This is a genomic window from Nocardiopsis dassonvillei (assembly GCF_964273065.1).
GTDB classification, from domain to species: Bacteria; Actinomycetota; Actinomycetes; order Streptosporangiales; family Streptosporangiaceae; genus Nocardiopsis; species Nocardiopsis dassonvillei_B.
Genome location: NZ_OZ186815.1, coordinates 669,662 through 1,592,407, shown reverse-complemented (window position 1 = coordinate 1,592,407; position 922,746 = coordinate 669,662). Strand labels below are relative to the sequence as shown.

Sequence of the window (922,746 nt, the reverse complement as noted above, 5' to 3'; positions counted from 1 at the left end):
GAACCGGGTGGCCAGGAACAGCGCCCGGCGCAGTGCGGTGTCGGCGGTCGCGGTGACGTGGTCCAGGTCCAGGTCGGCGGCGGGCCCCTGGGCGATGGCGCGGGCGATCTCCGCCGCGGCGTGCGTGTACCGGGGCGCCAGGTGCGCCACCGGGTCGGCGAGGGCGTCCCCGGCCGCGCCGGCGTAGTCGTCGGGGCGGGCCAGCCGCACCCGGTCGCCATCGGGTTCGCGCACCGCCTCCCCGGCCTCCACCAGGTGCTCCAGCAGCGCCACCACCAGGACGCGGGCCACGGCGGTGTCCCGCACCAGGTCGTCGGTCCTCCGGTACCGGCCGTCGGAGAGCGCGGCGAGCACGGCGCGCAGCCGGGGAGCGTCCACCCCGTGGGCGCGCAGGGCCCGCTGTGCCGCCTCGGGCAGGGGCGGGGGAGGAGGGGACGGGAGGGGCGCGGGCGGGGTGCCGGGAGTGCCGCTCCCTTCGGGGTTCGTGGGGTCTACTGCCATGGACCGATCGTCCCACGGCCCGGGGCCGAAGGTGTGTGCCCAGGTCAGGGCGCCCCGTCGCAATGAGTGACATATCACTCGGACACTCGATCGGGTCCCTCTTGGGAGGAGTGTTAACGCCGGGGTAATGTGGGGGTGCGGCGCACGGCGTTCGCGTGCCCGAAGCGAAGAACACGACCACCCGTCGGGTTTTATCCGCTTTGGGAGGTTTACCGGCATTCCCTCGTGGAAAAACCGGCTAGGCACACTCCCGACGGGGAACCCCCGTCCAGGGAACCGCGGTACCGTCCACAAGGTGCCGCAGCACGCGACCCGGGGTGCACCGCGGCACCCCATGGTCTAGACCTGCGACTTGCGTCGCGGCTGGATCCACGGGTACAAGAGAGACCGCTCGCAGCGGGCGACCATCCGCCATCCGCACCACGAGGACGTGGCCGCGGTACGGTGGCGGACCACACGGCGTCCACAGGCCGAGCACCCACAACTCCACGCACGCAGCAGGGCCAATGTCGTCCCGGATGCGCTTTTTCACAAAGCCGACGAAAGACGACAGGAGGGTAGATGCCCGCTGGTCAGGTGCGGCGTTCGTCCGTCCGAGCGAACGCGATCTCCACTTCTCAGGGCCTGTACGACCCCGCCTTCGAGCACGACGCCTGCGGTGTGGGCTTCGTCGCCGACCTCACCGGTCGCCGCGGCCACGACATCGTGCAGAAGGCGCTCACCGTGCTGCGCAACCTCGACCACCGCGGCGCCTCCGGCGCCGACCCCGACGACGGCGACGGCGCGGGCATCCTCACCCAGATCCCGCACGAGCTGTTCACCGAGGTCTGCGACTTCGAGCTGCCCGCCGCCGGCGCCTACGCCGCCGGCATCGCCTTCCTCCCCGCCGACGCCGCCGACCGCGCCCGCGCCACCGCCGCGATCGGCCGCATCGTGACCGAGGAGGGCCTCACCCTCCTGGGCTGGCGCGACCTGCCCTTCGAGCCCCAGTACAGCGGCCCCGCCGCCCGCCAGGCCATGCCCTACTTCGGGCAGCTCTTCATCACCGGCACCCCCGGCACCGCCACCGAAGGCCTCACCGGCATCGACCTGGAGCGCTACGCCTACTGCGTCCGCAAGCGCGCCGAACACGAAGCCGACGTCTACTTCCCGAGCCTGTCCCCGCGCACCATCGTCTACAAGGGCATGCTCACCACCCCCCAGCTCGAACCGTTCTTCCCCGACCTGTCCGACCGGCGCTACGCCTCCGGCCTGGCCCTGGTCCACTCCCGGTTCTCCACCAACACCTTCCCGTCCTGGCCCCTGGCCCACCCCTTCCGCTACGTCGCCCACAACGGTGAGATCAACACCGTCAAGGGCAACCGGAACATGATGCGCGCCCGCGAGGCCAAGCTCGCCACCGACCTCATCCCCGGCGACCTGGACCGGATCTTCCCCATCGTCGACCCCGACGACTCCGACACCGCGTCCTTCGACGACGCCCTGGAGCTCCTCCACCTCGGCGGCCGCTCCCTGCCCCACGCGGTACTCATGATGATCCCCGAGCCCTGGGAGAACCACACCGAGATGGACCCGGACGTCCGGGCCTTCTACGAGTACCACTCCACCCTCATGGAGCCCTGGGACGGCCCCGCGTCCGTCTCCTTCAGCGACGGCACCCTCGTCGGCGCGGTCCTGGACCGCAACGGCCTGCGCCCCGGACGCTACTGGGTCACCGAGGACGGCCTCGTCGTCCTCGCCTCCGAGGCCGGCGTCCTGGACATCGACCCCGCCACCGTCGTCCGCAAGGGCCGGCTCCAGCCCGGCCGCATCTTCGTCGTCGACACCGCCCAGGGGCGGATCATCGAGGACGAGGAGATCAAGGCCGAACTCGCCGCCCAGCACCCCTACCGGGAGTGGACCGACTCCGGCCTCCTGCGCCTGGCCGACCTGCCCGCCGCCGAGCCCGTCCCCGTGACCGAGCTCAACCGCGCCCAGCAGGTCTTCGGCTACACCGAGGAGGAACTCCGGGTCATCCTCACCCCCATGGCCCGCACCGGCGCCGAACCCATCGGCTCCATGGGCACCGACACCCCGGTGGCCGCGCTCTCCGAGCGCTCCCGCCAGCTCTTCGACTACTTCTCGCAGAACTTCGCCCAGGTCACCAACCCGCCCCTGGACGCCATCCGCGAGGAAATGGTCACCAGCCTCTCCACCCTCCTGGGCGCCGAGCACAACATCCTCACGGCCGAGCCCGGCGACACCCGCCGCCTCGTCCTGCCCACCCCGGTCATCGACCAGGACGAACTCGCCGCCATCACCGAGGCCGGACGCACCGAACCCGCCCTGGCGACCTTCACCGTCGACGGCACCTACCCCGTCGACGGCGGCGGCGAAGCCCTCGCCGCCCGCCTCACCGAGCTCAACACCGAGATCGACGCCGCCATCGCCGACGGCGCCCACATCCTCGTCCTCAGCGACCGCGGCGCCGACGCCACCCGCGCCCCCATCCCGTCGCTGCTGCTCACCGGCTCCGTCCACCACCACCTCGTCCGCGAGAAGACCCGCACCGAGGTCGGACTCGTCGTCGAGGCCGCCGACGTCCGCGAATGCCACCACGTCGCGCTGCTCATCGGCTACGGCGCCTCCGCCGTCAACCCCTACCTCGCCCTGGCCACCGTCCGGGACCTGGTCCAGCGCGGCACCATCGACGGCATCGAAGCCGACACCGCCGTCCGCAACACCGTCAAGGCGTTCGGCAAGGGCGTCCTGAAGATCATGTCCAAGATCGGCGTCTCCACCGTCAGCTCCTACACCGGAGCCCAGATCTTCGAGGCCCTGGGCCTGGGGCAGGAGGTCATCGACCGCTGCTTCACCGGCACCACCTCCCGCCTGGGCGGCGTCGGCTTCGACGTCCTCGCCGAAGAGGTCGCCCTGCGGCACCGCCGCGCCCACACCCACAACCCGGTCTCCGGCGCCCACCGCCGCCTGGAGATCGGCGGCGAGTACCAGTGGCGCCGCGAGGGCGAACCCCACCTGTTCAACCCCGAGACCGTCTTCAAGCTCCAGCACTCCACCCGCACCCGCCGGTACGAGATCTTCAAGGAGTACACCAACAAGATCGACGACCAGGCGGCCGGCCTCATGACCCTGCGCGGCCTCTTCCGCCTCAAGGAGGGCGTCCGCGAACCCGTCCCCATCGACGAGGTCGAGCCCGTCTCCGCGATCGTCAAGCGGTTCTCCACCGGCGCCATGTCCTACGGCTCCATCTCCGCCGAGGCCCACGAGACCCTCGCCATCGCCATGAACCGCCTCGGCGGCAAGTCCAACACCGGCGAGGGCGGCGAGGACCCCGCCCGCTTCACCCCCGACGCCAACGGGGACCTGCGGCGCAGCGCCATCAAGCAGGTCGCCTCCGGCCGCTTCGGCGTCACCTCCCACTACCTCACCAACGCCGACGACATCCAGATCAAGATGGCCCAGGGCGCCAAGCCCGGCGAGGGCGGCCAGCTGCCCGGCCACAAGGTCTACCCGTGGGTGGCCGACACCCGCCACTCCACCCCCGGCGTCGGGCTCATCTCCCCGCCGCCCCACCACGACATCTACTCCATCGAGGACCTCGCCCAGCTCATCCACGACCTCAAGAACGCCAACCCCTCCGCCCGGGTCCACGTCAAGCTGGTCTCCGAGGCCGGTGTGGGCACCGTCGCCGCCGGCGTCTCCAAGGCCCACGCCGACGTCGTCCTCATCTCCGGCCACGACGGAGGCACCGGCGCCTCGCCGCTCACCTCCCTCAAGCACGCGGGCACCCCCTGGGAGCTCGGCCTCGCCGAAACCCAGCAGACCCTGCTGCTCAACGGCCTGCGCGACCGCATCGTCGTCCAGGCCGACGGCCAGATGAAGACCGGCCGCGACGTCATCATCGCCGCCCTCCTGGGCGCCGAGGAGTACGGCTTCGCCACCGCGCCCCTCGTCGTCTCCGGCTGCGTCATGATGCGCGTCTGCCACCTCGACACCTGCCCCGTCGGCGTCGCCACCCAGAACCCCGTCCTGCGCGAACGGTTCTCCGGCAAGGCCGAGTACGTCGTGAACTTCTTCGAGTTCATCGCCCAGGAGGTCCGCGAGTACCTCGCCGCGCTCGGCTTCCGCAGCCTCGACGAGGCCATCGGCGCCGTCGACCTGCTCGACACCACCGACGCCGTCGAGCACTGGAAGGCCAAGGGACTGGACCTGTCCCCGATCCTCCACGAGGTCGAACCCTGGGCCGGCGACCACCGCGTCCGCACCCGCACCCAGGACCACGGCCTGGAGAAGGCCCTGGACAACACCCTCATCCAGCTCGCCGAAGGCGCACTCGACTTCGGGCAGCCCGTCAAGCTCGAACTGCCCGTCCGCAACGTCAACCGCACCGTCGGCACCATGCTCGGACACGAGGTCACCAAGCGCTACGGCGCCGACGGCCTGCCCACCGACACGATCGACGTCACCTTCACCGGATCCGCAGGCCAGTCCTTCGGCGCTTTCCTGCCCAAGGGCATCACCCTGCGCCTCAACGGCGACGCCAACGACTACGTGGGCAAGGGCCTCTCCGGCGGCCGCGTCATCGTCCGGCCCGCCGACACCTCCACCCTCGTCGCCGAGGACCACATCATCGCCGGCAACGTCATCGGCTACGGAGCCACCTCCGGCGAGATCTTCCTCCGCGGCATCGTCGGCGAACGCTTCTGCGTCCGCAACTCCGGCGCCCTCGCCGTCGTCGAAGGCATCGGCGACCACGGCTGCGAGTACATGACCGGCGGCCGCGCCGTCATCCTCGGACGCACCGGCCGCAACTTCGCGGCCGGCATGTCCGGCGGCATCGCCTACGTCCTCGACCTCGACGCCCACCGCGTCAACACCGAAATGGTGGAGATCGAAGCACCCGACGACGAGGACCGCGCGTTCCTCACCGACGTGCTCGCCCGCCACCACGCCGAGACCGGCTCCGCCGTCGCCCAGCGCCTCCTCGCCGCGGGGGACGCCGGACTCGACCGCATCGCCAAGATCATGCCGCGCGACTACAAGCGGGTCCTGCTCGCCCAGGCCGAGGCCGAACGCGAGGGCCGCGACGTCAACGAGGCCGTCATGGCCTCCGCGCAGTCCTGAGCGTCAGCACACACGAGAGGAGGAACAATCATGGCCGACCCCAAGGGCTTCCTGAAGATCACCGAGCGCGAACTCCCGAAGCACCGCCCGGTGGACATCCGGATCCAGGACTGGCGCGAGGTCTACGAGGACTTCGACCGAGGAACCGTCACCAAGCAGGCGTCCCGCTGCATGGACTGCGGCATCCCCTTCTGCCACAACGGCTGCCCCCTGGGCAACCTCATCCCCGAGTGGAACAGCCTCGTCCACTCCCACGACTGGGCCGAGGCGATCGAACGGCTCCACGCCACCAACAACTTCCCCGAATTCACCGGCCGGCTCTGCCCCGCACCCTGCGAATCCGCCTGTGTGCTCGGCATCAACCAGCCCGCCGTCACCATCAAGAACGTCGAGGTCTCCATCATCGACCGCGCCTGGGAGGAGGGCTGGGTCAAGCCCCTGCCCCCCGCCGTGCGCACCGGTAAGACCGTCGCCGTCGTCGGCTCCGGCCCCGCCGGACTCGCCGCCGCACAGCAGCTCACCCGCGCCGGCCACGACGTCACCGTCTACGAACGCGCCGACCGCATCGGCGGACTCCTCCGCTACGGCATCCCCGAGTTCAAGATGGAGAAGCGGCACATCGACCGCCGCATCGCCCAGATGACCGCCGAGGGCACCACCTTCCGCACCGGCGTCGACGTCGGCGTCGACATCACCGCCGAACAGCTGCGCGCCGACCACGACGCCGTCGTCCTCACCGGCGGCGCCACCGCCTGGCGCGACCTGCCCGTCCCCGGCCGCGAACTCAACGGCGTGCACCAGGCCATGGAGTACCTGCCCCAGGCCAACCGCGTCCAGTTCGGCGACTACGACCGCGCACCCATCAACGCCGAGGGCAAGCACGTCGTCGTCATCGGCGGCGGCGACACCGGCGCCGACTGCGTCGGCACCGCCCACCGGCAGGGGGCCGCCGGCGTCACCCAGCTCGAGATCATGCCCAAGCCGCCCGCCGAGCGCCCCGACTCCCAGCCCTGGCCCACCATGCCGATGCTGTACAAGGTCACCAGCGCCCACGAGGAGGGCGGCCGGCGCGTCTACTCCGTCAACACCCTGGAGTTCCTCGGCGACGAGCACGGCAACGTCCGCGCCCTCAAGCTCGTCGAGGTCCGGCGCACCGCCAACGGCTTCGAACCCGTCGAGGGCACCGAACGCGAGATCCCCGCCGATCTCGTCACCCTCGCCATGGGCTTCGTCGGCCCCCAGAAGGAGGGCCTGATCGACCAGCTCGGCGTCGAACTCGACGGACGCGGCAACGTCGTCCGCGACGCGGACTACCGCACCAGCGTCGAAGGCGTCTACTGCGCCGGCGACATGGGCCGCGGCCAGTCGCTGATCGTCTGGGCCATCGCCGAGGGCCGCTCCGCCGCCGCCGGAGTCGACCGCCACCTCACCAGCGGGCACAGCGACCTGCCCGTCGCCATCCCGCCCACCGCACGACCGCTGGTCTGACCGGGGGCCACCGCCCGACCCGGGACCGGCACCCGGCCCCGGACGCACAGGGGGCGCGCAGGGACACCCTGCGCGCCCCCGCGCGCGCCCGGCGCACCTCCGCACAGGCGCGTGCCCGCGGTGCGGTGCACGCCCGGGGGACGGCACGTGTCCAGGGAGGCGCACCTCCAGGGGGTGGCACCTGTCCGGGGGAGAGGCACGCCCATGGGGCGGGTACGTACCCGCGGGGTGGTGCACCTCCAAGGGAGGGCACGTGTCCGGAGGCGGCGCGCACTCGTCCGGGAGGTGCACGGCCGGGGGTGGAAGCGTGCCCGCGGTGCGGTGCACGCCCAAGGGACGCTGTGCGCTCCCGGGGCGGCGAGCACCCTGCGCCCGTCCGCCTGCGCGCACCGTGACGTTGCACACCGGTGACCCCGCCGTGTCGTCCCCCCGACCCGCCCCGAGAACACTGGAGGACACGGCCCCCGCCCCCGGCGCCACCACCCCCCGAGGGGAGCACCGACCATGGTCTACCGGATCATCGGCGACGCCGCCATGCTCTTCCACTTCACCTTCATCCTCTACATCGCCCTCGGCGGCTTCCTCGCCTGGAAGTGGCCCCGCACCCTCTGGGCCCACCTCGCCGTCGCTGTCTACGGCCTCTCCATCAGCATCTTCGCCTGGACCTGCCCCCTCACCTACGTCGAGAACTGGGGCCGCCGGAACGCCGGACAGGCCGGACTCACCGAGGAGGGCTTCATCGACCACTACCTCACCGGTGTCATCTACCCCGCCGACAGCCTCCGCGAGGTCCAGGTCGGCGTCGGCGTGGTCGTCGTCCTGTCCTGGATCGGCCTCGCCGTCCTCACCGCCCTGCGCCGCACCCGCCAGGCCACCCCCACCACCTGACCCGCCCCCAACACCCCGCCTACCATGGGGCCATGGCCCACCGGCTCCTCGCCGACACCGCCATGCTCCTCCACATGGTGTTCATCGCCTACGTCCTGCTCGGCGGACTCCCCGCCTGGAAGCGGCCCCGCGCCCTGTGGCCCCACCTCGCCGCCGCCCTCTACGCCCTCGGCATCACCCTCGTCGGCTGGGAATGCCCACTCACCCACGTCGAACGGTGGGCCCGCGACCAGGCCGGACAAGAAGGACTGCCCCCCACCGGCTTCATCGACCACTACCTCACCGGCGTCGTCTACCCGGAAGAACACCTCGGCACCGTCCGCCTCGCCGCCGCCGTCCTCATCCTCCTCACCTGGACCGTCCCCCTCACCCGCGCCCTGCGACACCGCCGAAGCGCACCCCGCGCACCCACGTAAAGAACACGGATGGATTGGCCGCGGGCACGCTTCCCCCGCCCGCCCCTCCGGGTACCGTTCCCACATGAGCGTTGTGACCTGGGACTCCTTCCGCGCCGCCGAACACTTCACCATGCGCACCGCCCGGCTCATCGACCGGCACCGCTTCGCCTACCACTTCCAGGCCGGCCCCACCGCGCCCATCCGCTCCGCACTGGCCGCCTACCGCAACATCGACGGCGGCTACGGCAACGCCCTCGACCCCGACCTGCGCGGACACGCCAGCCAACCCCTCGCCGCCGACACCGCCCTGCGCTACCTCGACGAACTCGGCCCCATCCCCCAGGACCTCGGCCAGGGCATCTGCCGCCACCTCGCCACCACCGCCTCACCCGACGGCGGCCTGCCCCCCGTCACCCCCGCCGTCCGCCACACCGAGGCCGCACCCTGGTGGCGCGAACACCCCCACACCCCCGACCTCGCCCTCACCGCCTCCGTCACCGGCCGCCTCCACAAGCACAACATCACCCACCCCTGGCGCGACCGCGCCACCGCCTACTGCTGGAAGCACATCGACGCCCTCCACTGGACCGACCCCCACGAGGCCGTCGGCATCTGCACCTTCCTCCAGCACGCCCCCGACCGCCCCCGCGCCCTCGCCACCGTCAACCGCCTCTCCACCATGATCCGCGCCGTCGTCCGCATCCAGCCCGACGGCGTCACCGTCCCCGAGGCCCGCACCGCCGCCGCCCCCCGCCACCACGTCCACACCCCCCTGGACCTGGCACCCGACCCCTCCTGCATCGCCCGGCCCATGTTCACCGACGCCGAGATCGACGCCAACCTCGACCACCTGGAGAAGACACAGCGCCCCGACGGCGGCTGGAACACCGACTGGGAGCACTGGGACACCACCGCCACCCTCGAACTCCAGGGCATCCGCACCATCCAGCGCCTGCGCATCCTCCGCGCCTACGGACGCCTCGAACCCGGCATCCCCGCACCCCGGCGCGACCGCTGACCCACCTCCGACACCCCGGCGACCGGACCCCGCGACCGGACCCCGTAACCGACCTCGCAGACGCCGCCGCGCCACCGCCACGACACCTCCGCGACGCCCCGTGAGCATCACCACGACCACCGCCGCGACACACTCGTGCACAGCCGCAATTCGTCTTCGCGCAGCCCGAGATACGTCCATTCGCAACCTGGTTTAGACCACTCCATCCCCCGAACGCTCTAAAGTGTTACCCGTGACACGTCGAGCAAAGATCGTCGCGACCCTCGGTCCCGCCACCTCGAGCCCGGAGATCCTCCGCAAGCTCGTCCACGCCGGACTGGACGTCGCCCGACTCAACCTCAGCCACGGAACCCACGACGACCACAGCGCCAACCTCGCGAACCTGCGAGCCGCCGCCGAGGAAGTCGGACGAGCGGTAGGCGTCCTCGCCGACCTCCAAGGCCCCAAGATCCGCGTCGGCACCTTCGCCGACGGACCCGTCGAACTCAACGTCGGTGACGAGTTCACCATCACCACCGACGACATCCCCGGAAACGCCGACCGCGTCTCCACCACCTACAAGGGGCTGCCCGGAGACGTCCGCCCCGGCGACCGCGTCCTCATCGACGACGGCCGCATCGTGCTGGAATGCACCAAGACCACCAGCACCGACGTCCACACCCGGGTCATCTACGGCGGCACCGTCTCCAACCACAAGGGACTCAACCTCCCCGGCGTCGCCGTCAGCGTCCCCGCCCTCACCGAGAAGGACGAGGAAGACCTGCGCTGGGCCCTGCGCAACGGCGTCGACATGGTCGCGCTGTCCTTCGTGCGCAGCCCCGCCGACGCCGAGGAGTGCCACCGCATCATGGACGAGGAGGGACTCACCGTCCCCCTCATCGCCAAGATCGAGAAGCCCCAGGCCGTCGAACGCCTCCAGGACATCATCGAGGTCTTCGACGCCGTCATGGTCGCCCGCGGCGACCTCGGCGTCGAACTCCCCCTCGAGAACGTCCCCATGGTGCAGAAGCGCGCCATCGAACGCTGCCGCGACAAGGCCAAACCCGTCATCGTCGCCACGCAGATGCTCGAATCGATGATCGGAGCACCCCGGCCCACCCGCGCCGAGACCTCCGACGTCGCCAACGCCGTCCTCGACGGCGCCGACGCCGTCATGCTCTCCGGAGAGACCAGCGTCGGCCGCTACCCCGTCGAGACCGTCGAGACCATGGCCCGCATCATCGGCGCCGCCGAACAGGAATCCCTGCGCGCCTCGCACATCCTCAACCGGGTGCCCGAGACCACCGGCGGGGCCATCGCCCGCGCCGCCGCGGAGATCGGCGCCACCATCGGCGCCAAGGCCCTGGTCGCCTTCACCATGTCCGGCGAGACCGCCCGACGCCTGGCGCGCTACCGCTCGCCCATCCCGCTGCTGGCGTTCACCACCGAGACCGCCACCCGCGGACGCCTCTCCCTGACCTGGGGCGTGGAGACCAACCTCGTCCCCTGGGTCGACAACACCGACGACATGGTGCGCCAGGTCGAGAGCGAACTGCTCCGCCTCGGCGACTACACCAAGGGGGACAAGGTCGTCATCGTGGCGGGCAGCCCGCCCGGAACCACCGGTTCCACCAACTCCCTGCGCGTCCACCGCCTCGGCGACACCGTCGCCCTGGACGGCAGCTGACGCGGAAACCGTCCGGTTACCGGTCCGGGGCGTATGAGCCGCGCCCGCGGACCGGGGCCGGACCCGGCGGCCGACACGGCCCGCCCGGGGCCCGGGGCCCGGCCGGCAAGGCCACCGAACCGAGAGGCCGACCGGTCCGCCCGCGGGGCCGGGAGGAGACCGAGAGACCGACCGGCCCGGCCGTAGGGCCGAAGGTCCGGCCGACACGGCCGCAGAGCCCGGGATCAGGTCGGACCGCCGATCCGGTCCGAGGCCCGGACCTCCAAGACCCGGACCACGGTCGAACAGGGAACCGACGCGGACCCGCGAGCCGGGCCCGAGCCCCGGCCGTGGCCCCGGCCCCGCGGGCCGCAGTCCGGCCTCCGAGCCCCCGGCCACGGTCCGAGCCGACCGCCGGAGGCCGCCCCGGAACCGGTCAGCGGTGGCTCTCCTGCTCCTGACCACCCGACTCCGGCAGCACCCGCTCCAGCGGCATGTCCCACGGCAGCAGGTTCCACGGACTGCGCGGATCCTCCGTCAGCAGCCCCAGCGCCGCCCACACCCGGTCCGTACCGCCGTGATCGCCCTCCACGCCCTTCTCCGGCCACAGCAGGTAGCCCGCGTGGAACGCCATCGACAACTGCTGCCACGACGAATAACGGCGCTGCAGGTCCGAGGCCACCCGCCGCAGCGTCGTCTGCGACTCCACCGGGCTCAGCCAGTCCAGGGTCGCGCCCCCGCACACCAGCCGGATCACGTGCACCGACTTCCACCACTGGTAGGCGCCGATGATCACCGTCTCGTCGCCCTCGGCCACGCCGGTCACCATCCGCAGCCGCTCCACCTGCTCCGGCGTCAGGCGCACCTGCTCGCCCGTGGAGTGGCCGCCCTGCTCGCGCGGCAGCCGCGAACGCGCCACCCCCGCCGCCAGGTCGACCACCATGTCCAGGCTGGGACCCCTGTGCAGCTCGTCCATCTGGCGCTCGACCGCCGCCAGCAGCGACTCCCGGTCCGTCACGCCCCACTGCCGCTCCAGCAGCCGCCGGTACTGGCGGCGCAGCGTCGGCCGCGCCACCACGTCCCAGGGCTCGGCCAGCGCCACCCGGAACGGGGCGGCCGCGGCGGCCGCCCACCGCTCGGTGCTCAGGGGTGCGTCGGCGTCCCTGGTGCGCAGCGCGGGCGACTCGCGCGACCCCAGCACCAGTTCCACGAAGGAGCCCGCCGCCAGTGCCACCGCGGGCAGGAACGCCCAGCCCGGGGCCACCGCGACCAGGGCGGCGACGAGCAGCGCGAGCGGGGTCAGCAGCCACGGGCGGCGCCGGCCGGACCCCCAGGCCACGACGACCCAGGCTCCGATCACCAGTGCGCCGAACACCCCGGCCACCACGGTCAGCACCCGCTGCTCCTCTCCCGAGAACTCGCCTCCGATTCTCAAGGATCATCGAATCCGACCGGCGGCGGGAACCGAACTCACGGGTTGTACTCAGGTTGTGGCCGTGATGTGACCGGTTAGACCCGCCTTGCCCGGCCATGAAGTGACAAAAGGCCCTTTTTATGCCGAACCGGCCGGGTAGTTACAGGGGTTCCGCCCGGCCAGAACCGCCCACCCGGAACAGCAGGGGGCAAACCTCTACGGGGTGGGAGAGGGAGGGCGGGGGCGGCGGGCCCGGCCCCTGGGGAGGGAACCGGGCGGGCGCGTGCGGGGCGGGCGTCAGCTCTTGGGGCCGACGAACTCGTCGAGGCGGGCGACGGCGTCCTTCTGGGCGATCGACACGACCATGATGTCCTGGTGCGGAGGGCGGGGCTTCGTCTGGCACTTCCAGGGGATGCCGAGGCGGTCCAGCGAGGCTGTGAACAGGTCGGCGATGTCCTTGGAGACGTTGGTGAAGAAGTACCGCGGGTACTCGTAGTACTTCCACTCGCCTTTGACCATCTTGCGCACCTTGTTGACGACCCGGCAGCCGTCTGAGTGGATGAGGCCTCGGAGGAACCGTTCGGGTTCTGCGTTCACGATCTCCTGCTGCCAAGGCTCCAAGGCGATCCTGCGCGTGTGTTTCATACCCTTCCCATGCTGGGGGAAGATGCAGCGCCAGTGCTTGGATGTCGCCTTGACCTCGGTGCATCCCTTGCGCTGGACGCGGAACACCTTGACCGGGAAGACCTGAGCGATGGCCTGTTCGCACTCGTCTATCAAGCCGGGCCAGGTGTCACAGCAGAAGATCCCGAGGTAGTCGACCCCGTTGCGGATCCAGCCGATGTAGCCGTCACCGAGGTAGAGGCCGAGCAGGTAGGCATAGGCCTGCGGATCCAGGTGCCCGCCACCGCACGTAGGACAGTAGTCGACGCGTTCCGCATGACGTGCTTCGGATGCGGGGGAGCGGCGGCTGCCGTACCGCCAGTGACGGACCGCTTGGATGGAGACGCCGCAGGCGTTGGCGACGGCCTGGTCGCTGTGTCCCTGGGAGTGGAGTCGGAGGGCTTTGTCGACGATGTCACGTGAGTACATGCTGTGAAGGCTTGCTCACGCCTGCGACAAAACGAGGAGGTCGTCCCAGGTCAGAGGCATTATGTCTGGAAAGTCGAAAACCGCCCCGTGGGCGGCTTTCGTCTGCTTGTACCCCGGGTGGGATTCGAACCCACACTGTATGGTGTTTGAGACCATTGTCTGCTGCCAATTGGACTACCGGGGCTTTTTTTGTCGCAAACCGGACATCGGGGCTTGCGGTTGTGAGTGTCCGATCCGGTGGCGGTCGGCCAACGTTGGTGTCACGATTGGCCGGCATTGCCGGTCCCGACGGTCAGCATCCTAGCCGATCTCGGTAACCTCATGTACGTGACGAGGACGCAGAGCCGCGTGGTGATCGCGGAAGATGAGGCCCTGATCCGCCTGGACCTCAAGGAGATGCTCGAAGAGGACGGCTACGCCGTCGTCGGCGAGGCCGGAGACGGGGAGACCGCCATCCGGCTCGCTCGCGAGCTCAAACCGGACCTGGTGATCACCGATATCAAGATGCCCGTGCTCGACGGCCTCTCCGCCGCCGAGCGGATCGCCGGGGAGCGGATCGCCCCCGTGGTGATCCTGACGGCGTTCTCCCAGCGCGAACTGGTGGAGCGGGCCCGCGACGCGGGTGCCATGGCCTACCTGGTCAAGCCGTTCAGCAAGGCCGACCTGGTGCCCGCCATCGAGATGGCGACCTCCCGGTACGCCGAGCTGGCGGCGCTGGAGGCCGAGGTCGGCAGCCTCCAGGAGCGCCTGGAGACCCGCAAGCTGGTGGAGCAGGCCAAGGGCCTGCTCCAGAGCAGGCACGGCATGAGCGAGCCCGAGGCGTTCCGCTGGATCCAGAAGAACTCCATGGACCGCCGCCTGACCATGCGCAAGGTGGCCGAGACGGTCGTGGAGACGCTCGGAGGCAAGCAGGCCTAACGAACCCCTCGCAGGCGGACTGAACAGGGGCCGCACCCGTCCGGGTGCGGCCCCTTCGTCTTGTCCGGGAGGTGCCGGAGGCATGTGGGAAATGTGCAGATCGATCACTCAGCGCGTGGGAAACGAGACAGGTGTCCAGCGTCAAGGGGGTCCCTGTGACGGTTGGGTCTCGTTTGTGCACGATGGGGTGACGTTTGGGTCACGTGGTTTAAGCGAAGCTGAATGACCAGGCTAAACCGGGCTAAACTCACCGCACCGAACAGCAATGGACAACGGTGTCGAATGCGCGCATGCGGCACCGTTACCCTCAGATGCGCAAGGAGCGCGCGTGCGCACACGCCTCGTGACCGTGCTGCTCGCCCTGATCACCGCACTCCTGGTGATCCCCGGGCCGGCGGCGACGGCGGACGAACAGGGCGGTGAAGCGCTGCAGGGTCAGATCCGCAACCCGGACGACCGGGATCAGGGTGTCGAAGGCATCAGGATCCAGGTGTTCGATGGTGAGGACGAGATCGGGGCAGCCGAAACCGACTCTGATGGAAATTGGGAAGTGGAGCTGCCCGGACCGGGCACCTACCGCGTCGTGGTGGACCAGGAGTCCGTCCCCGCAGAGTTCGCCGTACGAGAGACGGCCATCCTCGTCGACGGCGAGACCGAGGTGGAGGTCGAGGCGGACGATCGGCGTCCCCTGATCGTCGCCCTGGAGTCGGCCGGCGGGGGAGATGAGCCGTCGGGGACGCAGTCGCCGAGCGACGCCGACTCCGAGACTCCGGCGGACGGCGATGCCGCGGCGGAGGAGGGCGACGTCGCCCCCTCGACCGGCGGGTCCTTCGGGAACCGGGTCATCCAGCTGACGGCCGCGGGTCTCCTCTTCGGCCTGGTGATCGCGATCTCCGCGATCGGCCTGTCGCTGATCTTCGGTTCGACGAAGATGATCAACTTCGCGCACGGTGACATGGTCACCTTCGGTGCGATGGTCGCGCTGGTGTTCAGCAGCGGTGCGGCGGGGATGGGCAACTCACTGCTCGCGGTGTTCGCGGGTCTGGGGGGTGCGGTCCTCATCGGCGCGCTGCTGGAGACGAGGCTGTCGCGTACGGCGATGATCGTCGCCCAGTGGTCGTCGATCGTGGCGGGCATCGCGCTGGCGACGGTGCTGGGTGTGCTGGGCGACTCGGTGGGCTGGAAGGTTCCGCTGTGGATCGCGGCGGGGATCGCCGTGGTGATGGGTGCGGTGCTGGGCGCCTCCATGGAGCGGTACATCTGGCGTCCCCTGCGTCGCCGCCACGTGGCGCTGATCCAGATGTTCATCGTGTCGATCGGCCTGGCGCTGATCCTGCGGCACGTGATCCTGGTGCTGTTCGGTGCGGACCGCAGCCGTTACGCGGGTTTCCAGATCCAGGAGGTGGTGCGCCTGGGGCCGATCGCGATGCCCCCGCGCGACCTGGTGATCATGGGTGTGGCGGTGCTGGTGCTGGTCGCGGTGGCGTGCCTGCTGCAGTTCACGCGGATCGGCAAGGCGATGCGCGCCGTCTCGGACAACCGGGACCTGGCGGAGTCGTCCGGTATCGACGTGGACCGGGTGACGCTGTACGTGTGGGGCCTGGGCGGCGGTCTGGCCGCTCTGGGCGGTGTGCTCTACGGCCTCAACCAGGTGGTGCAGTACGAGATGGGCTTCCGTCTGCTGCTGCTGATGTTCGCCGCGGTGATCCTGGGCGGTCTGGGCACGGCCTACGGTGCGATGGTCGGCGGTATCGCCGTCGGCCTGGTGGCGATGCTGTCCACCCTGTGGTTCCCGTCGCAGCTGATGCAGGCGTGGGCGCTGGCGTTGATGATCCTCATGCTGCTGGTCAGGCCCCAGGGTCTGCTCGGGCGTGCTGAGCGGGTCGGCTAGGGGAGAAGACGATGGACATCCTTTCTATCCTGGTCGAGTCGGTCCGGTCGGCCTTCGGCCCGATCGCGGCGATCTACGCCCTTGCGGCGATCGGTCTGAACCTGCACTTCGGGTACACGGGTCTGCTGAACTTCGGCCAGGTCGGCTTCATGCTGGTGGGCGCGTACGGCGTCGGTATCAGTGTGGCGGTGTTCGAGCTGCCGTTGCTGGTGGGTTTCGGTGTCGGTCTGCTGAGCGCGCTGGTGCTGGCGCTGCTGCTGGGCATCCCGACGCTGCGGTTGCGGGCGGACTACCTGTCGATCACGACGATCGCCGCCGCGGAAGTGGTGCGGTTGGTGTACCGGGCGGGGTTCGCGGAGCCGCTGACCGGTGGTGTGTACGGTCTGCAGAACCTGGCGGGCGACTTCCGGGCGCTGAACCCGTTCGAGCCGGGTACGCGGTACGGCTTCGGTGATCTGACGTACACGGGTACGCACCTGTGGACGATGGTGGTGACCTGGTCGCTGGTGCTGCTGATGGCGGGTCTGACGTGGCTGCTGATCCACAGCCCGTGGGGCCGTGTGATCAAGGGCATCCGTGAGGACGAGGACGCGGTCCGCAGCCTGGGCAAGAACGTGTTCGCGTACAAGATGCAGATCCTGGTGCTGGGCGGTCTGATCGGTGCGCTGGCGGGCTGCATGATGGCGGTGCACCAGGCGTCGATCGCGCCGGACCAGTTCAAGCCGCAGGTGACGTTCTTCCTGTGGGCGATCCTGCTGCTGGGCGGCGCGGGCCGGGTGTTCGGTCCGGTGCTGGGCGCGATGGCGTTCTGGTTCCTGATGAACTTCACCGACGGTCTGCTGAAGTACGTCGGTCGCGATCTGGGGCTGCTGCCCTTCTTCGACGGGCCGGACTACGGTGCGCTGCAGCTGGCGTTCGCGGGTCTGCTGCTGGTGGTGCTGATCGTGTTCCGTCCGCAGGGCCTGATCGGGGACCGCAAGGAGATGCTGATCAATGTCAAGTGACGAGACGGTGGTCGACCGGATGGTGGGCACCGAGACGGTGCCCGGTTCGAAGAAGGCCGATCCGATCCTGGTGGTCGACGGTGTGCGGCGTTCGTTCGGCGGTCTGACCGCGGTGGACGTGGAGCACCTGGAGGTGCAGCGCGGGACGATCACGGCGTTGATCGGTCCGAACGGTGCGGGCAAGTCGACCCTGTTCAACCTGCTGACCGGTTTCGACCGGGTGGACCAGGGGACGTGGTCGTTCCAGGGGCAGCGGATCAGCGGCAAGCGGGGCCACCAGGTGGCCCGGGCCGGGATGGTGCGCACGTTCCAGTTGACGAAGGCGCTGACGCGCCTGTCGGTGCTGGACAACATGCTGCTGGGAGCGAAGGGCCAGACCGGTGAGCGGATGGCGGGTGCGTTCGCGCGTCCGCTGTGGAAGCGCCAGGAGCAGGCGAACACCGAGCGTGCGCTGGAGCTGCTGGAGCGTTTCAAGCTGATCGCCAAGCGTGATGACATGGCGGGTTCGCTGTCGGGCGGGCAGCGCAAGCTGCTGGAGATGGCCCGTGCGCTGATGACGGACCCGGACATGATCATGCTGGACGAGCCGATGGCGGGTGTGAACCCGGCGCTGGTGCAGTCGCTGCTGGGCCACATCACGTCGTTGCGCGACGAGGGCAAGACGGTGCTGTTCGTCGAGCACGACATGGACGTGATCATGGGCATCAGCGACTGGATCGTGGTGCTCGCCCAGGGGCAGGTCATCGCCGAGGGGCGTCCTGCGGACATCCGCTCCAACCAGCAGGTCATCGATGCCTATCTGGGTTCCCGTGAGGAGGACTGACCATGAGTGAGAACGGGGACCTGAAGCCGGCTCCGGAGGAGATCCCGGAGGCGGCGGAGGAGGCCTTGGTCGCGCAGGAGCACCGTGAGGAGCTGCTGGAGCACGCGGGCGAGGTCGTGTCGGAGGTGGGTCCGCCCGAGGACTACCTGGTGCTGGCCAAGGATCTGGTGGCCGGGTACGTGCCGGGGGTGAACATCCTCAACGGGTGCACGCTGACGCTGACCGAGGGCGAGGTCGTGGCGATCATCGGTCCGAACGGGGCCGGGAAGTCGACGCTGATCAAGACGATCTTCGGGCTGATCCCGGTGCGTGAGGGCGGGTTGACGCTGCGGGGTACGAGCATCGCGGGTCTGCCGGCGCACAGCCTGGTGGAGCGGGGTGTGGGTTACGTCCCGCAGACGCAGAACGTGTTCCCGTCGCTGACGATCGAGGAGAACCTCCAGATGGGGGCGTATCTGAGGCCGAAGGCGTTCACGGAGCGGTTCGGGTTCGTGTCGGAGCTGTTCCCGTTGCTGGGGGAGCGGCGCAAGGCGAAGGCGGGTTCGCTGTCGGGCGGTGAGCGCCAGATGGTGGCGATGGGCCGGGCCCTGATGATGGATCCGTCGGTGCTGCTGCTGGACGAGCCGACGGCGGGGTTGTCGCCGTTGTACCAGGAGGAGGTCTTCCAACGGGTGAAGCAGGTCAACGAGGCGGGTGTCTCGGTGATCATGGTGGAGCAGAACGCTCGCCGGTGCCTGCAGATCTGTGACCGCGGGTACGTGCTGGACCAGGGGCGCAACGCTTACACGGGGTCGGGTGCGGATCTGTTGAACGACCCGAATGTGATCGAGTTGTATCTGGGGACGCTGGGTCGGGATTGACCTGGGTGTTCTCGGGAGGGGGCGGGGCCTTTGGGTCCCGCCCCTTTTTGGTGGGGTGGGTTTGGTGGGGTGGGGGAGGGCGGGTGGGTGCGGGTTACGGCGTCTGTGGTCGGTGTTACAAGCGGGGTCGGACAAGCCCGTCCGTTTGCGGGCGGACCCTTCCTCCGTGGACATGTGTGGCCGGGCGGGGCAGGCCTCGCGCGCACCCGCCCCGTAAGCCCCCACCACCCTGCCCGCCCGTCGAACGCCCAGGTCCGGTGGTCTGCCGGGCGCCGACTGCGGCGGGGCGGGCCCGCGCTCCGCGGTCTGTGCCTTTCCAGGCGGCTGGGCTTTTGGAGACCAACGCTTGCTGTCGGGAGCGACCACAGACCGCCCTTTCCAGGTGGTGCACGTTTTGGAGACCTCCAAGTCCGCCTACCCCCCTGGGGTACGGGCCGAGGTTCTTCCCCGCTTTCACCCCCTGGGGCGGGGCTCCCGGTTCCCTCTCTCTCACCCTCTGGGGGTGGGGTGGGAAACCCGCCCGCGGCTTTCACCCCCGGGGTGGGGGTCCCGGTTTCCTTCTTCCCCAAGCCCCTGGGGGCGGGGCGGGAAACCCACCCGTGGCTTCACCCCCTGGGGTGGGGCTGGGCGATGTCATCCGGTTGGGGTTCCGGGGGGAGGGGACGGCGAAGCGCCCCGGGACGGGGTCCCGGGGCGCTTCGGGTGGTGATCGGTGGGGCCGATCGGGTGGTTACTCGTTGACCGAGTACTCCTCGAAGCCGAGGGTCTCGTATCCGTCGTCTCCGAAGTGGAAGATCTGGAAGGTCGCGGAGGTCGGGTCGCCGTTGTCATCGAAGTCGATGTTGCCGCTGACGCCCTGGTAGTTGATCTCCTCGCCGTCCGCGAGCAGGTCGCGGCACTCGGCGAAGGTGGAGCACTCGGTGCCGTCCGGGGCGCTGACGTTGGGCAGCTCGGCGACGTAGTCGGCCGGGGTGACGCTGCCGGCGGCCTCGGCGGCCAGGGCGATCACGGTGACGCAGTCGAAGACCTGCGGGCCGAACTGGAAGGTCTCCAGGTCCGGGGCGAACTCGGCGAGGCCGTCGTTGAAGGCCTCGTTGTCGGCGCCGGGCGCGACACCGGTGATGCCGTTGACGCTCTCGGGGTCGCTCTCGTTGACGGTGGTGCCCAGCTCGGGGCTGTTGAGGCCGTCGGTGATGTAGAGCTGGTCGCCCTCGGCGCCGGTCTCCAGCAGCTCGGCGATGACCTGGGCGCCCTCCTCGAAGGAGATGAGCGCGATGGCGTCGGGCTCGGCGTCGTTCACGCCGCTGACCACGGAGGAGAAGGTGGTGGTGTCGGGGTCGTAGGTCTCGTTGGCCACGACCTCGGCGCCCAGGGCCTCGAGCTCGTCCTGGAGGCCGCCGGCGTAGCCCGCCCCGTAGTCGTCGGCGCGGGCGACGATGGCGACGCTCTGGTGGCCGTCCTCGACGATCTTGCGGGCCATGACGGGGCCGGAGAGCAGGTCGCTGGGAGCGGTGCGGAAGTAGTAGCCGCCGTCGTCGATGTTGGTCAGGTCGGGGGCGGTGTTGGACCCCGAGCACTGGACGATCTGCGAGCCGGTGATGGTGTCGTAGGACGCCTGGGTCATGCTGGAGGCGGCGGCGCCGATGACGGCGTGGACGCCGTCGGAGACGAGCGAGTTGGCGGCCTCGTTGGCCTGGGCCGCGTCGCCGGCCTCGTCGCCCTCGACGAGGTCGGGGACCTCGGTGCCGAGGATGCCGCCCGCGGCGTTGATCTCGGAGATGGCGTACTCGGCGCCGGAGAGCTGGGGCGGGCCGAGGAAGGCGAGGCTGCCGGTCTGCGGGTAGAGGATGCCGAACTGGAAGGCTTCGCCGCCGCCCTCGCCGCCGCCACCGTTCCCTTCGCCGCCGCTGTCGCCACACGCGGTGAGCCCCAGTACCAGGGCCGCGGTTGCGGCAGTGAGGCCTAGGACCTTCTTGCTTGCCATGATGTGGTCACTCCGTTCAACCGGCGAGCACGGACTGCGTGGTGCAGCCGTGCCGGATGGTGCTCTTGCGCCCTGATGCCCGCGATGTGTGGCATGACTTAATCGGGGGCGTTAGCGGAGCTTAATCACGGAAGTTCGTCGTTCGAAAGCGGGAAATGCGCGTTGGTGCCGACTCGCCGTCATGCTGTTATGGCTCTGTAGTCATCTGGGGCATCGGGGGCGTTTGACCTGGACGGTCGTCCCGGTTCGGTGGCCGTGGGGTGACAAAGTGTCGCGGTCGTGGATGTGAGGGGGCCCGACCGTCGAGGTCCGGCGGTCGGGCCGTGGTGGTGTCACAGGGTGACTTCACAGGGTTGTGAAGGGGGCCTGTTTCCGGTTGTCCGTCAATGGACGAAGTATTCGTTCCGTTTCTGCTCAGCTGGCGGGTAGTTCGCGCAGCATGCAGGTGAGGCGGGAGGTGCAGACCTTGCGGTCCTGGTCGTCGGTGATGGTGATGTCCCAGGTGGCCAGGGTGCGGCCGAGGTGCACGGGGGTGGCGACGCCGGTGACGTGGCCGTCGGTGGCCGAGCGGTGGTGGGTGGCGTTGATCTCGATGCCGACCGCGACGCGGCCGTAGCGGTGGGCGTGGATGGTCGCGCCGATGGAGCCCAGGGATTCGGCCAGGACGCAGGAGGCGCCGCCGTGCAGCAGGCCGAAGGGCTGGGTGTTGCCCTTGACGGGCATGCGGCCGACGACGCGTTCGGCGGAGGCCTCGGTGATCTCGATGCCCATGCGCTCGCTCAGGCCGCCGGTGAGGGCGCCGCTGTCAAGGAGGTCGCGCAGGCCCTCGGGGTCCGTCGTCATGGTGTTCCGCCTCTCGGGTCTTTCGTGCTCGCGTGGCCGCGAAGTGTCCGCGTCGCATCCTAGGATTCATCTGTGGTGACCAATCGTGAGACCCCCGAGACATCGCAGGCCGGCGGGCGCCCCCGCCTTCTCCTCCTGGACGGCCACTCGATGGCCTTCCGCGCGTTCTTCGCGCTGCCGGCGGAGAAGTTCGGCACCAGCACCGGACAGTCGACCAACGCCGTGTACGGCTTCGCGTCGATGCTGGTGAAGCTGCTCAGAGACGAGGAACCCACCCATGTCGCGGTGGCGTGGGACCTGTCGGGCCCGACGTTCCGGCACGAGGAGTACGCCGAGTACAAGGACGGGCGGTCGGAGACGCCGCCGGAGTTCCCCTCCCAGGTGCCGCTCACCCAGGAGCTGATGCGGCTCATCGGGGTGGCCAACCTGTCGGCGCCGGGCTTCGAGGCCGACGACGTCATCGCGACGCTGGCGCGGCTGGGCGGGGAGGCGGGCGCGGAGGTGCTCATCGCCTCCGGTGACCGGGACGCGTTCCAGCTGGTCACCGAGTCGTGCACGGTGCTGTACCCGGGTAAGAGCCTGTCGGACCTGCGCCGGATGGACCCGGCCGCGGTCGAGGAGAAGTACGGGGTGACGCCGCCGCGGTACCGCGACCTGGCGGCGCTGGTGGGGGAGAAGGCCGACAACCTGCCGGGTGTACCGGGGGTGGGGCCCAAGACGGCGGCCAAGTGGATCGTCAAGTACGGGTCGCTGGACGGTCTGGTCGAGCACATCGACGAGATCGGCGGCAAGGCCGGGCAGAACCTGCGCGACCACCTGGACGACGTGCTGCGCAACCAGCGGCTCAACCTGCTGGCCACCGACGTGGACCTGGGGGTGGGTCTGGACGACCTGCTGCTGGGCCGGGCGGACCGGGCGGGGGTGGACGCCCTGTTCGACAACCTGGAGTTCGCCTCCAGCCTGCGCGAGCGCCTGTACGCGGTGGTGAACCTGGAGGAGGGCGCGGGTGCCGCGGTCCCGGCGGGCGAGGCGGTCGAGGTCGACCTGACGGTGGCCGGGACAGGGGAGCTGGCGGCCTGGCTGACCGAGCACGCGTCCGCCGACGACGTGACCGCGGCGGCTCCGGCCGGGCTGGCCCTGGACGGCGTGTGGGGCGCCGGGACGGGGCGGGTGGACGGGCTGTCCGTCGCCGTGGCCTCGGGTGCGGCGGTGTCGGTGGACCCGTCGCTGCTGGACGCCGCCGACACCGAGGCGCTGGCGGCGTTCCTGGCCGACCCGGAGCGGCCGGTGGCGGTGCACGAGTACAAGGGGGCGCTGCTGGCGCTGGGCGCCCACGGCTGGGATCTGGGCGGGGTGGTGAGCGACACCGCGCTGGCCGCGTACCTGGTGCAGCCGGGACAGCGCCGTTTCGACCTGGTGGACCTGTGCCGCAAGTACCTGGGGCGGGAGCTGGAGGAGGCCTCCGGCGACCAGCTGGCGCTGGACCTGGACGGCGGGGAGGGCGTCTCGGGCCGCTGGCACGCGCTGGCGGTGCGGGCGGCGGCCACCCGGGACCTGGCGGCCGTGCTGGCGGCGGAGGTGGACAAGCGGGGCGGGACGCACCTGCTGAGCGGGGTGGAGCTGCCGCTGGTGCCGGTGCTGGCGCGGATGGAGCGGGCCGGGATCGGGGCCGACCGCGCCTACCTGGAGGAGCTGCAGGGGGAGTTCGCCTCGGCGGCGCGGGCGGCGGTGGAGCGGGCGCACGAGATCGTGGGCCGGGAGTTCAACCTGGGTTCGCCCAAGCAGCTGCAGCAGGTGCTCTTCGAGGACCTGGGGTTGCCCAGGACGAAGAAGATCAAGACGGGGTACACCACCGACGCGGACGCGTTGACGTGGCTGGCGGCCCAGTCCGACAACGAGCTGCCGGGGGTGCTGCTGCACCACCGCGACCAGACCAAGCTGCGCACCACGGTCGAGGGGCTCATCAAGACGGTCGCCGACGACGGGCGCATCCACACCACGTTCAACCAGACGGTGGCGGCGACCGGGCGGTTGAGCTCCACCGACCCGAACCTGCAGAACATCCCGGTGCGCACCGACGTGGGTCGGCGTATCCGGCGGGCGTTCGTGGTGGGGGAGGGGTACCAGGAGCTGCTCACCGCGGACTACAGCCAGATCGAGCTGCGGATCATGGCGCACCTGTCGCAGGAGAAGGCGCTGATCGACGCGTTCAACAGCGGTTACGACTTCCACGCGCAGATGGCCGCGCAGGTGTTCGGCCGGGAGGTGGAGGAGGTCACCGGCGAGGACCGGTCGCGGATCAAGGCCATGAGCTACGGGCTGGCGTACGGGTTGAGCGCCTACGGGCTGTCGCAGCAGCTGGGTATCACCCCGGAGGAGGCGAAGAAGCTCATGGAGGACTACTTCGCGGAGTTCGGCGGTGTGCGCGACTACCTGAACGCGGTGGTGGAGGAGGCCCGCAAGGTGGGCTACACCGAGACGATCCTGGGCCGGCGCCGGTACCTGCCGGACCTGACCAGCGACAACCGGCAGCGGCGTGAGATGGCCGAGCGGATGGCGCTGAACGCGCCGATCCAGGGGTCGGCGGCCGACATCATCAAGGTGGCGATGCTGCAGGTGGACTCGGCGCTGGCCGAGGGCGGGTTCGCGTCCCGGGTGCTGCTGCAGGTGCACGACGAGCTGGTGGTGGAGGTGGCGCCGGGTGAGCGGGAGCCGGTGGAAAACCTCGTGCGCCACGAGATGAGCACCGCCTATGATCTGCGTGTTCCGCTGGCCGTGTCGGTCGGCGGCGGACGCAGCTGGCACGACGCCGCGCACTAGCGGCGGAGCGGGGAGGGTGACATGAACGCGGGTGCCGCCGAGGACGGCGGTCTGGTCGTGGGCGGGGTCACCGTCCCCGCCGACGCCCTGGTGTGGCGGTTCTCCCGCTCGTCGGGGCCGGGCGGGCAGCACGTCAACACCTCCGACACCCGGGTGTCGCTGTCGTTGGACGTCGCGGGGTGCGCGGCGCTGGGGCGGACCCGGCGGGAGCGGGCCCTGGAGCGGCTGGCGGGGCGGCTGGTGGGCGGGGTGCTGACGGTGTCGGTGCAGACGCACCGGTCCCAGGTCCGCAACCGGGCGGAGGCGCGGGAGCGGATGGCCGCCCTGCTGGCGGAGGCCACGGCGCCGCCGCCGCGTGAGCGCCGGGCGACGCGGCCGGGCCGGGCGGCCCGGCAGCGCCGGCTGGACGCGAAGAAGCGGCGCGGGGACATCAAACGGTCACGTTCTCGGCCGACCTCGGACTGACCGGAACCGGTGCGGGTGGTGTTCGGTGATGCGGTGTGACCGTTCCCGCACGGATCGCACCGGTCGGTCCCGGGGGGTGGGCGGGCCCGTCGTACGGGGGAGTTCCCCCAGTTCACGGGTACCGATATCATGCAGTTGATCTTCCTTGTGCACTCGGGTACATTGCCGCCATTGCGATCTTCGCCGGGTTGGCGTTCGAGGGTTCCGATTGACCAGGACGCCCTTGTCTCATATGCTGGCCGGAGCGTTGTGGGTCCGTGCGCCGTCTGATGTCTCCCGCCAGGGGGGCCGAGGGGCGGCACCACCTAGGTCCACGCTTCTGGACCCGGCGGTCGGTCGCTGCGGAAGGCTCCTTTCCGCGGTGGCACCGTTCCTCTCCTTAAGGACGATGGATCGGCGGGCTCGGATCTGCGGCGTGCCCATCTTCTGAATCTGTCCGTATCCGGAGTCCACCCACAAATGACGAGCAGCACCGAGGCCACCTCGACACCCCAGGTAGCGGTCAACGACATCGGGTCCGAGGAAGCCTTCCTCGCGGCGATCGACGAGACCATCAAGTACTTCAACGACGGTGACATTGTCGAGGGCACCATCGTGAAGGTCGATCGAGACGAGGTCTTGCTCGACATCGGCTACAAGACCGAGGGTGTGATCCCTTCCCGGGAACTCTCGATCAAGCACGACGTCGACCCCGGTGAGGTCGTCGCCGTCGGCGACCAGGTCGAGGCCCTGGTCCTCCAGAAGGAGGACAAGGAAGGCCGTCTGATCCTGTCCAAGAAGCGCGCCCAGTACGAGCGCGCCTGGGGCACGATCGAGAAGATCAAGGAGGAGGACGGCGTCGTCACCGGCACCGTCATCGAGGTCGTCAAGGGTGGTCTCATCCTCGACATCGGCCTGCGCGGCTTCCTGCCCGCCTCCCTGGTCGAGATGCGCCGCGTCCGCGACCTGCAGCCGTACGTCGGCCGCGAGCTCGAGGCCAAGATCATCGAGCTGGACAAGAACCGCAACAACGTGGTCCTGTCCCGCCGTGCCTGGCTCGAGCAGACCCAGTCGGAGGTCCGCCAGACCTTCCTCAACACCCTCCAGAAGGGCCAGATCCGCAAGGGTGTGGTCTCCTCGATCGTCAACTTCGGTGCGTTCGTGGACCTGGGCGGCGTCGACGGCCTGGTGCACGTCTCCGAGCTGTCCTGGAAGCACATCGACCACCCGAGCGAGGTCGTCGAGGTGGGCCAGGAGGTCACCGTCGAGGTCCTGGACGTCGACATGGAGCGCGAGCGCGTCTCCCTGTCGCTGAAGGCGACCCAGGAGGACCCGTGGCAGCAGTTCGCCCGGACCCACCAGATCGGTCAGGTCGTCCCGGGTAAGGTCACCAAGCTCGTCCCGTTCGGCGCGTTCGTCCGCGTCGAGGAGGGCATCGAGGGTCTGGTCCACATCTCCGAGCTGGCCGAGCGCCACGTCGAGGTGCCGGAGCAGGTCGTCCAGGTCGGCACCGAGATCTTCGTGAAGATCATCGACATCGACCTCGACCGCCGCCGCATCAGCCTCTCGCTGAAGCAGGCCAACGAGAGCGTCTCCCCGGACCAGGTGGACTTCGACCCCACCCTGTACGGCATGGCCGCCGAGTACGACGAGCAGGGCAACTACAAGTACCCCGAGGGCTTCGACGCCGACACCGGCGAGTGGCTCGAGGGTTACGAGGCCCAGCGCGACGAGTGGGAGCGCAGCTACGCCGAGGCCCAGGCCCGGTTCGAGGCGCACCGCAAGCAGGTCGAGGAGGCCCGCGCGGCCGAGGCCGAGGCGGCCAACGCCCCGGCCGAGGCCGAGGAAGAGGACTACACCGGCGGGGCCCAGAGCTCCGGCGCCGGTGCGGAGTCCTCCTCCAGCGGCGCCCTGGCCTCCGACGAGGCCCTGGCCGCCCTGCGCGAGAAGCTCGCCGGCGGCGAGGCCTGACCGGCTCGGTGAGCCGCTAGGCCGGTCCCGTTCGCGGGATCCGACAGTCCGACGAAGGGCCGTCCCCACCAGGGGGCGGCCCTTCGCCGTGTCCGGGGCCGGAGGGCGGGGCCGCGGGTGGCGGCGATGACCGGCAGGTCCCGCAACGGGGCTCCCTGCGGAAGTGGCGCGGTCGGCCCCTGGACGCCACGCCCGACACCATGCCGTGCCGCGGCCGATCGGACTAGTCTCGTGCCGTGGCGCTCCGGCGGGCGGGGCGTGTGAGGAGACGGCGTGTTCGAGATCCACCCGGCCACCTCCGCCGACGCGGGGGAGATCCACACCCTGCAGCGGGCGGCGTTCGTCGACGAGGCCCAGGCCTACGGTGACCCGTTCATCCTGCCGCTGACCGAGACCCTGGAGCGGGTGGAGCGGCTGCTGGCCGACCCCGCGTCCCTGGTGCTCAAGGCCGTCGAGGGGCACCGGATCATCGGTGCGGTGCGCGCGCAGGTCACCGGTACCACCGGGGTGGTGGGCCGGCTTGCGGTGGCCCCGGACCGGCGGCGGCGCGGGGTGGCGGCCGCGCTGCTGGGGCGGGTGGAGGAGGAACTGCGGGACCGGCGGCCCGACCTGGCGGCGCTGACCCTGTTCACCGGGGCGCAGAGCGCACAGAACCAGCTCCTGTACCGGCGTGCGGGGTACGCGGTGACCCACCGGGAGCGGGTCGCCGACCACCTGGTGATGGTGCACATGCGCAAGGAGCTGGCGGCGGTCGCCCCCGGCTGAGGAGACGCGTCCCCGCCCGGTCGCGGCCGGGAACCGGCAGGGGAACGCGAGCGCCAAGGCCGGTGGGGCGACGAAGAACCCGGGCGCGACCCACGACGCGCCCACCCCCCCACGGCGTGTACCGCTCCCAGGCCGGTGGGGCGATGATGCGGCCCGCCGGGGAGGACCCCGCAGGCCCCGCAGCGACCGCCCCCGGTGCGGCGCCGACGCACCCCCGGCAGCGCACACTGGCCCAGACGAGGAGCTCAGGGGAGAGGGCCGGCGCCACTCCCGCGGCGGAGCCCGGCGGTGCGGCCCGGGTGCGCCGAGTGCCGCCTTCCCCTCCTCGGGTGGAGCTGCGGACGGGCCCGTACCGTGCGGGCCCCGCGGGGCGCGGCGGGTTCCATCACGGGATGCGCGCCATCCGCGGGTGGAGCCTGCGCGGGCGCTCGTCGCGCTCGACCGGGAGAGAGCACACCGGTCGGGGCGGTGAGGACGGCCCGGCGGGCTCGGAGGGCCGCGCGGGCGAGGGGCGCCGGGGCGGCGGCCTCCGCCGCGTACGGGTCGGGTCCGGGGGGCGGGGGACGTGGAGGGGGCGGCGGTCACTAGGGTCGTGACATGCTGAAAGTGGGACTCACAGGCGGGATCGGCTCGGGCAAGAGCGCGGTCTCCGCGGAACTGGCCGGGCACGGGGCGGTGGTGATCGACGCCGACGCGATCGCCCGCGAGGTGGTGGAGCCGGGCACACCGGGCCTGGCGGCGGTGGTCGAGGAGTTCGGGGAGGGTGTGCTCGCCCCGGACGGAAGCCTGGACCGGGCCCGGTTGGGGGAGATCGTGTTCGCCGACGAGGCGAAGCTGGCGCGGCTCAACGCCATCGTGCACCCGCTGGTGGGCGAGCGCAGCGCGGAGCTGATGGCGCGCGCCGAGGCGGAGGGCGCCCCGGTGGTGGTGTACGACGTGCCGCTGCTGGTGGAGAACGGCCTGGAGTCGCTGTACGACGTGGTGGTGGTCGTGGACACCCCCGACGAGGTGCGGGTGCGCCGGGTGGCGGAGAGCCGGGGCATGGAACCCGGGCAGGTGTGGGCGCGGATCCGGGCGCAGGCCGACCGGGAGACCCGGCTGGCGGCGGCGGACCTGGTGGTGGACAACTCCGGTTCCCGCGAGCGTCTCACGGAGCGGGTCGCCCAGGTGTGGGAGGAGCTGCTGGCCCGGGCGTCCTGAGCGCGCACCGGTGCGGTGGCCCCGGCCGTATCCGGTCCCGGGGCGGGGCGTCCGTGTGCGGGGCCTCAGTCCTCCGTGGACGCGGGGCTCGGAGCCGCGCTCTCGGAGGGCCGGGCCGGCCGTGGTCGGGGGATGTCCGGGTTCTCGCGTGCGGGGCCCTCGGCCTCGGAGTGCAGTGCGGACGACAGCGAGGATCCGGCGTCCACGGCCTCGCGTACCAGCTCCTCGCGGACGGAGTGGGCGGCCTGCACGCTCAGCAGGCTGTCGTCGATCTCGTCGGTGTGCATGGTGCCGCGCGCGGTGGTCAGGGCCAGGTCGGCGTATTCGGCGGCGCGGTCGGCGATCGCCTGGCACTGCTCCCACTCCCGGTGGGCGGTCACCGCGGCGTGAACGCGCCCGCCGTAGTCGGCCAGGACGGCGATGCGCTCGGCCAGGGCGGTGTGGGCGCGGGCGACCGCCTCCTCCTGCGGTTGCAGGGCCCGGGTGACCTGTGGGGAGACCGCCTCGCGTTTGCGCTGGAGGAGTTCGCGGCGCAGGGCGCGCAGGCGCAGCAGCTCCTGGGACATGCGCCACTCCTCCTCGCGGAGCAGGGGCAGGGTGTGGGCGGCGTCGAAGGACTCGCCCAGGACCCGGGTGCCCTCCTCGACCCGGTCGGTGGCCTGTTGCAGACGGGCGAACAGGTGGGCCTCGGGCTCCTCGTGCCGGGTGGCGTGGCTGTAGGGGCGGCCGAAGTCCTCGGGCAGGACGTACCGGTGGCGGTTCTCGGAGGCCAGCCGGGGCAGCATGCCGGGGCGCATGACGGCGCCCGCGCCGCCTCCGGCGACGGCGAGGTAGAGGGCGGCGGCGGAGGCGCTGCCGGGGACGGCGGCGGACAGGGGCTCCAGGGCGCCGCCCAGGACCGCGCTGCCGGTCAGGACGGCGGCCGCGGACAGCGGCAGTGCCCAGAAGCCGTGCATGAGCAGGTCGGCCCAGTCGTCGGAGAGGGAGCCCCGGTCGGAGACCAGGCCCAGGACGGCGGCGGTGACGATGAGGCAGAGCAGGGCGATGAGGGGGGTGGCCGCGCCGGGCACGAGGAGGGCGAGGGCGGCCAGGGAGGTGCCGCCGGCGGCTGTGAGGGCGGCGCCGCGGCGCCAGGTGAGCCGTGAGGAGGGGCCGACCGAGTCGGGCAGCAGCCGCTCGGGGTGGGCGCGCAGGCGGGCGAGCGTCCGGGGCGGCAGGCTCGGATCGAAGGTGGGTCTGGAGGGATGGGACACGGCTGGCACCTCTATTCCGGGGGCGCAGTGCGCTGGTCTCGATGGTAACTCCGGTGCCCCTGCCCGGTCAGGGGTCTTCGGCGGGCTGTGGACGGCCGCCGTCCCGGCCGCGCCGGGGGCGGTGCCCGCGGCGAGCCCGCGGCCGCGGGCCGGGCTCCCGGGGCGGAGCGGGGGCGCAGGATCGGCCGGGGGCGGTCCTGGGGCCGTCCGCCTTCTCGGGCCCGTGCCGTCTCCGCTCCGGGGCGGGCGGCGGCGCACCGACGGGCCGGGGTGCGTCCGCTCCCGGCCGCGGGATGTCGTGGGGGGTGGGTAGCGTTAGGTCGACGGGGCCTGTGCGCGGGGTCGGGCCCCGGGCGACGAGGGGATGAGGACGACGTGCGACCGGTCACCGAGATCAAGCGCAGTGAGAACCCGTTCGAGGTGGTCTCGGACATGCGTCCGGCGGGTGACCAGCCCAAGGCGATCGAGGAGATCACCCGGCGGGTGCGGGAGGGCGACGAGCACACGGTGCTGCTGGGCGCTACCGGTACCGGCAAGACGGCCACGGTCGCCTGGACGGTGGAGCGGCTGCAGCGGCCGACCCTGGTGATGCAGCCCAACAAGACGCTGGCCGCGCAGTTCGCCAACGAGCTGCGGCAGATGCTCCCCAACAACGCCGTCGAGTACTTCGTGTCGTACTACGACTACTACCAGCCCGAGGCGTACGTCCCGCAGAGCGACACCTACATCGAGAAGGACTCCTCGATCAACGACGAGGTGGAGCGGCTGCGCCATTCGGCGACCAATTCGCTGCTCACCCGGCGGGACACGATCGTGGTGGCGTCGGTGTCGTGCATCTACGGCCTGGGCACGCCGCAGGAGTACGTGGACCGGATGGCGCAGCTGTCGGTGGGCATGGAGGTGGACCGCGACGACCTGCTGCGCCGCCTGGTGGAGATGCAGTACAGCCGCAACGACATGGCGTTCACCCGGGGCACGTTCCGGGTGCGCGGCGACACGATCGAGATCATCCCGGTGTACGAGGAGCTGGCGATCCGCATCGAGATGTTCGGTGACGAGATCGAGCGGCTGCTCACCCTGCACCCGCTGACCGGCGAGGTGCTGGGGGAGAGCGAGGAGATGTTCATCTTCCCGGCCTCGCACTACGTGGCCGGTGAGGAGCGCACCGCCCGGGCCGTGGAGACGATCGAGGCGGAGCTGGGCGAGCGGCTGGCCGAGCTGGAGGGGCAGGGCAAGCTCCTGGAGGCGCAGCGGCTGCGCATGCGCACCACCCACGACCTGGAGATGATCCGGCAGCTGGGGACGTGCTCGGGGATCGAGAACTATTCGCGGCACTTCGACGAGCGCCCGCCCGGCAGCGCCCCGAACACGCTGCTGGACTACTTCCCCGACGATTTCCTGCTCGTGCTGGACGAGTCGCACGTGACGGTCCCGCAGATCGGCGCGATGTACGAGGGCGACGCCTCCCGCAAGCGGACGCTGGTGGACCACGGGTTCCGGCTCCCCTCGGCGCTGGACAACCGGCCGCTGAAGTGGGAGGAGTTCGTGAAGCGGATCGGGCAGACGGTGTACCTGTCGGCGACCCCGGGCCGCTACGAGCTGCGCCAGAGCGGCGGCGACGTGGTGGAGCAGGTCATCCGGCCGACGGGGCTGGTGGACCCGGAGGTGCTGGTCAAGCCCACCGAGGGGCAGATCGACGACCTGGTGCACGAGATCCGGGTGCGGACCGAGCGGTCGGAGCGGGTGCTGGTCACCACGCTCACCAAGAAGATGGCCGAGGACCTCACGGACTACTTCGCGGAGCTGGGCATCCGGGTGCGGTACCTGCACAGCGAGGTGGACACGCTGCGCCGGGTGGAGCTGCTGCGGGAGCTGCGGGTCGGCGAGTTCGACGTGCTGGTCGGTATCAACCTGCTGCGGGAGGGCCTGGACCTGCCCGAGGTGTCGCTGGTGGCGATCCTGGACGCCGACAAGGAGGGGTTCCTGCGCTCGGAGACCTCGCTGATCCAGACGATCGGCCGGGCGGCGCGCAACGTCGCCGGGCAGGTGCACATGTACGCGGACAACGTCACCGATTCGATGCGGGCGGCGATCGAGGAGACGACCCGGCGCCGGGACAAGCAGCTGGCGTACAACGCCGAGCACGGGATCGACCCGCAGCCGCTGCGCAAGCAGATCGCGGACATCCTGGACTCGCTGAACCGGGAGGACGTGGACACCGAGACGCTGATGGCGAGCGGGTACCGCGGTGCGGGTTCGGCCAAGGCTCCGGTCCCGGCGCTGGGGGAGCGGGGTGTGGACGCGGCGAACATGCCGCGGGCCGAGCTGGCGGGGCTCATCGACCAGCTGAGCGGGCAGATGCACCAGGCGGCGGCGGACCTGCGGTTCGAGCTGGCGGCCCGGCTGCGTGACGAGATCGGGGAGCTCAAGCGCGAATTGCGGGGCATGGATGCGGCCGGAACCCCTTGACCCGTGGGGTTTCCCCTCCGGTTCGGTCTCGGTGCGGAAACGGTGGCACAACGATAGGGTCGCGTAGTTACCTCCGCGTGACATAATCTTGGACTTGCGCAAGATGTATGTCGCAAATGCCGGATGGATCCGGATGTGGGGGAAATGATGAGGGCTCGACTCCAGGTGGCCGCCGGTGGCGCCGTGCTGCTGGCCGCCGCGCTGGCCGGGTGCGGGCCGGCCCTCGGCCGCGAGCAGATCGAGGGGCCCGACCTGCCCCCGGGCACCGACGCCGTCACGATCCCCGAGGAGAACGTGGACGCCGCCGACGTGCTCATCGTCGTCGACGACGGCTCGGAGATCCACGAGGCCTGCGAGGGCCGCGAGGTCGTGGTCTCGGCCGACGACGCCGTCGTGGTGCTGGACGGGACCTGCGGGGTCGTCCGCACCACCGGCCGCGGATCCACCGTCGACGTGGGCTCGGCCGACAAGATCGTGCTGGTCGGAGTGGACAACACCGTCTCCTTCGCGGGCGGCGACCCCAAGATCGTCAACCAGGGCCGCAACACCACCGTCGCCGAGGGCGGTGTCGCCGAGCAGTGACCCTGGCGGAGGATTCCCGCCCCCTGGGGGATCTCCGTGTCGGTGGATTGACCGCCCCGCCACCTGAGAGTGACCTTGGATCGGTTACGGTGGTCACCGTCCTCATCCGTGTCAACGCGGACGGGGGCGGCAGATCGGGCGGACGCCACCACCGAGGGTGAACTTTCGGTTTCGGTCGGCTGTATCGTTCCCCCGCCCGACTCTGAGGCGGTACGGTCGTTTCGTCCCGCTCGTCGTCGAGGCGGCACGATGGCGGGGGTGGACACGTGAGACCCGCTAGGGGAGGGGTGGATGAGCGGTTATGTCGCCCGGGTGCGACATGATGAGTCGCCCGGAGGCGATGCGGGCCTCGATCCGCTGGTGCGGTCCGCCGCTCAGCGCTGGGCGGCCGCGGACCCTCTGCTGCCCGAACCGGTGAGCTTCGCCGCCGACTCCTACCCCCTGCTGACCGTCAGCGACGAGGACGGCCGCACGGTCGCGGCGGGCGCCATGCACTACACCTGGTACCAGCCCGGCGAGGTCGGTCGGATCTGGGGCGTGCCCGACCAGCACTGGCTGACCCCCATCGTCGGCGGCCCCGAGCCCTCCCGCGCCCTGGACTCCCTGCTCACCAGCTGGCGCGACCAGCTGGAGGACCTGCCCACCGGCACCGGCTCGGAGTCGGCGGCCCTGGTGAGCTGGCCCGCCCGCGACGTGTGCGGCATCATCCCGCTCCAGCGCCACGGCCTGCAGCCCTACACCGTGCTCGCCGCCCGCCAGCGGCGCCGGGGCGTGCCCCCGTCGCTTCCGCCGCGCGACGTCACGATCCGGCTGGCCGACCGCAGCGACCTCACCCAGGTGGTGGGGCTGCTCATGGAGGAGCACCGCTACGAGCAGCACTTCGGCGGAGTGTTCCTCCAGCCCGACACCGCCGAGCAGACCCGCAAGGTGGCGGCCCGGGCCCTGGAGCGGTCCCGCTCCTGGATCTGGATGGCCGAGCGCCGCGGCCGCGCCGTCGGCCTGCTGTGGGTGTCCCCGCCCGAGCGGTCCCGCTGGGCCAAGTCCCTGGTCAAGGCCCGTCCGATCGCGCACATCGGCTACGGGGTGGTCACCGCCGCCGAGCGCGGCAACGGCATCGGCACCGCCCTGGTCGGCCAGGCCCACCAGGCGCTGGACAGCCACGGGGTGGGTGTCTCGGTGCTCAACTACGCGGCGATGAACCCGCTGTCGGGGCCGTTCTGGCACCGGATGGGCTACCGCCCGGTGTGGACGACCTGGGAGATCCGGCCCGCACTCGCCCTGCGCTGAGCGGCCCCGCCGCCGGGGTGCGGCGGGCCGCTCGGCTAGCCTGTGCGCGAACGCAAGGGCGCGTGGGAGGGGACGGACCATGACCGTGGACGACCGGGGACCGGTGGGCGGCGAGCACGTCGAGATCGTCGAGGTGGGGCCGCGCGACGGGTTGCAGAACGAGGCGAAGGTGCTCCCGGTCGAGGACCGGATCGCGATGATCGACCGCGCCGTCGAGGCGGGTGTGCGCCGGATCGAGGCGGTCAGCTTCGTCAACCCCAGGCGGGTCCCGCAGATGGCCGGCGCCGAGGAGATCATGAAGGGCGTGCGGCGCGCCCCGGAGGTCTCCCACATCGGCCTGGTCCTCAACCGGCGCGGCCTGGACCGCGCGGTGGAGGCCGCGGTGTCGGAGGTGAACGTGGCGGTCCCCGCCACCGACGGGTTCTGCGTGCGCAACCAGGGCTGCACCGTCGACGAGATGCTCGACGCGCTGGCCGACATCGACCGGGCCCTGGAGGGCACCGGCATCCCGCTGAGCGTCACGGTGTCGACGGCGTTCGGCTGCCCCTTCGACGGAGAGGTGTCCACGGCTCGGGTGGTGGAGGTGGTGCGGCGCATCGCCGACACCGCGGCGGTGGAGATCGCCCTGGCCGACACCATCGGCGTGGGCGTGCCCCGCCAGGTCACCGAACTGGTGGGCGCGGTGTCCGCGGTCTCCGGCGGGCGCGCCCTGCGCTGCCACTTCCACAACACCCGCAACACCGGTTACGCCAACGCCTGGGCCGCGGTGGAGGCCGGGGTGCGGGTGCTCGACTCCAGCGTGGGCGGGTTCGGCGGCTGCCCGTTCGCTCCCGCCGCGACCGGCAACATCGCCACCGAGGACCTGCTGTACCTGCTGCACCGCAGCGGGCTGCACACGGGTGTGAGCCTGTCGGCGGCGGCAGCCCTGGGCGACTGGACGGGCGGGCGCCTGGACAAGGCGCCCCCCGCCTACCTGGGCCGCGCCGGGGACTTCCCCGCCTGAGCAGCCCCGCCGGGACGGCCCGGCGCCCGGGCACGCGGCCCCGCCGACGGCCGCACGCCGGCGGGGCGGCGCGGCCGTCCCACGGGCGGGGGTACCGGTCGTTCGGGGGCCGGGTCCATCCGGTCCGACCCGGCGGCCGTCCCGCGGCGGGGATGCCGGGGCGGGGATACCGGGGCGGAGGGGACCGCTGTGGTGTCGGTCGCGTACGGCCCGGCGCCCGCGGCCCGGTCCGGTGGCCGCTTCCGGGGCCGTGACGCACGCGACACACCGCCCCGCCCGGGCGCGCGTCCCCGAAGTTCCAGGGGTCCCCGCAGGCCGCCGCGGGAACAGCGGCCCCGGGAGAGGCGTTCTGCGAATGTGGTTCCGCGGGGGCCTGTTATCCTGGTGCCCCGTGGATGTCCGGCGGACCGAGCGATGATCCCACCGCCTCGGAACCGGACCGCCGCACGGCCGCTCTTGGCTCGTCCGAGCCCGCCGTAGCCACTCAACCCACGGGAGCAACACTTTGGCATCCGCCGCGAGTACCAAGCACCTTTTCGTTACTGGCGGCGTCGCCTCCAGTCTTGGCAAAGGCCTCACCGCGTCCAGCCTGGGGCGGCTCCTGAAGTCGCGCGGTCTGCGGGTCACCATGCAGAAGCTGGACCCGTACCTCAACGTGGACCCGGGCACGATGAACCCCTTCCAGCACGGCGAGGTGTTCGTCACCGACGACGGCGCCGAGACCGACCTGGACGTGGGCCACTACGAGCGCTTCCTCGACACGGAGCTGTCGGCGACCGCCAACGTCACCACCGGGCAGATCTACTCCAGCGTCATCGCCAAGGAGCGGCAGGGCGCCTACCTCGGTGACACCGTGCAGGTCATCCCGCACATCACCAACGAGATCAAGTCGCGCATCTACGCGATGGACGACCCCGAGGTCGACATCGTCATCACCGAGATCGGCGGCACGGTCGGCGACATCGAGTCGCAGCCGTTCCTGGAGGCGGTCCGGCAGATCCGGCACGAGATCGGCCGCGACAACTGCTTCTTCCTGCACGTCTCGCTGATCCCGTTCCTGGGCCCGGCGGGCGAGATGAAGACCAAGCCGACCCAGCACTCGGTCGCGGCCCTGCGCAGCATCGGCATCCAGCCCGACGCCATCGTGTGCCGCTCGGACCGGCCCATCACCCAGAGCCTGAAGTCCAAGATCAGCCTCATGTGCGACGTGGACGAGGCGGGCGTGGTCTCCACCCCCGACGCCCCGTCCATCTACGACATCCCCAAGGTCCTGCACCGCGAGGGCCTGGACGCCTACGTCGTGCGCCGCCTGGGCATGCCGTTCCGCGACGTGGACTGGACCGAGTGGGACTCGCTGCTGCGCCGCGTGCACCAGCCCGACCACGAGGTCACCGTCGCCATGGTCGGCAAGTACATCGACCTGCCCGACGCCTACCTGTCGGTGAGCGAGGCGCTGCGCGCGGGCGGGTTCGCCACCGACACCCGGGTGAACATCCGCTGGGTCGCCAGCGACAACTGCGCCAGCCCCTCGGGTGCGGCCGCCGAGCTGGACGGCGTGGACGCCATCCTCATCCCCGGCGGGTTCGGGGTGCGCGGCATCGAGGGCAAGATCGGCGCCATCCGCTACGCCCGCGAGAACCGCGTCCCGCTGCTGGGCATCTGCCTGGGCCTGCAGGCGATCGTCATCGAGTACGCGCGCAACGTGCTGGGCCTGGAGGGCGCCAACAGCACCGAGTTCGACGACAAGGCGGCCGACCCGGTCATCGCCACCATGGCGGACCAGGAGGACGTGGTCTCCGGCGACCGCGACATGGGCGGCACCATGCGGCTGGGCCTGTACCCGGCGGACCTGGGCGAGGGCACCCTGGCCCGGGAGCTGTACGAAGGGCGGGAGCAGGCCTCCGAGCGCCACCGCCACCGGTTCGAGGTCAACAACGCCTACCGGCCCGCGCTGGAGGAGGCGGGCCTGGTGTTCTCCGGCCTCTCCCCGGATGGCAAGCTGGTGGAGTACGTCGAACTGCCCCGGGACGTCCACCCGTTCTACATCGCCACGCAGGCGCACCCGGAACTGCGTTCCCGGCCGACCAAGGCCAACCCGATGTTCCGCGGCCTGATCGCGGCGGCCCTGGAGAACAAGAAGTCCTGACGGTGGGGCCGGGCGGGGCACGACTCTGAGAGGCGAGAGCACATGAGCCAGACCCGCCCGGCCGGAACCGAGGGCTCGGGGGCGGACGCGAAGATCGCGGACGCCCCCGAGTCGTGGGCGGTGGAGCGGTCCGAGGACCGCTTCCGCAGCCGACTGGTGGGCATGCGGACCGACTGGGTGGAGATGCCCGGCCCGGGGGGCCGCGGTACGAGCGTCGCCGCCCGCGACTACATGGACCACCCGGGTGCGGCCGCCGCGCTGGCCCTGGACGACGCCGGACGGGTGCTGCTGCAGCGCCAGTACCGGCACGCCACGCGGCACGCGCTGTGGGAGCTGCCCGCGGGGATCATCGACGGCGAGGGGGAGGGGCCGCTGGCCACCGCCCGCCGCGAACTGGTGGAGGAGGCGGGGCTGCGCGCCGACACCTGGCACGAGCTCGCCGACTTCTTCCCCAGCCCCGGGTTCTCCAACGAGCGCATCCACGTGTTCCTGGCGCGCGGACTGTCGGAGGTGCCCGCCGAGGAGATCGACTTCGAGCGCGAGCACGAGGAGGCCGGGCTGGTCGCCGAGTGGGTGCCGCTGGAGGAGGCGGTGCGCCTGGTCCTGGCGGGACGGCTGCACAACGGGGCGACGGTGATCGGGGTCCTGGCCGCTCACGCCGCCTCCCGCGACGGCTTCACCGGCCTGCGCGAGCCCTCCGACCCGTGACGGGCGCGGGGGAGCCCGGCGGGGTGGAGGGCGTGTGCGCGGCCTTCCTGGACCATCTGAGCGCCGAGCGGGCCCTGGCCGGCAACACGCTGGCGGCCTACCGCGGCGACCTGCGCCGCTACCGGGAGTTCCTGGCCGAGGCGGGGGTGGACTCCGTGGACGGGGTCACCCCCGCGGTGGTGGGCTCCTTCGCGCGGACCCTGCGCGAGGGCGGTCCGGAACGGGCGCCGCTGGCGGCGGCGTCGGCGGCGCGCACCCTGGCCGCCGTGCGCGGCCTGCACCGGTTCGCGGTGCGCGAGGGCCGGGCCGCCGCCGATCCGACCGCGGACCTGGCCCCGCCGGCCGTCCCGATGCGGCTGCCCAAGGCGGTCCCGGTGGAGGCGGTCGAGCGCCTGCTGGCGGCTGCCGGACCGGTGGAGGCCCCCGCCGCCGGGGACCGGGGCGCCCTGCTGGCGCTGCGCGACCGGGCGCTGCTGGAGCTGCTGTACGGGACCGGGGCGCGCATCTCCGAGGCGGTCGGCGCGGACGTGGACGATGTGGCCGACGCCGTCGGCCTGGACGCCCCCGTGCCCGAGGACCACGTGGGCCTGGTGCGGATCACCGGCAAGGGCGGCAAGGAGCGGCTGGTCCCGGTGGGTTCGCACGCCCGGCGGGCGCTGGCCGCCTACCTGGTGCGGGCCCGGCCGGTGCTGGCCCGCGCCGGCCGCGGGCGGGGCGGGGCGGCGCTGTTCCTCAACGCGCGCGGCGGCAGGCTCACGCGGCAGGGCGCCTGGGGTGTGCTGGGGGCGGTGGCCGGGCGCGCCGGGGTGGAGGGGGTGTCGCCGCACACCCTGCGGCACTCGTTCGCCACCCACCTGCTCGACGGCGGCGCGGACATCCGGGTCGTGCAGGAACTCCTGGGGCACAGTTCGGTCACCACGACCCAGGTCTACACACTTGTGACAGTCGACCGGCTGCGCGAGGTGTATGCGTCCAGTCACCCGCGCGCGCACCGCCGGAGCGGTTCCGACCTGCGGAAAAGCCCGTAGGGGCAGGGGATCGGGCGCGTGCGGGTCTTCGCGTTCGGTTTCCCCCCGGGGCGAAGACGTGGGATTCTACACTCGGGTTTCGTTGAAGTGCGTCGTGTCGGCGTTCTAGAGTCGCCGCACAGAGGTACGTTGCTGTCGACATATTGAGTTTCCGACGGCCGCCAGGCTCCAGGGGCACGGCATCCCTTCGGGCCGTGGCCGGTCCGTAGGGGAGGTCCAGGGTTGTGAACTGGTCGGAGAACGACGCCGTCGCGCAGGATGCGGCCGTCGGCGAGCAGGAGATCGCCGACCCGGTGACCAACCCCTGGGGCACGACACGCAACACGGGGGCCGATCTGCACGCGTCAAGACCTGAGCGTACCTATCCGGTGCCAGAGCCCGTAGACGAACACGGCCCGGCACGGATTGTAGCACTCTGTAACCAGAAGGGTGGGGTCGGCAAGACCACCACCACCATCAACCTCGGCGCCGCCATCGCCGAATACGGCAGGCGGGTGCTCCTGGTCGACTTCGACCCGCAGGGCGCCCTGTCCGTCGGCCTGGGCCGGCTCGATCCGCGCGAGCTCGACCTGACCGTCTACAACCTGCTCATGCAGCGGGACGTGACGGTCGAGGACGTCCTGCTCAAGACGGACATCGACGGCCTCGACCTGATCCCGAGCAACATCGACCTGTCGGCCGCCGAGGTGCAGCTGGTCGGGGAGGTGGCCCGGGAGCAGATGCTCGGCCGGGCGCTGCGCCCGGTGATCGACGACTACGACGTCGTCCTCATCGACTGCCAGCCCTCGCTGGGCCTGCTCACCGTCAACGCGCTCACCGCCGCCGACGGCGTCATCGTGCCGCTGGAGTGCGAGTTCTTCGCGCTGCGCGGGGTGGCGCTGCTCATGGACACCATCCAGAAGGTCCAGGAGCGGCTCAACGAGCGCCTGGTCATCGACGGGTTCCTGGGCACGATGTACGACCCGCGCACGCTCCACGCCCGCGAGGTCCTGTCCACCATCATCGACGGCTTCGGCGACAAGGTCTACGGCACGGTCATCAACCGCACCGTGCGCTTCCCGGACGCCACCGTGGCGGGTGAGCCCATCACCAGGTTCGACTCGTCCTCGGCCGGCGCCAACGCCTATCGGGATCTGGCCAAGGAGGTGCTGGCGAGGTGGCCTCTCAGCGGTCACGGCGCGTGACCCTACCCGGGGCGGACGAGCTGTTCTTCCGCCCCAGCGGCACCGAGGTGGACGCGGTGCCCGACACGGAGACCGAACGCCAGTACACGGCACCGGAACAGCGCAGGAGCGAGGCGACGTCGCGCCCGGCCCGCGCCAAGGGTTCCACCAGGGTGGTCGACGGCGCGCCCAAACCGAGCGGCCGTCAGCGCCACGACGAGAAGATCACCGTCTACATCTCCGGGCCGGAGCTGCTGGCCCTGGAGCAGACCCGGCTGTCGCTGCGCGCCGAGCACGGGCTGACCGCCGACCGGGGCCGCCTGGTCCGTGAGGCCGTCGCCGTGCTGCTCGCCGACTTCGACGAGCACGGGTCCGCCAGCATGCTGGTGCGGCGGCTGCGCGAGGAGTGAACAGCGTCCGCCCGGTGTCGGAGGGGGTACCGGGGGACGCGGACGGGGCGGGTGTCACCGGCGGGTTCAGGCCGGTGACACCCTTGTGCGTATGGGTTACGACGACGAGGGGCCGCGAGCATGACGGCCGAACCGGCCCCGGACGGGGCGGCGGAGGAGGAGGCCGAGGGCTCCTTCCAGGTGCACCTCGACAACTTCGAGGGCCCCTTCGACCTGCTGCTGGCGCTCATCGCCAAGCACAAGCTGGACATCACCGAGGTGTCGCTGTCGAAGGTCACCGACGAGTTCATCGCGCACATCCGAGCCCACGGGGAGGCCTGGGACCTGGACCAGGCCAGCAACTTCCTGCTGGTGGCGGCCACCCTGCTGGATCTGAAGGCGGCCCGGCTGCTGCCGCGCGGCGACGTCGAGGACGAGGAGGACCTGGCGCTGCTGGAGGCCCGCGACCTGCTGTTCGCGCGGCTGCTGCAGTACCGGGCGTACAAGGAGGTCGCCGCGTTCCTGCGCGGCCGGATGGCCGCCCAGGGCCGCCGCTACGCCCGCGCCGTGCCGCTGGAGGAGCGGTTCGAGGCGCTGCGCCCGGAGGTGCTGTTCAGGCTGGGCCCGCAGGAGTTCGCGGCGCTGGCCGGGATGGTGTTCACCCCCAAAGAACCGCCGAGCGTCCCGGTCACCCACATCCACCAGCCCAAGACCTCCGTCAAGGAGCAGGGCGAGCTGATGGTGGCGGTGCTGCGCGAGCGCGGGAGTATGACGTTCGCGGAGCTGGCGGCCGGGTGCGACGGTACCTTCGAGGTCATCGCCCGGTTCCTGGCCCTGCTGGAGCTGTACCGGGCCGCGAACGTGGGTTTCGAGCAGCCCGAACCGCTCGGGGAACTGCTCGTCACCTGGACCGGCGGCGACGGCGACGTCGAGGTGGACAGCGAGTACGACGCCGATCCGGCGGACGAGGAGACGGGGGAGGACCGGTGACCGTGGAGGAGACCGCCGAGGAGGCCGCCGGGGTGCGGCCGACCCTGCGCCGTGACCTGGAGGCGGTGCTGATGGTGGTGGACCAGCCGGTTTCGGAGTACGACCTGGCCAGGGCGCTGGGGGTGCCGGTGGCGGTGGTCGTGCGGACCCTGGAGTCGCTGTCGCGGGAATACACGGAGCAGGGCAGGGGTTTCGACCTTCGGGCGGTGGCCGACGGCTGGCGTGTGTACACGCGGCCGGAGTGCGCCGACATCGTGGAGCACTTCCTCAAGGAAGGGCAGGAGGTGCGGCTGACACAGGCCGCGCTGGAGACGATGGCGGTGGTGGCCTACCGCCAGCCGGTCTCCCGTGGCAGGGTCTCCGCGGTCCGCGGTGTCAACTGTGACGGCGTCATGCGTACCCTCGTACTGAGGGGGCTGATCGAAGAGGCCGGACACGACCCGGAGTCCGGTGCCCTGCTGTATCGGACCACCTCCTATTTCCTGGAACGGCTCGGCCTGCGCAGCCTCGACGAGCTGCCGGATCTGGCACCGTTCCTGCCCGACGACATCGAAGGTCTAGACGACACCGGTGAGCACACCTAACGAAAGTTCCCGCGGTGCGCGGGACGACGCCCCGCGCGGTGAGCGCGGCGAACGATACGACGACCGCGGCGGACGAGGACGCCGCGACGACCGGTCCCCCCGAGGCGGGGACGACCGCGGCCCGCGGGGCCGCGATGACCGAGGCCCCGGCGGCCGCTCCTACGGTGGGGACTCCCGTGGCGGACGCGACTTCCGAGGTTCGGGTGAGGGTCGCTCCTCCAACGGCGGCCGTGATTTCCGTGGTGCAGGTGAGGGGCGTTCCGTGAGTGGTTCTCGTGACGGCGGTGACCGCGGAGGCTACCGCGGTTCCCGTGATGGTGACGACCGACGTTCGTTCGGCGACCGTGACCCGCGCGGTGGACGTTCCTTCGGCGGTTCGCGTGAGGGTGGTGGCCGTGGTGGCTACCAGGGTTCCCGTGACTCCCGTGGCCAGGGCGGTTACCGGGGTGGGCGTGACGGTGATGACCGTCGTTCGTTCGGTGGTGACCGTGACTCGCGCGGCGGCCGTTCGTTCGGTGGTGACCGCGACTCCCGTGGCGGGCGTTCCTTCGCGGGGGCGCGTGACGACCGCGGTGGCTACCGCGGTTCCCGTGACGACCGTGACTCCCGTGGTCAGGGTGGCTACCGGGGTGGGCGTGACGGTGATGACCGTCGTTCGTTCGGTGGTGACCGCGACTCCCGTGGCGGGCGTTCCTTCGCGGGGGCGCGTGACGACCGCAGTGGCTACCGCGGTTCCCGTGACGACCGTGACTCCCGTGGTCAGGGTGGCTACCGGGGCGGGCGTGACGGTGATGACCGTCGTTCGTTCGGCGGTGACCGTGACTCGCGCGGCGGGCGTTCCTTCGGCGGTTCGCGTGAGGGTGGTGGCCGTGGTGGCTACCAGGGTTCCCGTGACTCCCGTGGTCAGGGCGGTTACCGGGGTGGGCGCGACGGTGATGACCGTCGTTCGTTCGGCGGCGACCGCGACTCCCGTGGCGGGCGTTCCTTCGCCGGAGCGCGTGACGACCGCGGCGGCTACCGCGGTTCCCGTGACGGCGACGACCGCCGTTCGTTCGGTGGTGACCGTGACTCGCGTGGTGGCGGTCAGGGCCGCGGTGGTCACGGTTCGCGTGACGACCGTGGCGGGCGTTCCTTCGCGGGGGCGCGTGACGACCGCGGTGGCTACCGCGGTTCCCGTGACGACCGTGACTCCCGTGGTCAGGGCGGTTACCGGGGCGGGCGCGACGGCGACGACCGCCGTTCGTTCGGCGGCGACCGCGACTCCCAGGCCAAGCGCCCCAAGCGGCACAAGGTCGACCACTCCGCCGAGCTCCCCGGCGGCCGCAAGGTCCCCATGGGCGACATCAAGAGCGAGAACCAGCTCTCCAAGGCCGCCCGCGAGCGCCTCAACGCGCTGCGCTCGGAGTACGACCCCAAGGACGAGGACCGTCCCGAGGAGGGCCGCGACAACTACACCGACGTCGAGGGCGGCATCCGCCTGCAGAAGGCCCTCGCCGCCGCCGGTGTCGCCAGCCGCCGCGCCAGCGAGGAGATGATCGCCGCCGGCCGCGTCAGCGTGGACGGCGAGACCGTCCGCCGCTTCGGCGCCCGGGTGGACCCGGAGAAGTCCGAGATCCGTGTCGACGGCATGCGCGTCGTCACCTCCCCGGACAAGCTCTACTTCGCGCTCAACAAGCCGCGCGGCGTCGTCAGCACCATGTGGGACCCCGAGGGCCGCCCCACCCTGGCCGACTACACCGGCCAGACCGAGGAGCGGATCTTCCACGTCGGCCGGCTCGACACCGAGACCGAGGGCCTCATCCTGCTCACCAACGACGGAGAGCTGTCCAACCGGCTCACCCACCCGCGGTACAAGGTCGTCAAGACCTACATCGCCAAGGTGCCCGGGCCCGTCCCGCACAGCGTCGTCAAGCAGCTGCGCGCGGGTGTGGAGCTGGAGGACGGCCCGGTCGAGGTCGACTCCTTCCGCGTGGTCGACAACGACGGCCCCAAGGCGCTGGTGGAGATCCGCCTGCACGAGGGCCGCAAGCACATCGTGCGCCGCCTCATGGAGGCCGTCGGCCACCCGGTGGCGGACCTCGCCCGCACCCAGGTCGGCCCGATCGACCTGAACGCCCTGAAGCTGGGCACCATGCGGGCCCTGACCTCCCGCGAGGTCAGCGAACTCTACAAGGCGGCGGGGCTGTAGACCCCGGCGGGCTATACAGTTGACGGCGGTCGCGACCACGGGTCGCGGCCGCCGTTCCCGTCTCCCCGGCCGGGGGCGGGCCGAGCGGAACGACGGACAAGGCGGGATCGACGTGGCGGTACGGGCCATTCGCGGAGCGGTGCAGGTCGACGCGGACGAACGCGACCAGGTGCTGGAGGCCACGGCCGAACTCGTCTCCGAGGTGATGCGGCGCAACGGGCTGGCCCCGGAGGACGTCATCAGCGTGCTCTTCACCGCCACCCCGGACCTGACCAGCGAGTTCCCGGCTCTGGCCGCGCGCAGGCTCGGCTTCGTCGACGTGCCGCTGATGTGCGCCACCGAGATCGGCGTCCCGCACGCCCTGCCGCGCGTGGTGCGGCTGATGGCGCACGTGGAGACCGACCGCCCGCGCGCGGAGCTGCAGCACGTCTACCTGCGCGGCGCGCAGGCGCTGCGCCTGGACATCGCGCAGTAGTACCGGTGCGCCCCTAATCTGGGGAGCACGGAAGTGAACGCAGGGGGCGGGGGAGCACCGTGAGCGGGAGCGGGGACGCCGGAACGCGCGACGGGGGGACGTCGGTGGGCCGGGTCGTGGTGCTGGGTGCCGGTCTGATCGGCACGTCGATCGCCCTGGCCCTGCGTGCGCGCGGTGTCGAGGTCCTGCTGTCGGACCCGGACGCGACCGCTCTGCGGCTGGCCTGCGACCTGGGCGCCGGGGACCCGCTGGAGGGCTCCGGCGGCCTCCCCGCCGACGTGGCGGTGATCGCCGCCCCGCCCGGGGTGGTCCCGCGGGTGCTGCGCCAGGCCCAGGACCGGGGACTGGCGCACGTGTACACGGACGCGGCCAGTGTGAAGGCGAGCGTGGTGGCGGCCGCCGAGGACCTGGGCTGCGACCTGGCGACCTTCGTCCCCGGGCACCCCATGGGCGGCCGGGAGAAGCGGGGGCCGGGCGCGGCCCGCGCGGACCTGTTCCTGGGGCGCTCGTGGGCGCTGTGCCCCACCGGCAAGGCCGACCCGGGCGCGGTGGAGCGGGTCGCCGAGCTGGCCCGCATGTGCGGGGCCGACCCGCTGGTCATCGACGCCGCGGCGCACGACCGGGCGGTGGCGCTGGTGTCGCACGTTCCGCACGTGGCCTCCTCCGCGGTGGCGGCCCGGCTGGTCGGTGCGGGCGAGGACGCCCTGACCCTGGCCGGACAGGGCGTCCGCGACGTCACCCGGGTGGCGGGCGGCGACCCGTCGCTGTGGACGGAGATCCTCACCTGCAACGCCGCCCCGGTGGCCGAGGTGCTGCGGGCGGTCGCCGACGACCTGGCCCGGGCGGCCGACGCGCTGGCGGGGCGGGACGAGGACGCGGAGCCGGTGCGGGACCTGCTGGTCCGGGGCCGGGAGGGGCACGGCCGCATCCCCGGCAAGCACGGCGAGGCGACGCTGCCGGACTACACGGTCATCCCGGTGGTGATCCCGGACGAGCCGGGCACCCTGGGCCGCCTGTTCGCCGCGGCCGCCGACGCCGGGGTGAACATCGAGGACGTGCGCATCGAGCACACCCCGGGGCTGCCGCTGGGTGTGGCGCAGCTGTACGTGCTGCCCGCGGGGGTGGACACGCTCACCCGGTCGCTGGCCGCCGACGGCTGGTCGGTGCACCCGGGCGCCTGAGCGGCGCGCTCCGCGCGCCCCTGCGCACCTCCTGCGTGCGTACTCCGCAGTACTCCGCACCGGTAGGCTGGGGCGTCGGCAGTACGACGAGCGGCAGAGGCAGGATCACGTGAGCGGGCAGGGCAGCACCGAGGGCATCGTCATCGCGATCGACGGTCCCTCCGGGTCGGGCAAGTCGAGCACCTCCAAGGGTGTGGCCAAGGCGCGGGGCCTGCGCTACCTCGACACCGGCGCCATGTACCGCGCGCTGACCTGGTGGATGCTCGACAACGGGGTGGACGTGCACGACGCCGCAGCGGTGGCCGCCGCCGTGGAGCGCCCCGTCATCGAGATGGGCACCGACCCGGCGGCCCCGACGGTGTCCGTCGACGGCCGCGACGTGGCCGTCGAGATCCGCGGCAAGGAGGTCACCGGCAGCGTGTCCGCGGTGTCCGCGGTGCCGCAGGCCCGTGAGCTGCTGGTGCGCACCCAGCGGGAGGTCATCGCCGCGGCCCGGCGCGAGAGCGCGGGCATCGTGGTGGAGGGCCGCGACATCACCACGGTGGTCGCCCCGGACGCCCCGGTGAAGCTGTTCATCACCGCCAGCCCCGAGGCCCGCGCGCAGCGCCGCAGCAAGGAGATCCGCACCGGCGACGTGGCCGCCACCCAGGCGGACCTGGAGCGCCGGGACCGGCTGGACTCCAGCCGCGCCCACTCGCCGCTGACGCTGACCGCCGACACCGCCGAGCTGGACACCACCGGCCTGACCCTGGACGAGGTCATCGCCCTGGTCGTCAAGCTGGTCGACGAGGCCGCCGAGGCGGCCCGCGCCTGACACCGGGCGGCCCGACCGGCCGCCCCTCCCGGGCCCGTCCGCCCCCGCCGCCGCGGGTGATGTCGGACACCCGGGGGAACACATCGACTCCCGCGGAGGTTGCCCTTCGCGGTACACGGGCGGACGCCGTCGGCGTCCGCTCCGAGCGGGCCGCCCCGTGTCGTACGGGAGCGGCCGGTTCGTTTTCGCACTCCTCGCGGCACGCATCCTGGGCGCGCGGGGACTCCAGAACCGGGAGCAGTACATGAGTGACGACTTCGACACCGCCGACATCGGCGTGGAGGACGGGCCGGCCGTCCCCCTGCCGGTGGTGGCCGTGGTGGGACGCCCCAACGTGGGCAAGTCAAGCCTGGTCAACCGCATCATCGGCCGCCGTGAGGCCGTGGTGGAGGACGTGCCGGGGGTGACCCGGGACCGGGTCGCCTACGACGCCGAGTGGCAGAGCACCCAGTTCACCCTGGTGGACACCGGCGGCTGGGAGACCAGTGTCAGCGGGCTGGCCGCGATGGTGGCCCGCCAGGCCGAGTACGCGGCGCAGACCGCCGACGTGATCCTGTTCGTGGTGGACGCCACCGTGGGCATCACCGACGCGGACGAGGCCGTCACCCGGGTGCTGCGGGCCACCAACCGCCCGGTGGTGCTGGCCGCCAACAAGGTGGACGGCAGCATGCAGGAGTCCGACGCGCTGGAGCTGTGGAACCTGGGTGTGGGCGAGCCCTACCCCATCAGCGCCCTGCACGGCCGCGGCACCGGCGACCTGCTGGACGCGGTGGTGGGGGCCTTCCCCGAGCAGGCCCGGGACGCCGAGGCTCCCGAGACCGAGGACGGCCCGCCGCGGGTGGCCCTGCTGGGCCGCCCGAACGTGGGCAAGTCCAGCCTCCTCAACCGGCTCGCCGGCGAGGACCGCGTGGTCGTGGACTCGGTGGCGGGCACCACCCGCGACGCCGTCGACGAGCTGATCGAGCTGGGCGGCAAGACCTGGAAGTTCATCGACACCGCGGGTATCCGCCGCCGGTTCCGGGCGCTGCAGGGCGCCGACTACTACGCCACGATGCGCACCGGCACCGCCCTGGAGCGGGCCGAGGTCGCGGTGGTCCTGATGGACGTCAGCGAGCCGCTGGCCGAGCAGGACATCCGCGTGGTCGAGCAGGTGGTGGAGGCCGGCCGCGGCCTGGTGCTGGCGTTCAACAAGTGGGACGTCCTGGACGAGGACCGCCGCGTCTACCTGGAGAAGGAGATCGACCGCCAGCTGGCCCGGGTCGCCTGGGCGCCGCGGGTGAACATCTCCGCCAGGACCGGCCGCCACATGGAGAAGCTGGTCCCGGCGATCGAGACGAGCCTGGCGGGCTGGTCCCAGCGCATCCCCACGGGGCAGCTGAACAACTGGCTCAAGGAGCTGGTGGCGGCGACACCGCCGCCGGTGCGCGGCGGCAAGCAGCCCAAGATCCTGTTCGCGACGCAGGCGGGGGCCAAGCCGCCGCAGTTCGTGCTGTTCACCACCGGGTTCCTGGAGGACAACTACCGGCGGTTCATCGAGCGGCGCCTGCGCGAGGACTTCGGGTTCGAGGGCTCGCCGATCCACATCAGCATGCGGATCCGGGAGAAGAAGGGCGGGGCCGTGGGCAAGGCGTCCAAGGGCAGTGTGCGCCCGGACCGCCAGCGCCGCCGCCGCTCCTAGGCCGTGTTTTTTTGAACCTCCGCTTCGGTTCGTGTTCGGCGCCCTTAGAGGGCGGGAACCTCCGTCCCGGAGGAGACGTCCTCGTTCCTCGGACGTCTCCTCCGGGTCTCCAGAACCCCGCCGGCGCCTCACGCACCCCCTGCGGAACAAGCAGATATCCGAAAAACAGGCTCCGGACCGTGCGCTGACCACGACGTGCCGAGGGGGCGCCTCCCGACCGGGGGGCGCCCCCTTCGTGTCCGGGGCGCCGGGCGCGGTGCGGGCGGGCGTCAGGGGCCGGAGGGCAGGCGGCGCACGTTGCTGGGCGGCACGTAGCCGGTCCCCTCCCCGCCGGGGCGCGGGTAGGGCAGCCGGACGCCGCCGGGCCCGTACTCGGGCAGGGGCATGGCGGGCGCGCCCGGCAGCGGCCGGCCGGCGCTCTCCTTCATCCGCCACACCACGACCAGGCCGACGGCGCCCGCGGCCATCACCAGCCAGGCGGGCGAGTACAGGTCGCCGGTGGACTGCACGAGCGCCTCCGCCATCAGCGGGGTGGTGCCGCCGAACAGCGCGACGGAGATGTTGAAGCCGATCGCCAGTGCGCCGTAGCGGACACTGGTCGGGAAGAACGCCGGGAGCGCCGCCGGGGCGCTGCCGGAGAAGTGCACCAGGGTGACCGCCAGCACCATGATGCCCAGGGCGACCGCCACCACGCTGCCGGTCTGCAGCAGCCAGAACGCGGGCAGTGTCAGCACGATGGAGCACAGGCTGCCCGACAGCAGCACCGGTCTGCGCCCCACCCGGTCGCTGAGCCGCCCGAACCCGGTGACGGCGGCCAGCATGAGCGCCATCGCCCCCAGTGTGAGCAGCAGGGCGGTGGTGGAGCCGTAGCCCAGCTCCGCCTCCAGGTAGGTGGGCATGTAGGCGGTCACCGTGTAGTTGTTGACGTTGAACACGAGGACCAGGCCCACGCACAGCAGTATGTTCCGCCACTGGCCGACGATGGTCGCGCGCAGCTGACCCCTGCGGCGGCGGCCCTCGGAGTCCTTGGCGAAGCCCTGGGTGTTCTCGGTGAACACGGGTGTCTCGTCGAGCTTGACCCGCAGGTAGAGGCCGACGGCGCCGAGCGGCAGGGCGAGCAGGAACGGGATGCGCCAGCCCCAGGCGAGCATGGCGTCCGAGCCCAGCAGCAGGGTCATGGCGGTGACGACGGTGGCGCCGCCCACGTACCCGCTGACGGTGCCGAACTCCAGCCAGGAGGCGAGGAAGCCGCGGCGCTTGTCGGGGGCGTACTCGGCGATGAAGGTGGTGGCGCCGCCGTACTCGCCGCCGGTGGAGAAGCCCTGGAGCATGCGGGCGACCAGCAGCAGGACCGGTGCGGCGGTGCCGATGGCGGCGGCCGGGGGGATGAGGCCGATGCAGAAGGTGCTGACGGCCATGAGCAGCATGGTGAGGGCGAGGACGTGCTTGCGGCCGATGCGGTCGCCCAGGGGGCCGAAGAACAGGCCGCCGAGCGGGCGGACCAGGAAGGCCGCCGCGAAGGTGGTGAAGGTGGCGATGAGCTGTACGCCCTGGGACTGCGCCGGGTAGAACACCAGACCGATGGTGACGGCGAGGTAGCTGTAGACGCCGAAGTCGTACCATTCGGTGGCGTTGCCGATGGCGGCGGCGGTGACGGCCTTGCGGGTGGTGCGGCGCTCGGTGACCAGCGTTCCCGGCGTTCCGCCCGGCTGGTCCCCGGGCCGCGGCCCGGTCGGGTTCTCGCTCACGTGTCCCCCTCGGTGAAATCACTCAAAGGAACACGATAGCGACTTTCCGTCACATCGCCTGGATTGAGGGCATACTCCGTCCGTGTCGCCATGTGTCCCCCGACCGGAGGCGGGCGGTAGCGTGGTCGGTGTCGGCCGGGAGAAGGAGGGGCATGGACAAGGTCCTGGTCAGTGCGTGTCTGGTGGGCCGCCCGGTGCGCTACGACGGCCGCGCCAAACCCGTCGGCGACGCACTGCTCGACCGCTGGCGGCTCGAGGGCCGCCTGGTCGTGCACTGCCCCGAGGTCGCCGGCGGACTGCCCGTACCGCGGCCGCCCGCCGAGATCGAGCCCGGCGCCACCGCGGCCGACGTGCTCGCGGGCCGGGCCCGCATCCTCACCCCCGGCGGCGACGACGTCACCGCGCCCTTCGTGGCGGGGGCCCGGGCCGCCCTGGCGTTCGCCCGCGACCGGGGGGTGACCGTGGCCGTACTGAAGGAGTCCAGCCCCTCCTGCGGACTCCACGAGGTCTACGACGGCACGTTCACCGGGCGCAAGCTGGCCGGCAGCGGGGTGACCGCCCACCTGCTGTCCGGGCACGGCATCGCGGTGTTCAACGAGCACGGGATCGCCGCCGCCGACGCCCGCCTGCGGGGCGCCGACGGCGGCCGGGCTCAGGAGCGCACGACCTCGTAGCGGGCGCAGGCGAACGCCCCGGTCCGGTGCACGTCCAGCAGCTCGAGGTCCACCCTGCCCGCCAGCAGGGGGGCGCCCGACCCCAGCGTCACCGGGGCGATGGAGACGATCACCTCGTCCAGCAGGCCCAGCCGGGCCAGGTCCGCGGCGATCCCGCCGCCGCCGAGGAGCCACAGGTCCTTGCCGCCCGCCGACTCCGCCACCTTCGCGTGCAGGACGCGCAGCTCGTCGTCGGAGTCGGCGGAGGCGAACCGGATGTCGGTGCCGCCCCCGAACGGCGGCAGCTCCCGGTGGGTCAGCACCCAGGACGGCATGTCGTAGGCCCAGTCCTTGTCGCCCTCGTGCCGGTGCACCCACTCGTAGGTGGAGGCGCCCATGAGGACCGCGCCGACCCCCTTCATGAACTCCTCGACCTCGTTCTCGGCGCTCTCCCCCCGCGCCGCGGCCTCGGCGTCTGCGGCGAACAGCCACTCCAGCGAATGGTCCTCGGTCGCGATGAAGCCGTCCAGGCTGGTGGCGGTGTTGTAGACGGTCCTGGTCATGTCGTGCCTCCGTGTCGGTCCTGCAGCCATTCGATGGGATCCCCGTGGTCCACTTCCAGCCCCTCGGCGCGCAGCATGTGCCGCACCAGCTGCCTGCGGTGCGCCGCGTACGTCAGGACGTGCGCGACCACCGAGCCCAGCACGAAGCTCTCCGGCGGGTCGCACAGGGCGTCGACCAGCCGGTCGCTCCAGGCGCCGCGGCGGCCGATGCCCTCGACCGTCGCGATCCAGTGCGGGCCGACCTCCCGGTGCCGCTCGGCCAGCGCCTCCGGATCGTCACCTCCGCGCTCGGGGAAGTCCTCTCCGTCGATGGAGGCGCACCACATCTCCTTGGACCACACCAGGTGCTCCAGGACGGCGGCGACCGACTCCTCGGGGCCGTCCCAGGACAGGACGGTCCGCCCGGGGGCGTGCACCCTGCGGTAGGCCTCCTCCGAGAGCCCGGCCGCGGCCTCGATCAGCCGCCCGGTGTCGGCGATGTCGTGGTGGACCTGCAGGGACACGGGATCCATGGCGGGGCGCTCCTCGGGGGGCGACTCGATCCACAGGTGGACCGGCGGGTGGAAGTGGATGCCGTTCGGCGCGGGCAGCCAGGTGCCGCTGCCGGAGGTCGTCGCCCCCGGCGGGTGCCCGAAGGCCCGCCCGAACGCGCGGATGAACCCCTCCACCGACCGGTAGCCCGCGGCGAACGCGGCGTCGGTGACGCTGGACCCCTGCCGGATCTGCCAGGCGGCCCGCTCCAGCAGCACCCGGCGGCGCAGCGCGACCGGGGACTCCCCGGTGTCGCGGCTGAGCCGCCGGGAGAAGTGGAACGGGGAGCTGTAGGCCCGTTCGGCCATGGCGGCCAGGCCGGTGCCCCCGCCGCCGTCCTCGTCCGCCAGGACCGCGTCGAGCAGTTCGCGGAGCCGGTCCCGGCCGGTGGTGGGTTCGGTCATGGGACCAGTATGTTCGCGCCGCGGAGGGCGGCGCTTGACCGTTCTTGCGCACCCGCGTGCCGGGACGGCGGGGCGGCTCAGGCGTAGGGTGTGGCGCATCCGGCCGGGGTGCCCGCCCCGGCCCCGCGGCGGACACGGAGGAGAACATGCGACTGGTCTGCGTACTCGACACCAACGACCTGCGGGCCGCGGCCGACTTCTGGTGTGCGGCGCTCGGCTTCGAGCGGCAGGAGGAGGGTCCCGTCTACCTGGGCCTGCGCGACCCCGGCGGGAGGTGGCCCGACCTCCTGCTGCAGAAGGTGCCCGAGCCCAAGGCGGGCAAGAACCGGATGCACCTGGACATGGTCGTCCACGACCTGGAGGCCGAGACCGAGCGGGTCCGCGCCCTGGGCGCGCGGGTGCTGCGACCCGCCTTCGAGGAGGACGGGCACCGGCTGGCGGTCCTGGCCGACCCCGAGGGGAACGAGTTCTGCCTGGTGGAGCGGCTCGACGGGACCCTGGGCGGGTGAGGAGGGGCGTCGGCGGTGTGCGCCGCGGCCGCGCGGGTAGCGGCACCTTCCGAGGACCGTGCCGGGGAGGGGACCGCCATGACCGGGCGCGAGGTGACGGTGCGCACCGCGGACGCCGTACTCGAGGGGAACCTGGACCTGCCGCCGGGCGCCGTCGGCGTGGCGGCGTTCGCCCACGGCAGCGGCAGCTCCCGGAACAGCCCCCGCAACCGGGCCGTCGCCGGGGCGCTGCGGGACGCGGGGATCGCGACTCTGCTGTTCGACCTGCTCACGGCGGAGGAGGAGCGCGTCGACCGGGCCACGGCCGGGCTGCGCTTCGACATCGGGCTGCTGGCCCGGCGCCTCACCGGGGCTGTGGACCGGCTGGCGGAGTGGGAGGGGACGGCGGGGCTGCCGGTCGGGCTGTTCGGCGCCAGCACGGGGGCCGCCGCGGCGCTGCGCTGCGCGGCCGAACACCCGGGGGAGGTGGTCGGCGTGGTCTCCCGCGGCGGCCGCCCCGACCTGGCGGGCACCGAGACCCTGCGGCGGGTGCGCGCACCGGTGCTGCTCGTCGTCGGCGGCGCGGACACGCGCGTGCTGGAGCTCAACGAGCGGGCGCTCGGCGAGCTGGGCGGCCCCGGCCGGATCCACGTGGTCCCGGGCGCGGGGCACCTGTTCGAGGAGGAGGGCGCGCTGGAGGAGGTGGCCCGGGCCGCCTCGGCGTGGTTCTCCCGCCTGATGGGCGCCCGCGGGGACTGAGGGGGTGCGGGGCCGCGCCCTGCCAATGGCGGTGCGAGAGCCGCCGGGAATGCGATAGAGTCTTCTCCGTCGGCCAGGCCAGCGGCCCGGCCCGACGGGACGTAGCGCAGTTTGGCAGCGCACTTGACTGGGGGTCAAGGGGTCGTGGGTTCAAATCCCGCCGTCCCGACAGAGCAGTAGCAGGTCAGCGAGGGGTCCACCATCAGGTGGGCCTCTTTCTGCGTGTCCGGGGCACCGGACCGCACCACGGGGCCCACACGTCCACGCAGGTGAGCACCCGGTCCGGGGCGCGGGGCCGCCGGGCCCCGTCGGCGGGGGCCCGGCCGTCGTCGTCCCGGCGGGCGCGTACCGCACCGCGTCCTCGCGGCGCCCCGTGAAGCCGACCGCGGGCACGGCGAAGAGCAGCAGGCGGTCGTCGACGGGCAGTGGCGGCTCGGTGGCGTCCGCGTGCAGGAGGGCGCCGTCGGCGGAGGCGACGAGACCGTGCGGGGGCCTCCTCGCCCCGCCCGGTGGCCGCGGGCGCCCGCGGTCCGTCACCGCCGTCCGCCGGGCACTCCGCGGGGCGTAGGGACCGCATCCACCCCTCCGCGGCCTCCGGCGCCGGGGCCGCTCCGCCGCTCCGGCGTGCGAACGCCGCAGCCTGGCCACGGCCACGTCCGCTCCGTTCGTCACGCGGACAGCGCGGGCTCCCCGACGGACGTTCCGCCCCCGGTCCGGACAGGCGGCACCGCACCGACGCGGTGACCGGTGCCGCCCCGGCCGTTCCGCGGTCAGGGCTTGCGGCCCACACCGCCGTACTGGTCCAGGCCGCGCCTGGTGTGGGCCTCCAGGGGTGCCGGGCGCCAGCGCGGGCAGGGCACCACGCCGGGGTCCAGCAGTTCCAGCCCCTCGAACCGGGCGGCGATGAACTCCGGGCTGCGCAGCAGGTACGGGACGTCGCCCTGCTCGTTGCCGGCCTCGATGGCCCGGTTGTAGGCCTCGCTGGTGTTGGCGCCGTCGTAGCTGGCCAGGTAGCTGCCGGAGGGCAGGGCGTCCAGCAGGCGGCGCACGATCGGCTGCACGTCGTCCTCGGGGATGTGTCCCAGGATCCCCATGAGCATGAGCGCGACGGGCCGGTCGAAGTCCAGGGTCCCGGCGGCGCGCTCCAGGATCGTGTCGGGGTCGCGCAGGTCGGCGTCGATGTAGTCGGTGGCGCCCTCCGGGCTGCCCACCAGCAGGGCGCGCGCGTGCGCGAGCACCAGGGGGTCGTTGTCCACGTACACCACTCGGGTCTCGGGGGCGATCTCCTGGGCGACCTCGTGGGTGTTGTTCGCGGTGGGCATCCCGGTCCCGATGTCGAGGAACTGGCGGATGCCCGCCTCGCGCGTCAGGTGGGTGACGACCCGGATGAGGAACTTGCGGCTGGTGCGGGCCAGGTCCACGATCTCCGGGAAGCCCTCGGCCACCGCGTCGCCCGCGATCCGGTCGATCGGGTAGTGGTCCTTGCCGCCCATCCAGTAGTTCCAGATGCGGGCGGAGTGCGTCCGGGTGGTGTCGATGAGCGGGGGGCGGTCGGAGCCCGCGGGGGAGGACGGGGACGGGGCGTCTGTCATCGGATTTGTGGGGTTTCCTCCCGGCCTTCAGGCCGGGGAGGAAACCCCTGCCTCCTTCTGGATGGTGTAGGTGTAGCCGTCGGCCCGTTGCAGGAGCCGAAGGTTCTTGTGCGAGGTCTTCACCGGCCCGTACCGGGTGGAGACGGTGTGGCTGCCGGTCGAGCGCACCGCGACCCGACCACTATGGGTTCCGGCGTTCTTCCCCGCGGGGACCACAGCTCGGACCAGATCCCCGGTGGCGAACCCGAAGAACCGCTTGGTGCGCGGCAGCCGCAGCCGGGGGAACCCGTGTCGGTCGGGCCGGGTACGGGCGTAGGACCCGCGCCCCGCACACCCGGCGACCAGCACCCGGGCCACCGTCTCGGTGACCGTAACGGCCTTCCCGACGACCAGCGCGTCCAGGGTGTGGGACTTCGGCAGACCCGAGCGGACCCGGTTCCACCTGGTGCGCCCGCCCGAACCCACGCGGGTGGGCAGGCGAGCGTCCAGGGCCCGCCACAGTCCCCATCGCGTGGCGTTGACGGCGGCGGCATCCTTCAGCGGCGTCTCGGCCCGGGCCTTGATCCTGGCGAGGGCCCCGGGATCGGTGACGAACTCCTCGACCGGCCGGTCGGCCTTGGCCTGGTTGCACGGCACGCACGCCAGGACCAGGTTGGAGACCCGGTCCGAGCCGCCCCGGGAGCGCGGGCGTACGTGGTCGATGTTCAACGGCACACCGGTGGCGCCGCAGTAGGCGCAGGTACGGCCGAACTTGGCCAGCAGGTACTCGCGGACCTCGTAGCCGTGCAGGGCGCCCCGCTGGTACTCGGCCCCTTCCAGGAGTTTGCCGGCGGACAGGGCGTGGGTGTCGAACGCGACCCGCTCCACGTGCACCGCCCGCACCGGTGCCCACCGGGCGAGCCGGTCCACCCACGAGACGGTGGTCTCCACCCGGTGGCGCAGGGACGGGGCGAGCCACCCTGGGGGCCGGGTGCGGTTGAGGAAGCGCGGGGCGCGGTGGCGCAGGTTCGCCGTCCGTCGGCGCCGCCGGTAGGCGGACCGCTGCCCCATCTTCTTACGGATCCGATCCCCGCGGTGGTCGAGCCGGATCGCGTACCGGCCCCGCCGCTCACCGCCCTGGGCGGTGAACACGGCGATGCCGGTGTGCTTCGATCCGGGGTCGACGCCGATCTCGACCCCGTCCACCTGGGACTGTGCGATGGTGCGGTCCTTGAGGCGGATCGTGAACGGGGTGTGGCGGGCCACGACGGCCCGGCCCTTGGCCAGGAGCTTGCGAGCCCGGGCCGGTGGACAGGGTTGAAGCGGTGCGCCGTGCCTGTCGAGGACGAACACGTACGGGTGGGTGGTTCTGGTGGTGTTGCCGTGGGCCTCACGGCCCTGCTCCCCGGCCCCGGAGGGCTCGAGGGTGACGCCACCGGCACCAGGTGAGGTGCCGGTGGTCTCCCCTCGACCATGTCCCGCACCGGGTACCACCGTCGTGCGGCGGTGTCCGCGTCCCGTTTCGTTCCCGATCCGGGGAGTGTCTGCTGACGCGGATTCCAGAGCAGGCTGCTGAGGAAGCACAGCCTGGTGGGTCTGCTGTCCTGTGCGGAACGTAGCCATCAAGGTCATCTCCCTATGGGTGATGGCTGGGTCTGGTAACGGCTGCCCTCAACCCAGGGGGTCGAAAGCTCCCGCTTTCAGACGGGGGATCCCGTTACGGGGCATCCACCTCGGTGTTCAGGGGGTTCGCCGCGGGGGTGGGCCGTCGGCGGCCGGACGCCGCAAAGCCCGGCCGCGGCGGGGTTCTCGTGGCCCCACCCTAGACGACACGGGCGCCGCCGCGCCGCCCGGCGGGGAGGGCCCCGCCCCCGCCGGGCGGAGCTTGACCCTGACGCGGCGTCGGGCCCTAGCGTGGCGGCATGACACGACGAAAGACGCGTTCTCCGCTGTCGGACGAGGACAGGCGGGAGCTCTGGGGCGGTTTCGCGGACCGCGAGGAGGAGTACCTCGGCGAGGTCGAGCAGCGGTGGGGCGGCTCCGAGGCGTACGCCGACTCCGCCCGCCGCGTCGCGGGGTACGGCAGGGCCGAGTGGGAGCGGATCAACCGCGACAACGCCGCGATCGAGGCGCGGATCCGCGAACTCATGGCCGCCGGGGCGGACCCGCGTGGCGCGGAGGCGATGGACGTCGCGGAGGCGGCCCGGCTCCACGTGTCGCGGTGGTTCTACGAGATGGACCACGGGTTCCACGTGCGCAAGAGCGAACTCTACGTCCAGGACGGGCGGTTCCGGCAGGGCATCGAGGAGAACACCGCGCCCGGTGCCGCCGAGTGGCTGCGGGAGGCGATCATCGCGAACGCCGAGCGCGCGGGGGTGCGGGACTGACACAGGTCCGTCAGGCCCGGTCGGAGGCGGCCACCGGGGCGGAACGGACGCGGCGCCGGGCGGCCGGGAGCGCCGGGACCACCGCGGCCAGGGCGAGCAGGGCCAGCGCGGCGCCGATCCACAGGGGCGCGCGCAGCCCGAAGGCCTCGATGCCCGCACCGCCCGCCCAGGAGCCGAGCACCACCCCCAGGGTGATGAACGAGGTGTGCGCGGTGTTGACCATGGTCCCGGCCCCGCCCAGCCGCTGCACGCGGGTGACCATCGCCGGGTTGAGGGTGATGCCGACCAGGCCGATGCCCGCCATGGCGGCCAGAGCCGGGACCGGCAGCGCGGCGAACAGGCCGAACCCGGCCAGGAACAAGGTGTTGAGCGCCAGCCCCGCCACGATGACGGTGACCGTGTGGGAGGAGGCCAGCCGGCCGACCACGGCGGTGCCGGCGACGGTGGCCGCCCCGTAGCCGAACAGCAGCAGGGGGACCAGGTCCCGGGGCAGTCCGGTGACCTCGGTGAGGATCGGGGTGAAGTAGGAGAACGCGCTGAAGGTCGCGCCGATGATCAGGGTGGAGGTCGCCATGACCGCCCACAGGCGGGGGTCGCGGAACGCCGCGGACTCACCGCGCCCGCCTCCTCCGCCGCCCGCACCGGTCGGCTCCAGCCGGGGCAGGTACCGCGCGGTGGCGGCGGCCACCGCGACGGTGAGGACGCCCACGGCGGCGAAGGCGACCCGCCAGCCGAACTGCCCGCCCAGGAGCGTCGACAGCGGCAGTCCCAACAGGGTGCCCACCATCACCCCCTGCAGGGCCGTGCCGATGGCGCGCCCGCGCAGGTGCTCGGGGACCAGGCGGGAGGCGGTGGACACGGCCACCCCGAAGAAGCCCCCGGCGGCCGCCCCGGTGAGGACCCGGGCGACGAGCATGGCCGGGTAGGACCAGGCGAGGGCGGCCAGGGTGTTGCCCAGCAGGAAGAGGGCGAACAGCACGAGCAGTGCGCGGTCGGGGCGCAGGCGGCGGACCGCCAGGGCGGCGGCCGGCCCGCCCAGGGCCATGGCCGCGGCGAACGCGGTGATGAGGTGTCCGATGCGGGTGACGGTGGTCCCCAGGTCCTCGGCCATCTGCGGCATGAGGCCGCCGACGAGGAACTCACTGGTGACCATGGTGAACAGGCCGAGTGCCAGGAGGGGCACGGCAGGGGGCACGGGGGTCTCCTCCGTTGTTCTGAACTGGTCGTTTCAAAATTTGGGCGTGCGGGGCCGGGTGGCGGGGGTCGGCCGGGGTCAGGCCCGCAGCGCCTCGACCGCGGTCTCGGCGACGGACTCCAGGACCGCGCGCCCGGCCCCCGACTGCTCCGCGATGCGGATCCCGGAGATCACCGAGACGACGTACCAGGCCGTCGCCGCGGGGTCGCGGTCCCGGCGGACCGACCCGTCGGCATGGCCCGCCAGGACGGCCAGGCGCAGCGCCGCCAGGCGCCGGTCCAGGTCGGCGGCGAGCACCCGGGCGACCGCGGGGTCGTGCGAGGCGGGGGAGGTGGTCGTGTTGACCACGAAGCACCCCGAGGGTCCCTCCTCCCGGATCCGCGCCGCGTCGTCCACGACGTCGGCGAGCAGCGCGCGGATGCGCTCCAGGCCGCTGCGCCCCTCGTCCTCCAGGATCTTCACCTGGCCGTCCGTCGCGGTCGCGATGTAGTGCGCCAGGGACCGCTGGAACAGGTGTTCCTTGGACCGGAACGTGTTGTAGAGGCTGCTGCGGTTCAGTCCGGTGGCCGCGCACAGGTCGGCCGTGGAGGCTCCGTCGAACCCCTTCGCCCAGAACACGTCCCGGGCGGCCTCGACCACCCGCTCCTCGTCGAATCCCCGCGGTCTTCCCATGGGTGTCACGCTACCGGCTTGTGGAACGTTCGGACCAGAACCGGTGCGCGGGCCGGGGGAGGGGCGCGGGCGGGGCTCAGGCGTTGGACCCCCCGTCCACCCCCAGGCGGGTGCCGGTGGTGAACCCGGCCAGGGGCGAGGCCAGGTGGGCGACCGCCTCGGCGATCTCCTCCGGGGCGGCGAAGCGGCCCAGGGAGCTGCCCTGTTTCTGCCCCTCGGCGCCCGGGCCGTCCTGCGGGTTCATGTCGGTGTCGGTGGAGCCCGGTGCGACCTCGTTGACGGTGATGCCGCGCGGACCCAGCTCGCGGGCCAGGGCCTTGGTCAGTCCGGTGATCGCGGCCTTGGACGCGGAGTAGGCGGACAGGCCGGGGAAGGGTGCGCGCTCGCCCAGGGAGGAGCCGATGTTGACGATCCGTCCGCCCTCGCCCAGGTGCCGGGTGGCGGCGCGGGCGACGAGCAGGGGGCCGAGCACGTTGACGTCGATGACCCGGGCGACCGTCTCCGGTTCCAGTTCGCCGATGGGGCCGGTCGCGATGATCCCGGCGTTGTTGACCAGGATGTCGAGGCCGCCCAGGAGGTGCACGGTCTCCTCCACGAGGCGTTCGGCCTCGGCGGGGAGCCCGGTGTCGGCCCGGACGGCCACCGCCTTCACTCCGGCCTGCCCGGTGGCGCGCGCAGCCGTGGCCTCGGCCGATTCCCGGTCGGAGGTGTAGCCGATGGCCACCGCCGCTCCGTCCCGGGCCAGCCGCAGGGCGATGGCCGCGCCGATGCCGCGGCCGCCGCCGGTCACGAGGGCCCGCTTGCCGTCGAGGGGGTTGCTCATGTCGTTGGTCTTCCGATCCGTGGTCGAAGGGGGTGCGGGGGAGGCGGGGGCGGGGCCGGGAACGGGGGCTGTTCTGAACCGTTCGTTCCAATACGGAACCTAGCACGCCCCGCCCTCCGGCCGGGAGTGGCGTGCGTCATACGAGGGGCGCGGTCCGCCCCCGGGCGCCGTGTGGAGCCGGGGTCAGCCGTCCCACTCCAGGGCCGGCACCACCATGTACGGGGTCAGGGTGGCCACACTGGCCCCGCAGCGCCCGTGGCGCTCCAGGTCGACCAGGGCCGAGGCGACGAGAACGGCGTTGCGGCGCGACTCGGCCTCGGTCGAACCCGCCGGGATCACCCGGCGCACGTGGTGGCAGCGCGCCCGCCCCACCTCGTGCACCATCCCGACCACGTAGGTGCGGGCCAACCGCCGCATCGCCGCCGCCCGCGGGATCGGGTAGCGGTACCGGCAGCGGGTCCGGGCCCCGTCCGGACCCGCCGCCTCCGCCTCGTAGGTGATGGACTCCCAGTCCTCGTCCACCTGCCGGACGACGGCTCCCCGGGCCCGCGCCCACGCCTCGATCCCCGCCCGGTCGCGGACGACCAGGACCCTCACCGGCCTCCCCGGCTCCGCGGCGTCCGCCGCCCCCGCTCCCCCCGCCGCCCGCGCGGTGTCCGGCCCGCCCCCCTGCGTCCGCCCGCGCGCCCTCCTGCCACCGGGGGCGGGCGTCTCACCGGGAGCGGGCGTCACCGCCCCGCCGTTCACCCGCGACCACCCCGCCGCGGGCGGGTGCCGATCCGCATCATCGTCGGTGTCCTCGAAACCGTCGGTGGGTTCCCGGCCCCCTCCCGGTCCGGGAACCCACCGACGGTAACCCGCCGTGTCCGGCACGGGGGGCACGGAATGTGCCCCCTGGTCGGCAAAGACCGGGCCGGGGCGCGCGGACGGCGCCGGTCAGCCCGGGACGCCCACCCGGTCGGCCAGCGCGGCCGCCTGCGCGCGGTGCTCGCGCGAGCTCAGGCCCTCCGCGATCATGGCGCGGGCGTGGCCGTTGTAACGGATGGTCTCGGGAGCGCAGGCGTGCGCCTGCGCCAGCAGCCGCAGCGCCTCGCCCTCCCGCCCGTCCAGCCGGTGCGCCCGGGCCTGCTCGATCCGGTGGCGGGCCCGCCGCGGCCGCGACGGAATGGTGTGCGCCTCGGAGCGCAGCGCCTGGCGCACGCCCTCGCCACCGTTGCGCAGTTCCACCGCCACCGTCACCGCGTGCGCGCCCAGGACGGCACGGGAGAACGAGGTGACGGGGTGGTAGAACCCGTCCGGGAGCCGTTCGGCGGCCCGCCGGGCCGTGTCCCAGCGGTGCCAGGCGGCGCCGCCCTCACCGCGCCGGGCGGCGGTGTGGCCCGCCTCGAACTGCAGGGCGCCCCACAGCGACAGCAGCTCGTCGGAGTCGCGGTCCTCCAGGTGCCCGCCCAGGTGCGCCAGCGCCCCCTCGGCCACCGCGTCCGCGGCGTCCCAGTCGCCGGCGTCGCGGTGGGCCTGCACCATCAGCCAGGCGGCGATGCCCAGGGCCCGCGGGTCGTCGGCCTCGCGGGCGGTCACCACGGCGCGCTCGCACACCCGCCACAGCAGGCTCTGCGCGGGCTGGTAGGCGATGAAGAACTGTGCCAGCGAGTACACCTCCGACAGCACCGCGCGGGCAGCCCGCCGGTCGGACTCCTGCGTCGCCCGGTGCACCGCCGCCTGCGCGTCCGCGATCAGTTCCGGCAGCAGGGCGCCCAGGACCTCGCGGTGGTCGGGGGCCGCGTGCCGGGCCCGCCAGGCGCCGCGCAGCCGGGCGCGCAGCAGGGACGGGTCCGGGGCGGGGCGGTCGGCGGCGGGTGCGAAGGCGTTGACCGCCGCCCGCACGGCGGGCAGCCTCCGGTGCCCGGGGCCGCTGAACGGCTCGACCGGGATCGACCCGGCCCCGGTCAGCTCGGCCAGGTCGCGCACCCGCAGGGCCTGCGCCAGTTTGAGCAGCAGCGGGAGCTTGGGGGTGCCCAGGCGGCCGGTCTCCAGGGCCTTCACCCAGGAGGCGGAGCGGCCCACCAGTCCGCCCAGGACCTCGCGGGTCAGCCCTCTGCGGACGCGGTGGAGTTTGAGGCGGGTGCCGAAGGGGAGCTCGGAGCCGGCGGTTTCCTCGATCTCCCCGATGCCGTCGAAGGCCATGCGGAGTCCTTCCCGATGCGCCGCCGCGGCGGCCCGTGCCGTCCGCAGTGTCGGCGGACGGCACCAGGCTAGGGGCGCCGCGCACGCTCCGGGAGGGTTTCCGCACGATCCGTCGCCGGAGCGGGGCGGGGCGTGCCGGGGCCACCGGCCCGCCCGCCGGGCGGAGGACGGGGCGTGGCCACAGGTGGCCGAGTTTCGGGCGCACCCGGAATCCAGGGGTGAAAAGCGTAAAATGGCTGATCAGCGAGTGGCGGCTGATGCGCCCTGTGCACCGGGGGAGCCGTGAAGCGTCCTGTGGCCACGGGTACCGGCACGCCGACCGCCCGCCTTCGCGGCGGGCGGACCGCCCCCGAGCGAGGAGTCCGCGAATGACCACGCAGACCACAGGGCGAGCACCGGACCGGGAAGCGGTGGAAGGGTTCTCCGACCGGCTGATCGGCTTCATGGAATCCGGCAGCGCCGCCCTGCTGTGCGGCCTCGGGCACCGGCTCGGCCTCTTCGACACCATGGCGGGACGGGGCCCGATGACCGCCCCCGAGGTGGCCCGGGCGGCCGGCCTGAACGAGCGGTACGTGCGCGAGTGGCTGGCCGGCGTGACCATGGCCCGGGTGGTCGAGTACGACCCGCAGGCCCGTACCTACCTGCTCACCCCCGAGCACGCCGCCTGCCTGACCCGGACGGCCGGCCCCGACAACATCGCCCGGCTCATGACGGTCATGTCCATGCTGGCGCGTGTGGACGACCAGGTGGAGGAGGCGTTCCGCCACGGCGGCGGCGTGCCCTACAGCGCCTACGAGAGCTTCCAGGAGTCCGTGGCCGAGGACGGCGGTGTGCTGGTGGACGCCGCACTCGTCCACAGGGTGCTGCCGCTGGTGGAGGGCATCACCGAGCGGCTGGCCCTGGGCATCGACGTGGCCGACGTCGGCTGCGGGCGCGGCCGGGCCGTCAACGTCATGGGCCTGACCTATCCGCGCAGCCGGTTCGTCGGCTACGACTTCTCCCCGCAGGCCGTCGCGTACGCCCAGGGGGAGGCCGACGCGATGCGGCTGTCCAACGTGCGGTTCGAGCTACGGGACGTCGCGACGCTGGACGTCGAGGACGGCTACGACTTCATCACCGCCTTCGACACCGTCCACGACCAGGCGCACCCCGCCCGGGTGCTCGCGGGGATCCACCGGGCGCTGCGGCCCGGCGGCCGGTTCCTCATGGTGGACGTCAAGGCGTCCAGCGACCTGCACGAGAACGAGGCCCTGCCCTGGGCGACCTTCCTCTACACGGTCTCCCTCATGCACTGCATGACGGTGTCCCTGGCCCTGGGCGGCGACGGCCTGGGGTCGGCCTGGGGGGAGCAGAGGGCGCTGGCCATGCTGGCCGAGGCGGGGTTCGGCCGGGTGCGGGTCGAGGAGGTCGACACCGACCGGTTCAACAACTACTACGTCTGCGCCGGGGGCTGACGGCTCCGGGGCGCCCGCGTCCCGTTGTTCCCGGCGGCTCCCGGAATGCGATAGGGTTTCACCTGTTGGCGCCGCCACGGCGGCCGCCTGCGGGACGTAGCGCAGTTTGGCAGCGCACTTGACTGGGGGTCAAGGGGTCGTGGGTTCAAATCCCGCCGTCCCGACAGAGAAGTAGCAGGTCGGAGAGAGGTTCGCCGGATGGCGGGCCTCTTTCTTCGTCTCCGGTGGGGTCGGGGTGGGGTTGAACCGGGGTCGGGTGGGCCGTCAGCCCACGTCGTGCAGGATGGCGTCCATCGCTTTGGCTGCTGACCGGCGTACCGGCCTCAGTTGGTGGCGGTAGACGCGCTCTGTGGTGTCGGTGCCGTCGTGGCCCACGAGGAGCGAGATCTCCTCGATGCTCACACCGTGGTCCGACAGCAGCGACACGAAGGTGTGGCGCAGCTCGCGCGCGGTCCATTCGCTCTGGTCGAGTTCTGCCTTTCTCATGATGGTGCGCAGGTCCCGTAGGACGTTGTGGTGGTCCAGCGGTGTTCCGCGCCTGGTGCAGAACACGAGGTCGTTGTCCTGCCACAGCTCGGCGGCCGCGAGTCGCTCTCGGGCCTGCATCGCCTTGTGGGCGGTGATCGCTTTGACGGCGATGCGGGGCAGTTCCAGGGAGCGCCGTGACCGTCGGGTCTTGGTGTCCCCGTCACTTCGCACCGAGGTCCACACGTGGATCGTGGGGACCGTGTTGTCGGTGTCGATCTGTTCCCACGTCAGCGCTCGGATTTCCTCGGTTCGGGCTCCGGTGACGATGGAGAGCACCAGGTAGGCGTACCACCGAGTGCCTTCCGCCGCCTTGAGCACCGCCATGGCCTGTTCCAGCGTCATGGACTTGGAGGGCCGTCCGGGCTTGTCGCCTTTGAGCCTGCCGCGCTGGTCCAGCCGTGCGAGTTCGGCGACGTTGCGGGCCACCATCTCTTGGACCTGTGCGTAGCGGATGGCGCGCTCCAACAGGTTGAGCACCAGCCGCAGCGTCCGCGAGGACAGGTGCGGTTTGCGGCCCCGGAGCCAGGCGAGCACATCGGCCACCCGCAACTCAGCGAGGAGGTACCGGCCGAGGTAGGGGGTGATGTGCGTACGCGCGAGCCGTGTGTAGTTGTCGCGTGTGGTGGGTGCCAGGTCTGTGGTCTGGTCCCGCAGGAACTCCGCCACGCAGTCGGCGACGGTGTAGCGGGCGGGGGAGTTGACCCCCTGGTCCAGCTCTTCCAGGACTTGGGCGAGTTTGTCGTAGAGGGTGTGCTTGCTCTTGCTGCTGACCTTCTTGACCTGGCAGCGGCCGGTGTGCGGGTCCTGGCGGAGGCGGATCTCCGCACGCCAGAGTTTGCGTGCCTTGTCGAGGTAGACCGACACGTCGGGTCGGTCGGCCAGGTCTGTCCTGGTGGGCTTGCGTGGTGTTCTGGGCACCACTCCTCGTCTTTCCCGGGAACGGTCCCGTCCAGCCTAGGCCTGTGCCTGCTCCTCTACGAGGTGGTTGATGTAGGTCTCCAGGGCGGAGCGGGGGACGAGGCGTCGCCGGCCGATGCGGACGGAGGGGAGCTGTCCGGTGGCGATGAGCTTCTTGACGGTGGTGGTGCCCAGGCTGAGCGCTCGGGCGGTTTCCTGGATGGAGTACGCGACCTTGTGTTCCACACCGGGGTCCCTTCTTGCGGGCGGGTTTCACTTTCTGGTCGCGATCGGGGGGCCTGATCGGGTTCAGGTGGGGTGCGGAAGGCGTGCGTACGCACTGCGGGCCCTACCGCTAGAAGCGGCAGGGCCCGCAGAAGAACAGAGATCCGTTGCGCTCATGCCACTGGTGGGGTGGTGTGTGGGGGAGGAGGCGGCTCTATGCGGCCGGACCCTTGACGGCCGTGAGGAGTGCTCCCCACTCCAGCCGCGATGCTTCGACCTGGCCGAGGGAACGGTTCTGGGTGTCACGGAGGGCGGCGCCGTCAGAGGTTCGCTTGGCCTCTACACAGTGGCCGCCGTTTCCTCCGCTGTAGGAAGACTTACGCCATTTCTTGGTGAGTTCCATCGCGGAACTCCTTCCTGTCCGGAGAGGTCAGGCGCTCTCACTCTTCACAACACGGAGGAGGGCGGACCACTCAGCGGAGGGGGTTTCCAGGAGCGCCAGCTCCCGGTTCTGGGTGTCTCGGATGGCGGCACCGGCGGATGTGCGTCTGGCCTCCACACACTGTCCACCATTGCCGTGGGAGTAGGTTGACGTCCCCCACTCAGTCTTGAGACTCATCTTCATGCTTCCTTCGATGGAGGTTGAGGAGTTTGAGGGACTCCTCCGGTGAGAGAGCGACTCCCAGGAGATCGCTGAAAATCCTATCCATCCTGCTGACCTCTGACTCTTCGTTCACCATCCTGCCCGTCACCCCGTCTTCCACGTACAGGGCATCGGCCTCACCGTTGAAGCTGAGGAGGGTGAAACTCATAGTGGAGGGCGGCCGCCTGGTCTTCATGGGGATGATGTGCACCCTGATGAGATCGCGCTCCACCATTTCCATCAGGTGGGTGATCTGGGCTGACATCACGTGAGGTCCGCCGGTGCAGCACATCAACACCGCTTCGTTGAGGATGAGGATCATCCGGGGAGGATCTTCGCGGTTCCAGACCTCCTGCCGGTCCATCCGGCCGGACACCAGCTCCTCGATGTCCCTGGCAGGGCCCAGTGAGTTGTTCGCCTTGATCAGCGTCCGTGCGTAGTCCTCCGTCTGGACCAACCCGGGAACCACCGTGGTCTCGAACTCCCTCATAAGGAAGGTGCGGCCTTCGGCCTTGACCAGATCCGAGGCCCAGTCGGGGTAGGACTTCTTGGAGTTGAGCCTGTCCCAGAGGGTGACCAGGGACTTTCCTTCAGGGAGGGCCTCGGCCAGCTTCACCGCCATGTCACGGCCCGGCCAGTGCGTTCCCTGCTCGAATCCGCAGATCAGCGTGTCCGAGCATCGCACGGCAGTGGCGACGGACTTCTGTGTTCTGTTGGCCTTGGCCCGGAGAACCTTGAGTTCGGTTCCCCACTCCTTTGCATGTGGCCTGACCTTGCGTTTCGCCATGACACCACCAAATTCCACCAAGCATCAACAACAGGCAACCGGCCTTATCCGATGTTCTCACCTGTTCAGGCGCCCTAGGTTGTCTTTCCTTCCTCTCGGAAGATCTTCCTGTAGCCCCTCGAAGTTCGGTCCGGTGAACGAGGGAATTCAATAGCTTTTCGGGAGATAAGGGACATGAGTGAAACCAGGGAGGCCGCGAAGCGTCTGTGCCACTGGGCGGATGAGAACGGCCTGAAGGCGCTGCCGCATCCCGGCCAGGTGGTCGAGTTGAAGAAGGGGAAGCAGAGTCAGCACGTCCGCCTGTCCAGGGTGGAGGGCGGTTGGTTCTGGTTCTGGCTCTGGGAGCCGTTCCGTACCGAGCAGGATGTGTGGGAGACGGAGAAGGGTCTGCCCATGGGGCAGGAGCGGGACATGGTGCGCCGGGTGCTGGCGGTGCTGGAGATCGCCGAGGCGGGGGAGAAGGTGACATGACCTCGCACGAGTTCCCCCGCTACCTCGCGGAGGTCCCGCCCGAGGTCGCTGACACCCTCGCGGAGACCGAAGGGGTCGAGAAGGTCACCCGCCGACAGGTCCTGTGCTCGGCGGTCGGGCTGCTCAACCTCAAGAAGCGGGGCACGCTCTTCTTCGCCAACGGCGGCGCGGTGCTCATCCGCCCCGGACAGAAGATGATCACTTTTTCAGAGCTGCGGAGGGACGACCTGCCCAAGCGTTACCTCTGACCTCACGCGGCCCGGAACCCTCAATCCCTTCCACCGATTCCCCGGTGGAAGGGGTTTTGCATGTGGGCACTTACTGCTCTTTCTCTTATAGGCGACTATGAGGGAGTGCCGACAGAGTTCTTTCCCGAAGGGCTGCCCAGGCGTCCCTGCTGCGAACGCGGCTGGTCGCAACAGCAGTTGGCCGAGACGCTGTGCGAAGTTTCGGGTGACGCACCGGTGGTGCTCACCGGACGGGGACGCCGGGTCGGGCGATCGACGGCGAGTGATCTCGCCTCGCGTGTGCACGCCTTGCGGTTGGCCGATGATGTGATCGCGGGGCAGGACCTCATCGGGCCTGCGGTTCGTGAACTCGATGCCTCCGTTGCAATGCTCAGGGAGAGTACGCACACCGAAGAGGTCGGCCGGGCCCTGCGTGTGGCGGTGGGGGAGCTGGCACAGATCGCCGGATGGATCGCCTCCGATGCGGGGCGGCATGAGCAGGCGGAGGGAATCTACCGGCTCGGGTTGTCGGCGGCGCGTGAGGCGGAGGATGCAACGCTGGCCGGTCAGCTCGCGGGGTCTTTGGCGTACCAGTGGGCCAACATCGGTCGGGAACGCGAAGCGGTGGAACTGGCGGAGGCCGCTCTTGCGGAGGCCGGACCCGGTGCTCCTGTGCGGGCTCGGGCGTTGTTCTGGGACCGGGTTGCATGGGCGCACACCAAGGCCGGGGACGCGCGCGCGGCCATGCGTGCCTTGGGAGAGGCGTCCGAAGCCCTGGCCCGCCATGGTGATGAGGAAGAACCGGCCTGGTTGTACTGGGTCGATGAAGGCGAACTCCAGATCATGGAGGCTCGCGCGTACACCGAGCTTCACCGGCCTTTGCGGGCGGTGCCGCTGCTCAACGACGTGCTGTCCCGATACGACACCACTCATGGCCGGGAACTGGCGCTGTACCTGTCCTGGCTCGCGGTCGCGTACGCGGACGCCAACGAACCCGAGGCCGCAGCCGAAGTCGCTCGCCGCATGCTGGAGATCGCCAACGGTCTGGGCAGCGAGCGCACCAACGAACGCGCCCGGGTTGTCAGAAGGGCTCTGGAGCGTTTCCACGACGTCCCCGAGGTGCGCGATGTCCTCGGCGCAGCATAGCCACTTCTATCCGCAGATCCATTCGGATCCGGTAACCGAGAGGGCCCATGGGGGCGTCGATCGGTGCATCATCCGGGTAGCCCGTATGACGGGTGTACTCTTGCGGATGTGTTTCCCCTGATCAAAGGATGTTGCACCCTGGTCGGTGGGTTGCCCGACATGTGCCGCAGCTGCTTTCGCTGGCAGAACTCGTTGAGTCGATATCTCGCGGATTTTTATTTCCGAGCCCCTTGTCCCTTTTGAATTTCTGAGGCTGCCATTATGGTCAGCTTCTTTAGATCTTTCTTGAGTTTTTTCGCCTCGGGGATTGATAGGCTCCGTTCTAGCACCTTTTTCCAGTCGCTTGATATGGTCATGACAATCCGGGGTTCAGCCTCGAAATGATTCTTCCTTAGGCTCGTTGATATTTCAATCGGGGGGATGGTTGTCAGGTGGCCAGTTTTCTTTATTTCGGATTTTTGGGTGGATAGGATGAACTCGGCTTCTTGTCTGCTGGCGTGGACTGCTTCGTCTATGCTATTCAGGCGGCCGTGGGATCGGGTGCACCACTCTGGGCAGGGGGTGGTCTGCCAGTAGGGTCGCTTTCTGTCAAGCCTTCCCGGGGTCACTAGCTCCGACTGCCGCTTGTTTATGTTTTTGTCGTTTTCTGCCAGCCTGATCAATTTTTTGATGCTTTTAGTCAGTGCCAATCCCTCGAATGCGGTTAGGTTAAATTCGTCTTCACCGCCTTCGTCTGTGTCGACGCAGAGGAGTAGGCTCGGCTCCCGGTCAAGGTGCGGTTGCCAAAGGCAGCCCATTATCCAACGGGGATATTCTGATTCAGAATCAAAGATTAAGTCTTCTGTTGAGAGGATGATGTTGAGAATGTAGCCGCTATGGTGGATTACATCTGATACGGTTCTGTCTGTTTCGTGATTTTCGTTGCACCATTTCGGGCAGGGTCGATTTTTCCAATAGTGCGTGGATGAGTCGAGGTCGCTATCGGTTGAGAGAACTTTCGGCTGCAATTGTACGGACGGCGACGTCTTCAAGCAGGGAGTTTGGTTTTCCGTCTGGTGGGCTCTTGGCTTGCTGACGCGATTCATGGATATCTCCTTGTTTCTTGTGCGACTGAACGATCTCTTTCCTGTTCATGCTAAATGCTATATCTAAAAATTCGGGAATCTCTCAAGTAAAGAATAGCCTTGTGGTTTCGATTTAATTCTTTTCTTTGTTTTATTTTTGGTGCCATGGGGGTTTGCTTCCTTCTCTTCTTGGTTTTCCCTTGTGGATGGAAGTGAAGGGTGGGTGGGGTGGAGGTGGGGTTGGGGGAGGGGCGCCCTTGGGCGCCCCTCGGTGACCGGTCCCGTTGCTCGGTGGCCGGGGCGGGCGGCCCTGGCCTGTGGGTTCGTGTTGTGGGGTGACCTTCCTTGATCCCCGGCGGCTACGCCGGGGGTGCCTGGGGGTCAAGGGGTCGTGGGTTCAAATCCCGCCGTCCCGACAGAGAAGTAGCAGGTCGGAGAAGGGTCCACCGTTCGGTGGGCCCTTCTCCTCGTTCCCGGGGGTCACACGGGGGGAGCGGCGGTCCCGTGGGTCTCCTCCAGCAGGCGGGCCAGGGCGGTGAGCGGGGGGACGGTGCGGTCGGTCCGCCAGGCCAGTCCGAGGCGGCTGGTCCCCTCCAGGCCGCGGACCGGGAGGAACCGCAGGTCCGTGCGGGTGCTGTGCTCGCTCAGGGGACGGCAGACCAGCATCGCATGGTCTCCCGAGGCGGCCAGCGCGAGCCCTTCCTGGACGGTGGCGACCCCCACGGTGGAGGGGATGGGGCGGCCCGCCGGGGTGGCCGGCGGGGTGTGGGCGGCCCTCCAGTAGTCCGGGGCGTCGCCCAGCCGGTGCAGCAGGTCGGTCCCGGCGAGGTCCTCCAGGGCGACCTCCTCCCGCTCCGCCCACGGGTGGTGCCGGGCGAGGGCGAGCAGCCGGTCCTGGGGCGGGAAGTGGTACCCGACCGTCAGCGCCGGCTCGTGGACGGGGAGCTCGGCGATCGCGGCGTCCACCTCGCCCTCCAGCACGGCCGTGAAGGGAGAGCCCAGAGGCAGGTCGCGGGTGCGCACCGAGACCCCGTGCTCCTCCCTCAGGGCACGGAAGGTCAGGGTGACCTCCTCGTACACCATGCCGGTGAACCCGACGCGCAGTTCCCGCAGAGCACCCCGCACGGCGCGTTCGCGCGCCCGGGAGAACGCGGCCGCCAACGACCGGTAGGCGGGTCGGACCTCCTCGACGAACTGCGAGCCCAGGCGGGTGAGCGCCACCCGCCGACTGGTGCGTTCCACCAGCCGTGCGCCGACGCGGCTCTCCAGCGAGGCGATGAGCTGGCTGGCCCGGGACTGGGAGTAGCCCAGCCGCGCCGCGGTCCGGCCGAAGTGCAGTTCCTCGGCCAGGGTGAGCAGGCACTCGACCTGCTGTAGGTGCACCTGGTTCATCGTGGGGGGAGCGTCCGGCATATCGATGAGCCTAGCTCATCGGTCTTTGAGCAGATCGCCGTTGTTCCCCGGCCCGTGGAGCGGTGGGGTGGATGCCATGGAACATCCCACCTCTTCTGCTTCCTCCGCCGCCCACGGGCGCGCGCGGACCTCTCCCGGCGGCTGGACGGCGGTCGCCGTCCTGACGGCGAGCACGTTCACCGTGGTGACCTCCGAGATGCTCCCGGTCGGGGTGCTGACCCCGATGGCGGCCGACCTGGGGATCTCCCCGGGTGCCGCCGGCGCAAGCCTGACGGTCACCGGGCTGGTCGGGGCGGTGACCGCCCTGGTGGTCCCCCGCCTGGTGGGCGGCCTTGACCGCCGCGCCGTGCTCGCGGCGGCGATGGCCGTCCTGGCCCTGGGAGACCTGCTGACCGCCCTGTCCGGAGGGTTCGGTCTGCTCGTCGTCTCACGGGTCGTCCTCGGGATCGGCATGGGGACGGTGTGGGGCTCGGCGGCGGCGGTCGCCGTCCGCCTGGTCGCCCCGCGCAACGCCGCCCTGGCCGTCTCGCTCACCGTCGGAGGCGTGGCCGCCGCCTCCGTCCTGGGAGTGCCGCTGGGCACCCTGGTCGGCGGTCTGTTCGGCTGGCGGGCCGCGTTCGCGGTGTTCGCCGCCCTGGCCCTGCTGCTGGCGGCCGCGCTGGCCGCCGCACTGCCCCGGCTGCCGCGCCCGGAGACCGCCGGTGCGGCCGACGCCGCCGGGCCGTCCCGCCTGCTCCGCCCGGCGGTGGTCACCGGCCTGGCCGTGGTGGTGCTGCTGGTCACCGCGCACTTCGCCGCCTACACGTACGTCCGCCCGGTCCTGGAGGACCGGGCGGGGTTCCCGGCGGGGTCGATCGCCCTGCTCCTGCTCCTGTACGGGGCCTCCGGCGTCGTCGGGAACTTCGCCGCGGGCGCCCTCGCGGCCCGGCGCCCGCGGCCGACGGTCCTGGGGCTGGCGGCCGGGATCGCCGTGGCGGTCGCGGCCCTGGTGCTCTCCGGGACGGCCGCGGTCGCGGCGGCCGCGGCGGTGGTGCTGTGGGGGGCGGCCTACGGCGGGCTCTCCGTGGCCGGGCAGCTCTGGATGACCGGGGCCGCGCCGGATCGGGTCGAGCACGTCACCGGTCTCTACGTCGGGGTCTTCACCGCCTCGATCGCGCTGGGCGCCTTCGTCGGCGGGGCCGTCGTCGACGCCGCGGGCACCGCCCCGCTGCTGTGGGGTTCGGCGGGCCTGGCCCTGGCCGCACTGGCGGTCGGGCTCCTCGGCGGCGCGGTCAGGGCAGGGTCGCGATGACGGCGCGGGCGCGCTCCAGGACGGTGTTGAGGGCGCGCTCGGCGGCCGCCGCGTCGTCGGGGGAGACCTCCTTCCAGATCGGCGCGGTGAGCTCGTCGATGCGGCGGCCGGTCAGGCCGAGGAACGCGCGGCCGGAGTCGGTGAGCCGGTCTCCGGAGACGAGGCCGCGGGCGGCCAGGTCCTCCAGGAGCCCGCCGGGGTCGGGGAGGCGCGACCGGTCGCGAATGTGCTCGGACAGGTCGCCGGGGCCGTCGAAGCGCTCGGTGAGGCGCAGGGCGACCCAGTGCGGCTCGGACAGGCCGCTGCCTGCGAGGACGGAGGCGAGGAGGGCGTTGAGGGTCTTCTCGGTCTGACCGATGAGGCGGGCGCCGAACGGGATCATGCCGGTCTCCTTGATTGTTGGTGGAGCCAACACTACTTGATCGTTGGCTCAACCAACAAGGGATAGGGTGGGCGCCATGGTTCGGCGACTCGACGATCGGGCGACCTGGCTGGTGGGCCGGGCGTACCTGCACTCCCACCGGCTCCTCCAGGAGGCGTTCGCCGAGGCCGGCGCGCGCCCGTACCACTACCGGCTGCTCGCGGCGCTGGAGGAGTCCGGCCCGCTGAGCCAGGCCGAGCTGGGACGGCGCGTGGGCCTGGACCGCAGCGACGTCGCGACCTCGCTCGACGTCCTGGGCCGGGCCGGCTTCGCCGTGCGCGAGCCCGACCCCGCCCACCGCAGGCGCAACCGCGTCTCGATCACCCCGGCGGGCCGCGCCGAGCTGCACCGGCTCGACGCCGTGCTCGACGGGGTCCAGGACCGCTTCCTGGCCCCGCTGTCGGCGGCCGAGCGCACGGTGCTCCTGGGCCTGCTCGCGCGCCTGGCCGGGGAGGGCGGAGCTCACCAGAGCAGGTAGGCGGTGAACGCCGCCGCGGACGCCCCGAAGAACACCGCCCAGGCGCCCAGGTGCAGGTCCCCGACGCGCAGGTGGGCGACGAGGCCGCCGGTGAAGTAGAGCACGAGCCCCGCCGACGCGGCCAGGCCCACCGCGGGCACGGCCGGGCCGACCAGGAGCCCCAGGGCGCCCGCGCCGAGCAGGGTGCCCAGGAACGGGATCCACGAGCGGGGTACGCCCAGCCGGTCCGCCTCCCGGCGCGGGTACCGGTGGCCGGTCAGGTTGGCGGCGGCCGCGGCCGCGCAGAGGACCGCGGCGGGCAGCGAGGCGGCGAGGTGGAGGAGCATGCGGAGTCCTTCGGTGCGTCGGTGAACGTTCGCACCTGACGACGGATCCCGGCGCACCGATGTGACACTCCGCCCCGGGGCGGGCTACCGGTCCGACCCGGAGTCCGCCCCCGGCGGCCCGAGCACGCTCGGGAGGAACGTGTCGAGCGCCGCCTCGACCTGCCGTTCGATCTCGGCCCGGCTCAGCCGGGCGGCCCCGTCGCCGAGCAGCATGGCGCGGTTGACCGGCTCGCCCATGGTGAGCCAGTTCAGCTGGGTCGCGGCGAGTTCGGGGTCGGGCACCCGCAGGACCGCGAGGTCGGCGAAGGCGCGCAGGGTCGCGGCCAGCGAGGTGATCGCCCTGCGGGGGCCGTGCTCGTACAGTGCGGCGGCCAGCTCCGGGGACCGGGTCGCCTCGCCGATCACCAGCCGCCGCAGGCCGAGGATCGCCGGGTCCAGCACCGTCGCGAGCTGGGCGCGGAGGATCTCGCCGAGGACGGCGCGCGGATCGGAGTCGTGCCGCAGCCGCGGGGGTTCGGCGAGCACGTGCTCGCTGGCCGCCACGGTCTTGGAGGTGACCAGCTCCAGGAACAGCGCGCGCTTGCTGCCGAAGTGGCTGTACAGCGTCTGCTTGGCGACGCCCGACTCGTTCGCGATCGAGTCCATGGTCACCGACTCGTACCCGGTGGCCAGGAACTGGCGCTCGGCCGCCGCGAGGGCGGCCTCCCGCTTCCGGATCGAACTGGGGCGCACGCGTTCACTCCTCCGCCTCTTCTCTTGCGGAAATCATACTCGTAAGTCTAGTCTCAGAGAAGTAAGACTCGTCAGTCCAGAAATCGAGGTCGCCATGTCCGCCGACACACCACTCGTCTTCGAGGCCGAACTGCGCAGCGGCCCGGAGGCCGGGTCCTGGACCGTCTTCGACGTGCCCGGCTCCGCGGCCCACTTCGGCACCCGGCGGCCCGTGCGCGTCCACGGGACCATCGACGAGGTGCCCGTGCAGATCACGCTCATGCCCACCGGGAGCGGCGGCCACATGGGCTCGGTCAAGGCGGCGACGCGCAAGGCGCTCGGCAAGCAGGCGGGGGACCGCGTGCGCGTGAGCGTCGCGGCGGTGTCCCCGTGACCGGAGCCGCGTCCCCCGCCCCGGACGGGGCGGGGAGCACGGCGACCGGGGTCTGGGAACTCGTGCACGCCGAGCGCCTCGCCCTCGTCGAGGACCTGGCCGGCGTGGAGCCGGACCGGTGGGCGCTGCCCTCGCTCTGCGGCGACTGGACCGTCCACGACGTGGCGGCGCACCTGGTCGACTCGGCGAGGACGACCCGCCTCGGCTTCGTCGTCGGCATGCTGCGGGCACGGCTGGACTTCGACCGGCTCAACGGGCTCGGTGTCGCCCGGGAGCGGGGGGCGGGGCCCGCGGACACCCTGCGCCGGCTGCGGGAGGTCGCGCCGCGGACGACGGCGCCGCCCGCGCCCCTGGACACCCGCCTCGTGGAGGAGGTCGTCCACGGCGAGGACATCCGGCGCCCGCTGGGCATCGTGCGCGCGTACCCGCAGGAGGCCGTGGTCCGTGCGCTCCGCCTCCAGGCGCGCACACCGGTGGCCTACGGCGGCGCGAAGGAGAGGGTGGCCGGGCTGCGGCTGGAGGCCGCCGGTGGAGGGGCGGTCCTGGGCGATGGGCCGGTGGTCTCCGGAACCGCACTGGACCTGCTCCTCGCCGCCTCGGGGCGCGGGGCGGCGCTCGACGGCCTGCGCGGCCCGGGCGCGGAGATCCTCCGCGGCCGGGGCTGAGGCGTACGGTCCGCACGGCCGGTTCCGGCCACCGTCCGCCCGGGGGCGCCTTCCGGACCCGGCACCCGCCCCGATCTCCGCAGGAGCCCCCGGTACGCCCACGCCCGTCCTGTCGGCGGTCGGGGGTGCGGCCTCCGGGCGGCGGACGGCCGGGGAGGCGTGGACCGGCGACCGGTGATCCGCGCCGGGGCCACCGGCGCGGCCGGGTGAGCGGACCCTTCGGCGGGGGCCCTCGACCAGGGCGGCCAGGCCGTCGAGGCGCACCCGGGTGGCGTCCTCCAGGTGGGCGACGTCCTGGGAGGACGTCGCGGACGGCTCCGGCATGCGGGACCACCGGCGGCGCAGGGACTCGTCGGAGAACGCGGCGAACACCCGCCCGGGGGCGGCGCCCAGCGTGAAGGGGACGGTGAACGTGCCGTGCAGGACGGGGGAGGTCCCGGTCGTACCGGTGCCGACCGGCCCCCACCCGCCCCCAATGCGGGCCGCCCGCCCGCGCCGCCGGTCTTGCGGGCCCCCGCTTCCCCAAAAACTTGAACGATGGTACAACTTGTACCATCGTTCAACTTGTTCTCGTGAGAAGGGGGAGAGCCTTGGAACCCTCCGGAGTGCGCGCCTGGGCCGGCCTCGCGCTGCTGTCGCTGCCGACGGTGCTGCTCGGCCTGGACGTGACGGTGCTCTACCTGGTCATGCCGAGCCTGGCGGCGGACCTGGAACCCACGGCCGCCCAGACGCTGTGGATCATGGACGCCTACGGGCTCCTCATCGCCGGGTTCCTCATCACCATGGGGAGCCTGGGGGACCGCATCGGCCGCCGCAGGCTCCTGGTGGTCGGCGTCGCCGCGTTCGGCCTGTTCTCGGTGCTGGCCGCGTTCGCACCCACCGCGGAGTGGCTGATCGCGGCCCGGGCGCTGCTCGGCGTCGCGGGGGCCACGCTCATGCCCTCCACGCTGGCGCTCATCGGCACGCTGTTCCCCGAGCCCCGGCGGCGCGCGCTGGCCATCGGGATCTGGGCCACGATGTTCGCCCTGGGCATGGCCGCCGGCCCGGTGGTGGGCGGTGCCGTGCTGGCGCACCTGCCCTGGGGGACGGTGTTCCTCGTCGCCGTCCCGGTGGCCCTGGTCGTGGTGGCGGCCGCCCCCGTGCTGCTGCCCGAGTACCGGGCCCCGCGCGAGGGCGGGTTCGACCTCCCGGGTGTGGCGCTGTCCCTGGGAGCGCTGCTCCCGCTGGTCCACGCCGTCAAGCACATCGCCGTCGACGGGCCCGACCCGTGGTCCCTGGGCGCCGCCCTGGCGGGCACCGTCTGCGCGGTGCTGTTCGTCCGCCGCCAACTCCGCTCCCCGGCGCCGCTGCTGGACGTGTCGCTGTTCGCCGACCGGGCCTTCACCGCCGCCCTGCTCGTGCTGCTCGTCGGTCTGGTCGGCGTCGGCGGGGCGATGTTCCTGGTCACCCAGTACCTGCAACTGGTCGAGGGCCTCTCCGCGACCGAAGCCGGACTGTGGATGGGGCCGCCCGCCCTGGCCATGCTCGCCGCCGCGGTGGGCTCGCCCCTGGTCGCCCGCCGGATCCGGCCCGGCACCGTCATGGCGGCGACCCTGGCCGCCTCCCTGGTCGGCTACGGCCTGCTGGCGTCCGCCGGTCCGGGCGAGCGGTTCCACGTGGTGCTCGGGTTCACCCTGGTCTACCTCGGCCTGGGGGCGATCGCCGCGCTGGGCACCGACATCGTCGTGGGGGCGGCTCCGGCGGCGAAGGCGGGGTCGGCGGCGGCCGTGTCCGAGACCGTGCAGGAACTGGGGCTGGCGGTCGGCGTGGTGCTGCTGGGCGGACTGGCCGGAGCCGTCCACCGGGCCAGGGTCGCGCCTCCGGAGGGGGTGCCGGCCGACGTGGCCGCCCGGGTCGGGGAGGGGCTGCCGGGGGTGCGGTCCGTGGCGCACCGGCTGCCCGAGGCGACCGTGCAGAGCGCTGTGGACGCGTTCATCGCCGGGCTGAACATGGCCGCCCTCGCCACCGGAGCGGTCATCGCGGTGCTCGCGGTGGTCTGCGGTGTCGCCCTGCGGCACGTCCGCCCCCTCGGGGCCGCGGTGTCCGGAGACCGCTAGCCTGGGCGGTGAGGGAGGCACCATGGGCGAGACGACCGCGGTCACCGACGGGCGCAGGATCCGGGGGGAGCGCCGCCGGGCCGAGATCATCGAGGCGACCCTGCGGGTCGTGCGCCGGGACGGCGCCTCCGGCGTCACCCACCGCACCGTCGCCCGGGAGGCCGGGGTGACCGCCAGTCTGACCACGTACTACTTCGCCACCCTGGACGACCTCCTCGTCGCCGCCCTGGCCACCGTCGCCGACCACTACACCGAGCGGGTCCGCACCGTCATCGAGGCGGGCGGGGACACCCTGCGGGGCCTGGCGGAGCTCATCGCCGAGTCCGCCGGCCCCGGGCGCGAGCGCGCGCTCGCCGAACGGGAGCTGTCCACCCTGGCGGCCCGGCGGCCCGCGCTGCGCCCCCTGGCCCGGCGCTGGCGGGAGAACGTGGCCGAACTGGCCCGGGCCCGCACCGACGACCCGGCGGCCGTCGAGGCCCTGGTCGCCGCCTCCGACGGCCTGTGCGCCTCCGTCCTGCTGGGTGACGGCGGCGCCGACGTCGACCACCTGCACGCGGTCCTGAGCCACGCCCTCACCGGGGGACGCTGACCGCCTCCGCCCCGCCCGCGGTCCCGGTCCGGCCGGGGGAGTGTTCCCGGGGAATGCCCTTCCGGTGGTGCCCGCACGTCCTTTCCGGACCCGGTGGCCGAATACGGAAGGGCGCCGCCGGGAAATCAGCCGCGCCCCAGCAGGGCCTCGCCCAGCGGGGTGCGGGTGTGCAGGACCCGGTTCCCCTCGCGGCGGGCGTGCACCAGGCCCGAGCGGCGCAGCACCGCCAGGTGGTGGGAGGCCGTGGACACCGCCATCGCGCACGCCGCCCCCGCCTCCGAGGTGGTCCGGGGCCCGTCCAGGCAGGCCAGCACCCGGGCCCGGCCCGCTCCCAGCAGGTCGGCCAGCGCCCCCTCTGCGGCCGCACCGTGGATCCAGGTCTCCGCCAGCCCGTCCACCGGGTAGAACAGGGTCGGCTGCACCGGCGGCTCGGTGAGCACCGCGCACCGGGCGGTGCCCATCACCGACGGGGCGAGCACCACCCCGCTGCCCTCGCACCGCACGTCCTCGTCGTGCAGGCGCAGCGACACCTCGATGGTGTTGCGGTGCCAGCGCACCGTCTCGTGCAGGGTCGCCACCATCGCGCCGACCCCGCCCGCGCCCATCCGCCGCATCCGCAGGTCGATGTCGGCGCCCATCAGACGGCGGATCTGCGGCCAGTGCGGGGCCATGGTCGCCTCCCACACCTGCTCCCAGGCGTCGGCGATCATGTCCCGGGTCCGCCGCGGGCGCTCGACCATGCCCGCCACCAGCGCCCGGGCCCGCCCCTCGGACCGGACCAGCACCTTGCCCAGGTCCGCCCGCACCGCGTCCGGCGACACCGAGCGCAGCCGCGCGATCTCCTCCTGCGGGGTCATGTCCCACGTCGGAGCGGCGGTGAGGAAGTCCGGGAAGTACCCCTCCCGGCGGATGACCGCGGTCAGCCGCTCCAGGGCCGCACCCGGAACCGACGCCCGCACCGACCGCAGCCACCCCCACTGGAGCGGGTGCCGCTGCGGGTTCAGCAGGACGCGCACGGCGTGCGCCAGCTCGTGGCCGGGGGACACCCCGAACCGGATGGCCGAAACGTCGTCCGCACCGATGTGGAACCGGGCGCTCTTTCGATCCATGCCGAAACAGTAGAGCCCCACCGATCCCGGCGGCCAGTGTGGACCCATCAGCGGGACGCCGGTCGGCACCGGCCGCGGCGCCCGCCGGAACAGGAGGAGAACCCCATGGAGACCACCGCCCCCCGCGCCATCCCGTTCGACGAGATCGCCATCGGCGAGACCCGCCGCACCGCGCTCTTCGAGGGCCGCAGGTACGGCTCCGGCATCAGCTTCTTCCTCGTCGACAACGAGCCCGGCCAGGGCCCCGGCCTGCACCGCCACCCCTACAGCGAGACCTGGACCGTCCTGGAGGGCGAGGCGACCATCACCGTCGGCGGGGAGCGCCTGGTGGCCCGGGCCGGGGACACGGCGGTGGTCGGCCCGCACGTGTGGCACGGGTTCGTCAACTCGGGCACCGGACGGCTGCGCATCATGTGCGTGCACGCCTCGGACACCCTCATCCAGGAGTTCGCGGACGGGGCCTGACCCCGTCCGCGACCTGCGGGGAAGAAACCCCGCCGCGCGTTGTTGCCCATGGGCGAGGACGTGGAGGGGGACGCGATGACGGGCACCGCACCGGAGGAGCCGCAGGAGACCGAGGCGGTCGTGGTGGGCGCGGGCCAGGCCGGCCTGTCGGTGGCCTGGCACCTGCGCCGCCTGGGCCTGGCGCCGGGCGCCGACGCGGTGGTGCTGGACCGGGGGCCCGCCCCCGGCGGGGCCTGGCAGTTCCGCTGGGAGGCCCTGCGCTTGGACGACGCCCACAAGGTCGACGACCTGCCCGGCATGCGGGAGATCGGGCTGAGCTTCGCCACCGCCGACGGTACCCGCCCGGCCCGCGACATCGTCCGCGAGTACTACGACCGCTACGAGCGCGCCTTCGACCTGCGGGTGCGCCGCCCGGTGGAGGTCGCGGCGGTGCGCGAGGCCGGGGACGGCCGCCTGCGGGTGGAGACCGACCGCGGCGTACTGCTCACCCGGGCGCTGGTGAACGCGAGCGGCACCTGGGCCCGCCCCTTCCGGCCCTACTTCGCGGGCGCCGCGGACTTCCGGGGCGTGCAGGTCTCCACCCCGCAGTACCGGTCCGCGCGGGACTTCGCGGGGCTGCGGGTGGCCGTGGTGGGCGGGGGCACCTCCGCCACCGGGTTCCTGCACGAGCTGGAGGGCGTGGCCGCCGCCACGGTCTGGGTGACCCGCCGCCCGGTGCGGTTCACCGACGACCCCGGGGCGGGGGTCACCGCGGTGCGGCGGGCCGACGAGGCGGCCCGCGCCGGTCAGCCGCTGCCGAGCATCTCCAGCGGCACGGGCCTGCCCGCCACCCCGCGCAACCTGGCCGCCGTCGAACGCGGGCTCCTGGTGGCCCGCCCCATGTTCACCGCCGTCGAGCCGGACGGGCTGCGCTGGGCAGACGGCTCCTTCGAGCCCGTGGACGCGATCATCTGGGCCACGGGCTTCCGCTCCGAGCTCACCCACCTGGCCCCGCTCGGGCTGCGCGAACCCGGGGGAGGCGTGCAGGTGGAGCAGGGGAGGTCGGTGCGCGACCCGCGCGTGTTCCTGGCCGGGTACGGCCCGCAGGCCAGCACCATCGGTGCCAACCGGGCGGGGCGGACCGTCGCCCGGCAGGTGGCGGAGTACCTGCGCACCCCGGCCGCCGCCTGACCGGCCCCGGGGCCCGCCTCACCCGGTCCCGGCCGCAGCCTCCAGGGCCGCCAGGACCGCCGCCAGCGGCTCCGGCACCCGGTCGGGCTCCAGGGCCTCCGCCATCGCCCGCGCGTAGCGCTCCTTGTGGTTGCTCATGAACCCGTGCAGCTGCCGGTCCGCGGGGCGCCCCCGGTGCGCGGGCTGCCTGCGGTAGATCCGCAGCGAACGCTCCCGGCCCTGCCCGGCGATCACCCGCTCCACCCCGGCCACGCCCAGCGCCCGGATCAGCTCGTCCTCCAGGTCGTCCACGCACACGTGGAAGTCGCGGCCCAGACCCGCCCCGGCGAACGCCCGCGCGAAGTGCCGCTCCTCCGCGGCGTCGCACAGCCCCACCAGGCGCAGCCCGGCGCCCCGCGGGCCCAGCAGGGACACGAAGCGGCCGATGTTGGTGGCACCGCCCATCGGCACGATCGCGGTACCCCGGGCCGACGGGTCCAGCCCGCGCCGCCGCGCCAGGGCCAGCAGGGCGGCGCGATCGCTCTCGCCCTCGACGAGGATCGCGGTGCCCGCACCGCCCAGCCCTTCCACGCGCGCCACCCTAAGGTCTGCGGGCCGGCCGCCGCACGCCGTTTTCGCCGCCGCACGATCGTTCAAGACGCGGCCGCCCCGGTGGTGTTCCGATACGTGCGGGCTCCGTCCGGCGCCCGCACGGTGCCCCCGGGAGGAGACGAGGACATGGCGATCGGTTTCATCGGGCTGGGGATCATGGGGACCCCCATGGCGCTGCGGCTGCTGCGCGCGGGTACCGACCTCGTGGTGTGGAACCGGTCCCGGCACCGGTGCGAGCCCCTGGAACGGGCCGGGGCGCGGATCGCCGCGGACCCGGCCGAGGTGTTCGCCTCCTGCTCCGCGGTGATCCTCATGCTCTCCGACGAGGAGGCCGCCGACTCCGTGCTGGGCCGCACGGCGGGGGGTGGGGTGACCGTGGGCGTCGCCGGGCGCACGGTCGTCCACATGGGCACGATCGCCCCCGCGGCCTCCCGCGCTCTGGGCGCGGACATCGGGGCGGCGGGCGGCCGCTACGTGGAGGCCCCGGTCTCGGGCTCGCGCGGACCGGCCGAGGAGGGGACCCTGGTGGCGATGCTCGCGGGCGACCCGGAGCCGGTGGCGGAGGCCGCCCGGATCATCGCGCCGCTGTGCGCCGACCGGGTGGTGTGCGGACCGGTGCCCGCCGCCCTCACCCTCAAGCTCGCGGTGAACACCTTCCTCATCACCATGGTCACCGGGCTGGCCGAGGCGTTCCACTTCGCCGAGCGCCAGGGTCTGGACCCGGGCCTGCTGGCCCGTGTCCTGGACGCCGGTCCCATGGCCAGCGCGGTTTCACGGGCCAAGGCGGACAAGCTCGTCTCCGGGGACTTCGCACCGCAGGCGGCGATCACCGACGTGTTCAAGAACAGCCGTCTGGTCGTCGGGGCCGCGCGTGCGGCGGGCGGGGCGGCGCCGCTGATGGAGGTGTGCCTGCGGGCGTTCGCCGACGCCGACCGCTCCGGCCACGGCGGACGGGACATGGCCGCCGTCATCGAGGCGCTGCGGGCGGCCGACCCCGAACCCGTTCCGGAGCGGGCGTCCGTTCCAGCGCCGCCGCCCAGCGGCCGGGGGTGAGCCCGTAGGCGCCCTTGAAGACGCGGGTGAGGTGGCTCTGGTCGGCGAATCCGGCCTCCGCCGCCGCCGCGGCCAGGGGAACACCCGAGGCGATCAGCCGACGGGCCCGGTCCAGCCGCCGCATGGAGCGGAACCGGGTCGGGCTGGTGCCGAACGCCTCGCGGAACCGGCGCGCGACCGTCCACCGGTCCAGCCCGCAGACCCTTTCGAGTTCCTCGGCGGAGTGCACGGCCGCCGGGTCGTCGGCGATGAGGTCGCGCGCACGGGCCAGCGCCGCCAGCGGCAGGGGGCCGCCACGGGACCCGTCCGGGCCTCCCCGACCCGACCAGGCCAGGAGCAGGTCGGCCAGGGACGCGGCCAGCTCCGCGCCTGCCAGACCGTCCAGGGGGTCGTCCATGGTGCGCAGCCACCGCAGCAGGGCCCGGGGCACCCGGTCGGCGGACACCACGGGATCGGCCACGAACGGCAGCGGCACCCCGCCCAGCGCCCCCTGGACCAGAGCGGGGTCGATGTGGACGATCCGGTAGCCGAACCCCTCCTCGGTCCCGGCCGCCCCGTCGTGCTCCTCGTCCGGGTGCAGCACATGGGCCTGTCCGGGCAGGCAGTGGTGCCGCCCGCCGCGGTAGCCGAACCCCTGCACCCCGGCCAGGGTGACGCCGACGGCGTACACGTCGTGCCGGTGCGGGGCGAAGCCCCCGGAGGAGAACGACACCGCCAGCCGCTCGATCCCCGGGGCGCCGCGCCCGTAGCGCAGCCTGCCGCCGCGGGCGCCCGCCAGGGGCCCGACCGGTTCCGGCGTCGTGTCGTCCATGGCGGTACCACCGTAGCGCGGATTCCGGACGGGCCCCGGGCACGGGGATACGATGCGTCGGTAGTGCCGTCGTCGGAAGGAGAAGCGGGATGCGGGCCAACGAGCTTCCCACGGAGGAGATCGCACGCGATCCGGCGGCCTTCGCCGACCGGGTCACCGCGGACGGCCGCTTCGGCCGCGCCGCCGAGCCCGGACGCTACCGGCTGGTGGTCAGCCGGGCCTGCCCGTGGGCGCACCGGACCGTCATCGTCCGCCGCCTCATGGGTCTGGAGGACGCCGTCTCGCTCGCGGTCACCGACCCCCGGCAGGAGGTCATCGACGGCGACCCGCACTGGGTGTTCACCGAGGAGACCGGCAGCCCCGGCGGCCTCGACCCGGTGCTGGGCATCCACGCCCTGCGCGAGGCCTACCTGGCCCGCGACCCCGGCTACGACGGCGGGGTGAGCGTGCCCGGCCTGGTCGACACCGCCACCGGCCACCTGGTCACCAACGACTACGACCGGCTCTGCCTGGACCTGGCCACCGAGTGGGGGCCGCTGGCCCGGGAGGGCGCCCCGGACCTGTACCCGGAGCCGCTGCGCGAGGAGATCGAGGAGGTCGGGGCGGAGATCTACCGGGACCTCAACAACGGGGTGTACCGGGCCGGGTTCGCCCCCGACCAGGCGCACTACGACCGGGCGGTGGCCGGGGTGTTCGCCCGCCTGGACGACCTGGAGGCGCGCCTGTCCACCCGCCGCTACCTGGTGGGGGAGACCCTGACGATGGCCGACATCCGGCTCTTCACCACCCTGGTGCGCTTCGACGCGGTCTACCACGGCCACTTCAAGTGCAACATCGCCAAGCTCATCGAGTACCCGGCGCTGTGGGCGTACGCCCGTGACCTGTTCCAGACGCCGGGGTTCGGCGACACCACCCACTTCGACCACATCCGGATCCACTACTACTGGGTCCACACCGGCATCAACCCGACGCGGGTCGTCGCCGCCGGACCCGACCCGGCGGGCTGGCTCGAACCGCACGGGCGCGGGGAGCAGGGGGGATCGCCCTTCGGTGGGGGCACCGCGCCCGGCCCCGCCCCGGCGGGGGAGCGGGTCCCCGACATCGCGGACTGACCCGTCTCCCGGCCGCCCGGCCGGGCCCGGCACCGCCCGCCCGGCCTCAGAGCCGGGCGGCGTGCTCGCGCAGGACACGCACCGCCTCGGTGACCGCCGGCCGGCGGGAGGTGCCCTCGCGCCACAGCACCGAGACGCCCCGCACCGGCGCCGGGTCCACCGGGCGCACCGCGACCTCGGCGGGGACCGGGCCCCGCCCCAGCCGCGGGACCACGGCGATGCCCAGCCCGGCGGCCACCAGCGCCAGCTGGGTCTGGTACTCGGCCACGTAGTGGGCGATGTCGGGCTCGGTGCCGATGGCGCGCACCGTCCGGGTCAGCCAGTCGTGGCACACCGTCCCCGGGGGCTGGCAGATCCACCGCTCTCCGGCGATGTCGGCGCGGGTCAGGGCGTCCCGGCCGGTGAGCGGGTGGTCGGGCGGCAGCAGGACGTCGCAGCGGTCCTCGCCGATGCGCTCACGCGCCACCCCCTCGGGAACGCTCATCGGGGCGATGTCCCAGTCGTGCACCACGGCCAGGTCGACGGTGCCCTGGGCGACCATGTGCGGGGTGGCGTGCGGGTCCTCCTCGAACAGCCGCACGTCCAGGGCGGGGTGCTCGGCGGCCAGCCGGGCGAGCACCCCGGGCAGCAGCCCGCGCGCGGCGGTGGAGAAGGAGGCGATGGTCAGCCGCCCGTGGGGGCGGCCGCGCCGCTCCTCCAGGCACACCTCCGCCTCCTCGACCAGTGCCAGCACCCGTCCGGCGGTGCCCACGAGCATCGCGGCGGCGTCGGTGAGCACCACGCCGCGCCCCCGCCGCTCCAGCAGCGGGGTCCCGGTCTCGCGTTCGAGCTTGCCGATCTGCTGGGAGACCGCCGAGGGGGTGTAGCCCAGGGCCTTGGCGGCGGCCGCGACGGAGCCGTGGACGTGGACGGCGTGCAGGGCGCGCAGGCGGGACAGGTCGAGCACGGGGCTCCTTCCGGGAGGACTCCTCTGATTATGTAGCATCAGTGAATCCGATCCGGTAGAAATCTTCGCTGGTGCTTAATCCACGGGGCCGCCATCATCGAACCCATGCGTCCCCTCCACCTGTTCCTGGCCGTGCTCGTCGCGGCGATCTGGGGTGTCAACTTCGTCGTCATCGACGTCGGCCTCGATCACTTCCCGCCCCTGCTCTTCACCGCCCTGCGCTTCCTGGTGGCGGCCGTGCCCGCGGTCTTCCTCGTCAGGCGGCCCGGGGTCGCGCTGGGGTGGATCGTCCTGGTCGGGCTGACCCTGGGGGTCGCCAAGTTCGGACTGGTCTTCACCGGCATGCACCTGGGCATGCCGGCCGGGCTCACCTCGCTGGTGCTCCAGGTGCAGGCGGTGTTCACGGCGGTCTTCGCGGTGGTGTTCCTGGGGGAGCGGCTGCGTCCGCTCCGCTACCTGGGCATGGCGGTGGCGCTGGCCGGGATCGGTGTCGCCGCCTGGGCCCAGGGGGCCTCGGGGCCGCTCGCGGCGTTCTCGATGATCATCGCGGCCGCCGCGTTCTGGGGGCTGGCCAACGTCATCACCCGCCGGGCGGCCCCGCCGGACGCCCTGTCGTGGATGGTGTGGGTGAGCCTGGTGCCGCCGCTGCCGCTGTTCGCGCTGTCCCTGCTGGTGGAGGGGCCGCAGGCGGGCCTGGCGGCACTGCGCGGCCTGGACCCCGCCGGGGTGGGCGCGCTGCTGTTCATCGCCTGGGTGGCCACCGTGTTCGGGTTCGGCGTGTGGGGGTTCCTGCTGCGCGAGTACGACGCCTCGGCCGTCGCCCCGTTCACCCTGCTCGTCCCGGTGTTCGGGATGGTCTCCGCGCTCGTGTTCCTGGGCGAGGAGATCACTCCGCCCAACCTGCTCGCCGCGGTGCTGCTGGTGGGCGGTGTCGCGCTGACCGCCCTGGGCGGCGGCCGCTCCCGGGCCGGGGGCGGGGGCCCGGGAGAGGGGGTCAGCGGCGGGCGAACTCCGGGGCGTGCTCCGAGCGCAGCCCCAGGCCGATGAGGCGGGCGGGCACCGCCGACAGGAACGGCAGGTGCTCCATGGCGGCCACCAGCGGCGCGGGCGGCCCCACGCGGCGACCCTGGATCATGGGCTCGGCCAGGAACTTCTCCATGGTGCGCTGCATGCGCTGGACGACGACGGTCGGCAGCAGCCGGCGTTCGCGCACCCGGTCCAGGGCCCGTCCGTCGACGGTGCCCGCGCGCAGCGGCACGGCGAGCAGGGTCGCGGCGGCCACCGCGTCCTGCACGGCGAGGTTGATGCCGACCCCGCCGAGCGGGGACATCGCGTGCGCGGCGTCGCCGATGCAGAGGACGCCCTCGGCGTGCCAGCGGTGCAGCCGGTTGAGCCGGATGTCCAGGTGCTTGACGTCGTCCATGGACTCCAGGGCGCCGACCCGGTCGGCCAGCTCCGGGATGAGTTCGGCGATGTCGGCGCGGAGCGCCTCCACCCCCCGGGCGCGCAGTTCGGCGTCGGTGCCCTTGCGGCCGATGTAGGCGATCTGGAGGTAGCCCTCGCGGGGGATGACGATGACGAAGCGGTTCCGTCCGCCCCGGGGGGTGAGCGCCATGGTCTCCTCCGGGCCGGCGGGCAGGCGGAGCCACCAGGCGTCGATCCCGACCGGGAGCTCCCTGGGGACGAGCCCCGCCTCGCGGCGGACCAGGGACCAGCGGCCGTCGCAGCCCACGGTGAGGTCGGCGCGGATCTCGCCCCCGCCGTCCGGACCGCGGTAACGGGCTCCGACGACCCGCCCGTTCTCGCGCACCAGGCCGGTGACCTCCGTACCCATCCGCAGGGTGAAGGCCGGCTCCTCCGCGCCCGCCTCGGCGAGCAGGTTCAGCAGGTCCCACTGGGGCACCATCGCGATGTGCCGGTAGGGCGCGGGCAGGCGCCGGAAGTCCGCGATGGTCACGACCCGTGTGCCGCCGACGGGGAAGGCGACGCGGTCCAGGGGGGTCTGCGGCAGGGCGGCGAACCGCTCGCCCAGGCCGAGCTCGTCCATCAGCCGCACCGTGGAGGGGTGGACGGTGTCGCCCCGGAAGTCGCGCAGGAAGTCGTCGTGCTTCTCCAGGACGGTCACCTCCACTCCGGCGCGGGCGAGCAGCAGGCCGAGCACCATGCCGGCGGGGCCGCCGCCGGAGATCAGGCAGGTCGTCTTCTCGGTCATCGGGGGGCTCCTGTTCCGGGGGCGGTGCCGCCCCCTGTCCAGCGCGGCGGATCGGTCGCCGCGGATCGGAGGAAGGCGTCGCCGAGGACGGCGCAGGTCTCCTCCATGTCGGGGAAGTCGATACCGGGCACCCCGGTCAGGCCGGGGCGCAGCACGAAGTGGATGACGACGGGGGCGATCAGCAGCTGGACCAGCAGGGGGAGCGGCAGGTCGCGCACCCGCCCGGCGGCGACCTCCCGTTGCAGCCATCCGCCCACGGTGGCCAGGGCACGGGGGAAGAACCGGGTCGCCAGCAGGTCGCGGGTGGGGCCCGAGGGCCGGGCGAACACGTCGGCCAGCAGCGCGGGCATCACCCGGGGTTCGCGGGTGAACGCCCGTGCCAGTGCCAGGTGGACGCCCAGGACCACGGCCGCCAGGTCCTCGCCGGGATCGGCGAGGTGCTCCTCCAGGGCCGGCAGCGGGCTGTACCGCTCGAAGATCTCCGCCAGCAGGGTGTCGCGCGACCCGAAGGCGGCGTACAGGCTGTGCACCGAGCAGTCGGCGGCGGCCGCGACGGCCTCCAGGGTGGTGGCCGCCAGGCCCACCTCGCCCAGCAGGCGCGCTCCGGCCTCCACGGCGCGTTCGCGGACGGGCGGGCGTCCGCCGGGGTCCACCCCGGCCGCGCGGACCGCGGCGTCCAGGGCCCCGCGCCTGCCTCCGAGGCGGCGCAGGAGGGTGCTGCGGGAGACCCCCGCCTCCCGTGCGATCTCGACGAGGGGCACGTCGGCCACGTCCTTTCCCGTCCGGTCCGCGGCGCGGAGCGCCGCTTCCACCAGGTCCCGGGGCGCGTGTTCATGTTCGGTATCTGACATCAAGATCAAGGTAGACCGTAATCGAGTATCAGGCAAGAGGTGTGGTGAGCCCGGGACGAGCGAGGAGAAAGAGTTTCCGGGGACGGGAGGGGAAGCCAGGGGCCCCGACGCCCCCGGGTGTCCGCCCGCCACGCGCCGCGCCCGGGCCGCCCGCCCCCGGTGCGCGGCGGTATCCGGAGGCGGGCACCCGTCCGCCGGGCCTGCCCGCCCGGCTCACACGGCGGGCGGCAGTACGACCGACGACAGCACCCGGGCGGCCCGCGAGTCCGAGTTCACCGCCCTGCGCAGCAGCGGCCGGGGCAGCCGCGGCAGGGCCCGCAGCGCCGCCGCCCGCAGCTCCGCCCCGGCCCGGGTGCGCGGGATGAGCGTGCGCATCGAGGCAGGCCCCACCCCGCCGACCCGCCGCACATAGTCGGCCAGGGCCGCCTCGTACCGGGCGGGTCCGGTCCGCGGGTCCTCCCCGAGGTGGTGGGCGAGGGTGTAGGCGCCCACCACCGCCAGCGTGGTGCCGCCGCCCACCGCGGCGCCCGGACAGTACCCGGCGTCGCCGACCAGCGCCACCCGGCCGCGGGTCCAGGAGTCCATGGCGATTCGGCTGATGGAGTCGAAGTACAGGTCCCCGTCCCGGTCGGCGGCGTCCAGCAGCTCGGGCACCCGCCAGCCCTCCCCGGCGAACCCCTCGCGCAGGAACCGGCGCTGGGCGTCCAGGTCCCGGTGGTGCCCGGTGTACTCCTCGGCGTCCCGGGACAGCAGCGCGCCCCGGGCCCGGCCGGTGCCCGGTACCGGGAGGACCGCGGCCGTCCGGCCGGCGGACTGGTAGAGCACCACACGGCCCCCGCCCTCCTCCGGCTCGGGCAGGGTGAACACGGCGATGTGCCCGCCCAGGAACCGCCGGTACCCCTCCTCGGGGCCGAAGGCCAGGCGCCGGACGGTCGAATGCAGCCCGTCGGCCCCCACCACCAGGTCGAACCGGCGCGGGGCGGCGCGCTCGAAGGCCACCTCGACCCCGGCCCCGTCGTCGTGCAGGGACGTGATGGAGTCCCCGGACAGGTACTCGACGTCGTCGCGGACGGCCTCGTGCAGGATGCGGGCCAGGTCGCCGCGCACCACCTCCACGTGCCGGTCGTCGGTGGCGATCTCCGCCAGGGCGCCCAGGTCGACGTCGACCGGACGGCGCCCCGGCCGTTCCAGGCGGATGCGGGTGTTGCCGGTGGCGGCCTCGCGGATCCGGTCGATGAGGCCCATGCGCGTCGCGATCTCCACGGCGGGCTCGAACAGGTCCACCCCGAAGCCCCCGCCGCCCGCGGGCGCGCGCTCCACGAGCACGGGTTCCATCCCCAGCCGGACGAGGCGGTGTGCCAGAACCGGTCCGGCGATGCCCGCGCCGGAGACGAGCACGGTGGCCATGGCGTGTCCCCTTTCGTAGACTTACCGGTAGGTAAACAAAAAAACCCGGTGAGGGCAAGGCCCCCATGGTCCAGACTGGTGACACAACGGTGGCCGAGAAGTGAGGTGAGGGGTGCCCCGAGCACGATCGACCCGGACCAAGGACCGGATCCGGGCCGCGGCCCTGGAGCTGTTCCGGGAGCGGGGCGTCCAGCAGGTCAGCATGCGCGACATCGCCGACCGGGTCGGCATCACCAAACCCGCGCTCTACTACCACTTCGCCTCGCGCGAGGACCTGTTGCGCTCCCTGGTCCGCCCCATGCTCGACGACTACGAGGACGCCGTCGCGGCCGACGAGGCCTCCGGCGCGGCGGCCGACCCGCGGGTCCTGCTGGCCCGGTACTTCGACGTGAGCATGCGCCACCGGGAGATCAACCGGGTGGTGTTCCGCGACGCCGCCACGCTGGCCGAACTCGACCTGGGCGGCCGGGTCCTGGACTGGCGGCGCCGCATCACCGCGATGCTCGCCGGACCCGGCGCCGGCCTCGGCGAGCTCGCCCGGGTCACCCTGGTGCTCGGAGGCCTGGGCGACTGCGTGGTCATGCTCGGCGACCGGCCCGCGGACGAGCTGCGCGAGGCCGCCCTGGCCGCCGCCTACACGGCCCTGGGCCTGCCGCCCGGACCGCCGCCCCCCGATCCCCTCCCGGAGGACTCCGCATGACCGGCCCCCGTACCGACGTTCTCGTGGTGGGAGGGACCGGCGTGGACACCGTCGTCCGCGTCCCCGAGCTCGCCGTTCCCGCGGGCGACTCCGCCCAGGTGCCCCCGGTCCTGGACCACGTGGGGCACACCGGCAACGGCGTCGCCCTGGGCCTGCACCGCCTGGGCCTGGCCGTGGAGTTCATCGACTTCCTCGGAGACGACCTCCAGGGGCGCATGGTCCTGGACCGCTACGCCCGGGAGGGACTGGCCTTCTCCCACCTGCCGGCCCCCAACGGCACGCCCCGCGGCGTCAACCTCGTCGACGACCGGGGGCGGCGGTTCTCCTTCTACGACGCCCGCCACCCCGCCGACCTGCGCCTGCCGCGGGAGTTCGCACTGCCGTTCCTGGAGCGCGCCCGCCACGTGCACATGTCGATCGTCGGCCACAACCGCGACCTGTACCGGGACCTGGCCGGACTGGACGCCACCGTCTCCGCCGACCTGCACGACTGGGACGGCGGGAACCCGCACCACCTCGACTACGCCCTGGGCTCGGACGTGGTGTTCATGAGCGCCGCCGGGGCACCCGGCCGGGTCGACGAGATCCTGGCCGGGGTGCTGGAGCGCGGCCGTGCCGAACTGGCCGTGGCCACCGACGGGGCCGCCGGGTGCCGGGTCCTGGAGCGCGGTCGCGACCGGCCCCGGCACTTCCCCGCGGTGGCGCCCGAGCACCCGGTGGTGGACGCCAACGGGGCGGGGGACGCCTTCGTCTCCGGGTTCCTGCTCCGCCGCCTCGACGGCGCCGCGGTGGAGGAGTGCGTGCTGGCCGGGGCCGTCGCCGGGGCGTTCACCTGCACCACCGAGGGGACCCACACCGCGTTCGCCGACCCCGCGACGCTGGACCGGCTGGCCGCAGCCGCGTTGGAGGAGGGGTGGCCGGGTCAGGCCGGGTAGGGCCAGGGGCCGCTCTGCGGGGCGCGCGGCAGCGTCCACTCCCGCAGGACCTCCGACTCCACCCGTACCCGGGTGCGCAGCGAGTCCGCGCCCCGGCCCTGCGGCAGCCGGTCCAGGTCCGCGGACAGGGAGCGCAGGGTGGCCTCCGCCGCCGACGGGTTGCCCTGGAGCCGGTGCAGCCGGGCGACCTCCAGGCGGAACGCCAGGGTACGGGGGTCGTCGGCGCCCAGGGCCCGGGTCAGGTCCGGCAGCAGCACCAGCGCCTCCCACAGCGCCGCCCCGTTGTCGCCCAGCTCGCCCAGCCGGTGGACGATCTCGAACCGGGTGGTGAGCGTGTCCGGGTGGTCGGGCCCCAGCACCCGGGTGCGGTCGGGCAGCAGCCTGCGGTGCTCGGCCAGCGAGGCGGCGTCGTCGCCCAGGTCGCCCAGGGCCTTGGCGACGGCCCCGCGGGTCGAGAGCGTGTCGGGGTGGTCGGGGCCCAGCAGCCGGATGCGGTCGCCGAGCAGGTGTCGGTGCTCGGCCAGGGCCGCCCGGTGGTCGCCCAGGGCCGAGAGGTGGTCGGCGGTGTTCTCCCGGGCGGTGAGGGTGTGGTCGTGGCCGGGGCCCAGCACCCGGGCCAGGTCCGGCAGGACGGCTCGGTAGGCGGCCAGCGCCGCCTCGTGGTCGTCGAGTTCGCCCAGCTGGTAGGCGATCTGGAAGCGGGTGCCCAGGGTGTCGATGTGGTCCTGGCCCAGGATCGCGGTCTGGTCGCGCAGCAGGGAGCGGTACTCGTCCAGGGCGGCCCGGTGGTCCCCCAGCTCCTCCTTGCAGGCCGCGATCCGGGCCCTCAGCTTCAGCGCCCGCGGGTGGTCGGGGCCCAGGGACCCGCGCAGGCGGGGCAGCAGCCGCTCGTACCCGGCCAGGGCCGAGGCGGGGTCCCCGTCCTCGCGCATCCGGTCGAACACCACCGACTCCATGCGCAGCGACTCCTCGGACCCGGGGGCGCGGGAGGCCGGGGAGGCCGGGCCCGCCGTCACCGCGGGCCCCGTCGGCACCCCGTACGCGGGGGCACCGGTGCCGTAGGCCGGGATGCCGCCCGACGGGAGCCCGGCCGGTGTGCCCGCCGGGGTCCCGGGCACGGACGCCGCGGGCACCGGGGCGCCCCCGCCCGCGGAGGTGCCCGCGCCGTCCGCGGGGCCGCCCCCGAAGGCCGGCCAGTCCGCCTCGGGGTCCACGTCCCCGACCATCTCCGCGACCTCGTACGGCGTGGGCCGCCGCACCGGGTCGTGCTGCCAGCAGCGGGCGATGACCGCCCGCAGCTCCGCCGGGACCTCTCCGGGGACCTCCGGCGGCGGGCCGATCAGGTTGCGCACGATCCCGGCCAGGGTGGGGGCGTCGAACGGATTGCGCCCCACCGCCGCGTGGGCCAGCACCGTGCCCAGCGAGAACATGTCCGACGCCGGGCCCACCTCCAGCGCGTCCACCTGCTCGGGCGACATGTACAGCGGGGTCCCCAGGGTGGCCCCGGTGCGGGTCAGCCCGGAGGAGTCCCCGCTGGGCCGGGCGATGCCGAAGTCGATGATGCGCGGCCCGTCCGAGGCCATCAGCACGTTGGCGGGCTTGAGGTCGCGGTGGGTCAGCCCGGCGTCGTGGATCGCCTCCAACCCCTCGGCCAGGCCCACGGCCAGCACCCGCAGCGCCCCGTGCGGCAGCGGTCCCCGCCCGGCCAGCACCTCGTGCAGGGACGGGCCGGGGATGAACGCGCTGACGATCCACGGCGGGTTCCCGTCGGGGTCGGCGTCCACCACCGGCGCGGTGTGGAACCCGCCCACCCGGGCGGCGGCCGCGGCCTCCCGGGCGAACCGCCCGCGGAACTCGGGATCGCCCGCGTACTGGGGCAGGATGACCTTCACCACGACCTTGCGGCCCGCGGCGGTGCGCCCCAGGTACACCCGTCCCATGCCGCCCGCGCCCAGGCGGTGGGTCAGCCGGTAGCGGCCGATGCGTTCGGGGTCTGTCGGATCCAGGGGCTGCACGGGCTCGGGGTCCTTCTGCGTCGGGGCGGGGACGGGTCTCCGTGCTCTGGGACGAGCGATCCGCCGTTGCGGTTCACCCTACGGCCTCGGGGTTCCCGGTCCTCCCGCACGTCCGGACCCGTGACCGGCGGTGATGGGTATTTCACCAGAAATCATGATTTACGAAACACACACCGCCCGCTTCGCGTTGCACAGTGGGCCGTAGTCTTGGCCGCTGGGAGGGCACGGGGGAGGGGTTATGAGCGACACCTGGTTCGAGGACCGCACCTATCGGCATACCGACTGGACGCCGCGGAGGCTGCTCGATCTCAAGCGACGGCGGGGCCTGACCGTCAGCCTGGTCATACCGGCCCGGAACGAGGAGGCGACGGTCGGGGGCATCGTCTCCCGGGTCAGGGCGGCCCTGGTGGAGCGCACGCCCCTGCTCGACGAGATCGTCGTCATGGACTCCGACTCCACCGACGCCACCGGCCGGGTCGCCGCCGAGGCGGGGGCGGTCGTCCACCGGGTCGTCGACGTCCGGCCCGACCTGGGGCACCGGCGCGGCAAGGGCGAGGCGATGTGGAAGTCGCAGTTCGTCACCTCCGGGGACGTCATCGCCTTCCTCGACGCCGACCTCGTCGAGTGGGACACCCACTTCGTGTCCGCCCTGCTGGGGCCGCTGTTCACCGAACCCGGGGTGCGGCTGGTCAAGGGCTTCTACGACCGGCTGCTGGACCTGCCCGGGGGGAACCGGATCAGCCGCGAGGGCGGACGCGTCACCGAGCTGGTCGCCCGCCCCACCCTGGCCCTGCGCTGGCCCGCCCTGGCCGGGGTGGTCCAGCCGCTGTCGGGCGAGTGGGCGATCCGCCGGGACCTCTTCGAGCAGCTGTCGGTGCCCACGGGGTACGGCGTCGAACTCGCCGTGCTCATCGACACCCACCTGCGGTGCGGTGTGGACGCGGTGGCCCAGGTGGACCTGGGGCGGCGCGCCCACCGGCACCAGTCGCTGCGCGGCCTGGGCGCGATGGCCACCGAGCTGCTCGCCGTCGCCGACCGGCGGTACGGGATCGAGCACGGCGCCGAGGTGCCGGTCCGCTGGTTCGACGCCTCCGACGGACGCGGGCAGCCGCACACCGGTACCGTCAGTACGGTGGAGCGCCCGCCGGCCGTCGGGGTCGGGGCGGAGCGCACCCGGGTGCTGGGAGGAGCGGTCGGTCGGTGATGAGGCTGCGGGGCCGGGAGTTCGGTGAGCACGAGGCGCTGGTGATGGCGATCGTCAACCGGACCCCCGACTCCTTCTACGACAGGGGTGCCACCTGGGACGACGGGCCCGCCTTCGAACGGGTGCGCAGGGTCGTCGCCGAGGGCGCCGACATCGTGGACATCGGCGGGATCAAGGCCGCGCCGGGTGAGGAGATCGGGGCCGACGAGGAGAAACGGCGCGTGGTCGACTTCGTCGCCGCCGTCCGGGCCGAGTTCCCGGAGCTCGTCATCAGCGTCGACACCTGGCGGGCCTCGGTGGGACGCGCGGTCTGCGAGGCCGGGGCCGACCTGCTCAACGACGCCTGGGGCGGCTACGACCCGGGGCTGGCGGAGGTCGCCGCCGAGTTCGGGGCCGCCCTGGTGTGCACCCACACCGCGGGGGCCACCCCGCGCACCCGGCCGCACCGGGTGCGCTACGAGGACGTGGTCGCCGACGCCGTCTCCTCCACCGTCGCCCTGGCCGAGCGGGCGGTGGCGCTGGGGGTGGACCCGGCGTCGGTGCTCATCGACCCCGCACACGACTTCGCCAAGAACACCTGGCACTCCCTGGAGGTGACCCGGCGCCTGGACGAGATGACCGCCACCGGGTGGCCGGTGCTCGTGTCGCTGTCCAACAAGGACTTCGTCGGCGAGACCCTGGACCTGCCGGTGGGGGAGCGCCTGACCGGGACGCTGGCGGCCACCGCCGTGTGCGCCTGGCACGGCGCCCGGGTCTACCGGGTGCACGAGGTGGCGCAGACCCGGCAGGTGCTGGACATGGTCGCCTCGATCCGCGGGGTCCGGCCCCCCGCGCGGACCGTGCGGGGACTGGCGTGAGGGGCCGCCGTCCCGGGAGGGGGGACCGTTGATCGTCGCCACCGCCGTGTGCCCGTCGCCGCCGCTGCTCCTGCGGGAGCTGACCGGCGGGCAGGACGTGGCCGCCGACCTGCGCAAGGCCTGCGAGGAGGCGGTCGGGGCGCTGCTCGCCGCCGATCCGGACGAGATCGTGGTGCTGGGCGCCGACGAGCGCTCCGCCGAACGGGTCGCGGGCCGCATCCCGCTGTCGGCGTTCGGGGTGCCCGGGGAGCGCGTCCCCGCGGCCGGGGCGCTGCCGACCTCACTGGCGGTGGCCCGCCGCCTGCTGGACGACCTGGGCGTGCGGGTGCCGGTGGAGATGGGCACCGTGGCCGCGGCCGCGGACCCGGACGAGACCGCCCGGCGGGGCCGGGCGCTCGCCGGCCGCCCCGGCCGGGTGGGGCTGCTGGTCATGGCCGACGCGGGCGCACGGCGCGGCCCGCGCGCCCCCGGCCACCTGGACGAGCGCACCTTCCCGGTCGACGAGGCGATCCGCGCCGCGCTGGCCGCCGGGGACACCGGGGCGCTGCTGGAACTGGACCCGGAACTGTGCGCGGACCTGCTCATCGGCGGCCGCTCCGCCCTCCAGGCCATGGCGCACGCCCTGGCCGGGACACCGGTCGCCGGACCCCGGCTGCTCTACGCCGACGACCCCTTCGGGGTGCTGTACCTGGTGGCGCTCTGGCCGGGGGTGCGGCGGTGAGGGTCCTGCTCAACGAGATCGCCCCGCGCCTGGCGGTCCCGGGCGCGACGGTCTCGGACGAGGCGCTGGCGGTGCTCTACGCCCACCCGGAGCGGTGGACGCGGGCGAACATGGTCTCCACACTGGACGGGGCGGGCAACGGCGCGGACGGGCTGACCGGGTCCATCAACACCCCGGCCGACCACGAGGTCTACCGGCTGCTGCGGGACCTGGCGGACGTCGTCCTGGTGGGCGCGGGCACCGCCCGCGCCGAGGGGTACCGGCGCCCGGGGCCGCGCGTGCGGCCCGGCCGCACCCCCTGCCCGGACGTGGCGGTGGTGAGCCGTACGGCGCTGGTGCCCCCGGGCCTGGCCGCCCCGGCCCCGGACCGCGGCGGGGCGTGGATGATCACCCGCGCCGCGGCGGGGGAGGAGGCGCTGGACCGCGCCCGCGCCCTGCTGGGCGCCGACCGGGTGCTGGTGCACGGGTACGCGGAGGTGGACCTGGGCGCGGCCCTGGCCGACCTCGCCGACCGGGGGCTGTCACGGGTGCTGTGCGAGGGCGGGCCGTCGCTGCTGGCGCACGTGGCCGCCGCGGGGCTGCTGGACGAACTGTGCCTGACCACGGTGCCGCTGCTGGCGGGCGGGGACGCCCGCCGGATCGCGTCGGGGGTCCCGGCCGGGCTGGAGCTGCTGCCCCGCCTCCTCCTGGAGTCGGAGGGCACCCTCCTGCACCGCTTCGTCCGCCCCACCCCGTAGGAGGACGCGTGGACGCGCTCCGGGAGCGGCCGGCGGCCGCCGCCGGCCGCCGCCCGCCGCCCGCGGCCCGGCCTCCCCGGTGGCGCCCGGTCAGACCGTGCGGTCGAAGGCGCGGTCCTCGGCGGTCTCCACCAGCAGGGCCTGGACGCGCCCGGCCTCGGCGCGTTCGGCCTCGGGCACCTCGTGCAGCGCCCTGCGGCGCGCCCGCCGCCGGGCCAGGGCCACCGCCGCCGAACGGCGCATCCCCACCTCCTCGCTCTCCTGCACCAGCGCCCTGCGGACCCGGCGCCGGTGGACGTGGCGGGCGGTGAAGTACACCGCCATGGCGACCGCGAAGTTGAGCAGCACCTTGACGACCACACCGAGGAGGTCGCCGAGCAGCGGGGCGTCGAACAGCCAGTGCATCGCCATCGCCGTCAGCACCAGCAGCAGCGCCCCGAGCGCCCGGCGGCGGCCCGGCAGCCACCCCGCGGCGGCGAGCAGGCCCACGGCGGTGCCCGCCACCGCCGACATGGCCCAGTGCGAGCCCAGGCCGGTGAGCACGATCCGGACGACCGTGGCCTGCACCACGGCCTCGCCCCCGTTCACCCCGCCCGCCTGGAACACCGCGTTGACCGCGTAGACGAGGTTCTCGGTCACCTCGAAGCCCAGGCCGACCAGGGCGCCGATGACGAACCCGTCCACGGGCCCGCGCACGGCGCGCGGGAAGGCCACCGCCACCAGGACGATCCCGACGAGCTTGAACAGCTCCTCGTTGAGCGGCGCCGTCAGCGCCGCGCCCCAGACCTCGGCGAACACCAGGCCCATGGTCTTGGACCAGATCCCGGTCAGCGCCGCGTTGGCGAGCAGGGCACAGCCGGTCGCAGCCGTCAGCCCCCAGGCCACGGCCACCAGGGAGGCGGTCGGGTCGGGGGCCCGCACCGGCCGGATACGGCGGAACAGCCAGAACCCGAACAGCAGCGTCGCCGCGGCGAAGACCAGCGCCAGGGCGGCCTCGGCGAAGAACACCCGGACGCTCCCGGCGAACCGGAGCACCAGGGCGCCCAGCCCGAACAGGCACAGGACGCCGATGACGACCATCGCGGCGAGTGAGGGCAGGCGGTACCCCAGCACGGTCCGCTCGGGCGCGCGGGGCGCCGGGACCCGCTGCGGCCCGGGTGCGTCGGAGTGCGAGTGGCGCTGGGCGGGCACCGTCCCGGAGGCGGTGTCGGGCACGCGGGGGTCGTTGGGAGCCTGGCTCATCGTCCGCCCTCCTCGGTGAACGCGACGGCGCGGGCGACGTCGGCGACGGCCTCCAGGTCGGCGGTGGTGGCGTCCTCGCCGCCCAGGGTCATCTCCACTGCGAAGGCCCCGTCGGGCGAGGGGTACAGGACGGCGGCGCCCTCCTGCGTCCGGCTCCGCAGGACACCGGTCAGGCCCTGGGCGCCCTGCTCGGAGGTGATCACGGCGGGCTCGCCCAGCCGGGAGGTGGGGTCCCCGGCGCGGGCGATGTCGCCCATGCCCTCCCAGAGCCGTTCCGCGTCGGGCCGGGGGTCGCCGACGGGCGTCACCGTGACCACGGTCAGGTCGACGGTCCCGCGCTGGAAGCGGTAGGACTGCCCGGCCCGGCTGGTCCCGACGTCGAGGCTCCACCCGTCCTGGGGCAGGGTCAGGGACGCCCGGTAGCCGCCGCCCACGCCGATGGTGATCTCGTCCCCGGCGCGGAGCCGTTCGATCCCCGGCAGCAGCGCGTTGAGCAGCGTCCAGACGAGGAGCAGCAGGATCGCCACGGCCGTGGCGATCCCCAGAGGTATCCAGCGGTTGCGGGCCGTCATCGGCGCCGTGCCGCTCGGCTGTCCCATGGCGCCCCTTTCGTCACTCCTGGTGATGCTCTGTCCGGACAAGGGAAGCACCCGCGGGTGCGCGTGCCGCCGGAAGAGCGGGGACTTGGCGCATGTTGACGGGGATTTCACCGGTTCCTGGGCGAGTGTCGGTGCCGCTCAGGGGTGGACGAGGATCTTCACGTGGTCGTCGCCGTGCGCGATCAGCTCCTCGTAGCCCTTCTCCCGCGCCTTCTCCAGGGTGAGCCGGTCGGTGACCAGCGGTTTGGGGCGCAGGGAGCCCGCGGCGATCGCCGCGATGACCTCGGGGAAGTCACCGGGTCCGTAGCCGAAACTGCCCACCAGGTCGATCTCCGTGAACGCCAGCACCGCGGGGTCCAGCACCACCGGCGGCCCCTCGGAGACGGTGACCGCCCGGCCGCCCTTGCGCAGCGCGCCCAGGAGCGAGGCCATCGCGTCCGTTCCGGCGCCGGAGGTCTCGAAGGAGATGTCGGCCCCCAGCGTCGCGCGCTCGCGGACGGCCGCGACCACGTCCGTCTCCGTGGGGTCGAGCACCAGGTCGGCACCCAGGTCGGCGGCGACCCGGCGGCGCAGCGCGGACACCTCGCTCACGCTCACGCGCCCGGCGCCGCGCGCCCTGGCGGCCATGAGCAGCCCCAGTCCCACCGGGCCGGCGCCGATGACGAGCACGGAGTCGCCGCGGCGCATCCCGGACCGGCGCACCGCGTGCCAGGCCACCGCAAGGGGTTCGACCAGCGCGGCGACGGTGGGGGACACGCCCTCGGGCATCGGATGGACCCGGTCGGCGGGCACCACCGCGTACTCGGCCATGCCGCCGCCACCGCCCATGAGGCCGATGAACCCGTAGTTCTCGCACAGGTTGTACTCGCGCCGGCGGCAGGCGGCGCAGCTGCCGTCGAACACCAGCGGCTCCACGGCCACCACCGCCCCCGGGGACAGGCCGCGCACGTCGGCGGCCGTCTCGACGACCCGTCCGGAGAACTCGTGCCCCTGCACGTGGGGGCCGTGGGTGCGCAGCACGGGGTGGAGGTACTCGTCGGGCAGCACGGGGTCGAGGTAGTTGCGCACGTCGAACCCGCAGATTCCGTTCCACCCGACCCGGATCTTCACCGATCCGGGCACGACCCGCGGCTCGGGCACCTCGTCCACCCGCAGGTCGCGGGGCCCGTGCAATCGCAGCGCCCGCATCTCGCCCCCTCGCGCCGTCCCTGCCCCTTACCTCCCCAGCGGACCCCCCTCCGCCGCGCCCGCCCGTGTAAACACTTCCCCTGCCCGCGGCCGGGTGCGGGGGCTCAGGAGTGGGGGTGGGGGGTGAGGCGGTCGGCGGGGGAACCGCAGGCGGTGCAGGTGGGGGTGGTGTCCAGTTCGGCGACGTGGTCGCCGTGGTGGAACACCAGCGGGGGCTCGTCGTAGAGCCAGGTGGAGCCCCAGTGGGCGAGGGCGGTGACGACCGGGGCGAGGTCGCGTCCGGCGGCGGTCAGGTGGTACTCGTGCCGCGGCGGGTGCTCGCTGTAGGCGCGGCGCTCGACGACGCCGGCCTCCTCCAGGGCGCGCAGGCGGGCGGTGAGCCGGTCGCGCGGGGCGCCGGTGTTGCGGGCGATGGCGTCGAACCGGCGCACGCCGAAGAGGAGTTCGCGCACGACCAGCAGGGACCACTTCTCGCCGACGAGCCGCAGCGCGCCCGCCGCCGGGCAGGGGCGTCCCGGCACGGTCGGGTTGGGCCTGCTCGACTCGCTCTGCGCCATGCCCCCAGAATGGCACACCCGGGAGAGTTTGGAAAACAAACCGACCTGCTAGGGTGCGTCCATGACCGAGAGCACACCCGCCCCGGGGGCCTGGGGCGAACCGCGCGAGAAGACCGTCACCTGGCACGACCCCGAGGTCGTCGCCGCCGGGCGGGAGGGCCTCACCGGCCTCGGCCACCTGCGCGCCATGGCCGGCGGCGAGCTGCCCCCGCCGCCCATCGGGCGGCTGATGGGCTTCGGCGTCGTGTCCGTGGAAGAGGGCGAGGTCGTCTTCGGCGGTACCCCCGACGACTCGGTGTACAACCCGCTCGGCATCGTCCACGGCGGCTACGTGTGCACCCTGCTCGACACGGTCGCGGGCTGCGCCGTGCAGACCACCCTGCCCGCCGGGTCCGGGTACACCTCGATCGAGATCAAGGTCAACTACCTGCGCCCCGTCACGGCCGGGACCGCCCTGACCGCCCGCGGGTGGGTGACCAAGCCGGGCCGCCGCGTCGCCTTCGCCGAGGGCGAGGTCCGCGACGGTTCGGGCAGGGTCGTCGCCACCGCCTCCTCCACCTGCCTGGTCTTCGACCTGTAGGCGTGTTCCTCCGGACCCCCACCCCGGCCCGCCCGCCGAGGGGCGGGGGGTCCCCGACGGACGGCCCGGGGCCGCGGACCCCTCCTCGAAGCCCCCGCCGGGTCTTTGGAACCCCGGCGGAGCATCACCCGCCCCGCGGACCCGGGGCCCGGCCGGGCGGGCGCGGCTCAGCCCAGGGCGGCCAGCGCCGAGCGCCACACCCCCGGCACCGGCCCGGTGCAGGCCACCGAGCCCACCCCGGTGAACCCGGCCAGGTCCCCGAGCGCCTCCGCCAGCCCCGGCGCGGCGGCCTCGTCCGCCACCCACTCCTCGGCGTACACGCCCTCCAGCTCCAGCACCCCGCGCCGCCGGTCCGCCCGGGCCGCCACCCGCCCCACCAGCCGGTCCCCGTGCAGGACCGGCAGCACGTAGTACCCGAACCGCCGCCTCGCCCGGGGCGTGTACATCTCGTTGACGTAGTCGAACCCCCACAGCAGGGACGTCCGCTCCCGGTCGCACAGCAGGTTGTCGAACGGCGACAGCAGCGTCGTGCGCCCCTCCCACCCGGCACCCGCGGCCTCCTCCACCAGCGGCAGCGCGTCGACGTGCACGAACCACGGCTCGGCGCCGCCCGCCACCCGGGCCCGCACCGCCCGGCCCGCCGCCACCAGCCGCTCCAGGGTCGCGACCGTGTCCCCGTACCGCTCGCGCACGAAGTGCCGCCGCACGTCCCGGGCCCGTCCGGCGCCCAGCGCACGCAGCGCGTGCTCGGCCGACCGCTCCTCGACCTCGGCGTCGGGCGGATCCGACAGGTCGGCCCACGGCGGCAGCCGCCGCTCCGCCAGGTCCCACAGCCGGGTGCGGCCGCGCCGACCGGCCACCATGATCCGCCCCTGGAACCACAGCAGCTCCAGCATCCGCTCCACGTTGCGCCCGGCCGTCCACCCGGTGGACTCCCAGGGCACCGCCGCCCGGTCCTCGAACCCGTCGGTGGGCAGCGGCCCGGCGTCGGCCAGCCGGCACAGGACGTACTCGCGCAGCTCCGCGTTGGCCTCGGCCCACACCGCCAGGCGGGAACCCTCGCCCGGGTGGCGGCGCATCAGCCGCCGGTGCAGCGGCAGGTCCTCGGTGAGCACCATGGACGCCGCGTGCGCCCAGTACTCGAAGAGCCAGCGCTCCTCCCACAGCAGCGCCTCCAGGTCGGCCGGATCGAACCGGCCCAGCCTGCTCCACAGCACCAGAAGGTGGCTGCGGGCGACCACCCCGACCGGGTCGATCTGGAGGCAGCGCAGGGCGCGCAGTACCTCGCGCAGCCCCTCGGGGCCGGGGGCGGGGCGGGGGCCGGACAGGCGCTGGCTGCGCACGGCCAGCCGGCGCACGGCGGTCGGGTCCAGGTCGAGGGCGTCCACGGCGGCTCCAGGGGTACGGGGGCGGGCCCGCCCAGTGAACCCCGGACCCCGGACATTTCCTCCCGGACCATCCCGGACCGTCCCGGAAAACCGAACGCGCCGCCCGCGCGTCGTATGGTCGGCGCGCCCGCGCCGGGCGAGGGGAGGTTCGCGTGGTCGAGGACCGGACGGCCGGCCGGGACACCGGGGACACCTCCGTGCGCGGCCCGGCGGGCTGGTGCGGCGCCGGACTGTGCCTGGGCGGGGCGGTGCTGGCGCCGGCCCCCGAGATCCCCTGGTGGGCGGCGGTGTCCGCGGCGGGGACCGGCCTGCTGCTGCTCGCCGTCGGGCGGCGCCGGATGAGGGCGCGCCCGGCGCGCCACTCCCTGCCCCCGGTCGCGGCCGGGCTGGCGCTGGCCCTGGTCGCCGGGTTCGGGGTCCGCGCCCTGGCCCTGTCCCTGGCGGTGGACCACACCGTCGCCGCGACCGCTCCGGGGACCGCGCCCCCGGTCCCCGCACAGGTCTCCCGCATCGCGTGGTCGTGGACGCCGCCCGCGGACGGGACGGTGGAGGACGTGCTGCCCGGGACCCTGGGCCCGATCGTCGTCCTCGACGACGGGGTCGTGGCCCTGGACGGCGGCACCGGCGGGGAGCTGTGGCGCTACCGGCTGCACGGCGCCGACGCCCGTGCCGCCGTCCACGGCGGCGGTACCCGGGTGCACGTCGCCCACGGCGACCCCGATGACCCCGGGCACGCCGGCCCCCTGGCCTGGGTGGAGCTGGACACCGCCCGCGGCGGCACCGTGGAGGAGTTCACCACCCCGCCCCCGCCCGAGGGGGTGGACGCCCGGGTCCTGGCCGCCGGGCCGGGCACCCTGCTGTACTCCTGGAGCGAGCACGGCGGTCCGTCCCGGATCAGCGCCCGCGACACCGCCTCCTTCCGGGAGTCCTGGTCGTTCACCGCCCCGGAGGAACCCGGCCGCGTCTGCGGGCCCCGGCCGGAGTGGAACACCGACAACACCCTGCGCACGGCCGGCCTGTTCCTGGTCGCCCACACCTGCGTTCCCGGGGATCCGCCGCGCGGCACCCCCCTCGCGGAGGCCCCCGGCCCCACCGGCGCCCACGTGGTGGTCACCGCCCTGGACCCGAGCGACGGGCGGGTGCGCTGGACCCGTGCGCTGCCGGAGGCGGAGGGGCCCCCGCGGCTGCACGCCGGCGGCACGGCCGCGGACACCGACGCACGTCCCGCCGTGGTGGTCGGCTCCCCCGCGGGAGAGGGGGCACCCGCGGTCCTGGATCCCGAGGACGGATCGCACGCGGTGAGGATCACCGACGAGCCCTGGACGGACGGCCGGTCCGTGCTGGTGCACGCCGACACCTCCGGCGCGGTCGTCGCCGAGCAGGCCGCCGACAGGCTGCTGTTCCACCGGGTGACCCCGGAGGGGGAGATAGCCGGGACCGCCGCCGTGGCCGCCGGAGAGGCGCCCGGCCCGGGATCGGCCGTGGCCCTGTCCGGCGCGGTCGCGGTGCCCTTCGGCGCGCCCGGCACCGACCCCGGGCAGGAGGGCGGCGTCCCGGTGCTGTGGTCTGTCCCCTTCGACGGCGACCCCCGGCTCCTGGTCCTGGACCCGCCCGGCCGGGCCCGGCCGCTGCCGCTCGGCCCCGGCGGCGGGCACCGGGCCGTGGCCGTCCCCGGCGCCCTGGTCACCCTGGCCCGGGACGGGGACGCGGTCCGGCTGCACGGACTGGTGGCCTGAGCGGGGGACCGACCGCCGGAAAACCCCTGCGCCGCCCCGGGCGCCCTGGTAGCTTCGCCGCATGCGGGAGTTGCCAGACCTCCACGAGGACCGGATCGGACAAGCCCTGGGCGCCTGGGGGATCCGCCCGGTCGCGCTCACCCACGTCCCCCTCGGTTTCGCCGACCACCACTGGCGGGTCACCGACACCTCGGGGCGGCGCTGGTTCGCCACCGTCGCCGACCTCTCCCGCAAGGCCCACCCGACCCCGGCGCACGCGCGGGAGCGTCTGGCCGCGGCCATGGACACCGCGGCCCGGCTGCACGACGACTCCGGGCTGGGGTTCGTCGTGGCCCCCCTGCGCACCCCCGAGGGGCGGACCGTCCGGGCGGTGGGCCGCGACCTCGTGCTCAGCCTCTTCCCGTACGTGGAGGGGGCCTCCGGGGAGTTCGGCCGCCCCCTGACCCCGTACCTGCGCGGGCTGCTGCTGGACGCCCTGGCCCGGCTGCACCGGACCGCCCCGGTGCGCGGGGTGCCCCGGGCGCCCGTGGAGATCGGGCACCGCGCCCACCTGGACGCCGTGCTGGAGGACCCCTCCCTGCTCGGATCGCACGGACCCTACTCCGGGCCCGCGGCCCGGCTGCTCGCCGAGCACACCAAGCGGGTGCGCACCCGGCTGGAGGAGTACGACCGCCGGGCCGCCCGGCTCGCCGAGGCCCCCGTCGTGGTCACCCACGGCGAGCCCCACCCCGGCAACGTGATCTGGCGCGGCCCCCGCCCGCTGCTGGTCGACTGGGACACCGTGGGGACCGCCGCCCCCGAACGCGACCTGTGGCTGGTGGCGGTCGACGACGCCGACCTGGAGCGCTACACCGAGGCCTCCGGGTACACCGTGGACCCCGACCGGCTGGACCTGTACCGGCTGCGCTGGGACCTGCAGGACGTCGCCGAGTTCGCCGACGCCTTCTCCCGGCCCCACACCGCCGACCGCGACACCGGGCAGGCGTGGCGGGCCATGGAGGAGATCGTCGCCCGTCTCTGACTCCGGCCCGGGCCGCGACGGCGGGTCTCCCCGCCTCCGGTCACTGCGGTGGGTAGCATGCGAATCGCCCTGAGTCATCCACGGCCCGTTCCACGGAGACGACATGCGACTGCCCCTGCGAATCAGCGACATCCCCCTGCGCCTGGCCACCGGCGCGTTCATCCTCAACTCCGGGCTGGACAAGCGCGACGTCGACGAGGAGGCCGCCCGGGGCATGCACGGCATGGCCGTCGGCACCTACCCCTTCCTCAAGGACCTCGACCCCGTCACGTTCGTCAAGCTCCTGTCCGCCGGGGAGATCGCACTGGGCACCGCGCTGCTGGTGCCGCTGGTGCCCAGCCGGCTCGCGGGCGCCGGGCTCACCGCGTTCGGCGCCGGCCTGTTCGGCATGTACCTGCGCACGCCGGGCCTGCGCCGCCCCGGCGGACTGCGGCCCACCCCCGACGGCATCCCCATCGCCAAGGACTCCTGGCTGGTCGGCGCCGGGCTGGCGCTGCTCGTCGGCGGTCGCGACCGCCGCTGACCGGGCTCAGCCCCGGTCGGCGGGGACGAACACCCGCAGCGCCGCCGGACGCTTGGTGAACCGCACCGTCCGCGGGCCCTCGATCACCTCCCCGTCCACGGCCAGCAGCCGCTGTTCCCCGGGCAGGGTCAGCAGCAGCTCCCGCGCGGTCCGCTCGTGGTACCCCTCGCCCCGCCAGTGGCGGCCCAGGAGCACGTCCAGGGCCGCCCGCATCCGGGGGAAGGGGGAGCGGGCGCCCAGCACCCGCACGTCCAGGCGCCCGTCCACCAGGCTCTCGCGCAGTGCGGGGACCCGGGCGTGCGTGCGGTACCGGCAGTTGCCCACGAACGCCCACCACACCCTGGTCGGCCGCCCGTCCACCACGGCGGGGACGGGGTCGACCTCCCGCAGGTCGCGCCACAGGGCCCAGCAGAACGCGGGCCACTTGCCGATCCGCGGGGCCCAGCGGTCGCGCCGCTCCACCATGCGCGGATAGGAGCCGAACGACGCGGTGTTGAGGAACAGCCGACCGTCGACCTCACCCACGTCCACCCGGGCCAGACGGCCTGCGGAGTAGGCGCGCAGCGCCACGTCCACCGAGGTCAGGCCCAGTGTCCGGGCGAAGTTGTTCAGCGTTCCGTCGGGGAGCACCAGCAGCGGCCGGTCGTGCTCCAGGGCGGCGCGCGCCCCCGCGTTGACGGTGCCGTCGCCGCCCGCCACCGCCAGCACCTCACCCGCCCTGGCGGCCTTGTCCATCACCTCGGCGATGTCGTCGTCCTCGGACAGGGCGACGATCGTCGCGCCCGGCAGCGCCCTGGCGACCCGCGCCGGGGTGCCCCCGACCGCCGGGCCGGGCAGCCCCTCGGCCACCGCCGCGGGCAGCAGGTCGGCGGAGCGGGGGTTGACCACCACCGTCACGCCGCTGCCGGGCAGCGCTCCGGTGGAGAGCGCGTCCGCGCCCGGGACGGGCTCCTGGTGGACGCCCCCGGGCAGGGTCCGGGCCCCGTGCACCAGCTCCGGCCGGGGCGGGACCGCCACGCGCAGCGCCAGTCCCGCCGCCAGTCCGATGGCCGCACCGCCCAGCACGTCCCCCGGGTAGTGGACGCCGCTGTGCACCCGGGAGACCGCCACCGCCCCGGCCAGCACCGCCACCAGCGCCGCCAGCGGGCGCGGGGCGTCGGCGGCGACCCCCGTCGCGTACCCGACGGCCGCCGCGGTGTGCCCGGACGGGAAGGAGGAGCTGCCGTAGTCGCGGTAGGGGATCCGTGTCCGAGGCACCCGCGACAGGTCCGGTCGGGTGCGGGCCGTCAGGTGTTTGACCCCGGCGGAGACGGCGTTGGCCGCCGCCGCGGCGGCCATGGCGCGCAGTGCGGTGCGCCGCAGCCGGGGCCCGCCGGCCGCGGCCAGCGTCGCCGAGACCAGGAACCAGGGCGCCATGTTGTCCGTGGCCTGTACGAACTTCGGTGTGTAGGGGTCCAGGGCGGGAGTGCCCAGGCCGGTCACGAAGCGGTGGACTCTGCGGTCCAGACGGTCGATCGCTCGTAGTGCACGCATCCGTCCACGGTGCCGCCGTGATCCCCCGATGTCCAGAACCATCGTCGTTCCGGTGCTCTCGTGGCCCTGTGGCCCGGGTCACCGATTTCTCCGGGGCCGCAGCCCGCCCGGCCCTGGATGCCTTATATCGGCTCTTCTGTACCCCTGTCGCTCCGGCGGCCGTGGATCCCCGAACCCGCGGCCCCTCCGGGGCATCGGACCCGGGGACGAAAGGGGTGCGCTGTGGCGGAGAAGGTCCGAGGGGCGCGCGGGCGGCGCGGGTGGATGTGGGCGGCGGGCGCCGCTGCGGCGGCCCTGGTGGTCGGCGGGGCGGCGGCGGTCGTGCTGCTCGACCGGAGCACGGCGTGCGGGTGTGAGAACCCCGACGCCGGGCTCGACGTCGGATACGGGGCGCTCGTCCCGGGGGACGGTGGCGCGCACTCCCGCCTGGAGGTCGTCGAGGTGGCGGCCGTGGACGGGTACACGCGCACCGTCCTGAGGTTCTCCCACACGGGGGAGGAGGCCGAGGCCTTCGACCCGGCCTACTTCACCGGCGGCGCGGCGCCGGGCGACGGGTTCCGGATCTGGGACCCCGCGACCGGACGCCTGTACGCGAACCAGGCCGGCCTGGGCACGGTCACCGGGGACGAGGTGGTGTGGGAGCCGCGCACGCACCACGACATCGTCCTGTTCTCCGCGCCGCTGGAGCCGGGTACCGGGGAGGTGGAGCTGCGCGGGCCCCGGGGGGAGTTCCGGATCAGGGGCATCGGGGTGCGGGACGGGTCGGGGGACGCCCGACCGCTGTGGACTCCGGAGGCCGCGGAGGAGGGCGCGGAGGACGGGGGGACACCGGAGACGGTCGTACTCCCCTTCACCGCTTCGGAGCCGGGGGCCGGGGTGCCCGGGTACACGGAGGTGTTCGCCCCGCCCGCCCCCGAGCCGGTGAACCCGGTCCCGGCCGCGGCCGAGGTCGACGAGAGGGGTCGGGCGCGCGCGCAGGAGGGCGGTCGGGCGTGGTTCCTGTCCGTGGCCGGCTACGAGGTGGAGGACGGCGTCCTCCACCTGGAGTACCGGCTGGAGGCGGAGGACGGAGAAGCGCCGGCGCGCCGCCCCGACCTGTTCCCCGGGGGGATCGCGCTGCTCGACCCGGCCACCGGGGCGGTCGTGCCCGAACTGCGGGTGGGAGACCCCGAGGGGGAGTCGGAGCCGCTGTGGACGATCGCCTGGCCCCGGCTGACCGACGACCCGCCCAGGACCTTCGGGGAGCTGTCCTTCGCCGCCCCGGAGGGCGCTGCCGGCGGCCTGCTGCTGGACGCCGGGGTGTTCGGCGCGCTGCCGGTGGAGCCCCGGGGCTGACCCGGGTCCCCGGCGCGGGCACCGGGGAGCCGCCCGGTCGCACGGCCTTCCGCCGGGGGCCGCGCGCCCGGGCCCGGGCGCCGGGGCGGGTCCCCCGGCGCCCGGCGCCGTCCCGTGCACCCGGGTCAGACGGTGGGGACCGCGCCGCCGTCCACCCGGACGACCGAGCCGGTCACATAGGCCGCCTGCTCGCTCGCCAGGAACGCGGCCACCGCCCCGTACTCCTCGGCCCGGCCGTACCGGCCGACCGGGATCGACGCCGCGGCCTGGCGCTGGACCTCCACCACACTGCGCCCCTCCCGCTCGGCGCGCGCCCGGTCCAGGGAGTCGGTGCGGGCGGTGGCGATCCTGCCCGGGACGATGACGTTCACCGTCACCCCGTCGGCCGCCACCTCGTTCGACACCGTCTTGGACCAGGAGTGCAGCGACGCCCGCAGTGTGTTGGACACCCCCAGGTTCGGGATGGGGGCGATCGGCCCGGCGGAGGTGCTGGTGATGACCCGGCCCCAGCCGCGTTCGCGCATCCCCCCGATCACGGCGTCCGTCAGCCGGATCACCGGCAGCACCATGGCCCCGTACATGTCCTCCCACAGCCCGGCGTCCTGCCCCAGCGCCGGGGTCGGCGGCGGGCCGCCGGTGTTGTTGACCAGGATGTCCACCCGGCCCAGCCGGTCCGCCACGTACGCGGCGACCTCGGCGGCGCGGTCGTGGTCGGCCAGGTCCCACTCCACCGACAGCGCCGACGTCCCGTGCGCGTCGCAGTCCTCGACGACGCTGGTCAGCCGCTCCTTGTCGCGCCCGGTCACCGCCACGTTCACACCCTCGGCGGCCAGGGCCACGGCGATCGCCCGCCCCAGCCCCGAACTCGCCGCGGTCACCAGCGCGGTCTTCCCCGCGATCCCCAGATCCACCTGTTCCGCCTTCCCGGCCCGGTATCGGTCGGGCGCACTCTACCGAGAACGGCGCGCGTGCGGAACGCCCGGGACCGCGGCGCTCCCGGGCGTTCCGGCAGGTTCACCTCCCGTTCGGCACCACCACGGCGCGGCCGGAGACCTCCCCGGCCTCCAGCCGCCGGTACGCCTCCAGGGCGTCCTCCATACCGAACCGCTCCACCTCCGGGCGGATCTGCCCGGCCCGGTACATGTCCACGACCTCCCACAGGTCCTCCACCGTCCCCCAGTAGGTGTTGGTGATGTAGGACTCGTAGGGGTTGGTGAAGAAGGAGAACTCGTGGGTGCCGCCCGCGATGCCGACCACCGTCAGCCGACCGCCCTGCGCCATCGAGGCCGCCGCCGTCGCGATGGTCGGGGTGATCCCCACGAAGTCGAACGCCGCGTCCACGCCCCGGCCGCCGGTGATCTCGCGGATCCGCTCCGCCTGCCGGTCGCCGCCCGCGACGGCCACCGCGCCGTTCTCCTCGGCCCGGGCCAGGGCCTCGGGCTTGACGTCGGTGGCGATCACGGTGGCACCGGTCAGGGCCCTGAGGATCTGCACGCCGATCTGCCCCAGCCCGCCCAGGCCGATCACCAGGGCGTGGCGGCCGCCGCCGGCCAGGTGCGGAAGCGCCTGTTTCACCGCGTGGTAGGGGGTGAGCCCGGCGTCCGCCAGCGGGGCGGCGTCCACCGGGTCGGCGTCGCCCAGGGGCACCAGGTGGTGGGCGGGCACCGTCATGAACTCCGCCATGCCGCCGTCGCGGCCCAGCCCCGTCGCCAGGTAGGGCATCGTCGCCGCGTTCTCGCAGTAGGTGTCCTGCCCGCGCGCGCACTCGCGGCAGTGGCCGCAGCCGATCGGCCCGTACGCCAGGTAGGCGGCGCCGACCTCGACGCGCTCGCTCACGCCCTCGCCGAGTTCCTCGACCCAGCCGGAGTTCTCGTGGCCCAGCACGAACGGCGGCCTCTGCGCGCCCGGCGAGCCCTCCTTGAAGTGTCGGTAGACGCTCACGTCCGAGTGGCAGGCGCCGGCGCCCGCCACCCGCAGCAGCACCTCGCCCGGACCGGGTTTCGGCTTCGGGACGTCGGTCAGCGACGGGAACTGCTCGTAGTTCTCGAAGACCACGGCTCGCATCGGGTGTTCTCCTGCCTGTCGACGGTTCGGCGGCACCGGGCGCACCGGCGTCACTTTGGGCACCCGGTCGACCGCTCGACGCTATCAACACAGGTCAGGGCAGTCGGCCAATGGCGATTCCGGAATCGGTCCGTACTTCTTGACCCGTGAGGCCCCGGGCGATCCGACGCCGGTGGGCGGCCAGGCGGGAGGTCCGGTTGACGGTCAGCGCGCCGACCGTCCGGCCTCCCCGGCGGTAGACGACCTCCAGCCGCCGGTCGGGGAGGTCGTGTTCGAGAACCTCGGCCAGGTCCGCCGCCCGGGGCAGCCCCACCGACCGGATGCGCAGCCCGAACTGGTCGGACCAGAAGGACGGGACCGCGGGCTCCCGCGGCGGCGCCCCGCCCAGCAGGGCGGCCGCCGCGGCGGCGGCGTGGTCCACCGCCTCGCTCCAGTGCCCGAGCGCGAGGTGGGCGGGCGCCCCCGGCCCCGGGAAGGGGTGCGGCGGCGCCGCCACGTCGCCCAGGGCCACGATGTCCGGCACGGCCGAGCCGCGGTGGTCCAGCGCCCTCCTGCGTCCGTCGCACAGCAGTGCGCCGCCCGGGGCCAGGCCGAGCCCGGAGTCCCGCAGCCACGCCGTGTTGGGGCGGGCCCCCAGGGCGAGCACGACGGTGCGGGCCGCCACCCGGCTCCCGTCCGACAGCAGGGCCGAGCCGTCGCGGTCCGGCAGCTCCGCCACGGTGGCGCCCATGCGCAGGTCCACCCCCGCGGCGGCCTGCACGGCGGCCACGAAGGACCCCGCCATCGGGCCGACGGCCGCCTCCAGGGGGGATCCGGCGGGGTCCGCCAGGGTGACCGGCAGCCCCATCGACCGGGCCGCGGAGGCGACCTCGCCGCCCAGGAAGCCCGCGCCGGCCACCAGCACCGGGCCCCCTGCGAGCAGCGCCTCGCGCAGCGCGGCCGCGTCGCGGCGCCCGCGCAGCAGGTGGACGCCCCGCTCGGGGAGGGCGCCCGGGCCGGGCCAGGGGGCGGCCGAGGAGCCGGTGGCGATCACCAGCCCCCCGTAGCGCAGCGCGGTCCCGTCGTCCAGCAGGACCGTGCGGCCGGCCCGGTCCAGCCGGACGGCGGCGCGCCCCAGGACCAGGCGGGCGTCCAGGTCGGCGGGGACCGGCAGCTCGGTGGCGGACACCGGCACCCGCCCGGTCAGCACCTCCTTGGACAGCGGCGGGCGGTCGTAGGGCGGATCGGGTTCGTCGCCGACGAGGACCAGGCGCCCCGTGTACCCCAGCCCGCGCAGGGCGGTCGCGGCCCGCAGCCCGGCCAGTCCCGCCCCCACGACGACGATCGGGTCGGGGGTGCGGCTCACTGCTCCGCCCCCCGGACCGTGATGGCCCGCAGCGGGCAGTCCGCGGCCGCCCGGAGGGCCGACCGGGCCGTCTCCGGGGCCGGGGCGGGGTCGTACACGAGGTTCTCGTCGTCGTCGAAGGAGAAGACGTCGGGGGCGGCGAAGACGCAGCGGCCGTTGTTGTCGCACACGGCGCGGTCGACGTGGATCCTCATCGGTGGTCTCCGTTGGGGGTGGCAGGGGCGGTCGGCGGGTTGAACCTGGAGTACAGGGGTGTTCCGGGGGACAGCAGGCCGGCGCCGGGGAGCGACACGGTGCGCTCGACCCCGAACTCGACCGTGCGGTCGGTGCCGTCCCACCGGATGCGGGCGGCACCGGTGAGCTGGAGGACGGCGCCGGTCTCCCAGTCGGGGAACAGCAGGCCCGCCCGCGGCCGCTCCCACAGGTTGCCCAGGGTGTTGAACATGGCGTTGCCGACGTAGTCGGGCCAGGAGAGCCGGGTGGGGGAGTGGACCCGCACGAACCCCGGGGAGCCGCCGCGGTGGCTGGCGTCGGCGTCGCCGCCGGGGGCCGCGGTGGCGATGAAGAAGGTGTCCGCGGCGCCCACCAGGTCCCGCTGCCGCGGGGACAGGCGGTCCCCGGTGGCGGCCGCGCCCCGGCGGTCGGCCGGGGCCGGGTGCGGGACGCGCTTCTGGATGTACTTGGGGCAGTTGGAGTAGACCTGGTCGGTGGTGACGCGCAGCCCTCCGGGCCGGGGGTGCGCGACGCCGTTGATCCTCATCCGCCGCCGGGTGGCGGGGTCGATGGCCAGGAGTCCGACGCGGGCGGGAGCGCCTCCCAGGGTTCCGTCCAGGGGGTCGCCCGCGCCGGGCAGGGCGTCCACCTCCAGGGTGCGGGGGCCGGTGGCGCGCAGGAACCCGGCCGGGCCGCCGAGCAGGGAGCACCACGGGTCCCCGTTCCCGTCGACGGCGCCGACGGCCAGCGAGGTCCGCTCGGCGAGGAAGGCGACGGCGACGTCGGGGATCTCCGTGCGGATCGCCCCGTCGGAGAACGCGGCCTGGTCGGCCAGTCCCGCCCGTTCCTGGACGGCGCGCTCGCCGGGGTGGTACCGGGTGCCCATGGTCTCTCCTCGGGTCTGGGGGGCTCGGGTCGCGGGGCCCCGGACGGCGAAGCCGGTCCGGGGCGGTGCGGCGGGCGCCTCCGGGCGCCCGCCGGGGTCGGTCGCGGGTCTAGAAGAAACCGCAGGTGGGGGCGGCACCGGAGGGGGCCGGGGCGGACTCGGCGCCGGTGGGCGCGTAGATCTCCAGGCGGATCCCGTCCGGGTCGTGGAAGAAGATCCCGCCGGATGCGGCGCCCTCGCCGTGGGGGACCACGCCGTCGTAGGCGAACTCCACGGCCAGCTCCAGCAGCACACTCTCGGCGGCCCGGACCTCCTCGATGTCCTCCACCTGGAAGGAGAGGTGGTGCAGCCCGGAAGCGGCCCGGTCGAAGGGCGTCCGGGCCTGCCGCCACAGGGTGAGGAGCAGCTTGCCCTCCCGGCCCAGGAAGGCGAACTCGCGCCCCTCCTCCTCGCCCTCTCCCAGGACCTCGAAGCCGAAGACCCGCACGTAGAAGTCGCGCGAACGGCCGAGGTCGGTGACGTTCAGGCCCACGTGCCCGGTGGCGAGGGCGGTCGGTGCCATGACTGCAACTCCTTGGATCGTCGGGTGTAACCGGTGAAAGTGACTTTAGGGGTTAGACGACGAAGGAGTCAACCTGTAAAATCCATTTAGATGGTTATCGCAGGTGGCTGGTACCATCCGGCCACCGCGGACTCCCGCCGCGGGGCCGCAGACGGAGGAAGGGGGTGCGGGACCGGTGCTCGACCGACCGCTCCTGGGCGAACCGCTCGCGATGGACCTGCTCAACACCCGCTGGATCGCGGGCGGGGCCCACCACGACCTCCTCCGGGCCCCAGGCGGCCTGGAGCGGTGGCTCGCCGACAACGGCCTGACCGGCCGCTTCCCCGCAGACGAGGCCGTCCTGCCCCCGCTCCTGCGCGTCCGGACCGCCCTCGCCGCCCTCGTCGCCGACCCCGGGTCCCCCGCCGCGGCCGCCGAGCTCAACGCCGTCCTGGCCCGCGGCAGTGTGCGCCGGGTCCTGGGCGAACGGGGCCCCGACACCGCCGTGGACCTCGACGACCCCTCCTGGGGGCCCGCCTGGGCGGCCGCCGCCGACTACCTCGACCTGCTCCGGGCCCCGGACCGCATCCGCCGCTGCGGCCACCCCGACTGCGTCCTGTACTTCTTCGACACCTCCAAGAACGGCACCCGCCGCTGGTGCTCCATGGCGGGCTGCGGCAACCGCGCCAAGGCCGCCCGCCACCAGGCCCGGGCCCGGGCGGACCGCACCGCCTGACCGGCCCCGGCCCCCGGGATGCGCGGGCCTGGAGGGAACACCCCGACGCGGCGCGATGAGTCCTGCGGCCCCCGAGGGTCCGTACGGGTGAACGAACCCGTCCGGATCCGGAGGACACCGTGACCGCACCCGAACCCGCAGCCGCGCCGGCTGCCCGCCCCGACCGCCGGGCCCTGCTCGGCCTGGCCGTGCTGGCCCTGCCCACCCTGCTGCTGTCCGTCGACATGAGCGTCCTGCACCTGGCGCTGCCCCACCTGGCCGCCGACCTGGACCCCACCGGGCCGCAGCTGCTGTGGGCGGTGGACGCCTACGGCTTCATGATCGCCGGGTTCCTCGTCACCATGGGCACCCTGGGCGACCGCATCGGCCGCCGCCGACTGCTGCTCATCGGGGCCGCCGCCTTCGGCGCGGCCTCCGCCGCGGCGGCGTTCGCGCCCACCGTCGAGGTCCTCATCGCCACCCGGGCCCTCATGGGCGTCGCCGGGGCCACCCTCATGCCCTCCACGCTCGGCCTCATCGGCGGCATGTTCCCCGACCCGCGCCACCGGGCCGCCGCCATCGCCGTCTGGAGCAGCTGCTTCATGGGCGGCACCGCCCTGGGCCCCGTGGTCGGCGGCGTGCTCCTGCACTGGTTCTGGTGGGGCTCGGTGTTCCTGCTCGGGGTGCCCGTCATGGCCCTGCTCCTGGTGTGCGGGCCGCTGCTGCTGCCCGAGCAGCGCTCCGACCACCCCGGCCGCCTCGACCTGGTCAGCGTCGCCCTCTCGCTGGCCGCCGTGCTGCCCGTCGTCCACGGGCTCAAGTCGCTCGCCGACGGCCACGACCCGGCGGTCCCCCTGCTCACCGCCGCCGCCGGGCTGGCCGCCGGGACGCTGTTCGTCCGCCGCCAGCTCCGCCTGGCCGACCCGCTCCTGGACCTGCGCCTGTTCCGGGTGCCCTCCTTCGGCGCCGCCCTGGGCGTGATGGCGGTCGGCGCCCTCGCCATGGGCGGCACCTTCCTGCTCATCAGCCAGTACTTCCAGCTCGTCGCCGGGTACCCGCCGCTCACCGCGGGCCTGTGGCTGGTGCCCCCGTCGCTGGCGATGATCGCCGCCACCCTGGCGGCCCCGCCCCTGGCCGCCCGGGTCGGCCGCGCCGCCGTCATCGGCGGCGGCATGTTCGTCACCGCCGCGGGCTTCGCCGTCCTGGCCCTGGCCCCCGCCCAGGACGGGGCGCCCGCCGTCATGGCCGGACTGCTGCTCGCCTCGATGGGGCTCGGCCCCGGCGCCGCACTGGTCGCCGACATCGTCATCGGGTCGGCTCCCCCCGAACGCGCCGGTGCCGCCGCCTCCCTCTCCGAGACCAGCGGAGAACTCGGCATCGCCCTGGGCATCGCCCTCATCGGCAGCCTCTCCGCCGCCGTCTACCGCGCCGGGGTGACCCCGCCCCCCGGCGTCCCCGAGGAGGCCGGGAGCACCCTGGCCCAGGCCGTCGACATCGCCCGCACCCTGCCCGACGCCACGGCCGCCGCCCTGCTCGGCCCGGCCCGCGAGGCGTTCACCTCCGGACTCAACCTGGCCGGTGCCGTCGGCGCCGTCGCGATGGCCGTGTTCGGTGCGGCCGCCCTGTTCCTGCTGCGCTCCCCGGAGAGATCCGCCGGGCCCGATGAGTCCGGGGCTCCGGCCGGGTCGGTACGGGTGAAGCGCTGAGACCCCGGACCACGAGGAGAGACCATGGCGAATCTCGACAGCATGCTGCTGGCCAGCACCGACCCCGACCGCCTGCACGACTGGTACGCCACCGCACTGGAGCCGCACTCCGACGACGACGTCGACTCCTACCGGGTGCTGCGGTTCGGCCACTTCCACCTGCTCATCGACCGGCGCGAGGACGTGGGCCCCCAGGCCGCCGACGCCGCGCGCATGATCATCAACTTCGACGTGGAGGACGCCCGCGCCGTCGCCGCGCGGATGGACGCCCTGGGCACCAGGTGGATCGCCCCGCTGGAGGACCGCGACGGCAGCCTGTTCGCCACCGCGGCCGACCCCGACGGCAACTACGTCCAGCTCATCCAGCTCGGCGCCGAGCACCGCGCGGCCATGGCCGCGGCCGAGACCGATTCCTAGGAGGGGGCATGTTCGACGGCAGCCGGGCCTTCGGGTCCTTCGCGGTACCGGACACCGACCGGGCGCGGGAGTTCTACGGGGGGACCCTGGGGCTGGACGTGCGACCGGTCCCGGGCATGGAGGAGGAGGGGCTGATCCGGATCGGGCTCTCCGCCGGCCACGGCATCCTCGTGTACCCCAAGCCCGACCACGTGCCCGCCGCGTACACCGTCCTCAACCTCGTCGTGGACGACATCGGGGCCGCGGTGGACGAGCTCGCCGCCCGCGGCGTTCGCACCCTGCGCTACCCGGGCTTCGACCAGGACGAGAAGGGGATCGCGCACGGTGAGCCGTCCGTCGCGTGGTTCGCCGATCCGGCCGGAAACGTGGTTTCTGTCATACAGGAGGCGTAGCGTGTCGGTCGTGGTGGAACAGACGACGGACCAGGACTTCGCGCGGCTCGCCGACCCCTATCGGCGCGAGCTGTACGCCCACTGCTACCGGATGCTCGGCTCGGTGCACGACGCCGAGGACCTGGTGCAGGAGACGTACCTGCGCGCGTGGAAGGCCTACGACCGGTTCGAGGGCCGGTCCAGCCTGCGCACCTGGCTGCACCGCATCGCCACCACGGCCTGCCTCACCGCGCTGGAGCGCAGACGGCGGCGGCCCCTGCCCACCGGACTGGGCGGGCCCGCCGCCGACCCCTCGGCCGAACTGGCCGACGGGGCCGAGGTGCCCTGGCTGGAGCCGGTGCCCGACTCCCTGGTCGGTGCCGACGACCCGGGCACCGTGGTCGCCGCCCGCACCGGGGTGCGCCTGGCCCTGGTGGCCGCACTCCAGTACCTCCAGCCGCGCCAGCGCGCCGTGCTGGTACTGCGCGACGTACTGCGGCTGTCGGCCGCCGAGGTCGCCGACATCCTGGAGACCTCCGTCCCGGCGGTCAACAGCCTGCTCCAGCGGGCCCGGGCGCAGCTGTCCCGCAACGCCCCCGTGGAGGAGGAGATCGTCGAGCCGGCCGACGCCAAGGAGATCCTGGCCCGCTACGTGGCGGCGTTCGAGACCTACGACGCCTCGGCGATCACCGCGGTGTTCACCGAGGACGCGGTGTTCGAGATGCCGCCGTTCCTCACCTGGGTCCAGGGCGGCGCGCACATCGCGGAGCTGATCTCCGTGCACTGCCCGGCCGCGGCCGCCGGGGACATGGCGCTGGTGCCGGTCCGGGCCAACGGGCAGCCCGGGTTCGGGCTGTACATGCGCGACGCGGAGGGCGTCCACCGGGCGTTCGGGCTCCAGGTGCTGGACCTGGAGCCGAGGGGCGTGCGGCACACGGCGATGTTCTTCGACACCTCGCTGTTCGCCCGCTTCGGACTCCCCGACCGACTCTGAACCCTCCGCTGTCACGGGGCCGGTCGCCCCGGTCCCGCATTCCGCACATATCCTTCTTGCCGGGGCGAAGTCGGCGGCTCTAGCGTCCGGAAGCGTTTCTGCTATGGTCCGCGTCTCGCCTTCAGGCGGTCTGGAAATGTTTCCGACCTCGGGCATCGCGTGACCGGAGCTTCGATGACGTCTTCACGCGCCACCCTCATCCAGGTGGCGGAACGGGCGGGGGTCTCCCTGGCCTCCACCTCCCGGGCCCTGCACGGGAGCGGCGCCAGCGCGGCCATGGTCGAACGCGTGCGCGCGGCCGCCGAGGAGCTCGGCTACAGCCCGGACGCGAGCGGCCGCTCGCTGCGGATGAAGAAGACCTTCCAGATCGCCTTCGCCGTCGCCGACATCGGCGACCGCGTCCACGTCGAGATGATGACCGCGATCCACGAGGTGCTGGCCCCGCACGGGTACCGCGTCGTCGTCCTGACGACCGGCGCCACCGCGGCCTCCACCGCCGAGCTGGTCCGCAGCCTCGGCGGAGGCTTCGTCGACGGGATGGTCCTCGTCCCCCCGCGCACCGACGACCTGCTCATCGACTCCCTCCGGCAGTGCGACGTGCCGGTGGTGGTGGTCGGCCGCCTGCTCGGCGACCACGGCATCGACTCCGTCTCCAGCGACTCCGCCGCCGGTATCGGCCAGGCGGTCCTGCACCTGCGGGAGACCGGCCGCCGCCGCATCGGCTTCCTCGGCGGCCCTCCCGACAGCGCCCGCGGCGAGGTGCGCCTGCGCGGCTTCGAGGCGGCCGTCGGAGGCGACGGCGCCCTCCGCGCCCCCGTCGAGACCGCCGAGGACTTCACCGTCGCGGCGGGCACGGTCGCGGCCCGGCGCCTCCTCGACCGGGCCGCCGCGGACGGGGAACCGCTCGACGCGGTGGTCGCCGCCGACGACCTGCTGGCGATCGCGGCCATCTCCGTCGCGCGGGAGCGCGGCCTGTCGGTCCCGGGGGACCTCGCGGTGACCGGCATGGACGACACCGAGCTGGGACGGATCTTCCAGCCGGCCCTGACCAGCGTCTCCCTCGGGTCGGCCGAGCGAGGCCGCTCCGCCGCCCGGATCATGCTGGACCTGGTCCGGGGCCGGGAGGAGGAGGCCCGGCAGGTCCGGGTGGGGCCCCGGCTCATCGTCCGCGAGTCGAGCCGCGCCGGCGGCCCCGGAACCGGCACGTGACGCCGCTCCCCGGTTCGGGCCCCTCCCCGGGCACGGGGCACCGCCCTGCCGGAGGGCACCCGCAGGGACGTGCGCGGGCGCGACCCGCCTCCCCACGGCGGCCGTCACCGGCCGGGCCCGCCTCGTGGACGGGTCGACGGGCGGCGACGCGCTGTGGTCCCACATCGAGCGGTTCGGCACCGGCCGCGTGGCGCGGGTCGTGGTCGCCCACCGGACCCCGGAGGTGCCCGACGCCCCGGACCGGCCCCGCGGGTCCTACGGGTACATCGAGGAGAACGCGGACACGTACTTCCGCGACGGGACCCCCGGCACCGGGCGCGGGGCGCCGCTCCGGCGGGGCGGGACGTCCGCCGTACGGCTGCTCCGGGTCGTCCGGGGCACCGACCCCGCCCCCAGGGAGCAGGAGAGGGAGCCGCTGAACGACCGCGCCGGCCGCGACCGGCGCGTGGCGATCGCGGGCGCGGACGTGCCGGCGCTCTTCGTGGCGGGGGAGCGGAGCGCGGTCCGGCCCGCGGAGCACGCGGCGGCCTCGGCCGCCCCGAACCCGAGGGCCTCCGCGGCCGTGGTGCGATGGGCGGGGCACGCGGTCGACACGGAGGGGTTCAGGGCCTTCGACCGCGGCCCCGTGGAGTGCCTGCGGCGTGGGGCCGCCACGGCCCGGCGTCCGCGGAAGGCAGGGCGGCGCGGCTCCGCCGGGGGGGCGATCGTGTGACGGCGCCTTCCGGGCGGTCCGGTGGAAGGGGGGTTTCCGCGGGGGCGGCGGCGGGATAGCGTGCGCTCGTCTGGGAGCGCTCCCAGAATCCGACGGAAGGAGCAGAACGTGTTACGCACCCTCCTGCGCGCGGCACTCACCGCCGCGCTCGCCCTGGTCGCCCTCGCCCCGGTTCCGGCGGCGGCCTCCGAGAACTGCGCGGCCCGAGCATCCGTGACCTCCTCCTGGGGGAGCGGCTTCGTCGCGCTGGTCACCGTGACCAACACCGGGGACGCCCCGGTCCCGAGCTGGTCCGCCACCTGGACGCACCCGGCGGGGCAGGCCGTCACCGCGGGCTGGAACGCCGGGTTCGAGCACGACGGGAACGCGGTCACCGCCCGCAGCGTCGCATGGAACGCCGGCCTCGCGCCCGGCGCCTCCGCCGAGTTCGGGGTGCAGGGGACCACCACCGGCGGGGAGGTCGAGTTCACCGGACTGGCCTGCGCGTTCGGGGACGAAGGCAACGAAGATGAAGAGGGGGACGCGGTGCGGATCATGCCGCTGGGGGACTCCATCACGGGCTCGCCGGGATGCTGGCGGGCGCTGCTGTGGAAGGACCTCGTGGACGCGGGCCACGAGGTGGACTTCGTCGGCACCCTGCCGGGTGACGGCTGCGGGTTCGCCTACGACGGCGAGCACGAGGGGCACGGGGGCCACCTGGTCACCAACGTGGCGGCGCAGGGGCTGCTCACCGGCTGGCTGGAGCGGAGCGACCCGGACACGGTGCTCATGCACTTCGGCACCAACGACGTCTGGAGCGGGATTCCCACGGCCGACATCCTGGCGGCCTACGACACCCTGCTGGCGCAGATGCGGGCGCACGACCCGGGTATGCGGGTGCTGGTCGCGCAGATCATCCCGATGGACCCCGACCGCAGCTGCGCGACCTGCGGGCAGGGGGTCCAGGACCTCAACGCGGCGATCCCGGCCTGGGCGGCGGCCAACACGACCGCGGAGTCGCCGGTCACCGTCGTCGACCAGTGGACCGGGTTCGACACCGACGAGGACACCTACGACGGGGTGCACCCGTCGGCGAGCGGCGACCGCAAGATCGCCGACCGCTGGTTCGCGGCCCTGGCTCCGTGACACCGGGCGGGCCGGGTGGGGTCACCGCCCGGCCCGCCGCTAGGCTCCGGTTCATGGTCTCCCGGCTCACAACGCTTCCGGCCGCCGCGGCGCTGGCAGTCCTCGCGACGGCGTGCGCGCCCGCGGCGGGGACGCTGCCCGAGGGCGGGTTCGACTACCAGCTCGGCGGGGGCTACAGGCCGCCCGCGGGTGTGGAGGTCGTGGTGCTCGACTCCACGGAGGAGCCGGCCCCGGGCTCGTACCCGGTCTGCTACGTCAACGGGTTCCAGACCCAGCCGGGCGAGGAGGGGCGGTGGCTCGACGAGGGGCTGGTCCTGCTAGACGGGGAGGGGGAGCCGGTGGCCGACCCCGGCTGGCCGGACGAGCTGCTGCTGGACACCTCCGACCCGGCCGGGCGCGAGCGGATCGCGGAACTGCTGGCGGAGACCGTCGCGGGGTGCGCGGAGGCGGGCTTCGCGGCGGTGGAGTTCGACAACCTGGACTCTTACACGCGCTCGGACGGGGCGCTCACCGCCGAGGACAACCTCGCCCTCGCCGAGGAGCTGGTCGCGGTCGCCCACGACGAGGGGATGCTCGCGGCGCAGAAGAACACCGCGGGGGAGACCGAACGCGCCCGGGAGGCGGGCTTCGACTTCGCGGTCGCCGAGTCCTGCGCGGCCTGGGGCGAGTGCGAGTCCTACACGTCCGTGTACGGGGCCCAGGGCGTGCTCGACATCGAGTACCCGGACACGCTCCGGGAGCGGGGGCTGACCTTCGCCGATGTGTGCGCGGACCCGGACACCCCGCCGCGCACCATCCTGCGCGACCTCGACCTGGTGCCCGACGGTGCCGAGGGGTACTTGTACGAGACCTGTCGATAACGGACGGTAAGCGTGCCCGATGGTCACGTTTTCATTGCCGATCCCCGGGAAAAGCGGCTCCCAAGTGCGGACATTCCGCTCACGCCCGCCGGTACCGCCGACCCCGCGGCGTTCGGAAAGCGCAGGGATCGCTACCGACCGTGTACGCAGAGCCCCGACGTGGTGCACAATGAAGTCGTCGGTGTTCCCTTCCTGGAACTTTCACACACCGACAGGCCCCGGGGGTGCTCCGCATCCCCGGGGTTTTTGCTTTCACCCGGTTTTCCCGCCCGCGCACCCGTCCTGCGTATAAAGTAATGGTTCGAGAGCTTTGTCCGATTCTCAAGAAGTTTGAAAATCACCTGGTTCTCAGTGGGATCTCCGCAGGTCATCGACTGACCGGATTCAATCGGTGGTTGCAACACCGCCCTGTGCTCCCCGCGCACGCGGGGATGGTCCCGGAAAGGCGGTCGCGACCACGGCGGCGGGGTGGTGCTCCCCGCGCACGCGGGGATGCTCCCTGGGAATTGCTTTGGCCGGATGTCTCCCTAATGCGTTTCCCACATCCGGAGATTGATGGCAAGGGCTTATAAGGGGCATTCATATGCAAACCTGACACCCGGATCCTTTGGCGTCCGATGGCAGACGAGAATGAACACCGTGGACGGATATAGTTCGGGAGAAGAAATCATGGCAGCTGAACCGGTCGAACCGCACGACATGGTAACGGAGTTGGCTGAGGCTCTGGCCGATCGTGGACTAGTGCTGGTACCCGCTGCCTACCTGGAAGAGCTCGAGGACATCGCCGATAGTGCGGCGATCGAGGCTCATGCCGACGAGGATACCGCCCCTTTTCGGGTCGAGGACTACGCGTGAGCCGTTGCATGGTCGAGGCCACCACGTCGGCGCAGAAGGAAATGCGCGAACTTGATGCTTTGGTGCGTAAACGTGTTGTCCGAGCGATTGCCGAACTCGCCAAGGATCCTTGTCCTGATGATTGCAAGAAACTCAAAGCTCGGGACGTCTACCGTATCCGCATCGGTGACCATCGCGTGATCTACGCGATCGATGACGGCACCGCCTTGCCACATGTGGGCATCGAGTCAAGCCGCCATAACCTGATGCTCTGCGGATCCTGATCGGAGATGTGGCGCCTTCGGAGTCACGAGGAGGCTTCTCCTCGCGCGCAGGGGGTGGGCGAGGTCGCGGAGACAGGGGGTTCTCCTTGCACATACGGGAGTCCCCACACCAGGCCGTCGGGACGGCGGAACAGGGAGTGCTCCCCGGAGGGGCGGCCCGGGGGCCGGGGGAGCGGGGGTGCTCCCGGCGGCAGCGGCCGGGAGCACCCCCGCTCGGTCGCGGTGTGCGGGGTCGGGGATCAGCAGCTCAGGTTCGAGCCGGTGGTGGTGCCGAGGATCTGGGTGAACTGCGTGAACTTGTTGATGCGGCTCTGGACCTGCGCCGGGTTGCGGCCGTCGCACTCCATCGCGCCGTTGATCGAGCGGATCGTCTGGCCGAAACCGTGGCCGTTGACGATGGCGTTGTGGGGCGTCATCGTGCCGGGGCCGTTCTGGGTGTTCCAGTACCAGAGGGCGGTCCGCCAGGCGACCGAGGCGTTCTGCTCGACCAGGTAGGGGTTGTTCAGCAGGTCGATGCCGAGCGCGTCACCGGCGGCCTTGTAGTTGAAGTTCCAGCTGAGCTGGATCGGGCCGCGGCCGTAGTAGGCGGCCTGTCCGGCGGGGCAGCCGTAGGGCTGGCTCCAGTCGCAGTAGTGCGGGTAGTTCGCCTCGTTGGTCTCCCTGACGTGCACCAGCCCGCCGGTCTCGTGGCTGACGTTGGCGAGGAAGGCGGCCGCCTCGCGCTTGCGCACCTCGGTGCTGCCGGTGTTGGCGAACGCGGGGTAGGAGCTGAGGGCGGCGGTCAGGCCGCTGTAGGTGTAGAAGGGGTTCCGGTTCGGGAACATCTGGTTGAACTGGGCCTCGCTGACGACGAAGCCGCTGGGGTTCGGCTCCTCGCCGCCTCCGCAGGCGCCCTTGTCGGCCCAGACGTCCGAGGCGCCGGGACGCTCGTTCTGCGTCCACCACCTGGCGGTGTAGTTGCGGCCGTTGTAGGAGGCTTCGCCGCCTCCGGTGTAGACGGCCGAGGCGTTCCAGGCGGGGGCGCAGACGGCGGCCTGGGCGGCGGCTGCGGGGACGACGATGAGCACGGTGGCGAGCGCGCCGAGCGCGGCCAGCTGGCTCAAGAGACGTCGGAACACGTGGTCACACTCCTTGGATGCGGCGCGGTGTCCGACCGCGCCGCCAGGGGGTGCCGTCAACTGAACAAGAGTGGTCTAGACCTGTCAATACCAGTTCGGCGAGGAACTTCCGGGGCCCCGGGCCGGGGTTCCGGCGGACCGCCCTCCCCGGGGTTCGAGAGGGAGCGGCGGCCCGGGAGCGCAGAGGTTGGTTGAGAGCGCTAACAAAGGGGTTTTGGAAGCGTTTTCCTATGTGAGGAGGGCTTTCGCGGTATGGACCGGATGGGATATGTTAGCGCCCACCGGTCTGCTCGGCGCCCGGCGGGCGTTCACCGGGCACGCGACCGCATCGGCTGTGAAGGAGCTTCGGGTGGCCCAGACCCCATCGACCCCCGGCGCCGCCCGGGAACCGGCGATGACCGACGTCGCCCGCCTGGCCGGAGTGTCCCACCAGACGGTGTCCCGTGTCCTCAACGGCCACCCCAACGTCCGCGAGCAGACCCGCCTGCGGGTGCGCGCCGCCATCGAGCAGCTCGGCTACCGGCCCAACCGCGCGGCCCGCGCCCTGGCGACCGGCAGGTCGCAGCTCATCGGTGTCGTGGCCCAGAACTCGACCCTGTTCGGCCCCTCCTCGCTGCTGGCGGCCTTCGAGCTGGCCGCCGCCGCCCGGGGCTTCGTCGTCAGCGTCCGCCGGGTCCGGGTGCTGGACCGGGGCTCCATCGCGGAGGCCGTCGACCACCACCTGGAGCAGCGTGCCGCCGGGATCGTGGTGATCGCCCCCACCGCCGCCGCCGACGAGGCGCTGGCCGCCGTCCCGCCGGACATCCCGCTGGTCGCCGTGGACGGCGACCCCGCGCGCGGCGACACCCTGGTGACGGTGGACCAGCAGGCCGGTGCCCGGCTGGCCACCCGCCACCTGCTGGACGCCGGGCACCGCACCGTCTGGCACGTCGCCGGGCCCTCCGAGTGGTTCGACGCCGCCGACCGCGAGCGGGGCTGGCGGCGGACCCTGGAGGAGGCCGGCGCGGAGGTGCCGCCGGTGAGCCCCGCCGACTGGAGCGCCGCCTCCGGCTACCGGGCCGGGCTGATGCTCGCCCGCATGCCCGAGGTCACCGCGGTGTTCGCCGCCAACGACCACCTGGCCCTGGGCCTGCTGCGGGCGCTGTCGGAGCGGGGCCGGGCCGTTCCCGGCGACGTGAGCGTCGTCGGCTTCGACGACGTCCCCGAGGCCGCCTACTTCATCCCGCCCCTGACGACCGTGCGCCCCGACTTCGCCACGGTCGCCGCCGAGACCCTGGACGTGCTGCTGTCCTGCATGTCCGGTGAGCCCACGGCCTCCACCCGCAGGACGATCACGCCCACGCTCGTGGAGCGCGACAGCGTGGCCGCCCCGCCCGGGTAGGCGGGGCGGCCGCACCGGTCAGGCCGAGGCCGGCTCCCGGGCCCCCGGGGCGGGCGCCGGCCCGCCCTCCCCTGGCCCGTCCCGGCGGATGCGCAGGCCGAACACCGCCCCGCCCGCGCCGACCCGCTGCTTGTTGTAGATGTCGAAGGCCACCGCCAGCAGCAGCACCAGCCCCTTGATGAGCTGCTGCCAGTCCACGCCGAGCCCGATCAGGGACATCCCGTTGTTGAGGACGCCCATGACCAGGGCGCCGATGACGGCCCCCACCACCGTGCCCACCCCGCCGGACGCCGACGCGCCCCCGATGAACGCGGCCGCGATGGCGTCGAGCTCGAACATGGTGCCCGCACCCGGGGTGGCCGCGTTGAGCCGTGCCGTGAACACCAGCCCCGCCAGCGCCGACAGCGCCCCCATGTTGACGAACACCCAGAAGGTGGTCCGCTGCGTGCGGATGCCCGACAGGGCCGCCGCCCGCTCGTTGCCGCCCACCGCGTAGATCCGCCGCCCCAGGGTCGTGGAGCGGGTCACGAACGAGTACCCGGCGATCAGGGCCACCAGCAGCAGCCCCACCAGGGGCAGGCCGTTGCGGGCGGCCAGCGCGAACGCGAACGCCAGGATCGCCGCCACGAGCACCGCCGAGGCGGCCGCCGTCACCGCCGCGGGCTGCACCGGCAGCCCGTGCGCCCGGGTCCTGGCCCGGGCGCGCCACTGGATCCACACCACGACGGCCGCGCCCGCCGCCCCCAGCAGCAGGGTCGGCAGGTGCGGGCCCTCGCTCTGGCCGGGGAGGAAGCCGCCCGCGATCTGCCGCAGGGACGAGGGCAGGTGGGCGATGGACTCGCCGCCCAGGACGGCCAGGGTGGCACCGCGGAACACGAGCATCCCGGCGAGGGTGACGATGAACGCCGGAACCCGCACGTACGCGATCCAGAACCCCTGCCAGGCGCCGATGGCCGCACCCAGCAGCAGCGCCAGGGGCACCACCGCGACGGTCGGCAGCCCCCACGAGGTGAGCATGATCGCCGACACGGCGCCGGTGAAGGCCACCACCGAGCCGACCGACAGGTCGATGTGCCCGGTGACGATCACCAGCATCATCCCGATGGCCAGGATGAGGATGTAGGAGTTCTGGAGGATCAGGTTGGTGATGTTGAGCGGGGTCAGCAGCAGCCCGCCCGTGAGGATCTGGAAGAGGATGATGATGGCGACCAGCGCCACCGCCATCCCGTACCGGCGGGTGTCGCCGCGGAGCAGGGTCGCGAGCCCGGCCCGTCCGGTGGTCGTGTGCTTCATGGCCGGTCCCCGGTTCTCGTCATCAGTCTCATCAGGGTCTCCTGGTCGGCCGCGGCGGCGGGCACCTCGCCGGTGAGGCGGCCCTCGCACATGGTGTGGACGCGGTCGCACATGCCCAGCACCTCGGCCAGCTCCGAGGAGATGAGCAGGACGGCGGCGCCCTCGGCGGCCAGCCTGCGGATGATCAGGTGGATCTCGTACTTGGCGCCGACGTCGATGCCGCGGGTCGGCTCGTCCAGGATCAGCAGCTCGGGGCGGGTGAACATCCACTTGGCCAGGACGACCTTCTGCTGGTTGCCGCCGCTGAGCGTGCGCACGGTCCCGGCGGCGACGTTCCCGCGCACGTGCAGCTCCTCGCTCATCCGCCGGGCCTCGACGGTCTCCCGCGCCTGGTCGATGACCCCGTGGCGCGAGACGCGGTGCAGCCCGGCCAGGGTGGTGTTGCGCCGGATGTCCTCGTCGAGCAGCAGCCCGAGGGTCTTGCGGTCCTCGGGCACGTAGGCCAGGCCGCCGCGGACGGCCGCGGCGACGTCGGGGACGGGCAGCGGCTCGCCGTCCTTGAGCAGCGTGCCCCGCACGTACCTCCCGTAGGAGCGGCCGAACAGGCTCATCGCGAACTCGGTGCGCCCGGCCCCCATGAGTCCGGCCAGCCCGACGATCTCGCCCGCGCGCAGGTCGATGTCGACGCCGTCGACCATGCGCCGCCCCGGCTGGGTGGGGTGGTCGACGGTCCAGTCGCGCACCTGGAACCTGACGGGGCCGACCTCTCCGACGGGTTCGGGGTAGAGGCGGTCCAGGGAGCGCCCGACCATGCCGCGGATGATCCGGTCCTCGTCCACCGAAGGGGTCCCGTCGGAGTCGCGGTCCACGGTGAGCGTCTCGATGGTGCGCCCGTCCCGCAGGATGGTGATCTCGTCGCTGACGTCCACCACCTCGCCGAGCTTGTGCGAGATGAGGATGCAGGTGACGCCCTGGTCGCGCAGTTCGCGGAGCAGGTCCAGCAGCCGCAGGCTCTCGGTCTCGTTCAGCGCGGAGGTGGGCTCGTCCAGGATGAGCAGGCGGACCCGCTTGGCCAGCGCCTTGGCGATCTCCACGAGCTGCTGGGCCCCGATGCCGAGCGCCGACACCGGCACGTCCGGGTTCTCGTCCAGGCCCACCCGGAGCAGCAGCTCGCGGGCGCGGGCGTGGGTGGCGTCCCGGTCCAGGACTCCGAACCGGGTGACCTCGTGCCCCAGCAGGACGTTCTCGGCGATGGACAGCTGCGGGATGAGGGCCAGCTCCTGGTGGATGATGGCGATGCCCGCCCGCTCGCTGTCGGCCACGCCGGTGAACGCGCAGGGTACCCCGTCCAGGACGATGTCCCCGGTGTACGTGCCGGCGGGGTGGACCCCGCTGAGCACCTTGACGAGGGTGGACTTGCCCGCCCCGTTCTCGCCCATGAGGGCGTGGATGCGGCCTTCGCCCACCTCCAGCGAGACCTCGTCCAGGGCCACCATCCCGGGGAACTCCTTGCGGATGCCCCGCATGCTCAGCAGCGGCTCCGGCGGGGCGCCCGGACCGCGGGCGCCCGGCTCCGGAGCGCCGGTCACAGCTCCGACTCCTCGTAGTAGCCGCTCTCGACGAGCACCTCGCGGTAGTTGTCGATGTCGACGGACACGGGCTCCAGGAGGTAGGCGGGGACCGTCTTGACGTCGTTGTCGTAGGTCTCGGTGTCGTTGACGGGCACCTCCTCCCCGGCGAGCAGCGCCTCGACCATGTCGACGGTCTGGGCGGCCAGGGCCCGGGTGTCCTTGAACACGGTCTGGGTCTGCTCCCCGGCGATGATGGAGCGGACCGACGACAGCTCGGCGTCCTGCCCGGTGACGACGGGCAGGGGCAGGTCGCCGGTGCCGTAGCCGACGGCGCGCAGCGACTCGATGACGCCCAGGCTGATGCCGTCGAACGGGGAGAGCACGGCGTGCAGCTCCTCGTCGGAGTAGTGGGCGCTGAGCAGGTTGTCCATCCGGGACTGGGCGATGGCCCCGTCCCAGCGCTGGGTGGCGATCTGCTCCATCTCCGTCTGCCCGCTGGGGATCTCCAGGGTCCCGTCGTCGAGGTACGGCTGGAGCACCGACATCGACCCGTCGTTGAAGAAGTAGGCGTTGTTGTCGTCGGGGGAGCCGCCGAACACCTCCAGGTTGAACGGGCCCTCCTCGCCGTCCTCCAGCCCGAGCGAGTCGACGATGTACTCGGCCTGGAGCACACCGACCTCGAAGTTGTCGAAGGTGGCGTAGTAGTCGACGTTCTCGCTGCCCATGATGAGCCGGTCGTAGGCGATCACGGGGATGCCGCTGTCGGCGGCGGTGTCGAGCACGTCGCCCAGGGCCTCGCCGTCGATCGCGGCGATGACGAGGACGTCCGCGCCCCGGGTGATCATGTTCTCGATCTGCGAGATCTGGTCGGGGACGACGTCCTCGGCGTACTGGAGGTCGGTGCCGAAACCGCGGGCCTCGAACTCGGCGACCATGTTCTGGCCGTCGTTGATCCACCGCTCGGAGGACTGGGTGGGCATCGAGATGCCGACGAGGCCGTTCTCGCCCTCGGAGCGGGCGGCGTCGCCGACACCGTTGCAGGCGGTGAGCAGGAGGGCCGATACGGCGAGCAGCGCGGTGCCGGCCGTGCGTGAGCTGTGCGGCATGGGGTTCGCTTTCGTGTCGGTGCGGATGGGAGGTGGGCGGGGGAGGGCCGCCGCGACGTCCGCAGGAGCGCCGCGGCGGCCGGGCCGGGCGGGGCCGGTGTCAGACCCGGACGTACTCGATGCCGGTCAGCCGGCACAGGACGTGCCAGTCCTCGGCGCGGTGGCCGGTGTTCATGACCATGTGGTGGGTGCCGCCCGCCCGCAGCCAGGCGTCCATGCACCCCCGCACGCCGGTGTCGGGCCGGAAGTGCCCGTAGGGCATCTCCAGCGCGGGGAGCGCGGGGGCGTCGAGGACCTCCCCCTCGGCGACGACCAGCCGGAAGCGGTCGCCGCCCAGGGCGACCAGGGAGGCCAGGGTCGCCGGGCCGGGCCGGTACCGGAACAGCACGGTGGGCGGGTCGGCCAGGCCGCCGATGCCCAGGGGGCGCTTGATGAGGCGCACGGGTTCGTCCTCCCTGGCCAGCCGCCAGTTGCCCTCGCCCATGTGGCTCATGAGGATGGAGTCGCCGGGGAAGTCCATCGCGTACATCTCGGTGAAGTGGCCGTCCCCCGCCAGGCGGTGGCCCGCGTAGACGACCGAGGCGGCGAGCACGTCGCCCTCGCCCGCGAACCCGTACCCCTTGGCCATCAGCGTGGAGGCGGCGGCCATGGGCAGCCGGGTGAAGCGGCCGTCCTCGCCGATCGCGTCGAAGTGCGTGGAGTAGGCCCCGCAGCCGGACGCCTCCAGCAGCCGTTCGATGCCCAGCTGCATGCGGGCGTGGTCCTCCCGCTCCTCCTTGGAGAGGCGTCCGTCCACGTCGAACACCGTGTCCTCCCAGGACATGAGCTCGCGGACGGGTTCCTCGGGCAGCTCGGCCATGGTGCGGTGCAGGGCGCCCGGGGCGATGACGTGGACCTCGGGGCCGACCACGCGCAGCAGCGCGGTCTCGTCGACCCGCGCGTCGCCCATGCCGTTCATGGGGTAGCCGAACACGCCGACCCGCAGCCGCCGCAGTGCGCACACGGCGCGGGCGGCCCGGGCCCAGCGGCCGACCCGGTCGGCGAACTCCGGGCTCTCCCAGTCGCCGGTGACGACCTCGAACGGCACCTGCGCGCGGACCAGCGCGTTGGCGGTGTCCTGGGCGCCGTGGATGCCCTGGTTGTAGGTCATGTCGGCCATGTCCCAGGACGTGCTCACGGCGGGTTCCGGCTGGATGTTGGCCAGCGCCAGAGGCAGCCGCGCCCCGGCCAGGGCCCGGGTCACCCGCAGTGACGGACCGTAGGTCAGCATGACCACCAGGACCCCGTCGAGGCCGGCCTCCTCGAACTCCCGCACCGCCCGCTCGGCGTCCTCGCGCCCGCGCACCGGCGGGGCGACGGTCCACTCGGCGGTCCCGGAGAGCCGGTCCGCGACCCGGGCGGCGTACCGCGCCTGGTGCTCGGTGATGCCGGGGATCATGTCGTCGTAGAGCGGCTGCATGATGCCGAGCAGGCCGATGCGCGGCAGGCGGTCCTGCACGGCGGGGTTCGGGGAGGACGGGGCGGGGGGCACGGGGGAGGGTGCGGGCATCGGGTTCTCCTCGCTGTCGGTGGGGGTCACTGGCCGTAGGCGTTGCGGTAGCGCTCGTGGAGCGCGTCGATGTGCTCCTGGGGCAGCCGCTCGACGGGCCCGGCCTGCCGGGCGATGTGCACGGTGCGGGCCGCGTCCTCGCACATCACCGCGGCCTTGACCGCGGCGGCGGCGGTGGGGCCGACGGTGAACACGCCGTGGCCGCGCATGAGGACGGCCGGGGAGCGGTGGCCCGCCAGGGTGTCGAGCACGCCGCGGCCGATGGCGTCGTCGCCGATGAGTGCGAACGGGCCCACCGGGATGTCGCCGCCGAACTCGTCGGCCATGGCGGTGATCACGCAGGGGACGGGCTCGCCGCGGGCGGCCCAGGCGGTGGCGTAGGGGCTGTGGGTGTGCACGACCCCGCCGATGTCGGGGCGCTCCCGGTAGATGTGGGCGTGGGCGAAGGTGTCGCTGGAGGGCCGGTGCCGCCCCTCGACCACGTTTCCGCGCAGGTCGCAGACGACCATGTCCTCGGGGCCCAGGTCGTCGTAGGAGACGCCGCTGGGCTTGATGACCATGAGGTCGGCGCCGGGCACCCGGGCGGAGACGTTGCCGCTGGTCCAGGTGACCAGGTTCCAGCGGGGCAGTTCGGCGTGCAGGGCGCTGACCCGGGCGCGCAGGCCCTCCACCGCGTCGCGGTGGGCGGACAGCGCGGCGGCGGGTGTCGGGGCGGTCATCGCGGTCCCTCTCCTTCGTCGGGCGTGCCGGGGGTGCGGGCGCGGTTGCGCAGGGCGCGCAGCCGGTGCAGGGCGTCGCTGCCGCCCCGGCCGAAGTGGTCGTGGAGCTCGGTGTAGACGGCGAAGAGCTCGCCGTAGGCGGCGGTCGCGGCGGGGTCCGGTTCGACGGGTTCGTCGCGGACCCGGCCCATGGCGGCCGAGGCGGTGTGCAGGTCGGGGTACAGCCCGGCGGCGACCGCCGCGTGGATCGCCGCCCCCAGGGCGCTTCCGTGCTCGGTGGCCGCGATCCGCAGGGGCAGGCCCAGGACGTCCGCGTAGACCTGGAGGACGAAGGGGTTGCGCACCATGCCCCCGGCGACCGTGAGGTCGCGGACCGGGACCCCGGCGCCGGTGAACGCCTCGACGATGGTGCGGGCGCCGAACGCGGTGGCCTCCACCAGGGCCCGGTACACCTCCTCCGGGCGGGTGGCCAGGGTGGTCCCGGCGATCAGGCCGGAGAGCGAGTGGTCGACCAGGACCGAGCGGTTGCCGCTGTGCCAGTCCAGGGCGACGAGGCCGTGCGCCCCGACCGGGGCCTCCGCGGCCCTGCGCGAGAGCAGTTCGTGGACGGAGACCCCGAGGGCGCGGGCCTCGTCGTGGCAGGCCGGGGGGACGTGGGTGTCGACGAACCAGCCGAAGATGTCGCCGACCCCGCTCTGCCCGGCCTCGTACCCCCAGGCGTCCGGGGTGATGCCGTCCCGGACCAGGCCGCACATGCCGGGCACGTCGGCGCGGACGTCGGAGTTCATCACCAGGCAGGTGCTCGTCCCCATGATGGCGAGCATCCGGCCCGGGCCGGTGGTCCCGGCGGCGGCCGCGGTCACGTGGGCGTCGATGGCGCCCACCGCGACCGGGGTGCCCTCGGGCAGGCCGGTCCACGCGGCGGCCTCGGCGGTGAGGCCGCCCGCGCGCGTGCCGGGCGGGGAGAGGGGGAGGTCGAGCCGGTCCCGGGCGAAGTCGGCCAGCCCCGGGTCGAGGGCGGCCAGGTACTCCCGGGACGGCCAGCGGCCGTCCTGGTACAGGCCCTTGTACCCGGCGGTGGAGGTGTTGCGGGTCTCGCGGCCGCAGAGCCGCCACACGATCCAGTCGGCGGCCTCGATCCAGCGGTCGGCGCGCGCGTACACCCCGGGGTCGTCGCGCAGGACCTGGAGGGCCTTGGCGAACTGCCACTCCGAGGAGATGCGGCCGCCGTAGCGGGACAGCCAGGGCTCGCCGCGCTCGGCGGCCAGGGCGGTGATCTCGTCGGCCTCGGGTTGGGCGGCGTGGTGGCGCCAGAGTTTGGGCCAGGCGTGCGGGCGGTCGGCGAGCCCGGGCAGCAGGCACAGGGGTGTGCCGTCGGCGGTGACGGGCAGGAAGGTGCAGGAGGTGAAGTCGGTGCCGATCCCGGCGACCTGCCCGGGGCGGACGCCGGCGCGGCGCAGGGCCTCGGGGACGGCGGTGCGCAGTACCTCCAGGTAGTCCCCGGGGTGCTGGAGGGCGGTCTCCGGTTCCAGCGCCTCCTTGCCGCCTGGGAGGTGGTCGGTGAGGACACCGTGGGGGTAGGCGTGTTCGGCCGTGCCCAGTTCGGCGCCGTCGGAGACCCGCACGACGACGGCGCGGCCGGAGAGGGTCCCGAAGTCGACGCCGACGACCACGGACTCCGCCGGTGGGCTTTTGTGCGCGCTAACATTCTCGGGCAAGGACGCTTCCTTCGGAGATGGGGAGATTGGGGGGTATCGGGTGAATGGTCCCCTGAAGTGGGGGGTTGTCGGTTTCAGGGGGCGGATGGTCCGAGGGTCGGGGTCCGAAATGTGATCCAAGTAATATTGTTCGCGCTAACATTTCAGAATGTCAACCCCCTCTCGGCTCCGGGGGCGCGGGCCCGGATCCCGCCCGACCCCGCCCCGGGGGGCGGCCGACGCGCCTCCGGCCCCGGCGATGCCCGCCCCGCGACCCGGGCCCCGCGACCCGGGTCCGTACCCGCGCCGGGTCCGGCCGGCCGCCCCGGCCGGGTGGTCTCGGGCCCTGCCCCCGTCCGGGCCGCACACCGGCGCGCTCCGCCGGGAGCGGGCCCGGCGCACTCGGGGAGCGGGCCCGGCGCACTTGGGGAGCCGCCCCGAGCCCGCGCCCGCCCGGTGGCCCCCGGTTCCGCCCGCGGACCCGGCCGCGACGCACGACGGGGCACCGCGCCCGGGCGGGCGCGGTGCCCCGTGGCCGGCCGGGACGGTCCCCGGCCGGTTCCTCCCCGCGGGTGCGGGGAGGGTCAGCCGTCGCGGCGGGGAGCGGGAGGCTCCCCCTCGTCATCGGAGGTGCGCATCTCGCCGGTGCTGCGGTTCCAGCCGGTCGGATAGGCGCGCCGCTTGCGGGCGGGCGCCCCCTTGCCGGGTACGCGCCGGTCGTCGGCGGTGTTGCGCCGGAGCACCAGGACCACGCCCAGGATGATCGCCACGACCATCACCACGGCCACCACCCATGCCCATTCCATGTCCTTCACCTCTCAGATTCGGGGTTCTGTCGGTTCGCAGTGCGGCCGGGGGTCGGCGGCCCCGGCCCTCGTCCACGCCGCCGCCCGCGCCCGCTCACGGCGCCCCCGCCAGGGAGAACCGCAGTGCCGTGTGGTCCAGCGTCGCCGGCAGGTCGCCGGCCGACAGCGGGGCGGAGTCCGCGCGGACCGGCAGGCCTCCGGCGGTGAGCGCCCCCAGGAACCGAGACGCGCTCGACAGCACCACGTCCCGGCCCGGGCAGCCGGCGGGTCCGTGGCTGAACGGCACCAGCCCCGGTTCGGCCCGGGCCCGCCCGTCCTGCCAGATCTCCGGGGCGTACGTGTCCGCGTACGGCAGCCGCGGGTCGCGGTGGAAGTAGGAGCTCACCACGACGAACGCCGTGCCCTCCGGGAACACCCGGCCCCGCAGCGCCGTCTCCCGCACCGTCTCCCGCAGGATCACCATCGTGGTCGGCCACAGCCGCACCGACTCCTGGACCGTCGCCGCCAGCCGGGCCGGGTCCCCGGCCTCCTCGCCGGCGTCGGCGTCCCACGCGGTGAGCAGCGCCAGGGCCCGGAAGGAGGCGATGGCCGCCGCGTCGAAGGCGAACAGCCAGTGCGCCACCTGGTCCTCGGGCCGCACCCGGTCGTCCTGGGGCAGCCGCGCGGCCAGGCTTCCCGGCTCGGCCCGCTCGATCCCGGCCCTCACCCGGTCGAGGAACTCCTCCCGGGTGCGCCGGTCCACCGGGAGCGCGTACGACCAGTCGGCGCGTGAACGCAGGTGGCGGAGCAGCACGGTGGTGAGGTGGTCCCCGGCGGCCCACGTCCCGAAGACCAGCCTGCGGGCCAGAGCGTCGAACGACGCCGAGAACCTCGGCCAGTCCAGCACTCCGGACCCGCCCAGAGCGTGGCGCAGGACCGCGGCCTCCTCGTCGGCGTGGGCGTCCAGCACCCCGGTGTCGGGGTGGAGCCGTCCGGGCGCCAGGGCCTCCTCGTTGGCCTCACGCCGGGGCCCGCGCGCGTCGATGTCGGACGCCAGCACCCCGTGCGGCTGGAAGTGCGCCAGCGCGCCGCGCTTCTCCCGGCCGCCCGGTGAGAACGGGTCCGGCGTCCCCTCCAGGACGCTGCGCACGTCCTCGGGAGCCAGCACCAGGGCGAGGGGGCGGCCCGCCACGGTCAGCGGCAGCGGTTCGTCCCCGTACCGTTCGCGCAGCTCGCGCAGCAGCCCGGCCAGTCGCCGGTCGGTGTCCAGGGCCGCGGCCACCCCCTCCCACAGCGGCCGCCGCACGATCACCCCGCGGGCGACCAGTGTGGACAGCAGCGGGAGCAGGCGCGCCCTCTCCAGCAGATCGGGGCCCGGATCCGTGAGCATCGTGCCCATCGTCCTCACCGCCTTCCGTTCACTCCGGGTTGCGAACGCGCACCACCGGTGCGCACCAGGGCGACTACCCGCAGGCCGGGGAAGGGAACATGGCGGCTCCGCTGCCGACCGCGGCGGCCCTGTTCCGGGGCGGGGCCGCCCGGGGTCACCTGACCGGCGGGTCGCCGCCCTCCGGCGGCGGCAGGTCGCCGTCGGCCGGACCCTCCTCCGGCTCCCGGCGGGCGCTCCCGGCGCCGGGGCTCTGGTCCCACCCGGTCGGGTACGTGCGGCCGTCGGGCCGCTCCCTCCAGTAGTCGTCCGGAGAGCGCAGGGCCCTCTGCTTGCGGGCGACGTCCCGGCGCAGCACCCAGACCACGAACAGGATCACCACCACGGGGACCGCCACGAACGCGACGGCCATCAGCGGTTCTGCGGACATCGGGTCCTCCATCGTTCACCCCCGGCGTCGGCGCGGCCCTCACAGGGCGGCGAGGAGGTCGCGGCACGCCTCCTCGCAGCGGCGGCACACCTGGGCGCACACCCGGCAGTGCTCGTGGTGCCCGGCGTGCCGCTCGCACTCGTCGCCGCACCGGCGGCAGGCCCGCGCGCAGGCGTCCAGGACCGCCTTGACCAGGTCGTCGTCGTTCCCCGTGCGGCGGACCAGCACCCGGTACGTCGTCTCGCACAGGTCCGCGCAGTCCAGGTCCGAGCGCACGCACTCGACGAGGTCGTCCCGCTCGTCCTCGCCCAGGCAGGCGTCCGCGCAGACGGTGCACACCTGGGCGCACTCGCCGCAGGCCTCGACACAGGCCCGGATCTTCTCCCCGACGCCCTCCGGGTCGTCCGGGTGGGTGTACAGCATCCGTCCGACCGTGCTCATGGCCTCCCCCTCCTTCTGTCGGTTCCCGTACGGTTCCGCGGCCGGCGCGTCCGGCCGCGCGTTCACACGTGGTCGCGCGGGATCGTCTCGCTCCACTGCCGGGAGAAGATCCGCTCGCCGTTCTCGTAGGCGTCGAGCGTTCCGTACACCTTGAACACGGCCTCGGTGCACTCCAGCGCGGTGTGCGTCTCGGTGCGCGTGTGCCAGTCCCCGCGGGAGAAGCGCATGGTCCAGCTGGTCTCGCCGCGGGCCGAGGTGACGTCCCCGGCCACCGACTCGTAGTGCTCGTGGGCGCGGCGGCCCACGTCCAGGTCGATCTCCTCCAGGTGCATGATGCCGCCGTCCTTGACGATCTCCAGCGACGACCGGGTGTCCACCAGGTCGCGGTGCACCTCCCACCGGTGGTCGGGCAGCTCCTTCCGGAAGGTGGGGGTCTCCGGCGTCGTCTCGGGTTCGCCGAAGGGCCGGGCGTTCGCGTCCTCGCCCTCGGGCACCGGCCGGACCGGCAGGTCCAGGGCGCTGCCGGCGGGGTGGACGGACAGCAGGACCGGCCGGGGCGGCGGCCAGGCCAGCGGCCAGTACGAGGTGGACAGCGACAGCCGGATGCGGTGGCCCGCGGGGAACCTCTGGGCGACCCCGTTGAGGACGATCCGCACCCGGCGGCGCTCACCCGGCGGCATCTCCTCCGGCTCGCCGTGCCCGTTCCGGTGGGTGAGGTTGAGCAGTCCGAAGGTGACGCGCGTGGCGGACCCGTCGGGGGCGATGTCGCTCAGCCGCGCCGCCACCATGGCCACCGGCTCGTCGACGGACACCTCCAGGTCCACCACGGGGGCCCCGAGGATCTCCACCGGCTCCCGCAGGGCCTCGGTCTCGAAGACCAGGGAGCCGCCGTCCTCCTCCCGCTGGTCGTAGGGCAGGTCGGGCGGCGCGTTGTACGAGGCCCACTTGCCCGCGAACTGGCCCACGGTCAGGGGCGAGGAGATGGTCAGGGGCCCGCCCGGGTCCTCGTCCTCGGGAGGGGTGAACTCCTCGGAGGCGAACAGGCGGTGCGGCCCCAGGGCGAAGCGCGTCCGCTCGACGTCGGGGGAGGGCCACCGGTCCGCGCTCACCCACCGGCCGGGTCGGTCCTCGTAGGAGGTGGCGGGCGGCACGGAGTCCTGCATCCAGGCCCACAGCGCGGGCCCCTCGTCCGCGCCGTTCCGCTCGCCCTTGAGCCAGCGGTCGAACCAGGCCACGACCTCCTGGAGATAGCCGATGGCGGGTCCGGGCAGGCCCAGGTGGGGGTAGCGGTGCGACCAGGGGCCGATGAGCCCCCGGCGCGGCGCCTCCAGGTGCTCCAGGACGCGCAGGACCGCGTTGGAGTAGCCGTCGGCCCAGCCGCCGGCGGCGAGCACGGGGCAGGCCACCCGCTCGGGGTTCTCGATCACCGAGGCGTGCCGCCAGTAGTCGTCCCTGCGCTGGTGGTGCAGCCACTTGATGATCCAGGGGCGGTTGGCCTCCAGCCGCTCCAGCCACATGTCCCGCCACCGGTCGCCCACCGTCATCGGGTCGGGCGGGCAGGTCCCGAACGCGAACGTGGTCCCGGACTCGGCGAGGTTGTCCGAGAGCAGGCAGCCGCCCATGTAGTGGAAGTCGTCGTTGTAGCGGTCGTCGGTGAAGGACGCGATGGCGATGGCGCCCAGGCTCGGCGGCCGCCGGGCCGCCACCTGGAGGGCGGCGAACCCGCCCCAGGACAGGCCCATCATGGCGGTCGAGCCGTCGCACCAGGGCTGTTCGGCGAGCCAGGCCAGGACCTCCTCGGCGTCCTGCTGCTCGCGCTCCAGGTACTCGTCGGTGAGGACCCCTTCGGAGTCGCCGCTGCCGCGCATGTCCACGCGGACGCAGGCGTAGCCGTGCCCGGCGATGTAGGGGTGGTGGGTCGAGTCGCGCACCGCGGTGAGGTCCCGCCTGCGGTAGGGGATGTACTCCAGCACCGCCGGGACCGGCTCCAGCTCGGCGGACACCGGAAGCCAGGCGCGTCCGGCCAGGCGCACCCCGTCGGACATGGGGATCCAGAAGTGGTCCTCGGTCCGGACCTCGTACGGCAGGGTCTCGATCACCCGCATGAAGGCTCCTTTCCGTCGGATGCCGGCCGTCAGCGGTCGTCGTCGGAGACGTCCTCGAACTCGAAGGAGAGCTCCTCGGCGCAGCGCTCGTACTTGGCGCGCATCTCCGTCTCGTCGGCGCCGCCGATGACGATCTTGGCGAGCTCGAAGCTGTAGCTGTCCTGCGCCTCGAGCGCGGAGAGCCGCTGCCCCTCCTCCGGCACGATCACGATCCGCACCCCCGGCAGGCTCTCCTCCAGGCGGCGTACCTCCTCGGGGGTGGGGACCCGGGTGACCAGGCCGTCGGAGAAGCGGCGCAGGTACCACTCCGCGGCGATGCCGTACTCCCCCTTGAGCCCCTCGGGGAGCACGGGCTCCCGGCCCAGGGCGAGCCTGAGCATCCGCTCGTGGTTGGCGGCCCCGTCGACCAGTTCGAACAGCGAGGCGTGCGCCTGGGAGTGGCGGGGGTTGACCTCCAGGACCCGGATGTCGTCCTCGACGGGGTCGTAGAAGAACTCGATGCTGAACGTCGAGTTGTCCAGCCCCAGCTTGCCCATCACCCGCTCGGAGATCGTCGCCAGCCGCCGCCGGACGCCCTCGGGCAGGGTGGAGGGGTACTGGTGGCGCAGGAAGACCGGGCTGGCCGGGTAGTCGACCGAGTCCAGGGTGGCGTAGACGACGCACTCGCCCTGGTGGACGTAACCCTCGACGGCCACCTGGACCCCGTGCAGGGCGGCCTCGGCCAGGCAGGACGTGCCGCCGGCCTCGGCGATCTCCGGCGGGAGGTCGACGCGCCGCAGGATCTCCTCGAAGGGGCGCCCGATCTTGCCGATCCCCTCGCGCAGCCTGTCGACCGCCCGGTAGAACTCCTCGTCGTTCTCCACCCGGAAGGCGAGCTCGGAGGAGGCCGACTTCACGGGCTTGAGCCAGAGGGGGTACCCGGGCTTCGACGGCGGGGTCGGGTCGTTCAGGTCCACGAGGGCGAAGTCGGGGTACTCGTCGATGACCTCGCTCTGGAGCAGGCGGCTCCAGTACTTGTGCTCGCACCGGACGACGGATTCCAGGGTGGGGGAGGGGAGACCGCGGGGGGCGGCCAGGATCGGCACCAGCAGGGTGATGGGGAAGTCCCAGAAGCCCGCGATGGCGTCGACGGAGCCGTCGAACCCGTCCATGGTGCTCTGGGCCTCGGCGATGGTCTTCTCGATGTCAAGGTGTTCGGATCTGAGGTTCTCCAGTGTGGACAGGGGATGGAAGTCGCACTCCCGTCCGGTGGGCGTCCTCGCGAGGATCTCGCGGTTGCGCTCGTCCAGGCCGGGGATGAAGACGTTCTTCCGTGGCATGGGACCTCCCGTTTCTCCGGTCGTGCCCCGCCCCGCGCCCGCCGTTCCTGCTCGGACGACCGGGGGACGGGGGATGTGGGAGGGCGACTACCCGAAGAGCCCACCCTCAATCGGTGTGCGGGGAGTTGAGGGCGGACAGGAAGCGGACCAGCAGCGCCTCCCGGGTGGCGGGGGCGAGTCCGTCGAGGATCGTGTTCACCGCGGCCATCGGCGATCCGCCCGGTCCGCCGAGGGAGACGCCGACCGCCGACAGCAGCTCCACGAAGGCGCGGTCGTCGACCGTCTCCAGGTCCAGGCCCGCCACCGCCTCCACCAGGCCCGCGGGCAGGTCCGGGCGCGCACCGCGCACCGCCGCGACCGCGTCGGCCAGCACCTCCAGCAGCGCGTCCACGCCCGCCAGCGACACCCCCGTCAGCGTCAGGTGCAGGTTGGGCGGGATGCCCGCGTACGACAGCTGGACCTGGAGGAACCAGCCCGACCTCGCGACCTCGTCGGCCAGCACGAACACGTCCACCGCCGGGTCGGCCGAGGCCAGGGCCACCAGCGGCGCGTCCGGCTCGCCCAGCACCCGCAGCTCCGGGATCTCCGCGACCCCCTCGCGCAGCCGCGCGGCCGCGGACATCGCCTCGGCGGCCAGTTCCCGGTACCCCGACGCGCCCAGCGCCCGCAGGGTGGCCCACGCCCCCGCCAGCGGCCCCGCCCCCTTGCTGCTCTGCACCGTGGGGTTGATGACGGTGTACCCCGGCCAGTCGGCGCTGGCGTAGTAGGCCGCCCGCCGCAGCCGCTCCGACGCGAACAGCACCACGGACGCCCCCTTGGGCGCGTATCCGTACTTGTGCAGGTCACAGGAGAGGGAGGTGACCCCCGGTACGGACAGGTCGAACGGCGGAGCCTCCTCCAGCCACGGCAGCACCCAGCCGCCCACGCAGGCGTCCACGTGGCAGGGCACCCCGTGTCCGGCCGCCAGCGCGGCGATCTCGGGCACCGGGTCCACCACCCCGTGCGGGTACGACGGCGCCGACGCCACCACCAGCGCCGTGTCCGGTCCGAGGGCGGCGGCGACCGCCGACGGGACCGCCCGCAGGGTCGCGGGGTCGACGGGCACGGTGACGGGCACCAGCCCCAGGTAGTGGCAGGCCTTGCGGAACGCCGGGTGCGCGGTCACCGGCAGCACCACCTCGCGCCCGCCCCCGGAGTCGCGGGCCGCCTTGACCGCCAGCATGATGGACTCGGTCCCGCCGCTGGTGAAGATGCCGGGCGTGCCCGCGCCCCCGCCCAGGGCGGCGGCGACCGCGCCCACCACCTGCTTCTCCAGGGCGACGGTGCTGGGGAACGCCGTCGGGTCGAGTCCGTTGACCTCCAGCATCTCCAGGTAGGCCCGGTGCCCGGCCTCGCGGACGTGCGGCCGTCCCGGGTCGTACACGTAGGCGGCGACCCGGCCCTCGCGCACCGGCAGGTCGCCCTCCTTGAGGCGGGCCAGCTCGGCGAGCAGGTCCTCGGTGGAACATCCGTCCTCAGGCAGCATTCTCGTCTCCCACGACACTCTCGCGCCTTGCGGCGGTCAGCTTTCGGAACGCCAGCAGCGGTGCCAGGCTCACCAGGAACAGCGCGGCGGGCATCAGGGTGAAGCCCCAGCTCAGGCCCATCAGTGCGCTCTCCGGCTGGGCGACGGCCCCGGCCGCGTCCGAGGAGCGGAACGCCGTCGCGGCCAGCACGGCCGAGAACAGCCCCGGCCCCAGCGCCATGGCCCCCGTCTCCAGGCCGGTCCACAGCCCGGTGAACGTGCCCGCCTGGGCCTGCCCGCTGCGGCCGGCGTCGTCGCGCACGGTCTCGGGTAGCAGGGACAGCGGCAGCAGCTGCAGACCGGTGTAGAAGAACCCCGCCAGGCCGGTCACGGCCAGCACCGCGGCGGCGTTCTCGGTGAGGACCGCGGGGAACAGCAGGGCGGCCGTGGCGGTCATCGCGGCCAGAGCCGCCAGGTAGCACTCCACCGTGCCGAACCGCCGGGCCAGTGCCGACCAGGCGGGCACGGCCACCAGGCTGGGGCCGACCACGCACACGAACATGGCGGAGGTGAGCCCGTAGTCGTCCAGCCGGTGGGCGGCCACGTAGGGCGCCCCCGCCAGCATCACCGACACCGCCAGGGACTGGGTCGAGAACGCGGCGGCCAGCGCGAAGAACGGACGGTTGCCGCGGGCCGCCCGGAACGCGGCGACCGGCCCGAGCGTGTTCGGGCCGGGTCCGCCGCGGATCCACCGGGTGCCCAGGGTGGCGGTCAGCAGCGCCGCGCACAGCACCGCCCCGATGACGACCCCCATGGCCAGGTGGCCGGGCCGCCCGCCGCCCGCGGCCTCCACGACGACGGGGGCGAGTCCGCCCGCGGCCAGGATGCCCAGGGTCAGGCACACCACCCGCCAGGACATGGCGCGGGCCCGCTGGTCGCGGCGCGGCGAGATCTCCGCGGGCAGCGCGACGTAGGGCACCTGGAAGAGGTTGAAGGCGGTGGTGGCCAGCAGGAACGCGGCGCCCACCCAGAGCGCGGACCAGGCCGGGGACCGGACGGGGGCCGCGAACATGGCGGCGAACAGCAGCGGCAGGAGGAGTGCGCCGGTGAGCATCAGCCGGGAGCGGCGGCCGGTCCGCACGGCCTCCCGGTCGCTGAGGACCCCGATGGCGGGGTCGACGAGCATGTCCCAGACCTTGGGCAGGACCAGCACGAGCCCGGCGATCCCGGCGGCGACGCCGAGCACGTCGGTGAGGTAGTAGAGCAGCAGCAGGCCGGGCAGGGCGGAGAAGACGCCGGTGCCGACGGATCCGATCCCGTAGGTGAGGAGCCGTGCGCGGGGGAGCGGGGCGCCGGTCATACGCGCCCGCCGAAGGGGCGGGCCCGGCGGGGGGAGGTCCAGGGGAGGGGAGCACAGGGGAGGGAGGCGCGGGGGAGGCGGTCCTCCTCGGGGGAGGGGGAGCCGGGGCGGTCGACATGACCGCGCCCGGTGTAAAGGGGGGAGTTCACCCGCCGCACGTTACCCCGGCGTGCGGGCGCGGGCAATGGTCCGGGAGCGGTTCCAGCGCCCGTGACCTCGGTCTTCGCTCAGCGTGACCCCGGCCCTCCCGGCGGTCGCCGCCGGGGCCGGCGCACGGGGTGGAGTGCGGGGCCGCGCGCGGGACGGGAGGCGGACGGCCCGCCGGGCGCGCCCCCGTGCCGTCACGCCTGTTTTCCGCGACGCCGCCCCGGGTAGCCGTGTACACATCCCTCCGACCCCAAGATCCGGACACGACCAGCACGGGGCGGACGGCGGGCGGCGGCACCGCGTTCCGGCGGTCCGCCGCGGGCGGGGCGCCGCCCGCGCCGCCCTCCCGAGAGCACGGAGGAGACATGCGCACTGTGCAGCGACCACACCGTCCGTACGAGCGCGAACAGGAGCCGCAGCGGGCGCGCTACCCCGACCCGGCGCCGGACCCGCCGATGCCGCCGGACCCGTTCCCGCCCCAGCCCGTCCCGCCCACGCCGCCCGGGCCGGGGCCGGACCCCGAACCGCCGGGCCCCGGTCCCTTCCCCGAGCCGCCCTCGCCGGAGCCCGAGCCCGCACCGGCCTGAGGCCGGGCGCGGCCCGGGCCGCGCCCACGGCGGGCACCCGTCCGCACGGGTGCCCGGAGGGTCGGACGCCGACTCGGGTGAATTCGTTCCGTAAGGGGGATTGACCCCAGCGTGACGGGATCATAGGTTGCGGTACCGGAAGGACTCCTTCCGGTTCGGTGCGGCCCAGGCCCCGGCCGCATCGGACCGCCACCCCCGCCGGAGGATGCCGTGCCCCACCCCTCGCCCCCTCACGCCCGCGCCCCCCGGGCCCCGCGCCTCGCCCGTGCCGGGTCCGTACTGCTCGGCCTCGGCCTGCTCGTGACCGCCGCGTTCACCGTGCACGGCCAGGCCGCCGCCTCCGCCGTCCCCGCCGCCACCGTCGCCGACTCCTCGCGGACCGGCGCGGCCACCCCCGTCGGCGAGCACGGCCGGCTGCGGGTGTGCGGCCTCAAGCTCTGCGACGAGAACGGACGCCGGGTCCAGCTCACCGGCATGAGCTCCCACGGCCTCCAGTGGTTCTCCCACTGCCTCACCGACGCCTCCCTGGACACCCTGGCCCACGACTGGAACGCCGACGTGCTGCGCGTGTCCATGTACATCCAGGAGGGCGGCTACGAGACCGACCCGCGCGGCTTCACCGACCGGGTCCACGGGCTCATCGAGGAGGCCACCGAGCGCGGCATGTACGTCATCGTCGACTGGCACATGCTCAGCCCGGGCGACCCCGACCACAACCTCGCCGCCGCCCGCACCTTCTTCGCCGAGATCGCCGACGTGCACGCCGACAAGGACAACGTGCTGTACGAGATCGCCAACGAGCCCAGCGGCGTGCCCTGGTCGTCCATCAGGAGCTACGCCGAGCAGGTGATCCCGGTGATCCGGGCCGAGGACCCCGAGGCGGTCGTGCTGGTCGGCACCCGCGGGTGGTCCTCGCTGGGGCTCTCCGAGGGCGCGGACCACCGGGAGATCACGGCGGACCCGGTCGACGCCGACAACATCATGTACGTCTTCCACTTCTACGCGGCCTCGCACACGTCCTTCCACCGGGAGGGGTTCCGCGCCGCCGCGCAGGAGCTTCCGCTGTTCGTCACCGAGTTCGGAACCCAGGAGTACACGGGGGACGGGCCCGACGACTTCGCCTCCGCCCAGGCCTACCTCGACCTGATGGAGGAGGAGCGGATCAGCTGGGTCAACTGGAACTTCTCCGACGACTTCCGCTCGGGCGCCGTGTTCCGGACCGGCGCGTGCGCCTCGGGCGACTGGACCTCGCTCAAGCCCGCGGGCGAGTGGATCAGGGACCGCATCCGGGAGAGCGGGACGGCGGCCTGACCGGTCCCCGCGTGCCGGACCCGCCCGGTCCCCCGGCCGGGCGGGTCCGGCGCCGCACGCCGGCTCCTCCGGACACGGGCGTCACCGGGCACCGGTGGCGCCGGCTCCGGCCGCCCTCCGCGATCCCCCGGCGGGACGGGCCGCCGGTCCCGGCCGACCTCCCGGCGGGCGCCCGCGCCGCCCGGCGCCGCATCCACCGCGCGCAGGCCTCCGGTGAGGCCCGGCGGGCGGCCGCGCCGCTCAGGTCGCGCGCGCGGTGGAGATCCGCAGGTCCCCGTCCCCGCCCACGTCCACGACCACGTCGTCGCCCTCGGCGATCTGCCCGTCCAGCAGCATCCGCGACATCCGGTTCCCCACGTTGCGCTGGATGGTGCGGGCCAGCGGCCGCGCCCCGTAGGCGGGCTGGTACCCCTGCTGCGACAGCCACCCCACCGCCTCGTCGGTGAACCGGACCGTGACCCCCTGCGCCCTGAGCCTCCGCTCCGTCCCGGCCAGCATCAGCCGGGTGATGCGGTCCAGCTCCTCGCGGTCCAGCTGGCGGAACACCACGATCTCGTCGATGCGGTTGATGAACTCCGGGCGGAACTCCTCCCGCAGCCGCCGCATCACCCGCTGCTCGGTGTCGGGGTCCATCTGCCCGTCGCCCGTGAACCCCATCGGGCCGCCGCCGGTGATCGCCTCCGACCCCAGGTTGCTGGTCATGATCACCACCGTGTTGCGGAAGTCCACGGTCCGCCCCTGCCCGTCGGTGAGCCGCCCGTCGTCGAGCAGCTGCAGCAGCAGGTTGAACACGTCGGGGTGGGCCTTCTCGACCTCGTCCAGCAGCAGCACCGAGTACGGGTGGCGGCGCACCGCCTCGGTCAGCTGGCCCGCCTCCTCGTACCCGACGAACCCGGGCGGGGCGCCGGTCAGGCGGCTGGCGGTGTGCCGCTCCTGGAACTCGCTCATGTCGATGCGCACCAGCGCGTCCTCGGAGCCGAACAGCGCCACCGCCAGCGCCTTGGCCAGTTCCGTCTTGCCCACGCCGGTCGGGCCCAGGAACAGGAAGCTGCCCACCGGCCGGTCCGGGTCGCCCAGCCCGGCGCGGGAGCGGCGGATGGCCTCGGCCACCGCGGTGACCGCCTCGTCCTGGCCGATGACCCGCTCGTGCAGCACGCCCTCCAGGTCGACCAGGCGCTCGCGCTCCTCCCGGGTGAGCTGGGAGACGGGGATGCCGGTGCCGCGCGAGACCACCTCGGCGATGTCCTCGGCGGTCACCTCCGGCACCGCCGAACCGGTACCGCGCGCCTGGTGGACGGAGTCGCGGGCGGCGCCGATCTCGTCGCGCAGCGCCGAGGCCCGCTCGTAGTCCTCGTCCTGGACGGCCTTCTCCTTCTGCTCCTCCAGGGTGCGGAGCCTCTCCTCCAGCTCGCGCAGGGCCGAGCTGGAGGCCCTGATCCGCAGCCGGACCCGGGCGCCCGCCTGGTCGACCAGGTCGATGGCCTTGTCGGGCAGGAACCGGTCGGCGACGTAGCGGTCGGACAGCTCGGCGGCCGCCACCAGGCTCTCGTCGCTGAAGCGCACCTGGTGGTGGGCCTCGTAGCGGTCCTGGAGGCCGCGCAGGATCTCGATGGTGTCCTCGACCGAGGGCTCGGGCACCAGGATCGGCTGGAACCGGCGCTCCAGGGCGGCGTCCTTCTCGATGTTCTTGCGGTACTCGTCGACGGTGGTGGCGCCGATGATGTGCAGCTCACCGCGCGCCAGGGCGGGCTTGAGCATGTTCCCGGCGTTCATCGAGCCCTCGGCGGCACCGGCGCCGACGATGGTGTGGATCTCGTCGACGAAGAGGAGCAGCCGCTCGGACTGGGAGCGGACCTCGTCGACGAGCTTGGTGAGGCGCTCCTCGAAGTCGCCCCGGTACCGGGTCCCGGCGACCATCCCGGCCAGGTCGACCTGGACCAGCCGTCGTCCGCGCAGCGTCTCGGGGATGTCGTCGTCGGCGATGCGCTGGGCGATGCCCTCGACGATGGCGGTCTTGCCGACGCCGGGGTCGCCGATGAGGACGGGGTTGTTCTTGCGGCGCCGGGCCAGCACCTCGATGCACTGGTCGACCTCGTCGTCGCGGCCCACCACCGGGTCCAGGCGGCCCTCGCGCGCCAGCGCGGTCATGTCGGTGCCGAACTCGTCCAGGGTGGGGGTGGTGGACGGCTCCTCCTCGGCGGGCTCCGCGGCGGCGGGGCCGGCGGCCTGCTGGAGGCTCTGCGGGGTGACCCCGGAGTCGCGCAGCAGCCGGCCGACGGGGCTGTCGGGGTTGACGGCGAGCGCGAACAGCAGGTGTTCGGGGGTGATGCTGGAGCTGCCGGTGGCGCGGGCGATCTGGAAGGCGTCCAGCAGGCTGCGCTTGGCGGACGGGGTGAGCCGGGCCGAGGCGCGCACCGACCGGGGCGCGTGGGCGACCGCCTGGTCGACCAGCTCCGCCAGCCGTCCGGCCGTGTCCGCGGTGCGCTCGACGAGTTCCCGGGTGGGCTGGTGGTGCAGCAGTGCCCAGAGCAGGTGGACGCTGTCGATGTCGCCGCCGCTCTCCAGGGCGCGCTGGACGGCGGCGTCGGAGACCTGGCGGGCCTCGGGGCTCATGAGCTTGGACATGTCCACGCGGCGCACCTGGCCGCGGGAGGAGCCCAGGAAGCGGGCCAGCATCTCGTCGAACGAGCGGTCGCCGTCGTCGGGAAGGTCGGTGGTCATGGTGTTCATCCCCCGGGCGAAAGTGCAGTGACTTCATAACCCTAAGTGATGAAGTGTCCGGTTCCCGGGAGGGGGAACCGGCGTGGGGCGGTGGCGGAAGGAGCCGTCCCGCCGCCCCGGGCGGAACGGTACGGACCCCGGCGGAGGCGGCGCGGTGACGCCGCCCCCGCACGGATCAGGGGGCGGAGGCCTCGGTGAGCAGGGCGGTGGAGTCGGCGTCCAGCACCAGCGAGTTGACCGGCAGCAGGTCCGCCAGCTGCTCGGGGTCGCGGGCGCTGGCCAGCACCGAGTCCACCCCCGGCCGGTCGGCCAGCCAGGCCAGTGCCACCGCCGCCTGTGCGACGCCCAGCCGCTCGGCCACGGTGTCCAGGGCGTCGAGGACGCGCAGGGCCCGCTCGTCCTCCACCAGCCGCGTCACCTGGCTCGCGCGCGGGCTGTCCACGCCCGGGCCGCCCGGCCGGTACTTGCCGGTGAGGAAGCCCCGCGCCAACCCGAAGTAGGGCAGCAGGGACAGGCCGCGCTCCCGCGCCAGGGGCACGAGGCCGGCCTCGATGTCCCGGTGCACCAGGTTGTAGTGCGGCTGCACGCAGACCGGGGCGTGCAGGCCCCGGTCCGCGCAGATGTCCAGCCAGGCGCGGATGCGGTCGGGCGCGTGGTTGGACAGGCCCACGGCGCGGACCCGGCCCGCCTCCACCAGCTCGGAGAAGGCGCGGGCGCTCTCCTCCAGCGGGGTGTCGGGGTCGTCGAAGTGCGCGTAGTACAGGTCGATGGCCTCCACGCCCAGGCGCCTGAGGGAGGCCTCCGCGGCGGCGTGGACGTTGGCCGCGGACAGACCCGGGAACTCCGGGTGCCGGCTGACCTTGGTGGCCACCACGAGGCCGTCGGGGCGGCCCCGGTCGGCCAGCCAGCGGCCGATGACCGTCTCGGACTCCCCTCCCCGGTGGCCGGGGGCCCAGGCGGAGTAGGAGTCGGCGGTGTCGACGAAGGTGCCTCCGCCCGCGACGAAGGCGTCGAGGACGCGGAAGGAGGTCGGCTCGTCCGCGGTCCACCCGAACACGTTCCCGCCCAGGCACAGCCGGGAGACGCGCAGGTCGGAGCCGCCGAGGGAACGGGGCTTGACGTCGTTCATGTTCACCAGGTTCCAGGAAGGCGGATGGTGCCGCGCACAGGCTAGGGCACCCTCCGCCTTTCGACCAGGACCCGCCCGCCCGGCCGCACAGCCGGGCGGCCGCCTCCGGCGTGCGCGGGCCAGCGGGCGCCGGGGCCGGCCCGGGACCTCTCAGCGGACCCGCCGGCGACCCGGCGGCCGAGCCCCTGCTGTGGGCGGCCCCGGCCACCGCCACCGCCGGCCTCGCTGACGGTGCCGCGCGGAGCCCGCCCCGGGGGAGTGCCCGACGCGTCCGAGCCCGACCCGGCCCCCTGCGCCGATGACGGCGGACCTCCGTGCGGCGCATTCCGGCCCGGTGCCGGTCCGCGGCCCCGGAGGGGGTTTTCGCGGTGCCGCCGCCCCGGGCCCCGACTCACACCCCGTGGGAGGCGCGGCGCACCTCGGCGTAGCGCTCGCGCACCCGCGGGGCAGGGGCCGCCGCCACCTCCTCCGCGACGCCGCCGGTGCTCCACTCCGGCGGGGCGGCGGTGCCCGCCAGCGCCCAGGCGGCCTGGCGGGCGGCGCCCAGGGCCACGTACTCGGCGGGCTCGGGCACCACCACCGGCGCGTCCAGCACGGTCGCCGCCACCCGGCGCACCGCCTCCGACCGCGCGCCGCCGCCCACCAGCAGCACCCGCCGCACCGGCACGCCCCGGTCGGTGAGCGCCGACAACCCGTCGGCCAGGCCGCAGAGCATCCCCTCCACCGCGGCCCGCGCCAGGTGGGCGGCGGTCATGTTGTCCCGGCGCATCCCGTGCAGCGAGCCCGCGGCCGTGGGCAGCGCCGGGGTGCGCTCCCCGTCCAGGTAGGGCAGCATCACCAGCCCGCCCGCACCCGGTTCCGCCGCCAGCGCCAGCGCGTCCAGCCCGGCCGGGTCGGTGCCCAGCAGCCCCGCGGTCGCGGTCAGCACCCGGGCGGCGTTGAGCGTGCACACCAGCGGCAGGTACCGGCCGGTCGCGTCGGCGAACCCGCACACGATCCCGGAGGCGTCGCGCACCGGCGTCTCGCTCACCGCGAACACCGTCCCGCTCGTCCCCAGCGACACCACCGCGTCACCCGGGCCCAGACCCAGCCCCAGCGCGGCGCCCATGTTGTCCCCGGTCCCGGGGGCGATCACCGCCCCGCCCGGCGTGTACCCGACCGTCTCACCCGGCGCCGCCACCCGCGGCACCTCCAGCTCCCGCCCGAACGCCCGCCCGAGCAGGTCCGCCCGGTACTCCCCGCTGCTCGGCGACCAGTACCCGGTCCCGGAGGCGTCGCCCCGGTCCGTGGCGGGTGCGCCTTCGCCGCCCGCCAGCCGCCAGGTCAGCCAGTCGTGCGGCAGCATCACGCCCACCGCCCGTGCGGCCTTCTCCGGTTCGTGCTCGGCGAACCAGCGCAGCTTGGACACCGTCAGCGAGGCCCCGGGGATGTTGTCCACGGCCTGTGCCCAGGCGTCCGGGCCGTCCAGCTCGGCGATGAGGTCCTCGGCGGCCCCGGCCGAGCGGGTGTCGTTCCACAGCAGCGCCTCGCGCACCACCTCGCCGTCCTCGTCGACGGTCACCATGCCGTGCTGCTGCCCGGCCACGGCGATCGCCGCCACCCCCTCCAGCAGTCCGGCCGAGGCCTCCTCCAGCGCCGCCCACCAGGCGCGCGGGTGGACCTCCGTGCCGTCGGGGTGCGGGGCGCGGGCCTCGCGTACCACCTTCCCGTCCTCGGCGTCGCAGACCACGATCTTGCAGGACTGGGTCGAACTGTCGATTCCGGCGACGAGGGGCATCGTGACTCCGCGGTGAGGGAATTAGTCGGGGCTCCCAACGAATTTAGTCCGCGCCGCCCGTTCTGTCACGGGCGGATCCCGGTCGCGGCGCCCCGGGTCGCTTCGGCGGCGCCACCCGGGCGAACGCGCCGCGGCGGCGGTGACGGGGGTCTCCGGTGCCGGGGTGTGCGCCACCCGGCTCACCGCCGGCCGGTCGGGTGCCCGAGTGCCCGCACGCCAGGTGCGCCACTGCGCCGTCCGGCGGCGGCACCTCCTCCGGGCCGGGCGGCCGGTCCGGCGTCGGCGGGCCGGAGGCGCGGCGTTCTTCCTACTGAACCTGTAGGAAATGTGGTTTACTGGGTCGCATGGCAGTCGGCACTCCCGTACACCTGCGGACCTGGCGGAGAACCCTCACCTTCGACGAACGCTGCCGTTGAGCGGCCGGCGCGCCGCGCCGACCGCACCCCGCCCGTGCCCCGGACCACCGCAGCACCGAGAAGAAGACGAAGCCCATGACCGTCGACGCCACCGTCCCCAGCGCCCCGACACCGCTCACCCTGGACCGCCTGGCCGCGCTGACCGCCGAGGTGGCCGAAGAGGTCCGCCGGGGCCTGCACGAGATCCACTTCGACGCCGAGGACCGCTGGTCGGTGCGCCTGCACGCCGACGACCACACCGACGTCTGGCTCATCTCCTGGACCCCCGACCAGTCCACCCGGCTGCACGACCACGCGGGCTCCCTGGGCGCCCTGACCGTGGTCGCCGGCGAACTGGTCGAGCACTACTGGGCCGGAGGGCTGCGCGAACGCACCCTCGCCGACGGCGGGGGAGGCCGCTTCCCGCTCGGCCACGTCCACGACGTCGTCAACACCTCCGGCGCGCCCGCCGTCAGCGTGCACGCCTACTCCCCGCCGCTGACCGCCATGCACTACTACGAGGTCGGCGGCGACGGCGCGCTGCGCCGCACCGACAGCATCCTCACCACCGACCCCGAGCCCGACGCGCCCACGCTGGGCGGCGTCCCGGCCCGCGGGGAGGCCCGGTGAGCGCCGTCGACCGCCTCCTCCACAGCAGGCGCGCCCGCCTGGAGCGGCTGTCGCCCGCCCAGGCCCTGGAGGCCCAGGGCGCCGGAGCCCTGCTGGTCGACACCCGGCCCGTGGCCGACCGCGAGGCCGAGGGGGAGATCCCCGGGGCCCTGGTCATCGACCGCAACGTCCTGGAGTGGCGGCTGGACCCGACCAGCCCTCACCGGGTGCCCGAGGCCGACTCCGCCGACCGGCACATCGTGCTGTTCTGCAACGAGGGCTACGCCTCCAGCCTGGCCGCCGCCCAGCTCCAGGAGCTGGGCCTGAGCCGGGCCACCGACCTCGTCGGCGGCTTCCGGGCCTGGCGGTCCGAGGGCCTGCCGGTCCTCGGACCCCGGGACTGAACCGCCCGGGCGCACGCAGCCCGGGGTTCGCCGGGTCAGCCTGCCGCCGCGGGGGTGCGCAGCCCGGACAGCGCCCGCTCCAGTGCGCCCAGCTCGCCGAGCATGGCGTCGGCCGCGGAGTCCAGGTGCGCGCCGGGGCGGAACACCCCGTGCTCGTCCAGGTCGGCGCGCAGCCCGACCGTGACGACCGGGGCCGCCGGGACCAGGCCCAGGGCCGCCGCCACCGGCTGGAACGCCTCCACCGCGCGCATTCCCCGCGAGGACATCCCGTAGCCCACGAACCCGACGGGCTTGCGCCGCCACTCGTGGAAGAGGAAGTCGACCGCGTTCTTGAGCGGGGCGGTGAACGAGTGGTTGTACTCGGGCATCACGAAGACGAAGGCGTCGGCGGAGTCGACCACCGCGCTCCAGGCCTTGGTGTGCGGGTGCACGGGCCCGTCCTCGGAGGGCGAGCCCGGCTCGTCCAGGAAGGGCAGCGACAGTGCGGCCAGGTCGACGGTGAACGGGGTGAACACGCCCTCCCGCAGCACGCGGTCGGTCACCCAGGAGGCGATGGACGGGCCGGGGCTGGTGGGACGGGTGCTGGCGGAGAGGACCATCAGGCGGGGCATGGGGTACTTCCTCAGTTCTTCGTTTCCGAGTGGGCGGGAGCGGGGGCGGGGAGGGGTTCCCCGGTGCTGAGCACTGACAGGAACGCCTGGGTGAGCGGGCCGATGGCGAGGGCGAAGAGCACGGTGCCGACGCCGACCGAGCCGCCGAGCAGCCAGCCCAGGACGAGGACGGACAGTTCGACCGCGGTGCGCGCCCGGGCGATGCTCGGGCCGTGGGCGGCCAGACCGGTCATCAGCCCGTCCCGGGGGCCCGGGCCCAGCCCCGCGCCGACGTAGAGGGCGGTGGCCGCGGCGGTGAGCACGATGCCCGCCGCGAGCAGGACCCAGCGCCAGACGAGGGTCTGCGGGTCGGGGAGCAGGGCCAGGGAGAGCTCCACGGCCGGGCCGACCAGCAGCACGTTGGCGACCGTGCCGGGGCCCGGCCGCTGCCGCAGGGGGAGCCAGAGCAGCAGCACCAGCACGCCGACCCCGATGACGACCCCGCCCAGCGGCAGTCCGGTGCGGCAGGCCAGGCCCTGGTGGAGCACGTCCCAGGAGGACATCCCCAGGTCCGACCGGACCATCAGGGCGATTCCGAGGCCGAACAGCGCCAGGCCGGCGGTGAGGGCGGTGTACCGGAGGGGGAGGGGGGACATGGCGTTCCTTTGGTGACGTGTCACCAAGAATCCGATGCTCCGGTGACGTGTCACCAATATAGGCGGAGTATTGGTGACGCGTCAACGCTAGGGTCGGGGGCATGGAACCACCACGCTGGCTCACCGCCCCCGAGGCCCGCGCCTGGCGCGGCTACCGGCGCATGCGCGCGCTGCTCGACCTGCGGATCACCCGCGACTTCGCCGAGGACGGCCTGTCGGACGCCGACTACGACGTGCTGTCCAACCTGGGCGAGACCCCCGGGAACCGGCTGCGCACCCGCGAGATGGCCGCGCGCATGCTCTGGTCCACCTCCCGGCTGTCCCACCACGTCTCGCGCATGGAGAAGCGCGGCCTGGTCCGGCGGCTGGAGGCGGAGGAGGACGCCCGGGGCAGCGAGATCGCGCTCACCGACCACGGGCGGGAGGTGCTGGAGGCGGCCGCGCCCGCCCACGTGGCCTCCGTGCGCGAGCACTTCATCGACCTGCTCACGGAGGAGGAGCTCCGGGTGCTCGGCGACATCGCCGAGAAGGTGGTGGAGCGCCTGGCGCGGGACACGCCCACGCGCAGCCCGGAACGCCGGGTGCGCGGGCGGGGCTGATGCCGGGACCGGTGCCGGGCCGGGCGGACCGCGCCGCGGGCCGGTCCGCCCGGGCGCCGGGTCTCAGGGCTCGGGGGAGTGTGTGCTCGGGCCCCGGTAGGTGTACCCGACCCTGCGCACGGTGGCGATGAGGTCCCCCGCCGGACCGAGCTTGCGGCGCAGCCGGTGGATGTGCACGTCGATGGTGCGCGAGTGCATCCCCTCCGCGGCGCCCCACACCCGCTGCATCAGCTCGGTGCGGGTGATCGCACGGCCGGGGGCGCCGGTCAGGCACTCCAGCAGCTCGTACTCCTGGTAGGTCAGCTCCACCTCGCGCCCGTCCGACCACACCCGGCGGGCGTCGCGGTCCAGGAGCAGGCCTCCCGCGGGCGGCAGGGGGCGGCCCCGGGTGTGGGGCTCGTCCACGATGACCCCGTACACCAGCATGTACTTTCCGCCTCCGGGCAGGGGCAGCACGCCCAGGAGGGGGTGCTCGCCCGACCCGGTGGCGGAGGCGATGCCGACGGCGCCGGGGGTTGCCCGGGGGCCGGGCACGGCGGTCGGGGCCGGGCGGGTGGGCCGGGCTTCGGTGGCGGCTGTGGCGGTGTGTGCGGTGGGCATGGCTCCATGATGCGACCTATTTCAGATATTAGCTACCGTATTAGTGGGTAATATGGCCGCATGTGGTGGACGCCACGTCTCCCGGGGTCGGAAAGCGAATTTCCTACCAACAAGGTGGGGTAGTCTTTGGTCAGATCATCGGATGTCCCACACGGCCCTCCGATCCCTTCCGGCCCCCGGTGCCGCACCGGCGCGCCGGAGCCCCCCGCGATCCTCCACCCTCACGATCACGAAGGAGCGCACATGCGCACGACCTCAGCCGTCATCGGTGCCGCCGCCGCTGTCACCCTGGCGCTCACCGCCTGCGGCGCCCCCAGCGAGCAGGCCGCCGAGAGCGGGGGAGAGGGCGCTTCGGAGGTGCTCCGCGTGGGCGTCAGCCCCGTTCCGCACGGCGACATCCTCGCCTTCATCGACGAGAACCTCGCCGAGGAGGCCGGGCTGGACCTGGAGATCGTGGAGATCTCCGACTACAACACCCCCAACACCCTGCTGGTCGAGGGCGAACTGGACGCGAACTACTTCCAGCACCGCACCTACCTCGCCGAGTGGGCGGCCAACGGCCCCGACGCCGACTTCACGTACGTCACCGACGTGCACATCGAGCGGCTCGGCCTGTACTCCGAGAGCGTCGAGAGCGTGGGCGACCTGCCCGAGGGCGCCGAGATCGCCGTGCCCAACGACCCGGCCAACCTCAACCGCGCCCTGGGCATCCTCCAGGAGGAGGGCCTGATCGAGGTCGACCCGGAGGCCGGCGGGCTGGCCACCGAGAAGGACATCACCGAGAACCCCAGGGACATCACCGTCACGCCGCTGGAGGCCGCGCAGCTGCCGCGCGCCATCGCCGACGTGGACGCCGCGGTCGTCAACGGCAACTACGCCATCGAGGCGAACCTGCCCGAGGAGAGCAACGTCCTGGCCTGGGAGCCCGAGGGCGACGACTACGTCGAGGCCTACGCCAACGGCCTGGTGGCCCTGGAGGAGAACGCCGACGACGAGCGCGTGCGGCTCCTCGCCGACCTGCTGCACGACGAGCGCGTCCTGGAGTTCGTGAAGGAGTCCTGGAAGGGCGTCGTCCTGGCCGTGGACGCCGACGGCAACGTCGTCGAGACCGCCGAGTAGGACCCGGGCGGGGCCCGCGGGCCCCGTCGCCGCAGCAGTACCCCGCGCCGCCCCGGCCCCGCCGGCGGTGCGGGACCCAGTGCACCGCGAGGGCGGTGGAGCCGTGCGCTCCACCGCCCTCCGGCGTTCGCGGGGCGGCTCCGCCCCCGCCTCCGATGTGATCCGCATCACTGTGGGCTGACTTCCTATAAATCCTACTGATTAAGTATGGTTTTGGTGGTCGCTCCGACCTCCCCTGCGTCGTGCAAAGGAAACGATGATGAGCAAGCACACCCCCGTGCTCTCCTCCGCCGCGGCCGTCCTGGCTCTCAGCCTGGCCACGGCCGCGTGCGGCGGTCCGGACGGCGACGGCGGATCCGGGGACGCCGGCGCTCTGACCCTCGGCTACTTCCCCAACCTCACCCACGCCCCCGCCCTGGTCGGGGTGGAGAACGGCACCCTGGCCGAGGCGCTGGGCGACGTCGAGCTGCGGACCCAGACCTTCAACGCCGGGCCCGACGCCATCAACGCCCTGTTCGCCGGCGAGGTCGACGCGACCTTCATCGGCCCCAACCCGGCCATCAACGGCTGGTCGCAGTCGGGCGGGACGGCCCTGCGCATCATCGCCGGGTCCACGTCGGGCGGTGCGGGCCTGGTGGTCCGCGAGGGCATCGACAGCGTGGAGGACCTGCCCGGAACCACCCTCTCCACCCCGCAGCTGGGCAACACCCAGGACGTGGCGCTGCGCTGGTTCGCCCGGGAACAGGGCTGGGAGGCCGACACCGAGGGCGGCGGCGACCTGTCGATCCTGCCCCAGGAGAACTCCGAGATCATCGACGCCTTCCTGCTGGGCGAGATCGACGGCGCGTGGGTCCCCGAGCCCCACCTGAGCCGGCTCGTCGAGGAGGGCGGCGGCCGCCTGCTGCTCGACGAGGCCGACCTGTGGCCCGGGACCGGCGGCGAATTCGTCACCACCCACCTCATCGTCAACTCCGATTTCCTCGAGGCGGAGCCCGAGGTCGTCGAGGACCTGCTGCGCGGGCACGTGGAGACGGTCGACTGGATCAACGACAACCCCGAGGACGCCCAGGCGGCGGCCACCGCCCACCTGGAGTCGCTGACCGGCGGCGAGCTCGCCCCCGAGCTGGTGGCCTCGGCCTTCGAGAACACGTCGTTCACCGTCGACCCGGTCTCCGAGTCCCTGCGCGGCGGTGCCGAGCACGCCGAGGCGGTCGGTCTGCTGGAACCGGTCGACCTGGAGGGTATCTACGCGCTCGACCTGCTCAACGGCGTACTGACCGAGCTGGGGCGCGACGAGGTCGCCGGCTTCTGAGCCGGCGGGCGGCGGACTCCCGGGGGCCCGCCGCCCGCCCGTCACGGAAAGTGGTCTGGATCACTCGGGCGCAGCCCCCGGGGCGCGCGGCGCCCCCGACGAGGGAGCTTTCCGGACGGCACCGCTCTGAGCTGCGCTTTTCCCGGGGGCTGTGCACCGGGGGCGGGGGCGGGGCCCCTGGTCCCGCCCCCGCCCGGGATCCGCCTCCGGACCGGGGGGTGCGCGTCGACTTTCACAAATCCTACTTATTAAGTAGAGTTTTCCTCGTTCGCAGACCGCACCGGAAAGGGACCCCTCCCATGCGTGTTCCCGCCCCGCCCCGGCGGATCCCCGCCGTGGCCCTGGCCCTGGGGCTCGCCGTCACCGGGTGCGCCGCCGACGCCGCGGAGGAGGACACGCTGACCCTCGGCTACTTCCCCAACCTCACCCACGCCCCGGCCCTGGTCGGGGTGGAGAACGGGATCTTCGCCGACGCCCTGGGGGACACCGCCTTCGACACCCGCACCTTCAACGGCGGCCCGGACGCGGTCAACGCCCTCTTCTCCGGCGAGGTCGACGCCGCCTACCTGGGCCCCAGCCCGACGGTCAACGGCTGGTACCAGTCCGAGGGGCGGGCCCTGCACATCGTCGCCGGGGCCGCCACCCGCGGCACCGGCCTGGTGGTCCGCGAGGGCATCGACGACGTCGGCGACCTGGCCGGCACCACCCTGGCCACCCCCCAGCTCGGCGGCACCCAGGACGTGGCCCTGCGCTGGTTCGCCCTCGAACGGGGCTGGGAGGTGGACACCGCAGGCGGCGGAGACCTGTCGATCCTGCCCCAGGAGAACCCCGAGGCCGTCGAGGCCTTCGCCCTCGGCGAGATCGACGGGGCATGGGTCCCCGAACCCTTCCTCAGCCGCCTGCTCGCCGAGGACGGGGCGCACCTGCTCGTCGACGAGGCCGACCTGTGGCCCGGCGGCGAGTACGTCACCACCCACCTGGTCGTCTCCGCCGAACTCCTGCGCGAGCACCCCGAACGCGTCGAGGACCTGCTGCGCGGACACCTCGAGGCGGTCGACCTGCTCGACGACGACCCGGACACCGCCCTGCGCGCCGCCTCCGCCCGTCTGGAAGAACTCACCGGGAGCACTCCCGACCCCGACCTCACCGCCGCGGCGCTCGGCAACATCGCCTTCACCGTCGACCCCGCCGCGTCCTCACTGCTCACCGGAGCCGACAGAGCCGAGGCCATCGGCCTGCTCGACCCCGTCGACCTGACCGGAATCTACGCCCTGGACCCGCTCAACGCCCTCCTCGCCGAGGACGGCCGAGAGCCGGTCGCCGGGCTGGAAGGGTAGGCGCCCTGATGACCGCCATCACCGACACGCCCCCGCGGACCGCCGCCGTGGAGATCGACGGCATCTCCAAGGTGTTCGGCCACGGCAAGGGCGCCGTGACCGCCATCGACGGGATGTCCATCACCGTCGGAGCCGGGGAGTTCCTGGCCATCGTGGGGGCCTCCGGCTGCGGCAAGAGCACCCTGCTCTCCCTCGTGGCCGGGCTCGACCGGCCCACCTCCGGCACCGTGGACGTCGGGGGCCACCGGGTCTCCATGATGTTCCAGGAGGCCGCGCTGTTCCCGTGGCTGAGCGTCGGCGCCAACATCGAGGTGCCGATGAAGGTCAACAGGGTGCCCAGGGCCGAGCGCCGGCGGCGGGTCGGCGAACTCCTCGACCTGGTGCGCCTGAGCGGGTTCGAGCGCAAGCAGCCCCACGAGCTGTCCGGCGGTATGCGCCAGCGCGTCGCCCTGGCCAGGGCCCTGGCCCAGGACGCCGACGTGCTGCTCATGGACGAGCCCTTCGGGGCCCTGGACGCCATGACCCGCGACATCCTCCACGACGAACTGGAGCGGATCTGGCAGGAGAAGGGCCTGACCGTCCTCTTCGTCACCCACAACGTGCGCGAGGCCGTGCGCCTGGGCGACCGGGTCGTACTGCTCTCCAGCCGTCCGGGCCGGGTCATCTCCGAGTTCGCGGTGGAGGGCGAGCGGCCCCGCCGCATCGACTCCGCCACCATCGCGGCCCAGGCCGCCGCCATCACCGACCGGCTCCGCCAGGAGGTCTCCCGCCATGCCTGACAGCGACGTGAGGGACCGGGACCGCGAGGTCCACGGGCTCGACGCCCTGGAGCTCCAGCCCGCGCGCGGGGCCGGAGAGACCGGTTTCGGGGCGAGGGCCCGCGTGCTGTGGTCGGCGACCTGGCCCAAGCTGGTCGCGGTCGTGCTGGTGCTGGCCGCCTGGCAGGCCGTGGTGTGGTCGGGGTGGCGCACCGAGTTCGTCTTCCCCGGCCCGGACCGGGTGCTGCCGACCCTGTTCGCCGAGGTCACCACGCCGGAGTTCTGGACGGCGGTCCAGGTGACCATGCGCCGCGCCCTCGCCGGGTTCGCGCTGGCCCTGGCCGTGGGCGTGGTCGTCGGGCTGGCGGTGTCGCAGTTCAAACCGCTGCGGGCGGCCATCGGGTCGCTCATCACCGGCCTGCAGACCATGCCGTCGATCGTGTGGTTCCCGTTCGCGATGCTGCTGTACGGCATCAGCGAGTCGGCGATCATGTTCGTCATCGTGCTGGGCGCCGCCCCGTCCATCGCGGGCGGACTCGTGTCGGGCATCGACTACGTCTCGCCGACGCTGCTGCGCGCGGGACAGGTGATGGGGCTGCGCGGGGTGCAGCGGTACTCGCTGCTGATCATCCCGGCGGCGCTGCCGATGTTCGTCACCGGGCTCAAGCAGGGGTGGGCGTTCGCCTGGCGCTCGCTCATGGCGGGCGAGCTGCTGGTGATCATCAACCAGCAGAACTCCATCGGCTGGGCGCTCAGCCAGGCCCGCCAGCTCAACGACGCCGACCGGCTGCTCGCGTACATCATCATCGTGCTGGTCATCGGCATCATGATCGACGTGTTCTTCAACTGGGCCGACCGCGCCCTGCTCCGCCGCTGGGGCATCACCGCGTGACCGCGCCGCGGGCCGCCCCGGGACCCCCGGGGCGGCCCACGCGTGTTCCGGGGACGCTCAGGAGAGCAGGCCCGCCAGGTGGACCGCACCGGTGAGGCAGACGAGGGCGCCCAGCAGGAGGCGCAGCGGCCGCTCGTCCACCCGGCGGGACAGGGCGATGCCCACCAGGGAGCCGAGCGCCCCGCCCGCGCCCAGGGCCAGGCCGGTCTCCCAGTCCGGGGCGGCCGGGGCGGCGCCGAAGCCGAGACGGTCGAAGGCCGTGTAGGCGGTCAGTCCCACGACCGAGGTGGTGAACGTGGTGGTCAGCGCCACCACCGCGGCCCGTGCGGTGGCCCAGCCCGCCACCCCGATGAGCAGCGGTGACAGCAGGGAGCCGCCGCCGATGCCCACCGCCGCGCCCAGGAGGGACGCGCCGCCGGCCGCGGCCGCGAGCAGACGGCGGCCTCCGCGTTCGGGGCGCGGGGGAGCGGGCCCCCGGCGGGAGGGGGACAGCAGCCGCACCCCCGTACCGAACAGGAGCACGCCGAGCAGGGCGCGGAACAGCAGCGGGTCCGACAGCCAGGTGACCCGCACCGCCGCGCCGGCGACCGCGCAGGGCACGGCGGCCGCCGTCACGGCGAGCACCTCCGCGCCGTTCCCGTGCGCGGACCGGGCGAGCCGGGCGATGCCCGCCGGGGCGGCCACCACGTTGTAGAGCAGGTTGGTGGCGCTCACCTGTGGGCCGTGCATGCCCAGGGCCCCGATCTGCACGGGCAGCAGGAGGACGGCCCCGGAGACGCCGACGGGGGCGGTGCACGCGGCGACGGCGAATCCGGCCAGAGCGGCCACGAGGAGTTCCACCCGGTAAATCCTACCGTTTAAGTCGAAAATAGGGGTCGCGTCCCGGGAGCCACCGGTCCGCCGACCACACCGCCAGTGCGGCCCCGCCGTACGCCGCGCCCAGCACGCTGACGGCGCCCCACCCCGCCTGCGCGTACACCCACGCGGCGGTGACCGCGCCCAGGGCGCTGCCCAGCGAGTAGAACACCATGTACGCCCCGATGATCCGGCCGCTCGACGCCGGGTCGGCCGCGACGATGCGGTGCTGGCCCGTCACGTGCACGGCCTGCACGGCGAAGTCCAGCACCACCACCCCCACCGCGAACCACACGAGCGAGTGCGCGGCCTGCCCGACGAACGCCCACGAGACCACCAACGCCGCCAGCGACCATCCGGTGACGGCCTCGCCCCGCCCCCGGTCGGCCCACCGCCCGGCCCGTGCGGCGCCCAGCGCTCCCGCCAGCCCCGCCAGCCCGAACAGTCCGATCTGCGCCGTCGACAGGTGCCACGGCCCGGCGCCCAGCGGCAGCGCCATCCCGCTCCACAGCACCCCGAACGACGCGAACAGGAACAGGCAGACCAGTGCGCGGACCCGGAACACCCGGTCGGTCGCGGTCAGGGTGAACACCGAGGCCACCGCCCGCCTGTAATCGCCCCCCGACCCGCGTCCGGGGGCCGTCGGCGCGGGCAGCAGGACCGGGACCGCCGCGGCCAGCACCAGCACCAGCGCCGCCGAACCCGCGTACACCCACCGCCAGTCGGCCAGGTCGGCGACCGCCCCGGACACCGTCCGGGCCAGGATGATGCCGACCACCACCCCGCTGGTCACCGCCCCCACGTTGCGGCCGCGCTCGGCCGGTCCGCTCACCGCCGCCACATGCGCCACGGCGACCTGCACCACCGCCGAGAACAGCCCGACCGCGGCCATCCCCGCCAGCAGCACGGCGCCCCCGCCCGCGACGGCCACCGCCGCACACCCGACGGCGGCCGCCGCCGTCTGGGCCGTGATGAGCGTTCTCCGGTCCACCAGGTCCCCCAGGGGTACCAGCACTACCAGCCCGACCAGGTAGCCGGCCTGGGCCGCGGCCACCACCGCCCCCAGTCCGGTGTCGGGGATCCCCAGGTCGGCTCCGATCCGCTCCAGCAGCGGCTGCGCGTAGTAGATGTTCGCCACCGCCACCGCGCACAGGACCGCGAGCAGCCACCGCGCCGCCCCGGTCATCCCGGCCCCGCCCTCCGGCGCCGCGTCCGCCTGCGCGGACCCGGAACCGGCGCACTCCGCCGTACACGCCGCCATACACGCCCACCTTCGATGGTTTTCGGTAGTAGTTTGAAACCAATCAGAGGCTACGGCTTTTCGGTTTCAAAAGGCAACCAAAAGATGGAGGCCCGCATGCCCGACCCGGAGTGGACCGACCCGCACTGCCCGGTCGCCCGGACCGTCGACCTCCTCGGCGACCGCTGGTCGCTGCTGATCGTGCGCGACGCCTTCGACGGGGTCCGCAGGTTCAGCGACTTCCGGCGCGGACTGGGCATCGCCCGGAACATCCTGAGCGACCGCCTGCGCGCGCTCACCGCCGCCGGGATCCTGGAACAGCGGCCCAACGACCGCGGCGCCCGCAGCGAGTACGTCCTCACCGACAGGGGCCGGGACCTGTTCACCGTCGTCGTGGCCCTGCGCCAGTGGGGGGAGCGCCACGCTTTCGCACCGGGGGAGGAGCACTCCGAACTCCTCGACCTCGCCACCGGCGCCCCGGTCCCCCCGCTCGTCCTCGCCGGCGCCGACGGCACACCCCTGGACGACACCGGCACCCGCGTCCGCAGGGTGGCCGACCCCGGCGCCTGAGACCGTGCCGCCCGCGAAGACCCCTTGGGATGCGGGGGGCGTTCGGTGAGAATGGCCGGCGTGGAGGACGTGGAGAAGGTCGAGGTGGTCGTCGCCCACAGCGAGCGGACGACGCTGCGCGTGGGCGACGTGTTCCTGAAGGTCGACGCCGACCGGACGCGCATCGGGGCGGAGGTCGAGGCGATGGCCAGGGCGCCGGTCCCGACCCCGGAGGTCCTGTGGCGGAAGCCGTCCGTGCTCGCGCTCGCCGCCCTCCCCGGGAGGGCTCTGGGCCGCCTGGGCGAGCCGTCGAGCGCGTCGCCCGCGGCGTGGGCCGCGGCCGGTGCCGCCGTGCGGACGCTGCACGAGGCCCCGCTGCCGCCCTGGCCCGGCAGGAGCCCCGACGGGCTCGCTTCGGACCTCGACGCCGAATGCGAGAGGCTCGTCGCCACCGGCCTCCTCCCCGCCGACCTGGTCTCCCGCAACCGCCGGGTCGCCGAGGCCGCGCTGCGGCCGTGGACACCGGTCTTCACCCACGGTGACCTCCAGCCCTCGCACGTGTTCGTCGACGGTGACGAGGTCACCGGCGTGATCGACTGGTCCGAGGCGGGCGGGGGCGACGCCCTGTTCGACCTCGCCATCCTGACCCTCGGGTTCGAGGAGCACCTCGGCGACGTCGTCGCCGGATACGGGGCCGACGTCGACCTCGACGTCATCCGCGCCTGGTGGTCACTGCGCAGCCTGTCGGCGGTCCGCTGGCTGGCCGAGCACGGCTTCGACCCGTGGGCACCGGGCTGCGAGGTCGACGTGCTGAGATCCCGGATGTGAGGCCGCGCCCCTGCCGCCCCGGGAGGCGCGCGCTGCGGGCCGGGCCCGAACGGTCCGTCCACAGGGGGTGTCGACCCTGGTCAAGGCCGGTGTGCCGTGAGAACCTGCGGTCATGGACACCGAAGACAAGGTACTGCTCGAAGGCGGGCCCGAGGAGCTCAACGAGCGGATCGTGCCCGTCGACCGGCCCGGCGACGAGCTCAAGCTGCCGTTCCACAACGGGTACGAGCACTTCGTTCCGACGCCGCGACAGGCCGACACCGCGGAGGGACGGGTCTCCGTCTACGAGTGGGCGTCCCGTACCGAGATGGCGGGGTGAACCGGGACCGGCGGGCTGTGGTCCGATCGCCGGACCACCGGTCCGTCCTGCCCTGACGGGCGATCTCGCCCTCACCGCGCCCGACGGCCCCGGCACAGCGGGCCCGCGCCCGCCCGCCGGGGCTATCCGCGCACGGCGCCCTCGGGCCAGACCACGTGCACCGGGACCCCGTGGCGCCGGGCGGCGGCCACCGCGTCGGCGGTTCCGCCCCTCCCGGTCCCGGGCTCGCCGTCCCAGACCGCGAACAGCCGCTCCACCCGGGCCAGCACCGCGGTGTTGGCCGCCGCGTACGCCTCCTCGTCGGCGGTGCGGAAGGGCATGAAGCGCACCGAGGCGGCGCGCATGAGCAGCCCGTCGAACCGGTGCCGCTCCGCCTCCCCGACCTTCGCCTCCCGGTAGTCCACCGACGGCAGGACCACCTCCAGGGTCCCGCGCGCCTCCCAGACCGCCTCGGCGAACACCTGGTCGGCGCCCCGGGCCAGGCAGGACACCCCGACCAGGCCGGGGCCGCCGCCGAACGCCGCCAGTTCCCGGTCCAGGGCCCGCCGCACCAGGGCGGCCGTCTCCTCACCGAGGTCGCTGTGTCCGGTGATGCCGATGCGGGCCACGTGATCCTCCGGGGTCGCGGTTCGAGGGTCCACCAATGTAGCGCCGCGTCCGTCCCCGGGCGTGACGCAGGGAATGCCGAGAACAGCGAAAGATGTCCGTTATGTGTGCAAAAGTATGTTCTGACGGTCCCCTGTCCCCGCACGCGCAGTCCCACGTCCCGGCCCGCTTCCCGGGGTGCGCACACGGTGCTCCGGACCGGACCCCCCACACCGGAGCGAGAACACCCCTCCGGTCGGCACTCCCCTCAGGAGCACCCCTATGAACGGCCGACGCCGCCGCCTGCTGCTGGAGACCCTCGACCCCGTGCTCGCCCCCGGGGAGCGGGTCGAGGTGACGACCATCGTCAACCTGAGCTCCGTCCCCGTCGCCCGGACGGCCGCGTTCGCCGCCGCCTCCGCGGCCCTGAGCGGCGGGATGGCCGTGATCCCCGTCCCCACGCCGATGTACCTGGCGGTCACCGACCTCAACCTGTACATCTTCCAGGCCGACCCGTTGTTCTCCCGTCCCCGGGCGCACCTGATGACCGTCCCGCGCGCCGGACTGGTCCGCACACCGGTCAGGGACCGCATCCTGAACTCGTCCTTCGTGGTCTCCCACCCCGGCGGCGACCAGGGGCTGCGCCTCGTCTTCGGCGGACTGGGCCGCAGGGAGCGCGACCTCGTCGCGGCCGCCCTGCCCGTCGCGGACTGACACTCCGCCCCGCCGCTCCGACCGGCGCCGGGGCACCCTCGGGCGGCGGCGCGATCGGACGGCGGGCCCGCCGGTCCGGCGCCGCCGTACGGGTGCGGTGACCGCGGGGGCCACCGGCTCCACACGCCGGCGGTGCGCCGGCCTGCGAAGCCGGGCACACCCGTCCCGCGCCGCCGCGGATGCGGGACGGGTCCGGTTCCTGGGCCGGGCGGGCGGCGCGCTCTTCGTACGGACCCCGGCGACCGGCCTACCGGCGTCGCGACGCCGGGGCGGTTCCCGGATCCAGCGGCTCGACCGGGCGGGCGGCGCGCTCGTCGTAGCGGGCGCGGGCCGCCTCCACATCGCCCATGTGCTCCTCCGCCCAGCCGCGGATGGAGCTCATCAGCGTGCCCAGGCTTTCGCCCAGCGGCGTCAGGGAGTACTCCACCTGCGGCGGCGTCGTGGGATAGACGGCGCGGTCCACCAGCCCCGCCCGCTCCAGGTCGCGCAGGGTCCGGGTGAGCATCTTCTGGGTGATCCCGTCCAGCAGGCGGCGCAGCGCGCCGAACCGCATCGGGCTCCGGGCGAGCGCGCCCACCACCAGGCACACCCACTTGTTCGCCAGCAGGTCCAGGGCGCTGCGCGAGGCGCAATCACGCAGGTAGGCGTTGGCCCCACCATGTCCACGCAGGTCGGGAGTGGTATACACGAGGTACCTACAGCTCTCCAAAGTGCCTTCTGTACAGGGGATACCGTAACTGGAAACCTGGCCGCATGACAGAGCGGATGCGCGCCGTACGCCAGTCCTCCCTGGGCGGACCGGAGGTCCTCGACCTCGTCGAGGTGCCCGTCCCCGACCCCGGGCCGATCCGGATCCGGGTCCGGGTGCACGCGGCCGGGGTCAACCCCACCGACTGGAAGATGCGCGAGAGCGGGTACTGGCACACCCCGCCCTTCGGGCAGGGCTGGGACGTCTCCGGTGTGGTCACCGCCGTCGCCCCCGGCGTCACCCGGTTCGCCGTCGGCGACGAGGTGTACGGGATGCCGAACTTCCCCGACACCCCCGGCGCGTACGCCGACGAGGTCGTCGCCCCCGCCCAGCACTTCGCCCGCAAGCCGGCCGGGCTCGACCACGTGGACGCCGCCGCGCTGCCGCTGGCCGCACTCACCGCCTGGCAGGCGCTGGTGGACACCGCCCGCGTCGAAGCCGGGCAGCGGGTCCTGGTCCACGCCGCCGCCGGGGGAGTGGGACACCTGGCAGTGCAGATCGCCAGGGCGCGGGGCGCGCACGTCATCGGCACCGCCCGCGCCGCCAAGCACGAGACCCTGTACGGCCTGGGTGCCGACGAACTCGTCGACCACACCACCGTGGACTTCACCGAGGCGGTGTCCGGGGTGGACGTGGTCCTGGACGGCGTCGGCGACGACTACCTGGAGCGCTCACTGGGCGTCCTGCGCCCCGGCGGCCTCTACATCGGGCTCCAGAACCCCTTCGCCCTGCCGGAGATCGCCGCGGCCGCCGCGGCCCGCGGGGTGCGCGGCACCACCGTCATGGTCGCCCCCGACCACGCCGCCCTGGAGCGGATCACCGACCTCGCCGAGCAGGGCCTGCTGCGTCCGCTGGTCGCCGCCGCCTTCCCGCTGGAGAAGGCCGCCGACGCCCACCGGCTGGGCCAGGAGGGCCGCACCACCGGCAAGATCGTCCTCACCCTGCGCTGACCGGCGGCGGCCCGGCGCCGAGCGAACGCGGGCCCCGCGCCACCCGGCCCCGCACACCGTCCGTTAGGAACGCACCAGCGGCGTGTCCACCAGGTGCTCGGCGACGAACCACGCCTCCAGCTCGTTCTTGCGGATGACGTCCGACACCAGCAGGTCGTTGGTGCCGTCGTCGCCCAGCTCCTGCGTCTTGGCGGCCGCGTCGTGGGCCTCCTCCAGGATGGTCTCGTGCGCCTCCAACAGGCGCGAGAGCATCGCCGGGACCTCCTCGACGCCGTTCGGCGGGCGCGGGATGTTGGTGATCTCGGCGACGTGCCGGGGGTCGCCGGCCGCCACGCCGCCCAGGGTCTGGATGCGCTCGGCGAGGGCGTCGACCAGCTCCAGCTGCTCCTCGGCGTGCTTGTCCATGAGCAGGTGCAGCTGGTAGAAGGTCTGGCCGCGCATCAGCCAGTGGTGCTTCTTGTACAGGTCGTGCAGGATGCGCGTGTCGCACAGCACCTGGTTGAGCCGCTGGCACGAGTACATGCGCGCGTCGTGGGACAGCCCCACCGGGAGCTGGCGGACCGTGCCGAACTCCTGGATCTCCTTGCCCTTCTGGTGCAGCCAGGGCTGGCTGCTCCCGGACTCGGACGCCGTCCCGGACTTGTTGTCTGCGGTCGTCACCTCTGGTCCCCCTCCAGTCGATGTGACGCGTGTTCGCGGCCGGAGCCCTCCCCCACGGTCGGGCTCCGCCTGCCAGTCTCCGCCCCTACCCGCCTGATCAGTCCGCATAACAGGCCGGTCCGGAGTAAGTTTTCCGTGCTTCTCCGCTCCTTCCCGGCCCCGGGCGGGGCCCGGGGCCCGGACCCGCCCGGCCGGTCAGTCGAGGTCGAACCGGACAGGGAGTGCGAACAGCCCGTGCATGATCATGCTCGGCCACCAGCGCAGGCCCTCCCCGCCGGTGGCGGACCGCAGCCCGGGCAGCCGGTCCAGCACGGCGTTCACCGCCACCTTCGCCTCCATCCGGGCCAGCTGTGCCCCGATGCAGAAGTGGGCGCCGTGCCCGAACGACAGGTGGGAGCCGCCCCGCTCGGGGACGAAGGAGTCGGGGTCCTCGTACCGCGCCGGGTCGCGCCCGGCCGCCAGCAGCGACACCAGCACCGGCTCGCCCGCCTCCAGCGCCACCCCGCCCACCGTGGTCGCCCGGCGGGGGAACCGCCAGGTGGCGTTCTGCAGGGGGCTCTCCATCCGCAGCGCCTCCTCGATCGCCGGGCCCACCAGCCCGCGGTCGGCGCGCAGCCGCTCCAGCTGCTCCGGGTGGCCCAGCAGCAGGTGGAACAGGTTGCCGATGAGCGCCACCGTGGTCTCGTGCCCGGCGACCAGCAGCAGGAACGCCGAGGAGGTGACCTCGTCGCGGCTCATCTCCCCGCGCCGGTGCGCCTCCACCAGGTCTCCCAGCAGGTCGTCGGAGGGCTCGGCCAGCCGGGCGTCCACCAGGGAGCCCAGGTAGGAGTCGAACCAGTCGGTGGTGGCGGCGATCGCCTCCATCTCCTCGTAGGACGACGAGTCGATCACCGCCGCCCGTCGGTGGAACTCCGCCCGGTCCGCCTCGGGCACGCCCAGGAGGTCGCAGATGATCGCGATGGGCAGCGGATAGGCCAGGTCCCGCACCAGGTCGGCCTCGCCCGTGCCGTCCGCGGTGATGCGGTCCAGCAGGTCCGCGGTGATGCGCTCGGCCCGCTCCACCAGGGTCCTCACCCGGCGCGGGGTGAACGCGGCGCCCGCCGCCCTGCGCAGCCGGGCGTGGTCGGGGGCGTCCACGTTGACCATGCTGAGCATCAGCGAGGGCCGGTGGTCGTAGGGCAGGCCCAGCCCGGCCCTGCGCCAGACCTCGTTGCCCGCGTGCGGGCTCTTGAGCATGTCCGGGTCGGCGAGCACCGCCCTGGCGTCCTCGTGGCGGGTGACGATCCACGCCCACGCCCCGCCGGGCAGGTCCACGCGGTGCACGGGGGAGTGCTCGCGCAGCCACCGGTAGGCGGGGTGCGGGTCGGCCTCGAACTCGGGGCCGTGCAGTTGCGGAGGGGAGACGGGCATACCGGGGGCCTTTCAGGTGTTCCGGCGGGGACCCCTGAGTCCTACCCGCTCGCGCGCCCACCCCGCGGCCGGTTCCGGACACCCGGTCCGTCGTACCCGGCCGCTACCGTCGTCCCCGTCCGTACCCCCGTCGAAGGAGGACCCGTGAGCTGGGACGTGCTGCTGATGCGCTTTCCGGACGACGCCGTGTCGGTGGCCGACCTGTCCGAGGAAGACGCGCCGCCGCCCGTCGGCCCGGCGGCCGAGGTGCTGGACCGGATCCGTGCGGCCTTCCCCGGCGCGGACCTGTCCGATCCCACCTGGGGCGTTCTCCGGGACGAGGAGGAGGGGTGGTCGATGGAGCTGGGCATCGGCGCCGAGGACCCGGTCGAGAGCATCATGCTGCACATCCGCGGCGGCGGGGACGTCGTGACCACCGCGCTGCGGCTGGCCCGCCTGCTGGACTGCCGCGCCCTCGACTGCTCCGACGGCGGGTTCCTCTCCGACGAGGGGGACGGGGACTCCTGGGAGGAGTTCCAGGCCTACCGGGACCGGGTCGTCGGGCGGCCCGGGGAGTGATCCCGGCTCAGGGGGCGATGGCGCAGGCCGTCTCCAGGACGAACCGCGACCACGGGCGGTGCGGGTCGTGGCCGGTCAGCTCCCGTACCCGGCGCAGCCGGTAGCGCAGCGTCTGGGCGTGGACGTGCAGGGCGTCGGCGGCCGCGGTCGCCGCGCCCTCCCGGAAGTACGCCCGCAGCGTCTCGAGCAGGTGCGCGCCCGACTCGGCGAGCAGCGGTCCCAGCACGGCCCGGCGCACCTCGTCCGGGGTGACCGGACCGCCGTTGAGCAGGGCCAGCACGCAGGCGTCGGCCTCGCCCAGCAGCCCGCCCTCCCCGAACGCGTGCGGGGGCGCCGTCTCCAGCGCCCCGTCCGCCAGCCGGTAGGCCGCCGACATGTCCGCCAGCGCCCGCGCCGCCGGGACGCACCCCCGCCAGGCGACGCCGTCCAGCGCCCGCGCCGCCCGGCCGGCGTCGTCGGGCGACAACAGCAGCACCGCCCGCCCCGACCGCGTCGTCACCAGGGGTTCGCCGCAGGCGGGCTCCACCCGCGCCGCCAGCTCCAGGGCGCCCGACACCGTCACCGGCGCCCCGCCCCCCTCGGCCACCACCAGCACCCCGGGGTCCGGCGGGGTGATGCCCAGCGTGCGGGCCCGGTCCCGGATGGCGCCGCGCGAGGCCTGGCGTCCGATGAGCAGGTCGTCCAGGAAGGTGCGCCGCGCCCGCTCCAGGTCGGCGTCCATCCGGCGGGCGGTCTCGGCGTGCCCGGCGGCCAGGCTCTCGGAGATCTGGTCGAGCGAGGTCATCCACAGTTCGCTCAGAGCGAACACGTCGGCGGTGCCGACCCGGTCGCCCGCGTACTCGGCCACCGCCCGCATCGCCGCCACCGACCCCACCCGGTGGGCCCTCACCACCGCGCCGATCGACCGGCCGTCGGCCGCCCGGCTGCGGCCGATGCCGCGCAGCCGCTCCACGTCCTCCCCGGTCAACCGGGTCTCCCCCGCCGCCCACAACTCCAGGGACCGGGTCACCAGCCACGCCGTGATCGCCCGCACCTCGGCCAGCTGCGACCCGTGGAGCGCCCGGTAGGCGGGCACCTCCGCGTGCACCTCGGCCACGATCCGCTCCACCAGCGCGGCGCGGTCCCGCATCAGTTCGGCGCCCACCGCGGCCCGCCGCTCCCGCACCATGTCCACCCCTCTCGACCGCCGGATCGGCGGCGCCGACCCCGGCCCTCCGGGTAAAAAGCACGTAGGGCGGCGGTGCAGCCACCAGAGCGGGGACGGTCCGTCGTGGCAGTATGCCAAGTGTGCGGCCTGGGGGAGGCCGCGGGCCCGCCGACGGCCCATCGGCGGGCGGCGAGAGTGCCACGGGCCGACGGGGGATGACGACGATGAGAACGATGACGGTTCCCGAGCTCACGCTCAACAACGGGCTGCGGATCCCGCAGCTGGGCCTGGGGGTGTGGCAGGTCCCCGACGAGCAGGTCGTCGACGTGGTGACCACCGCGCTGGAGGTCGGCTACCGCAGTTTCGACACGGCCGCGGCCTACGGCAACGAGCGCGGTGTCGGCGAGGCGCTGCGCCGCTCGGGCATCGAGCGCGACGACCTGTTCGTCACGTCCAAGCTCGCCAACCCCGACCAGGGGTTCGACTCCACCCTGCGGGCCTTCGACGCGAGCCTCGAACGCCTTGGCCTGGAGACCCTGGACCTGTACCTGGTCCACTGGCCGCTGCCCGCCCGCGACCTGTACGTCCCCACCTGGAAGGCGCTGGAGCACCTGTACGCCGAGGGCCGGGTCCGCGCCATCGGCGTGTCGAACTTCCAGATCTCGCACCTGGAGCGGGTCATGGAGGAGGGCGGCATCACGCCCATGGTCAACCAGGTCGAGCTGCACCCGATGCTGGCCCAGCCGACGCTGCGGGAGTTCGACCGGCGGCACTCCATCGTCACCGAGGCGTGGAGCCCGCTCGGCCACGGCCGGCTGCTGGGCGACCGCACCATCCTGGGGATCGCCGAGGAGCACGAGCGCACACCCGCCCAGGTCCTGCTGCGCTGGCACATCCAGGTCGGCAACGTGGCGATCCCCAAGTCGGTGACGCCCGAGCGCATCCGCGCCAACTTCGACATCTTCGACTTCGAGCTCACCGAGCAGGAGATGGACCGCATCGGCGCGCTCGACTCCGGGGTCAGGACGGGGCCCGACCCCGACGCGTTCGACGGCGACTGACCGCGCGCCGCCCCGCGGACGCTAGCCCTGCCGCAGATCGCGGCGCTTGCGCGCGCCCGCCAGGGTCGCTTCGGTGCCCTGGCGCTTCATGCGCAGGACGTAGACGACGCCGCCGATGAAGATAGCGGCGACCAGGGCGAGCACCGCGACGAGGGCGAGCGCGGACAGCAGGAAAGTGATCGACATGGGCTCATCGTAGCCGCCCGCACGGAGGGTCCCCCGAGAGGACGTCCGAACGCGGTCGGCGCTGGGCCTCCCCGCGACCGGAAGGGCCTGCCGGTGGACCGCACACCGCACCAGATCGTCAATCCGCTCACTCTCGCCGACCCGGTGGGATTCGCCCACGCCCTGGTGGTGACACCGGGGAAGGTCGTCCACATCGGCGGCCAGGTCGCCCGCCGCACCGACGGGGTGGTGGCCGGTGACGGCGTGGTCCAGCAGTTCGACCGCGCGCTCGGCAACGTCGTGGAGGCGCTGCGCGTCGCCGGGGCCGAGCCCGGCCACGTGGTCGACATGCGCATCTACACCACCGCCATGCGCTCCTACCGGGTCAGCAGCAACACCCTGGGGTCGGTGTACCGCCGCCACATGGGCCGCCACTACCCGCCGATGACCGTGGTCGGGGTGACCGATCTCATGGAGCCCGAGGCCCTGGTGGAGATCGTGTGCACCGCGGTCGTCCCGGACGTCCGCGACCAGGCCGAGCCGGAGGAGGACGACGAGACCCGGGAGATGCTGGAGGGCATCGAGGAGTCGTCCGGGCCCGCCGTCACCGCGGCTCCCGACGCGGGGGGCCCGGACGACCTGCGTGAGCGCTCGCCCGCCTGAGTCCCGCCCGCCTGAGCCCCGACCGCCCCGTGGGGCCGTCGCCGCCCGCCGTGCCGCCCGTCACCAGGGCGACCGCGACCGCGCAGACCGCCATGCCCGCCAGGGCCCCCGCGCCGACCGGCTCGCCGAACATGAGCAGGCTCCACAGCAGGGTCGTGGGCGGCGTCAGGTACAGCAGCGCCGACACCCGGGCCACGCCGAACCGCGCCAGGCCCGCCCAGTACAGGCCGTAACCGCCCAGCGTCGACAGCACCACCACCCAGGCGACGGCCACCCAGAACCCGGGGTCGGCGGGCGGGACGAGCCTCCCGGTCCCCGCGGCCAGGGCGGTGAACAGCACGGCGCTCACACAGCACTGCACGGCCAGCGCCTGTACGGGCGTCCCGCCCGGGCGCAGCCGCCGCTCCAGCAGGGTCGCCGCCACCAGCGACAGCATCGCGCCCAGCGGCAGCGCGTACGCCCACCAGGGGGCCGCGCCGGGGGCGCGCAGGTCCGCGCCCACCACCAGGGCGACCCCGGCCAGCCCCACCGCCAGCCCCGCGACCTGGCGGGGCCGGACCCGCTCCCCGAGCAGGGGCACCGCCAGGGCCGTGGCGGCCAGCGGTTGCAGCGCGGCGATCAGCGCGACCGTGCCCGCGGCCACCCCGGCCCCGGCCGCGGCATAGACCCCGTACAGGTACCCGGCCTGGGCCAGCGCACCGAGCACGGCGTGCCCGGCCGCGTCCCGTCCGGTCATCCGTCCGCGCGCGGACCGCCCGGCCCGGGATCGCGGGTCCTCCTCCCGGGGGCTCCCGGACGCCCCGCCGGGCAGGCGCCCGTCCCGCGGGCTCCCGTCCGGCGGGCCCGCCTCCTCCGGCCGCACGCACCGCGGCCCCCCGCGCGGCGCCCGCCGCGGCCGTGTGTCCCGCGGGCGCAGGCGGGTCCACAGGCCCCAGGCGGCCAGCGGGCCGGCGACCGCCAGGAACCGCCAGGCGAGCAGGGTCTCCGCCGGGGCGTACCGGGTGCCGAGCTCGGCACCCACGAACCCCGAGCTCCACATCACGACCAGGCCCGCGGCGAGCAGGACCGGGGCGAACGGGTACCGCATCCTCCGACCTCCGTCGTGTCCGTGTGCGTCCGTCGGCCCTCAGGTAAACACACCGGTCGGTATACTCGCGATGTAGTGCCCGCCCGTCCGGAGGAGGAAGGCCATGACCGCCACCGGGGCCCGCCCGGCCGACCGCGCCGACCGTCCGCTCACCCCCGCCGCCCGCCGCGTGCTCGACGTCGCCGAGGAGCTGTTCTACACGCGCGGCATCAACACCGTCGGCATGGAGCTCATCGCCGAACGCGCCGGGGTCACCAAGAAGACCGTCTACGACCGGTTCGGCTCCAAGGCCGCCCTGGTCGCCCGCTACCTGCGAGCCCGCGACGCCCGCTGGCGCGCCCACCTGGAGTCCCGCCTGGCACCCGCGGCATCCCCGCGCGAGCGCGTCGCGGCCACCTTCGACGCCCTGGAGGAATGGGTCGAGGCGGAGAGCCCGCGCGGCTGCTCCATGGTCAACGCCTACGCCGAACTCGCCGACCCAGAGCACCCCGGCCGGGCCGTGGCCGAGGAGCAGAAGCGGTGGCTGCGCGCCCTGTACGCCGACCTCGCACGGCAGGCGGACGCCCGCGAGCCCGGCAGGCTCGGCGACAGCCTGGCCATGCTGCACGAGGGGGCCGTCCTCACCCGCACCGTCACCGGCGTGCCCGACGCCGTCCGCACCGCCCGGGCCGCCGCCGACACCCTGCTCACCGCCCACGGGGCGCCCTGATCCGGGGCGGGCCGGGACCGGGTCAGAGGTATCCCAGGCGGGACAGCTCCAGTCCCGCCGCCTCCACCACGTCCGCGTGCTGGTCCCGGGACAGCCGCTCCCGCCACACCCCCACCCGCCAGGAGCGCTCGATCAGCAGTTCCGTCGCCGACACCCGGACCCCGGTGAACTCCCGCAGCCGCTTGGCGGTCTGCACCTCGCCGCCGTGCAGGTCCTCGTAGCGCAGCGTCAGCAGCCGGTCGGTGTCGATGCCGCGCCGCAGCGCCGCCGACATGCGCACCGCGCCCCGCCAGCGCATCGCGCACTTGGCCTCCACCGAGCCCTCCCCGAACGCCTCCAGGTCGGAGGGGTCCTCCAGCCCGAAGAAGTGGTTGGGGAACTCGTGGTCCAGCTTCGCGAAGCTCGGCTTGAGCCAGGCCAGCGACCGCTCGTCGTCCAGCATCTCCGCGATGACGTCCCGCCCGTCCCTGATGAGCTGTACGAACAGGGCGTCGGGGAAGGCCGCCTGCAGGGCCCGGGCGCTGAACAGCAGGTCCGGGCTGGCGTCACCGTAGCGGGTCACCTGCGGGCTGTGCTCGCACGGCTCGGCTGCGGCCCGGGCCGGCACCCGCTCCCAGCGCCCCGCGCAGCGCGGGCAGGTCAGCGGGGTCAGCTGCCAGGACTCGGCGCAGGCCTCGCGCAGGAGGCTGGCCGTGCCCGAGACCTTCTCCAGGGCCAGCGAGGGTCTTCGGGCGACGGCGTACACGGCGTTGAGCACGCCGGAGGAGCCCGCGCTCATGTGGAACCCGGGAGCACGGGACAGGGCGCGGGCGATCTCGGGGACACCGGAGTGGGGAGCGCCCAGAAGGAAGACGGGGCGCTGCACCTTGGTCCCGTTGACCACGAGGATGTAGGACGGCTGCTTCATGATCGTGCTGATTTTCGCACCCTTTGCCCTTCTCGTGTGCATCGGAGGGTGTCGGACCTGCGCGCCTTCGCGTGCTTTCCGAGGCTAGGGTGTTCAGGGGGTGCACGGGGCCGCCCACCACCAAGCCGAAGGAAAGCCGACACCAAGTCGCCGCAAGATCGAGGTAGGGCCGCGATGACGACAGACTCCCCAGCGTTCGCCGATCCCCAGGCGTTCGAGCGGGCCGCCGAACTCCTGGAGGCCGCGGACCGTATCACGGTCCTCACCGGCGCGGGCGTGTCCACCGACTCCGGCATCCCCGACTTCCGCGGGCCCCACGGCCTGTGGACCACCGACCCCGACGCCCAGGCCCAGTCCGACATCACCATCTACATGGGCGACGTGGACGTCCGCCGCCGGGTGTGGTCCCAGCGCCGGGCCCACCGGGTGTGGGACGCCGAGCCCAACGCCGCCCACCGCGCCCTGGCCGACCTGGAGCGCACCGGGCGGCTGCGCGCGCTCATCACCCAGAACATCGACGGCCTGCACCAGCGCGGCGGGGTGTCCGACGAGCGTGTGGTGGAGGTCCACGGGACGATGCTGTGGGTGCGGTGCATGTCCTGCGGGCTGCGCACCCCCACCCCCGAGGTGCTGGCCCGGCTGGACGAGGAGTCCGACCCGCGGTGCGTGGAGTGCGGCGGCATCCAGAAGTCGGACACGATCTCCTTCGGCCAGAACCTGGACCCCGACGTCATCCTGGCGGCGACGCACGCCACCCGCGACTGCGACGTGTTCCTGGCGGTCGGCACGTCGCTGACGGTCCACCCGGTGGCGGGGCTGTGCGACATGGCGATGATGGCGGGGGCCTCGCTGGTCATCGTCAACGGCGAGGAGACGCCCTACGACGACTTCGCCTCGGCGGTCGTGCACGACTCCATCGGGAGGGTGCTGCCCGCCCTGGTGGCGCGGGTGACGGCGGCCGCGTCCCGCTGACCCGGCCGGCCGGCGGGCGCACGGGGCGGCCGCCCGCCGGGGCGCGTCCGGCGGGCGCCCGCGCGGTCCGGCGCCCGCGCCCGCAGTGCCGCGCTCCGCGCCCCCTGCTGTGCTCCGCCGCGCAGGCGCGGCGGAGACGCGGCGGCGGCCCGGCGGTTTCCCGGGGACGACCGGCGACGGCCGGACCCGGGTCCGGCCGCCGCGCGGTGCCGCGGGGCCCGGTGACCGCGAGCCGGGCCGCTCCGCCGGGCAGGGCTCAGCGCAGGTGGGCGTGCACCCGTGTGCGCCTGCCCCGCACCGGGTTCTCCTGGTCGACGATGGCGACGATCCGCCGCACCGTCCCGTCCGGGAGGAAGCCCGGCGGGAACATCTCCAGCACGGGCGAGACGGTGTCCTTCGCCAGCCGGTTCCCCGAGACCACGGAGCCGACCCCCTCCAGGTACTCCCGGACCACGCGCCGCAGGGGCGAGTACTCCGCGTCGTCCGCCGTGCCGGGCCAGCGCAGGTCCTCGGCGGCCTGCCGCAGCACCAGCAGCTCCATGCGGCCCAGCTGGGTCGAGGTGAGCAGGCGCCGGTAGGCGTCCATGCGGCCCTCGGGGTCGACGTGGGGCGGGGACAGGCGCAGCTTCAGGATCTCGTGCGGCTCCAGCCAGGCGCTGCCGCCGTCGGGGTCCAGGAACCAGGCCCCCAGGTCGCCGTGCACCTCGCCGAGGTAGGGGAGCAGGCCCAGGACCAGGCGGGCCCCGCCGCCGTTGACGCGCATGGAGGCGGAGCGCAGCATCCGGGAGACCGCCCGGTCGAACGAGATGGTCATCCTGTAGGGGTCGTAGACGTCGGGGGCGACCTCCACGTCGGTGTGCAGCTCGTACCCGACGCACTCGCCGACGTTCACCGGGTCGCCCTCCTCCCGGCACAGCACGCTGCGGCTGTCCTTCCGGGACCAGGACTCCAGGTGGCGCAGCCGCACGGTGTCCAGCACGCTGAACCACTCCGGGTTCTGCAGCGAGCGCCAGACCCCCACCGCGTTGCGCCACTCCTGGAGCGGCTCCGCCGGGGCCGGGAACAGCTCCCGCAGGTCCACCGGGTCGTCGACCTCGCGCACCAGGACCAGCAGCACGATGAGGTTCGCCGTGTAGTTGGCCTGCCTGACCGTGACCGGCAGGCGCTCGGGCTCGAAGTCGGCGTAGGAGCGGTTGGCCGCCGGGAACGGCGCCTCCCGGAACAGCTCCACGAGCAGGTCCGCGTAGTCCCCGCGCAGCCCCGGGTCGTCGGCGAACCGCCGCTCCAGCAGCTCCAGAAGGAAGTCCGGGACCTTCTCCCGGCCGGGCAGGCACGCGAACGACAGCAGCGCGTACAGCTCCCCGTCGTCGACGCGCCTGGCCCGTCCGCGCCGCCGCGAGACCCGCGAACGGGAGGCGTCCAGCTCCTCCAGGGCGGCCACCACGGCGCGGGCCACCAGGTACTCGCCGAAGGTGGCGTGCAGGAACTCGAACACGCTCGCCGTCCCGTCCCCGGACCGGGCCCGTGCCTCGTGGACGAAGAAGAACCGGCCGAGCACCTGGTGGGCCGGGTCGATCCGGCCGTGCAGCCCCGCGTCGTCGGGGTCCAGGGCGGCGTCGGGCAACAGCACCTCCAGGTCGCGCTCCAGCTCCTCGGCGCTCACGTGCTGCCGCCGCCGGGTGAACATCGCCAGCGCCGCCACCTCCAGGCGGCGCAGCTCGCCCTCCACCGCCTCGGCGAGGTCCTCCCGGCCCAGTCCCGAGTGGTGCTTGTCCACCTCCCTGCGGGCGAACATGGCGAGCAGCCGCTCGTACAGCTCCCCCTGCGTGAGGTGCCGGTCGGTGCGGCGCAGCGCGCCGTCCTCGGCGTCGTAGATGAGCAGCATCATCAGCAGCAGCGGCTGTTCGGCGAGGTCGCGGTAGCGCAGCACCGCCTCGGTGGTCAGCGCCCCGTCCGCGCCCGCGTGCCGGGCGTTGGCCCGGTTCCACGTCCCCACCAGGCGGCCGATCCGCGCCTCGTCGAAGGGTTCGAGCCTGATGACCGTGGTGCCCCGGGGGAAGCGGGCGCGGTCGGCGACGACGGTGCGGGTGGTGACGATGACGACCACGGGCAGGCCCATGGCCTCCTGCTGCTGCTGGAACTCCTGGACGCGTTCGAGGTAGTCGGAGCGGTCGACGCCGGTGGCCTGGAGGAGTTCGTCGAAGCCGTCCAGGATGATCACCGGCAGCGCCCCGTCGGCGGAGTCCGCCAGCTCCCGCCACGACACCCGGGTGTGCAGGGACGCGGCCAGGCCCTCCTCGATCTGCATGTGGATGGGCGAGTTGGGGCTCACCGCGCGCAGCTCCACCCGCACGGGCAGGAAGTCGGCGGCGGGCAGCCGGGCGGCCAGCACCTCCGTGAACTTGGACTTGCCCGCGCCGGGGTGGCCGAGCACCACGGTGGGCCGGTCGGTGGCGTCGGGGTGGGTCAGGTGGGCGGCGATGAACGCCCCCAGGTCGTCGACCGGCGGGTGCAGCCCCCACCAGTCCTCGGAGGAGGGGACGGCGTTCGCGGTGATGACCGCGACGCGCCCTCGCGGGGGGACGTAGGCGTCGGCCAGCGAGGGCAGCACCAGCCCGGCGGGGACGTCGGAGGCTCGCAGCACGGGGCGCTCCAGCACCGCCCGGTGGGCGGCGAACAGCTCCTCGCGGCGCCGGTCCACGGTGCGCTCCGAGGCGACGGTGGCCAGCAGGCGGCGCAGCTCGCCCAGCCCCTCGTCGACGGCGGCGCGGGTGCGCTCGTGCTCGCGCTCGTGCGCCCACAGGGCGAACTCGGGGACCTCGGCGGCGAGGGTGCGGTGCAGCTCCCCGTAGCGCTCGGCCGACCGGCGGCCCAGCTCCCCGCCCACGGCCGCCAGCAGGGGATGGGCGGGGGAGTCGAGGCCGTGCCCGCGGGCCGCGGCCACCCGCGGCACCGCGTTCTGGAAGGCCTCGGCCAGGCCGTGGAAGTACTCCTGGCGGGCGAGTTCCTCCGCCTGGAGCGCGGGCGCGGGCGCCCCGGCGGCCTCAGGCCCCGCCCCGGCCCCCGCCCCGGCGCCCGCGGCCTCCAGGGCCGGCCGGGGGGAGCCGAGGTTCCAGTGGTCGGGAAGGGCGGCCCGGCCTGGCTGACCGGGCGACAGCAGGGGCTCGAACAGGCCCGCCCGGTCCTGGGCGGAGAACCCGAGTTCGTCCAGGGAGAGCGGGGCGTCGGCGGCCTCCCACACCTCGTCCAGGGCCTCCAGGAAGGCGACCGCCGCGAGGATGCGCTCGGCGGCGAGGATGCGCTCGGTCCGGGTCAGGCGGCTCTCGCCCCGGAGGTGGTCGCGGATGCCCTGCACGGCCTCGCGTCCCTTGCTCACCAGCAGGCTCCGCAGCCCGAACAGGTCGGGGACGCCGAGCATGCCCAGGCCGCCGTCGGCGATCCGCTCGGCCAGGTCCCAGGCGTCGGAGTCCTTCTTGCCGAGGATCTTCAGTGCGTCCGCGTAGGAGAGCTTCTTCGCCACGTTCGGGGACCTTCCGTCGTCGGGGTGGAACAGCGGGGCGGTGGGGGTGCGGGCCGGCGGGTCAGCGCTCCCCGCCGCCGGGAGAAGCGGTGACGGTGTGCGTGCCGCCTTGGCCCCGCAGCCTCGCCGCCATGAGAGGGGCGCTCGTGAGCTCGAGGATGTGTTCCACCGTCTCGCTCGGGAGGAAGGGTACGGGGAACGATTCCAGGACCCACCGCATGGATTCCCATGACACGGGGATCTCGGAGGAGACAGAGCGGACACCGTTCAGATAGCCCACGATCGTGCGGCGCAGCGGCTCGGTGTCCATGCCGCCCCGGACGGACCACCACGCGTCTTCGGCGGCCTGACGCAGCAGGAGGAGTTCGAGCCGCCCGAGTGAACGAGTGGAGAGCAGCCTGCGGTAGCCGACCAGTCGGGCCTTCGGGTCCGATTCCGGTGTTTCCAGGCGCAGTCGGAGTGTCTCGTGCATCTCGAGCCACGACCGCCCGTCCTTCGGGTCCACGAGCCAATCGCCCGGGTCCCCGGAGATCCGGGCGAGGTAGGGGAGGGCTCCCAGGACCGTGCGTGCGTTGGTGCCGTTGACGCGCATGGAGATGGAGCGCAGCATCCGCGACGCGGTCGAGGCGAACGGAACGGTCACCCGGTAGGGGTCGAGCACGTCCGGCGGCAGGTCCACGTCCGTGTACAGCTCGAAGCCGATGCACTCCCCGGCGTTCACCTCCTCACCCTCATCACGGACGACGACCGTGCGCCGCCGGTCCCCGTCCCAGGAGTCCAGGTGCTTCACCCGCACCGAACGGAGGAAGGCGAACCATTCCGGGCTCTGCAGCGTGCGCCACAGGTTCGCCGCGTTGCGCCATTCCGCCAGGGGATTGGACGCTTCCGGGAACAGTTCACGCAGGTCGGTCGGCTCCTCGCGCACCAGGGTCAGCAGCACGACGAGGTTCGCCGTGTAGTTCGCCTGCCGGATGGTGACCGGCAGCCGCTGGGGCGCGTAGTCGCCGTGGGAGCGGTCGACCGGGGGGAACGGGGCCTCGCGGAACAGGTCGGTGAGCAGCCGGGCACAGCCCGACCGTGCTTCCGTCCCCCGCGGGAACCTCTTCTCCAGCTCCTCGGCCAGGAAGTCCGTGATCTTCTCCCGGCCGGGCAGGCACGCGAACGACAGCAGCGCGTACAGCTCCCCGTCGTCGGCCCCCTGCGCCGATCCGCGCCGGCGCCGCGCGAGCGACCGGGTCTCGGTCAGGTAGTCCAGCGCCGCGACCACGGCGCGGGCCACCAGGTACTCGCCGAAGGTGGCGTGCAGGAACTCGAACACGCTCGCCGTCCCGTCCCCGGTCCGGGCCCGTGCCTCGTGGACGAAGAAGAACCGGCCGAGCACCTGGTGGGCCGGGTCGATCCGGCCGTGCAGGCCGGGGGCGGCCGCGTGGTGGACGCCCCCCGGCATCAGGACCTCCAGGTCCCGGTTCAGTTCCCCGGCGGTCACGTGCTGCCTGCGCCGGGTGAACATCGCCAGCGCCGTGACCTCCAGGCGGCGCAGCTCCTCCTCGACCGCCCGGTCGAAACCGTCCCGGTCGAGCGAGGCCCGGTGCTTGCGCACCTCGCGTTCGGAGAACGCGGTGAGCAGCCGCTCGTACAGCTCTCCCTGCGTGAGGTGCCGGTCGGCGCGGCGCAGCGCGCCGTCCTCGGCCTCGTAGAGGAGCAGCATCGCCAGGAGCAGCGGCTGCTCGGCCAGGTCGCGGTAGCGCAGGAGCACCTCGGTGGTCAGCGCCTCCAGGGGGCCTCCGGGCCGGGTGTTCGCCGTCCTCCACGCCTGGAGGAACCGGTCGATCTGGACTTCGTCGAAGGGTTCGAGCTTGATGACCGCGGTCCTGTGGGGGAAGCGGGCGCGGTCGGCGACCACGGTGCGGCTGGTGACGATGACGACCACGGGCAGGCCCATGGCCTCCTGGTACCGCTGGAACTCCTGGACCTGTTCGAGGTAGTCGGAGCGGTCGACGCCGGTGGCCTGGAGGAGTTCGTCGAAGCCGTCCAGGATGATCACCGGCAGCGCCCCGTCGGCGGAGTCCGCCAGCTCCCGCCACGACACCCGGGTGTGCAGGGACGCGGCCAGGCCCTCCTCGATCTGCCGGGGGATCGGGGCGTTGGGCGGGACGGAGCGCAGCTCCACCCTGATCGGCAGGAAGTCCGACGGCGGCAGCTGCGCGGCGAGCATCTCGGTGAACTTGGACTTTCCGGAACCCGGGTGCCCGAGGATGACGGTCGGGGCCTCCGTGCCGCGCGGGTGGACGAGGCGGGCGGAGATGAACCCCGCGATGTCGTCCGTGACGTCGATGTCCGACCACCACTTCTCGGAGGAGGGGACCGCGTCGCCCCCGTCCACGGTGATGCGGCCGCGCGGCGGGATGTACGCGTCCGCGAGCGTGGGCAGGACCAGGCCCCTGGCGGGTCCGCCGTCCGAGGGCAGGACCGGCCGGTGCAGGACGCTCCGGTAGAGGGCGGAGAGTTCCGCCCGCCGCCGCTCCACCGGGCGGTCCGAGGCGATCGACTCCAGCAGGCGGCCCACCTCGGCCAGGCCGGTGTCCAGCCTGTCCCGGGTACGGGTGTGTTCCAGCTCGTGCGCCCACATCGCGAACTCGGGTATGTCGGCCGTGAGCGCCCTGCGGTGCTCTCTGTAGCGGAGTTCGGTCGCCCGGGCCAGGTGCGCCTTAAGGAAACGGAGGCCGCCGTGGTTCACGTCGGTGATCCCGTGGGCCTCGGACACGGACAGGCCCACGACCATCGACAGGAAGTCGTCCCGCAGCGCCTCGAAGCGGATGAGGTTCTTCAGGGACGTGTACCCGGAGTAGTCGAACTCCACCCCGGGTTCCGGTTCGGGAGAGGTCCGCAGCACGACGGGTGCGGACGAGCGGCCCAGAGCCCGCTCGGAGAAGGCGGCCTGTTCCTCGGCGGTGATCTCCAGGTCCGAGAACGGGAACGGCATCCCGGCCTGCTCCCAGGCCTCCTCCACCGCCTCGAAGAAGGAGACGACGACCAGGATCCGCTCGGCGGCCAGGATCTTCTCCGTCCGGGACGACCGGCTCTCGCCCCTGAGCTTGCCCCGCACCCCCTCCAGCGCCCTGCGGCCCCCGCCCACCACCATGCTCCTGATGCCGAACAGGTCCGGCACCCCCAGCGCCCTCAGTCCTCCGTCGGCCAGTTTCTCGGCCATGTCCAGGACCTCGGAGTCGTTCTTTCCCAGGATCTTCAGGGCATCCGCATAGGACAGCTGCTTGGCCACGTCCGGGGGACCTTTCCGTCGTCGGGGGGCGGAACACGGGTCGGACCCGGCACCGGGGGTCGGTGCCGAGTCCGCAGGTCGACAGGGGTACGGGTTGTGGGGGATGTACGCGAGGGGGCGCGGGCGGCGGGGCCTAGGTCAGGCTCCAGTCCACCGGGTCGGCGCCCTGCTCCTTCAGCATCTCGTTGGTGCGGCTGAACGGCTTGGAGCCGAAGAACCCGTTGCGCGCCGACATCGGGCTGGGGTGCGCCGACTCCACGCACGGAACGCCCGGCATCAGCGGGCGCAGGTCGCGCGCCTGGCGGCCCCACAGGATGGCCACCAGCGGCCCGCCGCGCTCGGCCAGCGCCCGGATGGCCTGGTCGGTGATGGCCTCCCAGCCCTTGCCCTTGTGGGAGGCGGGCGAACCGGGCTGCACCGTCAGGACCCTGTTGAGCAGAAGCACGCCCTGCTCCGTCCACGGGGTGAGGTCCCCCGTGCTCGGGATCTCCAGACCCAGGTCGTCGTGCATCTCCTTGTAGATGTTCTTCAGGCTCGCGGGCGGGCGCACCCCGGGGGCGACGGAGAAGCTCAGCCCCACCGGGTTGCCGGGCGTGGGGTAGGGGTCCTGGCCCACGATGAGCACGCGCACGTCGTCGAACGGCTGCTGGAACGCGCGCAGGACGTGTTCGCCGGCGGGCAGGTACGTGCGCCCCTCGGCGACCTCCTTGCGGAGGAAGTCACCCATGGCGGTGATCTGCGGCGCGACCGGCTCCAGGGCCTTCGCCCACCCGGCTTCCATGATTTCGTTGAGGTCCTTGGTGGCCATGGCCAGAACACTAGCGCTCGGCGGCGACATCCACGGCCCTTCCGGTCGACCGGCCCCGAGCGGACGGCCGGAGTACGCCGGGTCGCGGACGGGGCGCTCAGCCGAGGGCCCGCAGATCGGCACTCGCTTCCCGGAGGTAGTCGTGGACCGCTCTTTCAGGCACACGGTAGGAACGGCCGACCCTGACGGCGGGCAGTACACCGCTGTGCACCATGCGGTACACCGTCATTTTCGACACTCGCATGATGGCGGCGACCTCGGCGACGGTCAGAAACCGGACCGCTTCCAGCGGGGGCCGGGAATCCGGTCGCGGTCGCGCGGGCCGATCGCCCAGCGTCGGTACCGGTGCCGGAACCCGATCGTCCAGGTCCTGGATCTGAGCGGCGAACGACTCGACCCAGGGCCGGATCTGTGCGTCCGCCACCGCTCCCTCCTCGGTGAGCGCCTCCAGCACGGCCTCGGTGTCGAGGGGACGCTGGAGGGTGAGTACCTCGACGCCGACAGGGCGGCCGTCGGAGGAGTGATCGATGAGAAAGCCCCCGTGATCGACGGTCTTCTCCACCTGGATGTCATCGAGGGTCAGATACCCGGCATCGGCTTCCTGGTCGATGGTGATATTCCGGTCCGTGTCCCTTGCCATGCAAGTCAACCTACCTCCACCACACTCTTGATCACAGGGTTCTCCGTCCCCAAGGTCGTGTCCTTGACAGCGATATAGATCTTGCGCCCGTCCGTGGTCCGTCCGTACAACTTGTAGGAACGGTTCTCGGGGTCGTAGACCTCGTCCATCGGACGTTGGAGAACGGTCCGGACGTCCTCCTCGGTGATACCCCTTCGTCGCATCCTCGCGCGCAGGTGATCTGTGAAACGCGGCGGCATCAGCTCTCGTCCTCCGCCGTCACACTGAGCGGCCGGTGCGCCTGTGCTGCTCCGACCCTGGCGACGACCCGCCAGGTGCCGACCTCATCGATGACCACTCGTAGAGTGCGGGCCCAAAGCCGATTCCCATGGGGAGCCGATCCGGTGAGCGCATCGCTCAGACTCAGCGCCGAACTCCCCGAAGGGCGCAGGACTTCCAGTCTGAGATGGTCGTCCTCGTCCTTCCCGGCGAGCGTTGCGGCAGCAACAGGAATGAGCGCGGCTCCCAGGTCGACCGTCGTCGGCAGACGTGTGACGGTGAGAGCGCGCAGGGCGGGATCCCTGATCGAGAGGACATCCCCGTCCAGGCCTACTTCGACTCCCAGGAGCAGCACGAGATCCGGCGGCGACATGGCCATATCGCGTTTCATGTGAACCGACGATAGAGACGTAGGGCGTCGACCGGGGGCGGAACGGCACGATCTCCTCATGCGGACTGGCATCCCCGGCCACGGATGCGCAGGGGGTCAGGCCCTGGGCCGGTCCCGTTTGGCCAGGCCGTGCCAGCGGCGCAGGTGGGCGGCCACGCGCACGGTCTCGGGGGACTCCTCGCCGAACACCCGCACGTGCCGCGCCACCAGCTTCCGGTACCGGCGGGCCGCCTCCGCGGGATCGCCCGCATGCCCCAGGTAGGCCGCCTGGTAGTGGCAGGCCCGCAGCGTCGTCGGGTGGTCGGCGCCCAGCACCCGCTCCAGCTCCGGGACCAGCTCGTCGAGCACCTCCACCGCCCGGCCCGGATCGCCCGCCTCCCCGGTCTCGAACGCCAGGTACAGCCGGGTGGTGAGCACCCGCTCGGCGTCGGGGCCGTACACGGCGGCCAGGTCCGGCACCAGCTCGGCGTGCACCCGGGCGGCCCTGGCGTGGTCGCCCGCCCGGCCCGCGTTGGTCGCCAGGTAGTAGCGCACCGTCAGCGTCTCCGGGTGCCGGGGGCCGTGCACCCGCAGGATGTCCGGCAGCAGCGCCTCCATCGAGTCCGCCGCCCGCGCGTGCGCGCCGCCCTTGCCCGTCAGGTACGCCTCCCGGCGCCGGGCCCGCAGCGTCTCGGGGTCGTCGGGGCCGAACACCGCGCGCAGCCGGGGCAGCAGCGGACGCAGCTGCGCCGCCGCCTCCGCGTACCGGCCCTCGCCCGCGGTCTCCTGGGCCCGCTCCACCAGGAGCCGCAGCTCGGACCGGTCCTCGCCGCGGGCGGCGCGCGGCCGGGGCGCCTCCGCCTCCTGCGTGTAGGGGCGGGTCCTGGGGACCGGCAGGGATCCCCCGGTGTCGGGGCCGACCGCGGGGCGCGAGGGCCGGGGCACCGCGAAGGGGGCCAGCCGCTCGCGCACCTCCTCGGCGGAGGCCGGGCGGTCCTCCGGCCGCTTGGCGAGCAGCGCGTCCACCAGCTCGGCCAGCGGGCCGGGCAGCTCCGGGTTCACGGACGCCACGGGACGGGGGTTCTCCCTCAGGTGCCTGCGCAGCACCGCCAGCGGGTCGTCGCCGGAGAAGGGGGGCTCGCCGGTGAGCATCTGGTACAGGATCGCGCCCAGCGAGTACAGGTCGCCCGCCCGGCCCACCCGCTCGCCCCGCACCTGTTCGGGGGCCATGTACAGGGGGGTGCCCAGCACCCGGCCCGTCTGGGTGAGGCGGCGGCTCTGCTCCGACGCCGTGAGCGCCGCGATCCCGAAGTCCAGGACCTTCAGGGTGCCGCCGTGCAGCTGTTCGGGCTCGCCGACCACCATGAGGTTGGCGGGTTTGACGTCGCGGTGCACGATCCCCGCGGAGTGCGCGGCGCCCAGCCCGGCGGCGGCCTGGGACACCAGGTCGGCGGCGCGTTCGATGGGGAAGGTGGAGGCCCCGCGCAGCACGTCCGCGAGCGGGCGTCCGGCGACCAGCTCCATCACCGTGTACACCGAGCCGTCGGACTCCTGGCCGAAGTCGTGCAGGATGACGATGTTCGGGTGGCCGGCCAGGCGCGCGGTCACCCGCGCCTCCCGGCGGAACCGGGCGGCGGCCTCGTCGGAGCCGCCCCGCCCGGCGCGCACCAGCTTGACCGCGACCGGGCGGTCCAGGAGGTCGTCGACGCCCCGCCACACCTCGCCCATGCCGCCCCGGCCCAGGAGGGAGAGCAGACGGTAGCGGCCCCCCAGCACCCGTACGTCGGCCATGCCCGTCCCTCACCGTCCCGGTCCGCTCGCCGCTCCCACGGCCGTTCACGGCCATAGGGGCCGTACAGGGCGTAAGAGTACAGTTGTCCGCGTTAATGTGGTCCCCTGTGCCCGCGGGCCGAACCCCCGCCGTCGCGGGCGGTGTCGCAGCCCCCATGTGGAATCGAGTACCACAGCCGTGAGCCTGAGTCTCTACGTCGGTCCGGACTCCCAGCCGGACAAGTACCGCCTGGTCCGCTCCGTGGGGCGCGGCGGTGAGGCGACCCTCTACCTGGCGGAGGTGACCCTGGCGGGGCAGACGGAACCGGTCGTGGTCAAGGCGCTGAACGCCGACATCACCGCCGACTCCGCGCAGTTCTCCGAGCTGAGCGCCCGCTGGGCCGAACAGGCCGAGCTGCTGCGCTTCATCAACCGGCTCGGGGTCGTGGGGGTCCGCGAACACTTCGAGGGCGCGCCGGAGCACCCGCAGGGGCACGCGGGGGAGCGGTCCGACCGCTGCCTGTACCTGGTGATGAACCACATCGACGGGCTGGACCTGCGCGACTGGCGGGCCGAGCACGCCCGGGAGGGGGTGCGCGGGCAGCGGGAGGTGCTGCGGTACCTGGAGCAGGTCGCCCAGGTGCTGGACATGCTGCACGCGGGGCGGGCCACGCCGTCCAGACGGCCGGTGGTGCACGGCGACCTGTCACCGGGCAACGTCATGATCGACGCGGACGGCCAGGCGACCCTGGTGGACTTCGGGCTGAGCCGGATCGCGGCGCGGCACATGACGGCGCGGCCGTGGTTCACGCCGGGGTACGCGGCGCCGGAGATCTTCAGCGGGGAGTACAGCCCCGCCACGGACCGCTACGCGTTCGGCGCGGTCGCGTTCTACGCCCTGACGGGGGAGGACCCGCCGACCGCCCCGGAGCAGCTGCGCGAGCGCTTCACGGCGCTGCCGCTGCTCGCCGGGGCCGAGGAGCGCACCCGTGCCCTGGTGGCGTCGATGTTCTCGGCCGAGCCGTCCGAGCGGCCGGAGGCCTCGGAGTGGGTGCGGGCGCTGCGCACGCTGGCCACGTCCGTGCCGTGGACGGGGCCGGGAGGGGAGCCGGCCGTGGCCGCGGGGGACCCGGGCACCTCCGCCGTGTTCGCGGCGTCCCTGTTCACCGGCGCCGCACCGTCCGCCGACCCCGTTCCCGAGCAGGACACCGGCGCCACCACCGGGTCCGGCTCCTCGGTCCTCCCGCAGGGCCCGGCCGTCGCGGGCCCTCCGCCGGAGAGCCTCCCCGTCCCGGACCGCGCACCCGCCTCCGGCGGTACCGGCGACGGGTCCGCCCCGTCCGCCGAGGCCGGTGGCACGGACGCGACGGTCGTCCTGTCGCCGCCGTCCGGTGCCGGCGCGCCGGTCCCGGGTGATGGTGCTTCCGGTGTGCCGGGTGCGGTGTCCGCCGGTGCCGCTGGTGGTCCGGACGGAGCATCCGTCCCGGGCACCGCCGCCGGTGGGGACACGGACGCGACGGTCGTCCTGCCGCCGCCGTCCGGTGCCGGCGCACCTGTTCCCGGTGACCCGCAGGCCTCGGGTGACTCCTCTCCCGACTCCTCTGGCGCGGTGTCCTTCGGCGCCCCGGGCGCCGCCCCCGCCTCTCATGGCACGGCCGCCTCCGGCGGCGCGGCGGCACCGGGTTCCCCGGAGGGGAACGCCGACTCCGACGCACCGCAGAACTCTTCGGCGGCTGCGGACGGCGCCCGGGACCCCGGCGCGACCGCCGTCCTGCCCCCGGACCCGGGGGCCGGGACACCTGCGGCCGGGACGCCTTCGGCGGGCGGGCGGGAACCCTCCGACACGGAGGCCACCGCCGTCCTTCCCGGGGACGGCCCCGGGGTCGAGGACATGCCGCACCGCCCGGTCGGCGGAATGCGCGGGCGCCCCGCCCAGCAGCGCCCCGACCCGGCTCCCGCCCAGCCGGGCACCCCGCCCGCCCCCTCCGCCCCTCAGCCCCGCCGCCCCGTCGGACCCACGCCGCCCGGCGGCATGGCGCGCCCGCCGATGCCGCGGCCCGGATCCGCACCCCTGCGCTCCGGCCCGGCGCACTCCGGCCCCGCCTACGGTCCGCCGCCCGTGCAGTCCCGGCCCGCCTGGGGGCCGCCGCCTCCCCCCGGGTCCACCGGCGCCTTCCCCGCCTACGGGCACCCGCCCGCCCCCGAGCCGCCCGCCGAGAGGAGGAAATCGCGCAAGCCCCTGTTCGTCGGGCTGGCCGCCTTCGCCGTCCTCTGCATGATCGGCGGCTCCGCCCTCACCTACGTGGTGATGGACCGCGGCCTGCCCTTCCTGTCGGACGGCCCCCGACAGGTCGCCGCCGACGCCTCCGACGAGCCGCCCGCCGCCGAGGCCGAGGAGGAGGCCCCGCCGATGGCCGCCGCCCCCGGCGAGTCCCCCAAGGGCGACGCCTCCGCGCCCGACACCGGCTCCGGCGACCCCGGCGCCCCCGCACCCGGGGACACCACCCTGCTCACGCAGCTGGCCATCGTCGACAACCACGCGCAGTACTGGCTCCCCGACACCGGCCGGGCCGAGCTGAACGGCGAGGCCCACACCCGGGCGCTCGTCTCCACCGGCTGCGGTGACGGCTACAACCCCTGCACCGGCTGGGCCGAGTACAACCTCGGCCGCAAGTGGTCCGCCTTCACCGCCACCATCGGCGTCGACGACACCTCCAGCGCCTCGGCCACCACCACCTTCACCGTCCTCCTGGACGGCGAGCCCGAGGTCACCGAGACCCTCCGGCTGGGCGAGACCCTGGACATCGAGGTCGACGTGCGCGACGTCCTGCGCCTGCGCATCCAGGTGGAGAGCGACGACGACGGAGTCCTCCCCGTCTGGGCCGACCCCACCCTCACCGCCTGACGGGAGCCGCCGGACCGGTGGGCCCGGTGCCGTCGGCGGGCGGGCGCCTCCGCGCCGCGACCGCGGGGCCCGGCGGCCGCCGGAGCTCTCGGTGGCCGACCCGTGCCCCCTGCGGGTCGGCCGGGAGGCCGGGGGCGGGGGACCGGACCGCTGAGGTGCGGCCCACCCGTCCCCGCGCACCGGTGCCCCGCCCCCGGCACCGGCCGGCCGCGGGGCACCTCCGCGCACTCCTACTCGGCGCGCCAGCCGCCCTGGCGGTCGGCCAGGTTCAGCGCCGTCGTCACCAGCGGCACGTGACTGAACGCCTGCGGGAAGTTCCCCACCTGCCGCCCCAGCCGCGGGTCCCACTCCTCGGCCAGCAGCCCCACGTCGTTGCGCAGCGCCAGCAGCCGCTCGAACAGCTCCCGGGCCTCCTCCTGGCGCCCGATGGACAGCAGCGCGTTCGCCATCCAGAAGCTGCACGCCAGGAACGCACCCTCGTCGCCCGGCAGCTGGTCGGCGGAGTTCTCCAGGTCCGTGCGGTACCGCAGCACGAACCCCTCCACCATCAGGTCCTTGCGCACCGCCTCGATGGTCCCGATCACCCGCGGGTCGTCATAGGGCAGGAACCCCACCTCGGGGATGAGCAGCAGCGCCGCGTCCAGCTCCTTGCTGCCGTAGTACTGCGTGAACGTGTTGCGCTGCGGGTCGTACCCGTACTCGCACACCTCGGCGTGGATGGTGTCGCGCAGGGCCTTCCACCGCTCGATGGGGCCCTCCTTGCCGAACTCCTCGATGCTGCGCACCGCCCGGTCGGCCGCCACCCACGCCATCACCTTGGAGTGCACGAAGTGCTGGCGCGGCCCGCGCACCTCCCACAGGCCCTCGTCGGGTTCGTCCCAGCACCACTCCAGGTAGTTGACCAGGGACCGCTGCAACCCCCACAGGTAGTCGCCGCCCCGGATGCCGGTGCGCCGCGCCAGGTGCAGCACGTCCATGACCTCGCCGTACACGTCCAGCTGGTACTGGCCGACGGCGGCGTTGCCGATGCGCACCGGCCGCGACGCCTCGTACCCGGGCAGCCAGTCGGCCTCCCACTCGGTGAGCCGCCGCTCGCCCCGGATGCCGTACATGATCTGCATGAGCTGGGGTTCGCCCGCGACCGCCCGCACCAGCCACTCGCGCCAGGCCAGGGCCTCGTCCTTGTACCCGGAGCGGATGAGCGCCTCCAGGGTGATGGTGGCGTCCCGCAGCCAGCAGTACCGGTAGTCCCAGTTGCGGACGCCGCCGATCTCCTCGGGCAGGGAGGTGGTGGGCGCGGCGACGATCCCGCCGGTGGGCCGGTAGGTGAGGGCCTTGAGCACGATGAGCGAGCGGATGACCGCCTCGCGGTAGGGGCCCTCGTAGGTGCACTGGTCCACCCACTTCCCCCAGAACCGCTCGGTGCGCGACAGCGCCTTCTCGGCGTCGAGGTGGTCGGACTCCTCCACCTGGGAGGGGTGCCAGGTCATGACGAAGGGGACCCGCTGCCCGGCGCTGACGTTGAAGGTCGCGTCGTGGGTGAAGTTGTGGCCCTGGAGGCTGACGGGGGTGCTGAGCCAGACCGCGTCGGGCCCGGCTATCGCCACCAGTTCGGTCCCGGCCCGGTGCATCCACGGGACCACGTGGCCGTAGTCGAACCGCAGGCGCAGGACGGTGCTCATGGTGACGGTGCCGCTGATCCCCTCCACGATGCGCACGATGTGCGGCGCGCCGCCGCGGGGCGGCATGAAGTCGATGACCCGCACCGACCCGGTGGCGGTGTCCCACTCCGACTCCAGGATGAGGGTGTCGCCCCGGTAGCGCCGCCGGGTGGCCCGGGGGTCGCCGTCGGCGGGGCGCAGGATCCAGTTGCCGTTCTGCTCGTCGCCCAGCAGCGCGGCGAAGCAGGCGGAGGAGTCGAAGTCGGGCAGGCACGCCCAGTCGATGGAACCGTCGCGTCCGACCAGCGCGGCTGTCTGCATGTCGCCGATCATTGCGTAGTCTTCAATCCAGCCGGGCACGCGGCTCACCCCCATCACGTCGTCACGAGTTCTAGCGGTCGGCGCGGGCACTCTCGCCTCCGGACGGGGGGTGGTGCGGTGCCCCATGGCGGCCCGCTGCGCGCACGCCCGTGTGCACGCCCCGTCGGGGTGCTTCTCCCGGCCCGTTCCGGCGGGGCGGTGCCCACCGCGGGCAGGGGCGCCGTTCGGGTCACGGCCCCTCCCCTCGCGACCAGCTGCCGCCTGCCCCTGTACCCGGGTATGTGCCCAGGTAGGGGCGGCCACAAAGGTCGGCTCGGGAGAGCCGGTCCGAAACGGTCCTTCCGTTCACCGCGGTTCCCCATCTTCCCCCTTCGCCGGGGGGGCGCGCCACCCGCAATTGCACGTGCATCGGAGAGTGCAGAGTGGTATGTCTGCAATTGGGGGAGTTTGTCAGGGCAGAAGTTATGTCGTGGTGATCAACTAATTGAATCGGGGGCACCGACTCCCAGATCGGATCGGTGTTTCCGGGTGGTTCTCGGACATCCGGAACAGGGGGAGGAAGATCTGGCTGAGCGGTCCGATCGCCACCGCGAACACCAGTGTCCCCACACCGACAGTGCCGCCCAGCAGGAATCCGGTGATGACCACGGTCACCTCGATCACGGTGCGGGCCGTGCGCACCGACAGCCCCCGGGCCGCCAGGCCGGTCATGATCCCGTCGCGCGGACCCGGCCCCAGCGCGGCGCCGATGTAGTAGCCGGTGGCCAGCGCGCACACCAGGATGCCCAGCGCCAGTTCGGCGACGCGGATCCACAGCACCCCCGTGCCGGGCAGCAGCCAGAGGAAGAGGTCCGCGGTCGCGCCGACCATGACCACGTTGCTCAGGGTGCCGATCCCGGGCTTCTGCCGCAGCGGGATCCACAGCAGCATCAGCAGCGCCCCGATGATGATGGTCCAGGTGCCGATGGACAGCCCCGTGCGCAGGGCCAGTCCCTGGTCGAGCACGGCCCAGGGCATGGCGCCCAGGTCGGACTCGATGAGCAGGGCGATGCTGAGCCCGTACAGGGCCAGGCCGATGTAGAGCCGCACCAGGCGGCGCAGCCGGGGGCGGGGCAGGGCCGGGGTGATCATCACCCGGCTGAGGAGGGAGGCGCGGGGGTTGGAGGCCGGGGCCGGGGGCCTGTCGGCGGAGGCGGTGGGGTGCGGGAGGTTCAGGGGCTCTGGGGCGTCCGCGGGGGCCGTGGGGGCCGGGGCGTCGGGGTCGCCTGCGGTGTCTGGGCCGCCTGTGGTGTCTGATTCACCTGCGGTGCCTGGGCTGCTCACGGTGCCCGGTCCGCCTGCGGTGCCCGGGTCATCCGCGGTGCCCGGGGTGCCGATGGCTCCTGTGGTACCGGTGGCTCCTGGGATGACGGTGGCTTCTGCGGTGTCTGTGGCACCAGTGGCTTCTGCGGCCTGACCGGGGCCGAACTCGTCGGGGCGGGGGTCGCGCCGTTCGTCCATGGACCCGTCCTTTCAGAGGAAAGGGGGGATCATCGGATCGGACGACGGGGACGTCGCCCGGGCGACACCGCCATCCCCCGTAGTGCAGTGGTGCCACCTCGGTATCCTGGCCCATGTGGCACCGTACTCAAAGTGCCAATTCCAAGAAGTGGCCCCGCGAGGGTGCGCGGGTCCGAGGGGAGCGGCGGTATGGCGACACGACAGGGCGGCGCGGTCCGCACCGCGGAGCGCTCCACGGCGGGGGGCGGCACCCGCCGGATCAACGGACGGCTGCTGGCCCGCCTCATCGGCGAGGCCCCGGTGGAACGCCCCTACTACCTGTCCATCGGCCGCGCCGTCAGCGGCCTGGTGCTGGACGGCCGGGTGCCGACCAACACCCGCCTGCCCGCCGAACGCGACCTGGCCACGGCCCTGGGCGTCAGCCGGAACACCGTCACGGCCGCCTACGCCTGGCTGCGCGACAACCGGTTCCTGGACAGCCGCCAGGGCGCGGGCAGCTGGACCGTGCTCCCCGACGCCGGGGCCGGGGAGCCCTCCCCCTCACCGTTCCTTTCCGGGTCCGCCGAACACATCGACCTGGGCGTGGCCGGGCCCCCGGCGGTGGAGGGGCTGCGCGACGCCGCCTTCCGGGCCGCCGAGCAGCTGGCCGCGCACGTGGGCGGGCTCGGCTACTACCCCCACGGCCTGCCCGAGCTGCGCCACGCCATCGCCCGCCGCTACGTCGAACGCGGACTGCCCACCACCCCCGAGCAGATCTTCGTCACCAACGGCGCCCAGCAGGGCGTGTCCCTGCTCCTGGACCTGCTGGTCCAGCCCGGCGACGAGGTCCTGGTGGAGTCACCCACCTACCCGCACGCCCTGGACGCCGTACGCCGCAGCGGGGCGCGGGTGCGCACGGTCGGCGTGACCCCGCAGGGGTGGGACATGGAGTACCTGGTGGACGCCTTCCGCCAGTGGCGGCCGTCGCTGGCCTACCTCATCCCCGACTTCCACAATCCCACCGGCGCCCTCATGGACGACGACGAGCGGCGGGTTCTGGTGCGCGAGGCGCGCCGGGCCGGGGCCCACCTGGTGGTCGACGAGTCGGTGGCCGAGCTGGCCATCGACTCCGGCGACCTGCCCGCGCCGGTGGCCGCCCACGACACCGACGGCCGGGTCATCACGGTCGGTTCGGTGGGCAAGCTGCTGTGGGGCGGGCTGCGGGTGGGCTGGGTGCGCACCACCCCGCCGATGGTGGCCCGGCTGATGGCGGTGCGCCAGCGCTTCGACCTGGCCGGGGCGGTGCTGGACCAGCTCACCACCACCCACCTGCTCGCCGACGTGATGCGCATCCGGGCCGAGCGCAGCCGGTGGCTGCGCCGCAACCGGGACGCCCTGCTGGCGGCGCTGCGCGACCGGCTGCCCGACTGGCGGCCCAACGTGCCCGGTGGCGGCCTGGTGCTGTGGGCGGCGCTGCCGCAGCCGGTGGCGAGCGCGCTGTCGGCGGCGGCGGTCCGGCACGGCGTCCACCCGGCGGCGGGGCCGGTGTTCGGGTCGGACGGGACCCTGGAGCGGTACCTGCGGCTGTCCTACACCCGGCCGCCGGAGGTGCTCTCCGACGCTGTGGACCGGCTGGCCGCCGCCTACGCCGAGACCCTGGCCCACCCGGCCCAGCCGCACGGGAGGCTGTACGTCTGAGCCGGGCGGCCGCATGTCCGGGTCGGGAGGCCGTACGTCCGGGGCGGGCGGGGTGCGGACCCCGTACGGCGGGCTGTGGGCCCCGTTCCTACAGGGCGTGGGCCTCGCACCTGGGGGTGCCGGGCCCAGCCCCCGTGGGAGGTCGGTCACGCTCCCGCGGGATGCGGGCCTCGCCTCTGAAGGCGTGGGCCTCGCTCCTGCGGGATGTGGTCCCCAGTCCCCGGGGGTGCGGGGCTCGCTCCTGCGGGACGCGGGCCCGACCGCTGCGGGATACGGGCCCCGTGCGACCGGTGTTCGTCCCGGCGGGTTCGGGCCTCGCCCCGGGTGCGGGCCCCGTGCCGCGGGGTGTCCGCCCCGGGGAGCGGGCTTCGCACCGCGCGGACGGGCCCGACCGTTGCCGCGGGGCGGGCCCGACCGCGTCGAGGGCGGTGCCGGGGCGAGGGCGGGGCGCCCCCCCGGGGCCGGGCCGGGCGTCCGGTCGGTCAGGGGGCGAACCGGCGGGCGAAGCGCACGACCTCGCCGATCACCTCGTCGCGGTCGGTCTCGTTGAACACCTCGTGGCGGGCGCCGGGGAAGATCCGGGCGGTGAAGTCCGACCCGAGCAGTGCCTCGATCCCCTTGACGGTCCCGGCGATCGGCACCAGGCGGTCGTCGGAGCCGTGCACCCAGAGCAGGGGCAGGGGACCCAGCGAACCGGCCTGGAGGCCCCGGTCGATCTCGGTCAGCATCGCCTTCACCGTGGCGCGCTTGAACGGGCCGTGCCAGACCAGCTCGTCGGCCACGTAGGCCTCGCCGACGGCCGGGTCGCGGGAGAGGGTGGCGGGGTCGATGGGGACGTCGGGGATCTCCTCGGCGGCGGCCAGCGCCTCCAGGACCTCCCACCGGCCCAGCACGGGCCCCGACAGCACCAGGGCGGTCAGCTCCTCGGGGTGCGTCTGGGCGTACCGGGAGGCGATGAGACCGCCCATGGAGTGGCCGATCAGGATCAGGGGCAGCGAGCGGTAGGCGGTGCGGGCCTGGGTGATGAGCCGGTGCACGTCCTCGACCACCTCCGCGTAGTCCTCGATGAGGACCCGTTCGCCGGAGGAGCCGCCGTGCCCCCGGTGGTCCGCGCCGTAGACCACCGCGCCGGCGGCCACCAGGTCGGCGGCGACCTGCTCGTACCGCCCCAGGTGCTCGCCGTAGCCGTGGACCAGGACCGCCATCCAGGAGGGCTCCCCCTCGGCCGGGGCCCACGCCCGGGCCGCCAGCCTCTCCGAGCCGTTGGGCCCGCCGGCCAGTCCCCATTCGCGTGTGGTGATCACCGTGTCCTGCCTCCTCGTCGGGGTGCGCGTCTGCGACGATCGCGCAGATGGTCGCCTGTGGCGAGGGACACCCTAGAACATCGCCCGGCGGCGTTCGCGCGGAACCGGGCGCACGGGGGCGGGGGAGGGACGGGCGAGGAGCAGGGGACCAGCGGGGAACCGGTGGGGGATCAGGGGGAACCGGTGGGGGATCAAGGGGGGACCTGCGGGGGAGGAGCACGGGGTTCGTGTCCGGAGGATGCTCCCGAACAGGGGTCGTTCTCTCGTGTGCGTCGACGAAATATGCCAAAGGGTGTGATCGGGTCTACTGGCGGAGAAAGCGAATCTTCTAGGCTGAACAGGTGGGTATCCCACCGGATATCCCGCGAGTGGGTGCGAGTGGCGTTCTGCTCGACGACTTCGACTGGAGAGGGTGACGCCCGTGCTGGCCGACTCCTATGGGCGAGTGGCGACGGACCTGCGGGTCTCGCTCACCGACCGTTGCAACCTGCGCTGCACCTACTGCATGCCCCCCGAAGGCCTGGAATGGCTGCCCAAACCCGAACTCCTCACCGATGAGGAACTCCTCCGCCTCATCGACATCGGCGTCACCCGCCTGGGTATCACCGAGGTCCGCTTCACCGGCGGAGAACCCCTGCTGCGCCGCGGCCTGCCCGCAATCATCGCCGGGACCACCGCCCTGAGCCCCCGCCCCCACACCGCCCTCACCACCAACGGCATCGGCCTGGCCCGGATGGCCCCCGCCCTGGCCGAGGCGGGCCTGGACCGCGTCAACGTCTCCCTGGACACCCTGCGCCCGGACGTGTTCGAGACCCTGGCGCGGCGCCGCCGGTTCGACGACGTCATCGAGGGCCTGGCCGCGGCCGCCGAGGCCGGGCTCACCCCCGTCAAGGTGAACGCGGTCCTCATGCGCGGCGTCAACGACGGCGAGGCCGCCGACCTGCTGCGCTACTGCGTCGAGCGCGGCTACGAGCTGCGCTTCATCGAGCAGATGCCGCTGGACGCCCAGCACGGCTGGAGCCGCGAGAACATGATCACCGCCGACGAGATCCTGGGCCGCCTGGAGGCCGCCTTCGAACTCGCCGAGGCCGACCCCGGGGCGCGCGGCAGCGCCCCGGCCGAGCTCTTCCGGGTCGTCGGGCACACCTTCCCCGACGGCCGCGAGGCCACCGTCGGCGTGATCGGCTCGGTCACCCGGCCGTTCTGCGGGACCTGCGACCGGGTGCGGCTCACCGCCGACGGCCAGATCCGCAACTGCCTGTTCGCCCGGGAGGAGTCCGACCTGCGCACCCCCCTGCGGGAGGGTGCCACCGACGCCGAGATCGCGGAGCGCTGGACGGCGGCGGTCGCCCGCAAGTTCCCCGGCCACGGCATCGACGACCCGGGGTTCCTCCAGCCCGCGCGGCCCATGTCCGCGATCGGCGGCTGACGGGGCGGGGCGCCGCCGTGGTCGCAGTGGAGTTCGGGGAGGTCGTGGTCGCCGGTAGCGCTGGCGGTGACGGTGACGGCGACGTTGCGGTCACGGTCGTGGGTGCGACCGCCGGGTCGGGCGCGATGGTCCACGGGACCGTGTCGGCGCGGACGGCCCCGGAGGTCGGAGGGGGAGCGGCGACTGAAGGGAGCGCGGTGGTCGGAGGGGGTGCTGTGGCGGGAGCGGCGAGCCCGGTCGGAGCGGCCTGGCAGAGCGGAGCGGCGAGGGCGGCGGGAGAGACGGGAGCGGTGGGGCCAGTGGGAGTGGTGGGAGTAGCAGGACCGCTGAGAGTGGTAGGACCGGTGGGAGTGGTAGGACGGGCGGGACCGGCGGGACCGGCGAGTGCCGTCGGAGCCGTTGCGGCGATGTGAGCCGTCGGCCGGGCCGGAGCGGCCGTACAACCGAAAACCAGTGGACGATCCGCCCCTTTTGCGAATCAATGTGGCGGGGCGCGATCGCGCCCGACCCGTGAGAACAGGCCGTTCGTGAAAGGGAGGTGGCCTGTCATGTCCTATACCGAGATCCCCGGTACCCGGATCCCCATCCGCATGTGGGCCCGCCCCGAGGAGGTCGAGGACGCCGCGCTGAACCAGCTGCGCAACGTCAGCGGCATGCCCTGGGTGCACGGCCTGGCCGTGATGCCCGACGTCCACTACGGAAAGGGCGCCACCGTCGGCTCGGTCATCGCCATGCGCGACGCCGTCAGCCCCGCCGCCGTCGGCGTGGACATCGGCTGCGGCATGACCGCCGTGCGCACCGACCTCACCGCCTCCCGCCTGCCCGACGACCTCGGAAAGCTGCGCTCGGCCCTGGAGGCCGCGATCCCCGTCGGCTTCCACTTCCACGACGAGGCCGTCGACCCCGCCACCGTCCCGGGCCTGCGCAGCACGCGCTGGGACACGTTCTGGCAGGGCTTCGACGACCTGGCCGAGGCCGTGCGCCCGCGCCGTGAGCGGGCCCTGCGCCAGATGGGCACCCTCGGCGGCGGCAACCACTTCCTGGAGGTGTGCCTGGACGACGAGGACGCGGTGTGGCTGGTGCTGCACTCGGGTTCGCGCAACATCGGCAAGGAGCTGGCCGACCACCACATCGGCCAGGCCCGCGCCCTGCCGCACAACCAGGACCTGCCCGACCGCGACCTGGCGGTGTTCCTCAGCGGGACGCCGGAGATGGACGCCTACCGCCGCGACCTGTTCTGGGCCCAGGACTACGCGCGCCGCAACCGCGACATCATGATGGGGCTGGCCTGCAAGGTCCTGGCCGAGCAGGTGCCCGGGACCGGTTTCGGGCAGTGGATCTCCTGCCACCACAACTACGTGGCGGAGGAGACCTACGACGGCGTGGACGTGCTGGTCACCCGCAAGGGCGCGATCCGTGCGGGCGCGGGGGAGTACGGCATCATCCCCGGCAGCATGGCGACCGGGACGTACATCGTGAAGGGGCTGGGCAACGAGGCCTCGTTCAACTCCGCCTCGCACGGGGCGGGACGCCGGATGAGCCGTACCAAGGCCCGCAAGACGTTCACCGCGGCGGACCTGGCCGCCCAGACCGAGGGCGTGGAGTGCCGCAAGGACGCGGGCGTCGTGGACGAGATCCCCGCCGCGTACAAGGACCTGGAGTCGGTCATCGCCGCCCAGACCGACCTGGTGCGCGTGGTCGCGCACCTGCGCCAGGTGGTCTGCGTCAAGGGGTGAGCCGCCGGGGCCCCGGCGTTCGGCACGGCGCCGGGCGGCGGGGCCCTTTTCCGTGTTCGGGTGCGTCGGGTTCCGGGGCTGCTGTGGTCCCGGGGCGCTGGGGTCTCGGGTTGCTGTGGTCCCGGGGCGCTGGGGTCCCGGGGCGCTGTGCTTCCGGGCCGTCCCGGTGGCGGGTGGGCCCGGGCGCGCTGTGGTGAGCGGTGAGGGTGCTCTCGCCGGTGTGGAAACGGGTGCCCGGGCCGGAGAACCGGGAGCGGGCCCGGGAGGGCATGCTGGAGGTATGAGCACTCTGGACGCGGTGATCCTCGCGGGCGGGGCGGGCACCCGTATGGGCGGCGTCGACAAGCCGGGCCTGGCGGTCGGCGGCCGCACCCTGCTGGAACGTGTCGCGGCGGCGGTCCGCGACCATGCCCCCGGAGCGCGGATCGTCGTCGTGGGTCCCGAACGGGAGTCGCCGGACGCCCTGTACGTGCGGGAGGACCCGCCGGGCTCGGGGCCGGTCCCCGCCCTGCGCACCGGGTTGCCGCACGTGGCCGCGGACCGGTTCGCGCTGCTCGCCGCCGACCTGCCGCACCTGACCGGGGGGCACCTGGCGCTGCTCGGCGGACCGAACGCCGTGTTCGTGGACGGTGGCGGTCGCGAACAGTGGCTCACCGGGGTGTGGGACACCGCCGCCGTGCGCGCCGCCCTTGCCGGGTACCGGGGGCGGTCCCTGTACGGGCTGCTCGGCCCGCTGGGCCCCCGGCTCGTCCCGGCACCGGACGCGGACGCCGTCGCCGACTGCGACACCCCCGAGGACCTGGAGCGCGCCGCCCGCCGTCTGCAGGGCTGACCGGCGTGCCCGAGGTGGTACGGGTGTTCCGGGCGGTGCGGTCAGAGCAGGCGGCGCGGGTGTTCCGGGCGGGGGCGGCGGTGGGCGTCGTGCCAGGGCCGGGGAGTGCCTCCGCGCCGCCGCGCCGGAGGTGGCGGCGGAGGGAGCCGGAGGGGTTCGGAGGAGGTCGGAGGGGTCGGAGGCCCTGACCGCGCGGCGCGGGCCGGCGGCCGGGCCGGACGTGGGTTCGGTGGTCGGGCCGGACGTGGGATCGCCGGCCCCGGGGAGGGGCGAGGAGAGCCGAACGAGTGGTGCGTGCTTCTCACCGGAGTCCGTACCGGCCGGCGCTCCTCCGCCCGTTCGGCCCCGCCCCCTGGTTCGCAGGGGGTTTCGTCTTTCTCGGGGATCCGTGTACGCTCGCGCCATGACGATCAGGAAGGGCGGTCTCCGCCCGGGCCGTTGAGCCCCACCGAGCCGGCGCACGCGTCGGCCCACCGGCTTCTGTCCACCATCGAACCCCTCTCCTGCGCCGCGCGGATGCGCGCCCTGGCGGACTTCGCCCGGGGACACGAGGGAACCCCCGAACTCTCCGGGATCATTCACGACCTGGAGGACTCCGTCCGGGGAACCGGGTTCGCCCCCCACGCCCAACGGGAGTTCGCCTCCCATCTGGCCCTGGTGTCCCGCGACCTCAACGCGGTCGCCCGCCACCTCGCCTCGCCCCATCCGGACCTGCGTCGCGTCGCCCTGCGCGCCGTCCGCGCACTCCCGGTCCCCGACGAGGCGGTGCTCCCCGTCCTGCGCGACGCCCCCACCGAGCTGCGGCGCACGCTCTACCGCACCCTTTTCCACGCCCGCCGCGCACCGCTGGCAGACCGGCTCCTGCCCGAGGTCCGCCGCGACCACGGCGACCCCGAGGCCGCCGCCCTCCTGCCCGCCTGCTCGGCGCGGGCCGTCGCCGCCCACCTGCCGGACCTCGCCCACGCGGTCCGGTCCTGGCGGCGGCTCGCCCGCCGCCACCCCGACACCCTCGTCGGGTACCTGCGCACCCTGGACGACGAGCCGGTCCAGCGGGCGCTGAGCGCCCTCGACCCGGTCCGCCCGGCAGCGGTCGCCGAACTCGCCCCCGGCCGGGAGCCGTGGCGGCTGAACCGCTACCCGCACGCCACCCGCGCGAGCGAGGAGGGCGGGGGCGCCGAGCACGGTTACCCGACGCGGTACCCGCCCACCGCCTACGGCGGCCGCCGGGTCCGTGCTCTGCTGCGCGCCATGCGCAGCCACCCCGCCGACGCGCTCCGTGTCCTGCGGGCGATGGAGCCGGACGTGCGCGCCCGCTACCTGGACCGCTTCCTCGAGAAACGCGAACGGGTCATACCCTTCGTCCTGCGCTACCTGCCCCTGATGCCACCGGCCACGGCTGAACGGGAGGCGCGGTCCGCACTGGAGGAGATCCACCGCATCCAGCGCTGGCAGCACCGCTACGGAGACCCCCACCTGGATCTGGACGCCCTGGCGTTCCTGCCCTACGCGGAGGTCGCGGACACCCTCGCCGACGCGGCCTCCTCCGGCGACGCCCGGCGCCGGACCCGCGGTCTGGCCGCCCTGGTCACGGCGGCCGGGCGCACCGGGGACCCCGAGGTGGTCGCCGAGGTCCTGCTGAGCCGGGCCGAACGGGCCGGTGCCGAGCGCGACCCGGTGCGCTGTGCGCTGCTGCGTTCGGCCGGCGACCTGCCGGTGCCGCTGCTCGTCGCGGCGCTGCCGGCGCTGGAGCGGCTGCTCGCCGACACCGTGCAGAGCCGCGACGCGGGCGCGGAGACCCGCGGGGCCCTGCGGGCCATCGCGATCCGCCTGCTGCGCCATCCCGCGACCGGGGAGCGGGCCCGCTCCTGGGCCCTGGACGTGTACGTGCGCCTGGTCGGGCGGTTCGGTGTGGACGGTCTGGGGCAGGCCGGGCGCCCCCGCGCCGACCCGCCCTGGTGGGCGGCCCGGGGCCGGTGGGTCGCGGTGACCGCCCTCGAACCGTATCTGGACCAGGTGCTGCCGGTCGGGGAGGAGACGGAGCTGTACCGGCGGCTGGCTCCGGTGCTGGATGAGGCCCGGGCGCGCGGCGACCACGCGCCCGCCGTGGCGGTGTCCCGGGAGGTCGGGCGCCGGATCCGGAACCTGCCGGGATTGCGGGCGCGGCTGCGTTCGGCGGCGCTCGGGGTGGAGACGAGAGGGACGGCGCGAACGCGGGAGGTGGCGGAGACGGCGGCCCGGATGTACCTGGCAGGGGCACCCCGGGCTGTTCCTGCGGCCCCGTTGATCCCGGCGACCCGGGCGGAGCACGCGCGGGAGCTGGTCGCGGCCGAGCCCGGCGCCGTCCGGTTGCCGAAGGTCTGGCCCCTGCTGGTGCGCGAGCAGCCCACCGACGTCGTCCTGGCGGTCCTGGCCGCGGCGGACCGCGACTGGATTCCCGAGGTGGACCGGCGGGCGGCCCGCCGCTGGCCGGTCCGCCTGACCTCCGCCCTGGCCGACCGCCTGGCGGACCTGGCGGCCGACCCTGCCGCCGGGGCCGACGTCCGGGAGAGGGCCCTGCTGCGGCTGGGCGACCTGCCTCGGACGGCACACCGGCTGCGGACCTTCCTGGACGGTGACGACATCGTTCTGCGCGAGGCGGCGCTGTCCGCCCTGGGCCGCAGCCGGGACCGCACACTGGGCACGGTCCTGCGGGGTGCGGACGGCCCGCAGTCGCGGGCCGCCGGGCCGGCACTGTCACGCCAGGCCCTGGTCACCCCGCCGACGGAGCTGGGACCGCTCCTGGCCGACACGCTGCTGGGCCCGGCCAAGGTCACCGTGCGCAAGACGGCGGCCCGTCTGCTCGCACACCACCGGCCGCCGGGAGCGGTGGGGACTCTGGCCCGGGCGCTGGCCATCGAGGGTCTGCACCGCGATGTGCGCGCCGCCGTGGTCGGGTCCCTGGTCCGGTGCCTGGACGATCCGGAGGCGCTCGTGGCACTGGCCGGCCAGGTCCGGTCCTTCGAGGAGGTGGAGCTGCACCTGGCCCTGTTGGCGCCCGGCCCGTGGCGCTGCCCGCCCGGGCGGAGGGAGGCGATGGCCGGAGTGGTGGGTGACCTGCCGGAGGCGGACACCCGGCACTGGAGGCTGGGTCCGTGGGGGGCGCGCTGGCTGCCGTGGAACGCGGCGGGTGATGTCGGTTCCCTGTTCGACGGGCTGGTCGGGTCGGGCGAGGTCTTCGGCCGGTCGCTCGTCGGGGTTCGCGCCCTGTGGGAGCGGGGGATCGGACTGGAGCGTGCGCCGGAGGCGGTGGAGCGCCTGCTGGCCGGTGTTCCGCGGGCGGACGGGAGCGTGCCGGTGCCGAGGCCGGTGCCGGAGGCGGAGGACACCCCGCACCGGCGGCTGCTCCGGGTGGTCGCGGACTTCGGCGGGGCGGTGCGGACTCCGGAGGACGATGCCGTGGTCGACCGGGTCGTGGGGCTGTTGGGGGAGCGACAGGAGTACGCGACCGAGGCCGCCGATCTGCTGATGGGGCGGATGCGTCGCCTGCTCGATGAAGGGGAGGACCGGTCGGAGGCGCTGGTGCCGCTGGCGTTGCGGTATCTGCGTTCGGAGGGTGCGGTCCGATACCCGGACAGGAACCTGGTGCGGATGCTGGGGAACGGGGTGGACGACCGGCCGGAGGTGTGCGAACGCCTTCTGGCTGAGGCCGAGGTGAAGGCGAAGGCGGAGGCCGAGGCGGATGCCGATCCGGTCATACGGGTGCGGATCGGGCGTGTGGTGCTGGGCCTGGTGGAGCGGGCCGTCCGGGACCGCGGGTGGAAGGAGCCCTGGCCCGGGATGCTCGCCCGGGTCGCCGAGCTGGGGGACCCGGGCCTGCGGGCCGCCGCTTGGCGGGTGGCGGCGGACTGAGCGCTTCGGCTCGAGGGTGGGTGGAGGTCGGTGGTCCCTCCCGCCCCGGCCCCACAGGGTCGGGGCGGGGGTGCGGGAGGTTCTGCGCGGCCTTCACCCGTGGGGCGGGCGGGGTGGGCGCTTGTTCGGGTTCGTTCCTCTGTGGTGCGGGAGGGCACGTACGGCTGGGGTCACCCCGGCGGGGGCTGGTGTTACAAGCGGGGTCGGACAGGCCCGTCCGTTTGCAGGCGGACCCTTCCTCCGTGGGTCCGGGGCCGGGCGGGGCAGGCCTCGCGCGCACCCGCCCCGTAAGCCCCCACCACTGTCGATGTGCGCCCAGCGCACCGGCCTGGTGGTCTGCCGGGCGCCGACTGCGGCGGGGCGGGCCCGCGCTCCGCGGTCTGTGCCTTTCCAGGCGGCTGGGCTTTTGGAGGCCAACGCCTGCTGTCGGGCGCCCCCACAGACCGCCCTTTCCAACGGGTGACCGTCTTGGAAACCTCCAAGTCCGCCTACCCCCCTGGGGTGCGGGCCGAGGTTCTCCCCCGCTTTCACCCCCTGGGGCGGGGGTCGCGGTTCTTCCTTGCTCAACCCCCTGGGGTCGGGGTGGAAGTCTTCCGGTGGCCTTCACCCCCCGGGGCGGGGCCTGGTTCTCTCTCCCTCGATCCCTTTGGGGCTGGGCGGGGGGCGGGCGAGGTTCTCCGGCTGTGGTGGGTCAGTCCTTGAGGTCGGAGAGGGGGAGGGTTTCGCGGTGGAAGCCGCGGAGGGCGAGGAAGTTCTCCAGGTAGGTGCGGTGCTCGTCGCAGGCCGTCCACACCTTGCGGCGGTCCGGGGTGTGCAGCTTCGGGTTGTTCCACACCAGGGCCCAGGTCGCGGGCTCGCGGCAGTCGCGCCGGGAGCAGACCACGGTTTCGGTGTCGGACATGAGGAACTCCCCGTGGGAAAGAGTCTGGAAAAGACAAAGGCGACGCCGGGTGGCTACGGGGGCAAACCACCCGGCGTCGCATGCGATGTTCCGACGGGGGCTCGAAACATCGTCCCGCGCTCCGACGGGGGACCGGAGCGCCAAGACCCAATGTACACCGCCACCCCCGGGGGTACGTCAAGAGTCAGTTACGAGGTTGTCTCGGGAGAGTCCCGGCGGATGAAGGGATTAAGTCCCAGGTCAGGCCTTATGTGTCTATTTTCTGGGGTGTTCGGAAGCGTGACGTAGGAGACGTCCGTGCCCTCCTGGTAACGGAAATCCCAACAGGGTCCAAAGTCCTTATCCGTACCGGGTCAAGCGTCGCCTCCGATCCCTTCCTCGGAACCGCGGACGGGGCGGGGCCGGTGTGACGGGCCGGGAATGTGGGGAGGCAGGTGATCGGGACGGCCCGCCGGGCCGAGCGCAACCGATCAGAGGGGGTCCACATGTCCCATACCTACCGGGTCACGGAGATCGTCGGCACGTCGCCCGAGGGCATCACCGAGGCGATCAACAACGGGATCGATCGGGCGTCGAGCACGCTTCGCGGGCTCGACTGGTTCGAGGTCACCGAGGTCCGCGGCCACATCGAGGACGGCGCCATCGCGCACTTCCAGGTGGGGCTCAAGGTCGGTTTCCGGCTGGAGGAGCCGGAGGACTAGGGGTCTCCCCGGGCGTTGGCGGGGAGGCCCCCCGTCAGCGCTCCTGGGCGTCCTGTCCGCGCTGCACGTCGACGTGCACGTGGTCCAGGTGCCGCAGGATCTCGTTGTCGGGGTCGGCCTCGTAGTGGCGCCACCCCAGCGACGGGTAGTAGGTGCTCCAGATGCGGTCGTCGAAGATGATGACGTCGACGTCGTAGTCGGGCGCGTGGGCGATCAGCCAGTGCGCCATGATCCAGCCCGCGCGCCGGTTCTCCTCGTTGACCGGGCGGTAGAAGATGTCGAGCGCCCGCCCCTCGTAGTGCGCCGATCTCTCGCCGTGGCCGGTGTCGTAGCCGCCGGGCACGAAACCGCCCAGGCTCGGTTCGGCGAAGTACTCCTCCACCCCGTCCTTCAGCTTCTGGGCCCGGGGGGTCAGCCCCGAGGGCTCCAGGTCGGGTTCCACGAGCAGGTCGCCGTTCTTGACGGAACGGCAGGTCAGTGAGGGGCCGGCGTCGTCCTCGGGGCCGTTGGCCAGCACGTCCATCACGGCGTCGGGGATGTCGTCGGTGTCGGGGGCATCGACGGGGGCGGCCTCGCCCTGGTCGATGACGGCGGCCGCCGTGGTGGCCCGCCGGGCCTGGTCGCGTTCGAGGCGGACGGTCTCCTCGCCGGTCCACACGGAGCACTCGGGGCCCCAGGGCGTGGAGATCGGCAGGGGGGCGTCGCGCTGGGCGACCCAGCGGGTTCCCAGGGCGGCCAGGACGCCCAGGACGATGAGGACGCCCAGGGCCAGCAGGAGTCCGTTCCAGCGTCGTCGCGGCGGTGGTGCGGGTCTGTGTGCCATGCCCCTCGTGCCCTTCGCTTGCGGGTTCCAGAGTGGACAACCCCCCAGGGGATGCTCAGATTTCCGACACAAGGGACATTTTTCCCACATGTCGTGTGTCCACTCCCGCTCAGCGCAGCGACCAGAGCACCAGCAGGCCGCCCGCCACCAGGGTCACGGCCCAGATCCGGTCCATGGTGACCCCCTTCCAGCGCAGTGCGTGGACCCCGAGGTGGTCGTACGCGACCAGGGCCGCCGCGGCGCAGGCCGCCAGCATCGCCGCCGTGTGCACCCCCGCGGCGAGCAGGCCGGTGAGGGCGGAGTCCCACACCCCGGGCTCGGGGGAGGGCGCCGCCGTGTGGGCGCCGTGGTCCATGCCGTGGAAGGTCGGCCGCCCCGCCAGGACCGGCATGAGCATCAGCCCCGAGCCGTGCGCGGACGCCATGACGAACGACCAGGCCGCCAGCTGCCAGGGCGGCAGCCGGATCTCCGCCCGGTGGGTGTGGCGCCGCCACAGCAGCATCGCCAGCCCCACCAGCACGATCACCCCGCCTCCGGCCACGGGGAAGAGCACGGACGCGGTCACCGACCCGGTGACGGTGATCGCCACCGCGGCCACCGCGACGCTCACCGCGTGGCCGGCGGCGATCGGGGGCAGCGCGCGCAGCACCGCGCCGCGGCCGCCCTCCTGGAGTCCCCGCGCCACCGCCAGCATCCACCCCATACCCGGGTGCAGACCGTGGAAGGCGCCCAACGCGACGAGGGTCAGAAGCTGAGCGGAGGTCACGGCGTCAGGTTCACACGGGCCCGGGGAGCGGGCAACGGGTCGCCGCGGGCTGACCGGTGCCGGTCACCTGGAGTGCCCGCGGTTTCACGCCCGGTCCGAGCGGGCAACGCCGGAGGGCGCCGACCGGGACCGGTCGGCGCCCTCGCGGGAGCTCAGGGGCAGAGAGCGTTCAGGTCGCTGGGCTCCTCGCCCACCTGGCGGCCCGGGTCGGCCGGGGACGGCTCGTCCAGGCCGGTGTACTCCTGCCACTCGGTGCGGTCGCCCTCCTCCTCCGGCACGGCCGCGTCCGACGGGCTCGGGGTGGCGGCGGGCAGCTCGTCGCCCGTCGCCTCGGCCCCGATCGCCTCGGCGACCAGCGCCCGGACCGCGTCCCAGTCCGGGCTGGCGGTGTTGACCTGCGGCGGGGAGAGCTGCAGTGTGCTCATCCGGCCGGTGTCGGTCACCAGGTCCGCCAGCTCCACGAAGGAGGGCACCTTCGACTGCGGGATGTCCGTGCTCAGCGTCCGCTGGGTGGCGCCGGCCAGCTCCCGGTAGCTGGTGAGGATGGTGGTGGGCTCCACCTGCTCGGTCACGTACTTGATGAGGCAGCCCTGCCGCCCCATCCGCCCGTAGTCGTCGCTGTTCACCCGGGAGCGCCCGTACCAGAGCGCCTCGTGGCCGTCGAGCACCCGCACCCCGGGCTCCAGGACTCCGCCGTGCACGCCGTAGGGGATGGGCTCCTCGATGGTCACCCGGATGCCGCCGATGGCGTCGATGAGGTCCCGGAAGCCCCGCATGTCGACCATCGCGTAGTAGGAGATGTCCAGGCCGAGGTTGTGGCCGATGACCGCCTTGAGGGTGTCGGCCGACGGGTCGGGCACGTGCGGGTTGACCGCCAGCTCGTCCGGCTCCTCGGCCACCGTCTGGTAGACGTCGTTGAGCAGCAGGTCGAACCCGTACGGCTCGGGGTAGCGCTCGGCCAGCGCCGTGCCCTCGGGGAAGCGCACGTCCTCCAGGTTGCGCGGCAGGCCGATCAGCACGGCCTCGCCGGTGTGCGGGTCCAGGCTGGCGACGATCATCGTGTCCGTGCGCACGCCGTACCGGTTGTCGGCCGAGTCCGAGCCGATCAGCAGGACGTTGACCCGGTCCGCGCCGTTCCAGGGGTCGGCGGCGTCGTGCGGGGGCAGGTCGTCCCGCTCGGGTCCGCCGAAGATGTTGTTGAGCGCCTCGTAGGCGGTGTACCCGCCGTGCAGGGCCAGCGCCGAGGGCGCGGCCACCGTCAGGCACAGCAGCACCACCACGGCGCCGCTGAGCAGCCGGGCGCCCATCGGCGCCCCCTGCGGACGGGTGATGACCCACGAGTGCACGATGACGGCCAGCCACAGCACCGCCACGACGAACACGAGGGCCATCGCGGTCATCAGCCAGCTGCTGCGCAGTGCCAGGCTCGCCACCGAGGTGAGGGTGTCCGCGTCGGAGCGGCCGAGGCTCACCGCCCATACCGCCAGGGCCGCGAGCCCGGCCAGGTACACACCCAGGATGACCGCGCCCGCCGCCCTGCGGCGCATCCGCAGGTGGGCGATGCCCGGAAGGGGGACCGCCGCGGCGGTCCACAACAGGGCCCCGGCCGTGCTCGGCCGTGCGGGTGCCCCGTCCTGTTGCTCGTCCTCCGCTGCCACCGACGCTTCCTCTCCAGGGGACGGCGTTCCGGCCCCGTGCTGTCCATTGTTCCCCGCCGTCGGACCGTTCGCGATCATGGAGCACCGCTGACGAACAGGTTCGCACTCCCCGACGGCGGTGTCCGGGAGGTCGTGCTCGGATCTGCGCCGAACCGGACCACAACGTCGGGGCCGGCCGCTTCCGCCGCGGGGCGCGGGGTGTCCCCGGGGGTGTCGCGCCGACACGTGAGATCAGTGTGGCGCTTTGCCGGAGTTGTGTGCACGGCTACCCCCTCATTAGGGATGTTCTATACAAGTCTGTTATGTGGTGCTGACGCCTTCGATGGGGTATTGCCCAGGGCCCTCCGGCCACTCAAAGGGGTGAATCAGCCGATTTCTTTCTCGATCGGTAGTGATGGCGGCGTCGCAGCTGCGATGATCTGGCCGCAGGAGGGGGCGCCGTCCGGGGGAAGGGCGGCGTCATGGGAACGAAAGGCACCATTGTGCTCGATGCGGTTGACGCGGCGCTGATGCGCGCGTTGCAGGGGGACGGCAGAGCGACGTTCCAGGCGCTGGCCGACGGGGTCGGCCTCTCACGTACGGCGGTGCGCGCCCGCGTGCGCCAGCTGGTCCAGTCGGGGGCGATCAGGATCGTCGGCGTCCTGCACGCCGGGGTGGTGGGCATGGAGGTCCTCGGCCACGTGTCGTTCCGTGTCACCGGCCCGGTCGGGCCCCTGCTGGACGCTCTGGGTGAGCGCGAGGCGGTGACCTTCGCCGCGCAGTCGGCGGGCAGGTTCCCGGCCGTGGCCCAGGTCCGGGTGGCCGATGACGCCGCCCTGACCAAGGAGCTCGCCGAGCTGCGCGCACTGCCGGGGGTGGACGGCGCGGAGGTGTTCCGGGCCAACTCGGTGTTCAAGGACGCCCACAGCAGTGTGCGCGAACTGCGCGACGTGGAGTTGGACGCCCTGGACTGGCGGCTGGTTCGCAGGCTGCTGCGCGACGGCCGGGCCTCGTACGCGGACCTGGCCCGCCAGGTGGGCCTGTCCCAGGCGGCGGCCCGGTCGCGGGTGGTGCGCCTGCTGGACTCGGGGGTGATCCACGTGACCGCGATCGTGGAGCCGACGGCGCTGGGCGCCAACGAGCAGCTCGGGTTCGGCCTGCGCTGCCGGGGGGACGCCGAGGCGCTGGGGGCGGTCCTGGCGAACATGCCCCGGGTGTCGTTCCTGGCCAGCGGGTTCGGCCGCTACGACGTCGTCGGGACGCTCACCGCGCCGGACCGCTGCCGGCTGGTGGAGGGGCTGGAGGCGGTCCGCTCCGCGCAGGGGGTGGCCCATGTGGAGACGTGGGAGCACCTGTCGGTCCGCAAGGAGCGCAGGGAGGGGGACCGGCTGCTGGAGTGGATCCCCGGGTAGGGGGCGCGGGGCCCGCGGCGGGGAGCGGTGCACGCCCCGGACCGCTCACTCTAGGGAGTCGAAAGAAATGTAACCAGCGGTAGCATTTTTACGTGTTTCCGTCCCGTATGCCTTGCATCACGCTTAAGTTACCCGTGAGTATGGAAGGGGCCGGTCCGAATCGGCCACACCGGGCGCGGGTGTAGTGGGAGGCTGACGTGGCGCTTGCGGACACACTGACTGCTGTGGGAACGGTGGCACTGGCCAGGTGCGGCGGCCGCCCCTTCGGTACGCACCTCTTCTCCGTCTGGCCCGGGGCGTCCTTCGCCGCGACCGCCTTCCCGGTGCGCTGCGTGCCCGGAGACAACCTCGCCCTCCACGTGGCCGTCGCCCAGGCGCCCCCGGGGTCGGCCCTGGTCGTCGACGTCTCCGGGGAGGCGGAGTACGGCTACGTCGACGAGATCCTCGCGGTGGCGGCCCGGGCCCGCGGGGTGCGCGGCATCGTCCTGGACGGGTGCGTGCGCGATGTCGCGGCGATCGCCCGGTGCGAGCTGCCCGTGTTCGGCGCGGGCGTGGCGGTGCGCGAGGCCCGCCCCGAGGCGGGCGGCGCGGTCGGCGGCCAGATCACCATGACGGCCGCCGGGCCGGTACCGCTCGCGGTGCGCCGCGGCGACTGGATCGTGGCCGACGACGACGGCGTCGTGTGCCTGCCTCGGGGGCAGGTCAGCGCCATCATCGCCGAGACGATGGACAGCATCACCCGCGAACAGGAGATCATCGACGCCGTGTGCGCGGGGGAGAGCACCCTGGACCTGCTCGGCCTGGACCCGTCCCGGGTCAGCGGCTGGGAGGGCGGGGCCGACCCCCGGGGCCGCCGGGCGCGCCCCCGGACCCTGGGGCCCCGGCGCGAGGCTCCTGCCCGCGGAGCCGCGGGCGACCAGTCCCGGTCGAGGCTGCCGTCGCGCCCCGCGGTCGGCGACTCCTACCGCGACTGAGGCGGTCGGGCACCACCAGCCCCACCGGTCACGCAAAAAACTTGCGTCCCACCGATCCCAGGCGTTCGGGACGGGCGCGGAGCGGCCCCGGGCCGGGTGTCCCCGGGCCCGGGGCCGCGGTGCGCGCGGCGGAGGGAGGCCCCTCAGTCCTCGGTGAGGGACAGCAGCTCGTCGATGTAGCAGGTGGCCTCGCGGGCCGCGGCCACCGGATCGGAGGCCCGCAGGGCCTCGGTGAGCTTGGAGTGGTCGATACCGTCCCCCGAGGGGGTGGGGTCGGCCGACTCCCCGCCGTTCTGCTCGTAGGCCGTGTGCGCGATGCTCGCGTACACCACCTGGGCGATGTCGTCGTACAGGTCGATGAGCAGGGTGTTGTGGGTGGCGTTGACGACCGCGCGGTGGAACGCGAAGTCGGCCTCCACGAACGCGCTCATGTCCCGCTCGCGCCAGGTCGACTCGCGCAGGGCCATGGCCCGGTCGATGTCGGCCATGTCCTCCTCGGTGTGCCGCAGCGCCGCCAGGCGGGCCGCCTCCACCTCCAGGGCGCGGCGCACCTCCAGGTTCTCGCGCAGGCGCGAGCGCTCCAGGCGGCGGCGCAGGGCGCCGCCGAGCTCGCTGGAGGCGCGCACGAACGTGCCCGCCCCCTGGCGGATCTCCAGCAGGCCCGCGTGGGCGAGGGCGCGCACGGCCTCGCGTACCGTGTTGCGCCCCACCTCCAGCTGCTCCGACAGCTCCGACTCGGTGGGGATGCGGTCGCCGATGCCCCATTCACCCGAGTCGATCTGGGCTCGTAACTGACTGATGACCTGGTCCACGAGACCGGTCCGGCGTGTCGAGGCGAGGGGCACGCTTATACCTCCTAGGGGCGGGTCGCCGGATGACAGGGCCAGCGTACGGGTGCGGTCGGTTAAAGCCGGAGCTTAGACCAGACCCGCGCGGGAATCGGCCTCGGACGTCAATGCGTTATCCTCATGCAGTACATCGGGTCATCCTATGAATATGTGAGCCGCCCTACATGAGCACCCGAGTCGTTCCCCGGAACAGCGAGATGAACCCTTCTCCGCAGGACGAGACCGCCACCTCCCGCCCCGGTGCCGGGGCGCTCCTCCTCATCGCCGCGGGCATCGCCCTGGCCGCCCTCAACCTGCGCACGGCCATCACCAGCGTGGGCCCCCTCCTCGACGAGGTCACCGCCGGCCTGGGCATGACCGCCGTGGGCGCCGGGGTGCTCACCACCCTGCCCGTGCTGAGCTTCGCCCTCTTCGGCGGACTCACCCCCGCACTGGCCCGCCGGCTCGGATCGCACCGGCTCCTGCTGCTCGCCCTGGGCGCCGTCACCGTCGGCCTGGCCGGGCGCGCCCTGGTCGACTCCCCGCTCCCGTTCCTGGGGCTGAGCGTGCTGGCCCTGTCCGGCGGCGCGGTCGGCAACGTGATCCTCCCCGCCCTGGTCAAGCAGTACTTCCCGCACCGGGTCGGGCTGATGACCACCGTGTACACCACGGCCCTGGCGCTGGGCACCACCATCGCCGCGGCCGCCACCGTGCCCATGTACGAGTCCACCGGGCAGTGGCGGATCGCCCTGGGCTCCTACGCCCTGTTCGGCCTGGTCGCCGTCCTGCCCTGGCTGCTCACCCTGCGCCACCGCTCCACCGGGGGCGCGGGCGCCCGCGCGCCGGGCTTCCTGCGGGTCCTGTCCACAGGCGTCGGACTCCAGTCGATGCTGTACTTCGGCACCCAGTCGTCGATCGCCTACATCATGTTCGGCTGGTACGCGCAGATGCTGCGGGACCAGGGCATGAGCGCCCAGGGAGCCGGACTGGCCCTGTCGTACCTGACCCTGCTCGGCATCCCCATGTCCCTGGTGCTGCCGACCGTGCTGACCCGGATGCGCGACCACCGGCCGGTCGTGGTGGTGTTCGCCCTCACCTACCTGGTCGGGATCGCGGGCCTGTGGGTCGCTCCGATGGCGGGCGTGTGGGTGTGGACCACCTTCATCGGCATCGGCATGGGCAGCTTCGTCTACGCCCTCACCCTGTTCGCGGTGCGCACCCGCACCGGCGAGGGCGCGGCGGCCCTGTCGGCCACCAGCCAGAGCCTGGGCTACCTCATGGCCGGCGCGGGGCCCTTCCTGTTCGGGCTGCTCCACGAGCTGTCCGGCGGCTGGCACGCGCCGCTCCTGCTGGTCCTGGCCCTGGTCCTGACCAACATCGTGACCGGGTGGCTGCTGGGACGGCCCCGCTACCTGGAGGACGCCCTCGCCGAGCGCGACGCCCGCCGCGCGTCCGCCGGACGGTCCTGACCCCGGCCCCCGGCGCCGTGCCGCCGGGCGGTCACGGGCAGGTGCCGAGCTCGCAGATGTCCTCGCGTGAGGTGGACACCTTCAGGTCGTCGTACCAGATGTAGCTGTCGTGGGCCGGAGCGAACCCCTCGGTCGAGCCGCCGAAGAAGGTGGAGAGGGGCGAGCCGTCCACCAGGTCGTCGTTGGCCACCAGGCGCAGACCGGTGACCAGCGCGGCCGACCTGCCGTTGTAGAAGGCCTCGATCTCCCCGTCGGGGTTGGCCTCGCCGTCGGTCACCGTGTTCACCCGGAGCCGCTGCGCGATGTGCACCCACTCGCCCCGGGGGTGGTGGATGGCCTCGCCGTCGGCGCGCAGGGGCACGCTGTCACCGGCCTGGCCCTTCTTGTCCATGTGGTAGTAGTACAGCGCCGCCGCGCCGTCGCGCCCCCAGACCACCCGCGAGCTGTAGCCGTTGTGGCCGTCGCAGGTCTTCCTGCCCGAACACCCCGCGCCCCCGCTCAGCCCGAAGCCCACCTTCCCGCCGAACGAGGTGGTCCCCCAGCTGAAGTCCTCGCTGAAGCGGGCCCAGAAGGACAGGTGGTACTCGCGCCCGGGGTCGAGCCGGAACCGCGCCAGCGCGCCGGACTCGGCCGCGCCGATCTTTCCCGCGGGATAGAACACGCGCAGCGACTTCTCACCTCCGCGGGCGGGCACCGAGTCGTCGATGAGGGTGCGCTCGTCCAGACCCACCCCGCGGTCCGCGACCCAGCCGTCCCTCTCCCACTCCGCCAGGGTGTAGGCGCTGCCCGCGGGCAGGCGCTCGAAGGTGTTGTGCCGGTACGAGGACGGTGACGGGTCCTCAGGGGCCGGGAGGGCCGGATCCGGCGCGCCGGAGACGAGCGCGGCGGCGAGGGCGGAGGCGAACAGGACTCTGGCGGCCGCCATGGGTGCTCCGTTCCGGGGCGACGGGTCGGGTGGGGGCCGCCGCCCCGGCCGCCCGGAGGAGCCGGGGCCCGTGCCCCGTGCCCATCATCCGCCGCGGAGAGCGTCCGACCGGTGCGCGACACGGACCCCGTTCCCCTGACCCCGGCGGAGCCGTCCGGAGGGGCCGGAGGAGGGCCGCCCGCCTAGGAGGGCAGCCAGTCCAGGCGGCCGACGAGGTACACCGAGCCGACGAACGCCACCACGTCGATGACGGTGTGCGCCACCACCAGCGGCATCACCCGGCCGTAGCGGTGGTAGAACCAGCCGAACACCAGGCCCATGACCAGGTTGCCGAAGAACATCCCCACGCCCTGGTACAGGTGGTAGAAGGCGCGCAGCACCGAGCTCGCCAGCACGGCCTTCCACGGCGTCCAGCCCAGCTGCCCCAGCCGGTGCAGCAGGTAGCCGACGACGATGACCTCCTCCAGGATCCCGTTCTTGGCCGCCTGGAGGACGAGCACGGGGACGTCCCACCAGTTGCCCTCCAGGGCGCTGGGGGCGATGGTGACGGTCATGCCCAGCCGCCACGACACCACGTAGACGACCAGGCCGCCCGTCCCGATCAGGGCCGCCAGCACGGCGCCCGACCCCAGGTCGAACCCCGGGCGGCGCAGGTCGAACCCGATGGTGCGCATCGACTCGGCGGAGCGGTGCAGCAGGTACCCGGCCAGCAGCACCGGGGCCAGGCCCACCGCCACCCGGTACAGCTGCCAGGACAGGTCCAGCCACGGCCGCTGGTCGGCCTGGGGGCGCACCAGGCTGGCGGTGTGCTCGGCCAGCGCCTCGGGCGCGGTGAGCACGCCGAGGAAGGAGATGACCGCCGACACCGCGGATGCGCCCAGGGACAGCGCCAGCAGGCACAGGATCTCCCAGCGCAGCGTGGCGGCCCCGGGGAGGCCGGGGGCGGTGGTCGGGTGCGCGGCCGCCGGGGGCCGGGGGCCGCGGGGGGCCGGGTCGTCCTCGGGCGGCCGCCGGTCGGCGTGGATCTCGTCTCTCACGCAACGCAATCTACGCGCCCCGCGCGCCCCCGGCGTCCGCGGGCGGCGGGCGCCGGTCGGGGGTCTCCGCAGGCCCCGCGCCCTTCGCGGCCCCCGCCACGGGCCTTCGCCGACGGGCGGCTTCGCCCGGACCGCCGCGGCGGACGCCCGCGAGGGAGCGGGGAGCCGGTGCCCGGCTCCGCCGGAGGCCGGGCACCGGCGCGCGGCCCGCGTGCGCCCCGGCACCGGGCGCGGACCTGCGCCGTGCCCGCCCGCCGGGGCCGCCGCGGGCGCGGGACGGGCGGACGGACGCGCCGCCCCGCGGCCCGGGCGCGCGTCAGTCGTCGTCCTCCTCGCCGCCGTCCTGGCCGCCGTCCTCGTCGTCGCCCTCGTCGCCGTCCCGGCCGCCGCCGTAGCCGCCGTCCTCCTCGCCCTGCTCGGCGTCATCGCCGTCCCCGCCGCCGAGCTCGCAGGCCGTCGCCCCCATCGTCACGGCGCCCGCCAGCGTCAGGGCGGCCAGCAGTGCGCGCAGCGACGCCCACCACGGGCGCGGGTTCTCGGGAAGTGTCACGGGTCCCTCCGTATCGTCTCCGCCGGGCCGGGACCGGCCCGTGCGGCGTCCAGCCTAGGCGCGCGCCCCCTGCCGGGAGGGGGACCCGGCCGGGTCCGGTCGGCCGGGTCCGCGGCCCGGCCGAGCGCGGCGGTGCGCCCGAGGGGGCCGCGGTGCCCCGCACACGGCGGCGGCCGTTCCCCGGGGGACGGGGAACGACCGCAGGAAAAGCCGCCGGCCATGCGCGTGTGACACGGATCGCGCATGGCCGACGGCTAGGGGGTGGCGGTCGTCCCGCCCCGCCCCAGCCACGAAAGCGGGGAGGGACGACCGCCGGGGAAGAGAAGACCAGGGTCAGTGAGCCGCTGAGAACTGGTCTTCCTCGGTGGAGCCGGTGAGAGCCGTGGTGCTGGCCTCGGGGGCGATGGTCGTGCTGATGGTGTCGAAGTAGCCGGTGCCGACCTCGCGCTGGTGGCGGGTCGCGGTGTAGCCGTCGGCCTCCGCCGCGAACTCGGCCTCCTGCAGCTCGACGTACGAGGTCATCCCGTTCTGGGCGTAGCCCTTGGCCAGGTTGAACATCGAGTAGTTGAGCGAGTGGAAGCCCGCCAGGGTGATGAACTGGAACTTGTAGCCCATGTGGCCCAGCTCGCGCTGGAACTTCGCGATGGTCGCGTCGTCCAGGTGCCGCTTCCAGTTGAAGGACGGCGAGCAGTTGTAGGCCAGCATCTGGTCCGGGTACTCGGCCTTGATGCGCTCGGCGAAGTCGCGGGCGACCTCCAGGTCCGGGGTCGCGGTCTCCATCCAGAGCAGGTCGGAGTGCGGGGCGTAGGCCAGGCCGCGGGCGACGCAGGCGTCGACGCCGTTGCGGAAGCGGTAGAAGCCCTCGGCGGTGCGCTCACCGGTGACGAAGGGCTGGTCGCGCTCGTCGATGTCGCTGGTGATCAGCGTGGCGGCCTGCGCGTCGGTGCGGGCGATGACCAGCGAGGGGACACCGGCGACGTCGGCGGCCAGGCGGGCGGCGTTCAGCGTCTTGACGTGCTGGCCCGTGGGGATGAGGACCTTGCCGCCCAGGTGGCCGCACTTCTTCTCGGAGGCCAGCTGGTCCTCCCAGTGCACGCCCGCCGCGCCGGAGGCGATCATGCCGCGCATGAGCTCGTAGGCGTTGAGGACACCGCCGAAGCCGGCCTCGGCGTCGGCGACGATCGGGGCGAGCCAGTGCGGGGCGCTGTCGTCGCCCTCGGCCCAGGTGATCTGGTCGGCGCGCATCAGGGCGTTGTTGATGCGGCGGACGACGGCCGGGACGGAGTTGGCCGGGTAGAGGCTCTGGTCCGGGTAGGTGTTGCCCGACAGGTTGGCGTCGGCCGCGACCTGCCACCCGGAGAGGTAGATGGCCTTGAGGCCCGCGCGGACCTGCTGGACGGCCTGGTTGCCGGTGAGGGCGCCGAGGCTGTTGACGTAGTCCTCGGTGTGCAGGAGGTTCCACAGGCGCTCGGCACCGAGACGGGCCAGCGTGTGCTCTTCGGTGACCGAGCCGCGGAGCTTGACCACCTGGTCGGCGGAGTAGGTGCGCTCGATCCCGGCCCACCGGGGGTCGGTCTCCCACTCCCGCTGGAGTGCCGCGCTGGCTTCCTGTCGTCGAGCGCTGGTGCTCATGTCCGTTCCCGCCTTACGTGTAGTCCCCAAGGTGTTCGCACCGGTCGAGGGGAGGCCCTGCCCGGGGCCAGGGGGTGAGCCCTGGGCGGTAAGTTCCCCGCCGGTAACTATGATTCTTGGGGAAGATCCAAGGCTTTTCCACTCGAAATCGGGTGAAGATCGTCGTTTCTTTCCGTACCATGAACGCATGGCGTACTTTAGTGCTGAAGAAATACCGTCTTTGACAGGTGACCTAGATCTCGTCACCTTCGGGCAGCGGCTCCGTCATCTTCGTCGGGCGCGCGGCATGACCCTCTCTGACCTGGGGGAACGTGTGGGCAGGGCGCCCTCCCAGCTCTCCCTGCTGGAGAACGGCAAACGCGAGCCCAAGCTCTCCCTTCTCACATCCCTTGCCTCCGCCCTCGGCGTCTCCGTCGAGGAACTCCTCTCCAAGCAGCCCCCCAGCCGGCGCGCGCAGCTGGAGATCGCGGTCGAGGAGGCCCAGCGCGACCCCGTCTACCAGACCCTCAACCTCCCCCACCTCAAGGTCGGCAAGCGCGTCCCCAACGACGTGCTCGAGCACATCGTCGGCCTGTACGACGAGCTCAAGCGCCGCAGCGCCAAGCCCACCGCCACCCCCGAGGAGGCCCGCCGGGCCAACGCGGACCTGCGCCGCCAGATGCGCGAGCGCGGCAACTACTTCGAGCACATCGAGAAGGCCGCCGCCGAGACCCTCGACGCCGTCAACTACAGCGCCGGCGCCCTCTCCCAGGGCCAGATCCTCGCCATCGCCACCCACCACGGGTTCAGCCTCCGCTACGTCCAGGACCTGCCCCGCTCGGTGCGCTCCCTCACCGACCACGTCAACCGGCGCATCTACCTCAAGCGCGAGACCACCCTGGGCATGCACAGCCCGCGCACCATCCTGCTCCAGACCCTGGGCCATGTGGTGCTGGGCCACCAGCGGCCCGCGGACTTCGGCGACTTCCTGCGCCAGCGGGTGGAGGCCAACTACTTCGCGGCGGCCGTCCTCATCCCCGAGAGCACCGCGGTCACCTACCTCCAGGAGGCCAAGCACGCCCGCGACCTGTCCGTCGAGGACCTGCGGGACGTCTACTCGGTGTCCTACGAGATGGCCGCCCACCGGTTCACCAACCTGGCCTATCGCCACCTCGACCTGGTCTGCCACTTCATCCGCAACGACGAGACCGGCATCATCTACAAGGCCTACGAGAACGACGGGCTCGTCTTCCCCACCGACGAGACCGGCGCCATCGAGGGCCAGCGCATGTGCCGCCAGTGGTCGGGCCGCCAGGTGTTCGCCTCCCCGGACCGGTACTCGATCTACTACCAGTACACCGACAAGCCCAACGGCACCCACTGGTGCGTGGCCCACGTCGACCCCAGCCGGGAGCGCAACTTCGCCATCACCCTGGGCGTTCCCTACAAGGAGTCGCGCTGGTTCCGGGGGCGGGAGACCACCAACCGGACCAAGTCCAACTGCCCCAACGGCGAGTGCTGCGTGCGCCCGCCCGCGGAGATGGCCGCCCGCTGGGAGGGCAACGTGTGGCCGTCGGCGCGCGCCCACTCGCACGTGCTGTCGGCACTGCCCTCGGGGACCTTCCCCGGGGTGGACGAGCACGACGTCTACACGTTCCTGGAGAAGTACGCCCACGAGGACTGACCCCGGACCGGAGCCGAGGGGCCGCGGCGCACGCCGCGGCCCCCTTCCGTGTTCCGCCGGTCCCGCGGCCCCGGCGGGAGCCGGGAGGGTCAGTCCCCGGTGCAGAAGGAGTGGTGCTCGTGGGACACGGCCCACCGGCCGTCCTCCTTGCGCAGCCCCAGGGTCAGGCGCAGCCGCCGTCCGGGCTCGGCCGCCAGGCCCTCGGGGGTGCCGCAGCGCAGCAGGGCGTGGGCGAAGGCGACCCGGTCGCCCGCGGTCACCGCCAGCTCCACCGGTTCGAAGACCCCGTCGGCGGACTGCCAGGCCAGGAAGTCGGGCCAGACGTCCCGGTAGGCGGCCGCGCCGCGCACGCCCCCGTGGGGCGGCGGGACGTCGAACATGACGATGTCGTCGGTGTGGTCGGCGAGCACACCCGCCAGATCCCCGGCGGCGACCGCGGACATCCAGCGTTCGACGAGTTCCGTGATGAGGCGTTCGTCCTCGGTCATGGGTGCTCCGTGAGTTGTCGAGCGGCCCGGGAGGGCCGGGTGCGGCGGATGTGGGCTTGTCGTCCGTGGCTCCGAAGGAGTGGCCGCCCCCCACCGGTCCCCTCGGCGGCTTGACGGCTTCAGTGGGACTCCTCCGGGCGGCGTTCTCCCGGTACGACCCGTCCGGGGCGCGGAACTCATCGGTTCCCGGAGAACCCGCCGTGTCCCGGGGAGGGGTCAGCGGTCGTCGGGGATGAGGGCCAGTGGGCGGGCCGAGTGGTGGACCCACCGCCCCCGGGAGCGGTACAGGCGCGCGCTCTCCCAGCCCTCGCCGGGGCGGCGGCCCAGCCGCAGCGAGGTCCAGGACCACCGCCAGCGCAGGAACTCGCCGGTGTGCGCGTTGATGCGCTCCCCGTGGTGCAGGCTGGGCCGGAAGGTGACCCAGGTGATCTCCACCCACAGGTCGCCCGGGTCGGGGTCGGGCAGGGTGACCGACAGGTGCAGCGGCTCGGAGTCGGGGGAGACCCGGCTCCTGCGGACCCGCGGGCGCAGCCCCGCGGCCGAGGCGCCGCGCAGGGTGCAGACCACGCTGTAGACGGTGTCGCGGCCCTCGTGCAGGACGTGGACGTCCGCCCGGCCCGGACGGGCGGGCCCGGTCGCGGTGGCCGGGGCGGGCGGGGTGAGGTGGCGGCGCACCCGCCAGGCGTGCCGCGGGGCCTTGAGCCACTCCAGGCGCCACAGGACGATGCCGGCCGCGGCGGCGACCAGCGAGAACAGCAGGGTCAGAACCTCCACCCGGTCAAGGTAGCCCGCGTGCGCCGCCGCTGTGCCCCGGACACACGGGCGCCGGGCGCGGAACGGGCACGGGGCCCGGCCCCGTCCGCGCGGCCGGTCCGGGACCGGGCCCGGCGCACCCCGCCGGGGGCGCCGCCACCGCGCGGATCCCCGGACCGTCGGCGGCGTCGGTGAGGATGGGGCCGGAGAACGGGAGGAACACGGTGGACGGTACCGACGAGGGCATCGACGTGACGGAGACCGGGCCGGAGGAGGGGCGGCCGGTGCTGCTGCTGCACCCGTGGTGGGGGGTCACCCCGGCGGTGCTGGAGTGGGCCGGGGCGCTGGCCGCCGCGGGCCGCCGGGTGGTGGTCCCGGACCTGTACGGCGGGCGGGTCGTCGACACCGTCGGGGAGGCCGAGGCCCTGGCCGGGGGGCTGGACCACGCGGCCGTGCTCGGACGGCTGGGCGCGGTCGCGGACGGACTGGCCGCACGGGGCCGCCCCTGGGCGGCGGTGGGCTTCTCGCTGGGCGCGTTCTTCGCCGCCCGGCTGGCCGGGCGCGGCGCGGCCGGACCGGACGACCTCGTGCTCTTCTACGGCGGGTGGTCGCCCGGGGGAGAGGTGGAGCGCACCGGGCGGGTGGAGCTGCACCTGGTACCGGACGACCCGTACTTCACCGGGGAGGAGGTGGCGGAGACCGTCGGGGGCTTCCGGCGGGCGGGTGTGGAACCGCGCCGCCACGTCTACGGGGGAGCGGGCCACTGGTTCGCCGAGCGGGGGTCCCCCGGTTTCGACGAGGAGGCCCACGCGCTCGCCCGGTCCAGGGTGGTCGGGCACCTGGGCGGGTAGCGGCGGAGCACACGGCGGCCCCGCCCTGACCGGTGCGGCGGGTGGCGGGGTCCGGTGGAATGGTGGCCGCCGGGGCGTCCGGTGTTCCCGCGGTCGTGCTGCCGGTGCGGTGGCGGCCCCGTCCGTCCCGGCGGCGGGTGCCGTGTGCGGGGCCGGGCCGTCCGTCGACGGGCGCCGCGGTGGTGCGGCCGGGGGCGCCGGTGGCGGGCGGTGTGCTCCGCCCCTTCTTCTCCTCCGCTTCCTCTTTCCTTCGATCTCCCTTCCCACGGCCTTCCCCGGTTCGCCGGGGGCGGCGATTGTTTCCGGCCGCCCTTGGTGTTACCGTGGGTAACACGAGCAGAATCCCCCTCCTCCCCCGGAGGGTCCGACAAAGGATGTAAGCGCATGAGTGAGGCCACCGCGCCCGCCTTCAGCCTGGAACCGAGCGAGGACATCCGCGAGGTCCGGGACTGGGCCCACGGGTTCGCCGCCGACGTCATCCGCCCCGCCGCCGCAGAGTGGGACGAGCGGGAGGAGACCCCCTGGCCGATCATCCAGGAGGCCGCCAAGATCGGCCTGTACTCCCTCGACTTCTTCGCCAACCAGTGGCTGGAGCCCAGCGGCCTCGGTATCCCGGTCGCCTTCGAGGAGCTCTACTGGGGCGACCCGGGTATCGCGCTGGCCATCACCGGCACCGGCCTGGCCGCCGTCTCCGTCGCCGCCAACGGCACCCAGGAGCAGATCTTCGAGTGGACGCCGCAGATGTTCGGCACCGCCGACGACATCAAGCTCGCCGCGTTCTGCTCCTCCGAGCCCGACGCGGGCAGTGACGTCTCCGCCATCAGGACCCGCGCCGTGTACGACGCAGCCAAGGACGAGTGGGTCCTCAACGGCACCAAGACCTGGGCCACCAACGGCGGCATCGCCGACGTCCACGTGGTCGTCGCCTCCGTCGAGCCCGAGCTGGGCTCGCGCGGCCAGGCCACCTTCATCGTCCCGCCGAACACCCCCGGCCTGAGCCAGGGCCAGAAGTTCGCCAAGCACGGCATCCGCGCCTCGCACACCGCCGAGGTCGTCCTCGACGACGTGCGCATCCCCGGCTCCTGCCTGCTGGGCGGCAAGGAGAAGCTCGACGAGCGCCTCGCCCGCGCCCGCGAGGGGCAGCGCTCCAAGGGCCAGGCCGCGATGAAGACCTTCGAGGCCTCCCGCCCCACCGTCGGCGCCATGGCCGTGGGCTGCGCCCGCGCCGCCTACGAGTACGCCCTGGAGTACGCCACCCAGCGCGAGCAGTTCGGCAAGCCCATCGGCGACAACCAGGGCGTGGCGTTCCTCCTCGCCGAGATGGCCACCCGAATCGACGCCGCCCGCCTGCTGGTGTGGCGGGCCGCGTGGATGGCCCGCAACGGCAAGGACTTCGACAGCGCGCAGGGCTCCATGAGCAAGCTCTACGCCAGCGAGACCGCGACCTTCGTGACCCAGAACGCGGTGCGCATCCTCGGCGGGAACGGCTACACGAGGGAGTACCCCGTGGAGCGCTGGCACCGCGACGCCACGATCTTCACGATCTTCGAGGGCGCCAGCGAGATCCAGAAGCTCATCATCGGCCGCACCATCACGGGCCTGCCGATCCGCTGACGCCCCCGCCGGCCACGCACCCCGGGCGGGCCCCTGGGCCGGGGTGCGTGACCGGTCGGCCACCCGCACCCGCCGGCCCGTCCCGGCGCCCGGGGACGGGCACCGCCCCCCCGCAGGGGAGTGGGGTGTTCCCGGTGCCGGTGACGGGGGGCGCCTCCGGACCGGCCCGGCGGGGCGCTCCGACGGGGACCGCGGTCCCCGGCCCCGCCGGGTCGTACGGCCGCGGGGCGGCCGCGGCGGTTCTCCCCGCCGCCGGGACCGCCCCGCAGCCGGGCGGGCCGGCCCCGTTCCGAGGGCGTCGCCGGGCGCGGTCCTCTCCGCTTCGTGCCCGGGGCGCGGATGTGCCAGGATTCCGGGTATGCCCGGCACCGCACCCCCCGCCGACCCGCGCCCGCCGTCCGCTCTCGCCGTTCTGAGCGCGCTTCTGGACCGCACACTCGTTCAGATCGAGGACGCCACCGCCGACGCCCGGTTCTACGACCGGGAGACCGTTCGCACCGCAGCCGACGTCTGGGACGACAACACCCACGCCCTCTTCGTGTCCGCGCTGGGCCGCACCCGCCGTGCCCGGGACCGGCGCGCCCGCCGGGCACTAGGGTGGATGGCCGACCTCGGGCCCGGGCGCCGGGCCTGGATGGCGGCGAGCGCCGCAGAGGCGGGGTACGACCTCGGGCCGCTGCTGCCGCCGGCCCGCGAGTCCGGCGGCGGCCCCGGGGCCGTCCCGCTGACCGGCGGCGTCGCCGAGGGGCTGGCCGCCGCCCACCGGCTGGACACGGCCACGGTCGGCACCCTGTCGGTGGAGCGCCGGGGCACCCGGCTCACGGCCCGGGTGGCCCTCACGGTGGAACGCGCCCGCCGGGACCCGGGTGAGCCGGGCCGGGAGCCGGCCGGAGCGGAGGGGGACGGATCGGAGCAGGACGGCGGGGACGGCGGCCCGGTCGAACTGGTCGTGCACCTGCCCGAGGTGGACGAGGTGCGCTTCGACACCCGCGCCGCCCCCGGCGCCCGCCTCTCCTGCGACCGCTCCGAGGTCGCGGTGTCCTTCGGCGACGGGGTGCTGCGCGGCCCCGGCGCCACCCTGGAGGTCCGCGACGCCTCCACGGGCGTCCACCTGCCGGCGGCCTCCCGGAGCTGGTCGCCCCCGCCCGAGCCTGTCCGAGGACGGGGCCGGGACCGCGACACGGCCCCCGCCGCCGGCGAGATCCACGGGCCCGCCGCCCGTGCCGTCTGCACCCTGCTCGTGTGGACCATGGCCAGGATCCGCTCGTCCGGCCGCAGGCCCGAGTCCACAGGGGTCCCCGTGTCCGCCCTGTGCCGGGCCCTGGCCGGGGCCGGCTCGGAGATCGCCGCCGCGGGGTCGCACCTCACCCGGGGACGGCGCGAGCGGGCCTTCCGCGAACTGGCCCTGTCCTGGGTCCGCCGCGGCGGACCCGAGACGGCCGAGCACTTCGACCGGGGGCTGGACCGGGTGTCGCGCGCCCTGGGCTTCGACGCGCTGGAGGAGGTCCGGCGGCTCGCCCGCGAACTGCGCGGACAGGGCGGGGCCCCGGTGCCGCCGGCCTCCCCGGAGCGGGAGATCGCCGACGTGCCCTCCGCGGCCGCCCTGCGCCTCGTCTCCTACACCGCCGGAGGGTCGTGGGAGGGCGGCACACCGCTCTCCCACGCCACCGTCCACCTGGCGGTCCCCGCCGACGCCGCCGATCCGGGGGCGCCCTGGCGGCTGCGGATCCTCAACGCCCGCACGCCCGACCGGGTGCGGGTGTCCACGCCGGCGTTCCGCGGAACCCTGCGGCCCCGCACCATCGACGACCACGACGGCCGCGCCACCCTGGTCGCGGCGGACGGGGCCCTGGAGGTCCGGGCCCGCTGGTCCTGACCAGGATCCCGGGAAGCCGTCTCAGGAGCGGGGCGCGAGCAGCCGGTGCGCCGCCTCCCCGGCCGCCTCCACCGCCCGGGCCGGGACCGCTCCGCCTTCCGCCAGGTGACGGCGGACCAGGGCCAGGGGCAGGTCCACCACCGCCGTCCGCACCCGTTCCAGGGCCGCCTCGGGCGCCTCCCCGGGGGCGCGCAGCCCGGCGGCGACCGCCACGACCGCAGCCCTCAGCCGGGCGTTCCCCCGGTCCCGCCTCTCCCGCTCGGCGGGCGGCCACCGCTCCGCCTCGAAGTCGGCGTCCGAGTACAGCAGGACCCGCGCCCGCTCGGGGGCGCCCCGGCTCCAGGCCGGCACGTGCCGGGCCGCGCCGACGGCCGCCGCCAGCGGGTCCGGCGCGGACAGCGCCTCGTGGCACCCCTCCTGGAAGTCGGCCAGCGCGCCCAGCCGGACGGCCGCCAGCAGCGCGGGCCGCCCGGAGAACCGGTGGTAGACCGACCCGCTGGGCGCCCCCGCCTCCCGGGCCACGGCCGCCATGGTCACCGCAGCGGGCCCGCCGCGGGCCGCCAGTGCGGTGGCGGCCGCCACGAGGGCGTCGGAATCGAAGCGCGCGGGTCTTCCCATGGGGGCGACCTTATGATGAACTCTGTTTTAGAGAGAAGCCTCTAAAACGATGGGAGCGTACCCCGATGCGCGTCCGGAACCTGCACCTGCGCCACCTCGCGGCTCCCCCCGACCGGGCCGGCGCCCTGCTCGACGGGCTCGCCTCGCCCGCCGACGCCCTCTGGCCGGCCGACCGCTGGCCCGCCCTGCGCCTGGACCGGCCCCTGGGGGTCGGCGCGGCGGGCGGACACGGCCCCGTCCGCTACACCGTCGTCGCCCACACGCCGGGGCGCCACGTGCGCTTCCGCTTCTCGGCGCCGCGCGGGTTCGACGGGTTCCACGAGTTCACCGTGGAGCCCGGCGAGGGAGGCGGCACCGTGCTGCGCCACCTGCTGGCCATCCGGGCCCACGGCCCGGCCCTGCTCACCTGGCCCCTGGTGTTCCGGCCCCTGCACGACGCGCTCCTGGAGGACGCCCTGGACCGCGCCGAGCGGATCCTCACCGGCACCGTCCGCGACCCCGCCCGGTGGAGCCCCTACGTCCGGCTGCTGCGCGCGGCGGCCGTGCGCGTCGGCGAACGGCATCCTGGTCCCCTGGGAACGGAGACGTCCCGTACCTAGGATGGGCGGCGGCGCTCCCCCCGACCCCCCACAGGAGATCCGTGTCCCAGCCGCCCCTGCTGTTCCTGGACGTCGACGGCCCCCTCAACCCGTTCCGTGCCTCCGGCCGACACCGGCCCGACGGTTACACCACCCACCGCCTGCGCCCCGAGGGCTGGGCGGAGGCTCCCAAGCCCCTGCGCGTGTGGCTGCGGCCCGACCACGGCGAACGCCTGCTCTCCCTTCCCTACACCCTGGTCTGGGCCACCACCTGGGAGCACGACGCCAACACGATGATCGGCCCCGTCCTGGGCCTGCCCGAACTGCCCGTGGTGGAACTGCCGCACTGGTCCAGCGCCACCGGCGGGCTCTGCTTCAAGACCGCGGCCCTGGTCGAGTACGCCGCAGGCAGGCCCTTCGCCTGGGTCGACGACATGATCACCGGCCACGACGCCGACTGGGTGCGCCGCCACCACCCGGGCCCGGCCCTGCTGCACCGGGTGGACCCACGGATCGGACTGCTCGACGCCGACTTCCGGAGCCTGGAGGGGTGGCCGCCCGCCCGCACGGCCGCCGCCCTCCCCGAAGAGGGCTGACGCCCGGGACCGCCGTTCCCGGGTTCGGGCCCTTCACGATGCGGGTCCCGGTCATCATGCTCCCGGGGATGGCACCGTACTCGCGGGCCGCTTCCGCCGAGCCCGCGCACCGGCTCCGGTCCCGTGCCGCCGAAGCGGCACCCGTCCCCGGCCGCGAGCTCGTGCGGGCGCCCGGCGGGCCGCGCGGTGCGGTTCCCGCGCACCGGGGCACCGGGGCGGTGTCCCGGTCGGTCCCGCGGGCGTCCGTCCCGGCGGCGGGGCGGGGAGGCACCGCCCGTGGTCCGGCCGCCCGGCGACCGTTTCCCCGGAAAGGACGACCGAGGCGTCCTGGCACCGTGAAACGTCCCACCCCTACCCTGGGGCCATGCACGCCACCACGGGCAACGACGCCCCCACCATCACCATCCCCACCACGCACAACGGCCCCGACGGCTCCGGCAACGGCGGCTACAGCGCCGGGCTGCTGGCCGCCCGCCTCACCGCCGTCGGCGGCCCGGCCGTGCAGGTCACCCTGCGCGTCCCGCCGCCCCTGGGCCGCCCGCTCACCGTCGAAGAGGACGCCGGGGCCGCCGTGCGGCTCACCGACCCCCGGGCCACCGACGCCAAGGCCCGGCTCGTCGCCGAGGCCGAGACCGTCACCGCCCCCGACACCCCCGCCGTCCCCGGCGCGCCCGTCGACCCGGCCACCGCCCGGGACGCCGAGAGCCGCTTCGCCGGCCTGGCCCTGCACCCCTTCCCCCGCTGCTACAGCTGCGGGCCCGAGCGCGCCGAGGGCGAGGGCCTGCGCCTGTTCGCCGGACAGGTCCGCGCGGGGGAGGGCCCCGACGGGGCCGGCAACACCGTCGCCTGCACCTGGACCCCGCACCCCGCCCTGGACGACGGCTGCGGGACCGTCGGCCTGCCCGACCTGTGGGCCGCCCTGGACTGCCCCGGCGGCTGGTCCAGCGATGTCGCCGGGCGCCCCGCCGTCCTGGGCCGCATCACCGTCCAGGCCCTGCGCGCGCCCCGCATCGGTGGAACGCACGTCGTGGCCGGGTACCTGGACTCCGTGGACGGCCGCAAGATCCGCACCGGCAGCGCCCTGTACGACGCCGACGGGCAGGTCCTCGCCCAGGCGTGGGCCACCTGGATCGCCCTGCGCGGCTGAGGCCGGGACTCCGCGGGGGTGCGGGGCCGCGAAAGCGGCCCCGCCTCCGCCCCGTCCCGGTGCGGACCGCGGAGGCGCCCGGACGCCGGGCCGCCCGCCCCGGACGGCGCGGGCGCGCCTCCCCCCGGCACCGGGCCGCTGCGGCGGCCCCTCCCGCCTCCGCCCGGCGGAGGCCGCCTCCGGCGCGGGCACCGCCGCGCCCCGCAACCTCTAAGGTGAAACGTTGTGGCAGACGAAGACCCGCGGCGGACCCCCATGAACGACAGCGACGACGCACCCGGCACGGGGCCCGCGTCGGACACCCTCCCCGCACCCCGCGCCCGCGGCGGGCGCGGGAGCGGACGCGGCCGCGACCCCGAGCGCCGCCGCACCATCCTCGACGCCGCCGACCGGGTCATCCAGCGCGACGGCCCCGACGCCTCCATGCTCGCCATCGCCGCCGAGGCCGGGATCAGCAAACCCATCCTCTACCGGCACTTCGGCGACAAGAGCGGCCTGTACCGCGCGCTCGCCGCCCGCCACGTCGACCCCCTCATCGAGCGCATCCGCGACGAGCTGCACCGGCACACCGCGTTCGAGGTCCGCGCCAGGGCCACCGTCGGCGCCTACCTGTCGATGATCTCCCAGAACCTCAACCTCTACCGCTTCCTCATGGACCGGGCCACCTCCGAGGACCAGCGCACCCGCAGCGACCTGGGCATGATGGTGCGCCGCATGGGCGAGGAGCTGGCCGAGCTCCTGGTCGGCGAGGGCCGCATCGGCGGGCGGCTGCGCGCCCAGATCGCCGCGCACGCCGTCGTCGGGATGGTCCAGGCGGCGGGGGAGTGGTGGCTGGAGCACCCCGAGGTCGGCGAGGAGGAGGTCATCGACAACCTCACCGCCGCGGTGGTCGGCGCCGTCCAGGGCAGCAGCGACCTGCGCTGACGCCCCCGCACGGGCGTCGACGGCGGACCCGGCCCGGGCGGCCCCGCTCCACGGATGTGCCCCCGTTCGGCCGTCCCCCTTGACCTGGAGTGCACTCCAGGTCCCATGCTTTTCCCATGAAGGACTACTACACCCCCGGTGAGATCGCCGAGCGCTTCGATCTCACCCTCGACACCCTGCGCTACTACGAGAAGGCCGGGCTGCTGCGCCGGGTCGACCGCGCCCCCAGCGGCCACCGCCGCTACCGCACCGACGACGTCGAGCTCCTCCACCTCATCCGCTGCCTGCGCGACACCGACATGCCCATCACGCGCCTGCGCGAGTTCGCCGAGCTCGTCCGCGCCGGCGACCACACCATCCCCGAGCGCCTGGACGTGCTCCAGGAGCACAAGAACCGCCTCGACGCGCGCATCGCCGAACTCGTCGACCGGCAGGACGCCATCGAGCACAAGATCGACTACTACCTCGGCGTCCTCTCCGAGCGCGCCGCGGAGACCGCCCACACCCTCAAGGACGGAAACTGATGCGTTACACCGAGATCGGCGGCCGCAAGGTCAGCGCCCTGTGCCTGGGCGCCATGAAGTTCGGCAGCCAGACCGGCGACGCCGAGTCCGCCGCCCTGCTGGACCGGTTCCTGGAGGCCGGCGGCACCTTCATCGACACCGCCGACTGCTACCAGTACTGGGTGGACGGCTTCGAGGGCCACGAGAGCGAGACCTTCCTGGGCCGTTGGCGGCGCGAGCGCGGCATCACCGACGAGGCCGTCATCGCCACCAAGGTCGGCGCCCAGCCCACCGTCCCGGGCGGCGGGCCGGAGGCGTGGGAGGGGCTGTCCGAGCAGGCCGTCACCACCGCCGTCGAACGCAGCCGCCGACGCCTGGGCGTGGACCGCATCGACCTGCTGTACACGCACAAGGAGGACCCGAACACCCCGCTGGAGGAGACGATGGCGGCCTTCGCCCGCCTCGTCGACGAGGGCGCGGTCGACCAGCTGGGCATGAGCAACCACCGCACCTGGCGGCTGGAGCGGGCCCGGGCCGCCCTCCAGGCCCACGGCCACCGGGTCACCGTCCTGCAGTACCGCTACAGCTACCTCCAGCCCCGGCACGAGGTGCAGCTGGAGTCCAACGCGTTCACCCACGTCACGCCCGACCTCCTCGACTACGTGGCATCGGAGAACGCCGCCGGCCGCGACCTGGCCGTGGTCGCGTACACCTCGCTGCTCGGCGGCGCCTACACCCGCCCCGAACGCACCGACCGGCTCGGTCCCGCCTACGACCACCCGGGCACCCGCAACCGGATGGCGGCACTCGACGCGGTCGCCCGGGACACGGGCGCCACCCGCAACCAGGTGGTGCTGTCCTGGCTCATCGGCGGCGGGATCGTCCCCGTGGTCGGGGTCAGCGAACCCGGTCAGCTCGACGAGGCGGTGGAGGCGACCGACCTGGAGCTCACCCCGGAGCAGCGGGAGGTCCTCGACGGGGCCCACTGAGCCGACCGGTTCCGCCCGTTCCGCCCCCTCCACCGGACGCGGCCGGTCCGGCGGCCGGGGCGGCCCGCCCCGGCGCGGCGGGGCACGGCCGGAATCGGACATCCGCCGCCCCCGTACACCGCCGCCGATCCGCGCCGCACACGGATCCGGCCAGGTCGGGGCCGCCGCCCGGGGGCGGCCGGAGACTCCCGGGACACGAGTGACCGGTGAGCAAACGCGGACACGCGTCGTGCACATGTTCGCGAACACGGTTTTTACCGGCCTTTGACCGGATACCTTCCCTAGAGGCGGCGGTCGGATCCCACCGTCCAGGCGAACCGCGGGGAGGGGCACTTGCCCGACAGCACGTACCACCAGATCCACTTCGCCTGGGCCGAACCCACCCTGCTGGGGCGCGTCGGCCCCGGCCCCGCGGCCTCCTCCCTCACCGAGGTCGACCGCCTCGCCCTGCGCGCCTGGCGCAACCGGCTCCAGCCCGCGCTCACCGTCGACTACCGGGTCTGCCTGCCCGATCCGGCCGACCACCCCGAGACCCTGTGGGCGCGCGCCTACGACGACGGGCAGGCGGCGCTGGTCTACCGCTGGCCGGGCGATGTCGGGACCGCGCACGCCTGGGCCATCGTCGGCCCGGCCGACGGGCTCACCCTGCCGCGGGTCCTGAGCCTGCACGAGAACCCCAACACCCGGCCGCACCGCACCCGCCCGCCCAGGCCGGGGTGGGGCACGATGCCGGTCCTGGACACCCCGGAGCCCTGGGAGCGGTCGGCGGCGCCGGGCGCGGTGCGCGCCCGCGACCGCCGCGCGGCCGACCTCACCGCCGCGGGCGGGGAGGAACTCCTGGTGCTGGGGGTCGCCGCGGCGCTGGAGCGGCCGGACCTGCCGGTGCGGGTGTTCCTGGAGCCGGGGCTGGCCGACCTGTGGAACGCGGTGCAGCTGCGGTTCCTGTGGGGGATGCACCGGAGCCTGTACGAGGTGCTCACCCCGCGCGGGACCAGCCCGGCACCGGGCTGGGACTGGTCGCTGTCCACGTACGACCCGGTGCTGGAGGAGAGCGGCCAGCACATCGTCTTCGGGCCGCCGACGGACGCGGCGGGGCCGTTGCTGCGGATGCCGGGGACGGAGTTCCGGAGGACGGCCGAGCGCCTGGTGGGCGTGCTGCGCGATGAGGGCGGGGACCCGCTCGGCGACCACCTGGCGGAGCGGGGCGTCCCGGACGCGCCGACGTTCGAGGAGCGCCGCGGGCTCCTGGTGGACTGGCTGGACCCCCGTCCGGCACAGCCGAGCCCCCGGACAGGGGACGCCGAGCCGCAGGCCGACCGGCCGTCGACCGCCGAGAGCGGACCGGAGGGGTCCCGGCTCCCGCGGGAGTCCGGCCGGGACCGGCCCCTGCGGCCGGGCGCGGACGGCCCCCGCACCCGGGCGGGGTCCCCGGAGGGCGCCGCCCGCACCCGCCCCTTCGTCACCGACGCCGTACCCTTCCGCCCCTCGGCCCCAGAGAGCCCCGGCGGCTCCAGGGCTGTCGGGGACGACCTGCCCGAGGCCGAGTCGCTTCCCGCGGATTCCACCGGCTCCATCCGTCACACCGCCGCCACCCGAACCGCGGCTTTTGATGACCTGGGAGCTGTCGGGGACGACCTGCCTGCGGCGGAGCCGCTTTCCTCGGGTGAGGGTGACACCGCCCGCCATTCCGCGGTCGCCCGTTCCACGGTCTCCGATGACCTGGGGGAGGTCGAGGACGACCTGCCTGCGGCGGAGCCTCTTTTCATGGACTCCCGGGGTCTCGCCCGTACTTCCGATCCCACCAACCCCGGGGACCCCGAAGAGTCGGGGGACACCGGGGACGACCTGCCCGGGGCCGAGCCCCTCTCCACCGCCTCTGCCGATCCCGCCCGTCCCACCGGCGCCACGGCCCCCACCTCCACCGAAGAGACCGGGGAAGACCGCCCGACGGCCGAGCCCCTCCCCAACGCCTCCACCGACCCCGTGTACGGCACCGACACCTCCTATCCCACGGCCGTGGGGGACCCGGAGGACGACGGGGACGACCTGCCCCAGGCGGAACCCCTTCCCCCGGGTGAGACCGACACCGCCCGCGACCCCGACCCCACCGGTCACTCACGACCCGCGGTCACCGGAGACCCGATCGGCTCCCCCCGTTCCCCGGCATCCGCGGATCCGACCGGGACCTCCTCCACCGGTCGCCCCACCCATGCCACGGAGGACCCGTCCGAGGCCGAAGCCCTTCCGGTGGGCTCGGCCGACCCCGATCGGCCCGCCGACACCACGAGCCCCACGGCCCTCGAAGAGCACGAGGAGAAGCCGCGCCGGGCCGAGCCCCTCACCGCGGGCTTCACCGACACCACCCGCCACACCGCGGCCCCACGTCCCGCGGGTCCCGCGAGCACCGGCGGGAACCCGGGTGCCGGCTCCTCCTCTGAACACCCTGCCGACCCCACCACCGATGGCCCGGATCGGCCCGCGGTGCCCATACCTGGCAGCAGCCCCACCGGCCCCGCCCGCGCCTCGGGCACCGGCCGTCCCCGCGGGCTCACAGAACCTGTGCGCCGCACCGATCCCGCCGATCCCGCCGGTCCTGCCGGTCCTGCCGAGCGCACCGGGCCTTCGGGCGCCCCGGGTCCCGGCCGCGCCACCGTCCCCACGGGCACCGACAGCCCGGACCGGCCCGCGGCTCCCACACGTGACAGCGGCCCCGTCGCCCCCACCCGTCCCTGGGACACCGGGCAGGCGGACCCTCCCACCACCGCGGCCCACGAGCGAGGCGGCCCCGGCGGCCCCTCCTTCCCCACGGACCCCGGCGACGACCTGCCCGAGGCCGAGGACCTCCCGTCGGGCCCCACCGCCCCGGACCGCCGCACGGCCGCCCCGGCTCCCGTGGACGTCGAGGACCCCGGAGACGACCTGCCCGAGGTCGAACCCCTCCCCGGCGACACCGGTGCCTCCTCCTTCTCCTCTCCCTTCCCCGGCGCGACCCGCGCCAGGGACCTCTCCGACGACGCTCCCGCCCGGGCGTGGGCCTCCCGGGAGGCCCACGCCGAAGCCGCCTCCGCACTGCCCGAGGCCGACCCCCCGGGCGCCGAGGAGACAGGCCCGCAGGCTCCCCCCGAGCCCGCGGCCCCCAGCGGCCGGACCGCCGTGGAGACACCGGACCCCGGTCCCGCACCAGACCCGGACCCCGGGCCCGGGTCCGACGAACCCCTGTGGCCCGGCGCTCCCGCCTTCGCCCCCGGAGGCAAGGACCTGGACGAGGCGCTGTGGCCCTCCGCCCCGCCCGCCTCCGGCAGCACCGCTTCCGACACCCCCTCTTCCCCCTCCACCGGCCTGGACGAAAGCGGCGCGGCCGAACTCCGCCGTCCCCGCATCGCTCCGGCCCGCGCAGAGCCGACCGCCGGCCCCGACCCCGAGTCCCCCACCTCGACCACCTCCTGGCCCGGCGAAGAGCGCCTTCCGCGACCGCCGCGCATCTTCGACGCCCCCGAACCGCACGAGCCGCGCCGTCCCCGCATCGCCCCCGCCGACGACCCGCGCCCCCAGCAGGAGACCGAGCCTCCCGTCCCCGCCTCCACCACCGTCCCGCCCCGGCGTTCCCCCTCACCCATCCGCACCGGCCTCTTCCGCAAGCGGAACAGCCGCCGCGACACCCCCGCCACCGGCACCCCCCGCGCCCCGGAGCCGGAGGCACAGCGCTCCGACGGCCGGGTCCGCGCGCTCGCCGAGGGCGCCTTCGGCGGCCGTCCGACGCGTTCGACACCGGAACCGCCCGGCCCCGACGAGTACCCGGCCGCGGCGGAGCGCACCCCGGAGGAGGCCCCGCCCCTCTTCCCGTCCTCCGAGCCCGACAACGGCGTTCCCGGCGCCGACTCCGCCGCCGACACGGCCTCCGCTCCCGGCGAGGCACCCGTCAGCGACCCGGAACCCCCCTCCGCCCCCGACTACGCCACCGAGACCGCCCCCGGCTCCGCCGACCCCATCGCGCCCGAGGACAACTGGCCCACCCAGTACGCCGACCTCCCCCTGGACCGCCTGGAGCGCTGGCTCACCAAGTACGGCCCCGAGGAGGCCCGTATCGACCTGGTCGACGCCCGTGCCGCCGTGCGGGCCGAACGCTCCGAGCTCCGGCGCGTCCGTGAGGAGCGCGACCACTACCACGCCGAACTCCAGGACTCCCGCCGCGAGGTCGCCCGCCTGGACCGCTCCTGGATCGACCGCGAGGACGACGACGAACCCCCCGCCCCGGCCGCCGGACGGCGGCGGTGGCCGGGGCGCGTGCTGGTGCTGCTGCTCCTGTTCGCCTTCCTCGCCACCGGCCTGGAGGCCGGGGCCCGCTTCGGCGTCGGCGCCCTCGACCTCCTCGCCGGTGCCTCCTGGTGGCCGTTCTGACCCGTCCGCCCGAACCCGCCCCCGGCGCCACCCGGCACCTCCCGGCACCTCCACCCCGGCGGGCGGTCCCGGCGCGCTCCCGTCCGGCTCCGGAGGGGTCGTGGCCCCGCCCCGCTCAGGTGTGCCCCGGTGCCCTTCGCCCCGCGGCCGGGACAGGCCTTCGCCCCCAGGCCGGGACGCCCCCACGGGGGCGTCCCGCCGGGTGGAGACGGCTTGTCCGGTGACGGCGGCTCCCCGTCCCGGCGGCGCGTTCGCGCCGGTCGGTCGGCGGGCCGGGAGGACGCGGCGGCCGACCGGCTCCGGCCGATCACCGGGATGAGCCGCGGGACCGGGACCGAGACCGAGACCGCGAGAACGTCACACCTCTCCGGGTTCCCCGGCCGCCGGCGCCCGCGTGCCCGCATCACGGCGGTGTTCCGGCCCCGCCGACGGAACGAGCACGAAGGGCGCCCCGTGGGTCCGCCCACGGGGCGGTTCCGAAGAGTGTTCCCGGTGAGCCCGCCTGCCGGGCGGCTCCGAAGCACCCCGGTGGGCCCGCCTGCCGGGCGGCTCCGAAGCACCCCGGTGGGCCCGCCTGCCGGGCGGCTCCGAAGCACCCCGGTGGGCCCGCCTGCCGGGCGGCTCCGAAGCACCCCGGTGGGCCCGTCCGCTGAGTGAGCCCGAAGGGCGTCCCGGTCGGCCTGAAGGGGCACCCCGGCCGGCCCACCCGCCCCGGACGCCCCCGGCCACCTCCGCCCACCCGCCTCGGCTCCCACCCCGGCCTCCTGTGACCTTCCCCGGCCTTTCCCCTCCCTCCCCGAGACCGGCGCGTGGGGGCGGCGCCCGCTCCTAACCTGGAGGGATGACAGGAACACCGCCGGTCCCCGCCGCCCTCCCGCGACCGCTGCTGGAGGCGGTCCACGCCCTCCCCCTTCCCGAGCACCGGCGCACCGCCCTCGCGGCCGCCGCGGACGCCCACATCCTCCTCGACGCGGCCGTGGACCTCGGCGAAACCGACCCGGACGGCGCCCGCGCCCTCCTCGACGCCCTGCGCGCCCACGCCCCGCAGGAGGCGCACCGCCAGTACGCCACCCACGCCCTCGCCGTCCTCCTGCGCCGCGGGGGCGACACGGACACCGCCGACCGGCTCGTCGCCGGCCTCCTGGACTCCGGCCGCCTCGACCGGGTCCTCGCCCTCCTCCTCGCCGAGGAGTTCGCCGCCGACGGCGCCCTGGAACGCGCCCTGAACTGCTACAACATCGCCTGTCGCAGCATCCTGTCCGGCCTGGCCGAGACCGTCGCCGACCTCAACCGCATCGGCCTCATGCCCCTCCTGGGCCGGGCCGCGGTCCGCGAACGCCTCGGCCTCGCCCCCGACGGCCACGACCTGGCCGCACGCGAGGCCGACCGCCACCTGCCCGACGCCGCCGCCGAACTCCGCCGCCTGGCGGGCGACGCCCCGGACCGGGCCCCGTCCCTGTTCGACGGCCCCCTCCCCGAGGCCTTCACCGGCGCCCCGCAGACGGCCGACGCCCCCCGCCCGGTCCCCGAGACCGTGCGCGAGAACCACGCCTTCTACCCCCGCCCCGCCCTGGACCGGGCCCGCGAGCGAGGCCTGCTGCCCGCCGACGCCGACGACCCGGCCGCCCACCACCACGGCATCGAGCGCACCCTGCGCGCCCAGGCCCGCGGATTCCCGGGCGTCCACCTGGGCACGATCGCGGTCACCCCGGACGAGATCGCGGACTTCGCCGCCGAACACGGACTCGACCCGGCCGACCCGGGCACCCTCCGGGCCTGGGTCTCGGCGGTCCCTGCGCCGGACTCCCCGGACGTCGCCCCCTGGCCGCCCGAGCGCAACCAGGCCTGCTGGTGCGGTTCCGGCCGCAAGTACAAGAAGTGCTGCGGTTCCGCCTCCCTGCGCTGACCCCGCACCCGCCGCGCCGCCCTCCCGCACGTCCCCGGACCGGACGCACCCGGTCCGGGGACGAAGCGTTCCGTACGCCGCCCCGCACACCGGACCGAAGGCCGGAACCCGGAGGCCGTACCGCGCATCGAACCGTCGTCCATGACATCGTGACGACCCGAAGTGAGGCGGCGCCCCGTGTTCGGAATCCTGCGTCCCTGCCGGCACACCCTGCCCGAAGGCCTGGCCGACGAGTGGATGGCCCACATGTGCGGACTGTGCCTGGCCCTGCGGGACGACCACGGCCAGGCCTCCAGGATCGCCACCAACTACGACGGCCTCGTCATCTCCGTCCTGACCGCCGCCCAGGCGCCGGAGCAGGCCGGAACCCGCGAGGCCGGCCGCTGCCCCCTGCGCGGCATGCGCGGGGCGCGGGCCGCCGACGGCGCCGGAGCCCGCCTGGCCGCGGCGGTGTCCCTGTTGCTGGCCTCCGCCAAGATCGCCGACCACATCGAGGACGGCGACGGCATCTACGCCCGCCCCGGGGTGCGCGCCTTCGCGGGCCGGGTGGCCGAACGCTGGCGGCGCGGCGCCACCGCCTCCGGCGACGGCCTCGGGATCGACGGCTCCACCCTGCTCGCGGTCATCGACCGCCAGCGCGAACTCGAACTCTCGGCCGGACCCGGCACCGACGTCCTCACCGTCACCGCCCCCGCGGAGGAGGCCACCGGCGAGGCGTTCGCGCACACCGCCGTCCTGGCGGGGTGCCCGACCAACGCCGAGCCGCTGCGCGAGGCGGGCCGCCTGTTCGGCCGCGTCGCCCACCTCCTCGACGCCGTCGAGGACCTGGAGGAGGACCGGGCCCGGGGCGCCTGGAACCCGCTCACCGCCACCGGTACCGGCCTGGACCGGGCCCGCGAACTGTGCGACGGCGCGGTGCTGGGAGTCCGCCTGGCCCTGGCGGAGGCCGTGTTCACCGACGACCGCCTGGTGCGCGCCCTGCTGGTGCGCGAACTCGGCCGCGCCGTCGACCGCACCTTCTCCAAGGCGGGCCACCACCAGCCCGGCCACGGCCACCCGCACCCGCACGGTCATCTCCACGGGCACCCGCACCCCGACCAGTACCCGCCCGCAGGCCCGCACCACCCCCACGGACAGGGGCACCCGGACCGGAAACGGAAGCGGCGCCGCGACGACGGCGGCGCCTCCGGGGGCGGAGGGTACGACTCCCACGGCGGCGGGGGCGGCGGCCGCGGCTCCGAAGGCGGCTGCTGCGGCTCCTGCTCCTGCAACACCCCGGAACTGCACCACCCGCCCAAGCGCCGGGGACCCCTCACCGGCTGCGCGGTGGCGCTCTTCATGTGCTGCACGTGCCAGCTCTGCTGCCGCGACCCCCACCCGGGGCCCTGGTCGGGAAAACGGCGCAGTGCCTGGTGCGACGGCTGCGACTGCCCGGACTGCAACTGCAACTGCGACCACTGCTGCTGTTGCTGCGACGGCTGATCGCCCTCCGCCGCGCAGCGGGCCGACCCGCTCGGCGGCGGGCCTCCCCGGCGTGAGCACGGTTCCCGACCGGCTCGGCCCCGTTCGACCCCGGAACCCCCGAGACGACGCCCCGACACCTGCCGCAGGCCCGCCGTCGGCGCGTCCCCGAGCCATCACACCACCCGGCGGGAACCGGCCATGAGACCGGCCACCGGGCCGCGTGCCCCGGACCGGCAACGACCCGGGGCGCGCGGGATGCCCCGGGCGGGCGGGGGAGAACGGCCCGCCCGGGACGCTCGTCCCCGTCAGCCCCGACGGGCGCGAACCCTGTCGGCCGCCTGGCGCGCGGCCGCCGCGACCTCCTCGTCCGGGTGCAGGCGCCCCAGCGCGTCCAGCACCGGCAGCGCCGCGGGGTGGTCGACCCGCCCCACCCGCTCCTCCCCGGACAGCAGGAGTTCGCCGAGGGGATCGGTCCCCTCCTCGTTCCCGGGGTCGAGCAGTTCCGCGAGGTGCTCCTCGCCCAGGGCCAGCAGCCCGGACACCGTGTCGATCGCCCACCAGGGGCCGTACTCGGTGAGCAGCCTCCGGTGTTCCTCGGGCGGGGTCCCGGGCAGGGCCATCAGGGCCCCGGCCGCCAGGCCGGACGCCTCCGGGCGCCCGGAGGCGAGCAGGGCGCGCAGCTCCGGCGCCGCCCCGTCGCCCACCATGGACAGCACCGACACCCCGATGGTGCGGCGCAGCGCCCCCAGCGGGGTCGGGTCCCCCGTGGCGGCCGCGATCTCCCGCACCGCCTCGGCGTCCGTCCGCCCGGCCAGCCACGGCCCCACCTCGGCCGCGTGCCACTGCAGGGGGAGGGCGCTCAGCGAGTCCAGGAGCCGGGCGGCACCGTCCGCCCCCGGCTCCCCACCGCCTTCGGCCCCGGACTCCCCGCCGCCGAAGGACTCCCCGACGCGCGGTGCGGGCACCCCGCCCAGCGGCGGTCCGCCCTCGGGCAGCAGCAGCCGCGCCCCGTAGCGGCCCAGCGCGGTGAGCGCCACCGCGCCGTCGACCGGCTCGGTCGACATCGTCTCCTGGGCGCCGGGCCACAGCGGCCGGGGCGCCCGCCCGCGGCCCAGCCGGTGCGGGACCAGCAGCCCGGCGGGGGAGCGCCCGACCAGCCGGACCGCACCGGCCCTGGCCAGCCGCACCACCCCGGCGTACATCGCCTCGATCACCGCGGGATAGGCCAGGTGCTCGGGTTCCGCCGGGTCCCGGTCTCGCCTCAGGTCCCGCGCCAGGTCGACCAGGTCCATCAGCGGCACCTCGGCTCCCCGGGGCATCTCCTGCAGCATGCACAGGGCCGCCGACAGGACCTCCTCCCCGCCGACCTCCCTGCCGGGGAGCTCGTCCCCCTCGACGGCCGACAGGAACAGGGCCTCCCACACGTCCAGGAGCTCCTCGGGGTCCCCGCCCGCGATCCCGGCGGCGGGTCGTGCCGTCCCGGAATCGGCCTCGATGACCTCCAGGTCGACCGCGGCACGCCACAGCGCGGCGAACTCGGGCAGGTCCCGGGCGCCGCGCAGCCGCCGCAGCCGGTCGGCGCGCTCGGCGGCGGCCTCCTCCGACACGGCGGGCCACAGCCCCAGCTCCTCCACGGCGGCGCGCACGTCGTCGGGGCCGAGCGCCCCGTCCGGGGTCAGCGGCTTCTCCGGTGCGACCCACCGGGCCAGCCCCAGCAGGTCGCGCAGCGGCACGGTCTCCGCCGCCGCCCCGGCCAGCGACGCCTCGCTCGGCGGGGCGAAGGAGGCGCGTCCGCCCATGCCCCACCCCGACATCGGCAGGGACTCCTCGAAGTGCCCGTACTCCCGCTCGAACACCAGAGCCCGTACCGGGCAGCCGGCGGGGAGCCCGTCCCCGTCCTCCGCGACGGCATCAGCCCCCGCCTCCGCGGCCGAGGGGCCCCCGTCCTCCGGGACGACCCGCGGCCGGTCCGGCCCACCGCCGTCCGCACCCGCGCACACCATTGCCGTTCCCCGCTCTCACCGCACCGTCCGCGACGACCACCTCACCGCGTGCAACGACCACCGTTCTATCGTCTGAGCGCCCGCACCGGGGGCGGTTTCGTGCAACCGGAAGCCACTTTCCACAACGGTCCGCCCCTATCCCGCCCGCACCCCCGAAACAACCCGCCCGCACCCCGCCCAGCCGCCCGAAAACCCCTCGCACCGCCCTTTGCCCGGCAGGCATGTACCCGTCGAGATCCCACCCGCCGGACGACCGAATCCCCATCCCGGGCCCGCCGTCCACAACCCGCGCGAACACCCGGCGCGCCCTCCGCGGATCTTCTAGGTTCGGAACATGGACACCGAGAACCCTCCGACAGGCCTCGACGGGGTCGTTCCCGCACCGCTGTGGGCCGCTCTGGAACGGGCGGGGCTGACCGAAGCCGACCGCGCCGACCTCGACCGCCACCCCGACCAGGCCCTGGACCTCCTCCTGGACGCCGCCGAGCACCCGGACCGGACCGGAGACGGGGAGCGGCCGCGGCACCTGCTCGAGGCGGTCCGCGAGCACGCCCCCGAACCGGCGGTCCGCCGGTACGCGCCCTACTCCCCGGCCGACCTGCTCCGCAGGGACGGGGAACCCCACCGGGCGGGCGCCCTGGTCGACTCCCTCCTGCGCGACCGGCACCCGGCCCCCGGACCGGCCCACCTGCTCGCCGAGGAGTTCGAGGAGGCCGGGGAACACGACAAGGCCCTGCACTGCTACAACCTCGCCTGCCGCCACCTGCTCGCCGGCCCGGCCGAGCAGGCCGCCGGCGCCCACCCCTTCGACCTCATGCCGCTCCGGGGCCGGGCCCGGATGCGCGAACGCCCGGGGCCGGCACCGGACGGCCACGACCGCGTCGCCCTGACCGCCCCAGACGACCGGGACACCGCGGAGGGCCCCGATGCCCCCTTCGTCCCCGAGGTCGTCCGCCCGGTCTTCTCCCGCGACTCCCTGGCCGCCGCCCAGGACGCGCGCCTCCTGCGCGCGGGGGAGGCCGCCCACCACCACACCACCGCCGAGCGCGAGCTCCGCGAGGCCAAGCGCGCCCATCCCGACGCCCGCCTCTTCACGCTCCTCGCAGACCCCGCCGAGATCTCCCCCCTCGCCCGCGCACATCCCGACCTGGACTGCGACGACCTCCTGGAGGAATGGGCCGAGGAGGTGACCCCCGCCGACTCCCCGCGCCTGTCACCCTGGCCGCCCGGCCGCAACGAGCCCTGCTGGTGCGGCTCCACCCGCAAGTACAAGAAGTGCTGCGGCACCCCCGCCCTCCCCTGACCGGCACGGGCGCCGTCACCGTTCGAGGCCCACCCGGTCGAGTTCGGCCATGAACCGCAGCCTGCACCGGTGCCCGCTCTGCGGCCCGTCGACGAATGCCCGTCCCTCCTCCACCCGCCCCAGGCGCTCCTACAGTCGGTACACCTTCCGGGCCGGCTCGGCCGCCTCCGGGTACAGCGCCGTGTCGTGTCCCCCGGGTGGGGAGACCGGAGCACCCTCGGCCGTTCGGGTGGGGACCGGACCCGCTCCGATACCGACCGGCTCAATCCGGTGGATCGGTGCGGGCGGCCGCTGCGGGATCCACGTCGAACGCGTGGACACCCTCGGCCGAGGAGACCACGATCGTGCCGTCGGTGGCGGCCGCAAGGTCGTGTACCCGCGGCGGGAGAGACCAGGGGAGGGCGACCTTCCTCGGCGTGTCCGTGTCCAGGAACAGGTGGTACAACCGCCCTGGAAGTTCCTGCGGATGCCCCTGCTCCCGGACGAGGACGGCGACCGGTCGTCCGTCCCACTCGGTCACCCGCGACACCACAGTCCACGGGTCTCCCTCGGGGAACACCGGCTCCAGGCCTGGCAGGGTGAAGATGTCCCCGGCCTCGGCGAGGTAGGTGCACCCGGCCGCGTGAGCGATCTCCACTGCCCGGTCTTCGGGGACCCCGTGGTCGAGCCCGACTTTGCCCACCCGGGCGCCGTCGTCCGCCCGCTGTACGTAGACGAAGGGCTTGTCGACGACGTCGAAGCCGTCGGCCCAGAACTCGACGACCTCCTCGGTGCCGGGCCATGCCAGGTAGCCGTGCCGCAGGGTGAGGCACTCGCTGACCTCCCGGTAACGGAAGTGGTCGTCCCCCAGGGCCGGGAGCGGTTCGCCGGTGGCCAGGTCCACGGCGGACACCGAACGGTGGTAGGGACCCCCGCCGCCCTCGTGCAGGAAGAGCAGGTCACGGCCACCGTGGTGGCCCACGGCCAGATGACACGCGTCCTGGAACCCTTCCCCCGTCCCTACGCCGGGCAGGGGGAAGGTCTCCAGGACGGAACCATCGCGCACGTCGTTGATCACCAGGGTCTTGGAGGTGAGGGACGCCAGGACCGGGGCGGAGCCGAATGAGGGAAGTTCGGCCAGGTGGACCGGGGAGGCGAAGGAGGCCGCGGGGCCCAGGGGGCGGCGGCTCGGCAGGTCGAAGGCGATCGCGAGGTGGTCGTCGCTGAGAGGGCCGGATGCGTGTTCGTCCTCCACGGTGACCAGCAAGGTGTCCTGGACCAACTGGAGGCGGGCCCTGCCCCACCCCTCGCCCAGTAGACGGATCTCCCGCATCGTGCCCCTGTCGTTCTCGGATTTCCGGCACCTACCCGGATGCTCCGACGCACCCGTCGGACACCTCGGAAAGGACACTTCAGTCTCTCCTGCGTGCCCGTGGGACGCCGACAGGCTGTTGGCGGAGCCGACGCGCATGGCTGGCGGCACACCTTCCGGGCGCCGGACCCGGAGGAGCTCCGCACGCACCTGCCCGCGGTCGGTGAGGAGGAAGGACGGGTGGACCCGGGTGATCCCGCGGACCTCTGGAGCCCCGGCGGTCCTGCGGTGCCAGGGCGTGGGAACACCCGGCCGCCCTCGATTCCCGATCCGCCGACGTCACCGGGCCAGGGACCCCCGCCCTCGGCCGTGATGGCCGGCAGCATGGTCCCCTCCGCGAGGCGTGCCTGTCCACTGTAGGCGCCGATCGCGTTGACCAGCAGATCCCGGCCGGTGTCGGTGTACGCCCAGATCGCGAAGTTGCTGGTGCCCCTGTTCACCCCAACTATGCGGACGGCGGGTCCCACAGGAATTCCTCCGAGCGGCACCTGAAACACCCATCTCGGCGCCTCCCAGGAACGTGCTTTGCCCGGTCCGGAGAGGAACACGGAGCTTTCGGTTTTGTGAGCTTGGATATCGTTATGTGGTTGGCGATATACACGATCTGCATGAGTGCGGTGAATGGCTCGGGGCGATGCCCTCTGGATGATCCCTTTTCACGGCCGCATGTCCGGCCCGCACGTACTTCCCCGAATCCCTTCGGGAGTGGCCGATTCCGGGCATTCGGCCACTCCTCGGCCGTAGCTCCAGGAGAATCCGGACAGGCCGATGGGCGGCAGTACACGTTCGTGAAAAGGAGACCCGCATGCACAGGCGCGGATTCGGAGGACTGCTCACCGATGGGCAGTGGAACGCACTCGTCTCCACCGCGAGCAGGATCCCCTTCGTGGAAGGGCAAACCCTCCTGCACCAAGGCGATGACGCGAGCGGGGTCCATCTCGTACTCACCGGTCGGGTCCGGGTGGTCGTGGTGCGAGCCGACGGCTCTTCCGTGCCCCTCGCCTTCCGGGCCTGTGGTGAGGTGCTCGGCGAGTCGGTACTGGGCGGGGAGGAGAACACCCGTAGTGCCACGGTGACGGCCCTGTGCACCGGCGCCACGGCCTACCTGCCGGCCCGGGTCTTCCGGGACAGGCTGCGGGAGCTCGACCTGGAGGGCGCTCTGTGGCAGAGCGTTCTCCAGCGCCAGGGCGAGAGCGACCGGCTGCGGGTGCAGCAGGCGACCCTCCCCGCCGACCGCAGGCTGCCCGCGGCCCTGGTCCAGCTGGCGAGCATGCTGGGCGAACCGACCCCGGCCGCCCTCACCGACGCCCCGGAGACCCCCGGTGAGGGGCGGCTCCTGCGGGTCCCCCTCCCCCAGCAGGAGATCGCCGACTTCGTCGGTCTGTCCCGCACTTCGGTCCACCACGCCTACACCCGTTTGAAGGAGCGGAACCTGATCCGCACCGGACACCGGTACGTGGCCATTCTCGATCTGGGCGCGTTGGAGGCCCTGGCCTACGGCGAGGACCCCGAGTGACCGGAGCGGGGTGGCGCCCGTCACTCATGGCCTCGAATGTTCGGAAGTGAACAGTACGCGGCTTCCGGAACCGGGAAGCTGGCGACGGCCGATCGGAGGATGGCCGCGCGCATGACGAGGAGACCCGATGGAACTCATGGAGAACAGCAGGCCCAGCTCTGGGGGAAGCACCCCGCTGCCGCCCTACCGCGCCGTCCTGGCCGTGGACATGGAGCGGTTCAGCGCCACCGAAGCCGTGAACCAGCAGACCATCGGGGTGCTGATCCCCCGGGTACTGGAGGAGGCCTTCAAGCGCTCGGACCTGGAGTCGGTCTGGACGGACCGCAGGTTCCCCCGGCACGGCGGAGACGGTTTCGTCCTGGGGACGGAACCCCATCACCTGCCCTTCCTCATCAGCCCCCTGCTGTCGAACCTGCAGACGGTCCTGGAGGAGGTCCAGCCGGACCTGGCCGCCCGCGACCGGAACCTGCGCATGCGGTTTCGGTTGAGCATCGACGTCGGTCCACTGCCCGACCTCGGCGACGGCAGCGGCATCGACGCCATGGGCCAGGCCATGATCGACACCCACCGCCTTCTCGACTCCGAGCCTGTGCGCCAGGAGCTCAAGGACTCCGACCCCGACACCACCCTGCTGGCCGCGATCATCTCCCGGCGCGTCTTCGAGGATGTCGTCCTGGGCGGCTTCACCACCGTCAACCCCCGCCGGTGGAAGCCGGTGACCGCGACCGTCCAGAGCAAGGGCTTCCAGGCCGAGGGATACCTCTTCGTGCCCACTCCCTCGTGGAACCCCGACTCCGTGAACCGCGACGGGGAGCAGGAACGGGAGGGTGAAGGCACCGGTGGCTCCCCGGAGCGCTCAGCGGACGCCTCCGGCACCGACGGCCCGGGCCCGAGTTTCAGCGTCGGCCGCAATGACGGCCAGGCTTTTCAGATGGGGACGGTCAACGGCGGTGTGAACTTCGGAGGCGGTGCCAATGGCGGCTGAGCAGCCGCTGCCGTTCGAGGAATGGCCCGAGGCCTCGGAAGAGACCCTTCCTCCCGAGGGGGATTCGCAGCCCTCGGATTCGGGCGGCGACCACCACATCTCCACCAACCAGGGGCAGGCGGTCCAGGCCGCAACCGTCAACGGTGGTGTCCACCTCCACGAATACCGCGAGTACACCGGCGAGGCCGCCACCCGGCGCCTGCGCAAGGCCACCCGTGTGGGTCCGAGCCGGGTCGAGTTCGTCCTGTCCGCCTTCCACCCCGAGGACCCGCACCGGTACCGGGTCTTCACCACCGATCTCGACCGCCACGGCACCGGGATCATCACCGGAGAGCCGGGGACCGGCCGGGCCACATCGGCCATCCACGCCCTGGCCACGCTGAGGCGGGGTGTTCCCGTCCAGGAGGTGGTCGCCGATCCCGACGCCTCCGACGCCGGACTGGCTGGACTGGTCGGCCCGGCCGCGGGAGCGGCATGCTCCCGCTTGCTCGACCTGACCCACCTGCGCAGACCGAGCCACCTCCAGCGGACGGCCGTCCGGGGGCTGGTCGAGGACGTGCGGTCGAGCGGTTCCCTGCTGGTCGTCATCGCACGCCCGGGGGAGTGGACGGACGAACAACATGAGCACCATGCCCACCTGCGCATCGAGGCGCCTGCCCGGGCCGTGGACGTCTTCCGCCGGGCCATGACCGGACACTACGGCGCGAGCCTGACCGTACGGTGGCTCGATGATCTACGGGTCCGCAAAGCCCTGGAGGAGGTCGGCCCCGAACACGCCGTCGCGCTGTTCCGGGTCGCGGTCCGCACAGCGGAGAGGGCGGGGACTTCGACCGAGGAGGAGGTGTCCGAGTGGATCGGGTACACCCTCGAAGAGCACTCCGACACCGGTGTGGAGGTGCGCGGTCTGTTCGACGCGAACGACACGGAGACGGAGTTCCGCCGCGTGCTCCTGGAGGCGGTGGCGGTCCTGGAAGGGGCGACACGGGCGAACGTCGTCCGCGCCGCGCAGCGCCTCGCCGAACGGTGGCGGGTGCCCTCCGTGTGGCGGACCCCCATATCCGGAGACGGGCTCGGCGCCCACCTCAAGGAGATCGGAGCGCACACCAGGGGTGACCGCGTCCGTTTCGTGCACAGGGACAGATCCGCGGCGGCCCTGGACCACCTGTGGTGCGAATACCCTGACGCCCGCGCCGACTTCCAGGAGTGGTCCGGGGAGGCGGCCCGGGAACTGCCATGGTACGAGCGGACCCGGGTGGCCGAGAGGTGGTGTGCGCTGGCGGTCCGCCAGCGGGACCCGCGGCCGGTCGAGGCACTGATCGACCGCTGGGCGAACGACGCCGCCCTGAGCTTGGCGGCCGTTTCGGCGATCGCAGAGGCCGCGGTCACTCCCGAGCTGGGCGCGGCCGTGCGCTCCCGGCTGTACCGGATCGCCATCTCCCCGCGGACCACTCCGGCCGATCGCATGGTCATGGAGGTGTGCCGCGTCTACGGCCGGGTGCAGCCCCGAACGGCCCTGACCCGTCTGGGGCACATCGCGGACAAGGCGTGGCCTACCTGGGAGGGTTCGCTGCGTCATGCCGTGGACGACATCGCCGCCCACACCGACGACCTCACATCGGTGATGGAAACGCTGATCGAGTGGACCTCGACGGAGGAGGGCCGGGGACGTTCGGCTCTGGCACTGCAGGTCCTGGAACGAATCCTGTGCCGTGAGGACGACCAGCGCCTCCTTCTATGGGAGGAGCTGCTCTCGAAGAAGGTCGATGTCGGGACGGTGGCCCGGGCCTGGTGCGCCCTCGCCACTGACCCGTCCTCGGCAGGACGCGCCTTGTGGCGCTGGACGGACGCCCTGGCCGAGGTGGCGCTCGCCGACGCCCACGCCGCGGTCGTCCTGCTGTGGGCGGCTCGCAACGACGCCGGGTTCGCCCACGCCTTGGACCGCTCGCTGCGCCGTTGGCGGAGTACACATCCCCCAGGGGTCGAGGTGGTCGAGGAGATGCACCGGGCCCTGATCGAGGACCGGAACCGGGAGTGAGGAACATGGTGATAGGGCGTCTGCGTCGACGGATGGGAAACGAGATCCCCTCCTGGAGCATCGCTTTCAAAGAGCCCGCTGAGACGCACACCTTCGAGGTCCGTCTGCCCAGTTGTACCGATGGGATGTGGTTCGAGGCGACCTTCGAAGTGACGGTTTCGTGGAAGAGCCCGGACAGGGCCCGGCGGGTGCGGTCTCTGGCCCGGATCGAACGCGAGATCATCCGATCGGCCTCCGATCACTCGGCGGGGTACGTCCTGGGTGACAAGGGGCGGGCGGAGGCGGATATCGCCTGCGCTTTGATCGAGAACGGGGTATTCGGCCAGGAGGCGGTCCGTGAGATCGCCGTGGTCGTGAAGCTCTCCGCCGACTCCGAGGATCTGGCCCTGGAACGGGAGCGCGAACGCCTCGGGCACCGGGCCGAGGTGCATCGGGCCCAGCACGAGGCGTGCATGGGGCGTGTCGATGAGCTGCGCCGGGATGTGCTGTGCGATCCGATCGTCGCCCGGGTGTGGTGGTTCGAGCAGCACCGGGACCGCCTCGGCGAGGTGGCCCGCGCGGGGGAGGCTCTCGACCTGATGATCACCACCGGTGACGCGGTCGACGCGGAGGACGGAGGACGGTCGGCTGTCGTCGATCCGATTCTGGACGCGCTCCTGGTCGAGGCACAGGACTACGAGAGGGATGCGATCCTCAAGACCCTGGTCCAGATGTTGGAGAACTTCGACCACCAGGACCTGGCGGACCGGCTGCGCGAGAGGTGGCCGAGCGCATGAGCAGTGATGGGCGGATCCACACGGGGCCAGGCGGAGCGCACCGAAGGCACAGCGGACCGGTCACGAATTCCATAGGCGTGAACCACGGCACGGCATTGCAGGTGGGCACGGTCAACGGTGATGTCAACGTCGCACCCGGCTCCCGGGAACTCGATACGGCCCTACTGCGCGCGGAGACCGAGGCCAACCTCGACCTGATGGCCCGCCACCTGTCCCTGCCCTCACCGGAGGGCGGGGTCACCGTGGAGCGGGCGCTCTTCCCCGAACTGGTCCGGGCCGAACAGGGCTTCCTGCTCACCGGAGAACCCGGCATCGGCAAGACCGCGCTGATGCGCGGCCTGGCCCGGCATTACCGCGACCGGGGGCAGGACGTGGTGCTGCTGGACGCCGGATCGTTCGCCGGGCACGTCGCCGGCAAGCTCGCTCGGTCGCTGCACACCGTTCTCAGGGAGTGGACGGGAGAGGAGCCGGCCCACCTGATGATCGACTCACTGGACGGGGAACGGGGGGAGGCGCTGGGCTGGCTGTCCGACATCGTCGCCCGGCTGGACGGCACCCGCTGGCGGGTCGTCGCCAGTGCCCGCCTGTACGACATCTCCCACAACGAACGCTGGAAGACGGCCTTCAAGGGCACGCCTGTCTCCTCGGACCCCCGGCACCGGGTCGAGGCGCTCAAAGGGGTGCGGCACTTCCTGGCCGACGGGTTCACCGCGGCCGAACTGGAGGACGCCGCGGGCCGGATCCCGGGCCTGGGGACCGTGCTCGCGCAAGCGGCCCCGCCTTTCCGGGAGCTGCTGGCCAACCCCTTCAACCTCTACCTGACCTGTGACCTGCTCGCGGAAGGCACCTGGGACCAGGGCGCCGCCGAGCCCTCCGACCAGCTTGTGCTGCTCGAACGGTACTGGGGCGCGCGCGTCGCGAACGACGGCGGCCTCGACCGGATCCGGCTGCTGAAGGACGTGTGCAGCCTGATGCTGGACCGGCGCCGGCTCCAGATCAGCGCCGCGGACCTGCCCTCCGGTCACGGCGAGGCGATGGCCGAACTCTCCGGGAACGGGGTCCTGCGACCGATCCCCTCGCGCTACGCCCATGCCGTCCCCTCGGTGGCCTTCCCCCACCACATCCTCTTCGACTACGCGGTCGCGCAGCTGGTCTTCGTAGGCGAGGAGGGGTCCGTACTGGCGGAGCTGCTCGACGCGGAGCCCAACCTGGTCTTCATCGCCCGCCCCGCCATCGACCTGCACCTGGCCCAGACCTGGGACATCGACCCCACACGGGAGGAGTTCGCCCGACTGTTCCGACGACTCGTCCGGTCGGAGAACATCCTTGTCGGGGTCGCGGCCGCAGCGGTCGTGGTGGTCCGGTCCCGGTCGGAGGCGGACATCGCCTGGTTGACGTCGGAGGAGGCTCCCGGGGACGCTGAGGGCATCGGCCTGGTGATCGGTGTCCTCGGTGAGGACACCGGAGGGGAACCGCACATCCGCAAGCGATCGGTCGAGATCTGGACCTCGATGGCCGTCGTCCTCGCAGAGCGGTTGGACGGGGGCTTCCGCCCTCGAACGGTCAACCTGCTCCAGAGGATCCTACGGACTCTGGACGGACTGGAACCCCTGAGCCCCGATGCGGTCCGGGCGCACGAGCGGGCGTCATGCGTCGCGGCCCTGATGACCACGGCCCTTGAGGACACGGCGGGCCGTGCCCGCCTCGCCGCGGCGGCATCCCAGAGCCTGCCCGTCGCGGTAGCCGTTGATAGTGGCCATGGCGACCTGGTGCGACGGATCATGCACGATCCGCATACCCGCGAACACAACCCCGACGTCTTCTACTGGTGTGTGGTCGGAGCCGCGGACATCGCACATGCCGCTCCGGCCATCGCGGCCGAACTCGTGGAGACCGTATGGGGGCTGACCGGGGACCGTAACGAGATGACACCCCTGCTGACGGGCGTCCTCTCTCTCAGCAGCAACCTGGAGCAGGATTTCACCCGGGTCCGATACCAGGTCGGCGAGGTCTTCCCCAGGCTCATCCCCCTCATCGGGATCGAGGCGGCCTGCCGTGTCCTGGCGACGGCCACGCGGGAGGCGTACTTCACCGAAGCCGAGAAGCAGTGCCGTTACCGGTTGCTCGCCGAGGGGGAAGAGGGGCTGGTGCTGGTGGGTCTCGCCTCTCTGCGCCACTCCGGCGGGTACGGCGCCGCCGGGAACATGACCGACGCCCTGCTTGACTGGGCCGAGCGGACGGGTGTCGACGGTACGCACACCACGGTTCGGTTTCTGGTCCGCCACGTCCGGCACCCTGACGTCTGGAACCGGACGATGATCCGTATGCGGGAACGCGTGGACCTGTGGAGCACTGCCGCGGTCATACTGCTCTCTTCCGGAGGCCTGCTCGCCAACACGGTGACGCGCCGCGAGGCCGCGGCACTCCTGGGGGCGGTGAGCCCGAAGGCCACGGATGACGAGCATCGGTGTCTGGAGGAGGCCGTGGAGGCGGCTGCCGAGACTGCGGCTCCTGACGGCGGCCCTGACCTGCTACGGGTCCTGGACGAACTCGTTCTGTACCTGGGTGGGACGAGGCTGACCAACCCTTCGCTGGCCGAACGCCGGGAGATCGTGGATCACTTGGACGAACCGCCCGAGGTGTCCTCCTGGAAGATCACCACTGGATTCAGGTCGCTGACTCCGCAGGAGAAGTTCGGCGAGGACGTATGCGCTCAGCTCGGTCCGGAGCGGCTGGTACTGGTGGAGCGTCTCGACGGCCTCCGCGCTCGGTCTGAGGCTGAGAGGGATGAGGCGTGGCTCGCGGAACTCATCGAGCTGCTCTCCGAAGCGCTTCGGGATCGTTCTCTCATGGAGCGCATGTTCCCGGATCGGGACGACCCGGCCGCGGAAGTGGTGGTGGGAGCCGCCCGTGCACTGGCCGGTTCCGGTGGCGTCGCTCCGGAGACGGAACTCGGTCGTCGGATCTGTGAGGTGTTCCGGCAGGTCATCGGATCAGCGTCGGGTAGGGAGGGAGAAAGCCCGTGATGTCGTGGTCGAACACGTCCCGGCGCAATGCGGTGGAAGGCCTGGCCGTCCTTCTGGGGTGTGACGCCTGGCGGTCGGCCGAAGGAGAACGGCTCAGAGCCGACCTGTTCCCTTTCTCGGCCGACCGGGACGATGCGTGCCGCCTGTTCGCCGCCCAGGTGGCATCCCTGCTGGACCCCGATCCGGCCAGAGCACTCGACATGATCCACAGGCGGTTGAAGGAAGAACCGGTGTTCGAGGTTGGGGGGACCCTGGCGGTGCAGCTCGGCCGTTTCGTCAACGAATTCCCGAGCTTGGTCGACCAAGTCGTCTACGACGCCGCCTTCGGTCCGTGGTTGGAGCCCCTCGACGACGAGGGCGCCCAGGTGGACATCATGTTCATAGACGGCTTCGTTCAAATCGTTCTCTTCCTGGCCCTGCACAGAGGAACCCCGAACGCGCGGTCCCTGGCCTCGTCATGGTTCGGGGAACCGACTGAATCTCAGGTGTGCGACCGTGCTCTCCTGCTGGTCAGGGATTTTCTCGCGGGTGGCGACGCGGAGGTCCGGGAAAGGGCCGCAGGGCTGCTCTTGACGGCCACCGCCGCCGTGGAGCGGCTCCGGCTGGAGGCCGAGCCGGGCTCCGAGGAGTTACGCAAGGCCTTTCTCACGGCCTCGGAGATCTGCACGACCGTCCACCTGGCGGCGGAGGGCCACCGCGATCCGCATACACGGGTTTCCGAGCCGCCTGAGGGGCTGCTCTCGCACGTGCTCCCGATCCTGCGCGGGCTGACCGGTTTCCGTGAACCCTCGATCGTGCACGACATCGTGAAGACCCTCGCCTGCCTCGCCCCTCAGGACCCGCGCGCGGTTCTGGGCTGCCTGCGCGGTACGGTCCACGTCGGTGATCCCTACGCCTACGACTCGCTGGCACAGCGGGAGACGATCGCCCTGTGCGCCCGCTACCTCGCGGAATTCTGGGAGGACATCATGGATGAACCGGACTCGCTCACCGCTCTGCGCGAAGTCATCGGGGTGTTCGTCCATGCCGGGTGGCCCGAGGCGATCGGCCTGTCCCGCCGGCTGGGGGAGGCCTTCAGATGAGGGACAGAGGAGCTTCCCGCACCGGGCTTCGCCACCTGCGCCCGGAAGGGGACTTTGGTCCCGGTACGGGGTCCCCGGGGGCGGCGCTACGCTGGGCCTTCCGGCCGTTCCCGCAGCCCCCGAACCCGCGGCCCACCGGTGCGAAGGCAGGTTCCGAGTGCAACCCTTGAAAGACCACGACCCACGGACCCTGGGCGACATCGCGATCCTGGGCAGACTCGGCACCGGCGGCATGGGCATCGTCTACGCGGGGCGCACCGCGGACGGGACGGCGGTCGCCGTCAAGACCATGCGCGAGGCCCTCAGCGACCAGTCCGAACTGCGTGAGCGCTTCGATCGCGAGGCCGCTGCCCTGGCCATGGTGCAGGGCCCCGGCACCGCCGGCCTGGTGTCGCACTCCGTGCCCGGGGACGACCCGCAGTGGCTGGCCATGGAGTACGTGTCCGGGCTGGACCTGTCGGCCTACGTCAAGGGTGAGGGCCCGCTGGACGCCATGACCGGGACCGCGCTCGCGTTCTGCGTGACCGACGCACTCGCTTCGATCCACGCCGCCGGACTGCTGCACCGCGACTTCAAGCCGTCCAACATCATGCTCGGTCCCACCGGCCCCCTGGTGATCGACTTCGGGCTGGTGGCCATGGGCGGAGCGGGCGGGGAGCTCACCGTGACCGGCGCCCACATGGGCACCCCGCTGTTCATGGCACCCGAGCAGTTCGGGGCCGCGGACAAGGTCACCGAGGCGGCCGACGTCTACGCCCTGGGCGCGGTACTGGCCTACACCCTGACCGGGCGCCACCCCTACACCGGACCGACCGACCACGCCGTCCGCCACGCGATCTGTGACCCCGAGGTCGCCCCCGACCTGGAGGGGGTGCCCGCGGAGCTGGCCCCGCTGCTGCGGGCGCTGCTGTCCGTCGACCCCGAGGACCGGCCTCCGCTCGTCCAGGTGCGACTCCAGCTCACCGAACGCCTGGCCGTGCTGGGACTGACCCCGGGCGGGGCGCGCCGCCTCGTCGCGGAGCGCACTCACCTTCCCGGTGCGGAGATCCCCGACGTGGCGGGCAGGGAACCGAAGGAGCGCCGCACACAGCGGCCCGCGCCGACCGCGGCCCCCACCCGGGTCGGGACGGGCGTTCGCCGCGCCGCGGCGGTGGCCGCCCGGTTGCGCCGCGGGTACGCCCGCCCCGCCGCCTGAGGCCCGGCCGGCCCGGCCCGCCGCGAACCCGCGCCGGGTGTGTCAACCGTCTCTTGGAGCGGCGCGTGTGATCTGTGAGGACACAGAGGACACACGCGACAGAACGACCGTGAACACCGTGAACAGAATGAGGCCCGTGCAGTGACCACAGACAGCGCAGACCACGGCGCGGACACCCCCTACGCCGCCGGGGCGCGGGTCGTGGTCCGCGACGCCGAGTGGATGGTGCGCACCTGCACCCCCACCGAGAACGACGGCTACCTGCTGCGCGTGGTGGGCGTGTCCGAGTTCGTCCGGGGAGAGGAGGCGTTCTTCTTCACCGGCATAGACGAGGTGACCACGCTGCTCCCGGAGGAGACCGAGCTGGTCCACGACACCTCCTCCGGGTACGCCGACGCCCGCCTCTACCTGGAGTCGGTGCTGCGCCGCACCCCGCTGCCGCAGTCGGAGCGCCGCCTGGCCATGGCCGGCGGGTTCCTCCTCGACGACAAGGTCTACCAGCGCCGCCCCGCCGAACTCGCCCTGAAGGGCCTGCGCCCGCGCGTGCTCATCGCCGACGTGGTCGGCCTCGGCAAGACCCTGGAGATCGGCCTGACCCTGGCCGAGCTCATCCGCCGCGGCCGCGGCGAGCGCATCCTGGTCGTCACCCCGCAGCAGGTGCTGGAGCAGTTCCAACAGGAGCTGTGGACCCGGTTCGCCATCCCCCTGGTGCGCCTGGACTCGGTGGGCCTGGAGCGCATCCAGCGCGACATCCCCGCCGGACGCAACCCGTTCCTGTTCTTCAAGCGGGTCATCATCTCCATCGACACCCTCAAGAACGAGGGCAAGTACGGCCAGCACCTGCGCAGCATGCACTGGGACGCCGTCGTCATCGACGAGTCCCACAACCTCATCAACGAGGGCAACCTGCGCAACCGGCTCGCCCGCCTGCTCTCGGAGCACACCGACGCGCTGCTGCTGGCCTCGGCCACCCCGCACAACGGTGATGCCGCCTCCTTCGCCCAGCTCATCGACCTGCTCGACCCGGCGGCGATCGCCGACCCCACCGCCTACACCGCCGAGCAGATCGGCCACCTCTACATCCGCCGCACCAAGGTCAACCCCGAGGTGCGAGCGGAGATGGGCGACAAGTGGCCCGACCGGGGCCCGTCGGTACCGGTGCGGGTGGCCGCCACCCCGGCCGAGGAGGCGGTGTTCGCCGAACTCGCCCAGGTGTGGCTGGCCGGCGACGCCCGCCAGGACGGCCCGGTGGTCACCAAGAAGGACCGGCTGTTCCCGTACACCCTGCTCAAGGCGTTCCTGTCCTCGCACCGGGCGCTGGCCGCCACCGCGGGCAACCGGCTCAAGACCCTGGACCGCAAGCGCGCCGCTGCGGCGGGGAACGGGGGCGGGGCGGACGGGACCACCGGCCCCGGGCGCGAGGACCGCGAGTACACGGCCCTGACCACCCTGAAGAACCTGGCCGAGAAGATCGACACCTCCTCCTCCGCCAAGTTCCAGGGCCTCGTCGCCCAGCTCAAGGAGATCGGGGTGGCCAAGAAGAGCCCCACCCGCGTCGTGGTCTTCTCCGAGTCGGTGCCCACCCTCACCTGGCTGCACGAGCACCTGCCCGCCGCCCTGGGCCTGGGCAGAGAACAGGTCGCCCTCATGCACGGCGGCCTGTCCGACACCCGGCAGCAGGAGGTCATCGCCGACTTCGCCCTGTCTGAGAGCAAGGTCCGCGTCCTTATCACCGGCGACGTCGCCTCCGAGGGCGTCAACCTGCACCGCCAGTGCCACCACATCGTGCACTACGACCTGCCGTGGTCGCTGATCCGCATCGAACAGCGCAACGGCCGCATCGACCGCTACGGCCAGGAGCACGAGCCGCAGTTCCGCGCCCTCATCCTCACCTCCGCCACCGACGGTGCCGTGGACGACACCAAGGTCACCGAACGCCTGCTGGAGCGCGAGGCCGAGGTGCACCGCAACCTCGGCACCGCCCAGGCCGAGACCGGCCTGTACAGCGCGGACAAGGAGGAAGACCGACTGGTCCTGGACCTGCTGGCCGGACGCACCGTGGACGAGTCCATCGACGCCTCCCACCGGGAGGACTCAGGCGACGGCTGGGACGACGACGTGTTCTTCGGGGACTTCGTCGACGACGGCTCCGGGCCGCCGGAAACCGCCCCGGTGCCGCGCCTGTTCGGCTCCACCGAGGAGTTCGTCCGCTCGGCCCTGGATGTCGTCGGGACCGGCCTGGACCTGGGCGGCGACGAGAAGGTGCTGGCGTTCACCCCGCCCCAGGACCTCAAACAGCGGCTGAAGGCGCTGCCCGCCGACTACCTGCGCACCCACAAGGTCATGGAGCGCCTGCGGGTGACCTTCGACGCTCCGCACGCGCAGCGCAGGCTCGACGAGGCCCGCGCCACCAGGACCACCTGGCCCGACACCGGGTACGTCACCGACCTGCACCCACTGGTGGAATGGCTGGTCGACAAGGTGCAGGTGCGCATGCCGCGCGGCCGGGCGCCAGTGCTGGTGGGAAAGGTGGACCAGCCGGTATTCCTCATCCAGGGCACCTGTTCCAACGCGCTGGGCCAGCCCACGGTGGTGGAGTGGATGGCCGTGACCGGCCTGCCCGACACACCGCGTGTACTGGACATGTTCGCGGTGCTGGAGACCGCCGGAGTGGGACCGGGCATGGTCAACACCGGACGGGGCGGAGACCTGGCGGACGTTCAGGCCCTGGTCCCGGCGGCGGTCCGCACAGCCGCCGCCCACCTGGAGCAGCGGCAGGGCGAGTACGCGGCCCGGATCGAAGCTGACCTGGCGGCCTCGGAGAACCGGGTCGAGCAGTGGGAACAGCTCGCCCTGGAGGGGCTGGGCGAGGACCCCCGGGCTCAGAACAAGCGTGGAGCGGTGCGCGACACCGCGGATCAGCAGCGCAGGCTGGTGGAGAAGATGCGGACCGTGGGGGAACCCCTGCTGCGCGTCCTGGCCGTGGTGAAGGGCGGCGAGTGAACATGGGCTTCGATTCCGTGATCAACCGGGGAGAGTACTTCTCCGACCACTACCTGGCCGAAGTGCTGCCCGCCACCCTCAGGAAGGGCGTCTTCAAGGAGTGGGGCGAGCGCGAGGCCGAGGAGACCCGCCGGGTCACCGCCGCCCGCGAGAACCCGAACGCCACCGAGGAGGAGCGCCGGCGGCGACGGGTCACCCCGCGGGCCGGGCTGATCGGCTACCGGACGGCGTACTTCGACGAGCGCCCGGCACTGGCGGAGGTCGCCGAACGCCTGGAAGGCGGGGAACGGCTGCGCGACGGCGAGGCGGCCGAACACGCCGAGCGCCTGCACCGGCTGCACCGCGAGCTGCTGACCGCCCTGGGCTACAGCCCCAAGGACGAGCCGCTCACCGCGCACTTCGCCCACGGCGAGGACACGGTGGAGGTGCGACTGGCGCTGCACGAGCCGACCGTCGCCGCGATCGAGTGCGGCTGGGCGCCGGACGTCGACGCCGCCATGGACCCGGCGGGGGCCGGGTGGTTGCTCGACCCGGTGCGGCTGAGCGGGAGCGAGTCGGTCGACCTGGGCGCCAAGCTGGTGTCGTGGCTGTTCGCGCGGGAGGAGGGCCTGCGCTACGTGCTGGTGCTGGTCGGCGGCGTGGTGATCCTCGCCGACCGCGCGGTGTGGGGTGAGGGTCGGTACCTGGGCGTCAGCCTGGACACCGCGCTGGGCCGCAATGATCGGGACGAGCTGGGCACCATCGCGGCCCTGCTGGGCGCGGAGGCGCTGCTGCCCTCGGAGGACGGCAGCGGCGATGCGCTGGCGGGACTGGTGGAGTCCAGCCACCAGCACGCCGTGGGGGTGTCCAAGGAGCTGCGGCAGGGCCTGCAGCGCTCGGTGGAGATCATCGCCAACGAGGTGCTGGACCGGCTGCGCGAGCAGAAGGTGAGCCCGCACGCCATCGACACCGGCACCGGGCGCACCTTCGCCGACGAGCTGGCCCGACAGTCGCTGCGCTACCTGTACCGGATCCTGTTCCTGCTGTATGCGGAGGCCCGTCCGGAGCTGGGCGTGGTGCCCGCCAAGGACGAGGCGTACGTGCGCGGGTACAGCATGGCGCGGCTCGGGGACCTGGTCGTCAACGACCTCCAGGGGGAGGAGGCCCGGCTCAGCACGCACCTGTACGAGTCGCTGGACCTGCTGTTCCGGATGGTCAACGAGGGGCACAACCAGCGCGGGTACGTGCTGTCGGAGGAGGAGGCCGCCGGGCTGTCGGAGGGGGAGGGGCTGCGGTTCGAGCCGCTCAAGGCCGACCTGTTCGACCCGGCGCGCACCCACCTGATCGGGAAGAGCCTGGTCCACCCGGACGACGACCCCGACGAGCCCGAGATGCCGCGGTTGGACACCCGGCTGCGGAACGCGGCGCTGCACCGGGTGCTGCGGATGCTCATGCTGTCCCGGGGCAGCAAGAAGGGACGCGGCGGGTTCATCTCCTACGCGCAGCTCGGCATCAACCAGCTGGGCGCGGTGTACGAGGGGCTGATGTCCTACACCGGGCGCATCGCCGAGGAGACCCTGTACGAGGCGGCCAAGAACGGCGACCCGAGGGACGGGTCGTGGCTGGTGCCCGAGTCCAAGGTCGACGACTACCCGAGTGACGTGTGGGTGCCCGAACTGGACGAGGACGGGCGGCCGACGGAGGACCGGCGCAAGTATCGGGCCGGGCAGTTCGTGTACCGGCTGGCGGGGCGCGACCGGGAGACGAGCGCGTCGTACTACACGCCGGAGTCGCTGACCCGGCTGACGGTGCAGCTGACGTTGCGGGAGCGGCTGGACCAGAACGGGGAGCGGACCCCGGCGCGGGAGCTGCTGGAGTGGACGATCTGCGAGCCCGCGTTGGGCTCGGGGGCGTTCCTCAACGAGGCGATCAACCAGGTCGCGGCGGAGTACCTGAAGCGGGCGCAGGAGGAGCGCGGGGAGGAACTGGACCCGGAGCGCTACGCGCTGGAGCTTCAGAAGGTGAAGGCGTACATCGCCCTGCACCGGGCCTACGGGGTGGACCTCAACGAGACCGCCGTGGAGCTGGCGGAGGTGTCGCTGTGGCTGAACGTGATGCACCCGGGGTTGCAGGCACCGTGGTTCGGGCTGCACCTGCGGCGGGGGAACTCGCTGGTGGGGGCGGGGCGGCGACTGTACTCGCCGGAGCAGGTGAAGAGCGGGGAGTGGCTGAAGAGCGCTCCGAAGGACGTGCCGTTCCGGGACGGGGAGATCCCGGAGGGGTACATCCACCACTTCCTGCTGCCCGCGCAGGGGTGGGGGAGCGTCGCGGGTGAGAAGGTGGCGAAGGAGCTGGCGCCGGAGGACACTGCGAAGCTCAACGCCTGGCGTAGGTCGATCCGCAAGCGCCCCAAGGCCGGGAATGGGAAGGCGACCCAGCTCAAGCGATTGCAGGCGCTGTCGCGGAGGGTGGAGTACTGGTGGGACTTCGTCGTGCGGAGGCTGGAGCTCTCCGAGCGGGAGATCAGTCGGTGGATCAAGGTGTACGGAGCCGAGTGGATTGACGAGCCCGAGAACCCCATCTCCAGGGAGCAGGTGCGGGAGAACCTCGAAGCCGTCGGGAAGCCGTACTGGCGGCTGAAGACGGTGATGGATGCGTGGTGTGCGCTGTGGTTCTGGCCGGTGCAGGAAGCCGGGCTGTTGGACGGCAGTGACGATGTCTATAAGGGGTTGGACCGTTCTCTGGAGGCCAGCTCGGCCGGGAATGCCCAGAAAGTTGCGGCTCCGAAGAGCATGAACATGGCGGACCTGGAGGGGTGGCTTGCCTTTGCCGAGGCGGTTCTGGGTTCGCACGATGCGGGCAAGGATTCGCTTTTCGCTGAGAAGATCACCTCTCTCCAGGATCTGGACCTGCAAGAAGAGAACTTGCCCGGGGCTCTGGGGGCCATGAAGACAGAGCTGCTGGGGGAGAGGTTTCCCTGGCTACACGAAGTGGAGAGGCTTGCCCGTGGCCACGGGTTCTTCCACTGGGAACTCCAGTTCGCTCACCTTTTTAAAGTCGGGGAAGGATTCGACATCCAGGTTGGAAATCCGCCATGGGTGAGACCGAAGTGGGAGGAAGGCGCTGTACTTGCTGAGGTGGATCCATGGTTTGTGCTAGTGGGCGGTTCCTTGCTGGGTAAGAGAAGGGAAATGATTCTCAAGTCGCCTCGGGCGGTTTCTTCCTGCCTGGGAGAATTGGCATCGATTTCTGCTCTCTCTGGCTTTCTCTCTGGAGTCGAATCATATACGCTTTTGGCTGGCACGCAGCCTGATCTCTATAGGGCTTTCATGTGTCGCTCGTGGGGCAATTCGAAGGTTTCCGGTCTAATTCATCCCGACACACATTTTGGTGGCTCCAGGGAGGCCTCCCTGAGGCACGAGTCTTATTTGAGGCTTCGCTTTCATGCTCATTTTATGAATGTCTCGAACTGGGCTTTTGATGTTCCGATCAGTCGAACTGCGGAATTCGGTGTGCATATCTACGGAGCCCCGAAGGATGTGGAATTTGATAGCATGAACTGGCTTTTCGGTGCTAATGTTGTCGTTCCTTCTCTTGATCATGATGGGTGTGGCCCTGTTCCTGGCATGAGGATTGGTGGGTCGTGGGATCTGCGCCCTCATGGGGGGAGGATTATTCGAGTGGACAGTGAGAAGCTCAGGTCCTGGAGCGCGCTGATCGAGGGTTCGGAGTCTCGCTCGGAGTCCACTCCTCTGCTTTATCCGGTTTCCATTGGTGAGGACTCACTGATTGAGTCGATTGCCAGAGTTGATGTACGCCTGGGGAGCTTTGGTCCTTTCGTTTCAAGTGGTTACCATGAAATGGTGGCCAAAAGAGAAGGGCTCATTGAATGGGAGTCGTTTAATCCGGAGTCGTGGTCTGATGTGGTGATCCAAGGGCCTCACTTCTCTCAGTTGAATCCGTATTCGAAGTCTCCAAATGTGCCATGCAGGAGTCAGCAGGATTGGACCCCTTGGAATATCTCTGAGCTGGGTGAGGGCGAGGTTCCACCATGTAACTATAAGAGAGCTTCAAGTGTGGAAAAATTTCTCTCGATGCAAGACTTGTGGAATGGGGAGAGGTATTCTAAGTTTTATCGCTTGGCTTGGCGGGTGATGGTTCCTTTCAATACTGAAAGGAGTTTGTTTGCTGCCCTGATCCCACCTGGACCTGCGCACGTGCATGCAGTCCATTCGATGTGGGTGAAGGATAACCGCACCACGGTGCTGAACGCTGGTTTTTGGGCATCCCTGCCGCTCGATTATCTGCTACGTATCACCGGGCGCTCGCATCTTCAGGTTGCCGAGGCGAGCAAGATGCCCGCACCGGCCCCTGGGCATCCCCTGGAAACCGCGCTGCTTGTGCGCACAATGCGGCTGAACTCCCTGACCAACGCCTACGCGCCACTGTGGGAGGAGTTGTACGACGATTCCTGGCGGCAGCAGACCTGGGCCGTCGACTGGGAGGATCTCGCCCCGCTTGGCGAGGTCACCCCTGAGTGGGAGTACGCCTCACCGCTTCGCACTGAGCGCGAGCGGCGTGCCGCCCTCGTCGAACTCGACGCGCTCGTCTCCGTCTGGCTCGGGATCACGGCCGACCAGCTTGCCATCGTTTACCGTTCCCGCTTTCCGGTTCTGTTCGATTACGAGGCCGAGATGTGGTTCGACGCTAACGGGCGCAAGATCGCCAAGAATCACAACACCTACGGCTATGGGCAGACGAAGGAGGACTACCTCCAGCTCCAGAAGTACCTGGGAACCAAGGATCCTGCCGACATCCCCGCCGGCTACTCCGCGCCCTTCTACAAGGCCGACCGGGAGCGTGAGTACCGCGAGGCGCACGCCTACTTCACCGAGATCGTGGAGCGCGCTAAGCGTGACGGCACCTGGACCGAGCCCGAGCGACCCGCATCCGTCGCCCCGGATGCCTCTGCCATCTCCGCCCCCGGGGAGGACTGACCGTGCAACCCACCCTCGCCGCCGCCGAGGTCCGCCGGAACATCACCCAGTACCTCACCACCACCTTCGCGCTCGCCGATAAACCCGTCCGTGAAGGCCTGGAGACCTTCTTCAACGACCCCGCCCAGGGCATCTTCCGCGGCCCCTACCTCCGCGTCCGCACGCCCTTCCGTACCTCCACCGACTCCTGGAAGCAGCACCTGGAGTGGCACCCGGCCGGGTTCAAGCCCTTCCTCCACCAGGCCAAGTCCTTCACCCGCCTGTCCTCCCTCGACAAGCTCCCGCAGCCCACCCTCATCACCACCGGCACCGGCTCCGGCAAGACCGAGTCCTTCCTCATCCCCGTCCTCGACCACTGCCGCCGCGCCCGCCTCAACGGCACCCCCGGCGTCAAGGCGATCCTGCTCTACCCCATGAACGCCCTGGCCACCGACCAGGCCGAGCGCATCGACAACTACCTCAAGTCCGACCCGGCCCTCTCCCAGGTCACCGCGGGCCTGTACATCGGCGACACCCCGGCCACCGGCTACGACCGCGTCGCGACCTCCCGGGGAGAGATCCGCCGCCTGCGCCCCGACATTCTCATCACCAACTACAAGATGCTGGACCTGCTCCTCCAGCGCTCCGAGGACCTGCGGCTGTGGCGCGACAGCGCGCTCACCTACGTCGTCGTCGACGAGTTCCACACCTACGACGGCGCCCAGGGCACCGACGTCGCCATGCTGCTGCGCCGCCTGGCCTCCGCCACCGGCAACGCCCGCCCCGGCCGCCCCCTGGGCAACATCTGCCCCGTGGCCACCAGTGCCACCCTCGGCCAGGACGATACTGAGGACTCTGACCCCGGCCGGGCCATCCGCGAGGTCGCCGCCACCGTCTTCGCCACGGACTTCGGCCCGGACTCCGTCGTCGGGGAGGATCGCCTCGACCTCGACGAGTTCATGGACGAACTCGACTACGGCCTCCCCCTCCCCAACCCCGTCCGGGTCGCCAATCTCCCCGACCCGCACAGCGACCCCGACGCGATGAAGCCCGTCATGCGGGCCTTCACCGAACGCGACGACCTCACCCCCAGGCAGCTCGGCGACCTGCTCCGCAAGCACATCCTCACCCGCGCCGTCCTGGAGATCCTCGACGGCACCGTCCGCTCCCTGGACGAGGTCCTGGAGGGCCTGCCCCGCCACGGCGCCTATGACTGGGGCCGCGCCCTGCGCGGCACCCCGGAGCTCACCGCCGAGGCGCTGTCCCGCTACGTCGCCCTGCTCTCCATCGCCCGCGACCCCGACGTCCCCGACGGGGAGCGCGACCGCCCGCTGGTCACCGTCGAGACCCACCTGTGGGTCCGCTCCGTCTCCCGGCTGCTACGCGCGGTCTCCGATCGCCCCGCGTTCACCTGGCACGGCGAGGCCGCCGCCCCCGCCGGCGGTGAGACCGTCACCGGCACCCTGGGCCGCGCCCACCTGCCCGCCGTGTACTGCCGCCACTGCGGCCGGTCCGGCTGGGCGGCGGTCTCGCCCGAGTCCACCCCCAGCGACCTGGTGTCCCAGCCGGAGAAGATCTACCACAAGGCCGTCACCGAGAAGCGGTACCTGCGCCCGCTCATGCACGCCACCCTCAAGGAGGCGACGGAGACCACCGCCGACCAGACGGTGCGGGTCCTGCACTCTTCCGGCACCCACGTCCGGCCGGTCACCCCCGCCGACATCGCCGCCTACAGCGCCGGGGAGCTCGACGGGGTGTTCGTCCTCACCGACGTGCGCCACGACAAGGAGGCGTTCCGCGACGCCGAGAACGACCGCTGCCCCGTCTGCGACGCCGACCAGGGCACCCGGTTCCTCGGTTCGGGCCTGGCGGCCCTGGCCTCGGTGGCCGTCACCGAGCTGTTCACCGGCGGCCAGCTCTCCCGCGGCGGCACGAAGGCCAAGACGCTGATCTTCAGCGACTCGGTGCAGGACGCCGCCCACCGGGCCGGGTTCGTCTCCAACCGCTCCTACACCTTCTCGGCGCGCGCCCTGCTCGCCGAGCGGCTCTACACCGACGTCCCCGACACCGACCACACAGGGCGCGAGTTCACCGACAAGGTCCCGCTGCTCGCCCAGGACCTCAACGACCTCATCGCCGACACCGTCGAACGCGCCGACGACCCGGCCTTCCTGGCCTGCGTGGTCCCGCCCGACCTCCACGACCAGCCGGGCATCGACGAACTCCTCTCCGGGACGAGCACCGGCACCGACAAACAGTGGACGATGGTCGGCGAACGCCTCGCCTTCACCGCCGTCATGGAGTTCGGGCTCCGCTCCCGCCAGGGCCGCACCCTCGAACTCACCCGCACCGCCGCAGCGCACGTGCGCCTGGGCGACCCCGACCGGCCCGGGGACGCCGACCGGATCGCCGGGCTCGCCCGCGACCTGCTCCTGCACGGTAACGAGGCGCTGACCGGGGTGCCCGACACCGCCGTGTTCCGCGGCTACCTGCGCGGCCTGCTGGACCGGGTCCGCACCCGCGGCGGTATCAGCCACCACTGGCTGGAGAAGTGGATCGCCTGCGCCGGGACCAAGCGCTACGGCACCATCTGGGGCAAGCGCCCCGACGGCATGCCCGCCTTCCCCAAGCCCTGGGGCGGGGCCGCGCTGCCCGCGCCGCGCTTCCTACTGGACCGGCCCAAGAAGAACAGCGAGTTCGACTCCATCGCCGGAAAGGGCACCTGGTACCAGGACTGGACCACCCGCTGCCTGGGCGTGTCCGCCGACGACGCCACCCGCTACCTGGGCCGCCTGCTGGAGATGCTGCACGACGAGGGCGTCATCGGCCGGTTCTCCACCGACGACAACACCACCCGCGTCTACGGGTTCACCCCCGGGCACATCAGCGTCCAGGGCGTGCACGCCGACACCGCGCCCCAGGCCGGGCTGAGCTGCCCGGTGTGCAACTGGCGCCAGACCGTGCCCGTGGAGCACCAGGCCGACTGGGAGCGGGCCCGTTGCCCCCGCTACCGCTGCGGCGGCACCCTGGGCGTCGACGAGGACCCGCGGTTCCGCAACGACTACTACCGCAAGCTGTACCTGTACGCCGACCCGTTCCGGATCACCGCCGCAGAGCACACCGGGCAGCTCACCCGAGCCCAGCGCGAACGCGTGGAGAAGGCCTTCAAGGAGGGGGAGCGGTACAACGACCCCAACGTCCTGTCGGCCACCCCCACCCTGGAACTGGGCATCGACATCGGCGACCTGTCCGCCGTCATCCTCGCCTCGCTCCCGCACGGCCCCGCCAACTACGTGCAGCGCGCCGGCCGGGCCGGACGCACCGGCCGCAACGCCGGGAACGCCTTCCTGCTCACCATCGTCGGCCGCCGCGCCCGCGAACGCTACTACCTGCAAGAGCCCCTCGACATGATCGCCGGGCGCATCGAACCGCCCGGCAGCTTCCCCTCTGCGGTGGAGATCCTGCGCCGCCAGTACGTCGCCCACCTGCTCGACCTGGCCGCCCGCGGCGAGCTGCCCGGTGTGCCCGCGCTGCCCGGCCGCGCCGCCGACCTGTTCGGCGAGCTGGGGTGGTTGCGCGGGTTCACCTCCGCGGCCCTGTCCCACGGCCCCCATGTGGTGGAGGGCTTCCTCGCCCTGTTCACCGGGGCGGGGCAGGGAGTGGACGACGTGGCCGCCGGACGGCTGCGGGACTTCGCCGCCGTCGGCATCAAGGAGAAGATCGACCTGGTCGAGCAGGCTTGGCACGAACGCCTCGCCGACCTGCGCGAACGCGTCGACGTGGTCGGCGAGGAGATCCGACGCCTGGGCCAGGTGGAGTCCGACCCCGTCCAGAAGCGCCGCCGCCGCGAACTCCAGGCCGAGCGCGCCGCCGTGCAGCGGCGCATCGGCGAGATCGGCCGTACCGCAGCCCACGGCGCCCTGGTCGAGCACGGGGTGCTGCCCAATTACTCCCTCATCGACGGCGCCACCGAACTGGAGGCCACCCTCACCTGGGACGAGGAGGGCCCCGACGGCGACCGCGTCCACCGCTCCGAGGTGCGCGAGTACAAGCGGCCCGCCCGGGTCGCCCTCACCGAATTGGCCCCCGGCAACCACTACTACGTGCGCGGCTTCCAGCACACCGTGGACGGCCTGGACATCGGCTCCCGTGCCCGGCAGGCCTTCCACCCCTGGCGGGTCTGCCCCGGCTGCGGCTACGTGCGCACCTCCAACGCCGCCAACGACACCTCGCCCTGCCCGCGCTGCGGCGACCCGTTCATCGGCGACCACAGCTGCCTGCACCAGGTGCTCGAACCCACCCGGGTGCGCGCCCGCGACCGCCGCGACGACGCCCTCATCCGCGACGACCACGACGACCGCCGCCGGGAGTTCTACCAGGTGGCGGTGGCCGTGGACATCCCCCAGGACAAGATCGCCCCGGGGGCGTGGCGGCACGCGGCCAAGACGTTCGGTGTGGAGTTCACCCGCGACGCGGTGGTGCGCCACTTCAACCTGGGCCGACAGCGGGCCGGGAGCCGGGCCGCCCAGGTCGCCTTCGCCGGGGAGCAGTTGCCGGTCAACCCGTTCCAGGTGTGCCGGTCCTGCGGCGGCGCCACTCCCGACGACCCCACCGAACCCGTCAGCGACCTGCTCGGCAGCCGCTACGACGCCCGGCCCGGCTACCACCGGCCCTGGTGCCCGCAGCGGCGCGGCGACGCCGTCGACCACGTCCCGCTGATCCTGGCGCACACCCTGCACACTGAGGCGCTGCGCATCCTGCTGCCCGTCGCCACCGTGCACACCGCCGAGCGGATGGTCAGCTTCAAGGCCGCGCTCATGGCCGGCTTCGCGCGCGTGTACGGCGGCGCCCTGGACCACCTGGACGCCGTCATCGCCACCATGCCCGACGAGCAGACCGGCCACCGGCGCCGCTACCTGGTCGTCTACGACACCCTGCCCGGCGGCAGCGGCTACCTCGACCCCCGATCCGGGGCCGAGGGCATCCACGCCGTCCTCACCGCCGCCCGCGAGGCCCTCCAGGACTGCACCTGCGGCGAGGAGTTGTCGAACCGGGCCGCCTGCCACCGCTGCCTGCTCGCCCACGTGGACGAGGACCGCGAGTTCCCGCTGGCGGACCGGCTCATCGCCAAGGAGATGCTCGACGACCTGCTCGACGACTGGCGTACCGACAGCGTCGCCCACACCGGGCTCATCTCCCTGTGGGACCAAGTGGAGAGCGAGCTGGAAGGCCGGTTCCTTCGGGCGCTGGAGCGCTGGGCCGCCGGGGACGAGAACCGCTCCTTCCGGAGGGAGGGGGAGGAGAAGGGCCGCAAGAAGGGTCTGCTGCGCCTGGACACCGAGCGGCACGGCATCCTCAAGTGGGAGGTCGTCCTCCAGAACACCATCGACGGCACCCGCCCCGACGCGGTGTTCCGCAGACTCGACGGCGGCGGCCACCAGGTGGCCGTCTACCTGGACGGGTACGAGTACCACGCCTCCCGCAAGCACAACCGGATCGCCGGGGACGCGGACAAGCGGGCCCGGCTGCGCGCCCACGGAATCACGGTCTTCCAGCTCACCTGGGACGACATGGACGTCCTGGAGGACAAGAAGTCCTTCGACGCACCCGTGTGGGAGCCCTACGGGGCCAAGGGGCGGATGGTCGCCCAGCAGGCGTTCCGCAAGCTGGCCGCCGGCGGCGACCCCCGGGACCTGGAGCGGCGGGTGTGGGTCAGCCCCGCGCGCATGCTGCTGGACTACCTCACCGACCCCGACGACGGGGCGTGGGGCACGCGGGTGGCGGCGGCGGTGTTCGGGGTCGGCGGGTTCCCCGGCGTCGAACAGGCGAGGGGCAGCGCCGCCGTGCTCGCCCCGCGCGTCGCCGACATCCTCGCAGGAGACGCGATGCCCGCACCGGTCAAGGGCGGGGACTGCGCGATCCTGCGCGGCGACGACGACGCGGGCTGCCGGGTGCTGGCGGTTCGTACCCGTTTCTCATTGGTGCCGAGCGGGTTCGTGGTCCTCGATGACCGGAACGAGGTCATCACCGCCGACGAGAAGGCGCACAGGCGGCGATGGAAGGCATGGCTGTACTGGGGCAACCTGCTCCAGTTCCTGTCCGCGCAGGGTATGGACGGCGGCCAGTTCGCCCTGAGCGGACTGGGCGCCTTCGATGCCGCCGCGCTCGCCGCCTTCGGCGGTGTCGGCCTGGACGAGAGCGTCTTCCAGCGGCCCATGGACGAGCGGGAGAAGGAAGAGCTGTTCGGCGACACCCTGGCCGCCACCCGCCTCACCCGCACCGTGTCCGACACGGTCACACCGGTCCTGGTCACCTCCTCCACCGGAGGTTCCCACACCGGGGAGCCCGCGGCCGTGGAGGTCCCCCCGGCCTGGACGGAGGCGCTCGGACTGGTGGACACCGAGGCCCCCGGCCTGGTGGAACTGGCCGAGGCCCTCGCTCTGGGCGGAGCCCCGGTGCCCGAGGTCGGCTACGAGCTCCACGGCGGCCTATGGCCCGCCGAGCTGGCCTGGCCGGACCACAGAGCGGCCGTCGTGCTGCCCGCCGACCTGGTGGGCGAGGAGGACCGCGAGCGCGGCGGCGAGGCGTACGCCGCCCAGGGCTGGGACGTCCGGGAGGCCACCGGGTGGGAAGTGTCCGAGCTGCTCCGGATACTGACCGGTGCCGCTGCCGATGCGGCCGAGGAGGGAACGCCGACCCCGACCGGCGGGGAGCGGCGCGGATGACGGCGACGAAGACGACGGCGATGACGGCGCCGACGACGGTGGCGAAGGGATGAGCGTGCAGGGCAAGACCACACTGCGGCTGCTGGACAAGGCCGGCAAGGAGATCCGCAAACTCCCCCAGAACGTCAAGGGGGCCCTCTACGACTTCCAGTACAAGTTCCGGGAGAACCCCCACGGGACCGGACTGCGGTTCAAGGCGCTCGAAGGCCATGACCGGCTGTACTCGGCCCGGGTGAACAAGGACTACCGGGCGCTGCTGTTTCACGTGGGCGACAGCGACTACATCCTCGTCGGGGTGAGGGCGCGACAGCACGTGTACGACCACCTCGACCGGTTCCGGTACGAGGTCAACAAGGTCACCGGTGCGCTGGAGATCTTCGGCATCGTCGAGTCCCGGGAGGTGACCGAGGAGGCGCCCCCGGCCGCGGAGGAGGCGGTGGAGACCGCCGAGGCGGTCGAGAGCGCGGAACCCTCCGCCACCCCGGAACCGCGGCCCGCGCCGGAGCCGACCCCGCAGGCGGAACCGGAACCCGAACAGGAGTCCGGGTTCGGGGTCCCGATCTTCGCCGACTACACCGCCGACCAGCTCCGCGAGCTCGGCGTCGCCGAGGGCCTGATCGACGAGGCCCTGTCCGTGACCAGCGAGGGTCGGCTGCTGAAGCTGGTCTACGGCGCCCCCGCGCACACCGAGGAGGTGCTGCTCGCACTCGCCGACGGGCAGACCTTCGACCAGGTGATGGCCGAGATCACCCGGCCGGTCGCGGCCGAGAACCCTGTCGACACCACCGACTTCTCGGCCGCGCTCGCCCGATCCACCACCCGGGTCACCACCTCCGACACCGACCTGCGCGAGGTCCTGGAGGACGACTTCGCCGCATGGAAGGTGTTCCTGCACCCCACCCAGAGGAAGCTGGTCAAGCGCCACTACCGCGGCCCGGCCCGCGTCAGCGGCGGCCCGGGGACCGGCAAGACCATCGTCGCCCTGCACCGGGTCAAGCACCTCGTCGAGCAGCTGCCCCCGGGGCGGAACAAGGCGGTCCTGCTCACCACCTACAACACCAATCTCGCCGCCGACCTGCGCCACCGCCTGCTGGACCTGGCCGGCCAGGAGGTCGTCGACCGGGTCGACATCCTCAACATCGACAAGCTCTCGGTGCGGATCGTCAACGAGAGCGGCCGGGGCGGGCGGGGCCGCAGTCCCATCGGCGACGACCAGGTGCTGCGCGAGTGGCGGAGCATGCTGGTCGAGCTGGGAGAGCAGCGGTGGAGCGCCGAGTTCCTCGACGACGAGTGGAACCAGGTCATCCTCGGCCAGGGCATCCGCTCCCGGGGCGAGTACTTCCGGGCCCGCCGGGCCGGGCGCGGACAGCGGATCAGCCGGGCGCAGCGCGCCGAGATCTGGCAGCTGGTGGAGCGGCTGGCCATGCGCCTGGAGGAGAAGGGCGTGTGGACCTACCGCCAGATCGCCGAGGCCGCCGCCCAGGTGGAGGCCGAACGGGCCGCCAAGATCGAGGAGAACCGCAGGCGGGAGTCCGACAAGGGCGGGCAGATGCTGCACCGTCAGGAGCAGTCGTACTTCACGCTGCGGCACCGCTACGAGCACGTGGTCGTGGACGAGGCCCAGGACCTGAGCTCGGCGCACTGGAGCCTGCTGCGGGCAGTGGTGGACCGGACGGAGAACGACATCTTCCTGGTCGGCGACACCCACCAGCGGATCTACGACAACCGGGTCTCGCTGGGTGCGCTCGGCATCGACATCAGGGGACGCTCGTCCAAGCTGACGCTCAGCTACCGCACCACCCGGGAGATCCTGGGGTCGGCTCTGGGGCTGCTGGGCGACGAGAGCTGGGACGACCTGGACGAGGGCGTCGACACTCTGGACGGGTACCGGTCGGTGCTGCGCGGCCCGAGGCCCACGTTCCGGAGCAGCCCGACCTGGGCGGCCGAGTGCGAGGCCATCGGTGCCTGGGCCCGGGACCTGCTGAAGAACGCGCCGGAGGGGACCGTGCCGTCGATCGCGGTGGCCGCGCCCACCAAGAACGAGGTCAACGACGTCCAGTGGGCTCTGGGGAAGGCGGGGGTGCGGGCCGCCGCGCTGGGCAAGGAGGGCGCGCCCCCGGGGTTCGAGGACGCGGTGCACGTGGGGACGCTGCACCGGTTCAAGGGGCTGGAATACCAGCACATGGCGATCGCGGCGGTGAGCGACGGGCTGGTGCCGCGCGCGGACAAGGAACGGCTGCGGGAGGTCGACGCGCCGCGGTACCGGCAGGAGGTGCAGAAGGCGCGGTCGCTGCTGTTCGTGGCGTCCACCCGCGCCAGGGACTCGCTGACGGTGTCCTGGCACGGGGAGCCGAGCGTACTGCTGCCCGCGCGTGCGCTCGAGGCGGGAACGAGGGACGCCGCCGCGGCCCGGGTCGCGGCCGGAGCGGTGGAAGAGGAATCGGAGGGCGGAATGGGCGATGGCCTGTTCAAGCCCCCGGGCGCCCTGCTCTGAGATGAAGGCGCCGGCGGCGGTGGCCGGGGAGCGGTTCCCCGGCCACCGCCGCCGTCTGTGTTCGGCGTAAGGCTGCCCGCCCGGAGACAGCGCCTGCTGAACCGCTGCGCAGGCAGCCCCGGTGGGTCTGACCGGCGACCGGAGCGGAACACGGGCGCCTGTGCCGCGCGGGGCGGCGGCGTACCTTCGGGGTCCGGGCCTCAGAGGGGAGTCGTACGCACCTGCTCACGGTCGGCGAGGAGGAGGGGCGGGTGCGGGGTCAGTGGACCCGGGTGACCTCAAGGATCTCGGTGGAGACCAGGTAGTCCTTCGGGTCCAGGGCCATGGCCTCCCGTTCGGGGGAGTCCCAGTAGGCGCGGTTGTGCTCGGCGAAGCCCTCGGGGCCGTCATAGGAGATCTCCCAGACGAAGTGGCCGCGCTCCCGGCCGATCCAGGCGCCGCCGAGGGAGAGCCCGAACTCCAGGAGTAGCGGAACGATCTCCTCTTCCAGCGCCGGACTCACTCGTCGGGCAGGCCCTCACGAACGGTGTGGGTGCGGAGGCGCGTGGTGGCGGTCATAGCAGTGTCTTTCCGGGGGCGTCGTGGTCGGGCGCGAGTACAACATGCCTTCCCCGAAGTGAACATGCTGCGAAAACACCAACGTCCGGTCGGGACACGGGACGCTGACTCGGGCAGTTCGTGGATCACGGCTGCGAGGTGCGGGCGGAGGCGAGGAAGGCGGTCCACTCGGGGGAGGAAAAAGGAAGGTGCCTGGCGGCCGGCTGCTTGGAGTCCCGGACGGCAGCCCCGCAGGGCAGGTCCGCGACCTCCACGCAGTCAGGCCCTTGGCCGCTGTGACTGCTCTTCCGGAAGTCCGGGGGAAGGTGTGCGACCTCGACGCAATTGCCGTTGACACCGCTGTAGCTGCTCTTGCGCCACACCATCTGGTCGGTCACTGTAGCCACTCTTCTAGGTCGTGGAGACGGCGGTCGATGAATGTCAGGGACTGCGCAGCGGTCATCGAACAGCTCTGCGCGCTGCCGAACATGTCGTTGAACAGTCGGACCTGACGGTCTTCTTCCGGATACATGCTAGTGACGGGTGTTTCCAGATAGGCGATGCTGGCGTCCCTGGGGTCGAGGAAATCCATGACCACAAAGCTTCCCTCGGTGGCGGGGTGGGCTCCGGCGGAGAACGGCAGCACGTAGAGGTCGATATTGTGCCGGGCGGCCAGGTGCACCAGGTGGCGTAGCTGCTCACGCATCACCTCGGGCGATCCGAGCCGGCGGTGCAGGACGGCCTCGTCCAGGATCGCCATGTAGGTGGGCGGGTCGACCCGGTGCAGGATCTCCTGGCGTTTGATGCGGACGGCTACCCGTTGGGCGATCTCGTCTCCTCGCGGATTTGGTTGGCGCGAAAGATCGCGTCGGCGTAGGCGGGGGTTTGCAGTAGACCCGGAATCACCTGGGCTTCGTAGGTGCGCAGGGCACGCCTCGGCCTCGAAATCGGCGAGCATCTGCGGCATGAGGTCCTTGTACCGGACCCACCAGCCCTTCTCCCCGGCGAGCTTGGCCAGCTCGTGTAGGGAGGCTCGGACGGCGGGGTCGTCCACGCCGTACAGGTCCAAGAGCTTGTCGAGGGTGGCTGAGGAGACGGTCCTGGACTCGGCCTGTTCGATCTTGCTCAGGTTGGACCTGCCCATGCCGATGCCTCCGTTGCCTGAGGTGACCCTCCCCCTGGGGGAGCTGGTGCCGCGGCGGTGCCGCCATTACTGCAAACCCCATGCCCACCGGCCGCACTACAAGGTCCGCTCCTATGAGTTCGGATCCTCGCCGCAGTTGATGCCGCTGGTCCGCGCGTTCCTGGGCACCAGCGCCGCCGAACGCGACACCGACCACCGGTACCTGTTCACTCTGCTCGGTTCGGAGCCGGCCGCGAACGCGCTCACCCACTCCCGCTCGGGGCGGCCGTTCGGCGCCTTCACGCTGCGCTGCGAGCGGCGCCGCACCGGCCTGCACCTGACCTGTATCGACCAGGGTCACCCGGACGGGCGCACCACCCCCGCCGGGCGGCGCGACCACCTGATCGCCGACCCGGCCGGCCTGGACACCACCGCCGAATCCGGGCGAGGCCTGGCCCTGGTGGACGCCCTGGCCACCTCCTGGGGCGACAACGGCATCGCCGACCACCGACAGGTGTGGTTCTTCCTCGCCTATGACCTGACCGACAACCCCTGGACCACCGCCGCACCGGCAGCCTGAACAACCGTCTTCACACGCCACAACGCGAAACGGGCCCAGGAGAGCGCGGCAACGCTCTTCCCAGGCCCTCGCAATCCCGGAATCCACGCTGCGAGACGTAAGAAAGCAGGATCGATGACGCATCCTATCCCGCGCCCCCGGACCCCGCTCGAACCCCTGGCCAAGCGCCGGGGCGCTCGTGGCCCGCACTGCCAGGCCTGCGAGCCCCCGTCCTGCCGCCGGCTCCGCGCCCGGAACCTCCCCCTCCTGGGCGGGCACCGCGCCGAGTACCTGCGCGAGCACCGCCGCGCCGCCACCCTCCAGGTCCGGCACCCGCACCTGGTCATCTGGTTCGGCGAGGCCACCGGCTCCTACTGGGTCGCCTCCTTCGCCGGTCTCGCAGAGGTCCCCGACACCGACACCCTCACCCGGCTCCTGGGCCCGCTCCAGGTCGGGCGCTGACCCCGTACGAAGTGACACCGTGCGGCCGCGTCCCAGGCGCGGCCGCACACCGCTGTCCGCACCCTGGGAAGGGCACGGCCCGTGGTCGATTCGGGTGACTCTCCGAGAGGGAGGAGCGCCATGACCGCCAAGCCCGATGGAACCGAGAGGAGAGGGGATCCGAGAACGGTGTCCACCCGATCGGTCCATGCTGTTCGGGAGCGGCCGCCCGACATTTCGTGTCGCCTGTTCACACGTCCGGAAATCTCCATGCGGTCGTGTGAACATTTCCTATAACGTGGGCTCAATCGACCGCGTTCGTCCGGCTTCCCCGCTCAGGGCCACGAACGGACTGAATGGACACACGTGACCTCCCCCTACGAACAGTTCGAAAGCAACCTCTCCTACGCGCGCAACATGGTGACCGGAGGGCGGGCCCTGGAGGGCCTGCGCGGCATCGGTGCCAACTACGGAGACCTGGCCGCGGCCCACCCCGAGGACCTGTACCGGGCGGCCTGGTCACAGGCGGTGTCGGCACTGGACCACTGGCTGCACCAGGAGGTCCACAAGCGGGCGGTCGCGCTGGTCCGTTCGGAGGAGCGGCCGCTCCCCGACCGCCTCTCCAAGCTGAAGCTGCCCCTGGCCACCGTCGAGCAGATGGCGGACAACCCCCTGGGCTCGGTCTTCGGCGAGTTCGTCACCGAGGAGATCCGGCGGGACACCTACCAGCGCAGCAGGGGCATCAGCGAGGGCCTGCGGCTCGTCACCCACCTGAACGCCCAGGAGATCTGGGAACGCATCGCTGCGGGGCTCGGGGTCACGGCGGCCCAGGCCCGTGACCGGCAGGACTCCGTGGTCGAACGCCGCAACCGCATCGCCCACCAGGCGGACCTGGGACCGGACGGCCGGCGCACCCCCATGACCGCTTCGGACGTCGAGGCCGCCCTGGAGTGGATCGAGGGCGTGGCCGGGCAGATCGCCGCCATCCTGTCAGCCGTCCCCGAACAGGCGGAGGTATCCGCAGAGGCCCCTGCCTGGATGGTCAGGGGCGGCCGCCAGGGCAGGTTCGAGGCGTGGGCGCTGGAAACCGGGATGATCGGCATCGGCTTCCACCGCATGGGGGATCTGACCGCCGTCGACGACCGGGCCCGGATGGTCGAGGTCGCCGAGGAGGCCTACAAGGGCGAGAATCCGCGGACCATCGGCAACCACGCGGGTCAGCTGTGGGCCTTCCGCGGCAAGGTCCAGGTCGGGGACCTGGTCGTCATGCCGCTCAGAAGGGCGTCGGAGCTGGCGATCGGACGGGTGACCGGGGACTACGTGTTCGTCGCGGACGCCCCTGACGGCACCAGGCACCGGCGCTCCGTGGAGTGGATTCGCACGGACCTTCCGCGTACGGCCGCGGAACAGGATCTGCGCTACTCACTCGGCTCCCTCCTGACCGTCTGCTCTCTGTGGAAGAACGACGCCGCCTGGCGCCTGGCGGAGCTGGCCAGGACCGGAAGCGACCCCGGCCCCAGGGACACCGGGGAGTAGGCCCGCAGGGTGTGCCTCTTCGGCGCCCTGTTCTGCCGCAGACCCGAGACCGGGCCCCGGCAGCCGGGCGGCCCCCGCGCCGGGGCCGGTCCCGTTGGGCACTCCGCTCCGGCGCGGCCACCGGCCCTGCGGACCGGCGCTCTTCACCGACCCCGCCGGAATCCTCCGATGGGGTGCGTTCCGGTCCGGGTGGCTCACGGAGGACTCCTCCGCCTCCGGGGGCGTCCGCGCGTGTGCACGAAGCCCGCTCGGCCGGTCCGGGTCGGCTCCGCCCCGGCGGCCGGGGTCTCCGCTCAGGTGTTCCCGGTGCCGGGCAGATTCGGCTCCTCATGGAGGAAGACCGTTTCCGCGTGGTATCTCAGGGCGTCCGCGGCGGGGCGGTCGGCCTTGCGTTCGGGAAGGCGGACCCTTGTGCCTTCGAGGGCCGCGTACTCCGCGGCCGCCTCGCCGTGCAGCCGGGGGCTCACGCGGACGGTGAAGCCGGGGGAGACGGTGATGTAGCCCGCGTCGAAGAGCCTGTGCAGGTCGGCGCGGAGCAGCAGGCCGTTGTCCAGGCGGTGCAGGCCGCCGTCCGCGACCGGATGGATGTGGGCCGCGTCCAGGGCGGGCGGCAGGTCGAGGCCGGTGACGGCGCACCTGCCCCCGTAGGCCTCCAGGAGGGCCAGCTTGAACGCCTGCTGGCCGAGGCGTCGGCGGGACCGGCCGTAGCCGCCCAGGGTCGGGCCGTGGTGCTCCCAGGTGGCGGTGTCCTCAGGTGTGCCGCCGACGGGGTCGCCGGTGGCGGCCAGGACGCGTTCCGCGATCGGGGCGAAGTAGTCGGAGTGCTGTTCGTCGCCGAGGATGTCGTCGTAGCCCTTGCCCTGGACCAGGCTCTTCGCGAAGCCCGGGGGCGCCGGAAAGGTCGAGCCCTCCTCGAAGAACACCGGGTCGCGCAGCATGATGCAGCCGATCAGGGGGTCCTCGCCGGGGGCGATCTCGGGATTGCCCTCCTTGGCCCGGTACCGGTTGAGCGCGTCCCTGAGCTCGTCCGGGTGCTTTCGGCCGTTGCCCTCGCCGAACGCCTCCCAGGCCATGGACAGGGGGACCCGGGCGAACTCGCTGAACACGGCCCCGCCCACGATCCTGTTGTGCGGGTACCGGGTCTTGAAGAGGAAGAGGTCGCCGGTGCCGATGCGCTTGAAGACCTGCTCCGACGAGGGGCGCCAGAAGTTGATCTCCTTCAGGTGGGGGCGCTGCGCGAGGAATTCGGCCCAGGGACGGTCGGTGACTCCGACATATGCCTTCATGGAGCGAATTATGGCTTTTCTGGCGTTCCGTCGGGCCATTGGGCGGTGGCCGGATGCGGCGCGGGGATGCCCTGTCGGCGGGGATTCTGGGATCATCGGGGCGACCGAGGAGCGGACCCCCTACGCGAAAGCGGTGCCATGGCAGACCCCCTGCGCGACGGCGACCCGGACCGGATCGGCCCCTACCGGCTGGAGGGGAGGCTGGGTGGCGGCGGGATGGGACAGGTGTTCCTGGGCCGGTCGCCGGGCGGGCACCGGGTCGCCGTCAAGGTCGTGCGGCCCGAGCTGGCGGAGGACGGGGACTTCCGGCGCCGCTTCGCCACCGAGGTCGAGGCCGCCCGCCGGGTCGGCGGGTTCTACACCGCGCCGGTGGTCGACGCCGACCCTGAGGGTGATCCGCCGTGGCTGGCCACCGCCTACGTGCCCGGTCCGTCCCTGCACCGGGCGGTGGCCGACCGCGGCCCGCTGCCGGTGGAGGAGGTCGCAGCCCTCGGGGCGGGCCTGGCGGAGGGGCTGGCGGCCGTCCACGCGCAGGGGATCGTGCACCGCGACCTCAAGCCCGCCAACGTGCTGCTGTCCGCGGAGGGGCCGAGGCTGATCGACTTCGGGATCGCGCGGGCCCTGGACACGACGTCGTACACCCGGACCGCCACCGTGCTGGGCACCGCCGCGTTCATGTCCCCCGAACAGGTGCGGGCGGAGCGGGTCGGCCCCGCGTCGGACGTCTTCTCGCTCGGCTGTCTGCTGGTCTTCGCCGCGACCGGGCACGGACCCTTCGGGGAGGGGCCCGGCCATGCGGTCGCCTACCGGATCGTGCACGAGGAGCCGGACCTGTCGGGCCTGCCCCGGGAACCGGCGGCGGTGGTGCGGGACTGCCTGGCCAAGGACTCGGACAAGAGGCCCGGCCCCGGTGCGCTCATCGCCCGGCTGGCCGCGCTGGCGCCGGCCGGCGGCGGGAACGTCGGCGGGTGGCGGCCGGAGGACCCGACCGAGGTCGTCATCCCGGGCGGGGCACTGCGGCCGACGGCGGTCGGGACGGCGGCCGGGGGCGTGGACACCCGGACTCCCGGACCCGGGGTGGGAACGGAGCCCGACGGGCGCACCGCCAGGAGGGCGGTGACCCTGGCCCGGTCCTGTGTTCTCGGGATCCTGCCCATCGTGCTGCTCGCCCTCCTGAATCTTCCCACTCCCGGTGCACCGACCTGGGCGCTGGTGGCGAACCTGGTGGCCGGTCTCGTCGAGGTGCCCCTGCTCGTCCTGGGCTCACGGTGGCTGTCCCGGCGGCGGGAGGCCGGGAGGCGGATGGTCATCGGGGCGGGTGCCGCGTCGGCCGTGCACGGGGCGGGCATCATGGTTCAGGTCTTCTTCCTGGGAGGTCCGTGGGCCGTGGCACTGATCGCCGTCGCCTTCGGTCTGGTGAGCGCGGTTGTCGCGGTCGGGGCCGTGGCCGCGGCGGCGCATCCGGACACCGGCCGGTGGTGCTCGGGTCGGCCGGGAACGCGCTGAACGCCGTGTCGCACGGGGCTTTCGCCGTTTTCCGGACCTAAGACTCTGTGGCGGTTCCACAGGCCCGGATAGTTTCTCTCCACCGCGCGGTCGGCCCGGCAGGGCGGCGGCCGTCCGGTCTCCGCGGGCGGGCGGCCTGCGGAGGCGTCGCCATGGGGGAGGGGTCGTGTACGGAAGGACCGACGTCGAGTGGGAGCAGCTGGTCGCCGAGACCATCGGTTTCCTGGAGGAGCGCGCCCGGGCGGGCTCGGTCGCGACCTACACCGAGTTGAACAACGTCCTCGTGGTGCGGACCGGGCAGCGGGCCCTGGACTTCTCCCGGGAGGCCGACCGGGCCGCGGTGGGCCGCCTGCTCGGTGAGGCGGTGAAACGGACCCTTCCCGAGGTCGGTGCCATGATCTCGGCCATCACCCTCCACCAGGGCGGGAACGACCCCGGCCCCGGGTTCTACACCCTGGCGGTGGAGGAGGGGTTGCTGACCCCGAACGCCTCCCCCGCGCAGAAACTGGACTTCTGGACCGGGCAGGTGAACCGGGTCTACGCCCACTACCGTTACCGCTGACGGTCGGCCGCGGACTCAGGAGGTGCATCCCGGTGTCGGCCCGCCGGTACGTGCGGGTGCGCCGCCACCGGCGGTCGGAAACCGCGAACCCGCCGAGCCCTGTCCGGCCGTGAGAGGACCGCCGCCGGTGCCCCCGCCGGGGTGTGACACCGCGGTGGACGCCCTCACCGCCACGTTCCTCTGTCCGAGGGAGAAACCATGGATTCCCGTGTCGGCTCACAGTGCGGCCGGGCCCGGGGTCGGGGCCCCGTATGACCGTGTGCCGCCGACCACTCGCCGTGCTGAAGGCCCCCGACCTCGCCGTATGGGACGGACTGTGGCAGGAAGCGGCGCCACCGGAGCCCGGAGCGCTGCGGGTGAGGTTCCTCGGGGTGTCCACACTGCTGCTCCACGACGGGGAGCACGCCGTCCTCACCGACGGTTTCTTCAGCCGGCCTTCCATGCTGCGAGTGGGCCTGGGCAGGGTGGCCCCCGACCGTGCGCGGATCAGGGCGTGCCTGCGGCGGTACGGCATCGACCGGGTCGACGCGCTCTTCGTGACGCACTCCCACTACGACCACGCCCTGGACTCCGCCACGGTGGCCGCCATGACCGGGGCGACCCTGATGGGGTCGGCCTCGACCCGGAACATCGCTCTGGGCCAGGGCTTTCCCGAACACCGGTTCCGGGAGGTGGTGACAGGCCGGACGGTGGAGGTGGGAGGCTTCGAGCTCACTGCGCTTCCCGCCGCCCACAGCCCCGGGGACCGGGCCCCGGGCCGCATACGGGCGCCGCTGCGGCCCCCGGCCCGCGCCTCTGACTACAGGACCGGGGACTGTTACGCACTGCACGTGCGCCACGGCGGGCGCGCACTCCTCGTACAAGCCAGTGCCAACAGTGTGCCCGGAGCACTCGACGGGTACCGCGCAGAGACCGTCTACCTGGGCATCGGGGCCCTGGGCGGGCAGAGCGAGGACTTCCGCGAGCGGTACTGGGAGCACACCGTGACCGCACCCGGGGCGCGGCGGGTCCTCCCGATCCACTGGGACGACTTCCTGCGCCCGCTGCACCGGACGCTGAGACCGTTGCCCCTCCTCTTCGACGACATGCGCTCCAGCATGGACTTCCTGGTCCGGAGGGGCAGGGCAGACGGTGTGTCCGTCCGGCTGCCCCGGTTGGGGTGGAACGGTGCCCCGTGGGCCTGAGATTCTGAGACGACCTGGAGGCGGGGGTGCCGGGGCCATGTGTGCGTCGGGACCGCGAGCGGCTCATCAACGTGCGGTGGACTCCCGCGGGGGCGCATGAGCGGCGCCCGGGAGTTTTGCCGTGATCCGGACTTCTTCCCCTGGGAGCCGCCGCGGGGCTCGGCCGGGTTCGTCACACCGCGTGGCCGGCGCCGCGGACGGTGGCCGTTTCAGGGAAGGCAGCGTGTACGGCAGGGGTGAAGAGGACGAGAACGGTCGGCCGGTGCGGTCGCGTCCTTCCCCGGGGAGCGGGCTGTTGAGACGGACGGGTCCGTGGCCTGCCGGGAGCTCGACCGCGCGCTCGTGGAGCGGTCGGGCCTGCCGCCTCTGGACTTCTCCCGGTTCGAAGACCGGGTGGTGCCGGGCGAGCTGCCGGGGCGGGCCGTCGATCGGACGCTTCCCGAGGCGGGCGTGATGGTCTCGGCGATCATGGTCCGGCAGGGCATGAACGACCCCGGGCCCGGCTTCCACGACCTGGCGGTCGAGAAGGGCCTGTCGGATGCCGGTGCCTCCCGGAGCGGAAAGAGGAGTTCTGGTTCGCGCGGGTCGATGAGGCACGCGCCCACTACCGGACCCGCTGGAGAAACCTGACAGGCGCCAGGTCCGCGGTTCTCCCTGCCTGAGGGCGGTCCGGACAGGATCCATGACCATCATTCGTTTGGCCGGAACCGGTCATCAGCACGAAAACGCCTCCCTGCCTTCCGTTCGATTGGTAAAACGTGCGTGTCAGGTTGGTCGCGGGCCGTGAGAGATCGGTCCCGTTCGGTGAACAGGAGCGTGCGCGGGTGCCGCTGGTCGAGTCGCTGGTCAGTATCGGTTTCCAGGAGGACGTCACCGAGGAGGAGGCCGACCGGTACACCCGCGACCTGCTGCTCCGACTGGAGCGCCTCGACGTCGACGAGGTCCGAACGGCCGAGGAGGAGGTGCCTCCCACCGGAACCCGGTCCGCCGACCCGGCCGCCGTCGCCGGAGCGCTGGTGGTCGTCGGCGTCCTGTTCAAACCGGTCCTCGCCGCGCTGGTCTCGCTGGCCGGAACCTGGCTCGAACAGAGCGGGCAGAGGTCGGTCACCGTGGAGGTCGGCGGCAACAGGGTGACGGTGCAGGGGCGGGTCGACCCCGCCGACGTCGAGGCCTACGTGAAGGCCCTGCACGCCGGCGGGGCCGGGGAGGACGCGGAGACGGAGGGGACCGGAGCGTGAAACGCACCGCCATCCTCATCGGCGTCAACGGCTACGAGGAACTCGACGACCTGCGCTCGCCGCACGCCGACGTCCTCGCCCTGGAACGGGTGCTCAAGGCCAACGGCCACTACGACCGGGTCCAGACGCTCCTGGACCCCGTCCGGAACGAGGCCATGGAGGCCCTCGAGGCGGCCCTCGCCGACGCCGGCCCCAGGGACCTCCTCCTGATCTCCTTCTCCGGGCACGGTCTCAAGGACAAGCGGGGGCGCCTGCACCTGGCCCTCCGGGACACGCGGCGCAGACGGCTCGAGACCACGGCGATCTCGTCGGAGGTGCTCAAGCGGCTCCTGGAGGACTCCAGGATGCGCAGCCGGGTGCTCCTGCTGGACTGCTGCTACGGCGGCGCCTTCGCGGACGGATTCGCCACGCGCGGCACGGAGGACGATGAACCCCTCGACCTCGAGCGCCAGCTCAGCGACGGTGCCGGGATCTACGTGATCGCCGCCTCCGGAGCCCTGGAACGGGCGCGCGACGGCGATGGCGGCGAGGGCGTCCGGCCCTCTCCCTTCTCCAGTGCGGTCATCCGCGGGCTGGCGGGCGCGGCCTCCGACGCCGACGGCGACGGGTGGATCGACGCGGTCGACCTCTACCAGCACGTCCACCGGGAGGTGGACGAGGTGGACGGGCAGCGCGTCACGGTGTCCTCGCTCGGGGTACGCGGAGCGCTGATCCTGGCCCGCCACACCGGCGCGGTCACGGCGACCGGTCTGCCGGGCCGCACCGGCGGGGCGGGAGCCCCGGACGCAGGGGCGGACGGCACCGGGGCGCGTGGGACGCGGAGTGCGTCCCGGGGCCCGGGCGTCCGGACGGGATCGCCGCCACCGGCACCGGGCGCGTGGTCGTGGACTTCCTATCTCGACTACCTGCGCGACGGGCTCATGCGGCAGAGCCTCCTCCAGCAACTGCCCGACGTCGGCGGCCGGGACACCGCGGTCTGCGACATGGGCTCGGAGGCCCTCCTCAGCCGTGTCCGGGAAAGGTGGGCCCTGACGGGCCGGGCCGACGACCTGGCCAGGGAGGCGGCCAAGGACGGGCGCCCCCTCCGCTACGGATACCCCACGGTGCTGTTCGACCCGGGCCGCCGGGGCCGTAGGGCGGGCCGGCCCAGGATCGCCCCCCTCATCGTCATGGACGTGGAGATGGTGGAGGAGGCCGAGGGCCGGTTCCTCGTTCCGGTCGGCGAGCCCGAGCTCAACCGGGAACTACTGCTCTCCGCCGAGGCCGTGGCCGAGGAGGACATCGAGGAACTGCTCACCTGGTTCGAGTCGGACCGGCCCGGGGACGGTGTCGCGGCCCTGTCGGACAAGGCGCGCACCGTCTGCGGGCGCCTCGGCCTGGCCATGGTGGACGACCTGGCGGCCGGTGCCCTACGGGAGACCCTGGACCTGCGGGCCGGGGCCCGGCGCGGGGCGCACAACGCCGCCCTCCTCTACCGCGGGGACTCCGCCGCCACAGCGGTCAAACAGCTCGTCGGCGACCTCGACCACCGTGAGGGCAACAACGGCATCAGGATCGGTTCCATCCCAGGGACGGCACTGGGAGTGCTGTCCCACCCCGCTGAGGCGACGCGCGAACACGGTGTGGACGTCCCCGCCGTGGTGACCGGTCACGGGAACTCGGCGCAGGAGGCCATCCTGTCCTCGGCGATGAACCGCACGCTCACCGTTGCGACGGGCGCCCCGGGCACGGGCAAGAGCGAACTCATCACCTCCGTCGTCACCACCGCCGTCGCCGCCGGGCAGTCGGTCCTGGTCGCCTCCACCAACAACACCGCCGTCGACGAGGTGGTCGGCCGAGTCAACCGGATCGGCGGCGGCGCGGCCCTCATGGTGCGCACCGGGAACCGGGAGCGGCGGGCGGCCGAACCCGAGGTCCTCACCTCGCTGCTGGCCGCGTCCCGGACGGAGGCCGACGCCGCCACCGCGGGGGCCCGGCTGGCCGTCCACGCGCGTGCCCTCGGAGAGGCCCGGAGGGAACTGGCCGACGCGGAGCAGCGCGAACGGCGGTCGGCCCTGATCGCCGGAACGCGCCGACGCCTGCTCGGCGGTCTGCCCCCGCAGGTCACCGCCGAGTCCTTCGGCGACGCCCCGGACCTGAGCGCCTGGAGGCACCGGGCGGGTGCGGCGATGGAGGCCAGGTGGACCGGCTGGTGGCATCGGTGGCGGACCCGGCGGCTCCTGGGGATCGACGGTACGGAGGCGGAACTGGCGGCGGTCCTGTCGTTCCTCGAGGTCGAACACGAATGGCGGGCTCTGCGCGCGTCCTCCTCCGCGGCGCCGAGCCCGGAGGACACGGTCGCCCGCATCCGCGGTATCCGGGCCGAGCGCCGTGCGGCCGCCGAAGAGTACCTGATGGGCCGGACGGCGGAGGCGCTCCGCCGGGGCCGGGGTGTCATCGAGGGCCGCCTGCGCGACCTGGCGTCGAAACAGAAGTCCTGGAAGGGCATGCGGGCCCTGGTGCGCACGGTGCGGGCGTGGGCCACCACCTCCCGGTCGGTGCGCGGCGTCTTCCCCCCGGACCCCGGCCTGTTCGACCTCGTGGTGGTGGACGAGGCCACCCAGTGCACCGTGGCCGATCTCGTTCCTCTGCTCTACCGGGCGCGGCGCGCCCTCGTCATCGGGGACCCCCACCAGCTCCAGCCGGTCGACCCGCTCGATCCGGAGGACGACCACCGCCTGCAGGCGGTGCACGGACTGGACCGCACCCTGCTGGAGGAGCGCTCGCTCGGTCTCACCGGCGCCTCCGCCTACCACGCCGCCGCGTCCGCACTCGTCGAAGGGGGCGGGGAGGTGCTCTGGCTGGACGAGCACTACCGCTGCCACCCTGACATCATCGCCCCGGTGAACCGGCGGTTCTACGGCGACCGCCTGTCGGTGCGCACCGACACCGCGGCCCTGGCTGCGCCGATGGAGCCGGCCGTCCGGTGGATCGACGTACAAGGGAGCTGCGAGCGGCCCCGGTCGGGATCGTGCCTCAACCGGAAGGAGGGGGAGGAGGTACTCGCGCTGCTGCGGGAGCTCTGGCGGACCCTCCCCCCGGATGCGGGCATCGGCGTCGTGTCGCCGTTCGCCGCCCAGGTCCGCTGGTTCGAGGAGAACCTGGGCGGACAGGCGGCCGAGAGGATCCGCGTGGGCACGGCCCACCGTTTCCAGGGAGGCGAGCGGGACGTGGTCGTGATCTCGCCGACGGCGGCCACCGGCGTGCACCGGAACGCCGGGCAGTGGGCTCTGAGCCAGCAGAACCTGTGGAACGTCGCGGCGACACGGGCCCGGTCGCGCCTGTACATCGTGGGCGACCGGCGCTACTGGGAGGAGAAGGGTGGGCTGCTCGCCGACCTCGCCACCGCCCGCGACCCCGGACACGGGGCCGCCCTGGACGCGGCGGGAAGCCTGCTGTTCGAGGCCCTCCTGGAGAGGGGGCACGAACCCCGGGTCGGGCACGTCGTCGGCGGCTACCGGTGCGACCTGGTGATACCCGGTCCGGACGGGGCCACGGCCGTCATCCTGGACGGAGCGGAGCCGGACACCACCGGCTCCCCGGTCCCGGGCCGGGCACTGGAGCGCACGGTGGACCGGGTGGGGCTGTTCGCCGCCGTCTCGGGAATGCGGACGGTGCGGGTGCCCGCCTGGCGGTGCCTGGTGGAACCCGGGGCGGTGGCGGCCGAACTGGCATAGCCGACGCCCCCAGTCGCGGATCTGCGGGGAGACCGTTCGCCGGTGAGGCGAGGACGGCTGTGACGTCCTGGCTCAGAACCCGCCGAACCCGCGGAGGTGCTCCAGGGCCGCGAGCACGTCGCCTTCGGGGTCCTCGACCATGTCCTCGGCCTCTTCGGTGAGGGAGTGGAGGCGGTCGGCCAGTTCCATGGCCTCCTCAACACGGCCGGAGTCCGCAAGGAGACCGATGGCGTCGGCCGCGCTGCGCACGGCGCGGGCGTAGTCGGCGGCCTGGTCGAAGGGGAGCGGTCCGGTGAGGCGCAGGGCCTCGTCGAGGAGGACGCGTAGGGCTTCGGTGTCCCCGGCGGAGGCGGCGGCCCGCACCTGGAGGTCCAGGGCGAGGGCGGGGGAGCGGTCGGTCTCGGCCAGGAGGAGGGAGAGGAGTTCCTCCCGATCCAGGGAGCGCAGGTAGGCCTCGGGGTCGGGTACCGCAGGCGTCGTCGGCCCGTGCTCCTGTTCGTACAGGTGCACCAGGGCGACCGCGACCACGTGCTTGCAGCAGTTGCCCTCCTGGGCCCACGGGCAGGTGCAGTCCCAGGAGAACCGCCCTCCGGTGCGCAGCTCCACCCGGTAGCGGCGGGTGCCCGAGACGGTGGCCCGCACGCTGTCGCCCCGGCGGAGGAGGCCGGAGACGCGCCCCAGGTGGTCGAGGCCGCGGTCGAAGGACCTGGGCCCGGCGAGTTCGCGGAGGGTTGCACGGGTGAGGGAGGCCATGGCACCTATGACACCACGGTGGGCGCGGTCCGTGGGACGGATCGGGGTTCCGGCGGGGCATGGGATTCCGGGGCGGCCATGGCAGAGAAAGGAACCCCTCGGCACCTACCTGCTGATCCTCGGCGAGCGGGAGGCCGTGTCCTGGGTGCTGGACACCGCGCGGACGGCCTTTCCGGCGACCCGGCGGGCGGAGGTGGACCGGTTGGAGGTCGGGGACCGGATGCTGCTGCTCACCACCCGGGGCTGCCGGCAGGACCCCACCCGGAACCGGACGCGCGTCATCGGTACCGCCGAGGCCGCCTCGCCGGTGCGCGCGTACGACGAGCCGGTGGACATCGCCGGGCGGGACTTCACCCGGGGCTGCGATCTGCGCCTGGAGAGGGCCGAGCCCTACCGGACGGGGGTGGGGCCGGTCCCGCTGGTGACCTGGCCGAGGGTCTCCCGGACGGGCGGCCCGGCGCGTGGGCGGTCCGGCTGCGGCGCCCGCTGCCGGAGGTCGGCGCGCAGGACGCGCGGCTGCTGGAGACGGAACCGGACGCGGTGGCCGGGGACCCGGCCCGGGTCGTCCCGGAGTACGTGGAGAGGGTGCGCGCGGCCGCCTCCCGGTGAGGGCGGTGCCCGGGAACGGCAGGGCCGCTCCCGGGCCTGGTCAGCGGGGGCAGGGGTGGCCGATCAGGCAGAAGGAGTCGGCCGCGGTCTCGTACCGTTCCTCGGTGAGCTCCCAGTCGTCCTCCGGCGGCGGCCAGGACGGCGTAGACCTCGCCGTCCTGGCCGAGGAAGGCGCGTACGTACACGTCCCGGGGGCCGAACCCGGCGTGGTCGTAGACGTAGTTGAGTTCCACCGCCCCTCCGTCCAGCTCCCACCGCCCGTGGTCGGAATACCCGGCGTTCCCCGACACTCCGGCGACCAGGGCGTCCATGGCCTCCTGCGGGGAGTCGTGATCGCCCGCGAAGTCCATGATCTGGAGGAGGTTGCGCCGCCCGTCGCCGGTGTAGAAGACGCCCTGGGGCGGGCCGTCGTCCTGACGCCCCCAGTCTTCGGGGACGTACAGCGAGAACCCCGCGGGGTCCTCGCTCAGCTCGTATCCGGCGGGTGCCGTGACCTCCTCCGGGGTCTCCTCGTCCGGTTCGCCGGGGAACAGGCCCCGGTCCTCCTCGTCGTCGATCGGGTCCTCCTCGTACGGTTCCCCGTCGTCGTACTCCGCGTCACCGCCCTCGTGGGTGTCGGTGGAGTCCGCCGCGTCCGTGCCGGAGGCGTCCGTGTGGACACCGATGGCCGCCGCGAGGAGCAGGACGGCCAACACCGTCAGGACCACAGTGGGCAGCACCGCCCGCCCCGGCCCCTCCGGGGGCGGTCCGGGGCGCGGCGGAGCGGCCCAGCGCTGGAGGTCGGCGTCCCAGCGCACCTTGGTGCGGTCGGGCATCCTCGTCCCCTCAGCCGATCAGTTTCCGCAGTGTCTCCGTCAGTGCGACGGCTGAGGCGAGTGCCCCCAGCGCCGTGTTCGCCCCGGACAGCCGCTCCCACAGCCCGCGTAGCAGGCCGGGCGCTGCGGTGCCGGTGCGGGCGATCTCCTCCTCCGCCTCGAGGAGTCCGGCCTCCGCCTCGGCCACCCCCTCGGCCCCGGCGAACAGGGGCAGCTGCCCGCGCAGGAGGCGGATCTGCTCCAGCAGCTCCCGGTACCGCTCGTCCTGTACGGCAGGCTCGGCGGAGACCTCGACCCGGGCGGTGGCGTGGTCCCCGGTGGAGATCGCCACCCCCCGGGCGTCGCCGCCGATGCTGACGGAGCCCGAGGTGCGGTTCCCGGCGTCGCCGGGCGCGGTGCGGTCGTGGGTCATGATCGGCTTCCTTCGTTCTTCGTGCTTTCCGCGGCGGCGACGTCGGCGTGGGCCCGGGCGCCGTCGCCGGTGGCGATCGCGCCGGCCATGGACCCGCCGATGAAGACGCCTCCGCGGTTGATGGTGATGATCTGCTGCTGGAACTCGTCGGTCATGTAGCCCGCGTCGGCGAGTGCCTGGTGGGTACCGGAGGTGATGCGGTCCTGGATGGTCCGCACGTAGCGGGCGATGTCCATCTCCTGGAACACCGACCAGGTGTCGCGCGCTCCCAGTTCGCGGATGCTCAGCCGGGGCGCCTGCGCGGCGGTCTCCTCCCCTGAGCCGCGCCATTCGCGCCACCTCGACCCGGCGGCGCCCACTCCCGCGGCCAGGGCCGCCATCGTCACCGCGGGCGCGGTCACCAGGGCCGACGCGTGGAAGCGGGCCGAACGCGCGGTGAGGGCGTCCACCTCGTGGAAGCCGCCGAGCAGCGGGGGCAGGACATAGGGCAGCACCTCCAGGATGAGGAGGTCGCCCTGGGTGTGCACGCGAACGAACACGGTGGTGACGATCTCCTCCTCCCAGCCGCCCACCCTGATGCGCAGGAAGTGCCGCCGCTGCTCGGCCCCCTCTCCCGCCGCCTGCGCGATGTGCTCGCGCACGGAGGTGTCGTCGTAGGGGAGGGCGGTACGCCGCATGCCCTCGGGGAAGTCCGCGGGCAGGAAGACGCACTCCTGGAGTTCCAGGTCCTTGAGCCGGTCCCGGCTGGTTCGCGAGGAGGCCTCGGCGAGCTTGGCCAACTGCGGGGCGATCAGGTCCAGGACGCGGCGGCCGTCCAGACCGGGGCCCTGCGGCGCGTCGGGCCGGCGCTTGAGCTCCAACGCCAGGGACCAGGGTTTGTAGGGTGTTCCCGCGCCGAGGAAGGGCGTGTCCTCGTTGTAGAGGACCAGACGGGAGAACTGCTCCCGGTCGATCGCGGCCAGGGTGTCCGCGCGCGGGCCCGCGTCCGGGGTGGTCGGTGCCCGGCCGGTGAAGGAGCTGTGGGCCAGTTCCGTCCACAGGACCCGGGAGAGGTTGAGGCGGTGCCACACCCCGATCGCGGTGAGGAGCACCGGCGGGACGAGGGCGGCCAGGCCTCCGAGAGGGCTGCCTTCCAGGACAAGGGCGAGCCCGGGGAGGGCCCAGACCACCGCCAGGGCGAGGTTGGCCAGGCCCCATGGCACGGCGAGGGCCCGGCGGCCCCGGCCGAGCGGTCGTGTCTTCGCGCGGCCGGCCGTCAGGAGCGAGCCGCCCTGGCCCAGGAGGGTCCGCCGCCCCCAGGACATCAGGCCGGTGACGGCGAACAGGCCGAGGGAGGAGAGCACGGTCACTCCCATGGTCGACGAGTCCGGTCCGGTGTCGCCGGCCAGACCGATCAGGGCCGTCAGGATTCCGGAGGCCAGGACGACCAGCACCAGGCCTGCGGCCCGCACCTCCAGTCCGCGGGCCCGCAGGCAGTGCCGCAGCACGGTCGCGACGTCGTAGCCCAGGGACGGGGGGACCGTGTGCTCGGGGTGCTCGACGAGCTCGGTGAGTACGGTGTCCCGGAACCCGGAGTCGAGGTAGGCTCCCGCGCACAGCAGCCGGGTGGCCTCGCTGCGGGAGTGGGCCTCCGTGTCGACGGTGAACGGGTCGACGGCGGGCGCGTTTTCGGGGGAGGGGTCGGATCGGGCCACGGGATGTCGTCTCCGGGGGATTCTCGGGTGAGCGGGGAAGCGATCCTATGGCTGCCGGACGGCAGGAAACCTCGTTATGCGTTTTCCGGGTAACGCGGAGTGAAAGCTCATGGCGGGTGTAGGTGGCGGGGCGGCGCGTCCGTTCGCGGTGGGGCGGGTGGGGTGGGGGAGTGTCGGGGGGATGGGATAAAACTGTGCGAAGTTCGCATATCCCCCGATAAGTGAAGACAGGATTCCCCCATGCCCCTGAACCCCGTGCCCCTGAGGTCGGCCGCGGTGCTGTGCGCGGCGGCGGTCGCGGCGACCGCCCTCACCGGCTGTGCGCCCGCCGAGCGGCTGCTGGACGACGTCGTGCGGGACGTGACCGGATACCCGCTCTCGTTCGACGAGGTCGACCGCGACGACCCGTTCGGCGGGACCGAGGCGCAGGACTACGCCGAGGCGTTCGAGGTCCCCGAGGCGGCCGGGATCGGGGAGTACCCCGCCGACCGGGTCCAGCTCGCCTACGACATCACCGGGGACCTGCTGGAGGCGGTGTACCTGGACGAGGCGGCGGTGTTCGAGGGCGACGACTCGCGCTTCCGGTCGCTGCTCGACCGCCGCACCCGCGAGTGGTACGACGAGCACGCCGGGCACGAGGACCCCGTGATGGACACCCGGGGCCTGCTCTTCCACCTGACGCCCGGCTCCGCCGAGCCGATCGGCGACGTGGTGAAGGTGGACGGCCACATGCGGGCGCAGACCGCCGAGGACGCGAACGGGTGGAAGTACCTGGCCGTCCACACCGAGTACACGATCGTGCGCCCGGTCGCCCGGCCCGGGGAGAAGGTGTCGGTACGGCTGGTCGCCTCGCACTACGGCGAGGTCTCCTTCTACGGGGACGGCGAGGGCGGCTGGCAGGTGCAGCCGAACTGGTGGCGCACGGTCGGCCCCGTGCACTGCCTGAACGACCAGGTCACGATCACCCCCGCCTACGCCGACGAGATGCCGCGGGGGGAGCGTCCCAGGGGGTTCGTCGAGGACGACCCCTACGACATCGACGCCGGGCGGGACCTGGAGGAGTGCGGGGCCATCCGGGGTACGTGAGCGCCGCTCACCGGTGACCGGAATCCCGGGCCGGGGGAGGACCTAGACCCGAGGGCCCGGCCGCGCCCCCATGGCGGGGGCGCGGCTTTTGTGTGCCTTGGGTATTTTGCTCTCCGGTGGTAATCAGGGATCGGGTGGCGTTATGTCGTGATCTTTCTGATGTGTGTGATATGCGGGTCTCGTAAAAGGTCGCAGGGGTTTATTTTAAGGGACTTCGTAGATTTGGTTTATGGGATCCCGGAGTCCGGCTATTCGTGGGGAAAAATCGTCGTTCTCTTGCGGGTTCCGGCGCCTCTCCTCTAGCGTGATCAGCGCTTTCGGGGTCGGGTGTGCGCATCGGCGCGACGCCTCCGGCCCTGCCGTGAGCGACCGAATCGAACCTTTTTCATTCCTGTTCCGGTGTCCCTTTCGTCGGGTGCGGAGCGGGGACCCTCACACGACACAGGAGAGAGACGGCCGATGTCGACCGAAGCCCCCGAGGTGCGTAGCGGTCAGCAGAAGAGCCTGAGCACCGCCGCCGCGCGGAATCTGGCCACGACCACCAAATCCGCCCCGCAGATGCAGGGCAAGAGCTCCCGCTGGGTGCTCAGGACCCTGCCCTGGGTGCAGACCGAGGGCGGTGTCTACCGGGTCAACCGCCGCATGAGCTACACCCTCGGCGACGGCCGGATCGAGTTCCACCAGACCGGATCGCAGGTGCAGGTCATCCCGCGCGAGCTCGGCGAGCTCGCCGTGCTGCGCGGCTTCGACGACGAGGAGGTGCTCACCGAGCTCGCCGACCGGTTCACCATGCAGGAGTTCGAGCCGGGAGAGGTCCTGGTCACCGAGGGCTCCCCCGCCGACCGCCTGTACCTGATCGTGCACGGCCGGGTGAGCCGCGTCGCCACCGGCCGCTACGGCAGCACCGACCGCCTCGACGTGCTCGCCGACGGCGACCAGTTCGGCGAGCCGTACCTGGTGGAGGAATCCCCGGCCTGGGGCTTCACCGCCAAGGCCGAGACCGCCGGCGTGCTCCTCTGCCTGACCCGGCAGGACTTCGACGAGGCGCAGGAGCGCTCCGAGCTGCTGCGCTTCCACGTCGAGCTGTTCCGCGACCTGCCCCAGAAGCGCCAGAACAAGCACGGCGAGGCCGAGATCGAGCTGGCCTCGGGCCACGAGGGCGAGTTCGAGCTGCCGCAGACCTTCGTCGACTACGAGCTCAAGCCGCGCGAGTACGAGCTCAGCGTCGCCCAGACCGTGCTGCGCATCCACAGCCGGGTCGCCGACCTCTACAACAAGCCGATGAACCAGACCGAGCACCAGCTGCGGCTGACCATCGAGGCGCTGCGCGAGCGCCAGGAGCACGAGCTGGTCAACAACAAGGACTTCGGCCTGCTCAACAACGCCGACTTCGGCCAGCGCATTCAGGCGCACCAGGGACCGCCCACCCCGGACGACCTGGACGACCTCATCACGATGCGCCGCAACACCCAGTTCATGTACGCGCACCCCAAGGCGATCGCGGCGTTCGCCAAGGAGTGCAACAAGCGCGGCCTGTCCATGGACAGCGTCGAGATGAACGGCCACCGGGTCCCCGCCTGGCGGGGCATCCCGCTGCTGCCCTGCGGCAAGATCCCGGTCACCGAGCACCGGACCTCCTCGATCATCGCCGTGCGTACGGGCGAGGACAACGAGGGCGTCATCGGCCTGCACCAGACCGGGCTGCCCGACGAGGTGGAGCCGGGGCTCAGCGCCCGGTTCATGGGCATCGACGACAGGGCCGTCATCTCCTACCTGGTCAGCACCTACTACTCCGCCGCGATCCTGGTGCCCGACGCCGTCGGGATCCTGGAGAACATCGAGGTCAAGCCGCGTGCCTGACGCCTCACCGACCCGGCCGGCATGGCCGGCGCGGGCGATGCCGCCGGCATCGCCGCGGACGACACCGACGAAGGAGGGGTGAGACGGTGTCCTCGCTGTCCAGGATGTTCGCGGCACCCGCCGCGTCCGAGACGGCGGCGCTGGTGGACGCGCTGCTGCGCGACCCCAGACGCCCCGGCCCCGCCGAGCTGCCGCTGCGGGACGCGGCACCGGGCGGCCGCGGCGCCGGCGGGCTCTCGCTGCCGGTCCACCCGCCGGGCCTGGCCCCGGCGGGTGCGGCCGCGCCCGGGCCGGCTCCCGCGCCGTCCGGGCCTGCGGGGTCCGTGACCCGGGTCGCGGGCGGAGAGAACGACCCCGTCCCCGTCCTGTACTGCCCTCCGGCGATGCGCGACGACCCCGCCCTGGGGGACGAGGTCGACGACCGGCTCGTGGAGTGGGCCGAGGAGGTCGGGGTCTACCCGGGCCAGCTCGACCGGGTGCGCTCGGCCGGGTTCGGGCGGCTCATCATGCTCGCCCACCCCGAGACCGACGACCCCGACCGCCTGCTGGCGGCCGCCAAGTGCGCCCTGGCCGAGTGGTCGGTGGACGACCACTACGTCGACGGCGAGGTCGAGGAGGCCCGGCACGACCTGCTCGGGCAGCGCCTGGCCATCGCCCACTCGGTGATCGACCAGGCCCACCTGCCGCGCCGCTACGCGCCCGAGCTGGAGCGCGTGGTGCGGGCCGACCCGGTGGCGGTGGCCCTGCGCTCCAGCATCGAGAACCTGGGCCGGTACGCCACCTGGCAGCAGGTGCGCAGGCTCCGGCACGAGCTGGCCATCATGTTCGTCGCCTACAACCAGGAGGGCGTCTGGTACACGACCGGCCAGCGCCCGCCGGTGTGGGAGTTCCTCATGCACCGGCACGAGAACAGCTTCGTGCCCTGCATGGCCCTCATCGACCCGGTGGCCGGGTACGAGCTGCCCGCCGAGCAGTTCGGCCGACCCGAGGTGCGCCGGGCGTTCACCCTGGCGGGGTCGGCCAGTGTCATCGTCAACGACCTCTACTCCATGGGCAAGGAGGACGTCGACGACTTCAGCCTGCCCCGGCTCATCGAGACCGAGGACGGCTGCTCGGCCCGGGAGGCGATGGTGCGCACCGTCGAGATCCACGACGAGCTCATGCACACCTTCGAGGCCGAGGCCGCCGCGCTGGCCGCCACCGGCCCGCCCGAACTCGGCCGGTTCCTGTGGGGCCTGTGGGCCTGGATGGGCGGCAGCCGCGAGTGGCACGCCAGCACCGCCCGCTACCACCGGCCCGCCGAGGCCGCCCCGGCCTGACGCCGGCGCCACCGCCACGACCGCCAGGACCGCGCCGCACACGTTTTCCGCACGCACCGGGGCCCCGCCCCGGAACACCACCACGACAAGGAGTTCCCTCCCGATGACCGACACCATGCCCGCGCCCTCGAGCGCGCCCTCGACCCCGGAGAAGGTCCTGCGCACCGCCTACCAGGAGTCGGTGGCCGCCTACTGGAACGCCGAGCAGGACCCGGTCAACATCCGCCTCGGCGAGGTGGACGGCCTCTTCCACCACCACTACGGGGTGGGGGACTACGACCCCTCCGTCCTGGAGGGGCCGGAGGAGACCCGGGACCGGCGCATCATCGAGGAGATGCACCGCCTGGAGACCGCCCAGGCCGACCTGCTGCTCGACCACCTGGGCCCGCTGGGCCCCCAGGACCGGATCATGGACACCGGCTCGGGCCGCGGCGGGACGAGCTTCATGGCCAACGCCCGGTTCGGCTGCAGCGTGGACGGGGTGAGCATCTCGCGCAAGCAGGTGGACTTCGCCAACGACCAGGCCCGCGAGCGCGGGGTGGACGACAGGGTGCGCTTCCACTTCCGCAACATGCTCGACACCGGCTTCGAGACCGGCTCGCTCAGCGCCAGCTGGAACAACGAGTCCACCATGTACGTGGACCTGTACGAGCTCTTCGCCGAGCACGCCCGCCTGCTCCGCCACGGCGGCCGCTACGTGACGATCACCGGCTGCTACAACGACGTGACCGGCGGCCGGTCCAAGGCGGTCAGCCGGATCGACGAGCACTACACCTGCAACATCCACCCGCGCAGCGCCTACTTCAAGGCGATGGCCGCCAACGGCCTGGTCCCCATCTCCGTGGTGGACCTGACCGACGCCACCATCCCCTACTGGGAGCTGCGCGCCCGCTCCTCCGTCGCCACCGGTGTCGAGGAGCCGTTCCTGACCGCCTACCGCGAGCGCAGCTTCCACTACCTGCTCATCGCCGCCGACCGCATCTGAGGCGTCCGGGCCGCGGGGAGCGCCGCCCCGCCGCCCGGACACCTCCCGCAGCCCGGAGCGGCCCCGGCCGCCTCCGGGCGGAGCGCCCCGGACCCCGGCGCACCGCCGTGCCCGCCCTCCGGCGGGCGCGGCCCCGCATCCGCACCGAACCCGAGGACGGCCATGCCCCACTCCCCGAGCACCGCACCCCACGAGCACCCGGCCGCGCCCCCCGACACCGCGGGCGCGGGCCCGGACCCGATCCTGCTGGAACTGGTGGACGAGCACGGGACCACCACCGGTGTCGCGGAGAAGCTGTCGGCCCACCGCTCCCCGGGGATGCTGCACCGGGCGTTCTCCGTCTTCCTCGTGGACGCGGACGGCCGCCTGCTGCTCCAGCGCCGCGCCCGCGGCAAGTACCACTCGCCCGGGGTGTGGTCCAACACCTGCTGCGGCCACCCCTACCCGCAGGAGCGGCCGCTCATCGCCGCCGTGCGCCGGGTGGGGGAGGAGCTGGGGGCGGCGCCCGCCCTGCTGCGCGAGGCGGGCACGGTGACCTACCGCCACCCCGACCCGGCGTCGGGTCTGGTGGAGCACGAGTTCAACCACCTCTTCGTCGGCCGTCTGGACCGCCCGGCCGACCCCGACCCGGCGGAGGTCGAGGAGGTCCGGGCGGTGGGCCCCGACGAGCTGGAGCGGCTGCGCGCCGCAGAGCCGTTCTCGGTGTGGTTCGCCACGGTCTGGGACGCCGCCCGCCCGCGGCTGCGGGAGCTGGCGCCCGGAGCGGGCTGGTAGCCGGGCGCGGACCCGGTACCGCCCGGCCGCGGGGCCGTGCCGCGGCCCCGCCTCCCGGTCCTGCCCGTGAGGGCCGTGCCCGGACCCGGGCACGGCCCGCCGTGCCCGGGCGCACACCGCCGCCGTCGCCCTGTTCCCCGCCGTGCCCGGGCCGCCGTGCCCGCGGCCCGGACCGTTCCGCCGCCCGGCAGGGCGTGTCCGCGGGTGAGGGGCGTCGCCGCCGGGGCGTCCCGCCGGTCCGCACGGCCCCGCACCCGGGGACCCTCCGCCTCACCCCTCCAGCCGGGACAGCACGGGCGGGAGCGGGGCGGTGTGCGCGACGGCCAGGCGACGGGTGGCGCGGGTCAGGGCCACGTACAGGTCGTTGGCGCCGCGCGGCGCCGCCAGCAGGGCGTCGGGGTCCACGACCACCACGGCGTCGAACTCCAGCCCCTTGGCCTCGGTGGCGGTCAGCGCCACCGCGTCCTGCTCCAGGTCCTCGGCGCGGGCGGCCCCCGGCAGGGCGGCCCGCACCGCCGCGATCCGGTCGTCGGCGGTGATCACCGCGACCTTGCCCCCGCCCGTCTCCTCCCGCTCGGCCTCCACCAGGGCGGCAAGGCCCGCCAGGTCGGCCGGCAGCGGCACGGCCCGCGGCGGGGCGCCGTCCTCGCGCACCGACTCCGGGGGCTCCTCGTCCGGCGCGGCGTCGCGCAGCACGTCGGCGGCCACGGCCATGATCGGCGCGGGCGTGCGGTAGTTCACCCGCAGCCGCTCCACGTGCACCTTGCCGGGGGCGTACGGCTCCAGGACGTCGGTCCAGGAGGACGCGCCCGCGGCGCTGCCGGTCTGGGCGAGGTCTCCCACGACGGTGAGGGAGCGGGTGGGCACCCGGCGCATCACCGTGCGCCAGGCCATCGGCGACAGCTCCTGGGCCTCGTCGACGATGACGTGCCCGTAGGTCCACTCCCGGTCGCCCGCGGCGAGCTCGGCGGTGGTGCGGTCGGGCCCGCCGTCGCGGTGGCGGGCGGCCAGGTCGGCGGCGCTCATCATCCCGTCCTCGGCCAGGCCGGTGTACTCCAGCACGCCCTGGGCGTAGCGCTCCTCGGCGTCGCGCTCGGCGGCGGCCCGGCGCGCCCGGGCCCGGCGCCCCGAGTCGTCGCGGCCCAGCAGCTCGGCGGCCTCGTCGAGCAGGGGCACGTCCTGCACGGTCCAGTCCCGCGGACCGTCGGCGGCGCGGTGGAGCAGGGCGGTCCGGTCGGGGGGGTACCCGGCCTCCGCACCGGCCCGGGCCAGGGCGGCGGGGTCGGCGAAGAGCTCCCGCAGCAGCCGCTGCGGGGTCAGGTCCGGCCACAGCGCATCCAGGGCCTCGCGCACCGGGTCCTCGTGCCACAGGCGCTCGCCGACGAACCGCACGTCCTCCTCGGCCAGGGGGCGGCCCAGCAGCGCGGCCTCGGCCCGGGCCAGCTCCTCCAGGAACGCGTTGACGGCGTACTTGCGGGCGACGTTGTGGGCCAGGCGCAGGCCCCGCGCGGTGCGCACGATGCGCTCGCAGGCCTGCTCGGGCACGGTCAGCGCCCCGGCGTCGGTCTCCACCACCAGGTCGCCGGTGCCGAACGCCTCGCGCGGCGTGCGCTGGCGGTCCCGGACGGCGGCGCGGACCAGGCCGGCGATGCGGGTGTCGCCCTTGAGGGCGGCGACCCCGTAGGGGTCGTGGCGGACCGCGGACACACCGGGGAAGAGGCCGCCGACGGTGCGCATGACCACGTCGGTCTCGCCCAGGGAGGGCAGGACGTCGCCGATGTAGCGCAGGAACGCGGGGTTGGGCCCCACCACCAGGACGCCGCGCCGCTCCAGCACGGCGCGGTGGGTGTAGAGCAGGTAGGCGGCGCGGTGCAGGGCGGCCACGGTCTTGCCGGTGCCGGGCCCGCCCTGGACCACGAGCACCCCGTCGAGCCGGGCCCGGATCACCCGGTCCTGCTCGGTCTGGATGGTGGCGACGATGTCGCCCATGCGCCCGGTGCGGCCGCCGCGCAGCGCGGCGAGCAGGGCCGCCTCGCCGACGAGCTGGCGGCGGTCGGTGTCGCTGAGCCGGTCGGCGTCGAACACCTCGTCGTCCAGGCCGACCACCCGGCGGCGGCGCACCCGCAGGTGGCGGCGGCGGGTCACACCGTGCGGGTCGCCGGGGGTGGCGGCGTAGAAGGGGCGGGCGGCCGGGGCCCGCCAGTCCACCAGGATGGTCTCGTGCTCGGCGTCGCGCAGGCCGATCCGCCCGATGTAGCGGGCCTCGGGGCCGTCGTCGTGGGCGAGGTCGATCCGGCCGAAGCACAGGCCCTCCTCGACCGCGCCCAGGCGGGCGCGCTCCCGGGCGTGCTCGTAGGCGCGGGTCTCCCGCTCCACCAGGGCGGCGTAGCCGGTGCGGTCCTGGAGGTGGGCGTCGGAGAGCCGCCGCGCGGTACGGGCGCGCAGTTCGTCCAGCCGCTCGTACATCGCGGTGACCCGGGCCTGCTCGGCGGCCAGGGCCTCCCGTTCGGACGACCGTGCTGCGGGAGCGGTTTGACTCACTGGGATCCTTCTGGTAAAATAGGCGTTGATATCAAGACTGTTCTTGATTTTCTCTACGCGGAGTCCCCTACCGTAGCACGCGGCGCTCCGGGCATACCACCCGCGCCCGCCGGGCGGCCCCGGCCCGCGACACGTTCCCGGCGGATTTCCCCGGAGGGCTCCTCAGCGGTCCGCGGGCCCGCTACACTCTGCCCCATGCGAAACACCTCCGTTCAGGCCCAGTGGTGGCGCCGCTCCTAGGCGGCGCCGACGTTTCGCGTATCTCTCGCAGCGACCGCCCCGGACCGGCGGTCGTTCTCTCGTTCACGGCCCCGGCCGGCGCAGCCCACCCCGCCCGACCAGCGCCCGAAGGACCGGCCGTGACACCCAGCGACGCACAGACCACCACGTACCGCACCCGGGGCGGAGTGACCGTCCACCGCGGGTCCGCGCCCTGCGACCCGGAGGTCCTCACCGACCTCGTCCGCGACGTCGAGACCCGCCGCGGCGGCGTCCTCTCCTCCGGCATGGAGTACCCGGGCCGCTACGACCGCTGGCACCTGGGGTACGTGGACCCGTGCCTGGAGCTGACCGCCCGCGGGCGCCGGGTCACCGCCACCGCCCTCAACGAGCGCGGCCGCGTACTGCTCCCCGTCGTCGCCGACGCCCTGGAGCCCACCGGGACGGACTTCGAGCGCGGACCCGGCCACGCCGCGGTCACCGTCCCCGAGCCCGACCCGGGCGTGTTCTTCACGGAGGAGGAGCGCAGCCGCCGCCCCAGCGTCTTCACCGCGCTGCGCGCCGTCATCGACGTCCTGAGCGCCCCGGAGGACCCCAATCTGGGCCTGTACGGCGCCTTCGGCTACGACCTGGCCTTCCAGTTCGAGCCCATCGAGCGGCACATCGACCGCGACCCCGACGACCGCGACCTCGTCCTGCACCTGCCCGACGCGATCATCGTGCGCGACCGCAAGCGCGAGACGTGCGTCCGCTACACCTACGACTTCACCGTCCCGGCCGCCGGGGGCCGGGACGGGGGCGACACCCGCGGGCTGGAGCGCACCACCGACCCCACCCCCGCGGTGGTCGCCGCCGAGGTGCCCGACGGCCCCGAGCCCGGCTCCTACGCCGAGGTGGTGGCCCGCGCCAAGGAGAAGTTCCGCCGCGGCGACCTGTTCGAGGTCGTCCCCGGCCACCGCACCTACGCCCGCTGCTCCTCGCCCGCCCGCTTCTACGAGCTCCTGCGCGAGCGCAACCCCGCCCCCTACGAGTTCTTCTTCAACCTGGGCGGGGGCGAGTACCTGGTCGGCGCCTCCCCGGAGATGTTCGTTCGGGTCAGCGGCGAGCCCGGCCGGGGCCAGCGGGTGGAGACCTGCCCCATCTCCGGCACCATCCGCCGCGGCGAGGACGCCCTGGGCGACGCCGAGAACATCCAGGAGCTGCTCTCCTCCGTCAAGGAGAAGTCCGAGCTCACCATGTGCACCGACGTCGACCGCAACGACAAGTCACGGGTGTGCGAACCGGGCAGTGTCCGGGTGATCGGCCGCCGCCAGATCGAGATGTACTCGCGGCTCATCCACACCGTCGACCACATCGAGGGCACCCTGCGCCGGGAGTTCGACGCCCTGGACGCCTTCCTCACCCACATGTGGGCGGTCACCGTCACCGGCGCCCCCAAGACCTGGGCGATGCGGTTCATCGAGCAGAACGAGACCAGCCCCCGCCGCTGGTACGGTGGCGCCGTCGGGGTGATCAACTTCGACGGGTCGATGAACACCGGCCTGACCCTGCGCACCGCCCACATCCGGGACGGCGTCGCGGCGGTGCGGGTGGGGGCCACCCTGCTCTACGACTCCGACCCCGAGGCCGAGGAGCGCGAGACCTTCCTCAAGGCGCGCGCCCTGCTGGAGACGCTGGCCCTGAGCGAGCAGGCTCCGGCCGCCGGCGCGCAGGCCCAGGCACCGGCCCCGGAGCGGGCCGCCGCGGAGCGCCCGGGCGAGGGGATGAGGGTGCTGCTCGTGGACCACGAGGACTCCTTCGTCAACACCCTGGCCGACTACGTGCGCCGCCACGGGGCGGAGGTCACCACGGTCCGCTACGGGTTCGATCCGGAGCTGCTGGACCGGCTGGCCCCGGACCTGGTGGTGCTCTCGCCCGGGCCGGGCCTGCCCGCCGACTTCGGGATGGCGGGGCTGCTCGACGAGCTGCACACCCGCCGCCTGCCGGTGTTCGGGGTGTGCCTGGGCCTGCAGGGCATGGTGGAGCACGCGGGCGGCGAGCTGCGCACCCTGGACGAGCCGGTGCACGGCAAGCCGGGCCGGGTGCGGGCGCTGGGCGGGGAGCTCGTGGCGGAACTGGGCGAGGACGGGGTGTTCCAGGCGGCGCGCTACCACTCCACCTACGCGCTGCCGGACCAGGTGAAGAACTACGAGGTCACCGCCGTCATCGAGGCCGAGGGGGAGGAGCCGGTGGTGATGGCGGTGGAGGACCGGGAGAACCGGCGCTACGCCGTGCAGTTCCACCCGGAGTCGATCCTCACCGCCTCGGTCGGCGAGGAGATCGTGGCCCGGGCGCTGCGGCTCGCCCGCGGCGGGGCCCGGTGAAGCGGGATGTTATGTGACCCGGTTCACTCTCGGCCCCGCTCGCCTGCGAGGAAGTGCCCGGTTCCAGGGTGTGTCGGCATTTGTGCCACACCGGAACGTTTGATCGTTTCGTTATCGGTCAGTGGTTGTGCATGGGTATTTTGCTGACAATCCTCGGAATCATCCTTCTCATCGCCGGCGTCCTGGGCGTGGTCCGCGGTCAGCTCCTGTGGGGCATCATCGCCATCGTGCTCGGCCTGTTCCTCACGCCCGGTTACTTCTTCGGTATCTGACACCGGCCCTGACCCGGGTGGCGCGCCGCCACGGCGCGTCACCCGCCACCCTGCCGCGCGGCCCCGCGGTGCGACCAGCGGTCGCACCGCGGGGCCGCGCGGTTCTCCCGTACCCGGAACCAGCGGAAGAAGTGCCCGGTGGACCGGGTGGTCCCCCGAGCCCGTCCGGCTCCCGGGGAGCCCGCCCCCGGCCGCCGCGCACACGCCGCCCCGAACGGCGCCCGGCCGTCCCTCCCCAGGCGCGCCCGGCCTCCCGTGACGGACGCGGTCCCGCATCCGGGGGCACCGGCCCGGGGCGACGGCGGCGCGGACCGCCTCCGTCCCCCCGCCCGGGGCCTCCGGGCACCGGCCCCGGGATGCGTGCGGCGTCGGGCCACCGGCCGTCGCGGGCGGCAGGACCTTCCCGGAGGCGCGTCGGGCGCCCGGGGTTCCAGGGCTCCAGGTGCGGGATCCGCGGCGGGGGCGGTGTTCCCGGCCGCACCGGGCGCCGGCGCCCGGCAGACCGGCCCCGGTCACCCGCCGCGTGCGGCCGCCGCCCGTGCTCCCGGGGCGTGTACCCTCGTGGGAGGCTGATCGGCCCCCACTCCTGTCACACGCCCCGTGCCCCCGAAACCCCCAGGTCACGGCGCTCACGCGTGCCCGGGGTCCGGGGCCATGACACGGGAGGCAGTGCAGTGAAGAGGGTCGAGCCGCAGGTCCGACTGATCTCGCGTCCGCAACTGGACTACGACGCGATCGCCGAGTACCTCAAGGAGGTCGGCGGGGAGTCCTGGCTGGGGCGCTTCGACCGGGGTGAGCTGGACGAGCACCTCAACGACCCGCAGAACCTCGCCGAGTTCGCCGGGCGGCTGTGCTACCGCTCCTGGGAGCCGGGCCTGAACCCCAACGTCACGCGGGTGCGCACCGACCAGGACGCCTACCTGGGCAACATCCTGGCCAGCCTGCACGGCTCGGTCCTGGAGCACGTGAACTTCGGGTTCGTGCTGCACAACGTGTCCCGGGTGCTCACCCACGAGCTGATCCGGCACCGGCCGGGTGTGGCGATCTCGCAGGAGTCGCTGCGGTTCGTGCGCCTGACCGACCTGCCGTTCTGGTTCCCGGAGTGGGCCCAGGACGACCCGGAGCTGATGGAGCGCGCCGAGGCCATGCTGGCGCAGATGGAGGAGTTCCAGCTCTGGATGGCCGACCACTTCGGCCTCGACGACGAGGGCGTGAAGTTCGCGGAGAAGAAGCACAAGACCTCCTTCATGCGCCGCTTCGCCCCCGAGGGCGTGGCCACCGGGCTGGTGTGGACCGCCAACGTGCGCACCCTGCGCCACACACTGGAGGCCCGCACCGCGCCCGGTGCGGAGGAGGAGATCCGGCTGCTCTTCCACCGCATCGGCGAGACCCTCCAGGAGGAGGCCCCGGCGCTGTTCGGCGACTACACCGTGGAGGACGGCGCCTGGGTGCCCCAGTGGCGCAAGGTCTGACCGTTCCCCGAGGGACCACCGCGGCGGCGCGGGGCACGAAGCCCCGCGCCGTCGGCGTGTGCACGGGGAGATTAGTGGTATACCGTTGATCGTCGGGATGAGCCGACGGCCGATCTCTCGCGCGGGGACGCCCGCCACCCGGGGCCCGCCGCGCCGACCCGGGAGGGACCCCACGTGACCGCACACCCCCGCACCACGATCTTCCGGAACCTGCGCCCCCTGGGCGGCGCCCCCCTCGACCTCACCGTGGTCGACGGCCGCGTGGCCGCCGGGCCGGCCGGACCCGCCGACGGGGCCGAGGTCGTCGACTGCGGCGGCCGCGTCGCGCTGCCGACCCTGGTCGACGCGCACATCCACCCGGACAAGACCACCTGGGGCGAGCCCTGGTACTCGCGCCGTCCGGCGCGCGGCATCGCCGAGCTGGGGGAGCAGGACGCCGAGGTGTTCGCCTCCCTGCCCACCCCCGTGGGGGTGCGCGCCGAACGCCTGATGGGCCACGCCGTCACCCGCGGCACCCGGGCGATGCGCGCCCACGCCGACATCGCCCCCGCCTACGGGCTGGCCGGGGTCGAGGGTGTGCGGGCCGCCGCGCGCAACCTCGCCCACGCCCTGGACGTGCAGGTCGTCGCGTTCCCCCAGCACGGGGTGCGGCGGGCGCCCGGCACGGCGGAGCTGATGGAGGAGGCGCTGCGCACCGGGGCCGCGGACCTCGTCGGCGGCATCGACCCCACCGGGTTCGACGGGGACCCCGAGGGCCAGCTCGACCTGGTGTTCGGCCTGGCCGACCGGTACGGCGCCGGGGTCGACATCCACCTGCACGAGGACGGGGAGAGCGGGGTCCGCACCCTGTACGCCATCGCCGAGCGCACCCGCGCCCTGGACCTGGGCGGGAGGGTGACGGTCGGCCACGCCTTCGCGGTTCCCGCCGCCGGGGACGGGCTCGACGCGCTGGCCGCGGCCCTGGGCGCGGCCGGGGTGGCCCTGACCACCGTCGCCTCCGACCCCGCGCGGGTGCTGCCGGTGGAGCGGCTGCGCCGACACGGGGTGCTCGTGGGACTGGGCTCGGACGGGGTCCGCGACGCCTGGAGCCCGTTCGGCGACGCGGACATGCTGCACCGCGCCCACCAGCTCGCCAGGGTCTCGCGGGCCCGGACCGACGGGCAGCTGGAAGCGGCCCTGGACACCGCCGCCCACGGCGGGGCGGCCGTCATGGGGCTGCCCGCGGCGGACTTCGCCCCCGGCGCCCCGGCGGACTTCGTCCTGGTGGAGGGCGAGTGCACGCCCCAGGTGGTGGTGGACCTGCCGCCGCGGAACCTGGTGGTGCGGGCGGGGCGCGTGGTAGCCCGGGACGGATCCCTCGTCTGACCCGGGCGCGCCCTCCGGGCGGGTGCACCGTTCCGGGCGCGACCTCGGCCGGGAGGCCGCGGGCGCGGGGCCCGGCCGCCTCCCGGAGAGGGCCGGGCCCCGCGGTGTGGGGAGGGCCGCGGGGCAGAGCGCGCTCGGGCGGGACGGTCCGCGGTGCCGGGAGGGTCGCGGTCCGTCCGGCACCGCGCATGCCGCGCGGAGGGGAGGGCGGAGCGGCGGGACCGCCGCAGGTGGAAGGCGTCGGGGCCCCGGATCCGGGGGCGCCTCCAGGATGGCGCGGCGATTCGGCGGGGTATCGGGAATGCGCTTTCCGTGTTAGGTTCCGGATTCCGGGAGCGCTCCTGTCACCACCCGCTCACGTTCCGCGAGGAATCGCGGCCGTGCGAAGGAGAAAGGCCCTTCCCATGAGACCCCCGACCCCCCGAACCCGGCGCCGCGCCCTGCTCGGCGCCGCCCTCGCCGCGGCCCTGGCCGTCGGCGCGGCGGTCCTCGCCGACCCCGGCCCCGAACCCGCAGCCCTCGCCGCCGCCGCGGAACCCGCCGTCCGGCAGGCCTCCGCCGCCTGCGGCGACGGCGGCTCCCACACCGAGGTCACCCAGAACGGCTCCACCTACACCGCCCGCGCCGGAGGCACCACCCTCTACCAGGGCGGCGACATGCTCGCGGCCATGCGCGCCGCGGTCAACGGGCTCACCCCGGGCCGCACCTGGCGCGAGCGCGTCGTGGTGCGCGCCTCCGGCTCCATGCCCGCCAACGCCTCCCTCGACCTGCCCAGCCACACCTCCCTGGAGGTCTGCGGCACCATCAACGTCACCGGCACGCCCACCGGCGGCAACGCGGCGGTCCGGATCCGCCACGCCCGGGACGTCGCCGTTCCCCACCTGTCCCTCACCGGGCGCCCGTACTTCGGCGTGTGGGTGCGCACCTCCAGCAACGTCCACCTGGGGCGGCTCGACCTGCGCCTGTCGGGCGGCCTGGGCGTGCGGGTCGACAGCCGCGACAACGACGCCGTCCGCGAGGCCCGCGACATCCGCATCGACGACGTGTACGTCTCCGGCACCGACAACCACGGCGTGGAGACCTACGGCGTCGACGGGCTGACCATCGGCACGGTCACCGCCCGCGGCACCGGCTACTCCGGCCTGCTGCTCAACGACACCGTCAACGCCACGGTCGGCCTGGTCGACGCGGTGGACGCCGGGACCGGGACGGGGTACGCCGCCTTCCGCACGGCCAACCGCAACGGCCGCGTCGGCAGCGGCTACCCGACCAACATCAGGGTCGGGGAGGTCCGTGCCCGCGGCGGCGGCCGGGGCATCTTCTGCGTCTCCGAGAGCGGCGGCCTGGTCGTCGACCGCGTGGACGTCTCCCGCACGGGGAGCAACGCCGTCCTGGTGGAGAACTGCCACAACGTCACCCTCGCCGGGGGGACCATCGCCGGACCGGGCGACATCCGGATCGCCGCCCGGTCCGGGTTCGCCAACACCTCTGGGGTGACCCTGCGGAACCTGCGCCTGGTCGACACCGTCCTCAACGAGAACCCGTGCGCGGTCGGCACCGTCGTCCGCGACATCACCTGGGTGAACAGCCGCGACAACAGCTGCTGAACCCGGCCGGGGCGGGCCGCCGCACACGGCCCGCCCCGGCGCCGCGCGTGCACGGGGCGGTCAAGGCGGGGTCGACGGACCGCCAAACAGGGCCAAACCCTGACCATCTCTTCCCTGATTCGGGAAAAACGGCGTTTTCACTGTTCAGATCGGGTAGAGCCGCGTGATGTAGGGCGGGCGTCCCGTCCGTCGACCGGTGAAGGGGGAGAGACCATGGCAGGCCACCGCGCGGAGAGGTTCGTGGGACACCACGTGTTGGACGAGGAGGGCAACAACATCGGGAAGATCGCCCGGGTGTACCTGGACGACCGCACCGGCGACGCGACCTGGGCCTCCGTCCACACCGGACTGTTCGGCATGAGGGAGACGCTGGTCCCCCTCCAGGGGGCGCGTCCCGTCCAGGAGGACATCCAGGTCCCCTACGACAAGTCCACCGTGAAGGACGCCCCCAACATCGACGCCAAGGACCACATCTCGCCCAGTGAGGAGCGGGAGGTCCGCGACTACTACGCGGCGCACGCGCCGACCGCCCAGGGGCGCACCCCGGGCACGGTGGACCCGAACGCCACCGGGCGGCCCGGCGCGGAGTCCGAGGGGTGGGCCGAGCCGACCGGGGCGCCGCCCCGCGCGACCGGTCCCGCGGGCACCGGCGCGCCCGCGGCGGACAGGGGCGCCGACGACGAGGTCATCATCCGCTCCGAGGAGGAGGTCGACATCGGCGTGGAGCGCCGCGAGGCCGGGCAGGCCCGCATGAGGCGCCACGTCGACACGGAGCGGTTCGACGAGACCGTCCCGGTCGGCCACGAGGAGCTGGAGGTCGAGCGCCGCCCGATCACCGACCCCGCCGACGTCACGGACGCGCACTCCATGGAGGAGGGGGAGGAGACCTTCACCCTCTACGAGGAGCGCCCGGTGGTCTCCAAGCGGCAGGTGCCGGTGGAGGAGATCCACGTGCGCAAGCGCGAGGTGACCCACGAGGAGCACGTCGAGGGCGAGCGCCGCTCCGAGCGCATCGAGTTCGAGGACGGCGACGACACCACGGGCGGGCGCTGACACCCGCCGCGGCGGCCGCCCGGGCTCCCCGGGCGGCCGCCGCCGCGTCGGTAGAGGGCGTCGAGTTCCCGCAGCCGTGCCCGGAGCTCCCCGGCGCGGTGGGGGGTCATGGCGCAGGCCACGGCGTCCAGCAGGGAGCGGGCCTGCCACGGGTCGTGGAAGGGGGACCCGAGGAGGGATCCCACAGGCGGCGCCGGGGGAGGCGGACGAACCACGCCCACTGGCCGAACATCTCGGCGACCCCGCCGGGGTACAGGTCGCAGCGCTGCTGCTCGATGACGGCGATCTCGGCGCCGGCCGCCCCGGACAGCCCGGGTACGGGGAACCCGCCGCCGAGGCGATGGCGGCGGCGGGTCGGGACGGCGGCCCGGAGGGATCCGGGACGGCGGCGCGGCATGGACACTTCCCGAGCGGCTCGTGTGCGGGCACCGGGATGCCCTCCCGGGGCCGGGACGTCTAGGGTGGATGCCGTCCCGCGGCCGTCAGACGAGGACCCACCCCCGTGCGCACCTTCGAAGCCCTCACCACCGACGACGTCGTCCGGCGGTTCCGGGACACCCACCCGGCGCCCGACCCCGCCTCCCGGGCGTGCAACGAGTACGCCGAGGGGGTCCTGCGGCTGGCCGGGGAGCAGCGCGGCGGCCGGTGGCACCGGGTCGCCCTGACCGGGGACGACGTCGCCGCGATCCTGCTGCCCTGGCACGTCGGCGAGTACGGGGAGCGCGAGCCGGTGCCCCCGGCCGGTGCCACCGTCGCCGAGGCGGTCCGCGTCCTGCGGGAGTGGCGCCGCGACTACGCCGACACCAACCCCGACTGCTGGAGCAAGCTGTCCCGGCAGGCCGCGGCCCCGTACTCGCCGCTGTTCCTGAGCGCGGGCGCCATCGACCACCCCTACTACGAGCGTGTCGAGCGGCGCGACGCCGTCACCCACCTGGACGGGCTGCACCGCATGCTCGCCTGGTCCCTGTGGGACCGGCTCCCGGAGGAGGCGGAGGCCTACCTGGCCGGATGACGCGGGTCAGCCGCACACCGAGGACAGGGACACGGCCAGGGCGGTGCGGCCCGGGAGGTCCAGGCCGCGCTCGGCCGCGACCCGGCGGGCCGTGCGGGACAGCTCCGCCTCGCAGCCCGGGGCGGCCGGTCCGGCCCCGGCCTCGGTGAGCGCGCCCACCAGGGCCGGGGTGATCCGGTCCAGCTCGGCGCGGGCCCCGGCCAGGTCCGGGGCGGTGGCCGGGCTCCGGTCCGGGTGGGCGTACCAGTCGGCGTGCCGGCTCCGCTGGATCACCTTGTTGGCCTCGATCTGGTCGCGCATCACCGCCAGCGCCGCGGCCGGGTCGCCGCCCAGGGCGAGGGCGGACCGCTCCGTCCGGGCCAGCACCGTCGCCTCCCGCTCGGGCGCCTCGACGGGGTCGCCGCTGTGCCACTTGGCCGCCGCGACCAGCTCGGCGACGGCCAGCCGGTCGGCCGACAGCTCCACGACCGGGGCCAGGACGACGGACGCCGCGGGGGCGGTGTGCGCCGAGGCGGTGGTGGCACAGGCGAGGACGACCGCCGAAGCGATGGTGACGGCGAGGACGCGCACGGTGAACCTCTCGGAAGACGGGAGGAGGACATCCGGAGTGTAACCACAAGAACGCGAATCGTTGGTGAAAGCGGTCGATCCGGTTCCGGTTCCTCGGGCCGCGGCCGTTATGTCCCGCCGGGGTGTCATCCCCGCGGTCGACACGAAGGGCACATAAAGTCGCACTGTCGGTCACCGGTGGAGGGGAGTGCCATGCAGGAGGACGTCGGCGCGGAGAACACCGAGGAGCCCGCCGCGGGCGGGGCGGAGGACACCGCCCCCGAGCCGCGGGGCCGGGAGGCCGCGCCCGGACGGGGGCACACCATCGTCATCGGGGCGGGCATGGCCGGACTGGCCGCCGCCGACCGCCTGGCCGGGGCCGGGGAGCGCGTCACCGTCCTGGAGGGCCGGGCCCGCATCGGCGGGCGTATCCACTCGATCCGCGAGTGGAACGGCACCACCCTGGACGCCGGGGCCTCCTGGATGCGCGGCGAGGAGAACAACCCCCTGGCCGAGCTGGTCAGGTCCCTGGGACTGCGCACCGCCGTGTTCAACCGCTCCACCGAGACCGCCTACGACCCCAAGGGGCGGCGGCTGCTCTTCGACCGGCACCGCCGCAACATGGAGGACGTCAACCTCCTGCACGAGCAGATGTACTGGGCCAACATCGGCGCGGGCTCCCAGGAGTCCATGGAGCAGGGCATCGACCAGGCGCTCTACGACGCGAACCTGGTGCGCGCCCGCGCCCGCGACGCCAAGGAGATCGTGTACCGCATGGTCGAGGGCGACCACGGAGCCGACGCCACGGAGGTCTCCTTCGAGGCGGTGGGCGCCCAGCACGAGTTCAGCGGCGACGACGTCGTCTTCCCCGACGGCATGGGCCAGGTCACCGACCACCTGGCCCGCGGCCTGGACGTGCGCCTGGAGCACGTCGTCCTGGGGGTCGCGCACGGCGCGGACGGGGTGTCGGTGCGGGTGGACGCCCCCGGCGGGGAGAGGACCCTCACCGCGGACCGGGCCGTGGTGACCCTGCCGCTGGGCGTGCTCAAGGCGGGCCGGGTGGACTTCCGGCCGCAGCTGCCCGAGGACAAGCGGCTGGCGGTGGAGCGCCTGGGCAACGGCCGCCTGGAGAAGCTGTTCCTGCGCTTCGACGAGGTGTTCTGGGGGGACGCCGAGGTGATCGTGCACCTGGGCACCGACCAAGGCGCCTGGTTCCACTGGTACGCGGGCCAGCGGGTGCTGGGAGTGCCGGTGCTGGTGTCCCGCAACGGCGGGGCCCCGGCCCGCTTCCTGGCGGAGATGTCGGAGGGCGAGGTGGTGGAGCACGCGATGGCGTCCCTGCGCACCATGTTCCGCAAGGCCCCGGACCCGACCGACCACTACCTCAGCCACTGGGCCGACGATCCGTTCGCCCGGGGCGCGTTCTCCTACAACGCGGTCGGCTCCGGCGACGGGGACAGGGTGGCGCTGCGCGCGTCGGTGGAGGACCGGCTGTTCTTCGCGGGGGAGGCCACCGAGATCGAGCACATCGCCACGGTGCACGGGGCCCTGCTGTCGGGGCTGCGCGCCGCGGACATGGTCCTGGAGTCCCAGGAGTGAGGCGCGGACCCGCCGCGGCGGGTCCGCGGGGCCGGGTCAGAGGTCGCGCAGCTCCCGCTCGACCGCTTCGACCTTGCCGTCCAGCGCCCCGGTGACTCCGGGCCGGATGTCGGCCTTGAGCACCAGGGACACCCGTCCGGCGCCCTCGCCCGCGGCCTCTGTGGCGGCCTTCACCACGGCCATGACCTCGTCCCACTCGCCCTCGACGGTCGTGAACATCGCGTCGGTGCGGTGCGGCAGCCCGCTGTCGCGGACGACCTTGACGGCCCTGGCCACCGCCGGCGCGACGGATTCCCCGGTGCCGAGCGGGCTGACTGAGAAGGCGACGAGCATGGGGTCCTCCCGGTTCGATGAGGCTGTGCTCCCCTCAGCCTCGCAGACGCCTCTCCGCTTCGGCCACTCCCGCCACGCAGGCGCGTCGCACCCGGCGGTGGTTGCTCCAGCGCTCCAGCAGGTTGAAGGGCCGGGGTGCCTCGTCCGGGCCGCCGACGGCCTCGGTCGGCTCCAGGAGCTGCCCGGTCAGGGCGCCCCGGCGGGTCCAGCGCTCCCAGCGCTCGAAGTCGGGGCTGGCCCGGTGGCCCATGGCCAGGGCCTCCTCCCCGGTGCCCGCGGGGTCGTCGCCGGAGCGGCCCCACAGCTCCACCGGGGTCCCGGGCGCGTCCGGCCACTCGGGGGCGGTGACCACGTCGATCCGGACGCCGCCCCCGCGGCCGCGGACCAGCAGCGCGTCCCGGGGCCGGTCGCGCGGGGGCAGCGGGACGACCCGCTCCACGTCGACCAGGCGCACGATGGCCCGGCCCATCCACCACCAGTTCTCCCGGCGCGCCATGAGGCTCCCCGCCCGCAGCCGGGTGGGCGGGTGCTTGGCGGCCTCCTGTTCGACCAGGTCGGCGAAGGCCTCGCCCCGGGGGTCCAGCGACACCTCCACGCGGCCGACGGCGGCCAGGGTCGGCTCCCCCTCGGCGGCGGGCGCGCTCACGCAGAAGGCGGCGTGCCGGCCCAGCGAGGCGATGAGGTGCAGGTGGGCCAGGGGCAGGGCGACGCAGGGCGTCCCGTCCGCCAGGAGGGGGACGACCGGGATCGCCTGGGGGCCCGATCCGCCCGACCAGCACAGTTCGCCGACGGGGGAGCGGCGCCAGACCGTGGCCGGATCGTGCACTTTTCTTCCTTGGGTGTGACGTGTGACTCATGTTAATTTCTCGGGACTGTACTCGACACCCCGGCCCGATGCACAACGCAGAGTGCGAAAGCGCTCGAAAGTGAGGAACTCCCCCCATGCCAGCTGTGGTCGTCCTACTCGGGGCACTGGCGCTGTTCGCGCTCGGCTACCGCTTCTACTCCAGCTACCTGGCGAAAAAGGTCTACGCCCTCGACCCCGCGTACACGACCCCGGCGCACACCTACAAGGACGGCGTCGACTTCGTCCCCACCAACAAGCACATCGTCTTCGCCCACCACTTCATCTCGGTGGCCGGGGCCGCGCCCATCGTCGGACCCGCCATCGCCGTCTTCTGGGGCTGGGGCCCCGCGCTGGTGTGGGTCGTGCTCGGCACGATCTTCGCCTCGGGCGCCCACGACTTCGGCGCGATCGCCGTCTCGGTGCGGCACAAGGCCAAGGGCATCGGCGCCCTGGCCGGCGACGTCATCAGCGGGCGGGCCCGGATCCTGTTCCTGCTGATCATCTTCTTCCTGGTGACCATGGTGAACGCGGTGTTCGCGGTCATCATCACCGGCCTCTTCGTCGCCAACCCCGAGGCGGTCCTGCCCGTCCTGGTCACGATCCCCCTGGCCATCGGCGTCGGCCAGGTCGTCTACCGCCGCCGCACCGCGGCCCTGCTGCCCTCGGTCATCTCGCTGATCGCGGTCTACGCGTGCATCCCGCTCGGCCAGATGTTCCCCGTCACCGTCGACCCGATCGCGAACGCGCTGGGCGTGGAGGCGTCCTTCGTGTGGCTGGTGTTCATCTTCACCTACACCTTCTTCGCCTCGCGCCTGCCGGTCTGGATGCTCCTCCAGCCGCGCGACTACATCAACCAGCAGCAGATGGTGCTGGCCCTGGTGGTCATCATCGCCGGCATCACCGTCGGCATGAACACGATCGAGGCGCCGCTGCTGCGGGGCGACCTGCCCGAGGGCTCCCCGTCGATCTTCCCGCTGCTGTTCATCACCATCGCCTGCGGCGCGGTCTCCGGGTTCCACAGCCTCGTGGCCTCGGGCACGACCTCCAAGCAGCTCGACAAGGAGACCGACGCCCGGTACGTCGGCTACCTCAGCTCCCTGGGCGAGGGCACGCTGGCGGTGTGCTCCATCCTGGCCTGCACCGCGGGCATCGTGGTCTTCAGCGCCAACCAGGGCATGGACTGGTCCGAGATCTACGTCGACTGGGCGGCCGCGGGCACCAACCCGGCGGGCCGCTTCGTCCAGGGCGTGGCCGGGTTCGCCGCCAACGTGGGCATCCCCGAGAGCATGGGCCTGGTCTTCGCCTCCCTGGTGGTCATCAGCTTCGCCGCCACCAGCCTCGACACCGCGGTCCGGCTCCAGCGCTACACCATCCAGGAGATCAGCGTCATCATCCGGGACCGCGCCACCGAGGGCGGTGCCCTGGAGAAGACCTTCTCCTTCCTGGCCCGCAACATCACCGTCGCGACCCTGATCGCGGTGCTGGTGCCCTTCGCCCTGGCCCTGATCCCCGGCAACTTCGCGGCCGGGACGCTGTGGCAGCTGTTCGGCACCACCAACCAGCTCACCGCCGGGCTGGCGCTGGCCGTCATCGCCGTGTGGGTCACCAAGCAGGGCCGCAACCCCCTCGCGGTGCTGGTGCCCCTGGTCTTCCTGGTCGTGATGACCTCCTGGGCGCTCATCGTGCAGCTCCTGGGCTTCCTCGGCTCCGAGGACAGCCTCCAGCGGTACCTGCTGGGTCCGCTGGACGCGATCATCTTCGGACTGGCCGTGTGGATGACGGTCGAGGCCGTGCTCGCCCTGCGCAAGGCCTTCGCGGCCCGCCGGGACGGCACCGCGCCCGCCTCCGGCGCGGACGCCGGGGCCGCCGCGGAGGAGACCGCCGGCACGGACGACAAGTCCTGAGCGGTCGACCGTGACCGAGCGCAGTGACGGTGCCGGGTCCTCCCCCGGGAGGGCCTGGCACCGTGCCGTCGCCGCCTGGCGCCGCGTCGAGGACTTCCACCAGCAGGTCTTCGACGCGCGCTGGGGGTACGACCGGCGGCGGCAGGCCCGGACGCAGCAGGACACCCTGCGCGCCCTGCTCATGCTGGAGAGCCTGGGCGTGGACAACCCCGTCGCCTATGAGACCTTGGACCTTCTCCCCTACATGGTCGCCGACCTGCACGAGTGGCACCTGAGAATGGGGCGGGACGACTTCGGAGCCCCGGGAGGCTGCTGCTGAACACCCCATCCGCCGCCGGCGCGCCGATCCTCTTCGTGGGGGGCAAGGGAGGCGTCGGCAAGACCACGGTGGCGGCCGCCCGCGCCCTCGCGCTGGCGGACGCGGGGCACCGGGTCCTGCTCATGTCCACCGATCCCGCGCACTCCCTGGGCGACGTCCTGGAACGCCCGCTGGGCGACCGGCCCGCCGAGGTCGAGCCGGGCCTGTGGGCGGCCGAGCCCGACGCCGACACCGCCGTCCGGCGCAGGATCGACCGGGTCGTCCGGGACGCGGAGCGGGCCCTGCCCGCCGAGATCATGCCCGCGGTCCGGCGCCACCTCGACCACGCCGGGGCGGCCCCGGGCATGGCCGAGTCCGCGCTGGCCGACCTGCTCATGGAGCGGATGGAGGAGGTCGGCGACCGGTGGGACCGGCTGGTCGTGGACAGCGCGCCCACCGGGCACCTGCTGCGCCTGCTGGCGCTGCCGACCCTGCTCACCCCCTGGGTGGAGGGGCTGACCCGGCGGCGCGAACGCGCGCGCAGCGCCGAGGCGTTCGCCGACGCGGTGGTGGCCGCGCCGGAGGAGGACCCCCTGCTGGTGCGGCTGCACGAGCGGCGGCACCGCCTGGAGGGGGCCGCCGGCCTGCTGCGCTCGTCCAGCCGGGTCTGCCTGGTGACGGTGCCGCGCCGCATGGTGCTGGCCGAGAGCGCGCGGGCGCTGGACTCCCTCACCGGGGCGGGGTTCCCCCTGGACACCGTGGTCGTCAACCAGGTCCCGCCGGCGGGGGCCGCCGGCCCGGAGGGGGTGGAGGTCCTGGACGAGATCCGGCGGCGCTTCGCGGACCCGGGGGTGGTGGAGGTCCCGCTCCAGGACCGGGAGCCCACCGGGCCGGAGCGGCTGCGCGCCCTGGCCGCCCACCTGCCGGGGTGAGGCGGGAACCGCGCGGGCCCCTCCTTCGTTCCATGTGATGGAGCAGCCCGAGAAAAACCGACATATCAGGCAAAAGCGTCGGTATACCGCAGGGTACGATGGGCGGGCGGCCGCCTGCCGTGCCATGGGGGAGACAGGGCCCCGCGATGGCGGGAAACGACACTTCGGCCCGTTATCGTTGGCGTCATGGGGCGATCCGCGGAAGACGGCAGAGACGAGGCGGGGGGCGCTGTGGCAGGTCCGGCGGTCGGTGACCGTATCTGGACGGTCCCCAATCTGCTGAGTATGCTCCGGCTGCTGGGCGTCCCGCTCTTCCTGTGGCTCGTGCTGGTGCCGCAGGCCGACTGGTGGGCGCTGGCCGTGCTCGCCTTCGCCGGACTCAGCGACTGGCTCGACGGCAAGATCGCCCGCGCCTGGAACCAGACCTCCCGGCTGGGCGCCGTCCTCGACCCGCTGGCCGACCGCCTCTACATCTTCGCCGCCCTGCTGGGACTGGTCGTGCGCGACATCGTCCCCTGGTGGCTCATGGCCATCCTCGTCCTGCGCGACGTGCTCATCCTGGGCGCCCTGCCGCTGCTGCGGTATTTCGGCTACGGCCCCCTGCCGGTCAACTTCGCGGGCAAGGCCGCCACCCTGTGCCTTCTCTACGCCTTCCCCCTGCTGTTCATCGCGGGTTACGCCAACATCGCCGGAGATGTGGCGCGGATTATGGGTTGGGCCTTCGCGCTCTGGGGAACGGCTCTTTATTGGTGGGCCGGACTGCTGTACGCCGTTCAGGGGCTGCGCCTGATCGCCCAGACCCGCCGCGACGAACGCGCCGATCGCTCCGACGGCCACCGGGCCGCCGAGGACGGCGACCCCGGTCGCGGACTTGATCCGGGTCGACCCGATCCGACCGCGCAGGCGGCCGCCGACGGAGAACCCGGTGCGGACGCCGACGGTCCCGGCCTGCGGGACCCGGGGCGGAGCGGCACCTGACGCGCCGACGGACCGGCTCACCGAGAGTCCTGTCGGAACGAAAGGGAGTGTCGTCTCCACCATGAGAACATGTCCCACCGCGCGATCGATCGTGCGCTCCGAACACCGGCCCCCCGCGGTACCCTCCGCCCGCACCCGGCGGAGGTGCTCCCGATGACCGGCCGCGAAGAAGAGGCCCCGACGCCCTCACCGAGCATGAAGGCCGTCGTCATGGCCGGGGGCGAGGGCACCCGCCTGCGCCCCATGACCGCCAACCAGCCCAAGCCCCTGCTGCCGGTGGTCAACAAACCCATCATGGAGCACGTGCTGCGGTTGCTGCGCAGGCACGGCTTCACCGAGACGGTGGTCACCGTCCAGTTCCTGGCCACTTTGATCCGCAACTACTTCGGCGACGGCGAGGAGCTCGGGATGAAGCTCCACTACGTCGCGGAGGAGGTCCCGCTCGGCACCGCCGGCAGTGTCAAGAACGCCGAGGACCACCTGCGCGGCGAGCCGTTCATCGTCATCTCCGGCGACGCGCTCACCGACATCGACCTCACCGACATGGTGCGCTTCCACCGGGAGAAGGGCGCCAAGGTCACCATCGCCCTCAAGCGGGTCCCCAACCCGCTGGAGTTCGGCATCATCATCGTCGACGAGCAGGGGCGCATCCAGCGCTTCCTGGAGAAGCCCACCTGGGGCCAGGTCTTCTCCGACACCGTCAACACCGGCATCTACATCATGGAGCCGGAGGTCCTGGACCGGGTCGCCGCGGGCGAGGTCGTCGACTGGTCCGGCGACGTCTTCCCCGAGCTGCTGGAGGAGGGCGAGCCCCTCTACGGCTACATCGCCGACGGCTACTGGGAGGACGTGGGCACCCACGAGAGCTACCTCAGCGCCCAGGCCGACGTCCTGTCGGGCAAGGTCGACGTGGAGATCGACGGGTTCGAGGTCTCCCCGGGCGTGTGGGTGGGCGAGGGCGCCCAGGTCTCCGCCGAGGCGGTGCTCAAGGGCCCGCTCTACATCGGCGACTACGCCAAGGTGGAGGCCGGGGCCGAGCTGCGCGAGTTCACGGTGGTGGGCAGCAACGCCGTGGTGCGCGCCGAGGCCTTCGCGCACCGCACCGTGCTCCACGACAACGTCTTCATCGGCCGCGGGGCCAACCTGCGCGGCGCGGTCATCGGCAAGAACACCGACGTCATGGCGGCGGCCCGGATCGAGGAGGGCGCGGTCGTCGGCGAGGACTGCGTCATCGAGTCCGAGGCCTACCTGCACAACGACGTCAAGGTCTACCCGTTCAAGACCATCGAGGCCGGCGCGGTCGTCAGCACCAACGTCATCTGGGAGTCGCGCGGGCAGCGGTCGCTGTTCGGGCCGCGCGGCGTCTCGGGGCTGATCAACGTGGAGATCACCCCCGAACTGGCGGTGCGGCTCGCCAACGCCTACGCCACCACGCTCAAGAAGGGCGCGATCGTCACCACCTCGCGCGACGTCTCGCGCGCGGCCCGCACCCTCAAGCGGGCGATCATCAGCGCCCTGACGGCCGCGGCCATCGAGGTCCGCGACCTGGAGGTCGTACCGCTGCCGGTGGCCCGCTTCCACACCTCCCAGAGCGGGGTCAGCGGCGGCATCACCGTGCGCACCACCCCGGGCGACCCGGAGTCGGTGGACATCCTGTTCCTGGACTCCGACGGCGCCGACCTGTCCCCGGCGGCCCAGCGCAAGCTCGACCGGGTGTTCTCCCGCGCCGAGTACCGCCGGGCCTTCCCCGGCGAGATCGGCGAGCTCACCTTCCCCTCGCGCAACGTGGAGAACTACGCCCACGACCTGCTGCGCGCGGTGGACACCTCCGGGATCGCGGAGGCGGACCCGAAGGTCGTGGTGGACTGCGCGGGCGGCAGCGGGTCGCTCATCCTGCCCTCGCTGCTGGGCCGGATCGGCGTGGACGTGCTGACCGTCAACAACCGGCTCGACGAGGCCTCGCCGACCGACACCGCGGCCAAGCGCAACCGGGACCTGGAGCGGCTGGGCGAGCTGGTCTCCGGCTCGGGGGCCGACTTCGGGGTCCGCTTCGACCCGGTGGCCGAGCGGCTCTCGATCGTGGACGAGAAGGGCGGGCTGGTCGACGACGAGCGCGCCCTGCTCGCGGTCCTGGAGCTGGTGTGCGCCGAGCGCAAGGGCGGCAGCGTGGCGCTGCCGGTGACCACCACCCGCATCGCCGAGCAGGTGGCGCGGGCCCACGGCGTCGAGGTGCTGTGGACGGCCACGGCCACCAACGAGCTCACCAAGGCGGTGCAGCAGGGGGAGGACGTCATCCTGGCCGGGGACGGCCGGGGCGGCTTCGTCATCCCCGAGTTCAGCCCGACCAGCGACGGCATCGCGGCCTTCGTCCGGCTGCTGGGCCTGGTGGCGCGGACCCGCAGCCCCCTGAGCCGGATCGAGGGGGGCATCCCCCAGGCGCACCTGCTGCGCCGGTCGGTGCCCACCCCGTGGGCGGTCAAGGGCAGCGTCATGCGGGCCGTCGTGGAGGCCGCGGGCGACCGCGAGCTCGACACGACCGACGGCGTGAGGGTCCTGGAGCCCGACGGCAGCTGGGCGCTGGTGCTCCCGGACACGGCCGAGGCCGTGACCCATCTTTGGGCCGAAGGTCCCGACCCGGACACGGCGCACCGCCTGGTCGCCGAGTGGGCGAGTGTCGTGGAACGCGCTGAGGGCTGACCTCCGCGCACGAGCGGGGTGCGGGCCACGCGGCCCGCACCCCCCGCGGGTGTACGGCGGAAACAGGAGTCCTCAGGGGCGCTGGCCAAGCCGTGCCCCCTGGCTAAACTGGACATAACGACAGGTCGTGGCGGTACGGCGGCGTCGAGGTGAATCCGTGGGGCGCAGGAGCGAACCAAAACCCCCGGACGGGCATCGGTACCAGAACAGGTGCCTCTCCTCGTCGGAGCCGTCCACCGGTGGAGTCGGTGCTCCGGGCACCGGATCCCCCGTTCCCCCCGCCGCTCGCGCGGCGGGGTGTTCACGGCAGGCCGACGGGGAGCGAAACCCTTCCCGGACAGGGATATGGTTTAAAGTCGAGTGTTCCCTGGGGCGCCGCGTCGCCTACCGCACGGGCCTTTCCGCAACGGGGGGACCCGCCGGGGGTGACAAGGAGTACAACATGGGGGATGAGACCTAGCGACCGACCGTGCGAGGTGCGCCGCTGCCGCGACAGCGGACCGTCTCGCCGCGTTCCGGACGCTGTGCGGGCCCCTCGCCCGCGCGACGGCCGGAGCGTGCCACCGACCAGCCGAATCAAGCACCGCCCCGTGCGGTAGGAGGCCGAGCCGACCTATGTCGAGCGTTTACTGCACGCAGTGCGGTCACGCCGTTGCGGATGATGCCCGTTTCTGCTCCCACTGTGGGACCCCCGTCCGCAGGGACGGACAGCCGGGCCCACGGCCCGCCGGGAGCGGGGAGTCCGCCGGAGACGTCACGTCCACCATCTCCATCTCCGGCATACAGGCCCTGGAGGAGGAGGACTCCGGTGACGAAGCGGGAGGTGTCGACCCCACCAATGTCGACGCCCTGCCCGCGGGTACGGCTCTGCTGGTGGTGAAGCGGGGCCCCAACGCCGGCAGTCGCTTCCTGCTGGAGAACGACGTCACGACCGCCGGGCGCCACCCCAACAGCGACATCTTCCTCGACGACGTCACCGTCTCACGGCGGCACGTCGAGTTCTTCCGCCGCGGCAACGGTTTCGGCGTCCGCGACGTGGGCAGCCTCAACGGCACCTACGTCAACCGGGAGCCGGTGGACGAGGCCGAGCTGGGCGGCGGCGACGAGATCCAGATCGGCAAGTTCCGGATGGTGCTGCTGACCAAACCGCGCCGCTGAGGAGCGGTGTCGGACTTGTACGGACACCATTGACGGCGGCGGCCGGGGCCGGGAAGGTTTGCGGCCCCCCGCCGCCGGACAGCTTTGTAACGAAGGGTGCCGATTTCGCCCTCGGGTCCTGGTCCAACGGGGGAACAGGGACGAGCGCCCATCCGGCATGACGACTCGTGGGACGGAGCCGCTGTGAAGCACATGGAGTTCGTCGGCGTCCGGGTTGAGATGCCCTCGAACCAACCGATAGTCCTGCTCAAGGAATCCGACGGGGACCGCTACCTCACGATCTGGATCGGCGGGGTGGAGGCGACCGCGATCGCGCTCGCACAGCAGGGCGTGGTCCCGGCCCGGCCGCTCACCCACGACCTGTTCCGGGACGTGCTGGACGCGCTGGGGACCCGGCTCACCACGGTGAACATCACGGGGCTGAACGACGGCATCTTCTACGCCGAGCTCGTGTTCAGCAACGGCGCCGAGGTCAGCGCCCGGCCCTCGGACTCCATCGCCCTGGCGCTGCGGACCGGTACCCCGATCTACGCGCACGAGGACGTGATCGACGAGGCCGGGATGCCCATTCCGGACGAGCAGGAGGACCAGGTCGAGGCCTTCCGCGAATTCCTCGACAACATCTCGCCCGAGGACTTCGGGCGCCGTACGGAGTGAACCGGTGGCGGACACCCGGGAACCGACCCGGAACACGGCTGCGACCTGCGGCTTCGTTCCGGGTCGCCGGTGTTAGATTGGGGACGGGGAAGTGATCGTCGTGGTCGGGGCCGAAAAACGGCGCACGCGCGGCCGCCGCGGCTCCGCGGCACCCGGGCGCGCGCACTTGGCGACGCGCCGGGGGGTGTCGTTGACGCTGCCCTCCGGTCGTCCTACGGTCGGTGCAGTGGAACCCGCGGCGCACCCGTTCCCTCTGTGGACATCCCCTGTCGAGACCGCCGCGGGACGAGAAGCCGGAGGTCGGCGTGGCGGTAGCGAGCGGCAAGCGGGAACCCCATGACAGGCGGTCCGCGCTGCGGCTAGCGGGGCAGCAGGGCCTACCGTGCGAAGAGGACGTGGCGCTGCCTATGGACGTCGGGTATCGGGGCCCCGCGGCCTGTACGGCCGCCGGGATCACCTACCGCCAGCTCGACTACTGGGCCAGAACCGGCCTGGTGGAACCGAGCGTGCGCACCGGTGCCCACAACGCCCCCCTGTACAGCCTCCCCGACGTCCTGATGCTCAAGATCGCCAAGCGGCTGCTGGACACCGGGATATCCCTCCAGCAGATCCGTACCGCGGTCGACCACCTGCGCGGGCGCCCGGCCCCCGAGCTGGCCCGTATCACCCTCATGAGCGACGGCGTCAGCGTCTACGAGTGCACCTCCCCGGAGGAGGTCGTGGACCTCATGCAGCGCGGCCAGGGCATGTTCGGCCTGGCGCTGGCCAACGTCTGGCGGGAGCTGGAGGAGGCCCTGGGCGTCGTCCCGGCCGAGGAGCGCGGCGACCTGCCCCCGGCGCCCCCCGCGGCCCCGGTGGACGAGCTGGCCCGGCGGCGCCGGGAGCGCCGCATCGGGTAGACCCGCGGGGCGCGGACCACCACGAGCCGATGACGGCTCCCGCAGGCGGATGCAGGCGGCTCGCGCCGCCCGCCGTACGCCGGGGCGTGGAACGCCGACCCGCGGAGGCCGCCGGGAAGGCCGGGGCCGGCGGGACCACCGGGGCCGGCCGCGTCGCGCTGCCGCTCTCCCGGCAGGTCTCGGGACCATCTCCGTCGGCGGGCCCCACACCCGGGCCGACGCCGCCCGGCCACCACGCGGACCTGCATGGGCCCGGCCCGCCCCCGGTACCCGCCGACGCCGTCGGATCCCTGGACTTCCCCGGATGGCCTGCGACGATGCGCTCGCCGTCGAGCAGGCCGCGACCCGCCTGCGGGCGCTGGGCCACGGGCGCGCCGGCCCGGCGGCGGGCCGCCGGAGGGCGACCGATCTCCGTGCGACACGGCGGTGTGGCTGCGGATCGTCCGAGAGGGATGACAGAGTGAGGGACGAGGGGTTCGCGCGGAGGACGGCCGCGCGAACCTCTCCACAGAGCCTGTCCGAGAGGGACGGGAGAGGAGCCCGTGCGGGGGACGGCCGCGCGGGCTCCGCCCTCTTCCGGTCCCGGCGGCCGGTCAGCGGGTGAAGGAGTCGGCGTTGAGCATGGCGAAGCCCTCCTCCCCGGGGACGCAGGGCCCGGGAACGCCGTACTCCTCCATCCACGCCCCGGCGGGGGCGTGGCCGCCCGCGGCGTCGAGGGGGTCCCCGGCCGCGATCTCGCCGAACCCGGGGACGGTGACACCCGCGCGGCCGTCCTCCAGGGGCTCCACCCCGGCGGGCCACACGATCTCGGCCCGCTGGACGACCTCCCCGGTCGCCCCGTCCCGGGAGGCCAGGACCAGGCAGCGCCCGCCGGGCCGGTATTCCAGCTCCCCGACCATCCGGGCCTCCATGCCCGAGGTGAAGCCGTGGACGAGGAGGCGGGGGTCGCCCTCCAGGACGACGACCTCGTCGGACCCGGGGCCGCCGGTACAGGCGGCCAGGAGGAGTGCGGTGAGCAGGGCGGGGGTCGTGATACGGCGCACGGTGTGTCCTTCGGAGTCGTAGGGCCCTCACGGGACGCGGCGGAGGAGGGGCGCGTTCCCCGGCGCGGGTGTCCGAGAGAGGGGAGCGGGGCCGGGAGTCCCCGGGACCGTCCGAGAGAGGACGGTGGAGAGGGTCCGTGCGGAGGGACGGCCGCACGGGCCCTCGCCGCGCCCGGGGTCCACGGGACGGGGTGTGGCACGCGGAACGCACGGGGTGACTCGGTCCCGGAGCGCGTAATCGAGTACGGTCGTAACCACAACAGGGATGAAAACCGACATTCGCCCTGTCCGTACAAGTGAACACTGCGTCAGCAGGCTGTCGATACCGCGCGGGAGAGACCCCTGAGCCAGGGGCGCCGACGGGGCAATACTCCCCAGTAACCTCTCAGGCACCACGGACCGCGCGGAGGAGGCCGCTCTGAAGCCTGGGCGTGCCCGGTGACAGAGGGGGAGACCGTGAGGAACACCGCCGATCCGCATCGGCCCTGTCACCAGGAGGTCTCCGTGTCCGACCAGCCCGTGAACGCCCCCGGCGCACCCGCCCGGGTGTTCGCCGACCGTCACGTCGGACCCGCCCCCGGCGCCGTCGAGGAGATGCTCAAGACCGTCGGCTACGGCTCCACCGCCGAGCTCATGGCCGCCGCCGTCCCCGCGTCCATCCTCAGCGCCCCCGGCCAGAGCGCCCCGCTGGACCTGCCCGAGGCCGTCGGCGAGGCCGAGGCGCTCGCGGAGCTGCGTACGCTCGCCGAGCGCAACACCGTCGTCAAGCCCCTGATCGGCCTGGGCTACCACGGCACCCTCACCCCGCCGGTGATCCTGCGCAACATCATGGAGAACCCCGCCTGGTACACGGCGTACACGCCCTACCAGCCGGAGATCTCCCAGGGCCGGCTCGAGGCCCTCCTCAACTTCCAGACCATGGTCTGCGACCTCACCGGCCTGCCCGTCGCCGGCGCCTCCCTGCTGGACGAGGCCACCGCCGCGGCAGAGGCCATGACCCTGTCCCGCCGCGCCTCCAGGAGCGGGGCGGACGTCTTCGTCATCGACTCCGACGTCCACCCGCAGACCCTCCAGGTCCTGCGCACCCGCGCCGAACCGCTGGGCATCGAGATCGTCGTCGCCGACCTGTCCCGGGGACTGCCCGAGGGCGACGCCTTCGGCGTCCTGGTCCAGTACCCGGCCTCCAGCGGCGCGGTCCGCGACCCGGGCGCGGTCATCGCCGCCGCCCACGAGCGCGGTGCCCTGGCCGTGGTCGCCGCCGACATCCTGGCGCTGACCCTGCTGCGCAGCCCCGGCGCCCTGGGCGCGGACATCGCGGTCGGCTCCACCCAGCGCTTCGGCGTCCCGCTGGGCTTCGGCGGCCCGCACGCCGGCTACATGTCCGTCACCGAGAAGCTGCGCCGCCAGATCCCCGGCCGCCTGGTCGGGGTCTCGGTGGACGACGCGGGCCGCCCGGCCTACCGCCTGGCCCTCCAGACCCGCGAGCAGCACATCCGCCGCGAGAAGGCCACCAGCAACATCTGCACCGCCCAGGTGCTGCTGGCCGTCATGGCCGGGATGTACGCCGTCTACCACGGCCCCCACGGCCTGCGCGCGATCGCCCGCCAGGTGCACACCCGCACCGCGGCGCTGGCCGACGCCCTGGCCGAGCGCGGTTTCGAGATCGTCCACGGCTCCTACTTCGACACCCTGCGGGTGCGGGTGCCCAGCGCTGACCGGGTCGTGGAGGACGCCCTGGCCGCCGGGTTCAACCTGCTGCGCGTGGACGCCTCCACCGTCGGGGTCAGCCTGGACGAGACCACCACCGTCGCCGACCTGACCGCGCTGGCCGGGGCGTTCGGCGAGGCCGGACGCGGCTCCGGCAGGACCGCCGTGTCCGTGGACGAGAGCGCCGACCGCCTGCCCGAGGGCCTGGCGCGCGGGGTGGACTACCTCGACCACCCGGTGTTCAACACGCACCGCAGCGAGACCTCGCTGCTGCGCTACATGCGGAGGCTGTCGGACCGCGACCTGGCGCTGGACCGCACGATGATCCCGCTGGGCTCGTGCACCATGAAGCTCAACGCCACCGCCGAGATGGAGGCGGTCACCTGGCCGGAGTTCGCGGGCCTGCACCCGCTGGCCCCGCTGGACCAGGCGGCCGGCACGGTGGCGCTCATCCGCGACCTGGAGGCCTGGCTCGCCGAGATCACCGGCTACGACGCGGTGTCCCTGCAGCCCAACGCCGGCTCCCAGGGCGAGTTCGCGGGCCTGCTGGCCATCCGCGGCTACCACCGCTCGCGCGGCGACGACCACCGCGACGTGTGCCTGATCCCCAGCTCCGCGCACGGCACCAACGCCGCGAGCGCGGTGATGGCGGGCATGCGCGTGGCCGTCGTGGCCTGCGACGAGGGCGGCAACATCGACCTGGACGACCTCCGCGCCAAGATCGGGAAGCACGCCGACGCGCTGGCCGCGATCATGGTGACCTACCCGTCCACGCACGGCGTGTACGAGGACACCATCACCGAGGTGTGCCGCCTGGTCCACGAGGCCGGGGGCCAGGTCTACGTCGACGGCGCCAACCTGAACGCGCTGGTGGGCTGGGCCAAGCCGGGCGAGTTCGGGGCCGACGTCAGCCACCTGAACCTGCACAAGACCTTCTGCATCCCGCACGGCGGCGGCGGTCCGGGCGTGGGCCCGGTCGCGGTCCGCTCGCACCTGGCGGCGTTCCTGCCCAACCACCCGGGCCGGCCCGAGGCGGGCCCGCACACGGGCGTGGGCCCGGTGTCGGCGGCGCCGTTCGGCTCGGCGGGCATCCTGCCGATCTCCTGGGCGTACGTCCGGATGATGGGCGGCGAGGGGCTGCGCAGGGCCACCGAGGTCGCCGTGCTGTCGGCGAACTACGTGGCCAAGCGGCTGGAGCCGTACTACCCCGTGCTCTACACCGGTGCCGACGGCCTGGTCGCGCACGAGTGCATCATCGACATCCGCCCGCTGCAGAAGGCGAGCGGCATCAGCAACGAGGACGTGGCCAAGCGGCTGATGGACTACGGCTTCCACGCCCCGACGATGTCGTTCCCGGTGGCCGGGACGCTCATGGTGGAGCCGACCGAGAGCGAGGACCTGGCGGAGCTGGAGCGGTTCATCGAGGCGATGATCGCCATCCGCGGCGAGATCGACAAGGTCGCGTCGGGGGAGTGGGACGCCCAGGACAACCCGCTGCGCAACGCCCCGCACACCGCGGAGGAGGTCACGGCCGACGAGTGGACCCACGGCTACGGCCGCGCGGTCGCCGCCTACCCGGTGCCGTCGCTGCGCCGCGACAAGTACTGGCCGCCGGTGGGCCGGATCGACCAGGCCTACGGTGACCGGAACCTGGTGTGCTCCTGCCCGCCGCCCGAGGCCTTCGAGCTGTAGGGGAGCGGTTCCGCGGGCTCGCGGGGACCCCGGGGCTCCGTCCGGATCCGGACGGAGCCCCTTATTCGGACATTTAGAAAATCTACGACATAAAGGTAGGGCGTCCGTGTCCTCACCAGGCACATGAGCCCCGGGCGGCGACACCGGACCCCGCGGCCCCCTCCGGTCACCGCCGCGCGCGTTAGAGTTGCGGCGACACCCGCGTGCCCCACCGCGCGGACCCCCACCGGAAAGCGCCCAGCATGACCACGACCTCCGGATCCTCCGCACGCTCCGGCGGCCCCGCCGAACCGCGGCCGCGGGCCGTCGACCCCCGGGATCTGCCGACCGGGCCCGCGCCCTCGGCGGAGGAGGCCCCCGGACTGTGCGACCAGGCCCGGGACCTGGCCGAGAACGGACACCTGGACCGCGCCGCCGAGCTCTACCGCCGTGCGGCCGACGCCGACCCGCCCCCGGAGGTGCTGGCCCGCGCCCTGCTGGGCCTGGCCGTGGTCGAGGACGGGCGCGGCGACACCGCCGCCGCCCGCGACGCCGCCCGCCGGGCCCTGGCCACCGGTGACGCCCGGCACGCGCCCCGCGCCGCCCACCACCTCGCGCTGTCCCTGGAGCAGGACGGCGAGCGGGCCGAGGCCGAACGCGTCTGGCGGCGGCTTCTCGACCTGGACGGCGGGCCCGGCCGCACGGCCGTGGCCCACTACGGGCTGGCCCGTGCCGCCGAGGAGCGCGGCGACGCCGAGGCCGCGCGGGAGCACTGGGAGGCGGCCCTGGCGCCGCCGGCCGGCCGCCCCGACCGGCTGCACGCCGAGACCGTGGCGGAGGCCGCCCGCGACCTGGCCGGGCGGCTGCTGGGCCGGGGCGCGCCGGGCGCCGCGCTGAGCGCCGCCGACCGGGGGCTGTCCGCGGCCGAGGACCCGCGGCTGCGCCTGCTGCGGGCCGCCGCCCACCTGGAGCACGCCATCGCCGATCTGGCCGCCGTCGCCGAACCGCCCGCGGAGGGGGAGGAGCCCGTCGAGCCGGAGACCGCCGGGGCCGCGGTGGAGCTGCTGGCCGGGCTGCTGGCCCTGCGCGGGGACACCGACGGGGCGGCCGACGTGTGGCACAGCGGGCTGCGCGGGCACGGTGAGGCCACCGCCGAGGAGGTCGGCGCCCGACTGCGGCGCGGATTCGCCCCCGGCGGAGAGGAGGGCGCCTGGTGGGAGCCCTACCTGGAGGAGGCGGTGGCCACGGCCAGCACTCCGGCGCTGGCGGCGGAGCTGTTCGCGGTGCTGACCCGGATGCACGCCCTGGCGGCGCTGCCCGCACTGGAGGGGGAGGCGCGGCCGGCGGTGCTGCGGCGGGCCCTGGTCGAGGCGGTGCGCACCCCCGACGAGCTCGTGTGGGGGCCGGGACTGCACGCCGACCTGCGGCGCCGGCTGGCGGGGGACGACGGGGAGGGCGACCTGCTGCCCGAGGACTGGCCCGAGCGGCTCTGAGGCCGGGCGGGCCGCACATGCCGCCGCCCGGGGCTCGGCTCCCGGGCGGGGTCGTCCGGCCCGTCGGGGGACCGGTGGGGACGGTGGTTCCCGGCGTCAGGCGGCCAGGACGCGGGGGCGGTGCGGTGCCACGACGGCGCCGTCGGGCAGCAGCTCACCGGTGTCCTCGAAAAGGACGACACCGTTGCAGAGCAGACTCCATCCCTGTTCCGGATGGCTGGAGACGACGCGCGCGGCCTCGCGGTCGGTGTCCTCGAAGGACGGGCAGGGAGGCTGGTGACTGCACATGGGATCGGCCTTTCACTAGAGGCTCTTCGTTGAGCTGACGCCAAGAATAGTGGCTGACATCACATGCTTGTCGCGTTTCGGGGCGAAAACACGGCGTCGGTGTCGTCGTCCGCTCTCACACCGTGAGATACCCGCAGGCGGCATGTGGTTCGCACCACCTTCTCGGATCCGCGTGCGGAGTTCAGTACCCGCCCCGCGTTCGGCGTGCCGCGGGGCGGCTGCGCATCCCGGCCCCGGCCAGTCCGCCGCGCTGGAACGCGCGCACCAGCTCACCGCCCAGGTTCACCCCGGCGCCCAGCGCCAGGCCCACCATGACCGCCTCCACCAGCGAGAGCAGGCCCGACACCGCGGTGCCCTGGGTGAACTCGATCAGCCCCCGGTACAGCAGGCTGCCGGGCAGCAGCGGCGCGATCGAGGGCACCAGGTAGGGCAGCACCGGGCGGCGGGTGCGCCGGGCCAGCCAGTGGCCCACCACCCCGACCGCCACCGCGCCCACGACGGTTCCCACCACGGGCGGTACCTCGAACAGCGCCCGCATGCCGGCGTAGATGACCCAGATCATCACGCCGAGCAGGCCGATGGTCACCAGCATCCGGGGCGGCACCGCCAGCGACACCGCGAACGCGATCGCGATCCCGGCCGCGCCCAGCAGCACCGGCACCTCCATGGAGGTGCCCGCCGAGGGCAGCCTGTCCAGGTCGATGGACACCCCCAGGCGCACCGCCGCGTACGCCACCGCGCCCACCCCCGACACGATCGCGCCCAGGATGAAGAACGTCTCCAGCAGCCGGGCCGCCGACGACACGTAGCTGCCGCTGATCCCGTCCTGGAGGCTGGCCACCAGCGGCCGTCCCGGCAGCAGCGCCATGATGTTGCCGGTGATGATCGCGCCCGCCTGGAGTCCCAGGTCCATCTCGGTGCTCACCCACAGCAGCGCCACGCCGATGGTCGCCGCGACCATCGCCGCCGCGGCCATCTGGTAGAACTCGGCGACCCCGCGCCGGGCCAGGAACACCGACGTCCGGTCGCCCAGCACCGCGGCCAGGAACGCCACCGTCGCCACGATGGCGCCGCCGCCCATCATCACACTGGCGCTGGAGGCGATCAGCCCGAAGCCGACGACGATCACCCAGTTGGGGTAGGGCATGCGGGCCCGCCGGATGTGCTCCAGCCGGGCGGCGGCGTCCTCCATCTCCAGCAGGCCCAGGGCCGCCTGCTGCACCAGCGTGTGCAGTTCGTTGACCCGGAAGTAGTCCAGGGAGCGGCGGCGCACCACCCGCTCGCCGGTGATGGGCGGCTGGTCGCCGCCAGGGTGCGTGGACAGGGTGATGGTGGTGAAGGTGACGGACACCTCCGAGCGGGGCAGGTTGAAGGCCACCGACAGGCTGAGCATCGCCTCGCTGACGGCCTCGGTGCCCTCCCCGCTGGCGAGCATCAGCTCACCGACGCGCAGGACCAGGTCGATGGCCCGGGCGTCGGGGAGCGGGCGCTCCTCGTCCTCCTCGTCCGGGGCCAGGTCGCGTTCGTGCCGGGCGCGCCAGTCCCGCATGCGGCTGAGCATGCGGTCCTCCCCCGACGGCGGGCGCCCCCGCTTGTCCCCCATGTCCGTCCTCCCCTCCCCGCCGGTCCCCGCGGCGGTCGACGCGCTGTTCACGATCCCAGAGGGGGACGCGGCCCCCTCGGCTCGGGTTCGCCCGCCCGGGGACCGGGTGCCGGTGAGTTCGATCACCGGATCATCCTGCCAAGCCGGGCGGTGCCGGACGGGGGAACGCGCCGGGGCCGGCGCGGGGGATCGGGCGCCTCACCCGTCGCGCTCCCCGGGGCGCACCAGCCCGCTCTCGTAGGCGTGCACCACGGCCTGCACGCGGTCGCGCAGGCCGAGCTTGGTGAGGATGCGGCCCACGTGCGACTTGACGGTGGACTCCCCGACGACCAGGTGGGCGGCGATCTCGGAGTTGGACCAGCCGCGCGCCACCAGGCGCAGGACCTCGCGCTCGCGTTCGGTGAGGGGGTCGGCGGCGGTCTCCCCGGCTCCTTCGACGTCGGGCAGCAGCGGGGCGAACCTGGCCAGCAGCCGCTCCAGCACCTGGGGGGTGACGACCGCGCCGCCGGAGGCGACGGTCTCCACCGCCGCGACCAGTTCCTCGGGCGGGGAGTCCTTGAGCAGGAATCCGTGGGCGCCCGCCCGCAGGGTGCCCACGGCGTACTCGTCGAGGTCGAAGGTGGTGAGCACCAGCACCCTGACGGCCTGGTCCAGGGCCCGGGAGCGCTCGACGATGCGGCGGGTGGCCTCGACGCCGTCCATGCCGGGCATGCGCACGTCCATGAGGACGACGTCGGGCAGCAGTCGGCGGGCCGCCTCCACCGCCTCGCGCCCGTCGGAGGCCTCGCCGACCACGGACAGGTCCGGGGCGGCCTCCAGGATCATCCGGAAGCCGGCGCGGACGAGGGGCTGGTCGTCGACCAGCAGGACTGAGACGGGCACAGGCCGATTGTGCCGCATCGGCGGGCGTCCGCGGGGCGGAGCCCGGGGTCAGGCGCCGGGAGGGAGGGCGGTGGGCAGCGGCGGCGGGGTGCCGCCGAAGGCCGGGCAGACCGCCTGGTGCTCGCACCAGTCGCACAGCCTGCTCTTGCGGGGCTCCCAGACCCCGGCGCGGCCGGCGGCCTCGATGCGGGCCCAGATGTCGGCGATCTCCGCCTCGGCGGCGCGCAGTTCGTCCTCGGTGGGGTCGTACCAGCGGACGGCGCCGTCCCCGCCGAGGTAGACCAGTTGCAGCCGGGTGGGGACCACGCCCAGGTCGCGCCAGATCATCACCGCGTAGAAGAAGATCTGGAACCGGGCCTTGTCCTCGAAGCGGGGGGAGGGGGACTTTCCGGTCTTGTAGTCGACGACGCGGATGCGCCCGTCGGGGGCGACGTCGAGCCGGTCGACGTAGCCGCGCAGCCGCAGCCCGGTGGGCAGCTCCACCTCGATGCGCATCTCGCGCTCGCGCGGTTCCAGGGCGGTGGGGTTCTCCAGGTCGAAGTAGCGGCGCACCAGGTCGCGGGCCGACTCCAGCCAGGCGTCGCGGGCGGCGTCGTCGGCGAACAGCTCCTCGACCTCGGGGCGCCTGTCCCGCAGCCGGGCCCACTGGGGGTCGACGAGGGCGACCGCGGTGCGGGGGGTGCGGGTCTCGGCGGGCAGTTCGTAGAGGCGTTCCAGGCAGGCGTGGACCAGGGTGCCGCGCAGGGCCGCCGCGCTCGGGGCCTCCGGGAGCCGGTCGATGGTGCGGAACCGGAAGAGCAGCGGGCACTGGAGGAAGTCGGCGGCCCGCGAGGGCGAGAGGGCGGACGGAAGGAGCGCGGTGGTCATACCTCCGAGCCTATGAGAAGGCCGTGACAGGCGACACCCGTGCCCGGGGACCCCTGGGGGCCGGATGCGGCGCCGCCCCTTAACCTGGGGGCGTGACCACCGGCAACGACCGCCCCGCGCCCCGCGACCGCTCCAGCGGCCTCCTCCTGGGTCGACCCTTCGGGGTCCCCGTGTACGTCACCGCGTCATGGTGGGTGGTGGCGGTACTGATCACCCTGGTGTACGGCGGGATCGTGCAGGACCGGCTGGCGCTGTGGCCGGTGCTGTCGTACGCGATGGCGTTCGTGTTCGCCCTGCTGCTGTACGCGTCGGTGCTGGTGCACGAGCTGGCGCATTCGGTGGTGGCGCGCCGGTACGGGCTGCCGGTGCGCCGGATCGTGCTGTACGTGCTGGGCGGGGTCTCCGAGATCGAGGAGGAGGCCCCGACGCCGGGGCGGGAGTTCTGGATCGCTTTCGTGGGCCCGCTGTTCTCCCTGCTGATCGCGGCGGGCGCGTTCGGGCTCTTCCTGCTGGCGGACCCGTACACGGTGGTGGGCGAGCTGCTGTTCCAGCTGTGGGTGGCCAACCTGCTGGTGGGCGTGTTCAACCTGCTGCCGGGTCTGCCGCTGGACGGCGGGCGGCTGGTGCGGGCGGCGGTGTGGAAGCTGACCGGGCGGCCGCTCGCGGGCAGTGTGGCGGCGGCCTGGGGCGGCCGGGTGCTGGCGCTGGCGGTGGTGGCGTTGCCCCTGCTGCTGGGCTGGCTGAACGGCGCCCTGAACCCGTGGGGCACCGTGTGGGGGCTGGTGCTGGGCGGGTTCATGTGGATGGGCGCCACGGACTCCCTGCGGGCGGCCCGGGTGCGTTCGCGGGTGCCGGGGCTGCGGGTCCGGGACCTGGCGCAGGCGGCGGTGGCGGTTCCGGCGGACACGCCGCTGGCCGAGGCCGAGCGGCGGGCGGAGGTGATCGGGGCGACGGCGGTGGTGGTGACGGACTCGGACGGCACGCCGACGGCGGTGGTGCACCCCGGAATGGCCGCCGAGGTGGTGCCGGGGCGCCGGGCGTGGGTGCCGGTGACGGAGGTGGCGCGGGCGCTGACCCCGCACTCGTTGGTGCCGCTGGACCTGGAGGGCGAGGAGATGCTCCGGCGCCTGACCTCGCACCCGCTGCCGGAGTACCTGGTGGTGGACGCCGACGGCGCGGTGCACGGGGTGCTGCGCGCCGCCGACGTCAACGCGGCGATGTCGGGCGGGGAGTAGCGCCCGGCCGCGTGCTTTCGGTTTTCCGGTTTCCTTGTCCGGGGCCTGTCCGCCACCCGGGGCCCTCGCCCCGCGGCGCCCTCCCCGGGGCGGTCATCTGCGGGCGCCCTCCGGCCACAGGACGGACACGGGCCGGTGCAGGGAGCGGGCGTAGGCGACGATGTCGGCGGTCCCGCCGGGGCCGCGGGCGGGCTCGCCGTCCCACACGGCGACGAGCTGGTCGCAGCGGTCGACCAGGAGGCGGCCGGCCTCCAGGTGGGCCCGGGGGGTGGACTCCACGTGCGGTAACTCGTGGACGAGGACGGCCTGGGAGAGCAGGCGGTCGTAGAGCGGGTGGTGGTCGGCGGGGAGCCCGTCGCGGTAGTCCCGGGCGGGGACCACCACCTCCAGCGGGGCTCCGGCGTCGACGACCGCCGCGGCGAACAGGGCGTCGGCCCCGTCCGCCAGGCAGGAGAGGCCCACCATGTCGCAGCCGTGGGGTTCCAGGTGGGCTTCGATGAGACCGGTGACGGCGCGGCCCACATCGGGGGTCAGGTTGCGATGGCCGGTGATGCCGATGTGGATCACGTCATCCTCCCCGCTGTTCGTTTAGCCGCCTTTGTACCCAGACACGGGGAGGACGCTCACGAGGGAGGCGAGGCGGTCGTCGAGCTCTCGGACACATGCCGCCTCGGGGCCTCTGTAGCGGCGTCTGAAGGAGCGGACGCGGTCCACGACCCGGGCCGACCCGAACCGGGTCCCGGTCTCCAGGGCCTCCACGGCCAACCGGAAGGCCTCGTCGACGTCGCCCGCCTCGGCGTGCGCCGCGGCCAGTTCGACCTTGAGGACGGCGGACTGCTTGGCGCCCCGGCCGTGCGGTCCGGAGGCCTCGGCGAAGGCGCTGCGGGCGTCGTGCGGGTGGCGCAGGCGCACTCCCACCAGTGCCCGGTACCCGGCGATCTTGGCCTGGTCGAAGGCGAACACCCAGGGCCAGGGCGGGTTGGTGTTGCCCGAGCGGGAGATCTCCTTCTCGGCGCGGCCGATGGCGTGGGCGGCCGCGGAGCGGTCGCCGATCCCGGCGTGGGCCAGCGCCCCCACGCAGGCCAGCCAGGCGCGGGCGGTGGGGTGGGCGGAGGGGCCCAGGACGTGCTCGGCCTCCTGGACCAGGCCCAGGCCGAGTTCGGGGTCCTCGGCGGTGTCGATCTCGAAGGCCGCCAGGGAGCCGAGCATGTACACGTCGAGCAGGCGCATCCCGGCCTGGCGGGCGCGGATGACGGCGGTGCGGTAGTGCATGCGGGCCGACCCCATGTCGCCCTGGTCGGCGTGCAGCCAGGCGGCGAAGCCGGAGGCCTCGCTGGCGGCGGCGCTGACGGCGGAGTGGTGGGCGGTGCCGCGCGCCTTGAGGAGCATCCGCTCGGCCAGGTGCACGTGGGCCACGGCGCTGGGCAGCAGGTCGCGGGCGGGCGAGGTGGAGTCCATCCGGCGCTGGCCGCCGGTGATGGAGCGCAGGGCGGGCGCGGTCGTCTCGTCGACGGTGAGGTGGCCGGCCCCGGTCGGGGCGTCGGGGGTGCCGGCCGGGGCGGTGCGGGCCGGCTCCGGGGCGGGCGCCGCCGGGACCTCGTCGGCGTCGGGCGGCAGGGTGCCGTCGAAGCGCAGCAGGTGCAGCGGGATGTCCAGCCGGCGGGCGAGGTCGTGCACCTGGGTGACGGTGAGCGACTGCTGGCCGTTGACGACCCGGGAGACCCAGCTCTGCGAGTAGGCGACGGCGCGTGCCAGGTCGCCCTGGGACCAGCCGCGGGCGGTGCGCACCCCCTCGATGACGGTCGCCATGTCGCAGGTGGCCAGAGCGGTCGCGATGCGCGGCCGGGACCACAGGTCCGGTGGAAGTTGGGACATGGTGTTCAGATTAGGGATTCGCGATGCGGTCGGTGGCCTTGTCGGCCACGACAGTGCCGGGGAAAGCCCGGGTTCGCGGTTTTTCGTGGCTTCTCACAAGGCCGTTCGAAGCGGGTTAGGTGAAGGTTGAACACCTTGTGGGGAGGGATGTCGAGATAAGGGCGATAAGCCCTTTCTGTTAGCTTTCATTGTGGTCGGTGGTGTTTTTTCGGGGTGGGCCCATTGCCCGCGAAAGGGCGCGCATAACAGCTCATGCGTGATCCGCATAGGCGTGCTTCCGCGGTCCCGGCGGTGCGGCAGAGTGAGGAACGTCGTTGGAGACCACTGGGAGGCCTGAGTGACCGTCGATACCCCACCGGCGGGTGATCCGGACATGCGCCGTCCGGGCCGAGTCGACCTCGTGCTGAGCGGGTTGGCCGCGGAGCTCCGCTCGCACGGGGTGGAGGCCCGCGAGGACGGGGTGCACGGGATCGTGCACGCCGGAGCGCAGCACGCGCTGCTCCGGCCGCACCGGGGAGACCTGTGGTGGTGGATGCGGTGGCCGGGCGAACCCCGGCCGCTGGCGGGCGTGCCGCTCTCCCCGGCCACCCGGACCTCCGAGGCCGTCCGGCGCATCCTGGGAGCCCTGGAGCGCACCTGAGGCCGCGCGGCCCCCACCGCGCTTCTGACGGGGCACGGGCCCGGCCCGCGCCCCGGGGCGGACGGGGTACGGGCATCCCCGAGACCCAGACTCCCTCTGTACGGGGCCTCCGGCCCCGTCCGCCCGACCGTCCCGCCACCGGCCCTCTCCTCGGGCCCGGTCCGGCGGGAACCGGAAACGTCCCGACCGCACTCCCTCCGTGGCCGGGCCGCCTCCGGTCCGTGCTCCGGCCGCACCTCCCCCGCGGTCGGGGCGCGGCGACCGCCGGCACGGTCCCCCGTGCCGCGCCGGTCCCGCCCCGCGCCCCCGGGCGGCGTCGACGGGGCGCGTCCCGGCCCCTTCCCTCTTGCGGCCGGGGCGCGCCTCCGTCGCCCGCGGTCCCTGCGGCCCCGGGCGTCAGGCGCCCGGCATCGCCGCGCCCGGCCCGTACGCCGCCAGCGCCGCGCCCACGATGCCCGCCGTGTTGCGCAGCTCGGCCGGGACGATCGGGGTGCGGATGTCCAGCAGCGGCAGGAACTTCTCCGACTTGCGGCTCACCCCGCCCCCCACCACGATCAGGTCCGGCCACAGCAGGTCCTCCACCACCCGGTAGTACCGCTGCAGGCGCTTGTGGGCCCACTCGTGGTACGACAGGCCCTCGCGCTCCTTGGCGCCCGAGGACGCCCTGGTCTCGGCGTCGTGGCCGTCGATCTCCAGGTGGCCGAACTCGGTGTTGGGCACGAGGTTCCCGTCCACCACCAGCGCCGTGCCGATCCCGGTGCCCAGGGTGGTCATCAGCACCACGCCCGAGACCCCCTCGGCGGCCCCGTAGCGGGCCTCGGCCACGGCCGCGGCGTCGGCGTCGTTGAGCAGCCGCACCGGCCGCCCGGTGACCCGGGCGAACAGCGCCCGCGCGTCCGTGCCGATCCAGCTCTTGTCCAGGTTGGCGGCGGTGCGCACCACCCCGTTCTGCACCACGCCCGGGAAGGTGATGCCCAGGGGCAGGTCGGCCGCCTCGGGGAAGTGCCCGGCGATCTCGCCGACGATCTCGGCGACCTCCTCGGGCCCCGCGTGGTGGGGTGTGAGGATCTTCAGGCGGTCCTTGAGGAACTCCCCGGTGGTCAGGTCGACCGGTGCCCCCTTGATGCCGCTGCCGCCGATGTCGATCCCCAGGCCGGTGGTCGGCTGTGACATGGGTCCTCGTCTCCGTGTGCGTGGTTCGGCGGGTGATCGGCCCGCAGGGCTGATACTGCCCGTCCCGGCGCGGCTTCGCACGCCCGGCCGGGATGCCGGGGAGTGTGTCCGCCCCTCCGCCGCCCTCCCGCGGCCCCCGGCGGACGGCCCGCGGCCGCGGCGCGTGCGTGCACGGGTGGTGCCGCCGGACCGATACGCTGGACGATCGCCCCGACCGAACCGAACCTTGGAAGACGAGAGCGACGTTGACCGGTATTCATGGCCGCCGCGGACCCTTCACCGACGGTGACACCGTGCAGTTGACCGACCCCAAGGGGCGCATGCACACGATCACCCTCCACGAGGGGGGCACCTTCCACTCCCACAAGGGCAAGGTCGAGCACTCCGACCTCATCGGCCGGCCCGAGGGCAGTGTCGTGCGCTCCAACACCGGTACCGCCTATGTGGCGCTGCGCCCCCTGCTCATCGACTACACCCTGTCCATGAAGCGCGGGGCGACCATCGTCTACCCCAAGGACGCCGCCCAGGTGCTGGTGGAGGCCGACATCTTCCCCGGCGCCCGGGTCGTGGAGGCCGGCGCCGGGTCCGGCGCCATGTCCAGCTGGCTGCTGCGCGCGGTGGGGGAGAAGGGCATGGTGCACTCCTACGAGCGCCGCGCCGACTTCGCCGAGATCGCCCGCAAGAACGTCGAGCGGTTCTACGGAGGCCCGCACCCCGCCTGGAAGCTGACCGTCGGCGACCTGGTCGAGGAGCTCGACGAGACCGACGTGGACCGGGTGTTCCTGGACATGCTGGCCCCCTGGGAGTGCCTGGACGCCGTCGCCGGGGCGCTCATCCCCGGCGGCCTGCTGTGCTGCTACGTCGCCACCACCACCCAGCTGTCCCGGGTGGTGGAGGAGCTGCGCGAGGACGAGCGGTTCTACGAGCCGCGCTCGTGGGAGACCATGCTGCGGACCTGGCACGTGGAGGGCCTGGCGGTGCGCCCCGACCACCGGATGATCGGGCACACCGGGTTCCTGGTGGTGGCCCGCCGCCTGGCCGACGGGGTGGAGGCGCCCGAGCGCCGCCGTCGTCCGGCCAAGGGCGCCTACGGCCAGGACTACGAGGCCTCCCGCGTCGCCGCGGGCGCCGCCGCCCCGGCCCGCCCGACCGCGGAGGCCGCCCCCGGGGCGGCCGTGGAGGCCCCGGTGCGGGAGGAGGCGGAGACCGCCGCGCCGGAGACCAGCGCGCCGGAGACCGCCGCGGAGTGACCCGCCCGGACCCGTGGCCCGCACCGGCCACGGGGCTCCCCGCCGCCCCCGGCGGGGAGCACGACCGAAAACGATGAGCAGCCCGTCCGGAACCCGTGTCCGGGCGGGCTGCCGCGTTCGGGGGTCCCCGGATCGGGGCAGACACGCTCCCCGCTCTTCGAGTAGCGTAAACATGTCCGTTTCATCCCCTGTGACGTGCACGTCGCCGACGCGCCGTCAAGGGGCCCAAGCGTGACCCCGCCTCGCCCCGGAGGTTACTTTCTCATTACGCCGGGTCATGCTGTAGCACTGTGACCTGCGATGACGCAAGGTCCTCAAATGAGGCCTACGACACTCGTCGAGGCTGGGAGGTTAGGAATAGGGCAGGGGTAGGTACGCTCCCGAGTAGTCGTCCTTCTCAAAGGGAGGTGGCGGACGTGGCCGAGCGCGACGACGAGCGTCAGAGCGACCGGGACCGTGAAGTCGCTGAACTCACGGCCCAGGTCTCCTACATGGAAAAGGAACTCAGCGTGGTTCGGCGCAAGCTCGCCGATTCGCCCCGACATGTACGTCTTCTGGAGGAGCGGCTCAGGGAGGCCCAGGCCAACCTCGCGGCGGCCAACGGCCAGAACGAGCGGCTGGTCTCCACACTCAAGGAGGCCCGCGAGCAGATCGTGGCGCTCAAGGAGGAGGTCGACCGGCTGGCCCAGCCGCCGTCCGGCTTCGGGGTCTTCCTGGGCGGGCGCGACGACGAGACCGTCGAGATCTTCACCAACGGCCGCAAGATGCGGGTCAACGTGAGCCCCTCGGTGGACCTGGACTCCCTGCGCCCCGGCCAGGAGGTCATGCTCAACGAGGCCTTCAACGTCGTCGAGGTGGAGTCCTTCGAGACGGTCGGCGAGGTCGTCATGCTCAAGGAGATCCTCGAGGACGGCGAACGCGCCCTCGTGATCTCCCACCACGACGAGGAGCGCATCGTCCGCCTGGCGGACCCGCTGCGCGACGAGCCCGTCCGCCCCGGCGACTCCCTGCTGCTGGAGCCGCGCTCGGGGTACGTGTACGAGCGCATTCCCAAGTCGGAGGTCGAGGAGCTCATCCTCGAGGAGGTCCCCGACATCGCCTACACCGACATCGGCGGCCTGTCCGGCCAGATCGAGCTCATCCGCGACGCGGTCGAGCTGCCCTACCTGCACAAGGACCTGTTCCGGGAGCACAGGCTGCGCGCGCCCAAGGGCGTGCTGCTGTACGGCCCGCCCGGCTGCGGCAAGACGCTCATCGCCAAGGCGGTCGCCAACTCGCTGGCCAAACAGGTCGCCGAGCGCACCGGCCGCGACGTCGGCAAGAGCTTCTTCCTCAACATCAAGGGCCCGGAGCTGCTCAACAAGTACGTCGGTGAGACCGAGCGGCACATCCGCCTGGTCTTCCAGCGGGCCCGGGAGAAAGCCTCCGAGGGCACCCCGGTCATCGTGTTCTTCGACGAGATGGACTCGATCTTCCGCACCCGCGGCTCGGGGGTGTCCTCCGACGTGGAGAACACGATCGTGCCGCAGCTGCTCAGCGAGATCGACGGTGTCGAGGGCCTGGAGAACGTCATCGTCATCGGCGCCTCCAACCGCGAGGACATGATCGACCCGGCGATCCTGCGGCCCGGCCGGCTGGACGTCAAGATCAAGATCGAGCGGCCCGACGCCGAGGCGGCCCGGGACATCTTCGCCAAGTACATCACCGAGGACCTCCCGCTGCACGAGGAGGACGTCGCCGAGCACGGCGGCTCGGCCAAGGCCACGGTGGACGCCATGATCCAGACGGTCGTGGAGCGGATGTACACCGAGGGCGAGGAGAACCGGTTCCTGGAGGTCACCTACGCCAACGGTGACAAGGAGGTCCTGTACTTCAAGGACTTCAACTCCGGCGCCATGATCGAGAACATCGTCTCGAGGGCCAAGAAGATGGCCATCAAGGACTTCATCGACCACGACTCCAAGGGGATCCGGGTCTCGCACCTGCTCCAGGCGTGCGTCGACGAGTTCAGCGAGAACGAGGACCTGCCCAACACCACCAACCCCGACGACTGGGCGCGGATCTCCGGCAAGAAGGGCGAGCGCATCGTCTACATCCGGACCCTCGTCACGGGCAAGAAGGGCGCGGACTCCGGGCGGAGCATCGACACGGTGGCCAACACCGGCCAGTACCTGTAACGACGGCACGGGCGGGGCCGGCCGGGACTCCCGGCCGGCCCCGCCGCGTCCCCCGGGGCGCGCGGTGGACGCGGCGGGGGGCGGGTGCGCGGGCGCCCCCGCCGGGGATGTGGAAGCATGCCGGTCATGACCGCCGCGAAACCGACTCCGGGCGCCGCCCCCGCCTTCCGCGGGTACTCCCGCGGCCTGTCCGCCCAGGTGTACGACTGGCTCTACGAGGCCATCGTCAGCGTTCGGCTGGAGCCCGCCCGCCGCCTGTCGGAGAACGAGCTGGCCGCCGAGCTCGGCGTCAGCCGCACGCCCGTGCGCGACGCGCTGTACCGCCTGGCCGAGGAGGGGCTCGTCGACGTCTTCCCCCAGCGGGGCACCTTCGTGGCCCGCATCGACCGGCAGGGGGTGGCCGACGCCCAGTTCGTCCGTGAGGCGCTGGAGCGCGCCGCCTTCCGCGAAGCCGTGGGCGGGTCCGGGCCGCGGGACCTGGAGGCGATGCGGGAGAACCTGCGGTCGCAGGAGCGGGCGCGCGACCGCGGGGACATCGAGGGGTTCTTCGACCTCGACCAGCGCTTCCACCAGCTGTTCTTCGACGCCGCCGGGCATCCGGGTGCGGGCCGTGTCGCACGCCGGGCGCGGCCCCAGATGGACCGGGTGCGGCGGCTCGCCCTGCCCGACACCACCGGGTTCGACACGCTGCTGGAGGAGCACCGCGCCCTGGTGGAGGCCGTCGCGGAGGGCGACGCCGAGGGCGGGGACGCGGTCCTGACGGGCCACCTGCGGCTGGTCCTGGAGGCGGTGGACCGGGTCGCGGCCTCCCACCCCGGCTACTTCGCCTGACCGCTCCTCCCGGCTCGGCCCGGCCTGGGCGGGGTCTGGCAGGACAACTTGTATGCAAGTATGCTGGCGCGGTCCCGCCTGTCCACCCGGCAACGGAAAGGCCCCCCGTGAGGATCACCGACGCCCGCGTCGTCGTCTCGTCGCCCGGCCGCAACTACGTCACCCTGGTCATCGAGACGGAGGACGGGGTGATCGGCGTCGGCGACGCCACCCTCAACGGCCGCGAACTCGCCGTCGCGTCCTACCTGCGCGACCACGTGTGCCCCCTGCTCCTCGGCCGCGACGCCCGCCGTATCGAGGACACCTGGCACTACCTCTACAAGGGCGCCTACTGGCGGCGCGGACCGGTGACGATGACCGCCATCGCGGCCGTCGACGTCGCCCTGTGGGACATCAAGGGCAGAACCGCCGGGATGCCCGTCCACCAGCTGCTCGGCGGTCCGGCCCGCGACGGGGTCCTGGTCTACGGGCACGCCAGCGGCGGCACCCTGGACGAGCTGTGCGAGGACTTCCAGCGCCACCTCGGCCTGGGCTACCGGGCCGTCCGGGTCCAGGCGGCGGTTCCCGGCCTGGAGGGCACCTACGGCATCCCGGGGGAGCGCGGCGCGGTCTACGAGCCCGCCGACGGCCCCCGCCCCCGGGAGGACCTCTGGGAGACCCCGCTCTACCTCGACTTCGCCCCGACGGTGCTGGCCCGCGTCCGCGAGGAGTTCGGCTACGGCACCCACGTGCTGCACGACGTGCACCACCGGCTCACCCCGGGCGAGGCCGGGCGCCTGGGCGCGGCGCTGGAGCCCTACCGCCCCTTCTGGATGGAGGACCCGACGCCGGCCGAGGACCAGGCGGCGTTCCGGCTGATCCGGCGGCACACCACCACGCCGCTGGCGGTGGGCGAGGTGTTCAACTCGATCTGGGACTGCCAGCAGCTCATCACCGAACGGCTCATCGACTACATCCGCACCTCGGTCTCGCACACCGGCGGCATCACCCACCTGCGCCGGGTGTTCTCCCTGGCGGAGCTGTACGGGGTGCGCTCGGGCTCCCACGGCGCGGGGGACCTGTCGCCGGTCGCCATGGCCGCCGCCCTGCACGTGGACCTGACCATCCCCAACTTCGGCATCCAGGAGTACATGGGCCACACCGGGCCGGTGGGGGAGGTCTTCCGCACCTCCTACACGTTCTCCGACGGGTACATGCACCCCGGCGACGCCCCGGGCCTGGGGGTGGAGTTCGACGAGGAGGCCGCCGCCCGGTACCCCTACGAGCCCCGCCACCTGCCGGTCAACCGGCGCCTGGACGGCACGGTGCACGACTGGTGAACCCGCTTCGCCCCCGGGCCCGGCCGGAGCCCGGGGGCGGAGCGCGCGGGACACGCGGGCGCAGGGGGCCGACGGCGGTCCGGGGACTTTTTCCGGAGAACGGGGGAGGGGTTCCCCCGTCCCGGGAAAGCCCGCCCCACCTGCGATGACAACGGCGCGCCGGGGGGTCGGGAACTCCCGGGAAGACGGCGCTTGGGCCACAATCGACGCGGAAGCGTTCAAGACCGGTCCCCGGTGGATAACCTCTCACCATGAGTGTGCGGCGGATTATGGGTATCGAGACCGAGTACGGGATCTCCGTGCCTGGCAACCCCGGGGCCAACGCGATGGTCACCTCGACCCAGGTGGTCAACGCCTATCTGGCCGCCTCGGCGGCCCGGGCGCGACGGGCCCGGTGGGACTTCGAGGAGGAGAACCCGCTGCGCGACGCGCGCGGCTTCGACCTGGCGCGTGAGGTGGCCGACCCCACGCAGCTCACCGACGAGGACCTGGGGCTGGCCAACGTCATCCTCACCAACGGGGCACGGCTGTACGTGGACCACGCCCACCCCGAGTACTCGGCGCCCGAGGTCACCAACCCGCGCGACGCGGTGCTGTGGGACAAGGCCGGCGAGCGGGTCATGGCCGACGCCGCCGCCCGGGCCGGGGCCACGCCGGGGATCGAGCCCATCCAGCTGTACAAGAACAACACGGACAACAAGGGCGCCTCCTACGGCTGCCACGAGAACTACCTGATGCGGCGGTCGACGCCGTTCGGCGACATCGTCCGCCACCTCATCCCGTTCTTCGTGTCGCGCCAGGTGGTGGTGGGCGCGGGCAAGGTGGGCATCGGCTCCGACGGGCAGGGGACCGGCTTCCAGCTCTCCCAGCGCGCCGACTTCTTCGAGGTCGAGGTGGGGCTGGAGACCACGCTGAAGCGTCCCATCATCAACACGCGGGACGAACCCCACGCCGATCCGGACAAGTACCGGCGGCTGCACGTCATCATCGGCGACGCCAACATGAGCGAGATCTCCACCTACCTCAAGCTGGGGACGACGTCGCTGGTGCTGGCGATGATCGAGGACGGGTTCATCAGCGTCGACCTGTCGCTGGAGACCCCCGTCGCCGACCTGCGGGCGGTGTCCCACGACCCGACGCTGGAGCACCGGGTGCGGCTGCGCGACGGGCGGCGGATGACCGCGCTGGAGTTGCAGGGCGAGTACCTGGACCAGGCGCGCAAGTACGTGGAGGACCGCTTCGGGACGGACGTGGACCCCGACACCGCGGACGTGCTGGACCGCTGGGAGTCGGTGCTGGCCCGGCTGGGCTCGGACCCGATGGACCTGGCCGAGGAGCTGGACTGGGTGGCCAAGCTGAAGGTCCTGGAGGGGTACCGCTCCAGGGACGGGCTGGACTGGTCGCACCCGCGCCTGCAACTGGTGGACCTGCAGTACTCGGACGTGCGTCCGGACAAGGGGATCTACAACCGGCTGGCGGCGCGCGGGCGGATCAGTCGGCTGCTGGAGGAGCAGGAGGTGCAGCGGGCCGTCACGGAGCCGCCGGAGGACACCCGGGCGTACTTCCGCGGGCGCTGCCTGGCCAAGTACGCGGACTCGGTGGCGGCGGCGTCGTGGGACTCGGTGATATTCGACCTGCCGGGCTACGACTCCCTCCAGCGGGTACCGACCCTGGAGCCCCGCCGCGGGACGAAGGAGCACGTGGGCGCGCTGCTGGACGCCTCGCCGACGGCCGCCGACCTGGTCGCGGTGCTGTCCGGTAACCGCTGATCCGCCGGGCGCCCGGCGCCCCGCCCCGCGCGGGCGGGGACGGACCCGCGGTGCCCGCTGCGGGAGGGCGGCGCCCTCCGCTCCCGTGACGGCGCCCCGTGCCCTCCGCGGTCCGGGGGGCCGGGGCGTGACGCGGCGGGTGTGCCGCCACCGTCAGGGGCGGGGGAGGGCCGCGGCGATGACGGCGGCGACCTGCGCGGGGTCCAGGCCGCCGGTGTCGATGACGCGGGCGCCGGCGGGCCGGAGTTCCGGCCGCTCGCTCTCCCGGATCGCGGCGTCGATCGCTTCGGCCAGGGCGGGGCCGTCCAGTCCGACGCGGTGGTCGCCCGGGATGGCGGGTCCGTCGCCGCGGGCGCGCCGGGTGATGCGCTCGGCGAGCGCGGCGGGGGACGCGTGCAGCCAGAACACCGTCACGGCCCCGGGTGCCGACAGGTCGTGGAGGAGTCGCGCCGTGCCGGGGTCGCAGCCGACCAGGACGGTCTCCGCTCCGCCGCGGACCAGGTTCGCGGCGGCCGCGCGGGTGTTCGCCGCGCGCATGGGCGCGAGGTGGTCCGCGCGGGTGTGCGTTCCGAGGAACCCGAGTTGGTGGGCGTCGAGGTATCCCACGGCTGCGCCGGCGCGTGCGATCCGGGAGAACGCCCCGAACCCGGCCGTGGAGAGGCCGACCCCTCCGGGGCCGGTGACCACGACGGCGCGTCGCGGCACCGCCGCTGCCGCCGCTGCCGCCGCTGCCGCCGCCGCTGCCGCGGCGCTCTCGGCGGCGGGCATCCGGTTCGTCCGGGCGAGCGTCGCGGCGGTGACCTGTGCGGCGATGTCGGCGGGGGAGCGGCCGGTCGTGTCCACGCGCACGTCGGCGATGCCCGGGTCGAGCCGGGCGGCGTGGGCGGCGGCTTCGTCGGCGAGCCCGACGAGCCATCCGCGGCGCCGTACCCGGTCCCGGACGGTGTCCGGGTCCGCGTCCAGGTGCACGGCCAGGACCCCGTCGCGCGGGACCTCGGACAGCAGCCGCGCGAGGTGGCCGCGGTCCTCGGCCAGGCCGGCCACGACCAGGACCTGTGCGCCGTGTGCGCGGTACCCGCGGGCCAGGGCGGGGAGGGCGGAGGCGATCAGCTCCGTCTCCGTGGCCGCCACCCCGTCGGCCAGACGGAGCTGGTCGGCGTCCACGAACGCGGCCGTCACGCCCGCATCCGCCGATGCGGACAGCATGCGGTACCCGACGGTGGACTTGCCCACCCCCGAGGCGCCGAGCAGCCACACGACGGGAAGCACGCAGCCGACCCTAGCGCGGGTTCGCAGAGTCCGGGGCGGCCGGACGGGGATAGGCTGGGCCGGTTCCCGCCGAGGAGAGAGAGGCCCATGAGTCCTTCGATCGCGACCAACACCACCGTCGACCTGGCCGGGCTGCTGGAGTTCGTGCGGCCCAGGCACAACGCGCTGCTGATCACCCGCCGCGGCGACGGCGGTCCGCAGGCCTCCCCGGTGACCTGCGGGGTGGACGGACTGGGGCGGATCGTCGTCTCCACCTACCCGGAGCGGGCCAAGGCCCGCAACGCCGTGCGCGACCCGCGGGTGAGCGTGGTGGTGCTGTCCGACGACTTCGGCGGCGCCTGGATGCAGGTGGACGGGGAGGCCGAGGTCATCGGCGGCGAGGAGGCCGTGGAACCGCTGGTGGAGTACTTCCGGGTGATCGCGGGCGAGCACCCGGACTGGGAGGAGTACCGGGAGGCGATGCGCCGCCAGGGCAAGGCCCTCATCCGGGTGACCCCGGAGCGCTGGGGCCCGATCGCCACCGGCGGCTTCCCCGCCGACCGGGCGCCCCGGGACTGACCCCGCTCCCGCGCGGACCGCCGCCCCCCGGGTGTGAAAAGGACTCGCCCGCGCCGTGGGCGGTCGGTAGGGTGCGCGTGGCGTCCCGGGTGGGGGCGGTGGGGGAGAGGGGCGGGCGTGCGGGCATCCGAGGCCCGGCGGGCGGCGGCCGCGGCCGTGGCGGCCGCCTCGTCGTGCGGCCTGGCCGCCGAGGACGCGGTCGTCCTCCACGACTCGAACAAGCTCACCCTGCGGCTGCTGCCCTGTGACGTGCTGGCCCGCGTGGCTCCGGCGGATCAGCAGGTCGCGCGGTTCGAGATCGACATCGCCCGGCTGCTCGCCGCCGCCGGGAGCCCGGTGGCCGCCCTCGACCCCCGGGTGGAACCGCGCGTCCACGAGCGCGACGGCTTCGCGGTCACGCTGTGGACCCACTACGAACCCGTGGCGCCGCGGGTCGAGCCGGCCGGGTACGCCGACGCGCTGCGGCGGCTGCACGCCGGCATGCGCGGGCTCGACCTCCCGGCGCCGCACTTCACGGAGCGCGTCGAGCAGGCCCGGCGGCTCGTGGCGGACCGGGACCGCACCCCCGCGCTCGCCGACGCCGACCGGGCCCTGCTCGGCGACACGCTGCGCGGCCTGCGGCGGACGCTGGACGGATGCGGCGCCCCCGAGCAGCTGCTGCACGGCGAGCCGCACCCGGGCAACCTCCTCGCCACGGGGGACGGCCCGCTGTTCATCGACTTCGAGACGTGCTGCCGCGGCCCCGTCGAGTTCGACCTCGCCCACGCACCCGAGGAGGTCGGTGCCCGCTATCCGGGGGTCGACCGGGAACTGCTGCGCGTGTGCCGGATCCTCGTGACGGCGGTCGTCGCGACGTGGCGCTGGGACCGGGACGACGAGTTCCCCGACGGGCGCAGGATGGGCGCGGAGTGGCTCGCCCGCCTCCGGACGGAACTCGGCCGAGGGGGCCCGGCCCTCCGGGCGTGACCGCTTCCGGCCTCACACCTGCGCCGGGCGGTTCTTGCGCACCAGCTCCGCGGAGCCGGCCAGGCGGGCCGTGGCCAGCACGGTCGCCCGGCGGCCGAGCACCCGGCCCAGCACCGGGGCGGCGGCGTCGCCCGCCCGCGACACCGCGCTCGGTCCCGGCCGGTCCAGGGCCCGTACCAGCGCCGCGGCGACCTCGTCGGGTGTCCGGAACCGCCCCGCGTACCCCTCGGTGCCGATCCCGTCGAAGAACTCCGTGCGGGTCAGCCCCGGTGAGAACGCCAGGGTGTGCGGCCCGCCCTCTCGCGTCTCCCACCACAGCGCCTCGGTGAAGCTCAGCACGAACGCCTTGCTCGCCGCGTACACCGCCATCCCCGGGACCGGCTGGTAGGCGGCCATGCTCGCGACGTTGACCAGGTAGCCGTCCGGGTCCAGCCGTCCGACGAACGCCCGTGACACGTCCACCAGGGCGGTCACGTTGAGTGCGATCAGGCGCTCCAGTCCGGCGGGGTCCTGGTCGGCGAATGCGCCGTCCGCGCCGGTCCCGGCGTTGTTGACGAGGCTCGTCACGCGGATGCCGCGGCGGTCGACCTCCGCGGCCAGGTCCCGACCCGCCCCCGGGCGTGCGAGGTCGGCGGAGAGGGGGGTCACGGGGACGCCGTGGGTCCCGTGCAGTTCGGCGGCCAGGGCCTCCAGCCGTTCGGTGCGGCGGGCGACGAGCACCAGGCCCGAACCGCGTGCGGCGAGTCCGCGGGCCAGGGCCGCTCCGATGCCGGAACCGGCCCCGGTGATGAGTGTGGTCTGGGAGGAGTGGTCGATCGTCATGCCAACACTGTACGCCACTTCTGACACTTGGTGTCAACTTCGCTCCCGTGTGACGATCCCGGTATGCTGGCGGGGTGACCACTGGAGAACCGACCCCCGGCCTGCGGGAGCGCACCCGGCGCGCGGTCCACCGCGAGATCGCCGAGGCCGGGATGGCCCTCTTCCTGGAGCAGGGTTTCGAGGAGACGACCGTCGAGCAGATCGCCGAGGCCGCCGGGATCTCCCGCCGCTCCTTCTTCCGCTACTTCGCGACCAAGGAGGACGTGGTCCTCGGCGACATGATCGACCGGGGGCACCGGATCCGCGCCGCGCTGGCCGCCAGGCCCCCCGGCGAGGAGCCCTGGGAGGCGGTCCGGGCCGCGCTGCTGGCACTGCGCGAGGAGTCCCCGCCCGACCCCGGCGCCGAGCTGCGGATCGGCCGGATGATGCACCGGGCGCCGTCCCTGCGCGCCCGCAGCCTGGAGAAGCACCTCTCCTGGCAGAGGCTCCTCGTCCCCGAGCTCGCCCGGCGGCTGCGCGAGGCGCGGGGCCTGGACGAGGTGGCCGCCGACCACCGGGCCGCCGCGATCATCGCCACCGCGCTCACCTGCCTCGACGTCGCCACGGACACCTGGCTCCGGGTCGACGGCGCGGTCCCCCTGGAGGACCTGTGGGACGAGGCGGTCGCCGCCGTCCGCGCGTGACCGTACGACACGCCGGTTGAGTGTCCTTGCGATTAAGGCGCGTGTGCAACTATCTTCGTCACCACCGGCCTCCGACGAAGGGCGCACCATGCACATCGACCTCTCCGGGAAGACGGCGCTGGTCACCGGTTCCACCCAGGGCATCGGCGCGGCGATCGCGACCGGCCTGGCCCGCGCCGGGGCACGGGTCGCGGTCAACGGGCGCTCCCCGGAGTCCGTGGACCGCGCACTGGAGCGCATCGCCGCCGACCACCCCGGCGCCGACCTGGTCGCCGCCCCCGGCGACCTCACTGACGACGGCGGGCTGCGGCGCGTCCTGGACGCGGTCCCCTCGGCGGACGTCCTGGTCAACAACCTCGGCGTCTTCGGGGCCCGTCCCGCCCTGGAGATCACCGACGAGGAGTGGCGCCGCTACTTCGAGACCAACGTGCTGACCGCCGTGCGCACCACCCGCGCCTACCTGCCCGGCATGGTGGGCCGCTCCTGGGGCCGCGTCCTCAACATCGCCAGCGACTCCGCCGTGGTCGTCCCCGCCGAGATGATCCACTACGGCATGACCAAGACGGCGCTGCTCTCGGTCACGCGGGGCTTCGCCAAGGAGGCCGCCGGGACCGGCGTCACCGTCAACTCCGTGATCGCCGGCCCCACGCACACCGGAGGGGTCGAGGACTTCGTCTACGAGCTGGTGGACGGGGACCTGCCCTGGGACGAGGCGCAGCGGGTGTTCATGCGCGAGCACCGCCCGGCGTCCCTGATCCAGCGGCTGATCGAGCCGGAGGAGATCGCGAACATGGTCGTCTACCTGGCCTCGCCCCTGGCCTCGGCCACCACCGGCGGCGCACTGCGGGTGGACGGCGGCTACGTGGACTCGATCCTGCCCTGACCGCCGGACGCGCGGGGGCCGTCCCCGCCCCGGCTCCGGCGCCCGGTCCGCCGGGGGAGCCGGCGGCGGTCAGCGGGACGCCGTCCCCTCCCGGGAGGAGGGGCACAGGCCGTTGAGCGCGATGTCCAGGACCCGGCGCGCCCGCGGCTCCCAGTCGCCGCCGGGGTCGATCTGGTACAGCCCGGCCATGGACAGCAGGACGTCGTCCGGGGTCAGGTCGGCCCGGCGCAGGGTGCCCGCCTCGCGGTTGGCGTCGAGCAGCTTCCGGAGGGCCCCGGTGAGCGGACCGCGGGCCTCCTGGGCGAACCGGCCGTGGCTCGTGGCGCTCTGCAGGGCCCCGATGAGCCCGGACTTGGTCATGGCGTAGCGGGCGAACCGGTTGAGCCACAGCCGGAAGGCGTCCAGCGGCGGGTGCTCCTCGAGCAGCTCGTCGGCGGCCTGCGCCATCTGCTGCACCTCGGCGCGGTACAGCTCGAAGACCAGGTCCTCGCGGGTGGGGAAGTGCCGGTACAGCGTGCCGATGCCGACACCGGCCTTCTTGGCGATGGAGTTCAGGGAGGCGTCACTGCACGTGGAGAACGCCTCGCGGGCGGTCTCCAGCAGGTGGGCGCGCGTGCGGACGCCCTGGGCGTGCAGCTGCTCGGCGCGCTTGGTCGACACGGTCGCGGTCCTTCGTTAGCGGAGATCTCTCCGCCATAGGTTAGCCGATCCGTCGAATTCCTGTCATCCCTGTTCAGACGGTGTTAACGCCGCCTCCTGAGGGCGGCGTCACAGATCCACACGATTGCGTGGCGGAGACCTCTCCGGTAAGTTCGGTGTACGTGGCGGAGACCTCTCCGCCACTTCATTCCTCCCTGCGGCGGGGCCTCCCTCCGGTTCGACGGCCCCGCACCAGGACGAGCACCTGCTTCCGAAGGACCCGCCATGCAAGACAACGTCACTCCCCTACGGATCGGTGTCATCGGCGCGACCGGCGGCATCGGGGCGCGCATCGCGGCCGAGGCCGAGTCCCGGGGACACAGCGTGTGCGTCATCCGGCGCGACGCCCTGGACCTCGAATACGGCGAGCTCGACGACCTGGACGTACTGGTCAACGCCCACCAGGCGCAGCCCGGGCGCGAGCGCGACCACCTGGAGGTCGACCGGCACCTGATCTCCCTGCTGACCGGGACCCGGGTACGGCTCCTGGTGGTCGGCAGCGCCGGGCACCTGTTCACCGACGACTCGCGCACCGCCACCTACTGGCAGAGCAGGATGGCCCGCGGGCCCCTGCGCAACCTGGCGCGCTCCCTCGAACGCGCCTACTTCCTGTACAAGATCAGCCTCGACCTGCGGTGGACCTACCTGGCCCCGCCGGTCGAGCTCGTCAGCGACGGCGAGCGGACCGGGCGCTACCGCGTCGGCGAGGACGTCATCCTGACCGACGAGTTCGGGCGCAGCACGCTCAGCCACGCCGACTACGCGGTCGCGCTCGTGGACGAGATCGAGACCGACGCCCACGCGGGGCGGCTGTACACCGTCGCCGCGGCCTGACCGCCGGCGGTCCTCCCCACGTGCGGCGGGGAGGACCGCCGGTGCACCCGCCCCGGCGGCCCGGGCCGCGCCCTTCGACCCGCCGTCCCCCGCGGCCCCGACGGCCGTCGGCTCAGTCGTGCCAGGTGCCGTCGGTGCAGCGCAGCGGGTGCAGGCTCAGCGCCGTCCACAGCTCCAGCCGGGCGCGCGGATCGGACAGCGGGCGTCCCAGCACCCGCTCGGCGGTGCGCAGCCGCGCCCGCAGCGTGTTGCGGTGCACCCCCAGGTCCCGGGCCGCCCCCTCCACCTGCCCGCCGCGGTCCAGGTAGTGCCGCAGGGTGTGCGCGAGGTCCGTGCCGTTGCGCGCGTCGTGCTCCAGCAGCGGCCCCAGCACGGCCCCGGTGAACGCCCGCGACCCGCTCTCGGGGACCGCCGCGCGCAGCAGCGCCCAGGCGTCCGCCTCGTCCGCGTGCCGGTACCCCTGCGGCGGGACCGCCCCGCGCGCCCGGGACACCGCCGAGGCCAGGTCGCCCGGCCCGCGGGCCCGGCACGCCCCCGCCGCGGGCACCCCCGGGAGCAGGGCGAGCAGCCGCTCCCCGGCGTGCGGCCGCCCCGTGTCGGGCAGGACCGCCACCAGCACCCCCTCCAGGACGCACAGGCCCGCGCTCTCTCCGGCACCGGTGTCCCCGAACACGTCCACCAGGGCGTCGGCCGCCGCCTCCAGCGCCTCCGCGCCGCCCGGGCCGGGCCCGGGCCCGCCGCCGAGCCGGTAGCAGACCACCTCCCAGGGCGGGGGCGGCAGCGTCGGCGCCACCCCCGGCGCACCGCCGAGCGCGGTCGCCCGCAGCAGCGGGGCCCGCTCGCGGAAGACAGCCCGCCGGGCTTCGCGCGAGTGCAGCAGGTCCACCGCCAGCAGCGAGGCCGCATGGTTGGCGAGCACCCGCACGCTCGCCGAGGGGTCGGCGCAGCGCAGCGCCAGCCACCCCAGGGTGCGGCCGGTGGTGCCCAGCGTCTGGAGCAGGACCGCCCCGTCCCCGCCGTCCCCGTCGGCCGTGCCGTCCCCGGCCAGGACCCGCATGCCGGGGGTGTGCGCGGGCCCGGCCACCGCGGCGCGCACCGGTGCGTGCCAGGCGGGTTCGGCGTCCGGGACGGCCCGGCTGGTCATGCCGTTGCGGTCCAGGAGCAGGCACTCTCCGGACGTCGCCGACACCAGCTCGCGCATCACCCCGGCGGGGCCCGAGCGCAGTGCCGCCCGCGCCATCGCGTCCTGGGCGGCCAGTACCCGCCCCTGCTCCCGGTTGCGTTCGGCGGCGTAGTGGTCGGCGACGGCCTCCACCACGGCGATGAACGACGTCTCCCCCTCCACCCGCAGCACCGGGAAGCCGAGCCGGTCGCCCTCGTCCAGGACCTCGGGCGGGATCTCCCCGCCCAGCCACACGTCGATGGCGAAGGCCAGCCCGGCGCACCCCGCCCCGTGCAGCCGGCGCACGTAGGCGCGCCGCTCCCGCTCGCCGGTCCCCAGGCCCAGGCCGACGGTGAGCACCAGCTCGCCCCCGCGCAGCCAGCGCACCGGGTCGGGCAGCTCGGTGACGTGCGCCCAGCGCACCACCCGGTCCAGGCCCGGCGACCCGGCCGCGGCGTTCACCTCCAGGTGCGGTGCCGCGGTGATGTCGCGGACGGTGATGCTCACTGCTCCTCCAGGTCCGTGCGCCGCGGGACACCGTTGACCGTGCATCCCGCACTTTTGTCACGGTACGCCCTGTGCGGATCATCCCGGCGCGGATGGCGGGGGAGTGTCTACGGTCACAACAACACCCGAGCAGCACCCGACGACCACGTCACGCGCAACCGGAGTTCCCATGTCAGAGCGGACCGCCCCCACGTCCTCGCACCCCGCGCGTGCGGCCGTGGCGGCCTTCGTCGGCACCACCATCGAGTGGTTCGACTTCTACGTCTACGCCACGGCCGCGGCCCTGGTGTTCGGCACCCAGTTCTTCCCCGCCGGGACGGACCCGGTCGTGGGCCTCATGGCCTCCTTCGCGACCTTCTCCGTCGGCTTCTTCGCCCGCCCGCTGGGCGGCCTGGTGTTCGGCCACTACGGCGACCGGCTCGGCCGCAAGTCGGCGCTGGTCGTCACCCTGCTCATGATGGGCGTGGCCACCTTCTGCGTCGGCCTGCTGCCCACCTACGAGCAGGTCGGCTTCGTCGCCCCGCTGCTCCTGGTGGTGCTGCGCTTCGTGCAGGGCATCGCCGTGGGCGGCGAGTGGGGCGGCGCCGTCCTCATGGCGGTCGAGCACGCGCCGGAGGAGCGCAAGACCTTCTACGGGTCCTTCGCCCAGCTCGGCAACCCGGCGGGCGCACTGCTGGCCACCGGCTCCTTCGGCCTCATCGCCGCCTGGGACTCCGCGGTACTGCACGACTGGGGCTGGCGCCTGCCGTTCCTGGCGTCGGTGCTGCTGGTCCTGGTCGGCCTGCTCATCCGCCTCAAGGTCGAGGAGTCCCCGGTCTTCGAGGCGGTGCAGGGGCGGGACGAGCCCGCCGAGCTGCCGGTCCGCGAAGCGCTGCGCACCTCCTGGCGGCCGCTGCTGCTGGGCATCGGCATCCTGCCGGTCGCGGTCGGCGGCTACTACATCGTCACCACGTTCCTCCAGGGGTACGGGGTCACCGAGGCGGGCATCAGCGAGCAGGTCATCCTCAACGGCCTGAGCCTGGCCGCGTTCGTGGAACTCGTCGCCACCCTGGCGGTGTCCTGGCTGGGCGACCGCTACGGCACCGTCCGCGTGGTCACCATCGGCCTGGTCGGCGTCATCGTCATGGCGGTCCCGCAGTTCCTGGTCCTGGACACCGGCAGCGTCGGCCTGATCTTCCTGGCGCTGTGCGTGATGCGCCTGGCCATGGCCGCGGTCTACGGGCCGATCGCCCGGGTGCTCGCCCAGATGTACCCGCCGCGGGCCCGCTACACCAGCATCTCCATCGCCTACCAGGTCGCCGGTGCGATCTTCGGCGGGCTCTCGCCGCTGGTCAGCACCGCGCTGTACGCGGCGACCGGCAGCATCCTCCCGGTGGCGGGCCTGCTCATGGCGATGGCCCTGGTCAGCATCGTCTGCCTGGCCAACGCGCCCCGGTACCGCGACGCCGACCTGCTCGACTCCGCCCCGGCCTGACCGGCGGCCCCGGAGCCCGCCGCGGCGGGTCGCCGGTACCACCGGACCCCGCGCGACCCGAACCCGCTTTCAGTCCCCCCGGGGCGGACCGGCCGTCCACCGGACCGTCCCGGGGCCCCACCCGTACCGAACCAGGAGGAAGCCGTGCCCGGCCTGCTCATCCACAACGCCGCCGTCCTCACCATGGACGACTCCCGCCCCCGTGCCCGGGCCCTGGCCGTGCGCGACGGGCGCGTGCTCCTGGCGGGCACGGCCGAGCAGGCGCGTGCCGCCGCCGGGCCCGGCGCCACCGAGGTCGACGCGGGCGGGCGCACCGTCCTGCCCGGGTTCATCGACCCGCACAACCACCTGCTGTCCACGGCCGAGTCCCTGGCCGCCGTCGACGCCCGCTACCCCGGGGTGGGAAGCGCCGCCGACCTGGTGGAGGCCATCGCCGCCGAGGCCGCCCGCACCCCGGCGGGACAGTGGATCCGCGCCTTCTCCATGGACGACGCCAAGTACCCGGAGGGGCGCCCCACCCGCCGCGACCTGGACACGGCCACCACCGAGCACCCCGTCATCGTCTACCACGTGTCCGGGCACCAGGCCGTCGTCAACTCCGCGGCGCTGGCCTGGAGCGGCATCGGCGAGGACGTGCCCGACCCGGCGGGCGGCTCGTTCGTGCGCGACGAGGGCGGGCGGCTCACCGGCATGGTCACCGACGCCGCCATGGAGCTGCTGCTGCCGCTGGCCGTGGACATCGGCTGCCACGGGCCCAACTTCCACACCGACCTGCCCGCCGAGCACCTGCTGGGCTGGCTGGCCGACGCCGCCCGCCCCTACCTGTCCGCCGGGGTGACCACCGTGTGCGACCCGCAGGTGTCGGCGCGGGAACTGCGCGTGTACCGGGCGGCCCGGGCCGCGGGGACACTGCCGCTGCGCACCTTCGGCATGCCGCTGTCCCACCAGCTGGACGCCCTCACCCGGGCGGGTCTGGCCTCCCCCTTCGGGGACGACTGGCTGCGCCTGACCGGCATGAAGTTCTACTCCGACGGCACCCTGCTGGGCGGCACCGCCAAGTTCACCGTCCCCTACGGGGAGCACGGCCAGTTCGCCGGGAGCCTGTACCACCACCCCGACCAGCTGGTGGACCTGGTCACCCGGGCCGCCCGCGAGGGCTGGCAGGTGGCGATCCACACCCAGGGCGACGCCGCCATGGAGCACACCCTGGCCGCGATCGCCTCGGCGGCGAAGGTGTCGGGGCCCGATCCGCGGCCGCGGGTGGAGCACTGCGGGTACCCGACGGTGGAGCAGGCCAAGCGGTTCACCGAGTACGGGGTCATCCCGGTCAACCAGCCCAACTTCCTCTACGACAGCGGGCGAGACTTCCTGCGCCGTCTGGGCGACCGGGCCCACCGGCTCCAGCCGATGCGGGAGGAGATCGACCTGGGGCTGCGCCCGGCGCTGTCCAGCGACGCGTTCGTCTCCAGCCTGCGCCCGATGGACACCATCGCCAACGCGGTGGGCCGCACGACCCGCGAGGGGGACGGGATCGGCGTCGACCAGGCGGTCACCCTGCACGAGGCGCTGCGGGCGCACACCCTGGACGCCGCCCACGCGCTGGGGGTGGAGGACCGGCTCGGTGCCCTCAAGCCGGGGTACCTGGCCGACGTGGTGGTCCTGGACCGCGACGTCGAGGGGCTGGACCCGGACGGGCTGCGCTCCGTCGACGCCTGGCTGACCGTCCTGGACGGAGAGGTCGTCCACCGGGCCTGAAACGGGGGTGTCCCCGCCCGCGCGGCGGGCGCGGGCGGGGACACCTGTGTGAGGGGGTGTTAGCTGGTGCGGATCCGCACGCCCCACGAGTTCACCATCGGCAGGACCTCCTGGTAGTAGGTCGTGCCACCGGAGGAGCAGTTGCCGGAGCCACCGGAGGTGACGCCCTGCGCCTGGGAGCCGGAGATGAACGAGCCGCCGGAGTCGCCGGGCTCGGCGCACACGTTGGTGCGGGTGAGCGCGTTGACGGTGCCCTGCGGGTAGCGGACCGTCTGGTTGCGGGCCTGGATGCTGCCGCAGCGCCAGCCGGTGGTGGAGCCGGAGCGGCAGATCGCCGAGCCGATGGGGGCCTGGGTGGTGCCGGTCACCGACTGGTAGCCGCCGGTGTTGTAGCGGGACACCAGGTTGGTGAGGGTGAAGTTCGAGGTGCCCCGGACGAACGCGGCGTCGTTGCCGGGGAAGACCGAGCGCTCGAACACGCCGCGGCCGTTGCCGATGGTCACGGAGGTGCCCACCGTGCCGCAGTGGCCCGCGGTCACGAACCCGGGCTGGCCGGCGCTGTTGGTGGCGGCGAAGCCCACCGAGCAGCGGCCGCCCATGGTGTAGGCCAGGCCGCCGATGATGTCCGCGTACAGCTGCGGGGTCTCGTCGGTGGTGACGACCTCGACGGCGGAGGCGTCGACGTCGGCGTCGGCCAGCAGGGCCGCGACGTCGGCGCCCTCCAGGACCTCCAGGACGACGGTGTCGCCGGCGACGTCCGGGTACCAGCCCAGGACACCGTCGGGGGCGTCGGCGGCGTCGAGGGCCTCGACGACCTCGGCCAGGCCCTCGGTGCCGTACTCGACGACCTCGGCCTCGGCGCCGGCGGCCTCGACCGCGGAGACGGCGGCGGCGTCGGTGACCAGGACGGTGAGCTCCTGGGTCTCGATGTCGAACAGGGAACCGCCGTAGGCGTCGCCTGCGGCCTCGGCGGCCTCGGCGTCCACCTCCATGGCGGCTTCCTGCGCGTCGAGAAGGCCGGTGGCCTCGGCCTTGGTGAGGTCGAGGTCGCGGGCCAGTGCCTCCAGCATGGTGGCGCTGTTGTCGTCGGCGACGGGGGCCTGCGGTGCGGTGGCCGCGTAGGCGCCGGGGGACATGGCGAGCACGAGGCCGAAGGCCAGTGCTCCCGTTCCAACGGCGGAGATGACGGGGGAGGGTCGCATGATCCCTACTCTCCAGGGGGATTGACGGGGGAATGGGATTCCGTTCCGGTGGGAGCGGATGTCCCTTTCGTCGGACGGGATTGCTCCGTCCGGCGAAGTTCACCGAGACGTTCAGTAAACGATTCCAAACCATAAGTGGGCATTTTGGCGAGCGAAAGACCTGCTTTCCGGGGAAAGCGCCCAAGGCGGCAGCGGATGATCCGATGAAACCCGGTACCGCCGTGGCTGTTGGTAGTCGAATGTTGAACGACCTTGTATTTCTCCGGAGTCGCCCGGTCACACTTCGAGTAAAGGCGCGGATTTCAAGGGGGGTAACGTGGCCGGATGCGGCCACGGAACGCGGTCCCTGTCGTGACCGGTCGGCTACACGCCGGTAACAAGCGAGGTGGCGGCGCCTCCTTCCGCGGGACCGGGGCCCTCCCGCGACGGGGTCCCGTCCGTGGGCCGGGAACGCTCCCAAGACGATCGGCCACGGAAAAGAACAGGGCGGCCGCCCGATAACGGACGGCCGCCCTGCTTTTCTGTAGGAGTCCCGACCCGCCGGTAAAGCGTCTCGACCGGCGACGGGGATGGATTCCCGTATCGGCGGCGGATCGGACGCCGGGCCGACCGCGGTGCATTTCGTCCCGGATGGTGCGGGCCGCCGGGGGCACGGTGCGCTCCACCCGGTTTCCGGACGCGACGGGCTGTCCGAAACCCCGGGGCTGGGCGGAGAGCCGTCCGGGGAGGCCCGGGCAGGGCCCGGGTACCGGAGACCGGATGCGTCGGCGGGACGAACGCCCCCGGAAAAGGGGGACGCCCCCGCCGGGGGACGGGGGCGTCCTGTCGGTGACCTCCGGGTCAGCCGGTCGAGAGGCTCAGGCCCCACGAGCTCAGCATCGGGGTGACCTCCTGGTAGTAGGTCGTCCCGCCCGAGGAGCAGTTGCCGGAGCCACCGGAGGTGACGCCCTGCGCCTGGGAGCCGGAGATGAACGAGCCGCCGGAGTCGCCGGGCTCGGCGCACACGTCGGTGCGGGTCAGGTTCTGCACGGTGCCCTGCGGGTAGCTCACCGTCTGGCCGCGGGCCTGGATGGTCCCGCAGTGCCAGCCGGTGGTGGAGCCGGAGCGGCACACCGCCGAACCGATCGGCGCCTGGGAGGAGCCGGAGACGGTCTGGTGCGTGCCGTCGTAGCGGCTGACCAGGCTGGTCAGGCTCCATCCCGAGGTGGCCCGCACGAAGGCGGAGTCACTGCCCGGGAACACCGAGCGGTCGAAGACGCCGGACCCGCTGCCGTCGGAGCTCTGCGCCGACGTGCCCACGGTGCCGCAGTGGCCCGCGGTGACGAAGCCCGGGTTGCCCGAGGAGTCCGTGGCCGGGAAGCCGATGGAGCAGCGGCCGCCGCCCATGTGGTAGGCGACCCCGCCGACGATGTCGGCGTAGGGCTCGGGCGCCTCGTCGGTGGTGACGACCTCGACCGAGGCCGGGTCGACACCGGCGGACTCCAGGAGCCCGGCGGCGTCGGCGCCCTCCAGGACCTCGACGACGACCGTGTCGCCGGCGATGTCCGGATACCAGCCGGTGACGCCCTCGGGGGCGCCCTCGGCGTCGAGGGCCTCGACGATCTCGGCCAGGCCCTCGGCACCGTGCTCGACCACCTCGGCCCGGGCCCCGGCCGCCTCGACCGCGGAGGCGGCGTCGGCGTCGGTGACCAGGACCGTCAGGTCGTGCGTCCGGGTGTCGAACAGGGAGCCGCCGTAGGCGTCTCCCGCGGCCCGGGCCGCGGCGGCGTCGGTCTCCAACGCCTCTTCTTGGGCCTCCAGCAGGGTCTCGGCCCCGAGCGGGGTGAGGCCGAGGTCCCTGGCGAGGGCGTCCAGCATGGTCTCCTCACCCTGGGGTTCCGGTGAGGCCGGGACGGGCGCGGCGCTCGCGCCGGGCGCGAACACCAGCCCGAGGGCCAGGGCGCCGGTCCCTATCGCGGAGATGGCGGGGAAAGGTCTCATGGACCCTGAACTCTCCTTTTGTTGTGGATGGGGGTGATGTCTACCGAAAGTCATGCTTTGAGACGTTCGGTAAACGAGTCCACACCCTAGGTGTTCGCGCGGAGGAGGGGAACCCCGGTGGGGAAATCCGGAAATCCGGTCATGGGGACAGCGGATGAATGGAAAGCCGCTACGGAAAGTGACGGGTTCGGTGAGCTGTGTTTTTCGGGCGGCTCGCACGCGGCGGATCGCGGACGGTCCGGATGTCAAGGGGGGTTCCGTGGCCGGATGCGGCCACCGGGATCGGGTGCCGACAGTGACCATTCGAACACGTGAACGCAACGGGCGAGGTCAGGGCTGTGACCGGTCGGTAACTTCCGCGGCGCTTCCCCGCCGCCCGACGACACGCCCGGGAGCGGGGGCGCGCGGGACCTCCTCCGCCCGGGGGCGGGCCGGCCTCCGCGGGACCCGGTCGCGGCGCTCCCGCCCGTCCGGGCGGCCCGCCGGCCGAGGTAACCGGCCGGTATCGGGCCACGGGAAGTGGGTTGAGGTGCCCGGTGTTGGGCCAAGATAAGGGCGAGAGCCCCGAACGGGAGGTAGCAGGTATGGCGAAGGACACCGGCGGCCAGAAACACGCGTCGCGCCGCGACGAAGAGGTCGAGGAGGTCGAGGCCTCCGCCGACGTTCAGGAGCGCAAGGACCAGCTGGACGAGGACGTCGACGACATCCTCGACGAGATCGACGACGTGCTGGAGAGCAACGCCGAGGACTTCGTCCGGCAGTTCGTGCAGAAGGGTGGCCAGTAGGGCGGGTCCGCCGCCCCGACCCCGCGGCGGTTCGCTGACAGCGCACCGGCGGTGCCGTCGGCACCGCCGCGGATCCGGCTAGGGTCATTCCGAAAAGACAGACGAGGCGTCCCGCCCGCGTCGGGGCGGGGCGCGAGTGGAGGGAGTCGCGTGTTCGAAGGGTTCGAGGGCAAGGGGTTGCCCGCCGCTTTCATGAGTGCGGGGACCTCGTCCTTCACCGAGTTTCTCCGTGAGGTCAGGCCCGAACTGCTGCCCGGCCACGGACTGCCGGCGCACGGGGGCGCGGCCGAGCACCTCACCCCCGACGCGACGACGATCGTCGCGCTGACCTTCCCGGGGGGTGTGCTGATCGCGGGCGACCGGCGCGCCACCCAGGGCAACGTGATCGCCAACCGCGACATGGAAAAACTCTTCCGAACGGACGAATTCTCCGCGGTGGCCATTGCCGGCTCCGCCGGGATCGGTATCGAACTGGCCCGTCTCTACCAGGTGGAACTGGAGCACTACGAAAAGATGGAGGGCCGCTCGCTCTCCCTCGAAGGTAAGGCCAACAAGCTCTCCCAGATGGTCCGCGGCAACCTCGGCATGGCCCTCCAGGGCTTCGTGGTCGTCCCCCTCTTCGTCGGCTACGACGAGAACGAGGACCGGGGCCGCGTCTTCAGCTACGACGCGACCGGCGGCCGCTACGAGGAGCAGCGCTACTACTCCGTCGGCTCCGGCTCGGTCTTCGCCAGGGGCTCCGTCAAGAAGCTCTACCGCGACGACCTGAGCGAGACCGAGGCCGTCAAGGTCGCCCTGGAGGCCCTCTACGACGCGGCCGACGACGACTCCGCCACCGGCGGCCCCGACCTGCACCGCAAGATCTTCCCCCTGGTCGACGTCATCACCGAGGACGGCCACCGCCGCCTGACCACCGACGAGGTCGCCCGCCTGGCGACCGAGGTGGTCCAGGGGCGCGCCGCCCGTCCGGACGGCCCCACCGCCCCTCTCAGCTGAGCCATCCCGCCCCATTGACCTCTTCTAGGTAAGGAAACGATCCGCGGTGTCGATGCCGTTCTACGTCGCCCCCGAACAGCAGATGAAGGACAAGGCGGACTACGCGCGCAAGGGCATCGCGCGCGGCCGCAGCGCCGTCGTCCTGCAGTACGAGGGCGGGATCCTGCTGGTTGCGGACAACGTCTCCCGCACCCTCCACAAGATCAGCGAGCTGTACGACCGCATCGCCTTCGCCGCGGTCGGCCGCTACCCCGAGTTCGAGAACCTGCGCCTGATGGGCGTGCGCTTCGCGGACGTGCGCGGGTACCAGTACGACCGCCGCGACGTCAGCGGCCGCCAGCTCGCCAACATCTACGCCCAGACCCTGGGCACCGTGTTCAGCGAGAGCCTCAAGCCCTGGGAGGTGGAGATCGTCGTCGCCGAGGTCGGCGACACCGTCGACGGGGACGAGATCTACCGCATCACCTTCGACGGCTCCATCGTCGACGAGCAGGGGTTCGTCGCCGTGGGCGGCTCCTCCGAGCAGGTCTCCCAGACCCTCAAGGACCGCTTCGCCGCCGACGCCTCCCTCGCCGCCGCGATCAACGCCGCCACCCACGCGCTGGCCAGGGAGAACGGCGAGGAGCGCGAGCTGGAGGCGGCCAACCTGGAGGTCGCCGTCCTGGAGCGGTCCAGGGAGCACCGCAAGTTCCGCCGCATCCAGGGCAGGCGCCTGGTCTCCCTCCTGGAGGAGGGGCGCGGCGGTGCCGCCGCCGGGACCACCACCGAGGACGACGCATAGCAGAAGCGGTGCGGCGCCGCCGAGGCGCCGCACCGGCCGGCGGACGACGCGGCCCCGTCGTCCCGGGCCGACGGTGACGGGAAGTTGGTGAGGCCGCGTGGAACGACGGATCTTCGGGCTGGAGAACGAGTACGGGGTCACGTGCACCTTCCGGGGGCAGCGCCGGCTGTCCCCGGACGAGGTCGCCCGCTACCTCTTCCGGAGGGTGGTCTCCTGGGGGCGCAGCAGCAACGTGTTCCTGCGCAACGGCGCCCGCCTCTACCTGGACGTGGGCAGCCACCCCGAGTACGCCACCCCCGAGTGCGACAGCCTCGTGGACCTGGTGGCGCACGACAAGGCCGGCGAGCGCATCCTGGAGGGGCTGCAGGTCGACGCCGAGCAGCGCCTGCACGAGGAGGGCATCGCCGGGGACATCTACCTGTTCAAGAACAACACCGACTCCGCGGGCAACTCCTACGGCTGCCACGAGAACTACCTCGTGGGGCGGCACGGGGAGTTCGGGCGCCTGGCGGACGTGCTCATCCCCTTCCTGGTCACCCGGCAGATCATCTGCGGGGCCGGCAAGGTCCTGCAGACCCCCCGCGGCGCCCTGTACTGCGTCAGCCAGCGGGCCGAGCACATCTGGGAGGGCGTCTCCTCCGCCACCACCCGCTCCCGGCCGATCATCAACACCCGCGACGAGCCGCACGCGGACGCCGAGCGCTTCCGCCGCCTGCACGTCATCGTCGGCGACTCCAACATGAGCGAGACCACCACCCTGCTCAAGCTGGGCTCCACCGACCTGGTGCTGCGGATGATCGAGGCGGGCGTGGTCATGCGCGACTACACCCTGGAGAACCCCATCCGGGCGATCCGGGAGGTCAGCCACGACATGACCGGCCGCCGCAAGGTGCGCCTGGCCAACGGGCGCGAGGCGGGCGCGCTGGAGATCCAGCGCGAGTACCTGGAGAAGGTGCAGAGCTACGTCGACCGGCACGGCACCGACGCCACCGGCAAGCGGGTCCTGGAGCTGTGGCAGCGCACCCTGGAGGCGGTGGAGTCGCAGAACCTGGAGTCGGTGTCCCGGGAGATCGACTGGGTCGCCAAGTACATGCTGCTGGAGCGCTACCGCGCCAAGCACGACCTGTCCCTGTCCTCGCCCCGGATCGCCCAGCTCGACCTCACCTACCACGACATCCACCGCGACCGCGGCCTGTTCTACCTGATGCAGAACCGCGGCCAGATGGAGCGCGTGGTCGGCGACCTGAAGATCTTCGAGGCCAAGTCGGTCCCCCCGCAGACCACGCGGGCCCGGCTGCGCGGCGAGTTCATCCGCCGCGCCCAGGAGCAGCGCCGCGACTTCACCGTCGACTGGGTGCACCTCAAGCTCAACGACCAGGCGCAGCGCACCGTGCTGTGCAAGGACCCCTTCAAGTCGGTGGACGAGCGGGTGGAGAAGCTCATCGCCGGGATGTGACCGGCCGTCCCGCGGGGCCCCGGAGGCGGAGAACCGCCTCCGGGGCCCCGCCGCGTCGCCCTGCGGTCCCCACCCGGAACGCCCTGTGAGGGTTCCGGATCGGGGACGGGTGACCTTTTGTTACCGATGTTCCGCCTCTGGGGGAGGTGGTGGCGGTCGCGCTTTTCGGTAGTGTGACCCTGTCCCGAGCCGGAAAACAGAGGTAGTGACCCATGCACCGACGTGCCGCCGCCCTCGCGGTGCCCCTGACCGTCATCGCTTTGACGGTCTCAAGCTGCGGAAACATCCCCGAGGAGTGGCGCACGCCCGCCTTCATGCGGATGAACGGCGACCAGCTCGACTCGCGGCTGCCCACCGTCACCGGAGACGTCGGCGAGGAGCCCCGGGTCGACTTCCCCGACATCGAGCCTCCCGAGGAGGAGCTGTCCGGTGTCGTGGACCAGGGTCCGAGCGAGGAGGAGCTGGTCCGCGCCGACGACCTCGTCGTCGCCAACGTCACCCAGTTCCAGTGGACCGGGCCCGGCGAGGGCGAGCCGGTCGAGGGCCAGTCCAGCTACGAGACCGGTGCCCCCGACCTCATCCGCATGGACCAGATGCCCGAGCAGATCAGCTCGGTCCTGGTCAACCAGGCCGTGGGCAGCCGCGCGGTGTACGTCTTCCCGCCGCTGACCGAGGAGGAGCAGGCCCAGGCCGAGGCCATGGGCCAGGCGCCCCAGGTGGGCGCCAGCGTCCTCATCGTCGACATCGTGGACCGCTTCGGCATGGGCTCGGTGGTGCCGGGCGAGCAGACCACCGACGGCGGCGACGGCCTGCCGACCGTGGTCCAGGAGGGCCACAGCGAGCCCACGATCGAGATCCCCGAGGGCGACGCCCCCGAGGAGCTGGAGGTCGTCCCGCTCATCGAGGGCACGGGCGACGAGGTCGAGTCGGGCCAGCAGGTCATCGTCCAGTACACCGGTGTGCGCTGGGAGGCCGACGAGGACGGCGAGCACCCCTCCTTCGACTCCACCTGGAGCCGCGGCGGCGCCCCCTTCGACACCACCATCGGTGCCGGCTCGGTGATCCAGGGCTGGGACGAGGGCATGGTCGGCCAGAAGGTCGGCAGCCGCCTGCTCCTGGTCGTTCCCGGCGACATGGCCTACGGCGAGACCGAGGAGGAGGCGATGGGCGCCCCGGCGGGCACCCTGGTCTTCGTGGTGGACCTCCTGGGCGCGTTCGACAACCCGCCGCCGGCCGAGGAGGAGGCCTCCGAGGGCGCAGAGGACGGCGGCGAGGAGGCCCCCGAGGACGCGGAGGCCTCGGAGGAGCCGACCGAGTAGCCACCGGGCCCCGGTCCCCGTACAGGGGGCGCCCCCGCGGGACACCGCGGGGGCGCCCCCTTCGCGTGGGCGGACACGCAGAGCGGCGGCCGCTTCCGGCCGCCCCGCCGCCGCGCTGCGTAGAGTCGTGCCGAGGTTGGGCCGAGCGGAGGGGGATGCCGTGGTGGACCGGCGGCGCTACTGCTACGTGTCGGGGCTGGGCCTGGGGGTCCCCGCCCTGGAGGAACTGTGCGCCCGGGGGCGCCCGCCGTCACTGGTCGTCTCCTACCCGGCCGAGCTCGCCCACCGCTCCGGCTACGTCGACTACGAGGCCGTCACCCGCCGCCACGGCCTGCCGCACCTGCGCGCCGCCGACCTGGGCTCCGACGAGGTCCGCGACGCCCTCCTGACCCACGGTGCCACCCTGCTGGTCGTCGCCGGGTGGTCCGGCCCGGTCCCCGGCTCCCTGCTGTCGGCGCTCCCGCAGGGCGGGTTCGGCCTGTACCCGGCGCCGCTGCCGGTCGGCCGGGGCCGGGCCCCCATCCCGTGGACGATCCTGCGCGACATGCGCGCCAGCGCCGTCACCCTGCTGCACCTGGACGGCGGCGACGGCACCGGTGACATCGTCGACCAGGCCTGGTTCGACGTCGAACCCGACATCACCGCCACCGGCCTGTACGACCGGGTGGCCCGCCGCCAGGCCGAGCTGCTGACGGCCCGCATCGACGAACTGCTGGCGGGCACCGCGCCCCGGCGGCCCCAGCGCGGGCACGCGTCGGTGTGGCCGCGCCGCCGCCCCAGCGACGGGCGCATCGACTTCACCGCCTCCGGCCGCGACGTGGACCGCCTGGTGCGGGCCCTGGCCCACCCCTACCCGGGCGCCTTCGCGATGTTCGGCGGCAGCCGCATCACCCTGTGCGGGGGAGCGCTGGACGGGAGGGTCCGGGGCGGTGCCCCGGGCGAGGTGGTCGCGGTGGGGACGGGCCGCGCCTGGGGGGTGGCCTGCGGGGACGGGGAGGTGTTCGTGCCGGAGGTGATCCGGGTGGACGAGGGGGTGCGCGCCGACCCGGCGTCCCTGGCCATGTTCCGGGCCGGGGCGTTCTTCGACGAGCCCTCGCCGCACGCCCTCAGCCCGGCCCGCCCGGTCCCGGCGCCCGGCCCGGTCCCCGGCTCCGAACGCCTGTTGAAGGAGGGGCTGGGGTCGGAGCCCGTCCGCTGAGGGCGGGGCCGGACCGCACCGGGAGGGACCTGTGCCGGAGGCGTCAGCCGCGGGCGGCGTGGCGGCCCGCGGCCGCCGCGCTCAGGAACGCCGCCCGGTCCTCCTCCAGCCCCCGGCCCATGGTGGACGGCTTCACCGGCAGCGCCAGCAGCGCCTCCTCCAAACCCTCCACACCGACCTCCACCAGCGTGTGCCGGTCGCCCAGCGGCGCGGCCTGGGCGCGCACCCGCTCCCCGAACACGCCCGGCAGCAGCGGGACCACCACGTCGGCGCGGGCCAGCGCCACCCGCCCGTAGGCCGTCAGGCTGTGGTGGGACACCCCCCGGTGCCGGGGGCGGGGGTCGGCCTCGCTGACCCGCAGCGCCGCCACCGGGCGCCCGCCCAGCACGGCCGCCGCGTTGACCGCCTCGCCGCAGGACACCCCGGAGAACCCCCACGGCGTCCCCGTGCCCAGGTTGCCCGGCCCCTGGCAGACCACCGCGACGTCGGCGCCCAGCACGTGCCGGGCGGCCAGCAGCCCCGAGTGGACCGTCACCGCCTCCAGGTCGCCGCCGAACGCCTGGCCGGTGGTCACGCACCCCGCCAGCAGCCCCTCCTCCCGCAGCACCCCCAGGGTGCGGGAGAACGCGGCGGGCAGCGCCCCGCCGTCGGTCATGACGTTGACGACCCGCGCCCCGGGCCGCTCGTGCAGGATCCCGGCCAGCACCGCGGGCAGGGACGAGTGCAGGTCGGCGACCACCACCGGCATGCCCCCCACCCCGGCCGCGTCGCGCAGTGTCGAGTGGTGCGGCGAGTCCTGCTCGTCGGCGCCCTCGACCACGGCCTGCAGCGGTGTGTACCGCGCCTTGACGAGGTGCCCGGGCCCCTCCCGGTCGGGCGGCAGCCGGTCGGGCAGCGCCACCACCATCGCGTACCCGCCCGTGCCCAACCCGAGGTCCAGGGCCCCGGTGTTGAGCAGTACCGCGTCCCCGGGGCGGGGGTCGCCGACCAGGCCGGTGTAGGCGACCGCCCGGCAGGACGCCTCCCCGCCCGCGCCGTCGGGGACGGCGGCCAGGCACACGCGCACCCCGGGCCAGGAGGGGAGGAGTTCACGGACTTCACCACGGCGCCACCGGATCATGCCAGGCACGGTACCGTCGTTGCCAGACCGGTACGGGGACGACGCGCCCCGCCGCCGGGAGCATTCCACCAGCGGGCGAGAAGAGGGTGCAGGCGATGTCGCGCAGGAAGACGGAACGGCAGTTGAACCTGGTCATCTGCCTGTTGTCCACGCGCCGCCACCTGACGGCCCAGGAGATCCGGCGCACGGTGTACGGATACGCCGAGGCCGAGAGCGAGCAGGCGTTCAAGCGCATGTTCGAGCGGGACAAGCGGGAGCTGCGCGACAGCGGCATCCCCATCCAGGTGGGCACCGGTGACGCGATCAGCGGCGAGGAGGGGTACCGGATCTCCCGGGCCGACTACGAGCTGCCCGAGATCGAGCTCCTGCCCGACGAGGCCGTGGTCCTCGGCCTGGCCGCCCGGGCCTGGCGGCACGCCTCCCTGGGCGAGGCCGCGGCCAACGCCCTGTTCAAACTGCGCTCGGCCGGTGTGCCGGTGGACACCGAGGCCGCCCCGGGCCTGACCCCGGCCATGCGCACCGACGAGCCCGCGTTCGGGCCGGTGTGGCAGGCGGTGCGCGACCGGCGGCCCATCGCCTTCGACTACCGCAAGCCCGGCCAGTCCGCGCCCGAGCGGCGCGAGATCGAGCCGTGGGGCATCGTCAACCTGCGCGGGCACTGGTACGTGGTGGGCCACGACCGGCGGCGCGACGCCCGCCGGGTGTTCCGCCTGGGCCGTATCCGCGGCGAGGTGGAGGTCCTGCGCGGCGGTCCCGACGTGGTCGTCCCCGAGGGGGTGGACCTGCGGTCGGTGGCGGCCGGGCACCGGGCCGAGCCGGAGGCGACCGCCACCGTCCGGGTGCGCCCCGACACCGCCCACGCCCTGCGGCGCGGGGCGCTGCGCGCGGTGCCGGGTGAGCGCGAGGGCGCCGACGGCGGCTGGGACGTCCTCACCGTCCCCTACGTCGACGTCCCCGACCTGGTCGAGCACGTCGCCTCCTACGGCGCCAACGCCGTCATCGTCGAACCCGCCGAGGCCAGGGCCGCCGTGGTCGAGCACCTGTCGGCGATCGCGGACGCCGCCCCGTCCCCCCGGGACCCGGCCCCGGCCGCCCCGGTGGCGGAGGACAGCGGTCCGGCCCGCGGGCCCCGCTCCGCCGACCAGCTGCGCCGCCTGCTCATGCTCGTGCCCTACGCCCTGGGCCGGGACGTGCGGGTGCCGGAGGTGGCCGCGCACTTCGGCCTCACCGAGAAGCAGGTGGTCGCCGACCTGAGCCTGCTGTGGATGTGCGGCCTGCCCGGGTACACCCCCGGCGACCTCATCGACGTGGACCTGGACGCGGCCAAGGAGACCGGCGAGATCATCATCGCCAACGCCGAGACGCTGGCCCAGCCGCTGCGGCTGACCGCCGACGAGGCAGCCAGCCTGGTGGTGGGCCTGTCGCTGCTGGAGGCGCTGCCCGAGGCCGAGGGGCTGGAGACGGGCGCCCTCAAGCGGGTCTCGGAGAAGCTGCGCACGGCCGCGGGCACCGCCCTGGGCTCCCTGGCCGACTCGGTACAGGTGCGCCTGGAGGACTCCGGCGACGCGCAGGTCGAGCAGACCCGGCGGCGCTGCGCCCAGGCCCTGGAGTCGGGCCAGCGCCTGCACCTGCGCTACCTGTCGGGGTACCTGGACCAGGTCACCGAGCGCGAGGTGGACCCCATGGGCCTGGTCGTCCAGGACGGCCACACCTTCCTGGAGGGGTACTGCCGGCTGCGCGAGGACGTGCGCCTGTTCCGGCTGGACCGGGTGCTGGAGCTCACCGTCCTGCCCTACCCGGCGGAGGTCCCCGAGGGGGTGGGCCGCCGCGACCTGTCCGGGGGGCTGCTCCAGCTCTCCGACCGGGACGCGCTGGTCACCCTGGACCTGGAGTCCCCCGCCCGGTGGGTCACCGAGGACTACGTGTGCGAGTCGGTGACGGAGCTGCCCGGGGGAGGGGTCCGGGCCGTGCTGCGCACCCCGGCGCCCGCCTGGGTGGTGCGGCTGGCCCTGCGGCTGGGCCCGCGCGGGCGGATCGCCGCCCCCGAGGCGCTGGCCGGGCAGGCGCGGGCGGAGGCGCGCCGCACCCTGGAGCTCTACCGCTCCGAGTGAGCCCGCCGGGGAGCGGCCGAGACCGATTCGTCTCCTGAGTGAGCCACGGTTGTTCACCCGGGGTCCGGGTGTAGGCCGGACCGGAGGGGATAAGGTACAAGCGTGATCGTCCTGACTGTCCTGTTCGGTGCGTTTCTCGCGGGAGTCGTCCTCATCGGTGCCCTCGCGCTGAGGGTGCGCCGGGCTGCGGACGCGCTGGCCCGACAGGTGGCGCGGGCGTCGGGCGAGCACCGGACCGAGGGGGCGCCGGCGCTCCCCCTCCGCCGTGGCGGGGACGGGTGAGCACCCCGTGTCCGGTGCGCGTACCATCGAAGGCGCCTGGTCGCGCCGCGAAAGGAAGTGAGAAGGATGGGTATCGGGGCACGTGAGATCCTGATCCTCCTGGTGATCGCACTGCTGCTGTTCGGGGCCAAGAAGCTCCCGGACCTGGCCCGCTCCCTGGGCCGCAGTGCGCGCATCCTCAAGGCCGAGAGCAAGGGCCTGGTGGAGACCGAGGACGAGCAGAACCAGCAGGCGCAGCCGCAGAACCAGCAGCCGCAGGCCCCGGCGCAGCCGCAGCCCGCGCCCCAGCCGCAGCAGCCGCAGGCCTCCTACCCGCAGCTGCCGCCCGGCCAGCGCATCGTCAACGAGGCCGGCGAGCCCCAGCCCTACAACAACCAGCAGTAGCGGCGGGCCCGTACGGCCCGCCGGGCCGCGGTGGCCGGACGCGGTGCCGGTGCGCCGCGCCTTCGCCGACGGCCGCGCCGCAGGGCGCGCGGCCCCGATGGAGAGAAGAGTGACCACAGGATGAGGGCCCCACGCCGGGCGGCCAACCCGGACGCCCGGATGCCGCTCATGGAGCACCTGCGCGAGCTGCGCGGCCGCGTGGTGAAGGCGGCGATCGCGCTCGCCCTCGGTTGCGTCGTCGGCTACCTCGCCTACGACTACGTGTGGGAGTTCCTCAAGGCCCCGTACTGCTCGCTTCCGGAGTCCAAGGTCGCGGCCCAGGACGGCTGCTCCCTGATCGTCACCGGCCCCTTCGACGCGTTCTTCGTCGCGTTCAAGGTGTGGCTGTTCGTCGGCGCGATCGTCTCGGCGCCCTTCTGGCTCTACCAGCTGTGGGCGTTCGTCGCCCCCGCGCTGCACACCCGGGAGAAGCGTTACGCCTACATCTTCGCCCCGCTGGCGGGAGTGCTGTTCATCGCGGGCGCCGCGCTGGCGTACTTCATCACGTCCTACGCGCTGCAGGTCCTGTTCGGCTTCCTGCCCGACGACGCCGAACCCTTCCTCACCATCGGCGAGTACCTGAGCTACATGCTCATCATGATGACGATGTTCGGCCTGGGCTTCGTGCTGCCGCTGCTGATCGCGCTGCTCAACATCATCGGGGTCCTGCCGCACGCCGCCATCGCCAAGTGGCGCCGGGTCATCATCTTCTCCTCGGTCGTCCTCGCCGCCGTGGTCACCCCGGCCGAGCCGATCTCCATGCTCGCGCTGGCCGTCCCGCTGGTGCTCCTGTTCGAGGTGGCCGAGCTCTTCGCGTTCCTCAACGACCGCCGCAGGAAGCGCCACGACCCCTACGGCGACCTGTCCGACGACGAGGCCTCCGAACTGGACGACACCCCCTCCTCCCTGGACGATCCGGACCTGGAGGAGGAAGCGGGCAAGCGCTCCTGAGCCCCTTCCGCACGCGCTAGGGTCGGCGTCGGGGGCCGCCGGGCCCCCGGCGCCGACCGGCCTTCCGCCCCGGCCGGCGTCCCCGGCCGTGTGAAGAGGACATCGATGAGCGAGCAGACCGAGACCAAGCGGGAGCTCCCGCCGGAGGCCATGGGCAACGAGAAGTGGCACGACACCACCGACGCGGTGTGGATGCGCTCCTCCCTGTCCAACCCCGACTCGGAGGCGATCGTGGAGGTCGCCACCTTCGACGACGGCTTCCGCGCGGTCCGCGACGGGAAGTCCCCGGAGAAGGGCACCCTGTTCTTCACCCCCGCGGAGTGGGAGGCGTTCGTCCTGGGCGCCCGGGACGGCGAGTTCGACATCCCGGAGGAGTACCTCACCGAGGAGGAGGCGAGGATCCAGCGCGGCGAGGTCGACGTGGAGGTCGGGTGGGTGCCCTCCCCGCTCAACAGCCCCCGGGCGATGGAGGAGTACCATCGCCGTCAGCGCGAGGAGGCCGCCGCGGCCGGCCAGGAGACCGACGCCTCCTGAACCGTCCGCGCACACCCGGGCGCGCGGGTGTGCGGGCGTCCCCGCGCCGTCCGTACACCCTCCCCGCCCCCGGGTAGCGAAGGACCCCCCATGCCCTCCCCTGACATCGCCCTGCTGGTCAACCCCAGGTCCGGCCGGCGCCGCGCCGCCGTCACCGCCGTCCGCCTCAAGGAGGCTCTGCGGGAGGCCGGGGCGCGCGTCCACGTCTACAGCGGCGGGTCGGCCGCCGACAGCCGCCGCCTGGCCCGCCTGGCCGCCGCCGACCGCCCGCACGCCCTGGTCGCCGTGGGCGGCGACGGGCTGGTCCACCAGGCCCTGCAGGGCGTGGTCGGCACCGGGGTGCCCCTGGCCGTGGTGCCCACCGGCACCGGCAACGACATCGCCCGGGCCTTCGGCCGCCCGCGCGGGTCGCTGCGCGACGTGGCCGCCGCCATCCTGCGCGGACGCACCCGCTCGGTCGACTGCGTGCGGGTGAAGCTGGCCGACGGGACCCGCCGCCACTTCCTCAGCGTGCTCGCCTGCGGGTTCGACGCGCGCGTCAACGAGCGGGTCAACGGGTTCCGGTTCAAGATCGGCCGGGCCGGATACCTGGCGGGCGTCGTCGCCGAACTGGGGTCCTTCAGGGCCGCCCGCTACGAGATCGACGTCGACGGCCGGGTCGTGGACGAGCCGGGCATGCTCGTCGCCGTCGGCAACACCTCCTCCTACGGCGGCGGCATGAGGGTGTGCGCCGCCGCCGAGCCCGACGACGGCCTCATCGACGTGGTCTTCGGCCGGGAGACTCCGCTGGCCCGCTTCCTGCTCCTGTTCCCCCTGGTCTTCACCGGCGGGCACCTCGACCGGCCCGAGATCATCGTCGAACGCGGACGCACCGTGACCATCCGGGCCGAGGGCGTGCCCGTCTACGCGGACGGCGAACGGCTGGGAGAACCGCCGCTGGTGTGCGAAGTGGTGCCGAAGTCGGTCGAGATGTTGGAGCTGACCTCATAGGCTGGGAGCCATATGAGTAGTCACGCTGAGCGGTACGCCGCCTTCCGTCGGCGCCAGGGCGCCTCCAGCCCCGCCATCGAGGCGTTCCAGGGGCTGTACGGGTTCGACTTCGACCCGTTCCAGGTCCGGGCCTGCAAGGCCCTGGAGAACGGCCACGGGGTGCTGGTGGCCGCCCCGACCGGCTCGGGCAAGACGGTGGTCGGCGAGTTCGCCGTCCACCTGGCCCTGGCCGAGGGCACCAAGTGCTTCTACACCACGCCCATCAAGGCGCTGTCCAACCAGAAGTTCAACGACCTGGTGGCGCGCTACGGTGCCGACCGGGTCGGCCTGCTGACCGGCGACAACAGCGTCAACGGGGACGCCCCGGTGGTCGTGATGACCACCGAGGTGCTGCGCAACATGCTCTACGAGGGGTCGGCGACCCTCGGCGGGCTCGCCTACGTGGTGATGGACGAGGTCCACTACCTCGCCGACCGGTTCCGCGGCGCGGTCTGGGAGGAGGTGATCATCCACCTTCCGGAGTCGGTGCGCATGGTCGCCCTCTCGGCCACCGTCTCCAACGCCGAGGAGTTCGGCGACTGGTTGCAGCAGGTGCGCGGCGACACCACCGTCATCGTCGACGAGAAGCGCCCCGTCCCGCTGTGGCAGCACGTCATGGTGGGCGACCGCATCCACGACCTGTTCGTCGACCTGGACGGCGCGGAGGAGGCCGGCACCGCGGACGGCGACTCCGGTGAGGAGGGCGGGGAGCGGGGCCGGGACCGCCGCGGCGGCAAGAAGCGCAAACGCGACCGCGGCTGGCAGCCCCGGGAGATCCACGTGGGCGGGCGGACGCTGCGGATCAACCCGCGGCTGTCGCGCATCGCCGAGGAGGACTCCCGGCTGACCCAGCTGGCCCACCGCAGGCGGCACCCGCAGTCGCGCTCGCGCGGGAAGGTGCGCCCGCGGAGCCGGTTCGCGCCGCCCTCGCGCCCCGCGATCATCGAGGAGCTCGACGACCTGGGGCTGCTGCCCGCCATCACGTTCATCTTCAGCCGGGCCGGGTGCGACGACGCCGTCCGCCAGTGCCTGTCCTCGGGGCTGGTCCTGACCACCCCCGAGGAGGCCGAGGTCATCCGCGAGTACGCGGAGACGCGCTGCGCGGACATCCCCGGCGCGGACCTGGCCGTCCTGGGGTTCGACCAGTGGCTGCGCGCCCTGGAGTGCGGCATCGCCGCCCACCACGCGGGGATGCTGCCCACGTTCAAGGAGATCGTCGAGCACCTGTTCTCACGCGGGCTGATCCGCGCGGTGTTCGCCACCGAGACCCTGGCGCTGGGCATCAACATGCCGGCCCGCACCGTGGTCATCGAGAAGATCGACAAGTGGAACGGCGAGGCCCACGTCCAGCTCACCCCCGGCGAGTACACGCAGCTCACCGGGCGGGCCGGGCGGCGCGGCATCGACGTGGAGGGGCACGCGGTCGTCGTCTGGCAGGCGGGCAGCGACCCCGAGACCATCGCCGGGCTGGCGGGCACCCGCACCTACCCGCTCAACTCCAGCTTCCAGCCCTCCTACAACATGGCCGTCAACCTCGTCGGCCAGGTGGGGCGGCGGCGCAGCCGCACGATGCTGGAGGAGTCCTTCGCCCAGTTCCAGGCCGACCGCGCGGTGGTGGGCCTGGTCAGGCAGCTGCGCAAGCACGAGGAGGCGCTGGAGGGGTACGCGGCGTCCGCCGAGTGCCACCTGGGCGACTTCATGGAGTACGCCCGGCTGCGGCGGGAGCTGAGCGACCGCGAGGCGATGCTGTCCAAGAGCCGCTCGGTGCGGCGGCGGGAGGAGGCGCTGGAGAGCCTGGAGCGGCTCCGCCCGGGCGACATCATCCGCATCCCCGCGGGCCGCCACACGGGGCACGCCGTCGTACTGGACCCGGGGCTGCGCCACGACCTGCCCGCGCCGCTGGTGCTCACCGTGGACAAGCAGGTCAAGCGGATCAACGCCACGGACTTCCCGGTGCCGGTGCACCCCTCGGGGCGGATGCGCATCCCCAAGTCGTTCTCGGCCAAGTCGCCGCGCTCGCGCCAGGACCTGGCCTCCACGCTGCGCAACAAGCTCCAGGAGCAGGGGACCGACCCCGTCTACGAGCGGGCGCCGCGCAACACGGGGGAGGACTCCGAGGTGCTCCGGCTGCGCGCCGCGCTGCGCGAGCACCCCTGCCACGGGTGCGCCGAACGGGAGGACCACGCCCGCTGGGCGGAGCGCTACCACCGGCTCCAGCGCGAGACGGAGTCGCTGCGCCGCCGGGTGGAGGGCCGCTCGCACGTCATCGCCCGCACCTTCGACCGGGTGTGCGGGGTGCTGGAGGACCTGGGGTACCTGGACGGCGACGACGTCTCCGACGACGGGGCGCGCCTGGCCAAGGTGTACTCGGAGCTGGACCTGCTGGTCGCCGAGTGCCTGCGCCGGGGGCTGTGGAAGGACCTGACCCCTGTGGAGCTGGCGTCCTGCGCGGCGTCCCTGGTCTACGAGGCGCGCCGCAACGAGGAGGCCTACCCCCGGCTGCCCGGCGGCCGGGTGGACGACACCCTGGCCGAGATGGTGCGGCTGTGGGGGGAGCTGAACGAGGTGGAGGCCCGCCACCGGGTGACCTTCCTGCGCCGCCCCGACCTGGGGTTCGTGTGGACGGCGCACCGGTGGGCGCGCGGGGACCGGCTGGACGCGATCCTGCGCCAGGCCGACATGCCCGCGGGCGACTTCGTGCGCACCGCCAAGATGCTGGTGGACATGCTCGGCCAGATCGCCGGGGCCACCGGCGACGAGGGTGTGCGCTCCACCGCCCGCAAGGCCACCGACCTGGTGCGCCGCGGCGTGGTCGCCTACTCCTCCCTCACCTAGGGTCTGTTTTTCGAGTGCCGTCCTGTTCCGCGGGGGGTGTGTGAGGCGCCGGCGGGGTTCTGGAGGCCCGGAGGGGATGTCCGAGGAACGAGGACGTTCCCGTAGGGCCGAAGGTTCCCGCCTTCCGGGGGCGCCGAACGCGAACCGAAGCGGAGCGGAGGTTCAAAAGAACACAGCCCAGGGCGCCCTGTCCCCGCGCCGTCCGCCGCCGGGCGGCGCGGGACCCGAGCCACGGCGGTCAGCGGTGCGGCGGGGGGATCTCGCCGGAGCCGCGGACGATGAGGGAGGTGGGCACCCGCTCCTCCCGGGGCGGGGAGGTGTCGCCCGCGATGCGCTCGAACAGGCGGCGCACCGCGAGCCCGCCGATGCCCGTCACGTCCTGGGCGACCACCGTCACCCGGGGGGTCAGCAGGTCGGCCATCGGGAAGTCGTCGAAGCCCACCACCGCGACCTCGCGGTGCAGGCCGCGGGCCTGGAGGGCCCGGATGGCCCCGATCGTCACCAGGTTCTGCGCCGTGAACAGGGCGGTGGGCGGGTCGCCGGAGTCCAGCAGGGCCGCCACCGCCCGGCCGGCGCTCTCCTGGTCGGGCAGGTCCCACACCACGCGGCCGGGGCGCTCGGGCAGCCCCCGCTCCGCCAGCGCGGCCCGGTACCCGGCCAGGCGCTCGACCACGGTGCTGATGCGGTGCTCGTCGCCCAGGAACGCGATCTCGGTGTGCCCGTGGTCGGCCAGGTGCAGCACCGCCTCCCTCGCCCCCTCGGCGTTGGTGGCCAGCACCGCGTCGGCGGCCAGGCCGCGCGGGGGCCGGTCGGCGAACACCACCGGGGTCCCGTTGCGGACCTCCCGGTGCAGGTAGCCGTGGTCCGGCCCGGACGGGACCAGCAGGATGCCGTCCACCCGGTGCAGGGTGGCCGCGCGCACCAGCTCCATCTCCCGCTGCGGGTCCTCGTCGAGGCTGCCCGCGAACACCAGGGTGCCGTGTTCGCGCGCCGCGTCCTCCACGGCCCGGCTCAGCGTGGCCGAGAACGGGTTGGCGACGTCCTCCAGCAGCAGGGCGATCTGGCGGGTGGCCCCGTCGGTGCGGCGCAGGCTGCTGGCCGCCAGGTTGGGCTGGAAGTCCAGCCGGGCGATGGCCCGGGTGACGCGGTCGCGCAGTTCCTCGGAGACCGAGGGCACGCCGTTGATGACGCGCGAGACGGTCTTGATGCTCACCCCGGACAGGGCGGCGACGTCGCGCATGGTGGCCCTGCGCACCGGTTCGGACGCGGCCCGAGGGCCGCCGCTGTGGTTCACCGACACCCGCATCTTCTCTTCTCACGACGACCGGACCGAGCCTCGGACGCCGTCACGCGACCGGAGCGGTCCCATTGTTCCGCAGGCTCCGGGCGGCGGCCGGGAACAGGGGGCCCGAAAGGGGCGTTGGGCGCGATGGGCACCCCCGTGGTCGAAAGCGGTCGGGGCGGAGTCCATCATGGAGGGGCACGGGACCCCGCGAGGGGCCTGTAGTCCGCAAGACACCTGAAACGAGGACCGAGCAGTGCTGCGCACCCTCATCAACGGCAAGATCCACCGCGCCACCGTCACCCAGGCCGACCTGCACTACGTGGGCTCGGTGACCATCGACGCCGACCTGCTGGACGCCGCCGACATCGTCGACGGCGAGCAGGTCCACATCGTCGACATCGACAACGGCGCACGGCTCGTCACCTACGCGATCACCGGCGAGCGCGGCAGCGGCGTCATCGGGATCAACGGCGCGGCAGCCCGCCTGGTCAGCCCCGGCGACCTGGTCATCATCATCTCCTACGCGCAGATGACCGAGGCCGAGCGCGCCGAGCACGTCCCGCACATCGTGCACGTGGACCGGGACAACAGGATCGTGGCGCTGGGCGCCGACCCCGCCGAGCCGGTCCCCGGCGACCCGGAGCTCGTCTCCGGCCGCTGACCTGTGTTCCGCGGTCCTCCGCTCCGCCCTGTCCGCACCCGGCTCGGCGTCCCCGGGAGGACCTCCGGCCGCGGCCCCCCGGAGGGCCGCTCCTCCACGGCCTGCGGGACCCCGTCGGCGCCCAGCGGTCACCGGGCGCCCGCGCGCACGGACGCGCGGGCGCCGTCGTGTCCGAAAAGGGCCGAAAATCCCGGGCTCGTGGCCGGTTCCGGTCTGGTCGGCGGGGTCGGCGCCGGGTACACCCCGGGGCGGAATGGACGACACGCGGGACGCCGAGCAGCGTCGCATCGCCGAGCACATCCAGTGGCAGAAGCAGGGTGCCTGGGTCGTGCTCTGGGGCGTCCACACCCGCCGCTACTGGGCGTTCGCCTGCTGGCCGGTGGTCCCCGACCAGGGCGTGGTGATCAGCGCGGTCGATCCCGACGACCTCTACTCGGGGATGCGCCAGGTCGAGCGCGAGCACGACTACCTCGGCTGGCGGCACCGCCGCCGCTGAGGTGTCCGGAACCGTATGTATTCCGACATGGCGGACAATGTGCACTCGACGTTACGATTCCCCCGTTGACCGGATGAATCTGAGAGTAGGTCGCGTGTCCACTCATGCCGTTCCCGGCGTCCTGCCGGAGGAGACGCGCCTGCGCCTTCAGCGCCGTACCGTCGCGGCTCTCATGCTCACCCAGGTGGTGGGCGGCGTCGGCATGGGCGCGATGATCGCGGTGGGTTCGCTCATCGCCCTGGACCTCACCGGTTCCGACGCCTGGTCGGGCATGGCCACCACCATGATCACCCTGGGCGCCGCCGTGTTCGCGCTGCCGCTGGCCTCGCTGGCGTCCAGCCGCGGCCGCCGCCCCGGCCTGGGGCTGGGCTGGGCGATGGGCGCGGTCGGCGGACTCGTCGTCATCGCCGCCACCGTGTCCGGCCTGTTCCCGCTGTTCCTGCTGGGCATGGGCCTCATCGGAGCCGGGACCGCCACCAACCTCCAGGCCCGCCACGCCGCCGCCGACCTGTCCTCGGACCGCAGCCGGGGCCGCGACCTGTCCCTGGTGGTGTGGGCGACCACCGTCGGTTCGGTGCTGGGACCCAACCTCACCGGCCCCGGCGGCCGGGTCGCCGCCCTGGTCGGCCTGCCCGAGCTGCTCGGACCGGTGCTGTTCACCACCACCGGGTTCGTCCTGGGCGCCCTGCTCACCTTCGCGCTGCTGCGCCCGGACCCGCTGCTCACCGCCGTCCGCGCCGCGGCCGCGGCCTCGGCCGACCCCGCGGCGCCGGCCCCGTCGAAGCCGTCGGTGGGCGCGGTCCTGAAGGCCGTGGCAGCCTCCCCCGGCGCGCTGCTGGCCGTGGTCGGCATCGTCTGCGCCCACACGGTGATGGTCGCGGTCATGACCATGACGCCGGTGCACATGTCGCACCACGGTGCCGCCCTGACCGTGATCGGCCTGACCATCTCACTGCACATCGCGGGCATGTACGCGCTCTCCCCGGTGGTGGGCTGGCTCAGCGACCGCCTGGGCCGGGTCCCGGTGCTGCTGACCGGACAGGCGGTGCTGCTGGCGGCGACCGCGGTCGCGGGCACCGCCGGGCACGACGAGGCGCGGGTGGCCCTGGGCCTGTTCCTGCTGGGCCTGGGCTGGTCGTTCAGCCTGGTGTCGGGCACCGCGCTGCTCGCCGGGTCCCTGGAGGTCGGCGTGCGCCCCCGCGCCCAGGGGGTCAGCGACCTGCTGATGAACCTGGGCGGGGCCGCGGCGGGCGGCCTGTCCGGGGCGGTCCTGGCCCAGACGGGCTTCGGCGGCCTCAACCTGTTCGCCGCGCTGTTCACCGTCCCGGTGTTCGTGCTCGCGCTGCGCGCGGCGCGCGCGGGCCGCTGAAGAACATCCCGGCCTTTACCGGAAACGCCCCATCGGTTCCTTTGGTCCCCGGGTCCGCGCGGTTACCGTGCAGATCTGGGGCGCCCACCGCCCTCGGTGGGCCGACGCCACTGGAGGGGTGTTCTCACGTGACCGATCGGGAACCCGAGGAAGGGCCGCAGCAGCGGCCGCAGGAACCGCCGGGCGACCCGGTGAACCACCACCCGCCGGAGGAGTGGCGGCCCGGGGACCCCGAGGACCCCATGGAGGGCGGGCCGCAGCCGCCGGGCGAGCCCCCGCACGCCTTCCCCCACCGCGGGGAAGCGTCCCTGGACCGGCCGGGGCCGCCGGAGGAGGGCGGCCACCTGCCGCCCCCGCCCGGTCCGAACTGGGCTCCGCCGCCCCTGGGGGACCAGGGAACGGGTGCCGGGCCCGGGGGGCCGCGACAGCCGCCGCAGGGCCCTCCGCCGGGCGGCCCGCCCATGAGCCCGCCGCCCGGCGGCCACCCCACGGGTGCGCCGCCCGAGCCTGTGGGCGGGGAGCTCTCGGAGGGGCCCAGCGGTCCCGCCCAGGCGGGGTACGAGCACGCCGGATACGCACCCGGCTACGGGGAGGCGGACGCGCCGGGCGCGGGCGCGGGCAGCCACCCGGGGCCGCCGTACCGGGGCGGGGCGCAGCCCGGACCGGGGCACGGGGGGCAGGGCGCGCCGTCCGACCCCGGCTCCGCCTACGGGGCGGGCTACGGGGCGGCGGGCGGGGGGCCGCCCGGCGGCCACGGGGCGCAGGCGGTGTACGGGCAGCCGCAGGAGAGCCGGACCCGCTGGGGCAGGATCCTCGGCATCGGCTGCGGTGTGCTCCTGCTCCTGCTCCTGGTCGGCGGCGGCTGCACCGCCGTCGGCCTGTTCATGGCGCAGAGCCGCCCGCCGACGATGGGCGCGCCCGGGACGGACGACTCCGGGCCCCTGCGGTACGAGGAGGAGCCGGTCGAGGCGGAGGTGACGGCAGGGCGCACCGAGTTCGAGCCGGGGCCGCTGTACACCTCGGGGGACTACACCAGCGTCGACGTGTCGGTGCGCAACGAGGGGGAGGGCTCCCTGGACGTCAACCCCCTGTACTTCAGCGTCATCGACGCCTCCGGGGCGCTGCACAGCACCGCCGAGGCGATCGGGATGGACGCGCGGGAGCTGGACGCGGGCACCCTCGTCCCGGGGCAGAGCACGTCCGGGGTGATCACCGTGCAGGGGCTGGTGGAGGCCGACCGCGTCGTGTTCGAGCCGTACTACGGGGAGCCGGTGGAGAGCCCGGTGCTGTGACCGGCCCCGCCGGTGCGCGGAGTCCGGTACCGGGCGGTGCCGGACCCCGGCGGGTCAGGGGGCCAGCGCCGGGTCGCGCAGCCACTCCGCCAGGCTCTCCCGGCGGTCGGCGTCGCACTTGAGCGGGCACGTGGTGCAGTACCCGTGGTCGGGATCGCCCTTGTAGTCGAAGCAGCAGGTGCCGCGCACCGCCCAGGTCCCCTGCGGGTGGCCGGGGGCGAAGGGGAACAGCCGGGGGCTCCTGCGGGTGACGGCGCCGGCCGCCACCACGGCGTCGGCCAGCCGCCCGGCCAGCTCCCAGGCGGCCTCGGCGTCCCGGGCCAGGTAGCGGGCCGGGTTGAGCATGTAGAAGTGCAGGGTGTCGAGGATCCAGCCCCACAGGGTGCGACCGCCCGCCCGCGAGTGCTCGTGCAGGGCGTCGACGAGGGGCCCGAACGTCGCGAACAGGGCCCGGCCGGCCAGTGCGACCTGTTCGTCGGTGTCGCGGGCCGTCACGGTTCCGGGCAGGCCCGCCGCCGGGTCGCCCGGCAGGACCGCGAAGCAGGTGTCCACCGAGACCGGGGTGCCGAACCGGGCGGCGGCGGTGTCCCAGGGCAGGTACAGCGCGTCGGGGTCGAGCAGGGGGGCGCGGCCGGTCAGGTACAGCGACGCCGACACCATGAAGATCGGCTCGCGCAGGGTGACCCGCAGGAAGTTGGTGGCGGCGGGCAGCCGGTGGCCCGGACCGTGCTCGGTGCGGAGCTTGTCGAACAGGACCGGTACCCAGCCGTCGGCGGCCAGGGCGGAGACGGGGTGCCACTGCACGGTCCCGGTGGGGCGCTCGCGCAGCTCCGCGGCGGTGAGCAGCTCGGGGAGCGGCGAGAAGCGCAGGGGCGCGCAGGCGTCGCGGAGGGCCTCGAGCGGATCAGGGGTCACCTGGGTCACCGTGTGGAACCTGCCCTTCGTCGCAGCGGAGCCGTCGTGTCCGGCGGTCGCGGTCGCAGGACGCCGGTGGGGCGGGTGGAACGTCTGCGCCTCGTTAAGTGAGGCTACCCTAATGACGGATCACCCCGCAATGATCCCCGCTGTGATCGGAATCCTTCCCCGGACGGGGAAGCCGCAGGTCGCGGCCGGTCCAAGGTTTCGTCCGGGTTCGCCCGGGACGTCCGCGGGGGTGCGCCGGGGCCGGGGCGCACCCGGGTCAGGCGGCGGCCTGCCGGCGGCTCCGGCGCGGCCTGCGGTACTTGATCCACCACTCGACGAACAGCAGCGGTACCACCCAGGACAGGAAGCTCGAGGCCGGGGCGACCGCCATGGCGATGGCCTGCTCGTCGTCCGGGATGGTCCCGGCCTGCACCTGTACGAGCACGAAGGGGATCAGCAGGGCGATGACGACCCGGTTGAACGCGATGCCGTAGATGAGGGCGAAGCTGCGCAGCATCCACTCGCGGTGGTGGGCGAACCTCCTGCGGCGGGCCATCACGTAGCCCAGGACGGTGAAGGTCAGCCACAGCAACGCCCAGATGGTGTTGCTGACCTGGGTGCCGAACCCGGTGCTGCTGAATGGCGCGATGAGCAGCGCCGGGATCCCGACCAGGGGGATCCCCGCCAGGACGTAGGTCCGGCCGCTCCAGCGGTGCACGGCCGGGTACCGCGTGCGCAGCCAGGGCCACACCTGGAGGATCACCAGCAGGGTCAGCAGGGTGCCGCCGAAGATGTGCGTGAGCATCACCGGGAAGTACCAGGCGGGGGTCTCCGGGACGGGCAGGCGGGCGTCGGCGGGGTCGAGGGAGAGGTAGGGCGGTACGGAGTAGAGTAGGAAGGTGAGGCTGAACAGGGCCAGCGGCAGGATCCAGGGCCGCTGCCACCAGCGGACGGGAGCCGGGGCCGGCCGGGGCCGCGGTGCGGTGGTCGTGGCGGGGGGCGCCATGGGGGTCCTCCTTCGGGTCGTGGGGGCGGGTCGGCGGCCGGGCGGGTCCGTCGGCCCCGCGGGTCGGGGCCCGGTCCGGCCGGGTGGTGCGGTGGCGGGTCCGCCACGAGTCTGGTCGCGGCGGCGGACGGGCACGAGGGTGCGCCCACCCGGCCGCGGGTGGTGCTGCGCCTCCCCTTGGGGGAGACGGTTCCCGGCGGCCGGTGGTGCGCACACCACCGGTGGCCGGAAGCGGCCGGGTCAGCGGCTCAGGGAGCGGAAGCGGCGCGCCGCCAGCGGGGCGCAGACGGCGAGCAGGACGGCGGGCAGGCCCACGGCCAGGAGTCCGGCGTGGTCGGCGGGCCAGGATCCGGCGGGCACGCCCGCGTTGCCGAAGAGGTCGCGCAGGGTGGAGACGACCGCCGACAGCGGGTTCCACTCGGCGACGGGCGCCAGCCAGGAGGGCATGGCCTCCGCGGGCAGGAAGGCGGTCGAGAGCATGGTGAGCGGGAAGGCCAGCGGGTAGACGATCATGCTCGACGCGTCCGGGTCGGGCATCAGCAATCCCATGAGCACTCCCAGCCACACCAGGGACAGCCGGAAGAACAGCAGCAGTCCGATCGCCAGCGCGGCGCCGGCGAGCCCGTTCTCGGCCCGCCAGCCCAGCAGCAGGCCCACCGGGACCAGGAGCGCCACCTCCAGGCAGGCGCGCACCATGTCGGCCGCGGTGCGGGCGGTGAGCAGGGACACCGGCGACATGGGCATGGACCGGAAGCGGCCCATCACCTCGCGGGACGCGTCGCGGGCCATGCCCGAGGCGCTCCCGGCCACGCCGTAGACCATGACCATCGCCAGCATCGCCGGGATGAGGAACTCGCGGTAGTTCCCGGCCGCGTGCCCGGACATGACCTCGTCGAAGAGGAAGCCGAACAGCAGGACCATCACGACGGGCATGACCAGGGCGATGGCCGGCTCGAAGGGGTCGCGCACCATGTGCAGGAGGTTGCGGCGGGTCAGGACCAGGGTGTCGGACAGGGCCTTGCCGGGGCGGGCGGCGGGCGGTCCCGCCGGGGCGGTCCCGGTGCCGGGGGCGGCGTCGGGGAGGACGTTCATCGTGGATCACTCCGGAAGGGGTCGCGGGTGGCCGGGGGTTCAGGCGGCGGGCCGGGAGGCGTCGGTGCCGTGTCCGGTCAGGGACAGGAACACCTCGTCGAGGCTGGGCCTGCGCACCCCGATGTCGGCGATGGCCGGGGCCGAGCCCTCCAGGGCGCGTACGGCCCCGGTGAGGGCCGCCATGCGGTCGGGGGCGGGCAGGCTGACGCGCTGCTCCTCGCGGTGCACGGTGGCGGGCGCGGCCAGGGCGGCGCCCAGCAGGCCGGCCACGGCGGACAGGTCGGCGGGGTCGCGCACGACCACGTCGATGCGGTCGCCGCCCACCCGGGAGCGCAGCGCGTCGGGGGTGCCCTCGGCGATGGTGCGCCCGTGGTCGATGACGGCGACGGTGTCGGCGAGCCGGTCGGCCTCCTCCAGGTACTGGGTGGTGAGCACGACGGTGGTCCCGGCCTCGACCAGGGCCCGCACCGACTCCCACACCCCCAGCCGGCTGCGCGGGTCCAGGCCGGTGGTGGGCTCGTCGAGGAAGAGCACCCGCGGGCGCTGGATGAGGCTGACGGCCAGGTCCAGGCGGCGGCGCATCCCGCCGGAGTAGCCGTCCGAGCGGCGGTCGGCGGCGTCGGTGAGGTCGAAGTGCTCCAGCAGCTCCTCGGCCCGCGTGCGGGCGGCGCCCGGTCCCAGGCCGTAGAGGCGGGAGAACATCACGAGGTTCTCCCGGCCGGTGAGCAGTTCGTCGACGGAGGCGTACTGCCCGGTCAGGCCGATGGCGGCGCGCACCCGGTCGGGTTCGCGCACGACGTCGGCCCCGACCACCTCGGCGTGCCCCGCGTCGGGCCGCAGGAGGGTGGCGAGCACGCGGACGGCGGTGGTCTTGCCCGCCCCGTTGGGGCCCAGCAGCCCGAACACGGTTCCGGCGGGCACGTCCAGGTCGAGCCCGTCCAGTGCGGCGGTCCCGCCGTAGTTCTTGCGCAACCCGCGGGCCCGGACCGCGGGGGGTGACTCGGACATGGCGTGTATCTCCTAAACTGTTTATGTCGCACACGCATTGGTGTAAGTAATACACAGTTCTAGGATGGTGTCAACGACGACTCCGATGACTGGTGGCCCATGACGACCGAGGACGCACCCAAGAGCCGGATGGCGCGGGAAGTGGAACTGCTCTGGGGACTGGACGCCGCGCCCGCCAAACGGGGGCCCAAGCCCCGCCTCAGCCGCGACGCCGTGGTCCGCGCGGCGGTCGCGGTCGCTGACGCCGAGGGCATCGAGGCGGTGTCGATGCAGCGCGTGGCCAAGGAGCTCGGCTACACGACCATGTCCCTGTACCGGCACGTGGACAGCAAGGAGGACATGCTCGCCCTCATGATCGACGCCTCCATGGACGCCGACCCGCCCGGTCCCCGCGAGGACGGGGACTGGCGCGCCGGGCTGGAGGAGTGGTGCTACCGCGCCATCGACATGTCCCGCTCCCACCCGTGGTCGGTGAACATCGCGCTCTCCGGCCCTCCCAGCGGTCCCAACGGCCTGCGCTGGATGGAGGCCGGCCTGCGCGAGCTGGTCGCCGCGGGCCTGGACATCGGCGAGGCGCTCCAGATGCTGACGCTGCTCTCGGCCATCACGCGCGAGACCGCCCGCATCGAGGCGGACATGACCCGCGCCGCCCAGGCCACGGGGGGCACCATGGTGGAGACCGAGCGCGACTACAGCCGGGGCCTGCGGCGCGTCGTCACCGCCGAGGAGTTCCCCACCATCGCCCGCATGCTCGACGCGCATGTCCTGGAGGACGAGGCGGGGGAGGAGCACGACCGCATCGGCGGCCCCGCGGAGGAGCTCGGCTTCGGGATCAACCGCATCCTGGACGGCATCGAGGTCTACGTCCGGGGCAAGGGCGCGAAGGCGCCCGGGACGGGGGCGTAGCCTGCCGCCGACCCGACCCGACCCGACCCGACCCGACCCGACCCGACCCGACCCGACCCGACCCGCCGCCCGGGCCGGCCGGACCCGGAGCGCCCCGGGGCGGCCGGCGGGGGAGCGCGGGGCGGAGCGCCGCCCCGCGGCCCCGGCCCCCGCTGCCGCGGGCCCGCCCGGAGCCCGCGGGTCAGCCGCGGATGAGCACCAGGTGGTGGCGGGCCAGCACCGACACCACCTCGGCGGTACGGTCGGGCGCCGCGCCCGCGGCCTCGGCCAGCTCCGCCACCGTCAGCGACCGCCGCTCGGCGAGCACCCCCAGCACGTCGCCCACCTCGGCGGGGAACCGGTACCGGCGGCCGCCCACCGACAGCGCCACCCTGTCGCCCTCCCGGGCCAGCGGCGGCGGCAGGATCGGCACGAACTCCACCCGGGCGCCGGGCCCCGGCGCGCCCTCCTCCACCGGCCAGGGCAGCGCGAACGACGTGCGCCGCGGGAACCGCGCGTCCCGCTCGGCCAGGAACGCGTCCAGGTCGGCCTCCTCGGCCAGTTCCGCCAGCCGCGCCGCCAGCTCCCGCCGGCGCTTGCGCCGCACGTCCGGGTCGGCGAACCGCGGCAGGTCCCGCCGGAACGCCTCCTCCTCGAACAGCCGCCGCACCAGCGCCTGCGCCCAGTCCACCCCGGTCGCCCGGGTGAACCCGAACGTCAGGTGCAGGCTCACCTCGCCGGTGCCGGTCACCGTGTGCCACCAGCCCCGGGGCACGTGCAGCACCTGCCCGGGCCGCAGCACGCCCTCCCACACCACCTGGAGCCCGCCGTCGGCGTCCCGCGGCGGCGTGTGGCCGTGGTCCACGTCGTCCTTCATCGGGTACGGCCGCGACCCGGGGCCGTGGACCTGCCAGTGCTTGGTCCCCTCCACCTGGACGATCACCGTGTCGTGGTCGTCCCAGTGGGTGTCGAACCCGCGCGACTCCCCCCAGATCAGGTACATGTTGGCCTGCACGCGCTCGCGCACCAGCCGCATCAGGTCGTCGGCCGCGGCCGCCACCGGCGGGTGCATCCGGTCCAGCCCGTCCAACACCAGGCTCGCCCCGGCCCGCAGCTCCCGGTACAGCGCCTCGGGCCGCACCACCCTGCGGGCCACCCGGGAGGCGGTGCCCACCTCGGTGTACCGGTCGACCGGGACCGGGGAGCCGTCCCGGTGCAGCCGCAGCCGCGGCGGCTCGGGCGCGCACGCCGCCAGCAGCGCGTTGAGGTCGTCGAACGTCACGAGGGAGCGCACCGCGTCCGCGCCCAGGTCGGCGAACACGAACTCCTCCGACAGCCGCGCGGTCAGGGCCTCCCGGCCCACGGCTGCGCACAGCCCTTCACTGAACAGGTGGCCGGGCTCGGTCACAGGGGGTTCCCGCCTTTCGGACGAGGGACCCGCCCGGCCCGGACGGTGCCGGGCCGGGCGGGCGCGGATGGGATCAGATGAAGTCGGAGCTGGAGTCGGTACCGTCGCTGTCGCCGCCCGCGGTGATGTCGCGGGAGGTCACCTCGGCCAGTTCCTCGACCTCGACCTCGATGGGGTCCATACGCCGCACCTCGCCTTCCGTGTGGTGGTTTCCTCTAGGACCAGGGCCGGCCCCGCGCCGGGCGGCGCGGCGACAACCCCGTTCGGTGGGCCGCGAACGCGTGCGCGTCCGCGGCCAGCCCCACCGCCCGGCCGACCGCGCGCGGGCCGTGCCCGACGTCGCGCTCGTACCGCAGCAGGGCCGGTGGCCGCCCGTCCTCGGACCGGCCCGCCGCCAGCAGCGCCGCGCACATCTTGCGCGGGTGGGCGGCGTCGGTCCGGGTGTCCCCGGCGAACCCGGTGAGCAGCACGTCCGGGTACCGCGGCCCCGGCGTGCGCCCCGCGTCCTCCAGCACCCGGTGGTAGGGCGAGTAGGACATCAGGGCGGCGAAGTCGTCGGGGTCGGAGGCGGTCCCGAACTCGCGGGTCCACATCCGCCCCAGGCCCAGGCGCTCGAACCGGGCCATGTCGGCCAGCGGGGCCGACGCGATCACCGCCGAGCACAGGTCGGGCCGGGCCGCCGCGGCGGCGAGCACCAGCAGCCCGCCCGCCGAGCCGCCCGAAAGGCACAGCCCCGGGCGGACGCACAGGCCCGCCGCGACCAGGGCGTCGGCGGCCGCGACCAGGTCCTCCACCGCGCGCGGCTTGCCGCGCCCGGCCCCGGCCAGGTGCCACTCGCGCCCGATGTCGCCGCCGCCGCGCACGTGCGCCACCGCGTAGCGCCCGCCCAGGCCCAGCCAGGCCAGCACGGTCGCGCTGAACCCGAACCGGCGGGGGCGGCCGAACCCCCCGTAGGCGTGCAGCAGGGTCGGCAGCGGCTCCGCGGGCGGGGTCCGCGCCGGGTCCGGGGGCGGTGCACCCGGGCGCGCCGCGCCGGTGCCGCGCGCGGTCAGGACGGTGACGGGGACCCGGGTGCCGTCGGCCGACCGGCACCACAGCACGGTCCGCTCCACCGCGGGGGCGGGCGGCGGGGCGGCGGCCCCGGCCGGCCATGGCAGCGGGCGGGACGAGCCCGGGGCCAGGCGCAGCACCCGCTGCTGGGCGGTGACGTCGGCGTAGGCCAGGAACACGGCCCCGTCCGGGGCGGTGGCCGGGTCGCTCACCATGCCCTCGCCGGGCAGGTCCACGGTGCGTTCGAGGGCTCCGGTGCGGGCGTCGTGCACGGCGGCGGAATCGATGCCCAGCCGGGTGCGCACCACCAGGAGCGCGGGGGAGTCGGCGCCGCCGCAGGGGGTGAAGGCGTCCAGCGTCTCCCCCTCCCGCTGGGGGACCACCTCCCGCCAGTGCTCCGGTCCGGGCCGGTCGGGGCGCGCGGAGCAGATCCGCCGCCAGGGGGCGTCCAGGGTCGTGCGCAGGTACAGCAGCCCGTCCGGGCCCAGGGCGGCCTCGGTCTCGGCCTCCACGCCCACCTGGACCGGCCGCAGGTCCGGAGCCTGGAGCGGGCCCGCCTCCAGGTCGGCCAGCCACAAGTCGGTGCGGTGCCCGGTGCCGTGGCTCTCGGTGAACAGCAGCAGGCGCCCGCCCAGGATCCGCACCCCCGGGACGGTCCCGGGCCCGGAGCAGGACCGCACGAACACCTCGGTGCCGTCGGCGGCCCGCCGCAGCCACACCCCGCGGCCGCCGTGCCCGTCGTCGCGCCGCACGTAGTAGAAGGCGGGCGGCCCCTGGGGCGTCCACGCCACGTGGGAGTAGCGGACCCCGTGCACCGGGGGGCCGACCGGGCGGCCGTCGGCGACGCGCAGCACCCGCAGGACGCCCCGCTCCACCCCTCCGGTGGAGGTCTGCACCGCGACCAGGCGGCCCGTGGGGTCGGGTTCCCAGGCGTCCAGGGTGGTGCGGCCGGTGGGGTCGGCCGCCGCAGGGTCGTAGACCACCCGGGCCCGGTCGGCGTGCACGGCGTCCGGCGGGGCGCCTCCGCCGTCGAAGGCGACCAGCCGCGGGTGCTCGGCCCCGGCGGGGCGCACGGTGGCCAGGAGCGCCCCGGGGCGGTGCACCGGCGCCGACCACAGGTCCGCGTCCAGGTGGAACCGGATGCGCGCGGCGAGCCGGTCGCGCAGTGTCCAGTCGGCGGCCTCGCGCTCGTGGTCGCGGGAGCGCTCCTCCAGCCACCGCAGGGTCCGGGGGTCGTCGGCGGACTCCAGCCAGCGGTAGGGGTCGGGCACGGGGCGGCCGTGCAGGGTGTCCACGGCGGACGAGGGTCCGCGGACGGGGGCGTCTCCGGGGGCTCGGTTGCGCACCCTCACATCGTTCGGGCCGCCGTTCCGACGGTCAAGAAAGAACAGTCTCGCTCATCGGTGATACGAACCTTGCCCAGAGGTGAGGTCCGCAGGCCGGGAGGGGGACGGACCGCGGCCCGCGGGATTCGGACGGTCCCTTTCCACCGGCGAAAGGGGCGCCCGTGGGGGTGAGGAGGGCCGGTACCGTCCGGCCGCCCGCGGCGGCAGGGCGGGACGGGGCCCGCGGACCCCCACGCGAGGCGGCGCCCCGCTCGGAGCGGGGCGCCGCGGGGGAGGGGGTGCCAGGCGCGGGCGGCCGCGGTGGGCGGCCGCCCGGTCGCCTCGGGAGTCGGCACCCCCGAGGACGCCGTCCTCCGTCAGGAGTTGTCCGGGTGGCCGATGGCCAGGCCGCTCTCCTGGTCGAAGAAGTGCAGCTGGCTGACGTCCACCGAGAGCGTGATCGTGCGGCCCGGCCGGACCTGGCTGCGCGGGCTCACCCGGGCGGTGAACAGCGAGCGGTTCGCGCCCAGCGGCAGCGCGTCGTCCTCGCCCTCGCCGGCGGCGTCCTTGGCCAGGGCGGCGGCGTCCTCGTGGCGCACCGGCGGGGCGTCCACCGTGAAGATGACGTTGATCTCGGTGCCCAGCTCCTCGGTGACGTCCGCGGTGACCTCGATGCGCGGGTCGCCGTTGCCGTCGAACTCGGCGTCGTTGAAGTCCGAGGGGCGGATGCCCAGGATGATGTCGCGGCCCAGGTACTCGCGCAGGTGCGGGCGGGAGTCCAGGACGGAGGCGGGGACCGGCAGGGTGTGCTCGGCGAACTTCAGCACCGCGCCGGTGCCCTCCGCGGCCAGGGAGGCGTCCACGAAGTTCATGGCCGGGGAGCCGATGAACCCGGCGACGAACAGGTTGACCGGGGAGTCGAAGAGGCGCTTGGGGGTGTCCACCTGCTGGAGGCGGCCGTCGCGCAGCACCGCGACCCGGTCGCCCAGGGTCATGGCCTCGATCTGGTCGTGGGTCACGTAGACGGTGGTGACGCCCAGGCGCTCGTGCAGCTGGTTGAGGGAGGCGCGCATCTGGACGCGGAGCTTGGCGTCCAGGTTGGACAGCGGCTCGTCCATGAGGAAGGCCTGCGGCTCGCGGACGATGGCGCGGCCCATGGCCACGCGCTGGCGCTGGCCGCCGGAGAGTGCGCCCGGCTTGCGCTTGAGGTAGGGCTCCAGGCCCAGCATCTCGGCCGCCTCCTGGACGCGGCGCGCGATCTCGGGCTTGGCGACCTTGCGCAGCTTCAGGCCGAAGGCGAGGTTCTGCTCGACGGTCATGTGCGGGTAGAGCGCGTAGTTCTGGAAGACCATCGCGATGTCGCGGTCCTTGGGCGGGCGGTCGTTGACGATCTCGTCGCCGATGACCAGGGTGCCCGCGGAGATCTCCTCCAGGCCCGCGATCATGCGCAGCGCGGTGGACTTGCCGCAGCCGGACGGGCCGACGAGGACCATGAACTCGCCGTCCTCGATCCGCAGGTTCAGGTCGTTGACGGCCTTGACGCCGCCTCCGTAGATCTTGTCGACGCCCTCGAGGACGATCTCCGCCATGTTCTGTCTCCGCTGCATCGGGTCGGGGGTGACGGGGATCTCGTGGCCGTAGACCCGGGTCACCCGGACCGGTTCGCGCTGAACTTGATCGAACCGGACCGTTTTGCTGATCATATGAGACAGGAATCTGATTGAAAAGTCCAGAGTCGGAGCGAACTCGATCTGATTGCGGTCGGACTGAAACCCGGAGTGCTCGACTGGCATGGCGGCCCCAGGTGCGTTAGCCTGTCCGACGGTTCACCACTTCCTCCCCATCGGACACTCGGCGGGGCCGCCACGACACGGCGGCCGGGTTGAGGCATCCGGTTGGGGAGTCTGGGTAACCTAACGACCAGTCCAGCACTGGACGGACCGGTTGTGCGGCCCCCACTCGTCCGATCGGACGCTGCATCACGCGCCAGGTGCAGCCGGGATCGGGTGAAGGGCGGAGTACCGCGACCGGGCGGGGGGTTGGACCCGGAAAAGGCCCGAACATCCAGTAGACAACGGTCTTCCGAGCTCGCCGCCGACGGGACGGAGCCGGTCCGAAGGGTGGCTCGGGCCTTTTCCGCGTCCCCCCAATATGCTGACCGCACACCCTCACCACACCTGCGGAAAGCGAGACCCACGTGGTCACCGAACACACGGAGCGGGGCGAGGCCCCCGCCGCCGCCGGCCCCCGGGAGCCCGCGGCACCCGTGACGGGCCGCACGGCCACCGTTCTCCCCCTCGGTCACCGCTGGGGGCGGTTCGACCTCCTGTGGCGTCCCGCCGCGGCCGCGGGTTCGGGTCTGGCCCAGCTGTTCGCCCTTCCGCCCCACGGACTGTGGTGGCTGGGGCCGCTGAGCGCCGCCCTGCTCCTCTTCGCCGTCGCCGGGGCCCGGATGCGCCGCGCCGCCTGGCTGGGCGCCCTGGCCGGGGCCGCCCTCATGGTCCCCCTCGTGCGCTGGCAGGACGTGTTCGGCACGGACGTGTGGCTGCTCATCGCCGCCGCCGAGAGCGTCTACTACCTGCCCATGGCCATGGGAATCGCCCTGGCCGTCCGGCTGCCCGGCTGGCCGGTGTGGACCGCGGCCCTGTGGGTCGCCCAGGAGGCCGTGCGCGCCCGCTGGCCGCTGGGCGGCTTCCCCTGGGGCAAGCTCGCCTTCGCCCAGCCCGACACGCCCTTCGCCGGGTACGCCGCTCTGGGCTCCTCCGCCCTGGTGAGCTTCGCCGTCGCCCTCACCGGCGGCCTGCTGCTGTGGGCGGTCCTGCGCGTCGCCTTCCGCGGCCCGCGCCCGGGCGCTCCCGCCGCCGCGCTGGCCCTGGCCGCGGCCGCCGCCGTGGTCGCCTGCGGCTCCCTGGCCCCCGCGGTGGGCCGCCCCGCGGCCGGGGACACCGTCACCCTGGGAATGGTGCAGGGCAACGTGCCCAACGTCGGCGAGATGTCGGTCGCCGGCGAGCGCATGGAGGTGCTGCGGAACCACGCCGAGGGCGTGCACGAGCTGGCCGCCGCCGCCCGCGCGGACGGCGTCGGGCTGGACCTGGTCGTGCTGCCGGAGAACGCCAGCGACATCGACCCCTTCCGCGACCCCGTCGCCCGCGAGATCATCGACGGCGCCGCGGCCGACGCCGGGGTGCCCCTGCTGTGGGGCATGAGCCGCTACAACGACGACGGCACCCGGTACGTCAGCAGCGTGGTGTGGGACCCGGAGACGGGCCCGGGGGAGATGTACGACAAGCGCTTCCTGGTGCCCTTCGGCGAGTACATCCCCTACCGCGACCTCTTCACCCGGTTCGTGCAGCGCCTGGAGCAGGTCAGCTCCGACGCCGTCCCCGGCACCGAGCCCGGCGCCCTGGAGATCGGCGGCACCACGCTGGCCGTGGGCATCTGCTTCGACGTGGCCTTCGACGCGCCGGTGCGCGAGTCCGTGGCAGCGGGCGGCGGGATCATCGTCATCCCCACCAACAACGCCAACTACAACTTCACCGGCCAGTCCGACCAGCAGCTCGCCATCACCCGGCTGCGCGCCGTCGAGCACGGCCGCTCCGCCGTGGTGGTCTCCACCAGCGGTATCAGCGCGGTGGTCGGCCCCGACGGCACCGTCGCCTACCGGTCGCCGGAGGCCGAGGCCGACATCCACATCGCCGAGCTCACCGCCGCCGAAGGGCCCACGGTGGCCACCCGCCTGGGCGCGGCCCCCGAGGCGCTGATGGCCGCCGTCGGGCTGGCGGCCGCGGCCGCCGCGGTGGTCGCCTCACGCCGGGCCCGCGGGACGGCCGCCGACGCGTGAACGGCGCCCCGCGGGGAACCATGGGGGGCGGTGGGGCGTTCTTCCCGGTGAGGGAGGACCTCAACGGCCCGTACGACCCGAGGATGGTTCCGCATGCCGATCCTGACAGTGCTCGCACTCATGGCGCTGCCCTTCGTCGAGGTGTGGCTCATGATCGTCGTCGGCGGGCGGATCGGCGCCCCCTGGACGCTGGCGGCGCTGGCCGCGCTCATGGTGCTGGGCGTGGCGGTGCTGCGCCGGGCCGGGACCAGGGCCTTCCGCGACGCCGACGAGGCGCTGCGTTCGGGGGAGCAGCCGCGCGGCGGCCTGCTCGACCCGCTCATGCTCATGGCCGGCGGCATCCTGCTGGTGGTCCCGGGCTTCCTCACCGCGGCGGTGGGCCTGCTGCTGGTGCTGCCGTTCACCCGGCCTCTGCTGCGCTGGGCGTTCACCGGCTGGGCGCAGCGCCGGATGCGCCGCATGCGGGACCGGATGGAGGCCGAGCTCCTCGCCCAGGGGATGCGCGTCCCCGGACAGGCGCCCTTCGGCGGCGCCGGGGCAGCCCGCGACGACGAGGGCCCCGCCCCCTCCGCCTCGCGCGGCCGGGTCATCCAGGGGCACTTCGAGCCGGTCGACGACGACAAGGCCTGAGCGCGGCCACTCCTCCTCCCGGGCGCCCGGGAGCCGAGGGGCCCGCCGGGGGTCCGTCCCCCCGGCGGGCCCCTTCTTCGTGTGCGCACCCTGTTGGTATCGATGATAACGAAAATTTGTTTCCCTTGATTGAAAACGCTGATACGATCAGCTTGTTATCAGCGATACCAACGGATCGCTGTGCGACCGAAGGGAAGCACATGAACGAGCGCACGCTCGGAGCCACCGGCCCCGCCGTCTCCGCCCTCGGCCTGGGCACCATGGGCATGTCCGACCTCTACGGACCCGCCGACGAGGCCGAGAGCATCGCCACGATCCACGCCGCACTGGACGCCGGGATCACCCTGCTCGACACCGCCGACTTCTACGGCGAGGGCCACAACGAACTCCTCATCCGCGACGCCCTGCGCACCCGCGCCCGCGAGGACGTCGTCATCAGCGTCAAGTTCGGCGCCCGCAAGCAGCCCGGCGGCGCCTTCCAGCACGGGCCCTACGACACCACGCCGGTGGGGGTGAGGGACCGGCTCGCCTACACGCTGCGCCGCCTGGGCACCGACCACGTCGACATCTACCGGCCCGCCCGGCTGGACCCGGACGTCCCCATCGAGGACACCGTCGGAGCCATCGCCGAGATGGTCCGGGCGGGGTACGTGCGCCACATCGGCCTGTCCGAGGTGGGCGCGCACACCCTGCGCCGGGCCGCCGCCGTCCACCCGATCGCCGACCTGCAGATCGAGTACTCCCTGCTCTCCCGCGGCATCGAGGCCGACATCCTGCCCACCGCCCGCGAACTCGGGATCGGCATCACCGCCTACGGGGTGCTCTCCCGCGGCCTGCTCTCCGGGCACTGGAGCCCCGACCGCGCCCTGGCCGCCGGCGACTTCCGCGGCGCCGGCCCCCGCTTCCGGGGGGAGGCCCTGGCCGCCAACCTGCGCCTGGCCGAGGCGCTGCGGAAGGTCGCCGAGGGGATCGGCGCGACCGTCGCCCAGGTCGCCATCGCCTGGGTCGCCTCCCGCGGCGAGGACATCGTCCCGCTCGTGGGCGCCCGGCGCCGCGACCGCCTGGCCGAGTCCCTGGGTGCGGAGGGCCTGGCCCTGTCCGCCGGGGACCTGGCCGCCATCGAGGCCGCCGTCCCGGCGGGGGCGGCCGCGGGCGACCGCTACGCGGCCGCCCAGATGGCGCTCCTCGACAGCGAGCGATCGGTCTGACCGGAACCGGCCACCGGAGCCCGGGGCCGCTGTTCTACCCGACCTCGGCACCGGGCGGACGCGGCCCCGGCCCCGGCGGTGCGAGCATCCAGGGACCGAGGACCCGGCGGCCGCGCCCGACCGGGGCGCACCACGAAGGAGACGATGTGAGCATGCGGATCCCCGAGCCGGTGGCGACGTTCTTCGACCGCGTCAACGCCCACGACGAGGGCGCCCTGGACGCCTTCGCCGACGACGCCGTGGTGGACGACCGGGGCCGGGAGTTCCTGGGCCGGGAGGAGATCGAGGCCTGGAGCGCCCAGGAGTTCATCGGCTCCCGGGGGGTGCTGGCCGTGGAGTCCGTCGAGCGGACCCCGGACGGGATCCGGGTGGTGGGGGACTGGCGGTCCGACCACGCCAACGGGCCCAGCGCCTTCACGTTCGCCGTCGACGGCGACACCATCACCCGCATGACCATCCGCGAGGGGTGACCGCCGCGGCCGTCCCGCGCCGCCCCGCGGGACGGCCGCGCCCTCCCGGACCCGGGGACCCGCCGGTGTGACAAGGGGCGCGGGGCGCGGTAGAACGGCACCGGTCCGATGGAGCACGACGGCGGGAGCAGCGGTGGACGCAGGGGCGGGGACGGCGGAGCTGGAGGAGCACCTGCGCGGGTTCTGGCCGGGACGGGAGCTGGAGCCGGTCACCCGGGCGGGCGGGCCGGTCCTGGAGCGGCTCCCGGAGTTCGCCGCCTACCGCGTCGCCCAGGGCCCCGGGCGCGGATGGAACTACGCCACCGTGGGCGCCTCCGCCCGCGGCGGCCTGGAGTTCGTGCTCATGGCGCCCCAGGGGGCCGACGACCACGCCGAGACGCTCGCCGCGGTCGCCCACCACAACTCCTTCGAGGAGCACCGGGTGGACGCCGGCTCGGTGCTGGACCTGGGCCGCCCCTGGGCGGGCGGCTCCCGCATGGAGCACCTGCTGGTGAGTCCGCCCTACCCCTACGGCCCGCTGCTGGAGCAGGCCCCCGGCGGCGTCCGCTACCTGTGGCTGATGCCCGTCCACGCCGCCGAGGCCGAGGTGGTCCTCACGGAGGGCCTGGAGGCCTTCGAGGAACTCCTGGAGGCCGAGGGCGTCGACATCCTCGCCGTGGACCGCCCACCCGTCGTCTGACCCCTGTCCTTTCACGGATTCCAGGACACGGCCGTATGGATCTCCGTATGTTCGTTCCGGGGGCGGGTCCTGGTGGACCGAGACCGAGCCGGAGGTCCGACAGTGGCCGGGACCGCTCCCGGACCCGCACCACGACAAGGCGGAACGGGCGGCCGGCATGCCGGCCGCCCGACCGGCCACCCTGGGCGAGCCCTATTCCCGCCACCTCGGCGGAGAACTCAGCGAACCGCGCTTCGTCCTGGATGGGAGCGCGGTCCGCATCACCCACCGGCTTGCTCCCGAGCGCCGGATCGTCCTGTTGACGGTGTTCCGCAGGACACGGTGGCGTGGGAGGGCGGAGGTCGACCGGGCCTACCGGGCCCAGAAGGAGCGCGAGGCGTTGCACGGACCCGCCGAGCACGACCACGAAAGGATCAGGGGGGAGCGTGGACCACTCCGCATGGAGGACCCGCCGGAGCCGGGCACTGCTCGGTGAGCGGGTCGAGGAGCCCCCGGCCTGTGTGGAGGCAGGACACGCCTTCGCCCTGGGCCGGGCGGTGTACGACCGGCGCACGGAGCTCGGCCTGTCCCAGGCCGAGACCGCACGGCGGGCGGGCATGACCCAGCCGCAGAACTCCGACATCGAGGGCGGGGACTCCGTCCCGACCATCCCCCTGCTCACCCGGCCGGCCGAAGCGCTGGAGGCGTCGCTGACGATCGACCTGGACGGTGACGCCTCCACCTTCCGCTTCACCCCGCACCACGGCGGCCGGGACCCTTCCGCGGCCTGAGGTCAGGCGCGGCCGTGGAAGCGGGCCTGGAGGGCGCGGACGGCCTCGGCGAGCCCGGGCACCGGGCCCTCCACGGGCACGTCCGGGGCGACCTCGGTGACCGGCAGCGGCCGCACCGGCCCGGGTGCCAGCCCCCAGGAGGTGCGCCACGCGGTGAGCTGCGCCGACGAGCTCGCGTACACGATCCGGCCCAGTCCCGCCCAGGCGTGCGCCGCCGCGCACATGGGGCAGTGCTCGCCCGAGGTGTACACCGTCGCCGCCGCCCGCTCCTCCAGCGGCAGGCGGGCCGCCGCCCACTGCGCGATGGCCAGCTCCGGGTGGCGGGTGCCGTCGCCGCCGGAGACCTCGTTGTGCCCCTCGAACAGCACCGCCCCGTCGGCCCCCACCAGCACCGACCCGAACGGCTCGTCACCCTTGTCCAGGGCCTCCCCGGCCAGCTCCACCGCCCGGCGCAGGTGCCGCAGGTCGGTCTCGTTCATCGCTTCCTCCGTGAGTGGATCGGTGGACCGGGGAGACGGAGAGCACCCCGCCTCCCGCCCCGGGCGGTCCTTTGCTAAGCCGCCGCCCGCCGGGGCGCTCCGGCCCCCGGCCGGGAACCGCGCGGCCACCGCCCGCGGGGACGGCGGCGGAGCGCCCCACCCGATTGTGCACACACCGACGGCCGTGCCGCCCCCACCGGGCCGCACGGCCGTCCGCACCCCTCAGACCGGGGTCGGCTCCCGGTCCTCCTCCCGGGCGGCCCGGGCGTCCGCGCGGGCGATCGCCCGGTCGTCCACCACCCGGATCACCGTGATCACCGCGATCGCCGCACCCGCCACCGCCAGGCCGGTCAGGACCTTGGCCGGATCGCTCACGTCCAGGTCGAAGAACCACCGTCCCAGCGGGGTCACCATCGCCAGGGTCAGCAGCCCCACCATGGACCCCACCAGCACGACCTTCCACCACACGTACGGCTTGGCCACCAGCAGCAGCACCCACAGCGTCGTCGCGCACAGCGTGATCACCACCGCCGTCCGGTCCGCCGGGTCGGGCACCGTCCGCCCGCCCAGCACCAGCAGGTAGGTGGTCACCGCGGCCAGACCCGCCACCATGCCCGACGGCACCGCCAGCCGCAGCGTCCGCGCCACGAACCCCGGCCGGGCGATGTCGGTGTTGGGCGCCAGCGCCAGGAAGAACGACGGGATTCCGAACGTCACCGCGTTGATCAGCGTCGCGTGGCGCGGGAAGAACGGGTACGACACCGCCAGCAGCCCCACGACCGTCGCCAGCACCATCGTGTACACGGTCTTGGTGAGGAACAGGCTCGCCACCCGCTCGATGTTGCCGATCACCCGGCGCCCCTCGGCCACCACCCGCGGCAGCACCGCGAACCGGTCGTCCAGCAGCACCAGCTGCGCCACCGCCCGCGACGCCGGGCTGCCCGAGCCCATCGCCACGCCGATGTCGGCCTCCTTCAGCGCCAGCACGTCGTTGACCCCGTCGCCGGTCATCGCCACCGTGTGCCCCCGACCGCGCAGCCCCCGCACCATGTCGCGCTTGCGCTCGGGGGTCACCCGGCCGAACGCCGAGTGCCCGTCCACCCGCCGCCCCAGCTCCACCGGGTCCTCGGGCAGCTCACGGGCGTCCACCGGCCGGTCCGCGCCGGGCAGACCCAGCCCCCGCCCCACCGCGCCCACCGAGGCGGCGTGGTCGCCGGACACGATCTTGACGTCCACGCCCTGGCCGGCGAAGTAGTCCAGGGTGGGCGCGGCGTCCGCGCGCACCCTCTGGTCCAGCACCACCAGCGCCACCGGCTCCACCGGGCCGGGCGCCAGCGGGTCGTCCACCGCCAGCGCGGACCGGCCCAGCAGCAGCACCCGCAGCCCCTGCGCGCCCAGCCGGGCCGCCTCGGCCTCCGCCGGATGCCCCGGTGCGAGCACGTCGGCCGCCCCCAGCACCCAGTTCGCGTCCCCCTCGGGAGTGCGGAACCCCATACCGCTCCACTTGCGCGCCGACGAGAACGCCGCCTGCGCCACCGGCTCCCACCCGGGGGCCCGGTGGCCGCCGGCCTCCACGCCCCGGGCGATCGCCGCCATGCTCGCGTTGGGGTCGGGATCGTGGGCGGCCAGCGCCGCCAGCACCTCCGTCGGGGCGGGCCCGCCCCCCGCGCCGCCGCCCAGGTCGCGGATCTCCGCCATCTTCATGCCGACCTCGGTCAGCGTCCCGGTCTTGTCCGTGCACACCACGTCGACCCGGGCCAGCCCCTCGATCGCGGGCAGCTCCTGCACCAGGCACTGGTACCGGCCCAGCCGGATCACCCCCACCGCGAACGCGATGCTGGTGAGCAGGATGAGCCCCTCGGGGATCATCGACACCAGGGCGGCGACCATACCGCGCAGCGCGTCCGCCAGCGGCCCGGAGATCTGCCCGCCCGCGGCGCCCTCGTCCAGGGTGACGTGCCCGCCCATGAACAGCTGGCTGTAGACCAGCAGGCCGCCGATGGGGAACAGGGCGTAGGTGATCCAGGTGAGGATCCGGTTGATACCCGAACGCAGCTCCGAGTGCACCAGCGAGAACCGGCTCGCCTCCTCGGCCAACCGCGCCGCGTACGCGTGCCTGCCGACCTTCGTGGCGCGGAACCGGCCGGTGCCCGCCACCACGAAACTGCCCGACATCACCGTGTCGCCGGGCTTCTTGAGCACCGGGTCGGCCTCGCCGGTCAGCAGCGACTCGTCGATTTCCAGGCCGCCCGCCCAGGTGACGGTGCCGTCGACCACGACCTGGTCGCCGACCCCCACCTCCAGGACCTCGTCCAGGACGATCTCCTGGGCGGCCACCCGCACCACCGCGCCGCCGCGCACCACCCGGGGCCGGGCCGCGTTGACGATGGCCAGCCTGTCCAGGGTGCGCTTGGCGCGCAGCTCCTGCACGATGCCGATCAGCGTGTTGATGAGGATGACCATCGCGAACAGCCCGTCCTGGACGGGGCCGATCACGGCGATGATCGCGAACAGCACCGCGATCATCGCGTTGATCCGGGTGAACACGTTGCCGCGGATGATCTGCGCGACGGTCCGGCTGGCCCGGACGGGGACGTCGTTGGTCCGGCCCGCGGCCACGCGCTCGGCGACCTGGGACGGTGACAGCCCGGGTTCCTCCGGCGGTCGCGCGGGGCCGGTCGCGGTCGCGGTCGGGGCCGGCCGTACCGGGGCGGCCTCCGCGCCGTCGGGACGGTCGTGGTGTTCGGGCACACGTGCTCCTGCGGATGACAGTGGCGGGGTGCGTCCCCCGTGGCGCGGAAGGGGCCGGTCCGCGGCCCGGGGCGCGCCGGGGTGACGCCTCAAGGGTAAGGAGGGACACAAGACTAGAAGATCCCGGTCACCGGGTGCAGGCGTGCCCGCCCCCGGACCCCGGTGGGGAGGGCACCACGGCGGGCCGGGGTGGGGACCGGAGCGCGGTGCGGGAGCGGGCCGGTGCCGGGCGGCGAACGCGGGTACGGACCCGGTGCGGGAGTCGCCGTGTACGGCGCGGGCGAGTCCGGGTACCGTGTTCCCACCTCCCGAGGGTCCCACCGAGGGGACCGGGAGAGACAGGTTAGGTAGAGGTCCACATGTGCACCGTCATCGTCGGATTCGATCCCGACGCCGACACACCCCTGGTCATCGCCGCGATCAGGGACGAGATGCGCGACCGCCCCTGGGACGGCCCCGGATACCACTGGCCCGAGCGGCCGGGGCTCGTCGGCGGACGCGACCGCCTGGCGGGCGGGACCTGGATGGCGGTGGATCCGCGCCGCCCCCGCACCGCCGCGCTCCTCAACGGGTGGCCCTGGGACGGGAGGATGCCCTGGGAGGGCACCTACCCGGCCAGCCGGGGCGAACTGCCGCTGCGCGCCCTGTCCCACTCCTCCCGCGATCCGCTCCAGGGGGAGGACCCCACCCTGTACGCGCCGTTCCACCTGCTGGACGCGGACGCCCACCACGCCGACCTGTACAGCTGGGACGGGCGCTGCCTGGACACCCGGCGGCTCCCGGCGGGGGTGAGCGTCATCGTCAACACCGGCCTGGACCCGGCCGACCCGCGTGCGGCCCGCCACACGCCCGTGTTCGGGCGCACCCGCCCGGACCCGGACCTGTCGGCGGCCCGCACCCCCAAGGAGATCTGGGGGGAGTGGCCGCGGCTGCTCACCGAGGCCGCCCACGAGGCCCCGCGTTCGGCGGGGCTGGACGACAGCGGCGACCCGAGCGGCCTCATCGCCCACGCCGACCTGGGCGGGGGGAAGGTCTGGGCGACGGGGTCGGTGACGCTGCTGGCGATGGACCGGGAAACGGTCCGCTACGCCTTCACCTCCGACCCGGCCGATCCGGACGGCTGGGCCATGGTGGACACCGCCCCCGTCTGACGGCAGGCGGCGGGGCCGTGCCGGACCGGCCGGAGGTGCGCTCCGCGGTCCTCGGCGCCCTGCGCCGACCGCGCGCCGTCCGCCGGCGGTGCCGGTGACCGGCACCGCCGGCGGACGGGGGCTCCGGAGTACGGGACCCCCGGAGGTCAGTGCCCGCGGTCGATCCACTCCTGCAGGTGCGGAGCCTCCTCGCCGACCGTCGTGGAGTCGCCGTGGCCGGTGCGCACCACCGTCTCCGGCGGCAGCGTCAGCAGTCGCTCGCGGATCGAGCCGATGATGGTCGGGAAGTCCGAGAACGACCTCCCGGTCGCCCCGGGGCCGCCCCGGAACAGCGTGTCCCCGCTGAACACCGTCCCCAGCCCGGGCGCGTACAGGGACACTGCGCCGGGCGTGTGCCCGGGGGTGTGCAGCACCCGCAGCACCGTCCCGGCCACCGGGATCTCCCGCCCGTCGGCCAGCGCCCCGTCGGGCTCCCGGCCGGGGTGGGCCATGTCCCACAGCACCCGGTCCTCGGGGTGCAGCAGCACCGGCGCCCCCACCGCGTCCGCCAGCGCGGGCGCCGCGTCCACGTGGTCGTTGTGCGCGTGCGTGCACACGATCGCCACCACCCGGCGCCCGCCGACCGCCTTCGCGATCGCGTCGGCGTCGTGCGGGGCGTCCACCACCAGCACCTCGGTGTCGTCACCGACCAGCCAGACGTTGTTGTCGACCTCCCACTCGCCGCCGTCCAGGGCGAAGACCCCGGAGGTGACCAGGTGTTCCACCCGCGCGCCGCTCACAGCTCCACCACCGACCTCAGCACCTCACCGCGTTCCATCCGGGCGAAGGCCTCCTCCACCCCGTCCAGCGCGATCTTCTCACTCACGAACCCGTCCAGGTCCAGCCTCCCCTGGAGGTAGAGGTCCACCAGCACCGGGAAGTCCCGCGAGGGCAGGCAGTCGCCGTACCACGACGACTTCAGGGCGCCGCCCCGGCCGAACACGTCCAGCAGCGGCAGGTCCAGCCGCATGTCGGGGGTGGGCACCCCCACCAGCACCACCGTCCCGGCCAGGTCGCGGGCGTAGAACGCCTGCTCGTAGGTCCGCGGCGTGCCCACCGCGTCGATCACCACGTCCGCGCCGAAACCGCCGGTGAGGTCGCGGATCGCCTGCACGGTGTCGGTCTCGGCGGCGTTCACCGTGTGGTGCGCGCCGAAGTCCCGCGCCCACCGCAGCTTGCGCTCCTCCACGTCCACCGCGATGATCCGGTGCGCGCCCACCAGGCTCGCCCCGGCGATCGCCGCGTTGCCCACGCCGCCGCAGCCGATCACCGCCACCGAGTCGCCGCGGGCGACGCCCCCGGTGTTGACCGCCGCGCCGATCCCGGCCATGACGCCGCAGCCCAGCAGTCCCACCGCCGCGGGGGCGGCCTTCGGGTCCACCCTGGTGCACTGGCCGGCGGCCACCAGGGTCTTGTCCGCGAACGCCCCGATGCCCAGGGCGGGGGACAGCTCGGTGCCGTCCTCCAGGGTCATCCGCTGTTCCGCGTTGTGGGTGTCGAAGCAGTACTGGGGGCGGCCCCGCAGACAGGCGCGGCAGCGGCCGCACACCGCCCGCCAGTTGAGGACGACGAAGTCGCCGGGCCGCAGGTCGGACACGCCCTCGCCGACCGACTCCACCACCCCGGCGGCCTCGTGCCCCAGCAGGAAGGGGAAGTCGTCGTTGATCCCGCCCTCGCGGTAGTGCAGGTCGGTGTGGCAGACCCCGCAGGTGCGGACGGCGACCACGGCCTCGCCGGGGCCGGGGTCGGGTACCACGACGGTCGTGAGTTCGACGGGCTGGCCCTTGGCGCGGGCCACCACGCCCCGGACTCGTTGTGACACGGAGATCGTCTCCTCTCGGACGGTGCGCGTCCCGCGGGCGTGCCCGCGGTAACGCCACCCTGGTCCACCTGCCCCGCGATGTCCACCACCGTTCCCGTTCGGCGGTAGGGGCGGGCGCCGCCCGGCGGAGTTTGCGCCCGCGGCCGCGAGGGCGTACCCAGGGGTCGACAGGAACGCACCCGCCGCCCGGCGGCGGGGCGCACCCCCCTCTGCACGCAGGAGACCAGGAGAACATGCGGACCCTCTTCGAAGCGGCGGCCGTCGGGTCGGCCCGGACGACCAACCGGATCGCCATGGCGCCCATGACCCGCAGCCGGGCCACCGCCGAAGGCCGTGCGACCGATTCCATGGCCCGGTACTACGGCCAGCGCTCGACCGCGGGCCTGATCGTCACCGAGGGCGTCCAGCCGAGCACCACCGGCCAGGGCTACCCCGACACGCCGGGGCTGCACACCCCCGACCAGGTCGAGAGCTGGAAGCCGGTCGTCAAGGCGGCCCGGGCCGACGGCGCGCTGTTCTTCGCCCAGCTGATGCACGCCGGACGCGTCGGCCACCCGGACGTCCGGGGGATCCGGCCGGTCGGGCCGTCCGCGGTGGCGGCGCCGGGGGTGATCTACACCCCCACCGGTCGCAAGGAGCCCGTGGTGCCGCGCGAGCTCACCGGAGGGGAGATCCGGGAGGTCATCGGGGAGCACGTCGAGGCGGCCCGCAACGCCCTCGCGGCGGGCTTCGACGGTGTCGAGGTGCACGGCGCCAACGGCTACCTGACCCAGCAGTTCCTGTCGGTGAGCGCCAACCGGCGCACGGACGCGTGGGGCGGCCCGGCGGCGGGCCGGATCAGGTTCGCGGTCGAGCTCATGCGGGCCCTGGCGGACGCACTGGGGCCGGGGCGGGCCGCGCTGCGCGTGTCCCCGGCGGGCACCTCGCACGGGATCGACGAGGGCGACCCCGGGGAGCTGTACGCGGCCCTGCTCGCGGAGCTGCGGGAGCTCCCGCTGGCCTACCTGCACGTCGTCGAGGCCCCGGGCCACCGGGGCCTGACCCGGGCGCTGCGCGCGGCCTGGCCGCACACCCTGGTCCTCAACCCGCACCGGGACAGGGAGCCGATGCCCCCGCACGAGGCGGGCGCCGACGCCCTGGAGGACGCGGGGGCCGACCTGGTCTCCTTCGCCTCGGCCTTCCTGGCCAACCCGGACCTGCCCGCCCGCCTGGCGGCGAAGGGCCCGTACAACCGGCCCGACCGCGCCACCTACTACGGCGGCGACGACCGGGGCTACCTCGACTATCCGACCCTGGCCGGCTGACCCTGCCGGACCTTGAGCAGGCGCGGTCCCCCATGCCGAAGTGACAGGAAAGGCGGTCGGCCCCCGAAGAAAACTTCATAACGCGGAGATAACGCCCCGCGTTCGCCCAGGTCGTTAACCGGTGAGCCCCGCGCACGCCGGGATGGACCGGCAACGGCGCGGTCGTAGCGCTCCGCCCACACGTGAGCCCCGCGCACGCGGGGATGGACCGCCCACCGGGTCCCCGTCGTGGTCGACCACCCAGTGAGCCCCGCGCACGCGGGGATGGACCTCCCCATTGTGGCGCCGGATGGTGCGAAGTACTGTGAGCCCCGCGCACGCGGGGATGGACCGCGCGACGCGCACACCAGCGTCCGCCAGACCCTGTGAGCCCCGCGCACGCGGGGATGGACCGATCTCGTAGCGGAGTTGTTTGCTGACTGCCAGTGAGCCCCGCGCACGCGGGGATGGACCGGTTTTCGACCCCGCCGTGGGCACGTCGATCGGGTGAGCCCCGCGCACGCGGGGATGGACCGCTCAAGGGCATCGCCACGTCTGCGCTCGAGGCGTGAGCCCCGCGCACGCGGGGATGGACCGCAGCACGGCCAGCTCGGGTCTGCCCAGAGCACCATGTGGGGGACTGGGTGGACGAGGGGCTGTACCCCCGGTTCGCTCACCACACCGACAGGTTGGAGCAGGCTTACACCGTTGCTCGTTCAGCGCGATTCGAGCACGGTGAGAAGGGCTGACCGGTTGGCCACTCAAGGAGGACATATGGACGGCTTCGACTGGCCCCTCGAAGGCGGCCAATGGGAAGGCGCCTACACCACCCCCGACGGCACCACCTGGCAACACATCCCCGGTAAAGGGTGGGAGAAAGCACCCGCTGGGACGACCGCCCTCAAAATCCAGGAGGAGAAAATGAAGCGGTGGCTGGAGAACCTGGGGGCGACCGAGGAGTGACGGGGCGCCCGACCCGCACGGGCGCCTCAGTCAAAGGCATCGCAGAGGTACAGACCCACCCCATGCTCAAGCTGGTGATGACGCTCCGGTTTCAGGGTGACCGCCCTGCCGCTATGGGCAGGCCTCGCCTCCGCTATGACTTCCTCGCCCTCCTGTTCCATCAGCTTTTCCGCATCCCACTCGAGGTGGTCGTGCGCGTCCTCCCGGAACGAAATGGTGTTGGAGAGCACCGTGTCGGCCATGGGATAGGAGAAATTGATACCGCCATGGTCGCGCCGGGTCGGCACGGGCAGGGCAACGCGAACGGCAAGGTCTAGCCATCTGCCCCCGCCCCGGGTTGCCGGTGAGCCCCGGGCACGTGAGGCGGGCGATGTGGCACCGCGTGCTCGCAGATCGGGGCTCACCTCCGCGAGTTCTCCTAGAAGAGGCCCTCCTCCGGAGTCCTCCCCCTTTCCTCACCCTCTGGTCCGACTGATGGCTCGGGTGCTTCCAGCGTCCTCCGGTCCTCCGGTTCTTCCGGAGCTTCGGGAAGCCAGACGGAACCTTCCTCTGCCTCTTCCGCTTCCGCGGTGAACCTCATCAGTTGCAGGCCGTCGAAATCCACCACCTGCCTTCGCCGTTCGCCTGCCGTCAGGACGACGTACCCCTGCTCGTTGTCGACCGTGTGCAGGCACACGGCCGCACCGTCGTCCCCCAGGGCTCCGCTCACCGCCGCCCACAGCTTCTCGCGCACCCGGGCGTTCATCGTGCCCACGTACAGACCCGTGTCCGGCTCGATCATCCACCGGGACAGCGCCCCGCGCACCCGGTCAGGTACCGCGGTCGTGGAGATCACCACCATCGACCCCATCAGCCGGCCTCTCCCGCGTAGTTCACCCCACCGGAGACCGAGCCCAGGACGGGGTCCCACAGGTCGACCACCCGCCACCGGCTCGGCACCGCAACCTCGTCGTCCTCCTCATCCTCCGCCTCCGGGTCGAGCAGTACCTGGATGTCCCGCACCATCCGCGGGATCATCCGGTACAACTTCAGCTCCGTCCGCAGCAGGGTCCGTGCCCGCCCCTCCGGGTTCTCCGAGTCGTGCAGCGAGAAAGCCAGGGGGATCGTCGTCTTCGCCTTGTACAGGTCCGCGATGTCGTACACGAACGACTGCTGCTTCCCCGAATGCACGAACCCCATCGCGGGAGAGCAGCCCAGGTGAGCGACCACCGAGTGCACCACCCCGTACAGCGCCGCGTTCCCCGCCGACAGCGCCTTGTTGACCGGGCTCTGCTCGTCCCACTCCGCGGGGTCGTAGTTGCGTTTGAACGGCTTCACCCGGTGCTTGGTCGCCAGACTCCTGTACAGCGCCTTCATCCGCTGCCCCTCCAGCGACCGCAGCCGCTCGATGCCGACGCCCTCCTCCACCTCCTCCCCGAACCGCATCTCGTACATCCGCCGGGCCACCGCCAGTCGCGCCGAGCCATCGGTGTACGCCCTGGCCTGCCGGTCCAGCCACAGCGTCGTGCGGCCCTCGGGCAAGAGACTCCCGTAGTGCAGAATGCCGCCCGACCCGCACGAGACCACGGTGGTCCCGTGCCTCATGAACGTGGCCAGCGCCGGTGACGTGATGGATGTGCCGGGCCCCAGCAGCAGGCAGGCCAGCGACGCTGTGGGGATCGGCACCCGGTGCACCGATCCCGCCCCCGCGGCGACCTCCGCGCACACCCCCGTGTCGGTCTGCACGATGCGGCAGATGTCGGCGTACAGGAACGACAGGTTGTCCGACACCTTCGGCAGCATCGCCAGAGTCGGCCGGGCGAGGTTCTTGCGCGCCTTCGCCTCGTTCGTCGCGGTCACCGGCCTCACCACTCCGCCGGGGCCAGGCTGAGCATCCCGCAGCCGAACGATTTGCCCCGCCCGACGCCCTCCACCACTGCTCGGCGCACCGCCTCGGGGTCGTTGACGACCGCGAATCCGTCGAACCGCGTCATGTGCAGACGCACGTTGCGCCTTCCGCTCCTGCCCGGGTCCAGGGCAGGGCCCATTCCGGTGCTCAGCACCTCGTGCGGTTCCAGGCCGTACCGCCCCGCGCGTTCACGCCACCACTGCTCGGCATCGGCCCCGTACAGCGGCCGGGTGTAGGCGTGCACGCCCGGCCTGGCCCGCTCACCGAGGCGCTCGGTGTTCTTCTCCGACTTGCCGAGCCGCTTGCAGGGGGCGGCGGCCAGCCGGTACCGGACCTCCAGCCCCTTTTCCAGCCCCTCCAGGAAGGGGCTGAGGTCCCGTTCGGCGGTCTGTCCGAACCCGGCACCGAGCCTGTCCAGGGCGAGCCGGCCGTGGCTCTGGGCGAGCAGCACGGGACCGGTCCGCCCCTCGTCCACCCGGAACAGCAGCCCGGCGTGCTGCCGAGGGGAGTCCATCGGCTCCTCGCCCAAGTGCTCGGAGGCCAGGGCGATGAGCAGCCGGTGCAGCTCCCCGGCGTTGGCGAAGGCGGCGCGGGCCCGCCGCGACGACAGGTCGGGGGTGATCTTGGTGAGCCAGGTCAACGGTGCTCCTCGACGTAGGCCAACAGGCGTTCCCGGTAGTCACCGCGATCGGTGGCGACCAGGTCCGCGGGCAGTTCCGCCTCCTTCACCCGTACCTCCCGGCCCGTGTAGCGGCGGTGGGCCGAAGCGAAGGAACGGGGGACGTCGTTGAGCACGGTCCGTGTTCCGGGGCCTGTGCCTTCTTCGACCACGTCCACCCTGACGGTCGTGTCCCCCTCGGGGATCCGGCGGCGCGGCAGCGGGACCGCGGCGCGCAGCTCGTGCTCGGGGTCGGGCGCCCCGACGCGCAGCACCAGCAGGGGGTCGGGAACGAAGGAGCGCCGCCCCAGGTAGGGCTGCCAGTGCGGGGAGAGCAGCGCTCGCCCGATCTCCTCGGCTCCCGGTCCGCTCACGGCCACGGTGAACACCGCGTCGGCCAGGTACGACCTGCGGGTGACGACCGTCGTGGCGCCCTCGGGCCGGCGCTTTCCCTCGGCGGTGGGCACCGTCAGCTCCCGGGGAAGCCCGCCGCCGACCGTGTGGAAGTCGGTCATGCGGATCCCGGGGGAGTCGACGCGCACGGTCAGCCGCAACCCGTCGTACCGTTCCAGGGACTCACCCCGGCCCACCCCCTGCGCGGCGGCGAACATCCCCACCAGCCCGGACCGCGTGGGGAAGGACAGGGTGTCGCGCTCGCCGAACACGCTGTGCTCCCCCCAGCTCTGCATCGGCCCGGCCAGCCGCAGCAGCAGTCCGGTCACGACCCGTCCCCGGGGTAGGCGGCGGTCACGGCGGTGCCGACCAGCTCCGGGTAGCCGGAGACCCGGTCCCCGAGGTGCTGCACGGCCTTGTCGTCGACCCCGGCGTGGGCGGAGGCCAGGACGGTGTCCGGCCACCAGAGCCCGCCGATCTTCTCGGCGTAGCCGCTCAGCCGGGAGACGGACGCGGCCCCGAACCCCTCGGTTCCGCGCACCGCCGCCTCGAAGGCGGGGGCGTACGACACCGGCCTGTCCGAGCGCACCACCACATGGGCCAGGTCGGGCACGGTCATCGCGGCGGTCGCGTTCTGCTTGCCGGAGGGGACGGTGCCCAGGAAGGCCCGCAGGAACTCCGAGACCAGTTCGCGGGCGGTGCCGGTGTCCCCGTCGAGGTTGCGCAGCAGTCCGACCAGGTCGATGTTGGCATAGCGGTAGAAGGTGCCGGTGCTGAACTGCCCGACGTTCATGTGTCCGCTGCCGTGGTCGTTCGCCTTGGGGACGTCGTCGACGGCGGTGAAGAAGTCCACCTCCACGCTGGTGCCGTGGGTGGTGAAGGCGTGCGCGAACTGTACGGCGCCGTCCACCTCCGTGGAGGGCAGTTCGGCGAGCATCCGGCCGAACAGGTTGACGGTGGCGTTGCGCGAGCGCAGCACCGCCACGATGTCGTCGGTCGGCAGGACGCCCTTGGGGGTCTTCTTCGCGGACTCCTTGGCGACGGCGTCCCTGTGCTCGTGGGCGATGGCGGCCAGGGCGTCGATGGCGGAGACGGGAAGGTAGAAGAGGACGGAGGTGACCCGGGACTCGCCCTCCTTCTCCTTCTCCAGTTTGATCCCGCCCTTGGCCGCGGACAGGACGACCTGGTTGCCGCCCTGCTCCGCCAGGGGTGCCTCCCAGCCGAGCGCGGTGAGGCGCTGGGCGATCTCCCCGACGATGCGGCGGGTGCGCACCGCCGGGTCGCCCAGCCGTTCCTCGACCCGGTGGCGGACCACCCGCTTCCAGCTCTGGCTGGAGACGCGGGTGCGCTCGGTGCCGCCGTAGACAACGGTCTTGGGGGAGCCGAGGTCGTCGCGGTTGACGTTGGAGTAGGGGAGGGTGTGCAGGACATGGACGTCCAGGAACTTGGGGGTGCTCATGCGGCGTGGTCCTCGTCGGTGTCGTCGGTGGCGGGGTTCTGGTTCTGGGAGGCGTTCTCCCGGCGGGCCCTCTCGGTCTCGATGACGCGGTGGTAGGACTGCACCCACTCCTTGGCGACGGTGTCCCGGTCACCGCCCCAGCGGGACAGGTCCAGGACCAGGCGGCTCCAGTGGATGTCGACGTCCTTGTCACGGGCGTACAGGACCAGCCGGGGGAGGTGGGAGTGCACGCTGTCGGCGGACTGGCGGCACAGCAGATGCAGGCGGGCCTCGGTCGTGTCGGCGTTGAGCCTGCCCTCGGTCACGGCCCTGCCGAGGAGCGCACCGAGGTTGGCCCTCCTGCACAGCGGATCGGGGCCCTTCTGCGCGGTCTCCTGCGGGACTTCGGACCCGTCCGGTTCCGCACCGGGGGCGCTTTCCGGAACCTGGGCCCGGGCGGTGTCCTCGCCGGTGCCGCCGTCCTCTTCGGAGGCCTTTCGCTCACGGGCCTGGCGCGGCTGGGCGGCGATCATCGCCGCGACCCCGTAGAAGGCGCGTTCCACGTCCTGCTCCGGCGGCCTCCACCGGCTGTCGGAGACGCCTTCGAGGTAGGCCAGCGGACCGTTCAGGTAGCGGGCGACGAAGGTGTGCACAGGAAGGACCCCGGGGTCCTCCACCCGTTTGCCGACCGCCCGGCGCAGGACGGCCCGCACGGCGGGCTCGTCGCGCACCCTTTCCCCCAGGTTCTCCACCATGCGCTCGGCGGCTGCGAAGATCACGGATTCAGCGCTCAAGGCGTCTCTCCTCGGTCGGTGCGGCGGGTGGGATTCCGAAGGAACAGGTGCCGCCGGTGGTGCTCCACCACAGCCGCCACCCGGGGGCGGGAGCAGTAGGGGCCGGTCACCTCGTCGTAGGCGGCGACCGCCAGGCGGGAGAAGGCGATGCCGGGGCCCTGGGCCTCCTCGTCCAGGGCGATCCGCCAGAACTCCTGCTCGGCGGTGGACCAGTAGCGGGACAGGCCGCGCCGCAACCAGGGGCCGGTTCCGGTGTCGGTGCGCGAGGACCCTCCGGAGGGGCTGTTGCCCTCCTTCCAGGCGTCCGTCAGTGCTTTCTGGAGTCGGTAGCCCAGGGATTCGGCGGAGCGCCGGGCGGTTCGGATGCGGATCCGCGCCCTGACCGCCTCCTCCGAGGTGTCGGCGGAGTCCTCCAGCCAGCGCAGCACCGCCGGCGTCGTGGCGGTGAACCACTGGCGGTCGCGGGTCTGCCCGTCCTGGTCGAACCCGAAGGCCCGCAACCGCATGGCCCTGCGCAGTCCCTCGGGCAGGTGCGTGGGCTTGGCGAGGCGGGTGAACAGTTCCGGCCGGTACTCGTTCTGCAGGTCCTCCGACAGCAGCGAGTCCAGGTCGCGCCAGACCGCCCGCGTCGCGTCCGCGGGGCGAGCGTAGCGTCGGCCCTCCTTGCTGGTCTGGTGTATGAGGTAGGGATCGGTGGGAGGGACCGGCCGGTCCCGGCGCGCCCAGGTGACATAGGCGTCCACGACCTTGTCCCCGCCGGGGTCGGGGAGCAGCAGGACCGCGTGCGAAGCCTGGTTCAGCAGGGTTCCGGCCAGGCCGGTGGACTCCTGGGGCGCACCCAGCGGGTCGGGGAGTCCGTCCCGTTCCCAGGGCGCGGGCTCCACGTCGCCGGGCTCGTCCTCGCTGTCGCCGTCGAAAGGGATGTTGAGGACCAGGCTCTGGAACAGGTTCTCGCCCAGGGGGTGGAAGGACACCGTTCCACGCAGCGGTCCCGCGGTGCTGTTGGCCTCGGAGCGACCGTCGACGGTACGGGAGGTACAGCGCCCGGAGGGGCCGTAGCCGAGGGTCGCGAGCAGGTGCCAGGCGGCCTCGTCGGGGGACAGGGGGACCGGGGCCAGGTCGTGGTGATGGCCGCCCAGCCACACCTGGTTCTGCCCTGCGGTGCGTCCCCAGGCGAGCTTGTTGACCCCGGACGTCTTGGCGCACTGCTCGCGCAGGCGGGGGTCCTGGGACCAGGGATGTTCGGGGTGGAACAGGTCGAAGCGGTCGGGGAGGGCGGCGAAGTAGGCGTCCACGCGGGACCGGTCGAAACCGCCTGAGTCGAGGACCCTTCGGCGCGCCCGGTACCACTGCTCGGCATTGTCACCGAGGGTGTCCAGGCCGGTGACACGTGCGGCCAGCAGGGTCAGGACCCGCCACAACTGAGCGGAGGCGGGAGGGATCGGGAGTTCGATGTCGGAGAACTCGTGGGCGCGGTACAGCAGTTCGCGCAGTCCGACCGGCGGCGCGGGGGTGCCGTCGGCCGCGCGGACGGGCAGCCAGGGCCGCACCGTCAGGTCGTAAGAGGGAGGGGTCACCGTCGCTCCGTGGGAGGGTCGGTCGGATGGGGAGGGCGTCCGGGGAGCCGGGCGCGGATCAGGTGTGCTCCTCCAGTCCGTTGGCGGGGTGGAGGAACAGGCGCTTGTCGCCCAGGCGGGCCTCGCCGACCCTGCCGTCGCCGTCCACCGGGTGGACGAGGAGCACCAGGTCGTGGAGGTGGTAGTTCTTCTCCCATCCCTCGGGGACCCGGTTGGCCTCCGGCAGGGGCGGCTGCGTGGCAGGGGTGGCGCGCATGGGGATGGTGCGGGCGATCACCGCGCGTAGAGCGTCCATGCCCATACCGCCCTCGGTATCGGTCCGGGGCAGCCGGTGGGTCAGCGCCTCGTCCAGCCACAGCCCGCCGTTCGCATCGCGGTAGCAGCACAGGACCCGTACCGAGTCGGCGCCGAAGCGGGTGGCCAGGAAGTGTTCGCCGATGTCGAAGTCGGCTTTGGTGAGCGGAGACAGATCCCCGTACAGGTCCCGCCTGGTGGGAATCACCGCGTTGCGGCCGTGGGTGCGCAGGGCCAACTCCTCGCCCATGCGTTTGACGTCGGCGGCCACGTCCTCCAGGAGGTCGGGGTCGTCGTACACGCCGTCCACCAGGGGCTGGATGTCCTCGGGAACGGCTATAGGCGCACTGCCCCGCCGGTCCAGCAGGGCGTGGGTGCGCAGCAGCAGGGACAGGGGGTACACGTACTGCCAGGAGCGGGGAACGTGTCCGCTGCTCTGCTGTTCCCGCGGGACCAGGACCGCCATCCGGGGTTCGGTGGCCCAGGAAGGGCGCTTGACGCTCTTCAGGTGCTGGTGCCGCCAACAACGGCCCGCGCGTTGCAGCAGCAGGCCGACGGGGGCCAGGTCGGTGATGAGCAGGTCCAGATCGAGGTCCAGGGACTGCTCGATGACCTGAGTGGCCACGATGACCGCTCGTTCGGGTCGGTCCCCGTTCTTCGCGCCCTCCTTGCCCAGCCGCCGGGTGAGCTCGGCGGTGATCGCGGTCCTCTGGTCCTGGGGGAATCGGGAGTGCAGCAGGGACAGGTCCGGCGGGGTGTCCAGCTGGGCGAACCATGCGGCCAGCAGGTCCCGGGTCTGCTGGGCCTCGGCGACGGTGGTGCAGATGACGGCGGCGCAGCCCCCCTCGGCGACCAGGGGAGACAGGAGTTCGCGCAGGGCCGGTTCCCGGTCGGGTCGGCCCCTCTCGAGGCCGATGGGGACCAGGTCCACCTTCAGCGGATCCCGCTCGGTGGTGGGAAAAGGGTCAGGGTTGGCGGCGACCCCGCCGGTCCCGGGGTGGACGTGCAGCCAACCGGGGTAGGCGATTTTCTCGACGAACGGCGGCGCAGACCGCTTCACCCTGCCCTTGGACCCGGAGACGTAGGCCTTGACCAGGGAATTCGCCACCGAGTGGTGCAGGGTGGCCGACAGAAGCACGACGGGGGTCCGGTAGACACCGAGCCAGTGCAGGAGGCGTTCCAGGAGCATCTGCATATACGGGTCCACCGCGTGGACCTCGTCTACGATCACGACCTTGCCTGCCAGGCCGAACATACGGACCGCGTTGTGGCGTGCGGGAAGGGCCGCCATGAGGGCCTGGTCGATGGTGCCGGTGGACCAGGAGGCGAGCAGGCCGCGTTTGGCCTTCATCAGCCAGGTGGTGGGGGCCAGAGCGTCCGGTGCCGGGGACCCCGTGTCGGCGGGTGCGTACTCAGGGTTGAGCCAGGCCATGGAGTGCAACAGGGCGAGAGGGGAGCCGGTGTTGGCTCGGTGCCCGGCGTACTCGCGCAGACGGCCGTACATCTGGTCGGCGGTGGCCATGGTGGGCAGGGCGAGGAATCGGCCGTGGTGACCGGTGGCGGCGCCCAGAAGGTCGGCGGCGTGCAGGGCGGCCTCGGTCTTACCCTCGCCGGGCGGGGCGGTGATGAGCACCAGGCCGCCCTCGGCGCACAGATCCGGGAGGTGGCGGGCGATCGAGGACTGGAGGCCGTTGGGGTGCTCGATCTTCGGGAAGGAGTCCGCGAACGAGGAGGGGGAGACGGTGAGGGGGCGAAGGCCGGCGTCGTCCACCAGACCGGTGATCGCGGGGAGTGAAGCGTGGAAGTGGGCGAGGAGGACGGGACGGCTGCCGTCGGCGGGGGGAGTCTTCAGACGGTCCAGGAGAAAGTGCTCCTGGCTGACGAGCCAGTCGGCGAGGATGACGAGACCGCAGACCAGGGGGGCGATCGAGGCTTCCAGACATATGGGGGTTCGGGGGCGCCTGCGGCTTCGTGGACCAGGAGGGTGCAGCGCTCGCGCTGTTCCTCCCAGGGGCCTTCCGCGAAACGGTGCGTCGTGTACTCGTCCAGGGAGTCGGGGTAGACGCCATGGTGGCCGCCGAGGAGCTGGGCGACGAGGTCGGAAATGTATTCGTCCTCGTGGGGGTAGCCGAACCGGGGGAGGGCGGCGGTGAGCCACTGGTGGGTGACGAAGGAATGGCCGGTGCGGTCGCCGGGGGGTTGTTCACGGGGGTAGGAGGAGAGGTCGAGGGGGATCTGTTCCTGGAATTCCCGGATGAGTTTCCCGATGTCGTGGCATCCCGCCCAGAAGGCGACCAGCGCGCGGGCGTGGGATTCGTCCCCTCCGAGACCGGCGGCGATGCTGCGTTTCAGGCCGGGGGAGAGGACGAGGTCCCAGAGGATCAGGGCAGCGGCGGTGGCGTCGAGCGCGTGGAGGATGTAGGGGTAGTGCCTGCCGTGCAGGTGGCGCTCCTTGGCCCACAGGCCGAGGTCGATATAGGTGGGGTCATCGGAGGGATCGGAAGGAGGGGGCGTCATCCGGAGGTGCTCCAGCGGTCATGAGAGCATGGTGTGCGATGAAGTTAGCGCCGGACTGGGATGCTCCGCAGGGATTTCGGGGAAATGGCCGAATCGGGCCATTTTCTTAACTCGCTAGTAGGTCTCGCGGAGATAACGGCCCGCGTTTATGCAGGTCGGTAACTGTGAGCCCCGCGCACGCGGGGATGGACCTTCCATGTGTTCCATGAGGGCAGGGTAGGGGCGGTGAGCCCCGCGCACGCGGGGATGGACCGTCGGGCAGCAGGTCCTCCAGTCAGCCGCCCTCGTGAGCCCCGCGCACGCGGGGATGGACCGGCGGGGGGCGGGTCGCGTGCGGGCGGCGCGGAGTGAGCCCCGCGCACGCGGGGATGGACCGCTCTCGATCTCGCCCAGGTTGTCCTCGGTGATGTGAGCCCCGCGCACGCGGGGATGGACCGACCATGCCCGACCGCGTCCTCATCGCCCTCCTGTGAGCCCCGCGCACGCGGGGATGGACCGCCGGTCTTGACCATCTGCCCGGCCGCGCGTGCGTGAGCCCCGCGCACGCGGGGATGGACCGGGCGTGGCGTGCGAGGCCGCCGACGCAATCGCGTGAGCCCCGCGCACGCGGGGATGGACCGTCGGCGGCGGACACCAGGGCCAGGACGTCCACGTGAGCCCCGCGCACGCGGGGATGGACCGCGGCCGGTTCGCCCTGCCCGTCCTGCCGCGCGTGAGCCCCGCGCACGCGGGGATGGACCGCGACCACACACCCCGGCTTGCACGGCGCGTGAGTGAGCCCCGCGCACGCGGGGATGGACCGACCAAGCAGCAGGCCAACGAGGACTACCTGCAGTGAGCCCCGCGCACGCGGGGATGGGCCGTCCCAGACGACCGGGTTCGGCGCCGACCGCAAGTGAGCCCCGCGCACGCGGGGATGGACCGGTCGTGATCGCCGCGTTCGAACGCGACATCCGTGAGCCCCGCGCACGCGGGGATGGACCGTCGGGGCGGCACCGGGTCGACAGAACCGCGTAGTGAGCCCCGCGCACGCGGGGATGGACCGGTCGGCCGGTGGACGCACGCCACCCTCTGGCCGTGAGCCCCGCGCACGCGGGGATGGACCGACCCCGAACGTTGCCCGGTAGCCGTTGCCGTCGTGAGCCCCGCGCACGCGGGGATGGACCGACGAGCGCATGCAAGGCGTCGAGCTGAAGATGGTGAGCCCCGCGCAGGCTGAGATGGAAGGAGGGCCCCGCCCCCCGCCACCGTCACGGTGGCAGGGGCGGGGCCCTGCATACATGGGGGTCGGGCGACGCCGGGGCGGCGCGTCCGTCCGCCTGGTGCGCCTCGCGTGCGGGGGCGGGCCGGGGGAGGGGTGACCCCGTGCCCAAGGGCAACGGCGAGCCTCACACCTGCGGGGGTGGGCCACAGCGCCGTCCCTCCGGGCGGCCTCCGCCCTGGTGGAGGCCCACACGTGCCGGGAGGCGGGCCACCCGCTCTCGGGCGCTCACGGGAAGACAACGGCTCCTGCGGCACACGGGGCTCGCTCCGGCCCCGGCCGTGGCGGGAGGTGTTCCACCGCTGAACCCGCGGAGGCCCTTCCTGCCGCCGGTCCCCCACTAAAGTCAAAAGCCGCCGCTACCCCTGGGAAGGCTGTCGGCTCGGCGCGTCGACCCTCTCGCGGAGCCGGTCCAGCACCTCTCTCAGGAGCCGGGAGACGTGCATCTGGGAGCAGCCCACGTGCTCGCCTATCTCCGCCTGGGTGCAGTCGTCGAAGAACCGCAGGTGCAGGATGGTGCGCGCCCGTTCGTCCAGGTCGGCCAGCGCGGGCTTGAGCGTCTCGCGCTCCAGGACCTGCTCGAAGGCGGTCTCCTCCTCGCCCAGCCGGTCCTCCAGGCGGATGCCCTCGCCGCTGTCGTCCTCGCTGGTCTCGGGCTTGTCCAGGGACAGGCACCGGTACGCCTCGGAGGCCTGGAGGAGTTCGCTCGCCTCCTTCTCGGACAACCCCATCCGTCGGGCGAGTTCGGCCGTGGTGGGACGGCGCGCGTGGTCCTGCTCGAAGTCCGCCAGGACCCGGCGCAGCTTGATCCGGTTCTCCTGGTGGGAGCGGGGGACGTGCACGGCCCATGTGCGGTCACGGAAGTGGCGCTTGATCTCACCGGTGACGGTGGGCCGCAGATAGGCCATGAAGGGCGTGCCCCGGGAGGGGTCGAAGCCGCGGACGGCCTTGACCAGGCCGACCATGGCGGTCTGCATCACGTCCTCGAGCGGCTCCCCCTTGCCGCGGTAGTCGCCGGCCATCCTGGCCACCAGCGGTTCGAACTCCTCCACGATCTGCTCCCACAGGTGCCGGGCTCGCGGATCGCCCTCCTCGAGGGAGTGGAGCCGGGTGAGAAGGTCCTCGGCGGAGTCCTTCTCGAAGGCCTCGTATTCCACGGGCTTGCGCGGGCGAGGGATCAGACCCTTGGCCGCGGTGGGTGAAGCGTCGTGCGCTGCGGTCGGGAACAAGAAAACCCCCGGTGTTCTGTCCTGCGTGAACCTCGTTCTTGCAAGTGCAAGGTGCCGGTCGGTGCCCCCCTCGACCGCACCCATCACCCATGTGACGTGTGAGGTCAAAGGGGGATCCGGCGCGCCTGACCATGCCCGGGAAAACCCTTCTGATGCACGATCGAGAACTTTTTCTTGTCGGACGACAACTTTTTCCGAGTAAACATTGCTCGGGTGTGATGTGGCTCCGGGAACGCCCCCGGACCCGGAGCCACGGTGCGCGCCGCGCGGGTCGTCCTCCGACCGCGCCCGGACCGCACGGGCCCCGACCGGGCCCCGGCGGTCGGCCGCGTACCAGGGCCCTGCCCCGGCATGAGGCCTCGCACACTTCCGGGACGGCTCGGGCCCGCCCACCGTAAGCGCCTCGTTGCGCGAGGTCCCGGAACGCGGTCGGCGTGTCCTGGATCCGTCGATGCGTCCTTTTTGGTCCCCGCGCCGGGCACCGCGTCCCCTGCGGTGTTCCCGGCTCCGTGCCGACCGGGGAGGGGCCGGATTCCGCCGGTGTCCCGCAGGATCGAACGGCCCGACCCCGCACGGGCCGGAACGGCCGTCGGCTGCCGGGGGCCGGCGGCCGTTCCGCCGGGCCGACGGTGCCCCGGCCCGGATCCGGGTGACCGAAAGGTGCATCCATGGCGCTGCGCCGGTACTCGACCGCCATCAGGACGCACGGCCACCGGGTACCCGGAGACCGGTGGCCGGCGGGCCGAAGCGCCGGACCGGACCGGGCTCCACGGCACCGACGAGGGCGCCGTGCCGGTCCCACCGTGGGTGGAGGAGGTCGGCCCGGGCCCGCCCCCCACCAGGCACCGCCCGGTCCGTCCTTCGTTCCCGTGGAGCACCGCGAGCAGGACGAGGACCGCATCCCCTCGGACTTCGCCCCGCACATCTCGCAGGACCGCGGGGCCGGGACCGGGACCGGGCGGCCGGTCTCCCCGGGTGCGCCACGGGTCGATGCCGGCCAGGGCCCCGAGTCGCCTTGGGCGTACGCGCCGACCCCTCGGCCCGGAGGACAAGGGGTCCTGTGCGGCCTCCTCCCGGGGGCGCGGGCGGGGCGCCGGAACCGACCGGCCATGGTGCTGCAATGAGCAACTAAATAGTTACTGAGAGTTATGGTAGGAGGGTGCCAGAAACTCCCACGACCTGGGAGCACGTCCCCGGTCGGTCCCCGGCTCCGGTCCCGCCCACGAGCGACCGCCCGCTGCTCGCCGTGCTCGTCCCCCTCCTCCTCACCGTGCTCGCGCTCACCGGCTGCGTGGCCCCGACCCCCACCGCCGACAGCCACCGGGACGCCGCCGAGCAGACCGTCGTCGACCTCCTCTCCTCCGTCAACACCGGCATCCTGGTCGCCGAGGCCCACAGTGACGGAAAGGCCTTCTCCCCCTACCTGGAGACGACCGCCGGCGACTCCGAGGACGCGGCCCGCTCCATCGCCGACACCTTCGGCGTCCTCCAGCCGCCCACCCCCGAGGGCGACCTCCTCCGCGCCCGCCTGACCCCCCTGTGCGACGAGGCCGTGAACGCGCTCGCCGACCTGCGCATCGCCCTGCGCCGTGACGACGCCGAAGGGGTGGCCGAGGCCGAGCGCCTGCTGAGGGAGAACGCGGACGCCCTCACCCGCCTCCAGGGGGAGCTGTCATGAGATGGCTGACGGCCTTCACCCTGGGAATGCTCACCGCCGTCGGCGGCTTCCTCGACATCGGCGACCTGGTGGCGAACTCGGTGGTCGGCTCCCGGTTCGGCATGACCCTGGCCTGGGTGGTCCCCGTCGGGGTGGTGGGCCTCATGCTGTTCACGGAGATGTCCGCCCGCGTGACCGCCACCACCGGCCGGGCCACCTTCGACCTGGTGCGCGAACGGCTCGGCCCCCGGGCCGGCCTCGCCAACCTGCTGGCGTCGTACTTCATCACCCTGCTCACCTTCTCCGCGCAGATGGGCGGCATCGCCCTGGCCCTCGAACTGGCCAGCGGCATCCACTACCTGCTGTGGGTCCCGGTCGCCGGCGCCCTCGTCTGGATCGTGCTGTGGCGCCTGCCCTTCGACCGCATGGAGAAGACCTACGGCCTGCTCGGCCTGGCCCTGGTGGTGTTCGGTGTCGCGCTGTGGCGGCTGGGCCCCGACTGGGGCGTCCTGCTGGAGGACGCGGTCTCCTTCACCCCGCCCGCGAACGAGGGGCCGGCCGTCTGGTGGTACTACGCCATCGCCCTCTTCGGGGCGGCGATGACCCCCTACGCCGTTCTCTTCTTCTCCTCCGGCGGGGTGGAGGAGAAGTGGACGCCCAAGGACCTGGCCACCGCGCGCGTCAACGTCTTCCTCGGCCTCCCCCTGGGCGGGCTGCTGTCCCTGACCGTCATGGGCTGCGCGGCGGTGGTGCTCATGCCCTCCGGCATCCAGGTGTCCGACCTGGGCCAGGTCGCGCTGCCCGTCGTCTCGGCCCTGGGCCGGGTGGGACTGATCGTGGTGATCCTGGGCTTCTTCGCCGCCACGTTCGGCGCGGCCCTGGAGTCGGGGCTGGCCGCCGGGTACGCGGTCTCCCAGTACTTCGGCTGGCGCTGGGGCAAGGCCGCGGCACCGGTGGAGGCGCCCTACTTCCACCTCGTCCTCATGGCGAGTCTGCTGGGCGGGGTGCTCTTCATCCTCACCGGCGTCGACCCGATCACCGTCACCGAGTACAGCCTCGTGCTGTCGGCGGCGGCCCTGCCGCTCACCTACCTGCCGATCTTCGTCGTCGCCAACGACCGCGGTTATCTCGGGGACCAGGTCAACTCACGCTTCACCAACATCCTCGGCTCGGTCTACCTGGTGCTGCTGTGCGCGGTGTCGGTGGCCGCCATCCCCCTGATGGTCTACACGAAAGCGGGGCAATGAGATGTCCGACGGTGTGAACGGGACCGTGTTCCGGATCGGTTTCACGGTCCTGGACCGCCAGATCGTCGACGCGGAGGGCGGCGACGTCGGCAAGGTCGACGATGTCGAGTTCACGTGGTCCGAGGGGGAGCCGCCCGCCATGACGGCGCTGGTCGGTGACACCGCCGCACTGGGCCCCAGGATCGCGGGGCGCTTGGGGCTGTTCTGGGAGACGGTCCTGGACAGGCTCCGGCCACCGGACGGGGAGCCCACCCGCATCCCGCTCGAGAACGTGGAGGAGTTCACACCCACCACGGTCCTGAACACGTCCGCTCCGCGGGGCATGCGCCCCCTGGAGGCCTGGGTCGCAGAGCACCTCATCGGCCGGATCCCGGGAGGTCGGCGGTGAGGCGGCTGCGCGCCGGTGAGCTGATCGGCCTGCGGGTCGTGGACCGCAACGGGCAGGAGGCGGGCTCGGTCCAGGACATCGTGGTGCGCCACCGGGAGGGGTCCTACACGGTCCTGGGGCTGGTGGTGGGGCGTTCGGCGGTCGCCGGGCGCTTCGGCTACGGGGACTCCCTGGAACCGCCGACGCCGTGGTCGCACCTGCTGGGCTGGCTGCGCCGGCACGAACGCTACGTGGAGTGGAAGGACGTGGTGGCGCTGCGGGAGGACCGGGTCGAGATCGGGGTGGAGCACACCTCGCTGCCCCGCCGCTGGCGCGACGACGACACCTGACCCGGGAGAGGAACCGGTGGGCGCGCGGGTGTGCGCGCGGGCGGGCAAGCGGGTCGCGGAGCGTGGCGGGAGGCGCGGACGGACCGCGGGTCCGCGCCGCGGACCGGTCTCCGCGATCGGCAGGGGCGTCCGGTCCGAGTGGCCGCGGGGGAGAGGGGCGGTCGGAGAACGGCCGCCCCTCCACCCTCCCGCCACCAGGGGGCGCCGAACAGTTGGAACACCCGCCCCTATGGCAGCGGCCGTCCCCATCACCAGGGCGGGCGCCGAGGAGCAGGAGGGGCGCCCGAACAACCGAGCGATGCACGGACGGGGCTTCCGCCCCGACCGTGGGACGGCCTCTTCGGCACCGGGACGAGGGGCGCACGGACGCCGAGGAGCGCCTCGGCGCCGGGGTGCCCGCCTCAGTCGTCGGTGGGGCCGCGCCCGGCCTCGAACCGCCGACGGTACCTCTCCAGCGCTTCGTCCATGACGGCGGTGCCCAGGCGCGCGACCGGTTCGACCCGGTCCAGCAGGGGCTCGTGGTCGGGGCCGCGGGCGACGACGCGCCCGTGCAGGGCCCATCCGTAGCGGTCGGTGTCCTCCTCGGCCAGGGAGGCGTACTTGCGCACCTGGCGGGCGAGCCAGTCCTCCAGTGGACGGGTCCACCAGGGCTCCGGCGTCAGCGGGGTCACCGACAGCCCGGGCAGCTCGAGGCCGCTCTCGTAGTCCTTGCTGACCACGGACGCGTCCCGCTCGGGCCCCTCGGAGTAGCGCAGGTAGAGCGGTCGGGGGTCCGACACGAGCACTGCCAGGGCTCGCAGGTCCCGGGCCACGGGCAGGCCGTCGTGCTCAACGAAATCCGGTCTCGTCTCCGCCATGGTGCGCGACTACCCCTTCGCTCCGGCGCCACACCCGGCCGTCGGCCGTCACCACGTCGGCCCGGCCCACCCGTTCCTCCTGTGCCCCGGCCCCTCCGGCCCGCCCGTCCCGTGCGCGGTGTCCGCCCGGTTCGGGCTCCGATCAGGGGCTGTTCTGCATGCCGGGTGACGGTACGGCATATCGGGACGTTCCTCCTGCGCCCCGCGTGCCGTTCCCATCCGCCCGAGGATACGTCGGAGAATCACGGCGCGATCACATGGTGTGACGAAGTTTTCTGGAAAGGCCATCCGTGTCCCTGTTCACGCGCTTCTCCTTCCTCGCCACGGCCGTCCTCGCGGCGACCGTGGCGTTCCCCTTCCAGGCCCAGGCAGAGGTCCAGGACCGGGGCGCCGCCGCCCCGGTCCCCCTGGCGGAGGCGGTCTCCGCGCTTCCCGTCGCCGAGGAGGGCCGGGCGGGCTACGACCGCTCGCTCTTCCCCCACTGGGTGGACGCCGACCGTGACGGGTGCAGCACCCGGGCCGAGGTCCTGCTGGAGGAAGCGGTGACCGCGCCCGCGGTCGGGGAGGGGTGCCGGATCTCCGGCGGTGAGTGGTTCTCCTACTACGACGGGGCGACCGTGGCCGAGGCCCGTCTGCTGGACATCGACCACATGGTGCCGCTCGCGGAGGCGTGGGACTCCGGTGCCTCGCAGTGGAGCACGGCGCGGCGCCGCGACTTCGCCAACGACCTGGGGGAGCCGGTGGCGCTGGTCGCCGTCACCGCGCGCGAGAACCGGGCCAAGGCGGACCGGGACCCGGCCGAGTGGCTGCCCTCCGACGAGGGGGTGCACTGCCGGTACGCCGCCGAGTGGACCGCGGTCAAGACCAGGTGGAGCCTGTCGGTGGACGCTGCCGAGAAGGACGCGCTCCTCGCTCTCGCAGAGGGGTGCCCGGACGAGGTCGTGGAGACCGAACCCGCCTTCTGACGCTGGACGGCACGGCCCGGCTGCGGGCCCGGTGCCCGGGCCGCGCCATGACGGATCGGGGGGCGGTCCCGCACCGGGGGAAGGGAACAGTGGCCTTCCGGTCAGGTCTAATGCCTTCTGTCAGGTATGCGGGGATTGGTCCACCCGGGGGAGGGGCGGACCACCGCCGCCCCGGCCCCGGGTTCTCCCAGTTCCCGTTCCGCGCCGCCGCAGCGGCGGCCCCGTACCGGGGAACAGGCGGCCGCCACTGGTCCTGCGCGCGGTCCGGTCCCCGGTGCGGACCCTGCCCCACCAGCGGTTCCGACGTTCGGTCATGGGTCGGTTACCGCGGTTCGGGGAGGGGGAATCCCTGGTGCACAGGGGAGGCGCCGAAGCAGGTCCTCCCCGCATCCCCCGAGCGCTCGCCTTCGCCCCGGGCCGGTACCGGCCCGGGACTCCCCCAACGGATTCCCGCTACCCGCCCGGCCCTTGCAACGCCGGGACGTGATCCATGACCGAAGGACCCGCACATGTCGATCCGTAAGTCCGATTCCCCCCGCCCCCGTAAGACCCACCGACTCCGTGCCGCGGCCGCGCTGGCGGCCGCCACCACCCTCTTCCTCGGCCTCATGCCCGCGGGCACGGCCAACGCCCACGGCTACATCTCCAACCCGATGAGCCGCCAGGCCCAGTGCGCCGCGGGGATCGTCCAGTGCGGCGGTATCCAGTGGGAGCCGCAGAGCGTCGAGGGGCCCAAGGGGCTCATGCGGTGCGACGGCGGCGTCGGCCGCTTCTCCGAGCTGAACGATGACAGCCGGGGGTGGCGGGTGACCGACGTCAGCCGCGTGCAGAGCTTCACCTGGACCATCACGGCGGCCCACTCGACCTCCACGTGGGAGTACTTCATCGGGAACCACCGGGTGGCCGTGTTCAACGACAACGGGGCCCGCCCGCCGTGGTCGTTCACCCACACCGTGGACCTGTCGGGGTACAGCGGGCGGCACAAGCTGCTGGCCCGCTGGAACGTCGCCGACACGGCCAACGCCTTCTACGCCTGCGTGGACATCAACATCCGCAGCTAGGAGGTCGTGGTCCAGCGGCCCGCTCCCGCGGGTAAGCGGGATGCGGAAGCCCGCCCGGCACCGGCGGTGGCGTCCCGGACGCCATGGAACCCCGCCGGGGCCGGGCGGGCCCAATGCCGAGGGGAACCCGGCCTTGAGCCCGCCGGGCCCCTCATGCGACAGTGACCGGGACGGTTGCCGTCCCATAAGCGCACATAACGCGGAGATAACGCTCTGCGTTTTCCCAGGTCGTTAACCGTGAGCCCCGCGCACGCGGGGATGGACCGCCGCCGCGGTCGTCGGCGTACCGGTGCCGGGGGTGAGCCCCGCGCACGCGGGGATGGACCGGCCGCCTCGGTCGAGGTCCCCGACGGTACCCGGTGAGCCCCGCGCACGCGGGGATGGACCGCCCGGGACCACCCCGCCCTACGCGTTCCCGCTGTGAGCCCCGCGCACGCGGGGATGGACCGAGGCCGCCGCTACCGCTCGGGAGCACCCCGGCGTGAGCCCCGCGCACGCGGGGATGGACCGCTGGACGAGGCCGACGTCCCCGAGGAGATGCGGTGAGCCCCGCGCACGCGGGGATGGACCGAGGTCTTTGCACTCGCCGAACAGGAAGGGCTGGTGAGCCCCGCGCACGCGGGGATGGACCGGCGGCGGCTATCTGTGACACGCGCGAGGTGGCGTGAGCCCCGCGCACGCGGGGATGGACCGTCACCCGCCAGCGCCAGGCCGCGGCCCGCGAGGTGAGCCCCGCGCACGCGGGGATGGACCGTTCGCCCACCCGTCCGCGACCAGGTAGATGGTGTGAGCCCCGCGCACGCGGGGATGGACCGTCGCAGGCCAGCCCCCTCATCGCGGGGTCAACGTGAGCCCCGCGCACGCGGGGATGGACCGACCCTGGCGAGCATCCCCGACCAGGAGCTGCTGTGAGCCCCGCGCACGCGGGGATGGACCGCTCGTGGCCCGGTTCCAGTCCCAGCACTTCGGGTGAGCCCCGCGCACGCGGGGATGGACCGCTCGTGGCCCGGTTCCAGTCCCAGCACTTCGGGTGAGCCCCGCGCACGCGGGGATGGACCGACCACCCTGTTCCGCCAGCTGGCCGTGTGCACGTGAGCCCCGCGCACGCGGGGATGGACCGAACGTGAACGCCAGATCCCGGCCGCCGAGGTAGTGAGCCCCGCGCACGCGGGGATGGACCGTCGATCAGCTCCGCGACAAGCAGCGACAGGTTGTGAGCCCCGCGCACGCGGGGATGGACCGATGCGGATGCCGCTGGTCCTGATCTGGATCGAGTGAGCCCCGCGCACGCGGGGATGGACCGCGCTCAACGGCCGCGGGTGGTCCCGGCGGCGGGTGAGCCCCGCGCACGCGGGGATGGACCGGCCATGGCCCGCTGGATCTCCTCGATGGTGAGGTGAGCCCCGCGCACGCGGGGATGGGCCGGCGCTGGTCGTGCAGGTCGAAGCCAACGCGGTGTGAGCCCCGCGCACGCGGGGGTGAGCCGGGTTCGTACTCGGGCCGGTCGGGGCTGCCACAAGCCGACACAGGTGGCCGTGTTCGGATGCCGCCTGCCCCCTCCCGCCTGCTCCCGTGTCACCGCTCGCCGGCCGTGTCCCACAGACGGGCGTGCGCTTTGTCGTTTATGGGGCCGTACGGGGTGCGGCGCCACCCCTTCAAGGTCAAGCTTGGGTCGGCTTTGGTTCTGCCCGCGCGGTGTTCGGCGCTCTGACCAGCACAGATGCATGCAGTCTGTTCCCGGACAAGCACCCCGGCCCGCAGGGGCCCGTGCGCCCGGCACCGCTCCCGAGGTCGGTGCCGGACCCGGCTCAGCGGCCGGGTGGGCGGTTCGCGAGGGTGCTCGAAGCTCAGGGAGACACGATGTCGCTAAGTGCCACACGCCTCACCGCGGCCGCGGTGGCAGGGACCGCACTGGCGCTGCTCGCGCCGGTGGGCGCGAGCGCGCACAGCACGGTGGAGAAGGACCTGGCCGTCGCCAAGGCGGCCACCGCCAAGTACCAGGACGAGGCCGAGGCGATCGCCGACGGCTACCTGCCGACCGACCAGTGCGCGCAGAGCCCTGACGGCGTGATGGGCTACCACTACGCCAACCCGTACCTGATCGACCGCAAGCTGGACATCCGCACCCCCGAGGTGCTGGTCTACCAGCCGGACGGGTACGGCGGCCGCAAGCTCGTGGCGCTGGAGTACTACTACGTCGACGCCGACCAGGACGTGGAGACCGACGACGACCGCCCCTCCCTGTTCGGGCAGCCGTTCGACGGGCCCGACGAGGGCCAGGAGCCCGGCCTGCCGGTCAACTACACGCTGCACGTGTGGCTCTGGCAGCACAACCCGAGCGGCCTGTTCAGCCCCTGGAACCCGGCGGGTTCCTGCGGTTACTGACCACCGGCCGCCCGGCCCGGTGACCGCGGCCCCGGAGCGCTCGCTCCGGGGCCGCGCCCGTGTCCGGGCGGCCACGGCCGCCGGCGCCCTCCACCCCAAGCGCCGGGCTCCCGCCTCCGAGCCCCGCCTCCCCGCCCCTGCCGCCGCGACCCCTTGGCCGGGTTTCACCGGTACAGCGAGCCGGGGGTGCGACCGAAGGCCGCGCGGAAAGCGGAGATGAACGCGCTTGGCGAGGAGTACCCGCATGCGGCGGCGACCCGCGTCACGGTCCACCCCTGCGCCAGCAGCAGGGTGGCCCGGTGCAGCCGGAGCTGGTTGCGCCAGACGGTGAACCCCATGCCGACGCCGTCGCGGAAGAGCCGCGACAGCGTGCGCTCCGACGCCCCGACCCGCCTGCCGAGTTCGGCCAGGGTCGGCGCGGCCGACATGTCCGCCTCCACGAGGGCCTGCACCTCGCGCAGCCGCGGATCGCGCAGGAGGGGCAGCACCGTCGGCGGTTCCTCTGCGGGCCGCACCTGGTCGACGAGCACGCCGAGCATGCGCCGCTCGGCCGGGGTGGTGGCCGGGCCCGCCGCCGAGCACGCGATCACCAGCTCCCGCAGCAGCGGCCGCACCTCCACCAGCACAGGCGCACCGGACGGAGCCCCTCCGCCGCGAACCGGCACGCCGACCAGGTGCACGGTCGCCGCGCCGTGGACCTGCCAGTGGTGCACGGTCCCGGCGGGCACCCACACCGCGCGTGTGGACGGGGTGAACCACGTACCGTCCTCCACCACCACCTCCAGTACGCCGGATCCGGCGTAGATGAGCTGGTGGTCGTCGTGGAAGTGCAGATCCACCTCCGCGCCGGAGGCGAGCACGCGGGTGTCCGTGGGAGCGGTCGGCGTGTGGCGGATGTTCGACATCACTCGGCGGATTATAGAAAGCGCGCCATCCCCGGCGGACCGGAGACTGGGCCCATGCCCTCCTCCGTTCCCCGCGCCGGCCGCACCGGCGCCCGCCTCCTGGCGTACTCCCACGCGACCGTCGACTTCTACCAGGGCGCCCTGGCCGCCCTGGTGCCGTTCCTGGTCCTGGACCGCGGTTACGGCTACGCTGCCGCGGCCGGGATCGTGCTCGCCGGTTCGCTGTCCTCCTCCGTCGTCCAGCCGCTGTTCGGGGCGCTGGGCGACCGGTGGCCGATGCGCTGGCTGATCCCGGTGGGCCTCGTCGCGGCCGGAGGGGGCATCGCGGCGATCGCCGTGTCCGACTCCTTCTGGGTCACCGCCGCCTTCGTCGCGCTGTCCGGCACGGGGGTCGCCGCCTACCACCCCGCCGCCGCGCGTCGGGCGCGGGAGATCAGCGGTGACGACCACGTGGTGATGTCCTGGTTCTCGCTGGGCGGGAACCTCGGCTTCGCCGCCGCACCGCTCGTGGTCGCCGCGACCGTGGGCGTCCTGGGTCTGGGCGCAGGCCCGCTGCTGATGGCCCCCGCCCTCACCGGCCTCCTCGCCCTGGCCTGGGCCGCCCGCACCACGCCCTCCGGGGGCGCGGCGGTGCGGGTCGCACGCGCGCCCGGGGTCGACGGCGGCGGCCGCGACGACTGGCGCTCGTTCGTGCTCCTGAGCTGCGCGATCGTCTGCCGCTCCATCGTGTTCGTCGGAATCGGCTCCTTCCTGGTGCTGTTCGTGCACCGGTACGGCGGGATCGGCGAGCCGGGCGGCACCGCGGCGCTGTTCGTGTTCTACCTCGGCGGCGCCTTCGGGACCGCGCTGGGCGGCCATCTCGCCCGGCGGTGGGAGCGCACCCGCATTCTGCGCTGGGCCTACGGGGCGGCGGTGCCGGTCCTCGCCTGCCTGGTGCTGTTCCCCGGGCCGGGGGTGTTCGTCTTCGTCGCGCTGGCCTCGCTCCTGCTGTACGTGCCGTTCTCGCTGCACGTCAGCCTCGGACAGGACTACCTGCCCCGGCACATGGGCACCGCCTCGGGGGTCACCCTGGGTCTGGCGGTGTCCGTCGGAGGGCTCGCCTCCCCGGTGATCGGTGCTCTGGCCGACACCGTCGGGCTGCGGTACGCGCTCGCGCCCCTGATCGTCCTGCCCGCGCTCGCCTGCATCGCCCTCATCCGGCTGGGGGAACCCGCCCCGGCGGTGTCGTCCGGCGGAGGACGGCGGCCGGCTGAGGCTCTGCCCGATCGGCGGCGCGGAACGGACTGAGCCGCTGCGGGGAGGTGCGGGGGGCGGTGGTCTTCTCCGGGCACGGCCGCCGTCGCCCCGGCCCGGTGCGCGTGCCGCGGCCTTTCCCGTGCCAGGAGGCCCGTGTTCCTCTGCGGACATGACGGGGCCCCCGCGCAACGCTCGGTCGCGCGGGGGCCTCCGTGTTCCCCACCGGACCCTGCGAATCCCCCGATAGCGGCGGTCCGGTTCGGGTCGGACGCGCTCACCCCCCGTGGGCGCCGACCCGGCACCCGCGCCTTCTCCTCGGACCGTAGAGCCGTGAAGGCCTCCCCCGTGGCCCGAGGGGTGCGCAGGTGCACACTCCTCCGTCTACCCGTGTGGAGGCGCGTAAACACCGGGCGGCCATGTTTCTTTCTGAGGCTTGGGGACGGGCCGTCCCGCACCGTCGATCTTCGGGGGCTCCCGAACACCGGCGTCAGGAACCGCTCACCGTCTCCGGGCTCCTTCGCCTGCGGGGACCGGAGTGGGAGGAGCGGAGAGGTCGGCCGCCGGTGTCTCCGCGGCAGCGCGCGCCGGACGGGAAGTGTCCGCCGAGCAGCCGGAAGCCCGTGCCGAACGGAATCCCTGCCCCGCGCCCCGGCCACGGCGGGGACGGGGCGCGGGACAGGGGAGGAGGGTCACAGGTATCCGGCGCGCACCGCGTAGATCGCGGCCTCGGTGCGGGAGTGGACCTGGAGTTTCTCCAGGATGTTGCGGACGTGGTTCTTCACGGTGTTCTCGGTGATGAACAGGCGCTCGCCGATGGTCCGGTTGTTGAGCGACCGGGCCACGAGCTTCAGGACCTCGGCCTCGCGGGGGGTGAGCTGGGGGAGCACCACGGGCGCCTGCGGGGTGCTCTCCTGCTTGGCCAGTTCGGCGAACTCGCCGATGAGCTTGGTGGCCATGCTGGGGTTGATCGAGGGGCGGCCCGCGGCGATGGTGCGGATGGTCTCCGAGATGTCGGTGACGGCGATCTGCTTGAGGAGGTAGCCGCTGGCGCCGACCTTGAGCGCGTCGAAGAGGTCGGCCTCCTCGTCGCTCATGGTGAGCATGATGAATTTGGTGTGCGGCACGGCCTCGCGGATGCGCGGGCAGGCCTCGATGCCGCGGGCGTGCGGCATCCAGACGTCCATGAGGACCACGTCGGGGCGCGATCCGGCGGCGAGCCGAACGGCCTCGTCACCGTCCCCGGCCTCGCCGACCACGTCGATGTCGGCCTCCTCGTCCAGGACGGACACCAGTCCGCGGCGGAAGAGGGCGTGGTCGTCCACCACCATGACCCGAATCGGGCCATCCGGGTCAGGGGCTCCCGCTGCGAGATACGGCTGGTCAGGGGAGGGGGGGTGAGGGCTCACTGAAAACTCCTTTTGCGCACGAACCGAAAAGCGGATTACTTCTTTTCGCCGTCGCGTCCCTCGCCGTGGGAGGGGCTTTCGTGCCCGATGTCGGCGGACCTGCGCGAATGCTGGTCGAACGCGCAGGTTCGGCTGTCGGCACGGGTCGTGGGGGGTGAGGCGGTCCGAGGGCGAAAGCTCACTTCATATCTCCTTATGAAGGAGGTTGTGAGGGCGTCTGTATGTTCTCACAGGGAACTGATCTGCGGTGCGCGATTCGCGGTTTGGGTGATTTGTCCAGGCTGGCTTCCCGGCGGGCCCCTGTGTGCGGGAGTGGGTCGGATGCCGCCGAACCGGCGGTGCTGCGGGGGCCGTGTTGGTTCCGTCCGGGGAGTGTCTCGCACACCGATCATGCGTCAGGGGCTGGTCGGGTTCTTGATCGTTCGGCAGGGGGACGGGCATCCCAGATGCGCTTTTCGTGGCCTATGAGAGCCGCGAGCACCGAGACCGCTTCGCGGCTCGCACAAAAGTGGATAATGGGGTAGCTCTGGCTCCTTTCAATGAAGATAACGCGGAGATAACGCCTCGCGTTTTCCCAGGTCGTGAACTGTGAGCCCCGCGCACGCGGGGATGGACCGTAAGGAGGGCCCATGCCCACCAGCCTGGCCGAGTGAGCCCCGCGCACGCGGGGATGGACCGTCTTTCGCGATGGTCTCCAGGCCGTCCCCTGCGTGAGCCCCGCGCACGCGGGGATGGACCGTAAGGAGGGCCCATGCCCACCAGCCTGGCCGAGTGAGCCCCGCGCACGCGGGGATGGACCGTCTTTCGCGATGGTCTCCAGGCCGTCCCCTGCGTGAGCCCCGCGCACGCGGGGATGGACCGTAGGTCGTGCGCCCTCTGATTAGCCCGCCTGTGTGAGCCCCGCGCACGCGGGGATGGACCGTCGCGGACTACCGCGACGTGTTCGACCACCTCGTGAGCCCCGCGCACGCGGGGATGGACCGGCCCGCAAGGTCGCCCGCCAGGAGCGCGCCGCGTGAGCCCCGCGCACGCGGGGATGGACCGGCGTCCGACGCATCGTCGATGACGGGGCCGAGGTGAGCCCCGCGCACGCGGGGATGGACCGGCCGGCAGCACCGACCCGATCATCCCGATCGAGTGAGCCCCGCGCACGCGGGGATGGACCGGCCCCGGCAGCCGAATAGGCCCGGGGCCTTCGGTGAGCCCCGCGCACGCGGGGATGGACCGAACCCGCGCAAATCCCTGGGCACCCCCGAATCGTGAGCCCCGCGCACGCGGGGATGGACCGCCGAAGGCCGCATCCGTGGCGCGACCATCGGTGTGAGCCCCGCGCACGCGGGGATGGACCGCGGCCCTGGGGGGAGCCGCTTTGTCTCGCACCGTGAGCCCCGCGCACGCGGGGATGGACCGGTTGTGGGGGTCGAAGCGGCGGTTCGTCTTGGGTGAGCCCCGCGCACGCGGGGATGGACCGGCAACTCACCCGACCCCCACGCCCGCACCACATGAGCCCCGCGCACGCGGGGCGGGTACGGGCCGGGCTGCTGATGCTCACCGTGCGCGGTCCAGGAGGCCGAGGGCGCGGGCGCGGGTGAGGTTGTGGCGGGCGTCGGCGAGCGCGTGGTGTTCGTCGCCGGGCTGTTCGGGCAGCCGGGGGTTGCCCTGCCGGTGGGCCTCCTGCCTGAGGTCGTTGGTCCACCTCGGCACATGGCTGGGGACCTGCACCATCGTGCCCCAGCGCTGGGCCAGGACCACGTGGTCGTAGCCCCCGTACCAGGCCCACAGCTCCACGTCGGGTACGGACGCCAGGAAATCGGAGACGAGGCGGGAGATCTGCGCGTGCGGGCGCACGTCGGGGTGGTCGGTGTCCAGGCGCCGTCGGGATCCGCCGCGCACGCCCTGCCGGGCTTCGACCAGGGGCAGGTGGGGCCATACGTGCTTGCCGACCCAGGGGTGGGTGCGCACCAGGTCCTGGTCCATGTCGGCGTTGACCCCGTACAGTTCCCGGCCGTCCTCGGCGACCATGCCGATGGAGATGAAGTGGATGGGGTGCTCGGGCCCGCGTTCGACGAATTCGGTGTCGTAGAAGACCTTCACGAGGTGGTGCCTCTCTTCTTCTCGGGGCGACCGGGGACGGCCGCCCACAGATCCCTGACACCCGGGTCCCGGCGGGAGCGGGGGGCTCCGGGCGGTGTTCTCGGCGCCGAACGCGCTGTGGCCGTGGCATCGTATCCGGGCGCGTTCCGGCGTCGGATCGGTGTGGGCGTCGGTGGACGCGAACGGGAACACCGCCGACAGCGGAAGGACGGCGAGGAGACGGAGCGCCGTGCGGCCGTGGGGCCTCTGCGGGGAGCGGGAGGAATCGGCAGCCCGGGACGACCGGGAACCGAGGGAGCCGCCCGGCCGCCCCGGTGCCAGGCGAAGGGTTCGGGCTCCTCTCTCCGGAGAGGACTTTTCTCTCCGGAGAGGACTTTCGAAGAGGCCGGGGCGTCCCTGCCCGGCCGGGGGAGAGCCGCGACCGGTGGCACCGCGATGGCGGGGCCCACGGATGCGGGAGGGCGGACCGCCGGTCCGGCACGGGGTGGGACTGCTCGCGGGGGAACGGGCGTGAGGTGGTACTCCTGGGGGAAATGCCGTTCCTCGATCGGAGCCATCGATGACCGTTCGCCGTGTCGTGCCCAATGTCCGGTCGGAGGCCATGAGCGAGAACCGCGAGTTCTACGGTCTGCTCGGTTTCGAGGAGGTCATGAACCACGGCTGGATCATAACGCTCGCCTCCCCGTCCAGCCCGGCGGCGCAGGTCAGCTTCATGGCCGACGACAGGACCGCGCCGGTCGCGCCGGACATGAGCGTCGAGGTGGACGACGTGGACGCGGCCTATGAGGCGGTGCGGGAGAGCGGCGCGGAGATCGTCCACCCGTTGCAGGACGAGGAGTGGGGCGTGCGCCGGTTCTTCGTCCGCGACCCCGACGGCCGGGTGGTCAACGTCCTGGGGCACCGCTGACGAACGGCTTTCCGGCCCCGGGTGGGCGCCCGCCGCGCTGTGCCGGGTCCGTTCGGCCGGAGCGGGGCGCCGGCCGACCCGCGAACGGACCGCGCCCGAGCGGGCGCCGGGCCGGGGCCGGTTCCGGCCGGACGCCCGGTGAGGCGGGGGTTCGCGTGGGGCCCGCCCGTCGCCATCGGTGGCGGCCCGGCGGCCCGGCCGCCTGACCGCCTGTCGGCCCGGCCGCCCGGCCCGGCCCTCAGGCGCTCGGCAGCGTCGGCAGCCCCAGTGCCAGGGTCATTCCGGACACGGCCACCGACCCCCACATGATCACCGGCTCCACCCGGCTCTTTCCGGTCTGGAACGTGACCGGACTGTGGAACATCCACCAGCGCTTCCCGCGGACCACGAACGGCCACGCGAGCGGTACTCCGCTGCGGGTGAGCCAGTCCCCGAGGACGTGCGTCAGGGCCCCCGTGGCCACCGTCAGCCCCACCAGCCATGCGGCGCCGCCGTCCGCGAACACCGCACCCGCGGCGGCGAGGACCGCGATCAGCGACGCGGCCAGCTTGCGCCTCCGCAGCGGCCCGGCCTTCCTCATGGCCCGGGCCACCGTTCCCAGCCCGAGCGCCGCCATGCAGAACACCACCAGGCCCAGCCCCAGCGGAGCCACCGCGGCGAGCCCCCATGCCAGCGCCCCGAACACGAGTACCGCGGGAACCGTGTGGGTGAGGTACCGGTGCCCGCCGTCCTTGCCGGCCTGCAACTCGTAGGGCGTGGCGGTCGCCTTGTACACCGCACGGGACGCCGAACACAGCAGCCTGGCGATCCCCTCCGTCACCGCGCCCAGCGAGCGGCCCACCGTGGACCCCGGCTCGTCGAGGTCCGGGAGCAGCGCCGCGCCCGCGCCGACGGCGGCGCAGATGAACGGGTCGGAGGCATGCGAACCCAGCAGTGTGCCGACGGCCGCGCCGGTCAGTACACCGGTCGCGGCATGGCTCGTGCCCATCATCAATGGCTCCAAAGGGGGTCGGTGGGACCGAGTTCGTTTCTCGGACAAGAAGTAGCGCATCCGCCGCCGGTCGCGGCGCAGGGGGTACGGGCGGGGTGGTCCCGGCCGTTCGCGGGACAGCCTTCGTTCATGAGGGGGCGGGGGAGGGGCGGTGCGTTCGCACAGGTGGAAGGGGGCGTGGATGGTCCGGGGCCCGGGGTGGAACAGCGGGCCCGGCCGCGCTGGGATGGTTCGACCGCGGAGACGGTGAGGGGCACGGCCCACGGGCCACGGCCGGGGCGGGTACGGGTGCCGGTTCGGAACCACGCCGGGCGGCGGTCCGCCCGGGACCGCACCGGCCGCCGGACCGGCGGCCGGTGCGGCGGTGAGGAGCACGTCGGCGTCCGGCACCGTGGAACCGCCGTCGCCGCTGTGAGGAGGGAAGCCACCGGCCGCGGTGGGCGTGCTCGGCCGCCGCACGACCGTGTGGGGGAGAGGGGCGGGGTCGGGCCCGGCCGCCGGTCCGTGGACGGTGCACGCCCGTGCGGTGGGGAGCGGCGGGAGAAGAAGCGGGGGAGGGCGCGCGGCGCCCTGTCATCAGCACCGGACGGGGTGTTCTTGGGGTCCCGGAAGGCGTGTTCCGGGACCGGGCGGATGTCGGCCGGGAGTTCACGCGGGGGATCGGGTACCCGGTCGTCTTCGTCGGGGCGGTCCCCATGTCCGTCCGTTGGGCGGTGGAGAGGGCGGGTGGGAACGGCCTTCCTGCTGAGGCCGGTGGTGACTCCGGCGGCCGGAAGTCCGATCGGTCCGGCAGCCCTGCGTACAGGGGAGAGAACACGGACCAGTGGTCGAGTTCGGTCGAGAGGCGGTCGGACCCGACCGGAGGCGGTCCAGGTCGACCACTGGAGGCGCGGGGGATCCGCCGAGCCGGGGTGTGCGGGTGCTCCATCGACATGGCCCTGTACCCCCTTTTTGGTGCGGCGTGCCGTATGTCGGCACCGCCGGATCGGAGCACGCGCGCCCGGGCCCCACCGGGGCCCGGGCACGCATGCTCCGACGGGCGGACGGGTCAGTCGCCGTGGGCGTAGCGGCGGTTCTGTTCGCCGATGAGGGGTGCGCGCAGGGCGCGCTGGTGGGCGATGACGTCGCCCTGGCGGCGGACGGCGTCCTTCTCCTCGTCGGTGAGGTCGTCCGGGATCGGGTCGTTCGCCAGGTCGCTCATCGGGCCGGTGGAACCGGGGCCGGGTTCGGAATCGGTCATGGTCTGCTCCGCTGTGTCGGTCGTTCCGGTGGTGTGGCGGCGGGTCAGCAGGTCCCGCATGGCGGCGTGGTCGGGTGCGGCGAGGCGCTCGTGCGGGTCGCCGGGACCGGTCCAGCCGATGGGCCGGTAGGCGACGACCTCGGTGCCGCCGTTGAGAGCGGGTTCGAGGGTGAGGACCCACCGGCCGTGGATGAGGTCGTCCAGCATCCGGAGGGTCGGGTCCGGGGTGCCGGCGGTCACAGGTCCTCCAGGGGGCTGCGCCAGATGAGCGGGGTGGGGTGGGGGGCGCGTCCGGAGGTGACCGCGACCCGGGTGGTGTGGCCGTGGGTGGCGGCGTAGACGGCGTGGCCTTCGAGGTTCGGGCCGAGGTAGCGGAGCGGAACGTTGTGGTCGTGGGCCCAGAGCCCGAGGGCCTGGATCGAGGGGAACTCGCGGATGTCGCACACGTGGTGCATCAGGCCGCCCTCCCCAGGTTCCAGGCCAGGATGCGCGAGGCGGCCCGTGCGTCCAGCCAGGCCGCGGAACGCTCCGGTGCCGGTACCGGAGCCGGTTCCGCCGGTCGCATGGCGTTGTTGCGGTGCGCGGTCATGCGGGCGCGCAGGCGTGCGGGGGCCTTGTGGGCGGGGGGTTCGTGCCCGGCCGGGTCGGATTCCGTGCGGGTGCGCTTCCCCGCGCGGAGGGCGTGGATACGGGGTCGGGCCGCGAGGGCGGCGGTGAAGCCGGAGGCCGGGACCGGCGCCGGGCCCCGAACCGGGCTCTGAACCGGGACGGGATTCGGCGGCGAGGCCGGAGGCAAGGCCGGGGGCGAGGCCGAAGTGGAGGCTTCCGGGGAGGTCTCCGGGCTCGTGCGCGGCTCCGGAACCCGCGGCAGCAGGGGAACGGTGCCGCCGACCGGGCTCGGCGGGAGGGGCTGGGTGCTCGCCGAGAGCCACCGCCGGACCGCGAGGGTCAGCGGGGCGAGGTCCCGCGCCGGGTGGGTGACGTACATACGGGCTCGGGCTGCTCGATGGGGTCGTCGCCAGCGGAGGGCTTCGCCTGCCAACCAGCGGACGGCCACGAGTTCGGAACAGTTCAGGTAGCGGTATCGCGCCATACGCGCACACCTCCGGTAGGGATGCCGAGTGGGAGGCTCGGCTGCTTCTGGCCACCTCCATATTCACTGCTCCCATAGAAACTTGCAAGCCCCAAGTTTTACAGTGGACTTGTAAGTTCTTCAGCAGCTGGCAAGTTATGTTGCGAGAGGCGTTAAATGTCGGATTGTGTCGAGGTCGGAATAGGATCAGCCCACGATTCGGGTTCTCGGAGGAAGGACTTCGCCGTGGTCAGCCCGACCCTGCGTCGGCGTCGCCTCAGCCGCCTCCTGTTCCAGCAACGTGAACGCTCCGGGCTCACCGCGAAGGCGGTCGCGGCGGAAGCCAAGCGCCGCAGCGGCAAAGCGCGCGGGTGGTCGGAGTCCAAGGTCAACCGGTTGGAGACCGGCGACTGGAAGCGGCTCTCCGTTGACGACGTGCATCTCCTCCTCGACATCTATGGAGTGACGAGCGAGGCGGAGCGCAGGGCCTACGCCGGTTTGGTGAAGGAAGCCAGCCAGAAGGGCTGGTGGGCCACCTATGAGAACGTGCTGGGCACCGGCCAGCTCATCGGCTTGGAAGCGGAGGCGTCCTCCATCCGTTCCTACCAGTCGATGACCGTTCCCGGGCTCTTGCAGACCGAGTCCTACGCGCGTGCGATGGCGGTCGCGAGCGCCATGGGCGAAACGGACGATGTGGATCGCCGGGTGGAGGCGCGCATGCTCCGCAAGGCGGTTTTCAGCCGGGCCGATCCACCGGCGTTCTGGACCGTCATCGATGAGGCCGCGCTGCTTCACATCACGCCGGAGTTGCGTGACCAGTTGCAGCACCTCCTCGAGGTCGGTACCCGTCCGAACGTCGGCATCCAGGTCCTCCCGGTCGCTCACGGCCCCCATGCGGCCATGACGGGCCACTTCGTCATCATGGAGTTCCCGATGCCGGACCCACCGCTCGTGTACTTGGAAGCCGTGTCCGAAGAGCTCTACCTGGAGTCCGAGGAGCGAGTGCGCCAGTACAAGCGCCGATTCGACTTCGTACAGGCATCCGCCTTGTCCGTGGAAGAGTCGCGTGAGCTGATCCGTGCCCGACTGTCAGTCCTCTGAGAAAGCAGCCATGTCAGAAGCACCCCACCCCGTGACGTTCCGCAAGAGCAGTTACAGCGGCGGCCAGACCCAGGACTGTGTCGAGGTCGCGGATCTCCCTTCCGCCGCCGCCATGCGCGATTCCAAGCACCCAGAGGCCGGACACCTGATCTTCGAAGCCGTCGAGTGGACCGCCCTGCTGAAGGTCGCTGTTCGCGGGTGACACCTGTACAGGGCTGAGGCCCCGGCTGTCAGCCGGGGCCTCGTCCATGTTCGCCGGGAGCAATTTCCCAGGTGCGCTGCACCCCGGGCCCAGGTCCGGGGAGGCGCCGGGGCCGGGTGGGCTCCGCGAACCGTGGGCGGGCCGCTGAAAACGGGGACGTCGGTGCCGGCCCGCGAACGGACGACGGCTTGTTCCAGCAGTCCCTGAAGGGCGCACTGCTGCTGCGGCGGCGAGCGGAACGACCCCGCGCGCCGGACCGCCCGACCGTACGGCGGCGGGGTCCGGCGCGCTCCATTCGGCGCAGTCCGCCGCCCGGCCGCGCCGCCCGGTCACCGGGCGTCGTGACGGGCCGGACGGCACACCCGGGTGCGCCGTCTGGGCGGCCGCGGCCATCGCCGCACGGGACCGGGCACATCTGGTGCGCGGAACCACCTGCGTGCCCCTCGCCGCCGGGATGCGCACCCGGAACGGCGGCCGCTCAGGCGACCGGCGCCGCCGACCGGGACCGGCCGGGCACGGGGGCGAAGCCGACCATCAGCCCGATCCCGATCACCGCCATGCCGATCCACGTGCCGAGGGAGGGCATCGGGGCGCCCAGCGCCGTCGCCACCAGGGCCGCCGTCGGAGCCGCCACCCCCGCGGCCAGGCTCGCCGCACCCGCGCCGATGCGCTCGACCCCCCTGAACCACAGCACGAACGACAGCGCCGTCGCGATCGCCCCCAGGTAGACCACCGCCCCCAGCACCGCCGGGTCGGCGACCATCGCCCACCCCGCCGGGTTCACGAACAACGACAGCACCCCGAACACCACCGCGGCCGTCACCGTCGTCGCCGCCGTGTACCCCCACGCGCCCATCCGCGGCAGCGCGGGCGCCCCGAACAGCGTGAACCCCGCCTCCAGCGCGATCAGCGCCAGAGCCATCAGCACCCCGACGGCGTCCGCATGACCCCAGCCCGTCACCGCGACCGCGCCGACGCTCACCACCAGCGCCCCCGCCACGATCCGCCCCGACGGCCGCTGCCCCCGGGCCAGCGGCCCCGCCACCGACAGCACGATCGGGATGCACGCCACCGCCGCCGCGAGCACCGCCGGTTCCGCGTGCGCCGTCCCCACGATCAGCGCCAGGTTGAACCCCACCAGTCCCGACAGCGCCCCCGCCACCACCCACAGGACGTCCCGGCCACGCGGCAGCGGCACCTTCTGCGCGAACAGCCGGGCCAGCACGACGACCGCCACCGCGGCCACCGCGTACCGGGCCGCCTGGACGACGAACGCGGGCATGTCCGCCGTCGCCCCGATCACGGCCACGCTGCTGCCCATCAGGGCCATCCCGCCCAGCGCGGGCCACAGGCCCCACACCAGGGAGGGCGGCGCGGAGGCGGGAGAGGGAGAGGAAGGAGTCAGGGAAGAAGTCTTTTGCACGTCTCCACCCTGGACCCGCTATGGTCCGACGAACAGGACCAAACACATCGGTTCCGACCGGACCAAACCAGAGCGGGGAGAGACATGGCGGCTCAGGGCTCGGACTTCCTGCAACTCGACGCCTCCGCCGTCCCCCGCGGCGAGCGCACCGAGTGGCTGGCCGCCGCCCTGCGCTCCGCCATCGCCTCCGACGTCCTCCCCCTGGGCACCCGGCTCCCGCCCACCCGCGCCCTGGCCGCCGAACTCGGCGTGGCCCGCGGCACGGTGGTCGAGGCCTACCAGCGCCTCACCGAGGAGGGCCTGCTCACCGCCGCCCGCGGCGCCGGGACGGCCGTGGCCGCCCGCCCCGTGGACACCCCCGCCTCCCGCGCCACCGGCACCTGGCAGCCGCCGGTCTTCGCCGCCGACACCGTCGACCTCGCCACCGGCATCCCCGACCTGGCGGCCTTCCCCCGCGCCGCCTGGCTGCGCGCCGAACGCGAGGTCCTGTCGACCGCCACCGCCCGCTCCCTCGGCTACGCCCCGCCCCAGGGCACTCCGGAGCTGCGCGCCGAACTCTCCGCCTGGCTGGCCCGGTCCCGCGGCGTGCGCGCCGACCCCGGGCGGATCGTCGTCACCGCCGGGGTCACCGGCGCCCTGAGCATCCTGTCCCGGGTCCTGCACTCCCGCGGCCTGCACACCATCGCCCGCGAGGACCCGGGCGCCGACGGCAACCGCTCCATCCTCGACCACTGGACCAGCGGCGGCACCGTTCCCGTCCCCGTGGACGGGGACGGCATCGACACCGACGCCCTGGCCGCCACCGACACACGCGTCGCCCTGGTCACCCCCGCCCACCAGTTCCCGACCGGCGTGGTGCTGTCCCCGGAGCGCCGCCGCGCCCTGCTGGCCTGGGCCCGCGAACGCGGAGGCCTGGTGATCGAGGACGACTACGACGCCGAGTACCGCTACGACCGCTCACCCGTCGGCGCCCTGCACGGCCTGGACCCGAACCTGGTCGCGTACACCTCCAGCCTGTCCAAGACCCTCGCCCCCGCCCTGCGCGCGGGCTGGCTGGTCCCGCCCCCGCACCTGCTGGCGGAGGTCGTGGAGGCGCGCTGGGCCGCCGACCTGGGCTCACCCTCCCTGCCCCAGCTGGCCCTGGCCCTGCTGCTGCGCGACGGCACCATCGCCCGCCACCTGCGCACCATGCGGGCGCGCCACCGCACCCGGCGGGACGCCGCCGTGGCCGCGGTCCGCGCACACCTGCCCGGCTGCCCGATCCTGGGGGTGGCCGCGGGACTGCACCTGCTGGTGCTGCTGCCGGACGGCTTCGACGACCGCGAGGCGGTCGCGCGCGCCGAACGCGCCGGGGTGGCGGTGCAGCCGCTGTCGCGGCACCGCACCGCCCCCGGGCCGCCGGGGCTGGTCATCTCGTACGCGGGCCACGGCCCCGCGCGCCTGCGCGAGGCCGTCGCCCGCCTGGGCGCCGCGGTCGGCCTCTGACGGGACCGCGGTGGCCGGCCGCCTGCCCACCGTGCCGCGCCAGGACTCAGAGGGGTCCCGCGGCGAGCCCGTTCCGCGCTGACCGCGCTCCTTGTGAACAGCGCGGGCGGGGCGGCCGTCCGCCGAGGGCGCGGTCCCGCTCCCGCTCCTGCTCTCGGGCCCGGGCCGTGCAGGGTGCTCGCACAGAAGGCCGTCGGTGCGCCCCCGACCCTCGTCCCCTCTTCGGAAGGAAGGAGCGGGCAGGCGCGGTGCGCCCCCCGCCCCGCCGGGCGGCTCAGCGCGCCGCCGTGGCCCCGGAGGCCTCGCGCGCGGGCGCGTCCGCGGACTGCGCCGCACCCCCGAAGGGTCCCTTCGCGCCCCGGTCCAGGAACCCGGCCGTCACCGCGATCCCCAGCCCCGCCACCGCCAGCACGGCGCCGATCGCCGCCGGGGAGGACAGTCCCAGGCCCAGGGAGATGCCCACGCCGCCCAGCCAGGCCCCGCCCGCGTTGGCGAGGTTGAACGCCGAGTGGTTGGCGGCCGACGCCAGTGTCGGCGCAGCCCCCGCCCTGTTCATCACCAGCAGCTGCAAGGGGGTGGTCACCCCGAACCCGACCGCGCCCAGCACCACCACGGACACCATCGCCGTCCAGGGGTTGTGCACGGTGAACGTGAACAGGGCCAGCACCACCGCCAGGGATCCCAGCGCACCGTAGATGGTGGGCCGCAGCGCCCGGTCGGCCAGCGGGCCGACGACCAGCGACCCCAGGGTCATGCCGATACCGAACAGCGCCAGCACCACGGTCACGCCCCGGTCGCCCAGTCCGGCCAGCCCGGTCATCATCGGCGCGATGTAGCTGTACACGGCGAACACCCCGGCGAACCCGAACACCGCCGCCAGCAGTCCCAGGACCACCTGGGTGTTCCCCAGTGCCCGCACCTCGGGCATGAGCCGCCCGCTGCCGACGCGCTCCAGCCGCGGCACGAACACGGCGATGCCGGCCACGGCCACCACCGCGATCGCGGTCACCACCAGGAAGGCGGCCCGCCAGCCCAGCTCCTGGCCGAGCAGGGTGCCCACGGGGACACCGATGATGTTGGCGACGGTCAGGCCCAGGAACATGCGGGCCACCGCGCGCCCCTGCCGGGCGGGCCCGGCCATCTGGGCGGCGGCCAGCGCCCCGGCGCCGAAGAACGCGCCGTGCGGGAGCCCGGCGATCACCCGGGAGGCGAACACGGTCTCGTAGGTGGGGGCCAGCACCGTGGCCAGGTTGCCCACGGCGAACAGGCCCATGAACAGGAGCAGGACGGTCTTGCGAGGCAGCCGGGTGGCCATGGCGGTGAGCAGAGGGGCGCCGACGACGACGCCGAGGGCGTACGCGGAGATGAGGTACCCGGCGTGGGAGATGCTCACGCCGAGCCCCTCGGCGACCTCCGGCAGCAGGCCCATGATGACGAACTCGGTGGTTCCGATCGCGAAGGCGCCCACGGCGAGGGCGAGCAGGGCCAAGGGCATGGTGAACGGGCCTCTCTGACGGCTGTGGAGTGGACCGGGGGGTGGCGTCTGTGCGGTGCGGGGGTGCGGGCTCCGTCGCCCGGGGCCGCCGGGTCCGGACATCCGGCGACACTGGCACAACCGGCACCCGGGTCGTTCTACTTCCCGGTAACCGCCTGGTGGCGGGTGTGATGTCCGACTCGCCGTCCGACCCGGGACGCGGGGGGCGCCGCCGGTGGAGGCGGCGAGGGCCCGCCGCGGAACACCGGGGGAGACGTCCGGGCCGTGCCGCTCCGCCTCGGCGGGGCGCCCGGGAGGTCCGGCTGCACCGGGCGACGACGCCGTACCGCCCGGCCGGTCCGGTCCGCCGCCCGGGGCGGGAGCGGGGTACGGACGCGTCCGCGCATGAGGGGACCATGAGGACGGACCCGAGCCGGGGCCGGCAGGGAAGGTGAGCGGCGCCCTCCCGGAGCGGAGGGGGAGCGGACCGCGGCGACCGTGTCCGGGATCGTCGCCGATCTCGGCGGGGACGTCCTCTCCGCCCGCGCGGCGGCGGCCGCCGTGGCCGTGCACGGACCGCTCCCGGCGGGCCCCACCGGATCCCGCTGCACCCCGCGCCCCTGCGGACCGGTCCCGGCGGCCGGGTGGAACCGTCGGCGGCCCCGGTCGGGGCGGGCTCCGGGGCGGCGGCGGACGCGGGCCGCCCGCGCACGCCCCTGACCGCCGCGGGGTTCTCCGGGCCCGGCCACGGGCCGCACGGCCTCCTCCGGTCCCTGCGGGGGTAGCGTGCGGCCGCGGTCGGCCGGGGCGCGGAGTCCTCGGCCGACATCGGGGAGCTGCGGGCGGAGCGCGTCGCGGACCCGTGGGGGTCGGCGGCCGGGGGGTCGGTCCTGGCAGACGCGGTCCTGGCGGGCCTGGACGGTCGACGACCGGTTCGTTCCTTTCTCCCCGGGGTTCTCCCGGATCCCCCGGGAGGGTGCGCGCCCCTCCCCCTCATCGCCGGCCTCTCCCGCTGGCCGGGCCCCGGCACCCCGAGGGGCGCCGGGGCCCGGGGGAGGAGGAGCGGCCCGCCGGTGGGGAAGACCGGCGGGCCGACCGACTCAGCGGGTCACCCGGGGGTGCGGCTCAGACCGTCAGGGCAGGTTCCAGCGCTGGACCGCGCTGCCGTCGCAGTTCGCGATCTCGGTGCGGGTCCCGTCGGTCTGCACCCGGCCGACCGGCTGCAGGCACCGTCCCGACTGCGGGTTGCGCAGCCCCTGCTGCCCGGTGCGCGTCCACTGCTGTGCACCGGTCCCGTTGCAGGTCCACAGCTGGACCCGGGTGCCCGCGGCGGTGCCGCCGCCCGACACGTCCAGGCAGCGGCCGTAGGCGCGGACGGTGCCGTCGGAGCCCACCGTCCACTGCTGGGCCTGGCTTCCGTTGCAGTGGGCGAGCTGGATCGGCGTGCCGTCGGCGTTCGCGGCGCCGGCCACGTCCAGGCAGATCCCGTTGGAGGCGGTGATGGTGCCGGTGCCGCCGCCCGCGCCATCGAGCGAGTACACCCGCACGTAGTCCACGAGCATCTGCTGCGGGAACTGCGTGGTCCCGTCGGGGTAGCCGGGCCAGTCCCCGCCGACGGCCACGTTGAGGATCATGAAGAACGGCTGGTCGAACACGTAGGGGTTGCCGCCCGTGCTGGCCCGGGTGACCGAGTGGTAGACGTTGCCGTTGACCGACCAGGTGATGGAGCCGGGCCGCCAGTCGACGGCGAAGGTGTGGAAGTCGTCGGCGAAGGACCAGCCCTGCGGGTGCATGTAGGAGCCGCCGATCCCGCCGCCGCCGGAGTAGCCGGGGCCGTGGACGGTGCCGTGGACCAGGTGGGGCTCGCGGCCGATGTTCTCCATGATGTCGATCTCGCCGGAGTTCGGCCACGGGGTGTTGGGGAAGCCCGAGCCGAGCATCCAGAACGCGGGCCAGATGCCCTGGCCGCGCGGGATCTTGATGCGGGCCTCGACCCGTCCGTACTGGGGCTGGACCTTGTTCTGGGTGGTCATGCGCGCGGAGGTGTAGGTCCCGTTGGACTCGCGGCGCGCGGTGATGACGAGGTTGCCGTTGCCGTCCAGCGCGGAGTTGGCGCGGCTGTTCGTGTAGTTCTGGAGCTCGTTGTTGCCCCAGCCGTGGTTCCCGGTCTCGTGGTTCCAGTTCGCGGCCGAGGGAGCGCTCCCAGAGGGCCCGTCGAACTCGTCGGACCAGACCAGGGCGGCCTGGGCGGCGGCGGGCTCGGCCTCCGCGGGGGCAGGGGCGGGCGCCGCGGCGGAGGTGCCGGGAGCCAGCAGGGCCAGGGCGGCGACGGCGGCCGCCACGGTGAGGGGGATGCGGAATCGTGTGGTGCGCATGGGCGTACTCCGGGGGATGGTCCCGCCCGGCGGGCGGGGAACGGACGGAGTGGCCGCGCCGCCGGGCGGCGGGCACGGCCGTGGCGACCGAACGCGGTCGCGGGGTAACCCAATGAATCGTAAAGTGACTTTACGTTTAGTCAGCTGTCAGGACAAGAGGTGGAACCCCATCTCTTCCGGTGCGCCTTTCCGCCCTGTTCGGCGTTCCGTCCCCGCGGCCCCGCACGGGGCACCACCCGGTGCCCTCCGGGCGGCCGCCCCGCTCCGGAACGCGGCCCGCCCACCGGTCGGGGACCGGCGGGCGGGCTGATTCGGCGGGTCCGGTGTGCGGCGGTCGTGGGTCCGGGGCGCCGGAACCGCCCCGGACCGGTCCTACACGGAACCCTGGCCGTCGAGCGAGTACACCCGCACGTAGTCCACGACCATCTCCTGCGGGAACTGCGTGGTCCCGTCGGGGTAGCCGGGCCAGTTCCCGCCGACGGCCACGTTGAGGATCATGAAGAACGGCTGGTCGTACACCCACGGGTTCCCGCCGGTGTCGGCGGAGGTGTACGTCTGGTAGGCGTTGCCGTCCACCGACCAGGTGACCGACCCCGGCGCCCAGTCGACGGCGAAGGTGTGGAAGTCGTCGGCGAACGACCAGCCCTGCGGGTGCATGTAGGAGCCGGTCAGCGGGTTCCCGCCGGAGTAGCCGGGGCCGTGGAGGCTGCCGTGGACCAGGTGGGGCTCACGGCCGATGTTCTCCATGATGTCGATCTCGCCGGAGTCGGGCCAGGGCGTGTCGGGGAAGCCCGAGCCGAGCATCCAGAAGGCCGGCCAGACCCCTTGGCCGCGCGGGATCTTGATGCGGGCCTCGACCCGCCCGTACCGGGGCTGGACCTTGTTCTGGGTGGTCATGCGCGCCGAGGTGTAGGAGCCGTCGGCCTCCTGGCGCGCGGTGATGACGAGGTTGCCGTTGCCGTCCAGGGCCGAGTTGGCGCGGCTGTTCGTGTAGTTCTGGAGCTCGTTGTTGCCCCAGCCGTGGTTCCCGGTCTCGTGGTTCCAGTTCGCGGCCGAGGGAGCGCTCCCAGAGGGCCCGTCGAACTCGTCGGACCAGATGAGCGCGGCCTGTTCGGTCTCGGCGGAGACCGGTTCCGCCCCGGCGGGCGCGGCGGGAGCGGAGACCGCCGTGACGACGCCGTAGGCGAGGAGGGGCAGGGCGGCGAGGGCGGCCGCGACGGACAGGGGCGTACGGATTCTGCGTTCGGTGCGCATGCTGTACTCCGGGGGTAGTCCCGCCCGAGGGCGGGGAGCGGACGGAGCGGTCGCGCCGCCGGGGCGGCGGACGCGGCCGCGGCGACCGGGTGCGGTCGCCTGGTCACCCGCCGAATCGGTACGTGACTTTATGTTCGTTAACCAATGGGCGCAAGGGGTGGAGCCCGGTCTCTTCCGGCGTGCCCTCTCCCGGGGGCGGGCCCGGTCGCCCCGCCCGCCGCGTCGTCCGCGCCCTGACCGGTGTGTTCGCCGGACGCGACCCCGTGCCCCGACCCCGTGCGCCGGCTCCGGGCCGCTCGGGTGTTCCCCCGGGGCCCGGCTCTCCGCGCGGGCCGCACCCGCCGTGGTCCCGTGCGCCGGCTCCGGTCCGGACCCGGCCGAAGCGCGGGCCCCGCCCCGGGGCGGCAGCCGGGGGAGCCCCGACCCGCCGGCCGCCCGTCACTTGTAGGCGGCCGCCCCGTGCCGCCAGTACCCGATGAAAGAGATGTGCGTCCTGGGCACCCCGCGCCCGCGCACCAGCTCCCGGCGCAGCCCGGTCGGCAGGGCCCGCTCCCCGGCCACGAAGCAGTACGGCCTCCCCTCGGGCGGTTCCGCCGCCAGTACCGTCCGCAGCGCCAGTTCGCCGGGCACGCCACCGCCGCCGTCCCGCGGCAGCCAGTGCAGGTTCACGCCCCCGGGCACCTCCACCTCCCGGATGTCGGAGGACTCGGGGACCTCCAGGAACACCTCCGCCCGCAGGTCCCGCGGAGCCGCCTCCACGATCGACAGCAGCGCCGGGACCGCGCTCTCGTCTCCCACCAGCAGCTGCCAGTCGGCGTCCTCGGGCGGCAGGTAGTAGTGGCCCTCGGCGAACAGGCCGACCTCGTCGCCCTCCTTGGCGTTCAGCGCCCACCCCGAGGCGGGCGCCTCCTCGCCGTGCAGCGCGAACTCGATGTCCAGCTCCCGGCGTCCGGCGTCGAACCGGCGGGGCGTGTAGTTGCGAAAGAGCGGCCGCTCGGCGGAGGGCATGAGGTAGTACCTGGCGATCCAGCCGTTGCCCGCGGCGTTGGGCAGGCGCAGCCGGTCCTGTCCGGCGCGCGGCAGGAACAGCCGGGCGCACTGGTCCAGGCCCAGGAACTCGAAGTCGGCGAGCTCCTCGCCGCCCAGGGTCACGGTGACGAAGTTCGGGGTGGTCCGCTCCGTGCGGACCACCCGGGCGCGGACCATGGCACGGCGTTCGGGGTTGCGGATCTTCACGGGCGGTTCTCTCTTCTCCGGGGAGGGAGTGGGGCGGGGGTCCGGGCCTCCGAGGGCGCCCGGTTTTGGTTAGGTTAGCCTATCCAACGTCGGGCCCGGTGTTTTGGGGAGGGGCATCCGGGGAAGCGGTAAGGAACCCGCCGGTGGGTCGCCCCAAAACCCCCGAAAGAATTCCGAAACCGCGTCATAGGCGACCCGCAGGAACGTGTTGAGGGTGAACCGAAAACCCGGGTGCTGCGTCAACCCGCACGACGAGTGCACCGCACACCCGAGTCAGCCGTCCGCCTATGGAAGGACCGCCGATGAGCGCCATCCCCACCCCCGACCAGCCCTACCAGCGCCCCGCCGACCCCGCCGCCCTGGTCGGCCGCTGGGTCCGCCTCGGCCACGGCTCCGCCGCCTCCGTCGGAGTCCTCGGCCGCGCCCGCCGCACGGGCGGTGCCGGCGGCTGGGAATGGGAGCTGCACACCTCCGAGGGAGTGGTCCCGGGCCGGGGCCCGCTGACGGCCCGTCCGCTGACCGACCCGGCCGACCTGCGCTCGGCCCGCCGCAGGCTGCGCGCGGAGCGGGCCGACCTGGCCGAGTTCGGCTCCCCGGACGACCCGGCCCTGGCCAGGGTCTGCGACGACCTGGACCTCCTGGAGCTGGAGGCCGCGGCCCGGCCCTGAGCCGGACGGCCCCGCCCGCTCGGAACAGGCGCATTCCGAGGCGGGCGGCACGGCTCCCCGCAGCGGGTTTCGGACAGTCCGGCCCCCGGGCCTCCTGTCGGGAGGGTGCCGGCCGGGCCCGGTGCCTTCTTCTGCATTCGTCACTCTGTTCACGGAAAAGGACAGACGGGACATACAGGTTTCAGCAGGTACTCCGTGCCAATGACCGGTGTCACGTTCCTGGGCGCCCCGTCGTGTCAACCCCCTGTGTGACCGGTGCGTCTCTGTCAGAGACGGTGCCGTCACCGTCACGCGCGCACCATGAACGACGTGCGCAGGCAGGAGGGGAACGCGATGGAGGGACGCGGCGGCGTCCTCATGGAGACCGGGGCCTACTGGCTCCTCTACGTGGTCTCCGTCTCCGGTGCCCTGATGCACTGGAGGCTGGGCAACGACGTACTGGCGGCGATCTGCGGAGCGGCCGCCGTCCTGGCGGCGCTGTTCATCGCGGCCCGGCACCGGGACGACCTCACCGAGGCCCGCTGACCGGCAGCCCCGCACCGGCCGCGGACACACCGCGGCCCGGCGGGGACCCCGGGCCGCCCCGGACGAACCCCGTCGGCCCGCCGCCGATTCCCCGTCCTCCTGGGGTGATCATCACCGCCGACACCGCCCCTCCCTGGGCGTTCGGTCACCCGGTGTCCGGATAGTCTTCCCGGTATGCGTTCTTGGTCTGCGCCTGACATCGTCCCCCTGCCGGGTACCGGCGGCCCCCTGCGTCTCCACGACACGGCCGCCGGCCGGATACGGGAGACCACCCCCGGGCCCCGGGCGGGGATGTACGCCTGCGGCATCACCCCCTACGACGCGGCACACCTCGGCCACGCCTTCACCTACCTGACCTTCGACCTGGTCAACCGGGTCTGGCGCGACGCCGGTCACGAGGTGGACTACGTGCAGAACACCACCGACATCGACGACCCGCTGCTGGAGCGTGCCGAGGCCATCGGCGTCGACTGGCGCGACCTCGCCCACCGCGAGATCGACGTCTTCCGGGACGACATGGCGGCCCTGCGCATCATCCCCCCGACCTCCTACGTCGGCGTGGTCGAGTCGGTCGACCTCATCAGCGACCTGGCCGCCCGCATCCGCGACAGCGGCGCCGCCTACGAGCTCGAGGGCGACCTGTACTTCTCCGTCGCCGAGGCCGGGAACTTCGGCGAGATCGGCCACCTGGACCGCGCCGAGATGCTGGAGCTGTTCGGGCAGCGCGGCGGCGACCCCGGCCGCACCGGCAAGAAGGACCCGCTCGACTGGCTGCTGTGGCGCGCCGAGCGCCCCGGCGAGCCCGCCTGGGAGAGCCCGCTGGGCCGCGGCCGCCCCGGCTGGCACATCGAGTGCAGCGCCATCGCCCTGGACCGGCTCGGGCCGAACTTCGACCTCAACGGCGGCGGCAACGACCTGGTCTTCCCCCACCACGAGATGGGCGCCGCCGAGACCCGCTGTGTCACCGGCGGCCCCAACGCCCGCGCCCACCTGCACGTGGGCATGGTCGGCCTGGACGGCGAGAAGATGTCCAAGTCGCTGGGGAACCTGGTGTTCGTGTCCAAGCTCCGCGAGCAGGGCGTGGAGCCGGCGGTGATCCGCCTGGCCATGCTCACCCACCACTACCGGGGCGCCTGGGAGTGGACCGACGCCCACCTGCCCGAGGCCCACACCCGCGCCGAGCGCTGGCGGGCCGCGTTCGCCCTGGGCGCCGCCCCCGACGCCGCCCCGATGCTGGCCGCGGTGCGCGCCGCCCTGGCCGAGGACCTGGACGCCCCCGGCGCCCTGGCCGCGGTGGACGCCTGGGCGCGGGCCGCGCTCACCGAGGGCGGCACCGACACCGCCGCGCCGGCCCTGGCCCGCACCACCGTCGACACCCTGCTGGGCGTCGCCCTGTAGCACCGCCGTCCCCGGGGCCGCCGACCGCACCGCGTCCGGCGGCCCCGGCCGTTTCCGCGGCCCCGGTCCGTCCGGGGCCGGAGGGCGGTCCCCGCCGGGCCCGGCACCCGGGAACCCGGGCGGCGGCCGGGGGATCGGGGCCGGAGGGCCCCGGAGGAAGAGGGGCGGGGAGCGGCCCCGGCCCCGCGGCCGGGACGGCGGGGCGGAGCGTCCGGCCGTGTCCGTATCCGGCCTACCGGGCGCCGGGCACGGGGAAACGTCGGTGGCCGCTGCCACGATCCAGGCATGAGCACAGGAAACGACGTCCTCGCCGCCACTGATTGGAAACGGACCTTCCACGCCTACGGGCTGGGCACCGACGTGCCCGAGCACCTGTCCCTCCTGCTCTCCGACGACCCGCAGGACCGCGCCCGGGCCATGGACCACCTCTACTCCGCGATCATCCACCAGGGCAGCGTCTACCCGGCGACCGTCCCGGCCGCCCGGTTCGCGGCGGGCCTGCTGGCCGACCCCCGGCCGGACGGCACCCTGCGGACGGACCTGCTGCGCTTCCTGCGCGACGCGGCCGAGGGGGGCGCCGGGTGCGCGGCCGATCCCGCGCCCCCGCCGCTGGGGGAGGCCGAGCGCGACCGGCTGTACGCCGCCCTCGGCTCCGAGGACGAGGACGAGGCCGTCGACATCTGGGAGGACGAGGCGTTCGACTCCCTCATGTACCACGAGGCGGGCGTCGCCCTGCGCGAGGCCGCCCCGGAGCTGTACGCGGCGGTGCACCCCCACCTCACCCACCCCGACGCACTCGTCCGCATCCACGCGGTGGAGGCGGCGGGGGCCGTCGCCCGCCTGGGCGGCCTGGCCCCGGACCTGTCGGGGGCCGCCGACATGGCCGAGACCCGGGACGAGGGCGCGGTCATCGTCCTGGCGCTGGGGGAGGCCGGCGGGGACACCGCCGAGTTCCTCACCCACGCCGACCCGGCGATCCGCGCCTGCGCGGCGCTGGCCCCGGGCCTGCGGGACGACCCGGCCGCGCTCACCGAACTGGTGGAGGCCGCCCGCGACCCGGAGGCCGCCGAGTCGTGGTTCACACGGTGCCCCGCCTACTTCGGCGACCACCGACAGGTGCGGTCCGCACTGGTGCGCGCGGCGGTCCACCGCTGCGGGCCCGGCGACGCCGAGCGGATGCTGCCGCTGTTCCGCGGGCTGGTGTCGGAGGCCGCCGACCCCCACCGGGTCCGGGACCGGCTGGGGCCGGTGCTGCGGGCGGCGTTCCCGGAGGGGGCGCCCGCCCGTCCCGGCGGGGTCCAGCGGGAGTACCTGCGCGTGCTCGCCGACACCGTGCGGCCCCGGACGGGGACCCGGGCCGACGGGCTCGGCGAGGTGCTGGAACGGCTCGGCCTGCCGACCGACCGCGACGCGCTGCGGGCCCTGGCGGAGGACCGCCGCGGCGACTGAACGGGCGGGCCGGGAACCCGGTTTCGGGCCGGGGTAAAACCACGGACATCTCGGGCCGTCCGTGGGTGTTCGTCCGTTTTCGCAGCGATGTGCGTGTGCACGGTGACCACCTGTGGCCACCGACTGCGCCGTTCCCCGGAATCCGCTACCGAAGCGTGGTGGGATACCCCCCATGAACACCCAGACCCCCGTACGACTCAGCCCCGCGGCCGAACTCGTCGCCGCGTTCGTCTCCACCGGCTCCGCCCTGGGCGACCGGGCCGACCTGGCGCACTTCCTGCGCGCGCACCGCCTGGCCGCCGAGGGGGCCATTCCCATCACCCTGGCCGACCTGGACGAGGCCATCGCCCTGCGCGAGGGCATCCGCGCGGTCCTGGAGCAGGCCGCCGAACCCGACCAGGAGGCGCTGGCCCGCGGCCAGAAGGTGCTCGACGGCCTGCGCGTCACCGTGCGCCTCCAGCCCTCCCGCGAGCAGCTGGCCCCCGCCGTCGTGGACGAGGTCCGCCGCGGCCTGGCCCGCATCGCCGGCGCCTGGGCGGCCGTGCTCGCCACCGGCGAATGGCGCCACCTGCGCGGCTAGGACGCGCTTTTCGAACCTCCGCTCCGCTTCGGTCCGCATCCGGCGCCCTCGGGGGGCGGGAACCTCCGGCCCGACGGGGGTGTCCTCGGGGGGAGGCCCGCGGTCGCAGGCCGTCCGCGGAGGAGCTCCCGGTCCCCGGGGCGGGCGAGGACGTCCCCGAGGGGCCGCTGTGCCCCTCGGACCCGTTCCCGCGCTCCGGGGGCGCCGGACCGGGCGGGGCCCCGGCCGTCGGGCCGGAGCGGAGGTCCGAAGGAAACCAGCCCGGATCCCGTCACCGGCGGGGTTCGGGGCCGTTCCCCGCACCGGTCCGGGGCGGCATCGCCTGCGCGGTCGACCCCGCGGGGGCGGCGGGGTTCCGGCGCGGAGAGCGGCACATGCGGAATGTTCACGGGCCCGTGTGAACGGCTGCGAGCCGGACGTGAGGGCGGCGGCGGAGCCTGGAGGGCGGGCCGCCGGGACGGACCCGGGCGGCCGTCCACCGCACCCAGGAGGATCCCCGTGTCCCTTCCCCTCGCCCGCCGCGCCGCGCTCGCGCTCGTCCTCCCACTGGCCCTCCTCGCGGAGAGCGCCCCGGCATGGGCCGAACCGGACCGGCGGACCGAACCGGTGTGGGAGTACGTGGGCTCCTACTCCGACCTCTTCGCAGCCCGGGGCGACTGCGACCGGGCCGGACGGGAGGGCGTGGAGGCGGGGGAGTGGACCGCCTACCGCTGCACCCCCCTCATCGTCGGCCCGCCGAACATCCGGATGCTGTACGTCCTCAGGTGAACGCCCCGGAACGGCGAGGGGGCGGGCGGGACCGCGTCCCGTCCGCCCCCTCGCGGAACTCACTCGTCGTCGTGGCGGCGCAGGTAGCGCTCGAACTCCCGGGCGATCGCGTCGCCCGACGCCTCCGGCAGCTCCGCCGTGTCCTTGGCCTCCTCCAGGCCCCGCACGTAGGCGGCGATCTCCTCGTCCTCGGCGGTCAGGTCGTTGACCCCCGCCTCCCACGACACCGCGTCCTCGGGCAGCGACCCCAGCGGCACCTTGGTCCCGAGGAAGTCCTCCACCCAGGCCAGCAACGCCAGAGTCGCCTTGGGGCACGGCGGCTGCGCCACGTAGTGGGGGATGGCCGCCCACAGCGACACCGCCTCGATCCCCGCCGCCGAGAACGCCTCGTGCACCACTCCGACGATGCCCGTCGGCCCCGAGTAGGTGGTGGCCTCCAGGCCCATCTCCGAGCCCACCTCGCGCGGCGACGCCATGCCGGTGACCGGAATCGGCCGCGTGTGCGGGGCGTCGGCCAGCAGCGACCCCACCATCACCGCACGCCTCACGCCCAACTCCCGGGCGATCGACAGCAGGTCGGCCGCGTAGGACCGCCACCGCATGTTCGGCTCCGGCCCGGTGACCAGGACCACGTCGCGCCCGCCGGGCATGCGGGCCACGCGTACCCGGGTGGTGGGCCACTCGACCGGGCCGACCTGCCCGTCCACGACGGTCAGCCGGGGCCGGGTCACCTGGAAGTCGTAGTAGTCGTCGGGTGTGAGGGAGCACAGCTCCTGCGCGTCCCACTCCCCTGCCAGGTGTTCCACGGCCAGGCTCGCGGCCTCGCCGGCGTCGTTCCAGCCCTCGAACGCAGCCACCAGCACCGGGTCCACGAGTTCCCGGGTGAGCTTGGTCATTCGGCGGCCCCTTCCTGCACACGAACGCATCCACCCTATGGGGTGGTGCCCCGCGGAGGGAACGGATATCCCGACTCGGCGCGCACCCGGCCGGGCACCGCCCGTGCCCTACCCGCGAACACCCTGTAAGACACCCGTCTCACGCTGCGAAACGGCCGATGTTGTAGCCTCGGTGCAAGCGACTGATCCGGACACCGTTGTCCCCGGCCGCATCGACCCGACCGCACCGCGGACGGGTCCAGTGAGCGACCAGCCCGGCGGCATCGCCGCCACCGCTCCACGGGTCCGACCGAGCCCGCCACTGCTCGGAGGGCGCCCACGGGACGGGGAGAGCCGGACTGCACCGGCACGGGCGCCCCGCACCCACTGTGCACGCACGGGGAAACGGGGGGTCGAGCACCGGGCCCTCCGGGTGCCCCGAGATTAGAGTTGCGGAATATGAAAGCTCGCCTGACCTTCCGTGAAGCACTTTCCCAGCGAGTCGTCGTGGCGGACGGCGCGATGGGGACCATGCTCCAGGCGCACGATCTCGACCTGGACCAGTTCCAGGGGCACGAGGGGTGCAACGACATCCTCAACGTGACCCGCCCGGACATCGTCCACGACACTCACGCCGCCTTCCTCGCCGTGGGGTCGGACTGCGTCGAGACCAACACCTTCTCCGCGAACTACGGCGGTCTGTCCGAATACGGCATCGAAGACCGCACCTACGAGATCGCGGAGGCCGGAGCCCGCATCGCCCGCGAGGCCGCCGACTCCTACTCCACCCCCGACCAGCCGCGCTACGTCCTGGGCTCGGTGGGCCCGGGCACCAAGCTGCCCACCCTGGGGCACGCGCCCTACTCCCTCCTGCGCGACCACTACGAGCAGTGCGCCCGCGGCCTCATCGACGGCGGCGCCGACGCGGTCCTGATCGAGACCTGCCAGGACCTGCTCCAGGTCAAGGCCGCCGTGGTCGGTGCCAACCGGGCGCGCAGGGCCCTGGGCCGCGACGTCCCGGTCATCGCCCAGGTCACCATCGAGACCACCGGCACCATGCTCATGGGCTCGGAGATCGGCGCCGCGCTGACCTCCCTGGAACCGCTGGGCATCGACCTCATCGGCCTCAACTGCGCCACCGGCCCGGTCGAGATGAGCGAGCACCTGCGCTACCTGTCGCACTACTCGCGGCTGCCCATCTCCTGCATGCCCAACGCGGGCCTGCCCCAGCTCGGCCCCGACGGCGCCGTCTACCCGCTCACCCCCGAGGAGCTGGCCGACGCCCACGACACCTTCACCTCCGAGTTCGGCCTGAACCTGGTCGGCGGCTGCTGCGGCACCACCCCCGAGCACCTGCGCCGGGTCGTGGAGCGGGTGCAGGGCCGCGGCGTCAAGAACCGCAAACCCGTCCTGGAGGCCGCGGCCTCCTCCCTCTACCAGAGCGTGCCCTTCCGCCAGGACGCCAGCTACCTGGCCATCGGCGAGCGCACCAACGCCAACGGCTCCAAGAAGTTCCGCGAGGCGATGCTCGCCGAGGACTGGGACGGCTGCGTGGAGATGGCCCGCGACCAGATCCGCGACGGCGCCCACCTGCTCGACCTCAACATCGACTACGTGGGCCGCGACGGCGTGCGCGACATGCGCGAGCTCGCCTCCCGGCTGGCCACCTCCTCCACCCTGCCGATCATGCTCGACTCCACCGAGCCGCCGGTGCTGGAGGCCGGGCTGGAGGCGCTGGGCGGACGCGCCGTCGTCAACTCCGTCAACTACGAGGACGGCGACGGCCCCGACTCCCGGTTCACCCGCATCATGACGCTGGTCAAGGAGCACGGCGCCGCCGTCGTGGGCCTGTGCATCGACGAGGAGGGCCAGGCCCGCACCGCCGAGTGGAAGGTCCGGGTGGCCTCCCGCCTCATCGACCAGATCACCGGCGAGTGGGGGCTGCGGACCAGCGACATCATCATCGACTGCCTCACCTTCCCCATCACCACCGGCCAGGAGGAGACCCGGCGCGACGGCATCGAGACGCTGGAGGCCATCCGCGAGCTCAAGCGCCGCTACCCCGAGGTGCAGACCACCCTGGGCCTGTCCAACCTGTCCTTCGGCCTCAACCCCGCCGCCCGCATCGTGCTGAACTCGGTGTTCCTCCACGAGGCGGTCCAGGCGGGCCTGGACTCGGCGATCGTGCACGCCTCCAAGATCGTGCCGATCAACCAGATCCCCGAGGACCAGCTCGAGGTCGCCCTGGACCTCGTCCACGACCGCCGCGAGGGCGACTACGACCCGCTCTCCCGGTTCATGGAGATGTTCGAGGGCGTGGACGCCAAGTCCATGAAGGCCTCGCGCGCCGAGGAGCTGGCCGCCCTGCCGCTGTGGGAGCGCCTGGAGCGGCGCATCATCGACGGCGAGCTCACCGGCATCGAGGCCGACCTCGACGAGGCCCTGCGGGAGCGCCCGGCCCTGGCGATCGTCAACGACACCCTGCTCTCGGGCATGAAGACGGTCGGCGAGCTGTTCGGCTCGGGCAGGATGCAGCTGCCGTTCGTGCTCAAGTCCGCCGAGGTCATGAAGGCCGCGGTCGCCTACCTCGAACCCCACATGGAGAAGACCGACGCCGACGGCAAGGGCCGCATCGTCCTGGCCACGGTCAAGGGCGACGTCCACGACATCGGCAAGAACCTCGTCGACATCATCCTGTCCAACAACGGCTACGACGTCGTCAACATCGGCATCAAGCAGCCGGTGTCGGCGATCCTGGAGGCGGCCGAGACCGAGCGCGCGGACGTCATCGGGATGTCCGGGCTGCTGGTCAAGTCCACGGTGATCATGAAGGAGAACCTGGAGGAGATGAACTCCCGGGGCCTCTCCGAGCGGTTCCCCGTCCTGCTGGGCGGCGCCGCGCTCACCCGCTCCTACGTGGAGCAGGACCTGGCCGAGGTGTTCGACGGCCATGTCCGCTACGCCAAGGACGCCTTCGAGGGCCTGCGCCTGATGGACGCGTTCATGGCGGTCAAGCGCGGCGAGGAGGGCGCGGCCCTGCCCGAGCTGCGCCAGCGCAGGGTCAAGCGGGGGGCCTCCCTGAAGGTCACCGAGCCCGAGGAGATGCCCGCCCGCAGCGACGTGGCCACCGACAACCGGGTGCCGGTCCCGCCGTTCTTCGGCGACCGGATCAGCAAGGGCATCCCGCTGGCGGACTACGCCGCGTTCCTCGACGAGCGCGCCACCTTCATGGGCCAGTGGGGCCTCAAGGCCGCCCGCGGCGGAGAGGGGCCCTCCTACGAGGAGCTGGTGGAGACCGAGGGCCGGCCGCGCATGCGGATGTGGCTGGACCGCATCCAGACCGACGGCCTGCTGGAGGCCGCCGTCGTGCACGGCCACTTCCCCTGCTACAGCGAGGGGAACGACCTGGTGGTGCTGGACGAGGAGGGCAGGACCGAGCGCACCCGGTTCACGTTCCCGCGCCAGCGCCGCGACCGGCACCTGTGCCTGGCCGACTACTTCCGGCCCAAGGAGTCGGGGGAGCTGGACGTGGTCTCCTTCCAGGTGGTCACCGTGGGCTCGGCGATCAGCCGGGCCACGGCCGCGCTGTTCGAGAAGAACGCCTACCGCGACTACCTCGAACTGCACGGCCTGTCGGTGCAGCTCACCGAGGCCCTGGCCGAGTACTGGCACACGCGGGTCCGCGCCGAGCTGGGCTTCGGCGGCGAGGACCCGGCCGAGCTGGAGGCGTTCTTCAAGCTCGGGTACCGGGGCGCCCGCTTCTCGCTGGGCTACGGCGCCTGCCCGAACCTGGAGGACCGGGCCAAGATCATGCGCCTGCTGGAGCCGGAGCGGGTGGGCGTGACCCTGTCGGAGGAGTTCCAGCTGGTGCCGGAGCAGGCCACCGACGCGATCGTGGTCCACCACCCGGAGGCGACGTACTTCAACGTCTGATCCGTACCACCGCACGCGGCGCGGCCGGGCCCCCGGGCCCGGCCGCCGCCGTGTCCGGGCCGGAACCGGGGGACGGCGTCGGCGCACGGCGGGCCGCGGGCCCGGCCCCGGGCGCGGGGGCCCGCGGTGTGGGACAGCTCTCGGTGGATACGTACCTTTCGTCCCCCCGCGACCGGCCGAGAGTTCGTACGGTGGAAAGGGCGGCGTCAGCCCGACTTCACGGACGGACACCCCCGCTCCGCCACAATGGAGGGCCGACCGCCGCTCCAGCCCACCGCACCCGAGGGGAGAGCGCGGCGCGCCCGCACCGCCCGGCCCGCCGCCCAGCGCATGACCGAGACCAGCACTCCGCACCCGACCGCCGAACGCCGCCTGCAGGCGGTGCTCCTGGACATGGACGGCACGCTCATCGAGAGCGAGCACCTGTGGAACGACGCGGAGGCCGAGACGGTCGCCGAACTCGGCGGGCGGTGGACCGAACGCGACCACGAGGTCAACGTCGGCAACGCCGCCGAGCCCGTGGGCCGCTACATCATCGAGCTGACCGGCGCGCACCACCTCACCCCGCGCGACGTCGCCGACCGGCTGTACGCGCGCTTCCGCGCCAGGCTCGCGGGCGGCGCCCGGCTTCGCCCGGGGGCCAAGGAACTGGTGCGCATGCTGACGGCGGCCGGGGTCCCGGTGTCGCTGGTGACCTCCACCGAGCGGGAGCTGGTGGCCGCCGCCATCGGCGGCATCGGCCTGGAGAGCTTCGACGACTCGGTGGCCGGCGACGAGGTGGAGGCCAACAAGCCCCACCCCGACCCCTACCTGCGGGCGGCCCGCCGCCTGGGCGTGGACCCGCGGCGCTGCGTCGCCTTCGAGGACTCGGTGGTGGGCGTGACCGCGGCGGCCGACGCCGGGTGCGTCACGGTCGCGGTGCCCGACCACGTGGTGATCCCGCCGCGCGAGGGCGTGGTGTTCCGCGACGACCTGGTGGGCGTGGACCTGGAGTGGCTGGAGTCCCTGGTCGCCGACCGCTGACCCCGGGGCGCGCCGCCCCGCCGCGGCCCCCTCTCCGTGGGTACGGTGGACGGTGAGGGGCGCCGGGGCGGACCCCGGATCGGGGTACGGCCCTAGGGGATCGGCCCGATGTGCGCCGCGGTGCCGGATGGGAGACTGGTGTCATGCCTGAGACTCTGACGACGATGACCGGTGTGATCCTGGGCGGCGGCCTCACCCTCGTGGGCCTCGTCATCAGCTTCCTGGTGTGGCGGGCCAAGGGCCCGGCCGCCGGCCTGCGCGGTGTGGCCTGGTCCCTGCTGCCGCTGGCCGCGGGGCTGCTGGGGCTGATGAACGCCGTCTGGCAGTTCATGCTCAGCATCCTGGGCATCCTGCTGGGGCTGATCTTCAACCCGATGGTGTGGGCGGGGGTGGCCCTGGCCGGTCTGGCCGTGGTGCTCTACGTCGTCTCCGGGTTCATGAGCGCCCGCGGTGTGGGGACCCAGGGGCGGGCCAAGGAGCCCAGGGCCCCCAAGGAGGGCCAGGCCGCGCCTCCCGCGGCCGGAGCGCCGCCCGCACCCAAGGGCCAGGTGGGCGGCGCCGCCCCCAAGGGCGGCAAGAAGAAGGATGACGACCTGTCCGACTTCGGCGACATCGAGGACCTGCTCCGCAAGCACGGAATCGAGTAGGGCCGCCGGTCCGTCGTCACGGGGCCGCTCCGCCGCGCGCGGGGCGGCCCCTCCGTGTGTCCGGGGCGGATCCGTAGCGTGTGCCGACCGCGTCCCGGCGCCCCAGGGTCCGACCGTGATCACAGTGCGTGTCCGAAACCCGTGCGCGTCAGGGTCTTCTCCAACAGGAAGGACTCCGTGCAGTAACGGATCCATATCGACCCGCTGGGACTCATAGCACTTGCCATAGCTTGTCCCGCTCGGTGGTGACCCGGGCGCATTGCGCACGTAAGGTGGGCCCGGCGATATACCGGCGTCTCCCCAGCTCGGGCCAGTCATCCGATGAATGCGAACTATCGTGACATTTGTCGTTATATGTAACTTTTCTAAGCTTTTGTCACGATTTAGCTACATGGCCAGAGATTGGACGATATGCCCCCTGAGGGCGAGTAGGTTTGTCGCTGTGTAACAACCCGGGCGGAACGCCCTGTGGATGTGTCCAAAACCTCGTATGACTCCGGGCACGTCCGCGGGCGGGGCTCGCGGTGGACGGGACACCCCCCGCACCGCAGGCCCGGCGCCCACGCCAGCCAGCGTCGAGAACCGGCCGGCCCCACCGTGAGACCCGTACGGGTCACCCCCACAGGCCTCACGTGTGGGATCCGTCCCCCCTCGGCCAGAAGCGTATGAGTGGAGAGTGGTGGCCTGATGAGCGCGCCCTCGCATGCCCCAGAGTCGGCGGAGCAGCCCGAGGCTGCGGCCGCGGCCGTCAAGGTGCCGGGTGGGCGCGGCGACGCCGACAACCGGTCCCTGCGCCAGATCGCCTGGCAGCGCCTGCGCAAGGACAAGGTCGCGATGGTGTCCGGCGTGATCGTCGTGCTGCTCATCCTGGCCGCGATCTTCGCGCCCCTCCTGGCCAAGTGGTTCGGGCAGCCGCCCACCCAGTTCAACCAGGACCTGATCGAGCCCAACACGGGGCTCCCGTACGCGGACCCGAACAACACCGAGCCCGTCGGCGGCCTGATCCCCGAGGTCGACAACTGGGGCGGCATCAGCGGCGACCACCTGCTGGGCCTGGAGCCCAAGACCGGCCGCGACCTGTTCAGCCGCATCGTCTACGGTGCCCAGATCTCCCTGCTGGTGGCGTTCCTGTCCACCGTCGTGTGCGTCTTCCTGGGCACCCTGCTCGGCATCATCGCCGGCTACAAGGGCGGCTGGGTCGACACCGTCATCAGCCGGGCCATGGACATCTTCCTGGCCTTCCCGCTGATGCTCTTCGCGATCGCCCTGGTCGGCGTCATCCCCAACGGCTTCCTGGGCCTGGAGGGCAACGGCCTGCGCATCGGCGTCATCGTGTTCATCATCGGGTTCTTCAACTGGCCCTACATCGCCCGCATCGTGCGCGGCCAGACCCTCTCGCTGCGCGAGCGCGAGTTCGTCGAGGCGGCCCGGAGCCTGGGCGCGAGCAACCGGCACATCCTGTTCAGGGAGATCCTGCCGAACCTCATCACGCCGATCCTGGTCTACTCCACCCTGCTCATCCCCACGAACATCCTGTTCGAGGCGGCCCTGAGCTTCCTGGGCGTCGGCATCAACCCGCCCACTCCCAGCTGGGGCAAGATGCTCTCCGAGGCGGTGCCGCACTACGGCACGGCCCCCTACTTCATCATCTTCCCCGGCCTGGCCATCTTCATCACCGTGCTCGCGTTCAACCTGTTCGGTGACGGCCTCCGAGACGCTTTCGACCCCAAGACCTCCGACTAGGACCGTGCCCCCGGTGCGCGGCACACCCGCTCGGCCCGCACCACCACAGGGGCGCACGGTACCCAGGACGGTCGACCCATCCCCACATCAGGTTCGCAAGAGAGGCAGTTCCTTGAGGAAACGCACCCTCGGCTTCGTCGCACTCGGCGCGGCGGCGTCCATCTTCCTTAGCGCATGCGGCAGCGGCGACTCCGGAGAGAACGGCGGCAGCGAGGCCGCGGCCGGCTTCGACGCCGGTTCCACCTCCGTCGTGAACGCGTCCGACCAGACCGGCGGCACCCTGCGCTACGCCATCTCGTCGGACTTCGACTCCACGGACCCGGGCGACACGTACTACGGCTTCAGCTGGAACTTCACCCGCTACTACGCCCGTACGCTGCTGGCGTTCACCCCGGCCCCGGCCGAGGCGTCCACCGAGCTGACCACCGACCTCGCCGCCTCCATGCCGGAGCCGAACGAGGACTTCACCGAGTGGACGGTCAAGATCCAGGAGGGCCTCAAGTACGAGGACGGCTCCGAGATCACCGCCCAGGACATCAAGTACGCGATCGCCCGCTCCAACTACAACGGCGGCGAGCTGCCCAACGGCCCGCGCTACTTCGAGTCCAGCCTCGACCAGGAGCCCTTCAACGTCTACGAGTCCTCGGACCCGATGGCGGAGTTCACCGCGGTCGAGACCCCGGACGACTACACGCTGGTCTTCCACCTCAAGGAGAGCTTCTCGGAGTTCCCCTACATCCTGACCCAGCCGCAGACCGCCCCGGTCCCCGAGGAGGCCGACCGCGGCGCGCTGTACCGGGAGAACGTCCTCTCCTCCGGCCCGTACAAGTTCGACGGCAAGTACGAGCCCGGCGTCAAGCTGGACCTGGTCCGCAACGAGCACTGGGACGCCTCGACCGACCCGATCCGCCCGGCCCTGCCGGACGAGGTCACCGTCGAGATCGGCGTCGCCCAGGAGGAGATCGACCAGCGCCTCGTCAACGGCGAGCTGGACGTCGACCTCTCCGGCACCGGTGTCGGCCCGACCATGAAGAGCCAGTTCCTCCAGGACCTGGAGACGTACGAGGCCAACCTGGACAACCCGCTGTCCGGTGCCCTGCGCTACGTCAACATCCACACCCCGATCCTCGACACGGCCTGCCGCCAGGCGATCGCCTACGCGGCCGACCGCGACAGCCTGCACCGCGCCTGGGGCGGCGACACCGGTGGCGACCTGGCCACCAACCTGCTCCCGCCGACCATCCCCGGCTCCGACCCCGAGTCCAACCTGTACCCCTCCGAGGGCAACAAGGGCGACATCGAGGCCGCGCAGGAGAAGCTCGAGGAGTGCGGCGAGCCCGACGGCTTCAAGACCAACATCGCCGTCCGCGAGGGCCGTCCCAACGACCTGGCCACCGCCGAGTCGCTGCAGGAGTCGCTCAAGCGCGTCAACATCGAGCTGGAGATCAAGACGTTCCCGGCCGAGGACTTCTTCGGTCAGTACGCCGGTTCCCAGGACTACGTCCGCGAGAACAACATCGGCCTGAGCGTCTCCGGCTGGATCCCGGACTGGGCCAGCGGCTACGGCTTCGGCTACAAGATCACCTCGGGCGACGCCATCCAGGCGACCGGTAACTACAACACCTCCGAGCTGGACGACCAGGAGGTCAACGCCCTCTGGGAGCAGGCCCTCACCACCGAGGACCCGGAGGAGCGCGCCGACATCTACGGCCAGATCGACACGCTGGTGATGGAGCAGGCCGCCATCCTGCCCGTCGTGTTCGACCGCGCGATGTTCTACCGCTCGGACGAGCTGACCAACGTCTACTACACGTCGTCCTACGCCATGTACGACTTCATGGCGCTCGGCGTGAACCGGGGCTAGTACCCCTACCGGCCTGAACTAGTACGAGAAGGCAGGTGAACGCGGCGGGGGTCCACGGCCCCGTGGACCCCCGCCGCCGACCGCGATGCTGAACTATATTCTTCGCCGCCTCGGTGCGGGACTGCTGCTGCTCGCCGTCGTCACGGCGGTGACCTTCTGGATCTTCTACGTCCTGCCCAAGTGGGCGGGCGTGACCCCGCGCGGGATGGCCGCGATGTACGTGGGCAAGGCCCCGACCCCCGAGGCGCTCGACGCCACGGTGGAGCGGCTGGGCCTGGACAAGCCCGTCATCGTGCAGTTCTTCGACTTCATCCGGTCCCTGGTCTTCGGCGACCAGTTCCAGTTCGGCCGGGAGACGGTGGAGTGCGCGGCCCCCTGCCTGGGCTACTCCTTCACCACCAACAGCCCCGTGCTGGAGCAGCTGCTCGCCCGCCTGCCGATCACCGTGTCCCTGGCCCTGGGCGCGGCCGTGATCTGGCTCATCGGCGGCGTGGCCGTCGGCGTGCTGTCCGCGGTCAGGAAGGGCAGCATCTTCGACCGCCTGGCCATGGGCACCGCCCTGGTGGGCGTGTCCCTGCCGATCTACTTCACCGGCCTGCTGGCCCTGGCGTTCGTCGTCCACGAGTGGAAGATCCTGCCGGTCCCGCGCTACACGCCGCTGACCGAGAACCCGGGCGCCTGGTTCATGGCGATGCTGCTGCCCTGGATCACCCTGGCGTTCCTGCACGCCGCCCAGTACGCGCGCCAGACCCGCGCGGGCATGCTGGAGGTGCTGAGCGAGGACTACATCCGCACCGCCCGGGCCAAGGGCCTGAGCGAGCGCAAGGTGATCTTCAAGCACGCCCTGCGCCCCGCCCTGACGCCCATCCTGACGATCTTCGGCCTGGACCTCGGCCTGGTCCTGGGCGGCGCCATCCTCACCGAGAAGGTGTTCTCCCTCAAGGGCATCGGTGCCTACGCCATCGACGCGATCATCGGCAAGGACCTGCCGGTCGTGCTCGGCGTGACGCTTCTGGGCGCCGTCTTCATCGTCGTCTGCAACCTGGTCGTCGACCTGCTGTACCCGCTCGTCGACCCGCGGGTGCGGATCGCGGGCTGACCCCCGCGCCGGTACCGATCAGCTCTAGTGAAGGAATGTGACATGGCCTCGACCGAGCCCGTCGTCCGGGTGGACGACCTGCGGGTGACGTTCCCGACCATGGACGGCGACGTCCGGGCGGTGGACGGACTGTCCTTCGAGGTGCCCGCCGGGGGTGCCCTCGGCATCGTGGGCGAGTCGGGCTCGGGCAAGAGCGTGACCTCGCTGGCCCTGATGGGTCTGCACCGCGGCAGCCGGGCGAAGATCACCGGTGCCATCGAGGTGGCCGGCAAGAACGTGGTGACGGCCACGGACAGGCGGCTGCGGGCGATGCGCGGCAACGACATCGCGATGGTCTTCCAGGACCCGATGCAGTCGCTGCACCCCCAGTACACCATCGGCAACCAGCTCGTCGAGGCCTACCGGGTCCACCACCCCAAGGCCTCCAAGGCCGTCGCCCTCAAGCGTGCGGTGGAGGCGTTGGAGCGGGTGGGGATTCCGCAGCCGGAGAAGCGGGTCAACTCCTATCCGCACGAGTTCTCGGGTGGTATGCGCCAGCGTGTGGTGATCGCGATGGGGTTGATGTGCGATCCGAAGGTGCTGTTGGCGGACGAGCCGACGACGGCGCTGGACGTGACGGTGCAGGCGCGGATCCTGGATCTTTTGGATGAGTTGCGCCGGGATCTGGGGATGGCGTTGATCCTGGTCTCGCACGATCTGGCCGTGGTGGCGGGGTCGGTGGACGAGGTGGTGGTGATGCGCCACGGTGTGGCGGTGGAGCGGGGTGATGTGCGCACGGTGCTGTCGGCGCCCGAGCACCCGTACACGCGTGCGCTGCTGGCGGCGGTGCCGCGGGTGGAGGTCTCGCGGGCCCAGCGCCGCGCCCAGGACCGCGCGGACCGCCTGGAGAAGGAGAAGCGCGAGGGCACCGTCACCGACCCCGCCAAGTTCGAGGCGTTCACGCCCGTCTCCGGCGGCGGCGAGCCGCTGCTCACGGTGGACGACGTCGCCCAGCGCTTCAAGGTGCGCGGCGGGGCGTGGGGCCGTTCCACCGACTTCTGGGCCGTCAACGGTGTCTCCTTCGACCTCTACAAGGGGGAGACGCTGGGCATCGTGGGCGAGTCGGGCTCGGGCAAGAGCACGCTGTCGCGGATGGTCATGCGCCTGCTGGAGCCCACCCGGGGCCGGGTGGTCTTCGAGGGCCAGGACATCACGCACATGTCCGAGCGCGCGCTGCGTCCGTTGCGGCGTGATGTGCAGATGGTGTTCCAGAACCCGTACTCGTCGCTGAACCCGCGGGTGACCGTGGGCGATGCGATCGGTACCGCGCTGCGGGTGCAGGGCGAGCGCGACACCGGGAAGATCAAGCGCGAGGTGCAGGCGCTGCTGGAGCGGGTCGGGCTGCAGCCCAATCACTACAACCGTTTCCCGCACGCGTTCTCCGGTGGTCAGCGCCAGCGGATCGCGATCGCCCGGGCGCTGATCCTCAAGCCCAAGCTGATCATCTGCGACGAGCCGGTGTCGGCGCTGGACGTGTCCACGCAGGACCAGGTGCTGCGTCTGCTGTCGGAGCTGCAGGACGACTTCGGGTTGACCTACATCTTCGTCGCCCACGACCTGGCGGTCGTGCGCCAGGTGAGCGACCGGGTCGCGGTCATGCGCAAGGGCGAGGTGGTCGAGCTGGGCGACAGCGACTCCATCTACGAGAACCCGCAGAGCGACTACACCCGCCAGCTGCTGGCGGCCGCTCCGCTGCTCGACCCGGACGAGGCCCGCAGCCAGCGCGCCGAGCGCGAGGCGCTGCGCGCCCGGGCCGTCTAGGACCCGTCCGGCGGATGCCTTCGTGTGGCTCGGCGCCTGCGCCGAGTGCCGCGACCCGGAACGCTCCGCCGAACACGCCCCGGCACCGCCGGTTCACGAGGGGGCCGGTCCGCGATCCGCGGGCCGGCCCCCTCGGCGTTCACCCGGTCCGCCCGGCGGAACACCGGTCGGGCGGACCGGCTCCTCCGGCGGGGGAGGCAGGGCGCGGGGCCTGCGGCGAACGGGGGCGGAGCCCGCTCCGTGCGCCCCCCCGGGCGGGTGTCCGGCTCAGGGAGCGCCCGCGGGCGGGCGCCCGGTGGCCGCGGCGCAGAAGAGGTCGGCCAGCTCGCGGCCGTAGGAGGCGGCGGAGGTGCCGGGGCGCCCGCGCAGGATGCCCGGCGCCGCGCTCATCGCGGCGAACACGGCGTCGGTGAAGACCTCGGTGTCGAAGGGCCGGAACTCCCCGTGCCGCTGCCCCTCGGCCAGGAAGCCCGTGAACTCGGCCCGGCCGGCGCGCTCGCCCTCGGCGATGGAGGAGCGCAGACTCTCCGGCAGGGTGGCGGCGGACATGATCTCCCGCCGGGCCGCCATCTCCTCGGGGTTGCGGGCGCAGTGGTCCACGTGCCCGGTGACGATCCGGCGCAGGCCGTCCTCGAACCCCTCCAGCGGCTCCTCCCCGCCCTCCATGGCCTTGTCGAGCCGGGCGTCGATGTCGGCCAGGACGCGCCGGATCAGCCTCTCCTTGGTCCTGAAGTGGTAGGTGATGAGGCCCGGGCTGATCGAGGCCCGCTGCGCGATGCGCACGAACGACGCCCTGGCGTACCCCTCCTCCGCGATGGCCGCGATGGCGGCGCGCACGATCTGGTCGCGCCGGGCGGCCTCCACGAACGTCTCCCCGGACTCCTCCGGGCCGGTTCCTGGTTGCATGTACAGGATCCTATATGCTCAACTAGGAGAGAGTCCACCGCAGGGGGGAGGAGCCTTGGAACCCGGGACCGTGGCACTGACACAGGTCACCGCGCTGGCCGGTGCCGACCTCGAGCCGGTCGACGGCACGGTGGTCATCGAGGGCGGCCGGATCGCCGCCGCCGGCGCGGTCCCCGTCCCGGCCGGGGCCCGGGAGGTGCCGCTGCCCGGGTGCACCGTGCTGCCCGGCCTGGTGGACACCCACGTCCACCTGGGCGCCCCCGACGGCCGCGGCCCGCTGGCCCCGGTCCGGGCGCTCGTCGGCCACCTGCGCTTCCAGCCGGGCAGGCGGCGGGCCTTCCTCGCCCACGGCGTCACCACCGTGTGCAGCCTGGGGGACGAGAACACCTGGGTCCACGACCTTCGCCGCCGCACCGCGGAGGGCGCCCTGCGCGGCCCGCGCGTGCGCATCGCCGGACCGCTCTTCACCGCGCCGGGCGGCCACCCGGTCGCCACCGTCGGCGCCTCCCCGGACGAGGACTGGGTCCGCGTCCCGCGCAGTCCCGACCAGGCCCGCGAACAGGTCCTCGCGCTGGCCGGGGGAGAGGACCCGGTCGACGCGGTCAAGGTCGTCCAGGACCGGGGCGACCCCGCCCGGCGCCCCCTCGAACCGATCGCCCCGCCGGTGCTGACCGCCATCGCGGACGAGGCCCACCGGCACGGCGTCCCCGTGGTCGCCCACTGGGGGACCCTGACGGACCTGGCCGAACTCCTGGAGGCCGGGGTGGACCACCTCCAGCACCTGGAACCGCGGGGACCGCTGGCGGGCTGGCCCTCCGGCCTGCTGGAGGCCGCGGTGGCGCGCGGGGTCACCCTCGCCCCCACCCTGGCCGTCACCGAGGCCCTGCTGGACGCCGACACCGCCAGGACCCTGCGCCGCCGGGTCCTGGAGTTCCACGAGGCGGGCGGCACCGTGCTGGCGGGCAGCGACAGCGGCATGCCCGCCGTGCGCCCGGGCGCGGGCCTGGTCCGCGAGATCGGGCTGCTGGCCGCCTGCGGACTGGGCCCGCGTGAGGCCCTGGCGGCCGCCACCACCGGACCCGCGCGCACCCTGGGCGCCGGGGCGGCGCTCGTCCCCGGCGCCCCCGCGGACCTGTTGGCCGTGCGCGGCGACCCGGGCACCGAACCCGACTCCCTGCACCAGGTCGCCCTGGTCCTGAGGGACGGCCGCCCGGTCGTCCGCCCGGGACGCCGATGACTTCGAGATCCCCGAGGAGAGCCACCGTGAACACCCCCGAAAGAGGAACCGTGACCGCCCAGCCGCCGCCCGCCGCCACCGTCGTCCGCCCCGGCGCGGGCCACCACCTGTTCCTGTGGGGGGTCCTCCCGCCGCTCGGAGCGGCCGCGGGCTGGCTGCTGTCCATGGTCCCCGGGTGGCTGCTCGCCCTGCCCGACTGGGTGCTGCTCCTGCCGTTCGTGCCCGGACGGGACAGGCTGGAGATCCTGGACGGGCTCAGCGGGCCGGTCCTCACCGCCGTACTGGTGGCGGTCGGTGTGCTGGGCGGCGGGTTCCTCGCGCTCACCGCCTACGACGAGATGATCGCCGTCGAGGTGGGTGAGGACGCCGTGCGCGTCACCGCGGGCGGGAAGACCGTCGAGGTGCCGCGCGGGCGCTTCGGCACGGCCTTCCTCGACGGCGGGGAGCTGGTCGTCCTGGACACCGACACCGCCGAGGCGGTGCGCACGGCCACCGACCACGACGCGGGGCGGCTGCGCGCCGCCTTCGGGGCGCACGGCTACGCCTGGTCCGAGGGCGACCCGCACGCCGACGCCTTCCGGCGCTGGCTGGACGGCACCCCCGACCTGGACGCGCACACGCAGGCCCTGCTGCGCACCCGCCAGGAGGCCCTGGAGAAGAAGGACGCCGCGGACGCCGCCGAGCTGCGGACCGAACTGGCCGGGCGGGGCCTGGTCGTGCGCGACCGGGAGCACCGCCAGTACTGGCGGCCCCTGCCCGGCCGCGGGGCCTGACACCGGCCGCCGGGGACGGTGCCGGCCCCGCGGCCGCCCCGGCGCGGGACCCGGTCCGGTCAGGTGCCGACGATCCCGCCGTCGTCCTTGCGCACCGCCACCACCGCGCAGCGGGGACGGCCCCGGGGATCGGACCCGGGCCAGTTGCCGACCGCCCGCGGGTTCTCCGCAGTGGGCTCGCCCCAGCGGGCGTCGGCGGATCCCGGGCCGTGCACCGCCACGAACAGCGTGCGCTGGTCGGGCGTGGCGCCCACCCCGGTGATCCCGCACCCGCGCGGCCCGGTCAGGAAGCGACGCACCCCGCCTGTCCGCGGGTCGGCGCACAGCAGGGAGCTGTTGCCCAGCCGCTCGCGGCCGGCCTCCCGGCCCAGGCCGGCCACGTCGGTGGTGATCCACAACCGCCCGTCCGCCCCGGAGAACACCCCGCCCGGCGAGGCGAACACCGCGCCCTGCCCCGCGTCCGCCCGGGTGAACTCCCGCCAGGCCAGGAGGGTGGCGGCGTGGTCGCGCGCCCCCTCGGTCCAGACCAGCAGCCGCCCGCCGCCGCTGCCGTCGGCCTCGGGCAGGTACACCTCCCCGGTGTCGGGGTGGACCGCCGGACCCCCCGGCCCCCTGAACGCGGTCGCCCCCACCGCGGCGGCCGCACGGCGGGCCTCCAGCAGCACGGCCGCCTGGTCGGCGAACCCGTCCCGGGCGGTGAGCCCGGCGCGGCCGTGCGCCAGCGGCAGCCACGTTCCCCGGCCGCCGCCGTCCAGCCGCAGCGCGTACAGCGCGCCCTCGTCCAGCGGGCTCGTCCGCGGGCCGCGCACCTCCTCCCAGGGGCGTGCGGCGACGAACTTGTACACGTGTGCGGTGTCGGTCATGTACACCACCGGGCGCCCCCGCGACCGGGCCAGGGCCAGCCCGGTGTGCCCGAGCCGCCCCAGCGCGGTGCGCTTGACCGGCGGGGCCTGCGGGTCGAACGGGTCGATCTCCACCACCCAGCCGAACCGGTCCGCCTCCTTGGGCGTGCGGGCCAGGTCGAACCGGTCCAGGTGGCGGTGCCAGCCGCGGGCGGAGTCCGCGGTCAGCCCGTAGGCGTCGTGGGCGGGCCGCGGGCGCCAGGAGCGCTCCCGGGTCCCGAAGGCGTCGGCGAAGGAGTCCTCGCCGGTCAGGTAGGTGTGCCAGGGGGTGGCCGCGTGGGCGGACCCGCCGGTGGTGCCCAGCGGGTCGGCCCCGGTGTCCAGGGCGGGGTGCCCGGCCAGCGGCCCGGAGAACACCACGGGGGTGTCGGCGGTGATCCTGCGGTTGAGCTCGTCGCGCGCCATCCGCCAGCGCCCGTCGAACAGCTCGACCCGCACCACGGTCGCCCCCAGGGAGGCGATCTCCTTGGCGGCGCGCTCCGCGGTGTCGGCGCGGCCGCCGTCGGCGTGCAGCAGCACCGGGTCCAGGTCCGCGTGCCCGAGTACCAGCAGGCCGTTGCGGGTGCCCGTGCGCGAGGGGCCCAGCGGCAGGTAGCGCAGGCCGCCGTGCCCGGTGCCGACCTGGCGCCGGGCCTGCTCGGCGGTGTTCGCGGCGTCGGGCCGCCAGGCGGGCCCGCCCGGGGAGATCGGCGCGCCCCAGGGCAGTAGGACGCGGGCGGTGTACCCGGGCGGGACGGTGACCCGGTCGGTGCGCGTCACGGGGACCTCGGTGAACCCCGGGGTGCCGTCGAGGGAGCCGTCGTCGGGGGAGGCCAGGGCGGCGCCGGGCGGCAGGCCCGCCAGGACGGCGGCCAGGGTCCCCGCACCCGCGGAGCACAGCAGTCGGCGCCGGGTCACGGCGGGCGGACGGGCACCCGGAGGCGGCTCGGGCCGGATGCGGTCGGTCATGGTCCCCTCCGGGGTGTGTCGCGGGGGCGACGAATCTCTCTAATGGTGATCAGATAAACACACAGAGTGAGCAATTGCCCGCAGGCGCGGTCCGCGTCGCGAGCAGGAAATAAAAACGGTTATCATTCTCTTCTTGCTGTCGTAGAGCGGCACGGCAGTCCACCGGCGAAGGAGAGACCCATGGCGCGCAACGAAGTCCGCCCCATCATCAAGCTCAGGTCCACGGCCGGGACCGGCTACACCTACGTGACGCGCAAGAACCGGCGCAACGACCCCGACCGCCTCACCCTGCGCAAGTACGACCCGGTGGTCCGCCGCCACGTCGACTTCAGGGAAGAGCGCTGACACCGCGCCGCACCCCGGCCGCCACCGCACACCCCGAACCCGGAAAGGGCACACGGACATGAAGCAGGGCATCCACCCCGACTACCGCCCGGTCGTCTTCCGCGACCGCGCCGGCGACTTCGCCATCCTCACCCGGTCCACCCGGACCAGCGACAAGACCGTCGAGTGGGAGGACGGCAACACCTACCCGGTGATCGACGTCGAGATCTCCAGCGCGAGCCACCCGTTCTACACCGGCAACGCCCGCGTCGTGGACACGGCCGGCCGCGTCGAGCGCTTCAAGCGCCGCTACAGCAAGCAGTAAGAGCACGAACGACGGTGACGGCGGGGCCGCAGGCCCCGCCGCCGACCCGCTGAGGACAGGACACGATGGCCGTACCCAAGCGCAGGATGTCGCGCGCCAACACCCGCAAGCGCCGCTCGCAGTGGCGGGCCCAGGCCCCCGACCTGGTGCCCCTGACGCTGGCAGGACGCGAGTACCTCGTGCCGCGCAACCTGGTCCCGGCCTACCGCCGCGGACTGCTGCCCCCGCCGGCCTGACGCCGCACCGACCACGGGGACGCCGGCCGGCGTCCCCGTTCCCGTGTCCGGGGACCGGCAGGCGCGGCCGGACCCCGCGAAACGCCCCCGCTCCGGTGCCCGGCCACTCCCGCGGTCGGGCAGGCTGGTGGGGTGACGAGAACCGCTACCGGGACCCCGTCCCCCGGCCCCGCCGCCGTGCGCGCCCCGCGCAGACCCGTCGACCTCTTCGTGGGGATCGGCGGGCTGTGCCTGATCGCGCTCCTCCTGTTCGCCGCCCGCGCGTCCACGGAGGGCCAGGTCGGCCTCGGCGCCCTGCGCACCCTGCTGCCCGCCGGACCGCTCTTCCTCGCCGCGCTGGGCGCCAACCTCGCCCTCGTCCTCCTGGTCTGCTCCTCCGCCCTGATCACCCTCTTCACCGGGGCCCTGCGCGACCTGCTCCGGTCGGGCGCCGCCGCCGTCACCGCCTACGCCCTCACGTCCCTGGTCAACGTGGTCCTGTACGCCCTCATCGGCCCCGGACGGGTCCCCGTCGCCCTGCCCGGCGCCCCCGGCGACCTGTTCACCGGCGCCACCCTCGGCTACGTCGCCGCCGCCCTGGCCTACCTCCTGGCCATGCCCGGCGGGCAGCCCCGCGTGCGCTCCCTGCTGGGTGCCGCCACCGCCACCGCCGCCGCCTGCGCCCTGCTGGCCGGGGTCACCAGCCTGCCCGCCCTGCTGCTCACCGTCATCGTCGGCGTGACCTGCGCCGGACTGCTCGGCTACGCCGTCGGCACGGGCACGCCGCCCCCCGCCGACGAACTGCTGCGCACCGAACTGAGCCGGTTCGGCCTGGAGCCCGCCGCCGTCGTCCCGGCCGGGACCGACCCCGAGGGGGACCCGCGCCACCTGGTCGAACTGGCCGACGGCGGGCGGGCCGAGGCCGTCGTGCTCGGCTCCGAGAACACCGCCGGGTTCTGGCGGCGGCTGCGCGACCTGCTCCTGCTGCGCGGGCCCTTCGCCCCCCGCATGCTCTACGGGGTGCGCCGCCGCGCCGAGCACACCGCCCTCATGGCCCACTCCGTGCGCGACGCCGGGGTGGCCACCCCCCGGGTGCTCGCCGTCGGCGAGCCCCGCCCCGGCACCGTCCTGCTGGTGCGCGAGCTCCCCGAGGTCCGTCCCCTGGACGACCTGTCCGAGGAGGAGTTCACCGACGACCTGCTCGACCGGTGCTGGCGGGCCCTGGGGCTCCTGCACCGGCGCCGCGTCGCCCACGGCCACCTGCACGGGGCCACCGTCGGCACGGACCTGGACACCGGGGAGATCGTCCTCACCGGTGTGGGCCGGGGCTCGGTGGCCGCGCCGCCCCTGACCGTGTCCCTCGACGCCGCCGCCATGCTCGCCCTGCTGGCCACCCGGGTCGGCGCCGAGCGCTCCGTCGCCTCGGCCGTGCGCGTCCTCGGGGTGCCCGCCGCCGCCGCGATCCTGCCGTTCCTGCAGCCGCCCGGCCTGCCCTACCCGCTGCGCCGCGCCCTGCGGGACCGCAAGGGGCTGATCGGGCGGCTGCGCGCGGCGGTGGTCGAGGTCGCCCCCGAGGCCCCCGCCGAGCCGGCTCGGGTGGAGCGGATGCGGCCGCGCACCGTGGTCAGCGTCATCGTCGCCACCGCCGTCGGCCTGGTGCTGCTCTACCAGCTCACCGGCGTGGACCTGAGCGCCGTCGGCCGGGCCGACCCCGGGTGGGCGCTGGCCGCGTTCGCGATGGCCACGGTCTGCATGGTCGCCGCGGCCATGGTGCTCATCGGGTTCGTCCCGGTCCGGCTGCCCTGGTGGCGCAGCGTCCTGGTGCAGTACGCGGCGTCGTTCGTGCGCATCGCCGCCCCCGCCGGTCTGGGGTCGATCGCCGTCAACACCCGGTTCGCGATCAGGGCCGGGGCGTCCGCCCCGCTGGCGCTGTCCGGGGTCGGGCTCGGCCAGCTGGTCGGGCTGATGGTGCACGTACCGCTGCTGCTGGTGTGCGCCTACCTGACCGGGACCTCCTACTGGACCGGGTTCACGCCCTCGCCGACGGTCGTGACCATCGCGATCGCCGTCACCCTGGTCGTCGCGGCGGTGCTGCTGTCGCCGCGGCTGCGCCGGGTGATCGCCGACCGGACCCGCCCCTACCTGCGCGGGGTGCTGCCCCGGCTGCTGGACACCCTCCAGCGGCCCGCCTCCCTGGCGATGGGGCTGGGCGGGACCGTGCTGCTGACGGTGGCGTTCGTGCTGTGCCTGTACTTCTCGGTGCTGGCGTTCGCCCCGGACGCCGCCGGGGTGAGCCTGGTCGCGGTGGCCGTGGTGTTCCTGGCCGGGAACGCCATCGGCTCGGCCGCGCCGACCCCGGGCGGGCTCGGCGCGGTGGAGGCCGCGCTCATCGGCGGGCTCACCACGGTGGCGGGGGTCCCGGCGGCGGTGGCACTGCCTGCGGTGCTGCTGTTCCGGGTGCTGACGTTCTGGTTCCCGGTGCTGCCGGGCTGGGGGGCGTTCTCCTACCTCCAGCGCCGGGAGGCCGTCTGAGCGGTCGGCAACCTGGAGAACGCCGAAAAAGTCATGTTTCATGCGGTTTGTCACAGATGTCCATACGTGGTCGCGGCAGCAGTTAATCCTGATTTAAGGTCGATTAACTAGGAAATACCCGCCCCGCACCGTGCAAAGGACTCCGACAATGCGCCGCCTCACCCTCGCCGCCCCCGCCGCCGTCGTCCTGGCGGTGGCCGCCTGCGGTGCACCCTCCGAGAACGCGGCCGCCCCCGCGGAGGGCACCGAGGTCCTCACCGTCGGCGCCACCGCGGTCCCCGCGGGTGACATCCTCGGGTTCGTCGACACCGAGCTCGCCGCGGACGCCGGGCTCGACCTGGAGATCGTCGAGTACTCCGACTACATCGCGCCCAACGCCGCCCTGGCCGAGGGGCGGCTGGATGTCAACCTGTACCAGCACGAGCCGTTCCTGCTGGAGTACAACGAGGGCAACGGCACCGACCTGGTCGCCGTCGAGCAGGTCTACCTGCCGCCGCTGGGGCTGTACTCCCGCACCGTCGACGCGGTCGACGACCTGCCCGAGGGCGCCGAGGTCGCACTGCCCAACGACCCCACCAACGGGTTCCGCGCCCTGCTCCTGCTCCAGGAGGGGGGCCTCATCACCCTGTCCGAGGACGCCGACGCCGCGACCTTCTCGCTGGACGACGTCGAGGACAACCCCAAGGACCTGGTGTTCCGCGAGGTCGAGGCGGCCCAGCTGCCGCGCTCGCTGGACGATGTGGACGCCGCCATCGTCAACAACAACTACGCCCAGGAGGCGGGGCTGGACTTCCGGGAGGACTCCATCCTGCTGGAGGGCTTCGAGGACAACCCGTACGTGAACATCCTGGCCGCCCGCGCCGACAACGCCGACGACCCGCGCATCGCCGCCCTGGTGGAACTGCTCACCTCGGCCGAGACCGCGGCGTTCATCGAGGAGGAGTTCGGCGGCAGCGTCGTCCCCGCGACCCGGGGCTGACCCGCGCCGTGCCCGTGCACGGCCACGCCGCCGCCCAGGACGGCCGCGGCTTCGTCAGCCGCCACCGCTCCCGGAGTCCGGGCCGGGGCCGGCAGGGCGGGACCCGGCCCGGCCGCGCGGTGGTACCCGTCGGGGCCGGGCGGCCCTCCCGGTCCACGGCCGCGATCGCGGCGGCGATGTCACCCGTGCCGCCATGACGGCGGACCGTCCCCGTCCCCGTGGCCGCGGCCGTGGACGGGCCCGCTCTCCGTCAGCCCGGCGTCGTGGGCGATGATCGCCGCCTGCACCCGGTTGCGCACCCCCAGGCGGGCCAGGACCGCGCTGACGTGCGTCTTGACCGTGTCCTCGGCCAGGTGCAGGGTGCGGGCGATCTCGGCGTTGGACGCTCCCGAGCCCACCAGCGCCAGCACCTGGCGCTCCCGCGGGCTGAGGGCGTCGAGCCGGGCACCGGAGTCCGCGCCCCGGCGCCGCCGGAAGCCCTCGACGACCCGGCCGGTCACCCTGGGCGACAGCACGGCGCCGCCCGCCGCCACCGCCCGCACCCCGGCCAGCAGCTCGCGAGGGGGAGAGGCCTTGAGCAGGAACCCGTTCGCCCCGCCGTCCAGCGCCCGGGCCACGTACTCGTCCCGTCCGAAGGTCGTGAGCATCGCGACCGCCGTGGCCGGGGAGGCCGCCCGGACCGCCTCGATCGCGGCGAACCCGTCCACCCCCGGCATCTGGATGTCCAGCAGAGCCACGTCCGGCCGCTCCCGCGCCGCCAGGTCGGCCGCCTCCCGGCCGTCGGCGGCCTCGCCCACCACGGCGATCCCCGGATCGGAGCCCAGGATCGCCGCGATGCCCGCCCTGATCAGCGATTCGTCGTCGGCCAGCAGGACCCGGATCACCGTGTCCCCTCCCCGTTGAGCGGTACCTCGTCCTTGGCGGTGAGCCGGTCCTGCGCGAAGCACAGCCGGTACGCGTGCCCCGGCGCCCCGGGCCACCCCGTACCGGAGCGGTAGTGGACGCACTCCCGGCCGGCGGGCGCCGCCGGCGGGTCGAGCATGGTCCGCGCCGGCAGCAGCGGCTCCACCGCGGAGCGCGGCGCGCCGACCTCCAGCCCCGCGTAGACCGGCGGGGGCAGCACCGAGCGCGCCGAGGCGGACGCGTAGTACCCGGCCCAGGCCAGGACCACGGTCAGCAGCAGCGCCGCGGGGACGGCCGCGGCCCGCACCGCCGCCCGCCGGGCGCGGCGGGCGGCGGCGCGCCTGCGGTCCGGCTCGGAGGCCGCCCCGGCCGCGGGGGCCCGGGCGGGCAGCCGGACCAGTACCCGGAACCCGCCGTCGCCGTCGGGCCCCGACTCGAACACGCCGTCCGCCGCCGACACCCGGGTGCGCAGCGAGGACAGCCCCCGCCCTCCCGACACCGGCGCCGTACCGCCCCGGCCGGGGCCGCTGCGCACCGCGACGGTGTACCCGCCGTCCGCAGACCGGGCGGTGTCCACGGCCACGGCAGCTCCGGGCGCGTGCCTGACCGCGTTGGTCAGGGCCTCGCGCACCACCGCGTACGCCAGGGCGCGCACCGGGGGAGCCATTCCCTCCCACACCTCCCCACCCGTCGCGGACACCTCCACCGACGCGCCGCGGGCCCGGGCCAGCAGTTCCTCCAGAGCGCCGGAGTCCTCGTCGGGCCGGTCGAGCAGGCCGATGATCTCCTGCAACCGCTCGACCGCCGCGATGGCCCCGGCACCCAGCTCGGCGGCACCGCGCCGGTAGTCCTGCGGGGACAGCCCCTCGGCCACCTCCAGCGCCCCGGCGCGCACCGCCAGCAGACTGAGGTCGTGCCCCAGGGAGTCGTGCATGTTCGCCGCGATCCGCTCCCGGGTGCGGGCCCGCTCCCGGGCGGCCACCAGGGCGCGTTCGCGTTCGAGCAGCTCGGCGCGGCGCCAGCCCAGGTCGGTGACCTCCGAGCGGTACCGCAGCGCACGCCCCACCAGCCACGGCAGCACAGCGCACAGCACCGCGAACACGGCCTGCACGGCCGCGGGCGTCGGTTCGCCCCAACGCGCGAGCGCCACCGCCGGCAGGGCCGCCGCGCACACCCCCGCGAGCAGCGCCCCGGGCCGTCCGTACGGGCCCCACCGGCCCACCGCCGCGGCGGCCGCCGCCACCGCGAGCGCGGGCCAGGGCAGGGCGGACGGGTCCGCCACCGGGGAGGCGCACGCGGCCGCGGCCGCCGCGGCCAGCAGTCCCGCCCGAACCGCGTCGGGCCCTCTTCGTCTGCGCACCGACCCAGGCTACGCGCGGCCCGCGCCCGGCCGCCTCACCCGGAAGTGCCGGTCCGCGCCGCCTTTCGCACCCGTCCGGGTGAGGCCCGCGCCCGGTCCCGGAACCTACCGTTCCCCTGGCCCGGACCGACACGACAGGAGACCTCCATGGCACCGCACCCCGCAGCCCGCCCCGCACGGGCCCCCGCCCTCCTCGCCGCACTCCTGGCGGCTTCGGCCGTCCTCGGCCCGGCGGCACCCGCGGCCGCGGCCCGGGCGGAGCCCGCCCCCGCCGAGCTGGACGCCTTCGTCGCCGACCACCTGGAACGCACCGGCCTGCCCGACGCGGCCTTCGCGGTGGTCCACGGCGACCGGATCGTGCACACCGGCGCCCACGGGCACGACGGCGACGGCCGCCCGCTGCGCACCGACAGCCCGATGCCGGTCGCCTCGCTGAGCAAGTCCATGACGGCGCTGGCCGTCCTGAGCCTGGTCGAGGAGGGGGCCCTGGACCTCGACGACCCGGTGCGCGACCACCTGCCCGGGTTCGCCACCGCCGACCCCCGCGGCGCGCACATCACCGTCCGCCAGGTCCTCGACCAGAGCTCGGGGCTGCACGACCGGGGCCTGCCCGACGGAGGACCCGAACCCGCCACCCTCGCCGAGGCCGTGGACCGCCTGTCCGGCGCCCGGCTCGCCGCCGCCCCGGGACGGGAGTGGAACTACCACAACCCCAACTACCACGTCGCCGCCCGCCTGGTGGAGACCGTCGCCGGCGAGCCCTTCACCGGGTACCTGGAGCGGGAGGTCCTGCGCCCGGCCGGGATGGCCGACACCCGGTCGGCCTCCGACGGGGCCCGGACGGCGCCCGGCCACTTCCGCGCCTACGGCCTGAACCTGCCCGTGGCCGAGCCCGCACGCTTCGCCACCGGGTCGGGCGACATGGTCTCCACCGCCGACGACCTGGCCCGCTGGCTGCTGCTCCACCTCAACGGCGGCGCCGTCCCGGGCGGTCCCCGCGTCGTCGGGCCGGAGACGGTGGCGGAGGCGCACACGCCCTCGGCGCCCAACGGGCGCACCGGGCTCGGATGGATGCGCCGGGGGCCCGCCGACGGCGCGTCGCACGTCCAGGTCTGGCACGGCGGCACGAACTCCACGCACACCGCCTACCAGGTCCTCGTCCCGGAGACCGGGTACGGCGTGGCCGTCCTGACCAACGTCGGCATCGCACTCACCGAGGAGGACACCTGGGGCCTGGCCGAGGGGCTCGTCGACCTCACCGAGGGGCGCGCGCCCGCCCCGCGGGACTCCTCCCTGTGGAAGGTGGACGCGGCACTGGGCGCGGTGACCCTCGCGGCGGCCGGACTCGGGGTGCGCGGCGTGCTGCGCGCCCCGGCCTGGGCGGCCACCCGCACGGACCGCCCCCGGTGGCGGACGGCGGTCCGCCTGGCCCCCTACGCCCTGCCGCCGCTGGCCCTGGCCGCCTTCGACCCGGCGGCGACGTTCGCCATGGGCGGCCGGGAGGGCACCCTGCTCCAGCGGTTCCACGGAGCCCCGGCCGAGGTCGTCCTGCTCGTCACGGCGGCCCTCGCCTGCACCGCCGTGGCCGCCGCCCGCCTGTGGCGGCTCCGCCGGCGGCGGGTGGAGGCGGGCACGCCGTAGCGGACCGCGCCTCCGCCCGCCGGGCGGGTCCGGGGCCCTCGCGCGGGGCGCGGAACACGCGACCGCCCCGGCGCGGGCGGTGCGCCGGGGCGGTGCCGTGCGGGTCAGGGCACGTCTGCGGGCAGCAGCGCGGTGAAGTCCTCCCGGGTCGCCGAGGCGCCCAGTCCCACCAGCCGCCCCGCCTGCCGGGTGATCATCCGCTCCAGTACCTGGCGGGCGTACCGGGCGTTGCCGAACGAGCCGTCCCGCTCCACCGTGGAGAAGTGCGCCGCCAGCGCCGCCAGGGTCTCGGCCCCGCACTCGTACCCCGAGGACGCCGCCATGCGGACCACGATGGTGACCAGCTCCTCGTCGCTGTAGGAGGGGAACTCGACCCGGTGGTTGAACCGCGAGGCCAGACCGGGGTTGGAGTCCATGAAGCGGTCCATCTCCACCGGGTAGCCGGCGACGATCACCGCCACCTCGTCCCGGTGGTCCTCCATCAGCTTCAGCAGGGTGTCCACCGCCTCCTGGCCGAAGTCGTTCCCCTCGCCCTTGGGCGTGAGGGTGTAGGCCTCGTCGACGAACAGCACGCCGCCCCGGGCCCGCTCGAACACCTCCGCGGTGAGCTGGGCGGTGTGGCCCACGTAGCGACCGACCAGGTCCGACCGGGCGGCCTCCACGACGTGGTCGCCCGGCAGCACCCCCAGCGTGTGCAGCAGCTTCCCGTACAGGCGCGCCACCGTGGTCTTACCGGTACCGGGGGGACCGGTGAAGACCAGGTGGTGGCTCATCGAGGAGACGGGCAGCCCCATGGCCTTGCGCTGCTCCGCCATGAGCAGCAGGTTGGCGAGGTCGTTCACGGTGTCCTTGACCTGCGCCAGACCCACCAGGGCGTCCAGCTCCCCGCGCAGCTCGGTGATCTGCCGGTCGCGGTCGGCCGGGGTGCCCTCCTCCACGGCCCCCGCCCCCAGGTCCTCCGGCAGCAGCAGGGTCAGCGAGTCGTGGTCCTCGGGGGAGGAACCGCCCAGGCGGTTCGCCTGGCGGTCGATCATCTCCTCGAACACCTTGCGCGCCTCGCGGGCGTTGCCGAACGCGGGCCCCTTGGGCATCCGCTCGAACAGCCCCGCCAGGGCGGTCTCCGTCTCCGGGGCCATCCGGTAGCTGTGCCCCTCGCAGAGCCTGCGCACGATCTCCACCAGCTCGTCCACCTCGTAGTTGACGAACTCGATGGTCTTGCTGAACCGCGACGCCAGCCCGGGGTTGGCCGCCAGGAAGCGCTCCATGTCCTCGGTGTAGCCGGCGACGATCACCGCCACCTCGTCCCGGTGGTCCTCCATCAGCTTGACCAGGGTGTCGATGGCCTCCCGGCCGAAGTCGGGCCCCTTGCCGGACTCGCCGCCGCTGGAGAGGGTGTACGCCTCGTCGATGAACAGGACGCCCCCCTTGGCCTGCTCGAACACCTCGGTGGTCTTGATGGCGGTCCCGCCCACGTACTGCGACACCAGGTCGGCGCGGGCCACCTCCACCACGTGGCCGTAGCGCAGCACCCCGAGCTCGGAGAGGATGCGGCCGTACAGCCGCGCGACCGTCGTCTTGCCGGTGCCGGGCGCGCCGCCGAAGACCAGGTGGCGGCTCATCGGCGGTGTGGGCAGCCCCATCTCCGCGCGCCGCTGCGCCATCTGGTTGCGGGTGATCAGCGTCCGCACCTCCTGCTTGACGTTGCCCAGGCCGATCAGGGAGTCCAGCTCCAGCATCGGCCCGGCGGCGCCGTCGTCCCCGTCCCCGCCCTCCTCCTCCGGCAGCGGTGCCAGCGGCACGGGCGTGCCCGCCTGCTCGCCGAACGCGTCGGGCGAGCCGTTGCCCTGGCTGTACAGGTCCTCGGTGCGGGCCTGTTCGCTGGCCACGGTCTGCCGCAGGCCCGAGCGCCCGTTGTCGCGAACCGTGCAGTCCTCGACCACCACCTCCTCGGTGGAGTGGACCAGGACGCCGTCGGCGCGGTTGCCGAACACCTCGCACCGGCGCAGGGTCGCCCGCGCCCCGGCGGCCAGCAGCACGCCGTTGCGCCTGCCCTCCCGTACCCGGGTGCGCAGCACCGTGGCCCGGCTTCCGCTGCGCACCGACAGCCCGTCGCCCGCGCAGGAGGAGATCTCGCAGTCGCGCAGGTCCGCCTCGCCGTCCGGACCCACCGCGACGCCCGCGTCGCGGCCGTCCACGATGCGCGCCCCCTCCAGTTCCAGGCGGCCGCCCTCGCGCACCGCGACGGAGGCGTTGCGGGTCCGCTCGAAGGTCATCCCCTCCAGGCGGCCGCGGGCCGACCCCTCCAGCAGGGCCCCGTGCCCCCCGGTGTCGGCCACCGCCATGCCCCGCAGGAACGGCGCCCCGCCGGTGATGACGATGCCGTGGCTCCCGGTGCCGCCGATCTCGCCGCGGTCGAACTCCACGACGCTGTCCTCGGCCAGCAGCAGGCCGCGGCCGCCCCGCACCTGCAGGCCCAGGAACGCGGTGGACGCCCGACCGCCGGAGCGCACCGCGTCCCCCTCGGAGTCCTCCACCGCGCAGTCGGTGAACACGCCGCGGGCCCGCTCGGTGACGTGGAACCCGGCGCCCTTGACGCGCACCGCGCGGGTCCGGGACACCTGGGGGTCGCAGCTGCCGCGGACCACGACCCCGTCCCCGCCGACCTCCTCGACGGTGCAGTCCTCGACCACCGGCCGTGCCTGGCTGGACAGGGCGATGCCGTCCTTCTCGGTGCGGTGCACGTGCAGGCCGCGCAGGGTCGTCGCGGCCCCGTCCTCCAGGGCGACGCCGGGCTTGCCGGTCGCCGTGATCTCGCAGCCCTCCAGGGTCCCGGCGGCCTCGCCGCTGGCGAAGAGCCCGTTGCCCCGGGCGTCGCGGAACACGCAGGAGCGGACCACGGGCCGCCCCCGCTCGCCGATGACCAGGGCGCTGGTGCCGACGTCCTCCACCACGCACTCCTCGATGAGGCTGAGCCCGGGGGAGACGATGACCACCCCCGCCCCCTCGCTGCAGCTCACCCGGCTGTCGCGCATGGCGACGGCCCCCGTCCCGCGCACCGACACCGCGGCCCACGCCGCGCCGACCACCTCGCAGTCGGCCATCTCGACCTGGCCCGCGGGGATGTCCACCGTGGGGCGCTCCTCGTCGCGGCCCCGCAGGACCAGGCCCGAGAGCTTGACCGCCTCCGCGCCGGAGAGCACGGTGCTCCCCGACGAGCCGATCACCTCCACGCTCCCGCGGCCGTCGCGCGCGACCAGGGTGACGACCTCCCGTAGGACGAGGCTCTCCTCGTACCTGCCGGGCGCGATGGTGATCAGCGCGCCGCCGGAGGCCTCCTCCAGCGCCGCGGTGATCGTCTCGTGCGCTCCTTGGGCGCCCGGGTCGACGGTGAGGAGCTGCCTGCTCATCGTTGCCTTCCTTGTTCGTCCGGCCGCACCGCGGCCGGGGTGGGGGAGAGGCGGGGCGGCCGACCGGGCCGCCCCGCCGGGGGTCAGGAGCAGGAGGCGCGCACGGCCGACGCTGCGAGGTGGGCGCTCGCGCCCTCCTCGGCCGCGAGGGGGTCGGCGCCCGCGTTGGTCAGCTCGACGGTGAACTCCTCGGCCGGGGTGACGAACCCGGTGACCTGGACCCAGCCGCCGCGGACCTGCGACTGGTCGAACCCGAACACGGCCACGGGCGCCTGCTCGGTGCCGGTGCCCGGCCGGATCAGGTACCGGGCCTCGCCCGGCGCCACCCACCGGGGGCTCTCGTCGTCGGGGACGTGGACGTACAGCTCGCAGGAGACGCCCTCGCGTCCGGGTGCGAAGGACCACACGGCGTACCGCCCGTCCCCCTCTTCGGGGTCGCCGGACACCGGGAGGGCGTCGTACTCGCCCGCGCACCCCTCGCCGCCGTAGCCGCCGGGCCTGGTGGCCCAGCCGTCCGCCCCCTCCGCGTCGTCCCAGCGGCCCCCGCTGCCGTAGGAGGCGCCGGGGACGGCCGGGCAGCCGGGCCCGGTCACGGCGAGGTAGGACCCGTCGGCGGGGCCGAAGCGCTCGGCGACGCCGCCCAGGATGGAGGAGTCCCCGCCGCCGTCGGCGACGGGCGGGTCCTGGGGGACCGACGGGTCCTGCGGTCCGGCGTCGGAGCTGGCCGGGGTGCCGTCCTGTCGGGCGCCCGCGGCCGCGCCCTCCGGGGCGGCCTGGTCGGTGCCCGCACCGGTGTCGGACAGCGCCTCCGCCGCGGTCTCGTCGCCGCGGCCCTCCCCGGAACCCGCGGCCGCCTCGCCCGACGCGCCGTCGTTCCGGGCCGGAGCCCCCTCGGGGGCCCCGCTGCCATCCGCCGTTGCGCCGCCGTCCTGCCCGGCGGGGGTGTCGGTTCCCGCTCCGGCGTCCGTCTCCGTTCCGGTGGCCGTGCCCGTGTCCGCGTCCGGTGCCGCCGCCCCGGTGTCCGGGTCCGGCACGACGCCCTCGGCCCCGGGGGTGCCGCCGGCCGCGGACACGTCGCCGGTGGCCGTCTCCCCGCCCTGTCCGGCGGGGGGTTCGGTGCCGGGCCCGGTCTCCCGGGCGGGGGAGGACGTCTGCACGGGGGAGCCGCCCATCGCCTCACCGGGGTCGGGCATGGTGGGCGCCGACAGGTCCGGCCGGACCTCGGGGACGTAGCCGGTGTCCGGGACGGTGTCGGTGACCGGTGACCCGCCGCCCTCACCGCCCGCCGGGACCGTCGAGCCGGTCCCGGCCTCGCCGCCGCCCTGGCCGCCGGGCTGCACGCTGTTCTGCCCCTGGCCGGAGAGGGTGCCGGGCACCTGCTCCCCGCCCGCCATCACGTCCAGGGACACGGGTCCCCCGCCGGTGCCCGTCACCACGGCGAAGGGCGCCGCGACGAGGATCAGCCCGGCGATGGCGGCCCCGGCCAGCACCGGTGCCCCGGGCCGGTCCAGGGCGGGCTCCGCCTCGGCTTCCTCCCGCTCGGCGCCGACCACCGACCCGACCCGGCGGGCCGGGGTCCCGGGTTCCGGCGCCTCCTGCGGCAGCGGCTCCTCCTCCGGTGCGGCCGCGGGGACCGCCCCGGCCCCCGCGGCGGGGTCACCGGTGTTGAGGGCCGTGCCGAAGTCCTCGGCGGCGGGGGGCGCCGCGGAGGCCGGGGCGGTCCGGGCGGCGGTGCCCGGCGCCTCCTCGGGGACGGCGTCCCCGGTCGGGGACTGGGCGTTCATCTGCGTCCTCCCGGTGTGGTCCCGCCGAAGTTCCCGATGATGTCGACGTTGGCGTCCTCGGCCCCCTGGAAGCCCGAGGCCGTCCGCACCGTTCCGTCGGCGGCCTGGCGCTGGGCCACGGCGATGTGGTCCAGCAGGGTGTAGAGGACCTCCTCGGCCTCGCCGATGGCCTTCTGCATCTGCTCGGCGTACTCGCCCTTCTCCCCCCAGGGGACCCCGAGGGGTTCGCGCGCGGCGCGGGTGCGCGCCACGAGCTCGTCGGTGTAGTCGGCCGCGTCGTGGATCCGCGACCCGTCCCTGGTCATGCCTTCGGGAAAGGCCGACAGGCCCTGTCCTGGTGTCATCCCGTTCCTCCTGCGATCCGTGGTCGTCGGCGCGGGGCCCCTACCGGAGGTCGTCCAGGGAGACGCCCATGCGCCGCAGGGTCTCCTCGGGGTCGAGGTCGCCGCGCATCGCCGCCTGGGGGTCGACGCCCTCGGGGGTGAAGGCCTCGTAGACCCGGGCGACGCGGGCGGCCATCTGCCGCTGGGCGCGGCCGACCACCTCGACGATCGCCGCGGACAGTTCGGCCGGCGCCATGCTCCGGTAGCCGTCGGTGTGGAACTTGAGCTCAGTCAGCCGACCCGTCCCGTCCACCGTCGCCGCCACCAGCCTGTTCTTGGCCACGGCCTCTTCGGTTGCCGACTCCAGGCTTGCGCTTGCGTCCGAGAGTTCCCTCATCGTCGTGTGAAGCCGTTCCAGTTCGGCCTCCATCTGCTCCCGCATCGACGAACTCATGGCGCGTGGCCCCCTTCTTCTGCTGGCCGGGCACGGGCCGTCCGAGCACGGCCCGCTGCCGGTTCTTGTCGGTTCCCCAGACCTTCTCGTCCTCGGAGAGCCAGGTGGTCCGGTTGCGGTCGCGGTTCTCGCCGCCTCCGCCGCCGCCCATACCGCCCATGGGCGGCATCATCGGAGGCATCATGGGCGCGCCCGCGCCGGCGGCACCGGGGCCTGCGGCGCCCGCACCGCCCGCGCCCGCCGCCCCGCCCGCGCCGCCGTCGACCTGCACCTGCCCCCCGCCCGCGCCGGTGGGCGCGGCGAACATGGAGGTGCGGTCGGCGGTGCCGGGGGCTCCGCCGGAGCCCGACGTCCCGTCGCCCCCGCCGTAGCCGCCGTAGTTGAGCCCGTCCGGGCCGCCGCTCTCGAAGCGCGGCGGCGGGTAGTTCACGCTCTCGGGCGGTGCGTCGAACCCGCCCTTGATCGCCTCACCCGTGTCCGGGTCGACGGGGTAGGGCAGCCCGGTGATCGGGTCGACCTCCGCGGGCTCCCCGGTGACCGGGTTGATCGGGACGTCGTCCCCGCTGGAGGGGAAGTCGGTGTCCAGACCCGGGTCGATCGGGGGCGGGGTGAAGGAGTCGGGCGGCAGCGGCTGCCCGGTGACGGGGTCGATCGGTGCCGGGAGCCCGGTCACCGGGTCGTAGTCGATGGGCAGGCCGGTGTCCGGGTTGTAGGGGAGTCCGGTTCCGGGGTCGACGGGGAAGGGCCGTCCGGTGTCGGGGTCGACGGGCAGGCCCGTCGCCGGGTCCATGTCCAGCCGTGTCCCCCCGCCGGTGACGGGCTCCCCGGTGACGGGGTCGATCGGTAGCGGGAGCCCGGTGTCGGGGTCGTAGGTGATGGGCAGCCCGGCGTCGGGGTCCACCGGTCGCCCGGTCACGGGGTCGATGGGAGCGACCTCGCCCGTGTCGGGGTCGAAGTTGATGGGCAGGCCGGTGTCGGGGTTGAACGGCAGGCCCGTCGCCGGGTCGACGGGGAAGGGCTGTCCGGTTTCGGGGTTGATGGGCAGCCCGGTGTCCGGGTCGAGTTCGAGGCGGCTGCCGCCACTGGTGATCGGTTCGCCGGTGACGGGGTCGATGGGTGTCACTTCGCCCGTGTCGGGGTCGAAGTTGATGGGCAGGCCCGTGTCCGGGTCGAAGGGGAGTCCGGTTTCGGGGTCGACGGGGAAGGGTCGCCCGGTTTCGGGGTTGATGGGCAGCCCGGTGTCCGGGTCGAGTTCGAGGCGGCTGCCGCCGCCGGTGATGGGTTCGCCGGTGACGGGGTCGATGGGTGTCACTTCGCCCGTGTCGGGGTCGAAGTTGATGGGCAGGCCCGTGTCGGGGTTGAACGGCAGGCCCGTCGCCGGGTCGACGGGGAAGGGCCGCCCGGTTTCGGGGTTGATGGGCAGCCCGGTGTCCGGGTCGAGTTCGAGGCGGCTGCCGCCACTGGTGATCGGTTCGCCGGTGACCGGGTCGATCGGCGTGACCCGGCCCGTCTCCGGGTCGAAGTTGATGGGCAGGCCGGTGTCCGGGTCGAAGGGCAGCCCGGTCCCGGGGTCGACGGGGAAGGGCCGCCCGGTGTCCGGGTTGATGGGCAGGCCCGTCGCCGGGTCGATCGGCAGACCGGTGGGCGGCGGGAGATTCGTGCCGGCGCCGCTGTTGGGGCGGCGGTCGCCGTTTCCGCCCGAACCGGGGCCGTTCAGTCCCAGAGGGGGCGGGGGGATCACGCCGCCCGGACCGAATCCGCCCGACCCGGGGAAGTCGGTGCCCGTTCCGGGGAAGTCGGTGCCCAGGCCGGGGGGAGGCGTCGGGATCCCGCCGCCCGTTCCGAGGCCCTCTCCCGTCCCCGGGCCGTTGAACCCGAGCGGAGGCGGCGGTGCCACACCGCCGGGAGGGGGCACCTCGCCGCCGAACGGGCCGCCGCCCGTTCCGGGGAAGTCGGTGCCCGGGTCCGGAGGACCCTCGACGCGCTGGAACAGGTGCTCGTTCCCCGGGCCGCCGGTGCCGTCCGCGCCCGGGCCGCCGATACCGTCGGGGCCGCCCTCGTAGTTCAGCTCCGGGCCGCCGCCACCGCCGTAGTTCCCGCCGCCGTCCGGGCCGCCCTGGTAGGCTCCCGGGCCGTCGCCGGGGCCCTCGTAGTTGAGGTCCTCCGGACCCCCGTAGCCGGGCGGGGGGTCGTTCAGCCAGTCGGGGATCTCGGGTCCGTCGCCGCCGGGCGGCCCGTCGCCCCAGTCGATCTTGATCTCCTGGGGACCGCCGGGCCCGTCACCGCCCCCGAACAGATCGTCGTACGGGTTGTTCGTGTCGTTGATGTCGGGGATCATGCTCAGCGGCAGACCGCCCTTGGGGTCCTCGATGACGTTGAGGTCGGTGTGCGCCCGGGTGTACAGCTCGTCCATCTTGTTGTACAGCGCGGTCGCGGCCGTGAAGACGCTTTCGAACTGCTTGCGCCACCGGTTCTTCAGCTCGTTGTTGACGTTGCTGTCCGTGATGTCGTCGCCGACGATCCCGTAGACCGGCGGGTCCGCGTGGATGGGGATCTGGAACTGGCCGCGGGCGCTGTTCCACTGCTCGCGGCCGGTGGTCACCCCGAAATACCAGTCGTCCAGGATCCGGCGCATGCCGCTGCTCGGGGAGTTCAGGGTGTTCGTCACCGCCGACTGCAGCTCGACCGCCTTGACCCGGATCGGCTCCAGGATGTCCTTGAGCGCTTCGTGGTTGTTGTCGACCTGGCGCCTGAGGTCCCGCAGGCGCAGCGCGAAGTCGTAGAGCCGGGCCGCGTAGGCCGACGCCGCCGAGCCCGTCATCGGGCCCTCGGGCACGTCGAGCTCGTTGTACGCGGTGCGCATCTTCTCGCTCTGCGTGTCGAGGACCTCGCTCAGCAGGGCCAGGTTGCTCACCAGGGTCTTCACCGGCTCGCCGTGGAAGCTGGTCGAACCGGTCCCCGTCATGGAGTTGGGGATGACGCCGGCCAGGTTGGAGAGGGCGTTGCGGAACTTCGACTCGACCGAGTCGGGACCGGTCCACAGCTCCTCGATCATCGTGTAGCCGGCGTAGTCCCAGCCGTTGGGCACCTGGTACGTGTAGTAGCCCGACGAGATGTACTGGTGGCCGGGCTTGCGCATGCGCCACCAGCGGTTCATCTCGTGGCCGCCGTAGTCGAACTCGAAGCCGATGAACGGCTTGGTGTCCTTGGCGAAGTGGTACCGGCCGTGGTCCACCCAGTTGACGCCGCTGCCGATGATCGTGTCGACACTGGGCATCGGGGGGTGGTTCCCCCCGTCCTCGGCGTCGGCGACGACGTTCATGATCTCGTGCAGTGCTGGCACTCTTCCTCCGACCTCCTCGGGGTCGCAACGGGTCGCGGTGGTGCTGTCAGGGGGTCGGGGTGGGGCCGCCGCCGGTCGCGCCGGGCGGGCTGCCGATCAGGTAGACCACCTGGCTCGCGTTGAGCACCTGGCCCTCCTCCAGCTGCTCGAACTCCGCGATGTTGACCTCCAGGCGGTCCTTGATGTCGTCGAGTTCCTTGCGGATGCCCTTGATGATCCCGAAGAGGTTGCTCATGGACTGGTCGACGCTGCCCGCGAGGAGGCCGGCGCTGGGCAGCCTGGCCGGGTTGCCGAGGAGGGTGGTCCCTCCGGACCGGTTCTCGGTGCCCCCACTGCCGTACCGGGAGTAGTTGTCGTCGTGCTCGTCCAGGGCGGTGTCGAGCTTGCCCACGTACTCCGACTGGAAGGAGCGCAGGCGGTCCACGTCGATCTTCGTGCCCTGGCCCTCCTTGGGACCGTCGCCGTTCCCTCCGGAGCCCTCGCCGTTCCCGCCGGAGCCGTCACCGTTCCCGCTGGAATCTTCGTCCTCGTCTTCGTCTTCGTCCTCTTCGTCCTCGTCCGTCTCCTCGCCCTCCTCGCCCTCTTCGTCCTCCTCGTCCTCGTCCGTCTCCTCGCCCTCCTCCTCGTCCTCCTCGTCCTCCTCGTCCGTGGAGACGGTGCTGGTCCTGACCTGGGACGGCCCGGGGGTCGGGTCCGGAGCCGGTCCGTAGAGGCCTTCGCCGGTGATGGGATCGAGAACGCTGTCGGGGTTCTGGCCGGAGTCTTCGTGGGGGGTTTCTCCGCCGGTGGTGGAGCCCTGGTCTGTGGAGCCGTGTTCTCCGTCCTCTTCGCCTTGTCCCGGGGGGTCCTCTCGGGGTGTGCGGTCCTCGACCAGGACCGGGCCGTCCTCGGTGGTGTCGGGGGTGTCGGGGGAGGGTCCGTAGAGGCCTTCGCTGTTGGTGGGGTCGGGGTTCTGGCCGGGGTTCTCGTGGGGGGTTTCTCCGCCGGTGGTGGAGCCCTGGTCTGTGGAGCCGTGTTCTCCGTCCTCTTCGCCTTGTCCCGGGGGGTCCTCTCGGGGTGTGCGGTCCTCGACCAGGACCGGGCCGTCCTCGGTGGTGTCGGGGGTGTCGGGGGAGGGTCCGTACATGCCGTCGGTGTCGATGTGGTCGGGGACCTCGTCGTCCTCGCCGCCGCCCGATCCAACGGGTGTGCCCGAGCCGCCCGGGACCGTTCCGGGACCGCTGTCGGGACCCCGGTCGGGGCGGCCGTTCACGCCCTCGTGCTCGTCCTCGCCGCCCGGGCGGTCCCGGTCGTCCTCGTCCCGTTCGCCGCCGGGGCGGTCCTCGTCGTCGGGGTGGTGCCGGCCGCCCCCGTGCTCGTGGTCGCCCTCGTGGGTGACGCCCTCCCCGTCACCACCGGGGCGGTCGCCGTCCCCTTCCTCCTCTTCGCCCTCCCCGTCACCGCCGGGACGGTCGCCCTCCCCGTCCGGCTCCTCCCCGCCGGAGTCCTCGTCCTCCTCCTGCTCCACCGGCTCGATGGTGATCAGGCCGGTCTCGGGATCGACCGAGACGGCGCCGTCCCCGGGGTCGACCGAGATCTCACCGGTCTCCCCGTCCATGACGATGCGCAGGTCGCCGATCTCCACGGTGACGTCCGCGAACTCGCCCTTGATCGGGTTGACTTCGAGGGTGCCCGTGGCCGGGTCGATCACCATGGTCAGGCCGCCGGCCTCGACGGTGACCGGGGGCGAGTCGGGGCCGAGCGGGACGTTCTCCTCCGACGGCTCGATCCGGACCTGGCCGTTCTCGGGGCCGACGGTGATCCGCAGGTCCTCGGCGAGGATGACGGTCTCGCCCGTCTCCGGGTCCACGGTGACCACGGGGCCGGTGACGACGCCGTCGTCACCGGCCGGGGCGCTCACGGGGACATCCTCGACCGGTGCGGACACCGGCTCGGCCTCGACCGTCGGGACGCCCGCCATGACGGGCTCCATGCGGGCGGACTCGAACGATGACAGGGGCACCCCGTCCGACGCCGGGGTCACCTCCGTACCCGCCGACTGCTCGGGTGCGCGGACCGACACCACGTGCACCGGCGCCTCGAAGAGTTCGGACGACGGTTCGGTGACCACGCCCTCGGCGGACCCCTCCCGGGAGGCGGGGACGCCCTGGTGCACCGGTTCGAGCACCTCGCCCCGCACGGCCCGGGCCGCGAGCAGCGGCGTCCCCTCCGCGGTGGCACCGAGGACGAGCTCCCCGTCGCGCCGCCCCACGGAGGAGGTCGACTCGGGGTCGATCAGCACCCGCTCGTCCGCCGTGTCCACCTCGACCGTGCCGGACCGGTTGGTCATCATGAGCAGGCCGGTCGCCAGGTTCAGGCTGAGGGGCGCCCCTCCCGACCCGGAGGTCGAGGTGGTCTCCTGGGTCGACACCGCGGTGAAGAGTTCCGCCTGCTCCTCGTCACCCTCGACGGGGGTCTCCGGCTCGCCGGAGAGGGCGGCGCGAAAGTCGTACAGCGATTCGGACACTTTCTCGGTCTCCTTGCCGCCCGTACGGGGGCGTCATCCGAACGTGGGAAGAGGGGCGGGCCGGACCCGTGGACGGACGGGTCCGACCCCGGAGGCGGGGCGGCCGCGCCGCCCCGCCCGACCGGCTCGGGCCGGAGCCGGTTCAGAGCAGCGCGGCCCAGTTCATGGCCTCGCGGCGGTCCGTGCCCGAGTAGTTGTTGCGGATGTCGTTCAGGGCGTTCTGCGCCTTGCCCAGCAGGGTGCGCATGTCGGCGACGTTGAGGCGCCAGGCCTTCACCTTCGCCTCGTAGTTCTGCTTGGTCTCACCTTCGAGGTCGGCGAGGAGCTTCTGCATCTTGGCGTCGAGCATCTCGATCTGCCGGGCGACCGCCTCGGTCTGCTGGCCCAGACGCATCGTCGCGTCGTCGACATGGCCGTAGCTGACGTCGAATCCGTTCATGGTTCCGCCTTGCCGTCGTAGGGGTGCGTGGAGGGGGCGCGGGGTCCCGGGCGGGCCCGCCGACCCGGGTCAGGACTGGTTCGGGTTCAGGTCGTCCATCCACCGGGAACCGGTGAGGATGGCCTGGTCCTCGACGGCGTTCATGGCCTGCACGGTGCCGCCGAAGGTGCCGATCATCTGGTTCATGTCGTTGGTGATGAGCCGCAGCTCCTCCAGCCAGCCCACCATCGCCTCGCTGTAGCGGTTGGAGGCCGCGCCCTGCCAGGACCCGCGCAGGCCGTCGCGGGTGTCGTCGACGTTCTTGTAGATGTTGTTGCACTGGTCGTAGGCCTCCTGCATCGCCTCCTGGGCGAGCCGGTTGGCCTCATCGGTACTCCGTGTTCTGGACATGTGCATCTCCTCTGTGATCGGGCGTCAGGGGCAGGAGCCGCCCCCGCCTCGGGGGGAGGACGCCAAGGGGAGCGAGGCGGCCTCCTGGCTCAGCAGCGGCCCGGTGGGCAGTACCCGGAGCAGCGACGTCGGCAGGGGTACCGCCTCGTCCTCCGTGTAGCCCAGGGCCTTCAGCGCGGCGGTGTCCGCGACCGGGTACTTGGCCGCGGCGTCCGTCACGACGTAGTAGGTGGGGGAGGCGTCGGTGCCCGCCACGGGCCGCGCGCGCACCGCGCCGCCCTGGCCGGCGGGGATGCCCACGAGGGCGGGGGTGGGGCACCCGGCCTCCACGAACGGGCGCTCCTGGACCGGCCACGCGCGGATCCCCTCGGGGGCGTCCATGGTCATGGTCATCGACCCGTCCGCCTCCCAGCGCAGGCAGGGGACGCCGGGGCCCACCTCCAGCGCGGTGGGCGGGACCGGGGGCAGGCCCCGGGCCGCGTCGGGCGTCTCCGGCTCCGGGGCGAGGGCGGCGTGCACCTCGGCCGAGGGCAGGGCGACGGGCTCGGGGGGCGCCCCGCCGTACGCGGGCCCGGAGACGGCGGTGTCGCCGAGCAGCAGCAGCGCCTGGGTGAGCGTCAGGGGCGCCAGCCCCTCCCGGGTGAGGAGGTAGTGCTGGTCCTCCTGGCCGGGCGCGGAGACGGCGAACACCTGGCCCACCGCCCGGTCGGCGCCCGCCAGCTCGAGGCCCTGCTCCCCGGCCCCGTCCACGGCCGGGGCGACCAGGTCCGGGCCCTCGGGGACGGTGTTGAGGAACGCGGAGTCCACCGGCAGCGCCGGGGTCGTCCCGTAGCCGAGGGCCTGCACGCCCCCGGCCTCCTCGTCCAGGCGCAGCCGCGTTCCCTGCCACAGCAGGTACGCGGTGCCGTCCGGGCCGGAGACCAGGACGCCGTCGCCGGAGCCGAGGACCCAGGGCGGCGGCGCCTCGCCCACGACCAGGGCGGTCCTGCCGCGCGGCGCGTCCTCCTCCCCGACGGGTTCCACGGCGCAGAGCCTCCACGTCCCCGCGGTGCCGGCCTCGGGCAGGGCGTCGGGGGCACCGGCGATCCCCACCGGCCCGCCCACCGTCTCGCCCTCCAGGGAGCGCGGGGCGACCAGGCCCGCGGTGGCCTGCTCGCCCAGCACCAGGCGCGCCGACGCGAGGTTGGCCACGGGGCGCAGCACCCCGTCCGAGTACAGGTAGGTGGCGCCGCCGTCGCGGTCGATGACGATCCGGCCCTCCTGGCGCCAGGAGGTGGCCCCGCCGGGGAACAGCAGGCCGAAGACGAGGAAGCCGACGCACAGCAGCGCGCCGAGCCCCAGGCCGACGTAGGTGCCGTTGCGGGTGCGGCGCATCGGCGCGTCCACCGCGTCGGGGTCGGCCTCGAGCATCGCCGTCCCCAGCCGGCCCACGGTGAAGTTGTGGGCCATCACCCGGTCGCGTCGTGACTGCACGTCAACCCCCGATCCCGCGGAGCAGGCCGAACACCCCGAACTGGGCCAGCACCAGCGGCACGAGGGCCACGGACAGGATCAGCTGGATGATCTCCGCGGCCCGCCCCCAGTGCGGCAGGGCCCGCCGCCCGGGCAGGCTCCAGGACACCACGGCCAGGATCGTCGTGGCGGCGAACAGGCCCAGCACCGCCAGCAGGCGGCCCAGCGGGTCCGCGCCCCAGGACAGCGCGACGGCCAGTACGCCCAGGGCGGTCCAGGCGGGTGCGACCATCAGCGCGCGCTGCCAGGCGCTGCCGAGCCCGCGGGACTGGAGCAGCATCACCAGGCACAGGATCACGACGAGGGTCTTGGGGATCCAGCCCTGGGTCAGGGCGAGGACGCCCGCGCACACCGTGAGCACGGCCCCGGTGGAGGCGTACAGGGCCGTCTGGAAGCGGTCGGCCAGGGCCGTCCGGTCCAGCACCCGCCGGGCGGGGAGGGGGTCGATCTCCTCCTGGAGCTGTTCGGGGCTGGCCGGCAGCGCCGGGAGCCGCAGCCCGGAGAGCCGGAAGGCCAGCTGGGGGGCGTAGGTGCCGGTGAACAGCGCCAGCAGCGCCACCAGGGCGGCGGCGTCCGGGACGGAGGTGCCCGGCAGGAACATGAGGAGGAGCCCGGCCAGCACGCCCAGCACCTCGACGACGAACAGCCCGGCGAAGAAGGGGATCGAGCCCGCCACCGCCGCGACCCCGAGCACGCTGGCGCCCGCCGCCGTCACCGAGGCGGTCAGGATCACCGCGCCGGTGAACAGCGTTCCGGGCTCCCCGGAGGGGATCAGCGCGCCCGCCAGCCCCATGGCCAGGGTGGCGCACCCGGCCAGGCCGGTGGCCGCGAACAGGTCGGCCATGGCGCGCGAGGCGGCCCAGGCCGACAGCAGCATGAGGACCGCCGAGACGGCCGCGCCCAGCACGGTGAACAGGTTGCGGCCGCCGCCGGTGAGCACGCCCAGTCCGACCAGCAGGACCGCGAGCCCCAGGACCTGGAGCAGGACGCGGGTGTGCGCGGGGGACCAGCGGTCGGGCCTCTCCGCCATGCCCTTGGCGACACCGTCGACGATGTCGTCGAAGTGGACCGGGGGGAGCTGCTCGCGCCGGGGGCGCAGGTAGAGGGTCTCCCCGTGGCACAGGCCCAGGGACGCGAGCGTCTCATCCTCGTCCAGGGGCTCGTCCCCCAGCTGTTGGAGGACCCAGCCGTCGTGTTCGAGGCCGCTCTCGTCCAGGTCCTCGCCGTCGTCCCCCTCGGCGTACAGCACGAGGGTGGGGATGATCTCGGACAAGGGGACCTCGACCGGGGCCGCGATCTCGAACGCGCGCTGGGGGGCGCGGATCATGAGGCGGCAGGGGTCGACGGCAGACGAATCGTTCATCCGGGGCCGTTCGACGGGGGGCTACGGAACGGCACAGACACTAACACTCAGATATCGGTTTCTGGGGTTGTGTTGGTTTATGTATCCGAATTTGTGACCTTGTTTGTCAACGGTAGCTTTTCTCGTGGTCTACCGCTCACCGGACCGTGGTCTCCTCGTTGCGGCACCGGAGAGCGAACCCGTCCGGCCCCCCACCAAGGAGGTCCCACCCCCGTGAGCACCATCCGCGTACGGCGTCCACCGAGGCGTCCCGGCCCCGACCTGCCCGCGGGGGAGATCTCCCTCCAGGAGCCGCCGGAGCTGACCGAGCAGCAGTCCAGCATGTCCTCGGTCTTCATGTACATGCCGATGGCGTTCACTTCACTCGCCATGCTCATGATGTTCATCCGCCCCGGCAGCATGGGCAACAGCGCGATGCCCTTCATCGCCGGCGGCATGATGCTCGCCGGCGCCGTCCTGATGCTCGGCGGTCAGTACCTGCGCGCACTCCTGGAACGGCGCCGCAAGCTCAACGACGACCGGCGGGACTACCTGCGCTACCTGCGGCAGATGCGGACCCGGCTGCGCCAGGTCGTCACCGAGCAGCGCGACGCCATGCTCTGGCGCGCCCCCCACCCCGACGCCCTGTGGTCCATCGTGCGCACCTCGCGCCTGTGGGAGCGCCGGGCCGACGACGAGGACTTCGGCGAGGTCCGCGTCGCGGTCGGCGAGCAGGCGCTCTCCATGAAGATCTCCCCGGTCTCGTCCAAGCCGGTGGAGGACCTCGAACCCCTCAGCGCGCACGCCCTGCGCCGATTCATCCGCGCCTACGGCACCGTCGAGGACCAGCCCGTGCAGGTCTACCTGCGCGGCTACGCCCGGGTGACCCTGCGCGGCGACCTCGCGGCCTCCCGGGCCCTCACCCGGGCCCTCCTCGGACAGCTCGCCGTCTTCCACTCCCACGACGAGCTGCGCATCGCCGTGTGCGCCTCGGCCGCCGCCATGCCGAACTGGTCCTGGGTGAAGTGGCTGCCGCACAACCAGCACCCCACGGTCCGCGACGGCGCCGGTCCGGCGCGCCTGCTCTGCACCGGCGCGATCGAGCTCGAACAGCTCCTCGGGGAGGAGATCGCCGACCGGCCCCGCTTCGACCCCGCCGCCGTGCCGAGCCGGGAGGAGCCCTTCGTCGTCGTGGTCGTCGACGGCGGCAGCATCCCGCCCGGGTCCCGGCTGCTCGGCGGCGGGTACCGCAACGCCGTGGTCGTGGACGTGGCCGACCCGATGCCTCCGGAGGACGACCCCTACACCCTCGCGCTGCGGGTGGAGCCGTCCCGGCTGGTCATGCTGGGCAGGGACAACACCGGCCGCGACACCGAGGAGGACCTGGGCCGCCCCGACGCCCTGGGCCGGCCCCGGGCCGACGCCCTGGCGCGCCTGCTCGCCCCCTACCGGGCCAGCGGCGCCGCCGCGGAGGTGACGGAGCCGCTGACCACGGACTTCGAGCTGACCTCCCTGCTGGGCATCCGTGACCTGCGCTCGCACGACCCGGAGCGGATGTGGGGGGAGCTGCACCCCAAGAACAGGCTGCGGGTGCCCATCGGCATGACCTCGGACGGGGCGCCCCTGGAACTGGACCTGAAGGAGTCGGCGCTGGGCGGCATGGGCCCGCACGGCATGCTGATCGGCGCGACCGGTTCGGGCAAGAGCGAACTGCTGCGCACCCTCGTGCTCGGGCTGGCGCTGACGCACACCCCGGACACCCTCAACTTCATCCTGGTGGACTTCAAGGGCGGCGCGACCTTCATCGGCCTGGACGGGCTGCGGCACACCTCGGCACTCATCACCAACCTCGCCGACGAGGCGATCCTGGTGGAGCGCATGCAGGACGCGCTGCACGGCGAGCTGGTGCGCCGCCAGGAGCACCTGCGGGCGGCGGGCAGCTACAGCTCGGTGTACGAGTACGAGCGGGCGCGCGAGTCGGACCCCTCGATGGAGCCGATGCCGACCCTGTTCGTGGTGGTGGACGAGTTCAGCGAGCTGCTGGCCGCGCACCGCGACTTCATGGACCTGTTCGTCATGATCGGCCGGCTGGGGCGGAGCCTGGGCGTCCACCTGCTGCTGGCCTCCCAGCGGCTGGACGAGGGGCGGATGCACCAGCTGGAGAGCCACCTCTCCTACCGGATCGCCCTGCGCACGTTCTCCGCGATCGAGAGCCGGGGCGTGCTGGGGGTGCCCGACGCGCACCGGCTGCCGTCGGCGCCGGGCAACGGGTTCCTCAAGACCGACACCGAGACGCTGACGCGCTTCAAGGCGGCCTACGTCTCGGGGCCCTACCGGGTGAGCCCGCGGGCCGTCCGCGTCAGCGGCGCGCCGGAGACCGCCACGGTCCTGTTCACGGACGCGCCCGTGCAGGCGGCCGAGGCCGTCGTCGAGCAGGTCGTGGAGGAGCAGCCGCAGGACGCGCAGACCTCCCTGCTGGAGATCGCCCTGGACCGCCTGTCCGGGCACGGGCCCGCCGCCCGCGAGGTGTGGCTGCCCCCGCTGGGCGTGCCGCCTCTCCTGGACGAGCTGCACCGCATGACCGGGAGCGAGATCCCCGAGGGCGGGGTGCTCTGGGACGACCACGGCTCGCTGCGGATCGCCGTCGGCGTCGTGGACCGGCCCTTCGAGCACCAGCGCAGGCCCCTGTTCGCCGACCTCACCGGCGCCGGCGGCCACATCGGCGTCGCGGGCGGGCCGCAGAGCGGCAAGAGCACGCTCCTGGCGTCGTTCATCCTGGGGCTGGCACTGCGCAACACACCCGCCCAGGTGCAGTTCTACGGCATCGACTGCGGCGGCGGCCTGCTCCAGGCGCTCAAGGGCCTCCCGCACGTGGGCAGCGTCGCGGCGCGCACCGACGAGCGGCGCGTCGTGCGGACGGTCATGGAGATGCACGAGATCCTCACCCACCGCGAGACGTTCTTCGCCGAGCACGGGATCGACTCCATGACCACGTACCGGGCCCGGCGGGCGGCGGGCGAGTTCGCCGACGAGCGCCACGGAGACGTGTTCCTGGTGGTGGACGGCTGGGCCACCATCCGGCAGGACAACATGGACCTGGTCGCCTCCATCGTCCAGCTCGTGCAGCGCGGCCTCAACTACGGCATCCACGTCATGGTGGCCTCGCCCCGCTGGGCCGACTTCAACACCAGCGTCCGCGACCTCATGGGCAGCCGCTTCGAGCTTCGCCTGGGCGACCCGGTCGACTCGCTCGTCCACATGCGGGCCGCCCAGGCGGTGCCGCGCATCCCGGGCCGCGGCATCACCGACGACAAGCACCACTTCCTCACCGGCCTGCCCCGGGCCGACGGGAACCCGGACCCGGTGACGGTGTCCGCGGGCATCGGCGAGCTGATCGCCCGGGTGAAGGACGCCTGGGACGGCCCGGTCGCCCCGCCCGTGCGCACTCTGCCCGCGATGCTCCGGGCCGCGGAGCTGCCCGCCTCCGACCTGGAGGGGACCAGCGGCGTCCTGCGCGTGCCGCTGGGCCTGGAGAGCCGGCGCATGCAGCCGTTCTGGCACGACTTCGGGGCCACTCCGCACCTGCTGGTGGTGGGCGACACCGAGTCGGGCAAGACCAACCTCGTCCGGCACATCACCAACGCCATCCGGAGCCACTACGGCCCCCAGCAGGCGCGGGTGGTCCTGGGAGACCAGCGCCGCCGGCTCTACGACGCCGTCCCCAAGGAGATGCAGCTGGGGTACGCGGTCACGGGGGACAGCGTCCGGGAGATGATGCAGGCGGCGGCCCAGGCGATGCAGGTCCGCATGCCCGGGCCCGAGATCACCCCCGACCGCATCCGGCTGCGCGACTGGTGGAGCGGGCCGGAGCTGTTCGTCATCGTGGACGACTTCGAGCTCGTCGCGGGCAGCGGGCCCAGCCCCATGTCCCCGCTGGCCCCCATGCTCGCGCAGGGTGCGGAGATCGGCATGCACGTCATCCTCGTGCACGCCGCGGGCGGGTTCGGGCGGGCGAGCGGGGACCCGTTCATCCGCTCGCTGATCGACCTCAACACCCCGAGCATCCTGCTGTCCTCGCCTCCCTCGGAGGGCATGCTGTTCGGCAGCATCCGCGCCCGCCGCATGCCGCCGGGGCGGGCCCTGTGGATCTCCCGCCGCGAACCGGTGGAGGTCCAGCTGGCCCTCGCGGAGGAGGAGGGCGCCTGACCCGGTCCCGCGGGGACACGGTCCGCCGCCCGGTCCCGGACCCCCGGGGCCGGGCGGCGCCGTCCCCGCGGGACCGGCGCCGTCTCCGGGCCTCCCCCGGCGCGGGGCGCGCCCCGATGGGGAGTAGGGGTGTGGGCGGTGCCGTCCCCGCGGGAGCACCCGGCGTCGTCCCTGGGCTTCCCGGCGCGGGGCACGCCCCGGCGGGGCGCGCCGGTGCGGACTGTGCCGTCCTCCTGGGCGCCGGCGGCGTCACCCCTGGGTACCCCCGGCGCGGGGCGCGCCCCGGGGGGTGCGGGTGCGGGCGGGGCCGGCCTCAGTCCTGCCGCGGCCCGGATTCGGACACAGGCCCGATGGGCACGGGCTCGCCCGGAACCGCCGGGCGCCAGCCGCGGGAGCGGCCGTTGCGGACCACGGCGGCCGCCAGCACGCACATCACGATCAGGAGCCCGGTGCCACCCACCACGGCCCAGGTCGGCAGGGCGTCCAGCGAGCCCAGCGGCGAGGGGTCGGGCACGAACCGCTCCCCGGCCACCGCCGCCGTCCCGCCCGCCGGCCCGGTGACCAGCGCCGCCACGGGGTCGACCCGGCCGCCTCCGCTCACCGGGTCCCGGTCGCCCGAGGGGGACCGGTAGGCGGTCGAGACGAGCCGCTGCCGCAGCTCCCCGGGGGCGAGGTCGGGCTCGCGTGCGGCGAGCAGGGCCGCCGCCCCCGCCGCGAAGGCCGCCGCCACTCCCGGACCCGAGCCGATCACGTGCCCGCCCCCGGGGCCGGGCCCCGCGGTGAGGTCGCCCGGGGCGAGGAGGTCGACCCGCACCAGTTCGCCGTCGGCGCGCAGCAGCGGGGAGGCGATCACGGGCGCGCCCTCGGGGTCGTGCGCCGCCACGCTCAGCGCGTCGGGGTGCTGGGCGGGGTATCCGGCCAGCGGGCCGCGCACCGTGTTCACCGTCGCCGGGGCCACCACCAGGGAGCCCGCCTCCGTGGCCGCCGCCACGGCCTCGTCCAGGTCGGTGCTGTTCTCCCAGGCCGCGGTGCTCACGAGGATGACGTCGGAGCCCGCCGCCGTCGCCTCGGCGATGCCGGACGCGATCCGGCCGGGCGGGGTCACCCCGGTGTTCGGGTCGCCTGCCTGCACGAACCTCAGCGAGACGTCGGGCGCCACCCCCAGGGCCCCGCTGTCCTCCACCGCCCGGCCCCCGGCGATCCCGGCCAGGAAGGTGCCGTACCCGAGGCAGTCCGCGGTGCCCCCGCCCTGGACGGCGTCGGCGAGCGCCGGGCCCGCGGCGTCGAGCTCGGGGGCCAGGACGGCGATCTCGGTGCCCGAACCCGTGCTCAGCCGGTGCGCCCGGTCCAGGCCCAGGAAGGAGCGGGTCCAGGGCTCCTGCTCCACGACATCGGTGCCCGGGACGGAGCAGGGCTGCTGCTCGCCCTTGAACTCGAAGACCTGGGGCAGGGGCGGAGGCGGCTCGTCGCCAGCGGTGTCGGCCGACGCGGCGGCCGGACCCGCCACGGGGCCCAGGACGAGGAGGAACGCGGCCGCGGCGCGGCCGGCCGCCCGGACGCGCGCGGTGCCGGGAGCCGGGGTGGGTCTCAACGGGCTCTCCTGTCGAAGGGGGGTGGGGCGGCGGCGTCCGGGGCGCCGGGAGGGAGGGGGAGGGGCGCGGTCGGCGGCGGGGCTCCACCGGGACGGGGGCCGCGGCGCCGCGCCGGACGCGCAACACACCCTAACGGCTGGGCCCCGCGCCCGGGAGTGGTGTCCGTCTCGCCCCGGGCGGCGCTCACGCCCCGGCCCCGGCGTCCGGGGGCGGAACGACCTCGGCGTACAGCACGTACCCCCGGCGCCCCCACGGTTCGACGGAGAGGATCCGGTAGGAGGTGCCCCGGGCGAGGATGATCTCGCGCTCGCCGGGGTGTAGGCTCCGGTCGCCGACCCACAGGCCCGGCGTGCCCGGCGGGAGTGTGAAGCGGATGATGTCGGTCGGGGAGCCCCCGGCCGCGCCGGGGCGCGGGCCCAGGGAGACGGACATGAAGCCCGGGTCCGTGAAGGTCCGGCCGACCAGGGACGAGGGGTCGGCGGTGGAGCCCGGGGCCAGGTGCTCGAAGCCGTACACACCGCGCACCGCCTCGACCCCCTCCGGCAGGCTGTGCGCGGTCGCGTCGTCCAGCCGCCCGATGACGTCCAGGACGTCCTGTGCGTCCGGATAGGCCCCCCGCCCCCTCTTGTCGGGCAGGCTCTCGGCGATCAGGCCCGCGGGGCCCGCGTCGTGGCGCAGGTTCTCCAGGGCGCCCTCGGGGTGGCGGGAGTCGACGACGCTCCGGACGGCCTCCGCCTGCTCCGGGGTGAGCCTGCCGCTGTTCAGCAGGTGCGGCAGGATCTCCAGGGCCGGCCACCGGCCGCCGTTGGCCTCGTAGAGCAGCCATCCCGGGCGCGTGCGGCTCTGCTCCCGGCGGCGGTCGAGTTCGGCCTGCACGGTCTCCTCGTCCAGCGGCCGGAGCCGGGAGAACTCGGCGATCCAGCCGTCGGCCGTGTAGGCGCGGACGTACCTCCGCGTCCGCGGCGGGAGCGCGTCGTGGGTGTTGGCGTTGAAGCCGGGGTCGTGCAGGAGGTCGCCGTAGTCGACGAGGCCCGCCTCGCCGGGGAAGCGGAGGATCCCGTCGGCGTCCCGGCGGCCCAGGCCGTGGTCGCCGGACCCCGCCGCCCCCTCGGCCGCGTACCCGGGCACCCCGGCGGTGAACACCGTGATGTCCGCACGCAGCAGGGGAGGCACCGCCGCCGTGGCGTCGAACAGCCACGACAGGTCGCCCGCGCCCGTCCCGGGCGGAGCCGTCCCCCCTGCGGCGCCCGGATTGAGTTCGGCGTCGAAGAGCCGGAACAGGGTGTCCTTCGCGCCGCCGCCCCCGGCGCCCTTCCCGGTCGGCGCGAGGGGGTCCTTCCCCTCCCCGCCGCCGGGGCGGTCGGGCAGCTCGGAGTAGGGGTAGGGCGGGGGCGCCGGCTCCGCACCGTAGGCGGGCGGGGCCTCCTGCCGGTCCGCCTCCCCGGCGCCGTCGAGGACGTCCGCGAGCCGGTGCCCGCCGCTTCCGTCCCCGGGGGAGTCGGAGGAGACGGGCACGCGGACGGGTTCCGGTGCGGCCCGCACCCCGGCCCCGGCCGGCGCCGGGCGGGAGCGCGATCCCGGTGTCCCGCCCCCGGTGGAGTCCGGCGTTCCGCCGCCTCCCCGCCCGGCGGGCGCGCGGCCGTCCCGGACCTCCCCGGACCCGTCGCCCCCGCCGGAGCCGGAGGGCTCCCGCCCGGCCCGCCCGGTGCCGGGGGGAGGGGTGCCGTCGTCCTCGGAGTCGGAGTCGGAGCCCCCGGAGTCGTCCCCCGTGCGCGGTGCCGCCCCGGGCACCTCCAGGTCCTCGACCCGGGTGTGCAGGTCGTCCAGGTCGCGGTGCAGCCCGCGCAGCCCGTCCTCCAGGGCGCGCAGGCGGGGCAGTTCGGTCTCGGCGAGGCGGCGGGTCCGGGCCCCCAGGTCCTCCAGGCGCGCCTCCAGGGCGGCCCTGTCGGAGCCCAGGAGGTCCAGCGCCGTCCGCACCCCCTCCAGTGCGGTCCGCAGGTCCGGTCGCGGATCGAGGAAGGGGGCGTGCTGCTCGGCGATCCGGTCGGTCCGCGCCCGGAGACCGGCCAGGTGCTCTCCTGAGCGGTCCACCAGGGAGCGGACGGGGCCGGCCTCCTCGCCCACCCGGGTGAGCGCCGTCTCTGTGGCGCCGCGTTCACCCGAGACCGCCCGGCCCCGCTCGGCCACCGGGCCGTCGAGCCGCTCGGCCTCCTCCAGGAGCGCCTCGCGCCGCTGCCGCATCTCCCGGACCTCGGCCCCGCCGCGTTCGGGCCGGGCGGTGAAGGCGGACAGGTCGGCCTCGAAGGCCGCGATCCGCCGGGCCAGGTCGGCGACCTGCGCGCGGGTGGTGAGGCCGGGGTCCGGCGGGGGCACCCGCGCGGCGTCGGCTGCGCGGGCGTCCAGCAGCCCCTCCGCCCGGTCCAGGGAGGCCGCGGCCCCGTCGAAGGCCCGACGCCCCCGGGCACTCTCGGTCCGCACGTCGTCGATCGCATCGGCGACCAGCGGTCCGCCCAGTCCGGCGAGGTCGGAGGCCAGGCCCTGCTGGATCCGCGCACGCTCCTCGAACCGGGGCGGATCCCGCAGGAGGGCCCCGTCGGCCTCGGCGAGGACCCGTTCGATCTCCCGCCGCGTCGCGTTGCTGCGCGCGGCCAGGTCCCGCCCCCGGTCGTACAGGGTGTCCAGGTCGTCGCCCAGGCGCCGGACCACGTCGCGCACCGCGGCGTCCCCGGAGTCCCGCGCCTCCCGGAGCAGGGGCCGGTGCCGCGCCTGCGTGTTCAGGGTCTCGGTGCGCATCCGGCTGACACGGTCGCCCGCGGACTCCATCAGCGCGCGGGTGCGGTTCATGCGGCCCACGACCCGCTCCCGCGCCACACGGCCGGCGCGGGCCTGCTCCCGCGCCAGCGCCCCGTGCTCCCCGGCCCGGTCGAGGAGGGTGCGCGTCTCCTCCAGCAGGGCGTCGCGCCGTGCGTGGAGCGCGTCGGTGTCGGCGGAGTCCTCGTCCCCGGTCAGAGCGGCCAGGTCGCGGCGGTGGGCGTCGATCCTGGTGCGCAGGTCCGCCACGGCGGCCGGGTCGGGGGCGGGGCCCGCCGCACCCTCCGGAGGAGCCGCCGGGTCCGGGCGCCCGGCCAGCAGGGCGTCCGCGGCCCGGACCAGCGACGCGGCACCGTCCACGTCCGAGCGCGCCATGCGTTCCCGCCGGAGCAGGTCGGTGACGGTGTCGTCGATCCCCTCGGCCTTCCTGCGCAGGTCGGCCACGGGGTCGGCCGGGTCCCCGGCACGGGGGTCGAGTTCGGTGCGCAGGGTGTCGAGCAGGGTGGTCCCGGACGGGCCCGGGACCTCGCGGACGGCCCCCGGTGCGGCGGCGGGCGCGTCGCCGCCGGCCGCGGGGAGGCGCAGGTCCCGTCGCGCGGCGTTGAGGGTGTCCACCCAGGTACCGGTGCTCCGCTCGTACTGGCGCAGGCTCCGCCGGTACCTCTCCTCCTGGGCGAGGTAGGCCTCCCGGGCGTCGTGGAGGCGCTCCGCCGCCCATTCCGAGGTCTGCGAGGACCCGTCCCGGGGCTCGCGCGGGGAGCGGCCGGCCCGGTCCTCCTCCGCCCGCCGGTGGGCCTCGTGGGCGCGCAGGTAGTCGCGGACGGGCTCCTCCAGACGGCCGCGCTCGCGGCCGTAGGAGCGCTCGTCGTCGCCCATGGTCTCCGCGGCGCCGTGGACGCGCTCGGCCCCGGCGCTGAGCCGTGCGGCCTCCTCGGGGGTGACGATGCCCGCCCGCACGGCGTCGTCCTGGGAGATCCACACGCTCACGGTGCCCCGGGTCCGTCCCGTGTGGGAGTCCCCGCCCGAGGAGGCGCCGACGATCCAGGTGGTGTCGATCTCGACGAGGTAGGCGGGCCCCAGGCGCTGGGTCTCGGAGAGCTCCGGACCCGCCGTGGCGATCCCGCGTCCGTCGGCGGCGGTGGCCGAGGTGGACCCCAGCTGGGTGTTGAGCGCGCTCGCCAGGACGCCGGTGTGCCTGTCGTAGACGTCCTTGTCGGTGGTCAGGCCGGCGGGGCGCACCGAGGGGTCGACCGCCGTCCCCGATCCGTGCCCGGAGGAGTCGGAGGTCCCGAACCCGCGGCTGGTCGTGGTGTTCAGGCGGGCCCCGGCCACCACGTCCAGGATCCGGGCCCCGGACAGGTCGGGCAGGGCGGTCAGCCTCCACCGCGTCGAACCCAGGTCCGTCAGGGCGACCCCGTCCCCGTGCCCGGCGGTCCGGGAGAACAGCGCCTTGAGGGCGACGGACTCCAGCCCGCTGTCGACGGGGGAGTGGCGGCGGTCCAGGTGCAGGGCGTCGGCGACGTGCCCGCGGGCGTGGCGCAGCCCGGCGGGGGTGAAGTTCCCGTCCCCGTCCCGGTCGCCCTCCCCGGGCTTCCAGCCCAGCGACCTGGCGACCACGACGGCCGCGGTGTCGCGGACGTCGCGTCCGCCGTCCTGCACGGCGGTCGGCATCATGACGAGGTCGTCGGGCAGGCGGGTCGCGCGGCCGCCGCCGAACTCGGCCCCGGCGCGCTCGGCCACCGCCCGGTCGAGGGAGCGGCCCCGGACCTCGGACACCGTGTCGCCGAGGACGCGGCCCGCACCGGGGCCGGACGCACCCTCCGACGCCGTGGGGCGGGGCGAGAAGTCCAGGTAGGAGGCGGGGTAGTAGGTGTGGATCGGCCCGGACTCCCCCCGGCCCGTGGCCGTCAGGTCCTTCGGCCCGCTCAGGCGCAGCACCAGTTCGCTGTCCTGTTCGACCTTGGCGTAGGGGCCGCCCATCTCCAGCTGCACGGTGTGGGTGAGCTCGTCGGACCGCTCCCGGGTGCGCGTGTCGGAGGTGGAGGCGCCGCCCGAGACGGCCGGGGAGAGGAACAGCGGCCGGCTGTCCGGTTCCTTCCCGGGCGGGTTCGCGTCCCCGTCGAAGCGCGTGGGCTGGAGGAGGACCCCCTCGCCGCCGACGGTGTCGCCGCTCCCGCCGGAACGGCTGCTCCCGGTGGAGGCGGTCCAGGTGTGGGACTCGATGATCGCGTCGCTGGAGGCCAGGTACTCGACCTTGCGCTCCCTGGTGCGCAGGTCCAGGTGCACCAGGGCGTCCTGGGCGAAGCCCCCGTGGTTGGGCCCGTCGGAGCCGGAGGTCCTGCGCACGCGCACCGACACCGGCTCGCTGGTGCCGGACGTGTTGCCCAACCGGGTGGTGAGCGCCTCGAACAGCCGCTCGCGGCCTCCGTCGGTCAGTTCGTACTTCTGGCGGCGCAGGTCGGCCACGAGCGAGGCGAGCGCCGCGGTGGGGTCGGCGGGGCGCACACGCCTGCCGGAGTCCTCGAAGCCGGGCCGGACCCTCACGTCGGTGATGTCGGCGGGGTCGTCCTGGGGGGACAGCTCGAGGGTGCCGTCCTCGTTCTCGGTGACCCGGTCCAGGACGATGCCCGCCTCCTGGGCGTCCCGGGCCGGGATGTAGCCCGACATCAGGTCCTGGAAGCGCGCCGTCCACCCGCGGTGGTACTCCCTGGCGAGCCCGGGGCCCCGTTCGTGCAGCAGCGCCACCGCCTGGGTCGCCCGGCCCGCCAGCCGGTACGCGTAGCCCAGTGCGGCCTTGGGGACGATGGTCGTGGACGCGGTGAAGGAGGCCTTGGCGGAGGTGCCGTCCACGGACCGGAAGAAGTTCCAGGCGTTGTTGAGCCCGCCCACCGGGGTCGGCCCGGTGGCGTCCCTCGCCGGGACGGCCCTGGCCGGGTCCTTCTGGTCGGCCTCGTCGACGATCCGGTTGCCGGTGCCGCCGCCCGTGGCGCCCACGCGGAAGGTGCCGCTCCTGGTGACGGTGTCGGAGGTGCCGATCTCCACGCTGGTCTCGCCGTGCGCGATCGTCTGCATCTCGACCTGCTGGAACTCCGCGATCCGGTCGGGCTCCACCCGGGTCGCCGTGGTGGCGCGCAGGTCGCGGGGCGAGAGGAGGCCGCCGCTCATCTCCGGGCGTGAGCGCCGTCCGCTCGGAGCCGTGGTGGAGGGGTCGTCGGCCATCCCGGTGGGGGAGAGGAGCTCCTGGAAGTGGGTGCGGCCGCCGGTGGTGCCGAGATAGGCGCGCAGTTTGCGCTCGAACCCCTGGAACAGGCCGCGCCGGAAGCCGGAGAACAGCTCGAAGGTGCGGCTCGCGGAGCCGATGCCGATCCGCTCGACGGAGCCGCCGACGCGGACGAGGTCCTCGGCCCGGCGGCGTTCGCGCGCCTGCCCGGGGGTCTCCCCCTCCCGGACGCCGCCGTCCCGGGGGGCCCGCCCGGAGCCCCCGGCCCCGCCGCTCCCGGACCGGGGGCCGTCGCCGCCCGCCGGGGCGGTCCGCGCCGAGAAGGGGCCCTCGATCAGGGCGCGCGCCTGCTCCTCGGTCAGGTTCCGGTGCTCCTCACCGCCCTCCCGGGGAGGCGGGGACGCCGTCTCGGTGAGGACCCGGGGGGTGATCACCGAGTAGTCCGCCCGGATCGGGCCGGTGAGCAGGTCCGTGCCCTGGTCGGTGCCGCGGGCCTGGTCGGAGCCCTCGTAGTCGCTCATGCGCGCCGTGAACGCGACGGGGCCCCGCCAGACGTCGGAGCCGCCGGGGAAGAAGACGGTCTCGTCGGACGTGTGGGTGACGGCGCGCGAGGTGTCCGAGGAGTGGGCGCGGGAACCGCTCAGGGTGGCGCTCGCACCGCCCATCCGGCGGCCCATGCCCCTGGCGTCGGCCTCCCGGGACCGGAGCAGCCCGGCGCCGGCCGTCAGGTTGAGCGTGTGCGAGGAGCCCCTGCCGCGTGAGTCGCCGCTCCTGGCGTCGCCGCCCAGGCGCACCCCGGTCTCGGTGGGCGTGCGCCCGTCGAAGGCCAGCGCGCCGAACTCCGCGTGGACGTGCACGGTGACGCTGTCCGGGCGCAGGACCTCCCTGCCCCTGGCCGTCAGGGAGGGGTCCACGAGGGCGTTCTCGGAGAGGTGGACCATCAGGCCCCGGTCCGATGTCAGCTCCCCGGTGCGGCCGTGCAGCGCGCCGGGGGTGAGGGCGTCCAGGACGCGCAGGGTGTTCTCGCGAGCCACGTCGTAGTTGCGGCGGGTGCCGTACCTCTCGCGCCAGGTGCGCTCGCCGCGCGGGGCCTCCTCGTTGCCGGGGCGCCGCGCGTAGTTCGCCCGGTCGCGGGCCATGTCCGGGATGACCATGCCCGGGTGCTCGCGGGCGACGGCCTCCAGCACCTCCCGCTGGAGGCGCTCGTACACCGTGGAACCGTCGTCCGCGTCCTCCGCGTCGGGGGCGGGTCCGGGCCGGTCGAAGCCGACCAGGGTCGTGCCGCTGAGGTCGGTGACGGTGTCCCCGCGCAGGTGGGCCAGGGGAGGCCGGGGGGCCTCGCCGTGGTCGCGCCCGCGCGGCCCGCCGCCGGCGGCGTCGTGGAGGGTGTCCGCGTCGCGGTGGGAGAGGATCTCGACGGTCTCGCCGGTGAAGACGTGCGGCGCGGGCTCCCCCTCGATGTGCACGAAGAGGTCGCGTTCGACGCGGTAGGCGAGGAAGTCCTCGGTGCCGGCGATGTCGCGGGCGATGGTGCGGCGGGACCCGGTCCGGGAGGAGGAGTGCCCCTCGGAGTCCAGGGTGCGCGAGTAGGCGTACTCCAGGGTGGGCACGTCGATGCGGGTCATGCCGCCGCCGGGGAGCGACAGCTCGATGTTCACACCGCCGCCGATGCTGAGGCCGAAGGCCCTGCTGCGGCTGCCGGAGGAGGCGACGGTGTGCTCGGAGCCGTCGTGGCGGGTGAGCTCGCCCAGGTGGGGGGTGTGTCCGAAGGCGCGGTACTCGGTGGCCGAGGACGCCAGGCGCACCATCCCGGACGTGCCGTCCCCCCGGAAGAGCTTGAGGGTGACCGGCCCCCGGTCCAGGTGGGGCAGGTACTCCTGGAGGGAGTCGTTGTCGAACAGGGCCCGGATCGCGCGGTGCAGGTCGCGGGCGGCCTCGCCCCCGGACCCCCGGGCGCCCCTGCCGGCGGCGCCCCCGGCGCCGTCCGGCACGAGGCGGTCGGCGAGCCAGGAGCCCAGGTCGGTGTGGGTGGGGGCGGTCCCCTCCCCGCCGCCGTGGGGGACGATCCGCTCGATCTTGATGGGCAGCCCCCCGTGCAGTGTCCGGGGGTTGCGGCGGGGTGCGGGCGCCGCGGACCCGGGGGAGGAGTCGTCCGCGGCCTCCCCGGCGGGCGGCCGGGGGAGGCTGATGTGCTCGGGGGCGTCCTCCGGGCGCTTCTCGGCCCTGCCGGACAGGACCAGGGCCAGGCCGTCGCGCACCACCGCGGGGCGGGGCGCCCGGGCCGGCGGGCCTGAGGGCGTGGTGGCGCCCAGGTCCACGCGCAGGTCGGTGGTGTAGACCTCGGCCGGTCCGCTGTTGTCCATCGCCTGCACGGCGGTGGACTTCGAGGAGCCGCCGCTCGCCCCGCCGCGCAGCCGGGTGCCGCCGGAGGCGCCCACGGTGAGACTGGGGCCGACCGGGTCGCCGAGGAAGGTCGGGCCGAAGTACAGCGGGTTGGCGGTGAACTTGACGCTGACGCCCCGGCGGGCCCCCCGTGTGAGGGTGTCGCCGGAGGAGACCGTGCGGGTGCGCTCCTGGCCGCCGATGATCGCGGCGTCGGTGCCCTCGCCCTCCCGCAGGGGCACGTGCCGGTAGGCGGGCGGGTCGCCTCCGTCGGTCCGGTCGGAGGACAGCCTGAGGCGGACCTTCCACCGGTTCCCGTCGGGGCCGATGGTGATCTCGGGGCCGCTCCCGGTGAAGAACGGGTCCATGCCCTGCTCGCGCGCGATGCGGTCGACCTCGGCCAGCACCCGCTCCCGCAGGGCGCGGGGCATGCGCGGGCGCATGTCGCGCAGGGAGCGCTCGACCGCGTCGGGGACGCCGTCGGTGCGCAGCCGTCCGGGCCCCACCATCCGGGAGCCCACGAGGTAGTCGAGGTCGTGGGCCTCGCCGTCGCGGTCGACGGCGAGCGAACCGTCCAGGACGTACGGGCCCGGTTCCCCGCCGTCCTCGTCGTCGGTGCTCTCGGCCCCGGAGCCGTCGTCGCCGGGGTCGTCCGGGTCGTCGTCGCGCGCCGTGTCCCGCCCGGGGGCGCGGTGCGTCCCCGAACCCTCTCCCGTCTCCCCGGCCGGGGCGCGTCCGTCCGGCCCCGGGGTGTCCGGGGGGTGGACCGTGGCGGCGAACACCCGGACGTCGGTGGAGCCGGGCGGGGGCAGGAGGGACCGTCCGTCGTGCGGCCACTTCAGGCCGCCGAGGGGGTACGGGTCGGGCGCCCCCTCGGGACCCTTGGAGTTCAGGGCCTCGAGCAGTTCGGTGTAGGGGTAGTGCGGCGGGGACTCCTCGGCGTCGTAGGCGGGCGGCGCCTCCTCGCGCACGGCGCCGGCGTCCTGCGCGCCGGGGGCCGGGCCGTCGTAGGCGGGCGGCTCACCCCGGTCGTCGCCGGTGCCGTCGAAGGCGCCGGGCCCGTCCCCGGGGGAGCCGTCCGGGAGCACGCCGAAGGCGCTGTCGGCGTCCGACACCGACGGGGGACCGTCGCCGGGGGCCGCGGACCGGGCGTCGAACGGGCCGCGCGGGGAGGGGGAGCGGTCGGCGGGGACGCCGTCGGCCCCGGTGCCCGGGGGCCCGGCCGCCGGTACCCGGGTCGCGCCGGACCCGTCGCCCGGGGCGTTCCGGTCGCCGTCCCGTCCGTCCTGCCTGTCCCGTTCGTCCTGCCCGTCCTGCCTGTCCCGTCCGTTCCGCCGGTCGTCGTCCCGCCGGTCGCCGCCCCGGCCGTCGTCCGGCGGCGGACCGCGGTGCCCGTCCGGGCGGTCCCCGCCGGGACCCGCCCGCCGCGTCGTGCCGTCCCCGTCACGGCGGCCGTCCCCGGGCGGGGGCGCGCCGTCGTCGTCGGAGCCGTCGTTCCCGCGTGTCGTCGGGCCCGGGACCCCGGCGCCGTCCAGCCGTGTGCGCAGCCCGTCCAGGCCGCCCCGCAGGGCGCCGAGGTCGGCCGCCTCGGCCTCCAGGGCCGGGATCTCGGTCCGGGTGAGGTCCCGGTGGCGGGACTCGGGACCGTCCAGGCGTCCGGCCAGGTCGTTCCTGAGGTCCCGCAGGGCCGCGACGGCGGACCGGGCCCCGTCGAGGGCGTCCCGGACCGGGGCGTCGGGGAAGAGCGCACCGGAGCGCCGGGCGATCTCCCCGATCCCGGTGTCCAGGTCCCCGAGCCGCGTGTCCGCGTCGTCCACCGCGGCACGGACGGGGCCGAGGCGTTCGGCCGCGGCCGCCGCCGCGGCGCGGCCGGAGTCCAGGCGGGCCCCGACCTCGGCCTCGCGCCCGGCCACCGGAGCGGTGAGCCGGTCCGCTTCGGAGACCAGCTCCTGCCGCCGCCGCTCCATGGCCCCGACCTCGGACGGACCGCGCTCGGGGAGCGCCGCGAACTCCCGCAGGTCCCGCTCGAAGGCCTCGACCCGCCCCTCCAGGCCGGACACCTGCTCGGGCGTCGTGAAGCCGTTCCCGCGCGGCGGCAGCGGGGCGTGCGCGTTCGCGTGCCCGTCCAGCAGGCCGGTCGCCTCCTCCAGGGCGGTGCCGTGCCGCTCCCGGCCGAGCTCGGTCCGCGAAGGTCCGGTGTCCCGTTCGACCCCGGCCGCCGCCGCGTCGACCAGCCGCCCGCCCAGGCCGGTGAGCTCCCGCTCCAGGTCCCGGTGGAAGCGCTCCTGGTCCCGGGAGGGGATCAGCTCGTCGCGGGCCAGCCCGTCCGTACGGGACAGCAGGTCGGCGGCCCGGTCCCGCAGCTCGCCCCCGGCCCCGCCCAGTGTGCGCGCGGCGGCGTCCAGCGACTCCAGGGTCCGCCCGGCGGCGTCGAGGCGGGGGTCCGGGCGGGGGCCGTCCGGCGGAGCCGCCCCCTCGGCGGCGGGCTCCCCGGCCGGGGACAGGGAGCGTGCGTCCTCCACCAGCCGGCCGTGCTCGACCGCCGCGTCCGCCCGCGCGGTCCGCAGCCCCGCGAGGTCGCCGAGCGCCCGTTCGGCGTCCCCCCGGGAGGACTCGGCCAGGCGCAGGGCCTCCCCGACCGCGGCGCCCGCCCGGTCGGCCGCCTCCGCCAGGCGCGCGCCCCGGTCCCGGGCCTCGCCGAGGAGTAGCTCCACCCGGTCCAGCAGGGCGTCGCGCCGCTCGTTCCGGGCGGCGGGCCCATCCGGGCCCCGGCCGTCCGCCGCCTCCGGGCCGCCCGGACCGTCCAGGAACGCCCCGACGTCCGACCGCAGGTCCCGCACACGTGCGTGGTGCGCCTCGACACCCTCCCGGTCGAGCAGGGCGCTCCGGTCCGGTGTGTGCGCGTCGAGCACCGCCCGCGCCCGGTCGGCGGCCTCCGCCGCGGCGTCCATCCGGGCCCTGACCTGTTCGCCGCGCGCGTGCAGGGCTTCGGCCGTCGCGGCGTCCTGCCTGACCCTCGACTCGAACAGCGCCCGCGGGGCGTCGAACGCCGCGCGGGCGGAGGACACCGTCTCCACCCAGCTCCGGGTGCTCCGCTCGTAGGCGTCCCGGCCGGCCTCCGCCTTCGCCTCCTGCTCCCGGTACGCCTCCCGCGCGGCCCGCAGCCGCTCGTCGGCCGCGCGGGAGGCCTCGGCGGCCCCGTCCGCGGTGCGCGCGGCCACGTGGGCGGCGTGCGCCTCCCGGTAGGCGGCGACCGGATCCGCGAGCAGGCCCCGGGCCTCGTCGTACGCCAGCTCGTCCCGGCCCATCGCCTCCGCGGCCGCACGCGCCTCCTCCGCCTTGGCGGCCAGGCCGCGGGCGTGGTCCGCGGTGACGATGCCGAGCCTGATCGCGTCCTCCTGGGACACCCAGGCGCTCATCCTGCCGCGCGTGTCGGCGACGTGCTGGTGGGCCGCCCGCTTCAGGAAGGGAAGCCCCTGTTCGGAGCGGGCTCCCACCGTCCAGGTGGTGTCGAACTCGATGAGGTAGACCGGGCCCCGCTTCTCCCGCTGCGCGGACGGGGGCGTCTCCGTCCCGGCGCCGCCCCCGTCGGAGGCGGTGTTCGCGGGGGAGGCCGCGGACACGTTCGGCGCGCCGGTCATCACGGCGGCGTGGTCGTCGAAGGAGCGGTGCTCGGTGTTGAGCCCCGTCGGCCGGAACCCGCCCTCGGCGATCGCCCCCGCGCTGTGCCCGAGCCCGTCCCCGGACGCGTGCTCCTCGCTGTCGCTCCAGGTCAACCGCGATTCGGGCAGTACCTCCAGGACGCGGGCGCCGCGCAGGTCGGGCGCCACCCCCAGCCGCCAGTCCAGGGAGCCGATCTTCATCAGCGGGACGCCCTCGGTCACCCCGGCCGCCTCGGAGAACAGCGACTTGAGGGCGATCGCGTCCAGGACGGCGTCCACCGGCGTGTACCGGGGGTCCAGCCCCAGCGCGTCGGCCATGTGGGCGCGCGCGGAGGAGATGTCCTGCGCCGAGTAGACGCCCCCGGTCCGGCCGCCGGAACCGGGCCGCCACCCCAGGGCCCTGGCGATGGTGACGACCGCGGTGTCGCGGACGTGGTCCCCGTGCCCGCCGACGGCGGTCGGCATGAGGACGACGCCTTCGTCGAACGCGGTGGCCTCTCCCGCGGTGTAGCGCCGCGACGTGCGCTCGTCCATCGCGCTCGCCAGGTCGGGGTGGCCGTCGGCCGGGCCGTCGTCGATCCTGCGGTCGCCGCCGTCGGTGCCGTCGGTGCCGGTCTCCGCTCCGGTGCCCTCCGCCGACTCGGTCCGCGGCGCCCGCACCCCCGAGAAGTCCAGGTAGGCGTAGGGGTACAGCGTCTGGACCGTTCCCGCGTCGCCCCGGGCGTCGAGGGTGACGACCGTCCTGTCCGTGAAGGGGACGTGCACCTCGCCCCGGGTGACGGTGCTGGGGGTGTCGAACTCCATGGTCAGTTCGAGCGTCCCCCGCTGGACGACCTTGGCGTAGGGGCCCGCGGTCTCCAGCTGCGCGGTGCGGGTCCGCTCCACGGTGTCGGAGTGCGCCGTGTCCTGCGAGGTCGTGTGGCCCGTCGCCCCGCCGGGGGTCATGAACAGCGGACGGTGCCCGGGCTGGTCGTCGGGCCCCCGGTCCTGGCCCTCGAACGGGGCGGGCACCAGGTGGGTGTGGTCGGCGCCGACGGTGTTCCCGCCGCCCCGCGACCTGCTCCGCACCCCCTCGGACTTCCAGGTGTGCGACTCCACGATCTCGTCGGTCGAGGCCAGGTACTCCACCCGGGGGTCGGTCGTGCGCAGGTTCACCCGGACGACGCCCGGCGACGACGCGTGCCCGACCGGGGCGCCCCTGCGCCGCACGTTGACGGCGACCGGTGCGTTCGCGCCCGGGCCCTTGCCCAGCTGCGTGGTCAGTTTGTCGAACAGCCGCTTGCGGCTGTTCCCGGTGAGCTCGTACCCCTTCTCGTGGAGCTGCCGGACCAGGGACTCCAGCGCGGCGGTGGGGTCGGCGGGGCGGATCTGCTGCCCCGTGTGCTCGAACCCCTCGCGGACCCTGACGCCCCCGACGGTCTTCGGGTTCGGCTGGGCGCTCTCCTCCAGCGTCCCGTCCCCGTTCTCGCGCAGGCGGTCCATGACGATGTCGGCCTGGCGCGCGTCGCGGGCGGAGATGTAGCCGGACGCCAGGTCCGAGAGCGCCGCCTGCCAGCCCCGGTACCGCGTCGACCACAGGCCGGGGACGGCCAGGCCCCAGCCCTTCATCAGCTCGACGGCCTGGGTGAGCGTTCCGCCGACCTGGAAGGCGTAGCCCAGCGCGGCCTTCGGCACGATCGTCAGCGACGAGGTGAAGGTGGCGCGCGCCTCGGCGGTCCGGCCCGAACGGAAGAAGTTCCAGGTGTCGGAGAGGCCGGTGAGGGGGATGGGGCCGCGGGCGGCCGCCGGGGTGAGGTCGTCGGGGCCGTCGGCGTTCGCCTTGTCCGGGTTGGTGGTGCCGCCCGCGTTGGCGCCGATCCGGGCGTTCCCGCTGTAGGTGACGCTGTGCGAGCTCCCGGCGCTCACCGAGGTCTCGGCGTGCAGGACGGGCTGCATCCTGGTGGGCTGCATCTGCTCGACCCGGTCGGGTTCGGCGCGGGTGACGAGGTCGGCCCGCCCGTCGTTGGGCGAGAGCAGGCCGCCGGTCATGTCCATGCGGTCGCGCTGGCCGCCGGGGGAGAAGGTGGCGGGATCGCCGGCCATGCCGGTCGGGGAGAAGATGCGCTCGAAGAACGACCGGCCGCCGCGGGTGTCGAGGAAGTGGAGGAGTTTGCGCTCGGCCGCGATCTGGAGGGGGGACACGGGGTCGGCGAGGAGGCGGCGGGCCCGCCCGCCCAGGTCGCCGCGGTCGCCGCCCAGGTCGTTGTTGACGCGTTCGACGACGCCGTTGTCGACGAGGGCGCGCGCCCGGCGGGCCTGCTCCTGCTCCGCGTGTTCCCGGCGCCGCCGCTCGGGCGTGCGGGTGCCGTCGCCGTTCTGTTCGGCGCGGTCGTCCTGCCGTCCTCCGTCGTCGTGCTCGGTGGCGCCGTCCCGTCGTCCGTCGTCGCGCCCGGTGGCGTCGGTCCGTTCCCCGGTCTCCCGGCGGGTGCCGTCGCTTTGCTGCGCGTCGGTCTGCGGGGTGCCGTCCCCGCGCCCTTCGGCCCGCGGGGCGCCCCCGTCCGGCGCGGCCGGTGCGGAGGGCGGAGGGGGCGCCAGGGCACCCTGGACCAGCCTGCGCGCGTCGTCCGAGCTCAGGGTCCGGACCTCGCCGTCCGAGGCGCGGGGCGCCACGGGAGCCGGGCCCGCGAGCATCCTGGGGGTGGTCACCGAGTAGTCCGCCACGATCGGTGCGGACAGCAGCGGAACACTCTCGTCGGTGCCCTTCACCTGTTCCGAGGCGTCGTACTCGTGCAGCCGCGCGTCGATCTCGACCCTGCCGCGCCAGGTGTCGGAGCCGTCGGGGAAGAGCAGCAGCCGGTCGGACTTGTGCTCCGTCCCGTGCGAGCGGCTGCTGTTCCAGGCGCGGGAGATGCTCGCCGCCAGGCCCCCGCTGCCCATGGCCTTGGCCATGCCGCGGGCGTCCTCGGGGTTGCCTCGGACCAGGCCCGGGCCCGCCGTGAGCGTTCCCGAGTGCGAGGCGCCCTTGCCCCGGCCCGACTCCAGCTTCGCGCCCCCGCCGACGTGGATGCCCGTCCTGCCGTCCTTGGACCCCTGGTGGGTGAGCGCGCCGAACCGCGCCTTCACCCGGACGGTGACCGTGTCCGGCCGGTGGGCCTCCCTGCCGGTGGCGATCCGCCCGGGGTCGATGACCGCCTTCTCGTCGAGGTGGATGGCCAGGCCGTCGCGGGAGGCCAGCGCCTCGCCGTGGTTGTTGAGGAACTCCTCCCGCAGCATCCTCTCGACCCGCTCGGTGTTCTGCCTGGCCACCCGGCGGTTGCGGCGCAGGCCCCGGTGCTCGCGCGGGGAGCGGTCGAGGTACGGCGCCCTCTCCCTGCCGGGGCGGCGCGCGTAGTCGGCGTGCGTCCGGGAGAGCTCCGGGACCACGATGCCGGGGAGTTCCCGGGCCAGCCCGGTCAGGACCTCCTGGATCAGGTGTTCGGTGACCGGGTCCGCGTGCCGGGGAGCCCCGCCGGGCGCGGGGTCCTGCCCGGTCGCGGGGCCGCCGTCGGCGGCTGCGGCGGGCGGGTCCGGCCAGGAGAAGCCGTCCAGCCGGGCCCCGTGGAACCGGGTGACGCGGTCCCCGCGCAGGTGCCCGAAGGGCGGCGCCGGAGCGTCCGGCCGGGTCGCGGTGTGCGGGTCCGGCAGGCCCCGCGCGGCCGCGTCCAGGGTCCGGGCGTCGCGCAGGGAGAGGAGCTCGACGGTGTCGGCGGTGAACTCGTGCCGTTCGGTCTCTCCGTCCAGCCGCACCACCAGGTCGCGGTCGACGGTGTAGGCGGCGAAGTCGTCGGTGTCCGAGGTCGCCATGGCGAAGGTGTCCCGGACACCGGACTTGGCGGAGCTCTGCGTCTTGGAGGACCACGTCCTGGTGTAGCCGTACTCCAGGACCGGGGCGTCCACCCGGACCCGGCCCGCGGGCAGGCGGATCTCGATGCCGAAGCCGCCGCCCACGGTGAAGCCCGCCTTGGAGGTGCGTCCCTGCCCGTCGGTCCGCGACTCCTCGGTGCCGTCGTGGCGGACGAACTCGTCGACGCGGGGGCTGTGCCCCCTGGCCCGGTAGTCCATGGCGGGGGAGGAGATGTGCACGACCCGCTCGCGGCCGTCGGGCAGGACCGCCGTGATCCTGATCGGCCCCTGGTCCATGGCGGGCAGGTACTGCTTGATGGACTCGTTGTCCAGCGTGGCCGCGAACGCCTCCCGCCATGCCCGCTCGGCGTCGGCCCGCCTGCCGGTCGCGGGCCGTCCGCCGCCGTCGGTGCGCGGAGGCAGCATCCGGTCGGCCAGCCAGGAGCCGAGGTCGTCGTACGTCCTGCCGCCCCCGGGCCGGGGACCCCGGGGGGTGACGGAGGAGACGGTGACCGGCAGGCCGCCGTGCTCCAGCCGGGGCCTGCGCGGCGCGGCGCCGCCGGCCGGACCGGACCCGTCCGGCGGCGGCCGGAAGCTCATGCGGTCCGGAGCCCCGGCGGGCAGGGGCCTGACCTCGCCGGGCACGACCAGGGCGACGCCGCGGGGCACCGGGGCGGGGGTGCGCTCCGGAGCGTCCGCGGGCGGCGCGGGGAGGGGGGAGGCGCCCGGGGGCGGGGTGACGTCCACGTCGACGCGCAGGTCGGCGGTGTAGACCTCGGGGGCGCCCTTGCCCTTGACCTCCAGGGCGGTGGAGCCCTTGTCGGACCCGCCGAACGTCATGGTCCGCAGGCCCAGGCCCGCACCGGCTCCGACGGACAGCACGGGGCCGAAGGCCCAGCCGTCGGGGGTGGCGGAGAGGAAGAGGGGGTTGACGTTGAACTTGGCGCTGAGGCCCTTCCTGGTCCCCTGGGAGGAGGAGCCCCCGACCGCGCCCTCGTGGGCCGCGCCGTGGGTGCGCACGGTCGGCGTCCGCACCTCGCCGTCCCCGGTGACGGTCGCCCGGCGGTAGCCGCTCCCGTCGCCGCTCAGCCGTACCCGGAAGTGCCAGGCGCCGGAGCCGTCCCGGACGGTGTGGGCGGCCCCGTCGCGGCCGAAGAACGCGCGGGCGCCGGGGCCGCGCCCCAGCTCCGCCTCGAAGTGGGCCAGGGCCCGGTCGCGCACCGCCCGGGGGACGCGGACGCCCCGGGCGTTCACGGAGTCGGCGATCGCCGCGCGCACCCGGGCGGCGTCGACGTGCACGCCGTTCAGGTCGATGAAGCGGGAGGAGACGAGGTAGTCCAGGGCGATGGGCCCGGAGTCCCGGTCCCCGGAGGGCGGGGCCGGAGCGGTGTCGTCGTCGGAGGTGCCGTCGACGGCGCGGTCGTGCTGCGAGGTGCGGCCGTCCCCGTCCCCGTCCCCGTCCCCGTCCGCGGGCCGCCGGTCCCCGTCCTCGGCCGTCGGGGCGCTGGGCGCCCGGTGTGCGGGGGTGTCGTCGGTGCCGCGTCGCGGGGCGGAGGTGTCCTGGCCGTCGAGGCTCCTGTTCTCGCCGTCGGGCGCCGGGTCGGTGGACGCCTCCCGGGCGGAGGCGTCCCGGGCGGGGTCGCCGGACTCGGTGACGGGGACCCCGGTCCCGGTCCCCACCGGCACGACGGGAGGACCATCGTCGGCGACGACGGATTCCGGCCCCTTTCCGGACGCGTGCTCCGCCGTGCCGTCGTCGGACCGCTCGGATTCCACGTCGCGGTCCGTGCCGGAGTCGGAGCCCGGCGGGACCGGACGGCCGTCCCTGTCGAGCCGCACCAGGGGGACCTCCGCGGTGAAGACCTGGATCGGTGCCGCCACGGGCGGGGGCAGGACGGCGTGCGGGTTCAGCAGCCACTTGAGGTCCCCGGCCACCGCGGGCGACGGCGCGGGCGGCTTGGCGTCCTTGGTCCCGGGGGCGCCGACCAGGTCGCTGTACGGGTACGCCGGCGGGGACGACCGCTCGTCCTCGTAGGCGGGCGGCGCCTCACCGTGCTCCGTGTCGTCGAACAGGGCGGCCTCGTCGGCGCGCACCTGCTCCGGACCCCTGGCGGACACGCCGTCCGTGGCGCCGTTCTGCGAGGGCGCGGGGCCGGTCGGGGGCGTGTGCGACGCCTCCGGCCCGGGGTTCGCCGATTCCCGGGCGGGCCGGCCGTCCGTGGAGCCCTGCCCGGGTGCCGGGGCGGTCGGGTCCGGGCCCGGTGCCGCTGCCACCGGGGGAGCCGGTGCGTCCGTGGAGTCTTCGTCCGTGGAGCTTTCCGCGGGTGCCTGTGCGGTCGGGCCCGGGTCCGGTGTTTCCGGCCCGGAGGTCGCCGGGGCGTCCGCGGAGTCCGTCGCGGACAGCGGGTCGGCCGAGTCCGGGGTGTCGGACACCGGCGGGTCCGTGCGGCCGCTGCCCGGGTTGAGTTGGGCTTCGAACGAGTACGCCGGGGGCGGGTCGCTCGGAACGGCGGGGCCGTCCGGCCGGAACCCCTCCTCCGCATCCCGGACTCCGGGGCGGTCGGAGCCGCCGCTCGGCGCCTCTTCCGGGCTGTCCGGGCTGTCCGCGTTGTCCGGTCGGTCCGGGCCGGACGGGTCGCGGGGGCCGCCCCGGTCCTCCGCACCTGGGAGGTCGGCGCTCTCGGTGGGCGGCGGAGCCTGGGCTCCCGGCACCGGTGACGCCTCGCGGTCCCCCGTGCTCTCGGTGGGCGGGGGCGTCCCCACTCCCTCGTTCCCGGTCCGTGCCGCAGGTCGTTCCTGCTCGGCGGATGCGTGCGGGCCGACCGGAGCCGTCTCCCGCTCCGCCCCTCCGGAGCGCACGCCGGAACCCGCCTCGGGCCCGGTCCGCGCCGGGCGGGTGTCGTTCCCCTGACCGCTCTGACCGCCCGGGGACTGGGCCGCCCCGCGTTCCGGGGACGCCGCGGGCGGCGGTGCCGCGACCGCCGTCGGTCCCCCGCCGCGCTCGTCCGCGCCCGGGTGCGCCGCACTCTCCGTCCCGGGGGGACGGTGCGCGGACCCCTCGCCGCCGCCCTCCTCGGGGCCGGCGGTGCGGAGGTCGTTCCCGGAGGGGTCGGGCAGGCCGGTGAAAGGCGGCGCGGGGATCGCGTCGGACCCCTCGCCCCCGGTGTGCCGCGGCGGACCGGCCGCCTCCGGCACGCGCGCCGGAGCCTGGGACGCCGATGCCCCGGGGATCTCTCCGGGCGCCTTGGCGGCGCCCCCCTCCCCGGTGTGCCGCGGCGGGCCGGCCGCCTCCGGCGCCCGTTCCGGACCTGCGGTCCCCGCCTGCGCAGGCGCTTCTCCGCGCACCTCCCGGGCGCGGTCCTCTCCGGCGTTCCGCACCGGACCTCCGGGGGACCCTTCCGCCCCCTCCGGGGCGTCCTCCTCCCCGGTCCGCCGCAGCGAACCGGTCGGTTCCGGTGTGCGTTCCGGTTCCCCGGGCGCGGGCGGCACGGGGGCCTGGCCGGACTCCCGACCCCCGGGATCCGGCAGGGGACCGGCCGGTTCCGGTACCCGCGCCGGGCCTCCGGTCCCGGGCGGGGCGGTCGCCCCGCCCGCCGGCGGGCGGACGTACCCGTCCTCGTCGTCCGTGTGCCGTCCCCCCTCGCTCCGGGCCGCTCCGGCGCCGCCGTCGGGATCCGGGCCGCCCGACCGGTCCGTCCGGTCGACGTCCACCACGGCGTCCGTCCCGTCCCGTCCGGGGCCGCGCCCCGGCCCGGACGGCCGGTCCGGGCCCGCCCCGTCGGCGGACCGCGTCGGCACCGTGTCCGGCGCCCGTCCGTCGACCGGCTCCGCCCCCGGCCCGGCGTCCTCCCCGGGCGGAGGCACCTCCACCGGGGGGAGCTTCGGCGGGCCGCTCAGGGCGTCGATCCCCGCCAGGGCGCCGTCCGTGGACACCTGCTGCACGGTGTTCATGCTCGCGCCGGACGTGGCCGAGTACACCGACGCCTTGAAGCCCTCGCCCATGGCCGCGCTGCCCAGGCCCTCGCCCAGGTAGCCCTCGGCCGCGCCCGAGCCCGCCCCGACACCCAGCCGGGACAGCCAGGCCCCCTTGCTCTGGAAGTGCCGGTACACCGGGTCCAGCATGTCCTGCGGCAGCCGCGACAGGTGCTCGCGCACGGGAGGCGGCAGGTGGTCGCCCAGCGTCCGCGACAGCTGAGCCCCCGCGTCCGGCGTGTTCCATGTGCGCACCAGCGTGTCGGCGTAGTCGGAGCCCAGCCGCCGGGCCCGGTCGGCTCCCAGCGAGGCGCCGAAGTTGCGCTCGAACACGCCCGCCACGTCCTCGCGGAACCGGGACCGGTTGGCGGCGTTGTTCCAGGCGGTCGCCCCGGGCGGGGCGTTGGAGCCGAACGGCACCGCCATCTCGTCCCGGTGCCGGGAGAACACGTCGGCGAGGTCGCGGTTGAGGCCGCGCCCGCCGGTCCCGCCCCCGGGCACGGGCACCGGACCGCCGGCCGGCGCCGGGTCGGGCCGCGGCACCGGGTCGGGGTCGGGGCGCCCCCCGGGCGGCGGGGGCGGCGGCCCGTCCGGGTCGGTCCGGACCGGGGGGACGTCCGGCCGAGGGGGCGGCCCGTCCGGCGGGGCCACGGGCACGGGGTCGGGCCGCCCGGTCCCCGCGGGGTTCGGGACGGTGTCGTCGATGTCACGCAGGGGGGCCGGCGGGGGGACCGGGTCGGGCACGCCCCTGCCCGGCGGCGGGACGGGCACGGGGTCGGGCAGCCCCCGCAGCACGTCGATCCGGTTGGTGATGAGGTTGGTGATCTGTTTGTCGAACGCGGCACCGACCAGCCCGGACAGCCCGGCCGAGACCAGGCCCTCCATCACCCCGCCGACGTGGGCTCCCTTGGTGAGTTCGTGGTCCCAGGTGTCGCGGGTGCCGTTGGCGATCTGGATGCGCTGGATGACGCTGTCCATGCTCGCGAAGAGCTGGCTGATGATCTGGTGCCCGGGCACGGTGATGAGGAACCAGGCGAGGATCCGCTGCATGGCCAGGCTGCGGATCATCTTGAAGATGGGGATGTACTTCAGCGTCGCGCCGAAGGTGAACTTGGCGGTGGCGATCGCCCAGGCGATCTCCACCAGGAGCTGGGCGAACTGCACCAGCACCATCGCGGACATGTACTCGGCGTTGGCCGCGCCCTTGCGCAGCTCCACCGACAGGGACCGGGAGATGGCCGCCGCCGACCCGAGGTAGTCGTTCTCGCCCTGGGTGAACTGGTTGAGGGACCGGTCGTAGAACTCCGATGTCCGTCCGCCGAAGTTCCGGCGAACGCGGCCGCGCACCGTGTTCATCAACGCGGTGAGGTCCTCGCTCAGCTTCACCGAGAGGCCGTCGTAGATCTCGGCCGCCGCGCGCATCGCCGGAGGGCTCGCCGTGGGCACCTCGATGCCGGTCAGGACCTGGATGGCCTTGCGCTGGGAGTCGGACATGTGGGGATCCAGCGGCACGCCCGAACCCCCTCCTCCTCGTCCTTCCCTCGGAGAGCGGTCACGTTAGCACCATGCGGACGGATGTGGAAGTGGTGGTTTTCAGGTTTGTGTCCCTGTGGGGATGTCATGAAAACGTTGGTGTTCGCTCGTTCGGTCCCGTTCCCGCCGGTCCCGGCGCTCCAGGCTTCGCCGTGCGATCCCCCGGGGTTCACCTGGTACCACCCTGCCGGTGGGGCGGGTGTTCCATCCTGTGGTCGGGGGAGGGGGCGGGAGCGCGGGCACCCGGCCCGGTCCTTCCGGTCCGAGGGCCCGGAACGGCCTCGGAGTCCCGAGCGCTCGGGAACGGACTGCCCGTTTGCGTGTGTTCAAGGCTGTCGTTGGCGTTTCGGTCGCCTCGAATCCCCTTCGTGTAAAGGCTTATTTCTTGCTGCAGGGGTTGTTGGCTGCTGTGTGGTGTCGCTATCCTCACGCTGTGAAAGCGTGAAACACACGCAAAACCACATCTCTTGGTGTCACCTCCCTCCACGGACCCGCGCCCGCAAGCCGGTTCCACCCCCCACCCGACCCCGTCCCGTCCGGGCGGAGCACACCGAAGGGAACCAGCCGCGATGCGATCCGGCTCGACCCGCCTGGCGTTGGCCGCCTGCGCCCTCCTGGCCGCCGCGGGCTGTTCCGACCCCGCGGCCGGAACGGGCGAGGCCGCCTCCGAACCCTCCCCGCGGCCCTCCGCGGCCCCCACCGGCGACGAGGATGCCGCGCTGGCCGCCTACACCGGGATGTGGGACGCGGTGGTCGCGGCCTCCCACGGCGACGGGGACGCCTCGCGCGCCCTCGACGACCACGCCGTCGGGGCCGCCCGCGAACTCATGCGGACCGCGCTCGACGAGGCGGCCGCGGGCGGGGCGGCCCAGGGCGAACCCGTCCTGGAGCCCTCGGTCACCGTCGAGAGCCCCGAACTCGCGGTCGTCGACGACTGCGTGGACGACTCCGCCTGGCGGACCGGGGGAACGGCGGGAACCGAGGGCCGCCGCAGGGTCGACGCCACACTCATCCACGACGGACTCGCCTGGCGCGTGTCCGAACTGCGCATCTGGGAGGCCGGATCATGCTGAGACCCCTACCCCCCGCCGCCGCGGCGGCCGCCGCCGGGCTGGTGCTCGCCCTCGCGGGCGCCGCTCCCGCGCACGCCGACGACGGCTCCTTCCTGGGCAGCGTCGAGTGCGGCACCGGCGGCGGCAACGGCTGCCAGATCCTGCTGCGCTGGCTGCTGGAGCGGGGCGGCGTCCCCGGGTTCCCCGGCACACCCGGGACCGGCGGCACGGGCGGGACCGGCGGCGCCGGGGCCCCCGACGAGTACGCCGACGTCGACTGGGACGCCATCGACTGGGAGAACCTGATCGACTGGGAGAACGACATCGACTGGGACTCCATCGACTGGGAGGAGGTCTTCGCCGAGGCCGCCCAGGGCGGGGAGGGCACCGACCCCCTCACCACCATCGAGGAGGCCATGGCCGCCTTCCAGCTCCCCGAGCCGCAGATCGCCACCTCCCCGGGGACCGGCTCCCTCGTCCTGGTCAACACCCCCCTGTGGCTGTGGGTCGAACCCGAGGGCTGGGACGCCGAGTCCACCTCCGCCCAGCTGGGGGAGTCCTCCCTCACCGTGACCGCCACCCCCGCCCGCACCCTCTGGACCATGGGCGACGGGACCACCGTGGAGTGCGAGGGGCCCGGAACCCCCTTCGACCCGGCCGTCCACGACGCCGCCTCCGCCTCCCCCGACTGCGGGCACGTCTACACCTCCGCCTCCGGGGCCGAGGCCACCCGCACCGTCACCGTCCGCGTGCTCTGGGACACCTCCTGGAGCTTCTCCGGCGGTGGCGGCGGCACCCTCGACCAGCTCACCAGCGCCTCCGAGGTCGAACTCACCGTCCGCGAGTCCCACGGACTCGTCACGGACACCCACTGACACCGAGAAGAACTGAGACAGACGTGGTCGAGACGACGACTGCTCCGCCCCCCGGGGCGGGGCGGCAGACGCAGCAGCCCCCCGCCGTGCGGCTCTCCGGCGGCGGCCCCCGGCGCTGGCGGTGGCTGGTGCTGGCCCTCACCCTGACGACGGCCGGCGCCCTCAGCGGGGTCATCGCCCTGGAGCGCCTCGACGACCGCACCGGTGTGGTCGTCGCCGACGGCGACCTCCCGGCGGGGCACGTCCTCACCATGGAGGACCTGCGCGTCTCGGAGATGTCGGTCGCCGGAGACCTCTCCTTCGTGGACGCCGCCCGCCTGGAGGAGGTCGTCGGCCTCACCCTCACCCTCCCGGTGGTCCGCGGCGCGGTCCTTCCCGAGGCGGCCCTGGGCACCGACGCGGCCTTCCCCGAGTCCGACCGGGCCCTGGTCGGCGCGACCCTCCAGCCCGGGCGCTTCCCCGCCTCCCTGGGCGCGGGCGCCAACGTGTCCGTGGTCGTGAGCGGCGGCGAGCAGGAGGACGGCGCCCCCCAGGCCTACCTCGCCCTGGTGCGCACCCTCACCCCCGACCCCGGGGTCGAGGGCGCCGTCACCGTCGAGCTGCTGGTCTCCTCCGCCGACGCCGCCCGCATCGCCGCGGCCGCCTCCGCCGGCCAGGTCAGCCTCGTGCAGGTCCACCCGCGCGGAGGGGCGTGATGACGAGAACGGTCGCCGTCTTCTCCCTGGGCGGCGCCCCGGGCGTGACCAGCGTGGGCATGGCCCTCGCCGCGGTCTGGCCCGGGGACTCGCCCGGGGTGCTGGTCGAGGCCGACCCCTCCGGAGGCGCGGTCGCGGTCTGGCGCCGCATCCCCGCCGAACCCGGTCTGACCAGCCTGGCCGCCGCCATGCGCCGCGGCGGCGGCGGTGACCCCGACGCCCACACCCAGACCCTGCCCGGCGGGCTCCGGGTCTGCCCGGCGCCCGTCACCGGCGACCCCGCCGAGGGGGCGGTGCGCCTGCTGGGCCAGCACCCCCTGCCGCTCTCCGCGATGGCGGCGCCCGTCGCCGTCCTGGACCTCGGGCGCCTGACCGCCTCCTCCCCGGCCCGCGCCCTGGTCGCCAGGGTCGACCACGCCGTCCTCGTGGTCTCCGAACGCCTCACCGAGCTGCGCCGCGCCCGCGAACACCTCCTCGCCCCGTCCTTCCCCGCCCGCGACCTGCGGGTCGTGGTCTGCGGCGGCCGCGGCGGCGTCGGCGAGATCACCGGCGCCCTCGGCTCCGCCGTGTGGGGGCGGGTGCCCGACGACCCCCGCTCCGCGCAGTTCCTCCGGGGCGAACGCGACCTGGCCCGGCCCCAGCGCCGCCCCCTGTTCAGGGCGGCCGACCGGCTGGCCCGCACGCTCGCCGCGGACGTCCGCACCGAACCCCCGGTGTACGCGCCGCTGCCCCCGGGGGTGAACGCGTGAGCCTGCCCGACGAGCACTCCGACCACGCGGTCTCCCGCTTCCTCGACCCCGAGGCCGACCGGGTGGAGGCCCAGTGGGTCGCCTACGTGTCCGCCGAGGCGGGCCGGCGCATCAGCGAGGAGACCCGCGGCGAGGACCCGGACACCCCGCAGGAGCACCGGGCCCGCGCCGACCGGATCATCGCCAACATCCTCGACGAGGCCGCCCGCGCCGCCCTGGCCGAGGGCCGTCCCCTGCTGGCGCCCGAGGCCGAGGCCGCCATCGCCTCCGCCTCGCTGGCCCAGGTCACCGGCGTCGGCCCCCTCCAGCCCCTGCTCGACGACCCCGAGATCGAGAACATCAACATCAACGGCGTCGACGCCTGGGTGCGGCTGGCGGACGGCGGCCGGCGCCTGCACGCGGGCCTGTTCGCCGACACCGACGACGTCATCGCCCTGGTCCGCCGCCTGGCCGCGGAGTCGGCCAGCGGCGAGCGCCGGTTCGACCCCGGGGCGCCCATCCTCGACCTCCAGCTCCCCGGCGGGGAGCGACTCAACGCGGTCATGGAGGTCTCCCGCCAGCCCTCGGTGTCGATCCGCCGCCACCGGTACGCCCAGTCGTCGCTGCGCCGCCTGGAGAAGCTCGGCACGCTCGACCCGGCGCTGGTGTCCCTCTTCCGGGCGGCCGTGCGCGCCCGCCGCAACATGGTCGTCACCGGCGGAACCGGGGCGGGCAAGACCACCCTGCTGCGCGCCCTGGCCTCGGAGATCCCCCCGACCGAGCGCCTGGTCACCATCGAGGACGTCTTCGAGCTCGGCCTGGACCGCGACCGCGAGGCCCACCCCGACTGCGTCGCCCTCCAGGCCCGACCCGCCAACATCGAGGGCGTCGGCGAGATCACCATCGCCGACCTGGTCCGCACCGCGCTGCGCATGTCCCCCGACCGCGTCATCGTGGGGGAGACCCGCGGAAGCGAGACCGTCCCCCTGCTCAACGCCATGAGCCAGGGCAACGACGGCAGCCTCACCACCCTGCACGCGGCCGGGTCCGCGGGGGCGTTCACCAAGCTGGGCGCCTACGCCGCCCAGTCCGCCGAGCGCCTGCCGCTGGAGGCGACCGCGTCGCTGGTGGCCTCCGCCGTCCACCTGGTCGTCCACGTCTCCGCGCTGCCCACCGGCGAGCGCCGCGTGACCAGCGTGCGCGAGGTCGTGGGCGCGGAGGGGCAGAACGTGGTCTCCAACGAGATCTACCGCCACTCGCCGCGCCAGGGCCGGCTGCCCGCCGCCCCGCCCAGCCCCGACACCCTGGACGCGCTCGTGGAACACGGCTTCGACCCGGCCGCCCTCCAGGCCGAGATGACGGGGTGGGCCCGGTGAACACGGACACCCTCCTGCTCGCCACCGCCGGCGGTGCCGCCGGCCTGGGCGTCTTCCTCCTGTTCGTCTGGGCCGTGCCGCTGCTGGCCGACCGCGTCCGCCGTGGCCGGCCCCGGCCGCTGCCGCGCCCGGGCAGGATCGCCTTCGCGGTCGCCGCCGCCGTCGGCGTGTGGCTCCTCACCGGCTGGCCGGTGGCCGGGGCGCTGGCCGCCGCCGCGGTCTGGTGGGCCCCGCAGGTCCTGGGCAGCGACGCCGAGCACAGGGAGCAGGTCGAGGGCGTCGAGGCCGTCGCCGCCTGGACCGAGATGCTGCGCGACCTCATGGCCGGGTCCTCGGGCCTGCACCAGGCGGTCGCTGCCACCGCGCCCATCGCCCCCGAACCGCTGCGCGAGGCCGTCCAGCGGCTGGCCGACGACATGCGGCGCGGACGCGAACCCCGCGACGCGCTGCACACCTTCGCCCGGACCGTCGACAACCCCACCGGCGACCTGGTCGCCTCCGCCCTGGCCATGGCCGCCACCCGGCACGCCACCGACCTGGGCGTCCTGCTCGGCGCCCTGGCCGAGTCCGCCCGCGACCAGGCCGCCATGCTGGTCAAGGTGTCGGCCAGCCGGGCGCGGCTGCGCACGTCCTCGCGGATCATCATGGGCGCGACGCTGGGGATGGCGGCGCTCATGCTCCTGTTCAACCCCGAGTACCTGGAGCCGTTCGACGGTGCGCTGGGACAGATCGTCCTGGCGGCCATCGGCGGCATCTGGGCCACGGCCGTGGTGTGGCTGACCCGCATGTCCCGCTTCTCGCTCGGGCCGCGCGTCCTCACCCCGGACCTCTCCAAGGAGGCCGCACTGTGACCCCCCTGATGGCGGCGGCCCTGGCCGGCGCCGCCCTGGGCCTGGCCCTGTGGGCGCTGGCCGCCGCACGCTGGGCCCGCCCGACCCTGGCCGAGCGCCTGTCCGGCCCCCGGCCCCCGGCACGGCTCTCGCTGCGCCCCTCCGAGACCGGGATCCTGACCCGGATCGGTAAGGTCGGCGTCCCGCTGCTGCACGCCGCCGGGCTGCCCGGCAGGCGCGCCGTGCGCAACCTGCGCATCTGCGACCGGGACCCGGGCGGCTACCTCGCGGAGAAGGCGGCGGGGGTGGTGGTGGGGCTGCTGTTCCCGCCGGTGGTGGGGCTGCTCCTGGCCTCCTTCGGGGCGCTGCCCGCGCCGTTCCTCTCCCTGGCCCTGTGGGTCGGCTTCGCCGTCCTCATGTGGTTCGCCCCGGACCTGTCCCTCAACGACGAGGCGACCAAGCGCCGGGAGGAGATGCGCCGTACCCTCTCGGGCTTCGCGGACCTCGTGGTGGTCTCCCTGGCGGGGGGCGCGGGCGTCAGCGGCGCCCTCACCGACGCCTCCGCCAACGGCGGCGGCTGGGCGATGGCCGCCATCCGCGACGCCCTGCGCGAGGCCTCCCTCACCCGCGTCCCGGTCTGGCAGGCCATGCGCGACCTGGGCGAGCGGTACGACACCCCCGAGTTCGCCGAGCTGTCCGCGAGCCTGCACCTGGCGGGGACGGACGGCGCCCGCGTGCGCAGCTCCCTGTCGGCCAAGGCCAAGACCCTGCGGGTGCAGTTCCTCGCGGAGATGGAGGCCGAGGCCCAAGCCTCCACGGAGCGGATGAGCCTGCCCGTTGTCCTCCTATTCGCCGGGTTCCTCGGTCTCCTGGGGTACCCGGCCATGAGCCTGATCCTCCTCAGCACCTGATCCCCTTCCTGAAGGAACACCATGAAACAGCTCTACTCCCGCATCATCACCGCACTGACCCTGCCCAAGGACGACGACGGCTACTCGACGGAGACGGTGGTGGTCACCGCCCTGCTCATCGGTGTCGGTATCGCGGCGGTCGGCGGCATCGGCGCCTTCGTCGCCGAACAGATCGGCACTTTCGGCGCCACCCCGTAGGAGCCACCATTGCGACAGCACAACGACGACCGGGGCAGCGCCGAACTGGCGGTCGCCGCCCCGGCGCTCCTCCTCCTGGTCATGCTGGTCGTCCAGGCCGCCCTGTGGATGCACGGCGAGCACGTCGCCGCCGACATCGCACGCCGGACGGCCGAGCAGTCGCGCACGGTGGAGGGCGCGGCCGCTCCGGCGGCCGCGCCCTCCGGCTCCGTCCTGAACGACATCGACGTCGCCGTCGACCGCGGGGCCGAGGAGGTCACCGTCACCGTCACCGGCTCGGTCCCCAGCCTCGTCCCCGGGATCTCCTGGAACGTGCGGCACGTGTCCGTCGCCCCCGTCGAACGCTTCGTCCCCGGAAGTGAGGCACCGTGAGGAACCGCGACCGCGGCTCGGCCTCGGTGGAGCTGGCGCTCCTCGCGCCCGCCCTGCTGACCTTCGCCATGCTCATGGTCTTCGCCGGACGCGTCGTCGACGCGCGGGCCACGGTCGGCGAGGTCGCCCACGCCGCGGCCCGCGCGGCCTCCCTGGAGCGTTCGCCGGGAGAGGCCGCCGCGGCGGCGACCTCCATCGCCGCGGCGGCGCTCCAGGAGCAGGGCCTGGCCTGCTCCGACCACACCACCACCGTCGACCACGGCGGCCTCACCGCCGGAGGGGCGGTCTCCGTCACCGTCCGGTGCACGGTCGACTTCTCCGACCTGTTCGGGGTCGCCTTCCCCGGCAGCCAGAGCATCGAGGGCGGCGCCACCGTCGCCGTGGACACCTTCCGGGGGCAGCCGTGAACACGACGACGCCCAACACCGCCGCCGCCGCGACGCGGGACGACCGCGGCCAGGTCAGCGCCTTCGTGGCGGTGATGGCGACCGCCTTCATCCTGTGCCTGGGCCTGGTCTACGAGGGCGGGGAACTCCTCCAGGCGCGGCACCAGACGGCGACGCTCGCCCAGGAGGCCGCCCGTGTCGGCGCCCAGCAGCTCGACTGGAACGCCTACCGGGAGGGTGCCGACGAGGTCCCCCTGGACCCGGCCGCCGCGTCCGCCGCCGCGCAGGCCTTCCTCTCCTCCGCCGGAGCCACCGGGACCGTCAGCGTCTCCGGGAGCACCGTCACCGTCACCTGCACGATGTCCTACTCCTTCACCCTGGTCCCGGCCGGATCGACCACGGTCGAGACGACCGCCACCGCGCGTCCCTACACACAGCAGTCGACACCCTGAGCACTTTTGTGAGGCGGACATGCACCCTCTGAACAGGCTCGGCGCGGCCGTGTTCGCGCTCGCCCTCCTCATCGGCGTCCCCTACGCCCTGCTGTGGCACGCAGCCTGGCCCGAGACGCTCCCGTCCTGGGAGATCGCCCTGGCGCACCTGCGCGGATGGCGGCTGCCGCCGGGCGTGGCCGCCGCCGCGCTGATCACCGCGCTGTGGGCCCTGTGGGGGCTGTTCGCCCTGGCGCTCGCCGCCGAGACGGTGGCCCGCCTGCGCGGCGTCCCCCTGCGGCTGCGCCCGTTCGGGCCGCTCCAGGCGATCGCCGCCACCGCGGTCGCGGCCACCGCCGCCGCCCCGGCGGCGGCCTTCGCCGACACCGTCGTGCAGGAGGACGGGACCCGGGAGGAGCAGGCACCGGACCGGGAGGGCGGTGCCCCGGACGCCCCGCGCGCGGAGCAGGGGCCGGTGGAGCGCACCCGCACCGTCAGCGGGTTCGCGGTCGGGTCCGCCGAACTCACCGAGCGCATGCGGGAGGACCTCGCCCCCACCGTGGAGATGCTCGGGGAGCACTGGGACGAGAACGTCCCCGTCACGATCACCGGTCACACCGACCCCAGCGGCAACGCCGACCGCAACCAAGAGCTGTCCCAGGAGCGGGCCCAGGCGGTGGCCGACTACCTGGAGGAGGAACTCGGCGAGGACGCCCCGGACACCGAGGTCGAGGGCCGGGGCTCCGACCAGCCGGTGGAGGGGCCCGCCGAGAGCCAGCGCCGCGTCGAGATCGCCTACACCCTCGCCCCCGCCCCGGCGGCGGCCCCGCAATCGCAGGCCGGGGACGGCCCGGAGGAGGCCGGGGCGACCGCGGACGGCGGCGACGGCGCTGCGATCGCGCAGGAGGCGGCCCGGTCCGTCATCACCGTGGAGAACGCCGCCTCCGTCGAGGAGGACGGCCCCCGGGTGGTCGTCCTGGAGATCCCCGACGGCGCGGTCGCCGGGGTCGTGGGGTTCGCCGGGCTCGCCGGGGGATACCTGCTGGGCAAGCGCGGCTCGTTCGTGCCCCGGATGGCGCTCAGCCTGCCGCGGCGCATCACCGGCCGCCCGCGCCGGCTCGCGCTGCCGCCGGTCCCGCCGCGGCCCGAACCCGGCGACGACATCGACGAGCGCGTCACCGTCGAACTCGACCACGTCCCCGGCCTGGGCCTCACCGGCAAGGGCGCGGACGGAGCCGCCCGGCGCCTGATCGCCAACGCGCTGGACCCGTCCGAGCCCCTCGCGGTGCGCGTCCTCATCACCGAGGACGAGGCCGTCCGGCTGCTCGGCGGGACCGGCCGCGACCTGCTGCGCGACCATCCGTGCGAGCCGGTCACCCTGGTCCCCACGACCGAGGACGCGCTGGCGGTGCTGGCCGCCGAGCTGCACACCATGGCCGAGGAGGACCGGGCACCGCTCGCCCTGATCATCTCGGCGCCCGACGCCCGGCACGAGCACGCCCTGTCCGGCCTGCTGCTGCACGGGCAGCACCGCGGCATCACCGCGGTCGTCCTGGGCAGCTGGCCGCTGGGCGGCAGCTGCGCGGTGGACGAGGACGGGCTCATCTCGCAGACCAGCCAGCCGCTGGCCACCCTGTTCCACTGCTCCTGGCCGGGGTCGACGGCCGAGGAGGTGCACGAGGCCGTGCGCGCCCACCACGCGGCGGACCACTCGGCCTCCGAGCGGCCGGCCGCGCCCTCCCGGAGCCGGGGGAGCGCCGAGCGGCGCCCGGTGCTGGTCGCCGAGGACTGGGACGATGACGACGCCTTCGTGAGCGTGGGCGACGCCGCCGCCTGGGATCGGCTGACCCGCGCCTGGGAGGAGGAGGCCGGGCCCGGCGACGAGGAGTTCGGCGGCTTCCACGGTGCGCAGGAGCCGGAGGCCGCACCGGACGACGGGTCCTCGGTCGACGCGGCCTTCCGCGCTCTGCGCGAGGGGGAGTACGGCCCCACCGGCGCCGAGGGCACGGCACACCTGCCGGAGGCGGAACGGATCGGAGCGGAAGACCACGACGACTCCTGGTGGGACGAGACGCCCGTCGCGGAGACCCCGGGCACCGACTCCGGTCGCGGCGCACCCGCGGACCGCGCGTCCACCGGTGAGGGGGCGGTCTCGGAAGCCGACAGCGCGGCTTCCCAGGCGGCGGGCACGGACACCGCGGCGGCACCGGAACCCGAGGGCGCCGTCCGGCACCGCCCTGCGGCGCCGGAAGCGGCCTCCGGGGAGGCGACCCGCCGCGCGGTCCCCCCGGAACCCGCCCGGAGCGAGGGCGATGCCGCTCCGGCCGGTCCCGGCGGGGAGACCCCGGACGCGGCGGGTGCGCCCGTGCCCGCCGCCCGGGACGGCGGGGATTCCGCGGAGCCGAGCGGGTCCGTGGGCGCCGCGGAGGCGTCCGCCGTCCCCGACGGCGGCACCGGGGGAGCAGTCGACGCCCCGGCCGGTGCGCACGGAGCGACCCCGGACGCAGGGGGCACGGCCGCGTCCGCCGGGGCGGTGGGGGAGGACACCGCCGCCGCCCCGGCCGGTGACGCCGGGGGACCCGCCGCCAGCCCGGCCGGTGCGCACGAGGAAACCCCGGATGCGGCGGCCGCGCCCGTGACCGCTGCCCGTGGCGGCGGGGACTCCGCGGACTCGGACGGGCCCGCCGGGGGTGCCGCTTCGCCGGAGCCCGAGGGCGCTGCCGTCCCCGTCGGCGCCCCGGGGGAGCCCGCCACCGCTCCGGCCGGTGCGCACGAGGAGACCCCGGACGCCGGGAGCGCGGACGCGTCCGCCGACGGCCGTGCCGCGCGGGATGAACACCCCGGATCCGCGACCGGTGCCGTGTCCCCCGGGCCCGCCGCCCCCTCCGCCGGGGTCGGGGACGCCTTCGCCGCCCTGACCGGGGACGCGCGGGTGACGGGGCCGACCGGTGGCGGCCCCGCCTCTGGGGCGGCACCCACGCCCGACGCGGAGCCCGGCACCGCTTCGAGCGGCAGCCCCGCGCCCGGCACCTCTTCCGCCGGTGCCCCCGCGGCCGTCCCGGGCGGGCGCCCCGGAGGCGGGGGGTCCGCCGCGGCCCCCGCCCGCCCCGCGAAGCCCGCCGCTCCTGCGGAGGAGCAGCGGACCCGGGTCCGCCACGAGCGCGTCCCCGGCCGCAAGGCCGGCCGGGTCCGCGTCGTCCGCGTGGACCGCCCGGTGCCCGGGGAGGCCGAACCCCCCGCCGGGCCGACCCCCGCGCGCCCGGCCGAAGCCCGCAGCGGCCGGGCCGCCCGCGCCTCGGCGGCGGCCCCCGCCCGGCCGCGCCGGGAGGAGGCCGTCCGCGACGCGGCGCCCCAGCGGGAGACGGTCCCCGTCCCGGTGGACGAGGGGGAGGCCTCGCCCGCCTACCGCCCCCAGCCCGCCAAGCCCCGTAAGGCGGGCCGGGGCCGCACCTGGAGGCCGCGCGACGACGCCTGACCCGCGCCCCGGCCCGGAACGGTGCGGAGCGGTCCCCGCCGGGGACCGCTCCGCACCGTTCGTGTCCGTGCCGGCCGCTCCGTCAGTAGCGCCCTCCGCCACCGCCGCCGCCCCGGCCCGTCGCCGAGCCCAGGCCGCTGCTGACGTCGAACGCGTACTCGTCCGAGACCTGGTAGCGGCGGGACATCTGGAGCGTCCTGTCCGCGGCCTGGTCGAACGCCTTGGGCAGAGCCTCGCCGTACTCGTCCAGCGCCTCGATCATCGGCTTGAGGTTCTTGACGAGCGAATCCGAGATGTCGTCACCCGAACCCCACACCGCTCCGAGGGACTGGCGCGCCGTCCGCAGCCGGGCGAAGGCCTCGCGGACGAGCCGCCCGGGTTCGCGCAGGTCCTCACCGGCCCGCGCCATCTCTTCGGGGAGCACTGTCAAACGGTCGTCGGACATCGGCGTTCCTTCCCGTGCGGGGAGCCGTCCCGCCTGGCCGGAACCGCAGGCATCCCCGGTCACGTTCTAGTGCCGTCCGGTGACGGGAGCGCGTGCGGCCGTCGACACGGGGGTGTACGCGCGAGGTCGCGTTCCGGGGCGGAAGCCGTGCCCCTCCGGTCCGGCGGCGACCTCTGTCGGCCCGCTGCCCCCGTTCTCCTTCTGGCCGGTGCCGGGGCGGGTGGGCCCACCCGCTCCGGCACCGGGTGCGGTGGCTATAACAGGGGCGCGGCCAGGTGGTGGGCGAGGGCGCCGGCCAGGGCGGCGAGGGTGTAGGCGGTCAGGCGCCAGGCGGTGCGGCGGCGGTGCCGGGGTCTGCGGTGGCTGCGCGGACGGTTCGGGCGACGCCCCCGGCCTGGCCGGGGAGGGTGAACTCGGCCCAGACCGCGGTGCCCAGCCCCGCGCAGAAGGGGAAGTCCACCACGGCCCGGGTCCCCCCAGCAGGTGGCCAGGGCGTCGATGAGGAGCAGGCCGCGGCCGCGCTCGGCCTCTCCGGCCATGGCGTGGTCGTCCAGGCCAGGGCCCTCCTGTTCCGGGAGTTCGCGCAGGCGGACGCCGAGGGAGGCGCGGGCGGTCCGGCCGTCGGTCATGGGGCGCGGGCCTCCGACCGCAGGGAAAGCGCCGACATGTGGCTCATGTCCGCAGATCCCGGCCGATGCTCCGGACGAGCTGCACGGCGCGGGGACCGCGCAGGGCTGCGGCGGAGAGTTCCGCGAACACACGCCGGTAGGGCTCGGTCGCGAGATCTTCGGTCAAGCACAGTTCGGCGCCGATGGTCTCCACCAGGACCTGCTTCTCATCGAAGATCCAGAACCCGTGGGAGGGGACCACGTCCATGCTCGCCCCCAGGGGGATGATGCCAACCTCGGCTCTAGGCCGGGAGATCTCCGAGGCGATGCGGGACAGCTGCCCGGCCATGACCGGGTCCGGCCCCAACCTGATCCGTAGGGCCGGCTCCCAGAGCAGGATCTCGAACCGCTTGCCGGGAGCGTCCAGGATGTTTTGACGGTCCATGCGGGCGAGGACCGCCTTGTCGATGTCCTCGGGGGTGCGGTGGTGGCGCACTCCTCGGCGGAACATGAACGCCGCGTACTCCGGTGTCTGGAGCAGGCCCGGCACACACGCGGTTTCGAGGATACGGAAGTGACGAGTCGCGGCGTCCAGCGGGGAGTAGGAGCGCTGGAGCGGTTCATGTCCCCCGGCGAGACGCCGTCGCCAACTCGCATAGTGCGTCTCCAACGACCGCAACTGCGCGGTCAACCCCTCTGCCGCTTCGGGGCGTCCGCATACCCGCGCCCACGAGCGGAGGTCCTCCAGACCCGCTGTCTGCTTGCCGTGCTCCAGTTTCGACACTTTGGAGGGGTGCCAGCCCAGGCGGGCGGCCAGTTCCCTCCCGGACAGCCCGGCCTCCTCCCGGAGTTCGCGCAGGCGGACGCCGAGGGAGGCGCGGGCGGTCTGGTAGTCGGTCATAGGGCGCGGGTGGCCATGTACTCCGTGAAGGTCAACGCGTGGTGCCAGGCGGCGTCACGGGCCTGGAGGGCGGCCAGGACCTCGGTCGGTTCCTCGCTGAGGTGGACGCCGAGGAACCGGTCTCCATCGAATGCCAACCGGGCGACGGTGCGGCTGTCGAACACCCAGAAGTCGTGGTCGGGCAGCTCGGCGACGACCGGGTGGGCGCGGGGCAGGTAGCGGATGTCCTCACCGGCACCGAGATTGTAGGGGGTGCCCCACAGCTCCCAGCGCAGGTAGTCCGAGGGCGGGTCGTCGATGAGCCGTACCCGTTCCATGCGCTTGCCGGTGGCGGTCTCCTCGCGCACCATGCGCAGCCACGGAGTGAACCACTCCAGGTCGGGCTCCTTACCGGTCAGCCATTCCTGGAAAGGCCGGTCCTCGTTGGCCTTGCCGTAGTGGGTGCGAGTCTCCAACCGCCAGGCGATGTGGCGGTACCGCCGGAAGAGGTCGGTGAAATCAGTTCCGGTGACCAGGTCGGCCATCTCACTCCTTGGGGGCGAAGCGCGTCAGCAGGGCCCGGGGAACCACGACGAACTCCTCCCCTTCGAGGACATCGCTCAACTGCTCCAGCGCTTCGGGGTCCGTCAGCCGGTCACCCTGGACCACGATGTCACCAGTGTCGGTTTCGTACAGGGTCGGGCATCCGCCGTCCTGGGAGGTCGTGCCTATTTTGCGGAGTTTCACAGAGGCTCCCTTCGGGGTGGGAACCTAGTTTCACCGACTCGGTTCTGCGCCCGCCAGGGTGTCCTCGGTACCGCGCGAGCAATTCCGAGCAATTCTCGACCTTGCGACCCGAACCCAGGCTTACGTTCGTCGGTACGCCGACCCTACCGACGAAGGAGACCTCGTGCGATCGGTGGATCCCCGCCTTGATGGACCTCGGGTCTTGGCCCCTTACGTCCGCGTCGGTTTCCAGGACGGGACGCTGTTCCTCGGGTTCGGGTCGATACGTCGGCCCGTGCACGACCGGGCACTGTGGGAGCCCCTGCTGCGGCTGGCCGACCACTTCCGCAAACCACGTACCCGGGCCGAGGCCCGCTCCTTCCTGGACGATCTCTGCGAGGGGGACGCCCACCGGGCCGATGCGGTGATGCGGCTGCTCGAAGACGGGAACCATCTGATCCCCGCGCACACCTACGCCCCGGCCGACCGCTACAGCCGCCACGCCCTGTTCTACGAACTCTCCGGTGCCGATGCGGTGCAGGTCCAGCTCCGCCTGGCCCGAGCCCGGGTCGTGCTGTTGGGCTGCGGCGGGATCGGCGGCCTGGTGGCGGTCACCCTGGCCACCGCCGGGGTCGGCGAACTGCTCCTCGTGGACGCCGACCATGTGGAGCTGAGCAACCTGACCCGGCAGTTCCTGTTCACCGAGGCCGACATCGGACTGCCCAAGGCCGAAGTGCTCGCCAGGGAACTGCGGCGGCGCAACCGTGACTGCCGGGTGCTTCCCGTGGTCCGCGATGTCGGGGACGAGGAGGATCTGGGGCACCTGCCGACCTGCGACCTGCTCGTGGTCTCGGCGGACTCCCCGGGACTGACGGGTATGGTCAACGCCCACTGCGTCCGGAGCGGAACGCCGTGGATGAACGCCTGCTATGTCAACGACATCGCTGTGTGGGGACCTCTGGTGGTGCCAGGAGAGGCCGGCTGTTGGGACTGCCGACCACTGACCGCCGGTGTTCCCGAAGGAGATCCCGAGCTGTCCCGGCTGATGGCCGGGATCAACGCCCGCTACCAGGCACCCTCCAACGGCCCGGTGAACATGCTCGCCTCCTCGCTCGCAGCCCTGGACGCACTTCGGTACCTGGGGGGCTTCGGTATCCCGGCGTCGCTGAACCGCCGGGTGGGCGTGTGGTCTCACGACCTCACGCTCGACGGACAGAGTGCGGAACGCGATCCCGGCTGCCCCACCTGCGCCGACGCTGTTCCCTCCCGTGAAGGAGTCCGATGATCGCCGACTTCGAAGCCGAGTGCGTGTTCTGCCGGATCGCGGCCGGGCAGGACTCGGCCCACCGGATCTGGGAGGACGCCGACCACCTGGCGTTCCTGTCGATCTTCCCCAACACCGAGGGGTTCTCGGTGGTGGTCCCCAAGGCGCACAGGACCAGCTACGTGGTGGACCTGGACCCGGGGGAGTACGCCGCGCTGCACCTGGCGGCCCGTGAGGTGGCGCGGCTGTTGGACGCGGCCTTCGCCGACGTGGCGCGCACCGGGATCATGTACGAGGGGTACGGGGTGGACCACGCCCACGCCAAGCTCTTCCCCATGCACGGCACGGCGGGCAACGCAGGCGAGGGCTGGCGGGAGGTGGCCTCGACCGTAGAGGGCTACTTCGACCGGTACCAGGGGTACCTGTCCACGCACGACCACGAACGGGCTGACGACGGGTGGCTGGCGCATGTCGCCGACCGGATCAGACGAGCAGGGCGGTGACGGCGGAACCCGGTGCCGCAGGCGTCGGGGGAACAGGCGCGGGGCGGCCCTGGACCAGGGCCGCCCCGCTGTCGCTTCTCGGGGTCAGTTGTCGCCGTCGTCGTTCACGGTGCTCTCCTCGCTTCGCGTGGCGGGTGCGCTGTGAGAGGTCGTCGTCCGTCCAGGACCGTCAGCGGCCTCCCGGATCCATGGAAGCCCGGTGGCCGGGCCCGGGACAATGCGCTTGCTCGAGATTGCGTCCGGGGGTGTGCGCATGCCGGCGGCACAGGAGTATTGAGAGCACCGGTCTCCAGACCATCCCGGCCGACGCGGCCGAGCACCCCTGACCGCTGGGGCCCTTCCGGCTCCCGGCCCTCGGACCGGTGCGCACGGCCACCCACCTGCTCACCCCCTGGGGGAGGGGTGGCTCGTCCCCAGGCCTGAGGGGTCCGCCGGTTCGCGGACCTGTTCGAGGACCTGTACGTGGCCGCCCGACGCCCTCCGGCCGTGGTCAGGCGCCCCGGGTGGAAGCCGTCCGGCCCCGGTCCCGGCGGCCCGGGTCACGCCGACCGGAAGACCTTCTCCTCCAGCAGGTTCCCGTCCCCGTCCCACCGGCGCACCGCGGCGAGTTCCCCGTCCTCGCCGAAAACCTTCTCCGAGACCAGGCCGCCGTTCTCGTCCCACTCACGCCAGGTCCCCACCGCCCCGTGGAGCAGATCGCTCCGGCCCTGGACGCGCAGGGCGCCGTTCGGGTGCCATTCCAGGTAGGGGCCGTGCTCGACGCCGTTCTCGTAGGTCGTCAGGGACTGCATCGTGTCGTCGGACCAGAAGGCGGCGACCTCCCCGGTGAAGGGGACGCCGTTGAGGAGAAGGGTGCCGTCCGCGTCCCCGTCGGCCTCCTCGTCGCGGATGCGTGTCATCGGCCCCTTTCCCTTCCGTCGTCGGGGAGGAGGATGTGGTGGTCGGTGTGCTGCGGTCCGTCCGGGTCGCCGGGGGTGAAGTGGCTCCAGCCCGCGGCGCTCTGCGCGCCCCAGAGTATCTTCGTGCAGTTCGGGCAGCACCTGGAGGTGGAGATCCCCTCCGAGAGGAGCGGGAAGGTGTTGTAGATCATGAAGTCCCCGAGGGCGTCCTCCCCGGCGTTCTCCCCGCGGGCCCAGAGCAGTTCGTTGATGGCTTTGACCTCGGCGTGCCTGAGGGGTTTGTCGGCGCCGGGGTAGGGCGTCCTCTTCGGCAGGACCTGTCCCGTCCTCCTGTCGAACTGGGGGTACCCGTCCACCGCCGGGTCCCGGTACATGGCGTCGATCCGCGCCCGCAGGACCGGGTGGACGCGGTCGGGCGGGATGACCGAGGCCTTGTTGCCGTTGACGCCCTCGGCCACGACGCCCGAGCGCAGGTCCAGTACCAGGGCGTTCACACCGGTCCATCCGCCGACGACGCTCTGCGGGATCCTCCTCGCGGGGTCCGGGCTGTTGACCCTCTCCCTGATCGCCTCCTGCGCCCGGACGGTGATCAGTTCCGTGAGGAAGTCCGCCGCGGGCCTGCCGTCGACGCGGGTGATGAGCCCGTTTCCGTCCCGTTCGATGCGCTCCTCGGCGATCTCCTGGTAGATCTGGCCGCGGTCGGTGCTCTGTGGGAGGGGGAAGCCGTCCTCGGCGGAGGAACGGGGGATGTCACTGAAGTCGAGGGCGGGGCGGGAGGGGACGTCGTCACCGGGGCCGCTCCGATCGCCCTCGGGCGCCGGAACGTCCTCCGCCGATCCCCTGCGGTCCTCCACCGTGTTCCGGGCATCCGATCCCGTGTCCTCCCCACCCCGGCCGTCGCCCTCGCCCGGGGAGGCGGCCTCCGGTCCGGGTGTGCCCTCCGCCGCCGACGGCTTCGCCTCCTCCGGGAGGGATGCCCCGATCCGGGATGCACCGCCCTCCACGCCCGCCGCTGAGGACCCGGAGCCGGTGCGCGGGCGGTCGAGTGCGCCGCCCCCGGGACCGTCGCCTGCCTCGGTGCGTCCCCGGCTGCCGCCCCCGGGACCGTCGCCCGCCTCGGTGCGTCTCCGGCCGCCGTCCGCGCCGGTGGTGTGCGGGGACGCGGAGGAGGTACGCGGAACCTGTGGCGTGTCCGCGACCGCCGTCGACGGGGAGGAGGACACGCCCTCGGAGCCGCCGCCCCGGGGCTGCGGGGAGAAGTCCCCCTCTGCGCCGACGGCGAGGTCCCCTCCGGGGAGGGCCGATCCGCCCGGCGGCGGAACACCGGGGACTCCGGCCGTCCCGTCCCCGTCCCCCCGGGAGTGCGGTGCGGTGCCGGGACCGGTGCGCACGGGGTTGCCGGGCGGCGGGAGCGGCGCGGTCAGGGCCTCGAGGAAGGCGGTGTTCAACGCGGACTGGCGTGCGTCGCCGGTCTCGGCGGGAGCACCCGGCGGGGTTTCGAGCCCGTGCCGGGTGTCCGTTCCGGCGGAGGTCCCGGGGGCCGGTTCCAGGACACCGTTCCCGGCCCGCTCCTCCGCGCCTTCGCGGGGGAGCCCGCCCCCGGCCGGGCGCTCCTGCACGGGAGCGCCCTCCCCGACCGGCGGGGACAGGACGTCCCCCGACCCGGTGGCGGGTGTCCCGACGGGCGCCGGGAGCGGCGGGGCCCCCTCCCCGGAGCGGGTGGTGCCCCCGGATGCGTGGTCGGCCGACGGGGACGGGGATCCGGCGCGCGGGTCGGGTGCGGTGGGGGACACGAGGGGCGACCGCGGCGGCGTGGCGTCGTAGAGGTCGTCGAACCCGTCGTCGCCCCGGCCGAGCGGCTGTTCGGCGGGCAGGGCCGGGGTCATCAGGAAATCGGTGGGGGCCGGGGCACGGGGATCCCGGTCGGTGACGAAGAAGTCGTCCTCGTCGCGGATGACGTGGGGGTCGCCGAACCCGTCGCCCTCCCGATCGGCCGAGGGGGCCGGGGTGCCTGCGCGCTCCCGGGGGGATCCGGAGGGCGGGTCGCTAACCGGCGTGTGCGCCGGCTCCCCGACGGATGCGCGGCCGCCGTCCCCTCCCGGTGTACGGGTGGGCGTGTCCCGGGGGGCGCGTTCCCGGAGGGAGTCGGACGCGGCGTCCCCCACCGGCCCGTCCGCTCTCTCCCCACCCGGCGCCCGGCTGCCGTCCTCCTCCCCGGTGCGCGTGAGCGGGTCCCGGCCGGTGCGGAGGTCGGCGGGCCCGTGCGGCGGGTCTGCCGCGGGGACGTCGGCCGACTCCCCGCCGGTGGTGCGGCTGCTCTCCCCGCCTGGTGCGGGGGTGGGTGTGCGCTCCTCCGCGGGCTGGTGCGGCGGGTCTCCCACGGGGGTGTCCGCCGACTCCCCGCCGGGAGTGATCACCGGTGCCGGGTGGTTCTCCCCGGTCGGCGCCGGGCTGGTCCCCCCGCCGTCCGTTGCGGTGGTCGGGGTCCCGACCGGGGGTGCTGTTCCGATGGGTGCCGGGGACTCCTCCCCGATCGGTGCCGGGTGGGTTCCCCCGCTGTCCGTTGTGGTGGTCGGGGTTCCGACCGGGGGCGCCGTTCTGATCGGTGCCGGGTGGGTTCCCCCGCTGTCCGTTGTGGTGGTCGGGGTTCCGACCGGGGGCGCCGTTCTGATCGGTGCCGGGGACTCCTCCCCGATCGGTGCCGGGTGGGTCTCCCCGCTGTCCGTCGCGGTGGTCGGGGTCTCGACCGGGGGCGCCGTCCGCGGGCCGAGCGCGCGGAGGTCGCCCAGGGCGTCGACCATCTCCCGCATCGCCCGGTTCCGGGCCTCCTCCAGCTCGGCGTACTTCGCCTCCCGCTGCCGGTACTCCTCGCGCAGCGTGGCATCGGCGCTGTCCGGGTCGACCCGGTTCACGAACTCGAACAGCTCCCCGCGCGCCTTGAGATAGGCCGCGTCCGCCTTCGTGAAGGCCGCCTCCGCGTCCGAGTACCGCCCGATCTCCGGCGCGTCGGTCGCCAGCCCCCAGGCCCGCGCCTGGTCCTCGTCGACCCACCGCAGCACCGAGGAGTCCGACTCGCTCCCCACCGGCGCCCCGCTCCCGTCGGAGTTCTGCGCCCACACCAGCCACCGGGCCGGGATCCGCACCAGGAACATCCGCTTGGTCCCCGGCCCCTCGGCCACCGCGCCCTCGCGCTGGCCGGAGGACACCCCGTCCTTGGCCCCGCTCAGCGCCGCGTTGTCGGCGTCGAGGTTCTCCCGGAGGCGGTCGCCCGGGCGCGCGGTCTCGGTGACCTGGCCGCCCAGGCCGGCGTTCCGCGCCCGGTTCTCCGACGTGTTCTGCGAGCGGCGCGCGCCCTCCTGGTCGGAGTCGCGGGCCCGGCTCTCACCGCTGACCGCCTCGATCACGGCGCCGTCGGTGTTCAGCAGCGCCCGCGTCCTGACCACCGTGCCGCCGTACTCGGCGATCGACACGGCGTCCTCGGTGGCCTCGGGGGTCAGGGACAGCAGCAGCATCTCCTGCTTGCGGACGGTGATCCCGGCCGCCCGCTCGATGTCCGTGATCCGCCGGTCCAGGAACCGGGCCGCCGCGTCGACCTCGGCCGGAGTGAGGTCGCCGGTCCCCGTGCGCGACCACCCGGCGAGGCGTGCGGCGTTGACCACCGCCGCGTCGAGGATCTCGCGCCCGTTCTTCTCGACCGCCAGGGGGACGGAGTCGATCCCCGCCGTGCCGTCCTGGTACCCGCGCCCCTCCGGCCCGCGGTGCAGCGCCGCCCAGTCGTCCGGGTACGAGCCGTCCTCGGTGCGCTCGAACTCCGCGGGCCGGTACCGCGTGCCCGGGGGGTCGACCCTGTTGTCGCCGCCGAGCGTCTCCAGGTAGGGGAGCGGGTAGACGGACTCCGCGTGCTGGTCCAGGACGGAGGCGGTGTAGACCCGGTCGCCGATCCGCAGGCTCGCGTCCACCCGGGTCGGCGTCGTCACCACGGCGAAGGGCGTGAACACGACCCGCTCCTGGGTCTCCTCGCGGGCGCGGTTCTCCGAGGACGAGTTCTCCAGCAGCGTCTGTCCGCGGTACCCGGGGGTGCCGCCGGCGTTGACGGCGCCCACCTGCCTGCCCGTTTCCGGGTCCTCGCGGTTGCCGATCGGAGCCAGGATGTCCAGGGCGGCGCCCCCGCCGTACCCGCGGAACGTGGTGTCCGACTCGGAGGTGGAGGTCACCTTGACGTTGCGGTCGACGAACTCCATCCGCCCGCCGATCTGCTCCACGCGGGGCGCCATGGGGAAGAGGTCGAGGTCGAGGGTCGCCACCCGCGAGCGGTCCTTGACCTGCGGTGTCCACTCGGACGACTCCCACCGCGTGCCGGTCGGGACCACGCGCACCTCGACCCCCGACAGGTTGGTCATCCCGCGGTTCAGGTGCGAGGTCACCGTCTGGACGAGGTCCTCCCGCGAGTGCGTGGTCAGCTGCCAGCCGCCCCGCCGCAGCCGCTGCTCCAGTTCCGAGATGAGGGAGGGGACGTGCACGGGGCGGGAGTCGTAGCCCTTCCCGGCCAGGTCCGGCTTGAGCACGAGGTCCAGGTGCGGGCCCTGCGGCGGCGGGTGGGCGCCCTTGGTGACCCGGCCGTCCGGCCCCCAGGTCAGGCTGTCGTCGACGAGCCCGTCGGCGAAGACCCACAGCGAGGGGACCATCGTCTTCTGCGCGTCGCGGACCTCGGCCGCCCACGCCGAGTGGTCGTTCGTCCCGGGGGAGCGCGGGACGGAGAACAGGAAGTCGAAGTCCTGCTTGTGCTCGGTGGCCTGGAGGACCACGCCGTGGGTGACGAACTCGAAGGTGGACCCGGTGAACTTGACCTCCCGGCGGGTCCGGAAGCTCACGGAGGACGACTCGCCGTGCCCGTGCCCGTAGGGGGTGTACCGCAGCTCCACGCCCGGCTGGAAGATGGGCCCGCCGGAGCCGCGCGGGGCCTGGTCCGGGGTGGCCGCCGTCGGCTGGGAGGAGAACATCCCCCGGCCGATCAGGGTCACGCTGAAGACGGAGTCGCGGGACTTGCCGAACCCGTAGGAGATCTCCTTGACCTGGTTGGGCTCCATCACCGCGGACTCGCGCAGGAGCACCGACGCGACGTGGGTGGGCATGTACCAGGTCACCGTGGTCGGCCGGGTCCGCGTCGGGGCGATGCCGTCGTCGAGCTGCACCCGGAAGCGGGAGCCGCCGTCCTGCTGGAGCCCGGGTGAGGCGGCGAGCGACTGCGATGACGTCCGGCCGGCGATGACCTCGGCCGCGCCCTCCCGGGAGGAGGCGGTGCGGGAGAACGACCAGTGGTTCCGATCCAGGCTCGCGTAGGTCAGCGTGGTCACGGTGATGACCTCGGAACCGCGGCGCATGAGGGCCGGGTTGAAGGCCTGGGTGCTGGAGAACAGCTGCGACAGGCGGCGCGCCCGGTCCGTCCGGTCGATCCGCAGCTCCGGTTCCGGCTCAGGGGTGCGGCGGCCGCCGCGCCGTGCCGGGGCGTCGGTGTTCTGTTCCGCGGGCGGTGTCCCGTCGGTGTTCTGCTGTGCCGGGGCGCGGGTGTTCTGCTCCGCGGGAGGTGCCCCCCCGGTGTCCTGCCGGGTGGAGGTACCGGTGCCCTCCTCCGCGGGGGGCGGTGCCCCGTCGGCCGTGCGGTCCGCGGGGGGCGCCCCCTCCACGTCGGGCGCCTGTGCCCGGGGCGGTCCACCGGTCCTCCCGGTCCCTTCGGTCCCACCCACCTCGGCCCCGGTCCCGGCACCCTCGTCGACCTCGGTGATGGTCTCCAGCCGCGGCGGCGCCTGCAGCGGCGGGAGCCGCGGGGGGAGGTTCTCGGAGAGGAACGCCGAGGGTCCCCGGTCGAACAGCCGCTTCGCCTGGGACGGCGACAGGTACCGGGGCGGCTCGGGGGTCCGCTCGGGCGGCGCGTCAAGGGCGAAGCGCTCCCCGTTCCGCGGTGTGTGCAGCTCGACCTTGGCCCGCACGGGGGCCGGGGCCCCCTCGCCCCCGCCGAACAGCTCGCGCCCCAGGCCGATGCGGGAGGGCGCCTCCCACCGGGAGGACCGGGGCACCAGGGAGTCGTCCGGCCCCATCCAGGCAGAGAACTCCACGTCCGCGAACAGGACCCTGCTCCCGCTCTTGTCCTTGACGTTGGTCTCCGCCGTCGCCGAGACGCCGTACTCGCTCTGCGTCCGGGTACGGAACTCGTTGGCGGCCCGGAAGTACACGCCGCCCGCGTTGTTGGGCGCACCGAAGGAGTCCACACCCCCGGAGACACCGCGTACGGTCAGGCCGGTCCGGCCCTCCGCGGTGACCGACGTGATCCTGTCGGACTTGCGCCCGATGCCCGACGAGGAACCGGTGGTGGTCCCGGTGTGCGACTTCGGCAGGGGATCGGTGGCCTTGGAGTAGCCGACGACCCTGGCCCGCGGCCACACGGAGATGTGGTCCGGAACGGTGAACCTGCGCTCCCGCAGCTCGTTGCCGAACGGCAGGAACTTCGTCTCCACCAGCTTGATCTCCACCTGGCCGGACAGCCAGGCGTCGCGGTCGGCCCGGAAGGAGGAGGAGTTGATCTTGGACAGGACCGTCTCGGTGTTCAGCTCGGCGGTCCTGCGGTTGCGCCGGTGGTTCCAGCCCGCGTGCGAGCGCCGGGGCTCCGGCGCTCCGGGAACGGCCAGGTGCGGCAGCACCAGGCCGGGGTAGTCCCGGTCGATCTGCAGCAGGACCTGGTGCGCGAAGTCCCGGAAGAAGGACCGGGGGAGGTCCCCCTCCCCGTCCCCGGTCCGCGCCTCGGAGCCGTCTTCGTGCGTCACGTCGCGGACCAGGGCGTCGCCCAGGTGGGTGGGCCCGCCGTCCCGGTCCAGGAACGGGTCGCCGGTCTCCTCCACCTCCCTCGTGTCGGGGCGGTCCCCGCCGAGGCGGCGGGCGTCGTCGGCCGTGACGGCCTCCAGCCCGGAGGCGTCGAAGAGCGTGGGCTCGGTGTCCCCGTCGAGCCACACGGCGATCGTCCGCCGGGTCCGGTACACGGCCGTGTCCGTGCTGTGGAACAGTCGGGCGTCCCACGCGTTGTCCGAACGGCCCCGCCCCTTGGCCCACACCTTCTGGAAGCGCGTCTCGAAGTAGGGCGCGTCGACCCGGAACATGTCGCCCGGCACCCGGGTCACCATGCCGCCGGACACCGCCACGAAGAAGCCCTTGAGCCGGTTGGCGAGCACCGAGGCGCCGTGGGCGAACCGGTCCGTGAACTTCATGTTGAAGTCCTTGGGCGTCTCCGGGACCAGTTCCATGGAGGTCGGCGGCGCCCAGATGGTCAGCAGGCGCGTCCCGCCCCCGGCGTCGGGGACGCGCACGGTGCGGGGCTCGTCCGTCATCGTGGGCAGCTGGGTCATGACGATGTCGTCGGTGAACACCTCCAGGACGCCGCGCCGGTCCAGCTCGCGCCGCATCGCCCGCGACCCCGAGTTGGGCCGGGTCACCACCTTGGGCTCGTCGCTGCCCGGACGCGGGCGGTGGAGCAGGCGGCGGGTGTTGGAGCCCTCGCCGGGCGCCTCGAAGCCGAGGCGCTCGGCGACCCAGGAATTGAGGTTCGCGGGCGGCTCGGACGTCTCGTCGGCGCGGGACCTCCGGGGGGTCAGCGTGTCCCGCCACCGCCGTGGGCGGCCGTCGCGAGAGGCGCCGGTGTCGGCGCCCGTGGGGGTGTCCGTGCCGGTGCCCGTGTCGGAGCCGCCGGCGCGGCGGGTGATGGACCCGATCGAGATCGGGTGGGAGTTGGCCAGGTAGCCGCCGTACCGCGCGGGGGCGGTCTCGGTGCGGTTCCGGTCGCCGGGCGGCGGGGTGCCGTCCCCGGCGGTGTCGCCGGAGGTGTTCCCGGTGCCGTCGGTGTCGCCGGTGCCGTCCGCGGGGGCGGCCGGGGGCGGGCGGTGGAAGGGGTCGGTGAACGTGATCTGCGCGGGAAGGTCGTCACGCCGCTGCAGCCCGCCCATGAGGACGAGCTCCACACCGCCGTCGACGCGGGCCTCGGACCGCACCGGGCCCAGGTCCGTGCCCTCGGCGGGGGCGGTGTCCCGGGGCGCGGTGGCCGGCGGCCGGGAGGTGTGCGGGGTCCACTCGGCGGTGAGGTCGCTGCTGTAGGTGGTCCCGGACCCGGTCATCTCCGTGGTGAGGATCCGGGTCTGTCCGGAGTCCCCGGACTGCTGCTGGACCGCGGAGCCGCCGAAGGCCGACGCCCGGAAGCCCACGGCGGGGGCGGGCAGGCCCGGGCCGCCCAGCAGGTTGGCCTGGAATCCCACGACCGGGCGGCGCGCGGAGCCGACCGACCCCGACTCGCCCCGCGACTCCTGCGTCTGGATGTCGTGCAGGCCCTTGTACTTGGCCTTCTCGGCACCTCCGCGGTTCCGGCCCCCCTGGTGCCAGTCGTCGTCGGAGCGCAGGCGCAGGGTGAAGGCGGTGCCGTCGGCGGAGGTCTCGCTGACACCGTCGCGGGAGAAGAACTCCCGGGGGTCGGTGCCGAGCTTCGACCGGAAGGAGTCGCGCACGTCCGCGGGCAGGTCCGGGCGGGTGCCCAGGACGGCGTCGGGGTCGACGCGGACGCCGTAGGACTCCACCCAGCGCGAATCGATCAGGTAGTTGAGCCGCAGCGGGGGCGCCGTCTCGGTCCCGGTGGGGTCGGGCGGTTGCTCGGAGGGCTGGACGACCGGGGTGATGGCGTCCGTGCCCTCGCCCACGGGCGCGGGAGGGGGCTGCTCCGGCGGTGCGGGACGCGTGTCCTCCTCCACGGGCGGTGGCGGCAGGGGAGGGCCGCCGCCCTCGTTCTCCTCCACGGGCGGAGGTGGACGGGTGTCACCCCCGTTCTCTTTCACGGGCGGTGGCGGCAGGGGGACGTCACCGTTCCCGTCTTCCTCGCGGGGCGGGGGCGGAGGGGCGCTGCCTTCGTCCTCTTCCACAGTTGGTGGAGGCAGGACGTCGCTGTCCCCGTTGCCCTCCTCGGGGGGAGACGGAGGCCCTTCGCCGTTCTCTTCGCGGGTGTCGGTGGGCTGCGGCCGTTCCCCGGTCCCCCCGGTGCGCGCGTCGCCTCCACCGCGCTCGTCCGAAGGCGTGCCCGCCTTCCCGTCGGAGGGCGCGGGGGTGTGCGTGTCCGCCTCCTCGTCCCGCGGTGGCGGGGGCGGCGTCTCGGGTGTCCCGGAGGAGGGGGCGGCGATGTCGTCCCCGGAGTCCGCCCCGCTCTCCAGGCGCGGCGGCCGGCCCCCCTCGGCCGAGGGGGCGAGGGGGTCGGACTCGACGGCGGAGGGTGCGGACCTCCTCCCGCCGTCGGCCCCGGTGTCGGTGGCGGTCTCCACGGAGGGCTTCGGCTCCGGGACGCCCTCCTCTTCCGGTCGGCCTTCCCGGGACGGGTCGCGCCGCTCCCGGGAGGTGCCGTCGGAGGCGGTCGACTCCGCCGAGGGGGTCAGCGACCGGAAGAAGAGGTCCAGGTCGGCGCCGTCCCCGAGGCGCGTCGAGGGGGCGGCCGGGCCCTCCGCCGCCAGGCCGGAGGCGTCGTCGCCCGGGGCGCGGGGCGGGGAGCCCCCCGTCCCGTCCACCCCGGTGCCGCGGCTCTCCCCGTGGGACGGTCCGTCGCTGGAGGGGGCGCGGGGCGGTGTGCCGTTCCGGGAGGCTTCGCCCCCGGCCCGGGGCGGGGAGGGGTTGTTCCGGGCCGATCCGGCGGAGTCCCGCGGACCGGCGGCCTCTCCGGGGGGCGGGGCGTATCCGGCGGGGGGCGCGGCCTGGTGGTCCGGGAACCCGGAGTCGGCGGGGCCGTGTCGGCGCTCGCCCGCGGGGGCGTCGTTGTCCGCGTCGCCCCGGCCGCCCTCCGGCGTGGAGGTACCGGCGGAACCGCCGGGGACGCCCGCCTCGTTCCCGGCCTCGACGGTGGCGTCCCCCCGGTCTCCTGCCGGGGTGCCGGTGCCCGCCTCGGACGTGTGGCGGATGTTCCCCGGGTCCGTGGTTCCCCGGCCGCCGTCCTCCCCGGGCGGTGGATTCGTGGAGGCGGGGTCGCCGGTACCGGTGTTCTCGGTGCGGCCGTCGTTCGCGGTGGTCGCTCGGTTCTGGCCGTCGTCGGGTGCGGTGGTGTGGCCGCCGGCCGGGGTTTCGGTGTCGGCCGTGTGGCGCTCGCCCCCTGTGCCCGCGGGGTCCTGCCCATTGCCGGGTGCGGTGGTGCCCTGTCCGCTGGGGTCTGCGGGCGTGGGGGTGTGGCCGCCGGCCGGGGCCTCGGTGCCGGTCGTGTGGTGGTCGTTCTCGGTGGTCGTGCGGTTCTGCCCGTCGCCGGGTGCTGTGGTGTCCTGTCCGTCGGGGCCCTGTCCGCCGTTCCCACCGGGCGGGCCGGCGGCGGCCGGGTCGTCCTGGCCCGCACCCTCCGAGCCCCGGCCCCGGGCAGCGCCGTCCTCCCCGCGGTTCGCGGATGTGCCCTCGGGGCCGCCGCCGGTCGGGATCCGTTCGGGGCCACCGCCCGTGTCGTCCCGGCCGCCCTCGGACGCGCCGGTGCCCTGCCCGCCGGTGCCGCCCGTGTCGCCCGCCAGGCCCCCGGCTCCGCCGTGGGGCGTGCGGGTGTCGGTGCCGTCGGTGTCGGTGCCGTTCCCCCGGTCGCCTCCGGGGGAGCCGGTCTCCGTGTCCGCGAGGTCCTGCCCGTCGCCCTCGCCAGTCGGCGACGGGTCACCGGTACCCCCGGTGCCGCCGTTCGGGATCGGTTCGCGGTCGCCCTCCCGCCCGGTGCCGGTGTCGCTCCGGTCGCCCCCCGGGGCGCCGGTGTCCTGTCCGTCGGCGTTCCCGTTCCCGGCGGGACCGGAGATGCCCGGGCCTCCGGTGCCGGTCGCTCCGCGGTCGGCCCCGTGGGGCGCGGTGGCGTCGTTGCCGCCGGTGCTCCGGTCGCCTTCCGGGGCGCCGGAGTCCGTCTCCGTCGCCGGACGGCCGTTCTCCGTGGCCGCAGCGTCCCGTCCGTCGTTCCCGCCGTTCCCGCCGTTCCCGCTGTTCCCGCCGTTCTCCTCCGAGCCCGCCGAGCTCTCGGTGCGGGTGACACTCCCTTCCCCGGGGTTCGCGGTCGTCCCCCCGGTACCACCGTCGCCCCCGGTGGCGGTCGTGTCCCCGCCGCGCTCGCCACCGGAAAGGCCCGGCTCCGCGGCGCCGCCGCCCCGTTCGCCGCCCCGCCCGGCCCCGGGGCCGCCCCCGGACCCGCTCCCGGAGCCGGATCCGGCCGAACCGGCGCCCGTGCCCCGCCCGCTCTCCGCGCCCGCGCCCATGCCCGCCGGAGGCGCGTACTGCGCCCCGGGGCCCGTGCTCTCGGTGCGCGGCGTCTCCCGCGTCCCGCCCGCCTCCGCCGGGGGAGCGGAGCGTTCGCCGCCCGTCCCCCCGTGCCCGGACGGCCCCGCCGTGACATCGGTCCCCGACCAGCCGCGACCGCCCGCCGCGCCCCCGGCGTCCGACGCGCCCCCGGCGTCCGCCTCGTCCTCCCCGCCGAACTCCGACGGGGTGTACGTCGATTCGTAGTCCCCGTACCCGTCCCCGTACTCCGACCCGAAGTCGAAGGACAGGTCGTCCCCGCCCCCGCCCCGCAGCCGCAGGACCGGCTCCTCCCCGTTCCCCGACGAGGACCCAGGCCACCCACCGTCCCCCTGCCCCCGCCCCGGGGGGAGGGGACGGCCGTCGGCGCCCCCGCCGTCGTCCGGCAGCGGCCCCCGCAACCCGGACCCGTCCGGATCCGGGAGCGGCGCGGGGGTGTTGTTGAGCTCGCGCAGGTCGTTGAGGGCGTCGATGGCGGCCAGCCCCCCGCCGACGGCCAGGTTCTGCACCACCGCCCCGGCGGCCCCCGCCACCGCCGACATGCCCGACGCCTCCCACTGCTGCTCCGGTGAGAAGGCCAGGTTCGTCAGACCCTCGCCCAGGTAGCCCTCCAGCGCGCCGGAGCCCGCCCCGATCCCCAGGGCGGTCAACCGGTCGCTCCACCGGGTCCCGAACTCCGACACCGTCCGGCCGAAGGCGTCCGGCACGTCGCGCGACAGGTGGTCGCGGGTGCTCTGCGGCAGCGGCGCACCGCTCAGCACCTCGTCGAGCGCCGAGGGCATGCGCGGGGTGTTCCACGTCCGCAGCAGGGTCTCCGCGTACTCGCGGCCCAGCCTCCGGGCGGCGTCCTCTCCCATCTCGCCGCCGAAGTGGCGGGCGAACACGGTCCCCGCCCCGTCGACGAACCGCTGGCCGTGCCCGATGCCGCTGCTCGCGGTGTCGGGCCGCTGCGCCGGTCCGAGGAACTCGTTGGCGTTGCGGCCGAACAGGGTCACCAGGTCCCGGTTGAACTCCGGGGTGACGCTCCCGGGCGGCAGCGGGTCCGGGGTGACGTCGCGCGCCGGCCCGTCACGGCCCGGCACATCACGTCCCGGGCCGTCGCCCGGCGGCGGCCCCGGCGGGTCGTTCGGAGGCCCGGGGGGACCGGACACGTCGTCGCGGACGGGCGGCGGGCCCAGGGGGTCGGGGTCCGGGGTCCGCGGCCCGGGGGCCGGGGTCGTATCGGGAACGTCCCGCAACGGCGGCGGCTCCGGGGCCGGGTCGGGCCCGCGCCCCGGCGGGACGGGCGGCGGTTCGGCGATGTCGCGGACGGGCGGCGGGGTGGGCGGCCCGGGCAGGTTGTCGCCGAACAGCTTCCCCAGCTGCTTGCTGAGGAACATGTCCGCCCCGAGGGAGAGGCCCGCGCCGAGCAGCCCCTCCACGAACGCGCCCGCGGCGGCCATCCGGGTGAGCTCCTTGTCCCACGAGTCCCGGTTGCCCTGGTCCATCTGGATGCGCTGGATGAGCAGGTCCATGGTGGTGCCGAACAGCTGCGCCACGAACAGGTGGCTCAGCAGGTTCCACACCAGCCAGTTGAGGATGCGCCGGATGGCCTGGCTGCGGATGAACCTGAACATCGAGATCCACGCCAGCGACGCCCCGAAGGTGAACTTCGCCATCGCGATCGCCCACGCGATCTCGATGGCCAGCTGCACGAGCTGGCCGATGATCATCCACTTGGCGTACTCGACCTGGTTGGCGGCGTCCCTGGCGTACGTCCGGATGTCCCCGGCCAGCTTCGCGGCCTCGCCGACGTAGTCCCGCTCCCCGGCGGTGAACTGGGCGAGGGAGTTCTCGAAGTACTCGGTGGTGCGCCCGTCGAACGTCGACCGCACCTTGCGGCGCAGCACCAGCACCAGTTCGGGGAGCTCGGTGGCGAGGATGTACTCGACCGTGGCGTACATGTCGGAGAGGTCCCGCAGCCGGTCCTCGTCCACGTCCGGCCACTTGGTGCCGGTGAGCCCGTAGAAGAGGTTGGCCAGTTCGTCGGGGATCTCCATCCCCATGCGCGCTCCCGCCCCGAGTCGTTCTTCCGCCGCCGGTCGCCGCCCGCCGTAGAGGCCCGGCGAACGCGACGATCCTAGGACGGTTCGGCGTCCCGGGACGGTCCCTGTGCGGTCCTTCCCGAACTGTTCGCCCGCCCGTCACCGCGGGCGCACCCTCCGATGCCCGGGCGGTCGCGAACCCCTGGGGGACAGGCGATCCGCGCGGTCGGGAACCGGTCCCGGAGCCGGTTCCCGCCCCGGTTGCCCGCGCCGCGCGGGCCGGACCGGAGGGGTGCCCGGCGTCGTGCAGGTCCCATCCGGAGGGAGCGCGGGCCCGGTGCCCGGCCGGGCCAGGGCCTCGGCGCCGGTTTCCGCCCCGGTCGCCCGCGCCGTGCGGGTCGGGTCGGAGGGGTGCCCGGCGCTGTGCAGGTCCCATCCGGGGGGGGCGCGGGCCCGGTGCCCGGCCCCGGCCCCGGCGACGCTCCGCGCGGCCCGCCCGGCCCATCCGGGGAACCCGCGCCGCCCGCCCACCCGTCCGCCCCCGCACACCCCCACCCGCTCACCCGCCGCTCGCTCGCTCACCCGCCCGTCCCCGCTCACCTGACGCCCGCTCAGCGGCCACCCGCCCGGTCGTCCGTCCGCATTCCCCTCCGCCCGCCGTCAGCACCCGCCGCCCCCGCCCAGCGACCGCCCGTCCGGTCGGATACACCGGTCCCGCACCCGCTCCGCGGCTGCTCCGTGGCTGCTCCGAGGTGCCGGAACCCCTTCCCCGCAAGGCTTCCCGTTGCGCGGGTGCCCGCCGACGGCAAGAATGCCCGTGTCTCACGGCAACGGAGGGAACGCGCCCCATGACCGAGCAGCCCCCCATCGACACCACCACCGCCCACTCGGCCCGGGTCTGGAACTACTGGCTCGGCGGCAAGGACAACTACCCGGTGGACCGCGAGGTCGGCGACCACGTCCTCGCCGCCTACCCGGAGATGGTCGAGGCGGCCCGTGCCGACCGCGGCTTCCTCGTCCGTGCCGTCACCCACCTGGCCCGCGAGGAGGGCGTCCGCCAGTTCCTCGACATCGGCACCGGCCTGCCCACCCACGACAACACCCACGAGGTCGCCCAGCGCGTGGACCCGGACGCCACCGTCGTCTACGTCGACAACGACCCCATGGTCCTGACCCACGCCCGGGCGCTGCTCACCGCCTCCGACACGGGCGGCGTCCACTACGTCGACGCCGACCTGCGCGAACCGGACGAGGTCCTGGCCGCCGCCCGCGAACACCTCGACCTCACCCGCCCCGTCGGCCTCACCATCCTGGGCACCATGGGGCACACCGAGGACACGGCCGCCGCCTACGCGCTCACCCGCGCCTACGTCGACGCCCTGCCGTCGGGGAGCTTCTTCGCCCTGTGCGACGGCACCGACACCAGCGAGCCCATGGTGGAGGCGGCCCGCCGGTGGAACGACACCGCGGCGCTCCCCTACCACCTGCGCACCCCGGAGCAGATCGCCGGGTTCTTCGACGGGCTGGAACTCGTGGAGCCGGGCGTGGTCTCGGCCTCCCTGTGGCGGCCGGACGGCGCCGAGGTCGGCGGACCCGCCCACGTCGACCAGTACTGCGGCCTGGCCCGCAAGCCCTGACCTTCCCCCGCCGACCTCGGCGCGCCCGGGCCCCGGATGTCCGGACGGTCCGGGCGCGGGGTCGCGCGGCCGAGCCCGTGCGCCGATCCGAGGCCGAACCGACCGCGGAGCGCGCAGCGCAAGCCGGTGCGTCTCCAGGGAGTCACACCGTACGGGGTGCGCCGACCTTCCCTCCCGGCGGCCGAGCCGTGCGGAGCGAACCGGCTCGCCTCCGGGCCGCTTGCTCCGCACGGGGTGACCCGGCCCGCCTCCGGGATGGCTTCGGCGTGCGCAGGGGACCGGCGCCCCCGGCGAGAGTCGCTGCCCCGCCGGGCCCGCCCCCGCCCCGCCTCGTTCGCCCTACCCCGCTTCGCCCCGCTCGGCCCCGTCCCCTCCCGGCATGCACAGGCGCCCGCCCCGGCGCCGCCACCGCGCCCTGATGGCCTGCGGCGACCCGAACGCCCCCAGCGCCGGACCCCCGGGTGCGAACACCGTGACACGGAGGTGACAGGGCGTTCAACCGGGGTATCCCACCAGGTCACCCCGGTCGGGCAGGATGTTCGCCTCCCCTGCACCCCGGAAAGCGAGCACCCGTGCCCCCTCCCACATCCCCCGCGGGGACCGGCGGCGCCCGACCGGTCGAGGTCGGCACCGGCGGCCACCGGCCCGGCATCGACGGCCTGCGCGCCGTGGCCGTGCTCCTGGTCGCCGCCTACCACATCTGGCTCGGCCGGGTCTCCGGCGGCGTCGACGTGTTCCTCATGCTCACGGGCCTGCTCGTCACCGCCTCCCTGCTGCGCTCCGCCACCGGAGGGGGTGTCCGCTACGGCGCCTTCCTCGCCCGGCTCGCCGCCCGCCTGCTGCCCACCGCCGCCCTGGTCGTCCTGGTCACCCTCGCCGGAACGTGGCTGTTCCTGCCGCAGACGCAGTGGCGCGACGCACCCGCGGGAGCGGTCGCGGCCCTGCTCGGGCACACCAACTGGCACCTGGCGCTGGACTCGGTCGACTACCTCGCCCGGGGCGGTGTCCTGGACCCGCTCCAGCACTTCTGGTCGCTGTCGGTGCAGTGGCAGTTCTACCTGCTGTGGCCGGCGCTCGTCGCGGGCACCGTCCTGCTCGCCCGGCGGGCCGGGCGCGACCCGCGGCGGCCGCTGTTCTGGGCGCTGACGGCGGTCCTCGCGCTGTCCCTCGCCTACTCGGTGGCCGCCACCCGCCTGAACCAGCCCTGGGCCTACTTCGACACCGGCGCCCGGCTGTGGGAGTTCGCCCTGGGCGGGCTGGTCGCCCTGCTGCTGCCGGGGCTGCGCCCGGGCCGCCTCACCCGGCTGCTCCTGGGGTGGGCGGGGCTGGCGGCGCTGGTGCTGTGCGGGGTGCTGCTCCAGGTGTCGACGGCCTTCCCGGGGTACGCGGCGCTGTGGCCCACGCTGGCCGCGGCGGCCGTCATCACCGCGTGCGCACCGGCCGCCGACGGCCCGCCCACGGGGGCCGACCGGCTGTTGTCGTCGCGGCCGCTGCGCTACCTGGGGGCCATCTCCTACGCCCTGTACCTGTGGCACTGGCCGGTCCTCGTCTTCTACCTGGCCGCCACCGGCCGCGACCTGGCCACCCTGCCGGGCGGGGCCGCGGTCCTGGCGGTGTCGGTGCTGGCGGCCGCCGCGACCACCCCGCTCGCCGACCGCGTCGCGGCCCTGGGGCGGGGCTCGGGGCGCCGCGCGGCACTGCGCGGCACGGCGGTGGCGCTGGCCTTCCTCCTCCCGGCCCTGGGCGCGGCCGGCGGCTGGGCGGGCGCCCAGGCCGCCGAGCGCGCCCGCTGGGACGCCCTGCTCGCGGACGGCGGGGACTACCCGGGTGCCGCCGTCGGCCACGGCGCCGCGGCCCCGTCCGACCTGCCGGTCTACCCGCCCCCGGCGCTGGCGTCCGAGGACGCGCCCGCCACCTACGCCGACGGCTGCAACCAGACCACCATGGACTCCGAGGTCCTCGTCTGCGAGTACGGGTCCGCCGACCCCGAGCGCACGGTGGCGCTGGTGGGCGGGTCCCACGCCGCACACTGGTTCCCGGCCCTGGAGGCCATCGCCCTGGAGCGCGACTGGCAGGTGGTGAACATCGTCAAGGGCGCCTGCCTGTTCACCGACGCCCCGCAGACCTACAGGGGGAGCCGTACACCTCCTGCGCGGAGTGGAACCGGGGGGTGATGGCCGAGCTGCGGCGGCTGCGGCCCGACACGGTGTTCACCACGGGCACCACCACCAGCCTGGACACCTCCGCAGGGTTCGGGGAGGAGCAGGTGGTGGAGGGCTACGTGGAGCGCTGGCGCGAGCTGGGGGAGTGGGGGATCGAGGTGGTCGCGGTGCGCGACACCCCCCGCTTCGGGTTCGACGTGCCCGAGTGCCTGGCGGGCGCGGACCCGGACGACCCGCGGGCCTGCACCGTCGCCCGCTCGCACTCGCTGGCGCCGGTGTCCCCGCTGGAGGAGGCCGTGCTGCCCGCGAACGTGACGGCGCTGGACCTCACCGACCTCTTCTGCGGGCCGCAGGTGTGCCGGCCGGTCATCGGCAACGTGCTCGTGTACTGGGACTCGGGGCACATCGGCAGCACCTTCATGCGCACCCTCGCCCCGGAGCTGGAGCGCCGCTGGCTCCTCGCCGAACGCCGCTGACCCGCGGCCATGGTGGCCCCGGCCCGCGGGCCGGGGCCACCGCCTCCTGCTCGCGGCAGCCGAGACCGCCGCCGTCCCTGTCCGCCCGCGAGTCGGGGACGGTGACCGGCCCGTCCTCTCCGGCCCCCCGCACCGGTGCCCTCCCCGTCCCCGGGGAGGGCACCGGCCGCCCGGCCTCCTGGCAGGTGACCTGCACCGACGTGCCGCCGGCCGGGTCGCCCGGCGGTTCGGCCGCCCGGGCCAGCACGGACCGGGTGAACGCCACCACGGCCACCGCGGCGCTCACCGCCCCGGCGACGGCCCCCACCACGGTCCAGACGTACACCCGGTGCCCCTCACCCCCACCGGACGCCCGGCCTCCCCGCACCCCCCCGGCGCGGGGCCGGACTTGCGGCACCACGCCTGTGGATCCGATCCACCCGCACCGCTCCGGCTGAGGGCGCCGCCCGGCCGCCGGTGAACGTCCGCCGAACATAGGGGGTCCTGTCGGGGGCCGGGGTTCCTCTGCGCCCAGAAAAGCCCTCTTGTCTCCCCATTCCTCACGAGACCTCAAACCTCGCTTGTGTGGCCTGATTCGGACAGGAACCGTCTCTGTTCTCCTGCTCCGTCAAAGCTGCACCATGTGCACGCTGGAACGCGATTCTTGTGATCTGGGCCACTGTTCACATGTTCACTCGTGGTTGCTAATGTCCCGTTCCGTCCCAGGACGACCACTGCCGGTCGCACCCGGATGGTGCGGCACCCCTGCTCGGTGATCCCCCCTCGGTCCTGGGAGAGAAAGAGCCCCGCCATGTCCCGCCGTGCTCGGGCGTGGGGTGCCGCCGTACTGGCCCCCGTGCTCCTGCTGCCCGCCCTGTCCACGCCCGCCCACGCGGAGCAGGAACCCGAAAGCGCTCCGGCGGTGTCCGCCGGATACGCCTCGGACGCCTACGCCGACGACAGGGCCCTCCCGGTCCTCCACGGCGATCACAACAGGCCGCCCAAAGCCCCCACCGAGCTCTCGGACTCCCACGGCGGCGCCTGTTCCACCGACCCCGCCGCCCCGCGGCTGATCAACGAGACCGCGCCCACCCTCAACGCCCACGTCCGCGACCGCGACTCCGTCCCGGGCGCGCCGGAGAAGGTCAGGACCGAGTTCAGCTGGTCGGTCGACGGCTCGCAGGTCGGCAGCGCGGAGAGCCCGGCCACCGACGTCGCCGCCTGGCCATCGGGCTCCTTCCAGTCCGCCGAGGCCGCCGACCTGCCCGAGGGCGTACTGATCACCTACCGGGCGCGTGCCCACGACGGTACCTCGTGGTCGGGCTGGTCCCAGGAGTGCCACCTGATGGTCAACACCTCCCGTCCCTCGCGGGGGCCGGAGGTGACCTCCACCGACTACCCGTCCGACGAAATGGCCTACGGCTCCCCCGGCAGGCCGGGCGAGTTCACCTTCAGCGGTAACGGTGACGAGACCGCCCGGGAGTACCACTACGGGTTCAACGACGACTCCTGCACCACCAAGGTCACTCCGGCCACGCCGGGCGGCGAGGTCACGGTGACCCTCACCCCCGGCAGGGAAGGACCCAACTGGATCTACGCCCGTACGGTGGACGCCTTCGGCAACTCCTCCGACTGCGTGCCGGCCTACTCCTTCTCGGTGGCCTCGCTCAGCTGGCCGGTCGTCCACCTCGAGTTCAACGAGGGGCAGGGGAACCGGGCCGTTGACCTCCTCGATCCCGACCGGGGGGCGACCCTCTCCGAGGGCGTCGACTGGGTGCACGGGCGCATCGGTGCCACCGAGAACCCCAACACGAACCCCATGCCGCGCATGACCGGCACCGCTGTGCACACCGGCGGTACTCCGGGCTCCCACGACGAGATCACCGCCGACCACCCCGCCGTGGACACCTCCGGCACGTTCTCGGTGTCGGCCTGGGTGAACCTGGACAGTGCCGACGCCGACCACACGGCGGTGGCCCAGGAAGGGAGCTCGCAGAGCGCCTTCCATCTCGGTTACCAGGGTGACAGCGGTCGGTGGGTGTTCACGATGGCGCCGGAGGACGAGCACTGGGACGGGTCGAGCCCGTGGGCGGCGGCCGTGTCCGCGGAGCCGGCCGAGACCGGTGTGTGGACCCATCTGCTCGGCACTTTCGATTCCGTGACCGGGGAGCTCACCCTGTACGTCGACGGTGTCGAGCAGGGCGGGGCCACCCACACCGGCGCGTGGAACGCGACCGGACCGCTGACCGTGGGGCGCGGCCTGTTCCAGGGCACCGACGACTTCCACTGGCCGGGGTCCATCGACGACGTTCGCGTGTGGAACCGCATGGTCCAGGACGAGCCGGTGAGAGAGCGCGAGTTCGGCAACGAGGTATGGCGCCTGGCGAACCGCCCTGTCGCCCCCCAGGGGCGTTGGCTTCTGGACGAGTACGACGGCACCGCGGTGGCGGACGGCACCGACCACGGGCTGGACGCCGTCCTGCACGGTGATCCGCTCACCGCCTGGAATTTCGCGGAGAACCATTTCACCGATTCGCCCGGCGTGCGTCTCAACGGGCAGGACGAGTACATCGAGACCCTGGGGCCCGCCCTGCGCACCGACCGCAGCTTCAGCGTCGCCGCCTGGGTGAGCCTGGAGGAGACGGCCAGGGGTTCGCAGGCCACCGCCGTCAGCCAGACCGGTCGGTCCCAGAGCGCATTCCACCTGGGCTACCAGGGATCCAACGATCGTTGGTCCTTTGAATTCTCATCCCAGGACGACTCGACTCCCGGCTCCGAAGGAACCGCCGTCTACTCGACCAGCCCGGTCCGGTCGGGGGAATGGACCCACCTGGCGGGCGTCTATGACCACACCCGCAAGGAGATGGTCCTGTACGTCAACGGCATCGAAGAGGCCCGGCTGGGCGTGGACCACGCCTGGCACGCCGAGGGCGGGCTGCGCATCGGTGGAGCCCTGAACCAAGGTGCGAACGGTCACCACTGGTCGGGTGACATCGACGATGTCCACACCTACCAGGGTGTCCTGCGCCCGGTGGACATCGCCATAGTCAGTACCGGCCTGTTCCCCAACATCCAGGTGTGAGTGCTCGTCGTCCGCACGCACGTGTGCATCCGCCCCCCGCGCTCTTGCGACGCGGGGGGCGGATGGGCCTCGGTCACTGTGCGCTTTCGGTGAGGACGGCCTCAGCGTTGCGCGCGTAGGCCGTGTTCGCGTCGCGGATGGTCTCCAGCTCCGCGGCGTGGTCCTCGACCATCTCCCGCTGGATCTCGCCCTCGGCGGCGATCCAGGTGTCCAGCAGACCGGTCTGGTACTTGCATGCGACGTCGGTGACGGCGGTCGCCCGCTCGGCCTCGTTGGCCTCCGGGGCGTCGAGGTTCCAGCGCCGGTCCTCCATCGCCGACCACACGTCGGGGTAGGAGTGGCCCCGGTCGGCCATGCAGGAGCTCCACGCCTCCATCGCCGCCACGACGTCGGGATGCCGCTCCGACCGCTCCAGCGACTCCCAGTCGAGCTGCGTGAAGAGCTCGTAGTCGGCACCCTCGTCGGCTCCGCGGGACAGCTCCCGGACGGCGAGGCCGAGGCAGCCGGACCCCTCGTTCTTCGGTCCGTTCCCCGTCGCCGCGGTGTCGGCGGCGTCCGCGCCGGCCGCCGCTTCCCCTTCGCCGAGTCCCTCGTAGGCCGTGGCTGCCTCCGCGTCCTCCAGCAGCTCCGTGCGCTCCTCGGCGACGCGCTCGTCCTCCGGGGACGGCGTCCAGTGGTAGCCGAGCTCCTCGGCCACGTCCGGGTCGACCACTCCGTAGCGGCGCCGGTGGGGACGCTGGGTCTCGGCGGCCGGTGCCGCCTCCTCCGCCACCGGCCAGTCGAAGCCCGCCTCCTCCATGCAGGTGTCGACCAGCAGGTCCTGCGCGCGGAAGTAGTCGGCCTCCTCCCGGGAGTCCAGCCGGTAGTCGTCCATGGGGAGCTCGATGACGAGTGCGGCGGCCTGTTCTTCGATGCTGACACCATCGGCGGCCGACACTCCGCAGGCCGTCGCCGCGGTGAGGGCGGCGACCGCCGCGAGGAAGGGGATGGGGTCGCGGGGGCGGTTGCCCGAGGAGGTCATGCTGCGCTTCACCTTCGGTCGGAGGGTCGTTCGCGCGGGGCGGGCGCCGCGTGCGTCCACGGCACCCGACCCGCCCGGGCCGTCTCAGGACCCGACGCGCTCAGGGCCCGGCGCGCCCGGCGGTGCTAGCAACGGCGCGCGTGCGCGCTGGCCCGGTTGTCGCCGATGCTGTTGTTGGCGAGGTAGCCGTCCTCCGCGCCCGGGGCGAAGGAGGAGTTGGCGCCGCCGTAGCCGACGTGCTGGTAGAGGACGACCCGGCACGTCATCCGGTTCCGGACGGAGCTGGCCTCGTTGTCCAGGACGTCGTTGGTGAAGTCCCCGGCGGTGGCGTTGTACCAGCGGTTGTTGTTGTAGTCGCTGTCGTTGCCGGTCCACTGGTAGACGTTGTTGGTGTTGCCCCTGTTGAAGTCGTTGTTCTCGTAGAGGCAGAACTCACCGCTCGCGCACGTGCCGTTCACCGCCGCCGCGGCGGGCCCGGCGGCGAAGCCGAGGGCGCCGAGCGTGATGGCCGCGGCGAACCCGATCTTGGCGAACTTTCCGGTCATGGGGATCTCCCGGTTGTCGATGGGGTGATGTCGGCGGTCGGATCCGCGGGCGGCCGCCACCCAGAAGCATCGCCGAGCCGGGCCCCGGTGTCGTTGGCGTTCCGTGACCGGATTCTTGACGGAGAGTGCACCGTGCGACCGCGGTGGGTGCGCGGGACGGGGGCGCACCGCTTCGGCGGCCGGATGCCGGTCTGAGAGGGAATCCGCTGCGCGGGGGTCCCGGATGTGCGGATCCGGATCCGCGTCCGTGGGCACCGAGCAGAGGGCCGCACCGCCGCGTCGGCCGCCCGCGCCCCGAACCCGCACCGGCCCGAAGGGCGATAACGGAAGGGGCCTGCGATGAAAGGCCACCGAAAGCACAGTCAGTGATCCTGCGCATTCGATGAGACATCGGAGGAGCCCTGTCAGCGGGCAGCCGAGCGCCAAGGACGGACACGGTGAACGTATTCGAGTTCGACACCGACGACCTGCCCACCACGGAACGCTTCGACGCGTGGCGCCACCACATGGCCCGGGCACCGACACCGATGGATGCGACCAGCGACCGGGTCGCTGACTTCCGGGTGTACCAGCGCGACCTGCACCTGGACACGGTGCGCGTGTGGAAGATGGGGTTCCGTGCGCTGACCGTCCGCCGGACGCCGCGGCTGATCAGATGCTCGGATCCGGAGGCGTACAACATCTGCCTGCTCCAGAGCGGCTCGCTGAACTGCGGCTCGGACGGGCGGCAGGAGACCTGTGGCCCGGACGACATACACGTCAACGACTCCTCCAGTCCTTTCGACCTCCAGGCGCCGGGTGGCGGGGAACCCGTCACTCTCGTCGGGGTGGAGATCCCCAAGAAACTGCTGTTCCTGCCCCGGCGGCAGGCCGACCGGATGGCCGGCCTCCGACTGCCGGGACACGAGGGGATCGGGGCCCTCCTCGGCGGTTTCCTGACCCGGCTGACCGAGACCCCCGAGGCCTTCTCGGACTCCGACGGACCCCGGCTGGCGCTGACCCTGAGCGACCTGGTGTCGGCGCTGTTCGCCCACACCCTGGAGGCCGGGAACGCCCTCGTGACGGAGAGCCGCGGGCGGACCCTGTCGCTGCGTATCCGGGCGTTCATCCACGAGCACCTGCACGAGCCGGAGCTGACGCCGGGCGCCGTCGCCGCGGCGCACCACATCTCCGTCGGCTACCTGCACCGGCTCTTCCAGGAGGACGATGTCACGGTCTCCGCCTGGATCCGGGAACAGCGGTTGGAACGCGCCCGCCGCGACCTGGCCGATCCCGCGCTGTCCGCGGTGCCGATCCGCCTCATCGCGGAACGCTGGGGCTTCAGCCATCCGGCCGTGTTCAGCCGGGCCTTCCGGGCCGCCCACGGGATCGCTCCGAGGGACTACCGGCGCCGCTGCCACGACCAGGAGGGGGCGTAGCCCGGTCCTCGTCCCGTGTGCCCGCCGCCCGCAGAGAAGCCCGGCTTCTCCGGCTCCTTCAGCGGTCGGCGGCGAGCGGCTTCGGCGGCCCGGCGGTCCCGCTGGACAGGAAGGACAGGGCGGTGTCTCCGGTTCGGCGGTGCCCGGGGCGGCGCCGGGCGCGCACGGCGCGCTGAGGTTCACCTGCCGGGCCCGGGGCGCCGGGACCGAGCACCAGGACGGCGCCCGGACGAGGGCCTACCCGGGGAAGCCGAGGGTGAGCTGTTCGGGGCGGTGGTCGCGGGGGGTCTCGGCGGATCTTCCCGGGGCCTGCGTGCGGCGGGCGGACCCCGGGCGGTTCAGACCGTGGCGTTCGGCGAGCTCGCGCACGGCCGCGGTGACGATCCGCTGGTAGGAGTCGGGTGTGTAGGAGCCCCGGCCGTACAGCCTGCCGTACAGCGGCAGCAGCCGCGGGTGCTCGCGGGCGAGCCAGGCCCGGTACCACTCGCGGGCGCCCGGCCTCAGGTGCAGCACGATCGGGGTGACGCGGGTGGCCCCCGCCTCGGCGATGGCGGTCACGGTCTCCTCGATCTGCTCGGCCGAGTCGGTCAGGCCGGGCAGGATCGGGGCCATCAGCACCGAGCACTCCAGGCCGCGTTCGGCCAGGCGGCGCACCACGTCCAGGCGCGCCCGCGGGCTCGGGGTCCCCGGCTCCACCGTGCGCCACACGGCCTCGTCCACGGAGCCCACCGAGACCGCCATGCCGACCTCGGTGACCCGGGCCGCCTGTTCGAGCAGGTCCAGGTCGCGCAGGACCAGGGTGCCCTTGGTGAGGATCGAGAAGGGGTTGGCGGCGTCGCGCAGGGCGGCGATGATCTGCGGCATGAGCCGGTAACGGCCCTCGGCGCGCTGGTAGGGGTCGGTGTTGGTGCCCATCGCGATGTGCTCCCCGCGCCAGGAGGGGCGGGCGAGCTCGGCGCGCAGCCGTTCGCCGGCGTTGACCTTGACGACGATGCGGGTGTCGAAATCGTGGCCGCTGTCCAGGTCCAGGTACTCGTGGGTGCGCCGGGCGAAGCAGTACACGCAGGCGTGCGAACAGCCGCGGTAGGGGTTCACGCTCCAGCGGAACAGGGGGGAGTCGCCGGGGACCCGGTTGATGATGGACCGGGCCCGGACCTCGATCGCGACGGGTTCGCCGTCCTGCCCCGCCCGTACCGGCCCGGGCCCGGCCGTGTGCAGCCCCGCCCGCCCGGTGCCCCGGACCGGGGGCGGCGTGTGGTCGAACAGCGCGGTCTGTTCGACGGTGGTGGTTCCCTCTCTCAGGTTCTCCCAGCGCATGCCTGTGATTCGAACATGTTTTCGAACAGCTGTCGAGTGGTTCGAACACCGGACGGGGCGTTCGGACGGGTCGGCGTCGACGCGGCGCGGACCGGTTTCCCAGAGGCGGCAGGGGTTTTTGAGGGTGCGGGCCGACGTCCCGGGAGGGGGAAAATCGTGCCGGTGGGCCGGGGGAGGGGCAGGGGCCGCCGGGGAACCCCGTTCCCGTCGGCCCCGGCTCCGTGTACTCCGCGTGCCCGGCGGGGTCACAGACCGGCGGCGGCGAGGATGCGGTACATCCGGTCCAGGGGCAGGGCGGGGTTGGCGGCGGCGTTGTCGGCGACGTTGTGGTCGGGATCGGAGAGCAGCCGGTCCAGCAGCGCGTCCGTGACGTTGGGGTGCTCGGCCACCCCGCTGCACAGGGAGGGGTCGGCGGCGAGCCGTTCGAGGTCCCGCGCGGGGAGCTCCGGATCGTGCAGGGCCAGGCGGCGCACTCGCGGATCCGGGTCGTCGACGAACGTGCGCAGTGCGTGCCGGGGGAAGTTGGGGTGGTCCACGAGCAATGGCCGGGGGCGGCGGGCATCGCCGTGTTCGCGTACCAGGCGTTCCAGGACGTCCGGCGGTGTGTCCGGGCGGCGGGCGGCGATGCGGCGGACCTGGGGGTCGGGGTCGTCGTCCAGCCGACGCCAGGCCTCTTCGGGAAGGTCGTTGCAGGAGGCCAGGGCGCGCCGGAACACCGTGTGCGGGCAGTCGAGGTAGGCCAGCCGCTCGTCGAGAGGGGCCTCGCGCAGCCAGTCGGGCTCGGCGGGGTACCAGTACAGGGCTACCTCCGCCTCGACGCTCCCGTTCGCGTACTCGGCCTCGAGGAGCGCGTACAGCCGGTCCCGGGTCGCGGCGTCCACGTGGCGGCTCAGCGCCGCCGCGATCCGCACGTGCGGGTGGTCGACGTCCGCCAGCCGGGCGACCATCTCCGCGGAGAGGTGGGGGTTGTCGGCGACGGCCGTGAGGACCTCCTCGTCTCCGCTGCTCACCAGCCGCTCGAACTGCTCCGCCGTGAGCGGGACGCTGCGGGCCGCGTTGGCGCGCACGGCGGGGTCGGCGAGGCAGCGCTCCCACCATTCGGGCGGGATGCCGGGCCGCTCGTGCCGGGTGGCGGCCGTCCGGACCCGGGGGTCGGGATCGGCGAGCAGTTCGGCCTGCACGGCCGGAGGGCGGTCGTGCCAGAGGTCCGCGATGGCGGCGCGCAGGTTCGGGTCCTCCGCGCGGGCGAACGCGTCGAGGGGACGGGCGTAGACCCGTTCCAGGTCGTCGAGGCCGAGCGGCACCCCGCGCTCCACCATGTCGCGGACGAAGTCCGGGTACGCGTCACGGATCTCGGGGTCGGGGTGTTCTGCGACCCTCCGGCGCATCTCCGGGGAGACCCGGTCCCCGTACAGGGTCACCGAGCTCCGGCGGTCGCCGTGCGTCAGCAGGGCTTCGACGACGGCGTCCTCCAGCCGCCCGGGGCGCCGGGTCAGGCCGCTTCTGCCGGCCCGGTGCGCGGCCAGGCGCACCAGGACGTCCCGGGGCGCCGCGGGATTCCGCCCGAGTCCGGACAGCTGCGGGTGCGCGAGGCTTGTCATGGGGCCAACCTGGCCGGGCCGTTCCGGCCGGGGCTGCCGTCCTTTTCCACCGCCGGTGCCGGGGACGGGGGCCGTCAGGCGGCCTCCAGGACGAAGAACAGGAAGACCGGGCTGGTGGACAGGACGCGGAAGTCGTCGGGGAACAGTTCGCGGGCGGCCGGGTCGGGCAGCGGTTCGCTGATGGCGGAGATGCGGAAGCCGGCCGCGGTGAAGGCGTCCGTCATGGCGTGCAGCGGCCGGTTCCAGAAGCCCATGGCCGCGGTCAGGCCGCCCATGGTCCGCTCCTCGGTCCAGTGGTGGGTCGCGAAGTAGTCGGTCTTCTTCCCGGCCGCCCGCTGGACGGCATGGACGGCGAAGGGGTGGTCGACGGACACGATCAGTCGGCCTCCGGCCGTCAGCACGCGCCGGAACTCGGCCGGTGTCGGGCCCCAGTCCCGGAGGTGGTGCAGCACCAGCGACGCCACGACGTCGTCGAACGCGCCGTCGGGAAAGGGGAGCGGGTCGCGCAGGTCCGCCACCCGCAGGTCCGCCTCCCCGCCCAGCCTCCGCTCGGCCAACGTGAGCATCCCGGGGCTGAGGTCGATGCCGCTCACGAGGGCGCCCCGGTCGCGCAGCGCGGCGAACAGCGGGCCGGAACCGCAGCCGGCGTCGAGGACCCGGCGGTCGGCGGCGTCCCCGGCCAGGGCCAGGATCGCGGGCCGTTCGTGGTAGGCGTTCATGATGCTGGACGCGTTCTCGGAGTCGTAGCCCGCGGCCAGGTGGTCGTGGTCGTTCATCCGGGTCGGGCGGGAGAGGGCGCGGCGTGGGCTTCGGGCGGGTCCGGCATACCGGGCATCCTCGCCCACCCGGACGGCGCGGCACAACGCGGCTCCGGCACCGTGTGTCCGCTCCCGTGCCGCCGGGCCCGCGACGGCGCCCGGCCGCTCCGCTCCGCGCGCCCGCGCCCGTGGGCGGGTGTCACCGGCCGTCGGCTGTCGGCGGATCGGAGGTTCTGCTACAGTCATGACCACTGTAAGTGAAGTACTTTGGTTGGAGTGATTTCATGCGTGAACTCGTCTACTACGCCGCCGTCTCCCTCGACGGGCGCATCGCCGGACCCGCGGGCGAGTTCGACTTCTTCTTCGCCCCGCTGGCCGATGAGGAGCGCTCGGCCGCCTACAACGCCTGGGTCGACGCCCACTATCCCGAGGCCACCCCCACCGCCGGCCGCGCGACATCCGGACTGGCCGACGCCCCCAACGTCCGCTTCGACACGGTGGTCATGGGACTGGGCACCTACCGGGCCGCCTACGACCACGGCATCGAGAGCCCCTACGCCCACCTGCGCCAGTACGTGCTCTCCACGACCCTGGGGCCGGTCTCGGCCCCGGAGGTCACCGTCGTGGACCGCGACCCCGTCGGCCTGGTGCGGGTGCTCAAGGAGGAGGACTCCGACCTGGACATCTGGCTGTGCGGCGGTGGGAGGCTCGCGGGCGCCCTGCTGCCGGAGATCGACCGCCTGGTGCTCAAGAGCTACCCGGTGCTGGCCGGGGCGGGCGTCCCCCTGGTCGAGGGCGGGTTCGATCCGGGGCTGTTCACCGTCGTGGACCGGCAGGCGTTCGACAACGGGGTGACCGTCACCGAATACGCCCGCGCGTGAACCGGGGCGGCCCGGGTGCGGCCGCCACGACTGCGACCCGCGCCACCACCGCCTCCGGCAGGGCGTGGCCGCGCCGGGCGGCGGTCGGTCAGCCCCTCTCCTCGCGGACGTCCCTCCCCTGCTCGGCGAACGCCTTGAAGTCCTCCATGTGCCGCTGCGACTGCTTGTGGAAGGCACCGGGCATGAGGAGCGCCACCAGCCGCATCAGCAGGCCGCTGAACCGGTACTCGCTCTCGCTCTCGCTCTCCCAGAGCGTCTTCTCCGGGCCGGCCTCGGTCAGCGAATCGCGCACGACGCTCCACATGCCCGCGCCGACGATCTCGCGGTCGAAGTGGACGACGGTCCCCTCGGGGATCGCGTGCAGGTCCGCCGGCTCCCGGCGGGTGATCGTCTCGACGCATTCGAGTTCCTGCTTCCCCGACCGCATCACGACCCGAGACTCGGTGCCGAGCTCTCCGTGCACCCCGTTCAGCGGCTCGTGCACCACCAGGTCCCGCAGCCACATCGGCAGGTGCGCCGGGTCGGCCAGCAGCTGCGCCACCCTCTCCCGGGGCAGGGCGATCTCGATCGAGTTGGTGTACTTCACGGCGCGCGTTCCTTCCAGGTACCCGGCTGCGGCGGCGTGCCCCGGTTCACCACCGGCGGTCCGGTGGGCCCGTCCCCGGGCCGGGGACGGCCGCTCGCGGCGGAACGCGGAGGGGCCACGACGTCCCATGATGCCCTCCCGGGGTGACAGGAACCCGGAGCCCGGTGATCCGGCCCCCGGGAAACACAGGGGACACCGCACCGCTCCGAGGGGTCCGGTGCGGGGCGGCGTCCGGTCAGGGGCGGTCGCGGGGCAGCACGCCCAGGAAGGTCGCGTTCAGGGCCAGCCTGAGGGAGTCCTCCAGGCCCAGGTGAAAGCGGGCCAGGTCGGGCTCGGCCCGGTAGGCCGCCCGGAGGCCGGGCGGGTGAGCGCTGTACGCCGAGAACGTACCGGCCATGGCCATGGTCTGCAGACGAACAGGGCCGCGCTCTCGCCCAGCTCCGGCAGGTGCTTCCGGACCAGGGCGGCCATGGTGGCCAGGCGGTCCAGGGAGGCGCGCTTGTAGCGCGCCACAACCTCGACGGAGACGTTGTGCTCCAGGACGGCGGCCTGGGCGCCGAAGAGGCCGCACAGCACCACCCGGCCGGACAGCGAGCGGCTGAGGACCCCGGCCACCGCCGTCGTCCGGTCGGCCATGGGCAGGTCCCCGTCGACGCCGGCGGCCGGCTCCCCGGCCGCTCCCGCAGGCAGCGGTCGAGCAGTTCGAGCAGCACCGCCTCACGGGACCCGAAGTAGGGCAGCACGTTCGGCTCGGCCAGGCCCACCCGGCGGCCGAGCTCGTTCAGGGTGACCGCGGCGACGGGTATCTCGTCCGGCATCGCCGAAGCGGTGTCGAGGATCGCCGGTGACCTGCTCGCCGACCCGTCCGGATCCTCCGACCGGAACACCCGGGCCGCCGGAGCCTCCGGTGCATCCGCCCGCCGGGAACAGGCCTACACCGGCCCGAGCGACCGGACGGACACCGGCCCCGACCGGATCGCCGGAGCCCTGGTCCGCCCCTGCCTGGACCTCGTCCCCCGGCCGCGCCCGGCGGAGCCGGAGGACTACCCGGCCGCGCCCCCGGCCACGGACCAGGGCGAGTTCGCCGAGCCGGCCGACCGGATCCTCGCCTACCTGGCTCTGAACCCGGGTGCCGGGGAGGTCTCCTGATGACCGGGGTCGCTGCGGGCGGTGTCCTTCCGGCACCGCCCGCGGCCGCGTCCCCCGGGGGCGCCCGTGTGCGACGCTCGCTTGCGGAAGGCCGCCGCTCGAAGGGGAGCCATGGGCGAGTCCGAGTTGTCGGTGGTGGGGCCCGCGCCGGCCGTCGCCGTCGTGGTGGCCGTCGCGGTCGCCGCCGGGGTGTCCGCGCTGGACAGCCTCGGCCACGGCCTCGCCGTGCTGCACGCCGGCGGCCGCGCGGTCCTCTGCAACCGGGCGCGGTCCTGCTCGCCCTGGCCGGGGTGCTCCGGAACGGCGGCGCCGACCTCGCCCTCGCCCCGGTGGCGGATCCGGCGCCCTACGACCGGGCGCTGGCGGGGGTCCGCGTTCAGCGGCGAACGTCGGGCAAGGCCCGGGTGTCCGTTGACGGCGGAGTCCTGGTGGTCGAGGGCGGCCCCGAGTCCCTCGCCGTCCTGGCCGAGAACGTCGAAGGCTTCGCGGCCGAGGAGGGCGACCCCTGTCACCACCTCCACATCGATTACCTCCCCGGGCACTTCTACCTGGCCGAGGGCTCGGCGCCGCTCGTCGTGGGCTGGGGTGCGGGCGCCTCCCCGGACACCTGAGCCGCCCGGGGCCCGTCCGGCCACCGCTACCCCGAGCAGGGCCCGGCGCCCGCGGTGTCGTTCGGCCGGACCTCCGCGGACACCCGGGGCGCCCGAGGCCCTCCGGGCGCCCGCCCCGACCGGTCGGCCAGCACTCCCGCGAGCACGACCACCGCGACACCGGCCAGCGGCACCACCATCAATCCCGCCCGCAGCGACGTCGCGTCCGCGATGGCGCCCACCACCGGGGGCGAGCACAGGAACCCCACCCGCATCAGCCAGCTCACCAACGCCAGCCCCGTCCCCGGACGCAGCCCGCGCAGCTCGTCGGCGGCGTGCATGGCCGAGGGGATGAGCGTGGCCACGCCGAACCCCGCGGCCGCGAAGCCGAGGACGGTCCCCGGAACGCTCGGGAACAGCAGCGCCGCGCCCAGTCCCAGCACGGTGATCGCCCCGCCCGCCCGTGCCACCGCGCGCTGCCCGAACCGGTCGGTGAGCCCGTCGCCCGCCAGGCGGCCGACGAACTGCGCCCCCACCAGGGCGATGTAGCCGAACGCCGCCAGCGACACCGGCGCCCCCAGGTGGTCGGACAGGTACACCGCGCCCCAGGTGCTGCCCGCGTCCTCCACCATGATCCCCGCGATGGAGATGACCGCCAGTGCCGCCAGGACCGCGTACTTCGTCCAGGCCGCGCCGCTCGCGCCGGGCCGGGGCTCGGGCTCCGCCTGCGCGGCCTCCTCGCGGTCCGGGCCCGGCAGGGTCCACCGGTACGCCGTGAGCGCCACCGCCGACAGCAGCACCGCCGCGACCGCCAGGTGGACGCCCGGGGACACCCCCAGCCCCGTGGCCGCCGCCCCCATCAGCCCGCCGGTCACCGCGCCCACGCTCCACAGCGCGTGGAACGAGTTGAGCACCGACCGCCGGTAGAGCCGCTGCACCCGCAGCCCGTGCGCGTTCTGGGCCACGTCCACGACCGCGTCGAACGCCCCCGCCAGGAGCAGGGCGCCCGCCAGCGCCGCCCACGTCGGTCCCACCGCCGCGCCGAGCATGCACAGCGCCGTCAGCACCGTTCCGAACGCCGCCACCCGGGCCGACCGGAACCGGCGGATGACCGGCCCCGCCGCCATGCCCGCGACCAGCGCACCGGCCGGGAAGGCGGCGATGGCCAGCCCGTACTGGGTGTTGCCCAGCTCCAGCGCCGCCTTGATCTCGGGGTAGCGGGGGACGAGGTTGGCGTAGAGGGCGCCGTTGGTGAGGAACAGCAGGGACACCGCGGCGCGGGCGCGGCGGACGCCGCGGTCCGCGGGCGCGCGCCCCGCGGGGGCCGGGGCGGGGGCGGCGGGGGAGTCCGGCGCGGTCATGGCGATTCCTCCAGGGCGGACGGCCGAGGCGTACGACCGTACACCCGGCGCGTACGATCGTACACTCCCGGGGATCCGCAAGAATGGCCCCGGTGGACCGCGGCGGAGAGGGGCGAGGGTGGCGACCGGACGGGTGGACCCCGAGCGCAGGGGGCGCATCATCGACGCCGCAACCGACCTCATCGCCGAGGAGGGCGTCGCCGGGACCTCCCACCGCAAGGTCGCGGCCCGGGCCGGGGTCCCGCTGGGCTCGATGACCTACCACTTCGCGGGCATGGACGAGCTGCTGCGCGAGGTCTTCTCCCGCTTCGCCCAGGAGCTCAGCCTCCGGTTCGAGCGCCGCCTGGTCGAGGCGAAGACCCCGGATGAGGCGCGCGAGGCCGTCACCGCCCTGGTCCACGACGAGCTGATGGCCTCCCCGCGCGAGCTCGTCCTCACCCACGAGCTGTACACCCTGGCCGCCCGCCGTCCCGCCTACCGGGAGCTCACCCGGGCGTGGATGCTCCGCAGCCGGCGCGCCCTGGAGCGGCACTTCGACCCGCTGACCGCCCGCCAGGTGGACGCGCTCATCGAGGGTCTGACCATCCACCGCGCCCTGGAGCTGGAGCCCCACGACCGCGCCCTGACCGCGGACGCAGTGGCCCGCATCACCACCGTCCCCGGGGCCGGCTGAGGGTGTCGCTCCCCGGTCCGCGGCGGCCGCTCGGGTAGAGAAAGGGAGAACGCCGCAGGTGGGCGGCGCACTCTTTCGTCCGCCGAGAGGAATCCATGGGTCATCTTCCCGACAAGGTCGCTCCCGGTGTCTTCCGCCTCGGCGACGAGGTGGTCAACTTCTACCTGGTGGACACCCACGAGGGCCTGGTCCTGGTCGACGCGGGCCTGCCCACGCACAGCTCCGCCTTCCTGGACGCGGTGTCCCGGCTGGAGGGGCGGCTGCGGGCGATCCTGCTCACCCACGGCCACCCCGACCACATCGGCCTGGCCGCCCGCGCCATGGACCACTCCCGGACCGCGGTGTGGATCCACGAGGCCGACGCGCCGCTGCTCGGCGGCGGCCCCGCCCAGGCGATAGTGCACGCTCCGCCCGAGCGCTCGATGCTGCCCTACCTGCTGCGCCGGCCCAGGGCCGCACGGCTGCTCGCCCACCTGGAGGGGTCGGGGGCGTTCAACGCGCCGCCGGTGCCCGAGTACTCCACCTTCGTGCACGGGCAGGTCCTGGAGGAGGTGCCCGGGGCCCCGCGGGTGGTCGGGGTGCCGGGGCACACCCCCGGCAGTGCAGCGTTCGTCTGGCCCGACCGCGGCGTGGTGTTCACCGGGGACGCGCTGGTCACCTACGACCCCACCACCGGCCGCCGGGGCCCGACCACGGTCAGCCGGATGTCCACGCACCAGGGGGACCGGGCGCTGGCCTCCCTGGGGCGCATCGCGGAGCTGGGGGAGGAGGCGGTGGTGCTGCCCGGCCACGGCGACCCCTTCACCGGCGGTCCGCGCGCGGCGGCCGAGCAGGCGCTCGAGCGGGGGATCCAGTAGGGGATGGGCGGGAGGACGCGGACCGGGGAGGTGCCCGCGGCCGGGATCGCGCCGGCGGAGCACTCCGGTGTCGGGAGGGGCCCGCCGGGGGAGAGAGGGGCCGGGCGGACCCCCATCGGAACCCGGGAGAACCGCGGGGCCCGGACTGCTGTCCACTACGGGTGGACGGAGAACACATGACCTATTGACTTTCGATATGAACCTATCGAGAATCAATGCATGCACAGCTACATCACCCTGGTCCTGCGCGCCGCTGTCGCCCTGGCGATCCTCGTCGGCCTCTTCGGTCAGGCCGTCGTCATCCCGGGCGCCGCCGCCGAGGAGGTCGCGCGCTTCCCTCCCTACGCCCCCTTCGAGCTCCCCTACGTGGTCCTGGCGATCCTCGGCGTCGCCTGCGTGCAGGTCGCCCTGGTCGCGGTGTGGGCGCTGCTCGCGATGGTCGAACGCGACGCGATCTTCACCCCCAGGGCCTTCCGCTGGCTGGACGTCATCATCGGCGCCACCCTCGCGGCGTCCCTGCTCACCGGCGGGGTCACCGTGCACCTGCTGTTCGCCGACATCCCCTCGCCCGCCGACGGCATGGAGCTGATCGGCGCCCTGGGCGCCGCCTTCACCATCACAGCCGGAGGCGTCGCCTTCGCCCTGCTGCTCGTCCTTTTGCGCGGCCTGCTGCGCAAGGCCACCGAGCTCCAGTCCGAGATGTCGGAGGTCGTCTGACCCGGCCCGCACGGCCCGGCCCACACTCCGCCCCGGCCCTCCCCGTCAGCGCACCCGTGGCCCCGCACCCCGCCCGTCCTGCGCCGTTCTTCCCGCCCGTCCGCCGTGTTCCGCGTGCTCTGCCGCCCCGGCCCACCTCGCACACCCGGCCTGTGCGGCGCACCGGTCCGGACGGGCTCCGGGTCCGGTCCCTCCGCCCGCCCGTCGGCTCCCCGGCGCCGTCCACCGGGCCCCGCGGCCGGAGGGGACAGAACACGGCGGCCGTGCTCCGGATCCCCGGAACACGGCCGCCCTCGACCGGATCAGTCCTTCCGGCGCGGCTCCTGGTTGAGGCCGTCGGCGGCCCGCTCGTTGAGCACCGCGGCCGTCCGCACCGCTTCGTTGACCAGGCCGGCGTCCGCCTCGGCGCCCCGCATCTCCCGGGGCTCCTCCGGCGGGCCCGGCAGGATCCCGGCCATGACCCGCATGAGCCGCTGCACCAGGGACGGGCACAGCCCCCGCGCCGCGACGACCGCCGCGGCCAGCGGCGTGATCACCAGGTACGGGCGCCCCCGCGCGGCCGCCTCCACGATCCTGCGTGCGGCGTGCCCGGCGTCCGACGACACCAGCGGCAGCCCGGCGCCCAGGGCGAACCAGCTGTACTCGCGCTCGGCGTTCCCCGAGAACACCGCCGCCCGGTGCGAACCCGTGCGCATCAGCCCCGGCACCACCGTGGTGACCCGCACCCCCCGGCGAGCCAGCTCGGCGCCCAGCCCCTCCGACAGGGCGACCTCGGCGAACTTGGCACAGGAGTAGGGCAGCAGGTGCGGAACACTGAGGTGCCCGCCGATCGACGTGATGGTCACCAGCGAACCGCCGGTCCGCGACAGCGGCCCGACCGCGGCCCGGGAGATGCGCAGCGGCGCCCAGAACATCGTCTCCATCGCCTCGCGGAAGTGCTCCTCCGTGAGCACCTCCTGAGGCCCGACCTGGATGATGCCGGCGTTGTTGACGACGAAGTCCAGGTGGCCGAAGGCCGCCTCGGCCTTCTCCACCAGGCGCTCGGCCTCCCCGGGGTCGCGCACGTCGCACGGGAACCCGCGTGCCGGAATGCCGCGCGCCTCCAGGTCGGCCACGGCCCGGTCCAGCTCGTCGGCGTCGCGCGCGCAGACCACCACGGACGCGCCGCGCTCACCGAACTCCCGGGCCATCGCCAGGCCGAGTCCGCGGGAGCCGCCGGTGACCAGCGCGACCCTCCCGGTCAGCCGGGTGGTGTGCGGCCGCGGTGCCAGCGCCGCCGCACCGGTGCCCAGTGCGGCCCCCGCCACGGCCCAGGGCAGCACCCCGCCGCGTCGGCGCCGCCGCGCGGACCCGGGCCCGTCCCGGCGGAGCCGGGACACCGCCCGGGCCGCCAGGGCCGGGACCAGGACGGTCTTCGCCTTCGTCACCGGTCTCCTCCTTCGCGTCTCCTCCGTGTCCGCGCACCCCGCGCGGCCGGTCGTCCCCTACGGTGCGAACTCCCGCAGGTCCTCGGGCAGGGACCGCCGGACGCGGTCCATGACGTCCCCCGTGGTGGCGTCCTCCAGCACCTCGAACACGGCGCGGGCGCTGTGCGAGGCGTGCGCCGTGTCGCTGTGCGAGCGCTGCGCCACCCGGCTGAGGAACTCCTCGAGGTCGAAGTCCTCCGCGCCCGGGCCCAGCCCGGTCTCCTTGGTCACCCGGTGGATGTTCTCGCCGATCCCGCGCGGCAGCTGGGCGGCCAGTCCCTCGCCGAGGCCGGGGTCGATCCGTTCGGCGAGGGTCTCCAGCGTCGCCCGGGTCGCCTCCTCGGCGGCGCCTCGGCTGTGCAGTTGCGCCCGGGCCTGGACCTGACCGATGAAAGCGTCGTGCTGCACGGTCCTCCTCCTCTCGGAGCGGCTTGACCCTGGGGCGCTCACCCGCTCGGCCGCCGGCCCCCGCGTGGCTTGGTCGGCTGGGACGGGACCCCGTGCGGCGGCGGGTTGGTCACCGGCGCCTGCGTGTCGGTGCCCACCGGGGAGCCGCCCGAGGGCGGCCCGGGCCGCTCGGGCTGGAAGTCCTGGGAGCCGGACGAGGGCTCCGCGCCGTCCTCCAGGGACTGCAGCCGGTGGCGGAGCAGCTCCAGGACCGCGGTCCGGTGGGCGTGCTCCTCCTCGTAGCCGATGAGCTCGCGCACCTGCTCGGCGTCCAGGGACCTGATGCGGTGCTGGAGCGTACCGACCGGCATGCCCTCGTAGCCCTCGATCGGGGGTGCGTTCCTGTGCTGCATCGACCCTCACTCCCTCCCGTGTCCTGCTGAGTCGCGGTGTAGGGACGCGGCTACCCGGTACCCGACCCGGCCAAACAGTGCCCGGACCGGGGCGGACCGCGCGGAGGGTGCCGCGCGGTCGCCGGTCGCCGGGTGGTGCCGCCGCACCGGATGCCTGTCGGGAGCGGATCGCAGGGCGGGCATCCGTCCTGGGGCGGAGGGTGCGGAGGGCGCCGCGCGGCCGCCGGTTCCCGGGCGGTGCCGCCGCGCCGGGTTCCGGTCCGGAGCGGAACGCGCGGCTGGCGGGCCCGGCGCGGGCCGGGGCGAGGACGGATCCGACGGCGGACGCCCGGGGACCCGTGCCCGGGGACCCGGCGGGTGCCGCGCGGCCGGTCGGCAGGGGGCCGGACCGCCTCCGCCGCGGGCACGGCGGGGCGCACGGTCCCGGTCGGCGGGCCCCGGTCGGCGGGGCCCGGACGGCGGAGCGCCGCCCGGGTCGCCGACCCGTCCCACCGCGCTGCTCCCGGTCCCCCACGGCCCCGGGCACCCCTGCCCCCAGGGCACCCCGCCCCAGAACACCCCCGCCCCGCCGGGCACCTCCGGTCCCGGGGTCCCCGGCCCGCGGGCCCTCCCGGCCCCGGACACCGGGTCAGTCCGCGCGGTCGGACTCCCCGGCGTGCTCCCGGTAGGCCTGCGCCTGGAGGTCCCACAGCTCCCGGTACACGCCCCCCTGCCCCATCAGCTCGCCGTGCGTCCCGCGGGCGACGATCCGCCCCCGCTCCAGCACCACGATCAGGTCGGCCATCCGCACCGACGCCAGCCGGTGCGTGATGAGCACCACCGTCGCCCCCGTCCGCCCCGCGTGCGCGTGCAGCGAGGCGAAGAACCGGTGCTCGGCCCGGGCGTCCAGCGCCGAGGTCGGCTCGTCCGCGATCAGCAGCGGCACCGCCGCCCCGTCGTCGCCCCGGTGGAACCCCCGCGCCGCCGCCAGCCGCTGCCACTGCCCGCCCGAGGGCTCGTGCCCGTGCGCGAACCGCTTGTCCAGCAGCGTCTCCCACCCCAGCGGCAGGCCGGCCACCACCGTGTCCGCGTGCGAGGCCGCCGCCGCCCGCGCCAACCGCTCCGCGTCGCCCTCCGGGCCGCTCATCACCACGTTGCCGCGCGCCGTCATCGGCCAGTGCGTGTGGTCCTGGGCGATCACCGCGATCCGCGAGCGCAGGTCGTCGGCGTCCACTCCCGCCAGGTCGGTCCCGTCCCAGCACACCCGTCCGGAGTCGGGCGCGTACAGTCCCGACAGCAGCTTGGCCAGGGTGCTCTTGCCCGACCCGTTCTCCCCGACCAGCGCCACCGTCCGCCCCCGGGGCAGCACCAGGTCCACCTCCGACAGCGCCGGGCCCGGGTCGCCGCCCCCGTCCTCGCCGGCCGCCCGCGGGTAGGAGAACGTCACGCCCTCCAGCCGGATCTCCCCGAACCCGTCCGGTGCGGGCGCCGGCCCCGGGCGGGGGGTGCGGGCCCGGGCGGTCTCCTCCAGCTCCGCCAGGTCGGCGACGTACAGCCCCGCCTCGTACACCTGGTTCACCGAGGACAGGACGGTGCCCAGCGCCCCCTGCGCGACCCGCACCGCCACCACCGCCGCGCCGGCCGCCGCGATCGGCACCACCCCCTGGACCAGCAGCACCCCCAGCGCCGTGAACACCACGGCCGTGGCCGCCCCGCCCAGGGCCCCGCCCGCCACCCGGATGAGCGCCATCCGCGTGGCCAGCCGCAGCCGGGCCTGCAGCTCCCGGTCGGCGAACCGGTCGAACTCGGCGCGCAGCCGCGGACCCATCGTGTAGGAGCGCAGCTCGGCTGCGGTGCGCCGGTCGATCATCAGCTGCTGGAGCATGAACTTGCGGCGCATGATCCCGGTGAGCCTGAGCGTCAGCCGGTACCGCAGCCGGGCCGAGGCCGCCGAACTCCACCACTGCGGGACCATCGCCACCAGGATCAGCGGGAGCAGCACCGGGTGCAGTGCACCCAGCACGCCCGCGGCCGCCGCGATCCCCACCAGGCCGGTGAGCACGTCCACGCTGCTGCGGACCAGCACACCCGTCTGGTCGCAGCCGGTCGCGTACCCGCGGAACACGTGGTCGTTGAACGCGCTGTCGTCGAACGCGGCCACCTCCACCCCGGTGACCGCCTCGTTGAAGCGCCGCTCGGCGGCCAGCACCACCCGGGGTTCCAGCCGGGCCTGGGCGCGCCCGGCGAGCGCCCCGCAGCCGCCGCGGACGACCAGCGCCGCGGCCAGCAGGAGCAGGGAGGGCAGGGCCGCCTGCACCCGGTCGGGGGTGGGGGCGGCCGCGAACACCTCCTCCAGGACGGCGTTGGTCGCCACCAGGGCCCAGGCGGTGGCCGCGCCCATCCCCAGCCCGAACACGGCGGTGGCGGCCAGGTCACCGGGCCCGGCCCGCCACCCCGTGGCCAGGGCGCGGGCGACCAGGACGGGCATCCGGCGGGCCATCGCCCACCAGGTGGCCTCGCGGGCCCGGTCGTCGAGCATCCGGTGCCGGTAGGAGGCGAGGGCCTCGGGGTCGTCGTCGGAGTCCTCGTCACCGGACCCCCGCGCCTCCCCCTTCTCCTTCCGGCCGGGGACGTCGGCGTTTCCGGGGGAGGACGTCGGCGGGTCGGCGGTGGTGTCGCCGTCCGCGTCGTTCTCCGTGCCGTGGTCGGCGGTGGTGTCGGCGTCATGGGCGCGCAACGGGGATTCCTCTCCGTTTCCGTGGCGGGGACAGGCCGATCATGACGGTCCGGACCCGTTCTCAGGGAGGGGGCGACCGATTGCGGACCGACCGCATCCACCCGCGGGGCGTCCGCCGCCGCGCCCAGCGGGTCGGACCCGCGCGCCCGGCCGGGACCGGGCGCCGGGCCGGTGCCCGGTCCCGGCCGCGAAAGGGGCGATCCGAATCCGTGTTCGATGCGCCCGCCGGTGTCTCCCGTCGTCCACCGCACCGTCTGACGCCGACCGGCAAGAGGTGTCCCGAAGTTCGCTCCGTGGGCCTTTGGTCGCTTTTGGCCACTCTGGTGTCCCCTGGTGGGTCCGGTCCCGGTACGCCCCCGCGCGAAACGCGCCGACCACGCAGAACCCGCACTCTCCCCGCCCGTACCGCTATGAATGGAACCGCGAGCACGCGCACCCCCCGCCACGCGTCCGGACTCCGGCGAGGTGAGGAGAGGTGGTCCATGGCTGGGCTTCGGGTGCGCGTCCGCGACCTGCGGCGGCGGATCGGGGAGACCGCGGAGGTGGTGGGCGACCGCCTCACCGCGCACACCTGGTCGATGGTGCAGGCCGTCCTCGCCGCGGTGATCGCCTGGACCGTCGCGGGCGGCCTCATCCAGGACCACAGCCCGTTCTTCGCGCCCATCGCCGCCGTCATCGCCCTCAACGCCTCCGGCGGCGAACGCGGATCCAACGCCCTCAAACTGCTCACCGGTGTGTTCATCGGCATCGGCGCGGGCGAACTCGCCCTGGTGCCCGTGCTGGACCAGACCCTCACCATGGCCCTGGGCACCCTGCTGGCCATGCTCGTCGCCGTGGCCGTCAACGCCCAGCGCATCGTCATCGGGCAGGCCGGGGCCAGCGCCATCCTCACCACCATCTTCATCTCCGACGGCAGCCCCGGCATCGACCGGCTCGTCGACGCACTCCTCGGGGCGGGGGTCGCCCTGGTGTTCAGCCAGCTGCTGTTCCCCGCCCGGCTGGTGGCCCTGCTGCGCCGCATCGAGGTGGACGCCCTCACCGAGATGTCGGGCATGCTCGCGGGGGTGGCCCGGGCCCTGGACGAGGAGGGCGACGTCTCCAGCCAGCAGATGGTGAACCGGCTCGGCGACCTCAGCAGGCCGATGGCGGAGCTGAGCCGTGCACGGGAGAGCAGCATGACCACCATCCGGCTGTCCACGATCCGCTGGGGCGACCCGCAGCCGGTCCTGGACGAGGACGAGATCATCGAACGCCTCATCCTGCTGGCGGAGAGCTGCCTGTTCCTGTGCCGCAGCACCGCCGCCATGGGCGCCCACGAACGCCGAGAGCTGGTGCCGATCGTCTTCGGTATGGCCGACGTGCTGGCCACCCTGGCCGACGACCTCAGCAGCCGGGAGGCCCGCGAGCAGGCGGTGGAGCAGGCGCTGATGACCGCCCGCATGTACGGGCCGGGGCGGCCCGAGGACGACCAGGTCACCCAGGCCACCCACCTGGCGGTGGAGATGGTGGCCACCGACATCATGCTGTTCGCGGGGATCCGGTTCGAGGAGGTGGAGGAGGTGCTCCAGGGCGGCCTGGAGGACCCGCGGATCCCGCCGCCGCCGGGGGTTCCGTGGCTGCCGTGGCTGCGCTGGCGGCCCCGCTGGCGCCCGGAGTGGGACCGCTTCGGACGGTGGGGGCCGGGGACGCGCGGGCCGGGCGGGGGGCCGCGCCGGTTCGGGCGCCGCCGCCCGGGACCACCCCGCTGAACCGCCCCGCGGGCCCGGGCCGCGCGGGACACCCCCGCCGTGGGGCGGCGCCGTACCCGGAGGCGCCCGGCGGGGGAGCGGCGGCGCGGGGAGCGGACGGCGGCACGGTGCGGCGGGCCCCGTGCCCGTGCCCACCGGACCGCTCGGCGGGACCGAGGGCCGGCCCCGCCCCACGGGGTTGCGGTTGACGCGAGGTCAACGCCTAGCGTGGCCACCGGACCGGAAGGACCGGTCCGACGAGGGGAGCGGTCATGCCGTCCTGGTCCAGCGGACAGGTGTGCCGGATGACCGGCGTCAGCTCGCGCACCCTGCGGTACTACCACCGCATCGGGCTGCTGCGGCCCGCCCGGGTGGGCCCCGGCGGGGTGCGCCACTACGGCCGAGCCGAGCTGCTGAGGCTCCAGCGCATCCTGCTCATGCGGGGGCTCGGGCTGTCCCTGGCCGGCATCGCCGCCGTGCTCGACGCCGACCGCGACCCCGCCGGGGCTCTGCGCACCCACCTGCGCGACCTGCTGGCCGAGCGCGACCGCATCGACACCCTCGTCACCACCGTGCGCCGCACCCTGGACGCACTGGAGGAGGAGGGGACCATGGGCGCCCTCGACCCCGAGACGCTCTTCGCCGGATTCGACACCGCCGCCTACACCGAGCGTGCCCGCACGCAGTGGCCCGAGGCGTGGCGGCAGGCGGGCCGGGCCGCCGCCGGGCGCGACCCCGCCGCCTGGGAGGCGGACAGGGCCGGGCTGGCCGCCCAGCTGGAGCGGATGGCCGCCCACCTGGCGGCGGGGCGTCCGGTCGACGACCCGGCGGTGCAGGCGGAGGTGCACGAGCACTACCTGGGGATCACCCGCATGTGGACGCCCGACGCCGACGCCTTCATCCACCTGGGCCGGGTGTACGCCGAGGAGGGGCCCTGGCGGGAGGTGTACGAGGCGGTCGCGCCGGGGCTGGCCGACTACCAGTGCGAGGCCATGGCCGCCTACGCCCTGGCCCGCCTCGACACCCGCGGGGAGGAGGCGTGATCCCGCCCGAGTGGACACCGCACCGCCGGGAGGAGGACGGTGAGGTCCTGGGCTACCTCGCCCCGGCGGGGGAGGGGCCTGTACCCCGATGACCCCGTTCGGCCACCCGGTGGGGGGACCGGGCGCCGAGGCCGACGCCCGGGCCGCCCTCGACGCCCGCGGGCTCGCCCACCTGGCCGACCCCTGGCTGCTGGAGCTCCCCGGGCGGGCCGAGCCGGTCACCGCGCGGATCGTTGAGGTGGGGCCGGACCGGATGCGGGTGGCCTGCGCGGACTTCGGATACGAGGGGGCGGACCTGGGGCACGTCCTCACCCTGGAGGTCCCCGAACCGGGTCGGCTGCGCCCGGCCTAGCGTCTCCGGGCCGGTCCCGGGCTCCCGGGACCGGCCGCTCACCGGGGGTCGGCGGACCGCCCGGCGGACCGCCAGGCCGTGAGCCGGTCCAGCTCCTCCAGGAAGCGCCCGGTGCGGGCGAGGACCGCCAGTGCGGCCTCCTCGCCCTCGCGTCCCTCCCCGCCGGCACCGAGGTCGGAGCGCAGCACCTCGAGCCGTTCCCGCTCGGCCGCGCCCGGCTCCGCGCGGGCGATCTCCTCGCCCGCGCGGCGGCCCAGGTGCGCCGCGGCCGTGGTGTCCGCCAGCCGGCCCAGGGCCCGGTCGAGGTGCCGCACGGCCGGAGCCGCGGTGCGCCAGGCGCCCGAGGAGGTGGTGAGGTGCCCGGCGGCGGCGACCTCCGCGCAGATCTGCAGGGCCGGTTCCAGGTCGTAGACCGGGTCCCTGGACCGGTGCAGCAGGACCACGACCGTGTAGCGGTGGATGCGGTCGCGCAGGTCGTGCACGTGGGAGGTCAGCGCCTCGACGCGGTCGCGCAGGTGGACGGGGTCCTCGATGTCCAGCGCCGCCCGCACGAGCGCTGATCCCCGGCCGGCCTCCTCGCTCTCGGTGTACGCCATCGAGGTCAGCCGGTGACGCTCCCCGATGCTCTCCGTCAGCTCGATCAGGTAGGTGACCGTCCCGGTGAACAGGGCGAAGCCCATCGCGGCCGCCGCGGACGAGAGCATGCGCTGGAGGGTGTCCTGCGGGGTGATGTCGCCGAAGCCGAGGATCGCCACCGTTCCGCCGGCGTAGTAGAGGGCGTCGTCGAAGGTGAGCGAGCCCGGCCGCCCGTCGATCAGGTAGCCGTCGCCCCCGGCGTAGAAGACCAGGGAGAAGCCGAGCACCATCGTGCAGACCCACATGCCGAGGGTGGCGACCACCAGGACCGGGGCCGCGGACGCCAGCAGTGCCCTGCGGCCCCTCCGGATCCGCCGGGCGGCCAGGAGGAGGACGCGCCAGACGGCGTGCTGCACGCCCTTGGCGAGCGGGCCGGTGAGGTCGGAGTGCAGGATGGTGACGATCGCGTCGCCCGCGACCAGCAGGACGATGAGCGACCCCAGGACCAGGAACCCCGCATCGGCAGCGCTCATCCCCGTCCCTCCGGTCGTCGGTGCCGCACCGCTACCCCGTGCGGATGCCCCGGAAACGGGCCGGGAAACGCCCGGGGCCTCCGGCGGGCGGCCGCCGGGTCCCGCCGCCGGGCTCCCGGGGCCGCCGTGTCAGCCGGGGCCGCCGCTACGGCGGACGGGCCCCTGTGCCGGGTGAGGTGACCGTGTCCCCCGCACGGTGGGACGCCCGGTGGGCCCGATCGCGGGTTCCGGTGCCGGGCCGGGCCGCTCCCGAGGGGCGGCCGCCCTCCTCCTCGCGGCCGGTGCCGCGACGCGCCGCCGGGCGGAGCGCCCCGGCACCGGTCTCAGGGGCGGTCGCGGGGCCTCCTGTGCGCCCGGGGCGCGGGCGCCGGCTCCCGCTCCGGGACGACCGTGTCGGACACCGATCCGATGTCCTCCACCGTCGGGGCCACCATGTCCCCGGGGCGCAGCGGAGCGGGCCCGCGCCGCCCGTGCCGACCCCACGGCTCCGCCGTGCAGCCGCCGTTGCCGCAGGTGCCCGAGCCGAGCACGTCGCCCGACCGGCGCGGCCCGGGAGGGGACGCGCCCCGCCGCGGCGCAACGGCGGAGCACGTCCCGGCCCGGGCCGCGGTGCCCCGGGGCGGCTTCCGGCGGCGCGGCCCGGAAGCCGCCCCGGGGCCCGGCCGGCCCCGCGGGCGGGCGGTCAGAGGACGTCGGGCGGGGTGTCCAGGACGGTGCGGTCGCGGGAGGCGACCAGGTCGAACTGCGGCCCGGTGCGCGGCAGCTCGTGCCGGAAGAAGTACGCGGCCGCCGCCCGCTTGCCCGCGTAGAACGCCTCCTCCCCGACATCCTCCCGGCCGTGCACGGCCACCAGCTGCTCCAGCCACATCCACGCCACCACCACGTGCCCGACCGCCTCCATGTAGGGGGTGGCGTTGGCCAGCGCCTCGGCCGGGTCGCCCCCGGCCCAGGCCTCCGCGGTGGTCTTCACGACCCGTTCCAGGGCGGCGTCCAGCTGCTCGGCGAACCCGGCCTCCGCCCCGCCCAGGCCGCGGGCCCGCTCCACGGTGGCGCGCGCGGTCTCCACCAGCAGCCCCAGCCCGGCCCCGCCGTCCTGCACCGCCTTGCGGCCCAGCAGGTCCAGTGCCTGGATGCCGTGGGTGCCCTCGTGGATCGCGTTGAGCCGGTTGTCCCGGTAGTGCTGCTCCACGTCGTACTCGCGCGTGTACCCGTACCCGCCGTGCACCTGGATCGCCAGGCTGTTGGCCTCCAGGCACCACTGCGAGGGCCAGCTCTTGACGATCGGGGTGAGCACGTCCAGCAGCGCGTCGGCGCGCACGCGCGCCGCCTCGTCGTCGGCGGTGGCGGCCTCGTCCACCAGCCGGGCGCAGTACAGGACCAGGGCCATCGCCCCCTCCACGTAGCTCTTCTGCGCCAGCAGCATCCGCCGCACGTCGGTGTGCTCGATGATCGGCACCGGCGGCCGGGAGGGGTCCTTGTCGCCGAGCGGGCGCCCCTGGAGGCGCTCGCGCGCGTACGCCAGCGACTTCAGGTACCCGGTGTAGCCGACGGCGGTGGCGCCCGCGCCCACGCCGATCCGGGCGCCGTTCATCATGTGGAACATGTACCGCAGCCCCTGGTGGGGCTCGCCGACCAGGTACCCGACCGCGCCGGGCCGCCCGCCGGGGGTGTACCGCCCCTCGCCGAAGTTGAGCAGGGCGTTGACGGTGCCGCGGTAGCCCATCTTGTGGTTGAGGCCCGCGGGCACGACGTCGTTGCGCTCGCCGACGGTCCCGTCCGGGCCCACCAGGTACTTGGGCACGATGAACAGCGAGATGCCCTTGACCCCGGGCGGGCCGCCGGGGATCTTGGCCAGCACCAGGTGGACGATGTTCTCGGTGAGCTCGTGGTCGCCCGCGGAGATCCACATCTTGTTGCCGAACAGCCGGTGGGTGCCGTCCCCGGCGTCCTCGGCGCGGGTGGTGATGTCGGCCAGGGAGCTGCCCGCCTGCGGCTCGGACAGGCACATGGTGCCCGTGAACCGGCCCTCCACCATGGGCCGCACGTAGGTGTCGACCTGCTCGGGGGTGCCGTGGGCGAGCAGCAGCCGGGCGTTGCCCATGGCGAGGAAGGGGTAGGCGGAGGTGCCCAGGTTGGCGGCCTGGAACCAGGCGCTGCACGCGCTGGCCACCACCTGCGGGATCTGGCCGCCGCCGACGGAGGCGGGCAGCCCGACCGCGTTGAGGCCGGTCTCGGCCATGACCTCCAGGGCCTTCCCGACCTCGGGGATGACGTGGACGCGCTCGCCGTCGAACCGGGGCTCGCCGGCGTCGTTGGCCTTGTTGTGCGGGGCGAAGTGGTCGGTGGCGACGCGCTCGGCCAGCTCCAGGGCGCCGTCGAGGGTCTCGCGGGAGTGGTCGGCGTAGTGGGGGCGCCGGGTGAGCGCCTCCGCGTCGAGCCACTCGTAGAGCAGGAATCGCAGGTCTCGGGCGGACAGCAGGGTGGACGCCACGGGGTCGCCTCCTCGAAGTGATTGACCGACTGGTCGGTATGGTACCCCTCCGGTGCACCCCGCCCGTGGCGGGGGCCACCGGGGCCGGGTCCTACGCTGGTCGTGCACATCCGACCCCGCACCACGACAAGGAACGCCGTGCCCACTCCCGCCGAACCGTCCCGCACCGTCCTGCTGCTCAACGGGCCCAACCTCGACCTGCTCGGCACCCGCGACCCCGCCCAGTACGGCACCACCACCCTGGCCGAGGTCGAGAACCGGGTGGCCGGACTCGGCAGGGAGCTGGGCGTGGAGGTCGTCTGCGCGCAGAGCAACGGCGAGGGCGGGATGGTCGACCGGCTGCACGCCGCCCGCGGCTGGGCCGGGGTGGTGATGAACCCCGGCGCCTACGCCCACTACAGCATCGCGCTGCGCGACGCGGTCGACGCCATCGAGGCGCCGGTGGTGGAGGTGCACATCTCCAACGTGTACGCCCGCGAGGAGTTCCGGCACACCTCGGTCACCGCCCCCGTGGCGGCCGGGTACATCGCCGGGTGCGGGGTGCTCGGCTACGAGCTGGCCCTGCGCGCGGTCCTGGGCCGGGCCGCCGAGCGCGGCACCCTGGGCTGAGCCCCGGCGGCGGCCGGGCCGTGCCCGGCCGCCGCGCCCGCCGCGGTCCCGGTCCGGTTCCGCCGCGGATCCGTGCCCGTGCGCCCTGTGGGTACCGACCGGTCGGTTTCCCCCGGGCGCACGGGTGCGCGTCCGTTCCGGCGTCAGCGGAAGGTCATCAGCTCCGTCCCGCCCTGTTCCAGGTGCGCGTGGTCGTTGAACGACAGCAGCCTGGTGCCGCCGCGACCGTGCATCACCTTGGTGACCGACCCGTTCACCACGATCCGGTTCAGCTCCAGGAACCCGTGCGCGGGAGCCCGGAGCAGCGCCGCGCACACCGTCGCGATCACGCCCGCCGACGTGAACACCAGTGCCGTCCCGCCCCGGCCCAGTCCGGCGGCCGTCTCCTCCAGCGCGGCCAGCACCCCGCCGCGGAACCCCTCCCAGCTGCCCGGCCCCTCGCCCCCGGCGGCCATCCACGCCCTCAGCCCGGCGTCCAGCCGCTCCTGGAGGGAGCCCTCGGCGCGGGGGTCCCGGGCCAGCAGCTCCAGGTGCCCGTACTCGTTCCAGCGCTCGTCGACCACCGGTTCGGCGTCGATCCCGGCCTCGGCCAGCGCGGTCGCCGCGGTCTGGCGCTGTCTGCGCAGCGACCCCGTCAGCACGGGGCCCGGGGGCAGGCCCCGGCGCTTGAGCTCGGCGCCCAGCAGCCGCGCCTGCTCGTATCCGGTGGGACTCAACTCGTCGTAGTCCTCCGCCTCCGGCGATGCCTTGCCGTGGCGGATGAGGTAGATGCTCGGCATCGCCCCAGAGTACGAGTGCGCCCCGCGGCCCCCGCACCCGGGTTCGCCTCAGTCCGCGGCGGTGCCCAGCACCTCGAACCCGAACCCGGCCGCCCGCAGCCGCCCGATGAGCGCGTCGCCCATGGCCGTCGCCGGGGTCACCTGGCCGCTGGTCTCGGGCAGGTCGTCGTGCAGCAGGCACAGCGCCGACTCGGCGAGCATGACCGCCGTCCCCGCGTACCCGGGCTCGGGCCCCGACACCCGCGTGTACACCCGGCGCCCGCCGCCCCGGCCCGCGAAGTGCACGGTGAACCAGCCCTCGGCCAGCTGCTCGGGCGTGGGCCCCTCGCCGGGGGCGCGCAGCGCCAGCAGCCGCTCGCGCAGCGCGGGCACCTGCGCCGCCGCCAGCAGCCCGCCGGCGCCCACGAGCGCGGCGGCCGCGCTGGTCGGGTGCAGGAACGCCGCGTAGTGCCCGTACGTGAAGTCCGGCCCGTACCGCTCCGAGGCGGCGGCCGACCGCACCACCACCTGCGGGTCCAGGGAGGGCAGCGGCAGTGTCCACCCCCGGGCCAGCCGGGTGCGCGGCACGCCCCGCCGGTCGACCCGCACCCGCCGTCCCGCGGGCCGCGGCTCCGCCGCGCGCCGCGCCCGGCCCGCGGCCAGGGTCCTCCCGGGTTCGGCGAACGCCCCCATCAGCGAGTGGAGGGTGCCCCCGGAGGCGGTCCCCCGGGCCCGCACGAACCCCTCGACGTGCAGCGGCACCCCCTCGGGCAGTTGCTGCACGGTGAACCGCGCCCCCAGGTCGTGCGGGACGGAGTCGAACCCGCAGGCGTGCACGAGCCGCGCCCCGCTCCCGACGGCCGTGGCGTGGTGCTCCAGGTACATGCGGTCCACGAACTCCGGCTCCCCGCACAGGTCGAGGTAGTCGGTGCCCTCGGCGGCGCAGGCGGCCACCAGCGGCCCGCCGCGCTCGGAGTAGGGGCCGACGGTGCCGGCCACCACCCGTGCCGACGCGGCCAGGGCGCGCAGCGATCCCGGGTCGTCCGCGTCGGCCACCAGCAGGTCGGGCAGGGGGCTCCCGGGGGCCTGCGCGGCCAGCCGTTCGCGCAGCCCGGCGAGCTTGTCCCGGTTGCGCCCGGCCAGCGCCCACCGGGTCCCGGCGGGTACGTGCCCGGCCAGGTAGGCGGCGGTCAGCGCGCCGGTGTACCCGGTCGCGCCGAACAGGACGAGGTCGTGGTCGCGTTCCACCGTGGGCTCCCCGGGTCGGTCGTCGTCGCGCTGCGCCGCCCAGTCTGGCAGCGGTCCGCGCCGGTGTCGCCCACCGACCCGGCCGGACCGGCGCGGGGAGGGCGCGTGGCCGGGCGCCGTCCGGTTCTGGGTAGACTGGTCTACCCAGTCGACCGCCGGAGGCAAGTGATGACGGACACCGGGGCCGGCCGGCCCCGCGCGGGATCGGCCCGCGCCAGACTGCTCGGGGCCGCCTCGCGGCTCTTCTACGCCCACGGCATGACCGCGACGGGCATCGACACGATCACCGCCGAGGCGGGCGTGGCCAAGATGAGCCTGTACAACAACTTCTCCTCCAAGGAGGAGCTGACGCTGGCCTACCTCCAGGAGCGGCACCGGGAGTGGCTCGACCTCTACCGGCGCCGCGCGGAGGGGGCCGCCACCCCCCGGGACGGGGTCCTCGCCGTGTTCGACGCCTACATCGACCACGCCTCGGCGGCCTACGAGCACGGGTTCCGCGGCTGCGGGCTGCTCAACGCCGCGGCCGAGCTCCCGGCCGGGGCCCCGGGCCGGGCGCGGGTGCGCGAGCACAAGGAGCAGGTGGAGGCGCTCGTGGCCGGGCACCTGGAGAAGGTCACCGACCCCGACACGGCGGCGCGCACCGCCCGGCACTGCTCGTTCCTGCTGGAGGGGTCCATGGCCCGGGCCGGGCTGGAGGGCGCGCCGGACCGGCTCCTGGAGGCGCGCGGGATCGCCGCGGCCCTGGTGGACGCGCTGTGAGCCGCCACCGCGCGGCGGGCGTGGCGGCGATCACCCTGGCCTCGGTCCTGTGGGGTACCACCGGTACGGCGGCCACCTTCGCACCGCAGGCCGGACCCCTGGCCATCGGCTCGGCCGCGCTGGGCGTCGGCGGGCTGCTCCAGGCGCTGGTCGCCCTGCCCGCGCTCGCGGCGGCCCGTCCCCGGCTGCGGGAGAACCTGCCCCTGGTGGCGGTGGGAGCCCTCTCCGTGGGCGTCTACCCCCTGGCGTTCTACGGGTCGATGCACCTGGCGGGGGTGGCGGTGGGCACCGTGGTGTCCCTGGCGTCGGCGCCTCTGGCCTCCGGGCTGCTGGAGCTGGTGGTCCAGCGCAGGCCGCTGAGCCGGTGGTGGGTGCCGACCGCGCTGCTGGGCATCCTGGGCGGTGTGCTGCTGTGCGTGTCCACGACGGCCGGACCCGCCGGTCCGCCCGGCGGGACGGCGGCCGGCGTCGTGCTCGGGCTGGTGGCGGGCGCCGCCTACGCCGCGTACTCGTGGGCGGTCCACACCCTCATGGGCCGCGGCGTCGGCCGGGCGGCGTCCATGGGCGCCGTCTTCGGTGCGGGCGGCCTGCTGCTGATGCCGGTGCTCGCGGTCACCGGCGCCCCCCTGGTCGCCTCCCCGGAGGCCTTCGCGGTGGCCGCGTACATGGCGCTGGTGCCCATGTTCCTGGGCTATCTCCTCTTCGGGTTCGGGCTGACCCGGGTCCCGGCGAGCACGGCCACGACGGTGACGCTGAGCGAACCGGGGGTCGCGGCGGTCCTGGCGGTCCTGGTGGTGGGGGAGGCGCTGTCCGGCGCGGGCTGGGCCGGACTGGCGCTCATCTTCCTGGTCCCGGTACTGCTCGCGCTGGCACCGGCCGAGGGCGCGGGGGAGCCGCTCCCGCGCCGGTCCGGTGCGGAGGCGGGCGCGCGGGCGGACGCGCCGCTGCCCGCCGCCGGCGACTCCCGCTGAACCCGGGGGGCGGGGCCGCCGGCCCCGCCCCCCGGCGTCACGCTCCGCGGTTGAGCCACCAGACCGCCGCGTTGAGCGCGGTGGCGAAGGCCACCCACGCCCAGTAGGGCACCAGGAGCAGGGCGGCGGTGCGCGAGGTGCGGAGGAAGACCGCGGCGGTCGCGGTGATCAGAGCCAGCAGCAGCACGATGTCCACCAGTGCCGTGCCGCGCATCCCGGCGGCGAAGAACAGCGGCGTCCACAGGGCGTTGAGGACCAGCTGCCCGGCGAAGAGCGCCAGGGCGGTGCCGCGCAGGCCCCCGCGCCGCCACACCAGCCACCCCGACAGCGCGATCAGGGCGTACAGCACGGTCCACACCGGGCCGAACACGGACGGTGTCGGGGCCCAGTCCGGCCGTGTCAGGCGCGCGTACTCGCCCGCGGTGTCGGGGCTGGCCAGCACCCCGATCAGGGCGCTGCCGAAGGCCAGGGCGAGCAGGACCGCCAGGGCCGCGGCCTGCGCGGGCAGGGAAGGCGTGGTGCGTGCGTCGCGGTGCGCGGTGGCTCCCATGGTCGACCCCCCGAGTCGTGGTGCGCGCCGGTGCGGCGGGTGCCGTCACCGGAAGTCCCAACAAGAAAGTATCTTGGATTCCGTGAGAAATCCACGAAAAGCGATACCTCGATCACGGGCAGCAACCGCTTCCCCGCTTCTTCCCGCGACCGGAACGCCCCGGTGAGCCCCGCACGCGGCACCGCGCTCCGCCGGGCGCTCATCGCGGCGGCGGTCGTCCTGGCCCTGCTCGCCGCCGCGGTCGGGGCGTTCGCCGCCTGGGGGCTCAACGCCTACCGCGCCGAGCCCGCACCCCTGGGCGAGGCCCTCGCCCTGCCCGGGGTGCGCGTCGAGATCGCCGACGACGCCGTCGTCCTCGCCCCCGCCGACGGCGGCGACGGCACCGGCGTGGTCTTCTACCCCGGCGCCCGCGTGGAGGCCGAGGCCTACGCCGCACCCTGGGCGCCGATCGTCCGGGACGCCGGGGTCACCGTGGTCATCCCGCGGATGCCCCTCAACTTCGCGGTCCTGGCCCCCGGCCGCGCCGACGAGGCGGCGGCCGCCCACGGCGGCGGCGTGGACCGCTGGTACCTGGGCGGGCACTCCCTGGGCGGGGCCATGGCAGCCTCCCACGGCGGCGGCGACCCGGACCTGCCGCTGGCCGGACTGGTGCTGTGGGGCTCCTACGCCACCGAGGGCGCAGGCCTGGCCGACCGCTCCGACCTGCGGGTGCTGTCGGTCTCCGGCAGCGAGGACGGCCTGTCCGACCCGGCGGCGATCGACGAGCACCGGGCGTACCTGCCCCCGAACGCGGAACTGGTGGAGATCGAGGGCATGAACCACGCCCAGTTCGGCGCCTACGGCGACCAGTCCGGCGACGGCACCGCCGTGATCAGCGACACCGACGCCCACCGCGCCCTCGCAGAGAGCGTCACCGCCTTCCTGGCCCGGGACTGAGGTCCGGAGACCGAGGGCCGGGGACCGAGGCCGGACCGAGGGCCGGGCGGGGGACCGGCCTCCGCCCGGCCCGTCCGCTGGACAGCGCCCGCCGCCGCGCTAGCGTGGCCACAGGCAAGCGAGGGAACGACGGAGGAGGGGCATGGTCTTCCGGTACGCGAGTGTGGTGCCCGCGCCGCGGGACGAGGTGTTCGCCTGGCACGGGCGGGCCGGGGCGTTCACCCGCCTCACCCCGCCCTGGCAGCCTGTCCGGCTGCACAGCGAGGCCGACTCCCTGAGGGACGGGACGGCGGTGCTCGCCCTCCCCGGCGGGGTGCGCTGGGTCGCCGCCCACCTGCCCGAACGCTACGACCCGCCGCGTCGCTTCGCGGACCGGCTGGTGAACCGCCCGCTGTCGGCGGTGCTGGCGTGGACGCACGCCCACGACTTCGAGGAGGCCGGGGGCGGAGGCACCCGGGTCGTCGACCGGGTCGCCACCTCCGTGCCCGACGCGGTGCTGCGGCCGATGTTCGCCTACCGGCACGCCCAGCTCGCCGAGGACCTGGCCGCCCTCGAACGCTCCCGCGCCTGGTCGGACCGGAAGGTGACGGTCGCCGTCACCGGGGCGAGCGGCCTGGTGGGCCGCAACCTGTGCGCACTGCTCACCACCTCCGGCCACCGGGTGGTCCGGCTGGTGCGGCGCGACCCGGGCGGTCCCGACGAGCGCCGCTGGGACCCCGACGCGCCCGCCCCCGACCTGCTCGACGGGGTGGACGCCCTGGTCCACCTGGCGGGGGAGCCCATCCTGGGCCGGTTCGACCGGGAGCACAAGGACGCGCTGCGCGGCAGCCGGGTGGGGCCCACGCGGGCACTGGCGGAACTGGTCGCCGCCGGAGCGGGGCGGGGCGGCCCGGGTGTGTTCGTGTCGGCGTCGGCGATCGGCTACTACGGGCCCGACCGCGGGGACGAGGTGCTCACCGAGGACAGCCCGCGCGGCGACGGGTTCCTGGCGGAACTGGTGGCCGACTGGGAGGCGGCGACCGAACCGGCCGCCGCGGCGGGGGCGCGGTGCGTGCAGGTGCGCACCGGCATCGTGCAGACCCCGGCCGGCGGGGTGCTGGGGCTCCAGTACCCGCTGTTCGCGGCGGGCCTGGGCGGCAGGATCGGCAACGGCCGGCAGTGGATGTCCTGGATCGGGGCCGACGACCTGTCCGACATCTACGTGCGCGCCATCCTCGACGGCGGCCTGTCCGGCCCGGTCAACGGGGTGGCCCCGCACCCGGTGCGGGGTGCCGAGTACGCGCGCCTGCTCGCCCGCACCCTGCGCCGCCCCGCGCTGCTCCCCGTGCCGGGCTGGGCCCCGGCGGTCCTGCTGGGCCGGGAGGGCGCGGACGAGGTCGCGCTGGCGGACCAGCGGGTGGTCCCCGCCCGCCTGCTGGCGGCGGAGCACCGCTTCCGCCACTCCTACCTGGACCGGGCGCTGGCCCACCTGTTCGCCCGTACCGTCCCGGCCTGACCGGGCCCGGACCAGGGGGAGGCCCCGCGGACGGGCCCGGGAGCGGAGCCCGCGCGAACGCGGCCGGACGCACGCCGCACCGGCGCGGGCGGCGGTCTCAGCCGGCCCTGCCCGTCCTGCCCGCCCCGGCCGGTCCGGGGCCGCCGGGCCCCCCGGCCTCCTCCGCCCCCGGTTCCCAGCGCAGCAGGTCGCCGGGCTGGCAGCCGAGGACCTCGCAGAGCGCCTCCAGGGTCGTGAACCGCACGGCCTTGGCCCGGCCGTTCTTGAGGACGGCGAGGTTGGCGGGGGTGATGCCGACGCGCCGTGCCAGTTCGCCGACGGACATCTTCCGCCTGGCCAGCATCACGTCGATGTCGACGACGATCGGCATCCAGCGCCCCTCTTCCGTTTCCGCCCGCGTCCGGTCGGGCCCGGCCGACGATACCGAACGGCACCGCACCGGCGCCCGGTACCACCGCGCCCGCGGTCCCCGGAAAACCTTGGGGAATCGAATAACAACAACAAGCTATCGAAATTCGATTGGCGGAACAAGGGAGGGCCGGACCCGCCGACCCGGATCAGTCCCCGTCGGCCTCCGCGAGGAGCAGGTCCGCCGCGCGCTCGCCGATCATGAACACCGGAGCTGCCGAGTTGCCCGCCGGGGTGAACGGCATGACCGACGCGTCCGCGACCCGCAGCCCCGACACCCCCCGCACCCGCAGCTCCGGGTCCACCACCGCGAGCGCGTCCGTCCCCATCCGCGCGGTCCCCACCTGGTGGTGCCCCGCGTCCGCCGCCGCCCGGACGTACTCCCACAGGTCGGCCTCCCCCGGGTACACCTCGGATTCGGCATGGGCGGCCAGCTCCGGGCGCCGCCCCAGCTCCCGGAGTGCCGCGACCTCCTCCACCAGGGCCCGCACGTCCCGGGGGTCGGACAGCAGCGCGGGGTCGATCAGCGGCGGGGCGGCGGGATCGGCCGAGCGCAGCCGCACCGTGCCCGAGCTGTACGGGTGCAGCAGCACCGCGACCGTGGTGAACCCCGACTCGGGCAGGCCCTCCTGCAGGGTCGAGTAGACGTAGGGGATGAGGATGTCCTGCCGGTCCGGGCGGATCATCGCGGTGTCGGGGCCGTCGGCGATGAGCTGGGCCTCCACCCCGATGCCCCGGGAGTCGGGGGCCGCCCCGGCCCGCGCCCAGACCACCGGGACCACCGCGTGGTCGCGCAGGTTCTCGCCCACGCCCGGCAGGTCGGCGACCACGGTGACGCCGTGCTCGTGCAGGTGCCCGGCGGGCCCCACCCCCGACAGCAGCAGGATCTGCGGGGTGCCGAACACCCCCGCGGCCAGCACCACCTCGCGCCGGGCCCGCACCGTCCGCACCTCCCCGTCCGGGCCCCGGTACTCCACGCCGACGGCCCGGCCGCCCTCGACGAGCACCCGGGTCACGTGCGCCTCGGTGACGACCGTCAGCAGCGGCGACGCCAGCACCGGCGCCACGTACGCCCGCCAGGCGGTGACGCGGGCGCCGTCGACCAGCGTGGCCTGGGTGAAGCTCGCCCCGCGGCTCTCGCCGTCGTTGTAGTCGTCGTTGAACGGGTGCCCGGCGCCCACCGCCGCCTCCACGAACGCGGTGGCCGCGGGGTCGGGTGCGGGGTTGCGCCGGACGGACAGCGGGCCGCCGACCCCGCGTGCGGGCCCGGCCCCGGGACCGAAGTCCTCCAGCCTCCGGAAGTACGGTTCGACGTCCGGCCACGCCCAGCCGACCGCCCCGGAGGCCGCCCAGGCGTCGAAGTCGGCGGCCGCGCCGCGGTTGTAGACCATGCCGTTGAGGATGCTGGTCCCGCCCAGGGTCCGGCCGCGCGGCTGGTAGAGGACCCGCCCGCCGAGGTGCTCCTGCGGCTCGCTGAGCAGCGCCCAGTCGACCTCGGAGCCGAACAGGGCGAACGCGCCGCGCGGGTCGTCGATCTCGGGCCGGGTGTCGGTGGGCCCGGCCTCCAGGACGGTCACCCGGTGTCCCGCGTCGACCAGCCGCCGGACCACGGGGGAGCCGCCGGGGCCGGTGCCCACCACGATGTAGTCGGTACCGCCTGGCGCGGGCGTGTTCTCGTACTCCATGGCCTCTTCCCTGAGGTCGCGGCGGGCCCCCGCCCCGCCCGTGGCCGGACACCGCCGGGGGAGTGCGGCCCCCGGAATGTACCCGCTCCCGGGGCGCTCATCCCGCCCGGGCGGCCCGCCGGAAAACCGGGGGCGGGCCCGGGCCGCGGGGGAGTAGCGTGCGGGCATGGTGCCCCTGGAGAACCTCCTCGCCTTCGTTCCCGTCGCCCTCGTCCTGGTCCTGGTGCCCGGGCCGAGCGTCCTCTTCGTGATCGGCCGCTCCCTCGCGCTCGGGCGGCGCGACGGCCTGCTCAGCGTGCTCGGCAACGCCCTGGGCAACCTGCCCCTCATCGCCGCGGTCGCCTGCGGGGTCGGCGCGGTCGTCGCCGCCTCCGCGGTCGCGTTCACCGTCCTCAAGCTCGCCGGGGCCGCCTACCTGGTCTGGCTCGGTGTCTCGGCGATCCGCCACCGCCACCGGGCCGCCGGGCCGCAGGCGCCGGCGGACACGGCGTCCCGGCCGCTGCGGCTGCTCACCCAGGGGTTCACGGTGGGGGCGACCAACCCCAAGACCCTCGTGTTCTTCGTCGCCGTCCTGCCGCAGTTCGCGGACCCGGCCGCGGGGGCGGTGCCCGCGCAGATCCTGGTGCTGGGCGGGGTGTTCGTCGCCATCGCCCTGCTGTGCGACGCCCTGTGGGCGCTGGGCGCGGGCCGCGCGCGCCACTGGTTCGCGCGCTCCCCGCGCCGCCTGGCCGACCTGTCCGTCGGCGGGGGAGTGGCGATGATCGGCCTCGGCGGCGTCGTCGCCCTCTCCGGCCGCCACGCCTGACGGCCGCGCCCCGCGCCCCGCTCCCGGAGGGGCGGGGCGCACGGCCCGGCGCTCAGCCGAACATGCCCGGCCGGTAGTGCCCCGCGGGCTGGCGCGTCATGACGTTCAGCCGGTTGAAGGCGTTGATGACGGCGATGGTCGACACCAGGGCGGCCAGCCCGTCCTCGCCGTGGTGCTTCGCGGCGTTCTCCCACACCTCGTCGGAGACCCCGCCCGCCGCGTCGGCGATGCGGGTTCCCTCCTCCACCAGTTCCAGGGCGGCGCGCTCGGCGTCGGTGAACACCGTGGCCTCGCGCCAGGCCGCGACCATGTGGAGGCGGTCGGCGGTCTCGCCCGCGTGCGCGGCGTCCTTGGCGTGCATGTCGACGCAGAACCCGCAGCCGTTGATCTGGCTGGCCCGGAGCAGCACCAGCTCCCGGGTGGTGGGGGAGAGCGGTGAGTCCGCGACGGCCTTGCCGGCCGCGATGAGGTGCTTGAGGGTCTTGCCCAGGACCGGGCTGCCGAAGAGGTCCAGACGCGCTTCCATCGTGTGCTCCTTCTCGTCCGCTGTTCGCTTCCACCCTTCAAGACGGCGCGGGCACGCGCGTTGTGACGGATTTCGGAGTGACGTGGGTCTCCTCCGGGTGCGGTCGCCCCGGAGCGGACGGCCGCGGGGCGGGGCGGGGGCGGACGCGCCGGAGCGTCGGCCGGTCCCGCCCCGGGACGGTGTGGGGGAGCCGCGGGTCCGCGCCGGGACGTGCGATCCGCGCTCCGGTCGAGCGGTGCGGCCGGGCCGGAGCGCCTGCTACTCGCGGGTCCGGGCCCGCTCCCTGGAGGGCGTGTCGCCGCCGTCCGCCTCCAGGCTCGCGAGCAGGCGCAGCCCGTCCTCGGTGCGGCTGCCGGGGGCGGCGGACAGCACCAGCAGCTCCATGCCCGACCCGTCCGGCAGGGAGAAGTTCTCCTGGTGCAGTTCCAGCAGGCCGACCAGCGGGTGCCGGTACACCTTGGGGCCGTGTGTGCGGGCGCGCACGTCCGCACGGGCCCACAGCCGGCGGAAGCGCTCACTGCCCACCGCCAGCTCCCCGACCAGCGACGCCAGCCGGGGGTCGTCGGGGTAGCGGCCCGCGGCCAGGCGCAGGTGTCCGACCGCGTCGAGGGTGCAGGTCTCCCACTCCGCGTACAGGCCGCGCTCGTCCTCCTCCAGGAAGATGTGCCGGGCGGTGTTCAGCCCCTGCAGCGGCCGGCCGTAGAGGAGCCGGGCGAGGCGGTTCCCGGCGAGCACGTCCATGCGGTGGTTCATGACCACCGCGGGCGCGCCCACGACCAGGTCCAGGACGCGCAGCAGCTCCGGGCGGACCCGCCGCCCGCCCGGAGTCCTGGCCCGGCGGCGGCACTGCCGCGCCAGCCGGTCCAGGTGCCCGCGCTCGGTCTCGTCCAGGCCGAAGACCCGGGCGAGCGCGTCGAGCACCTGATCGGAGGGCTGGGTCGCGCGGCCCTGCTCCAGCCGCACGTAGTAGTCGACGCTGACGCCGGACAGGTGCGCGACCTCCTCGCGGCGCAGCCCCTCCACCCGGCGGCGGCGGTCGACGGGGATGCCGACGGTCGCCGGGTCGACCCGGGACCGCCGGGTCCTGAGGAAACCGGCGAGATCGTCCATGCCCCCAGTATGGCCGCCGCACCGCCCGCGAGGGTGGTCCTGTCGTTACCAGGAAGTCCGGTCCGACGGAAGGGGCGTCCCTGAACAGCGGGCGCCGCGGCTCCCAGAATCGGAGGCATCCGAACCGAAGGAGTCCCCGTGAAGACGCTGATCGTCCACGCCCACCCGGAGCCGGCCTCGCTCAACGGCTCGCTGAAGGACCTCGCGGTCTCCACCCTGGAGTCCGCAGGCCACGAGGTGCGGGTGAGCGACCTGTACGCGATGGACTGGAAGGCGACCGCCGACGCCGCGGACTACGGCCCCCACGCCTCACGGCCGCTGAGGGTCGTCACGGACTCGGGCCGGGCCTTCGACGCCGGGGACCTCACCCCGGACGTGCGCGCCGAGCAGGAGAAGCTGCTGTGGGCCGACACGGTCGTCCTCCAGTTCCCGCTGTGGTGGTACACGATGCCCGCGATCCTCAAGGGCTGGGTGGACCGGGTGTTCACCTACCGCTTCGCGTACGGCGTCGGAGAGCACAGCGACACCCGGTACGGCGAGCGGTTCGGCGAGGGCACCCTCGCGGGCCGCAGGGCGATGCTGTCGGTGACCATCGGCGGACTGGAGCCGCACTACTCCGACCGGGGGGTCAACGGTCCCATCGACGACCTGCTGTTCCCGATCCACCACGGCATCCTGTACTACCCGGGGCTGGAGGTGCTGCCGCCGTTCGTGGTGTACGGCGCCGACCGGATGACCGCCGAGGACTACCCGGACGTCGCCAAGGCCTGGGAGCAGCGCCTGCTCACCCTGGAGTCGACCGAGCCGATCGCGTTCCGGCGGCAGAACTCCGGCGACTACGAGATCCCCTCGCTGCGGCTGAAGGAGGGGCTGGAGCCCGCGGGGCGCACGGGGTTCGGGCTGCACGTGCGCGGCTGACGGGGATTTGGGGCGTTCGCCCTCTGTTGTGCGGCCGGTGGTGTGTGCGGGGTGGGCTTGTGGGTGCCCGGCTGGTAGGAGTTCTGGGCTGCCTGTCCCCGCCGCTCGGCCTCGCCGGGTGCGTGCGCGGCCAGCTGGGGGTCTGGGCCGTTCACCTTGTGCTGTGCGGCCGGTGGTGTGTGCGGGGTGGGCTTGTGGGTGCCCGGCTGGCAGGAGTTCTGGGCCGCCCGCCCCGCCATCCGGCCCCGCCGGGTATGTGCGCGGTCAGCAGTGGGCTTCGGGTCGTCCGGCCCTGCCGTCCGGCCCGCGACGTGCGGGGCCGGACTGTACGTGCTCGGCTGAGAGGGGGCGGTAACCGCCCTGTCCGCCCGCCACTCGGCCCGTGACGCACGGGGTCCGGGTGGTACGTGCGCGGCCGACAGAGGGTCCCGGGCCTCCTGCCCCCGCTGTTCGGTCCAGTGCGCGGCTTTTCGGATCCGGGCGGAACCACCGGGCCTGAGAGGTCCCCGGCACTGCCGGGGAAGGGGGCGGCCGAACTCACCGCTCCGCCTCGATCCCGGGGTGGTGGCCGGAGGCCGGAGCGTTCCTCCGTGGGGAACAGGCGGCGGCCCTCCGGGAACCTCCTGCGGCTCGCCCGTCCGCCCGGTCGGTCAGCGCCGGGCCCAGCAGAACGGGTGTCCCGCGGGGTCCAGCGGCATCCGCCACCGTTCCGCGTTCGGCTCCTCGGCAGGTGCGGTCGCCCCGAGGTCCGGGAGTTCCGCCTGCGCCGCGTCGAGGTCGTCGACCCCTAAGCCCAGGTGGACCTGCTGGAACACCTCCTGCACGGGCCGGTGCGGCGGGCGGTACCCGCCGACCCGCCGGAAGACGAGGGCGAACCCGTTCTCGGGGGCCAGGGCGGCGAACCCGGCGGTGGAGAGCGCGCCCAGGGACAGGCCGGTCGCCCGCCCGTGGAACGCGGCCGGTTCCAGGGGGGCGGCGCAGTCGAGGGTGACCGAGGTCGGCCGCATCCGCACAGGCGCTCCGGTTTCCGTGGTGGGGACCGCACCCTTCCACCCCGGCGGACCACCCTCCGCGGCAGGTCGTGTTCTCCGGGCCCGCTCCTCTCGTCGGGTGAAGCCCCGCCAGGCCGGTACCGGGCGGCCCGCGGGCGCGGACCCGGGCGGAGGGCGTCCGCTCCGGGCCTGCGGGACTCCGTCCGCGCCTCCCAGGCCTGCCGGTGACACGGGCCGATGCGCTGGAACAGGCCCTAACGCCGGGCGTCGAGCCAGGGACTGGGCAGCGCCCCGCCGTCCCGGAGGTGCCGGTGGAGGACGTCGAACGCCTTGTCCGCCCGGCGCAGCACGGCGGTCGGGTCGGCGGCGTCGCGCAGTAGTGAGGACAGGCGGTCGAAGAGCTCGTCGGCCCTCTCCCGCTGGGCGGCGGTCACGGGGCGGGCGGTGCGCCGCCGGTCGAGTGTCACGGGTTCCTTCCGAGAAGTCGGTGCTGGAGGGGCCGTTGCGGCGGAGCGGGCCCGAGGCCGGGTCAGACGGGCGAATTCGTCCCAGGTGAGCGGATCACGGGAGGTCACGGCCGCTCCAGGAGTTCGGCGGCCAGGTCGCGGCCGAGGGAGTCCTCGTCGCCGGAACGGGCGACGGCGACGGTGGTGTGGGGGCCGCCCGGCATCGGCCGCCACCACCGGCGGTCCAGGAGGCGGACGGTCACCCGGCGTCCGGCGTACTCCGCGCGCACGGATCCGGGCAGGTCGCCGCGGGCCGCGGCCACGCCACGGCGCCGCAGCGCCGAGCAAAGGGCGAGGACCGCGGTCTCGGTTTCGGGTGCGGTGGGGGTTCGTGTGTCGTCCATGCGCCCATGGTGGGCGGACGGACGCCGGTTTCCCAGTGATCAGAAAACTCGGGGAAAACCAGTGCGGTGGCGGAAATGGATGGGCATGCTATAGGTATGCCTTTGAACCCCTTCGCAGAGGCTCTCACGCAATTCCGGGAAATCGCAGGGCTGACGCAAACCCAGCTCGCCAAGCGGGCAGGTGTGTCCGTTTCCTCGGTGAACAGGTGGGAGCACGGACATTCTCCTCCAAAACGCGACAATGCTGAGAAATTGGACGAGGCGTGCGAGGCCGGTGGGAAACTCCTGGTCGTCTGGCGGGCGTACACCTCGCGGTCGGGGCTGCCGGAATGGGCACGCGACCTCGCGGCGATCGAGCCCGCATCCCGGCACGCGACCCTGCTCACCTCCTCGGGGGTGCCGGGCATGCTCCAGGCGCCCGAGTACGCGCGTGCCATGTTCCTCGCGGGGCGACCGGCAGCAAAGGAGGAGGACTTGGTGCGCCTGGTCGCGCTCCGCTGTGAACGGCTTGCGGAACTTCCGGACCTGCGGGTGGCTGCGGTCTTCCCTGCCACAGCCGTCGGAGGGCTGCCGTCGGATCTGCGGCGCACACAGGCGAAGCACCTGTTGTCCTGGGTCGACACGGGACGTGTCACCCTCACCTTGGCTCCGCCCGGGACTGCCATGTTGGTACCCGTGGCGCCCCTGATGATCTACCGTCTGCGGTCCGGCGAACGCATCATCGCCAGTGATCACGCGGAAGGTACCGTAGTGCTAACCGCCGACGTGGCGGATCGTGTGGACGCCGTGGTCACAGCAGCACTGACCGACGCCATGCCCGTCACGTCCTCACTGGAGTACTTGGAGAGCCTCACATGAGCACCCCCGCCGAGTGGCACAAGAGTAGCTACAGCGCCAATGGGCACAACTGCGTCGAGGCGCGTGAGGATGTCCACGGAGCCGATGTCCGGGACACCCAGAACCGCGAGGCCGGGCACCTCACCTTCGACCGGGCCGAGTGGTCCGCGCTGATCACCGGGGTCCGCATCCGCGGGTGACCCTGCCCCTCACCTCCTTCGCCCCCGCGCCACCGCGGGGGCTTCTCCGTCTCCTGGGCACGCCCGACGCCGAGGCGCGGTCACGCGGCCACCGGTGACCCACCACCGGCACGCCGCCCGCAGACGGGACAGGGGACGGCGATGACGTCCCGGCCGTCGGGGGTCAGGCGCGGCACGGTCCGGTAGCGGGGCGACTCCCGGTCGGGGTTGCAGCGTTCGTCGTCGCACTTGGGGACCGCGAACCCTGCGTCGACTCCGGGTGGGCCGAGCCACGACGGGAGCGCGTCGCCACCGGCCGATGGAGGATGGGGCACCTCCCCGGGTTCGCTGCGGCAGGGGCCGCCGCACAGGGAACAGGTTCCGCCGGGGACGTTGCGCACGCTCGGGTGCACGGGGCAGGTGCCGGTGGCCCGCCCCTGTCCGTCCACGGGGAAGACCGGGCGCCGGGAGAAGGCGTCCGGGGGCGGTGACGGGCTCGGGAGCTCCCGCAGCAGCGCGCGGGCGTTCCACGCACGCACGGTGTCGGGGGAGGCGAGCCGGGCGCGCAGGGCGGCGAAGGGCCGTGCGGTGTCCTGCCAGCCCGCCAGGGCGTCACGGAGTTCCGCCTCCCCGACGCCCTCCGCATGCAGGTCGGACAGCCGCCCGGCGAGCACGGCGCGGTCGCGCGCGGGGTGGCGCAGGGCCGCGTCGGGGATGAGCCGGAGCAGGTCCAGCGCCCAGGCGGGCGGAGTCCGCCGGGGGGTGTGCGTCTCAGCCGGGGACAGCCCCGCCGGGGTGGGCACCGTGGTTCCGGACGTGCGAGCTGGGATGCGTTCTCCGGCCTCGGGCACCCGCGCCGGGGTGTGCGCCGCGATCCCGGGCATGTTCGCCGTGGCGTGTCCTGCGGCGCCGGATGTCCCCGCCGAGGCATGCGCCCCCGCCCCGGGCCTGCGTGCCGGTATGGGCGCCTCCGTCTGGAAAGCTCTCGTCGGGGTGGGCCTCGTGGTTCCCGGTACGGGCTCCGGGACACGCCTCCCGGGTCCGGTCACCTCCACCGGCGTTCGGGGCGGAACCGGCAGCGCGTTCCCCGCCTCCGCCCCGGGCGACCCGGAACCGGGGCCGCGTGCGTCGGGCGCGGAGCGCGGGCGCGGGACCACCGACCCTGTGGTGACCCGCCCGCGGACGGGATCCGGAGAGGGGTCATGGGGGCGGGGGTCGGAGGGGTAGGGGTCTGTAGGCCGTTCTGACCTGTCGCGGGGGATCGCCCTGACCGGTCGCGACAGGCCAGAACGACCTGCCGTGGGCAGGTCGGGCCGGTTCTGCGGGGTCAGGGGCTCCTCACCGAGTAGGGCGCGCGCCTCGTTGATCCGCTCCAGCGCCGCGTCGGTGTAGGCGCTGGCGGGGACGAGCAGTTCCAGCACGTCGGGGAGGTTGTCGGCGCGCATGTTCCCGGCGGCCAGGTCGGCGGCGAAGAACCCGTGGACCTGCTCGCGCGGGAGCTTGCGGACGATGTTCGCGGCGAGGAGGTCGTCGAGGGCGCGCTTGGCGGTGGACAGGCTCAGCAGGGTTCCGGCGCGCTCGACCAGGGTGGACTGGGACATGAAGCACCAGCGTCCGTCGCGGTCGACGGCGTCGGCGATGAGCGCGGCCACGATGTGCGACCTGGAGGTGGGGAACACCCCGGCCTTGAGGGCGAGGGTGGTCCAGACGGCGGGGGAGAAACCCTGCACGCCCATCGACCCGGGTGGACGTTTGCGGTGAACGGGGACATGGGGCGCGTCCCCGTTCCGGGCGCGGGGCGCCCTGGGACTAGGATTCATGCCTAGCCGCCTTCCTGGTCTTGACAGGTAGGTCGGTCAGGGGCCGTTCGGTGTTGGTAGCACCGGGCGGCCCCGCTTTTTTGTGTGACGCGGGGTCACGTTGTGGGTGCAGTCTAGGGGGCGCAGAGCTGTTCGAGGGCGTGAACGGTCCTTTTCGCGGCGGCTGCGGAATCCACGCTCCCGGAGGTCGGCGGCCCCTGGGGGCGCCACGGGGGACAGGTGGCGCACGGCCGTGACGACGGTGTCGCGGTTTGGCGTAGCCGCGCAGGCTCGGCTGGAATCGGATGGGCGTTCCACGCCCGGGGAAACGGTGACCGCTTGTCGTGGCGGCCCTGCCCTGATCCTGCTCGCTTTCTGACATCACGAGGGATGAAACGAAGGAAGCCGAACCCACCCCGGCCCCGAAGACTTGAAATGAAAGAGGGGGAGAAAAGCATGTACCCGCCGGAGGTGCCGCTCGGGAAAGCTCCGTCCCGGGCCTTGAGCCCGTACTTCCCGCCGTGCCAAAGTGTCCAGAGGTAGAGACTGGGGCCCCCGATCGCTCATAACGCGGAGATAACGCCCCGCGTTTTCCCAGGTCGCGAACTGTGAGCCCCGCGCACGCGGGGATGGACCGCGGGTGAACGCGCTCACCGAGGCCCTGGCCGGGTGAGCCCCGCGCACGCGGGGATGGACCGGCACCCATGAGCATTTCCCACAGCACCCCGTCGTGAGCCCCGCGCACGCGGGGATGGACCGCGACGGCTAGTCATTGCCAGCGCAACAGTCGAGTGAGCCCCGCGCACGCGGGGATGGACCGGCAGCTGGCCGGCTCCAGGCCCTCACGCAGCTGTGAGCCCCGCGCACGCGGGGATGGACCGCGGTCCGCCGGCCACGTCGATCGGTTCGCGTCGTGAGCCCCGCGCACGCGGGGATGGACCGGTCCTATTCGCAGACCCGCCAGACGACCTGTGGTGAGCCCCGCGCACGCGGGGATGGACCGTTGAGACGCTGCGCGCCCCCCGCGGCTCCCTGGTGAGCCCCGCGCACGCGGGGATGGACCGGCCGCGCTGTGGGGCACCCAGGACGAGGAGGAGTGAGCCCCGCGCACGCGGGGATGGGCCGGAGACCGACATGGACATCACCGAACACACCGTGTGAGCCCCGCGCACGCGGGGATGGACCGTCAGGTTTGGATTACAGAGAGCTTGGCCCGGTGTGAGCCCCGCGCACGCGGGGATGCGTCCCGAGGTCCGCACCGGCGAACGAGCCCGCTCCGGAGCCGTCATCGACCGCTGAGAACTCGGCACCCTTCTGACCGTTCCGCAGCAACGGGTTCCCCAGGATGAGCGCCCGGAGTAGGCAGGGCCGTGGGGGTCACCGCGTAGAGCCGGAACAGCTCCACGCCACGGGCGCACCGTGGACCAGTGCGGCACCGGCGCACACCAGTGACGATTCTCCCCACAGGACCAGTAGCCCGCCCGCGCTTCGCGCGGACGGGCTTCCTCTGCGAAGCATCGATGTGCCTCGGAGGGACCGTCGTCACCGGCCCTGGTAAGCCCACCGAGCAATGCTCACTGCGTCGCGAGCCGCCGGAGGAACCACTGGGTCAGGATCTCGTCAGCCGCCACTGCGGCGGGCGACCGGGGGCCCGGTTCCAGGCCGGGCTCATCGGCTAGCGGGTGGGCCAAGCCCGGCACGGTCGCCAGTTCGATGTCGTGCGGATGCGCGTACCGCTCGCGTAGCGCCCCTACCAGGGAAACCGCGTCCTCCCGCAGCGCCGGGTGGTCCTGCTCGCCACTGACCAGTAGCAGCGGTGGCTCCCCTGCAAGACTCTCGGCGCGGCCGACGAAGTCCAGTTCGTCGGCGACCTTGCGGGATTCAGCGGTCCAACCGTAGGGCTGGCCGAGTCCGGCCGCGAGAAGTTCGACGGCCGCGCTCACCCGTACAGCCGGATTGACGAGCGCGACCGCCCCGATCGGACTGGGCGGCGCTGTGAGCACTTGCAGAGCCACCGCACCGCCGAGTGACGCACCGAGGATGCTGATCGGCTGGTCGTCGATCGGGAGCCGGCGGCGCAGCTCTGCCAGCGCGGCCGGGAACTCCTCGACCGCCTGGCGGATGATCGGGCCGAGGTACGCCAGGAGTATGTCCTTGCGAGCGAGTTCGATGTGTCTGTCCAGGCGGCCGTCGACCATACGCGAGCCGCACAGCGGCATGCCCAGGTGTACCCGCCAGGCGGGAACACCGGCCATGGGCAGCGCCGCCGCGAAGGCCGCATCCGTGCGCGGTGCGTCCAACATGTGCCAGGTCACGATCAACGGCGCAGGGTCGGTATCGCCCCCGGACGGGGGGAGGGCCGTGAACGGCACGCCTGCTGCTGTACCGGTGATCGCATCCATACGCACTCCTACGGCTTTCAGGGGCTGGGCCCTCCACCGTATGAGGGCTCCACCGAACGGGAATGTCCTTTCTGCTGCGGGCAGAGCCGCAGGCCCGGACCACGCCCCGGCCGCAATGTGTGGAGGCGGGACGGAGGGGTCGTTCCAGGGCCGCCTGCATCACCCCTAGGACGGCGACCGCGTACCGCCTGTCCGAACAGGGATCGGGAGAGAGCCCCCCGCCCGAAGCACCGAGGAAGACCAGGCGCGCCGCCCGGTGGGCACGGGGCTCCGCCCCCGCAGGCTCCGGCCGGCAGGGCCGCCCCGCAGTCAGCGCCGCCGTGGAACCGCAGTACCCCCGACAGCATCGCGGCCATGTCCGATGAGCAGCCGTGCGACATCACCACAGTGCCCAGCCCTAACAACGCACCGAGCAGGAGGCCCGCCGACCCGAGGAACGCGCCCACAGCATCGCCTCAGAGCTGCGCCGTGCGGGCGCGGCCGTCATCTCCTGCGCCGACGAGCGCGGGCTGACCACCGGCGACCGCAGACACGCGCAGCGCAGCGTTCTCGCAGATCACTGCCGCCTCCCGACCTCGATCCGAGATCCCTCGGCGTCGAGCACCGTACCGCCGTTGTGGTCGGTCTGGACTCCGGAACCGGCACGGAGGTCGCCGACGCCGCCCCGGCGATGGGGGACCGGCTGCGCGAGATCCGCCAGCGGGTCTTCCCCGATATCACCGCCGCACCCGGGCAGGACGCGGCCCGCGGGCTGACTCCCGGGATCCCCGGCTTCCCGGCCGTGGAGTCGCAGGGTCACCGCGCCACCTTCGAGGTGCACCTGGCGGAGTGGTCCTGTGAAGCGATGGGGTGGCTGATGGCCTTCGTCTGCGAGGTAGCGATCGAGCAGGGCGTGCGTGTCCCCGTGGTGGCCACCGTCCGCCTGGACCCGCGTCCCGGTGGATGAGCGGGTGCCCCTGCACGGTCGGAAGCCGTCGAACGTGTCGAGCCGTGCCATGAGACGGGTTCTCCCGGCTCGGAAGTGGTGTTCCCGCATGCACCGGTTCGATGGCCCTGCCCCGGTGGCGCCGCCCCGCCCGAGCGGCGGCGATCACGTTGCCCTCGGGGTCCGCGTGCTCTTGGAAGCGGTGGTCGACCTGGACGAGCAGGTCACCTCGGTCGTCGGAGTAGGTGACGCCGCGCCGTTGGGGCGGCCGAGACGGGCAGGGTCGCCCGGCGGGCCGGAATCTGCCGCATGGCGGAGCACTCTCGGAACGAGGTTGACACCACTTCAGACGTAGTACTATGTTTATACCACTGCAAGCGAAGTACTTAATTCTGAGTAGATCTGACAGGTGATCCCATGCATGCCGATACCCCCCGTCTGGACCTGACCGTCCTGCTGTCCGCCGAGGCCCACCCGCGCGCCGCCGCCCCCTTCACCCCGCCGCAGCGGCCCCGCTCCCGCCGCAGGGGTCGCGACCAACAGCCCAAGCCCCTCCCGGTGCGGCGGGCGAGGCCGCTGCCCAAGCCGGGCGGTGTCCGCTGACCTGGTGCACGACCGATCTCCTGAAGGAAGGGGCTTCTGTGTTCCCGAGGTGTTCTCCCGGTGCGGATATACGCTCATGGGCATGAACGACCACAGCCCTCCTCTCCCCGCGCATTCCGCTCCGGCCGGGCAGCTGCGCGCCTCCCATCAAGAACGGGACGCGGTGGTGGAACAGCTGCGCGACGCGGCTGCCGAGGGACGCATCGACTACGACGAGCTGGACGAGCGCCTGGAGCGGGCGCTGAAGTCCAAGACCCACGCCGAGCTGGCCGCCCTGACCGCCGACCTGCCCGCGCCGCAGGCCACCGAGCAGCAGCTGCCGCCGCTGGTGCTCAGGGGCGGGATGAGCGGCGCCGTACGCGGCCCCGGGCGGTGGGAGCCGCCCTCCCACGTGGTCGCCCACGGCGGTGTGGGCGGCGTGAAGATCGACTTCAGCCGGGTCCAGAGCCGTCTCCGGGAGATCCTGGTGGAGGCCTACGGGGAGACCTCCGGTGTCACGGTCGTCATCCCCGACGGCTGGGCCGCCGACACCGCGGGCATGGACCCCGGCATCGGCGGCCTCAAGGACAAGACGACCCCGGACCGCCTTCCGGGCACGCCGCTGATCCGGCTCACCGGTTCCGGCGGCATAGGGGGAGTGGTCATCCGCCATCCCAACCGCAAGGAGCGGCGCAAGCTGGACGAGAACCCGACCTAGGGTGCCGGGCCCGGGGGCGGGTCGGGTCGGACCGCGGAGAGCGCGAAGGCCCCTTTCCTGCCCCCGGCGTGGGACCCGGACCGACGCCTGCCGCCCTAACATAACGCGGAGATAACGCGCCGCGTTTGTCCAGGTCGCGAACTGTGAGCCCCGCGCACGCGGGGATGGACCCCGGAACCCGAAGCCGTGCTCGACCCACACGCCGTGAGCCCCGCGCACGCGGGGATGGACCGGCGCACCCCGACCTGTTCGAGTAGCGGGCTGGGTGAGCCCCGCGCACGCGGGGATGGACCGCCGGTGAGCGGGTCGGTGAGCGAGCGGCGGACGTGAGCCCCGCGCACGCGGGGATGGACCGCAGTCCCGAGCTCCGGGTTGCGGCGGACCTCGTGAGCCCCGCGCACGCGGGGATGGACCGTGGTTGTGCTGCACCCCGACCGCGTCGCGGGCGTGAGCCCCGCGCACGCGGGGATGGACCGGACGGGACCCAGATCGGCGGCGCCTTCGCGCAGTGAGCCCCGCGCACGCGGGGATGGACCGGTAGCGGAAACCTATCGACGTCGATAGTCTCAGTGAGCCCCGCGCACGCGGGGATGGACCGCTCCTCATCAGGGAAAACATCCCGCGACCTGCGTGAGCCCCGCGCACGCGGGGATGGACCGACCGGCGCGCGGAGCTTAAGGCCCTGTGCGAGTGAGCCCCGCGCACGCGGGGATGGACCGGTCTTCAGGTGCCGCTTCACCGTGGCCTCGTGGTGAGCCCCGCGCACGCGGGGATGGACCGTCCATCTTGCCGCCGGTGAATCGGGCCTCGTCGTGAGCCCCGCGCACGCGGGGATGGACCGGTCCGCGTCCTCAGCCACGACCAGATCGCGTTGTGAGCCCCGCGCACGCAGGGATGGACCGTTGGCCCAGGAGCTGCTGGCGCGGGCGGGGGTGTGAGCCCCGCGCACGCGGGGATGGGCCGAAGGAGGACCAGACCGGATGACCGCCCCGACCGTGAGCCTCGCGCACGCGGGGATGGGCCGCTCATGACGATGGCCCCGGCCCCTACCGACCCCACACCATGTGCGAGACGTGGGCGCACCCGCAGGCCTGGCCTGCCGGGACGCCGGACAGCCCCGCCTGGAGCTGCTGTCCGGGCTCGGACGGTTCGGCGGGTGTGTACGGGCGCCGTTGGCCGGTGATCGCAGGGTCGAACCCCCACGGGATACGGCACTCGGGGCCGGGGGTGGTTCCGTGCTTCACCCGACCGTCCGGCCTCCGCCCCCTCCATCCAGCCCACAGGAGCCCTCCGACCGTGCCGCCCGCCGGGCCAGGTGCCGTTTGGAGCCCGCCGTTGTCGGCCCCAGCACGGTCCCCGGCGGGAAGGGAAGGGGGTCGGCCGGCCGGCGGACACGGGGGACGGCACCGACCTGGTAGCCGTCCTCGTAAACGATCCGGCCCGGGTCATCGGAGGTGCTCTCCCGATGGGCCACACCGTGGGCGAACAGGAGACCCCGCAAGGCGTCGAGGCGTTCGACGAAATCGGTTCGGGTGCGCACCGAACTCCGGAACCACGTCACCGCTCCCAGCGTGTTGCCGTCCGTGTACAGGGGCGGGACGGGCAGGGCGCTCCGGAACCAGTCGTCGATGTCGAAGTAGAGCTCTTCCTCGGAGTCGGACAACATGCCCGCACGCCTGAGGTGATCGACCGCCACGAAGATCCCCACCTCGACGCCCACGCGCCCGACATAATCCGCGTGCACCCTGAAGAAACCCGTCATCTGCGCGGTATACCCGCGTCCGGCCGAGATCCTCGGACGAAGCGGCGGCGCCCCGAGCACGGGCACCGCAGCACCGCCGGTCGAACGGGCCCGGCCGTTCAGGTCCTCGGTCCCACCCTCGGCACGCTCCGGTCGGCTGCGCAGTAGGCGGTTCTCCTCCAGCAGGGCGACACGGTCACCTGCATGGGGGCGGGCCGGGGACAGCGATCGTCATTCTCGCCCTGGCGCATCAGGTGGGGGAACCGGGCTCCATGTCGGTGATGGGTTCGATTGCGCCTGGGCGGACGAAGGCTCCGCCGCGGTTCCAGGTGCCGAAAGCGAAGTCCTCATTCCGGAGCCCCACCCGGATGCGGTCTGCTCGAGGACACCTGCGTGGACGGTGGCCTTCGGGACCGGGCAGGTGAAAGCGCCGCCTTGGCGGCGAAGTGCGAGCACACCTCTGTGCCCGGAACCCATGTGCCCTGTCTATCGGGAATCCGATTCCCATGACATGAATGCATCGCAGTCGACATGCTGGGTGTGAGCGCAAAGCCGTACAGGTCTCATATCGGTGACATGCGACCAGAACCGGCCACGGGGCGTCGCCCGCACTGCTTGCCTTCAGGCGTAATCTGCACTCATCCCACGAGTACGCCCGCTCCGTCCCGTGGCCTCGCGCGAGGAGCAACCATGAACAGAACCGGCTGGATCGCCACCTCGGTCAGCGCCGTGGTCGCGCTGTTGTTGGGCTTCACCATCGGCTGGTTCGGCAACCAGGCGTACATCCGTGCCTCGCTGAACGCCGCGTTCGAGGACATCGGTGCGGACATGGAGGAGTCCCTCGACGTTCCCGAGGACATGGAGGCGATGGAGGGCCACGAGGACGACCCCGGCGCGGCCGCCGAGCCGGAAGAGGAGATCCCCGACGCGGTGCCGATGTCGGAGTCCGCGTCGGACGGCATCTGGGACATGGCCATAACCGGCGTCGAACGGACGACGCAGATCAACGGCTCCTATTCCAACGCGACCGCAGCGGACGGCCGCGAGTTCGTGGTCCTGACCGTGGAGCTGACGAATGCCTCGCAGGGTCCGCAGTTCCCGGAGATCGACGGGTCCGAGCTGGTCGACGTGGACGGGAACCGGTACGCGTACGACATGGACGCGGTCTTCGCGTTGGACGACGATGACGTGATGTACACCGAGGTGAACCCGGGCGGGTCGGCGGTGGTGCCGTTCCCGTTCGAGGTGGGGGAGGGTACCGAGGTGGAGATGGCGCTGCTGACGGCATCGTGGGACGCACCGGATCATGCGGCGATTCTTGTGGAGGAGTGACCGATACGCGCGAGCGCCCCTGTCCGCACGGGCCGGTGCGCTCGTGTTCTGCGGTCTCCGTCGATGACGTCCCGCTCCAGGCTGTCCGGGAGTCGTGTTCGGGAACATGTGCCCGCCCGAGGACGCCCATTGGTCCGCCGCCCGGTCGTGCACGCTGGGTCGAACGGGCGATCCGCACGTGGCCGAACACGTTCGCTTCTGCGGTGACCCCGGGCAGGCGGCGGTCGCCGGGCATTCGTGTGGCTTCGGCGGGCAGTGCCCGGGGGTCCGTCCGCACAATGGAATCCCCAAGTAATCTACGTCGTAAAGTCACTGCTCTTGTGAACCCGAACCCCGGTAGGACTCCGTGCGCGGGTCCATCCGGAGCAGACCCTTCCATTCAGATGATTCCGGCGGTGTCCACCGCGGCGCCCTGGCCGGTGCGATGGACGACGGCTCCATCTGACGGTGTCGATGGTGTTCGTGCGGGCTCCGGGGGTGCTGCCGGCGGCGGGGTCGGCCGCGGTGCTGCCGGGTGTTCGCCGCGGTGTGGGCGGTGGCGGCCTGCGGCGTCCGCCTGCGCTTCTCCGCCCCGACCCGGGCCGGCCGACGCCCTGGCGGCGACCTCGCCCTACGACCGTGTGCCGGTGGGGGATCCGGCGCTCCTGCCGACGGTGGGCCGACCGTGCTCGCATGCGCCCTGGCGGCCCCGGGCCTGTGGGGTCTGGGCCGCAGGGACCCGGACGGCTGAGGTCTGCCGGGCCCGTGGGCGGTGGGCGGGGCCGCGCACACGGGCGTGCCGGGCCGGGCCCCGGCCCCGGCGGGTCCGTCACCGGCGGGTGTGGCGCTCCAGCCAGGCGGTGACCAGGTCCAGGACCCGCTCCCCGTCGGTGTCGTGCAGGAGTTCGTGGTAGCCGCCCTCCACCGGGTGGAACTCCTTGTCCTCCACGGGCAGGGACTCCACGAACAGGCGGCTCTGCTCGGGGTCGGTGACGTTGTCCCCGGTGCCGTGCACCACCAGGCAAGGGGTGTGCCAGTGCGCGATCCTGCGGCGGACGCCCGCGTTGACCTCCACCACGCTCGCCGCGGTGCGCATCGGCATGCGCCCCCGGAAGACGCGGGTGTCCCGCTCGCCCGCCTCGACGTACTCCGCGACGCGGGTGAGCCGGGCGGGCTCCCTCCGGGGCAGCGGTGCCGGGAGCGCGGGGAACAGCAGCCCCACCAGCCTCAGGGCGGCGACCACCGGTGGCGGCGGCAGCGGCACCAGGGCGGGGGAGGTCAGGACCACTCCGGCCACGTCCTGCGGGTCGACGGTCACCGACCCGGCCGTGACCAGCCCGCCCAGGGAGTGGCCGAAGAGCAGGACCGGCAGGCCGCGCTCGCGCATGCGCCGCCGCGTGAGCACGTGGTCGATGACGGAGCGGCGCACGTCGGGTGAGCCGGGCCGGCCGGGGGCGTCCCCGTGTCCTTCCAGGTCCTGGGCCCACACCTCGAAGCCGAGTTCGACCAGGTGCGGGATGAGGCCGCCGTAGAGGGTGACGTACCGCTCGGAGTACTCGGAGTATCCGTGCTGGAGCTGGACCAGGGCCCGGGGCGGCCCGGCGGTCTCCCAGACGTGGACGCCCCCGGGGGCGGTGGTGTGCGCGGTCAAGGTCGCCTGCCTTTCGTTGCGGGGCCCGGGGCCGTCGGCGGAGCGTCGCCGGGGGCGGGTCCGGGCCGGGTCGGTCCGCGGGGCCCCGTCCGTGGCGGGGCCGGCGGTCGCCTTCCCGTTCCGGCGCGGAGCCGTGCGTGCGTACGGCCGCGGGCCGCCGTCGTGCGGGGTGGCGGTCGTGGCACCGTTTCCGCCGGGGTTCACGGGTCGGCACCGATGATTCCAGAAACCGGCCTGGGGCGGGGGTTCGTGCCGCTTCCGGCCATGTCCGCCCCGCCCGTCTCCCCGGGGTGCTGTGCCGTCCGCCGCCGGGGAGCCCCGAGCCCTCTCCCCGGGTTCGGTGTCGGCGGGTCTCCCGGTCCGGGGCCTTCACACCCTTTTGTGTTCGCTATATGAACACTTGTGCGTTCTATGAAACAGTGCCACTATGTCTCTCCGTGTCGTGCTTCACGCGGTGGCCTGTCCTGCGTCACACCCGCGACACACGTCCGCAGTCGGGTTCCCCCCGCGCGCAAGGAACACCGGAGGAGGCGCACCGTGCCCCAGACCGCCCGCCACACCGGGTGGCTCATGCCCCTGTGCTGGATCGCCGTCATGCTCGACGGCTTCGACATGGTGGTGCTCGGCACCACGCTGCCCACCCTGCTCGACGAGGGGCAGTGGGGCATCACCCCCAACAGCGGCTCGGCCGTGTCGACCGCGGGCCTGGCCGGTATGGCCGTCGGCGCGCTGTGCATCGGCACCGTCACCGACGTCGTCGGCCGCCGCAAGGTGCTGATCTTCGCGGTCGCGAGCTTCTCCCTCTTCACCGCGCTGTGCGCCGTGGCCCCCACGCTGTTCGTGTTCGGCCTGCTGCGCTTCCTCGCCGGTGTCGGCCTGGGCGGCTGTCTGCCCACCGCGATCGCGCTGGCCACCGAGTACGCCCGCAACGGCAGGGGCGGCAGCGCCACCACCACCCTGATGACCGGCTACCACGTGGGCGCCGTGCTCACCGCCCTGCTCGGCATCGTCGTGCTGCCCTCCCTGGGCTGGCGGGCCATGTACGTCATCGGCGCGCTGCCCGCCCTGGTGCTGGTGCCGCTGATGATCCGTTACCTGCCCGAGTCGCGCTCGTTCGGCGTCTCCGCCCCCGCGGGTGGCGGCAGCGGCGGCGTGGGAGCGGGCGTGGCGTCCGTCAAGTCGCTGTTCCAGGGCGGGTTCGTCCGCTCCACCCTGGCGTTCTGGCTGGCGTCCTTCACCGGCCTGCTGCTGGTCTACGGGTTGAACACGTGGCTGCCGCAGATCATGCGCGAGGCCGGGTACGAGCTGGACGCGGCGCTGGGCCTGCTGCTGGCGCTGAACGCCGGTGCGGTCGTGGGCCTGCTGGTCGCCGGGTCGGTGGCCGACCGGGTCGGCCCGCGCCGGGCGGCGCTGGCGTGGTTCGGGGTGTCGGCGCTGATGCTGGCGGCGCTGAGCATCAAGCTCCCCGGGGCGGGCGCGTACGTGGCGGTGTTCCTGGCCGGGTGCTTCGTGTTCAGCTCGCAGGTGCTGGTCTACGCCTACATCGGCCGCATGTTCCCGCCGGCCAACCGGGCGACGGCCCTGGGCTGGTCGGCGGGCGTGGGGCGGCTGGGCGCGATCACCGGCCCGATCATCGGCGGAGTGCTGCTCACCGCCGGGCTGGCCTACCCGTGGGGGTTCTACATCTTCGCGCTGGTCGGCCTGGTCGGCGGCCTGGCGGTGTTCGCGGTCGAGCGCCCGGCCGCCGCGGCCGGAGCCGACCCGGCCCCCGGGGCCGAGGCCGGGTCCCGCCGCTGACCGCCCGTTGACCGCCGCCGCGGGCGGGGTTCCGCCGCCGGCGGCGCGGTCTCAGTTCTCGGCGGTGCGACGGCGCCGCATATGCCGCAGCAGGCGCACGGCGGCGCCGATGAGCAGGGCGTTGAGCAGTGCCCCCAGGACGAGCAGGAACCACAGCACCTCGTAGCCGCCGTGGGCCGGAAGGCTCTCGGGGATCAGGGAGAACGCCGTCATGGAGACCGCGCTGCCGGGGAGCAGGTACAGGGTCAGGCCGATCTCGGGCATGGAGTTCTCGGGGTATCCGGGGCCCAGGTGGATGTAGGCGGCCCAGCTCAGGAAGAGGCCCGCCGCGACCAGATAGATCCGTGAGGGGAGGTTGTCCACGGCGGGGGCCAGGAAGCGTTTCATCGGAGTCTCCTTCTTGCGGGTGCTCCCAGCCTGGTGTCCGCGGCGGCGGTGCGCCTGAGTACGCGTACCCGGAACGGCCGCCCGGGGCGGGCCCGCGGGCCGTGTCGGAGGCGGTGTCCGGGGCTCGCCGGGGCGGTCGGTCGGTGAGGGCGGCGAGTCCGGTCTCCAGGTGCGGGCGCAGGAAGGCGCGCAGGCGCTCGGCGCGGTCGGCCGGGACGCCCCGGGTGGCGGGCTCGACGTACATGATCAGGTACAGGTACGTCCGGTACAGGGCCAGGCGGCGCAGCAGGTCCGGGGTGAACTCCAGTTCCCCGCCCGCCCCGCGGTACCCGTCCAGGAACGGGGTGTCCTCCCGGATGTCGCCGAACAGGGCGAGGGAGGCCAGGTCGGCGACGGGGTCGCCCCAGAAGGCGCGCTCGGCGTCGATGATCCCGCCCAGGACGGGCGTGTCGGGGCGCCGTCCACGAGGATGTTGCCGTCCCACAGGTCGAAGTGGACCAGGGCCGGGCTGCGCACCGCCCCCAACAGGTCGCGGTGGTCCTCGACCACGCGTCGGACGAGGTCGGGCGGCCGGGGGAGGGCGACCCCCGTGCGCTCGGCGTCGGCCAGCAGTGCGTCGACCATGGCGGCGAAGGCGTCGGGCCAGGTGGCCGCGGTCAGCTCGGGGCGGTCCGGGTAGCCGAAGGCGGTGCCGGTGAGGGTGTGCAGGGCGGCGACCGCACCGCCCAGGGCGCGGCGGACCGCGGCCGGTCCGCCCGGCACCAGGTCGCCGCGCACGCCCTCCAGGGGCACCCCCGGCAGCCGGGTCAGGAGCAGCCGGTGCTGCCCGGGCCGGTCGGGCACGGGTCCCAGGTGCAGGGGCTCGGGGACGAGCGGGCCCAGGACGGGCCGGGCCAGCTCCCAGACGCGGGCCTCGGTGTGCAGCAGGCGGTGCTCGTAGGTCATGCGCGGCTGTCCGGCCGGGGGCTCGGTCTTGAGGACGGTCTCGGTGCCGTCGGTGTGGGTGAGCAGGTGGACGGTGTTGTAGGTGCCGCCCGACAGCGGGGTGCGGCTGAGGACGGCGGTGTCGGGGTGGGGGGTCATGGATCCTCGGGTCGGTGTGCGCGGTGCTCGCCGGGGGCGCCGTACCGGACGGGGGCGGTTTCCGCTCTGTCCCCGTGTCCGCTCGGGTCCCGGCCGGATGGGGAAAGGGGCGATCAGGGTGCGATGCGCCGCCCGGAGGCCGTCAGGGCCGGAGGAGTACGGTGTTCCGGCCGCCGGATCTCCCGGGCGGTCGGTGCGGGACGGTTCCGCCGTTCCTTGCGGTGGGGCCGTTGCAGTGCCGGGGCCGCTACGCGCGTCGGTAGGTGAGGAACAGGGTCCCCGCCGCCGACCGGGAGAGGTCGGCCAGTGCCAGGCGCCCGGAGGGCGAGCCGTCCTCGAACGGTCGCCGGTCGCGCCCGGCGACCGTCGGTGCGATGACCGGTTCCAGGACGTCGACGAGTCCCGCCCGCCAGAGCGAGCGGGCCAGCCGGATGCTCCCGTGGATGCCGATGTCGCCGCCCTCCTGCTGTTCGAGCCGGGTGACGTGGTCGGCCGCCGGGGCGGACACGAAGGTCAGAGTGCTCCCACCGCCGCTCGGGGGTCTCCGAGCTGGACACGACCTTGTCCGTCCGGTTCACGAACGTCGCGAACGGTTCGAAGTCGGAGGTGGGCCAGTGGTCGACCCAGTGGTCGTGCGTGCCGCGGCCCATCAGGACCGTGTCCTGTCCGGCGATGACCCGGCCGGGGTTGTCGATGACCTCCTGTCCGGGGTCGGAGAACCGGTCGCCCGGTTCCTCGGCCACCCCGTCGAGCGACAGCAGCCGGTAGAGCACCACGTCCCGCATCGGCGAGACTCCTTCCGTGCGGCCGGGGGTTCCCCGGGCTTCGCCCCGAGTATGGCGGATCGGCCGCGCCGTCGGCCCGGGAGCGGAGGACGCAGGCGCGCCTGCGCGCCGCACGGTCCATGGTGCGCCCGCGGGGCCGGGTCAGTTGATCCCGTACTTGTCGGGGACGCCGTGCGGGGTGGGCTCGCCGGGGACGGTCTCCAGGTCCAGGGCCTTCTCGATGCCCTCCAGGGCGCGGGCCAGCCGCGGGGCGTTGCGGCGGTACACCTGCGGGTGGGGGGACCCGGAGAAGCCGTTGCGCAGCCAGATGTCGTGGCGCACCCCCACGGTGACCTCCAGGAACCACGGGGCCAGGTACACCGAGGCGTCCACCAGGCCGTGGGCGCGCCGTTCCCCGCCCCCGGCGTCGATCCAGGTGCCCGGTCCGGCCAGGGTCAGGGCCTGGGGTTCGGCGTCGGGCAGCCCGGACGGGCGGCCCACGGGCACCCGGTCGGCCAGGGCGTCGGCGGTGGATCCGGCGGCCGGGTCGAGGTCCATGACGGAGGCGAACCCCGAGTAGCCCTCGCCGGGGCGCAGCCAGGACACCCGCAGGGTGTGCGGGGTGCACAGGCCCTCGTCGGCCAGGACGTCGGCGGCGGTGTGCAGCCGGGTGCAGGCGTCGGCGAGGGTGAGGCCGTCGGTGTCGGAGGAGGCCTCCCAGGACCAGGAGGTGATGGGCGCGGGTGCGGCGGGCAGCATCGGTGCTCTCGTGTCGGGCGGCGGCCCCGGGGCGGGGCCGCCGCGGCGGGTCACAGGCCGGTGTCGGGTTCGAAGCGGACCACCACCGATTTGGAGGTGGGGGTGTTGCTGATGTCGGCGGTGGAGTCCAGGGGTACCAGGACGTTGGTCTCGGGGAAGTAGGAGGCGGCGCAGCCGCGGGCGGTCGGGTAGTGGACGACGCGGAAGTGCGGCGCGCGGCGTTCGCGGCCGTCGGGCCACTCGCTCACCAGGTCGGTGTAGGAGCCGTCGGCCAGGCCGAGCCCGGCGGCGTCCTCGGGGTTGACCAGGACCACGCGGCGCCCGTCGGTGATGCCGCGGTAGCGGTCGTCCAGGCCGTAGACGGTGGTGTTGTACTGGTCGTGGGAGCGCAGGGTCTGGAGCAGCAGGCGGCCCTCGGGGGCCCGGGGCGCGTGGGTGCCGTTGACGGTGAAGTTGGCCCTGCCGGTGGCGGTGGGGAAGCGGCGGTGGTCGCGGGGGGCGTGGGGCAGGGTGAACCCGTCGCGTCGGCGGGCCCTGGCGTTGAAGTCGTCGAAGCCGGGGATGACGGCGGCGATGTGGTCGCGGATGCGGTCGTAGTCGGCGAAGCCGTCCCAGGCCACCGGGGTCTGTCCGAAGAGGCGGGCGCCCAGTCCCCGGACGATGTCGACCTCCGAGCGCATCTCCTGGGAGAGGGGCTCCAGTACGCCGTGGGAGGCGTGGACGCGGCTCATGGAGTCCTCGACGGTGACCCACCGGGGCCGCTCCCCGTGCAGGTCGCGGTCGCTGCGGGCCAGGGCGGGCAGGATGAGGGCGCGGGTGCCGGTGACCACGTGGGAGCGGTTGAGCTTGGTGGACACGTGGACCGTCAGGCGCACCCGGCGCATGGCGTCCTCGGTGACGTGGGTGTCGGGGGTGGCCGCGACGAAGTTGCCGCCCATGGCGAAGAAGACGCGGACGTCGCCGCGGGCCATGGAGCGGATGGCGTTGACGGTGTCGTGGCCGTGCCCGCGGGGCGGGGTGAAGCCGAACTCTGCGGCCAGGGCGTCGAGGAAGGCGGGGGCCGGGCGTTCGAGGATGCCCATGGTGCGGTCGCCCTGGACGTTGGAGTGGCCGCGCACCGGGCACACTCCGGCGCCGGGGCGGCCGACGTTGCCGCGCAGCAGCAGGAGGTTGACGACCTCGCGGATGGTGGGCACGGAGTGCTTGTGCTGGGTGAGGCCCATGGCCCAGCACACGACGGTGCGCTCGGAGGCGGCGACCAGGGCGGCGATCTCCTCGATGAGGGGCCGTTCCAGGCCGGTGTCGCGTTCCACCCGGGTCCAGAAGGCGTCGGCGGGTTCGTCCAGGAGCTCCTTGGCGAACAGGTCGAAGCCGTGGGTGTGGGCGTCGATGAAGTCGCGGTCCAGGACGGGGGCGCCGTCGCGGTCGGCCTCCAGGAGGATGCGGTTGACCGCGGAGAAGAGGGCGAGGTCTCCGCCCAGTCGGATCTGGGCGAACACGTCGGTGAGGGGGGTGCCGCGGCCCAGCAGCCCGCCGGGGTGCTGGGGGTTGCGGAACTCGCGCATCCCGGCCTCGGGCAGGGGGTTGACCGTGACGATGCGGGCGCCGTTCTTCTTGGCGCGTTCCAGGGCGGTGAGCATGCGGGGGTGGTTGGTGCCCGGGTTCTGTCCCGCCACGATGATGAGGTCGGCCCGGTGGAGGTCGTCCAGGGAGACGCTGCCCTTGCCCACGCCCAGGGTCTCGGTGAGGGCCGCCCCCGAGGACTCGTGGCACATGTTGGAGCAGTCGGGCAGGTTGTTGGTGCCCAGTTGGCGGGCCAGCAGCTGGTAGGCGAAGGCGGCCTCGTTGCTCGTGCGCCCGGAGGTGTAGAAGACGGCCTGGTCGGGGGTGTCCAGGGTGCGCAGCTCGTCGGCGATGAGCTCCAGGGCGTCGTCCCAGGTGATGGGGGTGTAGTGGTCGGCGCCCTCGGCGAGGTGGAGGGGGTGGGTCAGGCGGCCTTGCTGCCCGAGCCAGTAGCCGGAGCGCTGTGCCAGTTCGCTGACGGGGTGCTCGGCGAAGAAGGCCGGGGTGAGGGGGCGGGAGGTGGCCTCCTCGGCGACGGCCTTGGCGCCGTTCTCGCAGAACTCGGCGCGGTGGCGCCGGTCGCCCTCGGGCCAGGCGCAGCCGGGGCAGTCGAAGCCGCGCTTCTGGTTGACGGCGAGCATGGCGGGCAGACCGCGCCGTACCCCGGCGTTCTCTCCGACCTGGCGGACGCTGTTGAGGACCGCGGGCAGGCCGGCGGCGGCGTCCTTGGGCGGGGTGACACGGGGGGTGTCCTGGGGAGTGTCCGCAGGTACGGGGCGGTGGCTTCTCATGGGCGTATTCTCCCACCGCTCCGGCGGGTTCTCCACGTTCGGGGGCCGGCGGCCCGTGCACACCGTGTTCGCGCGGGGGCGGGGGCCGCCGCCCGGCGGTCGCGCGGGCGGGGCCGTACCGGTGCGGAGGGGTCAGGGGGTGTCGAACAGGGCGCTGACGGACTCGCCGTTGTGGATGCGGCGGATGGCCTCGGCCAGGGCGGGGGCGATCGACAGCACGCTCAGTTTGGGGGTGGCCTTCTCCGGGGCCAGGGGCACGGTGTTGGTGCACACGATCTCGGTGACGTCGTCCATGGCGGTGAGCCGGTCCAGGGCGCCGTCGGTGAACAGGCCGTGGGTGCAGGCGACCCGGATGGAGCGGACCCGGCGTTCGCGCAGCCGCTCGATGAGTTCCACGACGGTGCTGCCCTTGGCGACCTCGTCGTCGAGGATGATGACGTCGCGTCCGGTGACGTCGCCGATGACGGAGGTGATGCTGACCTTGTCGTCGCTGAAGCGCTGTTTGGCGCCCGCGGCGACCGGGGTGCCCAGGCGGCGGGCGAACGCGGAGGCGGCCTTGGCGTTGCCGAAGTCGGGGGAGACGACGACGGTGTCGGACAGGTCGTCGCCGCGGAAGTGGGCGGCGAGCTCGCCCAGGGCGTGCAGGTGGTCGACGGGGACGCTGAAGAACCCGTGGACCTGGGGGGAGTGCATCGTCATGGTGAGGACGCGGTCGGCTCCGGCGGTGGAGAGGAGGTCGGCGACCAGGCGGGCGCCGATGGAGATGCGGGGAGCGTCCTTCTTGTCGGAGCGGGCGTAGGCGAAGTGCGGCATGACCACGGTGGTGCGGGCGGCGGAGGCCCCGCGGGCGGCGTCGAGCATCAGCAGCAGTTCCACCAGGTTCTCCTGGACCGGGGGGACCAGCGGCTGGATGATGAACACGTCGCGTTCACGGCAGTTGTCCTGGAGCTGGATCTCCAGGCAGTCGTTGGCGAACCGGGAGACGCGGGTGGGGGAGAGCGGCTTGCCGAGGTCGTGGCAGATCTCCCGGGCGATCTCGGGGTGGGCGCTGCCGGAGAAGATGACGATGTCGCGCACGGATGTCCCTGTTTCGTGGGGCGAATGGACCGCCCTGAGGTTACTACCTGGGGTTTCGGTGCCCGTGGTCGCGGTGCCCGCCGGGTCGGGGCCGGCCCGGGTGGGGTGTCCGGGTGGGGGGAGCCCGGCCCGGCGCGGCGGGGACGGGATAACGCGGATCTGTTACCGCTGATAACGTGGGGTGCATGGGAGACAGGCAGGACACCCGGCGGCGCGTCATCGACGCCGCCGCGGACATCCTCACCCGCCAGGGGCGCGAGGCGGTCACCACGCGTTCGGTGAGCGCCGCCGCAGGGGTGCAGCCGCCCGCCCTCTACCGGATCTTCGGGGACATGGCGGGGCTGCTCGACGCCGTGGCCGCCGACGGGTTCGAGCGCTACCTGGCGGGCAAGAGGGCCCAGGAGCCCTCCGGGGACCCGGTCGGGGACCTGCGCGCCGGGTGGGACCTGCACGTGCGGTTCGGGGTGGACAACCCCGCCCACTACGTGCTGATGTACGCCCCCGGCGTTGCCCGCGACGGCGGGGGGGCGGCGGCCCGGGCCCGGGAGATCCTGCTGGGGCTGGTCGGCCGGGTCGCCGAGGCCGGGCGGCTGGCGGTCGACGCCGAGACCGCCGCGGAGATGATCCACAGCGCCTGCACCGGGGTGGTCCTGCGCCTCATCGAGCGGGGCGGGGACGACCCGCGGCTGTCGGAGGCGGTGCGCGAGGCCGTGCTGGCCGCCGTGGTCACCGGCCCCGAGGCGGTGCGGGAGGGCGCGGACACCGGGATGTCCGCGCACGCCAACGCCCTGCGGGTGCTGCTGTCCCGGGGCGGGGCCGGGGGGGTGCTCACCCCCGGCGAGGCGGCCCTGGTGGACGAGCTGCTGGTCCGGCTGGCGGCGCACCGGCCCGGGGCCGGCTGAGGAAGGTCGCGCCGGGGCCCGCCCGGGACCGGCCGGTGCCCGGGCGGGGCGGTGGAGCGGGGGGCGCGGCCGGTCGGGGACCGGAGGGCGGTGGGGCAGGACGCACCGGTGCAGCCGGTGCGGGTGCGGGCCCTGGCCCGGTACCGCGACGGCGGGCCGTGGTCCGTTCGACCGGGGGCGGCACCGCGGATCCCGCCCCAGGCCGGGCGTGTGACGGTGCGGCCGCCGTGCGGGCGGGGCCGGTGGCTGACGCCGGCGGCCGCCGGGCCGGATGGAGCGTACCGCCGGTCCGGCGCTCCCTGTGGACGGACCGCCCGGGCCGGGCCCCGGAGCCGGTGCTCCGGGGTCCCGGGGCGGGCCGGCTACTCCTGGCCGAGCGCCTCGTGGATGAGGGGGACGATGCCGTCCAGGGCGTAGGAGACGCCCAGGGTGGAGCCGCTGGAGAAGGCGTTGGCCAGCTCCGGGTCGTCCATGATGATGAGGTGGCCGTCCTGGGCGGAGCCGATGCCCTGCAGGACCGGGTCCTCGTGCAGGGCCTCGGCGGTGTCGCCGATCGGGAAGACGACGGTCAGGTCGGCGTCCAGGACCTCCACCAGCTCCGGGCTGAGGTCGACGTAGAAGGCGCCGTCGGCCATGTCGGTGATCTCGGACTTGTACTGGAAGCCCAGGTCCTGGAGCAGGTCGGCGCGGCTGTCGCCGGGCACGTAGGCCCCGTACCGGCCGTCGAAGTAGGCGCCCACGGCGATGGTGAGGTCGGCGAATCCGGGGTTCTCCGCGCGCAGGGTCGCGAACTCCTCCTCGAGCTCGGCGATGAGCTCCTCGCCGCGCTCGCCCTCGCCGAGGACCGCGGCGACCTGGCGGGTCTGCTCCTGCCAGGTGGTGCCGTAGGTGACCTCCACGCCGGGCGGCGGGCCGACCACCGGGGCGAGGGGGGAGAGCAGGTCGTGGCGCTCCTGGGAGTTGTCGGAGCGGGTGTCGAGGATGACGTCGGGCTCCAGGGTGGCGATCTCCTCCAGGTTCGGCTCCAGGGTGGCCAGCTGGGCGGGCTCGGAGTCGAACAGGTCGGCGGCCCAGGGGCCGACGCCGGGGGAGCCGTAGCCCTGCCAGTCGGCGACGCCGACGGGCTGCACGCCCAGGGCGAGCGCGGTCTCGGCGTCGGACCAGCCCGTGGCCACGACGTTCTCGGGGCGGTCCTCGACGGTCACGTCGCCGAAGAGGGTCTCGACGGTCACGGGGTAGCCCTCGGCGGTCCCGCCGGAGGGGGCGGAGGAGCCGTCGGTGGCCTGGCCGCCGCAGGCGGCGAGCATCAGAACGGAGAGCGCGCCGGCGGCGATCGCGCCGCCGCGGGTCAGCGGGCCACGGTTCATGGAGCCTCATTCTCGGGAAGGTCCGGGTCAGCTTAGGCTTGCCTAAGCAGAACCATAGTGGTGGACTCCGGGTGCGGGTGCAAACCGGGTCGAAGGGTGCGCCGGGGTGTCCGCGGGCGGAGATGCCCCAGCGGCGGGTCGTCCTCGGTGTGGAAGGCGGTGCCGACGTGAGGGGAGTCACTTCGGGTGGGCGGCCGTTCGTCCCGGCGGCCCGGGCCGGGGGCGCGTTCGCGGTGGTGCACCCGCCTGGCTAGCCTGTTCGCGGCACGACGACAGGGAATGGGACGATCGGATGACCACATGTTCAAGGGCGGGCGTGCGCCCCGGCCCGGGCCGGACGGCCGCGTGAGCGCCCCCGCACCCCTCGACGTGCGCGGCCTGGGGCGGCGCACCCTGCGCCGCAACCGCCGCGACGTCGCCTGCGCCACCGTCCTGCACTCCCTGCACCAGCTCTCCGAGGCCCTGGTCCCCGTCGCCATCGGCGTCACCATCGACCGGGCCGTGGTCACCGGCGACGTGGGCGCCCTGGCGCTGTGCGTGCTGGGCATGGCCGTCCTGTTCACGGTGCTGGCGCTCGCCTACCGCACCGGAGCCCGGTTCACCGTCCGCGCCGCCGAGAACGAGGCCCACCTGCTGCGGGTGGAGGCCGCCCGCCGTGCGCTGGACCCGCGCGGGGAGCGCAGCGGGCTGCGCGCCGGGGAGCTGCTGTCGGTGGCCACCTCCGACGCCGAGCAGGCCTCCATGTACGTCCGCGCCTGGATCGGGCTCATCGCCATGGGCACCGCGATCGCCGCCACCACCGTCGCCCTGCTGGCCATCGACGTCCCCCTGGGGATCGGGGTCCTGGTCGGGGTGCCGCTGATGATGCTCCTGCTGCGTGTCCCCGCCGCGCGCATCACCCGGCGCAGCGAGGCCAAGCAGGCCACCGCCGCCGGGGCCACCGCGCTGGCCACCGACCTGGTCGGGGGGCTGCGCGTGCTCATGGGCATGGGCGCCCGCCGGGCCGCGGCCGACCGCTACCGCGACGCCAGCGGCGACGCCCTGAGGGCGTCGGTGTCGGCGGCGGCCAGCAACGGCGTGTACCGCGGCATGGTGTCGGCCGCGGGCGTGCTGTTCCTGGCATGCGTGGCCGCCGTCGCCGGGTGGATGGCACTCCGGGGCCGGTTGAGCATCGGCGAGCTCATCACCGTGGTGGGCCTGGCCCAGTTCCTGTCCGAACCCGTCCAGGGGCTGGGCATGGTCGGCCAGATCTTCGCGACCTCGCGCGCCTCGGCCCGCCGCCTGGTGCGGCTGCTGACCGCCCCGGCCGCCGTCACCCCCGGCGGGCTGCCGGTGCGGGCCGAGCCCGTGGTGGAGCTGACCGGGGTCGCCTACCGCACCCTGCGCGGCGTCGACCTGACGCTGTCCCCCGGTGAGACCGTGGGCGTGCTGGCCACCGACCCCCGCGACGCCGAGGCGCTGCTGGAGCTGCTGTCGGGCCGGGCCGCCCCCGAGGAGGTGGAACAGGGCACCGCCACCGTGGGCGGGGTGCCCGTCCACGAACTCGACCTGGCCGCGCTGCGCGCCGCCGTCCTGGTGGAGGAGCACGGGGCCGTGCTGTTCGAGGGCACGCTGCGCACCAACCTGGCCACCGGCACCGACCACGGCGAGGCGCACCTGCGCGAGGCACTGCGCGCCGCCGGTGCCGAGGACCTGGTCACCGGGCATGCCCAGGGCCTGGACCGGCCCATCGCCGACCGGGCCGCGAACCTGTCCGGCGGTCAGCGCCAGCGCGCCGCCCTGGCGCGCGCCCTGGCCGCGGACCCGCCGGTGCTGGTGCTGCACGACCCCACCACCGCGGTGGACGCCGTCACCGAGGAGGCGATCGCCCGCGGCCTGACCCGGGCGCGCGCGGACCGCACCCCGGCGGGGGCCACCCTGGTGGTGGCCGCCAGCCCGGCGCTGCTGGCCCGCGCCGACCGGGTGGTGGTGCTCGAGCAGGGCCGGGTCCGCGCGCTGGGCACCCACACCGACCTGGTCCGCGAGGACCCCGGCTACGCCGAGGCGGTGCTGCGGTGAGCCCGGCTCCGTCCTTCGCGGGTGCCCCCGCGGGTCCGCCGACCGGTTCCGTCCCGGACGCGTCCGTGTCCCGGCGGTGCCGGGCCGGTGCCCCGGCGGGCTCCGTGCCGGGCCCCGCCGGTGCTCCCACCGGCCTCCCGGGCGGTGGCCCGCCCGGGGGGCGGGTGCGCCGCCGTGCCGCGCTGCCCGATCCCGACCGGTTCCGGCACGGCGGGGCGCAGGCGGGTCCGGGCCGGGGGTCCGGTGGTGGCGCGCCGCGGGGGGCCGGCGGGTGCGTGCGCCGCCTCCTGCGGGGAGCGGTACCGGGCGGCGGCGCGGACGGCCGGGGGAAGTGCGACGCGGTGGGAGCCTCCTCGGGTGCGGGGACGGCGGTGGCGGGCGCGGGTGCGCCCGGGACGGAAAGGACGGTGACCGCGTGAGCGCGACCGACGAACACGCGGAGCTGCTGCCCACCGCGTCGGCCCGCCGCACCTGGGCGGTGCTCGGCGACGGGGTGCGGCGCAGCGGCTGGGGCACGCCCGTGTCCCTGGCCGTGGTGCTGGCGGGCAGTGTGGTCGGCCTGGTCGCCCCCTGGACGCTCGGCACCATGGTCGACGATATCTCCGCCGGGGCCGGGCTGGACGCCGTGCTGCGCGCGGCCGCGGTCATCGCCGCGGCCGCCCTGGCCGGGGGCCTGTTCACCGGGGCGGGCGCCTGGCTGGTGACCCGGGCCGGGGAGCGGATCCTGGCGCAGCTGCGCGAGCGCGTCATGGACCGGGTCCTGCACATGCCCGCCGCGCAGGTGGAGCGGGTGCGCATCGGCGACCTGCTGTCCCGGGTGGGCGACGACGTCGCCGTGGTCACCACCGGCATCGCCCGCAACGGCCCCGACGTGGTGGTCGCGCTGGCCATGGTGCTGACGACGGCGGCCGGGATGACGGCCCTGGACTGGCGGCTGGGCCTGGCCGGGCTGTGCGCCCTGCCGGTGTACGTGTGGGCGGCCCGCTGGTACCTGCCGATCTCGGGCCCGTACTACGCCCGCGAGCGGGTCGCGATGGGCGAGCGGTCGCACGCCATGATGGGAGCTCTGCGCGGGCGGTCGGCGGTGCGCGCCTACCGGCGCGAGGGGGAGCACGAGGAACGGGTCTCCGATCGGTCCCTGGCGGCGATGGACATCACCGTGTCGGTGTTCCGGCTGCTGACCCGGTTCGGGTCGCGGCTCAACGCGGCCGAGTGCGTGGGGCTGACGATGGTGCTGGTCGCGGGCTTCTGGCTGGTGCGCGGCGAGATCGTGACGGTGGGCGCGGTGACCGCCGCCGCCCTGTACTTCCACCGGCTGTTCGGGCCGATGATGTTCCTGGTCATGAACTTCAACGAGGTGCAGTCGGCCGGGGCGAGCCTGGCCCGGCTGGCCGGGGTGGTGGACCTGCCCGGGGCGCCCGAGCCCGAGAACCCGCGTCGGCCGCAGGACGCCTCGGTGCGGGTCAAGGGGGTCGGGCACCGGTACGGCCCCGACACCCCGCCCGCCCTGGACGGGGTGTCGTTGGAGATCGCCCCCGGGGAGCGGGTGGCTCTGGTGGGCGCCAGCGGCGCGGGCAAGAGCACGCTGGCGGCGGTGATCACCGGTCTGCGCCTCCCCGACACCGGCGAGGTGTACCTGGGCGGTGTGCCGCTGCCGGACCTGGGCGAGCGCCTGCTGCGCGGGCACGTGTACCTGGTCAGCCAGGAGACGCACGTGTTCGCCGGGCCCCTCCTGGAGGACCTGAGGCTGGCCCGCCCGCAGGCCGGTACCGCCGAGGCGGAGGCGGCCCTGGAGCGGGTCGGCGCGCTCGGATGGGTGCGCGCGCTGCCAGAGGGGCTGGACACCGTCGTCGGCGAGGGCGGCCACGCCCTGACCGCCGAGCAGGCCCAGCACCTGGCGCTGGCGCGCACGGTGCTGGCGGACCCGCCGGTGGCGGTGCTGGACGAGGCCACCGCGGAGGCGGGCAGTGCCGGTGCCCGGCGCCTGGAGCGGGCCTCCCTGGCGGCCACCGAGGGGCGTACCACCCTGGTGGTGGCGCACCGGCTCACCCAGGCACAGGCCGCCGACCGGGTCGTGGTGATGGACCGGGGCCGCATCGTCGAGCAGGGCCCGCACGAGGAGCTGGTGGCGGCAGGGGGCCGCTACGCGGCACTGTGGCGCAGCTGGCAGGGGGCCGCCTGAGCGCACGGTCCGGCGGTCACCGCACCGGTCGGCCGTGCGGGGTCCGTGCCCGGGGGCACGGCCGTTGCCGTCCGGACCCGTTGCGGTCGCCGAACGCCGCCCGCCGGTGGCGGGTGCTCCCGGCGGTGCCGCCGGCCCCGGTGGGGGCACGCGCCGGTGCCCCGGCCGGTTGCGGGCGGGCGCGGCGGCCGCGCGGCCCCCGCGGTGCGCTCCGCGAGCGGAGGCCCGACGCGGGCCCGCGGCCCCCGGGCGGTCAGTGGTGGGTGCGCACGACGATCCGCACCCCCCGGTAGTCGTCCAGGCCGGTGAGCAGGGCCGGGCGCCCGTGCACACCGGCGGGGTCGCCCTCGCGCACGGAGCTGCCGAAGAAGTCGACCCAGGCGTAGGCGGCCTCCGCGCCGCCCTGGGAGGCGGTGCCGTGCAGGCCCCCGTCGCGGTCCAGCAGCCATTCGACCGGTGGAAGACGGTGTTCGGACTCGGCGGCCACCAGGCGGGGCAGCAGGGCGGCGGCGCGGCTGCGCGCCTCGTACGTCGGCTCCTCGGATGCGTGCACCACGGCGTCCCCCCGTCGCGCCCCGCGTCGGTGCGGGGTGTCGTTCGCGTTCGGTCCCATTCTCGCTGTTCGGGGGCGGCCGCGCCGGGGGAATCCGCGATCTGTGGAAAACCCGGCCGCCCGCCCGGCCGCCCGCCCGCCCGCCCGGCTGGCCGCCCGGGCAGGCGGGGAAGGGGGACGTACGCGGGTGGAGGGCCTTGGAGGTCGACCATGACCGCGCGTCGAGTGCGGCGCGGGCCGTTCGCGCGGGGGAGGGCCTCTCCTCCGTGCTCCGGGGGCCGCGCGGGCCGTACGCGGGGGGCCGAGGCCGCGGGTCGTGCCGGGGCCCGGTCCGGGCGATCCGGCGACGGCGCACCGCACCGCCCCGGCCCGGGCCCCGGCGGGGGCGGGCGGGTGCGCGGGCCGGCGCGGGACCGGGACGGGACGGGCGGCCGTCGGGGGCTGCGCCGCGGGCAGGCCCTCCCCGGCGGCCGCCCCCGGTGCCGTCCGGCATGTCCGGGCACGGGGACGGCCGTTCGCGGTGAGGGCCCCCGGGGGATCCCGGCGCGAGTCCGTGCCCGCCGGGGCCGGGCGGCGGGCTCAGAGCACCTTCCGGGCCCCCGGCAGGGCGTGTACGGGAAAGGCCAGCAGCCAGCAGAGCGGCAGCGCCAGGGCCGCCACGAGCGCGAACTTCACCACGGCCGGCGCCTGCACCCCGCTGAGCGCGTAGCCCAGGGCCACCAGCACGACCGGGTGGATCAGGTACACGGTGAAGGCGTGGCCCGACAGGAACCGCCCGAGGGGCCCCTGGCGGTCCAGGCGCTCCCGGAACAGCACCAGCAGCCCCACGGTGATCCCGACCGCCAGGACCGACTCCGAGACCGCCATCACCAGGGACTGCCAGGTCCCACCGCCCAGGAACTCCGTCCCCCCGGAGGAGCCGACGACGAGGAGGAGGATCGCCACCGTGGCCGCGCCCGCCGCGGCGAACCCCGCCCGGCCCGCCCTCCTGGAGAGGCCCCCCAGCAGGTCGCGCCGGGCCGCGACCACCCCGACGGCGAACAGCGCCGCGTACTGCGGCAGGTAGGCGGCCGAGGGCAGGCCCAGGAACTCTGCGTCCATCGGCAACAGGATCCGCCACACGTGGACGACCAGGGCCAGTCCGAGGACGAACCCGGTGACGGCGGCCAGGCCGGGCGCCCGCCCCGCGGCCGGAGACGGCCGGTCCGCGCCCCGGCCCCCGCCGGCCAGGTACCGCCACAGGACGTAGAGGGCGCTGAACACGAACAGCACCTCCACGAACCACATCGGTCCCGGGGTGAAGGAGGTCAGGTAGTACTCCCAGTAGGGCAGCGCGGCCCCCTCCCGGGCGGCCGCCTCCCTCGCCTGCGCATAGTCGCCCACGGTCACCAGGGGGCGGAGCGCCAGCAGCCAGACCAGCAGCGGGACCCCCAGGCGCAGCAGGCGTTCCCGGAGGAAGCGCCGCCCGCCCTTGCGGTCGTGGGAGCCCGGGACGAAGAGGCCCGCGATGAGGAAGAACGCACCCATGAAGAACGCCTGGTTGAGCACCAGCACCAGGTCCAGGAGTGTCCCGGAGGGGTCGGTCGCCGTCTCCAGGTAGTACCAGCGCGGGACGTTGCTGTAGGCGATGGCGGCATGGTGCAGCACCACCAGCACCGTCAGGGCGGTGCGCAGGTTGTCGAGGTGGAACAGCCGCGGGAGGCCCGTGGGCCGTTCGGTCGAAGGACCGGTGGACGGGGACATGGTTCGTTTCTCCTCGGGGGTCGGTGCACGGGAGGGGCCGTCCCGGTCCGCGGGCGGTTCTCCACGGCGGTCGGGTCGGGCGGTCCGAAGGCGGGAGCGGCGGTCCGTAGCCGGCGCGCGGCGCCGCGGGCACCGTGGAGGGGCACCGCCGTACGCACCGGCGCACCGGGACCGGGGAGCGTGGGCCCGGGGGTCTCCCGCGGCCCTCCGACGAGGCTAGGAACCGCCCGGCCGCGCGGGAATCCGTCCGGACCCACGGCCGGGGTGGGTCTGGACCCACACTTGTGCCGGACCGGTGCGCGCGGCCGGGGCCGACCGGGAGAATGGGGGCGGGCGGCCCGGGGCGCGCCGCGCCGCCCAGGGCGGCGGCCGGGCCGGGACCGTCCGCCCCCGAGAAGCACCCCCGTCCACGGCCGCGGCGGGACCCGCGTCCCTCGGCCGCGAACCGGAGGAGAAGAGCATGTACCGGCCCCCCGGTGGACCCCTCATCGCCGTCGCGCGCCCGCTCGCCGAGGGAGCGGTGCGCTCCTGCGTGCTCCTCGCGCTCGCCGCACTCCTGCCCGGGACGTGGGCGGTCGCCGCGTTCTGCCTCCTCGAACTGACCGGCAGCGCGGTCGGGACCTTCTGGTGCGTGTTCGGTGTGGCGGTCCCCTGCGCGGTGGTGTTCTCGCGCTCGGTCTGCGACGCCGTACGGTCGCTGGTCCTGCGCTGGACCGGCACGGAGATCCCCGACTCCTACCGGCCCCCCGTGCCGGTGACCAGGATGGCGACGGGCTACTGGTGGAACGGATACGACTACCAGCCGTTCCGCTGGGTCTCGGTGGTCCACCGGTGGATCCTGGCGCGGGTGTACGACCCCGCGGCCTGGCGGGACATGCTCTGGATCCCGGTCGCACCGCTCACCGCCGGAGCGGCCGCGGCGCTCCCCCTGGCACTGCTGGCGGGAGGCGTCGCCGAGTCGGTGCGGCCGGGGCTGCTGCCCCTGCCGGTGCCGGACGGGGCGAGGGGGCCCGTCGCCGTGCTGTCGGCGGTCCTCGGAGTGCTCCTGCTGCCGGTGGGGTGGCGGGTCGCCGTCCTCGCGGCCCGGCGCCTCCTCGGTCCGTCCGCCCCCGTGCGGTCCGCCGCGAGGATCGCGACGCTGGTCCAGGGGCGGGCCGACCTCACCCACGCGCAGGAGGCCGAGCTGCGCCGGATCGAACGCGACCTCCACGACGGCGCCCAGGCGCGGCTCGTCTCCATCGGCCTCTCGCTCAGCGCGGCCGAACGGCTGCTGGGCGAGGACCAGACCGAGGTCAGGGCGCTGCTGAGGCAGACCCGGGAGAACTCGCTGGCCGCTCTGCGCGAACTCCGGGAGCTCGCGCAGGGGATCGCCCCGCCGGTCCTGGTGGAACGCGGGCTCGTCGACGCGGTCCGCGCGCTCGCCCTGGACTCGCCCCTGCGGACCGAGGTCCGTTCCACGCTGGAGCACCGGTTGGAGACACCGATCGAGTCCAGCCTGTACTTCGCCACCGCCGAACTCGTCGCCAACGCCGCGAAGCACTCGCACGGGTCGGCCATCGACATCACCATCGACCGCACCCGCGGGGGCGTCGCCGTCACCGTCGCCGACGACGGGCACGGAGGGGCCCGCTTCGGTGCCGGATCGGGCCTGGCGGGCCTCAGGACCCGCCTCAACGCCTTCGACGGCGTCCTCCGGATCGACAGTCCGCCCGGCGGACCCACCCGTATCACCGTGGAGGTGCCGTGCGCATCGTCGTAGTGGAGGACCTCTACCTCCTGCGGGACGGGCTGGTCCGGCTGCTGGAGGCCTACGGCCACGAGGTCGTGGCCTCCGCGGGGGAGGGCCCGAGCGCGCTGAGGCTGCTCGCCGAGCACAGGCCGGACGTGGCCGTGGTCGATGTCAGGCTGCCGCCCACCTTCTCCGACGAGGGGCTCCAGGTCGCCCTCGAGGCGCGCCGCGGACAGCCGGACCTGCCCGTGCTCATCCTGTCCCAGCACATCGAGCAGCTCTACGCGCGCGAGCTGCTCGCCGCGGGCGGCAGCGGCGTGGGTTACCTCCTGAAGGACCGGGTCTTCGACGCCGACCAGTTCATCGAGGCGGTGGAACGGGTCGCCCGGGGCGGTACCTCCCTCGACCCGGCGGTCGTCGCGAAGATCATGAACGCGGGCGCCGCCTCGCCGCTCGACGCCCTCACCGCCCGCGAGCGCGACGTCATCGCGCTGATGGCCGAGGGGTTGTCGAACCAGGCCATCGCCCGGCGACTCTTCCTCAGCGAGGGGGCGATCAGCAAGCACACCACCGCGATCTTCGCCAAGCTCGGCATCGAGGCCGACGAGGACGGCAACCGGCGTGTCCGCGCCGTGCTCACCTTCCTGGGTGCCACCGGCAGGGCCTGACGCGCGGCCCCGCCCGCTCATGCCCACCGGGCCGCGTCGGTGGGAGGAGCGGGACGGTCGCCGCCGGTCCGTCGACGGCGCCCCGTCCCGCACCCGCACGGGGGGCCCCGGGCCGTGCCCGGACGCCACGGCCCGGGGCCCTGGCGGGCCTCCGTCGCCGCCCGATCGCCGACGGCGGGGGCCGCCGGCCGGCTGCGGACCGGCGGGGCCGGCCGGCGGGGAACCCGTCGCGGGCACCGGCCCCGCCGCCGTGCGCGCTCACCGGAACGCGGGCGGAGCGGCGGTGAGGGGGAGCGGCGCGGGCCGGGCCGACCGGGTGGGACGGGCCCGGCCGTTCGCGGGGGGCCGACCGGCGCACTCCTCCTGGCGGCCCGTCGGCACCCCGCCTCCGCCGACCGGCCGCGGATCGGCGGGGAACCCTGTCGCGGGTACGGTCGGGGAACGGGCCGCGGGCCGTTCGCACACGGGCGGGTCCGCGGCCGCGGACCCGCCCGGGGCCGCAGGGGCGGCGGCGGGCGGCCGGGCGACGGATGGCAGGCTGGACGGGCCCCGGGGACCGGCCCCGGGAACGACGGAACGAGAGGTCGGTGGACCGCGATGACCGCTCCCGGGACGGGGACGCCCTGGCTGCGCCGTTTCCACACCAGGCCCCGAGCCCGGCTCACGGTGGTGCTGTTCCCCCACGCGGGCGGGACGGCGAACTTCTACCGGGACTGGTCGGCGGACCTGCCCGAGGAGTACGCGCTGGTCGCCGTGCAGTACCCCGGCAGGGAGACCCGGCCGGACGAGCCCCTGCCCGAGCGGCTGGAGGACCTGGCCGAGGGTGCCGCCGCGGCCCTGGAGGGTCACCTGGCCGGCCCCTACGCCCTGTTCGGGCACAGCATGGGGGCACTGGTCGCCTATGAGACCGCCCACCGCCTGGCGGCCGGTCCGCTGGGGCCGCCGGTGCGCCTGTTCGTGTCGGCGCGGCCCGCCCCCGGGTCGGAGGGGCCCGCCACGGGGACGCACCTGTTGGACGACGACCGGCTGGTCGCCGTCATCGAGAAGCTCGGCGGCACACCGCCCGGCCTGCTGGACGATCCCTACCTGCGGTCGCTGGCGCTGCCCCCGGTGCGCGGCGACTACCGGCTCCTCGACGCCTACCGGCCCGTGGACCCCGCGCCCCTGGACGTGCCGGTCACCGCGTTGGCCGGGGCCGACGACCCCGCGGCCGCCCCCGCGGAGGTGGACCGCTGGGGCGGGTTCACCACGCGCGGGCACGTCCTGGAGGTGCTGCCCGGCGGCCACTTCTTCCCGCTGCGCCACCGCGCCGAGGTGCTGCGGATCCTCGTCCGCGACCTGGCGGGGCGACTATGACCGCGGGTCCACCGCCGGCGCGGCCGCGCCCTCGACCCGGTACCGGTCCAGGGCGGTGACCACGTAGGCGCCCTCCTCCCCGGAGCCGTCGGTCCATGAGGTGGTGCCGGTGACCCCGAGCAGGGCGTCGGCGGTCAGCACCTCGCAGGCGTCCTCGGCGTCTCCGGAGGCGACCGCCTCCGCCTGCTCGGAGTCGATTCGGTAGACCGCGTAGGAGCGGGCGCCCTCCAGCGCGTCCCAGGACAGCTCGGTCTTCCCGTCGCCGGTGTCGGCGGTCAGGCCGCGCACCTCCCCGACCTCGGGGTCGGTGTCGGCGGCCACGTCGCCCAGGGGCGGCAGCGCCGGGTCGGCGTAGTACTCCTCGCGCAGGCGGGCGAAGGCGTCGTCGGCCTCCTCGGTGAGCGAGGTGAAGGAGAAGTAGACGTCGCCGCCGACCTGCTCGACGCCGTCGGAGTAGTCGAGCTGGTCGGTGAGGGAGCTCTCGCCCCAGCCCGGCTCGCCCACCCGGTAGGCGGCCTGGCCGATGTACAGGTCCACGCCGGTGCCCTCCACCTGCCCGGCCCACCAGTCGGTGAGGACCTCGTAGTCGGCGGGGCCGAATCCTCGCTCCCAGTACAGCTGGGGAACGACGTAGTCGATGGTGCCGTCCTGGATCCAGGTGCGGGTGTCGGCGTGCTGGGCGGCGTAGGACTCCAGGCCGTCGGTGTCCGATCCGGCGGGGTCGCTGCCGGCGTTGCGCCAGATGCCGAACGGGGAGATCCCGAACCGGACCCAGGGCTTGGTGTCCTGGATGCGCTCGTGGATTCCGGCGACGAACCGGTCGACGTTGTCGCGGCGCCAGTCGTCGCGGTCGTCGAAGTCGCCGCCGTGGGCCTCCCACGAGGTGTCGTCGCCGAACTCCTCGCCCTCCTTGGGGTAGGGGTAGAAGAAGTCGTCGAAGTGGACACCGTCGATGTCGTAGCGGTCCACGACGTCCATGATCACGTCGGTGACCCAGGCCCGCACCTCGGGGTTCCCGGGGTCGAGGAACCCCTCACCGCCGTAGCGGACCATCCAGTCGGGGTGCTCCTTGACGGGGTGGTCGTCGGCGAGGGTCTCCAGGTCGGAGGAGATGCCGACCCTGTAGGGGTTGAACCAGGCGTGCAGCTCCAGGCCGCGCTCGTGGGCTCCGGCGACGGCGTACTCGAGGGGGTCGTAGCCGGGGTCGCCGCCCTGCTCGCCGGTGAGGTAGCGCGACCAGGGTTCCAGGTCGGACTCGTACACGGCGTCGGTGGTGGGGCGCACGTGCAGGAAAACGGTGTTCAGGCCCAGGTCGGCGGCCTCGTCCAGGCGGGCGTCCAGCTCGGCCTGCTGCTCCTCGGCGGACAGGCCGGGCTCGGAGGGCCAGTCGATGTTGCCGACGGTGGTGAGCCAGGCGCCGCGCATCTGCCGCTTGTCGTCGGCGGCCCGGCACTGGGCGGATCCGGGGCCGGGGGCGGGGGTGTCGGCGGCGCCCGCGACCGCGTATCCCGCGGCGATCACCGCGGCGGCGACGCCGAAGGCGGCCCACCTGCGGTAGGGGCGGGGGGCGGGGCGGGCGCTGTGTCGACCGGATGCCACATGACCTCCTCGGGACCTGGCTGGGGGCGCCGGGCGGCGCACCAGGGATCAGAGTAGGTCATTGGATAACATTTCGGACACGCAGAGGCCCGTGGGAGAATAATTTTACCTTTCGCGGGTAAACCGATCCGCCCTCCCGTGCCCTGCGCCCCGACTCAGTCGGCGACGGCCTGGCCGTGCTTCCAGTACCCGATGAAGGTGATGTCGTCCTTGGCGATGCCCCGTTCGCGGACCAGGTGGCGGCGCAGCTCGGTGGGCAGCGCGTTCTCCCCGGCGACGAAGCAGTACAGGTGCCCCGGCGGCAGGTCGGCGGCGCGCACCGCCTCCAGGGCCAGGCGGCCGGGCACGCCGTGCGGGTCGGTGCGCGCCAGCCAGTGCACCTCCACACCCGGCAGGGGCCGCAGCGGGCGCACGTCGCCGTCCGAGGGCACCTCCAGGTACACGTGGGCGCGCAGCGTCTCGGGGGCCTGCTCCAGGATCGACACGATCGCCGGGAGCGCGCTCTCGTCGCCCACCAGCAGCTGCGCCTGCGCGCCGGGGGAGGGCAGGTAGTAGACGCCGTCGGTGAGCAGGCCGATCTCGTCGCCGGGCCGGGCGTTGCGGGCCCAGGCCGAGGCCGGTCCGCCCTCGCCGTGGTCGACGAACTCGATGTCCATCTCCAGGGCGGCCGCGTCGAAGCGGCGCACCGAGTAGTTGCGCACGTGGGGGCGGCGCTCCTCGGGCATGTCGTAGAGCTGCGCCACCCAGCGGCGGTCGGTCTCGGTGGGCAGGGCCAGGGCCTCCTGGCCCGGGCGGGCCAGGAACAGGCGCACGAACTGGTCGCGGCCCAGGAACTCGAACCCCGCGAGGTCCTCCCCGCCCAGGGTCACGTTGACGAAGTGCTCGGTGACCCGTTCGGTGCGCACGACGCGGGCGCGCATGATCGCGCGGTGGGCGGGGTTCTCGACACGCACGGGACACTCTTCTCGGGACGGGGCGAACGGACACGAACCTCCCTGAGGTTAGCCTTACCAACCCCCACCCGTCGACCCGGGTGCCGCACCCCGCCCCGAACGTTTCCCGAACCCCGCGCGCCCACACTGTCCCGTGTCCGCCGCCGACGACACGGAGAGGCCCGCCATGCCCGCCCAGCGACCCCGCACCGCCCCCGCACGCGCCACACCCCGCGACTGGGCCGGGCTGGCGGTGCTGGCCCTGCCCACAGCGCTGCTGGCCCTGGACCTGACCGTCCTGTACATGGCGATCCCGCACCTGGCCGCGGACCTGGGCGCCGACGGGCCCGGCCTGCTGTGGATCATGGACATCTACGGGTTCATGGTCGCCGGGCTGCTCGTCACCATGGGGACCCTGGGCGACCGCATCGGCCGCCGCCGACTGCTCCTCATCGGCGCGGCCGCCTTCGGCGCCGCCTCGGTGCTGGCCGCGTTCTCGGGGAGCACAGCCGTGCTCGTCGCCGCCCGCGGCCTGCTCGGGGTGGCCGGGGCGATGCTGATGCCGCCCACCCTGTCCCTGATCACCGTCATGTTCCCCGACCCCCGGCAGCGTTCGACGGCGGTCGCGGTGTGGCTGATGTCCTTCACCCTGGGCGGCGTGATCGGCCCGGCGGTGGGCGGGGCCCTGCTGGAGTTCTTCTGGTGGGGCTCGGTGTTCCTGTTGGCCGTGCCGGTGATGGCGGTGCTGCTGGCGGCCGGGCCGGTGCTGCTGCCCGAGTACCGCGACGCCTCGGCCGGGCGGATGGACCCGCTCAGCGTGCTGCTGTCGCTGGGGGCGATCCTGCCGTTGGTGTACGGGCTCAAGGAGGTCGCCGCCGACGGCCTCCGCGTGTCCGCGGTGGCGGCGGTGGCGGCGGGCCTCGCGGCGGGGGTGCTGTTCGTGCGCCGCCAGCGGCGGCTGGAGCACCCGCTGCTGGACCTGGACCTGTTCCGGGGCCGTGCGTTCACCGGAGCCCTCCTCGCGCTGCTGCTGGGGCAGGTGGTGTTCTATTCGTTCACCTTCCACTTCACCCAGTTCCTCCAGCTGGTGGCCGGCCTGTCCCCGTTCGCGGCGGGTCTGTGGTTCGTGCCGCTGGGGGTGGCGGCGGTCGTCGGGGCGTCGGCGGCGCCGCCGCTGGCCGCCCGGTTCCCGCCCGCGCGGGTGATCGCGGCGGGGATGGCGGTGTGCGCGTCGGGCTTCGCCGCCCTGGCGTTCGTGGGACCCGGGGGCGGGATGGCGCTGTTCATGACGGGGTCGGTGGTCATGGTGCTGGGGGCCCAGCCCCTGCTGGCCCTGAGCACGGACCTGGTGGTGGCGTCGGCGCCGCCCGAACGCACCGGGACGGCCTCGGGCATGGCGGAGACCGGAGCGGAGTTCGGGGCGGCGCTGGGCATCGCGGTCTTCGGGTCCCTGGGGGCGGCCGTCTACGGCGCCCGGATCGGCGGCCTGCTGCCCGAGGGGCTGCCCGGCCCGGTGGAGGAGAGCGTGCGGGCCGGTTCCGGCGGACTGCTCTCCGCCGCCGAGGGGCTGCCCGAACCGCTGGCAGGGGGGCTGCTGGCCGCCGGCAGGGAGGCGTTCACCGCCGGGATGGGCGCCGTGATGGCGTCCGGGGCGGTGGTCACCGCCGCCACCGCGGTGCTGGTGCTCGTCCTGCTGGGCCGGGTCCCGCCCCTGGGGCCCCGGACGGCGGACGCCGCGGCCCGGGAGCCGCGGACCGTCCGGGACTGAGGGCGGGGGCCGCGGACCGCCCGGGACCGGGCCGGGGTTTCCCGGCACCCCCGCCCGGGAAACCCTGTGGTGCCCCGCCGCGCCCCCGGCGGGGCACCGGCCGCGAGCGAGGAGGTCCGGCGGCGCCGACCATGCGATTCCGTGTCCTGGGCCCGGTGCAGGTGCGCACCGCGCGCGACGCCCCCGTCCGCGTGCCCGAACTCAAGGTGCGGCGGCTGCTGGCCGTCCTGCTCACCGCCCGCGGCAGGACGGTGCCCGCGGACCGCCTCATCGACGTGCTCTGGGACGAGCGGCCGCCGACCCGGCCCCGCTCCGCACTGAGGGCCAAGGTGTCCCAGCTGCGCCGGGCCCTGGACGGCGCGGCCGCCGGCGGCCGCGCCGCGGTGGTCTCCGAGCACGGCGGCTACCGTCTCGGGCACGCACCCGGCGCGGTGGACGCCGACCGGTTCGAGGCCCTGGTGGAACGCGCCCGCACCGCGGGGGACCCGCGCACCCGGGCCGCCCTGCTGGGCGACGCCCTCGACCTGTGGCGGGGACCGGCCCTGGCCGACTTCGCCGGGGAGGCGTTCGCCCGGCCGACGGCCCTCCGACTGGAGGAGGCGCGCCTGGCGGCGCAGGAGGAACAGGCCCGGGCGCACCTGGAACTGGGCGCACACGACGCGGTCGCCGCCGACCTGGCCGCGCTGGTGGACGCCCATCCGCTGCGCGAACGCGCCCGCGCCGCCCACATGCTCGCCCTGTACCGGTCCGGCCGCCGCGGCGAGGCCTTGGAGGGCTACGCGCGCACCGCCCACCTGCTGCACGAGGAGGCCGGAGTGGAGGTGGGGCGGGAGCTGGCCGCCCTGTACCGGGCGATCCTGGCCGACGACCCCGGCCTGCGCGCTCCGCTTCCCGTGCCCTCCCGGGCCGGGCCGCCCGCCCCGGTCGGCGCCCTCGTGGGCCGGGAGGGCCGGGCCGAGTCGGTGCGTGCGGTGCTGGTCCGCGAACGCCTGGTCACCCTGACCGGTCCCGGCGGCATCGGCAAGACCCGACTGGCCCTGGAGGCGGCCCGTACCGCCGGGGAGCCGTTCCCCGACGGGGTGTGGTGGGTCGAGGCCGACCCCGGCCCTCCCGGTTCGTCCCGTCCGCGGGCCGGGACCGGAACCGTCGCGCGTGCGGTCGCCGACGCCGTTGGCCTGCGCGACCCCGCCCCGGGCGATCCCGTGGGCGACACCGCCGACCGGGTCGCCCGGGCACTGGCGGGATCCCGGGGCCTGCTGGTGCTCGACGGGTGCGAACGCGTCCTGGACGGGGCCGCCGACCTGGTCGGGCGCGTGCTGGGACGGGCACCGGGCCTGTGCGTCCTGGCCACCGGGCGCGAACCCCTGGGGGTTCCCGGGGAACACGTGTACGTGGTGCCGCCCCTGGAGGTGCCCCCGCCCGGTGCGGACACCGAGACGATCCGGGCGGCCGGGGCGGTGGCACTGTTCCTGAGCCGGGCCCCGCGGGTGCGGGAGGAGGACCTGGAGGCGGTGGCCGCGCTGTGCCGCCGGCTGGACGGCCTCCCGCTGGCACTGGAGCTGGCCGCCACCCGGGTCCGGTCCCTGGGGGTGCGGGCGCTGGCCGAGCGGCTGGACGACCGGTTGCGGCTGCTGGACGGCGGACCGCGCCGCACCCCGGCCCGGCAGCGGACCCTGCGCGCCACACTGGACTGGAGCTGGGACCTGCTGGGCGGGGCCGAGCGGCGGGTGCTGCGCCGGTTGGCCGTGCACGCCGACGGCTGCTCCCTGGAGGCGGTGCAGGCGGTGTGCGCGGAACCGGACGAGGACGCCGTGGAACTGCTGGAGCGGCTGGTGTCGCGCTCGTGGGTGGCGCCGGTGGAGGAGGCGGCGGGTCCCCGCTACCGGCTGGCGGAGTCGGTGGCGCTGTACTGCGCCGAGCGGCTGGCCGAGGCGGGCGAGGCGGAGCGGGTCGCGGCCCGGCACTCCGCGTTCTTCACCGACCTGGCCGAGCGGACGGCGCCGCTGCTGTACGGGCCCGGGCAGCGCACCGCACTGCTGCGCCTGGACGCCGAGTCCGCCGACCTGCGGGTCGCCGTGGACACGGCGCTGCGCACCGGCGACGGGGAGCGGGCGGTGCGGCTGGTGGACGCCCTGGCCTGGTACCGGTACCTGCGCGGGCGCCACCGGGAGTGCCGCCGCGACCTGGAACGCGTGCTGGAGGCGGGGGTCGCGGTCCCCGGCGGGACGCGGGCCCGGTGGGAGGCGCTGGCGGCGGGCCTGCGGATCCTGGCGGGCGAGGCCGACGACCCGGTCGGCCTGGCCGGGCGGGTGCTCGCCGGCTGCGAACAGCGGTGCACGGCCCGGGACCTGGCGCGGGCGCGCTGGTTCCTGGCGGTGTGCCTGTTCACGGCGGGGGAGCGCGCGGTACAGGTGCTGGAGCGGGCACTGGACGGTTTCGCCGGAGCGGGCGACAGGTGGGGGACGGCGGCGGCTCTCGTGCAGCGGGCCTGGCACCGGCTGACGGGCGGGGAGGTGGCACAGGCGGGGGCCGACGCGCAGGAGAGCCTGCGGTTGTTCGCCGACCTGGGGGACCGGTGGGGGCTGGTGCAGGCGGGGGACGTGGCGGCGGCGGTGGCCCAGGCCCGGGGGGACCTGGGGCGGGCCCGGCGGCTCCACTCCGAAGGACTGCGGACCGCCGAGCAGCTGGGACTGTGGCACGACGTGCCGTGGAAGCTGGCGGGGCTGGGGCGGATCGCCCTGCTGGAAGGAGACCTCCCGGGGGCCCGCGAGTACCACGCGCGGGCGGCGAGGACGGCCCGCGAGCATGACGACCACCCGGGGCTGCTGTTCGCGGACCTGGGGTCGGCCCTGGTGGCCCGGCGCGCGGGTGACCTCGAGGAGGCGCAGGACCGGCTGCTGGACCTCCGCGGACGGCTGTCCGCCCAGGACAGGGGGACGGCGGCGCTGGTGGCCGTCGAGCTGGGGTACGTCGCCCAGGAGCGCGGCGACGTGGAAGCCGCCCTGGCCCATCGGTTCCAGGCCTGGGAGGCGGCCGGGGAGAGCGGCGACCCGCGTGCGGTCGCGCTGGTGCTGGAAGCCCTGGCGTCCGCGGGTGCGGCCGTCGGACGGCACCGCTGGGCGGGGCGGCTGCTGGGTGCGGCCCGCGCGCTGCGCGACGCCTCGGGGGCGCCGTTGCCCGCCGCCGAACGCGCCGACGCCGACCGCGCCGAGCAGGCGGTCCGCGCCGCCCTGGGCGGGGCCGTCGCGGACGCGGCCGTCCGCGAGGGCGCCGCCGCCCCGCTGGAGGACCTCGTCCCCTGAGGCGCCCCCGCCGTGGTCCGCACGGGTGCGGCGGGCGCGGGCGGTCCCGGGCGTCCGAGGGTCGCCGGTGTTCCGCGGAACCGGCCGGGGGGCGGGTTCGTTGGGTTCTGCGCGGAACTCCCGGTTCCGCCCAGAGCCCAGGAAGGCCCCCCGATGTCGTCCACCCCCTCCGGCGGTCCCCCCGCCCTCGACCTGTTCCGCTTCCACGACCCCCACCGGGCGGTCGCCGTGACGGTCACCGTTCCCGACACCCCCGGCGCCGGGTACATGGACGGCGAACTGGTGGTGGAGAGCGACTTCGTGCGCGGTCGGCTCCGCCTGGCCGTCACCGGCGCCGACCTGGACGACTGGGAGCGGCGGCTGGACGACCTGGCGGCCGACCGGGCCGTGGAGTGGCCCCCCTCGGACCGGAGCGCCTGGCTGTCGGTGGTCCCCGACGACCCCTTCACGATCACCGTGCACGACACGCCCTCCACCCAGGTGGAGGTGCGGGTGCCCGTCGAGGTCCGCGAGGACTGGCCGCAGGAGAACCGGGCCCGGCTGGAGCGGGTCCGCCGGGCGTGGGAGGCCGTGTCGTCCTGAGCCCCGGCCCGCCGGGGCGGGTTCAGGCGGGGCCCAGGCGGCGGTCCAGGAGGGCGGCCAGCACCGCGCACCCGCGCCGCAGGTCGGCGACGGACGCCGACCCGTACCCCAGTACCAGGCCGTACACGGTCGGCGTGCCGTGGCTGGTGCGGCCGGTGTCGTCCACCACCACCCCGCGGGCGGCGGCCTCGGCGACCACCGGGGCCACCGCCTCGGCGGGCAGCGGCAGCATCGCGTGCAGCCCCGCCGTGTCTCCGGTCAGCCGCGGCCCCAGGTACTCGATGAGCAGGGCGCGGCGGCGCGCGTACTCGGCGCGCATCCGCCGCAGGTGCCGGTCCAGGTCGCCGCGCTCCAGCAGCACCGCCGTGGCGGCCTGCACCGGCCCCGGGGTGCGGTCGGTCAGGCCGGCGCGCACCCGCGCCAGGTGCTCCACCAGGTCGGGTTCGGCGACGACCCACCCCACGCCCAGGTCCGGGGTGAGGGTCTTGGACAGGGTGCCCAGCAGCACCACCCGCCCCGGGTCCATCCCGTACAGGGCGGGCAGCGGGGCCACGTCGTAGCGGAACTCGGCGTCGTAGTCGTCCTCGACCACCAGCGCCCCCGTCGCGCGGGCCCAGGCGATGAGGAGCTCGCGGCGGGGGACGGGCAGCCGTCCGCCCAGCGGGTACTGGTGCGCCGGGGTGGTGTACACCAGGCCCAGGTCGTCGGGGAGCGCGTCCACGACCAGGCCGTCGCGGTCCACCGGGCAGGGGACGACGCGGGCTCCGCGGGCGGCCAGGACGGTGCGGGCCTTCCCGTAGCCCGGCTCCTCCACCCCCGCCCGGTCGCCCGGGGCGATCAGGGCCGCCCCCACCAGGTCGAGGCCGTTGCCGGTCCCGCGGGTGACCAGGATGTTCTCCGGCCCCACGGCGATGCCGCGGGCCCGGCGCAGGTGCTCGGCGAGCAGGCCGCGCAGCTTCGGAAGGCCGCGCGGGTCGGGGTCGTCGGTCTGGGGCAGGTCGGCGGCGCGGCGCCAGGCCCGCCGCCAGGCGGCCTGGTCCACCGACCGCACCCAGGGGGCGCCCGGGCGCAGGTCGACGAGGCCGCGTTCGCGCAGCCGGGAGCGGGAGGGGCGCTCCTCGGACGGGGCGGTGCGGCCGCTGCGGGCGGCGGCGGTGCGCCAGGCCGGTTCGATGGGTGCGGGCGCGGCGGGTGCGGGCGCGGCGCCCGGGGCGACGTAGGTGCCCGACCCGTGGCGTCCTTCCAGCCACCCCTCGGCGTACAGCTGCTGGTAGGCGTCGGTGACGACGGTGCGGCCGACCCCCAGCTGGGCGGCCAGGGCCCGGCTGGAGGGCAGGCGCTCCCCCGGGGCGAGGGAGCCGTCGGTCACGGCGGCGCGCAGGGCGGCGGCCAGCTGGACGGTGAGCGGTGCGCCGCCGGAGCGGTCCAGGTGCAGGGCCGGTTCGGCGTGCTGTCGGGTCACGGGTGCGCGCTTCCTAGCGCCGGGGCCGGAAGTGGTACAGGCCGACCGGGGCGGGCGGCGGCAGCGGAGCGGGGTCGGGGACGGCGCGGAAGGACCGCAGCAGGTGGGCGACCAGGCGGCGGGCGGCGGCGCGGGCCGCCTCGGCGGTGTCGGCGCGGATGCCGTCGACGGCCATGAGGACCAGGGTGAGGTCGGTGCGGTCGAACTCGGGGCGCAGCACCCCGGCGGCCTTGGCGCGGCCGATCAGCGCCGCCATGCCCCTCTCGGCCCGGACGCGGCGCGCCTCCAGCCCGGGGGACAGGGGGGAGTCGCGCAGGAACGCGGCGGTGAACCCCCGGTCGGCGACCTGCATGGCGGCGATCCGGTGCAGGGCGTCGGCGAACCCGCGCCAGGGGTCGGGGTCGGCCGCGGCGTCGTCGACGACGCCGGCGCAGGCGGCGGCCTGGTCGGCGAACGCCTCGGCCACCAGGGCGTCGCGGGTGGGGAAGCGGCGGTAGAGGGTCGCCGTGCCCACCCCGGCGCGGCGGGCGACGGTGGCCATGGGCACGTCGATCCCGTGGACGGCGAACGCCTCGCGGGCGGCGCGCAGGATGCGTGCGCGGTTGCGCAGCGCGTCGGTGCGCAGCGGCGCCGACGCGGCCATCTGAGAGGGATCACCGGGCATGTGTCTCACATTACCGCGAAGTGGGCGGTGCCCTCCGTTTCCCTGGTTACCGTTCAGGTGGCGCGGACCGAGGGCCGGTCCGGCGCCGGGGAACCGAACGGGGGAGACGGATGGCACAGGAGATGCGCGCGGCGGTGTTCGACCGGTACGGACCGCCGGAGGTGATCTACGAGGGGCGCCGCCCCGTGCCCGACCACGGGAACGACCGGGTCCTGGTGCGGGCGCTGGCCTCCAGTGTCAACGGCGGCGAGCTGTACGGCCGGTCCGGTGCGCTGGGGCCGCTGGGCGGCCTGGTCATGGGCCGGTTCCCCAAGGCGGTGGGCATGGACTTCGTCGGCGACGTGGTCGCGGTCGGGGCGGACGTGCGCGGTGTCGCGGTCGGCGAGCGGGTGTGGGGCCTGCTGCGGGGCTTCGGCGCCATGGCCGAGTACGTCGCGGCGTCCCCGGACCGCATCGCCGCGGTCCCGCCGGGGATGGACCCGGTCCAGGCGGTGGCGATCCCGGTCGCCACCACGGCCGTCACCGCCCTGCGCGACAAGGCGCGGCTGCGCCCGGGCGAGCGGCTGCTGGTGCGCGGCGCCACCGGCGGTGTGGGCGTGGGCGGTGTGCAGCTGGGCAAGGCCTACGGGGCGCACGTCACCGCACTGGCCCGCGCCGAGAACCTGGACGCGGCCCGCGGGCTGGGCGCCGACGAGGCCTTCGACTACCGCACCACCGGCCCGGCCGACCTGGGCCGTTTCGACGTCGTCCTGGACACGGTCGGCACCGACCTGCCCGCCTACCGGCGGCTGCTGGCCCCGGGCGGGCGGATGGTCGCGGTGGCCTTCGACCCGGGCCGCCCGTTCCGCTCCCTGGGCCACATCCTGGGCTCGTCGGTGTTCGGCCGCCGCCGGGTGCGGTTCTTCAGCGGCGACCCGCGCCGGGACCTGCTGGAGGAGGTGGCGCGCCTGGTCGAGGCGGGCCACCTGCGGCCGGTGGTGGACCGGGTGTTCCCCCTCTCGGACGTGGCCGGGGCGCACCGGGCGCTGGAGGCCGGGGGCGTGCGCGGCAAGGTGGTCGTCGACACCACCGCGTGAGACCGCGCAAGTGGTCGTGCGTTCCGGGGCGGAAGTGGCCCTGTTCGGGGGACCACCCGGCCCCTAGCGTTGGGGCATGCTCTCGACCACCGAAACCACGCACGTCCCGGACGCCTCCTCCGCCCCCCTCTCGGCCACGGACCGGACCCGCCTGCGCCGGGGCAGGCACAAGCAGCGCGAGGACCGCGCCGAGCTGTACGCCCTGCTCGACGAGGGGCTGTTCTGCCACCTGGGCGTGGTCGTGGACGGCGCCCCGCGCGTGATGCCCACCGCCTACGGGCGCATCGGCGACACCCTCTACCTGCACGGATCCACGGGGGCGCGGTCGCTGAACGCCGGTGGCGAGGTGTGCGTGACGGTCACCCTGGTCGACGGCCTGGTGCTGGCCCGGTCGGCGTTCCACCACTCGGTCAACCACCGGTCGGCGGTGATCTACGGCAGCCCCCGGGTGGTGACCGACGAGGACGAGCGCACGGCCGGGCTGCGGGCCCTGACCGAGCAGATCGCCCCGGGCCGGTGGGAGGCGGTGCGCGAGCCCACCCGCAAGGAGATGGCGGCCACCCTGGTGCTGGCGCTGCCGCTGGCCGAGGCGTCGGTGAAGGTCCGGACCGGACCCCCGGGGGACGAGGAGGAGGACATGGGGCTGGACGTCTGGGCGGGGGTCGTCCCGGTCCGCCAGGTGTTCGGCGAACCGGAACCGGACCCGCTGCTGCGGCCGGGCATCGGGGTCCCGCGGCACGTCAGGGAGCACCGCTCGCCCGTGTGAGCCCGGCCCCGGGCCCCGGTGCGGGCCGCCGGGCGGCCGGGCCGCGCCGTGGCCGCGCGGGGCGGCCGCCGTCCCGCACGGAGGAGGGGCCCGGCGCTCCGGGGCCTCCCTCCCGGACCCGTACGGGTGCGCCGCACCGGCGCCCGGCCCGTGTGGGCGGGCGCCGCCCCGCTCACGGCTTCAGCGACCGGTAGTGGGCGCGCACGTCCGGCGGCAGCTTCTCGATCGCGGCCCGCAGCAGCGGCCGCGGCGCCCCGGCCGCGTGCGCGTCCAGGAACGCCAGCAGCCGGTCGCGGTCGACCTCCCCGGCCGCCCGCAGCATCCAGCCCACCGCCTTCTGGACGAGTTCGTGGTCGTCCTCCAGCAGGATCTCCGACAGGGCGAAGGCGTCGTCCAGGTCCCCGTGCGCGATGAAGTGCGCCGTCGCCACGATCGCGGTGCGCCGCTCCCACGGGTTCCGCGAGCGCGCCAGGGTGTACAGCACGTCGCGCGGGCGTTCGCGCAGGTGGCGGCCGACCACGTGGTGCGCCGCCAGGTCCACCAGGTCCCAGTCGTCGACCCGGTCGTGACGGCGGAGGTACAGCTCCGCCAGCTCGCCGACCTCCTCGGGGGTGGCCCGCCTGTCCCGCGCCTTCTTCTCCATGATGCTCATGGCCCCCGCGCGGGCCTCGTGGACCGGGCTGTCCATGAGCTTCTCGATCTCGTCCGTGCCCATCGCCCGGAACTCCTTGGCCAGCGCGAACACCGTGCCCATGCGCACCCCGATGAAGTAGTCGTCCGGGTCCTGGTCGTCGGCGTCGAAGCGGAAGTACCGCTGGTACTTGCGCAGCTGCTCGTCGCTGCGGTGCCCGTCGAGGCGGGCCAGGAACTCTGCGGCGGTGGGAGAGGTGCTCATCGCCCCATTGGACCGCGAACGGCCCGTCCGGTGCCAGGGCCGGAAGCCGGAAAGAGCGTTCGGGTGGAGGACACCGGGTGACCTCCACCGTCGAAAGAGTGGGGCGACCCGACCGGGACGGAAGAGACGAGGGACGACCATGACCATTCTGGTGACCGGTGCGACGGGCACCGTCGGGCGCCACCTGGTGCGGTGGCTCGCCGACCGGGGGCACCCGGTCCGCGCGCTGACCCGCCGCCCCGACCGTGCCGACCTCGGCCCCGGGGTGGAGGTGGTGGGCGGCGACCTCACCGACACCGCCACCCTGGAGGAGGTCTTCGCCGGGGTGGACGGCGCCCATCTCATCACCTTCGGCGGCGACGACGGGGCCGAACTGGCCGACGCCTCCGGCATCGTCGAGCTGGCCGTCGCCTCCGGGGTGCGGCGTACCACCGTCCTGGGCGCCTTCGGCGGCAGCCCCCTGGAGGAGGCCGTGCGCACAGACCGCCTGGAGTGGACGGTCCTGGTCCCGCTGGAGTTCATGTCCGGCGCCCTGGAGTGGGCCCCCGACGTGCGGGAGGCGGGCGCGGTGCGCACCCTGGCCGAGTGGCCCAGCGCCGCGGTCCACGAGGCCGACATCGCCGCCGTCGCGGGCGTCGTCCTCACCGGGGGCGGCCACGGCGGCCGCGACCTGACCCTGACCGGTCCGCAGGCCCTCACCCCCGCCGACCGGGCGCGGGCGATCGGGGAGGCCCTGGGGCGCGAGGTCCCCTGGGTGCGCCTGACCGAGGAGCAGGAGCGGGAGCGCCTGCGTGCCCGGGGGCTCCCCGAGGAGTACGTCGAGTTCGGCATCGCCCTGGCCACCGACCCGCCCGGGATCGCCGGGCGGGTGCTGCCCACCGTGGAGGAGGTCACCGGGCGGCCCGCGCTCACCTTCGCGCGCTGGGCCCGCGAGAACGCCGACGCCTTCCGCGCGTGAGAACCGGTGCCCGGCGGCCGGCCGCGGCCGCCGGGCCGGGTCACACGGGGACCGCCTCCACCAGGGCGAACCCCGACGGCGGAGGCAGGACGCGCACCGACGCCACCGTGAACCCGGAGCGGGCGCACAGGTCCTCGAAGTCGGCGCGGGTGCGCTCCCGGCCGCCGGTGTTGACCAGCATGTTCAGGTCGCTCAGGAACGGGACCGGCGACACGTCCGGCCCGGACCCCTCCGGGAGCATCGGCTCCACCAGCAGCAGCCGCCCGCCGTCGGCCACCGCCTCCCGGCAGCGGGACAGGATCGCCGCGGCCCGCTCGTCGTCCCAGTCGTGCACGATGCTCTTGAGCAGCAGCACGTCCCCGGCCGGGACGGAGCGGAAGAAGTCGCCGGCCACCACCCGGCACCGGTCGGCGACCCCGGCCCGTTCCAGCACCGCGGGCGCGCGGGCAGCGCCCCCGGGCGCGTCGAACAGTACGCCGTCCAGGTGCCGGTGGCGGGCCAGCACCGCCGACAGCAGCGTGCCGTCGCCGCCGCCCACGTCCACGACCGTGCCGAACGGCCCGAAGTCGTAGGCGCCGGGCAGTACCCGCCCGGTGCCCCGGGTCCGGTCCGCCATCGCGGAGTGGAACAGCTCCGCCCGGTCCGCGTCGCGGTCCAGGTGCTCGAAGAACGACTCCCCGTGCAGGCGGTCGAAGGCCACCGACCCGTCGCGCACGCTCCCCTCCAGCCCGCGCCAGGAGTCCATCAGCATGGGGTCGGTGTAGAAGCGCGCCGCGGCCGCAAGGGAATCGGGGTGGTCCGGGTGCAGCAGTCGGCCGGCGGGGGTGGGAGTGTAGCGGCCCCCGGGCCCCTCCTCGACCAGGCCCAGGGCCGCCAGCGCCCGCAGCAGCCGCTGGACGGTGTCGGTGCGGGCGTCCAGGGCGCGGGCCAGGTCGGCGGCGGTGGACCCCTCCTCGCCCAGGGCGGCGGGCAGGCCCAGCCGGACCGCCCCGCCGACCAGGTGGGCGGCCATCCCGCCGAACAGCATCCGCGTCAGGGTGAGGTGCGCCTCCGTGCTCGTGTCGCCCACCGGCTCACCGCTCGGACTCGGTGTGGTGGGGCAGGACCACGACCGGGACGGCGGCGCTGTGCAGGACGCCCTGGCTGACCGACCCCAGGAACAGGCCGCTCACCCCGCCGCGACCGCGGGACCCGACCACGATCAGGTCGGCCTCGGCGCCCGCCTCGACCAGGGCCGTGACCGGGTCCTTGCGGGTGCGCACCACGGAGATGTCGACGTCCTCGACCTCCTCGTCCATAACCTCCGCCAGCACCCCGGCGACGATCTCCTCCGACTGCCGGTCCAGGAAGTCCTCGGGCGGCGTCCACCCCGAGGCGATGAGGGCCTGGGAGGCGAACGGGGTGGGCGCCTCCCAGCTGTTGACGACCGTCACGGTGGCCCCCTCGATGCGGGCCGCCTCGTGCAGGGCGAAGTCCAGGGCGCGCTGGGAGTCCATGGACCCGTCCACGCCGACCACGATCCTGCGGGGGGTGCGGGGCTCCACGGGGTCCATGATCCCGGCGGGGACGGGCACCACCGCGACGGGGCAGACGGCGCGGGAGGCCAGGCGGACCCCCGCGGCGCCGGCCAGGGCGGTGCGCACCGGGCCGAAACCGCGCGAGCCCACGACGATCACGTCGCCGGGCCCGGTGCGGCGCAGCAGCGCCACCGGTGGCTCCTCCAGGGCCAGCTCGGTGAGGACCTCCAGGCCGGGGCGCAGCCCGCGGGCGTACTCCGCCTCCTGCGCCAGGATGCGCCGCCCCTGCTCGGAGATCTCCTCACTCGGGGGGAAGCGGGTGCGGCCCGCGTAGACGCTCACCACCACCGGCATCGACAGGGCGTGCACCACCTTCAGCGGCAGGCCCCGGCGCTCGGCCTCGGCCGCCGCCCAGGCCAGCGCCGACCGCGCCTCGGGGGAACCGTCGACACCCGCCACCACCGCGGGTGCGTGCCCCTGCTCGTCGCCCATCGCGCACCTCTCTCCTCGGCTTCACCCTCTGGGAAGGAGTCTGCCCTATTCCGCGGCTGCGAACGGTGCCGGGGCGAAGGTGTGGCGGAGGGCTCAGCCGGACCCGTCCGGCCCGGCGGCGGGCCGGGGCCGGGCGGCGTGCTCCTCGGCCCAGGCGACCAGCGGGACGAGGCGGGCGGTGACCTCGCGCCCGGCCTCGGTGAGGCTGTACTCCACGTGCGGGGGGACCACCGGGCGGGCGTCGCGCAGCACCAGGCCCTCGGCCTCGAAGGCGCGCAGGGTGCGGGCGAGCATCTTCTCGCTGACGCCCCCGATGCGGCGCAGCAGCTCGCTCCAGCGCATCGGACCCCCGTCCAGGGCCACCAGGACCAGGACGCCCCACTTGGAGGTCACCTCGCCCAGGACGCGGCGGGACGGGCAGTCGGCGCTGAACACCTCGCCCTGCGGAGAACCCCGTGCAATGCTCACGTCCTCCAACCTACCCGCAGGCCGGCCGCGGGCCGGGCCGTGCGGCGCGGCCCCCGCAGGTCCCGGGTGCGGCTATCGTCCGGTAGGCGGGAACAGTCCCGGACCCGCGGCGCAGTCCGGCTGCGGGCCGCACAGAGAAGGAAACCCCGGCTTGCAGACGAACACCCCGGCGCCCCAGGACCCGAGCACCGACCGCAGGGCGGGCATGCCCCCGTGGCTGCCCCGGGCGGTCCTGATGGTGATGTGGACCGTCACGGCCTTCGGTGTGGCCCTGTGGCTGTTCCTCCAGCTGCAGGGGCTCATCGTCCTGCTGCTGATCTCCCTGTTCCTGGCACTGGCCCTGGAGCCCGCCGTCAACTGGCTGCACCGGCGCGGCTGGCCCCGCGGCCCGGCCACCGGAGCGGTCATGTTCCTGGTGGTGCTGGCGACCGGGGTGTTCCTGAGCATGCTCGGCTCCATGCTGATCGGGCAGGTGCTGGCCCTGGCCGCCGAGACGCCGCGGATGCTGCGGGCGGGGCTGGTGTGGGCCAACGCCTCCTTCGGTACCGACTACTCGCCGACCACCCTGATGGAGCAGGTCACCAGTGCCAGCGGGGTGGTCCAGCAGTACGCCTCCCGGATCGCCGACAACGCGCTGGGGGCGGGCACGACCCTGCTGGGACTGCTCTTCAACGCGCTGGCGATCGCGCTGTTCACGTTCTACCTGTGCTCGGACGGCCCCCGCTTCCGGCGGGTGATCTGCTCGGTGCTGCCGCCGCGGACCCAGCGCGAGGTGCTGCGGGCCTGGGAGATCGCGATCGAGAAGACCGGCGGTTACCTGTACTCGCGTGCGCTGCTGGCCCTGGTCTCGGCGGTCGCGCACTACCTGGTGCTGGTGGCGCTGGACGTGCCGTTCGCGTTCGCGCTGGCCCTGTGGGTGGGGGTGCTGTCGCAGTTCATCCCCACCGTCGGCACCTACATCGGCGGGCTCGTGCCGGTGCTGGTGGCGCTGCTGCAGGGGCCCTGGGCGGCGCTGTGGGTGCTGGTGTTCGTGGTCGTCTACCAGCAGTTCGAGAACTACGTGCTCCAGCCGCGCATCACCGCCAGAACGCTGGACATGCACCCGGCGGTGGCCTTCGGGTCGGTCCTGGCGGGTGTGGCGATCATGGGGGCGCCGGGCGCGCTGCTCGCACTCCCGATGGGGGCGAGCCTCCAGGCGTTCCTGGGGAGCTACATCCGGCGCTACGAGGTGGCCGGGCACCCGCTGCTGAGCGAGGCGGAGGAGCCGCCGCCGGGGGAGGGCGGGGCCACCGCCTCGGAGGCCGCGGGCGGGGCCGGGGACGAGTCCGCGGGCGGGTCGGCGGACGGTCCAGCGGGCGGGCGGCCGGGCAACGGCGACGACTCCGGCGAGAAGGAGTAGCGGACCCCGCAACGCCCTGAGCTGTTGGCTCACACAAAGGTGGGTACCTGACAAAAAGGTGGGTACACGCCATCTGGAATGTGCCCCCCACCTGCGCGGTTGACGCGTGGCAGTGGCCGGGGAGGTCCCGGCCCACAAGGGAAGGACCATCGCTCATGTCCGTCGTCATCGTGGGTGCCACCGGCCACCTGGGCCGTCTCGTCGTGGAGGAGCTGCTGGAGCGGGGGACCCCGGCCGCGGAGATCGTCGCGACGGGCCGCGACACCGACCGCCTCGCCGCGCTTGCGGACCGGGGGGTGCGCACGGCGCGCATCGACCTCGACGAGCCCGCCACCCTGGAACCCGCCTTCGCGGGGGCCGACACCCTGCTGCTGATCTCCACCGGCGAGCCGGGCCGCCGGGTGCCCCAGCACCGGGCCGCGATCGAGGCCGCGTCCGCCGCCGGGATCGGTCACATCGTCTACACCAGCGCCCCCGGGGCCGACGACACCCCGCTGGTACTGGCCCCCGACCACAGGGCCACCGAGGAGATGCTGGCGGGCTCGGGCATCACCCGCACCGTCCTGCGCAACAACTGGTACAACGAGAACTACGCGGCGACGCTGCACCAGGCCCGCGACCACGGCGTGTTCATCGGCAGCGCGGGGCGGGGCCGGGTGCCCAGCGCCGCCCGCCGCGACTTCGCGGCGGCCGCCGCCACGGTCCTGGCCGACCCGGCCGCCCACGCGGACGCCGTGTACGAGCTCACCGGCGACACCGCCTGGACCTACGACGAGCTCGCCGGGACCCTCTCGGAGGTGCTGGGCCGGGACGTCGTCTACAAGGACCTGTCCACCGCCGAGCACGTCGCCGCCCTGGTCGAGGCGGGCCTGGACGAGGGCACGGCCGGGTTCGCGGCGGCCCTGGACGGGAACATCCGCGACGGTGCCCTGGACGAGCCCACCGGCGGCCTGCGCCGCCTGACCGGGCGCCCGACCACGCCGATCGCCGACACCCTGCGCGAACTGCTCTGAGCCGCGGGCGGGGGCGGGCCCCGGAGCACCGCCGGGGCCCGGCGGGCGAGGGCGGCCTTTCCGGCCGCCCGCTCCGCCCGCCGTCTCCGCACGGCCCGGTCCGGCGGGGTGTGAACGGTCCCCCGTGCGAGGCCGGGCCGCTCCCGCGGGGCCTCAGCGCCGCTTCAGCAGGGTCCGCATCCGTTCCATGTACGCCTGGGCCTCCTCGCGGCTCGCGAACCTCGGCGGCTCCGGGGCGAGGTCGGGCCGGCGGTCGGCGGGCAGCAGGGAGTACATCTCCACGAGGCCGGCGTGGATCCTGTCGCACTCGCGCTGCACGGCCGCCAGCTCCCGCCGTTCCAGCTCGGCGAGCTCCTGCGGGGAACCGTGGGCAGGGGGTTCCCCGCCCCCGCCGAACCTCTTCCCGAGCCACTTTCCCAGTCCCATGCCCGCGCCGCCTTCCCGTTCTCGGAACGGCCATTATCCGCTCGTCCGCGCCGCGCGGGAACACCGCGGTCGGCGGTCCTCAGGCGCGGCCCTCCTCGGCCAGGACCCCCTGGGCGACGCGGAACGCCGAGTTGGCGTCGGGGACACCGCAGTAGATCGCGCTCTGCAGCACGACCTCCCTGATCTCCTCCACGGTCAGCCCGTTGCGCAGCGCCGCCCGCACGTGCATGGCCAGCTCCTCGTGGTGGCCGCGGGCGATGAGCGCCGTCAGGGTGACCATGGACCGGCTGCGCCGGTCCAGGCCCGGCCGGGTCCACACGGTGCCCCAGGCGTAGCGGGTGATGAACTCCTGGAAGTCGGCGGTGAAGTCCGTGGTCGCGGCGACCGCCCGGTCCACGTGGGCGTCGCCCAGCACCTCGCGGCGCACCGCCATGCCCGCCCCGCGCACCTGCTCCTGGGTCAGCGCGCCCGGGTCGGCGAAGTGCCCGCGCAGCAGGGCGGCGACCCGGTCGGGGGCCTCGGCCGGGGCCAGGTGGGCCACCCCGTCCAGGACCTCGGCGCGGCCCCGGCGCACCCCGCGGGCGACGAGCTCCAGCGATGCGGGCGGGGTGGGCCCGTCCTCGGAGCCCGCCACGGCGAGCACCGGCGCGGTGACCTCGCCGAGCCGGTCGCGCACGTCGAACCCCGCCAGGGCCTCGCAGGTCAGCGCGTAGCCCTCGGGGTCGGCGTCCTGGAGGACGTGCAGCAGGGCGGCGGCGGTCGCCGGCTCGCGCTCCACGAAGCCGGGGGCGAACCACCGCTTCGCCGACCCCTCCACCACTGCCGGGGTGCCCGAGGCGCGGACCGTCGCGGCCCGTTCGCGCCACCCCGCGGGTTCGCCGATGCGCGCCCCCGTGCACAGCAGCGCCGCCGCCCGGACCGCCTCGGGGGAGTCCAGCAGCAGCTGCAGGCCCACGGCCCCGCCGACGGAGTCGCCCGCGTAGAAGAAGGAGCGGTCGGCGCCCCCGCCTCCGCCGTCCCGCCCGGCACGGGCGGCGGTGACGCCCCGGGCGAACGCCAGCACCCCCCGGGCGAGCTCCGCCATGGTGAACGGCCCGTCCGCGGACGGGGCGCCGCCGTGCCCGGGCAGGTCCCAGCCCACGACGTGGAAGGCGTCGCCGAGCCGGTCGGCGGTGGACGACCACAGCGCCGCCGCCGAGGTGCCCAGGGAGGGGCCCACGAGCAGCAGCGGCCGGTCGGGGCCCCCGGCGAGTTCGGCTCCGGTGATGCGCGGGATGGTCATGAATCGGTCTCCAGGAAACGGTCGGCGCGGTCCAGGACGGTGTCGACGAGGGCGTCGGCCGCCCCCGGGGGCGGCGTCCCCTCCGCGGGTTCGGTGCCGGTGAACGCGGCGACGGCGCGGGCCTCGGCGGTCAGCTCCTCCCGGGCGCGGGCCGCCGTGGCCGCCATCCGGTCGGCGTCCACCACCAGTCCCGCCAGCAGCTCCCGGGTCTGGGAGGCCGCGGTGGCGGTGCGGCGGGCCAGGGTGCGCAGGGTCGCCCACTCGGTGTGCCAGGCCCCGTCGGGGCGCTCGTCCACGGCGAGCGCCGACGCCAGGTGCAGGGTCGAGGCCAGCGGGGGAGCGGCCACGGCCGCCCGCCGGACCAGCACCGACAGCACCGGGTTGCGCTTGTGCGGCATGGTCGAGGAGCCGCCGCGCCCGTCGGCGGCGGGTTCGGTGACCTCGGCGATCTCGGGCCGGGACAGGGTGGCGGTGTCGGCGGCCAGGCGCCCCCAGGCGTCGGTGCAGGCCACCAGGGCGTCGCCCAGGGCGGTGACGGTGCCGCGCGAGGTGTGCCAGGGCGGGGCCGCCTCCAGGCCCAGCCGGTGCGCGGTGTCCGCGACCAGCGCCGACGCGGCGGCGACCGGGTCCGCGGCGCCTCGGGCGCGCAGCAGGTCGACGGCGGCCGAGCGGGTCCCGGCGGCACCGCCGACCTGCACGGGGAACCGCAGCCGGTCCAGGGCGCCGGCGGCGTCCAGGACCCCGCCCAGCCACCCGGCGGCCTTGAGCCCGAAGGTCGTGGGCACGGCGTGCTGGGTCAGGGTGCGCCCCGCCATCACCGTGCCCCGGTGGGCGCGGGCCAGAGCGGCCAGGGCCCCGACCTGGCCGCGCAGGTCCCCGCGCACCCGGTCGACGGTGTCGCGGGCGCACAGCACCAGGGCGGTGTCCACCACGTCCTGGCTGGTCAGGCCCCGGTGCACCCAGGGGGCGGCGGGGCCGTCGGCGCGTTCGCGCAGCAGCCCCACCAGGGCGATGACGGGGTTGCCGCCGCCCTCCGCGGCACGGGCCAGGGCGGGCAGGTCGCCGGGCCCGGCCAGGCCGGTGAGGTCGGCGGAGGCCGGGGCGGCACCCGCCCCGGCCAGCGCGTCCAGCCAGGCCTGCTCGACGGCGACCATGGCCGCCAGCCAGGCGTCCTCGGTGAACAGGTCCCCGGCGCGCTCGTCGCCGGGCCAGAACAGGTCGGTCATCGCGTCCGGTACCCGCCCAGGTCGAGGAACACGGTCTCGCCCTCGCCTTGGAGGCGGATGTCGAACACCAGCCCCCGCGCGTCGCGGTGGGCGACGAGGGTGGAGCGGCGTCCGGCGGGCAGGGAGGCCAGCAGCGGGTCGGCCGCCAGCGCGGCGGCGTCGTCGGGCAGGTAGGCGCGGGTGAACAGCCGGTCCGTCAGGCCGCGGCCGAACACGGTGACGGCGAAGAACGCTGCCGCGCCCGGCTCGGTGGGGCCCGGCTCCAGGGTGCTGAACGCGTACCGGCCGTCGCGGCCGGTGGAGGCGCGCCCGAACCCGGTGAAGGTCCACCCGTCGCGGCGCAGCGAACCGGGCTCGCGCGGGACGGTGCCGTCGGGACGGGCCTGCCAGATCTCCACCAGGGCGTCCTGGAGGCCGTTCCCGGCGCCGTCGGTGACGCGTCCGCACAGGCGGACCGCGCCGGCCGAGCCCGGGGGCACCAGGTCGCGGTCGCCGTCGTAGGGCAGGCCGTAGTGGAAGAACGGGCCGACCGTCTGGCCGGGGGTGGTGCGCAGCGGGGGCGTCCCCGCGGGGGTGCTGGTCACGCCTCGTCTCCTTCCTCGTTCTCCATGAGCGTTCCGCGCGCGCCGCCCAGGACGATGTCCCACCGGTAGCCGGTCGCCCACTCGTGGGTGGTCACGTCGTGGTCGTAGGACGCCACGAGCAGCGCCCGGTCCCGCGGGTCGGTGACGGTCTGCATGATCGGGTCCAGCGCGAACAGCGGGTCGCCCGGGAAGTACATCTGGGTGACCAGCCGCTGGGTGAACTCGGTCCCGAACAGCGAGAAGTGGATGTGGGCGGGGCGCCAGGCGTTGTGGTGGTTGCGCCACGGGTAGGGCCCCGGTTTGATCGTCTGGAACCGGTAGTACCCGTCGTCGTCGGTCAGGCACCGTCCCGCGCCGGTGAAGTTGGGGTCCAGCGGGGCCGGGTGGCGGTCGCGCCTGTGCACGTAGCGGCCGCCCGCGTTGGCCTGCCAGATCTCCACCAGCTGGCGGCGGACCGGCCGCCCGTGGGCGTCGGTGACGCGGCCGGTGACCACCATGCGCTCGCCGATGGGCTCGCCGGTGCCGCCGATGGTCAGGTCGGCCTCCAGCGGGTCCACGTCGCGTTCGCCGAAGCAGGGGGCCCAGCGCTCGATGGTCTCGGGGTCGGCGTGGTGCAGGTCCTTGGTGGGGTGGCGCAGCGCGCTGCTTCGGTAGGGCGGGTAGTCGAGGGCGGGCTGGGCCCGGTCCGCGCCCTGGGCGCGGTGGGCCTTCTCGATGGCGGCGATCTCCTCGCTGAGCGCCGACTGGGGCTCCAGGCCGGAGGCCGGGACCGGGGTGCTGTTCATGGCGGGAGGCTACGGCCGGGGCCGGGAGTGGTGCAGGCCTCCTTTCCGCTCAGCGGAACACCGGACGGGCGGAGGTGGGAGAATGCCCGTCATGGCGGGGAACACCGGTACGCCCGGGGCGACCGTGGCCGGACGGGTCATGGCGGTCCTGGGGGCCTTCGACGAGCACCACCGGCGGCTGTCGCTGTCGGCCATCGCGCGGCGCGCGCAGCTGCCGCCGCCCACCGTCCACCGGCTGGTCGGCGAGCTGGTGCGGCACGGGGCGCTGGCCCGCGACGACGGGTCCTACGTGGTGGGCCGCCGGCTGTGGGACATCGGGCTGCTGGCGCCGGTGCAGACCACGCTGCGCGAGGCCGCCTCCCCCTTCCTGCACGACGTGTACGCCACCACCCTGGCCACCGTGCACCTGGCGGTGCGCGACGGCGACGAGGTGCTGTACCTGGAGCGGATGGCGGGCCGGGCGTCGGTGCCGGTGGTCAGCAGCGTGGGGTCCACGCTGCCCATGTACTGCACCGGGGTCGGCAAGGTGCTGCTGGCGCACGCCCCCGAGGACGTGCGCTCCCGGGTGCTGGGGTCGATGCGGCGGATCACCCCGTACACGATCACCCAGCCGGGCGCCCTGCTGCGCCAGCTGGAGCGGGTCCGCCGCGAGGGGTACGCGACCACCGTGGAGGAGATGACGCTGGGGGCGTGCTCGGTGGCGGTGCCGGTGCGGCGCGGCGAGGAGGTGGCGGCGGCGATCGCGGTCGTGGTGCCCACGCTCAAGCGCGACCGGGGGCGGCTCGTCACGGCGCTCCAGGTGGCGGCGCAGGGGATCTCGAGAAAGTTGTGACCCGTGCTCTTCCGCTGAGCGGAAGGGCCGGTTCCGCGTTCGGGGCCGTGGCGCGGTCCAATGGCGGGCATGACCCAGATCACCACCACCGACGTGGCCATCATCGGCGCCGGACCCGCCGGCATGCTGCTCTCCCACCTGCTCGCCGCCCGCGGGGTCGAGTCCGTCGTCATCGAGGCCCGCTCGGAGGAGTACGTGGCCTCCCGCATCCGCGCCGGGGTGCTGGAGCACTCCACCGTCGAGCTGCTGCGCTCGGCCGGCCTGGCCGACCGGCTGGAGGCGGAGGGCGACGAGCACCGGGGCATCCACCTGCAGTGGCCGGGGGAGCGGCACCACCTGGACTTCGTCGACCTCACCGGCCGCAGCGTGTGGGTGTACGGGCAGACCGAGGTGCAGAAGGACCTCATCGCCGCCCGCGCCGCCGCCGGGCAGCAGGTGCACTACGAGTCCGCCGACGTGGCCCCGCACGACCTGCGCACCGACGCCCCCTCGGTCACCTTCACCGCCCCCGACGGCACCCGGCACCGGGTGCGGGCGCGCGCGGTGGCGGGCTGCGACGGGTCCTTCGGGCCCAGCCGGGGGGCCGTGGGCGCCGACCTGCGCGACACCTGGGAGCGGGTCTACCCCTATTCCTGGCTGGGGGTGCTGGCCGACGTCGCCCCCTCCACCGACGAGCTCATCTACGCCTGGCACCCCGACGGGTTCGCCCTGCACTCCATGCGCTCGGCCTCCGTCAGCCGGTTCTACCTCCAGGTCCCCAACGGCACCTCCGCGGACGAGTGGAGCGACGACCGGATCTGGGACGCGCTGGCCGCCCGGCTCGGGCACGGGCAGGACGGGTGGGAGCTCGCCCCGGGGCCGATCACCGACAGGAGCGTCCTGCCGATGCGCTCCTACGTGCAGGCGCCGATGCGGGACGGCCGCCTGTTCCTGGCGGGGGACGCCGCGCACATCGTTCCGCCCACCGGGGCCAAGGGCCTGAACCTGGCCGTCGCCGACGTGGCACTGCTCGCCCCGGCCCTGGCCGACCTGGTGCGGGGCGGCGACACCCGGCTGGCCGACGCCTACTCCGACACGGCGCTGCGCCGGGTGTGGCGGTGCACCCACTTCTCCTGGTGGATGACCACGATGCTGCACACCGGCGAGGACCCCTTCGACACCCGGTTGCAGCTGTCCCAGCTGCGCTGGGTCGCCACCAGCGAGGCGGGCGCCACGGGCCTGGCGGAGAACTACGCGGGCCTGCCCATCGGCTTCTGACCCGGGCCCGCGGCCGCCCCGCCCCGGCCCGCTCCCACGGCCGTGCCGGGCGGGCCGGGCCCCGGCCGTGAGATGGCGGCCCGGACGTGGAGGCGGAGCCGCCGGGCGTCCACCGGAGCGCCCGGTAGGCGGGCCGGCCGCGCAGAGCGTCGGGTCGGCCCGGACCCGGGTGGAGGCGTGCCCGGCCCCCAGCGGCCCGGTGGCGGTCCGCGGTGCCCGGGAGCCCTCCCTCCTCCCGTGCCGGGCGGCCTCCCGGCCCTCGCCGGGGCGGGTGGTCGCCTTCCCGCCACCGGCCCCTCCTGCGGGAGCGGCCCCACGCCGCCGCCGAGACGGCACACCGGTGCGGGCGGTGGGAGGGCGCCTGCCGGGTTCATCCGGCGTCGGCGCGGTGGAGCCAGGGGGCGACGGGGCCCAGGTCCACGACGGCGCTGCCCGCCGCGCGCTCGGCCGCGGCGGGGCGCAGGGCGTCCGCGGCACGGCGCACCGCCCCGGGGTGGCCCGCGCGCAGGGCCGCCTGGAGGGCCAGCAGCCACAATGCCTCCTGGAGCAGGTCGCGCGGGGGAGTGGGGAGCGCGTCCAGCAGGGCCCGGGCACGGGCGTGGTCGCCGGCGCGGGCGGCGAGCCAGGGGCGGACCCAGGGGGCGTACGGGCCCGGGTCCGGAACCGGGTCGGGCACCGGCTCCCCCTCGGGGAGGGCGGTGACCCCGATGAGGGCGGCGGTGCCCCCGGCCAGGCCCGCCATGCCCGAGCGGGCGAGGACCCCGGCGGCCTCGGCAGGCGGCCCGCCGCTGCGCATTCGGCGGTAGAGGGCCGTGAAGACTTTGGCGAGCGGCCGGTCGAACCCCTCGGCCAGGGCGTCCACCCGGGCGGCGTCCGCGTCCGCCTCCCCGAACCGCCCCAGCGCGCTGAGCGCCTGCATGCGGCTGATCCGCCCGTGGACCTCGAAGGTCGACAGGTCGTGGTCCACCGCCACCCCGACGATCTCCGCCGCGAGCCCCAGGCGCTCGGGGGCCAGCCCCGTGCGTCCGAACTCCTGCATGAGCCGCCCCGCCAGGGCGGAGCACAGCAGCCGCGGATCCCCCAGCTCCCGGGCGATCCGCTCGGCCTCGCGCGCCTGCGCGCCCCGGTCCGCGGTCCCCCGGCTCTCCATCGCGACGGTCGCCAGCAGCCGGGCCCGCCCCGCCCGGCTCCCGCCGCCGAGCCGCTCCAGGGTCCGCTCCGCCGCGGCCACGACCGCCGCCGCGCCCGCCGGGTCGTCCGAGCGCGTCCACACCCCCGGAACGTCGAACCGCCCGATCACCCGCGCCGTCAGCTCCGGGTCGCCGAACCGCTCCGCCGCCGCGATCGCCTCCAGCCGCTGCTCGGACGCGGCGGCCACCGCCCCCGACACCGCCAGGTCCGAGATGAGCGCGGCCGTCGTCTCCAACCGGCTGCGCGCGGGGGCCGCCGCGTACGCCGCCGTGGCGCTCGACCACACGTCCTGTGTCGACGACGGCGCCCGCAGCCCCGGGTCGCCGCGCAGGATTCCCACCTCCAGCTCCGCCAGCCGGGGGTCGGGGTCCAGCCCCAGCTCCTCGACCAGCCGGGAGCGGGCCCGGGCCAGCACCGCCAGGGCGTCCGAGCGCCGGCCGCCCCGGTACAGCCCCAGGGCGAGCAGCCGCCACGCCTCCTCCCGCCACGGGTGGGTGTCCACCAGGGCGCGCAGCGCGGCGACCGCCTCGTCGGTCCGCCCGGTCTCCAGCCGCGCCTGCGCGAGCCTCTCCGCCGTCCGGACGCGAAGCTCCGCCAGCCGTGCCCGCTCACCCTGCGCCCACCCGGCGTCGGCGAACTCCTCGAAGGGCTCCCCGCGCCACTGGGCCAGGGCGTCGCCCAGCAGCCGCGCCGCCTCCTCCGGCGGGGCGTCGCGGGACTCCTCCACCCACCGCTCCACCCGGCGGACGTCCACGCCGTCCTCGGGCGGCCGCAGCGCGTACCCCGCCCCCTCGGTGACCAGCACGCGCGGCCGTCCCCGGTCGACCTCCAGCGCCCGCCGCAGGTCGGAGACGAAGGTGCGGACCGACCCCCGGGCGCGCGGCGGCGGATCGTCCGGCCACAGGTCGTCGACCAGCCGCTCCAGCCCCACGACCCGGCCGCGGGCGATCAGCAGCAGGCAGAGCAGTTCGCGCTGGCGCCGACCGCCCAGGGCGACCGGCCGCCCGTCCCCGGCGACGACCCCCACCGGTCCGAGGACACGCAGCTCCCATGTGCACACCACCGCGACGTTAGCAGCACTGATCGAACGCTGATCGGCGCCCGCGATGCTCGTCCGTGTCAGGTTCCACGCACAGAGAAAGGGCACCCGTGTCCCTCACCATCCCCGGCTCCGAGACCGTCACCGTCGAGACGGCCCCCGGCGTCCGGATCAGCGCCGAGGTCCTGGGCTCCGGCCCCGCCGTCGTCCTGCTCCACGGCTTCCCGCAGACCCGCCTCATGTGGCGGCACGTGGCCCCGGCCCTGGCCGCCGACCACACCGTCATCTGCCCCGACCTGCGCGGCTACGGGGCCAGCGGCAAACCCGCGGAGGCCGGTCCCGACACCTACTCCAAGCGCACGATGGCCGCCGACACCGTCGCGCTGGCCGCCGCCCTGGGGCACGAGCGCTTCGCGCTCGCCGGGCACGACCGGGGCGCGCTGGTCGCCTTCCGCGCCGGGCTCGACCACCCCGGCGCCGTCACGCACCTGCTGTCGCTGGACGTCCTGCCGACCCTGGACATGTGGGGCGTGCTGCGCGGCGCCGACGCCCGCGTGGCGTTCCACCTGTACCTCATGGCCCAGCCGCCCGGACTGCCCGAGCGCATGATCGCCGCGGTCGCCGACGACTTCTTCGCCGGGTTCATCGACGGCTGGGGCGCCGACGGGAAGGCGATCCCCGTCGAGGTCCGGGCCGAGTACCTGCGGGCCTCGCGCGAGGCCGTCCCCTCGATCGTCGCAGACTACCGGGCCTCGGCCGGGATCGACCTGGAGCACGACCGCGCCGACCGCGCGGCCGGGCGCACCCTCGCGATGCCCGTCACCGTGATCCAGCAGGACTGGGGCGCCCGGCTCGGCTATGACGCCGCGGGCCTGTGGGGCGAGTGGGCCCCCGACCTGGAGCACCGCACCCTGGACGCCGGCCACTTCATGGCCGAGTCCGCCCCGGAGGAGGTCACCGGCGCGATCCGCGCCCTGCTGCGCCGCTAGGCACTGTTCTCGGGAGTGGGAGCAGAGCAGGGTCCGCCCTGGCAGGGTGGGTGAGCGTGCCCGGACGCCGTGAACCCACCGATGCCGGGTGGGCCCTGCCCGCCCCGCTCATGCCCGCCGACCCCCGCAAGGGCGAGGAGTGGGCCGACCACCGCAAGATCATCAACGCGGTCCTGTCGCGCACCCGCACCGGCATCCCCTGGCGGGACCCGCCCGAACGCCACGGGCCCTGGGAGACCGCCGCCGGACGCCACCGCCGCTGGTGCAACGACGGCACCTGGCCGAGGATCGCCGACCGGCTGCGGATCGACGCCGCCAGCGGCGAAGAGCTCATCGCGGGCGTCGACCCGACCACGGTGCGGGCCCCTCAGCACGCCGCCGGGGAGGCGAAAAAGGGGACCGGGTCCGGGGGGCGCCGGGCGGGGCCGAAGCACTCGGCCGCTCCCGGGGCGGGCCGACCACCAAGATCCACCTGCTCGCCGATCGGTACCGGCGCCCGTTGGCGCCGGCCACGACCCCGGGCCAGCGCGGGGACAGCCTGGTGTTCGAGCCGTTGACGGGTGCTCTGCGGCTGCCTCGCCGCACCGGGCGGCCGCGCACCCGCCCGGACCGGGTGCTGGGCGGCAAGGCCTACTGCAGCCGCCGGCCGGGAGCATCTGAGGCGCCGCAGGGTCGAAGCGACCATCCCTCAGTCCCGTGACCAGTGCGAGCGCCGTGAACGCCAGGGGTCGGCGGGCGGTGGGCCCCGGTCTCGGACCGGTCGGCCTACCGGGAGCGCGGCACGGTGGAGCGGTGCGTCGATCTGCTCGAGCAGAGCCGGGCGGTCGCGACCCGCTGTGACGAGCGGGCCTGATCTTCGACGGGACCGTGCAGGTCGCCCCGATCCGGATCCGGCTCCGTGACCCGGCCCGTTCGAAAAACAGTGCCCAGCAGCTGGACCGGCTCCTGGACGCCGAGGGAAAGATCATCTCCGCGTGGCGGATGGCCAAGTCCGGCAAGCCCACCCCGGAGTGGGCCGACCGCTCATGAACATCGAGACCCGGGCACGGCCCGTCCAGGCCGCCTCCCCCGCCCTGGCGCCCGGTTACCTGCACAGCCCCTTGTACGCGGGGGCGGTGTTCCGGGCCTGGCACCCAACGCTGGGGCGTGGAACGCGCGTTCGCCCATCTGCACTAGTTCTACCGACCTCGTTGAGACGCACCCGAAGGAGAAGGCGCCCGCCACACCCTCACAGCTCCGAGCTTCCGCGTCCGGGCTCCGTCCGCTCGACGACGAGTCGATCGCACGGGTCGTCGCTGCCACGAGCGGGCGGGCCGTCGTAGCCCACGAGGCCGCCGTCTCGGCCGGCCCCGGGGCAGAGGTCGCGGCGCGGATCAGCGAAACACACTTCGGTCGGCTTGCCGCTCCGGTGGTACGTATCGGCACCCCAGAGGTCCGCATGCCGTCTGCTCCCGTGCTCCGGGAAGCGTTGCCCCCTCCCGCAGCGGCATCGTCGACGCCGCGCGCAAGCCCGTCGGACGCCGACATGGGATTCCTGGTCCGGACGTAGGAACGTCCTCCTGATGAGCGGAGGCCGTACTTTTGAGGTCAAGGCCGTTGAAGCGGTTCATCGCATCCTTGCCTGGAGCACTCGACCTGAACGACCGGGTGGGAGGCCACCACGCTCAACACCGTGGATGGCCTCAGCCTGGGGGACCACGCCACCGCCCCGCTCTCGGTGCCGGTGCTGTCGAACGAGCTGGTGTCGTCGGCCCGGTCCCCCGCCGGCCCGGTCGTCAGCGAGCCTCGCTGAGCCGGGACGCACGCAGGAGGTCGAGCTGGTCGGCGCCGCTGGTCCCCGGGGCCGCCGTGTAGGTGACGATGCGCAGGTCGGCGCCGGGCACGGTCAGCACGTCGCAGTCCACAGTGATGCCACCCAGCCGGGGATGGCCGATCGTCTTGAGATCGCCGGTGAGCTGTCCCATGCCCGCCACGGACCACAGCTCGCCGAAGAAGGGCGAGGCCGCCCGCAGGCCGTCCACGAGCTCCGCCAGTTCCGCGTCGGCCGGGTAGCGGGAGACCGTTTCGCGCAGGTCCGCGACGATCGCGGTCTCGAAGGCGTGCGGTCCGGCTGCCGAGGTGACCGGGCGCAGGTGCCAGCGGCTCTCGCCCGCGCCGAAGAGGGCGCGGGCGAGGTTGCGTTCGGCGGGCGGCAGGCCGGACGGATCGCCGTGCAAAGCCGTCCACATGTCGTTCCACCACAGCAGGCTCCAATCAGCGGCGAACACGCCGATCGGGAGATCGCCGAGGCGGTCGACGAGGCGGCGGATGCTCGGCGGCACGTGGGTGCCGACGGTCTGGTCGCGGGGCGCGAGCAGGCCCGCAGCACGGAAGAGCTGGTCGCGTTCGGCAGGGGAGAGCCGCAGCGCGCGGGCCAGGGCCGAGACCACCTGGGCGGACGGGTTGGTGGCCCGGCCCTGCTCCAGCCGCAGCACGTACTCGTGGGAGAGGCCGGCGAGCTCGGCGAGCTCCTCGCGGCGCAGGCCGGGGGCGCGCCGGCGAACCGACCGGGAGTAGCCGGCATCGGCCGGGTCGAGGCGGTCGCGCCAGCCACGCATCAGGGCACCGAAGCTCAGATCGCTCACTCCTTCATGATCGCACCGGGGGTGCTCTGCACCACGGTCACCATCCGGGCGAGCGCGGCGCGCATGTAGCGGGTCCAGAGCGGCTTGAACGGCCCGGCGACGATCCAGCGGCGGCCGGGCAGCGGCTGGAAGTCGTAGGTCCACCGGATCGACGTGCCGGTGCCGTCGGGGAGGAACGACCACTCGCCACGCACCCCGGAGACCAGCTTGGCCAGTACGTTGGTGAAGCCGCTGAGCTCGTAGGCGAACCCGTGCCCGTCCACGACCTCGGTGAGCCGCTCGTCGGCCCTGGAGCCGTCGGTGAACCAGGTCTGGCGCGAGGTTCCCGGCCGGTCCCAGGTGCCGGTCTGGTCGCGCACCTCCGCGACGCCGGGGAACGGCCCCCATGGTTTGAACACCTGGGAGAGGTCGATCGGCACGATGGCCCGGTGGGTGTGGGCGGGGCTGGACGCCGTGCGGGCGAAGACGGTGATCGGAACGCTCTTTCTCGTCATGCCACGAGCATCCCGGACCATGCCCGCCCGAGGCAGACACCTGTCAGTACATACCCTCGAGGTCTCGCTCACCCTCGAGAACGAGGCGCTGGGGGAGGCGGTTCTCGCTCTCGGCGGGCACCCCTTCATTCGCTCGTGTAGCCGACAGGGCCCCACGGCGTGGTGGCGTGGATGCCGACCAGGACGACGTCGACGATCTTCTCGGCCACCTCGCGGGTGGAGGGGTGTCGTCGCCGGTTGATGCGGGTACACCGGCGGAACCCGCGTCCCGGCGGCCGCCGTGCGCCCACCCTGCATCGCAACCTGGTCGAGTGCGCAAGCACCCCGCCCCGGTACCAACGGCGAGCACTGAGCCGCTGAGCGCCCCGATCGGCGCACACACGCTGAGGCGAGTTGCCGGGCGGAAGGCCGCGAACCCTCCGGCCCACTCGGCATCGGTGGATTCACGGCGTCCGGGCACGCTCACCCGCCCTGCCAGGGCGGACCCTGCTCTGCTCCCACTTCCGGAAAGCAGTGCCTGGGGGCGGACGCGGAAGCGGGCGGGCCCCGGAGCGATCCGGGGCCCGCCCGCCGGGGCGCCGGTGTCAGTGCCCGCCGGGCAGGGAGCCCGACAGCTCCCTGTGCAGCTTGCTGCTGGGCCCGTTCAGGCCGGTGACCTCGACCTCCACGCCGTGGCCGCGGAAGCGCTCGCTCACGCGGTCCAGGGCGGCGACGGCGGAGGAGTCCCACACGTGGGCCCCCGACATGTCCACCACGACCTTCTCCAGGCCCTGCTCGGTGTAGTCGAACCGGTCGACCAGCTCGCCGGTGGAGGCGAAGAAGACCTCGCCGCTGACCGAGTACACCCGGGTGCCGCCCTCGGGGTCCAGGACGCTGGTGACGTCGGCCTGCATGGCGGCCCTGCCGGCGAACAGCACCATCGACACCACGACTCCGGCGATCACGCCCAGCGCCAGGTTGTGCGTGGCCACGACGACGACCACGGTGACGACCATGACCAGGGTCTCGCTCCAGGGCATGCGCCGCAGTGTGGACGGGGCGATGCTGTGCCAGTCGAAGGTCACGGCGGACACGAAGATCATCACCGCGACCAGGGCCGCCATGGGGATGAGGCCGACGATGTCGCCCAGCCCCACGCACAGGATCATCAGGAACACGCCCGCCAGGAAGGTGGAGATGCGGGTGCGGGCGCCGGAGGAGACGTTGATCATGGTCTGCCCGATCATCGCGCACCCGGCCATGCCGCCGAACACGCCGACGAGGATGTTGGCGATGCCCTGGCCGCGGGCCTCGCGGCCGTGGTCCGAGGCGGTCTCGGTGCGGTCGTCGACGACCTTGGCGGTCATCAGCGACTCCATGAGGCCGACCAGGGCCAGGGTGAGGGAGTAGGGCGCGATGAGGACCAGGGTGTCCAGGTCGAGGGGCACGTCCGGGACCAGCGGGACGGGGAAGGCGTCGGGCAGTTCGCCCTCGTCGCCCACGGTCCGGGTGGAGATCCCCATGGTGACCGTGGCGACGGTGAGCACGACGATCGCGACCAGCGGCGCGGGCACGACCCTGGTCAGGTACGGCAGGCCGAAGATGATGCCCAGGCCGATGGCGACCATCAGGTAGACGGGGACGTCGAAGTCCGCCAGGTAGGGCATCTGGGACAGGAAGATGAGGATGGCCAGGGCGTTGATGAACCCGGTCATCACGCTGGGCGGCACGAACCGCATCAGTTTCGCCACCCCGGCCAGGCCCAACCCGATCTGGATGAGGCCAGCCAGCAGGGTCGCTGCGATGAGGTGGTCGACGCCGTACCCGATGGACAGCGGTGCGGCGACCAGGGCCATGGCGCCGGTGGCGGCGGAGATCATCGCCGGGCGCCCGCCCAGGAAGGCGATGGACACGGCCATGACGAAGGAGGCGTACAGGCCCACCCGGGGGTCGACCCCCGCGATGAGGGAGAAGGCGATGGCCTCGGGGATCAGGGCCAGGGCGACGACCAGTCCGGCGAGGACGTCGGCGCGGATCTGGGCGGGCGAGGGGATCCTCGACCTCAGCGTCCGGGGGGTCTTCGCGAGCAGATTCATGGAACCCATCAGGTTTCGGGCAGCCCACGACGAGGACCGCGGTGTTCGGGTCGGGTGTTCGGCGACGGCGCGGACGGGCGCTCCTGCGGCTCGGAGGGCCGCGGTGCGCTCGGACGCCCGGTCCGGTGCGGCACTCGTGGTGCCCCGGAGTGCGGCCCCGTCGCCGCGGACCCGGACCCGTCCCTGGGACGGACCGGGAAGCGCGCGGCCGTTCCGCGCTCAGGCGCGGACGACGGCCTGGAACGAACTTACCCTTACGTTAGGGTTCGAGTCGCCCAGAGCGACTGAGGCGACCGTCACAACCGCGCGGTGCAGGGGATTCATCCGGTTCACGGCTGTGGTGGGGGCGAGGGCCGTGACCGGGGAGGACGACCCACCGTGGTCTTCGGGGGCGGCCACGGAGTGTTCACGTGGACGCGTTGTCGCGCTCCCGCTGTTCGCGCAGCCGCCCGGCGAACTCCTCGGCCATGGCCAGCTGGCCGCGCAGCGCCTCGCAGCGGGCGGCGATGGCGGCCTCGAAGGCGTCGAGGCGCCCGCTCAGCTCCTCGCGTTCGCCCTGCTCCGTCCCGGGGGCGTTGAGCCGGTCCAGGGTCTCCAGCAGGTCGCGGGTCTCCTCCAGGCTGAAGTCCAGCGGCTTCATCCGCTTGATGAGGTTCAGCCGGTCGACGTCCTCCTGGGTGTAGAGGCGGAAGCCCCCGCGCGAGCGGGCCGAGGGCTCGACCAGGCCGACCTCCCCGTAGTAGCGGATGGTCCGCAGGGACAGGCCGGTCTGCTCGGCGACCTCGCCGATCTGCATGTGACCCGCTTCGGGCATCTCTGCGCTCCTCGTCTGCTGTATGTAGGTCCAACGTCGGAGTCGGCCTCTCCGTGCCGGTCCCGTAGCGGGCAACGCTAGCGCGCCCGGGAGCGTACGGGGCGTCGTGCGCCTTCCGGCGGTCCGCCGGGGGCCCGTCGCGGTCGGTCCGGCGACGAGCCCGCCCCGGCGTGGACCGGCCGGAGGCGACACGGCTTCCGCAACGAAAGCATCACGGAGTCGCGGACGGGGTCTCCTCGCACCCCCCTGCTCCGAATCCGGTGGTGAACGAACGGGGAAGGCCTGTGGCGCGCCGACCGGCGGGCCGCGAACCAGGACCGGTCGACCGCGGGGACGCATTCTGGTTCCCTTGGGTGGCTTTCCCCCCCCGAAACCGAGACCTCGAGGTGCCGATGAGAACGATTCCGCGTGTTCCCGCTGCGGCGGCCGCCCTGGTGGCGGCCCTGGGCCTGGCGGCGTGCTCCGCGCCCGGAGCCGGATCGCCGCCCGAACCCGAACCCGAGGCGGCCGAGCAGACGCAGACCGAGTCGGAGACCGGGTCCGGGAACGGATCCGAGAACGGGGCCGGAGCGGTTGAGTCGGCGCTGCCCGCGTTCGACGCGCAGACCCTGGACGGCGAGGGCCTGTCCTCCACGGAACTGGCGGGCGAGCCCGTGGTGCTGTGGTTCTGGGCGCCGTGGTGCAGCGTGTGCCGGGGCGAGGCCGCCGGTATCGCCGAGGCCGCCGAGCGCTACGACGGACGGGTGGAGTTCATCGGCGTGGCCGGTCTGGGCGAGGTCGGGGACATGCACGCCTTCGCCTCCGACACCGGCACCGGCCACCTGCGGCACATCGTGGACGAGGACGGCACCATCTGGTCCGACTTCGGCGTCGTGGGCCAGCCCGCGTTCGCGTTCGTCGAACCGGACGGGACGTTCGAGACCGTGCCGGGCACCCTGGCCGACGAGGACCTGGACGCCTACGTGAACGACGGGCCGCTGGCCGGATGAGCCAGCTGCCGTACGCGATCGCGCTGGTGGCGGGCATGCTGGCGGCCCTGAACCCGTGCGGGTTCGCCATGCTCCCCGGCTACCTGGCCCTGCTGGTCGCCTCCGACGGGGACACGCCGGGCGGGTGGCGTCCGCTGGGGCGCGCCCTGGCCACCACGCTCGCGGTGACGGCCGGGTTCACCGCCGTGTTCGCGCTCTTCGGGCTGGTGGCGGTGCCGCTGGCGCTGTCGCTGGAGCGCCACCTGCCGTGGGCGACCGTGGCCATCGGCCTGCTGCTGGTGGGGCTGGGCGGGTGGCTGCTGGCCGGGCGCAAGGCCGGCTTCCTGCTGCCGCGGCCCTCGCCGGGCCGGCCGGTGAGGTCGCTGCGCTGGGCGCTGGTGTACGGCGTCACCTACGCCGTCGCGTCCCTGTCCTGCACCATCGGGCCGTTCCTGGCGCTGACCACCAGCGCCCTGCGCTCCACCAGCGCCCTGGGGATGGTGGGGGTGTTCCTGGCCTACGCCGCGGGGATGGGCCTGGTGGTGGGCACCCTGACCGTCGCGGTGGCCCTGGCCCGTGAGTCGGTGGCCGTCCGGCTGCGGTCGGCCCTGCCGTACGTGACCCGGGCGGGCGGGGCGCTGCTCGTGCCGGCCGGGGCCTACGTGGCCTACTACGGGTGGTTCGAGCTGCGGGTGCTGGCCGGTGCGGCCGGCAGCGACCCGGTCGTGGGCACCGTGGTGGCCTGGCAGGCCGAACTCTCCCGCCTGCTCCAGCAGACCGGGGCGGGCCCGGTCGCGCTGGCCCTGGCGGTGCTCATGGCGGCCGCCGCGGCGGGGGTCCTGCTCCACCGGGGGCGGAGCGCGCGGCGGGACCGGTCCGCCGACAGCGTCCCGGAGGAATGACCCGGTCGGCCTCCTCCCGTCCACGAGGGGAGGCCGGCCCTTCCGCCGACGGCGCCGGGCCGACGGCGCCGGGCGGGGCCTCGAACGCCGCGACGACCTCGCGGGCCGGGGGCTCGCCGTCCCCGGTACGCTCCGCGACGCGGTTCCCCCGGAACCGGCGCCCGCTCTCCTGGCGCACGGCGGCGGTGCCGCGTCCGCGACCGGGCGCGGACGCACGTCCCGGCGGCCGCCGGGACGTGCGGCCCGTTCCAGCGCCCCGACGACCTGCGCTCCGAGGAGTTCGGTGGCGGCGGAGTGCCGGGTCCGCGGGAGGTGCGGGGCCGTCGGCCGCTCTCCGGGGCCCCGCGCGGAAGCACTCAGGACACGGCGACGTAGACCGTGTTGGACGCGTCGCGTCCCTGGAGCGGGTTGGGGAAGCGGACGACCTCGGCGCGGGCCCGGGCGAAGACCTCTCCCAGCAGGGCGGTGAACTCCTCGTCCGGTGCGTCGTTGGACCACAGCGCGAACACCCCGCCCGGCACGAGGAGGCGCTCGGAGAGCCGGCGCAGCCCGGCCTCCGTGTACAGGCCCGCGTGGGCGGGGTGGAGCAGGTGGCGCGGGGAGTGGTCGATGTCGACCAGGACGGCGTGGAACGGTTCCGCGCCCACCTGCGGGGCGGTCCCCGTCCCGGCGCCGACCAGGGCGAAGAAGTCCCCGTGCGCCAGGCGGCAGCGGGGGTCGGTGACCAGCCCCGCGCCGGAGGGGATCAGCCCCTCGCGGTGCCAGTCGATGACCTCGGCGAGAGCGTCGACGACGACGAGTTCGGCCACGCCCGGGGAGTCGAGCACCGCCTGCGCGGTGTACCCCAGCCCCAGGCCGCCCACCGCGACGCGCAGGCCGTCCGAGCCCGCCAGTCCGGCCAGGCCCAGCCGCGCGAGTTCGACCTCGGCCGCGGTGAACAGGCTCGACATGAGGAACTCCTCGTCGAGTTTGATCTCGTAGACGTCCTTCCGGAAGAGGGGGTCGTACCGGCGGCGGAGGCTGAGATCGCCCAGCGGGGTCGTCCGCCACGCCAACTCCTCGAAACGGGAACCCATGCTGTCTCCTGATCGTCGGTCCTGGTGGGGCCGATCGCCCCGCCTCGGCCGACTCTCCCACGGAAGGTCGGCCGCGGAGCCCGGAACGCTCCTCCCGTCCCCGGTCCGGTGCGGAATCCCGCCCCGGGGGCTTATGTCTAACCTGACGTAAGGGTAGGATCCGGGTGGTCCGGTGCACCCCTCCCGGCGTCGTCCGAGCGGAAGTAAGGAACCGGCCGTTGCCGGAGCCTCGCCGACACGACGGGACGACCACCGTGGGCCACCCCCGAAGCACCGACCTCGCCCTCCTCCAGGGCGCGTTCGCCACCGTGGGCGACGAGCTCGCCCGGCGCTACGTCGCCCTGCACGACGGGGCCCCGGACGGCTACGAGAGGCAGTGCTGGCTCGAGCGCGTCATCGACCTCCGGGAGTGCAAGCGGGCGGTGGCGGCGACCGATCCCGACGCCCTGTCCCGGTGTATCGCGGAATGGTCGCAGGTCCTCGACGGCCTGCGGCGCATGGATCCCTGAAGCCGCTCGGCGCGCATCGCCGGCGCCCGGGGAGGCCGCCGCTTTGTCCCGTGAAAGACCGATTGGCATTTTCTTTGTTCTGCCTTGATCTCAGGTTTTCCATTTCGGGCCCTTGGTCCCTAATCGGGTGATGGCAAGGTGGCGGTGTCCCAACGGAACGCATGAAGGGGAGGGACATGCCCTACGGGTCATCGACGGGTTCGGGTGCCACGCTGGCGGTCACGGGAATCGCCACCGGCCATGTGTGGCTCATCGCCATCGGTCTGGTGCTCACGCTGGCCGGTGCGGTGCTCATCAGGTTCTCGTTCCGCGCGGACAGGGGGCCGACGGAGTGACGGACCCCGGTTCCGAGGAGCTCCCGACCGCCCGGTGCGTGCGCCCAGGGGTCGTGGCGGCGCTCGCGGCGCTGTCCCTGAGCGGGTTCTTCGCCTGGGGGGTCGTGCACCTCGTGGCGATGGTCCGCCACGGCCTCGGGGCCGAGACCGGCCTGGGGTTGGTGTGGTTCGTGTGCTTCGCACTGCTGTGGTGGGTGCCGCTGGCCTGGCTGGAGCGGCCCCTGCGGGCCACCCCTGACCAGGCCGCCGAGCTCGACCGGCTGTTCGTCACGGTGCAGATCCCCGTCTACAACGAGGATCCGCGGGTGCTGGAGATGTGCCTGCGGTCGGTGCTCGAGCAGAGCCGGCCGGTCGACCGGGTCAGGGTCGTCGACGACGGGTCCACCGACCCCGACACCGGTGCGGTGGTCGACTACGCCGACATCCGGGACCGGTTCCTGGACCGGGCGGCCGCGGTCGGGGTCCAGGCCACCTGGGACCGCACCCCGAACCGGGGCAAGCGCTACGCCCAGATGCACGTCCTGGCCGACGACGACGCCGACGTCTTCGTCACCCTGGACAGCGACTCGGTGATGGACCGGCACGCCGTGCGGGAGGGGCTCGTGCCCTTCGCCGACCCGCGGGTGCAGTCGGTCGCCGGCCACGTCATCGTGCTCAACCGCGACGCGAACGTGCTCACCCGGCTGACCGGCCTGCTGTACCTGCCGTTCACCCGGGGGCTGCGCAGCGCCCAGTCGGTCCTGCGCAGGGTCACGATCAACTCGGGCACCCTCGCCTTCTACCGGGCCCGCCTGGTCCGGGACCGGGCGGGGGTCTACGAGCACGAGACCTTCATGGGCCGCCCCATGCAGATGAACGACGACTCGATGCTCACCTTCTACGCGCTCCTCGAAGGGGACACGGTGCACCAGCCCTCGTCGCTGGTGTTCACCCTGGTCCCCGAGCGGGCCGGCCACTACTTCGGCCAGCAGCTGCGCTGGATGCGGGGCACGACGGTGCGGCACCTGTGGTGGCTGCGCTACATGCCGGTGCGGGGGGTGGTGTTCTGGGGAACGGTGCTGGAGTACCTGCACCTCTTCCTGGGGTACGCCATCCCCCTGATGATCCTGGCGCACCCGGGCCTGCGCGCCCAGGCCGGGGAGATCGCCCTGGCGGCGCTGGTGATCGGAACGGCCGTCGGCTACCTCATCTCGCTGCGGATCTTCACGATCGTGCGGTCGGACGAGACGGTGCTCCAGCGGTTCCTGCTGTTCCTGCTGGCGCCGGTGGCCACGGCGTGGCGGCTGCTCTTCCTGCGGCCGCTGTACCTGTACGCAATGCTCACCTGCGGGCGCATCGCCCGGTGGGGGACCCGCGACCGCGTCGAGGTCTCCCTGCCGTCGGGAGCCGGGGCGAAGTAGGGGAGGCGGCGGTGCCCCGGCCGGGACACCGCCGCCGCTCCCGGGTCCGCCGGGCGCCCCGGCCCGGCAGGGCCTCGAACCCCTCGGCCGCGAACCCGCCGCCGAAGACGGACGGCGCACTCGGGGGTGGCGGTTCCGTCGTCGACCGGCCGGCTGCGGGAGCGGCGGTGAACGCCGCCGCGTACCGAGCGCCGCAGTGGGCCGTCCAGGCCCGGCGGCGTCCACCACGGATGTTCCCTCTGCGGTCCTCAGGCCATGGCGCCTCCCCTCCGAAGGGCGGCGACGGACCCGTCCCGCCGCCGCCGGTGCGCGGCGGCGCCCGCCGAATCGGGGGGAAGAGTTGGGGTTCTCCTGCCTTCGGCGGTGCCGGCGCCGGGGAATGCCGTATCCGCACACGGTCCGCCGTGGAGCCGCGGAACCGGTGACGCCGGTCCCCGCGGTTCCGTTCCGGCGGTGCCGTCTTCGACACAGGAGGCGATTCGATGACCGCTCCTCCACCGTCCGGCGATGCCGTGAGCGGCTCCGGCACACCGGAGAAGGGCTTCTCCGCGGGCTCGGTCCCGCCCCGGGTGTGGGTCGCCCTGGTCCTGCTCGTCGTCGCGGTCCTCTTCGTGGCGCAGAACCGCGACTCCACCGAGATCCAGGTCCTGTTCCTCGCCCTGGTGGCGCCGCTGTGGGCCACCCTCGCCGTCGCCGTCGGCGTCGGCGTGGTCATCGGCCTCCTCCTGCGCCCCTCGGAGCGCAGGAGGCGCAGGGCGGCGAAGGGCGGGTGAACCCCGCGGAAGCATTCCCGACAAAGGGAATGTTGACCGCCTTTTGTCCCTAGCCCGGATGTGCGCCGGGTAGGTCCGAGCCGGAACTCCGGCCGACGGCACCGGGCCCGGCCGAACAGCACACCCCTGGAGGGGCTCCATGGCGCGTGCCACCGAGACCGGCAACAGGACCGCGGGCGTCCCCCGCCCCACCAGGTCGGGGGACGACCACGCGGGCACGGCCGGCCCCTCGCCGGACGACACCACAGACTTCGACAACGCCCGGCGGGGGTTCATCGCCCCCGCGCCGCAGCACGTCACCGATGAGGACGGCAGGACCGTCTGGGACCTGCGCGACCACTCCTTCCTCCTCGACGGCGACGAGAACGCCCCGCCCACCGTCCACCCCCACCTGTGGAGGCAGAGCAGGCTGACCGCCCTGAACGGCCTGTTCGAGGTCGTCGAGGGGGTCTACCAGATCCGCGGCATGGACCTGTCCAACATGACCCTCATCGAGGGCGACACCGGCGTGGTCGTCATCGACCCCCTGGTGTCGGAGGAGGTCGCCGCCGCGGGTCTGGAGCTGTACCGAGAGCACCGCGGCGACCGCCCCGTCACCGCCGTCGTCTACACCCACCCCCACCTGGACCACTTCGGCGGCGTGGCCGGCGTGGTGGACGAGGCCGACGTCGCCTCCGGGAAGGTGCCGATCGTGGCGCCGGAGCACTTCATGGAGCACGCGGTCTCCGAGAACGTCTACGCCGGCACCGCCATGATCCGGCGCGGCATGTACTTCACCGCCTTCGGCCTGGAGACCGACCCCGAGGGCTTCGTGGGCGTGGGCCTGGGCCCCGGCACCTCCCAGGGGAAGGTGGGGCTGATCCCGCCGACCCTGGAGATCACCCGCACCGGCCAGGAGGAGACCCTGGACGGGGTCCGGTTCGTCTTCCAGATGACCCCGGGCACCGAGGCCCCCGCGGAGATGAACTTCCACCTCCCCGAGAAGCGCGCCCTGTGCACCGCCGAGAACGCCTGCCACACCCTGCACAACCTGCTCACCCTGCGCGGGGCGCAGGTCCGCGACGCCCGCATGTGGTCGCGCTACCTCAACGAGACCATCGAGCTGTTCGCCGACGACTCCGACGTCGTCTTCGCCTCCCACCACTGGCCGACCTGGGGCACCGAGGAGCTCCGCGGGTTCCTCGCCGAGCAGCGCGACATCTACGCCTACCTGCACGACCAGACGCTCCGGATGATGAACAGGGGCTCCACCGGGATCGAGATCGCCGAGGAGCTGGCGATGCCGCCGGGGCTGGAGGCGGCCTGGAGCACCCGCGGCTACTACGGCTCCATCTCGCACAACATCAAGGCCGTCTACCAGCGCTACATGGGCTGGTTCGACGGCAACCCGGCCCACCTGTGGCAGCACCCGCCCCGGGCGCAGGGGGAGCGCTACGCCCGGGCCATGGGCGGCGTCGACGTCCTGCTGGACCGGGCCCGCTCCTTCGCCGACGGGGGCGACCTGCGCTTCGCCGCCGAGCTGGCCTCGCACGCCGTCTTCGCCGAGCCCGACAACGCCGACGCCAAGGAGCTGCTGGCGGACGTGCTGACCAGGCTCGGCCACGGAGCCGAGTGCGCCACCTGGCGCAACTTCTTCCTGGTCGGGGCGAAGGAACTGCGCGGGGGCGTGCCGCCGACGGCCATCGCCCTGGCCGAGAGCATGGCCTCGGCGCTCAGCGTCACCCAGATGCTCGACTCGGTCGCCATCCGCGTCGACGGGCCGCGCGCCTGGAAGGAGGAGCTGACCCTGGACCTGCACATGACCGACAGCGGTGAGCGCTATCGGGCGATGCTCTCCAACGGGGTGCTCATCCACCACCCGGACCCCAAGGGGGGCGGGGCCGACCTGACCCTGGCCCTCTCCAAGCAGCAGCTGCTGGGACTCCTGGGCGGCGGGGACCTGGACGGGGTGGAGTACGAGGGGGACCCGGACGTCCTGCGGCGGCTGATGGCCGTCCTGGACGAGCCCCGGCCCGACTTCCCGATCGTCACCCCCTGAGCCGGCCCGGCGGCGGCCGGGAGCGGGACGCCCGCTCCCGGCCGCCGCCGTATCCGGGGTCAGCCCCCGACCCGGCCCGCCTCGACGCGTTCGCCGCGGGTCGTCTCCACCACGACCCTGAGCGGGTCGGGGACCCGCCCCCGCAGGTCCGACAGCAGGGCGTCCACCGGGGGCGGCTCCTCCTGGACGCGCACCTCCACGTGCATCGTCCGCGAGGCCGTGTACACCCGGGTCACCGAGGCGTTCGGCTGCTCCGAGACCCAGCGGCCGGCGGCCTCCTCCACCCGGTGCGTCCACACCGCGATCATGACGGTGGCGGCCGTGTTGGCGGCCAGCAGGGCGAACACGAAGGTGAACAGCCCGCCCAGGACCAGGCGCGCCCGCCGCCCCGCCCGCGTGTCCCGCTCCCCGTCCGGGACGCCGTGGCCGGAGGCCGCGAACACCACCATGCCGGCGAAGACCAGTGCGAGCAGGTTGGACAGGAACAGCACCGCCGCCCCGGCCGACAGCCACAGCGCGCCCTGGCCCAGGCACACGCCCACCACCACCAGGGGCGGGACCAGCGAGATCGCGATGGCCACCCCGGGCAGGACGGCGGCGACGTCGCGGCGGGACAGGCCCACCGCCCCGGCCGCGCCGGTCGCCAGGGCGGAGACGAGGTCCAGCAGGCCGGGGGAGGTGCGCCCGGCCACCTGGGTGTTCTTCACCAGGTCGTAGCTCCCCGGCACGACCGCGGAGAACACCACCCCGATGCCGATCACCAGCAGGCACCCCAGGACGACGGTCCGGACCGCGTCCGTGCGCCGCTGGCGGACGATGCCCAGGGCGATCCCCATGATGGGGGTGGACAGCGGCGCGATGATCATCGCCCCGATCACCGTCGCGGTGGAGTCGGTGAGCACGCCCCCGGCGGCGATGAGCCCCGACAGCGCCAGCATCGTCCAGAAGGCCGACTTCTTGGCCCCGCTGTCCCCCGAGGACAGGTCGAGGTCCTGGACCAGGTCCTCGTGGGCGCGCAGCTGTGACGCGGGCAGGACGCGTCCGAGGATTCCACCGAGCATGGGTCGAGTATCGCGGGGCCTCCCCGCCGAACCCCGCAGGCGCGGCGGACGGGTTCCGGCCCCCGTCCGGGGACCGGGACGGGGGCCTCGCGGCAGGCCGGGGGCCGTCAGCCGGCGCGGGCGATGGCGATGGTCGCGCCCAGGCGGTGCCCCGCCTCGTAGAACATGTACTGCACGCCGCCGTCGGAGCCGAAGGACGGCGCCGCCGACCTCCCCGAGTCCGGGGGTCCGGCCATCGGCGTGTGGACCACCCCCAGGTGGTCGCGCCGGGAGAAGTCCGCGCCCACCTCCGTCGCCCGGATGTCCCCGGCGCCGGTGTGGTACACGACCAGGGTGCGCCCGCCGCGCACCACCAGGTGCGGGCCGGACAGGTTCGAGACGCCCACGTCGGAGTGCCGGACCAGCGGGTCGCGGGCGAAGTCGAAGGTGATGCCGTCCGCCGACCACCCCCACCCGATGTCGCGGCGGTCGTTCGTCCCGTTGCGCATGAAGACCATGACGTAGCGCGCCCCGCGGTCCGGCAGCGGGTGGTCGAAGACGCGCGCGTAGGAGGCCTCGGTGGTGCCCGGCACCATCGCGGTGTTCAGCACCACCCCCTCGTAGGTGAAGTCGATCCCGTTGCGCGAGCGGGCCAGCCGGGTGGTGGTGTTCTCGCCGTGGAAGTACAGCCACATCTCGCGGCGCTCGGCGTTCCACATCACGTGCGGCGAGGACACGTGGCTCACCGAGTAGTGCGGCGACCAGTTCCGGGACACGATCGGGTTGCCCGGGTGCTCGGTGAACGGCCCCTCCGGGCTGTTCGCGTAGGCCAGGCAGATGCCGCCGGGCGCGTCGTGCGGGGCGTAGTAGAGCAGGAAGCGGCCGGGGGCGTCGGACAGGCGGCCCACCGTCCCGCGCAGGCACGGGAAGATCAGCTCCCCGGTGGGGTTGTAGGCCAGGTTCGCGGTGTCGAGTGCCTCGCGCACGAACCGGTAGGCCGGCAGCACGTTCGCCGCGGCGGCGGAGGGGGCCGCGGGGGCGGCGGCCGCGGCCGGTGCGGCACCGGCGAGCAGGGCGCCCGCGGTCAGGGCGCCGGTGCCCAGCAGGGCGGTCCGGCGGTCGATCCCGGGCGTTCGGGGGCGGGGGGCGGTCATGGCGGTTCCCTTCGGGCGGGGGCGGGGATGCACCGATGGCCTCCGAGTCTCGACCAGGCCCGACGCCCTGGTCAAGGTTCTAATACGTATTAACGAAACTCCCCGGTCACCGGCCGGAAATCTCCGCCGCACCTCTTGACGCAGGCCTGAGACCCGGCTCACAGTCATGGACTAATGCGCATTAGAACGCCGAATCGGAGGAGAACCGGTGGAGAGCACGCGACAACCGAGTGGCCGGGGGCGCCGCAGGCCGCGCCAGTCCGACATCGCACGGGCGGCCGGCGTCTCCCAGACCACGGTCTCCCTCGTCCTGCGCGGCACCACCGTGGGGATGTCCCTGGCCCGGGAGACGCGCCAGCGGGTCCTGGACGCCGCCGAGCGGCTCGGGTACGTGCCCGACCCCGTCGCCACCCGCCTGGCCTCGGCCGACAACGCCATGCTCGGGCTCTACACCTTCAGCGCCACCTTCCCCACCGACGTGGCGCACTCCTACTACCCGATCCTGGTCGGCGTCGAGGAGGAGGCCGCCGCCCAGGGCCAGGACCTCATCCTGTTCACGGGGTCCGCCCGCACCGGTGCCGGGGCGGGCGACCCCGCCTCGGTGCGGCGGGTGCGGGTCGCCGACGGCTGCCTGTTCTTCGGCCGCCACGTCCCCGACGAACCGATCCGGCGCCTGGTCGAGGACGGCTTCCCCTTCGTCTACATCGGCCGCCGCAACGAGCCGGACGTCCCCTACGTGGGCGCCGACTACGTCTCGGCCTCCGCCGAGGTGCTGGCCCGGCTCGCCGCCGCCGGGCACCGGAACATCCGCTACCTGCGCGAACACGACCAGGCCCCCGCCTCCGACGACCGGGAGGAGGGCGTCCTGCGCGGCGCCCGCGCCACCGGGACCGGCACCGCCGGACTGGTGGTGCGCACCGACGGCACCGACCTCGACGCGCTGCTGGCCGACTGGCTGGCCGAGGGCGTCACGGCGGTCGTCGTCGAGCAGACCGACACCGGCGCCGCCCTGTCCGGGCTGGGCGCCGCCATCGAACGCGCCGGGCTGCGCTGCCCGCACGACCTGTCCCTGGCCGTGCTCGGGGCGCCGGTCGGCGCCCGCGGCCGCGCGCCCGGGGGAGGCGCGGTGTTCAGCGGGTTCGACGTGCCGATGCGCGGGATGGGCCGCGACGCGGTCCGCCTGCTGCTGCGCCTCATCGCGGGCGAGGAGGGGCTGGAGACCCGGCGCCTGCTGCCCTGCGAACCGGTCGCGGGCGGCACCGTCGCAGCCCCGCCCCCGCGCTGACCCCCGCGACCACCGTACGAGCCGCACCGCCAGGTGCGAAGCGAAGAAAGGAGAAGGGCACCGCCCCGCGGGCCGGGGCGCCGTGCCCGAACACCCGGATGACCCAGAGCAGAACCGAGATCCTCGTCGTCGGCGCGGGACTGGGCGGCGTCGCAGCCGCCCTGGCGGCCGCCGACTCCGGCCGCAACGTCGTCCTCACCGAGGAGACCGACTGGATCGGCGGGCAGCTCACCTCCCAGGCCGTCCCCCCGGACGAGCACCCCTGGATCGAGATGTTCGGCGCCACCGCCTCCTACCGGCGCCTGCGCGAGGGCATCCGCGACCACTACCGCCGCGTCTACCCGCTGCGCGCCGAGGCCGCCGCCGCGCGCACCCTCAACCCCGGGGCGGGCCGCGTCAGCAAGCTCTGCCACGAGCCGCGCGTCGCCCTGGCCGTCCTGGAGGAGATGCTCGCCCCGCACCGCTCCGCGGGCCGGATCACCGTCCTGGAGCGGTACCGGCCGGTCGCGGCGCTCACCGACGGCGGGCGGGTGCTCGCCGTGACCCTGCACGACCGCGAGGGCGGCGAGCACACGGTCCACGCGGACTACGTCCTGGACGCCACCGAGAACGGCGACCTGCTCCCCATGGCCGGGATCGACCACGTCACCGGCGCCGAGGCCCGCTCCGAGCACGGCGAGCCGCACGCCCCGGAGACCGCCGACCCCGCCAACCTCCAGGGCATCACCTACTGCTTCGCGGTCTCCCACCACGAGGGGGAGGACCACACCATCGACCGCCCGGAGACGTACGACTTCTGGCGGTCCTACCGGCCGGACTTCTGGCCCGGCCCGCTGCTCGGGTTCCAGGCCCCGGACCCGCGCACCCTGGAACCCGTCGCCCGCAGGTTCGCGCCCAACCCCGCCACCGACCCGCTGGCGGTGGACGCCGACCAGAGCGCCGACGCCGGGGACAAGGAGCTGTGGGGGTTCCGCCGCATCCTCGCCCGCGGGCTGCACCGGCCCGGCGCCTTCGACTCCGACATCACCCTCGCCAACTGGCCGCTCAACGACTACTGGCTCACCCCGGCCCTGGAGATCGAGGGGCTGGTGGACGCCGCCACCGTCCGCCGGGCCCACGAGGAGGCCCGCCAGCTGTCCCTGTCGGTCCTGTACTGGCTCCAGACCGAGGCCCCGCGCACGGACGGCGGCACCGGGTTCCCGGGGCTGCGGCCCCGCCCCGACGTCACCGGCGCCGAACTCGGCCTGGCCAAGGCCGCCTACGTCCGCGAGTCCCGCAGGATCCGGGCGGTCACCACGGTCACCGAGCACGACGTCTCCCTGGACATCCGGGGCCCCCGCGGCATCGTCCGCCGCCACGACTCCGTGGGCGTCGGCAGCTACCGGATCGACCTGCACCCCTCCACCGGCGGCGACACCTACATCGACATCGCCAGCGTCCCCTTCGAGATCCCGCTGGGGGCTCTGCTGCCCCGGCAGGAGACCAACCTGCTGCCCGCCGCCAAGAACATCGGCACCACCCACATCACCAACGGCTGCTTCCGCCTGCACCCGGTGGAGTGGAACATCGGCGAGGCCGCCGGGCGGCTGGCCGCCTTCGCCCTGGACCACGGCACCACCCCGCACGCGGTGCACGCCGAGGACGAGCTCCTGGAGCGGTTCACCGCACTGCTGGACCGCACCGGCGTCGAGCGCCACTGGCCCGACGTCCGCGGCTACTGAGCCCTCCCTCCCATCCCCCCGACCCCTCCCACGAAGGGACACCACCATGAGCGACCCGGCCACGAGGTCGGCACGCGACCCCGTACGCGTCGGCATCGACGTCGGCGGCACCTTCACCGACGCGGTGGCGGTCAGCGCCACGACCTTCGAGCTCCTGGGCCAGGTCAAGGTGCCCACCAGCCACGACCACGAGGACGGGGTCGCGCACGGCATCATGACCGCCCTCGAACGCCTGCTGGCGGAGGTCGGCGTGGACGCCGACGACGTCGGCTTCCTCGCCCACGGCACCACCCAGGCCACCAACGCCCTGCTGGAGGGCGACGTGGCGACCATCGGCATCGTGGGCGTCGGCTCCGGCTACGACGCGTTCGCCGTCGGGCGGCTGCGCTCTCTGGGCCGGCTGCGACTGGACTCGGGGCACCGGCTGCCCGTCCGCTACGCGGCCCTGCGCCGCCCCGAGGACCCGGCGGCCGCACTGGCCGCCGTCGACTCGGTGGCGGCCCGGGGCGCCGACGTCATCGTCGCCGCCGAACCCTTCAGCGTCGACGACGCCGAGGGCGAGCGGGCGGTCCTGGAGGCGGCGGCCGCCCGCGGGATCCCGGCCACCGCCACCCACGAGATCACCCGGCTCTACGGCCTCACCAAGCGCGCCCGCACCGCCGCGCTCAACGCCGGGGTCATGCCGCGCATGCTCCAGACCGCCGACCTGGTCGAGAGCAGCATCGTCAAGGCCGGGATCACCGCCCCGCTCATGGTCATGCGCTGCGACGGCGGCGTGATGTCCCTGGGGGAGATGCGCAGCCGCCCCCTGCTCACCGTCCTGTCCGGGCCCGCCGCCGGGGTCGCGGGCGCCCTCATGGGCGAGCGCGTCAGCGAGGGGGTCTTCCTGGAGACCGGCGGCACCTCCACCGACATCAGCGTCATCCGCCGCGGCCGCGTCCAGATCAGGCACGCCGAACTCGGAGGCAGGGAGACCTACCTGTCGGCCCTGGACGTGCGCACCGTCGGCGTCGGCGGCGGCTCCGTCGTCCGGCTGGGCGGCGGGGAGGGGGACGGCGCCGCCGTCCTGTCCGACGTGGGCCCGCGCAGCGCGCACATCGCCGGGCTGCTCTACGCCTGCTTCGCCGACCCCGACGAACTCCGGGGCGCCCGGCTCGTCCGGGTGGCGCCCCTGGAGTCCGACACCGCCGACCACGCGGTCCTGGACAACGGCACCCGGCGCTTCGCCCTCACCGTCACCTGCGCGGCCAACGCCCTGGGCCGGGTCCCCGAGGGCGACCACGCGCGGGCCGACCCCCGGGCCGCCCGCGCCGCACTGGAACCGCTGGCCCGCGCCCTGGGCACCGACGTCGAGGGGGCCGCCCGCGCCGTCCTGGACCGGGCGACCGACCGGGTCGAGGCCGTGGTGGAGGCCCTGATCGCCGACTACGGCCTGGACCGGTCGGTGGCCGCGCTGGTCGGGGGCGGGGGAGGCGCCGCCACCGTCACCCCCCACCTGGGCGAGCGCATGGGGATCCGGGCCCGCATCGCCGCCCACAGCGAGGTGATCAGCCCGCTGGGCGTCGCCCTGGCCCTGGTCCGCGAGTCCGTGGAGCGCATCATCCCCGGGGCGACCCACGCCGACGTCCTGGCGGTGCGCGCCCAGGCCGAGGAGGCCGTGGTCGCCCAGGGCGCCGACCCCGGCGGGGTGGAGGTCGACGTCACCGTCGACCCGCGGCGCAACCTCGTCACCGCCGTGGCCACCGGCGCCACCGAGCTGCGCACCAGGGACCGTACCGCCGCCGTCACCGGGGAGGAGGCCCGGACCGCGGCCGCCGACAGCCTCGGCGCCGACCCCGCCGACCTCACCGAGTACGCCGCCACCGGCCGCTACCGCGTGCTCGGCCTGGTCCGCAGGCCCTCCGGCCCGCTGGGGCGCCTCTCCCGCGAGCGCAGGCACATCCGGGTCGTCGACGGAGACGGGGTCGTGCGCCTGCACAGCGCCGACGCCGAGATCGACACCCTCGTCGCCGGGCAGGCCGAGGGCCGCCTCAAGGACCTGGTCGAGGAGCGCACCTCCTACGGCGACGGCGGGGCCGTCCCCCCCGCCGTCCGGCTGCTGCTCGGCCCCAAGATCGCCGACCTGTCGGGGGTCATGGACGCCGGCCACCTGCTGGCCCTGGCCGGGACCGAGATCGCCAGGCGCGCCCCCGACGAGGAGGTCGTCGTGATCACGGAGCGGCGCCGGTGAACCGCCCGCCGGACCCCGGCGGCCCCGGAGCGCCGCACGGGGAGTACGCCCGCATCGGTGCCGCGGACGAGGTCGACCTCGCCGCCGGCCTGCTGTCCCTGCTGCCCCTGCACGAGGGCCGCGACCCCGGGACGCTGAAGGAGTGGGCCGCCCGCGCCCTGGACTTCGGCCGCGAACTCGCCGAGCGGGCCCCGGACGCGGACGCCGACGCGCCGCGGGTGGTGGAGGAGGCCCGCGGGCTCTCCCCCGGGGAGGTGCTGCTGGCCGAGTACCTGCACCGGCCCTCCGGCGACCGGATCGTCGTCCACACCGACGCCCTCGACTACGCCCACCGGGTGGCCCGAGCCGCGGGCTGGGGCCGGGACTTCCCGCCCCGGGCCGTGCGCGAGGCCGCCCTGGCCCACGAGGAGGCCCACCGGATGCTGCACGGCGGCCGCGGCCGCGCCCTGCGCGACCGGCTCGGCCACGACCTGCTGCGGCTGGGCCCCCTGCGCCTGCGCGGCCACGTCGCCGGCGCCGACGAGATCGCCGCCCACGCCTATGCCCGCGTCCGCTGCGGCCTGCGGCGCAGCCCGCTCGCCCTCACCGCGGCCATCGCCGCGACCCTCGAACACCAGGGGACCGCTCCCGGCGGACCGGGCCCCCGAACACCCCTCGGAGACCGCCCGTGACCGCCCTGGGAATCCTTCTCGCCATGGCGGTGGGCGTCGGCCTCATGCTGACGCGCCGCCTGCCCACCGCCTTCGCCCTCGTCCTGCTCGCCGTCGCCATCGCCCTCATCGCCGGTACGCCGCTCACCGGGGAGGAGGAGAGCGTGGTCGGGACCGTCGTCCAGGAGGGGGCGCCGCGCCTGGCCGCGACCATGGTCGCCATCCTCCTGGGCAGCTGGCTGGGCACGCTCCTGTCCGAGACCGGCATCGCCTCCACCCTCGTCCGCAAGATCGTGGAGTTCGGCGGGGAGCGCCCCTCCCTGGTCGCGGTCGGCATCTTCCTGGTGGCGATCCTGTGCGGGAGCATCACCGGCTCGGCCCCGGCGGCGATGCTCGCCGGGGTGGTCGGCATCCCCGCGATGATCGCCGTGGGGGTGACGCCCACCGTCGCGGCGGGCACGGTCCTGGTCGGCATCGCCGCCGGGCTGCCGCTGGAGCTCATCAACTGGCAGTTCCTGTCCGACGCCATCGGGGTGCCGGTGTCCACCGTCCAGCACTTCCAGCTGCGCATGTTCCCGATCGCCCTGCTCGGCGGCCTGGCCTACATCCTCGTCGAGATGCGCCGCAAGGGCGTGCGGCACACCTGGGCGGTGCGGGCGGGCACCGGCGCGGCCGGGGGCGGGGGCACCCGCCGGGAGCGGGCCGCGCGACGGCGCCGCCGCGGGGACGCCCCCTGGTACGCCCTCGTCACCCCGCTGGTGCCGATCGTCCTGGCCCTGGGGCTGGACATCCCCATCGTCCCCTCGCTGCTGGCCGGCGTGGTCTACGCCCTGGCCACCGCCGTGCCCTGGCGGGAGGTGACGACCACGGCGCTGCGCACCCTGTACCGGGCCTTCGACGTGGCGGCGCCGCCCATCGTGCTGTTCATCGCCATCGGCATGCTGCTGGCCGCGGTGAACCTGCCCGGCGCGGTCGCGGCCCTGAGCCCGATCGTGGTCGCCATCAGCCCGGGGCACGTCGCGCTGTTCGTGCTGGTGTTCGCGCTGCTGGTCCCGCTGGCCCTGTACCGGGGGCCGATGAACATCTTCGGTCTCGGCGCGGGTGTGGCCGGGGTGCTGGTGGCCGGGGGCATCTACCCCGCCCCGGCCGTGGTGGGCCTCATGGCCTCCTACGGCCAGGTCCTGGGCGTGTCCGACCCGACCAGCACGCAGACCGTGTGGAGCTCCCAGTACGCGGGGGTGCGCCCGGAGCGCTCCATGCTCTCCACCCTGCCCTACACCTGGGCGATCGCCGTCGCCGGCCTGTGCCTGACCGCCTACCTCTACCTCCTGTGACCGCCCGCGCCGTGCGCCCCGCCCGGGGCGCACGGCGCGGGCGCGCCATCCGCGGTCGTGCTACGCGGACCGCCGGTGCGCCTTCCACGCCCTGTGGAGTTCGCGCCGGCGCTCGTACTCCTTCTTCGCGCGCCGCTGCGGATCGGCCTCGGGTGACAGGGCCGCCGGTCCCATGACGTGCAGGAGCGTGTAGTTGATACGGAAGCCCGCCCTGTACAGCAACGAGAACGAGTCTTTTCCACGCGGCTTGTCCATGGCCGTCCACCTCACTGATCGTCGGGCTCGCGGAGGCGCGCCGCGGAGCGCGACGGACCGGGTCCGTCGCAGGTCCGCGTCCCTCCCCGCGCACGAGCGTAGCCGCCCCGGATCCGCCGTCCCCGGCGGCCCGCCCCGAGCGGGCACGGCGCGCGGCCGGCACCGGTCCCGGCGGCGCGGGTGGGGCGCCCCGGCGCAGGGCGGGCGTCCGGGGCCGTCACCGCCCGGGGCCGTCGGCGAGGGCGAGGGGGCGGCGGGCGCTGCCGGGCGGGTCGGCCGTCCGCGCCCGGTCCTCAGGCGGTGCCGCGTGCCGAGGCGGTGAGGTGCCGCCAGGTCCGTACGAGCTGGCTGAACTCCTTGACCTGCACGAGCACGTGCTCGCGGGCGGCGTTCTCCGCGGCCTCGGCGTCCCCGGCGACGATGGCGTCGGCGATGGCACGGTGCTCGGCCAGGGAGCGCCGCATGCGGTCCGGCACCCGGAGCTGGAGCCTCCGGTACGGCTGGAGGGCCCGTTTGAGCGCGTGGGCCTGCTGCCGGAGGTACTCGTTGCCGCACGCCTCGTAGACGACGCCGTGGAAATCGGCGTTGGCGTAGTAGTAGCCGTCGGCGTCGCCCGCCGCGGCGTGCCGCTCGCACTCGCGCAGCGTGTGCTCGAGCCGGTCCATCGACTCCCGCTCGATGCGGCGTGCGCAGAGCCGCGCCGCCATCCCCTCGAGCTCGGCCATGACCTCGAAGCGCTCGGCCAGTTCGGAGACGCCGAGCTCGGTGACGTACGTGCCCTGCTTGGGGCGGATCTGCACCAGCCCGGACCGCTCCAGGGCCTGGAGCGCCTCCCGGACCGGTGTGCGCGAGCACCCGAACTCGCGCTCGAGCTCCGCCGGGTCCAGGCGCTCGCCCGGCCGGTAGCGGCCCTCGACGACGGCGTTCTCCAGCGCGTCCCGTACGCGCTGGGATTCCGGAACCCGAGCCATCGCCACCTCCGCGCCCAGACTAGCCGACCGGCTGCGGGGGTTGCGCTCCGCTGTTCCATACCCTACGTTCCCTGTTATATATATCACGCCGAGTGATGTATGTTACCTAAGGAGCGGAGATGCGGCCCGACGGAGCGCGCGAGACCGATCCGGCCCGACCGGCGGAACAGGGCCGCGGAGGCGGCCCCCGGGCGGCCGACGTGCCGGAGCCGTCCGCCCTGGACCGCCTGCTCACCGACTGCGAGGTCCTCATGGGCGACGTGGGCGAGGCCTCCATCCGGGCGGTCGCGGCGCGGGCCCTGGCCGCCTACGGCGGGCTCGACGACTCCGGCAGGTCGGCCTTCTTCACCCACGTCATCCGGGACCACGGCGTCGACCCCGACCGGGTCCGCGCCGCCTTCCACCGCTGGGACGAGGCCAGGAACGCCGGATCGGGGGCCGAGGAGGAGCTGGTCGGGCTCTTCGACGCGGTCGAGCCGGCACGCCAGCGGCTGCTCCGCCGGATGAACCACGCGCCCGACGCCACGCTCGCCCTGGTCGGGATGCGCGCGGACCTGCGCCGGCTGATGCGCCGCCACCCGGAGCTGCGGCCCCTGGACCACGACCTCCACCACCTGCTCGCCTCCTGGTTCAACCGCGGCTTCCTGCGCCTGGCGGAGGTCACCTCGGATTCGCCCCGGCGGCTGCACGACCACCTGCTGCGCTACGAGAAGGTCCACCCGATGGCGGACCGCGCCGAACTCCGCCGCCGCCTGAAACCCGCCGACCGCCGCATCCACGCCTTCTTCCACCCGGCCACCGGAGACGTGCCGCTGATCTTCGTGGAGGTCGCCCTGGTACGGGGGACACCGGGGGACATCGCCCCCCTGCTGGAGCCCGGCCCCGCCCTGGACCCCCGGGAGGCCGACACGGCGGCGCTCTACTCGATCAACAACGCGCTGGACGGCCTGACCGGGATCTCCTTCGGCAGCCTCCTCATCAAGCAGGTCATCGAGCAGGTGCGCGACCGGCTGCCGCACCTGGCGCACTTCGTCACGCTCTCGCCCATCCCGGGGTTCCGGCGCTGGCTCGACGAGCGGGCCGGGAGCGACGCCGACCTGCGGGAGCTCGTCCGGGACCTGGGGGCCGCGGGCGGCCCGGCCGGCCTCGACCCGGCGGACACCGCGCGGATCCGCTCCCGGCTCCTGCCCGTCCTGGCCCGGTACATCGCGGCCGAGAAGCGCGACGACGGGCGCCCCCTGGACCCGGTCGCCCGCTTCCACCTGGGCAACGGGGCCGCCGCGTGGAGGCTCAACTGGCCGGCGAACACCTCGGAGCAGGCCTGGCGGCAGTCCTACGGCGCGATGGTCAACTACCGCTACGAGCCGGAGGAGCTCGAACGCCGCCACGAGGACTTCGTCCGCCGCCGCACCGTGGCGCTCGACGGACCCCTGCGGGACGCGTGGCCGCACACCCCTGGCTCCGACACCTGAGACACGCCCCCCGCACCGAACGAGGAGAAAGAGGAACACCACCGATGGCGCCATTCACGGCCATTCACCGGTCCTTCGCCGAGCAGGCGCGGCGGCGACCGGACCGGACGCTGTTCGAGCTGCCCGGCGGCAGGAGCATCACCTACGGGGAGACCGAGGAGACCGTGCGGCGGATCGCCGCCCGCCTCCTCGCCGACGGCGTCACCCCCGGCGACCGGGTCGCGATGCAGGTGGAGAAGTCCCCGGAGGCCGTCGCGCTGTACCTGGCGACCCTGCGCGTCGGCGGTGTCTTCCTCCCGCTCAACACCGCCTACACCGACGCCGAGATGGCGTACTTCCTCGGAGACGCACAGCCCCGCGTGCTCGTCCGCCCACCCGGCGGCCGGGCCGGGCACGCCCCCCGCACGGCCGGGGGGCCCGTCGTCGAGACCCTCGGCACCTCCGGCGACGGCACCCTCCTGGAGGGGGACGACCGCCACGACGGGGACCACGACGCCTCGGCCGACGACCCGGCGGCCATCCTGTACACCTCCGGCACCACCGGGCGGTCCAAGGGGGCCGTGCTCACCCACGGCAACCTCGCCTCCAACTGCCGGGCGCTGCTCGAGGCCTGGCGGTACACCTCCGAGGACCGGCTGATCCACGCCCTGCCGATCTTCCACGTCCACGGGCTCTTCGTTGCGGTCAACATGACCCTGGCGGCGGGCGCCTCCATGCACTACCTGCCCGGGTTCGACGCCGACGCGGTCATCGACCTGCTGCCCCGCGCCACCGTGCTCATGGGCGTCCCCACCTTCTACACCCGCCTGCTGAGGAGCGACCGGCTGACCCCGGAGTCCTGCGCCTCGATGAGGCTGTTCGTCTCCGGCTCGGCCCCGCTGCTCGCGAGCGACGCCGAGGCCTTCCGGGCCCGCACCGGCCACGCCATCCTCGAGCGCTACGGGATGACCGAGACCGGCATGAACACCACCAACCCCTACGAGGGGCCGCGCAAGCCCGGCACGGTCGGCCGGCCCCTCCCCGGCGTCGAGATCCGGGTGGCGGACCGGGAGACGGGGCGGGAACTCCCCGACGGCGAGGTCGGCGTCATCGAGGTCCGGGGCCCCAACGTCTTCTCCGGCTACTGGCGGATGCCCGAGAAGACCGCAGCCGAGTTCCGCGCGGACGGCTTCTTCGTCACCGGCGACCTGGGCCGCGTCGACGAGGACGGCCACCTGTGCATCGTCGGCCGGGACAAGGACCTCGTGATCTCCGGCGGCTACAACATCTACCCCAAGGAGGTCGAGGAGCTCCTCGACGCGCACCCCGCGGTCCTGGAGTCCGCCGTGATCGGCGTCCCCCACCCGGACCTGGGGGAGGCCGTGGCGGCCGTCGTCGTCCCCCGGCGGGGAGAGGAGGTCCGGGCCGGGGAGCTGCTGGAGTCCATCGCCGGGGACCTCGCCCGGTTCAAGCGGCCGCGCGCGGTGTGCGTCGTCGAGGCACTGCCCCGCAACGTCATGGGGAAGGTGCAGAAGGCCGAACTGCGCAGGCGCTACGCGGACCTGTTCACCGGCGCGGACGCCTGACCGCCGGTCGCTCCCGGCGTCCCCGCCGACCACTTCCGGCACCTCCGCCGGCCACCCCCCGAATCAAGGAGAGAACGATGGTCCTCTACGGAGTGGCAGCCCTGGCGGTGTGCCTGCTCGCGGGCGCGCTCGTGGGCGAACTCCTCGGCGCCGCGGTCGGCGTCGACGCCAACGTCGGCGGAGTCGGCTTCGCCATGATCATGCTGGTGCTCGTCTCCGACCGGCTGCGCAGGAACGGGAAACTCCCCGAGGCCACCGAGCAGGGCGTGCTCTTCTGGAGCGCGATGTACATCCCGGTCGTCATCGCCATGGCCTCCACCCAGAACGTGGCCAAGGCGATCGCGGGCGGTCCGATGGCGATCACCGCGGGCCTGGGGGCGCTCGCCGCGGGGGCCGCCCTGGTGCCCGTCCTGGCACGGATCGGCGAACCGGCGGAACCGCTGCCGCCGCTGGCCGAGGAAGAGCGCAGGGAGGCCTGACATGGAGCGGATCACCGACGTCTTCCAGAGCAACGACCTGCTCGTCGCCTTCGTGGTGGTCGGCGGCCTGATGGCCGTCTCCGGATGGCTGTCCGCGAAGCTCACCCGCGGCTGGCTGCACGGCTCGGCCATCGCCATCATCCTCGGCCTGGTGCTGGCGTACTGGGGCGGGTGGGTGTCCGGCGGCGAGCACGGACTGGCCGACATCGCGGTCTTCTCCGGGCTGGGCCTCATGGGCGGCGCGATGCTGAGGGACTTCGCGATCGTCTCCACCGCCTACGGCGTGGACCTGCGGGAGATCAGGCGCGCCGGGCTGGTCGGCGGGCTGTCGATCGTGCTCGGCGTACTGGTCTCGTTCGCCGTCGGGGCGGCGATCGCCGCCGCCTTCGGCTACACGGACGCCGCGTCGATGGCGACCATCGGCGCCGGCGCGGCCACCTACATCGTCGGCCCGGTGACCGGGACCGCGGTGGGGGCGGGCTCGGAGGTGATCGCGCTGTCCGTGGCAGCCGGGCTCGTCAAGTCCGTGGTGGTGATGGTGGGGACGCCGCTGATCGCCCCGCTGATCGGGCTGAACAACCCCAAGTCCGCGATGGCCTACGGCGGCCTGATGGGCACCACCTCCGGTGTGGCGGGCGGGCTGGCGGCCACCGACAGGCGCCTGGTGCCCTACGGCGCCATGACCGCCACCTTCTACACGGGCGTGGGCTGCCTGCTCGGACCGTCGCTGCTGTACGTGACGCTCGGGGCGATCGTCGGCGGGTGACGGGGGCGCGGATGCGCGGGCTCCGGGAGGATCCGGATCAGCCGCGCATCCGCTCCAGCAGCCGTTCGCGGTTGCCGGCCAGCTCGGAGATCCGGCGGTCCAGCTCGCCCAGGCGCTTGTTGTAGATCTCCAGGGCCCGGTGGCAGTGCTCGGGGTCGAGCTTTTGGTCCAGACAGGGCGCGATGGGCTGGAGGTCGGCCATGGTCAGGCCGGCCTCCAGCAGGCCGCGGATGTTGCGGACCCGGACGACGGCGGTGTCGTCGTACTCGCGCCAGTCCTTGTCGGTCCTGCGCGAACGCAGCAGACCGTGCTGCTCGTAGTACCTCAGCGACCTTCGGCTGACACCCGTGCGCTCGGCGAGCTCTCCGATCCTCACCCGGCCAGGGTAACGGCGCGGGGGTTCTCACGCGCGGGGCGCAGTGTGAGCAGCGCCGAGCCGAGCATGAGAACGGCGGAGGCCGCCGGCAGCCAGGCGGCCCCGGCCAGCTCGATGACGACGCCCCCCAGGGCCCCGGCCACCCCCGTGCCGAGGTACAGGCCCGCGATGTTCACCGCCAGCGCGGTCATCCCGTGCCCCGGCCCCGCCGCGGCCAGGACGCTGCCCTGGACGGGCGGGTTGAGGCCCCAGGCGAACACCGCCCACAGCGCGACGAGCGCACCGAGGACGAGGGCGTTCCCCAGGCCGCTGAACGCCAGGGCGGCGAGCAGGACCAGCGCGGCCGCGTGCCCGCCGACGACGGCGCTCAGCGCCCGCTGCGGACCCATCGAGTCGGCCCAGCGCCCTCCCACCAGGGCCCCCGCGAGCCCGGCGGCCCCCACGACGAACAGCAGGGCGGTCAGCAGGGTGTGGGAGCCGGAGGCGACCTGCGCGGTGTACACCGAAAGGTAGCTGTAGAACATCAGGCCCCCGGCGGCCGCGAGGAAGGTGACGAGCACATAGCGCAGCACGGCGGGGCTGGACAGCGGGCGCAGCCGCTCCCGCAGCGGGGCGGGCGCGCTGCCGGGGACCGCCGGGGCCGCGAACAGCAGGCCCGCGGCCGCGGCCGCGCCCACGGCGGCGATGAGCGCGAACGTGGCGCGCCAGCCGACCGTGCCGCCCAGCCAGGCGCCGAGCGGGACACCGGTGATGAGGGCGACCGTCATCCCCGCCGTGACCACGCCCAGGTAGCGGCCCTGCCGCCCCTCGGGGGCGCGGGCCGCCGCGGTGGCGAAGGCGGCCGCCGTGACCACGGCCGCCGCCAGGGCGGCCACGGCCCGGGTGGCCATCAGCGGCCAGTACCCCGGGGCGAGAGCCGCGGCCGTGTTGGCCAGCGCGAAGACGGCCAGCCCGGCGACCATGACCGTGCGCCGCGGGTACCGCTCCAGGGCGACGGCCGTGGTCGGGGCGCCCGCGGCGTAGACCACGGCGAAGACGGTGACCAGCTGCCCGGAGGCGGAGACGGAGACGCCGAGGTCCGAGGCGAGGGAGGGCAGGATCCCGGCGATGATGAACTCGTCGGTGGCCGTCGCGAGGAGGACGACGAAGAGGAGGAACAGCCATAGCGGCGGTCTGCGGTTCACGGATCTCCCCGGTGGACTTCTTCTTTCCCGTCCGGACCGGACTTCCGTGCCGACCCGGGGCGGGGCGCCCCTGTCGGGAGCGCGCCGCCACCGGGGAACGCTAGGTCGTGACACCGGTGTCAAGTGCAAGTCCCGGTGCCGCCCGGCCCCGTGCGGGCCCGGACGGTCCGGCCCGCCGCGGGGAGCGGCGGCGGGCCGGACCGGGTGCTCAGTGGAACCGGCCGGGCTCGTAGCCGCCGGCGGGGGTCATGTTCATGACGTTGATCCGGTTGGCGGCGTTGATGAGGGCGATGGTGGCGACCAGGGCGACGAGCCGGCCCTCGTCGTAGTGCTTCACGGCGTTCTCCCAGGCCTCGGCGGTCACGCCGCCGGAGGCGTCGGCGATGCGGGTGCCCTGCTCGGCCAGTTCGAGGGCGGCCCGCTCGGCCTCGGTGAAGACCGTGGCCTCCCGCCAGGCGGCGACGAGGTTGATCCGGACCGCGCTCTCACCGGCGTGCGCGGCGTCCTTGGTGTGCATGTCGGTGCAGACGCCGCAGCCGTTGATCTGGCTGGCCCGGATCCGCACCAGCTCCAGGGTGGACTCGGGCACCGTCGCGTCCCCGAGGGACCGGTGGGCCGCCACCATGTGCTTCATGAACCTTCCGAAGACGGGGTCGGCCATGAGGTCGAGTCGGGCTTCCATGTGGACTCCTTGCCTTGAGGGTTTCGCCCACAGGACACACACCGCCCTGAACCTGTGACAGCCGCGCGTGCGGGGGCGGTGTGGCGTGCGACTCACGCCGGTCCGGCCCCTCCGCGACCCCGGCGTCCCGTCCCGGGACGTCCGGCCGACGCACCCCTCCGGGAGAGGCCGTGGGAGGCGCCGCGCAACAGGGTCAGGTCGGGGACCTCCTCCGGCATGCGGCGGCTGCGCCGCCAGGCGGGATCGCCGGTGAGTCCGGTGCCGCTCCCGGGCAGGAGGAGTGCGGGGACGCCGTGCCCGGTCATCCCGCACACGAGCGCGACGGCGAACGTGTCCGTCGGTCCGAGGACCGCCCTGTCGGTGGAGCCGAACGACCAGGGGCGGGCCCGCCCCGGTGCCGGGAAGGCGGAGTCCGCGCGGACCGGCCCGCCGGTCAGCTCCTCCAGCTCGGCCGGGCCGTGGAGTCGGGCGACCGCCGGCGTGCACGGGACGGTGACCGACCACCCCTCGCCCGGAGCAGGCGGACCCGGCCGGGGCCGGTCTCCTCCGGCATCGTGGAGGCGGTGGAGAGCGTCAGGCGGAGAGTTCTCATGCGGCCCGGTCCGGCCGCCACCGGTGAGCGTGCACCAGGCGCCCGCCGCCGTCGGGGTCGGGGACCGATGGCCTCGGGGGACCGGATCCGCCCCAGGCGCAGGCCGCCGGCACGGGTGACATCGCCCTGCCACCGGCCCGGGGCCTGGACCGCCTGCGGCGGAGGCGTGTGCGCCATGTCCTCGACCACAGCATGCCTGGCCGGGGACGCCTCCCCGCCCTGATCCGCCGACGGGCCCCGTTGCCGGGCCGCCCCTCTCCGCCGGTCGTCAGTCCGAGGGGTGCTGCAGGGCGCGGGCCACCGCTGCTGCGCGGGAGCGCGTCCGCTCGGCGAGCAGGCCGAGCGCCTCCTGCGAGGCGGGGTCGGGCGCGGCCGTGTAGACGTACAGGACCTGGTCGTCGTCGCCGGGGAGCATGAGCGTCTCGAAGCCCACCGTCAGTTCGCCCACCACGGGGTGGCGGAGCCGCTTGTCACCGAAGGTCCTGCGGTGGACCTGGTGCTCCGACCACCACCGGCGGAACTCCGGGCTGGCCAGGCAGAGCTCCCCGACGAGCTCCCGGGTCTGCGGATCGCCGGGGGTGCGCCCGGCGTCCAGGCGCAGGCTCTCGACGGCGTTGCGGGCCTGCCGCTCCCAGTCCAGGAACAGCGACCGCGCCTCGTCGGAGAGGAGCATCCAGCGGGCGTAGTTGCGCTCGCGGGGGCGCATCCGCTCGAAGTCGGCGAACAGGGCCGCCGCCATCCGGTTCGCGGCCAGCACGTCGGTGCGGTGCCCCAGGACGAGCGCGGGCTGGGCGTCGAGGGCGTCGAGGAGCCGGCGCAGGCCGGGCCGGACCTGACGCCCGGCGGCCGTGCGCGTCCGGCGGGGCGGCGCACCGACCGCGTTGACGAGGTCGTGCAGGTGGGCGCGGCCGGCGTCGTCGAGGTCGAGCGCCCGTGCGAGCGCGTCGAGCACCTGGCCGGACGGGACGATCCTGCGGCCCTGCTCCAGCCGCGTGTAGTAGTCGGTCGAAACGCCGGCCAGGAACGCGACCTCCTCGCGGCGCAGCCCGGCGACCCGGCGGATCCGCCCGTCGGAGGGCAGCCCCGAGCGGTGCGGATCCCCCGCGGCCCGGGCGCGGCGCAGGAAGTCCGCGAGTTCTCGGTGGGGATCGGTCATGCCCCCATGATCCCCCGGGACGCGCCGCGGTGCCCGGGTCCGTGAGTCCTAGGCGGGAGAGGGCCTGATATCGGCCTCCCGGGCCGCGCCGCGTGGACCAGCCTGGACGTGTCGGCCTTCCGGGCCGGCGGACACCGAAGGAGAACGCACCATGGCCCACCCCACCACCGGCGCGACGACCTGGTTCGTCACGGGAGCCTCGCGCGGCCTCGGCCTCGAGCTGGTCACCCGGCTGCTGGCGCGCGGCGACGCCGTCGCCGCCACGACCCGCTCCACCGACCGCCTGGTCGCCGCCCTGGACGGCGCCGACACGGGCAGGCTGCTGCCGCTCGAGGTGGACCTGGCCGACGAGCGGCGGGTCCGCGACGCGGTCGCGGCGGCGCAGGAGCGCTTCGGAGGGCTGGACGTCGTCGTCAACAACGCCGGTTACGGCTTCCTCGCCGCGGTCGAGGAGGTCACCGACGCCCGGGCGCGGGAGATGTTCGACGTGCAGGTCTTCGGCGCCTGGAACGTGCTGCGCGCCGTGCTGCCGGGCATGCGCGAGAAGCGCGGCGGCCACATCGTCAACGTGTCGTCGATCCTCGGGCTCACCTCGTTCCCCGGCTGGGGCCTGTACTGCGCGGGCAAGTACGCGCTCGAAGGGCTCACGGAGTCGCTGGCCGCCGAGGTCGCCGACTTCGGCATCAGGGTGAACCTCATCGAGCCCGGGTACATGCGCACCGACTTCCTCAGGCCGCAGTCGCTCGGCCTGCCGGACGCCGTACTCGACGCCTATCCCGGGATCAGGGAGATGACCGAGGCGCACCGGGCGATGCCCGGAACGCAGCTGGGCGACCCCGGCAGGGCCGCCGACGCGATCATCGCGGTCGTGGACACCGGTACCGCCCCGCTGCACCAGGTGCTCGGCTCCGACTCGCTCGGCCTCGCCGACGCGCGGGTCGAGGCACTCCGGGCGGACATCGACGCCTCGCGGGCCCTCGCCGTCACCACGGACATCCCGCCGGCCTGACCGGGGCAGGCCCGAACGGCCCGGGGCTCCCGTGCGGGAGCCCCGGGCCGGAGGCCGTCCACCGCATCGGCGCGGCCCCGCGCCCCCGGGCCGGCGGAGGGGGCCGGGCGGGGGAGTCCCGCGGAGCCGGAACCGCCTCCGGTCGGGCGATGCGCGTGTCCACCGGGACCGGTTCGCTCCTTCCGGTGCCGACCGGGCCCGGTCCGTCCCGGTGCCGCCGCCCGGATCGCGTGCCGTGTCCGCGGCGCTGCGCCCGGCCCGGAGACCTCGGGGCGGGACCCGGCCGGACGTCCACGACGTCCCGCGACGCCCCCCTCCAGGGGTCGCGTGGACCCGGCCTTTGGAGATCCGACTCCGGAGAACACGGGACGCACCGGCACCACGAAGCGGTGGGTGGTCACGGCCGGGGCGGCCCCACCGGGGCGGTCCACAGGCCGGCGAGGGCGTCGGCCAGGCCGGACGCGGCCCGCTCCCAGGAGTCGTGCGCGGTGGGCGCGCCTTCGGCCAGGGCGCGTTCCCGCTCGGCGATCATGTGGACCATGAGGAGGCGGACCATCTCCTGGCGCTCCTCGCGGACCTCCTCGGGCAGGTCGGGAAGGCACCGGAACAGCTCCCGGCCCGCACGGGCCAGGGAGGCGGAGTCGAGGGCCTCCAGCGCCATGATGTCGCGGTAGGCGGGGTCGGCCATGACCTGGGCGCTGAAACGCCCGAACCAGGAGGGGACGCCCAGGTCCGCCAGGTGCCGGGCGAGGGGCACCACCATGCAGGCGATCCAGTCCCGGACGTCGTCGGACCCCTCGGCCCGCAGCACCATGCGGTGGCGTATCTCCTCGATCCGGTCGGTGTGTCTGCGCACGATGGCGCGTACCAGGCCCTCCCTGGAGCCGAAGTGGTACGTGACCGCCGTGTTGTTCCCCTGGCCGGCCGCCTGGCCGATCTGGCGGTTGGAGACGCCGGAGATCCCGTGCTCGGCGAAGAGCCGCTCCGCCGCCGCCAGGATCGCCTCCCGTGTGGTGACGACACGGTCTGATCTCGTCCGCCTGCCGTTCATGGGGACCACCGTACCGATCCCGTCCGCCGGGTCCGCTCCGGCGGGAGGCGGCGCGGTCGGCCGCGGGGGTGACGGTGGCCACACCGGTGGTCCTCCGGCCCAGCTGGCGGCGCCGTAGCGGTCCCTCTCGTCCCCCCTCCCCGGCCGAAAGGGCATTCGGTCCGGTACGCACCGTTATATTAAGTCAGGCAACTGACTTAAATTTGTGCCGGTGCACGTCAGGAGACGGGGGTACCCTCATGAGCAGTGTCCGTACCCGGGCGCCCGCCGGGCCACGACCCGTACGGCCCAACGTGGTCGTCCTGGTCCTGGCCGCCGGCGGGATCGTCGTCTCTCTCATGCAGACCCTGGTCATCCCGCTCGTCCCCCTGCTGCCCGCCCTCCTGGGGGCGACCGTCGCGGACACGGCCTGGACGATCACCGCCACCCTGCTCGCCGCCGCGGTCGCCACGCCCACGGTCGGCCGCCTGGGGGACATGTACGGCAAGCGGCGCATGCTGCTGTTCAGCCTGGCCGTGCTCGTCGCCGGTTCGGTGACCTGCGCCCTGGCCACCGGCCTGGTCCCCATGGTGGTCGGCCGCGCCCTCCAGGGGCTGGCCGCCGGGGTCGTCCCCCTCGGCATCAGCATCATGCGGGACGTGCTGCCGCCCGAACGCCTCGGCGGGGCGACCGCCCTGATGAGCGCCTCGCTCGGCGTCGGGGGAGCGCTCGGGCTGCCGGCCGCCGCGTTCGTCGTGCAGCAGGCCGACTGGCACCTGCTGTTCTGGGCCGCCGCCGGCCTGGCCGCGGTGGTCGCGGTGCTGGTGCGGTCGCTGATCCCCGACTCCGGGGAGCGCACCGGCGGCCGGTTCGACCTGCCCGGCTCGGTGGGGCTGTCCGTCGCACTGCTCCTCCTGCTGCTGGCGGTCTCCAAGGGATCCGACTGGGGATGGGGGAGCGGCATCCCCGAGGGCATGCTCGTCGCCGCGGCCGTGGTCCTCCTGGCCTGGGCCTGGTGGGAGCTGCGCACTCCCCGGCCCCTGGTCGACCTGCGCGTCAGCGTGCGGCTCCAGGTACTGCTCACCAACACCGCGTCCCTGGTGTTCGGCTTCTCGATGTTCGCGATGTCCCTGACCGTGCCCCAGCTGCTCCAGCTCCCGCAGGCCACCGGCTACGGATTCGAGCGGTCGATCCTGGTCGCGGGACTGGTGATGGCGCCGAACGGCCTGGTCATGATGGCGATGTCGCCGGTCTCGGCGCGAATCTCGCGGGCCTTCGGCCCCAAGACGACCCTGCTGGCCGGGGCCGCGCTGGTCGCGCTCGGCTACGGGCTGGGCCTGTTCTTCATGGCCCGGATCTGGCAGCTGGTGATCGCCTCCACCGTCATCGGAGCCGGTGTGGGCCTGGCCTACGGGGCCATGCCCGCGCTGGTGATGGCCGCCGTCCCCCGCTCGGAGACCGCGGCGGCCAACAGCCTCAACACCCTGATGCGCTCCATCGGCACCTCGGTGGCCGGCGCGGTCGCGGGTGTGGTCATCGCCGGCCTCACGATGTCCGCGGGCGGGCAGGTCTTCCCCGCCCGCGAGGCCTTCACCCTGCTCATGGGCCTCGGCGGGCTGACCGCTCTGCTCGCCCTCGCCATCGCCGCCTTCCTGCCCGGCAGGACCGCCGAACCGGCCCCGGCCCCGGCCCCGTCTCCGGGAGCCGGAGCCGCCGTCCCCACCGCCGGGGACCGCTGAGCCCGACCCCGGCGCATCCCCCTCCGCCCGCCCCGGACCCGGTTCGGGGCGGGGCCCCTGGGCGCCGCCGTACCCGTCCGGCGCCACGGAGAGAAACCGAGAGGAAACCACATGTCAGCCGCGGACCACGCCCCCGAGACCGACCTCGAAGCCCTGCGGGCCAGGTACGCCCGCGAACGGGACCGCCGCCTGCGCCCCGACGGGGCGGTCCGGTACCGTCCGGCCGCCGGCGAGTTCGGCTACTACGCCACGGACCCCTACACCCCGCGCCGGGAGCGCGAACCGCTGACCGACACCGTGGAGGTGCTCGTGATCGGCGGCGGGTTCGGCGGCCTCGTCACCGGGGCCCGGCTGCGCCAGGCGGGCGTGGAGTCGATCCGGATGACGGACGAGGCCGGGGACTTCGGCGGGACCTGGTACTGGAACCGCTACCCGGGCATCCACTGCGACATCGAGTCCTACTCCTACATGCCGCTCCTGGAGGAGGTCGGGTACGTACCGGAGTGGCGCTACGCACCCGGCGAGGAGATCCGCCGCCACGCCGTGGCCCTCGCCGAGACCTTCGACCTGTACCGCGACGCGCTGTTCCACACCCGGGTCACCGCCCTGGACTGGGACTCCCGGGCGGACGGGTGGGTGGTGGAGACCGACCGCGGCGACCGGATGCGCGCCCGGTTCGTCATCACCTCCTCCGGCACGCTGACCCGGCCCAAGCTGCCGGGCATCCCGGGGATCGAGGACTTCGGGGGCCACACCTTCCACACCAGCCGGTGGGACTACGGCTACACCGGCGGCGACCAGAACGGCGGCCTCGACGGCCTGGCCGACAAGAGGGTCGCGGTCGTGGGCACGGGGGCCACCGGCGTGCAGGTCATCCCGCACGTGGCGCGCGACGCGGGGCACCTGTACGTCTTCCAGCGCACGCCCTCGTCGGTGGACGTCCGCGACAACCGCCCCACCGACCCGGAGTGGGCGGCCTCCCTGCGGCCCGGCTGGCAGCGCGAGCGCATGGAGAACTTCCTCGCCGTCGTCTCCGGCGAGCCGGTGGAGACCGACCTGACCCGGGACGGCTGGACCTCCACCGCGAGGCTCCAGCGCAAGGTGGTCTCCGGCGCTCTGGACACGAGCGTCCCCCCGCAGGAGCGCGAGCGGCTCGACGAACTCGCGGACGCGCAGACGATGAACCGGATCCGGGCACGCGTGGACGAGATGGTCGACGACCCGGCCACGGCCGAGCTGCTCAAACCCTGGTACCGGTACATGTGCAAGCGGCCCTGCTTCAGCGACCACTACCTCCAGACCTTCAACCGGCCCGACGTCACCCTGGTCGACACCGCCGACCACGGCGGCATCACCCGCATGACCGGGGACGCGGTCGTGGTCGGCGACACCGAGTACCCGGTCGACTGCGTCATCTTCGCCACCGGGTTCGACGTCGGCGTCTCCGGGGTGCTGTCCGGCGCGCTCCCGGTGCGCGGCCGCGGGGGCCGGGAGCTCCTCGCGTCCTGGAGCCGCGGACCCGTCACCCTGCACGGCTTCTACAGCCCCGGCTTCCCGAACCTCTTCCACCTGGGGGCGCTGCAGAACGCCAACTCCGTGAACTTCGCGCACATCCTGCTGGAGCAGGCCGAGCACATCGCCGCCGTCGTCGCCGCGGCCCGCAAGGCCGGGGACGTGGTGGTCGAACCCCCGCAGGAGGCGGCCGAGGCGTGGGGACGGGAGGTGCGCGAGACCGCGTACGACAACTCCGCGTTCCAGGCCGAGTGCACACCCGGCTACTACAACCGCGAGGGCGCCGGCGTCCACGCCGGCTCCTCCTACAGCCCCGGTCCGGTGGCCTTCCACCGGCTGCTCAGGCGGTGGCGCGAGGACCGTCTCCACGAGGTCCTGAGGCCCCGGCGCTGACGCCCTGACGCGGCCCCGGCCCCGGCTCCGGCCCGGTCGGGACCGGACCCGGACACTCCGTGGACCCGCGCGGCCCCGGTACCGGCGGCCCGCGCCATCGAACAGAGGAGGAAGCCCATGCAACAGCACCCCTTCGGCGGGCGGCGCGCGGCGGCGGCCCGGGCGCTCGCGGTGCCCGTCCTGCTGAGCGCGGCGACGGCCTGCTCGGCCGCCGGGCCTTCGGACCCGGTCCCGGACCGGGGAACGGAGACGGAGGCCGAACTCCTCGTCCAGGTGACGTCCGTCCACGAGGCGACGGGGATGACCCTGCTGGAGGGACCCGTCCTCGCTCCGGACGGAGGACTGCTGGTCGTCGACGTCACCGCCCCGGCGGGGGAGCCGAAGGTGCTGCGGGTGGACACCGGCTCCGGCGAGGTGGACGCCGTCCTCACCGACGGGGACGGCGCGTACACCTCCGCCCAGTTCAGCCCGTCCGACGGGCGCCTCTACCTGACCGACTTCGCGGGCGGGAGGATCGACAGCGTCACCGCCGAGGGGGAGGACCGCACCGTGTTCTTCTCCGGCGAGGTCGACGGGGCGGTGATGCAGCCGGACGACCTGGCCTTCGACGAGGCCGGGAACCTGTACGTCAGCGACTCCACCGGGTTCGACGGGCCGTTCCGGGAGGCCCGGGGCCGGGTGGTCCGGATCGACGGGGACACGGCGGAGGCGACCGTCCTGGCGGGGGGCCTCCCCGCGCCGAACGGCATCTCCTTCACCGAGGACTTCACGGGGCTGTGGGTGAGCCAGTACGGGGCGAACCGCGTCGACCACCTGGCGCTCAGCGGGGACGGCACCGCGGTGGAGTCGGCCCACACCGCGCTGCACTTCGACGGCGGCACGAGCCGGGTGGACTCCAACGCGGTCGACGCCGCGGGGAACCTCTACCAGGCCGTTCACGGCCAGCCGAGGATCTTCGTGTACAGCCCGCTCGGCGAGCACCTGGCGACGGTCGGTGTGCCCGCCGACGCCGCCGAGGGGCTGGACTCGGCGACCAACGTCGCCATCCGACCGGGCACGACCGACGCCTACATGACGGTCAGCGGCGAGGCGGGCGGATTCATCCACACCTTCGAGGCGCTCGCCGAGGGCATCCGCCAGTCCAACGGCGGCTGACCCCGCCCGCCCCCGGCACGGTGCCCGGGGGCGGGGCGCGCCGCCGCCCGCCCGCACGAGGGGCGCAGCGCCGACGACGCGTCCGCCGTCGCCCGGCCTGACCCGGGCCCGCCGCCCCGGCGGCTTCCACCGGGAACCCGCGGCCACGGGATCTCCGCGGCGGGCGGCCGGGCGCCCGCCGTCGTCCCCGGGCGGCCGGGACGGCGGTACGCCCGGGCCGGGATCCCGGTCGGACCGGAACCGCTGCGCCGACGGGTGGGGCGGCGCTCCGACCCCACCCGCGTCCCCGAGGAGCCGACCGGGCCGGGGCCGCACCTGACGAAGCAGCCGAGGCCCCCGAGCAGGTACGCCCACCTGCGCCGATGCCCGCATCGGAGGGGGCTCGCTCACCACTTGACCTCAACATTGGTTGAGATTGAAGGATGTCCGTGACGGTTTCCGACACGGAGGAGAGACACGTGAACACGACCCGTACCCGGCCCGCGCGCAGAACACATCCGGGGATACTGCTCGCCGGCGTCATGCTGGGGGTGCTGGTCGTGGCCATGTCGATCTCCGGGACAGCGGTCGCCGTCCCGGGCATCGGCAGGGAACTGGAGGCCTCGGGCGCTCCCCTGCACTGGGTCGTGGCCGGGTACAACCTCACCTTCGCCGCGTGCACCCTGGTCTGCGGGTCCCTGTCCGACCTGTTCGGGCGCAGGCTGCTGTTCGTCATCGGGGCCCTCGTCTTCTCCGCCGGCAACGTGGCCAGCGCCCTGGCCGGCGGCATCCTGCTCCTGGACGCGGCCCGGCTGGCGACCGGTGTGGGCGGTGCCGCGATCATGGCCAGCGGCGGGGCCCTGCTGGCCACCACCTTCGACGGCGCCGCGCGCACCAGGGCCTTCGCGGCCATGGGCACCATGGCCGGGGTGGGCATCGCCGTGGGGCCGACCCTGTCGGGCCTGCTGGTGGGCGCGGTGGGCTGGCGGGCGGCGTTCCTGGCCTACGCCGTGGTCGGTCTGCTCGTCCTGGCCGCATCCGCCTTCATGGCCGAGTCGCGCGCACCCGAGCGTCCCCGCGTGGACTGGGGCGGCGCGGTGACCTTCGTGCTCAGCCTGACCCTGGTGATGTACGCGGTCATCGAAGCGCCCGAAACCGGCTGGGGGAGCCCGACGGTGATCGGCGCCCTGGCGGCCGGTGCGCTGCTGATGGCGCTCTTCCTCGCCATCGAGGCGCGGGCCGCCCGACCGGTGCTGGACCTGGACCTGGTCCGGGACGGCCGTTTCATGGCCTGGTGCCTGTCGACCCTGACCACCTCGGTCGGCTTCCTCGGCGTGCTGGTCTTCCTGCCCACCTACCTCCAGGGGGTGCAGGGGGTGTCCGCCCAGACGGCCGGCCTGATGATGCTGATGCTCACCGCGCCGGTACTGGTGGCGCCCTCCCTCGGCGGGTGGCTGGTGACCAGGGGCGTGTCGGCCCGCCTGCTGATCGTGGCGGCGCTGCTGTCCGTGGCCGGGGGCAACGCGCTGCTGACCGTGCTCCACCCCGGCATCGGCGCGTGGGGGCTGGCCGCCCCGCTGGTCCTGATCGGGGTCGGCATGGGCCTGTCGTTCGGCATCACCGACGGCCAGGCCATGAGCGTCGTCCGGCCCGAGAAGGCGGGCATGGCGGCGGGTTTCCTCAACACGCTGCGCGGCGGTGCCGAAGCCCTGGTCATCGCGGTCTTCGGAGCGGCGCTGAGCAGCATCGTCGCCGCGCGCACCGGTTCGTCGGAGGTCGCCGCGCGGGTGACCGCCGGCGACCTGGGCGACTCCGAGCCCGGGGTCCTGGCCGACCACCTCACCGCGGCCTGGGACCTGACCTCCTGGGGGGTGGCGGCGCTGTCCCTGGCCGCCACCGTCGGGGTGTTCGTCCTCCTGACGCGGCGCCGCCGCGCCGTCCCGGGAGGACCGGACGCTCCGCGCCAGGACGGCCCGGCCCCCACGCCTCAGGGGCCCGCCGGACTCTGACGCCCACGCCGCCGGGCCCCGCCGCGGTCGCACTGCCCGCCCCACCGTGGCCCGAACCCGGAACAGGCCCTAACGCAGGCCCGACAGGCCCGTCAGGGCCAGGTGGGCCGCGGACGCGTCCACCGGCCGGGAGACGTCGAGGCCGGTGGCGTCGGCGAACCTGCGCAGGCGGTTGATGACCGTGTTGCGGTGGCAGAACATCCGCTGCGCGACCTCGGTGACCGAACCGGTCCTGAAGTAGTTCTCGACCGTCTCGATCTGGAGGTTCCTCTCCCGCTCGGAGAACCTCCCGAGCGCTTCCCCGACGTCCCTGGAAAAAGCCTCGGCGACCGCGCCCAGACGCGCACCCGCCAGCCGGGTCCAGTGGCTCTCGACCGTCGCCGCCGCACCCTCCCGCGCCCAGGGCGCCAGCTCGCAGGCGACCCGCCACATCCGGGCGATCTCCCCGAGGCCGCGGGCGCTCGGGGAGATCCCCACGGGGTTCCGCGACAGCGCTGCCCTGGCGGCGCCCGTGACGTCCGCCGCGGGGACGAGGGCGAACTCGACCCCGTCCGAGCGGAGCAGGACCGCGCCGGGCAGGATCCCGCGGATCCGGTCCCTGAAGCCGCGCGCGTGGTCCCCGTCGGCCACCACGACGATGTGGGCGCCGTCGGTGCTCAGGCCCAGGGCCTGAGCCGCCTGTGCGTGCAGGCGCTCATCCGTGCTGGAACCGCTCAGCAGGTGCCGGAGGAGGAAAGCGTGCTCCAGCTCCAGTTCCGCGCGCACCCGCGCGATCTCGTCGGTGTACCCGGTCTGCACGTGCGTCGTGTGCACCTCCACCGCCTCCCAGATGGAGATGACGTCCTCGGAGAAGGCGAGGACGTCGGACCCGGGGACATGGGCGCGCATCGCCTCCCACAGGAAGCGGAAGTCCATGCGCACGGCGCGCAGCAATGACTCCAGGGGGATCCCGCGGCGGGCGCGCGAGCGCCCCACCTCGACGGAGTGGGCCCGCAGCTCCTCGTAGCGGTCCCGGCCCCGCAGCAGTTCCAGCAGGAGTTCGAGTGTGGCCCGGGCCGTGCCGTACAGCTCCGTGTCGTCGATGACGGTCTCGCCGTACCCGGGGAGCTCGCGAACCCTGCGGACGTAGGCGTCGGCGGTGGAGTCGAGCTCCTCCAGACACGCCTCCGCGGCGCGGCGGATGACGTCCGACCGTCCGGATTTGTGCATGTGCACATTCTACGGGGGAGTTCCGTTGCGATCCGCGCTTGTTGAGGCCTGTTCTTTCCAAGACGATGATCGGTATCACACCTGGTCGTTCACGTTCCGTCCGACCGGTGCACATCTCCCGGAGGATCACATGTCACAACCCGACCCCGCCGCGCCCGGGCGAGGGCCGAAGGTGAACGCGGCCGACGCCAGGCGGATCGCCTTCGCCGCCTTCGTCGGGACCGCCCTGGAGTGGTACGACTACTTCCTGTTCGGCACGGCCGCCGCCCTGGTCTTCAACCGCCTGTTCTTCACCGACATGGACCCGGGCGCGGGCCTCATGGCGTCCCTGGCGACCTTCGGCGTGGGTTTCGCCGCCCGGCCGATCGGGGCGCTGATCTTCGGCTACGTCGGCGACCGCTACGGCCGGCGGCCCGCCCTGCTGACGACCATCGTCATGATCGGCTGCGCCACCGGGCTCATCGGGGTGCTCCCCGACTACCTCGCGATCGGGATCGCCGCGCCGCTGTTGCTCGCGGTCCTGCGGCTCCTCCAGGGGCTGGCCGTGGGCGGCGAATGGGGCGGTGCCATCACCATCGCCATCGAGCACGCCCCCGAGCGCCAGCGTGCCCGGTACGCCGCCCTGGTCCAGGTCGGATCCCCGGTCGGCACGCTCATCTCCTCCGCCGCCTTCGCGGCCGTGCTGATGCTGCCCGCGGCCGAGTTCGACGCCTGGGGCTGGCGCCTGCCGTTCCTCGCGGCCTTCCCGCTGCTCGGCGTCGCCCTCTACATCCGCCTCAAGGTGGAGGAGTCCCCGGTCTTCCAGGAACTCGTGGAGATGGAGGACCGCGCCAAGGTACCCGCCCTGGCCCTGTTCCGCGAGGCCGGGGGCCGCCTGGCCGTGGCGGTCGCCGCCGCCCTGCTGGGAGTCGGCGGGTTCTACATGATGACGACCTTCGTGGTCTCCTACGCCTCCACCGTCCTGGAGGTCGACCGCCAGGTCGTCGTGAATGCGACCCTGGTCGCCGCCGTCCTCCAGATCGCCACGACCCTGGTCGCCGGGCGCGTGGCCGAGCGCTTCGGCCCGGGCCGGATGACGGTGATCGGCGCCGTGGCCACGGGTGCGGCGGCCTTCCCCCTCTTCCGGCTCATCGACACGGGCGCCCCCTGGGCGATCACCGTCGCGGTGACCACCGGCATCTGCCTCATCACCCTGGCCTACGCCGTCACCGGCACCCTGCTGGCCGACCTCTTCCCGCCCCGGCTCCGCTACAGCGGCGTCTCCCTGGGATACAACCTCGCCGGAACCCTCAGCGGGTTCCTCCCGCTCATCGCCACCGCGCTCCTGGTCGTGGACGACGGCGCGTCCTGGCCCGCGGTACTGGTCCTGATCGGCATCTGCGCCGTCACCGCGCTCGGCGGCGCGGCCGGTGAGCGCATCCGGGTCAAGGACACCCGCGCCGCGGCGGACACGCGCACCGCGGTGTGAAGCGCCCGCACCGACGACAGACCCGACGACAGGAGAACTCCGTGAACCTCGCACCCGACGTCATCGCGCGTATCGAAGCGGCGGTCGACGACGCCTTCGAAGCCCAGCTGGCCTTCACACAGGAACTCGTGCGCCACCCCTCCCTGCGCACCCGGGAGGCCTCCGCGCAGGACCTGATGTACGAGGCCATGGTGAGCAGGGGGCTGGCCATGGACCGCTGGGAACTCGACCCCGAGGAGATCGCCGCCCACCCCGGCGCCGGAAAGATCAAGGTCTCCTACGAGGGCGTCGAGAACGTCGTGGGCACCTACACCCCGGCCGCGGGCGGCGGACGCTCGCTCATCCTCAACGGCCACATCGACGTCGTCCCCGAAGGCCCCCCGGAGGAGTGGTCCCGGTCGCCCTGGGACGCCCCGATCATCGACGGCTGGCTCCACGGCCGGGGCAGCGGCGACATGAAGGCGGGGCTGGCGGCCAACCTCTTCGCCTACGACGCCCTGCTCGCCGCCGGGTTCGCCCCCGCCGGGCGCATCCACTTCCAGTCCGTGGCCGAGGAGGAGTGCACCGGCAACGGCGCGCTCGCGACGATCCAGCGCGGGTACACCGCCGACGCCGTACTGATCCCCGAACCCGAGGAGGACATGCTCGTCCGCGCCAACGTCGGCGTCATCTGGTTCACCGTCCGCGTGGCGGGCCACCCGACACACCCCAGGGAGATGTCGGCGGGGTTCAACGCGATCGACGCGGCGCACCACGTGATGGGCAGGCTGCGCGAGCTCGAACAGCGCTGGAACGACGAGAAGGAGGAGCACCCCTACTTCGAGGACCTGGACCACCCCATCAACTTCAACCTCGGCGGTATCACCGGCGGCGACTGGCCGTCCAGCGTCCCCGCCTGGTGCGAGCTCCAGGTCCGGGCCGCCATCTACCCCGGGGTGAGCGCCGACGACGCCTGGGAGCAGATCCAGGCGGTGCTGCGCGACACCACCACCGACGACGCGGGCCACCCCATCGAGGCCGTGGGCGAGCGGACCGGCTTCTACGCCCAGGGTTACGTCCTGCCCGAGGGCACGGACGCCGAGAACGTGCTGCGGAGCGCCCACGAGACCGTCTTCAAGGACGAGCTGCGCACCTTCACCACCCCCGGCTACCTCGACGGCCGTGTCTACGCCCTGTACCAGGGGGTCCCGGCGCTGGTCTACGGCCCGGTCTCCGAGGCCATCCACGGGTACGACGAGCGCGTCGACGTGGAGTCCGTGCGGCGGATCACCAAGTCCATCGCCCTGTTCATCGCCCAGTGGTGCGGGCTCGCCGAGGCCCCCTGACCGCGCCCGGCCAGGGGGCGGGCCGGCCCGCCCCCTGGGTTCGCCGCGTCCCGGGCACTGTTCTTCGGAGCGGAGCGGGGCGGGGCGGGGGGTCTGCTCGGGCAGGTTCGGTGGACGTGACCGGACACGGACAGGACCGGGTTCCTGGAAGCCGGTGCTGACAGGAAGTGATCCACGCTTGGCGGGAGTTCTTCTACTCACCAGAGGTGAGGGTGCCTGCCGGGTCTTCTTCGGGGGGTCTGGCCTCCAGGCGGGACCACGGCCTGGCCATGACGGACCCGAGCCGGTGCAGGAGAAGTCGAGCGCCAACCGCAGGTCCGGCTAAGGTCACGCTGATATCACGACGGTCCCCGTGCAACCGAGCGTTGCGCGGGGGCTTTTTGCGTGTCCGGACCGCCTTGGTGCAACGTCTGACGCATGATAGGGCCCGCAGTGACACGCCGGGCGGTATCGACCGCCCGAGTAGTCGAAGGGTCTGACCGCTTCTCTGCTTCTTCAGTCCCGTCGGATGCGGCGGGGGGTTCTGCCCATGCAGCGGATCTCGACTGCGGAGTTCGACTCGCGGTGCCTCTGAACTGCGGAAAAGCAATTTCTGGGCGGTTGGCTTCCCCGGCTTGGAGAAAGCCTCCGAGTGAGCAACCCCCTCCGAAGGTAACTTAATGTTCGTTAACCGAACGATCTTCCTTTGGCAATGGCTTGCCTTACTGGCCAGTTCTCCTTACCTTGGTGGTCAAGTGAGAGGCAAGCGAGCGTCAAGAGCTCTCACCCAAGGCACGTCTGGGTCATCTCCGGTTTTCGGTGGACACGTATTCATCCACGTCTGCGTCCATCGAAGGAGTTTTTCTCATGACGTTGGGACCCGTCGACAACAACCGCCTGGTCATGGCGGTCACCTACCTGGCACACGGTTTCACTCTGCTGTGGCGTGCGCCCGCTATGGTCCGGACCCGCGCCTACCTGATCGCGCTGCACATCGCTCCCCTGGGGTTCGTCTGCCAGCTCTTCCCCAGCGCATACGACGTCGGCGCCCTCACTACCTACACCACCGTGTTCTTGCTGTTCAAGACGGCACGTTCCACTTCGCTGCCCCAGCAGGACCCCGCCGAAGGCGCCCCTGACCCCACTCCCACCTGAGCGGTGGGGGTCCCGACCGAAGCACTGGTGGCCGGGACCCGCGAATCAAGCGGGTCCCGGCCACTGTCCGTTGCACCACAACCCCTCCTAACCATGGCTTGTTCAACGGGGAGTGAGCTCCGATCATGTGCACTGGCAACCACGACATCGCGAAGATCGCAGTCATCGGCTTCCATGAACTCAACAAGATCGTTCAGGAATTCGACGGACACCTTCCCATCGACCTCGACGCTGTGAGCCAGGACCTGTACGCGATGGTTTTGGCCAATGAGCTGCGCTTTTTCGTCGTCCAGGCGCACACTTCGGTGATCGAGGCGATGTGGGCGCTCGGGATCATGAAGAGCAGGTACGTACTCCTGGCGCCGGAGACTGTGCCCTCACCGTCTGTTCTGCGCGCAGCCCAATGGCGTGCGGTGATGCTGCGACGCCACCTGGCACCGGCCCTGGGCGAAGAGGTTCTGGCCTGCGCCGGCCTTGCGTCTCGTGAGGACATCGCGTCGCGTTGGAAGGTCGCCGTTCCTCTGACCATCTCTGACCGCAGGCCCGGTGTGGTGGTGCACATGCCCTACAAGGAGACGCCGGGGGTTGTCCGCACCCCGGCTTCGGAGAGCGTCAGACAGGTGGAGCTGGACTTGCTGTTGCGTGATGCCAAGAGCTACGCCCACTGCCGGTCGGACCACGCCCACCCCACTGTCGGCAGGGCCGGAGCCGAGTCCGGATGTGGGCACCTGCGCCGCGGTGATCAGATCACCTACACCCCTATGCGTCGGCCCTCCGGAAAGCGGGTGGCGTTCCTGGTTCGCCGCCTCATGGCCTCGGACGATCCCCGCCCTCACCCCTCGGGTATCGGCTTCACCCCGCTTCAGTGACCCCCGTATGGAAGGAAACTTGCATGTCATCGGACCAGTACGGCTCTCGCCTGACCGTGCAGCAGGCCCAAGACCAGATCGATAGAAGCCAGCATCTGAGCTACCGGTCGCACGCCAAGAAGAAGGGGGTGACGACCCGCAACCTGGAGCGGGTCTTCTCCACCATCGTCACGGTGCAGAGGCCCTCCACTCGAGACATCGCCAAGCTCTTGGGGTTGTCCCCCAGCACGGTCAGCGGCCTGGTGAAGCATCTGGAGGACCGTCAGATGGTGCGCACCGCCCCCGGACGCGGTGCGTCCCAGGGCAGAAGGCCCAAACCCGTCCTGGTCGATGACCGCACTCGCCACACCATCGGGTTCGAGGTCACCGCCGAAAAAGTGGTCGGGGTGGCCATGAACCTGGCTGGCCGAGTCGTTCTGCTCCAGGTCGCCGACTTGGGGCCCGAAGCTTGGACGAAGGACGGCTGGGTCAACGCCGACCGGGTCGTGGACACCATTCGGGACCTGTTCATCTCACTCAAGCGGCAGCTCCTCGAACGCATCCGCGACCACCACCCCGATGCTCTGGAACAGAGCATCGACCCCGTCGTCGGTATCGGGGTGTCTCTGGGAGGCCACATCAACCGCCACACCGGTGAGGTGCTGTTCTCTCCCGACCTGCGGTGGGGTACTCCCAGGCGCAGACGAGACAAGCGGGGCCCCACCGTCCCTCTCAGTCAGCGGGTCAGGGACGTGACCGGTGTCGACAACATCGTGGTGGACAACGACGCCCATGGACGGGCGGCGGCCTACCAGCTCTACGGTGGCGGCGCGTGTTTCAACAACGCACCGTTCACCGTCGTCCTGGTGACCGAAGTGGGTATCGGTGCCGCACAGTTCATTGACCACGAGCTCTACCGGGGCGCCAGCGGTAAGAGTCTGGAACTGGGCAACACCCTGGCCAAGCCCGACGGCCGCCCATGCCGGTGCGGTGACAAAGGCTGCTTGGAGGCCATGGCGACCCGCGACGCCGTTCTGGAGAATTCCAAGGCCCACAGCCTGGGCGAGGCCCGCAAGCTCGCCGACGAAGGCGACGAACGCGCCATTCGCGCATGGACCCAGGCCGGCTCTTACCTGGGCACTGGGCTATCTGTCCTGGTCGACTTGCTCGACACCTCCCGCATCGTCCTGACCGGCCCTGCCATCGCCCGAATCGGTGAGTCAGCCCCGGTGGTCTTCGACCCACGCTACGACCGGGCCATGCGTGAGGCCCTTCAAGAACACGTCTACGGCAGCGGCATCGATCCCGGCCATGTCGAGGTGGTCGAGGAGACCGGTGAATGGAACGGTGCCCGAGGGGCTGCGGCCTTGGTCGTGCACGACATGATCACCGGCCACTTGGATCTTTGACCCCTGTATCCGTCGACCGGCACGGCCGACACAGAGAAAGGACGACCGACCATGACCGCGACCGCACCGCCTGAGACCACCTACGCCATCGGCTTGGACGTGGGAGGAACCAAGATCGCCGGAGGTGTCATCGACTCGACCGGCCGGATCCTGCATCGCCTCCAAGTCCCCAGTCCCTCAGACGAAGGCGCTGATACCACCCTGGCTGCGCTCACTGACCTCGTCGCCCGCCTGCGGGCCCTGCATCCCGAGGTCACAGCCCTGGGGGTGGGAGCGGCCGGGATGATCTCCTGGCCCACAGGCCACATCCTCACCGCACCCAACAATGCCTACCGGGACCTGCCCCTGCAAGAATTGCTCAGTCGGCGTACCGGCCTGCCCACCGTGGTGGAGAACGACGCCAACGCTGCTGCCTGGGCCGAGGCCCGTCTGGGGGGTGGCGTCGGATACCGCAACGTCGTAGCGGTGACCGTGGGCACGGGACTGGGCGGGGGCCTGATCCTGGACGGTGCTCTCTTCCGCGGACAGAGCGGCATCGGAGCCGAGGTTGGCCACCTGGCCATCAACCCTGCCGGAGGGGTCACCTGCGGATGCGGATCCGTGGGCTGCCTGGAAGCCCACGCTTCAGGAACAGCCCTGGGGCGCCGGGGACGTGAAGCCGCCTCCAACAACCCTGACGGGCTGCTCGCCACACTCGCAGGCGGAGCCGACAACGTCACCGGAGAGACGGTGTTCGCCGCAGCCCGGCGAGGAGACCGCATCTCCCGCGACCTGTTCGACGAACTCGGCTACTGGCTTGGTGCCGGGCTGGCCTGTCTGGTCAACGTCTTCGACCCGCAGACCATCATCATCGGTGGCGGTCTGGTCACCACCAGCGACTACCTCTACCCTCCCACCCAGGACAGCTTCCGCAAACACGTCTTCGCCGGAACACAGCGCACCCTACCCCCGATCGTCTTCGCAGAGCTGGGCGCCCAGGCCGGATTGGTCGGAGCCGCACTGTTGGCTATGGAACGCCAACTCGCCCCCGCCGCCTAGCGGCCAGGCAATCACCGACCTGGACCGTCAGCCAGCGGGTTGACCGACCGGTGTTCACCCCAGCGACGTGGCAACGACTTTTGTCCTATCACCCGGGATGCTGCCGGGGGCCGGGGGCCCTGGGAAGGAGGTCTGTATGGCCCAGGGAGACATCCGCACCAGCCGGTATGGTCGGCCGGTGGGTGAACGAGATCGAAGGCAATGAGAGGGCTTCCGACTCCGCTTCCACCAAGGCCGAGGCTCAGTGGAGCCCTTGTCGGCGAGCTTGGGAAGCCCGTCGGCGGCGGCCTTGTACAGCGCGGGCAGCACGTGGATACGGGCTGCGGTGATGTCTGGAGTGGAGCCCGACTCGACACCGGAGACCCACAGCGGGGTGCCGTCCGGTACGGCCAGGAACTGAATGTTGCCGCCGAAGCTCTTGTGCTTCTGGGAGAACCACAGGTCGTTGCCGTTATCACGGACCCTGGCCAGCCGGTCGCAGGCGATCGGCGTGCCGTCCAGCACCACGTGTGTCATCCCCTCGGTGAGGCAGAGGTCCAACACCTCGTGCAGATCAGGAGCTTGGGCGGCCGGCACGCCGATGCCCTCATGGAGGTAGCGGTAGCCGGTGGCCTACGAGATCCCGGCATCCCGGACCGGGCAGTGCACGCGGCCGTGTTCTCGGAACCAGCGCAGCACCGGTACCGCCCGGCGGAACGGGCCCAGGGCGCGAGAGCGCTTCGGCGTGCCGATCCTGCGCCGGCGGGCGGCCGGCGGCCGGGCGAGGAACCCGACGACGTGGCGTGGTACGTCGAGCGCGGCAGCACAAGTGACCAAGGTGAAGCCCCTGGTTCGAGCGGACATGATCTTGGCAGAGCGGTCCTACCAGGGCTTCACGCCTGCCCGACCCCGTGGCTCCCACCCACTGGCGAAGCCTCGGCGGGTGAGAGCCACGCTGGGCTCAGCCCCAGCTCTTGCCGGCCGGTTCCTTGATGGTGCGGTTGATCCGGTTGAAGAAGTTGGTCAGCGCGATCTCCAGGTTGATCGCGCCGATCTGCTCCTCGGTGAAGTGGGCGTTGACCTCTTCCCAGATCTCGTCGGTGACACCCGGCGCACCATCCTGCAACCGGGTGGCGGCCTCGGCCAGCGCCAGTGCCGAGCGTTCCGCGTCGGTGTAGAACGGCGCCTCGCGCCACGCTGCGACATTGTGCAGCCTCTCCTCGGTGTCACCGGCCCTCTTCCCTCCGGAGACACCGGCGTGGACACATGCCGAGCAGCCGTTGATCTGGCTGGCGCGCAGGTGGACCAGCGAGAGCAGCTTCGGGTCGACACCCCCGGCGGCGATCGCCTTCTGGAGGTGCTGGACCGCGGTCCACATATCGGGATTGTTCGTGTTCTTGTCCTTGAGCCGGTTTTCCATGTGGGAGTGCTCTCCTTCATCGGGTTACGTTGCGGCGCCTGTGCGCGTCATCCCTATGACGGAGCAGCTTCCAGGGAGGTAACACCATGGCCGACACCCACCCCGCGGACTCGATCGTCGATGCCTTCGAGTCCCACCGTGACCGGCTGCGCGCCGTCGCCCACCGCGTGCTCGGATCACATGCCGATGCGGAGGACGTGGTCCAAGAGGCGTGGCTGCGGCTCTCCCGCCAGGACACCGACACCATCGACAACCTCGGCGGCTGGCTGACCACCGTGGTCGGCCGCATCAGCCTCGACGTCCTGCGGTCGGGCCGGACGCGCCCAGAGGTCTCCTTCGACGACCGGCTGTCCGAATTCACCGTGACACTCGACGACGCTCCCGCTCCGGAAGACCTCGTGGCACTCGGGGACTCCGTCGGCCTAGCGCTTCTCACAGTCCTCGACTCGCTGCGCCCCGACGAACGACTGGCGTTCGTGCTGCACGACGTGTTCGCCGTGCCCTTCGGCGAGATCAGCACCATCCTCGGCAAATCCGCCGACGCGACCAAAATGCTCGCCAGCCGCGCCCGCAGGAAGGTACAGGCCGCCCAGCAGCCGGCAAGCGCCGGACGACGACAACGCGAGGTGGTCCAGGCCTTCCTGGCCGCAGCCCGCGATGGCCGGTTCGAGCAGCTGCTGCAGGTTCTCCACCCCGAAGTGAAGTTCACCGTCCACACCCCGAACGGCACGTTCGTCACGCTCGGCGCCACCGAAGTCGCCACACGCGCGCGAGTGGCCGGCAGCGCGGCACGAGGACACGCGGCAAGCATCAACGGCCGCCCCGGCGTCATCTCCTGGAGCGAGGACGGCACTCCGCTCTCCCTCCTCGTCTTCACCGTCGCCGACGGCCGCATCACGGAGATGACCGCTGTGGTCGACCCGGCCGAACTCGCGCTCATGGACCTGCCGGACCCGGCGTGACCCCCTACCGGCGGAGTCCGCGCGTACCCGGAGCGGTCCACTCCACGCCTGGTCCGCAGAGACGTTGAACTCGGCCTCCGAGAAAACCTCAGCAGCCCGCGTCGACGTATTCGGCTGTCTCCCAGTCGGTGACGGAGGCGCGGAATCTCCGCCATTCTTCGGATTTCACTTCAAGGAAGAGACCGGACAACTCCGGGCCGAATGCTCCGGTGATCACGGGATTTTTTGAGAAAAGTTCCAGTGACCGTCCGAGGTCCTCTGGAAGGGGAGTGAAAGACTTCGTTCCCTTTCCTTCCCCCTTGGCGGGGCCGGGGTCGATCCCCGTGCTGATCCCGTCCTCCATCGCGGCGAGCAGTACGGCATGGGAGAGGTAAGGGTTGGCCAGCGCGTCCGGGAGCCGGAACTCGAGTCGGCCGTTCGCGGGGAGCCGGACGGCGCAGGTCTTCGTCTCCCGGCCCCAGTCGACCCGGGAAGGCGTGAAATCGCTTCCCTGGAGGAGGCGCTTGTAGGAATTCACGGTGGGACACAGGACCGCCGTCATCGCGGCGGAATGGTGGAGGACCCCACCGAGTGCGCGGCGTGCCGTCTCGGTCAGGTGGAGACGCGTCGTCCCGCGGTGGGAGAAAACGTTCTCCTCCCCCCGCCACAGGCTGACGTTGTGGTGGCAGCCGTTCCCCAGGCCCTTTCCCGGCGGCTTGGGCATGAAAGTGACGGCCGTCCCGAGTTCCCGGGCGACCTGTCGGCAGATCTGGCGGTAGGAGACCATCCGGTCGGCGGTGCGCTCGGCCCGGTCGTAGGCCCAGTTCATCTCCAGCTGGCCGGTGTCCCCCTCGTGGCCGCCCTCGACCATGTCCAGCCCCATCGCCTGGCCGTAGGCGACGATCCGCCGGTACACCGGCCGCAGCCGCTCCAGGGAGTCGGCGTGGAAGGCCGGGGACACCCGGGACTCCGCCTCCTCGCCGGCTCCGCCCCAGGTGGACTCCAGTTCGCAGCCACTGCGCATCTCCAGGCCCGTGCGCGCCGTGAAGCCGGCGTGCAGGCGCAGCAGGTTGCCGCGCGCGTCGGTGGGCAGCGGCCGTCCGGCGGTCTCCTCCGGCCCGTGCTCCGGCTCGTACAGGCGGCACAGGAAGCGGGCCGAGGCGGTGTCCCACGGCAGTACCGCGAAGGTGTCCAGGTCGGGTACGGCGACGAACTCCCGGGCGTTCTCCCCGCCGCCGAGGGGAATACCCGCGCCGTCGGTGCGCAGGTCGGCGAGAACGGTCCTGATCAGCTGAACTCCCGTTTCCAGGCTGCGTTTCAGGTGGCGGACGGGAACGGTTTTTCCCACCACCCTTCCGCTGACCGTTGCGGTCTGGTAGTGGATGTGCTCGACACCCGATTCACCTATGCGCTTCTCGAGCTCCTCCACGGCTGTGAACTCCGTGTTCAGCTTGCGGTGTTCGTCCAGCGACCTCGGCTCCTCGGGCACCTGTTCCGTCACCTCGCAGACAAAATGCCGGGCGTGGCAGTGAGAATCATCTTCCCTTTTCGGAGGGTTACAAACAGATCGGGAAGAGGATATTTTTCGGGGTGGACACAGGGGAGAAGTGTGTTGAATCTGGTCAGGGAGTGATGGGTGCAGCACGACGGTACGTTTCTTGAAGAGGAAATCCGGGGGGGCTCCGAAACCCCGTCATCCGAACCGGCGCAGAGTCCCGGATTTCGGGTGTCAGGAGGCGGCCGTTCCGAGGAGGGCGTCGACTCATACCATTTCTCCGTCGACCTGGGCAAGAGCGATGTGCTGCGGGCCATCAGCGAACTCCACGAACTCCTCGACGGTGCTTTTCCCGGGAGAACGGCCGTCCTGGGGGAGAACGGAGGCGGCTCTGCGGTCGATTCCGGTGCGGCGCACCTGATCATCGACGCCGACCGTTATCCCGCGATGCCGTCGGGCGGAGCGGCGCCGCGCACCGCTTTCGTTCTCTCCTCCGGGGCCGCGGGCACGGGTGTGGAGGTGTGCGTTCCCTCGTCGGAGCGGGTCCTGGGAGGACTCGGCGGCGTCGTGGAGAGGGCCGTGCGCGCACTCGCCGGGCTGCCCCGGCACGAACTGGACGACCGGGGGAGGCGCGAGGCCGCGATGCGGAGGGCCTTCGCGGCGCCCTCCTCCGCTGCGGTCCCGCCGGACGGGGACGGTCCCGCGGAGGGCTTCGTCGGACGCTTCGGGACGTTGGCGCGCCGCCATCCCGACCGGCTCGCGGTGTCCACCCCCGGTACCGACCTCACCTACGCAGAGCTCGCAGGGCGGGCCGCGGCGCTCTCCGCCGCGCTGCGCGACCGGGGCCTCGGGAGAGGATCCCGGGTCCTGGTCCTTCCCCGGCGCGACGAACACCTGGTGGCGGTCCTCCTCGCCGCCTTCAGGGCCGGGGCGGCGGTCTCACTGGTCGATCCCCGCCACCCCGACCCCTACCTCGGAGCCTGCGCGAAGGCCCTCTCCCCGGACCTGGTCATCGACCTCGCCGGACGCGGAGCGGCGCTGAACGCCGTCCCGGTCATGGACTCCGCACAGGTGGGGGCCGCGGAATCGGCCCCGGCGCCCCCGTTCGGTGAGGTCGCGGACGAGTTCTCCCCCGACGACTGCGCCGTCGTCACCTTCACCTCCGGGACCACCGGCGAGCCCAAGGCCGTGGCGGGCCGGTACGGCTCCCTCACCCGTTTCTACGACTGGATGGACCGCCGCTTCGGGCCGCTGGCCGGCGTCCGGTTCGGCATGTGCTCCGCTCTGGGCCACGACCCCCTGCAACGGGACGTGATGACACCGCTGTTCCTGGGCGGTACCGTCGTCGTGCCGGAGGAGGACCTGCCGGGCCGCCCGGCCGGGCTCGCCGAGTGGCTGCGCCGCGAGCGCATCGGGGCCGTCTGCCTCAACCCGGTCCTCCTCGCGGCGATGGACCTCGGCGACGGGGGCCTGCCCGACCTGCGGCTGCACCTGTCCGTCGGCTCCCCCCTCACCCGGGACCAGGCCCTGCGCCTGCGGCGCGCGGCACCGCGCGCCCGGATCCTCAACCTCTACGGCTCCACCGAGACCCAGCGGGCCGTCGCCTACTTCGAGGTCCCCCGCTCACCGGAGGAGATCTCCGGGCTTCCCGCCGTCATCCCGCTCGGACACGGGATGAAGGACGTCGAGGCCCTCGTGGTCGAACACGGCGGAGGCGCTCCCCGCCTCCCCTTCGAGACCGGCGAGATCGCCCTGGTCAGCGACCAGCTCGCACTGGGCTACCTCAACGCCTCGGAAACGGACCGCGAGCGCTTCCGCGACTCCCTGCCCGGGGCCTTTCGGGCCCGCCGCGCCTACCTGACCGGGGACACGGGCCACAGCACGCCCGACCTGGGGTTGATCGGCCTCGGCCGGGCCGACGGCCAGGTCAAGATCTCCGGTCACCGGGTGGAGACGGCGGAGGTGAGCGCCGCGTGCAGGACGCACCCGCTGGTGGTCGACGCCGCGACCGTCGCCCTCGACATCGACGGCCTCGCCACGCTCGTGTCGTACGTCGTCCCCGGGGACGAGACCGTGGAGTTCTCCCCGGAGAGGTTCCGCTCCTTCCTCGCGGAGCTGCTCCCCGGCCACGCGGTGCCCCACCACATCGTCACGCACCGCGCCCTGCCGCTGACCGCGAACCACAAGATCGACCTGGAGGCCCTGCGCAGGCGGGCCCGGGAGCGGCTCCGCGCAGACGGCCCGGGAGCCACCGCGTCCGGCACGGACACGGCCGTCGAGTTCGTCCGCCGCCACACCGGCCTCGCCGATCCCCCCGAGGACGTCCCCCTCGACCGCCTGGGGATCGGGTCGCTGCGGTTCGTCGCCCTCACCAGCAGACTCGCGGGCGGGCGCCTCGGGTGGAGCACCCCCGGACCGCACCCGGGGATGACCCTGCGCGAGCTCCGCGCCGCGCTCTCCGCGCCCGCCGCCCGTCCGGAGGCCGCAACGCCCGCCGTCCGCCCGAGCGCCGCGGCACTCGCCGGGCTGGGCCCGGTCACGCGGGTCACCGGTACCGAGATCTCCTTCGGTGAACGCACCCTCGCCCACTGCTGCTCCAACGACTACCTCGGCCTGGGCGCGCGCAACGCCGATCCCGCGGTGCCGGAGGAGTTCCTGGCCTCCGGGCTGCCGTTCCACTCCCACGGGTCCTCCGAGGTGAACGCGCACACCGTCTGGCACCAGAGGCTGGCCGACACCCTGTGCGAACTGCACGGGACCGAGGCCGCGCTGCTCTTCAGCTCGGCCTACCTCGCCAACACCACCGCCCTGCCCGCCCTGGCCGGCCCCGGAGACCACCTGCTCGTGGACGAGAGCGTGCACCGGTCGCTCCTGGACGGGTGCGTCCTCAGCGGGGCGGGCATCGACTTCTTCCGCCACAACGACGTCGGCGACCTCGAAGGACTGCTCCGGGCCCGTACCCCGGCCCGGCGCAGGATCATCGTCACCGAGGGGCTGTTCGGCATCGAGGGCGACATCCCCGACCTGCCCTCCCTGCATGAGACGGCCGAGCGGCACGGGTGCCTCATGCTGCTCGACGAGGCCAACTCCCTGGGGCAGCTCGGTCCGACCGGCCGCGGCGCGTCCGAGCACTTCGGCGGTCCGGTGTCCGCTCACACCCTGCACACCGGAACGCTGTCCAAGGCGCTCGGTTCCGGCGGCGGCTACATCACCGGCCCCAGGGAGCTCCTCGACCGCATGCCGATCAAGCGCGGGGCCGCCTATTCGACCGGGCTCACCCCCTTCCACGCCTTCACGGCGTACCGCTCCGCCCGGGTCCTGACCGACGACGGCGGCAGGCTGGTCGGGCGGCTCCGGACCAACTCCCGGGTCTGGCGGGAGTCGCTGCGCGGGCTCGGGCTGGACACCGGGAGTGCGCGGTCGGCGATCGTACCCCTCCTGTTCGCGGACCCCGCCGAGGTCGAACGACACCACGGCGCGCTGCTGTCCGCCGGGATCTTCGGCCTTCCCATCACCCCCGCGCTGTCCGGCACCGTCAGCGCCGTGCGCACCACCGTGACCGCCGCCCACGACCCCGAAGCGCTGCCGCACCTGGCCGAGCGGATCGCCCTGGCCGTCGGGACCCCCGAGGGGCGCTCCCGGGCGACCGTGTCCACCGACCCGCGGACAGGAGCCGACCGGCGATGAAATACCTGGTCGTCGGAGGAACCTCCGGCATCGGAGCGGAAACGGTCCGCCTGCTGGCCGGACTGGACGGCGCCACGGTCGTCTTCAGCGGCCGCAGCGAGGAGTCCGCCAGGGAGCTCGTCGCCTCCCTGGGGCCGGACCGGCGCGACCGCGCCGTGTTCGTCCGCGCCGACGTCACCCGCCGGCGCGACATGGACGCCCTGTTCGACCGCGTACGCGCACTGCCCGGCGAGCTGCACGGCGCGTTCAACTCCGCGGGGATCGCGGGAGGCGACGGCCCGCTGCGCGGCGTCCCCTTCCACGAGGCCGACGAGCACGGCTTCGACCGGGTGGTGGAGACGAACCTCAAGGGCACCTGGCACAGCCTGCGCGGCGAACTGGCCATCATGTCCGCGCAGGGGTCCGGATCGATCGTCAACTGCTCCTCGGTCGCGGGCCTGAGGTCGGCCGACAGCATGTCCGCGTCCTACACCATGAGCAAGCACGCGGTCGTCGGCCTCTCCCGCGCCCTGGCCGTGGAGTACGCCGCGTACGGCGTCCGGGTGAACGCCGTGTGCCCCGGGGTCATCGACACCCCCATGCTCGGCGGCATGCGCGAAGAGCTCCTGGCCGACCTGCGCAGGAAGAACCCGGCCGCCCGCATCGGCACGCCGCGGGAGGTCGCCGAGGCCGTCGTCTTCCTCCTGTCGGACAGGTCCGGCTACATCAGCGGAACGACACTGACCGTGGACGCGGGCGGCCTCACCGGCGCGCTGTGAACGCCCGCCCGGCGGCCCCGGCCCGGCGCCCCGGTCAGCCGTGTCCGTGCCCGGCGGCGCCGGTGCGCTCCGCGGTACGGGCGGCCCGGCGGGAGGGGGTGAGGGAGGACATCGAGTACAGCCCCCAGAACAGCCCCTGGAGGAGGTGGCGCGGCGCCCGGAGGGTCCAGTGGTCGAGGCCGTGGCTCGTGTACGTGGCGTCGAATCGGTGGGTGTAGGCGCGGAACGACGACGGGGAGGAGTCCAGGCGGCGGGCGGAGACCCCCGCCCGCATCCGCCGGGAGTAGGCGACGCGGATGCCGGCCTGGTTGAGGTGCACGGCCAGGTCGATGTCCTCGTGCAGCACGTCGTCGTGGTCCCGGCAGGCGGTGTGCTCGATGGCCTTCCACGCCGCGGCCCGGATCGCCATGTTGCTGCCGTACAGGAACGGGCAGCGCCGCCCCAGGTGCCAGAGGGTGCGCCGCACGAGGTCGTCGGACAGGGGGGAGGACCCGAACAGGGGGACGTCGTAGTAGGTGACCGGGCCGGTGAGGCCGCCCACGGTCGGGTCGCTCATGACCCGGGAGACGTTCTCCACCCAGTCCGGGGCGATGACGGAGTCCGCGTCGATGCGCCCGAGGACCTCGCCCCGGGCCGCGGCGAACCCCGCGTTCCTGGTGGGGACCAGCCCCTGGGCGTCGAACTGGCGCAGGAGCCGGATCCCCGAGTTGGGGTGCTCCGCAGCCAGGCGCTCGACGATCGCCGCCGTGCCGTCGGTCGAGCGGTTGTCGACCACGATGATCTCCCGGGGCGCGCGCGTCTGCCGCACCGCGGCGAGCACGCACCGCTCGATGGTGGCCTCCTCGTTGTAAGCGGGGATGACCAGCGACACCGTCGGTGCGGGCACCAGTGCCTTGACCGACCTTCCGCGCAGCCCTCGCGGGGTCCCGATATCCGTCACGGCCGTTCCTTCCTCCTGTCCGCCGACGCGGGGTGCTGCGGGGGCCTCGCCCCGCGGGGCCGACACCCCCGCTCCGGCAGGGGGCGGAGTCCGCCCGCGCGGTGCGGGCGGGCGGTGGCGCTGCTCCGGGTGGGGGACCCGGCGCGCTCAGCCCCCGGAGCCGGTGCACCGGCTCCGGGACAATGCGACCCCAAGGAGGGCAACGCCGGGCGCGGTTCCCGTGACCACCAGGGGAACGTCCGGTGACCGGGTGTGCCGAACGCGGTCTACCGGAGGGCGCGGGGCCAGTCGAGGCCCGCGCCGCCGTGGGGGAGGGCGGTGGCGTCGAGGGACCGCAGGTCCGGGACGCGGTCGAGGCCCCGCGTGCTCGGTGAGCTGTGTGCGCCGACGACGAGGGTACGCGCGCCCGAGGCGACGCCCGCCCGGATGCCCGCCTCGGCGTCCTCCAGGACGAGGCAGCGCTCGGGGGCGACGCCGAGGCGGTGCGCCGCCTCGCGGTAGCCGGCCGGGTCGGGTTTCCCGGCGGCCACGTCCTCGGCGGTGACGAGGACGTCGGGCACCGGCAGCCCCGCGGCGGCCAGGCGGGCCGCGGCCAGCGGGCGCGAGGCGGAGGTCACCACGGCGGTGCGGGCGCCGCGCAGCCGCTCCATCAGGCGGCGCGCCCCGGGGATCTCGGTGATGCCGTCGGTGCGGGTGGTCTCCTCGTCCTCCAGTGCCTCGGCCACCGCGTCCGGGTCGTGCCCCGGCGGCAGGAAGCGGGCGAGCGTGTCCCGGGTGCGCCTGCCGTGCGAGTACGCGAGCAGGTCGGCGAGTACGACGCCGTGGCGCTCGGCGAACCGTGCCCAGACGTCCTCGACCACCCGGGTCGAGTCCACCAGGGTGCCGTCCATGTCGAACAGCACGGCGTCGACCTCGACCGTGGTGCGGGTGGACGGGTCCGTGTTCATCGGGCCTCCCTGCGGTATTTTTACTCGGAGCACGAGTATATTTCCCCGACGGAAGGACCACCAGACGTGACCGGAGACCGGATGTCCCGTGCGGCGCGCCTGCGCTGGTCCACCGCCTCGGAGCTGCTGCGCCTGGTGCACACCGAACCCGGGATCACCCGGACCGAGGCCTGCGGGCGCCTGGCCCTGGCCAGCGGTGCGGCCGCCGAGCTGGTCGAGCGCCTGCGCGGCGCCCGGCTGCTGGCCGAGCACAGGGCAGGCCGCGGCGGCCGCGGCCGCCCGACCACCGTGCTGGGTGCGCACCCGCGGGGCCCGCTCGCCGCCGTGGTGGACCTGCGGGCCGCGGGGTGGCGCGTGCTGCTGGGCGACCTGGGCGGTGCCGTCACCGAGGTCGCCGCGGGCTCCTACGGCGACAGGGACCCGTCGGGCTTCCTGCCCGAGGTGGCCGGGGCCGTCGCCTCCGCCGTGCGCGGCGAGCCCGGCCGGGTCCGGGCGGTGGTCGCCGCGGTGGCGGGCGCGGTCAGCGGGACCCGGCTGCTGCAGTTCTCCACCCGCGGCTGGCACGGGGCCGGCCTGGGCGTCCTGGCGGACGGCTCCGGTGCCCCCCTGCTGGTCGGCAACGACGCGACGCTGGGCGGGATCGCCGAGGCGCGGGGCGGTGCGGCCCGCGGTGCGCGCGTCGCCCTGCACCTCCTGGTCGCGGTGGGCGTCGGAGGCGCGCTGCTGGTCGACGGCCGACCCGTGACCGGGGCCCGCGGCGCCGGGGGAGAGTACGGGCACCTGCCGTTCGGCGACCCGGAGCTGGCCTGCCCGTGCGGGGCCGGGGGCTGCTGGGACCTCATGGTCGACGGCCGCGCGCTGGCCCGCCACCGGGGCGACCCCGCGCCCGAGGACCCGTTCGCCCACGGCCGCGAGGTCGTCGGACGGGTCCTCGCCGGAACGGCGACGGACACGGACCGGCGGGCGGTCGAGCGCACCGCGCGGGCGCTCGGGGCGGGGCTGGCCGGGCTCGTCAACCTCCACGACCCCGAGGTGGTCACCGTCGCGGGGCTGGCGCCCGAGCTGCGGGCCGCCGCCCCGGACGTGTTCGCCGACGCGTACCGGAGCGGCCTCATGGCGCTCCACCGCGCCGATCCGCCGCCGGTGGCCGACGCGGTCCACGGCACCGGCGGTCCGGTCCGCGGGGCGCTCGCCCTGGGCTTCGACGAGATCACCGGCCCCGCCGCCCTCGCCCGGTGGGAGGCGGAGGCGGCCGCGACCACCTGAGCCGGGGGCGGGACCCGGGGCGGTCGGGCCGTCGCTCCCGGCGGTGCTCATGCCGCGGGGAGACGGAGGCGGTCGTGGGCGCCCGGCCTGGGGCGAGCCCGGGGGCGGACCGTCGCTCCCGGCGGTGCCCATGGCACACCTTCCCGGCGGACCGCTCACCGGGCGGCCGGGGAGAAGAGCCGGTCGCCCGCCCGGCAGACGGGCCGGCGGGCGCCGGCCGGGTGCCGGTGGTCGCGGCCCCGTGCGGTCCCGCCGGGAGGACCGACGGCTGACCGGCGGGTCCGCCGGTGGGCGCCGACCTACCCAGGGGGTCGGTCCGCCGCCGTGGGTACGCGCGGTGTGATGCTCCTTCCACGTGCCGCCGCCCGGGCGGCGGTCTCCGTGTGTCCGGCCGCCGCCGTGGGTGCGGGTCGGGCGGTCAGGGGCGGTGCGCCCCCCGCGGTCAGCGCACCGCCGTGAGTACGCGTTCGACGGCGCGGTCGGCCGCCGTGCGCTCCTCCTCGCGGACGGCTTCGGCCAGTGCCCGGGCGCGCCCGGTGCGTTCCGCGGCCCGGGTGATCGCGTCGGACAGGCGCTCGGCGGTCAGCGCGCCGCGCAGCGGGGCCGGTCCCGCACCCGCCCGGTGGACCCGGTCGCCCCAGAACCACTGGTCTCCGAGGAAGGGCCGAACGACCTGGGGGACGCCGGCGCGCATCGCGGCCGCGGCGGTCCCCGCGCCGCCGTGGTGCACCGCGACCGCCACGTGCGGCAGCAGCAGGTCGTGCGGGACCTCGTCCACCACCAGGACGTCGTCCGAGGCGTCCGCCCGGCGGGCGAGGGCGCCCCAGCCGGTGGCCAGCACCGCGCGGTGCCCGCTGCGCCGCACCCCCTCGACGACGGTCCGGGTGAGCTCGTCCGGGTCCCGGGACACCATGCTGCCGAACCCCGCGTAGACCGGCGGCTCCCCCTCCGCGAGGAAGCGGGCCAGGTCCTCCGGCAGGGTGCGGCCGTCCTCCGGCGGCAGGTGCAGCGATCCCACGGGAGCGGCCCAGGCCGGCCAGTCCGCGGGGGCGGGCAGCAGGTGGCGGCTCCAGGCGTGCACCGCGCCGCCGGAGGCGATGCGCTCCGCCAGGGTCGGGACCGGGCCGCCCAGGGCGAGCTTCTCCGCACGCCAGCGGCGCAGCATCCCCCGGTAGGGCGCCTCCACCGCCGAGGCCAGCCGCCAGCTCGCCCGGTTCAGGGCGCCCGGCGGCCGGAAGGGCAGCAGCGGGGAGGCGAAGGCGGAGGTCGGCGTGTACAGCGGGATCGCCATCACCGGCACCGCGGGCACCCCCAGCCGGTCCGCCAGGTCGGCCGCCCCCAGCGCCTTGGGCGCGTGGACGACGGCGTCGCCGCCGGCCTGCGCCAGTGCGGCCACGTCGTCCAGCCAGGCGCGCATGGCCGGGCCGACCCGGCGCGCCGAGGTGAGGGCGGCCAGCGTTCCGCGGTGGGCGAGTTCGTCCTGGAGGTCGAACAGGCCGTCGTCCATCGGCACGAAGTCCACCCCGTACCGCCCGGCGAGCGCCGAGAAGCGGCCGGGGGCGGCGACCACCGCGCCGTGGCCCGCGCGGGCGAGCGCCAGGGCCAGGGCCACGAAGGGCTGGACGTCGCCCCTGCTCCCGGTGGTGACGATCAGCGCCCTCATCGCCGCCCCTCCTCCTGGAGCCGGTCCCACTCGTCCAGCAGGCCGGGGAAGCGGTCGGCCATGAACCCGTACATGTCCCGCATCAGCTCCAGCCGCTCGCGCCGGGCCGGGTCGTCGCCCACCGCCGCCAGCCCGCGTTCGGCCAGGGCCCGGAAGCGGTCGAACTCGGCCATCTTCGCGCGGAAGGCGCGCTGGAAGACGTCCCGGGTGAGCCGGTACCGGTCCCGGCGCTCGCCGGTGCGCCGGAACCGCTCCACCAGCCCGGCCTGCTCCAGCCTGCGCAGGGACACGCTCATGCTGCTCTTGGCCACGCCCAGGGCCTCGCAGAGCCGCGGGGCGTCGGCGTCCTCCTCGGGGGCGCTCAGCAGCCACCCCATGACGCGGCCCTCGGTCCGGCTGAGCCCCAGCCGCTCGTAGAACATCCCGGCCTCCTCGACGAAGGCCTCCGTGTCGTCCATCGCCACCCATTTCTTCGCTTTGTTCGGATCATTTCGAACAAAGCGAAGGGAGTCAAGGGGTCTCGGCCGCGCCGACCGCGCGCCCCGTCGGCCCCTGCCGGGGGCTGGCCTGCGCCCCGGTTCCGGGCTATTTTATTAACGGTACGGTACCGTTAATAAAAGGAGCGCCATGGACACCACGGACGTCCTCGTCGTCGGAGCGGGGCCCACCGGCCTCGCCACCGCCTGTTCCCTCCTCCTGCAGGGGGTGCGCGTGCGCGTCGTCGACCGGGCCGGGGGTCCCGCGACGACCTCGCGGGCCAACTTCCTGCACGCCCGGGGCTCGGAGGTGCTCGACCGGATCGGGGCCCTGGGCGACCTCCCGGAGAACTCCCTCCGGGCCCTGACCCTGACGGTCCACACCGGCGGAGTCCCGATGGCGACGGTGAGGTTCGGCGACCCGGGCCTGCGCACCAGTGCTCCGCCGATGATGCTCCCCCAGTCGCGGATCGAGTCGGCCCTGCGGGACCGGTTCGCCTCGCTCGGCGGCCGGATCCACTGGTCGCGCGGGCTCCGGGAGATGCGGCAGGACGGAACAGGGGTGACGGCGCACTTCGACGACGGGACCGAGGCCCGGGCCGCCTGGCTGGTCGGCTGCGACGGCGCGCACTCCACCACCCGCCGCCTGCTCGGCGTCCCCTTCCCCGGGGCCCCGGTCGAGGACACCTGGCTCCTCGTGGACGCCCACGTGGACTGGGACCTGGCGCCCACGGGCTCCTACGGGTGGCTGCACCGGGACGGCCTCTCCGGCGCCCTGCCGATGCGCGAGGAGGGGGGAGGCCTCGTGTGGCGGCTGATGCTCTACATGCCCGGCCTGGACCGCGAGCGCATCGACGGAGAGGAGGCGCTCGCCCTGCTGCGGAAGGAACTGCCCGAGCGGACGGGGATCTCCGGCGTCCGGGTCCTCGACACCGTCTGGACGTCGGTGTTCCGGATCCAGCGCCGCCTGGTGGACGACTACCGGCACGGCAGGGTGCTGCTGGCCGGGGACTCCGCCCACATCCATTCCCCCATGGGCGGACAGGGCATGCTGACCGGGCTGGGCGACGCGGAGAACCTCGCCTGGAAGCTGGCCCTGGCCGTGCGGGGCAGGGCCGGGACCGGGCTCCTGGACACCTACCGCGCCGAACGCCGCCCCCTGGCGGCGGAGGTCCTGCGCACGACCACGGCGAACACCCGGTTCCAGGTCGGCGGGGGACCGGTGGTCCGCATGCTCCGGGAACGGGTGATGCCGGGGATCATCGCGCTGCCCTCCGTGCAGCGGCGGGCCACCCTGCTGGCCTCGCAGCTGGGGGTGGGCTACCGCCGGGGGCCGCTGGGGGGCGGCGGCCCCCTCGCCCGTCGGCCGCGCCTCGGCGACCGGGTCCCCGACCTCCCCTGCGTGCGTGAAGATGGAACGCGCACGCGGCTGCACGCGGAACTGGGCGGGAGCTGGGTCCTGCTCTCGCCCGGGGCCGACGCCGACGCGAGAGCCGCGGCCGACGACCTGCTGGGCGCACGCACGACCCTGCTCGCCCCCGAGGGAAAGGGAACACGGGAGATGTCGCTGGTCCGACCGGACGGACACCTGGCCTGGAGGGGAACGGATGCGCGGCACCTGCGCATCCGGCTCGCCGCTCTGCTGCGGGGAGGGGCCGGGTGAGCACCCCCGCCCGCGGCCGCGGCCGCCCCCGTTCCCCCGAGGCCGACCGCGCCATCCTGGAGGCGGCCCTGGAGCTGTTCACCGAGGGCGGCGCGGAGGCGGCCAGCATGCAGGCCATCGCCGACCGGGCGGGGGTGGGCAAGCTGACCGTGTACCGGCGCTGGTCCGGCAAGGAGGAGCTGATCGCCCAGGCGATCGAGTCCGCCCGTGTCGACACCGCCGCCGCCGGGGACGGTCCTCTGCACGAGGTGGTCGAGCGCGCGCTGCCGGGGGCCGCGGCGACCCTGGCGGCCCCGGGCTTCCGGGCGCTGCTGGCCCAGACCCTGGGCACCGCGCAGACCCACCCCCTGATCATGCGCGCCTACTGGGAGAACCACGTCATGCCCCGCAGGCGGGCCACCCTGGCCCTCCTCGAGCGGGCCCGGGAGGCCGGCGAGCTGCCGCCGCACACCGACCTGGAGGTCGTGGTGGACATGGTGGTCGGCGCGGTGATCTACCGGGTGCTCCGCCCCGAACCCCTGGACGAGGCGGAGGCCGGGCGCTTCCTGCGGTCGCTGTACGTCCAGGCCGGCCTGCTGCCGCGGGAGTAGGCCGCGCCGGGTTCCGGACCGGCCCGCCGGACGGGTGCGCCGGCCGGCGCGGGGGCGGACGGCCGGACTCCGGTCCGCGGGGCGCGCTCCGCGGGGTGCCGGGCCGGTGCGGACCGGGGGCGGAATCGTGTTCGGTCGGTTTGTCCCAGGGGACGAACCCGGGGGCCCGGACATGGCCCAGGGGACAATCGTTGCTGGTCAAAGACTCAACGAGGTCTCAAAGTGGTGTTTTTCCGAGCGTGGGTGTTGTGACCTGGTGAACAAGGGGTGATGATCCCGGACTAGTGCACGTAAGAAGCGCGTAAGAGTCCTGTTGCGCGCCGTCAAGGAAGGAGGGTGGACTTGACACAGTCCATGCTCTGGTCGATCGGCACCTTCGTCGTCTACCTCATCGTCATGGTCGCCGTCGGCCTGTGGGCCTACCGGCGCACCGTCTCCCAGTCCGACTTCGTCCTGGGCGGCCGCCAGCTCAACAGCTGGGTCGCGGGCCTCAGCGCCAACGCCAGCGACTTCAGCGGCTGGCTGCTGCTGGGCCTGCCCGGCGCCATCTACGTCTCCGGCCTGGGCGAGGCCTGGATCGCCGTCGGCCTGGCGGCCGGCTTCGCCGGGAGCTGGATCGTCCTGGCCCCGCGCCTGCGCGTCTACACCCAGCGGGTGACCGACGCCCGGGTGGGCGGCGACTCCGACTCGCTGACCCTGTCCTCCTTCCTGGAGAACCGGTTCAACGACCCCACCCGCCTGCTGCGCGGTGTATCGGCCCTGCTGATCATCGTCTTCTACTTCTTCTACGTCGCCTCCGGCCTGGTGGCCATGTCGGCGCTGTTCGACCAGGTCTTCGGCCTGGACCCGGCCCCGGCGATCGCCATCGGCGTGGGCATCGTGGTGCTCTACACCGTCCTGGGCGGATTCCTGGCCGTCTCCTACACCGACGTCATCCAGGCCGCCATGATGTGGCTGGCCCTCATCGCGGTCCCGGTCCTGGCCATCACCGCCCTGGGCGGCTTCTCCGGCCTGGCCGAGGGGGTCGCCGCCAAGAGCGACGGCCTGCTCTCCGCCGTGGGCGGCACCTCCCTGGACGGCGAGATCGGGGCGTGGGTGCCCACCGAGGCCCTGGGCTGGGTCGTCATCGTCTCCGGTCTGGCCTGGGGTCTGGGCTACTTCGGCCAGCCCCACATCCTGGCCCGCTACATGGGCATCCGCTCGGTGAAGGACATCCCGGCCGCCGCCACCATCAGCGTCACCTGGGCGGTCACCGCGATGGCCCTGGCCGTCCTGGTCGGCTTCATCGGCATCGCCTACTTCGACACCCCGCTGGACACCCCCGAGCAGGTGTTCCCGCGCCTGATCGAGGCCCTGGCCCACCCGCTGGTCGCCGGGCTGCTGCTGGCCGCCATCCTGGCCGCGGTCATGAGCACCGCCGACTCCCAGCTGCTGGTGGCGTCCTCGGCCCTGACCGAGGACGGCTACCGGGCGTTCGTGAACCGCGACGCCGACCCCAGGACCCTGATGTGGATCAGCCGCGGCGCCGTCATCGCGGTGGCCCTGGCCGCCGCGGGCATCGCCCTGTGGGGGAACCAGTCGGTCATGGGCCTGGTCGGCTACGCCTGGGCCGGGTTCGGCGCCGGGTTCGGCCCGGTGCTGCTGCTCGCGGTGTTCTGGAAGCGGATGACCTGGGCGGGTGCGCTGGCGGGCATGGTCGCCGGCGCCGGCACCGCCATCCTGTGGGACATCCTGGACAAGGCCGTGTTCGGTACCGGCCTGTACGCGATGGTCCCGGCGGCGGTCCTGAGCTTCGCCGCGATCTTCGTGTTCAACGGCCTGGGCCGGGTCAGCGACCAGATGACCGCCGACTTCGACCGGGTCGACGCCGAGGTCCGCTCCGGTGAGGCCGGCGGCGCGACCGCGGCGGGCGCCAGGGCCTGAGACGGTCCGCTCCCGCGACGCGGGAGGCGACGGGACGGGGGCACCGGCCGCACCGCGGCCGGTGCCCCCGCCGTATGCCCCGCGGGCCCGGTGTCAGGCGCTCTCGATGCGCGCGAGGCCGCGCCGCACCGGCGGCCACCCGGCCGCCGCGGTCCAGAGCAGCCCGGCGAGCAGGCACCACCCCGCGTTCAGCGGCCCGGTGTCGTAGCCGGGCAGGGCCAGCGCCGCCCAGACCGGGGGCAGGACGGCCGCGGCCAGGTTCCACGGGAAGGGGGCGGCCCAGGCCAGGACGGGGCACAGGACCAGGACCGCCCCGGCGGCCTTGGCGACGACCAGCGCCTCCACGGTGTTCCCCGCGAACGCCGCCATGAGCGCCACCAGCAGCGGGGCCTGGAGGCAGGCCAGGAGGACGGCCGCCACCGGCAGGGGCCCTCCGCCCAGGTCCGGCCCGCTCAGCGGCAGCGCCACCAGCAGCCCGGCCAGGGACGCGGCGGCGGCCAGCGCCATCCGGTAGGCCAGGTAGGCGGGCACGGACACGGGGGAGACGCGCAGGACCAGCAGGACGCCGCTGTCGAGCTCCTGGGCCACCCGCAGCCCCTGGACCAGCCCGAACATCAGGGGCACGTGCAGCAGCACCAGCGCCGCGAGCACCGCCGGGGCGTGCGCCCGCAGGTCGAGCCCGAAGGTGTCGAGCACGAACCCGGACACCGGCGGGAACAGCAGCCGCAGGCCCAGCGCCAGCAGCGCGGGGGAGCAGAGCAGCAGCAGGAGCAGCGGGTCGCGGCCGGTGCCGAAGAGGTCCGCGCGGGCGAACCGGGCGATCGCCGGGGTCCGCCCCCGGCCGGCGGCCCGGAGCGGGTGCCGCCTCCCGCCGCGGGCGGGGCGGGTCCTCCCCGGCGGCGCCTCCGCCCCGGGGCGGACGAGGAAGGGGCCGAGCACCGCCCACCCCAGCGCGTACGCCAGGGCCGCGGGCGGCGGGGCGGCGCCCCCGGTCAGACCGGAGTGGACGAGCTCCGCCCCCGCCGTGGTGGGGACCGCGTACAGCAGCGGGTGCGCGAACACCCCGGACACGTGCAGCAGGGGGACGGCGATGAGCGGCGCGACCGTCGGCGGCAGCGAGAGGAGGAACCGCGGCAGGTCCGGGCTGCGCGCCCCGGCGGCCAGGCACGCCGCGGCCAGCAGGACGGAGGTGAGCGCCACCCCGCCCAGGACGGGTGCGAGCGCGGACGGCAGGTCGGCGGGCCGGTCCCGCAGCGCGGCCGCGGTCATGGGCAGGGCGATGAGCAGGGCCAGGGCGGTCAGCGTCGCGAGTCGGGCCGCCGCGCCCACGGCGGGGCGCAGCGGGCTCGCCTCCAGGGCCCACCGCGATCCCTCGACCCGTTCGAAGAGGAGCAGAAAAGCTCCGAAGAGCGCGCCGAAACCCGCGGTGTCCAGGAACAGCAGGTGGGCCGCCACCTCGTCGGCCGATGCGGCCGGGACGGCGAGCAGGGCCAGCGTCCACACGGCCGCGAGCGCGGCGGCGACGGTCGCGATGCCGTACCTCGCCTGGAGCCGCGCCTCCAGGGCGGTGGCGGCGAGCAGGCGGTTCACGGCCGCTCGGGCGGTGCGGACCGGGGCGCCCGGGGGTGTGCTCCCCCGGGTGTCCGGGGCGGTGGCGGTGGGCGGACGTCTCACAGCCGCTCCCGGGTGACCAGGGTGAAGACGTCGGCCAGCGACGCCTCCCGCGTGTGCAGGGTCTCCACCGCGCCCTCCCGCAGCAGCCCCAGGAGCTCTGCGTCGTCGGCCAGCGAGGCCACGGGCAGCTCCCGGACCTCCCCGCCGCGCAGCTCGGCGACCAGCCCCGGGCGCGCGTGGCGGAGCCTGAACCCGCGAGGGGTGTCGACGGCGGCGATCCGCCCGCGGACCACGAACGCCACCCGGTCGCACAGCAGGTCGGCGGTGACCATGTCGTGGGTCGTGAGGAACACCGCGCAGCCGCGGTCGGCCGCCGTGCGGACGATGTCGCGCACCAGGGCCGCCCGCACCGGGTCCTGCCCGGAGGTCGGCTCGTCCAGGAACAGCACGTCGGGCCGGTTGACCAGTGCCCGGGCCAGGTTGAGGCGCATGCGCATCCCCTTGGACAGCTCCGACAGGCGCCGGTCGGCGGCGTCGGCCAGGTCCACCGCGGCCAGCAGCGCGTCGGGGTCCTCGACCGGCCCCCGGTACAGGGACGCGAACGCCGCGAGGTTCTCCCGGGCGGTGAGCCTGCCGAACCCGGCGGGCAGCTCGAAGCCGACCCCCACCCGCTCGAAGTAGTCCCGCCCCCAGGAGCGCAGCGGTCGGCCCAGGACGTCCACCTCGCCCCCGTGGCGGCGCAGCATCCGGGTCAGCACCTTCTGCGCGGTGGACTTGCCGGCCCCGCTGGGTCCGAGGAACCCGAAGACCTCGCCCGGGCGGACGGAGAAGTCCATGCCGTCGACCGCAGGGGCTGCGGCGCCGGGGTAGCGGACGGTGAGGCCCTCGACGGTGATGGCGGCGCTCACGCGCCCGCCTCCTCGGCGGGAGCGCGGACCGGCAGGTCGCGCAGGGCCCGGAAGGCCCGGTCGACGAGGTCGGGCAGCTCGTCCTCCCCGTCGCCCTCCGCCCAGGCGGTGACGGCGGTGGAGAGCGCCGAGGCGCACGCGGCCGCGACGGCCCGCACCTCGACCCCGGCCTCCCCGCCCTCGGGGGTCAGTCCGCGCTCGAAGGCCGTGCCCGCCGAGGCTAGGTTCTCGCCGATGCGGGCGCGCAGGCCCGGAATCGACAGCAGCAGTCGCGTCCTGCCCAGCAGTTCCTCCCGCGCGTGCCCGTAGACCTGCCCGAGCCCGGCCATGGTGGCCCGGTGGACGCGTTCCACGAGGCCCTCCCCGGGCGGCCGGGCCCGGATCAGCTCCTCCAGCATCGGGTCGTAGTCGTCGTCGAGGACGACGTCCTCCTTGGTGGGGAAGCAGCGGAAGAACGTCATGTGCGAGACCCCCGCCTCGCGGGCGATCTGCGCGACCGTGGTGGCCTCGTAGCCCTGCTCGGCGAACAGCCGCAGGGCGGCCTTCTGGATGGCGGCGCGGTTGCGCTGCCGGACGCGCGTCCTGTGGTCCACGGTGTTCCCGCCCGTCGGTCCCGTTGAGTGTTAGTCACTAACATAAGGCGTCCGGAGGCGCCGCGCCACCCCGGTGCGCCGGCGACCGACGCGACGACGGCCGGGGGCGGCGCTCCGCCCCCGGCCGTCGTCGCGTGAGACCCGTTACAGGGTGATGCCCAGGGCCCAGGAGAACAGGGCGTACATCGCGCCCAGCACGAGGGCCAGGGCGATGAGGTTCAGCCACAGGCCGCCGCGGATCATCTCGCCGATCCGCACGTGGCCCGTGCCGAACACGATCGCGTTGGGCGGGGTCGCGACCGGGAGCATGAACGCCATGCTCGCGGCCAGGGCCACGGGCACCACCAGGGTGAGGACGTCCATGTCCATGCCCATCGCCACGCCGCCCAGGATCGGCAGGAACGTGGCGGCGGTCGCGGTGTTGCTGGTCAGCTCGGTCAGGAAGAGGACCAGTGCGGCGGCCACCAGGATCAGCACCCAGACGGGGACGCCGGCCAGCGCGGAGACCTGGCCGCCGATCCAGGCGCTCAGGCCGCTGGCGGTGAACTGCGCGGAGATCGCCAGGCCGCCGCCGAACAGCAGCAGCACGCCCCAGGGGAGCCTGACGGCGGTCTCCCAGTCGAGCAGGCGGGTGCCCTGCCGGTCCACCGGGACCAGGAAGAGCACGACGGCGACCGTCATCGCGATCCCGGCGTCGCTGATGTTCGCCAGCCAGGGCAGGGCTCCGCCGACGCTCTCGGTCCCGGCCAGGATCGGGATGAAGATCCAGGACAGGGCGGCCAGCGCGAAGACCAGCGAGACGCCCTTCTCGCCCCGGGACATGGATCCCATCCCGGCCAGCTCGGCGCGGATGGTCTCCTGGGCGCCCTCGACCCGCTTGGCCTGGGGCGGGAACACCTTGATGAGCACGAACCACGCCAGCAGCAGGAAGACCGCGGCCAGCGGGACCCCGGCGAGCATCCACTGCCCGAAGCCGATGGTGATGCCGTGGGTGTCGGAGAGGTAGCCGACCATCAGGACGTTGGGCGGCGTGCCGATGATGGTGGCGACCGAGCCGATGGAGGCGGCGTAGGCGATGCCGAGCATGAGCGCGGTGGCGAAGTTGGCGTCGGTGCGCCCCTTGCGGAACTGCGTGAGGACGGTGATCACGGACAGGCCCACGGGCAGCATCATCACGGCGGTGGCGGTGTTGCTCACCCACATGGTGATGAAGCCGGTGGCGAGCATGAAGCCGCCGATCAGGCCCGCGCTGTTGGACCCCACCTTGGAGACGATGGTCAGTGCGATCCGCTTGTGCAGGTCCCACTTCTGCATGGCCAGGGCGAGCATGAACCCGCCCATGAACAGGAAGATGGTGTCGGAGCCGTAGGAGGAGGCCACGTCCTTGATCGGCGTGCCCTCCAGCATCACGGGGAAGAGCACGAGCGGCAGCAGCGAGGTGACCGGAATGGGGATCGCCTCGGTCGCCCACCAGATGGCGATGAACGCGGTGACCGCCGCGACGGTGCGGCCGTTGGCCGAGACGACCGCCTCGTCCTCGCCCTCCACCAGGGGCAGCGGCATGTCCGGCATGAGCAGGTAGACGAGCAGGCCCACGAGGGGCCCGGCGATGAGGCCGATCACGCGGGCGCGGGTGAACACGCCCTCGGCGGTGGCGCCCGTGGCCGGTGCGCCGCCGTCCGTCTTCTGTTCGTTGGGGGAAGCCATGGGATTCCTTCGTTGTGCGGGATGGGGGACGCCGTCGTGGTCCGGACGCCTGTCGCCCGTCCGTTTCCGTCCGGTCACCACCGGATGTCCTGTGGGTGTCGTGTCCTTTTTGAAGGAGGTTGAGCACTTCAGCGGGGGTGTGTCCACTTCCCGCCGAAGAATTGAGGTTCTCCTGACATTCGGTGACGGAGCGCCGGATGGCCGGAACCCAGAGTGACGCGGGTCACTCGCCGGGGTGGATCGCCGTGGTGGGCCCCGGGCCCGGCCGGTCGACCGGGGTGCGGACGCCCCGTCGGCCCCGTGCGGGCGCCCCGGTTCGAAGGGTGGGCGCACGGGGCCTCCGGTGTCGGCGTCGGGGGCGGGCGGTGTCCCCGGGGCCGAAGCGCCGTGTTCCCTTTTTTGTTCGAGGCGTGTCTTAAAGTGTCCATTCGGTTCGCTTCGGTGGTCCGAAAAGGGGAATCTCCTTGTTCTGGTTGCGGGGTCCCATTCTTTCGATGAAACTGATGCCTGTGGCCTTCCGTGTCATTGGCGCACGGAGGGGTCTTTCCCGTGAAACGTGTATGAAACGAAGAGGAGTCGATGAAATGAGGGTTCTGTCCACCGCGCTCGCGCTGGCGTTGGCGGGTGTGTCCCTGGTGGCCGTCCCGGCCCACGCGGCGACCGGCGAGGTCGTCGTGTTCACCACCGAGTTCGAGGACCTGATGCGCTTCCCGGACCCCGCCTCGGGAAGCTGCACGGCTCTTCCCCCGACCGCTCACGTGCTGGTCAACCTCACCGACTCGGAGGTGAGCATGCACGCCGGGCGCGGATGCTTCGGCCCCGGCGTGGTGGTGGCCCCGGAGCGCGGCTGGCACGCCCCGCCCAGCGGGATGTTCAGTTTCTCGGTCGCCTGAGTTCTGGGATGAACACGGGCATTCATGGGCGAAAATCGCCCATCATAAGATGATGTTCTTTGTCGGATTTCCTGCCCTGGTTGTGGAACGGGGTGCCCCGGGATTCGGGCTCCGGGGAACCGTTCTCCTTCTTGACGCCTTTACCGGAAACGGTCCAGTCTGATCTTCCGTTCGGTGGTTCCGTGTTCCCACAGGGGGCGCGGAACGACGGGGACCGCGAACGGAAAGGTGCCTCCCTCCATGCTGCACTCCCTCATCGTCGGCCTGGGGAGATCGGGACGGGGCCTGCACGCGCCGTCGCTCGCCAAAGCGCGGGCGGCGGCCCGCGGGCTCTTCGTCCCGGGACCGGTGCTGGGGCACGACCCCCTCCGCCCGGGGGCCGAGGGGGTGACGGTGGTGGACTCCCTGGAGGAGGCCGCGCGCCGCCGGCCGCCCCGCCGCACCGTGGTCCACCTGTGCACCCCGCCGCACCTGAGGGCCGAACCCCTGGAGCGGCTGGCCCGGCTGGGCTACCGCATGGTCATCGTGGAGAAGCCGCTGGCCCTGGACCTGGCCGAACTGGCCGCCATCGCCCGGCTGCGCCGCCGCTGGGGCCTGCGCCTCACCGTGGCCACGCCGTGGACGGCCAGCGCGCTGAGCGAGCGGCTGCTGGCGGCCCGCCGCTCCGCGGCCTTCGGACGGCTGCGGGCCCTCACCGTCCTCCAGCACAAGCCGCGGTTCACCCGGACCCTGGAGTCCCCCGGGCACCCCACCGCCTTCGACATCGAGGTGCCCCACGCCCTGGCCGTCGCGGTCGCGCTCGCCGGGGACGCCGAGGTGGCCGCCGCCGGACTCGAGGACATGACCGTGGACGGCCTCCGCCTGCCCGGGCTGGGCGCCGCCCGCATGGACCTGGTGCACCACACCGGGGTGCTCACCCGCATCGAGTCGGACCTGACCGCGCCGCTGCGCGAGCGCCGCATCGTCCTCGAGTTCGACGAGGCCGTCCTCACCGGGCACTACCCGTGCAGCGACGCCGACCACACCGCGCAGCTCACCGTGGCGGTCCGCGGCCGCGGACCCGCCCGGACGGTCTTCACCGACGACGCCCTCACCGCGTTCCTGCACCGCTGCTACGCCCGCTACGCCACGCCCTGCCGCGACCTGGGCGACCTGCCCGTCCACGTGGAGGCCGTCCGCCTCCTGGCCGAGGCCAAGGACATGTGCTCCCCCCGGACCCCGGACACCGAGGAGGTGGAGAGTGCCGTCGGAGCCTGAACCGCCCCGCCCGGCCGGCATCGGCGACGAGGCCGCACCCGGCCTGGACGGCCAGCTGGCCGCCCTGCGCGCACTCGGCTGGGACCTGCTGGAACTGCGCACCCTGGACGGCGTGCCGGTGGCGGCCCTGCCCGAGGACGCGGTGGCGCGGGCGGCCGAGCGGATCCGGGCCGCCGGGGTGACGGTGGTCGCGGTCGCCGCCAAGATCGGCGACTGGTCCCGCCCCGCCACCGGCGACTTCGCCCTCGACCTGGCCGAACTCGACGCGCTGGCCCGGCGCTGCGCCGTCCTGGGCACCCGTACCGTGCGGATCATGTCCTATCCCTCCGGCGGCCTGGCCGAACCGGAGTGGGGGCGCACCGCCCGTGCGCGCGTGCGCGAACTCGCGCGGCGCGCCGAGGACGCCGGCCTGCTCCTGGTGCACGAGAACTGCGCCGGATGGGCGGGCGAGGACGCCGGGCGCGCCCTGGACCTGCTCGCACACGCCGACAGCCCGGCGCTGCGCCTGCTGTTCGACACCGGCAACGGGGTCGCCCACGGCTACGACGCCCCCGCCGTACTGCGCGAGCTCGCCGCCCACGTGGCGCACGTCCACGTCAAGGACGCGGTCCGCACCCCCGACGGCGGCACCGCCTACGTCCCGCCCGGCGAGGGGACCGCCGGGGTGGAGGAGTGCCTGCGGATCCTGGCCGCCCACGGGTACCGGGGAGCCCTGTCGATCGAACCCCACCTGCACCTGCGCCCCCACCTGGCGGCCCGCGGCACGGACCCCGGCCGGGGCGACCCGGCCGCGTTCGTGGAGTACGGGCGGCGCCTGGAGGACGCGGTCCGCCGGGTCTGGGCGGTGGAGGGGGCCCGATGACGCTCACCGAGGACGACGTCGCCCTGCTGCTGCGGCTGCTGGAGACGCCCACCGCCGGTCCGCTGGAGGTCGGCCGCGACGGCCCGCGCCCCCGGCTGCGCTCGGCCCAGGACGACTACGCCCGGGCCGCGGCGCCGGTCGGCTTCCGCACGGTGCACCACGCCCCCGCCGACCCCGCGGACCTGGACCTGCCCGGGGTGCCCGCCGCCGTGCGCGCGGCCGCCGCCGACCCCGGCTTCCTGGAGTGCCAGCCCAGCCTGGTACTGCGGCTGGGGCCCGACACCGTGCCGAGCGAGCGCACCGTCATGTTCAACGTGCACCTCGACACCGTCGCGGGCGGGCCGCCGGTCTCCCGCGAGGGGGACCTCGTCCGGGGCCGGGGAGCCATCGACGCCAAGGGCCCGGCGGTGGCGCTGCTGGCCGGGGTGCGCGCCGCCCGCGCGCGCTCGCCGCGCCTGGGCCGCGACACGGCGGTGCTCGTCCAGGCCGTCGCGGGGGAGGAGGGCGGCGCCATGGGGGTGCTGGGCACCCGGCCGCTGGTCGCCCGCGGACACACCGGCCGCCTCAACGTGTTCTGCGAGCCCACCTCCGGACGGTTCCTCACCCGCTCCACCGCCTCGATGACCGCCCGGGTGTCGGTGCGCGGCGACGACGCCATCGACGACCGCCCCCACACCGGGCACAACGCCACGGTCCTGCTGGGGTTCCTCGCCCACCGGATGGGCCGGGCCCTGGACCGGCACGCCCGCACCGGGGCGGTGTGCGTGGCCGGGCTGCACACCGGGACCCTGCACAACCGGGTGTACGGCACCGGCGACCTGCTGTTCAACCTCTCCTACGCCGACGCCGCGGCGGGCCGTGCCCTGGAGCGGGCGGTCGCCGGGGCGTTCGACACCGCCCTGGAGGAGTTCGCCGCCTCCTTCGCCGGCACCGCGCTGTTCTCCCGCACCGCCGCCGACGCCCGCCGCCTCACCCGCCTGGACTGGCCCAAGCGCGGGCTGCCGGTGCTGGACGACCGCGACCGGTGGGGCCACGAGCTGCTGCGCCGGGCCGGGGTGCCGCCCTGGCCCGCCGACGAGCCCGCCTTCACCTGCGACGCGATCTGGATGGCCGGGGTCCCCGACGCCTGCACGGTCGTGCTGGGCCCGGGGGACCTGGCCGCCGACGGGGCGCACGGCGACACCGAGCACGCCCGCCTGTCCGACCTCGACGGGTTCGCCGACACGGTGGCCCGTCTGCTGACCGCCTTCACCGACGAGACGAACGGGGACCAGTGACCACCCTCTCTCCCGAACCGCCCGGCTCCGCCCCTCCGCGGACCACGGTCCTGGCCGACCACGACTCCCTGCTGTCCTTCCTCACCGGCGTCTTCGCCGGCCGGGGCCTGCCGCCGGAGCGGGCCGCCGCCTCGGCGAGCGCCCTGTGCCACGGCGACCTCACCGGGATGGACTCCCACGGCGTCGCCAACCTGACCCGCCTCTACCTGCCCCTGCTCGACGAGGGGCGGGCCGACCCCCGCGCCGAGCCCCGGGTCGTCACCGACCTGGGGGCGGCCGTCCTGCTCGACTCCCGCCGGGCCCTCGGGCTGTGGGCGGCCTCGGAGGCGATGGACCTGGCCGCCGAACGCGCCGGCCGCCACGGGGTCGGGATGGTGGCGGTGCGCGGTGCCACCCACCTGGGCTGCGCCGGGTACCACGCGCTGCGGGCGGTCGAACGCGGCATGGTCGGCCTGGTCGCGAGCAACTGCGGCGGCCAGCGCATCGCCCGGCCGCCGGGCGGCGCCGCGGCCCTGCTGGGCACCAACCCTCTCAGCGCCGCGGCCCCCGCCGGGGAGCACCCGCCGTTCGTGCTGGACATGAGCACCACGGCCGCGCCCACCGGGCGCATCCGGCAGGCCGCCCGGGAGGGGCGGCCGGTGCCGGAGGGGCTGCTGTGCGACGACCGCGGCGCTCCGGTCACCGACCCGGCCGCGTTCGACGCCGGGCGGGCGCACCTGATGTGGCTGGGAGGAGAGACGGGCCGGTACAAGGGGTTCGGTCTCGGCCTGCTGGTGGAGGTGCTGTCCGCCGTGGTCTCCGGCGCCGGGCGCGGGCCCGCCCCGCAGGCCCTGGCCGGTGACGGCCGCCCCGCCGGGCGGGACGACGACATCGGCTTCCTCATGGTGGCCCTGGCCCCCGACGCGCTGCGCGAGGGCGCGCGCGGGGACGCCGAGGAGCTGTTCGGGACGGTGCTGGGCTGCCCGCCGGTCGACCCGGCCGCACCGGTGCGCTACCCCGGCTGGCACGAGTACCACCGGGCGCGGGAGCGCCGCGAGCGGGGCGTGCCCCTGTCCGCCGACCTGCACGCCGAGCTCGTACGGGTGGCGGACCAGGCCGGGCTGCCCGCCCCCGCGACCCGTGGGGAGAGCTGATGAGGATGTCGTGTGCGAGGTCGGCGGCATGCGCCGGACCGGTCGCTTCCCGGGTCTGTGGGGGAAGGCCGGTGGCGGTGCCGTGCCCGGGGGCGGTGGTGTGCGGCGAACGCATGCGGGTGGCGGAGGATGCGGGAGCGGACGCTCCCGCGATCCCGGGGGAGGGCCGATGAGGGCGCTGCGGGTGGGAGTCGTGGGACTGGGGGTGATCTCCCGGTTCCACCTGGAGGCGCTGGCGGCCTCCCCGGACTGGGACCTGGTCGCCGTGTGCGACCTGGACCCGGCCAGGGCCGCGGCCCCGCCGCCCGGTGCCGCCGGGTACACCGACCACGTCCGGATGCTGGAGCGGGAGCGGCCGGACGCGGTCGTGGTCACCGCGCCCAACGACGCGCACGCCCGGATCTGCGCGGACGCGCTCACGGCGGGGGCGGCGGTGTGCGCGGAGAAGCCGCTGGCCCTGGACCTCGCCGAGGGGGAGGCGCTGGCCGCCCTGGCGCGGGAGCGGGGGGTGCCGCTGTTCACGGCGTTCCACCGCCGCTACAACTCCGAGTTCGCCGCGCTGCGGGAGCGGATCGCCGGGCGGGCGGTGGCCGAGGTCACCGTGCGCTACCTGGAGCGGATCGAGGAGCACGCGGGCGACGACACGTGGTACCTGGATCCGGCCCGGTGCGGCGGCGGCTGTGTGGCCGACAACGGGCCCAACGCCTTCGACCTGGTGGAGGCCCTGCTGGGCCGGGCCGAGGTGGTCGGGGCGCGGGTGGAGCGGGACGGCGCGGGCGTCGACCGCCGGGCCGACGTCGCCCTGGCGGCCGGGGCCGCGCGGGCCCGGGTGCTGCTGGACTGGTCCCACCCCGGGGAGTGCAAGGACGTCGAGGTGCGCACCGCCGACGGGCGGGTGTGGACGGCCGACCTGCTGGCCGGGCGCCCCGCCTTCAAGGAGTCGCTGTGGCACGAGTACGAGGGCGTCGCCGCCGACTTCGCCGCCCGGGTGCGGCGGGGGCGGGTCGAGGACGGTGCCGGGGTGTCGGCGCTGCGGCTGGTCGCGGACGCCTACCGCGCGGCGGCCCGGGAAGAGCGGGTGGGCCGGTGAACCCGCGCGAGGACGGGGCCAAGCGGGAGGTGGCCGCCGCACTGGTCAAGGTGCTGGTGCACCGCAGGACCGACCGGGGCATGCGGCTGGAGCCCTTCGCCAGCCGCTGTGTGCGGGCGGGGGAGGTCCACGAGCTGGTCGCCACCGACCACACCGAGACCGCCGAGGGGGCGCGGATCGACCGGGTGGGCTTCCTCGGCTTCGCCGAGATCACCGCGGCCGGCGTCGTGGACCGAGGCGACGAGGTGTGGATCGGCCCGCGGCGGGTGGGCGTGGTACTGGGGTTCGACGCCTGCCACACGCCCAACCACTACAACGTGCTGATCCACGCCGACCCCGTGCCCACCGGCCGTGACCTGGGACTGCGCCCGGAGGAGCGCGTGGTCTTCCGGCAGGGGAGCGCGCGGGCCGTCGCCGAGCTCTTCTCCACACCCTTCGCAGAAAATGTCGAAGAATGTCCGATATAAAGTTTCGGAGATCCCGGGGATTTCCCTTGCCGGGGTTTTTCGAAAGCCGCTCGCGGGGTAATATGTAAAAGGGATCGGGCCAGTGCCCGGAAATCTTCTGGACGTCCTTTGGGATATTCCCCTTTCCTTTTCAATTCCTTTTTCAGGGAGAATTCATGAGTGTCGCCACCAAGGCCAGCGGTCGCCTCGAAGAGCGCTTCCACCTCTGGGACCACAACGGCAACGGCGTGATCGAGCGCTCGGACTTCGAGAAGGAGGTCCAGGGCATCCTCGACCGCTTCGGCGCCGACGCCTCCAGCCCTGGCGCGGCCGCTCTGCGGGCCGCCTACCTGGGCATGTTCGACCGGCTGGCGCAGGCCGCGGGCACCGACCGGATGGACAAGGAGGACTTCCTGCGGGCCGCCGAGGCCGAGATCGTCAGCCGGGGCAACGCCGGCTTCGCCGAGGTGCTCCAGCCCACCATCCAGGCGATCATGGGCATCGCCGACACCGACGGCGACGGCCAGATCAGCCCGGCCGAGCTGGAGCGGTGGTTCGCCGCCATCGGCCTGGGCCCCGACCAGGCCCGGACGGCCTTCGAGCAGATCGACACCGACGGCGACGGCGTCCTCAGCGTCGGAGAGCTGGTCGCCGCGGTGCGTGACTACCACCTCGGCAAGAACGACATCCCCCTCCTGGGCGTCTGACCCGCCCCCGCGGAGCCGACCCCTTCCCGGCCCGGCCGCACACGGGTGCGGCCGGGCCCCGCCACGGAACGGAGCACATGAAGTCGACACTCTCCTCCCCGGCTCTCAGAGAAAAGAGCGGGGGGAATTCCGTCATACCTTTTTTCGATCAGTCGGAAACGTTCAGAAGAACCTGGCCGCAGATCCGGGATAACTGCGTCCGGGTCCTGGACGACGGAAAGTTCTCGCACGGGTCGGCGGTCGCCGCGTTCGAGCGCGAACTGGAGCGGTACACCGGGGCCCGGCACGCCGTCGGCGTCAACTCCGGTACGGACGCCCTGGTCCTGCTGCTGCGCGCCGCCGGGCTGCGCCCCGGCGACGAGGTGATCGTCCCCGCCTACACCTTCGTCGCCACCGCCACCGCCGTCGTGCACGCCGGGGGAGTCCCCGTCTTCGCCGACATCGAGGAGCACGGGTACGGCATCGACCCCGACTCGGCGGCGGCCGCCGTCACCGGCCGCACGAGCATGGTGATGCCCGTCCACCTCTTCGACCGCCTCGCCGACATGGAGGGCGTGGACCGCCTCGCCCGGGCCCGCGGCCTCACGGTGGTGGAGGACAGCGCCGAGGCCGTCGGCATGCGCGCCGGCGGCACGCACGCCGGCCTGCTCGGCACCGGGGGAGTGCTCTCCTTCTTCCCCGCCAAGACCCTGGGGGCGGTCGGCGACGCCGGGGCCCTGCTCACCGACGACGACACCGTCGCCGAGACCGCCCGGATGCTGCGCCACCACGGCCGCTCCGGGCGCACCCTGGCGGCCTTCCCCGGCATCTCCAACCCGACCGTCGTCACCGGCTGCAACAGCAAGATGGACGACCTTCAGGCCGCCGTCCTCCTCACCAGGCTCACCCACCTGGACGCCGACATCGAACGCCGGGCCGCGCTGTCGCGGCGCTACGACGACCGGCTGCGCGGCCTGCCCGGGGTGCGCTCGGTCCCCGGGGACCTCCCCGTCCGGCCCGGTGAGAACCGGGTGGTCTACGTCCACCTCATCGAGGTGGACGACCGCGACGGCCTCGCCGCCCGCCTGGCGGCCGCGGGCATCGGGACCGAGGTCTACTACCCGCGCCCCCTGCACCTGCAGCCCTGCTTCTCCCACCTGGGGTACCGGCCCGGCGACCTGCCCCGGGCCGAGGCCGCGTGCCGCTCGGCCCTGGCCCTGCCGCTGTACCCCGACCTGTCCGAGGACGCCGTCGACCGGGTCTGCGACGAGATCGAGCGCCACTGCTCCGGGGGGTCCCGATGACCGCGACCGCCGAACGCGCCGCCATCCCGTTCTTCCCGCCCGACCTGTTCGAGGCCGACCGCGAGGCCCTGCTGGAGGCGCTGTACGAGGTCGGCACCGACCCCGAGCAGAAGTTCATCCTGGGACGGCGCACCGCCCGCTTCGAGGACGCGCTGCGGACCCGCCTGGGCTCCGCCGACGCCGTCGCCTGCTCCAGCGGGACCTCGGCGCTCACCCTGGTCCTGGCGGCCATGGGCGTCGGCCCCGGCGACGAGGTGATCGTCCCCGCCTTCGGCTGCGCCCCGCTGGCGAGTACCGTCCTGGCGCGCGGCGCGGTCCCGGTCTTCGCCGACATCGACCCGGTCACCCTCACCATGGACCCGGCCCGCGCCGAGGAGCTGGTCACCGACCGGACCCGCGTCCTGATGCCCGCGCACATGTTCTCCGTCATGGCCGACATGCCGCGCCTGCGCGACCTGGCCGCCCGGGCCGGGCTGCGGCTGGTCGAGGACTCCGCGCTCGCCCAGGGCGGCGTGCTCCGCGGCCGGCCCGCCGGGTGCTGGGGGGACGCCGGCGTGTACTCCTTCGTCCAGGTCAAGGTGTTCGGGATGCCCGGGGAGGGCGGGGCCGTCCTCACCGACGACGCCGAACTCGGCGGACGGGTGCGGATGCTGCGCAACCACGGCCAGGACGGCCGCAACCGGTTCCTGCACCACCACGTCGGCCACAACAGCCGCTTCGACGAGGTGATGGCCTCCTTCCAGCTGCACCGCCTGGCGGGCCTGGAGCAGCGCGTCGCCCGCCGCACCGCGATCTGCGACCACTACTCCGCGGCCTTCGCGGACCTCGCCGAGGCGGGGATCACCGCGCCCCCGGTGGGCGGCGACGGCCGCTTCCCCTACGTCTACACCCTGCTGTGCGAGGACCGGGACGGGCTGCGCGCCCACCTGGCGGCCGCGGGGGTGGACACCCACGTCTACTACCCGCGGATCCTGCCCGAGCAGCCGGCCTTCGCGCACTGCGCCCCCGCCCGCGCGGACTGGCCCCGGGCCCGCACCGCCGCGGGCCGCAACATCTCCCTGCCCCTGTACCCGCACCTGACCGACGCCCGCGTCGAGCACGTGGTCGACGCGGTCCGTGCGTTCGCCCATGGGAGGAAACAACGATGACCGACCACATGACGGCACCGCCCGCACCGGCCGCCCCGCTGGCGCCGCGCCCCACCGTCGGCACCTACGCCCGGCTGGCCAAGCTCGACATCGTCGACTACTACATCGGCCTGCCGCTGGTGTTCGCGATGACCCTGCCCCTGCTCGGCCCGCGCGCCGACACCCTCGGGTTCCTGCTGCTGGTGCTCCTGGCCGAGGTGGCCGTGGTGGCCGCCATGGTCGCCTTCGACGACGTCACCGGATACCGGGACGGCTCCGACGCCGCCAACTACGGCTCCGACGCCGCCCGCCGCCGCCTGGCCCGCAAGCCCCTGGTCGCCGGGACCCTCACCGAGGCGCAGGCGCTGCGCTTCGGCCGGGCGGCGACCGTCGCGAGCGTCGTCCTGTGGACGGCCGTGGTGGCGCTGGCCCCGCACCGGCCGCTGTGGGCCGTCATCGGCGCCGCGGTGTGCCTGGTCGCGTCGGTCCAGTACTCCTGGGGCCTCAAGCTCAGCTACCGGGGTTTCCAGGAGGTCTTCCTGGCCGGGCTGGGCATCGGCTGGATCCTGGTCCCCTACGGGCTGCTCGTCGGGCACGTCGACGGGTTCGTCATCGTCCAGGCGCTGATCTTCGGCGGCGGCCCGATGATCTTCGGCCTGTACTCCAACACCAACGACGCCGACGGCGACCGCTCCGCCGGGCGGATCACCGTCGCCGCGACGGTCTCCCGGCGCACCAACGCGGCGTTCATCATCGGGGTCACCGCGCTGGAGACCCTGCTCGTCACCGGCTCGCACCTGCTCGGCATCGCCCCCTGGTGGTTCCCCGCCGCCCTGCTGCCGGTCATCGCCCTGCGCCTCCACCAGCTCCACACCGCGTTCGTCGTCGGGGACATCCTGCGCGCCCGCCGCACGGCCATCCACACCCACCGGGCCACGGTCGTGCTCCTGCTCGCCGCCAACCTGGCCGCCCCCCTCCTGCCGGAGACGCTGTGGTGACCCGGGTCGACGTGGCCGTGGTGGGGGCGGGACCGGCCGGACTCGCCACCGCGCACCTGCTGGCCGGCGCCGGGCTCACCGTGCGGGTGCTGGAGGCCGCCGACGCCGTGGGCGGAAGGATGCGCACCCTGCGCACCGGCGGCCACCTCATCGACACCGGCGCGGAGATGATCCCCTCGGCCGACGCCTATCCGGCCACCTGGCGGCTCATCCGCGCCACCGGGCTGGACGCCGACCCCGGGGCGGTCCCCCCGGTCCGCGACGCCCTGTCGGTGTGGTGGAACGGCCGGGCCCGCCGCCACGCCGGCCGCCCCCTGGGGCTGCTCACCGGCATGGGGCTGTCCCCGCGCGCCCGGCTGGACCTGGTCCGCCTGCAACTGCGGCTGGGCCGGGCCGGGCTGGACCCCGAGCACCCCGAGCGTGCCGCGCCGGAGGAGAAGACCGTCGCCGACCTGCTGGGCTCCTACGACCCGCAGCTGGGCGAGCGCCTGCTGGGCCCGCTGGCCGCCGGGTTCTTCGGCTGGCCCCCGAGGGAGGCGGCCGCCGCGCCCTTCGCGGCCCACCTCGCCTCCTCCGGCAGCACCGCGACCTGGCGCACCTACCGCGACGGAATGGACACCCTCGCCCGGGCCCTGGCCGAGGGACTCGACGTGCGCACCGGCCACCCCGTCACCGGGGTGGCGCCCGGACCGGACGGCGTGCGCGTGGACTCGCCCCGGGGCGCGCTGCCCGCCCGGGCCGCGGTCCTGGCGGTGCCCGCCCCCGTCGCGGCCCGCCTCCACCCCGGGGCGCCCCCGGCCGAGCGGGCCTACCTGGCGGCCTGCGCGTACGCGCCCATGCTCCGGCTGTCCGTGCTGCTGGACGCGCCGCTGTCCCCGCGCGGGGCGCGCCGGGGCTTCGCCGTCCTGGTGCCCGGCGACCCGGTGCTGGGGGTGGTCACCGTCGACCACGCCAAGCACCCCGGCCGGGCACCCCGCGGCCGCGGGCTGATCTCCCTGATCACCCGCCCGGAGGCGACCGGCACCCTGCTGGACGCCCCCGACGCGGAGGTGGCCGACGCCCTGCTGCCCCGGGCCGAGCGGATCCTGCCGGGGCTGGGCGCACACGTGCGGGGGACGGTCGTGCACCGCTTCACGCACGGGCTGCCCCTGCCGGACTCCCGGGCGCTGGCCGCCCGGCCCGCCTTCACGGCCCGCCCTCCGGCGCCCGTCGACTACGCCGGGGACTGGACCTCGCTGCGCCCGTGCAGCGAGGGCGCGGTGGCGTCCGCGTTCACGGCCGCCGAGCGCACGGCGGCCTTCCTCACCGCCACCCGCGAACCCCTTCCGATCGAGGCATGATGCTACCGAGCAAACCCATCCACCTGGGCACCCTCTTCGACGACCTGGCCGCACGCCGCTCCACCACCGCGATCCGGCTGAGCCGGCCGCTGGACGCCGCCCCCGAGGCCGGCCTGGAACTCGACGTCCCCGGCGCCGCCGACCTGGTCCGCCGGTTCGCCGGATGGTTCGCCGAGGCCGGTGTGCGCCCGGGCGACCGGGTCGCCATCGCCAAGCGCAACCACTGGGACTACGTGCTGCTGTCCTGCGCCGCGGCCCGCCTGGGCGCCGTCCCCGCGTCACTGTCGGCCCACCTGTCGCCCCAGACCCTCGACACCCTGCTGCGCCGCCTGGGGCCGGCCCTGCTGGTCACCGACGCCGACCTGCTCCACACCGCCCGCGCGGCGGGCCGCGACCTCTCCGGCCGGGCCTCCCGCACCCTGGTCGTGGACGGTGCGGTGCCCGGGGTCCTGTCCCCGGCCGACGTCCGCGGCGGCACCGCGCCGCCGCCGCGCCGCCCGCACCTGGACGCACCGCTGGCGGTCATGCACACCTCCGGCACCACGGGCACCCCCAAACTGGTCGTGCACACCACCTGCACCCTCATGCGCAGGCTCGCCGGGTTCGAGGCGCACCGGTGGCCGGTCCTGGGCAGCCGCCGCGGCGACACCGTCGCCTCCTCGATCTCCTTCGCCCACGGCCGGGCCCTGGCCTGGACGGCGAGCGTGCTGTGGCTCTTCCCCGCGGCCGTCTCGGTGATCACCGCCCCGGACTGGGAGGAGGCCGGGCCCGCGCTGTACCGGCACCTGCCCACCACCCTGGAGGCCCAGCCCTCCACCCTGGCCCTCTGGCAGCGGCACCTGGAGGAGGAGGCACGGGCGTTCGCGCGGGTGCGGCTGTTCATCAGTACCTTCGACGCCGTCCACCCCTCCACCGTCCGCGCCTTCCTCCACGCCAGCGGGCGCCGCGCCCCCGTGTGGATGCAGGGCTGGGGGCAGAGCGAGACCGGGCCGCTGACCTTCCGGTTCTTCACCCGCCGCTCCCTGGCGCGCAGCCAGGGCGTCGACCCCACCACGCGCCACCTGGGACACCCCGTCCCGGGACGCACCCGCCTGCGCGCCGTCGACCCCCGCACCCTGCGCCCCCTCCCGCCGGGGGAGACCGGGCTCCTCTACTGCCGCACCGACGCGCTGTGCACCGGCTACGTCGGCGAGGAGGGGCGCTGGCGCGACAAGCTCATCGGCCCCTGGTGGAACACCGGCGACCTCGGCTCCATCGACCGCACCGGCGCGGTCCGGCTGGTGGACCGCGAGGTGGACGCCCTCACCCGGGGCGGCTGCCTGGAGATCGAGGACGTCGTCGACGAGCGCCTGCCCCAGGTGCTGGAGTGCGTCGTCCTGGGCGTCCCCGGCGGGCCGCCCGTCCCGGTCGTGGCCGTGGAGGACGGCGGGCTGGACCCCGGTGCCTGGAAGGAGGCGGTCGCCGACCTGCCGGAGATGGCCGAGCCGGTGGTCGTGGGCTGGGACGACCTGCCGCGCACCGGCACCGGCAAGGTCCGGCGGCCGGCGCTGCGCGAGCGCCTGGGCCTGCCCCGCACCGACGCGGGGACGGGGCGGTGGACGTGAGCGCGACGGCCGCCCCGCCGGCGGCCGCGGTCCTGCCGCTGGCCGGAACCGCGGTGCGGGGGTCGGGCGACACCACGGCGCTGCGCGTCGCGCTCTCGCGGCTGCGGGCGATGGGCTGCACGGTCGAACGCGCCGACGGCGGAGCCCCCGGTGCCGGCCGGATCGACCTGGCGGGCACCGGCGGCGCGGGCTGCGACCTCGCCTGGTCGGCCCCCGGCGCGGCCCTGTCCGGCGAGCGCGACGTCCAGGCCGCCTGCGGCCTGGCCCACCTGCACGGAAGGGCCAGGGGCGGCCCCCGGTTCCTGGCCGTGGACTACGCGTCGGTGTGCGCCGGAGTGCTGGCCGCCCAGGCGGTCGCGGCGGCCGCCCTGGTCCTGGAGCGCGGCGGCCCCCCGCTGCGGGCGTCGGTGTCGGTGGCCGGAGCCGCACTGCTCGCGGTCGCCCCCTACGCCGCCGCGGCCACCGCCGACGGGGGGCGCACACCCGCCCCCGGTCCGGGGGAGCCGCCCCCGTTCCGCTCCGCCGACGGGGTCCGTTTCGAGCTGGAGACCCTGGACCCGGAGGCGTGGCTGCGCTTCTGGGACGCCCTGGGCGCGCCCAGGGAGGCGGTCGCCGCCGGGTGGGCCCCGTTCCAGCGCCGCTTCGCCACCGCGGTGTGCCCGCTGCCCGCCGCCCTGGCCGCGACCCTGGAGGCGCTGCCGTTCGCCTCCGTCCGCGACACCGCCCGGGAGTGCGGGCTGGGCGCGGTCCCCCTGCGGCCGCCGCAGGACGTGGCGGAGCAGGGGCCGCGCTCGCACTGGCGGCTGCGCGGCACCGCGCCCGCGGCGGCCCTGCCGGCCCCGCCGCCCGGACAGGAGGGGCCGCTGGCCGGGCTGCAGGTGGTGGAGGCCACCAACCGGGTCCAGGGGCCGCTGGCCGGACTGCTGCTCACGCTGCTGGGCGCCGACACCGTACGCGTCGAACCGCCCGGCGGCGACCCGATGCGCGGTGTCCCGCCCCTGGCGGGCGGGCTCTCGGCCCGCTTCACCGCCCTCAACCGGGGCAAGGGGGCGGTCGAACACGACCTCAGGACCGCCGCCGGCCGCCGGGCCGCCGCCGACATGGCCGCCACCGGGCACGTGTTCCTCCACAACTGGCCGCCCGGCCGGGCCGAGCGGTTCGGCCTGGGCGCCAAGGACCTCACCGCCCGCGCGCCCGGCCTGGTGCACGTCCACGCCGACGGGTGGGCCGGGGAGGAACCCCACCCCGGGGCCCCCGCCACCGACTTCCCGGTCCAGGCCCACGGCGGGATCGCCCACCTGCTGGCCGACGGCGCCGAACCCGCGCCGTCCCTGATCACCCTCACCGACGTGCTCGGCGGGCTGCTCGCCGCGGAGGCCGCCCTGGTCGGGCTGCTGCTGCGCGCCCGCGCGGGCACCGGGGCGGTCGCCCGCACCGCGCTCGTCGACGCCGCCCGGCTGCTGCGCGCGGCCGGACGGGGCTCCGCCCACCGGCCGGGTCCCGGCACCCCCGGGTCCGCGGACCCGGCGTCCGCCGCCGCGGCCTTCCCGGAGGCCTTCACGACGGTCCACGGGGTCGCCCTGCCCCGCGCCCCGTGGACGTTCACCCCCGCCCACCGGGAGGCCGCCCGATGACCTGGACCTCCTCGGCCGGACTGGAGCTGGCCGACCTCGTCCCGGCGGCCCTGCGCGCCCGCTGGGTCCGGGACGGCCTGTGCCCGGGACGGGACCTGTACACCCTGTTCCTGGAGCGGGTGCGCCGGGCCCCGCACCGCGAGGCGGTCGTGGACGCGCGGGGGAGCCTGGACCGCGCCGGACTGGCCGCGCGGACCGGCCGGGCCGCCGCACTCCTGCGGGCCCGGGGGTGCGGCGAGCGCGACGTCATCGGGATCCTGCTGCCCGACGGCCGCGACGCGCTCGCCGTCGAACTCGCCGCCGCGGCGCTGGGGGCCGTCTCCCTGCCCGTCCCGCACGGCCGCTCCCGCGCCGACGTCTCCTCCCTGCTGACCCGGTCCCGGGCCGCCGTCGTGGTCACCGACCGCGGCGACGCCGAAGGCGCACCCGTACTGCGCCTGGAGGCCGGGACCCTGGACCCGGACGGCCCGTTCGCCGACGCGGGCGTCCCCGACCCGGCGGCCCCCGACGCGGACTCGCCCGCCCGCATCCTCGTCTCCTCGGGCTCGGAGGGCGCACCGGCCATGGTCGCCTACGGCCACAACGCCATGGCCGGGGGACGGGGCGCCTACGCCCGGGCGGTCCTGGGAGACGATCCGGTCCGCCTGCTGATCCCGGTCCCCCTGGCCTCCTCCTTCGGCTCCCTGGGCCTGGTGGCCCTGATCCGGCTCGGCGCCGCACTGATCGTCCCGGGCCCGTTCGACCCGGCGCGGGTGCTGCGCCTCGCGGAGCGGCACCGGGCCACCCACCTGGCCGGCGTCCCCACCATGCTCCGGCGCGCCGCCCTGTCCGACCAGGAGGCCGACACCTCCTCGCTGCGGGCCCTGGTGGCCAGCGGCGCACCCCTGCACCGCGAGGTCCGCGACCTGTGCGAGCGCCGCTTCGGGCGCCCCGTCGTCAACGTCTACGGGTCCACCGACGGCGTCAACTGCCACACCGCGCGCGACCCCGCCGCCTGGGAGCCCGGGACGGCCGGACGCCCCGACCCGGCGGTCTGCGAGATCCGGATCCACGACCCCCGGGGACGGCCGCTGCCGCCGGGGGAGACCGGGGAGATCGTCGCCCGGGGGCCGATGACCCCCCTGTGCCACGTCGCGGACCCCGGCCTCGACGCGCGCGGGCGCGCCCCCGGCGGATGGGTGCGCACCGGGGACCTGGGCCGGATCGGGGCCGACGGAACGCTGCGGGTGGTGGACCGGCTGCGCCGCACCGTCATCCGCGGCGGCGTCACCCTCTTCCCCGCCGAGGTGGAGCGCGCCCTGGCCGCCCACCCCGCCCTGGCGGAGGCCCAGTGCGTGCCCGTTCCCGACCCCGACCTGGGCGAGCGCGTCTGCGCCTGCGTCTGCCCGCTGCCCGGGGTGGAGCCGCCCTCCGCCCGCGAGCTGATCTCCCACCTGCGCGACGGGCACGGCGTGGACGTGCGCGCCCTGCCCGAGCACGTGGTGTTCCTGCCCGCGCTGCCGCTGGGCCCCACCGGGAAGGTGTGCACCGCCACCCTGACCCGGCTGGCGGCCGAAGCGGTCAGCGGCCGACCGACCGTACTTTCAGGAGGCCCGCGATGACGGAGACCGCCACCGCCGAACCCGGCTATGTGTTCGACAACCACAACGAGAACGCCGGGGACCAGCACCGCTTCCTGGCCGCCGCCTACGACCCGCTGACGACCTCCAGACTGGCCGCGACCGGGGTCGGGCCGGGCTGGCACTGCCTGGAGGTGGGCGCGGGCGGCGGCAGCGTCGCCCACTGGCTGGCAGCCCGGGTCGCCCCGGGCGGCTCGGTGACCGCCACCGACGTCAAACCCGACCACATCGCCCCCGCCCCGGGCCTGGAGGTGCTGCGTCACGACATCACCCGCGACCCGCTGCCCGAGGCCGCCTTCGACCTCGTCCACTCGCGGCTGGTCCTGCTCCACCTGCCCGAGCGCATCCGGGTACTGGACCGGCTGGTGCGCGCCCTCAAGCCGGGCGGAGTCCTCCAGCTGGACGAGTTCGACATCACCTACGGCCCGTCCCTGCTCATGCCCGACACCGCGGCCCGCGAGCTGTACGAGCGGTTCCTGGAGGCCAAGACCAGGCTGATGGCCCGGGCCGGGGCCGACCCGGCGTGGGGGCGCAACGCCGCCGAGGCGATGCACCGGGCCGGGCTGGTGGAGGTGGACCCGCTGCCGCACCTGGAGCAGTGGCACGCGGGTTCCCCCGGCGTCCACCTCATCTCCCACCACACCCGCCACCTGCGGGACGCGTTCGTGCGGGAGGGGATGACCGACGGGGACCTGGCCCGGGTGCGGGACCTGCTGGCCGACCCCCGGTTCCGCGCCTCCTCCTGCGCGGTCTACTCCGTCCAGGGACGCAAACCCCTGTGACATGCCGGGGCGGCCCCGCGGGGCCGCCCCGTCCGGCGTCCGGCCGACGGGGCCCGGTGCCCCGGGCGGGCGTTCGCGTCCGGGCTCCCCGGGGCCGCGCGCCGCCGTCCGGTGCGGCGCTCCCCGCCGTCAGCGCACCGGCGGGGTCATGCCGGTGCCGATCCCCAGGCGGTTGTAGAGGTTGGCGAGGCCGACGGCGGTGATGAGGGCGACCATCTCCCGCTCCGACAGGTGCGCGGCGGCCGCGGCGTAGACGTCGTCCGGCAGGCCGTGCCCGTCGAGCCGGGTGAGGGCGTCCACGACCTCCAGGGCGGCGCGCTCCACCTCGGTGAAGTGTCCCCCCGCCTCGCGCCAGGCCGCCACCAGGGCGACGCGCTGCGGGGAGGCGCCAGCCTCCAGGGCCTCGCGGGTGTGCAGGTCGACGCAGAACGCGCATCCGTTGACCAGGGACGTGCGGAGCTTGACCAGGGTGTGCAGCCCGCCGTCGAGGGCCCCGTCCAGGACCGTGCCGAGGCGGACCAGTTCGGTGTAGGCGTCGGGGAGGTGGTGCGCCATCTGCGCGCGGGCGGTGCCCATGGGATTCCTCGTGTCTCTCTGGGGGCCATCGGCGCAGGGGCCGCCGGACAAGGGAAAACTACCAAGGGTCACGGTGTCGCCGCGCGGGGTTTCCGAATGGTCGTTTTCCTGGTGTCCGGTCCGCCTGTGTCCTCCGGGGAGCGCGCTCCGCCCGCGGCGGCGCCCTCCCGGATGCGGCGGGCGGCGCCGAGCCGATCCGTTGCGCCCCGGCCCCGCCGCCGCTCAGGCGGGCACGTCGCGGCGGCGCAGCGCCCACGCCCCCAGTGCGCACAGCGCCACGGCCAGGGCGGCCATCAGCAGCGGGGCCGCCTCCGAGGACCGGTAGTAGGGGTTGACGTGGGCGAAGGGGGAGAGGAGCAGGAACAGGACCTCGGGCACCGCCCCGGTCTTCACCGCGATCTCCACCAGGATCCCCACGGCCAGCGCCGCCCAGCCCACCGCGGCGCACAGGCGCGGAACCGCACCGAAGGCGAGGAAGGCGATGGCGACGACCACCCAGACCGCCGGGACCAGAGACAGGGTCAGGCCGGTGAACCGGAGGACGCCGGCGGCCGTGCCCCCGCCGCCCAGGACCGAGCCCGCCCCGACCGCGGCGCCCAGGGCCGCGAGCAGCACCACGGGGCCCAGGAACGCCACCGCCAGGTGCGACAGGGCCCAGCGCACGCGCCCCACCGGCGCCGACAGCAGCAGCTCACCGGTCCCGGCCGCCTCCTCCCGGCGTACGCGCAGCAGGGAGAGCACGGCCTGGGCGGCGATCGGGAACACGAACACGAAGACGACGTAGACGAAGAAGGCGTCCTCGGGCGCCACGTTCATCGCGCCGGCCATCGCGCGCACCCACGGGGAGTCGGCGTACTCCGCCATGGCGCCCGCGCCCACGCCGCCCATCGCCAGGCCCGTCAGAGCGACCGCCCCCGCCCACAGGGCCAGGGAGGTCCGCTCCGCGCGCAGCGCCAGGGCGAACGGCGACCGCAGGGAGCGCGGCGCCCGGGCGGGGCCGCCGCGCGGCGGGAACAGCCCCGAGCCCAGGTCGCGGCGGTCGGCCAGGGCGAACGCCACGGCCACCGCCACCGCGGTCCATGCCGCCACCGGGAGCAGGGCCCACCAATGCTCCCCGGCGAAGGGGCGCACGTTCTCCAGCCATCCGTTGGGCACCGCCCAGGTCACCCACAGGGCCGTGTCCCCGGCCATCGCCCCCAGCCCCCGCACCAGGTGCAGGAGGTAGAAGGCCCCGAAGGCCGCCCCGAACGCGGTCCCGGTGCGCGTGGTGAACTGGACGGCGACGGCCGCCAGCCCCGCTCCCGTCCACACGGCCGCACCGGTCACCGCGCCCAGCGCCACCGACCCCGCGGCGGGCGCGCCGGCCGCGACCAGGCCGGCGGCGATGACGGCGCCGATCAGCAGCCCGGTGCCCAGGGCCACGGCCAGCGCGGCCGACAGGTCCGCGTGCCGGCCCAGGGGGAGCCCGCCGAGCATCTCGCGCCTGCCGGAGCCCTCCTCCCCGCGGGTGGCGCGCACGACCACCAGCACCGCTCCCAGCGCGGCGCACAGGGTCCCGGCCGCGAACGCCTGCTGGGCGGCCAGCGCCTCGGCGGTGTCCGCGAACGCCCGGCTCTGGAACAGCACGAACATGGGGATCTGCCGGAGCTGCTCCCAGCGCTCCGCCCGGTCGGCCGCGGTCGGGTAGGTGGTCCCGGCAGCGGCCACGCCGCCCAGGACGATGCCGACCGTGCACAGCGACCACACGGCGACCAGGACGCGGTCCCGGCGCAGGACCGCGCGGGCCAGGAGCCCGCCGCCCAGGAGGCGTCCGCCGCGGGGGCGGACGGCGGTGCCCGTCATCGCGCGCCTCCCGCGGTGACGTCGTAGTGGCGCAGGAACAACTCCTCCAGGGACGGCGGCCGCGCGGTGAGGTCGCGCACCCCCAGCGCGGCCAGGCGGGCGCACAGGTCCGTCAGCGCCCCGGGTTCGACGTGCAGGCGGACGCGGTCCCCGTCCACCTGCGGCTCGTGGACGCCGGGCAGCTCCGCCAGCCCGGCGGGAGGCGAGGCGAGGACGGCGGTGACGGTGATGCGCGACAGGTGGCGCAGCTCGTCCAGGGCGCCGGACTCCACGGTGCGTCCGGCGCGAACGATCGAGACCCGGTCGCAGAGCGCCTCCACCTCCGACAGGATGTGGCTGGAGAGCAGGACGGTGCGGCCCCGGTCGCGCTCCTCGGCGACGGTGCGGCGGAACACCTCCTCCATGAGCGGGTCCAGCCCGGAGGTGGGCTCGTCCAGCACGAGGAGTTCGGTGTCGGCGGCCAGCGCGGCCACCAGGGCGACCTTCTGCCGGTTGCCCTTGGAGTAGGCGCGGCCCCTGACCCGGGTGTCCAGCGCGAAGCGGTCCACGAGTTCGGCGAGCCTGCGCTCGTCGGTGCCGCCGCGCATGCGGCCGAGCAGGTCCAGGGTCTCGCCGCCGGTCAGGCCGGGCCACAGGGCGACGTCGCCGGGGACGTAGGCCAGGCGGCGGTGCAGGTCGGCCGCGTCGTGCCAGGGGTCGCCGCCGAGCAGTTCGGCGGTGCCCGCGTCGGCGCGGGTCAGTCCGAGCAGGACGCGCAGGGCGGTGCTCTTGCCGGCCCCGTTGGGGCCGAGCAGGCCGTGGACCTCGCCGGTGCGCACGGCCAGGTCGAGGCCGTCCAGGGCGGTGGTGCGGCCGAAGCGCTTGACGAGACCGCTGACGCGGACCGCCTCGGTGGTCGTCATTCCTCTTCCTCTCGGGGGGTGGTGAGGGCGTCGGAGATCGGTCGGCCCCGCTCGCCGGACAGGAACGCGACCGTGGCCGTGTAGACCCCGACCATGGCGGCGGCGAGCCGCGGGGTGTGGGCGGGATCGAGCGGGTCGACGCCCATCCGGCGGTGCAGGTGGGTGTGCAGGGTGAGGGTGGACAACTGCATCGCCCCCATGACGGCGGCGGTGTCGCGGGTCGTCCCGGCACCGGGCGGGTAGCGCTCGGGGTCCTGTTCGCTCAGGAACCGCTCGGCCAGTTCGGCGCCGGCGTCGAAGAGCTCGGCGGCCGCGGGGGAGCCCTCCACCAGGGCGCGGGCCAGGTACCGCGTGCTCGAACCGCTCGCACGGTGCATCGAGTCCGTGAACCCCGGGGCGGCGGTGTCCTCCTCCAGCGCGCGGCGGGCCTGCTCCAGCAGGGTGCCGATGGCGTATTCGTCGCAGGCCTCGCGCAGTCCCTCCTTGGAACCGAAGTGGTGGCGGATGAGTCCGGTGGAGACTCCCGCGGCGGCGGCGATGAGCTGCACGGTGGCGCCCTTGGTCCCGCGTGCGGCGAAGACCTCCAGCGCGGCGTCGCGGATGCGCGCCCGGCCGGTGAGGTCTTCGACGGGTCGTTCCGTTTCCATGACCCGATGCTACATGTTCGTGTAGTCGACTACACGAACATGTAGCGCTAAGAGGTCGCCAAGACGGCTTGAAAACAAATATCCAAACTGTTTCTATGTTTTCAACAGCCGATCGACCGAAGGGAAGAACCCCCCGTGGACCTCGTCACCGACTTCCTCGCCTGGGCCTGGCCGCGCCACCTCAACCCGCTGAGCTGGTACATCCGGCCGCTCTTCTTCCTGCCCATGGCGTACTTCTGCTGGACCCGCCGGCCGGTGGCCCTGGCCGTCACCATCGCCGCCCTGCTGTCGAGCTTCTTCTGGTTCCCGGAACCGGAGACCGTAGACCCCGCCATGGCCGGTGTCCTGGAGATGGAGGAGCGGCTGTTCGCCGACCCCACCTGGGTCACCTGGGTCAGCCTGGCGATGATCCCCCTGCTGCTCGGCTCCCTGTGCGCGGCGTTCTGGTACCGCTCCCTGGGCTGGGGGCTGGTCGTCATCAACGGCGGCCTGGCCGCCAAGATCGCCTGGACCGTCGCCAACTCCGGCACCGACGGCCTGGCCACCCTGCTGCCCCTGGGATCGGGCATGGTGATCATGACCGCCGTCGTCGTCCTGGTCGCCCGCCGCCGCGGCCTGCCCCTGTCCCTGACGGGCGGGCGCGCGGACGGACGCACCCGGGAGGGGCGGTCCGAGACGGCCGCCCCGTGACGGGGCGCACCACCCTGGAGGAGAGGACACACATGCCACCGGCGTTCACCGAGCAGGAGAAGAGCCGCATCACCGGCCTGCTGATGGAGGCGGGGGCCGACCTGTTCACCGCGCGCGGCCTGCGCAAGACCTCGCTGGAGGACCTGGTCGCCCCCGCCGGAATCGCCAAGAGCAGCTTCTACGTGTTCTTCCGCTCCAAGGAGGACCTCTACCTGGAGCTGATGCTGGGCCGGATGGCCGACGTCAAGAAGCGCGTCATCGACGAGGCCCTGGCCTCCGCCGGCGACACCGAGGAGGCCCTGCGCCGCTTCCTGCGCGCCGCCCTGGAGGTCCTGGACACCGACCCCCTGTACCGGCGGCTGATGACCCACCCCGAGGAGATGGACGCGGTCCTGCGCCGGGCCGACGCCGCACGGCTGATCGCCTTCCCCGACAACCCGGCCAACGGGCTGGCCGCCTTCGTCGCCGCGGCGCTGGAACGGGGCGACCTGGTCCCCGCCTCCCCCGCGGCCGTGGTGGGGGTCCTCCAGGTCGTCATGCTCGTGCCCCTGAACGCCGACCGGCTGGCCGACCCCTCCGCCTACGACCAGACCATCGACCTGCTCATCGACGTCATCGCACGCGGCCTCGCCGCACGGAAGGAATGAACGTGCACGCCCTCCTGCTCACCCACGGCACCCGAGGCGACGTCCAGCCGTTCCTGGCCCTGGCCCTGGCGCTCTCCGCCGCCGGGCACACCGCCACGGTCGCCGGACCCGAGTCCTACGCCCCGCTCGCCCGCGGGCACGGGGTGGCCTACCACCCCGTCGACGACGGCCCCAACGCCCTCATGGACGACCCCGGCATGGCGGGTATCCGCGAGACCGGCCTGCGCGGGCTGCGCGGAGCCGTGCACACCGTCACCCTGCTGCGGGAGATCACCCCGCGCATGCGCCGGGTCTACACCGACATGGCCGCCGCCGCCGACACGGACGCCGACATCGTCGTCCACATCCCCGGCATGCCGGGCGGGCACATCGCCGAACGCCTGGGCGTGCCCGCCGTCCCCGTGGCGCTGCAACCCTCCTGGGTCCCCACCGGCGCCTTCCCCGCCCCCGGCGTGCCCTGGCCGGGGTGGGTGCCCGCCCGCTTCAACCGGTCGAGCTTCCGGCTGGCGGAGATGGCCCTGCGCGGCCAGCGCAAGGTCGCCGACGACCTGCGCCGGAACCTGGGACTGGCGTCCCGGCCCGGCGCACACGACCCGCTGCGGCGCCCCGACGGGGCCCCCGCCACCGTGGTCCACGCCTTCAGCCGCCACCTGGTGCCCGCCGACGCCGGGTACCCCCCGCAGGTGCGCACCACCGGCTTCTGGTTCGTCCCCGGGGACGGGGGAGAGACTCTGCCCGACCGCCTGGAGGAGTTCCTGGCCGCGGGGGAGCCGCCGGTGTTCATCGGGTTCAGCAGCCTGCCCACCGCGGACCCGGCCGCCACCGGGCGGCTGGTCGCCGCGGCCGTCCGGCGGGCGGGGGCCCGGGCGGTCGTCGCCTCCGGCCGCGGCGGCGTCACCGCCGTCGACGGCGAGGACGTCATGGTCGTCGACCAGGTCCCGCACGGCCTGCTCTTCCCGCGCTGCTCGGCCCTGGTCCACCACGCCGGGGCCGGGACGACCGGCGCCGCGCTCGCCTCGGGCCGCCCCCAGGTCGCCTGCCCCTTCTGGGGCGACCAGCCCTTCTGGGCCGAGCGCGTCCACGCCGCCGGGGCCGCCCCCGCCCCGCTGAACGGCCGCCGCCTGACCGAGGACGCCCTGGCGGGCGCCCTGGACCGGGCGCTCAACGGCCCGGAGATCGTCGCGCGCGCCGCCGAGCTGGGCGAGCTGGTCCGCGCCGAGGACGGGGCCGCGGAGACGGTGCGGATCATGGAGGAGGTCCTGGAACGCGAGGGCGTCGGCTGACCGGCGCCGCTCACCCGGCGGGCGGGCCGTCCTGTGCCGCGGTGCGCAGCACCAGGCGCATGGTCAGCCCGCCCCCGGGTGTGGAGTCGGGGCACAGCGACCAGCCCATCGCCTCGGCGAACCCCTGGGAGAGCGCCAGCCCCAGCCCCAGCCCCGACTCGTTGTCGGTGTCCCCCAACCGCTGGAAGGGCACGAACATCCGCTCGCGGTCCTCCTCCGGGATGCCCGGCCCGTGGTCGACGACCAGCACCTCCACGGTGTCGCCGTTCCAGGCGGCCGACACCGCGGGCGGCCGCCCGTCGGGGCTGAACCGCAGCGCGTTGCCGATGACGTTGGCCAGGATCCGGTCCAGCAGCCCGGGGTCGGCCCGTACGTCGGGCAGCCCCTCCGGCACCGCCACCCGGACCCCCTCCGCGTGCCCGCCCAGCTGCTCCAGCGCGGTGAGCACCGATCCGCGCAGGGAGAGCGGCTGCGGGCTCGCCCCCAGCACCCCCGCCTGGAGGCGGCTCATGTCCAGCAGGTCGGTCACGAGCCGGGTGAGGCGGTCCAGGGACTCGTCGGCCATCGCCAGCAGGCCGTCCCGGTCCTCCTCGCTGAAGCTCACCTCCCGGCTGCGCAGGCTGGTGACGGACGCCTTGGCCGAGGCCAGCGGGGCGCGCAGGTCGTGGCTGACCGCCGACAGCAGGGCCGTGCGCATCCGGTCCGCCTCGGCCAGCGGCCTGGCCGCGGCGGCCTCCCGGGCCAGCCGCTCCTGGCGCAGGGCGACGGCGGCCTGCGCCGCGAACGCCTCGATGACGCGGCGGTCGCCCGCCTCGGGCCTGCGGCCCCGCAGCACCAGGGTGAGCCGGTCGTCCACGGGCACGTCGATGTCCCCTTCGGCCGGGGCCCGGCAGGACCTCCCGCCCTCCCGGGCCGCGGACGCGACCACCGTCCAGTCGTGGGGGTCGCGCCGGTGCTCCGGGCCGCCCACCGCCTCCGCGCGCCGCTCCAGCAGGGCGACCGAGGTGAAGGAGAAGGTCTCCAGGAGCCTCTCCATGAGCGCCTCCAGCGGGCGCGATCCGCGCAGCACGTTCCCGGCCACCGTGGCCAGGATCTGGGCCTCGGCCCCGGCCTGCGCCGCCTCCCGGGTGCGGCGGGCCGCCTGGTCCACCACCAGGCTCACCGCCACCGCCACGACCACGAACCCCGCCAGGGCCAGCAGGCTCTGCGGATGGGCGACCGTCAGCGTGTAGTAGGGCTCGGTGTACAGGAGGTTGAGCAGGGCGGAACCGCACACCGACGCCAGCAGCGCGGGCCACAGCCCGCCGACCAGGGCCACCACGGTGACCGTGGCGAAGACCAGGACCACGCCGCTGGCGAGGTTGGCCTCGTCGGTGCTGAACCCCAGGCCGAAGCCGACGGACAGCAGGGCCATCAGCGCCAGGGCGCACGCGGCCAGGCGCCTGCGCCGCGAGACCGGGCTCACCGCGTGCCCGCGCGTGCGCGGCCCCGCGTGCTCGTGGGTGACCAGGTGGACGTCGATCGCCCCGGACAGGGCGGTGGTGGCGGCCCCGACCCCCGGTGAGAGCATGCGGGCGATCCGCCCCCGGCCGCCGGCTCCCAGGACGAGCTGGGTGGCGTTGACCCCGCGGGCGAAGGCGATGAGGGCGCGGGGCACGTCCTCGCCCAGGACCTGGTGGTAGGTGCCGCCCAGGCTCTCCACCAGGAGGCGCTGGCGGGCCAGCAGCGCCGGGTCGGCCCCGGTGAGGCCGTCCCTGCGGGCCACGTGCACGGCCATCAGGTCGGCGCCCCTGCCGCGCTGGGCGATCCGGGCGGCCCGCCTGATCAGCGCCTCCCCCTCGGGGCCGCCGGTGAGGGCCACCACCACCCGCTCACGGGCCTCCCAGATGTCGGTCACCCCGTGCTCGGAGCGGTACCGCTCCAACTCGGCGTCCACCCGTCCGGCCAGCCACAGCAGCGCCAGTTCGCGCAGCGCCGACAGGTTGCCCACCCGGAAGTAGCCGCCCAGGGAGGCGTCGATCTTCTCCGGGGCGTAGACGTTGCCGTGCGCCAGGCGGCGGCGCAGCGCCTCGGGGGTCATGTCGACGAGCTCGATCTGGTCGGCGCCGCGCACCCAGGAGTCCGGGACGGTCTCGCGCCGGCGGATGCCGGTGATCTGCTCGACGACGTCGCTGAGCGATTCCAGGTGCTGGATGTTGAGGGTGGACAGCACCGTGATGCCGGCCTCCAGCAGGACCTCGATGTCCTGCCAGCGCGCTGCGTTGCCGCTGCCCGGGACGTTGGTGTGGGCGAGCTCGTCGACGAGCACGACCTGGGGACGGCGCCGGAGAACGGCCTCCAGGTCCATCTCCTCGAGGACGGTGCCCCGGTGGGGGACCCGGCGGCGGGGAACGGTCTCCAGGTCGTCGACCATGGCCTCGGTCAGGACCCGGCCGTGGCACTCCACGAACCCGATGACGACGTCCGCGCCCCGGTCCCGGCGCCGGTGGGCCTCGTCCAGCATCCGGTAGGTCTTGCCGACCCCGGGGGCCGCGCCCAGGTACACCCGCAACTCGCCACGCGTCACCGCACCGCCTCCTCCGGGTTCATTCTCACCGGCCGAGGGGGGCTCTGATGCTGTACGCCGCTAATTGTCCGCTAAATCCGGCGGCCTCCGCGCTAACGGAGCGTCATCCCCCCGGCTCCGCCCCCGGCCCCGGCCCCACAGTCGTTCCGGCGCGCCCGCAGCGGCGGAGCGCCCGGCGGGGCCGCCCGGCCCGGCCCGGCACCCGGCGGCCGCCCGGGACGGGACCGGCCGCCCCTTTCCTACCATCGGTGCGGTGGGACGCACTCCCACCGCACCGGACACACGAGAACGGACCGACCATGAGGGACGGGAACGACGTACCGCCCGCGGTGCTCGTCGTCGACGACGACCCCCGCCTGCGCAAGACCCTGGAGCTGAACCTGCGCGCCCGCGGATACACCGCCTACCTCTCCGACAGCGGCGAGCACGCGCTCAAGCTCATCGCGCACCACCACCCCGGACTCGTCCTGCTCGACCTGGGCCTGCCCGGGATGAGCGGGCTGGACGTCCTGCGCGGGCTGCGCGGCTGGACGCAGGTCCCCGTCGTGGTCCTGTCCGGGCGGGACACCGAGCAGATGAAGGTCCGGGCCCTGGACCTGGGGGCCGACGACTACGTGGTCAAGCCGTTCGGCATGGACGAGCTGTTCGCACGGGTGCGGGCCGCCATGCGCCGCACCGCCGCGGCCGCCGAGCCGGAGGCGGTGGTGGCCACCGCGCACTTCACCGTGGACCTGGCCGCCAAGCAGGTCACCCGCGACGGCGGACCGGTGCGGCTGACGCCGCACCAGTGGCACATCGTCGAGGTGCTGGTGCGCAACCGCGGGCGCCTGGTGACCCAGCGGGAGCTGCTGCACGAGGTCTGGGGGCCCGAGTACGAGCGGGAGACCAACTACCTGCGCGTGTTCATGACCAAGATCCGCCAGCGCCTGGAACCCGATCCGCCGCGCCCGCGCTACTTCCTCACCGATCCCGGGCTGGGGTACCGCTTCCTGGCCGACGGCGGCGAGGGGGCACGGTGAGGGCTCCGCGCCCGTACCCGGACCGGCCCGCCCGTCCGACGGCCCGCCCGCTCCTACCGCTGCCCGCCCGGCTCCGGCCCGGCTCCGGCCTGTGGAGGCGGCCCCCGCTGGTGACGGTGGCGGCCTTCGCCGCGCTCATCCTGGTCGGCACCGTGCTGCTGTCCCTGCCCGCGGCCGACCACGGGCACGCCACCCCCTTCCTGACGTCGCTCTTCACGGCGACCTCCGCGGCCAGCGTGACCGGGCTGGTGGTCGTCGACACCGCCGACCACTGGTCGCCCTTCGGCGAGGCCGTGATCCTCGTGCTGATCCAGGTGGGCGGGTTCGGGGTCATGGCCCTGGCCACCGTGCTGTCCCTGGTGGTGAGCCGGCGCGTGGGCCTGCGCATGGCGGTCACCGCCGGGGCCGAGACCAAGACCCTGTCCCTGGGCGAGGTGCGCCGGCTGGTGCTGGGCGTGCTGTGGGTGACCCTCGTGTTCGAGGGCGCCCTCGCGGTCCTGCTCACCCTGCGCTGGTGGGCCGCCTACGACCTGTCCTTCACCGCGGCGCTGCACACGGGGGTGTTCCACTCGGTCTCCGCGTTCAACAACGCCGGGTTCTCGCTGTACTCCGACAGCCTCATGGGCTACGCCACCGACCCGTGGATCACCGTGCCCGTCGCCCTAGGGGTGATCGCCGGAGGCCTCGGCTTCCCGGTGTGGGTGGAGCTGTGGCGCTTCACCCGGCGGAGCGGGGAGAGACGCCACTGGACGCTGCACGCCAAGTTCACCCTGGGGATGACGGCGGCCCTGCTGGTGATCGGCTTCGCCGCCTTCCTGGCGCTGGAGTGGACCAACCCGGCGACCATGGGACCGCTGGGCGTGGGGGAGAAGGCGCTCACGGCGTTCTTCCAGTCGGTGATGCCGCGCACCGCCGGTTTCAACAGCCTGGACTTCGGCGCGATGCAGACCCAGACCCTGCTGGTCACCGACATGCTGATGTTCGTCGGGGGAGGGAGCGCCGGAACCGCGGGCGGGATCAAGGTGACCACGTTCGCCGTGCTGATCCTGGTGGCCTACGCGAACGTGCGCGGTGAGCCGACGGTCCACGCGGCGGGCCGGCGGCTGAGCGAGGGCACCGCCTCCCAGGCGACCACGGTGGCGATGCTGGCGCTGGGACTGGTGCTGGGGGCGACCCTGGTGCTGATGACGGTGAGCCCGTTCACCCTGGACCGGCTCCTGTTCGAGGCGACGTCGGCGTTCGGGACGGTGGGGCTGTCCACGGGTATCACCGCCGACCTGCCCCCGGCCGGACAGGCGGTGCTGGTCTTCCTCATGTTCGCGGGCCGCATCGGCCCCATCACCCTGGCGTCGGCGCTGGCGCTGCGCCGGCACGGGCGGCTGTACGAGTTCCCCCAGGAGCGGCCGATCGTCGGCTGACCCGCCCGGGGGCCGCCCCCTCCCGGGCGGCGGCCGGTCCCCTCCGGCCCGGGACCCGGGGCCCGCCCTCCTTCCCCACCCGTGCCGGGCTTTGGTACCGTGGTGAAGGACCGGTGAACACCGCTGAAGAAGGGGAGGCGCGCCCATGGCACGATCTCCGCTTCCGGTGCCCGGCCTCCCCGTCGGCCGCCCCTTCGGCGGACGGCCCGACGGCGCGTCCCACGCGCGCGCGGCGTACACGCCCCGCGGTCGCCGACGCTTCGCCGAGCGGTACCCGATCGTGGTCCGCAACCCCCGCCCCCTGGGCACCAACGGCTACTCCACCTCGTGGGGCACCAACTCCCACGGTGAGCTCAGCGCCTGCCCGCCGGGACGCCGCTGACCTGTTCCCTCCGAGTGAGGGTCCTTCCTTCCTTTCGCACGGCCTCCGTGTCCCACGTGTGCGCCCCGGGCACTCCGGTGCCCTGACGGCGCGCCCCGCGTAGCGGACACGGCGGGCGGGTCCCGCCCTGCCGTGCGCCCGGCACCGTCGCGGTGCCCTCCGACATCCTCGTTCGCTGATCGCCGACCGTGTCATGCCCGACGGCACGGCCGTCCTCGGCGTACCCCGGTACGCCCGAGGACCCGGCGAGGAACCGTGAAAGGCCGGCGGCTTGCTGCTGCTCTTCCTGCTGTCCGCACTGACGGTGACCACCCTGCTCGTCCCGGTGACCGGCCGCCTCCTCGGCCGGGAGGCCGGGTGGCCCCTGGCCGCGGTGTTCGCCCTGCTCACCGTTCCCGTCCTGGCGGCGGGCCCGGCCCTGTGGGGCGGGGCCCCGCCCCTGACGGCCGCCCTCCCCTGGATGCCCTCCCTGGGGGTGGGCCTGGACCTGCGCATGGACGGCCTGGCCTGGCTGTTCTGCGTCCTCGTCCTGGGCGTGGGCGCGCTCGTGACGGCCTACTCCGCGCGCTACTTCCCCCCGGGGCGCCGCACCGGCTTCTACACCCTGATGAGCGCCTTCGCCCTGGCGATGACGGGTCTGGTCCTCGCCGACGACCTCGTCCTGCTCTTCGTCTTCTGGGAGCTGACCACGATCTGCTCCTTCTACCTGATCGGCCTGTCCGGCCCCGCGGCCGCGCGGCCCGCGGTCCGCACCCTGCTGCTCACCGCCCTGGGCGGGCTCGCCCTGCTGGCCGCGGTCGTGCTGCTGTGGGTGCGCACCGGGACCACCCGCGTCAGCGAGATCCTGGCGGACACGTCCTGGGCCCGGGACGGCGGCTTCACCACCGCCGTCGTCGTCCTGGTCATCGTCGCCGTCTTCACCAAGTCGGCCCAGTTCCCCTTCCACTACTGGCTGCCCGACGCCATGGCCGCCAGCACCCCGGTCAGCGCCTACCTGCACGCCGCGGCGATGGTCAAGGCCGGTGTCTACCTGGCGATGCGCTTCTCCCCGGCCTTCGCGGACAACGCGGTCTGGGGCACCACGCTGGTGGTGGCCGGTCTGACCACCGCGCTCATCGGCGCCCTGGCCGCCCTGCGCCGCGACGACCTCAAGGAACTGGCCGCCTACTCCACGGTCAGCCAACTGGGGTTCCTCCTCGCCGTCATCGGCGTGGGCACCCCGCAGGCCCTCATCGCCGCCGCCGTGCACACCCTGGCGCACGCCCTGTTCAAGGCCACGCTGTTCATGGCCGTCGGCGTGATCGACCACCAGACCGGTACACGCGACCTGCGCAGACTGGGCGGTCTCGCACGCGCCATGCCCGCCACCGCGACGGTGAGCGCGCTGGCCGCGCTGTCCATGGCCGGGGTGCCGCCCCTGCTGGGGTTCGTCAGCAAGGAGAACGTGTTTGAAGCCCTGCTGTACCTCCCGGGGCCGCCGTGGGCCGGCCCCCTGGCCGCCACCGCGGCGGTGGCGGTGGCCGCCCTGACCGTGGCCTACTCCTTCCGCTTCGTGTACGGCGCCTTCTGGGGAGGGCGGGCGCCCCGCCCCGCGGCCGGGCGCCCCCGGGAGGCGGGAGCCCTCCTCCTGGCGGCCCCGGCGGTCACGGCCCTGGCCGGCCTGGCCCTCGGCCCGGCCGCGCCCCTGCTGAACCCCATGGCCGAACGCGCCGCCTCCGACGCCGCACACCGGGAGGCGGACGCCCACCTGGCGCTGTGGCACGGCCTCACCCCGGCGGTGGGCCTGTCGGCGGCGGCCCTGTTCCTGGGGGTGCTCCTGGCCCGGTCCTCCCGTACGGGCCGGCCTGCGGGCCTGTCCCTCCCCTTCCGGGGCACCGCCGTCTTCGAGCGGATCCACGCAGCCGTCGTCGCGGCCGGGGCGCGCGCGGGCGACCCGACCCGCTCCGACGCCCCGGCCCGGCACCTGGCCGCCCCCGTCGGACTGGTCATCGTGTTCGCGGCCGCGGTGGCCCTCGTGGGACCGGACCACGGACCCGTCGCGGGGCCCACGTCGCGCCCCCTGGACTGGCTGCCCGTCGTGCTGGTCACCATCGCCGTGGCCACGGCCGTGGTGACGCGGTCGAAGATGGCCGCACTCGTGCTCGTCGGACTCGCCGGGCTCGCCACCGCGGTGTGGTTCGTGTTCCTGGGCGCCGTGGACGTGGCGCTCACCCAGCTCCTGGTGGAGATCCTGACCGTCGTGGTGGCGGTGCTGGTCCTGCGCAGACTCCCCGCCGAGTTCCACCGGGTCCGACCCGCGCGCACCGCCGCCACCGCGGCCGTGGCGGTCTCGGCGGGGGCGGCCGCGGCGGCGGGGGCCTACCTGCTCACCGGCCGCCGCGAGCCCTCGGCGGTGAGCGCCCACCTGCTGGAGAACGCCCCCGCCGACACCGGCGGCACCAACGTCGTCAACACGGTCCTCGTCGACTACCGGGCGCTGGACACCCTCGGGGAGCTGACCGTCCTGGGGGTGGCCGGGCTCATCATCATCGCGATCCTGCACTCGGCCGGACTGACCGCCGCCGGCGGGACCCGTCCCCGGGCGTCGCGCACCAACCCGGTCTGGGACGCCGACTCCAACACCGTCATCACGCGCACCGTCGCCCGCATCCTCATCCCGCTGCTCGTGGTGTGGTCGCTCTACCTGCTGCTGCGGGGGCACAACGCGCCCGGCGGCGGGTTCATCGCCGGGCTCATCGGCGGCTCGGCGTTCGCCCTGGCCTACCTGGCGGCGCCCAGCGCCTCGGTGGCCCGCATCCGCCTGGCCTACCCGGCCGTCATCGCCGCGGGGATCCTCACCGCGCTCGCCTCCGGCCTGCTCGGGTTCGCGGAGGGCTCGTTCCTGCGGCCCCTGCACGCCGACGTCCCCCTGCCCTGGGGCGGCCACTACCACTTCACCACCGCCCTCGTCTTCGACGTCGGCGTCTACCTGGCCGTGGTCGGCGTCCTGCTCACCGCGCTCAACCAGCTCGGCCTGCCCCGGCCCGGCCGCGATCCCGAAGACCCCGGCGGGCACGGCGCCCCCGGGCCCGCCCGGAACACCACGGCCACCGGAGGTGCCCGATGACCCTGGCCATCACGATCGGCGTGCTGACCGCCGGAGCCGTCCACCTGATCCTGCAACGCGGCATGGTCCGCATCGTCCTGGGCTTCGTCCTGCTCAGCCACGCCGCCAACCTCCTGCTGATGTCGGCGGGAGGGGTCTTCCACCGCGGCGCGCCCCTGCTGGGACAGGAGGCGACCGAGGCCCTGGCCGACCCGCTGCCGCAGGCGTTCGTGCTCACCGCGATCGTCATCGCCTTCTCCATCACCATCTACATGCTCACCCTCGCCGCCACCGGCGAGGGCGACGACACGGAGGACGCCTCATGACCCCCGCGCTCCTGCCGCTCCTGGTCGCGGCCCCCCTCGTGAGCGCCGCGCTGCTCGCCGTGCTCACCTCGCGGACGGCGGTCCGGGTCCTGCTGCCGGGCACCGCCGCCCTCGGGCTGGCCGGGGGCCTGGCCCTGGTCGGCGCCACCGGCGACGGGCGGATCCTCGTCCACCAGGTGGGCCTGTGGCCGGCCGGGGTGTCCATCCCGTTCGCGGCCGACACCTTCAGCGCGCTGATGGTGACCACGACCGCCCTGCTGGTCCTGGTGTGCTCGCTCTTCGCCATCGCCACCGGAGAGGCCGACCGGCGCTACTCCGCCCCGCTGGTCCTGGTGCTCTCGGCGGGCGTGTACGGTGCGCTGCTCACCGGCGACCTGTTCAACCTGTTCGTGTTCGTCGAGGTGATGCTGCTGCCCTCCTACGGGCTGATGGCCGTCGCCGGTACCCTGCGCGGCCTGCGGGGCGGCCGCACCTACGTCACCGTCAACCTGCTCACTTCCACCGTCTTCCTCGCGGGGGTCGCCCTGGTGTACGGCACGGCCGGCACCGTGAACCTGGGCGAGCTGGCCGGAGCCGGACGGGAGTCGCCGACCGTCGCCGTCGCCGCAGGCGTGGTCCTGCTGGCGATGGGGGTCAAGTCGGCGGTCGTGCCCGTGCACGGATGGCTGGTCCGCACCTACACCGCGCCCTCGCCCGCCGTCACGGCGCTGTTCTCCGGCCTGCACACCAAGGTCGCCATCTACGCGATCTACCGCCTGTACGCGGTGGTCTTCGACGGTCAGGCCTCGCTGCTGTGGATCGGCCTCGTCATCTTCACGGCCACCATGGCCGTCGGCGTCCTGGGCGCGGTCGGCGAGACCACCACCCGGTCGATCCTGGTGTTCCACATGGTCAGCCAGATCGGCTACATCCTGCTCGGCGTCGCCCTGTTCACCGAGCTCGGCCTCACGGCCGGGATCTTCTACCTGGTCCACCACATGGTGGTCAAGGCCTCCCTCTTCCTGTCCACCGGAGCGGTGGAGCACGTCCACGGCACCGGCGACCTGGACCGGTTGCGCGGAGTCGCGCGCGGGGAGCCCCTGCTGGCCCTGGCCTTCCTGGGGGCGGCCCTGTCCCTGGCCGGGCTTCCCCCCTTCTCCGGCTTCGTCGCCAAACTCACCCTGGTCGCCGCCGCCTTCGAGGCGGGTCAGTGGACGGTCGCCGCCGTCGCCATCGCCGTCAGCCTCATCACGCTCATGTCGATGCTGAAGATCTGGAGCGCCGTCTTCTGGGCCCGCCCGCCCGAACCCGTCCCCGCGCCGGAACCCGTCCCCGCGGCGGGACCCGGCGCCGGCGCGACGGCCGCGGCCACCCGGACGTCCCCCCGGATCCGGACCTCCCTGCTCCTGCCCGCGGCGGCCCTGACCGCCGTGACCCTGTGCGTCGGCCTGGGGGCCCAGGTCCTTCTCGACCTGGCCGGCCAGGCCGCGGCCCACCTGTTGGACACCTCCACCTACGTCGAGGCGGTGACGGACCGATGACCGGTCTCCTGCGCAGGACCGCGCGGATCGCGTGGTTCCCCTTCTTCTACGGCTCCAGGGTGGTGGCCTCCTCCTTCCGGGTGGCCAGGGACACCCTCGGCCCAGGCCGCTCGGTGGAACCCGCCTTCGTCGAGGTGCCGCTGAACGCCCGGACCGAGCTGGAGGTCACGGCCGTGGCCAACATGGTCTCCCTGACCCCCGGGTCGGTCACCGTGGCCACCCGGATGCGGCCGCCCACCCTGTGGGTGCACGGCCTGTACACCGCCGACGAGAAGGCCTTCCTCGACGGCATCCACCGGATGGAGGACTACCTGCTGGACATCACCCGACCCCACGGCGCACCCGCGCGGACCGAGACACCGGAGGTGTCCCCGTGAACCCCGTCGACATCGCACTGCTGCTCCTGGGGGCGTCCATGGCCGTGGCCGTCCGCCGGATCCTCATCGGCCCGTCCAAGGCCGACCGGGGGGCCGGATCCGACCTGGTCTTCTTCGGGTTCGTCGGCATCCTCGTGCTCCTGGGGCTGCGCCTGGACTCCGAACTGATGGTGGACGTCGTGCTCGTGTGCACCCTCGTCGGTTTCCTGGCCGCGCTCTCCCTGGCCCGGCTCGTCTCCGGAGGCAAGCGATGACACCGCTCGAACTGCTCTCCGTCGCCTGCGCGCTCACGGGGGCCGCCGTCTTCGCGGTGGGGGCCCTCGGCCTCGTCCGCCTGCGCGACTTCTACGCGCGCCTGCACGGGATCGCGGTCGCGGCCTCCCTGGGGACGGCCCTGCTGCTGCTCGCGCTCCTGCTCTGGTTCCCCTCGCCGGGCAACGCCCTCAAGATCGGCCTGGCCCTGCTCGTGCAGCTGGCCACCGCCGCGGTCGGCGGCAACGCCCTGGCCCGGGCCGGATACCTGGCCGGGGCGCCCGCGGACCCCCGGACCCGGCACGACGCCCTCGCCGCGGCCGACCCGAACGACCCTGCCCACGAGGACTGACGCGCTCCCGGACCCGGACCGCCGCCGGGCCGGACGAAGAGGTGAAGAAATGGACGACGCGTTCGTCGGAGACGCCCGGACCGCCTTCCAGCTCCTCGCGCTGCTGGCGACGGTGCTCAGCGGGTGCCTGCTCCGGCGTTCCTTCCGGGCGCGGGCCCGGCTCAGGGAACTGCGGAGGGCCGAGAGCCCGCCCCTGCGCGACCTCCCTGACGCGGGCACGCCCGTGCTGGTGAGCGGGACCGCCGGGGCCGGGCCGCTCGGCCTGCTCAGAGCCCCCCACTCCGGGACCGGGTGCGTGTGGTACCGCGCCGAGGTGTGGGAGCACAGGCCCGACCCCGGGAGCCGGTACGAGGGCCTGCGCTCGACCCTGGTCTCGGTGGAGCAGAGCAGCGCCCCCTTCGTGCTCGGCGACCGCACCGGCACCGTCCGGTGCTACCCCCGGAAGGCCGTGGCGGACCGGGTCCCCCTCACCCACGCCTTCTTCGCGGCCGACGCCGACGAGGCCCCCGCCGTGCCCGCCGGAGGGGCGGACCCCGTGCCGCCGCCCATGACGCCGGGCCGCTGCCACCGCGAGTGGGCCATCGTGCCGGGAGCGCACCTGCTGGTCCACGGCACCGTGTACACCTGGGACGGCGCCGCCGTGGTCGCGGACCCGCCCGGGGGGAGCCTCACGCTCTCGACCAGGACCGCGCCGCAGCTGCGCGACGCCTACCGGACCTCGGAGTTCGTCCACTGGGGGGTGTTCCTGGCGTCGTCGACCGTCTTCGTCTGGCTCGTCCTGGCCTGACCCGCCGCCCGTGCGCCCGGCCCGGAGCGGTCGGCGCTGCGCCTCCCGGCCGCCGGCGGATCAGCGCCCGGTGCGCTCCCGCTCTGTCGGGGGAGCGGCGCCGCCCTGTTCGCCCGCCGCCCAGGAGGCGAGCAGCCGCATCCGCTCGGCGGAGGGCGAGCCGGGCTCGGCGGCGTAGACCGTGAGCGACAGACCGGGCTCGGCCTCCATCTCCAGTCCCTCGTAGGCCAGGCTCATCTCCCCGACGACCGGGTGGTGGAAGGTCTTGAAGCCGGTGCCGTGGCTGCGGACGTTGTGCGCCCCCCACCGGCGGCGGAACTCCTCGCTGCGGGTGGACAGCTCGCCGACGAGGTCGTGCAGCTCCTTGTTGTGCGGGTCGCGCCCGGCCTCGGTGCGCAGGATCGCCACGGTCACCTCGGCGAACATCTCCCAGTCGGGGTAGAAGTCGCGGGCCCGACCGTCCAGGAACGTGAACCGGGCGATGTTGGGCGGGGTCCCCGGCATGGCGAAGACGTCCTGGTAGAACGCCCGGGCCAGCGCGTTGGCGGCGAGGATGTCCATGCGCCCGTTGCGGACGAACGCGGGCCCGGCGGTGACGGCGTCCAGCACCCACTGCAGGCTCGGGTGCGGGGACCAGGACCTGGGGTTGCGGCGCCTGCGCGGCCGGGCCACGGGGCCGGCCGCGTGGGCGAGGTCGAACAGGTGCGCGCGCTCGGCGTCGTCCAGGCGCAGGGCCCGGGCCAGGGAGTCGAGGACCTCGGGGGAGGCGCCGCTGATGGATCCGCGCTCCAACCGGGTGTAGTACTCCACGCTCACCCCGGCCAGGGTGGCGACCTCGCTGCGGCGCAGCCCCTCGACCCGCCGGTTCGCTCCTGCGGGCAGGCCGACCTGCCCGGGGGTCACCCGTGCGCGGCGTGTCGTGAGGAACTCCCGGACCTCGGCTCGGTTGTCCATGCCCCCACGGTAGTCCGGGAGCGGGGCGTGAAGGAGTCCCTGCCGGTACCCCCATCGACCGGGACTCCCTCACCGGCGGTGCGCGTGGTGTCATCGACCTGTAGCCGAGAGAACGAGGACGAGGACACCATGCGCGCAGTCGTCATGCACGCCCCCGGGGACGTCCGGGTCGAGAACGTGGCCGACGCGGAGATCGTCGAGCCCACCGACGCGGTCATCCGGGTCACCGCCACCTGCATCTGCGGGTCGGACCTGTGGCCCTACCGCGGCGTCGAGGAGGTGAACGGGCCGACGCGGATGGGCCACGAGTACATCGGCGTGGTCGAGCGGACCGGCTCCGGGGTCCGCGACATCGCGGTGGGCGACTTCGTCGTCGGCTCGTTCGTGGCCTCCGACAACACCTGCGAGATCTGCCGGGCGGGGTTCCAGTCCCGCTGCGTCCACCAGGTCATGATGGGCGCCATCGGCACCCAGGCCGAGTACGCCCGCATCCCGCTGGCCGACGGCACCCTGGTCAGGGTGCCCGGCGAGCCCACCGAGGCGCAGGCACGCGGCCTGCTGGCCGCCTCCGACGTGCTGGGCACCGGCTGGTTCGCCGCCGTGGCCGCGGAGGCCGGCCCGGGTAGGACGGTGGCGGTGGTCGGCGACGGCGCGGTGGGGCTGCTGGGCGTCCTGGCGGCGCGGCGCCTGGGAGCGGAGCGGATCATCGTCATGTCCCGCCACGCCGACCGGCAGGCCCTGGCGAAGCGGTTCGGCGCCACCGACATCGTCGAGGAGCGCGGCGAGGCCGGGGCGGCCAGGGTCAAGGAGCTGACCGGCGGCCACGGCGCCCACTCCACGATCGAGGCGGTGGGCACCCAGGAGTCCATGCTCCAGGCCATCCACTCCACCCGCCCGGGCGGGCACGTCGGCTACGTGGGCGTCTCGCACGGGGTCGAGCTGGACGGCCTGGACCTGTTCTTCTCCACGGTGAGCCTGCTGGGCGGGCCCGCGCCGGTGCGCAGGTTCCTGCCCGAACTGGTCGACCTCGTCATGGGCGGCGAGATCGACCCGGGGGCGGTCTTCGACCTCACCCTGCCGCTCGAGGAGGCCGCCGAGGGCTACCGGGCGATGGACGAGCGCCGCGCTACCAAGGTCCTGCTCACCCCCTGACCCGCGGGCGGGGCCTCCGGTGCTCCGGAGGCCCCCGTTGACCCAACGAACCAACGGACGTTAGTTTGTTGGTATGTCATCCGACTCCTGTGAACTCCTCTGCCTCGACCTGCCCCAGGCCGAGGCGGTCCGCGCCCTCGTACCCGCCGACGAGGACGTCCGGCCCGCCGCCGAGCGGGCCCGCGCCCTGGCCGACCCCACCCGGCTGCGCATCGCCCGCGCCCTCCAGGCCGCCGACGAACTGTGCGTGTGCGACCTGGCCTGGGTGTGCTCCGCCGCCCAGAACCTCGTCTCCCACCACGCCCGGCAGCTGCGCGCCGCCGGGCTGGCCGCCTCCCGGCGCGACGGCAAGCTCGTCATGTACCGCCTCACCGACACCGGCCGCGCGCTGCTGTCCCTGCTGCTGCCCGAGCCCGGCCGCGCGCCCGCCGTGAGCGGGGGCTGAGCAGTGTCCGACCTGTGCTGCGGTGGCGACGGCGCCCCCGAGCCGCCCCGGAGCCGCCCGCTGCCGAACCCGGCCGCCGCCCCGGGGTCTCGCGCGCCGGCTGAGGTCGCCTGCCGCTGCTGCGCGGACGGTGACGCCCGAGGCCGCGACCGTTCGGCCGCTGCCCTGGCCGTGGACGCCGACGACTGCTGCGCAGCCGATGGCCGCGCTCATGGTCCCGTCGAGGCGGCCGCCGGCGGCGACGGGTGCGGCGACCCCACCTGCGGCTCACCTGCCCCGGATCCGGAGCGGGCACCGGGTGCGTGGTGGGACTCGGCCGCCGTGCGCTGGGCCGCGGTCGCCGGCGTGTTCTGGCTGGCCGGGATGCTCACCGAGTGGCTGGCCGGTGTCCCCGCGGCCGCGACCGCGCTGTTCGCCGGCGCCGTAGCCGCGGGCGGGTGGACCTTCGTCCCCGCCACCCTGCGGGCGCTGGCCCGCGGGAAGCTCGGCGTGGGCACCCTGATGACCGTGGCCATGACCGGTGCGGTCCTGCTCGGGGAGGTGGGCGAGGCCGCCATGCTCGCCTTCCTGTTCTCCCTGGCCGAGGCGCTGGAGGACCACGCCGTGTCCCGCACCCGCCGCGGGCTGCGGGCCCTGCTCGACCTCGTCCCGGCCCGGGCGACCGTGCTGCGCGGCGGCCGCGAGGACATCATCGCCCCCGACGGACTGCGGGTGGGCGACCTGCTCCTGGTCCGGCCCGGCGAGCGGGTCGCCACCGACGGAACGGTCCGCTCCGGACGCTCCACCCTGGACACCTCGACCGTCACCGGCGAGTCGGTCCCCGTCGAGGCGGTGCCCGGCACAGCCGTGTTCGCCGGGACGGTCAACGGCGGCGGCGCCCTGGAGGTCGAGGTCACCGCCCACGTGGCCGACAACTCCCTGTCCCGTGTCGTGCACATCGTCGAGCGCGAGCAGGCCCGCAAGGGCGCCGCCCAGCGCCTGGCCGCACGGATCGCCCGCCCCCTGGTGCCGGGCGTCCTCGTCGCCGCGGCGCTGATCGCCGCCGTCGGATCCCTGCTCGGCGACCCCGGGACGTGGATCGAACGCGCCCTGGTGGTGCTGGTGGCCGCCTCCCCCTGCGCCTTCGCCATCTCGGTCCCCGTCACCGTGGTCGCCGCGGTCGGCGCCGCGAGCCGCACGGGCGTCCTGGTCAAGGGCGGGGCCGCCCTGGAGGCGTTCGGAACCGTGCGGGTCGTCGCCCTGGACAAGACCGGCACCCTCACCCGCAACAGGCCGGCCGTGGTGGCCGTCGAGCCCCTCCCCGGGCGCACCCGCGAGGAGGTCCTCGCCGCGGCCGCCGCGCTGGAGGCGCGCAGCGAGCACCCCCTGGCCGCCGCGATCCTGGCCGCCCACCCCGACCCCGTGCCCGCCCGGGACGTGGTGGCGGTGGTCGGCAGCGGCCTGGTCGGCACCGCACCGGACGGAAGGCCCCTGCGGCTGGGCCGCCCCGGCCACATCGACCCGGGGCCGCTGGCCCCCGCCGTGGCCCGCCTCCAGGACCAGGGGGCCACCACCGTCCTGGTCGAGGTCGACGGAGAGGTGGTCGGGGCGGTCGCGATCCGCGACGAGCCGCGCCCGGAGGCCGCCGAGGCGGTCGCCGCCCTGCACCGCATGGGCGTGCGCACCGTGATGCTGACCGGCGACAACGAGCGCACCGCCCGGGCCCTGGCCGCGCGGGCGGGCATCGACGAGGTCCACGCGGACCTGCGCCCCGAGGACAAGGCGGCCCTGGTCGCCGACCTGCGGCGCCGCGGGCCGGTGGCGATGGTCGGCGACGGCGTCAACGACGCCCCCGCCCTGGCCGCCGCCGACACGGGCGTCGCCATGGGCGCGATGGGCGCCGACGTGGCCGTGGAGACCGCCGACGTCGCCCTCATGGGCGAGGACCTGCGGGCACTGCCCCGGGCCCTGGCCCACGCCCGCCGGTCCCGGCGGATCATGCTCCAGAGCCTGCTGCTGTCGGGGGGCATCCTGCTCGTCCTCGTCCCGCTGGCCGCGCTCGGGGTGCTGGGCCTGGCCGCGGTCATCCTCGTCCACGAACTGGCCGAGGTCCTGGTCATCGCCAACGGCGTGCGCGCCGGGCGCACAGCCGCCCGCGACGCCCCGGCGGCGGTCGCCGGAGGCGCCGGGGCCCCGGCGCCCGCCGGCTAGGCGGGCCCGGACGCGCCCGCCGGACCCGGGGGCCGGAGTCCCCGGGCACCTCCGCCCGCGCCAAGATGGTCGCGGTCGACGTCGGGGTTCGAGGGCCGTGGGAGCACAGCGGCCGCAACAGGGGAGGCAGGATGGCCGAGGGGGTCGTGGGCATCGTCGGGGCGGGCATCGTCGGGCTCGCGGTGGGACGTGAGATCGGCCTGCGCCGCCCGGGGACCCGGGTCGTGGTCTTCGAGAAGGAGGACCGGGTCGCCGCCCACCAGACCGGCCACAACTCCGGGGTGGTGCACGCCGGCATCTACTACGAGCCCGGCGGGCTCAAGGCCCGGTTGTGCACGCGCGGCCGCGGCCTGCTGCGCGACTACTGCGCCGACCGGGACCTGCCCTACGAGGAGTGCGGCAAGCTCGTCGTCGCCGTCACCCCGCAGGAGGTGGCCCGGCTGGACGCCCTGCACGCCCGGGCCGGTACCAACGCCGTCCCGGGGCTGCGCCGGATCGGGCCCGGGGAGATCCGCGGGATCGAGCCCCACACCACGGGCCTGGCCGCCCTGCACTCACCGCGCACCGCCATCACCGACTACGCCCGGATCTGCGAGTCCTTCGCCGGGGACATCGCCGCCGCCGGAGGGGAGATCCGGCTCGGTGCGGAGGTCACCGCGGTGCGGCCCGACGGGGAGGGGCTGCGGGTCCTCGCGGGCGGTGAGGACACGCGTGTGGACGAGCTGGTCGTGTGCGCGGGACTGCACGGGGACCGGGTGGCGCGGGCCGCCGGGGACGGGGCCGCCCCGCGGATCGTGCCGTTCCGCGGGGAGTACATGCTGGTGAGCCCGGAGAAGGCGCACCTGGTGCGCGGCCTGGTCTACCCGGTGCCCGACCCCCGCTACCCGTTCCTGGGCGTGCACTTCACCCGCCGGGTCTCCGGGGACGTGGAGGTGGGCCCCAACGCCGTTCTCGCGTTCGCCCGCGAGGGCTACCGGTTCTCCGACGTCAGCCTCTCCGATGTGCGCGAGATCCTCGCCTGGCCCGGTTTCTGGGCCATGGGGTCGCGTCATTGGCGCACCGGGATCACGGAGGTGTACGGGTCCTTGTCCAAGCGCGCCTACATGCGGGCGGCGCGCCGCTACATCCCCGACATCGGGGCGGACGACGTGGTGCGCGGGGGCGCGGGTGTGCGCGCCCAGGCCCTGGACCGCGACGGTTCCCTGGTCGACGACTTCCGGGTGCACCGCTTCGGCCGGGTCACCGCGGTGCGCAACGCGCCCTCGCCCGCGGCCACGTCCTGCATGGCCATAGCCGAGCACATCGTCGACATCGTGCACGGCGGCGACGGCCGCCCGCCCGCCTGACCCCCGCCCGGCACCGGGCAGCCGAGCCGCTCGGCCCCGGTCCCAGGGTCCGGATCGCGGCCGCCGCCCCCGGTCGCGGCCACCTCCACGAACCCGGAACCCCACAGGGCCTCCGGATCGGGCAGACGGGCGAGCGCCGTGGCCGGGCGCCCGGCGGGCCGGGGCGTCCTCCATCAGGGTGGGCGAGCGCAGCGCGTCGGCCGCGGTCCGCCCGGGGCGGCCGTCCGGAACACGTCGTCGAACACCTCCCCCGGGGCAGCGGCCCGGTGTGACCGGCAGCGAGCAGGTGCCCGACGCGGCCACGCCGAACCCGCCCCGGCCGAGGAGGCACCGGCGGTGACGGCTCCACCGGAGCGCGTCCCATGCCCAGCCGCTGCGCGTCCGCGGACCGGAGTTCCGGGCCGGTCGAACGGCAGGCGGTTGCCCAACGCCGCCGCGGCACGGTAGGAATCAGGAGTCATGAGCTCCCCCCGCCGCACCACCATCTACGACGTCGCCCGTGAGGCGGGCGTGGCCGCCTCCACCGTCTCGCGCGCCCTCAACGACCCCCGCCGGGTCAGCCCCGCCACCCGCGAGCACATCCTCGCCGTCGCCGAACGCCTCGGGTACCGGCCCGACCCCCTGGCGACGGCCCTGCAGTCGGGGCACAAGGCGGCGATCGCCATGCTGGTCCCCGACATGGCCGACCCCCACTTCTTCGGCACCATCCGGGGTGCGGAGAAGCGCGCCGGCGAGGCGGGGCTGACCTTCGTCCTCGCCAACACCGAGGAGTCGGCCGACAACGAGCGCAACCAGATCGAGCGCCTGTCCCGGTCCGTCGACGGGTTCGTGCTCGCGGCCGGCCGCATGGGGGAGGAGACCACCCGGGAGCTCGCCCGCGACCACGACCTGGTCCTGGTCGACCGGCAGGTGGACGGGCTGCCCAGTGCCGTGGTGGACAACGGCGCGGGCAGCCGCCGGATCATCGAGCACCTGGCGTCCCTGGGGCACCGGTCCGTTGTCCACCTCTCCGGCCCGCACCGCTCCTGGCCCGCGGCCCAGCGGTGGCGGGCGCTGCGCGCGGCGGCCGAGGCGCACGGGCTGGCCGTGCGGCGGCTGGGCCCGTTCCCGCCCAAGGTCGAGGGCGGCGGGGTGGCCGCCGACGCCGGCCTGGGCGTGGGGGCCACCGCCCTGGTGGCCCACAACGACCTGCTCGCCATAGGGGTGCTCCGGCGCCTGGCCGAACGCGGTGTGCCGGTCCCGGAGCAGGTCAGCGTGGTCGGCTACGACGACATCTTCGGCGCCGACCTGTGCGTCCCCGCGCTGACGACGGTCGCCGGGCTCCAGGAGGAGGCGGGCCGGGCGGCGGTGGAACTCCTCACCCGCAGCGGCTCCCGGTCGCGCTCCCAGCCCGCCCCGCAGCGGGTGGTGCTCGCCTCCCACCTGGTGATCCGCCGGTCCACGGGCCCGGCCGCGCCCTGACCGGGGGCCGCTCCCCGCCGGGAGCGGGCCGCGCGGGGGTGGTCGACCGGCCCGCCGCGGCGCACCTTGGACGCACGGCCATCTCCCCGGGGTGGGGCGCCCTTCTCGGTCCGGCCGCCGGGACCGCAGGCCGGCACGGGGCGGCGGACCCGCGCGCAGCGCTCCGCCCCCGCCGGGTCAGCAGGCCGCGCAGCCGGTGTCCCCGTCGCAGGCGGACGGGTCCCGGCGGCGTTCCAGCAGGACGGTGTCGCGCCAGCGGCCGTGGTGGCGGGCGATGCGCTCGCGCACCCCGACGGTGCGGAACCCCGCCTGGCGGTGCAGGGACAGGGAGGCCCGGTTCTCGGGGAAGACCGAGGTCTGGAGCGTCCACAGGCCGCCGGTGTCGGCCTCGGTGACCTGCCGGTACAGCAGTGCCTTGCCCACGCCCCGGCCGCGTGCGCCCTCGGCGACGTAGACCGAGGTCTCGGCGACCCCGGCGTATGCCTCGCGGGCCGAGACCGGGGCGGCGGTGGCCCAGCCGACCACGGCCCCGTCAAGTTCGGCGACCCAGCGGTGGCCGGGGATCCACTTGTCCTGGAGGTCCCTGACCGGGGGCGCCTCGGTCTCGAAGGTGGCGTCGCCGGTGGCGATGCCCTGGACGTGGATCTCGCGGACCCGCTCCAGGTCGGCATCGGTCATGGGGCGGGTGTCCACGTCGGCGGGCAGGTCGGTGGGGCAGCAGGGGCGGGCTGCGAGCAGGCCCATGACGGCGTCGGCGGCGTGCGGCAGGCCGACGCAGCAGGCGGGGTTGACGGCGACCCTGGTGGAGGTGCCCACCCTGGTGAGGGTCACGAACCCGACGTCGGCGAGTTTGCGCAGGTGGTGGGAGACGGTGGGCTGGCGCACGTCCACCATCTCGGCCAGTTCGCCCACGCTGATCGAACCCGGCCGGGTGGCGATGGCGTGGAGCAGCCGGACGCGCATGGGCTCGGCCAGGCAGGCGAACCAGGCGGCGTAGGTCTCGGCCTCGGGCGCGGGGAGGGCGGGTTCGGCGTGTTCGAGCTGTGCTGGTGCCATGCCCTCATTATCGACCACGATCTATGGTTGCGTCCATCGACGAACATCTATAAAGTCTCGGTTCATAGACACTGATCGATGAAAGGGTGTGTCATGGGCGAGGTGCTTCCCGTCGTGGTGATCGGAGCGGGCCCGGTGGGCCTGGCCGCGGCCGCCGAACTGGTCGGGCGCGACCTGCCGGTCGTGGTGCTGGAGCGCGGCGACCGGGCCGGGGCCGCCGTGTCCGAGTGGGGGCACGTACGCCTCTTCTCGATGTGGCGCGACCTGGTCGACCCGGCCGCGGAGAGGCTGCTCACCGCCACCGGCTGGGTCCGCCCCGCCGACGGCGGATATCCCACGGGCGCCGAGTGGGCCCGCGACTACCTCGCCCCGCTGGCCGCCGCCCTGGGCGGGCGGGTGCGGTTCGGCGCGGAGGTGACCGGGGTGAGCCGTCTGGGCCGGGACCGCGTGGTGGACGCCGGGCGCGCCGGGGCACCGTTCACCGTGCGGGTGCGCACCGCCGCGGGGGAGGAGCGCCTGCTCGCCCGAGCCGTCATCGACGCCTCCGGCACCTGGGCCACGCCCAACCCGGTGGGCGGCGACGGCCTGCCCGCCCTGGGCGAGGCCGAGGCGGCCGAACGGATCTCCCACCGCGTCCCCGACACCGCCGACCCGGCCGTGCGGGCCCGGTACGCAGGACGGACCACGGCCGTCGTCGGCCGGGGGCACTCGGCGCTGACCGCGCTCGTGGCCCTGTCCGCACTCGCCGACGAGGTCCCGGGCACCAGGGTGCTGTGGGTGCTGCGCCGCGGGGCCGTGGGCGACGCCTTCGGCGGAGGGGACGCCGACCGGCTCGCCGCCCGCGGGGCCCTGGGGCTGCGTGCGAAGGCGGCGGTGGAGGCCGGGCACATCGGGGTCGTCACCGGGTTCCGCACCGCCGAGGTGCGCACCGGCGGTGACCGGGTGGTCCTGGTCGACGACGGCGGCCGCACCCTGGAGCCGGTCGACGAGGTGGTCGCCCTGACCGGGTTCCGCCCGGACCTGGCGCCCCTGTCGGAGATCCGCCTGGACCTGGACGCCACGCTCCAGGCCCCCGCCGGGCTGGCCCCGCTCATCGACCCCAACGTGCACTCCTGCGGGACGGTGTACCCGCACGGGGCCGCGGAGCTGTCCCACCCGGAGGAGGGGTTCTTCCTGGCGGGGATGAAGTCCTACGGGCGCGCCCCCACGTTCCTGGCCCTGACCGGCTTCGAGCAGGTCCGCAGTATCGCCGCCCACCTCGCCGGGGACCACGAGTCCGCGGCCCGGGTGGAGCTGACCCTGCCCGAGACCGGGGTGTGCGGCGGCGCCGGGCTGTTCGACGCACCCGACGCGGCCGAGGCCGAGGCGGGCGGCTGCTGCGGCCCCGCCCCCGAGGCGTCACAGGAGCCCCCGGCCGCCGCGACCGGGGGCGGCGGCCTGGCCGTCTCGCCGCTGCGGCTGCTCTCGACCGCTCCGACCGCGTCCGCGGACGGCGGCTGCTGCGGGGGGCCCTCGCGCACGGCGGAGCCGGCCGAGTCGGCCCGGGTGCCGTGACAGCGCGTTCCGACGCGGCCCCCGGCGCGCGTCCGCCCGTGAACGCGGTCGGCGCGCGCCGGGGCCTGTGGGTCCTGTGCGTCACCGTCACCACCTGCTACGGGGTGCTGTTCTACGCCTTCCCCGTTCTGCTCTCCGGTATCGCCGCCGACACCGGGTGGTCTCCTGCCTCGGTGACCGCCTGGTTCTCCGCCTCCCAGGTCGTGGCCGGGCTGGCAGGGATCCCCGTGGGCCGCTGGGTGCGGACCCGGGGACCGCGTCCGGTGATGACGGCGGCGTCCCTGACCGCCGTCCCCGCCGTGGCGGTCATCGCGTCCTCCCGGGACCTGTGGGTCTTCGCCGCGGCCTGGCTGGTGGCGGGGGCCGCGATGGCCGGGCTGTTCTACCCGCCCGCCTTCGCCGCGCTGACCCACTGGTACGGGGCGGGCAAGGTGCCGGCGCTGACCGCGCTGACCCTGGCCGCAGGACTGGCCGCTACCGTCTTCGCCCCCCTGACCGCCCTGTTGGAGGGCCTGTGGGGATGGCGCGGCGCCTACCTGGTCCTCGCGGGCGTTCTCCTGGCCGTGGTGGTGCCCCTGCACGCCTTCGCGCTGCCCCGGGCGTGGGCCCCCGGAGACCGGGAGCGCGGGAGCGGCCCCGGGGGCGTGCGCGCAGTGGCGCGCAGCCGGGCGTTCTGGCTCCTGACCGCGGCCCTGGCCCTGGGATCCTTCGCCGTCCATGCGGTCGTCGTCAACCTGGTCCCCCTTCTGGAGGGGAGGGGGTTCGGCACGGCGGAGGCGGCCTGGGCCCTGGGCGTCGGCGGGGTGGGCCAGGTGCTCGGCCGCCTGGCCTACGCCCCCCTGGAGCGGTGGACCGGTCCGGCCCCGCGCGCCGCGGCCGTCCTCGGCGCCTGCGCGGCGACCACCGCCCTGCTGGCCCTGGTGCCCGGACCGCCGGCCCTGGTCCTGGCCATCGCCGCGCTTGCCGGGATGGCGCGGGGGATCCTCACCCTCCTCCAGGCCACCGCGGTGTCCGACCGGTGGGGGATGGGGCACTACGCCGTCCTCAACGGCATCATGCACACCCCGCTCATGCTCGCCGTCGCCCTGGCGCCCTGGGCCGGAACCGCGCTGGCCGGACCGCTGGGCGGCTACCCGGCGGTGTTCGCGGCGCTGGGAGCGCTGGCCGCCCTCGGCGCGCTGATCAGCCCCGCCACCCGTCCCCGGCGGACCCCCGCCTGACCCCCGGCGCCCCTCCCGCGGGCGCCCCGTCGACGAAGGAGATCCCCTCATGGAAGAAACCCCCCTCGCCGTCATCGGAGCGGGCCAGTCCGGACTGGCCGCGGCGCGGGCCGCGAACCGTGCGGGCGTGCGCCCCCTGCTCCTGGAGGCTTCCGACCGGCCCGGCGGCTCCTGGCCGCACTACTACGACAGCCTGACCCTGTTCTCCCCCGCCCGCTTCTCCGCCCTGCCCGGCCTGCCGCTGCCCGGCGATCCCGACCGCTACCCGCGCCGCGACGAGGTGGTGGCCTACCTGCGCGACTACGCCGCCCGCCTGGACGCCGACCTGCGCTGCGGGCACCGGGTGGAGCGGGTCGAACGCGACGGGGACGCCTTCGCCCTCAGCCTCGCCGACGGCTCACGGGTCCGCTCCCGCGCCCTCGTCTCCGCCACCGGCGGGTTCACCCGCCCCCACCGCCCGGACCTGCCGGGCCTGGCGGACTTCACCGGCACCGTGCTGCACGCCGCCGAGTACCGCTCGCCCGCGCCCTTCGCCGGACAGCGGATCGTGGTGGTCGGCGGCGGCAACTCGGGGGTCCAGATCGCCGCCGAACTCGCCGGGACGGCCCGGGTCAGCCTGGCCACCCGGGCCCCGGTCGCCTGGGCGGAGCAGCGCCCCCTGGGCCGGGACATCCACTGGTGGTTCGTTCGCAGCGGCCTGGACGCCGCGCCCCTGCGCCGGGTCTGGGAGAGGGCCCCGGTCCTGGTCAACGACGACGGCCGGTACCGGGCCGCGTTCGCCACCGGCGACCCGGACCGCCGCGAGATGTTCACCCGCCTGGAGGGCGACAAGGTCACCTGGGCCGACGGCACCGTGGAGAGGGCGGACACCGTCCTGCTCGCCACCGGCTACCGGCCCGCGCTGGACCACCTCGCCCCGACCGGAGCCCTGGACCGCGCAGGGCGCCCGCTCCACCGCGGCGGGGTCTCCACCACCGTCCCCGGGCTGGGGTACGCGGGCCTGGAGTACCAGCGGAGCTTCTCCTCCGCCACCCTGCGCGGTGTCGGCCGCGACGCCCGCCACGTCGTACGGCGGCTGCTGCGCGCGACGCGCCGCTGACGGGGACTACAGCACGAGCAGGCCGACCGCGCTCGCGGCCGCGACCACCGCCCAGGCGGGCACCCGCCACACCGCCAGGGCCACGAACGCGACCGCCGCCACGGCCATCGTCGCGTCGGAGACCACCCCCCGGACGAAGACCGGGTCGTACAGGGCCGCCGCCAGGATCCCCACCACCGCGGCCCCGGCCCCGGCCAGCGCGCGCCGGGCGCGGTCGTGGGCGCGCAGCCGCTCCCAGAACGGCAGTACGCCCACGACCAGCAGCGCCGACGGCAGGAACACCGCCGCCAGGGCGAGGGCCGCCCCCAGCAGGGGGCTGCCCGCCACCGGCATGAGCGCCCCCAGGTAGGCGGCGAAGGTGAACAGCGGCCCCGGCACGGCCTGCGCGGCGCCGTACCCCGCCAGGAACGAGCCCTGGTCCACCGCGCCGCCGGCCACCACCTCGGCCTCCAGCAGCGGAAGGACCACGTGCCCGCCGCCGAAGACCAGTGCCCCGGCCCGGTAGAAGCCGTCCGCCGTGTCCACGGCCGGGCTCTGGGCCAGCGCGGCCAGCAGGGGCAGCCCGGCCAGCAGCGCGGCGAACACCCCCAGGCAGGCCAGGGCGGTGGTGCGCCCCACCGGCGCGCCGGCGCCGTCGGCCGAGCCGGCGGCGGGCGCGTCCGCGGAGAGCCACAGGGCCCCGGCCAGGGCGCCCAGGACGATGGCCGCCACCTGGCTCAGGGCCGTGGGCAGCAGCAGGACCAGGACCAGTGCGGCCACCGCGACGGCGGCCCGGCGGGCGCCCGAGGCGAGTGTCCCGGCCATCCCCACCACGGCGTGGGCGACCACGGCGACCGCCGCCGCCTTCAGGCCCAGCAGCCACCCGGCGTCGGCGTCGGCTCCGATGGCCCGCATCCCCAGGGCGAAGCCCACCAGGAGCACCGCCGAGGGCAGGGTGAACGCCGCCCAGGCCGCGGCCATCCCCGCGTACCCGGCCCGGCGCAGCCCGATGGCCATGCCGACCTGGCTGGAGGCCGGGCCGGGGAGGAACTGGCACAGCGCCACCAGGTCGGCGTAGGCGGCCTCGGTGAGCCAGCCGCGGCGGACCACGAAGGCCTCCCGGAAGTAGCCCAGGTGCGCCACCGGCCCGCCGAACGAGGTCAGTCCCAGCAGCAGGAAGGCGCCGAACACCTCGCCGGCCCTCCCGCGGCCGGTCGCGGGGGCCTGCGGGTCCTGTCCGCTCACGTGTGCGCCCTTCCGGCGTGCGCGGCCCGGGCGGCCGCGGTGGGGGTCATCGCAACAGGGGCCCGCCGTGCGGCGGGGCCCCTCGATCGTAGCGACCCGGACCCGCCGCGGCCCCCGCGGACGGTGGTGGGACGGTGTCCGGGAGATGAACGGGGACTGCGCCCGCCGCCCGCCGCCCGCTGGGCGCCGGGGTGTCCGCCCTGCCGTGCGCGATCCTGTCCGTGCGCGGGCACGCGCCCGGTCCCGGACACGGCGCCTTGTTCCCGGGCCTGCCGCCGGGTCCGCCGGACGGGCTCGCCGAGGACCGCAGGACGGCCTTCGTGCCGGCCCGGATCCAGGGGATGCCCTGCGCGGAGGCGGCCGGGGCCGTCGATGCGCTCCGGGCACGGTGCGCTCCCGGGTGGCGCGCGGCCGCCGGGACCCGCTCCGTATGCTCCTCCAGGCGGCACGGCCCGTGCGGGGCGGGCTCGTCCCCGCCCCGCACGGGTCAGGCGTCCAGGGCGTCGGCCAGGGCGGACAGCAGGCGGTCGACGTCCTCCCCGGAGGTGTAGGGCGCCATGCCCACGCGCAGCCCGGCGGTGTCGTCGACGCCCAGGCGGGCGAACGCCTCGTGGGCGTAGAAGCTCCCCGCCGGGGCGAGCACGCCGCGTTCGGCGAGGAAGCGGGAGACGTCCGCGCTGCGGCGGCCGGGGAAGGTCATGAACAGCGTCGGGGTGCGCTCGGCCGCCCGCGAGTGCACCTCCACCGCGCCGCCCAGCCCGGCCAGGGCCGCCTCGACCCGGTCGCGCAGCGCAGTCTCGTGCTCCTCCAGCAGGAGGCGGGCGGCGGCCAGCCGACCGCGCCGGTCGCCGCCGGCGGGGGCGAGGTCGGCGAGGGTCTCCAGCGCCTCGGTGGCCCCCGCCATGGTCTCGTAGGGCAGGGTGCCGAACTCGAACCGCTCGGGTACCGCGTCGGTGGAGGGCACCAGCTTGTCGGGGACGATGCTCTCCAGCAGCGCGGGGTCGGCGGCCAGGACCGCGCAGTGCGGACCCAGGAACTTGTAGGGGGAGCACACGTAGAAGTCGGCGCCCAGCTCCCGCAGGTCCACGTCCGCGTGGGCGGCGTGGTGCACACCGTCGACGTACACGAGCGCCCCGACCGCGTGGGCGCGGTCGGCGACCGCCCGCACCGGGACCCGGGTGCCCAGCAGGTTGGAGGCGGCCCCCACGGCGACCAGCCGGGTGCGCCCGTTGACCACGGTGCCCAGGTCGGACAGGTCGGGCTCGGCGGTCCCGGGATCGAAGTCGATCCACCGCACCGCGGCACCGGTGCGCTCGGCGGCCTGCACCCAGGGGCGGATGTTGGAGTCGTGGTCCAGCCGGCTCACGACGACCTCGTCGCCGGGCCCCCAGTCCCTGGACAGGTGCCGGGAGAAGTCGTAGGTGATCTGGGTGGCGCTGCGCCCGTACACGACGCCCTCGGGGGCGCAGCCCAGCAGGTCGGCGTAGGCGCGGCGGAACCCCGCGACGGCGGCCTCCGCGTTGGCCTCGGAGGCGACCGACGCGCCCCGGTTGGACAGCGGGCCGGTGAGCGTGCGGGCGATCGCCTCACCGACCCGGGCGGGGGTCTGGGTGCCCCCGGGCCCGTCGAAGTGGGCGATCCCCGAGGCCAGGGAGGGGAACTGCGCGCGGAACGCGCCGAGGTCGAACGCCGTCATGTGACTCCTCTGTCGCAACGGTGCGGGCCGCCGCCCGGCCCCGTACAGGTGTACCTCCGGAGCCGCGCCGGGGAAAGCCCCGGCGCCGGGGGCGGGGGCGCCGCGGGGGAGTTCTTCCGGGCGACCGGCCGCTGAGCTGCGGGATCGGGGAACGTACGCTGGACGGCGTGGTGATGAGAGACGTCCTGCCGGGTGCGGACCCGGGCTTCGACAACCGCCGGCTGCCCGTCTACGAGGCCGGGGAGATCGACGTGCCGTTCGTCGTGTGGGGCTCGGGCGAGTTCATCGCCCGCGACACCTTCTGGGAGGAGCACGCCCACCCCACCCACGAGCTGCTGTGGAACGAGCGCGGCGCCTCGTCGGCCACGGTCGGGACGAGGGTGTGGACCATCACCTCCGCCGTGGGCCTGTGGATCCCCGCCGGGGTGCGCCACAGCGGGTGGACTCCCGCCGGGACCCGGCACCGGGCCGCGCACTTCGGAGTGCACGCCGCGCCCGCGATCGCCGACCGGGCGGTGGCGGTGCAGGTCACCCCGCTGCTGCGGCTGCTGCTGGACCGGCTGGAGGGGGAGTCGCTGGCCGGGGACGAGCGCGCCCGCACCGAGGCGACGGTCCTGGACCTGATCGCCCCGGCCCGCGGCGAGATCCTGCTCCAGATCCCCGAGTCCCCGCTGCTGGCGCCCATCGTCTCGGCGGTACTGGAGGACCCCGCCGACACCACCACCCTGGCGGCCTGGGCCGCCAGGCTCGGGGTGAGCACCCGCACCCTCACGCGGGCGTTCCAGGCCGAGACCGGGCTGGGCTTCAGCCGCTGGGCGGCCACCGCCCGGGTGCGGCACGCGATCGCGCTGCTGGCGCGCGGGGAGGCCGTCGAGGACGTGGCGGCGTGTGTCGGCTATCACTCGGCGAGCGCGTTCGGCGCGGCGTTCCGCCGTGTCACGGGCACCAGTCCCGGGCGTTTCCGGGCCCGGTGAGGGCGATCCGGCCATCGGATGTCCGTTTTGCGACAAACGCTGTCACATCTGTGTGATTGCGCATAAGGTAAACGCACCCTAAGTTCGGTTAGGCAATCCTTAGCTTTCGCCGCCGCGGGCTCCCCTGCCCGCCGCGGCGCCTCGGCGGGCGGCGCGGCCGCGGCCGCCGAGGAGCGGTCCCCTGATCGGAAGGACACCATGTCCCGCGTTCTCACGCCCGCCGCCGTCGCCGCGGCCGCGCTGCTCACCGTCGGGCTCACCGCCTGCGCCTCCACCGACGCCCCCGCCGGGCAGGAGGGCGAGGGTTCCGGGGACTGGACCCCCATCACCATCGAGCACGCCCTGGGCACCACCGTCATCGAGTCCCAGCCCGAGCGCGTCGCCACCGTCAACTGGGCCAACCACGAGGTCCCCCTGGCCCTGGGCGTCGTCCCCGTCGGCATGGCCGCCGCCAACTTCGGCGACGACGACGGCGACGGCCTCCTGCCCTGGGTCTCCGAGAAGCTCGACGAGCTCGGCGCCCAGACCCCCGTGCTGTTCGACGAGACCGACGGCATCGACTTCGAGGCGGTCGCCGACACCGAGCCCGACGTCATCCTGGCCGCCTACTCCGGCCTCACCCAGGAGGACTACGACACCCTCAGCGAGATCGCGCCCGTCGTCGCCTACCCCGAGACCGCCTGGGGCACCCCCTGGCAGGAGATGATCGCCTTCAACAGCCAGGCCATGGGCATGGCCGAGGAGGGCGAGGCGCTCATCGCCGACCTGGAGGAGGAGATCGCCGCGGCCGCCGCCGAGCACCCCTCCCTGGAGGGCAAGGCGACGATGTTCCTCACCCACGTCGACACCGCCGACCTGAGCGAGATCAGCTTCTACACCCCCCACGACACCCGCGCCCTCTTCTTCGAGGACCTGGGCCTGTCCACCCCCGGGAGCGTCGCCGCCGCCTCCGCCGGGACCGACGTCTTCTCCCTGACCCACAGCGCCGAGCAGGCCGACGCCTTCGACGACGTCGACATCATCGTCACCTACGGCGGCGACGAGCTCATCGAGGCCCTGGAGGCCGACCCGCTGCTGTCCCAGATGCCCGCCGTGGAGAACGGCGCCGTCGTCACCCTGCCCGGCGCCGACCCCCTGGGCACCGCCGCCAACCCGACCCCGCTGGCCATCTCCTGGGTCCTGGACGACTACCTGGCGCTGCTGACCGAGGCCGCCGACAAGGCCGAATGACCGTGCACGACACCGCCACGCCCGGGGGCGCCGCCGCCGTGCGGCGCCCCCGGCGCGCCAAGGCCCTGTGGCTGCTGCTGCTCACCGCGGTGCTCCTGGGCCTGATGTTCGCCTCGGTCACGGTGGGCTCGCGCAGCGTCTCCTGGCCCGATATCGCCGCCGCCCTGGGCGGCGCCACCGACGGCTTCGACCGCGCGGCCGTCGCCAAGCGCATCCCGCGCACGGTGCTCGCGGTGCTGGCCGGGGCCGCGCTGGGCCTGTCCGGAGCGGTCATGCAGGGCGTCACCCGCAACCCGCTGGCCGACCCCGGAATCCTGGGCGTCAACATGGGCGCCTCGCTGGCCGTGGTCACCGGCATCGCCTACTTCGGGCTGGCCTCGGCCACCACCCGGATCTGGGTGGCGATCACCGGGGCCGCCGTCACCGCCGTCGCCGTGTACGTCGTCGGCTCCCTGGGCCGCGGCGGCCCCACCCCCCTCAAGCTCGCGCTGGCCGGGGCCGCCACCTCGGCCGCGCTGGCGTCGTTCATCACCGCCGTGGCGCTGCCGCGCGGCGACATCGCCGAGAGCATCCGCTCCTGGCAGATCGGCGGTGTGGGCGGCGGCACCTTCGACTCCGTCTCCCAGGTCCTGCCCTTCCTGGTGCTCGGCGGCCTGGTGTGCCTGCTGTCCGCGCGCGGACTGGACCTGCTCGCCCTGGGCGACGAACTCGCCGCCGGGCTGGGCACCCGGGTGGCCGCGGCCCGCGCCGGGGCGTCCCTGGGCGCCGTCGTCCTGTGCGGGGCGACCACCGCCGTCACCGGCCCCATCGCGTTCGTCGGCCTGGTGGTGCCGCACGCGTTCCGGATGCTCATCGGCGGCGACCACCGGTGGCTGCTGCCGTTCTCCGCCCTGGGCGGTGCCGCCCTGCTGACCGCCGCGGACGTGCTCGGCCGCATCGTCGCCCGCCCCGCGGAGGTCGACGTCGGCATCGTGACCGCGCTCATCGGCGCCCCCGTCTTCATCTCCATCGTCCGCCGACACAAGGTCCGTGCACTGTGAGCGGTTCCGCCATCGACACCACCCGGCCCCCGGCCCCCGCCCCCGACGACGCGGCCGTGGCGGCCGTCGCCCGGGGGAGGCGCGCCCGCGGGCGACGGCGCCTCGCCGTCATCGCGGTCCTGGGCGCCCTCATCGTCACCGGGTTCGCCGTGACCCTCATGGTCGGGCGCACCTTCTACCCGCCCGCCGACGTCGTCGGGGTGCTCCTGGGCCGCGACGTGCCCGGCGCCTCCTTCACCGTGGGACGGCTCCGGCTGCCCCGGGCGGTGCTGGCCGTGGCCGCCGGACTGTGCTTCGGCCTGGCGGGCGTCACCTTCCAGACCATGCTGCGCAACCCGCTGGCCAGCCCCGACATCATCGGCATCAGCGCCGGCGCCGGCGCGGCCGCCACCTTCGCGATCGTGGTGCTCTCGCTGGAGGGCGCCGGGGTGTCGGTGTTCGCCATCGTGTCCGGCCTGGCCGTGGCGCTGCTGGTGTACCTGCTGGCGTACCGGAACGGGGTGGCCGGGGGGCGGCTCGTCCTGGTGGGCATCGGCATCGCCGCGATGCTCCAGAGCGTCACCGACCACATCCTGGACCGGGCCGCGCAGTGGGACCTGCAGGAGGCGCTGCGCTGGCTGACCGGCAGCCTCAACGGCACCACCTGGAGCGAGGTCGTGCCCGTCCTGGCCGCCCTGGCGGTGCTGGCCCCGGTGCTGCTGGCCCGGGCCGGAGACCTGGACGCGCTGCGGCTGGGGGACGACACCGCCGCCGCCCTGGGGGTACGGGTGGACCGCACCCGGCTGGTCCTCATCGTCGCCGCGGTGGGGCTCATCGCGTTCGCGACCGCCGCCGCGGGCCCGATCGCGTTCGTGGCGTTCCTGTCCGGGCCGATCGCGGCGCGCCTGGTGGGCCCGGGCGGCTCCCTGCTGCTCCCGGCGGCCCTGGTCGGCGCGCTGCTGGTGCTGGTCGCGGACTTCGCCGGCCAGTTCCTGTTCGGCACCCGCTACCCCGTCGGCGTCGTCACCGGCGTGCTGGGCGCCCCCTACCTCGTGTACCTGATCGTCCGCACCCACCGCGCTGGAGGCTCCCTGTGACCACGGCCCACTCGCTCCTCGTCGAGGACCTGACGCTCGGATACCAGGACCGGGTCGTCGTCGAGGACCTGGACCTGGCGGTGCCGCCGGGGCGCATCACCGTGATCGTCGGCGCCAACGCCTGCGGCAAGTCGACCCTGCTGCGGGCCATGTCGCGGCTGCTGTCCCCCCGGGGCGGGCACGTCCTGCTGAACGGGAAGCAGGTGCACCGGATGCCCTCCAAGGAGGTGGCGCGCACCCTGGGGCTGCTGCCGCAGTCGCCCATCGCCCCGGAGGGGATCGCGGTCAGCGACCTGGTGGGCCGCGGCCGCCACCCCCACCAGGGGGTGTTCTCGCGGTGGAGCCGGGAGGACGACGAGGCGGTGGCCGCCGCCCTGGAGGCCACCGGAACGCTGGAGCTGGCCGACCGGCCCGTGGACGAGCTGTCCGGCGGCCAGCGCCAGAGGGTGTGGATCGCGATGGCGCTGGCCCAGCGCACCGACCTGCTGCTGCTCGACGAGCCGACGACGTTCCTGGACGTCAGCCACCAGGTGGAGGTGCTGGACCTGCTCACCGACCTCAACGCGTCGCTGGGCACCACCATCGTGATGGTGCTGCACGACCTCAACCTGGCCGCCCGCTACGCAGACCACCTCATCGCCCTGGCCGACGGGCGGCTGCACGCCGCGGGCACCCCCGAGCAGGTGCTCACCCCCGAGACGGTCGGGGCGGTGTTCGGGCTGCGCAGCCGCATCATCACCGACCCGGTGTCGGGGCGGCCGCTGATGCTGCCCATCGGCCGCCACCACGACGCCGGGACCGGCTGACCCGCGCCGCACCCGGGTGCCCGCCGGGCCTGCTCCTCCCGCGCCGGGCGGGACCGGCACGGATCCGGAGGCCGGACCCCGCCCGGCGTGCCCCTCCGGAGGGGTCCGGCGGGGCACGCCGGGCGGGGCGGCCGGCTCAGGCGGCGACGATCCCGGCCACGAGGTTGACGGTCGCGGCGAGGATGACCGTGCCGAACACGTACGACAGCAGGCAGTGCCGCAGCACCACGGCGCGGATCCCGGAGGAGGAGACGTCGGTGTCCGACACCTGGTAGGTCATGCCGAGATTGAAACTGAAGTAGAAGAAGTCCCGGTAGGACGGCGGGGGATCGGCGGTGTTGAAGTCGATGCCGCCGACCGGGTCGGCGTAGTACAGGTGGGCGTAGCGGGTGGTGTACATCAGGTGCAGCACCGCCCAGTTCGCGAACACGCCGCCCAGGCCGAGCGCGGCCGCCGGGTGCCGGGTCCCGGAGTGGCCCAGGAACAGCAGCAGCACGATCCCCGCCAGCCCGCACAGAGTCGCCGCCACCACGAACAGTTCCGCGAACACCGGCCGGAAGTCCTCCCGGCGGGCGTTGGCGCGGGTCTGCCCGGGGTCCATCGGCCACAGCGCCAGCACCCCGAGCACGAGGAAGGACACCGCGGTCGCGGCGATGCCCGCCAGGACCCCGAACGCGGGGTTGACCACCGCGCCGACGGCCGGTCCGGCCAGGAACCCCGCGGCGACGGAGAGCGCCACGCGCAGCCACGCGCTGCGCAGGAAGCGGGAGATCACGGTGCTCCCTCCGGGATCCGGGGCCGGTACGCGTCCGCCATCCGCACCACGCCCCCCGGTCGCGCGACCCGCCCGGGCCTTTCCGGAAGGGGTCGGATCCATCATCGGACGCCGTTCACATTCGCATGTTCCGCGGCCTTCGGTTCCGCATGGCGGCGGGCACGGTGTGTCGCGGGACGACGCCGTCCCCGGGTGCGCGGCCACCGCCGGGGCGGCGCCCGACACCCCCGAGCCGGGCGGTGCGCCCGTGTGCCCCGGTCACGTGTTCCTCCTCGAGGTGACTGCTTCGTGAGGCGAGCCTGACCCAACTCGTTTTGGGGTTGGTGGTCAGGGTTTGGTCGAAATAAGTGGTATGTGGGTATCTGTGTCTGTTGTGCCGAACGTGCGACCATGGACGTTCGGGCGTCATCACACCGCGGCGGGGAGGGCCCAAAGGCCCTCGGGGGAATGAGGGGGGCTTCCATGCCCGTACAACACGCGTCCAACGACCTGATGGTCTCCCTGGTGCGGGCCGGGCACCTGGCCACCTTCGAGGAACTGCCCGCGCTCGTGGCCAAGAAGGCCGATGCCGCGAACCTCTCCGAGGCCCGCTTCTACCTCGCGGACCACCAGCAGCAGGTCCTGCGCGAGGTCACCGGCGACGGAGCCGACGCCCACCGGGGAGGCGAGGACCTGCCGATCGACGGCTCCCCGGCGGGTGAGGCCTACATCACCAGCGTGACCGTGCGCAGCGAGGACGGGCACCGCTACTGGGTGCCGATCCTGGAGGGCGCCGAACGCCTGGGCGTCCTGCACGTGGCCTGGCAGGGCGACCCCGACCGCTCGGCCATGCGGGACCTGGCCGCGCTCGTGGGACTGCTGGTCATCGCCAAACGCTCCAACAGCGACGCCTACGCCCGGTTGATCCGGACCAAGCCCATGTCGGTCTCGGCCGAGATGCAGTGGACGCTGATGCCCCCGGGCACCTTCGCGGACGCGCGGGTGACGATCTCGGCCGCCACCGAACCCGCCTACGACAACGCCGGGGACTCCTTCGACTACGCCCTGGTCGGGGAGACCGCCCACCTGGCGATCTTCGACGCCATGGGCCACGACAACGCCGCCGGGCTCATCGCCAACCTGGCGGTGGGGGCCTTCCGCAACGAGCGCCGCCGGGGCACCCCGCTGTCCGAGATCCACCAGGGGGTGGAGGCCACCCTCATCCAGGAGTTCGTGCGCACCCGCTTCGCCACCGCGATCCTGGCCCGGCTCGACCTGGTCACCGGGGAACTGGAGTGGGTCAACTGCGGCCACCTGCCGCCCGTGCTCATCCGCGGCGGCCGGGTGAGCGAGATGCAGTGCGAACCCTCCCACCCGCTGGGCATGGACCTGGGGCTGCCGGTGACCGTGTGCCGCGAGAAACTCCAGCCGGGCGACCGGCTGCTGCTCTACACCGACGGCATCATCGAGGCCCGCGACGCCGACGGGAACGAGTTCGGCATCGACCGGTTCGTGGACTTCGTCATCCGCCACCAGGCGGGCAACCTGCCGGTCCCCGAGACTCTGCGGCGCCTGGTGCACGAGGTGCTGTCGTACCACCACGACACGCTCCACGACGACGCCACGGTGCTGTTCTGCGAATGGCACGGGTAGGCCGGCCGCGCTCCGGCCCGGCGCTCACCCAGCGCTCCCGGGGGCGAGCCGGAAGCGGTCCCGGTACCGGCCCGGGGTCGTGTCGAGCACGCGTCGGAACGCACGGGTGAGGGTGTCGGTGCCCCCGAACCCGCACGCCGAGGCGATCCGGTCCAGCGTGTCGTCGGTGGTCTCCAACCGGTGGCGGGCCGCCTCCACCCGGGCGGCCTCGACGTAGGCGGCCGGGGTCGTCCCCAGCTCCCTCCTGAAGATCCGGGTGAGCTGCCGCTCGCTCACATGCGCGCGGGCCGCCAGGTCGGGGACGGTGAGCGGCCCGCCGAGGTCGCGGGCGATGTGGTGGCGCAGGTCCTCGATGCGGCGTGTGGTCGACACCGGGTCCAGGGCGACGCTGAACTGGCTCTGCCCGCCCGGCCGCTTGAGGTACACCACCAGCTGCCGGGCCACGCGCAGGGCGGGCCCGCGTCCGAAGTCGTCCGCCACCAGGGCCAGTGACAGGTCGATGCAGGCGCTGAGCCCCGCGCCCGTCCAGATGTCGCCGTCCCGGATGAAGATCGGGTCCGCGTCCACCTCCACCCCGGGGTGCTCGGCGGCCAGCTGGCGCGCGGTCGACCAGTGCGTGGTGGCGCGCCTGCCCTCCAGCAGCCCGGCGGCGGCCAGCAGGTGCGCGCCCACGCACACCGAGGCGACGCGCCGCGCGCGGGGGGCCAGCAGCCGCACCCGGTCCACGACGGCGGGGTCGGCGACCGCGCGCACCCCCGAGCCCCCGTCGGACTCGACGGAGCCGGGGACCAGCAGCGTGTCGATGCGCCGCCCGGCGATGTCGTCGAACGTGGCGTCGGGCAGCACCCGCACCCCCGCCGAGGTGGTGACCGGTCCGGTGGTGGCCGCGGTGAGCACCACCTCGTAGCCGGTGGGTCCGCCCAGCTCCCGCCGCAGCAGCGAGAACACCTCGGCGGGGCCGGTGACGTCCAGCAGGTCCACCCCGTCGAACAGCATCACCACCACGAGCCGCTCGTCCACGGCGCCTCCTTCCCCCCACCGTCCGGGCGGGCGTACGGTTCCGGCACCCGGACGGGTCCCGGCGGCCGCGCCGCCCGGATGCCCGCGGCCCGGCGTCGCATGTCCGAATCTGCGGTTCGCATGACATTGCCGACATCAGGGGCCCGAGCCTAGCGTGGACGGTGGCCGCCCGCGGAGGGCGGACCGCCCGCGCCGCACCCCGCGGCGCGGCACGGAAAGGACGAACCACACCGATGGCCTCCACCACCCTGCGCGACGTCACCGGCCTGGACCCGGCCCCGGCCGCCCTGGGCGACGCGACCCTCATCCTCATCGACTACCAGAACACCTACACCCGGGGCGTGATGGAACTGGAGGGCTGGGAGGAAGCCCTGGACGCCGCCGCCGGCCTGCTGGCCCGGGCGCGGGCGGTCGGGACCCCGGTCGTCCACGTCGTCCACGACGGCGGCCCGGGGAGCCCCTACGACGTCCGCGACGACATCGGCGCGATCCACCCCCGGGTGGCGCCCGCCGAGGGCGAGCCGGTGGTCGTCAAGGGCGCGCCCAACGCCTTCGTCGGCACGGACCTGGCCGAGCGCGTGGCCGCGACCGGACGCGGGGCGGACGTCGTCATCGCCGGGTTCATGACGCACATGTGCGTCACCTTCAGCTCCGAGGGCGCGTTCCTCAACGGGCTGCGGCCGACCGTCGTCGCCGACGCCTGCGCCACCCGGACCCTGCCCTCCTCCGCGGGCGAGGTGCCCGCCGGACACCTGCACGCCGCCGCGCTGGCCACCATCGGCGACCTGTACGGGGTGGTCGTCCCCAGCGCCGCCGACCTGCGCTGAACCCGTGCGGCCCCGCCCCGGGGCGGGGCCGCACGGACGGGCGGCGTCCGGTCAGCGGGACGCGCTCCCGGTCAGCGGGGCTCGCCTCCGCGGTCGCGCATCGACGCCCGCAGCCGGCCGAACACCCGGCCGGAGTGGATGCCGTCGTGCTCGAACTCGTTGGTCACCCACGCCCACGAGTTCCCCACACCCTCCAGGGTGTCCAGCTGGAGCTGCGCGTCCACGTACAGGTCGTCGTGGTAGACGGCGGCGGCCACCGGGACCTCGTTGGCGGCCAGGCGCTTCTCGTCGTACAGCGCCGGCCAGTCGGTGCGCCGGGCCAGTTCCTCCACCGCCGGGCGCAGCCCGCGCAGCAGGCGCACCTCCTCGAACATCCACGGGAAGGCCATCTCTCCGGTGAACATCAGCGGCCGGGCGTCCTCGGCGAACACCGGGCGGCGGTCCCGCTCGTGCTGGGCCGCCCAGGCGGTGGCGACTCCGGGGCGGTCGGCGTAGATGGCCTCCTGGAGCGTCCAGTACAGCGGGTTCGCGGCGCTGGAGGTGCGCACCAGCACCTCCTGGAGGAAGCCGTCGGACAGCCGCCCCGGCCGGATGAACGCGCCCTCGACCAGCCAGTGCATCCGCTCGAACCCGGACTTGTGGCCGAACCCGTTGCCCAGGCTCTGGAACCGTCGGACGGTGAGCCGGTCGCCGTCGGGCAGGCGCACGTCGTTCCCGGCCAGGTGGTCGGCGATCGCCGCCACGGCCTCCACGTCCTGCGGGTAGCGGCGGCGGTACTCGGCGGTCTTGCGCTCCACCCGTGTGAAGGTGCGCCGGTACACCTCCTCCACGTCGGCGGGGATGCCGGGAACGCCGCCGCAGATGTAGCAGGCGTTGAGCGCCTCGGGGGCGCGGGAGAGGTAGGCGAGGGTCAGCCAGCCGCCGTAGCTCTGGGCGAGGGTGGTCCAGCGCCTGCCGCCGTACACGGTCTCGCGCACGTGCTCCATGTCGCGCACGATCGAGTCGGCGCGGAACCGCGCCAGGTGGTCGGCCCCGGCGGAGGCGTCGCCGCGCTCGGCGACCGCCCGCGCGTCCAGCGGCGTGCTGCGGCCGGTGCCGCGCTGGTCGACGAGGACGATCCGGTACTCCCCGATCGCCTCCCCGATCCAGCCGGAGGTGTCCAGCGGGCGGGGGTTCGCGCCGCCGGGGCCGCCCTGGAGGAAGGCGAGCAGGGGGAGGTCGTCCCCCCTGCGTTCGGGGGCGACCAGCTCCCGGACGAAGAGCCCGATCCGCTCCCCGCCGGGGTCGGACCAGTCCAGCGGGACGGTGACCGTGTGCTCGGTGACCCACAGCCCGGGCATGGCGTAGCCCATCAGTGATCTCCTCGGTGTCGACCGCTTCCCGGAACTGGCGGATACGGGGACCCGGGAAGTCGGCCCGAACATCGTAGGGGAGTTTTCGCACCTACTGTCCGTTCCGGTGCGCCGGAGGGCGGAGCGCGGCCCGACCCGCACCCGTGCCCGTGACGAGACCTGCGACCCGACCCGCGGCGGGACACGGGACCGGACCGCCGCCCGCACGTCCCACCCGGTTACGCGCCCTCCTGCCGCCGCACCGCCCCGGCGGTCCGGACGGGCGCGAACGGGGACGTGCAGCCCGGGGAGTGGGATGGTCCCTGAGCACCTCCAGGCGCTCCCCGATCCCGACCGCGCGCTCCCGGTACTCGGCGTGCTCGATCCCGATCCGGGCCGGGCACTCGTCCACGGCCCACCGCAAGCGGTCCGGGGCGTTCTTCACCCGCGCCTCGACGGTGCCGAGCGGCCCGGCCGGGTCCAGGCCCTCGGGCCGCTTCGCCACGCGCTCGGTGGTCAGTGCCCACCCGGCGGCCGCCACCACCGGGTCCGGGTCCGCGAACCGGGCCGGGCGCAGCTCCTCGGCGTGCGGGCTCTTCTTCACCACGTAGTCGACGAGCCGGTTCCGCGGCCAGGGGGAGCGCGACGCCCTCGCCCTCCCCGAGGCCGGGGGCACCGCCGAGCGCCTGCGCGCGTGCTCCGGCGCCCCCGACGACCACACCGGGCGCGTCCACACGGCCGTCCACAGCGGCCCCCGGAGGGGTGGCCGGGAACGGAGGGGACCGGAAAACCCTTCGACGGGCCCGCGGTTTCCTGGCACGGTGGGGCGCCATGACGACCTCAGAGCATCTCACCGCCGCGGACGTGGAGCTCATGCAGGGCCTGGCGCAGCGCGTCACCGCCATCCGCCCGGAGCTGGTGAACAGCGACGCCTCGTTCGGCGAGCTGGCCTGGAACTGGGGCGCGGGGCACGCGTCCCAGGGGCACGCGTGGCGGCGCCGGCTGTGGTTCTCCGACGGGGAACCGGTGGCGTGGGGGTGGGTCCGGCTGCCGCGCCGGGTGCGGCGCAGCGACGGGTCGTTCGCGGAGGCCACCGGCGCCTACCTGTCCTACCAGGTCCACCCCGACCACGCGGAACTGGTCGAGGAGGTGATCGACTGGTACGACGCCACCGCGCCGGGGCTGGAGCGCACGGTGCTGCCGGGTGCCCAGGACACGTTCGCCCTGGAGCGGTGGGCGGCGCACGGGTACGGGACCGACCCCGACTCCCTGGGGGACGACGGGTCCTGGACCCAGCTCAACCAGCGGGACCTCACCGACCTGGAGGCGCCGGGACTCCCGGACGGGTACCGGTTCCGCACCGCCGACGAGGCGGGGCCGCAGGCGGCGGTCCAGGCCCACCTGGACGCCTGGGAGCGTTCGGCGTACTCGCTCGAAGCCTACGAGGGCGTGCGGACAGCGCCGGGGTACCGCGGTGACCTGCACATCCTGGTGGAGGCACCGGACGGGACGATGGCGTCCTCAGGGATCATGTGGCTGGACGGGGTGAACCGGACCGTCGAGTTCGAGCCGATGGGGACGCATCCGGGCCACCGGCGGCTGGGGCTGGCGCGGGCGGTGCTCTTCCACGGGATGCAGCTGGCGCGGGAGGCGGGGGCCGTGCACGCGACGGTCGCCTGCCTGGGGGCGCCGGGGCATCCGGCGGCGCGCGGGCTGTACTACAGCGCGGGGTTCCGCAAGTTCACCTGGGACGCGCCGCTCGTCAAGGACGCGACGGCGGACTGATGGCGGGAGCCGAGAGCGTGGGCGGGATCGAGTACGAGGCGAAGGTGCTGGACATCGATCCGGTGCGGGTGGCGGGGCTGATCCTCGACAGGGGCGGTACGGACCTGGGGGAGGTGCTCCAGCGACGGTACGTCTACGACATCGAGCCGGGGGACGCCTCCCGGTGGGTGCGGCTGCGCGACACGGGGGAGCGGGTGACGCTCGCGGTCAAGGAGATCGGGTCCGACGCCATCGACGGGACCCGTGAGACGGAGACCGGGGTCGGCGACTTCGAGACGGCGAACGCGCTGCTGGGCAAGCTGGGGTACGTGCCCAAGGCGTACCAGGAGAACCGCAGGCACGGTTTCACCCTGGACGGGGCCAGGTTGGAGATCGACTCCTGGCCCCGGATCCCGGCGTACCTGGAGATCGAGGCCGACAGCCGGGAGGAGGTGGTGCGGGTGGCGGGGCTGCTGGGGTACACCGAGGCCGAACTGACGGGGGAGAACACCACGAAGGTGTACGCGCGGTACGGCATCGACCTGGCGGGGATCGCGGACCTGAGGTTCGAGGGTGCGTGAGGGCTCCGGGCGCGCTGCGCTCCGGCGGTGGACGCCGCGACGCACCCGCGGTCCGCGGGGGTGTCCCGCCAGGGGAGCCGGCGGAACACGGTCCGGCGCCGGGGGAGAGGACCGCTCCCCGTACGGGCGGGGAGCGCTCCTGAGGGCGGGCCGGTGCGTTCCGCCGGCCGCACACCGGGCCCGGACGCGCCGAACGCCGCAGGGCTGACGGCCGTGTCCGCCGCCGCGGTCCCCGACCCCCGCCCCTGAGCCATCGCGGCGGGCTCCGTCCCGGGCGGATCGGGAGGCGCGCGGGCTGTACGCGGTCCTCGGGATGTGGCATGCTCGGATTTGGGCGACCGTCCAAGGCGATCGTCCAAGGCAGTTGCCCAAGGCGATCGTCCAGCGCGACCGCCGCGACTCCGGACCGGAAGGGCCCCATGACCGCACAGCGCGCCCGGGAGGTGCGCGAGCGACTGCTCGCCGCCGCCGCCGAACTCATCCCCGAGCGGGGCTGGACGGGGGTGAGCACCCGGGTCCTGGCCGAACGGGCGGGGGTGGGCCCCGGACTGGTCCACTACCACTTCCCCTCACTGCGCGCCCTGCTCAACGAGGCCGCCCTGCGCGCCATGACCGCCGTCGTCCACGAGGGGGCCGCCCGCCTCCCGGACGCCACCGCCGAGGAGGGCCTCGACCTCCTGATCGGCGCCCTGGACGCCTACTCCGGCGGCGACCCCGCGTCGGTGCTCTTCACCGAGGCGTACCTGGCCGCCGGCCGCGACGAGGAACTGCGCCGGGCGCTCACCGGGCTCCTGGCGGACTTCCGGACCCTGCTCGCCGACTGGCTGCGCGCCACCGGGGTCCCCGACCCCGACGCCACCGCCCGTGTCCTGGCCGCGGCCATGGACGGGCTCATGCTGCACCGCCCCCTGGACCCCTCCCTGACCGCCGAGGCCGCCGTCCCCGTTCTGCGCAGGCTCCTCGCCGGAGCCGTGGAGGAGCAACGATGAACACACCCCACGCCGTCATCGCCGGTGCCGGGATCGCGGGCCTGGCCTTGGCCCGGCGCCTGGCCCACCACGGCTGGCGGGTCACCGTCGCCGAACGCGCCCCGGGGCCGCGCCCCCAGGGCTACATGATCGACTTCTTCGGGCCCGGACTCGACGCCGCCCGGGCCATGGGGCTCCTGCCCCGGCTGCGGGAGCTGGGCCACGAGGTCTCCGAGGCCGCCCTGGTGGACGAGCGGGGCCGGCGCCGCGCATCGATGGGGTTCGAGCGCTTCGCCCAGGCCCTGGGCGGGTCCCTGGTCTCGATCATGCGCCCCGACCTCGAACTGGCCCTGCGCGAATCCCTGCCCGACGGGGTGGAGCTGCTCTACGGGGCCGCGGTGACGGAGGTGGAGGAGCGCACGGACGGGGTCGGGGTGCGGCTGTCCGACGGCCGGGTCCTGGAGGCCGACCTGCTCGCGGGGGCCGACGGCATCCACTCCACCGTGCGCCGCCTGGTCTTCGGGCCCGAGGAGGAGTACCTGCTCCACCTGGGCTTCCACACCGGCGCCTTCGTCTTCGAGGACGCCGAGCTGCACGCCCGCACCCGGGGGCGGTTCCTGCTCACCGACAGCCTGGGCGCCCAGATGGGGTTCTACGCCCTGGCGGGGGACCGGGTGGCGGTCTTCACCGTGCACCGCACCCGCGACACCGACCTGCCCCGGGACCCCCGCCGGGCCCTGCGCGAGGCCTGCGCGGGCCTGGGGTGGGAGGTGCCCCGCGCACTGGAGCGGTGCCCCGGCCCCGAGGAGGTCTACTACGACCACGTGGCCCAGGTGCGGATGGACTCCTGGTCCGCGGGGCGGGTGGTGCTGCTGGGGGACGCCTGCCAGGCGGTGTCGCTGCTGGCCGGGCAGGGCGCCTCGATGGGGGTGGGCGGGGCGTTCGTGCTGGCCGAGGAGCTGGCCCGGGCGGCCACGGTGCGCGAGGGGCTGGAGCGCTACGAGTCGCGGTGGCGCCCGGTGGTGGAGGAGCGCCAGCGCGCGGCCCTCACCGGGACCTCCTGGTTCCTGCCCGACACCCCGCTCCGGCTCCGGCTGCGCCGCATGGTCCTGCGGCTGTCGGCCCTGCCGGGGGTGGACCGGTGGGTGGCATCGGCGATGTCGGGCAAGCCCAGCCGCGTGGTCGGCGACCTCGCCGCGACCTCCCCGCCCGTGCGCTGAGCCCCGGGGCCCCGCCCGGACGACGGGCGGCGCGAACGCTTCGCCGCGGCCGTCCCCTGCGCGCCGCCCGGCGGCGGGCACCCCCGTGGCTGGACGGTGGGGACCCGCACGGCCTCCCCGCCGTCCGGACCCCCAAACCCCTGGCGGCGCGGCCGTGCCCCGGTAGGCGACGGAGGCCGGGCGGGGGACGCACCCGGCCTCCGCCCCACCCGACAGAACGCGCACCTCGACCGTCGGGTGGGACCGCCGCGCGCTCCGTAGCGTTGCCGGTGAACGGGGGCGCCCGCCCGGGGCGCACGGTGGAAGGAGCACGTACATGCTGTCCGAGCACGACATCGAGGCGTTCGTCGAGGACGGGTTCGTCGCCCTGCGCGGCGCCTTCCCCCGCGAACTCGCCGACCAAGGCCGGGAGCTGCTCTGGGCCGACCTCGGCTGCGACCCCGACGACCCCGCCACCTGGACCCGGCCGGTCGTCCGCCTCGGCGGCTACCACGCCCCGCCGTTCCGGGAGGCGGCCACCACCCCCGCGCTGCTCGCCGCGTACGACCGGTTGGCGGGCGAGGGCCGCTGGCGGCGCCCGGGCGGGCTCGGCACCTTCCCGGTGCGGTTCCCGAGCGAGGAGGACCCCGGCGACGCCGGGTGGCACCTCGACGCGTCGTTCCCCGGCGGACAGGGGGAGTACCGGGTCAACCTCCGCTCGCGAGGCCGGGCGCTGCTGATGCTCTTCCTGTTCTCCGACGTCGGCCCCGACGACGCCCCCACCCGCATCCGGGTGGGCTCGCACCGCGACGTCCCCCCGCTGCTGGCCGACGCGGGCGTGGAGGGGCGCGAGTTCATGGACCTGTGCGGAGCGGCGGTCGCGGCCACCGAGGGCCGCCCCGAGGCCCTGGCCACCGGCGCGGCCGGCGACGTGTTCCTGTGCCACCCGTTCCTCGTGCACTCCGCCCAGCCGCACCGGGGCACCGCCCCCCGCTTCATGGCCCAGCCGCCACTGCTGCCCGTGGGCGAACTCGACCTCGGCGCACAACGGCCCACCCCGGTGGAGCGCCCGGTCATCGAGGCCCTGCGCGACCGCTGACCCGCCCCGGCGCCCGCCGGAGCCGCGGCCGGAGCCGCCGTTCACCGGAGGCGAACGGGTCGTGCCCGAGCGGGGGCTTTCCCGCCGTCTTCGGGCCGGGTCGGCGGGGCGTTACCGGCGCTCGGGCCGGTCATGGCGCACGATCGGAGGGGAGACCACGACACGGAGGAGGAGACCATGGGGAAGCGGAGAGGTATTCCGGTGCGGGCCTGCCTGCTGGGGCTGGCGGCCGGGTCGCGGGCGAGCCTGGGTGTGGGGACGGGGCTGCGCACCGTCCCGTGGGGCGGTCCCGCCCTCACCACGCTGGCGGTGCTCGGTGTCGCCGCGGAGTTCGTCGGCGACAAGCTCCCGGGCATCCCCAGCCGTCTGAGCTGGGCGGTGCTGACACCGCGGATCGCCAGCGCCGCCGTCGGCGGCGCGCTGCTGGCCCGCTCCGCGGGCGCCTCCGCGCTGCCCGCCGCGATCATCGCGGGCGCGGCCGCCCCCGTGGGCGCCCGGGCCGGGGTGGCCTGGCGCGAGGCGTGGGGCCGGACCGGCTCCGACACCGCCGGGGCGCTCATCGAGGACGCGGCGGCCCTCGCCCTCTCCGCGGCCGCCGCCCGGGGCCTGCCCCGCAGGGACTGAGCGCCTGCGGCAGGGGCGGGTCCTGACGGACGACCGAAAATGATGATGAATCCGGAGAATCGGTCCCGGGTGGTTTCGGGCGGTGACACGGTGGTGACAGGCGCTCCGGCCTGGGCTTTTGCGGGGGCTCGGCCCGGCGGGGGAGTCGGGAACCCCTGTGGCTGGGGGGAATCGGGTTCACACCCGCACCTTCCGTCACTCTAAGGTTCGCTCATGATCAACAATCGGAACGGGCGACCCCTCGTGCGAGGCGAGTCCCCCGCCCAGGTCGGTGAACTCCTGGCCGACTTCGAAGCGCGCACCGGGGCGGCGCACACCGCCGCCTTCGACCTCGACGGCGTCCTCCTCGGCCATGCCGGGCACCCCGCCGACGAGGCCGCGACGGCGCGCGCCGAGCAGTCGGCCTCCAGTTCCTACATGCTCGCCTCCCTGTCCACCGGTGTGGGCACCACCCTGCCCTCCCTCAGCCGCCCGGAGGGGCTGGGGCGCCCCGACCACCTGCTGCTGCGCTACCGCGACCAGAAGACGGCGAAGTCGTCCCCCTGGTGGGTGCTGGTGGTCCCCGTGCCCGAGTGGGGCGGCCTGGTCACCGAGATCCCGCCCTCCTCGGACGCCTCGGTCACCGCGGTGATGAGCGAGCTGCTGCTCTGCTCCGAGCACATCCACGCCGTGCTGGCCGAGGCCGGGCTCGCCGCCCGCTGACGCGCCGCCCGCCCGGAACGCCCACGGGCCCGGCCCCGGCCCTCAGGAGCCGGAGGCCGGGGCCCGCATCGCCTCGGCGATCCACAGGTGGGGCAGGTCGCCGTGGTCCTCCTCGGCCGCCGTGCCGTTGATCCGCGCCACCAGCGACAGGTAGCGGCCGTGCGTCTCGTCGTGGCCGGGCTCCTCGGCGGCGGCCTCCTCCTCGGCGATCCGGCGCCGGAGGTCGGGGAGCATCCGGAACCCCCGGGCCATCCGGTCGCGGACCTCGGGGGTGAGGGATGCGCCGGACAGGGCGGTGACCGCCTCCATGAAGCGCGTGACGGCCTGCTGCGCCCGGGGCGACCGGGGGTGCTCCCCGGCCCGGTGCGCGGCCAGGAGTTCCTCCGTGAGCGGGGCGGAGCCCTCGTGGATGAACGCCTGGAACGGCCCGGTCGCCGTGGTCCGGGCCTCCGGGGATGAGTAGGCCAGGCGCAGGTGGGTGCGGACCGCGTCGCGGAACGCCGGATCGCCCACCAGGTCGGCCAGTTCGATCCAGGCCTCCAACTGGGCGGCCGAGGGTTCCGCGGGCAGCACCGGGCGCACCGCACGCAACCGGTCCACGAACCCCTCGGGGACGTCGAGCCCCTCGCCGACGTCGTTCCAGAACCCGTCGACGACCTCCTCGCGCTCCTCGTCGGTCATCGAGACGAGCTTGTGCATGAGACCGGCCTGGGCGGTGGTGGCGCCCTGCCTGATGAGGGTGCGCAGCACCGCCCGCCGGGCCCGCAGGGCGCGCTCCTGCTGCTCGACGACCTCCAGGTGCGCGGTGAGCAGCTCGTGCAGGGTCCGCTCCCCGGCGAGCAGGCCGCGGATCGCGGCCAGGTCCGCGCCCACCTCGCGCAGGGTGCGGACCAGTTCCAGCCGGGCGATGGCGTCGATGCCGTACATCCGGTGGCCCGCCCCGTTCAGGCGGGTGGGTTCGACGATCCCGGTGTCGGCGTAGTGGCGGACGGCGCTGACGCTCAGACCGCTGCGGCGGGCGGCGTCTCCGATGGGGTACAGCTCGTGGTCGCTCATGGGGACCACTGTGGCGTCTCCGGTCGCTTGAGACGCAAGCCGGCGGCCCGGTGCGCCGCCCGCCCGGAACGCCGGCGGGCCCGGCCGTCCCCGGCCGGGCCCGCCGGGCCCCCTGTCACGTCCTCACGCGGTGGCCTCGCGCCGGGGCAGGCGCCAGTTCGGGCGCGGGAAGTGGCAGGTGTACCCGTTCGGGTACTTCTCCAGGTAGTCCTGGTGCTCCGGCTCGGCCTCCCAGAACGCACCCGCCGGCTCGACCTCGGTGACCACCGGCCCCGGCCACAGGCCGGAGGCGTCCACGTCGGCGATGGTGTCCTCGGCGACCTTCCTCTGGCCCTCGTCCACGTAGTAGATCGCCGACCGGTAGCTCGTCCCGATGTCGTTGCCCTGGCGGTTCAGGGTCGTCGGGTCGTGGACCTGGAAGAAGAACTCCAGCAGCTCCCGGTAGGAGATCCGCTCCGGGTCGAAGTGGATCTCGATCCCCTCGGCGTGCGTCCCGTGGTTCCGGTACGTCGCGTTCTCGACGTCGCCCCCGGTGTAGCCCACCCGGGTGTCGACCACCCCCGGGAGCCTGCGGATGAGGTCCTGCATGCCCCAGAAACAGCCCCCGGCCAGGACTGCGCGCTCGGTCGTCATCTGTGACCACCCTTTCTTCGTGCGGCTCTTCCCACAACGTCGGCGGGCCCCGGCTCGTTCCCGGCGCGGAACCCCGGCGCGGAGGCGCCGCCCACCGCCCGGCTCCGCGCGAGGATGCCGCGGAACACGTCCCTGATCTGGGAATGTCCTAATCATGTGGAAAGTTAGGTGTTTTCCGGGAGAGAATCCTTGCACTCCCTGCATCCCCCTGTGCACACCTGAGCCCACAACGACGAAGGACACCTGTGACCGGGACACCCACACCATCCGAGCGCGCGCCGGACACCGCCGACACCGGGCCGGAGCCGCGCGCAGACCGCCTGGTCATCCCACTGCTCCTGGTCTCGGCGTTCGTCGTCATCCTCAACGAGACGATCATGGGCGTGGCCCTGCCCGCGCTCAACGCCGACCTCGGCATCTCCGTCTCCACCGGGCAGTGGCTCACCTCCGCCTTCATGCTGGTGATGGCCGTGGTGATCCCCGCGACCGGCTACCTGCTCCAGCGCTTCCACGTGCGGCAGGTGTTCATCGCCGCCATGTCGCTGTTCACCCTGGGCACCCTGCTGTGCTTCCTGGCGCCGGGCTTCGCGTTCCTGCTCACGGGGCGCATCGTCCAGGCCGCCGGCACGGCGATCATGATGCCGCTGCTCATGACCACCATCCTCAACACCGTGCCCGCCGAGCGGCGCGGCCGCACCATGGGCAACATCTCCATCGTCATGTCGGTGGCGCCCGCCGTCGGCCCGACCCTGGCCGGACTCATCCTCAGCGTCCTGGACTGGCGCTGGATGTTCGGCCTGGTGCTGCCCATCGCGATCCTCGGCCTGACCCTGGGCGCCCTGTTCATCCGCAACGTCACCGAGCCCCGCCCCTCCACCATCGACCTGTTCTCGGTGCTGGTGTCGGCGTTCGCGTTCGGCGGCCTGGTGTACGGCTTCTCCGGCCTGGGCGGCCACGGCGGCGGCCCGGTCCCCCCGCAGGCGGCGATCGGCGTCGGCGCGGTGGCACTGGTGGTGTTCGTGTGGCGGCAGATCCGCCTGCAGCGCGACGAGCGCGCCCTGCTGGACCTGCGCGTGTTCCGCTCCACCCAGTTCTCGATCTCCATCGGGCTGGTCGCGATCAGCTTCATGGCGCTGTTCGGCACCCTGATCCTGCTGCCCCTGTACATGCAGAACGTGCTGATGCACGACACCCTGACCACCGGCCTGACCCTGCTGCCGGGCGGTCTGGCCATGGGCCTGATCGCTCCGCTGGTGGGCCGCCTCTACGACAGGCTCGGCCCGCGGCCGCTGATCATCCCGGGCTCGGCCCTGGTGTCGGCGACCCTGTGGAGCATGACGACGTTCGACACCCAGACCCAGCTCTGGTTCATCATCGCCACCCACGTCATGCTCACCATCGGCCTGGGCCTCATGTTCACGCCGCTGCTCACCGGGGCCCTGGGCTCGCTCGCGCCGCGGCTGTACTCGCACGGCAGCGCGGTCGTGGGCACCGTGCAGCAGGTCGCGGGGGCGGCGGGCACGGCCGCGTTCGTCGCGGTGATGTCGATGTCCACCGCGAACCTCCTGGGCGACGGCCTGCCGGAGGTCGAGGCCATGTCGGGCGGCATCCACGTCGCCTTCCTGCTGGGCGCCTCGATCTCGGTGCTGGCGTTCGCGGCCACGTTCTTCGTGCGCCGCGTCCCCGCGGGGGAGGACGCCCCGGCGGCCGTGGCCGCCCACTAGCGTCCGCGCCCCGACCGTGCGGCGGCCGGCCCCCTCCCCGGGGCCGGCCGCTTCCGTGCTCCGTCCGCCGATCCCGTCCGCCCCGCCGTGTCGGCGCGGCCCCGCGACGGCTCCGTAGCAGACTGTGGGAAGCCGCCGACCACGGGACCACACGGAAGGGGCACCCGCAGTGGACGCCACGATCACCCTGCACGTCGACGGACAGGAGCACGAACTCACCGTCGACACCCGCACCGGCCTGCTGGACGCCCTGCGCGACCGGCTGGGGGCGACCTCCCCCAAGAAGGGATGCGACCACGGGCAGTGCGGCGCCTGCACCGTCCTGGTGAACGGCCGCCGCGCCCTGGCCTGCCTCGCGCTGGCCGTCTCCCACGACGGGGCCGAGATCACCACCGCCGCCGGACTGGCCCCGCCGGGCCGGCTGCACCCGGTGGCACGCGCCTTCGTCGAACGCGACGCCCTCCAGTGCGGCTACTGCACCCCCGGCCAGGTGTGCTCGGCCGTGGGCGTGCTCGACGAGGCGGCCCGCGGATGGCCCAGCCGCGTCACGGACGGCACTGCGGACGACGGCCCGGTCCGGCTGGACCGGGAGGAGATCCGCGAGCGCATGAGCGGCAACCTGTGCCGCTGTGGGGCCTACACCCATATCGTCGAGGCGGTCGAGGAGGCGGCGCGATGAGGCCCTTCGCCTACAGCCGTCCCGCCGACGCCGCCACCGCGGTGGCCGAGGTCTCCGGCGACCCCGAGGCCGCCTACCTGGCGGGCGGCACCAACCTGGTCGACCACCTCAGGCTCGGCGTCGCCCGGCCCGGCCGGCTCGTGGACCTGGGCTCCCTGCTCGACGACGGTGTCGAGGAGCTGCCCGGAGGTGGTCTGCGGATCGGGGCCGGAACGCCCAACGCCGACCTCGCCGCCCACCCCCTGGTCCGCCGGCGCCACCCGGTGCTGTCGGCCGCGCTGCTCTCCGGGGCCTCCGGCCAGCTGCGCAACGTCGCCACCACCGGCGGCAACCTGCTCCAGCGCACCCGGTGCCCCTACTTCCGGGACACCACCACCCCCTGCGGCAAACGCGAACCCGGATCGGGCTGCTCCGCGCTGGAGGGACACGGCCGCCACAACGCCGTCCTGGGGGCCTCCCGGCACTGCGTCGCCGTCCACCCCTCGGACATGGCGGTGGCGCTCACCGCCCTCGACGCGCGGGTGCGCGTCCTGGGCCCCCGCGGCGAGCGGGTCGTCCCCATGCCCGGGCTGCACCGGCTGCCCGGCGACGAGCCCCACCGGGACACCGTGCTGGAACACGGCGAACTCATCACCGCCGTGGACCTGCCCGCCCCGGCCGACGGCGAGCGCTCGGCGTACCGCAAGGTGCGGGACCGGGCCTCCTTCGCGTTCGCCCTGGTGTCGGTGGCCGCCGTCCTGGAGGTCGCCGACGGCCGGGTGCGGCGCGTCCGGCTGGCCCTGGGCGGGGTGGCGCACGCCCCCTGGCGGGCCCGGCGCGCCGAGGAGGCGCTGACCGGCGCGCCCGCCACCGAGGAGGCCTTCCGCGAGGCGGCCCGCGCCGAGCTCGCCGATGCCCGCACCGGGCCCGACAACGCCTTCAAACCGGCGCTGGCGGTCTCCACCGTCACCGCCGTCCTGCGCGACCTGGCGGCGGAGGGGGACCGGTGAGCGGGCGCGACGGAACACGGGCCCTGGGCCTGCCCCTGGAACGGGTGGAGGCCGCCGACAAGGCCACTGGCCGGGCGCCCTACGCCTACGAGCACCCGCTGTCGGACCCCCTGTACCTGCACGCCGTGACCTCGACCGTCGCCCGGGGGCGGATCACCGCCGTCGACGCCTCCGCCGCCCGCGGCACGGCCGGGGTGCGCCTGGTCCTGACGCACACGGACGCCGAACGCCTCGCCGACACCGGGGACCGGGAGTTCGCCGTCCTGCAGTCCGACCGCGTCGCCTTCCACGGGCAGATCGTCGCCGCCGTCGTCGCCGACACCCCCGAGACGGCCCGTGAGGCGGCCGACCTGGTCCGGGTGGACTACGCGGCGGAGCCGCACGACGTGGTCCTCACCGCGGAGCACCCGCGCCTGTACCGGCAGCAGGACGAGGACGACCCGGCCGACACCGAGCAGGGCGACCCGGACGCCGAGCTGGCCCGCGCCCCGGTCGTCGTCGACCGCACCTACCGGACCCCCATGGAGCACAACAACCCCATGGAGCCCCACACCACCGTCGCCCTGTGGGACGAGGGGGACGGGAGGCTCACCCTCTACGACTCCACCCAGGGCCCCCACACGGTCCGGGAGACGGTCTCCGGGGTGTTCGGCCTGGACCCCGGCCGGGTGCGGGTGGTGGCACCGCACGTGGGCGGGGGGTTCGGGTCCAAGGGGGAGGCGCACGCGCACGACGTCCTCGCGGCCATGGCCGCCCGGGCGCTGCCGGGGCGGCCGGTCAAGTTCGCGCTCACCCGCCGGCAGATGTTCTCCCTGGCGGGGCACCGGACGCCGACCATCCAGCGGGTGCGCCTGGGCGCGGAACGCGACGGCCGCATCCGCGCACTGGTCCACGACTCGGTGGAGCACACCTCCACCGTCAAGGAGTTCGCCGAGCGCAGCGCGACGACCTCCCGCATGATGTACGCCGCGCTGCACCGCCGCACCACGCACCGTCTGGCCGACCTCGACGTGCCCGTCCCCTTCTGGATGCGCGCCCCGGGCGAGACGCCCGGCATGTACGCCCTGGAGTCGGCCATGGACGAGCTGGCCCAGGCCTGCGGGCTCGATCCCGTGGAGCTGCGCCTGCGCAACGAACCGGCGGTCGACCCCCGCACCGGGGAGCCCTGGTCCGAACGCCGGCTGGCCGAGTGCCTGCGCGAGGGCGCCGAGCGGTTCGGCTGGGCCGACCGGGACCCCGCTCCCGGAGCCCGGCGGGAGGGGCGCTGGAGGGTGGGCACCGGTGTGGCCGCCGCGGTCTACCCGCACCTGTTCAATCCCGGATCGGTCGCCGAGATCGGCTACGACGGCGGCCGCTACACGGTGGACATCGGCGCCGCCGACATCGGCACCGGGGCCCGCACCGTGCTCACCCAGGTCGCCGCACAGGCACTGGGACGGCCGGTGGAGGAGGTCCTGCTGCGCCTGGGCGACACCGACCTGCCCCCGGCCACGGTCGCCGGGGGTTCCAGCGGCACCGTCTCCTGGTCGGCGGCCGTTCTCGCCGCCGCGACGGCCTTCCGCGACGAGCACGGGGCCGAACCCCGGCCCGGGGCCCGGACCCGCGCGGGCGCTCCGCAGGACACGGTGGCGCAGGGCCGCGCGGTGTTCTCCTTCGGGGCCCACTTCGTCGAGGCTCGGGTGGACGCCGACACGGGGGAGGTCCGGGTGCCGCGCATGCTGGGGCTGTTCTCGGTGGGCCGGGTCGTCAACCCGCGCACCGCGCGCTCCCAGCTCGTGGGCGGCATGGTGATGGGGCTGTCCATGGCGCTGCACGAACGCACCGTCATGGACCCCCGCTTCGGGCACATGGTCAACGCCGACCTCGCCGAGTACCACGTGGCCGCCAACGCCGACGTGGGCGAGGTGGAGGCCGACTGGCTGGACGGCGAGGACCCCGCGGCCGGTCCCCTGGGGCTGCGCGGGGTCGGGGAGATCGGCATCGTCGGCACCGCGGCGGCCGTCGCCAACGCCGTCCACCACGCCACCGGGACACGGGTGCGGGACCTGCCGATCACCCTCGACCGGTTCACGGGCTGAGGGCGGGGCGCCCGGCGGCCGCCGGGTGTTCGTCCGGTCGGAGAGCGGGTAGGCGGTCCGCAGCGAGCGAGCGAGAGGGACGCGATGGAACGGCTGATCGACCTGCACGGCATCGCCCTGGAGGAGTTCGACCGGCGGGTGCGCCGGATCCGGATGACCGACTGGGCGCTGCCCACGCCGTGCGCCGACTGGGACGTCCACGACCTGGTCGGCCACCTGACCGAGGAACAGCTGTGGGTGCCGCCCCTGCTGGACGGACTGACCCTGGAGGAGGTCGGCGACCGCTTCGAGGGCGACGTCCTGGGCGAGGAGCCGCTCGCCGTCTGGGAGGTGGCGGCCCGCGAGGCGCGCGCCGCCTGGCTGGCGCCCTCCGCGTGGAAGCGCACGGTCCACCTGTCGTTCGGCGACGCCCCGGCGGAGCTGTACCTGTGGCAGATGACCTTCGACCTGGGGGTCCACGCCTGGGACCTGGCCCGGGCGCTGGGCGCGGACGAGAACCTCGACCCCGACCTGGTCGCCGAGCTCTACGGCTGGGCGCGGCGGCAGGACCTGGGGCCGGGCGCGATGTTCGACGCCCCGGTGCAGGTGGGGGAGGAGGCCGGGGTGCAGGAGAGGCTGCTGGCCCTCACCGGCCGCGCCCTGTGAAGCGGTCCGGAGAGCCCGGTCCGCCGCCGGGCCGTCCGCACCGGGGTGTGCGGGTGGGCCGGGCCGTCGCGCGGGGCGTCCGTGCCCGCGGGGGTCCCGCGCCCCGGGCGCCCGCCGGGGCGGGGTGTCCGCACGGCCGCCGCCGGGCCGTCCGGGCCCGCCGAACCGCGGACGCGGGAACGGTGTCCGCGCAGGCCGGACACCCGCCGGGACCGGACACCCGCCGGGGCCGGGCGGCCCCGCGGGAGCGTCCGCGCGTCCGCCGGGCGCGCGGGGCTCAGGGGAGGTGGGCGGACACGGCGGCGACGGCCGCCGCCAGCGCGGGGGCGAACAGGTGCGGGCGCGGCGCCCCGTACCCGATGACCATCGCGGCCCCCCGCTCCGGCCTCCCCGCCCGGTCCCGCGGACCGGCGGCGAACGACCCCAGCCCCTCCAGGGCCAGTCCCCGGCGGGCCGCCTCGGCCGACACCGCCGCCTCCGACACCCCCGAGGGCAGCTCCAGCGGACAGTGCAGCCCCGCCTCCGGCCCCGACAGGAAGCAGCCGGGCAGCCCGGCGACGGCCGCGGCCACCGCCCGGCGCCGCTCCCTGTGGACGGCCCGGGCCCGGCGCACCGCCAGGTCGTAGCGGTGCGACGTGATGAGGTCGGCCAGCGCCAGCTGCCCCGGGACGTGGTGGCCCGCCCCGGACAGCTCCCGCAGCTCCACCAGCTCGGGCACCAGGCCGGCGGGCGCCACCGCCCAGGCCGTCCCCAGCGCCGGGGCCAGCGACTTGCTGGCCGTGCCCAGGTAGACGACGTGGTCGGGGGCCAGCGCCTGCACCGCCCCCACCGCCCGGCGGTCGTAGCGGAACTCGCCGTCGTAGTCGTCCTCCAGCACCAGGGCGTCCCGCTCCCGGGCCCAGCGCACCACCGCCCGGCGCCGCTCGGAGGAGAGCACCGCCCCGGTCGGGAACTGGTGGGCCGGGGTGAGCAGCACCGCCCCGGCGCCCAGCCCCTCCAGTGCCGCCACGTCCGCGCCGTCGGCGTCCACCGGCACCGGTACCGGCTCCAGCCCGTGGGCGGCCGCGATGCGCCGGTGCAGCCCGTGCCCGTACTCCTCCACCGCGATCCGCCGCGCCCCGCGCCGGGCCAGCGCCCGGCACAGCAGCGCCAGCAGGTCCCCGAAACCATGGCCCACCAGCACGTTCTCGGGCCGGGAGCGCACCCCGCGGGCGCGGGCGGTGTACCCGGCCAGGGCCTCGCGCAGCGGCGCCGCCCCGCGCGGGTCGGGGTAGGCGAGGGCGTCGGCGGGCGCGGACTCCATGGCCCGGCGCAGCGCCGCCGTCCACTCCCCGCGCGGGAACGCCGACGGGTCGGGGATGCCGCCGCGCAGGTCCAGGGCGGGCGGCGGCGGTGGCTCGGCGTCGGCGCCCGCGGAGGGCGGGCCGGGGCTGCGGGCCACCCAGGTCCCCGCTCCCACCCGCGACTCCAGCCAGCCCTCCGCGGCCAGCCGCCCGTACACCTCGGCCACCGTGTTGCGGGCCACGCCCAGGTCGGCACCGAGTGTGCGCGAGGACGGCAGCCGGGTCCCGGCGGGCAGGCGGCCCTCGGTCACGGCGGCCCGCAGCGCCCGCTCCAGGGAGCGGGCCACCCGCGTCCCGGTGACCTCCACGTGCAGGTCGATCCCGGAAACGGCCCATGTTCTCTCCATGGAATCGGACTGTACCGATGGGCCACCCGCTCCCTAGCCTCGACCCGTGAACACGGGAACGAATCCCCCGGGGGCCACCGCCGCCCGGGGCAGCGGTGGCTCCGGACTGGGGCGGGTGTACACCGCGCAGGCGGTCGGGGCGGTGGTCGACGGCGCGGTGCTCGCCACGGCGGTGCTGTACTTCGGCACCCGGGTGGGGCTGCCGGTCTCCTGGATCGGCCTGGTCCTGGGCACGGCCAACCTGGTCTCGCTGGCGGCCGCCGTGCCGCTGGGCGCCCTGGCCGACGCGGTCGGGGCGCGGCGGGCGGCGACGGGCTTCACCTGTCTGGTCGGGGCGTCCCTGGCCGTCTACACGGTGGCGGAGGGGCCCTGGTCGTACGCGGTGGGCGCGGTCGTGTTCGTGGTGGCCCAGACCGGGCTCGGCGCCTCCCGCCAGGCGGTGGTGGCCGCCCGGGTGGCTCCGGCGGAGCGGGTGGCCGCCCGGGGGCGCATGCACACCCTGCTCAACGCGGGGATGGGTGCCGGAGCGGTGCTGGGCGCGCTGGTGCTGGCCGCGGACGCCGACGCCGGGTTCACGCTCCTGTACGGGGGCGGGGCGCTGGTGGTGCTCGGCTGCGCGCTGGTCCTGGCCGGGATGCCCGCCGACCCGGCACCGGTGGCGGCCCGCGACCGGGGGCTCGCGGCGGCCCCGGGCGGCCGCCGGCTGTCGGCGGTCACCGCGCTGACCTCGGTGGTGCAGCTGTGCCTGCCGGTGCTGTCGGTGATCCTGCCGCTGTGGGCGGTCCAGGGGACCCGCGCCCCGGGGTGGGTGCCCGCGGTCGCGCTGGGCCTGAACACGGTGCTGGTCCTGGCCGTGCAGCGCCCCTGGGCCGACCGCGTGGTCTCGGACGCTTCGGCGTCCCGGTCGGCGCTGTGGGCGGCCGGCGCGCTCCTGGGCGCGTGCGTGCTGTTCGGGGCGGCCGGGTCGGGCGGTCCGGCCGGGGCGGCCGTCCTGGTCCTGGCGGGGATCGTGCTGCTCACCCTCGGAGAGGTGGCGGGCGGCCCGCCCGCCTGGCACCTGGCCCTGCGCGACGTGCCGGCCGAGCTCCAGGCCCGCCACCAGGCGGTGTTCGGGATGGCGGGGTCCGTGGCGCGCATCGTCGGCTCCGCGGTGCTGCTGCCGTTCGTGCTGGCCGCCGGGGCCTGGGGCTGGGCGGTGACGGGTACGGCGATGGCCGCTGCGGCCGTGGGCCTGGCCATGATGGCCCGCCCCCGCCCCCGCCCCCGCCCCCGCCGCCGGGCCCGGGGGCTGCGCCGGAGCGCATGACCGGGCCCCTCCCCCCGGGGGAGACGGGGAGGAGCCCGGTGCGGGGCCGACCTCCGGAGAGAGGGTCGGAGGTCGGCTCGGGAAGGCCGCCGTGCACGTGCGCGGACCGGGGCCGGTGAGCACACCGGTCCCGCGCTTTTGCGGTCACCATGTCATCACAGGTGGGCACCTCGTGTCCGAGGTTTCCTGGGAAACCCGTCCCGAGAACCGGGATTCCAGGTCTCAGTCCCGCCCCGCGGGGCTCAGCGGCCGCTCAGAGAGTTGTAGTGGTCCGCCCGCTCCTGCCCGGACAGGGCGTGGATGGCGTCCATGACGCGGTCGGTGATCTCCCGGCGGGCCTTGCCCGGGGCCAGGTGGTCGTAGCCGGTGGAGAAGTCCAGCGGTTCGCCGAAGCGCACCGTGAAGGGGCGGGGGCGCGGCATCGACGCCCCGATGGGCTGGACCTGCTCGGTGCCCGACAGCGCCACCGGGACCACCGGCGCCTTGGACTCCAGGGCCAGGTGCGCCACCCCGGTGCGGCCCCGGTACAGGCGGCCGTCCTTGGAACGGGTCCCCTCGGGGTAGATCACACAGGCCTCGCCCTCGCGCAGCCGGTCCAGCATCAGGTCCAGGGCGGCCATGGCGTCGCGGGCGTTGCGGCGCTCCACCGGGATCGCCCCCAGCGCGCCGAACACGGTGCCGGTGACCCGGCCCTTGATCCCCTTGCCCTCGAAGTAGTCGCTCTTGGCGAGGAAGCGCACCCGGCGCTGCGTCACCGACAGCGGGATGACCACGCTGTCCACGAAGGACAGGTGGTTGCTGGCCAGCAGCACCGGTCCGGTCGCGGGGATGTTCTCACGGCCCTCGACGGTCGGGCGGCACAGCGATCGGGCCAGGAGCGACGCCGTCTGCCGCAGCACATCGTAGAGCACGTGGTCTCCCTCACGCCGGATGATGATCGAACCCAATGTAAGGGTGACCCATGGGTAATAAGCCGTTGGTGAAAAGAGAGTGCCGCACGTCACTGAACTGGGACGAAGCGCGCGATGCGGCTGTATTCCGGCCCGCTGCCGCCCGCCCGGCCCCTGCCCGGCACTCCGCCCCGCCCGCGGCCTCACACCCGCGCGGGCTGCGCCGCCTCCTCACGGTAGAAGATGTCGATGTCGACCTCCTCGCCGCCCACGGTCAGGGTGTCCCACGCCCCTCCGGCGACCAGGGACCGCAGCGTCTCGTCGGTCAGCCCGGCCAGGTGCCCGCGCAGGACCTCGTCGTCGGGCAGGCCCTCGATCCGGTTCTCCAGCCGGGAGCGGATCGACCCCAGCCGCTCCATGAGCGTGGCGGTGTCGGCCTCCCGGCCGGCGCCCCCCTCGGCCAGGCTCCGGGCGATCACCGCCTTGACGGTGCTGGTCACACCGTCCGCGTCGGTGGTCACCATCGCCTTCCAGGCCCGGCTCTTGTGCCGGTACTGGAGCATCGACATCGCCGCCTCGTGGCGGATGAAGTCCGCGTCCCGGAAGGGCCGCCCCCTCCAGGCGCTGCTCAGAGACCGGGCCAGCGAGATCGCCGAGGCCAGCCCGCTGTTGAGGCCGCGCCCGGGCCAGAAGTGGATGGCGTTGGCGGCGTCCCCCAGCAGGAACCCGTAGGTGCCCGGGGAGGCGGGCGTGGCCGGCCGCAGCTGGGCGGTGAACCGCGGCCGCTGCACCATGCTCAGCCGGAACGCGGTGACGGCGCTCAGGTCGCCCTCCTCCACCCCGAAGAACGCCAGCCCCTGCCGCACGCGCTTCCACAGCTTCGACCCCCTGACCAGGGCCGGCAGGAACAGGGTCCTGTGGGTGGAGCAGGTGAAGTCGCCGTCCTCGTCGCGGTCCATGACGCAGGGGCGCGAACCGATGCACTCCTCGAACGACCGCTTCACCGGGTCGATGCCCACCACCTCCTGCGCCTCCTCGTCGGTGAGGCGCATGTTGAGGAAGCCCTCGCCGCGCAGCGAGTTCAGCAGGAAGCGGTTCTGGGCCACGGTCAGCAGCACGGTCGCCGGGTCCGACAGCGCCGACCTCACCCGCAGGCCCAGCACGACGTCCTCGACGTGCTCGCTGTCCAGCGAGTAGATGCCGCGGTCCGCCTGCCCGAACTTGTCGGTGAAGTGCTCGCGGGTGCGCGAGCGCGACCCCTCGCAGACGGCGAGCACGTGCCGGTCGTCCAGGGCCCCGGGCGCCGCCGCGTCGAACCTCTCCGGGACCAGCCGGATGCGGTCGGGGCGCTCTCCGCACATCTCCAGCAGCACGTCCTCGACGCGCGCGATGGGGATGTTGCGCGGGCCCAGGCCGCTGACGGAGTCGGCCCCCGAGGGCCACATCTCGGTGTACCCGCCGGGGGCGAACAGCCGTTCCTGCATCTCCTCGGACAGGTTGAGGAACTGGCGGCTCTGGATGGTCACGACCTGCCGCCGCCGGACGTTGCCCTGCTTCTCGTCGCGCCACACGACCCGGTCGCCGTCGCGGGTCCAGCGGGCGTCGTACACCGTCACGGACACCTGGCGGCCCAGCAGGTGCTCCAGCAGCAGGGCGAAGGACAGGCCGACGGGGCCGCCGCCGGACACGGCGACGTTCAGGACCGGGCCGGAGAACACCTCGGGGCGGACGAACATCCGGGTCACCGGCAGGTCCGCGGGCGCCCCCGGGGTCTCGGCGGCCTCCCAGCGGAAGGTCTCCTCGCCGATGGAGATGAGGTCGCCGGGCAGCAGCAGGTGCTCGGCGACCCGCTCGCCGTTGACGAGGGTGCCGTTGCTGCTGTTCCGGTCGCACAGGACGTGGTTCTCCCCGTCCCGGCGGAGCTCGGCGTGGAAGCGGGAGGCGGCCCGGCCGGGGACCACCACGGTGTTGCCGGTGTGGCGGCCGAACGTCACCGGCGCGTCGCCTACGGGGAAGCGGTGCCCGGAGAGGGCGCCTTCGGTTCCGACGATCTCGAAGGACACGGCGTGCTTCTCTCTGCTCGGGAACGGGGGGATGAACGCCCGTGGGGCCGATTCCCTGCGTAGGACGCGGTCGCAGTGCATTCGGATCGGAATTTTACGGAGATATCCTCTTCTCCGCATGTGCCGGGAACGCCGCCGGGGCAGGCTTCGCGCACGTCGTCCGACGGGCGCGCCCGAATTCCCCTGGGTGTTCTCCCGCGTGAGGGGAAGAGCTCTGTTCAGGGGGTTTTCCCGGGCGTGCCGCCGAATGCCTTTTCTTCACTTTTCCGGTCAGGTCCGATCACCGTTATCGGCGGTCCCGTGTCGGGCCCGCCGGCCCCGCCGGCCCTCAGCCGTCGGCGTGCTCGGGGGGCCAGACCACCGCGAACCGCTCGAAGACGATCTCCAGATCCTCGCTCCACTCCAGCCCCAGGCGCGGGCACACCCGCTTCCAGTAGCGCAGGTGCCCCTCGCGCCAGTACTCCAGCGACAGGTCGCCCTCGCCCTCGTCCCGGGCGAACGCCGCGTCGGCGCTCCCGACGCCGCCCAGGCGCAGCTCCGTGCTGCGCAGGACCGCGCGCGGCCGCCCCGCGGAGTCGCAGGCGATCCAGTGGCCTCCCACCCGGGGCAGGGGGTCGCCCGCGGCGGCGAACTCGGCGACCAGCGCGGAGGTGGCCCGCTTGGTCCCGGCCAGGACCAGTCCCAGCAGCTCGTCGGTCAGCTCGGGGTGGTCGCCGAAGTACTCCGCGGGCGGCGGTTCGGGGTCGGTCGCCCATCCGGGCCGGGCCGCCCGGTACTCCTCCCACAGGCGCAGGGCCGCGGTCCGGTCGACGGGTGTGTTCTCCATGCGGCAAGCCTCCCACGTCCCGCGCGGCCCGTTCGCCGCCCCGGGGGGCGCTTGCGCGCGGCCCCGGCGCGGGTCAGTTCGCGCGGTCCCAGCGGGCGTTGGCTCCGCAGATCACCAGGCAGGGCCGCTCGCCCGGCACCCGGCCCGCCAGCCAGGCGGCGAAGGGCACCGCCGCGGCGGGCTCGGTGGCGATGCGGAACTCCGACCACAGCCGGTCCTGGGCGGCGACGATCTCGGCGTCGTCCACCAGCGCCCGGGTGACCGGGTGCTCGCACAGCACCTCGAACGGCACCCGGCCCAGCGTCGCCGCGCCCAGCGCGGACGCCGCCACCGAGTCCACCCGGGTCCGTACCGGGCGGCCCGCGGCCATGGCGGCGTGCAGGCTCTGGCAGCCCCGCGGCTCCACGCCCACGACCTCGCGCCCCTCCGCGCCCAGCCGGACCCCGGCGACCAGGCCGCCGCCGCCCACGGCCACGGCGATGGTGTCGCACTCGGGGGCGTCGGCGGCGATCTCCAGGCCCAGCGTGCCCTGGCCCGCGACCACCAGCGGGTCGTCGAACGCGTGCAGGTAGCGGATGCCCTCCCGGTCGGCGTGCGCCCGGGCGGCCTCGGCGGCCACGGCGTAGTGCTCGCCCACCCGGACGACCTCGGCTCCCGTGGCGGCCAGCGGTGCCGCCTTGGCCTCGGGCACCGTCTCGGGCACGTACACGGTGGCGCGCACGCCGAGCAGGCGCGCGGCGGTGGCCACCCCCAGCCCGTGGTTGCCGCCCGAGGCGGTGACCACCCGGTCGGTCGGCTCCCCGCCGAGCAGGGCGTTGAGCGCGCCGCGCAGCTTGAACGCGCCGGTCAGCTGGAGGTACTCCAGCTTCAGGGCCACGGGCCGGCCGTCGACCTCGGTGTGCAGCACAGGGGTGCGGCGGGCGTGGGGTGCGATGCGTTCGGCGGCGGCACGGACGTCGGTGGCCGTGGGCACGGCGTGCGCGATCCTCGTCATGCGACCATGCTGCCGCTACCGACGGTTAACTTAAAGTCGGGTCTGCTAAAGATCGTTAAGCAGAACTTTGTGCCTACTTCTGTTCGGGGGACGCCGTGCTGGACGCCAACCGCCTGCGCGTGCTCGTGGAGATCGCGCACGCCGGTTCCATCGCCGCCGCCGCCCAGCGGCTCTCCTTCACCCCGCCCGCGCTGTCCCAGCAGCTCACCAAGCTGGAACGCGAACTCGGCGTCGTCCTGGTCGAACGCGGCCGCACCGGGGCCACCCTCACCGACGCCGGGCGGATCCTGCTCGAACACGGAGAACGCGTCCTGGGCGAACTGCGCGACGCCGAGGCGGCCGTCCGCGCCCACGCCGGAACCCCGCCCGAGCACCTGTCCGTGGGGGCGTTCGCCAGCGCGGGCAAGATCCTGCTGCCCCAGACCCTGGCCGCGTTCGGCCGCGACCACCCGCACGTGCGCCTGTCCCTGGCCGACATCGAGCCCCCCGGCGGCCACGACCTGGTCACCTCCGGGGACCTCGACCTGCTCGTCACCCACCGCTACCCGGCGGTGCCGCTGCCGCGCGCCCCGGGCCTGCACCGCGAGCGCATCCTCGTGGACCCGCTCATGGTGGTGGCCCCCGACGGGCACCCGATCGCCGACCGGTCCCCGTCCCTGGCCGACCTGGCGGGGGAGGAGTGGATCTGCGGCGCCCCGGGCATCGCCAACCGCACCACCCTGGACGCCGCCGCGGCCGCCGCCGGGGTGCGGCTGACCGTCGCCTACGAGACCCGCGACTACGAGGTGGCCCTGGCCCTGATCGAGGTGGGCGTCGGTGTGGCGCTGGTCCCCTCCACCATCCTGGGCGCGGCCCGCCGCGGCGGCTGGGTGAGCCGTCCGCTGCGCGGGAGCAGACTGGCCCGCGAGGTGTACGTCGTGCACCGGCGCAGGCCTCCCGAACCGCTGCCCGAACTGGTCGCCACCCTGCGCGGCGTCGCCGCCCGCGCCCTGGAGGAGGCACCCGCCCCGTACTGACCGGCCGTCACAGCGGCGGGACGCCCGGCGGGCGCGGCGCGTTCCACCGGTAGCGCAGGGCCAGGACCCGGATCGTGAAGCACAGCAGGGCGCCGACCACCGCCACCCACCCGGCGTCGAACCCGAACACGTGCGCCACCGACACCGTTCCCGCGCCCAGCAGCGCCGGGATCGCGTACAGGTGCGAGTTGGCGCTGAGCACCGTCGGCACCCGGTTGAGGAGCACGTCGCGGAGGGTGCCGCCGCCCACCCCGGTGATCGCCCCCAGCAGGACCGCCTGGAGCGGGCCGAAGCCCAGCTCGATCGCCTTGGCCGCACCGATCACCACGAACAGGCTCAGGCCCGCGGCGTCGAACAGCAGGATGGGCTTGGCCAGCCGGGTGAGCCGGGAGCCGAGGAAGAACGCGACCATCCCGCCCAGCAGGGCCACGGTCACGTACCGCCAGTCCTGGAACGTCGCGGGGGTCACCCCCAGCAGCACGTCCCGGATGATGCCGCCGCCGATGGCGGTCACCAGCCCCAGGACCAGGACGCCCACGATGTCCACCCGGGCGGTGCGGATGGCGGTGAGGGCACCGTCGACGGCGAAGGCGAAGATCCCGACGAGGTCGAGGATCAGGAGGACGTTCTGAGTGGACATGGCCGGTGGCTGGGTTCCTGGTGAGAGCGGTGTGCCGACCAGCCATTGCACCACGGGCCCGGACGCCCCCGCGCCCGTCTGCGGCGTGACCCGCCGCACGCCGGGAGCGCGGCGGGCCCGCCGCGGGGGATTCCCGCGGCGGGCCCGGGCCCGCCGTCAGCGCCCGGCCGCCTCCCTCTCCACCGGTCCGGCCGGGGCGGGATCCGCCGCCTCGGCGGTCCCGGCGGCGGGGATCCGGCGCAGCAGGGCCAGTGCCAGCACCGCGCCCAGCGCGGCCAGCGCCGCGGCCGCCCACGCCGCCGTGTTCAACCCGTCGGTGAACGCGGTCCGCGCGGATTCCGCCAGCGCCGCCCCCGCCTCCTCCGGCAGGCCCGCCGCCGTCTCCAGCGCGCCCGGCAGCGTCCGGGCGGCCCCGGGCTCGGCGCCCGCCATCCCGGCCCGGTAGACCAGGGTGCCGACACTGCCCAGCAGCGCCACGCCCAGCGAGGTGCCCAGGTCGCTGGCGGTCGTGTTGACGGCCGAGGCCGCACCGGCCTTCTCCGGCGGGGCCGCGCCCACGACCAGCCCCGGCACCAGCGCCATCGCCGGGGCGACACCCGGGTAGAGCACGTAGAACGCGGCGACCAGCAGCGGCAGTCCGCCCGCGGCGTCCACCCCGGTCAGCATCAGGTACCCGGCCGCGGACAGCGCCATACCGGCGGCGATCACGTAGGCGGGCCGCACCCGGCGGGCGATCGCCGGCGTCACTGTGGAGGCGAGCACGAGCAGGAGGGCCGCCGGGAGGATCCACAGCCCGGCCCGCAGCGGCGACTGCTCCGCCACCAGCTGGAGGTACTGGGTGAACAGCAGGTACACGCCGCCGATGCCCACGGCCGCCAGCAGGAACACCAGCAGCGATCCGCTGAACACGCGGTTCGTGAACAGCCGCACGTCCAGCAGGGGGTCGGCGGCCCGCAGCTGGCGCCGTACGAACAGCACCCCGAAGACGACACCGGCGACCAGCGCGGCGACCGGGACGGCCGCCGGACCCTCCTCGGCGAGCTTCTTGACCCCGTACACGAACGGCAGCAGCGCGGCCAGCGACAGCAGCACGCTCAGGGGCTCCAGCCGGCCGGCGTTCGGGGCCCGGTACTCCGGCACCAGGAACGGCACCGCCACCAGCACCACCGCCATCACCGGGACGCCGATGAGCATCGCCGCGCCCCACCACAGGGCCTCCAGCAGCAGGCCGCCCACCAGCGGGCCCAGCGCCACACCGGCCGACACCGACGCCGCCCACAGGCCGATCGCCGTGCCGCGCTGGCGCGGATCGGTGAACATGACCGTGACCAGGGACAGGGTGGCGGGCATGATCGCGGCCGCGCCCAGGCCCATCAGGGAGCGGGCGGCGATGAGGAGCTCCGGGTTCGGGGCGTAGGCGGCAGCCACCGAGGCGACCGCGAACAGCGCCGCGCCCGCCAGCAGCAGGCGGCGCCGCCCCACCCGGTCGCCGAGCGTGCCCATGGTGACCAGGAACCCGGCCATCACGAACCCGTAGACGTCGTTGATCCAGAGCAGCTGACCGCCGGTGGGACCGAGGTCGGCGGCGATGTAGGGGGTGGCCAGGAACAGCACCGTCATGGCCAGGAACAGCAGCACCGTGGGTGCCATCAGGACCGCGAGACCGGCCCAGGTCCGGGCGGTCGCCCGGGGAGGAGCATCGAGTGGCATGGTGGCCTTCTTCGAGGAGCGGATCGAACACCCCCCACGGTGGCGGCCCGCACTCCGGAAACCCTTCGGGCCGGCTCAGGGCCGCCGCCGGCCCGGTCCGAAGGCCCCGGAAGGGCGGCGAACCTCTAAAGTTCGGGGCATGAGATTCGGGGTGCTGGGGCCGCTGGCCGTGTGGGACGACCGCGGGGAGCCCGTCCGGGTGCCCGAGCTCAAGGTCCGACTGCTGCTGGCGGCGCTGCTCATCGACCCGGGCCGGGTCGTGCCCGCCGACCGGCTCGTCGACGACCTGTGGGGCGCGGACCTGCCCGCCGACCCCGCCGCCTCCCTCCAGACCCGCGCCTCCCAGCTGCGCCGCGTCCTGGACGCGGCGGCGCCGGGCGGCCGCGCCCGGCTGGTCTCCCGCCGCCCCGGCTACCTGCTCGACACCGGCCCCGGGAGCCTGGACGCCGGCGACTTCGAGGACCTGCTGGGGCGGGCCCGCGACACCGCGGACCCGGCCGGGCGGCTGGGACTGCTCGCCGACGCCCTGGCGCTCTGGCGCGGACCGGCCCTGACCGACCTCGCCGACCACGACTTCGTCCGCACCGCCGTCCTGCGCTGGGAGGAGCACAGGCTCACCGCCCTGGAGGACCAGGCCCGGGCCCGCCTGGAGCTGGGGGAGCACGCCGCCGTCGCCGACGGACTCGGCGACCTGGTCGAGGCGCACCCGCTGCGCGAGCGCCTGCGCGCCGCCCACATGCTCGCCCTGTACCGGTCCGGCCGCCAGACCGCGGCACTGGAGTCCTACCGCCGGCTGCGCGACCTGCTGGCCGAGGAGATGGGCCTGGACCCGGGCCCGGAGCTGGCCGCGCTGCACCGGGCCGTGCTGGCCCAGGACCCGGAACTGGACGCCCCCGCGGCGCCCGCCCCCGCCGTGTCCACCCCCGCCGCGCCGGTGATGCACACCCTCCCCGGGATCCTCGCGCCCCCCGCACCGGCAGGGGGCGGGCACGCGGGCGACGGGAACCCGCTGCCGCCCCCGCCCGCCCCGACCGCGCCCGCCACCCCGCTGGTCGGCCGCGACGACGACATCGCCCGGGTGCTCGCCCTGCTGGCCGGGGCGCGCGTGGTCACCCTCACCGGCCCCGGCGGCGTCGGCAAGACCCGCCTGGCCCTGGCCGCCGCCGCCCGGGCCGGCACCCCCGGCGGAGCCCGCGTCGTCGACCTGGCCGGGGTCTGCCCCGGTGCGGACGGCGACAGCGCCGAGGCCGCCGTCGTGGAGGCCCTGTCCGCCGCACTGGGGGTGCGCGACGACTCCTCCGGGACCAGCCCCTTCACCGCACCGCCCGGCACCCGGACGACCCGGCTGGCCGACGCCCTGCGCGCCCGCGACACCCTGGTGCTGCTGGACAACGCCGAACACGTCGCCGACCCGCTCGCCCGGGTCCTGTCCGCCCTGCTGGCCGCCGCCCCGGGCCTGCGCGCCCTGGTCACCAGCCAGGTTCCGCTGGGCCTGGCCGCCGAGCACCTGCACACCGTGGAGCCGCTGCCCGTCGCCGACGCGGTGCGCCTGTTCGCCGCCCGCGCCGCCGCCTCCGCCCCCGGGTTCGCGCTCACCGACGACAACACCGAGGCCGTCGCCTCCATCGCCCGCCGCCTCGACGGGGTCCCCCTCGCCCTGGAGCTGGCCGCCACCCGGGTACGGTCCCTGGGCGTCCACGAGCTCGCCGACCGCGTCGACGACCGGTTCGCCCTGCTCACCGACGGCTACCGCGACGCCCCCGACCGGCACCGCACCCTGCGCGCCGCCCTGGACTGGAGCTGGGAGCCGCTCACCGGCCCCGAGCGCGCCGTGCTGCGCCGCCTGGCCGTGCACGCCGACGGCGCCTCCCTGGCCTCCGCGGAGGAGGTGGTCTCCGGCGGCGGCGTCCCCCGGGAGTCGGTGCCCGACCTGCTCGCCCGCCTGGTCGACCGCTCCCTGGTCACCGCGTCCCGCGACACCCGCCCGCGCTACCGGCTGCTGGAGTCCGTCGCGATCTACGGCACCGAGCGGCTGCGCGAGGCAGGGGAGGAGGAGTGGGCCCGCCGCCGCCACCTGGACCACCACCTCGGCCTGGCCGAGCGGGCCGACCCCCACCTGCGCACCGCCGCCCAGCACCGCTGGCTGAAGACCCTGGACGCCGAGGGCGCCGACCTGCGCCGGGCGCTGGAGACCGCCCGCGCCGCGGGCGACGCCGACGCGGCCCTGCGCCTGGCCAACGCCCTGGCCTGGTACCGGGTGATGCGCGGCCGCCTGGCCGAGGGTGTGCGCGCCCTGGACACCGCCCTGGACCTGCCCGGCGCCGCCGGGCACCCGGCCCACCGCACCGCCCTGGTGTGGCGGGCCGCACTGGGCCACGGACTGGGCCGCGACTTCGGACCGGTCCCCGACCCCGAGGACGGGACCGCCGCGGACGAGGCGCGGGCCCGCTGGTTCCTCGCCCACGTGCGCACCGGGTTCGGTGGGTCCGACGACGGCGTCCTGACGGACCTGCACGCCCACTTCGTGCGCACCGGCGACCGGTGGGGCGAGGCCGCGGCCGCGGCGTCCCTGGCCCGATCCGCCTTCGTGCGCGGCGACCTGGACACCCTCCTGCACCGCGGGGAGCGCGCCCGCGAGCTGTTCACCGGCCTCGGCGACCGTTGGGGACAGGCCCTGGCCTCCTTCCTGCTCGCCTCCCGGGCCGAACCCGTCGGGGACCTCGACACCGCCGAACGCCACCACCGCGAGGCCCTGGGCACCGCCGAGGACCTGGGCCTGTGGACCGAGGTCGGGGAACGCCTCACCTCCCTGGGCCGTATCGCCCTGCTCCGCCGCGACCTGGACCGCAGCGCCGAACTCCACGAGCGCGCCCGCCGGGTGGCCGTCGAGCAGGGCCACCTGGTGGGGGAGGAGTCCGCGGTGCTGGGGCTCGGCCTGGTGGCCCGCCGCCGCGGCGACCTGGCGGCAGCCCGCACCCACCTGGGCGCCTGGCTGGACTGGCACCTGGAGTCGGGCTCCGACCACGGGGCGGCGCTCATCCTCGCCGAACTGGGCTTCGCCGCCGAACTGGACGGCGACGCCGCAGGAGCCGAGGAGCTGCACCTGCGCGGTCTGGAGGCGGCCCGCCGCACCGGCGACCCCCGGGCGCTGGCACTGGCCCTGGAGGGCCTGGCCGGCGCCCGCTCCCTGGCGGGGGAGGCCGCGCGTGCCGCCCGCCTCCTCGGCGCCGCCGACGCCCTGCGCCGCTCGGCGGGGGCGCCGCTGCCCGGGGCCGAACGCGACGACGTCGCCCGGACCGAGCGGCGCCTCACCGGTGCCCTGGGCCCGGACGGCCTGGCCCGGGAGACGGCGCGGGGTGCCGCGGAAGGAGCGGACGCGCTGCTCGCCGACCTCGTGCCGCAGGGGTCCTGAGCCGGTCCTGAGGATCCCCGGAGCCGTGCGGCGCACCGTGGTCCCATGAACGATGAGACCACCACCCGCCGCCGCGGACGCGTCCACACCTTCGCCGACATCCGCGAGGACTTCGACGCCATCGTCGGCGTCGTCAACTACGCCACCATGGTCACCGTCGACGCCGCGGGCAGGCCCCGCACCCGCGTCCTCATCCCCGTCTGGGAGACCGAGGGCGACGAACCCCTCGGCTGGCTGGCCACCTACCCCACCCCGGTCAAGGTCGCCCACCTGGCGAAGAACCCGAACGTCTCCTTCTCCTACTGGAACCCGACCCAGAACACGGCGTCCGTCGACGGCACCGCCGCCTGGACCGAGGACCCGGGGGAGCGCCGCCGGGTGTGGGACCTCTACCGGTACGGCAGCCCGCCCGGGGCGGGCTACGACCCGTCCCGCTTCTGGAAGGGTCCCGACGACCCGGAGCTGGCCGTGCTGCGCATCGAGCCCCGGCGCGTCCGGGTGCTGCGCGGCCGCGACCTGGTCACCGGTGTCCCCGGCCGGATCTGGACCCGCGAACCCCGGTGGTGACCGCGTGTCGGGGCGGCGGTCCCGCCGGGGAGGAGCCACCATCGTGGGGACCGGGCACGGCGAGCGGAGGACCCCATGGAGCACCTGGACGCCATCGTCATCGGCATGGGACCGGGCGGCGAGGTCGTCGCCGACCGGCTCCTCGGGGCCGGGAGGCGGGTGGCGGTGGTCGAGCGCCGGCTCATCGGCGGTGAATGCGGCTACTACGCCTGCATCCCCACCAAGACCCTCATCCGCCCGCCCGACGCCCGGGCGGGCGCCGCGGAGGCCGCCGGACTGGGCCGCCCCGAGCTGGACTGGCCCGCGCTGCGCGACTACCGCGACCGGATGATCCGCCACCTGGACGACTCCGCCCAGGCACGGGGCTACCGGGAGCAGGGGGCGCTGGTCCTCAGGGGCACCGCCCGCGTCGTCGGCCGCGACCCCTGGCGGGTCGCGGTCGACGGGGACGAGTACACCGCCGACCACGTCGTGGTCGCCACCGGCTCCGAGCCGGTGCGCCCGCCCGTCGAGGGACTGGACGCCCTGGGCCCGGACCGGGTGTGGACCAACCGGGAGGCCACGACCCTCACCGAGATCCCCGGCCGGGCCCTGGTGGTGGGCGGGGGCGCGGTCGCCGTCGAACTCGGGCAGTTCCTGGCCCGCACGGGGTCGCAGGTGACCCTCGTCCAGCGCGGCGACCGGCTGCTGGACCGCGAGGAGCCGCGCCTGTGCGAGCTGGTCTCCGAGCAGTTCGAGCGCGACGGCGTCACCGTCCGCCTGGGCACCGAGGTGGACTCGGTGGCCGCGGACGGCGACGGCGTCGCCGCCGTCCTGAGCTCGGGCGAGCGCGTCCGCGCGGACGTCGTCGTGCTGGGTGCGGGGCGCCGCCCGAACGGCGGCGGTCTCGGCCTGGCCGAGCTCGGGGTGGAACCCGACCGCGGGGCCCTGCCCGTCGACGACCGCTGCCGGGTCGCCCCCGGGCTGTGGGCGGTCGGCGACGTCACCGCCCGCGCCATGTTCACCCACGTCGCCAAGTACCAGGGGCGGCTGGTGGCCGCCAACATCCTGGGCGGGGACCGCCGCGCCGACTACACGGGGGTGCCGCGGGTGGTGTTCGCCCACCCCGAGATCGCCGGGGTGGGGCTCACCTCCGGGCAGGCCCGGGACCGGGGGATCGACGTGGCCACCGCCGAGATCGACCTGCCCGCGGCCCTGGCCCGGCCCTGGACCCACGCCACCGACCCGCGCGGCACCCTGGGGGTGGTCGCCGACCGGGAGGAGGGCGTGCTGGTGGGGGCGTGGGCGTTCGGACCGATGGTCTCGGAGTGGATCAACACCGCGGCGCTGGCGATCCGCGCGCGGATCCCGGTGGGGTACCTCATCGACTCCACACCGCAGTTCCCCACGTTCAACGAGGGGTACGTGGCCGCGCTGGAGCAGCTCGGCCTCTAGGGAGCGTCCCGTCGGGGAGGCGGGCGGTCCGGGACCCTCAGCCGCGGTCGGCCAGGGCCGCGGCCTCCTCGTCCTCCACCCGCCGGTTCCACTCGGCCTTGGAGGACTGCCAGCCGTCCTCGTCCCGGCCCAGCCGCCAGTACCCGGAGATCGACAGGTCCTCCTTGGGCAGGCCGCGCTCGACGCGCAGCAGCCGCCGCAGGTCGCGCACGAAACCGGCCTCGCCGTGCACGAACGCGTGCACCCGCCCGGCGGGGAACTCCAGGGACCGCACCGCCTCGGCGAGCAGGGCGCCCACCGGCCGGTCGCCCCGGTGCAGCCAGTGCGTCCGCACCAGGCCGTGGGCCCGCAGCTTCTGCTCCTCCCCGGGCCCGGAGACCTCGACGAACACGTGCGCCGGGCGTCCCCCGGGCAGGTGCTCCACCGCCGCCGCGATCGCCGGGAGGGCGCTCTCGTCCCCGGCCAGCAGGTGCCAGTCGGCGTCCGGGTCGGGGGAGTAGCCGCCGCCCGGGCCGAGCATGCGCAGGGTGTCGCCGGGGCGGGCCGCGGCCGCCCACGGGCCGGCCAGGCCGGTGTCGCCGTGGTGGACGAAGTCGACGGTCAACCGCCGGGACCCGGGGTCGAAGTCCCGCACGGTGTAGGTGCGGGTGACCGGCCACTCCTCGCGCGGCCGGCTCTCGCGGATCGCCTGCACGTCGTAGGGCTCGGGGTCGCCCGGGGCGGGCGGCGGGAAGAGCAGCTTCACGTAGGAGTCGGTGTGCCCGGCGGTGGCGAAGTCGGCGAGCCCCTCGCCGCCGAACACCACCCGCACCATGTGCGGGGTGAGGTGCTGGACCGCCTCCACCCGTCCCACGTGCACGGTCCTCTTCGGTCGTTCCCGTCGCTCGTCCACGGCGGCCCCCTTCTCACAGCTTGTTAGGTGAACCTAACACGGCTCCGGGTCAGAGTACCCCTCCGGGGGAGCACGGCCGGCCCTAGGCTGTGTTTTTTTGAACCTCCGTTCCGCTTCGGTTCGCGTTCGGCGCCCCCGGAAGGCGGGAACCCTCGGCCCTACGGGAACGTCCTCGTTCCTCGGACATCCCCTCCGGGCCTGCCGAACCCCGCCGGCGCCTCACACACCCCCCGCGGAACAGGACGGCACTCAAAAAACAGACCCTAGGCCGCGTCGCTGCGGTCGTCGCGGGCCGGCGCGGTGAAGGCCGCGTGCAGGTCGGGGTCGTCGGCCGGGGCGCCCGCCTCCAGCGCCGCCAGCCAGGCCGCCGCGCCCGCCGTGCACCCCGCCGTCGACAGCGGCGAGCCCGCCGTTCCCAGCGCCAGCTTGCGGGTGAGCGCCTCGCGCACCGGTCGCGACCCCAGCAGTACACCTCCGGCCAGCACCACCGGCCGCCGCTCCCCGGGCGAGCGCACCTGGTGCACCGAATGCGCCAGGTGCCCTGCGGCGGCGTTCACGATCACCTCCGCCGCCTCGTCCCCCTGCACGAACGCCTCCGACACCAGCGGGGCCAGGGCCGCCAGCCCGATCGGCGGCTGTGCGGTCAACGTGCGGGCGAAGGCGCGCGCGTGCTCCTCGGACAGGTGCTCGTCCCCCTCCGCCGGACGCCTGCCGGGGATGACCCGCTTGGCGACCATCCGCGCCAGAGGGCTGAGCGCCGTACCCCGGGCCAGCTGGCGGGCGGTCTCCCTCGCCGCCTGGTGGCCGATCCAGAAGGCCGAGCCCTCGTCGCCGATCAGCCACCCCATCCCGTCGGCGGAGCGGCTGCGCCGGCGCCCCTCGATCCGGGCGGCGATCGCGCCGGTGCCCGCGATGACCACCGTCCCGTCGGGTTCGGGGGTGCCGGAGGCGAAGGCCACCTCGTCGTCGCCGGCGAACCCCATCCGGTCCACCGGTACGCCGACCAGCACCAGCTCCTCCACCAGGCGCTCGCGCACCTCCCCGTCGCGCAGCGCGGACACCCCGGCCAGCCCCACCATCCCGGCCGCCACACCCCCGCGGGCTCCCGGCCCGGCCCGGTCCAGGGCCGCGCCGACCGCCCGGGCCAGCTCCCGCCCCGCCCGGGCGGGCCCGTGGGCGTTGGGGTTGGCGCCCCCCGCCCAGGCCTGCCCCACCCGCTCACCCGACAGGGTGGCGACCAGGGCGCGGGTGGTGGTGCCGCCCGCGTCCACCCCCACCACCAGGCGGGGGTGTTCGGAGCGCTTCGTTGAGGAGGTCACAGGTGTCACAGGGGGAGATTGCCCTCTCCTCGGGCGGAATACTCGTCCGGGCCGCGGCCGATCACGGCCAACGCCGTCCCGGCGGCCTCCGCCGCGGCCTCCTCGTCCAGCGGGTCGCCGCTGACCAGCAGCCGGAGGTAGAGCGGTGCGGCCAGCGCACGGGCGACCCGGGCCGGGTCGGTGCCGGGCGGGGCCTCGCCCCGGGCGACGGCCCGCTCCACCACCGGCCGGACGTGCTCGACGCGGTCGGCGAAGACGCGTTCGCGCGCCCGGGCGATCTCGGGGATGCGTGCGGCGTCGGCGAGCATCGCGGTCATCACCGCCCCCCGCGGCGAGGTGAGCAGCCCGACCAGGCCGCGGGCCAGGGCCCGCAGGTCGCCCGCCAGGGTGCCGGTGTCGGGGGCGGGGACCTCGGTGGCGGCCAGGTGCTCGAAGGCGTCGACCACCAGGGCCTGCCGGTCGCGCCAGCGCCGGTACACGGTGGTCTTGTGCACGCCGGCGCGGCGGGCCACGGACTCGACGCTGAGGCCGGAGTAACCGTGTTCGCCCAGCTCGGCCAGGGTCGCGTCGCGGACGGCGGCCAGCACCTTGGCCCCGCGCCCCACCGGCCGTCCGGGCCGCGTGCAGTGTTCGTGCGTCATCGTCCTCCCGTGGTCGCCCCGATTCTTCCTTGCCCCGGGGCGCCTGCGCACGCATACTGAGGTTATTGCAACAAAAAGTTGCGATAGAGCCCCGTGGCCCGAGGAGGCCCCAGTGCCCGGTATCTACCGCTACACCTCACCGGTCGACCCCAAGGAGGCCACCGGACCGGTCGCCGCCGTCTACGCCCAGATCAAGGAAGAGTTCCTGCTCGCCGACGGCCCCCTCATGGCCCTGTCCCGCGCTCCCGAACTCCTCGTCCGCGTCTGGGCGCTGCTGCGCGAATCCGAACTGGCCGGCCCGGTCCCGCGCGCCGAACGCGAACTCGTCGCCGTCGCCGTCTCGGCCGCCAACACGTGCCCCTTCTGCGTCGACGCCCACACCACCCTGAGCCATGCCGGGGGAGACCACGCCGCCGCCGAGGCCGTCCGCGCGGGCGGCCGCCCCCGCGACCCCGCCCTGGCAGCCCTCGCCGACTGGGCCGCCGCCACCGCGGACCCCGCCCTCGACCCCCGGCCCGAGCCGCCCTTCCCGGCCGAGCACACCGCCGCCTTCGTCGGCACCGCCCTGGCCTCGCACATCATCAACCGGGTCACCTCCTGCCTGCTCGTCGAACGCCTACTGCCCGGCGACCTCCAGCGCTCCCGGACCGTCCGCCGGGTCCTGGGCGCGGCCGTGCGCCGCGGCCCCGGCCGCTCCGTGCCCCCCGGTCGCTCCCTGGACCTGCTGCCGGCCGTCCCCACCGCCCCGCCCGCCTGGGCCGACGGGCCCGTCGGCGCCGCCTACGCCGCCCTGGCCGCGGCCGTGGCCGCCCTGGACGTCCCCGACACCGTCCGCGCCCGCACCCGGGCCGCCGTCACCGACTGGGACGGGCGCCCGCCCGCCCTGTTCGAGGACCCCGTGGGCGCGCACGCCGACGGGCTCGACGCACCCGACCGGACCGCCGTGCGCCTGGCCGTGCTCGCCGCCCTGTCCCCGCACCGGGTCACCGACGCCGACGTCGCCGCCTGGCGGGCCGCCACCGGCCGCACCGCCGACGCCGACCTGGTGCGCCTGGTGGTCCTGGGGGCGTTCACCGCCGCCGACCGCATCCAGCGGTCCCTGGCCGCCGATCCGGCCCGGGAACACCCCTCCCGGTAGCCGGGCGGGTCGGCTCCGCGGACACGCGGAAAAGCAGTGGCGTGTTCGGGGCAGTCCTGAGAGGGTCGGCCCATGGCAGTGGAGCAGAACCCTTCGACGACCCGTACCGGCGACCCCGGATGGGAGGTCGGAACGGCGACGGAGGACGAGATCCCCGACGCCACCCGCGTGTTCGCCACCGCCATCAACATCCCCCTCGCCGACCTGCTCGACACCGAGCGCGAGCACCCCGTGAACGAGCCCGACCGCTTCGTGGTCGCCCGCGAGGGCGGCCGCGTCGTGGGCACCGCCAACTCCCACCCCTTCTCCCTCTCCGTCCCGGGCGGGCCGCGCCCGGCGGCCGGGGTGACCGGGGTGGGCGTGCGGCCCACCCACCGCCGCCGCGGGGTCCTCACCGCGCTCATGCGGTACCAGCTCGCCGACCTGCGCCGGCGCGGGGAGCACCTGGCGATCCTGTGGGCGTCCGAGGGCGGCATCTACGGCCGCTACGGCTACGGGCGGGCACTGCTCCAGTCCACCTTCTCGGTGAGCCGGGCCCGGGCCGCCCTGCGCCCCGACGCCCCCCGCGACGCCTCCCTCACCCTGGAACTCGCCGAACCCGCCGACGTCCTGCCCGACCTGGACCTGCTGCACCGCGCCGCCCAGGCCGAACGCCCCGGCGGGTTCCCCCGCGAGGGCAACTGGTGGAAGCTGCGCCTGTGGATGCTCTCCCGCCCCCGGCCCGACACCTCCGACCTGCGCGCCGTCCTCGTCCGGGACGCCCGGGGCCGCCCCGTCGGCGCGGCCCTGCACCGGGTCACCACCGGCTACGGCGAGGGCGGCCTGCCCACCGGGACGGTCACCGTCCAGGAGATGAACGCGCTCACCCCGGCCGCCCGCACCGCCCTGTACGAGTACCTCCTCGACACCGACCTCACCGTGGAGACCGAGGTCGTCGGCCTGCCCGAGGACGACCCCCTCCCCGCCCTGCTGGCCGACCCCGCACAGGCCGTCCGCCGCGGCGGCGGAAGCCTGTGGCTGCGCCTGGTCGACGTGCCCGCCGCCCTGGCCGAGCGCACCTACGCCACCCCCCTGGACACCGTCATCGAGGTCGCCGACCGGCACGCCCCCTGGAACGCCGGGCGCTGGCACCTGGAGACCGACGGGGAGCACACCCGGGTGGAGGCCGTCGACGCCGACCCCGACCTGTCCCTGGACGTGGCCCACCTGGGCGCCGCCCACCTGGGCCGGGGGCCGGTGACCACCCACGTCGACGCCGGCACCGCCGCCGAGCACACGCCCGGCGCCGCCGCCCGCCTCGACACCGCCCTGTACACCCCCCGGGCGCCCCGCTGCGACACCGGATTCTGAGGGAGCGGACCCCATGGCCGACACCGCCCGCGACCACACCGCCTGGACCGTACGGGGCACCACCGCCGACGAGTACCCCGAGGTCGCCCGGGTCGTCGGCGAGGCACTGCTCATCCCCGCCGAGGACCTGGTCGGACAGGAGTCCCGGAACCCGCTGGCGGAGCACGGGCGCACCCTGGTCGCGCTGGACGGGGACCGCGTCGTCGGCACCGCGGCCTCCTACGCGTTCTCCCTCTCCGTCCCGGGCGGGCCGCGCCCGGCGGCCGGGGTGACCGGGGTGGGCGTGTGGCCCACCCACCGCCGCCGCGGGGTCCTCACCGCGCTCATGCGGCGCCAGCTCGCCGACATCCGCGCCCGCGGCGAGAACCTCGCCGTGCTGTGGGCGTCCGAGGGCGGCATCTACGGCCGCCACGGCTACGGCCTCTCCTCCCGGGAGGCCCGGGTGACGGTGCCGCGCGCCCGCGCCGCACTGCGCCCCGACGCGCCCCGAGACCCGGCCCTCACCGTCGAACTGCTCACCCCGGACCGGGCCCGCCCCGCCCTGGCCGAGGTGCACCGGAGCACCCTCGCCGAGCGCAACGGCCGGTTCGCCCGCGCCGACAAGTGGTGGCCGCACCTGCTGCGCGACGACGAGCACGCCCGCCGCGGCGCCGGGCACCTGCTGGCCGCCGTCGCCTCCGGCCCGGACGGACCGCAGGGGTACGCCCTGTACCGGGTCCGCAACACCTGGGAGCTGGACATGCCCCGGGGCCGGGTGCTGGTCGACGAGGTCGCCTCGACCACCCCCGCCGCCCGGACCGCCCTGTACGAGCACCTCTTCTCCCGCGACCTCACCGAGGAGACGGTCTTCCACGGCCTTCCGCTGGACGACGTGCTCCCGGACCTGCTCGCCGACCGCAAGCAGGCCTCCGTCGCCCCCTTCGACGCCCTGTGGACCCGCCTGGTGGACCTGCCCGGTGCGCTGTCCGAGCGCTCCTACGCCGCCCCGGTCGACGTCGTCCTGGCGGTCACCGACCGGACCGCTCCCTGGAACGCGGGCGTGTGGCGGCTGGTCGCCGACGGCGAGGGCGCGAGCTGTACCCCCGCGTCCGGCCCCGCCGACCTCTCCGCGGACGTGTCCCACCTGGGCGCGGCCTACTTCGGGCGGCGCCCCCTGACCGGGTTCGCCGCCGCCGGACTGCTCACCGAGCACACCCCCGGCGCCGCCCGTGCCCTGGACACCGCCCTGTACGAACCCCTGGAACCGCACTGCGGCGTCGACTTCTGACCTCCGTCCCGTCCCCCCACCGTTCCGACCGCACCCGACGACAAGGCGAGGAAATGACCACATCCGACAGCGCGCGCACCGAGTGGACCGTGCGCGGCACCGACCGGGACGAGTACCCGCAGGCCGCCCGGGTCATCGGCGAGGCCCTCCTGGTGGGCGACGACCTGGACACCGTCATGGAGCGGATGCGCCCCCTCCACGACGCCGAGGGCTACGACCGCGTCCGCGTCGCCGTCGACGACATCGACGGCGAGGAGCGCATCGTCGGAGCCGTCAACGACTTCCGCTTCCGGATGAACCTGCCCGGCGGCCTGCGCACCGTGGCCGGGGTGACCGGGGTGGGGGTGTGGCCCACCCACCGCCGCCGGGGCGTGCTCAGCTCCCTCATGCGCCGCCAGCTCGCCGACATCCACGCGTCGGGTACCAGGTACGCCGCGCTGTGGGCTTCCGAGGGCTCCATCTACGGCCGCTTCGGATACGGCCCCGCGGTCGCCGAGACCGAGGCGTCCATCGCCCGCCCCCACGCCGCTCTGCGCCCCGAGGCGCCCCGCGACCCCGGGCTGTCCCTGCGCCTGGGCTACGCCGCCGAGCTCCGCGCCGACCTGGAGCGGGTCCACGAGGAGGCCGCCGCCACCCGGCTGGGCCAGGTGCCGCGCGCCGCCCACTGGTGGGACCGCGCGCTGCGGGACACCCCCGACACCCGGGGCGGCAAGGGGCCCAAGCAGGCCGTCGTGGTCCGCGGCCCACAGGGCCCGGTGGGCTACGCCCTGTACAGCACGCAGGGCAAGTGGGAGTCGGAGGGCGCCGCCGGGACGGTGCACGTCCAGGAGATGCGGGCCACCGTCCCCGCGGCCTGGACGCTGCTCTACGAGCACCTGCTCGACCGCGACCTGACGGCGCGCATCGAGTTCGAGTTCATGCCGGTCGACGACCCGCTCGTGCACCTGCTCGCCAACCGGGACCGGCTCGTGCGCGAGATCTTCAACAGCCTCTGGGTGCGGCTGGTGGACGTCCCCGGCGCGCTGTCCGAGCGCACCTACACCGCCTCCGCGGAGGCGGTGCTGGCGGTCACCGACCGGTACGCGCCGTGGAACGCCGGAACCTGGTCGCTGAAGGCGGCCCCCGAGGGGGCCCGGGTGGAGGCGACCGACGCGGCCCCGGACGTCTCGCTGGACGTGTCCCACCTGGGCGCGGCCTACCTGGGGCAGACCCGCCTCACCGAGTACGCGGCCGCCGGGCTGCTCACCGAGCACACCCCGGGGGCGGTCGCCCGCCTGGACGCGGCCCTGTACCGCCCGGACGCGGCCTTCAACGGCGCCATCTTCTAGCGTGCGCGGCGGCCCGGGCGCACCCCGGGCCGCCCCGCCGGTCAGCCGGTGAGGGCCTTGACCAGACGGTCCACGTCCTCCTCGGTGTTGTACAGGTGGAACGAGGCGCGCAGCCGCCCGTCGCGGGCGGCCACCGCGATGCCCTCCGCCAGCACCCGCTCCACCCCGCCCGGCGGAGCCGGGACCGACACGATCGCCGAGCCGGTCGGCTCCAGGTCCAGCCGGGTGCGCAGCAGGTCGCCCAGGGCCGCGTCGTGCGCGTGCACGGCGTCGAGGCCGGTCTCCTCCAGCAGCGCCAGGGTGTGCTCCAGTCCGGCCCACGCGGGCCACACCGGGGGCAGGTCCAGCCCGCGGGCGCCCTCCGCCAGGTTCAGCGGCGCGCCGTACAGGTTGTTCCACGGGTCCCGGGAGGCGTACCAGTTGCCCGCCAGCGGGGCCGTCCCGGCCAGCGCCTCCGCGCTCGCGGTGAGGAACGCCGACCCGCGCGGCCCCAGCAGCCACTTGTAGGCGCTGCACACCGTGTAGTCGATCCGGTCCGCGGGCAGCGGCAGCCACCCGGCGGCCTGGGTGGCGTCCACCAGCAGCCGGGCCCCGTGGGCGTCCCGGGCCGCCAGCAGGTCCTCCAGGGGGGCGATGCGCCCGTCGGAGGACTGCACCGCCGACACCGCGACGAGCCGTGTGGCCGGGCCGACCTCGTCGGCCAGGCGCTCCAGCGGCACCTCCCGGACGGTGAGGTCGTCCCGGGTGAGGAAGGGGTGGACCACCGAGCTGAACTCGCGCTCGGCGGTGAGCACCTCCGAGCCCGGCGGCAGCGCCGCGGCGACCGTGCCGACGAACTGCGCGGTGTGGGCGCCGATCGCGGTGTTCTCCACCGGCACGCCCAGCAGGCGGGCGTAGGAGGCGCGGGTGCGCTCGATCCCGGGGTCGGCGTCGGCCGGGGAGAACAGTCCGGCGGCCACCTCGCGGGTGTGCCGGAGCACCGCGTCCAGCGCGGTGTCGGGGAGCAGGCCGTGGGTGGCCGTGTTGAGGTACACGGTCCCGGGTGAGAAGTGCCGTCGTGCGGCGTCGATGCGGGCGGAGTCGTCCATGCCCCCATGCTCACCGTGCGGGAGGACCGTGTTCAAGGGCCGATCCGGCCGGGATTGGCCCCTTGCCGCGTGCGCGGGGCGGCGCGGGGTGCGCGCCGGGGCGGCGTCAGTTGCGGAACTTGGCCTGGGCGTCGGTGGAGCCCGCCATGAGCTTGTTGAGCAGGCGCACCAGTTCGCGGCGCTCCTCGGGTTCCAGGGCCTCGGCCCAGGCCGACTCGCGGCGGTTGTGGGCGCGGAAGCCGCCGAGGATGGCGCGGTAGCCCGCCTCGGTCAGGCTGAGCTGGAGGGCGCGGCGGTCGTGGATGGCGCGCTCGCGCAGGATGAGCCCGTCGCGCTCCAGGGTGTTGAGCAGCGCGGACAGGGCGGCCCGGCTCATGCCGGAGATCTCGGCGGTGGTCTTGGCCTCCATCGGCCCGGCCAGCCAGAGCGCGAAGATCACCCGGAATCCGGGCCAGGTGAGCCCGCGCGGCCGGTGGACGGTGGACTCCAGGTCGTAGATGACCATGCTCGTGGCCCGGTTGAGGGTCAGCACCATGCGCATGGCGTCGGCGTTGACGGAGGGGAGTTCCTGCTCGGCCTTCTGCACCGCGTAGTCGACGAACGACCAGAAGGTGAGGTCACTGGGGGGTGCGGTGTCATGGGTCACGGGGCCAGCCTAATACCTGGGGTCCGGGGCGTGTTTACCGATCTTTTCCTTTTCCGCGGCCGTGCCGTCCAGCGGTGATGCCGGGTGAACGGATCGTGGCGGTGTGCGGCCGGATAACGGTCCGCGTCCGTTCGGAGGCGAATGGTGCTTTCGCCGCGAGCCGTTCCGCCGGTCATGCCCGGAGTAGGGCGAATGTGCTTTCCGGGTGATATCGACGCCTTTCCCGGCTGCGGTCCCGGAGGGGACGGCGGCCCGCCCTGGGACGGGGGTGGCATCGCGCGGCCTGCGGGAAGGGTGGGGAAGAGGAGACACAACGGGGCAGGTCGGTGCGCTGCCGTCGTCGGCCGCAGGGCGTACAGTGTGATCTGTATCACTCATCAGGTGGCCCCGCGCCTCTTGGTGGAGTGACGCAGGGCACGTTATGGTCTGAATCATCAAACGTTTGATCATTTGGGGCGGCGGCAGCCGCCGAAGCGAGTGAAGGGGTCCCGACCACCATGGCAGCCAAGCCGTTCGCCTCGTCCGCCGACACCGAGGCCAAGCAGCAGACCCTGGAGGTCCTGGCCGACGGCGTCTACGCCCTCACCGCCGAGGGCGACCCCAACGTGGGCGCCATCGAGGGCGAGGACTTCCTCGTGGCGTTCGAGGCCCTGGCCACCCCCACCGCGGCCCGCGAGTGGCTGGCCAGGCTGCGCGAGCACACCGACAAGCCCGTCCGCTACCTGGTGCTCTCCCACTACCACGCGGTCCGCGTCCTGGGCGCCAGCGCCTTCGACGCCGAGATCATCCTCACCCACGAGAAGACCCACGAGCTGATCCGCGAGCGCGGCAAGGAGGACTGGGCCAGCGAGTTCGGCCGCATGCCCCGCCTGGCCAAGGACGCCGACTCCGTGCCCGGCCTGACCTGGCCCACCCAGACCTTCGCCGACCGCACCACCATCGACCTGGGCGGCGACCGCGGCGAACTCGTCCTGGAGTACTTCGGCCGCGGCCACACCGAGGGCGACATCGTCGCCTGGCTGCCCCGGCAGAAGATCCTCTTCGCGGGAGACCTCGTCGAGGCCCAGGCCGCCCTCTACACCGGCGACGCCTTCCACAAGGACTGGGCCGGGGCCACCCTGGACAGGGTCAAGGCCCTGGGCGCCGAGATGCTCGTCGGCGGGCGCGGCGCCGTCAGCCGCGGCCGCGCCGAGGTCGACGCCGCCATCGAGCAGACCCGCAACTTCCTCAACGTGATGATCCGCGAGGTCGGCGCCGTCCACGAGCGCGGCGGCACCCTCAAGGAGGCGTTCGAGGCCACCCACGCCGCCCTCGTCGGCGACTACGGCCACTGGCCGATCTTCGAGCACTGCCTGCCCTTCGACGTCTCCCGCCTGTGGGACGAGTTCTCCGGCATCGAGCGCCCCGTCATCTGGACGGCCGAGCGCGACCGCGAGGTCTGGGACCTCCTCCAGGCCTGACCGGCCAGGGCCGGGACCCCGCCAGCGGGGAACCCTCTTACAGGTGACCGACCGTCACCGACGCCCCGGCGGCGGACACCCGTCCCGCCGCCGGGGCCGCCGACCGGCCGCGGACCGGACCGGCACCGCCACCGACCACCACCGCGCGCGCCCCGCCCGCCACCGGGGCGCCGACGCCGAGGAGCCCGACATGCGACCTCCCGCGCCACGACCCCCCGCCGACACCTCCTCCGAGCCCGTCCTGGTCCTGGGAGCCGGCCCGGTCGGCCAGACCGCGGCCCTGCTGCTCGCCCGGCGCGGCGTCCCCGTCCGCATCGTCGACTCCCGGCCCGAGCGCGACGCCGTCGGCTCCAAGGCCATCTGCCAGCAGCGCGACGTCCTGGACGTGTGGGACTGGGTGGGCGCCGGGGAGGTCGCCGAGGAAGGCCTGACCTGGGACACCGCCCGCACCTTCTACCGCGGCAGCGAGCTGTTCAGCGTCCGCCTGGCGGACCCGGGCGCCTCCCCCCTGCCGCCCTTCGTCAACATCTCCCAGTCCCGCACCGAGGAGATCCTCGACCGCCGCCTCGCCGAGGCCGGGGTGACGGTCTCCTGGGACCACACCGTCACCGGCATCGAGCAGGACGGCGACGGCGTCACCGTCACCTGCGACACCCCGGACGGACCGGTCCGCCTCCACGGCACCCACGCCCTGTCCTGCCTGGGCGCCCACGGCGGAGTCGTCCGCCGCGCCCTGGGCCTGGGGTTCGAGGGCACCAGCTTCGACGACCGGTTCCTCATCTGCGACATCCGCGCCGACCTGGGCGACTGGGCCCGGGAGCGCCGCTTCTACTTCGACCCCGAGTGGAACCCCGGCCGCCAGGTCCTCATCCACCCCTGCCCCGACTCGGTGTTCCGCATCGACTGGCAGGTCCCCGCCGACTTCGACCTGGAGGCCGAGGAGTCCAGCGGCCGCCTCGACGCCCGTATCCGGCGGATCATCGGCGACGAGCCCTACGAGATCGTCTGGCACTCGGTGTACCGGTTCCACACCCGCGTGGCCGACCGCATGCGCGCGGGCCGCATCCTGCTCCTCGGCGACAACGCCCACCTGGTCGCCCCCTTCGGCGCCCGCGGCCTCAACTCCGGCGTCCAGGACGCCGAGAACGCCGCCTGGAAGATCGCCTACGTCCGCGCCGGCTGGGCCGACGAGGAGTTCCTGGAGACCTACCACACCGAACGCCACGCCGCCGCCCTGGAGAACGTCGAGATCACCAGCGCCACCATGCGCTTCCTCGTCCCCCAGGACGATGCCGAGCACGCCACCCGGGTCGCCGTCCTGGAGCAGGCCCTCACCGACGAGGCCGCCCGTGCCCGGGTCGACTCCGGCCGCCTCGCCGAACCCTTCTGGTACGTGGACTCCCCCCTCACCACCCCCTGTCCGCAGCGCCCCTTCGGCGGCCGCCCTCCCCGGGGCCTGGCGCCCGCCCCCTGCCCCGGCGTGATCGCCCCCGACGCCCCCGTCGAGGTGCCCGCCGGCCTGTTCGACGGCCCGGCGCCCACCCGGCTGCGCCCCCTGCTGCGCGAGGGCGTCACCCTGCTGCTGGGCCCCGCCCCCGCCGGGGAGGACGCCGACGACCTGCTCCGGCGCGCGCTGGCCGCCGCCCGGGAGGCCACCCCCGCCCCCGTCGCCGCGTTCCACCTCGCCGACATCGACGCCACCGGCGCCCTCGCCAAGGCCCTGGACGGCGACCCCGGCCAGGTGTGGGTGCTGCGCCCAGACGCCCACATCGCCGCCGTGGTCGACACCGCCGACCCCGCCGCGGTCGGCGCCGCCGTGCGCACCTGCCTGGGGCGGGCCGCCGCCCCCGAACGACCCGCGCCCGCGCTCTGACGCCGGCGCACCCAGCTCCGCGACCCACCGACGACGACCACCTGGAGGACACGCCATGGCCTACTACCGCCAGGTCGGCGAGGTGCCCCGCACCCGCCACACCCAGCACCGCACCCCCGAGGGGGGCCTCTACTACGAGGAGCTGATGGGGGAGGAGGGCTTCTCCTCCGACTCCTCGCTGCTCTACCACCGCGCCATCCCGTCGGCCATCGTCGACGCCGCCGAGTGGGAGGTCCCCGACCAGAGCCGAACCCGCAACGCGCCGATGGTGCCGCGCCACCTCAAGCTGCACTCGCTCTTCGGCGACCAGGAGTGGAAGGCCGCCGACGTCGTGGAGTCGCGCCGCCTGGTCCTGGGCAACGACGACGTGCGCATCTCCTACGTCGTCGCCGGGGCGCCCTCGGAGCTGTACCGCAACGGCATCGGCGACGAGTGCGTGTACGTCGAGTCCGGCAGCGCCCGCGTGGAGACCGTGTTCGGCCTGCTGGAGGTCGGCCGCGGCGACTACGTCATCCTGCCCCGGGCCACCACCCACCGCTGGGTGCCCACCGGCGACGAGCCGCTGCGCGCCTATGTCATCGAGGCCAACAGCCACATCGCGCCGCCCAAGCGGTACCTGTCCCGGTACGGGCAGCTGCTGGAGCACGCCCCCTACTGCGAGCGCGACCTGCGCGGCCCCTCCGAGCCGCTGCTGGCCGAGGGCGAGAACGTCGACGTGCTCATCAAGCACCGCGGCAACGGGCCCGGCGGCATCTCGGGCACCCGCTACACCTACCCCACCCACCCGTTCGACGTGGTCGGCTGGGACGGGTGCCTGTACCCGTACGCGTTCAACATCGACGACTTCCAGCCCATCACCGGCCGGGTGCACCAGCCGCCGCCCGTCCACCAGGTGTTCGAGGGCCACAACTTCGTCATCTGCAACTTCGTGCCGCGCAAGGTGGACTACCACCCCGGGGCCATCCCGGTGCCGTACTACCACTCCAACGTGGACTCCGACGAGGTCATGTTCTACTGCGGGGGCGACTACGAGGCCCGCAAGGGCTCCGGGATCGGCCAGGGCTCCATCTCCCTGCACCCGGGCGGCCACTCCCACGGCCCGCAGCCCGGCGCCTACGAGCGCAGCATCGGCGCCGAGCGGTTCGACGAGCTCGCCGTCATGGTGGACACCTTCCGGCCGCTGGACCTGGGCGAGGGCGGCCTCGCCTCCGACGACGGCACCTACGCCTGGACCTGGGCCGGGGGAAGGCGGGAGTCGTGAGCGGCGCCGACACGACCGCGGCCGGGGACACCCTGTACCGCTCCCTGTTCGACGACGCCGCCCTGTTCCCGCCCGGCAACGCCCCCATGGGCGAGGCACTGCCCGCCCACCGCGCGCACCGGGCCTCGGCCCGGGCCGCCTACGTGGGCCCCTTCCTGGTGTCCGACGCGCGCGTGGCCGAGCTGCGCGCGGTGCTGTCCCGGGAGGAGGCGGACCACCCGCCCCTGGGGATCGTGGTCACCGTCCCCGGCGGGGCCGACGGGGTCGCCCCGGCCGTCGAGGCGGTCCTGGCCGACCCCGCGCTGAGCCTGCGGGGCGTGGAGGTCGCGGCCCCGCCCGGCGGCGCCGCCGCGGCGGCCGCCGCGCTCGACGCCCACCTGCCCGACGGGACGGGGACGGCCGAACGCGCGGACGGGTACGTCGAGGTGTCCCGGCAGGGCGGCCCCGAGGGGGTCCGCGCCGACCTGGCGGCGCTCGCCGCCGCCGGCCGCAGCGCCAAGTTCCGCACCGGCGGGACGACGAGGGAGGCCCACCCCGGCGAGGACGAACTGGCCGTCCACCTGTACACCGCCGTCGACCTCGGGGTTCCCTTCAAGTGCACCGCCGGGCTGCACCACGCCGTCCGGCACACCACCGCCGAGGGGTTCGAGCAGCACGGCTTCCTCAACGTCCTGCTGGCCACCGACTCCCTCGTCAGGGGCGGGAGCGCCGCCGAGGCGGCGGCGGTCCTGGCCGACCGGGACGGCAAGTCCCTGGCCGAGCGAGCCGGAGGGCTCACCGCCGAGGAGGCGGCCGCGGTCCGGGCCGGGTTCCGCTCCTTCGGCACGTGCAGCATCGTCGAGCCGCTGGAGGACCTCATCGTCCTCGGGGCGCTCGCACTCTGATCCGCCACCACCCCCGCGGCCGGACCGGTGCCCCCGGTCCGGCCGCGGGGCCGCACCCAGAAAGCGCACACTCCATGCCCGACAGCTGGATCGACCTGCCCCAGGACACCGAGTTCGGCCTGGCCACCCTGCCCTACGGCGTGTACGACACCGGTGAGGAGGACAGCCGCGGCACCCGCATCGGCGTCGCCGTCGGCGACCACGTCCTGGACCTGGGCGGCGCCGCCCTCGCGACCGGCTCGCCGCACTCCGACCTGCTCCGCACCCCGAACCTCGACGCGCTGCTGGCCGCCGGGCGCCCCGTGTGGGAGCAGGTGCGGGCCGACCTGTCGGAGTGGCTCACCGACCCCGCCCACGAGGCCGCGGTGCGCCCCCACCTGGTGGACCGGGCGTCGGTGCGGCTGCACCTGCCGTTCACCGTCGCCGACTACGTGGACTTCTACGCCTCCGAGCACCACGCCACCAACGTGGGCCGGATCTTCCGCCCCGACCAGGCGCCGCTCACCCCCAACTGGAAGCACCTGCCCATCGGGTACCACGGCCGCTCCGGGACCGTCGTGGTGTCGGGCACCGACATCGTCCGCCCCACCGGCCAGCGCAAGCCGCCCACCGAGCAGGCCCCCGTGTTCGGGCCGTCGGCCCGGCTGGACATCGAGGCCGAGGTCGGCTTCGTGGTCGGCACGCCCAGCCCGATGGGGGAGCGGGTGCCGGTGGACGGCTTCCCCGACCACGTGTTCGGCGTGTTCCTGCTCAACGACTGGTCCTCGCGCGACCTCCAGGCCTGGGAGTACGTGCCGCTGGGCCCCTTCCTGGGCAAGTCGTTCGCCACCTCGGTCTCGCCCTGGATCGTGCCGCTGGCCGCACTGGAGGCCGCCCGGGTGGAGCAGCCCCCCCAGGACCCCGAACCGCTGCCCTACCTGCGCGGGGCCCGGCCCTGGGGCCTGGACCTGCGGCTGGAGGTGCGGATCAACGGGCACGTGGTGTCGCGGCCGCCGTTCTCGCAGATGTACTGGACGGCCGCGCAGCAGCTCGCCCACATGACCGTCAACGGGGCGTCGCTGCGCACCGGCGACGTGTACGCGTCGGGCACGGTCAGCGGCCCCGAGGTGGAGCAGCGGGGCTGCCTCCTGGAGCTGACCTGGAGCGGCAGGGAGCCCCTGCGGCTGCCGGACGGGACCGAGCGCACCTTCCTCGAGGACGGGGACGAGGTCGTCATCACCGCGACCGCGCCGGGCCCCGACGGGACGGTCGTCCACTTCGGCGAGGTGAGCGGGCGGATCCTGCCCGCGAGGTAGGCCCGGGGGGCGGGGGCCCGGGCCCCGGGCCCCTCAGCCCCCGGGCGCGGCCTCGGGGATGCGCCGGCCCAGGGCCCCGGCGGCCAGGGCCGCCGCGACCAGCGCCAGGCCGGTCAGGGCCAGGCCCGTCGGCGGGTCGGCGGCCACCAGGAGCGGCACCACCAGCATCCCCGCCGTCCCGCACAGCCGCACCACCATGTGGTGCGCGGACAGCACCGCGACCCGTTCCGCCACCGGGAAGCGGTCCGCGATGGACACCTGCAGGGTGACGCTCGCCCACGGCATGGCCGCCCCCGACAGGAGCATGACCACCGCCAGCAGCCCCACGGTGGGCGCGAGCCCCATGGCGGCCAGCAGCACCCCGGCCACCGCCCAGGCACCGCAGAACACCGGCAGCCACGGCCCCCGCGGGCGCAGGTTGCCCACGGCCAGGTTGCCCGCCACCGCACCCGCGGCCGCCAGCGCGGTCAGTGCGCCGTAGACGGCCAGGCCCTCCCCGTGCACGGTGGTGAGCAGGATCGGCAGGCCCACGGCGGAGGCGGTCCCCGCCAGCTGCCCGGCCCCGTTGAGCACCACCGCGACCGCCACCGAGGGGTGGGAGCGCACCAGGATGCGCCAGCCCGCCGCGGTGGCCCCGGGGCGGATCGGCCGCGGGGGGACCGGGGACCGGGAGGGGCGGGGGCCGGGCGCGCGGGGCTGGGACACACGGGACGGGGGAGGCGGCGGGAGCTGGTGGGACGGAACCGGCAGGGGGGTCCGGGATCCGGTCCCGGCGGCCGGTCCGTTCCGCCGCCGCGGCCGCGCGGGCCCGCGGCCCAGGGCCGCGATCACCGCCGCGCTCACCAGGAAACCCACCGCGGTCGCCCCGTAGAACCCGACCTCGTCCACGACCAGCAGCAGGGCCCCGGCGGCCCCCGGGCCCAGGATGCGGGCCAGCCGCCCGGCCAGGTCCAGCAGCCCCATCAGCGGCCGCACCCGGTCGGCGTCGACCAGCGAGGGGGCCAGGGCGGGCAGCAGCGGTTCGAGCAGGGAGGAGGCCGTCCCCACGAGCAGCGCCACCGACAGCAGCAGCACCACCCGCAGGTGCGCGGCGGCGTCCGCGGCCTGCGCCGTCCCGGCCCAGGAGTCCAGCAGGGCCCAGGCCACGGGGACCGCGGCCACGACGGCGGCGTACGCCAGCTGCACGAGGGCCAGTCGGCCCCAGGTGGCCAGGCGGGCCGTCAGCCGCCAGCCGAAGGCGCCCATGAGGATGTAGGGGACCGACTCCAGCACCGCGACCAGGCCCATGAGGAACGCGGACTCGGTGGCCTGCCACACCAGCCACATCACGGCCAGGGCGTACAGCCGGCCGCCCACCACGGCCACGAGCTGGGCCGCCCACAGCGCCGCCACGCGCCCTTGCCGCAGTAACCGCAGGTAACCCACGCGTGCGCCTCCTGTGGTCGGTCCCGGGGCCGGGACGGGGGCCGTGTCCGGGCTCCTCCGGCGCATACCGGATACCCGGAGAAAAGCCTCGAATCCCCACTGTGACGCAGGGAGGGCGCCCACAGGTCGGCCCGGGCCGGCCACCGGGGCCCGCGGGGCGGTGTTCTGTCGGTGCCGGGGTGGACGATGGCCCCCGACCGCAGGACCGGAGCCGGCCACCACCCCAGGAGGACCCGATGGCACGATCGTTCGAGGGCGACGACACCGGCGGACCCGGCTCCGCCGCGGCGCCGCCCCCGAGCCGGGGCCGGGAGCTGTGGGCGCTGGTCCACGCCGAGCGCGCGGCCCTCGCCGACGACCTGGCCGGGCTGTCCGAGGAGGAGTGGGCGACCCCGTCGCTGTGCGGGGGCCTGACGGTGCGCGAGGTCCTGGCCCACCTGACCGCCGGGGCGAGCCTCAACGCCCTCCGGTGGTTCGCGGGGGTCCTGCGCTGCCGCTTCGACTTCGACGCCCAGGTGGCGATGCGCCTGGCCGAGCAGATGGGGGACTCCGGCGCCGACACCCTCGCCCGCTTCCGCGCGGTCGTGACGAGCGAGGTGTCGCCGCCGCTGCCCGTCATCGCCATGCTGGGCGAGGCCGTCGTGCACGGCGAGGACATCCGGCGCCCGCTGGGGATCTCGGGCGGCCGGCCCGTCGCCGTCCTGACGCGCGTCGCCGAGTACTACCGCGGGACGGACCAGGTCGTCGTCGCCGGGAGCCGGGTGAAGGGGTTGCGGCTGAAGGCCACCGACGGCCCCTTCGCGGCCGGGGAGGGGCCCGAGGTCGCGGGCGGCACGCTCGCCCTCATCATGGCGATGACCGGCCGGCCGGCGCACCTCGACGAGCTGTCCGGGGACGGGGTGGAGGTGCTGCGCGGGCGCATGGACGGGTGAGCCCGCCCGCGAGCGCCCGGCAGGGCCGCCTCCCCCGTCACCGCGTCCGTCCCGGGGGCCGTGCCGCCCCGGGGGCGGTGCCGCCCCGGGATTTCAGGCCAGGTAGGCGGTGAGGACCTCCGCCTCGGCGCGCAGCCGCTCGGCCGCGTCGCCCCGGCCGTGGGCGGTGTAGCGCTCGGCCTCGGCCCGCCGCTCGGTGACCTGGGTGCGCAGCAGGCCTTGGACCTCCTCGGCGGACAGGACGCGGCGGGCCGCCTCCGTGGAGCCGACCCCCCGGCGGGCGCCCGCGACGTGCTCGGCCGCGGCGGCCCCCGTGTCCGCGGGGACGCCGACGGCCTCGGCGTTCTCGATGGCGGCGAGGGCGGTGCGCAGTGCGGAGACGGCCTCGGGCCGGCGGGCCCTCATCGCCGCCACCAGGTCGGCGCGCAGCAGCGCGCGCAGCTCCCGCGCCGGGTGGTGTCCGGGTGTCGTGTCCACGTGCTCCGCTCCTCCCACCGGCCGGGGCGGTGCCCGACGGCGCTGATCTGGCCTGTCGAAAGTACCCTTTACTTCCCTTTGATGCAACCACATAGGGAGTGATAGGGATATTTTCGGCATCTTCGCTTTTGCGGTACGCCGCCCGGAACCGGGAACCGGGCGGTCCGGGCCCGGATGTAGTTGGATGGCCTGGGGCGGGAGCCGCCGCCCCCAGGCGTGGAAGGACACAACCATGGGCGACACCGGACCGGCCCGCATCGCGCACCTGCTGTTCGAGGCCGGAACGCTCAAGAACCAGCGCCGCACCGGCTGGTGGGTCGCCGGGGTGCGCGACCCCGAATCGGTGGCCGAGCACTCGTGGCGGACCGGGCTGATCGCGTCGGTGCTGGCGTCGATGGAGGGCGCCGACCCCGCCGGGGCCGCCCTGATCGCCGTGTGGCACGACACCGGCGAGACCCGCACCGGCGACCTGCACCACCTGGCCCAGAAGTACCTGGAGTCCAAACCCGACGCCCGGGACATCGCCGCCGACCAGGCCCGGGGCCTGCCGGAGGCGGTGGGCGCCATGGTGCGCTCCGCGGTCGCCGCCTACGAGGAGCAGGACTCGCCGGAGGCGCGCTGCGCCAAGGACGCCGACAAGCTCGAATGCCTCCTCCAGGCCATGGAGTACCGGGCGCAGGGGCACGCCGCGGCGCAGAGATGGATCGACTCCAGCCTGGAGCGCATCACCACGGCCGCCGGCCGGGCACTCGCCGAGGCGGCCCTGGCCCAGGAACCCCTGGACTGGATCCACCCCGCCATGGGCCGCTGAGCCCGCTGTACCCTGGCCCTGTGCACGGCCTCCTCCGCTCCCTGTGGGACGAACCCCGGCCTCCCGGCCCACCGCGGCGCGCGGGGTGGGACCCGGCGCTCGCGGCCCTGTTCGCGGCCGCCGCGGTCGTCGAGGGCGTCCTGCGCCCCGACCTGCCGTGGCGGATCCCGACGGTGCTCCTCACCGTCGGACTGATCGCCCTGCTGCCGCTGCGCCGCACCCGCCCGCTGGCGGCGGTAGCGCTCGTTTTCGGCCTCTCGTCCCTGGCCACCGCCGTGTCGGGCGGCCAGATCACCTCGCTGTACACGACGCTCTGCTTCCTGCTGCTGCCCTACGCGCTGTTCCGGTGGGGATCGGGCCGGGAGGTCGCGCTGGGCTCGACCGTGCTCGTCGGCGCGGTCGCCGTCGGCGCCCTGGCGGACTCCGGGGCCGCGGGCGACGCCCTGGGCGGAGTCGCGGTGGTGTTCTCGGTCAGCGCCCTGGGCGCGGCCGCGCGGTACCGCGCCGGGGCCAAGGAGCGCGAGTTCGAACGCGCCCGGCTGCTCGAACGCGAACGGATCGCCCGCGACCTGCACGACACCGTCGCCCACCACGTCTCGGCGATGGCGATCCGCGCCCAGGCCGGGCTGGCGGTCGCACAGTCCCGTCCCGACGCCGCGGTGGACGCGCTCCAGGTCATCGAGTCCGAGGCCGGCCGGGCCCTCACCGAGATGCGCGCCCTGGTCCGCGTCCTGCGCCGGGACGACACCTCCCCCGCGGGGCGGGTGCCCCACCCGCGGGCGGGTGACCTGCGCGAACTCGCCGGGGAGGCCGGGGCCGGCGGGCCGGCCGTGGAGGTGGAGGTCGCCGACGGCCTCGACGACCTGCCCCCGGAGGTGGCGGCCGCGCTCCACCGCCTCGCCCGGGAGGCGGTCACCAACGCCCGCAGGCACGCCCGCAACGCCACCCGCATCCGCGTGCGGGTCACCGCCGACGCCGCGGCCGTGCACCTGCGGGTCAGCGACGACGGCGACCCCGTGACGCGGCGCTCGACCGGCTACGGCCTCGTCGGCATGGCCGAGCGCGCCGACCTGCTCGGCGGCACCTGCCGGGCCGCCCCGAACCCGGACAGGGGCTGGACCGTCACCGCCGACCTGCCCCGGTCCGGGGCCGCCGCATGAGCGCGGGGGACACGCCGCCGGACATCCGGGTCGTCGTCGCCGACGACCAGGAGATCGTCCGCACCGGCCTGACGATGATCCTCGACGCCCAGCCCGGCATCACGGTCGTCGGCCAGGCCGCCGACGGCCGCGCGGCCGTCGAGCTGGCCCGCAGGCTGCGCCCCGACGTGTGCCTGTTCGACATCCGGATGCCCGGCACCGACGGCATCGAGGCGACGCGCCTGCTGGCCGGACCGGACGCCGAGGACCCCCTCGCGGTCGTCGTCATCACCGTGTTCGACCTCGACGAGTACGTGTACGCCGCCCTCAGGGCCGGGGCCCGCGGGTTCCTGCTCAAGGACGCCGGGACCGAACTGCTCGCCCAGGCCGTGCGGGCCGCCGCTGCGGGCGACGCCCTCATCGCCCCCAACGTCACACGGCGGCTGCTCGACGCCTTCGCCGGACGCCGCCCGGCCGGGCCGCCCGTCCAGCCCGCCGAGGCGCTCACGGACCGGGAGGAGCAGATCCTGGAGGCCGTGGCCCGGGGACGGACCAACGACGAGATCGCCCGCGAGACCTACATCGCGGTCAGCACGGTCAAGACCCACATCGCCAGCCTCATGGCCAAGATCGGCGCCCGCAACCGGGTCGAGGCCGCGATGTGGGCCTACGAGACCGGGCGCGCCGGGAACACCCGGCGCTGACCGGAAGGGTGAGTCGGCCCTCCTCCCCAGGGGGGAGGCGGACGCGGCCCGAACGCCGATGCCCGGGCACGGGTCCGGCGGCCATGATCGGGTCACGGCGGCGGACACGGTGCCGCCCCGGCAGCGAAAGGACCCGTCTTGACCCCCTCCGCGCGACGCGAGTGGCCCGTACCCGTTCTGCTGATCCTGCTCAGCGCCGTCCCCGTCATCGCGGGCGGCGTGCGCCTGGGCGACCTGGGCGGCGGCGGGCCGGTCACCCCGGACAACGCCCGGTTCTTCGCCGACCCCGTGCCCGTGGTGCTGCACATCGTGGCCGCCGTGCCCTACTGCCTGCTGGGCACACTGCAGTTCGCGCCCCGGCTGCGGCGCCGCCGCTGGCACCGGGCCGCGGGGAGGGTGCTGGTCCCGCTGGGGCTCGTCGCGGCCCTGACCGGGCTGTGGATGAGCCTGTCCTACCCCCTGAACGAGGGGGAGAACGTCTCGCTGACCCTGGTGCGGCTGGTGTTCGGGAGCGCCATGGCGGCGGCGATCCTGGTGGGGTTCGCGGCCGTCCGGCGCGGCGACATCACCGGACACCGGGCGTGGATGATCCGGGGGTACGCGATCGGCCAGGGGGCGGGCACCCAGGTGTTCACCCACCTGCCCTGGACGGTGTTCCTGGGGGAGCCGGGCGAGGCCGCCAGGACGGGGCTGATGGCGGCGGGGTGGCTGATCAACCTCGCCGTCGCCGAGTGGGCGATCCGCAGGAGCACGGCACGGCCGGGGACCCGCGCCGTGCGCGCGGGCACCCGCTGACCGGGGCCCCGCTCCCGGGGCGGTGCGGGACGGAGCGGTCCGCGTGCGGCCGCGCACCGCGGCGGGCGGCCGTCGTGGAGGGGCTGCTGTGCGCTCCCGGGCCGCCGACCGGGCGGCCGGGGCCGGCGGTACGCCGAGCCGGCGGCGCACGTCCGGGGAACGGGGCCGGAAGAGGGCGCACCGCGCGGGGCCGCCGCCGGGTCCCCGCCTCCGCGGGGCCGCTGCCCCGTCCCCTGCGTTCGGGCGGCCGCGCCCGGGTCGGATCCGCCGACCGCCTCGCCGGAGTCCGTCGGGCCCGGCGGCGGGGCGCCGCCGGCCGCGCGGGACGGGGAACGGCGGGGTGCGTCCGCTCGGGTCCTGTGGCGCGGGCGCCGAACGGGGGGCATACGCCCGGTACGCGCTACGGCAGGACCGGTCGGCCGCCGTGGAGGTGCGGGCAGGGCCCGGCGTCGGGTTCGCCGAACGCCTGCGGCAGCGGCGGCAGCACCAGCACACCCACCAGCGCGGCGGCCGCGGCGCCGGACGCGCAGGCGAGCAGGAGGGCCCGGAACGCGGGCCGGGGGTTCCGGCGCCCGTCCCCCGGCGCCGTCTCCGACGGGATCCCGTACGGGGGACCGGAGGGCCGGTCGGCCGGGGGGTGGTGCGGGGAGGGGGCGGAGGGGTTTCTGTGATCGTTCGCCCTCGGGGGGAGGGCCGACGGAGCCGTGTCCGGAAGTGCGCGCATGGGACCCTTCAGAGTGTCTTCGCAGCGTCGAATGTACCTCCGGGAGATCAGGCCGGTGGGCGTCTCGGCGCATATTCCGGAAGTGGCTACCAAGGTCCCGGACCGGAGATGGGCGGAGATGTCCGGCCTCCGCCCCGATATGCCGACGAGAACTGGCGATACGGGTGTTCCCCGGCGTATCGGCTGACGCGCCGGCACCGGTCGGCGCACCGCGTCCGCGGTCGACCCACGGGCGCCCGGCCCGGTCACGGCCCGGTCCGCTTCCGCCCTCCGGGCGGTCGGCGCCGCCGCGCACACCCGCCGCGCCGTTCCCCGTGCCCCGGCCGTCGGGGCCGGGGCACGGGGAACGGAGGTGTGCGGACGGGGCCGGGCTCCGGCCCGCCCGGGCCGGAACCTACGCGGGCACCGCGCCGAGCTGACGCATCACCGACAGGTTGTCGCTGTAGTCGTGCTCGCGGTGGATCAGGCCGTCGCGGGCCTCGATGACGTTGCAGTACTCCGCGTGGATGCGCCTGCCCGTCGCCGGGAGGCCGGAGAAGTCGCCGGTGTGCGTGGCGGTGATGGTCGCCTCCAGCACGCAGACGTCCCCCAGCTCGAGCTGGCGGTGGATGTCGAACGCCATGTCCGGGAACGCGGACGTGTACGTGCGGACCTTCTCGAGGGAGCCGTCCACGTCGTGCGTGACGCCCTCCTCGTCGGTGAACTCGTACTCGGGGTGGAGGAGGGCACGGACGGCGTCCACGTCCCCTGACCGGATGGCATCGAAGTACGCGCGCTGGAGGTCAGCGGTCTTGCCCACGGGACTCTCCTCCTTCGTCGAGGACGGAGCGATACTTCCGATCGTTGCACACGGACGGCCATCGGTGCAGGTCATGGCCTTTTCCGGCCACCCCGGGGCGAGGTGCCCGGGAGGGCCCCGGAGCTCCGGCGGACGGGGCGGGCGCACGCGGCCCCCGTGCGGTGCGGCCCGCAGCGCACCGAGCCCACGAGGGACCGCCACGGCGTCGGCCCGCGAGGCCCGCCCCGGGAGCTCAGGAGGAGGTGAGGACCTCCGCCAGGCCGTCGAGGCTCCCCACCTCCAGGTCGAAGGCGTCCTCCGGCCGGGGCGGGTCCCCGACGGGGCGTTCCACGTAGGCCGTCCTCATCCCGACCGCCTGCGCGCCCCGCAGGTCCCAGGCGTGGGCGGCGACCATGAGCAGGCGCTCGGGGGCCAGGCCGGAGTCGGCGACCGCCAGCCGGTAGACGTCGGCGCGGGGTTTGTAGCCGCGCACGTCCTCGGCGGACAGGATCTGGTGCCAGCGCAGCCCGGCGTGCGCGTTGATCCGGGTGAGCGCCGAACGGCCGGCGTTCGACAGGCCCGTCACCGGCAGGCGCGCGGCGATCCGGCCCAGGGCCGACACCGAGTCCGGCCACGGGTCCAGGCGCTGCGCGGAGGCCGCCAGCGAACGGACCGCCTCCGGGTCGCCGACGCCGACCTCGGCGGCGACGCGTTCCGCCGCCTCGCGGTCGAGCACCGTGCTGTCCGCGTAGGGGCGACCGCCCGAGAGGATCTCACGCTGCTGTTCGTCGACGTGCCGCTGCCAGAGTCCGACGAGGTCGCCCGTCCGCGCCTCGTCGAGGCCGGGGACCAGCGAGCGGATACCGCGCTCGATCCCGCCGGGTTCGTCGACCATGGTGCCGAGGATGTCGAAAACGACCACGTCCACATCGGGAGTGGGGGTCACGGGGCCTCCTGGGCTCGAATCGCTGACGGTTCCGTTCGGGCACCCTAGGGCACCGCGGAGACGGCCACGGGCAGCGGGTCGGAGCCGACGAGGTCGGCCAGCGCCTCGGCCTCCGCGCGGTCGAAGTCGCCGCTGATGACGGTGGTGCGGCCGCCGAGCCCGGTCCCGCAGTCCACGTCGGGGCCGACCTCGGGGGCGGAGACGATCTCCTCGTCCACCACGATCGCGATTCGGCGGCCCGCGTCGCCCGCGGGCCGGCAGGCGGCCTCACCGGTCACCCGGGCCCATTCCCGGGCGCCCTCCTCGGTGAACTCCACGTGCACCTCCCACTGGCCGAACGAGGAGTTGTACCCGGCCCCGGCGGAGGCGACCTGTTCGTTGCCGAGCCCGGCGGGGCCGAGCCGCAGCGCCTCGGAGGAACCGGGGTCGGCCAGGACCTTCTCGTCCTCGAAGGCGCTCTGGGCGGTGCTGCCCGCGGTGCCGAACACGGGGTGGACCGCCATGACCCCGGGGCGCTCCAGGAGGGCGACCGCCTCCCGGACGTCCGTGTCGGGAGGGAGCTCGACGGTGACGGTGGAGTCGTCCCGGGGGGTGACGACCGGCTCGCCGGCCCCCAGGGACGCGACGCGCTGATGGAGGATCGCGGAGACCCGGTCGACGGTCCCGGGGGAGACGGTGTCCGTGCCGTCCCCGAGGCGGAGTTCCACGGTCTCGCCGCCCCCGGGCCGGTCGGCCCACAGCAGCCAGGCGGTGGCGCCGCCCGCGGCGAGGAGGAGGGCGAGGGCGACGGCCGCGGCGACGAGCGGCCACGGCCGGATGCGGTTCGGGGCGGGCGGGGGAGCGGGTACGGGCGACTGCGGGGGCTGGGGGGCCACGGGGGTCCTTTCCGCTTCGGGGGCACCACGTTCCCACCCTTCCAGAACCACCGGGCCGGAGACAGGCCGAGGAGGAGGGCGGCGCGGCGGCCGTCCGGCCGTGCCCGCGGGGTCCGCGGCGGAGCCGTCCGGGGCCGGCCGCCGCGACACGGGGGCGGGGACCGGCGGAAAGGATCCGTCGGCGCGGGCCGGGGCGGGCGCAGGACGCCGTGTCCGGACACGGAGGCCGGCGGGCTCCGGGGGAGCGTGTTCGGCGGGCCGGTCTTCGGGGACGGCCGCCGGACCTGCCCCGGCATCGGGCGGGACCGAGCCGGGGCCGGGCGGGATCGGCCGAAGGGCCGCGGGGAGGAACGAGAAAAGGCAGGGGTTCCGGGAACCTCCTGCCACTCTCAATCTATAGCGCACCCCGGGGCTTGCGGCAAGACCCGGGGTAGGGCGCAGAATCGTCGATCACGGCCGTCACCTGCGGGGGATCCGCGACCTGGGTGGGGCCGTTCTTTCCGTTGCGTGGAACCAGGGGGACACATGATCGACGTGCTCATCGCCGGCGGGGGGCCGACCGGGATGATGCTGGCCGCCGAGCTGCGGCTGCACGGTGTGCGGGTGGTCATGCTGGAGAGGGACGCCGAGCGGCCGCCGTTCGTGCGGGCGCTGGGGCTGCACGTGCGCAGCATCGAGGTGATGGACCAGCGCGGCCTGCTGGGGCGGTTCCTGGAACTCGGGCAGAAGTACCCCCTGGGCGGGTTCTTCGCCGCCATCCCCAAGCCCGAGCCCACCGGGCTCGACACGGCGCACGGGTACGTGCTCGGCATCCCGCAGACCACCATCGACCGCCTGCTGGAGGAACACGCCGCCGAGGCCGGCGCCGACATCCGGCGCGGCGTCGGCCTGGTCGGCCTGGAACAGGACGGGGAGGGCGTCACCGCGGAGCTGGCCGACGGGACCCGGCTGCGCTCGCGCTACCTCGTCGGCTGCGACGGGGGCCGGAGCACCGTGCGCAGGCTGCTCGGGGTCGGTTTCCCCGGGGAGCCCGCTCGGCGTGAGGCGCTGCTGGGGGAGATGGAGGTGACCGCGCCGCCGGAGGAGGTGGCCGCCACCGTGGCCGAGGTCCGCAGGACCCACCTGTGGTTCGGCATCGGGCCGGTGGGGGACGGGGTGCACCGGGTGCTCGTACCCGCGGCGGGGGTGTCGGAGGACCGTACGGTCGCGCCGACCCTGGAGGACTTCAGGCGGCAGCTGCGGGAGTACGCGGGGACCGACTTCGGGGTGCACTCGCCCCGGTGGATGTCGCGCTTCGGCGACAGCACCCGGTTGGCGGAGCGGTACCGGGTCGGGCGGGTACTGCTGGCGGGGGACGCGGCGCACATCCATCCGCCGGTGGGCGGGCAGGGGCTCAACCTCGGGGTCCAGGACGCGTTCAACCTGGGGTGGAAGCTGGCCGCGGAGGTCAACGGGTGGGCGCCGGGGGCCCTGCTGGACACCTATGAGGCGGAGCGGCGCCCGGTGGCGGCTCAGGTGCTGGACAACACCAGGGCGCAGACGGAGCTGATGTCGCCCGAGCCGGGGGCGCGGGCGGTGCGCCGCCTGGTGTCGGAGCTGATGGACCTGGACGAGGTGAACCGGTACCTGACCGAGAAGATCATCGCCACGGGGATCCGCTACGACGTCGGTGGGGGAGCGGTCGAGGCGGCGGAGGGGAGGGCTCTGCTCGGCAGGCGTCTGCGGGATGTGGGGCTGAAGCGGGTCGGGCGCCTGTACGGGTCGATGCACGGTGGCCGCGGGCTGCTGCTGGACCGGGGCGGGCGGCTGTCGGTGACGGGGTGGGAGGACCGGGTGGACCACGTCGTCGACGAGGTGGCGGAGCCGGGGGAGGCGGGTGTGCCCGCGGCGGTGCTGCTGCGGCCGGATGGCCACGTGGTGTGGGCGGGGGAGGGGGTGGGGGGACCGGAGGAGTCGGAGGGACTGTCCGCGGCGCTGTCGCGGTGGTTCGGCGCCGCGGCCGGGTGATTGCCTCGCCCCTCGTGTTCTGTTAGGAATTCGGGGAGGTCGGGATGGGCCCCGGGTGTTTTGTCCGATTCTCGAGAAGTTTGAAAATCGGCTGTTCCCCGGTGGGATCTTCGCAGGTCATTTACTGTGCTCCCCGCGCACGCGGGGATGGTCCCGACGCCGCCGCCCCGGCCCCTCCGGAGCTGGAGTGCTCCCCGCGCACGCGGGGATGGTCCCTGGTGGCGCGACCGGGCCGCGGAGCTGTGGTTGTGCTCCCCGCGCACGCGGGGATGGTCCCGACGCCGCCGCCCCGGCCCCTCCGGAGCTGGAGTGCTCCCCGCGCACGCGGGGATGGTCCCTGGTGGCGCGACCGGGCCGCGGAGCTGTGGTTGTGCTCCCCGCGCACGCGGGGATGGTCCCTGGGATACTTCCGGGAGATGATGGCGCGAGCCGTGCTCCCCGCGCACGCGGGGATGGTCCCCGGTACTTGCGGGCCACGAAGACGAAGGGCCAGTGCTCCCCGCGCACGCGGGGATGGTCCCTGAACGCCCTACGCATGGCCGCGGTGTGGCGGGTGCTCCCCGCGCACGCGGGGATGGTCCCAACGACGTTGCTCATCGGAGCCTCCTGGGTCCGTGCTCCCCGCGCACGCGGGGATGGTCCCAGGTCGCCATGCTCGGCAGTGGTGATCCACCGGTGCTCCCCGCGCACGCGGGGATGGTCTCGATCCGGTCCGCGCCGACCGCGATTAGGACGCGTGCTCCCCGCGCACGCGGGGATGGTCCCTGGGCCCTGACCGAGGTCAGGAGCTGCTGCATGTGCTCCCCGCGCACGCGGGGATGGTCCCGACGGCGGCGGCACGGCGCGCTGGGAGTGGTGGTGCTCCCCGCGCACGCGGGGATGGTCCCACCTACCCGGGGTAGGCCACCCTGCGCAACCCGTGCTCCCCGCGCACGCGGGGATGGTCCCCTCGGCGTGACCGTCGACAGCCTGGCAACGCCGGTGCTCCCCGCGCACGCGGGGATGGTCCCGTCATCGGCAACCGATCCGACCAATACCGGTCGTGCTCCCCGCGCACGCGGGGATGGTCCCCGGATCTCGAACTGGACCGGCTTGATCATGTCGTGCTCCCCGCGCACGCGGGGATGGTCCCAGGGAACTGTCCGGGGCCAGACGGACGGAGGCCACGGAGCGTGCTCCCCGCGCATGCGGGGATGGTTCCGTCGCGGTGAGGATGTCGTTGACCCGGGTCAGGTGCTCCCTGCGTAGCAGGGGTGGCGCGGGTGGAAGCCATGCCGCCATCGTCGTCCGGCGACACCGCCACCTGCGTCGGAGAGGGACCGGTTCCGGACTCGGTCCGGGGCCCGACCCTGCCCGTGCTCTAGGACCGTGGTCCGGTCCACGTTCGGGCGCCCCCGGTCGGCTCGGAATGGAGCACCAGGGACCGGCCGGGGCGCGTGTGCGGGGCGGTGCGTTCTCGTGGCGGTCCCCTTCCGGGTGTGCGGGGAACATGCCACACTCATCGCGTGATCGAGCCCGAGACCCCCACCCAGGCCGGTGCCCTGCCGACGCGCCCCGTTCTCGGGGGCTTTCACCCCGATCCCACGGTCTGTCGGGTCGGTGACGTGTTCTACCTGGCGTGTTCCAGTTTCGAGTACGCACCGGGGGTGCCGCTGTACCGGTCCCGGGACCTCGTCACCTGGGAGCCGATCGGCGCGGTGATGGACCGTCCCGCACAACTGGACCTGGCCGGGGCGGGCGCCTCCGGCGGCGTCTACGCCCCCACCCTGCGCCACCATGACGGGACCTTCTTCCTGGTGACCACCAACGTCTCCGACGGCCCCGGCCACCTGCTGATGACCGCGGCCGACCCCGCGGGCTCCTGGTCGGATCCCGTTCGCATCCGGGATGCGGGCGGGATCGATCCCGACCTGGTGTGGGATGAGGACGGCCGCTGCCTCCTCACCTGGTCGGACGGTGGGATCCGCCAGGCCGTCCTGGACCCGGCCACCGGCACGCTGCTGTCCGAGCCGCGCACGCTCTGGAGCGGCACCGGCGGGAGGGACCCGGAAGGACCGCACCTGTACCGGACCGGCCGGTGGTGGTACCTCGTCGTGGCCGAGGGCGGGACCGGTCCCGGGCACGCCGTCACGGTCGCCCGGGGCCCCTCCCCCGAGGGGCCGTTCGAGCCCTGCCCGCACAACCCCCTGCTGACCGCCCGGGGCACCCCCGGGCCGGTCCAGAACACAGGGCACGCCGATCTGGTCGAACGCCCCGACGGGTCGTGGGCGATGGTGTTCCTGGGGGTACGCCCCGAGGGCTCCTTCCCCGGCTGGCACGTGCTCGGCAGGGAGACGTTCGCGGTGGACGTCGCATGGGAGGACGGCTGGCCGGTGGTCGCCGGACCGATCGAACCGCCGGAGCGGGCGCCGGTCCGGTCGGTGCTCGCCGACGGCGTGATCGGTTCCGAGTGGGTCGGGGCCGGTGTCCTCCCCGGCCGGGTGCTGCGGTGGTCGGGCGACCGGTGGCGGATGACCCCGCCGGGCCCCGGCCGGGTGTTCGTCGGCCGCCGCCAGGAGCACACGGCCATGACCGCACGGGCCGCCATCACGGCGGACGGGGGAGTGGGCGCGCTGGAGGTGCGGATCGACCCCGTCCACCGGTTCGCGCTGGAGGTCGACGGGACCCGGGTGCGCGCCGTGGCGCAGGCCGGGCCGCTGACCAGCGTGCTCGGAGAGCTTCCCCTGCGGCCGGAGGCGGTGCTCGAGCTGCGGGCGGTCCCGCCGACGGCCCCCCTGTACAGCAGGGAACGGGGGCCGGACCTCATCGTCGCCGAGGTCCGCACCCCGGAGGGCGGGGTCGAACTGGGCAGGCTGGACGGCCGCTACCTGTCCACGGAGGTGGCCGGGGGGTTCACCGGCCGCATGGTCGGCGTCTCGTGTGCCGGGGGCGGCATCCACGTGGACTCCGTGGAGTACCTGGGCGGTACATGACGGCGGCCCGGACAGAAGTCCGGTATGCACGGAAAAGGCGTGGCGGCGGGCTTCGCGGGGGTGCGACGATGCTGCGCATGCTGACCTCCGAGATCATCACGCGCACCCTGCGCGTGCCGGAGCCGTCCGGGGAACCCGGAGACGGTTCCGCCGCCACGCGCCGGTTCGACGCCGCTCTGCTGTCCGTGGGCTTCACCTGCTCCGCGGACCTGCTGCGCCACCTGTCCGGGCTCCGGCCCGAGGACGTCCTGGCCGCGGCCGGACCCGTTCTGGCCGCCGTCCGGACCGCGGTCGGCGACCACGTTCAGCACAACGTGTACTTCGCCGACTTCCCCGAGAACGTGCCGGACACGGTCGACTTCTGGCTGGCGTGCCTGGCCGATGCACTCGCCGACCCCGCTGTCAGGCCGGAGGCCGTCTTCACGTCCAACGGGGTGAACCTGCTGGAGCTGCCCCGGTACGGCCGCTACCAGCACGACTTCGACGCCCTGGTGCAGGCGCGCGAGCCGTTCGTCGCCGGCGCCAAGGACCGCCTCCGCGTCCTGCACCTCGGGCGCACCCTGGCCGAGGAGACGCGGGCCCTGTACCTGGAGCTGGCCGGCGGCCCGCTGCCCCTGAACGAGGACGACCTCGTCCTGCTGGAGCTGCTGGCGGCCGAGTGCGCCGACGGGGAACAGCCCGAGCGGATCCCCGTACGCGAGAACCGGGCCGTCGTCAACCGTGCCCGCATGGCCGAGGGGCGCGCGCCGCTGGTGGACACGGTCACCGACGTCCTGCGGCTGGCCTGCGCCCTCTCCGACGGCGACGTCACCCTCGACCGGCCCACCCGGTTCCGGTCCTTCCGGCGGAGCGAGCGCCGGGCCCTCATGGCCGCGCTGGAGGGGGTGGTGGCGGGCAGCCGGGCCAAGCTCGGCGACGTCGCCCGCCACCGGGAACGGTTCAAGCGGCTCGGCGAGCGCCTGCACCCGCACGAGTACCCGGCCCTGGCGGGCGCCCGCGAGGTGTTCGCGGTCGCCCGGGGCGAGAGCCGGGTGCGCGGCTTCGACGCGCGGGTGGAGGCGGCCTTCGTCGACGGCGACACCGACCGCGTGCTCGACCTGCTGGCCGCGTCTCCCGGACGGCTGGTCCGGGGTCTGGACCGGGTCCTGCGCCAGGCCTCGCCCGAGGAGGCCGTCCGGGTCGCGGAGGTGGTGGACGCCCGTGCCGACGAGGTCGCGCCCCGCGTCCTGGTGTCGGCCCGCGAGCACCTGGCCTCCCGGCGGCGGCGGGGGGTCGCCCGGATGTTCGTCAACCAGCGGGCCCGTGCCTGGGTCGAGCGGGACGAGCGCGAGCGACTGCCCGCCGAACACGTCGACCCGGTGGTCGGCGCGCTGGACGCGGCCCTGGCCCGGCGCCTGCCCCGGTTCGACCGGGTGCTGGTGGACGAGGCCGTGCGCACCGTCGCGGTGCCCCGCTCGGGCAAGGGTGCGGCCGGGGGCGTGGGTGTGCTGCCGCGCGGGTCGGAGATGCCGGTGGACGGCGAGCGGCTGCGGTTCTTCGTGCACTGGCGCCAGGCGGCCCGGCGTACGGACCTGGACCTGTCGGTGCAGCTGCTCGACAGCGGCTTCTCCCCGGCGGGCCAGGTGTCGTGGACCAACCTCAAGGGCACGGGCATGGTGCACTCCGGTGACATCGTGGAGGCCCCGGAGGGGGCCACCGAGATGATCGACCTGGACCTCGCCAAGGTCGCGTCCCGTGTGCGGCACGTGGTTCCGCAGGTACTGCTGTACTCCGGTGAGGGCTTCATGGAACTGGCCGAGAGTTTCTTCGGCTTCATGAGCCGCGACGGGGAACAGCAGGGCATGCCGTTCGAGCCGCGGACCGTGCGGGCCAAGTCCGATCTGCGGGGGGCCGCACGCGTGGCGCTCCCGCTGGTGTTCTCCCGGACCGAGGGCGGGGGCTGGACTGCCCGGTGGCTGCACCTGTTCCTGTCGGGAAGGGTGGCGTTCAACCGGGTGGAGCAGACCGGTGTCTCCGCGGGGCTGCTGGCCAGGGCCATCGTGGAGCGCACCGCCTTCACGGTGGACGACCTGCTGGGGATGACCGAGAGGGCCGGCGCCCGGGTGGTGCCGTTCGACGCCGGGAAGATGGCCGAGGAGACGGTTCCCGAGGGGGAGCGCTGGGCCTACGTCGGGCTGGAGCGCCCGGACGGGCTGCCGGAGGGCACCGAGGTGTTCACCGCACGCGAACTCGGCGCGCTCCTGCCGGACTGACCGGCCGCGCGGTGCCGGTGGCCTACCCTCCCGGGTGCGGCCACCGGGCCTTGCCCGGTCCTCCGCGGTCCGCGCGAGGAAATGGCTGGCGGGTGTCCGAGCGGACCCGCTAGGGTTCGATGCGGTGAGGCGATACGGGGACTTCCTCCTCACAGTCGGATCCGGTGGCCACGAGAGTGGGCCGGACACCAGTCCCCGTGCACTCCTCGCCGCGATCACTTCGGGCGGCCATGCGACGGCTTCCTTCTAAGGGTTCGACTCCCTTTTCACACTGGTACCAGCCGTCGCGCCCTCCGCCCACGTGAGGCCATACCGGGACTTCCTTCTCGGCCTCGTAGAGGCTTCGACTCTTAATCGAATGCCAGTCCCGGTGCCCTCCTCACACACTGAAGGGGTGGGTCCCGCCTGAGGTGGGGCCCACCCCTTCACTCGGTTCCGATCGCTTTCGCCGCTCCCGGTCTGTCAGGGGGCACCGGGCGTCGCCGGGAGCGCCGACCCCGATCGCGGCCAGGGCCCGGCGGGGATGTCCGCGCGGTGGCCCGCGCCGCCCATCCAGGTTCCGGCCACCTGTGGGGACTCCTGCCGACCTTCGGCGGCTTTCTCCGTTCCCGAGCGTCGCACCGCTCATGGGAGCCGTATGCCGGACCTCGTGCGCCATGTGGTCGCGGGCGTCCGGGTCTTCGCTGTACCGCCGTGCGGCGGCGGTGAGCCGGTCGTCCACGCCCGGGGCGTCGCGGTCCGTGGTCGTTCGCGGTGCCGGTCGTCTCCACCACCCGGTCCATCTGCATGCTCGTGACGGCGGACTCTTCGCTGTCGCCGTTGTCGTTGCTGGCGGGTGCGCAAAGGAATTCCCGGGTCGGTTTCTCGACCCGGCCCTGTGGCCCTTGGCAGGGCGCTGTTCTGCTGTCTGTGATTGCCCTTGCCCGCCTGTTCCGATATGAAGGCGGGAGTCCATGGAGGAGAGCGGGCGTTTTGTCCGATTCTCGAGAAGTTTGAAAATCGCTTGGTTCCCAGTGGAATCTCCGCAGGTCATTTACTGTGCTCCCCGCGCACGCGGGGATGGTCCCCCCAACGGCAGCGGGCTCGCGTTCCACAGCCTGTGCTCCCCGCGCACGCGGGGATGGTCCCCACAAGGAACGCCTGGCCGCGGGGATGCGGGCCGTGCTCCCCGCGCACGCGGGGATGGTCCCGGTGGCGGGTCAACGCCGAAGCCGTCGAAGCCGTGCTCCCCGCGCACGCGGGGATGGTCCCCGGGGCGATGGCCGCCGTCTTCGGCAGGGCGCGTGCTCCCCGCGCACGCGGGGATGGTCCCTTCTGGAAGGACAAGCTGTTCGCCGGCGCCGAGTGCTCCCCGCGCACGCGGGGATGGTCCCCGGGGCCGGGGACGATGATGGTGTTGACGACTATCTCTCTGGTACCCCATTTGGTCCAGAGTCGGATTCGTGGTCGTCCTGACCCACGACGACAGGAAAAGACAGACGAATGACCGCCAAGAAGACCGTGCAGGCCCCCGAGCGCACGGAGAGCGCCAAGGCCGTGGAGGGGCCCTCCCCGAGACTCCCCAGGACACCGCGTGCACGCCCAGATGGCCGAGCTGCGGCTCCGCGTGGAGGCGCTGGAGAAGGAGCTGACGGCCCGCCGCACGGCACGCCGAGCGTCCAGCGCGCCGACGCTGGTCCCGGCCGTCAACCTGGACGAGGTGCCGACGCTCAGGCCAGACGCCTCCGAGGTCGTCACCGTCCGCGAGTCGCGGGGTGGCATGCGCACGTCGAAGGGGTGGACCGGCCAGACCACGAGCCGCCACCTGGACCGGTTCCTCGTGAAGGACTCGGAGGGGCAGCGCGTCGGCTACGTGATCCTCGCGGAGGACGGGAAGACATGGCGGGTCGAGGGGTACGACAAGGAGTTCCCCACCCGCCTGGAGGCGTTCCGCGTCCTGGTGTCCGCGCTGACCGGTGAGGCGATCCTGGCTATCGGCTAGCGGCCGGGGGAGTCTGGGCCGATGGAAACCATCGGCCCAGACTCGTAAGCCGGGAGAGGGCGCCTGAGTGAGGCGACTCTCCGCCGCTACATGCGCGTCACGGCCCAGGTGACGGCGGCGCCCACCAGGGCGAGCACGGTCACGAGGGTGATGAGGCGGAAGGTCGTCCCCCAGTCCTGGGTGGACTTCTCAACGAGGTCGATGACCTTGCAGGCGACGAGCGCGAGGTGCGTGAACATGAGCGGTTGGGCTCCTTGGGCATGGCAACCAAGGACCCCTACTCAGGGTCGCAATGAACACGCGAGGCTTAAGCGGCTGCTCGCGCGCAACCGGCGCCGTCAGCGGTTAGCTTCTGGGTTTGCCGCTATTGAGCGCCAGGGTAGTCGTTGAGCCGTGAGGTGTCGAACGCCAAGCTGGCGGGGCTCTGGTGGTCAGCCGGGGATGCACGCGATGTCGATCGGGTGGAGGGGCTTTATGGGCGCAGCTTCATGGAACCCGTACAGCATCAACATGAACCTCTGCTCTGTGAACTGACGGTCGAGGCTGCAAAGTTCGCACCTCAACCGGATCTTGCGTGAGCCGCTGGGGGTGGTCTCTACGATGTCGTAGCGCTCCTCCAGCACGGTGTAGAGGGGGAAGAGTGCCTCAGTGTCGAACCCCAGGTTCTCGCCGTCCTTATAGCCGTGGGCCGACTCGTAGTCGCGCATCATGAACTTCCTGGTCTCGCGACCGTGGAAGCCGACCTTAGCGAGGAACCTTTCCTGGTGAGGGACTCCATGGCGGCCCGCGCACACAAACTTGGCGCACTTGAACGCTGCCAGAGGGCTAGCCGGTTCTCGCTTGCGACTCATCGTGTCCTCCAGGTGGTTTCGAGCCCTGCACCGCAGACGTACGAGACCCGGGCCATGGTTCCCCATGGCCCGGGTTCATAGACCGGGAGAGAGCGCCTGGCGCGTACGTCGCCCTACGTCAGCATGTGCACGACGAAGGTGACGGCGGTACCCGGCACAGCGGCGACGACCAAGAGAACACTGAGGCGCATGGTCATGCCCCAGTTGCTGATGGACTGCGCGACGACGTCCAGGGCCTTGAAGGCCACCAGGGCAAGGAGAGTGAGCATGAGAAAAGGGGCTCCTTGGGATCGACAACCAAGGGCCCCTACTGAGAGCCAGGACGCTCCGGATGGTGATCTCCGAGGCAGGATCAGCGGTAAGCCGCTACTGAACTGTCAAGATAGAGGTTCAGGTTCCTGATGTCAAGGCCCCCGTACTTGATGCTGACCGGCAGCCCCTTCACCGCGTCGGCGAGCTTGTTCACCCGGGCCTCCTTGAACTGCTCATCCCTGCCGCAGCGGGAGCACCGCAGGCGCAGTTTGCGAGTGCCGTCGGGGGTTGTGACGAAGACAGCGGGCTCCCTCAGCTCCTGCCAGGTCCCCTTGCGGGTCAGCCGCCCCGTTCGGCTGAGCTGGTGGACGGCCCGGCGCTCCTCCTCAGTGCCCATGAGTCCGGCGCCGAACCTGTCGCCCTCTGGCAACAGGTGGCCGAAGTGCTCGTTCATCTTCTCTATGGCGGCGTCTGTCGGGGCCGCGTCCCTGTTGTCGACCAGCCACCCGACCTTCTTCGGCTTCTTGTCTGGGCGGCACCCGCAGACGAGCCGAAGACGGTTCTTGTGCTGGACGGCGGGGCCGCGTTCGTTCACGGGCGCTCCCTGATGCTCAGTCACAAGGGGCGGGTAGACCCCGCCTGCCCCTATGGAACACCACGGGTCCGACGCGTAGGGCCGGGAGAGAGTGACCGAGAAGCCCTCTTCTCCGAGCGCCCCACCGCCTACCCTTGAACCACCACCCCCTGAACGGAGGGCGAGCACGTGACCGAGAACCAGCCCCCCAGGCGCTCCGGCGAGGTCGGAGCCCGCGTGGCTCGCGCCAGGAAGCGGCGCGGCCTTACTCAGCAGGGCCTAGCCCAGCGCACCAGCTACGCCCGCTCGCACATCGCCCAGGTCGAGGCCGGGCACAAGGCCGCCACCCCCGCGTTCATCGCCGTCGTCGCCCGCTGCCTCCAGGTGGACGCCACCGAGCTGTACGGGCAGCCGTACCGGGGCGAGACCCCCTCGACGGACCGGGTCCACGCCACCATCCCCGACCTGCGCCGCGCGCTCGACGCCCTGGACGTGCCGCCCGAGCCGGACGTGAGGCCGCGCTCCCTGGACGCGCTCGCCCGCGAGGTCGAGCGGCTGCGGCTCGCCTCCAAGGACGCCCGCCACCTCCAGGTCGGCACCGACCTGCCCGCCCTCATCGAGGAGCTGGCCGTCCACGTGCACACCACCGACTCTCCGCGCGCGTGGCGGCTGCTGAACGCCGCGCAGGCGCTGGCGGTGTCCCTGTCCAGGCGCCTGGGCTACACCGACCTAGCGACCTCCGCGATCAAGGACGCCACACGGTCCGCCGCCCGGTCCGATGACCCTAACCTCCCCGCCCTGGCGCAGCTCTCCCGGGCGCTCATGATGATGATGTACGGGTCCTGGACGGCGGGGTTGCGCCTGGTGCGCGCAGCGGCCGGCGGCGTCGAGCCGGACACCCCGCAGGCGCTGGCCGTTCACGGGGCCCTGCACCTGCGGTCGGCCGTGCTGTCCGCGCGCGGCACCCAGACCGGCGACACCACCGCGAGCGAGGCGTGGGACCACCACGCGCAGGCCGTCGAGACGGCGCGCCAGCTCCCGGCGCGCGCGCAGGACTGGTACGCGCTCCAGTTCAACGACGCGAACGTGCAGATCCACGGCGCGGCGGTGGCGGTGGAGATGGGCGACTACGACGAGGCCCTGAGGCGGGACGCGGAGATTACCGCCCCCGTGCTCTCCACCCTCCCCGCCGAGCGCCGCGCCCACCACCTCATCGACATGTCGCGCGCGCACATGGAGCAGGGCCGCTCCAAGCAGGCGCTCGCTCGGCTGCTGACGGCGGAGCGAGTCGCTCCCCAGATGACCCGCTACCACCCGTCCGCGCGTACCGTCGCGACCCACCTCCACGACCGTCACAGGGTCCTCTCCGAGGATCTCAGGGGCCTCGTTACGCGCATGCGGATCACCTGACTGGGGAGACAAGGAGCAGGCGCGCCGGATTGCTGAAGCTCCGTGAAGACGCTGCCGCCACGGCCTAAGCCATGACGCGGAGGTTACGCGTGCTTCGCTCCGGCGATGGAGGCGATCATGTGCTCAAGGCTCCAGGTGGCGTCTACGAAGACCAGATGCTCGTAATAGTCTTGGCGAAGGGGTTCCCCAACACCCCAGTCAAACGGTTCCTCATCCTCAAGCTCATCTTTGATCAAGGCCGTTAGGTCTCGGCGGAACGCTTCTTGGTCCGCCTCCGGAACGAAGGCGACGATGATGTCCTCGGGCGCGAGGAACCTGAAGTCTCCGACGTGCCTCCATTCTCGCTCCCACCAGAACTCCCGTGCCACGTTGTAGGTGCCCATCGGCTCAATGAAGGGTGTGAGCTTCAGGACCGGGGACTCTGCGAGCAACTCCCCGTAGCTCTGGTCGGAGGTGTCCTTCTCTACGAGGGCTCGCACTTCGGCTTGCTCGACCAAAGCCTTGAAAGCCTTCGTCAACCATGTCGGAGAGTTGGATGAGGGGGTCTGGTCCACGTACCAGACGGGGTTCACCCCGCGAGAGCGAGCGTAGACCTTCGTGATTGCCAGCCCGTAGCCCTTGAGCTGCACGCTTCGCCCGGGGATCTGCTCACACATCATCCAGACGTGCTCGATGGGAGTCTCAGAGAAGCAGACTACGCGCTGAGTCTCGGCCACCTCTGGGACCTGTTTTGCTTGGTCTTCAGCTACCCCGAAGAAGCTGGTCGCGCTGATCCTCCGACTGACCAGGATCGAGAGAAGGTTGTCGCGGGCGTCATTCTCCTTTCCCTGGTTGTTGCGACTCAGGTGGACGAGGAAGGTGGAGAGGTCGCTGCGCCTGTGCAGCAGTTCCTCAATGGTCCGCGTGCGTGGTGGAGTCGACATAGCCCGAGTATGCGACTGGAACACGCCGTGTGCCGGACAAGATTCCGGCAACTGCGGACAGGTGGTTTTGTCGACTCGGCGCGGTGTTCCAACTTGGAACAGTGCTCCCCCTTGACGGATCCACCATCGCTCCCATGGACTATCCGACTCCCCAGAGTGACCGGAACGAGCTGGACCGACTCAACCGCGAGTACCCGGGCTGGAGGGTGTGGCGCAGCCGCGACGGCGGCACCCCCTCCGGCTGGGTCGCGACCAACCTTGACCCCCGCAGCACCTACGACCCCACCCTTCACGCCAACTCCGCGAGCGCGCTGGAGCGGCTGCTCATGCACCCGCCGCACCGGATCGGCCGCCCCCTGCGAGACGGGGAGGTGGCGCTGTGACCGAACGGAAGCCGGGCGTCGCACTGACCCCCGAGCAGGAACGGGCCCTGGAGCTGGTGCGCCCCCACGTGGACCAGCTCCAAGTCGAGTTCGGGGAGGCGTGGGAGATCGGCCCGTGCCACCCCTGGAACGGGACCGTCGAGCGGCTGTACGCGAGGCGGCGCCGGGAGGTGGAGGGCGAGCTCCCCGCCGTGAGCGCGCGGACGGTGGAGGAGCTGCGCGCCAAGCTGCGCGAGCGCTCCTGAGGCCGACATGAGAAAGGCCCCGACCTTGACGCGGTCGACTAAGCCGCAGGGTCGGGGCCCTTGAAGGGAGACGCCGCACCGGGCGGCGTCGGGTCGATCCTAAACCGCGCCCTCGGCGGCGTCCCGCCGGTAGCGGCTGGCCGACTTGAGGGACACCCCCAGCTCCTCCGCCACGTGCCTGTCCAGGTCCCCGGCGGACATGGCGGACAGCCGTCCGCCGTCCTCCGGGCCGGACAGGATCTCGCGTGTCCGGGTGACCCTGTCCCGCCGGGTGTCCGACCGACGGGCGGGGAGGGTGTCCTGTCCGCTGTCCCGGACCGTCCGGGCCTCCTCGGCGGACATGGCGATACGTTCGGCGGTCAGGACACGGACCAGGCCGTAGGCGGTGTCCAGGTCGTGTCCGTTGTCCAGCATCCAGCGGAGCTGGAGGGGCGTGCTGTCCCGCCACCGCCGCCCGAACTGCTGCTTGACCTTCTTGCGCTTGAATGCCGAGACGCTGTTCTTGATGATCACGTGCGTCTCTCTCGGCCCCAACTCCCAGCCGAGGTAGACGGCACGCGTGTGGGCGTCGGTTTCCTGGGCGGACACGCTCCGCTTGTTCTTGTCCCTGTCGTCGGAGGCCCGGCAGTACAGGACGGCGTTCTTCGGCCTGGGCCCGTCAGGCGTCATCACCGGGACGCACCCCCTCGCGCAGGAACTCCGCCGCCTCCAGCTTGAGCCCCTCCGGCGCGGGGCGTCAGGCGGGGAGCGTGGTGAAGTGGGCCAGCTCCTCGCGCTGCGCCTCTCGGGGGCGGTGCGCCACCCCCAGGGCCGTCAGCAGGTCGGCCAGCGTCTCGACGCCGACGAGCCCCCACGAGCGCCCCTTGATCCAGTCCTCGTTCTCGGTCGAGTTATAAGGTCCCTCACTCACTTCGCCCCTCCGGTTCCTGTCTTCCCTGCTACTTGGGTTTTCTAGGTACCCCTGGGGGGTACCTAGGTGTATAATATTCCCATAGTGGGCTTGCCGTCCGTGCTCCCCGCGCAGGGGGATGGAGGCCAGGCCGTGGGGGTGGAGCGGGTCAGACACCCCATGTCGTTTGGTGTCAAGCGGTATGGATGTGGGCGTGGTGCGACCAAGCGGTCGCTTCGTCGTAGAGGGTGCGGGTCTTGAGGCAGCCGTGGAGGATGCCGACCAGACGGTTGCCGACCAGACGGTTGCCGACCAGACGGTTGCCGACCTGGCGCAGGGCCGGGTTGTAGCCGACCTCGCGGGCCCGCTGCCTGTCGTAGTAGCGGCGGGCCCCGGGCGAGACCCGCAGCGCGGAGAACGCCTGACGCTGCAAAGCGTCGGCCAGCCGGTTGTTGCGCACGTAGCGGTCCTGCACGCTGTGGCTTTTGCCCGAGGCGCGGGTGATGGGGCTGGTGCCGGCATAGTTCTTGCGGGCCTTGGCGGAGGTGTAGCGGTCGGGGTCGTCCCCGAACTCGGCGAGCACCCGGGCGCCGGTGATGTGGCCGATGTCGGGCATCGACAGGTAGATCTCAGCGTCCGGGTGCTTCAGAAAATGCGCCTTCACCTGCTCCTCCAGCTCGGCGATCTGCTCGTTGAGCGCGATGATCAGCTTCGCGTGCGCGGTGGCGGTGGCCGCATAAGCGGCGGTGACCGGCTCGGGCAGGCCCAACTGCTTGGTGCGCAGGGCGGTCTGGATGGTGGCGGCCTTGGCGTCGCGGTAGCGGCGGCGGTGGCGGGCCAGCACGGCGGTGATCTGGGCGCGGTTCAGTCTCGCCCCCGCGGCGGGGGTGGGCGCCTTGACCAGCAGTTCCAGGGCGTCGGTGCTGGTCAGCTCCAAGTCGGCGTAGGCGTCCAGGGCCGCGGGGAAGTACTCGCGCAGCGTGGTGCGCAACCGTTGGAAGGTGCGGGTGCGCTCCCAGATCAGACTCTGGTGGGCGCGGGCAACGACCTTGACGGCCTGGGCGGCGTCACTGTCCCCGGCCACCGGTCGGAGCTGGGCGCGGTCGATACGGACCATGTCGGCCAGGGCGTGGGCGTCGCCCTTGTCGCTCTTGGCACCGGAGGTTGCGTAGCGTTCCTTGAAGCGGGCGACCTGACGGGGGTTGATGGCGTAGACCCGGTAGCCGGAAGCGATCAGGGCCTGCACCCAGGAACCTCGGTCGGTCTCGATCCCGACCGCCACCTCCGACGCCTCCAGGCCCTGGCCGCCGTGCCGGGCGACGAGCTCGTGCAGTTTCGCGATCCCGGCCACGCCCTCGGGTAGTTGCGCCGCGGCCAGTCTTTTGCCGGTCTGGTCCTGGAGCTCGACGTCGTGGTGGTCCTCGGCCCAGTCATCACCGATCAGTAGCAACTTCGACCTCCCTTGTCCGGGTGATGGTGGTGCAGCCTGCGGGAAGCGGCGCGCGGCCTAATGGATCCAGTGCTCACGCCCCCGCGAAAGGGGCGGGCACGCCACCCCATCAGCGGTCTGGCCTCCCGGCCGACCGGCAGGGGCACGGTCTGACCTCAGAACTCAACGGTTCCGGCGGCGGGAGTGCTCACCTGCTGGCGGCTACGGCACCAAGTCTCACCGACCTGGCAAGTCCCATTAGGCGGCGTGGGCGGGAGGCCGGATGCGGTGTCCGCAAGTAGGGCAGGGGACGGCGGTGATGCTCCGGTCGTCTGGGGCGAGGCGGACGACTGTGCGGTAGCGGGGTGAGGACCTGTCGCCGTTGCACCGTTCACTGTCGCACTTGGGCGCGGTGAACTGCTCGTCGATGTCGGGCGGGCCGAAGAGGCGCTGGAGCACGCCGCTTCCGCCGCCGGTGTTCCCGGGCGGGTGGACGACCTCGCCGGGGTGGGTCCGGCAGAGGGACCCGCAGGCGGCGCAGGTGCCGCCCGGGGTGTTGCGCAGGCTCGGATGGGCGGGGCAGGTGCCGGTGGCCCTGCCGCGGGAGTCCACGGCGAAGCGCGGCCGGTGGGCGAAGGCGTCCTCGGCCTGGCGGGGCGGCGGCAGGGCCCGCAGGAAGGCCCTGGCGTTCCAGGCGCGCACGGCCTCGGGGGAGGCCAGCCGGGCGGTGAGGGCGGCGTAGGGGCTGCGGGTGTGCTCCCACCCCTCCAGCGCGCGGCGGAGTTCGTCCCGCCCCACACCCGCTGCGGCCAGCTCGCCCAGGCGGGCGGCGAGGCGGCGGCGGTCCCGTCCGGGGCGGAGCAGCGCGGCGTCGGGGACCCGGGCGAGCAGTTCCCCGGCCCAGGCCGGGGGAGGAGAGGACTCCGGCTCCGGGGCCGGGTCGGGTGAGGTGCGGGGGCGCGGCACCCGCGCGGACGCGGCCGGGGCCGGGCGCCCTGTGGTGACCCGGCGTCGGATCGGATCCGGATCGGGTTCGTCGGGGGAGGGGTCGCCAGGGGAGGGGTTTGCAGGTCGATCCGACCTGTCGCGGGGGTCCACGGTGGCCCGCCGCGGGGGTTCACCGTGACCCCCCGTGCGGGAGGCCGGCGGGTCGGGACGGTTGGCGGGGGTGATGGGCTCCTCGCCCAGCCGGGCGCGGACGGCGTTGATCTCCTCCAGCACGGCCGGGCCGTGGCGGGTGAACGCGCTGGCCGGGATGAGCAGCTCCAGCACGTCGGGCAGGTTGTCGGCGCGGCGCCGCCGGGCGGCGATGTCGGCGGCGAAGAACGCGGGCAGCTGTGCGCGGGGGAGCTTGCGCAGCAGGCCGACCCGGACCAGGTCGTTGAGGGCCCGTTTGGCGGTGGAGTGGCTCAGGGTCCTGCCGGCGCGGTGGACCAGGGTGCTCTGGAGCAGGAAGCACCAGCGCCCGTCCCGGTCGGCGGCGTCGGCGATGACGGTGGCCGCGATGTACGCGCGGCCGGTGGGGATCAGGCCGTCCCTGAGGGCTTCTTTGAGCCAGATGTCGGCGATGAACCCGATGCCGTTCATCGCGCCCGGCGGACGCCGGCGCGGGGCGGGGGAGGAGCCGGGGCCCGGGTTTTGGGCAGCCGTGATCTGAGGACTAGGATTCATTCCTAGCCGCCTTCCTGGTTGTGCAGGTTGGTCGGTCAGGGGCCGTGCGGTGTTGGTAGCACCGAGCGGCCCCGTTTTCGTGTGACGGGGGGTCACTGGCTGAATCCTAGGGGCTGTCCGGGGAGGACGGGGGCGGTTCTCTGGATTCGTGTTCGAGTATCCGGGCGACCCTGTGTGAATCTACGTCGTAAAGGCGAGGGTTCGGAAAACCAAGGGAGAAAAGCAGAAAAGGTGCGGCTGCGCCGCCCGTACCCACCGGGCCGCGCAACCGCACCCCTTCCTCAGCGCATGGCGTCCGCCACGACCCCCGCCGCCGCCGCGATGAGCTCGTCGCGGCGCTCGGCGTCCTCCTCGGAGCGGCTGGACATGATCGCCAGCACGATCGGCTCGTCGCCCTCCTGCGGCCACAGCAGCCCGATGTTGTTGCGCGTCCCGTAGTTCGCCGACCCCGTCTTGTCCCCGACGGTCCACCCCTCGGGAACCCCCGCGCGGATGGTCCTGTCCCCGGTCGTGTTGCGCAGCAGCATGTCCACCAGCACCTCGCGCCGATCCTGCGGCAGCACGTCCCCCAGCGTGTACGCCCGCAGGCTGGTGGCCATCGCCCGCGGAGTGCTGGTGTCGCGGACCTCGCCCGGGGTGTGCTCGCTCAGGTCCGGCTCCCAGCGCTCGGCCTCGATCACCTCGTCGCCGATCCCGCGCAGCGCGTCCTCGAACCCCTGCGGCCCGCCCAGCTCCTCCAGCGCCAGGTTCGCCGCCGTGTTGTCGCTGTAGCGGACCGCCGCGTCGATGACCTCCAGGAGGGTCATCCCCGTGTCCACGTGCTGCTCGGTGATGGGCGTGTACCCCACCAGGTCGTCCTCGGTGTAGGTGACGACCCGCTCCATCTCCTCCAGGGTGTTGCGCTCCAGGATCGCCCCCGCCGACAGGGCCTTGTGGGTGGAGGCGTAGGCGAACCGGTCGTCGGCGCGGTGGGCGATCTCCGCCCCCGTGCCGGTGTCGATCGCGTACACCCCCAGGCGGGCGTCGAACTCCTCCTCCAGGGCGGCGAGTTCCGCCGGGACGTCGACGGTGGGCGCCGCCGCGGACGCGGTCGGCTGCGGGGAGGGCGCGGCCGCGGCCTCCGGGGCGGCGGTGCCGCAGCCGACCAGGGGGAACAGGGCCACGAGAGCGGCCGGGGCCAGGCGCCGGAAAGAACGCTTCGTCACGGACGGGTTCCTTTCGTGTTCGGAGGGTGGCGGGGTGAAGGCGCGGGGCGGCCGCTGCGGCCGCCCCGCGCCCCCCGGGGATCAGCCGAGTTCGTCGACCACGATCTCGGTGGCCTGGGCGACGAGCTCGTTGATCGGCTCGGCGTCCTGGGCGTCCTGGCTGGTGTAGACGGCGATGATGATCGGGTCGGCGCCCTCCTCGGGCCACAGCAGGCCGATGTCGTTGCGGCCGCCGTAGCCGGCCGAGCCGGTCTTGTCGCCGACGATCCAGCCCTCGGGGACGCCGGCGCGGATGGTCTCGTCGCCGGTGGTGTTGCGGATGAGCAGGTCGATGAGCACGTCCTGCTTCTCCTCGGGCAGGGCGTCGCCCAGGGTGTAGGCCTCCAGGCCGGCGGCCATGGCCTGCGGGGTGCTGGTGTCGCGGGTGTCGCCGGGGGTGGCCTCGTTGAGTTCGGTCTCGTAGCGGGCGGGTTCGGTGACCTCGTCGCCGATGGAGCGCAGGGCCTCGGTGAACCCCTCGATGCCGCCGAGTTCGTCGAGGATGAGGTTGGCCGCGGTGTTGTCGCTGTAGCGGACGGCGGCGTCGATGATCTCCATGCGGGTCATGCCGGTGTCGACGTGCTGTTCGGTGATGGGGGAGTACTCGACGAGGTCGTCCTCGGTGTAGGTGATGACCTCCTCCATCTCCTCCAGGGTGTGTTCGGCGAGGAGGGCTCCGGCGGAGAGCGCTTTGTGGGTGGAGGCGTAGGCGAAGCGCTCGTCGGCGCGGTAGGCGATCTCCTCGCCGGTGGCGGTGTCGACGGCGTAGACGCCGAGGCGGGCTTCGTGCTCGGTCTCCAGGGCGGCGAATCCGGAGTGGGCGGTGGGTGTGGCCGATGGTGCGGCCGGTGTGCCCTGGGGTTCGGCCTCGGCGGTGCCGCAGGCGGTGAGGGCGAGGAGGGCGAGGGTGGCCGCGGCCGGTCGCAGGCCGGGGGCGGTGAGAGTGCGCATGGGTGTGCCTTTCGTGTGCGTGCGGGCGTGCCGGGGCCGGGGAACGCGGGGCCGTGTCGGGCCCTGTGGGCAGTCTGGCGTCCGGGGGGTCATGTCGTCCAAGACGCGGATCGCTGTTTCCATGCGTTTTCGACATAATCTCGGCTCATGGATCTGGTGGGTGCGTGTCGGGCGTTCGTTCATGTGAGTGATCGGGGTGGTTTCACCCAGGGCGCGGCGGCGGCGCGGATTCCGCAGCCGGTGGCGAGCCGTCGGGTGGCGGCGCTGGAGCGTCATCTGGGTGGGCGGTTGTTCGACCGTTCGACGCGCAGGGCGGTGTTGACGCCGTTCGGCCGTGAGGTGCTGCCCGCGGCGCGGCGCCTGGTGCGGCTGGCGGAGGAGCTGGAGTACGACGCGGAGCGGGCGCGGCACAGTCCTCTGCGGTTGGCGGTGCCGGAGACGTGCGCGACGCGGGACCTGGCGGCGCTGGGCGCGGCGGGGCGCGACGCGGGGCTGCGGTTGGATTTTCGGCAGGCTCCGCCGCAGGCGCGGGCGGCGGCGCTGCGGGACCGGGAGGTGCGGGCCGCGGTGGTGGCGGTGCCCGCGGAGGTCGCGGAGTGGACGGTGCCGCTGGGGGTGGGTTCCGCGGTGGGGCTGGGGGTGCGGTTGTTCTTCGTGGAGACGTTGCGGGTGGGGCGGGGGGAGCGCGCGGGCGGTGGGCGGCGGTTGTGGATCCAGCCGGAGGACGATGTGCCGCACGTGCGCGATCCGCTGTTGAGGGCGCGGGACGCGCTGGGGCTGGCGCCGGCGCAGGTGGGGGTGGCGTCGTCGTTGGCGGATGCGGCGACGGAGGTTCTGGCGGGTGGCGACCTGCTGTTGTGCACGGAGGGGCAGGCGGAGGAGTTGGGGTTGTACTGGTGCGGGCTGGGTGAGCCGGTGGTGGCACGTGGTTACGATCTTGTGGCCGAGGGGCCGGACGAGGCGGAGTGGTTGCGTGCTCCGTTGTCGGCGGCCCTGGCCCATTGTCTGGATGCGGCGCCTGCCCCCGCCGCCCCTGGTTCCGGTTCCGGGAGGGTTTCGTGAGTGTCGCCACGACCACGGGTCTGTTGCGCGGGTTGCGCCGTGAGTTGGAGGAGGGGGGCCTGCGGGGGTCGTTCCTGGTGCGGGATCTGCGGTCGGGCGAGGAGATCGGGATCGAGCCGGATGTGGAGTTCCCGTCGGCGTCGTTGGTGAAGGTGCCGTTGGCGGTGGCGGTGCTGGAGCGGGTGGCGGCGGGTGAGCTGGACGCGGCGGAGCAGGTGCTGGTGGAGCCGGGGCGGGTGACGACGTTCGGGCCGATCGGTATTTCGCGTTTCCGTCATCCGTCGCGGGTGGCCGTGGAGGATCTGGTGTATCTGAGCACGTGCCTGAGTGACGGTGCGGCCGCGGACGCGCTGTTGGGGTTGACGCCGCCGGAGCGGGTGGCGGCTTCGCTGCGGGCGGCGGGGGTCGTGGGGATCACCGTGCGGCACGCGATGGGGGAGCTGCACCACACGCCGGTGGACCGGTTGGACCCGGACGAGGGGCATCTGGCGCACAGTCTGGCCATCGAGGCGGGGACGGCGGGGCGTGGGCACCGGATTCCGCAGTTGGACGTGGCGCGGGCGAGCACGGGGACGGCGCGGGCGTTCGTGGATCTGTTGCAGGCGTTGTGGGTGCCGTCGAGGATTCGTGCGGACGTGGCGGCGCGGGTGCGGGAGTTGATGCGGCACAACGTGTTGCGGCACCGGTTGGCGCCGGATTTCGTGTCGGATGCGACGACGTGGTCGTCCAAGACGGGGAGCCTGTTGAACCTGCGCCATGAGGTGGGTGTGGTGGAGCACGCCGACGGCGCGGTGTTCGCGGTGGCGGCGTTGACGGAGTCGCGGGTCCCGGCGGTGCACCAGCCGGGGGCGGAGGCACTGATGGCGCGGGTGGCGCGGACGCTGCGGGACCGGTTGCGGTCGGGGTGAGCGGGGTTCGGCCGGTCACAGGGGGTGGAGGTGGGCGGCGGCGTGGTGGCGGACGATCTCGGTGAGCCGGTCCAGGGCGGGGGAGCGCAGGTTCCAGCGCTGCCAGTAGAGGCGGACGTCGATGGGGTGGTCGGGGGCCAGGGGGATGAGCTCTCCGGTGGCGAGGGCGTCCCGGCACTGTTCCTCGGGGACTGCTCCCCAGCCCATGCCGAGGTGGACGGCGCGGGCGAAGTCCTGTGATGCGGGGATGTAGTGGCGGGGGCCTTGGGGTTCTTCGTCGAGGGTTTCGCGCAGGAAGCGGTCCTGGAGGTCGTCGCGCCGGTCGAAGTTCAGTACGGGTGAGTGCGCCAGGAGGTGGTGGTCGCCGCGGCCGTCGAGGTGTCGGGTGTTGAATTCGGGGGTGCAGACGGCGAGGTAGCGCATGGTGCCGAGGCCTTCGACGGTGCAGCCCTGGACGGCCTCGGGGGTGGAGGTGACGGCGGCCATGACGGTTCCGGAGCGGAGCAGGGATGTGGTGTGCTCTTCGTCTTCGCGGTGGATCTCGAAGGCGACCTCGAATTCCTCGGTGACGGCGGCCAGCGCTTCCAGGAACCAGGTGGAGAGGCTGTCGGCGTTGACGGCGAGGGGGAGGACGTGGTCGACGTCGTCGGATCCGAGTTCGGCCAGGGCGTCCTGGTCGAGGGTGAGGACCTGGCGGGCGTGGCGGAGGACGATGTCGCCGGCGGGGGTGGTGGTGACGGGTGTGGTGCGTTGGACGAGGACTTTGCCGACGGCCTGTTCCATGGCCCTGACGCGCTGGGAGACGGCGGAGGGGGTGAGGTGCAGGGCGCGGGCGGCGGCTTCGAAGGTGCCTTCGTCGATGAGGGCGGTGAGGGTGCGCAGGTGTTCGTACTGGAAGGGCATGTTAAGCCTCTCTTAGGGGTTCTAAGAAAGTTTAGCTTTACTGCATGTGGAGGCGGGGCCTAGCGTTGCCCGGGTGAACGCGACTCTTCTTCCCGCGGTGCTCGGTCTGGGGACCGGGCTCGCCCTCATCATCGCCATCGGCGCCCAGAACGCCTTCGTCCTTCGGCTGGGCATCGCCGGGCGTACCGCCACGGTCCTGCCGGTGGTGCTGGTGTGCTCCCTGTCCGATGCCCTGCTGATCACGTTGGGGGTGCTGGGTATCGGTGCGGTGCTCACGGCGCTGCCGGGGCTGATCGCGGTGGTGCGCGTGCTGGGGGCGGGGTTCCTGCTGGTGTACGGGGCGATGGCGGCCCGGCGGGCGCTGCGGCCGGGCGGGGAGGCGCTGGAGGCGGGTACGGCCGAGGTGGTGGGCCGGGGTGCGGCGGTCACCACGGCGGTGGTGCTGACCTGGCTGAACCCGCACGTGTACCTGGACACGGTGCTGTTCCTGGGGTCCCTGGCCAACCAGTACGAGGGTGCGCGGTGGTGGTGGGCGGCCGGGGCGGTCTCGGCGAGTTTCCTGTGGTTCTTCTCCTTGGGGTTCGGTGCGCGGTTGCTGCGGCCGGTGTTCGCGCGCCCTGGGGCGTGGCGGGTGCTGGACGGGGTGATCGCGGTGGTGATGCTGGTGCTGGGGGTGCGGATGGCGCTGGGAGGCTGAGCCGCCCGGCGCCATCCGGCGGGTCAGGTGCGGCGGTAGCGCAGCAGGACGGCCTGGGAGTCCAGGACCCGGGATTCGACCAGGGCCAGTCCCAGGCGTCCGAGGGGGGCGGGGAAGGCGGGCTTGCCGCCGCCCAGGACGACGGGGTGGACGAAGACCCGGTACTCGTCGATGAGGCGGTGGCGGGTGAGGTCGGCGGCCAGGGCGGAGCCGCCGAAGAGGATGAGGTTCTCCCCGGCGGCCTTGATGTCGGCGATCTTCCCGGCGTCGTCGACGACGCGGGTGTTCCAGTCGGCCTTGTCCAGGGTGCGGGAGACCACGATCTTGGGCTTGTCCCGCCAGGTGGGGGCGAAGGCGAGGTCGTGGGGATCGTCGGAGTACCGCTCCGCGTGGGGCCAGAAGCCCGACATCATGTCCCAGGTGACGCGGCCGTAGAGGAAGGCGTCGGCGTGCTCGCCCAGGGCGCGGGAGTCCTCGGACATCTCGGGTCCCATGACGGGCCAGTCGAATTCGCCGTCGGGGCCTTCGATGTAGCCGTCCAGGGACTGGTGGACGAAGTGGACGAGTTCGGCCATGGGGACTCCCGCGGTTCAAGTGCCCGGTCCTGGTCGCCGGGTACGGGCTCACGCTAGCGCCGCCCTCCGACAGGGCGGGCGGCCGCCGGAGGGTGCCGGTCAGGCCTTGTGCGCAGCGGGGCGGGTGTCCCCCCGCCCGCGGGGTTCTGCGTACGGCGGAGCACCCCGTCCCGGGGGACGGGGCGCTCCGCGGTGGTTTCAGTCGGTGGCCGGCCGGGCCGGGGCGGGGCCGGCGGTGTCCTCGGCCCGGGTGGCGGGCCCGGGCAGGTCGAGGCTGTCGCGCAGCCGGACCCGGGGGAGCAGGAGGCCGACGAGGAGGCCCACGACGGCGATGCCGGTGGCGACGAGGAAGATGTCGCCGGTGGCGGTGCCGTAGGCGTCGGCGACGATACCGCGGATGAGGGGCGGCATGGCGTCGAGGTTGAGGGTGCCGGTGCCGGAGGCGGCGGCTCGGTCGGTGTCGATGCCTGCGGCGGTGAGGCCGCGGGTGATGTCGGTGGAGACCCGGTTGGCCAGAACGGCGCCCAGGACGGAGACGCCGATGGTGCCGCCCAGGGAGCGGAAGAAGGTGATGGCGCCGCTGGCGGCGCCGAGTTCGCGCAGGGGCACCGAGTTCTGGACGACCAGGACGAGGTTCTGCATGGACAGGCCCACGCCGGTGCCGACCAGGAGCATGCCCAGGCCGACGTAGGGCAGCGGGCTGTGGGCGTCGATGGTGGAGAGCAGGAAGAACCCGACGGTGAGGGTGGTCAGGCCGGTCATGACGTAGGACTTGACGCGGCCGGAGCGGGAGACCATGCGTCCGGAGACGGTGGAGGAGACGAGGACGCCGAGCATGAGGGGGATGGTGAGGAGTCCCGCCTCGGTGGGCGAGTAGCCGCGGGCGAGCTGGAAGTACTGGCCGAGGAAGACGGCGCCGCCGAACATGGCCATGCCGACGGCGACGCTGGCGAGGATGGCGACGGCGGTTTCGCGGCGTGCGACCAGGTGCAGGGGGATGACGGGCTGGGAGACGCGGGACTCGACCCAGACGGCCAGGCCGAGCAGGAGGGCGGCGGCGGCGACCATGGCGGCGCTCTGCCAGGAGATCCAGGCGAAGTCGTTGCCGACGAAGGTGATCCACAGCAGGAGGGTGCTGACCCCGGCGGCGATGAGGGCGGCTCCGGCGTAGTCGACCCTGGTGTCGGGGCGGCGGATGTCGTCCAGGTGCAGGGTGCGGGAGAGGACGATCATGGCGACGGCCATGAAGGGGATGCCGATGAGGAAGCACCAGCGCCAGCCGAGCCAGGAGATGTCGGTGATGGCGCCGCCGATGAGGGGGCCGCCGACGGTGGCCACGGCCATGATGGCGCCGATGTAGCCGTTGAACCTGCCGCGCTCCCTGGGGCTGACCAGGGAGCCGATGACGACCTGGACGAGGACCTGGGAGGCGCCCATGCCGAGTCCCTGGACGGCGCGGAAGGCGATGAGCTGGCCGGTGGTCTGGGCGAGGCCGCACAGGAGGGAGGCGGCGATGAAGAGGAGGATGGAGATCTGGAGGAGCCGCTTCTTGTCGAAGAGGTCGGCGAGTTTGCCCCAGACGGGTGTGGAGGCGGTGGAGGCGAGGAGGGCGGCGGTGACGACCCAGGTGTACTGGGACTGGGTGCCGTTGAGGGAGCCGACGATCTGGGGGAGGGCGACGGAGACGATGGTGCCGCTGAGCATGGTGACGCCCAGGACCATGAGCAGTCCGGTGAGGGACCGCAGGACCGTGGGGCGGGCCTCGGTGTCGGATAACGGACGTGCTGTGCTCACGTGGACCCCTGGAAAGCGTGAAAGTGAACGGTGTTGACCGGCGCCCACCAGCATACATGCAGTGCGCGCAAAGATGCCCAGTGGGCAATTTTTCATTGCGTGTAACATGTCACCATGGACGTCTCACCGGGGCTGCGCGAACTCAAGAAGGAGCGCACACGGCTGCGCATCCACCGGGCGGCGCTGCGCCTGGTGGCCGAACGCGGCCTGGACGCGGTGACCGTCGAGGAGATCGCCGCCTGCGCCGAGGTGTCCCGGCGCACCTTCTCCAACTACTTCGCGGGCAAGGAGGACGCCTGCCTGTACGGTGACGCAGCCTCCGCCGGGGAGTTCCTCGACGCCCTGCGCGCCCGCCCCGCCCCCGAGCCGGCCTGGACCGCGCTGCGCGCCGCCGGCCGCGCCGTCCACACCTCGCACGGGCCGTCACCGGACCGGGAGCGGATGCAGGCCGCCCGCCTGGCGTTCGAGCACCCCGCGCTGCTGGGGCGGCGCCTGGCCGGCCGCCAGGGGCTGCTGCTGGAGGCCGCCGGGGAGCTTTCGGGGCGGGCGCTGCCCGCGGGGGTGAGCCGGCCGGCCCTGCTGGTGACGGTGTTCCTGTCGGCGTTCGTGCACGGCCTGCACGAGTGGGTCCAGGAGGGGTCCGGGACGCTGGGCGAGGTGCTGGAGGGCGTCCTGGACGAGGCCGGTGCAGCCTTCGCCGACCCCGCCCCGCCGCCCTGATACTGGGGGCATGGACGAACGCGCGGTTCTGCCCGAGACCACCGGCCCCCAGGAGGGCGAGCGCGACCCGGTCGCCGCGGTCCTGCCCGTGGGCAGCCTGGAACAGCACGGCCCGCACCTGCCGCTCACCACCGACACGCTCATCGCCTGCGCCCTGGCCGGGGAGGTGGCCCGAGCCCACGGCCTTCGGCTGCTGCCGCCGCTGGCGTTCGGCTGCTCCCACGAGCACGCCGCCTGGCCCGGCACCGTCAGCGTCTCGGCCACCACCCTGCACGCCCTGGTCACCGACGTCGCAGCGTCCCTGGGCGGTGTTCCGCTGCTGGTCGTCAACGGACACGGCGGCAACCACGTGCTCGCCAACACCGTCCAGCAGGCGGGCGGGCGCATGGCCCTGTTCCCCGGCCCCGGCGAGTGGGAGGCCGCCCGCGCCGCCGCCGGGATCACCACCACCAACGACCAGGACATGCACGCCGGGGAACTGGAGACCTCCGTGCTGCTGCACACCCACCCCCACCTGGTGCGGCCCGGCTACGAGGGGGCCGACCACCGCGCCCCCGAGCGCGACCACCTGGGCACCCTGGGGCTGGGCGCCTACACCGCCAACGGGGTGGTGGGCCTGCCCTCACGGGCCGGGGCCGCCAAGGGGCGTGCCGTGCTGGCGTTCCTCACCGACCGGGCCGCCGGGCACCTTGCCGCACTGGAACAGGCGCGCCGCCAGCACGGGCAGGCCCGGTAGCGCCGCGGCCAGGGCCAGCAGCCCGTACACCACCGACACCGTCAGCCCCAGGTCAGCGCCCAGGCCGGCCGCGCCGAAGGCCGCGGCGGTGGCGGCCTCGCGCGGCCCCCACCCGCCCACGTTCACCGGCAGGCTCATCGCGGCCAGGGCCAGCAGCGCCAGCGGCACCAGGCGCAGGAGCGGGACGTCCGCCCCCGCCAGGCGGGCGGCCAGCAGGAACAGGGCCACGTGCCCGGCCAGGGCCGCCGCCGACAGCGCCAGCACCGCCGGGGCCCGCCCCAGCAGCGCGGTGCGCGCGTCGCCCAGGGCGCGGGCCAGGAACCGGCCCGGCCGACTGGTGCACAGCCGGGGGAGGCGCGCCGCGGCGGCGGCCAGGGCGGCGGCCGCCGCGACCAGGGCCAGGGAGGCGGCGGCCGTGGCCCAGCCCGCGCCCCACAGCGCCGAGGGCAGGGTCAGCGCCAGGGCGGCCAGGGCCAGGGCCAGGACGACCTGTCCGGCCAGGCGTTCCAGGAGGACGGCGCGCACGGCGCGGCCCGGGTCGCCGCTGGCGCGCCCGTGGCCGAGGGCCCGGTGGGCGTCGCCCAGGATCCCGGCGGGCAGGACGGCGTTCAGCAGCAGGGCGAGGTAGTAGTCGGCCAGGGCCCGGCCGGGGGCCAGGCGCAGGCCCACGGCGTGGGCGACCACCCGCCAGCGGGCCGCGCACAGGGCGGTGGTGGCGGCGCCCAGGGCCACTGCGACGGCGACGGCGCCGGTGTCGACAGCGGACAGGGCGGCGGTGAACGCGTCCAGGGGGTGGCGCCACAGCACCCAGGCCAGGATGAGGGCGCCGGCGCAGGTGCGCAGGGCGGCGCCGCGGCCGTTGCGGGTTCCGGTACCCGGGCGGCCGTCGCCGGTGTGGAGGCCGCCGGCCGGGGGCGGGCGGTCCCGGTGCAGGGTCACGGCCGGTCCCGGGCGGGCATGAGCAGCAGGTCGTCGTGGTGGACGACGGCGGTCAGGCGCCCCTGGTCCAGCTGCCGCAGGCGCCGGGCGAGGTAGTCGCGCAGGGGCAGGTCCGGGTCCTGTTCGGCGGCGGCGCCCACCCAGCCCCGGAGCCACATGCGGGTGACGGGTGCGGGGTCGGGGCCCAGCCGCCAGGGGCTGGGGAAGGTCGTGGCCCGGTAGTGGCGGCGGGCGAACGCGTCGATGGCGGCGTCGGTGGCGTCGGGGCCCAGACGCCCGTCGCGGCGCTGGTGGGCGTTGAAGGCGGCGGCGACCGCGGCGTCCAGGGGGTCCTCGGGGGTGAGGGCGACCCGGCCGGCGACGGAGAGGGTGAACCAGGCGGGGCGGGCGGTGGCGGCCACGGCGTCGGCCAGGGTGAGGATCTGTGGTTCGGTGAGCAGGTCCAGCAGGGCCGAGGCGGCGACGAGGGTGACGCCGGCCAGGTCGGCGGGGCGCAGCCGGGTCAGGTCCAGCAGGCGGGTCTCCACGCGGGGCAGGGGGGTGCCGCCGCCCGCCAGGGCGAGCAGGTGCGGGTCGCGGTCGAAGAGCATCCAGCGGTGGACGCCGGGCAGGCGGGGGGCGGTCCAGCGGGCCAGGGCGCCTGTACCGCAGCCCAGGTCGGCGACGGCCTCGGCGTGGGGGGCCAGGGCGGCCAGGGGGCCGCGGGAGCGGGCGCGGGCGTCGGCGTCCTCGCGGGCGGCGAGCCACTGCGGTGTGAACTCCTCGGTGCGGGTGGTGCTCACTGGGGTTCCTCCCGGTCCAGGACGGCGCTCACCGAGCGGGCCGTCTGTTCCCATCCTGCCAAGTCGGGGCGGCGCCGGCGGGCCGAACGCCGAAGCCGTTCCCGCAGGGACGGGTCGGTGAGCCATCGGCGCAGCGCGCGGGCCAGGGCGTCCGGATCGTCGGGGGGGACGAGCAGGCCGGGGCGTGTGCCGGTGGGGTCGTGGCCCAGGGCTTCGGGGACGCCGCCCACGCCGGTGGCCAGGACGGGGACGGCGCGGGCCAGGGCCTCGGTGACGACCATGCCGTAGGTTTCGGCGCGGGTGGGCAGGACGAGGAGGTCGGTGGCGGTGTAGGCGGTGTGCATCCGGGGGGCGGTGAGGGGGCCGGGGAGGGTGACGCGGTCGCCGAGGCTGCGGGCGGCCTCCTGCAGGCGGGCGGTCCAGAGGGTTCCGCCCCGGGCGGGCAGGCCGGGGCAGGTGCAGGTCCAGGGCAGGTCGCGGACGCGGTGCAGGGCGGCGAAGAGGACGTCGTGGCCTTTGCGCGGGGTGGGGGAGGCCGGGCACAGCAGGCGGGTGCCGTCGCCGGGGGCGGTCTCGGGGGCGGGGTCGGCCCCGGGCGGGGCGGTGGCCACCCCGGCCAGGCCGTGGCGGGCGGCCAGGTCGTGTGCGGCGGTGGCGCTGGTGGCGATGGTGGCGGCCGCGGCGTGCAGGACCCGGCGTTCGCGGGCCTGGAGGTCGGCGGCGGTGGCGGGGTCCAGTCCGGTCTCGTCGGCCAGGGGCAGGTGGACCAGGACGACGGTGCGCAGCCGGGCGGCGTGGGGCAGGACCACCTCCGGTACGGGGCAGGCCAGCAGCCCGTCCAGCAGGACGGTGGCTCCGTCGGGGAGGCCGGCCAGGAGCCGGTGCAGGGCCGCCCGGGCGGCGGCGTCGGGGTGGGGCCACGCCCCGGGCACCTGGACCCGGTGCAGGCCAAGGGCCCGGGCCAGGCGCAGGTCGTAGGTGTGGCCGCCGCTGGGAGCGGCGGGTTCGGGGACGGCGAACAGGGTCACAGGTGCCGCTCGTAGGAGGCCCAGGCGATGTGGGACTCGTGCAGGGTGACGGTGATCCTGGTCAGACCCCGGGCGGGGGCGTCCAGGCGCTGCACCAGCCGGTCGGCGACCGTGCGGGCGAGGAACTCGGTGGTGGTGTTGGTCCCGGCGAACTCGGGGACCTCGTCCAGGTTGCGGTGGTTCAGCTCGCCCACGACCCCGGCCAGGGCCCGGGAGAGTTCGCCGATGTCGATGACGATGCCGTCGGGGTCGAGTTCGGGGCGGTGCACGGTGGCGTCCACGGTGAAGGTCGCGCCGTGCAGGGCCTGTGCGGGGCCGAAGACCTCGCCGCGGAAGCTGTGGGCGACCATCATGTGGTCGCGGACCGTGACACTGAACACGGGTGCTCCTCTCAGTAGACGATGCGGTGGCACAGGGCGGGCAGGGAGCCGTCGGCCAGGCGGGGCAGGACCGAGGGCAGGTCCTCGAAGGGGCTCTCCCCGGTGAGCAGGGCGTCGAAGGCGGGGTCGGTGAGCAGCCGCAGGGCCAGGGCGAGGCGTTCGGCGTGGTCGTAGCGGGAGCGGCGGGCGGGGGAGATCATGCCGACCTGGCTGGCGCGGACGGTGAGCCGGTGGGAGTGGAAGTCGCCGCCCAGGGGGAGGATGACCTGCCGGTCCCCGTACCAGCTGAGTTCGACGACCTCGCCTTCGGCGGCGAGGAGTTCGAGGGAGCGGGTGAGGCCGGCCTCGGTGGCGCTGGCGTGGAAGACGAGGTCGCAGCCGGTGTCGGCGTCGGCGGGTGCGGCGAAGTCCACGCCCAGGCTGTGGGCGGTGCGGGCGCGGCCGGGGTCGATGTCGACGAGTTGCACCCGTACCCCGGGGATCTGTGCGGCCAGGCGGGCCACGCAGCAGCCGACCATGCCGGCGCCCACGACGGCGATGCGGTCGCCGATGCGGGGGGAGGCGTCCCACAGGGCGTTGACGGCCGTCTCGACGGTTCCGGCCAGGACGGCGCGGGCGGCGGGTACGCCGTCGGGCACCGGGGAGACGGCGGAGGCGGGGACGGTGAACAGGTCCTGGTGGGGGTGGAGGGTGAACACGGTGCGGCCCAGGAGGCGGGCGGGGCCCTCTTCGACGGTGCCGACGTTGAGGTAGCCGTATTTGAGGGGGCCGGGGAAGTCGCCTTCCTGGAAGGGGGCGCGCATGACGTTGTACTGGCCGGGCGGGACGCCGCCGCCGAAGACGAGGGTCTCGGTGCCGCGGCTGATGCCGGTGTAGCGGGTGCGGACCAGGACCTGGTCGGGGCCGGGGTCGGCCAGGGGCTGTTCGCGGATCCGTCCGTGGCCGGGGGAGAGGGTCCAGAACGCCCGTGCGGTCCTTGCCATGGTCCTCCTTCGTGTCGACGTCGTGGCCTGTTTCACCCTGTCAGGTCCGGTGGCGGTGCAGCCACCGGATGTCGCGGCCGAAGGACCAGGTGAGCAGGGCCAGGGCGGCGGCGGTGAGCAGGGCGGCGAGCGGGTGCGGGGTCGCGGGTGCCAGGGCTGCGACCAGGGCGGTGCCCTGGACGGCGGCGACGGCCTTGCGGGCGCGGGAGGGGGGCAGGGGGGCCGACAGCCAGGGCGCCCACCGGGCGGCGGCCGCGAACGCGTAGCGCATGGTGCCGATCGCGAGGGTCCAGGGCCCCAGCAGGGGTGCGGCGGCGGCGCTCAGGACCAGCAGCAGGAACGCGTCGGCCTCCATGTCGAAGCGGGCGCCGAACTCCGAGGCGGTGCCGGTGCGGCGGGCCACGGGGCCGTCGGCCAGGTCCAGGGCCAGGGCGGTGGCGGCGGTGGCGACGGCCGCCCAGGGGTGGGCGGCGTCGGCGAGCAGGCCGGCGGTGGCGGCGGTGAGGGTGCAGCGGGCCAGGGTGAGGGTGTCGGCGGGGCCGAACCGGTGGCGGGCGCGGGCGGCGGCGCGGGCCAGCAGGGCTCCTCCGGCCACGGCGACGGCGGTGGCGGTGGCCCATCCGGCGGGGCCCAGGCCCGGGGCCGCGTCCAGGGCCAGCAGCACCGCGAGCTGTCCGGCGGCCGCGCCGGCGAGGACCCGGTGGAGCGGGCGCCGTACCGGGTGGGCGCACGCGGGGGCGGGGTCAGGCATCGGGGGTCTCCGGCAGGGGCAGGTCGTGTCCCAGCCGGTCGCGCTTGGCCTGGAGGTAGGGGAGGTTCTCGGGGCGGACGGGGGCGACCAGGGGGTCTCGGGCGGTGACCTCGACGCCGTGTTCTTCCAGGGCGCGGGCCTTGGCGGGGTTGTTGGACAGCAGGCGTACGGAGGCGACGCCCAGGTGGTGCAGCAGGCGGGCGGCGGGGCCGTAGTCGCGGACGTCCACGGGCAGGCCCAGGGCGGTGGCCGAGTCGACGGTGTCCAGGCCGCGGGTGTCCTGGAGGGCCAGGGTGCGGACCTTGTCGAGAAGGCCGATGCCCCGGCCCTCGTGGCCGCGCAGGTAGACCAGGACGCCGCGGTCCGCGGCGGTGATCCGCTGCAGGGCGGCGTTGAGCTGGTCGCCGCATTCGCAGCGCAGGGCTCCCAGGGCGTCCCCGGTGAGGCATTCGGAGTGGACGCGGACGGGGACGTCGCCGTGGCCGTGGACGGGGCCGTGGACCAGGGCCAGGTGTTCGGTGCGGTCGACGGGGTCGCGGAAGGCCAGTGCGCGGAAGGGCCCCCACCGGGTCGCCAGGTGGGCTTCGGCGGCCTCGGCCGGTGCGTGGTGGTCCATCCCGTTCCCCTCGGGCCGTGTCTGTGGGGGTGGCGGGCGGGGAGCCGTTCGGTTCACGCCCGGGCCCTCCCGGTTATAACCTGCCGCCTCCCCCTGTGGCGGGGATCTGAAACACGGAGTTCACTTGCCGCCCACCCCCATCAGGCCGTCGGCGAGGGAGCGGCGGGCCACGAGGTAGACGATGAACAGGGGGACGGTGGACAGGACCACGGCGGTGAGCAGGCCGGGGACGTCGACGCGGTACTCGCCCTGGAATTCGTACAGGCCCATGGTGATGACCCGCCGGTCGGCGGACTGGGTGAGGATGAGGGGGAAGAGGAAGCCGTTCCACGCCTGGAGGGCGGAGTAGATCGCGACGGTGCTCAGCGCCGAGCGGGACATGGGGACGACCAGCCGCAGGAAGGTGCGGATGGATCCGGCGCCGTCCAGGGCCATCGCCTCGTACAGCTCCTCGGAGATGTCGCGCATGGAGCCGACCAGGATCAGGACGCACACCGGCAGGGCGAAGGCGGCGGTGGGCAGGACGATGGCGGTGAGGGTGTCGTACAGCTCCAGGCGGACGATGATGACGTAGACGGGGATGATGACGGCCTGGGCGGGGATGGCCAGGCCCAGCAGGAACACGCGGAACGCGGCGTCGGTGATCCGGGTGCGGGAGCGCACGATGGCGAACGAGGTGGTGGCGGCCAGGACCACGACCAGGGCGACGACGGCGGCGGTGACCAGGGCGGTGTTGCCGATGAAGCCGAGCAGGCCCTTGTCGACGGCGGTGGCGTAGTTGCCCAGGGTGGGGTCCGAGGGCGGGGCCAGGGGGCCCTCGGGGACGTAGTTCTCGCCGCGCTGGAAGGTGGCGATGACGAGGGCGTACAGGGGCAGGGCCACCACGGCCAGCCAGGCCAGGGCGCCCAGTCCTCCCAGGGTGTTGGGGCGTTCGCCGACGCCGCGGTGGCGGGTGCGGGCGGGCCGCCGGGGGCGCGGGGGCGGGGTGGTGCGGTGTTCCTTCACGGGGGTGTGCTCCTGCAGGGTGTTCACAGGCCCTCCCTGGTGCTGCGCATCGAGCCGAAGCCGGTCAGGCGCACCATCACCAGGGCGATGAGGGTGGCGGCGAGGACGAGGGTGAACGCGATCGCGCTGGCGTAGCCCAGTTCCCAGCTGCGGAAGCCGGCCCGGAACATCAGGTAGGGGACGATGGTGGTGTCGGTGCCCGGGCCGCCGTCGGTCATGATGAGCACCGTGTCGAAGTAGGTCAGCGAGCCGACGACCATCAGTACCGAGGAGGTGGTGATGGTGTTGCGCAGCTGGGGCAGGGTGATGTGCCAGAACATGCTCAGGCGTCCGGCGCCGTCGATGCGCGCGGCCTGGTAGAGGGACGCGGGGATCTGGCGGGCCCCGCCCTGGTAGAGCAGCATGTGCAGCGGGATGAACTGCCAGGCGGCGACGAACACGATCACCCAGAAGGCGCTGCCGCCGTGGCCCAGGGGGTCGAGCGAGCCCAGGCCCAGGGCGGGTCCGGCCCAGGCCAGGGGGCCGAAGTTGGGGTCCAGCAGGGCCCGCCAGACGATGGCCACGGCGGCGGAGGACAGCAGCAGGGGCAGGAAGAAGATCGCGGACAGGACGGCGCGGCCGTGCTGGCGGCCCGCCGACCACACCCCCAGGAGCAGGCTGATGGGGGTCTGGATGGCCCAGCTGGCGACGGTGAGCAGCAGGCTCAGGCCCAGGGCCCGGTGCATGAGCGGGTCTCCGGCGAGCCGGGTCCAGTTGTCGAGTCCGGCGAAGACGGGGTCGCCCAGGCCGCCCCAGTGGGTGAAGGACAGGTAGGCGACGAGCAGCATGGGCAGGACGGCGAACAGGGCGAAGAACGCGGCGCCGGGCAGGGCCCACAGGGGCCCGGGCCGCCCGGTGCGGGGGGCGGCCCGGTTCTGGACTCCGGCGCTCACAGGGCGGCCAGGGCGTCGACGAATTCCTGGGGGGTGCGCTGCCCGTTGAAGAGGGCCTCGATCTCGGTGACCATGGGGGTGGCGATCTCGGGGGTCAGGGCCTGGTCCCAGGAGAGCTGGAAGTGGGGGGCGTCGCGGACCAGTTCGTACTGGAAGGTGGCGAACTCGGGGTTGGGGCTGTCGGCGAGGACGTCTTCGGCGTCGGTGGTGGTGGGGACTTCGCCGTTGGCGACCATGTCGGTGACGTAGTCGTCCTGGGCGGTGTACTTGAGGAACTCCAGGGCGTGGTCCAGGTGGGGGCCGTCGGCGGTGACGGAGAAGTAGTTGGTGGGGTTGCCGACGATGTTGGCGGGGTCCCCGGTGCCGTCGGGAACGGGCGGGAAGGGGACGTAGCCCAGGTCGTTCTCGGCGAAGTCGCGGGCCTGGTCCAGGTGGGTGGAGTATTCCCAGGAGCCCATGAGGTGCATGGCGGCGCGGCCTTCGGAGAGAAGGGTGGAGGCGCCGCCCTCGGTGTAGCTGACGGAGGCGTAGTTGTCGCCGAAGGCGCCGCGTTCGACCAGGTCGGTGACCGTTTCGGCGGCCTGGAGGACGGCGGGGTCGCGCCAGCCCTCGGAGTCGCCCTCGGCGATGCGGGCGAACACCTCGGGGCCGCCGATGCGGTCGACGAGGTACTGGAGCCACATCTGCTCGGTCCAGGGGTCGGCGCCGGCCAGGGCGAAGGGGGTGACTCCGGCTTCGGTGAACTCGTCGATGAGGGTCAGCAGGTCGTCCCAGGTCTGCGGGGGTTCGACGCCGACCTCGTCGAAGACGGCCCGGTTGTAGAAGAGGACGACGGGCTGGGTGCCGCGCAGGGGGATGCCGTACTGGACGCCGTCGACCTTGCCCGACTCCAGGACGGAGGGCAGGAAGGCGTCGGCGAATTCGGGGTCCTGGGCGAGGAGGTCGTCGAGGGGTTCGAGGAGGCCCTGTTCGGCGTAGGGGGCGATGCTGCCGGCGCCCCAGTTGAAGAACACGTCGGGTTTCTGCGCGGAGCCCATGGCGGTGCGCAGGCGTTCGACGTAGTTGTCGCCGGGGACCTGGTCGATGACGGCGTGTGCGCCGTCGGCGCCCTGGTCGGCGTTGAAGCGCTCGACGGCGCCTTCCTGTACGACGACGAGGGTGTCCTGGTACATCCACACGTGCATGTCGTCGGAGGCGGCCGTGCCTCCTGAGCAGGCGGTGGCGGTGAGCAGGGCGAGCGCGGCCAGTGCGGCGGCCGTGCCGACTCGGGGGGTGGTCATCGCGTATCCCTTGGTCGAAAGTTTCGGACTTTGTTCCGAAACTTGTGGTGCCCGAATGTACGACGCGGCGTGGGTCACGTCAATATCCGCTGTGGTTCAGATCACCGGTGGCCGCGGACGGCGGTGCCGTACAGGCGCCGGGCGCGTAGTATCTGGCGGCGTGAGTACACAGCCGAACCACGAAACCCCCCGGGGCGCGATCAGCGGGCCGGTGACCATCGCGAAAATTGCGGAAGCCGCGGGGGTCTCCGTCCCGACCGTCTCCAAGGTCCTCAACGGGCGGGCCGACGTGGCCGAGGACACCCGGGCCCGCGTGGAGGAGCTCATCCGCACCCACGGGTACCGGCGCCGCAGGGGCCCCGGGGGAGGCCGCTCGGCCCTCATCGACCTGGTGTTCCACGAACTCGACAGCGCGTGGGCCATCGAGGTGGTGCGCGGGGTGGAGAACATCGCCCGCCAGGAGGGGCTGAGCGTGGTGCTCACCGAGTCGGGCGGCCCGACCCCGCGCGAGGACTGGATGGACGCCGTCCTGGCCCGCCGCCCCACCGCCGTCGTCCTGGTCTTCTCCGGCCTGGCCGCCGAGCAGCGCACCCGGCTGACGGCGCGCGGCATCCCCTTCGTCGTCGTGGACCCGGCGGGGGACCCCGGGCCCGACATGCCCGCGGTGGGGTCGGCGAACTGGAGCGGGGGGCTGGCCGCCACCCGCCACCTGCTGGAGCTGGGGCACCGGCGCATCGCCGTCATCGGCGGGCCGCGCGAGGTGCTGTGCAGCAAGGCGCGCATCGACGGCTACACCTCGGCCCTGGACGCCGCCGGGATCGGTGTGGACCCCGACCTGATCCGGCACGGGGACTTCCACGTGGAGAGCGGGCGGGCCCGGGGGCGGGAGCTGCTGTCCCTGGCCGATCCGCCCACCGCGGTGTTCGCCGGCAGCGACCTGCAGGCCATGGGGCTGTACGAGGCGGCCCGGGAGCTGGGGGTGCGCATCCCCGAGGACCTGAGCGTGGTGGGCTACGACGACCTGCCGGTGGCCCGGTGGGTGGGACCGCCGCTGACCACGGTCCGCCAGCCCCTGACGGAGATGGCCGAGGAGGCCACCCGGATGGCGCTGGTGCTGGCGCGCGGGGGGCGCCCGGCCAACCTGCGCCTGGACCTGGCCACGGCCCTGGTGGTGCGGGGCAGCACCGCGCCGCCGCCGCGCTGACCCCTACGCCGGGGGCAGGGTCACGGCGATCTCGCCGCCCAGGGAGTGGCCGCCCTCCAGCCTGAGGCGGTCCCCGCTCCAGAACCGTCCCGGGTCGTAGTAGCCGGGGCGGCGTCCGCCCGGCAGCAGGCCCATGGCCTGGTAGGTCAGGGCGATGACCTCGGCGCAGTAGGCCGACTCCAGGGCGTGCTCGGCCTGGTCGGCGTCCCCGGCCCGGCGCAGGAAGGAGGGGCGGCGCAGCGGCAGGCGCCCGCGCGCCCACCGGCCGGCCATCTGGGCGGTGGAGGGGAAGGGGGTGCCGTCCAGGCGGGCGATGGTGCGCAGGACGGCGTCCTCGGCCCGGCGGTCGACCTCGGGGTCGATCTGGCGCAGCCAGCCGCGCTGGCCGTACTTGCGGCCCCACACCAGGACGGCGTCGCGCAGGTCGTGCAGCTGGACGCCGCGCTGGTGCCTGCCCGTCCACATGTCGGGCAGGGAGCGGCCCAGTTCGGCGTGCCACATCAGCGGGGGCAGGTCGTCGATGACCACGGACATGCCCACGTGGTTGACGGGGCTGTTGGTGGTGAGCTGGATGGCGCGGTCGGCGGCACTGGTGCCGCGGAACACCCACACGTCGCCGGTACGGGTGAGTTCCAGCGCCCGGTCCAAAGAGATCTCGCTATCGGCCACACCGTTAGCCTAGGCACATGCGATGGTGGAAAGTACTGGGAGCGGCGGCTTTCGTGGGTGTGGCGGCCACGGGCGTGGCGATCGCCCGTGCGGAGCGCCAGCGCCGCGCCTACACCCCCGACCAGGTCAGGGACCGGTTGCGGGAGCGCACGGCGCAGGCCGCCGGGGCCGCCGGGGCGGACGGGCGGGGCGGTGACCAGGAGGTTCCGGCGCAGGCCGGGCCGGGGTGGGCCAGGGCCCTGCCGGGCCGGGTGCGGGACCGCCTGCGCGCCCTGGGTACGCGGGCCCGGGCCGGGCTCGCGCGGGGAGGCGACCGGCGGGACTGACCCGGATGTGGCCGGATCCGGTCACCTGCGGGGTGCCGGCGGTGCCGCGCGCACCGCGGCGACCACCCGCGCGGCGGCCGCGGCGGGGTCCTCGTGCTCCCAGAAGCGCAGCACGGTCCACCCGGCCTCGGCCAGACGGCGGTCGGTGTCGGCGTCGCGTGCGCGGTTGGCGGCGACCTTGTCGGCCCAGTAGGCGGCGTTGGTGCGCGCCCGCGTGTGGTGCTCGGGGCAGCCGTGCCAGAAGCAGCCGTCGACGAAGACCGCCACGCGCCTGCGGGTGAAGACGAGGTCGGCGGTGCGGCGCAGGGCCGGCAGGGGGCGGGCCGAGACGCGGTAGCGCAGGCCGGCGGCGTGGACCAGCCGGCGCAGGGCCAGTTCGGGGCCGGTGTCGCGGCCCCTGTTGGCGCGCATGCTCTTGCGCACGCCTTCGTTGAGCGCCCGGGTGGGTCGGGGAACCGCCATGGGGTGAAGGGTAGCGGGCGGCGCCGGGGCCTTTTGTTACCCACCAGTGTTACCGGCTGGTAGTTTTGCCGCTGGTGCGGCGGTGGGCCGTGCCCTCGACGTTGGGGGGAGTGCGGTGCGGCCCGATGCCCTGATCCGGATCCGGCCGGTGCCCGAGTGGGGCTTTCGGCTGTTCGTCCTGCACCACGCGGGCGGCTCGGCGCAGGCCTACCGGCCCTGGGTGCGCCACCTGCCCGCCGACTGGGACGTGTGCCTGCTCCAGGCGCCCGGGCGCGGCTCGGGCGGCGGCGGGCCGCTGCGCGGGGCGCGGGAGCTGGCCCGGTTCCTGTACCCGCTGGTCGTCGGCGGCCACGACCGGCCCTTCGGGTTGTTCGGGCACAGCATGGGCGCCCTGGTCGCCTATGAGATCGCGCTGCTGGCCCTGGCCGAGGGCGGGCCGGTGCCGGCGTGGCTGGGGGTGTCGGCGTGGAGTCCGGCGCCGGGCCCGGAGCGGGAGGAGCCCCGGCACCTGCTGCCCGGCGACCGGCTGCGGGAGGGGCTGGCGCGGATGGGCGGGACCCCGTCGGCGGTCCTGGCCGATCCGGAGCGGTGGCGGGCGGCCGAGCCGCTGGTCCGCGCCGACCTGGAGCTGGTGGACACCTGGCGCCCGGTGCCGGGCACCCCGCCGCTGCCGCCGTCGGTGGCGGTCTCGGCGCTGGGCGGGGCCGGCGACACCGGGGTGCCGCCCGCGCGCATGGACGCCTGGCGGGAGTACGCGGCGGGGCCGGTGGTGCGGCACACCCTGCCCGGCGGCCACTTCTACTTCGTGGGGGACATCGGCGGGACGGCGGCGCGGATCACCGCGGACGTGCGGGCGGCGGTGGGCGCACCCGCCTGAGCGGGGAGCGCCCGAGCCCGTCCCCCACGGCGGGCCCGGGCGCGGGTGCCGGCCGGGGGGCGGGGGAGTCGACCGCGGCGCCCTCCAGGAGTGGGAGCGCTCCCAGCCGGGGGTTCCACGATAGGCGATCCGAAGACCCTGGGTAAAGAGCAGATGACGAACCGTTTCCCCCGCCGTGGTGCGCGGGGGGTAGGAGGTGTCCGGTGCGGGTCGCGCCCGGCTTCCCCAACGGATGCCCACTCTTGTCCCCGCGCCCCTGTGCGGCTGCTCGCGCGGCCGCTACCGTTGTGGTATGAGCCTTGAGCTGCCGACCGACCGACTCCTGGTCAGGGAGTGGGAGCTGGACGACGCCGAAGCCGCCCTGAAGATCTACGGGGCCGCTGAGGTGGCGCACTGGCTGACGCCGGAATGGCACCCGGTGAACGACGCGGGCGCGATGCGCTCGGTGCTGCACGCCTGGATCGAGGCGGGACCCAACCTCATCCCCCCCGCCGGGCGCTGGGCCATCGTGCGCAAGGAGGACGACGAGCTGGTGGGCGGGCTGTCCCTGAAGCTGCTGCCCCCCTATGAGGAGGACTTCGAGCTCACCTGGGCGCTGCGCCCGGACGTGTGGGGGCGGGGGTACGCCACCGAGGCCAGCCGGGCCGTGATCGGGTGGGCGTTCGAGCAGGGCATCGAGGAGATCTTCGCGGTCGCCCGGCCCCGCAACGAGCGGGCCATCGCGGTGGCCCGGCGACTGGGCATGGAGTGGGTGGGCGAGACGGAGAAGTACTACGACATGCCCCTGCAGGTGTTCCGGCTGCGGCCGGCCTGAGGCGCGCCCGGCGCGGCGGCCGGGCGCGGGCGCCTCAGCCGAGGTGGCTGCCGATGCGGTCGACCTCCTCCTCCGACAGCCGCAGGGCGGCGGCCGCGACGTTCTCCTCCAGGTGCGCCACCCGGGAGGTGCCCGGGATCGGCACCATCACCGGTGAGCGGTGCAGCAGCCAGGCCAGTGCGAGCTGGGCCGGGGTGACGCCGCGTTCGGCGGCCAGGGCCGCCAGCGGGGAGTCGGCCGCGGCCAGGGCGCCCCGGTCCACCGGGGCCCAGGGCAGGAAGGCGATGCCGTCCTTCTCGCACTGCTCCAGGACGTCCTCGGACTGGCGGAAGGAGGGGGCGTACTGGTTCTGGACCGAGGCGATGGGGGTGATGGCGCGGGCGGCGGAGAGTTCGTCCACGTTCACCTCGCTGAGCCCGATGTGGCCGATCTTGCCCTCGGCGCGCAGCCGGGCGAGTTCGCCGAGCTGGTCGGCCAGGGGCACCTCGGGGTCGATGCGGTGGAGCTGGAACAGGTCGATGCGTTCCAGGCCCAGGGTGCGCAGGCTCATCTCCACCTGCTGGCGCAGGTACTCGGGGCGGCCCAGGCGGTGCCAGCGGCCCGGGCCGGTGCGCACGAACCCGGCCTTGGTGGCGATGACGAGGCCCTCGGGATAGGGGTGCAGGGCCTCCCGGATGAGCTGTTCGCTGATCTGGGGGCCGTAGGAGTCGGCGGTGTCGATGAAGGTGACGCCCAGCTCGACGGCTCTGCGCAGGACCGCCAGGGCCTCGTCGCGGTCGCGGGGCGGGCCCCAGACTCCTTCGCCGACGATGCGCATGGCTCCGAAGCCGAGCCGGTGGACGGGCAGGTCGCCTCCCAGGGCGAGGGTCCCCGAGAGTGCGGCGGTGCCCGCCGCGGCGTTCTGGTCGGTCACGGATGTCCCTTTCGTGTGCGGCCACCGCCGTCGGGTCCCGGCCGGTGCTGCGGGCAGGATCTCAGGCGGTGGCGGACACCCGCAAGGCGCCACGGGGCCCGGTGCGCGGGCCGGGCCGGGCGCGGGTCAGCGGTCGGCGGGGGCTGCCAGGACCAGGGGCGGGGTCAGGGTGACGCGGCGGCGGCCGCAGGGGCAGTGCTGGTAGGAGACCAGGCCCTCGCTGGTGGTGTGGGCGGAGTCGGTGGTCCAGTGGTGTCGGTGCTCGGTGGTCATGCCTCCAGTCTGGTGTAATGGCATTATGCATATCAACCCTTACGGGCGGGACCCGGTGGGGCTGGCCGTGGACCTGGTCAACCGCCCCGTGCGCGACACCGAGGACCTGGCCCGGCGCTGCGCCGAGGTCGGGTTCGTCCTGGAGCGGCCGGTCGGCGCGGACGACCTGGTGCGGGTCCGCGCCTTCCTGGAGCGGTGGACGCGGGTCGTGGACGCCGACGGCCCCGGTGAGCGGGCGGCCCGCCTGAACCCGCTGCTCACCGAGTTCGCGTCGGCTCCGCGCCTGACCGACCACACCGGCGACGGCTGGCACCTGCACTACCGCCCCGACGGGCTGGCCGCCCACCACCAGATCGCCGTGCTCGTCTCGGTGGGCACGGCCCTGCACCTGACCGGTCGGGGCATGGACCGGCTGGGCCGGTGCGCCGCGGACGACTGCGGCCGCGTCTTCGCCGACTTCTCCCGCAACGGCCGCCAGCGCTACTGCTCGCCGGCCTGCGGCAACCGCGACGCGGTGCGCCGCCACCGGGCCCGCGTCAGAGGTTCAGGCGCACCCCCTGGTCCGCGAGCCAGGCGTTCAGCTGGATGACCGTCTCGGCGTGGGTGCGGGCCACCGGAGCGGCGGTCGCCCCGCTCCTGGCCGGGGCGGCGCTTTGTGCCGGTGGCGGAGGCGGCGATGGCCGCGACGACCGGGCCGGGGGCGGCACGGCCGACTGCCGAGCGGCACCGCCGAGTCCGGCACCGTGCGCAGGGGCCTCACCCGGGCCCGGGGAGCCCGCCCCGGGCGGTGCGCGGGCGCCCGCGTACCTCTCAGGGCGGACACCGGGTGTCCACCGTGGGCGGACGACGGGCCCGGTGACCGCTCCTTAGGCTACGGATCCACCGTGATAGAAGTTGATCCGAAAGGACCGGGCCATGGGCAACGGGCTGAAGATGCTGGGGGCCGCCGTGCTGGGGCTGCTCGCGGGCATCGTTGTGGGCTTCGTCGTGTCGGAGCTGATCGGTATCGCCCTGCTGCTCCTGGGCGGGGGCGAACTGCCCCCGTGGGCCTCCTCGGTGCGTTTCGTCATCGTCCTGTTCGCCGCCATCGGCTTGGTGGGCGGTCCCATGCTGGTGACGCGGAAGGGAAGGTGACCGCAGGTGCCCTCGAGGCCCGGCGGGAACGGGTGGACCGGTGGGGAGCCGGGCCCGGCTGAGGCGGCGCCGGGCGGGCGGACCGAGACGGCCACCGACGCCGCCATCGCGGTGGTGACGGCAGTGGCCCTGGTCATCGCCGAGACGGTGTTCGCGTTCGACCGGGGGATGCGGCCCGAGCCGCTCAGCGTGGCGATCCTCCTGGTGGGCTCGGCCTCGATCGCCCTGATCGGCCGGTGGCCCATGGCCGCATCCGTCACCGTGGGCCTGTGCCTGCCGCTGTACTACGTGACGGGCAGCGAGGACACATGGGTGGCGTGGCTGATGCTGTTCGTGGCGGTCGTGCGGTCGGCGGCCGACGGCCGCCGGGCGGCGCCGGTGGCCGCGGTGGCCGTCGCGCTGGGGTTCTTCGCCCTTGCCGAGATCACGGCCTTCGACCCGTGGCGGTCGGCGGCCGTCCTGGCGTGGATGGCGGTCATCGTCGCCGCCGCGGAGATCATCCGCAACCGGGCCGCCTACCTGCGTGCGGTGGAGCAGCGCGCCGCCGAGGCCGAGCGGACTCGGGAGGAGGAGGCACGGCGCCGTGCCACCGAGGAGCGGTTGCACATCGCCCGGGAGCTGCACGACGTGATCGCGCACAACATCTCCCTGATCAACGTGCAGGCGTCCTCGGCGGTGCACCGCCGGGACCCGGAACGGGCCTTCGAGGCGCTGGAGGCGATCAAGACCGCCAGCAAGGAAACGTTGCGGGAGCTGCGCACGACGCTGGGCGTGCTGCGCCAGGTGGACGAGCAGGACGGGGAGAGGGCGCCGGTCCCCGCCGCGGGGAGGCTGCCCGAGCTGGTGCGCGGTGCGCGCGAGGCGGGGCTGACGGCGGTGCTGACCGTGGACGGGGCCGAGAGCGAGGAGTTCGCCGGCCCCGAGCCGCCCGCCCCGGTGGGTGCGGCGGCCTACCGCATCGTGCAGGAGGCGCTGACCAACGTGCGCCGCCACTCGGGGGCCGACCGGGTGGAGGTGGCGGTCGAGCACGGGCCGCAGGCGTTCTCGGTGCGGGTCGCCGACAACGGGCCCGGGGGTGCGGCGGGGGCGCAGACCGAGGGCAACGGGCTGCGGGGGATGCGTGAGCGCGTCCTGGCGCTGGGCGGTGAGTTCTCGGCGGGTTTCCGTTCAGGGGGCGGGTTCCAGGTGTACGCGCGCTTCCCGGTGGAAGGACGGTGAGCGGCCCCCGCGCTCTTCGGTGGGAGGCGGTACGAGATGGAAGGAAGGCGAGATGTGGTCGACGTTCTGATCGCCGACGACCAGACCCTGGTCCGGGCGGGTTTCCGGTCGATCCTCGACGGTGAGGACGACATCTCCGTCATCGCGGAGGCGGGTGACGGTCTGGAGGCGGTGGAGACCGCCCTGCGCGAGCGCCCCGACGTGGTGCTGATGGACATCAGGATGCCGGGGATCGACGGTCTGGAGGCGACCCGGCGGATCGTGGCGGACCCGCGTTCGGAGGGGGTGCGCATCGTCATCCTCACGACATTCGACCTGGACGAGTACGTTTATGCTGCGCTGCGGGCGGGGGCCAGCGGGTTCCTGGTCAAGGACACCGAGCCGATGGAGCTGATCCACGGCGTGCGGGTGGCGGCGCGGGGCGACTCCCTGCTGTCGCCGGGTGTCACCCGGAGGTTGATCGCCGAGTTCGCGGACCGGATCAAGGAGCCTCCGCCGGCCACGCGGCTCAACAGCCTGACGGTGCGCGAGCGCGAGGTCCTGGCCGGTGTCGCCGAGGGGCTCAGCAACGACGAGCTGGCCCGGCGGCTGGTGGTCTCCACGGCCACCGCCAAGACGCACGTGAGCCGGGTGCTGGCCAAGCTGGGGGCGCGGGACCGGGCCCAGTTGGTGGTCATCGCCTATGAGAGCGGCGTGGTGCGGCCCGGCTGGCTTTCCTGAGCCGCTCCCCGGGCGGGGCGGCGCCCGGGTGTCCCGGCCGCCGCCCCGTGTGCCGGCGCCCCGCCGGGACCGGCGGCGGTGCCACGGACAACCCGCGGCCGTGGGCCGGAGCGGCATCCGACGGGGCGCATCCCCGGCCCGCGGCCGTCGGCGGCAGGCCCGGGGCCGTCCAGGCCGGGAGGAGTGCCGCGCCCGGGGCCGGGCGCGGACCGGGTCACACGCCCGCGTCGCGGCGCGACACCGACGCCAGGTCCGCCTCGATGCGGGCGGTGGCCTCCAGCAGGGCGGGCAGCAGGTCGCGGCGCACGTCCTCGATGGAGGACCGGTTGGCCTGCGCCGACACGTTCGCGGCCGCTATCACCCTGCCGGTGGTGTCGCGGACGGGGGCGGCCAGCGACCGCAGCCCCTCCTCCAGCTCCTGGTCCACGATCGAGTACCCCTGCTCGCGCACCCGGTGCAGCTCGGCGCGCAACCGCGCGGGGTCGGTGATGGTGAACCGGGTCAGCGGCTCCAGGCGCACCCGGGCGAGGAAGTCGTCGAGTTCGGCGTCGTCGCGGTCGGCCAGCAGCACCCGGCCCATCGACGTGGCCACGGCAGGGAAGCGGGTGCCGACCCGGATGGAGACGGTCATGATGCGCGAGGTCGCCACCCGCGCCACGTACAGGACGTCGTCGCCGTCCAGCACCGACACCGACGCCGACTCGTGCACCCGGGCGGACAGGTCCTCCAGGTGCGGCTGGGCGACGTCGGGCAGCCCGGCCGAGGCCACGTAGGCGTATCCAAGTTCCAGGACGCGCGGGGTCAGGGAGAACTGCCGCCCGTCGGTGCGCACGTACCCCAGGTCGGCCAGGGTCAGCAGGAAGCGGCGGGCCGCCGCCCGGGTCAGGTGCGTCTCCCGGGCCACGTCGCTCAGGGTCATGGAGGGGCGTTCGGCGGAGAACGCCCGGATGACCAGCAGGCCGCGCTCCAGGGACTGCACGAAATGGGGGCCGCGTTCCGGTTCGTCTTCGGTGGGCATCTGCGCTTCCTGGGAGTGGGGCGGTCGGGCCGGGCGGATCGGGGCGGGCGGCATGGCCCCGGGCGACCAGGTCGCCCGACCGTGCCGGCGGGTTCCGGTACCGGGTCGAGCTTACCGACGAGGGGGCCGGGCGGTGCGCCGGTGCCCGGGCGCGCGCCGCCGCTGGCAGGATGGGCCCGCACCCGGATACCGCAACGGAAGGGGACAGGACCATGAGCGTCGACCTGCACCACGTCGAGGACGGCCCCGCCGACGCACCCCCGCTGCTGCTGGGCGGTTCGCTGGGCACCACCACCGCCATGTGGGAGCCGCAGGTGGCGGCGCTGTCCACCGGGTTCCGGGTGATCCGCTTCGACCACCGCGGCCACGGCGGCTCCCCGGTCCCGCCCGGCCCCTACACGATGGCGGACCTGGGCGGGGACGTGGTGGCCCTGCTGGACCGGCTGGGCATCGGGCGGGCCCACTACGCGGGCCTGTCCCTGGGCGGGATGGTGGGCCAGTGGCTGGCGGTCCACCGCCCCGACCGCCTGGACCGGCTGGCCCTGCTGGCCACCTCGCCCTACGCGGGCCCGGCCGGGCCCTGGCGGGAGCGGGCCGCCCTGGTGCGCGAACGGGGGACCGGTGCCGTGGCCGACACGGTGGTGGGCCGCTGGCTGACCCCCGGCTTCGCCGCGGAGCACCCCGGCGAGGTCGCCGAACTGCGCGGCCAGGTCGCCGCCACCGACCCGGAGGGGTACGCGGGCTGCTGCGAGGCCGTCGCCGGCCACGACGTGCGCGGGGACCTGCCCGGAGTCGGGGTCGCGACCCTGGTGGTGGCCGGGGCCGAGGACCCCTCGACGCCGGCCGCCGACCACGCCGGGGTGATCGCCCGGCTGCTGCCGGGGGCGGAGTACACCGTGCTGCCCGACACCGCCCACCTGGTGTCCCGGCAGCGCCCGGACGAGGTGAACGCCCTGCTGCTGGGGCACTTCTCGGCGCGGGGCTGAGGGGGCGCCGTCCCCGCCGGAGCGCTCCGGCGGGGACGGCGCCCCGGTGTCCGCAGGAGGCTCAGGGTTTGACCGCCACCCCCGAGTACTCCCACAGCTTCACGGTGAGGTCGCCGGGCCGGGTGCGCGGCGCGATCTCGGGGTGGCGCCAGCTGGCGCAGTCCACGGCCCGCGGCTCCTCGTCGCGGTCGTCGGCCCAGGCGCTCACCTTCTCCAGTCCGTCGAAGGCCGCCGCGGCCTCCTGGGGGGAGCGCACCCGTCCCCACGGGGTGCCGAAGGAGAGCATCTTGTCGGTGACCCACCGGGCGGTCCCGGGGTCGTCGGACACGATGTGGGAGTAGATCAGGACCGACCCCGGGGCCATCCGCTCCATCAGCCCGGCCACCATGCCGAACGGGTCGGCGCTGTCGGGGATGCAGTGCAGCATCGACACCAGCATCACGCCCAGCGGCCGGTCGGTGTCCAGCAGGTCGAGCGTGCGGGGGTCGGTCAGGACCGGCTCCACCCCCTGGGAGATGTCGGCCATCAGGAAATCCGCGCCCCGGCCGCCCGCCAGCAGGGCCCGGCCGTGGGCGATGACGATGGGGTCGTTGTCCACGTACAGCACCCGGGCGCCCGGTGCGACGCGCTGGGCGACCTGGTGGGTGTTGTCCGCGGTGGGCAGCCCCGCGCCCAGGTCGAGGAACTGGTCGATGCCCCGGGAGGCCGCGTACTCCACCGCCCGGGTCAGGAAGGCCCGGTTCTGGTTGGAGAGCGTCAGCAGCTCCGGGACCTGTGCCAGGAGGACGTCACAGGCCTTTCGGTCCACCTCGAAGTTGTCCTTGCCGCCCAGCAGGTAGTCGTACATGCGGGCGACGCTGGGGGTCTCCATGTCGATGTCGGGGGGGAAGCGGTCGGCCATGTGCGGTCCGGGGCGGCACCCGGCGGACTGTGCCGGGCAGAGGGCGCCCCTGCCTCCTTCTTCGTGTGGGTGCGGTCGTCGCTTGCGGGTGCGGCGCTACGGAGGAGAGGGCCCGGAGGAAGGGACGGAGGGCGCGCGGTGCGGGGCTGCGGACCGGCATCGTCGACCTCCTGTGCTCGTGCGGCGCGGCGGCGTCCGCGCCGGAACCGGTTCCCGTTTTCCTGTACGGGAATCCGTCACGCCGTGCGACGTGATCTTCAGCCGAATCGTAACCGTCCGGCACCCTTCCCACCGGCGTTTTCCCGAGGAAATCAGAAATCACGCATTCGATCGCCCCGGGTTCAGGTCGCCGGGCGCGGGAATGGCGGGATTTCGTCGGCCAGCGCGCCCGGAGCCGCGGCCCTGACGCGGTCTCCGGATCCCGAGGGTATATCCACGGCCCCGGGCAGGGAAGGCGCCGACCAGAACACCGCCGCGGAGTCCGGTGCGTGACCGGCGGGATCGGCGGCGTCTTCGATTATCGCCTCGGAGGCATTATCCCGAGCTGTCTCCTCTGGGACCGAAGGTCCTTTTATGCGCCCGGCGGCCATGACCCGGGTGCGCAGCGCCCCCTTGTCCAGGCCCGCCCACCGGGTGAGCGAGAAAGGATCGCGGTCGGCCCCGGCGCCCAGGGCGGCGGCCGTCGTGCGCAGGTGCGCGCACACCGCGTCCCAGCGGTCGCAGGAGCAGGTCGCCACCAGGGCCTCCCAGCCCCGGGGCACCAGGTCGACCCCGAACATCGCGCACACCCGCGCCGCGGCCGGCGGCAGCTCCCCGGCCAGCACCCTCGCCCGGAACACCTCCTGGGAGGCCAGGGCGGCGCACACCCGCTCCCAGCGGGCGTCCTCGGGCACCGTGCGGATGAGGCTCACCTCGAACCCGCCGACCCGGGCGGTGACCTCGCCCGGGCGCACCGCCAGCCGCTCCACCGGGCCCGGCCGCAGCGGGCCCAGCCACTGCTCCACCTGCTCCGACCAGCTCACGCCACGGCCTCCGGCGCCAGGCGCACCACCTCGCGCAGGTCCTCCACCGACAGCCCGGCCAGCCACGCCTCGCCGGTGGCCACCGCCCCCCGGGCCAGGGCGCTCTTGCGTTCGATCATCTCGTCCACCCGCTCCTCCACGGTGCCCACGCACACCATCTTGCGGACCTGCACGTCGCGCCGCTGCCCGATCCGGAACGCCCGGTCGGTCGCCTGGTCCTCCACCGCCGGGTTCCACCACCGGTCGACGTGCACGACGTGGTTGGCGGCGGTGAGGTTGAGGCCGGTGCCCGCGGCCTTGAGGGAGAGCAGGAACACGGCCGGGCCGTCCATGCCCTGGAAGCGGCGGGTCATCTCCTCGCGTTCGGCGCGCGGGGTGCCGCCGTGCAGCCACAGCACCGGCACCCCCAGCCGTGAGCGCAGGTAGGGGGCGAGCCGGTCGCCGAAGCGGGCGTACTGGGTGAAGCACAGGGCCTTGTCGCCCTCGGCGGCGGCCTCGCCCAGGATCGACTCCAGCCGCTCCAGCTTGCCCGAGCGCCCCGCCAGCGCCGAGCCGTCGCCCAGGAACTGGGCTGGGTGGTTGCAGATCTGTTTGAGGCGGGTCATGGTCGCCAGCACCAGGCCCTTGCGTTCGCGCTCGTCGGCCTCGCGCAGGCGCTCGGTCATCTCCTCCACCACCGCCTTGTACAGCGACGCCTGCTCGGGGGTGAGGGTGCACCAGGTGCGCATCTCCACCTTCTCGGGCAGGTCGGCGATGATCGACCGGTCGGTCTTGAGGCGGCGCAGCACGAACGGGCCGGTCATCCGCCGGACCCGGGCGGTGTCGGGTCCGTCCTCCCCGGCCACGGCCTCCCGGAACGCCGCGGCCGAGCCGAGCAGGCCCGGGTTGGCGAAGTCCATGATCGACCACAGCTCCTCCAGGTCGTTCTCGACCGGGGTGCCGGTGAGCGCGATGCGGTTGCGGGCGGGCAGGGAGCGCACCGCCTTCGCCTGGAGGGTGCCGTGGTTCTTCAGGGCCTGGGCCTCGTCGCAGACCACGCGCTGCCAGGGCAGGCCCGCGAGTTCGCCGCTGTCGCGGGAGACCACCCCGTAGGTGGTGACGACCAGGTCGCAGTGGCCGACCAGGCGGGCCAGGTCGTTGCCGTGCGGGCGGTCGGGGCCGTGCTGGACGTGGACGCGCAGGTCGGGGGCGAAGCGTTCGGCCTCGCGCCGCCAGTTGCCGACCAGGGACACCGGGCACACCAGCAGGGTGGGGCCGGTGTCCAGGGGGCGGGCGTCGGCGAGCAGGGCCAGCAGCTGGACGGTCTTGCCCAGGCCCATGTCGTCGGCCAGGACGGCGCCCAGGCCCAGCTCGCCGAGGAACCGCAGCCAGGAGGCACCGCGTTCCTGGTAGGGGCGCAGGTGGGCCCTGAACCCGTCGGGGGTGCCCAGCGGGCGCAGGTCGGCGGCGGCCGAGCCGTCGAACAGGGCCCCCAGGGGGCCGGGGGCGAGGACCTCCTCCACCGGCAGCGGCGGGGCCTGGCCGGCTCCGACGGCGGTGCGCACGGCCTCGTCGGGGCGCATCCGGCGCCCGCGGGTGGAGATCCACTCCAGGGCGGCCTGGAGGCGTTCGGGGTCGAGCTGGGTCCAGCGGCCGCGCACCCGCACCAGGGAGCGTTTGAGGCGGGCGAGTTCGGCGAGCTCGGCCAGCTCCTCCTCGGTGAGGGGCTCGGTCTCACCGTCGGGGTCGCCGCGCAGGACCGCCTCGAAGGAGACCTGGACGATGTCGGAGGGGCCGATGCCGCCGGTGCCCCTGCGGCCCTTGACGGGTTCGGCGGTCATGCGCAGGCCCACCCGGGGGCCCTTGCGCAGCTCGGGCAGGACCACGCCGAACCCGGCGGCGGTCAGCGCGGGGGCGGCCTCGGCGACGAACCGCTGGGCGTCCTCCACGCTCAGCAGCAGGCGGGAGGGGGCCAGGTCGCGCAGGGCCCGGCCGATGAGCGGGTGGTGGCGGGCGGCGCGGCGCAGGTCGGCCAGGGCGGTGGCGGACACGTCCGCGGGCAGCCAGGCGGCGCCCTCGCCCGACCACACCTGTTCCAGGGGCAGGCGCAGACCGGGGTCGGCGACCGAGCGCACCCAGAACTCGACGGTCCAGGGAGTGGCGCGTTCGGGTTCGCGCAGCAGGAACAGCAGGGCGGCGCGCCCGGCGCCGCGCACCCGGGAGCGCCACTCCTTCAGAGCGGGGCGCAGCCGGGCGGCGACCCCGGCGTCCAGGGCGGCGTCCTCCCCGGTCAAGGCGGCCGCCAGCAGCGCGTCCGGGGTGCGCGGCGGCCGTGCCGTGCGCCGGGCCACGGCGTCGGTGAGCAGCTCCACGGGCGCCAGCACACACGCCCGCGCCACGGCGTCGGCGTCGGCCCCGGGCAGGTGGGCGCGGGCCGAGGCGGGCAGCGAGGCGGTGAGCGCGGCCAGGTGCTCCTCGGCCCACGCCGTTGGCGCGGGCCGCCACCGCGCCCGGTCGCCCACCAGGTCGGGCAGCACGCACCCCGCCTCCACCAGCGCCCGGGCGAAGGCGTCCACCGCGGCCAGGTGCCGCAGGGACGGCCCGGCCCCGCCGGGCAGGCCGCCCAGCAGCCGGTCGGCGGCCGCGGGCGGCAGCCGCAGCCCGGGCACCGTCCAGGTGTGGAACGCGGCGGGCTCCCCGGACGCCTCCGTGGACCGGTCCGGCGCGGACGTCGTCCCGGGCAGCCGCAGCTCCAGCACCGTCGGCGCCCCCTCCTCGCCCGTCAGCGCCGCCAGTTCCCGGTGCCCCAGCGCGAACGGGTGCGGCCGCCCCCCGGCCCGCGCGCCGCCGGGGGTCTCGCCCTCGCCCCACACCACCAGCGCGTCCCGATCCCACACCCCGTGCAGCACCCGCATCCGTCCCCCGTTCACATCGCGCCCCAGTATCCCGCCCCCCACCGACACCCGGGCTATCCTGCGGTGCCATGAGCGCGATGCCGACGGCCGCCAACCGCCACCGCCGGCGGGCCTCCACCGCCCCGGACCGGGACCGGCTGCACGCCCTGCCCGCCGCCGCGACCGACCCCGACGACGAGGCCGCCCCGAGCCGGTTCCGCGCCGACGGTGTCCGCACGGCGGCCGTGTGCGGCGCCGAGCGCACCCGGCACCGGCCCGGCATGGGATCGTGCGGCGCCGCACCCCGCTGCACCGACCGCTGCACCCGCCTGGACCCGCCCACCGTCCCGGGCACCCCGGACAACGGCGGCACGCCGCCCGCCGCCTAGGATTCCGGACGTGAAGGTAGTGGAGATCGAGCCGGGACAGGCCCGCCGTGCGCACCGGGCGATGCGCGAGCTGCGGCCGGGCATCGGCGACGCGGAAGCGTTCACCGCGCTGGTGGACGGGGAGCTGCGGCCGGGCGGCTACCGGCTGGCCGGGGTGTTCGAGGACCCTGAGGGGCACGCCACGGCGGTGGCGGGTTTCCGGGTGGGCCGCTCCCTGGCCTGGGGCCGGTACCTGTACGTGGACGACCTGGTGAGCCTGCCCGGGGTGCGCGGCCGCGGGCACGGCCGGGCCCTGTTGGACTGGCTGCGCGACCGGGCCCGGAGGGAGGGCTGCGGCCAGGTGCACCTGGACTCGGGCACCGCCCGCCACGACGCCCACCGGTTCTACCTGGCGGCCGGGATGGTCATCCCCGCCTTCCACTTCACCGAGGTCCTGGAGGGCTGACGCGGCGCGGGGCCCCGGCGGGTGCCGGGGCCCCGCGCGGGCTGCGGGAGCGGGTCAGAGGCGGGCGGGGACCTCGTTGCCGACGGCGATGATGCCCTCGCGCATGCGGGTGCGCCACAGCAGGAGGCCGCCGATGATGAAGAACGCGATCAGCGACACGACCGCCACCCGGTAGCCGCCGGTGATCGACACCGCCACGGTCACCGCCAGCGACCCCAGGAAGGTCGACCCCTTGTCGGAGATCTGGTAGAGGCTGAAGTACTCCGCCTCCCGGCCCTTGGGGATGAGCTGTGAGAACAGCGACCGGGCCAGCGACTGGGTACCGCCCAGCACCAGGCCGATGCCCACGCCCAGGGTGATGAACAGCGGCACGTTGCCCGCGGGCAGGAAGTACGCCGCCGAGACCAGGCCGCACCAGACCACCAGGGTCGCCAGGACCGTCTGCTTGGACCCCAGGCGCCGGGACAGCCACCCGGTGGCGAAGGCGCCGCCGAAGGCCACGAACTGGATGATGAGGATCGTCGTGATCAGGATGCCCTGGTCCAGGCCCAGGTCCTGGGTGGCGAAGGGGGCGGCGTAGCGGATGGCCGCCTGCACCCCGTCGTTGAAGAAGATGAACGCGAGCAGGAACAGGATCGTGTTCGGGTACTTGCGCATGTCCTTGAGCGTGCGCCCGAACTGCTTCAGCGAGGCGCCCAGCCGGGGCGGCCCGCCGGTGGCCAGCGCGCCGTAGCGGTTGCGCAGCGGCCGCAGCGACAGGACCGTGAAGCCCAGCCACCAGATGCCGCAGGAGGCGAACGCGATCCGGGCCGCGTCGCCGGCGCCGATGCCCAGCGCGTCGGCGTTGAGCACCAGCAGCAGGTGCGCGACCAGCAGCAGCGCCCCGCCGAGGTAGCCGATGCCCCACCCGGCCACCGAGACCCGGTCGCGTTCGTCGGCGGTGGCGATCTCGGGCAGGAACGCGTTGTAGGCCACGATCGAGAAGCCGTACAGCAGGTTGGCCAGCAGGAACAGCACCGAGGCGGCCAGGTACCCGTCGGTGGCGAAGTACAGGCCGAGGGTGGCGGCCGACCCGCCGAACGCCGTCCAGAACAGCCACCGCTTCTTGTGCTGCGAGTGGTCGAGCAGCGCCCCGAACATCGGCAGCAGCAGGATCTGGATGAGGATGGCCGTGGTGGTCAGCGCCGGGTAGAGCGCGTTGGGGTGCAGTCCGAACAGCCCCAGGGTCAGGCCGGGGTCCAGGCAGGCGGCCGAGGTGTCGGCGCCGGCCGAGGAGCAGGCCAGGCCGCTCAGGTAGGGGCCGATGAGCACGGTGACCACCGAGGTGATGAACACCGAGTTCGCCCAGTCGTACAGGTACCAGCCGCGCTGTTCGCGCCTGCGCTGCGCCGGGTCGGGGGAGGGGCCGGAGTGCGCGGTGGCCTCGGCGGAGTCGGTCATGGGGGGTTCCTATCCTTCGTGCGCTCTGGCGGCGCCGGTCCACTGGCCGCGGCGGATCAGCACCTCCCGCAGCGCGGTGGTGTTGTCGGTGACGATCCCGTCGACGCCCGCGTCGAGCAGGCGCTCCATCACCCCGGGTTCGTTGACGGTCCACACGTGGACCTGCATCCCGAGCCGGTGGGCGGTGCGGACGAGGTCGCGGCTCAGCACCGGGAACGAGCCGTGCCGCAGGGGGATCTGCGCGCACACCGGGGTGCGGGGGGCGAGGGGGAGCAGCGGCGGCGCCAGTGAGGCGGCGCGCAGCCGGGCGACGTCGCGGGGGCCGCAGGAGGTGGCGACCGGCCGGGGCAGGAGGCGGCGGGCCCGGTCCAGGCGGCGCTGGTCGAAGGAGCCCACGCACACCCGGTCCCAGGCGCCGGTGCGGCGCAGCACGTCGATGAGGGGCAGGACGGCCCCGTCGGCCTTCAGGTCGATGTTGAACCTGGCGTGCGGCCAGCTTCCGAGCAGGTCCTCCAGCAGGGGGACGGGCTCGACCCCGCCCACCCGGGCGCGCGCGACCTCGCGGTAGGGCAGCTCGGCGATGGCGCCGACCCGGTCGGTGGTGCGGTCCAGGGTGGCGTCGTGGAACGCGGTGAGGACTCCGTCGGCGGTGGCGTGCACGTCCGTCTCCAGGTACGTGTAGCCCAGGTCCACGGCGTGCTGGAAGGCGGCCGCGGTGTTCTCCAGCTCGGTGCGGCGCACACCCCGGTCGTCGGCGATCCACCCGCCCCGGTGGGCGAGGGCCAGCGGGGCGGGGGATGAAAGGTACGGGTGAGTCACATCAGGAAGTATGCCGCCTGCGGGGGGCGGCGGGGCGGACGGCGGCCGAACCGAAACCTGGCATTCCAGGTGGAACGGGCCCGTACGAGGGGTCTCTGTGGTCGGTTGTGACCGCACGTCGTCCCCCGGGAAGGAAAACGTTCATGTCCCACTCGCCCGACCGTCACCCCTGTCCGCGCCCGGTCTGCGCCGGGGAGCGGGCCCCGCACGCCCGGCACGCCGGGCGCCCGGCCGCCTCGAATCCGTACCGGCCGGCGGCGACCCCGGGGCGCACCCCGCCGCGACGGGTGCCGCCGGGCCGCCGCCACGCTCCGCTGGAGGGGCACCGCACCCCGGGCGAGGTCCACCTGCTGGCCCAGCAGGTGGCGGAGGTCCTGGTGGGGCGGCGCACCCCCGAGGCGATGCGGGGCCGGGTCGGCGTCGCGGTGCGCGAGCAGCTGCGCAGGCTGCGGGGCGCGCTGCCGTGCCGGTCGGCGCCGCGGCTGGAGCGGGTGTTCCACCAGCGGGCGGGCGAGGGCCTGGAGGCCAGCGCGGTGATCGCCTGTGACCTGCGGGCGCGGGTGTTCGCGTTCCGGGCGCACCGGCGGGACGGGGTGTGGGTGTGCACGGAGCTGGAGACCGACGGCTCCCTGTGACGGCTCGTGTCTGAAATGCCCTGGATATTCCCTGGAGGGCGCGGATAGGGTCCTCCCCCAGGGGGCGGGACCCGCCCCCGGCCCGTACGGCCGGCCGCGCCCCCGCGGCCGCGTCCGGCACGCGGCGGCCCCGAACGGCGGGCCCGCCGCCCGAAGAGCGAGGAGGGGCGTCCCGGGCCCCGTGCCGGGACGCCGATGTGTATGAAGCCAACTGACATCGTTCACCTGCACACCGTCGGCGCGCCGACCCTGTCCCCCGACGGTTCGCGCGCGGTGTTCTCCGTGGTCCGCCCCGACCTGGAGGAGGACGCCTATCTCGGATCGCTGTGGTCGGTGCCCGCCGACGGGTCGGCGGCGCCGGTCCGGCTGACCCGCGGCGACCGGGACCGGTCGCCGGTGTTCTCCCCCGACGGCCGCTGGATCGCGTTCCTGCGCCCGGACGCGGACGAGCGCCCCCAGATCCACGTCCTGCCCGCCGGCGGCGGGGAGGCGTGGAAGGTCACCGCGCACCCGCTGGGAGCCCAGGACCCGGTGTGGAGCCCGGACTCGACCCGGCTGGCGTACACGGCGCGGATCCCCGAGGAGAAGCGGTACGTCGACGGCAAGCCGGGCAAGGAGCCGCCGCGGCGGATCACCGAGCTCAAGTACAGGCTCGACGGCCTGGGCTACTTCCTCGACCGGCCCGCCCACGTGTTCGTGTCCGCGCCGCTGGACCCGGCCGGGGAGGCGGGCGAGCCGGTGCAGGTGACCGAGGGGCCCTTCGACCACTCCGACGTGGCCTGGCACCCCGACGGCGGCGAGCTGGTCTTCGCCGCCTCCCGGCACGAGACGCGCGACACCGACCTGGTGCGGGACCTGTGGGCGGTGGCGCCCGAGGCCGGGGCCGAGCCGCGGCGGGTCACCGACGGGACCCTGGACGCCTGGGCGCCGGCGTACTCCGCGGACGGTTCCGCGGTGTTCTTCCTGGCCGACCGGCTCGGCGACGACCTGCGCGACTTCGTCGGCCGGACCACGGCGGTGTGGTCGGTGCCCGCGGACGGCTCGGCCGCCCCGCTCCGGCTCACCCCGGAGGAGGAGCCCCGCTTCGTCGGCTCCCTGAGGGTGACGGGGGAGGGCGTGCTGGCCACCGCCGAGCGGCGCGGGGCGGTGGACCTGCTGCTGGTGCCGTTCGGTGGCGGGGAGCCCGGCGAGGTGCTCGCCGGCAGGGTGCAGGTGCAGGCGTTCGACGCGGCGGCCGGGGTGACCGTGGCCGCGGTGGCCGACGGGCGCAGCAGCGGCGAGCTGGTCGCGGTGTCGGAGGAGGGTGCGAGCCCTCTCACGTCGCTGGCCGCGGGAGTGGACCCGCTGCCGATGGTGGAGCTGGTGGCGCACGCCGCCGACGGGTACCCGGTGCACGGCTGGGTGGCGGTCCCCGAGGGCGAGGGCCCGCACCCGGTGCTGCTGATGATCCACGGCGGCCCCTTCGCCCCCTACGGCCACCAGGTCTTCGACGAGACCCAGGTGTACGCGGCGGCGGGGTACGCGGTGGTGATGTGCAACCCGCGCGGCTCCTCGGGGTACGGCCAGGAGCACGGCCGGGCGATCATCGGCGCGGTGGGCGAGGTGAGCGCCGCCGACCTGCTGGCGTTCCTGGACGAGGCCCTGAAGGACGATCGGCTGGACGCCTCCCGGGTGGGGGTGCTGGGCGGCTCGCACGGCGGGTTCATGACGACCTGGATGGCGGGCCGCCACGGCGACCGGTTCCGGGCGGCGATCAGCGAGCGGGCGGTCAACGCCATCGACAGCTTCCGGGGCTCCTCCGACATCGGATCGCTGTTCCCCGAACCGCTGTACGGGCCGCCGGAGACGTGGGCCGAGCAGAGCCCGCTCACCTACGCGGACCGGATCGACATCCCGGTGCTGATCATCCACTCGGAGGAGGACTGGCGGTGCCCTGTGGAGCAGGCACAGCGCCTGTTCGTGGCGCTGAAGGCGCGCGGGGCCGAGACGGAGATGCTGCTGTTCCCGGGTGAGGGGCACGAACTGTCGCGGTCGGGGCTGCCCAGCCACCGGGTGGCGCGGTTCGAGGCGATCCTGGAGTGGTGGTCGCGTCACCTGTGACGTGCGGGGCGGGGGAGGCCGGCCTCCCCCGCCTTCCGGTTCGCATGATGCACATCACATTTTCGGGTGTTTTGACCTTGTTTTGGTGCTCTTTCGGGGGGCATACAGAAGGGCCGTTCCCGCGCATGGGCGGGCATTGCCGCACCCGGGGAGCAACCCCGCAGGCCGGAAGGTTGCCCAAGGAAAAGTAACGAAAGGGTCGCGTCCGGTCCGGGGGGTGGATTACTGTTCCCTCAGACCGGGTCGCCCCCGTGAGTCGCCACCAGGGCGACGGCGCCCGGTGCCGCCGCACTCCGCTCGCTCCCGAGTCCTTTTCCCAGGAGCGGAGGCCGCCGCAGAACGCCCGGCGCCCGCGCCCCTCGCGTGCCGCCGCCGGGACCCCCTCGCTCCCGCATCCCCTGCGCGCCGCTCCGGCGTGCCCTCGGGGTGCCCTGCGCCGGTAGGCGGGTGTGGGAGGAAGGCAGTCGGTCCCTTGACTCGCAACCCTGTACCCGTCGGCGCCCGCCGCCGCTTCGCCGCGGTCGGCTTCGCCGCCCTGGGCGCGGTCGTGCTCTCGTCCGGCGTCGCCGCCGCCGAGCCCACCGAGGAGGAGGCCCGGGAGCGGTACGAGCAGCTCCAGGAGGAGCTGTCCGGGCTCAACGAGACCTTCAACCAGGCCGAGGAGGACCACGAGGCGGCCCAGGCCGAGCTCGAGGAGCTGGAGGAGCGGCTGACCGAGGCGGAGCGGGAGCTGGAGGCGATGTCGGGCAAGGTCGCCGGGATCGCCCAGGTCGCCTACACCGGTTCGCCCTACAGCATGTTCACCGTGCTCTTCGGAGGCGCCCCCGACGCCGCTCTGCAGAACGTCGCCGACCTGGACTACCTCTCCGAGGGCCAGCAGGACGTGCTGGCCGGGTACATCGAGGAGGTCGAGCGCGGCGAGCGGCTGCACGCGGAGGCCGCCGAGACCGAGGAGCGGGCCGCCGAGGCGCTGGAGGAGGCGGAGGCCGCCCAGGAGCGCGGCGAGGAGGCCCTGGAGGAGCAGGCCGAGGTGCTGGAGAGCCTGGGCGGGGTGGACCCCACCTCGGTGGAGACGGCCGGCTCGGGCGGTGGCGCCGCGGTGGCCGCCTCGGGCGACGTGCAGGCGGTGCTCGACTTCGCCCGAGCCCAGATCGGCAAGCCCTACGTGTGGGGCGGGACGGGGCCCGACGGCTACGACTGCTCGGGTCTGGTGCAGGCGGCCTGGGCCCGGGCCGGGGTGAGCCTGCCGCGCACCACCTACGACCAGGTGAACGCGGGCACGCGGATCTCCCGCGACCAGGTGCAGCCCGGTGACCTGCTGTTCTTCTACAGCGAGTCGGCGCCCAGCCACGTGGGGATCTACTCCGGCAACGGCCGGATGATCCACGGCTCCAACCCGTCCAAGCCGCTGGAAGAGGTGTCGCTGGCCGCGTACTGGGACGGTGTGTTCACGGCCGCCGTCCGGGTCGGCTGACCCGGCGCGTATCCTTTTGCGCCATGGGACGTCTACTGCTCAGGATCGCCGCCGGCGCCGCGGCCGCCCTGGTGCTCTTCTGGGTGCTGTCGCTGCTGGTCGGGCTGCTGGTGTGGCTGCTGATGATCGCGCTGGTGGTCGGCCTGGCCGTGCTGGGCGTGGCGATGCTGCGGGGGCAGCGGCGCCGCTGAGCACCGGCCCCGAACGCGCGGGCTTCCCGCGGTCCCGTCGGCCGCGGGAAGCCTTTGTGCGTTCACGGGCGGTTCCGTGCCGATAGGGGGAGGGCGGAACGGACGGGGGACACCGGGGCAAGGCTCCCCACGGTGACGCGAAACAGGGCTATAGTGACTCTGTGTCACTGAATAAGCACGTAGGGTCTCATGTCGACGGGGTCTCGCACCGCGGACGGGTCGAGCGGGTCCTCACCCGCGTCTTCCGCAACGACTGGAGCGCGCTGACGCCCCCCGACATCGGAGCCTGGAGCCCCGACCTGAGCGTCAGCGTCGTCATCCCGGCGCGCGGCGGCCAGGACCGGCTCGACCTGACCCTGGCCGCACTGGCCGGACAGACCTACCCCGAGCACCTCGTGGAGGTCCTGGTCGTCGACGACCGCTCCCGTCCGCCCCTGCGCCTGCCCGAGCTGCGCCCCGGCCGGTGCCGCCTGCTCACCGTGCCCGACGGAGCCTGGGGCGCCGGGTACGCCCGCGCCTACGGCGCCCACGCCGGCACCGGCGACATCCTGGTGTGGCTGGACGCCGACGCCGTCGTGGGCCGGGAGTTCATCGAGGCCCAGGCCCGCTGGCACCACGTCCACGCCGAGGCCGTCACCCTGGGGCGGGTCGCCTTCGCCGACTCCGCCCCCGACAGCCCCGCCGAACTGCTGGCCCAGGTGCGCGCCGGGACCCTGCACCAGGAGATGGCCCCGGGGCGCCGCCACGAGTGGATCGAACGCGTCCTGGCCGACAGCGACGAGCTGCGCGACGCCGACCACCTCGGCTTCCACGCCTACCTCGGGTCGGCCGCGGCGGTGCGGCGCAGCCTGTACGAGGCCGCCGGCGGCGTGGACCCCGACCTGGACCTGGGCCAGGACACCGAGTTCGGCTACCGGCTGTGGCAGGCGGGCGCGGTCCTGATCCCCGAGCCCGCCGCCACCGCCTGGCACGTGGGCCCGGCGGGCACCGCCCGCACCCGGCTGCCGTCCCAGCGGTTCCGCACCGAGGTGCTGGCCGAGCTGATGCCCCACCCGCACGCCTACCGCGAACGCGTCCCCGCCCACCGGCGGCGCGTCCCGCTGGTGCACGCCGTCGTCGACGTGTCCGGGGCGTCCTACGACCTGGTCCGCGGGTGTGTGGACCGGCTGCTGGACAGCGCCGAGACCGACCTGGCGATCACCCTGGTCGCCGACTGGGAGGGCGCGGAAGCCGCCCCCGGAGCACCGGCCGGACCGCACCTGGACCTGCGCCTGGTCCAGGCCAACTACCTGCGCGAGCCCAGGATCTCCTTCGCCTCCCGGGCGCCGCGCACCGGCTTCCCCTCGCCGTTCCTGCTCCAGGTCCCGGTGGCCTGGGGGCTGGGGCAGGTCGCCCTGTCGCGGCTGCTCGCCGGGGCCGAGCGCTCCCGGGCCGGGCTCACCGAGCTGTACCCGGCGGCCTCGCCGACCCGGGACGCGGGGGTGCGGCTGTGGCGGACCCGCGCCCTGGCCCGGGCCGTGCGGGTGGGCGGGGACGGCGAGGACCTGGGGGACGTGGTGGCCGAGCTGCACGGCCGCTACCGCATCCACGCCGGGGAGGACACCCTCACCGACCTGTCGCTGTACCGGTCGGTGCCGCCGCCCCCGCGTCCCGCACCCCGGCTCGAACAGGCGCGGGAGCGGAGGCCGGCCGGCACCGGGGGCGTCAGAGCCCCCCGGGAGGGGACCCGGGACGGGAGGGCGGAGCGGGAGGGTGCCGCCGGCGCCCGCTGGCGCGACCGGCTGTCCGCGCTGGCACGGCACTGGAGACGCGGCTGAGGGGCGGTCCGTCGGGGCCGGCCGCGGCCGGGCAGATGGGGGAAGACACCGGCCCGAAGGCGGCCGGGCCCCTTCGAGAGCGCACGCCGACCACGTTCTCGTCACCGGTCGCGACAGTGCCGGTACCCAAGGTACCCGATGCGGTGCGCCGGACGGGCGCGCCGCATGGCGGCGCGCCCGGACCGGCCCCGTGTCAGGAGACCTGGTCGATGGACGCCAGCACCCGCTCGCGCAGGGAGTCGTTGATCGGCGTGGACCCCGTCTCCTCCGAGACGGCCTCCTGGCCCTCCGGGCTGACGACGTAGCGCAGGAACGCCTTCACCCGCTCGGCCTCGCCGTCGTCGGGGTAGTCCAGGCACACGGCCTCGTAGCTCACCAGCACCAGCGGGTAGGAGCCCTCGGCGGTGGTCCCGTAGTCCAGGTCCAGCGCCAGGTCGTACTCGCCGTTGGTCTCCTCGCTGCGCGGGGAGTCGGCCACGACCTGCGCGGCGGCCTCGGGGGAGATCTCCACGAAGGAGTCGCCCACGCCCACCGCCACGGTGGACATGCCGTGCACGTGGGACATCTCCACGTAGCCGACGGAGCCCTCGGCGCGCTTGACGGTGTCGGCGATGCCGCTGTTGCCCTGCGCCGACTCGCGCGGGGTGATCGGCCACTGCCCGTCGGCCCCGTGCGGCCAGGCGTCGGGGGCGGCCTTCTCCAGGTACCGGGTGAAGTTCTCGGTGGTGCCCGAGTCGTCGGCGCGGTTGACCGGGGTGATCTCCAGGTCCGGCAGGTCCACGTCGGGGTTGTCCGCGGCGATCTCCGGGTCGTCCCAGCGGGTGATCTTCTGGTCGAAGATCTTCGCCAGGGTGGCCGGGCGCAGGTTGAGCGAGTCCACGCCCTCCAGGTTGAACACCACCGCGATCGCCACCGTGTAGGCGGGCAGGTTGATGGTGTCCGAGCCGCCGCAGCGCTCCATGGCGTCGGCGTTCTCCTCCGGGTCCACCGCGGCGTCGGTGCCCGCGAAGACCACCGCGCCGTCGATGAACTGGTTGCGGCCGCCGCCCGAACCGATGGAGTCGTAGTAGACGCGCGCGCCCTCGCACGCCGACTGGTAACCGGCGATCCAGGTCGTCATCGCGTTCTCCTGGGCGCTGGACCCGGCCCCGGACAGGCTGCCGGAGAAGCACTCCAGGTCGTCGGGGACGGCCGGCGGAGCGGCGTCGCGCACGGCGTCGTCGCTGCCGCAGGCGGTGGTCGCCAGCAGCAGCCCCGCGAGGGCGGCGCCGGCCGCGGCGTGGGTCCGGGAGCGCTTGTTGGACGGGAGCACGACTTGCTTCTCACCCTTTCATCGGTGTCGGTGACCCCCATGGCGTGCACCGACGCGTCGCCCGTCGTGGGCGCGTTGTGGCAGGTGTACGGAACACCGCCGAAGAATTCAACCATGGCGGCCGTGCCGCCGTGCACCGCCCCCGGCGGGCCGCGGGGCCTCGGCGGGGGCGTGCATGACACGCGCGGGAGCTGGGCACGGGTAGGGGCGTGATGAGCACGCACCGCACCCCGACCGTCCCCGTGACGTCAACCTACCGCCTGCAACTGCGTCCGGAGTTCACCCTGGTCGACGCCGCCGCGGTGGTGGACCGGCTGGCGCGCACCGCCGCGGGCGCCCTGTACCTGTCGCCGATCCTGCAGGCCGCGCCCGGCTCCGCGCACGGCTACGACGTGGTCGATCCCACACGCGTCTCCGCCGAGCTGGGCGGGGAGGAGGCGTTCGCGGCCCTGGCCGCCAAGGCGCACGAGGCCGGGATGGCGGTGGTGGTGGACATCGTCCCCAACCACATGTCGGTGGCCCGCGCCGACGCCAACCCCTGGTGGTGGGACGTGCTGGAGCGGGGCCGCGGGTCGGCGTACGCGCGCTGCTTCGACATCGACTTCGCCGCCGGGCCGATCCTCATCCCCGTGCTGGCCGACGACGGCGACGGCGGCCGGGCCGCGCTGGCGGACCTGCGCGTCGTCGACGGCTGCCTCGCCTACCACGACAAGCGCTACCCCCTGGCCCGGGACACCTACACCCCCGGGGAGGACCCGGCGGCCGTCCACGACCGGCAGCACTACCGGCTGGTGTCCTGGCGGCGCGGCGACTCCGAGCTCACCTACCGGCGGTTCTTCGACGTCAGCGACCTGGCCGCGGTGCGGGTGGAGGACCCCGGCGTGTTCGACGCCGTGCACGCCGAGATCCTGCGCCAGGCCGACCTGGGCCGCATCGACGGCCTGCGCGTGGACCACGTGGACGGGCTCACCGACCCCGGCGGCTACCTGCGCACCCTGGCCGCCCGCTTCCCCGGCTGGATCGTGGTGGAGAAGATCCTCGCACCCGGCGAGGACCTGCCCCGGTCCTGGCCGGTGGCGGGCACCACCGGCTACGACGCGCTGCGGGTGGCCTGCGGGGTGTTCGTCTCCCCCTCCGGGGAGGGCGACCTCACCACCCTGGCCGCCGACCACGGGGTGGAGGTGGACACGGCCGCGGCCGACGCCCGCGCCCGCCACGCCGCCGCCACCGACCTGCTCGCCGCAGAGGTGCGCCGCATCGCCGCCCTGGTGCCGCCCCGGCCGCCGCGGGACGGCGGCGCCCCGGACGCGGTGGCCCGGGAGCGGCGCGCCGACGCCGTGGTGGAGCTGCTGTGCGCGTTCGACGTGTACCGCTCCTACCTGCCCGAGGGGGAGGACGCCTGGGCGCGGGCGGTGGAGACCGCCGTCCGCCGCCGCCCCGACCTGGAACCGCACCTGGAGGTGATCGACGACCGGGTGCGCGCCGACCCGCGCGGCGAGCTCGCCCGGCGCATCCAGCAGACCAGCGGCATGGTCGTGGCCATGGGCACCGAGAACACCGCGTTCTACCGGACCACCCGGTTCGCCGCCCTGAACGAGGTGGGCGGCGACCCGGCCGACTTCGCCGTCACCCCCGGGGAGTTCCACACCGACGCCGCCCGCCGGGAGGCCGGCGCCCCGCACACCATGACGGCGCTGTCCACCCACGACACCAAGCGGTCGGAGGACGTGCGCGCCCGCCTGGCGGCACTGGCGGAGGTGTCGGAGGGCTTCACCGGCGCGGTGCGCCGCTGGACCGGCCGGTGCGCCCTGCCCGAGCCGTCGCTGAACCTGCTGGGCTGGCAGACCCTGGTGGGGGCCTGGCCCATCGACGCCGACCGGCTCGCCGAATACCTGCTCAAGGCCGCCCGGGAGGCAAGGCTGGGCACCTCCTGGACCGCCCCCGACCACGACTTCGAGGACCGGGTCCGCGCCTGGCCCGACCGGGTCCTGGACGACCGGGTCCTGCTGGGCGAGGTGCTGTCGGTGGTGGAGTCGGTGCGCGCCGCCGGGTGGTCCAACGCCCTGGGCCAGAAGGCCGCGCAGCTGCTCGGCCCCGGCGTGCCCGACGTCTACCAGGGCACCGAGCTGTGGGACCTGTCCCTGGTGGACCCCGACAACCGCCGCCCCGTGGACCACGCGCTGCGCGAGAGGCTGCTGGCCCGCCTGGAGGAGGGGTGGCTGCCCCCGGTGGACGAGACCGGCGCGGCCAAACTCCACCTGGTGCGCACCTGCCTGCGCGCCCGCCGGGACCTGGAGCCGCGCGGGTACCTGCCGCTGGAGGCCTGCGGCCCGGCGGCCCGGCACGCCCTGGGGTTCGCCCGCACCTCGCGCGGCGCCTCCCGCCCGGACCTGGCCCTGGCGGCGACCCGGCTGCCGCTCACCCTGGCCGACGCCGGGGGCTGGGCCGACACGGTGCTGCCACTGCCCTCGGGACCCGGGGTGTGGCGCGACCTGCTGACCGGCCGCGAGTTCGCCCCCACCGGCCCCGACGGGCTCACCGCGCCCCTGCTGGCGGAGCTGCTGGACCGCTACCCGGTGGCGGTGCTGCACCGCTCCTGAGCGGGCCCGCGGCGGGGCGCCGGTAGGCTGGCGTCGATCATGACGAGCACGAACACCTCCGGCGGCCCGAGGCCGCGCATGCCCCGGACCGCGTTCTCCGCCCTGGCCTGCCCGGCCTGCGGCACGGACCTGGCCGCCACCGGGCGGGGGGTGGAGTGCCGGGCCGGGCACGTGTTCAACGTGGCCCGCGAGGGCTACGTCAGCCTGCTCACCGGCGCCACCCCGCCCGGCACGGGCGACGACAGGGCGATGGTCGCCGACCGGGTCCGGTTCCAGCAGGCCGGGCACTACGCGCCCATCGGCGCGGCGCTGGCCCGCACGGTGGCCCGCGAGGCGGCCGACGCCCCGTTCGCCGTGGACGTGGGCGGCGGCACCGGCCACTACCTGGCGCACGTGCTGGAGGAGGTCCCCGGCGCCACCGGGCTGACGGTGGACGTGTCCAAGTTCGCCGCCCGCCGCGCCGCCAGGGCCCACCCGCGGGCCGGGGCGGTCACCGCCGACGCCTGGCGGGGCCTGCCGCTGCGTGACGCCACCGCCGACGTCCTGCTCAACGTGTTCGCCCCGCGCAACGCCGCGGAGTTCGCCCGGGTCCTGGCGCCGGGCGGGGTCCTGGTGGTGGTCGTGCCCGACGCCGACCACCTCGCCGAGCTGCGGGCCCCGCTGGGGCTGCTCGCGGTGGACCCGCGCAAGGACGAGCGCCTGGAGAGGGGCCTGCACGGGCACTTCGCGCCCGCCGGGACCGAGCCTCTCCGGTTCACCATGGACCTGGCCCGCGAGGACGTCGCCACCGTCGTGGGCATGGGCCCCAGCGCCCGCCACCTCGACCCCGCCGACCTGGCCGCGCGCGTCGCCGCCCTGCCCGAGCCGGCCGCGGTGACCGCGTCGGTGCGCCTGCACCTGTACCGGCCGCGCTGAACCCGTGTGTCGCGCGGGTGGTCGCGCCCCGCCTCGGGTAGACACCTGCCTGTGAGCGAATCGGAGATCTTGACCAGCGGGTCCCCCACACCGGGACTGGGCGTGGACGGCGACTTCGCGGTGTGGGCGCCGCACCGGGACCGGGTCCGGCTGCGTCTGGGGGCGGCCCGGGACCCCGCGCCCCCGGTGGTGGACATGGAGCGCGGCCCCGACGGGTGGTGGCGCGCCCAGGTCGACGAGGCCGGGCCCGGCACCGACTACGCCTACCTCCTGGACGAGGACCCCCTCCCACTGCCCGACCCGCGTTCCCTGCACCAGCCCGACGGGGTGCACGCCCCCAGCCGGGTGTACGACCACGGGGCGTTCGCCTGGGAGACCGAGTGGACCGGGCGGCCCCTGGCGGGCGCGGTGGTCTATGAGATGCACGTGGGCACCTTCACCCCCGAGGGCACCCTCAAGTCGGCGATCGACCGGCTGGACCACCTGGTCGACCTGGGGGTCACCCATGTGGAGGTGATGCCGGTCAACGCGTTCGACGGCACCCACGGCTGGGGCTACGACGGGGTGCTCTGGTACGCGGTGCACGAACCCTACGGCGGGCCCGACGCCCTCAAGGAGTTCGTGGACGCCTGCCACGGGCGGGGGCTGGCCGTGCTGCTGGACGTGGTCCACAACCACCTGGGGCCCTCGGGCGCCTACCTGCCCCGGTTCGGCCCCTACTTCTCCGGGGAGAACGCCTGGGGGCCCTCCCTCAACCTCGACGGCCCCGACTCCGACCCGGTGCGCCGCCACATCGTCGACAACGCCCTGGGGTGGCTGCGCCACTACCGCCTGGACGGGCTGCGGCTAGACGCCGTGCACGCCCTGCGCGACGACCGGGCGGTGCCGATCCTGGAGGAGCTGTCCGCGGAGGTGGAGGCCCTGGCCACCGGGCTGGGGCGGCCGCTGTCGCTGATCGCCGAGTCCGACCGCAACGACCCGCGCACGGTACTGCCGCGGGAGGCGGGAGGGGTCGGGATGACCGCCCAGTGGTCCGACGACCTGCACCACGCGCTGCACGTGGCGCTCACCGGCGAGACCCACGGCTACTACGCCGACTTCGCCGGGCCCGAGGTGCTTCCCGCCGTGCTGACCCGGGTGTTCCGGCACGCCGGGACGCACTCGTCGTTCCGCGGCCGCACCCACGGGCGGCCGGTGGACACCGCGCGCGTGCCCGGGCACCGGTTCCTGGGGTACCTGTCCACGCACGACCAGATCGGCAACCGGGCCCGCGGCGACCGCATGGGCGAGCACGTGTCCCCGGGGTTGCTGGTGTGCGGGGCGGCGCTGCTGCTGTGCTCGCCGTACACGCCGATGATCTTCATGGGGGAGGAGTGGGCGGCCACCACCCCCTGGCCGTTCTTCGCGTCCTTCACCGACCCCGACCTGGTGGAGGGGGTGCGCAGCGGGCGGCGGCGGGAGTTCGCCGCCCTGGGGTGGGACGCTTCGGAGATCCCCGACCCCATGGACCCGGCCACCCGGGACGGGGCGGTGCTGGACTGGTCCCAGCCCGGCCGGGAACCGCACGCGCCCGTCCTCGCGGCCTACCGCGCGCTCATCGCGCTGCGCCGGGCCGAGCCGGAGCTGGCCGACCCGCGGCTGGACCGGTTCGCGGTGACGGCCTCCGAGGACGGGCGGTGCCTGGTGCTGGTGCGCGGAACGCTGCGGGTGGTGTGCAACCTGGGAGGGGAGGCCGCCGTGGCGGAACTGGACGCCGTCCCGCACGAGCTGCTGCTGGCCAACGGGGTGCCGGAGGTGGACGGGCGGCGGGTGCGGGTGCCGGGTGAGTGCTTCGCGGTCCTGCGGCTGTGAGGCCTCAGGCGGGGGTGCCGGTGAACTCCAGGCGCCGGCCGTAGTGCTCCACCGCGATGACGATCTCCCCGGCGTCCTCCGGAACGGCGCACTCCATCGCGAAGGAGTGGGTGCCCTCGTCGGCCTCTCCGGGCGGGTCGTCGCTGCGGGAGGCGCCTCTGTGCCCGCCTGACTCGCACACGGCGGCCAGGTCGCCCAGGCCCAGGGTCCGGCCCACCCGGGGGACCTCCACGGTGAGGGTGAAGGCCACCTCCCCCGGCCGGGAAGAGGTGACCTCGTCGACGGTGTACCGCACGTCGGCGCTGCGGCCGGGAAAGAACTCCGACCCGTAGGCGCCGACGGGCACGGAGATCTCGGCGGATTCACCGAAGGAGACGTGCCGGTCCCCCGCTCCGGCGCAGCCGGCCGCGAGGGGGAGCAGGAGGAGTGCGAGGGGGGCGGTACGTCTCATGGGTGCGACCCTACCGCCCCCCTCCGGGCGTCAGCGGCCCAGGTGTCCGAACACCGTCACCCACTGGTCGGGGGAGACGAACCCGACGGGCGCGTCGCCGGGAACCCGCGCGGCCGCCAGCGCCCGGTCGACCCGCCGGGCGGGGTGGGCGCGGCGCAGCGACGCCCGCAGTGATCCGCCCACGCCGGAGAAGCCGAGTTCCACCAGGGCCCGGTAGTCCCCGGCGTCGGCCGGGTCGAGCAGCGGGGCGGTCCGGCGGCGCAGCAGCAGCACCCCGGCGTCCACCCGCGGTACGGGGTGGAAGCGGTGGCGGGGGATGCGGCCCGCCGACTCCCACGACCAGGTCGGCCACGTCCGCACGGTGAGCCTGCTCCAGCGGCCGTGGCCGCCGGTGCGCTTGGCCGCGTACTCCCACTGGGTGATGAGGGTGGCCCCGGTCAGGGCGGGCGCCGACAGGCACCAGCGCACGATGTCGGAGGTGCGGGAGTAGGGGATGTTGCCGACCACGGCGAACGGCTCGCGCGGGGGCCGTACCCGGGTGAAGTCGGCGCACACCACCCGCACGTCCGGGTGGCGGCGGGAGAGGCGGGCGGCGAGGCGGGGGTCGATCTCGTAGGCGGTCAGCCGCCCCGCGGCCGGGGCCAGGAAGCGGGTGAGCGCCCCGTCGCCGGGGCCCACCTCCAGGGTCGGCCCGTCGGGGTCCACCCCAGCCAGGCGCACCACGCGGCGGGCGGTGGAGGGGTCGGTGAGGAAGTTCTGGGACAGGCGCCGGCGGTCGTTCCCCGGGCGCGGGTGTGCGGTGCGTACCACGAAAGGTCCTTTTCGGCCGCCCGGGAGGGCGGCGTCGGGGGACGGGTGGCACGCCGGGGAAGCGGCCCGAGGGCACGCGTGGAGAAGGAGGCCGGGCGACCCGTCCCCGAAGAATCAGGGACACGATCGGGCCCGGACCGGGGCGCCGTCAGAAGAGGAGCGGACCCCCTGGCACCGCCGACATCGCACCGGGGAAGGTACGGGAACGGCGGTGCTCTCGGAGGGGTCCGGTCACCGGCCCGGGCCGCAGGGGCGGGGCCGGAGTTCGAGGTCGTGGGCGCGCACGGACCGGGCCTGGGCACGGTCGGTCACACCGAAGAAGGCCGACATGGCTTCACCGTAGAGGGGCGGACGCCGGTCGGGCAACGCATTTTTTAATGGCTCGCGGCCGGCGGCCGGGGCCGGTGATACTCGGGGTCATGCTCGACTTCTCCGCCTACGACACCCGCAACTACCGCACCGTCGACGTCGCCACCGGCTACGACGGCTGGTCGGCCACCTACGAGGACTCGGTACTGGACGCCATGGACCTGGGGCTGCTGGAGCGCCTGCCCCAGCCCGACTGGCCGGAGGTGGGCCGCGTCGCGGACCTGGGCTGCGGCACCGGGCGCACCGCCGCCTGGCTGCGCGGCAGGGGGGTGGCGGGCGGCATCGACGGGGTGGACCTGAGCCCGGGCATGCTCGCACTGGCCCGGAAGCGCGGCGCCCACACCACCCTGGCCGAGGGGGACGTGCGCGACACGGGGCTGGCGGGCGGAGCCTACGATCTGGTGGTGTCCTCGCTCATCGACGAGCACCTGCCCGACCTGGCGCCCTTCTACGCCGAGGCGCGCCGCCTGGTCCGCCCCGGCGGGCTGCTCCTGCTGGCCTCCTACCACCCGCAGTTCGCGATGGTGTCGGGGATGCCCACCCACTACACCGACGACTCGGGGGAGTCGGTGGCGATCTCCACCCACGTGCACCTCGTCAGCGAGCAGCTGCGCGCCGCCCTGGCGGCCGGGTGGACCCCGGTGGACATGGTCGAGGGGGTGGTGGACGACGCCTGGGTGGCGGCCAAGCCCAAGTGGGAGAAGTACCGGGGCCACCCGGTCTCGGCCGCCTACGCCTGGCGCGCGGTCTAGGAGAGCAGCGCGTCCAGCCACAGGGCCCGGTGGCCGGCGACGTAGTCGGCCGCCGGGCCCCAGTGGTCGGCGTGGCCCTGCGCGTACAGGTCGGCCCAGGGGGCGCGGCCGGTGCGGCCCCCCTCCACCAGCAGGTCGTACATGCCGCGCACCCGGTGGTGGACGGCGTCGGGCAGCTCCTCGCGCTGGGCGCGGTCGCACCCGTAGCCGTCCGCCAGGGCGCGCAGCCGGGCCGCGTCCGCTCGCGGGTCGCCTCCCGCGTGCAGGGGCACGAACCCGTGGGCCGCGTAGCCGAGGTCGCCCATGCGGGTGCCCGGGCCCGCACCGTCCCAGTCGATGAACACCCACCGGTCGCCGTCGCGCACCAGGTTCCACGGGGCCAGGTCGTAGTGGCAGAGGACCTCCTGGCGCGGGTCCGGGACGGCCACGTCCCACACCGCCTGCTGCGGGTGCCGGGGCCGGTGGGAGGCGGTGAGGTCGTGCAGGCGCCGGATCAGCCCGCCCAGCCGGTGCAGCTCGGCGGCGGTCAGCGGCGGGCCCTGTTCGGCCGGGGTCCCGGGGACGTACTCCAGCAGCTGGTCCCCGGTCAGGGAGCGCCCGTAGGAGCGGGGCGCCGCCTCGTAGCCGTGCCTCTCCAGGTGCCGCAGCAGGTGGACGACGGAGGGTGCCGCCCGGTGCCACTGCTTGCGGACGGTGCCGCCCACGCGCAGGACGGGACCGGAGGTGTTGCCGCCGTGCAGGACCTCGGTGCCGGGGTCGTGGTGCGGCGGGGGAGTGGTGGGTGCCATGGGCCCATCGTGGTGGAGTGAGCGCGCGGAAGGCCAGGGTTTTTCATCCGGAGGCCGCGGCCTCGGCCCGGTCCATGTCGGTGTCGCCGATGAACAGCAGCCACACCAGGACCACCGCACTCAGCACCGCCATGGTGGCGAAGACCCAGGTCAGCCCGGCGAACTGGGCGATGGCCCCGCCCGCGGCGGCGCCCAGGGGCATGGTCCCCCAGGCCAGCAGCCGGTAGCCGCTGTTGAGCCGGCCGAGCATGTGGTCGGGGGTGATGCGCTGGCGCAGCGACACCGTGGTCACGTTCCACACGGCGATGCCGAGCCCGCCGGCGAAGAACCCGGCGCCGATGAGGAAGGGGTCCGCGGTGAGGGCGGGCACCCCGACCAGGACGACGAAGGCCACCGCTGAGGCGCGCATCGACAGGGACCGGCCCAGCAGGCCGACGAGGCGTCCGGCGTTCAGGGAACCCAGGATGACGCCCAGGGCGCTGGTCGTGAGCAGGACGCCGTAGGCGGGCTCGCCCATGCCCATGGGGGAGCCCGGGCCCACCGCGTACAGCACGAACACGGCGAAGGCCGCGCTGCTCGCGAAGTTGCTGATGCCGACCATCGCGGCGAAGGCGCGCAGCAGCCGGTGCCGCCACAGGTAGGCCAGCCCTTCGACGATGTCGGACCGCATGGTGGCGGTCCGTTCGCGTTCGACCCGGAACCGGCCCCGGACCAGGAGGAGCGCCCCCACGGCGACCAGCCACAGGGCGGCCGGGACGGCCAGGGCCAGGGCCGTCCCGGCCGCCACCAGCAGGCCGCCCAGGGGCGGGCCGACGAACTGGTTCATGGCCGTCTCGGTGGCGTGCAGGCGGCCGTTGGCGCGGTCCAGCCGCCCGCGCGGGACCAGCTGGGGCAGGATCGACTGGGCCGAGGTGTCGTAGAGGGTCTCGGTGACGCCCACGCCCAGGGCGACGGCGTACAGCACCCAGATGCCGCCCAGGCCGGTGAGCAGGGACAGGGCCAGCAGGGTGGCGAGCAGGGCGCGGACGGTGTTGGCGGCGAGCATCACCCGGCGCCGGTCCAGCCGGTCGGCCAGGGCCCCCGCGGGCAGGGAGAACAGCAGCCAGGGCAGGGACAGGGCCAGGGACACGCCGGCGATGAGCATGGGCGCGTCGGTGAAGCGCAGGGCGGCCAGGGGCAGGGCGATCTTCAGGACGCCGTCGGCGAGGTTGGACAGGGACGAAGAGGTCCACAGGCTCCAGAACGGGCGCCCCAGGCCCGCGGAGCGGGGGGTGGTGGAGGTCATGGGACGATCCTGGCAGGGTGATTGAGGAAACTCAATCGATTCGATGAATCTCGATCATTGTTACGCTGTGGCCATGGCAGACGCAGAGCAGGCCGCACCGGAGCCCCCGACCCCCGGGCGCAGGCGGCGGCCCGCCACCCCGGAGGAGACCAAGGCGCTGGGCCACCCGCTGCGGGTGCGCATCCTGCGCCTGTGCCTGGACGAACTCACCAACAAGGAGCTCGCCGAGCGCCTCGGCGTCAGCCCCGGCACCGTCCTGTACCACGTGCGCCGCCTCGTCGACGTGGGCTTCCTCGTCCCCGGCACCCCCCGCACCGGCCCCAGCGGCGCCCTGGAGAAGCCCTACCGGGCCACCGGCGAGACCTGGTGGCTGGAGAGCCCGCTCCAGGAGGCCGCGCCCCCCGCCGTGCACGCCCCCGTCCAGGCCTTCCGGCGCGAGCTCGACGAGGCCGGACCCGGGTCCGTGCGCACCTTCTCCCGGTTCGCCCTGCACCTGTCCGACGAGGACCTCGCCGAACTCGACCGGCGCATCGTCGCCGTCCTGGACGAGTTCGTCGCCACCGACGACCGGCGCAGGGACCACCCCCGCTACAGCGGCATGTTCATGCTGCACCGGCCCGCCGGGGCGCGCCCGGACGGCGAACGGGGCGCCGGCGCCCCGGGCGCCGACGCCCCGTGACCGCGGGCCCCCGTCCGGTCAGCCCCCGTACCGCAGGAACAGGAACACCGCCAGGGCGATGACGAGCACCGCGACCAGCACGGCCGCCGTGATCTTGGCCGCCGAGTAGGGGCGCTCGCCCTGTACCTCGCCGGTGCACCCGTTGACGACGATCTGCCAGGTCCGGCCGCCGTGCAGGTAGGCACCCGCCCACACCGGCACCAGCAGCAGCTTGCCGGTGACCTCGGAGTAGGCGGTGTCCACCGACGTCACCCGCTGCTCGTCGCCGCCGATGTCGCGCCTGCAGTCCTGTTCGATGGTGCGGGCCATGACCTGCTTGGCCGCCTCCAGGCCCTGCTCGGGCTCCACGTCGTAGCGCAGCGCCTCGTGCCCGGCCAGGTACTCGTGTGCGTAGGGCCGCGCCTTCTCCAGCGGCCACGGCTTGAGCGCGTCCACCTTCTCCGGCGCCACCTGGGTGGTGCCGTTGACCAGCACGTCGTCGAAGGTCCGCGACACCCGGCCCCGGGCCGGGTACCAGCGGGTCTTGCGGACCTGGCGGGTCCTGGTGACCGTCTTGCCGTCCTCCTGGGCGGTGTAGGTCTCGGTCACCCAGTAGTACTCGCCGCGCTGGCCCCGGTAGTCCGACACGGTCCGGGCGTCGAAGGTCCAGTGCGGCAGGTAGGTGCTCTTGAAGCGCTCGGCCTCGTTGACCTTCTTCAGGCTGTTGGGCGCGAACCAGCGGCTGTCGGTCCACTTCGCCAGGGCGTCGTGGGCCGACCGCCGTTCCACGGTGAAGGGCAGTACCGCCTCCGGCGGGACCTGGACGTCCGCGGAGTCGTCGGTGACCAGCGGGGCGGTGCAGAACTGGCAGGTCTGCGCGAGGTGGTCGCCCTGGATGTGGGCTCCGCACCCCTGGCAGACGAACCGGTGCTCGGCCACCTGGGCGGCGGGCCTGCGGGCGAAGAGGGTCTCCACGGCGTGCTCGCGCACCTCGCGCGTGGCCTCGGGGACCTCCTCCTCGCTCCCGCAGTACGGGCAGCGCATCCGGCGCGCACCGGCGGAGTACTCCAGTCGGGCCCCGCACCCCCCGCAGGGGAACTCGCGGGGTGAGGTCGGCGGCGGTGGAACGACGGTATCGGACATGTCGGCCTTCTGGGGTCGGGGGATGGGGCTGTGCGGTCA

The 922,746-nt window shown here is 74.1% G+C and carries 778 protein-coding genes, 3 tRNA genes, 3 pseudogenes, 8 CRISPR repeat arrays and 1 riboswitch (2 of these 793 only partly in view); of the genes and pseudogenes, 440 read left to right on the top strand and 344 right to left on the bottom strand.

The window, feature by feature from the left end:
- A protein-coding gene (locus tag ACSUPR_RS07165) for a bis-aminopropyl spermidine synthase family protein (protein ID WP_436890340.1) crosses the window boundary here: on the bottom strand, positions 1-501 show its 5' portion. It extends 1,203 nt beyond the left edge of the window; 501 of the gene's 1,704 nt are visible here — the first part of the coding sequence; the start codon lies at positions 499-501; the stop codon falls past the left edge of the window.
- Between the two features lie 561 nt (positions 502-1,062).
- Here ACSUPR_RS07165 and gltB point away from each other — a divergent pair.
- The 6 genes from gltB (at position 1,063) to pyk (ending at position 11,083) form a co-directional block, all read left to right on the top strand.
- The gene (gltB, locus tag ACSUPR_RS07160) at positions 1,063-5,625 is read left to right on the top strand and encodes a glutamate synthase large subunit (RefSeq protein WP_436890339.1); all 4,563 of its coding nucleotides are present in this window, start codon (positions 1,063-1,065) and stop codon (positions 5,623-5,625) included.
- Positions 5,626-5,655: 30 nt separating this feature from the next.
- The gene (locus tag ACSUPR_RS07155) at positions 5,656-7,113 is read left to right on the top strand and encodes a glutamate synthase subunit beta (protein WP_436890338.1); all 1,458 of its coding nucleotides are present in this window, start codon (positions 5,656-5,658) and stop codon (positions 7,111-7,113) included.
- A 504-nt stretch (positions 7,114-7,617) separates the two neighbouring features.
- The gene (locus ACSUPR_RS07150) at positions 7,618-8,001 is read left to right on the top strand and encodes a DUF2784 domain-containing protein (protein ID WP_436890337.1); all 384 of its coding nucleotides are present in this window, start codon (positions 7,618-7,620) and stop codon (positions 7,999-8,001) included.
- A gap of 32 nt (positions 8,002-8,033) precedes the next feature.
- Entirely contained in the window at positions 8,034-8,417 is a 384-nt protein-coding gene (locus ACSUPR_RS07145; protein ID WP_436890336.1) for a DUF2784 domain-containing protein, read from the top strand.
- Positions 8,418-8,490: 73 nt separating this feature from the next.
- Entirely contained in the window at positions 8,491-9,417 is a 927-nt protein-coding gene (locus ACSUPR_RS07140) for a prenyltransferase (protein ID WP_436891902.1), read from the top strand.
- Positions 9,418-9,649: 232 nt separating this feature from the next.
- Positions 9,650-11,083 (top strand): pyruvate kinase, encoded by a 1,434-nt coding sequence (pyk, locus tag ACSUPR_RS07135; protein ID WP_436890335.1) that lies wholly within the window; start codon positions 9,650-9,652, stop codon positions 11,081-11,083.
- Positions 11,084-11,498: 415 nt separating this feature from the next.
- Here the strand turns inward: pyk and ACSUPR_RS07130 are convergent, their stop codons facing one another.
- From ACSUPR_RS07130 to ACSUPR_RS07120, 3 genes are all read right to left on the bottom strand, one after another.
- Positions 11,499-12,458 (bottom strand): DUF1266 domain-containing protein, encoded by a 960-nt coding sequence (locus ACSUPR_RS07130; protein WP_436891901.1) that lies wholly within the window; start codon positions 12,456-12,458, stop codon positions 11,499-11,501.
- A 315-nt stretch (positions 12,459-12,773) separates the two neighbouring features.
- Positions 12,774-13,568: a transcriptional regulator gene (locus tag ACSUPR_RS07125; protein WP_436890334.1), complete on the bottom strand. Its 795-nt coding sequence runs from the start codon at positions 13,566-13,568 to the stop codon at positions 12,774-12,776.
- A 109-nt stretch (positions 13,569-13,677) separates the two neighbouring features.
- Positions 13,678-13,752: transfer RNA gene (locus ACSUPR_RS07120), tRNA-Leu, on the bottom strand.
- Positions 13,753-13,916: 164 nt separating this feature from the next.
- On the opposite strand from ACSUPR_RS07120, the gene ACSUPR_RS07115 reads away from it, so the two are divergent.
- The 5 genes from ACSUPR_RS07115 (at position 13,917) to ACSUPR_RS07095 (ending at position 19,064) form a co-directional block, all read left to right on the top strand.
- Positions 13,917-14,486 carry an ANTAR domain-containing response regulator gene (locus ACSUPR_RS07115; RefSeq protein ID WP_436891900.1) on the top strand — a complete coding sequence of 190 codons (570 nt, stop codon included), beginning with the start codon at positions 13,917-13,919 and terminating at the stop codon, positions 14,484-14,486.
- Between the two features lie 328 nt (positions 14,487-14,814).
- Positions 14,815-16,377 (top strand): ABC transporter permease subunit, encoded by a 1,563-nt coding sequence (locus tag ACSUPR_RS07110; protein ID WP_436890333.1) that lies wholly within the window; start codon positions 14,815-14,817, stop codon positions 16,375-16,377.
- 11 nt (positions 16,378-16,388) lie between these two features.
- A complete protein-coding gene (locus ACSUPR_RS07105) occupies positions 16,389-17,381 on the top strand; it encodes a branched-chain amino acid ABC transporter permease (RefSeq protein WP_436890332.1) in 993 nt (330 codons plus the stop codon).
- A complete protein-coding gene (locus tag ACSUPR_RS07100) occupies positions 17,371-18,204 on the top strand; it encodes an ABC transporter ATP-binding protein (protein ID WP_436890331.1) in 834 nt (277 codons plus the stop codon). The genes ACSUPR_RS07105 and ACSUPR_RS07100 overlap by 11 nt, the downstream gene beginning before the upstream one ends.
- Positions 18,205-18,206: 2 nt before the next feature.
- Positions 18,207-19,064, top strand: coding sequence for an ABC transporter ATP-binding protein (locus ACSUPR_RS07095; RefSeq protein ID WP_436890330.1), 858 nt, complete (start codon positions 18,207-18,209; stop codon positions 19,062-19,064).
- A gap of 730 nt (positions 19,065-19,794) precedes the next feature.
- Here ACSUPR_RS07095 and ACSUPR_RS07090 read toward each other — a convergent pair.
- Together ACSUPR_RS07090 and ACSUPR_RS07085 are read right to left on the bottom strand one after the other, a co-directional pair.
- A complete protein-coding gene (locus tag ACSUPR_RS07090) occupies positions 19,795-21,048 on the bottom strand; it encodes an ABC transporter substrate-binding protein (RefSeq protein WP_436890329.1) in 1,254 nt (417 codons plus the stop codon).
- A 414-nt stretch (positions 21,049-21,462) separates the two neighbouring features.
- Complete coding sequence (locus ACSUPR_RS07085) at positions 21,463-21,891, bottom strand: PaaI family thioesterase (protein ID WP_436890328.1); 429 nt, start codon at positions 21,889-21,891, stop codon at positions 21,463-21,465.
- A 72-nt stretch (positions 21,892-21,963) separates the two neighbouring features.
- Between ACSUPR_RS07085 and polA the strand changes: the two genes are divergently transcribed.
- From polA to coaE, 5 genes are all read left to right on the top strand, one after another.
- On the top strand, positions 21,964-24,711 hold the full coding sequence (gene polA, locus ACSUPR_RS07080; RefSeq protein ID WP_436890327.1) for a DNA polymerase I: 2,748 nt from the start codon (positions 21,964-21,966) through the stop codon (positions 24,709-24,711).
- 21 nt (positions 24,712-24,732) lie between these two features.
- Complete coding sequence (gene arfB, locus ACSUPR_RS07075) at positions 24,733-25,176, top strand: alternative ribosome rescue aminoacyl-tRNA hydrolase ArfB (protein WP_436890326.1); 444 nt, start codon at positions 24,733-24,735, stop codon at positions 25,174-25,176.
- A 459-nt stretch (positions 25,177-25,635) separates the two neighbouring features.
- A complete protein-coding gene (rpsA, locus tag ACSUPR_RS07070; protein WP_436890325.1) occupies positions 25,636-27,126 on the top strand; it encodes a 30S ribosomal protein S1 in 1,491 nt (496 codons plus the stop codon).
- Between the two features lie 273 nt (positions 27,127-27,399).
- The gene (locus ACSUPR_RS07065; RefSeq protein ID WP_436890324.1) at positions 27,400-27,891 is read left to right on the top strand and encodes a GNAT family N-acetyltransferase; all 492 of its coding nucleotides are present in this window, start codon (positions 27,400-27,402) and stop codon (positions 27,889-27,891) included.
- 597 nt (positions 27,892-28,488) lie between these two features.
- Entirely contained in the window at positions 28,489-29,091 is a 603-nt protein-coding gene (coaE, locus tag ACSUPR_RS07060) for a dephospho-CoA kinase (protein WP_436890323.1), read from the top strand.
- Positions 29,092-29,156: 65 nt separating this feature from the next.
- On the opposite strand, the gene ACSUPR_RS07055 is transcribed toward coaE, so the two are convergent.
- Positions 29,157-30,344: a hypothetical protein gene (locus tag ACSUPR_RS07055; RefSeq protein ID WP_436890321.1), complete on the bottom strand. Its 1,188-nt coding sequence runs from the start codon at positions 30,342-30,344 to the stop codon at positions 29,157-29,159.
- Positions 30,345-30,719: 375 nt separating this feature from the next.
- Between ACSUPR_RS07055 and uvrB the strand changes: the two genes are divergently transcribed.
- From uvrB to der, 16 genes are all read left to right on the top strand, one after another.
- The gene (gene uvrB / locus ACSUPR_RS07050) at positions 30,720-32,813 is read left to right on the top strand and encodes an excinuclease ABC subunit UvrB (protein WP_436890319.1); all 2,094 of its coding nucleotides are present in this window, start codon (positions 30,720-30,722) and stop codon (positions 32,811-32,813) included.
- Positions 32,814-32,960: 147 nt separating this feature from the next.
- Entirely contained in the window at positions 32,961-33,395 is a 435-nt protein-coding gene (locus ACSUPR_RS07045) for a DUF3060 domain-containing protein (protein WP_436891899.1), read from the top strand.
- 291 nt (positions 33,396-33,686) lie between these two features.
- Positions 33,687-34,682, top strand: coding sequence for a GNAT family N-acetyltransferase (locus ACSUPR_RS07040; RefSeq protein WP_436890317.1), 996 nt, complete (start codon positions 33,687-33,689; stop codon positions 34,680-34,682).
- Between the two features lie 79 nt (positions 34,683-34,761).
- Entirely contained in the window at positions 34,762-35,685 is a 924-nt protein-coding gene (locus ACSUPR_RS07035) for a hydroxymethylglutaryl-CoA lyase (RefSeq protein WP_436890314.1), read from the top strand.
- A 505-nt stretch (positions 35,686-36,190) separates the two neighbouring features.
- Positions 36,191-37,831, top strand: coding sequence for a CTP synthase (locus ACSUPR_RS07030; RefSeq protein WP_436890311.1), 1,641 nt, complete (start codon positions 36,191-36,193; stop codon positions 37,829-37,831).
- A gap of 42 nt (positions 37,832-37,873) precedes the next feature.
- Positions 37,874-38,539: an NUDIX domain-containing protein gene (locus ACSUPR_RS07025; protein WP_436890309.1), complete on the top strand. Its 666-nt coding sequence runs from the start codon at positions 37,874-37,876 to the stop codon at positions 38,537-38,539.
- Positions 38,536-39,567, top strand: coding sequence for a tyrosine recombinase (locus ACSUPR_RS07020; protein WP_436890307.1), 1,032 nt, complete (start codon positions 38,536-38,538; stop codon positions 39,565-39,567). Before ACSUPR_RS07025 ends, ACSUPR_RS07020 begins: the two co-directional genes overlap by 4 nt.
- A gap of 224 nt (positions 39,568-39,791) precedes the next feature.
- The gene (locus tag ACSUPR_RS07015) at positions 39,792-40,751 is read left to right on the top strand and encodes a ParA family protein (RefSeq protein WP_436890305.1); all 960 of its coding nucleotides are present in this window, start codon (positions 39,792-39,794) and stop codon (positions 40,749-40,751) included.
- Entirely contained in the window at positions 40,748-41,140 is a 393-nt protein-coding gene (locus tag ACSUPR_RS07010) for a hypothetical protein (RefSeq protein WP_436890302.1), read from the top strand. Before ACSUPR_RS07015 ends, ACSUPR_RS07010 begins: the two co-directional genes overlap by 4 nt.
- Positions 41,141-41,260: 120 nt before the next feature.
- Positions 41,261-42,109 (top strand): segregation and condensation protein A, encoded by an 849-nt coding sequence (locus ACSUPR_RS07005; RefSeq protein ID WP_436890299.1) that lies wholly within the window; start codon positions 41,261-41,263, stop codon positions 42,107-42,109.
- Complete coding sequence (gene scpB, locus ACSUPR_RS07000; RefSeq protein ID WP_436890298.1) at positions 42,106-42,693, top strand: SMC-Scp complex subunit ScpB; 588 nt, start codon at positions 42,106-42,108, stop codon at positions 42,691-42,693. Before ACSUPR_RS07005 ends, scpB begins: the two co-directional genes overlap by 4 nt.
- A gap of 1,333 nt (positions 42,694-44,026) precedes the next feature.
- The gene (locus tag ACSUPR_RS06995) at positions 44,027-44,881 is read left to right on the top strand and encodes a pseudouridine synthase (protein WP_436890296.1); all 855 of its coding nucleotides are present in this window, start codon (positions 44,027-44,029) and stop codon (positions 44,879-44,881) included.
- Between the two features lie 112 nt (positions 44,882-44,993).
- Positions 44,994-45,356: a chorismate mutase gene (gene aroH / locus ACSUPR_RS06990; protein ID WP_436890295.1), complete on the top strand. Its 363-nt coding sequence runs from the start codon at positions 44,994-44,996 to the stop codon at positions 45,354-45,356.
- A gap of 59 nt (positions 45,357-45,415) precedes the next feature.
- Entirely contained in the window at positions 45,416-46,537 is a 1,122-nt protein-coding gene (locus ACSUPR_RS06985; RefSeq protein ID WP_436890292.1) for a prephenate dehydrogenase, read from the top strand.
- A 109-nt stretch (positions 46,538-46,646) separates the two neighbouring features.
- Positions 46,647-47,351, top strand: coding sequence for a (d)CMP kinase (gene cmk / locus ACSUPR_RS06980; RefSeq protein WP_436890290.1), 705 nt, complete (start codon positions 46,647-46,649; stop codon positions 47,349-47,351).
- A gap of 244 nt (positions 47,352-47,595) precedes the next feature.
- Positions 47,596-49,029: a ribosome biogenesis GTPase Der gene (gene der / locus ACSUPR_RS06975; protein ID WP_436890288.1), complete on the top strand. Its 1,434-nt coding sequence runs from the start codon at positions 47,596-47,598 to the stop codon at positions 49,027-49,029.
- Between the two features lie 269 nt (positions 49,030-49,298).
- Here the strand turns inward: der and ACSUPR_RS06970 are convergent, their stop codons facing one another.
- Positions 49,299-50,777: an MFS transporter gene (locus ACSUPR_RS06970; protein ID WP_436890286.1), complete on the bottom strand. Its 1,479-nt coding sequence runs from the start codon at positions 50,775-50,777 to the stop codon at positions 49,299-49,301.
- Between the two features lie 152 nt (positions 50,778-50,929).
- Between ACSUPR_RS06970 and ACSUPR_RS06965 the strand changes: the two genes are divergently transcribed.
- Entirely contained in the window at positions 50,930-51,451 is a 522-nt protein-coding gene (locus ACSUPR_RS06965; protein ID WP_436890284.1) for a DUF523 domain-containing protein, read from the top strand.
- Here the strand turns inward: ACSUPR_RS06965 and ACSUPR_RS06960 are convergent.
- Together ACSUPR_RS06960 and ACSUPR_RS06955 are read right to left on the bottom strand one after the other, a co-directional pair.
- Positions 51,430-51,993 (bottom strand): dihydrofolate reductase family protein, encoded by a 564-nt coding sequence (locus ACSUPR_RS06960; protein WP_436890282.1) that lies wholly within the window; start codon positions 51,991-51,993, stop codon positions 51,430-51,432. The genes ACSUPR_RS06965 and ACSUPR_RS06960 overlap by 22 nt on opposite strands.
- Entirely contained in the window at positions 51,990-52,928 is a 939-nt protein-coding gene (locus tag ACSUPR_RS06955; protein ID WP_436890280.1) for a helix-turn-helix domain-containing protein, read from the bottom strand. Before ACSUPR_RS06955 ends, ACSUPR_RS06960 begins: the two co-directional genes overlap by 4 nt.
- Before the next feature lie 146 nt (positions 52,929-53,074).
- Between ACSUPR_RS06955 and ACSUPR_RS06950 the strand changes: the two genes are divergently transcribed.
- From ACSUPR_RS06950 to ACSUPR_RS06940, 3 genes are all read left to right on the top strand, one after another.
- Entirely contained in the window at positions 53,075-53,437 is a 363-nt protein-coding gene (locus tag ACSUPR_RS06950; RefSeq protein WP_436890278.1) for a VOC family protein, read from the top strand.
- A gap of 78 nt (positions 53,438-53,515) precedes the next feature.
- The gene (locus ACSUPR_RS06945; RefSeq protein ID WP_436890276.1) at positions 53,516-54,175 is read left to right on the top strand and encodes a dienelactone hydrolase family protein; all 660 of its coding nucleotides are present in this window, start codon (positions 53,516-53,518) and stop codon (positions 54,173-54,175) included.
- A gap of 95 nt (positions 54,176-54,270) precedes the next feature.
- A tRNA-Pro gene (locus ACSUPR_RS06940) sits at positions 54,271-54,344 on the top strand.
- Between the two features lie 601 nt (positions 54,345-54,945).
- Here the strand turns inward: ACSUPR_RS06940 and ACSUPR_RS06935 are convergent.
- Both ACSUPR_RS06935 and iscB read right to left on the bottom strand, forming a co-directional pair.
- The gene (locus ACSUPR_RS06935; RefSeq protein WP_436890274.1) at positions 54,946-55,767 is read right to left on the bottom strand and encodes an SAM-dependent methyltransferase; all 822 of its coding nucleotides are present in this window, start codon (positions 55,765-55,767) and stop codon (positions 54,946-54,948) included.
- Positions 55,768-55,794: 27 nt separating this feature from the next.
- Positions 55,795-57,099 carry an RNA-guided endonuclease IscB gene (gene iscB / locus ACSUPR_RS06930; RefSeq protein WP_436890271.1) on the bottom strand — a complete coding sequence of 435 codons (1,305 nt, stop codon included), beginning with the start codon at positions 57,097-57,099 and terminating at the stop codon, positions 55,795-55,797.
- Positions 57,100-57,668: 569 nt separating this feature from the next.
- Here iscB and ACSUPR_RS06925 point away from each other — a divergent pair.
- Positions 57,669-58,133 carry a TipAS antibiotic-recognition domain-containing protein gene (locus ACSUPR_RS06925; RefSeq protein ID WP_436890269.1) on the top strand — a complete coding sequence of 155 codons (465 nt, stop codon included), beginning with the start codon at positions 57,669-57,671 and terminating at the stop codon, positions 58,131-58,133.
- Between the two features lie 10 nt (positions 58,134-58,143).
- On the opposite strand, the gene ACSUPR_RS06920 is transcribed toward ACSUPR_RS06925, so the two are convergent.
- From ACSUPR_RS06920 to ACSUPR_RS06900, 5 genes are all read right to left on the bottom strand, one after another.
- Positions 58,144-59,328 carry an MFS transporter gene (locus ACSUPR_RS06920; RefSeq protein WP_436890266.1) on the bottom strand — a complete coding sequence of 395 codons (1,185 nt, stop codon included), beginning with the start codon at positions 59,326-59,328 and terminating at the stop codon, positions 58,144-58,146.
- 78 nt (positions 59,329-59,406) lie between these two features.
- Positions 59,407-60,000: a TetR/AcrR family transcriptional regulator gene (locus ACSUPR_RS06915; RefSeq protein ID WP_436890264.1), complete on the bottom strand. Its 594-nt coding sequence runs from the start codon at positions 59,998-60,000 to the stop codon at positions 59,407-59,409.
- A gap of 76 nt (positions 60,001-60,076) precedes the next feature.
- Positions 60,077-60,823 (bottom strand): SDR family NAD(P)-dependent oxidoreductase, encoded by a 747-nt coding sequence (locus ACSUPR_RS06910; protein ID WP_436890263.1) that lies wholly within the window; start codon positions 60,821-60,823, stop codon positions 60,077-60,079.
- Positions 60,824-61,006: 183 nt separating this feature from the next.
- Positions 61,007-61,420: a hypothetical protein gene (locus tag ACSUPR_RS06905; RefSeq protein ID WP_436890261.1), complete on the bottom strand. Its 414-nt coding sequence runs from the start codon at positions 61,418-61,420 to the stop codon at positions 61,007-61,009.
- A gap of 339 nt (positions 61,421-61,759) precedes the next feature.
- The gene (locus ACSUPR_RS06900) at positions 61,760-63,007 is read right to left on the bottom strand and encodes a helix-turn-helix domain-containing protein (RefSeq protein WP_436890260.1); all 1,248 of its coding nucleotides are present in this window, start codon (positions 63,005-63,007) and stop codon (positions 61,760-61,762) included.
- Between the two features lie 368 nt (positions 63,008-63,375).
- Here ACSUPR_RS06900 and ACSUPR_RS06895 point away from each other — a divergent pair, with 368 nt between their 5' ends.
- Both ACSUPR_RS06895 and ACSUPR_RS06890 read left to right on the top strand, forming a co-directional pair.
- Positions 63,376-64,461, top strand: a complete 1,086-nt coding sequence (locus ACSUPR_RS06895) for a class I SAM-dependent methyltransferase (RefSeq protein WP_436890258.1) — start codon at positions 63,376-63,378, stop codon at positions 64,459-64,461.
- Positions 64,462-64,551: 90 nt separating this feature from the next.
- Positions 64,552-64,625 (top strand) — tRNA-Pro (locus ACSUPR_RS06890).
- A 100-nt stretch (positions 64,626-64,725) separates the two neighbouring features.
- On the opposite strand, the gene ACSUPR_RS06885 is transcribed toward ACSUPR_RS06890, so the two are convergent.
- From ACSUPR_RS06885 to ACSUPR_RS06865, 5 genes are all read right to left on the bottom strand, one after another.
- Complete coding sequence (locus ACSUPR_RS06885) at positions 64,726-65,907, bottom strand: site-specific integrase (RefSeq protein ID WP_436890257.1); 1,182 nt, start codon at positions 65,905-65,907, stop codon at positions 64,726-64,728.
- 36 nt (positions 65,908-65,943) lie between these two features.
- Positions 65,944-66,132 carry a helix-turn-helix domain-containing protein gene (locus ACSUPR_RS06880; protein ID WP_436890256.1) on the bottom strand — a complete coding sequence of 63 codons (189 nt, stop codon included), beginning with the start codon at positions 66,130-66,132 and terminating at the stop codon, positions 65,944-65,946.
- A gap of 193 nt (positions 66,133-66,325) precedes the next feature.
- Positions 66,326-66,514, bottom strand: a complete 189-nt coding sequence (locus ACSUPR_RS06875; protein ID WP_436890254.1) for a DUF397 domain-containing protein — start codon at positions 66,512-66,514, stop codon at positions 66,326-66,328.
- A 27-nt stretch (positions 66,515-66,541) separates the two neighbouring features.
- Positions 66,542-66,730 carry a DUF397 domain-containing protein gene (locus ACSUPR_RS06870; RefSeq protein WP_436890252.1) on the bottom strand — a complete coding sequence of 63 codons (189 nt, stop codon included), beginning with the start codon at positions 66,728-66,730 and terminating at the stop codon, positions 66,542-66,544.
- Positions 66,714-67,541, bottom strand: coding sequence for a helix-turn-helix domain-containing protein (locus ACSUPR_RS06865; protein ID WP_436890250.1), 828 nt, complete (start codon positions 67,539-67,541; stop codon positions 66,714-66,716). Before ACSUPR_RS06865 ends, ACSUPR_RS06870 begins: the two co-directional genes overlap by 17 nt.
- 174 nt (positions 67,542-67,715) lie before the next feature.
- On the opposite strand from ACSUPR_RS06865, the gene ACSUPR_RS06860 reads away from it, so the two are divergent.
- From ACSUPR_RS06860 to ACSUPR_RS06850, 3 genes are all read left to right on the top strand, one after another.
- Complete coding sequence (locus ACSUPR_RS06860; RefSeq protein ID WP_436890249.1) at positions 67,716-68,012, top strand: hypothetical protein; 297 nt, start codon at positions 67,716-67,718, stop codon at positions 68,010-68,012.
- Positions 68,009-68,260, top strand: a complete 252-nt coding sequence (locus ACSUPR_RS06855) for a hypothetical protein (RefSeq protein ID WP_436890246.1) — start codon at positions 68,009-68,011, stop codon at positions 68,258-68,260. The genes ACSUPR_RS06860 and ACSUPR_RS06855 overlap by 4 nt, the downstream gene beginning before the upstream one ends.
- A 105-nt stretch (positions 68,261-68,365) precedes the next feature.
- Positions 68,366-69,385 carry a transcriptional regulator gene (locus ACSUPR_RS06850; protein WP_436890245.1) on the top strand — a complete coding sequence of 340 codons (1,020 nt, stop codon included), beginning with the start codon at positions 68,366-68,368 and terminating at the stop codon, positions 69,383-69,385.
- 215 nt (positions 69,386-69,600) lie between these two features.
- On the opposite strand, the gene ACSUPR_RS06845 is transcribed toward ACSUPR_RS06850, so the two are convergent.
- Both ACSUPR_RS06845 and ACSUPR_RS06840 read right to left on the bottom strand, forming a co-directional pair.
- Positions 69,601-70,470: a hypothetical protein gene (locus ACSUPR_RS06845; protein ID WP_436890244.1), complete on the bottom strand. Its 870-nt coding sequence runs from the start codon at positions 70,468-70,470 to the stop codon at positions 69,601-69,603.
- 459 nt (positions 70,471-70,929) lie between these two features.
- The gene (locus tag ACSUPR_RS06840; RefSeq protein ID WP_436890242.1) at positions 70,930-71,862 is read right to left on the bottom strand and encodes a LysR family transcriptional regulator; all 933 of its coding nucleotides are present in this window, start codon (positions 71,860-71,862) and stop codon (positions 70,930-70,932) included.
- A 76-nt stretch (positions 71,863-71,938) separates the two neighbouring features.
- Here ACSUPR_RS06840 and ACSUPR_RS06835 point away from each other — a divergent pair, with 76 nt between their 5' ends.
- Positions 71,939-73,153, top strand: coding sequence for an MFS transporter (locus ACSUPR_RS06835; RefSeq protein ID WP_436890241.1), 1,215 nt, complete (start codon positions 71,939-71,941; stop codon positions 73,151-73,153).
- Here ACSUPR_RS06835 and ACSUPR_RS06830 read toward each other — a convergent pair.
- On the bottom strand, positions 73,134-73,535 hold the full coding sequence (locus ACSUPR_RS06830; protein WP_436890240.1) for a hypothetical protein: 402 nt from the start codon (positions 73,533-73,535) through the stop codon (positions 73,134-73,136). The genes ACSUPR_RS06835 and ACSUPR_RS06830 overlap by 20 nt on opposite strands.
- A gap of 76 nt (positions 73,536-73,611) precedes the next feature.
- Between ACSUPR_RS06830 and ACSUPR_RS06825 the strand changes: the two genes are divergently transcribed.
- Positions 73,612-74,052 (top strand): MarR family winged helix-turn-helix transcriptional regulator, encoded by a 441-nt coding sequence (locus ACSUPR_RS06825; protein WP_436890239.1) that lies wholly within the window; start codon positions 73,612-73,614, stop codon positions 74,050-74,052.
- Here ACSUPR_RS06825 and ACSUPR_RS06820 read toward each other — a convergent pair.
- Both ACSUPR_RS06820 and ACSUPR_RS06815 read right to left on the bottom strand, forming a co-directional pair.
- Positions 74,037-74,378, bottom strand: a complete 342-nt coding sequence (locus ACSUPR_RS06820) for a DoxX family protein (RefSeq protein ID WP_436890237.1) — start codon at positions 74,376-74,378, stop codon at positions 74,037-74,039. The two genes, ACSUPR_RS06825 and ACSUPR_RS06820, sit on opposite strands and share 16 nt — an antisense overlap.
- An 84-nt stretch (positions 74,379-74,462) precedes the next feature.
- Positions 74,463-75,110, bottom strand: coding sequence for a TetR/AcrR family transcriptional regulator (locus ACSUPR_RS06815; RefSeq protein WP_436890234.1), 648 nt, complete (start codon positions 75,108-75,110; stop codon positions 74,463-74,465).
- 94 nt (positions 75,111-75,204) lie between these two features.
- On the opposite strand from ACSUPR_RS06815, the gene ACSUPR_RS06810 reads away from it, so the two are divergent.
- The 4 genes from ACSUPR_RS06810 to ACSUPR_RS06795 all read left to right on the top strand — a co-directional run bounded on the left by ACSUPR_RS06810 (position 75,205) and on the right by ACSUPR_RS06795 (position 78,833).
- Positions 75,205-75,483 (top strand): DUF1905 domain-containing protein, encoded by a 279-nt coding sequence (locus ACSUPR_RS06810; protein ID WP_436890233.1) that lies wholly within the window; start codon positions 75,205-75,207, stop codon positions 75,481-75,483.
- The gene (locus ACSUPR_RS06805; protein WP_436890231.1) at positions 75,480-76,148 is read left to right on the top strand and encodes a maleylpyruvate isomerase family mycothiol-dependent enzyme; all 669 of its coding nucleotides are present in this window, start codon (positions 75,480-75,482) and stop codon (positions 76,146-76,148) included. The genes ACSUPR_RS06810 and ACSUPR_RS06805 overlap by 4 nt, the downstream gene beginning before the upstream one ends.
- Positions 76,149-76,738: 590 nt before the next feature.
- On the top strand, positions 76,739-78,244 hold the full coding sequence (locus ACSUPR_RS06800) for an MFS transporter (protein ID WP_436890230.1): 1,506 nt from the start codon (positions 76,739-76,741) through the stop codon (positions 78,242-78,244).
- Positions 78,245-78,266: 22 nt separating this feature from the next.
- The gene (locus ACSUPR_RS06795) at positions 78,267-78,833 is read left to right on the top strand and encodes a TetR/AcrR family transcriptional regulator (RefSeq protein ID WP_436890229.1); all 567 of its coding nucleotides are present in this window, start codon (positions 78,267-78,269) and stop codon (positions 78,831-78,833) included.
- A 125-nt stretch (positions 78,834-78,958) separates the two neighbouring features.
- Here ACSUPR_RS06795 and ACSUPR_RS06790 read toward each other — a convergent pair whose 3' ends face one another.
- Positions 78,959-79,942: a DUF5937 family protein gene (locus tag ACSUPR_RS06790; protein WP_436890227.1), complete on the bottom strand. Its 984-nt coding sequence runs from the start codon at positions 79,940-79,942 to the stop codon at positions 78,959-78,961.
- A 105-nt stretch (positions 79,943-80,047) separates the two neighbouring features.
- Here ACSUPR_RS06790 and ACSUPR_RS06785 point away from each other — a divergent pair, with 105 nt between their 5' ends.
- On the top strand, positions 80,048-80,407 hold the full coding sequence (locus tag ACSUPR_RS06785) for a cupin domain-containing protein (RefSeq protein ID WP_436890226.1): 360 nt from the start codon (positions 80,048-80,050) through the stop codon (positions 80,405-80,407).
- 75 nt (positions 80,408-80,482) lie between these two features.
- Positions 80,483-81,577 (top strand): NAD(P)-binding domain-containing protein, encoded by a 1,095-nt coding sequence (locus ACSUPR_RS06780; protein WP_436891898.1) that lies wholly within the window; start codon positions 80,483-80,485, stop codon positions 81,575-81,577.
- Between the two features lie 18 nt (positions 81,578-81,595).
- On the opposite strand, the gene ACSUPR_RS06775 is transcribed toward ACSUPR_RS06780, so the two are convergent.
- Entirely contained in the window at positions 81,596-82,147 is a 552-nt protein-coding gene (locus ACSUPR_RS06775; protein WP_436890224.1) for a TOPRIM nucleotidyl transferase/hydrolase domain-containing protein, read from the bottom strand.
- Between the two features lie 147 nt (positions 82,148-82,294).
- On the opposite strand from ACSUPR_RS06775, the gene ACSUPR_RS06770 reads away from it, so the two are divergent.
- Complete coding sequence (locus ACSUPR_RS06770) at positions 82,295-83,221, top strand: NAD(P)-dependent oxidoreductase (RefSeq protein WP_436890222.1); 927 nt, start codon at positions 82,295-82,297, stop codon at positions 83,219-83,221.
- Here ACSUPR_RS06770 and ACSUPR_RS06765 read toward each other — a convergent pair.
- The gene (locus ACSUPR_RS06765; RefSeq protein WP_436890221.1) at positions 83,136-84,032 is read right to left on the bottom strand and encodes an AraC family transcriptional regulator; all 897 of its coding nucleotides are present in this window, start codon (positions 84,030-84,032) and stop codon (positions 83,136-83,138) included. The genes ACSUPR_RS06770 and ACSUPR_RS06765 overlap by 86 nt on opposite strands.
- Positions 84,033-84,121: 89 nt before the next feature.
- Between ACSUPR_RS06765 and ACSUPR_RS06760 the strand changes: the two genes are divergently transcribed.
- Positions 84,122-85,144, top strand: a complete 1,023-nt coding sequence (locus ACSUPR_RS06760) for a glutathione S-transferase family protein (RefSeq protein ID WP_436890219.1) — start codon at positions 84,122-84,124, stop codon at positions 85,142-85,144.
- A gap of 46 nt (positions 85,145-85,190) precedes the next feature.
- On the opposite strand, the gene ACSUPR_RS06755 is transcribed toward ACSUPR_RS06760, so the two are convergent.
- Positions 85,191-86,090 carry a LysR substrate-binding domain-containing protein gene (locus ACSUPR_RS06755; RefSeq protein ID WP_436890217.1) on the bottom strand — a complete coding sequence of 300 codons (900 nt, stop codon included), beginning with the start codon at positions 86,088-86,090 and terminating at the stop codon, positions 85,191-85,193.
- 105 nt (positions 86,091-86,195) lie between these two features.
- Here ACSUPR_RS06755 and ACSUPR_RS06750 point away from each other — a divergent pair, with 105 nt between their 5' ends.
- Entirely contained in the window at positions 86,196-87,137 is a 942-nt protein-coding gene (locus ACSUPR_RS06750; RefSeq protein ID WP_436890214.1) for an EamA family transporter, read from the top strand.
- On the opposite strand, the gene ACSUPR_RS06745 is transcribed toward ACSUPR_RS06750, so the two are convergent.
- From ACSUPR_RS06745 to ACSUPR_RS06735, 3 genes are all read right to left on the bottom strand, one after another.
- On the bottom strand, positions 87,085-88,302 hold the full coding sequence (locus ACSUPR_RS06745; RefSeq protein ID WP_436890213.1) for an FAD-dependent oxidoreductase: 1,218 nt from the start codon (positions 88,300-88,302) through the stop codon (positions 87,085-87,087). The genes ACSUPR_RS06750 and ACSUPR_RS06745 overlap by 53 nt on opposite strands.
- The gene (locus ACSUPR_RS06740) at positions 88,299-89,153 is read right to left on the bottom strand and encodes a TetR/AcrR family transcriptional regulator (RefSeq protein ID WP_436890212.1); all 855 of its coding nucleotides are present in this window, start codon (positions 89,151-89,153) and stop codon (positions 88,299-88,301) included. Before ACSUPR_RS06740 ends, ACSUPR_RS06745 begins: the two co-directional genes overlap by 4 nt.
- A gap of 213 nt (positions 89,154-89,366) precedes the next feature.
- The gene (locus tag ACSUPR_RS06735; protein ID WP_436890210.1) at positions 89,367-90,560 is read right to left on the bottom strand and encodes an FAD-dependent monooxygenase; all 1,194 of its coding nucleotides are present in this window, start codon (positions 90,558-90,560) and stop codon (positions 89,367-89,369) included.
- Positions 90,561-90,672: 112 nt separating this feature from the next.
- Here ACSUPR_RS06735 and ACSUPR_RS06730 point away from each other — a divergent pair, with 112 nt between their 5' ends.
- Positions 90,673-91,260, top strand: coding sequence for a TetR/AcrR family transcriptional regulator (locus ACSUPR_RS06730; RefSeq protein ID WP_436890208.1), 588 nt, complete (start codon positions 90,673-90,675; stop codon positions 91,258-91,260).
- On the top strand, positions 91,257-92,195 hold the full coding sequence (locus ACSUPR_RS06725; protein WP_436890206.1) for a carbohydrate kinase family protein: 939 nt from the start codon (positions 91,257-91,259) through the stop codon (positions 92,193-92,195). Before ACSUPR_RS06730 ends, ACSUPR_RS06725 begins: the two co-directional genes overlap by 4 nt.
- On the opposite strand, the gene ACSUPR_RS06720 is transcribed toward ACSUPR_RS06725, so the two are convergent.
- The gene (locus ACSUPR_RS06720) at positions 92,183-94,210 is read right to left on the bottom strand and encodes a protein kinase domain-containing protein (protein WP_436890203.1); all 2,028 of its coding nucleotides are present in this window, start codon (positions 94,208-94,210) and stop codon (positions 92,183-92,185) included. The two genes, ACSUPR_RS06725 and ACSUPR_RS06720, sit on opposite strands and share 13 nt — an antisense overlap.
- A 238-nt stretch (positions 94,211-94,448) precedes the next feature.
- On the opposite strand from ACSUPR_RS06720, the gene ACSUPR_RS06715 reads away from it, so the two are divergent.
- Genes ACSUPR_RS06715 through ACSUPR_RS06700 form a run of 4 tightly spaced genes read left to right on the top strand, consistent with a single transcriptional unit; the run spans position 94,449 to position 97,729 of the window.
- Positions 94,449-95,414 carry a glucosyl-3-phosphoglycerate synthase gene (locus ACSUPR_RS06715; protein WP_436890201.1) on the top strand — a complete coding sequence of 322 codons (966 nt, stop codon included), beginning with the start codon at positions 94,449-94,451 and terminating at the stop codon, positions 95,412-95,414.
- Positions 95,411-96,271 carry a dihydropteroate synthase gene (gene folP, locus ACSUPR_RS06710; protein WP_436890199.1) on the top strand — a complete coding sequence of 287 codons (861 nt, stop codon included), beginning with the start codon at positions 95,411-95,413 and terminating at the stop codon, positions 96,269-96,271. Before ACSUPR_RS06715 ends, folP begins: the two co-directional genes overlap by 4 nt.
- A gap of 28 nt (positions 96,272-96,299) precedes the next feature.
- Positions 96,300-96,992 carry a hypothetical protein gene (locus tag ACSUPR_RS06705; RefSeq protein ID WP_436890197.1) on the top strand — a complete coding sequence of 231 codons (693 nt, stop codon included), beginning with the start codon at positions 96,300-96,302 and terminating at the stop codon, positions 96,990-96,992.
- Positions 96,989-97,729, top strand: a complete 741-nt coding sequence (locus ACSUPR_RS06700; RefSeq protein ID WP_436890195.1) for a dihydrofolate reductase family protein — start codon at positions 96,989-96,991, stop codon at positions 97,727-97,729. Before ACSUPR_RS06705 ends, ACSUPR_RS06700 begins: the two co-directional genes overlap by 4 nt.
- A gap of 90 nt (positions 97,730-97,819) precedes the next feature.
- Here ACSUPR_RS06700 and ACSUPR_RS06695 read toward each other — a convergent pair whose 3' ends face one another.
- The 4 genes from ACSUPR_RS06695 to ACSUPR_RS06680 all read right to left on the bottom strand — a co-directional run bounded on the left by ACSUPR_RS06695 (position 97,820) and on the right by ACSUPR_RS06680 (position 101,315).
- Positions 97,820-98,971, bottom strand: coding sequence for a PrsW family intramembrane metalloprotease (locus ACSUPR_RS06695; protein WP_436890193.1), 1,152 nt, complete (start codon positions 98,969-98,971; stop codon positions 97,820-97,822).
- On the bottom strand, positions 98,968-99,570 hold the full coding sequence (locus ACSUPR_RS06690; RefSeq protein ID WP_436890191.1) for a hypothetical protein: 603 nt from the start codon (positions 99,568-99,570) through the stop codon (positions 98,968-98,970). The genes ACSUPR_RS06695 and ACSUPR_RS06690 overlap by 4 nt, the downstream gene beginning before the upstream one ends.
- A 138-nt stretch (positions 99,571-99,708) precedes the next feature.
- On the bottom strand, positions 99,709-100,758 hold the full coding sequence (locus ACSUPR_RS06685) for a 2,3-butanediol dehydrogenase (RefSeq protein WP_436890189.1): 1,050 nt from the start codon (positions 100,756-100,758) through the stop codon (positions 99,709-99,711).
- Positions 100,759-100,862: 104 nt separating this feature from the next.
- A complete protein-coding gene (locus ACSUPR_RS06680; RefSeq protein ID WP_436890187.1) occupies positions 100,863-101,315 on the bottom strand; it encodes a winged helix-turn-helix transcriptional regulator in 453 nt (150 codons plus the stop codon).
- A 61-nt stretch (positions 101,316-101,376) separates the two neighbouring features.
- Here ACSUPR_RS06680 and ACSUPR_RS06675 point away from each other — a divergent pair, with 61 nt between their 5' ends.
- On the top strand, positions 101,377-101,895 hold the full coding sequence (locus ACSUPR_RS06675) for a PaaI family thioesterase (RefSeq protein ID WP_436890185.1): 519 nt from the start codon (positions 101,377-101,379) through the stop codon (positions 101,893-101,895).
- A 167-nt stretch (positions 101,896-102,062) separates the two neighbouring features.
- On the opposite strand, the gene ACSUPR_RS06670 is transcribed toward ACSUPR_RS06675, so the two are convergent.
- A complete protein-coding gene (locus ACSUPR_RS06670) occupies positions 102,063-103,283 on the bottom strand; it encodes a winged helix-turn-helix domain-containing protein (RefSeq protein WP_436890183.1) in 1,221 nt (406 codons plus the stop codon).
- Positions 103,284-103,435: 152 nt separating this feature from the next.
- Between ACSUPR_RS06670 and ACSUPR_RS06665 the strand changes: the two genes are divergently transcribed.
- From ACSUPR_RS06665 to ACSUPR_RS06655, 3 genes are all read left to right on the top strand, one after another.
- Positions 103,436-105,019: a hypothetical protein gene (locus tag ACSUPR_RS06665; protein ID WP_436890181.1), complete on the top strand. Its 1,584-nt coding sequence runs from the start codon at positions 103,436-103,438 to the stop codon at positions 105,017-105,019.
- A 61-nt stretch (positions 105,020-105,080) separates the two neighbouring features.
- Positions 105,081-106,040 carry a phosphotransferase enzyme family protein gene (locus ACSUPR_RS06660; RefSeq protein WP_436890179.1) on the top strand — a complete coding sequence of 320 codons (960 nt, stop codon included), beginning with the start codon at positions 105,081-105,083 and terminating at the stop codon, positions 106,038-106,040.
- 103 nt (positions 106,041-106,143) lie between these two features.
- The gene (locus ACSUPR_RS06655; RefSeq protein WP_436890177.1) at positions 106,144-106,563 is read left to right on the top strand and encodes a hypothetical protein; all 420 of its coding nucleotides are present in this window, start codon (positions 106,144-106,146) and stop codon (positions 106,561-106,563) included.
- Between the two features lie 6 nt (positions 106,564-106,569).
- Here ACSUPR_RS06655 and ACSUPR_RS06650 read toward each other — a convergent pair whose 3' ends face one another.
- The gene (locus ACSUPR_RS06650) at positions 106,570-108,096 is read right to left on the bottom strand and encodes a bifunctional phosphatase PAP2/diacylglycerol kinase family protein (protein WP_436890175.1); all 1,527 of its coding nucleotides are present in this window, start codon (positions 108,094-108,096) and stop codon (positions 106,570-106,572) included.
- A 222-nt stretch (positions 108,097-108,318) separates the two neighbouring features.
- Between ACSUPR_RS06650 and ACSUPR_RS06645 the strand changes: the two genes are divergently transcribed.
- Positions 108,319-109,431, top strand: a complete 1,113-nt coding sequence (locus ACSUPR_RS06645) for a hypothetical protein (RefSeq protein WP_436890173.1) — start codon at positions 108,319-108,321, stop codon at positions 109,429-109,431.
- 125 nt (positions 109,432-109,556) lie between these two features.
- Here the strand turns inward: ACSUPR_RS06645 and ACSUPR_RS06640 are convergent, their stop codons facing one another.
- The 6 genes from ACSUPR_RS06640 to ACSUPR_RS06615 form a co-directional block, all read right to left on the bottom strand.
- Positions 109,557-110,342 carry an SDR family oxidoreductase gene (locus tag ACSUPR_RS06640; RefSeq protein WP_436890171.1) on the bottom strand — a complete coding sequence of 262 codons (786 nt, stop codon included), beginning with the start codon at positions 110,340-110,342 and terminating at the stop codon, positions 109,557-109,559.
- A 103-nt stretch (positions 110,343-110,445) separates the two neighbouring features.
- Positions 110,446-111,495 (bottom strand): NAD(P)-dependent alcohol dehydrogenase, encoded by a 1,050-nt coding sequence (locus ACSUPR_RS06635; RefSeq protein WP_436890169.1) that lies wholly within the window; start codon positions 111,493-111,495, stop codon positions 110,446-110,448.
- A 94-nt stretch (positions 111,496-111,589) separates the two neighbouring features.
- Positions 111,590-112,840, bottom strand: a complete 1,251-nt coding sequence (locus ACSUPR_RS06630; protein ID WP_436890167.1) for an NAD(P)/FAD-dependent oxidoreductase — start codon at positions 112,838-112,840, stop codon at positions 111,590-111,592.
- Positions 112,837-113,034, bottom strand: coding sequence for a ferredoxin (locus ACSUPR_RS06625; protein WP_436890166.1), 198 nt, complete (start codon positions 113,032-113,034; stop codon positions 112,837-112,839). The genes ACSUPR_RS06630 and ACSUPR_RS06625 overlap by 4 nt, the downstream gene beginning before the upstream one ends.
- Positions 113,031-113,939: a pyridoxamine 5'-phosphate oxidase family protein gene (locus tag ACSUPR_RS06620; RefSeq protein ID WP_436890164.1), complete on the bottom strand. Its 909-nt coding sequence runs from the start codon at positions 113,937-113,939 to the stop codon at positions 113,031-113,033. Before ACSUPR_RS06620 ends, ACSUPR_RS06625 begins: the two co-directional genes overlap by 4 nt.
- A 109-nt stretch (positions 113,940-114,048) precedes the next feature.
- Entirely contained in the window at positions 114,049-114,501 is a 453-nt protein-coding gene (locus ACSUPR_RS06615; RefSeq protein WP_436890162.1) for a VOC family protein, read from the bottom strand.
- Positions 114,502-114,676: 175 nt separating this feature from the next.
- Here ACSUPR_RS06615 and ACSUPR_RS06610 point away from each other — a divergent pair, with 175 nt between their 5' ends.
- From ACSUPR_RS06610 to ACSUPR_RS06560, 11 genes are all read left to right on the top strand, one after another.
- Positions 114,677-115,216, top strand: coding sequence for a CGNR zinc finger domain-containing protein (locus ACSUPR_RS06610; RefSeq protein ID WP_436890160.1), 540 nt, complete (start codon positions 114,677-114,679; stop codon positions 115,214-115,216).
- Positions 115,217-115,440: 224 nt separating this feature from the next.
- Positions 115,441-116,901: an MFS transporter gene (locus ACSUPR_RS06605; RefSeq protein WP_436891897.1), complete on the top strand. Its 1,461-nt coding sequence runs from the start codon at positions 115,441-115,443 to the stop codon at positions 116,899-116,901.
- A 24-nt stretch (positions 116,902-116,925) separates the two neighbouring features.
- Entirely contained in the window at positions 116,926-117,318 is a 393-nt protein-coding gene (locus ACSUPR_RS06600; protein WP_436890158.1) for a VOC family protein, read from the top strand.
- Positions 117,319-117,326: 8 nt separating this feature from the next.
- Entirely contained in the window at positions 117,327-117,710 is a 384-nt protein-coding gene (locus ACSUPR_RS06595) for a VOC family protein (RefSeq protein WP_436890156.1), read from the top strand.
- Between the two features lies 1 nt (position 117,711).
- Positions 117,712-118,683 carry a sigma-70 family RNA polymerase sigma factor gene (locus ACSUPR_RS06590; protein ID WP_436890154.1) on the top strand — a complete coding sequence of 324 codons (972 nt, stop codon included), beginning with the start codon at positions 117,712-117,714 and terminating at the stop codon, positions 118,681-118,683.
- 174 nt (positions 118,684-118,857) lie between these two features.
- Positions 118,858-119,892 (top strand): LacI family DNA-binding transcriptional regulator, encoded by a 1,035-nt coding sequence (locus ACSUPR_RS06585; RefSeq protein ID WP_436890152.1) that lies wholly within the window; start codon positions 118,858-118,860, stop codon positions 119,890-119,892.
- A 124-nt stretch (positions 119,893-120,016) separates the two neighbouring features.
- Positions 120,017-120,604, top strand: a complete 588-nt coding sequence (locus ACSUPR_RS06580) for a hypothetical protein (protein WP_436890150.1) — start codon at positions 120,017-120,019, stop codon at positions 120,602-120,604.
- Between the two features lie 108 nt (positions 120,605-120,712).
- Positions 120,713-121,729 carry a cellulose binding domain-containing protein gene (locus tag ACSUPR_RS06575; RefSeq protein WP_436890148.1) on the top strand — a complete coding sequence of 339 codons (1,017 nt, stop codon included), beginning with the start codon at positions 120,713-120,715 and terminating at the stop codon, positions 121,727-121,729.
- Between the two features lie 53 nt (positions 121,730-121,782).
- Entirely contained in the window at positions 121,783-122,589 is an 807-nt protein-coding gene (locus ACSUPR_RS06570; protein WP_436890146.1) for an endo alpha-1,4 polygalactosaminidase, read from the top strand.
- Positions 122,590-123,258: 669 nt separating this feature from the next.
- Positions 123,259-123,444 carry a hypothetical protein gene (locus ACSUPR_RS06565; protein WP_436890145.1) on the top strand — a complete coding sequence of 62 codons (186 nt, stop codon included), beginning with the start codon at positions 123,259-123,261 and terminating at the stop codon, positions 123,442-123,444.
- The gene (locus ACSUPR_RS06560; protein WP_436890143.1) at positions 123,441-123,707 is read left to right on the top strand and encodes a type II toxin-antitoxin system RelE family toxin; all 267 of its coding nucleotides are present in this window, start codon (positions 123,441-123,443) and stop codon (positions 123,705-123,707) included. Before ACSUPR_RS06565 ends, ACSUPR_RS06560 begins: the two co-directional genes overlap by 4 nt.
- 239 nt (positions 123,708-123,946) lie before the next feature.
- On the opposite strand, the gene ACSUPR_RS06555 is transcribed toward ACSUPR_RS06560, so the two are convergent.
- Positions 123,947-124,825 (bottom strand): glycoside hydrolase family 19 protein, encoded by an 879-nt coding sequence (locus ACSUPR_RS06555; protein ID WP_436890142.1) that lies wholly within the window; start codon positions 124,823-124,825, stop codon positions 123,947-123,949.
- 394 nt (positions 124,826-125,219) lie between these two features.
- Between ACSUPR_RS06555 and ACSUPR_RS06550 the strand changes: the two genes are divergently transcribed.
- Positions 125,220-126,206, top strand: coding sequence for a LacI family DNA-binding transcriptional regulator (locus ACSUPR_RS06550; RefSeq protein WP_436891896.1), 987 nt, complete (start codon positions 125,220-125,222; stop codon positions 126,204-126,206).
- 18 nt (positions 126,207-126,224) lie between these two features.
- Here the strand turns inward: ACSUPR_RS06550 and mmsB are convergent, their stop codons facing one another.
- The 14 genes from mmsB to ACSUPR_RS06480 all read right to left on the bottom strand — a co-directional run bounded on the left by mmsB (position 126,225) and on the right by ACSUPR_RS06480 (position 143,472).
- Entirely contained in the window at positions 126,225-127,499 is a 1,275-nt protein-coding gene (mmsB, locus tag ACSUPR_RS06545) for a multiple monosaccharide ABC transporter permease (RefSeq protein WP_436890140.1), read from the bottom strand.
- The gene (locus ACSUPR_RS06540; RefSeq protein ID WP_436891895.1) at positions 127,496-129,025 is read right to left on the bottom strand and encodes an ATP-binding cassette domain-containing protein; all 1,530 of its coding nucleotides are present in this window, start codon (positions 129,023-129,025) and stop codon (positions 127,496-127,498) included. Before ACSUPR_RS06540 ends, mmsB begins: the two co-directional genes overlap by 4 nt.
- 59 nt (positions 129,026-129,084) lie before the next feature.
- Positions 129,085-130,176 (bottom strand): multiple monosaccharide ABC transporter substrate-binding protein, encoded by a 1,092-nt coding sequence (gene chvE, locus ACSUPR_RS06535; RefSeq protein ID WP_436890139.1) that lies wholly within the window; start codon positions 130,174-130,176, stop codon positions 129,085-129,087.
- 100 nt (positions 130,177-130,276) lie between these two features.
- Positions 130,277-131,635: an L-fucose/L-arabinose isomerase family protein gene (locus ACSUPR_RS06530; protein WP_436891893.1), complete on the bottom strand. Its 1,359-nt coding sequence runs from the start codon at positions 131,633-131,635 to the stop codon at positions 130,277-130,279.
- A 116-nt stretch (positions 131,636-131,751) separates the two neighbouring features.
- Positions 131,752-132,444: an L-ribulose-5-phosphate 4-epimerase gene (locus tag ACSUPR_RS06525; RefSeq protein ID WP_436890137.1), complete on the bottom strand. Its 693-nt coding sequence runs from the start codon at positions 132,442-132,444 to the stop codon at positions 131,752-131,754.
- Positions 132,441-134,117 carry a ribulokinase gene (gene araB / locus ACSUPR_RS06520; protein ID WP_436891892.1) on the bottom strand — a complete coding sequence of 559 codons (1,677 nt, stop codon included), beginning with the start codon at positions 134,115-134,117 and terminating at the stop codon, positions 132,441-132,443. The genes ACSUPR_RS06525 and araB overlap by 4 nt, the downstream gene beginning before the upstream one ends.
- 608 nt (positions 134,118-134,725) lie before the next feature.
- Positions 134,726-134,947: a hypothetical protein gene (locus ACSUPR_RS06515; RefSeq protein ID WP_436890135.1), complete on the bottom strand. Its 222-nt coding sequence runs from the start codon at positions 134,945-134,947 to the stop codon at positions 134,726-134,728.
- Between the two features lie 94 nt (positions 134,948-135,041).
- Positions 135,042-136,316: a cytochrome P450 gene (locus ACSUPR_RS06510; protein ID WP_436890134.1), complete on the bottom strand. Its 1,275-nt coding sequence runs from the start codon at positions 136,314-136,316 to the stop codon at positions 135,042-135,044.
- A 154-nt stretch (positions 136,317-136,470) separates the two neighbouring features.
- Positions 136,471-136,743, bottom strand: coding sequence for a hypothetical protein (locus ACSUPR_RS06505; RefSeq protein ID WP_436890132.1), 273 nt, complete (start codon positions 136,741-136,743; stop codon positions 136,471-136,473).
- 39 nt (positions 136,744-136,782) lie between these two features.
- A complete protein-coding gene (locus ACSUPR_RS06500; RefSeq protein WP_436890131.1) occupies positions 136,783-137,184 on the bottom strand; it encodes a four-helix bundle copper-binding protein in 402 nt (133 codons plus the stop codon).
- Between the two features lie 62 nt (positions 137,185-137,246).
- Entirely contained in the window at positions 137,247-139,289 is a 2,043-nt protein-coding gene (locus tag ACSUPR_RS06495) for a CocE/NonD family hydrolase (protein WP_436890128.1), read from the bottom strand.
- 29 nt (positions 139,290-139,318) lie between these two features.
- Entirely contained in the window at positions 139,319-140,608 is a 1,290-nt protein-coding gene (locus ACSUPR_RS06490) for an ATP-grasp domain-containing protein (RefSeq protein WP_436890127.1), read from the bottom strand.
- 106 nt (positions 140,609-140,714) lie between these two features.
- Entirely contained in the window at positions 140,715-142,133 is a 1,419-nt protein-coding gene (locus ACSUPR_RS06485) for a pyridoxal phosphate-dependent decarboxylase family protein (RefSeq protein ID WP_436890125.1), read from the bottom strand.
- Entirely contained in the window at positions 142,123-143,472 is a 1,350-nt protein-coding gene (locus ACSUPR_RS06480; RefSeq protein WP_436890122.1) for an MFS transporter, read from the bottom strand. Before ACSUPR_RS06480 ends, ACSUPR_RS06485 begins: the two co-directional genes overlap by 11 nt.
- A 944-nt stretch (positions 143,473-144,416) precedes the next feature.
- Between ACSUPR_RS06480 and ACSUPR_RS06475 the strand changes: the two genes are divergently transcribed.
- Positions 144,417-145,517, top strand: coding sequence for a glycoside hydrolase family 5 protein (locus ACSUPR_RS06475; RefSeq protein ID WP_436890121.1), 1,101 nt, complete (start codon positions 144,417-144,419; stop codon positions 145,515-145,517).
- A gap of 240 nt (positions 145,518-145,757) precedes the next feature.
- Here ACSUPR_RS06475 and ACSUPR_RS06470 read toward each other — a convergent pair whose 3' ends face one another.
- The 3 genes from ACSUPR_RS06470 to xylB all read right to left on the bottom strand — a co-directional run bounded on the left by ACSUPR_RS06470 (position 145,758) and on the right by xylB (position 151,144).
- Positions 145,758-148,238, bottom strand: a complete 2,481-nt coding sequence (locus ACSUPR_RS06470; RefSeq protein ID WP_436890119.1) for an ATP-dependent Clp protease ATP-binding subunit — start codon at positions 148,236-148,238, stop codon at positions 145,758-145,760.
- 175 nt (positions 148,239-148,413) lie between these two features.
- A complete protein-coding gene (locus ACSUPR_RS06465) occupies positions 148,414-149,367 on the bottom strand; it encodes an aldo/keto reductase (RefSeq protein ID WP_436890118.1) in 954 nt (317 codons plus the stop codon).
- A gap of 391 nt (positions 149,368-149,758) precedes the next feature.
- Positions 149,759-151,144 (bottom strand): xylulokinase, encoded by a 1,386-nt coding sequence (xylB, locus tag ACSUPR_RS06460; RefSeq protein ID WP_436890116.1) that lies wholly within the window; start codon positions 151,142-151,144, stop codon positions 149,759-149,761.
- A 491-nt stretch (positions 151,145-151,635) separates the two neighbouring features.
- On the opposite strand from xylB, the gene ACSUPR_RS06455 reads away from it, so the two are divergent.
- Together ACSUPR_RS06455 and ACSUPR_RS06450 are read left to right on the top strand one after the other, a co-directional pair.
- Positions 151,636-152,169: a cysteine dioxygenase gene (locus ACSUPR_RS06455; RefSeq protein ID WP_436890114.1), complete on the top strand. Its 534-nt coding sequence runs from the start codon at positions 151,636-151,638 to the stop codon at positions 152,167-152,169.
- Positions 152,166-152,552 (top strand): rhodanese-like domain-containing protein, encoded by a 387-nt coding sequence (locus tag ACSUPR_RS06450; protein ID WP_436890113.1) that lies wholly within the window; start codon positions 152,166-152,168, stop codon positions 152,550-152,552. Before ACSUPR_RS06455 ends, ACSUPR_RS06450 begins: the two co-directional genes overlap by 4 nt.
- Positions 152,553-152,587: 35 nt before the next feature.
- Here ACSUPR_RS06450 and ACSUPR_RS06445 read toward each other — a convergent pair whose 3' ends face one another.
- Both ACSUPR_RS06445 and ACSUPR_RS06440 read right to left on the bottom strand, forming a co-directional pair.
- Positions 152,588-153,163, bottom strand: coding sequence for an NADPH-dependent FMN reductase (locus ACSUPR_RS06445; protein WP_436890112.1), 576 nt, complete (start codon positions 153,161-153,163; stop codon positions 152,588-152,590).
- An 11-nt stretch (positions 153,164-153,174) separates the two neighbouring features.
- Positions 153,175-153,798: a YczE/YyaS/YitT family protein gene (locus ACSUPR_RS06440; RefSeq protein WP_436890110.1), complete on the bottom strand. Its 624-nt coding sequence runs from the start codon at positions 153,796-153,798 to the stop codon at positions 153,175-153,177.
- A gap of 101 nt (positions 153,799-153,899) precedes the next feature.
- Between ACSUPR_RS06440 and ACSUPR_RS06435 the strand changes: the two genes are divergently transcribed.
- Complete coding sequence (locus ACSUPR_RS06435) at positions 153,900-154,397, top strand: MarR family winged helix-turn-helix transcriptional regulator (protein ID WP_436890108.1); 498 nt, start codon at positions 153,900-153,902, stop codon at positions 154,395-154,397.
- Positions 154,398-154,460: 63 nt separating this feature from the next.
- Here ACSUPR_RS06435 and ACSUPR_RS06430 read toward each other — a convergent pair whose 3' ends face one another.
- Complete coding sequence (locus tag ACSUPR_RS06430; RefSeq protein ID WP_436890107.1) at positions 154,461-154,997, bottom strand: winged helix-turn-helix domain-containing protein; 537 nt, start codon at positions 154,995-154,997, stop codon at positions 154,461-154,463.
- A 243-nt stretch (positions 154,998-155,240) separates the two neighbouring features.
- Here ACSUPR_RS06430 and ACSUPR_RS06425 point away from each other — a divergent pair, with 243 nt between their 5' ends.
- The 5 genes from ACSUPR_RS06425 to ACSUPR_RS06405 all read left to right on the top strand — a co-directional run bounded on the left by ACSUPR_RS06425 (position 155,241) and on the right by ACSUPR_RS06405 (position 160,415).
- Positions 155,241-156,116: a MetQ/NlpA family ABC transporter substrate-binding protein gene (locus tag ACSUPR_RS06425; RefSeq protein ID WP_436890105.1), complete on the top strand. Its 876-nt coding sequence runs from the start codon at positions 155,241-155,243 to the stop codon at positions 156,114-156,116.
- A gap of 259 nt (positions 156,117-156,375) precedes the next feature.
- Positions 156,376-157,428, top strand: coding sequence for an ABC transporter substrate-binding protein (locus ACSUPR_RS06420; RefSeq protein ID WP_436890104.1), 1,053 nt, complete (start codon positions 156,376-156,378; stop codon positions 157,426-157,428).
- Between the two features lie 299 nt (positions 157,429-157,727).
- On the top strand, positions 157,728-158,765 hold the full coding sequence (locus ACSUPR_RS06415; protein WP_436890103.1) for an ABC transporter substrate-binding protein: 1,038 nt from the start codon (positions 157,728-157,730) through the stop codon (positions 158,763-158,765).
- 8 nt (positions 158,766-158,773) lie between these two features.
- Positions 158,774-159,544, top strand: a complete 771-nt coding sequence (locus ACSUPR_RS06410; protein ID WP_436890102.1) for an ABC transporter ATP-binding protein — start codon at positions 158,774-158,776, stop codon at positions 159,542-159,544.
- On the top strand, positions 159,537-160,415 hold the full coding sequence (locus ACSUPR_RS06405) for an ABC transporter permease (RefSeq protein ID WP_436890100.1): 879 nt from the start codon (positions 159,537-159,539) through the stop codon (positions 160,413-160,415). The genes ACSUPR_RS06410 and ACSUPR_RS06405 overlap by 8 nt, the downstream gene beginning before the upstream one ends.
- 57 nt (positions 160,416-160,472) lie before the next feature.
- On the opposite strand, the gene ACSUPR_RS06400 is transcribed toward ACSUPR_RS06405, so the two are convergent.
- Both ACSUPR_RS06400 and ACSUPR_RS06395 read right to left on the bottom strand, forming a co-directional pair.
- A complete protein-coding gene (locus tag ACSUPR_RS06400) occupies positions 160,473-161,255 on the bottom strand; it encodes a sulfite exporter TauE/SafE family protein (protein ID WP_436890099.1) in 783 nt (260 codons plus the stop codon).
- 10 nt (positions 161,256-161,265) lie between these two features.
- A complete protein-coding gene (locus ACSUPR_RS06395; protein WP_436890098.1) occupies positions 161,266-162,531 on the bottom strand; it encodes an MFS transporter in 1,266 nt (421 codons plus the stop codon).
- 96 nt (positions 162,532-162,627) lie between these two features.
- Here ACSUPR_RS06395 and ACSUPR_RS06390 point away from each other — a divergent pair, with 96 nt between their 5' ends.
- The 3 genes from ACSUPR_RS06390 (at position 162,628) to ACSUPR_RS06380 (ending at position 164,206) form a co-directional block, all read left to right on the top strand.
- Positions 162,628-163,080: a winged helix-turn-helix transcriptional regulator gene (locus ACSUPR_RS06390; RefSeq protein ID WP_436890097.1), complete on the top strand. Its 453-nt coding sequence runs from the start codon at positions 162,628-162,630 to the stop codon at positions 163,078-163,080.
- Positions 163,081-163,140: 60 nt separating this feature from the next.
- The gene (locus tag ACSUPR_RS06385) at positions 163,141-163,887 is read left to right on the top strand and encodes an aminoglycoside phosphotransferase family protein (RefSeq protein ID WP_436890096.1); all 747 of its coding nucleotides are present in this window, start codon (positions 163,141-163,143) and stop codon (positions 163,885-163,887) included.
- Positions 163,888-163,999: 112 nt separating this feature from the next.
- Positions 164,000-164,206 (top strand): DUF5988 family protein, encoded by a 207-nt coding sequence (locus tag ACSUPR_RS06380; protein WP_436890094.1) that lies wholly within the window; start codon positions 164,000-164,002, stop codon positions 164,204-164,206.
- A gap of 122 nt (positions 164,207-164,328) precedes the next feature.
- On the opposite strand, the gene ACSUPR_RS06375 is transcribed toward ACSUPR_RS06380, so the two are convergent.
- Positions 164,329-164,814, bottom strand: a complete 486-nt coding sequence (locus ACSUPR_RS06375) for a hypothetical protein (protein WP_436890092.1) — start codon at positions 164,812-164,814, stop codon at positions 164,329-164,331.
- A gap of 259 nt (positions 164,815-165,073) precedes the next feature.
- Here ACSUPR_RS06375 and ACSUPR_RS06370 point away from each other — a divergent pair, with 259 nt between their 5' ends.
- A complete protein-coding gene (locus ACSUPR_RS06370) occupies positions 165,074-165,505 on the top strand; it encodes a hypothetical protein (protein WP_436890091.1) in 432 nt (143 codons plus the stop codon).
- Positions 165,506-165,752: 247 nt separating this feature from the next.
- On the opposite strand, the gene ACSUPR_RS06365 is transcribed toward ACSUPR_RS06370, so the two are convergent.
- Positions 165,753-166,193, bottom strand: a complete 441-nt coding sequence (locus ACSUPR_RS06365; protein WP_436890089.1) for a winged helix-turn-helix transcriptional regulator — start codon at positions 166,191-166,193, stop codon at positions 165,753-165,755.
- A gap of 65 nt (positions 166,194-166,258) precedes the next feature.
- Here ACSUPR_RS06365 and ACSUPR_RS06360 point away from each other — a divergent pair, with 65 nt between their 5' ends.
- On the top strand, positions 166,259-167,203 hold the full coding sequence (locus tag ACSUPR_RS06360; protein ID WP_436890088.1) for an NADP-dependent oxidoreductase: 945 nt from the start codon (positions 166,259-166,261) through the stop codon (positions 167,201-167,203).
- Between the two features lie 63 nt (positions 167,204-167,266).
- Here the strand turns inward: ACSUPR_RS06360 and ACSUPR_RS06355 are convergent, their stop codons facing one another.
- Positions 167,267-167,863 carry a Dps family protein gene (locus tag ACSUPR_RS06355; RefSeq protein WP_436890086.1) on the bottom strand — a complete coding sequence of 199 codons (597 nt, stop codon included), beginning with the start codon at positions 167,861-167,863 and terminating at the stop codon, positions 167,267-167,269.
- 195 nt (positions 167,864-168,058) lie between these two features.
- Positions 168,059-169,273 carry a cytochrome P450 family protein gene (locus tag ACSUPR_RS06350; protein WP_436890085.1) on the bottom strand — a complete coding sequence of 405 codons (1,215 nt, stop codon included), beginning with the start codon at positions 169,271-169,273 and terminating at the stop codon, positions 168,059-168,061.
- 144 nt (positions 169,274-169,417) lie between these two features.
- On the opposite strand from ACSUPR_RS06350, the gene ACSUPR_RS06345 reads away from it, so the two are divergent.
- Entirely contained in the window at positions 169,418-169,831 is a 414-nt protein-coding gene (locus tag ACSUPR_RS06345) for a hypothetical protein (RefSeq protein ID WP_436890083.1), read from the top strand.
- 7 nt (positions 169,832-169,838) lie between these two features.
- Here the strand turns inward: ACSUPR_RS06345 and ACSUPR_RS06340 are convergent, their stop codons facing one another.
- Complete coding sequence (locus tag ACSUPR_RS06340) at positions 169,839-170,999, bottom strand: PucR family transcriptional regulator (RefSeq protein ID WP_436890080.1); 1,161 nt, start codon at positions 170,997-170,999, stop codon at positions 169,839-169,841.
- Positions 171,000-171,211: 212 nt separating this feature from the next.
- On the opposite strand from ACSUPR_RS06340, the gene ACSUPR_RS06335 reads away from it, so the two are divergent.
- The gene (locus tag ACSUPR_RS06335; RefSeq protein ID WP_436890079.1) at positions 171,212-172,039 is read left to right on the top strand and encodes an aldo/keto reductase; all 828 of its coding nucleotides are present in this window, start codon (positions 171,212-171,214) and stop codon (positions 172,037-172,039) included.
- A gap of 21 nt (positions 172,040-172,060) precedes the next feature.
- Here ACSUPR_RS06335 and ACSUPR_RS06330 read toward each other — a convergent pair whose 3' ends face one another.
- On the bottom strand, positions 172,061-172,225 hold the full coding sequence (locus tag ACSUPR_RS06330) for a hypothetical protein (RefSeq protein ID WP_436890076.1): 165 nt from the start codon (positions 172,223-172,225) through the stop codon (positions 172,061-172,063).
- A gap of 93 nt (positions 172,226-172,318) precedes the next feature.
- Between ACSUPR_RS06330 and ACSUPR_RS06325 the strand changes: the two genes are divergently transcribed.
- Positions 172,319-172,867: a RidA family protein gene (locus ACSUPR_RS06325; RefSeq protein ID WP_436890074.1), complete on the top strand. Its 549-nt coding sequence runs from the start codon at positions 172,319-172,321 to the stop codon at positions 172,865-172,867.
- On the opposite strand, the gene ACSUPR_RS06320 is transcribed toward ACSUPR_RS06325, so the two are convergent.
- A complete protein-coding gene (locus tag ACSUPR_RS06320; protein ID WP_436890073.1) occupies positions 172,809-173,954 on the bottom strand; it encodes a DMT family transporter in 1,146 nt (381 codons plus the stop codon). The two genes, ACSUPR_RS06325 and ACSUPR_RS06320, sit on opposite strands and share 59 nt — an antisense overlap.
- A 103-nt stretch (positions 173,955-174,057) precedes the next feature.
- Between ACSUPR_RS06320 and ACSUPR_RS06315 the strand changes: the two genes are divergently transcribed.
- A complete protein-coding gene (locus tag ACSUPR_RS06315; RefSeq protein WP_436890071.1) occupies positions 174,058-174,663 on the top strand; it encodes a TetR/AcrR family transcriptional regulator in 606 nt (201 codons plus the stop codon).
- Positions 174,664-174,685: 22 nt separating this feature from the next.
- Here ACSUPR_RS06315 and ACSUPR_RS06310 read toward each other — a convergent pair whose 3' ends face one another.
- Positions 174,686-175,570 carry a sulfotransferase family protein gene (locus ACSUPR_RS06310; RefSeq protein WP_436890069.1) on the bottom strand — a complete coding sequence of 295 codons (885 nt, stop codon included), beginning with the start codon at positions 175,568-175,570 and terminating at the stop codon, positions 174,686-174,688.
- 174 nt (positions 175,571-175,744) lie between these two features.
- Between ACSUPR_RS06310 and ACSUPR_RS06305 the strand changes: the two genes are divergently transcribed.
- Positions 175,745-176,542 carry an SIR2 family NAD-dependent protein deacylase gene (locus tag ACSUPR_RS06305; RefSeq protein WP_436890068.1) on the top strand — a complete coding sequence of 266 codons (798 nt, stop codon included), beginning with the start codon at positions 175,745-175,747 and terminating at the stop codon, positions 176,540-176,542.
- Between the two features lie 256 nt (positions 176,543-176,798).
- On the opposite strand, the gene ACSUPR_RS06300 is transcribed toward ACSUPR_RS06305, so the two are convergent.
- The 8 genes and pseudogenes from ACSUPR_RS06300 to ACSUPR_RS06265 form a co-directional block, all read right to left on the bottom strand.
- Positions 176,799-180,062 (bottom strand): NACHT domain-containing protein, encoded by a 3,264-nt coding sequence (locus ACSUPR_RS06300; protein ID WP_436890066.1) that lies wholly within the window; start codon positions 180,060-180,062, stop codon positions 176,799-176,801.
- 61 nt (positions 180,063-180,123) lie between these two features.
- Positions 180,124-183,342, bottom strand: coding sequence for an NACHT domain-containing protein (locus ACSUPR_RS06295; protein WP_436890064.1), 3,219 nt, complete (start codon positions 183,340-183,342; stop codon positions 180,124-180,126).
- A gap of 133 nt (positions 183,343-183,475) precedes the next feature.
- Entirely contained in the window at positions 183,476-184,150 is a 675-nt protein-coding gene (locus ACSUPR_RS06290) for a uracil-DNA glycosylase (RefSeq protein ID WP_436890062.1), read from the bottom strand.
- A gap of 97 nt (positions 184,151-184,247) precedes the next feature.
- Positions 184,248-184,394, bottom strand: coding sequence for an excisionase family DNA-binding protein (locus ACSUPR_RS06285; RefSeq protein WP_436891890.1), 147 nt, complete (start codon positions 184,392-184,394; stop codon positions 184,248-184,250).
- 300 nt (positions 184,395-184,694) lie between these two features.
- Positions 184,695-184,790, bottom strand: a pseudogene (locus ACSUPR_RS06280) (hypothetical protein); the annotation flags it as partial.
- Between the two features lie 5 nt (positions 184,791-184,795).
- A complete protein-coding gene (locus ACSUPR_RS06275; protein WP_436891889.1) occupies positions 184,796-184,993 on the bottom strand; it encodes a DUF4258 domain-containing protein in 198 nt (65 codons plus the stop codon).
- Between the two features lie 35 nt (positions 184,994-185,028).
- On the bottom strand, positions 185,029-185,439 hold the full coding sequence (locus ACSUPR_RS06270; RefSeq protein ID WP_436890060.1) for a hypothetical protein: 411 nt from the start codon (positions 185,437-185,439) through the stop codon (positions 185,029-185,031).
- 96 nt (positions 185,440-185,535) lie between these two features.
- Positions 185,536-187,209 (bottom strand): protein kinase domain-containing protein, encoded by a 1,674-nt coding sequence (locus ACSUPR_RS06265; RefSeq protein WP_436890058.1) that lies wholly within the window; start codon positions 187,207-187,209, stop codon positions 185,536-185,538.
- Positions 187,210-187,387: 178 nt separating this feature from the next.
- Between ACSUPR_RS06265 and ACSUPR_RS06260 the strand changes: the two genes are divergently transcribed.
- On the top strand, positions 187,388-190,093 hold the full coding sequence (locus ACSUPR_RS06260; RefSeq protein WP_436890056.1) for a protein kinase domain-containing protein: 2,706 nt from the start codon (positions 187,388-187,390) through the stop codon (positions 190,091-190,093).
- Between the two features lie 230 nt (positions 190,094-190,323).
- Here the strand turns inward: ACSUPR_RS06260 and ACSUPR_RS06255 are convergent, their stop codons facing one another.
- A complete protein-coding gene (locus ACSUPR_RS06255; protein ID WP_436890054.1) occupies positions 190,324-192,129 on the bottom strand; it encodes a glycoside hydrolase family 15 protein in 1,806 nt (601 codons plus the stop codon).
- 426 nt (positions 192,130-192,555) lie between these two features.
- A complete protein-coding gene (locus ACSUPR_RS06250; protein WP_436891888.1) occupies positions 192,556-193,206 on the bottom strand; it encodes a YczE/YyaS/YitT family protein in 651 nt (216 codons plus the stop codon).
- A gap of 558 nt (positions 193,207-193,764) precedes the next feature.
- On the opposite strand from ACSUPR_RS06250, the gene ACSUPR_RS06245 reads away from it, so the two are divergent.
- On the top strand, positions 193,765-195,252 hold the full coding sequence (locus ACSUPR_RS06245) for a PLP-dependent aminotransferase family protein (protein WP_436890053.1): 1,488 nt from the start codon (positions 193,765-193,767) through the stop codon (positions 195,250-195,252).
- 482 nt (positions 195,253-195,734) lie between these two features.
- On the opposite strand, the gene ACSUPR_RS06240 is transcribed toward ACSUPR_RS06245, so the two are convergent.
- Complete coding sequence (locus ACSUPR_RS06240; RefSeq protein ID WP_436890051.1) at positions 195,735-196,556, bottom strand: lysophospholipase; 822 nt, start codon at positions 196,554-196,556, stop codon at positions 195,735-195,737.
- Between the two features lie 421 nt (positions 196,557-196,977).
- On the opposite strand from ACSUPR_RS06240, the gene moaA reads away from it, so the two are divergent.
- The 4 genes from moaA to ACSUPR_RS06220 all read left to right on the top strand — a co-directional run bounded on the left by moaA (position 196,978) and on the right by ACSUPR_RS06220 (position 204,441).
- Entirely contained in the window at positions 196,978-197,985 is a 1,008-nt protein-coding gene (moaA, locus tag ACSUPR_RS06235; RefSeq protein ID WP_436891887.1) for a GTP 3',8-cyclase MoaA, read from the top strand.
- A 548-nt stretch (positions 197,986-198,533) separates the two neighbouring features.
- Positions 198,534-199,721, top strand: a complete 1,188-nt coding sequence (locus ACSUPR_RS06230) for an RtcB family protein (protein ID WP_436890049.1) — start codon at positions 198,534-198,536, stop codon at positions 199,719-199,721.
- A 280-nt stretch (positions 199,722-200,001) separates the two neighbouring features.
- Entirely contained in the window at positions 200,002-200,553 is a 552-nt protein-coding gene (gene mobA, locus ACSUPR_RS06225) for a molybdenum cofactor guanylyltransferase (RefSeq protein WP_436890047.1), read from the top strand.
- 438 nt (positions 200,554-200,991) lie between these two features.
- Positions 200,992-204,441: a hypothetical protein gene (locus ACSUPR_RS06220; RefSeq protein ID WP_436890045.1), complete on the top strand. Its 3,450-nt coding sequence runs from the start codon at positions 200,992-200,994 to the stop codon at positions 204,439-204,441.
- Between the two features lie 691 nt (positions 204,442-205,132).
- On the opposite strand, the gene ACSUPR_RS06215 is transcribed toward ACSUPR_RS06220, so the two are convergent.
- Positions 205,133-205,342, bottom strand: coding sequence for a hypothetical protein (locus ACSUPR_RS06215; RefSeq protein ID WP_436890043.1), 210 nt, complete (start codon positions 205,340-205,342; stop codon positions 205,133-205,135).
- 485 nt (positions 205,343-205,827) lie between these two features.
- On the opposite strand from ACSUPR_RS06215, the gene ACSUPR_RS06210 reads away from it, so the two are divergent.
- A complete protein-coding gene (locus ACSUPR_RS06210; protein ID WP_436890041.1) occupies positions 205,828-206,043 on the top strand; it encodes a dodecin in 216 nt (71 codons plus the stop codon).
- Positions 206,044-206,077: 34 nt separating this feature from the next.
- On the opposite strand, the gene ACSUPR_RS06205 is transcribed toward ACSUPR_RS06210, so the two are convergent.
- The 3 genes from ACSUPR_RS06205 to ACSUPR_RS06195 all read right to left on the bottom strand — a co-directional run bounded on the left by ACSUPR_RS06205 (position 206,078) and on the right by ACSUPR_RS06195 (position 209,290).
- Positions 206,078-206,866 carry a hypothetical protein gene (locus ACSUPR_RS06205; protein WP_436890039.1) on the bottom strand — a complete coding sequence of 263 codons (789 nt, stop codon included), beginning with the start codon at positions 206,864-206,866 and terminating at the stop codon, positions 206,078-206,080.
- Positions 206,867-206,975: 109 nt separating this feature from the next.
- Positions 206,976-207,632: a cell wall anchor protein gene (locus tag ACSUPR_RS06200; RefSeq protein WP_436890037.1), complete on the bottom strand. Its 657-nt coding sequence runs from the start codon at positions 207,630-207,632 to the stop codon at positions 206,976-206,978.
- 152 nt (positions 207,633-207,784) lie between these two features.
- Complete coding sequence (locus ACSUPR_RS06195) at positions 207,785-209,290, bottom strand: LCP family protein (RefSeq protein ID WP_436890035.1); 1,506 nt, start codon at positions 209,288-209,290, stop codon at positions 207,785-207,787.
- Positions 209,291-209,772: 482 nt separating this feature from the next.
- Between ACSUPR_RS06195 and ACSUPR_RS06190 the strand changes: the two genes are divergently transcribed.
- Together ACSUPR_RS06190 and ACSUPR_RS06185 are read left to right on the top strand one after the other, a co-directional pair.
- Positions 209,773-210,681, top strand: coding sequence for an Lrp/AsnC family transcriptional regulator (locus ACSUPR_RS06190; RefSeq protein ID WP_436890033.1), 909 nt, complete (start codon positions 209,773-209,775; stop codon positions 210,679-210,681).
- Positions 210,682-210,905: 224 nt separating this feature from the next.
- The gene (locus tag ACSUPR_RS06185; RefSeq protein WP_436890031.1) at positions 210,906-211,655 is read left to right on the top strand and encodes an RraA family protein; all 750 of its coding nucleotides are present in this window, start codon (positions 210,906-210,908) and stop codon (positions 211,653-211,655) included.
- A gap of 143 nt (positions 211,656-211,798) precedes the next feature.
- On the opposite strand, the gene ACSUPR_RS06180 is transcribed toward ACSUPR_RS06185, so the two are convergent.
- The gene (locus tag ACSUPR_RS06180; RefSeq protein WP_436890030.1) at positions 211,799-212,500 is read right to left on the bottom strand and encodes a FadR/GntR family transcriptional regulator; all 702 of its coding nucleotides are present in this window, start codon (positions 212,498-212,500) and stop codon (positions 211,799-211,801) included.
- Positions 212,501-212,700: 200 nt separating this feature from the next.
- Between ACSUPR_RS06180 and ACSUPR_RS06175 the strand changes: the two genes are divergently transcribed.
- Positions 212,701-213,951, top strand: a complete 1,251-nt coding sequence (locus tag ACSUPR_RS06175; protein ID WP_436890028.1) for a CynX/NimT family MFS transporter — start codon at positions 212,701-212,703, stop codon at positions 213,949-213,951.
- 31 nt (positions 213,952-213,982) lie between these two features.
- Here ACSUPR_RS06175 and ACSUPR_RS06170 read toward each other — a convergent pair whose 3' ends face one another.
- From ACSUPR_RS06170 to aceA, 4 genes are all read right to left on the bottom strand, one after another.
- Positions 213,983-214,876 (bottom strand): polysaccharide lyase, encoded by an 894-nt coding sequence (locus ACSUPR_RS06170; RefSeq protein ID WP_436890026.1) that lies wholly within the window; start codon positions 214,874-214,876, stop codon positions 213,983-213,985.
- Between the two features lie 182 nt (positions 214,877-215,058).
- On the bottom strand, positions 215,059-215,913 hold the full coding sequence (locus tag ACSUPR_RS06165; RefSeq protein ID WP_436890024.1) for a CPBP family intramembrane glutamic endopeptidase: 855 nt from the start codon (positions 215,911-215,913) through the stop codon (positions 215,059-215,061).
- Positions 215,914-216,229: 316 nt separating this feature from the next.
- The gene (locus ACSUPR_RS06160; RefSeq protein ID WP_436890022.1) at positions 216,230-216,463 is read right to left on the bottom strand and encodes a hypothetical protein; all 234 of its coding nucleotides are present in this window, start codon (positions 216,461-216,463) and stop codon (positions 216,230-216,232) included.
- 333 nt (positions 216,464-216,796) lie between these two features.
- On the bottom strand, positions 216,797-218,095 hold the full coding sequence (gene aceA / locus ACSUPR_RS06155; RefSeq protein WP_436890020.1) for an isocitrate lyase: 1,299 nt from the start codon (positions 218,093-218,095) through the stop codon (positions 216,797-216,799).
- Positions 218,096-218,315: 220 nt separating this feature from the next.
- Between aceA and ACSUPR_RS06150 the strand changes: the two genes are divergently transcribed.
- Complete coding sequence (locus ACSUPR_RS06150) at positions 218,316-219,758, top strand: helix-turn-helix domain-containing protein (protein ID WP_436890018.1); 1,443 nt, start codon at positions 218,316-218,318, stop codon at positions 219,756-219,758.
- Positions 219,759-219,847: 89 nt separating this feature from the next.
- Here ACSUPR_RS06150 and ACSUPR_RS06145 read toward each other — a convergent pair whose 3' ends face one another.
- Both ACSUPR_RS06145 and ACSUPR_RS06140 read right to left on the bottom strand, forming a co-directional pair.
- A complete protein-coding gene (locus tag ACSUPR_RS06145; RefSeq protein ID WP_436890016.1) occupies positions 219,848-220,246 on the bottom strand; it encodes a YybH family protein in 399 nt (132 codons plus the stop codon).
- 216 nt (positions 220,247-220,462) lie between these two features.
- Positions 220,463-221,020: a hypothetical protein gene (locus ACSUPR_RS06140; protein WP_436890014.1), complete on the bottom strand. Its 558-nt coding sequence runs from the start codon at positions 221,018-221,020 to the stop codon at positions 220,463-220,465.
- A gap of 203 nt (positions 221,021-221,223) precedes the next feature.
- Here ACSUPR_RS06140 and ACSUPR_RS06135 point away from each other — a divergent pair, with 203 nt between their 5' ends.
- The 3 genes from ACSUPR_RS06135 to ACSUPR_RS06125 all read left to right on the top strand — a co-directional run bounded on the left by ACSUPR_RS06135 (position 221,224) and on the right by ACSUPR_RS06125 (position 225,340).
- Positions 221,224-221,850 carry a dienelactone hydrolase family protein gene (locus tag ACSUPR_RS06135; protein WP_436890013.1) on the top strand — a complete coding sequence of 209 codons (627 nt, stop codon included), beginning with the start codon at positions 221,224-221,226 and terminating at the stop codon, positions 221,848-221,850.
- A gap of 384 nt (positions 221,851-222,234) precedes the next feature.
- Positions 222,235-223,464, top strand: coding sequence for an acyl-CoA dehydrogenase family protein (locus tag ACSUPR_RS06130; protein WP_436890011.1), 1,230 nt, complete (start codon positions 222,235-222,237; stop codon positions 223,462-223,464).
- Between the two features lie 358 nt (positions 223,465-223,822).
- Positions 223,823-225,340, top strand: a complete 1,518-nt coding sequence (locus ACSUPR_RS06125) for a hypothetical protein (RefSeq protein ID WP_436890009.1) — start codon at positions 223,823-223,825, stop codon at positions 225,338-225,340.
- A gap of 21 nt (positions 225,341-225,361) precedes the next feature.
- On the opposite strand, the gene ACSUPR_RS06120 is transcribed toward ACSUPR_RS06125, so the two are convergent.
- Entirely contained in the window at positions 225,362-225,958 is a 597-nt protein-coding gene (locus tag ACSUPR_RS06120; protein WP_436890007.1) for a TetR/AcrR family transcriptional regulator, read from the bottom strand.
- A gap of 65 nt (positions 225,959-226,023) precedes the next feature.
- Here ACSUPR_RS06120 and ACSUPR_RS06115 point away from each other — a divergent pair, with 65 nt between their 5' ends.
- The 9 genes from ACSUPR_RS06115 to ACSUPR_RS06075 all read left to right on the top strand — a co-directional run bounded on the left by ACSUPR_RS06115 (position 226,024) and on the right by ACSUPR_RS06075 (position 238,481).
- Entirely contained in the window at positions 226,024-226,557 is a 534-nt protein-coding gene (locus ACSUPR_RS06115; protein WP_436890005.1) for an SRPBCC family protein, read from the top strand.
- Positions 226,558-226,598: 41 nt separating this feature from the next.
- Positions 226,599-227,132, top strand: coding sequence for an HAD domain-containing protein (locus tag ACSUPR_RS06110; RefSeq protein ID WP_436890003.1), 534 nt, complete (start codon positions 226,599-226,601; stop codon positions 227,130-227,132).
- A 364-nt stretch (positions 227,133-227,496) separates the two neighbouring features.
- Positions 227,497-228,279, top strand: coding sequence for a hypothetical protein (locus ACSUPR_RS06105; protein WP_436890001.1), 783 nt, complete (start codon positions 227,497-227,499; stop codon positions 228,277-228,279).
- Positions 228,280-228,504: 225 nt separating this feature from the next.
- Positions 228,505-229,203 carry a TetR/AcrR family transcriptional regulator gene (locus tag ACSUPR_RS06100; protein WP_436889999.1) on the top strand — a complete coding sequence of 233 codons (699 nt, stop codon included), beginning with the start codon at positions 228,505-228,507 and terminating at the stop codon, positions 229,201-229,203.
- Positions 229,204-229,319: 116 nt separating this feature from the next.
- Positions 229,320-229,727: a MerR family transcriptional regulator gene (locus ACSUPR_RS06095; RefSeq protein WP_436889997.1), complete on the top strand. Its 408-nt coding sequence runs from the start codon at positions 229,320-229,322 to the stop codon at positions 229,725-229,727.
- Complete coding sequence (locus ACSUPR_RS06090) at positions 229,727-230,695, top strand: aldo/keto reductase (RefSeq protein ID WP_436889995.1); 969 nt, start codon at positions 229,727-229,729, stop codon at positions 230,693-230,695. Before ACSUPR_RS06095 ends, ACSUPR_RS06090 begins: the two co-directional genes overlap by 1 nt.
- Positions 230,696-231,028: 333 nt before the next feature.
- Complete coding sequence (locus tag ACSUPR_RS06085; RefSeq protein ID WP_436889994.1) at positions 231,029-235,093, top strand: hypothetical protein; 4,065 nt, start codon at positions 231,029-231,031, stop codon at positions 235,091-235,093.
- Positions 235,094-235,934: 841 nt separating this feature from the next.
- A complete protein-coding gene (locus ACSUPR_RS06080) occupies positions 235,935-236,999 on the top strand; it encodes an SEC-C domain-containing protein (protein ID WP_436889992.1) in 1,065 nt (354 codons plus the stop codon).
- A gap of 177 nt (positions 237,000-237,176) precedes the next feature.
- The gene (locus ACSUPR_RS06075) at positions 237,177-238,481 is read left to right on the top strand and encodes a DUF5685 family protein (protein ID WP_436889990.1); all 1,305 of its coding nucleotides are present in this window, start codon (positions 237,177-237,179) and stop codon (positions 238,479-238,481) included.
- A 287-nt stretch (positions 238,482-238,768) separates the two neighbouring features.
- Here the strand turns inward: ACSUPR_RS06075 and ACSUPR_RS06070 are convergent, their stop codons facing one another.
- Positions 238,769-240,466, bottom strand: coding sequence for a hypothetical protein (locus ACSUPR_RS06070; RefSeq protein ID WP_436889987.1), 1,698 nt, complete (start codon positions 240,464-240,466; stop codon positions 238,769-238,771).
- Positions 240,467-240,800: 334 nt separating this feature from the next.
- Here ACSUPR_RS06070 and ACSUPR_RS06065 point away from each other — a divergent pair, with 334 nt between their 5' ends.
- Positions 240,801-241,769 (top strand): SEC-C metal-binding domain-containing protein, encoded by a 969-nt coding sequence (locus ACSUPR_RS06065; protein ID WP_436889986.1) that lies wholly within the window; start codon positions 240,801-240,803, stop codon positions 241,767-241,769.
- 262 nt (positions 241,770-242,031) lie between these two features.
- Here ACSUPR_RS06065 and ACSUPR_RS06060 read toward each other — a convergent pair whose 3' ends face one another.
- Positions 242,032-243,081, bottom strand: a complete 1,050-nt coding sequence (locus ACSUPR_RS06060; protein WP_436889984.1) for a hypothetical protein — start codon at positions 243,079-243,081, stop codon at positions 242,032-242,034.
- An 844-nt stretch (positions 243,082-243,925) separates the two neighbouring features.
- On the opposite strand from ACSUPR_RS06060, the gene ACSUPR_RS06055 reads away from it, so the two are divergent.
- The 11 genes from ACSUPR_RS06055 (at position 243,926) to ACSUPR_RS06005 (ending at position 270,912) form a co-directional block, all read left to right on the top strand.
- Positions 243,926-244,636, top strand: a complete 711-nt coding sequence (locus ACSUPR_RS06055) for a Crp/Fnr family transcriptional regulator (protein WP_436889982.1) — start codon at positions 243,926-243,928, stop codon at positions 244,634-244,636.
- A 136-nt stretch (positions 244,637-244,772) separates the two neighbouring features.
- The gene (locus ACSUPR_RS06050; protein WP_436891886.1) at positions 244,773-245,621 is read left to right on the top strand and encodes a hypothetical protein; all 849 of its coding nucleotides are present in this window, start codon (positions 244,773-244,775) and stop codon (positions 245,619-245,621) included.
- The gene (locus ACSUPR_RS06045; protein WP_436889981.1) at positions 245,611-247,656 is read left to right on the top strand and encodes a hypothetical protein; all 2,046 of its coding nucleotides are present in this window, start codon (positions 245,611-245,613) and stop codon (positions 247,654-247,656) included. The genes ACSUPR_RS06050 and ACSUPR_RS06045 overlap by 11 nt, the downstream gene beginning before the upstream one ends.
- Before the next feature lie 32 nt (positions 247,657-247,688).
- Positions 247,689-248,432 (top strand): hypothetical protein, encoded by a 744-nt coding sequence (locus ACSUPR_RS06040; RefSeq protein WP_436889980.1) that lies wholly within the window; start codon positions 247,689-247,691, stop codon positions 248,430-248,432.
- A 77-nt stretch (positions 248,433-248,509) separates the two neighbouring features.
- Positions 248,510-251,458, top strand: a complete 2,949-nt coding sequence (locus tag ACSUPR_RS06035) for an AAA family ATPase (RefSeq protein ID WP_436889978.1) — start codon at positions 248,510-248,512, stop codon at positions 251,456-251,458.
- On the top strand, positions 251,458-252,540 hold the full coding sequence (locus ACSUPR_RS06030) for a hypothetical protein (protein WP_436889975.1): 1,083 nt from the start codon (positions 251,458-251,460) through the stop codon (positions 252,538-252,540). Before ACSUPR_RS06035 ends, ACSUPR_RS06030 begins: the two co-directional genes overlap by 1 nt.
- A gap of 166 nt (positions 252,541-252,706) precedes the next feature.
- Complete coding sequence (locus ACSUPR_RS06025; protein WP_436889974.1) at positions 252,707-253,735, top strand: serine/threonine-protein kinase; 1,029 nt, start codon at positions 252,707-252,709, stop codon at positions 253,733-253,735.
- Between the two features lie 141 nt (positions 253,736-253,876).
- On the top strand, positions 253,877-256,738 hold the full coding sequence (locus ACSUPR_RS06020; protein ID WP_436889972.1) for a DEAD/DEAH box helicase: 2,862 nt from the start codon (positions 253,877-253,879) through the stop codon (positions 256,736-256,738).
- Between the two features lie 2 nt (positions 256,739-256,740).
- The gene (locus tag ACSUPR_RS06015; protein WP_436891885.1) at positions 256,741-261,714 is read left to right on the top strand and encodes a class I SAM-dependent DNA methyltransferase; all 4,974 of its coding nucleotides are present in this window, start codon (positions 256,741-256,743) and stop codon (positions 261,712-261,714) included.
- A 2-nt stretch (positions 261,715-261,716) separates the two neighbouring features.
- Positions 261,717-268,418: a DEAD/DEAH box helicase gene (locus ACSUPR_RS06010; RefSeq protein ID WP_436889969.1), complete on the top strand. Its 6,702-nt coding sequence runs from the start codon at positions 261,717-261,719 to the stop codon at positions 268,416-268,418.
- 49 nt (positions 268,419-268,467) lie between these two features.
- Complete coding sequence (locus tag ACSUPR_RS06005) at positions 268,468-270,912, top strand: UvrD-helicase domain-containing protein (RefSeq protein WP_436889968.1); 2,445 nt, start codon at positions 268,468-268,470, stop codon at positions 270,910-270,912.
- Positions 270,913-271,171: 259 nt separating this feature from the next.
- On the opposite strand, the gene ACSUPR_RS06000 is transcribed toward ACSUPR_RS06005, so the two are convergent.
- From ACSUPR_RS06000 to ACSUPR_RS05990, 3 genes are all read right to left on the bottom strand, one after another.
- Positions 271,172-271,414: an NIPSNAP family containing protein gene (locus ACSUPR_RS06000; RefSeq protein ID WP_436889967.1), complete on the bottom strand. Its 243-nt coding sequence runs from the start codon at positions 271,412-271,414 to the stop codon at positions 271,172-271,174.
- 181 nt (positions 271,415-271,595) lie between these two features.
- A complete protein-coding gene (locus tag ACSUPR_RS05995; RefSeq protein ID WP_436891884.1) occupies positions 271,596-271,835 on the bottom strand; it encodes a DUF397 domain-containing protein in 240 nt (79 codons plus the stop codon).
- An 8-nt stretch (positions 271,836-271,843) separates the two neighbouring features.
- The gene (locus ACSUPR_RS05990) at positions 271,844-272,593 is read right to left on the bottom strand and encodes a DUF5753 domain-containing protein (protein ID WP_436889965.1); all 750 of its coding nucleotides are present in this window, start codon (positions 272,591-272,593) and stop codon (positions 271,844-271,846) included.
- 4 nt (positions 272,594-272,597) lie between these two features.
- Here ACSUPR_RS05990 and ACSUPR_RS05985 point away from each other — a divergent pair, with 4 nt between their 5' ends.
- The 3 genes from ACSUPR_RS05985 (at position 272,598) to ACSUPR_RS05975 (ending at position 275,108) form a co-directional block, all read left to right on the top strand.
- The gene (locus ACSUPR_RS05985; RefSeq protein WP_436889964.1) at positions 272,598-273,152 is read left to right on the top strand and encodes an ATP-binding protein; all 555 of its coding nucleotides are present in this window, start codon (positions 272,598-272,600) and stop codon (positions 273,150-273,152) included.
- Between the two features lie 114 nt (positions 273,153-273,266).
- Positions 273,267-273,593, top strand: coding sequence for a hypothetical protein (locus tag ACSUPR_RS05980; RefSeq protein ID WP_436889962.1), 327 nt, complete (start codon positions 273,267-273,269; stop codon positions 273,591-273,593).
- 345 nt (positions 273,594-273,938) lie between these two features.
- The gene (locus tag ACSUPR_RS05975) at positions 273,939-275,108 is read left to right on the top strand and encodes a restriction endonuclease (protein ID WP_436889961.1); all 1,170 of its coding nucleotides are present in this window, start codon (positions 273,939-273,941) and stop codon (positions 275,106-275,108) included.
- 293 nt (positions 275,109-275,401) lie between these two features.
- On the opposite strand, the gene ACSUPR_RS05970 is transcribed toward ACSUPR_RS05975, so the two are convergent.
- Complete coding sequence (locus ACSUPR_RS05970; protein ID WP_436889959.1) at positions 275,402-276,394, bottom strand: HNH endonuclease; 993 nt, start codon at positions 276,392-276,394, stop codon at positions 275,402-275,404.
- Positions 276,395-276,532: 138 nt separating this feature from the next.
- Here ACSUPR_RS05970 and ACSUPR_RS05965 point away from each other — a divergent pair, with 138 nt between their 5' ends.
- From ACSUPR_RS05965 to ACSUPR_RS05940, 6 genes are all read left to right on the top strand, one after another.
- Entirely contained in the window at positions 276,533-277,900 is a 1,368-nt protein-coding gene (locus ACSUPR_RS05965) for a serine/threonine-protein kinase (protein ID WP_436889957.1), read from the top strand.
- Between the two features lie 166 nt (positions 277,901-278,066).
- On the top strand, positions 278,067-278,462 hold the full coding sequence (locus ACSUPR_RS05960; RefSeq protein WP_436889955.1) for a hypothetical protein: 396 nt from the start codon (positions 278,067-278,069) through the stop codon (positions 278,460-278,462).
- Between the two features lie 371 nt (positions 278,463-278,833).
- The gene (locus tag ACSUPR_RS05955; RefSeq protein WP_436889952.1) at positions 278,834-279,646 is read left to right on the top strand and encodes an MBL fold metallo-hydrolase; all 813 of its coding nucleotides are present in this window, start codon (positions 278,834-278,836) and stop codon (positions 279,644-279,646) included.
- Positions 279,647-279,958: 312 nt separating this feature from the next.
- Positions 279,959-280,276, top strand: a complete 318-nt coding sequence (locus ACSUPR_RS05950) for a hypothetical protein (RefSeq protein ID WP_436889951.1) — start codon at positions 279,959-279,961, stop codon at positions 280,274-280,276.
- 194 nt (positions 280,277-280,470) lie between these two features.
- Positions 280,471-280,884 carry a hypothetical protein gene (locus ACSUPR_RS05945; RefSeq protein WP_436889950.1) on the top strand — a complete coding sequence of 138 codons (414 nt, stop codon included), beginning with the start codon at positions 280,471-280,473 and terminating at the stop codon, positions 280,882-280,884.
- A complete protein-coding gene (locus tag ACSUPR_RS05940) occupies positions 280,881-284,600 on the top strand; it encodes a caspase, EACC1-associated type (RefSeq protein ID WP_436889947.1) in 3,720 nt (1,239 codons plus the stop codon). Before ACSUPR_RS05945 ends, ACSUPR_RS05940 begins: the two co-directional genes overlap by 4 nt.
- 72 nt (positions 284,601-284,672) lie before the next feature.
- Here the strand turns inward: ACSUPR_RS05940 and ACSUPR_RS05935 are convergent, their stop codons facing one another.
- The 5 genes from ACSUPR_RS05935 to ACSUPR_RS05915 all read right to left on the bottom strand — a co-directional run bounded on the left by ACSUPR_RS05935 (position 284,673) and on the right by ACSUPR_RS05915 (position 288,883).
- Positions 284,673-285,353: an SWIM zinc finger family protein gene (locus ACSUPR_RS05935; RefSeq protein ID WP_436889945.1), complete on the bottom strand. Its 681-nt coding sequence runs from the start codon at positions 285,351-285,353 to the stop codon at positions 284,673-284,675.
- A 105-nt stretch (positions 285,354-285,458) separates the two neighbouring features.
- Positions 285,459-285,587 (bottom strand): hypothetical protein, encoded by a 129-nt coding sequence (locus ACSUPR_RS05930; protein ID WP_436889943.1) that lies wholly within the window; start codon positions 285,585-285,587, stop codon positions 285,459-285,461.
- A 116-nt stretch (positions 285,588-285,703) separates the two neighbouring features.
- Complete coding sequence (locus ACSUPR_RS05925; protein WP_436889942.1) at positions 285,704-286,777, bottom strand: hypothetical protein; 1,074 nt, start codon at positions 286,775-286,777, stop codon at positions 285,704-285,706.
- Between the two features lie 10 nt (positions 286,778-286,787).
- A complete protein-coding gene (locus ACSUPR_RS05920) occupies positions 286,788-287,189 on the bottom strand; it encodes a hypothetical protein (protein WP_436889940.1) in 402 nt (133 codons plus the stop codon).
- Positions 287,186-288,883 carry a hypothetical protein gene (locus ACSUPR_RS05915; RefSeq protein ID WP_436889939.1) on the bottom strand — a complete coding sequence of 566 codons (1,698 nt, stop codon included), beginning with the start codon at positions 288,881-288,883 and terminating at the stop codon, positions 287,186-287,188. Before ACSUPR_RS05915 ends, ACSUPR_RS05920 begins: the two co-directional genes overlap by 4 nt.
- A gap of 240 nt (positions 288,884-289,123) precedes the next feature.
- Between ACSUPR_RS05915 and ACSUPR_RS05910 the strand changes: the two genes are divergently transcribed.
- The 5 genes from ACSUPR_RS05910 (at position 289,124) to idi (ending at position 294,907) form a co-directional block, all read left to right on the top strand.
- On the top strand, positions 289,124-289,969 hold the full coding sequence (locus ACSUPR_RS05910; RefSeq protein WP_436889938.1) for a hypothetical protein: 846 nt from the start codon (positions 289,124-289,126) through the stop codon (positions 289,967-289,969).
- Between the two features lie 459 nt (positions 289,970-290,428).
- Positions 290,429-291,829, top strand: a complete 1,401-nt coding sequence (locus ACSUPR_RS05905; protein ID WP_436889937.1) for a family 2B encapsulin nanocompartment shell protein — start codon at positions 290,429-290,431, stop codon at positions 291,827-291,829.
- Between the two features lie 86 nt (positions 291,830-291,915).
- The gene (locus ACSUPR_RS05900) at positions 291,916-293,148 is read left to right on the top strand and encodes a family 2 encapsulin nanocompartment cargo protein terpene cyclase (RefSeq protein WP_436889936.1); all 1,233 of its coding nucleotides are present in this window, start codon (positions 291,916-291,918) and stop codon (positions 293,146-293,148) included.
- A 103-nt stretch (positions 293,149-293,251) separates the two neighbouring features.
- Entirely contained in the window at positions 293,252-294,133 is an 882-nt protein-coding gene (locus tag ACSUPR_RS05895; protein WP_436889934.1) for a geranyl diphosphate 2-C-methyltransferase, read from the top strand.
- Positions 294,134-294,295: 162 nt separating this feature from the next.
- On the top strand, positions 294,296-294,907 hold the full coding sequence (gene idi / locus ACSUPR_RS05890) for an isopentenyl-diphosphate Delta-isomerase (protein ID WP_436889933.1): 612 nt from the start codon (positions 294,296-294,298) through the stop codon (positions 294,905-294,907).
- Between the two features lie 270 nt (positions 294,908-295,177).
- Here the strand turns inward: idi and ACSUPR_RS05885 are convergent, their stop codons facing one another.
- The gene (locus ACSUPR_RS05885) at positions 295,178-297,448 is read right to left on the bottom strand and encodes a HelD family protein (protein WP_436889932.1); all 2,271 of its coding nucleotides are present in this window, start codon (positions 297,446-297,448) and stop codon (positions 295,178-295,180) included.
- 359 nt (positions 297,449-297,807) lie between these two features.
- On the opposite strand from ACSUPR_RS05885, the gene ACSUPR_RS05880 reads away from it, so the two are divergent.
- The 6 genes from ACSUPR_RS05880 to ACSUPR_RS05855 all read left to right on the top strand — a co-directional run bounded on the left by ACSUPR_RS05880 (position 297,808) and on the right by ACSUPR_RS05855 (position 305,799).
- Positions 297,808-300,030, top strand: a complete 2,223-nt coding sequence (locus ACSUPR_RS05880; protein ID WP_436889930.1) for an anthranilate synthase component I — start codon at positions 297,808-297,810, stop codon at positions 300,028-300,030.
- Between the two features lie 131 nt (positions 300,031-300,161).
- Positions 300,162-300,302, top strand: a complete 141-nt coding sequence (locus ACSUPR_RS05875) for a GPGG-motif small membrane protein (RefSeq protein WP_436889929.1) — start codon at positions 300,162-300,164, stop codon at positions 300,300-300,302.
- A 674-nt stretch (positions 300,303-300,976) separates the two neighbouring features.
- The gene (gene thyX / locus ACSUPR_RS05870; protein WP_436889927.1) at positions 300,977-301,774 is read left to right on the top strand and encodes an FAD-dependent thymidylate synthase; all 798 of its coding nucleotides are present in this window, start codon (positions 300,977-300,979) and stop codon (positions 301,772-301,774) included.
- Positions 301,775-301,948: 174 nt separating this feature from the next.
- A complete protein-coding gene (locus ACSUPR_RS05865; protein WP_436889926.1) occupies positions 301,949-303,139 on the top strand; it encodes an amidohydrolase in 1,191 nt (396 codons plus the stop codon).
- Positions 303,140-303,543: 404 nt separating this feature from the next.
- Complete coding sequence (locus tag ACSUPR_RS05860) at positions 303,544-304,746, top strand: right-handed parallel beta-helix repeat-containing protein (RefSeq protein ID WP_436889925.1); 1,203 nt, start codon at positions 303,544-303,546, stop codon at positions 304,744-304,746.
- A gap of 213 nt (positions 304,747-304,959) precedes the next feature.
- Positions 304,960-305,799 (top strand): DUF2382 domain-containing protein, encoded by an 840-nt coding sequence (locus ACSUPR_RS05855; protein WP_436889924.1) that lies wholly within the window; start codon positions 304,960-304,962, stop codon positions 305,797-305,799.
- A 106-nt stretch (positions 305,800-305,905) separates the two neighbouring features.
- Here ACSUPR_RS05855 and ACSUPR_RS05850 read toward each other — a convergent pair whose 3' ends face one another.
- A complete protein-coding gene (locus ACSUPR_RS05850; protein WP_436889923.1) occupies positions 305,906-306,196 on the bottom strand; it encodes a hypothetical protein in 291 nt (96 codons plus the stop codon).
- Positions 306,197-306,301: 105 nt separating this feature from the next.
- Here ACSUPR_RS05850 and ACSUPR_RS05845 point away from each other — a divergent pair, with 105 nt between their 5' ends.
- A complete protein-coding gene (locus tag ACSUPR_RS05845) occupies positions 306,302-306,811 on the top strand; it encodes a DUF6309 family protein (protein WP_436889922.1) in 510 nt (169 codons plus the stop codon).
- A 6-nt stretch (positions 306,812-306,817) separates the two neighbouring features.
- Here ACSUPR_RS05845 and aroQ (ACSUPR_RS05840) read toward each other — a convergent pair whose 3' ends face one another.
- Positions 306,818-307,381 (bottom strand): gamma subclass chorismate mutase AroQ, encoded by a 564-nt coding sequence (aroQ, locus tag ACSUPR_RS05840; protein ID WP_436889920.1) that lies wholly within the window; start codon positions 307,379-307,381, stop codon positions 306,818-306,820.
- A 192-nt stretch (positions 307,382-307,573) separates the two neighbouring features.
- Between aroQ (ACSUPR_RS05840) and ACSUPR_RS05835 the strand changes: the two genes are divergently transcribed.
- Positions 307,574-308,959 (top strand): flavin monoamine oxidase family protein, encoded by a 1,386-nt coding sequence (locus ACSUPR_RS05835; RefSeq protein ID WP_436889918.1) that lies wholly within the window; start codon positions 307,574-307,576, stop codon positions 308,957-308,959.
- Between the two features lie 36 nt (positions 308,960-308,995).
- On the opposite strand, the gene ACSUPR_RS05830 is transcribed toward ACSUPR_RS05835, so the two are convergent.
- Together ACSUPR_RS05830 and ACSUPR_RS05825 are read right to left on the bottom strand one after the other, a co-directional pair.
- Complete coding sequence (locus ACSUPR_RS05830) at positions 308,996-309,292, bottom strand: MTH1187 family thiamine-binding protein (RefSeq protein WP_436889917.1); 297 nt, start codon at positions 309,290-309,292, stop codon at positions 308,996-308,998.
- Positions 309,293-309,326: 34 nt separating this feature from the next.
- Positions 309,327-310,118 carry a hypothetical protein gene (locus ACSUPR_RS05825; RefSeq protein WP_436889916.1) on the bottom strand — a complete coding sequence of 264 codons (792 nt, stop codon included), beginning with the start codon at positions 310,116-310,118 and terminating at the stop codon, positions 309,327-309,329.
- 116 nt (positions 310,119-310,234) lie between these two features.
- Here ACSUPR_RS05825 and ACSUPR_RS05820 point away from each other — a divergent pair, with 116 nt between their 5' ends.
- The 8 genes from ACSUPR_RS05820 (at position 310,235) to ACSUPR_RS05785 (ending at position 319,662) form a co-directional block, all read left to right on the top strand.
- Positions 310,235-312,043 carry a carbon starvation CstA family protein gene (locus tag ACSUPR_RS05820; protein ID WP_436889915.1) on the top strand — a complete coding sequence of 603 codons (1,809 nt, stop codon included), beginning with the start codon at positions 310,235-310,237 and terminating at the stop codon, positions 312,041-312,043.
- Positions 312,044-312,053: 10 nt separating this feature from the next.
- A complete protein-coding gene (locus tag ACSUPR_RS05815; RefSeq protein ID WP_436889914.1) occupies positions 312,054-312,362 on the top strand; it encodes a cory-CC-star protein in 309 nt (102 codons plus the stop codon).
- Positions 312,353-313,273, top strand: coding sequence for an ArsA family ATPase (locus tag ACSUPR_RS05810; RefSeq protein WP_436891883.1), 921 nt, complete (start codon positions 312,353-312,355; stop codon positions 313,271-313,273). Before ACSUPR_RS05815 ends, ACSUPR_RS05810 begins: the two co-directional genes overlap by 10 nt.
- Before the next feature lie 231 nt (positions 313,274-313,504).
- Entirely contained in the window at positions 313,505-314,251 is a 747-nt protein-coding gene (locus ACSUPR_RS05805; protein WP_436889913.1) for a CDP-alcohol phosphatidyltransferase family protein, read from the top strand.
- A gap of 195 nt (positions 314,252-314,446) precedes the next feature.
- Positions 314,447-316,948 (top strand): sugar phosphate nucleotidyltransferase, encoded by a 2,502-nt coding sequence (locus tag ACSUPR_RS05800; protein WP_436891882.1) that lies wholly within the window; start codon positions 314,447-314,449, stop codon positions 316,946-316,948.
- 615 nt (positions 316,949-317,563) lie between these two features.
- Positions 317,564-318,106 carry an FHA domain-containing protein gene (locus ACSUPR_RS05795; protein WP_436889912.1) on the top strand — a complete coding sequence of 181 codons (543 nt, stop codon included), beginning with the start codon at positions 317,564-317,566 and terminating at the stop codon, positions 318,104-318,106.
- Between the two features lie 183 nt (positions 318,107-318,289).
- The gene (locus tag ACSUPR_RS05790) at positions 318,290-318,763 is read left to right on the top strand and encodes a bifunctional nuclease family protein (RefSeq protein ID WP_436889910.1); all 474 of its coding nucleotides are present in this window, start codon (positions 318,290-318,292) and stop codon (positions 318,761-318,763) included.
- A 407-nt stretch (positions 318,764-319,170) separates the two neighbouring features.
- Complete coding sequence (locus ACSUPR_RS05785) at positions 319,171-319,662, top strand: MerR family transcriptional regulator (RefSeq protein WP_436891881.1); 492 nt, start codon at positions 319,171-319,173, stop codon at positions 319,660-319,662.
- A 593-nt stretch (positions 319,663-320,255) separates the two neighbouring features.
- Here the strand turns inward: ACSUPR_RS05785 and ACSUPR_RS05780 are convergent.
- A complete protein-coding gene (locus ACSUPR_RS05780; RefSeq protein WP_436889909.1) occupies positions 320,256-320,705 on the bottom strand; it encodes a hypothetical protein in 450 nt (149 codons plus the stop codon).
- 320 nt (positions 320,706-321,025) lie between these two features.
- Positions 321,026-321,117, top strand: a riboswitch (glycine riboswitch).
- A 92-nt stretch (positions 321,118-321,209) separates the two neighbouring features.
- On the opposite strand from ACSUPR_RS05780, the gene gcvP reads away from it, so the two are divergent.
- Together gcvP and ACSUPR_RS05770 are read left to right on the top strand one after the other, a co-directional pair.
- Positions 321,210-324,104 (top strand): aminomethyl-transferring glycine dehydrogenase, encoded by a 2,895-nt coding sequence (gene gcvP / locus ACSUPR_RS05775; RefSeq protein ID WP_436889907.1) that lies wholly within the window; start codon positions 321,210-321,212, stop codon positions 324,102-324,104.
- A gap of 242 nt (positions 324,105-324,346) precedes the next feature.
- Positions 324,347-325,576 carry a tetratricopeptide repeat protein gene (locus ACSUPR_RS05770; RefSeq protein ID WP_436889906.1) on the top strand — a complete coding sequence of 410 codons (1,230 nt, stop codon included), beginning with the start codon at positions 324,347-324,349 and terminating at the stop codon, positions 325,574-325,576.
- A gap of 96 nt (positions 325,577-325,672) precedes the next feature.
- Here the strand turns inward: ACSUPR_RS05770 and ACSUPR_RS05765 are convergent, their stop codons facing one another.
- The 4 genes from ACSUPR_RS05765 to ACSUPR_RS05750 all read right to left on the bottom strand — a co-directional run bounded on the left by ACSUPR_RS05765 (position 325,673) and on the right by ACSUPR_RS05750 (position 329,216).
- Positions 325,673-325,864 (bottom strand): DUF5999 family protein, encoded by a 192-nt coding sequence (locus ACSUPR_RS05765; RefSeq protein ID WP_436889904.1) that lies wholly within the window; start codon positions 325,862-325,864, stop codon positions 325,673-325,675.
- A 181-nt stretch (positions 325,865-326,045) separates the two neighbouring features.
- Positions 326,046-327,467 carry a threonine/serine ThrE exporter family protein gene (locus ACSUPR_RS05760; protein ID WP_436889903.1) on the bottom strand — a complete coding sequence of 474 codons (1,422 nt, stop codon included), beginning with the start codon at positions 327,465-327,467 and terminating at the stop codon, positions 326,046-326,048.
- Positions 327,468-327,665: 198 nt separating this feature from the next.
- Positions 327,666-328,349 carry a response regulator gene (locus ACSUPR_RS05755; protein WP_436889902.1) on the bottom strand — a complete coding sequence of 228 codons (684 nt, stop codon included), beginning with the start codon at positions 328,347-328,349 and terminating at the stop codon, positions 327,666-327,668.
- Between the two features lie 48 nt (positions 328,350-328,397).
- Positions 328,398-329,216 carry a RecB family exonuclease gene (locus tag ACSUPR_RS05750; RefSeq protein WP_436889900.1) on the bottom strand — a complete coding sequence of 273 codons (819 nt, stop codon included), beginning with the start codon at positions 329,214-329,216 and terminating at the stop codon, positions 328,398-328,400.
- A gap of 146 nt (positions 329,217-329,362) precedes the next feature.
- Here ACSUPR_RS05750 and ACSUPR_RS05745 point away from each other — a divergent pair, with 146 nt between their 5' ends.
- A complete protein-coding gene (locus ACSUPR_RS05745; RefSeq protein WP_436891880.1) occupies positions 329,363-330,451 on the top strand; it encodes a site-2 protease family protein in 1,089 nt (362 codons plus the stop codon).
- A 93-nt stretch (positions 330,452-330,544) separates the two neighbouring features.
- On the opposite strand, the gene ACSUPR_RS05740 is transcribed toward ACSUPR_RS05745, so the two are convergent.
- Together ACSUPR_RS05740 and ACSUPR_RS05735 are read right to left on the bottom strand one after the other, a co-directional pair.
- Complete coding sequence (locus ACSUPR_RS05740; RefSeq protein WP_436889899.1) at positions 330,545-331,018, bottom strand: hypothetical protein; 474 nt, start codon at positions 331,016-331,018, stop codon at positions 330,545-330,547.
- A 21-nt stretch (positions 331,019-331,039) separates the two neighbouring features.
- Positions 331,040-332,287: a helix-turn-helix domain-containing protein gene (locus ACSUPR_RS05735; RefSeq protein WP_436891879.1), complete on the bottom strand. Its 1,248-nt coding sequence runs from the start codon at positions 332,285-332,287 to the stop codon at positions 331,040-331,042.
- Positions 332,288-332,663: 376 nt separating this feature from the next.
- On the opposite strand from ACSUPR_RS05735, the gene ACSUPR_RS05730 reads away from it, so the two are divergent.
- Entirely contained in the window at positions 332,664-332,966 is a 303-nt protein-coding gene (locus tag ACSUPR_RS05730) for a hypothetical protein (RefSeq protein ID WP_436889898.1), read from the top strand.
- 396 nt (positions 332,967-333,362) lie between these two features.
- Here ACSUPR_RS05730 and ppgK read toward each other — a convergent pair whose 3' ends face one another.
- Entirely contained in the window at positions 333,363-334,139 is a 777-nt protein-coding gene (ppgK, locus tag ACSUPR_RS05725; protein ID WP_436889896.1) for a polyphosphate--glucose phosphotransferase, read from the bottom strand.
- Positions 334,140-334,384: 245 nt separating this feature from the next.
- Between ppgK and ACSUPR_RS05720 the strand changes: the two genes are divergently transcribed.
- The 5 genes from ACSUPR_RS05720 (at position 334,385) to dop (ending at position 341,485) form a co-directional block, all read left to right on the top strand.
- Positions 334,385-335,389, top strand: a complete 1,005-nt coding sequence (locus tag ACSUPR_RS05720) for a tRNA (adenine-N1)-methyltransferase (protein ID WP_436889895.1) — start codon at positions 334,385-334,387, stop codon at positions 335,387-335,389.
- Between the two features lie 407 nt (positions 335,390-335,796).
- A complete protein-coding gene (gene arc / locus ACSUPR_RS05715) occupies positions 335,797-337,566 on the top strand; it encodes a proteasome ATPase (protein WP_436889894.1) in 1,770 nt (589 codons plus the stop codon).
- Positions 337,567-337,692: 126 nt separating this feature from the next.
- Positions 337,693-338,397, top strand: coding sequence for a GntR family transcriptional regulator (locus ACSUPR_RS05710; RefSeq protein WP_436889892.1), 705 nt, complete (start codon positions 337,693-337,695; stop codon positions 338,395-338,397).
- Between the two features lie 107 nt (positions 338,398-338,504).
- The gene (gene manD, locus ACSUPR_RS05705; RefSeq protein ID WP_436889890.1) at positions 338,505-339,716 is read left to right on the top strand and encodes a D-mannonate dehydratase ManD; all 1,212 of its coding nucleotides are present in this window, start codon (positions 338,505-338,507) and stop codon (positions 339,714-339,716) included.
- Positions 339,717-339,967: 251 nt separating this feature from the next.
- Positions 339,968-341,485: a depupylase/deamidase Dop gene (gene dop, locus ACSUPR_RS05700; protein WP_436889889.1), complete on the top strand. Its 1,518-nt coding sequence runs from the start codon at positions 339,968-339,970 to the stop codon at positions 341,483-341,485.
- Between the two features lie 153 nt (positions 341,486-341,638).
- Here the strand turns inward: dop and ACSUPR_RS05695 are convergent, their stop codons facing one another.
- The gene (locus tag ACSUPR_RS05695; RefSeq protein ID WP_436889888.1) at positions 341,639-342,754 is read right to left on the bottom strand and encodes an AAA family ATPase; all 1,116 of its coding nucleotides are present in this window, start codon (positions 342,752-342,754) and stop codon (positions 341,639-341,641) included.
- 87 nt (positions 342,755-342,841) lie between these two features.
- On the opposite strand from ACSUPR_RS05695, the gene ACSUPR_RS05690 reads away from it, so the two are divergent.
- Positions 342,842-343,312, top strand: a complete 471-nt coding sequence (locus ACSUPR_RS05690; protein ID WP_436889887.1) for a PPOX class F420-dependent oxidoreductase — start codon at positions 342,842-342,844, stop codon at positions 343,310-343,312.
- A gap of 117 nt (positions 343,313-343,429) precedes the next feature.
- A complete protein-coding gene (locus ACSUPR_RS05685; RefSeq protein ID WP_436889886.1) occupies positions 343,430-344,278 on the top strand; it encodes a phosphotransferase in 849 nt (282 codons plus the stop codon).
- Positions 344,279-344,290: 12 nt separating this feature from the next.
- Here the strand turns inward: ACSUPR_RS05685 and ACSUPR_RS05680 are convergent, their stop codons facing one another.
- Positions 344,291-345,100 (bottom strand): SDR family NAD(P)-dependent oxidoreductase, encoded by an 810-nt coding sequence (locus tag ACSUPR_RS05680; RefSeq protein WP_436889885.1) that lies wholly within the window; start codon positions 345,098-345,100, stop codon positions 344,291-344,293.
- Between the two features lie 74 nt (positions 345,101-345,174).
- Here ACSUPR_RS05680 and ACSUPR_RS05675 point away from each other — a divergent pair, with 74 nt between their 5' ends.
- The gene (locus ACSUPR_RS05675) at positions 345,175-345,783 is read left to right on the top strand and encodes a TetR/AcrR family transcriptional regulator (protein ID WP_436889883.1); all 609 of its coding nucleotides are present in this window, start codon (positions 345,175-345,177) and stop codon (positions 345,781-345,783) included.
- Between the two features lie 88 nt (positions 345,784-345,871).
- Complete coding sequence (locus ACSUPR_RS05670) at positions 345,872-346,666, top strand: SDR family NAD(P)-dependent oxidoreductase (protein WP_436889882.1); 795 nt, start codon at positions 345,872-345,874, stop codon at positions 346,664-346,666.
- Between the two features lie 69 nt (positions 346,667-346,735).
- Here ACSUPR_RS05670 and ACSUPR_RS05665 read toward each other — a convergent pair whose 3' ends face one another.
- Positions 346,736-347,326 carry a TetR/AcrR family transcriptional regulator gene (locus ACSUPR_RS05665; protein ID WP_436889880.1) on the bottom strand — a complete coding sequence of 197 codons (591 nt, stop codon included), beginning with the start codon at positions 347,324-347,326 and terminating at the stop codon, positions 346,736-346,738.
- Between the two features lie 264 nt (positions 347,327-347,590).
- Here ACSUPR_RS05665 and ACSUPR_RS05660 point away from each other — a divergent pair, with 264 nt between their 5' ends.
- Positions 347,591-348,199, top strand: coding sequence for an NAD(P)-dependent oxidoreductase (locus tag ACSUPR_RS05660; protein ID WP_436889879.1), 609 nt, complete (start codon positions 347,591-347,593; stop codon positions 348,197-348,199).
- Positions 348,200-348,311: 112 nt separating this feature from the next.
- Here ACSUPR_RS05660 and ACSUPR_RS05655 read toward each other — a convergent pair whose 3' ends face one another.
- Positions 348,312-349,868 carry a PucR family transcriptional regulator gene (locus ACSUPR_RS05655; protein WP_436889878.1) on the bottom strand — a complete coding sequence of 519 codons (1,557 nt, stop codon included), beginning with the start codon at positions 349,866-349,868 and terminating at the stop codon, positions 348,312-348,314.
- A gap of 169 nt (positions 349,869-350,037) precedes the next feature.
- Here ACSUPR_RS05655 and ACSUPR_RS05650 point away from each other — a divergent pair, with 169 nt between their 5' ends.
- Positions 350,038-351,342 carry an MFS transporter gene (locus ACSUPR_RS05650; RefSeq protein WP_436889877.1) on the top strand — a complete coding sequence of 435 codons (1,305 nt, stop codon included), beginning with the start codon at positions 350,038-350,040 and terminating at the stop codon, positions 351,340-351,342.
- A gap of 144 nt (positions 351,343-351,486) precedes the next feature.
- Positions 351,487-353,097, top strand: coding sequence for an amidohydrolase (locus tag ACSUPR_RS05645; protein WP_436889876.1), 1,611 nt, complete (start codon positions 351,487-351,489; stop codon positions 353,095-353,097).
- A gap of 59 nt (positions 353,098-353,156) precedes the next feature.
- Here the strand turns inward: ACSUPR_RS05645 and ACSUPR_RS05640 are convergent, their stop codons facing one another.
- A complete protein-coding gene (locus ACSUPR_RS05640) occupies positions 353,157-354,299 on the bottom strand; it encodes a S1 family peptidase (RefSeq protein WP_436889875.1) in 1,143 nt (380 codons plus the stop codon).
- Between the two features lie 840 nt (positions 354,300-355,139).
- A complete protein-coding gene (locus ACSUPR_RS05635; RefSeq protein WP_436889874.1) occupies positions 355,140-356,279 on the bottom strand; it encodes a S1 family peptidase in 1,140 nt (379 codons plus the stop codon).
- 584 nt (positions 356,280-356,863) lie between these two features.
- On the opposite strand from ACSUPR_RS05635, the gene ACSUPR_RS05630 reads away from it, so the two are divergent.
- The 6 genes from ACSUPR_RS05630 to ACSUPR_RS05605 all read left to right on the top strand — a co-directional run bounded on the left by ACSUPR_RS05630 (position 356,864) and on the right by ACSUPR_RS05605 (position 362,814).
- Complete coding sequence (locus ACSUPR_RS05630) at positions 356,864-357,064, top strand: ubiquitin-like protein Pup (RefSeq protein WP_220562119.1); 201 nt, start codon at positions 356,864-356,866, stop codon at positions 357,062-357,064.
- Between the two features lie 150 nt (positions 357,065-357,214).
- A complete protein-coding gene (gene prcB, locus ACSUPR_RS05625) occupies positions 357,215-358,060 on the top strand; it encodes a proteasome subunit beta (RefSeq protein ID WP_436889873.1) in 846 nt (281 codons plus the stop codon).
- A 46-nt stretch (positions 358,061-358,106) separates the two neighbouring features.
- Positions 358,107-358,841: a proteasome subunit alpha gene (gene prcA / locus ACSUPR_RS05620; RefSeq protein WP_436889871.1), complete on the top strand. Its 735-nt coding sequence runs from the start codon at positions 358,107-358,109 to the stop codon at positions 358,839-358,841.
- A gap of 97 nt (positions 358,842-358,938) precedes the next feature.
- Complete coding sequence (pafA, locus tag ACSUPR_RS05615) at positions 358,939-360,297, top strand: Pup--protein ligase (RefSeq protein WP_436889870.1); 1,359 nt, start codon at positions 358,939-358,941, stop codon at positions 360,295-360,297.
- Positions 360,298-360,509: 212 nt separating this feature from the next.
- Entirely contained in the window at positions 360,510-361,616 is a 1,107-nt protein-coding gene (locus ACSUPR_RS05610; RefSeq protein ID WP_436889869.1) for an FKBP-type peptidyl-prolyl cis-trans isomerase, read from the top strand.
- Positions 361,617-361,776: 160 nt separating this feature from the next.
- Positions 361,777-362,814 (top strand): methionyl-tRNA formyltransferase, encoded by a 1,038-nt coding sequence (locus tag ACSUPR_RS05605; protein WP_436891878.1) that lies wholly within the window; start codon positions 361,777-361,779, stop codon positions 362,812-362,814.
- 43 nt (positions 362,815-362,857) lie between these two features.
- Here ACSUPR_RS05605 and ACSUPR_RS05600 read toward each other — a convergent pair whose 3' ends face one another.
- Complete coding sequence (locus ACSUPR_RS05600) at positions 362,858-363,934, bottom strand: DUF3866 family protein (protein ID WP_436889868.1); 1,077 nt, start codon at positions 363,932-363,934, stop codon at positions 362,858-362,860.
- A 95-nt stretch (positions 363,935-364,029) separates the two neighbouring features.
- On the opposite strand from ACSUPR_RS05600, the gene ACSUPR_RS05595 reads away from it, so the two are divergent.
- The 7 genes from ACSUPR_RS05595 to ACSUPR_RS05565 all read left to right on the top strand — a co-directional run bounded on the left by ACSUPR_RS05595 (position 364,030) and on the right by ACSUPR_RS05565 (position 372,099).
- Positions 364,030-366,045: a helix-turn-helix transcriptional regulator gene (locus tag ACSUPR_RS05595; protein ID WP_436889867.1), complete on the top strand. Its 2,016-nt coding sequence runs from the start codon at positions 364,030-364,032 to the stop codon at positions 366,043-366,045.
- A 102-nt stretch (positions 366,046-366,147) separates the two neighbouring features.
- Positions 366,148-366,327, top strand: coding sequence for a hypothetical protein (locus ACSUPR_RS05590; RefSeq protein ID WP_436889866.1), 180 nt, complete (start codon positions 366,148-366,150; stop codon positions 366,325-366,327).
- 66 nt (positions 366,328-366,393) lie between these two features.
- A complete protein-coding gene (gene tatA / locus ACSUPR_RS05585) occupies positions 366,394-366,711 on the top strand; it encodes a Sec-independent protein translocase subunit TatA (RefSeq protein ID WP_436889864.1) in 318 nt (105 codons plus the stop codon).
- Between the two features lie 159 nt (positions 366,712-366,870).
- On the top strand, positions 366,871-367,701 hold the full coding sequence (gene tatC / locus ACSUPR_RS05580; RefSeq protein WP_436891877.1) for a twin-arginine translocase subunit TatC: 831 nt from the start codon (positions 366,871-366,873) through the stop codon (positions 367,699-367,701).
- Positions 367,702-367,806: 105 nt separating this feature from the next.
- Entirely contained in the window at positions 367,807-368,235 is a 429-nt protein-coding gene (locus tag ACSUPR_RS05575) for a DUF397 domain-containing protein (RefSeq protein ID WP_436889863.1), read from the top strand.
- 90 nt (positions 368,236-368,325) lie between these two features.
- Positions 368,326-369,225, top strand: coding sequence for a diacylglycerol/lipid kinase family protein (locus ACSUPR_RS05570; RefSeq protein WP_436889862.1), 900 nt, complete (start codon positions 368,326-368,328; stop codon positions 369,223-369,225).
- 12 nt (positions 369,226-369,237) lie between these two features.
- Positions 369,238-372,099, top strand: coding sequence for a DEAD/DEAH box helicase (locus ACSUPR_RS05565; protein ID WP_436889861.1), 2,862 nt, complete (start codon positions 369,238-369,240; stop codon positions 372,097-372,099).
- 238 nt (positions 372,100-372,337) lie between these two features.
- Here the strand turns inward: ACSUPR_RS05565 and ACSUPR_RS05560 are convergent, their stop codons facing one another.
- The gene (locus ACSUPR_RS05560; protein WP_436891876.1) at positions 372,338-373,399 is read right to left on the bottom strand and encodes a LacI family DNA-binding transcriptional regulator; all 1,062 of its coding nucleotides are present in this window, start codon (positions 373,397-373,399) and stop codon (positions 372,338-372,340) included.
- A 238-nt stretch (positions 373,400-373,637) separates the two neighbouring features.
- Here ACSUPR_RS05560 and panD point away from each other — a divergent pair, with 238 nt between their 5' ends.
- The 4 genes from panD to ACSUPR_RS05540 all read left to right on the top strand — a co-directional run bounded on the left by panD (position 373,638) and on the right by ACSUPR_RS05540 (position 377,202).
- Entirely contained in the window at positions 373,638-374,045 is a 408-nt protein-coding gene (gene panD / locus ACSUPR_RS05555) for an aspartate 1-decarboxylase (protein ID WP_436889860.1), read from the top strand.
- Between the two features lie 253 nt (positions 374,046-374,298).
- A complete protein-coding gene (locus ACSUPR_RS05550; protein WP_436889859.1) occupies positions 374,299-374,541 on the top strand; it encodes a hypothetical protein in 243 nt (80 codons plus the stop codon).
- Positions 374,542-374,635: 94 nt separating this feature from the next.
- Positions 374,636-375,910 carry an MFS transporter gene (locus tag ACSUPR_RS05545; protein WP_436889858.1) on the top strand — a complete coding sequence of 425 codons (1,275 nt, stop codon included), beginning with the start codon at positions 374,636-374,638 and terminating at the stop codon, positions 375,908-375,910.
- Positions 375,911-376,038: 128 nt separating this feature from the next.
- On the top strand, positions 376,039-377,202 hold the full coding sequence (locus ACSUPR_RS05540; RefSeq protein WP_436889857.1) for a DUF4352 domain-containing protein: 1,164 nt from the start codon (positions 376,039-376,041) through the stop codon (positions 377,200-377,202).
- 54 nt (positions 377,203-377,256) lie between these two features.
- Here the strand turns inward: ACSUPR_RS05540 and ACSUPR_RS05535 are convergent, their stop codons facing one another.
- The 4 genes from ACSUPR_RS05535 to ACSUPR_RS05520 form a co-directional block, all read right to left on the bottom strand.
- Positions 377,257-378,117: a (2Fe-2S)-binding protein gene (locus ACSUPR_RS05535; protein ID WP_436889856.1), complete on the bottom strand. Its 861-nt coding sequence runs from the start codon at positions 378,115-378,117 to the stop codon at positions 377,257-377,259.
- A 265-nt stretch (positions 378,118-378,382) separates the two neighbouring features.
- Positions 378,383-379,111 carry a DUF2306 domain-containing protein gene (locus ACSUPR_RS05530; RefSeq protein ID WP_436889855.1) on the bottom strand — a complete coding sequence of 243 codons (729 nt, stop codon included), beginning with the start codon at positions 379,109-379,111 and terminating at the stop codon, positions 378,383-378,385.
- A 240-nt stretch (positions 379,112-379,351) separates the two neighbouring features.
- Positions 379,352-380,203 carry an ABC transporter permease gene (locus tag ACSUPR_RS05525; protein WP_436889854.1) on the bottom strand — a complete coding sequence of 284 codons (852 nt, stop codon included), beginning with the start codon at positions 380,201-380,203 and terminating at the stop codon, positions 379,352-379,354.
- Between the two features lie 39 nt (positions 380,204-380,242).
- Positions 380,243-381,211, bottom strand: coding sequence for an ATP-binding cassette domain-containing protein (locus ACSUPR_RS05520; RefSeq protein WP_436889852.1), 969 nt, complete (start codon positions 381,209-381,211; stop codon positions 380,243-380,245).
- A gap of 99 nt (positions 381,212-381,310) precedes the next feature.
- Here ACSUPR_RS05520 and ACSUPR_RS05515 point away from each other — a divergent pair, with 99 nt between their 5' ends.
- Positions 381,311-382,117 (top strand): TetR/AcrR family transcriptional regulator, encoded by an 807-nt coding sequence (locus tag ACSUPR_RS05515; RefSeq protein WP_436889851.1) that lies wholly within the window; start codon positions 381,311-381,313, stop codon positions 382,115-382,117.
- A gap of 181 nt (positions 382,118-382,298) precedes the next feature.
- On the opposite strand, the gene ACSUPR_RS05510 is transcribed toward ACSUPR_RS05515, so the two are convergent.
- From ACSUPR_RS05510 to ACSUPR_RS05500, 3 genes are all read right to left on the bottom strand, one after another.
- Positions 382,299-383,504: a cupin domain-containing protein gene (locus ACSUPR_RS05510; RefSeq protein ID WP_436889849.1), complete on the bottom strand. Its 1,206-nt coding sequence runs from the start codon at positions 383,502-383,504 to the stop codon at positions 382,299-382,301.
- A gap of 215 nt (positions 383,505-383,719) precedes the next feature.
- Complete coding sequence (locus tag ACSUPR_RS05505) at positions 383,720-385,900, bottom strand: prolyl oligopeptidase family serine peptidase (RefSeq protein WP_436889848.1); 2,181 nt, start codon at positions 385,898-385,900, stop codon at positions 383,720-383,722.
- A 356-nt stretch (positions 385,901-386,256) separates the two neighbouring features.
- Positions 386,257-387,468 (bottom strand): ABC transporter ATP-binding protein, encoded by a 1,212-nt coding sequence (locus ACSUPR_RS05500; protein ID WP_436891875.1) that lies wholly within the window; start codon positions 387,466-387,468, stop codon positions 386,257-386,259.
- 677 nt (positions 387,469-388,145) lie between these two features.
- Here ACSUPR_RS05500 and lnt point away from each other — a divergent pair.
- From lnt to ACSUPR_RS05470, 6 genes are all read left to right on the top strand, one after another.
- Positions 388,146-389,720, top strand: a complete 1,575-nt coding sequence (gene lnt / locus ACSUPR_RS05495) for an apolipoprotein N-acyltransferase (protein ID WP_436891874.1) — start codon at positions 388,146-388,148, stop codon at positions 389,718-389,720.
- Between the two features lie 93 nt (positions 389,721-389,813).
- Positions 389,814-390,350: an FxsA family protein gene (locus tag ACSUPR_RS05490; RefSeq protein WP_436889846.1), complete on the top strand. Its 537-nt coding sequence runs from the start codon at positions 389,814-389,816 to the stop codon at positions 390,348-390,350.
- Between the two features lie 200 nt (positions 390,351-390,550).
- Positions 390,551-391,558 (top strand): aldo/keto reductase, encoded by a 1,008-nt coding sequence (locus tag ACSUPR_RS05485; protein WP_436889844.1) that lies wholly within the window; start codon positions 390,551-390,553, stop codon positions 391,556-391,558.
- A gap of 152 nt (positions 391,559-391,710) precedes the next feature.
- The gene (locus ACSUPR_RS05480) at positions 391,711-392,028 is read left to right on the top strand and encodes a nuclear transport factor 2 family protein (RefSeq protein ID WP_436891873.1); all 318 of its coding nucleotides are present in this window, start codon (positions 391,711-391,713) and stop codon (positions 392,026-392,028) included.
- Positions 392,029-392,161: 133 nt separating this feature from the next.
- The gene (locus ACSUPR_RS05475; protein WP_436889843.1) at positions 392,162-392,707 is read left to right on the top strand and encodes a suppressor of fused domain protein; all 546 of its coding nucleotides are present in this window, start codon (positions 392,162-392,164) and stop codon (positions 392,705-392,707) included.
- Between the two features lie 425 nt (positions 392,708-393,132).
- On the top strand, positions 393,133-393,477 hold the full coding sequence (locus tag ACSUPR_RS05470) for a helix-turn-helix domain-containing protein (protein ID WP_436889842.1): 345 nt from the start codon (positions 393,133-393,135) through the stop codon (positions 393,475-393,477).
- Positions 393,478-393,479: 2 nt separating this feature from the next.
- Here ACSUPR_RS05470 and ACSUPR_RS05465 read toward each other — a convergent pair whose 3' ends face one another.
- Together ACSUPR_RS05465 and ACSUPR_RS05460 are read right to left on the bottom strand one after the other, a co-directional pair.
- Entirely contained in the window at positions 393,480-393,956 is a 477-nt protein-coding gene (locus ACSUPR_RS05465) for a nucleoside deaminase (protein WP_436889841.1), read from the bottom strand.
- Between the two features lie 222 nt (positions 393,957-394,178).
- The gene (locus ACSUPR_RS05460) at positions 394,179-396,707 is read right to left on the bottom strand and encodes an HAD-IC family P-type ATPase (protein ID WP_436889840.1); all 2,529 of its coding nucleotides are present in this window, start codon (positions 396,705-396,707) and stop codon (positions 394,179-394,181) included.
- Between the two features lie 359 nt (positions 396,708-397,066).
- Between ACSUPR_RS05460 and ACSUPR_RS05455 the strand changes: the two genes are divergently transcribed.
- A complete protein-coding gene (locus ACSUPR_RS05455; RefSeq protein WP_436889839.1) occupies positions 397,067-397,858 on the top strand; it encodes an NRDE family protein in 792 nt (263 codons plus the stop codon).
- A gap of 146 nt (positions 397,859-398,004) precedes the next feature.
- On the opposite strand, the gene ACSUPR_RS05450 is transcribed toward ACSUPR_RS05455, so the two are convergent.
- Positions 398,005-398,637, bottom strand: coding sequence for an MBL fold metallo-hydrolase (locus tag ACSUPR_RS05450; protein WP_436889837.1), 633 nt, complete (start codon positions 398,635-398,637; stop codon positions 398,005-398,007).
- Entirely contained in the window at positions 398,634-399,719 is a 1,086-nt protein-coding gene (locus tag ACSUPR_RS05445; protein ID WP_436889835.1) for an S-(hydroxymethyl)mycothiol dehydrogenase, read from the bottom strand. Before ACSUPR_RS05445 ends, ACSUPR_RS05450 begins: the two co-directional genes overlap by 4 nt.
- A 233-nt stretch (positions 399,720-399,952) precedes the next feature.
- On the opposite strand from ACSUPR_RS05445, the gene ACSUPR_RS05440 reads away from it, so the two are divergent.
- Positions 399,953-401,023, top strand: coding sequence for an alkene reductase (locus ACSUPR_RS05440; protein ID WP_436889833.1), 1,071 nt, complete (start codon positions 399,953-399,955; stop codon positions 401,021-401,023).
- 121 nt (positions 401,024-401,144) lie between these two features.
- Positions 401,145-401,599: direct repeats of the CRISPR family, unit length 29 nt; unit sequence GTGAGCCCCGCGCACGCGGGGATGGACCG.
- A 177-nt stretch (positions 401,600-401,776) separates the two neighbouring features.
- Entirely contained in the window at positions 401,777-401,965 is a 189-nt protein-coding gene (locus ACSUPR_RS05435) for a hypothetical protein (protein ID WP_436889832.1), read from the top strand.
- A gap of 26 nt (positions 401,966-401,991) precedes the next feature.
- Here the strand turns inward: ACSUPR_RS05435 and ACSUPR_RS05430 are convergent, their stop codons facing one another.
- From ACSUPR_RS05430 to ACSUPR_RS05380, 11 genes are all read right to left on the bottom strand, one after another.
- Positions 401,992-402,207, bottom strand: a complete 216-nt coding sequence (locus ACSUPR_RS05430) for a hypothetical protein (protein ID WP_436889831.1) — start codon at positions 402,205-402,207, stop codon at positions 401,992-401,994.
- A 176-nt stretch (positions 402,208-402,383) separates the two neighbouring features.
- Positions 402,384-402,815 carry a type I-E CRISPR-associated endoribonuclease Cas2e gene (gene cas2e / locus ACSUPR_RS05425; RefSeq protein WP_436889830.1) on the bottom strand — a complete coding sequence of 144 codons (432 nt, stop codon included), beginning with the start codon at positions 402,813-402,815 and terminating at the stop codon, positions 402,384-402,386.
- Positions 402,815-403,804 (bottom strand): type I-E CRISPR-associated endonuclease Cas1e, encoded by a 990-nt coding sequence (gene cas1e, locus ACSUPR_RS05420; protein WP_436889828.1) that lies wholly within the window; start codon positions 403,802-403,804, stop codon positions 402,815-402,817. Before cas1e ends, cas2e begins: the two co-directional genes overlap by 1 nt.
- A 5-nt stretch (positions 403,805-403,809) precedes the next feature.
- Positions 403,810-404,493, bottom strand: a complete 684-nt coding sequence (locus ACSUPR_RS05415) for a type I-E CRISPR-associated protein Cas6/Cse3/CasE (RefSeq protein ID WP_436889827.1) — start codon at positions 404,491-404,493, stop codon at positions 403,810-403,812.
- Positions 404,490-405,233 (bottom strand): type I-E CRISPR-associated protein Cas5/CasD, encoded by a 744-nt coding sequence (cas5e, locus tag ACSUPR_RS05410; protein WP_436889826.1) that lies wholly within the window; start codon positions 405,231-405,233, stop codon positions 404,490-404,492. Before cas5e ends, ACSUPR_RS05415 begins: the two co-directional genes overlap by 4 nt.
- Positions 405,230-406,363 carry a type I-E CRISPR-associated protein Cas7/Cse4/CasC gene (cas7e, locus tag ACSUPR_RS05405; protein WP_436889824.1) on the bottom strand — a complete coding sequence of 378 codons (1,134 nt, stop codon included), beginning with the start codon at positions 406,361-406,363 and terminating at the stop codon, positions 405,230-405,232. The genes cas5e and cas7e overlap by 4 nt, the downstream gene beginning before the upstream one ends.
- Positions 406,360-407,136 carry a type I-E CRISPR-associated protein Cse2/CasB gene (gene casB / locus ACSUPR_RS05400; protein ID WP_436889823.1) on the bottom strand — a complete coding sequence of 259 codons (777 nt, stop codon included), beginning with the start codon at positions 407,134-407,136 and terminating at the stop codon, positions 406,360-406,362. Before casB ends, cas7e begins: the two co-directional genes overlap by 4 nt.
- Positions 407,133-408,713, bottom strand: a complete 1,581-nt coding sequence (gene casA, locus ACSUPR_RS05395) for a type I-E CRISPR-associated protein Cse1/CasA (protein ID WP_436889822.1) — start codon at positions 408,711-408,713, stop codon at positions 407,133-407,135. Before casA ends, casB begins: the two co-directional genes overlap by 4 nt.
- Positions 408,714-408,771: 58 nt before the next feature.
- Positions 408,772-410,778, bottom strand: a complete 2,007-nt coding sequence (cas3, locus tag ACSUPR_RS05390; RefSeq protein ID WP_436889821.1) for a CRISPR-associated helicase Cas3' — start codon at positions 410,776-410,778, stop codon at positions 408,772-408,774.
- A gap of 77 nt (positions 410,779-410,855) precedes the next feature.
- The gene (locus ACSUPR_RS05385) at positions 410,856-411,524 is read right to left on the bottom strand and encodes a CRISPR-associated endonuclease Cas3'' (RefSeq protein ID WP_436889820.1); all 669 of its coding nucleotides are present in this window, start codon (positions 411,522-411,524) and stop codon (positions 410,856-410,858) included.
- 164 nt (positions 411,525-411,688) lie between these two features.
- Positions 411,689-412,752: direct repeats of the CRISPR family, unit length 29 nt; unit sequence GTGAGCCCCGCGCACGCGGGGATGGACCG.
- A 392-nt stretch (positions 412,753-413,144) separates the two neighbouring features.
- A complete protein-coding gene (locus ACSUPR_RS05380) occupies positions 413,145-414,014 on the bottom strand; it encodes a SigB/SigF/SigG family RNA polymerase sigma factor (RefSeq protein WP_436889819.1) in 870 nt (289 codons plus the stop codon).
- A gap of 1,159 nt (positions 414,015-415,173) precedes the next feature.
- Here ACSUPR_RS05380 and ACSUPR_RS05375 point away from each other — a divergent pair.
- The 4 genes from ACSUPR_RS05375 to ACSUPR_RS05360 are packed head-to-tail and all read left to right on the top strand — an operon-like array spanning position 415,174 to position 417,635.
- The gene (locus ACSUPR_RS05375) at positions 415,174-415,692 is read left to right on the top strand and encodes a hypothetical protein (RefSeq protein ID WP_436889817.1); all 519 of its coding nucleotides are present in this window, start codon (positions 415,174-415,176) and stop codon (positions 415,690-415,692) included.
- Entirely contained in the window at positions 415,689-416,918 is a 1,230-nt protein-coding gene (locus ACSUPR_RS05370) for an NRAMP family divalent metal transporter (protein WP_436889816.1), read from the top strand. The genes ACSUPR_RS05375 and ACSUPR_RS05370 overlap by 4 nt, the downstream gene beginning before the upstream one ends.
- 1 nt (position 416,919) lies before the next feature.
- Positions 416,920-417,306, top strand: a complete 387-nt coding sequence (locus tag ACSUPR_RS05365) for a hypothetical protein (RefSeq protein WP_436889815.1) — start codon at positions 416,920-416,922, stop codon at positions 417,304-417,306.
- The gene (locus tag ACSUPR_RS05360; RefSeq protein WP_436889814.1) at positions 417,303-417,635 is read left to right on the top strand and encodes a PRC-barrel domain-containing protein; all 333 of its coding nucleotides are present in this window, start codon (positions 417,303-417,305) and stop codon (positions 417,633-417,635) included. The genes ACSUPR_RS05365 and ACSUPR_RS05360 overlap by 4 nt, the downstream gene beginning before the upstream one ends.
- Positions 417,636-418,036: 401 nt before the next feature.
- Here ACSUPR_RS05360 and ACSUPR_RS05355 read toward each other — a convergent pair whose 3' ends face one another.
- Positions 418,037-418,492 (bottom strand): DUF6098 family protein, encoded by a 456-nt coding sequence (locus ACSUPR_RS05355; RefSeq protein ID WP_436889812.1) that lies wholly within the window; start codon positions 418,490-418,492, stop codon positions 418,037-418,039.
- A gap of 290 nt (positions 418,493-418,782) precedes the next feature.
- Here ACSUPR_RS05355 and ACSUPR_RS05350 point away from each other — a divergent pair, with 290 nt between their 5' ends.
- From ACSUPR_RS05350 to ACSUPR_RS05340, 3 genes are all read left to right on the top strand, one after another.
- On the top strand, positions 418,783-419,457 hold the full coding sequence (locus ACSUPR_RS05350; protein ID WP_436889811.1) for an HNH endonuclease family protein: 675 nt from the start codon (positions 418,783-418,785) through the stop codon (positions 419,455-419,457).
- 509 nt (positions 419,458-419,966) lie between these two features.
- Positions 419,967-420,518: a lytic polysaccharide monooxygenase auxiliary activity family 9 protein gene (locus ACSUPR_RS05345; RefSeq protein ID WP_436889810.1), complete on the top strand. Its 552-nt coding sequence runs from the start codon at positions 419,967-419,969 to the stop codon at positions 420,516-420,518.
- A gap of 237 nt (positions 420,519-420,755) precedes the next feature.
- Positions 420,756-422,004: direct repeats of the CRISPR family, unit length 29 nt; unit sequence GTGAGCCCCGCGCACGCGGGGATGGACCG.
- A gap of 374 nt (positions 422,005-422,378) precedes the next feature.
- A complete protein-coding gene (locus ACSUPR_RS05340) occupies positions 422,379-422,903 on the top strand; it encodes a hypothetical protein (protein ID WP_436889809.1) in 525 nt (174 codons plus the stop codon).
- Between the two features lie 164 nt (positions 422,904-423,067).
- On the opposite strand, the gene ACSUPR_RS05335 is transcribed toward ACSUPR_RS05340, so the two are convergent.
- On the bottom strand, positions 423,068-423,808 hold the full coding sequence (locus ACSUPR_RS05335; RefSeq protein WP_436889808.1) for a helix-turn-helix domain-containing protein: 741 nt from the start codon (positions 423,806-423,808) through the stop codon (positions 423,068-423,070).
- 54 nt (positions 423,809-423,862) lie between these two features.
- Here ACSUPR_RS05335 and ACSUPR_RS05330 point away from each other — a divergent pair, with 54 nt between their 5' ends.
- Complete coding sequence (locus tag ACSUPR_RS05330; RefSeq protein ID WP_436889807.1) at positions 423,863-425,095, top strand: MFS transporter; 1,233 nt, start codon at positions 423,863-423,865, stop codon at positions 425,093-425,095.
- 638 nt (positions 425,096-425,733) lie between these two features.
- Here ACSUPR_RS05330 and ACSUPR_RS05325 read toward each other — a convergent pair.
- Entirely contained in the window at positions 425,734-426,450 is a 717-nt protein-coding gene (locus tag ACSUPR_RS05325) for a response regulator (protein ID WP_436889806.1), read from the bottom strand.
- A 588-nt stretch (positions 426,451-427,038) separates the two neighbouring features.
- Positions 427,039-427,981: direct repeats of the CRISPR family, unit length 29 nt; unit sequence GTGAGCCCCGCGCACGCGGGGATGGACCG.
- A gap of 17 nt (positions 427,982-427,998) precedes the next feature.
- On the bottom strand, positions 427,999-428,544 hold the full coding sequence (locus tag ACSUPR_RS05320) for a 3'-5' exoribonuclease domain-containing protein (RefSeq protein WP_436889805.1): 546 nt from the start codon (positions 428,542-428,544) through the stop codon (positions 427,999-428,001).
- Between the two features lie 559 nt (positions 428,545-429,103).
- On the opposite strand from ACSUPR_RS05320, the gene ACSUPR_RS05315 reads away from it, so the two are divergent.
- A complete protein-coding gene (locus ACSUPR_RS05315) occupies positions 429,104-429,451 on the top strand; it encodes a VOC family protein (protein WP_436889804.1) in 348 nt (115 codons plus the stop codon).
- A gap of 238 nt (positions 429,452-429,689) precedes the next feature.
- Here the strand turns inward: ACSUPR_RS05315 and ACSUPR_RS05310 are convergent, their stop codons facing one another.
- From ACSUPR_RS05310 to ACSUPR_RS05295, 4 genes are all read right to left on the bottom strand, one after another.
- Positions 429,690-430,442, bottom strand: a complete 753-nt coding sequence (locus ACSUPR_RS05310; protein WP_436889803.1) for a metal-dependent hydrolase — start codon at positions 430,440-430,442, stop codon at positions 429,690-429,692.
- A gap of 1,048 nt (positions 430,443-431,490) precedes the next feature.
- On the bottom strand, positions 431,491-431,922 hold the full coding sequence (locus ACSUPR_RS05305; RefSeq protein ID WP_436889802.1) for a hypothetical protein: 432 nt from the start codon (positions 431,920-431,922) through the stop codon (positions 431,491-431,493).
- Positions 431,919-432,137, bottom strand: a complete 219-nt coding sequence (locus tag ACSUPR_RS05300) for a hypothetical protein (RefSeq protein ID WP_436889801.1) — start codon at positions 432,135-432,137, stop codon at positions 431,919-431,921. The genes ACSUPR_RS05305 and ACSUPR_RS05300 overlap by 4 nt, the downstream gene beginning before the upstream one ends.
- Positions 432,137-432,271, bottom strand: coding sequence for a hypothetical protein (locus tag ACSUPR_RS05295; RefSeq protein ID WP_436889800.1), 135 nt, complete (start codon positions 432,269-432,271; stop codon positions 432,137-432,139). Before ACSUPR_RS05295 ends, ACSUPR_RS05300 begins: the two co-directional genes overlap by 1 nt.
- Positions 432,272-433,000: 729 nt before the next feature.
- Between ACSUPR_RS05295 and ACSUPR_RS05290 the strand changes: the two genes are divergently transcribed.
- Both ACSUPR_RS05290 and ACSUPR_RS05285 read left to right on the top strand, forming a co-directional pair.
- Positions 433,001-433,855: a helix-turn-helix domain-containing protein gene (locus tag ACSUPR_RS05290; RefSeq protein WP_436889798.1), complete on the top strand. Its 855-nt coding sequence runs from the start codon at positions 433,001-433,003 to the stop codon at positions 433,853-433,855.
- A 10-nt stretch (positions 433,856-433,865) separates the two neighbouring features.
- The gene (locus ACSUPR_RS05285; protein WP_436889797.1) at positions 433,866-434,057 is read left to right on the top strand and encodes a DUF397 domain-containing protein; all 192 of its coding nucleotides are present in this window, start codon (positions 433,866-433,868) and stop codon (positions 434,055-434,057) included.
- A 478-nt stretch (positions 434,058-434,535) separates the two neighbouring features.
- Here ACSUPR_RS05285 and ACSUPR_RS05280 read toward each other — a convergent pair whose 3' ends face one another.
- Positions 434,536-435,480, bottom strand: coding sequence for a hypothetical protein (locus tag ACSUPR_RS05280; protein WP_436889796.1), 945 nt, complete (start codon positions 435,478-435,480; stop codon positions 434,536-434,538).
- Positions 435,481-435,564: 84 nt separating this feature from the next.
- Here ACSUPR_RS05280 and ACSUPR_RS05275 point away from each other — a divergent pair, with 84 nt between their 5' ends.
- A complete protein-coding gene (locus ACSUPR_RS05275; protein WP_436889795.1) occupies positions 435,565-436,965 on the top strand; it encodes a PLP-dependent aminotransferase family protein in 1,401 nt (466 codons plus the stop codon).
- 274 nt (positions 436,966-437,239) lie between these two features.
- Here ACSUPR_RS05275 and ACSUPR_RS05270 read toward each other — a convergent pair whose 3' ends face one another.
- The 4 genes from ACSUPR_RS05270 to ACSUPR_RS05255 all read right to left on the bottom strand — a co-directional run bounded on the left by ACSUPR_RS05270 (position 437,240) and on the right by ACSUPR_RS05255 (position 443,274).
- Positions 437,240-438,460, bottom strand: a complete 1,221-nt coding sequence (locus tag ACSUPR_RS05270; protein ID WP_436889794.1) for an MFS transporter — start codon at positions 438,458-438,460, stop codon at positions 437,240-437,242.
- A 1,112-nt stretch (positions 438,461-439,572) separates the two neighbouring features.
- Positions 439,573-440,814 (bottom strand): family 16 glycosylhydrolase, encoded by a 1,242-nt coding sequence (locus tag ACSUPR_RS05265; protein ID WP_436889793.1) that lies wholly within the window; start codon positions 440,812-440,814, stop codon positions 439,573-439,575.
- Between the two features lie 372 nt (positions 440,815-441,186).
- Positions 441,187-442,068 carry a glycoside hydrolase family 16 protein gene (locus tag ACSUPR_RS05260; RefSeq protein WP_436889792.1) on the bottom strand — a complete coding sequence of 294 codons (882 nt, stop codon included), beginning with the start codon at positions 442,066-442,068 and terminating at the stop codon, positions 441,187-441,189.
- Between the two features lie 438 nt (positions 442,069-442,506).
- Positions 442,507-443,274, bottom strand: coding sequence for a siderophore-interacting protein (locus ACSUPR_RS05255; RefSeq protein WP_436891872.1), 768 nt, complete (start codon positions 443,272-443,274; stop codon positions 442,507-442,509).
- A 332-nt stretch (positions 443,275-443,606) separates the two neighbouring features.
- Here ACSUPR_RS05255 and ACSUPR_RS05250 point away from each other — a divergent pair, with 332 nt between their 5' ends.
- From ACSUPR_RS05250 to ACSUPR_RS05225, 6 genes are all read left to right on the top strand, one after another.
- Entirely contained in the window at positions 443,607-443,972 is a 366-nt protein-coding gene (locus tag ACSUPR_RS05250) for a hypothetical protein (RefSeq protein WP_436889791.1), read from the top strand.
- 333 nt (positions 443,973-444,305) lie between these two features.
- On the top strand, positions 444,306-444,497 hold the full coding sequence (locus tag ACSUPR_RS05245) for a hypothetical protein (RefSeq protein ID WP_436891871.1): 192 nt from the start codon (positions 444,306-444,308) through the stop codon (positions 444,495-444,497).
- A gap of 174 nt (positions 444,498-444,671) precedes the next feature.
- A complete protein-coding gene (gene mshC, locus ACSUPR_RS05240; RefSeq protein ID WP_436889790.1) occupies positions 444,672-445,895 on the top strand; it encodes a cysteine--1-D-myo-inosityl 2-amino-2-deoxy-alpha-D-glucopyranoside ligase in 1,224 nt (407 codons plus the stop codon).
- Positions 445,896-446,180: 285 nt separating this feature from the next.
- Positions 446,181-447,344 carry a HEAT repeat domain-containing protein gene (locus ACSUPR_RS05235; RefSeq protein WP_436889789.1) on the top strand — a complete coding sequence of 388 codons (1,164 nt, stop codon included), beginning with the start codon at positions 446,181-446,183 and terminating at the stop codon, positions 447,342-447,344.
- Positions 447,345-447,516: 172 nt separating this feature from the next.
- Complete coding sequence (locus tag ACSUPR_RS05230) at positions 447,517-447,924, top strand: ABATE domain-containing protein (protein ID WP_436889788.1); 408 nt, start codon at positions 447,517-447,519, stop codon at positions 447,922-447,924.
- A gap of 498 nt (positions 447,925-448,422) precedes the next feature.
- The gene (locus ACSUPR_RS05225; RefSeq protein WP_436889787.1) at positions 448,423-448,692 is read left to right on the top strand and encodes a hypothetical protein; all 270 of its coding nucleotides are present in this window, start codon (positions 448,423-448,425) and stop codon (positions 448,690-448,692) included.
- A 59-nt stretch (positions 448,693-448,751) separates the two neighbouring features.
- On the opposite strand, the gene ACSUPR_RS05220 is transcribed toward ACSUPR_RS05225, so the two are convergent.
- Positions 448,752-449,588 (bottom strand): PAC2 family protein, encoded by an 837-nt coding sequence (locus ACSUPR_RS05220; protein ID WP_436889786.1) that lies wholly within the window; start codon positions 449,586-449,588, stop codon positions 448,752-448,754.
- Positions 449,589-450,026: 438 nt separating this feature from the next.
- Here ACSUPR_RS05220 and metH point away from each other — a divergent pair, with 438 nt between their 5' ends.
- The 7 genes from metH to ACSUPR_RS05185 all read left to right on the top strand — a co-directional run bounded on the left by metH (position 450,027) and on the right by ACSUPR_RS05185 (position 461,676).
- A complete protein-coding gene (gene metH / locus ACSUPR_RS05215; protein WP_436889785.1) occupies positions 450,027-453,500 on the top strand; it encodes a methionine synthase in 3,474 nt (1,157 codons plus the stop codon).
- 330 nt (positions 453,501-453,830) lie between these two features.
- The gene (locus ACSUPR_RS05210) at positions 453,831-454,523 is read left to right on the top strand and encodes an HAD family hydrolase (protein ID WP_436891870.1); all 693 of its coding nucleotides are present in this window, start codon (positions 453,831-453,833) and stop codon (positions 454,521-454,523) included.
- 143 nt (positions 454,524-454,666) lie between these two features.
- Positions 454,667-455,170: a cellulose synthase gene (locus ACSUPR_RS05205; protein WP_436889784.1), complete on the top strand. Its 504-nt coding sequence runs from the start codon at positions 454,667-454,669 to the stop codon at positions 455,168-455,170.
- A gap of 687 nt (positions 455,171-455,857) precedes the next feature.
- Positions 455,858-456,913, top strand: coding sequence for an ABC transporter permease (locus ACSUPR_RS05200; RefSeq protein ID WP_436889783.1), 1,056 nt, complete (start codon positions 455,858-455,860; stop codon positions 456,911-456,913).
- 112 nt (positions 456,914-457,025) lie between these two features.
- Complete coding sequence (locus tag ACSUPR_RS05195; protein ID WP_436889782.1) at positions 457,026-458,777, top strand: ABC transporter substrate-binding protein; 1,752 nt, start codon at positions 457,026-457,028, stop codon at positions 458,775-458,777.
- An 85-nt stretch (positions 458,778-458,862) separates the two neighbouring features.
- Positions 458,863-459,876 (top strand): ABC transporter permease, encoded by a 1,014-nt coding sequence (locus ACSUPR_RS05190; RefSeq protein ID WP_436889781.1) that lies wholly within the window; start codon positions 458,863-458,865, stop codon positions 459,874-459,876.
- Positions 459,877-459,918: 42 nt separating this feature from the next.
- Positions 459,919-461,676, top strand: a complete 1,758-nt coding sequence (locus ACSUPR_RS05185; protein WP_436889780.1) for an ABC transporter ATP-binding protein — start codon at positions 459,919-459,921, stop codon at positions 461,674-461,676.
- 267 nt (positions 461,677-461,943) lie between these two features.
- Here the strand turns inward: ACSUPR_RS05185 and ACSUPR_RS05180 are convergent, their stop codons facing one another.
- On the bottom strand, positions 461,944-462,582 hold the full coding sequence (locus tag ACSUPR_RS05180; RefSeq protein ID WP_436889779.1) for a TetR/AcrR family transcriptional regulator: 639 nt from the start codon (positions 462,580-462,582) through the stop codon (positions 461,944-461,946).
- Positions 462,583-462,652: 70 nt separating this feature from the next.
- Here ACSUPR_RS05180 and ACSUPR_RS05175 point away from each other — a divergent pair, with 70 nt between their 5' ends.
- Entirely contained in the window at positions 462,653-463,819 is a 1,167-nt protein-coding gene (locus ACSUPR_RS05175; protein WP_436889778.1) for an amidohydrolase family protein, read from the top strand.
- Between the two features lie 26 nt (positions 463,820-463,845).
- Complete coding sequence (locus tag ACSUPR_RS05170) at positions 463,846-464,592, top strand: YqeB family protein (protein ID WP_436889777.1); 747 nt, start codon at positions 463,846-463,848, stop codon at positions 464,590-464,592.
- 59 nt (positions 464,593-464,651) lie between these two features.
- On the opposite strand, the gene ACSUPR_RS05165 is transcribed toward ACSUPR_RS05170, so the two are convergent.
- A complete protein-coding gene (locus ACSUPR_RS05165; RefSeq protein ID WP_436889776.1) occupies positions 464,652-466,442 on the bottom strand; it encodes a PhoX family protein in 1,791 nt (596 codons plus the stop codon).
- A gap of 180 nt (positions 466,443-466,622) precedes the next feature.
- Here ACSUPR_RS05165 and rpmG point away from each other — a divergent pair, with 180 nt between their 5' ends.
- The 5 genes from rpmG (at position 466,623) to ACSUPR_RS05140 (ending at position 470,817) form a co-directional block, all read left to right on the top strand.
- Complete coding sequence (gene rpmG, locus ACSUPR_RS05160) at positions 466,623-466,787, top strand: 50S ribosomal protein L33 (protein WP_436889775.1); 165 nt, start codon at positions 466,623-466,625, stop codon at positions 466,785-466,787.
- Between the two features lie 58 nt (positions 466,788-466,845).
- Entirely contained in the window at positions 466,846-467,091 is a 246-nt protein-coding gene (locus tag ACSUPR_RS05155; protein ID WP_436889774.1) for a type B 50S ribosomal protein L31, read from the top strand.
- A gap of 65 nt (positions 467,092-467,156) precedes the next feature.
- Positions 467,157-467,327: a 50S ribosomal protein L32 gene (gene rpmF, locus ACSUPR_RS05150; protein WP_436889773.1), complete on the top strand. Its 171-nt coding sequence runs from the start codon at positions 467,157-467,159 to the stop codon at positions 467,325-467,327.
- A 132-nt stretch (positions 467,328-467,459) separates the two neighbouring features.
- Complete coding sequence (locus tag ACSUPR_RS05145) at positions 467,460-469,838, top strand: lysylphosphatidylglycerol synthase domain-containing protein (RefSeq protein ID WP_436889772.1); 2,379 nt, start codon at positions 467,460-467,462, stop codon at positions 469,836-469,838.
- Between the two features lie 148 nt (positions 469,839-469,986).
- A complete protein-coding gene (locus tag ACSUPR_RS05140; RefSeq protein ID WP_436889771.1) occupies positions 469,987-470,817 on the top strand; it encodes a MetQ/NlpA family ABC transporter substrate-binding protein in 831 nt (276 codons plus the stop codon).
- 179 nt (positions 470,818-470,996) lie between these two features.
- On the opposite strand, the gene ACSUPR_RS05135 is transcribed toward ACSUPR_RS05140, so the two are convergent.
- Positions 470,997-471,701, bottom strand: coding sequence for a response regulator (locus tag ACSUPR_RS05135; RefSeq protein ID WP_436889770.1), 705 nt, complete (start codon positions 471,699-471,701; stop codon positions 470,997-470,999).
- Positions 471,698-473,080, bottom strand: coding sequence for a sensor histidine kinase (locus tag ACSUPR_RS05130; RefSeq protein ID WP_436889769.1), 1,383 nt, complete (start codon positions 473,078-473,080; stop codon positions 471,698-471,700). Before ACSUPR_RS05130 ends, ACSUPR_RS05135 begins: the two co-directional genes overlap by 4 nt.
- Positions 473,081-473,227: 147 nt before the next feature.
- On the opposite strand from ACSUPR_RS05130, the gene ACSUPR_RS05125 reads away from it, so the two are divergent.
- Positions 473,228-474,721, top strand: a complete 1,494-nt coding sequence (locus tag ACSUPR_RS05125) for a serine hydrolase domain-containing protein (RefSeq protein ID WP_436889768.1) — start codon at positions 473,228-473,230, stop codon at positions 474,719-474,721.
- A 104-nt stretch (positions 474,722-474,825) separates the two neighbouring features.
- Here the strand turns inward: ACSUPR_RS05125 and ACSUPR_RS05120 are convergent, their stop codons facing one another.
- From ACSUPR_RS05120 to eccD, 10 genes are all read right to left on the bottom strand, one after another.
- Positions 474,826-478,128: a right-handed parallel beta-helix repeat-containing protein gene (locus ACSUPR_RS05120; RefSeq protein ID WP_436889767.1), complete on the bottom strand. Its 3,303-nt coding sequence runs from the start codon at positions 478,126-478,128 to the stop codon at positions 474,826-474,828.
- 83 nt (positions 478,129-478,211) lie between these two features.
- Entirely contained in the window at positions 478,212-479,912 is a 1,701-nt protein-coding gene (locus ACSUPR_RS05115) for a hypothetical protein (protein ID WP_436889766.1), read from the bottom strand.
- Positions 479,909-480,256, bottom strand: a complete 348-nt coding sequence (locus ACSUPR_RS05110) for a hypothetical protein (RefSeq protein WP_436889765.1) — start codon at positions 480,254-480,256, stop codon at positions 479,909-479,911. The genes ACSUPR_RS05115 and ACSUPR_RS05110 overlap by 4 nt, the downstream gene beginning before the upstream one ends.
- 40 nt (positions 480,257-480,296) lie before the next feature.
- On the bottom strand, positions 480,297-480,578 hold the full coding sequence (locus ACSUPR_RS05105) for a hypothetical protein (RefSeq protein ID WP_436889764.1): 282 nt from the start codon (positions 480,576-480,578) through the stop codon (positions 480,297-480,299).
- Positions 480,523-484,032 carry a hypothetical protein gene (locus ACSUPR_RS05100; protein WP_436889763.1) on the bottom strand — a complete coding sequence of 1,170 codons (3,510 nt, stop codon included), beginning with the start codon at positions 484,030-484,032 and terminating at the stop codon, positions 480,523-480,525. Before ACSUPR_RS05100 ends, ACSUPR_RS05105 begins: the two co-directional genes overlap by 56 nt.
- Before the next feature lie 46 nt (positions 484,033-484,078).
- Complete coding sequence (locus ACSUPR_RS05095) at positions 484,079-486,538, bottom strand: hypothetical protein (protein ID WP_436889762.1); 2,460 nt, start codon at positions 486,536-486,538, stop codon at positions 484,079-484,081.
- 142 nt (positions 486,539-486,680) lie between these two features.
- Positions 486,681-486,977: a WXG100 family type VII secretion target gene (locus ACSUPR_RS05090; RefSeq protein WP_436889761.1), complete on the bottom strand. Its 297-nt coding sequence runs from the start codon at positions 486,975-486,977 to the stop codon at positions 486,681-486,683.
- Positions 486,978-487,046: 69 nt separating this feature from the next.
- Entirely contained in the window at positions 487,047-487,367 is a 321-nt protein-coding gene (locus tag ACSUPR_RS05085; protein ID WP_436889760.1) for a WXG100 family type VII secretion target, read from the bottom strand.
- 24 nt (positions 487,368-487,391) lie between these two features.
- The gene (gene eccB, locus ACSUPR_RS05080) at positions 487,392-488,840 is read right to left on the bottom strand and encodes a type VII secretion protein EccB (protein ID WP_436889759.1); all 1,449 of its coding nucleotides are present in this window, start codon (positions 488,838-488,840) and stop codon (positions 487,392-487,394) included.
- A 1-nt stretch (position 488,841) separates the two neighbouring features.
- Positions 488,842-490,242, bottom strand: coding sequence for a type VII secretion integral membrane protein EccD (gene eccD, locus ACSUPR_RS05075; RefSeq protein ID WP_436889758.1), 1,401 nt, complete (start codon positions 490,240-490,242; stop codon positions 488,842-488,844).
- A gap of 213 nt (positions 490,243-490,455) precedes the next feature.
- On the opposite strand from eccD, the gene eccCa reads away from it, so the two are divergent.
- Positions 490,456-494,427, top strand: a complete 3,972-nt coding sequence (gene eccCa, locus ACSUPR_RS05070; protein ID WP_436889757.1) for a type VII secretion protein EccCa — start codon at positions 490,456-490,458, stop codon at positions 494,425-494,427.
- 313 nt (positions 494,428-494,740) lie between these two features.
- Here eccCa and ACSUPR_RS05065 read toward each other — a convergent pair whose 3' ends face one another.
- Together ACSUPR_RS05065 and ACSUPR_RS05060 are read right to left on the bottom strand one after the other, a co-directional pair.
- Positions 494,741-496,018 (bottom strand): S8 family serine peptidase, encoded by a 1,278-nt coding sequence (locus ACSUPR_RS05065; protein WP_436889756.1) that lies wholly within the window; start codon positions 496,016-496,018, stop codon positions 494,741-494,743.
- Positions 496,019-496,202: 184 nt separating this feature from the next.
- Entirely contained in the window at positions 496,203-517,439 is a 21,237-nt protein-coding gene (locus tag ACSUPR_RS05060; RefSeq protein WP_436889755.1) for an ADP-ribosyltransferase, read from the bottom strand.
- Between the two features lie 590 nt (positions 517,440-518,029).
- Here ACSUPR_RS05060 and ACSUPR_RS05055 point away from each other — a divergent pair.
- From ACSUPR_RS05055 to ACSUPR_RS05000, 12 genes are read left to right on the top strand one after another with little or no spacing between them, the layout of a single operon-like run.
- Entirely contained in the window at positions 518,030-518,533 is a 504-nt protein-coding gene (locus ACSUPR_RS05055) for a hypothetical protein (protein ID WP_436889754.1), read from the top strand.
- Positions 518,527-519,387 (top strand): hypothetical protein, encoded by an 861-nt coding sequence (locus tag ACSUPR_RS05050; RefSeq protein WP_436889753.1) that lies wholly within the window; start codon positions 518,527-518,529, stop codon positions 519,385-519,387. Before ACSUPR_RS05055 ends, ACSUPR_RS05050 begins: the two co-directional genes overlap by 7 nt.
- Positions 519,388-519,410: 23 nt before the next feature.
- A complete protein-coding gene (locus ACSUPR_RS05045; RefSeq protein WP_436889752.1) occupies positions 519,411-520,082 on the top strand; it encodes an SAF domain-containing protein in 672 nt (223 codons plus the stop codon).
- The gene (locus ACSUPR_RS05040; protein WP_436889751.1) at positions 520,082-520,831 is read left to right on the top strand and encodes a hypothetical protein; all 750 of its coding nucleotides are present in this window, start codon (positions 520,082-520,084) and stop codon (positions 520,829-520,831) included. Before ACSUPR_RS05045 ends, ACSUPR_RS05040 begins: the two co-directional genes overlap by 1 nt.
- Complete coding sequence (locus tag ACSUPR_RS05035; RefSeq protein ID WP_436889750.1) at positions 520,828-522,186, top strand: CpaF family protein; 1,359 nt, start codon at positions 520,828-520,830, stop codon at positions 522,184-522,186. The genes ACSUPR_RS05040 and ACSUPR_RS05035 overlap by 4 nt, the downstream gene beginning before the upstream one ends.
- Positions 522,174-523,037 (top strand): type II secretion system F family protein, encoded by an 864-nt coding sequence (locus ACSUPR_RS05030; RefSeq protein WP_436889749.1) that lies wholly within the window; start codon positions 522,174-522,176, stop codon positions 523,035-523,037. Before ACSUPR_RS05035 ends, ACSUPR_RS05030 begins: the two co-directional genes overlap by 13 nt.
- On the top strand, positions 523,034-523,927 hold the full coding sequence (locus ACSUPR_RS05025; protein ID WP_436889748.1) for a type II secretion system F family protein: 894 nt from the start codon (positions 523,034-523,036) through the stop codon (positions 523,925-523,927). Before ACSUPR_RS05030 ends, ACSUPR_RS05025 begins: the two co-directional genes overlap by 4 nt.
- Before the next feature lie 21 nt (positions 523,928-523,948).
- Positions 523,949-524,125 (top strand): hypothetical protein, encoded by a 177-nt coding sequence (locus ACSUPR_RS05020; RefSeq protein ID WP_436889747.1) that lies wholly within the window; start codon positions 523,949-523,951, stop codon positions 524,123-524,125.
- Positions 524,126-524,134: 9 nt separating this feature from the next.
- A complete protein-coding gene (locus tag ACSUPR_RS05015; RefSeq protein ID WP_436889746.1) occupies positions 524,135-524,497 on the top strand; it encodes a TadE/TadG family type IV pilus assembly protein in 363 nt (120 codons plus the stop codon).
- On the top strand, positions 524,494-524,904 hold the full coding sequence (locus tag ACSUPR_RS05010; protein ID WP_436889745.1) for a TadE/TadG family type IV pilus assembly protein: 411 nt from the start codon (positions 524,494-524,496) through the stop codon (positions 524,902-524,904). Before ACSUPR_RS05015 ends, ACSUPR_RS05010 begins: the two co-directional genes overlap by 4 nt.
- Positions 524,901-525,335, top strand: coding sequence for a TadE/TadG family type IV pilus assembly protein (locus ACSUPR_RS05005; RefSeq protein ID WP_436889744.1), 435 nt, complete (start codon positions 524,901-524,903; stop codon positions 525,333-525,335). Before ACSUPR_RS05010 ends, ACSUPR_RS05005 begins: the two co-directional genes overlap by 4 nt.
- Before the next feature lie 19 nt (positions 525,336-525,354).
- Positions 525,355-528,789: an OmpA family protein gene (locus tag ACSUPR_RS05000; RefSeq protein ID WP_436889743.1), complete on the top strand. Its 3,435-nt coding sequence runs from the start codon at positions 525,355-525,357 to the stop codon at positions 528,787-528,789.
- 82 nt (positions 528,790-528,871) lie between these two features.
- Here the strand turns inward: ACSUPR_RS05000 and ACSUPR_RS04995 are convergent, their stop codons facing one another.
- The 5 genes and pseudogenes from ACSUPR_RS04995 to ACSUPR_RS04975 all read right to left on the bottom strand — a co-directional run bounded on the left by ACSUPR_RS04995 (position 528,872) and on the right by ACSUPR_RS04975 (position 531,469).
- Positions 528,872-529,234 carry a hypothetical protein gene (locus ACSUPR_RS04995; RefSeq protein ID WP_436889742.1) on the bottom strand — a complete coding sequence of 121 codons (363 nt, stop codon included), beginning with the start codon at positions 529,232-529,234 and terminating at the stop codon, positions 528,872-528,874.
- A gap of 319 nt (positions 529,235-529,553) precedes the next feature.
- A pseudogene (locus ACSUPR_RS04990) lies at positions 529,554-529,764 on the bottom strand (hypothetical protein); the annotation flags it as partial.
- A 142-nt stretch (positions 529,765-529,906) separates the two neighbouring features.
- Positions 529,907-530,743, bottom strand: coding sequence for a helix-turn-helix domain-containing protein (locus ACSUPR_RS04985; RefSeq protein ID WP_436889741.1), 837 nt, complete (start codon positions 530,741-530,743; stop codon positions 529,907-529,909).
- On the bottom strand, positions 530,740-531,267 hold the full coding sequence (locus tag ACSUPR_RS04980; RefSeq protein ID WP_436889740.1) for a DUF6879 family protein: 528 nt from the start codon (positions 531,265-531,267) through the stop codon (positions 530,740-530,742). The genes ACSUPR_RS04985 and ACSUPR_RS04980 overlap by 4 nt, the downstream gene beginning before the upstream one ends.
- 1 nt (position 531,268) lies before the next feature.
- Entirely contained in the window at positions 531,269-531,469 is a 201-nt protein-coding gene (locus ACSUPR_RS04975) for a hypothetical protein (RefSeq protein ID WP_436889739.1), read from the bottom strand.
- A gap of 202 nt (positions 531,470-531,671) precedes the next feature.
- Here ACSUPR_RS04975 and ACSUPR_RS04970 point away from each other — a divergent pair, with 202 nt between their 5' ends.
- The gene (locus ACSUPR_RS04970; RefSeq protein WP_436889738.1) at positions 531,672-532,733 is read left to right on the top strand and encodes a HesA/MoeB/ThiF family protein; all 1,062 of its coding nucleotides are present in this window, start codon (positions 531,672-531,674) and stop codon (positions 532,731-532,733) included.
- Complete coding sequence (locus ACSUPR_RS04965) at positions 532,730-533,215, top strand: HIT family protein (protein ID WP_436889737.1); 486 nt, start codon at positions 532,730-532,732, stop codon at positions 533,213-533,215. The genes ACSUPR_RS04970 and ACSUPR_RS04965 overlap by 4 nt, the downstream gene beginning before the upstream one ends.
- Positions 533,216-533,754: 539 nt before the next feature.
- Here the strand turns inward: ACSUPR_RS04965 and ACSUPR_RS04960 are convergent.
- Both ACSUPR_RS04960 and ACSUPR_RS04955 read right to left on the bottom strand, forming a co-directional pair.
- A complete protein-coding gene (locus ACSUPR_RS04960) occupies positions 533,755-534,114 on the bottom strand; it encodes a toxin-antitoxin system YwqK family antitoxin (RefSeq protein ID WP_436889736.1) in 360 nt (119 codons plus the stop codon).
- Entirely contained in the window at positions 534,111-547,472 is a 13,362-nt protein-coding gene (locus ACSUPR_RS04955; RefSeq protein ID WP_436889735.1) for a hypothetical protein, read from the bottom strand. The genes ACSUPR_RS04960 and ACSUPR_RS04955 overlap by 4 nt, the downstream gene beginning before the upstream one ends.
- Positions 547,473-548,299: 827 nt before the next feature.
- Here ACSUPR_RS04955 and ACSUPR_RS04950 point away from each other — a divergent pair.
- The 4 genes from ACSUPR_RS04950 (at position 548,300) to ACSUPR_RS04935 (ending at position 554,787) form a co-directional block, all read left to right on the top strand.
- Positions 548,300-549,088 carry an SAM-dependent methyltransferase gene (locus tag ACSUPR_RS04950; RefSeq protein ID WP_436889734.1) on the top strand — a complete coding sequence of 263 codons (789 nt, stop codon included), beginning with the start codon at positions 548,300-548,302 and terminating at the stop codon, positions 549,086-549,088.
- Positions 549,089-549,660: 572 nt separating this feature from the next.
- Positions 549,661-551,262: an acyltransferase family protein gene (locus ACSUPR_RS04945; RefSeq protein ID WP_436889733.1), complete on the top strand. Its 1,602-nt coding sequence runs from the start codon at positions 549,661-549,663 to the stop codon at positions 551,260-551,262.
- Complete coding sequence (locus tag ACSUPR_RS04940) at positions 551,262-551,726, top strand: SGNH hydrolase domain-containing protein (protein ID WP_436889732.1); 465 nt, start codon at positions 551,262-551,264, stop codon at positions 551,724-551,726. The genes ACSUPR_RS04945 and ACSUPR_RS04940 overlap by 1 nt, the downstream gene beginning before the upstream one ends.
- Before the next feature lie 790 nt (positions 551,727-552,516).
- Positions 552,517-554,787: a LamG domain-containing protein gene (locus ACSUPR_RS04935; protein WP_436889731.1), complete on the top strand. Its 2,271-nt coding sequence runs from the start codon at positions 552,517-552,519 to the stop codon at positions 554,785-554,787.
- Between the two features lie 73 nt (positions 554,788-554,860).
- Here ACSUPR_RS04935 and ACSUPR_RS04930 read toward each other — a convergent pair whose 3' ends face one another.
- Together ACSUPR_RS04930 and ACSUPR_RS04925 are read right to left on the bottom strand one after the other, a co-directional pair.
- Complete coding sequence (locus ACSUPR_RS04930) at positions 554,861-555,808, bottom strand: hypothetical protein (protein ID WP_436889730.1); 948 nt, start codon at positions 555,806-555,808, stop codon at positions 554,861-554,863.
- 125 nt (positions 555,809-555,933) lie between these two features.
- Entirely contained in the window at positions 555,934-556,353 is a 420-nt protein-coding gene (locus tag ACSUPR_RS04925) for a peptidase inhibitor family I36 protein (RefSeq protein WP_436889729.1), read from the bottom strand.
- Between the two features lie 437 nt (positions 556,354-556,790).
- Here ACSUPR_RS04925 and ACSUPR_RS04920 point away from each other — a divergent pair, with 437 nt between their 5' ends.
- A complete protein-coding gene (locus ACSUPR_RS04920; protein ID WP_436889728.1) occupies positions 556,791-557,771 on the top strand; it encodes a helix-turn-helix domain-containing protein in 981 nt (326 codons plus the stop codon).
- A 237-nt stretch (positions 557,772-558,008) separates the two neighbouring features.
- Here ACSUPR_RS04920 and ACSUPR_RS04915 read toward each other — a convergent pair whose 3' ends face one another.
- The 3 genes from ACSUPR_RS04915 to ACSUPR_RS04905 all read right to left on the bottom strand — a co-directional run bounded on the left by ACSUPR_RS04915 (position 558,009) and on the right by ACSUPR_RS04905 (position 561,465).
- Positions 558,009-559,088 carry an Rv2578c family radical SAM protein gene (locus tag ACSUPR_RS04915; RefSeq protein ID WP_436889727.1) on the bottom strand — a complete coding sequence of 360 codons (1,080 nt, stop codon included), beginning with the start codon at positions 559,086-559,088 and terminating at the stop codon, positions 558,009-558,011.
- A 245-nt stretch (positions 559,089-559,333) separates the two neighbouring features.
- Positions 559,334-560,689, bottom strand: a complete 1,356-nt coding sequence (locus ACSUPR_RS04910; RefSeq protein WP_436889726.1) for a hypothetical protein — start codon at positions 560,687-560,689, stop codon at positions 559,334-559,336.
- Between the two features lie 74 nt (positions 560,690-560,763).
- Positions 560,764-561,465, bottom strand: coding sequence for a class I SAM-dependent methyltransferase (locus ACSUPR_RS04905; protein ID WP_436889725.1), 702 nt, complete (start codon positions 561,463-561,465; stop codon positions 560,764-560,766).
- 266 nt (positions 561,466-561,731) lie between these two features.
- Between ACSUPR_RS04905 and ACSUPR_RS04900 the strand changes: the two genes are divergently transcribed.
- A complete protein-coding gene (locus ACSUPR_RS04900) occupies positions 561,732-562,328 on the top strand; it encodes a dihydrofolate reductase family protein (protein WP_436889724.1) in 597 nt (198 codons plus the stop codon).
- Positions 562,329-562,416: 88 nt separating this feature from the next.
- Here ACSUPR_RS04900 and ACSUPR_RS04895 read toward each other — a convergent pair whose 3' ends face one another.
- Positions 562,417-562,914, bottom strand: coding sequence for an SRPBCC family protein (locus ACSUPR_RS04895; protein WP_436889723.1), 498 nt, complete (start codon positions 562,912-562,914; stop codon positions 562,417-562,419).
- 276 nt (positions 562,915-563,190) lie between these two features.
- Positions 563,191-563,550 (bottom strand): hypothetical protein, encoded by a 360-nt coding sequence (locus ACSUPR_RS04890; protein WP_436889722.1) that lies wholly within the window; start codon positions 563,548-563,550, stop codon positions 563,191-563,193.
- A 150-nt stretch (positions 563,551-563,700) separates the two neighbouring features.
- Here ACSUPR_RS04890 and ACSUPR_RS04885 point away from each other — a divergent pair, with 150 nt between their 5' ends.
- Both ACSUPR_RS04885 and ACSUPR_RS04880 read left to right on the top strand, forming a co-directional pair.
- Positions 563,701-564,063 (top strand): hypothetical protein, encoded by a 363-nt coding sequence (locus ACSUPR_RS04885; protein ID WP_436889721.1) that lies wholly within the window; start codon positions 563,701-563,703, stop codon positions 564,061-564,063.
- 290 nt (positions 564,064-564,353) lie between these two features.
- A complete protein-coding gene (locus ACSUPR_RS04880; protein WP_436889720.1) occupies positions 564,354-564,674 on the top strand; it encodes an Imm32 family immunity protein in 321 nt (106 codons plus the stop codon).
- A gap of 26 nt (positions 564,675-564,700) precedes the next feature.
- Here the strand turns inward: ACSUPR_RS04880 and ACSUPR_RS04875 are convergent, their stop codons facing one another.
- Positions 564,701-566,014 carry an MFS transporter gene (locus ACSUPR_RS04875; protein ID WP_436889719.1) on the bottom strand — a complete coding sequence of 438 codons (1,314 nt, stop codon included), beginning with the start codon at positions 566,012-566,014 and terminating at the stop codon, positions 564,701-564,703.
- A 118-nt stretch (positions 566,015-566,132) separates the two neighbouring features.
- Between ACSUPR_RS04875 and ACSUPR_RS04870 the strand changes: the two genes are divergently transcribed.
- From ACSUPR_RS04870 to ACSUPR_RS04860, 3 genes are all read left to right on the top strand, one after another.
- Positions 566,133-566,687, top strand: coding sequence for a TetR/AcrR family transcriptional regulator (locus ACSUPR_RS04870; protein ID WP_436889718.1), 555 nt, complete (start codon positions 566,133-566,135; stop codon positions 566,685-566,687).
- Between the two features lie 95 nt (positions 566,688-566,782).
- The gene (locus ACSUPR_RS04865) at positions 566,783-567,544 is read left to right on the top strand and encodes an MBL fold metallo-hydrolase (protein ID WP_436889717.1); all 762 of its coding nucleotides are present in this window, start codon (positions 566,783-566,785) and stop codon (positions 567,542-567,544) included.
- A gap of 219 nt (positions 567,545-567,763) precedes the next feature.
- Entirely contained in the window at positions 567,764-568,261 is a 498-nt protein-coding gene (locus ACSUPR_RS04860) for a DUF2975 domain-containing protein (protein ID WP_436889716.1), read from the top strand.
- Positions 568,262-568,563: 302 nt separating this feature from the next.
- Here the strand turns inward: ACSUPR_RS04860 and ACSUPR_RS04855 are convergent, their stop codons facing one another.
- From ACSUPR_RS04855 to ACSUPR_RS04840, 4 genes are all read right to left on the bottom strand, one after another.
- Complete coding sequence (locus ACSUPR_RS04855; RefSeq protein ID WP_436889715.1) at positions 568,564-569,688, bottom strand: SDR family NAD(P)-dependent oxidoreductase; 1,125 nt, start codon at positions 569,686-569,688, stop codon at positions 568,564-568,566.
- Between the two features lie 57 nt (positions 569,689-569,745).
- Positions 569,746-570,135 (bottom strand): DUF2267 domain-containing protein, encoded by a 390-nt coding sequence (locus ACSUPR_RS04850; protein WP_436889714.1) that lies wholly within the window; start codon positions 570,133-570,135, stop codon positions 569,746-569,748.
- Between the two features lie 38 nt (positions 570,136-570,173).
- Entirely contained in the window at positions 570,174-570,527 is a 354-nt protein-coding gene (locus ACSUPR_RS04845) for a hypothetical protein (protein WP_436889713.1), read from the bottom strand.
- A gap of 628 nt (positions 570,528-571,155) precedes the next feature.
- Positions 571,156-573,243, bottom strand: coding sequence for an ATP-binding cassette domain-containing protein (locus tag ACSUPR_RS04840; protein WP_436889712.1), 2,088 nt, complete (start codon positions 573,241-573,243; stop codon positions 571,156-571,158).
- Between the two features lie 482 nt (positions 573,244-573,725).
- Here ACSUPR_RS04840 and ACSUPR_RS04835 point away from each other — a divergent pair, with 482 nt between their 5' ends.
- The 3 genes from ACSUPR_RS04835 to ACSUPR_RS04825 all read left to right on the top strand — a co-directional run bounded on the left by ACSUPR_RS04835 (position 573,726) and on the right by ACSUPR_RS04825 (position 576,365).
- On the top strand, positions 573,726-574,991 hold the full coding sequence (locus ACSUPR_RS04835; protein ID WP_436889711.1) for an FUSC family protein: 1,266 nt from the start codon (positions 573,726-573,728) through the stop codon (positions 574,989-574,991).
- A gap of 251 nt (positions 574,992-575,242) precedes the next feature.
- Positions 575,243-576,013: a MerR family transcriptional regulator gene (locus ACSUPR_RS04830; RefSeq protein ID WP_436889710.1), complete on the top strand. Its 771-nt coding sequence runs from the start codon at positions 575,243-575,245 to the stop codon at positions 576,011-576,013.
- An 88-nt stretch (positions 576,014-576,101) separates the two neighbouring features.
- Positions 576,102-576,365, top strand: a complete 264-nt coding sequence (locus ACSUPR_RS04825) for a hypothetical protein (protein WP_436889709.1) — start codon at positions 576,102-576,104, stop codon at positions 576,363-576,365.
- A 38-nt stretch (positions 576,366-576,403) separates the two neighbouring features.
- On the opposite strand, the gene ACSUPR_RS04820 is transcribed toward ACSUPR_RS04825, so the two are convergent.
- Both ACSUPR_RS04820 and ACSUPR_RS04815 read right to left on the bottom strand, forming a co-directional pair.
- Positions 576,404-577,474 (bottom strand): potassium channel family protein, encoded by a 1,071-nt coding sequence (locus ACSUPR_RS04820; protein ID WP_436889708.1) that lies wholly within the window; start codon positions 577,472-577,474, stop codon positions 576,404-576,406.
- Between the two features lie 682 nt (positions 577,475-578,156).
- Positions 578,157-579,965 carry an acyl-CoA dehydrogenase gene (locus ACSUPR_RS04815; RefSeq protein ID WP_436889707.1) on the bottom strand — a complete coding sequence of 603 codons (1,809 nt, stop codon included), beginning with the start codon at positions 579,963-579,965 and terminating at the stop codon, positions 578,157-578,159.
- 138 nt (positions 579,966-580,103) lie between these two features.
- Between ACSUPR_RS04815 and aroQ (ACSUPR_RS04810) the strand changes: the two genes are divergently transcribed.
- Positions 580,104-580,574 carry a type II 3-dehydroquinate dehydratase gene (gene aroQ, locus ACSUPR_RS04810; RefSeq protein ID WP_436889706.1) on the top strand — a complete coding sequence of 157 codons (471 nt, stop codon included), beginning with the start codon at positions 580,104-580,106 and terminating at the stop codon, positions 580,572-580,574.
- Between the two features lie 143 nt (positions 580,575-580,717).
- Here aroQ (ACSUPR_RS04810) and ACSUPR_RS04805 read toward each other — a convergent pair whose 3' ends face one another.
- Together ACSUPR_RS04805 and ACSUPR_RS04800 are read right to left on the bottom strand one after the other, a co-directional pair.
- Positions 580,718-581,353, bottom strand: coding sequence for a histidine phosphatase family protein (locus ACSUPR_RS04805; protein ID WP_436889705.1), 636 nt, complete (start codon positions 581,351-581,353; stop codon positions 580,718-580,720).
- 48 nt (positions 581,354-581,401) lie between these two features.
- Entirely contained in the window at positions 581,402-582,580 is a 1,179-nt protein-coding gene (locus ACSUPR_RS04800) for a saccharopine dehydrogenase family protein (protein WP_436889704.1), read from the bottom strand.
- Positions 582,581-582,748: 168 nt separating this feature from the next.
- Between ACSUPR_RS04800 and ACSUPR_RS04795 the strand changes: the two genes are divergently transcribed.
- Positions 582,749-583,339, top strand: coding sequence for a TetR/AcrR family transcriptional regulator (locus ACSUPR_RS04795; RefSeq protein ID WP_436889703.1), 591 nt, complete (start codon positions 582,749-582,751; stop codon positions 583,337-583,339).
- Positions 583,336-584,310: an EamA family transporter gene (locus tag ACSUPR_RS04790; RefSeq protein ID WP_436889702.1), complete on the top strand. Its 975-nt coding sequence runs from the start codon at positions 583,336-583,338 to the stop codon at positions 584,308-584,310. Before ACSUPR_RS04795 ends, ACSUPR_RS04790 begins: the two co-directional genes overlap by 4 nt.
- Positions 584,311-584,347: 37 nt before the next feature.
- On the opposite strand, the gene ACSUPR_RS04785 is transcribed toward ACSUPR_RS04790, so the two are convergent.
- A complete protein-coding gene (locus tag ACSUPR_RS04785) occupies positions 584,348-584,860 on the bottom strand; it encodes a TspO/MBR family protein (protein WP_436889701.1) in 513 nt (170 codons plus the stop codon).
- A gap of 162 nt (positions 584,861-585,022) precedes the next feature.
- On the opposite strand from ACSUPR_RS04785, the gene ACSUPR_RS04780 reads away from it, so the two are divergent.
- Positions 585,023-585,796, top strand: coding sequence for an alpha/beta hydrolase (locus tag ACSUPR_RS04780; RefSeq protein ID WP_436889700.1), 774 nt, complete (start codon positions 585,023-585,025; stop codon positions 585,794-585,796).
- Between the two features lie 142 nt (positions 585,797-585,938).
- Positions 585,939-587,291: a TIGR01777 family oxidoreductase gene (locus ACSUPR_RS04775; RefSeq protein ID WP_436889699.1), complete on the top strand. Its 1,353-nt coding sequence runs from the start codon at positions 585,939-585,941 to the stop codon at positions 587,289-587,291.
- Positions 587,292-587,388: 97 nt separating this feature from the next.
- Here the strand turns inward: ACSUPR_RS04775 and ACSUPR_RS04770 are convergent, their stop codons facing one another.
- Together ACSUPR_RS04770 and ACSUPR_RS04765 are read right to left on the bottom strand one after the other, a co-directional pair.
- Positions 587,389-587,661, bottom strand: a complete 273-nt coding sequence (locus tag ACSUPR_RS04770; RefSeq protein ID WP_436889698.1) for a helix-turn-helix domain-containing protein — start codon at positions 587,659-587,661, stop codon at positions 587,389-587,391.
- A 187-nt stretch (positions 587,662-587,848) separates the two neighbouring features.
- Positions 587,849-589,384 carry a GMC family oxidoreductase gene (locus ACSUPR_RS04765; RefSeq protein WP_436889697.1) on the bottom strand — a complete coding sequence of 512 codons (1,536 nt, stop codon included), beginning with the start codon at positions 589,382-589,384 and terminating at the stop codon, positions 587,849-587,851.
- Between the two features lie 166 nt (positions 589,385-589,550).
- Between ACSUPR_RS04765 and ACSUPR_RS04760 the strand changes: the two genes are divergently transcribed.
- A complete protein-coding gene (locus ACSUPR_RS04760) occupies positions 589,551-590,189 on the top strand; it encodes a LysE family translocator (protein WP_436889696.1) in 639 nt (212 codons plus the stop codon).
- Between the two features lie 52 nt (positions 590,190-590,241).
- Here the strand turns inward: ACSUPR_RS04760 and ACSUPR_RS04755 are convergent, their stop codons facing one another.
- Together ACSUPR_RS04755 and ACSUPR_RS04750 are read right to left on the bottom strand one after the other, a co-directional pair.
- Positions 590,242-590,715, bottom strand: coding sequence for a carboxymuconolactone decarboxylase family protein (locus ACSUPR_RS04755; protein ID WP_436889695.1), 474 nt, complete (start codon positions 590,713-590,715; stop codon positions 590,242-590,244).
- Positions 590,716-590,973: 258 nt separating this feature from the next.
- Positions 590,974-591,825, bottom strand: a complete 852-nt coding sequence (locus ACSUPR_RS04750; RefSeq protein ID WP_436889694.1) for a helix-turn-helix transcriptional regulator — start codon at positions 591,823-591,825, stop codon at positions 590,974-590,976.
- A gap of 138 nt (positions 591,826-591,963) precedes the next feature.
- Here ACSUPR_RS04750 and ACSUPR_RS04745 point away from each other — a divergent pair, with 138 nt between their 5' ends.
- Positions 591,964-592,743 carry an NAD(P)H-dependent oxidoreductase gene (locus ACSUPR_RS04745; protein WP_436889693.1) on the top strand — a complete coding sequence of 260 codons (780 nt, stop codon included), beginning with the start codon at positions 591,964-591,966 and terminating at the stop codon, positions 592,741-592,743.
- A gap of 650 nt (positions 592,744-593,393) precedes the next feature.
- On the opposite strand, the gene ACSUPR_RS04740 is transcribed toward ACSUPR_RS04745, so the two are convergent.
- From ACSUPR_RS04740 to ACSUPR_RS04730, 3 genes are all read right to left on the bottom strand, one after another.
- Positions 593,394-593,750 (bottom strand): VOC family protein, encoded by a 357-nt coding sequence (locus ACSUPR_RS04740; protein ID WP_436889692.1) that lies wholly within the window; start codon positions 593,748-593,750, stop codon positions 593,394-593,396.
- Positions 593,751-593,989: 239 nt separating this feature from the next.
- The gene (locus tag ACSUPR_RS04735) at positions 593,990-594,202 is read right to left on the bottom strand and encodes a hypothetical protein (protein ID WP_436889691.1); all 213 of its coding nucleotides are present in this window, start codon (positions 594,200-594,202) and stop codon (positions 593,990-593,992) included.
- Positions 594,203-594,306: 104 nt separating this feature from the next.
- Positions 594,307-594,585 carry a hypothetical protein gene (locus ACSUPR_RS04730; RefSeq protein ID WP_436889690.1) on the bottom strand — a complete coding sequence of 93 codons (279 nt, stop codon included), beginning with the start codon at positions 594,583-594,585 and terminating at the stop codon, positions 594,307-594,309.
- 96 nt (positions 594,586-594,681) lie between these two features.
- On the opposite strand from ACSUPR_RS04730, the gene ACSUPR_RS04725 reads away from it, so the two are divergent.
- Positions 594,682-595,443 carry a Scr1 family TA system antitoxin-like transcriptional regulator gene (locus ACSUPR_RS04725; protein WP_436889689.1) on the top strand — a complete coding sequence of 254 codons (762 nt, stop codon included), beginning with the start codon at positions 594,682-594,684 and terminating at the stop codon, positions 595,441-595,443.
- Positions 595,440-595,622: a DUF397 domain-containing protein gene (locus ACSUPR_RS04720; protein ID WP_436889688.1), complete on the top strand. Its 183-nt coding sequence runs from the start codon at positions 595,440-595,442 to the stop codon at positions 595,620-595,622. The genes ACSUPR_RS04725 and ACSUPR_RS04720 overlap by 4 nt, the downstream gene beginning before the upstream one ends.
- A gap of 80 nt (positions 595,623-595,702) precedes the next feature.
- Here the strand turns inward: ACSUPR_RS04720 and ACSUPR_RS04715 are convergent, their stop codons facing one another.
- Positions 595,703-597,337 (bottom strand): hypothetical protein, encoded by a 1,635-nt coding sequence (locus ACSUPR_RS04715; RefSeq protein WP_436889687.1) that lies wholly within the window; start codon positions 597,335-597,337, stop codon positions 595,703-595,705.
- 671 nt (positions 597,338-598,008) lie between these two features.
- A CRISPR array of direct repeats spans positions 598,009-598,647; the repeat unit is 29 nt; unit sequence GTGAGCCCCGCGCACGCGGGGATGGACCG.
- Between the two features lie 327 nt (positions 598,648-598,974).
- Complete coding sequence (locus ACSUPR_RS04710) at positions 598,975-599,802, bottom strand: alpha/beta hydrolase family protein (protein WP_436889686.1); 828 nt, start codon at positions 599,800-599,802, stop codon at positions 598,975-598,977.
- 616 nt (positions 599,803-600,418) lie between these two features.
- Here ACSUPR_RS04710 and ACSUPR_RS04705 point away from each other — a divergent pair.
- The 3 genes from ACSUPR_RS04705 to ACSUPR_RS04695 all read left to right on the top strand — a co-directional run bounded on the left by ACSUPR_RS04705 (position 600,419) and on the right by ACSUPR_RS04695 (position 602,027).
- Positions 600,419-600,748, top strand: coding sequence for a hypothetical protein (locus ACSUPR_RS04705; RefSeq protein WP_436889685.1), 330 nt, complete (start codon positions 600,419-600,421; stop codon positions 600,746-600,748).
- A gap of 396 nt (positions 600,749-601,144) precedes the next feature.
- Positions 601,145-601,330, top strand: coding sequence for a hypothetical protein (locus tag ACSUPR_RS04700; RefSeq protein ID WP_436889684.1), 186 nt, complete (start codon positions 601,145-601,147; stop codon positions 601,328-601,330).
- Between the two features lie 82 nt (positions 601,331-601,412).
- Entirely contained in the window at positions 601,413-602,027 is a 615-nt protein-coding gene (locus ACSUPR_RS04695) for a DUF1707 SHOCT-like domain-containing protein (RefSeq protein ID WP_436889683.1), read from the top strand.
- Positions 602,028-602,170: 143 nt separating this feature from the next.
- Positions 602,171-603,051: direct repeats of the CRISPR family, unit length 29 nt; unit sequence GTGAGCCCCGCGCACGCGGGGATGGACCG.
- A 216-nt stretch (positions 603,052-603,267) separates the two neighbouring features.
- Here ACSUPR_RS04695 and ACSUPR_RS04690 read toward each other — a convergent pair.
- A complete protein-coding gene (locus tag ACSUPR_RS04690; protein ID WP_436889682.1) occupies positions 603,268-603,789 on the bottom strand; it encodes a hypothetical protein in 522 nt (173 codons plus the stop codon).
- Between the two features lie 669 nt (positions 603,790-604,458).
- Between ACSUPR_RS04690 and ACSUPR_RS04685 the strand changes: the two genes are divergently transcribed.
- Positions 604,459-605,100, top strand: a complete 642-nt coding sequence (locus ACSUPR_RS04685; protein ID WP_436889681.1) for a DUF4352 domain-containing protein — start codon at positions 604,459-604,461, stop codon at positions 605,098-605,100.
- Positions 605,101-605,908: 808 nt separating this feature from the next.
- Here ACSUPR_RS04685 and ACSUPR_RS04680 read toward each other — a convergent pair.
- Complete coding sequence (locus ACSUPR_RS04680) at positions 605,909-606,730, bottom strand: alpha/beta fold hydrolase (protein WP_436889680.1); 822 nt, start codon at positions 606,728-606,730, stop codon at positions 605,909-605,911.
- A gap of 537 nt (positions 606,731-607,267) precedes the next feature.
- On the opposite strand from ACSUPR_RS04680, the gene ACSUPR_RS04675 reads away from it, so the two are divergent.
- The gene (locus ACSUPR_RS04675; RefSeq protein ID WP_436889679.1) at positions 607,268-608,527 is read left to right on the top strand and encodes an MFS transporter; all 1,260 of its coding nucleotides are present in this window, start codon (positions 607,268-607,270) and stop codon (positions 608,525-608,527) included.
- A 51-nt stretch (positions 608,528-608,578) separates the two neighbouring features.
- Here the strand turns inward: ACSUPR_RS04675 and ACSUPR_RS04670 are convergent, their stop codons facing one another.
- From ACSUPR_RS04670 to ACSUPR_RS04645, 6 genes are all read right to left on the bottom strand, one after another.
- The gene (locus tag ACSUPR_RS04670; RefSeq protein WP_436889678.1) at positions 608,579-608,914 is read right to left on the bottom strand and encodes an SCO4225 family membrane protein; all 336 of its coding nucleotides are present in this window, start codon (positions 608,912-608,914) and stop codon (positions 608,579-608,581) included.
- A 246-nt stretch (positions 608,915-609,160) separates the two neighbouring features.
- Positions 609,161-609,997 carry a phosphotransferase family protein gene (locus ACSUPR_RS04665; RefSeq protein ID WP_436889677.1) on the bottom strand — a complete coding sequence of 279 codons (837 nt, stop codon included), beginning with the start codon at positions 609,995-609,997 and terminating at the stop codon, positions 609,161-609,163.
- Positions 609,998-610,244: 247 nt separating this feature from the next.
- On the bottom strand, positions 610,245-610,505 hold the full coding sequence (locus ACSUPR_RS04660) for a dihydrofolate reductase family protein (protein WP_436889676.1): 261 nt from the start codon (positions 610,503-610,505) through the stop codon (positions 610,245-610,247).
- A gap of 418 nt (positions 610,506-610,923) precedes the next feature.
- Positions 610,924-611,520 (bottom strand): hypothetical protein, encoded by a 597-nt coding sequence (locus ACSUPR_RS04655; protein WP_436889675.1) that lies wholly within the window; start codon positions 611,518-611,520, stop codon positions 610,924-610,926.
- A gap of 50 nt (positions 611,521-611,570) precedes the next feature.
- Positions 611,571-613,874, bottom strand: coding sequence for an FdhF/YdeP family oxidoreductase (locus ACSUPR_RS04650; RefSeq protein ID WP_436889674.1), 2,304 nt, complete (start codon positions 613,872-613,874; stop codon positions 611,571-611,573).
- A gap of 132 nt (positions 613,875-614,006) precedes the next feature.
- A complete protein-coding gene (locus ACSUPR_RS04645) occupies positions 614,007-614,951 on the bottom strand; it encodes a ribose-phosphate diphosphokinase (RefSeq protein WP_436889673.1) in 945 nt (314 codons plus the stop codon).
- Positions 614,952-615,136: 185 nt separating this feature from the next.
- Between ACSUPR_RS04645 and ACSUPR_RS04640 the strand changes: the two genes are divergently transcribed.
- The gene (locus tag ACSUPR_RS04640) at positions 615,137-615,853 is read left to right on the top strand and encodes a TetR/AcrR family transcriptional regulator (protein WP_436889672.1); all 717 of its coding nucleotides are present in this window, start codon (positions 615,137-615,139) and stop codon (positions 615,851-615,853) included.
- Between the two features lie 362 nt (positions 615,854-616,215).
- Here the strand turns inward: ACSUPR_RS04640 and ACSUPR_RS04635 are convergent, their stop codons facing one another.
- Entirely contained in the window at positions 616,216-617,220 is a 1,005-nt protein-coding gene (locus tag ACSUPR_RS04635) for an ABC transporter substrate-binding protein (protein ID WP_436889671.1), read from the bottom strand.
- A 300-nt stretch (positions 617,221-617,520) separates the two neighbouring features.
- Between ACSUPR_RS04635 and ACSUPR_RS04630 the strand changes: the two genes are divergently transcribed.
- Positions 617,521-619,278: an ABC transporter ATP-binding protein gene (locus tag ACSUPR_RS04630; RefSeq protein ID WP_436891869.1), complete on the top strand. Its 1,758-nt coding sequence runs from the start codon at positions 617,521-617,523 to the stop codon at positions 619,276-619,278.
- Between the two features lie 415 nt (positions 619,279-619,693).
- Complete coding sequence (locus ACSUPR_RS04625; protein ID WP_436889670.1) at positions 619,694-621,460, top strand: ABC transporter ATP-binding protein; 1,767 nt, start codon at positions 619,694-619,696, stop codon at positions 621,458-621,460.
- A gap of 253 nt (positions 621,461-621,713) precedes the next feature.
- Here the strand turns inward: ACSUPR_RS04625 and ACSUPR_RS04620 are convergent, their stop codons facing one another.
- Positions 621,714-622,016: a hypothetical protein gene (locus ACSUPR_RS04620; RefSeq protein ID WP_436889669.1), complete on the bottom strand. Its 303-nt coding sequence runs from the start codon at positions 622,014-622,016 to the stop codon at positions 621,714-621,716.
- Positions 622,017-622,592: 576 nt separating this feature from the next.
- Positions 622,593-623,756: an acyltransferase family protein gene (locus ACSUPR_RS04615; protein ID WP_436889668.1), complete on the bottom strand. Its 1,164-nt coding sequence runs from the start codon at positions 623,754-623,756 to the stop codon at positions 622,593-622,595.
- A 460-nt stretch (positions 623,757-624,216) separates the two neighbouring features.
- Here ACSUPR_RS04615 and ACSUPR_RS04610 point away from each other — a divergent pair, with 460 nt between their 5' ends.
- From ACSUPR_RS04610 to ACSUPR_RS04600, 3 genes are all read left to right on the top strand, one after another.
- Complete coding sequence (locus ACSUPR_RS04610; RefSeq protein WP_436889667.1) at positions 624,217-625,515, top strand: histidine kinase; 1,299 nt, start codon at positions 624,217-624,219, stop codon at positions 625,513-625,515.
- Entirely contained in the window at positions 625,500-626,153 is a 654-nt protein-coding gene (locus ACSUPR_RS04605) for a response regulator transcription factor (RefSeq protein WP_436889666.1), read from the top strand. The genes ACSUPR_RS04610 and ACSUPR_RS04605 overlap by 16 nt, the downstream gene beginning before the upstream one ends.
- 597 nt (positions 626,154-626,750) lie before the next feature.
- Positions 626,751-627,509 (top strand): thioesterase II family protein, encoded by a 759-nt coding sequence (locus tag ACSUPR_RS04600; RefSeq protein WP_436889665.1) that lies wholly within the window; start codon positions 626,751-626,753, stop codon positions 627,507-627,509.
- On the opposite strand, the gene ACSUPR_RS04595 is transcribed toward ACSUPR_RS04600, so the two are convergent.
- Positions 627,504-629,108 carry a glycoside hydrolase family 10 protein gene (locus ACSUPR_RS04595; RefSeq protein WP_436889664.1) on the bottom strand — a complete coding sequence of 535 codons (1,605 nt, stop codon included), beginning with the start codon at positions 629,106-629,108 and terminating at the stop codon, positions 627,504-627,506. The two genes, ACSUPR_RS04600 and ACSUPR_RS04595, sit on opposite strands and share 6 nt — an antisense overlap.
- Before the next feature lie 155 nt (positions 629,109-629,263).
- A complete protein-coding gene (locus ACSUPR_RS04590; protein ID WP_436889663.1) occupies positions 629,264-630,061 on the bottom strand; it encodes a siderophore-interacting protein in 798 nt (265 codons plus the stop codon).
- A 166-nt stretch (positions 630,062-630,227) separates the two neighbouring features.
- Here ACSUPR_RS04590 and ACSUPR_RS04585 point away from each other — a divergent pair, with 166 nt between their 5' ends.
- From ACSUPR_RS04585 to ACSUPR_RS04575, 3 genes are all read left to right on the top strand, one after another.
- On the top strand, positions 630,228-631,808 hold the full coding sequence (locus ACSUPR_RS04585) for an MFS transporter (protein WP_436889662.1): 1,581 nt from the start codon (positions 630,228-630,230) through the stop codon (positions 631,806-631,808).
- Between the two features lie 131 nt (positions 631,809-631,939).
- Complete coding sequence (locus tag ACSUPR_RS04580; RefSeq protein WP_436889661.1) at positions 631,940-635,110, top strand: BTAD domain-containing putative transcriptional regulator; 3,171 nt, start codon at positions 631,940-631,942, stop codon at positions 635,108-635,110.
- A 153-nt stretch (positions 635,111-635,263) separates the two neighbouring features.
- Positions 635,264-635,692, top strand: coding sequence for a DUF5959 family protein (locus ACSUPR_RS04575; RefSeq protein ID WP_436889660.1), 429 nt, complete (start codon positions 635,264-635,266; stop codon positions 635,690-635,692).
- A gap of 22 nt (positions 635,693-635,714) precedes the next feature.
- Here ACSUPR_RS04575 and ACSUPR_RS04570 read toward each other — a convergent pair whose 3' ends face one another.
- Positions 635,715-637,154 carry a PLP-dependent aminotransferase family protein gene (locus tag ACSUPR_RS04570; protein ID WP_436889659.1) on the bottom strand — a complete coding sequence of 480 codons (1,440 nt, stop codon included), beginning with the start codon at positions 637,152-637,154 and terminating at the stop codon, positions 635,715-635,717.
- A gap of 13 nt (positions 637,155-637,167) precedes the next feature.
- Positions 637,168-637,818, bottom strand: a complete 651-nt coding sequence (locus ACSUPR_RS04565) for a TetR/AcrR family transcriptional regulator (RefSeq protein ID WP_436889658.1) — start codon at positions 637,816-637,818, stop codon at positions 637,168-637,170.
- Between the two features lie 110 nt (positions 637,819-637,928).
- On the opposite strand from ACSUPR_RS04565, the gene ACSUPR_RS04560 reads away from it, so the two are divergent.
- Both ACSUPR_RS04560 and ACSUPR_RS04555 read left to right on the top strand, forming a co-directional pair.
- Entirely contained in the window at positions 637,929-638,894 is a 966-nt protein-coding gene (locus ACSUPR_RS04560; RefSeq protein ID WP_436889657.1) for an NAD(P)-dependent alcohol dehydrogenase, read from the top strand.
- Positions 638,895-638,970: 76 nt separating this feature from the next.
- Positions 638,971-639,660: a pyridoxamine 5'-phosphate oxidase family protein gene (locus tag ACSUPR_RS04555; protein WP_436889656.1), complete on the top strand. Its 690-nt coding sequence runs from the start codon at positions 638,971-638,973 to the stop codon at positions 639,658-639,660.
- Between the two features lie 172 nt (positions 639,661-639,832).
- On the opposite strand, the gene ACSUPR_RS04550 is transcribed toward ACSUPR_RS04555, so the two are convergent.
- Positions 639,833-640,555 (bottom strand): DNA alkylation repair protein, encoded by a 723-nt coding sequence (locus tag ACSUPR_RS04550; protein WP_436889655.1) that lies wholly within the window; start codon positions 640,553-640,555, stop codon positions 639,833-639,835.
- 139 nt (positions 640,556-640,694) lie between these two features.
- On the opposite strand from ACSUPR_RS04550, the gene ACSUPR_RS04545 reads away from it, so the two are divergent.
- Positions 640,695-641,513 (top strand): NAD(P)H-binding protein, encoded by an 819-nt coding sequence (locus tag ACSUPR_RS04545; protein ID WP_436889654.1) that lies wholly within the window; start codon positions 640,695-640,697, stop codon positions 641,511-641,513.
- Between the two features lie 40 nt (positions 641,514-641,553).
- On the opposite strand, the gene ACSUPR_RS04540 is transcribed toward ACSUPR_RS04545, so the two are convergent.
- From ACSUPR_RS04540 to ACSUPR_RS04530, 3 genes are all read right to left on the bottom strand, one after another.
- Positions 641,554-642,582 carry a methyltransferase gene (locus ACSUPR_RS04540; RefSeq protein ID WP_436889653.1) on the bottom strand — a complete coding sequence of 343 codons (1,029 nt, stop codon included), beginning with the start codon at positions 642,580-642,582 and terminating at the stop codon, positions 641,554-641,556.
- Positions 642,583-642,586: 4 nt separating this feature from the next.
- Positions 642,587-643,522, bottom strand: a complete 936-nt coding sequence (locus tag ACSUPR_RS04535) for a universal stress protein (protein WP_436889652.1) — start codon at positions 643,520-643,522, stop codon at positions 642,587-642,589.
- Between the two features lie 93 nt (positions 643,523-643,615).
- Positions 643,616-643,990: a winged helix-turn-helix transcriptional regulator gene (locus ACSUPR_RS04530; RefSeq protein ID WP_436889651.1), complete on the bottom strand. Its 375-nt coding sequence runs from the start codon at positions 643,988-643,990 to the stop codon at positions 643,616-643,618.
- A gap of 205 nt (positions 643,991-644,195) precedes the next feature.
- Here ACSUPR_RS04530 and ACSUPR_RS04525 point away from each other — a divergent pair, with 205 nt between their 5' ends.
- Together ACSUPR_RS04525 and ACSUPR_RS04520 are read left to right on the top strand one after the other, a co-directional pair.
- On the top strand, positions 644,196-645,389 hold the full coding sequence (locus tag ACSUPR_RS04525) for an AI-2E family transporter (RefSeq protein ID WP_436891868.1): 1,194 nt from the start codon (positions 644,196-644,198) through the stop codon (positions 645,387-645,389).
- 155 nt (positions 645,390-645,544) lie between these two features.
- The gene (locus tag ACSUPR_RS04520) at positions 645,545-646,402 is read left to right on the top strand and encodes an SDR family oxidoreductase (RefSeq protein ID WP_436889650.1); all 858 of its coding nucleotides are present in this window, start codon (positions 645,545-645,547) and stop codon (positions 646,400-646,402) included.
- Positions 646,403-646,555: 153 nt separating this feature from the next.
- Here the strand turns inward: ACSUPR_RS04520 and ACSUPR_RS04515 are convergent, their stop codons facing one another.
- From ACSUPR_RS04515 to pcaH, 5 genes are all read right to left on the bottom strand, one after another.
- Positions 646,556-646,828, bottom strand: coding sequence for a hypothetical protein (locus ACSUPR_RS04515; RefSeq protein ID WP_436889649.1), 273 nt, complete (start codon positions 646,826-646,828; stop codon positions 646,556-646,558).
- A 79-nt stretch (positions 646,829-646,907) separates the two neighbouring features.
- A complete protein-coding gene (pcaDC, locus tag ACSUPR_RS04510; RefSeq protein ID WP_436889648.1) occupies positions 646,908-648,110 on the bottom strand; it encodes a bifunctional 3-oxoadipate enol-lactonase/4-carboxymuconolactone decarboxylase PcaDC in 1,203 nt (400 codons plus the stop codon).
- Entirely contained in the window at positions 648,107-649,336 is a 1,230-nt protein-coding gene (locus ACSUPR_RS04505; protein ID WP_436889647.1) for a lyase family protein, read from the bottom strand. The genes pcaDC and ACSUPR_RS04505 overlap by 4 nt, the downstream gene beginning before the upstream one ends.
- Entirely contained in the window at positions 649,333-649,920 is a 588-nt protein-coding gene (gene pcaG, locus ACSUPR_RS04500; protein ID WP_436889646.1) for a protocatechuate 3,4-dioxygenase subunit alpha, read from the bottom strand. Before pcaG ends, ACSUPR_RS04505 begins: the two co-directional genes overlap by 4 nt.
- Positions 649,917-650,705 (bottom strand): protocatechuate 3,4-dioxygenase subunit beta, encoded by a 789-nt coding sequence (gene pcaH, locus ACSUPR_RS04495; RefSeq protein WP_436889645.1) that lies wholly within the window; start codon positions 650,703-650,705, stop codon positions 649,917-649,919. Before pcaH ends, pcaG begins: the two co-directional genes overlap by 4 nt.
- 91 nt (positions 650,706-650,796) lie before the next feature.
- Here pcaH and ACSUPR_RS04490 point away from each other — a divergent pair, with 91 nt between their 5' ends.
- Both ACSUPR_RS04490 and ACSUPR_RS04485 read left to right on the top strand, forming a co-directional pair.
- Positions 650,797-651,537 carry an IclR family transcriptional regulator gene (locus ACSUPR_RS04490; RefSeq protein ID WP_436889644.1) on the top strand — a complete coding sequence of 247 codons (741 nt, stop codon included), beginning with the start codon at positions 650,797-650,799 and terminating at the stop codon, positions 651,535-651,537.
- Positions 651,538-651,606: 69 nt separating this feature from the next.
- Positions 651,607-652,794, top strand: a complete 1,188-nt coding sequence (locus tag ACSUPR_RS04485) for a 4-hydroxybenzoate 3-monooxygenase (RefSeq protein WP_436889643.1) — start codon at positions 651,607-651,609, stop codon at positions 652,792-652,794.
- Positions 652,795-653,164: 370 nt separating this feature from the next.
- Here the strand turns inward: ACSUPR_RS04485 and ACSUPR_RS04480 are convergent, their stop codons facing one another.
- Positions 653,165-655,045: a BTAD domain-containing putative transcriptional regulator gene (locus ACSUPR_RS04480; protein WP_436889642.1), complete on the bottom strand. Its 1,881-nt coding sequence runs from the start codon at positions 655,043-655,045 to the stop codon at positions 653,165-653,167.
- An 89-nt stretch (positions 655,046-655,134) separates the two neighbouring features.
- Here ACSUPR_RS04480 and ACSUPR_RS04475 point away from each other — a divergent pair, with 89 nt between their 5' ends.
- From ACSUPR_RS04475 to ACSUPR_RS04465, 3 genes and pseudogenes are all read left to right on the top strand, one after another.
- Positions 655,135-656,013: an alpha/beta fold hydrolase gene (locus ACSUPR_RS04475; protein ID WP_436889641.1), complete on the top strand. Its 879-nt coding sequence runs from the start codon at positions 655,135-655,137 to the stop codon at positions 656,011-656,013.
- A gap of 110 nt (positions 656,014-656,123) precedes the next feature.
- Positions 656,124-656,913: pseudogene (locus ACSUPR_RS04470) on the top strand (IS5 family transposase); the annotation flags it as partial.
- The gene (locus ACSUPR_RS04465) at positions 656,912-657,562 is read left to right on the top strand and encodes a transketolase C-terminal domain-containing protein (RefSeq protein ID WP_436889640.1); all 651 of its coding nucleotides are present in this window, start codon (positions 656,912-656,914) and stop codon (positions 657,560-657,562) included. The pseudogene ACSUPR_RS04470 and the gene ACSUPR_RS04465, both read left to right, overlap by 2 nt.
- Positions 657,563-657,788: 226 nt before the next feature.
- Here ACSUPR_RS04465 and ACSUPR_RS04460 read toward each other — a convergent pair whose 3' ends face one another.
- The 5 genes from ACSUPR_RS04460 to ACSUPR_RS04440 form a co-directional block, all read right to left on the bottom strand.
- A complete protein-coding gene (locus tag ACSUPR_RS04460; RefSeq protein WP_436889639.1) occupies positions 657,789-658,637 on the bottom strand; it encodes a helix-turn-helix domain-containing protein in 849 nt (282 codons plus the stop codon).
- Positions 658,634-659,131 carry an SRPBCC family protein gene (locus tag ACSUPR_RS04455; protein WP_436889638.1) on the bottom strand — a complete coding sequence of 166 codons (498 nt, stop codon included), beginning with the start codon at positions 659,129-659,131 and terminating at the stop codon, positions 658,634-658,636. The genes ACSUPR_RS04460 and ACSUPR_RS04455 overlap by 4 nt, the downstream gene beginning before the upstream one ends.
- 125 nt (positions 659,132-659,256) lie before the next feature.
- The gene (locus ACSUPR_RS04450; RefSeq protein ID WP_436889637.1) at positions 659,257-659,421 is read right to left on the bottom strand and encodes a hypothetical protein; all 165 of its coding nucleotides are present in this window, start codon (positions 659,419-659,421) and stop codon (positions 659,257-659,259) included.
- A gap of 294 nt (positions 659,422-659,715) precedes the next feature.
- Positions 659,716-661,215, bottom strand: a complete 1,500-nt coding sequence (locus tag ACSUPR_RS04445; RefSeq protein WP_436889636.1) for a SulP family inorganic anion transporter — start codon at positions 661,213-661,215, stop codon at positions 659,716-659,718.
- 397 nt (positions 661,216-661,612) lie between these two features.
- Positions 661,613-662,020 (bottom strand): MerR family transcriptional regulator, encoded by a 408-nt coding sequence (locus ACSUPR_RS04440; protein ID WP_436889635.1) that lies wholly within the window; start codon positions 662,018-662,020, stop codon positions 661,613-661,615.
- 392 nt (positions 662,021-662,412) lie between these two features.
- On the opposite strand from ACSUPR_RS04440, the gene ACSUPR_RS04435 reads away from it, so the two are divergent.
- Positions 662,413-663,009 (top strand): redoxin domain-containing protein, encoded by a 597-nt coding sequence (locus ACSUPR_RS04435; protein WP_436889634.1) that lies wholly within the window; start codon positions 662,413-662,415, stop codon positions 663,007-663,009.
- On the top strand, positions 663,006-663,890 hold the full coding sequence (locus ACSUPR_RS04430) for a cytochrome c biogenesis CcdA family protein (protein WP_436889633.1): 885 nt from the start codon (positions 663,006-663,008) through the stop codon (positions 663,888-663,890). The genes ACSUPR_RS04435 and ACSUPR_RS04430 overlap by 4 nt, the downstream gene beginning before the upstream one ends.
- Positions 663,891-664,246: 356 nt before the next feature.
- On the opposite strand, the gene ACSUPR_RS04425 is transcribed toward ACSUPR_RS04430, so the two are convergent.
- Positions 664,247-664,966, bottom strand: a complete 720-nt coding sequence (locus ACSUPR_RS04425) for a spermidine synthase (protein WP_436889632.1) — start codon at positions 664,964-664,966, stop codon at positions 664,247-664,249.
- Between the two features lie 218 nt (positions 664,967-665,184).
- Between ACSUPR_RS04425 and ACSUPR_RS04420 the strand changes: the two genes are divergently transcribed.
- The 5 genes from ACSUPR_RS04420 to ACSUPR_RS04400 all read left to right on the top strand — a co-directional run bounded on the left by ACSUPR_RS04420 (position 665,185) and on the right by ACSUPR_RS04400 (position 670,021).
- Positions 665,185-665,475 (top strand): hypothetical protein, encoded by a 291-nt coding sequence (locus ACSUPR_RS04420; protein ID WP_436889631.1) that lies wholly within the window; start codon positions 665,185-665,187, stop codon positions 665,473-665,475.
- Positions 665,476-665,651: 176 nt separating this feature from the next.
- On the top strand, positions 665,652-665,810 hold the full coding sequence (locus tag ACSUPR_RS04415; protein ID WP_436889630.1) for an LPXTG cell wall anchor domain-containing protein: 159 nt from the start codon (positions 665,652-665,654) through the stop codon (positions 665,808-665,810).
- Positions 665,807-667,210 (top strand): glycosyltransferase family 2 protein, encoded by a 1,404-nt coding sequence (locus tag ACSUPR_RS04410; RefSeq protein WP_436889629.1) that lies wholly within the window; start codon positions 665,807-665,809, stop codon positions 667,208-667,210. Before ACSUPR_RS04415 ends, ACSUPR_RS04410 begins: the two co-directional genes overlap by 4 nt.
- Positions 667,211-667,692: 482 nt before the next feature.
- Positions 667,693-667,983: a LapA family protein gene (locus ACSUPR_RS04405; protein ID WP_436889628.1), complete on the top strand. Its 291-nt coding sequence runs from the start codon at positions 667,693-667,695 to the stop codon at positions 667,981-667,983.
- Positions 667,984-668,122: 139 nt separating this feature from the next.
- A complete protein-coding gene (locus ACSUPR_RS04400; RefSeq protein WP_436889627.1) occupies positions 668,123-670,021 on the top strand; it encodes an alkyl/aryl-sulfatase in 1,899 nt (632 codons plus the stop codon).
- A 59-nt stretch (positions 670,022-670,080) separates the two neighbouring features.
- On the opposite strand, the gene ACSUPR_RS04395 is transcribed toward ACSUPR_RS04400, so the two are convergent.
- Together ACSUPR_RS04395 and ACSUPR_RS04390 are read right to left on the bottom strand one after the other, a co-directional pair.
- Positions 670,081-671,082 (bottom strand): DUF389 domain-containing protein, encoded by a 1,002-nt coding sequence (locus ACSUPR_RS04395; RefSeq protein WP_436889626.1) that lies wholly within the window; start codon positions 671,080-671,082, stop codon positions 670,081-670,083.
- A 107-nt stretch (positions 671,083-671,189) separates the two neighbouring features.
- Positions 671,190-672,215: a hypothetical protein gene (locus ACSUPR_RS04390; protein ID WP_436889625.1), complete on the bottom strand. Its 1,026-nt coding sequence runs from the start codon at positions 672,213-672,215 to the stop codon at positions 671,190-671,192.
- Positions 672,216-672,423: 208 nt separating this feature from the next.
- Here ACSUPR_RS04390 and ACSUPR_RS04385 point away from each other — a divergent pair, with 208 nt between their 5' ends.
- From ACSUPR_RS04385 to ACSUPR_RS04365, 5 genes are all read left to right on the top strand, one after another.
- Complete coding sequence (locus tag ACSUPR_RS04385) at positions 672,424-673,500, top strand: LacI family DNA-binding transcriptional regulator (protein WP_436889624.1); 1,077 nt, start codon at positions 672,424-672,426, stop codon at positions 673,498-673,500.
- Positions 673,501-673,598: 98 nt separating this feature from the next.
- Complete coding sequence (locus tag ACSUPR_RS04380; protein ID WP_436889623.1) at positions 673,599-675,221, top strand: FAD-dependent oxidoreductase; 1,623 nt, start codon at positions 673,599-673,601, stop codon at positions 675,219-675,221.
- Positions 675,222-675,267: 46 nt separating this feature from the next.
- Positions 675,268-677,451, top strand: coding sequence for a hydantoinase/oxoprolinase family protein (locus ACSUPR_RS04375; RefSeq protein WP_436889622.1), 2,184 nt, complete (start codon positions 675,268-675,270; stop codon positions 677,449-677,451).
- The gene (locus ACSUPR_RS04370) at positions 677,448-678,122 is read left to right on the top strand and encodes a hypothetical protein (RefSeq protein WP_436889621.1); all 675 of its coding nucleotides are present in this window, start codon (positions 677,448-677,450) and stop codon (positions 678,120-678,122) included. The genes ACSUPR_RS04375 and ACSUPR_RS04370 overlap by 4 nt, the downstream gene beginning before the upstream one ends.
- Positions 678,119-679,435, top strand: a complete 1,317-nt coding sequence (locus ACSUPR_RS04365; RefSeq protein ID WP_436889620.1) for a transporter — start codon at positions 678,119-678,121, stop codon at positions 679,433-679,435. The genes ACSUPR_RS04370 and ACSUPR_RS04365 overlap by 4 nt, the downstream gene beginning before the upstream one ends.
- A 60-nt stretch (positions 679,436-679,495) precedes the next feature.
- Here the strand turns inward: ACSUPR_RS04365 and ACSUPR_RS04360 are convergent, their stop codons facing one another.
- Both ACSUPR_RS04360 and ACSUPR_RS04355 read right to left on the bottom strand, forming a co-directional pair.
- Positions 679,496-679,690 (bottom strand): hypothetical protein, encoded by a 195-nt coding sequence (locus ACSUPR_RS04360; protein WP_436889619.1) that lies wholly within the window; start codon positions 679,688-679,690, stop codon positions 679,496-679,498.
- Between the two features lie 293 nt (positions 679,691-679,983).
- Positions 679,984-680,661 carry a GntR family transcriptional regulator gene (locus tag ACSUPR_RS04355; RefSeq protein ID WP_436889618.1) on the bottom strand — a complete coding sequence of 226 codons (678 nt, stop codon included), beginning with the start codon at positions 680,659-680,661 and terminating at the stop codon, positions 679,984-679,986.
- Positions 680,662-680,780: 119 nt separating this feature from the next.
- Here ACSUPR_RS04355 and ACSUPR_RS04350 point away from each other — a divergent pair, with 119 nt between their 5' ends.
- The 4 genes from ACSUPR_RS04350 to madM all read left to right on the top strand — a co-directional run bounded on the left by ACSUPR_RS04350 (position 680,781) and on the right by madM (position 684,943).
- Entirely contained in the window at positions 680,781-682,133 is a 1,353-nt protein-coding gene (locus tag ACSUPR_RS04350) for a malonyl-CoA decarboxylase domain-containing protein (protein ID WP_436889617.1), read from the top strand.
- Positions 682,134-682,177: 44 nt separating this feature from the next.
- The gene (locus ACSUPR_RS04345) at positions 682,178-683,698 is read left to right on the top strand and encodes a malonate--CoA ligase (protein WP_436889616.1); all 1,521 of its coding nucleotides are present in this window, start codon (positions 682,178-682,180) and stop codon (positions 683,696-683,698) included.
- A gap of 77 nt (positions 683,699-683,775) precedes the next feature.
- A complete protein-coding gene (gene madL / locus ACSUPR_RS04340) occupies positions 683,776-684,177 on the top strand; it encodes a malonate transporter subunit MadL (protein ID WP_436889615.1) in 402 nt (133 codons plus the stop codon).
- Between the two features lies 1 nt (position 684,178).
- Entirely contained in the window at positions 684,179-684,943 is a 765-nt protein-coding gene (madM, locus tag ACSUPR_RS04335; protein ID WP_436889614.1) for a malonate transporter subunit MadM, read from the top strand.
- A gap of 37 nt (positions 684,944-684,980) precedes the next feature.
- Here the strand turns inward: madM and ACSUPR_RS04330 are convergent, their stop codons facing one another.
- From ACSUPR_RS04330 to ACSUPR_RS04315, 4 genes are all read right to left on the bottom strand, one after another.
- Positions 684,981-685,319, bottom strand: a complete 339-nt coding sequence (locus ACSUPR_RS04330; protein ID WP_436889613.1) for a MerR family transcriptional regulator — start codon at positions 685,317-685,319, stop codon at positions 684,981-684,983.
- Positions 685,316-686,503 carry an MFS transporter gene (locus ACSUPR_RS04325; RefSeq protein ID WP_436889612.1) on the bottom strand — a complete coding sequence of 396 codons (1,188 nt, stop codon included), beginning with the start codon at positions 686,501-686,503 and terminating at the stop codon, positions 685,316-685,318. The genes ACSUPR_RS04330 and ACSUPR_RS04325 overlap by 4 nt, the downstream gene beginning before the upstream one ends.
- Before the next feature lie 208 nt (positions 686,504-686,711).
- The gene (locus tag ACSUPR_RS04320; protein WP_436889611.1) at positions 686,712-687,185 is read right to left on the bottom strand and encodes a carboxymuconolactone decarboxylase family protein; all 474 of its coding nucleotides are present in this window, start codon (positions 687,183-687,185) and stop codon (positions 686,712-686,714) included.
- A gap of 860 nt (positions 687,186-688,045) precedes the next feature.
- On the bottom strand, positions 688,046-688,933 hold the full coding sequence (locus ACSUPR_RS04315; RefSeq protein WP_436889610.1) for a helix-turn-helix transcriptional regulator: 888 nt from the start codon (positions 688,931-688,933) through the stop codon (positions 688,046-688,048).
- Positions 688,934-689,084: 151 nt separating this feature from the next.
- Between ACSUPR_RS04315 and ACSUPR_RS04310 the strand changes: the two genes are divergently transcribed.
- Positions 689,085-689,942, top strand: a complete 858-nt coding sequence (locus tag ACSUPR_RS04310; RefSeq protein WP_436889609.1) for an SDR family NAD(P)-dependent oxidoreductase — start codon at positions 689,085-689,087, stop codon at positions 689,940-689,942.
- A gap of 397 nt (positions 689,943-690,339) precedes the next feature.
- On the opposite strand, the gene ACSUPR_RS04305 is transcribed toward ACSUPR_RS04310, so the two are convergent.
- Positions 690,340-690,993, bottom strand: a complete 654-nt coding sequence (locus tag ACSUPR_RS04305) for a TetR family transcriptional regulator (protein WP_436889608.1) — start codon at positions 690,991-690,993, stop codon at positions 690,340-690,342.
- Between the two features lie 239 nt (positions 690,994-691,232).
- Between ACSUPR_RS04305 and ACSUPR_RS04300 the strand changes: the two genes are divergently transcribed.
- The 4 genes from ACSUPR_RS04300 to ACSUPR_RS04285 all read left to right on the top strand — a co-directional run bounded on the left by ACSUPR_RS04300 (position 691,233) and on the right by ACSUPR_RS04285 (position 697,759).
- Positions 691,233-692,711, top strand: a complete 1,479-nt coding sequence (locus ACSUPR_RS04300) for an MFS transporter (protein WP_436889607.1) — start codon at positions 691,233-691,235, stop codon at positions 692,709-692,711.
- Positions 692,712-692,822: 111 nt separating this feature from the next.
- A complete protein-coding gene (locus tag ACSUPR_RS04295) occupies positions 692,823-694,616 on the top strand; it encodes a flavin-containing monooxygenase (protein WP_436889606.1) in 1,794 nt (597 codons plus the stop codon).
- A gap of 117 nt (positions 694,617-694,733) precedes the next feature.
- Positions 694,734-695,771, top strand: a complete 1,038-nt coding sequence (locus ACSUPR_RS04290; RefSeq protein WP_436889605.1) for an SMP-30/gluconolactonase/LRE family protein — start codon at positions 694,734-694,736, stop codon at positions 695,769-695,771.
- Positions 695,772-696,229: 458 nt separating this feature from the next.
- Positions 696,230-697,759 carry an MFS transporter gene (locus tag ACSUPR_RS04285; RefSeq protein ID WP_436889604.1) on the top strand — a complete coding sequence of 510 codons (1,530 nt, stop codon included), beginning with the start codon at positions 696,230-696,232 and terminating at the stop codon, positions 697,757-697,759.
- A 69-nt stretch (positions 697,760-697,828) separates the two neighbouring features.
- Here the strand turns inward: ACSUPR_RS04285 and ACSUPR_RS04280 are convergent, their stop codons facing one another.
- Positions 697,829-698,968, bottom strand: coding sequence for a PucR family transcriptional regulator (locus tag ACSUPR_RS04280; protein ID WP_436889603.1), 1,140 nt, complete (start codon positions 698,966-698,968; stop codon positions 697,829-697,831).
- Positions 698,969-699,098: 130 nt separating this feature from the next.
- On the opposite strand from ACSUPR_RS04280, the gene ACSUPR_RS04275 reads away from it, so the two are divergent.
- The 6 genes from ACSUPR_RS04275 to ACSUPR_RS04250 all read left to right on the top strand — a co-directional run bounded on the left by ACSUPR_RS04275 (position 699,099) and on the right by ACSUPR_RS04250 (position 706,190).
- On the top strand, positions 699,099-700,436 hold the full coding sequence (locus ACSUPR_RS04275; protein ID WP_436889602.1) for an MFS transporter: 1,338 nt from the start codon (positions 699,099-699,101) through the stop codon (positions 700,434-700,436).
- Positions 700,437-700,477: 41 nt separating this feature from the next.
- A complete protein-coding gene (locus ACSUPR_RS04270) occupies positions 700,478-701,761 on the top strand; it encodes an ArgE/DapE family deacylase (RefSeq protein WP_436889601.1) in 1,284 nt (427 codons plus the stop codon).
- An 846-nt stretch (positions 701,762-702,607) separates the two neighbouring features.
- Entirely contained in the window at positions 702,608-702,895 is a 288-nt protein-coding gene (locus ACSUPR_RS04265) for a hypothetical protein (protein ID WP_436889600.1), read from the top strand.
- A gap of 125 nt (positions 702,896-703,020) precedes the next feature.
- A complete protein-coding gene (locus ACSUPR_RS04260) occupies positions 703,021-703,764 on the top strand; it encodes a hypothetical protein (protein ID WP_436889599.1) in 744 nt (247 codons plus the stop codon).
- A 23-nt stretch (positions 703,765-703,787) separates the two neighbouring features.
- Positions 703,788-705,152: an ROK family protein gene (locus ACSUPR_RS04255; protein WP_436889598.1), complete on the top strand. Its 1,365-nt coding sequence runs from the start codon at positions 703,788-703,790 to the stop codon at positions 705,150-705,152.
- Positions 705,153-705,203: 51 nt separating this feature from the next.
- Positions 705,204-706,190, top strand: a complete 987-nt coding sequence (locus tag ACSUPR_RS04250) for an ROK family protein (RefSeq protein WP_436889597.1) — start codon at positions 705,204-705,206, stop codon at positions 706,188-706,190.
- A gap of 54 nt (positions 706,191-706,244) precedes the next feature.
- On the opposite strand, the gene ACSUPR_RS04245 is transcribed toward ACSUPR_RS04250, so the two are convergent.
- Both ACSUPR_RS04245 and ACSUPR_RS04240 read right to left on the bottom strand, forming a co-directional pair.
- A complete protein-coding gene (locus ACSUPR_RS04245; protein WP_436889596.1) occupies positions 706,245-706,697 on the bottom strand; it encodes a transposase family protein in 453 nt (150 codons plus the stop codon).
- A gap of 433 nt (positions 706,698-707,130) precedes the next feature.
- On the bottom strand, positions 707,131-707,547 hold the full coding sequence (locus tag ACSUPR_RS04240) for a carboxymuconolactone decarboxylase family protein (RefSeq protein WP_436889595.1): 417 nt from the start codon (positions 707,545-707,547) through the stop codon (positions 707,131-707,133).
- Positions 707,548-707,675: 128 nt separating this feature from the next.
- Here ACSUPR_RS04240 and ACSUPR_RS04235 point away from each other — a divergent pair, with 128 nt between their 5' ends.
- The gene (locus tag ACSUPR_RS04235) at positions 707,676-708,551 is read left to right on the top strand and encodes a sigma-70 family RNA polymerase sigma factor (RefSeq protein WP_436889594.1); all 876 of its coding nucleotides are present in this window, start codon (positions 707,676-707,678) and stop codon (positions 708,549-708,551) included.
- A gap of 88 nt (positions 708,552-708,639) precedes the next feature.
- Here the strand turns inward: ACSUPR_RS04235 and ACSUPR_RS04230 are convergent, their stop codons facing one another.
- Positions 708,640-710,031, bottom strand: a complete 1,392-nt coding sequence (locus ACSUPR_RS04230) for a glutamine synthetase family protein (protein ID WP_436889593.1) — start codon at positions 710,029-710,031, stop codon at positions 708,640-708,642.
- Between the two features lie 225 nt (positions 710,032-710,256).
- On the opposite strand from ACSUPR_RS04230, the gene ACSUPR_RS04225 reads away from it, so the two are divergent.
- Complete coding sequence (locus ACSUPR_RS04225) at positions 710,257-713,712, top strand: aminotransferase class I/II-fold pyridoxal phosphate-dependent enzyme (RefSeq protein ID WP_436889592.1); 3,456 nt, start codon at positions 710,257-710,259, stop codon at positions 713,710-713,712.
- Positions 713,709-714,470 carry an SDR family NAD(P)-dependent oxidoreductase gene (locus ACSUPR_RS04220; RefSeq protein WP_436889591.1) on the top strand — a complete coding sequence of 254 codons (762 nt, stop codon included), beginning with the start codon at positions 713,709-713,711 and terminating at the stop codon, positions 714,468-714,470. Before ACSUPR_RS04225 ends, ACSUPR_RS04220 begins: the two co-directional genes overlap by 4 nt.
- 34 nt (positions 714,471-714,504) lie before the next feature.
- Here ACSUPR_RS04220 and ACSUPR_RS04215 read toward each other — a convergent pair whose 3' ends face one another.
- Positions 714,505-715,410, bottom strand: a complete 906-nt coding sequence (locus tag ACSUPR_RS04215; RefSeq protein WP_436889590.1) for a glycosyltransferase — start codon at positions 715,408-715,410, stop codon at positions 714,505-714,507.
- Between the two features lie 266 nt (positions 715,411-715,676).
- Positions 715,677-716,357, bottom strand: coding sequence for an HAD-IA family hydrolase (locus tag ACSUPR_RS04210; RefSeq protein ID WP_436889589.1), 681 nt, complete (start codon positions 716,355-716,357; stop codon positions 715,677-715,679).
- Positions 716,358-716,423: 66 nt separating this feature from the next.
- On the opposite strand from ACSUPR_RS04210, the gene ACSUPR_RS04205 reads away from it, so the two are divergent.
- Positions 716,424-717,623, top strand: coding sequence for an ROK family protein (locus ACSUPR_RS04205; protein ID WP_436889588.1), 1,200 nt, complete (start codon positions 716,424-716,426; stop codon positions 717,621-717,623).
- Between the two features lie 442 nt (positions 717,624-718,065).
- Here the strand turns inward: ACSUPR_RS04205 and ACSUPR_RS04200 are convergent, their stop codons facing one another.
- A complete protein-coding gene (locus tag ACSUPR_RS04200) occupies positions 718,066-719,286 on the bottom strand; it encodes a glycosyltransferase (RefSeq protein WP_436889587.1) in 1,221 nt (406 codons plus the stop codon).
- Positions 719,283-719,744: a GbsR/MarR family transcriptional regulator gene (locus tag ACSUPR_RS04195; protein ID WP_436889586.1), complete on the bottom strand. Its 462-nt coding sequence runs from the start codon at positions 719,742-719,744 to the stop codon at positions 719,283-719,285. The genes ACSUPR_RS04200 and ACSUPR_RS04195 overlap by 4 nt, the downstream gene beginning before the upstream one ends.
- A 169-nt stretch (positions 719,745-719,913) precedes the next feature.
- Here ACSUPR_RS04195 and ACSUPR_RS04190 point away from each other — a divergent pair, with 169 nt between their 5' ends.
- The 3 genes from ACSUPR_RS04190 to putP all read left to right on the top strand — a co-directional run bounded on the left by ACSUPR_RS04190 (position 719,914) and on the right by putP (position 723,938).
- On the top strand, positions 719,914-721,425 hold the full coding sequence (locus ACSUPR_RS04190) for an FAD-dependent oxidoreductase (RefSeq protein ID WP_436889585.1): 1,512 nt from the start codon (positions 719,914-719,916) through the stop codon (positions 721,423-721,425).
- Positions 721,422-722,015 carry a TetR/AcrR family transcriptional regulator gene (locus tag ACSUPR_RS04185; protein ID WP_436889584.1) on the top strand — a complete coding sequence of 198 codons (594 nt, stop codon included), beginning with the start codon at positions 721,422-721,424 and terminating at the stop codon, positions 722,013-722,015. The genes ACSUPR_RS04190 and ACSUPR_RS04185 overlap by 4 nt, the downstream gene beginning before the upstream one ends.
- A 354-nt stretch (positions 722,016-722,369) precedes the next feature.
- Complete coding sequence (putP, locus tag ACSUPR_RS04180) at positions 722,370-723,938, top strand: sodium/proline symporter PutP (RefSeq protein WP_436891866.1); 1,569 nt, start codon at positions 722,370-722,372, stop codon at positions 723,936-723,938.
- 93 nt (positions 723,939-724,031) lie between these two features.
- Here the strand turns inward: putP and ACSUPR_RS04175 are convergent, their stop codons facing one another.
- From ACSUPR_RS04175 to ACSUPR_RS04160, 4 genes are all read right to left on the bottom strand, one after another.
- On the bottom strand, positions 724,032-725,612 hold the full coding sequence (locus tag ACSUPR_RS04175; RefSeq protein ID WP_436889583.1) for a fluoroquinolone export ABC transporter permease subunit: 1,581 nt from the start codon (positions 725,610-725,612) through the stop codon (positions 724,032-724,034).
- Positions 725,609-726,460, bottom strand: coding sequence for an ABC transporter ATP-binding protein (locus tag ACSUPR_RS04170; RefSeq protein WP_436889582.1), 852 nt, complete (start codon positions 726,458-726,460; stop codon positions 725,609-725,611). Before ACSUPR_RS04170 ends, ACSUPR_RS04175 begins: the two co-directional genes overlap by 4 nt.
- Positions 726,457-727,053, bottom strand: a complete 597-nt coding sequence (locus tag ACSUPR_RS04165; protein WP_436889581.1) for a TetR/AcrR family transcriptional regulator — start codon at positions 727,051-727,053, stop codon at positions 726,457-726,459. Before ACSUPR_RS04165 ends, ACSUPR_RS04170 begins: the two co-directional genes overlap by 4 nt.
- A gap of 144 nt (positions 727,054-727,197) precedes the next feature.
- Positions 727,198-728,760, bottom strand: coding sequence for an SLC13 family permease (locus ACSUPR_RS04160; protein ID WP_436889580.1), 1,563 nt, complete (start codon positions 728,758-728,760; stop codon positions 727,198-727,200).
- A gap of 584 nt (positions 728,761-729,344) precedes the next feature.
- Between ACSUPR_RS04160 and ACSUPR_RS04155 the strand changes: the two genes are divergently transcribed.
- The 16 genes from ACSUPR_RS04155 to ACSUPR_RS04080 all read left to right on the top strand — a co-directional run bounded on the left by ACSUPR_RS04155 (position 729,345) and on the right by ACSUPR_RS04080 (position 746,812).
- Complete coding sequence (locus tag ACSUPR_RS04155) at positions 729,345-729,653, top strand: hypothetical protein (protein WP_436889579.1); 309 nt, start codon at positions 729,345-729,347, stop codon at positions 729,651-729,653.
- A 240-nt stretch (positions 729,654-729,893) separates the two neighbouring features.
- Positions 729,894-730,910: a Gfo/Idh/MocA family oxidoreductase gene (locus ACSUPR_RS04150; RefSeq protein WP_436889578.1), complete on the top strand. Its 1,017-nt coding sequence runs from the start codon at positions 729,894-729,896 to the stop codon at positions 730,908-730,910.
- Positions 730,894-731,772, top strand: a complete 879-nt coding sequence (locus ACSUPR_RS04145; RefSeq protein WP_436889577.1) for a sugar phosphate isomerase/epimerase family protein — start codon at positions 730,894-730,896, stop codon at positions 731,770-731,772. The genes ACSUPR_RS04150 and ACSUPR_RS04145 overlap by 17 nt, the downstream gene beginning before the upstream one ends.
- On the top strand, positions 731,769-733,049 hold the full coding sequence (locus ACSUPR_RS04140; protein WP_436889576.1) for a M20/M25/M40 family metallo-hydrolase: 1,281 nt from the start codon (positions 731,769-731,771) through the stop codon (positions 733,047-733,049). Before ACSUPR_RS04145 ends, ACSUPR_RS04140 begins: the two co-directional genes overlap by 4 nt.
- Positions 733,046-734,182, top strand: coding sequence for an Ldh family oxidoreductase (locus ACSUPR_RS04135; RefSeq protein ID WP_436889575.1), 1,137 nt, complete (start codon positions 733,046-733,048; stop codon positions 734,180-734,182). Before ACSUPR_RS04140 ends, ACSUPR_RS04135 begins: the two co-directional genes overlap by 4 nt.
- Positions 734,183-734,351: 169 nt before the next feature.
- The gene (locus ACSUPR_RS04130) at positions 734,352-735,272 is read left to right on the top strand and encodes a Gfo/Idh/MocA family protein (protein WP_436889574.1); all 921 of its coding nucleotides are present in this window, start codon (positions 734,352-734,354) and stop codon (positions 735,270-735,272) included.
- Positions 735,269-735,739 carry a DUF6917 domain-containing protein gene (locus tag ACSUPR_RS04125; protein WP_436889573.1) on the top strand — a complete coding sequence of 157 codons (471 nt, stop codon included), beginning with the start codon at positions 735,269-735,271 and terminating at the stop codon, positions 735,737-735,739. The genes ACSUPR_RS04130 and ACSUPR_RS04125 overlap by 4 nt, the downstream gene beginning before the upstream one ends.
- A gap of 155 nt (positions 735,740-735,894) precedes the next feature.
- Entirely contained in the window at positions 735,895-736,425 is a 531-nt protein-coding gene (locus ACSUPR_RS04120; RefSeq protein ID WP_436889572.1) for an EF-hand domain-containing protein, read from the top strand.
- A gap of 77 nt (positions 736,426-736,502) precedes the next feature.
- Complete coding sequence (locus ACSUPR_RS04115) at positions 736,503-737,708, top strand: DegT/DnrJ/EryC1/StrS family aminotransferase (protein WP_436889571.1); 1,206 nt, start codon at positions 736,503-736,505, stop codon at positions 737,706-737,708.
- Positions 737,705-738,856: a DegT/DnrJ/EryC1/StrS family aminotransferase gene (locus ACSUPR_RS04110; RefSeq protein ID WP_436889570.1), complete on the top strand. Its 1,152-nt coding sequence runs from the start codon at positions 737,705-737,707 to the stop codon at positions 738,854-738,856. Before ACSUPR_RS04115 ends, ACSUPR_RS04110 begins: the two co-directional genes overlap by 4 nt.
- Complete coding sequence (locus ACSUPR_RS04105; protein ID WP_436889569.1) at positions 738,853-739,833, top strand: UbiA family prenyltransferase; 981 nt, start codon at positions 738,853-738,855, stop codon at positions 739,831-739,833. The genes ACSUPR_RS04110 and ACSUPR_RS04105 overlap by 4 nt, the downstream gene beginning before the upstream one ends.
- Positions 739,830-741,173 (top strand): protoporphyrinogen/coproporphyrinogen oxidase, encoded by a 1,344-nt coding sequence (locus ACSUPR_RS04100; protein ID WP_436889568.1) that lies wholly within the window; start codon positions 739,830-739,832, stop codon positions 741,171-741,173. The genes ACSUPR_RS04105 and ACSUPR_RS04100 overlap by 4 nt, the downstream gene beginning before the upstream one ends.
- Positions 741,170-742,777 carry an AMP-binding protein gene (locus tag ACSUPR_RS04095; protein WP_436889567.1) on the top strand — a complete coding sequence of 536 codons (1,608 nt, stop codon included), beginning with the start codon at positions 741,170-741,172 and terminating at the stop codon, positions 742,775-742,777. Before ACSUPR_RS04100 ends, ACSUPR_RS04095 begins: the two co-directional genes overlap by 4 nt.
- The gene (locus ACSUPR_RS04090) at positions 742,774-744,411 is read left to right on the top strand and encodes a CoA transferase (RefSeq protein WP_436889566.1); all 1,638 of its coding nucleotides are present in this window, start codon (positions 742,774-742,776) and stop codon (positions 744,409-744,411) included. Before ACSUPR_RS04095 ends, ACSUPR_RS04090 begins: the two co-directional genes overlap by 4 nt.
- A complete protein-coding gene (locus ACSUPR_RS04085) occupies positions 744,408-746,012 on the top strand; it encodes a class I adenylate-forming enzyme family protein (protein ID WP_436889565.1) in 1,605 nt (534 codons plus the stop codon). The genes ACSUPR_RS04090 and ACSUPR_RS04085 overlap by 4 nt, the downstream gene beginning before the upstream one ends.
- Positions 746,009-746,812: a class I SAM-dependent methyltransferase gene (locus tag ACSUPR_RS04080; protein ID WP_436889564.1), complete on the top strand. Its 804-nt coding sequence runs from the start codon at positions 746,009-746,011 to the stop codon at positions 746,810-746,812. Before ACSUPR_RS04085 ends, ACSUPR_RS04080 begins: the two co-directional genes overlap by 4 nt.
- 129 nt (positions 746,813-746,941) lie before the next feature.
- Here ACSUPR_RS04080 and ACSUPR_RS04075 read toward each other — a convergent pair whose 3' ends face one another.
- From ACSUPR_RS04075 to ACSUPR_RS04060, 4 genes are all read right to left on the bottom strand, one after another.
- The gene (locus tag ACSUPR_RS04075; protein WP_436889563.1) at positions 746,942-747,388 is read right to left on the bottom strand and encodes a carboxymuconolactone decarboxylase family protein; all 447 of its coding nucleotides are present in this window, start codon (positions 747,386-747,388) and stop codon (positions 746,942-746,944) included.
- A 222-nt stretch (positions 747,389-747,610) separates the two neighbouring features.
- Positions 747,611-749,230, bottom strand: a complete 1,620-nt coding sequence (locus ACSUPR_RS04070; protein WP_436889562.1) for an ABC transporter permease — start codon at positions 749,228-749,230, stop codon at positions 747,611-747,613.
- A complete protein-coding gene (locus tag ACSUPR_RS04065; RefSeq protein WP_436889561.1) occupies positions 749,227-750,132 on the bottom strand; it encodes an ABC transporter ATP-binding protein in 906 nt (301 codons plus the stop codon). Before ACSUPR_RS04065 ends, ACSUPR_RS04070 begins: the two co-directional genes overlap by 4 nt.
- Entirely contained in the window at positions 750,129-750,779 is a 651-nt protein-coding gene (locus ACSUPR_RS04060; protein ID WP_436889560.1) for a TetR/AcrR family transcriptional regulator, read from the bottom strand. Before ACSUPR_RS04060 ends, ACSUPR_RS04065 begins: the two co-directional genes overlap by 4 nt.
- 135 nt (positions 750,780-750,914) lie before the next feature.
- Between ACSUPR_RS04060 and ACSUPR_RS04055 the strand changes: the two genes are divergently transcribed.
- From ACSUPR_RS04055 to ACSUPR_RS04045, 3 genes are read left to right on the top strand one after another with little or no spacing between them, the layout of a single operon-like run.
- Complete coding sequence (locus ACSUPR_RS04055) at positions 750,915-751,469, top strand: hypothetical protein (protein WP_436889559.1); 555 nt, start codon at positions 750,915-750,917, stop codon at positions 751,467-751,469.
- Positions 751,470-751,501: 32 nt separating this feature from the next.
- Positions 751,502-752,116 carry a TetR/AcrR family transcriptional regulator gene (locus ACSUPR_RS04050; RefSeq protein WP_436889558.1) on the top strand — a complete coding sequence of 205 codons (615 nt, stop codon included), beginning with the start codon at positions 751,502-751,504 and terminating at the stop codon, positions 752,114-752,116.
- Positions 752,113-753,399, top strand: coding sequence for a glycosyltransferase (locus tag ACSUPR_RS04045; protein WP_436889557.1), 1,287 nt, complete (start codon positions 752,113-752,115; stop codon positions 753,397-753,399). Before ACSUPR_RS04050 ends, ACSUPR_RS04045 begins: the two co-directional genes overlap by 4 nt.
- Before the next feature lie 10 nt (positions 753,400-753,409).
- Here the strand turns inward: ACSUPR_RS04045 and ACSUPR_RS04040 are convergent, their stop codons facing one another.
- Positions 753,410-755,965, bottom strand: a complete 2,556-nt coding sequence (locus ACSUPR_RS04040; RefSeq protein ID WP_436889556.1) for a DUF4118 domain-containing protein — start codon at positions 755,963-755,965, stop codon at positions 753,410-753,412.
- Between the two features lie 299 nt (positions 755,966-756,264).
- Between ACSUPR_RS04040 and ACSUPR_RS04035 the strand changes: the two genes are divergently transcribed.
- From ACSUPR_RS04035 to ACSUPR_RS03990, 10 genes are all read left to right on the top strand, one after another.
- A complete protein-coding gene (locus tag ACSUPR_RS04035) occupies positions 756,265-756,984 on the top strand; it encodes a response regulator (protein ID WP_436889555.1) in 720 nt (239 codons plus the stop codon).
- Positions 756,985-757,100: 116 nt separating this feature from the next.
- Positions 757,101-758,402, top strand: coding sequence for a TrkH family potassium uptake protein (locus tag ACSUPR_RS04030; protein WP_436891865.1), 1,302 nt, complete (start codon positions 757,101-757,103; stop codon positions 758,400-758,402).
- 145 nt (positions 758,403-758,547) lie between these two features.
- Complete coding sequence (locus tag ACSUPR_RS04025; protein ID WP_436889554.1) at positions 758,548-758,784, top strand: hypothetical protein; 237 nt, start codon at positions 758,548-758,550, stop codon at positions 758,782-758,784.
- A gap of 271 nt (positions 758,785-759,055) precedes the next feature.
- Positions 759,056-761,890, top strand: a complete 2,835-nt coding sequence (locus ACSUPR_RS04020) for a DUF4040 family protein (protein ID WP_436889553.1) — start codon at positions 759,056-759,058, stop codon at positions 761,888-761,890.
- On the top strand, positions 761,887-762,195 hold the full coding sequence (locus ACSUPR_RS04015; protein ID WP_436889552.1) for a sodium:proton antiporter: 309 nt from the start codon (positions 761,887-761,889) through the stop codon (positions 762,193-762,195). The genes ACSUPR_RS04020 and ACSUPR_RS04015 overlap by 4 nt, the downstream gene beginning before the upstream one ends.
- On the top strand, positions 762,192-763,715 hold the full coding sequence (locus ACSUPR_RS04010; protein ID WP_436889551.1) for a monovalent cation/H+ antiporter subunit D family protein: 1,524 nt from the start codon (positions 762,192-762,194) through the stop codon (positions 763,713-763,715). The genes ACSUPR_RS04015 and ACSUPR_RS04010 overlap by 4 nt, the downstream gene beginning before the upstream one ends.
- A complete protein-coding gene (locus ACSUPR_RS04005) occupies positions 763,712-764,092 on the top strand; it encodes a Na+/H+ antiporter subunit E (protein WP_436889550.1) in 381 nt (126 codons plus the stop codon). Before ACSUPR_RS04010 ends, ACSUPR_RS04005 begins: the two co-directional genes overlap by 4 nt.
- Complete coding sequence (locus ACSUPR_RS04000; protein WP_436889549.1) at positions 764,089-764,346, top strand: monovalent cation/H+ antiporter complex subunit F; 258 nt, start codon at positions 764,089-764,091, stop codon at positions 764,344-764,346. Before ACSUPR_RS04005 ends, ACSUPR_RS04000 begins: the two co-directional genes overlap by 4 nt.
- Entirely contained in the window at positions 764,343-764,696 is a 354-nt protein-coding gene (locus ACSUPR_RS03995) for a cation:proton antiporter (RefSeq protein ID WP_436889548.1), read from the top strand. Before ACSUPR_RS04000 ends, ACSUPR_RS03995 begins: the two co-directional genes overlap by 4 nt.
- A gap of 49 nt (positions 764,697-764,745) precedes the next feature.
- Positions 764,746-765,483 (top strand): GIDE domain-containing protein, encoded by a 738-nt coding sequence (locus ACSUPR_RS03990; RefSeq protein ID WP_436889547.1) that lies wholly within the window; start codon positions 764,746-764,748, stop codon positions 765,481-765,483.
- Between the two features lie 60 nt (positions 765,484-765,543).
- Here ACSUPR_RS03990 and ACSUPR_RS03985 read toward each other — a convergent pair whose 3' ends face one another.
- The gene (locus ACSUPR_RS03985; RefSeq protein ID WP_436889546.1) at positions 765,544-766,437 is read right to left on the bottom strand and encodes a helix-turn-helix transcriptional regulator; all 894 of its coding nucleotides are present in this window, start codon (positions 766,435-766,437) and stop codon (positions 765,544-765,546) included.
- A gap of 129 nt (positions 766,438-766,566) precedes the next feature.
- Between ACSUPR_RS03985 and ACSUPR_RS03980 the strand changes: the two genes are divergently transcribed.
- The 5 genes from ACSUPR_RS03980 to ACSUPR_RS03960 all read left to right on the top strand — a co-directional run bounded on the left by ACSUPR_RS03980 (position 766,567) and on the right by ACSUPR_RS03960 (position 773,031).
- Entirely contained in the window at positions 766,567-767,589 is a 1,023-nt protein-coding gene (locus tag ACSUPR_RS03980) for a zinc-dependent alcohol dehydrogenase family protein (protein ID WP_436889545.1), read from the top strand.
- A 73-nt stretch (positions 767,590-767,662) separates the two neighbouring features.
- On the top strand, positions 767,663-768,034 hold the full coding sequence (locus ACSUPR_RS03975) for an ArsR/SmtB family transcription factor (protein ID WP_436889544.1): 372 nt from the start codon (positions 767,663-767,665) through the stop codon (positions 768,032-768,034).
- Positions 768,035-768,037: 3 nt separating this feature from the next.
- Positions 768,038-770,224, top strand: coding sequence for a heavy metal translocating P-type ATPase (locus ACSUPR_RS03970; RefSeq protein ID WP_436889543.1), 2,187 nt, complete (start codon positions 768,038-768,040; stop codon positions 770,222-770,224).
- Positions 770,225-770,355: 131 nt separating this feature from the next.
- Positions 770,356-771,570 (top strand): L-2-hydroxyglutarate oxidase, encoded by a 1,215-nt coding sequence (gene lhgO, locus ACSUPR_RS03965; protein ID WP_436889542.1) that lies wholly within the window; start codon positions 770,356-770,358, stop codon positions 771,568-771,570.
- Positions 771,571-772,029: 459 nt separating this feature from the next.
- Complete coding sequence (locus ACSUPR_RS03960; protein ID WP_436889541.1) at positions 772,030-773,031, top strand: LacI family DNA-binding transcriptional regulator; 1,002 nt, start codon at positions 772,030-772,032, stop codon at positions 773,029-773,031.
- A 177-nt stretch (positions 773,032-773,208) separates the two neighbouring features.
- On the opposite strand, the gene ACSUPR_RS03955 is transcribed toward ACSUPR_RS03960, so the two are convergent.
- Positions 773,209-774,087, bottom strand: coding sequence for a helix-turn-helix domain-containing GNAT family N-acetyltransferase (locus ACSUPR_RS03955; protein WP_436889540.1), 879 nt, complete (start codon positions 774,085-774,087; stop codon positions 773,209-773,211).
- A gap of 93 nt (positions 774,088-774,180) precedes the next feature.
- Between ACSUPR_RS03955 and ACSUPR_RS03950 the strand changes: the two genes are divergently transcribed.
- The 3 genes from ACSUPR_RS03950 to ACSUPR_RS03940 are packed head-to-tail and all read left to right on the top strand — an operon-like array spanning position 774,181 to position 777,960.
- The gene (locus ACSUPR_RS03950) at positions 774,181-775,641 is read left to right on the top strand and encodes an NAD(P)-binding domain-containing protein (RefSeq protein WP_436889539.1); all 1,461 of its coding nucleotides are present in this window, start codon (positions 774,181-774,183) and stop codon (positions 775,639-775,641) included.
- Between the two features lie 38 nt (positions 775,642-775,679).
- Entirely contained in the window at positions 775,680-776,861 is a 1,182-nt protein-coding gene (locus ACSUPR_RS03945; protein ID WP_436889538.1) for an MFS transporter, read from the top strand.
- 49 nt (positions 776,862-776,910) lie between these two features.
- Positions 776,911-777,960, top strand: coding sequence for a flavin-containing monooxygenase (locus ACSUPR_RS03940; RefSeq protein ID WP_436889537.1), 1,050 nt, complete (start codon positions 776,911-776,913; stop codon positions 777,958-777,960).
- A 6-nt stretch (positions 777,961-777,966) separates the two neighbouring features.
- Here the strand turns inward: ACSUPR_RS03940 and chrA are convergent, their stop codons facing one another.
- Positions 777,967-779,184, bottom strand: coding sequence for a chromate efflux transporter (gene chrA / locus ACSUPR_RS03935; protein WP_436889536.1), 1,218 nt, complete (start codon positions 779,182-779,184; stop codon positions 777,967-777,969).
- 487 nt (positions 779,185-779,671) lie between these two features.
- The gene (locus tag ACSUPR_RS03930) at positions 779,672-780,880 is read right to left on the bottom strand and encodes a cysteine desulfurase-like protein (protein ID WP_436889535.1); all 1,209 of its coding nucleotides are present in this window, start codon (positions 780,878-780,880) and stop codon (positions 779,672-779,674) included.
- A 173-nt stretch (positions 780,881-781,053) separates the two neighbouring features.
- Between ACSUPR_RS03930 and ACSUPR_RS03925 the strand changes: the two genes are divergently transcribed.
- The 5 genes from ACSUPR_RS03925 to ACSUPR_RS03905 all read left to right on the top strand — a co-directional run bounded on the left by ACSUPR_RS03925 (position 781,054) and on the right by ACSUPR_RS03905 (position 786,006).
- On the top strand, positions 781,054-781,854 hold the full coding sequence (locus tag ACSUPR_RS03925) for a helix-turn-helix domain-containing protein (RefSeq protein WP_436891864.1): 801 nt from the start codon (positions 781,054-781,056) through the stop codon (positions 781,852-781,854).
- 198 nt (positions 781,855-782,052) lie between these two features.
- Entirely contained in the window at positions 782,053-783,084 is a 1,032-nt protein-coding gene (locus ACSUPR_RS03920; RefSeq protein WP_436889534.1) for an iron-siderophore ABC transporter substrate-binding protein, read from the top strand.
- Complete coding sequence (locus ACSUPR_RS03915) at positions 783,081-784,124, top strand: FecCD family ABC transporter permease (protein WP_436889533.1); 1,044 nt, start codon at positions 783,081-783,083, stop codon at positions 784,122-784,124. The genes ACSUPR_RS03920 and ACSUPR_RS03915 overlap by 4 nt, the downstream gene beginning before the upstream one ends.
- Positions 784,125-784,135: 11 nt before the next feature.
- Positions 784,136-785,200 carry a FecCD family ABC transporter permease gene (locus tag ACSUPR_RS03910; RefSeq protein WP_436891863.1) on the top strand — a complete coding sequence of 355 codons (1,065 nt, stop codon included), beginning with the start codon at positions 784,136-784,138 and terminating at the stop codon, positions 785,198-785,200.
- The gene (locus tag ACSUPR_RS03905) at positions 785,197-786,006 is read left to right on the top strand and encodes an ABC transporter ATP-binding protein (protein WP_436889532.1); all 810 of its coding nucleotides are present in this window, start codon (positions 785,197-785,199) and stop codon (positions 786,004-786,006) included. The genes ACSUPR_RS03910 and ACSUPR_RS03905 overlap by 4 nt, the downstream gene beginning before the upstream one ends.
- Positions 786,007-786,142: 136 nt before the next feature.
- Here ACSUPR_RS03905 and ACSUPR_RS03900 read toward each other — a convergent pair whose 3' ends face one another.
- Positions 786,143-786,781, bottom strand: coding sequence for a DUF1345 domain-containing protein (locus tag ACSUPR_RS03900; protein ID WP_436889531.1), 639 nt, complete (start codon positions 786,779-786,781; stop codon positions 786,143-786,145).
- A gap of 462 nt (positions 786,782-787,243) precedes the next feature.
- Here ACSUPR_RS03900 and ACSUPR_RS03895 point away from each other — a divergent pair, with 462 nt between their 5' ends.
- Positions 787,244-788,413, top strand: a complete 1,170-nt coding sequence (locus tag ACSUPR_RS03895; protein WP_436889530.1) for a PP2C family protein-serine/threonine phosphatase — start codon at positions 787,244-787,246, stop codon at positions 788,411-788,413.
- Positions 788,414-788,437: 24 nt separating this feature from the next.
- Here the strand turns inward: ACSUPR_RS03895 and ACSUPR_RS03890 are convergent, their stop codons facing one another.
- Positions 788,438-789,433: a GlxA family transcriptional regulator gene (locus ACSUPR_RS03890; RefSeq protein ID WP_436889529.1), complete on the bottom strand. Its 996-nt coding sequence runs from the start codon at positions 789,431-789,433 to the stop codon at positions 788,438-788,440.
- 233 nt (positions 789,434-789,666) lie between these two features.
- Between ACSUPR_RS03890 and ACSUPR_RS03885 the strand changes: the two genes are divergently transcribed.
- Positions 789,667-790,260: an isochorismatase family protein gene (locus ACSUPR_RS03885; protein ID WP_436889528.1), complete on the top strand. Its 594-nt coding sequence runs from the start codon at positions 789,667-789,669 to the stop codon at positions 790,258-790,260.
- A gap of 71 nt (positions 790,261-790,331) precedes the next feature.
- Here the strand turns inward: ACSUPR_RS03885 and ACSUPR_RS03880 are convergent, their stop codons facing one another.
- Positions 790,332-791,612: an alpha/beta fold hydrolase gene (locus ACSUPR_RS03880; protein WP_436889527.1), complete on the bottom strand. Its 1,281-nt coding sequence runs from the start codon at positions 791,610-791,612 to the stop codon at positions 790,332-790,334.
- A gap of 91 nt (positions 791,613-791,703) precedes the next feature.
- Entirely contained in the window at positions 791,704-792,327 is a 624-nt protein-coding gene (locus ACSUPR_RS03875) for a hypothetical protein (protein WP_436889526.1), read from the bottom strand.
- 95 nt (positions 792,328-792,422) lie between these two features.
- Here ACSUPR_RS03875 and ACSUPR_RS03870 point away from each other — a divergent pair, with 95 nt between their 5' ends.
- From ACSUPR_RS03870 to ACSUPR_RS03840, 7 genes are all read left to right on the top strand, one after another.
- Positions 792,423-793,376, top strand: a complete 954-nt coding sequence (locus tag ACSUPR_RS03870) for a GNAT family N-acetyltransferase (protein WP_436889525.1) — start codon at positions 792,423-792,425, stop codon at positions 793,374-793,376.
- A complete protein-coding gene (locus ACSUPR_RS03865; RefSeq protein WP_436889524.1) occupies positions 793,376-793,936 on the top strand; it encodes a class IV adenylate cyclase in 561 nt (186 codons plus the stop codon). The genes ACSUPR_RS03870 and ACSUPR_RS03865 overlap by 1 nt, the downstream gene beginning before the upstream one ends.
- Before the next feature lie 419 nt (positions 793,937-794,355).
- A complete protein-coding gene (locus ACSUPR_RS03860; RefSeq protein ID WP_436889523.1) occupies positions 794,356-794,925 on the top strand; it encodes a TetR/AcrR family transcriptional regulator in 570 nt (189 codons plus the stop codon).
- Positions 794,922-796,124, top strand: coding sequence for an FAD-dependent monooxygenase (locus ACSUPR_RS03855; RefSeq protein WP_436889522.1), 1,203 nt, complete (start codon positions 794,922-794,924; stop codon positions 796,122-796,124). Before ACSUPR_RS03860 ends, ACSUPR_RS03855 begins: the two co-directional genes overlap by 4 nt.
- A gap of 316 nt (positions 796,125-796,440) precedes the next feature.
- Positions 796,441-797,202, top strand: a complete 762-nt coding sequence (locus ACSUPR_RS03850) for a phytanoyl-CoA dioxygenase family protein (RefSeq protein WP_436889521.1) — start codon at positions 796,441-796,443, stop codon at positions 797,200-797,202.
- Between the two features lie 177 nt (positions 797,203-797,379).
- Entirely contained in the window at positions 797,380-797,826 is a 447-nt protein-coding gene (locus ACSUPR_RS03845) for a hypothetical protein (protein WP_436889520.1), read from the top strand.
- A 213-nt stretch (positions 797,827-798,039) separates the two neighbouring features.
- Positions 798,040-798,528: a hypothetical protein gene (locus ACSUPR_RS03840; RefSeq protein WP_436889519.1), complete on the top strand. Its 489-nt coding sequence runs from the start codon at positions 798,040-798,042 to the stop codon at positions 798,526-798,528.
- A 42-nt stretch (positions 798,529-798,570) separates the two neighbouring features.
- Here the strand turns inward: ACSUPR_RS03840 and ACSUPR_RS03835 are convergent, their stop codons facing one another.
- Positions 798,571-799,584 carry a MerR family transcriptional regulator gene (locus ACSUPR_RS03835; RefSeq protein WP_436889518.1) on the bottom strand — a complete coding sequence of 338 codons (1,014 nt, stop codon included), beginning with the start codon at positions 799,582-799,584 and terminating at the stop codon, positions 798,571-798,573.
- 123 nt (positions 799,585-799,707) lie between these two features.
- Positions 799,708-800,217 carry a peptide-methionine (S)-S-oxide reductase MsrA gene (msrA, locus tag ACSUPR_RS03830; protein WP_436889517.1) on the bottom strand — a complete coding sequence of 170 codons (510 nt, stop codon included), beginning with the start codon at positions 800,215-800,217 and terminating at the stop codon, positions 799,708-799,710.
- Between the two features lie 245 nt (positions 800,218-800,462).
- Here msrA and ACSUPR_RS03825 point away from each other — a divergent pair, with 245 nt between their 5' ends.
- The 5 genes from ACSUPR_RS03825 (at position 800,463) to ACSUPR_RS03805 (ending at position 806,332) form a co-directional block, all read left to right on the top strand.
- The gene (locus ACSUPR_RS03825) at positions 800,463-801,941 is read left to right on the top strand and encodes an MDR family MFS transporter (RefSeq protein ID WP_436889516.1); all 1,479 of its coding nucleotides are present in this window, start codon (positions 800,463-800,465) and stop codon (positions 801,939-801,941) included.
- A gap of 169 nt (positions 801,942-802,110) precedes the next feature.
- Positions 802,111-802,620 (top strand): 2Fe-2S iron-sulfur cluster-binding protein, encoded by a 510-nt coding sequence (locus ACSUPR_RS03820; protein WP_436889515.1) that lies wholly within the window; start codon positions 802,111-802,113, stop codon positions 802,618-802,620.
- A complete protein-coding gene (locus tag ACSUPR_RS03815; RefSeq protein ID WP_436889514.1) occupies positions 802,617-803,609 on the top strand; it encodes an FAD binding domain-containing protein in 993 nt (330 codons plus the stop codon). The genes ACSUPR_RS03820 and ACSUPR_RS03815 overlap by 4 nt, the downstream gene beginning before the upstream one ends.
- Positions 803,606-805,687 (top strand): xanthine dehydrogenase family protein molybdopterin-binding subunit, encoded by a 2,082-nt coding sequence (locus tag ACSUPR_RS03810; protein ID WP_436889513.1) that lies wholly within the window; start codon positions 803,606-803,608, stop codon positions 805,685-805,687. The genes ACSUPR_RS03815 and ACSUPR_RS03810 overlap by 4 nt, the downstream gene beginning before the upstream one ends.
- A gap of 84 nt (positions 805,688-805,771) precedes the next feature.
- Complete coding sequence (locus tag ACSUPR_RS03805) at positions 805,772-806,332, top strand: TIGR03086 family metal-binding protein (protein ID WP_436889512.1); 561 nt, start codon at positions 805,772-805,774, stop codon at positions 806,330-806,332.
- Positions 806,333-806,609: 277 nt separating this feature from the next.
- Here ACSUPR_RS03805 and ACSUPR_RS03800 read toward each other — a convergent pair whose 3' ends face one another.
- Positions 806,610-808,022, bottom strand: a complete 1,413-nt coding sequence (locus tag ACSUPR_RS03800) for a PLP-dependent aminotransferase family protein (RefSeq protein WP_436889511.1) — start codon at positions 808,020-808,022, stop codon at positions 806,610-806,612.
- Between the two features lie 46 nt (positions 808,023-808,068).
- On the opposite strand from ACSUPR_RS03800, the gene ACSUPR_RS03795 reads away from it, so the two are divergent.
- The gene (locus ACSUPR_RS03795) at positions 808,069-809,328 is read left to right on the top strand and encodes an MFS transporter (RefSeq protein WP_436889510.1); all 1,260 of its coding nucleotides are present in this window, start codon (positions 808,069-808,071) and stop codon (positions 809,326-809,328) included.
- Between the two features lie 242 nt (positions 809,329-809,570).
- On the opposite strand, the gene ACSUPR_RS03790 is transcribed toward ACSUPR_RS03795, so the two are convergent.
- From ACSUPR_RS03790 to ACSUPR_RS03775, 4 genes are all read right to left on the bottom strand, one after another.
- Positions 809,571-810,239 (bottom strand): lysophospholipid acyltransferase family protein, encoded by a 669-nt coding sequence (locus tag ACSUPR_RS03790; RefSeq protein ID WP_436889509.1) that lies wholly within the window; start codon positions 810,237-810,239, stop codon positions 809,571-809,573.
- A 182-nt stretch (positions 810,240-810,421) separates the two neighbouring features.
- The gene (locus ACSUPR_RS03785) at positions 810,422-812,281 is read right to left on the bottom strand and encodes an FHA domain-containing protein (protein ID WP_436889508.1); all 1,860 of its coding nucleotides are present in this window, start codon (positions 812,279-812,281) and stop codon (positions 810,422-810,424) included.
- 328 nt (positions 812,282-812,609) lie between these two features.
- Complete coding sequence (locus ACSUPR_RS03780; protein ID WP_436889507.1) at positions 812,610-813,107, bottom strand: ASCH domain-containing protein; 498 nt, start codon at positions 813,105-813,107, stop codon at positions 812,610-812,612.
- 73 nt (positions 813,108-813,180) lie between these two features.
- On the bottom strand, positions 813,181-814,101 hold the full coding sequence (locus ACSUPR_RS03775) for a threonine/serine dehydratase (RefSeq protein ID WP_436889506.1): 921 nt from the start codon (positions 814,099-814,101) through the stop codon (positions 813,181-813,183).
- Positions 814,102-814,196: 95 nt separating this feature from the next.
- On the opposite strand from ACSUPR_RS03775, the gene ACSUPR_RS03770 reads away from it, so the two are divergent.
- Positions 814,197-815,117 carry a LysR family transcriptional regulator gene (locus tag ACSUPR_RS03770; protein WP_436889505.1) on the top strand — a complete coding sequence of 307 codons (921 nt, stop codon included), beginning with the start codon at positions 814,197-814,199 and terminating at the stop codon, positions 815,115-815,117.
- Between the two features lie 7 nt (positions 815,118-815,124).
- Here ACSUPR_RS03770 and ACSUPR_RS03765 read toward each other — a convergent pair whose 3' ends face one another.
- Complete coding sequence (locus ACSUPR_RS03765; RefSeq protein WP_436889504.1) at positions 815,125-815,757, bottom strand: trimeric intracellular cation channel family protein; 633 nt, start codon at positions 815,755-815,757, stop codon at positions 815,125-815,127.
- A 156-nt stretch (positions 815,758-815,913) separates the two neighbouring features.
- Positions 815,914-817,467 carry an MFS transporter gene (locus ACSUPR_RS03760; RefSeq protein WP_436889503.1) on the bottom strand — a complete coding sequence of 518 codons (1,554 nt, stop codon included), beginning with the start codon at positions 817,465-817,467 and terminating at the stop codon, positions 815,914-815,916.
- A gap of 139 nt (positions 817,468-817,606) precedes the next feature.
- On the opposite strand from ACSUPR_RS03760, the gene ACSUPR_RS03755 reads away from it, so the two are divergent.
- The 3 genes from ACSUPR_RS03755 (at position 817,607) to ACSUPR_RS03745 (ending at position 822,880) form a co-directional block, all read left to right on the top strand.
- Complete coding sequence (locus ACSUPR_RS03755) at positions 817,607-820,879, top strand: AfsR/SARP family transcriptional regulator (protein WP_436889502.1); 3,273 nt, start codon at positions 817,607-817,609, stop codon at positions 820,877-820,879.
- A gap of 45 nt (positions 820,880-820,924) precedes the next feature.
- On the top strand, positions 820,925-821,446 hold the full coding sequence (locus tag ACSUPR_RS03750; RefSeq protein ID WP_436889501.1) for a pyridoxamine 5'-phosphate oxidase family protein: 522 nt from the start codon (positions 820,925-820,927) through the stop codon (positions 821,444-821,446).
- A gap of 75 nt (positions 821,447-821,521) precedes the next feature.
- Positions 821,522-822,880: a dihydrolipoyl dehydrogenase family protein gene (locus tag ACSUPR_RS03745; RefSeq protein WP_436889500.1), complete on the top strand. Its 1,359-nt coding sequence runs from the start codon at positions 821,522-821,524 to the stop codon at positions 822,878-822,880.
- Positions 822,881-822,917: 37 nt separating this feature from the next.
- Here ACSUPR_RS03745 and ACSUPR_RS03740 read toward each other — a convergent pair whose 3' ends face one another.
- From ACSUPR_RS03740 to ACSUPR_RS03730, 3 genes are all read right to left on the bottom strand, one after another.
- Entirely contained in the window at positions 822,918-823,772 is an 855-nt protein-coding gene (locus tag ACSUPR_RS03740) for a siderophore-interacting protein (protein ID WP_436889499.1), read from the bottom strand.
- A gap of 263 nt (positions 823,773-824,035) precedes the next feature.
- Positions 824,036-825,043 (bottom strand): N-acetylglucosamine kinase, encoded by a 1,008-nt coding sequence (locus ACSUPR_RS03735; protein ID WP_436891862.1) that lies wholly within the window; start codon positions 825,041-825,043, stop codon positions 824,036-824,038.
- 53 nt (positions 825,044-825,096) lie between these two features.
- A complete protein-coding gene (locus tag ACSUPR_RS03730; RefSeq protein WP_436889498.1) occupies positions 825,097-825,732 on the bottom strand; it encodes a TetR/AcrR family transcriptional regulator in 636 nt (211 codons plus the stop codon).
- Positions 825,733-825,844: 112 nt separating this feature from the next.
- Between ACSUPR_RS03730 and ACSUPR_RS03725 the strand changes: the two genes are divergently transcribed.
- The 4 genes from ACSUPR_RS03725 (at position 825,845) to ACSUPR_RS03710 (ending at position 830,815) form a co-directional block, all read left to right on the top strand.
- A complete protein-coding gene (locus ACSUPR_RS03725; RefSeq protein WP_436889497.1) occupies positions 825,845-826,870 on the top strand; it encodes a carboxymuconolactone decarboxylase family protein in 1,026 nt (341 codons plus the stop codon).
- Between the two features lie 72 nt (positions 826,871-826,942).
- Positions 826,943-828,220, top strand: a complete 1,278-nt coding sequence (locus ACSUPR_RS03720) for a GNAT family N-acetyltransferase (protein ID WP_436889496.1) — start codon at positions 826,943-826,945, stop codon at positions 828,218-828,220.
- 13 nt (positions 828,221-828,233) lie between these two features.
- A complete protein-coding gene (locus ACSUPR_RS03715; protein WP_436889495.1) occupies positions 828,234-829,487 on the top strand; it encodes a GNAT family N-acetyltransferase in 1,254 nt (417 codons plus the stop codon).
- A 53-nt stretch (positions 829,488-829,540) separates the two neighbouring features.
- A complete protein-coding gene (locus ACSUPR_RS03710; protein WP_436889494.1) occupies positions 829,541-830,815 on the top strand; it encodes a GNAT family N-acetyltransferase in 1,275 nt (424 codons plus the stop codon).
- 41 nt (positions 830,816-830,856) lie between these two features.
- Here ACSUPR_RS03710 and ACSUPR_RS03705 read toward each other — a convergent pair whose 3' ends face one another.
- Both ACSUPR_RS03705 and ACSUPR_RS03700 read right to left on the bottom strand, forming a co-directional pair.
- The gene (locus tag ACSUPR_RS03705) at positions 830,857-831,903 is read right to left on the bottom strand and encodes an aminotransferase class V-fold PLP-dependent enzyme (protein ID WP_436889493.1); all 1,047 of its coding nucleotides are present in this window, start codon (positions 831,901-831,903) and stop codon (positions 830,857-830,859) included.
- A gap of 106 nt (positions 831,904-832,009) precedes the next feature.
- Complete coding sequence (locus ACSUPR_RS03700) at positions 832,010-832,549, bottom strand: MarR family winged helix-turn-helix transcriptional regulator (protein WP_436889492.1); 540 nt, start codon at positions 832,547-832,549, stop codon at positions 832,010-832,012.
- A 497-nt stretch (positions 832,550-833,046) separates the two neighbouring features.
- On the opposite strand from ACSUPR_RS03700, the gene ACSUPR_RS03695 reads away from it, so the two are divergent.
- From ACSUPR_RS03695 to fahA, 5 genes are all read left to right on the top strand, one after another.
- A complete protein-coding gene (locus ACSUPR_RS03695) occupies positions 833,047-834,009 on the top strand; it encodes an MBL fold metallo-hydrolase (protein WP_436889491.1) in 963 nt (320 codons plus the stop codon).
- 190 nt (positions 834,010-834,199) lie between these two features.
- A complete protein-coding gene (locus ACSUPR_RS03690; RefSeq protein ID WP_436891861.1) occupies positions 834,200-835,882 on the top strand; it encodes an FAD-dependent monooxygenase in 1,683 nt (560 codons plus the stop codon).
- Between the two features lie 55 nt (positions 835,883-835,937).
- Positions 835,938-837,143 (top strand): homogentisate 1,2-dioxygenase, encoded by a 1,206-nt coding sequence (locus ACSUPR_RS03685; protein ID WP_436889490.1) that lies wholly within the window; start codon positions 835,938-835,940, stop codon positions 837,141-837,143.
- On the top strand, positions 837,140-838,027 hold the full coding sequence (locus ACSUPR_RS03680) for a hypothetical protein (RefSeq protein ID WP_436889489.1): 888 nt from the start codon (positions 837,140-837,142) through the stop codon (positions 838,025-838,027). Before ACSUPR_RS03685 ends, ACSUPR_RS03680 begins: the two co-directional genes overlap by 4 nt.
- 74 nt (positions 838,028-838,101) lie before the next feature.
- Complete coding sequence (gene fahA, locus ACSUPR_RS03675) at positions 838,102-839,322, top strand: fumarylacetoacetase (protein WP_436889488.1); 1,221 nt, start codon at positions 838,102-838,104, stop codon at positions 839,320-839,322.
- A 33-nt stretch (positions 839,323-839,355) separates the two neighbouring features.
- On the opposite strand, the gene ACSUPR_RS03670 is transcribed toward fahA, so the two are convergent.
- The gene (locus tag ACSUPR_RS03670; RefSeq protein WP_436889487.1) at positions 839,356-840,714 is read right to left on the bottom strand and encodes an MFS transporter; all 1,359 of its coding nucleotides are present in this window, start codon (positions 840,712-840,714) and stop codon (positions 839,356-839,358) included.
- Between the two features lie 269 nt (positions 840,715-840,983).
- Between ACSUPR_RS03670 and ACSUPR_RS03665 the strand changes: the two genes are divergently transcribed.
- Positions 840,984-841,679 (top strand): maleylpyruvate isomerase family mycothiol-dependent enzyme, encoded by a 696-nt coding sequence (locus ACSUPR_RS03665; protein WP_436889486.1) that lies wholly within the window; start codon positions 840,984-840,986, stop codon positions 841,677-841,679.
- Positions 841,680-841,772: 93 nt separating this feature from the next.
- Here ACSUPR_RS03665 and ACSUPR_RS03660 read toward each other — a convergent pair whose 3' ends face one another.
- Positions 841,773-842,156 (bottom strand): GatB/YqeY domain-containing protein, encoded by a 384-nt coding sequence (locus ACSUPR_RS03660; RefSeq protein ID WP_436889485.1) that lies wholly within the window; start codon positions 842,154-842,156, stop codon positions 841,773-841,775.
- 232 nt (positions 842,157-842,388) lie between these two features.
- Between ACSUPR_RS03660 and ACSUPR_RS03655 the strand changes: the two genes are divergently transcribed.
- The 4 genes from ACSUPR_RS03655 to ACSUPR_RS03640 all read left to right on the top strand — a co-directional run bounded on the left by ACSUPR_RS03655 (position 842,389) and on the right by ACSUPR_RS03640 (position 845,605).
- Positions 842,389-842,967, top strand: a complete 579-nt coding sequence (locus ACSUPR_RS03655; protein WP_436889484.1) for an HD domain-containing protein — start codon at positions 842,389-842,391, stop codon at positions 842,965-842,967.
- 20 nt (positions 842,968-842,987) lie between these two features.
- The gene (locus ACSUPR_RS03650; RefSeq protein ID WP_436889483.1) at positions 842,988-844,127 is read left to right on the top strand and encodes a histidine kinase; all 1,140 of its coding nucleotides are present in this window, start codon (positions 842,988-842,990) and stop codon (positions 844,125-844,127) included.
- Positions 844,124-844,810, top strand: coding sequence for a response regulator (locus ACSUPR_RS03645; RefSeq protein ID WP_436889482.1), 687 nt, complete (start codon positions 844,124-844,126; stop codon positions 844,808-844,810). Before ACSUPR_RS03650 ends, ACSUPR_RS03645 begins: the two co-directional genes overlap by 4 nt.
- Positions 844,811-844,948: 138 nt before the next feature.
- On the top strand, positions 844,949-845,605 hold the full coding sequence (locus tag ACSUPR_RS03640) for a DUF2306 domain-containing protein (protein WP_436889481.1): 657 nt from the start codon (positions 844,949-844,951) through the stop codon (positions 845,603-845,605).
- A 400-nt stretch (positions 845,606-846,005) separates the two neighbouring features.
- On the opposite strand, the gene ACSUPR_RS03635 is transcribed toward ACSUPR_RS03640, so the two are convergent.
- The 4 genes from ACSUPR_RS03635 to ACSUPR_RS03620 form a co-directional block, all read right to left on the bottom strand.
- Positions 846,006-846,329, bottom strand: a complete 324-nt coding sequence (locus ACSUPR_RS03635) for a hypothetical protein (protein ID WP_436889480.1) — start codon at positions 846,327-846,329, stop codon at positions 846,006-846,008.
- A gap of 394 nt (positions 846,330-846,723) precedes the next feature.
- The gene (locus tag ACSUPR_RS03630) at positions 846,724-847,128 is read right to left on the bottom strand and encodes an ester cyclase (RefSeq protein WP_436889479.1); all 405 of its coding nucleotides are present in this window, start codon (positions 847,126-847,128) and stop codon (positions 846,724-846,726) included.
- A gap of 232 nt (positions 847,129-847,360) precedes the next feature.
- Entirely contained in the window at positions 847,361-848,053 is a 693-nt protein-coding gene (locus ACSUPR_RS03625; RefSeq protein ID WP_436889478.1) for a haloacid dehalogenase type II, read from the bottom strand.
- A 44-nt stretch (positions 848,054-848,097) separates the two neighbouring features.
- Positions 848,098-848,928, bottom strand: coding sequence for a preprotein translocase subunit SecD (locus tag ACSUPR_RS03620; RefSeq protein WP_436889477.1), 831 nt, complete (start codon positions 848,926-848,928; stop codon positions 848,098-848,100).
- A gap of 525 nt (positions 848,929-849,453) precedes the next feature.
- On the opposite strand from ACSUPR_RS03620, the gene rox reads away from it, so the two are divergent.
- The 4 genes from rox (at position 849,454) to ACSUPR_RS03600 (ending at position 858,140) form a co-directional block, all read left to right on the top strand.
- The gene (gene rox / locus ACSUPR_RS03615) at positions 849,454-850,935 is read left to right on the top strand and encodes a rifampin monooxygenase (RefSeq protein WP_436889476.1); all 1,482 of its coding nucleotides are present in this window, start codon (positions 849,454-849,456) and stop codon (positions 850,933-850,935) included.
- A gap of 126 nt (positions 850,936-851,061) precedes the next feature.
- Positions 851,062-852,136: a CRISPR direct-repeat array (repeat unit 29 nt; unit sequence GTGCTCCCCGCGCACGCGGGGATGGTCCC).
- A gap of 304 nt (positions 852,137-852,440) precedes the next feature.
- Complete coding sequence (locus ACSUPR_RS03610; RefSeq protein ID WP_436889475.1) at positions 852,441-853,907, top strand: family 43 glycosylhydrolase; 1,467 nt, start codon at positions 852,441-852,443, stop codon at positions 853,905-853,907.
- A 68-nt stretch (positions 853,908-853,975) separates the two neighbouring features.
- Positions 853,976-856,159: a TerD family protein gene (locus tag ACSUPR_RS03605; protein ID WP_436889474.1), complete on the top strand. Its 2,184-nt coding sequence runs from the start codon at positions 853,976-853,978 to the stop codon at positions 856,157-856,159.
- A 1,038-nt stretch (positions 856,160-857,197) separates the two neighbouring features.
- A CRISPR array of direct repeats spans positions 857,198-857,532; the repeat unit is 29 nt; unit sequence GTGCTCCCCGCGCACGCGGGGATGGTCCC.
- A 200-nt stretch (positions 857,533-857,732) separates the two neighbouring features.
- Positions 857,733-858,140 (top strand): hypothetical protein, encoded by a 408-nt coding sequence (locus ACSUPR_RS03600; protein ID WP_436889473.1) that lies wholly within the window; start codon positions 857,733-857,735, stop codon positions 858,138-858,140.
- A gap of 86 nt (positions 858,141-858,226) precedes the next feature.
- On the opposite strand, the gene ACSUPR_RS03595 is transcribed toward ACSUPR_RS03600, so the two are convergent.
- The 4 genes from ACSUPR_RS03595 to ACSUPR_RS03580 all read right to left on the bottom strand — a co-directional run bounded on the left by ACSUPR_RS03595 (position 858,227) and on the right by ACSUPR_RS03580 (position 859,838).
- Entirely contained in the window at positions 858,227-858,379 is a 153-nt protein-coding gene (locus ACSUPR_RS03595; RefSeq protein WP_436889472.1) for a hypothetical protein, read from the bottom strand.
- A gap of 192 nt (positions 858,380-858,571) precedes the next feature.
- Complete coding sequence (locus tag ACSUPR_RS03590; protein WP_436889471.1) at positions 858,572-858,847, bottom strand: hypothetical protein; 276 nt, start codon at positions 858,845-858,847, stop codon at positions 858,572-858,574.
- 257 nt (positions 858,848-859,104) lie between these two features.
- Entirely contained in the window at positions 859,105-859,260 is a 156-nt protein-coding gene (locus ACSUPR_RS03585) for a hypothetical protein (RefSeq protein WP_436889470.1), read from the bottom strand.
- 83 nt (positions 859,261-859,343) lie between these two features.
- Complete coding sequence (locus ACSUPR_RS03580; protein ID WP_436889469.1) at positions 859,344-859,838, bottom strand: hypothetical protein; 495 nt, start codon at positions 859,836-859,838, stop codon at positions 859,344-859,346.
- 168 nt (positions 859,839-860,006) lie between these two features.
- On the opposite strand from ACSUPR_RS03580, the gene ACSUPR_RS03575 reads away from it, so the two are divergent.
- Positions 860,007-861,227, top strand: a complete 1,221-nt coding sequence (locus ACSUPR_RS03575; protein WP_436889468.1) for a helix-turn-helix domain-containing protein — start codon at positions 860,007-860,009, stop codon at positions 861,225-861,227.
- 83 nt (positions 861,228-861,310) lie between these two features.
- On the opposite strand, the gene ACSUPR_RS03570 is transcribed toward ACSUPR_RS03575, so the two are convergent.
- Entirely contained in the window at positions 861,311-862,150 is an 840-nt protein-coding gene (locus ACSUPR_RS03570) for an abortive infection system antitoxin AbiGi family protein (protein WP_436889467.1), read from the bottom strand.
- 134 nt (positions 862,151-862,284) lie between these two features.
- Here ACSUPR_RS03570 and ACSUPR_RS03565 point away from each other — a divergent pair, with 134 nt between their 5' ends.
- The gene (locus ACSUPR_RS03565; protein ID WP_436889466.1) at positions 862,285-862,533 is read left to right on the top strand and encodes a hypothetical protein; all 249 of its coding nucleotides are present in this window, start codon (positions 862,285-862,287) and stop codon (positions 862,531-862,533) included.
- On the top strand, positions 862,530-862,778 hold the full coding sequence (locus ACSUPR_RS03560) for a hypothetical protein (RefSeq protein ID WP_436889465.1): 249 nt from the start codon (positions 862,530-862,532) through the stop codon (positions 862,776-862,778). The genes ACSUPR_RS03565 and ACSUPR_RS03560 overlap by 4 nt, the downstream gene beginning before the upstream one ends.
- Positions 862,779-862,877: 99 nt before the next feature.
- Here ACSUPR_RS03560 and ACSUPR_RS03555 read toward each other — a convergent pair whose 3' ends face one another.
- The 6 genes from ACSUPR_RS03555 to bla (ACSUPR_RS03530) form a co-directional block, all read right to left on the bottom strand.
- The gene (locus tag ACSUPR_RS03555; RefSeq protein WP_436889464.1) at positions 862,878-863,447 is read right to left on the bottom strand and encodes a hypothetical protein; all 570 of its coding nucleotides are present in this window, start codon (positions 863,445-863,447) and stop codon (positions 862,878-862,880) included.
- Positions 863,448-863,514: 67 nt separating this feature from the next.
- Positions 863,515-863,688, bottom strand: a complete 174-nt coding sequence (locus ACSUPR_RS03550; RefSeq protein ID WP_436889463.1) for a hypothetical protein — start codon at positions 863,686-863,688, stop codon at positions 863,515-863,517.
- A gap of 172 nt (positions 863,689-863,860) precedes the next feature.
- Positions 863,861-865,117 (bottom strand): IS110 family transposase, encoded by a 1,257-nt coding sequence (locus tag ACSUPR_RS03545; RefSeq protein WP_436889462.1) that lies wholly within the window; start codon positions 865,115-865,117, stop codon positions 863,861-863,863.
- A gap of 237 nt (positions 865,118-865,354) precedes the next feature.
- Complete coding sequence (locus tag ACSUPR_RS03540; RefSeq protein WP_436889461.1) at positions 865,355-866,683, bottom strand: hypothetical protein; 1,329 nt, start codon at positions 866,681-866,683, stop codon at positions 865,355-865,357.
- Positions 866,684-867,048: 365 nt separating this feature from the next.
- Positions 867,049-867,972 (bottom strand): class A beta-lactamase, encoded by a 924-nt coding sequence (gene bla / locus ACSUPR_RS03535; RefSeq protein WP_436889460.1) that lies wholly within the window; start codon positions 867,970-867,972, stop codon positions 867,049-867,051.
- 81 nt (positions 867,973-868,053) lie between these two features.
- A complete protein-coding gene (gene bla, locus ACSUPR_RS03530; RefSeq protein WP_436889459.1) occupies positions 868,054-868,962 on the bottom strand; it encodes a class A beta-lactamase in 909 nt (302 codons plus the stop codon).
- Between the two features lie 147 nt (positions 868,963-869,109).
- Here bla (ACSUPR_RS03530) and ACSUPR_RS03525 point away from each other — a divergent pair, with 147 nt between their 5' ends.
- Positions 869,110-870,024 (top strand): LysR family transcriptional regulator, encoded by a 915-nt coding sequence (locus ACSUPR_RS03525; RefSeq protein WP_436889458.1) that lies wholly within the window; start codon positions 869,110-869,112, stop codon positions 870,022-870,024.
- The gene (locus tag ACSUPR_RS03520) at positions 870,021-870,932 is read left to right on the top strand and encodes a serine hydrolase (RefSeq protein WP_436889457.1); all 912 of its coding nucleotides are present in this window, start codon (positions 870,021-870,023) and stop codon (positions 870,930-870,932) included. Before ACSUPR_RS03525 ends, ACSUPR_RS03520 begins: the two co-directional genes overlap by 4 nt.
- Before the next feature lie 15 nt (positions 870,933-870,947).
- Here the strand turns inward: ACSUPR_RS03520 and ACSUPR_RS03515 are convergent, their stop codons facing one another.
- Positions 870,948-871,835: a LysR family transcriptional regulator ArgP gene (locus ACSUPR_RS03515; protein WP_436889456.1), complete on the bottom strand. Its 888-nt coding sequence runs from the start codon at positions 871,833-871,835 to the stop codon at positions 870,948-870,950.
- Between the two features lie 73 nt (positions 871,836-871,908).
- Between ACSUPR_RS03515 and ACSUPR_RS03510 the strand changes: the two genes are divergently transcribed.
- Positions 871,909-872,532 (top strand): LysE/ArgO family amino acid transporter, encoded by a 624-nt coding sequence (locus ACSUPR_RS03510; RefSeq protein ID WP_436889455.1) that lies wholly within the window; start codon positions 871,909-871,911, stop codon positions 872,530-872,532.
- A 23-nt stretch (positions 872,533-872,555) separates the two neighbouring features.
- Here the strand turns inward: ACSUPR_RS03510 and ACSUPR_RS03505 are convergent, their stop codons facing one another.
- Entirely contained in the window at positions 872,556-873,107 is a 552-nt protein-coding gene (locus ACSUPR_RS03505) for a dihydrofolate reductase family protein (RefSeq protein ID WP_436889454.1), read from the bottom strand.
- A gap of 198 nt (positions 873,108-873,305) precedes the next feature.
- Positions 873,306-874,829, bottom strand: a complete 1,524-nt coding sequence (locus ACSUPR_RS03500) for an MDR family MFS transporter (protein WP_436892223.1) — start codon at positions 874,827-874,829, stop codon at positions 873,306-873,308.
- A gap of 186 nt (positions 874,830-875,015) precedes the next feature.
- Here ACSUPR_RS03500 and ACSUPR_RS03495 point away from each other — a divergent pair, with 186 nt between their 5' ends.
- Positions 875,016-875,621, top strand: coding sequence for a TetR/AcrR family transcriptional regulator (locus ACSUPR_RS03495; protein ID WP_436889453.1), 606 nt, complete (start codon positions 875,016-875,018; stop codon positions 875,619-875,621).
- A 10-nt stretch (positions 875,622-875,631) separates the two neighbouring features.
- Positions 875,632-876,357, top strand: coding sequence for a creatininase family protein (locus ACSUPR_RS03490; RefSeq protein ID WP_436889452.1), 726 nt, complete (start codon positions 875,632-875,634; stop codon positions 876,355-876,357).
- On the opposite strand, the gene ACSUPR_RS03485 is transcribed toward ACSUPR_RS03490, so the two are convergent.
- The 10 genes from ACSUPR_RS03485 to ACSUPR_RS03440 form a co-directional block, all read right to left on the bottom strand.
- Positions 876,244-877,296, bottom strand: coding sequence for a lysylphosphatidylglycerol synthase domain-containing protein (locus tag ACSUPR_RS03485; RefSeq protein WP_436889451.1), 1,053 nt, complete (start codon positions 877,294-877,296; stop codon positions 876,244-876,246). The genes ACSUPR_RS03490 and ACSUPR_RS03485 overlap by 114 nt on opposite strands.
- Complete coding sequence (locus ACSUPR_RS03480) at positions 877,293-878,078, bottom strand: methyltransferase domain-containing protein (protein WP_436889450.1); 786 nt, start codon at positions 878,076-878,078, stop codon at positions 877,293-877,295. Before ACSUPR_RS03480 ends, ACSUPR_RS03485 begins: the two co-directional genes overlap by 4 nt.
- Entirely contained in the window at positions 878,075-879,106 is a 1,032-nt protein-coding gene (locus ACSUPR_RS03475) for a glycosyltransferase family 4 protein (RefSeq protein WP_436889449.1), read from the bottom strand. Before ACSUPR_RS03475 ends, ACSUPR_RS03480 begins: the two co-directional genes overlap by 4 nt.
- Positions 879,103-879,486 (bottom strand): 6-pyruvoyl trahydropterin synthase family protein, encoded by a 384-nt coding sequence (locus tag ACSUPR_RS03470; RefSeq protein WP_436889448.1) that lies wholly within the window; start codon positions 879,484-879,486, stop codon positions 879,103-879,105. Before ACSUPR_RS03470 ends, ACSUPR_RS03475 begins: the two co-directional genes overlap by 4 nt.
- Before the next feature lie 11 nt (positions 879,487-879,497).
- A complete protein-coding gene (locus ACSUPR_RS03465) occupies positions 879,498-880,469 on the bottom strand; it encodes a zinc-dependent alcohol dehydrogenase (RefSeq protein ID WP_436889447.1) in 972 nt (323 codons plus the stop codon).
- A gap of 40 nt (positions 880,470-880,509) precedes the next feature.
- A complete protein-coding gene (locus ACSUPR_RS03460; RefSeq protein WP_436889446.1) occupies positions 880,510-881,220 on the bottom strand; it encodes a CDP-alcohol phosphatidyltransferase family protein in 711 nt (236 codons plus the stop codon).
- A complete protein-coding gene (ribA, locus tag ACSUPR_RS03455) occupies positions 881,213-881,836 on the bottom strand; it encodes a GTP cyclohydrolase II (protein WP_436889445.1) in 624 nt (207 codons plus the stop codon). Before ribA ends, ACSUPR_RS03460 begins: the two co-directional genes overlap by 8 nt.
- A 120-nt stretch (positions 881,837-881,956) precedes the next feature.
- Complete coding sequence (locus ACSUPR_RS03450) at positions 881,957-882,868, bottom strand: carbohydrate ABC transporter permease (protein WP_436889444.1); 912 nt, start codon at positions 882,866-882,868, stop codon at positions 881,957-881,959.
- Positions 882,865-883,668 carry a carbohydrate ABC transporter permease gene (locus tag ACSUPR_RS03445; protein ID WP_436892222.1) on the bottom strand — a complete coding sequence of 268 codons (804 nt, stop codon included), beginning with the start codon at positions 883,666-883,668 and terminating at the stop codon, positions 882,865-882,867. Before ACSUPR_RS03445 ends, ACSUPR_RS03450 begins: the two co-directional genes overlap by 4 nt.
- Positions 883,669-883,769: 101 nt before the next feature.
- Positions 883,770-885,053, bottom strand: coding sequence for an ABC transporter substrate-binding protein (locus ACSUPR_RS03440; protein WP_436889443.1), 1,284 nt, complete (start codon positions 885,051-885,053; stop codon positions 883,770-883,772).
- Positions 885,054-885,252: 199 nt separating this feature from the next.
- On the opposite strand from ACSUPR_RS03440, the gene ACSUPR_RS03435 reads away from it, so the two are divergent.
- Complete coding sequence (locus ACSUPR_RS03435; RefSeq protein WP_436892221.1) at positions 885,253-886,257, top strand: LacI family DNA-binding transcriptional regulator; 1,005 nt, start codon at positions 885,253-885,255, stop codon at positions 886,255-886,257.
- Positions 886,258-886,260: 3 nt separating this feature from the next.
- On the opposite strand, the gene ACSUPR_RS03430 is transcribed toward ACSUPR_RS03435, so the two are convergent.
- The gene (locus tag ACSUPR_RS03430; RefSeq protein ID WP_436892220.1) at positions 886,261-886,911 is read right to left on the bottom strand and encodes a hypothetical protein; all 651 of its coding nucleotides are present in this window, start codon (positions 886,909-886,911) and stop codon (positions 886,261-886,263) included.
- Between the two features lie 32 nt (positions 886,912-886,943).
- Between ACSUPR_RS03430 and ACSUPR_RS03425 the strand changes: the two genes are divergently transcribed.
- Positions 886,944-887,252, top strand: coding sequence for a hypothetical protein (locus ACSUPR_RS03425; protein ID WP_436889442.1), 309 nt, complete (start codon positions 886,944-886,946; stop codon positions 887,250-887,252).
- 21 nt (positions 887,253-887,273) lie between these two features.
- On the opposite strand, the gene ACSUPR_RS03420 is transcribed toward ACSUPR_RS03425, so the two are convergent.
- Entirely contained in the window at positions 887,274-887,663 is a 390-nt protein-coding gene (locus ACSUPR_RS03420; protein WP_436892219.1) for a very short patch repair endonuclease, read from the bottom strand.
- A 166-nt stretch (positions 887,664-887,829) separates the two neighbouring features.
- On the opposite strand from ACSUPR_RS03420, the gene ACSUPR_RS03415 reads away from it, so the two are divergent.
- The gene (locus ACSUPR_RS03415; RefSeq protein ID WP_436889441.1) at positions 887,830-888,591 is read left to right on the top strand and encodes a thioesterase II family protein; all 762 of its coding nucleotides are present in this window, start codon (positions 887,830-887,832) and stop codon (positions 888,589-888,591) included.
- A gap of 292 nt (positions 888,592-888,883) precedes the next feature.
- Complete coding sequence (locus tag ACSUPR_RS03410) at positions 888,884-889,405, top strand: GNAT family N-acetyltransferase (RefSeq protein WP_436889440.1); 522 nt, start codon at positions 888,884-888,886, stop codon at positions 889,403-889,405.
- Positions 889,406-889,439: 34 nt separating this feature from the next.
- Here the strand turns inward: ACSUPR_RS03410 and ACSUPR_RS03405 are convergent, their stop codons facing one another.
- Together ACSUPR_RS03405 and ACSUPR_RS03400 are read right to left on the bottom strand one after the other, a co-directional pair.
- Positions 889,440-890,318 (bottom strand): aldo/keto reductase, encoded by an 879-nt coding sequence (locus ACSUPR_RS03405; RefSeq protein WP_436889439.1) that lies wholly within the window; start codon positions 890,316-890,318, stop codon positions 889,440-889,442.
- A 126-nt stretch (positions 890,319-890,444) separates the two neighbouring features.
- A complete protein-coding gene (locus ACSUPR_RS03400; RefSeq protein WP_436889438.1) occupies positions 890,445-890,591 on the bottom strand; it encodes a hypothetical protein in 147 nt (48 codons plus the stop codon).
- Positions 890,592-890,616: 25 nt separating this feature from the next.
- Here ACSUPR_RS03400 and ACSUPR_RS03395 point away from each other — a divergent pair, with 25 nt between their 5' ends.
- The 4 genes from ACSUPR_RS03395 (at position 890,617) to ACSUPR_RS03380 (ending at position 893,663) form a co-directional block, all read left to right on the top strand.
- On the top strand, positions 890,617-891,180 hold the full coding sequence (locus ACSUPR_RS03395) for a CGNR zinc finger domain-containing protein (protein WP_436889437.1): 564 nt from the start codon (positions 890,617-890,619) through the stop codon (positions 891,178-891,180).
- A gap of 326 nt (positions 891,181-891,506) precedes the next feature.
- Positions 891,507-891,725 carry a DUF5957 family protein gene (locus ACSUPR_RS03390; protein ID WP_436889436.1) on the top strand — a complete coding sequence of 73 codons (219 nt, stop codon included), beginning with the start codon at positions 891,507-891,509 and terminating at the stop codon, positions 891,723-891,725.
- 6 nt (positions 891,726-891,731) lie between these two features.
- Positions 891,732-892,943: a sensor histidine kinase gene (locus ACSUPR_RS03385; protein ID WP_436889435.1), complete on the top strand. Its 1,212-nt coding sequence runs from the start codon at positions 891,732-891,734 to the stop codon at positions 892,941-892,943.
- A 54-nt stretch (positions 892,944-892,997) separates the two neighbouring features.
- Positions 892,998-893,663 (top strand): response regulator, encoded by a 666-nt coding sequence (locus tag ACSUPR_RS03380; RefSeq protein WP_436889434.1) that lies wholly within the window; start codon positions 892,998-893,000, stop codon positions 893,661-893,663.
- 214 nt (positions 893,664-893,877) lie between these two features.
- Here ACSUPR_RS03380 and ACSUPR_RS03375 read toward each other — a convergent pair whose 3' ends face one another.
- Entirely contained in the window at positions 893,878-894,681 is an 804-nt protein-coding gene (locus ACSUPR_RS03375; RefSeq protein WP_436889433.1) for an IclR family transcriptional regulator, read from the bottom strand.
- A gap of 212 nt (positions 894,682-894,893) precedes the next feature.
- Here ACSUPR_RS03375 and pcaD point away from each other — a divergent pair, with 212 nt between their 5' ends.
- A complete protein-coding gene (gene pcaD / locus ACSUPR_RS03370) occupies positions 894,894-895,667 on the top strand; it encodes a 3-oxoadipate enol-lactonase (protein ID WP_436889432.1) in 774 nt (257 codons plus the stop codon).
- A gap of 61 nt (positions 895,668-895,728) precedes the next feature.
- On the opposite strand, the gene ACSUPR_RS03365 is transcribed toward pcaD, so the two are convergent.
- From ACSUPR_RS03365 to ACSUPR_RS03355, 3 genes are all read right to left on the bottom strand, one after another.
- A complete protein-coding gene (locus tag ACSUPR_RS03365) occupies positions 895,729-896,568 on the bottom strand; it encodes an SAM-dependent methyltransferase (RefSeq protein WP_436889431.1) in 840 nt (279 codons plus the stop codon).
- Positions 896,569-896,909: 341 nt separating this feature from the next.
- Positions 896,910-897,590, bottom strand: coding sequence for a hypothetical protein (locus tag ACSUPR_RS03360; RefSeq protein ID WP_436889430.1), 681 nt, complete (start codon positions 897,588-897,590; stop codon positions 896,910-896,912).
- Positions 897,587-900,484 (bottom strand): SNF2-related protein, encoded by a 2,898-nt coding sequence (locus ACSUPR_RS03355; RefSeq protein WP_436892218.1) that lies wholly within the window; start codon positions 900,482-900,484, stop codon positions 897,587-897,589. Before ACSUPR_RS03355 ends, ACSUPR_RS03360 begins: the two co-directional genes overlap by 4 nt.
- A gap of 68 nt (positions 900,485-900,552) precedes the next feature.
- Between ACSUPR_RS03355 and ACSUPR_RS03350 the strand changes: the two genes are divergently transcribed.
- Together ACSUPR_RS03350 and ACSUPR_RS03345 are read left to right on the top strand one after the other, a co-directional pair.
- Complete coding sequence (locus tag ACSUPR_RS03350) at positions 900,553-900,852, top strand: hypothetical protein (RefSeq protein WP_436889429.1); 300 nt, start codon at positions 900,553-900,555, stop codon at positions 900,850-900,852.
- 10 nt (positions 900,853-900,862) lie between these two features.
- On the top strand, positions 900,863-901,297 hold the full coding sequence (locus ACSUPR_RS03345) for a GNAT family N-acetyltransferase (protein ID WP_436889428.1): 435 nt from the start codon (positions 900,863-900,865) through the stop codon (positions 901,295-901,297).
- A 54-nt stretch (positions 901,298-901,351) separates the two neighbouring features.
- Here ACSUPR_RS03345 and ACSUPR_RS03340 read toward each other — a convergent pair whose 3' ends face one another.
- Positions 901,352-902,737, bottom strand: a complete 1,386-nt coding sequence (locus ACSUPR_RS03340) for an MFS transporter (protein WP_436889427.1) — start codon at positions 902,735-902,737, stop codon at positions 901,352-901,354.
- 9 nt (positions 902,738-902,746) lie between these two features.
- Positions 902,747-903,556 (bottom strand): glycerophosphodiester phosphodiesterase family protein, encoded by an 810-nt coding sequence (locus ACSUPR_RS03335; RefSeq protein WP_436889426.1) that lies wholly within the window; start codon positions 903,554-903,556, stop codon positions 902,747-902,749.
- Between the two features lie 143 nt (positions 903,557-903,699).
- Here ACSUPR_RS03335 and ACSUPR_RS03330 point away from each other — a divergent pair, with 143 nt between their 5' ends.
- From ACSUPR_RS03330 to ACSUPR_RS03310, 5 genes are all read left to right on the top strand, one after another.
- Positions 903,700-904,191: an Rv3235 family protein gene (locus ACSUPR_RS03330; RefSeq protein WP_436889425.1), complete on the top strand. Its 492-nt coding sequence runs from the start codon at positions 903,700-903,702 to the stop codon at positions 904,189-904,191.
- A gap of 201 nt (positions 904,192-904,392) precedes the next feature.
- Entirely contained in the window at positions 904,393-906,291 is a 1,899-nt protein-coding gene (locus tag ACSUPR_RS03325; RefSeq protein WP_436889424.1) for an alpha/beta fold hydrolase, read from the top strand.
- A 472-nt stretch (positions 906,292-906,763) separates the two neighbouring features.
- Entirely contained in the window at positions 906,764-907,765 is a 1,002-nt protein-coding gene (locus tag ACSUPR_RS03320; RefSeq protein ID WP_436889423.1) for a C40 family peptidase, read from the top strand.
- 23 nt (positions 907,766-907,788) lie between these two features.
- Complete coding sequence (locus ACSUPR_RS03315; RefSeq protein WP_436889422.1) at positions 907,789-907,956, top strand: hypothetical protein; 168 nt, start codon at positions 907,789-907,791, stop codon at positions 907,954-907,956.
- 161 nt (positions 907,957-908,117) lie between these two features.
- Entirely contained in the window at positions 908,118-909,773 is a 1,656-nt protein-coding gene (locus ACSUPR_RS03310; RefSeq protein WP_436889421.1) for a glycosyltransferase, read from the top strand.
- 193 nt (positions 909,774-909,966) lie between these two features.
- Here the strand turns inward: ACSUPR_RS03310 and pstS are convergent, their stop codons facing one another.
- Positions 909,967-911,085: a phosphate ABC transporter substrate-binding protein PstS gene (gene pstS / locus ACSUPR_RS03305; protein WP_436889420.1), complete on the bottom strand. Its 1,119-nt coding sequence runs from the start codon at positions 911,083-911,085 to the stop codon at positions 909,967-909,969.
- Between the two features lie 212 nt (positions 911,086-911,297).
- Between pstS and treY the strand changes: the two genes are divergently transcribed.
- The 3 genes from treY to treZ all read left to right on the top strand — a co-directional run bounded on the left by treY (position 911,298) and on the right by treZ (position 916,451).
- Entirely contained in the window at positions 911,298-913,685 is a 2,388-nt protein-coding gene (gene treY, locus ACSUPR_RS03300; protein ID WP_436889419.1) for a malto-oligosyltrehalose synthase, read from the top strand.
- A gap of 78 nt (positions 913,686-913,763) precedes the next feature.
- Entirely contained in the window at positions 913,764-914,600 is an 837-nt protein-coding gene (locus ACSUPR_RS03295) for a putative RNA methyltransferase (protein ID WP_436892216.1), read from the top strand.
- Between the two features lie 51 nt (positions 914,601-914,651).
- The gene (gene treZ, locus ACSUPR_RS03290; RefSeq protein ID WP_436889418.1) at positions 914,652-916,451 is read left to right on the top strand and encodes a malto-oligosyltrehalose trehalohydrolase; all 1,800 of its coding nucleotides are present in this window, start codon (positions 914,652-914,654) and stop codon (positions 916,449-916,451) included.
- Positions 916,452-916,455: 4 nt separating this feature from the next.
- Here the strand turns inward: treZ and ACSUPR_RS03285 are convergent, their stop codons facing one another.
- Complete coding sequence (locus ACSUPR_RS03285; RefSeq protein WP_436889417.1) at positions 916,456-916,902, bottom strand: hypothetical protein; 447 nt, start codon at positions 916,900-916,902, stop codon at positions 916,456-916,458.
- Between the two features lie 30 nt (positions 916,903-916,932).
- Entirely contained in the window at positions 916,933-917,712 is a 780-nt protein-coding gene (gene erm, locus ACSUPR_RS03280; protein WP_436889416.1) for an ErmE/ErmH/ErmO/ErmR family 23S rRNA (adenine(2058)-N(6))-methyltransferase, read from the bottom strand.
- A 419-nt stretch (positions 917,713-918,131) separates the two neighbouring features.
- Here erm and ACSUPR_RS03275 point away from each other — a divergent pair, with 419 nt between their 5' ends.
- The gene (locus tag ACSUPR_RS03275) at positions 918,132-918,833 is read left to right on the top strand and encodes a class I SAM-dependent DNA methyltransferase (RefSeq protein ID WP_436889415.1); all 702 of its coding nucleotides are present in this window, start codon (positions 918,132-918,134) and stop codon (positions 918,831-918,833) included.
- On the opposite strand, the gene ACSUPR_RS03270 is transcribed toward ACSUPR_RS03275, so the two are convergent.
- Entirely contained in the window at positions 918,830-919,621 is a 792-nt protein-coding gene (locus ACSUPR_RS03270) for a phosphotransferase (RefSeq protein WP_436889414.1), read from the bottom strand. The two genes, ACSUPR_RS03275 and ACSUPR_RS03270, sit on opposite strands and share 4 nt — an antisense overlap.
- 43 nt (positions 919,622-919,664) lie before the next feature.
- Entirely contained in the window at positions 919,665-920,906 is a 1,242-nt protein-coding gene (locus ACSUPR_RS03265) for an MFS transporter (RefSeq protein WP_436889413.1), read from the bottom strand.
- Positions 920,907-920,979: 73 nt separating this feature from the next.
- Here ACSUPR_RS03265 and ACSUPR_RS03260 point away from each other — a divergent pair, with 73 nt between their 5' ends.
- The gene (locus tag ACSUPR_RS03260) at positions 920,980-921,585 is read left to right on the top strand and encodes an ArsR/SmtB family transcription factor (RefSeq protein ID WP_436889412.1); all 606 of its coding nucleotides are present in this window, start codon (positions 920,980-920,982) and stop codon (positions 921,583-921,585) included.
- Between the two features lie 18 nt (positions 921,586-921,603).
- Here the strand turns inward: ACSUPR_RS03260 and ACSUPR_RS03255 are convergent, their stop codons facing one another.
- Positions 921,604-922,707: a hypothetical protein gene (locus ACSUPR_RS03255; protein WP_436889411.1), complete on the bottom strand. Its 1,104-nt coding sequence runs from the start codon at positions 922,705-922,707 to the stop codon at positions 921,604-921,606.
- A gap of 36 nt (positions 922,708-922,743) precedes the next feature.
- Positions 922,744-922,746: the final stretch of an SPFH domain-containing protein gene (locus tag ACSUPR_RS03250; RefSeq protein WP_436889410.1), read on the bottom strand. It continues 1,131 nt past the right edge of the window; 3 of the gene's 1,134 nt are visible here — the last part of the coding sequence; its start codon lies off the right edge, out of view; the stop codon is at positions 922,744-922,746.

Bases quoted from the DNA above. Each gene is read 5' to 3' on its own strand.
- gltB (WP_436890339.1), top strand. From the start codon at position 1,063: ATGCCCGCTGGTCAGGTGCGGCGTTCGTCCGTCCGAGCGAACGCGATC.
- ACSUPR_RS07155 (WP_436890338.1), top strand. From the start codon at position 5,656: ATGGCCGACCCCAAGGGCTTCCTGAAGATCACCGAGCGCGAACTCCCG.
- ACSUPR_RS07150 (WP_436890337.1), top strand. From the start codon at position 7,618: ATGGTCTACCGGATCATCGGCGACGCCGCCATGCTCTTCCACTTCACC.
- ACSUPR_RS07145 (WP_436890336.1), top strand. From the start codon at position 8,034: ATGGCCCACCGGCTCCTCGCCGACACCGCCATGCTCCTCCACATGGTG.
- ACSUPR_RS07125 (WP_436890334.1), bottom strand. From the start codon at position 13,568: ATGTACTCACGTGACATCGTCGACAAAGCCCTCCGACTCCACTCCCAG.
- ACSUPR_RS07105 (WP_436890332.1), top strand. From the start codon at position 16,389: ATGGACATCCTTTCTATCCTGGTCGAGTCGGTCCGGTCGGCCTTCGGC.
- ACSUPR_RS07100 (WP_436890331.1), top strand. From the start codon at position 17,371: ATGTCAAGTGACGAGACGGTGGTCGACCGGATGGTGGGCACCGAGACG.
- ACSUPR_RS07095 (WP_436890330.1), top strand. From the start codon at position 18,207: ATGAGTGAGAACGGGGACCTGAAGCCGGCTCCGGAGGAGATCCCGGAG.
- ACSUPR_RS07090 (WP_436890329.1), bottom strand. From the start codon at position 21,048: ATGGCAAGCAAGAAGGTCCTAGGCCTCACTGCCGCAACCGCGGCCCTG.
- ACSUPR_RS07085 (WP_436890328.1), bottom strand. From the start codon at position 21,891: ATGACGACGGACCCCGAGGGCCTGCGCGACCTCCTTGACAGCGGCGCC.
- arfB (WP_436890326.1), top strand. From the start codon at position 24,733: ATGAACGCGGGTGCCGCCGAGGACGGCGGTCTGGTCGTGGGCGGGGTC.
- rpsA (WP_436890325.1), top strand. From the start codon at position 25,636: ATGACGAGCAGCACCGAGGCCACCTCGACACCCCAGGTAGCGGTCAAC.
- coaE (WP_436890323.1), top strand. From the start codon at position 28,489: ATGCTGAAAGTGGGACTCACAGGCGGGATCGGCTCGGGCAAGAGCGCG.
- ACSUPR_RS07045 (WP_436891899.1), top strand. From the start codon at position 32,961: ATGAGGGCTCGACTCCAGGTGGCCGCCGGTGGCGCCGTGCTGCTGGCC.
- ACSUPR_RS07040 (WP_436890317.1), top strand. From the start codon at position 33,687: ATGAGCGGTTATGTCGCCCGGGTGCGACATGATGAGTCGCCCGGAGGC.
- ACSUPR_RS07035 (WP_436890314.1), top strand. From the start codon at position 34,762: ATGACCGTGGACGACCGGGGACCGGTGGGCGGCGAGCACGTCGAGATC.
- ACSUPR_RS07025 (WP_436890309.1), top strand. From the start codon at position 37,874: ATGAGCCAGACCCGCCCGGCCGGAACCGAGGGCTCGGGGGCGGACGCG.
- ACSUPR_RS07005 (WP_436890299.1), top strand. From the start codon at position 41,261: ATGACGGCCGAACCGGCCCCGGACGGGGCGGCGGAGGAGGAGGCCGAG.
- ACSUPR_RS06995 (WP_436890296.1), top strand. From the start codon at position 44,027: ATGGGCGACATCAAGAGCGAGAACCAGCTCTCCAAGGCCGCCCGCGAG.
- der (WP_436890288.1), top strand. From the start codon at position 47,596: ATGAGTGACGACTTCGACACCGCCGACATCGGCGTGGAGGACGGGCCG.
- ACSUPR_RS06965 (WP_436890284.1), top strand. From the start codon at position 50,930: ATGGACAAGGTCCTGGTCAGTGCGTGTCTGGTGGGCCGCCCGGTGCGC.
- ACSUPR_RS06960 (WP_436890282.1), bottom strand. From the start codon at position 51,993: ATGACCAGGACCGTCTACAACACCGCCACCAGCCTGGACGGCTTCATC.
- ACSUPR_RS06955 (WP_436890280.1), bottom strand. From the start codon at position 52,928: ATGACCGAACCCACCACCGGCCGGGACCGGCTCCGCGAACTGCTCGAC.
- ACSUPR_RS06950 (WP_436890278.1), top strand. From the start codon at position 53,075: ATGCGACTGGTCTGCGTACTCGACACCAACGACCTGCGGGCCGCGGCC.
- ACSUPR_RS06945 (WP_436890276.1), top strand. From the start codon at position 53,516: ATGACCGGGCGCGAGGTGACGGTGCGCACCGCGGACGCCGTACTCGAG.
- ACSUPR_RS06935 (WP_436890274.1), bottom strand. From the start codon at position 55,767: ATGACAGACGCCCCGTCCCCGTCCTCCCCCGCGGGCTCCGACCGCCCC.
- ACSUPR_RS06925 (WP_436890269.1), top strand. From the start codon at position 57,669: ATGACACGACGAAAGACGCGTTCTCCGCTGTCGGACGAGGACAGGCGG.
- ACSUPR_RS06915 (WP_436890264.1), bottom strand. From the start codon at position 60,000: ATGGGAAGACCGCGGGGATTCGACGAGGAGCGGGTGGTCGAGGCCGCC.
- ACSUPR_RS06910 (WP_436890263.1), bottom strand. From the start codon at position 60,823: ATGAGCAACCCCCTCGACGGCAAGCGGGCCCTCGTGACCGGCGGCGGC.
- ACSUPR_RS06900 (WP_436890260.1), bottom strand. From the start codon at position 63,007: ATGGCCTTCGACGGCATCGGGGAGATCGAGGAAACCGCCGGCTCCGAG.
- ACSUPR_RS06895 (WP_436890258.1), top strand. From the start codon at position 63,376: ATGACCACGCAGACCACAGGGCGAGCACCGGACCGGGAAGCGGTGGAA.
- ACSUPR_RS06875 (WP_436890254.1), bottom strand. From the start codon at position 66,514: ATGGAACTCACCAAGAAATGGCGTAAGTCTTCCTACAGCGGAGGAAAC.
- ACSUPR_RS06870 (WP_436890252.1), bottom strand. From the start codon at position 66,730: ATGAGTCTCAAGACTGAGTGGGGGACGTCAACCTACTCCCACGGCAAT.
- ACSUPR_RS06865 (WP_436890250.1), bottom strand. From the start codon at position 67,541: ATGGCGAAACGCAAGGTCAGGCCACATGCAAAGGAGTGGGGAACCGAA.
- ACSUPR_RS06860 (WP_436890249.1), top strand. From the start codon at position 67,716: ATGAGTGAAACCAGGGAGGCCGCGAAGCGTCTGTGCCACTGGGCGGAT.
- ACSUPR_RS06855 (WP_436890246.1), top strand. From the start codon at position 68,009: ATGACCTCGCACGAGTTCCCCCGCTACCTCGCGGAGGTCCCGCCCGAG.
- ACSUPR_RS06845 (WP_436890244.1), bottom strand. From the start codon at position 70,470: ATGAATCGCGTCAGCAAGCCAAGAGCCCACCAGACGGAAAACCAAACT.
- ACSUPR_RS06840 (WP_436890242.1), bottom strand. From the start codon at position 71,862: ATGCCGGACGCTCCCCCCACGATGAACCAGGTGCACCTACAGCAGGTC.
- ACSUPR_RS06835 (WP_436890241.1), top strand. From the start codon at position 71,939: ATGGAACATCCCACCTCTTCTGCTTCCTCCGCCGCCCACGGGCGCGCG.
- ACSUPR_RS06830 (WP_436890240.1), bottom strand. From the start codon at position 73,535: ATGATCCCGTTCGGCGCCCGCCTCATCGGTCAGACCGAGAAGACCCTC.
- ACSUPR_RS06825 (WP_436890239.1), top strand. From the start codon at position 73,612: ATGGTTCGGCGACTCGACGATCGGGCGACCTGGCTGGTGGGCCGGGCG.
- ACSUPR_RS06820 (WP_436890237.1), bottom strand. From the start codon at position 74,378: ATGCTCCTCCACCTCGCCGCCTCGCTGCCCGCCGCGGTCCTCTGCGCG.
- ACSUPR_RS06810 (WP_436890233.1), top strand. From the start codon at position 75,205: ATGTCCGCCGACACACCACTCGTCTTCGAGGCCGAACTGCGCAGCGGC.
- ACSUPR_RS06795 (WP_436890229.1), top strand. From the start codon at position 78,267: ATGGGCGAGACGACCGCGGTCACCGACGGGCGCAGGATCCGGGGGGAG.
- ACSUPR_RS06790 (WP_436890227.1), bottom strand. From the start codon at position 79,942: ATGGATCGAAAGAGCGCCCGGTTCCACATCGGTGCGGACGACGTTTCG.
- ACSUPR_RS06785 (WP_436890226.1), top strand. From the start codon at position 80,048: ATGGAGACCACCGCCCCCCGCGCCATCCCGTTCGACGAGATCGCCATC.
- ACSUPR_RS06780 (WP_436891898.1), top strand. From the start codon at position 80,483: ATGACGGGCACCGCACCGGAGGAGCCGCAGGAGACCGAGGCGGTCGTG.
- ACSUPR_RS06770 (WP_436890222.1), top strand. From the start codon at position 82,295: ATGGCGATCGGTTTCATCGGGCTGGGGATCATGGGGACCCCCATGGCG.
- ACSUPR_RS06765 (WP_436890221.1), bottom strand. From the start codon at position 84,032: ATGGACGACACGACGCCGGAACCGGTCGGGCCCCTGGCGGGCGCCCGC.
- ACSUPR_RS06760 (WP_436890219.1), top strand. From the start codon at position 84,122: ATGCGGGCCAACGAGCTTCCCACGGAGGAGATCGCACGCGATCCGGCG.
- ACSUPR_RS06750 (WP_436890214.1), top strand. From the start codon at position 86,196: ATGCGTCCCCTCCACCTGTTCCTGGCCGTGCTCGTCGCGGCGATCTGG.
- ACSUPR_RS06745 (WP_436890213.1), bottom strand. From the start codon at position 88,302: ATGACCGAGAAGACGACCTGCCTGATCTCCGGCGGCGGCCCCGCCGGC.
- ACSUPR_RS06740 (WP_436890212.1), bottom strand. From the start codon at position 89,153: ATGTCAGATACCGAACATGAACACGCGCCCCGGGACCTGGTGGAAGCG.
- ACSUPR_RS06735 (WP_436890210.1), bottom strand. From the start codon at position 90,560: ATGGCCACCGTGCTCGTCTCCGGCGCGGGCATCGCCGGACCGGTTCTG.
- ACSUPR_RS06725 (WP_436890206.1), top strand. From the start codon at position 91,257: ATGACCGGCCCCCGTACCGACGTTCTCGTGGTGGGAGGGACCGGCGTG.
- ACSUPR_RS06715 (WP_436890201.1), top strand. From the start codon at position 94,449: ATGAGCGACACCTGGTTCGAGGACCGCACCTATCGGCATACCGACTGG.
- ACSUPR_RS06695 (WP_436890193.1), bottom strand. From the start codon at position 98,971: ATGAGCCAGGCTCCCAACGACCCCCGCGTGCCCGACACCGCCTCCGGG.
- ACSUPR_RS06690 (WP_436890191.1), bottom strand. From the start codon at position 99,570: ATGGGACAGCCGAGCGGCACGGCGCCGATGACGGCCCGCAACCGCTGG.
- ACSUPR_RS06685 (WP_436890189.1), bottom strand. From the start codon at position 100,758: ATGCGGGCGCTGCGATTGCACGGGCCCCGCGACCTGCGGGTGGACGAG.
- ACSUPR_RS06680 (WP_436890187.1), bottom strand. From the start codon at position 101,315: ATGGCGCAGAGCGAGTCGAGCAGGCCCAACCCGACCGTGCCGGGACGC.
- ACSUPR_RS06675 (WP_436890185.1), top strand. From the start codon at position 101,377: ATGACCGAGAGCACACCCGCCCCGGGGGCCTGGGGCGAACCGCGCGAG.
- ACSUPR_RS06660 (WP_436890179.1), top strand. From the start codon at position 105,081: ATGCGGGAGTTGCCAGACCTCCACGAGGACCGGATCGGACAAGCCCTG.
- ACSUPR_RS06655 (WP_436890177.1), top strand. From the start codon at position 106,144: ATGCGACTGCCCCTGCGAATCAGCGACATCCCCCTGCGCCTGGCCACC.
- ACSUPR_RS06650 (WP_436890175.1), bottom strand. From the start codon at position 108,096: ATGCGTGCACTACGAGCGATCGACCGTCTGGACCGCAGAGTCCACCGC.
- ACSUPR_RS06635 (WP_436890169.1), bottom strand. From the start codon at position 111,495: ATGCGAGCCGTGGTCTTCGAGAACTACGAGCAGTTCCCGTCGCTGACC.
- ACSUPR_RS06625 (WP_436890166.1), bottom strand. From the start codon at position 113,034: ATGAGGATCCACGTCGACCGCGCCGTGTGCGACAACAACGGCCGCTGC.
- ACSUPR_RS06620 (WP_436890164.1), bottom strand. From the start codon at position 113,939: ATGGGCACCCGGTACCACCCCGGCGAGCGCGCCGTCCAGGAACGGGCG.
- ACSUPR_RS06615 (WP_436890162.1), bottom strand. From the start codon at position 114,501: ATGGCACCGACCGCCCTCGCCACCGGGCACGTGGGCCTGAACGTCACC.
- ACSUPR_RS06605 (WP_436891897.1), top strand. From the start codon at position 115,441: ATGAGCGTCCTGCACCTGGCGCTGCCCCACCTGGCCGCCGACCTGGAC.
- ACSUPR_RS06600 (WP_436890158.1), top strand. From the start codon at position 116,926: ATGGCGAATCTCGACAGCATGCTGCTGGCCAGCACCGACCCCGACCGC.
- ACSUPR_RS06595 (WP_436890156.1), top strand. From the start codon at position 117,327: ATGTTCGACGGCAGCCGGGCCTTCGGGTCCTTCGCGGTACCGGACACC.
- ACSUPR_RS06585 (WP_436890152.1), top strand. From the start codon at position 118,858: ATGACGTCTTCACGCGCCACCCTCATCCAGGTGGCGGAACGGGCGGGG.
- ACSUPR_RS06570 (WP_436890146.1), top strand. From the start codon at position 121,783: ATGGTCTCCCGGCTCACAACGCTTCCGGCCGCCGCGGCGCTGGCAGTC.
- ACSUPR_RS06565 (WP_436890145.1), top strand. From the start codon at position 123,259: ATGGCAGCTGAACCGGTCGAACCGCACGACATGGTAACGGAGTTGGCT.
- ACSUPR_RS06550 (WP_436891896.1), top strand. From the start codon at position 125,220: ATGACCGACGTCGCCCGCCTGGCCGGAGTGTCCCACCAGACGGTGTCC.
- mmsB (WP_436890140.1), bottom strand. From the start codon at position 127,499: ATGAAGCACACGACCACCGGACGGGCCGGGCTCGCGACCCTGCTCCGC.
- ACSUPR_RS06540 (WP_436891895.1), bottom strand. From the start codon at position 129,025: ATGCGGGGCATCCGCAAGGAGTTCCCCGGGATGGTGGCCCTGGACGAG.
- chvE (WP_436890139.1), bottom strand. From the start codon at position 130,176: ATGCCGCACAGCTCACGCACGGCCGGCACCGCGCTGCTCGCCGTATCG.
- ACSUPR_RS06530 (WP_436891893.1), bottom strand. From the start codon at position 131,635: ATGCAGCCGCTCTACGACGACATGATCCCCGGCATCACCGAGCACCAG.
- ACSUPR_RS06525 (WP_436890137.1), bottom strand. From the start codon at position 132,444: ATGACCGCCCCGACACCCGCCGCCGCGCTGTCCGCCCACCGCGACGCG.
- ACSUPR_RS06515 (WP_436890135.1), bottom strand. From the start codon at position 134,947: ATGGAATGGGCATGGGTGGTGGCCGTGGTGATGGTCGTGGCGATCATC.
- ACSUPR_RS06510 (WP_436890134.1), bottom strand. From the start codon at position 136,316: ATGCTCACGGATCCGGGCCCCGATCTGCTGGAGAGGGCGCGCCTGCTC.
- ACSUPR_RS06505 (WP_436890132.1), bottom strand. From the start codon at position 136,743: ATGTCCGCAGAACCGCTGATGGCCGTCGCGTTCGTGGCGGTCCCCGTG.
- ACSUPR_RS06500 (WP_436890131.1), bottom strand. From the start codon at position 137,184: ATGAGCACGGTCGGACGGATGCTGTACACCCACCCGGACGACCCGGAG.
- ACSUPR_RS06495 (WP_436890128.1), bottom strand. From the start codon at position 139,289: ATGCGGGTGATCGAGACCCTGCCGTACGAGGTCCGGACCGAGGACCAC.
- ACSUPR_RS06490 (WP_436890127.1), bottom strand. From the start codon at position 140,608: ATGCCACGGAAGAACGTCTTCATCCCCGGCCTGGACGAGCGCAACCGC.
- ACSUPR_RS06485 (WP_436890125.1), bottom strand. From the start codon at position 142,133: ATGCTGCCTGAGGACGGATGTTCCACCGAGGACCTGCTCGCCGAGCTG.
- ACSUPR_RS06480 (WP_436890122.1), bottom strand. From the start codon at position 143,472: ATGACCGGCGCCCCGCTCCCCCGCGCACGGCTCCTCACCTACGGGATC.
- ACSUPR_RS06470 (WP_436890119.1), bottom strand. From the start codon at position 148,238: ATGACCACCGACCTTCCCGACGACGGCGACCGCTCGTTCGACGAGATG.
- ACSUPR_RS06465 (WP_436890118.1), bottom strand. From the start codon at position 149,367: ATGAACGACGTCAAGCCCCGTTCCCTCGGCGGCTCCGACCTGCGCGTC.
- xylB (WP_436890116.1), bottom strand. From the start codon at position 151,144: ATGCCCCTCGTCGCCGGAATCGACAGTTCGACCCAGTCCTGCAAGATC.
- ACSUPR_RS06455 (WP_436890114.1), top strand. From the start codon at position 151,636: ATGACCGTCGACGCCACCGTCCCCAGCGCCCCGACACCGCTCACCCTG.
- ACSUPR_RS06445 (WP_436890112.1), bottom strand. From the start codon at position 153,163: ATGCCCCGCCTGATGGTCCTCTCCGCCAGCACCCGTCCCACCAGCCCC.
- ACSUPR_RS06440 (WP_436890110.1), bottom strand. From the start codon at position 153,798: ATGTCCCCCCTCCCCCTCCGGTACACCGCCCTCACCGCCGGCCTGGCG.
- ACSUPR_RS06435 (WP_436890108.1), top strand. From the start codon at position 153,900: ATGGAACCACCACGCTGGCTCACCGCCCCCGAGGCCCGCGCCTGGCGC.
- ACSUPR_RS06430 (WP_436890107.1), bottom strand. From the start codon at position 154,997: ATGCCCACCGCACACACCGCCACAGCCGCCACCGAAGCCCGGCCCACC.
- ACSUPR_RS06425 (WP_436890105.1), top strand. From the start codon at position 155,241: ATGCGCACGACCTCAGCCGTCATCGGTGCCGCCGCCGCTGTCACCCTG.
- ACSUPR_RS06420 (WP_436890104.1), top strand. From the start codon at position 156,376: ATGAGCAAGCACACCCCCGTGCTCTCCTCCGCCGCGGCCGTCCTGGCT.
- ACSUPR_RS06415 (WP_436890103.1), top strand. From the start codon at position 157,728: ATGCGTGTTCCCGCCCCGCCCCGGCGGATCCCCGCCGTGGCCCTGGCC.
- ACSUPR_RS06410 (WP_436890102.1), top strand. From the start codon at position 158,774: ATGACCGCCATCACCGACACGCCCCCGCGGACCGCCGCCGTGGAGATC.
- ACSUPR_RS06405 (WP_436890100.1), top strand. From the start codon at position 159,537: ATGCCTGACAGCGACGTGAGGGACCGGGACCGCGAGGTCCACGGGCTC.
- ACSUPR_RS06395 (WP_436890098.1), bottom strand. From the start codon at position 162,531: ATGGCGGCGTGTACGGCGGAGTGCGCCGGTTCCGGGTCCGCGCAGGCG.
- ACSUPR_RS06390 (WP_436890097.1), top strand. From the start codon at position 162,628: ATGCCCGACCCGGAGTGGACCGACCCGCACTGCCCGGTCGCCCGGACC.
- ACSUPR_RS06380 (WP_436890094.1), top strand. From the start codon at position 164,000: ATGGACACCGAAGACAAGGTACTGCTCGAAGGCGGGCCCGAGGAGCTC.
- ACSUPR_RS06370 (WP_436890091.1), top strand. From the start codon at position 165,074: ATGAACGGCCGACGCCGCCGCCTGCTGCTGGAGACCCTCGACCCCGTG.
- ACSUPR_RS06360 (WP_436890088.1), top strand. From the start codon at position 166,259: ATGACAGAGCGGATGCGCGCCGTACGCCAGTCCTCCCTGGGCGGACCG.
- ACSUPR_RS06350 (WP_436890085.1), bottom strand. From the start codon at position 169,273: ATGCCCGTCTCCCCTCCGCAACTGCACGGCCCCGAGTTCGAGGCCGAC.
- ACSUPR_RS06340 (WP_436890080.1), bottom strand. From the start codon at position 170,999: ATGGTGCGGGAGCGGCGGGCCGCGGTGGGCGCCGAACTGATGCGGGAC.
- ACSUPR_RS06335 (WP_436890079.1), top strand. From the start codon at position 171,212: ATGACGGTTCCCGAGCTCACGCTCAACAACGGGCTGCGGATCCCGCAG.
- ACSUPR_RS06330 (WP_436890076.1), bottom strand. From the start codon at position 172,225: ATGTCGATCACTTTCCTGCTGTCCGCGCTCGCCCTCGTCGCGGTGCTC.
- ACSUPR_RS06320 (WP_436890073.1), bottom strand. From the start codon at position 173,954: ATGCGGTACCCGTTCGCCCCGGTCCTGCTCGCCGCGGGCCTGGTCGTG.
- ACSUPR_RS06315 (WP_436890071.1), top strand. From the start codon at position 174,058: ATGACCGCCACCGGGGCCCGCCCGGCCGACCGCGCCGACCGTCCGCTC.
- ACSUPR_RS06310 (WP_436890069.1), bottom strand. From the start codon at position 175,570: ATGAAGCAGCCGTCCTACATCCTCGTGGTCAACGGGACCAAGGTGCAG.
- ACSUPR_RS06305 (WP_436890068.1), top strand. From the start codon at position 175,745: ATGACGACAGACTCCCCAGCGTTCGCCGATCCCCAGGCGTTCGAGCGG.
- ACSUPR_RS06290 (WP_436890062.1), bottom strand. From the start codon at position 184,150: ATGGCCACCAAGGACCTCAACGAAATCATGGAAGCCGGGTGGGCGAAG.
- ACSUPR_RS06285 (WP_436891890.1), bottom strand. From the start codon at position 184,394: ATGCGAGTGTCGAAAATGACGGTGTACCGCATGGTGCACAGCGGTGTA.
- ACSUPR_RS06275 (WP_436891889.1), bottom strand. From the start codon at position 184,993: ATGCGACGAAGGGGTATCACCGAGGAGGACGTCCGGACCGTTCTCCAA.
- ACSUPR_RS06270 (WP_436890060.1), bottom strand. From the start codon at position 185,439: ATGAAACGCGATATGGCCATGTCGCCGCCGGATCTCGTGCTGCTCCTG.
- ACSUPR_RS06265 (WP_436890058.1), bottom strand. From the start codon at position 187,209: ATGGCCGACGTACGGGTGCTGGGGGGCCGCTACCGTCTGCTCTCCCTC.
- ACSUPR_RS06255 (WP_436890054.1), bottom strand. From the start codon at position 192,129: ATGGGGGTGAGCCGCGTGCCCGGCTGGATTGAAGACTACGCAATGATC.
- ACSUPR_RS06250 (WP_436891888.1), bottom strand. From the start codon at position 193,206: ATGATCACCCCGGCCCTGCCCCGCCCCCGGCTGCGCCGCCTGGTGCGG.
- ACSUPR_RS06245 (WP_436890053.1), top strand. From the start codon at position 193,765: ATGGCGACACGACAGGGCGGCGCGGTCCGCACCGCGGAGCGCTCCACG.
- ACSUPR_RS06230 (WP_436890049.1), top strand. From the start codon at position 198,534: ATGTCCTATACCGAGATCCCCGGTACCCGGATCCCCATCCGCATGTGG.
- mobA (WP_436890047.1), top strand. From the start codon at position 200,002: ATGAGCACTCTGGACGCGGTGATCCTCGCGGGCGGGGCGGGCACCCGT.
- ACSUPR_RS06215 (WP_436890043.1), bottom strand. From the start codon at position 205,342: ATGTCCGACACCGAAACCGTGGTCTGCTCCCGGCGCGACTGCCGCGAG.
- ACSUPR_RS06210 (WP_436890041.1), top strand. From the start codon at position 205,828: ATGTCCCATACCTACCGGGTCACGGAGATCGTCGGCACGTCGCCCGAG.
- ACSUPR_RS06205 (WP_436890039.1), bottom strand. From the start codon at position 206,866: ATGGCACACAGACCCGCACCACCGCCGCGACGACGCTGGAACGGACTC.
- ACSUPR_RS06175 (WP_436890028.1), top strand. From the start codon at position 212,701: ATGAACCCTTCTCCGCAGGACGAGACCGCCACCTCCCGCCCCGGTGCC.
- ACSUPR_RS06170 (WP_436890026.1), bottom strand. From the start codon at position 214,876: ATGGCGGCCGCCAGAGTCCTGTTCGCCTCCGCCCTCGCCGCCGCGCTC.
- aceA (WP_436890020.1), bottom strand. From the start codon at position 218,095: ATGAGCACCAGCGCTCGACGACAGGAAGCCAGCGCGGCACTCCAGCGG.
- ACSUPR_RS06145 (WP_436890016.1), bottom strand. From the start codon at position 220,246: ATGACCGAGGACGAACGCCTCATCACGGAACTCGTCGAACGCTGGATG.
- ACSUPR_RS06130 (WP_436890011.1), top strand. From the start codon at position 222,235: ATGAGTGAGGCCACCGCGCCCGCCTTCAGCCTGGAACCGAGCGAGGAC.
- ACSUPR_RS06125 (WP_436890009.1), top strand. From the start codon at position 223,823: ATGCCCGGCACCGCACCCCCCGCCGACCCGCGCCCGCCGTCCGCTCTC.
- ACSUPR_RS06120 (WP_436890007.1), bottom strand. From the start codon at position 225,958: ATGGGAAGACCCGCGCGCTTCGATTCCGACGCCCTCGTGGCGGCCGCC.
- ACSUPR_RS06115 (WP_436890005.1), top strand. From the start codon at position 226,024: ATGCGCGTCCGGAACCTGCACCTGCGCCACCTCGCGGCTCCCCCCGAC.
- ACSUPR_RS06105 (WP_436890001.1), top strand. From the start codon at position 227,497: ATGCACGCCACCACGGGCAACGACGCCCCCACCATCACCATCCCCACC.
- ACSUPR_RS06095 (WP_436889997.1), top strand. From the start codon at position 229,320: ATGAAGGACTACTACACCCCCGGTGAGATCGCCGAGCGCTTCGATCTC.
- ACSUPR_RS06090 (WP_436889995.1), top strand. From the start codon at position 229,727: ATGCGTTACACCGAGATCGGCGGCCGCAAGGTCAGCGCCCTGTGCCTG.
- ACSUPR_RS06080 (WP_436889992.1), top strand. From the start codon at position 235,935: ATGACAGGAACACCGCCGGTCCCCGCCGCCCTCCCGCGACCGCTGCTG.
- ACSUPR_RS06070 (WP_436889987.1), bottom strand. From the start codon at position 240,466: ATGGTGTGCGCGGGTGCGGACGGCGGTGGGCCGGACCGGCCGCGGGTC.
- ACSUPR_RS06065 (WP_436889986.1), top strand. From the start codon at position 240,801: ATGGACACCGAGAACCCTCCGACAGGCCTCGACGGGGTCGTTCCCGCA.
- ACSUPR_RS06060 (WP_436889984.1), bottom strand. From the start codon at position 243,081: ATGCGGGAGATCCGTCTACTGGGCGAGGGGTGGGGCAGGGCCCGCCTC.
- ACSUPR_RS06055 (WP_436889982.1), top strand. From the start codon at position 243,926: ATGCACAGGCGCGGATTCGGAGGACTGCTCACCGATGGGCAGTGGAAC.
- ACSUPR_RS06050 (WP_436891886.1), top strand. From the start codon at position 244,773: ATGGAGAACAGCAGGCCCAGCTCTGGGGGAAGCACCCCGCTGCCGCCC.
- ACSUPR_RS06045 (WP_436889981.1), top strand. From the start codon at position 245,611: ATGGCGGCTGAGCAGCCGCTGCCGTTCGAGGAATGGCCCGAGGCCTCG.
- ACSUPR_RS06040 (WP_436889980.1), top strand. From the start codon at position 247,689: ATGGGAAACGAGATCCCCTCCTGGAGCATCGCTTTCAAAGAGCCCGCT.
- ACSUPR_RS06030 (WP_436889975.1), top strand. From the start codon at position 251,458: ATGTCGTGGTCGAACACGTCCCGGCGCAATGCGGTGGAAGGCCTGGCC.
- ACSUPR_RS06015 (WP_436891885.1), top strand. From the start codon at position 256,741: ATGGGCTTCGATTCCGTGATCAACCGGGGAGAGTACTTCTCCGACCAC.
- ACSUPR_RS06005 (WP_436889968.1), top strand. From the start codon at position 268,468: ATGAGCGTGCAGGGCAAGACCACACTGCGGCTGCTGGACAAGGCCGGC.
- ACSUPR_RS05995 (WP_436891884.1), bottom strand. From the start codon at position 271,835: ATGGTGTGGCGCAAGAGCAGCTACAGCGGTGTCAACGGCAATTGCGTC.
- ACSUPR_RS05990 (WP_436889965.1), bottom strand. From the start codon at position 272,593: ATGGGCAGGTCCAACCTGAGCAAGATCGAACAGGCCGAGTCCAGGACC.
- ACSUPR_RS05985 (WP_436889964.1), top strand. From the start codon at position 272,598: ATGCCTCCGTTGCCTGAGGTGACCCTCCCCCTGGGGGAGCTGGTGCCG.
- ACSUPR_RS05980 (WP_436889962.1), top strand. From the start codon at position 273,267: ATGACGCATCCTATCCCGCGCCCCCGGACCCCGCTCGAACCCCTGGCC.
- ACSUPR_RS05970 (WP_436889959.1), bottom strand. From the start codon at position 276,394: ATGAAGGCATATGTCGGAGTCACCGACCGTCCCTGGGCCGAATTCCTC.
- ACSUPR_RS05965 (WP_436889957.1), top strand. From the start codon at position 276,533: ATGGCAGACCCCCTGCGCGACGGCGACCCGGACCGGATCGGCCCCTAC.
- ACSUPR_RS05935 (WP_436889945.1), bottom strand. From the start codon at position 285,353: ATGGCCTCCCTCACCCGTGCAACCCTCCGCGAACTCGCCGGGCCCAGG.
- ACSUPR_RS05925 (WP_436889942.1), bottom strand. From the start codon at position 286,777: ATGCCCGACCGCACCAAGGTGCGCTGGGACGCCGACCTCCAGCGCTGG.
- ACSUPR_RS05920 (WP_436889940.1), bottom strand. From the start codon at position 287,189: ATGACCCACGACCGCACCGCGCCCGGCGACGCCGGGAACCGCACCTCG.
- ACSUPR_RS05910 (WP_436889938.1), top strand. From the start codon at position 289,124: ATGCCCCTGAACCCCGTGCCCCTGAGGTCGGCCGCGGTGCTGTGCGCG.
- ACSUPR_RS05905 (WP_436889937.1), top strand. From the start codon at position 290,429: ATGTCGACCGAAGCCCCCGAGGTGCGTAGCGGTCAGCAGAAGAGCCTG.
- ACSUPR_RS05895 (WP_436889934.1), top strand. From the start codon at position 293,252: ATGACCGACACCATGCCCGCGCCCTCGAGCGCGCCCTCGACCCCGGAG.
- idi (WP_436889933.1), top strand. From the start codon at position 294,296: ATGCCCCACTCCCCGAGCACCGCACCCCACGAGCACCCGGCCGCGCCC.
- ACSUPR_RS05875 (WP_436889929.1), top strand. From the start codon at position 300,162: ATGGGTATTTTGCTGACAATCCTCGGAATCATCCTTCTCATCGCCGGC.
- ACSUPR_RS05860 (WP_436889925.1), top strand. From the start codon at position 303,544: ATGAGACCCCCGACCCCCCGAACCCGGCGCCGCGCCCTGCTCGGCGCC.
- ACSUPR_RS05855 (WP_436889924.1), top strand. From the start codon at position 304,960: ATGGCAGGCCACCGCGCGGAGAGGTTCGTGGGACACCACGTGTTGGAC.
- ACSUPR_RS05850 (WP_436889923.1), bottom strand. From the start codon at position 306,196: ATGCCGCGCCGCCGTCCCGGATCCCTCCGGGCCGCCGTCCCGACCCGC.
- ACSUPR_RS05835 (WP_436889918.1), top strand. From the start codon at position 307,574: ATGCAGGAGGACGTCGGCGCGGAGAACACCGAGGAGCCCGCCGCGGGC.
- ACSUPR_RS05830 (WP_436889917.1), bottom strand. From the start codon at position 309,292: ATGCTCGTCGCCTTCTCAGTCAGCCCGCTCGGCACCGGGGAATCCGTC.
- ACSUPR_RS05820 (WP_436889915.1), top strand. From the start codon at position 310,235: ATGCCAGCTGTGGTCGTCCTACTCGGGGCACTGGCGCTGTTCGCGCTC.
- ACSUPR_RS05800 (WP_436891882.1), top strand. From the start codon at position 314,447: ATGAAGGCCGTCGTCATGGCCGGGGGCGAGGGCACCCGCCTGCGCCCC.
- ACSUPR_RS05795 (WP_436889912.1), top strand. From the start codon at position 317,564: ATGTCGAGCGTTTACTGCACGCAGTGCGGTCACGCCGTTGCGGATGAT.
- ACSUPR_RS05785 (WP_436891881.1), top strand. From the start codon at position 319,171: ATGGACGTCGGGTATCGGGGCCCCGCGGCCTGTACGGCCGCCGGGATC.
- ACSUPR_RS05770 (WP_436889906.1), top strand. From the start codon at position 324,347: ATGACCACGACCTCCGGATCCTCCGCACGCTCCGGCGGCCCCGCCGAA.
- ACSUPR_RS05765 (WP_436889904.1), bottom strand. From the start codon at position 325,864: ATGTGCAGTCACCAGCCTCCCTGCCCGTCCTTCGAGGACACCGACCGC.
- ACSUPR_RS05760 (WP_436889903.1), bottom strand. From the start codon at position 327,467: ATGGGGGACAAGCGGGGGCGCCCGCCGTCGGGGGAGGACCGCATGCTC.
- ACSUPR_RS05750 (WP_436889900.1), bottom strand. From the start codon at position 329,216: ATGACCACCGCGCTCCTTCCGTCCGCCCTCTCGCCCTCGCGGGCCGCC.
- ppgK (WP_436889896.1), bottom strand. From the start codon at position 334,139: ATGTCACAGCCGACCACCGGCCTGGGGATCGACATCGGCGGCAGCGGC.
- ACSUPR_RS05710 (WP_436889892.1), top strand. From the start codon at position 337,693: ATGACCGCCGCGAAACCGACTCCGGGCGCCGCCCCCGCCTTCCGCGGG.
- dop (WP_436889889.1), top strand. From the start codon at position 339,968: ATGAGTGTGCGGCGGATTATGGGTATCGAGACCGAGTACGGGATCTCC.
- ACSUPR_RS05690 (WP_436889887.1), top strand. From the start codon at position 342,842: ATGAGTCCTTCGATCGCGACCAACACCACCGTCGACCTGGCCGGGCTG.
- ACSUPR_RS05680 (WP_436889885.1), bottom strand. From the start codon at position 345,100: ATGACGATCGACCACTCCTCCCAGACCACACTCATCACCGGGGCCGGT.
- ACSUPR_RS05670 (WP_436889882.1), top strand. From the start codon at position 345,872: ATGCACATCGACCTCTCCGGGAAGACGGCGCTGGTCACCGGTTCCACC.
- ACSUPR_RS05660 (WP_436889879.1), top strand. From the start codon at position 347,591: ATGCAAGACAACGTCACTCCCCTACGGATCGGTGTCATCGGCGCGACC.
- ACSUPR_RS05650 (WP_436889877.1), top strand. From the start codon at position 350,038: ATGTCAGAGCGGACCGCCCCCACGTCCTCGCACCCCGCGCGTGCGGCC.
- ACSUPR_RS05640 (WP_436889875.1), bottom strand. From the start codon at position 354,299: ATGCGACCCTCCCCCGTCATCTCCGCCGTTGGAACGGGAGCACTGGCC.
- ACSUPR_RS05635 (WP_436889874.1), bottom strand. From the start codon at position 356,279: ATGAGACCTTTCCCCGCCATCTCCGCGATAGGGACCGGCGCCCTGGCC.
- ACSUPR_RS05630 (WP_220562119.1), top strand. From the start codon at position 356,864: ATGGCGAAGGACACCGGCGGCCAGAAACACGCGTCGCGCCGCGACGAA.
- ACSUPR_RS05610 (WP_436889869.1), top strand. From the start codon at position 360,510: ATGCACCGACGTGCCGCCGCCCTCGCGGTGCCCCTGACCGTCATCGCT.
- ACSUPR_RS05600 (WP_436889868.1), bottom strand. From the start codon at position 363,934: ATGATCCGGTGGCGCCGTGGTGAAGTCCGTGAACTCCTCCCCTCCTGG.
- ACSUPR_RS05595 (WP_436889867.1), top strand. From the start codon at position 364,030: ATGTCGCGCAGGAAGACGGAACGGCAGTTGAACCTGGTCATCTGCCTG.
- tatA (WP_436889864.1), top strand. From the start codon at position 366,394: ATGGGTATCGGGGCACGTGAGATCCTGATCCTCCTGGTGATCGCACTG.
- tatC (WP_436891877.1), top strand. From the start codon at position 366,871: ATGCCGCTCATGGAGCACCTGCGCGAGCTGCGCGGCCGCGTGGTGAAG.
- ACSUPR_RS05575 (WP_436889863.1), top strand. From the start codon at position 367,807: ATGAGCGAGCAGACCGAGACCAAGCGGGAGCTCCCGCCGGAGGCCATG.
- ACSUPR_RS05570 (WP_436889862.1), top strand. From the start codon at position 368,326: ATGCCCTCCCCTGACATCGCCCTGCTGGTCAACCCCAGGTCCGGCCGG.
- ACSUPR_RS05565 (WP_436889861.1), top strand. From the start codon at position 369,238: ATGAGTAGTCACGCTGAGCGGTACGCCGCCTTCCGTCGGCGCCAGGGC.
- ACSUPR_RS05550 (WP_436889859.1), top strand. From the start codon at position 374,299: ATGGACGACACGCGGGACGCCGAGCAGCGTCGCATCGCCGAGCACATC.
- ACSUPR_RS05530 (WP_436889855.1), bottom strand. From the start codon at position 379,111: ATGGCGCCCCCCGCCACGACCACCGCACCGCGGCCCCGGCCGGCCCCG.
- ACSUPR_RS05525 (WP_436889854.1), bottom strand. From the start codon at position 380,203: ATGAACGTCCTCCCCGACGCCGCCCCCGGCACCGGGACCGCCCCGGCG.
- ACSUPR_RS05520 (WP_436889852.1), bottom strand. From the start codon at position 381,211: ATGTCCGAGTCACCCCCCGCGGTCCGGGCCCGCGGGTTGCGCAAGAAC.
- ACSUPR_RS05515 (WP_436889851.1), top strand. From the start codon at position 381,311: ATGACGACCGAGGACGCACCCAAGAGCCGGATGGCGCGGGAAGTGGAA.
- ACSUPR_RS05500 (WP_436891875.1), bottom strand. From the start codon at position 387,468: ATGGCGGAGATCGTCCTCGAGGGCGTCGACAAGATCTACGGAGGCGGC.
- ACSUPR_RS05490 (WP_436889846.1), top strand. From the start codon at position 389,814: ATGCCGATCCTGACAGTGCTCGCACTCATGGCGCTGCCCTTCGTCGAG.
- ACSUPR_RS05485 (WP_436889844.1), top strand. From the start codon at position 390,551: ATGAACGAGCGCACGCTCGGAGCCACCGGCCCCGCCGTCTCCGCCCTC.
- ACSUPR_RS05480 (WP_436891873.1), top strand. From the start codon at position 391,711: ATGCGGATCCCCGAGCCGGTGGCGACGTTCTTCGACCGCGTCAACGCC.
- ACSUPR_RS05465 (WP_436889841.1), bottom strand. From the start codon at position 393,956: ATGAACGAGACCGACCTGCGGCACCTGCGCCGGGCGGTGGAGCTGGCC.
- ACSUPR_RS05455 (WP_436889839.1), top strand. From the start codon at position 397,067: ATGTGCACCGTCATCGTCGGATTCGATCCCGACGCCGACACACCCCTG.
- ACSUPR_RS05440 (WP_436889833.1), top strand. From the start codon at position 399,953: ATGCGGACCCTCTTCGAAGCGGCGGCCGTCGGGTCGGCCCGGACGACC.
- ACSUPR_RS05435 (WP_436889832.1), top strand. From the start codon at position 401,777: ATGGACGGCTTCGACTGGCCCCTCGAAGGCGGCCAATGGGAAGGCGCC.
- ACSUPR_RS05430 (WP_436889831.1), bottom strand. From the start codon at position 402,207: ATGGCCGACACGGTGCTCTCCAACACCATTTCGTTCCGGGAGGACGCG.
- cas2e (WP_436889830.1), bottom strand. From the start codon at position 402,815: ATGGGGTCGATGGTGGTGATCTCCACGACCGCGGTACCTGACCGGGTG.
- cas7e (WP_436889824.1), bottom strand. From the start codon at position 406,363: ATGAGCACCCCCAAGTTCCTGGACGTCCATGTCCTGCACACCCTCCCC.
- ACSUPR_RS05385 (WP_436889820.1), bottom strand. From the start codon at position 411,524: ATGACGCCCCCTCCTTCCGATCCCTCCGATGACCCCACCTATATCGAC.
- ACSUPR_RS05370 (WP_436889816.1), top strand. From the start codon at position 415,689: ATGAGATGGCTGACGGCCTTCACCCTGGGAATGCTCACCGCCGTCGGC.
- ACSUPR_RS05365 (WP_436889815.1), top strand. From the start codon at position 416,920: ATGTCCGACGGTGTGAACGGGACCGTGTTCCGGATCGGTTTCACGGTC.
- ACSUPR_RS05355 (WP_436889812.1), bottom strand. From the start codon at position 418,492: ATGGCGGAGACGAGACCGGATTTCGTTGAGCACGACGGCCTGCCCGTG.
- ACSUPR_RS05345 (WP_436889810.1), top strand. From the start codon at position 419,967: ATGTCGATCCGTAAGTCCGATTCCCCCCGCCCCCGTAAGACCCACCGA.
- ACSUPR_RS05340 (WP_436889809.1), top strand. From the start codon at position 422,379: ATGTCGCTAAGTGCCACACGCCTCACCGCGGCCGCGGTGGCAGGGACC.
- ACSUPR_RS05335 (WP_436889808.1), bottom strand. From the start codon at position 423,808: ATGTCGAACATCCGCCACACGCCGACCGCTCCCACGGACACCCGCGTG.
- ACSUPR_RS05330 (WP_436889807.1), top strand. From the start codon at position 423,863: ATGCCCTCCTCCGTTCCCCGCGCCGGCCGCACCGGCGCCCGCCTCCTG.
- ACSUPR_RS05315 (WP_436889804.1), top strand. From the start codon at position 429,104: ATGACCGTTCGCCGTGTCGTGCCCAATGTCCGGTCGGAGGCCATGAGC.
- ACSUPR_RS05310 (WP_436889803.1), bottom strand. From the start codon at position 430,442: ATGATGGGCACGAGCCATGCCGCGACCGGTGTACTGACCGGCGCGGCC.
- ACSUPR_RS05300 (WP_436889801.1), bottom strand. From the start codon at position 432,137: ATGCACCACGTGTGCGACATCCGCGAGTTCCCCTCGATCCAGGCCCTC.
- ACSUPR_RS05295 (WP_436889800.1), bottom strand. From the start codon at position 432,271: ATGACCGCGCACCGCAACAACGCCATGCGACCGGCGGAACCGGCTCCG.
- ACSUPR_RS05285 (WP_436889797.1), top strand. From the start codon at position 433,866: ATGTCAGAAGCACCCCACCCCGTGACGTTCCGCAAGAGCAGTTACAGC.
- ACSUPR_RS05275 (WP_436889795.1), top strand. From the start codon at position 435,565: ATGGCGGCTCAGGGCTCGGACTTCCTGCAACTCGACGCCTCCGCCGTC.
- ACSUPR_RS05270 (WP_436889794.1), bottom strand. From the start codon at position 438,460: ATGCCCTTGGCCCTGCTCGCCCTCGCCGTGGGCGCCTTCGCGATCGGA.
- ACSUPR_RS05265 (WP_436889793.1), bottom strand. From the start codon at position 440,814: ATGCGCACCACACGATTCCGCATCCCCCTCACCGTGGCGGCCGCCGTC.
- ACSUPR_RS05260 (WP_436889792.1), bottom strand. From the start codon at position 442,068: ATGCGCACCGAACGCAGAATCCGTACGCCCCTGTCCGTCGCGGCCGCC.
- ACSUPR_RS05255 (WP_436891872.1), bottom strand. From the start codon at position 443,274: ATGGTCCGCGCCCGGGTGGTCCGCACGGAGCGGACCACCCCGAACTTC.
- ACSUPR_RS05250 (WP_436889791.1), top strand. From the start codon at position 443,607: ATGAGCGCCATCCCCACCCCCGACCAGCCCTACCAGCGCCCCGCCGAC.
- ACSUPR_RS05245 (WP_436891871.1), top strand. From the start codon at position 444,306: ATGGAGGGACGCGGCGGCGTCCTCATGGAGACCGGGGCCTACTGGCTC.
- mshC (WP_436889790.1), top strand. From the start codon at position 444,672: ATGCGTTCTTGGTCTGCGCCTGACATCGTCCCCCTGCCGGGTACCGGC.
- ACSUPR_RS05235 (WP_436889789.1), top strand. From the start codon at position 446,181: ATGAGCACAGGAAACGACGTCCTCGCCGCCACTGATTGGAAACGGACC.
- ACSUPR_RS05230 (WP_436889788.1), top strand. From the start codon at position 447,517: ATGAACACCCAGACCCCCGTACGACTCAGCCCCGCGGCCGAACTCGTC.
- ACSUPR_RS05220 (WP_436889786.1), bottom strand. From the start codon at position 449,588: ATGACCAAGCTCACCCGGGAACTCGTGGACCCGGTGCTGGTGGCTGCG.
- metH (WP_436889785.1), top strand. From the start codon at position 450,027: ATGAAAGCTCGCCTGACCTTCCGTGAAGCACTTTCCCAGCGAGTCGTC.
- ACSUPR_RS05210 (WP_436891870.1), top strand. From the start codon at position 453,831: ATGACCGAGACCAGCACTCCGCACCCGACCGCCGAACGCCGCCTGCAG.
- ACSUPR_RS05205 (WP_436889784.1), top strand. From the start codon at position 454,667: ATGCCTGAGACTCTGACGACGATGACCGGTGTGATCCTGGGCGGCGGC.
- ACSUPR_RS05200 (WP_436889783.1), top strand. From the start codon at position 455,858: ATGAGCGCGCCCTCGCATGCCCCAGAGTCGGCGGAGCAGCCCGAGGCT.
- ACSUPR_RS05190 (WP_436889781.1), top strand. From the start codon at position 458,863: ATGCTGAACTATATTCTTCGCCGCCTCGGTGCGGGACTGCTGCTGCTC.
- ACSUPR_RS05185 (WP_436889780.1), top strand. From the start codon at position 459,919: ATGGCCTCGACCGAGCCCGTCGTCCGGGTGGACGACCTGCGGGTGACG.
- ACSUPR_RS05180 (WP_436889779.1), bottom strand. From the start codon at position 462,582: ATGCAACCAGGAACCGGCCCGGAGGAGTCCGGGGAGACGTTCGTGGAG.
- ACSUPR_RS05165 (WP_436889776.1), bottom strand. From the start codon at position 466,442: ATGACCGACCGCATCCGGCCCGAGCCGCCTCCGGGTGCCCGTCCGCCC.
- rpmG (WP_436889775.1), top strand. From the start codon at position 466,623: ATGGCGCGCAACGAAGTCCGCCCCATCATCAAGCTCAGGTCCACGGCC.
- ACSUPR_RS05155 (WP_436889774.1), top strand. From the start codon at position 466,846: ATGAAGCAGGGCATCCACCCCGACTACCGCCCGGTCGTCTTCCGCGAC.
- rpmF (WP_436889773.1), top strand. From the start codon at position 467,157: ATGGCCGTACCCAAGCGCAGGATGTCGCGCGCCAACACCCGCAAGCGC.
- ACSUPR_RS05140 (WP_436889771.1), top strand. From the start codon at position 469,987: ATGCGCCGCCTCACCCTCGCCGCCCCCGCCGCCGTCGTCCTGGCGGTG.
- ACSUPR_RS05125 (WP_436889768.1), top strand. From the start codon at position 473,228: ATGGCACCGCACCCCGCAGCCCGCCCCGCACGGGCCCCCGCCCTCCTC.
- ACSUPR_RS05120 (WP_436889767.1), bottom strand. From the start codon at position 478,128: ATGAGCAGGCAGCTCCTCACCGTCGACCCGGGCGCCCAAGGAGCGCAC.
- ACSUPR_RS05115 (WP_436889766.1), bottom strand. From the start codon at position 479,912: ATGAACGCCCAGTCCCCGACCGGGGACGCCGTCCCCGAGGAGGCGCCG.
- ACSUPR_RS05110 (WP_436889765.1), bottom strand. From the start codon at position 480,256: ATGACACCAGGACAGGGCCTGTCGGCCTTTCCCGAAGGCATGACCAGG.
- ACSUPR_RS05090 (WP_436889761.1), bottom strand. From the start codon at position 486,977: ATGAACGGATTCGACGTCAGCTACGGCCATGTCGACGACGCGACGATG.
- ACSUPR_RS05085 (WP_436889760.1), bottom strand. From the start codon at position 487,367: ATGTCCAGAACACGGAGTACCGATGAGGCCAACCGGCTCGCCCAGGAG.
- eccD (WP_436889758.1), bottom strand. From the start codon at position 490,242: ATGAACGATTCGTCTGCCGTCGACCCCTGCCGCCTCATGATCCGCGCC.
- ACSUPR_RS05055 (WP_436889754.1), top strand. From the start codon at position 518,030: ATGCGATCCGGCTCGACCCGCCTGGCGTTGGCCGCCTGCGCCCTCCTG.
- ACSUPR_RS05050 (WP_436889753.1), top strand. From the start codon at position 518,527: ATGCTGAGACCCCTACCCCCCGCCGCCGCGGCGGCCGCCGCCGGGCTG.
- ACSUPR_RS05040 (WP_436889751.1), top strand. From the start codon at position 520,082: ATGACGAGAACGGTCGCCGTCTTCTCCCTGGGCGGCGCCCCGGGCGTG.
- ACSUPR_RS05020 (WP_436889747.1), top strand. From the start codon at position 523,949: ATGAAACAGCTCTACTCCCGCATCATCACCGCACTGACCCTGCCCAAG.
- ACSUPR_RS05000 (WP_436889743.1), top strand. From the start codon at position 525,355: ATGCACCCTCTGAACAGGCTCGGCGCGGCCGTGTTCGCGCTCGCCCTC.
- ACSUPR_RS04995 (WP_436889742.1), bottom strand. From the start codon at position 529,234: ATGTCCGACGACCGTTTGACAGTGCTCCCCGAAGAGATGGCGCGGGCC.
- ACSUPR_RS04985 (WP_436889741.1), bottom strand. From the start codon at position 530,743: ATGACCGACTACCAGACCGCCCGCGCCTCCCTCGGCGTCCGCCTGCGC.
- ACSUPR_RS04980 (WP_436889740.1), bottom strand. From the start codon at position 531,267: ATGGCCGACCTGGTCACCGGAACTGATTTCACCGACCTCTTCCGGCGG.
- ACSUPR_RS04965 (WP_436889737.1), top strand. From the start codon at position 532,730: ATGATCGCCGACTTCGAAGCCGAGTGCGTGTTCTGCCGGATCGCGGCC.
- ACSUPR_RS04960 (WP_436889736.1), bottom strand. From the start codon at position 534,114: ATGACACGCATCCGCGACGAGGAGGCCGACGGGGACGCGGACGGCACC.
- ACSUPR_RS04955 (WP_436889735.1), bottom strand. From the start codon at position 547,472: ATGGGGATGGAGATCCCCGACGAACTGGCCAACCTCTTCTACGGGCTC.
- ACSUPR_RS04950 (WP_436889734.1), top strand. From the start codon at position 548,300: ATGACCGAGCAGCCCCCCATCGACACCACCACCGCCCACTCGGCCCGG.
- ACSUPR_RS04940 (WP_436889732.1), top strand. From the start codon at position 551,262: ATGGCCGAGCTGCGGCGGCTGCGGCCCGACACGGTGTTCACCACGGGC.
- ACSUPR_RS04935 (WP_436889731.1), top strand. From the start codon at position 552,517: ATGTCCCGCCGTGCTCGGGCGTGGGGTGCCGCCGTACTGGCCCCCGTG.
- ACSUPR_RS04930 (WP_436889730.1), bottom strand. From the start codon at position 555,808: ATGACCTCCTCGGGCAACCGCCCCCGCGACCCCATCCCCTTCCTCGCG.
- ACSUPR_RS04925 (WP_436889729.1), bottom strand. From the start codon at position 556,353: ATGACCGGAAAGTTCGCCAAGATCGGGTTCGCCGCGGCCATCACGCTC.
- ACSUPR_RS04915 (WP_436889727.1), bottom strand. From the start codon at position 559,088: ATGCGCTGGGAGAACCTGAGAGAGGGAACCACCACCGTCGAACAGACC.
- ACSUPR_RS04910 (WP_436889726.1), bottom strand. From the start codon at position 560,689: ATGACAAGCCTCGCGCACCCGCAGCTGTCCGGACTCGGGCGGAATCCC.
- ACSUPR_RS04905 (WP_436889725.1), bottom strand. From the start codon at position 561,465: ATGAACGACCACGACCACCTGGCCGCGGGCTACGACTCCGAGAACGCG.
- ACSUPR_RS04900 (WP_436889724.1), top strand. From the start codon at position 561,732: ATGCGTGAACTCGTCTACTACGCCGCCGTCTCCCTCGACGGGCGCATC.
- ACSUPR_RS04890 (WP_436889722.1), bottom strand. From the start codon at position 563,550: ATGGCCGACCGGACGACGGCGGTGGCCGGGGTCCTCAGCCGCTCGCTG.
- ACSUPR_RS04875 (WP_436889719.1), bottom strand. From the start codon at position 566,014: ATGACCGCGCCGGACTCCCCCGCCGCCCCCGCCCCGGCCCCCGCGGGG.
- ACSUPR_RS04865 (WP_436889717.1), top strand. From the start codon at position 566,783: ATGGGTCATCTTCCCGACAAGGTCGCTCCCGGTGTCTTCCGCCTCGGC.
- ACSUPR_RS04860 (WP_436889716.1), top strand. From the start codon at position 567,764: ATGCACAGCTACATCACCCTGGTCCTGCGCGCCGCTGTCGCCCTGGCG.
- ACSUPR_RS04845 (WP_436889713.1), bottom strand. From the start codon at position 570,527: ATGCAGCACAGGAACGCACCCCCGATCGAGGGCTACGAGGGCATGCCG.
- ACSUPR_RS04835 (WP_436889711.1), top strand. From the start codon at position 573,726: ATGGCTGGGCTTCGGGTGCGCGTCCGCGACCTGCGGCGGCGGATCGGG.
- ACSUPR_RS04830 (WP_436889710.1), top strand. From the start codon at position 575,243: ATGCCGTCCTGGTCCAGCGGACAGGTGTGCCGGATGACCGGCGTCAGC.
- ACSUPR_RS04825 (WP_436889709.1), top strand. From the start codon at position 576,102: ATGACCCCGTTCGGCCACCCGGTGGGGGGACCGGGCGCCGAGGCCGAC.
- ACSUPR_RS04820 (WP_436889708.1), bottom strand. From the start codon at position 577,474: ATGAGCGCTGCCGATGCGGGGTTCCTGGTCCTGGGGTCGCTCATCGTC.
- ACSUPR_RS04805 (WP_436889705.1), bottom strand. From the start codon at position 581,353: ATGCCGAGCATCTACCTCATCCGCCACGGCAAGGCATCGCCGGAGGCG.
- ACSUPR_RS04795 (WP_436889703.1), top strand. From the start codon at position 582,749: ATGACGGACACCGGGGCCGGCCGGCCCCGCGCGGGATCGGCCCGCGCC.
- ACSUPR_RS04785 (WP_436889701.1), bottom strand. From the start codon at position 584,860: ATGGGAGCCACCGCGCACCGCGACGCACGCACCACGCCTTCCCTGCCC.
- ACSUPR_RS04775 (WP_436889699.1), top strand. From the start codon at position 585,939: ATGGTCTTCCGGTACGCGAGTGTGGTGCCCGCGCCGCGGGACGAGGTG.
- ACSUPR_RS04770 (WP_436889698.1), bottom strand. From the start codon at position 587,661: ATGCCGATCGTCGTCGACATCGACGTGATGCTGGCCAGGCGGAAGATG.
- ACSUPR_RS04765 (WP_436889697.1), bottom strand. From the start codon at position 589,384: ATGGAGTACGAGAACACGCCCGCGCCAGGCGGTACCGACTACATCGTG.
- ACSUPR_RS04760 (WP_436889696.1), top strand. From the start codon at position 589,551: ATGGTGCCCCTGGAGAACCTCCTCGCCTTCGTTCCCGTCGCCCTCGTC.
- ACSUPR_RS04755 (WP_436889695.1), bottom strand. From the start codon at position 590,715: ATGGAAGCGCGTCTGGACCTCTTCGGCAGCCCGGTCCTGGGCAAGACC.
- ACSUPR_RS04750 (WP_436889694.1), bottom strand. From the start codon at position 591,825: ATGGACGATCTCGCCGGTTTCCTCAGGACCCGGCGGTCCCGGGTCGAC.
- ACSUPR_RS04740 (WP_436889692.1), bottom strand. From the start codon at position 593,750: ATGCGGCCGACCTCGGTCACCCTCGACTGCGCCGCCCCCCTGGAACCG.
- ACSUPR_RS04730 (WP_436889690.1), bottom strand. From the start codon at position 594,585: ATGGACGACACACGAACCCCCACCGCACCCGAAACCGAGACCGCGGTC.
- ACSUPR_RS04725 (WP_436889689.1), top strand. From the start codon at position 594,682: ATGCCTTTGAACCCCTTCGCAGAGGCTCTCACGCAATTCCGGGAAATC.
- ACSUPR_RS04720 (WP_436889688.1), top strand. From the start codon at position 595,440: ATGAGCACCCCCGCCGAGTGGCACAAGAGTAGCTACAGCGCCAATGGG.
- ACSUPR_RS04715 (WP_436889687.1), bottom strand. From the start codon at position 597,337: ATGGGCGTGCAGGGTTTCTCCCCCGCCGTCTGGACCACCCTCGCCCTC.
- ACSUPR_RS04710 (WP_436889686.1), bottom strand. From the start codon at position 599,802: ATGGATGCGATCACCGGTACAGCAGCAGGCGTGCCGTTCACGGCCCTC.
- ACSUPR_RS04700 (WP_436889684.1), top strand. From the start codon at position 601,145: ATGCATGCCGATACCCCCCGTCTGGACCTGACCGTCCTGCTGTCCGCC.
- ACSUPR_RS04695 (WP_436889683.1), top strand. From the start codon at position 601,413: ATGAACGACCACAGCCCTCCTCTCCCCGCGCATTCCGCTCCGGCCGGG.
- ACSUPR_RS04690 (WP_436889682.1), bottom strand. From the start codon at position 603,789: ATGACGGGTTTCTTCAGGGTGCACGCGGATTATGTCGGGCGCGTGGGC.
- ACSUPR_RS04685 (WP_436889681.1), top strand. From the start codon at position 604,459: ATGAACAGAACCGGCTGGATCGCCACCTCGGTCAGCGCCGTGGTCGCG.
- ACSUPR_RS04670 (WP_436889678.1), bottom strand. From the start codon at position 608,914: ATGAAACGCTTCCTGGCCCCCGCCGTGGACAACCTCCCCTCACGGATC.
- ACSUPR_RS04665 (WP_436889677.1), bottom strand. From the start codon at position 609,997: ATGACCCCCCACCCCGACACCGCCGTCCTCAGCCGCACCCCGCTGTCG.
- ACSUPR_RS04655 (WP_436889675.1), bottom strand. From the start codon at position 611,520: ATGCTGCCCGCCGCACCCGCGCCCATCACCTCCTGGTCCTGGGAGGCC.
- ACSUPR_RS04650 (WP_436889674.1), bottom strand. From the start codon at position 613,874: ATGAGAAGCCACCGCCCCGTACCTGCGGACACTCCCCAGGACACCCCC.
- ACSUPR_RS04640 (WP_436889672.1), top strand. From the start codon at position 615,137: ATGGGAGACAGGCAGGACACCCGGCGGCGCGTCATCGACGCCGCCGCG.
- ACSUPR_RS04635 (WP_436889671.1), bottom strand. From the start codon at position 617,220: ATGAACCGTGGCCCGCTGACCCGCGGCGGCGCGATCGCCGCCGGCGCG.
- ACSUPR_RS04630 (WP_436891869.1), top strand. From the start codon at position 617,521: ATGTTCAAGGGCGGGCGTGCGCCCCGGCCCGGGCCGGACGGCCGCGTG.
- ACSUPR_RS04615 (WP_436889668.1), bottom strand. From the start codon at position 623,756: ATGTCCCCGTCCACCGGTCCTTCGACCGAACGGCCCACGGGCCTCCCG.
- ACSUPR_RS04610 (WP_436889667.1), top strand. From the start codon at position 624,217: ATGTACCGGCCCCCCGGTGGACCCCTCATCGCCGTCGCGCGCCCGCTC.
- ACSUPR_RS04600 (WP_436889665.1), top strand. From the start codon at position 626,751: ATGACCGCTCCCGGGACGGGGACGCCCTGGCTGCGCCGTTTCCACACC.
- ACSUPR_RS04585 (WP_436889662.1), top strand. From the start codon at position 630,228: ATGCCCGCCCAGCGACCCCGCACCGCCCCCGCACGCGCCACACCCCGC.
- ACSUPR_RS04580 (WP_436889661.1), top strand. From the start codon at position 631,940: ATGCGATTCCGTGTCCTGGGCCCGGTGCAGGTGCGCACCGCGCGCGAC.
- ACSUPR_RS04575 (WP_436889660.1), top strand. From the start codon at position 635,264: ATGTCGTCCACCCCCTCCGGCGGTCCCCCCGCCCTCGACCTGTTCCGC.
- ACSUPR_RS04565 (WP_436889658.1), bottom strand. From the start codon at position 637,818: ATGCCCGGTGATCCCTCTCAGATGGCCGCGTCGGCGCCGCTGCGCACC.
- ACSUPR_RS04560 (WP_436889657.1), top strand. From the start codon at position 637,929: ATGGCACAGGAGATGCGCGCGGCGGTGTTCGACCGGTACGGACCGCCG.
- ACSUPR_RS04555 (WP_436889656.1), top strand. From the start codon at position 638,971: ATGCTCTCGACCACCGAAACCACGCACGTCCCGGACGCCTCCTCCGCC.
- ACSUPR_RS04550 (WP_436889655.1), bottom strand. From the start codon at position 640,555: ATGAGCACCTCTCCCACCGCCGCAGAGTTCCTGGCCCGCCTCGACGGG.
- ACSUPR_RS04545 (WP_436889654.1), top strand. From the start codon at position 640,695: ATGACCATTCTGGTGACCGGTGCGACGGGCACCGTCGGGCGCCACCTG.
- ACSUPR_RS04535 (WP_436889652.1), bottom strand. From the start codon at position 643,522: ATGGGCGACGAGCAGGGGCACGCACCCGCGGTGGTGGCGGGTGTCGAC.
- ACSUPR_RS04525 (WP_436891868.1), top strand. From the start codon at position 644,196: ATGCCCCCGTGGCTGCCCCGGGCGGTCCTGATGGTGATGTGGACCGTC.
- ACSUPR_RS04520 (WP_436889650.1), top strand. From the start codon at position 645,545: ATGTCCGTCGTCATCGTGGGTGCCACCGGCCACCTGGGCCGTCTCGTC.
- ACSUPR_RS04515 (WP_436889649.1), bottom strand. From the start codon at position 646,828: ATGGGACTGGGAAAGTGGCTCGGGAAGAGGTTCGGCGGGGGCGGGGAA.
- pcaDC (WP_436889648.1), bottom strand. From the start codon at position 648,110: ATGACCATCCCGCGCATCACCGGAGCCGAACTCGCCGGGGGCCCCGAC.
- ACSUPR_RS04505 (WP_436889647.1), bottom strand. From the start codon at position 649,336: ATGACCGACCTGTTCTGGCCCGGCGACGAGCGCGCCGGGGACCTGTTC.
- pcaH (WP_436889645.1), bottom strand. From the start codon at position 650,705: ATGAACAGCACCCCGGTCCCGGCCTCCGGCCTGGAGCCCCAGTCGGCG.
- ACSUPR_RS04490 (WP_436889644.1), top strand. From the start codon at position 650,797: ATGGCGGGGAACACCGGTACGCCCGGGGCGACCGTGGCCGGACGGGTC.
- ACSUPR_RS04485 (WP_436889643.1), top strand. From the start codon at position 651,607: ATGACCCAGATCACCACCACCGACGTGGCCATCATCGGCGCCGGACCC.
- ACSUPR_RS04455 (WP_436889638.1), bottom strand. From the start codon at position 659,131: ATGACGAGAAAGAGCGTTCCGATCACCGTCTTCGCCCGCACGGCGTCC.
- ACSUPR_RS04445 (WP_436889636.1), bottom strand. From the start codon at position 661,215: ATGGGTTCCATGAATCTGCTCGCGAAGACCCCCCGGACGCTGAGGTCG.
- ACSUPR_RS04440 (WP_436889635.1), bottom strand. From the start codon at position 662,020: ATGCCCGAAGCGGGTCACATGCAGATCGGCGAGGTCGCCGAGCAGACC.
- ACSUPR_RS04435 (WP_436889634.1), top strand. From the start codon at position 662,413: ATGAGAACGATTCCGCGTGTTCCCGCTGCGGCGGCCGCCCTGGTGGCG.
- ACSUPR_RS04430 (WP_436889633.1), top strand. From the start codon at position 663,006: ATGAGCCAGCTGCCGTACGCGATCGCGCTGGTGGCGGGCATGCTGGCG.
- ACSUPR_RS04425 (WP_436889632.1), bottom strand. From the start codon at position 664,966: ATGGGTTCCCGTTTCGAGGAGTTGGCGTGGCGGACGACCCCGCTGGGC.
- ACSUPR_RS04415 (WP_436889630.1), top strand. From the start codon at position 665,652: ATGCCCTACGGGTCATCGACGGGTTCGGGTGCCACGCTGGCGGTCACG.
- ACSUPR_RS04405 (WP_436889628.1), top strand. From the start codon at position 667,693: ATGACCGCTCCTCCACCGTCCGGCGATGCCGTGAGCGGCTCCGGCACA.
- ACSUPR_RS04400 (WP_436889627.1), top strand. From the start codon at position 668,123: ATGGCGCGTGCCACCGAGACCGGCAACAGGACCGCGGGCGTCCCCCGC.
- ACSUPR_RS04395 (WP_436889626.1), bottom strand. From the start codon at position 671,082: ATGCTCGGTGGAATCCTCGGACGCGTCCTGCCCGCGTCACAGCTGCGC.
- ACSUPR_RS04390 (WP_436889625.1), bottom strand. From the start codon at position 672,215: ATGACCGCCCCCCGCCCCCGAACGCCCGGGATCGACCGCCGGACCGCC.
- ACSUPR_RS04380 (WP_436889623.1), top strand. From the start codon at position 673,599: ATGACCCAGAGCAGAACCGAGATCCTCGTCGTCGGCGCGGGACTGGGC.
- ACSUPR_RS04375 (WP_436889622.1), top strand. From the start codon at position 675,268: ATGAGCGACCCGGCCACGAGGTCGGCACGCGACCCCGTACGCGTCGGC.
- ACSUPR_RS04360 (WP_436889619.1), bottom strand. From the start codon at position 679,690: ATGGACAAGCCGCGTGGAAAAGACTCGTTCTCGTTGCTGTACAGGGCG.
- ACSUPR_RS04355 (WP_436889618.1), bottom strand. From the start codon at position 680,661: ATGGCTCGGGTTCCGGAATCCCAGCGCGTACGGGACGCGCTGGAGAAC.
- ACSUPR_RS04350 (WP_436889617.1), top strand. From the start codon at position 680,781: ATGCGGCCCGACGGAGCGCGCGAGACCGATCCGGCCCGACCGGCGGAA.
- ACSUPR_RS04345 (WP_436889616.1), top strand. From the start codon at position 682,178: ATGGCGCCATTCACGGCCATTCACCGGTCCTTCGCCGAGCAGGCGCGG.
- madL (WP_436889615.1), top strand. From the start codon at position 683,776: ATGGTCCTCTACGGAGTGGCAGCCCTGGCGGTGTGCCTGCTCGCGGGC.
- madM (WP_436889614.1), top strand. From the start codon at position 684,179: ATGGAGCGGATCACCGACGTCTTCCAGAGCAACGACCTGCTCGTCGCC.
- ACSUPR_RS04320 (WP_436889611.1), bottom strand. From the start codon at position 687,185: ATGGAAGCCCGACTCGACCTCATGGCCGACCCCGTCTTCGGAAGGTTC.
- ACSUPR_RS04315 (WP_436889610.1), bottom strand. From the start codon at position 688,933: ATGACCGATCCCCACCGAGAACTCGCGGACTTCCTGCGCCGCGCCCGG.
- ACSUPR_RS04310 (WP_436889609.1), top strand. From the start codon at position 689,085: ATGGCCCACCCCACCACCGGCGCGACGACCTGGTTCGTCACGGGAGCC.
- ACSUPR_RS04305 (WP_436889608.1), bottom strand. From the start codon at position 690,993: ATGAACGGCAGGCGGACGAGATCAGACCGTGTCGTCACCACACGGGAG.
- ACSUPR_RS04300 (WP_436889607.1), top strand. From the start codon at position 691,233: ATGAGCAGTGTCCGTACCCGGGCGCCCGCCGGGCCACGACCCGTACGG.
- ACSUPR_RS04295 (WP_436889606.1), top strand. From the start codon at position 692,823: ATGTCAGCCGCGGACCACGCCCCCGAGACCGACCTCGAAGCCCTGCGG.
- ACSUPR_RS04290 (WP_436889605.1), top strand. From the start codon at position 694,734: ATGCAACAGCACCCCTTCGGCGGGCGGCGCGCGGCGGCGGCCCGGGCG.
- ACSUPR_RS04280 (WP_436889603.1), bottom strand. From the start codon at position 698,968: ATGCACAAATCCGGACGGTCGGACGTCATCCGCCGCGCCGCGGAGGCG.
- ACSUPR_RS04275 (WP_436889602.1), top strand. From the start codon at position 699,099: ATGTCACAACCCGACCCCGCCGCGCCCGGGCGAGGGCCGAAGGTGAAC.
- ACSUPR_RS04265 (WP_436889600.1), top strand. From the start codon at position 702,608: ATGACGTTGGGACCCGTCGACAACAACCGCCTGGTCATGGCGGTCACC.
- ACSUPR_RS04260 (WP_436889599.1), top strand. From the start codon at position 703,021: ATGTGCACTGGCAACCACGACATCGCGAAGATCGCAGTCATCGGCTTC.
- ACSUPR_RS04255 (WP_436889598.1), top strand. From the start codon at position 703,788: ATGTCATCGGACCAGTACGGCTCTCGCCTGACCGTGCAGCAGGCCCAA.
- ACSUPR_RS04250 (WP_436889597.1), top strand. From the start codon at position 705,204: ATGACCGCGACCGCACCGCCTGAGACCACCTACGCCATCGGCTTGGAC.
- ACSUPR_RS04240 (WP_436889595.1), bottom strand. From the start codon at position 707,547: ATGTGGACCGCGGTCCAGCACCTCCAGAAGGCGATCGCCGCCGGGGGT.
- ACSUPR_RS04235 (WP_436889594.1), top strand. From the start codon at position 707,676: ATGGCCGACACCCACCCCGCGGACTCGATCGTCGATGCCTTCGAGTCC.
- ACSUPR_RS04220 (WP_436889591.1), top strand. From the start codon at position 713,709: ATGAAATACCTGGTCGTCGGAGGAACCTCCGGCATCGGAGCGGAAACG.
- ACSUPR_RS04210 (WP_436889589.1), bottom strand. From the start codon at position 716,357: ATGAACACGGACCCGTCCACCCGCACCACGGTCGAGGTCGACGCCGTG.
- ACSUPR_RS04200 (WP_436889587.1), bottom strand. From the start codon at position 719,286: ATGAGGGCGCTGATCGTCACCACCGGGAGCAGGGGCGACGTCCAGCCC.
- ACSUPR_RS04195 (WP_436889586.1), bottom strand. From the start codon at position 719,744: ATGGACGACACGGAGGCCTTCGTCGAGGAGGCCGGGATGTTCTACGAG.
- ACSUPR_RS04190 (WP_436889585.1), top strand. From the start codon at position 719,914: ATGGACACCACGGACGTCCTCGTCGTCGGAGCGGGGCCCACCGGCCTC.
- putP (WP_436891866.1), top strand. From the start codon at position 722,370: ATGCTCTGGTCGATCGGCACCTTCGTCGTCTACCTCATCGTCATGGTC.
- ACSUPR_RS04160 (WP_436889580.1), bottom strand. From the start codon at position 728,760: ATGGCTTCCCCCAACGAACAGAAGACGGACGGCGGCGCACCGGCCACG.
- ACSUPR_RS04155 (WP_436889579.1), top strand. From the start codon at position 729,345: ATGAGGGTTCTGTCCACCGCGCTCGCGCTGGCGTTGGCGGGTGTGTCC.
- ACSUPR_RS04150 (WP_436889578.1), top strand. From the start codon at position 729,894: ATGCTGCACTCCCTCATCGTCGGCCTGGGGAGATCGGGACGGGGCCTG.
- ACSUPR_RS04140 (WP_436889576.1), top strand. From the start codon at position 731,769: ATGACGCTCACCGAGGACGACGTCGCCCTGCTGCTGCGGCTGCTGGAG.
- ACSUPR_RS04130 (WP_436889574.1), top strand. From the start codon at position 734,352: ATGAGGGCGCTGCGGGTGGGAGTCGTGGGACTGGGGGTGATCTCCCGG.
- ACSUPR_RS04120 (WP_436889572.1), top strand. From the start codon at position 735,895: ATGAGTGTCGCCACCAAGGCCAGCGGTCGCCTCGAAGAGCGCTTCCAC.
- ACSUPR_RS04115 (WP_436889571.1), top strand. From the start codon at position 736,503: ATGAAGTCGACACTCTCCTCCCCGGCTCTCAGAGAAAAGAGCGGGGGG.
- ACSUPR_RS04110 (WP_436889570.1), top strand. From the start codon at position 737,705: ATGACCGCGACCGCCGAACGCGCCGCCATCCCGTTCTTCCCGCCCGAC.
- ACSUPR_RS04105 (WP_436889569.1), top strand. From the start codon at position 738,853: ATGACCGACCACATGACGGCACCGCCCGCACCGGCCGCCCCGCTGGCG.
- ACSUPR_RS04095 (WP_436889567.1), top strand. From the start codon at position 741,170: ATGATGCTACCGAGCAAACCCATCCACCTGGGCACCCTCTTCGACGAC.
- ACSUPR_RS04085 (WP_436889565.1), top strand. From the start codon at position 744,408: ATGACCTGGACCTCCTCGGCCGGACTGGAGCTGGCCGACCTCGTCCCG.
- ACSUPR_RS04080 (WP_436889564.1), top strand. From the start codon at position 746,009: ATGACGGAGACCGCCACCGCCGAACCCGGCTATGTGTTCGACAACCAC.
- ACSUPR_RS04075 (WP_436889563.1), bottom strand. From the start codon at position 747,388: ATGGGCACCGCCCGCGCGCAGATGGCGCACCACCTCCCCGACGCCTAC.
- ACSUPR_RS04070 (WP_436889562.1), bottom strand. From the start codon at position 749,230: ATGACGGGCACCGCCGTCCGCCCCCGCGGCGGACGCCTCCTGGGCGGC.
- ACSUPR_RS04065 (WP_436889561.1), bottom strand. From the start codon at position 750,132: ATGACGACCACCGAGGCGGTCCGCGTCAGCGGTCTCGTCAAGCGCTTC.
- ACSUPR_RS04060 (WP_436889560.1), bottom strand. From the start codon at position 750,779: ATGGAAACGGAACGACCCGTCGAAGACCTCACCGGCCGGGCGCGCATC.
- ACSUPR_RS04050 (WP_436889558.1), top strand. From the start codon at position 751,502: ATGCCACCGGCGTTCACCGAGCAGGAGAAGAGCCGCATCACCGGCCTG.
- ACSUPR_RS04045 (WP_436889557.1), top strand. From the start codon at position 752,113: ATGAACGTGCACGCCCTCCTGCTCACCCACGGCACCCGAGGCGACGTC.
- ACSUPR_RS04035 (WP_436889555.1), top strand. From the start codon at position 756,265: ATGAGGGACGGGAACGACGTACCGCCCGCGGTGCTCGTCGTCGACGAC.
- ACSUPR_RS04025 (WP_436889554.1), top strand. From the start codon at position 758,548: ATGGCACGATCTCCGCTTCCGGTGCCCGGCCTCCCCGTCGGCCGCCCC.
- ACSUPR_RS04015 (WP_436889552.1), top strand. From the start codon at position 761,887: ATGACCCTGGCCATCACGATCGGCGTGCTGACCGCCGGAGCCGTCCAC.
- ACSUPR_RS04010 (WP_436889551.1), top strand. From the start codon at position 762,192: ATGACCCCCGCGCTCCTGCCGCTCCTGGTCGCGGCCCCCCTCGTGAGC.
- ACSUPR_RS04005 (WP_436889550.1), top strand. From the start codon at position 763,712: ATGACCGGTCTCCTGCGCAGGACCGCGCGGATCGCGTGGTTCCCCTTC.
- ACSUPR_RS03995 (WP_436889548.1), top strand. From the start codon at position 764,343: ATGACACCGCTCGAACTGCTCTCCGTCGCCTGCGCGCTCACGGGGGCC.
- ACSUPR_RS03990 (WP_436889547.1), top strand. From the start codon at position 764,746: ATGGACGACGCGTTCGTCGGAGACGCCCGGACCGCCTTCCAGCTCCTC.
- ACSUPR_RS03985 (WP_436889546.1), bottom strand. From the start codon at position 766,437: ATGGACAACCGAGCCGAGGTCCGGGAGTTCCTCACGACACGCCGCGCA.
- ACSUPR_RS03980 (WP_436889545.1), top strand. From the start codon at position 766,567: ATGCGCGCAGTCGTCATGCACGCCCCCGGGGACGTCCGGGTCGAGAAC.
- ACSUPR_RS03975 (WP_436889544.1), top strand. From the start codon at position 767,663: ATGTCATCCGACTCCTGTGAACTCCTCTGCCTCGACCTGCCCCAGGCC.
- lhgO (WP_436889542.1), top strand. From the start codon at position 770,356: ATGGCCGAGGGGGTCGTGGGCATCGTCGGGGCGGGCATCGTCGGGCTC.
- ACSUPR_RS03960 (WP_436889541.1), top strand. From the start codon at position 772,030: ATGAGCTCCCCCCGCCGCACCACCATCTACGACGTCGCCCGTGAGGCG.
- ACSUPR_RS03955 (WP_436889540.1), bottom strand. From the start codon at position 774,087: ATGGCACCAGCACAGCTCGAACACGCCGAACCCGCCCTCCCCGCGCCC.
- ACSUPR_RS03950 (WP_436889539.1), top strand. From the start codon at position 774,181: ATGGGCGAGGTGCTTCCCGTCGTGGTGATCGGAGCGGGCCCGGTGGGC.
- ACSUPR_RS03940 (WP_436889537.1), top strand. From the start codon at position 776,911: ATGGAAGAAACCCCCCTCGCCGTCATCGGAGCGGGCCAGTCCGGACTG.
- ACSUPR_RS03930 (WP_436889535.1), bottom strand. From the start codon at position 780,880: ATGACGGCGTTCGACCTCGGCGCGTTCCGCGCGCAGTTCCCCTCCCTG.
- ACSUPR_RS03925 (WP_436891864.1), top strand. From the start codon at position 781,054: ATGAGAGACGTCCTGCCGGGTGCGGACCCGGGCTTCGACAACCGCCGG.
- ACSUPR_RS03920 (WP_436889534.1), top strand. From the start codon at position 782,053: ATGTCCCGCGTTCTCACGCCCGCCGCCGTCGCCGCGGCCGCGCTGCTC.
- ACSUPR_RS03915 (WP_436889533.1), top strand. From the start codon at position 783,081: ATGACCGTGCACGACACCGCCACGCCCGGGGGCGCCGCCGCCGTGCGG.
- ACSUPR_RS03895 (WP_436889530.1), top strand. From the start codon at position 787,244: ATGCCCGTACAACACGCGTCCAACGACCTGATGGTCTCCCTGGTGCGG.
- ACSUPR_RS03885 (WP_436889528.1), top strand. From the start codon at position 789,667: ATGGCCTCCACCACCCTGCGCGACGTCACCGGCCTGGACCCGGCCCCG.
- ACSUPR_RS03880 (WP_436889527.1), bottom strand. From the start codon at position 791,612: ATGGGCTACGCCATGCCCGGGCTGTGGGTCACCGAGCACACGGTCACC.
- ACSUPR_RS03870 (WP_436889525.1), top strand. From the start codon at position 792,423: ATGACGACCTCAGAGCATCTCACCGCCGCGGACGTGGAGCTCATGCAG.
- ACSUPR_RS03865 (WP_436889524.1), top strand. From the start codon at position 793,376: ATGGCGGGAGCCGAGAGCGTGGGCGGGATCGAGTACGAGGCGAAGGTG.
- ACSUPR_RS03860 (WP_436889523.1), top strand. From the start codon at position 794,356: ATGACCGCACAGCGCGCCCGGGAGGTGCGCGAGCGACTGCTCGCCGCC.
- ACSUPR_RS03855 (WP_436889522.1), top strand. From the start codon at position 794,922: ATGAACACACCCCACGCCGTCATCGCCGGTGCCGGGATCGCGGGCCTG.
- ACSUPR_RS03850 (WP_436889521.1), top strand. From the start codon at position 796,441: ATGCTGTCCGAGCACGACATCGAGGCGTTCGTCGAGGACGGGTTCGTC.
- ACSUPR_RS03845 (WP_436889520.1), top strand. From the start codon at position 797,380: ATGGGGAAGCGGAGAGGTATTCCGGTGCGGGCCTGCCTGCTGGGGCTG.
- ACSUPR_RS03840 (WP_436889519.1), top strand. From the start codon at position 798,040: ATGATCAACAATCGGAACGGGCGACCCCTCGTGCGAGGCGAGTCCCCC.
- ACSUPR_RS03835 (WP_436889518.1), bottom strand. From the start codon at position 799,584: ATGAGCGACCACGAGCTGTACCCCATCGGAGACGCCGCCCGCCGCAGC.
- msrA (WP_436889517.1), bottom strand. From the start codon at position 800,217: ATGACGACCGAGCGCGCAGTCCTGGCCGGGGGCTGTTTCTGGGGCATG.
- ACSUPR_RS03815 (WP_436889514.1), top strand. From the start codon at position 802,617: ATGAGGCCCTTCGCCTACAGCCGTCCCGCCGACGCCGCCACCGCGGTG.
- ACSUPR_RS03805 (WP_436889512.1), top strand. From the start codon at position 805,772: ATGGAACGGCTGATCGACCTGCACGGCATCGCCCTGGAGGAGTTCGAC.
- ACSUPR_RS03800 (WP_436889511.1), bottom strand. From the start codon at position 808,022: ATGGAGAGAACATGGGCCGTTTCCGGGATCGACCTGCACGTGGAGGTC.
- ACSUPR_RS03780 (WP_436889507.1), bottom strand. From the start codon at position 813,107: ATGGAGAACACACCCGTCGACCGGACCGCGGCCCTGCGCCTGTGGGAG.
- ACSUPR_RS03775 (WP_436889506.1), bottom strand. From the start codon at position 814,101: ATGACGAGGATCGCGCACGCCGTGCCCACGGCCACCGACGTCCGTGCC.
- ACSUPR_RS03765 (WP_436889504.1), bottom strand. From the start codon at position 815,757: ATGTCCACTCAGAACGTCCTCCTGATCCTCGACCTCGTCGGGATCTTC.
- ACSUPR_RS03760 (WP_436889503.1), bottom strand. From the start codon at position 817,467: ATGCCACTCGATGCTCCTCCCCGGGCGACCGCCCGGACCTGGGCCGGT.
- ACSUPR_RS03755 (WP_436889502.1), top strand. From the start codon at position 817,607: ATGAGATTCGGGGTGCTGGGGCCGCTGGCCGTGTGGGACGACCGCGGG.
- ACSUPR_RS03750 (WP_436889501.1), top strand. From the start codon at position 820,925: ATGAACGATGAGACCACCACCCGCCGCCGCGGACGCGTCCACACCTTC.
- ACSUPR_RS03745 (WP_436889500.1), top strand. From the start codon at position 821,522: ATGGAGCACCTGGACGCCATCGTCATCGGCATGGGACCGGGCGGCGAG.
- ACSUPR_RS03730 (WP_436889498.1), bottom strand. From the start codon at position 825,732: ATGACGCACGAACACTGCACGCGGCCCGGACGGCCGGTGGGGCGCGGG.
- ACSUPR_RS03720 (WP_436889496.1), top strand. From the start codon at position 826,943: ATGGCAGTGGAGCAGAACCCTTCGACGACCCGTACCGGCGACCCCGGA.
- ACSUPR_RS03715 (WP_436889495.1), top strand. From the start codon at position 828,234: ATGGCCGACACCGCCCGCGACCACACCGCCTGGACCGTACGGGGCACC.
- ACSUPR_RS03710 (WP_436889494.1), top strand. From the start codon at position 829,541: ATGACCACATCCGACAGCGCGCGCACCGAGTGGACCGTGCGCGGCACC.
- ACSUPR_RS03705 (WP_436889493.1), bottom strand. From the start codon at position 831,903: ATGGACGACTCCGCCCGCATCGACGCCGCACGACGGCACTTCTCACCC.
- ACSUPR_RS03695 (WP_436889491.1), top strand. From the start codon at position 833,047: ATGGCAGCCAAGCCGTTCGCCTCGTCCGCCGACACCGAGGCCAAGCAG.
- ACSUPR_RS03690 (WP_436891861.1), top strand. From the start codon at position 834,200: ATGCGACCTCCCGCGCCACGACCCCCCGCCGACACCTCCTCCGAGCCC.
- ACSUPR_RS03685 (WP_436889490.1), top strand. From the start codon at position 835,938: ATGGCCTACTACCGCCAGGTCGGCGAGGTGCCCCGCACCCGCCACACC.
- fahA (WP_436889488.1), top strand. From the start codon at position 838,102: ATGCCCGACAGCTGGATCGACCTGCCCCAGGACACCGAGTTCGGCCTG.
- ACSUPR_RS03665 (WP_436889486.1), top strand. From the start codon at position 840,984: ATGGCACGATCGTTCGAGGGCGACGACACCGGCGGACCCGGCTCCGCC.
- ACSUPR_RS03655 (WP_436889484.1), top strand. From the start codon at position 842,389: ATGGGCGACACCGGACCGGCCCGCATCGCGCACCTGCTGTTCGAGGCC.
- ACSUPR_RS03645 (WP_436889482.1), top strand. From the start codon at position 844,124: ATGAGCGCGGGGGACACGCCGCCGGACATCCGGGTCGTCGTCGCCGAC.
- ACSUPR_RS03635 (WP_436889480.1), bottom strand. From the start codon at position 846,329: ATGCGCGCACTTCCGGACACGGCTCCGTCGGCCCTCCCCCCGAGGGCG.
- rox (WP_436889476.1), top strand. From the start codon at position 849,454: ATGATCGACGTGCTCATCGCCGGCGGGGGGCCGACCGGGATGATGCTG.
- ACSUPR_RS03605 (WP_436889474.1), top strand. From the start codon at position 853,976: ATGCTGCGCATGCTGACCTCCGAGATCATCACGCGCACCCTGCGCGTG.
- ACSUPR_RS03595 (WP_436889472.1), bottom strand. From the start codon at position 858,379: ATGTTCACGCACCTCGCGCTCGTCGCCTGCAAGGTCATCGACCTCGTT.
- ACSUPR_RS03590 (WP_436889471.1), bottom strand. From the start codon at position 858,847: ATGCGCGACTACGAGTCGGCCCACGGCTATAAGGACGGCGAGAACCTG.
- ACSUPR_RS03585 (WP_436889470.1), bottom strand. From the start codon at position 859,260: ATGCTCACTCTCCTTGCCCTGGTGGCCTTCAAGGCCCTGGACGTCGTC.
- ACSUPR_RS03570 (WP_436889467.1), bottom strand. From the start codon at position 862,150: ATGTCGACTCCACCACGCACGCGGACCATTGAGGAACTGCTGCACAGG.
- ACSUPR_RS03565 (WP_436889466.1), top strand. From the start codon at position 862,285: ATGGACTATCCGACTCCCCAGAGTGACCGGAACGAGCTGGACCGACTC.
- ACSUPR_RS03555 (WP_436889464.1), bottom strand. From the start codon at position 863,447: ATGACGCCTGACGGGCCCAGGCCGAAGAACGCCGTCCTGTACTGCCGG.
- ACSUPR_RS03540 (WP_436889461.1), bottom strand. From the start codon at position 866,683: ATGAACGGCATCGGGTTCATCGCCGACATCTGGCTCAAAGAAGCCCTC.
- bla (WP_436889459.1), bottom strand. From the start codon at position 868,962: ATGCGCACTCTCACCGCCCCCGGCCTGCGACCGGCCGCGGCCACCCTC.
- ACSUPR_RS03525 (WP_436889458.1), top strand. From the start codon at position 869,110: ATGGATCTGGTGGGTGCGTGTCGGGCGTTCGTTCATGTGAGTGATCGG.
- ACSUPR_RS03515 (WP_436889456.1), bottom strand. From the start codon at position 871,835: ATGCCCTTCCAGTACGAACACCTGCGCACCCTCACCGCCCTCATCGAC.
- ACSUPR_RS03505 (WP_436889454.1), bottom strand. From the start codon at position 873,107: ATGGCCGAACTCGTCCACTTCGTCCACCAGTCCCTGGACGGCTACATC.
- ACSUPR_RS03500 (WP_436892223.1), bottom strand. From the start codon at position 874,829: ATGGTCCTGGGCGTCACCATGCTCAGCGGCACCATCGTCTCCGTCGCC.
- ACSUPR_RS03495 (WP_436889453.1), top strand. From the start codon at position 875,016: ATGGACGTCTCACCGGGGCTGCGCGAACTCAAGAAGGAGCGCACACGG.
- ACSUPR_RS03490 (WP_436889452.1), top strand. From the start codon at position 875,632: ATGGACGAACGCGCGGTTCTGCCCGAGACCACCGGCCCCCAGGAGGGC.
- ACSUPR_RS03465 (WP_436889447.1), bottom strand. From the start codon at position 880,469: ATGGCAAGGACCGCACGGGCGTTCTGGACCCTCTCCCCCGGCCACGGA.
- ACSUPR_RS03460 (WP_436889446.1), bottom strand. From the start codon at position 881,220: ATGCCTGACCCCGCCCCCGCGTGCGCCCACCCGGTACGGCGCCCGCTC.
- ribA (WP_436889445.1), bottom strand. From the start codon at position 881,836: ATGGACCACCACGCACCGGCCGAGGCCGCCGAAGCCCACCTGGCGACC.
- ACSUPR_RS03445 (WP_436892222.1), bottom strand. From the start codon at position 883,668: ATGCTGCTCGTCGCCTACCTGTCCTTCACCCACTGGGGCGGCCTGGGC.
- ACSUPR_RS03440 (WP_436889443.1), bottom strand. From the start codon at position 885,053: ATGACCACCCCCCGAGTCGGCACGGCCGCCGCACTGGCCGCGCTCGCC.
- ACSUPR_RS03425 (WP_436889442.1), top strand. From the start codon at position 886,944: ATGCGATGGTGGAAAGTACTGGGAGCGGCGGCTTTCGTGGGTGTGGCG.
- ACSUPR_RS03420 (WP_436892219.1), bottom strand. From the start codon at position 887,663: ATGCGCGCCAACAGGGGCCGCGACACCGGCCCCGAACTGGCCCTGCGC.
- ACSUPR_RS03410 (WP_436889440.1), top strand. From the start codon at position 888,884: ATGAGCCTTGAGCTGCCGACCGACCGACTCCTGGTCAGGGAGTGGGAG.
- ACSUPR_RS03400 (WP_436889438.1), bottom strand. From the start codon at position 890,591: ATGACCACCGAGCACCGACACCACTGGACCACCGACTCCGCCCACACC.
- ACSUPR_RS03395 (WP_436889437.1), top strand. From the start codon at position 890,617: ATGCATATCAACCCTTACGGGCGGGACCCGGTGGGGCTGGCCGTGGAC.
- ACSUPR_RS03390 (WP_436889436.1), top strand. From the start codon at position 891,507: ATGGGCAACGGGCTGAAGATGCTGGGGGCCGCCGTGCTGGGGCTGCTC.
- ACSUPR_RS03375 (WP_436889433.1), bottom strand. From the start codon at position 894,681: ATGCCCACCGAAGACGAACCGGAACGCGGCCCCCATTTCGTGCAGTCC.
- pcaD (WP_436889432.1), top strand. From the start codon at position 894,894: ATGAGCGTCGACCTGCACCACGTCGAGGACGGCCCCGCCGACGCACCC.
- ACSUPR_RS03365 (WP_436889431.1), bottom strand. From the start codon at position 896,568: ATGGCCGACCGCTTCCCCCCCGACATCGACATGGAGACCCCCAGCGTC.
- ACSUPR_RS03355 (WP_436892218.1), bottom strand. From the start codon at position 900,484: ATGCGGGTGCTGCACGGGGTGTGGGATCGGGACGCGCTGGTGGTGTGG.
- ACSUPR_RS03350 (WP_436889429.1), top strand. From the start codon at position 900,553: ATGAGCGCGATGCCGACGGCCGCCAACCGCCACCGCCGGCGGGCCTCC.
- ACSUPR_RS03340 (WP_436889427.1), bottom strand. From the start codon at position 902,737: ATGACCGACTCCGCCGAGGCCACCGCGCACTCCGGCCCCTCCCCCGAC.
- ACSUPR_RS03330 (WP_436889425.1), top strand. From the start codon at position 903,700: ATGTCCCACTCGCCCGACCGTCACCCCTGTCCGCGCCCGGTCTGCGCC.
- ACSUPR_RS03325 (WP_436889424.1), top strand. From the start codon at position 904,393: ATGAAGCCAACTGACATCGTTCACCTGCACACCGTCGGCGCGCCGACC.
- ACSUPR_RS03315 (WP_436889422.1), top strand. From the start codon at position 907,789: ATGGGACGTCTACTGCTCAGGATCGCCGCCGGCGCCGCGGCCGCCCTG.
- treY (WP_436889419.1), top strand. From the start codon at position 911,298: ATGAGCACGCACCGCACCCCGACCGTCCCCGTGACGTCAACCTACCGC.
- ACSUPR_RS03295 (WP_436892216.1), top strand. From the start codon at position 913,764: ATGCCCCGGACCGCGTTCTCCGCCCTGGCCTGCCCGGCCTGCGGCACG.
- ACSUPR_RS03285 (WP_436889417.1), bottom strand. From the start codon at position 916,902: ATGAGACGTACCGCCCCCCTCGCACTCCTCCTGCTCCCCCTCGCGGCC.
- ACSUPR_RS03275 (WP_436889415.1), top strand. From the start codon at position 918,132: ATGCTCGACTTCTCCGCCTACGACACCCGCAACTACCGCACCGTCGAC.
- ACSUPR_RS03270 (WP_436889414.1), bottom strand. From the start codon at position 919,621: ATGGCACCCACCACTCCCCCGCCGCACCACGACCCCGGCACCGAGGTC.
- ACSUPR_RS03265 (WP_436889413.1), bottom strand. From the start codon at position 920,906: ATGACCTCCACCACCCCCCGCTCCGCGGGCCTGGGGCGCCCGTTCTGG.
- ACSUPR_RS03260 (WP_436889412.1), top strand. From the start codon at position 920,980: ATGGCAGACGCAGAGCAGGCCGCACCGGAGCCCCCGACCCCCGGGCGC.
- ACSUPR_RS03255 (WP_436889411.1), bottom strand. From the start codon at position 922,707: ATGTCCGATACCGTCGTTCCACCGCCGCCGACCTCACCCCGCGAGTTC.